Genomic DNA, 912,089 nt, shown 5'->3' on the forward strand with positions numbered 1-912,089 from the left:
TTCGCCTGATCGACACCGCCGGCATGCGCAAGAAGGCGCAAGTGGTCGACAAGCTGGAAAAGCTCTCGGTCGCCGATGCGCGCCGCGCGATCGACTTTGCCGAAGTGGTCGTGCTGCTGCTCGATGCCACGCGCGGGCTTGAACACCAGGACCTCAAGATCGCCTCGATGGTGCTCGAAGAAGGCCGCGCCCTGATCATCGCGATCAACAAGTGGGACGTGGCCGAGGATGCCAGCGGCCTGTTCAACGGCGTGCGCCAGGCGCTTGACGACGGGCTGGCCCAGGTGCGCGGGGTGCCGCTGGTGGCGGTTTCGGCGCGCACCGGCAAGGGGCTGGACAGTCTGCTGTCGGCCGCGTTCAGCCTGCGCGATGCCTGGAGCAAGCGCGTGCCCACCGCCGCGCTCAACCGCTGGTTCGATGATGCCCTGGCGGCCAATCCGCCGCCCGCGCCCGGTGGCCGCCGCATCAAGCTGCGCTATATCACCCAGGCCAAGACGCGCCCGCCCGGCTTCGTCCTGTTCGGCACGCGGCTTGACCAGTTGCCGGAAAGCTATCGCCGCTATCTGGTCAACGGCATCCGCCGCGAACTCGGCTTTGATGCCGTGCCGATCCGGCTCACGCTGCGCAGCCCCAAGAACCCGTTCGCCACGAAATGACCCACGTTCCCCCGCGCAGCCTGGCACAGGCCCTGTGGCGCGGGGGGCGGGGACACTGTCCGCGCTGCGACGGGGCCCGGCTGTTTGCCGCCTGGTTGCGGCCGGTGGCGCATTGCCCCGCCTGCGGGCAGGACTGGCGCGGCCATCGCGCCGATGATTTCCCCCCATATCTGGCGATCCTGGTCACCGGCCATGTCATGGCCCCGGTGATCATCGAGCTGGGCCTGCACACCGCGCTGTCGTGGCCGGTGATGCTGGCGCTGTGCCTGGTCATGACCGTCACCCTGGTGCTGGGCCTGCTGCAACCGGCCAAGGGTGCCGTGATCGCGCTGCAATGGTGGCTCGGCTTGCACGGCTTTGCTGCAGACCCCGGCAAGGCCGGCCGGCCGCTGTCCGAACCCGCGATCGAGACACGCAACCGCAACGAAACGTAATCGCCTGCCGCAGCGGGTGCGGTGGTGCAGGCACTGCCCCACCCCCGGATTGTCGGCGCTTTGGGCCGCATGCTGCGCCACGGCAGACATGAAGACGCAATCTTTTCTTGCGCAGCAACACTTCTTCACGAAGGCGCACCCATTGCGCAAAGGGCATGATGTTACCTCGGACACAACAACGAATGGAACGGAGTGTCCCATGATCATCGCCTCGCTTCTCGCCCTCGCCTCGCTGTCTGCGCCCGCTTCCCCGCTGCTGGCAGCGCCCACTGCCGCTGCCGCCCAGGCTCCGGTCTGCCAGGGTGCCCCCGGCCGTCCCTCGCTGTGCCGCCCGGCCGATGCGGTCAAGCCGGCTGCCGCCGCCCCTGCCGCCAGCGGTGCCCGCGTTGCCGTGGTCGCCTGCCATCCCGATCCCAGCAAGAACCGTGGTTGCTTCCGCCGTACCGAAATCGGTGGGGAAACCGCACTTGCTGCCAAGGCGCCGGTGCGCGAGGATGCGCGCTGAGACCGCGCTCATGACCGAGCCGGGAACCAAAGGAGCGCATCTGCGTAGCACAGCCATGCTGGCCACACGTCTTGCCCCCTCCATCGTCCTAGTCGAAGATGACGGCCCCCTCCGCACGCTGACCGCCCGCGCCCTGCGCGAGCATGGGTATGAAGTGCGCCCGGCCGCCACGGGTGCGGAAATGTGGGTGCTGCTCGACAGCGCACCAGCCGATCTCGTGGTGCTGGACATCATGTTGCCTGGCACCAACGGGATCGAACTGTTCCGCAAGCTGCGGCGGCTGAGCGACGTGCCGATCATCTTCATTTCCGCGCGCGGCAGTGAAGAAGATCGCGTGCTCGGCCTGGAACTGGGTGCGGACGATTACCTGGCCAAGCCGTTCGGCACGCGCGAACTGGTGGCCCGCGTGGGTGCCGTGCTGCGCCGCGGCGGGCAGGGCGGTGATGGCCTCGCCTCGGCCGAACCGGGCGAACGGGCCAGCGAAATCCGCTTCGACGGCTGGACCTTGTCGCTCGCGCGGCGCGAACTGCATGCGCCGGGCGGCGTGATGGTCGATCTGACCGGGGCTGAGTTCGATCTGCTCGCGACGTTCGTGGCCCAGCCGCAGCGCGTGCTGGGGCGCGAACGCCTGATCGAGCTGTCGCGCACCCGCCTGGGTGACAGTTCCGACCGCAGCATCGACGTGCTGGTGTCGCGGCTGCGCCGCAAGTTGACAGCGGCCGGTGGCGAAGCCCCGATCGCGACGGTGCGCGGCGTGGGCTACATGTTCAAGGCCCAGGTCACGCGCACTTGAGCGCCATGCCTTCATGATCCCTCGGCGCGGTTTGTGGCTGCGCCGGGCCATGCGCCGCTTCGGCTTGCCGGAGCGGCTTTTGGCTATTCTGGTGCTGATGGCGGCGATGGATTTCGGCGCCAACGCGGTGCTGTTCGACCGCGCCAGCAATTTCGCGCTGCGCAGCGACGATGCCGCACGCATTGCCGAAAACCTGGTGATCGCCAGCCGCGCGCTGGAAGCCGAAGAGCCCGCGCAGCGCCCCGCGCTGGCCGAACGGCTCTCGTCCCCGCGCTTTTCCCTGGCGTGGAAGCCGCGCCTGGCCCACGCCGACGATGCCTTGCCGCTTGATCGCCTGCGCGCGCAGGTGCTGGACGCCGCGCCCGAACTGGCCGCGGGCGATCCGCGCTTTTCGCTGCGCTCGCTCGCCTCGCCCGGCTCGGTCAACGGCGCCATGCTGCTCAAGGACGGCACGGGCGTGGTGTTCCGCACCCAGGCGAGCGAGGCCTGGACGCTCAACGCCGGCCGGCTTGCCGTGCTGCTTTTGCCAACGCCGCTGCTGGTCGTCTTGGCCTGGGTGCTGTTTCGCGCCACCATTCGCCCGCTCAAGGCCCTGGTTTCGGCCACCGGCCGGGTCGGTGCCGGCCCGCCCGAGGCGCTGATCGAGCGTGGCCCGGATGAAGTGCGCCGGCTGATTCGCGCCTTCAACCGCATGCAGAGCCGTATCTATCGCCAGATGCTGGACCGCACCCAGTCGATGCTGGCGATTGGCCACGATCTGCGCACGCCCTTGGCGCGGTTGCGCCTGCGGCTCGACGATGCCGGGATCGATCGCGAAACCCAGGCCGACATGGTGCACGACATTGACGAAATGATGCATTTGCTCGCCTCGCTCCAGGCCTATGTCGAAGGGGAAGGGCGCCAGATCCCGGCCGAGCCGGTTGACCTGGCCGCCATGGCCATGACCTTGGTCGACAATGCCTATGACCACGGCGGCGACGCCCGCTACGAAGGCGAGGATAGCCTGGTGATCCAGGCGCGGGCCGTCTCGCTGCGCCGCGCGCTTGGCAACCTGGTGGAAAACGCATTGCACTATGCCGGGCATGTCGAAGTGACAGTGCGCCGCACGGGTGATTTTGCCGAAGTGGTGGTGGCCGATCGCGGGCCGGGTATCCCGTCCGATCGGCTCGACGATGTGACCCAGCCGTTCGTGCGCCTGGATGCCGCGCGCGGCCGCGATACGCCCGGCATGGGCCTGGGCCTGGCCATCGTGAAACGCGCGATCAGGGCCGAAGGCGGCACGCTGATCCTGGCCAATCGCAGTGCCAGCATGGGCGGCAGCGTTGGAGAAACCGGGCTGATTGCCACGGTTCGTCTGCCGCTCAAGACGCCTCAGCCGCATGCCGCAGCGCGGAAATAGTTCCTTACAGTTCCGACGGAACCGGGCAAAGCCGGTGCCTTACCTCCCTGATGCAAGCGCTGCGGCTTTCATGCTGCGGCGAACAACCAGGATGGGGTAGCAATCATGAACGAACTCATCGGCCGGGTCTTCAGTTTCGAGAAGACCGTCTTTCCGCAGAGCAGTGAACTCTACGGGCAGCTTTCCACCCATGGCCAGGCGCCCAAGGCCCTGATGATCTCTTGCGCGGATTCGCGCATCGTGCCCGAACAGATCATGCAGGCCCAGCCTGGCGACCTGTTCGTGTGCCGCAACGCGGGCAACATGGTGCCCTCGTACTCCACCATGAACGGCGGTGTTTCTTCCACGGTGGAATATGCCGTGGTCGCCCTGGGCGTGCGTGACATCATCGTGTGCGGCCATTCCGACTGCGGCGCGATGAAGGCGCTGGCCGCCCCCGAACCGCCGCAGGGCATGCCCAACGTGGTGGCCTGGCTGCGCCATGGCGCAGCGGCAGAGCATGTCGTGTCGAGCTGCTCGCCCCACCTCCACGGCACCGAGCGCGTGCGCGCGGTGAGCCTGCAGAACATCATCGCCCAGATCGATCATCTGCGCACCCATCCGTCGGTGGCCACGGCGATTGCACGCGGCGAAATGTCGCTGCACGGCTGGTTCGTCGATATCGGCGCGGGCCAGGTGCTCGGCCTCGATGGCGATACCGGCCAGTTCGTGCCGTTGCGTGAAGACCGGCCCCTGCCGGTGGCGCTCGCGGCGCGCACCCGCTTCGCCAGCGAACCCGCTCTGGCGGAGGCGGCCGAATGAGCCAGGCAGCCACCGCTGCATCGCCCGAGGCTGCCCCCCAGAGGGGCGGCCTCGTTCGCGATTTCACCGCGTCGATCGTGGTGTTCCTGGTGGCCATGCCGCTGTGCATGGGCATCGCCATCGCTTCGGGCGTTCCACCCGAAAAGGGCCTGGTGACGGGCATCATCGGCGGCATCGTCGTGGGCCTCTTGGCCGGGTCGCCGCTTCAGGTGTCCGGTCCGGCCGCCGGCCTGGCCGTCATCGTCTTTGAATTCGTGCGTGACAATGGCCTGGCTGCGCTGGGCCCGGTGCTGCTGATTGCGGGCCTGATCCAGCTGGTGGCCGGCGTGGCACGCCTGGGCGGCGTGTTCCGCGCGATTTCGCCTGCCGTGGTGCATGGCATGCTCGCGGGGATCGGTGCGCTGATCGTGGTGGGCCAGTTCCACATCCTGTTCGATGCCAAGCCGATGTCCAACGGCCTGTCGAACCTGTCGATGATCCCGGCGCGTGTGCTGGGCCTGTCGCCGTTCGATTGGCAGGCCAGCGAAATGGCGCTGGTGCTGGGCCTGATCACCATCGGCGGCATGCTCGCCTGGGAAAAGTTCAAGCCCAAGGCGCTGGCCCTGGTGCCTGGCGCGCTGATCGGCGTGGTCGCGGCAACGGTAGTGGCGGCGGTGTTCAAGCTGCCGGTCGCGCGCATTGCCGTGCCCGACTCGCTGGCAGCGGCCTTTGCCGCGCCGGGTGGCGCGTTCCTCGATCCGCTGCTGGCCAAGCCCGCGCTGCTGGTTTCGGCCGTGGCGATCGCGTTTATCGCCAGCGCCGAAACCCTGCTCTCGGCCGCCGCGGTCGATCGCATGCACAACGGCGTGCGCACCGACTACAACAAGGAACTGCGCGCCCAGGGCGTGGGCAACCTGCTGTGCGGCATGGTTGGCGCCTTGCCGATGACCGGCGTGATCGTGCGCTCTTCGGCCAACGTCCAGGCTGGCGCGCAAAGCCGTTGGTCGGCCGTGCTCCACGGCGTGTGGATCCTGGGTTTCGTGGCCCTGCTGCCCTGGCTGCTGCGTGAAGTGCCGATGGCGGCGCTGGGCGGCGTGCTGGTCGTCACCGGCTGGAAGCTTGTCAGCCTCAAGCATGTGAAGCACCTGTTTGCCAACTATGGCGCGCTGCCGGCGGCAATCTGGGCCGTCACGTTTGCCCTGGTCGTTTCGACCGACCTTCTCACCGGCGTGCTGGTGGGCATGGCGCTCTCGCTGGTGGAACTGCTGCCGCACATGAAGCATCTCAACCTCGGGGTGCATCGTCACGAACATGACGGCACCACCAATGTGGAGTTGAAGGGGGCGGCCACGTTCCTGCGGCTGACCAAGCTCAACGCCGTGCTGGAAGACCTGCCGGCCGATCGCCGCGTCCACCTCGACCTGGGCCGGGTCAAGGCGATCGACCACACCACCGCCGAAACCCTGGGCGAATGGCTGTCGCGCCGCCGCCAGCAGGGCAATGCGGTCACCGTATCTGGGCCCGAGCCGATCCTGCGCGCGGTGCCGCACGCGGGATGACCTGACCGAACGCAGATTCCTTTGAGCCTACCCCCATCCGGGCTCTCAGGATGGCGCTACGCGCCCGCTGCCCCCACTGGCCCATGGCGCCGGTGGGGGCAGTTTCGTTGTCAGGAACGGGCGGCCAGTTCCTGGCGCAGCACGGCGATATGTTCAGGGCCAATGCCGCAGCATCCGCCCAGGATCGTCGCGCCCTCGCCGGCCCAGGCGCGGGCAAAGGCGGCATAGCCTTCGGGCGTCAGGTCGGCGCGAATGGGGCTGAGGCCGCTGTTCGCTTCGGCATCGGCGCCCTGCGGAGGAAAGGCATTTGCATAGACGCCGATGGCCACGTCAGTGCCGGCCAGCGCGGTTTTGGCCTGTCCCACCGCAGCGGCCATCACTTCGGGCTGGCTGCAATTGAACAGCAGCGCCTTGGCGCCTAGCCGCTGTGCCGCCGCAGCAGCATCGGCCACGCTTTCGCCCGAGCGCAATTGCACAGGCGCTGCCGGGTCTTCGTCGGCCAGGGTGAACGAAAGCCACAAGGGCTTGCCCGTGGGCGCGACCAGGTCGGCCACCAGTTCCGCTTCGGCGATGGCGGAAAGCGTTTCGGCCTGCCAGTGGTCGACATGGGGCGCAAGCGCGGTCACCAGCACCGACAGCACGGTGCGGCTGCGTTCCAGGTCGATCAGGTCGGGGCGGTACGATCCCGAAACCGGCGGCAGCGATCCGGCCACCGCCACCTGGCGCGGGGCGGCATCAGCCACGTCGCGCGCCAGGCGCCCGGCCAGCCCGGCCCATTCCAGGCCGTGCGCGTCGAACCGCTCCTGCCCGATGTGAAACGGCACCACGGCATAGCTGTTGGTGGTGATCACGTCGGCCCCGGCATCGACATAGCGCTGGTGCACCTGGCTCACGAATTCCGGCGCCTCGATCAGCGCCAGGGCAGACCATTCGGGCTGCTGGAACGGCGCGCCGATGCGCGCCAGTTCGCGGCCGGTGCCGCCATCCAGGATCAATACGCTCACAGGCTCACCGTCAGCCGCAGGTAATAGGACCCGCCGTTGATGCCATAAGGCGCGACGTGCGAATAGCGGTCGTAGTTGAGCGCCTGGCCGGTCGCGGTGTCGATTGCGCGCGGGTGCACGTCGAACAGGTTGTTGGCACCCACCCCCAGCCGCACTTGCGGGCTGAAGCGATAGCCGATGTCGATATCGGTGATCACGCGGCTGCCAGTGTCGATGATGTAATAGGGTTCGGCATAGCCCTGGGCTTGGCGGGCATTGCTGTAGAACGTGTTGCGCAGCGTGAAGTCCCACTGCCCGCTGCTCCACGCCGCGGCAAGCGAGGCTTTCCACGAAGGCGTCGCGGTGGTCAGGTTGGTGCGCTGCACGGCGTCGACCAGGGTGAGCCCCGCATCGGCCAGCACGGCGGGCGCGGCGTGGACGCGGCGGATCGTGGTGTCGACATAAGCCAGGCCCGCATCCCAGCGCACAGTCCCCAGCACGGACGTGGGCATGGTCCAGCTGGCGGTCACGTCCACCCCTTGCGTGCGGGTGTCGACGCCATTGGTAAAGAACACCGCGCTGACGTTGTCGGCTTCCAGCCCGGCGGGGATCGTCGTGCCGTTGGCGGCAATCGCCGCCTGGGCCAGATCGCCATAGAGATAGGCGCTTTCGATGATCCGGTTCTTCACGTCGATGCGATAGGCATCGACCGTGATCGCCAGCCCGCGCACCGGCTCCGCCACGAAGCCCAGGCTGGCGCTGGTGGAGGTTTCGGGCTTGAGCGCGGGGGCACCCAGCAGGTTGGCGCCGGGCGAGCCGAGCGGCAGCTGGATCGAGGCATAGCCGGTGGTGACGGTCGTGGCCGAATAGTTCTGCTGCGCCAGGGTGGGCGCGTGGAACCCGGTGCTGACACTGCCGCGCAGGGCAAAGCCATCCGTCACGTCATAGCGGCTGGCGATCTTGCCGTTGAGGCGGCTGCCCACGCCGTTGTAGTGCTCCCAGCGCAAGGCGCCCGAAAGCTCCCACGCCTTGACCGGGCGCAGCGTCAGGTCGGCATAGCCGGCCACGCTGTTGCGGTGCACGTCGGCCGCGTCCGAAGGGCGGAAGCCGGGGAACGCCTGCGGCCCGCCGGAATAATAGGAATTCGCTTCGCCGGCGCGGATTTCGTAGGTTTCATAACGATTTTCCGCCCCGAACGCGAACGTTGCCGGCCCGGCCAGGCCCACGTCGAACTGCTTCTTGACGTCAATGTTGCTGGTCCATTCCGACGCGGCAAAACCGCCGACATAAAAGTCGGTCTGGGCATTGCCGGTATCGGCCAGCAGATCGGGGTTGATCGTGCTGATGTTGCGCAAACGCACCACGTCGCGGCCATAAGTGGTGGAGAGGTCCACGGCCCAGTCGCCATGGCTCTTGATCCCGCCGGTCACGCTGAAATCGTGCTCGTTCAGCGTTTCCTGCGGAGTGAAGCCGTTCGGATAGATCGCGTCGACTGTATCGGAGAACCAGCCCGGCTGGCGGGGATTCTCGTTGGCCCGCGCCTTGCGCCAGGCATAAGTGCCGAAGCTGTAGAGATCGAGCGTCTCGCCCAGCGGACGGGTGTAGTCATAGCCGCCGCTGATCACCACCGAGCGCGGCAGGCCCTGCACCTTGGCCGGCTGCACCCCGCCGCTGTCGCCGCTGCGATTGGTGAAATCCTGATAGCGATAGCCGGCCGACAGATGCAGCACGCTGCCATCCTTGAACCCCACGCCCTTGTCGGCGTTGGCCTGGATCGCCGTGCCGTCGCCGGCATAATACTTGCCGCCCTGCACCGAAACGCCGCCGGAATTGGCATCGTCCTTGAGGATGACGTTGATCACCCCGGCGATGGCGTCAGAGCCGTATTGTGCGGCCGCGCCATCGCGCAGCACTTCCACCCGGCCCACCGCGGCCAGCGGGATCATGTCGAGATCGACGACGTTCGAGCCCTGCGAGGGGTCGCTGTCGGCATAGATGCTGGATGAAAGGTGTCGCCGCTTGCCGTTGACCAGGACCAGCGTCTGGCTGGGGCTGAGGCCACGCAGGGCAAAGGTGCGCGCCAGGGCCCCCACGTCATAGCCCACTGCCGGCGCGCTGAACGAGGGCAGCACGTTGCGCAGCGAATCGACCAGGTTCGATTGGCCGGTGGCGGTGAGGGTATCGGCCTTGACCACGTCGATCGGGGTGGCGCTCTGCCGGGCCAGGCGGCCGCTTTCGCGCGTGCCGGTCACGATGATCGCATCGCCGCTGGTGCCTGCGTCCACCGCCGGCGCATCGGCCTGGGGTGCGGCAAGCGCGGGTAGACTGACGGAAAGGCCAAGCGAAACCAGCGCCAGGCGCAGCGGCATACGATGATAAGCTACGGAAAAAGCCACACAAACCCCAGATGCAACGGAGAGCGGAAAATTCCACCTAGGGACTTGAGTATTATTCGGTCAAATGAGCTCTGCAAAACTGGCCAATCCTTGCGCATACTGTGGCAATCGCGCACTAGGGACATTCCCGATCATGGCCCCCAGCCTTGAAAGTGCCTGCTTGACCACGTCCTCCCCCACTCGCCCAACTCGCTCTGGCCCCCGCGCGCACCTGGGCGTGCCGCAGGCCATGCTCGTGGCCCTGGGCATGGTGATGTCCACCGACAGCCTCAAGACCGCGCCCACGGTGGCGGCCAATGCGCCGGGCGGCCATGTCCTGCTGCTGTGGATCGCGGGCGCGCTGGTCACCATGGTGGGCGCGCTGTGCTATGTCGAAATGGCCGCCGCCTTTCCGGATTCGGGCGGGGAATACAGCTTCCTGCGCCGGGCCTGGGGCGGGCGGCTGGCCGCGCTCTATGCCTGGTCGCGCTTTGCCATCATGCACACCGGGTGGATCGCGTTGATGGCGCACTTGCTGGCCGATTATGCCGCCGCGCTCTGGCCACTGGGCCATGGCGGGCGGACCGTGCTGGCGCTGGCCATCGTCGCGGCGATGACCGGGCTCAACCTCGTTCACGTGCGGCTGGGATTCCTGACGCAGGCCCTGTTGGTGGCGACGGTCGCCGTCGGCTTCGCCTGCGTTACGGCGGCGGGGCTGCTGGTGCCCGCGCCCGCCTCTGCCCCGCTGGCCCATGGCGGCGGCAGCGTGGGCGTGGCGCTGATCTATGTGTTCCTGGCCTATGGCGGGTGGAGCGACATGGCCACGCTTTCGGGCGAAGTGCGCGGCGGCAAGCGGGCGATGCTGGCGGTGGTGATCGGCGCGCTGGCGCTGCTCATGGCGATCTATTGCATGATGAACTGGGCGCTGCTGCGTGGCCTTGGCCTGGCGGGGCTGGCAGCCAGCACGGCCCCCGGCGCCGATCTTGCGCGCACGGCGTTTGGCCCGGCAGGCGCCTGGCTGACCGTGGGGATCGTGGCGATCTCGGCGATCAGCAGCATCAATTCCACGCTCATCGTCTGTTCGCGGGTCACCGCCTCGGCGGCGCGCGATCTGCCGGCGTTGAAGGCACTTGGCAACTGGCATGATCTTCGCGGCACGCCGGCGCGCGCCACCTTGGCGGTTGGTGGCTTTTCCCTGCTGCTCACCGCCATATCCGGCCTGTCGCAAAGCGGCTTTGGTGCCATGGTGGACTATATGACGCCGGTCTACTGGCTGTTCGTGATCCTGGGCATGGCCGCGCTGATCCGCCTGCGCCGCACCATGCCCGGCCATGATTGGCCGGTGCGCACCCCGCTGTTCCCGCTGTTCCCCGTGGCATTCATGGCCCTGTCGGCCGCGATGCTGTGGTCTTCGCTCACCCAACTGGGGCCCGGCGCCCTTGCCGGTGCCGGAGTGCTGGCCCTGGGCCTCGTGCTGGGGCGGATGGCCGAGCGCGGGCGGCCTCTTACCCGATCTGTCCAACAAACCTGAACAATTTGAAGCGTCATATCAGGATTTCCTTGAATGCTTTGAACGCCTAAATCGGGGTCACGGCCCGGCAAGGGCGCAAACGAGGAACTCTCCCATGACCATCCGCACCCCCGATGTGCCGGGCATCGAATTTGCCCTTTTGCCCCCGGTTCGCGATCTGGGCGAAGGCTTCAAGGTGCGCCGCGCGCTGCCTTCGGCCCACCGCCGCATGGTGGGGCCGTTCATTTTCTTCGACCAGATGGGCCCGGCTGCCTTTGCCGGCGGGGAAGGGCTGGACGTGCGCCCGCATCCGCACATCGGCCTCGCAACGGTGACCTATCTGGTGGAAGGCGAAATTCTCCACCGCGATTCGCTCGGCTCGGTCCAGGCGATTCGCCCCGGCGAGGTCAACTGGATGACCGCCGGGCGCGGCATCACCCATTCCGAACGCACCGGCCCGGAGATGCGCAGCCGTGGCGGCCCGCTGTTCGGCCTCCAGGCCTGGGTCGCGCTGCCCGCGCACGCTGAGGAAACAGATCCTGCCTTTGCCCATCACAAGGCCGATGAAATCCCCACTGGCCAATACGATGGCACGCGGCTGACGCTGATTGCCGGCAAAGTCGATGGCCTGGCCTCGCCGGTCAAGACGCTGTCGGACCTGGTCTATGCAGAACTGGTGATCGCGCCCGGCGGCCGGTATCGCGTGGCGGCAGAGCATGTGGAGCGCGCGCTCTATGTGGTGAGCGGCGAAATCGCCGTGGGCGGCCAGACCGGCCAGTTCGCCACCAACGAACTGATCGTGCTCAAGCCCGGCGCGGAAGTGGTGATCGAAAGCACGGGCGGCGCGCGCGTGATGCTGATGGGCGGTGAGCCGTTTCCCGAAAAGCGCCACATCTTCTGGAACTTCGTCTCCTCCCGCCCGGATCGGCTGGAGCAGGCCAAGCTGGACTGGAAGGAAGACCGCTTCGATCACGTGCCCGAAGAGCACGAGTTCATTCCCCTGCCCGAGTGATCGGACTTTTTGGGTTTGCGGCCGGTGCCGCACGCCAAGACTGTGGCGCCAAAGCCACAGCAGAAACACAGCAATACTTCGTCTCAATCGGGACAAGGAGCAGACAGCATCGCAGCCTAACCCCGGTCTCATCGGCGCAACCTGCTGCCGGAGATGACCGGGGTTTCCCTTGCCATCATCCGAGACGGGCAGGCGCCGATACGCAGGCGGAACCGTTTTCGATGACCGTGAGGGAAGGACGATTCCGATGATTCAACGCTCTGCACGCCGCCGGGCCGGCCGACTTGCCCTGGCCGCCACGCTGGCCGGTGCTTCCATGGCCGTGGCGAGCGCCGCCAAGGCGGAAGACACCGCGCCGCCTTCGGCCATCACCATTTCCGGCAGTGCTGCCGTGGTGACCGACTATCGCCTGCGCGGCGTATCGCAGTCGAACAATGGCTTTGCGCTTCAGGCCGGTGTGACGATCGCCCATGAAAGCGGCTTTTATGTCGGCACCTGGGGTTCGAACCTGGCCGGCTGGGGCACGTTCGGTGGTCCCAACCTGGAACTCGATGCCATCGGCGGGTTCAAGAAGACCTTTGGCGCGGCCACGCTGGACGTGGGCCTGACCTGGTACATGTATCCGGGCGGCGCCAACAAGACCGACTTTGCCGAACCCTTCGTCAAGCTGTCGGGCACCGTTGGCCCGGTCTCGGCCCTGGCCGGCGTGGCCTATGCGCCCAAGCAGCAGGCGCTGGGCCAGTGGTATGATTCGGGTGCCAGCTATGTCGAAGGCACGCCCGATCACCCCGGCGCCAAGAACGACAACCTCTATGTCTGGGGCGATGTCAGCGGCGCTATCCCGTCCACGCCGGTCACGCTCAAGGGGCACCTGGGCTATTCCAAGGGCAATCCCGGCCTTGGCCCCAATGGCACCAGCGTGGCGCCGACCGGTTCCTATTTCGACTGGCTGGTGGGTGCAGACCTGGCGCTGGGCAAGGTCGTGCTGGGCGTCGCCTATGTCGATACCGACATCAGCGATGCCGATGCGGCCTATCTGCGGCCCAACTTCACCAAGTTCCAGACGCAGGACGGCGCCTCGATCTCGTCCTCGCGCGTGGTGCTGACCGCTACGGTCAACTTCTAAAGCCAATTCTACCAGGTACGCACGACTGTCCCCCGCCCGGCATGCCAGGCGGGGGACTTTTTGTTCAGCCCAGCAGCGCCAGGAACTTGTCCAGCGGGCAAACCATGGGCTGGCCTGGCAGCGCGCAGGCGGGCAGCGGCACGGGCACGCTCACCGGCGCGCGCGGCGCCAGGGTGCGGATCGCGTCGAGCGTCTGCGCGCGATAGCGCACGCGCACCAGGGGCCGGCCGCCGGTGCCGCGCAGCCGTTCGATAATGAAGGCACCGCCCGGCGCCGGATCATCGGCGGCAAAGCCCGGCACCTGCCAGTGCGCGTGGATCAACCCGGCCAGGTTGGCCACGTTGGTATCGTGGCCGGCGATCATGGTGATCCGGGCCGGTCCGGTAAGGCCTTGCCGCACGATCGGCGCCAGCCCGGCAAAACCGGGCGCTGCCACCGCACGCGGGCGCGCCAGCAGCGCGAATTCCAGCGCATGGAATTGCGATAGCGCCGTCACGTCAGCCGCGCTGGCCCGGCCCCAGCCCACATCGTGCATCGGCTTGCCCTCGGCATATTCCAGCAACAGGATCTGCGCAGCAGTAGACGCGCGATCGAGCGTGCCAGCCAGCTTGGGTTTTTGCCCCGGCGTGGCCGGCGCGATGCTGGTGGGCTTGTGGTCCACGCCGCAGCCGGTCTTGGCCGCGCCGCACAGAATGGCATTGAGGCGCGCGGTCAGCGGCTGCATCTGCGCGTCGCGCGCGGCCAGGCCGCCAGGACCCACGGCCTGGGCCACGCCGGCATCCACTGCCGCCGGATCGAACGGGGCAAGGCCATGGGCAATCGCGTTGAAGCGCGGGTCTTCCACGTCCTGCGCCAGATGGTCGGCCTTTATGGCGCAGCCCGGTGCCAGGGTGCGCGTCCAGGCCTGCGCCGTGGCAATCGTGCGCTGGTCGCTATCGGCCACCACCACCAGGCGCCCCGGTGCGGGGCAGCCGCGTGCGGGCAACAAGCCCTGGGCCTTGAACAAGCGCGCATCGGCGGTGCCCAGCAGCCCCACGGCGCGGGCACCGTGGGGCGTGAGCCAGCCGGGCGCCACGGGCCAGGCCGGCCAGGCCTGGCTGGCAAAGCCGGCGGGCATGGCCGGGTCCTTGGTCGGCGGGCGCACGCCATGGCGCATGACCACCACCACTTGCTCCACCGTGGGCGCGGGCGTGGGCGCCGGCGCGCGCGCGCCAGCTGCACCCGGCAGCGCGAGCAGGGCAAGCCCTGAGATCCAGCGTGCGCGCATCAGAAGTGCACCTGCACGCCGCCGCGCACCATCGATCCATAGTGCTCGCGTTCGATCAACTGGCTCTTCACGCCCTGATAACGGCGCCAGGGCGCATCGGTCAGGTTGGTGGCATCGCCGAACACCGTCACCTCCGGCTTGATCTGATAGGCCACATGCACGTCGAGCTGGCCATTGCCATCGGTATACTGGTCGGTTGCCGCGCTGTCGCCCAGGGTATCGAGGTACGACGAGCGGTAGTTGAACGCCACGCGCGCCGACAGGCCGTACTTTTCATAGAACACCTGGACGTTGCCCACGTTCTTGGACTGGTAGGCCAGCGGAATGGCCCCGCTGCGCACCTGCCCGCCATGCGCGTCGCCCCACACGTGGGTATAGTTGGCCGAGATGCCGAAGCCGCCGAGCAAGCCGGGCAACTGGGTGAACTGGTACTGCACGTTGAATTCCACGCCCGAAAGCTGTTCGCGGTCCACGTTGATCGGCTGGGTGACCAGCGCGCTGGCATAGAGCGTGCCGCCCAGCGTCACGTTGGTTTCGGTCTGGCCATAGCTGTAGATCGGGTTGTGGATATCCTTGTGGAAATAGCCCGCCGAAAGGATCGCGCCGGGCGCCGGATAGAATTCCACCCCGGCGTCATAGTTAATCGCGCGATAAGGCTGGAGATCGGCATTGCCGATCGAGACGGCCGGCACGGTGCCGCTGGTATCGGCAATCACATAGGGCGCGAGATCGGGATAGTTGGGCCGCCCGATCGAGGTGGTCACCGCGCCGCGGATGACCAGGCCACGCGCCGCATCGATGCGCGCGGTCAGGCCGGGGAAGAAGTCGGTATAGCTGTTGCGGCCATAGCTGTTGTAGCCATCGGCCAGCGTGGAGGTGGCATCGACGATCTTGGCATAGGCCTTGTCCACCGTGTGCTCCATGCGCACGCCCGGTACCAGGGTGAGTGCCCCGGTCTTGATCGTGGCCATGGCATAGCCGGCCACGATATCTTCCTTCACGCGATAGTCGCTGGAAAGACTGTCGGAAATCGTGCCGCTGCTATCCAGCGCATATTGCGTGGGGTTGGCATCGAACCAGGCCTTGGCCGCGCTGTAGTCGATCCGCGTGCCGAACGGAAACTGCCCGCCCATGAAGCTGGTGTCGCCGGTATAGTCCACGTCGCTGAGCGCGCCGCCGGTCTTGCCGATCTTGCCGGTGGTCTTGTAATCCTGCCGGTCGTGGTCGTCGGTCTTGTCGCGCGAGAGCAGCTTGGCGCCCACGGCCAGCGTCATGCTTTCGCCCACCGGGTGGGTATAGTCGATCCGCCCCTGCCAGATTTCCTCGGCGGCGTGGCGCGTTTCGAAATTCACCTTGCTGAAGGTAAAGGCCGAAGGCGTGTTGAACACGTCGGTGGTGGCAGCCAGCGTATAGGGATAGGTGCTGCCGTTGTAGGCCGTGGTCACGCCGCCCTTGGCCGTGGAATAGGTGAATTCGCTGCGCAGCGGGTCGTTCTTCACCGCGCGCGTCCACCCGCCCGAAAGCGACAGGGTGCCGCCCGCCACTTCGGAAAATTCGCCACCCAGCGTGGCCGAGCGCGTGTTGTCGTTCTCGATCCGGCGGCGCACCAGCACCGTGGCCGTGGCGGCCATCGTGGTGGAATTGGTGATCGCCAGCCGGTTCTGGTCGCGGGTTTCGTTGTCCTTGTATTCGCTATAGCTGGTGCGCAGATAGATCTTGGCCGTGGGCGAAGGGTGCCAGTCGAAATTGCCGACCACGCCCAGGCGCGTGCGCGTCAGGTTGTAGTCACGCAGGCCATTGCCATCGGGCAGGCCACCCGACCAGGCGCTCGACCCCTGGTAGTTCTCGCTCTCGATATTGCGGCGGGAATAGTTGACCGAGACCACCGCGCCGAACTGCTCGTCGGCGCCAAAGCGGCCGCCCACGGTGCCGTCGGCTTCCCAGGCGGTCTTGTGATTGAGGCTATAGCGGCCCAGCGCGCCGCGCGCGTCGAACGTGAAAGGGGCCTTGCTGTCGAACGCGGTGCGCGTGCGGATGGCCACTTCGCCGGCAATGGCATTGGCATCCTGGTTGGGTAGCACCGACTTGGTGACAGTCACCGCCTGGATCATCGCCGAGGGCAGGTCGTCCAGCTTCACCTGGCGGCCATCGGGTTCGGGCGCGGGCAGGGTCTGGCCGTTGAGCGTCACGTTGAGCAGGCCCGGATCGATGCCGCGCACGATCGCATAGCGGCCTTCGCCCTGGTCGTTGGCAACAGACAGGCCGGGCAGGCGCTTGATCGCTTCGGCCACGTTCTGGTCGGGCAGCTTGCCCACGTCGTTGGCGCGCAGCGTTTCGGTGGTGTTGAGCGCGCCCTGCTTTTCGGCGGCCGCTTCTTCCTGGGCGGCGCGCACGCCGGTCACGATGATGGAGCCTTCGGGCTCACCTTCGGCTGCGCCCGGCGCGATCGCGGCATCGGCGGCCGCGGGGATAAGGGCCCCTTTTTCGGCGACGATCACGAACACCCCTTCGCCAGTGCGCCGGGCGACCAGGCCGGTGCGGCCCAGCATGCGGGCAAGGGCAGTGGGCACGTCCATCGTGCCGTCCACGGCCACGCTGCGGTGCCCCTGGGCGACCGTCCCGGCCACCACGATCTGGACATGGGCCTGGGCGGCAAACAGGTGCACGGCGTCGGCCACGCCCTGGGCGGGAACATGCACGGTCACGGCCGGCATGGTGGCCGCCGGCAGCGGCATGCCTTGGGCTGCGGCGGAAATGGCGGAAAGCCCGGCCACGGCCAGGGCGAGCGTCGAAACGGAGCGAAACGGCGCAGACATCGTGGAAAACCCCTCATACGATCCCGCTCAGGGCAGGGACACTGGCGTGACGAAGGGCCGGGTCGGTTTCCTTAAGGGCGCTCGCAAAAAATGTGGTTCAGCGCTCGATCACCAGGCCATCGGTCGTCAGCCGCGCCCGGCCACCCACGCTTGCGGCCACCGCCTGGGCAAAGGCCACGGGATCGTTGAGGCGAAACGCGCCATAGAGCGGTTCTGCCCCCAAGGCGGGCGTGCCCAGCGCAATCTGCAACTGGTTGTGCCGGTTCATCTCCGCCACCGCTTCGCGCAGGGCTTCCCCGTTCAGGTCCAGCCGGCCTTCCGTCCAGCCGGCGGTGCGGGCAAGGGTGGTGGCGTCCACGGCCCGGGCCGGCGGGGGCGGCGCGTTGGCCGCAAAGCGGCCGCGCTGCCCGGCCACCAACAGGCGCGTGCCCAGCGGCGTTGCCACGCGCACCGCGCCTTCGCTGACGATCACGTCCACCGTCCCGGCATCTTCGTCCTGCGTCACTTCGAACACGGTGCCCACGTCGGTGATGGTCACGCCGCCGGCCACCACCTGAAACGGATGGGCGGCATCGTGCGTCACGCGAAACAGCGCGCGGCCGCCCGCCATGGCCACCTGCCGCCGGCCGCCACGCACCACGTCGACCGTCAGCCGTGATCGCGCGTCGATGGCCAGAGACGATCCATCGGCCAGGCCCAGCCGCCGTACTTCGCCCGTGCCGGTGGCCACGGCCATGCCCCCGCGCGGCAGCAGCGCCAGCGCCAGCGCGGCTGCCACCGCACCCAGCCCGGCCAACATGGCAATGCGGGGGTGGCGGCGCGGGGGTGGCAGGCTTTCCAGCGGCACCGGCTCGGCCGGCGCGGCTTGCACATCGGGGGCAAACATCGCCAGCACGGCCCGCGCGCGCAGCAAGGCGCCGGCGTGGCGCGGATCGGCGTCCAGCCAGGCGGCCAGGTCAGGGTCGTGTGCGCTGTCGGGCTCTGCATCGATGCGGGCAGCCCAGTGGGCCGCCCAATGGGCGGTGCCGTCTTCAACCGGTTGTTCTGGCCCGCCCTTGATCAATTCCCGTCCATTCCTTGCCTTCAGGCCCAGTGCCTTCGCGGTTGCCGATGGCCCGTTGAATGGCCTTCAGTCCCTTTTGCACATCGTTTTCCACGATGCTTTCGCTGACGCCCAGGCGTGCGGCGATGGTCTTTTGCGGCAGACCTTCGATCCGCTTCAACCGGAAAATCGTGGCACAGCGCTCGGGCAGGGTGGCCAGCAGTCGCTCGACCAGCCGCAATTGCATCCGCGCCGCCACCACGGCTTCCAGCCCCAGTGCTTCTTCGGTGACGAACAGCGCGGCATTTTCCGTAATGTCTTCGAATTTTACCACCGCCGCGCGGCGCAAGGCATCACGCCGCAGGTTCTTGACCATGGTCATGAAATAGGCGCCAGGCTCGGCAATGTGGGTCACGTCGGCCATTGCGGCAAAGCGGCAATAGGCTTCCTGGACAAGATCGTCCGCGTCGGCCGGGCTGACGCCGGCGCGCAGCAATGCTGCCCGCACCCGTGGCTCTGCCGGCACCACGTGCCGCGCCACCCAGGCGACAACTGTCGGCGGGGTCAGCGCGGCTCTGGCCGCAGCGCTGGGATGGGATACAGATCGGGCTGGCACGGGGGGCGTTCCTTCCGTGCCGGGGCGCTATAACCCCATCAAGACGTTTTCATGACAGGCGCATCAGGCGGCGCCATTCCCGCGCGGATAGACGATGATCGACAGGTAGCGCAGCGTGCCCGGCCCCATCGTCTCGGGCCCGTGCTGGGCCTGGCTGTCGAACAGCAGGGTGTCGCCGGGGGAAAGCTCGAACCGCCGGTCGCCGTGGCGATAGACCAGGTTGCCTTCCAGCATGTGGATCAACTCGGTCCCGGCGTGGGAAAAGCTGGTATAGGGGCTGGCCCCGTCCGACAGGGTGATCAGATAGGGTTCCACCGCCACGTCGCCCGCGCGCAGATGGCCCAGCAATTGATAGACGTGGCCCGATTTGGTCCCCCGCCGCTCGATCTTCACGCCCTGGCTCGCCGCCACGAACGACACGTCGTGACGCTCTTCGGCCAGCGCGAACAGCGACGAGATCGGCACGCTCAGCGCCTGGGCCAGCGACTGGATCGAGGTGAGCGAGGCGGAAATCTGGCCGTTCTCGATCTTGGAGAGCATGCCGGTGGAAAGCCCGGCGGCCGCGGCCAGATCAGCCACCGACAGGTCCTGCTGCCGCCGCAACTGGCGCACGCGCAGGCCCAGCGCCTTTTCCAGCGCACGCGGATCGTTGCTGGGCGCGCCCGAAAGCGTGGTGAAACCGTCGATCAGCCCATCGGCCACTTCGGTTTCGGCGTCGGGCTTGTCGTCTTTCTTGGCGCGTTTGGGCATATCTTCTCCTGGCGCCCTGCATGGAACGAGGGCGCGGCAAATTCAAGGCAACCCCATGGTCTTTTGACAAAGACCACTGGCCCGGCGCATGAGCGCGTCCATGCATCTTGCCCACTTCGACATCGCCCGGTTCCTGGCCACGGCCTGGCAGAAACAGCCGCTGCTGATCCGCAATCCGTGGGGCGATTGGGCCAATCCGCTCGAACCCGATGAACTGGCCGGCCTGGCGTGCGAGGCGGGGGTGGAATCGCGCCTGATCGTGCGCGGGCGGGCCGGGCTGACGCTGGAACACGGGCCGCTGGCCGAAGACCGCTTTGCCAGCCTGGGCGCCGATCCCTGGACGCTGCTGGTCCAGGCGGTGGACCAGCATGTGCCCGATGTCGCGGCGCTGATCGAACCGTTCCGCTTCGTGCCCGATTGGCGGATCGACGATGTGATGATCAGCTATGCCACCGACGGCGCCGGGGTTGGCCCGCACTATGACCAGTATGATGTGTTCCTGATCCAGGGGCTGGGCCGCCGCAAATGGCGCGTGGGGCCGCGCTGCAATGCCGCCACGCCGCGCCAGCCCCATGCCGATCTGGCGCTGATCGCCGATTTTGCCGCCACGGGGGAATGGGTTCTGGAACCGGGCGATATTCTCTATGTGCCGCCCGGCTTTGCCCACGATGGCGTGGCGCTGGGCGATGATTGCATGACCTATTCCATCGGCTTTCGCGCGCCGGCGCGTGGCGAACTGGTGGAAGGCTGGGGCGCCCACGTGGCCGATGCGCTGGAAGAGATGCCCGATGCCGCCGCCGATCGCTATGCCGATCCCGATCTGCCCTTGCAGGACCATCCCGGCGAGATCACCTCGGCCGCGCTCGACCGGCTGCACGCCATGGCGCTGGAGGCGCTGGCCGACCGTGCCGCCTTTGCCCGCTGGTTCGGGCAGATGAACACGCAGGCCAAGTATCCCGAAACCGACTGGCGGCCCGAGGAACCGGCCGATCCCGCCGAAGTGGCCGCGCACCTGGCGCAAGGCGGGGCGTTGCGGCGCAATCCCGCCCACCGCCTGGCGTTCATCCGCGATGGCGCGGCGGCGCTGCTCTTTGCCGATGGCCAGTGCCACGCGGGCGTGCAGCCTGCCCTGGCAGAGGCCCTGTGCGGTGGCGCGCTGGTGCTGCTCGATCCCTCGCTCGCCGGGACACCGGGCACGGCGGCGCTGGTTACCGCGCTGATCAGCCAGGGCACGCTGGTCCTCGATCATGGCGACGATGACGATGATGATTGGGCGGATTGACCGGCCATGGCGCTGATCGCGTTCAACAAGCCCTATGGCGTGCTCTGTCAGTTCTCGGCCGAGCCCACAGGCCCGGCGCGCCCCACGCTGGCCGATCACATCGCGATGCCCGGCGTCTACCCCGCTGGTCGGCTCGATCTCGATAGCGAGGGGCTGTTGCTGCTGACCGACGATGGCCGGCTCCAGGCGCGGATTGCCGATCCCCGGTTCAAGGCTGCCAAGACCTATCTGGTGCAGGTGGAGGGCGAGCCGGACGAGGCCGCGCTCACCGCGCTGCGACGCGGGGTGCGGCTGAAGGACGGGATGACGCTGCCCGCCGGCGCGCGCCGCATCGATCCGCCAGACCTGTGGCCGCGCGTGCCCCCGGTGCGCTTTCGCAAGAGCGTGCCCGATTGCTGGATCGAAGTGACCTTGCGCGAAGGCCGCAACCGCCAGGTGCGGCGGATGACCGCCGCCGTCGGCCACCCCACGCTGCGCCTGGTGCGCTGGGCCATCGGCGACTGGACCCTCGATGGCCTGCCGCCGGGCGAATGGAAGCAGATCGGCTGAGCGATCACGGGGCCGGACTTGGCCCAAACCCGGCCGGCGGTGTCAGGCCATAGCCGGCCCAGGTCTTGTCCACGCCTGGCGAAAGGCTGCGCGCGCGGGAAAGATCGGCCAGTGCGCGGTCACGCTCGCCCAGCCGGGCATAGGCCAGGCCCCGGCCATAAAGCGAGGCGATCAGGTTGGGCGAAACGCGCAGCGCGGCATCGTAATCGGCAATCGCCGCCTTGGCATCGCCCTGGCGCAGATGCAGGAAGCCCCTGCTGTCAAGAAAGTCGGGCCGGGCAGGAGCCAGGCGCACGGCCGTGTCGCAATCCGCGCCAGCCGTGTCGAGCGCGGCGCCATGCGTCGCCTTGAACCAGCATACCAGGTTATAGGCCTCGGGGTCCTTGGCATGCATCGCCTGCATCATGCCGGCCAGGCGCAGGGCGTTGTCGATTTGTCCCTGATCGGCCAGCGCGTCCATCCGGGCAGAGGCCACGGACAGCGAATCGGGCGCCAGCTTTGCCGCTCGCGCCAGGTCTGCATCGGCCGCCGCGCCATTCCCGGCTTCCCGGTTGATCCGCGCGCGCATGATCAGTGCGCCGACGTGGTTGGGATCGACCTGCAAGGCCTTGTCCAGATCGCCCAGGCGCGTGGCGCGGTCTTCGGCGGGGCGCAGCTGTGCGCGGCCGAAATAGTCCTTCGCCGAGCCCCCATGGGCCACCAGCCAATCGGCATCGGCCAGGGCACCGGCGGTGTCCCCCTCGTCCTTGAGCAATTGCGCGCGCAGCCAGCGCATCTCGCGGTTGTCGGGCGTGGTCGCCAGAGCCTTGTTGGCGGTGGCCAGCGCTTCGGCATTTCGGCCCTGCATCGACAGCGCCATGGCGCGCAGCGGTTGCAAGGGCAACTCGGGCGCCAGCGCCAGCGCGGCATCCAGATCGGCCAGCGCCGGGGCATAATGGCCCAGCGCAAGATGCGCGGTGCCCCGCCCGGTCAGCGTTCGGGGATTGCGATCATCCAGTGCGATGGCGCGGTCGAACGCACTGAAAGCGTCGGCCATCTTGCCGGTCCGCAAGGCCACCAGCCCCTTGGCGGCCCAGGCCATGTCCTGCTTGTCGTCGGCCGCCAGCACCTTGTCTGCCTCTACCAGGGCCTGCGGGTCGTTTTGGCTGGCATAGATAAAGGCCAGCAGGCTGCGCGCGAAAAGCTGCTTGTCGTCCGCCGCCAGCGCGGCCTTGAGCGACGGAATGGCGCCGGCCATGTCGCCCTTGTCGAACGCCACCGCGCCGCGCATCAGCCAGGCATGCGCGAGCGCCGGCTTGTCGTCGGCCAGGGCGGCCATATCGGCGTCGGTCGCTTCATAGGACGTGGGCAGGCGGATGAACTGCCCGTGGTTGCCCAGCTCGGCCATGCGATCGCGCACTTTGGGCGCATTGGCGGCGGGCAATTCGCCTTTCAGCGCGCGGGTGTCGTTCTCCATCGTCACCGTGTCGCCCTTGAGCGCCACCTTGCGGTGAAACGTGTAAAGCCCGCCCACCGTCTCGTCCACGTCGCTGGCCTGCAAGGCAAAGTCCTTGCCGCCGCGCGGCAGGTGCACGGTTTCGTGGTTGGCCCACCAATCGGGATAGTCGAACGCAAACGGCGCATCGGCCAAAAGCGTGCCATCGCGCTCGATGTCGGGTTTCCACCCCACGCGGGCACGGTCCAGCTCGTACCAGCGGGTCGTTCCGCTCGATACCCATTCCATCTTGGCGCTGCCGGTCATGGTCAGCACATAGTCGCCGGTGGCTTCTTCCAGGCCGGCGGAAACGGTCTGCGGGGTGATGAAATCATAGACATCGCGCCACAGCTTGCGCAGCTGGCGTTCGCGCTCGGCCGGGGCAAGGCCGGCATATTTCATGCGCCAGCGCGCCGCCGTCTCGCCGCGCCCGCGCATTTCCGCCTTGGCAGGGGCAGGCACTTCCACCCCGGCGCTGGCATCCAGGTCCAGCGTGGTCACCACGGTTGGCGCGGTGGGCAGCGTGGGGGCCAGCGCCAGCAGCGTGCTGCCCTGCGCCGTCACCGGCAGGCCGGCGTGATAATCGGGCACTTCCAGCCGATCGAGCCGGGTATCGCCCTGGCGCGTGCCGTCCAGCCAATAGCTGCGTCCGCCGATCCGCGCTTCCACCAGCACGTGATCGAACAGGCTCATCGCCGGCAGCCGCGCTGGCACCGCATCGCCGCTGTCGGTATCGACATAGACCGGCCGCGCATCCACCCCCAGGCCCTTGAGCAGCGCCACCAGCAGCGCCGTCTTGCCCTTGCAATCGCCAAAGCGGCGCTGCCACGTCAGGTCGGCCGGTGCGGGGACAAAGCCGCCATCGTTCATGCCGATGAACAGATAGCGCACTTGTTCCTGCACCAGGATCAGCGCCAGTTCGGCGCGGCGCACCGGATCGGGCGTGGCAGCGGCGATCCGCGCGATCTCGGCCTTGAGCGGGCTGTCGGCCTTCAGCGCCTCGGCCGTGTCGAACAGGGCATGGCCGGTGCGCGAAACGCTGGGCCAATCGGCAAATTCGGTCAGCTCCACCAGATTGACCAGGCCAAAGCGCCCCGGCGCCCCGGTGGGCGCGCGCTGGGTGACGAAATCGGTCTTTTCGGCCAGCAGTTCCATCGTGTCGCCCTGGCGGGTGAGCTTGGGCTGGACCATGCCGGGCCAGGCGCGCCACTGCACGGCCCGCGAAGCGGGCCAGGTCACGCGCAGGCGATAGTGCCCCAGGGGAAAGCCATCGGGCGGCCCCAGCACCAGTTGCGCGCGCCCGCCGATCGCCGGATCACGCCGCGTGAGGGTATAGGCAATGTCGATCACGTCGCCCACGCGCAAGTCGTCAGGCTGGAGCGAGGCGGTCAGCTTGCCGTCCAGCATCGCGTCTTCCAGGTTCTTTTCCCGCCGCACCACCGAAAGCGCGCTGCCATCGCCCAGCAAGTCGATCACGCTGTCGCCGCGCAGGATGCGGTAGCGGTGCAGGGTCAGCACTTCCAGGCTGGGGTCCCAGCTCAGTTGCAGGGCAGCATTGTCCAGCCCTTGCGCCGTGGCGATGCGAAAGCGGTTGGCGCGATAGGTGCTGGTGCCGCCCTCGATCAGGCGGGCCTGCTCGTCCATCAACAGGTCGACCGTACCGGCACCTTGGGCAGCGCTTGGTTCGGGCGCGGCACCGGGAGGCAGCACCCATGGTTCGGGTGGGGCAATCGCCGGGCGGGCCAGCGTGTCGCGCGCAGGGGCCGTGCCATGCTCGCCCACGGGCGCGGCGCGTGCGGGCGCAATCGCCACCGGTAGCAGCGCCGCCAGCGGCAGCGCAGAAACCGCGGCCAGTGCCGCAGCCTTGTTGAAAACGCCCAAGCAACCCCCCGGAAGAACAGGGGCGGTCCCTTGCCCCATGCCCAAGCGTATCGCCTGGCCAAGCCGCCGTCCAGCAGGGCAAGCCCTCAAAATTGCTTCAAGTTTCGCGGCAAATCGGGCAGCAATGGACCAGCGCCCGGTGCGCGCGACAAGGAATTTTCCGGCATGGCCGTCTCTCATCTTCCCGCCCGCCCAGGTGGCCGGCTTGTCGGTCGGCCGATCGGCCGGGGCCGGCTGGTGGCGGGCATCGCGCTGCATTTCCTGGCGCCCAGTTATGGCCTGGTGCTGGTGGCCGATGCGGCGCTGGGCCATGCGCCGGGCACTTGGGCGGCGTGGCTGCCGCATGCGCTGGGCCTGGGCGGCTGGTTCCTGGCGGCCTATGGCGGCGGGGCAGTGGTGGCCAGCGGCCTTGCCGCGCTGACCGACCGGCGGGGCAGGGCCAAGGCCCGGTCCGAAGCGCCCGATCTCTACGCCACCATGGCAGCGGCGCGCGGCCGCTTTGGCGCGGATGCCGATGCCCAGCTCGATCGCATTGCCGCGCTGGCGGCGCAGGCCGGCAACGGCCCGATCGCGGCCGACATCGTGCGTCTGCTGGCTGCCAGCAGCGCAGCGCCCGCACCCGATACGGCCTTGCAGCGCCACACCGCACAGGCGCTTGCCACCTTGGCCGATGCGCTTGACGCGCAGGTGCGCGCGCAAGTGGGCCAGGCGCAGGATCAGGCGCTCGTCATGGCGCGCTACATCGATCTCAAGTACCGGGCCGATCACGACAGGCAGGATACTTTGTGACATTGCGATTCTTGTGGATTTCAACTTGAAACAGGCATAGAAGAGATGCCGGTCGCATTTCGCGGCTTTTATCAGGGCAACAGCACCCATGGGTGTGCACTTCTTCCCTTCGGCCTGGACGATCGTTCGGCCAACTTCCGCCAAGCACAAGTTTGAAAGCCCGGGCGCCTTGCGTCCTTAAGGGCTGATTGCGCCTGGCGAGAGCCGCGCCGCGTGCGCGCTCCGCACCCCCTTACCGGTATTCCCCGCCAATCGGCGCGGTGTCATGCGGCCTTTGCCGCTGCACGCCGCGCGCGATGGGGTGCCGTGTGCCCCTGATTTTCCAGACACCACAGGATGTCCTTCATGCCAGATTCCATCATGCTCGGCAGCGGTGCCGTGCTCGTCGCGTTCGTCTTCGTGCTGTTCGTGGCCTCGCGCTGCGTGCGCTATGTCGGCAACAACCGCGTTGCGGTGGTTGAAAAGCTGTGGAGCGGCGCCGGTTCGATCACCGATGGCCTGATTGCCTTGCGCGGCGAAGCCGGGTTCCAGCCCGATGTGCTGCGCGGCGGCTATCACTTCTTCTTCCCGTTCCAGTATCGCATCCACAGCCAGCCGCTGGTGACCATTCCCCAGGGCCAGATCGGCTATGTCTTTGCCCGCGACGGTGCGCCGCTTGGCCCGACGCAGACCCTGGCGAGCAATGCGCGCACCGCCGATTTCCTCGATGTGCGCGCGTTTCTTTCGGGCGGCGGGCAAAAAGGCCCGCAGCGCGCGATCCTGCGCGAAGGCACGTATGCGATCAATTCCGCGCAGTTCGTGATCGTCACGCGCGATCGCATCTATGGCCTGATGCTCAGCGCCAACGATGGCGACCTGTTCGATCAGATGCAGGCGCTGATTGCCGGGCGCAATGGTTTTGAGGCCGTGGTGATCAAGGATTCGTCCGACCAGATCGGCATCGTCACCGTGCACGATGGTCCCGCGCTCAACGCCGATCACATCATCGCGCCCGAAGTGGGCACCGAACAATCCGATGCCGCCACGTTCCACAACTCGTTCCAGGACCCGGAAAAGTTCATTGCCGCTGGCGGCCGGCGCGGGCGCCAGCTGCAAGTGCTGGTGGAAGGCAGCTATTACATCAACCGCCTGTTCGCCACGGTGGAAATGGTCGCCAAGACGGTGATCGAAGTCGGCCATGTCGGCGTCGTCATCAGCTATACCGGCAACGACACGGCTGACACCTCGGGTGACGACTATCGCCACGGCGAACTCGTCGCGCGTGGATCGCGCGGGGTGTGGAGCGAGCCGCTGCTGCCGGGCAAATATGCGTTCAATACCTATGCCGGCAAGATCCTGATCGTGCCCACCACCAACTTCATCCTGAAGTGGGAAAGCGATACCATCGGCCAGCACAAGTTCGATGAAAACCTGTCCGAAGTCTCGCTGATCACGCGCGATGCCTTCGAACCAACCCTGCCGCTTTCGGTGGTGGTGCACATCGATTATCGCAAGGCGCCGCTGGTGGTGCAGCGCTTTGGCGATATCAAGAAACTGGTCGAACAGACGCTCGATCCGATGGTCTCGGCCTATTTCAAGAACATCGCCCAGAAGAAGACGCTGATCGAACTGCTGCAGGAACGCAGCGACATCCAGGAGCAGGCCGGCGCGGAAATGCGCACCAAGTTTGCCACCTATAACCTGGAAATGCAGGAAGTGCTGATCGGCACCCCGCGCGCCAGCGCCGGCAACGACCAGATCGAGAAAGTGCTGCAACAGCTGCGCGAACGCCAGGTGGCCGAGGAACGCGTAACCACGTATGAAAAGCAGCGCATCGCCGCCGAAGGGGAAAAGGCCCTGCGCGAGGCCGAGGCCCGCGCCAACCAGCAGACCGCGATCACCCAGTCCGAACTCTCGATCATCGTGCGCGAAAACGAAGGCAAGGCGGCCCTGCGCCAGGCCACGCAACAGGCCGAGCAGACCCGCACCCTGGCCAAGGCCGAAGGCGAACGCGTGCGCCTGATCGGCGAGGGCGAGGCGGCCAAGATGATCGCCCTTGCCGCCGCTGACGCTGAGCGCATCACCAAGACCGGCCTGGCCACGGCCGAAACCATCGCCAAGCAGGTGGAAGCCTCGGGCGGGGCGCACAACCAGCTGACCCGCCAGATCGTGGAACGCCTGGCCGAGGCGCTGGAAAAGTCTGGCGTGGACATCGTGCCCCGCATCCAGATCAGCACCGGGGGAGAGGGCGGTGCTGCTGGCGGCCCGCTGGCCGCACTGATCGGCATGATGCTGGGCGAAAAAGGCCAGGACCTGCTGACCGAGCAAGCCACCGCAGAACCCGCGCAGACCCATTGACCAAAGCCTGCGGCCCTGTTCCGATAAAAACGGAACGGGGCCGTTCCATTTTTTGCGGGTAATTTGGAGAGGGGCCGGGCTATCCGGCCAAGAGAGAAAGTGGTGCCAGGAGAGGACTCGAAAAATCTTGCATTCCTGCCAGAAAACTGCCGTTTTTGGAGGGACGTCCAGAGGTGATACCCTCATCGATACCCTAGAACTTTTTATTGGACAGGTTCGAGTCCACACGGCTCGGGACCGATGATTTGCATCGCCGATTCGCAAATGCTGTAAGTAGCCCCTAGTTTTCTAGGGCCCAGACTCGTTTAGAGCCAGAAGGCCACAGCGGCGGCGAAGCTTACGGCTGATAGGAAGTTTCTTGCGAGCTTGTCGTAGCTGGTAGCGATGCGCCTGAAGTCCTTGAGGCGGCAGAACATGGCCTCGACCCGCCAGCGGTCTTTGTCTCGGCGTTCGTCGTACTGGATCGGGCGCTTGCTGTTGAACGCCTCGATGAAGGCATTATCCGGCATGATGCATGTCGGTGACTCGTTCCGGAGGTCAGCACGACCTGCTGGGTTCTGCTGATCCGGGCCATGGGGCACCGGGAGCGCGGACAGTGCGGGCAGGCCGTCGCACAGACATGCGCTGCGAGCTCGAGGTCGTTATCTGGCCGCCCCTGTGACTAGCCCGGATGTGCTGCGAGCGCGGATCCGTAATTGTCGTTTCGCCCGCCAGCTCCCTGAACCTTGTTGGACCAAGGAGGAGGCTATGCGGATTGTCGGCATGGACATTCACCGGGTAGCGGCCGAGGCGCGTGGCGCTGCTCGATGGCAAGTTGGTGAAGCTCGGCCGCATTCCCATGTTACGCGAGCGCCTGGCGGAGTTCGCCAGGATGCAGCTCACGCATGACGATCACGTGATCGTCGAGGCGACTGGCAACGCTGCAGCCGTGGTCGAGGTCCTTGCCCCACACATCGATCGCGTCGTCATCGCCAGGCCACCGCGTATTCCGCCAGGGATGCACCTCTCCGCGCCGCCATTGAAGCAACGGACCGAGCCGCCCGCTGGGAATTGAATAGGTTCTGACCCTGGTGATGCTTTCACGCTGGCTCTATTGTGACCGGCAGACTTTTCATTGCAAACAGCGTATTGTTCAAGCGGCGCTGCGGTTCGCCAGCAGGGGTGATCGATGCAACTCGTTGGCTCAGGACCTCAAGGACAACCTCGCTTTCCTGCCGCGCAATCATCTGCCCGAGGCATTGGTGTATGCCGAAGCCGAAGCCGACGTGGCCACTGGTCTGGCGGGAGATATTGAACGTGTCGGCTTCTTCCCAATGTCGCGGATCGCGATTGGCAGCGCCCAGAAATGCAATAACCTTAGATCCTTCTGGTATGTTGACGCCTGCCAGATTCACGTTCCGCGTCGTCGTGCGGAAAAATGTCTGGGCGGTTCCCTGCCAGCGCAAGCCTTCCTCGAACGCGCGCTTCACAAGGGAGCGGTCATTTCGCAACTTCTGCCATTCCTGCGGATGCAAGCTGAAAGCATGGAGCAGATTGCCGATGCCGTTGATGGTGGTATCCACGCCGGCCGACAGGAACGAGCGCACGAGCAGAGCGCCATATTCTGCGGGCAAACCGGCCTCTTTCACGAAATCGTGGACGTCGCGGCCCCATCCTCCGGGCGCAAGGTTCTCATAACGGCAAGCCTCATCGATCCATGCAAGAGCTGGCTCTATGCCGATCTGGCTTTCGAGGAAAACATCATTGCGTGGCCCGAAAGCGTTGAATGTGGACGTTGCGTAGATCAGCAGATTTTCCCGCCCTTCCTGCAAAAGGCCAAGCGTGTCCGGGAAAATACGCAGCGGGAACTGCTCTGCGAGGTCCTGTACCGCGTCAAACGAACGCTGGGCGACCAGTCCGTCGATCAGGTCGCGCGCGACAACCCGCCAATGGTCCGCCAATTTCTTGAGGCGCGGAAGAGCCACGACCTTGTTCATCACCGTTCTGGTGGATGTATGAAGCGGGGGGTCTCGTTCCAGCAGCAACGATGGTGTTCGCCAGGGCGTGTCGCGCGAAAAATCTGCCAGACCGACACCGCGGCTTGAGCAATACGTTTCCCAGTCACTCAAGACCTCTTTTACCTCGGCATAGCGGGCGACGCCGAAGACCTGGTATTGAGGAAACCACAACACTGGGCCTGCATCGCGAATTTGCGGGTGATACGCGTAGGGGTCACTGAGAACTTCAATTGAGAAAGGATCGACCGAGACGCTTGCCGCCCGTTCTGTTCGGTGTGCTTCAGACATGTCCACTTCGCTTTACATTTTTTATCATGTTGATTGCTCATACACGAGCATGCCGCATTGGTTTACTGGATAGTATGAATATGCTATATCGAAATTATGAATATACAGGATCTCGATCTAAACTTGCTGGTGGTCTTTGACGCGATGTTCGTTGAACGAAAGACCACCCGCACGGCTGAGCGGTTGGGCATGAGTCAGCCCATGGTCAGCTATGCGCTGGCAAAGCTCAGGCGTACATTCGACGACGAGTTGTTCGTTCGGGAAGGCAACGCCATGCAGCCGACGGCCTTTGCCGAGACCCTGCGTGATCCGGTGCGCCGCATTGTGGAGACAGTGTCGGGCGAAATTCTTCGCCACCGCGCCGCAGAATTTCAACCAGCTACTTCAACGCGTCGCTTTACCTTTTGCCTTTCGGATATCGGGGAACTGGTATTCCTGCCGACGATCCTGGAAACGTTCCGCAGGGAAGCTCCGGGCGCAACCTTGCGCTGCGTGACATTGTCTCCTCGCGAACTGGAAGCAGGGCTGACCGATGGCAGCGTGGATCTGGCCTTGGGTTATTTTCCCGATCTCGTCGGTGGAGCAGCATACCAGCAGAGCCTTTTCGAGCACCCCTTTGCCGTACTGCTTCGGCAGGAACATCCTTCAATCGGCCATGAAATTTCACTCGAGAGTTTCCTGCAGGCAGACCATGCGGTAGTATTGCATGAGGGGCGAAGTCAGGAGATTTTCGAGCGTCGGATGGCAGAATTGGGGCTTGCGCGGCGGGTGCTGATCCAGTCCCCCCATTTCATGAGCGTTCCGCTGATTGTGGCCAATTCGGACATCATAACAACCGTGCCAATGGGCGTTGCCAGGGCTTATTCCCAAATGGCAGGGCTCCGCTGGGTCTTGCCACCGTTGGACTTGCCGCGGATACCTATCAAGCAGTTCTGGCACAGGCGGGTCCATTTCGATCAGGCATCGATTTGGCTGCGGGGGTTGATTGCACGTAACTTCCTTGGACGCGATCCGACGGAACGTCCCGACAATCCGATTTTTTCAGCTAGCCCAACTTGATTTTGCACCGCGTGAGCCCACGATGCTCGGATCGTTCTGTCCTGATCGCCCCTTTATCATCCTTCACCTTTTTGCAGAACAAGTGTACCGTTCGCCCGCGAACAAACAGGCATCATTCAGAAAAGCAGGCATGCCAGACTCCATTATTTCCGGTATCGGTGGCGAGCTCGCGCTGGGGCGCAGCGATGGCCATTGGCTTAACGAACCGAGGCAATGGAGCGTTAGTGCTGCAGGCGATCTGTCGGTAGTTACTGACAAGGGCAGCGATTTCTGGCGTGAGACACACTATGGCTTCATCCGCGACTGTGGGCATTTTCTCGGGTTTACCGCCGGGTCGACTTTCACAGCACAGATCCGTATCCGCAGTACCTATGAGAAGCTATATGATGAGGCTGGCATCATGGTGCGTCTTGATGAACATCGGTGGGTAAAGGCAGGAATCGAACTGTCGGACGGGCGCGCGATGTTGAGCAGCGTGCTGACCGATAGAAAATCGGATTGGGCGTCCAGCCCGTACGAATATAACTCAAAAGATTTCTGGATGCGGGCAACGGTCGCCAGTGGCGTGCTCCGAATGCAGGTGTCGTCAGACGCAAAGTCTTGGCCACTTGTTCGACTTGCGCCGTTCCCAGTCGCGTCGTCCTACCAAGTCGGGCCGATGGCCTGCTCGCCTGAGCGCGACGGCCTGCACACCCATTTTTCCGATTTCGCCATCACCGCCCCTCTGGGCAACGACCTTCACGATCTGAGCTGGGCCAAACGCCATAACCGAAAAAGACAAGATGCTGCGCGGCGAGCTTTATACCGCGAGCGATCCCGAACTGGCTGCAGATAGCGCCCGTGCCGCGGCGTGGATGGCGCGTTATAATGCTGCGTCGACGGCATCTGAGGTCGATCGGCACGCTCTGCTGGTCGAGGCTATGGCCCATGCGGGGGTTGGCGCTGTCGTGCGGGCGCCGTTCCATTGCGACTATGGCTATAATATATATCTGGAAGATGGGGTGTTCTTGAATTTCGGTTGCGTCATCCTCGATGTCGTCGCGGTACGCATAGGTGCGGGGACAAAGCTCGGACCGGGAGTGCAGATCCTGACCGCCGAACATCCGCGCGACGCTGCATTAAGGGCCATGCAGCTGGAATCCGGCCGTCCAGTTACAATCGGCCGCAATGTCTGGATCGGTGGGGGTGCGCAGGTTCTGCCCGGCGTGACGATTGGCGACGACGCCATTGTTGGTGCCGGCAGCGTCGTCACCCACGATGTGGCCGCAGGGGTGACCGTTGCCGGTGTTCCCGCGCGAGTTCTGTCGGGCAAGACGGGTCATGCCGGTGCAGAACGCTAATCTTCGACCGGGTACCAATACCAGATGTGGATGGCCTCCTCCGTGCGAGGCGGTCACAGTGATTTAGCCTAATCGCTTGCGTTCATATGTGTGGCCTTTGAACGCGTCCGCACATGTGCCTGGTCGAGACGGGTTCGGCGGTAAGTGTTTCAAACAGCCTGACGACCTTTGGAAGGCCATTGGTATTAAAGGAATATCACACGTATTGGATTGATTGATCACACTATCTGCTATTACCGCAAATCCAGGCAACAGATCAGCACGACAGGTTCGATTTGCGTTCACGGTGAATGACAGATCTGAAGGCGAACAGAGGCGCTGGGCATGAGCAAGTCCCCGCCATATACACCGCTTTGATATTTCAGCCCAGCGCACCCCTGCCGATGTCTTGTCATGCGCGGGGCTTCTTGCGCACGGGCCGATCAGGGCGCGCTCAGGCAGCGATTGGCATAGCGGAAGGCAAAATCTCGCCCACCGAAGCCCGAGGATCATTGCTATGCTGGTGCAGGAAACACGGATATGGCAGCGTGGCCCAAAACTCAATGCCTCCGACAAACTGGCGTAGTTCACGCTTCCAGGGTGAGTTCATTCTCTCGTTCGTTGTTGGCAAGTCTGCCCCTTATAGCTTATGACTGAAGGGCAAAGCCCGCCCAAAGGATACCGAAATTGATCAAGACGACGACGCGAATCGAACAAGGGGCCGCGGAGCACAATTCTAGGGACAAGATCAAGGTCGTCGCGTCTGATCTGGTCACCATGCGGGGCTATCATGCCGTTACATTTCGGGAAATCGCTGAGGCTGTCAAGACTACCCGTGCAAATCTCCATTATCATTTTGGAAGCAAGGATAAGCTGATAGAAGAAGTTCTTGCGGACTATGCCGCCGCAACACTCGACTTCTATAGGTCGACTTTTACAGCGCCACAAACAAGTTTGCGCGAAAAGATGCGGCGCGTTCGCGATTTTCTCAAAGCCCGATATAATCGCTTCAATCCCGATGGTCTGACGTCGCATCCATGGAGTTTATCGGCGCGACTTCGATCGGATTGGGAGGCACTGTCGCCCCAGATGAGGGAGACGATGCGGGAGTTCAGCTCTGAAAATGACATATCGGTCAGGATCGGGATTGGGCTGGCGATAAACTCGGGCGAACTGCGTGCGGACACGCCGCAGGAAGATGTCGCGCTGCTGCTGCTGAACAATATCCTTTATGCTGCAAACGTTACTCGCGACACGCAATCGTTCGACCGCCTTACGGCGCTTTGGGAAGCCACAATGGATGCTATAGAGGGAGCGTATGGGACAGGCGATACAAAGCCATCGGCGAAGCGGGCGGGTTCGACTATGCAAAAACGCCCACGAGAGAATGATGCCAAACGATGAGCTCACTTGCGAAGCTGGCTGAAGCGGTCCGCACCAAGCGCGCTATCCTTTTCGCAGGCGCCGGGGTTTCGATGAGTATCGGACTGCCGTCCTGGGCCGAACTGGTCGATCATATGAAGCGTGATCTGGGCATTCCGGACCTGGTCGGCAATTGGACCTACCAGACGCTGGCCGAATATTATCGCCTGCAGCATGGTAGCATTGGCCCACTCAGAAGCTGGATGGACCGCACCTGGAGCGTATCGGCAGACCGCGTACGACAATCACGTATTCACGACTTGATCGTCGAACTCGACTTTCCGATCATCTACACGACAAATTACGACAACAATCTGGAGCTGGCGTACCAGCTGCACCAGAAGCCATTCGTCAAAGTGGCTAATACAAGCGACATTGTAAATGCCGACGCCGGGTTGCCGCAAATTGTAAAGTTCCATGGTGACTTCGATGATGACGAGTCACTTGTGATTGCTGAAACGGATTATTTCAAGCGGCTGGCCTTTGAATCACCGTTGGATATAAAATTCAAATCTGACGCTTTCGGGCGAACATTATTGTTCGTCGGCTACAGTATGTCGGACCTCAACATTCGCCTGACGTTGTTCCGTTTGTGGCAAACGTGGCGAGATTCAGGTCGTGAACGGGATCGTCCGGCCTCGTTTGTATTCACCGCCAAGGCAGATCCGGTCCAGGACGCGGTGCTTGAAAATTGGGGTATCAGCGTACTTCATCAACCAGCCGACGACCCTGCCGAATCGATGCTGCTCTTTCTCAGCAATCTGAAATCTGCAGTCAGCGGAACGGAGCCGGAAATTCTGCGTGTCTCTTGATCTCACGCGATGCGTCCGGATCTGACAGACAACCGAGCAGAGCGGGGATGGGGCGTGACCTGGACCGCTCATCGGCGGCTCTCGCGGCCCTGGCCTGCCGGTGCTGGCGCCGCCCACGACGGCGCCGACACACCCACACACACATGAGAAATGGTTGGCTTAGCGACCCGTGAATTGAGGCGGTCGCTTTTCAAGAAAGGCGCGCATGCCTTCCTTCGAGTCCGCCGTTTCGGAAAGCGCATTGATAGCGTTTCGTTCGAACACCAAACCGTTTTCGGGCGTTGCGCCGACCGCATTGGCGATACAGGCCTTCACGGCGCGCGCTGCTGCCGGCGCGCGTTCGGCAATCGAGTTTGCGATGGCAATAGCGCGATCGATCGTCTGATCCGGTTCGCACATTTCCACGACCAAGCCGAGTTGCATGGCTTGTTGCGCGCCGATTGGATCGCCTGTCAGCAGCAGATAGGCTGCGACGTTGGCCGGGAGTTTGCGCGGCAGGCGTTGCGACCCACCATCGCCCGGCATCCCGCCGATCTTGATTTCAGGCTGGCAGAACGATGCGTTCGAGCCGGCAATAATGAAATCGCACAGCAGCGCAAGCTCACAGCCAGCGCCGAAGGCCAAGCCGTTGACGGCCGCGATCAGCGGTTTTGCGAAGTTTTCAATGCTCTTCCATGCAGCGACCCGAGCGGGCGAATTGGCGACGACGGCGGCGCCGAAGGTGATCATTTCCTTGATATCTGCACCCGCCGCGAAGCACGACTCGCCGCCCGTCAACACCACGCAACGCACGGAGTGGTCCTCTTCCAGTTCGGCAAGGAGTCGGCCCAGCTCGATCATCATCGAGCTGTGGAAGGCATTCTTCTTGTCCGGTCGGTTGAAGCGGATGACGACGACGTGGTCGCCGTGCCGCTGCATCGAGATCCTGTCCGCCAAGCTTTCCTGAGCGCCGGCAGTGCTCTTGCCATCTGTCATGACGTGTTCCTTCGTCTGGGGTGGATAGTAGGACGGGAGCGAGGTTGCCGTCATGAGCGGTTTCTCTGCATCAGCGAACGGGCGCATATGTAACCCCACGCCATGTATGGGCCGATCGTGGTGCCACCCTGACTTGGCGTCCGCGCGCCGGTGGGGTTGGCCATCGTGTTGCCGGCGCAATAGAGGCCGGGAATGGGTGAACCGTCAGCGCGCAGAGCCTGTCCCGAACTGTCTGTCCGAACGCCGCCCTTGGTCCCGAGCAGCGAGGGCCTGAACCGGTATGCGACATAAGGTGGCCGGTTGATTTCATCCATCAGGCCGAGACTGTCGGCCAGCGACTTTTCGTAGATATTGCTTTGACCGCGACCGAAATCGAGATCGACCCCGCCGCGGGCAAAGCCGTTGAACCGCGCGACGGTTTCCTTGAGGTTGTCGACCGGCAGGTTGGTGAGCCTGGCCAGTTCGTCCAGCGTCCTGGCCTTCAGCAGCCAGCCGGATTTGAAGAAGCGATACCAGCCCACCAGCGGTGATCGCTTGACCATCGGCCAATGGCTGATGACCCACGCAGGCTGGTGGATCAACTCACCATTTTCATCGAGATCCATGATCCTGTCATAGACCCAGAATTCATATTCGCTGGCAAAGCGGCGGCCGTTCCGGTCAACGATGATCGCGTCGGGTTCTGCGTGAATGCGCAGCGGCAGACCGTGGAGCTTCCCCTCATAGCGAACGGGCGGCTGGATGACGATGTTGCCCTGATCCATGTGCGCGAAGGTGGCGCCCACCGCCTCCGCCATCTTGTGCCCGTCGCCTTCGTTGCTGCTAGGGCCGCTGCGAAAGTCGATTTCACTGGGAAAATGCTTTGCGAGCATCTGCGCGTCCCATTCAAATCCGCCCGATGCCAGGACAACGCCCATGCGCGCGCGCAAAGTGCGGCGGCGGCCATCGTGTTCCACCTCCACTCCATCAACCACGCCGCTCTCGTCGACTGTGAGCGCAACGGCCCGGCTCGAAAGTTCGATCGTGCAACCAGCGTCGAGGCAGCCCTTCAGCAGGCCGACTATCAGCCCGCCGCCCTGCGCGATGGAATCGGTGGCCCAGCGGCGAAGCAGGATCGGCCAGCTCTTGATCATTCCCAGCACCGGATGCCGGAAGAGATTGGCGGCCATCGTCTCATCCACCGTCATCCGCTGAGGTATCGTCGATTTGCGAATCTTGCGGCGGTATTTGCCCAATATCTTCTTGCTGATCGGCTCGACCGAAAGGACCCGGCACGATTTTGCACCGGGCAGTTCCTGAAACGGATCGGGCGTATTCGTGAGGCTGAAGCGCAGCGGGCAATTGGCCTCGACGAAGCGCAGCATCTCCGGCCCTTCCGTCATCTGACGGGTCCAGAGTTCGTCTTCGGTTTCCTGCCATCCGGGCGGGTGGGCCGCGCGCATGTAGGTCAGCGCTTCCGCCGGACTGTCCTCGATTCCTGCGGCCGCGGCATAATGGTTGGCCGGAACCCAGGTCATGCCGCCGGACATGGCGCTGGTGCCACCGATCTTGTCCGTCTTCTCAACGATCCTGACAGTTTTGCCCGCGACGGCTGCCGTCATGGCAGCGGTTAACGCCGCAGCGCCCGAACCGACGACGACGACATCGAAAACGTCCGCTTCTGCCGCGGTCTCCGCATTGCCAGAGCCGGGCGTTTCAATATCGGGCAAGTGAAAATCCTTCCGTGGCGTTTCGGTTGCCGCAAGGGGCATGGCCGTCCAGAGCCAGGGACGGCGGTCCGGTCGATGCGTCTTCAGTCGACCGGCTGGGACATGATGAAAGGAACGACCTTTTCCAGGTACGTCTCCGGTCGGGTGTTCGGGAAAAAGTGCCCGCCATCCATGACTTCCAGCCGCGCATCCGGAATCGCATCGGCGATCAATTGCGACTGGTAGAGCGGAGCGAGCAGATCGTCCGACGCACCGATGACCAGTGAAGGCGCTGTGATCCGCGGAAGCTCTGCGCGGCGGTCGAATCCATAAGGCGCGCGCATGCGGCCCATGACGACGTCATCCGGGGCCTTGGAGGAGACTTTGGTTATGCGACTGTGAAGGTCGTAGCGCTCATCCATGACATTGCCGCCTGGCATCGCCAACATCGCAGAAAATCGCGCGCAGTCTTCCGTCCCGACCTTGTTCAGCAGGGCCATGCGCAAGTTGTTGGTGTTCTGCATGTACCAGTCGAACACGCAGAACGTGCCGCTGAACACGGCGGCGCGCACGCGCTCGGGATGATCAAGAGCGAGGAACTGGGTAATGACGCCGCCCATCGAATGGCCCACCACGATGGCGCTTTCCACGCCAGCGTCGTCGAGGACGGCGACGGTATCCGACACGATCTCGGCCAGCGTGTGCTCACCGGCAACAGCGCGGTTGTCACCGCAGCCGCGCTGGTCGAAGCTGATTACCGTGCAGGTTTCGGAAAGCGCCTTGCGGAAGTTCGTCCAGAAACCGGCGTGACCGTTCAGTCCGGTGATGCACAGAACCGTGCGATCTCCGGACCCTTCCTTGTTGTAAGCCAATGTCATCTCACGACCCTCGCGTTAATCAGGCTTCGGACAGCGACTTGTCTCGGGCAAAGCCAAGACCTGCACTTGCACGCGCCGAATTGTCGGAGATTACCTGCCGCGCCGTGAGGTCGGCGATTTCGTCTGTCGAAAAACCGTATTCGGCAAGAACCTGTGCCGAATGCTGGCCGAGCAGTGGCGGCGGAACGAGCGCGATCTGCGGCGTTTCGGACGACTTGATCGCACTGCCCATGGTCCGCAACGGACCTTCGGTGGGATGGTCCAGCGTGATCAGGCTGCCGTTGGCCTCGACCTGCGGGTGCGCGAGCGCTTCTCCCAGGTCGAGCACTATGCTCGACAGGATACCCGCAGCCTCCAGGCGGCGCTCGCACTCGGCACTGCTATATTTCGCGAAGCCCGCGCCGATCTTTTCGCGATAGAGCTTGCGATTGCCCATTTGCTGCTCACGCGTGGCCAATTCGGGCGTCTTGGTGATGTCTTCGATCTCCAGCGCCTGGCAGATGTCCGAGACCGGATTGGGGCGAAGCACAGCCAGGACGGCGATGTGGCCGTCGGTGGTCGCGAAGATATCCATTGGATCCTGGACGAGCGGGTTGAAATGCTTGCCCGACCGCAACTTCTGGGTGACTTCCTGCTGTTGCATCAGGAAGTAGACGTCCAGCAGGTTGATATCGATCTTCTGCCCGCGGCCTGTCCGTTCGCGGTGGTACAATGCCATCAAAACGCCTTGGACCAAGATCATGCCGGCCGAAAAGTCGGCGCCGGAAACCGGGAACAATTGCGGCCGGCCTTCAGCGTCGCGGTTGCCGTCACAGATGCCCGCCATTGCCTGAACCACGAAGTCCATGCCGCCCTTGCCACGCAGCGGCCCGGTCGATCCGAACCCGGACCCTTCGATGTAGATCAGGTCCTCATTTTCGGCTTTCAGGGCCTCGTAACCCAAGCCCATTCGCTCGACCACGCCGGGGCGAAAGTTGTGAACGAATACATCCGATTCACGTGCGATCTTCTTGACGACTTCAAGACCTTCGCTCGCCTTCAGGTCGATCGCCAGACTGCGCTTGTTGCGGTTCATCGCCATGAAGTTGGCGCTTTCCGTGCCGGGAGCCGCAAAGCGATCGATCATCCGGCTGATGTCGCCCGATTTGGGGTTTTCGATCTTGATGATGTCCGCGCCATAATCGCCCAGCACCTGGGTTCCGCACGGGCCGAACATGATCTGCGAAAGGTCACAGATCTTGATTCCTTCGAGAGGCAGAGACATTGAAATTCCTATCGTGAGCCGGTTTACGGTCAATTGCTGGGCGGCTTAGGAGATGCCCGGGATAATGAAGCCGTATTCCTCGACCAGCATGCGCTCGGTCTGGGGGTTCCTTGGAATGTCGACGGGGCGTTCCATGCCCGGCAGCTTGCGCACGCCGGTCTTGCGCAGCGCATCTTCAACGCTGCGCGGGGTGAAAATCCCGGTGTATGTCCAGGGTTCACCGCTATCGTTGATGAAGTGATGCGTGACGGTCGGCGGGAAAATCAGCAGATCGCCCAGACCATATTCCAGTTCTGTATCGAAGATCACGGCACGGCCGCGTCCGCGCGTGCAAACGGCGACCTCGGTGGACTTGACATGCCCGTGGTGACGAACCTGCGATCCGGGGTCCAGCGTCTGCGAGGAGATGCTGAAATAGTAATCATGCGGCATCTCTTCTTCGAACTTCATCGTAATATAGCCCAGGCTTGGCGCTGCCTGCCAATACTGGAAACCCTCTTCCTCCTGCTCCAGCAGAACCTGGGCGCCCGGCGCATCGGCACCGTCACCAATGACCAACCCCTTGAGGTTGAGTGGGAACAGGTCATCTGCGGCCGCAGCATCGGGCACGAGCGAGATCGTCGTGAAGCGCAGCGGCTCCGCACCCTGCTGAATTATTTCGACATAAGCGCCCCGGCTGACGAACAAGCTGCCGCCTTGCTTGAAGGGCGTGTCCTTGCCGCCGCCCTTGACCACGCCTTCGCCGCCATAGCAGATCAAGGTCCGCTCATTCAGCGTGTTGGTGTGGCGCGGGACGGATTCGCCCTGGCCGAGTTCCATTTCGACGACCGAGAACGATGCGTACTCATCCTGATAGCGAGCAACCCTCATACGGATTTCGCCAAAGCCAACGATCGTCTTGAGCGGACCCGTAGTGGCGGGCAGGACAACGCCTTCGCGCCGACCTTCGTTGAGATAGCCTTTCAACAAGGTTTCCTGTTCCATGATACTTCTCTATTTCTGCTCGCGCTGGCGCGAATTGGGTGCCTTGAGGCGTTGTGGATGACGGTTTGCTCAGACCTGGTCAGTCGACCTTTATGTAAGTAAAATCGCTGGCCATGACCTGATCGAGGATGCCGCTCGAGAGTTCGTCTGCAGCATCGAAAAAGTCAGGCGGATTGCGGTGCGGCACCGGATAGTTGAGTTGCGCACGCATCTCGTCAGAATACAGATATGCCCCACTGATAACCGTCGTCAGCGTGACGAAGCCCGGATCGTTCTTCGCGGACATACCTTCCAGCACTTCCCACAACTTATCGTCCGGCACGGGGGCTAGCGTGGCCAGTGCCGCGACCAGATCAGGGAAGCTCTTGTCCAGGATCGCCGCAGCGCGGGTGACGAGCGATTCGAAATTGCTGATCGCACTGCCTGACAGCACGCCAGCCCCAGGCGGAATCAACGTATCGGCGACGCGGATGATCGTCGCCATTTCCTCGTCCGTAATCGGGCGAGGCGGCGCCTTGCGCATGCGCGAGACCGACAGGCGGTCCGGCAGATCGCTATTCACGCTGTTTACCATGTTTCAATTCCCCCCCTGCAGAGTTTCGACGAGCTTCCGCGCATTGCGCAGAGCGAGCGCGGTAATGGTGCTGGTCGGATTGGCAGAGCCGCCGGTCACGAAAATGCTTCCATCGGAGATCACCAGATTGGGGCAATCGTGCGCTCGGCCAAATTCGTCGACCACGGACGTCGCGGGATCGCTGCCCATCCGCGCCGTGCCAAGCAGATGGCCGGGTTCGCCCTGCAGATCGGTGATCGGAATGACCTTCTTTGCGCCACCGGCAAGATGGATGTCGGTCATCCGCGCGACGGTAAAATCGCGGCACTTCAGCGTGTTCTCGCTGAACCGGTAGCTGATCTTGGGTGCCGGGATACCGTCGCTGTCACAAAGTACAGGATCAAGCGTGACCCGGTTGGTCTCCTCGGGCAGGTCGTCGATATTCGCCGCCCAGAAGATTGCGCTGCGCCCGTCGCGGATCACGTTGTGGAAGTTTGCGCCCCACAACTGATCGAACGGCAGCAGGCGATGCGCGTCCACGCCGCTGAACATCAGGCCCGGCGTGGGGCACGCGTGCAGCTTGGACCCGCGAACGAAGCCGCGCGACTTGTCGGTTTCGGCAAATTGCATCGAACTGATGGCCGATCCTGCCGGGCCGCGCCAGGATTCCAGATCGTCTTCGTAATAGCCGATCACGGCGCAATTGGGATGCAGCATCAGGTTTTTGCCGACGAGGCCCGAAGAATTGGCCAGTCCGTCAGGGTGGCGTTCCGAGGCTGACAGCAGCAGCAGACGGGGGGTGCCGATACCGTTCGCGCAGACCACAACCTGTTTGGCCCTGGTCTGGAATCGCTCACCATTCTTGATCCACTCGGCACCGGTCGCAGCGCCTGTGTCGTCGACAGTGATGCGTGACACGCGCGCGCCGGTTACCAGTTTGGTGCCGGCCTTGATTGCGTTTGGCCAGTAGGCCAGATCGAACGATGCCTTGGCCCCTTCCGGGCAACCCTGCGTGCAGGTGCCCCAGCGAGCGCAGGCGGCAAGGTTGCCGATCTTCTGGCTGGGGATAGCATTTGCGTGCGGCCACCAGTGCCAGCCCAGCGCATTCATCGATTCCGCAGCTTTCATGCCATATTTGCCGAGCGGCATCGGCGGCAGGGGAGGCACGTAGCCTTCCGGAAACGCGGGATCGCCTTCCATGCCGGAAACACCGATGAAATTGTCGATCTCTGCGTAATACGGCGCCAGTTCGGTGTAGTTGATCGGCCAGTCTTCAGCCACGCCGTCCAGCGTCCGCACGCGGAAGTCCGATGGGGACAGCCGCGCCCACAATGCGCTGTAGTGGATGCTGGACCCGCCGACAGCGCTGTACATCGAGGGCGAAAGATCGGTATCGCTCACTTCCAGCGGATAATCCGCCGGATTGCGGCGATGGTTCGGTTCTGCGGCCCAATGCCCCCGTGCGACCAGTTCCCACATGTCGAAATTGGCGGCGTAGTCGGACGGCAGAACATAGTCCCCCTGCTCTAGGCAGATGACCTTTAGCCCCGCCATCGCCAGCGTATGCGCCGTCACTGCTCCCGAAGGGCCAGCGCCGATTATGAGGGCATCGTAGATTTCATCTGACGTGGAAGTCATGATTTGCCTCAACATAGCTAGTAGGGTCTATTCCGATGCCCGAGTTGGCGAAGAGATCGAGTTGCATCCTACGCGATCACTGTTTCCCTATTACATTTCGATGGGATCGAAGTGACGCATGATGGCCTGTTCGATACTGAGCGCGGCCAATCTGGATGTCTTCGGGTTTTCCGCAAGCGGCTCATTATGCAAACAAATCTTGAAATCACCAAAGGCACCGCATGCCGTAACCTGATGGCTGTTCAGATGACCTTGGGCGTCCGCCACAAGGCTTACCCTTGTTTGCTGGAATCCAATGCCGGCTAGCGCGACGGCAGCCGTAACGTTCGCATTCTTCGGGAAGAGGCGCGAAGCCTCCTCCGCGTTTCCTTCAAAAAATGTGGTGCGACCGGAAACGGATGAGAGGTCGCAAAGAGTTTCAGCCGCTGTCCCCCGCCAGGCGGCAGGCGGCTTGGTTCCGACATATTGGACAGACGACAGGCCAGCGAGCCTTGCGGCGCGCAAAACATCAAGTCCACCGATCGCGCCCGACGCGAGCGTAAGCCTGCTGTTGCCCGCCACCGCAGCAGCTTCCAGTTCGCTCCGCAACAGCGGATCGGCCAGGCTGCCGATGGAAACAATAACCGTGCTGATACCGGCGCGGAGCAGAACAGGAACGGCGTCACGAACGGCACCATGGCTTGCGCATTCGATGACCAGAGAAGGTTTCCATGCAATTAGGGCAAGTGGATCGTGCAAAAACTGCATCTGATCTTCGGCGGCGGCGTTGAGAGCATTTGCTTCGCTAACAAGGGCAGCGGCGATATCGAACGCACCGCCCGAGCGCCTGAATGACGCGCGAAGGTTCCGGGCCATGGCGCCGAAGCCGATTACCGCCAGTCTTTTCCGTCCGTCCACCATTACGCTCCCTCAGCCACATTCGCGGCGACAGATTGATGCATTGCCCTCCGCTCGGGATGCCTCGATTCTTATGACACTTACTTACAAGTCAGGCAAGGAATTTTCGGCGTTAAACTTTTGTGTGAAGTCATCCACTATTGTGTTGAAATCACGGAGGTTTATTTTTTGGGGGGTGGATTGACTGACGTGGCAGTTGGCATCAGACTTACTCCGACGCCACGTTTCTGGGTGGGCGGCGGAAGACCGTGGGCATCCAGCCAATTTTTCCGCTCACTGGTGATGAGCGCGCTCGCCGAGATCTGGTGAGGCCAACCATTCTTCAGCCGTCTGAACATAAAACGAGGTTTATTCGGATGTCAGTTGTTCGCAGCTACAATCATTACATTGACGGCGGACCTAAGAAGAGCTTGGGGCAGGGCGTAATCGCCCGCCATTCTTCCGCGCATGGCGGCCATCTCGCCGATTACGCCGCTGGCAACCAGCACGATGTCGACGCCGCCGTGGCAGCGGCCCGTTCGGCGTTCAATGGGGAGTGGGGCAATTCGACAGGTGAACGTCGGGCAACAATCCTGAATCGCTTTGCCGATCTGCTCGAGGCCAATGTCGAGAAGCTGGCCACCATTGAAGCCGAGGAAGTCGGCAAGCCGATCCGGTTTGCTCGAGGCGAAGTGATGGGAGCGGCGAACCTGACCCGTTTCGCTGCTGCCTTGGCCTGGCAGCTTTCTGGTGAGGCATTCACGCATCTCGGCCCCGACAAGCTGGGTCTGGTAACCCGTGAGCCTTGCGGTGTCGTTGGCCTTATCACGCCCTGGAACTTTCCGCTTCTTACGCTCTTCCAGAAATTGCCATATGCGCTCGCGGCGGGTTGTACCGTCGTGTTGAAGCCGTCCGAGTTTACATCCGGCACGTCGCTGGAGGTGGCCGCACTCGCCACGCAGGCAGGGGTTCCCGCCGGGGTCATCAACGTGGTCACGGGAACGGGCGATGCAGTCGGCAGCGCGATCGTAGCCCACCCCGATGTAGACCTAATCTCCTTCACAGGCTCGACCCGCGTAGGCAAGCAGATTCTTCGCGCTGCTGCAGACACTGTCAAGAAGGTGGCTCTGGAACTGGGCGGAAAAGGCGCCAACATCGTCTTCGCCGACGCCGACATAGAAGCCGCGCTCGATGGTGTGCTCCTCGGATTTACCTTTAACCAAGGTCAGTTGTGCGTCGCTGGCTCGCGCTTGCTGGTTGAATCCTCAATCGCAGCGGCGTTCGTTGAGCAACTCGCTGCCCGCGCTGGGCGTCTTCGGATCGGGCTGCCGCTGAATGAAGATACCGATATCGCCAGCCTCATTCATCAAGGTCATGTCGAGAGCTTGGTGCGGCACGTCAAGACTGCGCAGGAAGAGGGCGCGACGCTCGTGGCGGGTGGCAAGCGGCTGGGGGGCGAGTTCGAGAACGGGTTTTACATGGCACCGACTGTGATGACTGACGTGCGGCCCGACATGCGACTTTTCCGTGATGAGGTGTTTGGGCCGGTGCTGAGCGTCACCACGTTCGACACCGCTGACGAGGCCGTGAGTCTAGCCAACGATACCGAATACGGTCTGGCGAACGGGGTTTGGACCAAGGACATCGACAAGGCGCTGACAGTCTCGCGTTGCCTTCGGAGCGGCACTGTATTCGTGAACACCTATCTGGAAGGTGCGCCGCAGATGCCGCTTGGTGGCTTCAAGCAAAGCGGCCTTGGTAGAGAGAATGGCCTCGAAGGTCTTCATGAGTATACCGAGCTGAAATCTACGGTAATCAAGACAGGATCGCGCGCGCCGGTACTTGGGCATACTATGTGAGAACTAATTTCGGGATTTCATAGCCGATGTCTCCAACGCCTATAATTTCTGGAGGCATACCGACTTTGAGATTGAGCAGAGATTTATGCCCGAAACTGTTCGTTCAGCGCGATGCACGAAACTAGTAAGAAGATATATATCATATGGATCATTGGGGGGGATGCGCTGGTCCTTGATCATGGGCACGCCGAAATCGATCTTCGGTTTAAAGATCGTATCGTTATTCTGATAATGATCGTAATTAATAAATTGGAGCAATATTCCGATGAAGGCCCTGGTTTGCGTGAAGCGCGTGATAGATTACAACGTGAAACCTCGTGTGAAGAGCGATGGTTCTGGCGTTGATTTGTCGAACGTGAAGATGAGCATGAACCCGTTTGACGAAATTGCGGTTGAGGAAACCATTCGTCTGAAAGAAAAGGGCGTGGTGACCGAGATCGTGGCGGTGTCGGTGGGGCCGCAGAAGGCGCAGGAGACCTTGCGCACGGCGCTGGCGATGGGGGCGGACCGGGCTATTTTGGTGCTGAGCGAAGACGAAGTCGAGCCGCTGGCGGTGGCCAAGATTATTGCAGGCGTCGCGGGCGAGGAGGCTCCCGGCCTGATTGTGACCGGCAAGCAGGCGATCGACGACGATTCGAACCAGGTCGGCCAGATGGTTGCGGCGTTACTCGGACGGCCGCAGGGCACCTTTGCCAACGAGATTAGCGTCGAAGGCGACGCGGTCGTGGTCAAGCGCGAGATCGACGGCGGTCTGCAGACGGTGAAACTGGCGCTGCCCGCGGTGGTCACCACCGACTTACGCCTGAACGAGCCGCGCTATGCTTCGCTGCCCAACATCATGAAGGCCAAGTCCAAGCCGCTCGCCAACAAGGCTCCGGCGGATTACGGCGTCGATCCCGCGCCGCGTCTCAAGACGCTCAAGGTCAGCGAACCGCCGGCGCGTAGCGCCGGGATCAAGGTTGCAGACGTTGATGCACTGGTCGCCAAGCTCAAGGAAATGGGAGTAGCCTGAGGGCTGCCCCATCTCCCATTCCCCATTCGGGCTGAGCTTGTCGAAGCCCGCACGTCTTGCCCGCGTCCTTCGAGTTTCCAGGTTTCTGCCTCAGGACGAACGGATCAGAGGATAGACAGATGAAGACACTCGTTCTGGTCGAATACGACAATGCATCGGTCAAGGATGCAACGCTGGCGGCGATCACCGCTGCCAGCCAGCTTGGCGCAGTGACCGCGCTGGTCGCAGGTGAAGGTTGCGACGGGGCTGCCCAGGCCGCCGCGCAGATCGTGGGCGTGGCCAAGGTGCTGAAAGCCGATGACTCGGCCTATGCCAATGCGCTGGCAGAAAACCTCGCACCGCTGATCGCGGGCGTGATGGCGGACTACGACGCCTTCGTCGCGCCCGCCACGACCACCGGCAAGAACGTTTCGCCGCGCGTCGCCGCGCTGCTCGATGTGATGCAGGTCTCGGACATCCTCTCAGTAGAGGGTCCCAAGACCTTCACCCGTCCAATCTATGCGGGCAACGCCATCGCCACGGTCGAATCGAGCGACGCCAAGCTGGTCATTACCGTGCGCAGCACCGCGTTTGCCAACGCCGAGGCCGCCGGCGGCAGCGCCAGCGTCGAGACGGTCAGCGCCACACCTGACAGTGGCCTGAGCAGCTTCGTTAGCGCCGAGATCGCCAAGAGCGAACGCCCGGAACTGACCAGCGCCAAGATCATCGTCTCGGGCGGCCGCGCATTGAAGGACGCAGCCACGTTCGAACAGATTATCACACCGCTGGCGGACAAGCTTGGCGCAGGCATCGGCGCGAGCCGCGCAGCGGTCGACGCAGGCTACGTGCCCAACGATTACCAGGTTGGCCAGACCGGCAAGATCGTGGCGCCCGACGTCTATATCGCGGTCGGCATCTCAGGCGCGATCCAGCACCTTGCCGGGATGAAGGACTCCAAGACCATCATCGCTATCAACAAGGACGAAGACGCCCCCATCTTCCAGGTCGCAGACCTCGGCCTCGTCGGCGACCTCTTCACACTGGTCCCCGAACTCACCGGGAAACTGTGAGGCTTCGCGTCGCACACCTTGCGAACGTGCAAACTACTGCACCGCCGCCGGATATGGGCCAGATTGATCGGATTCTGCTCTGGCTCAAAGCGACGACTGCGGCCTACTGCCTCTCGGACCATTCGCGCGGATCGGATGTGCCGTGCGGGGCCACCGTACCCCCTGAGCATCGTTTGCGCATTCACAAACACCGGACGACGCGCTTGCTCGACGGCCGATGCAGGCTTAGGCGGCGTGGACAAGTTCCACAACGTCACGGCTGGAGGCAAAAGCCGCCAGTTCAAGGAGGCGAGGAAGCGGAATATTTGGAATATTGCGCGACGAGCCGACGCGGAAATGGCGGTTTTTGGCCCAGCCCCGTAGGGGTTGCTCTATAAAAGGCCCTGGCAGCGTTGCTCGGCCTTGCAAGAGGCCCACTCTTGCTTCGTCCTCGCGCCTCCCCAAGGCCTTTTATAGAGCAACCGTGGCGTTGTGGAATTTGTCCACGCCGCCTAGTCTCAATTTGACTGACTTGAAAGTAAGTTGTACAGGGGCGGATACGCTTTGAGACAGCCTCTCTCTGGCATTTGAAACACGGCGGCTGATCGGACAGTGGGGGTCAAGATGTCATTCTTCAGTTATGGTAATTTCTTGTCGGGTTGCCGTTTCGTCGCTGAAAGGACGGCGGAGTGATTGTGGCTGGCGGTACTGCTGCATCGCCCATTTCGGACCGCACCGCATTTTACGAGACGCTCGACCAGCAGAACCTTGGTCCATTGTGGGAGTCGCTGAAGGGACTGGTGCCACGCGAGCCCCGCCCGAAAGCCGTTCCCCATGCTTGGCGCTATGCCGACGTTCGGCCCCGCCTTATGGAAGCGGGCTCACTCATTTCGGCCGAAGAGGCCGAGCGTCGCGTGCTCGTCTTACAGAACCCCGGCCTGCCAGGCGCATCGCAGATCACCGACACGATCTATGCCGGCCTCCAGCTTATTCTGCCGGGCGAGGTTGCTCCCGCCCACAGGCATAGCCAGTCGGCGCTGCGCTTCGTGATCGAGGGGCAGGGTGCATTCACGGCAGTCGACGGCGAGCGCACCACCATGCATCCCGGCGACTTCATTATCACCCCTGCCAATACCTGGCACGATCACGGCCATGACGGCGGCGGGCCTGTGGTCTGGATGGATGGTCTTGATGTACCGCTGGTCCGATTTCTGGGTGCGGGCTTCCGCGAAGAATACGACGAAATGGCGCAGGGTGTAACTCGGCCAGAAGGCGACGCCGACGCGCGCTACGGCGCGGGCTTGCTGCCCATCGACTGCGGCAAGCGCGCCACTTCGCCGATCTTCAACTATCCCTATGAGCGGACACGTGCTGCACTGGAAAGTATGCGCCACGGCAGCGCGCCAGATCCCTATCATGGTTTCGCACTGAAATACGTCAATCCAACAAGCGGTGATTGGGCCATCCCCACGATCGGGGCAAGTATGCGCCTGCTGCCGGCCGGGTTCTCGACCAGGCCCTATAAATCAACTGCCGGTGCCGTGGCGGTCATGGTTGAAGGCAGCGCCACGGCCACGGTCGGCGGCACGCGGATCGCGCTTGATGCACACGACATTCTCGCGATGCCCGCCTGGACCCCCCAGATCTTCGAAGCGGTGGAAGACACCGTTCTGTTCATCTTTTCCGACCAGCCAGTTCATGAAAAGCTCGGCTTGTGGCGCGAAAGCAAAGGCTGACCCATGAAATTCTGTCGCTTTAACCATGATCGAATTGGTGTCGTCCGGGGCGATCTGATTCACGATGTCACAAGCCTGTTTGACCGGCAGCTGTCATGGCCCACGGCACCAGGTGATACGATTATCGCTCAGTTGCCGGCCGTTCACGCAGCCGGCATGGACATTGCGAATATGCCGACTGTGGCGCTGACGGACGTTCGGCTTGAGAGCCCGGTTGCCAACCCGAACAAGATCATCGGCGCGCCGGTCAATTATCATGCCCATATCGCCGAGGCGAATGCTGACAGCGAGATCAATTCCGGTCGTACTTACACGACGCTGAAGGCGTATGGTCTGTTCTTGAAGGCGAACAGCAGCCTGATCGGTCCCCAGGACGATATCAGCTTGGCTTTTGCCGATCGCCGGACTGACCATGAAGTTGAATTGGTCGTGGTTATCGGCAAGACGGCTCGCCACGTGTCGCGTGACGATGCGTTCGGATATATCGCCGGTTACACGGTCGGCCTCGATATGACGGTGCGCGGCCAGGAAGTTCCGAGCTACCGCAAATCGCCGGATGGCTATTGCGTGTTGGGCCCATGGCTGGTTACACCTGATGAGATCGAAAATCCCGACAAGCTCAAGCTGAGCCTCACGGTGAACGGTGAAAATCGGCAATCCGCCAACACCGATTTGCTTATTCTCGGCGTGGCCCGGCTGATCGAATACGCCAGCGCAGTTTATACGCTTTATCCCGGTGACATCATCATGACCGGCACTCCGGCGGGCGTTGGTCCGGTGCAGGCGGGCGATGTGATCGAAGCTAGCGTCGAAAACGTCGGAAGCCTTCGGATCAGCGTCATCCCCGCACAATCAACGGTTGTCGGGAGTGAGTGACAGCCAATCGCGCAGCAGCTTTGCGGTAGGCAGGCACGCATTCTGATCGCAAGGCAAAAGGTGATGACGATGCTGGCTGAACGCAGTGGAAGGGCGGCAACGGTCGTATGATTTCCAATCTACAAGAAGCCTCCAGCAACGACGGACTGGACGGTGCCCCGACTGCGACCATGCCGGTTCAGCGATACGGTGGTCTGTACCAGTTGATGCATTGGGTGACGGCCGTGGTGATGCTGGTCGTCATCGTTTTGGGCTGGGTCATGCATGTCCAGCCAGACTCGCCCGCCCTGTACCCACTATGGGAATGGCATAAGACGCTCGGGCTGTTCGTTCTTATAATCACGGCCATCCGTTTGGTCTGGCGGCTCATAGCTCCGCCGCCGCCGCCGCTTCCCGGCCAGCCTGCCTGGGACCACAGGCTGGCTCAATGTACCTACGCGCTGTTTTTCACTGCACTGATCGGAATGCCGGTGACGGGGTACTTGCTATCGACTGCCGGCGGCTATCCACCCACGCTTTTCAATCTGATTCCTACGCCAGCACTTTTCGGAAAGGATCCAAAGATCGAGGCGGTCGCCCATTGGCTGCACCTCACATCGCAATGGCTGATTTATGGCCTGATCCTGCTGCACTTGGCCGGTGTCGTATATCATGTTGCGATCGTGCGGGATCGCACCCTTGATCGGATGCTGCCACAACCTTTGGACTGATTGAACATTCGCGCAGGGCAGTACGTGACTATATTTCGCGTTTCCCAAAGATTGCGGCTGAATCGCGGGTGACGGTTGATACGGCCGCAAACGGTGCCCTCTTTACACATGATTTGTCGCAGAATTGCGTCCGATTAACGCGCAGTGCCAACGCTAACCATACGTGCTTGAGATGGCATACCCTTTACCGCGACAAAGCGTGTTGACTTACCTGCATGTCAGTTGCATAACAAGGCTCAGCCTGGGTCTGAGCCGAGCGTCTTAGTGTGACGCAATGTGCCGTCAGAAGGGCAAATGCCTGCTTGAACGAATTGCTCATTTGATTGTTCGCTTAAATCAAATTTTTGCGAACAAGGCGAATATTTCTTCATAGCCAATAAAGAAAATTGCACGTAGCCAGGGAAATCATAGGGGAAAATAAATGTCGAGCATCCTCAAAATTACGACATTTTGCTTGCTTGTCACTTGCGCGGCGCCCGCGCTGGCTCAAGCCCAAGTTGCTGAGCCGCAGTCTTCGGCCGACGCCATCGACACGAGCGGCGATATTGTCGTGACAGCGCAGAAGCGCTCGGACCGTGCGCAGGATGTGCCGATTTCGTTGGCGGTTCTCTCGGGCGATCAGCTCACCGCATCGAAGGTCACCAACGTGACCCAGCTTGGCGCGCAGCTTCCCAACGTTTCGCTTACCGCACCATTTGGTGAAGTTCAGCCTGCGTTCGTTATCCGCGGCGTCACCATGTCGGACTATGCGATGAGCCAGCAGAGCCCGATCGCTATCTACGTGGACGAAGTCTATAAGGGCGTTGCTGCCGTCCAGGCCCTGCAGTTGTTCGATCTGCAGCGCGTCGAAGTTCTGCGCGGCCCGCAGGGCACGCTTTACGGCAAGAACGCCACTGGCGGCGCAGTCAGTTTCTATACTCAGACCCCGCAATTCGACGGTACGCATGGCTATGCATCCGTTGGCTATGGCAACTACAACCGCAAGCTGGCTGAAGGCGCTATCGGCGCGCAGCTGAGCGACACAGTCGCCGTCCGCATTGCGGGGCGTTACGAAAAGGCCGATGGCTGGGGCAAAGAAATCGAACCGGGCGTTCCTGACACCGGCGCCAAGGACAACTACTCGCTGCGCGCGAGTATTCGCTATCAACCCAGCACCGACACCGACATTATCCTGCGCGGTTCGCTGGGCCGGGTCCGTTCGTCTGGCATCCCTGAGGCGAGCCGCAACGGTCCCGAAGGCGTTAACTTCACCGGAACTCCTGCATTCGACCGCGGCAACCTGGGCTTTTATCAAAATGCCAAAGGCAATGGTTCGGTCCTGAAGAGCAACACCGAAAGCGTCTCGCTGACCATCAAGCATACCCTGTCCGACGGCCTGTCGCTGACCTCGATCAGCTCCTACGATCACGGTCGGCTGTTCAACGACGAGGACGTGGACAACACCCCGTTTCGGATCATCAACATTGCGGATCTTTCGCAGGTCAATGCCTATGGGCAGGATCTGCGCCTGGCCTATGATGCCGGTCCACTCCAGTTGCTGGGTGGTGCCTATTACAATCACGAAAAGGTGCGGTTTACCGAGCGCGCCGAATTCCTGTTCCTGGAAGGCGTCTACGATCCGGCCCATCCGCTGAACTCTTCTTGCGCTCAGGACGAATTCACTGGCTGCCGCTATGTCAACGATCTGACCCAGATCAAGGACAGCTCCGCTGTCTATGCGAACGCTAACTATCACATCACCCCGACCATCGAAGTCGTCGGCGGCGTTCGTTTCACGCACGACGTGGGCCGCCTGCCGAAATATCGTTCGTACCTTGGCTTCCATGACGGCACGACCGGTGCCGATCTGGAAGAAGGTCTCGTGACCATCACGGAATCGCCGATCAAGCGCCGTGTTGACAACAACGTTAGCTACAAGCTGGGCGTCAACTTCAAGCCGAACCGCGACACGCTGCTCTATGCCAGCTTCAGCACCGGCTATCGCGGTTCGTCCTTCAACGGTCTGGCAGTGATCTCGCCTGCCCAGATCACTGCGGCTAGCCCCGAAAAGGTCTATGCTGCTGAAATCGGAGAAAAAATCCAGTTGCTTGGCCGCAAGCTGACCATCAATAGTGCTGCGTTCCACTACATCTACAAAAACCAGCAGACCCTCGGTTCGTTCGAGCAGAGCATCATCCAGACGCTGTTCAACGCACCGACTGCCACAATCTGGGGGGGTGAATTCGATATCACTGCCCAGCCGGTCCGGGCGCTTCGCTTGAACGTCAGCGGTGGTTACCTCGATGGAACGTACGGCAAGGGCATCATCGGCGGCGTGCAGGTCGATGGTCATCGCCTGATCGGTGCGGCCAAGTGGACGCTGAACACGGCTGCCACCGTCATTCCCATTGACGATAATCAATATGCGCTGGCGCTCAACGTTCAGGGCAACTACACCGGCAAGCGTTACTTCGACATCTTCCAGCAGGACGCGACCAGCCAGCCAGGGTTCTGGCTCGTGAACGCCAACGCCTCGCTCGATTTCAAGGAGAAGGGCATCAAGGTTTCGGCATGGGGCCGTAACCTGCTGGGCAAGCACTATGTCACCACCATGCAGGACATCAGGGGCTTCACCAACCAGGTGTTCACCGCGCTTGGCGAACCGCGTACTTATGGCGTGGACGTGAAGTTCACTTTCTAAATATCCATTCGAGTAGCCGGCTAGTCTCGCACGAATAGTGCGAGACTAGCGGAAAGAGTAATCGCCTGCAGGGAACTCGATATGGGCCAGGACGCCGCGTTTCAGTCAAATCGCACGATCGCACTTAGTATGGCGATCGGAACCGGCGGCCTAGCCTTTTTTGCGATAATTCCGATCGTAATGGGTAGCCTGGTCACTGCGGGGCGTATCGACGCACAACAGCTGGGCTGGGTGGCTACCGGTTCGACCATTTTCAGCGCAGCTGGCATGATTCTGGGTCTCAAATGGCTCAAGCGGTCGCAAGATCGCTGGATTGTTGTCCTTTCGGGCGCCATCGTTGCAATAGGCAATGTTGTTGCTTGGTTCATGCCCAATTTTGCACTGATCTTCTTGGCTTGCAGTGTCGCCGGGGTTGCACAAGGCGTGCTTGTGGCGGTGGTTGCCTTGTCGATAGGGTTTGCTGCCAATCCCGCCAGGCTGTCGGGAATCTTCTTGGCTGTCAGTGTGCCGCCGCCGCTCCTAATGGCTTATTTCTTGCCTGCCGTTCTAATGCCTCGCTTCGGGAATGGCGCGGGCTTTGCCTCGGTAGCCTTGGTTGGCGCTATCTGCTCGATCTGCGCATTGTTCATCCGTGACGATTTCGCCAAGGAAATGCACGAGGTCGTCGAGCCTATTCGATGGTCGCCATGGAACATCGCAGCACTCGCCGGGGTGTTGCTGGGGACCGCGGGATTCGGCGCTGCCTGGACTTACGTCGATCTGCTGGGCGGCGGTTTGGGCCTGACTCCGCAGAGGATCGGCCTCGCGCTGAGTGCCGCGATCGTCGGGCAGTTTGTCATCAGTTCGATGGTGGCCATGATCGGTTGGCGGCTCCCGATGCTCAAGACCTTGCTTGTGGTTTCCGCGTTCCAGATTGCCATTGCAATGATGCTACAAACCGCCGGCACCCCTCTCATGTTCACACTTCTGCTCAGCGCGTTCGGCTCATTGTGGCAAGGCTCCACACCTTATGCCACCGGCTTGCTCGCTGCGCTCGATGACAGTCGCAGACTTGCCGCGCTCACGCTGCCACTTCAGCTCGTCGGCCTCGCGCTCGGCCCATTGGTGGCGTCAACCGTGGCCAGCACACACGTGTTCTATGTTCTGCTGATCGCAGCAGGCTTTTATGGGATGACGTTGCTCGCTTACATGTTTGTGCTTTTCGACCATAAATATTCCGACACCATTTCTTTCAAGTCTTTGGAAGCTGATCCCACCGGCCATTTCGAGCCGCTCGGGACCGAGGCGGCGGAGTAAACCTGACACCGCTTCGGCCGTGCCGGACCATGCGATGCTCAAGGACTATCGTTTGAGCTGCATGGCGCGGTTCCCCCTTACCTCATGGTTCCACAGTCGGAAATCGACGCAAGCAAGGGGCGAGCCCCTTGCGCTGCGTTCGAGCGATGCAGACGAATAGGCGGAGAAGCTGCGATGACCCACGCCAAAGATCCCTTCTTCCGTATCGAGCACGATCTGCTCGGCGATCGCGAAATTCCAGCGGATGCCTATTGGGGAATACACACACTGCGTGCCGTCGAAAACTTCCCGATCAGCGGCCAGACCTTGCAGACTGCACCTGAGCTCGTGATCGCTTTGGCCGCAATCAAGCAGGCCGCGGCCCTTGCCAATCATGAGCTTGGGTTGCTCGGCAAGGAGCGGGTGGATGCTATCGTCGCTGCCTGCCGGGAAATCCGTGCTGGCAGCCTCCACGATCAGTTTGTTGTCGATCTGATCCAGGGCGGGGCCGGAACCTCGACCAACATGAACGCCAACGAGGTGATTGCCAATCGCGCGTTGGAAATCCTGAAGAAGTCCAGGGGCGACTATTCCTGTCTCCACCCGAACGAGCATGTGAATCTGGGGCAGAGCACGAACGATGTCTATCCCACGGCGCTGAAAGTCGCTGCCCTGACGGCGATCAAACGTCTACTTGGCGCCATGGCCAGCCTGCGCTGTGCGTTCGATGCCAAGGCACTTGAGTTCGCCGATGTTCTGAAGATGGGGCGAACCCAACTGCAGGATGCGGTTCCGATGACTCTGGGGCAGGAGTTCGGAACGTATGCTCTGATGCTCGCCGAGGATGAAAGCCGACTGTCCGAGGCAAGCCTGCTCTTGCTGGAAATCAACCTTGGCGGCACAGCAATAGGTACCGGCATTTGCACTCATCCTGACTATGCCGAATGCGTGCGTCGACAGCTGGCAGAGATAACTGGACTGGAGGTCGCCACCGCGCCTAATCTTATCGAAGCCACTCAGGATTGTGGATCATTTGTTCAATTGTCGGGTGTCCTGAAACGCGTGGCGGTGAAGCTTTCGAAAACATGCAATGACTTACGGTTGCTCTCGTCCGGGCCCCGTGCTGGTTTTAATGAAATCAATTTGCCGGCTAAACAGGCCGGGTCGTCGATCATGCCCGGAAAAGTCAACCCGGTGATCCCGGAAGTCGTTAATCAGGTCGCCTATGAGGTTATCGGCAACGATTTAACAATCACTATGGCTGCTGAGGCTGGACAGCTACAGTTGAATGCATTCGAGCCAATAATTTTCTATAGCTTGAATCGAAGTTTGGTGCACCTCACTGCTGCGTGCAGGACGCTCGAAAATAATTGCATAGTCGGAATAACTGCGAACCGTGACCACCTCCGATATATTGTTGAGAACTCTATCGGTGTTGTAACGGCCCTGAACACCCACCTCGGCTACGAGGTCGCGACGCAGATAGCCATGGAGGCCCATTCTACCGGGCGCGGAGTTTACGATCTCGTCCTCGAAAAGAAGCTGATGTCTGTCGATCAGTTGGAAAGGGTACTGCTCCCTGAGAACTTGATTGGAATTAAAACTGCGACACGAGATGCCGAAAAATTCGTTCACTCTGCATCGATGAACTAGAGAAACCAAGGATTTCGTTTGCATGTTGAAGGGGATGGATTTCTCAGCCGAGACAGATCTCGCGACACGGATCGCAGCGGCAGATGACGTTGCCCACATTCCTTACGCGGCTTCCTTCGCATGAACGCCGACAGACCCAGGACGCTGTTCCAAAAAGTGTGGGATGCACATGTCGTCACTTCGTTGGGTGGCGATGCTGTTTTGCTCTATATCGACAGGCACCTTGTGAACGAAGTTACCAGCCCGCAGGCATTCGAAGGGTTGCGCGTGAGTGGCCGAGGCGTACGTTGCCCAGGCGGTACTGTTGCTGTCGCCGATCATAATGTACCCACCGATTACCGCAGCGGTGGCGTGGCAGCAATTATGGACCCGGAGAGCCGCCTACAGGTCGAAACGCTGGAGCGTAACGTCGCCGATTTTGGAATCCCCTATATTCCCCTCGTCAGCAAGATGCAGGGCATTGTCCACATCATTGGCCCGGAACTGGGATTGACCCTCCCCGGGTCGACGATCGTCTGCGGGGACAGCCACACGTCGACCCATGGCGCATTTGGCGCGCTCGCCTTCGGAATCGGCACCAGCGAGGCGGAGCATGTACTCGCGACACAGACGCTTATCCAGCGACCTGCCCGCTCGATGCTCATGGAGATTGTGGGCGTACTTGGCTATGGCGTCACCGCGAAGGATTTGATCCTTCACATCATTGGCCGGATCGGCACTGCCGGCGCAGCGGGCCATGTGATCGAATATGCGGGGGAAGCGGTTACGGCGCTCGATATGGCCGGGCGGATGACACTGTGCAACATGTCGGTCGAAGCCGGTGCGCGTGCAGGCATGATTGCGCCGGACGATAAAGCCTATGATTGGCTCTCGGGTCGGCCGCTGGCACCACAGGGTGCGAATTTCGATGCCGCGCGCGCCCATTGGGAAACATTGCGCACCGATGATGGTGCAGTCTTTGACAGAGTCGTGCGGATCGACGCCGCCGCAGTACGGCCAATGGTAACCTGGGGAACCAGCCCTGAAGCCGTCACCGATGTCGGCGATGTGGTGCCCGATCCGGCCCGGTTTTCCGATCCGGCGAAGCGGCGCGAAGCGGAGGCGGCGCTTAATTATATGGGGCTGGCGCCGGGGTTGCCGATTGCGGGGCTGCCAATCAATATTGTTTTCATCGGCAGTTGTACCAACGGCCGCATCGAGGATTTGCGCGCCGCCGCCGGGGTTGTCGCGAACCGGCATGTCGCACCGGGCGTGCGTGCGTTAATCGTTCCTGGCTCGGGGCAGGTCAAGGCGCAGGCGGAGGCGGAGGGGCTGGACGAGATATTCCTCGCTGCAGGCTTTGAATGGCGCGATGCGGGCTGCTCAATGTGTCTTGGCATGAACCCCGATCAACTCCGACCGGGGCAGCGCTGTGCCTCGACCTCCAACCGCAATTTCGAAGGACGGCAGGGACCGGGCGGGCGGACGCATTTGATGTCCCCCGCGATGGCGGCAGCGGCGGCGGTCACGGGCACAATCGTCGATCCGCAGAGTCTTGTACCATGACGCCTTTCACCACGCTCGATGCAGTCGCCGCACCACTGCCGCTGTCGAATATCGACACCGACAAGATTTTGCCTGCGCGGTTCCTCAAGACCATCAGCCGTATTGGGCTCGGCGCGGCCTTGTTCTCGACATTGCGAGTGGAGCCGGGCTTCGTACTGAATGTGGTGCCATGGAATAGCGCTGGTATTTTGATAGCTCTCGAGAATTTTGGCTGCGGATCAAGCCGCGAACATGCGCCGTGGGCATTGCTTGACTTTGGTATACGCTGCATTATTGCCCCAAGCATTGCAGATATTTTCTACAATAATTGCTTCAAAAATGGGATATTGCCCATAGTTTTGCCTTCTGATCACATCGAGGCGCTGATGTGCTTGGCGAGTGAACCCGCGACAGCGCGGATGCGAATATCTCTGGAGGCACAAACAGTAACGACTTTGGTGGATTCGAAATTTTTCTTCGATGTTGATGCTGGTCGCAAGAAAGACCTTCTTGCGGGTATTGACGAAATCGGACGATCACTGAAACTCATGCCTGAAATTGATTCCTTCGAGGCTGAAAGGCGCGCACAAGCGCCGTGGTTTCCGCAGATTGACGCCACGATTTTGGCACATGGCTGAGTAACAGGGGGATTTGCGTCCGTGACCCTGTCCCGAATTTGCCGCCGTTCAGAACGAGAGGTCCGGCCTTGATTGACACTGTGCCGGAATTACCTCCGGCCAGAACGAGAGATTTGGCGCTTCATCACCCGGGGTTAACCCCGGGCGATGAAGCAAATTCGGCCGGTGTCAGGTACTCCAGGGATGTGTGGGGTCGGTTCGTTTAAGTCCGTCCGCCACGCCTCGATCTTGGCCCTGGCGTTGTCGAATGACAAGAACCATTGCGTGTTGAGGCATTCATCGCGCAGGCGCCCGTTGAACGCCTCGATGAAGGCATTATCCGGCATGATGCATGTCGGTGACTCGTTCCGGAGGTCAGCACGACCTGCTGGGTTCTGCTGATCCGGGCCATGGTGCACCGGGAGCACGAAAAGTGCGGGCAGGCCGTCGCACAGACATGCGCTGCGAGCTCGAGGTCGTTATCTGGCCGCCCCTGTGACTAGCCCGGATGCGCTGCGAGCGCGGATCCGTAATTGTCGTGTCGCCCGCCAGCTCCCTGAACCTTGTTGGACTAAGGAGGAGGCTATGCGGATTGTCGGCATGGACATTCACCGGGTAGCGGCCGAGGCGCGTGGCGCTGCTCGATGGCAAGTTGGTGAAGCTCGGCCGAATTCCCATGTTACGCGAGCGCCTGGCGAAGGCCGCCGGTGTCTCGTAGCCAAGGGCTGAATGCGGACGTTCGTGGTTGTAATCCTTCACCCAGGCAGCGATCTGGGCGCGGGCATGGTCCATGTTGAGGAACAGCGTCTCGTTGAGCAGTTCGTCACGCATCCGGCCGTTGAAGCTCTCAACATAGCCGTTCTGCATCGGTTGGCCCGGTGCGATATAATGCCACTCCACGTCGACCTCGCCACACCACGCAAGCACGGCATTGGAGGTCAGTTCGGTGCCATTGTCACTGACAATCATGCCGGGTTTGCCCCGCTCGACAATCAGATCGGTTCCCGCACCAGCCTGTGCCCCGAAATCGAGGTATCCGGGACGGCCCGCAGGCATTCCCGGGTCACGTCGTCGACGATGTTAAGCACCCGAAACCGGCGCCCCGAAGCCAGTTGGTCATGGACGAAATCCAGGCTCCAGCGCTGGTTGGGCGACGCCAGAACTGGCGCCCTTGCCCGCGCACCTATGGCGCGGTGCCGATTGCGTCGTCGTCGAACCGCCAGCTTTTCCTCTCGATCGAGGCGCTGGGTTTTCTTGCGGTTGATCACGATGCCCTCCCGTCTAAGCAGGATATGCAGGCGACGATAGCCAAACCGCCGGCGTTGCTGAGCAAGCTCGCGCAGTTTCGTCCAAAGCTCGGCATCATCATCCCGCCGGGGCTGGTAGTGCATGCTCTTCCGGTCAGCGCCGATGACACGACACGCCGGCCGCTCGCTCATCCCCAGAAGCGCCTGAAGACGCGCGACCGCCTCTCGCTTGGCAGCGGGCGTCACCAATTGTGGGATGGTCCGCCCCCTTACGGAGCGACGCAGTCAGGTGCATTCTGGCTGTCTCATCGAGGAGGATCAGTTATGGCAGACGTAGCAGTGATCGGCATCGATATCGGCAAGACCTCGTTCCACCTGGTCGCCGTCGACGCCTCCGGTGCGATACAGTGGAAGAAGAAACTTAGCCGCTCTCAGCTGATGCGCCATATGGAAGGGTCACCGACCTGTTTGGTCGGCATGGAAGCCTGCTGCGGCGCTCACCACCTTGCGCGCGAACTGTCATCGCTTGGCCATGACGTTCGCCTGATGGCGCCCCAGTTCGTAAAACCGTTCCTCAAGTCCAACAAGAACGACTACCTCGATGCCGAGGCAATCGCCGAAGCCGTTCAACGACCCACGATGCGCTTCGTGCCGGCAAAGTCGGTTGATCAGCTCGACCTACAAGCTCTTCACCGCGTGCGTGAGCGCCTGGTGAGCCGCCGAACGGCGGTCATCAACCAGATCCGCGCCTTCCTGCTTGAGCGTGGTATCGTGTTCCGCGCCGGCCGCCGCCATATGGCACGCGAGATGCCACTGCTGTTCACCGACGAACGAACCACCCTGTCGCCGCGGATGCGGTTGATCCTGCAGCAGCTCTGGGACGAGTGGCGCAATCTTGAGGCCGACATCGCCTCAGTGACAAAGGAGATCGAGACGATCGCAGCCGCAGACGAGGGATGCCGACGCCTGCTCGCGATTCCTGGGGTGGGTCCCTTGGTCGCTACAGCACTTGTCGCAGCGGTCGCTGACGGAACCGGCTTCAAGCGTGGCCGCGACCTCGCTGCATGGCTCGGGCTCGTGCCCCGACAGCACTCCACCGGAGGCAGATCGACGCTGCTCGGCATGTCTAAGCGCGGCAATAGTCACTTGCGACGCCTGTTCATCCACGGCGCAAGATCGGCCAGTCTGCACATGAACCGGGAGCGCGGACACGGACCGTGGTTGAGCCAGCTTGAAATGCGAACTCATAAGAATATCGCGGTGGTCGCGCTGGCGAACAAGATCGTGCGTATCAGTTGGGCGGTGTTGGCTCGGCAGGAAGAGTATCGGCCACCTGTGCCGATCGTCGCCTGACGGCAAACACCTCGCGAAGAAGTCTGCAAGTCGAGGAGTGATGGCAAGCAGTCGATGGTGTCACGACCGAAGCCTGGTTCAAAAATGCAGTCTTCCAAGGCTGGACCAATTGTTAGGCCGGTCGTGCGCGTATCCCATCATGGCCAGGGATCGAGATGTCCCACACACAGGCCGGATACATTTACGCAGACTGTGCCGCCAACCACATCTCATGCTTGCCAGACGGGGGCGGACCATACATTTTTGAAAGGAGGTCCTTCAGCCCGGCATTGTCCAGCATGGCCTCCGCCAGCAATCGCTTCAGCTTGACGTTCTCTTCCTCGAGCCGCTGCGAGACCTCCGCTACCGGATACCCGCGCTCGGTGATCTGCGCCACCGCATCACGCTTGAACTCATCACTGAAATTGGGCTTCCCCATCATCGCCTCCTGTCCTCAAAATTAGGATCAAAGGCGTCCAGAAATCTAGGGGCTACTCACCATGGCGCCAAGCCAGGTCGGCGGTCTTCGCTCCCTCCTCCTGTTCCTTCAGAACATCGATGATCTGCTCTTCTGTGAACCTTGCTCGCTTCATTCGTCCGTCCTTCCATCGGGCCAGACTCTAATCATGCTTGGAGGAAAATCAGAGGGGCACGTCAGCATGACCGCAGGAGCCTCGCCAACGGCGTGAGCGCAATGCGTCCGGTTCGGCACCTATTGCTGCATGTCGTGCCAGTGGGTAATTTGTCCTGGCAACCCAGTGGCTGGATCAGCGCTGGCGAATGTTGCTCAAGAGTTAATCACTCCTAACCTGTCTTATTCACCGCGGCGGGTGAGAGGGTTGGCGGGAGTGGCGTAAGCGATTGCTTTGCAGTAGGAAAATGGGTGTCTAGACCAGTCCTTCAGCGAGGCAATTTATGCCACGGACCACACCCGCCGGGAGCGATGATAGCGCACCGGGATTTTCGTTTCCAGCGGTTGGCGGCAAGAAGGTCACAACCGCGTTCGACGGTGGCCGGCTGACCTCTGACGGCGGCGTTCTGCTGCTGGCGCAGGCCGAGCGCGCGATGGGGATCTGCCGGCAGCTTGCTGCGTGCATCGCCGATCCGCGTGACCCGACGCGGGTGATCCATCGCCTCGATGACATTCTGCGTGCCCGTGTGTTCGCGATCACGTGTGGCTATGAGGACGCCGATGATCTCGATGCCCTGCGCGACGATCCGGGCTTCCGCCTGGCGCTGGGCAAGTTGCCGGGATCGGGCGCGGGGCTGGCCAGCCAACCGACGATGAGCCGCTGGGAGAATGCACCGACCACGCGTGAACTGGCCCGGATGATGGTCGCGATGATCGGCGTTTACTGTGCCAGCTATCCGGCCCCACCGGCGGCGGTGACGCTGGATATCGATGACACGTGTGATGTCGTGCACGGCTATCAGCAGCTCTCGTTCTGGAACGGACATCACGGTGAGCGCTGCTTCCTGCCGATCCATGTGTACGATACCGCGAGCGGGCGGCCGGTGGCGATGCTGCTGCGCACTGGCAAGACGCCGTCGGGTGCCGAAGGTGCCGGCCACATCCGGCGCCTGGTGCGTCATATCCGCCAGCACTGGCCCGATACCCACATCACCATCCGCGGCGATGGGCACTACGCCCGTCCCGAGATCATGGCGTTCTGCGAGGCGGCCGGGGTCGATTACGTGTTCGGCTTGCCGACCAACGCCGCGCTGCGGGCCGATCCGGCCATCGTTGCCGTCGCCGATGCCTGCGCGGTCAAGCGGGCCCAGGCCCAACATCCGGTCCTGCGCAACTATGTCGAGACCCGCTACGGCGCCAAAAGCTGGAAGAGCCAACGCCGCGTCGTCGCCCGGATTGAGGCCAGCACGCTGGGCATGGACATCCGCTATGTCGTCACCTCGCTGACAGAAGGCTCGCCCGAGCACATTTACGACACGCTCTATTGCGCGCGCGGCCAAGCCGAAAACCTGATCAAGCGCCACAAGACCCAGTTGGCCAGCGATCGCACCTCGTGCCGCTCGGCCAATGCCAACCAGATGCGCCTCATCCTGCATACCGCCGCCTACTGGCTGATGTGGCGCGTCCAGCAGGCCATCCCCAAGGCCACCTCTCTGGCCACTGCCGAGTTCGCAACGCTGCGCCTGCGGCTGCTCAAGGTCGCCGCCCGCGTCATCGAGACCGCCTCGCGCATCCGTGTCGCCTTCGCGTCAGCATGCCCCGACGCCGGCGTGTTCAAAGCCATCGCCACCAGTCTCCGGCCAGCGCCGACATAGCCAGCGCGGCTGTGCCGCACAAAGCCCGAGCCATCGCCCATCAACCTCGAAAAGCCATCGGTTTTGCTGCGGCGAAAAACGCCGCCGAAACCGCGCGCCCGGATCACGCGGCCACCGACACATCAAACCCGGCACGCCCCAGTGCAGCGGGCTCATGAATAAGCCGGGCTAAGCACTCGGGTTCTAGCCAGTATGCATGAGACTGGCGACCATCACCAACTGGGCCTACGGCGTGACCGTGGTTCTGTCGCTCATTTCCGGGGGCACCATGCTGCTCGCTTCGCGCGCCCAGACCGAGGAACGCGCGGCAGTCGCCCAGCGCGCTTTGCTGGATCGAGCCGCTGAAAAGATCGTGGAACAGGAAGGCGCGCTGAGCAGTCTGGCCCGGCGTTTCGTGATCCGCGGCGAGGCGAGCGACATGGTCATCTATCAGCAAACCAGGCAGGGGCTGCGTTCGGTTGAACAGCGCATGCGCGGCATGGTGGATGCCGGCGCCTCTGCGGAGGAACTGGATGCGCTCAAGGCCGGCATATTGGCCATCGACGCCCTACAGGACGAGCAGCAGGAAGCTGTTGCCGCGCGCCAGGAGGGCAACAAGGCTTTGGCCGTGGAACGTCTGTTCGGGGCTGATTACGAACGCGATCTGGATCGCGCGACCGCCCAGTTCGATCAATTCCAGTATCGGCTGGATCAGCGCACCGAAGCGGAGGTGAGCCGCGCCACCGACCTCTCGCGGCTGTGGCGGTCGGTCTCGGAAGCGGCGCTGGCCGTCACCGCCTTCCTGTTCCTGTGCGTGATGTATTTCATCTTCCGCAAGCGGGTTATTCATCCGGTGGTGAAACTCAGCGATGTGGTGGCACGGCTCGCGGCGGAGGATTACGCCGCCATCCCGCCGGAGTTCGACCACGTCGACGAGATTGGTGACATGGCGCACGCCATCCGGGCCTTTCGCGACAATGGCCTGGCGCGGCAAAGACTGGAGCTGGAACGCAGCACCGATCGTGCCATCCGCGACCTTCTCTCGCGCATGACCCAGCGCATGCAAGCGAGTGACACGTTTCACGACCTGAAATCCGTGGTGGAATGCTTCATCCCGGAGATCGCACCGGCCTATGCTGGCAGGCTGTATCTGCTGGACGAAACCCGTCAGGTGATGGTCGAGGTCGGGTCCTGGCTCTCGCCCGCCCATTCCCCGCCGGAATTTCCGCCCCTCTCCTGCTGGGCGTTGCGGCGCGGCCTGCCGCATCGGCCCGGCGGTGACAGCATCGATATTCCCTGCGGCCATGTTGGCAGGCAGGATCGCCCCGTCGATGCTATCTGCCTGCCCTTGACCTCGCAGCGAGAAACACTGGGCCTGCTCTACCTGGAGCGTCACCACCGCTCGCATAGCGAGGCGGCCTCCGAAGCCTATCTCACTGTTCTAGCAGAGAATATTGCTCTGGCCATAGCCAACCTGCGCCTGCGGGAAGCCTTGCGCACCATGGCCTTGGCCGATCCCTTGACCAGACTAGCTAATCGCCGCCACCTCGACGCCGTGCTGGAAGCCGAGATCGCCACGGCCCAGCAGCATAATCAGCCGCTAAGCTGCATCATGATCGATGTGGATCATTTCAAGCGCTTCAACGACACCCATGGCCATGATGCCGGTGACACGGTGCTGCGTGAGGTGGCATCCACTCTGAAAGGCTGCGTGCGAGATGGCGGCTTTGCGGCGCGGGTCGGCGGCGAGGAGTTTCTGCTTCTCCTGCCGGGTCTATCGATGGACCAGGCCTGTGAACGCGCGGAACTCATCCGGCAGCGGATCAGCGATCTGAAGTTGCGCATGGATGGACGGGAACTTGGGCCGGTCACAGCGTCCTTTGGCGTTTCGAGCACACCGGAAATCTGCAGAGCGGACAAACTGCTGCAAACCGCCGATGCGGCGCTGTTGCGAGCCAAGGCAGCCGGACGCGATCGGGTGGTATGCGCCCAACCGCGGCTGGCTCAGGCACGAGGCTAGGTTCAGGACTCACTGATCAGAGCCAGAAGATGACGGTGGCCGCCAGAGCAATCGCCGAGAAGAAGACGGTAGGGCAGCGGTCGTAGCGGGTAGCGACGCGGCGCCAGTCCTTCAGACGGCCGAACATGATCTCGATCCGATTGCGTCGCCTGTAGCGGCGTTTGTCATATTTGATGGGCTCGTTGCGCGATTTCCGGCCCGGGATGCAGGGCTTGATGCCCTTTTCCTCCAGCGCATCCCTGAACCAGTCGGCATCATAACCTCGGTCGGCGAGTAGCCATTGCGCCTTGGGAAGGTCGTCGATCAGGGCGGCTGCACCGATGTAATCGCTGATCTGGCCGGCGGTCATGAAGAAGCTCAAAGGGCGGCCGTTGGCATCGGTAACGGCGTGGAGCTTGGTGTTCATGCCGCCCTTCGTGCGGCCGATCAGGCGGCCGAGATCCCCCTTTTTACCGCCAGGCTTGATGCCGTGCGGTGCGCCTTCAGATAGGTCGCGTCGATCATCACCGTCTTGCGCTCAGCGCCGGCCGAGAGCCCTTCCATCATGCGCGTGAAGACGCCCATCTGACCCCAGCGCTTCCAACGATTGTAGAGCGTCTTGTGCGGGCCGTAATCCTTCGGCGCATCCCGCCAGCGCAGTCCGTTACGATTGACGAAGATGATCCCGCTCAGCACGCGCCGATCGTCCACCCTTGGCCTGCCATGGCTCTTCGGAAAATACGGCTCGAGCCGCGCCATTTGCTCGTCCGTCAGCCAATACAAGTCGCTCACATTCGGTCTCCTTGCGGAGCCTGAATCAGATCGCGCCTCTCACATCAATGGGTCCTGACCCTAGTCACGTCGTACCAGCCGCCATTGCCAAGCCCAGATCCGGCGCGGTGACGGAAAACCCCAGCTCATGCATCCAGGCCGGCGTGAAACGCAGGCTTTGGCCAGGCTGCATCCCTGCGCACGGACAGTGTCCTCGCGACAGAGGTTCACGGCGCATATTTCTGCTTCAATTGAAGCCCGGTATCTGATGGCGCGAGAGCATGCCGTCGCTCACGGTGAACCGGATGGCATGGTCGCTGTCTACGATCGCCCCGTTCGATCTATCCTTCTTCGACACCCAAATCGCGTTGTTCTCGGACGACGAGCGGGTGTTCGCTGCGCCCCGCCATTGTCGCCGACCCACATGGTGGTGCCAGGCCATCGGACCAGCCATTCATTGCTGACTTTCGCCGGATGAACCTATGACCGTTTCCGACGTCGCCGCCGGCAGCGGTGAACGACCGGTATTGGGACGGCAAACGTCAGTCGGCTGGCCGGATTCGCAGCGGCCGCTGCCGGCCAGACTCACTCGTTCGGGCGCCCAACCATGGAAGGCAGCTTCCGACAGAATTTGCCACGTGCAAGTCGTCAGCCGCTCTGCATCAACGCGCTCGGTCAGCCGATGACGCGGGCCGTCGTCAGCGCAACTGATCGATCAGGGCATGAGCGACGGCATCGGAGCTGGCGGGGTTCTGCGCAGGGATCAGCTTGCCGTCGGTGACGAGAAACGGTGCCCAATCCGGCCCCTTCTCGAACGTTGCGGCGAACTCCTCGAGCCAGAACCCGGTTTTCTTGCCGGTGTCGCCCACTGCGTCGTGCGAGGTCAGCACCATGAGAATCTTCTCGCTATTTCCTTTCCCAAGATTCGCCGCGGGATCGAGCGGAGGCGGTTCCTTGAGCGTTCCGATCGGTCGCGGGATCGCGTCCGACGCGGGCTCGGTTAGCGCGCGGTGATCCGGTAGACGCTGGCGGGCGGCAGGTTGGCGGGAACGGCGCGGATGCGCACCGCCTGGAGGCCGAGCTGGTCGAGCAGGCGTCGCGGGACGGGTGCGCGCGGACCGTAGGTTAACTGATGCAAGACCCCGCCGTCTTCGAGCTGCTCGAAAACGGCGAGCAGGATCGCGGCGACCTTGTGCGTTTGCATCGCCAGCAGCGGCAGGCCGCTGATCGCTGCCCCCGCCTTGCGCGCGTCATAGAGCGGCGTGGAGCGCAGCGTCACGGCATCGACTCCGAGAAACCTCGCCCTGGGAAACTCCCGCTGCAGCGCACCGAGAATCTCCTGGCCGTTTTCGACCAGCACGAGGTCTTCCTCCGCAACGCCCCTGGCGAGCAGGGCACGGATGAAGACGCCGGTGCCCGGCCCCAGTTCGAGGATCGGCCGGTGACCGCCGAGACGTCAGGGGTCATTGCCGCTGCCAGCCTGGCGCTGGAGGGGACGACTGAGGCTAGCCGCAGCGGGTTCGTCAGCCAGGCGCTGAAGAAGGCGAGGCACGGAGCGTTTGCGACAGCCGCGGCATTGGCGGCCGGGTCAGTGAAGCTCGGCTGCCTCCGCTGAGGGCGCCGCTCCGTCATCGGTCCAGGATCTGGGCAGGACAGCGGCGGCCGACATGCGCCTACGCTGCCCCGCCTTCGGAGGCTGCCGCCATTCGGCGCGCGGCCTCGGCGCCCAGCTTGGCGACGACATCTGCAGGGCGCAGCATCACCACCAGGTCCACCATCTTCCCCGCCGCGTCGAACCGCACGAGATCGATGCCGAACAGCGTGTCCTCCCCCACGCGGGCGGTGAACTCCAGCGCGGTGCCCTCCGGACCATCGAACCGGCGGAGATACTGGAAATCCTCGAAGATGCTGAACACGAGGCGGAGCACGCCGACCAGCGCTTCCTTGCCGCGATACGGCTCGAACTGGGCCGGGTTGTGATAGGTCACGTCGTCGACGACGAGCGCGGGCAGCGCGTCCCAGTCACGCTCGGTGACGATACGATGCCACGCCTGCACTGCCCGTTCGGCGATCGGGTCGCTGGCCGCTGCAGCGGCTGGATTCTTGTCAGTCATCTCGAAATCCTCGTTCTGTTGGTTCAGGGTTGGCGGCGGGTGGACGAGGGCCTTGCCCACCCGCTCCATTCAGGCCTTGGCCACGACGACCAGCTTGCGGTTCACGAACTCCATGATCCCGGCCGTGCCGAGTTCGCGTCCGAAGCCGGAGCGCTTGATCCCGCCGAAGGGCAGTTCGGGGCGCGAGGTCGTCGGCGTGTTGATGAACACCATGCCCGTCTCGATCCGCGAGGCGAGCGAGCGGGCACGGGCGATGTCCTGCGAATAGATCGTGCCGCCGAGGCCGAAGTTGGAATCGTTGGCCAGCGCCACCACAGCCTCGTCATCGTCCACCACGAACAACTGCGCGACCGGGCCAAAGAATTCCTGGTAGAAGGCAGGATTGTCGGGGGAAACGTCGGTCAGCACGGTCGGTTCGTAGAAGAAGCCCGGACGATCGGGGCGTTTCCCACCGACCAGCACCTTGGCGCCGTGGCGCACTGCTTGCTCGACCTGCGCGGCAAGACCTTCCAGACCTTCCCGGGAGGCAAGCGGCCCGAGCAGCGTTTGCGGATCCAGCGGATCGCCCATCGGCGCACCGGCCATCGCGCCGACGAACGCTTCCGTGAAGGCATCGGCAATCCCGCGCAGCACGATGAAGCGCTTGGCCCCGGTGCAGATCTGCCCGGCATTGCCCAGGCGTCCGAATATCCCGCCCTGTACCGCCGCCGCCAAATCGGCATCGTCGAGCACGACGAACACGTCGCTGCCGCCGAGCTCCATCGTCGACTTCTTCAACATTTCACCAGCACGCGCCGCGACCTTGCTGCCGGCGCCTTCCGAGCCCGTAAGGGCTACGCCTTGGACGCGGTCGTCGCCGATCAGCTTCGCGACCTTCGCCGCGGAGATGTAGAGGTTGGTCACGGCACCTTCCGGCGCGCCCGCCTGGCGGACGAGATCCTCGAACAGCGCGGCACACTGGGGCACGATGCTGGCATGCTTGTAAAGCACCGGATTGCCCACCGCGATCGCCGGGGCGACGACGCGCACCAGCTGGTAGATGGGGAAGTTCCAAGGCTCGACTGCGACCAGCACGCCGACCGGATGAAACTCCACCCAGCCTTCGCCGACGTCGCTGGCGACGGGTTGGGGCGCGAGAATCATCTCGGCATGGTCGGCATAATAGCGGGCAATGCCGGCGCACAGATCGGCTTCCATCTGCCCCTGGGCAAGGGGCTTGCCCATTTCCTCGGCCATGGTCTGTGCGAGCAGGTCGCGATTGGCCGAGAGGAGATCGGCCAGGCGCCCGAGCACCGCAAGGCGTCGCCCGCGCTCTTCTCGGCTCCACGGAGACTGGAACAGCGCGTGTGCCGTTGCCAGGGCCGTTTCGACGTCGGCGTCCGAATGTTCGGCGAAGGTCCGTATTGTCTGCTCGGTGAACGGATTGAGGGTACGATACGCCATGTGCTTACCTTTCGACTGGGGAACGCAAAGGGGGAAGCAGCGCCGGTTCAGCGACGGTAGCGCTCGGCGGGCTCGGCGTTGCTGAAGCCTTGCGCCAGGTTCATCCGGGCATGCTCGAACGCTGTCCAGCTGGCTGCATCGGGCACCGGCGGGATGGTGACGAGCTCGCGGCGATCGAAGCCGATCAGCGCGGCGTCGACGAGATCCTCGACATCCATCACGTCGGGCACCTTGCTGATGTCGCCGCCCATCCGGTCGTAGATTTCGGTGCGCGTCGCGGCCGGCAGCACCGCCTGGACATAGATGCCCTTGTCGCCGACCTCGGCGTTGAGGCTCTGGGACATCGTCATCACATAGGATTTGGTCGCGGCGTAGATCCCGTGCGAATATTCGGGGAGGAGCGCCAGTGCCGAGGCGATGTTGACGATCGAACCGCTGCCGCGCGCCAGCATGCCGCCGAGCACTGCGGCGGTGAGGAGGGTCGGTGCCAGCGCGTTGAGCCGCAGCAGCGATTCGAGCGCGGCCGGATCGGCATGCGCCATGCCGCCGGCAAGGCCGGCCCCGGCATTGTTGACGAGAATGTCGATCGGCGGGTCGGCGCGCAGGCGGTCGGCCACGCGCTCCAGCTGCGCCGCATCGGTGAGGTCGGCGACGAGGACGTCGACGGGCACGTTATGCGCCGCGCGCAGCTCGTCTGCGAGCGCATGGAGGCGATCAGCTGCGCGCGCGACGAGGACCAGGCCGTGGCCGCGTGCGGCAAGCCGGCGGGCATAGATCGTACCGATGCCGCTGGAAGCGCCGGTGATGAGAGCAATCGTCATGGGGAAGCACCTTCTGGTCGAATGGGGAATCGGGCGGGCGCAGGCCCGCTTGTCCCGGAAGCGCTGTGCCGCTTCCGAGAGGGTTGAACCGCAGTGCGGGCGGAGCCTGTCGAGCCGTTAGCCGCGCGAGCGCATCTGCAGCATCGGGAAATGCTCGTAGTGACCGACTCCGGCCTTCACGATCGGATCTTCGGCGGTGAGCGCCGCGATGTCGGCATCGTCCGCGATTTCCCAAATGGCGACGCCATAGGGGCCGGCGGGATCGGCGACGGGGCCGTGGGCGACGATCTGGCCGGTCTCGCGCAGCGCGGACTGCCAGTCGCCATGCTGCTGGAACAGCGCCTGTTCCGCCTCGGTGATGGTGGGGAGGAAGTCCGCGCGTGGCGGGATCCACTTGGTCAGATAGGCTTTCATCGGAATGCTCCTGAAAGGGGTCAGGCGGCGGTGGCGACGCTTTTTAGGATCGAGCTCTCGAACATCTTCGGCGCGTAGCTCTGCAGGAAGAGGAACATGCCGACCATTTTGCCCACGGGATTGCTGAACTTCGGATCCTTGGCGTCGATCAGCTTGCCGATCGTCTTGATCACCGCATCCGGCTGCTCGGCGGCATCGATGCCCTTCTGGGTCGCGATGGCCGCCTTGCGACGATACAGGTCGTACTCGCCGATGTCGCCGGCGACGGGCTTCACTGCATTGGCGCCGAGGTTGGTCTTGAACCACACCGGCTCGACCATGCTGACCTTGATGTTGAAATCGTGCAGCTCGAAGCGCAGCGACTTGAAATAGCCCTCTACCGCATGCTTCGACGCGGTGTAGAAGGAGAGGTTCGGCGGCCCGATCAGCGCGACGATCGAACTGACCGTGATGATCTTGCCCGATCGCTGCCTGCGCAGATACGGCAGCACTGCGTTGGTGACCTTCACCGTGCCCCAGAAATTGGTCTCGAACTGCTGACGGGCTGCCTCGAGCGGGGTTTCTTCCGCGAGGCCGGTCAGCATATAGCCGGCATTGTTCACCAGTACGTCCAGCTTGGTCACGGTGGCGAACAGCTCGGTCGCGAACGCGTCGATGGAAGCGTCTTCACCAATGTCCAGGCGCAACAGCTTGAAGGGGAAACGGCCGGCATAGCGTTCGGGCTCGCGGCTGGTGCCGATCACGGTGTGGCCCTGGTGATGCAGCGTATTGGCGAGCATCAGGCCGAAGCCCGAGGACGCGCCGGTAATCAGGATGGTCTTCTTCTGCATTGGTCTAGCTCCTGGCGCGACCCGCGCCGATCGATGGGATGCCCCGTATGTGCGCCCGAAGGTCGGTCTCTGCACTAGCCGATCGCGCCAACGTGGATGCGGAAGGCGCCAATCTAGCGAATACGTTCGCAGTGCGCCGGGGCGGCTTCCGTTCGCGCGGAAACCGCCCGGTTTACCTTACTTCCGGCCGCTCTCCTGGAGCTGCCTATTGCCCTCGCCGATATAATATCCCATGCGGGTCTCGACGTTCATCGGGCCGGCATCCTGGATGACCTTGCCGAACACGCCCATACGCTGCTGCAGACCGGGCCAGCCCAGCGACTTGGTGAACTGCTGGTACGATTCGAGCCGTTCCGCCTCGGTGGGAAGCGCGATGGCGTTGATGTGCTTCTTCGTCTCGATCAGGGCCGTCTTGTCGAACGTCGCCAGCCGCATCGCCAGTTTGGTCACGAACCCGTCCAGCTCGGCATCGGGAAGCGTGCGAGTAACCCAGCCGAAGCGCTCCGCGGTGCTCGCATCATAGTCGTCCGCGCTGAGGAAGGCCTCCAGCGCGCGGTCGCGCCCGGCCAGCCGCACGAGATGATCGGAACCGCCGCCGCCGGGAAACAGGCCGATCCCGACTTCGGGCTGGTTGAACACCGCCTTCTCCTTGCTGGCATAGCGCAGGTCAAACGCGAGCATCAGCTCGTCGCCGCCGCCCTGGGTGCGGCCCCGGATCGAAGCGATGGTAAGGAACGGGGCCTTTTCAATGGTCGAAATCAGCTCCACCCACAATGGCATGCCCGTCGCGCTCACCTGCCGGACGAAGCCGGGAAACTGGCCCATGTCAAAATGGTTATAGAAGAACCCGTCGACCGCACTGGTGAACAGCACGACCTTCACGCGGTCATCTTTCGAAAGATCCAGCACCGCCTCGTTGAGCGCCACCAGGGTCTCCGGGACGATGAAGTTCAGCGGTGGATTGGCATAGGATATCTCGCGGACCTCGGGCGAGACGGTCTTCACGACAATGATCGTCTTCGCGGCCGGCGTGGCGGCGGCTGCCGATTGCGGGGGCGGTGCGGACGCTTTTGCCGACGGGGCGGTGCTCAAAAGGGTTGCGGAAAGCAGCAGGGCGGCGCGGATAGAGGCTCGCATGGCAATCTCCTGAAGTTTGGGGCTTCGGATATGCGACACGGACCGCGTCAGTGCTTTAGCAGATCCCGTCAATCTTCATGCCGATCGCGCCATTGCGACCCGCGCGCACTTTGGCGTGATCCGTCATTGAAGTGGCATGTTCCGCATCATAGACTAGCACCATGGCTGTTTCTCAAAAATCCGTCGTGCGCAGGTCTAATTCGATGCTCGACTATGCGATCTGGCCGGGCTGGCGGTTGTTGATGCAGGATGCCGGACTGGAGACGGCGCCGGTACTGCGCCGCGCGGGCCTGCCCGGAGACCTGTTCGCGCGCGATCATGTAAAGATCAGCCCCCAGGCCTTTTTCGACTTGTGGATGGCGATCGAGGCGGAAGCCCGATCGCTGGACGCCGATCTGCCGGCCCCGCTGCGGATCGCCCAGGTGATGACCAGTGACTGGTTCGATCCCGAGCTGTTCGTCACGCTGTGCAGCGCCAATCTCGGCGCGGCACTGGAGCGGCTGGGCAAATATGTCCGCCTTATCGCGCCGATGACGATCCGGCTCGACTGTGGGGGGGGCCGCACCACCGTGACGATCGATTTCCTCGACCAGACCATGGTGCCCCCCGGCGTTTTCCTCGCCTTCAAGCTGGTATTCTTCGTTGCGCTCGGCCGGCTCGCGACGCGCACGCCGATCCTGCCGCTCGCCGTGCATTGGCCGGAAGCGACCGGGATGTCTGCATCGGACGCTGCGCTCTACCAGCAGTTCTTCGGCGTAGCCGTGGGGCAGGCGGCGCAGGCGCAGCTGGTGCTCGCCACCGAAGATATCGATCGCCCCTTCCTGACCGAGAACCACAAGATCTGGGAGTTTTTCGAGCCGTCGCTGCGCCAGCGCCTGTCCGATCTCGATCGCACGGCGAACATGGTGGAGCGGGTCCGCAGCGCGTTGATCGAGGCGCTGCCGGCGGGGGACGTGGCGATGCACTCGGTGGCGAAGCGACTGGGCGTCGGCACGCGCACGCTGCAACGCCGGCTGCAGGAAGAAGGAACCTCGTTCCAGCTCACCCTGGACGCGGTGCGCGCGGCGCTGGCAGACCATTATCTGCGCAAGACGGCGATGACGAGCGCGGAGATCGCGCTGTTGCTCGGCTTCGAGGACGCCAATTCGTTCGTGCGTGCCTTCCGGACCTGGACGGGAACGACGCCGCAGGCTGTCCGCCGCGACGCCCTGGCGTGAGGCCGCGGACGGAGGTCATCCGCCGGCGACGCGCTCGACGATCGCACGGATCGCGGCGCGGTCCAGCGGTGCCTGGTCGATCGAGTTATGGATACCGATCCCTTCTACCAGTGCGTCCAGCGCCCGCGCCGTCAGCGGATCGAAGAACCGTCCCAGCGCTGCCCGGCTGCTGTCCATCCATTGCTGCATCACCGCGCTGACCGGCGGATGCCGCGCGGCGAAGGCATAGAGTTCGTAGCTGAGCAGCAGGGTGCGCGGTTCGGCCCATATCGACTCTGCGATGATGTCGATCACCGCCTCGCGCGCGCTGGCCCGATCCGTCGCCTTCTCCAGCCGCGCGCGGAACGCGGCCGAGGAAGTCTGCGCCAGTTGCAGGAACGCCTCGGTCAGCAGGGCTTCGAGCGACGTGAAATAATAGGTGACCGATCCCAGCGGAACGGCCGCCGCGATAGCGATCCGGCGGTGGGTCGTCGCCGCGACGCCGACCTCGGCGATCACGACAAGCGCAGCGTCGAGGATCCGCTGCCGCCGCGTGGGATCGTTCCGCTTGCCCTTGCTGTCCATCATCAATTCTCTCTGGCGTTCGGTTGTGTACATTTGTACATGTTCGGCAGGATTTCCGAAAGGCGCATGCGATGCTCGACGACTCGATGACCCGACGTACCATTCTCGGCGGCGCCGCAGCGCTTGCGGTAACGGCTTCCGGCAGCGGCGCGCTGGGGCAGGCGTCGGAGGCGTCGGTGCTCGGCCGCCGCGACGGCCGGTGGCTGAACGAACCCAAGCGCTGGTCGACCGATCCGGCCGGCGACCTCGGGCTCGTCACCGACAAGGGCACGGATTTCTGGCGTGAGACCCATTATGGATTTACGCGCGACAGTGGGCATTTCCTCGGCTTTCCGACGGGGGATGCCTTCACTGCCCAACTGCGCATCCGTGGCCAGTATGAAAAGCTCTACGACCAGGCCGGAATCATGGTCCGCATCGACGAGCGCCGCTGGGTCAAGGCCGGGATCGAGCTGTCTGACGGGCGCGCGATGCTGAGCAGCGTCCTCACCGACGGGAAGTCGGATTGGTCCACCGGTCCCTACGAGGCCGATCCTCGCGATTTCTGGATGCGCGCCACCGTGGCCAATGGCGTGCTGCGGCTGCAGGTTTCCGCCGACGGCAAGGCCTGGCCGCTCGTCCGGCTCGCACCATTCCCCGTGGTTGCGGCCTATCAGGTGGGGCCAATGGCCTGCACGCCGGAGCGCAGCGGCCTGGCGATCCGCTTCTCCGATCTGCGGATAACTGCGCCGCTGGGCAAGGGCCTCCACGACCTGAGCTGATGGCGATGACCGAGAAACAGCGCATGCTCGCCGGCGAGCTCTACCGCGCCGACGATCCCGAGCTCGTTGCGGACGCCGCTCGCGCGGCTGCTTGTGCGGCGCGCTACAACGCCGCCTCGGCCAGTGCGGAGGATCGTCACGCCCTTCTGGCGGAATTGGCTCGGATCGGTCGGCGCCAATGTCGTCGTGCGCGCGCCATTCCACTGCGACTATGGGGACAACATCCAGCTTGAGGACGGCGTGTTTCTCAACTTCCGGTGCATCCTTCTAGACGTCGTTGCCGTGCGGATCGGCGCGGGCACCCAGATCGGCCCCGGTGTCCAGATTCTCACCGTAGACCATCCTCGTGGTCTCGAGACGCGCGCGCGGATGCTCGAATTCGGACGGCCGGTCACGATCGGACGCAATGTTTGGATATGCGGCGTTGCGCTAGTCCTGCCTGGTGTCACGATCGGCGACGAAGCGATCATCGGTGCCGGCAGCGTCGTCACCCGCGACGTAGCGGCGGCAACCACCGTCGTCGGCAATCCCGCCCGCGAGGTGCGACGGTGACAAGATGTAGCTACTCGGCGTTAGCGCGAAAATGCATTGTGTCTGCTGTTGCCAAAAGCGGTCTTTCAAGTGGTAAGCCGCGAACGGCAGCTTCGTCCCACACCTCGTCGTTTGGAGCACCATGTGGGCTGGCCAGCAGGGCAGTAGAGACGGCTCAGCGCCCCCTCGGAAGACCGGATAAAAGCCAAGCGGCGTGCCGCCATAATTAGGTGTCATCGACATTGCGGCGGTCCTGGGCAACGAATCGCTACCTATCCGAGTCCATGGCAGTCCAATCGCAGCCAACGATTCCTGGGTTCTAATTGGTGGACTACATGAAACAGCGCTTTCACTAAAAACTGATTACGCTTGTTCAATTGCCTCTCGTTGGATTTCTGCTACCACTTTTGGATCGGCCTGCCTCGTTAGCGAAATCGCCAGTTTTAGGACACGATTTTTCCTGAGATGGGCAATGGAGCCAGCCTGGTCTATTTCACGGCGATTGACCGGACGACTTTTGCCAGGCCAGTGGCGCCGGGCGGACTACTGGCGCTGGATGTCGTGTTGCGCCAGCGCCGTGCAAGCATGGCCAGGTTCGGCGGAGTGGCGCGGGTCGGTGGATTTGCGGTGGCCGAGGCGCAGTTTACTGCAATGCTGGCGCCGGGGCCGGCCTGAGCGCCCGATTATCGTCCAGCAGCATCGCTACCCCGCATTTTGTCGACGTCGACATTTTCCAATTGACGCTCTTGCCGGGCTCGGTCACATTTCGCGGGAAGCAAGGGCACAGCCCGTGCCAAGAACGACTGGAGAGACCGTGCCCCTGAATTCCTCCATGCATCGCGCCGTTCGGTTGGGTGTGCTCGCACTTTCCTGCTGGACGAGGCCTGCCTGCGCCGATGCGCCGAAGGCGATCGCTGACAAGCCCCTGGTCGCATGGTCGTTCGAAGCGTCTGACTCTGGCGGTCCGGCGTATCATACCCAGTTTCCCCAACCGGATTTCGTTCCTGGCGTTGTCGGACAGGCCTGGCGCAGCGACGGCTTCTCGAGCTGGGCGTCGGGTGCTCTGGCGCTGGAGCCCGTGCGAGGCTTTACCGTCAGTACGTGGATTGCGCTGGAAAGTTATCCCTCGGGCTACGAGGCGCCAGTAGACCAGCTCGTTCCGGCATCGATAGCGCAACAAGCCACGCGGGACAGAGGCTTTGACATCTTCATCGATGCTTTTGGCCGTTGGGGCGCGCGCATCTCGACCGACGCTGGTGCGATACGCCTCCGGGCCAAGGGGCCGTTTCCGCTCAACGCATGGGTCCACCTTGCACTGACGTTCGATCCGCCTAGTGGGGAGGCATGCCTCTATCTGTCCGGGCAGCCGGTAGCCTGCCAGAAGCACCGGCCGACGACGTTTCGCGCTGCCGCGGTACCGTTCCAGATTGCCCACAGTTGGCAACAGGCACCGCTTGGCCTGTTCAACATCAATGGCCTCAACGCTGCCTATGACGAGGTGCGGGTCGATGCCGGGCGCTTGCCGCCAGTGGCCGTGGCGGCGGCGGCCGCGACTGTCACGCCGCCTCCGGCCGTGCGATCGCTGATCGTCCCTGCCTCCCGCTTTGCCGGGGACTTGCAGCGTCCCACCTATCACGCCCTGCCGCCGGCCAACTGGACCAACGAGCCGCATGGGCTGGTCCGGCGTGGTGCGACCTGGCACATGTTTTATCAGCGCACGCCCAACGGGCCCTACAAGACCCTGATGACCTGGGGCCATATGCGCAGCGACGACCTCGTGCACTGGACTGATCTGCCATTGGCCCTGCGCCCGGAACTGCAGACCGACGATTTCGGGTTCGACATGAAGGGCATCTGGTCGGGCGACGTGGTCATCGGCCCGGCCGGATTCGCCTATGCGTTCTACACCAGCGTCAACCACAGCGCGGCCTTCTTCAACCCTGGCGTTTCGCTGGCCATCAGCGACGATCCGGGGCTGTTGCGCTGGACCAAAGTGGGGCCGTTGATCGACCGCACTGGCGTGCAGGACATGCGCGATCCATTCGTGTGGTTCGAAAACGGCGAGGCGCGGATGATCGTGGGGGCGGCGCTGGGCGGGTCAGGCGGGCTGGCCTACTACCGGTGCGACAACCTGGCCAGCCGGCGATGCTGGAAACGGCAGCCGCCGTTGGCGCCCTTTGCCGCCATGGACGTCGGCTCGCAGATCTGGGAAATGCCGGTCTTCGAGAAGATCGCGGCAGACCGCTATATCCTGGTGGCCAACCCGATCGGCGGCAAGGTCAGCAAATATGGCGAGCCGGCCACGCGCGCGGTCTATTGGATCGGGCGCTGGGACGGCACGCAGTTCATGCCAGATAACGTCGAGCCCAAGATGCTGGACGTGGTGCCGGGCCATCTCAGCCCGACCGTTTCGCGAACCGCCGATGGCACCCTGGTGGGTATCGGCATTGTCGACGAGCGGCGTACGCCCGAGGCGCAGCGCCAGGCCGGCTGGGCGCATACGTTCGGCTTGCCGCGCGCTTGGCGCCTACTTCCCGATGGCAGGTCGTTGGGCCAGTCGCCATTGCCCGCCCTGGCGAGCCTGCGCGAGCCGGACGGTGCGCTCGTTGCCAGCGCAGCCGGGGTGGGGGAGCGGCGCCTGGGCGATCTGGGGCATGCCGTGGAACTCGACGTGCGGTTTGCCACGCCACCGGCCGCCGGCCAGTACGGCGTGATCCTGGCCGCCTCGGCCGACGGGCGGGAAATCACGCGCCTCTATTACGATGCCGAAAGGCACGAACTCGTCCTCGACAAGAGCCGCTCCACGTTGGCCGCCACGGGGGAAGGGCCGCAAGTGCTGCGTGGCGCCTTTGACGAGGCGGCGTTCGGCAAGCCGCAGGATTTTCATCTCTATGTCGACCATTCCGTGGTCGATGTGTTCATCAACGATGCGGCGGCGCTGTCTTTCCGTATCTACCCCACCCAGGCGGACAGCACCGGGTTCGGCATGATCTCGAGCGCGGAAACCGCCGCCAGCGTAAAGGCCTGGCGGCTTCGCCCGGCGCCGGTCGTGCTGAATTAGGTCGAAGCGCGCTGAACCAGCGGGCAGGGCAGCCGCTCCACCGTCGGCTGTTCGTCCGCCCCGGCCAGCAGCGCGAACAGCCGGTCTGCGGCGCGCACGCCGATCTGGTAATAGGGCAGCGCCACCGTGGTGAGCGGCGGAACCACCTGTTCCGAGATCATGCGGAAATCGTCGAAACCGACAATGGCGATGTCGTTGGGGATCCGGAGGCCCAAGCTGGCTGCGGCAAACATGCATTGCATGGCGATTTCGTCATTACCGGCGAGCATGATGGTGGGACGCGAGGCAGCCGGCGCGTCCAGCAGCTGGCGCGCCGCGGCATAGGCCTGCATCGTTTCGCTGCCGATGGCGCCGGATATGCCCGGCACGATCCATTCCTCGCGGATCGGCACACCGGCTTCGGCCATGGCGCGCGCGAACCCTTCGCGTCGCAGGCTCGATGCCAGGATCAGGGGGTTGAGTGTGACGAAAGCGATGCGGGTGTGGCCCTTGTCAAGCGCATGGCGCGCGGCGGCATAGCCACCGTCGCGGTCGTCCGGCACCACGGCAGGAACGTTGGCGCCCGCAGCAAAGCAGTTGACCAGAACGGCGGGAATGTTGTGCACGCTGGGGTCGAAATCGATTTCGTGGTGATACATCGTGGCAAACAGCACGCCGTCGATGCGGTGCTCCTGAAATGTGCGCCAGACGCGCTTTTCTTCCTCGGCCGTGCCGGAGGTGTTGGCGATCAGCAGGCTCTGGTTGGCCTGGGAGACCCGTTCCTGCACGCCGCGGATGATTTCCACGGAATTCGGCGTGGTCGACACCACGTCGGTGATCAGCCCGATAACCCCAGACCGATTGGTGCGGACCATGCGCGCGGCCAGGTTGGGGATGTAATTGAGACGGGCAATCGCGTCCTCGACCCGGGCGCGGGTCTTGCTGCTGATGTTGGGCTCGCCATTGACGACTCGCGACACCGTCCTGTCCGACACGCCAGCCAGCGCGGCCACGTCCTTGATCGTCTGCAAACTGTCACTCCCGCATTGCGAACCGCACCTTAGCGGCAAATCCCTGCGTCGCCATCACATTGTCGACGTCGACATTTTTAGATTGACGACGTCGACAATGTGATGCTCTATCCGCTCCACCATCGACTCGGATCAATAACGATCAGGTAATGGGGGAGGAGACGAGATGATCATGCGTTCCAGTCGGCCAATGACCATGCTGGTGGCGACCGCGTCCGTTGCGGCGCTGTGCGCGCCCTTGGCGGCACAGGCGCAGGCCGCGCCCGCGGGGGATGCCGCGCAGGACAGGGACACGGCGGCTGCGCGCGCCGCCAACCCCGAAATCGTGGTGACCGGCGTGGTGCGCAAGACGCGCAAGCTCGATACCACGTTCACCATCGACACGCTCAGTCAGGACGATATCAAGCGGCTGGCGCCGATCAGCACGGCGGACCTGCTCAACAACATTCCTGGTTTCTTTGCGGAAGGCAGCACGGCGGGCGAGCGCAGCAACAACGTGACCGTGCGCGGCCTGCCCAGCAGCGGCTATCGCTATGCGCCGCAGCTGATCGACGGCCTGCCGGTCTACCAGGATTCCGACGTTCCGTTTGCCAACAACGACGTGTTCTTCTCCACCGACCTGATGACCGACCGGGTCGAGGTGGTCAAAGGCGGGCCGGGCGGGGTGCTCTATTCCAACGGCCTGGGCGCCATCGTCAACTATGTCACCAAGACCGGTGGTGACCGCTTCGAAGGCGGCTACAAGCTGGAGCTGGCGACCTACGATTTCATTCGCAACGACGTCTACCTGGCCGGCCCGATCAACAAGAACCTGCATTTTGCCGTCGGCGGGTTTTACCGCACGTCCGGGGGCCTGCGCGACACCGGCTATACCGCCGACAAGGGCGGCCAGGTTCGCGGCAACATCACTTACAAGAGCGACGACGAGAAGACGACGTTCGGCCTCTACGTCTCGCACCTGAACGATCGCACGGCCGTCTACAACAACCTGCCGATCGAAGTGCCGGGGTTCAGTTCGCCCGGGACGGCGCAGAATCCGATCGTGATCGACCAGTCCACCGTGAAGCCGATCGGCATCAATTTCCAGAACGGCACGCTGCTTTCGCCCGCCACGCGCTACATCACGCAGATCGATGACAGTGGCCGCGTCACGACGGCGGACCTGGCCGACGGCATCCATCCCGATTTCACCACGATCACGGCCAAGTTTTCCAAGGAGCTCGATTCCGGCTGGCGCTTCGATGTCGACGCGAACTACACCTCGGGCACGTCGGGCTTCAATGCGATGTTCGCGGGCAACGATGCGGCCACGGCGGCCTCGTTCCTCAACAACCGCTGGATCGGGGACGTTCTCCAGCCCGCATTCGATGCCAATTTCCAGGCGTCGGAAGGCCATCCCAACAATGCCTCGTTCTATAACCGCAATATCCTAGCGACCTATTTCAACGCGCTGAGCCCGGCGGATTTCGACGCGCAGTACCGCACGCCGCTGATCAATGCCGGCTTCAGCAATTTCGAGCAATTGCGCGCGCAGTATGGCGCAAACCAGAATATCGCCGGGCCGGGCGGCTCGCTGGGCGCGTTCTATGCCCGCAATGGCCAACCCATTGCGGCGGGCAGCAACCTGAGCTTCCAGATCCCCTGGATCGTCCGCTCGCGGCTTTCTAGCGCGGCACAAAACCTGAAAGTGCAGAAGGAGTTCAGCCTGTGGGGCAAGCATAACCTGACCCTGGGCGCCTATCACAGCACCAACAGCGACGATTACAATTTCCAGCAGAGCCTGGTGATCACCACACTGGCTTCGCCGGTCGAACTGGTCGACCTCTACATGGTCAACGCCGCCGGCAGCAAGGTCGGCCCGGCGCTGTCGCTTAATGGCAGCTATCTGCCCGGTTTTGCCGGCAACGCGGCAAGTGGGGATGCGGAGAACGCGGCGCTGTTCATCCAGGATCACTGGGAAACGCTGGGTGGGCGGCTGCGCATCGACGCCGGTTTCCGCTGGGAGACCGAGAAGCTCAACGTCCGCTTCCAGACCCGGCAATGCTGCACCAGCTTCCTGCCCGGCGGTGCCGAGACGGGCAACCGCGCCTATACCCAAGTGCAGACCCTGGGCGCGCCGCAATATCTCGATGAGCGGTATTACGGCCATGGCTGGTCGGTTGGCGCCAACTACAGTTTGATGCGCAACCTGGCGGTCTATGCGCTGGCCTCGCAATCGTTTCGCCTGCCCAGCTTCAACGATGGGGTCGCCTTTGCGCAATCGGCGCCGATGGGCAACCCGGTGGAGCATATCGACCAGTATGAAGGCGGCGTCCGATTCCAGAGCCGGATCTTCGATTTCTCGGCAACCGGTTTCTACAACAAGTTCACGCCGCGCACGCTGATCAACATCTACCAGGATATCAATGCCCCGGTCTGCACCGGCGGCGGGACCGTGGCCACGACGGCGACGATCACGTCATGCCCCAATGTCTATCAGCCCTATTCCTATGGCACCACGAACTATGGCACCGAACTCGAACTGGTGGTGCGCCCGCCATTCATTCCGGGGTTCGATATCAAGGCCAACGTCGTGCTGCAAAATCCCAAGGTCAACGGGTCCAGCTACACCATCGTGAACCAGGTGGGGAACAGCTACCAGTATGGCACGGTCAGCCAGGATGGCCGCCGCGAAGGACGCCAGGCCACCACGACGCTCAATATCCAGCCGCGTTGGGACATGAAGCCCCTGACCGGGCTGCCGGTCAAGCTCTATGGGCAATACGAGTATCGCTCGGCGCGCTATTCCAATTCGCAGGATCTCAATGTCACGATCTATCCGTCGTACTATATCGTCAATGCCGGTGCGTTGATCGATCTGACCGACAAGCTCTCGATCCAGTTCCACGTGGCGAACTTGACCAACCAGCTTTCGTTCACCGAGGGCGATCCGTTGTTCTTCGATCTCAAGGCCCCCAACGGGCAGGGCAATCGCGGCGTGGCGCGGCCGCTGTTCGGCCGCACCGGGCGCTTCACGCTCAACTACCGGTTCTGACCAGCAGCCTGCCGCTGCCGGTTCCGCCATGCCAGCCAAGCGAGGAAGGGTCTTTGTCGACCCTTCCTTTTTTGTATGCGTGTGGCGTGTCGCGCCGATCCGCTGGATGATGCGGGCGCAAAAAAAGGCGCCCACCGCTTTGGCTGCGGTGGGCGCCGGTTGCTCTTGGCGCTGTCAGGCTTCGGTCGGCACTTCGGCCGGCAAGGCAAAGTCGATGCGCGCGCCGGGGTGCGCGATCAGTTCGACCGTGGTTTCGCCGAGCGGGAAGTGGCAGGCGGTCAGCACCACGGCGCCATCGTTGACGAACAGTTCGACCGACGAGGCATCGACGATGATGGTCATCTCGATCGTGTCGCCCGCCGGCATGGCGCAGGCGGTTTCCGCAGCGAAGGCCTCGACCGGCAGGGCGGGGTGACGGCCACGCCGCAGGCGGATCTGGTTGGCGGCAAAGTCCAGCGTGATGGCGATCCCGCTGTCATCTTGCCCGGCGATGGCAAACGTGCATGCGCCCTGCGAGGCCCTGTCGGCCCGCAGCAGGACCTGGCCGCGCAGCGGCTGCCCCTCGCGGTCCAGCCTGTGCCGCTGGCCATCAGCGAGGACGCCACCGAACCCGTACTCGGGCAGGCGGTCGCGCACCTGGCGGGCCGGGCGTTGGGCGAGGACCATGGTGCCGCCGATGTCTTTGACGTGCAGTTCGCGGGGGATGGTCATTGCCCCGCGCCAGGGATGGGTGGGGTAGTCCTTGCCGGTGAGATGATTGCTCATCCAGCCGATCCATAGCGGGGCGTGCGCATCGCCGGGAAGATCGGACCAGCATTGGGCGGCATAGAAATCCGGCCCCATATCCACGATCTGTGCGGCACTGCCCGCGAGCGACGTGAACCTGTGGCCATCGAATGTGCCGATGAAGACTTGCGCGCCGGAAGCACCGCAGACCATATCCTTGTCGACATCGACCTTCAGCGCCCAGGCGCTGCCGCTCTGCCCCGCCATCGGTGCTTCGAACAGGTCGGGGCATTCCCATTGGCCGCCGGTGTGGCCGGCCGGTCCGAATTCCGATGCGAGCTGCCAGTCGATGAGGTTCGCGGAGCGGTAGATCTGCACCTTGTGATCGCGCGCCAGGGCAACCACCAGCACCCAGGCCTGGCTGGGGGCGTGCCAGAACACCTTGGGATCGCGAAAATGCACTTGCTCTGCGGTGATCACCGGATTGCCGGGATATTCGATCCAGGACCGCCCGCGGTCGTGGCTAAAGGCCACGTGTTGCGACTGGCGCTCCGTGGCGGGGTGAAACGCGGTGTAGAGCGCGACCAGCGGCGGCGCCCCGTCGATCCCAAAGCCACTGGTGTTGGCCCAATCGACCACCACCGATCCGGAAAAGATCATGAATTCCCGCTCTGGCATGGCGACGGGCAATTCTTCCCACTGGACAAGGTCTGTACTGATCGCATGGCCCCAACTCATGTGGCCCCAATCCTTGCCATGCGGATTGTATTGGAAGAACAGGTGATATTCGCCCTCGAAATAGACCAGGCCGTTGGGATCGTTGATCCAGTTGCGCTGCGGCGTGAAATGAAAGTCTGGCCGATAGTGGGGGGTGGCTTCGTCAGGTGTGGTCATGATGCATTCCAAAATGCCCGTTGGGCCTTGCCCATGCGGAGGGCAGCGGTGATGACTATGCGGCCAGGCGCGGCAGGGTGACGCCGTCGCTGGCAAACAGGTGGGCGCGTGCGGGGTCGAACGTGACGCCAACCGCGTGTCCGGCGGCAACCGTGTGGCCGGCGCCAACGCGCACGGCCACCGGTTCGGTCCCCGTGCTTTCGACAAACGCGAACGTGTCGCTGCCCAGCCGTTCGACCTGCAGCACCGCACCGGCGAAATGGCCGTCTTCGGGCGCGCAGAGCGTGCAGTCTTCCGGCCGGATGCCGATCGTCACCGCGCCGGCGTGGGCGCCATGGTGCGGGAAGGCGAGAACCTGCCCGGATGTGGCGATGCGCACGGCCAGGGCATTGCCGTTCAGGCCCAGGGCCTGCGCGGGCAGGAAACCCATCTGGGGAGAGCCGAGAAAACCCGCGACGAACTTGTTCGCTGGCCGCTCGTAAAGCTCCAGCGGTGCGCCGATCTGTTGCACGGTTCCCGCTTCCAGCACCACGATCCGGTCGGCCAGTGTCATCGCCTCGACCTGGTCATGCGTGACATAGACGACCGTGTTGCGCAGCCGGTTGTGCAGGCGGCTGATTTCCAGGCGCATCTGCACCCGCAGCGCGGTGTCGAGGTTGGACAATGGCTCGTCGAACAGGAAGACCGCCGGATTGCGCACGATCGAGCGGCCAATCGCAACCCGCTGCCGTTGCCCGCCCGAAAGCTGGCTGGGCCGGGCATCGCGCAGCGCGCTCAACTGCAGGGATTCCAGCACAGCATCCACGCGACGCCGGCGTTCGCTGGGATCGATCCGCGCCAGTTTCAGGGCAAAGCCGACGTTTTCCGCCACGGTCATGTGCGGGTAGAGGGCATAGGATTGGAACACCATGCCCACGTTGCGCTCTGCCGGGGTGCGATCGTTGACCACGGCGCCATCGAACCGGATTTCACCGGCATCGACGGATTCCAGGCCCGCGATCATGCGCAGCAGGGTCGATTTGCCGCACCCGGAAGGGCCGACAAGCACGATGAACTCGCTGGGCTGGATCGCCAGGTCGATGCCCTTGATGATCTGCCTGTCGCCAAAGCCCTTGCGGACGTCGTTCAATTCAACCTGTGAAGGCATGACTTATCCTTTGACTCCGCTGCCCATCACGCTTTGCACGAACCAGCGCTGGAAGAAGACGAAGGCCAGGAACACCGGCAATGTTGCCAGCGTGGCATAGGCCATGACCTCGCCCCATTCGGTTTGAAAACGGAAGAACTGTTGCAGCCCGACCATCAGCGGCCTCGCCTCGGCGCTCGGCACCACGATGACCGGCCACAAGTATTGATTCCACGCGGCAAGGCCCTGGATGATCGCCACCGTCGCGAACGTGGTGCCCGAAAGCGGCACGATCACATGGCGGAAGACCTGGTAGGGGGTGGCGCCATCGACATAGGCGGCTTCGTCGAAATCGCGCGGAATGTCGTTGAACGCCTGGTAGAAGAAGAAGATCGAGAAGGCATTGGCCACGAACGGCACGATTTGCACCAGCCGGGTATCCAGCCACGACCACTGGATGGTCAGGCCACCATCGAAACCCAGCGTGGGCAGTGAGGCAACCAGCAACATCATCGGCACGGCGATGGCTTCGAGCGGGATGATCAGCATGATCACGATCAGGCCCAGCACCAGGCCCTTGCCGCGCCATTCCAGCCGGGCGAGCGCAAAGGCGGCAAGGCTGTTGACGAACAGCCCGGCGCCGACCGTGGACACGGTGATGAACGCGGAATTGAGCGCGTAGGAGCCTATGCCCGACGTGGCGATCACGTCGCGATAGTTCTGCAACGATACCGCCCCCACCGGCAGGAAGGCGCGAAAGGAGCCAAGATCGCCGAAGATCTGCTGGTTGGGCTTGAACGAGGCCATCACCATGAACACGAACGGCGAGACGAACACGATCACGAAAAGCAGGGCGATGGCATAGAGGCCCACGCGCACGGCGGCCGTGCGGCTGTTGATCGGCCGCCTCATCGCGCACCCGCGCGCCGCGCAAAGAAGCGCTGCTGGAGAATGGCCAGCGTGGCGATCAGGACGAAATAGACAACGGTTACGGTAGAGCCATAGGCGATATCCTGATCGCGGACGCCGCGTTCGATCGCATAGAACATGACAGTGCTCGTGGCATTGGCCGGCCCGCCCTGCGTCATCACGTCGACCTGGGTGAAAAGGCCGAAGGCGGCGATCGTGGTGATCACCACGACGAAAGCGATCGTGTTGGACAGGCCGGGCAGGGTGACGTGGACAAAGCGTTGCAGCGGCGTGGCGCCGTCGATCCGCGCGGCATCGTAAAGCTCGGTGGGGATGGCCTGGAGACCCGCCAGGAAAATCAGCATCTGCAGCCCGGCGCCCTGCCAGGCCGACATGATGACGATGGCGGGCATGGCCGTGGCCGGATTGCCGAGCCAGTCGATCCGCGTGCCCTGGCCGCCCGAAAGCCAGCCAAGCGCCTGATTGACAAGCCCCAGATCGCGGTTGAACAGGAACGCCCAGATGACCGCGACGACCACCATCGACATGACGACCGGCGAAAAATAGATCGTGCGGAAGGCGCGCTGGCCGCACAATCCGGCATTGACCAGCAGGGCCAGCCCCAGCGCCAGGCCGCATTGCAGCGGCACCACCATGACCGCGAACAGCGCCGTGTTAAGCAGCGAACGCATGAACACCGGATCGCGCGCCAGCAGCACGAAGCGCGTGCTTTCCCAGGTCACCGCGCCAAGCGGGCGGTAGGGCCGCAGGGTGGGGCTGGACCGCGTTACGTCACGAATGCGCGGGAACGTCACATGGCCATCACTGCTGGCGATGCCATCCTGGCGCATCACTTTCAGGCCGAGCAGCCGTTCATAGTTGGCCAGGCCGACAGCCTGCACATGCTGGGGCGACAGCAGCTTCTGGTTGGTGAGCGTAAGGGCGATCGCCATCGCGAAGGGGATCACCAGGAACGTGATCAGGCCCAGCATGGCCGGCGTGCCGAACAGGAACGCGAGGCGCCCCTTGCGTGCCCATCGCGGGGTCATTTCGTCTTCTCCGCAGCAGGCGCATAGCCATTGTTGTCGGCAATCGACTGGTCGATGGCGTCGGCGGCGTCGTCCAGGGCGTCGCGCGGGTCCGTGCCGTCCATGATGTCGCGCGCGGCGTGGTACCAGGCGTTGGAAATCGCGGTGAATGCCGGCGTGGCGGGGCGGGGCCGGGCAAAGGCGCGCGACATGTCGTAGAACACGCGCCAGTCTCCCCCCTTGCGGAAGCGCTGGGTGCGCTGCGCCGCGGCTTCGGTTGCCGGGATCATGCCCGCCGCTGTGGCCATGGCGGCGATCTCCGGCGTGCTGATGAGATGGCGGATGAACGCCGCGGCTTGCGCCGGCTGCGTGCAGGTAGAACTGACCGCCCACTGCCAACTGCCGCCGCCGATTGCCACGCCATGGCCGAAGTCTGGCGGCGGCAGGATCAGCAGGTCGTTGCCGAAGGCCTTTTCAAGATCGGGGGCTCGCCAGTTTCCGGTATAGGCAAGGGCAACGCGGCCCCGCATCAGGCTCTGGTCGTCGGGCTCCAGGCGCCGCGCCCATTCGTTGGCGAACAGCGCGTGGAACCAGGCCGCCCAGGCCCGGGCCGGCGCGCCGTTGAGCACGCCGTCTGCCGTGCGATTGGTCTTGCGGTCGATCAGGTCACCGCCAAAGCTCTGCAGCATCGGGCTGTAGGCATAAGTCCACCAGTTCGGGTTGGGTTCGCGGGTGCCCAGGTCCAGCGGCACCTGCCAGCGTCCCGTGGCCTTGAGCTTGCGCAGCACGTCGTCGAATTCCGCGCGCGTCCACGGCTGTGCCAGCGTGGGGATGCGGGCGTGGATCTGCGCCAGCGTCGATCGCCGGGTGAAGATCGCCAGCGTCGCGTCGAACTGGCCGACCGCATAGATATGGCCCTGGTACTGGCCAAGCGCGGGTGGCGCGATGGCGGCAAACGCCTGGCGGTCGATCAGCGTGTCGAGCGGGCGGATGTGCCCTGCCCAGACGAACGCGGGAACCATCGGGCTGTCGACCGTCAGCACGCAGGGCAGGCGGCCGGCCATGGCGGCGGCCATGATCGATTGCGGATAGGACCCTTGCGGAATGGTCTGCGCGTCGACGGCAAAGTTGTTCCGGCCGGCGGCGAAGCGGGCGATCATCTGCTGGTTGGCGGCGGCTTCCTCCGGCCCGGTCTGGTGCTGCCAGACATGGTGCACGCGCCCGCCTGCACCGGGCTTGTCCGTGCAGGACGCGGTGGTGGCAAGCAGGGTGCCGATGCACAGGCGCAGTATGCGGCGCATGTCAGGCGTCCCCGGCCGCGCGCCGGGCCATCGCCATCGCGCCGATCAGCGCTGGCGACGTTTCGAGCAGGGCCGTCGGCATGATGAATGTCTCCGTCGCCACTGCGCGTGGGCCCAGGGCATAGCCGGCCATCAACCGGGCAAAGCCGGCGCGCACGCGATCGACCAGGAACGGCGGCGACATGACCCCGCCGCCCAGCACGATGCGATCGAGCCGCAAGGTATAGGCCAGGTTCACACATAGTGCCGCGATATAGTGTGCGGCCATGTCCCAACCCGGATGATCGGGCGCCAGTTCCTGTGCCGCGCGACCCCAGCGTGCCTTCATGGCCGGCCCGGAAGCCAGGCCCTCAAGGCAATCGCCGTGGAACGGGCAGGTGCCGGCAAAGCCATCGCCCGGTGCGCGCGAGACCTGGAGATGTCCGATTTCCGGGTGAGGGAATGTCTGGCGCAATTGGCCGTCCAGCACGACGCCAACCCCAATCCCGGTGCCGATGGTGACATACGCAAAATTGGCAAGACCGGTGGCCTGGCCTTGCAATCCTTCGCCAAGTGCCGCGGCATTCACGTCGGTTTCGGCAACCACCGGGGCGCCGACGGCACTGGCCACGGCGCGCACGATATTCGTTCCCGACCAGCCAGCCTTGGGCGTGGTGACCAGGCATCCGAACGATGGGGATGCGGGATCGAGGTCGATCGGGCCGAATGCGGCCAGGCCCGTGCGGACTGCATCGCCGTGGCGTGCCTGCGCGGCCCGGAAGAAGTCCGCAAGGTCGGCAAAGGTTTCAGCCGGTGTGCGGGTGGGGAAGGCGGCCTGTGCCAGCACGTCACCCTCGGGCGTGCTCAACGCACAGACGAACTTGGTTCCACCCGCTTCGATCGCGGCGAGATTTCTTGGTGTGGGCATGGGCGATAACTCGTTGCCGGAGCGGAATGAGGGCAGCGGGTGCGGCCAACCCGCAGCCTGGGACGGGCGTTGCGGGAATGGTCCGGGCACTGCGGGTGGTGCGGCCGCAGGCGAGACGTGCAGTCAGTTTCGACCCACGCCGGCATCTTCCATGCGCGATGCTGTTGCTGTCATCCGTCCTCTCCGGCTTCTTCCGATGAGATGATTGTGTAGGCTGCTCATGTCGACGTCGTCAACAGCTAATTGTCGACGTCGACATTTACGCATTTATGCATGCTCTGTGGAAAATTCTGAGCGCTCGGGCACCCGTCGTTGCGGCGTGAACGGGGCAGGGGGCAATCGTCGCGCCGCATGTTCCGTCCCGTTGAACCGCCAGTGCGTGCCCGTGTGCGCCTTGGTGGCTGATTTTGTCGTCCGTTGTCTTCATACTATCAAAAACTCCGCACTGTGGCACGCCGCCCGGCACCCGGAATGCCTGCGCCAAGGCAACGAACAGCATCTAGCTGCGCTGAACTTCGTTTCCTGCGACTGCAGCGGGTGAGCCCGCATCATGACAGTGCGGCTGTGCGAACGCTTGGTATGGGCCACCTTGACCTTGATCCGCTTGTGGAGCGGCGTGCAAAATTGGGTCTGACTCAAATTCCGTGCAATTCAGATCATACTGGCGCCATAACTTTGGTATAGAGTAGGTCGATCTTGGCGCAGCCGTACATCTGTCGCTTGATGGCTTTCAGGCGGTTGACCTTGCCCTCACTTGTCCGCTGGACCACGGCGTCGAGATTGCGGTGGCGACGGCGTCCTTGTCTGCCTGAACGCCGGCGGCAAAGGCAGCAACTTTGTATATGACGATCCACGGATCGAGCCGCGCCTTGTCTTTCGAGCGCATCATCCCGTGGAAGCGATCGAGAGCCTCGCGCGCGGCTATCGGCGTTGGCACGGCCTGTTCGATTCCTGCGTTGATCAATGCGGTCTTGACCGAACCGGTGTTGCGCTCGGTGGTCATGCTGCGCGCTGATCTGACCCCGGAAAACTGGATCGCCTGGAGTTAGCGTTTTTCGCCGTATTCACGCTGGCTGGCAGGTGGGAGCGGACGGTGTTCTCTTTGCGGACATCTGCCGCAAGGCAGGGTCAGCCAGGCGATCTACTTCAACTGGAAGAAGAAGTGCGACGGCATGCTGCCGCCAGACATGCGGCTGCTGAAGCAGGTAGAGGACGAGGATTCCAAGCTGCGCAAGCTTGTGGCGGTTCTCTCGCTCGACAAGGAGATATTGCAGGACGTCATCCGCCGAAAACTGTGAGGCATGCTCGCAAGCGCGAGCTGGCAAACGGGTTTCGCAGTGACTTGGGCGTGTCGATCCGCCGGGCTTGCCAGCGCCTGGAAATGGACACCTCCGGCTGACAGTCGGTAGGCACCGGAGTGATCGACATGCACCTGCCGAGTGTGATCCACCGCCGGCATTTTCAGCAAGACATAACTGTTCACGAGATCAAGCGGCGTGCGCGCTTGTCGCGCAACACGCCCCCCCAAACGTCTGCGCGCGGACGCCGCGGAGCCGGTGCTCATGGTTCTTCACCGACCGAGCAAGCTGGACCTGTCCACCTGATTCCTTATGGTATTGAACCGATTGGCCTGGCCCGCGATTGGTGCGCTGGACCACGGCGTGGTGATCGCGGCTGCAAGGCATAGCATTGATATGCACCCGCGAGGTTACTACGAGGTTTGCTGTTCAAGGGACTGAGCGAACCTTGCCAGCAAAGGTTCGAGTTCATCAATGCGGCCGCTAGGCGCTGCAAAGGACAACAGGCTGCTTAGCAATGCCACCGGCGTGCGGGTGTCGATGCCGGTGGGCATCACCAGGTTCGCGATCGACAGGCCACGCACCGACCAGACCATCAGCCGCATAACAGCTAGGGCCGTTTCTCGACCTCCGCCAAGGCCCATTTGCACCGTTGCAAGTGCGGCGTCTTCCACGTCAGCCTGCCGGTTGCGTACCAGCTCGGCAAGTTCTGGATCGCTGCGACTGGCCTGAAGGATTTCCAGCACGGCAACGCCAGCCGGTCGGTCCAGTACGTCGAGCAGGATCGCAGGCCAGTCCTGCACCTTTTGGCCGGTCAATCCCTGCGCAACCAGTTCCTCATAGATGATTGCTTCGCGTCGATAGACTTCGGCAACCACTTCGGCCATCAGCATCGCCCGTGTGCCGAACTGGTGCAATATGGCACCCCGGCTCACGCCTGCTTGCGCTGCGATCAACGCCGTACTGGCAGCCGGATAGCCGGCTTGGTGAATTACGGCGATGGCTGCGTCGATCAGCGCCTCGCGGGTTTCTGCTGTTCGTTCTTCCTGGCTGCGGCGCCTGCGCGTCTGCTCTGTCATGGATCCATCCTGTGTGATGCAGGAAAAGCACAGGACACTGCGTACGATCAAGCTGTAACTAACATGCGTTCTTGACTGAACGTAAATTGACGACTAGCCAGCTGTTCAACAAAACTGTCCTGAAGGGAGGATCCTGATGTCCAAGTGGACGAAGCTGGCCGGTGCTGGCCTGCTATCGATCGCGCTCGCCATGCCTGTTGCCGAAATTGCCCATGCCAAAGCTGGCGGCGACGACCAGGCAGCCCTTGCCGTTGGCGAAATCATCGTGACAGCGCAGCGCCGGCCTGAACGTCTGCAGACCGTGCCGGTCAGCGTCACCGCTGTTTCATCCGATGCGCTCAAGGCGCGCGGGCTCAACGATCTTTCGCAGATGACTCTCGCCGCCCCAAGCCTTCAAGCCGGCGCGGACAACAATTTCTCGGTACGCGGCGTTGGTACGTCGGCCTTTTCGAACTCGATCGAATCGAGCGTCGCTTTCGCCCAGGACGAAGTGAACCTGGCCAACCCCGGCCTGGTTTACAGCTTCTACGATCTTTCGCAGGTCGAAGTGCTCAACGGGCCACAAGGTCTGCTGTTTGGCCGCAACGCTTCTGCTGGGCTCGTCAACGTCAGCAGCGCGCGTCCGGAACTGGGCAAGACCTCGGGGCAGTTCGACCTTGAGCTCGATACGCGGCCGACCGCGGCCAGCCGGTCCAACGGCGTGGTGGCGCGCGGTGCGGTAAACCTGCCGCTGGGATCAAGTGTCGCGCTGCGCGTGGCCGGCTTCAACGAATACCAGCGTCCGATCACGGCGTTCACTGGTCCTGTCGATGCCGGCGCGCGCAGCGAACTGGACCTGCGGCGGTTTGGCGTGCGGGCCAGCCTGCTGTACAAGCCTGACGACGCCTTCAGTCTGCTGGCAATCGGAGAGATCGGCCAGGACCGTGGTGTACTGGGGATGTTCGACATCGCCTATCGCGAATTGGGCAGCGGCAGCGTCAACGCCGCCGCGCTGACCGCCAGCGGAATCACCGCAGGGCCGGACAATATCACCGTCGCGGGCAACGGCGGCTATTACCGTGACCTCGATCGCCGCGACGTGCAAGCCAAGGCGAGCTATGTCTTGGACAATGGCCTTGAAATCAGCGACATCGCCGCGTGGAAGAGCTTCAACCGCAACCAGCAGCTCGACACCGACGGCACGGTGCTCAACGGCGCCGACATCAATGCCAACGTCAGCCGTTTCGACCAGGTCAGCAACGAACTGCGCCTGGCCTTGCCAAGCGATCGCCGGCTGAGCGGGCAGGCGGGTCTCTATGCGTTCCATTCGCGACTGCGCGAAGCCTCGCAGATAGCTGGTAACAACTATTTTCCCGCGTTTCTGCTGCCGCAGTTCCCGTTCTGCGTGGGAGCGACAGCGGTGCCGGCCTGTCCGGGCAGCAACGACTATTTCCTCGGCACCGATCACCGTGTGTTGCAGACCAACGACAGCCTCGCCGCGTTCGGTCAGCTGACCTACAAAGTGACGGACCACCTGCAACTGATCGGCGGCGGGCGCGTGACACGCGATATCGTCAAGATCGACCTTGTCCAGAACGAGGGCGCCTATTTCGTCGCGTTCGGATCGGTGCAGCCGGGCCGCAGTGAGCGGACCACCAACACCAATTTCAGCTACAAGCTGGGCGCGCAATACACGTTCGGGCGCGATGCGATGGCCTATGTCACATATGGCCGTGGCTACAAGGGCCCCGGCTTCAACAACACCGAAGCCAGTGTCATTGCGCCCTTGGCGATCAAGCCGGAAACCAATCAGAACCTGGAAGCGGGGATCAAGACCAGCTGGCTGGGCCGCAAGTTGACGGTCAACCTCTCGGCGTTCCGTTCCATTTTCGACAATTACCAGGTGCAGTCGTTCGACCTCACCACGTCCTCGTTCGTCACCCAGAACGCGGCGACGGTGAAGACCAGGGGAATCGAAATGACCCTTACCGCGCGTCCCGTGCCGGGCCTGGCGATCAACGCCAACGCGACGCTGTTGGATTCGCACTTTGGCGATTTTGCGGGGGCGCAGTGTTATCCGGGGCAAGGCTGCACGACCTACAACGCGGCGGGACGCAAGACCCCGCTGGCGCCCGCGTTCACCGGGACGCTCGACGTCTCCTACGAGTTCCAGACCAGCGGCGCGCTGCGTCCTGTCGTGTCGGCCAACTATTACCACCGCGCTTCGATGAACTACACGATCCAGCCTTACAGCGGCACGACTTATGGCGAGGCCGATATCCTGGGCGGCAGCGTGGGCGTGCGCGGGGACAATTGGCGCGCTTCGGTGTTCTGCAAGAACTGCACCGACCAGCGCGTGCCGGTGGCACTCGGCCTCGAATCCGCCGATGGCAACGCCGGTATCGCCACGGTCCAGCAGCGCTTTGGGTTGAACTCGTTCCGCACCATCGGTTTGCAGCTGGGGTATATGTTCTGATGGACTTGACCCGGCGTCAGGCGCTAGCCGCGACGGCCACGGCGGCGAGCCTGCCCCTGCTGGCGCCGGCCGCGGCAGCCGGAGCAGCGGCCGCTCGGTCCGGCTTCATGTTGGGTGCGGGCACCTCGGCTTTCCAGGTGGAGGGCAACAACGTGAACAGCGACCTGTGGCTGGTGGAAGGGCTTGCCGAAGCCGGCTTTGCCAACCAGTCGGGCGATGCCTGCGACCACTATCATAGCTATGCTGCTGATATTGCGCTCGTTGCGGGGCTGGGGCTCGATACCTATCGCTTTTCGATCGAATGGGCACGGGTCGAACCCCGAGAGGGTGCGTTCTCGCGCGCCGAGTTGGACCATTACCGCCGAGTGTTGCAGGTCTGCCGGGCCGCCGGCCTGCGCACCGTGGTGACATTGTTCCACTTTACCGCGCCGCTATGGGTCGCGCGTCAGGGCGGCTTTTCAAACCCGGCGATCGTGCCGCTGTTCGCCCGCTACGCCGCGCGGGTGGCCGAACATTGTGGTGACCTCATCGATTGCTTATCCACCATCAACGAGGCCAACATGTCGTTCGTGGATTATGTGACGCCCGAAGGCGCAAGGCGAGTGCAGCATGCTGCGGCACGCGCCGTGGGCGCCGAGCGATTCGGCACGTTCCTTCTTGATGATGTGGCGGCATCCAAGCCCATCGTGCGAGAGGCGCACGTGGCGGCGCGCGAAGCGGTGCGTCGTACCCGGCCAGGGCTTCCGGTGGGGATCACCCTGGCTATGGACGATCTTCAGGATGCGCGGGGTAGTGAAGGGCACGCCGCGGCCATGCGCGATGCGCGCTATGGTGCCTGGCTAGCACTTGCGCGTGACGACGATTACCTTGGCGTGCAGAATTACACGCGACAGCTGGTTGGGCCGCAAGGCGTGGTTCCGCCGCCGCCCGGCTCCGTGTTCACCCAGTTGCATCAGGAAGTTCACCCCGCGTCGCTCGGCAACGTGGTGCGCTACGCGGCCTCTGTCGCAAGGGTTCCCGTGCTGGTCAGCGAGCATGGGATCGGCACGGCAGACGATGCCCTGCGCATTCGCTTCATCGACGAAAGCCTTGCGGGGCTGCGCGCTGCCGTGCGCGACGGCGTCACCGTCACCGGTTATATCCATTGGTCCCTGCTCGACAACTATGAGTGGGCCTTTGGCTATCGGGCACAGTTCGGACTGGTCGCTGTGGATCGTGCAACTCAGCGTCGCAGTCCCAAGCCAAGCGCGCAGCACCTTCGTCGCTTGGCCCGCGCTGCAAAGCTGGCCTGACGAGCTATCTGGGTTATATAGCAACTGAAAATGGCGGCCCTTCAGGCAGCGATATGCCGGCATCAAAGAGGTAGTTTAGCCATTAGTGATCGACGCGAAGGCGACAAGCTAGGGCCGCCCATTCGACGCTGCGTGGCACTTGACCTCGTCGATCCGCTTGGAGCGGTCGCGTTCCTTCGCCGGCCGCGTCATTTTGACTTCTCGCGACCAAGCGCTTCTCGGGCACGGAGGAAGCCGCGATCGCTGTCCAGAAAGGCGGATAGAATGGCCGGGATCAGTTCAGCGACAGGCTCCTCGCGGCCATAGGTGTCGGCGTAGATCCGGGCATAATCAGTCAGGGCAAGATGCAGGTCGGGCATGACCATGATGGTCAGTTTCACCGGTGTACGATCGGGGATGCGGGCCAGCTTGAGTTCGGGCATCGATGGCCTCCTATGGCTTCCAGGGTGCCAGGATCAGATCGCGATGCACGACAAGCCGGATGGGGGCTCCTGGGCGTATCGTGATCGTGGGCTGGATCTGCAGATTGCGGGACGTGAGCTGGTCGCCCGCGCGAGACACGTTCTGTTGGGTTGGTTCCCGGATCGCCTGGACGAGATCGCTTTCGCCGGTGAATGTCAGGTTCGCACCCACGCCGAGCAGGGTCGATGCCGCCACGCCCTTGAGCAGCGACCAGGTGTGAAAATCTATTTTATCCGAGAGGCCCGCATAGCCCGAGGGATCGGTAGCCGGCACGTTGTTGATCCGGATCGAACTGCCGTTTGGCAAGACGATCCGCTGCCAGACCACGAGCGCGCGGCTCTGCCCGAACGCCACCACCGAGTCATAGCTGCCGATCATCGACGCGCCGCGCTCCAGCCTGGTTCTTTGGCAAGTGCGGCTCGATCGCCAGCCAAGCATCATCCGACAACCAGAACAACGAGCGCGACATCAAAAGGGCCTCCATCCTTCATGGAAGCCCTTTGAATCAGCCTATCGCATAATTTTCAATGGCCTGATTGGGTTTCAACCCTAGTCGATCTCCTTGCCGGGGCCAACGCCCCGAGCGCTCACCGCATTGCCGCCAGGTGGCGGCAGTCGTTTACGCCAAGCGGCAGCATAGCCCAGATGATGCGGGCCATCTTGTTGACCAAAGCCACGGCAACCACCATCCGGGGCTTTCGGGCCATCAACTTGCCAAGCCAGTTATCTGGCATCACGCCTTTGCGAACGATCCATCGGATCCTGCTCATAGCACCGACAACCAGAAGCTTTCGGATGTCGCTCTGGCCCATTTTACTCACGCTACCCAGCTTCGCCTTGCCACCCGTCGAGCGTTGCCGGGGCTCGAGACCGAGCCAGGCGGCAAAGTTGCGCCCGCTAGCGAAGGTGCGAAGATCTGGCGTGAAGGCCATGATTGCTCCGGACGTCACACGACCGACGCCAGGAACCGTACAAAGACGGCGCATCTCGACGTTGACCTTTATCGCCTGCCCGTAGTCTGAGCGACAGATCGTCGATTCTGGCGGACAAGGTCTTGATGTGCTCGAGATAGAGGCGCGTGACCTCGCGAACGCTTTCGGGCAGATCGGCCGTTTCGCCTTCGATGGCGTGGCGAATGTCCTTCAGGTGAGGCACGCCCTGCGTAAAGATCAGGCTGAACTCAGCAAGATGCCCGCGCAACGCGTTGATCGCCTGGGTGCGCTGACCGACGAAGCATTGATGTGTGAGGTAGGCGACAGCGCGGGCCTGATGTTCGGCACTCTTCACGGCGACATAGCGCACATTCGGCCGGAGCGCCGCTTGGCGATGGTGGCGGCGTCGGCAGCGTCGTTCCTTTGCCGTTTGACGAACGGCTTGACGTAGATCGGTGGGATCAAACGGACCTCATGCCCGAGCGCTTGGGCAGACCGCCCCCAGAAGTGGCTAGTCGCGCGCAGGCCCCCACAGTAGCGATGCATGGATATTGCTCGGCCAGTAGCCGCTCCAGCTTCGCTCGCGACATCGTGCGATTGTATAGAACCGACCCTGCGCGATCCGTCGCGCAGACCTGAACGCTCTGCTTCGCCAGGTCGATCGACAACATGTATGCGTCTAACATTTCCTCCTCCTTCGCGCTCCAGCTCGGCGCGGTCGGCATACATACGATGCCGGGCAAATGGGGCATCTACCGCATCAGTTCAGAGCTTCACTCCATCGAACCTTCCGCAGTTCGGTCTGGGTCCGCCGATTTTTTCATGCACCGCGTGAGCACTTCTAACCTGTCTTATTCACCGCGGCGGGTGAGAGGGTTGGCGGGAGTGGCGTAAGCGATTGCTTTGCAGTAGGAAAATGGGTGTCTAGACCAGTCCTTCAGCGAGGCAATTTATGCCACGGACCACACCCGCCGGGAGCGATGATAGCGCACCGGGATTTTCGTTTCCAGCGGTTGGCGGCAAGAAGGTCACAACCGCGTTCGACGGTGGCCGGCTGACCTCTGACGGCGGCGTTCTGCTGCTGGCGCAGGCCGAGCGCGCGATGGGGATCTGCCGGCAGCTTGCTGCGTGCATCGCCGATCCGCGTGACCCGACGCGGGTGATCCATCGCCTCGATGACATTCTGCGTGCCCGTGTGTTCGCGATCACGTGTGGCTATGAGGACGCCGATGATCTCGATGCCCTGCGCGACGATCCGGGCTTCCGCCTGGCGCTGGGCAAGTTGCCGGGATCGGGCGCGGGGCTGGCCAGCCAACCGACGATGAGCCGCTGGGAGAATGCACCGACCACGCGTGAACTGGCCCGGATGATGGTCGCGATGATCGGCGTTTACTGTGCCAGCTATCCGGCCCCACCGGCGGCGGTGACGCTGGATATCGATGACACGTGTGATGTCGTGCACGGCTATCAGCAGCTCTCGTTCTGGAACGGACATCACGGTGAGCGCTGCTTCCTGCCGATCCATGTGTACGATACCGCGAGCGGGCGGCCGGTGGCGATGCTGCTGCGCACTGGCAAGACGCCGTCGGGTGCCGAAGGTGCCGGCCACATCCGGCGCCTGGTGCGTCATATCCGCCAGCACTGGCCCGATACCCACATCACCATCCGCGGCGATGGGCACTACGCCCGTCCCGAGATCATGGCGTTCTGCGAGGCGGCCGGGGTCGATTACGTGTTCGGCTTGCCGACCAACGCCGCGCTGCGGGCCGATCCGGCCATCGTTGCCGTCGCCGATGCCTGCGCGGTCAAGCGGGCCCAGGCCCAACATCCGGTCCTGCGCAACTATGTCGAGACCCGCTACGGCGCCAAAAGCTGGAAGAGCCAACGCCGCGTCGTCGCCCGGATTGAGGCCAGCACGCTGGGCATGGACATCCGCTATGTCGTCACCTCGCTGACAGAAGGCTCGCCCGAGCACATTTACGACACGCTCTATTGCGCGCGCGGCCAAGCCGAAAACCTGATCAAGCGCCACAAGACCCAGTTGGCCAGCGATCGCACCTCGTGCCGCTCGGCCAATGCCAACCAGATGCGCCTCATCCTGCATACCGCCGCCTACTGGCTGATGTGGCGCGTCCAGCAGGCCATCCCCAAGGCCACCTCTCTGGCCACTGCCGAGTTCGCAACGCTGCGCCTGCGGCTGCTCAAGGTCGCCGCCCGCGTCATCGAGACCGCCTCGCGCATCCGTGTCGCCTTCGCGTCAGCATGCCCCGACGCCGGCGTGTTCAAAGCCATCGCCACCAGTCTCCGGCCAGCGCCGACATAGCCAGCGCGGCTGTGCCGCACAAAGCCCGAGCCATCGCCCATCAACCTCGAAAAGCCATCGGTTTTGCTGCGGCGAAAAACGCCGCCGAAACCGCGCGCCCGGATCACGCGGCCACCGACACATCAAACCCGGCACGCCCCAGTGCAGCGGGCTCATGAATAAGCCGGGCTAACGTGCTGATCTCGGGATATTTTTGCATGTGCAAGATTGACTCGCGGGTCAAAGAATGGAAACCTGCGGAAATGATCTGGAAACATTTCCGATGAATGGGAGGGGTGGGGCGATGAAGTCGTTTTTGCATGCTGCAGCTTTTGCATTGGTTGTGGCCAAACCGGCGCATGCCACGGAGACCGTCGCCTACACGTATGATGCTCTCGGCCGGTTGGTCCAAGTTACCCACGCTGGCTCAGTCAATAACGGCCTCAATACATCTTACAATCCTGACAAGGCCGACAACCGCGTAAACGTCACCACTACCGGTAGCTAATGGCTTATTTGCATAAGTATGAAGCCATTAGTAAATTTATGAGGGTGATGTGGTATGAATAATTTGGTAAACGTGCGCAATTTTTCGGGAAAAAGTAGATCTGCGGTCAAGGCAGTTCGTAAAACGCTTCTGATAACGACGGCAATAGGCTTCTACGTGCCATCTGCACTTGCACAAGTTGCTGTTGGCTTGCCAAAAAATCTAGACTCAGATGATAACAGTATAAGCTACTCAAGTGGCTTGCCGGTAATTTCGGAGAAAATCCTGTCTATCGGCGGTTCCCAAAATGGCCTTGAGCATGTAAGGACTATTACTGGAAATCGATATTGGATTCATAACTATACAATCGCTGTCACCGGCACACTTGGCGGGAACGTCCAGGTAATTATCGGCAGTAGAACTATAAATTTTTCATATAATAGTTCAACAGGTAAATACGTAAATGCTGACGGTGGCGGTGGGGTTTTTACAGCTGCACTTGTTTATATCGATGATAATGGCGATATCTACAATTTTACTCAAGCTTTTACTGGAGCTGATATCCCGATCCCGCCGACAACGAGTGTAGTGCAGCGCAATCTTTATGATCCGGTAGGGCCTTATGTTGCATATTGCGCTAAGGTCACTCGCGCTGACGGTACGACGGAAACACTCTATTACACGACGCAGTCAGTCAGGTCTGCGTCTGGGACTGTGACGAATAGCTTTAACTTTATTAGATTGGCTCTTGTCGCAAAGTCTACGGGATATTCTTTAAAATTTGGATATGCGACCAATACCTTATCGACGTCTGCAGCTAGCCAAATATCATGGTCTTCCATATCTTCGGTTTATGGCGTAAATAATACAATTGATTCATGCTCATCCGGTGGATCTTGTGTTGCTTTTACGCAAAACTGGCCTTACGCTAGTTATAATGTCACTCAGTCATCTGGGGTCTATACCGAGATTTTGACTACCCCGGCAGGGCGTGTCGAAACGATCAAGAGCGACGCATCTGGTCAGAAAATTGCGTCTATACAAATTGGCTCTAACGCGACAAACACCGCTGCATTGTCTTATGATGCTAGCGGTAAAGTTGCTGGCCTTTCAAAAAATGGCGTAAACTATACGTACGCTTTTTCCGCTAGTGGATCGACACTTTCAAGCGTGCGATCTGCATCTGGGTCAACGCAATATACAGCTACGGCCGACATTCCGTCGGGCGCATTGCAGACATTCCAGAATGCACTAAATCAGAAAAACACCTACCAATACAATTCTTCCGGGTTGTTGGCTTATGTTGTTCCTCCCGAAGGCGTGATCACATCTGGTTCGCCAACGTCGGGGTATACGAAATATTCTTATGACGCCAACGGGAATGTGACCGAGCAGCGCAGTGTTGCAAAGGTGGCATCGGGTCTGTCGGACGTCGTGCAATCATCTGGATATCTGTCGAGCTGTTCTTCAGGGGTGCTGTGCGACAAACCAAGCTGGACGAAGGATGCCAAGGGTAACGAAACTGATTATACCTATGATAGTTCCACAGGATTTTTGACCTCGGTTACGGGGCCGGCTGATGCTAACCTGTCTTATTCACCGCGGCGGGTGAGAGGGTTGGCGGGAGTGGCGTAAGCGATTGCTTTGCAGTAGGAAAATGGGTGTCTAGACCAGTCCTTCAGCGAGGCAATTTATGCCACGGACCACACCCGCCGGGAGCGATGATAGCGCACCGGGATTTTCGTTTCCAGCGGTTGGCGGCAAGAAGGTCACAACCGCGTTCGACGGTGGCCGGCTGACCTCTGACGGCGGCGTTCTGCTGCTGGCGCAGGCCGAGCGCGCGATGGGGATCTGCCGGCAGCTTGCTGCGTGCATCGCCGATCCGCGTGACCCGACGCGGGTGATCCATCGCCTCGATGACATTCTGCGTGCCCGTGTGTTCGCGATCACGTGTGGCTATGAGGACGCCGATGATCTCGATGCCCTGCGCGACGATCCGGGCTTCCGCCTGGCGCTGGGCAAGTTGCCGGGATCGGGCGCGGGGCTGGCCAGCCAACCGACGATGAGCCGCTGGGAGAATGCACCGACCACGCGTGAACTGGCCCGGATGATGGTCGCGATGATCGGCGTTTACTGTGCCAGCTATCCGGCCCCACCGGCGGCGGTGACGCTGGATATCGATGACACGTGTGATGTCGTGCACGGCTATCAGCAGCTCTCGTTCTGGAACGGACATCACGGTGAGCGCTGCTTCCTGCCGATCCATGTGTACGATACCGCGAGCGGGCGGCCGGTGGCGATGCTGCTGCGCACTGGCAAGACGCCGTCGGGTGCCGAAGGTGCCGGCCACATCCGGCGCCTGGTGCGTCATATCCGCCAGCACTGGCCCGATACCCACATCACCATCCGCGGCGATGGGCACTACGCCCGTCCCGAGATCATGGCGTTCTGCGAGGCGGCCGGGGTCGATTACGTGTTCGGCTTGCCGACCAACGCCGCGCTGCGGGCCGATCCGGCCATCGTTGCCGTCGCCGATGCCTGCGCGGTCAAGCGGGCCCAGGCCCAACATCCGGTCCTGCGCAACTATGTCGAGACCCGCTACGGCGCCAAAAGCTGGAAGAGCCAACGCCGCGTCGTCGCCCGGATTGAGGCCAGCACGCTGGGCATGGACATCCGCTATGTCGTCACCTCGCTGACAGAAGGCTCGCCCGAGCACATTTACGACACGCTCTATTGCGCGCGCGGCCAAGCCGAAAACCTGATCAAGCGCCACAAGACCCAGTTGGCCAGCGATCGCACCTCGTGCCGCTCGGCCAATGCCAACCAGATGCGCCTCATCCTGCATACCGCCGCCTACTGGCTGATGTGGCGCGTCCAGCAGGCCATCCCCAAGGCCACCTCTCTGGCCACTGCCGAGTTCGCAACGCTGCGCCTGCGGCTGCTCAAGGTCGCCGCCCGCGTCATCGAGACCGCCTCGCGCATCCGTGTCGCCTTCGCGTCAGCATGCCCCGACGCCGGCGTGTTCAAAGCCATCGCCACCAGTCTCCGGCCAGCGCCGACATAGCCAGCGCGGCTGTGCCGCACAAAGCCCGAGCCATCGCCCATCAACCTCGAAAAGCCATCGGTTTTGCTGCGGCGAAAAACGCCGCCGAAACCGCGCGCCCGGATCACGCGGCCACCGACACATCAAACCCGGCACGCCCCAGTGCAGCGGGCTCATGAATAAGCCGGGCTAATGGTCTGCGTCCACAGACGCGCTATAGTTATACGGCGATGCAGGCCTATTTCAAAAATAGCTCTGGCTCGATTGTGGCGTCCGGACTGAATGTCTACATGCTGACGACAATTTCGTCATGCCGGACGCAGGCCGGGGCAGCCTTGACCGGGACAGCGGGGGTGGGGCCGTTCTCGCTTTCTGGAAGCGCCGCGTGCGTCAATAGCGCAGACGAGATTCGAACGACGATCAACTACGGGCCCCAAACCGCTGGTGTGGCTAACAACCTTTTGCCGATCTCGCGAACCGTCGCGACCGGGGACGGCTCGATAAGCGCAACCACGACCTTTGCCTATGACAACGTCGGCAACCTCATTTCGGCAACAGGCCCGCTTGCAGGTCAGATCTCCTATGCATTCTACGATGCTGATCGACGTGTGACTGGTGTGATTGGTCCTGATCCCGATGGCTCTGGTACGCGCCAGCCGGTGGCGGTGAAATACACGTATAATGCCAATGGCACTTTGGTTCAGACCGCAATCGGAACGGTGCCCAGCCAATCGACCGACTTGAGCAATTTCAGCGAAAGTTATCATACAGATGTGACTCTGGACGCTTACGACCGTCCGGTGCGTTCGACTGTTGTTGCTGGTGGCACAACCTATGCGGTCAACGATCAGCTCTATGACACCTTGGGCAGGCCGTACTGTGCCATTCAATACATGAATCTGTCTGCCATCCCAGGTTCTGCCGCATCGAGTTGCGCGCCGAGCCAGACGACCGGAGTTAGCGGGGCGGATCGGGTGACCAAGCAGGATTTGGATGCGATAGGCAGAGTTTTGGCGGTCACAGAAGGTGTAGGCACCACGGCCCAGGCTACTACCCAGACCAATGCTTATACCGCTAACGGTAAGCTGGCGTCGGTGAAGGATGGTCAGAACAATCTGACGACCTACGTCTACGATGGCTTCGATCGCCTGTCGCAGACGCGCTACCCTTCTCCGACGCAGGGCGCTGCCTCAAGCTCGACGACCGACTACGAGCAGTTGACCTACGATGCCAATTCCAACGTGACCCAGCGTCGCTTGCGCGACGGCAATACAATCACGTTAACCTACGACAACCTCGGGCGCATGGCCTCGCGCACGCCGAACGGCGAAAACGCAGTAAACTTCAGCTACAATCTGCTGGGCCAGGTGACAAATGTGCAGCGTCCTGGCGACGGGGTCAATTTGTCCTATACTTACGATGGCCTGGGCCGCCTGAGCAGCGAGACGCAGCCATTCGGGTCGGTCAGCTATCTCAATGACGTTGCCGGCAACCGGACTCGCCTGACCTGGAGCGATACCAACTATGTCACGTACGACTACGATCTCGCCGGCAATGTCACCGCGATCCGTGAGAATGGTGCCACCTCGGGCGTGGGCGTCCTGGCGTCCTATAGCTACGACACATTGGGACGCCGCAGTTCCGTCACCTATGGCAATGGCACGACCCGGACATATGCCTATGATAGTGTCAGCCGCCTTGCCGGCCTGAAGCTTGACCTGGGCGGGACGGCCTACGATAATCTCATTGGTGCTGTGGGCGGGACCGGGACTGCGATCGGCTATAACCCAGCTTCGCAAATTACCAGCCTCGTTCGCAGCAATGATGCCTACGCTTGGACCGGAGCGGTGAACACCAGTCGCGCCTATACGACCAATGGTCTGAACCAGTACACCGCCGCAGGTGGAGTCGCGTTCGGCTACGATGGTCGTGGGAACCTGACCTCTTCGGGCAGCTCAAGCTACGGCTACGATAAGCTCAACGAGATGATCTCCGGTCCCTCCGCGACGATGCGCTATGACGGTGCGGGGCGCCTGATCGAATATAACGCTCCCGCTTCGACCCGGTTCGTTTACGATGGCACCGCCATCCTGGCGGAAGTATCGGGTTCTTCAGGAGCGACGCTGCGCCGCTATGTGCCAGGCCCTGGCACGGATGAGCCGGTGGTGTGGTACGAAGGCTCGGGCCTGACCGATCGGCGCTTTCTCCAGGCCGACGAGCGCGGCTCGATCATTGCCGTAACCGATGGCTCGGGCAACGTCCTGGGCACCAATGCCTATGACGAGTTCGGCATTCCGCGTGCCAACAACATCGGCCGCTTCCAGTATACCGGCCAAGCTTGGTTCCCTGAGGTTGGGCTCGCTTACTACAAGGCCCGCTGGTACTCGCCCAGTCTCGGACGCTTTATGCAAACCGACCCCATTGGATATGACGACGGTATCAATTGGTATAACTACGTAGGAGCAGATCCTATAAATAGAGCTGATTCTAGTGGGATGGCAGAGGATGAAATCATCGTTACCGGCATTCGAAAAAAAAAGCTAAAGCCAAAAAAGGAAGTTAGTGGGGGGGGAGGGGCTCCCGTGGCGCCTCCTGCCTCACCGCCAACAGCTTCGCCTCCTATCGCGCCTCCACCGCTTGGTGGGAAAGGTGTGTCGCAAAATCAGAAACCCGAGCCAAAGACAAGTCTGGCATGTGGCATCATCGGTGGAAGTCTTACTTGTAAAAAGGTTACCTACCAAGAGCTTTGCTCTGGGGCCAGCAAGCGTAGAAAAGCACTGACCGGGCTGGTCGCTGCGGATACCGCGCTTGTGGGTGGCAGCGGCATAATAAAGCAGTTGGCGAAGGGTGTCGTCGCTAGAATAGTGGCCGCGGAAATAGCTGCGGATGTTGCAGACGAACTCTTATATTGTGAGTGAGAAATTCGATGTTCACTATTGATAACTTAATCAGATTAATAGCGGCGGCTATTTTTGTAGTTTGTGTTTTGTCGTTATTTAACATAATTGGAGAAAGAGTGGCATTTTATACCACGCCGATATTGGGATTTATGATCGTCATTGCTTGGCTGCGCGCCCGCAGGCCCCAAAATTAGGCGGCGTGGACAATTCCTCGCTGCGAGAACTGTGGTCAGTCGAGCGCTCATTTCAACAGCGACGCATCAACAACTTCATGCCCCATATGACGAACGAAGGCCTCCCGCAGGCCTCGTTTGTGCCGGTGGCGCAGCACGAATATCAAACCGGTGGACTCTCGTTATGACCGCGGGACCAGCGGGGGGCAGGTCACACCCGCATGATCCGAAATGCACGGAATGTGAGTCAGACCCCCTTTTAGACGCCGATCACCCCGCTAACGGGGGCCCTTTTGCACGCCGGTCCACAGATGCCGTAGCGCTTGGCCAAGGTCCTCAGGCTCTCTTGACTATGTTGTATCGCTCGACGGACCGCCTCTGTCGTGCGGGCGCTCCCACGGAGAATCTGTCCCATAGCGCATCCTTCCATTCTTGCAGGGATAATGCACCATCAAATGCCGGGACCAAACACCTAGGGGCTACTCACTATGAACGCCGCAGATGGCGGAGAATTTCTCGCTGGACTGGATATCGCTTTGATCCAACAAGGTGTAGCGTCACTCGTGCCATTATAGGGAAAATGAGAACGGAAATGAATCTTTACATTCGGCGCATAAGTTGCTCGCTGTCTGCATTAGCGGCGGTGTCTGCGGGACACGCGTCCGCAGCTGTTTCCAGCGACCCACAAGGTTCCGGGGTGCTAGTATCGGCGGTGAATTGGCTGCAAGGTACATTGATGGGCACCGTGGCCACGGTGGTCGCGATGATTGCCATCGCGGGCGTTGGCTTTGGCATGCTGACCGGGCGCATCAACTGGCGTCACGGCGCTGTTGTGGTGTTGGGCTGCTTCATTCTATTCGGTGCCGCCAGCATTGTCGGCGGCATCCGAGCGGCAGCAACCGCAGGGCAATATTGATCCGCCGTGTCAGGCAACCTTCGCCGTGACACAGTGTTTGTCGCGCTCACGCGTCCACAGATGTTTGCCGGCGTGACCTACAGCTTCTTCGTCATCAATGGCATCCTGTGTGCCGAGCTTTTCCTGATTTTTCGGTCCGTTCTGGTATTGCTGGCTTGTGTGGCTGTCCATCTGGCAGGCATGGTGCTGTGCCGGCATGAGCCGCGCTTCCTCGACCTGTGGATTCTGCGCGTCAGCCGATGTCCGCGGGTGCGCAATCATAAGCTGTGGCAATGCAACTCCTACCGACCCTGACGACCGACCCCAAAGTCATCGCGCGTGAGACCTCGGCAGGCGTGCATCTGCCCTATGGGCGGCATGTCGACGATGTCACGATCGAGACGCGCGATGGTCTGCTGATGCAGACGATCCGCTTGGGCGGCTTGCTGTTCGAGACGGCCGATACGGAGGACATCAACTATCGCGCCGAAATGCGCGACGCTATGCTGCGCGCGATCGGGTCGTCGCGGTTCGCCGTCTATCACCACGTCATTCGCCGCAAGGTGCAGCCCGATCTGGACGCAAAGTTCGGCGACGCGTTTTCCCAGGACCTCCATGCGCGCTGGAGCAATCTGCTCGAAACCCGCGAACTTTACGTCAACGAGCTATTCTTGACGATCGTCCGGCGCCCGGTTCGGGGGCGGCTTGGTATTTTCGAGCGCTTGGGGGGGATGTTGCGGCGGCGGTCGCAGGCCGGCAGCGCAAGTGCGCAGGTCGCTGGCGAAGTGCGCCAGCTCGATGCAGCGCGCGATGCCTTGATAGCGGCGCTTTCCAGCTACAGCCCCAAATTGCTGCGGGTCTATGACACGCCCGATGGGTTCCGCTCTGAGCCACTGGAATTCCTCTCCTGTCTCTTCAACAGCGATCTGCGGCCCGTCGGTCTGCCGCAAGGCGATATCGGCCATTACTTGCCTTATCGGCGCGTGAGCTTTGGCCAGGATGCATTCGAGCTGGGACAGGCCGGAGACCAGGCGCGACTGTTCGGCGCGGTAGTGTCGATCAAGGACTATCCCGGGCAAAGCATGCCCGGCATGTTCGACGAACTCTATCGCCTGCCGTTCGACATGACGGTGAGCCAATCCTTCGCGTTCGTCGATCGGCAGGAAACCCTCGGGCGAATGAACCTGGCGCTGCGGCGCATGCGCTCGACCGAGGATGAGGCGGTCAGCTTGCGCGAGGAATTGCGCGTGGCCAAGGACGAGGTCGCGGCCGGCCGGGCAACCTTCGGCGAGCATCATGCGACGATTGTGCTCTATGCCGAGAACCTGGCCACACTCGACAAGCAGGTGGCCGAAGTGCTCGCGGTGCTGGGTGATCTCGGCATGGTCGGTGTGCGCGAGGATATCGCGCTCGAGCCCACGTTCTGGGCACAGTTCCCCGGCAATTTCCGCTATATCGGCCGGCGCGCCTTGGTTTCGGCGCGCAACTACGCGGGCCTTGCCAGCCTGCACAATTTCCCCGTCGGCCAGGCCAAGGGCAATCACTGGGGCGATGCCGTCACGCTGTTCGAGACGACGGCCGCCGGACCCTACTTCTTCAATTTCCACCAGAACGACCTGGGCAACTTCACGATCATTGGGCCTTCCGGCTCGGGCAAGACGGTGGTGCTCAATTTTCTGCTTGCCCAGGCGCGCAAGTTTGCGCCGCGCATCATCTTCTTCGACAAGGATCGCGGCGCGGAACTGTTCATCCGCGCCATAGGCGGGCAGTACGATCAACTGCGCGCAGGGTTGCCATCCGGGCTCAATCCGCTGCAATTGCCCGATACGCCGGTCAACCGGGCTTTCCTGACGGAATGGATCACGCTGCTGGCCGGCGGGATCGATGCCGAGGAAGCCGAAGCGGTGCGCGCGGCGATCGACGCCAACTTTGCCCAGCCGGCAGAATTTCGGCGGCTGCAATATCTCGTTGAACTGTTCCGCGGCTATGCGCGTCCGCACGCTCGCGATCTGTGGTCCCGCCTGCGGCCTTGGTGGGGCGATGGCGAGCGCGCCTGGCTCTTCGACAATCCCGAGGACCGCACCGACCTGGCTGCGGAAACGGTCGGTTTCGACATGACCGCGATCCTCGACGATCCGGTGCTGCGCACCCCGGCCTTGCTCTACTTCTTCCACCGCGTGGAAGAGCGGCTCGACGGATCGCCAGCAATTATCGTGGTCGACGAGGGCTGGAAAGCGCTAGATGATGAAGTCTTCGTGCGCCGCATTAAGGATTGGGAAAAGACCATCCGTAAGCGCAACGGCATCGTCGGCTTTGCCACGCAAAGCGCGCAGGACGCCTTGGAAAGCCGCATCTCCAGTGCGATCATCGAGCAGGCGGCGACGCAGATCTTCATGGTCAATCCCAAGGCGCGGGCCGAAGACTACATCGGCGGCTTTGGCCTGACCCATCACGAGTTCGATCTGATCCGCGCCATGCCCGACAGCCAGCGCTGTTTCCTGATCAAGCACGGTAACGACAGTGTGGTGGCGCGGCTCGATCTCTCTGGGCAGAAGGATATCCTGACGATCCTGTCGGGGCGGGAAGCCAATGTGCGGCTGCTGGACGCCTTGCGCAGCGATCTGGGCGACAATCCGCAGGATTGGCTGGCGCCCTTGCTGGAAGGGGCGGCCTGAGCGATGGCTTGCCCTTCCGTCAACACCGGCCAGCAGTTCCTTTCTTCGATGCTGGCCCATGTGGATTGCCAGGCCACGACATTGGGTTCGGTTGGGTTCCAGTCCCTGGCCCAACCGGGTGGCCTGGGGCAAACGGTCGTCACGACTTTGCTCACTTTGCTGATTGCGGCCTTTGCGATCCGCTTGCTGGCGGGGCGGGGCGTGTCTGGCAGCGATCTGATCGGCACGTCGCTCAAGGTCGGCATTGCCCTGACCATTGCCGCCAGTTGGCCGGCTTTCCGCATCGTAATCTATGATCTGGTGCTGCACGGCCCGGCCGAACTGGCCGCCGGTCTGCATGTCGACAACCAGTTGCCCGGCATGGGGCAGGGGATGGCCATGCGGCTTCAGGCGGCCGACGATGGCATCATGGCGCTGACCACGCAAGGCACCGGGCGCGAAGTCTATGCCCCGGTCGCGGACGGTGGCACGACGTTCAAGGCGATTGCACTCGATGACCATCCCGCCCTGGGGTGGGCGCGGGTGGCCTTTCTGGTCGGCACTCTGGGGCCGCTGGTAGCCATTCGCCTGGTGGCGGGGCTGCTCCTCGCGCTGGCCCCGGTCATGGCCGGGGCGCTGCTGCTTGGAGCGACGCGCGGCCTCTTCGCGGGCTGGGCGCGGGGTCTGGTCCTATGCCTGATCGGATCACTGGGGTTGACGGTGGTCTATGCTGCTGAACTTGCCGTGCTCGAGCCTTGGCTGGCCGGTGCGCTGCAATTGCGTGGGGCCGGCTATGCCACGCCCGCAGCGCCTACCGAACTGCTGGTCATTACCCTTTCGTTTGCCATCGCAGCGTTGATACTGGTCAGTATTCTGGGACGCGTGGCGTTTCAGAGGGGATGGGCCGATATGCAACCGGCCGTGGCGGGCGAAACACGATCGCATGTTTTTGGCTCGTCCATTTTCGGGCAACGAGACCGCTTCTCCGGACGCGCCAGTGTCAACGATATTCCTGGCCTCTTGATGGCAGAAAGCAGCAGCGTGGGAAGCAGCGGCGGCGCCGCGCCACCGGCGCGCGTGCCGATTCTGGTCGAGCGAGAACGTACTGCCACAGGTTCCGGCACTGGAGAGCCTCAGTCCGTGCGTGCTGGTGAACCCGCACTTGGAGAAACGTACCGGCGCGCTACGCGCCGCGTCACGGCCGCAGGCCAGCGGCGAGATGGGAAACGATGAAACCGGAACGCAAGAAAGACCTCGACGCCTATTATCGCGAGGCAGCGACCTGGGCACAGGATCGCGATGCGCGCGAGCAGCGTTCGCGGCGTATCGCGTGGTGGGTGGCAGGTGGAGCCTCGTTCGTCGCCATTGCAGAGGCCTTTGCCTTGGTCGCCCTAGCGCCGCTCAAGACTGTCGAGCCGTACACGCTACTTGTCGATCGCCAGACCGGCTATGTCGAGGCGCTTAAGCCGCTCGAACGCCAGACCATTGCCCCCGATGCCGCGTTGACGCGTTCCTTCCTGGTGCAATATGTGATCGCCCGCGAAAGCTTCGATCTGGGCAGTATCAGGGCGAACTACCGCAAGACCGCGCTGTGGTCAGCGCCTGAGGCGCGCGCCGCTTATATCGCCGCGACGCAGGCGACCAATCCCGCCAGTCCTTTGGCGTCGCTGCCGCGCACCGCGCAGATCGAAGTGCAGGTGAAGAGCGTGTCTTCGCTCGGGCCGGCGACATCGCTTGTGCGCTTCCGCACGCACCGTGCCGATCTGGCGGCTTCTGCCGCAGCGGATCAGGATTGGGCGGCGGTGATCAGCTATCGCTATTCGGGCGATCCGATGACGGTGCAGGACCGCCTGATCAATCCGCTCGGCTTCCAGGTCACGCGCTATCGGCGCGATGCCGAGAGCATTCCCGATACGGCGCCTGCCGCGCTGGCGATGCCTACGGCAACGACGGTTCCGACTGGACCGGTTTCCCCGCCGACGCCGGGCGTGGCATCCGTCACAGTGCCGCCGCCTGTCATTCCGATGGCCAGAGCCGGCGCTTCGGCGAAGAAGCCATGAGCGCGCGCGGCGCACTATGCCTGCTGACCCTGGCGCTGGCAGCGCCTATGGACGCCTTTGCGCAAGCGCGCGCCTGGCCGGTGCCGAGTGCCGGCGATTCCCGGATCCAGACGGCCATCTGGCATCGCGATGAGATGGTCCATGTCCGCGTAGGCTCGGTCACGCCACTGACCATGCAGTTCGGTCAGGACGAGCATATCACCAATGTAACCATGGCCGATGCCAGACCTTGGGCCGTGACAGTGGCGCGCGATGCCGGCAGCCTTACCGTGCGGTTTCTGCCCAACGCGGCAATGACCAGTATGATCGTGCGGACTGATCGCAGGACCTATCTGTTAGAGCTGGAGCCCAATGAAGCGTTCGCCGCGATTATGCTGCGCTTTTCCGTCGTTGCGAACGCGTCACCACCGCCTGTTCAATCGCAGGGACAGTTTGCACCGCAAGCCCAGTTCCTTCCACAATTGCGGGCTGCGAGCGCCCAAGCGGCCGCACAGCGCTATCGCGTGACGGGCGATAAGGCGCTCAGGCCCGATTCCATCTCGGACGATGGTCAGCGCACCTATATTCGCTGGTCGGAAGACAAGCCTTTACCGGCTGTCTTCGCCGTAGATGAAACCGGTCGCGAAATGACGATCGACGGATTCATGCGCGATGGTGCCTATACCATCGATCGTGTCTGGCCGGAGTTGGTTTTTCGGATAGACCGGCACAAGGCGGTGGCCGTGCGGTTGACTACACCCAAGCCCAAGGCAGGGGAGAATACCAATGGTCACTGACGACATCCGGCCACAGGTTGCGGTGCGGACCGGCAATCTCGGCATTTGGGCATTCGGCGTAGCGGCAGTGGTTGGCGGGGCAATGCTGTTCATGACGCTCGATGCGCATCGCCAGGCGCTCAACTCGCCGGCAACCCGCGCTTCCCCGCAGGACATGGCAGTGCCCGGAACCGCGGTTCCCGATCTTCAGGTTCCCTATGCCGAGCCGCAGTCTGTGCCGCTCGTGGCGATGCCTCCGGCAACGGCACAGTCCTTCGGGACAGCGCACCCAACAACGCTTCCCACGCTGCCGTCAGTCGTTGCGGCGACGCCTTCACGCACGCGATGGGATAACGCGCCGCTAAACCCGCCGATTGCATCTGGCTCCGGCAGTTCATCAGTCACGGGCCCGACCACTGTGTTCGATGCCCCGCCGCCGTCCAGCGCACCCTCGGCTCCATCTGCACCGGCGGAAGGCGCAAGCCCGACCAGTGGTCCCGAGCGCGTCAAGGCCACCCGCCTGCTCAACCCGGCCACCACCGTCACGCAAGGGTCGGTGATCCAATGCGTGCTTGAAACGGCCTTGGACACGACCAAGCCGGGCCTTGCCCGTGCCATCGTCTCGCGCGACGTGCGGGGCTTCGATGGTTCTCAAGTGCTGGTGCCGCGTGGCAGCCGTCTCATCGGCGAATATCAGTCCGATGTCGCCAGCGGTCAAAGCCGCGCCTTGATTCGCTGGACGCGGCTGATCCGACCCGATGGCGTCACAATTGCGCTGCAATCGCCCTCGGCCGACACGCTTGGCCGGGCCGGGGTCAAAGGCAAGGTCAACAGTCACTTTCTGGAGCGCTACGGTGGGGCAATCCTCCAATCGGCGCTCAACGTTGGCATGAATGTCGCGACCAGCAAGCTGGCCGATGGGACTTACATCGTCGGCTGGCCAGGCTTGAGCACGCCAACAACCGGCTCGACCGGCGGGGCGAACGTGCGGAGCACCGTGACAGTCAAGCAGGGGGCGAGCGTTTCCGTCTTTGTTGCCCGCGATCTGGATTTTTCGTCGATTGACGAGAAACCGTGACATGCATGGCCGGGCCGGGCACTACCTGACTGCGTCGCTGGCACCGCTGGCACCGTTCCTCAATCAGAGCGACGTGACCGATATTTATGTCAATCGCGCGGGCGAGGTCTGGACGGAAAGTCTGGGCGGTCGGATCGAGCGGAACGAAGTGGCGGATCTCGATGAGGCGTCGTTGCTACGCATGGCGCGTCAGGTAGCGGCTTGGTCTAATCAAGGCATCAGCCGCGAGCATCCATTGCTGGCCGCGAGCCTGCCCGATGGCTCACGCATTCAGATCGTGATGCCGCCGGCAACGCGAACTGGCGTAGCTTTAGCCATCCGTCGCCACGTCATTCAGAGCCTGACGCTGGACGATTATCCCATGGTCGATGGCTCTATACCAAGCCGTTCAGAACAAATGGCCGCGTCCGACAGGGGGCACGATGTCGGACTTGGTCACGCAGCGCAATTGCGCGAGGCCGTGAGAGCTCGGAGAAACATTCTCATCTCCGGCGGGACATCGACGGGCAAGACGACATTCCTCAATGCACTGATGCGGGAGATCGATAGCAAGGAGCGCTTGATTGCTATTGAGGACACGCCGGAAATCGCCCTGGACCGGCCCAACAGCCTTGGATTGCTGGCGGCGCGCAACGAATTGCGCGAAGCTGCCGTGAGCACGGACGATCTGCTCAACGCCGCTTTGCGCATGCGCCCCGATCGCATCATCGTTGGCGAACTGCGCGGCAGCGAGGCGTATACTTTTCTGCGCACCGTCAACACCGGCCATCCCGGTTCGATGAGCACAATCCATGCTGACAGCCCGGAAGGGGCGATCAAGCAACTTGCGCTGCTAATTCTACAAACGGGCGCGCGATTGAGCTGGGAGAATATCGTCCATTATGTGCAATCGACCGTCGACGTGATCGTGCAACTCGAACGCGTTGGGGGACAGCGGCATATCGCCGCTATCTGGAGCAATTGGATATGAACGGCGGAACCGCGTCCCTGTTTGAATCGGCCCACACTCAAGCTTTTGGCGCCCTGGCGGATTGGCTGCGGGAATTTCTCTCTGGCAGCTTAGCAACGGCGCTGGGTATTGTAGCGATAAGTCTGGTCGGGCTGTCTCTGTTTCAGGGACGGTTGCGCTTGCAGCGCGCAGCTTTCGTTGTTGTGGGAATATTCCTGTTGCTGGGTGCGCCGATGATCAGTGCTGGTATCATCGGCAATCTGCATCCGGCTTTGCCTGCTATCGCAGACAAAACGGTCGCACCGCCCCCCGTGTTTCCCCAAAACAGACCTGCGTTGTCTGCCAATCCATTCGATCCGTACGCTGGAGCTTCTGTCCCAACGCAATGAATGGAGCGTCGGCGGATGAAACTATGCAGCGTTTTGGCTGGTTATGCGTGGTAATATTCTGCGACCTATACCGTGGCCGCAGGATTGACAGCGGTTTTGGCTCATGAGAAAGTCAGGTAAGAAATTGAAAATATTCATTCAGGCAAAGGTGCATGACACCATGAAGGTTCTTCTCATTCCCCTCATGACGTTAACCGCGTTTGTAGAGCCAGCCCACGCTAGCCCGGCTTATTCATGAGCCCGCTGCACTGGGGCGTGCCGGGTTTGATGTGTCGGTGGCCGCGTGATCCGGGCGCGCGGTTTCGGCGGCGTTTTTCGCCGCAGCAAAACCGATGGCTTTTCGAGGTTGATGGGCGATGGCTCGGGCTTTGTGCGGCACAGCCGCGCTGGCTATGTCGGCGCTGGCCGGAGACTGGTGGCGATGGCTTTGAACACGCCGGCGTCGGGGCATGCTGACGCGAAGGCGACACGGATGCGCGAGGCGGTCTCGATGACGCGGGCGGCGACCTTGAGCAGCCGCAGGCGCAGCGTTGCGAACTCGGCAGTGGCCAGAGAGGTGGCCTTGGGGATGGCCTGCTGGACGCGCCACATCAGCCAGTAGGCGGCGGTATGCAGGATGAGGCGCATCTGGTTGGCATTGGCCGAGCGGCACGAGGTGCGATCGCTGGCCAACTGGGTCTTGTGGCGCTTGATCAGGTTTTCGGCTTGGCCGCGCGCGCAATAGAGCGTGTCGTAAATGTGCTCGGGCGAGCCTTCTGTCAGCGAGGTGACGACATAGCGGATGTCCATGCCCAGCGTGCTGGCCTCAATCCGGGCGACGACGCGGCGTTGGCTCTTCCAGCTTTTGGCGCCGTAGCGGGTCTCGACATAGTTGCGCAGGACCGGATGTTGGGCCTGGGCCCGCTTGACCGCGCAGGCATCGGCGACGGCAACGATGGCCGGATCGGCCCGCAGCGCGGCGTTGGTCGGCAAGCCGAACACGTAATCGACCCCGGCCGCCTCGCAGAACGCCATGATCTCGGGACGGGCGTAGTGCCCATCGCCGCGGATGGTGATGTGGGTATCGGGCCAGTGCTGGCGGATATGACGCACCAGGCGCCGGATGTGGCCGGCACCTTCGGCACCCGACGGCGTCTTGCCAGTGCGCAGCAGCATCGCCACCGGCCGCCCGCTCGCGGTATCGTACACATGGATCGGCAGGAAGCAGCGCTCACCGTGATGTCCGTTCCAGAACGAGAGCTGCTGATAGCCGTGCACGACATCACACGTGTCATCGATATCCAGCGTCACCGCCGCCGGTGGGGCCGGATAGCTGGCACAGTAAACGCCGATCATCGCGACCATCATCCGGGCCAGTTCACGCGTGGTCGGTGCATTCTCCCAGCGGCTCATCGTCGGTTGGCTGGCCAGCCCCGCGCCCGATCCCGGCAACTTGCCCAGCGCCAGGCGGAAGCCCGGATCGTCGCGCAGGGCATCGAGATCATCGGCGTCCTCATAGCCACACGTGATCGCGAACACACGGGCACGCAGAATGTCATCGAGGCGATGGATCACCCGCGTCGGGTCACGCGGATCGGCGATGCACGCAGCAAGCTGCCGGCAGATCCCCATCGCGCGCTCGGCCTGCGCCAGCAGCAGAACGCCGCCGTCAGAGGTCAGCCGGCCACCGTCGAACGCGGTTGTGACCTTCTTGCCGCCAACCGCTGGAAACGAAAATCCCGGTGCGCTATCATCGCTCCCGGCGGGTGTGGTCCGTGGCATAAATTGCCTCGCTGAAGGACTGGTCTAGACACCCATTTTCCTACTGCAAAGCAATCGCTTACGCCACTCCCGCCAACCCTCTCACCCGCCGCGGTGAATAAGACAGGCTAGCGAAACGATCACGTGCACTTACGATGCTTTGGGACGCCTAGTGCAGGTGGTTCATTCCGGAACCGTCAATAATAACCTAAACACGGCATATAATCTCGACAAGGCCGATAACCGGGTCAATGTGACAGTGACTGGGGATCGTGATCTAAGCGATCACGTGCGTATGTTCATCGAAATGCCGCCGCACGTGATCGTCGCCCATTTCTTAGGATGGGCCAAGGTTATTATTTAAAAAAAATACAGTAAAAGGTCTTGCGTATCTTCAAGGACTACTGGGGCTAACGCTATTGCGAAGCGGCTACTTCTTGATAACGTGCGACGAGTTGCTCATGCCTAAGCGAGAACGGCACCCCCCCCCCAAGTTGAAAATCTGATACTGTTTCCTCGCGGAACTGAACGGCCATAGATAGGTTGGCGACCCAGGTGGCAGCCTCTAAGTCAGGATGTGGAATCCTTCGGCGGTGGTCAATTGCCGCCTATCAGCGGCGCAAAGCAGGCGAGGGCATCCGTGAGGGCAAATTTTGTTTTCGAATTCTGTGGCGCCGTGATTGGCACAAGTTGTTACGCATGAGGAGTTGCTGAGCAATATGCAAGAACTGTAGACGCGAGGGGTGCGGTATGTGCAAATTGCGTCTTCTTTCCGTCTTTTTTGCTGTCTCCGATTGCAGCACCCGCTCATGCACCGATGTGACGACGTATAGTTATAATCCATTGGAGCATTTGGTGCGGGTTGTTTGATCGGAAACCATAATGATAATCTGATTACGGTCGTGGTCGTGTCAAAGTGAATAATCGCGTTGGCGCGTTTGTTTTCGGTCGGTAACGGGCATATTTTGAAATTCGGCGCTCTAACAGCCCAATTTCTGCAGATACAGCGTTTATATTCCAGTTTTATCGTTAGAGGGAGGGGCTTTGTGAAGCGTATCGTTCGTTATCCGGCTGCTGACCAGATTTGAGGCGCGGTCGATCTCGACTTGCTGAAAATCCAGCTTACCGTGTGATTGCGAAAACCGGCGGATCATCCCAGATTTTAGTTCACATGAGGCATGTATGAAAAAATTGCTCTTAACTGGTGTTTCCGTAATCACGATATGTGGATGTGACGCTGCCTCCGCTCAATCTTATCAATATCCTACCAATATAAATCCTGACGAAAATAATGTGGACGTAGTTAATGGCGTTTTCATCCTGGCTAAAGATGGAATTTCTATAGGCCAGGCCAATGGGAGTTATTTAGATTATAGTATATATAATGGATATAATGGCTGGGATGCAAAATACAATTATTCCATAAAAACGTGGTCAGACTCTACTGGATCATATGCGGTATTTATTGACGGTCTAAAAATTTATAAATTCAAAATGAATGGATCCGTTTATGATTCCATGCTTCAGGATGGTGCCAAGCTAGAGAACTATAATTCATCTAATTCTCAATTTAAGTTCACGTTCCCAAATGGCGTAATAGTTTATATAAATTTTTATTCAAATGGGGTCGGCGGAACTTTTTCTGAAATACAGTATGAAGTTTACCCGGATGGAGCGAAGATTAATTTTTATTACAACAGATCTACTTATACAGTATTACCTTGCTCCCAAAGACCGTGTTCAGTTTTTACCGGAAGTCGGCTAAATACGTTGACTAGCTCGTCAGGCTATCAGCTTAAATTTTATTATAGCTCAAATTCTTTACTTTCATCTGCAAATTACGCGCAGTGGTCTAATTTAAGTTCTGTCGCCGCGCTCAACGCCGCGGTCGAGCGCTGTCCCGATACGGCTTCGTCTTGCACAACTGCTATCAATTGGCCGACGTTGAGCTTTAGTATTTCTCAGGAAGGTCCGGTTTATAAAAAGATTGTTACTTATCCATCTGGAAAATTTGATGTATATAGGGCGTCCGATGCTGGAGTTCAGCGAATTGAATCAATTTCATCTGGAGGCGCGACTTCTGCGAATACATCCATAAATTATTCTGGTGGACTGGTCTCCAGTATAACAAGGGGAGGTGTGCAGAAAAATTATAATTGGTCTGATTCTGGAGATGACAGGACTGTAAATGTTGTTGATTCTAATGGTAATTATAACTTAATAACTTCATCAATTTCGTTATTTGCTATAAAGTCTTACAGGCGTAAAGATGGTAGTAAATACACCTATCAATACAATTCTTCTGGATTGTTGGCGTATGTGATCCCTCCTGAGGGTGTAATTGCGTCTGGTTCGCCAACGTCGGGGTATACGAAATATTCTTATGACGCCAACGGGAATGTGACCGAGCAGCGCAGTGTTGCAAAGGTGGCATCGGGTCTGTCGGACGTCGTGCAATCATCTGGATATCTGTCGAGCTGTTCTTCAGGGGTGCTGTGCAACAAGCCAAGTTGGACGAAGGACGCCAAGGGCAACGAAACCGATTATACTTACGACAGCACGACGGGACTGGTGACCTCTGTCACAGGGCCTGCCGGCCCCGATGGGGTACGCCCGCAAACGCGCTATGCCTATACGCCCATGCAGGCCTATTTCAAGAACAGCTCCGGCTCGATTGTGGCGTCCGGACTGAATGTCTACATGCTGACGACAATTTCGTCATGCCGGACGCAGGCCGGGGCAGCCTTGACCGGGACAGCGGGGGTGGGGCCGTTCTCGCTTTCTGGAAGCGCCGCGTGCGTCAATAGCGCAGACGAGATTCGAACGACGATCAACTACGGGCCCCAAACCGCTGGTGTGGCTAACAACCTTTTGCCGATCTCGCGAACCGTCGCGACCGGGGACGGCTCGATAAGCGCAACCACGACCTTTGCCTATGACAACGTCGGCAACCTCATTTCGGCAACAGGCCCGCTTGCAGGTCAGATCTCCTATGCATTCTACGATGCTGATCGACGTGTGACTGGTGTGATTGGTCCTGATCCCGATGGCTCTGGTACGCGCCAGCCGGTGGCGGTGAAATACACGTATAATGCCAATGGCACTTTGGTTCAGACCGCAATCGGAACGGTGCCCAGCCAATCGACCGACTTGAGCAATTTCAGCGAAAGTTATCATACAGATGTGACTCTGGACGCTTACGACCGTCCGGTGCGTTCGACTGTTGTTGCTGGTGGCACAACCTATGCGGTCAACGATCAGCTCTATGACACCTTGGGCAGGCCGTACTGTGCCATTCAATACATGAATCTGTCTGCCATCCCAGGTTCTGCCGCATCGAGTTGCGCGCCGAGCCAGACGACCGGAGTTAGCGGGGCGGATCGGGTGACCAAGCAGGATTTGGATGCGATAGGCAGAGTTTTGGCGGTCACAGAAGGTGTAGGCACCACGGCCCAGGCTACTACCCAGACCAATGCTTATACCGCTAACGGTAAGCTGGCGTCGGTGAAGGATGGTCAGAACAATCTGACGACCTACGTCTACGATGGCTTCGATCGCCTGTCGCAGACGCGCTACCCTTCTCCGACGCAGGGCGCTGCCTCAAGCTCGACGACCGACTACGAGCAGTTGACCTACGATGCCAATTCCAACGTGACCCAGCGTCGCTTGCGCGACGGCAATACAATCACGTTAACCTACGACAACCTCGGGCGCATGGCCTCGCGCACGCCGAACGGCGAAAACGCAGTAAACTTCAGCTACAATCTGCTGGGCCAGGTGACAAATGTGCAGCGTCCTGGCGACGGGGTCAATTTGTCCTATACTTACGATGGCCTGGGCCGCCTGAGCAGCGAGACGCAGCCATTCGGGTCGGTCAGCTATCTCAATGACGTTGCCGGCAACCGGACTCGCCTGACCTGGAGCGATACCAACTATGTCACGTACGACTACGATCTCGCCGGCAATGTCACCGCGATCCGTGAGAATGGTGCCACCTCGGGCGTGGGCGTCCTGGCGTCCTATAGCTACGACACATTGGGACGCCGCAGTTCCGTCACCTATGGCAATGGCACGACCCGGACATATGCCTATGATAGTGTCAGCCGCCTTGCCGGCCTGAAGCTTGACCTGGGCGGGACGGCCTACGATAATCTCATTGGTGCTGTGGGCGGGACCGGGACTGCGATCGGCTATAACCCAGCTTCGCAAATTACCAGCCTCGTTCGCAGCAATGATGCCTACGCTTGGACCGGAGCGGTGAACACCAGTCGCGCCTATACGACCAATGGTCTGAACCAGTACACCGCCGCAGGTGGAGTCGCGTTCGGCTACGATGGTCGTGGGAACCTGACCTCTTCGGGCAGCTCAAGCTACGGCTACGATAAGCTCAACGAGATGATCTCCGGTCCCTCCGCGACGATGCGCTATGACGGTGCGGGGCGCCTGATCGAATATAACGCTCCCGCTTCGACCCGGTTCGTTTACGATGGCACCGCCATCCTGGCGGAAGTATCGGGTTCTTCAGGAGCGACGCTGCGCCGCTATGTGCCAGGCCCTGGCACGGATGAGCCGGTGGTGTGGTACGAAGGCTCGGGCCTGACCGATCGGCGCTTTCTCCAGGCCGACGAGCGCGGCTCGATCATTGCCGTAACCGATGGCTCGGGCAACGTCCTGGGCACCAATGCCTATGACGAGTTCGGCATTCCGCGTGCCAACAACATCGGCCGCTTCCAGTATACCGGCCAAGCTTGGTTCCCTGAGGTTGGGCTCGCCTACTACAAGGCCCGCTGGTACTCCCCCAGCCTCGGTCGCTTCATGCAAACCGATCCCATCGGATACAACGATGGGATGAATTGGTATAACTACGTCGGTGGCGATCCGATAAATGGGGTGGATCCGGACGGGCTCGAATTGGATCCCGATGGAACTATCGTGGTCTCGCATAAGAGGCCTAATATCAGACTCCCATTGCTTAGGTCTTTGGGCGCCGTTGGCGGAGGTGTGGGTGCAGTAGGTGGTGGTGGCGGTAGTAGCGGTCCTGCAGTTACAGATCAGAAAAATCAGAACTGTTCTGGTATATCAAGCAATCCAGGGAATGTGGCCCTTTCTGGAAATCTCATTGGCGTTGCTGATGTCATTGGCGGCTTCAAATTCACGGGTACTCTCACCGACACTAGACCTGGTGGAGCATCGGTTGACTTTGAGGCGACCGGTGTAGCCGTTGGGCTAGCCGCAGGGTCTTACGAAGTTAAGGGGACGCTTCCAGGCTTCAATTCACTCGATAGCACCTTTCAGATATCGTTTTTCCATGCAGAGGTGGCTGGTATAGGCGTTTCTGGTGCGCGACTATCGCGGGGAAGCCTTGGCCCATCTGGCGCTTTCGGAACTATCTCAGTCGATAGCGGTATTTCTCCGCTCGATGGGAAAGTGACGCCACCTCTCGGTGCTGCCACAATGAAATTTAATGGCGGTGCGCGTAGGAAGAGGTGCTAAGATGGTGAGATTGCTTGCGATATCTTTAATCGCGTTAGCCATTTTTTATGGATTTGGTGAGTATTTACTCCAGTCCGCTTGGCACTCTTCTCTTATAAGACGTGCTATGTATTTTGTATTTTTCTTTTATATCAATTATATTTTTGCAACAAAATATTGCAATTTGAAAATAATTTTATCGGCTATTTTGTCTATCTGTTTGTCAGTGATTGTCGTATTTTTATTGGAAATTCGGTGGATAGGCCTCGTAATTTTGATGATATACTTTTACGCATCTCTTTTGGCCGACCGGAAAGTCAAGGGGAATTTGATTTCGGAGGCCAGGTAGCCTAACCTGTCTTATTCACCGCGGCGGGTGAGAGGGTTGGCGGGAGTGGCGTAAGCGATTGCTTTGCAGTAGGAAAATGGGTGTCTAGACCAGTCCTTCAGCGAGGCAATTTATGCCACGGACCACACCCGCCGGGAGCGATGATAGCGCACCGGGATTTTCGTTTCCAGCGGTTGGCGGCAAGAAGGTCACAACCGCGTTCGACGGTGGCCGGCTGACCTCTGACGGCGGCGTTCTGCTGCTGGCGCAGGCCGAGCGCGCGATGGGGATCTGCCGGCAGCTTGCTGCGTGCATCGCCGATCCGCGTGACCCGACGCGGGTGATCCATCGCCTCGATGACATTCTGCGTGCCCGTGTGTTCGCGATCACGTGTGGCTATGAGGACGCCGATGATCTCGATGCCCTGCGCGACGATCCGGGCTTCCGCCTGGCGCTGGGCAAGTTGCCGGGATCGGGCGCGGGGCTGGCCAGCCAACCGACGATGAGCCGCTGGGAGAATGCACCGACCACGCGTGAACTGGCCCGGATGATGGTCGCGATGATCGGCGTTTACTGTGCCAGCTATCCGGCCCCACCGGCGGCGGTGACGCTGGATATCGATGACACGTGTGATGTCGTGCACGGCTATCAGCAGCTCTCGTTCTGGAACGGACATCACGGTGAGCGCTGCTTCCTGCCGATCCATGTGTACGATACCGCGAGCGGGCGGCCGGTGGCGATGCTGCTGCGCACTGGCAAGACGCCGTCGGGTGCCGAAGGTGCCGGCCACATCCGGCGCCTGGTGCGTCATATCCGCCAGCACTGGCCCGATACCCACATCACCATCCGCGGCGATGGGCACTACGCCCGTCCCGAGATCATGGCGTTCTGCGAGGCGGCCGGGGTCGATTACGTGTTCGGCTTGCCGACCAACGCCGCGCTGCGGGCCGATCCGGCCATCGTTGCCGTCGCCGATGCCTGCGCGGTCAAGCGGGCCCAGGCCCAACATCCGGTCCTGCGCAACTATGTCGAGACCCGCTACGGCGCCAAAAGCTGGAAGAGCCAACGCCGCGTCGTCGCCCGGATTGAGGCCAGCACGCTGGGCATGGACATCCGCTATGTCGTCACCTCGCTGACAGAAGGCTCGCCCGAGCACATTTACGACACGCTCTATTGCGCGCGCGGCCAAGCCGAAAACCTGATCAAGCGCCACAAGACCCAGTTGGCCAGCGATCGCACCTCGTGCCGCTCGGCCAATGCCAACCAGATGCGCCTCATCCTGCATACCGCCGCCTACTGGCTGATGTGGCGCGTCCAGCAGGCCATCCCCAAGGCCACCTCTCTGGCCACTGCCGAGTTCGCAACGCTGCGCCTGCGGCTGCTCAAGGTCGCCGCCCGCGTCATCGAGACCGCCTCGCGCATCCGTGTCGCCTTCGCGTCAGCATGCCCCGACGCCGGCGTGTTCAAAGCCATCGCCACCAGTCTCCGGCCAGCGCCGACATAGCCAGCGCGGCTGTGCCGCACAAAGCCCGAGCCATCGCCCATCAACCTCGAAAAGCCATCGGTTTTGCTGCGGCGAAAAACGCCGCCGAAACCGCGCGCCCGGATCACGCGGCCACCGACACATCAAACCCGGCACGCCCCAGTGCAGCGGGCTCATGAATAAGCCGGGCTAAATAGGCCTTCACCATGGTCTTCGCTAAGGTGCGTGGCTACTACCTGAACCCTTCCCTGATTAACCTAAGACTTGACGGGCGCAGCGGTCGGTCGCCGCGAGCGCAACAGAAACGGGACGCGCAATGCGGGACAAGCTGTTGTCGGAAGCATCGATTATTGATAGGGTCAACGTACCGTAGGGAGCGTGTACGGTGCTATTGTGCCAGTGCCTTGACGAGAAAGGCGCACAGGGCCTCGAACCGCACGGCTTTCGAGCCGGGTTTGCCGACGCGCAAGGCGACGTCGATCGGTTGGATACCCCTTTGCATACCCCAAAATTTGAGTTTGCCTCAAAATATTGAAAATAGGCAATATATTCCGGTGTTGCTTCACCATTTGCGCTTCTTGCCCTCGAAGCCGTCTTTGACGCGATCAATCCACGCAACGATCTCGCGCTCGCTCCAACGGGCCGTGAATGGCGACAGCTTGTAGGGCGCAGGAAAATCCGCCCGCTTGATCAGCCGGTAGATCATCGTCTTGCCGAGGCCCACGCGGCGTTTGACCTCGTCGATCAGCAGCAACCGATCACATTCCTCCGACGGACGCGTCACTTTGACGTCTCGCGAGCGAGGGCGTCGCGGGCGCGGAGGAAGCCGCGATCGCTGTCCAGAAAGGCAGATAATATGGCCGGGATCAGCTCGGCTACGGGCTCCTCGCGGCCATAGGTATCGGCGTAAATCCGGGCATAATCAGTCAGGGCAAGATGCAGGTCGGGCATGACCATGATGGTCAGTTTCACCGGTGTGCGATCGGGGATGCGAGCCAGCTTGAGTTCGGGCATCGAAGGCCTCCTATGGTTTCCAGGGTGCCAGAATCAGATCGCGATGCACGACAAGCCGGATGGGGGCTCCTGGGCGTATCGTGATCGTGGGCTGGATCTGCAGATTGCGGGACGTGAGCTGGTCGCCCGCACGAGACACGTTCTGTTGGGTTGATTCCCGGATCGCCTGGACGAGATCGCTTTCGCCGGTGAATGTCAGGTTCGCGCCCACCCCGAGCATGGTCGAGACCGCCACACCCTTGAGCAGCGACCAGGTGTGAAAATCTACCTTGTCCGAGAGGCCCGCATAGCCCGAGGGATCGGTAGCCGGCACGTTATCGATCCGGATCGAACTGCCGTCTGGCAAGACGATCCGCTGCCAGACCACGAGCGCGCGGCTCTGCCCGAATGCCACGACCGAGTCATAGCTGCCGATCAGCCGCGCCCCCTGCGGAATGAGCAGCATACGCCCGGTGGCACTATCATAGGTGTTCTCGGTAACCTGCGCGGTGACCAGCCCCGGCAGGTCGGAGCGCAAGCCGGTGATCAGGCTCGCTGCAATCACGCTGCCGGCCGACAGGATATAAGGTGATGGCGGTGGCGTCAGGACATGCGGATTGATGTCGCCACGCGGATCGAGGCTCCCGACGAACGCTTCCTTGCGTCCCTGCGCATTGGGATCGGTGACCGGATCGAGCGCCAGTTTCGACGGACTGGGTTGGGTGCTCTCTGCGGCCGATATGCTTGCGGTCGTTGCCTCTGGAGCAGGGGCTGATTGCCGGTTCTGCACCAGCAAGCCGGATTCGCGCGCGGCTTTCACTTCGGCGAGCTGGCGCTCATGCTCGGTGGCCTCGGCCTGCTGGCGTTGCTGGTCGCTCGGGTTGACGTCAGCCGCCAGTTGTTGCTGGCGATCAAGGATCGGTTTGCCGAGGTCGCCAGGCAGCGGCGGCCCGAGCCGTGGCACATCGCCGTAGGTTGCCGGCAAGCCGTTCAGCGTATCGCTGGCATGGTGCTGGTCGGGTTGCGACAGTTCCTCCTGCCCCGCGGCGCCATGGAACAGGCGTGGCTTGAGCGCCAGCCAGGTCACCGTCACGAGGCTGATCGATCCCACAGCCGCGATGGCGATGATGACGCTGCGCTTGAATCGGATCGCGCGTGGCGGTCGCGAACGCAGCGCCAGGCTCTCGGGATCGAGCTTCCCAGGCGATGTCGCCGCCGCCTCGGTCACGACGGCCTCCGCAGGCTGGTCGCTTCACCGGTCCGGCTGATCCGCACCACATCCTGATGCTTGAGCCCGAGACGCAGCTCTGCCGCATCGAAGATCCGGTCGACGATGTAATAGCGACCCTGCACACGGTAGTTGACCAGTTGGGCATTGCCCTTGGTGTCGACCAGGAACAGCGGCGGCGCCTCGCTTTCGCCGAGGCTGGCCGGGAACTCGATGAACGTCTGCCGTCCGTCATCGAACGCGCGCAGTGGCCGCCACCCAGGCTTGTCGCCAGTGATCGCATAATCGAAATGCAACCGGTCGACGGACAACCCCGAAGCCACTGGCTGCGTCGCGCGCGCCGCTTCGGCCGCAGCCTTGAGCGCGATCAGCGCGTCCTGCGGATAAGTCCACGATAATGCCGACATGGCGGTGCGCGCCGTGCTGGTCAGCGCGAGATGATAGGTCCGGCGATCAGTTGTCACGACGATGTTGGTGGCGAGCCCGGCCGAGAAGGGCTTCACCAAGACATGCGTGCGTTTGGCTTCGCCTGAATTGCTGCCACTTCCTCCGGATGTGGTGTCGCCGATCACCCAGCGCACGGTGTCACCCGCCGCCACCGCCACCAGCGTCTCGCCGGGCTGGAGCGCGATGTCGGTGACTCGCCCGGGCGCGGTCAGCACGTGGTAGATCACGCCATCGCTGTAGGGAAAGACCTGCACCGCATTGAGATAGCCGCCGGTTGCCGGCTCGAGCGTCGCGGCGCGATTGGCGGCGCGGACCCGCCGTTCGGCTGGGGAAGCGGGGATATGCCGGCGACGCGATTTCGGCTTAATCGCCTTCGGTGGTGGCGAGACGACGGGGGCGCGAGGCGGCGTCGCTATCGCTGCCGTCTGCACCGCTGGCTTGGCCGGCAAGGATGGGGCGCTCGACGGGGTGTGGGCCGGCGTGGGAGCCGCGACGGCCAGTGCCGTCGCCGCGAGAAAGGCGATTTTCATGGCTGGGTCTCCTGATTTGTGGGGGCGCCGAGATTGGGATCGAGCGGCGATCCGGCGGGGATGCTGGCGGGCGGCGGTAGCGCCGCGCGCGCTGGCGTAACGGCGGTTGGCGTCGCTGGTGACGAACCGGTGGGCTCGAGCTCGCGGCTCCAGTCGATGGCGTCGACATAGATGCCGAGTGGGTTCTTCCGCAGCGTATCGGCGTTGGTCGGCGGTACCATCTGCACGGTCAGGATCGCGGTCCAATGCGAGCTTCCTGCCTGGGCGCCGCACTCGTAAGCGGTCTCGACCCATTTGAGCTGGAACGACTTGTCCGAGGCGCGCACCACGCTGGTGACCTGCACCGAGACGGTGCGCTCGCCGATGTGAGCGAACGGATCGGTGGCGCGGGCGTAATCGCCAAGGAATAGGCTCCCGCGCTTCGTCGTGAAATCATACGCGGAAAGCCAGTCCTGCCGCATCAGCACCGGATCGAGCGAGACCGACCGGACATGCTCGATGAACCGGGAAAGGAACCAGGCCACCTGGCTGTCGGTCGGCTGGTAATCCTTGTCGGCCGGCTGGACCGCGCGCGCTTCACCCAGCTTGTCGACCTCGACCACATAGGGCACGACACGGCTTTGCAGCGACTGCCAGAGCAGGCCGCCCGACAGCACGGTGGCTAGGCCGAGGCAGCCAAAGGCCATCAGCCGCCAATTGCGGGCCTGGACGCGGGCCGAGCCGATGCGCTCATCCCAGAGCTGTCCTGCCCGTTGATAGGGCGTCTCGGGCTCGGGTGTATGGCCGTATCGCTGCACGGCGCGCCGGAACAATGTCGAATGCGAAAGCATGGGGATCAGTCCTCCCTTTCCTTGATGTCGGGGGTCGCGCCGTGACCGCCGCGGTCGCCCGATTGGATGGCGTGCAGGGCGGTCTGGCGGTGGTGACGGGACCTCTGCTGGGCTTGCATCGCGCGGGCCCAACCGGGCATCGCCGATGCGCTGTCCGTGGTTTCCGTGGCGGTGGCGGTCGTCCGCCCGGTCATCGCGTTGAACGCGGCCCGGCGCCCGGACTCGGCGGCCTCGCCAAGACCGAGCGCGGCGGAGAGGCGTGACCGCGCGGCACCGGCCGCGGCGCTTGCCATGCCGCCGATTCCGGCGCCGACGCTGGACGAGCCGGCGCCCTGCTGCCCGAGGGTGTAGGCGGTCGAGGCTGCCGATCCCATCGCGGTGCCGGCACGTACTGCGCCAAGGCCGGCTGCGGCGAGACCGCGCGCTGCACCGGCCGCCCCTGCGCCGCCGAGATACAGGGCTCCGCCCGCGCCAAGTGCGGTGCCGAACGCTGCACCCGCGCCAAGCTGTGGCGCACCGGCGACCAGGCCCGATGCGATACCGGGGCCAAAGATACCAAGCCCGAGCAGAGCCAGGCTGGCCAGCACCAGGCTCATGGCCTGGCCGATGTCGGGCTCCTGGCCCTGCAGCGCGGTGGTGAACTGGGTGAAGTAGTTCGAGCCGATGCCGACGATGACCGCGAGCACCATGACCTTGATGCCCGAGGACACCACATTGCCCAGGACGCGTTCGGCGAGAAAGCTGGTGCGGTTCCACAGCGCGAAAGGCACGAGGATGAAGCCGGCGAGGCTCGTCAGCTTGAACTCGAGGATCGTGACGAACATCTGCACGGCGAGGATGAAGAACGCGAGGATCACGATCAGCCAGGCGACCAGCAGCACGACTATCGTCAGGAAATTGTCGAAGAACGTCGTGAAGCCGAGGTACTGGTTGACCTGCTGCAGCAGCGGCCAGGCAGCGGAGAAGCCGGTCCCGGCAAGGCGGCCGGGCTTGAGCAGATCGGCAGCGGTGATCGTGCCGCCGCCTGCGGTCACGCCGGCCTGGGCGAACGAGCGGAAGATCACGTCCGACAGCGTCGAGAAGCTGTTGATGATGAATGCGAAGGCGCCGATGTAGAGGATCTTGCGGATCAGACGGCCGAGCACATTGTCCTCGCCGCCCAGCGCCCAGAACAACCCGGCCAGCGTGATGTCGAGCGCGATCAGGGTGCGCGTCAGAAAGCTGACGTCGCCGCCCAGGAGCCCGAACCCGCTGTCGATGTAGCGGATGAAGGCCGCCATGAACTGGTCGATGATGTTGAGGTCGCCCATGTGCTTCGCGTCCTGATGCTGGCTTCAAAAAGGTGCCGCGGGACCCAGTCTTGGGGAGCGGGAACCGGATCCCGCGGCGACGGCGGCGAGAGGTGCGCGGTATCGCCGCCGCCCTGGCCGGCCGTGCCTAGTGGGGGGTATAGGCACGGCCGGAGCCGAGGAATTTCGTCGAGGCACTCCGGGCATCGCTGCGCGACTGGGCCTGGTTCGCGCGTTCGATCGCCTCGGCGCGATATTGTGCTGCCATCAGCGTCTGGACCTGGAATTGCTGCTTGGCGACCAAGGCGAGAAGCTGGTTGGTCGCCTGGCTGGCCTGCAGCGCTCCTTCGGCGCTCTGGCTGCGCGCGACGATGCCGGTCAGCGCCGCCTGGTCGGCGGCGATATTCTCGACGACCTGCGCCTGCACGGCCATGGTCTGCGCGAAAGCCGCGCGCGCAGTGTCCATGCGCGTCCGGGCGCTTTGGACCTGCTGGCTGGTGGTCAGGCTTTGCGCGGAGCTGTCGGGGTAGAGCGAGCGGAATTGCTGGTCGAGGCTGGCGACCTTGAACTGGATGCCCTGCGCCTGGTCCATCAACTGGTCGATCTGTTGCATGGTCTGCTGGAGCGCCTGCAACTCGGGGAAGCTGATCGTCGTCAGGTTTTTGGCTTGGTTGGTAAGGCTCTGCGCCTGGTTCTGCAGCATGCGGATCTGGTTGTTGATCTGCTCGAGCGTGCGCGCGGCGGTGAGGATGTTCTGGCTGTAGTTCGAGGGATCGAACACGGTCCATTGCGCCCGGGCCGGTTCGCTTGGCGCGAGTGTGACGAAGCCGAGCGCAGCGATGACGGTGCTGCCGATTGCGCCAGCGATAAGGGTTTTCTTGATAGTAAGCGTTCTGGCCATGGTCATTCTCCGGGGTCTGGAGTTCGGGAAGGGGTGGATGGGGCGGCGCCGGGAAACGCGCCGATCAGGTCGGCCGCCCAGGCCAGATCGACAGAGCGCAGGAAGTGGCCAGCGAAGCCCTCCGTGCCGTGTTCGGCGAGAAGGGCATCGATGCGCATCTGGCTGGCCGGATCGGCCGCGCCGCAGAGCGCCAGTGCGATCGGACCCAGACCGAGTTCGAACAAGCGGTTGCCGCGCGCCGATTGCAGATAATAATGGCGCTTGGGCGTGACGCGGCTGACCAGTTCGATCTGCCGGTCGTTGAGGCCGAAGCGTTCATAGGCAGCCCGCGACTGCGGTTCGATGGCGCGGTCGTTGGGCAGCAATATCCGCTGCGGGCAGCTTTCGATGATGGCGGGCGCTATGCTGCTATCGGCGATGTCGGCCAGGCTCTGCGTCGCGAACAGCACCGCGACGTTCTTCTTGCGCAGCGTCTTGAGCCATTCGCGGATGCGGGCGGCAAACAGCGGATGGTCGAGGAAAATCCAGGCCTCGTCGAGGATCAGCAGCGTTGGTCGCCCGTCGAAGCGTTCCTCCAGCCGATGGAAGAGATAGGTCAGCACCGGCGCGACCGCTGCCCCCATGCCCAGCAGCGCTTCGGTCTCGAAGCATTGCACGTCGGCAAACGCAAGCCGTTGCTCGGCGGCATCGAGTAGCGCGCCGTATGGTCCCTCCAGCGTATAGGGCTGGAGTGCGACACGCAGCGCGTTCGACTGGAGCAGGAGGGCAAGCCCGGTCATGGTCCGCTCCTCGCGCGGTGCCGAGGCGAGACTGCCCAATGCCGTCCACAGAGCATCCTTCACGGCAGGATCGACGGCGACACGCTCGTGTTCGAGCAGCGCTGCGATCCATTGTGCCGCCCAGCCCCGTTCGGCCAGGTCGTCGATGCCGGCGAGGGGCTGGAACGCGAGCGCCTGCCCGTCGGTTTCGATGCTGCCGAGCGCGTGATGCGCGCCGCTCATCGCCAGCACCGCCGCGCGGGCCGAATTGCCTTGGTCAAATATGTAGACCTGCGCGCCGCGATAGCGTTGGAACTGCAGCGCGATCAGGCTGAGCAGCACCGACTTGCCCGCGCCGGTCGGCCCAACCACCATCATGTGGCCGACATCGTCGACATGGGTCGAGAGGCGAAACGGTGTCGATCCGGCCGTCTTGGCCAGCAGCAGGGGTGGGCCGGCAAGGTGGCGGTTGCTGTCCGGTCCGGCCCAGACCGCCGAGAGCGGCATGAGATGGGCGAGGTTCAAGGTATGGACGAGCGGCTGCCGCACGTTCGCATAGACTTGTCCCGGCAGCGACGAGAGCCATGCCTCGACCGCATTCACGCCCTCGTGAATGCAGGTGAAGCCAAGACCGTTGACGATGCGCTCGACGCTGCGGACCTTTTCCTCGACGGCGCCCAGCTGCTCGTCGGTGACCGTGATCGTGGTGGTGAGATAGCCGAAGGCGACATGATCGCCGCCAAGGGCCTGCAGCGCCGCGTCGGCATCAGCCACCTTGTTGTCGGCGTCGCTGTCGAGCAGCTGCGCGGGGCTGTTGTAGAGCACCTCGCGCAGCAACGCGGTGATCGATTTGCGCTTGTTGAACCACTGCCGGCGCAGGCTCGTCAGGGTCTTGGTCGCGAGCGTCTTGTCCAGGGCAAGGAAGCGGGTGACCCAGCGATAACCGAAGTCCTGGTGATTGAGCGCGTCGAGAAGGCCCGGGCGGCTCATGGTGGGAAAGCCGAGGATGGTAAGGGTTCGCACGTGCAACTCGCCAAGCCGGGGCGCGAGGCCGCCCGTGAGCGGCGTGTCGGCAAGCAGGCCGTCAAGGTACATCGGTGTGCCGGGCGCACGCACCGGGTGCGGTCGATCCGAGATGGTGCCGTGCAGGAATGTCAGCGTGGCGTCGTCGTCCAGCGGGTGGACGTCGGCCATGAACCCCGACAGCAGGTCGCACAGGCGATCGGTTTCGGCGATGAAGTGCGCGAGGGCGCCGCGCCAGTCACGCCCCTTGTCGGCATCGGGACGTTCGACGAGCGAACGCCCGGTGCTGTCTTGCGCGTCGCCAGGTGGCAGCCACGTGAGCGTGAGATGGTATCGGCTCTCGAAATGCGCGCCTTCGGCCTCGAAGGCCGCCCGTCGTTCCGCGTCCACCAGCCAGCTTGCGGCATCCGGGAAATCGCTTTGCGGGTAGGCGCAGCTTTCGCAGCGCTCGGCCTCGAAGAACAGGGCCCAGCCGCTGCCCAGCCGCTTCAGGGCATTGTTGGCCCTGGCGCAGGCTGCGACGAGCTCGGCTTCCGTCGCGGACTCGAGATCGGGCCCGCGGAAAGCGAGCACGCGCAGGAAGCTGCCATCCTTGTTGAGGATGACGCCAGGTGCCACCAACGCGGCCCAGGGCAGGTGGTCGGCAAGGCGCTCCGCGCGGTCGCGATATTCCCGCAGGCTCAGCATGCCAGATAGCCCTTCTGGACAAGATGGCGGATAAGGACAGGGGCGAAGCTGGGGTCGCGGCGCGCGGCCATGACCGCGACGCTGTGCCCGACCGCCCAGAGGGCGAGGCCGGCGAGCCATTGCTGGAGACCCAGGCCGATCGCTGCTGCCAGCGTCCCGTTGACGATCGCTATCCCGCGCGGCGCGCCGCCGAGCAGCAGGGGACTGCCCAGGGCGCTATGGATCGGCACTTCGAAGCCGGCGATGTGCGAAGTGCCGACGGGGTTCGGGGCGATCATGCGATGAGCGCTCCGCCGCCGAAGCTAAAGAACGAGAGAAAGAAGCTGGACGCGGCAAACGCGATCGACAGCCCGAACACGATCTGGATGAGTCGCCGAAATCCGCCGGCTGTCTCGCCGAAGGCCAGGGTCAGGCCCGTGACGATGATGATCATCACCGCCACGATCTTGGCCACCGGGCCTTGTACGGATTCCAGCAACTTCTGGAGCGGTTCTTCCCACGGCATGCCCGAGCCGGCCGCCTGGACTTGGCCGGCCAGCGTCAGTGCGAGCGCGGTGCACGCGGCACGCAGGCCACGGGTGCGGAGTTGGGAAAGAGTCATGGTCATGTCTCCTGGGTTGGGGGGATGTTGAGCTCGGTGAGTTCGTAGAGTCCGGTCACCGGCGAGAGCCCGGTGACTTCCGCGACGGTCGAGACGCGGCGGTCGATGCCGCGGCCGGCGATGAACACGATGACATCGATCGCTTCGGCAATGAGCGGGCGCGGAACGGTGATCACGGCCTCCTGGCACAGCTGTTCCAGGCGGGTGAGCGCCGCTGCCGCGCTGTTGGCGTGGATTGTCGCCACCCCGCCGGGATGGCCGGTGTTCCAGGCCTTGAGCATGTCGAGCGCCTCGGGGCCGCGGACTTCGCCCACGACGATCCGATCGGGCCGCAGGCGCAGCGTCGATCGTACCAGGTCGCTCATCGTGACGTGGGGCGGGCGGGTGCGCAGGGCGACCGTATCGGGCAGGGGGCACTGGAGCTCGCGCGTGTCCTCGATCAGGATGACACGGGCATCGAGCCCGGCCTGTCCCGGAGCCATCTCGGCGAGCAGTGCGTTGGCCAGCGTGGTCTTGCCGGAACTGGTGCCGCCGGCGACAAGGATATTGCGGCGCGCGGTCACCGCCGCGCGAAGGGCATCGGCAACCGCCGTGCTCATCATGCCGTCCGCCACATAGTCAGCGAGGGTATGGAGGCGCCGCGCCGGCTTGCGGATCGCGAAGCAGGGCGCGCGCGACACCGGCGGCAGGACGCCTTCGAAGCGTTCGCCGGCGCGTCCTTCGCCATGGGGCGGCAATTCGGCCGAGACGATCGGCCAGTCGCTGTGGACTTCGGCCCGGGCGTGGCTGGCAACCAGGCGGATGATGCGCTCGACCTGATCGCAGGGCAGCTGCCGGCCTGTGTTCGTGCGCCCTTCGCCAAGCCGGTCGAGGCGCAGGGCGCCATCGGGATTGACCATGATCTCCACCACGGCGGGATCGGCCATGGCACCGGCAATGTCGGCGCCCAGAGCAGTCACGAGCATGCGCCTGCGGCGCTGGGCAGAAAGGCTTTCCGTCATGGCTGCTCGTCCGTCATCGGCTGGAGCGTGCGGCGTCCGGTGGCAACCTGGCGGCGAACCTGGTGCACGAAGGCCTCGAAGCGCCTGGCCGCCAGCGCCCGGCCCGCCTGGTCGTCTTCGGCCAGCGGTGCCTGGATGGAGAGCTCGAAGCGGATGAACAGGGCGAGTGCCTCGAGGACGACATGGGTGTCGCGCTCGATCCGCCCGATCGCCAGGTTCATCCGGTCCAGCCGGATCGCGAAGCGATCTTCCAGCGCGGAGGCACTGCGCCGATCGAGCCAGGCCGTGACGGCATCGGCGAGAATCGCGGACTTGGATGTCCCCGGCCTGGTGGCGAGCGCCTCGAGTCGCTCGCTCAGCGGCGCGGGCAGGAACAGCTGGTGTCGGACCTTCTGCGCCATCGTCAGAAATCCAGCCGCAGGTCATCGGGCCGGGCGCTGCCGGCATCGAGACCGTAGACCGTGCGCGCGGCACCCGTGGCCTGCACGCGGTCCATGGCGTGGCGCTCGACAGTGCCGTCGCCATCCTCATCACCCAGGCCGAGGGGATCGACCGGCTCCGGCGCCGGCGGCGATGCCGGCGCGATCTCGGGCGCCGGATGGCGGGCTTGCTCCAGGCCGCCATCTTCGGCGGGGGCCTGCGTATCGGCTACGATGGCCAGGCGCTCGTCGGCCCCTCGCACCTGTCCGGCCCAGGGGTTGCCGCGGGCCGGCGGAAGGTCGGGATAGACGCTGTGGTCCAGCGCTGGCGCGGCAAGCACGCGCTCGGCGAACGCCTGATCCTCATAATAGCGCAGCTTCCTGGCGCGGATCGGCGGATGCCCCGAAACCAGCACGAGTTCGTCCGCCGGGCTGAGCTGCATCACTTCGCCAGGCGTCAGCAGGGCGCGCGCCGTCTCCTGGCGGCTGACCATGACATGGGCCAGCCAGGGGGCGAGGCGATGGCCGGCGTAATTGCGCATCGCGCGCTGTTCGGTCGCCGTCCCAAGCGCATCGGAAATGCGCTTGGCGGTGCGCTCGTCGTTGCTGGCAAAGGCAATGCGGACATGGCAGTTGTCGAGAATGGCGTTGTGCTCGCCATAGGCCTTCTCGATCTGGTTGAGGCTCTGGGCGATCAGGAACGCCCGGACGCCATAGCCGGCGAGAAAGGCCAGGCTGGTCTCGAAGAAATCGAGGCGGCCCAGTGCGGGGAATTCGTCGAGCATCATCAGCAGGCGGTGCCGCTTGGTATCGCCGCGGTGGTTCGGCTCGCCCGCATGCAGCGTCTCCGTCAGGCGCCGCCCGATCTGGTTGAGGATCAGGCGGATGAGCGGCTTGGTCCGGCTGATGTCGGACGGGGGCACGACGAGGTAGAGCGAGACGGGATGGGGCGCTTGCGTGAGATCGGCGATCCGCCAGTCGCTGGCGGACGTGACTTCGGCGACGGTGGGATCGCGATAGAGGCCGAGGAACGACATGGCGGTCGAGAGCACACCCGAGCGCTCGTTCTCGCTCTTGTTGAGCAGTTCGCGCGCGGCGGAGGCCACGACCGGATGAACCGCAGGCGCCTCTTCGCTGCCCAGGTGATTGGTGGTCATCATACGGCGAAGAGTTGCTTTAAACGGACGCTGGGGATCGGACAGGAACGTCGCCACCCGCGCCAGCGTCTTTTCTTCCTCGGCATAGAGGACGTGGAGGATCGCACCGACCAGCAGGGCGTGGCTGGTCTTCTCCCAATGGCTGCGCCGTTCGAGCGCGCCTTCCGGATCGACCAGGATATCCGCGATATTCTGGACGTCGCGCACTTCGTCTCGGCCCCGGCGCACTTCCAGGAGCGGGTTGTAGCGCGCCGAGCGCGCGTCCGTGGGGTTGAACAGCAGGCAATGGGAGAAACGCGACCGCCAGCCGGCCGTGAGTTCCCAGTTCTCGCCCTTGATGTCGTGGACAATGGCCGAGCCGGTCCACGACAGCAGGGTCGGCACGACGAGGCCCACGCCCTTGCCCGAGCGGGTGGGGGCGAACGCCATCACATGTTCGGGGCCATCGTGGCGCAGATAGTGGTCACCCACGCGGCCGAGCGCTACGCCCCTGCTGCCCAGCAGCCCGGCCTTGGCAATATCCTTGAGACCGGCCCAGCGCGCCGAGCCATACGTCGTGACACTGCCCGACTGGCGCGCGCGCCAGAGCGAACCGAACACGGCCGCGCCGCAGCCGAGGAATCCGCCCGTGGCCGCCAAGGCTCCCGCCTTGTCGAAGATCGCCGGGGCGTAGGCGTCGTAGGAAAACCACCAGGGGAAGATCGACCAGGGGTGATAGATCGGCGTGCCGAGCAGCTCGAACCAGGGATGCCCGAGTTCGGATTGGTAGAGCAGCCGGGCGGCGGCCCATTGCGTGGCCGTCCACATGCTCGCGACGACGATCGCGAAGACGACGAGAATCTGGCCGATGAGCAGTTTGGTCGGGGTCATGCGTGCCTCCGACCGCACCCGAGATTCCATAGGGGCGGTCATGGGTGAGGATCACACGGGCCGGCTGCCAGGGTGAGATGCTGGCAGGGGTCGCGAGCCTTCTCGCCGATGTCCGCCGCGACCCGGGCGCGGCGCCGCCACGGGCGAGGGGGTGCGCCACGTCTTGCTTGGCGTGGATGATTGCGTATCATGGGCGGCGGAGGCGTCGATCGCCGGCACCCGCCTTCCTCCTGTTCTGCCAGGCATCACTACATCCGACCCGGTGGTCGGATGGCAGGGGTTCTTTCGAAGACCTCGCGCGTCGCTCCGTTATCGCCAACTCCGGATTGTCCCGGGGCGCGATGCCTGCCGGCCCGTCGAGGCCTTGCGTTTCCATGCCAATGCGACATGCCCGGGCGCTTGCGGGCGAACGCCGACTTGCGGCGCCGGCCGCCGAGCCGGAGTCCGGGACCGCTCCGGATGCAGAGCAGGAGGGCGATGCCGGCCGGATCGACGGGCTTTACCGCACCGAAGCGCCGCGCCTCGCGCGCTTCTTCCGCCGCCGGCTTGGCGAGGCGGACGAAGCGCCCGATCTGGTCCAGGAGGCTTTCACCCGGCTTGCCGCTTTCATGGCGCGCGAAACCCTTGCCCATCCCGCGCCCTATCTGCAGCGGATCGCGCGCAACCTGCTGTTCGAGCGAAGCCGGCGCCGCTCGCGCCGCATGGCGGCATCCCACATTCCCATCGAGGCGGCTGGCGAGATCGCCGTGCCAGCGTCGCAGGAGGACGGTCTTGCCCACGCCGATGTCATGGCGCGCTACGCGGCGGCGGTGCAGAGCCTGCCCGAGCGAACCCGTGCGGCCTTTCTGCTTCACCGCCTCGAAGAGCTGACCTATCGCGAAATCGCCGAGCGGCTCGGCATCAGCATTCCGACCGTCCAGTATCATGTCGGGCGGGCGCTGGCCCACATCTCCACGGCTCTTGAAAGCGAATGACCCAGATCGATCGACTGCGGATGCGCGAACTGCGCGAGGATGCGGCCATGTGGTTCGCGCTCATGCGCGGACCCGAGGCCGAAGCGCAGCGTGCGCATTTCGAGACCTGGCTCCTGGCCGATCCGGCGCATCGCCAGGCCTACAACCATGTCAGCGAAGTGTTCAGCCTGGGAAAAGGGCTCAAGCCGTCATCCCCTGCGGCCGATCCTGGCAAGGCCGCCCGGCGTCTCGGCACTACGAAGCTGGGGCGGCTCATCGGCAACCCGGTCCTCGTGCTGGTCCTCTGCGTGGTGGCCGTGCCTGTGGTGATCGCGCTGACCACGAGCGCCATGCGCGCCATCGGACCGCGCCATCCGTTGATCGCGGCGAGCAGTCCTGCAGCGCCGGGCAGTGAGGCCACCAGTCTCGCTACCGCACCTGGCGACGTGCGCGAATTCCGTCTCGCCGACGGTTCGCGCGTGATTCTCGATGCCGACAGCCGCGTGCAGGTGGCTCTCTCGGCGCAGCGGCGCGATCTGGCTCTGCTCCGCGGCCGCGCGCGCTTCTTTGTCGCGCACGAGCCGCGTCCTTTCGTCGTGACCGCCGGCGGAGGTTCGATCCTCGCTCGTGGCACGATCTTCGACGTGGCGCTGCGCGGCGCAGCCGGTGCCAGCGTCGATCTCATCGAAGGCGTGGTGGAGGTTCGCCAGCCGCCTGCCGTCGGCACCTCGGCCGCGTCGTCCCGGAGCGGCGGTGCGGTCATCCGGCTCAGCGCCGGCCATGGCGTCGCGATCGGCCAGGCTGTCGACAGCGCGCCGCAAGTTACTCCTCTGGCCCGCACGGATTGGCCAAGCGCGTTGCGCGATTTCACCGACGTGCCCTTGCGCGAGCTTATCGCGGAAGCCAATCGCTACGCCGCCAAACCAATAGAACTTGCCGACCCAGCGCTCGGCGATCTGCGCGTCTCGGGTACGTTCCGCATCCGCGAGCCGGACCGCCTTGCCGGCAACCTCGCCGCCCTGCTCGATCTGTCGCTCGAGGAAAGCCCGTCCGCCATCGTGCTCGCCCACCGGTGCACGCGCGACGCAAAAAACTCCTGCCCGCCCTCATAAACTCCGCTGGGCCGGCATGGATACCCCCGAACGGCCTGCAATGGCGCCAGGGGGGTATCCATGAAACACCAGAGATCGAATGCATTCTTGCTTGCGGCGAGCCTGTGGGCGCTGGCCGTTCCTGCTGCGGCCCAGGAAGCGCGCCAGCAATGGCACTTGCCCGCGCAGAGCCTCGGCGATGCGTTGCGCGCGCTGGGCAGTGCATCCCGGCGCGAGATCATTTTCACGCCCGAGGTCGTCGCCGGCAAGTCGGCCAGCCCGATCGATGGTGCCTACACGTTCCGCGAGGCGCTCGACCTGCTGCTCGCGGGCAGTGACCTCGTCATCGTGGAGCGCGACGGGAGTGTCCTTGTCGTGGGGCGATCGCAGGCGCCGCAAGCCATAGCGGGCCACGCGGGGGAAGCTGGCACGATCGTGGTGACCGGCTCGCGCATCCGGGGGGGCCCGCCGGCCTCGCCGGTGATCACGCTCAGCAGCACCGACATCGCCCGGGCCGGCCAGAGCGATCTCGGCGAAGCGGTTCGCACCCTGCCGCAGAGCTTTGCCGGAGGACAGAATCCGGGGGTGGCGCCGGGCGCGCCGGGCAGCAACAACAACCAGAACTCGGCATCGAGCATCAATCTGCGTGGGCTGGGACCCGATGCCACGCTGACTCTGCTCAACGGCCACCGCCTGGCCTATGGTTCGTTCACCCAGGCGATCGACGTCAACGCGATCCCGCTGGTCGCGGTCGAGCGCATCGAGATCGTCGCCGACGGTGCCTCGGCAATCTATGGCTCGGACGCGGTCGGCGGCGTTGCCAACATCATCCTGCGCAAGGACTATGACGGGGTTTCCACCACGGCGCGGGTTGGCGGCGCGACCGATGGCGGCGACACGCAGCAGCAGTACAGCCTCGTGGCTGGAACCACTTGGAACGGCGGCGGTCTCATCGCGACGTACGACTTCGAGAAGGATACCGCGATTACGGCGCGGCAGCGCAGCTTTACCCAGTACATGCCGGGCAATACCACGCTGCTGCCCGGCCTGACGCGGCACAGTGCCGTGCTGAGCCTCCACCAGGCCCTGGCGCCCGACCTGACGTTCAGCATCGATGGACTCTACAACTGGCGGCGCTCGGCCACGGTCCTGCAGGTCCCCGGCAGCTCACGCTATACGACCGAGCCGACCAACCAGTCGTTCTCGATCGCGCCGTCGCTGACGTTCGCCGCGTCGCCTTCGCTCACCTTTGCCCTGAGCGGTGTCTATGGCGAGGACCATACCGACACCAAGCAGTTCACCATCACAGCGGCCGGTGCGGTCAGCGCCTATCCCTACTGCTACTGCAATTCGGTGAAGTCGCTCGAAGCAAGCGCGCAGGGCGACCTTGTCGACCTCCCGGCGGGCGCAATCCGCTTTGCTGCCGGGGCGGGTTACCGCGACAACGGTTATCTTAACCGCTCCGTCAGCTTGCCTGCTCCGATCGACGCCCATCAGGACAGCTACTATGGCTTTGGCGAGATCTACGTCCCGCTGGTGTCGCCCGGGCAAGCGATCACCGCCATTCACCGCCTGTCGCTGAGCGGTGCCCTGCGCTACGAGAGATATCCTGGGATCGACGCGGTGCTGACACCCAAGCTGGGTGCGATCTACGCGCCGAGCCCGGATATCGATGTCAAGGCATCCTGGGGCAAGTCCTTCAAGGCGGCCACGCTCTACCAGCAATACCAGCCGCAATATGCCTTTCTCTATGCCGCAACGACGCTCGGCGGCACGGGCTACCCCGCCGATGCCACCGTGCTGCTCATCAACGGCGGCAATCGTGCACTCAAGCCCGAGCGCGCCACCTCCTGGTCGGTGACCGCGACGGCGCATCCGCGCGCCGTGCCCGGGCTGCAAGTGGAAGGCAGCTATTTCGAGATAGCCTATCGCGACAGGGTGGCCCAGCCGTTCCAGGGGACCGACTTCTACACGGCGCTCAGTGGTCAGACGCTCGCGCGCTTCGTCGATCCCTATCCTTCAGCTGCCGAGCAGGCGGCGCTGATCGCGGCAGCGCCGGTGCCGCTCTACAACTACTCCGGTCTTGCCTATGAACCCAGCGCCGTCGTCGCTTCTGTCTACAACGCCTTCTTCAATGTCGCCCGCCAGAAGATCCGGGGTGTCGATGTCACGGCGCGCTACGAGGCGGACCTTGGCGCGGATGAAAAGCTGGTGTTCAACGGTTCGGCGTCCTGGCTGCAGTCGCGCCAGCAGCTCGACCCGTCGCTGCCGGTGACCGAACTGGCCGGGACGATCTTCAACCCACCGCACTGGCGCGGTCGCGCCGGCGCGACATGGACGCGCCGCTCCCTCAGCGCGTCGGCCTTCGCCAACTATACCGGCGCGGTCCAGGATACCCGCAGCAGTCCGTCTGTCAGAGTCGCATCGCAGACGACGTTCGATCTCGCGCTGGTCTATCGCGCATCCCCGCAAGGGCCGATCCCGGGACTGGGCTTCGCGCTCGCGGTGCGCAACCTGTTCAACGCAAAGCCCGCCTATGCCCGGGCCGTGGCCGACTATTATGTCAGCTACGATTCCACCAACCAGTCCCCGATCGGGCGCTTCGTCAGCGTCTCGCTCACCAAGGATTGGTAGGCGATGACCGACCATTTTCCTTTGCGCGAGGGATCAGACCGGGTCCGAGGCGCAGCTTTGGGGCAGCGGGCGGAGTCCCACGCAAGAAAGGTCACGCTGCACGCAGCGCTGGGCGGCCTTGCGCTTGGTCTGGCACTGGTCCCGGGGCTATCCTGGGCCAGCCAGGCACCCTGCGACCTGATGCCGCCCGCGCCGACCTCGGCGCCCGCTGGGGCGCAACGTGCCATCACCGCGCTCGACCTCGTGCGGCTGCGCGATTTCGGCGGCATGCAGTTCGATGCCTATCCTGGCCCCCCAGCCGCGCTGTCACCCGATGGTCGGCATATCGCGCTGCAACTCCGCCGTGGCGATCCCGTCGCCAATCGCTACTGCACCGGCATCCTCGTCAAGGACACGGACAGCCCCGCGCCGGCGCGGCGCATCGCCGATGGCGGCGAAGTGATCAAGCTGTCCTTCGACAAGTATGGCTTTGCCGGACTGGTGACCGGGGCACCCGTGCCCCCGGTGCTGCGCTGGTCGCCCGATGGCGGCCGGCTCGCCTTCACCAAGGCGATCGGCGGTGTGATGCAGCTGTTCGTGATAGGAGCCGATGGATCGGACGAGACGCAGGTGACCCATTCCGGCGTGTCGATCGACGATTTCCAGTGGCTGCCCGACGGCCAAGCGATCGTCTATCGCCGCCGCGACGCCCTGCTCGATGCGGAAAGGCAGATCGACGCCGAGGGACTCCACGGCTGGCGCTATGATGGACGCTTCTGGCCGCTGGCCGGGGGCCGGCCGCATCCGCCATCGCCGGTCCCCAGCCGCATCGAGGTGATCGGGCTGGCGGAGCGCAGCCTGCGCCCGGCGACGGAGCGCGAGCGCCTGGTGCTCGACCCGGCGGGCACCCCCGGTTGGCCCGACGGCGCCACGCAAGCGGTGCTGCTCGGCACGGGGGACGATCGTGCCTGGCTGGCGCCTGCCGAGCCCCACGCCTTTTTTGCGCCCGACGCCCTGCATGTCATGGTCGACGGCCATGAATTGCCTTGTCCGCAAGCGCTCTGCAGCGACGTCGTCGCGCTGTGGAAACGCGATGCCCACACGATCCTCTTCCTGCGCCGCCAAGGCGTCGCGCGCAGCGAGACGGCGCTGCTGCGCTGGGATCTGGGCAAAGGCGCACCGCAGCTGCTGCACCAGACCACCGATCCTTGGCTCGGTTGTCAGCTCGGCCCGCGCGAACTGGTCTGTACCGCGGAAGCCGCCACGGTGCCCCGCCATGTGATCGGCATCGATCCGGAAAGCGGCCAGGTCCACACGATCTACGACCCCAATCCCGAATTCGCGGCGATCCGGTTTGGCCAGCCCGAGCGGCTGGTCTGGCGCAATGCCTTCGGGATCGACACGTTTGCCGACCTGGTCCTTCCGCCCGCATATCGTCCGGGCCATCCCGTGCCGCTCATCGTCGTGCAATATGATTCACGCGGCTTCCTGCGTGGCGGGACCGCCGACGAATTTCCCATACAACTTTTCGCAGCCAGGGGGTTCGCTGTGCTCAGCTTCACCCGGCCGCCGTGGTATGCCCTGCGCGACAAGCCGCGCGACTTGTTCGGCTTCCTCCAGGCCAATCAGAAGGACTGGTCGGACCGCCGCAGTGTCCAGTCCTCGCTGCAAATCGTCGTCGAGCGCCTGATCGCGCGCGGCATCGCCGATCCTGCCCGCATCGGCATCACCGGACAAAGCGACGGCGCCTCGACCGCAACGTTCGCCCTCATCCATTCGCGGCTGTTCAAGGCTGCCGCGCTCAGCACTTGCTGCGAGGACCCCGCGATGATGGCCAGTCTTGGCCCGGGGTTCGAGGACTGGTACGCCAAGTCAGGCTATCCCAGGTTCAACGCGGATCGGCCCGACTTCTGGAAGCAGGGATCCCTGGCACCCAATCTTGGCGCACTGCCGCCGGTCCCCTTGCTGATCCAGGCGGGGGAAGAGGAGTTTCGCCTGGCTTTGCCGACCTATACGGCCGTGAAGAACGCCGGCTGGCCGGCCGAGATGTACGTTTTTCCCGGCGAGGCCCATGTGAAGCTCCAGCCCGCGCATCGGCTCGCGGTCTATGAGCGCAACCTCGCCTGGTTCGAGCGCTGGTTTAAACCTGAGGAGACAGCAGCGCCATGACATTGCGCCGCGTCAGCCGCGCCGTGCCGCCAGCCAGGCCTCGACATCGACGAACCGCATGACCCGCACATAGGTGTGATCCGCTGCCACCGGCGGCCTGGCCAGAGCGGCCTCGAGTGCCTGGCGGTCGACGATCCCCTGCGCGCAGAGTTCGCCGTCGAGCAGCATGCCGCGGATCTGGGCCAGGTTGTCGAGATAGAGGCTGCGCACCAGACCGGTAAACCCGCCTTTCGACGCGCGCTGGACGACTCTGCCGGGGAGCTTTTGCGCATAGGCGCGACGGATGATCGCACGGTTGATGCCGCCCTCATACCAGAGCCAGGTTGGCTGGCGCAGGCAGGCTTCCAATACCGGCTGCGACAGGAGCGGATAGACGGTCGGCAAACCCCCTGTACTGTCGAGATAATCGACCAGAGCGAGGCCGCGCATGATCGCTGCGACATGCTCGCGCTTGCCGACGGGCAGATCGGCGAATTCGGCAAACCATGGGTGGGCCGGATGCGATCTGTGCGTCTCGAGCAGTGCGGGGGCAAGCAGGCGCTCGTCGCGTGGCCAGGTCCAGGCCTGGCGGCGGCGCAAAAGTTTTGCCAGCGATCGCCGGGCAATCAGGAACGGCGAGCATTCGGTCACGGCAGCGACCTCCATCACCGTCTTCCAATAACCCGCGCCCAGCCCTTGCGCGGCCAACCGGTCGCTGGCTGGCGTGGCCGAGCGCAGGAAGCAGAAGACGTTGTCGCCGCCACTGCCATAGGCGAACGCCTGGGCGCCGACATCGTCGGCGAGTGCCAGGGCGTGCCTGACCAGGCTCTGCGTGAACGCGCGCGCCGACGGTCGCGGGCGCACCGCGGCCTCCGAGACGGACAAGCTGACGTCGGCTGGCGAAAGTTGCAGCTCATGCATGTGAAGATCAAAATGCCGGCATACGTCGCCGGCAAAGGCCCGCTCGTCGCCGCTGCCGCTGTCGCTGATCATCGTGACGGCATGGCGCAGGCCGGGGAGCGTGGCCGCGAGCACCGAGGAGTCGAGCCCACCGCTCAATGTCAATGCCAGCGGCCCGATATGGTGAGACCATGCCCGGCACGCATTGTCCACGGCCCGCGTGACCTCGTCCTGCGCCGCTTCGGACGAGGGCATGGCTGCCGCGTCGATGAACTTGGCCGGGCTCCACAGCGCGTGATGGGAGATTCCTGCGTGTCCGATGCGCAGAATTTCACCCGGCAGGACCTCCGCGATATCGCGCAGCGCGCTCGCCCGCCCGACAAGGTCCGGGTAGAGCAGCTCGTCGGCAACGACCGCCCAGTTGATGGCCTCGGCCCGGCCGGTCAGGGCCTCGATGAACGGCATGTGCGAGGCGATGACCACTTCGTCGCCCCAGCGCCGGTAGTAGCAGGGACAGCGCGCCGACGGATCGCGATAGACGAAGACCTCGCCGGTTGCTTCGCTGCTGGTCCAGGCCACGAAGGCGCCCCATCGCGCTTCGATCGCCTCGAGAAAATGGGCGGGTGCGGCGTTGCGGTCGATGGTCCCGACGAACGGGGAACCACTGGGCGCGCGGGGGAAAGTGGGTCCCACCACGTGGGTTGCTGCGGGAAAGCCGTTGACGGTTTCGGCTGGACCGGCAGCGTAGAGGACGTGCCTGGTCGCTGCGGCACAAGGTGCCAGGCCCAGTTGCGATGCGACGTTGCGCGACGCCGCTAGGGCCGGACCTGGCCGGTCCTGTCCGAGCAGGACCACGCCCAGATAGCGAGCGAGGCTCATAGCTGCAGGATCGGGGTGAAGCAGGCGACGCGCTCGTGGGTATCGCCGAGGATGGCATCGGCGCTCTGGATCCAGCAATGCGCTTCGAACGGATCGAGCCGAACGCCGAGCACCATGTGGCAGGCGATCCGGCGCGCGCGCAGGAAGTGCAACAGCGCGATCGAGTCGGGCAGGCAGGTTCCTTGCGCGGGCACAAGCTGCCGCGCCCGGACGAACAGGACGGTCTGGACCGCTTCGCTGTCTGGCGGTCGGGATGCCGATGGTCGGGTCTGGAGGCGCCGGATCCACCCCACCAGCACGCGCAGGGGAATCACGCGGACCGCGAGACGCGCGATGACGATCCGGGCCAGCGCTGTCCCTACCGCCCATGGCGCGCGACATCGCGCGTTGATGCTGCGCGGCGGCAGGTCGCGTTCGGGCACGGCAAGGCTGGTTGGCGCCGCCGGGCGACTGAAATCCGCATCGCAGAGACCGATCCTGGCGAGCCTCTCGAACCGATCAGCCGGTCCGTCGCCATGGGCGCTGCCGCTTCGAAGCGCGTGCAAGGCCGCGACCAGATGCGGCGATAATTGCAGATAGGTGTCGCGCGCAATGTCGATGACGACGATCCGGGCGCCGACCTGGCACCAGGCAATCTCCGGACGGGCCATGGGGCATTCTCGCTTCCGGCAGGCGGGCGTCGGCAGCGGCCGGCCGCGCCATTCGCAGTGGGACAAGGCTTGGCGCATCCGGTCAGGGATGCGCCAAGCGGTCGCTCAGTCGTCGAGGATGCCGGCATGGCCCTGACCGGCGGGCAGATCCACCTGGCCACCGGCGATGCCCTTGGTTTCGACGCTCACGGCGCCGAGTTCGACCACGTCGTCACGACGCTCTTCGCTGGTACGTTCCATTTCGTCTTCTCCTTTTCGCTGCCCTAATGCAGCATGGGGAAAAGTATGATGACGCCGGTTCAGGCGCGAACTTATATTGTCCCAGATTGAGAGTCGGTCGGCGGGAATGGGAGGTACTATTGCCGATCTGTGCGGCCGTATCTTGCGATTTGCCCGCGATACGATCGCTAAACATGTCCTGATGGTATCATCTTGTGGAGTGTTGGGCTCAGCCGGATGCGCTTGCGGTGATAGCGCGCCATCGCCCGGCGCGCCGCGCTCACAGCATCGCCTTCGATCGTGGCCACGAGTTGCGACAGCTCGTCGCGAAGACCGGGCAGCAGACGATGCTCCAGCGCCCGCGCGCGGGCGAGGGCCTGCGACGCGGCGGTGAGCGCGTCCTCGAGTTCCGCATTGCCGGCGTCCGATGCCAGAATGGCGAAGAGGGCGCTGGTCGCGGTGGCGAGCTGATCAGGCCGACCCAGGTCGCGCCGGAGCGCGCCGATACGCGCCTTTGCCGGCTGGGAGACGCCGGTGTGCAGCCCAAGCTGCACCAGTTGGCCATGCCATTGGTAAAGGGTTGCCAGCCGCGCGGCGCCGAGCGGCCGAACGCGGAAGCCACCCCCTGGCAGCAGGTCGACGAACCGCTCACCGACCAGCCGATTGAGAGCATCGCGGACAGGGGTCGCGCTGGTGCCGAACGCGTCGGTGAGCTGGCCGAGCTTGAGCGCCTGGCCGGGCAGCAATGTGCCTTCGACGATCTCGTGTCGCACACGCCGATAGACGTGATCGGCCGTCGCAGGCTCGGGGGCCATCAAGCTGCTCCTTCACGGATAACGATGCAACGATGCTCTGCCTTGTGATCAGTCTGCCACCTGGTGGGCGCCTGCCACCGCCTCGCGCCCAGAACGTGCCGGTCATGCCTGCTGCGCCGCTGATTTGCCGGCATGTGGTTGCGACCGCGTGCTATGGCGTCATACCGGTCGCGTCCTGTCGGCCGGTTCCGCTCCAGATCTGCAGCAACTGGTCGAGCAGCCGGCATGTCTTCTCCCGGCCTTCCGGTGTCAGGCGGACGCGCCTGTAGCGGTTGTCGCGCCGGGTCGCGCTGCCATCGCTGTCCGGGGCCGCGCCGCGACGGCTGCTCACCAGGCCGCACCGCTCCAATTCGCCGATCTTGCGATGTGCTGTCGACGGCGCGGCCTGCAACGCGAGGCACAGGGTCCAGGCGTGGAGCGCACGATCTTCGCACTCGGCGAGATAGAGCTCCGCCAGCATGTCGAGGCGCAGGGTCGCGGCGAACCCGTTCCCAAAGCAGGCGCCAGTGGCCTCGCGCATCCTGGCAAGGATGCGACATGCCTCGGCCCGCATGGCGGGGCCGGACGATCCGCTCAACGCGGCCATGCCCACGCCTCGTGCCTTGGCCAGCCAGGTTGCGTCCCGTCCCCGGACGCTACCGGATCGGGTCGGACGCGGTTGTGCGATCCGTGCTTCACTGTCGCGGCGCAGTAACGTCCAGGGACGACGAGCCCTGCCATCCCGCATCCGTGGTCGCTTGCGGATCGCCTGTGCCACGACGGCTGCGCCGATGGTGGCGCTCGGTCCCGATGACGAGCAGCAACAGCATCGGGTAGGCGAGCTTGCCGAGGATGAACCAATAGGCGAGCGGCAGGATATCGGACGCGAAGGCGCGCGATGCGTGGGCGCCGAGCGCCAGGCACTGGATCGCCGCGATCCATAGTGGCCAGAAGCGGTTCGCGGTGAGCGCGATGAAGAACAACACGGCAAAGAGCGCCGCGTCGATCCAGACCAACTGCCACTGCACGGTGCGGAACGGCAGCGGCGCCTTCAGGTCCGTCAGGCTGGTCGCGATGGCTGCCAGCAGCATGGCTACCGCCGCACAGCGTTCGGGCGCGCCTCCACGCCAGGCGGCATGGATCGTGACCGCCGCGATCAGGAGGAGGAACGCGACGATCTCGGTCATCGGGGACTCGCAAGGTCGGCACCACGCTCGCTCATCCGCTTCCCCCCGATGGCATCCCGAGCGTCGCACTCGCGGGGGGCTTGAGGACGTCGCCAAACGCATCCACGTCGATTCCCAGCTTGCGCCCCAGCGCTTCCAGCATGCGGTGGGCCTCGGCAATATGCCCGAGCGCATTCGAGGTCTGCAGCTGGGCATGGCTGATGGCGGTGAGGACCTGATGGCCGGCGAGGGGAGACAGATTGCCCCCGACTTGCGCGAGGATGGCCGAGGTCGACAGCTCGCCGCCTTTCGCGAACAGCGCCTGGAGCAGCTTCTCATAGGCGTGTAGGTCGCCCGCCAAGGCGGCAATGCCAGGTGCCGGGCCCGGTGCCGGTTTGCACTGGCCGGCCTCAGGCTTCCGCAAGAAGCCGGGAGAGGACTTCGAGCCCGACAGCGAGCATGCCGAAACTTGCGGCGCCGGCGAGGACGATGAGGATGAACCAGAACAGGCGGTGGATAGGTCCGAGGTCATTGCGCTGTGCTCCCTTGTAGCGGAAGGGCAGCAGGACATGCCATTCGCCGACCTGCATCCCTGGGTCGGGCAGTGGAGGATCGTCCAGGCTGGCCGCTACCCCCGGAGTTTCGCCCTCGATTTTCCCGGGGGCCGTCCCAGCGCGGCCGCCGTAGAGCAGTTCGGCGGCGCGACGGCGGTTCGGCGCGCCCAGGATCGCCACCGCTTCGGCGATGTAGGAATCCACCGTGCCGACGCCGATGCCCAGCGCGATGGCGATTTCCTTGGACGTCCGCAGGTGAAAGACGTGCCACAAGCATTCGCGGTGCCGTGGAGAAAGGCGAAGTGCGAGCGTGTCCACGGCGTCCGTCATCGCGGCGACCTTGGCATGTTGGGCCGGAGACGATGACAAGCGAGGGTCTGCGCAGGCGCGGCGATGCGCCTTCCAGGCGTCTTGTCAGATGTCGTTCGCACCTGCTTTGCACCTCCTTCCGCCCGTCTGCGCGCAAGCGGTTTGCGGTATCTTTGGCAACCAAACCAATCCCTTGCCGCGAAGGACGAACACCATCGCGAGCCGGTGACGGATCGGGGAATTGCCCTTTTCCAACCCGCTCCCGCCGCCGCGCAAGGCCAGCGACACCCGCCGGCCAAAGTCGCGCGCCCAAAAGTGGCAAGCTCGGGATGAGATGAGCCGAAGACTCGTCCCCCCTCCAACGCTGTGGATGATTCGGGCGCGGTCGGTCGGCTCGAACCGCTCCGCAGCGACATGGCGGCCCGGACGCGCGAGTGATGGGATCGGGACGGATTGCACTGTCATTTGCTTCGCCCCCGGTATGCGCCGGGAGCACGGCCGGTATCGCCGTGATCGGCCGCCGCAGCCAGCCCGTGGGGAAATGCCCCACGATCTTCGGGGGGTGACGCGCGCCCGCCTCAGGGACGATGAGCGCATGCGGCGCGGGGCGTGCTGGGTGATGCGACCGGCATCCCTAGCGGACCCTGGGCGCGTCATCACGGCAAAGGGGGGTGCATGCACGGGCTGTCTACAAGCCTGTTCTTCGCGATGGATGCCGGCGTCCTGCCGGTACCGCCGCCCTGCGCGTCTCGCGCGCGCCTGGTTGCGTGGTCGCGGGCTCTGCCTGGCCCAAGACCATGAGCGGCAGCATCTTGGCGCAGCGCATCGCGGCTTTGTCACGTCGCGGGCGCGCCGGGCTTGCCTGGGAAGTCTTGCGACGCGACCCGGCCTATCGCGCCGCCTGGCACAGTGCGATGGGGCTGTCGCGTGGCTTGGCCGGTGGGATCGACCGATCGGCCGCTGCGCCCGGGACCAACCTGGCCCGCCGCTGGGGGCTGCACTTTTGCCGCTGATCCGGGGGCGGATTCTACCCAGGTCGTGCCGGTCTGGTCGGTCGAGGCGGATCCTTGCGTCCTGCGCGCACGGATCGTGTCGCAGCAAACGGGCGCGTCGTTGCTCTTCGACGCCCGGGCCCGCAGCGCGCGGCGCATTGCGGACGCGGAAGGGGAGCACATCGCTTTTGACTGCGAAGGCGATGTCGCCCGCATCGATCTCGTCGCGGGACATCTGCCCACACGCCCCGTGTTGCTTGGTTTCGAGATCGTCGCCGACGCACGGCTCGGGCGGCAGCTCGCCGCCCTGCACCGTATCTATCTTCCGGCCAGAGCCTACCCGCAGCCGCAGCGCCTGCGCCGCCAGCACCTAGCACTGCTTGCCGCCGACGCCCGTGCTTCGGGTGCGAGCTTGCGCGAGATTGCCGACCTTGTCCTGGGACCGGGCGACTGGCCCGGGGCCGGCGAGCACCGCAAGTCGCTGGCCCGCCGGCTGGTGGCGGCCGGGTCCGCCCTCTGCGCAGGCGGGCCAGCCGTGATCCTGCAATCCTGGCCTGAGGGAAGCCCATGACGGGTCGGCACCAACCTGACGCCCGCCATGTCCCCGGGGGGCTTGGCGGGACTGTGTCAGGGAAAGGCCAGAGCAATGCCTCGGTTTGGCGGGAAGGCAGGATGCAAGGCCGCAGGGGTTCATTGGCGCGGGCACATCGGCAAGGTGGCATCGAGAGGGCCGCATCAACAGGGGCACATCAACAGGGCTGGGGCGCCTCGCGGCATGGCCGCGACCACGCTCCAGGGCTCACCGGGTTCGCCCCCGAGCCCCTTGTCGGGTCTCGGCCGGACGGTGGCGATCGCTGGCGCACGATCATGGACGCCGCGCGATCCGCGCGGCGGCGTTGTTCGCTTTGCCTCTCCCGGCGCGGCGGAGGTGGCCGGCGCTCCCGCCTAGGCCCGTCGCGGCCAGGGACAACCCCGCCCGCTGCGCTTTGCGCGGGGTGCTCCACGTCCGTTCCGCCCTGACGGTGTCCCTGTCCGCTGCAGCCGGGCCTCTTGGTCGCGTTTCGCCGCCCACCCCCGCCTTCGCGGGGAGGCTTCGTGCCTTTTTCAGGGTGGTTGGAAAGGAACGGTCATGCCGAGATCATTGCACCACAGTGCGGCCCGCAAGGATCGCTGCGACAACAAGGACGAACGCGCCAGCCTCTATGACGAAGTGACCGCGCGCATCGTCGCGGAACTGGAGGCGGGGCGTTTCCCGTGGGTCCAGCCCTGGGCCAGGGCCGAACAGGCAGGGCTGGGCATCGGGCCCGGCTTGCCGCGCAATGCCGTGACGGCCCGGCCCTATTCCGGCGTCAACATTCTCATCCTGTGGTGTGCCGTCATCGCCAGCGGCTGGCCTTCGCAAGGCTGGCTGACCTTTCGCCAGGCGCGCGAGGCGGGGGGCTGCGTGCGCAAGGGCGAGTGCGGCGTGAGCGTGGTCTATGCCGACCGCTTCACCCCCAAGGCCGAAGCCGAACGCGCCGCGCGCGATGGCGACGAGGCCCAGGCGGTTCCCTTCCTCAAGCGCTTTACCGTGTTCAACGTCGCCCAGTGCGATGGCCTTCCTGCCGGCCTTGGCGGCGATCCCCTGCCATTGCCCGAGTGCGACATCCCGCCTCTGGCCCAGTCGGTGATCGCGGCATCGGGCGTCGATTTCCGGGTGGGTGGGGACGCAGCCTTCTATGCGCCCGATGCCGACCTTGTCGTCGTGCCGCCGCAGGCCGCCTTCTTCGAGCCGGTCAACTGGCACAGGACCGCCTTTCACGAACTGTGCCACGCGACCGGCCATGCCAAGCGGCTGAACCGCGACCTGACCAACCGCTTCGGCAGCAAGGACTATGCCCGCGAGGAACTCATTGCCGAAATGGGTTCGGCGTTCCTCTGCGCGGCGCTCGGCATTGTCCCGACGGTTCGGCATGCCGATTACCTCGGCGCCTGGCTCGACGTCCTGCGCGAGGACAACCGCGCCATCTTCCGCGCCGCCAGTGCCGCTTCCAAGGCGGCCGACTGGCTGCTGTCCCGCCATCATGCCGCCGCGCGCGCCCGGGAAGACGAAAGGATCGCGGCATGATCCTGCTGCCCGATGATTTGCGCGCGATCCTGCGCGCCAACGCCATGCGCCATGACGCCGCCATGCGCGACGAGCTTGCCGCACCCGATTTCCGGCCCGTGCTCAAGCTGTTCAACCCCATGGGCGCAGCGACATGGCTGGCGACCGAACTGGACGAGGATGGCGATACGCTGTTCGGGCTTGCCGATCTCGGCTTCGGTTGCCCGGAACTCGGCTCCTTCAGCCTTGCGGAAATCGCATCCGTGCGGCTGCCCTTTGGCCTCGCCATCGAACGCGATTGCGCATTTGCGACCGCGCACCCGCTCTCGGTCTGGGCCGCCTGGGCGCGCCGTTCCGGCTCGATCCTTGGCGCCCAGGCGATGCTCTGGCGCCTCGGCCCGGATGCGGACGAGGCACCGGCGGCGCCCGAGCTTCCCCCGTCCTGACGGGGGATGACCCACGGCGGCGCACTGCGCCGCCATCCCCGTGCCGGTCCCGCCACAACCTGGGAAATTCGCGCGACCGGCACCTTGTGCAAGAAAGGTGATGACCCATGAAACTCGACCATCTCCCGCTCGACAAGCTCTACGTCGACAAGACCAACATGCGCTTTGGCCGCAAGGCCCCCGATGTCTCCGACCTCCTGCCGACCATCCGCGCGCGCGGCGTCATCCAGACGCTGCTGGTCCGCCCGCCCGATCCGGATGGCCGCTGCGGTATCGTTGCCGGCAGCCGCCGCTTTCACGCCAGCCGCATCGTCGCGGACGAACGGCGGGAAGCCGGTGACATCGATCCCGATGCGCTGCTCCTGCCGTGCGCGATCCTCGAGGAAGGCGACGATGCCGCCGCCATCGAGGCCTCGATGATCGAGAACATGGCCCGGCTCGATGCCGACGAAGTGCGGCAATGGGAAAGCTTCGCCCGGCTGGTCAGGGAAGGGCGGAGTCTCGACGAGATCGCCCTGACATTCGGCTTGCCTGAACTCTCCGTCCGGCGCGTCCTCGCGCTCGGCAACCTGCTCCCGCGCATCCGCGAGCTCTACCGCGCCGAGCGGATCGACCGCGTCACGGTGCGACACCTGACGCTGGCCAGCAAGAGCCAGCAAAAGGCCTGGCTGGCGCTGTTCGACGATGCGCATGCCCATGTACCCATGGGCCATCAGGTGAAGGCCTGGCTGCTTGGCGGCCAGTCGATCCCGGTGCGCTTCGCGCTGTTCGACCTGGCTGATTTCGGCGGCGCGACCATTGCCGATCTGTTCGGTGAGGATCGCTACTTCACCGACCTCGATGCGTTCTGGGCCGCGCAGCATGCGGCGATTGCTGCCGCGCGCGATGCCTATTGCGCCGCAGGCTGGGCCGATGTCGTCGTGATCCCGCCCACCGAGCACTTCCACGCCTGGGAATACGAGAAGGCCGCAAAGCGCAAGGGCGGGCGGGTCTACATCGATGTGCGCGCAACCGGCGAAGTCACGTTCCACGAAGGCTATATGACCCGTGCCGAAGCCCGCCGGATCGCACGTGGCGAAGCGGCCCTCTTGCCCGAGGCGCCCAAGCCCTCCCGTCCTGAACTGACCTCTACGCTCCAGACTTATGTCGACCTGCACCGCCATGCGGCGGTGCGTGCCGCGCTGATCGGCCAGCCCGGCCTGGCCTTGCGTCTCATGGTCGCCCACGCCATCGTCGGCTCGCCGCTGTGGAGCGTTCGGCCCGAACCGCAGGCAACGCGCCATGATGCCGTGCGCGAAAGCATCGCAACCGCTCGCGCCGAAGCGGTGTTTGGCGCCGAGCGGCGGGCGGTTCTCGACACGCTGGGCCTTGCCGCCGAAGAACCGACCGTCACCGGCGGCAACGGCGACGACTATGGCCTGACCGGACTGTTCCTGCGTCTGGTCGCCCTGCCGGACGCGGCGGTGATGCGCGTCCTGCCCATCGTCATGGGCGAAACCCTCGCGGCCGGTTCGGCGGCGGTCGAGGCCGTGGGCGGCGAGCTCGGCATCGCCATGGCCGACTGGTGGCAGGCCGATGACGCCTTCTTCGCGCTGCTGCGCGACCGGGACGTCTTGGGCCGGATCACGGCAGAGGTGGCCGGCGGGGTGGTTGCCGCTGCCAACGCGGGCGAGAAGGCAAAGACGCTCAGGCAGATCATCGCCGACCATCTCACCGGCGCGCAAGGCCGGGACAAGGTCGCGCGCTGGGTGCCGCGCTGGATGCAGTTCCCGCCCTCGGCCTATACCGAGCGCGGCGGCGTCGGCACGGTTGCCGCCCATGCCCGGGTCATCGCCGCGCGCCACATGGCTCGTGGCGCTGGTTCGGCAGAGCCGGAGGCGGATGGAGAACAGCCGCTGCCCGAAGCGGCGTGAGAGGTGCGGGCGGGAGGCATCCCGCCCGCCTTTCCCCTGCCGGACATGCGCGCCGCGCGGCCTCGCCCAGAGGGCTCGGCCGCGCGGCGATGAAGTGTTCGCACCCGCGCTGGATCAGCCGGTGCGGGCGCCTTATGCTCGACCGGCAGCGCTGGCGACGGGCGCGCGCGAGGGCACGGGAGAGCGGCGATGAAGCGGACGGACACCACGGAAATCGCGATGCGGATCGTGATCTACCGACCCGTGCCCGGCGTGCGGCACAGTCTGCAATCCAAAGATGGCCATCCGCTGCACGCCGCCCAGTCCAGCGACGGGGAAGCGCTTGCCTTCGACTTCGCCGTGCGCGTCGGACCCGGCCCCAGGTTCTTTGGCGATCAGGTGCGCGCCGAAGGGCCCATCCGCCGCTTCGTCTATGTGCGCGTGGGCCAGGCGGCCGGCGATCCTGCCTCGCCCTGGTCGCGCCGGATGAAGATCGACATCCACGATATCGCGCCGGAGCTGCTCGAGCGCGCGGAGCAAGGTGGAATCATCGTCTCCACCGTCTGTGGCACCGGCAAGGATGGCAGCCCCGCTTGCGCCACCGTCCCCGTGCTGCACCGGGAGATTGTCGCGCGCTAGGCTACCGAAACCGGCCGCACGCAGCGCCGGGCAGCGTTCCCCGACGGGCCTGTCCTGCACAGGGATGGGCTGCGCGATCGTGCCAGCAGGCGAGTCCTTTTTCGCCTCGCCAATGCCGCCCCTGGCCTCTCTTCATGGCTGGTCTGGCGGCGTGCGCGCCTTGTCCGTGCAACGGCTTCGCCCCGGTTTCTTCCCCGCCCTGGCGGGCTCCTCGCGGGCCAAGAAACAGCGGCTTTGCCGTCCTGCGCTGGCGCTGCGGCCGTCCCGGTGCACGGCGGCGCGACGCCGCCCGATCGACCGCCATCGAGGCCGCATCGGGCGGCACTCGGATCCGCGAAAAAGGAGACATACCATGGCACAGATCGGCAGCTTCACCCGCAACGAGGACGGTGTCTACAACGGGGAAATCCGTACCCTGACCCTGCGCGCCAAGGCCACGATCCGGCCGGTCGAGCGCGAGCATGACAAGGCCCCCGACCACCGCGTCAGCGCCGGCGGCGTCGAATTCGGGGCGGGCTGGACCAAGACCGCGCGCGAGACGGGCACCGACTATCTCAGCCTCAAGCTCGACGACCCTTCGCTTCCCGCGCCGATCTACGCGACGCTGACCCCAGGCGAAGGCGGCGCCTTCAAGCTCATCTGGTCGCGCTGAGCCCAGCGGTCCCCGCGCCGGACGCGGCGCGGGGATGCGGCGGCCCCTGTGTCGAAAACGCAGGGGCCGATTGCGACACTCCCCGCGCGGTGTCGGTCCCCGCATCCTCGATATCGCGAACCGGCTGTCCCGGCTCGCCCTGATCGAAGGATAGCGACCCATGACAGAAGACGACCAGATCGCCCGGGCAGCACGCGCCAAGCGCGGCTCGCCGTTCCTCAACACCGAGCAGGCGGCGGCCTACCTCAAGATTTCCGCGCTGCTGCTGCGGCGCATGCGCCGCAACGGCACCGGGCCGGTGTTCCGCCGCCATTGCCGCTACGTCCAGTATCACATCGACGATCTCGATGCCTGGTCGCGCGCGCAGAGTTCGCGGGGACTGTCGCAATGAGCGGGCGTCGCAACGCGGCGCCGGATGCGCCGCTGCTCGCCTGGGGCGAGGCGCTGCGTGCGCGTAAGCAAGCGCGCCGGCGGCTTTGCTGCCGCCTGTTTGTGCTGGGTCTGGGGAGCGGACTGGTCGTGGGATCGGCACTGGTCCCGCCCTTGCCTCGTCTCGTCTGGAACGCCAGCGCGAGCGCTCCGGTCGGGCTCTACTGGGTCAGTCCCGGTACCCCCGCTGCAACCGGCGACATGGTGGTGGCGCGCGTGCCCGAACCGTTTCGCACGGTCGCCGCGACCCGGCGCTATCTGCCCCGCAACGTCCCGCTGGTGAAGCGTGTCGCGGCGGAGGCAGGTGATAGGGTCTGCGCGCGCGGTGTCGAGGTTTTCGTCAATGGCAGGCCGGTCGCCACGCGGCAGCAACGCGATGCCCTGGGCCGGGTTCTGCCGTGGTGGCAGGGCTGTCGCGTGCTGCGGCGGGAGCAGGTCTTGCTGTTGATGGACAGCGCGGATTCGTTCGATGGGCGCTATTTCGGGGTGAGCGAGGGCGTCGATCTTATCGGCAAGGCGTGGCTGTTGTGGCGGCGCTGAGATGGGCCCTGGCCGTTCTGGCATTGACGGCGCCGAGCCGGGTAAACGCTGAGCCAGCCGGCCAAGACGTTGCGCCCACGGTCGCCGCCTGGCGGCCCTACACGCGCGAAGGCTCGCGGCGTTTCGGGGTGCCCCTGGCCTGGATCGAGCGGGTGATGCAGGCGGAAAGCCGGGGGCGCACCGTCCAGGGCGGCCACCCGATCCGCTCGCGGGCAGGGGCCATCGGGCTCATGCAGCTGATGCCCGCGACCTGGTCCAACATGCGCGCGCGGCTCGGGCTTGGTTCCAATCCCGACGACCCACGCGACAACATCCTTGCCGGTACGTTCTTTCTTCGCCTGATGTACGACCGCTTCGGCTATCCCGGGCTCTTCGCGGCCTACAATGCGGGACCGGCGCGCTATGCCGCCTACCTGGCGGGCGGTAAGCGCTTGCCGCCCGAAACCATTGGCTATCTCGCTTCTGTCGCACCCCCTACGCACGGGATGGGGCAGGGCTCGGCAACGGCACGGCCTTCGGACGGCCTTTTCGCCATCCGCCGGCTCCCGGCATCGCCGCCTGCCACGGGCGCCGCGACATCGTCCCAATCTGCGCTCTTTGTCGCCCTGTCGCAGGGGCAATGACCGGCGCGTGCTGGAGCGGGGGGGGGGGCAGGTGCATCTCGAGAATTTGCAATGACCCTGCGTGCAGGTGCGGCGCGGGTGCTGTTTCGTCCTTCTCGTTTGCATAGCGCCCGACATCACTGCCCCTGGGCTGCGCCGTTCCGCCAGTTGTCGTCGTTCTTTTGCGCTGGCGGGAAGGGGGCTTGTTCGGCACCTGCCTGCGTTTTGTGCTTGGCAAAGCGCCGTTTTCCCGCGATTCTGTACCCATGAAGACCGACCTCGATCATCTGCCTGCCAGCAAGCAGCGCGACCTGGACCGCGTGGTCCAGATCCTGTTCGAGGAGTTCGCCGCCGCGCACGAGAACGCCACGGCACGGCGCCGCCGGGGCCGCATTCTCAAGGTTATCCTCTACGGCAGCCATGCGCGTGGCGGCTGGGTTGACGAGCCCCATACCGCCAAGGGCTACGTCTCGGACTTCGATCTGCTGGTGATCGTCAACCAGAAGGAACTAACCGACCGCGCCGCCCACTGGACGGCGGCCGACCAGCGGCTGATCGAGGAGAAGATCGCCGGCACGCTGCGCACGCCCGCCAATTTCGTGGTCCACACCTGGCAGGAAGTCGGTGATGGCCTTGCCCATGGGCGCTACTTCTTCATGGACATCGCCCGCGATGGCGTCTTGCTGTTCGAGGCCGACGACAGGCCTCTCCCGGAGCCCAAGCCCAAGACGCCCGAACAGGCCCTTGCCATGGCGCAGGAATACTTCGACGAGTGGTCGCCGGCAGCAAACAAGCGTTTCAACATCGCGCGGTTCGATATTGAGCAAGGCTATCTGAAAGAGGCAGCATTCGACCTGCATCAGTCGGCGGAATTCCTCTATCATTGCGTCTTGCTAGTCCGCACCTTCTATACGCCGCATAACCACAATCTCGCTTTCCTGCGCACGCAGGCCGAGGGGTTGGACATACGCCTCGTTGATGCTTGGCCGCGCGATACACGGCGCGAGCGGGCATTGTTCGAGAAGCTCAAAGACGCCTACGTCAAGGCCCGCTACTCCAAGCACTACAGCATCTCGAAAGAGGATTTGCTGTGGCTCGCGGGCCGGGTCGAGAAGCTGGGTCAACTCGTGCAGGAAGTTTGCCAAGAGCGGTTGGCGCTGCTCGCTGCGGAAGTCCGCGAAGCAGGCTAACTCGTTAGGCGATGGGAGGTTCTTCGCTGCCTTGCCGAGGGCCCATCAAGCGTCCTCGCGCAGCTCAATATCGAGCGTCACTTGCGGCACTTGCTCTTCACCAGCCTTGGCCTCCGGCTGCAGCGTCTGCGTGCCGCCGGACAGCGTGATCCAAGCAATGTTCCCGTCCAGATCGAGTGCCTCGCCCAACCCGTGAGGGGTAATCCTGATCGTCACCGTACCCTCACTGACGATGCCGAAATGGCACGCATGGCTGCCCGGAATCCAGCGCCCAAGCACCAATGTTCCATCTGAAAACGCCAGCGAAAACCCTGCAACAATCCTGCTTGCCGACACGTCCAAGACCGTCTCGATGTCCCCCGACAATTGCAGGCGGTGTCCCGCTTTGGCTTCGATCCGGATGGCCATAGACCGGTCCTCATGGCGACTCATCTAACCAGGCTTGCATAGAACGTGTCGCGAACATCGGGAAGCGCGATGATGGTCGAAGAGAGTGTGGCGGAGAGAGGTCGGCAGGAAAAAGGGCTATGGCAAGATAAAGGCCCCTATCTCGCGATGGGGGCTAAGCCATTGTCTGCACGTCGTTTTGTTTGGAGATAGGCTGGACTTGCGCCATCCGACCGCCTCCGGTTGCGAGATGCATGCCCAAGAAACCGTTTCCCTGCAGGCACTTGCCGCGAGACAGGCGTGGAGGCCCTTGCAGCCTCGCGCGCGCCACCCCTGATTGCGGGTTCCGGCAGGAATTCCAGCATCGAGGAAGCGGCAATGGACGACAGGTTCGAGGTATGGCTGGGTCATATCGGCAAGGAACGGCCCATGCGCCATGACCTGCGCCGGGCGGTCAACCAGGCTGGTGGTTCACGCCTGGCGAAGGGGCAGACCAAGCCCCGCTTCACCGGCGCCCGGACCGGGCGAGGTACCGCTGCCGGACGGATGGTTGCCGGTGCGCCGCGTCACGGCGGCGCGGGTGTCCGTCGGGTGGTGGTGAAAGCCCGCTTTGTGAAGCTTGCCGGTAAGGGGCTGAAAGCGGCAAGTGCGCACCTCGCCTACCTGCAGCGCGATGGCACCACGCGCGAAGGTGAGCGCGGCACGCTCTATGGCCCTGACAGCGACCACGCCGACGGCAAGGCCTTCCTCGAGCGCGGCGCTGGTGACCGCCACCAGTTCCGCTTCATCGTCGCACCCGAGGACGGGGAGCAATATGCGGACCTCAAGCCGGTGACGCGGCGGCTGATGAAGCAGATGGAAAAGGACCTTGGCACCCGCCTCGAATGGGTGGCGGTGGATCACTTCAACACCGGCCATCCCCATACCCACATCGTCGTGCGTGGCGTCGACGAGAACGGCAGGAACCTGATCATCGCCCGCGACTACATCAGCCAAGGCATCGCCGCGCGCGCTGCGGAGATCGTCAGCCGCGATCTTGGGCCTCGGACCGAGCAGGAGATCGCCACCGCCAACGCCCGCGAAGTGACGCAGGAGCGCTTCACCAGCATCGACCGCCGCCTGCTGCGCGATCTCGACGGACAGGGGCTGGCTTCGGCCTGGCATGCCGACCCGGCCGAGCAGGCCTTGCGTGCGGCGCGCCTGGGCACGCTGCAGGCGATGGGTCTGGCGGAGAAGGAAGGCAAAGGCCGCTACCGCCTCGATGACGACTTGGAAGCCACGCTGCGCGCCATGGGCAAGCGGGGCGACATCATCGCCACGATGCACGAGCGGCTGCGCAGCCATCCCGAGGTGTTGCCGCAGGACTATGCGGTCTATGCCCCGGCCGAGCGCCAAGTCCTCGTCGGGCGCGTGCTCGACCGGGGGCTCGCCGACGAGCATGGCGATCGCCATTACCTGATCGTCGAGGCGACCGATGGGCGCACGCATTTCGTTGATCTCGGGCACGATCTGGCGGATGGGGCGATGAAGGATCGGCTGGTCCGGGTATCTCCGACACCGGTGGAGGTGCGGACGGCCGACAGGGTCATCGCCGAAGTCGCCGGCGCGAACGGCGGGCGTTACAGCGTGGACCTTCACCTGGCGCATGACCCTTCCGCTACCGATCGCTTTGCCCAGGCCCACGTGCGCCGTCTCGAAGCCCTGCGCCGCGATGGCGCGGAAGTGCAGCGCGAGCCCAATGGCACATGGACGGTCGGCCCGGATTACCTCAGCGAAGTGCTGCGCCATGAAGAGCGGCAAGCACTCCGGCGCCCGGTCACCATCGCGATGCTGACCGACCGGCCGCTCGAACAGCTGATCCATCACGATGGCGAGACCTGGCTTGACCGCCAATGCGTCGCGACCAACCCCGAGCGTCTGCAGGGACGCATCGGCACCACGATCGGCCAGTCGCTGCAGCAGCGGCGGCAATGGCTGATCGAACAGGGCTTGGCGGCGCAAGAAGGGGATACGATCCGCTATCGGGCCAACTTGCTGGCGACGCTTCGCCAGCGCGAACTGAACCGCGTCGCAGCCCAGCTCGCGCAGGAGCTTGGGTTGGAGTTCACGCCCGTGCAGGGCAACCATGTCGAGGGCACCTATCAGCGCGCCATTGCCATAGGCGGCGAAAAGTTCGCCGTGATCGCCAAGTCACGCGAGTTCACGCTGGTCCCATGGCGTCCGGTTCTGGAGAAGCAGTTGGGCCGCCAGGTCACCGGGACCATCGAGCGCGGCGGCGGCATTGACTGGACCTTTGGGCGGCAACGTTCGGGGCCGCAGATCGGGTGAACAACCAAAGCACGCCGGGGACACCGGAGAGGCTCTGTTGCCAAGTCCATGGACTGCGCATCATCGCCAGCATGCAGACCCGCAAAACCCGCCACCAGTTCTACTTGCCCGACCATCTCTCGGCGCGGCTTGATGCCATGGCAGCTGAGCCGGGCGAAACGAAGACGACTATCCTGAGCAAGGCGCTCGGCACGTGGTTCCAGCGAGCCGACGATGAACAGATAGGCGCACAATTCGGCAAGGCGCTGGCCAGGCAGGTGCGCGCCGTCGAACGGCTAGAGCAGCGGCTCGATTACCTGACCGAAGTGCTGGGCCTATTCGTGCGACACCAGCTGACGCTGACCGCGCACCATCCCGCCTTCGATGCCGAGACCCAGCGCCGGGGCCAGCGCCACTATGACCAGTTCGTCCGGACGGCGGGCGAATTGGCTGCGCGAAAGGCCAACGTGAAGGCCAATGCCGCCCCATCCAACAGCGAGGAGAACGAGCCATGAGCAGCCCGTCCCAACAGGCAAAGCCCGAGCCCTACAGAACAGATCCGCTGACGGTCCGAATTCCCGAGGCGTGCCGCCTCACCGGCATCGGCCGTTCGAAGCTCTACGAACTCATTACCGACGGCAGCATCGAGATCGTCAAGGTCGGCGGCATGACGCTTATCCCCTTCGAGAGCCTGAAGCGGCTGATTGCCGATGCCCGCGAAGGAGCTCGGCTATGAGCATCCATCCCATCCTGCTGCGGGCTTTGCTGACGGCGGTCGTCGCGGAAATCAGCGATGAGCAGCGCGACGCGCTCGCCTCCGGTACAATTGCGGTCAGGATTGCGGCGGAAGATCGCCTTGTAGATGACCTCATGGCCGCGATGGCGATCGCAGATCGTGGCAGGGGGCAGACGGGAGTCGAGTCTGCGGCAGTTCAAGTCCATTCCGCTTCATAGCGGCTGTCCTGCTCCGGTTTGCGCTTAGCACGGGAGTCTGCCCCAGATTACCCTTGCTAAACTCTTTGGCACATGAGCCCAAAGGCAGTTGTTGGGGACGTTCCCGAAAGTCCGCTTCGGGTGCGCAAGCTAGCGAAAGCCGCCTCTCGTTCACGTGCGCCGTGACGTCCGCTAGGTTGGGCGTATTCCGCATATTGACCGCGCAGCCTGACGGCTCCGGGCTTAAAGCTCGAAGTGCGCGATCTCGACGTGAGCAGCTATAGCGCCTTCGATCTCGGCATTTGTTCGACCCAGGCGGGGACTGTTCATCGCCCTTATCTAAGGTTTGTGGCGCGGATGGGCCGCGCTCAAGGCTGTGGCCGTGCGGCTGCTGTCCCTCGCGCGTCTACGGCCGCCGAAAGACCTGTGCGGCTGAAAAAATCGTAAGGCGGTGTCCGCCAACGATTAATAACATGCGCCTTGGGCTCGGCGCCTGTGGCACACTCCTGGTAAGGGAGACGCTCCGATGAACCGTATCGACCCCGCCCAGCTCAAGGCGATTTGGCAGGCTCTCCAGGAAGCCCCGCCGATGCGCAGCAGCTTTTCGGCCAGGGCCATCCTGAAGCGGATCGCAGACGAGGGCTGGCTGCACGAATTCGAGCTCGACGATCTAGCTTACGCCTGCGAGCCACGCACGCGCGGCTTTCGCACGGGCTTCGACCTCAAGGCCCTGTCCGAAGCATTGGGCTACCGCTGGGTGACGACCTATGATCGCCCGCGCATGCGATCGGTCGGCGCGGTCGGCGGCGCCACGCTCGCCTCTGCCGATGCCGCGGCATTCCTGCTCGATCTCGAGACGCTGGGCTTCGCGTTCGATCCCTGGCCTCTCATCGAACGGATACGCCCGGCGATCGCCGAGCAGAAGCGTGTCACCAACGCCGAACTCACGGTCTTTTGGGCACCCAAGATGAAAGACCGCCAGAGCGTCACGCTCGTCGCCGAGGATATGTGGCACCGCGGCAAGCTGCTCAAAGGCAAGCTTGCGAGCGGCCGCCGCTACGAAGCCTGGCTGGGGCCGGACGGCGCGGTCCTTCGGCTAGAGGTCAAAGGCCCCAAGCACCGCAAGACGGGCGAGCCAGTCGAAACCAGATGCCCCGATTGCGGCCAGACCTGGTACCGCGGTGATCCCGATTCCAGCGCGGCCCATCGCCGCGAGCACAAGCGGCGCATGCATGCGCTGGACCCGCAGCAGCTGGCCAAGATGATTGCGGCGCAAGGATCCGAAGCCGAGCCCGAACTGGTGACTGCCGCCTCGCCCGCCTGGAAGCATTTCGAGATGTACGAGCGGGCGCGCGCCTTCAAGCGCGAGGAACGCTATGATTTCGTGCAGTGGGGCGGTCCCGACGGCGACGACGATCCGCACGTCCATGGCTTTCTAATGAGCGACGAGGAAGGCCGCATCCAGGGCGCGATTTCGTTTCGTTGGCGCGACCCCGAGGACAGGCCTGGCTTCTGGGGCCTGCAATGGGTCTGGGTCTCGCCCAAGCATCGGCGATCGGGCGTCCTATCCCGGCGTTGGTCAGTCTTCCGTGCGCGTTTCGGCGACTTCTGGGTCGAGTCTCCCGTTTCGGAAGAGATGCAGGCCTTTCTGGCGAAAAAGGGCGACGCGAAGCTCATGGAATGGCCGGAGCACGGCTCGCCATTGGGCACGCCGGCCTAATGACAAGACACTTACGTGTCTCGCCCACGGCGCAAAGTGCGGACGGCGGGGCTCGACCCGCACTGGAATTCCAGGCGGATTTTGTGTCCGCTGCGTCTACCATTCGGCCACGTCAGACCTGTCCACCAAACGTGTGAGCGCGACAAGCCTGCATGCGTGCTTGCACCGTAGTGATCCTGGGAGGGACGCAGGCCTCTCCTTACCGGAGCGAAACCACCTGTGGATTCCGCACCTTTGTTCCCGTTCTGATTTCATGCGCCGAGTGCTATTGCTCGCAGTCCATTCTGCGGATTTCGACGACACGAGCACGCCTTGACCGACAGCTACATCGCCCTGGACCGAACCTTCCACGAGCTATCCTTAAAAAGCGGGGACAGCGACGAGTTCGATTATCAGCGGCTGACCTTCGGCAAGGGCCTGACATGGCAAGATCTCACCGCGCGCTGGCGTTCGGTGATCCTGTCCGAGGCGGGTTCGGGCAAGACCGAGGAAATCCGCCAGGCAGCCCGCTCGCTTCGCTCGGGCGGTGAGCACGCCTTTTTCCTGCGCCTCGAGCATGTCGCCGACGATTTCGAGATCGCGTTCGAGGAGGGAAGTCTCGCCGAGTTCAAGCAATGGCTGTCATCGCAGGACGAGGGATGGCTGTTCCTCGATTCCGTCGACGAAGCGCGGCTGCGCGAACCGAAGGACTTCGAGACGGCGGTGCGCAAGATCGCCCTGCGCATCTCGGCCGCGCTTCAGCGCACGCACGTCGTGCTCACCAGCCGCGGCTCCGCCTGGCGGCCGGTCACCGACCTCAAGCTCTGCCAGCAGCATCTCCGCTACCTCCCGCCGGCCAAAGAATCGAACGCTATCACCGAAGGCACCGGGGCCGCGCAGGAGGAGGCCGCGCCGGACAAGCACGCGAACGCGTTCACGATCGTGGCGCTCGACGATCTCAGCCGTTCTCAAGTCGAACGTTTCGCCCGGGTGCGCGGGATCGCCGACCCGGAGCCCTTCCTGGACGCGATCGAGCGCGCCGACGCCTGGTCTATGGCGGCTCGGCCCGACGATCTGAGCGAGCTCGTCGCCTATTGGGACAAGCACCAGAGCATCGGCAATCGCCTGGAGCTGATGCAGGCCAGCATTGCGCGCCGGCTCTTGGAGCGCGATCAGGCCCGCGACGAGGCCATGCCGCTTTCCCGCGACGACGCCGAACAGGGCGCGCGCACGGTCGCGGCGGCAGCGACGATGGCGCAGGAAGCAACCATCCGGGTGCCCGACGGAACGGAAACCACGGCGGGCATCGCCGTCTCCGAAGTGCTGCCCGGGTGGGACAGCAAGAAATGCGCGGCCTTGCTCACCAGGCCAATCTTCGATGAGGCGATCTACCAGACGGTGCGCTTCCACCACCGCACAGTCCGCGAATATCTGACGGCGGAGTGGCTGCAGAGCCTACTCGACCGCGCGGCGTCGAGGCGCAAGGTCGAAGCGCTGCTGTTTCGCGAGCAATATGGTCACGAGGTGATCGTGCCGACCATGCGGCCGGTGCTGGTGTGGCTGATCCTCCTCGACAGCAAGATCCGCGAACGCGCCCTTGCCCTATCGCCCGAGCTCATCTTCGAAGGCGGCGAGCCCAAAGCGCTTCCGCTAGAAACGCGCCGGGCGATCCTCGTCGAGGTCTGCGCGAAAATCGACACCGACGTCACCCGCGGGCCGACCGGCGACTTGCGGGCGATCCAACGGTTCGCCGACAAAGATCTTGTCGGCGACATCAAGACGCTGATTGCGAAATATGCGGGGAATTCGCAGCTCCAGTGGTTCCTCCAGCGCATGATCTGGCAAGGCGAACTGGTCGATGCTCTGCCGGAGGCGAAGGCCGCTGCCTCCAATCCGAAGCTCGATCGCTACGCGCGCATCGCGGCCTTCCGGGCCGTTCGCGCTGTGGGCTCCCCGGAGGACATGGCCGCTATTCGCCAATCCTTCCTGACAGAGGCCGCCACGCTCAATCGCGAATGGTTCGCCGAACTGCTCACCGGACTGCCGCCGACCGCATCGTCGGTCGATTGGGTGCTTGCTTGTATCGGCAAGCTGCCGCCCCGCGAGCGCAATCGGGTCGATGGCCTCGGCAGCGCGCTCGAAGCCTTCGTGCAAGCACTCGGCCTCGAGGAGCTGCCCGTGCTCGTGACGGGACTCGACGGCTATATCGCCAAGCGCCCGGTCGTCGCGCGCCGCCACTGCGAAATTTCGCAGCGGTTCGGTTGGCTCATGAAAAGCGCGGCGCAGGCGACCGAAAGATTGGTCGCCGCCCGGCATCCGGCGGCGCTGGAGACGCCGACGCTGTCGATCATCCAGAAGCTTCCCGCGGCGCACTATTACCGCGAGTGGGACGCGCGCGAGATCCGCGTCGACTTCGCGAGCCTAGTCCCGGCCTGGCCGGACCTCAATCACCGATTGTTTTGGCACGACACCGCGCAGGCGCGCCGCTACCGGAACAGGAAGCTCAAGGAGCGGGTCACGCAATATTGGCAGGTCGCGAACTTTGCCTCCTACTGGCTGTTCACGCCTGAGGATTTCGAGCGACTTCTCGCCGACATCGCCCTGCGGCCTCTGCGTGACGATCGCCTGGTCGCCCTGTCCGCCGCCTTCAGCCTCTATGTCCAATCCAAGCGGCCCAAAGCATGGCTTCGCCGGCTTCAGTCGGCGGTTAACACCACCCCCGTTTTGCGCGCGGCGCTGGACGGCCATCTCCATCCCGCGCCGCCGACCGACGAGCAAATGGATTGGCGCCGCGAGAACGCGAAGTACCGCCGCAGCCAGAGACGGCGTGAAGCGGCCGAAGCTAGGCGCGAGCAGAAGTTCAAGGCGGAGGTGGCGCTGAATATCGCGAAGCTGCGCGGCGAAGGCCTGAAGAAGCCGACCGACATCTTCGGGTTCCAATATCACCTGCACGAGCGGATGCGCGAGCTCGACCCGCAGTCCAACCAATGGACGGTCGGCAATTGGCAGGTCTTGGAAACGGAGTTCGGCGCCGAGGCGGCCAAGGCCTTTCGCGACGGAGTCGTCGCCTATTGGCGTCGCTACAGGCCAAAGCTGCGCTCAGAGGGCAAGGCCGGCAACCAGACTCCGTTCGCCGTGATCTTCGGGCTCACGGGGCTCAATATCGAAGCGCGGGAAACGTCGGATTGGGCGTCCACGCTCGGCGATGCCGAGATCGACACCGCCTTTCGCTATGCGATGGACGAGTTGAATGGCTTTCCCGATTGGCTGCCCGAACTCTTTGCCCTCCATCCTGAATTGCTCAGCCGCCTGCTCCTGCGCGAAGTGGACCGCGACTTGCGCATCGAGACCAGCAAGGTCGAAAGCCACTATGTCCTCTCCGACCTCAGCTGGAGCGGCCAATGGGCCTGGCCGGAGATCGGCGCGGGCATTTTCGCGCGGCTCCAGGCTCGCGAGCCCAAGAACATGAAAAATCTCGGTTACATGCTGAATATTGTCCACGGCGCGCAGGTCCAAAGGCTTGACCTGGCCCGCTTGGCGCAGACGCGAAGCGCCGATCGCCGCCTCGACCATGCCGCGCGGTGGTTCGCGGTGTGGACCGGGATCGAGCCCGGCGCCGCGATACCCGCACTTACGCAGCGCCTCGCCGCCATCCGATCGCCGGCCAACCAAACACGGTTCGCCATGCTGTTCGTTTCCTATCTTCTGGGTGGGCGGCGGACCGATGCGGTGAACGACGATGCCTTCCGCAGCCCCGGGCACTTGAAGAGCCTCTACGCGCTCATGCATCGCTACATCCGCGAGAAAGAGGATATCCAGCGCGCAGGCGGCGGGGTCTATTCGCCAGGTCTCAGGGACGATGCGCAGGATGCCCGCAACCAGCTCTTCGCGCTCCTCAAGGAAATTCCAGGAAAGGAAGCCTATCTGGCCCTGGTTGAGCTGGGACACCTGCATCCGGAGCCGTCCTCGCGCCCCTGGATGCAGCACCATGCGAAAGCCAAGGCGCAGCTCGACGCCGACAGCGAGCCGTGGTCGATCACCCAGACGCTCGACTTCCAGGGCAATCTCGAACGTACGCCCCGCAATCACCGCGAGCTGTTCGAGTTCGCCCACCTGCGCTTGCTCGACTTGAAGGACAATCTCGAGCATGGCGACAGCAGCATTGCCGGCATTCTCGTCAAGGGCGCGACCCTCGAGACCGACATGCGCAAATATATCGGCGACTGGCTGCGCCAGAGCGCCAACGGCCGCTTTCATATTCCGCAGGAGGAAGAGCTCGCCGACGCCAAACGCATCGACCTGCGCATTCACGGCATGGGGTTCGACGCACCCGTCCCGGGCGAACTCAAGCTTGCCGACAAGTGGACCGGTCCCCAGCTGTTCGAGCGGCTCGAGAACCAGCTTTGCGGGGATTACCTGCGCGACACGCGTTCGAGCCGCGGGCTTTTCGTCCTCGTCTACCGTGGCGAGAAGCAGCGCTGGGAGCTGCCGAGCACCAACCAATCCGTCGATTTCGGCGGTCTGCTCAAAGCCCTCCAAGCACGCTGGTCGCAGATTTCCAGCGCGTTTCCGGCTATCGACGACATCGCGGTGGTCGGGATCGACCTGACCGTGCGGAACAGTTGAGGTTGCGATATTTCGCACAGCTCGCCGTGGCCTGAAGCGCCCTGCCTGAGCTCTCCCCTCAATGAAAGTCGTGGCGGCGGATGCGCATCAATTCCTCCTCGTCGGGGACCAGATTGAACGGCCGATACGACAAGGTGCGTCGTTTCGGAAAGCCCGAGTCGCGCGGGTCAGCGCTGACGTCGCCGCCTGAGTTCAGCAAGGCGCGGGTCCGATCCAACGACTGGATCTTCGCCGAGGCGGGCGAGAACGTCCTCGATCCTGTAGGGCCATTGCTGCGCGTCGTCGCCGAGCACCGCCCAGAGGAGATCGAGAAGTGCCGCCGGGTAGCGATAGGCCGGGTGCGGGCTGCCATTGCTGGTGAAGAGCATCATGTGCATCGAGGTCGACCGGGCCGGCACCAACCGCGGCAAGATGGCTTCGACCACTGCGGGCATCTGATCCCCGCTTCCCAGCGCAAGGTCGACCAGCCGCGCGGAGACGGCAGGATTTCGCAGCGCCCGCTGCTTGGGCCAGACGGTGCGCAAAAACGGAATCAGTCGCTCGGGCCAGCGGGTCTGAACATTGTTCGACCAGTGGCCGAGATGCCAGAGGAACTGGCCGCGCAGTTTGTCGTCGGCGTGGATCAGCACCTCGCGCAGTTCGACATCGCTCAATAGCCGCTCGGGTTCGGCGGCGTCCGCTTCGCCGCCCCAGCCGCCTAGCAACATGCCGGCGATGACCTCATTGTTCTTGCGGCGGGCGGAAGTCTGCCGGGCGCGCGCAATCAGGCCGGGCTTGATGCGAGCGAACAGGTCGCGTGACGGGAACCGCGCGGTCCAGAAGATACCGTCCCAGACCGCGGCGCCGTCTGCGCCCTCGTCGCCAATCGCGGGTAGGATCGCGCGTTCGGTCCAGGCAGGATCGACGTTGAACAACCAGTTATAGTGTGCGCCGAGCATTACCAGGGCGTGCCGGCGACGATCGCCGGGCAACGCCAGGAGATGGTCGGCGCGATTGGTCCAGGCCTCGGGGAAGCCCCCGCCGACGATGCGATCCTGCGTCATCGGATCATCGAGGAGGAGACGCGCGAGCCGGCCGGTGGGTGCGTTCAGCGCATCGTCGGCCCAACTTTGATCGGGGCGATGTGGGCGATGGTCACCGACAATCGCGAGTGCTTCGACGACGCGCTCCCACAGCGCAGGCAGCACGGCTGCCGCATCGCCATAGAGCCGGTGACCAATCCGCTGCATCCAGTCCGAGACGGGGTAGACGATGGTGTTGAGCAGCGGCAGCGGGAGTTGCCGTAAGCGGCCGGCGATCAGCGCGATCATGCGCACCGAGTCCTTGAGCCGCGCTTCGGCATAGAGAAAGCCCGACCAGGCGGAGAGCGATGCTTCTCCAGACTTTGCGACATGCACAAGCGCCGCCAGCGCCCGCAGCGGCCGGGCTTCCGCCAGACCGCGAAACGGCGCCCGCTCGACATGGGAGAAGAAGTCTTCCCGACCACCCGCTTCCCGGGCGGCGGCAAGGATTTCGGGGATCGGCGTCTCGAGGATGGCGTCCGGCGTGGTGTCAGTCTCGATCGTATAGACTTCGGGCGCGTGCGAGTCCGCGGTGTGATCACCGATGGCCGAGGTCCACTCTGGATCTAGCGGGCGCAGCTTTGCCATTTCGGCCTCGACGTCGAACCGGAACGTCACGCCCTGCGAGACAAGCCAGTGCAGGCGGCTCAGCCGGTAGCGGGCTTCCGCCCGGCTCGACCCGCCGCAGACCTCGTCGCTCCACGGATAGGTCGTGGTGAGAAGCCGCTGCTCAATGGCGGCACGCGATTCTGCCGACAGGTTCGGCCAGAGGTCCCGGATAGCAAACAGCAGATCGCGCTGGTGATGCGTCGACCAGAAGAGCTCGTCCGACAGAGCGAGCAGGACCGACGCGCCATCATCCGGGTCGACGATCCCGGTGGCCGCGGCCCAGACGCGCAGGCGCGCGAAGACATAGGGATCATTGGTTGACCATCGCTGGAACTCGGCGCGTGCCGCCGCCGGGTCCAGTACGTTGAGGCGGGCCACCCATTCCATGAACAGCGCGATCGGCCCGCGAATGCCGAACTCGCCCATGCCGAGTGGCGGTCCGCCATCATCGGGGCGCGTATGTTCAAAATGAACATAGTCGTCCCCGCTAAGCTCCCGTTCGAGCGAAACCCCCAGTTCGAGATGCCCGCGCAAATGCGCAATCGCCTCGGCAAGCTGGGCGTCGGGCACCTCCAACGCGTCGTGCGGGCGGGGATATTCGACATCGAGATGTACGAGCTTCTCGGGCGGTTCTTCCCAGAAAAGGGGGTGTCGCACGCCATACGCCTTGGTCGCAGTGATCTGCGGCTTGAAGAGGTCGACATAGGTCCGGACCAGGGAAGGTGACCATCCCTCCTGCCGGCTTCGCGCCTCGATGTCGTAGCGCGCCATGTCCGGGTCAGGCCGCGTGTCTGCCCGGGCCGCGAAGTACCAGCGCCACTGGCTGCGGATTGCCTCGGGGAACCGGTCCGGGTCCTGCCGCAGCCAGGATTCGATACTGCGCGTAACATCGGGATGGAGAGCCGTCTGGTGACCGGCCCACCACAAGGCGATGGGCTGATGCGCGATCCGTTGGAGCCAAATGCCCAGGCTGTTTAGACGGGACGGCAGCGGGGCAAGTTCGCGCGCCGAGCCGCCCCGCAAGCCAGCAAGCGTCCCCTCCGGCGTGTCATCGGTATCGGCGCGATTGAACGCGAAGACATCAAGGGCCTCGGGCGGCACCTTGCGATTGCGCTGGAAATCTTCGCCCGCGTCGGGATCGAGTGGTGGATCGGATGCCAAGCCGAGTGCACTGAGCGGATCGAATTCCGGCGATTCATCGACATGGGGCTCGATCTTGTCGGGCGTGGCGAAACGGTGCTCCGGGTCGAAGGCGAGCAGCCAGCGTGCGTCGAGCGGCGTATGAGCGGTCGCGAACCGACGCGCGCCTTCGCTGGTCGACATGATCTCGGCGATCTGCGCGCGGACATGCGGATCAAGCGCCATAGGGCCGTCCTGCGCCTTAGCGAGGAGGCCGTCATACCAAGCGTCGATATTGCTGGCCCGATCCGCCCACGCGGCAAGTGTATCCCAGAGTGGACCGAAGCCCTTGCTGCTGTCGAACGGGATCGCCTGGACGCCCTTGTGTTCCCACAAGGCCTTGGCGGCTTCGCTCTCGCCATCCTGGAAGGCGTAGAGGCGCTTGCGGGTGCCTGCCTGCAGGTTGAGTGCTTCCAGCAGATATTGGACCGGCGGATCTTCGGCGGTGTAGCCGACAAAGACGATTTGGAACCGGGATAGAAGCGACTGTATGAAGCGGGTTGCCCAGCCGTCGGACAGATAAGCACGCCCGAAATCGGCGCTGGAGACGACGAACTCCTCATCGGCCGGTTGCCGGTAGCCAGGGTCAACGCGGCCATGGAGATGCACGATGCCCCTAAACTCGAGATCGCTACGGGGATCGGGCAACCTTGGCGGCCCGGAGTGAGGCAGGTCCGGTTTGCAGGCTTCGAACAGCAGATCGAAATTAGTGGTGACGAGTCGCGTCACGCCGGCCCGGGACGTCGCGAGGGTCAACAGGGTGCGGTGTGCCCCGAGGCCCGCGCCTGGCGCGGGCGTGATGGCTTCGGCCACGGCGGCGCGGACATCGGCAACCTCGAATTCGCGTTCAAGCAGGCCGAAAACCCGATCGGTCGCGAGCAGGCCACCGACGCCGGCCATGCGGCCCGTCTCCAGCGCCTTGGTCAGGAGCGACCGCGCCGGGCTGTCCTGAGCGGCGCCGAGAATATCGATGACGTTGCGGCCAAGACGCTCGAAATTGGGGAGGCCGGCCTCATGCTGAGAAACGCCCGCGCCGCAGAAGAAGATGACGTCGCCGGCATCGCGCGCCACGAGCAACTCGTCGGGAATTGATGGACCGTTCGGAATGAACTGCATGAGACTATTACGGACTAGAAGCGCTTCCCGTCCACCCCCTGAAACTTGGACCCATCCGGCGAGCGCGTCGATTGTCACGCGAGCGCCGCGCAACCGGCAATTGCGACAGGCCACCCAAAATCGCTAGACGTGATGCATGTCAGGCAAGAAGCAGCACTTCATTCCGCAAAGCCTTTTGATCGGCTTCGGCTTTCAAAAGGGCAACCGCACCTACGTGGTCGCCTACACGCACGAACGCGGCATCTTCACGCCGGCGACCGACGGCATCGGCGCCGAGCGGAACTTCTACTCGGAACTCGCCGTGGAAGCAGTCAGCAAGACCCTCGATGATGAGATCACGGACTACGAGCAGGCTTTCCCGAAAATCCTCTCGAAACTCCGAAATCTCAAAGACGGAGAGCGCGTTGATGACCGGGCGGCGGCAGAATTCGTCACGCATCTGGCGGTGCGCAATGATCATTTCCGCAAGTCTGTCACGGGAGGTGCGACCCAGCTCTTCAGCGGTATGGCCGACATGTTCGCCGACGAAAGCACTGCTAGGGGAATGCTCGGCTTGAACGGCGAACGGCCCACAGGCGCTTTCGCGGATCAGATCGCCAAGGCATGGATTCAATACGGACCGATCTTCTCGCTCGTTGGAATGACGGAAGCGACCTTCACCGCGATATTCTTCGCTGCCGCCAAGGACGGATTTTCCTCGTTCCACGACGAAATGTCGGCGCAGATCGCGGCGACGTTCGAGGCAATGATGAACGACCTCCCGAAGGTGGCGGCGAGTTCCCAGCGCAAGAGCCTCTCCCAATCGCTCGCTCCGCCGCTGCGCATCGAAAAGCTCGGTGCTCTGGAATGGCGCATCCGTCACACAGACGTCGTCTTGGTGCTCCCGGACTGCGTGTCGGTGGCCTTCGGTCGGAACGGTGAAACACATCCCCTGATGCTGGCCGACCTCGACGAAACGGAGATTGTGGCCATGCCGTTGACGTCGAACCGTCTGTTGACTGGATCGCGTGGCGGAGCGGAAGTGGATCTGGCCTCGCTCAACGATGCCTTCGCCGGCTGTTCGTGGGATTTCTTCGTCGCGCGGGATCGAACGGCCGAACTGGAGGCCAAACGCGCGCGCCTGCGCAGCCGCGTTTCCGCAGTCGTCGATAGTATTGTGACGGAGACGCTGGATGAAGCCGCGGCGGGTGGTAGGTATTGACCTCGCTTTGACTTGTGCCGGCGTTTTTGGCGCAGTGCAATTAGGCACTCGACAATAGTTTCAGACCTTGCGGCGAGACTTTGGCGGGCACGTCCCGGCAGTTTTTGACACACTGAACGAAGGGCCGCTTTCAGGAATAGAATCTCGACCGTTGAAAGGCAACTATAGAGGCGTAAACTATCTGGCTGTTCCGACTGGTCTGAAGCGTCGGCCAGAATCCGATGCAAAATTATCGGCAATAGGGTTGCGGCGATAAATTCTCGATTTGGTTCAGGGGCAACCCGATCGCGACTGCACCCGCGCGATGAGCCCATTGATGAAGGCGAAAACCGCTGTCTCGAGCTTTACGAAATCTCGGTGGCTCAGGGCGTCTAGGATATCGACGCTGATATCCCGCGCAAAGGTGCGAATGCTGCCGTTGGCGGGAAGCGGCTCTTGCAGAATATCGGACAATACCGAGACCGACTTGAGTTGCTGATTGTTCGGCGTCTTAGCGACCAGCCACTCATCAGCGTGGCGAAAATTATTGCCCGCCGCCTCAAATGCCTCGCCCACACTGCGACCGTGCATCAACGGCCCGACCGCTCTCCATTCATCCATCGTGGCACCGAGATCGTTTCTCAAAGTGGCCGCCGCCCTGCCGATAACGAGGATGATAGTCCCAGCGAGTACACCGCGAGACTCCTGAATTGCCCCGATCCGTTCGTTGATTGCGTGCAACGCCGCTAGATCGAGGCCGCCCAACAGTCCTTTGTCCGGATGCCACGCGGTGCTCCCCAAGCTGTCCATTTCCGATTGGGCCTGCTCTTCCTCGGCTTGGGAAGCGACGACCATGTCGAACAGCGTTCGTAACGTCGGGAAATTGTATTGCCAGAATTGAACGAAGCGGACCACCGCGGAGTATTTCTCGTCGTTGAGCATGAGATCGCCCCAGCGGGTCATTGCGATATCGCCATCGCGTATCGTTAGATCCCCCGGTGCTTGCAAAATCGTTATGCCATTTCGCGCGACCAACTCGTCATAGGATGGAACGCTATGGACGTTGACGGTCTGGTTCATGCTTCATTCCTTTGGGTGCATGAATACAGAAAGACGCGGACGCTTGCTATCGAGCAATTTAATTTGCTGGTTATAAATGATTCATAGCGCATAAAGCTGCCGATAATGTTGCATCAATTTCGTTTGCGCCGCTAATGGCCCATTGTGTCGCTTCGCTGTCCCTGAATGGAGGACGGGTTCCGGGAACCGAGTTCAGACGAGGGAATGGCCGAGATCGAGGCGACCGCGGCAAAATGCCCAGATGGGCGGCTCGCGACCAGACCCGGTCTTTCGGATCAACAACCGCGAACGTCTGCTTTTGACAAGAGCTGCCTCTGGATCGCTACGACGCGGGCTGTCGGGAAGCTGCCTCATCTCGGCCGCTGTGGTCTTCAACCGCGTCTCGGCTAGGGCAGGCAGCACTTTTTGTACTTGAGGCCGCTTCCGCACGGGCAGGGCTCGTTCCGCCCCACCTTGCGCGCGGGTGCGCCGGCCAGCCGCTTTCGACCCGGGTTCGCGTGGGCCTTCTCAGCATAAGCCCGTGCGTCGGCGTCGAGGGCGGCGTCGAACGTCCACTTGCCGCGTAGCTCCATACCCGCCTTTGGCATGCCGTCGTCCTGACGGATTAGGAGCCCGTGCCACTGCTTGGCACGTTGCATGTATTTGCGCCGCTCGCAGTGTCGACGCAACGCGTCTAGTGCCTCGCGGTTCGGCGCCGGGTTGCAGTGGACGGTCAGACCGGCCGACGTGCCGTCGAAGATGAGGGTGAAGTCGTGCCTCAGGCCGTCGGCGCGGGTGCGGGCGGCCATCTGCGCCAGTCCCGCGTCGAGGTCGGTTAGCGTGTCGCCGCTCAGCGTGAGGAGCATCATGCCCAGTTCGATCAGCGACGGATCGTCGCTCTGCTCGATGTTCCTGAGGATGCGCCCGGTGAGCGTGGTGCCGAAGCGGTCCAGAAAGCCTGCGGGGGTGCGGCGGCCGACAAGCCCCTCGCGGCGCACCGTCATCGCGGTGTCCAGGTCGATGGCGCAACTGTCGTCGATCATGCCCAGCGAGTAGCCGGAGTCTAGCCAGAGGTTGTTCGACAGGTGGTAGCCGAGGACCGCATACTCGTTGGTCATCGTAACCCGGTCCGCCATCCCGACCCTGCGGTCGAGGAAGCTCAAGAACCGGAGCGGGGTGTCGAGCATCTCGGCCAGGACGTCCACCATGAACACGTCGGTGGGCAGTGGCGGCCGGATGACCTCGTCGATCCTGGGCTTGAGGAACTGGCGGGCCTGCACGGTCAGCGCCGGATAATGGTCGGCAACCACGCAGACCGGGTAGATCATGCGGGGCGTCGCGATTCGCAGCTCGGTACCGTCCGCCAGTTCGAACCTCAGCCCGGCCTCCCTGAGCGCGTCGGCGCTGACGAGCGCCTGTTCGTAGGCGTCCTCGACCGACTTCTTGAAGTCGTCGCGGAGCTGGAGGTCGTTGCCCCGCCTTGCCTCGAGGGTCAGCCGCTTGGACTTGCATTGCAGTACGACAGCCCGGTCGGCGAAGGTAACCAGGACGTCGATGTCGGTGACGGTCCTCGACCCGCGCAAGACGGTGACGCCGCGGTGGACGTTCCCCGCCCCGAACACCGACGCCAGCCGCTCGGCCGCGAATTGCTCCGTGAAGGCGCCGCGGTGCGCGGACGCGGTGGCGCGGTATGCGCGGTCCGCTACCATCCAGTAGAACGGGGAATCGTAAAGCGCCTCGAGCAGCCCGTAGGCCTGAAGAGAGACGTAGCCCCCGTCCCGCGTGGCGATCAGCGGTTGCGCGCTGGCGAGGTTGAAGTCGCCGAGCGTCGCGAAACCCTCGTTGCAGGGCGGGGTCGGGGCGGTGAACGCGTCGAGCACCGCGGCCGCCACCTCCGTCCCGACACCGGCGGCGGCCGCCGCCTCCTCGGCTGAGAAGGTGTAGCCGGGCAGCGGCGACCAGTCGTGGCTGGAGCGCTTCGCCGGCCCCGGCAGAGTCTCGGCCAACTTGCGGCTGCAGAGGTCCTTGGCCGCGACCACGACGTCGTGGGCGTCCTGAATCCCGAACCCGCGATGGGCCCGCAGCCACCCGTCGTCCGCGCCGTACTTGCGCAGCGCGAGCTCGGCATACTGAAAGCTGTAGGCGGATTCCGCGCCGTAAAAGATGGGTTCGCGCAGCACCGTCCCACCGGTGAATATCGAGGCCTCGTCTACCTGCTCGCCCGCCTGTCTGCGCCTGAAGCCGTCGGCGATCGCCTGCCACATGGGGCGTCCCAGCGCGTCGTGCAGTTCCTGCAGGAGCTCGTATGACCGCGCGATCATCCGCTCGAGGTCTTCGGACGACGGTTGCGCGAAGTCGATCGCGCCCTTCAGCATGAGGCCGATGAGCGTCGTGTATTCGGTGCGGATCGTACGCTCGCGGCTGTAGGAGGCCGACATGACCTCGGGCGTCATCGCGCCGGCGTAGGAGATCATGTTGTCGCGGACGCCGATGCGGGCGAGCGCGTGTATGTATCCCGGCGAAGTGCACAGCGCCTGCAGCTCGTCGAACACCGCCTGCTCGGCGCGCCCGTCGAAGGCGGGGCCTAGCCCGGTCGCGGGCGGCCTAGCCACTGGCCTGCACCACCGCGATCTCGGGCAGGAGCTCGGTCGCCGCGGCCACGCCCCGGTCGGCGAGGACGGCGGCGGCGGACCGGAACCGGACGACGTCGGCGCGCCGCTGCTCGAGGGTGCTGCGGCTCCACAGCGTCGCCAGCAGCTCACCGGCCGGTCGCCCGACCTCCGACCGCCAGTCCTCGGGCGTGGTCGACCGGTGGGCTTCGATGATCGCCTCCAGCCAGTCCAGGCCAGGTTGCGGCGCAAACGCCGCTCCGGCGTGGGCGACCAAGATGGAGACCAGCCCGGCCGAAAAGCGGTAGCGTGCGCAGGCCGCGACCCAATCGCCCAGCAGGGTGGTCAGTTCGGCCGCACGGCGCCAGCCCGGCTCGAACACGGGCAGGCCGTAGTGCGCAAAGGCAGCCGCCGACAGCGGCGTCTCGTCCGGATCGTATCGGCCGCTCCATTCGCTCCGGGCGGTCTCGAAGAGCGCGTCAGACGCCGCTCGCCAAACCGTCTCGAAGCCGGCGTCCAGCGGCAGGTCGCCTTCGACCATCGCGTGCGCGAACCCGTCCAGCAGGTCGGCCAGCAGGTCGCTACGTGCCTTCGCGTCGCCCATCGCCGCCGCAGGCTCCACGAGCCGCTCGACGGCGGTCTCTGGCGGCAGGAGGGATGCCAGGCGGCCGCTCAGCCGGCCGAGGACGGATTCCCACTTCATGAGGCGCGCCGGACTGCTCCAGCCGCGCGCGTCTTGGAAAGCCATGTAGGACGCATACCAGGCGAGCGCGTCGGAAAAGTAGCCGAGCAGCGCGTCCTTGATCGGCGGGACGGCCGAGAGTGCCGTGACGTCGAGCTGCGACCAGACGGTCGAGGCGCGGTAATGGTCGAACTGGTTTTGCGGCTCGCCCGCGCACGGGTTGGTTGCGTCCCCACCGACAAAGTGTTCAGTCACCGGTCTCGGGAAGCTCGGCGCCTCGATGCGGCCCTCCGCGTTGGCGGTCACAGCGGCGTCGATCGCGTCGAGGCACCGCGCCGCCCGGGCCGTCCGCATGTTGACCTCGATGTCGCGCCCGAACGGCTCCCAAGCGTAGAGCATCGACGTCGCGCTCACCGAGAGCGCGGCTGCTGCGCCGCTGGGCGATAGCGGGCAAAACGCAGCCGCGGGTTCGAGCGCGGCCTTCGCGATGTCGCGGAATGGGCTCGCGACCAGTCCGAGCCAGATGCGGAGGTGGTCCGCGTCCGCCAGGCCGCGCATGGCGAGCGCGCCGAGCCCCCGGGCCGCCGACGCCGCCGCGTCGTCGTCGAGCGCGGAATCCTCGTAGTGTAGAGCGCTGGAGGCGTGGTCGACGAGCGCCGCCCGACCGAGGACCGAGACCACCCAGTCGATCTCGCCAGCGAGGACCTCGGGCGCCGCATGGGTCGCGAGCGCCGCGGCGACGGCGGCGACGCCCTGCGCCCGGATCGCGTAGCCTGGGTGGAGGTCGAGCGCGTGCGCAAACAGATCCGGCGCGTCCATAGCCTTGGCGACGGGCAGCGCGTCCATGAAGTTTTGGCCCTTGCGCGTTGTGCCGCCCCGGCCGTGCCCGAATGCCCAGTCCAGCAGCGGCGCGCCCTCTTCCATCTCCTGCTTGCGCTCGATTGCCTCGGCGGCGCGCTCGCTGAGCGGGCCAGGCGGCACGTAGCCCACGCTGAAAACGCCGAGCTCAGCGGTGGGCTCGACCTCCCAATTGGCCGGATCCGCCTTCGCGCGCCAGTTCTCCAACTCGTCCGCTAGCTCCGCCTTGTCTTCTTCGCTGGCCAGCTGTTCGTCGAAGTCGGCCATGTCATCTACGCGCCAGCTGGCGACGGCCGCCGCGAAGTCCGCCTTCAGCGCCTCATCCCGGACCACGTGCAGCGGTGCCACCAGACCTTCAACGAGCGGCAGAAGCGACGTCCTCCGGTTCCGCGTGGCGGCGGCGGCCCGGTATGCGTGCTCGTCGCCCTGCCTCCAGCCGATCTGGAACGCCGTGCCCGAGGTGTCGTCGAGCGACTGGCGCAGGTCGTAGGCCCATAGCCTCGGTGAGACTAGCAGCGGAAGAGCATGGCGGAGCTTTGCGCTGGACAGGCCACCATACATCGCTCCGGCGACGCAGATGCTGGCTGAGGCGACGAGATGGCTGTGCCGGAGCAATTTCGCGCACAACTCGTCGAGCGGGCGGCCAGCTTCGGTCTGTTCCGCGAACCAGTCGTCCGCCGCGAGCAGCAGCGATCCGAGCAGGCGGGAGCCGAGTAGGCCGCGCGCCCACTTGTAAACGTACTGGTCGCCCCACAGCGTGGCGGTTCCGTCAGCATGGTCGATCACTAGGGGACGCGCGGTCAGCCCGCGACCCGCCTGCCGCCTGCGCCACACCGAAGCCGCGGCTGCGCTAAGCGCCTCCAGGAGCCGGAGAGCCTGGTCCTCGTCGGCGGCGAACAGCAGGTCGCATCCCGCGCGCACGGGCGATGCCGGGAAGAAGTGTCCCTGGTCCCGGATGCCGTCAGACTGCTCGACCGCGTAGTCCAGCGGACCATGCGGGTCGCCGCGCATGACCATGGTTGAGACGACGAGGTCGACAAATCGCGCCGGGAGGACGGACGGGATGAGCCCCGGCGAGTCAACGAACTCGGCTCCGCTCCTGCCGCCCCCTTCGAGGAGAGTGGCAAGGTAGGCGTCGACCTCCGCTGTGGCGTCCGCCGCGCCATTGGCGACCACCTGCCGTAGCTGGTCGCGCACCGGGTCGGCCGAGCCGGACCGGTCCGCGCCCATTGCCTGCAACAGCCTGCTGCGCTCCTGCCAGTCGTCTAATGGCATCGCATTGATCGCGTCCAGCTCGCGCAGCCAGGCCACGCACTGCGTTACGAGTCGGCTAGCGAGCGCACGCCCACGTCCGGGTAGCCGTAGCCACGTTAATGTGGCGCGCGTCAGTGCCGGCACGAGCGACTTGGGCCACGTCGCCCAGCGCCCGACGGACCAAGTCAGGAAGGCATGCCACGGCGTCACCCGCGGGACAGCCGCCGCCAGCGCGACGCTGCGGCGGCGGGCGGGATCCATGCCGTCGAACTCGGGCGCCTTAAGTACTGTTGGATGCGGCCGCACCTCTAGCGCGAGCAGCGTGTCGACGAGGTCCGCGAGCAGCTGGCCGTCGTTCTCGAGGAGAGTGGGCTCTAGCCCGTCGAGCAGGATCGCCGCCCGCGGCGAGTGGAGTGGTGCCGTCAGCGCGATCCGCCGCCACACGGGATCAAGCGCCCCGTCGCCGAGGAGGTCGTGGAGCGCCCTCCATCCAGCCGAACCGTCGGTCTCGAGCGCGATCTCGGCGGCCAGGCGCACCGCGCGCATCCACGACAGCGGTTGCCCGGCCGCCAGCAGGATCGCAGGAATCTCGCTCCGCCGCGCGTCCAACGCGCGCGCAACCGTCCAGTCTTCGTAGATGTCGTGTCCGAATGTTACGACGTCGCGGTAGGCCGGGACGTTTAGGGTTCGCTCCGAGGCCAGCAGCGCGATGGCGCCCTCGTCGGCGGGCTTCGGCAGCGGACCGAAGGGGCGCAGCAGCCGCTGCCCGCCCAGCGCGCGCAGCGTCGCGTCGCGAGTCGGGTGCCGCGGCGTTTCGGTCGCGCCACGTCGCGCCCAGGCCTGCATTAGGTCCAGTTCGGAGGATGCACCTGCGACAGACGGGTTGCGCGCCATCTGGTCGATGAAGAAGAGGTTACGGTTGAGGTCGGCGTAGCCGCGTCGTGACAACAGGTCGCCGAGATGCGGGAACGCCTCGGCGAGGAAGGCGAGGTCCTCGTCGTCCGGGACACCGACGGTCCACGGCGTGGCGTCCCTCAGCAGGGGCAGGTCTAGCGCGGGCTCCGGTCCGGCGGAGTCGCGGCTCGAGACGATGCACCTCCAGAGTGGCGCGCACGGGGACGCCTCGATCGCGTCGCAGACCTCACGGATCAGCCCGCCGAGGCCCGCCTCGACCATCCGGTCGTAGCCGTCGACGACGAGCGTTCCCGAGCCACCTGCCGTCAGTTCGGCGACGATCTGCGCTAGCGGTGCCTGGAGGTTCGTGCTCGCCGCGTGTTCGGCCCACGTCCGCGCCGTCAGCCGGTCGTGCTTGAGGACGAGTAGTCCGGCGCCGTTGGCGCGCTGCCGTTCCGAGAGCCTGCGCAGGACCGCCGACTTGCCGGTGCCGGCGTCGCCGCCGAGGCGCAGCCCGGCCGTATTCCGGAGGACGTCGTCGAGCCGATCGCAGAGGCTGGTACGCGCGAGGCTGACGCCCGCCACGTCGTCGCGGATGCTCGCGAGCGCAGCCTCGCCGTCGTCCCGAATTCGAGCCAGGTCTGCGCGCGCCGATGGCGCGGCCAGCAGGCGGAAGCGCGGGGCGAGTTCGGCAATCAACTTCGCCCTGTCGACGCCGCCCGCAACCCTTGCGGCGTCCTCCGCGAACACGCACAGCGCGTCATGTAGGTCGGCGGCCTCGCCCCGGTCGCCCGACGCGAGCGCTCCCTGGAGCTGGTCGACGGCGCGCGCCTTCGCCTGGCTGCCGGCCTGGTCTGCGTCGACGACGCTGACGCTCATGCGCGACACCACCTTCCAGGCGAGCTCGCGATCGGCTCCCCCGACGTCCTGCTCGATCACCCACTCGACTGCCGTGGTGAACTCGCGTTCGGACTGGCTAGATGCGCCCGGCGCGTTCCACCGCGTCCAAAAGTCGGCGGCGTCGCTCGACAGCCGCGCCGCGTCGCGTGCCCTGTCGACATCGCGCGGGCTGATCGCGCTCTCCGACGCGACGATTCTGAAGCGTGTCTCGTCATGGTCTCCGACCTTGATCAGTCGGGCCGCATCCGCGACCGGCCGGCGAAATGCCTCCTCGCTGCGAGCGCCGCTCAGTGTGCGCTTGATCTGCAGATAGGAAACCGCGTCCCGACCCGTCGGCAGAGAGAGCAACAGGTGCAGGTCGTCGAAGCCGGCGGCGGGATCGGTGCGCTGGAATTCCACCCGCCGGACGACATAGGCGGAGTCATCGCCCGGACCGCTAGCCTGCGCGAGCATCGCGGCTAGATAAGTCGCGGCGATGCGCGCCTCCAGAGAAAAGCCAGCTCCACTGGTTGATATGATGGAAGTTGCACGGGCCATGTAGCAAAGATTGCAAATTATAGTTCGTGTAACAATCGCCTTGATCGATTATGACCGTCATGACGTTCGTTCAAACTCGGGCGGGATGCCTGTCGGGACGGTTGTAATTGCCCTTGCTTTCGGGCCAATCGAAACCGAGGAAACGGGTATAATGGGGGGCAATGCAGCTCGAGCGCGCGCGCATCAAGAACTTTAGATCGCTTCGAGATATCGAAGTAGCCTTCGGCGCGCATACCGCGTTCATCGGCGGGAACGGTGCAGGCAAGTCATCGATACTGAAAGCAATCGAGAAATTTTATTCGACGTCAAAAATCTGCGACGCCGACGATTTCTTCGGTCGCGATCAGGGGCAGCCGATCGAGATAGAACTCACCTTTCACCAGCTGAGTGATCAGGAAGCGGCGTCGTTCGAGGACCGCGTTCGCGACGGCAAGCTGGTCGTCACTCGTATCTTCGATGGTGGCGCCTCAAGCGGTCGCTATCATGGTGTCGTTCCTCAGAACCCCGATTTCGTCGCGATCCGATCGCAATCCGCCGCGGCGCCGAAACGCGCGGCCTACAATGCTCTTCGCGAGAACGATCCGCTCTATGCGGATCTGCCCAACGCCGGCAGCGCCGCCGCGGTTGACCAAGCACTACTGGGCTGGGAGGCAGCCCATCCTGCGCAATTGGTTCTGTTGCCTGATGACGGACAGTTCTTCGGCTTTCAGAATAACAGCCGCGGCAAGCTCCAGAGGCATACAAGCTTCGTTTTCATCCCGGCTGTCCGAGATGCATCAGTCGACGCGGCCGACGGCAAGGCAAGCGTTATCGGAAAGCTGCTCGAGTTGCTGGTGCGTAGCCAGATCTTGCAGCGACCCGACGTCCAGGCGTTCAAAGCACAAATGACGGAAGCCTATCAGGCCCTGGTATCGGCGGAAAACATGCCCGAGCTTGGAACATTGGCGGGGACGCTCACCGCCGACCTGCGAGGCCTGTATCAGGATGCGGAGGTCGCCCTGAACTGGCGGGAGATCGGAGAGATGCCGGTCCCGTTGCCGATGGCGGACGTGTTTCTCAAGGACGACGGTTTCGGCGGCCCTGTAGATAGGCAGGGTCACGGCCTGCAACGCGCCTTCATCTTCACGCTGCTGCAACATCTGGCGCGCACGGCGGTCCCAGAAGCTGACGATGCAGGTGCGGTGGATGCGGACGGCGGCGGCCCAACAGTGGTCGGCCATGCGCCAACATTGATTCTCGCGATCGAGGAGCCCGAACTTTACCAGCATCCGACCAAGCAGCGGCATTTCGCGGAGGTGCTACGTGGGCTGAGCAGCGGCACGCTTCCAGGCGTCGAGGGGCATACCCAGATCATCTTCGGCTCGCACTCGCCGATGTTCATTTCGATGGGCAAGGCCGACGAGATACGGCTCACCCGCCGCTCGGCGTGCGCCGACAGCGCTTTCAAGCAGTGCAGCTTGCAGGCCCTCGATCTCGGTATCGTGGCGCAAAAGCTCGAACGCGGCTGGGATAAGCCCGTCGGCTCGTACAGCGCACAGTCGTTGATGCCGCGGCTCCATATCCTTGGAGCCGAACTGGCCGAAGGATTCTTCGCAAATGGCGTCATCCTAGTTGAAGGGCGCAGCGACAAAGCGGCGCTCACAGCGACCGCGCGGATGCTCGGCGTCAATTTCGAGGCGGCCGGGATCGCCATCCTTTCGGCCGAGGGCAAGGCCAACCTCGACCGTCCCTATGTCATTTTTCGGGAGCTGGGCATTCCGACGTTCCTGCTCTGGGACTGCGATCAACATCTGCCCGAAGCCAAGCGCACGCCTGCAACCGATCTTGCCTTGAGCAAGCTCGCAAAGCCGGACCAAGTGTTCAATGCCGCCCCTACGGATGACCTCGTCAGCGATTGCTATGCGCACTTCGGCAAAACGCTCGAACATCGTCTCAAGGAGGATATCACTCCGGACATCCACGCCGCGTGTCTTGCGGCTGCCTGCGAGCCCTTAGGCGTACACCCGAGCAATGACACCCAGAAAATCCCGGAGGTCGTTTATCAGACATTGTTGCGCGCCAAGGAGCACGGTCGCGAGAGCGAAATGTTGAAGAACGTGATTCGCGCGATGTGGCGCTTTTTCCGCGACGAGGATCTGCCGGACCCGCCACAGGCGCAAGCGCTGGTCCCCTTCGCGTGAAAGTCGACAACGTCTTGAGCGAGATTGTGTCGACCCGAGAGCGCCACGCGCACGGTCCGTGGAGCGACCTAGCGCTTCATACGATTGGCTGGCGTGCGTTCCAGGATCTCTGCTCGCAGGTCTGCGAGGTCGTGCTCGGCCGTCCGGTCGAGATTTTCCGGGAAGCGCAGGATGGCGGCCAGGATGCGGTATTTCTCATACCGTCGGGATCGGATGTGCCCTCCATTGGCACAATTCAGTGCAAGCACACCTCGGAGGCGGGCAAGGCACTGAAGGTGGGCGACCTGTCGGGCGAGATCGAAAACGTCCAAGAACTGGTCAAGGCCGGTCTGGCCGACACTTACGCCTTCACGACCAACATGAGCGTCGATGCGCCTGTAGCCGCCGCGATGCGCGCGCGATTGCGCGCGCTCGACGTGCGCAAACCGCATATTCTGGGCCGCCAGTATATCGTTCGGGTAATCAGGAGCAGCGCCCGCCTGCGCGCGCTCGTGCCACAGGTCTATGGTCTTGGCGATTTGACCTCGATCGTCGACGAGCGGCTCAGCGAACAGAGCCGGGCGCTCCTCGACGCTGGGTTCCGAAGCTGCGGACTTATGTTCCGACCAAGGCCCATCGTGACGCCGTTAACGCAATCTCGGATCATGGTGTTGTGCTCCTGCTCGGCAATCCGTCGAGCGGCAAATCGGCGATCGGCGCCATCGTTTCCACGATCGCATCGGAGAACCCGGATAACACCGTCCTTGCTCTCACGAGCCCGCGCGATTTCGAAGCGGGATGGAATCCAAACGACCCCGGGCGATTTTTCTGGATCGACGACGCCTTCGGTTCGAACGTGCTGCGCGACGATTATGTCCAGGACTGGGCCTCTGCCTTTTCGAAATTGCGTGCGGCGATCAATCACGGCAATCGCTTCCTTCTGACGTCGCGCAAGCACATCTATGAGGGAGCGCGGCGGCGGCTCGGCCAGCGCAATCTCGCCCAATTCACGGACGGAAGCGCCGTGGTCGACGTGGGCGATCTGACCTTCGACGAGAAAGCCCAGATCCTCTATAACCACGTCAATTTCGGCGAGCAGAGTCAGAGCTGGCGGTCGAGCGTGAAGCCCCACCTTGCGGCCGTTGCCGCCGTCGAGGATTTTCTTCCCGGTATTGCCGAACGGCTTGGGGATCCGAACTTCACCAAGGGGCTGGCGCCGCGCGAGCCCTCGCTTGTACGCTTCATGGAAGAGCCGACCGAGCACCTTATTGATACGGTCAACGCCTTGGACGATCAGCTTCAGGCGGCGCTTATTCTGGTCTATGTCCATCAAGCCGGTTTCGATCCCAGCGACCACGATCCGTTGGCAGCACAGGCGGTCTCGGAACTGACCGGCTATTCCATCACCAAGATTCAGGATTGCTTCGCGGAGCTGAAGGGGTCATTCCTTAAGCTCTCCGGACCAAGATGGACCTTCGCACACCCGACGATCTCGGACGCCCTGACAGAGATCATGCGGCAGAAACCGCATATGATGGCGGCGTTGATCCGTGGCGCGCCGATCGATACCATTCTCGGAAGCTTCACGTGCGAGGGATCGCCGCTCATCCGGGATGCGCTGGTCATCCCGACTGCACTGGATGACGCTTTGGTCGCCCGGCTCGGCCGTACGCCCGACGAACGCCATCGCAATTGGATGCTGTTCCACTTCCTGTCCTATCGTGCCAGTGAGGTGGTCTTTTCAAAGGTGGTTCAGCAATATCCGGATTTGTTGCAGCGATCGTGCTGGCGGACCGATCCCGTTGGTAACGACCCGCAGCTTGCCACCTACGGTCGGGCAAATCGCCTCGGGCTCTTGCGCGACGATCTGCGCCTGGAAGCAGCGGGCAGACTTGAATCGGCGGTGCAAAATGCACTCGACGCCTCTTTCTTCGAGGAAGAGGACATGCTCGGCCTATTATCGCCGTTACGCTTGGTCAGCATGGGCATGGGATTGCGGACTACGGTCTTGCCATCCCTCGAAGATCGGATCGACGAGATTACCGCGGATGCCGATCTCGACAAAGAGCCCGATAGCCATTTCGAGAAACTGCTCGACGTTCTCGATCGCGTGGAGGCAATTGGCGTCGACGCCGACGTCGACGCTTTGATCGACGAAGCACGCGAACAAGTTAGGCGCTCGGTCGAGGCGATCGAGGAGCGTAAGCGCGAGCGGGATGAAGAGGACGAAGGCGATACGGACTGGACCCACATCGTGACGCAAAAGAAGGAAGAAGCCTCCGTGCCGCCCGCGGCGACGCGATCAATATTCGACGACATCGACAAATAGAATCGATCGCTCCAGAATTTTAGTTGATGCGCAGCCATCGCAGTGGCTGTCCGCAATTGGCCTGAGCCATTCCGCGCCATCACTCACCGAGCCGGCTACGACCGCTTCTGGCGAAAGCTGCCGCTTCAGTATCCCATCGGGAACGACGCATTTGTCCCAACCGCCGACAAGGTTCACTCGGCTTCGTCGGAAACATCGGTCCCTTGCTGCGGATCAGGCGTCAAAGGCCGGAAGCGATCAGAGACCGGGCCGAGGGCGGTCAAGCGCTCTGAAAATATCGGAGGCATTTTCTGGATCTCTTCCGGGATCAGGGTGCGCCACCAAGTAAGGAGCGCGCCGCGCGCGAGATACGCAAAGGTGTGGAGCAGCATCGGTGTATCATTGCGGCTCCATGTCGCCCCCCTCGCAGATACGGCGAGCCCTCCTGGGACTTCGGCGTAAGGGCCATCGTCGTACCGCTCCGGCGGGATGCACATCGGATATGGAAATGGGACACCCGCGTGAAGCGCACGCGATCGGAGGGCATAGATGCGATTGAAGGCAGCCGCCATTGCCTGTTGGGAATAATCGAGCTTGCCGAACGTCGGCCGCTTCTCGGGCTCTCCAGGGGAGAACGCCTCCAAAAATCCGACGAACTTCGATGTGGCACCGATGACGCCTTTGAAGGCTCTTGCCATCTTGGGGATCAGATTGTCGACTTGGGCTTTTTTAAGCATGCTGATCACGCCTCCGTAGGAGAGCGCGAAGCGCTCTTCGGGCGTTCGCTTATCGTCGTCCCAGTGCGCCGCCGCGGTCTCGATCGCCGATACGAGCAGCAGCCAAGAATTTTCAGGCGAGGCATCTGCGACCCAAAGACCATTCTGGAACAGCCGAGCAGCCTTGATCAAAGCCGCTGCCGCCCCCGGCGCGAGATGGGGCAACGACCCCAGATCTGCGAGATCGCGCAAGTCGCGCGACCCGGTTATATATGGGAGTTGGGGCTGTTGGTTCGACTTTGGGAGGGCTGGCAAATAGCTGGCGTCATGTCCCTGAGGTCGCCCCATCGGATCCTCACCAGGCCGAAATTCACGGTCCACCGGACCAGCCATGATCCTCGCATTAAGCAGGAGTGAGGCCAGAGCGGTCAACTCGTCGAAAAGGTCGCCACCATGATAGTGGTCGTCGTTCGTCTCCATCGGAACACGTATGTCGGGCATTAGGTGCCATTCGGCGCGCAGCACGATCCCAGGCCTCAACGCGCCCGGGTCTTTTTGAGAATGCGCGAGTGCGTTCAGGAAGCTGTATGGGCCGAAATTATAGGCTTCCGCGATGAAATGGACGTCCGAGTAAAGGCGCAGTTCGGAAATCTGTAGCGCACCCAGGCCCTCTAAAAATTTCTGCCAATTCTTCCAGCTGTGCGGGTGCGGCGCCACAATCTCGGCAGTTGCCTCTTCGAACTCAGCTTCCGACGACCGTTCGCCCATCTAATTGTCCTCTTTTATCCGTCCATTCCTCCACGCAGACTGGAAAGACGGGCAAGCGCAACATCCACCGGCACCTACATCCTGAGAGCGCAATTTTGATCATAGAAAATGATCGCTGCCGTGAACATACTCGGCAACCATTTCGAGCTATACGTGGCGGCTATCGGAATTTCGTAAGTCCGCTCCGGTCTAAAGCCGATGTTCGCCGCAGCGCCGGTAAAGGACCGTTTTGTCCCACACCTCGTCGTTTGGAGCACTATGTGGGCCGGCCAGCAGGCAGTAGAGACGGCTCAGCGCCCACTCGGGAAGCCGGATGAAAGCAAAGCGGCGTGCCGCCATAATTAGATATCATCGACATTGCGGCGGCCCTGGGTAACGAATCACCAGCCATCCGAGTTCACGGCAGTCCAATCGCAGCCAACGATTCCCAGGTTCTAATTGGGGGCCTACATAAAATAGCATTCTCACTAAAAAACTGATTATGCTAGCTTAATTGCTTCTCATTGGATTCCCGCTACCGACGCTTAGGGCCGCCCCCAAACGATTGGCGACATCGCGAATTTTGGGCCCAACTTTTCCTGCTGTTGAAAATTGAACCAGCTTAGCACGCGGGGGCGTATCAAGGGAAAAGGCGTCAGCGCAACGCCCGCGACTGCTGCTTCCATTCCCGCTCCGGCGGCATCGGCAACACCACCGCCGCGCTGCGCTCGTTGGCCGTCTCGATCCGCACCGGCCGCACCTTCTGCCGCAGCCCGGCCATGCAGACGATGCACCAGAACCGGCAACGCACTTCGGGCAAGCGATCATCCCACCCGCGCCGCTGGAAATGCCACCACAGGCCATGGGGATCGAAGGTCATCGAATGCCCGCAGCGGCAGACCGGGCGCACGACCAGGCGCAGCGCGGCGGCATCGGTGAGCGAGGTGGGCTCCATCAGGCCCGCCGCGTTCCAGCGCGGCATGGGGCGTCACAGTTTCAGGCCGAGTTGCTCGGCTTTGGGCGGCGCGGCCTGCAAGCGTTCGGCGATCGCGCCGGCGAGCTCGCGCGCAGCGTCCTCGCGCAAACTGGGGGAAGGGGAGGTAATGCCGACGCGCGCCCAGCCTGGGGCCTCGAGGATCGCGTCCGCCATGATGTCGAGGTCGATTCGTTCCATGGCGATATTGGAACATAATGGGAACAAACGCGCAAGCCAGCCCGCGATTTGACTCTGCGCGGCGGGCGGCTGACACCGGGGCGATGTGCAATTTGTATCGCCTGCGCGCCAACCAGGCCGAAGTGGCCCATATCTTCGCGGCCGAGGCCGTGCCGGGCGTGAACCATGCCGACGAGGTCTATCCCGGCTATCCCGGCCTGGTCATCGCGCATGGGCGCGTGGGCGCCATGAATTGGGGCTTTCCCGTGGTGCTCAAGGGCAAGCAGGGCCAACCGCTCAAGCCCAAGCCGGTCACCAACGCCCGCGACGACAAGCTGCACACGCCGTTCTGGCGCGACAGCTTCGCCCGCCGGCGCTGCCTGATCCCGGTGAGCCAATGGGCGGAGCCCGAAGGCGAAGCGGGCCGCATGACGCGCATCTGGTATGGCATGCCCGGCGGCGAAGTCTTTGCCATCGGCGGGATCTGGCGCCAGACCGCCGAATGGGGGCAGACCTATGCCATGGTCATGGTGGAGAGCAGCGCCTTGATGACCGACGTGCACGATCGCATGCCGGTGGTGCTGCGGCCGGATCAGTGGGGCGCCTGGTTGGAGGGTGAGCCTGAGACGGCCTTTGCGATGTGCCGCACCTGGCCAGGTTCGCTATCGATCGAGCGTACCGGGGATCGCTGGGCGGGGCGTTAACGCTTCAGCGCATCACCGTTTGCGATAAGGTTCGCACGCTATGCCGTCCGCATCTGCATCCAGCTCTGTGCGGTAACCAGCTTGCCCCTTGTGGATCGGGGTCACACCGGCTGCGCGGGCCGCGTTGCAATCGGCGTAATAGACGTCCAGGGATGATTGCAGCAAATCCCATTCGCCGGCCGGGCTTGGATTGTGGCGAGAGAAAAACCACGTGGAGCCGACGGTTGCTGCGGATAATGCGCAGGCAAGCAAGGCAAATCGCACGTTGCTCATCTTTCCCGCGTGTCGCGGCCGGGGGCGATGATTGCGGTATCGCTCCCCAGGGCGGATCGGCACCGCGCGAAATGGCTTTTTGAAGCTCATGGCGCCGCTATGCACGTCGAGAGTAAATGTCCCGTTTAATCAACGGATCTGTGCATAGGGCGAAGAGGTCTTATCCCTTTGCTCCAACGTCCGCGACCGGCGCCAACGCCTGATTGAGCACCTGCGCAAGGCGCCAACCAGCCTTGGCCAACTGCTCCGCCGCAACGCGGCGCGCCTGGGCATCATAGCCTGTCGGCAGCGCGATCGGCGCGCGCGTGTCGTCGCATCCGGGCTGGGACTGCACGGTGTAGACAGCCTGCTTGGCAAGCCCGAACGATTGGCGCGCCCAATCTTCCGGCGTGCCGGTTGACCAGGCGGCCATCTCCTGCCGCGTGATCCGCTTGCCCAGCTGCTTGGCCAGGGCTTTCGCGTCGGGATCGATCTCGCGGACGATCACGGTGTCCCAATAGCCATGAAGATTGACCGTGCGCGGGCCGCCCAGGGCCAGGGCCACGCAGTTGCCGCCCCGGTCGTGATTGTCCGATGCATGCAGGGGCTGGTGCAGATCGCCCACGAAATGCAGCGCGAACTTGAGCGCCAACAGGCGCTCCTGCGGGCTGGTGGCTGGCGCGGCCAGTTCGCGGGTGAATTGCTCGAGCTTGGTCACGATGCACTCGGTGGCCGGGCCGGCGCTGGCCGGCGCGTCGCTGGGCGGGCTTTCGGGGCACGCCTTGGCAAGGTCGCCGTCGTCCAGCTCGATGTCGGCAAAGTGCCAGTTCTCGGTGTCCTTGTGCTCGCGGCGCCAAGCATCCGCCCAGGTAGCGCGGGCGGCCATGTCCGGTGCGGTCAGCGTGTCCTGGTCGGTGGCAAGGATCGCATCCACGCGGCGGCGCGCCTCGGGCTTGAGATACTGGCGCGCGATCAGGGCGACAACCTGGTGCCCCTCGCTGCCCCAGGCAAGCGCCGGGGTGGGGGACAGGGCGAGGGCGGCAAGGCACGGAAGCAGCAGGGAGATTCGCATGGGTAGCGCCCTGCCACAGCGCGGGCCGGGCCGCCTAGGACCTTGCGACGGACTGCGCAGTGGAAGGGCGTTGCCAGCGATCGTGACGGCCATGTCGACGAGATGCAGCAGGTTGCTGGGTCGGAGCTCCGCCGCGGTTAAAGCGCGGCCGCGCCACAGGCGGGCAGCGTCAACGCGACGGATCAACTGGAATAGCCAAAGGCGGCTTGAGCACGATAGTGAAGCGCTAATGATCGCTTCAATCTTAGGACAAGTCAGCCGTGGCGTGGCATATCTGCTGCAAGTCTGAGCATTGAGCTGTCGGAGGGGCTATCCCGAGGCGAAAGACTTCTGGCCACCGAAATTGGGCTTGAGCACCTTTGCGCCATTGCGCAAGCGGTCCAGCTCGTCCGACCAGAACTGCATCAATGCCACTCGCTCATTCCAGTACTCTCCCCGCGTATACGCGCGGCGGACCCCGTTGTTTTCCATATGCGCCAACTGGCGCTCAATCGCATCTGGATTGAAACGTCCGGTCTCGTTGAGAAGCGTGGCCGCCATTGCCCGAAAGCCATGCGCGGTCATTTCCTCTTTCCCAAACCCAAGGGTCCTCAATGCAGCATTGACCGTGTTTTCCGACATGGGCCGGGCAGAGGTGCGGAATGATGGAAAGCAATAGCGGCCTTGGCCTGTCAGGTCCCACAGGTCCTCAAACAGACCTGCAACCTGTGATGATAAAGGGACGCGGTGCGGCCGACGCATTTTCATCTTCTCGGCTGGAATATTCCACACGCTCCGGTCGAAATCGAACTCTGCCCATTCGGCCTGCCGAAGTTCGCCGGGGCGCACGAAGAGGTGTGCTGACAGCTTCAAAGCGAACAGCGTGATGGCATGCCCGGAATAGCCTTCGATCGCGCGCATGAGATCTCCGGCCCGATCCTCGGTGGTGATGGCGGCAAGATGTTTGGCTTTGGGAACAGCCAATGCGCCGCGTAGATCGCGCGCCGGGTCCCGCTCTGCCCGCGTTGTGGCGATAGCGTAGCGGAAGACTCTGCTGAGTACGCTACGCATGCGCCGAGCGCTTTCATGGCGGCCTGTCGCCTCGACCGCGCGCAGAACGGCTAGGACCTCCTGCGCATTGATCTTGGCTACTGGGCGATTTCCGATTCGTGGATAAGCCTTGTCGAGGAGCCAACGCAGTTTGCTGAGCGTTATCTCGGCCATGCCCTCGCGCACGTTCTTCGCCACCCACTCCTCGGCGACAATCTTGAAAGTGTCGTTTTCTTCGACGCGAGCGCGGGCGGCATCGACTTTCTGCTGGTGTGAAGGATCGATGCCTGCTGCGAGCAACCGCCGCGCGTCATCTCGGCGAGCGCGGGCGTCAGCGAGGCTGACTTCGGGCCAGGCTCCGAATGCAAGCGTACGATGCTTTTCAAGATAGCGGTAATTGAGGCGCCACAGCTTCGTGCCGTTGGGGCGGACGAGGAGATAGAGGCCACCGCCGTCCGACAGCTTATAGTCGCGCTCATGCGGTTTGGCGCTGGCGATGGTGGTGACAAACAGGGTTCCCATGAGGGTATCGTCCTAGCTAGGGACGAATATCGATACCCTCGGATATACCCGCATTTTTCGCGATTGGTGCCGAATTCGCCCGGATTTGATCGGACGATCATAGCACAAAATTTGGCTGATTTCAGCCACTTCACGGACGTTTACGGACGTCCGTGGAATGCGAGATGGTGCCCAGGAGAGGACTCGAACCTCCACGCCCTTACGAGCGCCGCCACCTGAAGACGGTGCGTCTACCAATTCCGCCACCTGGGCACTTTCTCTTCGGAAGAGGCTGGAAGCGCTCTCCGTCGGTGGAGTGGGCCAATACGGGTGAGGCCGGGGGGTGTCAACACGGGTTTTGCCATTTCGCTGTCATCTTTTTTTCCACAGCCGCACAATTTTGCCGCTGGTGGGCACCCGCGTTGATACGGAGCATTGAAGCCGGGGGCGGGCCTGTGCCAAAGGCTGGCTATGTGTATTGCGGGTTGGCGGCTGTGCCGTTTCCCGTGGCGTGACATGAACTCGGCGAAATGGACAGGCAGGCAATGAGCAACGCAAATCCAGGCAAGGCAGGCGGGCGCGATCTGGCAGACAAGCTGGTGGTGCTGGTGGGTGGCAGCGGCTTTTTCGGCAGCCATCTGGCGCAGGAACTGCTGGCGCGCGGTGCGCGCCTGCGCGTGTGCAGCCGCCATGTCGAGCGCGGCTATGCGATCAAGGCGCTGGGCAACCTGGGGCAGGTGCAGTTCCTGCGCGTGAACGTGCAGAACGAACGCTCGCTCGCCGCCGCGTTCCTGGGCGCCGATGCCGTGGTCAACCTGGTGGGCGCGTTCAAGGGTGATCTCGATGCCGTGCAGGGACGCGGCGCCGGCCGCGTGGCGGCGCTGGCCAAGGCGGCCGGTGCCCAAGCGTTCGTGCATGTCTCGGCAATCGGTGCCGATCGCACGTCCAACGTGGGCTATGCCCGCACCAAGGCCGAAGGCGAGGCGGCCGTGGCCGAGGCTTTCCCCGGCGCGGTGGTGGTGCGCCCTTCGATCCTGTTCGGCCAGGACGACACGTTCCTCAACCTTTTTGCCAAAGTGATCAGCCAGTTCCCGGTGGTGCCGGTGTTCGGGCCGGACGCGCGGCTGCAGCCGCTGTTCGTGGACGATGCCGCCTGCGCGGTGGCCACGATCCTCGACGATTTTGCCAGCCATGCCGGCAAGACTTTTGAACTGGCGGGCCCCGAAGTGCTGACCATGCTGGAAATCAACCAGCGCATTGCCGCCGCCCAAGGGCGCAAGCCGGTCCTGGTGCCGGTGGGCGACGCCGCGGCTGGCCTTTTCGCCAGCCTGCCCGGCACGCCGCTTTCGCGCGACCAGCTGGCCCTGCTCAAGGCCGGTAGTGTTGCCAGCGGCACTCTGCCTGGCCTGGCCGAGCTGGGCCTGCGCGCACGGCCGCTCGGGCTGCTGCTCGACCGCTGGATGCTGCGCTATCGCAAGGCGGGGCGTTTCGGTGTGAAAAGCCTGGGGTAAGAGGCGCCATGGCCGATCCTCCCTGCTGCGTAGCGGCGGGGAGGGGCACCGCCCGCGAAGCGGGTGGTGAAGGGGGCTCTTTCCCGTGTTGCGCGAGCGTTCACCCCTCCGTCAGGCCTGCGGCCTGCCATCTCCCCATCCGGGATGGGTAGGATCTTGGGGCATCCAGGCCCCTTACGCGTTCACATCGGCATAGTGCGCGGGCGGCTGGATCACGTCCATCCGTTCGGACAGCAGCGGGCGAAAGCTTGGCCGGCTTTTGAACACGGCATACCAGTCGCGCGCCTGTTCGTGGCCGTTCCAGTCGATGCCGCCCAGGTAATCGGCCACCGAAAGCTGGGCCGCGGCCGTCAGGTCAGCCAGGCTCATCGTCGATCCCGCCAGCCAGGGCCGGTTATCGATCAGGTGGTCGATATAATAGAGATGGTCGTGCGCCAGGCGCAGTGCTTCGCGCAGGGCGCGCGAATCGGGGGACTGGCGATAGACCAGCCGCTTCTTCATCCGCTCTTCCAGCAAGGGCATGGTCACGTCGGCGAAGAAGTTTTCATCGAACAGGGCCACGAGGCGGCGAATCTCGGCGCGGTTGGTGGCCGTGCCGTTGATCATCGGGTTCTTGTCGTTGGTCTCTTCCAGGTATTCGCAGATCGCCCGGCTATCGACCAGGGTGATGCCGCGCCCTTCGTCGCGCAGCACCGGGGTGCGCACGGCAGGGTTCAGCTTCTGGAATTCTTCGCGATAATCCCATGGATTTTCACGGATCAGTTCGTAGGGGATGCCCTTTTCCGCCATGAGCAGCCGAACCTTGCGGCTGAACGGGCAAAGGGGAAACTGGTAAAGTTGCCACATGCCATCTCCATGGACGAGGGGCACGGGCCAAGTCCAGCACCCTGGCGCGCCAGCGACGTTTTTTTACGCCGGCTGGCCTGCGCTGGGCGCTGGCCGCATCAATGGAACATGCGCATGCGGTCGCGCAGCACGTCGATCCCGATCTGCTCGATCGCCTTGACCGGGCAGTCGGCTTCCAGCAGCTTTGCGAGCGAGCGCTGCTTTTGCGCGATCAGGTCGATCGCCTGAAGCACGTCCATGTGCCGCGTGGCGATCTCCATGTCGGTGCACAGGCGCCCGCCCAGGTCTTCCACTTCCAGGGCCAGTTCCTCCAGCACCACGGCGATCTGCTGGTGCGTGGCATCGCGCAGGTTGGCTGCATGCTGGTCGGTTTCGGCCTGGCTGGCACTGGGCACGGGCACGGCGTCGAAAGGCACGAAGCCGTCAGCATCGACCGCTTGCACGGATTGGCCGCCGGCCGCGGCTCCACCCGGATGCGCGCCCGGATCGGGCTCGGGCCAAAGGTCGGTCGTGTCGATGGGCATCGAAAGGCTCTCCGGGACGTCGCGTCAGATGGTGTCGGATCAGGCCGCTTCAGCCATGGAATCGCTGTCGGCCAGGGCCGCCAGGTTGAGCACCATGACCATCTTGTCCTCGATCGCGGCAAGGCCATCCAGGAACGGAACCACGGTATCGCTGCCCGAAGAGGGCGGCGGGGGCTGCATCGCCTCGTCCGGCACGGTGACGATGTCGCTGACCGAATCGACGATCCAGCCGCCGATCTGGCTGCCCAGCTGGGTGACGATGATCGCGTGGCGCGGCGTTGGCTCGGTGGCGCGCCAGCCGAGCCGCGCGGCGAGATCGACCACCGGCAGCACGGTACCGCGCAGGTTGACGACCCCGGCTACATAGTGCGGCACGCGCGGCAGGCGCGTGGTTGGCGTCCATGCGCGAATTTCGCGAATGGCCATGATATCAAGCCCGAAGACCTGGCCTTCCACTTCGAAAGTGATCAGTTCGCGGATCATTGCATGTCTCCCATCGGGGTTGCGGTGACGGTCAGTGCGAGACGCGGCGCACGGCCGCGACCAGCTTGGCCGGATCGAACGGCTTGACGATCCAGCCGGTGGCCCCCGCCGCACGGGCGCGGGCCTTTTTCTCTTCCGAGCTTTCGGTGGTCAGCACCAGGATCGGGCGGTCGCGGTGGCGGCTGCCCTCGCGCAGGCGCTCGATGAGGCCGAACCCGTCAAGCCGGGGCATGTTGATGTCGGTGATCACCACATCGACTTCGTTGAGTGCCAGCCAGTCGAGCGCGGCCATGCCGTCCTCGGCCTGGGACACGTCGAAGCCTTGCGAGGTGAGTGCGTGGTTGAGCAGGGCCCGCATCGACGGGCTGTCGTCTACGGTAAGGATCCGGGTGGTATTGGTCATGCCTGGACTCGCTTTTCCATTCAGAACAGTTCGACGTCGCCGAGCGATACGGCCGGACGTGCGGTGGGTTGGACAGGGGGCGCAAGCCGGTCTTCCACAGTGCGGAGGCGGACCTGACCCGATGCCGGGCGGAAATCGACACGCCGCGCCTGCGTTCCGCCCAGGTCCTCGCGCATCAGCGCGATCCCTTCGTTGGCCAGGAACTTGCGCGCGAACTCGGCATTGACCGAGCCGATCTTCATCATGTTGCGGTTGACGTTGGCGCCGCCATAGAGGTGGGCCTTGAGCTTGGACTTGCGGGCACCCTTGGCCAGCATCTCGTTGACCAGAAGTTCCATCAGGAAAAGGCCATAGTGTTCGTCGACCGCCGTGTCGTAGCCGGCGGGCGGCTCGGCGAGCAGGAAGTGGTTCATGCCGCCCACCCGCGCATCGGGATCGAACAGGCATGTGGCCACGCAACTGCCCAGCACGGTGGAAAATTCCACGGTGCCGTCGGCACTGGCCAGCGCCTGACCCTGCATCACCGTGACGCGTTCGAGCCCACTGGGATTGGGCAGGATGGGTTTGTGGAACATGGCTCAGGCCGCCTTGCTGAATGCGTGGCGGGCGATATGCCCGATCGGCGCCACCACTTTGGCCGCACCCAGCGAGATCGCCGCGCGTGGCATGCCAAAGACGGTGCAGGTCGCCTCGTCCTGGGCAATGGTGCGTGCGCCTTTTTGCGCCATGGCCAGCAGGCCCTTGGCCCCGTCGGACCCCATGCCGGTGAGCAGGATGCCGACGGCCTGGGCGCCGACGACTTCGGCGACGGAGGAAAACAGCACGTCCACCGAGGGCAGGTGCCCCGAAACCGGTTCGCCCCGCCGCAGCTTGGCATGCAGGTTGGTGGTGCCGCCGATGCCCAGGTGCCGATCGTCGCCCGGTGCCAGGTAGACGTTGCCCTCGCGCAGCGGCATGTCGGGTTCGGCCAGCTGGATGCGGGGCGGGCAGTTCTGGTCGAGCGTGCGCGCCACGGCCGGGGCGAAGCGTTCGTTGATGTGCTGCACGATCAGCGTGGGCGGGCAATCGGCCGGGAAATCCGACAGCAGGATCTGCAAGGCTTCAACCCCGCCGGTGGACGAACCGATCGCGATCAGGCGCGGCCGATCGGCAATCGACAGGCGTGCCTGGCTGGCGATGCGGCTGGTCGGCACGGCCGGCGCGGGGGCACCGCGCGGGGCAAACCGCACTTTGGACGCGCTGCGGATCATGTTGGCCAGGCGCCCGCTGTCTTCCAGCGTCATGCCCTGGCCCATCTCGCTCTTGGCATAGCAATCCACTGCACCGAGCGCGAGCGCGCGGGCCGTGGTATCGTTGCCCTGCTGGGTGGCGCCCGAGACGATGATCACCGGGGTGGGCCGCAGCTGCATGATCTTTTCCAGGAAATCCAGGCCGTTCATGCCGGGCATTTCCACGTCGAGCGTGACCACGTCGGGGTCCAGCTCGCGGATCATCTGCCGCCCTTCGGCGGCATTGGCGGCGGCGGCCACCACTTCGATATCGGGTTCCTTGGACAGCCGGTTCATGAGGATGGCCCGCATCGTGGGCGAATCCTCGACAATCACCACGCGGATGGTCATGCTGCCCTCCTCGAATAGATCGTTGGTCCCATGTTGGACAGCGTCTCCAGAGCCGGGCCAGTGACCCGCTCGCTATGGCCGATGTAAAGATGGCCGCCACGCACAAGCTTTTCCGCAAAGCGCGCCACGAGCCGTTCCTTGGTTGGGTTGTCGAAATAGATCATGACGTTGCGGCAGAAGATCACATCAAAGGCGCCGGCCATCGGCCAATCGCCCAGAAGGTTGAGGTGGCGGAAGCGCAGCAGGGCTTGGGCTTCCGGGGCGATCGTGGCGTCGGTGCCGTCGGGCACCGTCCAGGCCCGGCGCAGCGGCTCGGGCACGGGCTTCAAGTCTTCCTGGCGATAGCGCGCCGCCTGCGCCTTGGTGATGGCGTGGGTGGCGATGTCGCTGGCGAGGATGCGAATGTCGCGCCGCGCCAGCTTGAGCCCTTCGCCCCGGTCGGGGCCCAGGAACGTCATGACCAGCGACCAGATTTCCTCGCCGCTGGAGCAGCCGGCCGACCAGATCCGCACTTTGCCGCCGCGATCGAGTTGCTCGATCAACTGCGGGCGCACCACTTCGGCAAAGTGTTCGAAATGATGGGCTTCGCGATAGAAGAAGGTGTGGTTGGTGGTGAGCGCGCAGATCGCCTTGGTGCGTTCGGCCGCATCCTCGCGGATGCGCAAGACATAGGCGCCAAAGGTCTGGCAACCCGAATCGCGCACCAGCGGGGCCAGCCGCGAATAGACCAGCATGGCCTTGCCCGGCGGCAGCACGATGCCGGCCTCGCGATGGGCGATCTCGCTCACCGCCTTGAAGTCGGCGGCGTCGTAGACCCCCGGGCTCACGCCGGGCAGGCTCGCTTCAAAGGCGGATTGAACGCTCATGCCGCTTCGGCCAGGCCATGCGGATGCGAGAGGTCCATCTGGCCGTGTTCGGCCAGGCTGCGGGCGACCAGGCCATCGACGTCGACGATCAGCGCAACGCGGCCATCGCCCAGGATCGTGGCGCCGGCCACGCCCTCTACCGAGCGGTAGTGCGTGTCGAGGCTCTTGATCACGACCTGGCGTTGGTCGACGATCGAATCCACCAGCAGGGCCGCGCGGCCCGCGCCTTCGGTTTCCACCACGATCAGCACGCCATCCTGCGGCAGTTCGACCGCGCCATTGGCGCCCACCGCCACGTGCAGCGGCACCACGGGGATGAAGCGGCCGCGCACGTTCATCATCGCGCGGTTGGAACCCAGTCCCTTCACGTCTTCCACCGAAGGGCGCAGCGATTCCACCACGTTGGCCAGCGGCACGACCAGCGTCTGATCCCCGACATTGACCACCATGCCATCGGAAATGGCCAGGGTGAGCGGCAGGGTCAGCGTGAACGTGGTGCCCACGCCGTGTTCGGATTCGATGGTGATGCGCCCGCCCAGGTCCTTCACGTTCTGGCGCACCACGTCCATGCCCACGCCGCGCCCGGAAATGTTGGACACGGTCTGTGCCGTGGAAAAGCCGGGAGCAAAGATCAGCAGGTCGATCTCTTCCTTGGACAGCTGCGCATCAGGGGCGACCAGGCCCTTTTCGATCGCCTTGGCCAGCACGCGCTCGCGGTTGATGCCGCGCCCGTCGTCACCGATGCGGATGAGGATGCGGCCCGAACGATGCTCGGCCGAAAGGGTGAGCGTGCCTTCCGCGCTCTTGCCCGCGGCGATGCGTTCCTCGGGCTTTTCGATGCCGTGGTCCACCGCATTGCGGATAAGGTGGGTGAGCGGTTCGCCCAGGCGTTCGATCACCGTCTTGTCGAGCTCGGTGCTTTCGCCCGAAACTTCCAGCCGCACGTGCTTGCCGGTGCTGGCGGAAAGTTCGCGCATGATGCGCGGCACGCGGCTGAACACCGAGCCGATCGGCTGGGCGCGGATGGCCATGGCGCTTTCCTGGATATCGCGCGTGAGGCCGTCGAGCACGGCGATTTCCTCGCTGGCGGCCAGGCCCTCGCTCGACAGGCGCTGGGCCATCATCGCCTGGGCGATGACCAACTCGCCCACGGCGTCGATCAGCTTGTCGAGCTTGGACAGTTCGATGCGGATCGATTGGCCGGGAGCAGGCGGCGCGGGCGGCGCGCCGGCGGCCGAAGGGGCCGCGGCGGCGGGCGGAGGCGGGGCTGCAGCCGGGGTGGCCGCAGCGGCCGGCGCGGCCGGCGCCTCGGCAGCCGGGGCCGCCGTCGCAGGGGCTGCGGGCGCCGCCGGGGCAGGCGCGGGTGCGGGGGGCGGCGCGGCCGCGGCCGGGGCCGGCGGCGGCGCGGCCGCGGGCAGGCGCACCGCCGGCATGGCGGCATCGGCACCGATCGCGATCTCGCAATCGTCACCCACGAAATCGAAGATGTCGCGCACCGCGGCGTCGTCGACGCTGGCGGGCATGCGGAACGTCCAGCCCAGATAGCCGACGCCGGGATCGAGCGCATCGAGATGGGGCACGGCGGACACATCGCATTCCGCACAGACGCCGCCCAGTTCGAGCACTTCGCGCAGCATCAGCATCGGTTCGCTGCCATTGCGCATGGCGCCGGCATGGGGGCGGATCTTGACGATCCACGTCGACGCGGCCTCGTCGGCCTGGTCTTCGCCGCCGTCGTCGGCCGTGCCACCACCGGCCATGGCGCCGGCAATGCTGTCGAGCATCGAATCGAAATCGAGGCCCATGTCGTCGTCGAAGCTGCTGCCGCTGCTGCTGCTGGCCGGTTCGGCCGGCGCCGGCTCTGCCGCCGGGCCATGCGCGGCCGGCGCTGCGCCACCGGCATTGGCGGCCATGGCGGCGGTGAGTTCGGCCTGGAGCGCGGCATCGTCGGGCGTCTCGCCCTGGCCGCGCGCGGCCATGACATGGTCGCTGAGCGTGTCGAGCGCGCGCAGCAGTAGGTCGATCAGCGGCTCGGTAATCGCCACGGTGCCATCGCGCACGTCAGACAGCAGCGTCTCGAACGTGTGGGTATAGGCCTGGAGCGCGATGAAGCCGAATGCGCCGGCGCCGCCCTTGATCGAGTGGACGCCGCGGAACACCGCGTTGACGGTGTCGGCATCCTGGGTGCCTTCCTTGCAGGCGGCCAGGCCCTGTTCGGCCGCGGCGAGCGATTCTTCGCACTCGGCGAAGAAGATCGCCTGGATTTCCTCGGCGTTCATGCTTGGGCTCCATCGAACAGTTCGGCTTCCAGTCCGATCTGGCGGGCCGTTTCGCGCAAGGCGGGCGAGGGATCGATCACCGCGCCATCGCCACTGCGGCGGGCGCTGACCAGCACCTGGAACATGGCCTGGCCCACGTGGGTGCAGGCCGTGCCGTCGATCTGCATCGGGCCGGCGCCCAGCGCGGCAATCAATTCGGGCAGCAGCGCTTCGGCGGCCGCCCGGTCGCAGCGCGGTGGCAGGGTGATCGTGGGCATCGCGTCGGTTTCCCCTCGATAACGCAAGGACATCTTCATCGGCCGCGGCGTGGGCGAATCGGCCATGTGCCAAGGGTTTGGCGCGGGCCGTGGCGACACGGTGGCGGGCGTTCGACAAAGGCTTAGCGGGAATGGGGAAAGGCGCGCTTTCCGCCGACTTAGGGTGAGATACCTAGGGGCGCGGATGGAATTTGCACTGGCCTGCCTCTGTAAGGAAGTCGGGCAGATGGCGCCGGGCAGTTGGCGCCCAGACGAAGGTTTCACGATCCATGCACGAAGCTCGCGTTCTTGTGGTGGACGACTCAGCGGCAATGCGCGCGCTGTTTTCGGACATCCTCGATCAGACCAAGAATGTCGTCGTCGTCGGCGCTGCCTCCAGTGCGGCCGATGCGCGCGATCGCATCGCGGATCTCAAGCCCAATGTGATCACCCTGGACGTGGAAATGCCCGGGATGAGCGGCATCGAGTTCCTGGAAGAATTGATGGGCAGCAATCCGCTGCCGGTGGTGATGCTCTCCAGCCTCACGCAGGCCGGCACCGAAACCTCGCTCAAGGCGTTCGAGCTGGGCGCGGTGGAATGCTTTCCCAAGCCCTTGAAAGCCACGCCCGAACAGTTTGCCAAGACCGTGGGCAAGCTGGGCAAGATCGTGCTGGCGGCGGCCAACAGCAACGTGCGCGACCGCTCCAAGCTGCAGGCCAAGCGCGAAGCGGCTGCTGCCGAAGCGCCCAAGTTCAGCTGGAACGGCCGCTTCGTGGCGTTCAGCGCCTCGATGGGCGGGATCGATGCCTTGACCACGATCCTGTCGGAATGGCCCGACGAATGCCCGCCCACGGTGATCTGCCTGCAAACCGAACCGATGCTGGCCGAAACCTTCATCAAGCGCCTCGATACCGATCTGGGGTGCAGCGTGAAGATCGCCCGCGATGGCGCGGCGCTGGCGCAGGGCACGATCCATATTGCCGCCGACCCTGAACGCCACGTGGTGATCGAACCGGGCCAGCCGCCCAAGATCCGCCTGATGGAGCGCGAGCCGGTGGAAGGTTCGCGGCCTTCGGCCAACCTGCTCTATGGCTCCATCGCGCGGGCCGGCATCCCCGCGGTGGGCGCCGTGCTGACCGGCATGGGCAACGACGGTGCCAAGGGCCTGAAGCTGCTGCGTGACAGCGGCATGGACACGATCGTGCAGGACCCCAAGACCGCGCTGGTGAACGAAGCGCCCGCCGCCGCGATCGACCTGGGTGCCGCCGGCCGCCAGGTTTCGCTCGACGACCTGGGAGCGGCCGTCATCGCGCTGTGCAACCAGAACTGACCGCCTTCGCGTTTTCTGGCCAATCCCCCTCCTGGCCATAGCCGGGCATGGTCCGCCCCCGGACCATGCCCGGATCTTGCCCGGCGCTGCGTGCCCCCGCAGCGCCGGGCTTTTCTGTGGGCCGCAGCGCTGCATGTGCCAAGGCCCGGGGCAGGATCGCTGCACCGGGCCTTGGCTTGTGATCGGGGGATGAGGACGAGAGGGCGAGAGGGCCGGCGGGCGATCAGTGGCCCATCATGGCCTGGCGAATTTCCAGGAAATCCTTGCGGATGGTTTCCATCTTGGCACCGTCAAAGCGCAGTGCGCTGTCGAGCACGGTGCGGCGGGCCGACTGGTAGAGCTGGATCAGCGCCGGCCCGGCCGGGCTTTCGCCATCGACACCCATCTGCAACGCGGTGAGCGCGGAAACCGCGCGGGTGAGCGCGGCGCTTTTGGCGGCGTTGTCGCCGGTGCGTTCGGCATAGATCGCGCGGCCGAGCGAGCCTGCCACCTGTTCCAGGCACAAGTCCACCAGCTGGCGCGGGTTGGCGCCGCGCACCCGCGCTTCGAAATCGACGCGGCGATAGGCTTCCCCAGGATCGCGGTGATGGCGCATGTCAGCTCGACTTGTTGTTCCACGCCGTGATCTGGTTGGTCAGGAACGTCAGCGTGGATTGGGAATCCGAAACCTTGGTGGCCAGGGTGGCATAGCGCGTGACCAGCTGGGTGCGCAGGGTTTCCTGCTTGGTCTGCAGATCGGAAAGCTGGGTGGCCAGCGTGGTCTGCTTGGTGCTGAGCGACGCGATCACCCCGCCCAGCGAGCCCGGATCGGTGGTGGACGCCACGTTACGCGAAATCTTGTCGAACGTGGCGTAGACGCCATAGACGCCGTTGGTGAACATCGCCGTGACGCCGCTGGGGCTGTTCGTCAGCGTCTTGGTCAGCACGTCGGTATCGAGGGCGAACGTGCCGTCGCGGTTGATCTTGAGGCCGAGGTCACCCAGCGTTTTCGGCTGGCCAGAGGCTGCATTGGGCATGACCACCGTGCTCGACAGCGTGCTGAGCGTCTGGCGCAGCGATCGCGCGCCGGCGTTGTTGTTGAGCGAGCCGCTGTTGGCATCGGTATCCGATGTCAGCGTGCTGACCACTTCGTTGAGCGCGCTGACCAGGTCGCTCATCGCCGTCTGGATCGCGCTGGACGGATCGGAAAAGCCGATCGTGGTGGGCGCGCCGACGTTGGTGCCGGTCAGCTTGAGCGAGACGCCGGGCGCGGCGTCGGTGATGGTATTGGACGTGGACGTGCGCGACACGCCATCGAGCGAATAGATCGCATCGGTGGCCGTGGACTTGATCCGCGTGGTGTCGCTGGGCGTCCAGGCCAGGGTGGACAGCGTGGTATCGCCCGCGTCGGGCGTGGTTTCGATCTGGAAGCCGTTGGCTGCGCCGTCGGCCCCCTTGATCACCAGCTGCGCGCCCGATGCCCCGGTGGCGACATAGGCCGAAACGCCCGCGTTCGCGGCATTGATCTTTTGCGCCAGGGTGGTGAGCGTGTCGCTGCTGGTCAGCGTGATATCCACCTGGTTGCGGCTGCTGTCGGCGGTGAAGGCGCCGCTGGCCACCGTGCCGAAGCGCAGCGTGAACGTGCCCGAACCCACCGCGCTGGCCGCCGAGGCCATGGTCGGGCTAACCAGCGTCTGCCCCTTGGCCAGCTGAGTCACTTCCAAGGTGGAGGTGCCGCTGCCGCTGAACGTGCCCTTGGTCACCGTGGCGACGGCCGTGTTGGTGATGGTGGGGGTGATCGCCAGATCGCCCTCGCGCACGCGCGTTCCCAGCGACGTGGCCAGCGAGTTGAGCATCGACTTGAGCGTCGAGGCATCGGAGATCTGCGTGGCGATCTTGTTCTGCTTGGCCGTGACCGCATCGATCCGCGCGGCGAATTGCGCGGCGGAAAGCTGTTCGGCAAGGCCGGAGCTGTCGATCGTGCTGCTGCCCAGCGACGCCAGCAGCTTGGCCGTGGCGGAGGACGACGAGGTGGACGACGTGGAGGTCGATGAGGTCGTGGTCATACCGCCAAGAACGGCCGTTTGTTGAGCGGATTAAGGAGTAATCGTCTCGGGCCGTCCATCGGCATCGAAACGCAGCGACACCGGCACGTTGACCATCGGGGCAGGCGGCGTTTCCCCGCGCTTGAGCGACATGACGAAGGCCAGGATTGCCGCGATCGGGCCGTAGAGTTCCTCGCAGATCACCTGGCGTTCGCGCGTGGTGTAATAGACCGAGCGGGCCAGCGCCGGATATTCCAGCGTGGGCACGGAAAGTTCGGCGGCCAGTTCGCGCATCGCCAGCGCCTTTTCCCCGCGCCCCTTGGCGAGCACGATCGGGGCGGGCGCCACTTGGGGATCATAGGCCAGCGCGACGGCAAAGTGGGTGGGGTTGGTGATCACGAACTGCGCATCGCGCATCGCCTTGTTGACGCCGGCCATGGCGATCTGGCGCTGGCGGCCGCGGATGGCGGCCCTCTTTTCAGGCGACCCTTCGCTTTCCTTGGTTTCGTCGCGAATGTCCTGAAGGCTCATGCGCAGGCGCATGAAGCGGCGCACGAACTGCACCGGGAAATCGATCAGCGCGATGATCACCAGCCCTGCCGAAAGCAGCACCAGCAGCGACAGCACCGCGTCCCAGGCGTAGCCGAGCTGGCCTGCCAGCGCCCCTTGCGTGATCTGCCCGCCGCCCAGCCCGACCAGCGCCGCCAGGCGCCCACGCAGCCAGATGTAGGCCAGCATCCCCAGCAGCATTACTTTGGCCAGGCCCTTGCCCAGCTCGATCAGGCCCTGCATGCCGAACATGCGGGTGAGGCCCTTGAGCGGATCGAGCCGCGAACCCTTGGGCGCCAGGTTTCCCGCGTTCCACCGACCGTTGGAAAAGGCCAGTTGCGACACCAGCGCCACGGCCATCAGCGCCACGCCGAGCAGCAGGACCGGCGGCATCACCGCGATCAGCGCGCCGGCAATCCGCTGCGCCGGATCGAAATGGTCGAGCGTATCGCGATCCCAGGCAAAGCCGCTGCGCGTGACCTGCCCCAGCTGCCCCAGCATCCACGGCCCGGCCAGCCATAGCCAGGCAACGCCCGCCAGGACGCCGGCCGCCGTGCCCAATTCGCGCGAGCGCAGGACATCGCCATTACTGGCTGCATCGCGTTTGCGCTTTTCGGTTGGGGCGAATGTCTTTTCGCCGCTGCCTTCGCCTTCGGCCATGGCGCTATTTCACCAGCAGGGCCTGCGCCTGGCCCAGGCCGAGCGCGACGAGATCGGTCAATGCGTCGGCCACCAGCGGTGCCGAAGCGACGAGCGCGCCGATCCCCGCCAGCACGCCCAGCGGCAGGCCCAGAGCAAAGATGTTAAGGCTGGGCGCCGAACGCGCCAGCACCCCGAACGTCAACTGGACGAGCAGCAGCAAGAGCACCAGCGGCAGCGCGATGGCCAGCGCCGAAACGAACATCTGCGTGCCGAACCCGGCGATCAGGCCCATGCGATCGGGCGTGAACCACCCGCCACCGGGCGGAAACGCGCGATAGCTTTCCACCAGCAGGGCAAACCATTGCAGATGCGCGCCAAGACCCAGGAAGATCACCGTCAGCAGGACCGAGAAATACTGTCCCAGCGCGGGCGAATGCGCGCCCGAAACAGGATCGGCGGCGGTCGCGATGCTCATGCCCATGCTTGCCCCGATCAGTTCGGCGGCAATGACTGGTGCGGCAAAGGCGAATTGCAGGACAAAGCCCAGCCCCAGGCCAATCACCACTTCGCCCGCCACATCGAGCAGGCCGGGCAGCGAGAACAGCGCCGGTGGCGCGGCAATCGCCGTCCAGTTGCACAAGAGCACCGCCAGCGCGCCGGCCAGCACCACGCGCACATTGGCCGGCACTTGCTGGCTGCCGAACAGCGGCACGGCGAACAAGGCGGCGCCGCAGCGCGTCATCAGGAAGACCATGCGCCAGAATTCCGCTTCCAGCGCGCCGAACCCGAAGTTGAGCGCAATCATGGCGCCATTGCCCCCTTATTGCCCGGTAGCCGCGATCTGGGCGAACACGTCTTTCATGAAATCGCCGATCAGGCCCAGCATGGCCCCGCCCAGCAGGACCAGGATCACGGCCGTGACCGCCAGTTTGGGCACGAAGGTGAGCGTCTGCTCGTTGACCGAGGTGGCCGCCTGGATAATCCCCACGACGAGGCCCACGGCGAGGCTCGCGATCAGCACGGGGGCGGCGACCAGCGCGGTGATCCACAGCATGCGATCAGCCAGGGCGAGGAGCGATGCGGTATCGTCCATGGTCTTGCGCCCCTATCCGAAGCTCGATGCCAGGCTGCCCATCAAGAGCGCCCAGCCATCGACCAGCACGAACAGCAAGAGTTTGAACGGCAATGACACCACCGTGGGCGACATCATCATCATCCCCAAGCTCATCAGCACCGAAGACACCACCAGGTCGATCACCAGGAACGGCAGGAACAGCATGAAGCCGATCTGGAACGCGGTTTTCAGCTCGCTGGTGACGAAGGCGGGCAGCAGGATGGAAAAGGGAATGTCGCGGCTGGCGGTGAAATGCGGCGCCTTGGCCATGTCGGTGAACATCAGCAAGTCGCGCTCGCGCGTCTGGTGCACCATGAAGGCGTGGAATTCCATGCCCGCCGCCCCGATCGCCTGTTCGGCGTTGATCTGCCCGGCCGAATAGGGCTGGATCGCGATGGCATTCACCCGATCGAGGGTGGGTGCCATCACGAACAGCGAGAGGAACAGCGACAGCCCGATCAGGATCTGGTTGGGCGGCGATTGCTGCAACCCCAGCGCCGTGCGCAGGATCGAAAGCACCACCAGGATGCGCGTAAAGCTGGTCATCATCAGGATCAGCGAGGGCAGGATCGTGAGCAGCCCCATGATCAGCAGGAGCTGCAACGAGAGCGACAGGCTGCCCTGCGACTGCGCCCCGGCGATCTGGCTGAACGCGCGATCGAGCGCGCCGGGGATGGCGGTTACGCCGGGGGTGCTTTGGGCCAGGGCCGGGGACGGGAGGAAGAGGAGGGCGAGCAGGATGCTCCCCCTCCTCTTCAGAGGACGGGGCTGGGGGGTGGTGAAGGCCTGACGCGCCGGCGCAAGGGCGCGCACCACCCCCCGCCCCCGTCCTCTGAAGAGGAGGGGGAGACGATCGGCCGTTTTCGTGGAAGCGGGGTGTTCGAGGTTCATCGCGCTCACGCGTCCTGCTCCCGCGCGCGCGCCGGCGCTTCGGCCAGGCGGACGAGGCCGGTCTTGGAGGTGGAGACCAGAATCTCGCGGTCGTGGAATTCGATCACCGCTAGGCGCAGGGTGGGCGAGAGCATCTGCGTTTCGATCACCTTGACGGTGCGCTGCCCGGTGGGGGTGCCGAACTTGCCTTCGAAACGCTTGGCCAGGCGCAGCGAGCCCCAGGCGAGGCCGCCGATGAGCGGCAGCACGACGAGCAGCTTGAGAATGTACCAGATCATCACGCCACGTCCTTGCGCGGGGCGTTTTCGGTGCCGGCAAGCTCCACGATGCGCAGGCCGAAGCGATCGCCCTGGGCGACCACTTCGCCGCGCGCGATCAGCTTGCCGTTGACCATCACGTCGAGCAGTTCGTCGGTCAGCCGGTCGAGCATGACGACGCTTTCCTCGCCCAGCGCCAGCACGTCCTTGAGCTTCAGCTCGGTGCGGCCCAACTCGACGGTGAGGCGCACGTCGACATCCTTGAGGAAATCGAAACCGCGCGGTTGAAACGACATTGTGAGAACCCCCAAAAAGAGAAAGCTAGAAAACCTGTGAAAGCTGCACCGCCAGGCGATCATCCACCGCGCCCACGGTGCCATGGGCGATGGTTTGCCCGGCCACGCGCAAAGGCACGGCGCGCGCCACCGGCACGGGCAGGATCTGGCCCACTTCCAGCGCCGAAATGGCCGCCAGCGGCAGGCGGATATCCACCAGCACCGCGCTGAGCGGCAGCGGCACATCGGCAAATGGCTGGTCACGCGGATCGGCCGCGGCGTGTTCGCTGCTGGCGGGCGGACGCTCGCCATTGGCAAAGAGCGCAGCCAGCGTATCGTAGGGAAACGCCATTTCGATCGCCCAGGCCGGGCGGCCCGGCTCGGTGATCGAAAAGACCAGGGCCACGATGTTCTCATCGTTGCCGAAGGGCGCCAGGTGATCGATATTGCCCTCGCGGCGCAGCGGGCGGATGGCGCCGGCATCGTCCGCGCCCAGCGCTGCGGCCAGGCGCCCGGCCAGCATCGCTTCCAGGCGCTGCACCATCAGCTCGGCCGACAGTGGCAATTCGCGCGGCAATTGCTGCGGGGCAATGCCAGCGCCGCCAAAGGCGCGATCCACCAGGCGCAGCACCGCTTCGCCCGCCACCATGCCCAGGATGCGGTGCTGCCCCGGGCCGGCACCGAACAGGGTGTAGGCGCCCAGGTTGCGATGCCCCATCACCTGCATCGTGGCATAATCGGAATAGACCGTGCGTTCCGGGCGGCTGCATTCCACCGACGGCTCTTCCCCGCCCAGCAAACCGGCCAGGGCTCCTGCCAGTTCGCGTGAGAACCGTTCGGCCGTGCGCGTCAATGCCGTCACCAGGTCTGCCTGGCTCGGGCCGGGGCGCAGCAGTTGCGCGCAGTGGCGGGCCACCACGCGCTCTGCCACGAATTCCCGTTCAGGCTTCATCGTCTTCGTTCCCCATTGCCCCCAGCGGGGGATTTCCCGTGTGTCACTGCACGATGAACTGCTTGAAATAGACCGCGTCCACGCCGCCAAAGCCTTCGGTGTCGGTCAGCACCTTGTTGATCGCGGCGGTCATGCGCGCTTGCAGGCGCTGCTTGCCCTGGGTGGTTTCCACATCGGTATCGGGCGTATCGGCCAGCACGGTGAGCAGCGCCGAACGGATCGCCAGCTCGTGCTTCTTCATCCACATCACCACGCGATAGTCGCGCCGGGTGGATGCCGCGATCGAGGCCTGGATCAGTCGGTCGCTGTCCTTGAGGTTCGAGGTGAAATCGTCGGAGAACGAATAATAGACAGTGCGGTATTCGCTGCCGCCTTCGCCTTCCACTTCCTTGGCGCCGCCTTCGCCTTCGCCGCCTTCCTTGGCCACGGGGGCATAGGGGTCTTCCTCGCCCTTGCGGATCAGCTTGGGCTTGTTGTCTTCGTGCACGATCACTTGCGGACCGCCCAGGATGTGCATGGCAAACAGGGCATAGACCCCGCCCCCGCCCAGCGCGAGGGTGGCCACGACCACGCCGATGAGCACCATCGGACCGCCCTTCTTCTTCTTGGGCGCGTCCTTGTCCTTTTCCTTCTTGTCGCTCATGCCGGATCCTTGATCTTCAAATCGCCATCGGGTTCACACCAGCCTTGCGGGTGCAAAGGGCGCGAGGGGCGCAGGGGCGGGTTCAGGCGAACACGCCGCCCTGCGCGGAATCGGTTTCATCGCCACTGCCGCTGCCACGCCGTGCGGCCTGGCTGGTGGTTTCGGGTGCGGGCGCGCGCGGCGCCGGGCGGCCATCGCCCCCCTGGCTGCCGGCGCTGGCCTGGCCTTGCGCCTGGCCCTGCCCGGGGGCCTGGCCTTGCGCGGCATTGCCGGCGGTCTGGGAGCCGGCGGTTTGCCCACTGCCGTTCTGGTTCGCCAGGGTGCCGGTATCAGCCCGGCTGGCCGCCAGCACGGCCGGGGCAAATCCGGGATCGGCGCTGGCCATCGTCACCGTGAGGCCATCGTCTTTCTGGCGAAATTCCAGATCGATGCGCCCGAACGTGCCGTGGGCCAAGGTCGCGGCCACCGCAGCGCCAGGGCCATCCTCGCGGGCGCGGGCCACGGCATCGACCAGCGCGGCCACTTGCGCGCCAGGGATGGCGGCAGTGGCTGGTGCGGGCGAAGCGGCCGGTGCCGCGCCGAAATCTGGCGATGGCACGGTGAAGGCGGCGGCCGGCGCGGCGGGCAGGGCCGCCGTTGCGCTGGCGGGTGCCGGCGCCGCAGGCGTTTCCGGGGCATCGCCGGGGTCTGCCGCCGCCAGCGGCGGGGTGGCCGTATCGGTAGCGGCCGCCGTGGCGGGGAGGGTGGCTGCGGCAGGCCGCATGGTGGTTTCGGTGGTGTTGGTGGCCGGGCCCTTGGCCACGCGCGCGGCCAGCACCTGCTGGATCGATGGGCTGGGCGCGGCCTGCGCTGGGGCCGGTGCCACAACCTGGGCCTGTACTTGTGCCGGCAACTGGCCCGGCACCGGGGTTTGCAGCGGGGCGGCAGCGATGGTGCCGGCACTATCGGGCGTCAGCGCGATCGTTGCGGTCTGGCCCTGGGCGTCCTGCGCGGGCCGGAAGGTGGCGACGAGCGGGGCGAGCGGCACGGCGGCCCGGGTCGCTTCGACGGGATCGGCGGGGACCGCCGCCGTCTTTGCGGAAACCGGAGCCGGGGCGGCAACCAATGGCTCGGTGCGGGGTGATGGCGCGCTTTGGGCAAGCGCGTTCGGCGCAGGCAGGTTTGCGGCTGGCGCGCTGGTGGTGGGCCCGCTGGCAGGCGCGGTGCCGGGCAGCGCTGGCGCGGCCCGCGAACCGGCCAGCACCAAGGGCGCGGGCGCCGTGGCGGAGTCGGCCAGCGGCAGCAATGTGGCATCCTGCGTTGTCGTGGCAAGGCTTGGCACATCGGCCAGCGCTGCCGGCGTATCGGGCGCGTCGGGTGTTTCGCGCGCGTCGTCCGCCACCTTGGCCACGCCATGGTTGGCGGCGTGGCGGCCGGCGAGCACGCTGGCCATCGCCTGTGCCGGAGCGGCAGCCGGGGCTGTCTGGGCCGCAGGGACAGACGCGGGTGCAGCCGGCGCAAGCACGACCGGGGCAGCCGGTGCTTCGCTTGGCGCGGCGTCTGCCACGGGCACGGGCGTTGTCACCGATGCCGCCGGCGCGGGCTTGGGCACGGGCAAGGATGTGGCCAGCGGCGCTGCGACGGGCAGCGTTGCCGCACCTGCAGCCGGCTGGGCCGGCGCGGCATTGGCCCGCGGCGTTGCCGGCAGGCTCGCTACAGGGGGGCAATGGTGAAGGGGCTGCCGCTTGCCGGCAAGGTCTTGCCGCTTTCCGGCAAAAGGGTTGCCGTGGCGGTCAACTCTGGCTTGGTGGCAAGGGCGGCGTCGGCCAGGGGTGCGGGCAAGGCTCCCGGCGGTGCCTCGGCCAGGGCCGGGACCGCTGGCGGCGCGCCCAAGGCGGGGTCCGCATTGTCTAGAAACGCTGCAAATCCGCCGGTTTCGCCGGGCGGAGTCATGCCCGCCAGGGTTGACACGGTTCCACCCGCCAGGCTGGCAGACGGGGCAGAAGCGGCAAGTGGGGCAGCAATCGAAACCATCGCGGGGCAAGCTCCTGGGCGGGTTGAACACGGTTAATTCAAGAGCCGTGCCAATCGCGCGAAGGGGGCGTAGGGATGGTTTCGGATGAGGGCTCTTCGCGGTTGCGCGTGGGCCCCAGCGGGGTGCTTGCCTGGGCTTGCGCCCGCGCCAGCAGCCGCGCTTCGGCGGTGATGCGATCGGCGACGGCGGCACGGCGGCGCTCGGCCGTGGCCACTTCGGCGGCGCGGGCATCGGCGATGCGGCGGGCGGTGTCGATCTCTCCGGCCGTGCTGCGCGCGATGTGCTCCAGGCCGGCGCGAAATGCGCCCAGGTGCGCGAGCGCCGCACCATCGCGGGCATCGGTGCGCGCGGCATACGTATCTGCCAGGGCGCCAGTGCGGCTGGCCAGGTTCTGCAACTGGGCCAGCGTGCCTTCGGCCTGGCCGGCCGCGACCATGGCCTGCCGATGGCCGATTTCGCGCAAGCGCTCCAGCCGGCGCAGCCGCGCCAGCCTTTGGTGTTGGGCCTTGATCGACATGGGCGGATCAGCCGGCCAGCAACTGGGTCAACTGGGCAATCCCGATATCCATCGGCACGACTTCGCGCGCCTCCTGCATCAGGAAATCAGCCAGCGCGGCATGCATGGCGATGGCCTGGTCCAGCTGCGGATCGGCGCCCTGGCGATAGGCGCCCATCAGCACCAGGTCGCGGTTGGCCTCGTATGCGGCGACCAGCGCGCGGAACTGGCGGGCCAGGGCCTGGTGCTGCGGGCTGGTGATGTCGGTCATTACGCGGCTCAAGGAGGCGGGAATGTCGATGGCGGGATAGTGCCCGCGTTGCGCCAGATCGCGCGAGAGCACGATGTGGCCGTCCAGGATCGAACGCGCGGTATCGACCACGGGATCGTCCTGGTTGTCGCCATCGGCCAGCACGGTGTAGATTCCGGTGATCGAGCCGCCGCTGGCCGCCGAATTCCCGGCGCGTTCCACCAGCTTGGTGATCGTGGCGAGCGCCGAGGGCGGATAGCCGCGCGCCGCGCCCGGTTCGCCCAGCAGCAGCGCAATCTCGCGCCCGGCGTGGGCCACGCGCGTCAGGCTGTCCATGATCAGCAGCACGCGCCGCCCTTGCGCGCGGAAATATTCAGCGAGCGCCGTGGCCATCATCGCCCCGCGAATGCGCAAATTGGGGGCGTGGTCTGCCGGCACGGCGATCACCGCGCTGTGCGCGCGTTTCGATCCGGCCATGTGCCGTTCCACGAAGTCGGACACTTCGCGCGCGCGTTCGCCGATCAGGCCCACGATCACGATCTCGGCCTGGGCGCCGTGGGCGATCATGTCGAGCAGCACCGATTTGCCGACACCCGATCCGGCCATGATGCCGATGCGCTGGCCCACGCCGAACGTGGTCAGCGCGTTGAGCGCGCGCACGCCGGTATCGAAGGCCTGGCGCACCGGGCTGCGATCGAGCGCGCCGGCGCGCACGCCGCCCGCTGGCCATTCGTGATGGGTGGCGAGCGGTGGGCCGCCGTCGATCGGATGGCCTTCGCCATCCACCGCGCGGCCCAGGAAAGCTTCGCCCACCGGCACCATGCCGGGCCGCCCTTCGGGTCGCACCCTTGCGCCGGGGCGCAGCAGGACCGGATCGCCCAGCAGCATCATCAGGCTGCGCCCGTTGCGAAAGCCGATCACTTCGGCGGCCAGATCGCCGCGCCCATGGACAATGCGGCATTGCGTGCCGATCGGCACCGACAGGCCCGATACTTCCAGCAAGCCGCCATCGCACGCGCTCAGCAGCCCGAAACGGCGCGGCGCCAGATCGGGATGGGCACCGGCCAGCCGCGTCAGCAACGGCAGCGCCGGGTGCAGCATGGCTGCAGCATCGTCCTTGCGCATCAGCATTGGCGCAGGGCTTCATCCAATGCGCGGCGCCATTGCGCGGGCCCGTCTTCCACGCCGCCCATTGCGCCGTCCACCCGCACCGTGCCGCGCTCCAGCGTGGAATCGGGCTCGCAATGCCAGTCTTCGGGCAAGTGATTGCCCACCAGCGCCAGGTCTTCCGGGTGCAGGCGGATCACGCGTGCATCTTCGGCGCGGGCCAGCATCTGCGCGGCCCGGCGCACGCGCGCCGCCAGCCCGACAGGATCGATCGCGGCATCGGCCAGCACCACGTCGCACAGCGCCAGCACGGTCTGGCGCAGGCGGCTTTCCAGCACGGCCACCTGGCTTTGGTCCATGCGGCGCAGCGCGGTGTCGATGCGATGGCGTTCGGCATCCTGCGTGGCGGCCAGGGCCTGCGCCTCGGCCAGGGCGGCGGCATGCCCGGCGGCAAAGCCATCGGCATGGGCGCGTTCGATCGGGTCCTCATGCTCGGGATCGGGCATGGGCGCGAAATCGGCGGGCGGTGCGGGCGCCTGGCGGGCAAAGCGCGGATCGAGCGTGAACCCGCCCGATTGGCCCGGCACCGCGCCCCAGGCGCGCAAGGCGCGCTCGGGCACGGGAATGCGCAGCAGATCAGACATAGTCGTCGTCACCCGAACCGAACACGATCACCCCTTCGGCCGAAAGACGGCGGGCGGCGGTGATCATCGCCTTTTGCGCCTCGGTCACTTCGGCGCGCTTGAGGCGGCCACGCGCTGCGATTTCGTCGCGCACGCCATCGGCGGCGCGGCTCGACATGGCGCGGAAGAACACTTCGCGCTGTGGCTCGTCGATGCCCTTGAGCGCGGCGATCAGCGTGTCGCTGTCCACTTCGCGCAGCATGGCACCCATCGATTGCGGATCGAGCACGTAGAGATGTTCGAACTTGAACATCTCGTTCTCGATTTCCTTGGCCAGCGCTTTGTCCATCTTGGTGATTTCGGGCATGACCCGTTTTTCCACCGCCTTGGCCGCCGCGTTGATGATCTCGGCCGCCTCGCGCGGGCCACCCATGGTGAGCGCGGCGCGGCTGTGCACGGCCACGATGCGGCGGGTGAGCACTTCCTCCAGCATCACCAGCGCCTCGGCCGAAACCTTGCCCAGCGTGGCCACGCGGTGCACCACCTGGGTCTGGATGGTTTCGGGCAGGCCGTGCAGCACGGCAGCGGCCACATCGGGGTCGATCTGCACCAGCAGCACGGCAATGGCCTGGGGATGCTCGGCCTTGACCAGCGGGATCAGTACTTCGGGATTGAGCCAGCGCGCCAGTTCCAGCGCCGAGGTATCCTGCGCCGCTTCGGGCGCGATGCGGTGCATCAGGTTGTCGGCCTTCACCTCGCCCACGGCGCGGGTCATCAATTCGCGCACCTGGCCGACGCGATCGTGCGCGGTCAGGCCCAGGCGCTCGGTGCGTTCGACGAAACCGGCGATCGACTGGGCAATGGCAACCGGGCCGATTTCGCCCAGGGCACACATCTTTTCGCCCAGCAGGCGCAGTTCCTTGGGTTCCAGCTGGGCGAGAAGGTCGGCCGCCTGCTGGTCTTCCAGCAGCATGACCATGACCGCAGCCAGTTCGGGATCGGTCAGGGCGTCGAGTTCGTCTTCCATGTCACTCGGCGCCTTCCTCGGTCGGTTCCTTCAGCATCTGGCGCAGAACGGCCACGGCGCTGTCGGGCTTTTCCTGGACGAGGCGCTGGGCCAGGCCCACCTGGCGGCTCAGCAACTCGGTATCGATCGCGCCGGTTTCATCCTGCGCGGGGGCGAGCATCGGCTTGATCACCCGGTGGTGGGGCCTGGGCCGATGGTGCGGCTGGGGCGCGGGGTGTCCGGATCGTCGGCGGCGTCCTCATCCTCGTCCTCGTCGTCGTCTTCGGCGCCCTTGCGGCTGCGCGCGGCCTTGCCGCCGGCAGCGCCGGGCTCGCGGCGCAGCGCCTTGATCAGCGGGCGCACGCCCAGCAGCAGGGTGAGCAGCACGGCCAGGAGCGCCACGCCGTTGCGCACGGCCATGGCAAACCACGGCTGTTCATAGAACTGGGGCGGGGTAATATCGGCCGGGTTGAACGCGCGCACCGCCACGGCCACCTGGTCTCCGCGTGCGGGATCGGCACCCACGGCCGCGCTGACCAACTGCTTGATCTGGTCGATCTCGGCCGGCTTGGCCTTGGCCAGCACGGCCGAAGACAGCGCCACGGCCACGGTCAGGCGACGGATCTTGCCGGGCGTGTTGTTGGTCACGGCCACTTCGCGGCCCAGTTCGTAGTTCTTGGAAGACGAGCTTTCGCCATTGCTGGGGGCCGCGCCCGATGGCGTGGGCGAGGGCGTGCCCTGCGGCGCGCCCACGGCGGCCGTGGTGGGCGCGGGTGGGGTGTTGGACAAGACGCCCGGCACGCCCACCGCGCCGTTGCCGCTGGTTTGCGATGCGGATTGCGTCTCGCTGCGCACCGCGCCCTGCTTGTCATAGCTTTCGCGCGCTGACGTCACCTGGTCCATGTCGAGATCGACCTGGACTTCGCTGGAGAAGTTGCCTTCGCCCAGCATCGGGGTGAGCAGCTGGGAAACCTGTTCGCGCAGCTTGTCTTCCAGCCGGCCCTGGATTTCCAGGCGATCCGCGTCCCCCGGCTTGGCGGCAGAGAGCAGCCGGCCATGCTGGTCGATCACCTTGACCGCATCGATCGAGAGTTCGGGCACCGATCCGGCCACCAGGTTGACGATGGCCGAAACCTGGCTGGTGGCCAGCTGGCGCCCCTTGGCCAGGCGCACCATGACCGAGGCCGATGGCGCCGCCGTATCGCGCACGAACACCGATTTTTCAGGCTGGGCCAGGTGCACGCGCACGGCCTCCACCCCATCGATCTGCATGATCGTGAGTTCCAGTTCGCGCTCGCGCGCGGCTTGCAACCGTTCGCCTTCCAGCGTGCGGCTGGCGCCCATCGGCAGCTTGTCGATCATCTGCTCGCCGGTTTCGGGCGTGGCGACGGCGCCATCCGAAGCGGCGACCATGCGTGCCTTGTAGAGGTCGTTCTCGCCCACGGTGATCGCGCCGGTGGAATTGTCGATGCGATAGGCGATCGCCGCCTTGTCGAGCGCGGCGGTCACTTGCGCGCGTTCGGCGTCCGACAGATCGGAATAGAGCATGCGTTGTGGCGCGGGCGCCATGGTCAGCCACAGCAGCCCGGTCAGGCCTGCGGCGGTAACGCCGCCGAACCACGGCAAGGCGCGGCGCAGCGGTGGCTGGCGCAGGAACGCGCCCATGCGGGCGGGCAAGGTGCCGCCGGCCGGATCGGTCAGCGGCGCCAGGAGCGAAGGTGGCGGGCTGCCGCCGGCCCCGGCGGGGACAAGGTCTGCCATCTATCAGACCCCCATCCGCATGATGTCCTGATAGGCGGTCAACAGCTTGTTGCGCACCTGAAGCGTGGCTTCGAACGCCACGCCGGCTTCCTGGCGGGCGAGCATGACCTTGGCGACATCGACCGTCTCGCCCTTTTCATAGGCTTGCGACAGGCCTTCGGCCTTGGTCTGGCTGGCGTTGACCGTTTCCAGCGCGGATTTGAGCGCATCGGTAAAGCCGCCCGCCGGCGTGCTGCCTTCGGCCGAGGTGCCCGGATCGGGCGTGCGGATCTGTTGCAGCAGGTTGGAACGATCGATGATCTGCTGGCGCATGGCCATGATCTGCTGGATGCCGCCGCCGGCGCCGATGGAACTGATCCCGCTCATCGCCGGCCTCCTGCAACGGCGATGCCGGCTTCACGGAAGCTGGCGAGGCGATAGCGCAACGTGCGTTCGGAAATGCCCAACTGGCGGGCCGCGGCCACGCGGCTGCCGCCGCAGGCCTCCAGCGTGGCCAGGATTGCGCGGGCTTCAGAAAGCTGCACGATGTTGGACAGCTTACCCCCCTGTGGCGCATGCACTTGCGCCAGCGCGGCGTCGCTGGCCGGGCTGCGCGCGGGGCGATCGAACACGATGTGTTCGGGCCCGATCTCGGCCTGGTTGCCGGCGAGCAGCAAGGCGCGGCGCACGACGTTTTCCAGTTCGCGCACATTGCCAGGCCAGCCATGGCAGGTCAGCATGGCCAGCGCCGCATCCGACAGCCATGGCAGCGGCCGGTCGGCCGGGGCGTGGCGCATCATCAGGGCAAAGGCCAGCGGGGCGATATCGTCGAGCCGCTCGACCAGGGCCCGCAGGGTCAGGGGGAAGACGTTGAGGCGGTAATAGAGATCGGCGCGAAACCGGTTTTCTTCCACTTCGGCGGGCAAGTCGCGGTTGGCGCAGGCAATGATCCGCACGTCCACCTTGATCGGCTGGGTCGCGCCCAGCGGCACCACTTCGCCTTCCTGAAGCGCGCGCAGCAGCTTTGCCTGAAGCGAAAGCGGCATTTCGGCGATTTCGTCGAGCAGCAGGGTGCCGCCATCGGCTGCGCGGAAAAAGCCTTCGCCCGCGGCGCTGGCGCCGGTGAACGCGCCCTTCTGGTGGCCGAACAGCAGCGCTTCGAGCATGGTTTCGGGCATGGCGGCGCAATTGACGGCAATGAACGGCTTGTCGTGGCGCGGGCTGGCGGCGTGGATGAACCGGCTCAACACTTCCTTGCCGGTGCCGGTGGGGCCGTTGATCAGCACGGGAATGTCGCTGGCGGCCAGGCGTTCGGCCAGGGCCAGGATCGACAGGCTTTCCGGATCGGCGGCAATCGGCGCACCGGGCGCGGCAGCACAGGCGATCACCGCCGCCAGCGCGCTTTCGGAAAGCGGATCGGCATAGCGCACCACGTGCCGCTTGCCATTGGCCATGCGGGCCAACGCCGGATGCGCGCCGCGTTCGAGCACGATGGCGGGGCGGCGCGGATCGAGCGTGGCGACATCGGCCGTATCGGCGAGCATGGGCATCGCCCCCATGCCGGGCGCGGCCAGCACCGATGCAGCGCGCGCAACCAGCGCGCCATGGCGCGCCTTTGCTTCCTCGCTGATCGGCAATCGTTCGCCGCAATCGCTGCTCATCACTTTGACCCCCGTCTTAACCATATCCACGAGGGAGGTTTTCGCGCGAAACCGTCAAATGGTGTGAAACTTTAAGATCAGCGGACCTGCTAAGGGCAAACCACTAGGTCTGGCCGCCGAAAATCCCGCAGGCGGCAAGATTTTGCCCTTAAATTGCCGCCCATCCTGCCGGTCTTTGCCGTGCAGCCGGTCAATCCCTGGACTGGCGGCGATTGGGGTCTATCCCGAAAATCGGAGAAACATCATGGCGGTAATCAATACCAACGTCAGCGCCATCAAGGCAGCCAATGCTTCCAACACGGCAGGCAAGATGGCTGCGACTGCGATGGAGCGCCTTTCGACCGGCAAGCGAATCAACAGCGCCAAGGACGACGCTGCGGGCCTTGCCATTTCCACGACCATGACCGCACAGATCACTGGCATGACCCAGGGCGTGCGCAACGCCAACGACGGCATCTCGCTGGCGCAGACGGCCGAAGGCGCGCTGAGCGAAGTGACCAACATGCTCCAGCGCGTGCGCGAACTGGCGGTCCAGTCCAAGTCGGCGACCTACCAGGATTCGGACCGTGAAGCGATGCAATCGGAAGTGGGCAACCTCAACGCCCAGATTTCCGACGTGCTCAACAACACCAAGTTCAACGGCAACGCCGTGTTCAAGGTGAACTCGGGCGCCGATGTCGACACCACCGACGATGCCAACAACGCCACGTTCTCGATCCAGACCGGTGCGAACACCGGCGATACCGTGACGCTGGTGAGCAAGGGCTTTTCGGGCGACAACCTGTTCGTTGCCGATGCGACGTCGTACGACTCGACGGCTGACGTGGCCGACCAGGCGCTCAACGTGACCGACGCCTCGGCCGCTTCGACCACGATCACCAACGTGGACAAGGCCCTGGCCGAAGTGAACGCGACTCGCGCTACGCTCGGTGCCGGCCAGAACCGCCTCAGCTCGGCGGTGAACAACCTGAACGACAACATCACCAACCTGTCCGACGCGCGTTCGCGCATTCAGGACACCGACTACTCGGCCGAAACCACCCAGATGGCCAAGGCCCAGATCCTGGCCCAGGCTTCGACCGCGATGATCTCGCAGGCCAACCAGAACCAGCAGAACGTGCTGACGCTGCTGCGCTGATCGACTGCCAAGTTTTAGGTTCTCCACGTTGCCGGCGGTCCTGCAAGGGATCGCCGGCTCTTGTGTTTCCTGGGCGCTCGGCAGCGTGGATGGGGCTGGCGCAGGGCGCCGTCGTTCAGCGCGCGGGGTTCAGCAGGCCGTGGGCAAAGATCCGCGCGGCATGGGCGGCGTGGTGGCGAATCGTTGCCGGATCGGGCGGCGGCATCACGCCGATCGCCACGCGCATGTGCAGCTTGCCGCGCACCATGCCCAGGAACTGGTCGGCCGCAAGGCGCGGATCGGGCAGGGGCACCCCGCGCTGGCTGGCCATGCGCGCCAGGATCGCCGCCAGCGTCGTGCCGGCGCGCTCGGGCCCGCAGCGAAAGAACATTTCCGCCGCTTCGGGAAATTGCAGGCCGGCGGCATGCACCATGCGATAGACATCGAGCGAGCGCTGGCTGCACAGGCCGGTCAGGAACTGCGTGCCGAAATCGGCCAGCATCGCTTCCAGATCGTCCGAATCGCTTTGCGCCAGCGCTTCGAGCGCGCGCAGCACCACGCTGCACCCCCGCATCAGCACCGCTTCGAACAACTGCTCCTTGGACGGAAAGTATTTGTACAGCGTGGCTTTCGATCCGCCCAACTCGGCCGCGATGGCCGACATCGACGTGGCGCCAAAGCCGGTCTGGGTGAACACTTGCGTGGCCACGGTCAGGATGTTTTCCCGCCGCTCGTCGGGCGAGCACCGTTTTAGCCGGCAGTTTGACGCGCTAGTGACCATTCCGTACACATAGCTGTTGACAGGCGCAGTGCAAGAGCGCAGTTGGAAGTTAGTGACCGGTCCGTACACGGTCATCCTCTCCCGATTGCGTAAAGGCCCTGCATGACTGCCTTCCCCGCCGGTCTTTTTCGCCGCGCGTCTGTCCTGTCCCTTGCGGTGGCATCGGGCATGCTGACGGGCTGTGCCGCCACGCCCGATCTGGGCCGGACTCCGGCCATGCGCCAGGCCGCCGCCAGTGATCTTGGCGCCAGTGATCTTGCTGCCAGCGATCTTGTCGCCGCCAATCAGCCCGCAGGTGCCACCACCCCCGCCGATTGGCCGGCAAGCGACTGGTGGCAAAGCCTGGGCGATGCCCAACTTTCCGCGCTAATCGCCGAAGGTATGGCCAATGCGCCCAGCCTTGCCATTGCCGATGCCCGCCTGCGGGCGGCGCGCGGGCTGGCGCAGGCCAGCGGCGCTGCCTTGCTGCCGCAGGTTTCGGCAAGCGGCAGCGTGGCCGAAGCCAAGCAGAGCTACAACAACGGCATCCCCCCCGCCTTCGTGCCCAAGGGCTGGAACGATACCGGCAGCGCCTCGCTCAGCGTCAGCTACGAACTCGATTTCTTTGGCAAGAACCGCGCCGCCCTGCGGGCCGCCACGTCGGAAGCGCAGGCGGCCGGGTTCGAAGCCCAGGCCGCGCACCTGGCCATCGCCACCGGCGTGGCCGATGCCTATGCCACGCTGGCGCGCGCGGCCGCGGCGCGCGATGTGCGGGCGCAAGCGCTGCAACTGCGCGAGGATACCGCGCAATTGGTGCGCCAGCGCGTGCTCAACGGCCTGGATACCCGCGCCGAACAGCGCCAGGCCGAAGCGGCCATTCCCGTGGCCCGCGCCGATCTGGTGGCGGCCGACGAAGCAATCGCATTGGCCCGCCATGCCCTGGCCGTGCTGATCGGCGCGCCACCTTCGCGCGGCGATGCGATTGCCCTGCCGCAGCCGGCTGCCCTGACCGCGCAGGCGCTGCCGGCCAACCTGGCACTCGACCTGGTCGGGCGCAGGCCCGACGTGGCCGCCGCCCGCGCCCGGGCAGAGGCCGCAGCCGCGCGGGTGCGCGTGGCGCGCGCCGCGTTCTATCCCAATGTCAACCTGATGGGCTTCATCGGCGTGCAGGTGCTGGGCCTGGGCAACCTGACGGCGAGCGGTTCGGAGGCGGGCTCGGTGGGCCCGGCGATCAGCCTGCCGCTGTTTTCGGGCGGGCGCATCACCGGGAACTATCGCCAGGCGCGTGCCGGCTATGACGAAGCCGTGGCCAGCTACGACGATACGCTGCTCAAGGCGCTGCGCGACGTGGCCGACGCGGCCGCATCGCGCCGTTCGGTTGATGCGCAGCTGGCGCAACTGGGCGAAGCCGTGGCCGCGTCGCAAGATGCCTGGCGCATTGCCCGGCGGCGCTATGAAGCCGGCCTTTCCCCTTATCTGTCGGTGCTTTCCGCGCAGGATGCACTGCTCGCCAACCGGCGCTTGCAAGCCGATCTCCAGGCCCGGACGCTGGCCGCCCATGTCGCGCTGGTGCGTGCGCTGGGTGGCGGCTTTCGTGCCGGTTGACGCCGTGCCTGCTGCCCAGCCGCTTTCCTTCCTCATCTCCCTGATGCCGAGACACCCCGCCCATGGCTGATATCGACCCCAAGTTCACCGGTGCTGCCGACAGCGAAGCCGATGCCGATGCGGCGCGCAAGGCCAAGCGCAAGCGTGGCTTCCTGCTCTTTGCCGGCGCGCTGGCGCTGGTGGCGGCGGGCTTTGGCCTTTACGAATGGATCGCGGGCGGGCGCTATGTCGATACCGACAACGCCTATGTCGCGGCCGAAGTGGCGCAAGTGACGCCCCTGGTTTCGGGCCCGGTGCGGCGCGTGGCGGTGAACGACACGCAAGTGGTGCGCCGGGGCGATATCCTGGTGGAGCTTGATCCCACCGACGCCAAGATCGCCCTGGCGGCGGCCGAGGCCGACTATGCCGATGCGCTGCGCAAAGTGCGCCAGACGGTGGCCACCGGCACCGCGCTTTCGGCGCAAGTGGGCGAGCGGCAGGCCGATATCGCCCGCATGGCCGCGCAGGTCCAGGTGGCCACGGCCGATTTCCAGCGCGCCGAGATCGACTTGAAGCGCCGCCAGTCGCTGGTGTCTGACGGCGCGGTGTCCGGCGAGGAACTGACCACCGCCCGCAACGCCTATGCCGCCGCCCAGGGGCAGTTGGCCGCCGCGCGCGCCAGCCTGGCTTCGGCCCAGGCGGCACGCGGCACCGCCAATGGCCAGGAAGCGGCCAACGCCGCGTTGGTGAGCGGCACCACGCCCGAAACCAACCCGCAGGTGCTGGCCGCCAAGGCGCGGCTGGACAAGGCGCGGATCGACCTGGCCCGCACCGTGATCCGCGCGCCGGTGAGCGGCGTTGTCACGCAGCGCAATGTCCAGGTGGGGCAAAGCGTGGCCGTGGGGACAGTGCTGATGACGGTGGTGCCGATCGGCCAGGCGCACGTCGACGCCAATTTCAAGGAAAGCCAGCTTGCCCATGTGCGCCCCGGCCAGCCGGTGACGCTGACGTCTGACCTCTATGGCGACGATGTGGTCTATCATGGCCGCGTGGTGGGCTTTTCGGGCGGCACGGGTTCATCGCAGGCGGTGATCCCGGCGCAGAACGCCACAGGCAACTGGATCAAGGTGGTGCAGCGCCTGCCGGTGCGCGTGGCGCTTGATCCGCACGAGCTGGGCGCGCATCCGCTGCGCATCGGCCTGTCGATGACCGCCACGATCGATACGCGGCCGGAAAAGGACCAGACCGCACAGGGCGGCAACTGACATGGCCGGCGGACCGCCCATGGCCTTGGGCGCAGATGGGCCGCCGCCGCTGAAAGGCGCGCGGCTGGCGCTGGGGGGATTTGCCCTGGCGCTGTCCAACTTCGTCGTGGTGCTCGACATCACCATCGCCAATGTCTCGGTGCCGCACATTTCCGGCAGCCTTGCGGTTTCGCCCACCCAAGGCACCTGGGTGCTCACGTCCTACGCCGTGGCCGAGGCGATCTGCGTGCCGCTGACGGGGTGGCTGGCGCGCACCTTTGGTGCGGTGCGCGTGTTCCTGATGGCGCTGATGGGCTTTGGCATCTTTTCCATGCTGTGCGGCATTTCGGGCAGCCTGAGCGCGTTGATCGCGTTCCGCGTCTGCCAGGGGCTGTGCGGCGGGCCGATCATGCCGATGACGCAGACCCTGCTGATGCGCATCTTCCCGCGCGACAAGGGCGGGGCGGCGCTGGGCCTGTGGGCGATGACCACGGTGGTGGCGCCCATCGCCGGGCCGATCTGCGGCGGGATCATTTCCGACAACTGGTCGTGGCACTGGCTGTTCTTCATCAACATTCCGCTGGCGGTGTTCTGCCTGGTCGTGGCGTGGCGGCTGGTGCGCCGGTTCGAAACGCCCACGCAGAAATCCCCGATCGATTTCGTCGGCCTGGGGTTGATGGTGCTGTGGGTGGGCGCGCTGCAGATCATGCTCGACAAGGGCCGCGAGGAAGACTGGTTTTCCAGTGCTTTCATCGTCACCCTCGCCGTGGTCGCGGTGGTCGGCTTCATCGCCTTCCTGATCTGGGAGCTGACCGAGAAGCACCCGATCATCGACCTGTCGGTGTTCCGCAACCGCGGCTTTACCATCGCGGTGGTGACGCAGAGCGTGGCCTATGGCGCGTTCTTCACGTTCATCGTGCTGATCCCGATGTTCCTGCAGACCAACCTCAACTACACCGCCACCTGGGCCGGCCTGGCGATGGGCTGGGTGGGCGTGCTGGCGGTGGTGTTCTCGCCCATCGTGGCAAGGCTGGTGGGCAAGGTGGATACCCGCGCGCTGATCAGCTTCGGGGTGGCCTGGCTGGGCTTTGTTGCCGCGCTGCGCACGGTGTGGGTGACGGACATGGGCTATTGGACCATCGCCTTTCCGCAGATGATCCAGGGCATGGGCATGCCGTTCTTCTTCGTGGGCTCCACGGCGCTGGCCATGGCCTCGGTCAGGCCCGACCAGACCGCGTCGGGCGCGGGGATCCAGAATTTCATGCGCACGATGGCCGGCGCCTTTGCCACATCGATGTCCACCACGCTGTGGGAGCACCAGGCCAAGGTCAACCGCGCCGAACTGGTCGGCCTGGTCCATCCGCCCACGCACACCGGGCTGCCGGTGGCCCAGGCGCGCATGGCCTTGAGCCAACTGGTCCAGACCGAAGCGGTGACGCTGGCCACGCGCCAGGTGTTCCTGTTGTGCACGGTGATCTTCTTCGTGGCGGCAGGCATGATCTGGCTGGCGCCCAAGCCGGGTAAGCGCAAGGGGTAGGCAGCCTAGGATAGGCTCTGCGCAACGGCGGGTGATTCTGTTGGCGTGCGTAGAGGCGCAGAGACGGTTCAATTCTCTGCGCCTCTACGTGCATCAGAATTCGGCCAAGTCGTCTGCTTTGGGCTGGGCTGGCGGCATGGCCAATGTTGGCGGGAATCGCCCAAAGCCTGCCAATTTTCCTTTTCTGTCAGTGGTAGCCGTCACGTATCCATTGGAAGTGACCGACAAAATGCAGTCGTTCAACAACCTCCCGGCTCCGTTTAGCCGCATCGCGCAACGCAGCCTCATTCGCTGCCGTGCAATTGTCGCCGACGAGTGACAATCCTGACCAAGGCTGGTCAGATACGTTGCCACCATTGCGCGGCCACGGGCCGCAGACGACGGGCCATGCTTCTATAGCCGTGATGCGTCCTTCCGCGTCGAAGGCTGTCGCTTTCAGGGCTTCGTAGCAATAGTGGGCGTGCCGCGTTTCTGCCGAGGTTTCTTCCATGGGCGGTGCGCTGATTGGAATGCTCGGGGCTGTCTCGCTCAAGGTTTGTGCCGGCTCTTCCACCATCGGGCATTCAGTACTTTGCCTGAGCAATGGATCACCATCGACGATCATGTTCTCGCTCTCGGACCAAGCATAATCGGTACGCATGCGATGACGGCCCGCACCTTGTTCAACCCACAGCAGCGATAGGCTCTCGTTCCCCCGTTGATACGCCCAACGCGCGCAGCGTGGCCATAGCTCGGCCGGCTCGGCTTTGCTTATTCTGCAGTGCTGATCTTCGCTTAGCCAAATGCCCTCGCGAAGCCTTGGTCCTGTCCCCTGTCCTGTCGAACTGAACCACGGTTTTTCGGAAATGACCCGGTTTGAGCAGGCTGAAAGGATCAAGATTAGCACTAGAAAGATTGAATACCCTGGCCGCATGCAGTGAGAGTATCGAAATTGATGGATGGCGGCTACCTACCACTTCTTGACGTCGCAACCCTCCGCTAATCTCTCCACGCTGCCCGCTCAATCCAGCAGCAGGATTGACATGCGGCGGTTGCGCGGGTCGTTGGGGCTGTCGGGCACCAGCGGGTCGCGGTCGGCCACGCCTTCGATGCGTTGGAAGCGTTTTTCGCCCACGCCGTTGCGCATCAGGGCCAGGCGGGTGGCTTCGGCGCGGCCGGCGGAGAGTGACCAGTTGTTGGCTGGATCGCCGGGTTTCCATTGCAGCGCATCGGTGTGGCCGCGCACCGTCAGGTTGCCCGGATCGGGGGCGATGGCCTGGCCGATGGCGCGCACGAGTTCCAGGGCATCGGGGGTGAGGATCGTGGTGCCCAGCCGGAACATCGAGAAATTGGCATCGTCGAGCATGTCGATGCGGATGCCCTCCGGCGTCATCGTCATGTGCACCTGCTTGGCCAGCTGGCGCAGCTTTTCGTTGGCTTCCAGCTTTTCCTTGAGGCGCTGCTGCATCACGGCGGTGCGCTTGACTTTCGATCCGCCGTCCTTGGGGCCGCCGGTGGCATCGCGCGGGATGGTCATCGTGCGCGTGCCGGTCTGGCCGGCGCGGTGGGCATAGTTGTCGGCATCGGTCAGCGACGAGCCGCCGAGCAGGCCGTAAGACCCGGCGCTGCCCTTGCGCGTTTTCACCAGCGTGGGAGTGAAATAGTCGGCGATGCCCTTGCGCTGCTTTTCGGTGGTGGCGCCCAGCAGCCACATCAACAGGAAGAACGCCATCATTGCGGTCACGAAATCGGCATAGGCCACTTTCCAGGCGCCGCCATGGTGGCCGCCGGCCACCACGGTGATCTTCTTGACGATGATCGGCTTGGGCGCTTCCTTGCCCTTTGGCGGCTTGGCCATGGCAAACCCTCCTTAGCGGCCGCGCAGCGCGTCGAGCAGTTCCGAAAGGCCGGGACGAAAGGCATGGCCCAGGCCCGAGCGCGCGCTTTCCACCACCAGCGGCTGCGGCCAGCCATGCAGCGAGGAGACGATCACCTGCTTGACCGCCTGGTAGATCATCGCATCCTGATCGAGCACTTGCTTGAGCCGGCCGGCCAGCGGCGCCACGATACCATAGGCCAGCAGCACGCCCATGAACGTGCCGACCAGGGCCGAACCGATCATCGCGCCCAGCACCGTGGGCGGCTTGTCGATCGAACCCATGGTTTTCACCACGCCCAGCACGGCGGCCACGATGCCCAGCGCGGGCAGCGCGTCGGCCAGGCCCTGGAGCGCGTGCTGCGCTTCCTCTTCCTCGTGGAAATGGGTCTTCATCGCGTGGTCCATCACGTCTTCCACGGCGTGCACTTCCAGCGTGCCCGAAGACACCACGATGAGCGTGAGCGTATCGCAGATCAGCGAAACCAGCGCGCCATGGGCCAGGATGCGCGGATATTCGGCAAAGAGCGCCGAACTCTTGGGATCGGCGACGTGGCTTTCTAGCGCCACCGGGCCGTCGCTGCGCAGGATCTTCATCAGCTTGGCGCACAGCACGATGGCGTCCACATGGTCCTGCTTGTTGTGCTTGGGGCCCTTGAACACCTTGCCCAGGCCCGCGCCGATGCCTTTCAACTCGTGCAGCGAGTTGCCGGTGATGGTGGCGCCCAGGGCGGCGCCGCCGATGATCAGCATTTCATGGGGAATCGCCTCGGCCACCGGGCCGATTGCGCCCCCGGTGATGATGAACCCGCCAAACACCATGGCGAGCAGGACGACGATGCCGATACCAGCGTACATGAAGCGATAACCTTGTCGATAAACCGTGAGGGCCAAAGGCGCTGCTTGCGCCGTGCTGCATTGCAGAACGGCGCAAGCGCGCCGGCTTTCAGGACATCATGTTGAACAGCGACAGGCCGGATATCTTGGTGAAGCTGGCCTGGCTGGCCTGGAGCACGGTGGCCAGTTCCTGCAGCCGGGTATAGGCGGTGGGAATATCGGTGGCGCCCAGCGTGCTCTGGTCCTGGCTGCGCGCCTCGCTCATCGTGGTCTGCCGCTCGGTGTTGAGGTCGATCCACGACAGGCGCGCACCCACCACGGTCTGCCCGGTGGATACCGAGGTGATCGCATCGTCGAGCGTGGTAAGCGCGGTGCTTGCCGCGCTTTGCGCGCCACTGCCACCGGCGCTGATCGCGTCGGTGATGGCCTTGAGCGCGGCAAACACGTCGGTGCTGGTGGTGCCGGTGCTGAAATTGAGGAATTCCGGCCCGGTCAGGCTGCGCTTGACGCTTTGCCCATCGCCCAGTTCCAGGCTGCCCGCGCTGCCGCTGCCGACATAGCTGACCACCCCGGTGGTGGCGTCCACGCTATAGGCATCGCCAGAAGCATCGCCGCCGAACAGCGCATTGCCCGCGCTGTCGCGCGTGTTGGCCAGCGAAACCAGGTTGTTGCGCAGTTCAACCAGTTCGTTGCCGATGCTGGTGCGCTGGGCGTTGGACAGCGTGCCGGTGGCGGCCTGGTTGGCCAGCTGGCGTGCGCGCTGCAACGAGTTGATCATCTCGGTCATCGCCGAATCCGTGAGGTTCAGATCGGCCGTGGCGCGGTTTGCCGATCCGGCATCGACCTTGGAGATGGCGTCCTGGCGCTGCAGGTTGCGCAGGCGCGAGGCGGTCAGCGGATCGTCGGACGAAGCCGCCAGGCGGTTGCCGCTCGATATCTGGGTCTGCACCTGCTCCATCTGGGCACGCAGGCTGGTCAGGTCGAGCGAAGACCGCTCGTAAAAGGCGGAAGTCGTGGTCGAGACGCTGGTGGACATAATGGGCCTACTTGATTGCGAGGATGGTGTCGAACAGGTTGCTGGCAACCTGCATGACCCGGCCAGAGGCCTGGAACGCTTGCTGGAACCGGGTCAGGTTGATCGCTTCGGTATCGAGATCGACGCCGGCCTGGGCCGAAAGCGCGGTCTTGGCAGCATCGGAGATGGTCTTGAGCGCATCGCGCGTGGTGGTGCGCGCCTGGACCGTGGCCGAGGTCTGGTACAGCAGGTTGTCCATCGTGCCGGCCGGATCGGCGCTGGTCAGCGCGTTGCGCAAGGCGGTCAGGTTGGTGGTGTCGCGGCTGTTGGCCGCGGCGCCCGCGGCAGCGGTGGCGATGGCGCTGCCATCGGTGGTCGTCAGCGCCATATCTGCCGCGCCGGTGCCCGAAAGCAGGGCGGCGCCGGCACTGCCGTTCAGCGCGGCGCCATTGCCCTGCGCGGTGTTGACCGTGTCGATCACGGTCTGGGCCAGATCGTCGAGCTGGCTGTGCACATCGGCCACCCGCAGCAAGACCTGCTGCTGCCCCGCGAGCGAGCCGGCCGACAGCGTCACCGCGCCGGCTGCCACGGTGAAGCTGATCGTCCCGTCGCTGGCCGTGGTCATGGCCAGGGTCTGCGCGGTGTTGCCGGTCACCAGCGGCGCGCCCGAGGTGCCGCCCAGCGTCACCCCCACCGTGCCGTCGCTGGCAAAGCTGGTGGCGATATCGGCATAGCCCGATAGCTTCTGCAGCAGCATGTCGCGCTGGTCCATCAGCCCGGTGCGATCGCTGGTGGCATCGGCCATGCGCGATAGCCGGCCATTCACCTTGGCCAGTTCGGCCGACAGCGTGTTGACCTGGGTGACGCCATCGGCCGCGCCGGTCTGCTGGCCCGTAGCCACGGCATCGAGCTGGTTCGAGGCGATGTTGAAACTGTTGGTCATGGTCTGCGCCGCCGCGATCACCGAGGCGCGCAGCGGCGTATCGGTGGGACTTTGCGCCAACTGGGTCAGTGCGGTTTCAAAGCCGGTGATGGCCGAATAGATGCCCGGGTCCTCCAGCGCGGCCTGCACGTCTTCAAGGCCGGTGACTTCGGTATCGACCCGCGCGGTATCGGCGCTGGTGCGGCGCACTTCGGCCTGGCGAAAGGAATCGGCATTGCGCTGCACCCCGGTGACGCGCACGCCCGAAAGCGACACGTCGCGATTGTTGGCGACATAGCCGGGCGTCATCACCTCTTCGGTGGAAACGCTGCGCCGGACATAGCCCTCGGTGCCCGCGTTCGCGATGTTCTGGGCCGTCACGTCGAGCTGGATGCGCGCGGCGCGGGTGGCGCTGCGGGCGATGGACAGAAGATCGGATGCCATGGCGATCAGGCTCCCTTGCCAGTGCTGGTGCCACTATTGGCGCCGGGGCCCGTGGCAGCGGCGCTCTGGCCGGCTGCCTGCGCGAGCTGGCTTTCCAGCCGGGCAGCCAGGCCCAGGGTACCGGCTTGCGCGGCGATTTCGGCAAAGCGTTCATCGCGCATCTGGGTAAAGGTATCGTCCTGTTTCTTGCCGAACAGATCGTCTCCACCCAGGTCGGTATTGCGCGCAGTGCTGAGCATCTGGCGCAGGAACATGGCTTCGAACCCCTGTGCGGCCTTGCGCAGCGCGGCCCGGTCGATCGGCGCCGATGCGGCCGAAGTGCCCGATACGGCAGCGGAATTGAGCGATTGCGCAGTCATCAGATCACCACCATTTCGGCCTTGAGGGCGCCGGCTTGCTTGAGCGCTTCAAGGATCGCCACCAGGTCGGACGGCGAAACGCCCAATTTATTAAGGGCATTGACCAGCGAAGAGAGCGAGGCGCCGGGCTTGAACAGGGCCACGTGGTTGCCTTCCTCGGTCACGCTGATCTGGCTGTTGGGCACCACGGCGGTCTGCCCGTTGGAGAACGGGCCGGGTTGCGACACGCGCGGCTTCTCGTCGATCTTCACCACCAGCTTGCCGTGGCTGATCGCGGCGGGTGACAGGCGCACCGCGCTGTTGATCACCACCGTGCCGGTGCGGCTGTTGACGATCACCTTGGCGGCGGCTTCGGCCGGGTTCACTTCGATCGCCTCGATCGCGGCCATCGCGCTGGCGCGGGCATCGGCGCCGCTGGGCAGGCGCAGGGCCAGGGTTACCCCATCCTCCACGCTCGCGGTCTTGGGAAACTTGGTGTTGATCGCATCGCGCACGCGTGCAGCGTTGAGGAAATCGGCGTCGAACAGGTTCCAGCGCAGCACGTCGGCGCTATCGAACCCGGTATCGACTGCCCGTTCCACCGTGGCGCCTTCGGCGATGCGGCCGACGGTGGGCACGTTGACGGTCAGTTGCGAGCCATCCTTGGCCGTGATGCCCAGGCCGCCCACGGCCAGGTTGCCCTGGGCCATGGCATAGATCTGCCCGTCGGCACCATAAAGTGGGGCCAGCACCAGCGCGCCGCCGCGCAGCGACTTGGCCTTGCCGATGGTGGAAACCGTCACGTCGATGCGCTGGCCCGGCTTGGAAAAGGCCGGCAGATCGGCCGTGACCATCACCGCCGCGGCGTTCTTGAGCCCAGGCGCCACGCCGGCCGGCAATTGCACGCCCAGTCGCCCGGACACCCCGCGCATGGCCTGCGTCAGGTATTCCAGGTTGTCGTCCCCCGTGCCGGCCAGGCCCACGACGATGCCATAGCCGGTGAGCTGGTTCGAGCGCACGCCCTGGAATTCGCCCAGATCGCGCACGCGCTCGGCATGGGCGGCCTGGGCCAGCACCGGCAGGGTGGCCATGGCGGCCGCCAGCACCAGCAGCATCGGGCCGGGGCGAAGGATGCGGCGGCGCAACAGCGGACGCACGGCAAGGCCGGCGAGCGCGGCAGCCGCCAGATCGGCCGCAAAGGGAAATTCCATGATCATGATGAAGGCCTAGAACGGGCTGACAAGGTTGAAGAACTTGGTGAGCCAACCCTGGCGCGCGGCGCGGCTGACATCGCCGTTGCCGGCATAAGTGATGCGCGCATCGGCCACCTGGCCCGACTGGATGCGGTTTGTGGTGTCGATATCGGCCAGGCGCACGATCCCCGAAACCTGCACCCATTCCTGGCCCTGGCTCAACGTCAGCCGCTTTTCGCCTTTGACCAGCGCGGTGCCGTTGGGGCGCAATTGCGCGATCGTCACCGAAACCTCGCCGCCCAGCGTGCTGGTCTGCGAGGCATTGCCGGTGCCGGAAAAGGCGCTGGCGCCCGAATTGTTGATGCCGTTCTGCGACAGGATCGACAGCGGCCCCTTGTTGGGCGGGGTAAACGTGAACGAGGACGACTTGGCCGTCTTGCTGGCCGCCGATTTCGACGTGGTGAGCTGTTCGGCCAGCACGATGACCAAGCTGTCTCCCACGGCATGGGCACGCGCGCCTTCCACCAGGCCGGCATAGCCATTGGCCAGGTTGAGAATGCTGCCATCGGCAGGCTTGGGCGTGCCGGCGGCCGGCAAGGTCGGGTCAAAGCCCGCGCCCGGGCGATTGCGCGCCTTGGCCGGCTGGGCCGCCACCAGCATGGCGGCGGTGATCAGCGCCGGTACGGCCAGAACGGCCAGCAGTTTGAGGCCCAGACCGGGGCGGGGCGCCAGACCGGTGCGGGAAAGTCCGCGCAGCCGTTCGGTGCGCAGGGCCTTGTCGAACAGGGCGTCGAAAGGGGAATCCATACAGATCAGCGCTTTCCCGCCTTACAGCGTTTGGTTGGCGTTCTTGAGCATGTCGTCGATGGCCGAGATCATCTTGGAATTGATCTCGTAGGCGCGCTGGCACTCGATCATGTCGACCAGCTCTTCCACGACGTTGACGTTGGACGCTTCGAGATAGCCCTGTTGGATATGGCCGCGCCCGGCATCGCCCGCATTGCCCACCTGGGCCGCGCCGCTGGCGCCGGTTTCCACCAGGAAGTTGTCGCCAATGGCCTTGAGGCCCTGCGGATTGGCAAAGCTGGCAATGGTGATCTGGCCCAGCGTGGTCGCCTCGGTGGCGCCGGGCAGCGTGGCCGTCACGGTGCCGTCCTGCGCCACGGTGATGGCGCTGGCGCCTTCGGGCACGGTGACCGCCGGCTGCAGGGCATAGCCTTGCGAAGTGACGAGCGTGCCTTCCGATGACCGGCTGAAATTGCCCGCGCGGGTATAGGCCAACTGGCCACCGGGCAGCGTCACCTGGAAAAAGCCGTCGCCATCAAGCGCCAGGTCGAGCGCATTGCCCGTGCTTTGCAACTGGCCCTGGTTTTCCATCCGCGCGGTGCCCTGAAGCGAAACCCCGGTGCCCAGGTTGAGCCCCGTGGCATAGGCGGTTTCGTTGGACGATTGCTGCCCGGCCACGCGCGTGTCCTGATAGGCGAGCGTGGCGAAATTGGCGCGATCGCGCTTGAAGCCGGTGGTGCTGACGTTGGCCAGGTTGTTGGCGATCACGCGCATCCGCGTGTCCTGGGCTTCCAGGCCGGTGCGGGCGACGTGCAGGGCGGAACTGGGCATGGCAGGATCTCTCCGATTGGATTTTTCAGGTGTTCAGGCGCATCAGGCTCGCGGATTTCTCGTCCACCTCGCGCGCGGTGGAGGCCACTTTGGTGCGCATTTCGAACAGGCGCTGGGCTTCGACCATTTCCACGATCACCTGGGTGGGATCGACGTTGGATTGCTCCAGCGCGCCGGGGGTGAGGCGGGCTTCCTCGTCTTGCGGCAGGGTGCCCATGGTGTTGTTGGCGCCGGTCACGTGGAACAGCCCGTCCAGCCCCTTGCCCACCTGGCTGCCCGCCGTCGAAACCAGCTTGATGCGGGCAACGACCTGGGGCGGGGTGGAAGGGTTCTGCGGGTCGGCGGCCATCACGCTGCCATCGGGCGCGATGGTCACGATCGTGCCCGTGGGCACGGTGATCGGCCCCCCATCGCCGATCACCGGCCGCCCATCGCCGTTTTGCAGCACGCCATCGGCGGTGATCGTCAGATCGCCGCGCCGGGTATAGGCCTCGCTGCCGTCCTCGGCCTGCACCGCCAGCATGGTGTCGCCGCTGAGCGCCACGTCGAGCGGGTTGCTGGTGGCGATCGTGGCACCTTGCTTGCTGCTGGACCCCTGCACATAGCCTTGCGTCATCGCGCGCGCTTCGAGCGCTTGGCCCTTGAGCGTGATCGGCGTGGCGCTGAGCATTTCCTGGCGAAAGCCGATGGTCTGCGCGTTGGCCATGTTGCTGGCGATCACGCGCTGGCGCACCATCGACCCGGCCATGCCGGAATAGGCGGTGTAGATCAGCCGGTCCATGGCCGGTTACCCCCCTTAGCTGCGCAGGTTGAGAATGGCCTGGGTGGCCTGGGTGGCTGTGTCGATCGCCTTGGCGTTGGCCTGGTAGGCGCGCTGCGCCACGATCAGGCCGACGAGTTCGTCCGACACTTCCACGTTGGAGCGTTCGAGATAGCCCGACATCAACTTGCCGTACTGGCCGTTGGTGGGCTCGCCATAGTTGGCGAGGCCGGACAGGTTGGTGGCGGTCCAATTGGCCGAACCCTGCTGGCGCAGCCCTTGCGCGTTGAGGAACGTGGCGAGGCCGATCTTGCCGATGATGGTGTTCGAGCCATCGGCATAGCTGGCCGCGACATTGCCGTTTTCCGAAACCGTGAATCCGGCAAATTCCGATCCGGCGGCATTGGTTGTAGGCACCAGAGCGTCGGTCATCGTCGTGCTGGTCACGGCGCCGGTGGAGTCGGTGGGAAACATCTGCACGCGATTGCCCTGGGCATCGGTGACATAGCCGCCCGAATCCATCTGGAACGCGCCATTGCGGGTGTACATCGTCTGGCCGGTGGAGGGCGAAACCACGGTAAAGAACCCATCGCCGCTGACTGCCAGGTCCAGCGAGGAGCCGGTGGAATCGAGCGCGCCCTGCTTGAAGTTCTGGGTGATCGCCTCGACCTTGGCACCGATCCCTTCGATCAGGCGCGGGTTGGTAAAGGCCGTGCCGGCGACCACGTCGGCAAAGCTGACGGTGCTTTTCTTGAAGCCGTTGGTTTCCGAGTTGGCGATGTTGTTGCTGACCACGTTGAGATCGGTCTGCGCATTCTTGATGCCGTTGAGCGACGTGTAGAACGACATGGGCTGGTTTTCCTGTCGGTTGGGGGAGGGAGGGTCAGGCAGTTGCCGTGATGGCTGCCGTGCCGGAGGTAGACGCCGCCGTCTGCGCGGCGCTGATCGCGGCGAGTTGCTGCGAAATCGTCTGCAGCGTCGCGGCGATCTGGCTGTTCGAAGCGTTGGCGGAATTGAGCTGATCGAGCTTGTCGGAAATGTCGGTGAGCGTGCTGTTCATCTCCGTCGAGTTCGACAGCGAGGAAAACTGCGCGAGCTGCGCCACCATCTGGGTGTTGTCCACCGGCGAGGTGGGGTCCTGGTTCTGCAGCTGCGCGGTCAGCATCTTGAGAAAATCGGTGGCGCCAAGGCTGGCCCAACCGGTCTTGGCCGTGCTGGAGGAACCGGTGGTTGCGCTGGTTGATGTTACGGTGGTCATGTCACTTCATCCTCATCGTATCGAGCATCAGCTGCTTGGCGGTCTGCATCGCCTCCACCACGTTCTGGTATTGGCGGCTGGCTTCCATCATCTCGACCATCTCGGCGTTCTCATCGACCGGGGCGGTCCAGACATCGCCGTTGGCGTCTGCCAGTGGATTGTCGGGATCGTGGGTGCGCACGGCGGTGGTGTCGGTGCGGTAGACGCCCTGGACCTTGACCGTGGAAAGGCCGGTACGGCGATCGAGCTCTTCGGCAAAAACGGGGCGCAGCGGGCGATAGGCCGCCGCGTCGCTGCTGGCGACGTTGCCCGCGTTGGCCAGGTTCGATGCCGCTGCGTTCATCCGCACCAGCTGGGCCGACATGGCGCGGCCGGTCACGCCGAACAGGGTGAGGGGGGAATTGCCGTTGCCCGCCATGGTCAATCACCCTTGAGCGCGCGGGTCACTTCGCCCACGCGGCCCTTGATGAATTCCAGAGTGGCCGAATAGCCTACCGCGTTTTCGGCAAAGGCGGTCTGTTCCGTGGCCAGTTCTACCGTGTTGCCATCGAGGCTGGGCATCACCGGCACGCGATAGAGCGTGGCGCCCGCTTCGGCCTGGCCCTGGCTGGCGCCGGCAAGGCGTGCCTTGAGCGCGGCGCCGAAATCGATGTCGCGCGCCTTGTACCCGGGGGTGGCGGCGTTGGCGATGTTGGAGGCCAGCAGGCCCAGGCGCGTGGCGCGCAGTTCCAGCGCGGCGCCGTGGATGCCGAACAGGCCATCGGTTGATGCACTCTCGCTCATCGGTCGTGCTCTCGCTTTCCTTGGGCAAACAAACGATGCCGATGGTTTAGCAAGGGGCGTGCCAATTGCCGCAAGACCCGCAAACGCGGCGTTCCGGGGCGGCCGGCCGGCGTTGGCGCGGCAAGCCCTTGCCGATCGCGCTTGCCGATCGACGGCAGGCGCTGCCGCCCGCCCTGAAAGCGTGGCGGTCCCTGCCGTCCTTGCCGCCAAAGGTTTCGCGAAAAACCCGAGTTTCACGAAAGACAAGGTGCCGATGGATCCGACCCACCTGTTCGATGGCCAATCGGCCGTGATCGTCGTTGGCGGCACGCTGGTGGGCACCGTGCTGCGTTGCGGCTGGCGCGACAGCATGACCGCGCTGCGTGCCGTGGTGGCTTTGCTGCGCCCCGGCTTCGATGCCGATGCCATGCGCGCCGAACTGGCGCATGAAGTGGCGCTGATCCGCCAGGACGGTGTGATCCGCGCCAATCCGCGCCGGCTGGCCGATCGCGAATTCGATTCCGCCACCACGGCCTTGCTGCGCACCCGGTCGCTCGATGGCTTGATCGAACAGCACGAAGCCTGGCGTCGCACGCGCCTGCGTCGCGCCACGGCGGCGGCGCGCACCCTGGCCCAGGCGGCGGATCTCTCGCCCGTGTTCGGCCTTGCCGGAACGCTTGTGGCGCTCAGCCAGCTCAAGGTAGAGAGCCTGGCCCACGGCAATTTCATCGGCGCCATTGCCATGTCGGTGCTGACCACGCTGTATGGCCTGCTGCTGGCGCATATCGTCATGGGGCCGCTGGGCCGCGCGGTGGAGCGCGCCTCTCAGGCCGAGGAGGAGGCGCGTGCCGAGGTCATGGCCTGGCTGACGCGCCAGGTCGGCCCGGCTTGCCCCGATCGGCATCGCAGCACGCCCCAGGCGCCACACGGCACCCACGCGCCTTATCCCGTGGCCGCACCCCCCTTGGCCGAGGGCACGCGGCCGATCGGGTCACCCCCCCACGATCCGCGCGAAGTGGCATGATTGCGCGGCCCGGGCAGACGGGATGGCAGACCATCCTGGCCGATCTGGCGCTGATCCTGTTCATGATCTGCGCTTCGGCCCTCTCCGTGGCGGAAGGGCCGGCGCCAGCGGCGGTCAAGGCCCAGGCCGCGCCCTTGCGCGCACCGCCGCCGCCCCCGCCGCATCCCGTGGCGCCCTCGCAGCAGGCAGAGCCGGTGGGGGTTTGGCGCGATGGCCCCGGCGCACCGCCGCTGGCGCAGTGGCTGGCCGACCAGGCCGCCGACCCGCGCCTGCGCCTGTCGATCGTGGTGCGCTATGGCGCCCGGTCAGCCAACCCGCAATCCGCGCGCGAGGCAGCGCTGGAGCAGGCCGCGCGCCTTGCCCGCACCGCCGGCCCGCGTGCCGGCAGTGCCCGCGTGGTGGTGGAACCGGGGGCACAGCCCGGCGCCAGCGTGGCGCTGGGCTATGACGAGGAAAGCCTGTGAGGCAGGAAATGGCATGGCTTTTGCTGAAATCCGGGCAATCCGCCTCGTTTCAGGAAAAGCTCCATGCCCGCTGCCCCGTTCCGGCCCGTTCTTGCCGCCAGTCTTGCCGTCTCGCTTGCCGTTTCCGCCGTGGCGCAGGCCCAGGTGGCGCGCGCGCCGGCCACCCGCTTTGCCGATATGGCCGCGATCGACCAGGCCGTGGCCCAGTTTACCGGCCGCGCCATCGGCGTGCCCGGTGGCGCGGCCCAGCCAGTCGACCGCCGCTTGCGCCTGGTGGCGTGCACGGCGCCGCTGGCGCTGGGTTGGCGGGCCGCTGCGCACGACAGCGTCTTGGTGCGCTGCCCCGATGCGGGCGGTTGGCGCCTGTTCGTGCCCGTGGCCGCGGCGCGGGCCGAGGCGGCCGCCACCCCCGCACCGCCCGTGGTGCAGCGCGGCGAGGCGGTGACGATCGCCATGGTTGGCGATGGCTTTTCGGTGGAGCAGGGCGGCGAAGCCATGGATGCCGGCCCCTTGGGCGGCTGGATCCGCGTGCGCACCGATCCTGCCAAGGCCGGACGCAGCGATGCCCTGCGCGGACGCGTGGTGCGCCCCGGCCTGGTGGAAGTGCCGGTGGATTGAAGCCCGCCCGGCGCATGGGATCAGGCATCCCCAGCGCATCCGGCAAAATTCCGCCGCATGGCCTTAAACTCTCCGGACCGGCGCCGTTCTTCCCGGCATAACCCCCGAGGAGCTCGACCATGTCCAACATCGAAATCGGACCGTCGCGGCCGGTTGGTGCGGTCCAGGTCAAGATCGCCACTGCCGATACGGCGGCGCCCCAGGCCGTTGCCGAAGCGCCCGCCAGCCCAAGCGCCGCGGCCACTGCCGCGCCGTCTGCGCCGGCCGCGATCGCCAGCGCCGCATCTGCCACCGTCGCCACCAGCGGCGCCACTCGCGCCGGCGATGTGCCGGTGAGTAGCGATCGCGTTGCCCAGATCCGCAAGGCGATCGAGGAAGGCCACTATCCGGTGATCCCCGCCCAGATCGCCGATGCCATGATTGCCGCCGGCATGCTGCTGAGGACCCCCCAATGACCGTTGACGCACCGATTTGCCATCCCAACGATCTGCGCCAGGCCCTGGGCCAGATGATTGCCGTGCTGAATGACGAACGCCTGGCCCTAGCCGGCCTGGATATGGATGCGATCATGGGGTGCGCGGTGGACAAGGCGGCCCTGTGCAGCCGTCTGGAAGCGGTGGCCACCGATGCGATCGACGAGGAATGCCGCGGCATGGTCGATGCCGCGCGGCGCCTCAATGAAGCGAACCGCCGCGTGCGCAACCTGATTGCCGCCAATGTGGCCGCCCGGCTCGATGCGTTGACCGGCGCTCCTGCGATCTATCGCGCCCGCGCTGGCGAAGTGCGGGCCCATCACGCCCGCACCGCCCGGGTGCGCTAGAGCATTTTCAAGGCAGGTGGAATCACCTGCCGACTCGGAAAATGCGGCAAATCAAAATGGTAGAGCGCCGGCTTTGACGCAGTCAAAGTCGATCGCGCTCTAGATCATCGGTTTGCCGGCGCGGCCAAGGGCTGTGCCGGCAAACCGGCAAATCCTCTCCGGCGCCGCGTGCCGTTGCCCTTTCAGGGCCGGCACGCGGCGCTTTTTTGCGCGGCAAATCGTTGAGAATGAGGGAATCCGTCCCAGGAATGCGAAACTGGCACGACCTTTGCTGAACCATCCTTGTCGCGGCAGGCCAACCAGGGCGTGCTGCCGCCAGCACAAGGATACGGGCGTTGAGTTCAGTGCAAACTTCTGCCGCGAGCCTTGCCGATCCGGCAATCGGCACGATCGCGGCCAGCGCGGCAACCGCCAGCCCGGTGCATGCCGCCATTGCCAATGCGGCCAATGCCACGGGCGTGGACTTCGGCTATCTGCTGGCCCAGGCGCGGCTGGAATCCGGGCTCGATCCCCGTGCTCGCGCCCGCACGTCGAGCGCGGCTGGCCTCTACCAGTTCACCGGGCAGACCTGGCTCAAAACCCTGGCTCGCCACGGCGCCGATCATGGCCTGGATTGGGCTGGCGATGCGGTGGACGATGCCGCCAGCAACCCGGCGCTACGCAGCCAATTGCTGGCGCTGCGCCATGATCCGCAGCTTTCCGCGCTGATGGCCGGTGACCTGGCCAACGACAACCGGGCGGCCCTGGCCACCACGCTGGGCCGTGATCCCGACAATGCCGAGCTTTATCTCGCGCATTTCCTGGGTGCGGATGGCGCGTCCCGGTTCCTTGCCGGCCTTGCCGGCAATCCCGAGGCCAGTGCCGCTGCGCTGCTGCCCAAGGCGGCCGCAGCCAATCGCACGATTTTCTACGACCGTAGCGGCGCGGCGCGTTCGCTGGGCGCGGTGATGGCGCTGCTGCGCAGCCGGTTGGAGGCGGCCGGCAGTGACGCGGGCGGCCTGCCGGCATTGCCTGGAGCGCCGCTATCGGGGCAATGGCCGCTGGCCACCATGCCCTATGGCGATCTGTCCGGGCTGGATGGCCCCTGGGCCAACCTGCCTTCAGGCGCACCCGATCTGGGCGCGGGGCGGCAAAGCTATACCGGCGGCCCGGTAGCGCAGGAATTCCAGCAGGCCGCGGCTGCCGCAGGCCAGGCCAGCGGTGGTGCGGCCGGCAATGGGGGCCACACGTCGATGGCCGATACCCTGCGCGACACGTTTGCCCTGGCGGGCAGCGGCACGCCGGGTAGCGGCCACGTGGCCCGCGCCTATGGTCGGCTCAAGGCGATGGGGCTCTAACCCACCATGTTCAAGCGATTTGGCTCGCCCGGTGCCATGGCCCTTCCGGCCGGCATCCTCATGCTCATCGTGCTGATGATCGTGCCGCTTCCCTCGATGCTGCTCGACATGTTCTTCGTCCTCAATATCGCCTTGTCGGTGGCGATCCTGATGGCGGCGATGAACGCGGAAAAACCGCTGGATTTCAGTTCTTTCCCGTCCGTCCTGCTGTTTGCCACGCTGCTGCGCCTGGCGCTCAACGTGGCGTCCACCCGTATCGTGCTGGTGCGCGGGCATGAGGGCGAAGCGGCGGCGGGCCACGTGATCGAGGCGTTCGGCGCGTTCCTGGTGGGCGGCAATTTCGCCGTCGGCCTGTTCGTGTTCATGATCCTGATGATCATCAACCTGGTGGTCGTGACCAAGGGTGCGGGCCGCGTTTCGGAAGTGTCCGCCCGCTTCACCCTGGATGCCTTGCCGGGCAAGCAGATGGCGATCGATGCCGATCTGGCGGCCGGGCTGATGAGCGCCGACGAGGCCAAGTCCCGCCGCCGCGAGGTTTCGACCGAAGCGGATTTCTATGGTGCGATGGACGGCGCCAGCAAGTTCGTGAAGGGCGATGCGATCGCCGCGCTGCTGATCCTGGGCGTCAATATCCTGGCCGGCTTTTGCCTGGGCATGATCACCCATGGCTTGAGCGCGGGCGAAGCGGCGCAACGCTATGTCACCCTGGCGGTGGGCGACGCGCTGGTGGCGCAAGTGCCCTCCTTGCTGCTGTCGATCGCGGCGGCGGTGATCGTCACCCGCGTTTCGGACACGCGCGACCTGGCCGGCCAGATCGGCCACCAGTTTGCCAACCCCTCGACCTGGCTGCCCGTGGCGGTGATCCTGGGCGCGATCGGCGCCATTCCCGCCATGCCGCAAACGGTATTCCTGCCCGCTGCGGCGGGCGCGGGCTGGCTGTGGTGGGCCCTGCGCCAGCGCGCACGCCGCCCCGAGCCGGTGCTCGAACCCGAAGCGCCGCCGAGCGACCCTGCGCGCATCACGCTGGAGGAAGTGAGCGACCATACGCTTGTCACCATCGAGCTGGGCTATGGCCTGGTGCACTTGGTGGACGAGCGGCGCGGTTCGCCGCTGGTCACCCGGATCACCGGGGTGCGCAAGCAGTTGAGCCAGGCGTTCGGCTTTGTCGTGCCGCAGTTCCGCGTGCGCGACAGCCTGGACCTTGGCCCCAACGATTATCGCATCATGCTGGGCGGGGTGCCGCTGGGCGGGGCGACCGTACGGGCCGATCGCGTGCTGGCGATCGACGCGGGCGAGGCACGCACCGATCACGGTCTGATGGGCGAGGCGACGCGCGACCCCAGCTTTGGCTGCCCGGCGCTGTGGATCGAGAACCACTTGCGCGACCAGGCCATCGCCGAAGGCTTTTTGACTGTGGACGCCAGTACGGTGATCGCCACCCATCTCAACCAGTTGCTGAGCGAACGGCCGCAACTGCTGCTGGGACCGGACGAAGTGCGCGCGATCCTGGAGGCGGTGCGCGAGCGCGCACCGGGCCTGGTGGAAACGCTGCATCCCCAGCCGCTGTCGCTGGCGGCGCTCACCCGTCTGCTCCACGCCTTGCTGGAAGACGGGGTGACCATCGCCCACCCGCTGCCGATCCTCTCGGCGTTGAGCCAGGCCGTGCTGCAAACCACCGAGCACGAAAAGCTGGTGGACCTGCTGCGCGCCGAACTGGGCGGGCTGATCGTGGCGCGGGTGTGCGGCCCGGCCGAGCGGCTGCCGGTGCTGACGCTTTCGGCGCAGCTGGAAGGCATGATCGTGGGCGGGATGCACGATCCCGTCACCGGCCAGCCGGTGATCGAGCCAGATCTTGCGCGCACTATCGGCGAGCGCGTCAACCTGATCATCGCGCAGCGCGGGCCAGGCGCGATTTCGCCCGCGTTGATCGTGCAGCCGCGCGCGCGGCGGGCGCTCGCCGCGCTGATGCGCCAGCGCGCCCCTGCCTGCCTGGTGCTGTCGATCGCGGAATTGCCGCCCACCCAGCCGATCGAGGTGGTGGCCGTGATCGGCGAGGAGACGCCCACCGGCCCGCCGCAATTGCCGCCGCCAGAGCCAGCGATGGCGGCCTGATCCCTGCTGCACCTGCCCCCTTCTTCAAAAAAGAAAACGAGCTTTCATGAAACACGATCACCGCAGCTTTGCCGCCTCGCGTGCCTATCGTGACGACACCGCCGACCGCATCCGCCGTTTCCTGCCGATGGTGCGACGCCTGGCCTGGCACGTTCACGGCTCTGGCCATGCGGGGGTGGATGTCGATGATCTGGTCCAGGCCGGCCTGGTGGCGCTGACCGAATGCGCGCAAAAGCATTCGGGCCCCACTGAGGATGGCTTTGCCGCCTATGCCAAGCTGCGCGTGCGCGGCGCGATGGTGGACCTGTTGCGGCGCACGATGCCGCTCTCGCGCACCTCGTCGGATCGGCGCCGCACCTTGCGGGAAAAGACCAACCAGCTGACCATGGAACTGGGCCGCATGCCCACCGAACCGGAACTCGCGCGCGCCCTGGGCCTGTCAGACACGGAACTGGCCGAACTGCGCGCGGCGAGCGAACCGGTGCGGATCGAGGCGATCGACGATGCCTATTCCGACAGCGACGCTGCCTTTGCCGACGACCGGCCCGATGCCTTTGCCCAACTCGCCGATGCCGAAAGCCGCCAGATCGTGGCCACCGCGATCGCTGCCCTGCCCGAACGGCTGCAACTGGTGATCCAGCTCTATTTCGTGGAGGAACTCAACCTGGCGGAAATCGCGCAAGTGCTGGAAGTTTCGGTGCCGCGCGTCCACCAGTTGAAAGCCCAGGCGCTGGACAAGCTGCGTAGCGGCCTGGGCAGCGGCTTCGAAATTCTGTGATCCTCCCCGTGCCGGGGAGGAAACGCGCCGCGAGTCAGCCCCCCGGGTTGATCGAACCGCCCACGCCCAGCCGCTTGCCATCGGTGATGATCACCTTGTCGCCCAGGCTGGCCACCTTGAACAGGCGCTTGGCGAATTCGTTGGGCACGCCGACGCAGCCATTGGTGGCATAGCCTTTTTCCACCTTGGACCCGTGGATCGAGACGCCATCGTTGGTCAGCCGCAGCATGTAGGGCATCGGGGCGTCATAGAGGTTGGAGACGTGGGTGGCATCTTTCTGGGTGATCGGAAACACGCCCAGCGGGGTGGGCTTGTCGCCATAGCCCTTGAGAATGGCGGTGGCGCCGATCTCGTGCCCGTTGCGAAATACCGAAAGCACGCGCGCCGTCAGGTCCACCGTGATCACCACCGGGCCGGGCTCGCCCTGGCTTTCGTCCCAATAGAATTGGCCAAAGCGGATGGGGCCGTCGATCTTGAGCACGGACTTGACTACGAAGGGTGTATCGACGGCGGCGTTCTGTGCGGGCGCCGGGGCGGCAGCCGGCGTTGGCGCAGGTTGGGCCTGTGCCAGCAGTGCCGCGGGCTGGGTGGCCTGTGCGTCGTCATCGCCGGCAAGCGCGCGCGCCAGGTCCTGTCCCACGTGAAAGGCCAGCAACATGGCCAGCCCCGTGGCGCTGACGCCCACGGCCAGCACCGCCAGGCGCTGCCATTGCGGCCTGCCTTTGCGCGTGGGCCATAGCGCCTTGCGCCACTGCGCCAGCTTTCCCGCCATGCCTGACGATCCTTTCATGCGTAAACGATAGCCGTTGCGCGCGTCTCGGCCAAGGCGCGCGGCCACGCTGTCTCGGCTAGGGACACAGCATGGCGGTATCGTTAATCACCGTGGTTGCGAAATGGTTGCACTGCAAGATCCTCCCCGCTCTGCGGGGAGGGGGACCGCCGCGAAGCGGTGGTGGAGGGGCCTGGATCGCGCCTGACACCTCCCCATCGGGGATGGGGAGGATCATGCGGACGGGCGGCGTGTTTCAGCTTGGGGCAAGGTTGGCTATGCCACAAGCACGGCGATGATCGATCCGGCCCCCCTGCTCGGCGCGCTCCCGCCCTGGCTCACCAGCCCGCCGCCCCTGCTGGCTGCGGCCCTGGTGGCCATGGTGCTGGTAACCCTGGCTGGATTGGGCCATGGCGTGCTGGCGCGGTTGATGCGGTTTTGCGGCAACCTGGTGCTGGTGGCGGTGCTGGCGGTGGCGTGCCTGCGCTTCGTCCATCTCGATCCCTCGTTCGCGCACTTCATGCCCAGCATCGGCATGCCCGAAGCGCAGGTTTCCGGCGGGGAAGTGCGCGTGCCCCTTGCGGCCGACGGGCATTACTGGATCGAGGCGAACGTGAACGGCACGCGCACCCGCTTCATGGTGGATACCGGGGCCACGATCACCACGCTCTGTGCCGAAGGCGCGAGCGAGGCCGGCATTGCGCCTGATCCGCTGCGCCTGCCGGTGGTGATGCACACGGCCAACGGAGACGTGGAAGCGCAGACCGCGCGCGTCGAAACGCTGAAGTTCGGCTCCATCGTGGCGCGCGACATGGACGTGATCGTGAGCGAGACCACCGGTGGTCTCAACGTGCTGGGCATGAATTTTCTCAACCGCCTGAAAGGCTGGCGGGTGGAAGAAGGCGTGCTGATCCTTACCCCGCGCCATCCGCAGAGCGTGTAACGCCGGCAAAAGTCAGCCGGCGCCACAGGGCTTCCAATGGTCCCTGGCCAAAGCGCGCCAGCCACGCCTGTGGCCAGGCCAGCATCAGCGCCCAGCCCAGCCCCACGAACAGCGGCAAGCTGCCGCGCTGCACTTCATGGGCATTGCCCCAGCCCAGCCCGGCGGCCCAGCCGCAGAACAGCGCGCTCATCACCAGGCTGGTGCCTAGGTAATTGGTAAAGGCACAGCGACCGGCGGCGGCCATGGCGCGGCCCGGCGCGCGGTCGGCCAGCGCCGGCCAGGCCAGCAGCAGCGCCGCGGCATAGCCCAGCGCCATGGCCAGGCGCGGCAGGGCGGCCATGTCGGTGGTGACGGCAAAGGTCAGCTGCGGCGGCCAGCCGGCATGATCGGCCCATAGCAGCAACGCGGCAGTGGCCGCGCCGCCCAGAGCCGTGCCGCCCAGCGCAACGGCCGCCATGGCCCGGCGGGGCCAGCGCGCGGTGAAGAAACCGCATTTGAACAAAGCCATGCCAATCAGCATCAGCGGGAAGGTTTCGCTGAACGTGTTGAGCGCGGCGGTGATCGGGAACGTGGGCGTGCCGATCACCCGCAGTGCCACCGCCGGGCCCCAGCCGGCGTGCAGCACTTGGGCGTCGGCGGCCAGCGATTGCGCCACGCGCGTGGCGATATCGGCCATGGCGGCGCGATCGGCGGGCGTGCCCAGGCCGGCCAGCACGCGCTGCTCACCGGCAATCGCGGGCAGCGCGGCCAGGGCATCGAAAGCATGGGCCAGCACGAAGACCGGCAGGGCAATCGCCAGCAGCGCGCGGGGATCGAGCCGGCGCAGCGCCAGCGCCAGAAGGCCGCACAGCGCATAGGCGAACAGGATATCGCCCCACCACAGCAGCGCATAATGCAGATAGCCGAACAACATCAGCCACAGCAGGCGGCGCACTTGCATGACATCGCTTGAAAGGCCGCGCCGCTCCACGCTTTGCGCAAACAGGACCATGCTGGCCCCGAACAGCAGCGTGAACAGGCCGCGCATCTTGCCATCGAACAGCATGAAGCTGACCACGAACCAGCCCAGCCCTGCGCCATCGGGCCGGGGCAGGGCCGGGCTCAGGCTGGCCAGCTGCGGTCCCCAGAACCCGGTGATGTTGATCGCCAGGATGCCCAGCACGGCAAAGCCGCGCAGGAAATCCAGCGCGGCGATGCGTGCAGGCGGGGAGGGCGCCGGGGAGACAGGATCGGGCGTGGTCATCCCCGCCGCCATGCACCGGGCGCGGCTGGCGGAAAAGCCAAAACCGTCAAGGTTTCAGGGTGATGCAATCCACACCGGCGCCCTTGAGCGCGGCACATGCGCGTGAAGCCTCTGCCTGGCTGGCAAAGCCGCCAGCCAGCACGCGGGTGACCGCGCCCTGCGCCAGATCGATGCGCGGGTGCCCGGCCATTTCCGGCCGGCCGCGCACGCGCGCCCACAGGCTGTCGGCATTGCTCTTTTGCGCAAAGGCACCCAACTGGATGCGCCAGGCGCCCGTCGCCGGGCGCGGGGTCTTTTCCACCGCAGGAAGCGGGGCAGACGCAGGCTTGGCCGGTGCCGGCTTTGTCGCCGCCGGCTTTGGCGCGGTTACCGGCTTTGGCGCGGGTGGCGTGGGCGGGGCCGGGCGGGGCGCGGGTGTTGCGCGCGGCACTTCCACCGGATTGGCATAGCTGGCCCCGGCCATGACCGGGCCATTGCCGTCTGCCGGCGTTCCCGGCTGCGATGCTGGCAAGTCCACCCGCGTCAAAGGCGTGGGGCCGGGCCGCGGTGTGGGCGCCGTGGGCGGCGCGGCGCTCGCCACGGCAACGGGCGCCGCGGCGGGGGCGGACGGGCTGTCTGCCGCGGGCACGCTCACGCCCAATTCGGCCGCCGCCAGTTCGCGCGAGCGCTGCTCGCTGGTGCGGGTTTCCAGGTCGCTGGCAAGAGAGGCGCCCATCTGGCGCTGTTCCAGCGGGATCACCTGGTTCATCGTCTTGAGGCTGTCGATCGCCTGGGGCAGGCCCACGGCCGCCGCGCGCGTCATCAGCGCATAGGCGCGCACCCAGTCCTTCGGCTGGAAATCGCCGTTGAACGCGGCCACACCCAGCACATACATTGCGCGCGGTTCGCCCCGGTCGGCCGAGGCGTTGAGCCAGGGCAGCGCTTCGCTTTGCCGCCCGGTCTGGAACAGCAGGATGCCATAGTTGTCGGCAGCGCGGGCGTGGCCCTGGCGCGCGGCCTTGTGAAACCAGTCTTCGGCCCTGGCCATGTCCTTGGGCATGCCGCGCCCCAGCTTGGCCGCCTGGCCCATGTTGAACTGCGCGTCGGCGTCACCCTTGGCTGCCGGCCCCTGCCACTGCCTGACGGCGGCGGCATAATCGCCGCGCGACCAGGCGTTCACCCCGTCGCGCACGTCGGCCCAGGCCGCGGCGGGCAACAGCGAGGCCGCCACAGCCAGGGCCGTCACCGTGCGAAAAGAACCGGTCTTGATGCGCGAATGAGTCATGACGAATGCGAATCTCTTGCTCAGGCGGTCCATTTGCGGGTTTCCCCTCAGATGTCTTGCGTGAAAAATGGTAAACAAGTTTTCCTGCATCGTCATCGCCGGCGTGAACTTGGCGGGTCTTTCGTTCTATTTCGGAACACGATTGCGCTGATGCTGTGGCAACTTTGTGTCGTGCCGGGTGCAGGGCCTGCAAAAGCGGGGGTGTTAACCAAAATTTCAGCGCAATCTGCGAATCCCTGATGCCTGACCGCACGGCAGTTTCAGGGGGACACATTGCGCGTACTGGCCTTGGCTTCGCAAAAAGGGGGATCGGGCAAGACCACCTTGTCTGGCCACCTTGCCGTGCAGGCGCAGCGCGCCGGAGCCGGGCCCGTGGTGCTGATCGACATCGATCCGCAAGGTTCGCTGGCCGATTGGTGGAACGAGCGCGAGGCCGATTTCCCCGCCTTTGCCCAGACCGCCGTGGGCCGCCTGGCCCAGGATCTTCAGGTCCTGCGCCAGCAGGGCTTCAAGTTGGCGGTGATCGATACGCCGCCGGCCATCACCATGGCGATCCAGTCGGTCATCGCGCTGGCCGAGCTCATCGTGGTGCCCACGCGCCCTTCACCGCATGACTTGCGCGCCGTGGGAGCCACGGTCGATCTGTGCGAGCGGGCGGGCAAGCCGCTCATCTTTGCCGTCAACGGCGCCACGCCCAAGGCGCGGATCACCGCCGAAGCGATCGTCGCCCTGTCGCAGCATGGCACGGTGGCGCCGATCACGCTGCACCATCGCACCGATTTTGCCGCCTCGATGATTGACGGGCGCACGGTCATGGAAGTTGATCCCACCGGCCGGTCTGCGGCCGAGATCGCCCAGCTGTGGAGCTATATCTCCGAACGCCTGGAGAAGAACTTTCGCCGCACGGTGTTTGCCGTGCCGCAGCCGGGCCAGGCGGGCATGGCCCCGGTGCGCGCCCTGGGCGGCGCCGCGCCGCGCCCGGTCGGCAGCTTCGGCCGCCGCGTGATCGGCTCGTGAGCGAGAGGGAGCCTGCCATGACCACGCCAGAAACCAAGCCTTTTGCCTCGCTTACCGGTTCGCTGCTGGCGCGCAAGGGCGCCGCGCGCCCGGCGATGCGCAGCCATGTCTCGCTCGATTGGGCGGGGGTGGAAGCCGCGCCGGACGATCCGGTGCCGCTCGACGCGCCTTTCGACGCACCTTGTGAGGCGCAAGCCCTGCCGCTGGCAGATGTCGTCGCCCTGGAAGAGGCTGGCGAGGAAGACAGTCGCCCTGAAGTGTTGCGCCAGATCGCGCAGCTTTCAGCCGTGATGGGCCGCAAGGTGGCGGCCAATCGCCGCGCAGCGATGGATGTGGAACAACTGCCGGGCAAGAAGGTCGCCTTTACCCTGCGCCTCGATCCGCGCCGCCATGCCTTGCTGCGCGCCTGCTGCACGGCAGAGCGGCGCAGCGCCCAATCCCTGTTGATCGAGGCGCTCGATCGCCTGGTCGATGCCACGCCGGGCTTGGACGATGTGCTGGCCCAACTGCCTGAAGCCGCAATTCCAACCGAACTTTCGCTCCCTTCGCGCTCTACTGCCGCGCACCCGCGGCAGCCGCGCTGATGACTTGTCGGGAAACGCCCATGACTGCCCATCGCATGATCCGCTCGCTTGCCACCACGGCGCTGGCCGCCGGCCTCCTGGCCGGTTGTGCCCAGGGTGCTTCCCATCCGGGGCAAACCGCCGCCCGGGCGCAATCCGCGCTGACCGGTGGGGAAGCGGTCAAGGCCGTGGCCCTGGCCGAACAGGCCGTGCTCGCCGATCCGCGCAACCCCGGTTATCGCGTGCTGCTGGGCAGCGCCTATATGCGCGCCGGCCGCTTCGCCTCGGCCCGTCAGGCCTATGACGATGCGATGGAACTGGGCCAGGATGATGGCAAGGTGGCGCTCAGCCTCGCGTTGACCGACATTGCTCTGGGGCATGGCGACGTCGCGCTCGACACGCTGAACGCCCATCGCCAGCAGATCCCCGTGGCCGATTATGGCCTGGCGCTGGCGCTGGCCGGCCGGGCGGACCAGGCGGTCGAGGTGTTGAGCGGCGCGGTTCGCAGCGCCGATGCTTCGCCCAAGCTGCGGCAGAACCTGGCCTATGCTCTGGCGATGGCCGGCCATTGGCGCGAAGCGCGCGAAATGGCGGCGCAGGATGTGCCGGCCGATCAATTGCCGGCGCGCATGGCGCAGTGGGCGCAGTTGAACGATCCGGGCAACACCCGGTTGCGCGTGGCCGGCGTGCTGGGCGTGCCGGGCGGAACCGAAGACGAAGGCCAGCCCACTGCGCTTGCCCTCGCCAATTTCCCCGCCCCCGCCACGGGCCAGCCGGCCGAGCAGGCCGCCCAGGCCGCCACGGCCCAGGCTGGCCAGGCACCGGTGCTGGCCCAGTTTGCCGCGCAGGAACTGCCCGCGATCGACAATGGCGCGGCCCAGCCGCAAGTGGCCGATGCCAGCGCCGCCCCCACCGTGGAAAAGTTGGCCACGATCGACATGCCGCCTTCTGCGGCAGCGCCCGCTGCCATTGGCGCTGCCACACCGGCCTGGGCCCTGGCGCCGCGTCCCGGTGCGATCCCGGCCTCTGCCCCGCTTGCTGCACGCAAGCTGGCCCGCGTTTCCCAGGCCGATCGCGCGCCCGCGCTGGTGGCCAAGGCTGCCCAGGCGCGCGCCGCCACCTTCGCGCCGCGCGCCGATGCCGTGCCGGCGGGCACGCATCTCGTGCAGCTTGGCGCCTTTTCCACCCAGGAAGGCGCGCACCGCGCGTGGCGCCACTATCTGGCGGTGAACCCGGCGCTCAAGGGCTATCGCCCGGTCATCACCGCCGCGACGGTGAACGGCAAGCAGTTCTGGCGCACCCAGGCCGCTGGCTTTGCCAGCGCTACCCCGGCCCGCTCGCTGTGCGGCTCGGTCAAGTCCAAGGGCGGCGTGTGCATCGTGCTGGCCAACCCCGCCAGCGGCCAACCCGGCGCCGCGCCGGCAATCCGGTTCGCCAGCAATCGCCGCTAAGGACCTGTAGATACTCTCCCACGTGTGGGAGAGATACCGGATAGCCGAACTGGCTGGGGCCGGACCAACTTGCCCAGGCCACTCCTTGCGTGGCGGGCGTTGGCTCATGCCTCGTCGGCCTACATACGTTGCATCAACTTGCGTGACCGCTGTTGCGCAGCAGATGTTGGTATTTCGTCCCCAAGCATGAGCGACCAAGTCTGACTCATCGATTCTGTGCCAAAAAATGGTGCCGGTGCCTCATCCACAAGCTTGAAGCCCGCGCGTTGGTAGACCCGGCGTGCCGCCGCGAGCACATTGTCGGTCCACAAATCGAGACGTCCATATCCGAGCGCCCGTGCACGCGCGATGCAGGTCTCGACCAGCGATTTTCCGATCCCCAAACCTCGCGCATCGGGCTCGACATAGAGCAGGCGCAACTTGGCCACCTGGGGGTCGTCGGTATGCACGAGGAAGATCGAACCGACCATCTGGCCATGCATTTCCGCCACCCATGCATCATCCCGGGCGGGATCGAATGCCTGACGGAAATCAGCAACGATCTGCGCGATTAGCCCTTCATAGCTTTCATTATAGCCGTAATCGTCCCGATAAAGCACCGCCTGGCGGTGAACGATGAGACCCAAGTCGCCGGCTTTCAGCGAGCGAAAGGTAACCTCAGGTTGAGCGTTCACGTCGAACATGCGGCTGATTGTGGCCGCCGCGTCCAGAAATTGCTGGCGCTGAATGAGCGGCAGGGAATTCAGCAACGAACGAACTGCCTCCTGGGTTGACGCTTCGAGCGCTGCGTAGGCCGCTCTTCCAGATGCGGTGAGCGAAAGGAGTTGATGGCGCCCATGGGAGGGGTCGTCCCTGGTTTCGACCACGCCTTGATCCCCGAGCCGCTTAAGCGTCCTACTCATTTGTCCGCGATCTAGGTCGAGTGCCCGCGCAATTTCCGCAGCAGTCGGACAATCCCGATTGACGATTTCATAGAGGATACGTGCCTCGCTAAGCGTGAAGACGCTATCGCGAAGGTGCGCATGGAGCAGACCGATCCTTCGCGTGTAAACCCGGTTGAAAGCCCGAACTAGGGCAACCTGCTGTTCCGTGTCCTGAGACATGACTAACCTTCAATGTTGACATAATCAACAATATTCACATTGTTGATTATGTCAACATGTCTGTTGCCCGCATGGGCCCACTCTCTGCGTGGATGCGCGCTGCCCGCGTGGAAGCCGGCTCGGCCAGGCGGCGGCGGTCGGCTCTGCGCAGCCAGGCTTGCAGGGGGGCGTCGAACCAGCGGTTGGCGGCCCAGGCAATGGTGATGACGGCGCCGGCCTGGGCGAGGGCAAAGGCCGGTGCGGGCAGCGGCACGTGGCGGGCCAGTTCCACACCCACGCGCAAGACTGGGCCTTGCAGGATATAGATCGGATAGCTGAGCAGGCCGAGCCATTGGGCGACCTGGGCGGCGCGGCCGTGCAGCGGGATGGCGGCGGCCAGCCACACCAGCAGGGGAAAGCCAGCCAGCGCGAGGGCGCCGTCGTAAAGCGCAGGATCGAGGCGGAAGGCTTGCGCCGGATTGGCAAGCAAGGCGGCTGCGAGCGCAGCGCAAAGCGCCAGGGCCAGCAGCGGGCGGGTTGTTCTGGCCGTGCGGCGCCAGCGGAATACCAGGATGCCGGCAAAGAACGGATAGATCACCCGTGCCGCGCCAAAGGCGAAGTTCGCCTTGTCCGTCCCGCCCATCAGCCGCCCGAAGTGGGCAATATCGGCCACCACCAGCACCGCACCCAGGCCGACGAGGCCGAGCAGCACGCGTTGCGACAGGAAGCGGGCGAGCAGGGCATAGGTCAGGTTCACATAGGCTTCGAACGCCAGCGACCAGGCCGCCATGTTGAGCGGGAAGGCGGTGGGCCATTGCGGGAACAGCGGGCAGGGCAGCAGCGCCAGGGCAAAGCCTAGCGCCAGCAGCGCATCGCCCAACGTCACCGTGTGGCGCAGCAACACCGCGCCGAGGAATACGGCAAAACCCAGCAGGGTGCCCAGCGCCAGCAAGGGATAGAGCCGGCGGGCCCGCGCCCGCGCAAACCCGGCGCGAGACAGCCGCCCATCGCGCACTTGCGCATCATAGGCAAAGGCAATGACGAAGCCCGACAGCGTGTAGAAGAAGTCCACGGCCAGGCCTGCGTGGGGCAGCGCGGAAAGGCTGTGCTGCTGCATCAGGTGATAAGCCAGCACGACCAGCGCGGCGATGCCGCGCAACGCGTCGAGCATGCCAAAGCGCATGGGCGCCGTGTCTGCCGGCGTGCTGCCTTTCGCCGCGTTGCGCGGATTGCCTGCCATCTTTGCCGCCCCTGTCTGCCGTCTCATAACGGATCAGGCAGGGGCGCCGGGCGAGCAATGGCAGGTGGATCGGAATCCGAGATTTAGAGGCTGCGCGAACAAGCACCCTTCGCCGGACCTGTGGCCCGGCACCTCCCCCGCCATGCGGGGGAGGATCAAGGTTACTCGGCCGCGATGCCGGCGGCGCCGAACATGTCCACGTCAACCTCGGTGGTTTCGGTGGGGGTGTTGGCGGCCTTGGCCTTGCGGCGGCCGTCGAAGTTGGACCACACTTCGTTCCAGTTGCCGCGCGTGGCGGCCTTGGAATATTCGGTGGCACGGGTTTCGAAGAAGTTGGCATGCTCCACGCCGTTGAGCAGCGGGGTGAGCCAGGGCAGGGGGTGTTCCTCGATCATGTAGATCGGGTCGAAGCCCAGCTGGCCCAGGCGCCAATCGGCGATGTAGCGGATGTAGCGCTTGATTTCCTTGGGGCTCATCCCCGGCACCGGGCCTTGTTCGAAGGCCAGGTCGATGAAGGCGTCTTCCAGGCGCACGGTCTTCTGGCAGCAATCAAGGATGTCTTCCTTGACCGCCTTGGTCAGGCACTGGCGCTCGGCACAGAATTCCTTGAACAGGCGGGTGATGCCTTCGCAGTGCAGCGATTCATCGCGCACCGACCACGACACGATCTGGCCCATGCCCTTCATCTTGTTGAAGCGCGGGAAGTTCATCAGCATCGCGAACGAGGCGAACAGCTGCAGGCCTTCGGTGAAGCCGCCGAACATCGCCAGGGTACGGGCGATGTCTTCATCGTTTTCCACGCCGAAATTCTGCATGTAATCATGCTTGTCTTTCATTTCGGCGTATTCGAGGAACATGCCATATTCGCTTTCCGGCATGCCGATCGTGTCGAGCAGGTGCGAATAGGCCGCGATGTGGATCGTTTCCATGTTGGAGAACGAGGCCAGCATCATCTTCACTTCGGTGGGCTTGAACACCCGGCCATACTTTTCGTGGTAGCAATCCTGCACTTCCACGTCGGCCTGGGTGAAGAAGCGGAAAATCTGTGTCAGCAGGTTGCGCTCGTGGTCCGACAGCTTCTGCGCCCAGTCGCGGCAATCCTCGCCCAGCGGAACTTCCTCGGGCATCCAGTGAATCTGTTGCTGGCGCTTCCAGTATTCATAGGCCCAGGGATATTCGAAGGGCTTGTAGGTCTTGCGGGCTTCAAGAAGGGGCATGGCTGCTGTCCTGTTGGGATAGGGCTGATATGGGGTGCGTCAGGCGGCTGGAAAAGCCTGGCAAAAGGGGTGAGGCGCGGTTTGCGACGGTCTGGGCCGGCTTCGCTGCGAATGGCGCCGTGCATGGCGGGCGGACCAAAAATGCCCGCCGGAAAAACGGGAACGGCCCGCTTGGCGCGGCATTGTTGGGAAAGAAGCCTGCGGGTGCGCAAGACCCGCTCCCCCACTGCCATGAAAACAAGGAGGCTGGGCATGACCGGCAACGAAAGCAATCCCATCGCAAGCCAGATTCGCGAGCATATGGCCGTCATCGGCGCGGATGGTGCCCCGGTGGGCACGGTCGATCATGTCGACGGGCATCGCATCAAGCTGACCAAGGCCAAGAGCGGCGCCCATGCCGGGCACCACCACTACCTGTCGCTGGGCCTGGTGGCCGACGTGGAGGGCGATACGGTTCGCCTTTCGGCCAATGCCGATGTCGCCCTGACCTTTGAGGAAGAGGAAAAGTAAGCCTCCGCTTCCCATCTGAGGCATGAATTCACGGAAAGCCGCGTCCCCTTCGCGGCCAGGTCGTCCCTGGCGACCGGAAGGCGCCTCGCTCCACGTCGTAAGTGGCGAGGCGCTTTTTCCGTTTTGGCGGCTTACTTCCAGAACCAGCCGGGCTTGAGCGCGCGATCCTTGCGGTTGCGCCACATCTGGATGTACATCCAGAGCCCCGAAAAGCTGAAGAAAATCATGGCAAAGCCCGACAGCGTGCTGACAGCCACGCCCACTGGCCCAAAGCTTTCGCCCGAGTGCAGATGGTGCAGCAGCCCGACGATCGATTTGCCGCCCTTGGGCTTGGGCCGGCACATATAGTCCGGCGGGCAGACGAAGGCGGGTTTGGCCGAGGCGCCGGCTGTGGCCGCTGCCGTCTTGGGCGGCCCGTCGTGATCCCCGCCGCTGGCCAGCGGCACGATCTGGCTGAGCGTGCCGGTCACGGCGATCCACAGCAGGAAAACCCCGAAAAACACTGAAATCCAGCGATGCCACTTGCGCATTGATCGACCCCCTCAGGTTTCCTTGCCTGGTGCCAGCATGCACGCCGGCCAGGCAAGACTGGCCGTGCTCGGGCCGGTTGCGCTTGTGGGGGAACGATGCCTGCCGGAGCAAGCCACGAAATGTCGCCATATGTAACACGGGGATGTGTGACATGAGCAGGGTTTCGGCTTGGTCCGGCATGGCAACGATCACTGAAAGGATGGGCAACGCGGCGTGAGTGGGGCCGGGCAGGCGATGGCGCCGGCGGGCCCCGACAAGGGAATGGGGGCGGGGCAGGCTGCCGGCAAAGCGGCGGACCTGCCCGGCCCGGCCAGGCCCCTTATTGGCAGGCGAGACATTCCTCGTAATCGGTCTGCTTCACATCGAGTTCGATGCGACGGGCCTGGGCGGTGTTGTCCGCCTCCACCCCGCCGGCGAAACCGGCGCGCTGGACCGACTTGGAGCGCAGGTAATAGAGCGACTTGATGCCCTTTTCCCAAGCCTGGAAGTGGAGCATCAGCAAGTCCCACTTGTCCACGTCGGCCGGAATATAGAGGTTCAGCGACTGCGCCTGGTCGATATAGGGCGTGCGGTCGGCCGAGAATTCGAGCAGCCAGCGCTGGTCGATCTCGAAGCTGGTCTTGAACACCGCCTTCTCGTCGGCCGAGAGGAACTCGAGGTGCTGGACCGAACCGCCGCGTTCCAGGATCGAGTTCCACACGTTGGTCGAATCCTTCGACTTTTCGCGCAGCAGCTTTTCCAGGTAGGGGTTCTTGACCACGAACGAGCCCGACAGGGTCTTGTGCGTGTAGATGTTGGCCGGGATGGGCTCGATGCACGCCGAAGTGCCGCCGCAGATGATCGAGATCGACGCGGTGGGCGCGATCGCCATCTTGCACGAGAAGCGCTGCATCACGCCCATGTCCGCCGCGTCGGGGCAGGGGCCGCGTTCCTGGGCCAGCAGCAGCGAGGCTTCGTCGGCCTTGGCGGCAATGTGGCGGAACATCTTGAGGTTCCACGCCTTGGCCATGGCGGATTCGAAGGCGATGCCCTTCTTCTGCAGGAACGAGTGGAAGCCCATCACGCCCATGCCGACCGAACGCTCGCGCGCGGCGGAATACTTGGCGCGGGCCATCTCGTCGGGCGCGCGGTCGATGAAGTCCTGCAGCACATTGTCGAGGAAGCGCAGCACGTCTTCGACGAAGTGCTTGTCTCCCTGCCACTCGTCCCAGGTTTCCAGGTTGAGCGAGGAGAGGCAGCACACCGCGGTGCGATCGTTGCCCAGGTGATCGATGCCGGTGGGCAGCGTGATTTCCGAGCACAGGTTCGAGGTGGAAACCTTGAGGCCCAGATCGCGGTGATGCTTGGGCATCATGCGGTTCACCGTGTCGGAGAACACGATGTAGGGCTCGCCCGTGGCCAGGCGCACTTCGACAAGCTTCTGGAACAGCGAGCGGGCATCGACCTTGCCGCGCACCGACTTGTCCTTGGGGCTGCGCAGGGCGAATTCGGTGCCATCGCGCACGGCTTCCATGAATTCGTCGGTCAGCAGCACGCCGTGGTGCAGGTTGAGCGCCTTGCGGTTGAAATCGCCCGAAGACTTGCGAATTTCGAGGAATTCCTCGATTTCCGGGTGCGAGATGTCGAGATAGCAGGCCGCCGAACCACGGCGCAGCGAGCCCTGGCTGATCGCCAGGGTCAGGCTGTCCATCACCCGCACGAACGGAATGATGCCGCTGGTCTTGCCATTGAGGCCGACGTTTTCGCCGATCCCGCGGACATTGCCCCAATAGGTGCCGATGCCGCCGCCGCGCGAAGCGAGCCAGACGTTCTCGTTCCAGGTCTTGACGATGCCTTCCAGGCTGTCTTCCACCGAATTGAGATAGCACGAGATCGGCAGGCCACGGCCGGTGCCGCCGTTCGAGAGAACCGGCGTGGCGGGCATGAACCACAGCTTGGAGATGTAGTCATAGAGCCGCTGGGCGTGGTCCTGGTCGTCGGCATAGGCATCGGCCACGCGCGCGAACAGGTCCTGATAGGTTTCGCCGGGCAGCAGGTAGCGATCGTCGAGCGTGTCCTTGCCGAAGATGGTCAGCTTGGCGTCGCGCGCGGCGTCGGTCACGATGGTGAAGCGGCGCGGGTTGACCGCCTTGGAATCGAGCGGGGCGGCCTTGGTGGCAACGGCGCCGGCCAAGGCCGCTTCGCTCACCATCGCCGCGGCGGCAGCCACGAGATCCGCGCTACCCTTGTCGTCTGCCTGCATATCGATTGCTTTCGATTCGGTCGGTTGCGGGGTGGCGTCCTGCGGGGCGGCCGGCTTGGCAGCGGCCTTGGCGCGGGCGGCCGGTGCCGGGGCAGCGGTCGCGTCCTGCGGCTCGGCGCCGCCATCAAGGGTGGAGTCGCGTTCGAGGGTGGACACGCCACCTTCCAGTCCCAGTTCGTCCTGCGCCATCAAAGCCGTTCCATCGTTCAGTTCTCCGGTCCTGAAATTCACGTCTCATTCCCCGCTTGCACGAGGCCCGCCGCAAGCGACGGACCGGATATTCCAGACACTGCCCTAGGCCGCGCGATCCGGCTTGCGCCGGCCCTTGCAGCCCCGTTCCTGCGGCCTGCCGGGCCGCGACTCATGTCAGCGCCCCGATCATGCCATGAATTGAAACAGAACGGGAACAAATTCCTGCCCTGCCCTTTCGCGCCGCCAAAAACCCAGCGACGTCAAAGGGTCCGCCCGAGTGGGCGGACTACGCGCTACCCAATGTGGGAAGCGGCCCGACGAATAACTAGGTTTGGTTGCCCTTGGCCGTTACGACCACAACCCATAGTGCTTGAAGCGGGTCTGGCAGGCAAGTGGGGCATGCCCATAAGGACGCTGCATTTCGTCGCACGCACGATTCGCTTCGTCGCTCCCACAATATGCTGCAGTGCAGCGACGCGCGAGGTTTCCAAGGCTTCAAGCGCAAAATGACAGGCCTGAAATATTTTTCGCGCCGCCGGGTTTGTTGTGGACAATAAAATGTCCAGAGGTGGTGGCAGGATATCCCCAGCCGGACTACCCCTAGTGGTTGTATCCTGGGGCCGGCATGGCTGCCCCATCTAGACGGAGACGCAGGCCTTGCGTGACATTCTCTCGATGCTGTTGTCGGGGCTCCTGGTCGGGATTGCTGCCCGGTTCCTCTATCCCGGCGCGGTGGAAATCGGCCTTGCCCGCACGATCCTGCTGGGCATTGGCGGCGCTTTGGTGGCGGGCCTGGCGTCGAGCCTGGCGGGGCGGGGCACAGTGGGCGAAGGTTTCAATCGCGCCGGTTGCCTGGCTTCGGTGCTGGGCGCGATGCTGCTGATCTACCTGGGCCGTCACTTCTGGTGACGGTGCCGGCGCCCCTTGCCTATGGCCTTGCGGCGCTTGCCGAAATTGCTGGTTGTTATGCATTCTGGGCGTGGTTGCGCCTGGGCCGCTCGGCCGCCTGGATCATGCCCGGCATGGCCTCGCTCGCGCTGTTTGCGTGGCTGCTGACGCGGGTGGAGGCTGATGCGGCCGGGCGCGCTTATGCCGCCTATGGCGGGGTCTACATCGCGGTTGCGCTGGTGTGGCTTTGGCTGGCCGAAGGCATCCGCCCCGACCGCTGGGACATGGGCGGCGCCGCGTTGTGCCTGGCTGGCGCGGCGGTGATCCTGCTGGGGCCGCATCGCGGCGGTTGATCGGCCGCCAGGCCGCCACGCACCGCGTTCAGTCGGGCACCAGGATCGTTTCGCGTGCGGCCGGTTGGGCCTGGGGGAAATCCTGGTTGTAATGCAGGCCCCGGCTTTCGCGCCGGGCGCGGGCGCTTTGCACGATCAGGTCTGCAGCCTGGAGCAGGTTGCGCAGTTCGATCAGGTCGGCCGTGACGCGCACGTTGCCATAGTATTCGTTGATCTCGCTTTGCAGCAAGGCGATGCGGTGGGCCGCCCGTTCCAGCCGCTTGTTGGTGCGCACGATCCCCACGTAGTTCCACATGAACCGGCGCAGCTCGGTCCAGTTCTGCTTGACCACCACGTCCTCGTCGGAATCGGCCACACGGCTTTCGTCCCAGCCGCGCACTTCGGGCGGTGGGGTGAATTCATCCCAGCGGTCGAGGATGTCGCGCGCCGCGGCATCACCGAACACGAAGCATTCGAGCAGGCTGTTCGACGCCAGGCGGTTGGCTCCGTGCAGCCCGCTTTCCGAACATTCGCCCACGGCATAGAGCCCGGCCAGGTCGGTGCGCCCGGCGAGGTCCACCAGCACGCCGCCGCAGGTATAGTGCTGCGCGGGCACCACCGGGATCGGCTCGCGCGTCATGTCGATGCCCAGACCGAGCAGGCGCTCATAGATATTGGGGAAGTGGCCGCGAACGAATTCGGGGTCCTTGTGGCTGATATCGAGGTGGACATAGTCCAGCCCCAGGCGCTTGATCTCGTGGTCGATCGCGCGGGCCACCACGTCGCGCGGGGCCAGTTCCTCGCGCGGGTCGAAGCGGGGCATGAAGCGCTCGCCGCCGCCCGGGAAGCCCGGCGGGATCTTGAGGTGCCCGCCTTCGCCGCGCACCGCCTCGGTGATCAGGAAGTTCTTGACCTCCAGATTATAGAGGCACGTGGGGTGGAACTGCATGAATTCCATGTTGGAAACGCGGCATCCCGCGCGCCAGGCCATGGCGATGCCATCCCCCGTGGCGCCGCGTGGCGCCGTGCTGAACAGATAAGTGCGTCCGGCGCCCCCGGTCGCCAGGATCGTGGCGCGCGCCGTCAGGCATTCCACTTTGCCGGTCGCCGTGTTGAGCGCATAGACACCCCACACGCGGCGATCGCCCTTGGGGTGGGCACGGTGCCGGTCGGTGACCAGGTCGATCGCCACCATGTCGGGCTTCAGGGTGATGTTGGGATGGGCCGTGGCAGCGCGGATCAGCGCCTGCTGCACGGCCGCGCCCGTGGCATCGTCAACATGCACGATGCGGCGGTGCGAATGGCCGCCCTCGCGCGTGAGATGCAAGCTACCGGCCTCTTCGTTGAACGGCACGCCGATCTGGGCGAGGCGGGCGATCGCCTCGGGCGCATGCTCCACCACGTGTTCCACCGTTTCGCGGCGGTTGAGGCCGCAACCGGCGATCATCGTGTCGCGCACGTGATCCTCGAAAGTGTCACCTTCGTCGAGTACGGCGGCAATGCCGCCCTGTGCCCAGGCGGTGGAACCACCATCGAGCCGGCCCTTGGCCAGCACGACCACGCGGCAGCGCTCGGCCAGGACCAGCGCGGCCGTGAGGCCCGCCGCGCCCGAGCCGATGATGAGAACGTCGTGCGCGCTCATGACCGGGCCTTGCGATGAAGGGGGCGATGGAGGGGGCGAACGAAGGGGGGAAGGGTGATCACGCGCGCCTCTTTGCCTCCGCCCGGGCAGTTTGAAAAGCCATTTGGCGCCAGCACGGCGATCGACCAGGCTCTCGGGCGTGCGGCAGAGTTAACTTAAGATATAGAAAACTGATAATTTCACTTCGTGTTTTATCTACAGAATGTTATGACGCAGAAGCTCATAAAATGCCATTCGGAGTCGGGCGGAAAAAATGATATTCGGTCGCGTCCTTTGCCTGTTCAACCGCCATCGTCCCCAACGGGATAAGATCACCTGGGACGGCATTAACTATCATTCCGATTGTGCCCACTGCGGCAAGCGGATCTATCGCCGCCAAGGCGGCGGCTGGCGGGCCATGCGCGTGGCGTTGATCACAGCAAAGGACCCGCAGGCCCAATAACGCGGCGGCCAAGCCTTGGCCCAGCAAGAAGGGGCGGGTCCTTCGTGGACCTCGCCCCTTCTTGCTGGGCGTGCGTCAATCGCCGCGCCAGACCCACCCGTGGTGGGTGGTTTCAGGCCTGGGTCGTCAGGCTGACGAACACGTCTTCCAGATCGGCTTCGCGGGTCGACACGTCGAGGATCTGCACGCCCAGCGCCTGGACCAGGCCAAGCACTTCGCCGGCGTTGCTGCGATCCTTGTCGTAAGTGATCTCTACCTGTCTTTCGTTAAGGGTAGACTTGATGAAGGCCGGATGCTGCGGGGCCTGTTCCAGCGGCTTGTCGAGCGTCAGCACCACGACCTTCTCCCGCGCCATACCCACCAGTTCGCGCGTGGGCTTGTTGGCGATCAGCCGGCCGTGGTTGATGATGGCGATGCGGTCGCACAGTTGCTCGGCTTCTTCCAGGTAGTGCGTGGTCAGCACCACGGTCACGCCCCCGGCGTTGAGTTCGGCAACCAGTTCCCACAGTTGGCGACGCAGTTCCACGTCCACCCCGGCGGTCGGCTCGTCGAGCACGAGGATCGGCGGGGTGTGGACCATCGCCTTGGCGATCAGCAGGCGGCGCTTCATCCCGCCCGACAGCGAGCGCGAATAGGCCTTGGCCTTGTCAGCCAGGTGCACCGCGCGCAGCAGTTCCATCGACCGGCGCAAATGCTTGGGCACGCCATAGAGCCCGGCCTGGATATCGAGCACCTCGATCGGGGTGAAGAACGGATCGAACACGATTTCCTGCGGCACGATGCCGATCGCGGCCTTGGCGTTGCGCCGGTCGGCATCGATATCGTGCCCCCAGATTTCCACCGTGCCCGAGGTTTTCAGGACAAGGCCCGCCAGCGTATTGATCAGGGTGGACTTGCCCGCGCCATTGGGACCGAGCAGGCCGAAGATCTGCCCGCGCGGCACATCGAAACTCACCCCTTCCAGCGCCAGCTTGGCCGGCGACTTGCCAGTGGCGGCATAGCGCTTGACCAGGTCGCGGATGCGGATCGCAGGTTCGGGCAGGGCGGCGGTGGAGAGTTCGGGGCTGGATGCAGGGGCGTTCATGGCGGGCTTCCTGCATCCCATTTTCGGCAAGGTAAAGGATTCAATCGGGGCAAAACGGCAATTGTGCGGCGCGGTGGCATTTGCTAGGCGGCGGGCATGATCCAGCCACCCGAAACGATCTTCACCGATGCCACCCGCGTGAGCTGCGACGGGTCGAGCGGCATCCGCACCACCGGCGCGTTCAAGCCTTCGGCGCTTGGCCATCCGCGCGTCTGGATGGAAATCGACGAAAAGGGCTACGTCGATTGCGGCTATTGCGACAAGCGCTTCGTGCTCAAGGGCGGCCCGGCCGACACCGGCGAGACCCAGGCCGCCTGATTTTGCGCGCCGCTTGATTTTCGGCGGTGATCCGCCCGCTGGTGCTGGCCAGCGGCGCGGGCGATGCCTATATCGGCAGCATGACGCTTTCTGCCGACACCCGCTCGCTGCTCTATCGCCCCGGCTTGCTCACCCCCGATGACGCGCAACGCCTTGTGCGCGGCGCGCTGGGCGCATGCGACGATGGCGAGCTGTTCCTGCAATTCGTGGCCAGCGAAAGCTTCGGCTTTGACGACGGGCGGCTGAAAACCGCCGACTATTCGCGCGATGCCGGGTTCGGCCTGCGCGGCGTTTCGGGCGAGATGACCGGCTTTGCCCACGCCAACGAGGTTTCCGCTGCGGCCATTGCCCGCGCCGGCGAAACGCTCAAGCTGCTCGATCCCGCCAAGGGCCAGCCCGCCCCACCGCCGCGCCACAACAACCGCCACCTCTACACCGATGCTTCGCCGCTCGATGGCGTGCCGTTCGAGGCCAAGGTGCGCCTGCTCGAACAGATCGACGCCGCCGCCCGTGCCCGCGATCCGCGCGTGGTGCAGGTTTCGGCGTCGCTCGCGGGGTCGTGGTCGGTGGTGGAAGTGGTGCGGGCCGATGGCTTTGTCGCGCATGACGTGCGCCCGCTGGTGCGCCTGAACGTGAGCGTGGTGGTGGAAGAGAACGGCCGGCGCGAGACCGGCTCGTTCGGCATCGGCGGCCGCCGGCTTTACGATGACTTGTTCCTGCCCGAAACCTGGAACCGGGGAATCGACCAGGCGCTGCACCAGGCGCTGGTCAACCTTTCGGCCGTTGCCGCACCGGCCGGCGAAATGACCGTGCTGGTCGGCCCCGGCTGGCCCGGCGTGCTGCTGCACGAGGCGGTCGGCCACGGCCTTGAAGGCGATTTCAACCGCAAGGGCACCAGCGCCTTTTCCGGCCGCATCGGCCAGCGCGTGGCCGCGCCAGGCGTGACCGTGGTGGACGATGGCACGCTGCTGGGCGTGGGGCAGCAGGGGCGGCGCGGCTCGCTCTCCATCGACGACGAAGGCACCCCGACCCAGGAAAACGTGCTGATCGAGGATGGCATCCTCAAGGGCTATATCCACGACCGCCTCAACGCCCGGCTGATGGGCGTGGCGCCCACCGGCAATGGCCGGCGCGAAAGCTATGCCCATGCGCCCATGCCACGCATGACCAACACCTTCATGCGCGGCGGGAACGACGATCCGGCCGAACTGCTTTCGCGCGTGAAGGACGGCATCTTTGCCAAGTCGTTCGGCGGCGGCCAGGTGGATATCACCAGCGGCAAGTTCGTGTTCACCTGTACCGAGGCCTATCGCGTCAAGGATGGCAAGCTGGGCGATCCGATCAAGGGCGCCACCCTGATCGGCGACGGGCCCAGCGTGCTTACCCGCGCGACCGGCATCGGCAACGATTTCGCGCTGGACGAAGGCGTGGGCGTATGCGGCAAGGGCGGGCAAAGCGTGCCGGCGGGCGTGGGCCAGCCCAGCGTGCTGGTGGCAGGGCTGACCGTGGGTGGCACGGGTTGAGACCCGATTTTCAGCACGCGTTCAGCGGGGACGTGGTATTCTCTCGTCATTGAGAATCGATTTTTCGAAGCAAGAGGCGAATCATGATGAAGCAGGCAAAAATGCTGGCTCTTTCGCTCGCCGTCGGCGGCATGGTGCTGGCCGGGACCGTGGCAGACGCCAAGCCCAAGCTGACCCCGCAGCAGGAACTGGACAAGCGCCTTGAAGGCCGCGTGCCGGGCAAGCCGGTGGATTGCATCTACATGCCCACCGTTTCGGGCAGCCAGGTCTACGACAAGACGGCCATCGTCTATGATTCGGGCCGCACGCTCTATGTCCAGAAGCCGCGCACCGGCGTCGAATCGCTGCGCAGCGATGATATCCTGGTCACCCGGTTGACCGGATCGGAGCTTTGCGCGATCGACACCGTGCAGCTGCGTGATCGCACCAGTGGGTTCTGGCGCGGCTTTGTCGGCCTCGACAAGTTCGTGCCCTATACCAAGCCGGCCAAGGTCGCCCAGGCAGACTGAAGCGCATGACCCCGCGCTTGTGGGCGCAGGATCTCCTGCACTTCTGGTTTGTCGGGCTTTCGCCCCAGGCGCGCTTTGCCAGCGATCCGGCGATCGACGCGCTGATCGTGCGCCGCTTTGCCCCATGGGTGCGCGCGATGGCGACGCAGCCGCTGGCCAGTCTGGCGAGAGACCGCGATACCTTGCGCGCAGCCGTGCTGCTGTTTGACCAGGTGCCGCGCAACGCCTGGCGCGGCAGCGCGCGCGCCTTTGCCTACGATGCCCGCGCCGTCGCGCTGACCCGCCTGGCCTTGCGCCGCGGGTGGGATCGCGGCCTTGACCGCGACGCGCGGCAATTTCTGCTGATGCCCCTGATGCACAGCGAAAGCCGCGCGGACCAGCGCGAGAGCGTGGCCCGCTTCACCGCGCTGGGCGACAGCCGGATTCGCCGCTTTGCCTTGGCCCATGCCCGCATGGTCTTGCGCTTTGGCCGCTTTCCCCATCGCAATGCCGTGCTCGGCCGCAGCAGCACGCCGGCCGAACAGCGCGCTGTCGCCGCCGGGAACCATTGGTAGAAATTGCCGCACGGTCGCTTTATGCAGCGGGCATGACTACGCCCCATCCTGCCAAACTGCGCCTTGCCACCCCCGACGATGCCCTGCCGCTGGCGGCCCTGGCCCGTCGCGCCATTTCCGCCAAGTTCGAGCATCTCTATGCGCCCGAAGACTTTGCCGCCTTCATGGAAGAGGCGCACGCCGACGAGGTCACGGCGCGGCAGATCGTCGATCCGGGCATGCGCGTGGCGGTGATCGAGGACGATGGGCAGCTGGTGGCATTCTGCAAGCTGGTCTTGGACAGCACCCTGCCGCGCGAATACAGCCATCCGCAACGGCCGCTCGAATTGAAGCAGCTCTATACCGATCCCGATCGCATCGGCGGCGGGTTGGGGCGCCAGTTGATGGATTGGGCCATGGCCACCGCGCGCGCGTCCGGGGCCGACGAGATCCAGCTGACGGTCTATAGCGGCAACCCCGATGCGCAGCGCTTTTACCACCGCTTTGGCTTTGAAAAGATTGCCGATATCGAATTCTGGGTGGGCAACCACTGTGATCCGGAATTCCTCTATGCCTGCAAACTCTGACAGCCCTTCTTGGCGGGTGGCGCTGGGGCAAGGCTGCGGGTATAAGCCCAGGTCATGAGCGAGATCCGTCCCTGGCGCACCATCGTGCGCCGCCAGAGCCGCCAGATCATGGTGGGCAGCGTGCCGGTTGGCGGCGATGCCCCGATCACCGTGCAGACCATGACCAACACCCCGACGGAAGACGCGGTGGCGACGATCGACCAGATCCGCCGCTGCGAGGATGCCGGGGCGGACCTGATCCGCGTTTCCTGTCCCGACGTGCCGAGCACGGCGGCGCTGGGCAAGATCGTGAAGGCATCGCGCATTCCGATCATCGCCGACATCCATTTCCACTACAAGCGCGCGCTTGAAGCCGCCGACGCGGGCGCGGCGTGCCTGCGCATCAACCCCGGCAACATCGGTTCGGCCGATCGCGTGGCCGAAGTGGTGCGCGCGGCCAAGGCCAATGGCTGTGCCATCCGTATCGGCGTGAACGGCGGCAGCCTGGAACGCCATCTGCTGGAAAAGTATGGCGAGCCGTGCCCCGAAGCGCTGGTGGAATCGGCGCTCGACCATATCAAGCTGCTGCAGGACCACGATTTCCACGAATACAAAGTGGCGGTGAAGGCCTCTGACGTGTTCCTGGCGGTTTCGGCCTACATGGGCCTGGCCGAAGCGGTGGATTGCCCGCTGCACCTGGGGATCACCGAGGCCGGCGGGTTGATCGGTGGCACGGTGAAATCGGCGATCGGCATCGGCAACCTGCTGTGGGCCGGCATCGGCGATACCTTGCGCGTCTCGCTTTCGGCCGAGCCGGAAGAGGAGGTGCGCGTCGGCTTTGAAATCCTCAAGAGCCTGGGCCTGCGCACGCGCGGCGTGCGCGTGGTCTCGTGCCCCAGTTGCGCCCGCCAGGGTTTCGACGTGATCCGCACGGTAGAGGCGCTGGAAGCGCGGCTGCAGCATATCAAGACGCCCATTTCGCTCTCGGTGCTGGGCTGCGTGGTCAATGGCCCGGGCGAGGCGCGCGAAACCGACATCGGCCTGACCGGCGGCGGCAATGGCAAGCACATGGTCTATCTTTCGGGCGTGACCGATCACACCGTGCAGTCCGAAGAGATGCTCGATCACATCGTTGCGCTGGTGGAGGCCAAGGCGGCGGAAATGGAAGCGGCAGCCGATGCGGCAGCGGCGGCCAAAGTGGGTGAACCTGCAGAGTGAAGCCGCTGGCATGGCTGCTGGCTGCGCCGCTCGTCGCTGCGGCGGCGCCCGCTGTGGCGCAGGATGCCTTCCAGGCCGGCCTGGCCCGGTTCGAGCAGGGCGATACCAGCGTCGACGCGCGCGCCCTGCGCTGGCAGAACCGCGCGCGGCTGGGCGGCGCGGTGCCCGAATGGGACCAGGCCCAGGCCGCCTGGGCCACGATCGAGCGCGATCCGGCACGCAGCCTCGCCCTGGCGCAGGCGCAACGGCAGATCGACCCGCTCAATCTCAACGCGCTCTATCTGGAAGAGCAGGCCCTGCCGCGCCTGGGCCGCGCCGATGAAGCGCGCCTGCGCCACAGCCAGATCCTGATCCTGCTGCGCGGCATCACCGGCGGGCAGGACGGTGCCACGCGTGAAAAGGCATGGAACGTGGTGAGCGCGGCGGAAAAGGATACCGCGCTGGCGCTGCTCGGCTTTCTCGTGACGGGCGAGAACACGGTGCGCGAAGCCGGTCATGCCTATGCCGTGATTACCGCCACGCCGCCAACCGGTGGACAGCCCATGACCATCTGGATCGGCGTGGACGGCCTGGTCGGCGCGCCATGACCGCCACATCGATCCGTCCGGCCACGCGCGCCGATCTGCCGCTGATCGCCCAGTTGATCCGCGATCTGGCCGCCTATGAAAAGCTTACCCACGAAGTGCGTTTCGACGAAGCGACGCTGGGCGAGCATCTGTTCGGCCCGCGCCCCATGGCCGAAGTGCTGGTTGCCGAACGGGACGGGCAGGGCGAAGGCTTTGCCTTGTTCTTCCACAATTTCTCTACGTTCGAAGGCAAGCCCGGCATCTATCTGGAAGACCTATACGTGCGGCCGCAAGCGCGCGGGGCGGGGCTGGGCAAGGCGCTGTTGCAGGCGCTGGCCGCCCTTGCCGTGCAGCGCGGCTGCGCGCGGCTGGAATGGTCGGTGCTGGATTGGAACGCGCCGTCTATCGCGTTCTACCGGTCACTGGGCGCGCGGATGATGGACGAATGGCGGATCATGCGGGTAGACAGTGCTGCATTGCAGCAACTGGGGGCTGTGAGGCACGGTTGACTTGTGGTAACCTTGTTCAGCTTTCACCCACGAAAACCATGGCATCATCGCGAGCATGACGCAGAATTCGGCACAGGTTTCCAGCAGCATGCCCGCCGCGGAGGTTTCCCGGCGCGGCTGGCTGCGTGGCGCGCTGGCAGCAGGTGGCGCGCTGATGGGTGCAGCCACGGCGCCGCGGGTCTTTGCCCAGGCCTGGTCGATGCCGGCGCAGCACCGTCGCGTGCTGGACGTGGCAGCCCAGCAGCGCGATCGCGTCGCCAATCTCTTGTGGCATACCGACGTGGTGGGCGTGGCGGATTTTTCGCTGCCGTCGTCGCTGCCGCGTTTCCACTTCGCCAACCTGGAAGCGGGGCGGGTCGATTCGATCCTGGTGGCCCATGGTCGCGGGTCTGATCCCGAACACGATGGCTTCCTGAAGTTCTTTTCCAACCAGCTTAACAGCCTGGCCACTTCGCGCGGCGCGTTCGTCACCAACGAGTGGTATCGTGGCAAATATGGCAGTTCGATCCGCCTGACCGGTGTGGACCCTGACAACAACATGGCCCAGGACCGGGCCATCGTTGTCCACCCGGCCTGGTACGCCAATCCCGACATGCTGGAAAAATGGGGCAAGCTGGGCCGTAGCGATGGCTGCTTCGCCATGCCCGAGGCGGATTTCGCCACGGCCTTGTGGAGGCTGGCGGCCGGGCGCCTGATCTATGCCGACCGGCTGGGATTTGCTTGAAACAGGGACCGGCGAACGTTCAGAAGTCGATCGCGATCCCGTTCTTTTCCCAATCGCCATAGCGGGTTGGGTCGAGCCCGTCGGGATCGTCGCCGCGTTCGACCACGCGCGGTGGCGGGGCCGGCGCGTCGGTCCAGTGGGCGGGCTTGGCAAAAGGCGCGGGGCGCTGAGTCGCGCGCTGCCGGTTGGCGGGAAGCGGCTTGTCCATGCCGCGTGCCATGCGCTTTTGCCGCCGCGCGCGCAATTGCCAAATGGGGCATAAGGCGCGATAGGCGCGCAGATGGCCCCTACCCAGAACAACCAGGAAATCCCTGGCGTGCCCGCACGCCGCGCCGCGCTGCGCCTGCTCGATGCCGTGTTGCGGCGGGGCGATCCGCTGGACCAGATGGCGCCCCCGGTGCTGCGCGCGATCGAACGCGGCGATGACCGGGCTCTTGCCATGGCCATCGTCCAGGAAGCGTTGCGCTGGCTGCCCGACCTGGACGCGCTGATCGACAGCGCCACGCAGACCGTGCTGCCCGCCGATGCCAAGGCGCGGGCGGTGCTGCAATTGATGCTGGCGCAGGCGCTGCGCCTGGGCCTGCCGCCGCATGCGGTGATCGCCACCGGCCTGCCGTTGTTGACGGGCGGCCCGCGCCGCCTGGCCCATGGCGTGTTTTCCGCGCTGCTCAAGCGCGGCGCGGCGCTGCCCGATGCGCCCACTTTGCCGCCGGCCGTGGCGCAGCGCTGGGATGCCGCCTGGCCCGGCCGCACCGCCGCGATCGGCGCCGGCATCGCCACGCCGCCGCCGCTGGACCTGAGCCTGCGCGATCCGGCGCAGACCGCGCATTGGGCCCAGGAACTGGGCGGCGTTTCGCTGCTGCCCGGCCATGTGCGCCTGCCGCGCGGCCAGGCGGTGGAAAGCCTGCCGGGCTTTGGACAAGGCGAATGGTGGGTGCAGGATCTGGCCGCCAGCCTGCCTGCGCGCCTGCTGGGTGCGGGGGAAGGGCGCCGCGTGCTGGACTTGTGCGCCGCGCCCGGCGGCAAGACCATGCAACTGGCGGCAGCCGGCTGGGCCGTGACCGCGCTCGACAAGTCCGCCCGCCGGCTGGAGCGGCTTGTCGCCAACCTGGCCCGCACCAGCCTGGCCGTGCAGGTGGTGCAGGGCGATGTCCTGACCTGGCAGGGCGATGCGCCGTTCGATGCCGTGCTGCTCGATGCGCCGTGCAGCGCCACGGGCACCTGCCGCCGCCATCCCGATGTGCTGCACCGCCTGGCCGCGATCGACGATCTTACCCAGTTGCAGGCGCAGATGCTGGCCCGCGCGGCCGATTGGCTGAAGCCGGGCGGCACGCTGGTCTATGCCACCTGCTCGCTCGAACCGGCCGAGGGCGAGGCGCAGGCCGCTGCCTTTACCGCACTTTCGCCCGCGCCGATCGCGGCTGATGAACTGCCCGATGGCATTGCCCCCACCGCGCAAGGCTGGCTGCGCAGCGATCCGGGCATGCTGGCCGATGCCGGCGGGATCGACGGCTTCTTTGCTGCGCGCTGGCACAAGGCATGATCCTGCGCGCGGCCGCGGGCATGGTTTGCATGGCCGGCAATTCATTTTGCCGGCGCGCTTTTTGCCGGTAAGCGAACCTCATGTCTGCCGGCCACCACCATCATCATCACGACCACGCCCATGGGCACCATCACCACGGGCCGGGGCATAGCCATGCTCCCGCCAGTTTCGGGCGGGCCTTTGCGCTGGGCATCGCGCTCAACACCGGTTTCGTGCTGGTGGAAGGCGGCTATGGCATCGCCAGCGGATCGATGGCGCTGGTGGCCGATGCCGGCCACAACTTGTCCGACGTGCTCAGCCTGATCATCGCCTGGGCGGCCAGCGTGCTTTCGGCGCGCCCGCCACAGGGGCGCTTTACTTATGGTTTCAAGTCCAGCTCGATCCTGGCGGCGCTGGGCAATGCCGCGCTGCTGATGGTCGCGCTGGGCGCGATCCTGGTGGAAAGCCTGCGCCGGCTGATGCAGCCAGAGGCCGTTGCGCCCGGCCCGGTGATGATCGTGGCGGGGATCGGCATCGTCATCAACACCGCCACCGCGCTGCTGTTCATGCGCGGCAGCAAGCACGATCTTAACTTGCGCGGCGCCTATCTGCATATGGCCGCCGATGCGGCGGTTTCGGCCGGCGTGGTGCTGGCGGGCCTGGCCATCGCCTTGACCGGCTGGGCCTGGATCGATCCGGCCACCAGCCTGGTCATCGTGGCGGTCATTGCCGTGGGCACCTGGGGGCTGGCGCGCGATTCGCTGAAACTGGGGCTGCAAGCCGTGCCTGAGGGGATCGACCCGGCGCGGGTGAGCGCCGCGCTTGGCGCCTTGCCCGGCGTGGCGCGGGTGCACGATCTGCATATCTGGCCGATGAGCACCACCGAAACGGCGCTTACCGCGCATCTGATCATGCCGGGCGGCCATCCGGGCGACGCGTTCCTGGCCGGCCTGGCGCACGACCTGGAGCACGATTTCGGTATCGGCCACACCACCATCCAGGTGGAAACCGATGACTGCGGGGGTTGTTCGCTGGGCGTTTAAGGCGCAGCCGAGGCGCTTGCCTCGACCGGTACGGTCGCATCGACCAGCGGCGGCGGAGCCGGGCGGCTGTCGAGCATGGCGGCGGCATCGTCGAGCGCGCGGGCTTCGCCGCGGGTTACGCCGCCGGGGCCGGGGTCGCTGTCTTGCTGGCAGGCGGCCAGCAGCAGCGGTAGGGCCAGGATCAGGATAGAGCGCATGGGCAAGGGGCGCGGGCGGCGATCAGGCCGCCCGCGCCACGGGCCTTACATTTGCGGCTTGCTGTTCGCGGCGCCATCGGCCGATTCGGCCGCAGCAGCGGCGGCCTTGGCGGCATCGGCGGCGGCAGCGGCGTTGTCGGCTGCGCTGCGCGCTGCGTCTTCGGGTGTCTGCGCGGCGGCGCTGGTGTCGGCAGCCGGGGCATCGACCGGGGCCGGGGCCGCAGCCGAAACATCGGTGGCGGGCAGTTCGTCGGCCGGCATTTCCACGTTGTCGGGCGTCGCATCGCTCGAAGCGTCGTCCGAATGGCCGCAAGCGGCAAGCGAAAGCGTGGCGGCGCCCAGAACGGCGCCAAAAACGGCCTTCGAGAGGAGCTTCTTCATCGTGGGGGCTTCCTTGTTCATCCTGTCGGCCTTGGGGCCGATCCGTACGCCATGGGTATTATCGGCGCGTCTGCGTCAAGCCAATGGCAAACTTGGTGCGGCATGCCGCCGTGCGACAGGCCGATCGGCCGGTTCGTAAGGGTTGCTTACGGATATAAAGAACTCTTTATATGGATTGACCGATATAAAGGTTGCTTTATATGGCTCATCTCATGAACCTGCTCGAATCCTTTCGCGCCCTGGCAGACCCCACGCGGCTGCGCATCATGCGGCTTTTGGCCAGCATGGAGCTGGCCGTGGGCGAATTGGCGCAGGTTCTGGGGCAAAGCCAGCCACGCGTTTCGCGCCATGTGAAGATCCTGTGCGATGCCGGCCTGGCCCAGCGCCGCCGCGAAGGTGGCTGGGTGTTCCTGCGCGCGGCCATTGCCGAAGCCAGCGCACGCCGCAACGCGCCATCCGAACTGGGCAATGCCCTGGCCCGTGCCCTGGCCGCGGCCGAAGCCGAAGATGCCGAGTTTGCCGCCCAGGTGCGTGAAGACCGCCAGCATCTTGATGCCATCCGCGCCACGCGCGAAGCGAGCGCGGCCGAATATTTTGCCCGCCACGCGGCCGATTGGGACGATCTGCGCAGCCTGCACATCGCCGATGGCCCGGTGGAAGCGGCGCTGATCGCCCTGTTGGAAGCGGCCGACGCCGGCAAGCCGCTGGGCCACATGCTCGATGTGGGCACGGGCACCGGGCGCATGGCAGAACTGTTTGCCGCGCGCGCCACGCACGTGACGGCACTGGACAAGAGCCCGGAAATGCTGCGCCTGGCGCGCACGCGGTTGCAGGGGCTGCCGGCGGGCCAGGTCGATCTGGTGCAGGGCGATTTCCTGTCCTTGCCGTTTGCCGATGGCACGTTCGAAACCGTGCTGTTCCACCAGGTGCTGCACTATGCCCTGGCGCCCGAGGCGGTGCTGGCCGAAGCCGCGCGCGTCTGCGCGTCGGGCGGGCGCATCGCCGTGGTCGATTTCGCCGCACACGATCGCGAAGACCTGCGCCTGGCCCATGCCCACGCCCGCCTGGGTTTTTCCGATGCCCAGATGGCCAAGCTGTTGAGCGATGCCGGGTTCGAGCCTCTGGCCGAACGCGCGCTCGCCGGGCACGAACTCATCGTCAAGCTGTGGACCGCCCGCCGCCGCGATGCCGGCGCACTCGCCACTCCTGCTTCCGCCTTTACCAAGAGCTGAGACCCATGACTCGTTACGACCAGCTGCGCGAGGCGCGCACCGCGCTCGACACACCGCTTTTCGCCGGCTTGCCTGGCGATATCCGGGTGAGCTTCGAATTCTTCCCGCCCAAGACCGACGCGCTGATGGCGCAATTGTGGGACGTGGTGCAGACGCTGGCCCCGCTGGCGCCCGAATTCGTCTCGGTGACTTATGGCGCGGGCGGTTCCACCCGCGATCGCACGCATGACACCGTGGCGCGCATCATCCGCGAGGCGCGCCTGCCCGCTGCCGCGCACCTGACCTGCGTGGATGCCAGCAAGGCCGAAATCCGCGCTGTCGCCGAAGCATACTGGGAAGCGGGCGTGCGCCATATCGTCGCCCTGCGCGGCGACATGGGCGCGCCGGGCGTGCCGTTCACCCCGCACCCCGATGGCTATGCCAACGCGGCCGAACTGGTGGCGGGGCTCAAGACCATTGCCCCGTTCGACATTTCGGTGGCCGCCTATCCCGAAAGCCACCCGGATTCGCCCAGCCAGGACGCCGATATCGACAACCTGAAGCGCAAGCTGGACGCGGGCGCGAGCCGCGCGATCAGCCAGTTCTTCTTCGAGCCGGAAACCTTCTTCCGCTTTCAGGACAAGCTGGCCGCCGCCGGGATCACCGCGCCGGTGCTGCCGGGCATCCTGCCGGTGTCGAACTTTGCCCAGACGCGAAAGTTTGCCCAGGCTTGCGGCGCGGCGCTGCCCGAATGGCTGGAAAGCCTGTTTGCCGGGCTCGATACCCATCCTGCCTCGCGCCAGCTGGTGGCGGCCACGGTTTCGGCCGAATTCTGCCGCCGCCTCTATGCCGGCGGGGTGCGCGATTTTCACTTCTATACGCTCAACCGTGCCGAGTTGAGCTATGCCATCTGCCACCTGCTGGGCCGCCGCCCACAGGGCGGCGCGGCTTTGGAGAATGCCGCATGAGCAATCTGACCCCCAGCGCCGCGCGTGCCGCGCTCTTGGCCCAGGCCGCCCAGCGCATCCTGATCACCGATGGCGCTTTCGGCACCGAGATCCAGAACCGCAAGTTGACCGAGGCCGATTATGCCGGCAACCTGGGCCTTGGCCACGACCAGAAGGGCAACAACGACATTCTGGCCCTGACCCGGCCCGACGTGCCCGAGGCGATCCACCGTGCCTATTTCCAGGCCGGGGCAGACATTGCCGAAACCAACACGTTCTCGGCCAACCGCATCAGCCAGGCGGACTATGGCGCCGAGCACCTGGTGCGCGACATCAACGTGGAATCGGCCCGCCTGGCGCGCCGTGTGGCCGATGAATTCGCTGCCGCCGATGGCCGCCCGCGCTTCGTGGCCGGTGCCATCGGGCCGACCAACAAGACGCTGTCGCTTTCGCCCGACGTGAACGATCCCGGCTATCGCGAGATCGACTGGGATTTCCTGGTGGAAGTCTATCGTGAGCAGGCCGAGGCCCTGGTGGAGGGCGGCGCCGATTTCATCCTGGTGGAAACGGTGTTTGACACGCTGAACTGCAAGGCCGCGATCATGGCGGTGAAAAAGCTGGAGCAGCAATTGGGCCGCGAAGTGCCGATCATGCTGTCGATGACGCTGACCGACCTTTCGGGCCGCAACCTGTCGGGCCATACGGTGGAGGCGTTCTGGTATGCCGTGCGCCATGCCAAGCCGGTGACGGTGGGCCTCAATTGCTCGTTCGGCGCCACCCAGCTGCGCCCCCATGTCAAGGCGCTGGCCGAAATCGCCGACACCCTGATCATGATCTATCCCAACGCCGGCCTGCCCAACGAACTGGGCCAGTATGACGAGGAACCCGAAACCACGGCGGGCCTGGTGGGCGAATGGGCGGTGGCCGGCCAGGTCAACGTGCTGGGCGGCTGCTGCGGCTCCACTCCGGCGCATATCGCCGCCATGGCGCAAAAGGTCTCCGGCCTCTCGCCGCGCCAGATCGCCAGGCCCGAACCGCTGACCCGCCTTGCCGGCCTCGAACCCTTTGTGATGATCAAGTGATGACTCAACAGACCAATTCCGGCTCGCGTTTCGTCAATGTGGGCGAGCGTACCAATGTCACCGGCTCGGCCGCGTTCAAGAAGCTGATCCTGGCCGGCGACTATGCCAAGGCCGTGGAAGTCGCGCGCCAGCAGGTGGAAAACGGCGCCCAGGTCATCGACGTCAACATGGACGAGGGCCTGCTCGACGCGGTCGAGGCGATGACCACCTACCTCAAGCTGATCGCGGCAGAGCCGGACATCGCCCGCGTGCCGGTGATGATCGACAGCTCCAAGTGGGAGGTGATCGAGGCGGGCCTGAAATGCGTTTCGGGCAAGCCGATCGTCAATTCGATCTCGATGAAGGAAGGCGAAGAGGCGTTCCTGCACCATGCCCGGCTGTGCATGGCCTATGGCGCTGCCGTGGTGGTCATGGCCTTTGACGAGAAGGGCCAGGCCGACACGCGCGAGCGCAAGGTGGAAATCTGCTGCCGCGCCTATGACCTCTTGATGGGCATCGGTTTTCCGCCCGAAGACGTGATTTTCGATCCCAACGTGTTTGCCGTGGCCACGGGGATCGAGGAGCACGATCGCTATGCCCTCGATTTCATTGAGGCGACGCAGGAGATCAAGGCGCGCTGCCCGCATGTGCACATCTCGGGCGGGCTTTCCAACCTCTCGTTCAGCTTCCGTGGCAACGAGACGGTGCGCCGCGCGATGCACTCGGTGTTCCTCTATCATGCCATTCCGGCGGGCATGGACATGGCCATCGTCAATGCCGGGCAACTCGACATCTACGACCAGATCGACCCGGTCTTGCGCGAGGCCTGCGAAGACGTGCTGCTGATGCGGCATCCCGATGCCACCGAGCGGCTGATCGCCCTGGCGGAAAGCTACAAGGGCAAGGACAAGGCGGCGGAAAAGGCCGCCGAGGAATGGCGCGGCTGGGACGTGGTGCGCCGGCTGGAACATGCCCTGGTCAAGGGGCTGGACCAGTTCATCGTCGAAGACACCGAAGAAGCCCGCGCAGCCATTGCCGCGCGCGGCGGGCGCCCGATCGAAGTGATCGAAGGCCCGCTGATGGAGGGCATGAACACGGTGGGCGACTTGTTCGGCTCAGGGAAAATGTTCCTGCCGCAAGTGGTGAAATCGGCCCGCGTGATGAAGAAGGCCGTGGCCCACCTCATCCCCTATATCGAGGCGGAAAAGCAGGCCGGCGCGCGCCCCAAGGGCCGCATCGTCATGGCCACCGTCAAGGGCGACGTGCACGATATCGGCAAGAACATCGTGGGCGTCGTGCTTCAGTGCAACGGCTATGAAGTGATCGACCTGGGCGTGATGGTGCCCTGGTCCAAGATCCTCGACACCGCGCGCGAGCACGATGCCGATATCATCGGCCTGTCCGGCCTGATCACCCCCTCGCTGGACGAGATGGTGACCGTGGCCGAGGAAATGCAGCGTGCCGGAATGACCATTCCGCTGCTGATCGGCGGGGCCACCACCAGCAAGGTGCACACCGCGCTGCGCATCGATCCGGCCTATGACGGCCCGGTGGTCCACGTGCTCGATGCCAGCCGCGCCGTGGGCGTGGCCAGCCAGTTGCTGTCTGACACGCAGGCTGAAGGTTTCATCAAGGCGACGGCGGACGAATACCAGCACGTGCGCGAGGCGCGGGCGGGCAAGGGTGGGTCCAAGCTGCTGCCGATCGAAGACGCGCGGGCCAATGCCTTCGTCGCCGATTTCGCGCACAAGCCGGCGCCGCCCGCGCAGCCGGGGCTGCACGTGTTTCCCGAATGGGATCTGGCCGATCTGGTCGAATGCTTCGACTGGACGCCGTTCTTCCGCGCCTGGGAACTGGCCGGCACTTATCCCGCGATCCTGGAAGACGCGGTGGTGGGCGAAAGCGCGCGCAGCCTCCATGCCGATGCCTTGGCCATGCTGGACAAGATCGTCAGCGAAAAGTGGCTGACCGCCAAGGGCGTCTGCGGCTTCTGGCCCGCCGCGCGCCATGGCGACGATGTGGTGCTGCACCCGGACGATGACGAGCGCATGGTGCGCCTGCCGTTCCTGCGCCAGCAGTTCGGCAAGAGCCGGGGCCGCGCCAATTTCTGCCTGGCCGATTTCATCGATCCGGCGGGCGATTGGCTGGGCGGCTTTGCCGTGGGCATTCACGGGATCGAGCCGCACCTGGCGCGCTTCCAGGCCGGGCACGACGACTATTCCGACATCCTCTTGAAGGCCCTGGCCGACCGTTTTGCGGAAAGCTTTGCCGAGCGGCTGCATCAATATGTGCGCACCACGCTGTGGGCCTATGCGCCGGGCGAGCAATTGACCAACCAGGCGCTGATCCGCGAGGAATATCGCGGCATCCGTCCTGCGCCGGGCTATCCGGCGTGCCCCGATCACAGCCTCAAGCCAGTGCTGTTCGACCTGCTCGATGCGCCGGGCAATGCCGGGATCGTGTTGACCGAAAGCCAGGCGATGCTGCCCACGGCGGCGGTTTCGGGCTTTTACTTCGCCCATCCCGACAGCCAGTATTTCGGCGTGGCCACCATCGGGCGGGACCAGTTGGCGGACTATGCCGCGCGGCGCGGGGTTGATCTGGCCGTGGCCGAGCGCTGGTTGCGGCCCAATCTGGACTGAGGCCAGCAACCTTTTGCCACAACAGGCGTTTTCACAGGCAGATGGCAACCATGCGGATGCCGCCCTTCCTGTGGAGACGCCTGATGGACCCCCGTCCTTTCCGGCCGCGGCTGACGATCGGCGGCGTGCCGGTCCATGCCATGCTGGTGCCCTTTCCCATCGCCTGTTTTACCGGGGCGATGCTGTGCGACATTGTCTATAGCCTGAGCCCGCAGGTGCAGTGGGCCAATTTCGCGCAGTGGCTGCTGGTGTTCGGCATGCTGTTCGGCGTGCCGGCGGCGGTGTTCGGTCTGGTCGATTTCCTGGGCAATCGTGCGGTCACGCGGCCGGGCACGGGCTGGCTGCACCTGGGCGGCAATGCCGTGGTCCTGGTCCTGGCGCTGATCAACAATTTCATCCACGCGCGTGACGGGTGGACCGGGGTTGTCCCTACCGGGATCACCCTTTCGGTGCTGACCGTGGTTGTGATGGTCGGCACCGGCTTCCTGGGGCACCGGCTGGCCTATGTTCACCAGCGGGGGGGGCGGCCATGACTGTCCGTCATACATTGGCCCGCGCCCTTGGCGCGCTTGCTCTGGCTTTGGCCGCAACGGCTTGCTCCAAGCCTGAGTTTCCCGCGCAGGAACAGTTCGGCAATACGCCGCGCCTGCCCGCGCCCAAGCAGTTCCTGTTTCCGCCCATGGGCCTGGCCACGCCGATCGGCTGGAAGGCCAGCGAGGCGCCCAGCGTGCCGCAGGGCTTTGCCATCCAGGCCTTTGCCCGCGACCTGGCCAATCCCCGTTCGGTACTGGGCCTGCCCAATGGCGATGTGATCGTGGTGGAAAGCGGCGATCCCGGCCTTGCTCCCACGCTGCGGCCCAAGGACATCGTCTTTGCGCTGACCATCGGCGCGGTCCACGGCAAGACCAAGCCGGGCAACCGCGTGCTCCTGCTGCGTGACAGCAACGGCGATGGCGTGGCGGACCAGCGCTATGTGCTGGCGGACAAGCTGTTTTCCCCGTTCGGCGTGGCCGTGGTGGACAACACGCTCTACGTGGCGGCCACCGATGCGATCCTCGCCTATCCGTTCACGCCGGGCCAGACCCGCGTGAGCGGCCCCGCCCGCGTGCTGGCAGAATTGCCCGGCGGCCCGATCGACCACCATTGGACGAAGAGCCTGGTCGCCAGCCCCGATGGCACCAAGCTCTACGTGGGCGTGGGATCGAACAGCAATATCGTGGAAAACGGGCTGGAAGCCGAAAAGGACCGCGCCCGCATTTTCGAGGTGGACCGCGCAACCGGCGCGATGCGCCCGTTCGCCACCGGCCTGCGCAATCCCAACGGCCTGACGTTCCGCCCCGGCACCAACGACTTGTGGGCCGTGGTCAACGAGCGCGACGAAATCGGCAACAACCTGGTGCCCGACTACATGACGCACGTGAAACCGGGCGCGTTCTATGGCTGGCCGTGGAGCTGGTATGGCCAGCATGTGGACATCCGCGTGCAGCCGCAGCGCCCCGACATGGTGGCCCGTGCCACGCCACCCGATTATGCCCTGGGGCCGCATGTCGCGGCGCTGGGCCTGGCCTTTGCCGACGGCCCGGGATTCCCGGCGCCATGGCGCCGCGGCGCTTTCGTGGGCGAACATGGCAGTTGGGACCGCACGCAGCTCAATGGCTATCAGGTGGCCTTCGTCCGCTTTGCCGATGGCAAGCCGGTGGGCCGGCCCGAGCCGTTCGTCACCGGCTTCCTCACCCCCGACCAGAAAAGCACCCATGGGCGCCCGGTGGGCCTGGGCTTCGATGCCAAGGGCGCGCTGCTGGTGGCCGATGACGTGGGCAACGCGGTGTGGCGCATCCGGCCGCGCTGACGGGGCGCGCCTCCTCCGCGTGGAGGAGGTGCGCGCCATTTACGGATGCTTGGGCGTCTCGTCGGCGTAGATTGCCACTTCGGGCGCCTGCGTGCTGCTGATCGAGCCGCGGAACATGCCGGCGGTGTTGAGCGCAAAGCCCACGTGGCCGTCGCGGTCCATCGCGATCAACCCACCATCGCCCCGATCTCGGCGATTTCGTCGATGGTGTCCTGCGCGGCTTCGCCCACCTTTTCACCGCGCCAGGCAATGCGGTCACACACCTGGCGGCCGGCCGATTGGCGGATGAAGTATTCGCCGGTGCCGGTGGCGGAAACGGCGCAAGTGCCGTCGCTGGCATACGTGCCCGCGCCGATCAGCGGGGTATCGCCGATGCGGCCCCAGCGCTTGCCGGTGAGCCCGCCGGTGGAGGTGGCGGCGGCCAGGTGCCCGTGCACGTCGCGCGCGACGGCGCCCACCGTGCCATAGCGATGTTCGGGCCGGGGCGTGGCATAGAGCACGCGGGGCGAGAGCGCGCTGATCTTTTCCTTCTTCCACTCGAGATATTCGTCCCAGCGCTTCTGCGTGAAGAAGTACTTGGGATCGACCTGCTCAATGCCCTGTTCGCGGGCGAACTGGTCTGCGCCGGCCCCGGCCAGAAGCACGTGGCGCGAATGCTCCATCACCGCGCGCGCGGCCATGATCGGGTTCCTGGTGGTGGTCAGTTGCGCCACGGCGCCGGCTTCGCCGGTGCTGCCGTCCATGATCGCGGCATCAAGCTGGTTCTTGCCCTCGGCATCGAACACCGCGCCGCGCCCGGCGTTGAACTGCGGATCGTCTTCCAGCACGCGCACCGCGGCTTCTACTGCATCGAGGCTGGATCCACCGGCCTTGAGCACCGCCGATCCCGCGGCCAACGCGGCTTGCAACCCGGCGCGATAGGCGGCGTCTTGCGCCGGGGTGGTTTCCCCGCGCGGCGCGGCGCCGGCCCCGCCGTGGATGGCGAGCGACCAGCCGGCATCGGCGGGATAGGGCACGTTGGCCAGCTTGCCGGCCTTGACGCTGGCAGTGCCGGCAAAGGCAGGCGCCGCAACCTTGAACGTGTTGAGGTCCAGCGTGCTGGCCGGGCCAATCCCGGTTACCTGCACCGCGGGCCAGTCAAGCGGCTGGCCGGGCTTGGCGGCGGGCGCATCGGTGGGTTGCACCAGCCAGGCATAGGTGCCCGACGGGCCTTTGAGCCGCGCGATCCCCGCGCCATCGACGATCAGCGAAGCGCCTTCGTCCACGCCCAGACCCACGGCGGCCTTGTCCGCCGTTGTCGCGCGCGTCTTGGCAACGAAGGCGATCAGCCGGCCCAGCCGATCGCGGCGGGTGAAATGGGTGTCGGTCACCACGTGGGCCATGCGCGGCAGGTGGAGGAAATCTTCCACCATGGTCACACCCGGCCCCAGCGGATCGCGCAGCGATGGCCCTGACGTGGCACTGCCGCCATCCATTGCGCCATAGACATGGCCGCCCAGCATGGCGAGGCCGGCGCTGGTGCCACCGATCGGCCGGCCATTGGCGACCAGCTTGTCGAGCGCGGTGGCCAGCGGCGTGCCCTGCCAATAGCGCACGTAGCGCGCCTGGTCGCCCCCGGCGATATAGACACCATCGGCCTTCGCCACGGCGGCAAGCACGGCCGGATCGCTGGCGGCCTTGCGATCATCGAACACGAAGGTTTCCACCGAGGTGACGCCACCGATGCTGTGCATGAACTCTTCGCCGGCGTCCCCGGCGCCAGAGGCGCGCAGCACCACGATGTGCCCGTGCCCGGCCTGGGCCACGAACCAGCGGAAGGCATCTGTATCCCATTCACCACCGCCAGCCAGCAAGAGGCCGGGCGAAACCTTGGCGGGGGTGGGGGCGGCAAGATCGCCGATGACATAGCGGGTATAGCCCGCTTCCGACGCGTGCGCCGCGCCACTGGCCAAGGCCAGCACCCCGGCCACTGTGATCACCCCCTTGCGCCAGAACTGCATTCCCGATGCCCTCATCTTGCCATGTGCCGCTGTGGTTAGCGTGTAACAGTTGCGATTGATACTGAATAAATTGGCGATTTGACGTTGCACCTGTGTGTCACTTGCAACCATAAGCAACATATAGAGGCGCGATCACAGGGGGCTGTCAATCATGCGCAAATCAAAAGCTGGGTTGGTTCTGGGCGGCGCGTGGAGCGCCTTGGCATTGGCGGGTGCGGGCTATGCCCAGGAAGCGCCTGCGGGCACGCCGGCGATCACCCAGTTGCCACCCACGGCCCGCGCGGACGATGTGCCCACGCCCGAAAGTGCCATCGTGGTGCTCGGCAGCCGCATTCCGCGCGTGGAGCTGGAAGGGCCGGCGCCGGTCACCGCGGTGACGTCGCAGGACATCCTGCGCAACGGCTATCAATCGGTGCCCGACCTGTTGCGCGCCTTGACGCAGAACGGCGGCGAAACGCAAAGCCAGCAATCGGGCAACGGCGCGGCCTTCACCCCCGGCGCCCAGCAGGTGGACTTGCGCGGCCTTGGCCCCAACCACACGCTGGTGCTGGTCAACGGCCGGCGGATTGCCGACTTTCCCCTGCCGTTCAACGGGCAGAGCAATTTCACCGACATTTCCAACATCCCGGTCGGCCTGATCGAGCGGGTGGAAGTGCTCAGCGGCAGCGCTTCGGCCATCTATGGCTCAGACGCGATTTCCGGCGTGGTCAATTTCCAGCTCAAGAAAAGCGTCGATGGTACGCGGATCGACTATCGCTATGGCGATACGCAGCATGGCGGCGGCGCCTCGCATCGCCTGACGCTGACCACCGGGTGGGAAGCAGGCGCGTTCCACGGCGTGATCGGGGTGGAAGGGCTCTATCAAAAGCCGTTGTGGCAATACCAGCGCGCTCGGCAGGATTCCGTGCTCGACGATCCCACCGGCGGCCTGGCGCGGCGCACGTTCCTGCGCACCGATGAATACACCGACTATCTCGATCCCGGCGCGGCCACTTGCGCGGGCCTGTCCAACCTCAACGGCGGCAGCACGATCTATACCAGCCGCCCGCGCTATGGCGCCGATGGCGGGCCAGGCTATTACTGCGGATCGAACAGCTCGATCGCCTATGGCACGATGATTTCCGAGCGGAAATCGGTGAACGCGTTTGGCGCGATCGGGCTCGACCTGCCCAACGGCATGGAACTGTTCACCGATTTCCAGGCCAGCTACAGCAAAGTGGCGCTGCTGCCCGATGTGCTGACGTGGTATTACGAAACCGCCGACGGCAACCAGGAGGGCACGTTCTACAACACGCAGATGCCCACCAGCCTCAATTCGACCAAGCTCGACAACTGGTATCGCCAGTTCACGCCCGAGGAAATGGGCGGCCTGCAGAACGGAATGACGCGCAACCGCTCGATCAGCTTTACCGTCACGCCGGGCCTGCGCGGCAAGTTCGGCAAGAACCAGGCCTGGGCCTATGAACTCTCGCTCAACCACTCGGAATACCGCAGCAAGGTTTCCTTCCCGCAAGTGGTGATCTCCAAGGCCAATGCCTTTTTCCTGGGCGCCCAGCAGGGCGTGGACGAAGACAGCGGCTATGCAATCTTTTCGGCCGATCCCACGCGGCTGTACACCCCGCTGACCACGGCCGAATACAATTCGATCACCGCCAACGCGATCTACAAGCCCCGTTCTTACACGGACAACCTGGCGTTCAGCCTGACCAACGGCGAAGTGCTGCGCCTGCCGGCTGGACCGGTGGGCGTGGCCCTGGTGGGCGAATATGGCGGGCAGGGCTATGACCTGCGCCCCGATCCCAAGGCGCTGGAGCACTATTACGTTGGCCTGACCGACAGCGACGGCAAGGGCAGCCGCCGCCACTGGGCGCTGGGCGGCGAACTGCGCGTGCCGGTCACCAGCTTCCTCCAGCTGTCGGGCGCGGCGCGCTATGACCATTTCCACGTGGTCGACAACAGCTTTGGCAAGGCCACCTGGAACCTCGGCGCCGAACTGCGCCCCACCAGCCGGCTCTTGCTGCGTGGCGCAATGGGCACCGGCTTCCGCGCGCCAGATCTGCATTATGTCTTTTCCGGCAATGGCGACACCCATCCCGATGGCACCGATTACCTGACCTGCCGCCGCGAAAACGCGGGCGCGAACTACAGCGATTGCGACGATTACGAAGTGGGCATCACCAGCCACCGCAGCGGCAATCGCAAGTTGAAGCCAGAAACCAGCAAGTCGATCAACGCCGGGGTGTTCTGGCAGCCGGATCGCGCGATCGACCTGTCGGTGGATTACTTCAAGGTCACCCTGTCGAACCAGGTGCTGGACCTGAGCAAGGATGAACTGCTGCGCCGCGAATCCGATTGCGTGCTGGGGGAAACCACTTCGGGCGCGGCGGTGAATGCCAATTCGCCCACCTGCCTCGATGCCATCGCGCGGGTGCAGCGCTATGCCTCGGGCGCCTTTGCCGGGCAGCTCCAGGGGGTTTACGTCAACCCGATCAACGTGGCGCGCGAGCAGACCGACGGGATCGACGTGGCGCTGCATTGGCGCGCGTCAGAGATCAAGGGGCTCGGTTTCCTGACCTTCGGCCTGGGCTATACTTATGTGTTCAACCACACGTTCCGCCAGTATGAAGGCGACGCGCTGATCAACAAGCTGGCCTACGACAGCGGCTATGACATCCCGCGCGACAAGGGCACGGCCAGCCTGACGCTGGTGAGCGGCAAGCTGACCACCACGCTGCAGGGCCAGCGCCTGGGCCGCCTGCCGAACTACGACGAGACCGCCTATATCGACGCGACGACCACGTTCAACCTGTCGGCCCAGTACAAGATCACCGATTATGTGCAGCTGTCCGGCACGGTGACCAACCTGTTTGACACCAGCCCGAACGTTGATCCCACTTATGGCAGCTATCCCTATTACGACATCTCGTGGTTCGATGGCGTGGGCCGCAGCTTCTATGTGCAGCTGACCTGGAAGCTGGGCGGCAAGGGGCTGTAACACCGCCAGTCCATCATGTGGCAGGGTGCGGCGCGCGCACCCTGCCATGGGCCTTAGCGGCAGATCCGCACGCGTTCGTGATGGCGCCACACGATGCGGCAATTACGATGGTAATTGCGGCGTTCCCAGCGGCGATGCTCCCAGGCGCGGCGTTGCCAGCCGTGGCGGTCGCCCCGGTCCCAGCCGCGATGGTCGCGGTTGTCCCAGCGCTGCGCATGTTGCCACCTGTCCGGGTGGGCCTGCGCGGCAGCGGGGGTGAGCAGCGCGGCGGCCAGGGCCACGCCTGCGATCTTGGTCAGTTTGGCAAACATTGCTCTTCCTCCGTTAGGTCCTCAACGTTGGAAGAAATGTCTGCGCCTTTCGGAATGTTCCCTGTCTGAACGGGTTTGTGAGCCAACGTTCATCGTCGTGGGCGTGCGCGTCTGGCCCTGTTTACCCGCACTGTCCGCGATGCAGCAGCTTCTGGTCGGCCAGGACCAGCGCCATCATCGCTTCCACCACCGGCACGCCGCGAATGCCCACGCAAGGGTCGTGGCGGCCCTTGGTGAACAGTTCGGTCGCCTCGCCCTCGCGGGTGATCGTGGGCATGGGGGTGAGGATCGAGGACGTGGGCTTGAACGCCACGCGCACGGTCACCGGCTGGCCGGTGGAAATGCCCCCGGCAATGCCGCCGGCATGGTTGGCCAGGAATTGCGGGCCGTGGTTGCCGCCATCGTCGCGCGGGCGCATCGGATCGGCATTGCCTTCACCGGTGTTGGCCGCCGCGGCAAAGCCATCGCCGATTTCCACGCCCTTGACCGCGTTGATGCCCATCATCGCATGGGCGAGTTCGGCATCGAGCTTGGCATAGAGCGGCGCCCCCCAGCCGGCGGGCACGCCCGTGGCCACGCATTCCACCACGGCACCGAGCGAAGACCCGGCCTTGCGTGCCTTGTCGACCAGGGCTTCCCAGCGCACGGCGGCGGCCGCATCGGGGCAGAAGAACGGGTTCTGGCCGATCTGTGCGGCATCGAAATTGGCCATGTCGATGGCGTCGCCGCCGATCGCACTGACCCAGGCCAGGATCGTCACTTCGGGGATCACCAGCCGCGCCACGCCGCCCGCCGCCACCCGCGCGGCGGTCTCGCGCGCGGAGGAACGCCCGCCGCCGCGATAGTCGCGAAAGCCGTACTTGGCGTCATAGGCATAGTCGGCATGGCCGGGGCGATAGGCCTTGGCCACTTCGGAATAGTCTTTCGAGCGCTGGTCGGTGTTCTCGATCATCAGGCTGATCGGGGTGCCGGTGGTGCGCCCTTCGAACACGCCCGACAGGATCTTCACCTGATCGGGTTCCTGCCGCTGCGTGGTAAAGCGCGATTGGCCCGGGCGGCGCGCATCCAGATAGGGCTGGATCATGCCTTCATCGATCGCCAGTCCCGGCGGGCAGCCATCGACCACCGCGCCCAGCGCGGGTCCATGGCTTTCCCCCCAGGTGGTGAAGCGGAACAGGTGTCCGAAGGAATTGATGCTCATGGCGCCCGGCTCTGTCCCAAGCCGCGCGAAAAGTCCACCGCTTCAGAATTCGTCCCAGTTTTCCCCGCCCACGGCCTTGGCCACGGTCTGGGGCGGCGGCGCTGGCGGCGCTGGCGGCGGGGGCAGGGCTGGCGTGGCGGCCACCGGCGTTGCCGCCTCGGCACTGGAAACGCGCACTAGGCGGGGGCCCCCCACGGGGCGCGCGGTGCCCTGCATGACCACGCCGCTCAGCGAATCGCGGCGGTCTTCGGGCCGCCCCTGGGCGCGGGTTTCCACGTTGCGGGTGCGGAAACTGCCGACGAGTTCGGACAGCTTGCCCGCCTCGGCCGCCAGGGCGCGGGTGGCGGCGCTGGTTTCTTCCACCATCGCCGCGTTCTGTTGGGTGGCGCGATCCATTTCGCCCACGGCATCGTTGACCTGGCCGATGATGTGGGCCTGGCCATCGACGGTGCCCGAAATGTCGGCCACCACGCGGTTGATGTCGCCCACCCGCTCCAGGATCTGGCCCAGGATCTCGCCGGTTTCGCGCACCAGCGCCACGCCATCGGCCACATGCGCGCCCGACTTGGCGATCAGTTCCTTGATGTCCTTGGCAGCATCGGCGCTGCGCTGGGCCAGCGCGCGCACTTCGGTGGCGACCACGGCAAAGCCCTTGCCCGCGTCGCCGGCGCGCGCGGCTTCCACCCCGGCGTTCAGCGCCAGCAGGTTGGTCTGGAACGCGATACCATCGATCACGCCGATGATCTGGCTGATTTCCTGCGATGATCCTTCGATCGCGGCCATCGCACCCACGGCGCGCGTCACCACTTCGCCGCCTTCGTTCGCCTGCTTGTGGGCTTGCTCCACCTGGCGGTTGACGTCGCCAGCGCGGGCGGCGGTGTCGCGCACCCCGGTGGTCACCTGCTGCACGGCGGCGGCGGTTTCTTCCAGGGTTGCGGCCTGGCGCACGTTGCGCTGGGCCAGATCCTCGGCGGCGCCGCTGATCTCGCGCACGGTCCGGGCAAGCGAGGATGCCCCCACGCGCACCGATCCCAGTGCCCCGGCCAGCGTGGCCTGGGTCTGGTTGAACGTGGCACGCAAGGGTTCGAAATCGGGCGCAAAAGGTTCGCTGATGCGGTATTCCAGGTCCCGCGCGGCCATGCGGTCCAAACCCTTGGCCAGGGCACCGACCACCTGCTCCTGCGCTGCATCGGTGGCGCGCTTGGACAGGGCGGTCTGGCGGAATACGGCCGCGGCAGCCTCGATCTGCGCCACTTCGCTCCCCATGGGATCGCCGGCGATGTCTTGCGAATAGTCGCCGCTGGCCATGGCGCGCAGCATGGTGGTCACCCCGGAAAGCGGCTGCACCACATCGTGGCGCACGTGGCGCACAACCCACACCACGGTGGCGCCGAGCAGCACCACCAGCAGCCCGGTCAGCGCCAGGCCCACTTCCATCAGCCATTGCGATGCCTCGCCATCGGCGGCGATATCAACCTGCATCTGCGCACCCAGCTTGTCCTGCACCGCCTGGAACGCGTCGAACGCGTCGGTAAAGGTCTGCTGCGCGGTGCGCAGGTCGGTGTTGGCGCTGTCGATCTGCTCGACCAGCGCGCGCGCCGCGGCGGCATAGGCCTTTTGCCGGGTCTCGGTTTCGGTGAACAGCGCCTGTTCGTCCCGGCCATGCGCGGCCGCGAACACTTGCGCATAGGACTTTTCCAGCGCGGCGATATCGTTGGCGAAATTGGCCAGTTCGGCCTTGTGCGCGGCAGGGTCGTTGCGGGCGACCGCGTCCTTGATGCGGAACACGTCGCTCTCGCTCGCATCGTGCTTCATGTCGCCATACATCTGCATGCGCAGCACCCAGGCCGAGGTGGCCAGGTGTCGGGCATGGGCCTGCATCAGCACTTGCAGCGTGGTGGAAGCGATGATCTGCACCAGGCAGATCCCCACCAGTGCCGTTACGCACATCATCACACTTTGCCGGATCGAGGCTGGCTTGGCAAAAGACATGCAGATTTCTCCCGAGACACAGGACACGCGAGGACAAGACACGGAGCGCGACACGGGTTTTGGTATTTGGCTTGTTGGCAGCTTGAACTAGTCGGAGTTGGCGAATTTCAGGCAAATGCCCGATCAGGATTTCATGCTATCATGCCAAGGTGATGTATCCGATCCGGCGGTATCGTTACGGCTGGATATGGCGGCCCAATCTGGCTATGCGCGCAACCCATGTACCTGGTCGTCTTTCGCAACCGCAAGCAGGCGGGCATCGATGCTGCCGCCTATTCCGCCGATGCCCAGGCGATGGAGGACCTGGCCCGCGTCCAGCCCGGCTTCCGCAGCTTCAAGTCCTACCTGGCCGATGATGGCGAAGTGATCGCCCTGTCGGAATGGGACAGCGAGGATGCCGCCCTGGCCTGGCGCAAGCAGGCTGACCATGCCCGGGTCCAGAGCCGCGGCCGCGCTGATTACTATCAAAGCTATACCCTGTTTGCCGGCACCCCCAGCCGCATCCACCATTTCGAGCGGAGCGAAGCATGAGCCTGACCCTCTATGGCATTCCCAATTGCGACACCGTGAAAAAGGCGCGCACCTGGCTTGACGGGCAGGGGCTGGCCTACGCGTTTCACGACTACAAGAAGCAGGGCGCCGATGCGGCCCAGGTTGCCGGCTGGGTGGACCAGGCCGGGCTCGACAAAGTACTGAACAAGGCCGGGACCACGTTCCGCAAGCTGCCCGATGCCGACAAGACGGACCTGACCACCGACAAGGCCGTGGCCCTGATGGTGGCGCAGCCTTCGCTGATCAAGCGGCCGATCGTGGAGCATGACGGCGGCCTGCTCGTGGGGTTCAAGCAGGCCGAATGGGAAGCCGCGCTCAGCCGCGCGTGACCGTCACGATATAGTTCAGCGCCAAGTCGTCAGACAGGTGCAGGCCCTTGGCCGGGCCCCAGGCAATGCCTTGCGGGTTGCCCATCTTGAGGCCGGCCGCGTCCAGCAGGTCGTGCAGTTCGATCGGGGTGATGAAATCGTCCCAATGGTGGGTGCCGCGCGGCACCATGCCGAGCCGCTCGGCCGCTTCCACCATCAGCAGGCGCGAGGCCGGCGTGCGGTTGGGGGTGGATAGCACCATCAGCCCGCCCTGGCCCAGCGTCGCCTCCAGCGCGGCAACGAACGCCGCCTTGTCGGCCACGTGCTCGATCACTTCCATCGACGTGACGAGGTCGAAGCCGGCGAGGCCAAGCTCTGACAGTTCGCCGTGGCGATAGTCGATCGCCAGGCCCGCGCCATCGGCATGCGCGCGCGCCGCCGCGATGTTTTCCGCCGCCGCATCCACCGCCGTCACGGCTGCCCCCATGCGGCACAACGGCTCTGCCAGCAGCCCCGCGCCACAGCCCACGTCCAGCGCGCGCTTGCCGATGAGCGGCCGCAGCCCGCGCGGATCGGCGCCGAAATGGGCATCGATCGCGGCGCGGATGAAAGCGAGGCGCACCGGATTGAGCCGGTGGAGCATGGCCGATTGGCCCTTCGGGTCCCACCAGTCGGCCGCCAACTTGCCGAAATGGGCGGCTTCCTCGGGCCGGATGGTCTGCGCGTTCAAGGATGTTGCATTGCTCATGCCACCTCCCTAAAGCGCCGCTTTCGCATGGTCCATGGGCCATGCGTGCAAGATTCTTTCTTTTGGCAGGTGGACAGGAGCACAAGCGTTGGCCCGGATCGTGATGAAATTCGGCGGCACCTCGATGGCCGGAACCGAGCGAATCCGCCGCGTCGCGCGGATCGTGCAGCGCCAGCAGGCCGCTGGCCATGAAGTGGCGGTGGTGGTTTCGGCCATGGCCGGGGAAACCGACCGCCTCGTGAACTTCTGCCGCGAAGCCAGCGCGCTCTATGATCCGGCGGAATACGATGTGGTGGTGGCCAGCGGCGAGCAGGTGACGTCGGGCCTCCTGGCCATGCATCTCCAGGCGCTGGGCTGCAAGGCGCGCTCTTGGCTGGGCTGGCAATTGCCGGTGCGCACCGACGACGCGTTTTCCAAGGCGCGCATCGAAGGTATCGATTCGCCCGAACTGCTGGCCAGCATGGCGGCCGGTGAAATCGCCGTGATCCCGGGCTTCCAGGGCCTCACCGCCGAAAACCGCATCACCACGCTGGGGCGTGGCGGATCGGATACCTCGGCCGTGGCCGTGGCCGCCGCGATCGGCGCCGACCGGTGCGACATCTATACCGACGTGGACGGCGTCTATACCACCGATCCGCGCATCGTGGCCAAGGCGCGCAAGCTCAAGGCCGTGACTTACGAAGAAATGCTGGAACTGGCCTCGGTCGGTTCCAAAGTCCTGCAAACCCGCTCGGTCTCGCTTGCGATGAAGGAGAACGTGCGGGTGCAGGTGTTGTCATCCTTCATCGACGACGATGCCCCGGCGGCGGACACGATCCCCGGCACGATGATCGTTGCGGACGAGGAACTGGAAGGGTACGAAATGGAACGCCAGCTGATCACCGGCATCGCTGCCGACAAGAACGAGGCCAAGGTCACTCTCACGCGGATCGCGGATCGCCCCGGCGCGGTTGCCTCGATCTTTGCGCCGCTGGCCGAAGCCAACATCAACGTGGACATGATCATCCAGAACATCGCCAAGGACAAGGGCGAGACGGATGTGACCTTCACCTGCCCCCAGTCCGACCTGGCGCGCACGCAGGCCCTGCTCGAAGAGCGCAAGGACCAGATCGGCTGGTATCGCCTGATCGCCGACAGCAAGGTGGCCAAGGTTTCGGTGGTGGGCGTGGGCATGCGCAGCCACGCTGGCGTGGCCAGCACGATGTTCAAGGCGCTGGCCGATCGCGGCATCAATATCCAGGCGATCTCCACCAGCGAAATCAAGGTTTCGGTGCTGATCGATGCCGATGAAGTGGAACTTGCCGTGCGCGTGCTCCACACCGCCTACGGCCTCGACGCCCAGTAAAAACGGCAAAAAATAACCCCCTCCTCTCCAGAGGAGGGGGTTGGTGTCAGGCAAGGCGCGCCTGGCGCCGGCCTTATGCCTTCACTTTGGCCGCAAAGCTCTTGCGCAGCTTCATCAGCTTGGGCGGGATCACTGCCAGGCAATAGGGATTGCGCTGGCCTTCGCCTTCCCAATATTCCTGATGGTAATCCTCGGCCGGATACCAGGTCGCCACGGGTTCGATGCTCGTCACGATCGGCGCATCGCGTTCGGCCTGCGCGCGCGCAATCGCCGCCTTGGCTTCCGCGTCCTGCGCTTCATCCAGCGGGAACAGCGCAGAGCGATATTGCGTGCCCACGTCGTTGCCCTGGCGGTTGAGCTGCGTCGGATCGTGCGTGGCAAAGAAGATGTCGAGCAACTGGCCATAGTCGATCACGGCAGGGTCGAACGTCACCCGGATTGCTTCGGCATGGCCGGTCGTGCCGCTGCACACCTGCTTGTACGTGGGATTTTCGGTGGTGCCGCCGATATAGCCGCTTTCCACGTTCGAAACGCCGATCACATCGCGGAACACCGCCTCGGTGCACCAGAAGCAGCCACCGGCAAGGATGGCCTGATTGGCGGAAGTTGGCGCCATGGTTGGGGGATCCCTTTCTCAAAGATTTGCTCCCCAGATAGGAACGGGCAGGGCGCCTGTCATCCTCCCCAGGGGGAATCGCCTGCTGTCGGTGACCGCTGTCGTTGAATTGACACGCCCGACGGCATAGATGCTGCGCCATGACCCAGCTTTCCGTGGCCGCGCTCCAGCTTGCGCTCAATTCGTCCGATGCGGCAGACAACATCGCCGCCGTCTCCGCCCTGGTGGAGCAAGCCGCCGCGCAAGGCGCGCAAGTGGTGCTGCCGCCCGAACTCTTTGCCGGCCCCTATTTCTGCGTGACCGAAGACGAAGCGCGCTTTGCCCTGGCCCACACGCTGGACAGCGATCCTTCGGTCAAGGCCATGCAGAAGCTGGCCAAGGGACTGGGCATCGCTATCCCGACCAGCTTTTTCGAGCGCGAAGGCCCGCATTACTACAACACCCTGGCGATGATCGACGCGCAGGGAGAGATCTTGGGCACCTATCGCAAGAGCCACATTCCCGATGGCCCGGGGTACGAGGAAAAGTATTATTTCCGCCCCGGCAACACCGGGTTCAAGGTGTGGGACGTGTTCGGCACGCGCATCGGCGTGGGCGTGTGCTGGGACCAGTGGTATCCCGAATGCGCGCGCGCCATGGCGCTGATGGGCGCGCAAGTGCTGTTCTATCCCACCGCCATCGGCAGCGAACCCTATGACGCGGATCTCGATACCAGCCGGGTGTGGCGCCGCGCCATGCTGGGTCACGCTGCGTCCAACTGCATGCCGGTGATCGCCGCCAACCGCATCGGGGTGGAGGAAAACGACCAGGCATTTTACGGGCACAGCTTCATCGCCAACGAATGGGGCGATTTCCTGGCCGAATATGGCGCGCAGGAAACCGGCGTGCTGGTCGCCACGCTCGATCTCGATGCCGCCGCGCGGCATCGCGCCGGGATGGGCTTCTTCCGCGATCGCCGCCCGCAGCTCTACACCCGCCTGGCGCAGGACATCTGAACCGGCCATGCCCGCCGCCACCGCTGCGCCGCACCAATACCTGATCGCGCTGGGCTCCAACGTGCGCCACGCGCGCCACGGGGCCCCGGCGCAGGTGCTGCGCGCGGCGGCGCGCGCGCTCGACGATGCCGGCCTCGTGCTCCAGGCGCTCTCCCCGATCATCGCCAGCGCGCCGGTGGGGCCCTCGCGCCGGCGCTATGCCAATGCCTGCGCGGTGATCACCACGCCGCTGGAACCGGCGCAGGTGCTGGCCCGGCTCCAGGCGCTCGAACACAGTTTCGGCCGCGTGCGACGCGGTGCCCCCTGGCGCGCCCGCACGCTCGATCTCGATATCGTGCTGTGGTCAGGCGGCGCATTGGCCGATATCCATGCCAACCTGGTGATTCCCCACCCGGCCTGCCGCCAGCGGCCCTTCGTGATGGGCCCGGCCGTGCACGTCGCCGCCGATTGGCGCGATCCACTCACAGGTTTGGCGACAAAACACCTGGCTTCCCGCTTGACCCGCCGCCGCCCCGCCCCTAGGTGAGCGCACCAACCGCGCGCCACACGGCGCCCCGGGGGCCCTTAGCTCAGTCGGTAGAGCAACTGACTTTTAATCAGTAGGTCGCTGGTTCGAATCCAGCAGGGCTCACCACGGTTGCATTCAATCGCGTGGCGGTTTTTCCATCCATAGGCCCTGCATATGGGCCCCGACGAATACCTGCGGCACCGACGGCGTGACTTGGTCGCTAGCTTCGCGCCTGGCGATGGCTTTACGGGCCGCATCGAAGCTTTGCTGCAGCGAGGCACCTTGCGCGAAGGGGCCGTTGAGGAAAGCCTCGCCAAAATAGGTAAGATCGTTGCCGGGCCCGCAGCCGAACGACGTGCGGTCGTGTCGGGCCGCGGCGATGACGATCGTGTCGGGATTGGCGAGTGCCTTGATCCAGCTGCCGGCGTAGCAGGCCGAAATCACGATCACGCGGCGGCGGATGCCGGCCTGGCTCAGGGCTTGGTTGACTGCGTTCGCATCGATCGGGGTCAGATCGTCATATTCGCTCGTCTGGGTCAGCAACGCGGCGTCGCGCCCGCCATGCGAGACGAGGTACACGAACGTCCAATCGCGCGCCGGGTCGCTGTGTGCTGCCACGGCCTGCACTGAGGCGACGAAGTTGGCGCGGGTGGCCAGTGGCTGACTCTCCAGCATCTGGGCGTTGTTGGATAGCAGGATGGCGCCGCCGAGCGCGTTGCCATAGCGCTGGCCCATCACGCCGAGTGCGCGGTTCGCCTCGTTCAGGAATTGATCCTGGGTCCCATCGGCGGCGATCGCCACCGCCCTTACGCGCGGCGCGGCGCCTTGTGGCGAAGGCTGCAGCCCTGCAATGGCCTTGGTCAGCAGAGCGGGCTGCATGCCCCACATAACATCGGCCAAGGGCGTTGGCGTGGCATGGTCATCGCCCTCATCCGGCGCGCCGCCGGTCAGATAGGGTTGCAGCGCGCGAGACAGGTAATAGGTGCTCGACTGCGCTTGTGGCATCAAGGCGACGCAGGCCAGCGTGCCCAGGCCCACCGCGATGGCGGCAAGACGCCGCCAGGCTGGCCGACCCACGTGATCGCCCCATATCCACAGCGCCAGCCCGGTAACGATCATGCCAACCAGCCACAATCCCGGGTTCTCGGTGTTGCCCTGCAATGCCGCCACTATCGTGCCGATTTCCGCGACGATGGCCGCGCCGAGAAAGGCGAGCGCCAACCGCAAGGTATCGGTGCGCCGCCCCAGCAACAGGCCGCCCAGCATCGCGGAAAGCACCGGGGCACCGGTGGCAGCGATGGCGTAAAACAGGCCGCCGGGCGACGGAAATATCACGCATCGCGCAGACACGACCACGGCCAGAGCCAGCCACATCAGCGGTACCAGCGTCTCGCGTCGACGCCAGGAATGCGGCTGCCATGGTGCCGCCTGGGCCAGCCGCGTTGCAGTGCTGCTGCCATCGCGCGGAATGCCAGCCGCATGCAGGGTGGCAATCAGGTCTTCTCGCTGGCCTTGGGCAAAGGCGCGTGCCGGCAGCAACGCGGTGTCCACGTTGGTGGCGATGAGCACGATCCCATGGCGGGTATCGCGCCACCCGGCATAGTGGGACCAGGGCGATTGCGCGTGGACCATGTCGGTGCGCATGCTCATGCCCTGGTCGGTCCAGTTGATGTCCTGTGGACTCTGCCAGGGTCGCCGCTCCGTAAAGACGCGCCGGATCTGGTTGCGCGAGATCGCAAAGCACAAGGGCAGCACTGTCAATATGACAACGACCATGCCGATCGCGGCCAGCGATGCAGCCCGCGCCGCAGGGCCCAGGCCGTCATCGCGGCACGCGAAGAACGTGATAAGCCAGACAACGCCCAACACCACCGCGTCCGTGCGCAGCGCACGGCGTGACAGCACCTGGCGAAAGAACCGGATGCGCTGCAAGGCCAGCGAATCGCGCAGCTGCGGTGTGAATGTGATTGTGCCGGCCATGTGCCCCCCTGATGTGCAGGGGTGCGCTATCCGTGCTTACCAAATCATGGATTCAGATGGAAAAATCTGGTCCGATGCGGGCGCTTTCAAGCGTGCCGAGCAATTCGGACTGCTTCTGCGCCTCGTTGGCGGCCTTGGCCGCGGCGGTCTTGCCGGCGCGATCGGCCAGGACCTGCCACGCGGCCTGCGAGCGCAAGTGTTTGTCGCGCTGGTTGGCCAGATCGGATTCGTCGGCCGCCTTTGCGCTAAGGGCAACCTGCCGGAGGTAGAAGTCCTGAGCTTCGGACATGGTCGTCTCCTTCGGGCAAGGTTGCCGGCCAAAATGGCCTGATTGCGATCAGCCCACCATCTGGGCGACGATCTCGCGCAGTTCCTGCCGGCTCAGCCCGCACGGGGCAGCAGCGGCGCGCATGGCGCGACGCGGGGCGGGCAGGGGATAGGTGGTATGCAGCTTGGATGTAGTGAACGTGTATTGCATAATCATGTAGGTTGTATTCTTGTCTTTTTATGGTCTTGGGCGGGTCTAGCGCCGTTTGCGCAGGGCAGCCGGGCCGCCCCCGATTTTTTCGCGATAGACGATACGCCCCTTGGTGAGGTCGTAAGGGGTCATCTCGACCCGGACCCGGTCGCCCACGATCGAGCGGATGCGAAACTTGCGCATCTTGCCCGCGGTGTAGGCGATGATCCGGTGATCGTTTTCCAGAAGGACGCCGAAGCGCCCATCTGGAAGGATCTCGTCGATTTGGCCTTCAAGGGTCAGCAGATCCTCTTTGGCCATGGAATCAAACCGACTGGAGGTTGACGGCAGCTTCCTTGCCGCGACGGTCGGTTTCCAGTTCGAAGCGCACGCGCTGGTCTTTGGTCAGCGTGGCCATGCCCGAACGCTCGACCGCGCTGATGTGCACGAAGCTGTCTGCGCCGCCATTGTCGGGCGCGATAAAGCCATAGCCCTTGTCGGAATTGAAGAATTTCACGGTGCCGGTAATCATGGGTGTTTCCTTTTCACGAAACAGGGGAACCCACCGGCAACAGCGCCGGCGGAGCTTGTAGCGAGAGAAGGGAAGTATCGGCGCGCAGACGTGGAAAAGCGCATGGGCTTTTCCTGGTCATAGGCTTCAAAATCCGTCGCAGGCGACGTTAGCAGAGCCTGATATGGACCATGGCGGTGAATTTGTCAATGTTATCCACCGACCATCCCGGCCAGGCGCTGGGCGATGATCGTCTCGGCATCGGCCACGATGCGGCCCACCAGTTGCGCCACGGTGGGGACGTCGTGGATCAGGCCCTGCACCATGCCGGCCGTCCAGATGCCGTGTTCAGGATCGCCCGAAAGCAGGCCTTCGCGGCCGCGCGCGCCTTTTACAAGATGGGCGATGGCTTCGAACGGCTGGCCTTCCCGCTCGATTCGCACCGCTTCCTCGGCCACGCTATTGCGCGCCACGCGGGCGGTGTTGCGGTAGCTGCGAAACAGCAGCGCGGTGGCGCGTTCGTCGTTCGCCACGATCGCCTGCTTGATGCCGTCGTGGATGGGCGCTTCCTGGGTGGCGCAAAAGCGCGTGCCCATGTTGATGCCTTCGGCGCCCAGCGCCAGCGCGGCAACCAGCCCGCGTCCATCGCCGAACCCGCCCGAGGCAATGATCGGGATTGTCACCTTGTCGGCCGTGGCGGGAATCAGCACCAGGCCCGGGATGTCATCCTCACCCGGGTGGCCGGCGCATTCGAACCCGTCGATCGAAATGGCGTCCACCCCCATGCGTTGGGCGGAAAGCGCATGGCGCACGGCGGTGCATTTGTGGATCACTTTCACCCCGGCGGCCTTGAACGCGGCCACGTGCTCGTCCGGGCGATAGCCAGCGGTTTCCACCGCGGTGATGCCGCTTTCGATAATTGCCTGGCGATATTCGGCGTAGGGCGGCGGGGTGATCGCGGGCAGGATCGTCAGGTTCACGCCAAACGGCTTGTCGGTCATGCTGCGGCAACGCGCGATCTCGCGCACCAGCGCTTCGGGCGTGGGCTGGGTCAGTGCCGTCAGGAAACCCAGCGCCCCGGCATTGGCCACCGCCGCCACCAGATCGGCCGTGCCCACCCATTGCATGCCGCCCTGGGCAATCGGGTGTTCCACGCCAAACAATTGCGTGAAGCGGGTCGTGATCATGGCGGTGGGCAATCCTTTTTTCGGGTGTTTGCGCTTGCACGCAGCCTGCCAGCGCGGGCCGGCGCTTGTCAATTAACCAATCAACTAAACCGCACGACCGATCCGGCCAATAGTCCAATATCGGCGCGGCCGGCGCCGTGGCAGTGGCGTGACGAAACAGACACGTGGAGTGGAGAAGTTATGTCGAAACGCCTGATTGCACCGGTTGTGGCCATGACGTTCGCGATGGCGGGCATGTCGCAGGCCGCTCATGCTGCGCCGCCGCCCGCGCCATCCACCTGGGCGCGCTGCGCCGTCTGCCACGACAACACCAAGGGCGGCCCTAACAAGATCGGCCCCAATCTTTATGGCGTGGTGGGCAAGAAGGCCGGCACGCACGCGCCCACGTTCAAGTATTCCGACGGCCTCAAGAAATCGGGCCTCACCTGGAATGCTGCCACGCTCGACAAGTGGATCGAAAACCCGCGCGCGCTGGTGCCCGGCACGATGATGGCGTTCCCCGGCCTGAAAGATCCGGCCAAGCGGGCCGAACTGGTCGGTTATCTCACCAGCCTGAAGTAAGCGTTCTTTCCGGGTCGCGATACCGGACGGGGCCGGGTGGCACGATGCCGCCCGGCCCTTTTTTGTGTTCGGCCATGGCCGTGCTTCAGGTGTACTGAATTGCCTTGTAGCGGCGCAACCCGCGGCGACGAAATGGGCAACTGCGATGGATGTCAGTGATGTGATCGATGCGGCCGGGTTCCTTGTTCGGCCGTTCGGCTGGTTGGCCTTGCGCGGCGCCGAACTGTTCGCCCGTCTCAGACGCAGGCCTTACCGCCGGGAACCGCGGGCCGATCGATTGCCCAGCCTGCGCCGTGGCAAGCCGGACTGACAAAAAAGGCCGGACAACCCGGGGAATTGGGTTGTCCGGCCAATGCCCGGCGCCTGGAGAGCCATGCGCCGGGGCGTGGATGATCGGTGCCGGGTAAAGGTCCGATCAGAAGAAGAGGATGCCGCCCAGGGCCAGCGTATCGGACTTGGCGCTGTTGCCGTTGTGGGCCTGCGCCTTGGCCGAGACATATTCGCCGATCAGCGTGACCCAGCTGGTCAGGCCATAGCGCACCTGGCCGACATAGCTGCTGTTCTTGGCCACCAGTGTGGGCGTGGTGGCGGCATCGAGGGCGTTGGCAAAGTTCAGGCGGCTTTCGCCATAGCTGCCGCCCACCGAAATCTTGCCGAAAGTGGCCATGGCCTGCGCATAGAAGCCATGGCTGTCCCGCGCATGGCCCAGGCCATCGCTGTCGAACAGGTTGAGCACCGTGGTGCCCAGGCCCGAGGCGGTGTAGTAATAGCCCACGGCCGTGACCGGGCCGGCGGTCAGCTTGGCGCCCACGTCCAGCCCCTTGCCGGTATAGGCCAGCGCGCGGTTGAGCGTATCGTGCTTTTGCGTGATGCCCGAGGCCCACAGGTGCGCCGCCACGGGGCCCAGCTTGCCATCATAGGAAAGCTTGGCCTGGAAGCCGGGGCTGCCGTTCTGCTCGGCCGGGCCGGTGAGTGAACTCAAGGGCTGGAACACCCCGAACGCGGCCTTGAAGCCCGAAAGCGATGGCGTGGTATAGGTGATCTGCGGCTGGAAATCGGTGTAGATATAGCCCGATCCGATGCGGCCCAACGTGGTGTTGGCCGGCGCCACGTTGCCGCCCGGCGCGCCGGAAGACAGCAGCGTGATATCGTTCAGGATGGCGTCGGAGCCGAACAGGCCGATGTCGCGCCCGATCTTCACTTCGCCAAAGCCGGCGCGGCCGAACGTCAGGTAGGTCTGGCGGAAATCGATGCCGGCGGTGGCAAGGGCGGTGGGCTGCCCGCCGTTGTTGGCGCCCAGCGCGCCCCAGGCCGCGCTGTTGATGCCCGGATACATGCCGAAGTGCGCGCCCACGTCCCAGCCGCCCTGGTGCGTGGTCGCTTCCACTTTCAGGAAGCCGGGCAGCAAGCCGTTGCGCACCGAGGACGTGCTGTTGCCACCCACATTGGCAATGCCGCCCGTCACCGCCGTGCGCGCCGATGCGGCTTGCGGATTGTCATGCACATAGAACCCGTTGACCGAGCCCGAGAACGTCAGCGCCACATCGCCGATTTCCACCCCCACGCCGCTGGCCGTGCGGCGCACCAGGCGGTCGCTGTCGGCCACCGGTGCTGCGGCTGGCGCAGGCGCGGCGGCCGGTGCAGGCGCCGCGCTTTCGGCCTCGTCCTCGCGCAGCAATTGCTGGTATTCCTCGTCGGACAGGATGCCCTTTTCATGCAGCCGCTTGAGCAGCGCCGCTGAAGTGCCGGCCATGGCGGGCGTCGCGCCCAGCGTCATCCCGAGAGTCATCGTCGCGGCGAGCATCGCGCCCGCCAGCCCCTTGTTTGCCTTCATTGGTCCATCCCCTGCCATCGTTTTCTTGCCCCAAAGGGCAGGCCAAAACGATGCGCCGGGGCGCGCCAGCGCGAAATTGGACTATGGTTCTCGTTCCAAGGAACTAAGAGACCCTCCCACACATCGTGGGGGAGGTGGCAGCCCGCAGGGCTGTCGGAGGGGGCAGCCGCTCAGAAGCGCTAGCCCGCAGCTACCAATAGCCTAGCGCTACATGCTCGACCTTTTGCCAACGTCCGTCGTGGCGACGAAAGGCATATGCTCCAATGCTTCCGCTCGGGCTGCTATAGGTCACGAAGGCGAAGTTGGCTGTGTATTTGGGACGGTCTATCTTTGCTGGGCAGTTGTCGGGTGAGCCGGTTCCAAAAAACGAGCTTTCTTCTTTTTTGGCCAATTGCCATTTTATCGCGATGCTTGCGGCTGCCGCCCGAACTTCTGAATTACGGAAAGACTCGGGTAGTAGTAATGCAGGCGGTCCGGGCTCGCCATCGGCGAGGAAAATCTGCGTCTGGCCTACGCTAAGACAAGAAGAAAAAGGCGCAACTATTGAGGACACCTGATCGATCAAAGTGTCGCCTGTTCGCGGCGCGCAACCGCTCAGCAATATCGATCCCGCGGGCACCAACCACTTCATGGTGGTAGGTTTATACCGAACGAATATGTCTGCAAAGTGCCGGGGTGTGCGGTGGTCGTTTCCCGCCGCCAGCAAAACTCTAACTCCCCTCAATCCCCCACCACAGCCCCCCAGGGCGCCACACCCGCCGGCACCGTGGCGATGGTCTGCCCCGCCACCAGGTCCACGACCGAAACGTCGTTCGACAGGCCATTGGCGGTATAGGCGCGCGTGCCATCGGCGTTGAGCGCAAGATGCCACACCCGCTTGCCCACCGGGATCGTCGCTTTCACCGTGCGGCTGGCCACGTCGATCACGGCGATCCGGTCGGCGCGGCCCAGCGCGACAACGGCGGTCTTGCCATCAGGGGTGAAGCGGATGCCGCAGGGCATGATCTTGTAATCGGCCACGCCGGGAATCGCGAAATGGATCGTGGCCGTGATCGCGCGGGTCTTGGGATCGGCGATCTGCACCACGCCGCCCACTTCGGCCGCGATCCACAGTTCCTTGCCATCGGCGGTAAATTCCACGTGGCGCGGGCGCTTTTCGGTTTCCGTGGTGGAAACCACCGCCTGCGTGGCCAGGTCGATCCAGCTCACCGCATCGTCTTCTTCCGAAGTGACGACCAGCCACTTGCCGTCCGGGCTTTGCGCGATGCCTTCCGGTTCCTTGCCCACGGAAACCTGGAAAGCCACGCGCCCGCTGGCGAGGTCGATCGCGCTCACCGCCGCGTCGTTTTCGTTCGCCACGAACACCGTCTTGCCATCCTGGCTCAAAAAGAACTGCTCAGGGTCCTGCCCCGCGCCGATCTCGCGCAGGATCTTGCCGGTCTGGCGGTCGATCACTTTCACCGCGTTGTCGTTGCTCACGCAGACCAGCACAAAGCGGCCGTCCTTGCTCAAGGTGATCCCGCGCGGGCGCTCGCCCACCGGCCAGGTGGCAATGGGTTTGCCCGTAGCGCCGTCGATCACGCTGATCGAATTGCCGCGCTCGTTGCTGACATAGACGGTCTGCGCCTGCGCGGCGGCCAGGGGCACCATCGCGGCGAATGCGGCCAGGGCGGCCGCGCATGCAATCAAGCGCATCGCTATCATCCTCTTCCTGGACAACACGTTATCCGCCCCGTGCCCGCATGGGCATTCGACCAAAGGTCAATTTCTCACAGGCCCTGCATGGTCCACACCATGGCCAGACTATAAACACGAGGGAAAGGGATTGACGCGATGAAGTTCACCGGACGACTGGCGCTGAGCGCGGCAGCCGGGGTTTTTGCCCTCGCCGGCGCAACGCATCTCCTGGCCCATGGCGATGTGACGCCGCAGCCGGTCGATACTTCCGCGCTGCCCGATATCCAGCCCGACAACGATACCTGGGCACAGCACAATCCCTATCGTGGCAATGCCAAGGCGATCGAGATCGGCGAGCATGCCTATGCCCAGAACTGCGCGCGCTGCCATGGGATCGAGGCCATTTCCGGCGGCATCGCGCCCGATCTGCGCTATCTTGAACTGGGCGATTCGGGCGACGAGTGGTTCGTCCAGCGCTATCATCACGGTTCGGTGCGCGATGGAAAGGTCTACATGCCGCCGATGGGCGAAATCCTGGGGCAGAAAGCCGGCTGGGCGATCCGCGCCTGGCTTGAAACCGTGCACGAGGAATAAGCCATGGGGCTGACCCGCCGTGCCATGCTGGCAGGCCTTGCCGCCGCGGCCACGCTGCCCCGCCTGGCCCGGGCCGCGCCGCTGGCCAAGGTCAAGGCCAACGGCGTGCTGCGCGTGGCAATCTACCAGGACAATGCGCCCTGGTCGTGGGAGGAAGGCGGCCAGATCAAGGGCATCGATGCCGATCTTGGCCGTGCCCTGGCTGCCGCGCTGGGCGTGAAGGCAGACCTGGCGATCTTTCCTGCCGACGAAAGCGTGGAGGACGATCTGCGCAACGCGGTGTGGCGTGGCGGGCTCCTGGGCTTCCAGGCGGCCGACGTGATGCTGCATGTGCCGTTCGATCCGGCCTTTGCCGCGGCGCAAGACCAGGTGGCGATCGTGGCGCCCTATGCGCGCGAGCGCTTTGGCCTGGCCTGCGCCACCGGAACGGGCCTGGAATGCGAAGGCCTGCCGGTGGCTTTCAAGGGGCACAAGCTCGCCGTGGAAGTGGCCACTATCCCCGATTACTATCTGATGGGGCAGTTCGGCGGCGCTCTGGCCAAGGACGTGGCGCACTATCCCAACGGCGCATCGGCGGTTTCGGCGCTGGTCAAGGGCGAAGCGGACGCTGCCATGGCCACCAATGCGCAGCTGGAATACGGCCTCAAGGATGCGGGGCACGGCTTTGCCCGCCGCAAGGGCCCCCTGCCGATGATGACCAGCCCCGGCTGGGACGTGGGCATGGCGGTGAAGGAAACCAGCCGCACGCTGGGCGATGCGCTGGAAGAGATCGTGGGCCAGATGCACAAGGATGGCCGCCTGGCCGCGCTGTGCCAACCCTATGGCGTGACGTGGCAGGCGCCGCTGGCGGGTTAGCAACTTTCCCCCCTCCTCTTCAGAGGAGGGGGTTGGGGGGTGGTGGATGCGCCGCGCTAGGCTTCGCACCACCCCCAACCCCTCCTCTGAAGAGGAGGGGAGAAAGTCGCGCATCTTCCGTTCGCCCCGAGCCCGTCGAAGGGCCGCCTGCGCAATCCTATGCTGCACCAGTCCATCCGCAGCAAACCTAGTGCCAAGGTCCAATTGCCCGGCCCGCGCGAAGGAATAGGGTCTCACTTGCAAGGTGGGCGGGGCAGGGGGCACCGGCCGCAGCAAACCCACCATCTGCCCCCAAGACCAGATCAACGTGACCGGCCCGCGCGAGAGGCCGCAACGATCAACCGGAGGTGTGATGATGAAGGGATTTTTCAAGGCGAGCGCAGCCTGTGCGCTGGCTCTTGCCATGGCGGCGCCGGCACTGGCCGATGGTGCTCCAGCTGGTCCCGGCGATGCCGACCTGATGGCCGACGCCACCACCACGGGCGACGTGCTGACGTATGGCATGGGCCCGCAGGCGCACCGTTTCAGCCCGCTCGCCCAGATCAACACCGCCAACGTGGCCAAGATGGTCCCGGCCTTTGCTGCCTCGCTCGGCGGGGAAAAGCAGCGCGGGCAGGAATCGCAGCCGATCGTCTATGACGGCATGATCTATGTCACCGGCTCTTATTCCCGCGTGTTCGCGTTCGACGCGCGCACCGGCGAAAAGCAGTGGGAATACGATGCCCGCCTGCCCGACGGCATCATGCCCTGCTGCGACGTGGTCAACCGCGGCGCGGCGATCTATGGCGACAAGATCATCTTCGGTACGCTCGATGCGCATGTCGTGGCGCTCAACCGCAAGACCGGCAAGGTCATCTGGAACAAGACCGTGGCCGATTACCAAGCCGGCTACAGCCAGACCGCCGCGCCCCTGATCGTCAAGGGCCTGGTCATCACCGGGGTATCGGGCGGGGAATTCGGCGCCGTGGGCGTGGTCGAGGCGCGTGACGTGAACACCGGTGAACTGGTGTGGTCCCGCCCGGTCATCGAAGGCCACATGGGCACGCTGCGCGGCCAGCCCAATGGCATGACCGGCAAGCTCAACGCCACCTGGCCCGGTGACTTGTGGAAGACCGGCGGCGGCGCTACCTGGCTTGGCGGCACCTATGATCCTGACACCAACCTGGTCTACTTCGGCACCGGCAACCCGGCGCCGTGGAACAGCCACCTGCGCCAGGGCGACAACCTCTACACCGCCTCCACGCTCGCCATCAATCCCGACAACGGCCAGATCGTCTGGCACTACCAGACCACGCCGCACGATGGCTGGGACTTCGACGGGGTGAACGAATTCATTCCCTTCGATGCCACGATCAACGGCAAGGCGATGAAGCTGGGCGCCAAGGCCGATCGCAACGGCTATTTCTTCGTGCTCGATCGCACCAACGGCAAGTTCGTCAGCGCCAGCAAGTTCGTGATGCAGACGACCTGGGCCAACGGCTTCAATCCCAAGACCGGCCGGCCCAACTACATCGACGAAAATCGTCCCGGCGCGCCCGACATCGCTGGCGGCAGCGAAGCCAAAGGCAAGACCGTGTTCGCCAGCCCTTCATTCCTGGGTGGCAAGAACTGGATGCCGATGGCCTATTCCGACCAGACCGGGCTGTTCTACATCCCGTCCAACGACTGGGGGATGGACATCTGGAACACGCCGATCGCCTACAAGAAGGGCGCGGCCTATCTGGGCGCCAGCTTCACGATCAAGCCGATCGTCGAGGATCACATCGGCGCCCTGCGCGCGATGGACCCCAAGACCGGCAAGATCGTGTGGGAATACAAGAACAAGGCCCCGCTGTGGGGCGGTGTGATGACCACCGCCGGCGGCCTCGTCTTCACCGGCACGCCCGAAGGCTATCTCAAGGCGTTCGATGCCAAGACGGGCCAGGAACTGTGGAAGTTCAATACCGGTTCGGGCGTGGTCGGCTCGCCCGTCACCTGGGAACAGGATGGCGAGCAGTATGTCGCGGTCATGTCCGGCTGGGGTGGCGCGGTGCCGCTGTGGGGCGGTGAAGTGGCCAAGACCTTCAAGGAAATCAGCCAGGGCGGCGCGCTCTGGGTGTTCAAGCTGCCCAAGTCGTGATGGGCCGGGGCGGAAGCTGGGGGGCTTCCTGCCCCCTGCCCTTGGTCGGGGGGCTGGTACCAGCCTCTCGCCCGGTTGCGGGGCCTGCCGGGGAAGGCGGCGGGCCTCGCACGCCCCTGCCGGTGCGCAGCATGGCTGCGGCCCCTTGCTTTTCGCGCGGGGCGGCCGATAGTGCGGCCATGGCCAATGCCACGCCCGAACGCATCCTGGTTGTCGACGATCACCCGCTGGTGCGCGACGGGTTGCGCAGCCTTCTGGCCATAACGTTCGAATCCTGTGACATTCTCGAAGCCGCCGGGGTGGAAGAGGCCTGCACGGTGCTGGCCAGCCACGGCGATTGCGATCTCGTCCTGCTCGATCTCAACATGCCCGATGCCACGCGGCTTTCAGGCCTGGTGCAGTTGCGCCAGGCATTTCCGATGGTGCCGGTGCTGATGGTTTCGGGCAGTTTCGACCGCGCCCTGGTGCAGGAAGCCCTATCGGCCGGGGCCGCCGGTTTCCTGCCCAAATCGATGAAGCGCGATGGCATCGTCGATGCGCTGCACATGGTCATGGCGGGCGAAATCTATATCCCCGATACCGGCCTGGAAGAAACCCCCGCCACGCGCGAGGAAGCACAGATCCGCAGCCGGATCGACAGCCTCACGCCGCAGCAAAAGGTCGTGCTGCACCATCTGGTACATGGCCGGCTGAACAAGCAGATCGCCCACGATCTCGATGTTTCGCTCACCACGGTCAAGGCCCACGTTTCGGCCATCCTGCAAAAGCTGGGCGTGTTCAGCCGCACCCAGGCGGTGATCCTGGCCAACCGCGTGCATTTCGATTGAGTTTTGCGGCGGGGGTGGCCCTTGGCTTCGCACCACCCCCCGCCCCCTCAGTGCATCATGGTCTGCAATAAGGCCCGCAGTTGCGCCGGCTTTACCGGCTTGCCCAGCAAGGGCAATTTCTGCCCGGCCAGGCGCTCTTTCAATTCCTCGCTACGGTCGGCGGAAATGATGATCGCCGGCACGCTGCTGCCCAGATGGCTACGCACATCGTACACCGCCTGGTCGCCGGTTTCCGCGTGGTCGAGGTGAAAGTCGGCGATAATCACGTCGGGCGTTTCGGCGCCCAGCCGGTCGATCGCGGCCGGCCCGCTGCCCGCCACCAGGACCTGGCAGCCCCAGCCGGTGAGCAGCGTTTCCATGCCCAGCTGGATCTGCGTCTCGTTGTCGATCACCAGGATGCGCCGGCCCTGGATGGCGCGGTCGCGCACCGGCTTGGCCAGAGCGGGGGCGCTGTCCGCCTGGCTTTCGCCCAGCGGTACCGTGACGGCAAAACAGGCGCCCGCGCCCGCGTCCGACGTCAATTCCAGCGGATGCTGCAACATTGCCGTGGCGCGGCGCACGATCGCCAGGCCCAGCCCCTTGCCGGGAATGCGGTGGCTGTGGTCCAGCCGGCGGAACTCCTCGAAAATCCGCTCCTGCTGGTCCTTGGGAATGCCCGGGCCAGTGTCCGACACGCTGATCCGCACCTGGCCCGGCGTGGGGCAATCGGTGGAAACGCGCACGGTGCCGCTGCCGGTATAGCGGATCGCGTTGGACACCAGGTTCTGCAAAATGCGGCGCAGCAGGCGCGCGTCGCTGCGCACCCACACGGGCGCTGCTTCCACCGTGAACGTCAGCCCGGCCGCGCGCGCGGTGGGGGCAAATTCGGTCTGCAAGGTGCCTAGCAACCCGGCCAGATTCACGTCGGTAAGGTTCGGCGTGATCGCGCCGGCATCCAGCCGCGAGATCTCGAACAGCGTTTCCAGCAGATCCTCGACCGAATTGAGCGAGGTGGAGGCCTGGTTGACCAGCGCCCGGGTGGGCAGCGCGAGGCGCCGTTCGGTGAGCGCGGCAATGAACAGGCGGGCTGCGTTGAGCGGCTGGAGCAGATCATGGCTGGCCGCCGCGAGGAAGCTGGTCTTGGATCGGTTGGCCATTTCGGCCGCCGTCTTGGCTTCCAGCAACTGCGCCTCGATCGCGCGGCGCTCTGCCACTTCGGATGCCAGGCGGCGGTTCAGCGCGGTCAGTTCGGTCGTGCGCTCGGCCACCCGGCGTTCGAGCGTTTCGGCGGTGTTCTGCAAGATCTGGCGGGCCGTGGTCGGCTCGGTCACGTCAAGGAAGCCCACCACCATGCCGCCCAGCGCCGTAGCCGTGGTGCGCACTTCCCAGATGCGATCGCCCACCTGGCACAGCCGGTTGCGCACGGTGCCTTCGGCTTCGGTGCGCCAGGCCAGCACGTCGGCCCCGTCCATCGCCAAGGTCTGCGTGCAGAAGCGCACCAGGTCTTCGTGCTGGTTGAGCGCGCCGCTGGCATCACCGGCCAGGCCGAGCAGGCGTTGCAAGGCGCCGTTCCAGGCGGTCAGCCGGCGCTCGGCATCGAACATGCACACGCCTTCGACCAGGTTGTCGAGCAGCGCCTGGAGCGCCAGGTTCTGCTGGGCCAGATCACGCGCGCGGGCGCGGGCATCCTCGGCCTTGGCCTCGGTGATGTCGGTATAGATGCCAACGATGCCGCCCTCGCTGGTGCGCAGCTCGTTGATCTGGATCCACCGCCCGTCCGACAGCGCCTGGACGTGGCCGCCCGATGCCACGGCGTGGCGCGCCAGCCGGTCGGACACCCAGCGATCGGGCGCGGACAGCGCGCCGGCCGGCCGGCGCTGCTGCGCCACCAGGTTGATGATCTGGTGGAACGTGGGGTTTTCCGGCAGCAGTTCCGACACTTCGGGCCAGAACCCGGTATAGGCCTCGTTATACAGCACCAGGCGGTCTTCGGCGTCGAACAGGGCAAAGCCTTCGTTGATCGATTCGATCGCATCGCGCAGGCGGGTTTCGGCCGCTTCGGCCGTGGCGTGGGCCTGGGCCTGGGCCAGCTTGGCATTGACGGTGGCCAGTTCGCCCATCGCCTGTTCCAGCGCGCGGGTGCGGTCGCGGACCAGCTGTTCCAGGGTGATTGCCCGCTCGAACATCGAGAACGCCGAATGCGACAGGTCGCTCGATCGCTCCACCCGGTCGACCAGTGCGGCGTTGATCTTGCGCAGCTTGCGCAGCTCGTTTTCCAGCCGCGCGATCCTGCCGGCCTCGTCCTGCCCGGCTTGCGCAGCGGGCGGATCAGGAAGGGGCGGCCCGGAAAGAGGGGATGGGGCTGCCGTCATCGCCCGATGGCCAGCCCGCTGAATGTCTGGTTGACGTGCAGCGCGTGAAACTGCTCGCCATAGGTATTGAAGCCCATCACCCCGTGGCGGCGATAGATTTCGGAAATCGGCCGGCCCAGCTGGCGCCGTTCGGCATTGATGCGGTTGAGCACGCAATCGAACGCGATGATGTGGTCGATCTCGCCCACTGCCGCGCGGATTTCGGCCATCGTGGCATTGAGGCTTTCCAGCTGGTCCACCGGTTCGCCCAGAGTCAGCACGATGCCTTCGTCGATCGCGCAATAGAACGTCAGGCTGCCATCGGCATTGGCGCTTTGCACCGCGCGCACATGGTAATCGCCACCGGCGCGCACCATCGGCGGGCAGGCGGCAAACAGCGCCATGTCGGGCCGGGTCGGATCGATGCCGCCGTGGATCGAGCTGGCCAGGCGCAGATATTCGCGGGCAGCGGGCTCGGCGTTGATTTCGGTCACGCGGCGCGCGCCGGCATCGGCTTCTGTCACCACCATCTTGACCGCGCCGGGCTTGTAATGCTGCCGCCGGAACACATGCAGTGGCCGCGTGGTAGAAAGGATCGCCACCACCGCGCCGGCGGCGTGAAACGCGCCATCGGAATAGATCCCGGTTTCCTTGAACATGAGTCCATCGCCTGACGACCCACCGACCAGCGGGATTTCGCCCAGCGCGTCCTGCACCGTCATCGCCAGCAGTTCCTCGCTGTGAGACAGGCCATCGACCAGGAACAGCGCGGCATGATTGACCTTGTCGCCCAGTGAAGCGCTGCCCACTTCGGCCCGCGCCACCAGATCGCGCACCGCGGCGCGTGCGGCGCCGGCATCGAAATGGGCCAGGTCGTCAAAGCGGTGGCTGACCATGTGGAAGCTGTCGGCCGGAAAGCCGATCAGGCTGATCGAATCCTCGTCATAGCCCGCCTCGGTCAGCTCGCCCGAACTGGTGCAGCCGATCATCGCAAAACGTTCCATCGCCCAGCCGCGCGCCGCCCGTGCCAGGGCTTCGCGGTCATAGCGGTGCGAGCAGAACATCACGGCGCCGGCCAGGTGATCGGGATCGATGCGCCGGGTGATCTGGGCAAAGGCCTCGACAGGATCGGATGCATGGGATGATGCCACGCCAACCTCGCAGGTGCGAATATCCACGGCCCCTCTCCAATCGCCAATATTGTCTTGTTCTTGTGCCCATGTGTCTATCAAGGCGCAGGTACAATGCAATGCTTGGGCCACCGGCTGATGGGGCAGTGATACAAAAAGATGAGCAGGTCCTCAGGATTGTCCGCGTGGCGGCTCTCCTGCGGCGGCAAGGGCGGTCGCCTCGGCATCGCTGAACAGCCGCGAATGGGCAAGGAAGCGCACGCCTTCGGGTGTTTCGAGCGACATGCCGGCGCCGCGCCCCGGTGCCACGTCGATGGTCACCTGGGTGTGGCGCCAGTATTCGAACTGTGCCGCCCCGATCCACACCGGCACGTCGCCGGCAATATGGCCCAGCAGCACGTCCTGCCCGCCCACCTTGAACTCGCCGCGCGGATAGCACATCGGCACCGACCCGTCGCAACACCCGCCCGATTGGTGAAACATCAGCGGGCCGTGCATGGCACCAAGCCGGGCGATCCACGCATCGGCCTGCGGGGTGGAAAGCACACGGGGGGGAAGGTCGGGCATCGCTGCTCCTTCAAAGGCCAAGCGGGGCGAGTGCCGGATGACACCCGCCCCGGAAACGACGCCCCTGTTGTCCGCCGGGGGCGCCTTTCGCGTGCCAGCCGCTCAGAAGAAGCCGAGCGCCTTGGTGCTGTAGCTGACCAGCAGGTTCTTGGTCTGCTGATAGTGATCGAGCATCATCTTGTGGGTTTCGCGCCCGATGCCCGACTGCTTGTAGCCTCCGAACGCGGCGTGCGCGGGGTAGAGGTGATAGCAGTTGGTCCACACGCGCCCGGCCTGGATTTCACGGCCAAAGCGATAGGCGCGGTTGCCGTTGCGGGTCCACACGCCCGCGCCCAGGCCGAACTGGGTGTCGTTGGCGATGGCGAGCGCCTCGGCCTCGTCCTTGAAAGTGGTCACGGCCAGGACCGGGCCGAAGATTTCCTCCTGGAACACGCGCATCTTGTTGTGCCCTTCCAGGATGGTGGGCGTCACATAATAGCCATCGGCCAGGTCGCCGCCCAGCGTGGCGCGGCTGCCGCCGGTCAGCACCTTGGCGCCTTCGTTGCGGCCGATGTCGATATACGAGAGGATCTTTTCGAGCTGTTCGTTCGAAGCCTGCGCGCCGATCATCGTGGTCGGATCGAGCGGGCTGCCCTGGCGGATCTTCTCCACGCGGGCCACGGCGCGTTCCATGAACTTTTCATAGATCGATTCCTGCACCAGCGCGCGCGACGGGCAGGTGCACACTTCGCCCTGGTTCAGGCCGAACATGGCAAAGCCTTCGAGCACCTTGTCGAAATAGTCGTCGTCGTCGTCCATCACGTCGGCAAAGAAGATGTTCGGGCTCTTGCCGCCCAGTTCCAGCGTGACCGGAATGAGGTTTTCGCTGGCATATTGCATGATCAGGCGGCCGGTGGAGGTTTCGCCGGTGAACGCGATCTTGGCGATGCGCTTGCTGGTGGCGAGCGGCTTGCCGGCTTCGATGCCAAAGCCGTTGACGATGTTGAGCGTGCCTTCGGGCAGGATGTCGGCGATCAGTTCGGCCAGCACCAGGATCGACATCGGCGTCTGTTCGGCGGGCTTGAGCACCACGCAGTTGCCGGCGGCAAGGGCCGGGGCGAGCTTCCACGCGGCCATCAGCAGCGGGAAGTTCCACGGGATGATCTGGCCGACCACGCCCAGCGGCTCGTGATAGTGATAGGCCACGGTATCGTGGTCGATTTCGCCCAGGGTGCCTTCCTGGCTGCGCACGCAGGCGGCGAAATAGCGGAAGTGGTCGATCGCCAGCGGCACGTCGGCGGCGGTGGTTTCGCGGATCGGCTTGCCGTTGTCGATGGTTTCCACCATCGCCAGCAGGTCAAGGTTGTCTTCCATCCGCTGCGCCACCTTGAGCAGGATGTTGGCGCGATCGGCGGGCGAGGTGCGGCCCCAGGCTTCGCGGGCCTTGTGCGCGGCGTCGAGTGCCAGCTCGATATCTTCGGCGGTGCCGCGCGCCACCTGGCATACCGGCTTGCCGGTTACGGGCGAGACATTGTCGAAATACTGGCCCCGAACCGGAGCAACCCACTTGCCCCCGATGAAGTTGTCAAACTTGGCCTTGATCGGGCTCTGGGCCGAAAACTTGGTCATGGCTTCCTGCAACATGGGGCCTCTCCTCGGTATGCTTTAAGGCGAAAACGACTGGACGAATGCATGCTGCGCGGTGCCGTGCCGGCCTGGCGGCATGCCCGCGTTCTGGCCAAGGATGCGCAAATGCACCCTGATCAAGCAATTGTACCTTGGGTCGAAGCGGCTGATTGCGCCGGCGTGCCTGTCCGATTTCGGCGTTTTTGTGCGGGTTTCGTCATTGACCGGCGCTACGCGGGCGCTAGGGGGCGGATATGGGCGGAAACCATTTGCAAAACGACCGCACGCTGCACGGCTTCCTGGCCGCGTCGGCGGCGCGCAGCCCGCAGGCCTGCGCGATCTTCGTGCCCGCCGGCAAGGGCCGCGACATCGATCAGGCGATCACGTATGCCGATCTTGCTGCGCAAAGCGATGCCCTGGCGCGCGCGATCCTGGCGCGTATTCCGGCCACCGCGGTGCGGGCCGGGGTGGGGGCGGCCGAGCCTGTCGTGGCGCTGCATCTGCCGCGCACGTCGCCGCTGCTCTATCTGGCGCAATTGGCCGCGCTCAAGGCCGGTGCCGCGTTCACCTGCCTCGATCCCGCCTTTCCCGATGGCCGCGTGGTCGATATTCTCGCCGATGCCCGGCCGGTGCTCGTCCTGGCCGAAGACGCGCAGCGCACGCGCCTTGGGCAACTGGTGGATGGCGCCTGCCCGGTGGAAAATCCGGCCCAATTGCTGGCCGCCGCGCCTGCGCTCGAAACCCCGCTGCCGCACGTCGCACCCGAAGCGCTGGCCTATCTGATCTACACCTCGGGCACCACGGGCAAGCCCAAGGGCGTGATGATCGAGCATCGCCACATCGCCAACCTGGTCGCCTCGGACCTGGCCGAATTCGCGCTGGGGCCGGGTGACCGCGTGGTCCAGGGCTCGTCGGTTGCCTATGACAGCTCGATCGAGGAAATCTGGCTGGCGCTGGCCAGCGGCGCCACGCTGCTGGTGATGGACGATGCCGCAGCCCGCCTGGGGCCCGATATCGTGGCCTGGCTGGCCGATCATCGCGCCAGCGTGTTCTGCCCGCCGCCAACCCTGCTGCGCAGCAGCGGGTGCAGCAATCCGCAAGAGGCGCTGCCCGATCTCAAGCTGCTCTATGTGGGTGGTGAGGCGCTGCCGGCCGATATTGCCGCGCTGTGGGCCAAGGGGCGGCGGCTGGTCAACGGCTATGGCCCTACCGAATGCGCGGTCACCTGCCTGCGCGGGGATATCTTGCCGGGCGGGCCAATCACCATCGGTCGCCCGGTGCCCGGCATGTATGCCTTCGTGCTCGACGAGGCGCTGGATGATGTGCCCGAAGGCAGCCAGGGCGAATTGTGTATCGGTGGCACCGGCGTGGCGCGCGGCTATCTCGGCCGGCCCGATCTGACCGCGGAAAAGTTCATTCACCACCCGCGCCATGGCCGTCTCTATCGCACCGGTGACCTGGTGCATCGCGACGAGACCGGCAACCTGTTCTACCACGGGCGCATCGATGCCCAGGTCAAGATCCGCGGATACCGCGTGGAACTGGGCGAGATCGAGGCGCAACTGGCCGCTCTTGCCGGCGTGCGTGCGGCCGGTGCCACGATCCAGGATCGCGGCGGCGTGCCCGAACTGGTGGCCTATGTCGTGCCCACCGATCCGGCCGCACCCCCGCTGGGCGAAGCCTTGCGCCAGGCGCTGGCCGCCAGCCTGCCAGGTTATATGGTGCCGCGCCAGGTCGGGTTGATCGCCGCGCTGCCCACCACCGTGGGCGGTAAGCTTGACCGCAAGGCGCTGCCGCCGATGCACTTTGCGCCCCGGCGCGAGGACGAGGCGCAGGTTCCGCCCGAAAGCGAACTGGAAGCGCTGATCGCGCAAGCCATGGCCGATGTGCTCAAGCGGCCGGGCGGGGTCTCGGTCACCGCGGATTTCTTCGAGGGGCTGGGCGGCGATTCGCTGACCGCGGCGATGCTCGTCACCCTGCTGCGCGAGGATTGGCGCACCGACTGGGTGACGGTGAGCGACATCTATGACGCCCGCACCGTGCGCGCGCTGGCTGCCCGTGCGCCCGAACCGACGGAGACCACGGCTGACGCTGCCATGCCCCTGCTGCGCCAGGGCGTGGCGCGGCCGGCCCTGGCCAACCTGGTGCAGGTCACCTGGCTTGCCTTGAGCGTGCTGGTGGCCGGCTGGGGTTCCTGGCTCGTCGCGTTCCGCGTGGCGCCGCTGGCTTTTGCCCATCTGGGCCTCGCCACGCTGGTGCTGGTGGCACCGCTGGTGGGCCTGGCCGGCTTTCTTTTGTACATGCCGCTGTCGGTGGCCTTTGCCGTGGCGGTGAAATGGCTGGCGATCGGCCGCTATCGCCCGCTGCGCGCACCGGTGTGGAGCCCTTATTACCTGCGCCACTGGATGGTGATGCAGGCGGTGCGGTTGATCCCCTGGCCGTTGCTCGCCGGGACGGAACTGAACAATGCCGTGCTGCGTCTGCTGGGCGCGCGGATCGGGCGGCGGGTGCATATCCACCGCAATGTCGATCTGCGGCGCGGCGGTTGGGACTTGCTGGACCTGGGCGACGACGTTTCGCTGGGCCAGGGCGCGCACCTGGGGCTAGTGGAACTGGACCGCGGCGATATCGTCGTGGCGCCGATCACAATGGAAGCCGGCGCCGCGCTGATGGTGCGGGCTGGCTTGGAAGGCCCGGCGCGGATGGGGGCGGGCAGCGTGCTTACCGCGCTCTCGGTGCTCAATGCCGGGGGTGTGGTGCCGGCGGGGGAAATGTGGGACGGCGTGCCTGCGCAACGCGTGGGGCCAGCCCCTGCCGTGCCGGTGATCACCCGCGCGGCAACCCGCCATGGGCCGTGGCGCCATGCGCTGTTGATGCTGTTGGGCCAGGGGCTGTTCGCCGCGCTGGCCGCGCTGCCGGGTGAACTGCTGCTGCTGGGCCTGTGCCTGGCGGGCGAAGTGGATGCCCTTGCGATCTGGCGCTGGATGGCCGCGCCCAGCCTCGATCTGCGGGTGATTACCGCTGTCCTGGCCACCACGGTGCTGGCCGTGCCGCTCAATGTGTTCTGGTCGGCCCTGCTGCTGCGCGCCCTGGGCCGGGTGCGGCCGGGCGTGATCGACCGCTGGAGCCTGGGCTACATCCGCGTGTGGATCAAGGCCGGCGCCGTGTTCGCCGCGGGCGAATGGCTTTCGGGCACCTTGATGTTCAAGCACTGGCTGCGCCTGGCCGGCATGAACGTGGGCGACAAGTGCGAGATCAGCACGATCTTTGACGTGACGCCCGAACTCGTCACGATCGGGGCGGAAACCTTCTTTGCCGACGGCATCTATCTGGGTGGGCCGGAACTGCGCCAGGGCACGGTGCGCGTGGCGCCGATCCGGCTGGGGCGCAACACGTTCCTGGGCAACCACGCAGTGATTCCGGCGGGGGAAACCCTGCCCGACGATATCCTCATCGGCATTTCGACCGTTGCCGATGCCACGCTGATCGCGCGGGGCCAATCGCGCTTTGGCCATCCCAGCTTCGATCTGCCGCGCCGCCAGGTGGTGGAGGCTGATCGCAGCCTGACGCACGATCCCGCGCTGATCCGGCAGGTCAACCGCTGGGTGTGGGAACTGGCGCGCTTTGCCCTGCCGGTGGTGCCGCTGGTGCTGGGCGCGCTGTGGTTTGCCGCCATCGGTGCTGCCGCGGCGCACGGGGCCGGGGTGGGGCTGATGGCCTGGGTGGTGGTGCCCGCTGCCACGCTGGGCACCATGGTGGCGCTGTGCCTTGTCGTCATGGCGCTCAAGTGGGGCCTGATCGGGCGGGTCAAGCCGGGGCAGCACGCGCTGTGGTCCTGCTGGTGCAGCCGCTGGGACTTCGTCTATGTCGCCTGGGCGCGCTATGCCAATTTCATCCTCCAGCAGTTGGAAGGCACGTTCCTGCTGCTGGCCTACCTGCGGCTCATGGGCCTCAGGATCGGGCGCCGCGCGGTGCTGGGGCCGCTGTTTGCCCAGGTCGTCGATCCCGACATGATCGAGATCGGCGATGGCGCCACCGTCCACGCCAATTTCCAGGCGCACACGTTCGAGGATCGCGTGCTCAAGGTGGACAAGGTGCGCATCGGCACGGGGGCGACGGTCCATGCCGGTACCGTGCCGCTCTATGGCGCGGTGGTTGACGCGGGCACTCGCGTGCTGGGCGGCAGCGTGATCATGAAGCACGAACACCTGCGGCCCGGCCTGGCCTACCAAGGCGTGCCCGTGCGCGTGGTGGGATAGGCTGAATCGACGATAGCTATCAGACCGGACCAAAAATCATGCCCGAAACAGGCGATTCTCGGTCTGAAATTGCTTCCCGATCAGATCGATAGCGGCAAAATTTACCAATTGGAAATTGGCCACCCGTAACCTTCCTCAGGTGGAGGGTCAGAATGCACGGGGGTCTTACCGGTAATACCAGGGCGATTGCCTGCCGCGCCACGGCTGGCTTGCGCCACGCTGGCGCGCCGGCCCGGCCGCGCCGTGTATGGGTTGCCGCGATGCCGGCCGTGGGCCTGATGCTGGCCGGCGTCGGCGCACTCGCCTGGGCTTCGCTGCCCCCGGTGCGCGCGGGTGAACAACTCGTGGTCATCGCTGCCCCCGGAACCTCCCGGATCGAAACCGTGGCCATGGTTGCCGGTGCGCAAGGCGCGCTGGTGGCACCGGGCCGCTTTGCCAATATCGCCATCGCCACGTCCCCCCGTGTGGATTTTCCTGCCGCACTGCGCCGAGAAGGGGTCTGGTTCGTCTTTGCTTCGCCACGTCTGGCGGGCTGCCTCGGCGCTGCCAAGGATGATCCCGCCTTATGACGACCTCCCTATCCAGCCGCGCCCCATCGCTGACGGCGAGTGAGCTTGACGATGTCCGTCGGCGTTTCGGCCGCTTCCTGGTCTTTCTGTTGTGGGCGCACGTGCCGCTGCTGGCCCTGGTCGGCGGGTTGAACGGACGATCGCCGCTGGCCGCCGCAGGGGCAGGGGCGCTGCTGGCGCTGGCCTATCACCTGATGTGGTGGCGCAACGGCATCGCCCCGGCCACGCGCTATCTTTCCGCCGTCGCGCTGGTGGGCGAGCCCGCGCTCCTCCTGTTCCTGCTGCAGGGCCATCCCTGGCAGATGGACATGCACATGTATTTCTTCGCCATGCTCGCACTCACCATCGCGTGGTGCGATCGCGGGGCGATCCTGATGGCGGCGGGGGCCACCGTGCTGCACCACCTCGTGCTGCTTTATGCCTTGCCCTATGCGGTGTTTCCCGGCGAGGGCAACCTGGTGCGCGTGTTGATCCACGCGGTCATCGTGGCATTCCAGACGGCGGTGCTGGTCTGGCTCAGCGCGCATCTGGTCGAAGCGGTGCAGCGCATCACGGCGATGGGCGAAGATATCCGGGCCAAGAATCTGGCGCTTGAAGAACGCACCCGCGAGGCCGAGCACGCCACCCGCGCCAAAGCCATGTTCCTGGCCAACATGAGCCACGAAATCCGCACCCCGATGAATGCCATTCTCGGCTTTTGCCATTTGGCGCAGCGCACCGCGCTCGATGCGCGGCAACAGGTCTATGTCACGCGCATTGCCGATGCCGGCGCATCGCTGCTGCGGCTGATCAACGACATTCTCGATTATTCCAAGAACGAGGCGGGGAAGCTCACTTTGGAAGCGCGGCCGTTCGAAGTGCGCGCCTGCGTGGAAAACCAGGTGCAGATGCTCGCCGTCGATGCGCAGGCCAAGGGCGTCGCGCTGCGCGTCACCATCGCGCCGCGTGTGCCGCAGATGGTGGTGGGCGATGAACTGCGCTTTGGCCAGGTCCTGCTCAACCTGCTCAGCAATGCGGTCAAGTTCACCGAAAAGGGCGTGGTCATGGTCGCCATGGACCTTGTCGCCACGGGCGAGGGCACGGTCACGCTGGAATGCAGCGTGCGCGACACCGGCATCGGCATGACCGCGCAGCACCGTGAAGCGCTGTTTTCCTCGTTCACCCAGGTGGACAGCTCGATGACCCGCCGGTTCGGCGGCTCGGGCCTGGGCCTGGCGATCTCGCGCCAGATCGTGGAGCAGATGGGCGGTGGCATCACCGTGGAAAGCACCCCTGGCCTGGGCAGCGTGTTCACCTTCCGCGTGGTGCTGGGCGATGCCGGCAGCCTGGCCCGTGCCGGCCTGATCATGCCACGGGGCCTGGCGGGCCTGCGCATCCTGGCGGCGGACGACAACGCCGCCTCGCGCGACATCCTGCGCGCGTTGTTCAACAGCTGGGGCATGACGATCGACCTGGCCGCTTCGGGCGATGAAGCGCTGGCCGCGATCGAGGCTGCTGCCGTTGCCGGGCGTCCGTTCGACCTGGTCCTGCTCGATTGGAAAATGCCGCGTCTTTCGGGAATGGATACGATCAAGGCGATGCGCAACCGCGTGCCGCGCGAAAACCTGCCGGTCACGCTATTGGTCACGGCCTATGGCAACGACGAGTTCCTGAGCGAAGTTGAACGCGCCGATGTCGATGCCTTTCTGACCAAGCCGGTGCAACCGCGCGCGCTGATCGAAACGATCTGCCATCTCTTCCCCGAACGGGTGGATCGCGCGCCCGATGCCGTCGCGCCAACCCCGCCTGCCTCTGCCGAAACCGTGCGCCTCGCCCCGCGGTTCCAGGGTGCGCGGGTGCTGCTGGTGGAAGACAATGCGATCAACCGCGAAATCGCCATGGAATTGCTCGATGATGCCGGGCTTGATGTGGACTGCGCGGAAAATGGCCGCATCGCCTGCGCCATGGTGGCGGCGCAAAGCGGCGCTTACGCTGCTGTGCTGATGGACGTGCAGATGCCCGAGATGGACGGGATCGAGGCAACCACGCGGATCCGCCGCACCTGGGGCGCCGATGTCCTGCCGATCATTGCCATGACCGCGCACGCCTATGAGGATGAGCGTCAACGCTGCCTGGCCGCCGGCATGAACGACCACATCACCAAGCCGGTCGATCCCGCGCTGCTGGTCCGCACGCTGGAACAGTGGCTGCAGGTGCCTGGCGCCGATGGCGCGGCAAAGCCCTGGCACGCGCCCGTCGCCAATGGCGCAGCCGCATCCGATGCGATCCCCTTGCCCGATCACCTGCCGCCGTTCGGCATTCCCGCCGCGCTGGCCCGCGTGAACGGCAAGCGCGCCCTGCTGGCCAAGCTGATCGGCGACTTTGCCGATATCTATGCCGCCACCCCCGGTGCTCTTGCCAGCCTGGTCGACGAAGGGCGCCTTGCCGAAGCACGGCGCCTGGCCCATTCGCTCAAGGGCGTGGCTGCATCGCTGGAACTGCCGCAAGTTACGGCCGTGGCCGGCCGGATCGAGCGCCTGCTGGCGGCCGAGCAGACGTTCGGCCTCGATCGCGAGATCGCGTTGCTGGGCCGCGAACTGGAACCTGCCATCGAAGCCGCGCGCTCCCTCACGCCGCCGATCGCACCGGGCACGCTGCCGTCGCCCACGCCGGCCAACTCTGCGTTCGATCTTGCGGCGCAAGCCCAGGCGCGCGAAGGGCTGGTCGATCTGGTGCAGCGGCGCAGCCTCGCGGCACGGGCGGCCTTCGTCGTCTATGCCGAGGCACTTGGCCTGCCCGAAGCGGCCCGCGAGGCGCATCCGGTGCGCCAGGCCTTGGCCCGGCTCGACTATGGCCGGGCTCTGGCCTTGCTGGAGGCCGAGCGTGGCCCGCACCACGCCGTGGCCGGCACCGGCGCGCCAACGCCTGGCGGGCAGGGTGCCGTGGCCTGAAGCTGCGCCGGGTCGCGGCGTTGCCGGCAGGGCCGGCACGCCGGCGGCCCACTGCCCGCATCGCGCCGCAAAAGGCCGATCGTCAGCGGCGCGCGCGGTGCGCCCACTCCCCCACTATTGCCCTTTGTCACGGATGATGACGGCAGGCGCTTGACAAAGTGAACGTTCACGCGCATTCGTTGCGCAAGTTGAGAACGTTCACAAACCGTGCGCCAAAGCGACGGGGTGAAAACGGGGAGAGGGATCTGATGAGCACAAGCTGCCATTCTTTGCGCGCGCGCCTGGTCTGGGGGGCTTCGGTCATGGCAATGGGCCTGGCCGCTGCGCCTGCCCTGGCGCAGGAAGCCGCGCCCAGCACGCCGGCCGCAGCACCGCAGGGCGCCACCACGCCCGAAGCGCCGGCCGAAAGCGCCATCGTCGTCACCGGCATCCGCGCCAGCCTTTCGGCCGCCGCCGATATCAAGCGCAGCGCGCAAGGCGTGGTCGATGCGATCTCGGCCGAAGACATGGGCAAGTTCCCCGATACGAACCTGGCCGAATCGCTTCAGCGCATCACCGGCGTATCGATCGATCGTTCCAACGGCGAAGGCTCCACCGTCACGGTTCGCGGCTTCGGCCCGGAATTCAACCTGGTGCTGCTCAATGGCCGCCAGATGCCCACGTCCAGCCTGGGCGATGGCGCCAGCGCGCCGTCCACCCGCAGCTTCGACTTTGCCAACCTCGCGTCCGAAGGCGTCGCCGGGGTGGAAGTCTACAAGTCGGGCCGCGCCACGCTGCCGACCGGCGGCATCGGTTCGACCATCAATATCAAGACCCCGCGCCCGCTCGATCGGCCCGGCCTGCACGGCAGCCTGGCGATCAAGGGCATGATCGACACGTCGCGCAACCAGGGCAGCCCCATCACGCCCGAAGTGTCGGGGATTCTCAGCGACACCTTTGCCGATGGCAAGATCGGCGTGCTGGTCACCGGCGTGTGGCAAAAGCGCAAGGCGAGCAACAACCAGGCCAATGTCGGCTGGCGTGACGGCTATCTCGGCTCGGAAAACAACTGGGGTTCGCTGCCGCAGGAAGGCGATCCGCGCTATGCCAATATCGTCAACCGGCCCGGTCCCAACGATGTCTACCAGGTGCCGCAGAACGCCAGCTATGACATCACCGACATCGACCGTGAGCGCATCAATGGCCAGCTCGTGCTCCAGCTGCGCCCCACCGACACGCTGACCGCCACGTTCGATTACACCTATTCGCAGAACACCGTCCGCGCGCGCACCAACAGCGTGGGCATCTGGTTCAATTTCAACGACGTTTCCAGCCAGTGGACCGATGGTCCGGTTGCCGGCCCGGTGTTCTATGCCGAACACTTCGGCGCCAGCGAGGGCAAGGACTTGTCCTACAGCGCGGCGCTGACCGAAAACCGCACGGTCAACCGCTCGATCGGCGGCAATCTCAAGTGGGACGGCATCGATCGCCTCACGCTGGAGCTGGACGCCCACCATTCGACGGCCGAATCCAAGCCCAACAATCCTTATGGCACCAGCGTCTCGGTGGGGACGGCGGTGTTCGGCGTGGCCGACCAGAAGATCGATTTCACCCATGATCTGCCGGTCATTTCGGTCGGGATGAACTCTGGCATCGACGCGCTCGATCCGGCGAACATCACGCCCACGGGCAATGCCTTCCGCAACGCCTATTTCCGCGACGAGATCAACGAAGCGCGCCTTTCCGGCCATTTTCAGTTCGACAGCGGCGTGATCGACAGCCTCGATTTTGGCGCCAACTATACCGAGAACAAGGTGCGGTCGGCCTATGGCTATATCCAGCACGATACCTGGGGCGGCTCGCTGCCGGCCAGCCAGACGCCCGACGACCTGTTCAGCCGCGTTTCCGTGCCCGACAAGTTCAGCGGTGTTTCGGGTGCCAACGATCCCAACATCATCAAGCAGTTCTACACTTTCAATTTCGAAAAGATGGTGAGCCTGCTCGACAGCAAGAACCAGATCTGCGGCGGCACCGGCAATTGCCTGGCGCCCTACACGGTCGATCGCCGCATCAAGGAACGCACCATCGCGCCCTTTGTGCAGGTGAATACCAAGTTCGACCTGCTGGGCCGCGAGGCGCATTTCCGCGCCGGCCTGCGCTATGAAAACACCCGCGTGACCTCCTCGGCGCTGGTGCCGATCCCCACCGGCACGCAGTGGGTTTCTGCCAACGAATTTGGCCTGATCTATGGCGGCAGCAGCGATTTCACCACGTTTGCCGGCAGCTATGACAATTTCCTGCCCGCGTTCGATTTCGACATGCAGCCGGCGCGCAACGTCAAGTTCCGCGCGTCCTACAGCCAGACGATCACCCGTGCCGACTATGCCAGCCTCCAGGGTGGCCGCACGCTCGACCAGCTGTTCCGCATCGGTGGCGGCACCGGCAGCCAGGGCAATCCCGGCCTGCTGCCCTACAAGTCCAAGAACATCGACCTCAGCCTGGAGTGGTATTACGCGCCGACGAGCTATGTCTCGGTGGGCTTCTTCAACAAGAACGTGTCGAACTTCATTTCCTCGGCCCGCGTCGATACCGGCGCCTTCGGCCTGACCAACCCGGCCAGCGGCCCGCGCTACCAGGCGGCCATCGCCGCGCTCGGTGCCGATGCCAGCACGGCTGCGATCCGCAACTACATCTTCCAGCACTACCCGGAATCCTCTCAGATCACCGGCACCGACGCGAGCGGCAACCTCACCGGCAACATTTTCGGCACGCCCCAGGATGCGGCGGTCAATTTCCAGATCACCACGCCGGTCAACTCGTCGCAGACCGCGCGGCTCTATGGCTGGGAATTCGCCATCCAGCACACGTTCTGGAACACCGGCTTCGGCACGATCCTGAACTACACGATCGTGCGCGGCGATGCGACGTACGACAACACCAAGCCGTCCAGCGTCACCCAGTTCGCGCTCACCGGCCTGTCCGACAGCGCCAACGCGGTGCTGTTCTATGACAAGCACGGCTTGCAGGCCCGCGTTGCCTACAACTGGCGCGCGCAGTTCCTCTCGGGCACGGGGCCCAACCCCTATTACGTGGAGCCCTATGGCCAGGTCGATGCCAGCGCCAGCTGGGAATTCCGCAAGGGCTTCACGGTCTTTGCCGATGCCATCAATCTGACCAACCAGGGCCGGCGTGGCCACTTGCGGTCGGACAACAACGTGTTCTTCGCGTCGAGCGGCTATGCCCGCTATTCCGCCGGTTTCCGCGTCAACTTCTGACGCGGCCCTCCCGCCCGGCCGGCTTGCGCTGCCCTGCAAGCCGGCCGGGTGGTCCCTCCTGCCATTGGCTTGATCCCGCCAGCCGCAGGTGGAACAAGGGCGCAAACAGCCGTTGAACGAGGATGCCAGCACCGTGACCAGCAGCAGCCATGCCCTGCTCGACAATGCCACCCATCGCGATCTGACCGTGGCCACCGGCGCGGGCGCGCAGTGGGGCGATGGCGTGATGGGGTGCCTGGTGGTGCCGGCCGAATTCCGCGCGGTGGCCGCGCATTATCCCATCGTGTTCCGCCGCGATCCCGAAACCGGCCGCTTTGCCCCGCTCGCCCTGTTCGGGTTCGAACAGGCTGAGAACCTGTTCCTGGCCGATGCGCGCTGGGACGCGGCCTATGTGCCGCTGGCCCACGCGGTTCAGCCCTTCCTGATCGGCCGCACCGCCCATGCCGACGATGTGCCTCAGGTGCATATCGACCTGGCCCATCCCCGTGTCGGCGCGCCGGCTGGCCAGCGCCTGTTCGATGAAAACGGCGCCCCCACGCCCTATCTCGCCGCCAAGGCCGAGCAGCTTGGTGCGCTCGACGCCGGCTGGCGCACCACGCCCGCATTCCTCGCCGCGCTCGAGGCGCACGACCTGCTCGAACCCTTTTCGCTCGAAGTGCCCTTGGCCGAAGGCTCCACGCGCTCTCTCGTGGGCTACCACATCATTGCCGAAGAGCGCTTGGCCGCGCTCGATGGTGCGGCCTTGGGCGCACTCAACGCGCAAGGGCATCTTTTACCCATCTACATGGCGGTGGCCGCGCTTGGCCGCTTTGCCGATCTCCTGGCACGGCGCTCTAATGCCTGAACATCCGCCATCCGTGCGCGAAGTGGCGGTGGCCGATGCCGCCGCGCTCGATGCCCTGCTGGCACAGGAAGACACGCCGTTCGTGGTGCGCGGCCTGGCGGCGCACTGGCCGCTGGTCGTGGCCGGGCGGGAAAGCGCGGCCGCAGCCCGCGCCCATCTTGCCGCCCACGCCCGCCCGCGCGCGTTCACCGTTTCGCACGCCGGGCCGCAGGCCGCCGGTCGCCTGTTCTACGATTCCCTTATGCAGGTCAATTTCGCCACGGCGCAGGAACCGCTGGCCGCCATCTGGGCGCGGTTTGACGCGGCCGAGGCGGCGGCCGACGGCCGGCTGGTCTATATGGGCTCTATCGACATTCCCGGCTGGTTCGACGGGCTGGACGCAGCCAACCCGATGCCGCTGGGCGAGCGACAGGCGCTGGCCAGCGTGTGGATCGGCACCGCCACGCGCGTGGCGGCACATAACGATTTCCCGCACAACCTGGCCGTCTGTGCCGTGGGCGGGCGGCGCTTCACGCTGTTTCCGCCCGACCAGTTCGCCAATCTCCACCTTGGCCCGCTGGACAATACCCCTGCCGGCCGCGCCGTCAGCATGGTCGATCCCGATGCGCCCGACCTGGCTCGCCACCCCGGCTATGCCACTGCGCTCGCCCATGCGCAGGTGGCCGATCTGGCCGGCGGAGACGCGCTGTTCATCCCCAGCGGCTGGTATCACGCGGTCGATGCCACGGCGCCGTTCAACGTGCTGGTCAACTACTGGTGGCGCGATACCCCGCGCTGGCTGGGCCAGCCGCAGGACGCGCTGATCCACGCGATCCTGGCGATCCGCGACCTGCCCGAAGCCGAGCGCGCGCAATGGCGCGCCCTGTTCGAACACCATGTCTTTTCCGGCGGCGCTTCCGCGCGCGCCCATCTGCCGGCCGAAGGGCAGGGCATCCTCGCCCCACTCGACGCTGCCGCCGCCAGCCGCATCCGCGCTTTCCTGCTCAGGAGCCTCAGCCGATGACATCATCAACACCCCTGCGGATCGTGGTGGCCGGCGGCGGCACCGCCGGCTGGATGGCCGCCGCCGCCCTGGCGCGCACCCTCGGCCCGGTGGCCACGGTCACCCTGGTGGAAAGCGAGGCCATCGGCACCGTGGGCGTGGGCGAAAGCACGATTCCCCCGCTGGTCACCTACAACCGCCTGCTCAATATTGCCGAGGCGGATTTCATGCGCGCCACCCAGGCCACGTTCAAGCTGGGCATCGCGTTCGAAAACTGGAAAGCGCAAGGGGCGCGCTATTTCCACTCGTTCGGCGGCACCGGGCGCGATCACTGGAGCGCCGGGTTCCAGCATTTCTGGCTGCACGGCCTCTCGCGCGGGCACACCGCGCCCTATGACGATTATTGCCTGGAACTCATGGCCGCGCAGGCCGGGCGCTTTGCCCACTTGCCCGATGGGCGGATGAACTATGCCTATCAGCTCGATTCTGCGCGCTATGCTGCGTTCCTGCGCGGCCTGGCCGAAGCCGATGGCGTCATCCGCATCGAAGGCCGCATTGCGCAGGTGGAACTCGACGGCGAAAGCGGCGCCATCGCCGCGCTGCGCCTGGATGGCGACCGGCGCGTGGCCGGCGACCTGTTCCTCGATTGCACCGGCTTTCGCGCCCTGCTGATCGAAGGCGCGCTGCACACCGGGTTCGACGATTGGAGCCACTGGCTGCCGTGCGACCGCGCGATTGCGGTGCAGACCGCCAGCGTGCGCCCGCCCGTGCCCTATACCCGCGCCATCGCCCACGATGCCGGCTGGCAGTGGCGCATTCCATTGCAGCACCGCCAGGGCAACGGCATCGTGTGGTGCAGCCGCTATCTGTCGGAAGAACAGGCGCTCGACCGCCTGCTCTCCAGCGTGGAAGGCCAGGTCCTGACCGAGCCCAACCGCATCCGTTTCACCACCGGCGCGCGGCGCCGGCAATGGGTGAAGAATTGCGTGGCGGTGGGTCTTTCGGGCGGGTTCATGGAACCGCTCGAATCCACCTCGATCCACCTGATCCAGCGCGCCGTGCTGCGCATCCTGCGCCTGCTGCCGGTGGGCACCCGCCCCGATCCGGCCGACATTGCCGAATTCAACGAACAGCAGTGGACCGACATGGTCCAGATCCGCGATTTCCTGATCCTGCACTACAAGGCCACCGAGCGGCGCGACAGCCCGTTCTGGCGCCACTGCGCCGGGATGGAGGTGCCAGAAAGCCTGGCTCATCGCATGGACTTGTTTGCCCGCACCGGCCGCGTGTTCCGCAAGAACGAGGAACTGTTTGCCGAGAACAGCTGGGTACAGGTGATGATGGGGCAGGGCATCATGCCTTCCGGCCATCACCCGGTCGCGGCCAAGCTGCGCGACGAGGAACTGGAGCGCCTGCTCGCCGGCCTGCGTCGCGAAGTGGCCGAAACCGTGCGCGGGCTGCCCGGCCATGCTGCGTATGTGGAAAGCTATTGCGGCGCGCAGGCGGGCGCTGCGGCATGAGCGTGGCATTGGCCCTGCTGGTATCCGCCGCCGCCGCTGCCGCCGCTGCCGCGCCAGAGGCGCCGGGGCCCGGCTGGCACCTGGTCTGGGCCGATGAATTCGATGGCACGGCGATCGATCCCGCGCGCTGGACCCTGGCCGACGATTGCTGGGGCGGTGGCAACCAGGAACGCCAGTGCTACACCCCGCGCCGCGCCAACGCGCACCTCGCCGATGGCCATCTGGTTATCACCGCTCGCAAGGAGGCCTGGCGCGGCCCGGCCTATCCGCAAGACCTGCGCGAAACCCCCGATAGGAACGCCGCGCGCGCCGAAAAGCCGTTCACCTCGGCGCGGCTGAGCACCAAGGACAAGGCCGCCTGGCGCTATGGCCGGGTGGAAGTGCGCGCGCGCCTGCCCGGTGGGCAGGGCAGTTGGCCGGCGATCTGGATGCTGCCGGCGGAAAGCCGCTATGGCCGTTGGGCCGCTTCGGGCGAGATCGACATTCTCGAAACGGTGAACCTGGGCGTGCCCTGCGCCACGTGCGCCGGCGGGAAAGAGGATCGTGCGCTCGGCACGATCCATTTCGGCGGCGTGCCCCCGGCCAACCGCCATGTGGGTTCGGAAACGCCGATCCCCGCGCCGGTCGACGGGTTTCACACCTATGCCGTGGAATGGGCGCCGGGTACGATCACCTGGAGCATCGATGGCGTGGCCTATGAAACCCGGCGCGCGGGCGAATGGTCCACCACCGGCAGCGCCGATCCGCTGGCGCCGTTCGATCGGCCGTTCTATCTGGTGCTCAACCTGGCGATCGGCGGTGGCCTGCCGGAAAGCCGCAACGGCGGCGGGGTGGACGAGCGCGGATTTCCACGCACGATGATGGTGGATTGGGTCCATGTCTGGCAAAGCGATGCCGACGCGGCCACCCGGCCGACCGCGAAGTAAGAGGATAGCAGCAGGATGGCGCGCCGTCGTCAGACCGTGACGATCAAGCACGTGGCCGCCGATGCTGGCGTCTCGCTGCAAACCGTCAGCCGGGTGATCAACAACGAACCCAACGTGCGCCCCGAAATGCAGGAGCGCGTGCGCGAAGCCATTGCCCGGCTCGGCTATGTCCCGTCGATCGCGGCGCAGCGGATGAGCGGCTCGCGCTCGTACCTCATCCTGGCGCTTAACGACCGCGATCGCACGATTGCCGATTGGCGCGCGCGCCAGGGCAGTGACTGGGTGGACCAGATGCTGCTGGGCGGGATGCTGCAATGCGCCGAACACGGCTATCGCATGATCTTCGAACTGGTCGATACCCACAACGACCATGTGGAGCGCGAACTGCTCGCCGCCATCGCCGCGCTGCAGCCCGATGGCGTGGTGCTGACCCCGCCCCATTCCGACAATCCGCTGATCGTGGGCGTGCTCACCCGCCAGGGCATTCCCTTTGCCCGCATCGGCTCGCTGGGGCAGGGCGGGGGCATCCCGCTGATCATGGACGATGAAGGATCGGCGCGAAAGGCAACGCAGGCCTTGATCGACCTGGGCCACCGCCGCATCGGCTTCATCGCCGGCAACCCGGAATACAGCCTCAGCCAGTGGCGCGTCGAGGGCTGGCGTGCCGCCATGGGCGAGGCTGGCCTGCCCACCCACGGCCTTTTGGCGCAAAGCGATTTCAGCTTTGCCACGGGCACGCAGGCGGCGCGGCAGTTGCTGGACCAAGGCGACGCGCCCACCGCGATCATCGCCAGCAACGACCAGACCGCGCTGGCCAGCCTCGACGTGGCCCACGCCATGGGCCTGGCCGTGCCGCAAGACCTCTCGCTGATCAGTTTCGACAACACGCCCGTGGTGCGCTTTGCCCGGCCGGCGCTTTCGGCGGTGGACCAGCCGGTGGCGCAAACCGTGGCCCGCGCGGTGGACCTGATCATTGCGGCGCAGCGCGACGGCACCGTGCCGACAGCGCCCGTGGTGGTGCCCGCCGGGCTGGTGATGCGCGAATCCGTGGCCGGCCCCAAGGCGACGACGGGTGGTTGAAGCCTCTACCGTGGCCGGCGTGCCCGCGCGCCATGGTGATTGGCCGTTCCTCTTGTGCTATGCTCTCGCCTGGGCTGGTGCCACGGCGGGCTACGGCCCGCTGCTCACCCTGCTGTTGCCGCTGCGCGTGGCAGAGCTGGCCGGCCCGGCGGCCGTGCCCTGGTTGGCCACGCTGACCTTCCTGGGCGCGGTTTCGGCCAGTGTGGCCAACATCGCCTGGGGCTGGGCCAGCGATCGCGCCGGCAGCCGCCGCGCCTGGGTGGCCGGCGGCCTGATGCTGTCGAGCGCGCTCTTGCTGGCCATGCCGCTGGCGACCACGCTGCCGGCGTTGATCGTGGTGCTGGTCGCCTGGCAGGGCGGGCTCAACATGGTGCTGGGGCCGTTGGCGGCCTGGGCCGCCGATTGCGTGCCCGATCGGCACAAGGGCCTGCTGGGTGGGTTGCTGGCCTTTGCTCCGGCCTGGTCGGGTGCAGTGGGCGCCCTGGTCACTTTGCCCGATCCGCACCATGGCACCGGCAGCGGCTTTGCCGCGCGCGTCGCGGTGCTGGCGCTGATCGTGGCCGCATCGATCCTGCCGCTGCTGCTGATGAACCCACGCGCCATGCCCGCTGCAACGGCGGCGCCCGTGCCGCTGGCCCCGGTGGTTCCGCCGCCGCCACGCCCGGTGCGCCGCATGTGGCTGGCGCGGCTGCTGGTGCAACTGGCTGAAGCGACGTTGTTCGCGTTCATCGCCTATTGGTTCCTGGCGCTTGATCCCACGATGCACGCGGCCACCATGGCGCGCATCTATGGCCTGCTGCTGGCGCTCTCGGTGCCGCTGGCCCTGCTTGTGGGCCATTGGGCCGATCGCCGCGCGCGGCCCTGGCGCCCCTTGGGCGCGCTCGCCGGCCTGATCGCGCTCGGCCTGCTGATCATGGCGCTGGCGCCGGGCAAGGGCGTGGCGCTGGCCGGCTATGCGCTGTTCGCCCTGGCCATGGCGGTGTTTCTGGCGTTGCATAGCGGGCAAACCCTGCGCGTGCTGCCCCGGCCAGACCGGCGCGGGCGCGATCTCGGCCTGTTCAACCTGACCAACACCGTGCCTTCGCTGATCGTGCCCTGGCTCGCGGTGGTGCTGGTGCCCACCATGGGCTTTGGCGCCCTGTTCCTGGTGCTGGCCGCCTGCGCTGCGCTGGCCGGGCTGCTGCTGCTGTCCATCCGAACCGGCTGACCCGCATTTGACACGGCAGTTGATCTGGCCGCCCGGCCATGTCACAAGCCACAATTGAGAACGTTCACAAGATCGCGCGAACGAGAGGATGATACCCATGACCAAGCGCCACGCGCTGCTTGCCGCCCCTGCTTTCCTGGCCCTGCTGGCGCCTTTCACCCCCGCCGCCGCCGCGCCGGTAGAGGAGGCTGTCGCCCATCCCGCACAATGGCCCGCCGCGCATAGCCCGGCCGCGATCACCGATCCCGCCACCGAAGCGCGCATCACTGCGCTGATGAAGCGAATGACCCTGGCGCAAAAGATCGGCCAGATGATCCAGGGCGATATCAGCGCGGTCACTCCGGCCGATCTGCAACGCTATCCGCTCGGCTCGATCCTGGCGGGCGGCAACAGCGGCCCTTATGGCAACGAGCGCGCCGCGGGGGCGGACTGGGCGCGCCTGGTGGGCGAATATCGCGCCGCTTCGGCCAAGGCGGGGGCAGGGATCCCGATCATCTTCGGCGTCGACGCCGTCCACGGCCACAGCAACCTGCCCGGCGCCACGATCTTTCCGCACAATGTCGGCCTTGGCGCGATGCACGATGCCGCGCTGGTGCAGCGCATCGGCGCGGCGACGGCGGCCGAGATCGCCGCCACCGGCATCGAATGGACCTTTGCCCCGACGCTCGCCGTGCCGCAGGACTTGCGCTGGGGCCGCAGCTATGAAGGCTATGCCGCCGATCCGGCGCTGGTTGCCGCCTATGGCCGGGCAATGGTCACGGGCCTGCAAGGGCCGCTGCGCGCCGGCAAGGCGGTGGATAGCGCGCATGTCGCGGCGACGGCCAAGCACTATCTGGCCGATGGCGGCACCCACGATGGCAAGGACCAGGGCGATGCCCGCGTGTCCGAAACCGAACTCGTCGCCCGCCATGCCCAGGGCTATCCCGCCGCGATCGATGCCGGCGCGCTGACCGTCATGGCCAGCTTTTCCAGCTGGAACGGGGTCAAGAATCACGGCAATCGCACCCTGCTCACCGATGTGCTCAAGGGCCGCATGGGCTTTGGCGGGTTCGTGGTGGGCGATTGGAACGGCCATGGCCAGGTCGATGGCTGCACGGTCACGTCGTGCGCGGCCAGCTTCAACGCCGGGCTCGACATGGCGATGGCGCCCGACAGCTGGAAGGGCCTGTTCGACAGCACCCTGGCCCAGGCGCAGCGGGGCACGATCCCCATGGCGCGGATCGACGATGCTGTTCGCCGGATCCTGCGCGTGAAGTTCAAGCTGGGCCTGATGGGCGCGGTGCCGATCCAGCGCGGCGCGGCGGGCGAACTGGGCGCGCCGGCGCATCTGGCCGTGGCGCGCGAAGCGGTGGCCAAATCGCTGGTCCTGCTGAAGAACAACGGCGGCGTCCTGCCGTTGAAGCCTGGCGCCAAAGTCCTGATCGCCGGGCCGGGGGCCGATTCCATGGCGATGCAGGCGGGCGGCTGGACGATCACCTGGCAGGGCACCGACACCACCGCCGCCGATTTCCCGCGCGGCCAGACTATCGGACGCGCCCTGGCCGATGCGCTGACCAAAGTGGGCGGCACGGCCACCCTCGCGCCCGATGGGCAGTTCGCGCAAAGGCCCGATGTGGCCGTGGTCGTCTATGGCGAGGCGCCCTACGCCGAATTCCAGGGCGACGTGGCCAACCTGGCATTCCGCCCGCGCCATGGCGAAGAGGCACTGGTCGCCCGGCTCAAGGCGCAGGGCATTCCCGTGGTGTCGCTGTTCCTTTCGGGCCGCCCGCTTTTTACAGGGCCACTGCTTAACGCCTCTGATGCCTTCGTCGCGGCCTGGCTGCCCGGCACGCAGGGGGCCGGGGTGGCCGATGTCCTGGTGGCCAGGGCCGATGGACAGCCAGCGCGCGATTTTGCCGGCACCCTGCCGTTCCCCTGGCCCGCCGATGCGCGCTCTCCCATCGCCGCGCCGCTGTTCCCGGCAGGCTATGGCCTGACTTATGCCCACCCCGCACCGGTGGGCGCGGTGAACGAGGATCCGCGCGTCGATCTTTCGGCGGCGGCCAGCGACAACCTGTGGTTCAACCGTGGCGTGGCGCCGTCGCCCTGGCACCTGGGGCTGGACAATGCCGTCACCGCGCGCTCGGTCGATCTGGCCGCGCAGGAAGACGCGCGCCGCTTCACCTGGGCCGCACCGGGCGCGCTTGCCATCGACGGGCCGCCGGTCGATCTCACCCGCCAGGCTGATGAAGGCTTTGAAGTTCGGCTGGAATGGCGGATCGATGCCCTGCCGGCCGGGCCGATCAAGGTTTCGGTTGGCACGGGCAGCCTGGATGTGGCATCGCTCCTGCGTCTTGCGCCGCAGGGGGCCGTTACCCAGACACGCATTCCGTTGCGCTGTTTCGCCGATGCCGGTGCTGATCTGAAACAGGTCGGCACGCCGCTTCGGATCACGGCGCCGCAGGGGTTCGTCGTGACGCTCAGCAATGTGCGCGTAGAGGCAACTGGAAGCGTCGTTCCCTGCCCGCCAAAGGCGTGAGGGAGCGTTAGGAGAGAAATCATAATGGCCCTTGCCCCCGATCTTGCTGCGGGCGCCCATCCCGACGGCCCGGACGGAGCCGCCCATATCGATGCCCCGCAACTGCAGGTCTTCGTCATTGGGTTGTTCTTCATCTTCGGCGGGATCACGTCACTCAACGACGTGATCATTCCCAAGCTCAAGGAGCTTTTCACGCTGAACTACACCCAGGCGATGCTGGTGCAGTTCTGCTTCTTCACCGCTTATGCCGTCATCGGCATCCCCGGCGCCCGCCTGGTCAAGCGCATCGGCTATATGCGCGGCGCCGTGGTCGGCCTGCTGACGATGATGGCCGGCTGCCTGCTGTTCATTCCTGCCTCGCAAAGCGCCACGTATGGCGTGTTCCTGCTGGCGCTGTTCGTGCTGGCCAGTGGCGTGGTGGTGGTCCAGGTCGTGGCCAACCCGCTGATCTCGCTGCTCGGCCCGGCACGCACCGCATCGAGCCGGTTGACCTTTGCCCAGGCGTTCAATTCGCTGGGCACCACGCTGTTTCCCTGGTTCGGCGCCGCGCTGATCCTGGGCAGCCTGGCCAAGGTTTCGGCGGCCGATCTCACCGGCCCCGCGCTCGATGCCTATCGCACCGCGGAAAGCGGCGCGATCGTCAAGGGCTACATCGGCCTGGCCATCGCGCTGGCGATCGTGGCGGCCGTGGTCTGGTCGTTCCGCAACCGCCTGCCCGTGGAAAAGCACACCGAAAGCGGCGGTCTTGCCGGGCTCGACCTGCTCAAGCGTCCGCGCTTCGGCTTTGGCGCGCTGTGCATCTTCCTCTATGTCGGCGCGGAAGTGTCGATCGGCTCGCTCATCGTCAACTATCTCCGCCAGGCGCATGTCATGGGCCTGGAAGAAGCCGCGGCGGGCAAGCTGATCAGCGTCTACTGGGGCGGGGCGATGGTCGGCCGCTTCATCGGTTCGGCCGTGCTGCGCCAGGTTTCGCCGGGCAAGGCGCTCGCATTCAACGCCATTTTCGCGATCGTGTTGATAGCGTTGTCTACCCACACCAACGGCGTGGTTTCGGGCTATAGCCTGCTCGCCATCGGCCTGATGAACTCGATCATGTTCCCCACGATCTTCAGCCTCGCCTGCGAAAAGCTGGGATCGCGCGCGGCCGATGGTTCGGGCATCATCAACGTGGCGATCTTCGGCGGTGCGGTCCTGCCGCTGCTGACCGGCGGCGTGGCCGACGTGACGCACAGCCTGGCGCTGGCGCTGGCCATTCCGGCTGCCTGCTATGCCGTGATTGCATCCTATGGTTGGTACGCGCGCCGCCCGGCCGCCTGACAAACCTGCCAGTTGCATGCACGGGAAGGGGGTACGACCATAGGGTCGTGCCCCCTTTTTTGCACAACCGATGCGACCAAAAAGGCATTTGTGCCCATATCCCCGCTGGGCCATGGTGCCGCCAAACAGAAACACCGCGTTTGATGCGGGAGCAGGAGCGCCCTTGATGTCTCAGGCATTTGCCCTGACCGAAGACCAGCTTGCCATTCAGGACATGGCGCGCCGGTTCACCGCCGACGCCATCACCCCCCATGCTGCCCGCTGGGACGAAGACCACACGTTCCCGCGTGATGTGATCCACGCCACGGGCGAACTGGGCCTGGGCGGGATCTATGTTTCCGAAGCAGGGGGCGGCGTGGGCCTGGGCCGGCTGGAAGCGGCCCTGGTGTTCGAGGCGATGTCCTATGGCTGCCCCACCACCGCCGCGTTCCTGTCGATCCACAACATGGTCGCCTGGATGCTCGACAGCTATGGTTCGGCAGAGCTCAAGGCCCAGCACCTGCCCGGCCTTGTGGCGATGGACAAGCTGGGGTCCTATTGCCTGACCGAGCCGGGTTCCGGATCGGACGCCGCCGCCCTCGCCACCACCGCGCGGCGTGACGGCGATGACTATGTGCTCAATGGAACGAAGCAGTTCATTTCCGGCGGCGGGGTGAACGATGTCTACCTGATCATGGTGCGCACGGGGGACGAGAGCCCGCGCGGCATTTCCTGCGTCCTGGTGGAAAAGGACACGCCGGGCCTGTCGTTCGGCGCGCCGGAACGCAAGCTGGGCTGGAACGCCTCGCCCACCGCGCAAGTGATCCTGGAAAACGTGCGGGTGCCGGTGGCCAATCGGCTGGGGGCAGAGGGCCAGGGGTTCCGCATCGCCATGGCTGGCCTGGATGGCGGGCGGCTCAACATCGGCGCGTGTTCGCTCGGCGGGGCGCAGCGCTGCCTGGATGAAGCCATCGCCTATGTGAAGGAGCGCCGGCAGTTCGGCCGCGCCATCGCCGATTTCCAGAACACCCAGTTCGTGCTGGCCGACATGGCCACCGAACTGGAGGCAGCGCGCGCGCTGCTCTATCTGGCGGCCGCCAAAGTCACCGCCGGCGCGCCCGACAAGACGCGCTTTTCTGCCATGGCCAAGCGCTTTGCCACCGATACCGGGTCCTCCGTGGTCGATCGCGCGCTGCAACTGTTTGGCGGCTATGGCTATCTGCGCGACTATCCGATCGAGCGGTTCTGGCGCGACTTGCGCGTGCACCGCATCCTGGAAGGCACCAACGAAGTGATGCGCATGATCGTGGGCCGGGACTTGCTGCAATGACCCCGGACGTTATCGTTCGTCGCGAAGGCTGCGCCGGCATTCTCTCCCTCAACCGCCCGCGCGCGATCCACGCGCTGACCTTGCCGATGGTCAAGGCGATGACCGATGCGCTGCTCGCCTGGCAAGACGATCCGGCGATCACCGCCGTGATCATCGACCACGCGCCCGCGCCCGATGGTGATCCCAAGCTCTCGCGCGGGTTTTGCGCCGGGGGCGACATCGCCCTGCTGCGCGGCTCCGCCCTGGAAGACGGCGGCGCCCGCGCGCGCGAATTCTTCTTCCACGAATATCGCCTCAACCACTTGCTGTTCACGTATGTGAAGCCGGTGGTGGCCTTCATGGACGGCATCACCATGGGCGGGGGCGTGGGCATTTCCCAGCCCGCGCGCTGGCGCGTGGCCACGGCCAAGACCCGCCTCGCCATGCCTGAAACCGGGATCGGCCTGTTTCCCGATGTTGGCGGCGGCTGGTATCTTTCGCGCCTGAAAGGCCGGCTAGGGCAATATCTGGCGCTGACCGGCGCAAGGCTCGATGGCGCGGAATGCCTGTGGGCCGGCCTTGCCACCCACTATCTGGAAGAACCGGCGCTGGCCCAGGCCAAGGCGCGCATTGCCGCCGGGGAAAGTGTGGGTGAAGCGCTCGATGCGCTGGCCGGCACGCCTGGCCCGGCGCCCATCGCCGCGCAGGCCACTGCCATCGCACGCCATTTCCTGGCCAACAGCCTGCCCGAAATCCTGGCGTCCTTGGCGCGCGATCCAGCGCCGTTCGCCCAGGAAACCCTGGCCACGCTCGCCACGCGATCGCCCTTTTCCTGCGCGGTTTCGCTGCGGCAACTGGCGCAAAGCCTGGCGCTGCCCGATTTTGCCGCCAACATGGCGATGGAATACCGCGTGGGTGGGCGCATGATCATGCGGCCCGATTTTGCCGAAGGCGTGCGCGCGGTGATCGTTGACAAGGACAATGCCCCGCGCTGGAACCCGGCCAGCCCCGAAGGCGTGGCGGCGCCCGCGCTCGATGCGATCTTTGCGCCCCTGCCGCAGCAAGAGGAATGGACACCGCTATGAGCTATGAAACGATCCTGGTCGAAACCCAGGGGCCCGTCACGCTGATCACGCTCAACCGGCCCCAGGCGCTCAACGCGCTGAGCAGCCAGGTCCTGGCCGACCTGATCGCCGCCTTTGCCGCGTTCGAGGCCGATCCGGCGCAGCGCTGCGCGGTGCTGACCGGCAGCGGCGACAAGGCCTTTGCCGCCGGCGCCGACATCAAGGAAATGGCGGACAAGCCCGCCGCGCAATTCTTTGCCGAAGACTTTTTCGAAGGCTGGACCAGCAAGCTGGTCAAGGCCACGCGCAAGCCGTGGATTGCGGCAGTCAACGGCTTTGCCCTGGGCGGCGGTTGCGAATTGGCGATGATGGCCGATTTCATCATCGCCAGCGAGAATGCCAAGTTCGGCCAGCCCGAAATCAAGCTGGGCGTTGCGCCGGGCATGGGCGGTTCGCAGCGCCTCGCCCGCGCCGTGGGCAAGGCGAAGGCGATGGACATGTGCCTGACCGGCCGGATGATGGACGCGGCCGAGGCGGAGCGCGGCGGGCTGGTCAGCCGCGTGGTGCCCCATGGCGATCTGCTGGCCGAAGCGCTCAAAGCGGCACAGACCATTGCCGCCATGCCGCCGCTGGCCGCGCTGATGAACAAGGAAATGGTCAACCTCGCGTTCGAAACCACGCTGGACCAGGGCCTGCTGGCCGAACGCCGCATGTTCCAGGTGCTCACCGCCACGCAGGACAAGGCCGAAGGCATGAAGGCCTTCGTCGAGAAGCGTCCCGGCGTGTGGCAGGGGCGCTAAACCACAAAAAAGACATAACGGGAGAGGCTGCCATGGCGGCAATTGCATTCATTGGCCTGGGCAACATGGGCGGCGGCATGGCCGCCAACCTGGCCAGGGCGGGGCACGTGGTCCGCGCCTTCGATCTTTCCGAAGCGGCCCTGGCTGCCGCGCAGGAGGCTGGTTGCACGGCCTGCACCACGGTGGCCGAGGCGGTCGCCGGGGCCGAAGTGGTGGTTACCATGCTGCCCAACGGCGCCATCGTGGGCCAGGTGATCGAGAACGAGGTCATCGGCAAGGCTCCGGCCGGCGCCTTGCTGATCGATTGCTCGACCATCGATGTCGCCACTGCACGGCACCTGGCCGATGTGGCGGGTGCTGCTGCCCATCCCATCGTCGATGCGCCGGTTTCGGGCGGCATTGCCGCCGCGCGCGGCGGCACGCTCACGTTCATGGTCGGCGGCAGCGACGACGCCTTTGCCGCCGCGCAGCCGATCCTGACGGCGATGGGCAAGGCGGTGATCCATGCCGGCGGCGCCGGCACCGGCCAGGCGGCCAAGATCTGCAACAACATGCTGCTCGGCGCCACGATGGTGGCCACCTGCGAAAGCTTCCGCCTGGCCGAGCGGCTCGGGCTGGACCTGCAGACCTATTACGACATCGCGTCCAAGGCCTCGGGCCAATCGTGGTCGATGACCAGCTATTGCCCGGTCCCCGGCGTGGGGCCGCAAACCCCGGCAGACAACGATTACCAGGGCGGCTTTGCCACGGCCCTGATGCTCAAGGATTTGCGCCTGGCCATGGGCGCCGCGCTGGACGCCGGCGCGCCCGTGCCGATGGGGCATTTGGCGGAAAAGCTCTATGCCGCCTTTGCAGCCGATGGCCACGCCGACAAGGATTTTTCAGCCATCATCAAGACGCTCTAGCGCACGCCGCGCCGCCTCAACCCGCCAGCGCGCGGCGGCGCTGCTTTTCGCGATACATTTCGGCATCGGCCAGGCGCAATGCATCGTCGGGCGCGGCGGCGCGCGGGTCCACGCTGATCATCCCCAGGCTGGCACCGGGATAGTCGAGGACGCTGCCCGCCAGGTCGAACCGCCCGCATAGCAGCGGCGCCAAGCGCCCCCGCCAGGCTTGGATCGCGCCCGTGGCGTCGCTGTCGAGCGGCGCGCCCAGGCCGATCACCACGAATTCATCGCCGCCCAGCCGGCCGACATGATCGGTGCTGCGCAGCCCGGCTTTCAACCGCTCGCCGATCGCGATCAGGAAGCGGTCCCCGGCATCGTGGCCATAGCTGTCGTTGATCAGCTTGAACCCGTCGAGATCGATGAACGCCACCAGCACCCCGCGCCCAACCCGCGCCGCCATGGCAAACAGGCCATCCATTTCCTTGAGAATGGCGCGGCGGTTGGGCAGCCCGGTGAGGGGATCGGTGTGGGATTGCCTCTCCAGTTGGCGATTGGCGGCGTGCAGTTGCACAAGCAGGTCTTCGCGCTGGATCTGGCGCAGGATCAGCGCGCCGAACAAGGCCAGGATCTGCCGCCCTTCCTCGGTCACGGGCGTGGGCGTGCTGCTGGCGGCGCACAGCGTGCCGATCAGCGTGCCATCCTCTTGCCGCAACGGGGTGGTGACATACGTGCAGATGCCCAAGGCGCGCGCCGCCTCGCTTTCGGGCCAGCAGGCGGCGGCATCGGTGCAGACCAGGTGCCCCTGGTCCAGCGCGCGCTTGCACAGCGTATCTTCCCAGGGCACCGACAGGTTTTCGGGAATTTTCATCGCCTTGGCATTGCTGGCATAGAGGACGGTCTGCACGCCCGCCACCTCGTCCACCCGCGTGAGATAGGTGCTTTCCAGCCCCGTCACCTTGTGCAGCAGGTCCAGCAACGGCCGAGTCAGTTCCTCGGTGGTGGCGGCACCCGCAACGGTTTCGGAAAGGCGGCTGAAAAGGCTGTTCATCGCGCAGGCCTCAATTCATCGGCAGGGTGACCCGCGCCTGGGGCGCATCGCGCAGGCGCAGGTGCAGCGCGCCGTCGGCCGGGCGCGGCACTTTAAGGCTCGATCCGGTAAAGCCGGGCTGCACGGTCACCGCGCGGGCGAAATCGCCATCGGCACCCACTGCGTCGAGCAGGAACAAGTTGCGCCCGGTCAGCGTGCAGGGCAGCGATCCGCCGCTGTCGCAGGCAAGGCCCGTGATGCGGGGCAGGCGGGCGAGCGTGGCCAGCGGTTGCCAACTGCCCAACTGGCCATCGCCCTTGACCAGGCGAAAGCGCAACGGACCAAAGCTGGCCGGGGGCAGATCGGCCGCGCGCATCGTGGCGACGAACACGGTGGGATCGCTGGCCATGAGGCCCTTGGCCGTGGTCAGGCGCAGGCCGGTCTGGCTGCTGGCCGGGGCCACCTCGATCGCGTCGTCGTTGGCCAGCGTGGTGTTGGCCCCGGCGCGCACGGAAAAGACCAGTTCGGCGTCTTCGGGCAGCAGGTCGTCGGCGGCAAAGCGCAATGAACGGGTGCCCGCCGGCACCGGCGCGGCATTGACCGTGCGGCCGATCAGGTCGATGCGCGGCCGGGCCGGGCCGATCTTGATCGAAACGGCCTGCACGCGGCCATCGTCCAGCTTGATCTGCGCCTTGGCGGCCGTGCCGGCGTCGCCCGTGCGCGCGCCGTTGGCCGTGCTCAGGTGCAGGCGGTCGATCCGTCCGTCGCGGGTCAAGCCATCGGGCCGGAATTCCACGTCGCCCAGGCTCAGCGCGACCACTTGTTCCAGCCGCTGCCCGGTGATCATCGCCTCGCTGTCGCCGGCGCGGATATCGACCGCGTCGATCCGGCTGGTTTCTGCCCGCGCGCGCAAGGCGACGCTGGCCGGCGTGCCCATGCCCTGCTGGCGCACATCAAGGTGCAATTCGCCGGTCTCGCCCTCTGCCAGCGGCACGGTGACGACCAGGTGCGTGGCATCGACGGCGCGGAACGTAACGCTGCGCGCCACTGCACTGTTGCCCACGCGCAGGCTGACATCTTCGACGCAGCCAGGGGCCGCGCCTTCCAGTGTTACGTCATTGTCGCGCCCGGCCACCAGCGGGCCGCTTGCCCCGGTCGCGGTCTTCCAAGGGCCGCCATCGGGGCGTTGCACCACATAGTCGGGCCCATCGAACGGATCGAATCCCCAGCGGCCGTGCATGTGCATGCCCAGCGTCGCGCCTGGCGGCAGGGCGTCGGCCACCACGGCATAACCGCCCAGGTCGGCGCGCGAGCGCAGTGGAAATTCGCGCGTGGAGCCATCGGGCGCGGTCACTTTCACCGCCATGTCGTGGGCATAGCCGGTGGCAAAGACCAGCGGGGCCCCTTCCACCGGCAGCACCAGGTTGTTGTCGCGCGCGCAGATCGGCCCCTTGGTGGGATTGCGCAGTTGCGGCGGGCTGTCTGCGCCGATTGCCGGCATCGCCATGACCATGACCGACTTGGGCTTGTTGAACGAAGGCGCGGTATTGAGCTTGAGCGAGGCGGTCGGCCCGTGCAGTTCCGACAGGGTGGGTAGATAGTTGAACTGCGGATTGCTGAACGCGCCGAACACCTTGGCCAGATCGCGCACCACGCCGATATAGGGGCTGTAGACGCCCGCGCCGCCCTGCGTGGTGGTGCTGAGCGAAAGCGCCAGCGTGGTGGGCGCGCCGGTCAGCGTGTCGGTCAGCGAATTGGTGTGGATGTCGCTGAGCACCAGGGTGTCGCGGTCGTCCACCAGGCACGAGGCCTGCTGGTCCACCACTTTCGACAGGCAATCCTCGTTGAGCTTGATCGACAGGCTGCGCGCCAGCGTGGGCGCCATGCGCTTGAGGTCTTCGGGATGGGTGGCATTGTCGCCATTGACCGCGCCGACGAACGCCATGAGGCGCGCATGGTCGAGCGAGGCCTGGTTGAGATCCTGGCTGGCGCGCACGAATTCGCCCGGCTTGCCACGCACCGCATCCACCAGCGTGCCTTGCGCGCCATTGGTTTCGGGCACGATCAGCACCACCATCTGCCGCGCGCCCTTGGGCACTGTCAGGTTCAGCGAATGCTCGGTGGCCTTGTCTTTCCAGGTCCGCGCAACGCCGATCCATTCGCGCGGTGGCGGATTGGTGGCCCCGCGCAGAAACGCCGAAACCACCATCAGGTGCGCGCCCTGGTCGCCCGGCAGCGCGGCCGAAATCGTGAGGGAGTCGCCCTCGGCCAGGCTGGGCACGCTGCCCAGCGGCAGGTCCTGGCCGTTGCGGGTGACGATGACTTTCATATCCGGCCCGATCAGCTCGAACCGGGAATCGGCCGCCTGGGCACCGCCCGACGGGCATGCGGCAGCCAGCCCGGCCAAAGCCAGTGCCGAAGCGGTCGGTTGAAAACGCGTGAGGCCAGCGGCACGGCAACGGGAGGCAAGGAATCTGGCAAGCATCATCTGCGATTGTGTCCGCTATCGGGGAAGGTCAAGGCTTTATGGTCCGGTCCACTGCCCGTCACAGCGCAAGGCGCGTGTTTTGCGCAAGAGCCAGGTTTCGGCCACCTGCTGCCCGCGCCCGCCGCCGCCCGCCCCGGCCCGCGCCACGAATGCCAGCGAAAGCCGGCCCCGGCCGGTCAGGCCTGCGGGAATGGGCACTTCGATATAGGCCGGGTTGGCGGCACGGTTTTGCGGCGGCAGAATTTCCTGCCCGTTGGCCCGGACCGCCATCGATCGCCAGTAATCCTCTCCCGCCCAGGTAAAGCGCAGGCACCAGGCGCCCCCGCGCGGCAGGCGATAGGAGAGGCGCAGCGGATTTTCGTAAAGCGTTTCGGCATAGGTCAGCGTGGCGAGCGGCCAGCCATCGGCGGGCAGGTGATCGGCCACGCCGATGATGCTGCTGGCCCGGCCTTGCGGATCGGCCCGTTCGCCTGCGCCGCGCAGCAGGTGGGGCTGCGCGCCGGGCATGCCCAGATCGTCATAGAGCGCGCCGTGGCGCCGGTCGGCGCGGTCTGCCAGTGCGGCCAGCGCCGCCGCTCGCGCTGGCTCGGTGGGCGGGGCCAGCGCCGCGGCCATGCGCGGGGCGAGCGCCACGCGGTCGGTCAGGTCGGCCATGGCGCGGTCGAGATTGGCGCCGCGTTCCCAGTTGGACGCGCCATAGCGCGGGACGCTGAGCTGCATCCGCGCCTTGTCCCACAGCTGCGCGGCCAGCGCTTCCAGTCGGCGGTACAGCGCCAGGGTGGCGGGCGCTTCGGGCCGGGCAAAGGCGCGGCGGGCTGCGGCAACCGCCCGCGTGCTGCCTGTGCGTGGGGCTTGGGCCAGCGCCGCGCGCGCCAGTGCATCAGCCGCTTGGGCCGCGGCCCAGCGGCGCGCCACCAGGGCATCGTAGACCGCGCGATAGCGGTAGAGGTCGATCCGCCAATCGGCCCAGCGCGCGGGGCGCAGCGCGGTGGTGACGGCCAGAGTCCGGCCGATTGCGCGATTGCGCGCCGGATCGCCGCGCCAGCCCTGCTCCAGCGCCAGGGGCAGGGCGGCAAAGCGATCGTCGCCGATGAAGCGGCGCGCGTGGGCAAGGGCGATGGCGCGGGGCAGGGCGCGCGGGTTCCACGCCAGGGCCAGCCATTGCGCCAGGTTCCAATCGTCGTTCACCCCTTCGGAATAGGCGACGAAGCCGCGCGTGCCGGGCGCCTGGTCGGCAAAGGCGGCGGCCATGGCGCGCGGGCGCGGGTTCACCGGCTCGCGCCCTTGCGTCAGCGCAAAGGCCGGGTGCCAGCGTTGCAACGGCAGTTGCGCGTGCATGGCGTGGGCGGTGTCGGGATAGAGCTCCAGGGGCACGACCCCGGCAAACAGGGCGCGGTGCTGCGCGATGGAAGCGCGCGTTTGCGGGCCGACGAACACCGCCGAAAGCCAGGGCGGGCGGGCGCGGACTTGCGCCACGAAGGCAGCGAAGCCCTCGGCATCGAAGCCTTGCGAGGATACCAGCATTTCAGCCTGCCGGAACCGCGCATGGAGCGGCGTGGCGAGCTGCCCCAGCAGCGCGAACAGCGGCGCGGGCGCGGTGTGGCCGGGATCGCCGCCGGGGAAATAGACCGCATCGAGCGCGGGAAAATCTGCGATCAGCGCGGCGAAATCGGCCTGTTCGGCGGCCACGTCCGCAGGCTTGGCGTAATCGCGCAACAGCGGGTAATAGAGCGCCACCTGCAGGCCCAGGGTGTGGGCCGCCCGTGCCGTGGCCAGGATTGCGTCGCGCGCGGGCACCGGGGCTAGCGGGCTGGCGGCGGCATCGTCGGAAACGGGGGCAACCAGTTGCACGCGGTTGGCGCCCATCAGCGCCAGGTCTTCCACCTGGCGCGCCAGCATCGCCGGGGTCCACGCATCGAAGCTGTTGTTCTTGGCGCGGATGCCGATCTGGTCGCCGCGCACAGCCATGGCCGGGGCGCTGTGCACCGGGCCGGAGAGCGCCAGCTGCGTTCCCTGCATGTGGCCCAGGATCCACCCGGCGGCATAGGCGGCGCTGCGGGCCTGGCCCACCTGCACCATGATCGTGCGCCCGTGGCGGCCTATCGCAAAGCCTTCGCCCAGCGCGGGCATGGTTTCGAACCGCAGCGTGACCGGGCAACCGGGCGCGGGATCGATCCCGCGCTCGTGCAGCCGCCGGGCGAGCAGGTCTGCCCCCGCCCGCGCCGGCCCGTCTGCCACCACGCAGGCGCCGGCGAGACTGGGCGCCGCCGCCAGCGCCAGCAGAGTGAGCGCGGCGCTCACGAGGCGGCTTGCGGCCTGCCTGCCGGCGTGCTGGCAAAGCGCTTGTCCGGCTCTGCCTGCATGTGGAACACAAGGGTGCCGCCCGCGATCAGTTCGGCATGGCGCAGCCAGGATCGGTCAAGCGGCTGGCCGTTCCATTCCACTGTGCCGTAATAGGGCTTGTCCGGCCCCTGGCCGCGCGCCTCGATCACCAGTTCCTTGCCCGCGCCAACGGAAACGCGTGCTTCGTCGAACAGCGGGCTGCCCAGCACATAGACCGCGCTGACCGGATCCACCGGATAGAAGCCCAGCGCCGAAAGGATGAACCATGCGCTCATCTGCCCGCAATCGTCGTTGCCGATGATCCCGTCGGGCTTGTCGGTATACATCGTGGTGAGCAGGCGGCGCACCATCGCCTGCGTCTTCCAGTGCGCGCCGCACCAGGCATAGAGATAGGCAACGTGGTGCGAAGGCTCGTTGCCATGAGCATATTGCCCGAGCATGCCCGAAATGTCCGGCGGCGCGCCCTTGGGCAGGGTGGAAGGCGCGGCAAACAGCGCGTCGAGCTTGGCCTCGAACCCGGCCTCGCCGCCCATCGCCGCCATCAGGCCAGGCACGTCGTGCTGGTTGAGGAACGTCGCCTGCCAGCCGTTGCTTTCGGTATAGTCGCGCCATTTGGACGAGTGGCCCAGCTGCACCGGATCGTAGGGGCTGGTCCAGCTGCCATCGGACAGGCGCGGGCGGGCAAAGCCCACGCTGGCGTCAAACACATTGCGCCAGTTGCCGCTGCGCTTTTCCAGGTGCGCGGCATCCTGCACCGCGCCGGCCGCGCGCGCGATTTTGGCGGCGGCATAATCGTCATAGCTGTATTCCAGCGTGCGGCTGACGCTTTCAAACAGCAGGTCTGCCGGCACATAGCCCAACTGGTCATAGAGCGGGATGCCCAGCGAATTGTCCTGCGTGGGCGTGGTGAAATCCAGCGCGCGGCGGCGGATGCCGGGCCAGGCGGCGGCGTAATCGGCGGGGATGCCCTTGGCCATGCCTTCGGCCAGCACGGGCACCGCATGCCAGCCGATCATGCAGCCGGTTTCCACCCCCTGCAGCGGCCAGACCGGCGGGCCATAGGGGCTCTGCTGGGTCTGGCGGATCAGGTCGGCCATCATCGTGGCGGCGTGGGCGGGGCGGATCAGCGTCTGCAAGGGATGGAACGCGCGATAGGTGTCCCACAGCGAATAGGCGCTATAGGCCGCTTCGCCCTGGGCCAGGGTGTGGACCTGGCGGTCGAGGCCGATGGTGCGCCCATCCACATCGCTCAGCAGCGTGGGGCCGAGCGCGGCATGGTATTGCGCGGTCGCCATGATGGTCTGTTGGGCCGGGGTGCCGCCCTTCACGGTGATGCGTGCCAGTTCGCCGTCCCAGGCCGCTTGGGCCGCCTTGGCATAGGCATCGAAATCGAAGTGCGCGGCTTCGGCGGCCAGGTTGGCGCGGGCGCCGGCCACGTCCACGGCGGAAATGCCGGTCCGCACCACGATCGGGGTGCTGCCCGCGTCGGGAAACCAGGCCACGGCTTTCAGGCGCTTGCCGGTAATGGCGCGCGTGCCGGGCGGGCAGGGGGCGTTGTCGTCGGCAAAGAAATCGATGCGCGCGGGCGCGCGCGAGAATTGCATGGCGAAATAGATCTGCCGCCCCTTGGCCCAGCGCCACACGCGGCGCGTGCCCACCAGCGTGCCATCGTCCAGCCATTCCAGCGCGGCGGCATCGATCAGCGGGGGAAAGTCCGAACTGTCCTGCACCAGGTGCGACAGGTCGATCAGCAGGTGCCCTTCGCCAGCGGGATAGGCGTGACGCTGGATGCCGGTGCGCAAGGTGGCGGTGAGTTCGCTGGTCACCCCGTTTTCCAGCGCGACGCGGTAATAGCCGGGCCGCGCGTCTTCGCGGGCATAGCGCAGGCGATAGCCCTGTTCCGGCTTGTCGAGCGGGCCAGGATCGAGCCGCAGCGCCCCGCGCGCGGGCACCACCAGCACGTCGAGCATGTCGCCAATGCCGGTGCCCGAAAGATGCGTGTGGGAAAAGCCCAGCAAGGACGCATCGCCATGGTGATAGCCAGAGCACGTGTCCCACCGCGCGGTGTCGGTATCCGGGCTCACCTGCACCATGCCGAACGGCAGGCTGGCGCCGGGGAAGGTGTGCCCATCGCCGCCCGTGCCGATGAACAGATCGGGCGTGCCGGGCGCGGTACGGCCGCCGCCGTGCCGGCGCGGCGCGGCCAGCGCGGGGGCGCCGGTGCCGGCCAGCAGGGCCAGGTGGCACGAAGCGCGAAGCAGACTGCGGCGGGCCACGGGGAGCTTTGCTGGGGGGATCATGGCGTATTCCATGGCTGGATGATCATCACACGACAATGCCTGCCGGTGCATTGCATCCGGCAGGCATTGCGAGGGGGCGCATGGCAAGGGAGGAAGCATGCCATGCGCCGGCGGGGTCTGGGGTTACGGCTCAGTAAGCGAACTGCAAGGTGGCGGCGAACACGCGGCCGTTCTTGTAGAACGCGGTCGGCGCCGACTTGGTGCCGCTGTACGAGAAGTAGGTGGAGTCGAGCAGGTTCTGGGCATTGGCCTGCACGGTCAGGTTCTCGTTGATCTTGTACCCGATCGAGGCGTCGAGCTGGTGATAGCCGGCGGTCTTGTCCACCGAGTTGAGGCGGCCCACCCCGGTGAAGTAGTCGCTGCGCCAGTTCCAGCTGACACGCGCCTGGAACCCGTCCTTTTCGAAGTAGGGGATCACGTTGACCGTGTGCTTCGAAAGGTAGGGCAGGTTGACCACGTTGCCATCGGCATCCACGCCGCTCTTGGCATCGGCGAAGGTGTAGTTGGTGAGAATGCCAAAGCCACCCCAGATCGGCGTCTGGAAGCCGACCGACACGCCGTTGACCTTGGCGTTGCTGGCGTTGACCGGCTTGGTCACCTGGTATTCCTGCGCCGTGGTGCTGCCCAGCGGGGTGAGCATTTCCGACACGGTCTTGGTCACGATGTACGAGCTGATCTCGCGGCGGAAGTATTCCACCGACAGCAGCGAACCGGGGCGGAAATACCATTCGGCCGACAGTTCATAGTTGGTCGACTGATAGGGATCGAGATCCGGGTTACCAGTGCTCGCCGTCAGGTTCGTGTCGCTGCGGCTGAATGCGCCGGCCAGCTGGGCATAGCGCGGACGGGCGATCACCTGGGCCACGGCGCCGCGCAGCTTGAAGGTGTCGCTGATGTCCCACGACAGGTTCAGGCTGGGCAGGAACTTGAGGTAGTCCTTGTTCGACACCGTGGGGGTATAGGTGTTGCCGCCGTCGGTGGTGGCGTAATAGTTCGAGCGGTCGCTGGTATAGACCATGCGATAGCCGCCCGAACCGTGGATCGGGCCCGTGCCGAAGTCGAGCTGGACATAGGCGTTGGCGACCTTTTCGCGCACCTTGTAGGTGGAGCTCTTGTCGATGCCGGTGTCGACATAGATGCCGGCGTTCAGCGCGTCGATCACGCCCTGCTCGGTCAGCGTGGCGAACTGGTTGGAGTTGCCGTTGTCATTGAGGCCGCTGAACAGGCCCGAGGGCGTCAGGTGGGTGGTGAAATCGCTGAGCGAGACCTGGTCGGTGTAGAACACCTTCGAGCCCGTGACGGTCAGCGCGTTTTCGTGGCTGGAGGCCTTGATGCCCATGCGCACGTCCTTGAAGAACGCGTCGCTCACGTCCCACTTGCCGTCGAGCTGGCCATAGAATTCCTCGTCCTTCTGGCGCGAGGTGGCGATGCCGCCGATCTGGTAGCCGGTGATCGTGCTGCCATCGGGCAGGGTCTGGGTGGAGGTGGAGAAGCGGCCCCAGCTGCTCGTGTTCGTCGGCGCGGTATTGTAGTTCACGCTGGTGGACGAGCCGGTGTAGTCGAACGTGTAGCCGCCGTTGGAATAGAGCGACATCAGGTATTCGGGGTTGGTGCCGCCGGTTGCCTTGCTCCAGCCGCCGTTGCCCGACAGCGTGAAGCTGTCGCTCAGGCGCCAGGTGCCCGCCAGGTTATAGCTGTCGTTGGTCACCTTGGTCTTGCGATAGTTCATGTCCAGCTCGGCCTGCGTGCTGGTGCCATCGGCCATTGTCGCCTTGGAAATCAGGCCGTTGGACAGCGTGACCGACGAGATGTTGCTGGGGTTGTAGTTCGGATAGATGAATTCCGACTGCGAGAAGTTGTTGTAGGTGCCCTGGATGTGCATGCCCGTGGCGATCAGCTCGAAATCGCTGCTGGGGGCATACTGGATCGCGAACTGGCCGCCGATGCGCTGGCGCGTCTGCTTGAAGTAGGCGTGGTTGATCCCGGCGGGATAGCGCGAGTTGGCCAGGTCGGAAAGGCTGCCGCCATTGACCTGGAGCGCCGAATTCTTGGGGATATAGTTGCCGCTGGCGTCGGTCAGCAGGTTGCCGTCGGCATCCTTCTGCAGGAAGTCCTTGCCGGTGGAATAGCCGAAGTATTCGATCCCGGCGCGGGCCAGCGAGTCCTTGTCATAAGTGCCGGCAACAAGGATGCCGAACGTCTCGTCCTTGTTCTTCCAGCTGTACATCAGCGAGCCGCGCGGATTGGCGATCTTGGAGCGGTCGTTGTAGTTGACGCCGATCGAGCCGGTCAGCGAGTTCGCCTTCATGTCCAGCGGCTTGCGCGTGCGCACGATCACCGTGCCACCCAGCGCGCCTTCGTCGATCCACGGTTCGGGCGACTTGTAGACTTCGACGCGCGAGATCACTTCGGGCGCGAGCAGCGAATAGTTGAACGTGCGGCCGGTCACGTCGCCCGGGCTACCGCCCCAGTCGGCCGAGGCGATCGAGTGCCCGTCGATGAAAATGCGGTTGAGCGCCGGATCGGTGCCCTGGATCGACACGCGCTCGCCGATGCCGAACTGGTGGTCCACCGCCACGCCGGGAATGTGCGAAAGCGATTCAGCCACGTTGCGATCGGGGAACTTGCCCACGCCTTCGGCGGTGATCACGTCCATGACGGCAATCGCGCTGCGCTTGACGTCGATCGCGTTCTTGAGCGAGGCACGGATGCCGGTCACGGTGATGGCATCGGCGGGCGTCGCGTCTGCACTGGTGGAAGCGGCGTCGGCGCTGGCCGGTGCGGCGGCCTGGGTGTCCTGTGCCATGGCCGGCGACGAAACGATCGACGCTGCGGTGGTGGCAAGCAGTGCTGCGCGGAAGAATGACATCTTAGAACCCCCAATCCCACCCGGTCGTCCGGGTACGATGCTGTTGAACCCTGAAACGGTGTTTGCTCACCTTGCTGCGGCTGTTCACCTCATTTTGGTTTGTAACCAATCTAAGTCCAACCGCCGTGCAATATGTCACTTAAATGAAACCGCATGTCCACCAAAACTTCACGATCGGCGGCGCGGCACGGCGTTCCGAAATACCCTGAAAAAATGTGGGAAAATTAAGGGGTTCTGCGCAATCTGTGCGATGGGTGGTGCGGCATATCGGCCGCGCCGCGAAAATTTTTTCGGTTTGCCGTGGTCATGACCAAAACAAAGCCACATCAGGCAAGGTGTGATTCGCGGTGCCGGCAGGCATGGCGCAACCGATATGGCGGCAGGGAGGCACGATGCTGGAAGTCTGTGTAGAAGATGCAGCGGGGCTGGCTGCGGCGCTGGCGGGCGGTGCGGCGCGGGTGGAACTGTGTGCCGCGCTCGATCTGGGTGGATTGACGCCGCCCGCCTCGCTGGTGGCCCTGGCGGCACGCCAGCCTTTGCCCGTCCATGCCCTGGCTCGGCCGCGTCCCGGCGATTTCCGCTATGACGCGCAAGACCGCGCGCTGGTGCGGGCCGATCTGACCAGCTTTGCCCAGGCCGGGCTGGCCGGTGCGGTGATCGGTGGTGGTGGGCCTGAAGGCCTTGATTGCGCGGCATTGTCGGGCTGGGTGGCACATGCGCACGAACTCGGTGCCGCCCGTGGCTTTCCCCTTTCGCTTACCCTGCATCGCGTGTTCGACCTGCTGGACGATCCCTTGGCCGGGCTGGAAGCGGCGGTGGAACTGGGGTTCGATCGCATTCTCACGTCCGCCGGCGCTGTCCGCGCGGGCGACGCCGTCGATCGCTTTGCCGCCCTGGTACAGGCCGCGCGCGGCCGCATTGCGATCATGGCTGGCGGCGGGCTGGATCCGGCCGTCGTGGCCGCGTTGCGCGCTGTGGGAGTAACGGAATTCCACGCTTCGTGCCGCGTGGCGGTATCGCGGCCGGGCCCGGATGCAGACCTTGCCCGCCTCGTCGCGCTGGGCTTTGCCGCCGACCAGCCCGCGCGGCGGACCGATCCTGCCCGCGTGAAGGCGTTTCGTGCTGCAACAGATTGAAGTGGTATTATAAAGGCATCGTTTTGAAACCGGTGCCGATTGCTTGTCTTACGGGGCAAGATCCACGCTGCCGGTCAGGCCGGCAGGGCGGCCGGTCTCTGCCTGGATCAACACCACGAGTTCGCGCGGCTTGTTGCCCGGCGGTACCGTCACGGCCAGCGCCGCGGGCGCGGGATCGGTCTTGCGCGCCAGCAGCGTGCCATCCAGCCAGATTTCCGCTGCCCCGGCCAGCCCGGCAAAGCGCAATTGCCCGCCATGCGCCGCCACTGCGCGCCATGGCGTGATTGTGGTGCGATAGCTGCGCCAGCCCGCCGGGCCACTTTCCATGGCTGGCGTGCCCACGGTGTCCCACGAATTGTTGTCGCCCGCCGCCGGGGCCAGGGTGGCATCGGGCCGCGCGGGCAGCCGGGGCGAACGCAGCCAGCGTTCCACGCGCTGGCGCGGTGCCTCTGCCGCCACGGCGGGTGGCGCGGCGCGCGCCTCGCGCGGCAAAGTGAGCCGGGCGGGGGTGAGGCCGGGCGTGTGCGCTTCCAACACCAATGGCACCAGGCCGGCATCGCCCTGCACGATCGCCTGGGCCAGGCCGTTGAACAGGCTGCGCTGGGTGCCTTTCTCGCTTTCGTGGCTGTTGGGATCGCCATTGCCCAACCCGATGATCGCGCCGCCGCGTATGGACAGGCCGATGCCATGTTGCGCCACGGGCACATGGCGGCCACCGGCATCGATCGCATCGATGGTGATCGCCATGGCATCCGCCCCATCGCGCGCCAATGCCGTGCGCGCCGGGGTCAGCCGCAGGGCCACGGCGCGGCCCGTGGTTTCGTGCGCCATGCGCGCCACCACGCGGCCGCCATCAAGGGCCAGCGCTTCGATCCGGCCGGGCTGATAGGGGATGTGGAACGTGTGGCCCATGATCCGGTCCGCCTTGTCCACCCGCGCCACGGTCTTGCCGTTGAGGCGCAATTCCAGTGCGGGCGCGTTGGTCACGGCGAAGATTTCGATCGGTTGCCCTTCGCGGCCGGGCCAGGTCCAGTGCGGATCGATCCACACCATCGGCGCTGTATCCAGCCACTGCGCCTGGCGGATGCCGAACGCGGTCTTGGGAAACCCGCACAAGTCCATGATGCCAAAGAAGCTGCCCACGCTGGGCCAGGCATAGGGCGTGGGTTCGCCATGGTAGTCAAGGCCCGTCCAGACGAACCCGCCCGCCACGAACGGGCGGCTGGCGATGGCCTGCCACGACTGGCGATGCGTGGCGCCCCAGCCTGCCGCTTCCTTGTCCAGCGACGTGATCACGTGGGCGTCGGGCGCGCTGGTGAACGCCCCACGCGTGCCATAGGCGCTGGTGTCTTCGCTGCTCAGCATGGGCTGATCGGGATGCAGCGCGTGATAGCGATCGTAATCGCCCTGGTAATAGTTGAAGCCCATGAGATCGACCGCCTGGCCGACGTTCTCGGGATTGAAAAACCCGCCGCTCATCGCCGCGGTCACCGGGCGGGCCGGATCGAGCCGGCGCACGGCCGCGCGCAGGCGGCGCACCATTTCCTTGCCGGCATGGGTGCCCTGCATCGGTTCTTCGTTGAACACCGACCAGGCAAACACGCATGGGTGGTTGCGATCGCGGCGCACCAGCCATTCCAGCTGCGCCAAATAGTCGGGCGCGGGGTTGAACAGGCGGTTTTCGGCCATGACCAGGAAGCCCAGCCGATCGCACCAGTCCATCACTTCGGCAGAGCAGGCGCCATGCGTCATGCGGATGGCGTTGCAGCCCAGTTGCTTCAAGCGCTGCAACCGCCACAGCACCACGGAATCGGGCACGGCAACGCCCACCCCGGCGTGGTCCTGATGCAGGCACACGCCCTTGATCTTGGTGGCCACGCCATTGAGGACCATGCCGCGCGCGGGATCGAAGCGGATCTGGCGAAAGCCGATCGCCACGGTGCGGCGGTCGATCACCTGGCCCGTCGCTGGGCCTTCGCGTTCCAGTTCCACCACCAGATCGTGCAGCACCGGATCATCGGGAGACCACAGCGCGGGCGCGCCCCGTGGCGTCAGCACCATGCTCGCTTCGGCCTGGTCCAGGCCGGCCACTTGCGCGCTCGCCGTGCCCTGGCACAGCAGGCGGCCCTGCGCATCGCGCACCATGGCGCGCACCCTGGCGCCGGCCGGGGCATCGGCAAGGTTTCCCAGCGTGACGGTTATGGGCACCTGCCAGGTGCCGTCGGCCGCCTGCACCGGATGGCCATGCACGCCATCGGCGGCGATATGCAGCGGTGGGCGCACCACCAGCCAGGCATGGCGATAGATCCCGGCGCCTTCATACCACCAGCCTTCGCGCACGGTGGCATCGGCGCGCACCGCGATCCAGTTGAGATCGTCGCCATAGCGGGCAAACGGGGTGAGATCGATGGTGACGCCGGTATAGCCCGACCACGAATGCGCCACTTCGCTGCCGTTGACCCAGACCGTGGCATGGCTGGCGATGCCATCAAAGCGCAGTTCGAGTTTTTGGCCCTCCAGCGCCGGGTCCAGCCGCACGAGGCGGCGATACCAGCCGATCCCGCGCGCGCGATAACCTTGTGAAACATTGGCCGTACGATCAAACGGTTGTGCGCTGGCCCAATCGTGCGGCAGAGTGACGCTCTGCCAGTCGGATGCATCGAAATCGAGCGCGGCCGCGCCGCTCGCGTTGCCGGCCTTGACGGAAAGATAGGTGGCGTTGTGATCGGCCGGTTCGGGAAAGGGAATATCGCCCAGGTGAAACAGCCAGCCTTGATCGAGCGACAGGCGCCCCGGCTCACCCACCGGCAGGCGTGGCGCGGCGCCGGGCAGGGGCGCGGGCATGCGCAGGCCGCCGGGCAGGGTGGCGGTGGGCGGCAGCAGGCCCCAGGCGGTGTCTGCCGCAAAGGGGCGTGCCGGCTTTGCCTGGCCCGGCGCAACCCAGCCCAGGCCCTGCACCATGGCCCAGCCCGCCACCCCTTTCAGCAGGGTGCGGCGGGATGGCAGGGCACAATCGGCTGGCGGCATGGCGGCGGAGTCCCGGGTTTGGCGGCAAGGGTGGAACAGGATTTACATTGGTAATGTATTTCCGGCAACGCCCGACATGGGGCGAATGCGCTGGATCAGGCGATGTGTGCTTTGCTGGGCGGATTTTTTGCCATGCGCTGCACAATACCTGTTGTCGTATTGGATATATTTTGGTTACCTCTCGGCCGAGATGAACATGCGGGCGAAGGCAAGGGACAAAGACATGGTGGCACGCTTGGACGGCAAGGCTCGCAGGCACGGTTGGCAGCGGCGCGCCGCTGTGGTTGTCGCGGCTGGCCTGGTGGCGGCCGCCTCATCCGCCGCCGCCGCGCCCGTCCTGCCGCTGGTGCCCTGGCCCGCCCAGGTGGCGCCGGGCAAGGGCGCCCTGCTGCTCGCCGATGGCGCCACCTTGGCCGTGCCGGTGGGCGATGCCGCGGCCAAGGCCGTCGCCACGCTGCTTGCGGCGCGGCTGGCGGCCCAGCACGGCCTGTCGTTGCGGGTGGTGGAAGGCGATTCCGGCACCGTGCGTTTCGCGCGGGCCGCCGCCGGCAAGGGCGGCGATGAAGCCTATACCCTGGCCGTGACGCCGGGCAGCGCGGTGATCACTGCCGCGGGCGATCACGGCCTGCTCTATGGCGCGATGAGCTTGGAACAGCTTGCCGGCGCACCGGGCAACGGCATGGTGCGTGTTCCTGCCGTCACGCTCAGCGATGCACCGCGCTTTGCCTGGCGTGGGCTGATGATCGACACGGCGCGCCATTTCCAGCCGCTCGATTCGATCCGCGCGGTGATCGACGGGATGGTGGCAGTGAAGCTCAACGTGCTGCACCTGCACCTGACCGATGACCAGGGCTGGCGGTTCGAAGTGAAGAAGTATCCGCGCCTGACGCAAGTGGGCGCCTGGCGCACCGAGCCCGAGACCGGCCAGGGGCCCGGCCCGCGCAGCGGCGGGTTCTACACCCAGGATGAATTGCGCGCGCTGGTCGCCTATGCCGCCGCGCGCGGGATTACGATCGTGCCGGAAATCGACCTGCCCGGCCATGCCCAGGCGTTGGTGGCGGCCTATCCCGATCTGGGCGTGCTGGGCGGCACTCCGCCGGTTTCGGGTGACTGGGGCGTGAACCCGTACCTGTTCAACCCAGGCCCGCAAGGCATGGCTTTCGTCACAGACGTGCTCGATGAATTGATGGCCGTATTCCCGTCCACCTATATCCACCTGGGTGGGGACGAGGCGGTGAAGGACCAGTGGGAGCGTGCGGCCCAAGTGCAGGCGCAGATGCGCGACCTCGGCATCAAGACCGAAAACGGCCTGCAGAGCTGGATGATCGACCAGCTTGGCGGATACCTCGCGCAGCATGGCCGCCGCCTGATCGGCTGGGACGAAATCCTCGAAGGCGGGCTGCCGCCCTCGGCCTCGGTGATGAGCTGGCGGGGCGAGGCCGGCGCGGTCGATGCGGCCAACGCCGGGCACGATGTGGTCTTGAGCCCGGCGCCCAATCTCTATCTCGACAATCTGCAGTCCGATCGGGGCGACGCGCCGCCGGGGCGCATCGCGATCCAGACGCTGGAAGCGGTCTATCGCTATGACCCGATGCCCAAAGGCATCGGCGCGGACAAGGCAGGCCACGTGCTGGGCGCGCAGGCCAATGCCTGGGCCGAATATCTCGTCACCCCCTGGCAAGTGCAGCACAAGATCTTCCCGCGCATCGGCGCCTTGGCCGAAAGCGTGTGGAGCGATCCGGCGCGGCCCAAGGATTACAAGGATTTCCTCGCCCGGCTCGATCCGCAGATGCGGCGCTGGCGGGCCGGCGGGCTGGAAGTGGCCGACAGCGCGCTGGCGGTGGATTTCAAGATTGCGCAGCCGCGTGGGGCCGCGCTCGATGCCAGGCGGCTGACCGTGGCGCTGGCCACGCAGGCGCCTTATGGCACGATCCGCTATACGCTCGATGGCAAGGCGCCCACCGCGCGTTCGCGCATCTATGCCACGCCGCTGCAAGTGGCGCCGGGCACGGTGATAACCGCCGCCGATTTCGCGCCCGATGGCGTGGTCCTTTCCGCCCCGCGCCGGTTCGACGTGACGCGTGACGCGCTGCTGACCACCGCCAACAGCGCGCTTTCGGCCTGCCCGCGCGGCGCGCTGGGCCTGCGCGTGCCCTTGAATGCCGATGCCACGGCCAATGGCCCGGCCTACAACGTCAACATCTTCGATGCCTGCATGGCCGATGATCACGCGCCGCTGGCCCATGCCAAGGCGATCACGGTGCAAGTGGCGCGGCTGCCGCGCAATTATGGCCTGGCGCATGACCAGCACGCGGTGATCGCGCGCTATGCCACCAGCCCCTTTGGCGAACTGGTGGTCTCGGCCGGGTGCCGCGCGGCGGAAAAGGCGGCCGACGATCGCACCAAGGAGCATGATCCCATGCCCGGCGCCAAAGTCCTGGCCACCTGGCCGCTGCCCGATCCGGCCAAGACGCCGCAGCAGTTTTCGCTCAGCGCCACGCTGCCGCAACTGGGCCTGGCCGATGAAAGCGACGTGTGCTTCCAGTTCACCGCATCGACCGCCGGCCCGTTCTACACCGTGGAGCAGGTGAAGTGGGCGCAATGAACCGACTGATTGCTGCTCTCGCGCTCGCCACGGTTTCGGCGCCCGCGCTGGCCGCGCCCGAGGCGTTGTCGCTCGATGCCGGCTGGCAGGCGCGCATTGCGCCAGAGGATGCGGCGGCCAAGACCCACCCGCGCGAGGCGCAATGGTTTGCCGTGCCGGTGCCCGGCACCGTCCAGCAGGCGCTGGTGGAACAGCACCGCGTGCCCGATCCGTTCATCGGCACCAACGAAGCCGCGATCCAGTGGGCCGGCCTTTCCGCCTGGGATATGCGCCGCACGCTCGATGTGACGCCGGCCATGCTGGCGCACGGCCATCTCGACCTGGTGTTCGACGGGATCGACACGTTCGCCACGGTCAGCGTCAACGGTCGGGACGTGCTCAAGGCCGACAACGCCCATCGCAGCTGGCGCGTGCCGGTGCGCAACTTGCTCCACGCCGGGGCGAACGAGATCGTGGTGCGCTTTGCCTCGCCCATCCGCGCCTTGCAGCCGATGGTGCTGAAGGAAGCCCATCCGCTCCCCGGCGAATACGATTCCGCCTTTGGCGACGAGCCCAAGGGCGTGCAGACCTCGCCCTATATCCGCAAGCCGAAGTATCAGTACGGCTGGGATTGGGGGCCGCGTATCGTCAATATCGGCCTGTGGCACGGGGTGCGGCTGGACGGCTGGGACGGCGCGCGGTTGGCGACGCTGGACGTGCAGCAGGATGCGCTGGGCGACCGGGAAGCGCGGCTGACCGCGCGGCTGGCGGTGGAGGCAGACAGCCCCGCGCCGCTCACGGTGGAACTGGTGGTCACTGCGCCCGATGGCACCGCGTTGCCGCCGGTCACGCGCAAGGTCACGGTCGATCCGGGCCACAATGTGGTGACGGTGCCGGTCACGATTCCCGCGCCGCAACGCTGGTGGCCGGTGGGCCTGGGCGCGCAGCCGCTCTACAAGGTGGCCGCGCGGATTGTCGATGGCGCCGGGGCCGGGCAGGCGGCCAGCCGCACCCTGGGCCTGCGCACCGTCGAACTGATCTGGGGCAACGGCGCCTTCGGCTTCAAGGTCAACGGCGTGCCGGTCTTTGCCAAGGGCGCCAACCTGATCCCGTTCGACAGCTTCCCCTCGCGCGTAACCGCCGCCACGATGGACCGCATGCTGGCCGATGCCAGGGCGGCCAACATGAACATGATCCGCGTGTGGGGCGGCGGCACGTATCTGGACGATGCTTTCTATGACAGCGCCGATCGTCTGGGCCTGATGATCTGGCAGGATTTCATGTTCGGCGGCGCCGTGCCTCCGCCAGACGCGGCCTATCGCGCCAGCGTGGCGGCCGAGGCGGACGAGCAGGTGGCGCGCCTTTCCAGCCATCCCTCCATCGTGGTGTGGACCGGCGGCAACGAAGTGCTCTCGGGCTGGGCCAACTGGTCGGACCGCAAGGACTTCAAGAAAGCCGTGGGGCCTGACGAGCAGGAACGCATCGCCACCAGCATGACCGTGCTGTTCGACCGCGTGCTGCGCGATGCCGTTGCGGCGCATAGCCCGCAGACACCCTATTGGCCGGGTTCGCCATCGACCGACTATGAAGGCCCGGTCGATACCGATGCGGCGGGCGATCGCCATTTCTGGGATGTATGGTCCGGCTCCAAGCCGGTGGAGAACTACCTGGACACCTGCCCGCGCTTCATGTCGGAATATGGGTTCCAGGCCATGCCGGGCATGGCGACGATTGCCGAATTTGCCGGGCCGAAAGTCTCCGACCCACAAAGCCCGGTGCTGAAGGCGCACCAGAAATTCCTGGCCGGCGAAGGCAACAGCCGCTTGGCTTTCTATCTCGATGCGCGGTTGCGGCCGGCGCAGGGCACTGGCCCGGCGCGGCTGGCGGACTTTGCCTATCTCACCCAGGTCAACCAGATGCAGGCAATCGACATGGCCGCGCGCCACCATCGCGCCTGCGCCCCGGTGACGATGGGTTCGCTCTATTGGCAGCTCAACGATGTCTGGCCGGCGATCTCGTGGTCGAGCATCGACCATGCCGGGCGGTGGAAGCTGCTGCATTATGCCGCGCGGCGGTTCTTCGCGCCCCAGGCCTTGGTGGCCGAGCATAAGGGCGGCACGACGCGCGTGGCCTTCGTGTCCGACGCGCAGGCGCCGCTCGCCGCGCAGTGGCGGCTGACCGGTCGCGGCATGGACGGCGCCCTGCTGGGCCGCGCGGAAGGCGATGTGACCCTGGCGGCCAATGGCGTGACCGAGGCCGCGCAGGTGGACGACGCGAAAGTCTTCGGCGCGGCGGCGCCGACGACGTCCTATGCCGTGGCCGAACTGTCCATCGGCGGCAGCTTGGTCAGCCGCCAGATCGTGGAACGCGCCTTGCCCAAGGCCATGGCCTACCCCGATCCGGGCCTGTCCATGGCCTGGCACGGGCGCCAGGTCACGCTGACCGCGCGCAACCTGGCGCGCGCGGTCATGCTCGATTTCGGCACGCTCGATGCGGCGGCCGACGACAACGGGTTCGACCTGCTGCCCGGCGAAAGCCGCACTCTGTCCATCACCAGCGCGGCACCCGATGCCGCCCTGCGCCGCGCCCTGGTGCTGCGCACCCTGGCCGGGAGCCACTGATGCGTTCGTTGCTTGTGTCCACCGCGCTTTGCCTTGCCCTTTCGACGGCGGCGCACGCCGATCCGGTGGAGGAAAAAGTCGCCGCCGCGCTCAAGGGCGTGAGCCTGGAGCGCAAGGCCGCCCAGTTGCAAAACACGGCGCCCGCCGATCCGGGCCTGGGCTTGCCGGCCTATGACTGGTGGAACGAAGGGCTGCACGGCCTGGCGCGCAATGGCGTGGCCACGGTGTTCCCCCAGGCCATCGGCCTTGCCGCCACCTGGGACCCGGCGCTGATGGAGAAAGTGGGCACGGTGATTTCCACCGAGGCGCGCGCGCGGTTCAACGCCCATCCCGTCGCCGCCGACCGCCGCATCTACCAGGGCCTGACGATCTGGTCGCCCAACATCAACATCTTCCGCGATCCGCGATGGGGCCGGGGGCAGGAAACCTATGGCGAAGACCCGCTGCTGACGGGCACCCTGGCGGTGGGCTTCATCAAGGGCTTGCAGGGGCCGGACCTGGCCCATCCCCGCGTGATTGCCACGGCCAAGCACCTGGCCGTCCATTCCGGGCCGGAAGCCGGGCGTGACAGCTTCGATGTCGATCCCAGCCCGCAGGACCTGGAATGGACCTATCTGCCCGCCTTCCGCATGGCGGTGACGCAGGGCCACGCCCTGTCCTTGATGTGCGCCTACAATTCCATTGCGGGAACGCCCGCCTGCGCCAACGATGCCCTGCTCAACCAGCGGGTGCGCAAGGACTGGGGTTTTACCGGGTTCGTGGTGTCGGATTGCGATGCCATCGGCAATATCTGGCAGTTCCACCATCATGCCTTCGACGCGGCAGAAGCCTCGGCAGCGGCGATCAGGGGCGGCACCGATTTCAACTGCGGCAGCGCCTATGGCGCGCTGCCCGATGCCGTGCGGCGCGGGTTGGTGAGCGAGGGCGAAGTGGACCGCGCACTGGTGCGCTCCCTCTCTGCGCGCGCCAGGCTCGGCATCGCCTTTGGCCAGCCCAACCCCTGGGCGCGGATCAAGCCTGCGCAAGTCGACACGCCCGACCATCGCGCCCTGGCGCTGGAAGCCGCGCGCAAGGCGATGGTCCTGGTACAGAACGAGGGCGGGGTGCTGCCCTTGAAGCCGGGCGTGAAATTGGCGGTGATCGGCGCCAATGCCGATGACCTGGCTGTGCTTGAAGGCAATTACCACGGCACCGCCGCCGCGCCCGTCACGCCGCTCGATGGCCTGCGTGCGCGCTTTGGCGCCGATCACGTGGTCTATGCGCAAGGCTCCGTCCTGGCCGAAGGCGCGCCGGTGGTCCTGCCCGAAACCGCGCTTTCCGCCGGGGGCAAGCCGGGGCTGGCCGGCGAATACCGCGATGCGGGCGGCAAGCTGGTCTTGGCGCGGCAGGATCGCCGGATCGATTTCAATTTCACCCGCGCTGCACCCCAGGGTCTTGATCCCCAGCGCTTTTCCGCACGGTGGACGGGCACGCTGGTGCCACCCGGCCCCGGCGCCTGGCGCCTGGCGATCGACGCGCCGCAATGCTGGAAGGATTGCCACCGCCACGATGACGTGGCGCTGTGGCTGGGCGGCAAGCCGCTTCATGCCGGCCCGCTGGGCAATGCCCGCGTCGAATTCGCGCTCGACAGCGATGGCACGCCGCAGCCGATCCGGCTGGAGCTGGATCACTATGGCGACGACGAAGGCCTGCGCCTGCTGTGGCTGCCGCCTGCCGGCGCGGAAGAGGCCAAGGCCCTGGCCGTGGCCAAGGACGCCGACGTGATCGTGGCGGTGCTGGGCCTGTCGCCCGATCTCGAAGGGGAAGCCTTGCAAGTGCAGGTGCCCGGCTTCGTTGGCGGGGACCGCTCGGAAATCGAACTGCCCCGTCCCCAGGCAGACTTGCTGGCCCGCTTGCGCGCCACGGGCAAGCCGGTGGTGGCCGTGCTGGCCACGGGCAGCGCCGTGGCGATGGACCCGGCACTCGCCGATGCCGTGGTGGTGGCGTGGTATCCGGGGCAGGCGGGCGGCACCGCGCTGGCCGATACCCTGGCTGGCGCCAGCAATCCTTCGGGGCGCCTGCCGGTCACGTTCTATCGCCGTACCACCGATCTGCCGGCCTTCGTGGACTATGGCATGAAAGAGCGGACCTATCGCTTTTTCTCCGGCAAGCCCCTGTGGGGCTTTGGCCATGGCCTGTCCTACACCCGCTTTGCCTATTCCGCGCCGGCGGTGAAGGCCGGCGATACCGCCGCGCCGGTCACGCTCTCGGTGCGCCTGCAAAACGTGGGCGCGCTGGCGGGGGAAGACGTGGTCCAGGCCTATGTCGTGCCGCCGGCTGTGGCGCACGAAGCGGTTTTTACCGAGCCTGTGCTGCAACACCAATTGGCCGGTTTCGCCCGCGTTAACCTGGCCCCTGGCACAATGCAGACGGTGACGCTGACGCTCGATCCGCGCAACCTGGCGGTGGTGGACCGCCGCGGCACGCGCCGGGTTCTTCCCGGCACGTACAAGGCGTGGATCGGCGACGGCCAGCCCGAAGACGGGCCGGGCACCTGGGTGAGCTTTACCCTGTCCGGCCAAGCGCAGGAGATGCCCAAGTGACGGCCAAGGTGAGCCAAGACGTGACCAAAGCCCCTCTCACCCCCGCAGCGCTCGATCGGCGCTCGCTGGTCAAGGGTGCAGCGGCGCTAGCCACGGCTGGCCTGGTCGCGGGCGAACCGGCGCGCGCGGCCGTGGCGGCCCAGGCCATTCCGCCCGTGGCCGCTCCGCCCACCCCGGCGGCGCAGGCGCCGGCAAACCCGGCCCCGGGCCCTGCGGCCCGCCCGCCCAAGTTGCAACGCCGCTTTGCCAGCCCGGCGGTGGAGGCGGAGATCGCCCGCGTTTCCGCGATGATCGCCGATCCCAAGCTGCGTGCGATGTTTGCCGCCTGCTATCCCAACACGCTTGATACCACGGTGGAACTGGGTCTGGTCGATGGCCGCGTCGATGCCTTCGTCATCACCGGCGATATCCCCTGCATGTGGCTGCGCGACAGCAGCGCGCAATTGCTGCCTTATGTCCACCTGGTGCGCAAGGATGCGCACCTTGCCACGCTGTTTCGCGGCGCCATCGCGCGGCAGGCGCGCTCGATCCTGCTCGATCCCTATGCCAACGCGTTCATGCGCGATGCCACGGCCAAGACCAATCTGCCCTGGGCCCTGAACGACCAGACGCAGATGAAGCCCGGCGTCGCCGAGCGCAAGTGGGAGGTGGACTCGCTGTGCTGGACCATGCGACTGGCCTTTCGCTATTGGCAGGCCAGCGGCGATACCAGCCCGTTCGACAGCATCTGGGTTTCCGCCCAAGCCGCGATCGTGCGCACGTTTCGCGAACAGCAGCGCAAGGACGGGCGCGGCCCCTACAGCTTTCGCCGCAGCAGCGACCGCCCCACCGAAACGCTGGGCCTCGATGGCTATGGCGCGCCCACGCGGCCCGTGGGGCTGATCCACAGCGGGTTTCGCCCGTCGGACGATGCCTGCATCTATCCGTTCCTTATCCCCTCCAATCACTTTGCCGTGACCACGCTGCGCGAAATGGCGCTCGTCGCCGAAGGCGCGGCCCAGGGTGTCGATGGCGCGGCAGAGCTGGCCGCCGATGCCCGCGCCCTGGCCGCTGAAGTGGCTGCCGCCCTGGCGCAATGGGGCACCATGCGGCTGCCCGATGGGCGGCAGGTCTGGGCCTATGAAGTCGATGGCTATGGCAACGCCGTGTTCATGGATGATGCCAACGTGCCCTCGCTGCTGGGCCTGGCCTATACCGGCTGCGTGGCCGCCAACGATCCGCTGTGGCAGGCCACCGCAGCGGCCTGCTGGTCGGATGCCAATCCCTATTTCTTCAAGGGTTCGGCGATCGAGGGGATCGGCGGGCCGCACGTGGGGCTGGGCCAGGTCTGGCCGATGAGCCTGATCGTGCGCGCGCTTTCGTCCAGCGATCCGGCGGTCATCGCGCCACTGCTGCGCCAGTTGCGCGATAGCGACGCAGGCACCGGCTTCATGCACGAGGCGGTGGACAGCAACAATCCCGCGCAGTTCACCCGCAGCTGGTTTGCCTGGGCCAATGGCCTGTTTGGCGAAATGATCGTGGGCCTGGCCGATCGCCTGCCCGCCGTTCTCGCCAATCCCCTGTAAGTCTTTCGCGCTTTTCCCAAGGAATCCCCATGGACTTCTCCCGCCGTCGCTTCCTGTCGCGCTCGGCTGCCGCCGGCGCGGTTGCCCCAACGCTTGCCACCGCTCCCGCGCTCGCTGCCGGCCCGGCTGCCGCCGCGCCCGCGCCGTGGGGGGCCACGCCTTCGCCGCGCCAGTGGAAATGGCATCAGCGCGGCATGTATGCCTTCGTCCATTTCTCCATGAACACCTTCACCGGCAAGGAATGGGGTTATGGCGATGAAAAGCCCGAATGGTTCAACCCCACCGATTTCAGCGCGGACCAGATCGTGCTGGCGGCCAAGTCTGCCGGCATGACCGGGGTGATCCTCACCGCCAAGCACCACGACGGGTTCTGCCTGTGGCAGACGCAGTTGACCGAGCATTCGATCCGCAACAGCCCCTACAAGGGCGGCAAGGGCGATATCGTGGCCGAAATGGGCGAGGCCTGCCGCCGCCACGGTCTGTCCTATGGCCTCTACCTGTCGCCGTGGGACCGCAACCATGCCGAATATGGCCGCCCGGCCTATGTCGAATACTATCGCGCGCAATTGACCGAGCTGTGCACCCGCTATGGCCCGCTGTTCGAAGTGTGGTTCGATGGCGCCAATGGCGGTGATGGCTATTACGGCGGTGCGCGCGAAACCCGGCACATCGATGCCCCGCGCTATTACAATTGGCCCTCGATCATCGCGCTGGTCCACCAGATGCAGCCCGATGCCTGCACGTTCGATCCGCTGGGCGCCGATATCCGCTGGGTGGGCAACGAGGATGGCGTGGCCGGCGATCCCTGCTGGCCGACGATGCCGAACAAGCCTTATGAGCAGGACGTGGGCAATGCCGGGTTGCGCGGCGGGGAAATCTGGTGGCCGGCCGAAACCGACGTGTCGATCCGGCCCGGCTGGTTCTATCACCCCGACGAAGACACCAAGGTGAAAAGCCCGGAGCGGCTGGTGCGGCTCTACGATGAATCCGTCGGGCGCGGCACCAATCTCAATCTCAACCTGCCGCCCGATCAGCGCGGGCGCCTGGCCGATCACGACGTTGCGGTGCTGCAATCGTTCGGCGATGCCATGCGCGCCACCTTGGCGCGCGATCTGGCCAAGGGCGCGGTTGCCCATGCCAGCGCGGTGCGTGGGGGCCGCTTTGCCCCCGCCGCCGTGCTCGATGGCCGCAGCGAAACCTATTGGTCCACGCCCGATGGCGTGCACACCCCCACGCTCACGCTCGATCTGGCGCCGGGAACGCGGTTCGATCTGGTCCGCCTGGCCGAATACCTGCCGCTCGGCGTGCGCGTCACGCGCTTTGCCATCGAGGCCGAAGTGGCGGGGCAGTGGCAGCGCCTGGCCGAAAAGGACTGCATCGGCGCGCAGCGCGTGGTGCGCCTGCCCGCGCCGATCGCGCCGCGCCGGGTGCGGCTGGTGATCCTCGATGCGCCGGCCTGCCCGGCGATCCGCGAATTCGCGCTGTTCCACAGCGTGGCGCCGGTCCCGGTGGCAGCGCCTGTCCCGCGTGCCAGCGATGTGCTGAGCACCCTGGGCTGGCGCGTGGTCGATGCCAGCGCGCCGGGTGCCGAGGCGCTGCTTGATGGCGATGTCGCCACGCTGTGGACGCAGGGCGTGCCAACGCCGGGCCATCCTGCCACGCTGACGCTCGATCTGGGCCGGGCGGTCACGCTGGGCGGGTTCAGCCTCACCCCGCCGCGCCATCTGGCGGCCGATGCCACGCCGCCGCGCGGCTATCGCGTGGCAACCAGCGCCGACGGGCAAAGCTGGCAGGACCAGGGCGAGGGTGAGTTTTCCAACATCGCCTATGCCCTTGCCACCCAGCGCATCGGCTTTGCCGCTCCGGTCCAGGCGCGCTACTTGCGCCTCACGTTTGCCGAGCCGGCGCTGCCCGGTCGCGCCGTGCTGGCGATTGCCGGCATCGGCGGGTTCAGCGCCGCCCTGCCGCGCTGACCGGCTCGCCGGGCGTCTGCAGCCACAGCAGGCGCTCGGCGCCGTCGGGATCGTTCTCGACCACGCTGACCCGGTCGAACACCATGGTCGCGCGGGTGGCGCTGTCGAAGCGCGGCCAGGCCGGCATGCCGGGCGAAGCCGGCGCGCCGCCCCGGACGAAGGCGAGGATGGCCTCGTGCCAGGCCGTGGCAATCGGCTGGTCTGCTCCAGAAAGGCCGAACATCTGCGCCATGGATGGCAGCGTCACGTGGTCGAACGTCAGCGGCAGGTCCAGCACATGGGGGCTATGCCCCTTGTAGGGCCCGCCCGGCGCGGGCCAGGCCAGGCGATAGCGCCACACCGGCGCGCCACGCGCCGCCTGCGCCTCGGCCAGGCGCAGCGTGGGGATGCCGTATTCCTCGGCCGTCAGCAGGCGCCAATGGCGCTGCGCATCGGTGAATTCGGGAAAGGCGCGGGCATAGGCGCGGTTGAGCGCGGCCATGCGCGCCATCGTCTCGTTCGACACGCTTTGCGACCATAGCGGCCGGCCGGCTTGCGCTTCGCTCAGGAACAGGCGGCTTTCGTTGGCATTCGATCCGGCCAGCAGCGGCACGCGCGGGGCTTGCCCGGCCAGCACGCGCGCCAGCGGCACCTGCGGCAGGAAAGCGCCATCCACCGTGGGGCGGAACGGCAGGTTGCGCGGCCAGCCGCGCCGCGCGGCCACTTGCGCTTCGATCAACGCGGGGAAGGGCGCCACCAGCAAGCGGTCTGCCCCGCCCAGCCGTGCCACCACGCCATTGGCAAAGGCGGCGGCTTCGGCCGGGGTGTGCACGGTCTGCGCACCCCCGCTGAACACCATCGCGCGGGCATAGAGCCCGTCGGCCGCCGGCAGGCCCAGCAGCGCGCAGACATTGCGCGCGCCCGAGGATTCGCCCGCCAGCGTCACCGCGCGGGGATTGCCCCCGAACGCGGCGATATTGTCCTTCACCCAGCGCAGCCCCAGCACCAGATCGCGCAAGCCGTTGTTGCCGCTGCCGGCATAGGCGCGGCCCAGCACATGGCCCAGTTCGACAAAGCCCAGCGCCCCCAGGCGATAGTTCAGCGTCACGCAGATCACGCCATGGGCGGCAAAGCGGTTACCCGCGATTACCTCCCACCCGCTCCACCCGGTTTCGTTGCTGCCGCCGTGGACGAAGACCATGACCGGATAACGGCCCGGCGCGGCGGGCGCCCAGATGTTGAGCTGCAGGCAGTCTTCGGCCTGGATCGCGGGCAAGGGGTCCATGCCGGGCGGCTGCGGCGCGGCGCGGGCCGGGCGCGTGGCGTCCCATTCCCCGGTCCATGGCCGCGCAGGGCGGGGCGGGGCAAAGCGCGCCGCCGTGCCATAGGGAATGCCGGTGAACACGCGCACGCTATCGGCCAGGTGCCCGCGCACCACGCCCCCGCGCGTGGATACGCGCAAATTGTCGGTGCGCGTGGATACGCGCAAATTGTCGGCGCGCGTGGATGCGCGCAGGCTGTCGCGCGCGGCCAAAGCGGCCTGGGGCAGCGCCAGCGTGGCGGCCATGCCGCCCAGCGCGCCGCGCCGCGTGATCAGGGTCATCCGCTTGCGATCCTTTGCCCGTCCGTCTCGGGCTTCCTACACGAAAGGATCGGAAACGTTCCAGTGCTCTATCGCGGCGTTTCTAGCGCGACCAGGCCAGCTTGATGCGCAGGCCCCAGACCAGCGCGGATTGCACATCGGGGTCCCAGCCGGGATGGATCACGTATTGCATTTCAGGTTGCAGCGTCAGCCATGGCATGACGGGCCGCGCCGCCGTCAACTCCATCGATGTTTCATGGGTTCGTGCCTGGCGATCGGCCAGCATGGTGGCGCGCGCGCGGGCGCCCAGGCGGGCATGGGCCATCGCCACGCCCAGTTGCCAGGGGCCTGCCTCGCGCACCAGGCCGGTGCCCAGATAGGCGCTGATCGGGTTGGTGCGCGCATCGGCCAGGCCAAATCGCACCCAGCCGTGCCAATGCGGCGCCAGCGGTCCTTCTACCAGCACATAGCCGCCCTGCGATGCCGCGCGCGCCGCCTCGTCGTCCACGCGCGCGGAAGGGCGGGTATAGCGCCACAGGCCCATCTGCACTTCGCCTTCGCCCAGCGGCACTTCCACTTCGCCGATGAGCAGCGCGCCGGTGGTGCCGGGCAGGCGAAAGGCGGGCAGGCGGTCGTTGGCCATGCTGCCGGCCTGGCCATCGAACGCGCCCATCCGCAGCGTGACCTTGCCCGCCGTGCTGGCCGTGATCATCGCGCCACTGGCCGCCATGGGAAAGATGCCGGGTCCGTTGGGGCCGCTTTGCGCCAGTTCCGGCCCGATGCCATGGCTGGCGTGCACGAACAGCGCCGCCACGCTCTGCACGTCGAATTCGGTGTTCACGTCGATCAGGCCGGCCTTGGTCGCGATCGCCAGTGGCGCAGCGTTGTCGCTCACCTGCCAACGCACCCATGCTTCGTAAAGGTGCTGGCGGGTGGGCGCCTGGACGCTGCTGATGCCTTGCGAATCGCCCACCCAGCGATCGGAAAAGATCGGCCCGTGCACCGCGATGAAATCGACATGGGCCGTCAGCCGCGAAGCGCCCAATGCTGCGCCGTTCACATCCACCCAAGCATCGGCCCGCCCCGCCACGCCGCCGCCCCGGGCCAGCCCGCCATCGGCCACGTCCAGGGCATCGGCCACATAGCTTGCGCCCAGGCCGATCAGCCGTGGCGGTGGCTCGTCAGCGGCCAGCACGGGCTGCGGGGCGGCCGCCATCAGGCACGATGCCAGGCACGCGGTCCATGGCGCCATGGGCCGAAAACGCCGGCGGCACGGGGGCCGCGCAAGGGACGGGGAGCGATGCATGACAGGCACTGTGCACCGCGCCCGGCCAAGCCTGGATGGACGCTGGCCTGCGCAGAAACGCGCATCGCGCCAATGCGCATTGCGGCATTAAGCTGCCGTTGACCGGCAAGTGGCCGCCGCTACCGGCAATGATCTGCCGCAATTCGCCATGCGGACAGGCGATGAACCGGGCATGAGTGTTGCAGGACTGCATCAGATCTTGTCAAAGAATAGGTATGCACTTTTGGGCTGGCACGTCGTGCTTGAGCCGCTATGATGAGAGTGCATAAGACAGGATAAGCCCGGCGCGGCGGTGGGAGAGGACGCCGTAAAAAATCCCTGCGCCGGGCGAACCTGTCATGCCGCCAAATCGGCGGATTTCTCCCAAAATCCATCGCTTTACCGCAGGTGCCACGGCGCCCGCGACGCGTTGTGCCGGTCACACGACTCGTGATGTCGGCGCCGCGCTTGCGGCCCTGTGCAAACGACAGGGGCGGACCCGCAGGCCCGCCCCGTCATCAGGCGTAAAGCGCCCGGTTCAGGCCGTGGCCAGCACCGGACGATTGGCGATCAGATTGTCCACCACCGAAGGATCCGCGAGGGTCGAAGTGTCGCCCAGCGAGCCCAGGTCATTCTCGGCGATCTTGCGCAGGATGCGGCGCATGATCTTGCCCGAACGGGTCTTGGGCAGGCCTGGCGCGAACTGGATCACGTCGGGCGTGGCGATCGGGCCGATCTCGTGGCGCACCCAGGCCACCAGCTCGCGGCGCAGCGCCTCGTCCGGCTCCACTTCGGCGTTGCAGGTGACATAGGCATAGATGCCCTGGCCCTTGATCGCGTGGGGCATGCCCACCACGGCGGCTTCGGCCACCTTGGCATGGGCCACCAGCGCGCTTTCGATTTCGGCCGTGCCCATGCGGTGGCCCGACACGTTGATCACGTCGTCGATGCGGCCGGTAATCCAGTAATAGCCATCCTCATCGCGGCGGCAGCCATCCCCGGTGAAGTACCAGCCCTTGAACGTGGTGAAATAGGTCTGGAAAAAGCGCTCGTGATCGCCCCAGACAGTGCGCATCTGCCCCGGCCAGCTATCACCGATCACCAGGCAGCCATCGGTTGCCCCTTCCAGCACCTGGCCGTCGTTATCCAGCAGCGCGGGCTTCACCCCGAACATCGGCTTGCTCGCCGAACCGGGCTTCAATGCGGTGGCGCCGGGCAGGGGGGTGATCATCGCGCCGCCGGTTTCGGTCTGCCACCAGGTGTCCACGATCGGGCAGCGGCCTTCGCCCACCACCTTGTGATACCATTCCCAGGCTTCGGGATTGATCGGCTCGCCCACGCTGCCCAGCAGGCGCAAGGATTGGCGGCTAGTCTTGTGCACCCAGTCATCGCCCTCGCGCATCAAGGCGCGCAGCGCGGTGGGGGCGCCATAAAAGATTTCCACGCCGAACTTGTCCACCACCTGCCAGAAGCGGCTGGGATCGGGGAAGTTGGGCACGCCTTCGAACATCACCGTGGTGGCGCCATTGGCCAGCGGGCCATAGACGACATAGGAATGCCCGGTGACCCAGCCGATATCGGCCGCGCACCAATAGATCTGGCCGGGCCGGTAATCGAACACGTATTGGTGCGTCATCGATGCCCACACGGCATAGCCGCCGGTGGTGTGCAGCACGCCCTTGGGCTTGCCGGTGGAGCCGGAGGTGTAGAGGATGAACAGCGGATCTTCCGCGTTCATTTCCTCAGGCGGGCAATCCGCGCTCTGCTCTGCCACGCTGGCAGCCCAGGGCAGATCGCGCCCTTCCTGCATCGGCACTTCGGCGCCGGTGCGCGCCAGCACCACCACGGTATCCACCGCCGGGCAATGCGTCAGCGCCTCGTCCACGTTCTTCTTCAGCGGCACGCGCTTGCCGCCGCGCAGGCCTTCGTCGGCGGTCAAGACCACGCGGCTGTCGCAATCCTCGATTCGCCCGGCCAGGGCATCGGGAGAGAACCCGGCAAAGACGATCGAATGGATCGCGCCGATGCGCGCGCAGGCCAGCATGGCCACGGCCGCTTCGGGCACCATCGGCAGGTAGATCGTCACCCGGTCGCCGCGCTGCACGCCGCGCGCTTTCAGCAGGTTGGCCAGGCGGCAGACATCGCCATGCAGTTCGCGATAGGTGATCGCGCGCGATGCGTCCTCGGGGCTGTCGGGCTCCCACAGGATGGCCACGTCGTCGCCACGCGTGGCCAGGTGCCGATCGAGGCAATTGGCCGAAAGGTTGAGCGTGCCATCCTCGAACCAGCGGATGCCGAAGTCTTCCTCGTGGAAGCTGGTGTTCTTCACTTTGGTGAAGGGCTTGATCCACTCGATCCGCTGCGCTTCCTGCGCCCAGAAGGCATCGGGTTCTTCCACCGACCGACGGTGCATTTCCAGATAGCGCGCCTCGTCGATCAGGGCGGTCTGGGCCCAGTCGGCGGGAACGGGATAGATGGCTTCGGCCATGTGCGGAACCCTCTCGATAATTGTCGCGGCGGTTGCGACCGGCGTGATGCTTGAGAGCTACGCTAGCCGCTTGGACGTCTCTATGCCAGTTGGATATAAGTCTACCATGGCGCCGGTGCGAGGGGGCACAGCGCCGGTCCATCGCGCCGTTTCGGCCATGTGTCGCAACAGCGAAACACCCGTCCGCGCCGATCTGCGTGGGAGGCCCCGCGGCACAAGCACAGCCCACCAAATCGGCATGCAACTCCCAAATGGAAGGTGTGTGTTCGCCACCCATCGTGCACAAAATGCACCAGCGGCTTGTGGTTGCTGGCATGTCGCTGATTAAAAAGAAAAATTCGTAGAAATCGGGTGGTTTTGCCAGGGGGCCGCATGTTGACAGATTGCTATGGCACATTCCATTCCGTGGCTGAGATCGCAGCGCATTGCACCGCGCGCTTCCCCACCGCGAACACGAGGTTGCCATGAAATCCCCGTTTGCCCGGCGCCTGGCCGGCGCTGCTTTTGCCGCCTGTGCCATGCTTGCCCTGGCCGCGCCGGGCCTGGCCCTGGCCCAGGCGCAAGTGCCGGTCGGCACCGGCACCGCGCCCGATGAACTGGCCCCGCCGGTCAAGCACCAGGCGCCGTTCTTTGCCCGCCGCATCACCGGCTACCTGCCCGCGCGCGATGGCACGCAATTGCGCTTTTCCGCCCTGTTGCCCAAGGGCAAGGGGCCGTTCCCGGTGATCGTCAACTACAGCGGCTACGATCCCGGCTCGATCGGCGGCGCGGCCTATATGGACGACAACACGGCGATGTCGGTCAATCTCGATCGCGCGCTGGTCCAGGCCGGTTATGCCGTGGTCGGCGTGAGCGCCCGCGGCACGGCCTGCTCGGAAGGGCAGTTCGAATTCCTCTCGATGCGCTATGGCCAGGATGGGCGCGACGCGATCGAATGGATTGCCATCCAGCCCTGGGCCAACGGCGCGGTGGGCATGGCCAACTGGTCGTGGGCGGGCATGTCGCAGATTGCCACGGCGGCCGAGCAGCCGCCGCATTTGAAGGCCATCGCGCCGGGCATGGTGCTGGGCGATGCGCGGCTCGACAGCTGGTTCATCGGCGGCATTCCCGCGCCCGGTTTCGTCGATGGCTGGTGGGGCTATCTCCATTCGCGCTGGGATGCCGCACGGCACAGCGCGCAAGCCGAAGGCGACCAGCGGTGCCTGGCGCAGATCGCCCAGAACCTGCAGACCGCCGAAAAGAACCGCGTGCCCTCGATCCTCATCCGCCACCCGGTGCGCGACGATTATATCGAGATTCGCAACATGGCGGCGCGCACGCACCAGATCCAGGTGCCGGTGTTCTCGATGGAAGCGTTCCAGGACGAAGCGGTGATCGCCCGCGAAGGCTATTACCAGGAAACGCTCGATCCCGCGCGGCTGTGGTTCCTGCAAACCAATGGCGCGCACGATGTCTATGTCTCCACCCGCTTTCGCCGGCAGTTGATCGCCTTCTTCGATCGCTTCGTGAAAGGCCGGGTCAATGGTTTCGAAGCCACGCCGCATGTCCAGGTTTGGACCGAAGCCACGCTCGCCGGGCCGGCGCAGGGCATTTTCGAAAACCTCACGCCGGGCGTGACGCTCAAGAGCGATGTTTTTCCGCTGCAGGTCACCCCGCGCGCCTTCGCGCTCGATGCCGGGGGCAAGCTGGTGCCCGATGCGCCCGCCGGCACGGGGCAGGACGATTACGACTATCCCCTGCGCGGCCCGGCCGTGCAGCACGAATTCACGCGCGACAGCTGGGAAGCGCTCAAGCCCGGTTGGGAAAAGGCCACGCTGGCCTATACCACGCCGGCCTTGGCCGAGGATTTCATCGGCTATGGCTCTGGCGCGGCAGACTTGTGGATGGCGGCCAGCGGCGCCGATGCCGATGTGCAGGTGACGCTGACCGAAGTGCGCCCCGATGGGCAGGAAGTCTATGTCCAGCGTGGCTGGCTGCGCCTGTCGGATCGCGCGCAGGATCCGGCCAGGTCCACGCCGCTGCGGCCCTGGCCGCTGGACCGGCCCGACAGCATGGCCGCCATGGTGCCGGGCGAGCCGGCGCTGGCGCGGATCGAGATCCAGAAGTTTGCCCATGTCTTCCGCACGGGTTCGCGCATCCGCCTGTGGATCGACACGCCCAGCCAGTTCGGCGGCAACCTGTTTGCCCCGCAATCGGTGCCCACGCGGCTGACCGTGCTGCACGATGCCGCGCACCCTTCGCGCCTGATGCTGGGCCAGGCGCCGGCCAGCGCGGTGGTGGGGGCCATTCCCGCCAGCGCGCCGGCCTGTGGCACCGTGCTGCATCAGCCCTGCCGCGCCGATCCGCTGGCGGGCAATGCGATCACGCTGGGCTTGCCCCAGCCGCAAGGAGAGAAGTGATGACCGTCTCACGTCGCAATGCCCTTGGCGCGATTGGCGTTGGCCTGCCGCTGGCGGCCGCTGCCACCCGCGCGCTGGCCGCCCCGGTCGTGCCGCCCGCGCCGCCGCCGATGCCCACCGGCGCTGCCATCCACGAACCCTCGGCCCCGCCGCTGCCGCCCGGCGGCGCGCCAGAGGTGTTCGACAAGGTTGGCCTGGAATGGGTGATGAACATCGTGCCGTTCTGTTCCGAGCCGGAATACATGGGCAGCGCGCAGGACCAGGTGGCGTCTGACGGCTATCGCAACGATGTCTGGCCGGTGATCGGCGGGGTGTTCTATGGCCGCGGGATCAAGGGCACGGTCATTCCCGGTGGCGGCGATTTCCCGGTGATCCGCCCCGATGGCGTAGTCGTGGTCGATGCGCTCTATCGCCTCAAGACCGACGACAACCAGCAGATCATCATCCACAACAAGGGCCTGGGCTATACCGAGGAAAAGTATCGCCTGTTGCCCACGTTCGAAGTGCCCGGCGCCAAGTATGCCTGGCTGCGCGAATCCGTGTTCGTCGCCACGCTGACGTTCCCCGTGCCGCCCTCGATCAAGACGCCCGATTTCGGCCCCAAGGCCAATGGGCGCCTGATCCAGGTTTTCCGCCTGACCTGACGCGAAAACCCCTCCCACAGCGGCGATGCAGGCGATAGGGTGGCAGGCGATGTTGCGCTCCACCGTCCTGCTCGCCGCGCTTTGCGCCACTGCCTCTCCCGCCCTGGCCGAGACGGTCTATGTCCGCGCCGGGCGGCTGGTCGATCCCGAAGCGGGCAAGGTTCTGACCGGCCGCCTGATCCGCGTGGACGATGGCCGTGTCGTGGCGATCACGGCCGATGGGCCGGCTCCGGCCGGCGCGAGGGTGATCGACTGGAGCGGCTATACCGTCCTGCCCGGCCTGATCGACATGCATGTGCACCTGGCCGACATGGACCAATCGGAAAACGTGGCCGAGCCGCTGCTCCATTCGGCCATGGAAATCGCCTATGTCGGCGCGCGCAACGCCCGCACCACGCTAATGGCCGGGTTCACCAGTGTGCACAACTGCGGCAATTTCCGCGCCTATGCCGATGTCGAACTGCGCAACGCGATTCTCCGGGGTGACGTGATCGGCCCGCGCATCAGCGCGGTGGGTGCCTATGTGACGATTCCCGGCGGCGGCGGTGAAGTGACCGGCTTTGCCCCTGATGTGGACGTGCCGGCCGACATGCGCGCGGGCGTCGTCAACGACGCGGCCGACACCACGCGCAAGGTCAACGCGCTGTTCCAGCACGGCGCGGATTCGATCAAGCTGATCGCCACCGGCGCGGTGCTGGCGCAGGGGACGGAGCCCGGCCAGCAGGAATTGAGCGAGGACGAAATGCGCGCCGCCGTCACCGTGGCCAAGGCGCGCGGATCGTGGGTGACGGCCCATGCCCATGGCGCGGAAGGCATCAAGTCAGCCATGCGCGCCGGGGTCAAGGCGATCGAGCATGCCAGCCTGATCGACGATGAAGGCATTGCCATGGCCAAGGCCAAGGGCGTGTGGCTCGACATGGATATCTACGACGGCGACTATATCGCCGACTATGGCCGCGCCCACCACTGGCCGGCCGACATGCTGCGCAAGAATGACGATACCACGCAGGCCCAGCGTGACGGCTTTGCCAAGGCGGTGAAAGCCGGCGTGAAACTCTCGTTCGGCACGGATGCGGGGGTTTACCCCCACGGCCTCAACGCCCGGCAGTTCAAGTACATGGTGCGCTATGGCATGACGCCGATGCAGGCGATCCAGGCCGCCACCACCGTTTCGGCAGAGCTCCTGGGCTGGAGCAAGGACGTCGGCGCGCTTTCACCCGGCCACTATGCCGACATGATCGCGGTGAGCGGCGATCCCCTGGCCGATATCACCGTGCTCGAGCATGTCGACCACGTGATCAAGGGCGGCGACGTGGTGAAGTGAGGGGTTGAGCCTCTGCAACAGAGCCTTGGACAGACACCGCGTAAGTCCCTATTCCAACGCCCGATTCCTCCCCCCACGGAAAAAGCGCGCCCAACATGACCGACAAGCCCAATGGCCCCGCCCTAGACCGCCGCAGCCTGCTGGCCGGACTTGCCATCACCGGCGCTGCTGCCGGGGTAGAGGCGCAGGCCGCCGCGCCGCGCAGCCGGGCCAAGGTGGATGCGGCCTTGCGTGCCAAGATCGACACGGTCGTGGTGATCTATGCGGAAAACCGCAGCTTCAACAATCTCTTCCCCGATTTTCCGGGCCTGGCGCAGCCGCTTTCCGCCGTGCCGCCAGAGCGTGCCCGGCAAAAGGACCGCGATGGCCGCATGCTGGAAACCCTGCCCAAGATCTGGGAAGGCATGGTGCCCGACAAGCAGGTGGTCGAGCACGCCGAATTCCAGATCGGCGAGGATGCCATCACCGGCCTGCCCAACGCGCCCTTTGCGCTCAAGACGCCCGAAGGCGATCCGCTGCCCCACGGCGTGGTGACGCGTGACCTGATCCACAGCTTCTACAACAACCAGTGGCAGATCAACGGCGGGCGCAACGATGGCTTTGTCGCCTGGGGCGATAGCGGCGCGCTGGTCATGGGCCACTATGGCGATGTGCGCGCCAATCTGCGGCTGTGGCAGGTGGCGCGCGAGTTCACGCTGTGCGACAATTTCTTCATGGGCGCGTTCGGCGGCTCGTTCCTCAACCACCAATATCTGGTGGCCGCAACGCCGCCGTTCTATCCCGATGCGGACAAGAGCCCCGCGAAAGACCGGGTGGTCAAGCTGGACCCGGCCTATCGCGATCCGCCGCGCCCGCTGCTCAAGGCCGGCACCCCGGCCAGCGCGATGGACGGGCCGGTGCGCTTCGTGGCGGATTCGATCACGCCCGATCATCGCGCGGTCAACACCATGCTGCCGCCCTATCTGCCCACGTACCAGGCCGATCCCGAAAAGCCGGGCATGGCGCTGTTCGGCGCCGTCATTCTAAATTCCATCACTTCTCCCGTTCTCTCATCTTTTCTTTTCATTAGTTCATTTTTATTTCTCTTTCATTTTTTTCACACTTATTTTAAATCTTCCACAAACTTCACTTACCAAACTCAACTCTCCTTTTTCTCCAATTTCTCATAACAACAAAAATCCACCAACCCCCCAAAAAAAAACCAAAAAAACCCTCAACCCCAAAACAAAACCCAAATAACCACCCACTCCACATCTCCTACACCACACCCCTCAAACCTACACCTCCTCCTCCCTCCCCTCCTACCCCCAACCATCCCCCCTTCCCCCCTTAACAATCTACCAAATTTACTTCAATTTTTTCCCTAACTATATACACAACCCCTCATCCCCCTTCTTCATTTTTCCCCCATACTCCCTCCCTTTCCCTCACCTCACCCTCTTCTGCCTTCCCCTCTCCCACACCATCCCCCTTTCACCTACCACCTAATCCCCACCTCCCCCTCCTTCCCTTACCCTCCTCCCCCGCCTTACACCGTAACCTTCACCTCCCCTCGCCGGCCCCCCCCCGCGCCCCCCCCCCCCCTCTGGTCCGCCGCTTTGGCCTCAAGACGCTGCCCGGCCTGGTGGAACGCGACAAGGCGATGCTGGCCGCTGGCGGCCCCCCGCCGGGCGATCTGACGGCGGCACTCGATATCTGATCCTTCCCCCTCTGGGGGAAGCGATCACCGCACGGCGGGCGGGGCCAGCGCGGCAACCGGGCCGGGCGCGGCCGCCGTATCGGTCTGCGGTGTTGGCGATGCCTGCGGCTGCGGTGCAGACTGGGGCGCAGGTTGGGGTGACAGCGGCTGCGGCGCGGGCAGCACCATCGCGGCGGTTTCCAACTGGTCCAGGGCGTGCTGCGCGGCCACCCAGTCGCGGGCGTGGGCCAGCCATTCGGTGGCGGCATCCTTGCCCGGCATGCGTTCCACGTCGCTGATCGCGGCATCCACCCGGCCACCGGCCAGCGCCAGGCGGGCATGATCGGCGCGTGCTTCGGGGGTGGCGTTGGGGCCTTCGTCGTGGCGGATCACGAACAAGCCGGCGATCTGGCCCGAAAGCCAGTCCCAGGTGTTGCCCTGCGGCGCCTTGCCCATCAATTGCGGCTCGATCGCGGCGAGTTCTTCCGACAGGCTGCCCAGCGTGATCGGATGGGCAGAAGCGGCAATCACCCGGTCCACCGCGCCGGGCTGGCTGTCGCCAAAGCGCACGCGCAGCTGGTTTTCCAGAATGCCCAGCGGCTGCCCGCGCTCGATCGCGCGGCGGGTGGCAAAGGCCACCAGCAGCGCTTCGGCCCGCGTGGCCTGGCCTGCGGCGGCGCTGGCTTGCTGGTTCAATTCGGCCAGGCGCTGCTCCAGCGCGGAAACCTTGGCCGATGTGCTGGCCAGGACGGCATCGCTGGCCGCGCTGCTGGCGGCGGCCACCACCGCTTCAGAGGCCACGGCGGCAGGCACGTCGCCGCTCGCGCTGGCCATCGGGCCCAGGTCAAGCCGCAGCCAGCCTTGGCGCGCGGCCAGCCAGGCCCCGCCGCCAGCCAGCGCCAGAATGACGATCAGGGCCAGCCCCACCGCAAGCCGGCCACCACCACGGCGGCCACCGCTTCGGTTACCGGGCGGAATTGCTTGTCCGTATGGCGTGTCCTGCATCAATCTTTTTCGCTTGTTCGTGGCCCCGAAGTCACAGGTTCTGGCACATTTGCCGGGCCAGCGCCAGCAATGGTTGATCGCGGCGCTTGGCAGATATTTCAACCGCTTGCCATCCAGGGCCAGCCATGGGCCCGATTCGTGGCGCCAGGCACGCCAGCGCCACGTTGCCACGTGCGAGGCCCAAGCGTGCGCATTCTGCGGCAAAATGGCGCGCCGCTTCGCCCGAATGCAGCGCCACCACGCAGGGCCCCTGCAGCAGCGCTTGCGCCGCCGGATCGAGCGGCAGGGGCCGCGCGGCATAGACCGTGATCGTTTCCACCGCCACGCCCGGCGGGGGCGCCAGCGGCGCGGGATCGGCGCCCGACAGGCGCAGATAGCGCCCCGGCGCCAGGTTTCGCGCCACTTCGGCCAGGCCCCCTTCGCCCACTTGCGCCACGGCAAAGCCGGCATCTTGCGCTGCCTGTGCCGTTTCTGCGCCCACCGCCAGAACGGGCAGCCGGGCAAGCCGCGCCAAGCCCGGCCCGGCCAGGCGGAACAGGTTGGCGCTGCCCGCCAGAATGCCGGCAAAGGCGGCGGGATCGGGCACTGTCCACGGCACCGCGTCTATCGCAAACAGCGGGGTGCCCAGCACGGTCAGTCCCATGGCACGCGCGGCGGCAACGCTTGCCGCGTTGCCCGGCTCGGGCCGCAAGACCAGCAGCGGGCGCATCAATGTGCCGGGGAATCATCACCGTGGAAAAACGCGGCAATGCCTTCGGGTGCCTGGGCCAGCAGGCGCTGCGCCAGGACGAGCGGCGCCTGGGCATCATCGGCGGCAAAGCGCGCGGTGTCTTCCACACGCAGGGCGCCGTCGGGGCTGAACAGCGCGGCGCGCAGCACCAGATCATCGCCCGCCGAGGTGGTCAGCACGGCAATCGGGCTGTGGCACGTGCCGCCCAGGCCCGCCAGCAAGGCGCGCTCGGCACGGATTGCGGCGTGGGTGGGGGCGTGGTCGATGGCGCCAAGCAGCGCGCGCACATCCTGGCGCGCGGCCAGGCATTCGATACCGATCGCCCCTTGCGCCGGGGCCGGCAGCCATTCCTCTGCCGGCAGGACATGGCCCACCCCGGTTTCGCCCAGGCGTTGCAGCCCGGCGGCGGCGAGCAGCGTGACATCGGCCTCGCCCGCCTGCAACTTGGCCAGGCGCGTGGCCACGTTGCCGCGAAACGAAACGATTTCCACGTCGGGCCGCGCGTGCAGCATCTGCGCGGCGCGGCGCGGCGCGCTGGTGCCCACTCGCGCGCCTTGCGCGATCGCGGCCACGCTGGCCGCACCCACCAGCACGTCGCGCACGTCGGCGCGCGGCAGCACGGCGGCAATGATGATCGCCTCGGGACGGACGGTTTCCACGTCCTTCATCGAATGCACGGCAAAGTCGATCTCGCCATGCAGCAGGGCCGCGTCCAGCTCCTTGGTCCACAGCGCCTTGCCGCCGATCTCGGCCAGGGGGCGGTCCTGGATGCGATCGCCACTGGCCACTTGCGGGCACAGTTCCACCGCGTCTTCCGGCCAGCCGTGGGCGGCACACAGGCGCGCGCGGGTTTCCTCGGCCTGGGCCATGGCCAGGGGGGAGCGGCGGGTGCCAAGACGCAACGGCCGGTCGAGCGTCTGCGATGGGTTGTGCGACGGGTTGTTCATGCGTGGCTTGCCGTAAACGGGATTATCTCTAAGGGGAAGCTCCGCATGGCCCTGATCCTTGGCATCGAATCCTCGTGTGACGAAACCGCCGTTGCCGTTATCGACGGCAGCGCGACGACGCTTGCCACCCGTATCGTGGCACAGCGTATCGCATCGCAGGACGAAGCGCACCGGCCCTATGGCGGTGTCGTACCCGAAATCGCCGCCCGCGCCCATGCCGATGTGATCGCCCCGATGGTGGCCGCCACGCTGGCCGATGCCGGCCTCACGCTCGATGACATGGACGCCATTGCCGCCACCGCCGGCCCCGGCCTGATCGGCGGGGTGATGGTCGGCCTGGTTACCGGCAAGGCGCTCGCCATGGCCAGCGGCAAGCCGCTGATCGGGATCAACCACCTGGAAGGCCACGCGCTTTCCCCGCGCCTGGCCGATCCCGGCCTTGCCTATCCCTATTGCCTGCTCCTGGTATCGGGCGGCCATTGCCAGATCCTGGAAGTCATGGGGCTTGGCCAGTATCGCCGCCTGGCCACCACGATCGACGATGCGCTGGGCGAAGCGTTCGACAAGACCGCCAAAGTGCTGGGGCTGGGCTATCCCGGCGGCCCGGCGGTGGAGCGCCTGGCGCGCGAGGGCAACCCGCGCGCCGTGCCGCTGCCGCGCCCGCTGGTCGGCAGTGGAGAGCCGCATTTCTCGTTCGCCGGCCTTAAAAGCGCGGTGCTGCGCGCGCGCGATTCGGGCCAGTATTGCGCGGCAGACCTGGCCGCCTCGTTCCAGCAGGCGGCGATCGACTGCGTGATCGACCGCACACGCGGCGCGCTGGCGCAGTGTTCGCCAGGCATGACCGCGCTGGTCGTGGCCGGGGGCGTGGCTGCCAACGCCGCGCTGCGCGGGGCGCTGGAAACGCTGGCCGGGGAAGCCGGCCTGCCGCTGGTGGCGCCGCCGGTAAAGCTGTGCACCGACAATGCCGCGATGATCGGCTGGGCCGGCGCCGAACGCTTTGCCACCGGCCAGGCCGATCCGCTCGACCTGCCGGCCCGGCCGCGCTGGCCGCTCGACGATGGTGCTGCGCCCGTGCGCGGTGCGGGAGTGAAGGCATGAGCGTGGCTGATGTGGGGGCGCCGGGGGTCGGCGTGATCGGCGCGGGCGCCTGGGGCACCGCGCTGGCGCAGATGGTGGCAAGCGACGGGCGGCCTGTGGTCCTGTGGGCGCGCGAGGCGGCGCTGGCCGAAACGATCAACCGCGAGGCCCGCAATCCCACCTATCTGCCCGGCGCCACACTGGCGCCACAGATCGCCGCCACCAGCGACCTCGCCGCGCTGGCCCACTTGCCCGTGCTGCTGCTGGTCACCCCGGCGCAGTTCCTGGGCAGCGTGATGGCCGGTCTGCCCGATTTCGCCGGCGATCTGGTGCTGTGCGCCAAGGGGATCGAGGCAGGCACCGGGCGGTTGATGGCGCAAGTGGCGCAAGACGCCGCGCCGCGTGCGCGCGTGGCGGTGCTTTCTGGCCCGACCTTCGCCCACGAAGTTGCGGCCGGCCTGCCCACGGCAGTCACGCTCGCCTGTTCGGGCGGGGACGCGCAGTGGCAGCGCCTTGCCCCGGCCGTGGCGCGGCCCACGTTCCGGCCCTATTATTCGGCCGACGTGATCGGGGCGGAGATCGGCGGCGCGGTCAAGAACGTGCTGGCGATTGCCTGCGGCGTGGTCGATGGGCTTGGCCTGGGGCAGAATGCGCGGGCCGCGCTGATCAGCCGCGGCTTTGCCGAAATGCAGCGCTTTGGCCTGGCCATGGGCGCGCAGGGCGAGACGCTCTCGGGCCTTTCCGGGCTGGGAGACCTGGTGCTGACCTGCTCTTCGCCGTCGAGCCGGAATTTTTCGCTGGGCAAGGCGCTGGGGGAAGGCCAAACCGCGTCTCAGGCGTTGTCAGGCCGCAGCAGCGTGGCCGAAGGGGCGTATACCGCGCCCGTGCTAGCCGATCTTGCCCGGCAGAAGGGAATTGCCATGCCGCTGGTCGATGCGGTCGTTACCCTGGTTCAAGGGCAGGCCCCGGCCCGCGACGTTGTCGCCAGCCTGCTGGCCCGCCCCTTGCGTGCGGAACGCCCGCTTGGCTGAACCCACTCTTTCCGCAGGCCTTCCCGCCGATCGGGTGGATGCGCAGGCCGAACAGGCCGATATTGCCGCGCTGGCCAAGGGCGGGCGCACCAACTTTTTCGGTTTCGTGCTGCGCCTTGCGGCCAGCGTGCCGTTCCTGTTCATCGCGGGCCGGCTTTACGGCGCGGCCACGCTGGGGCGCTATGCCTCGGCCACGCTGGTGGTGGAACTGGCCGCGCAGCTGGCCACCCTGGGGCAGAAGCGCGGGCTGGCGCAGCAACTGGCCAAGGAAGACCGGCCCGGCGCCTGCATCGTGGCCGATGCCCTGCTGCTGTCGGCCCTGGTATCGGCGCTTTGCGCGCTGCTCTTGTGGCTGGTGCCGGTGCTGATGTTCCCCAGCGGGGACTATACGCGCGTGGACCGCCTGCTGCCGCTGGCGATCCTGCCGCGCGCGCTGGGCGATGTCGCGTTGGCGGCGCTGGCCTATCGCTTTGATGTGGGTGCCACGGTGCGCGCACGCGCGGTGGTGGAACCGTGGACGCAATCGCTGGGCGCTGGCGGGCTGTGGCTCGCGGGTATGTGGTGGGCGCCGCTGCGTGATAGCGGGCTGATCCTGGCCTATGCGCTGGCGATGCTGGCCGCGATGGTCACTGCGTTCGTGCCGCTGCTCAAAAGCTATGGCCTGCCGCGCCAGTGGGAGCCGCGCCTGCGCGACCTGCTGCGCCTGGCCAATCGCAACTTGCCGCTGGCCGGCGCCGATGCGGTGGAATGGGGCACGCGCAAGCTTGACCTGTTCATCCTGGGCACTTTCGCCCCGGCCGAGGCAGTGGGCATCTATTACGTGGCGCAGCAGGTGGCGACGCTGCCGCAAAAGCTGAAAACCAGCTTCGAACCGATCCTGGGCCCGGTGATCACCCGCAACCTGCGCGAAAACAATTTCGGCGCGATTGCCCGCCAGGTGTGCCAGGTGGGTTTCTGGATCACCGCCGCGCAGGCCGGCATCGCCTTGGCGCTGGGCCTGCCGGGCAAGGGCGTGATGGGCCTGTTCGGCCCCAATTTCGTGGCGGGCACCGGCGCCCTGGCGCTGTTGCTGGCGGCCGAAGTGGTGGCCGCGCCTGCGGTGGTGAGCGAAGCGGCGCTGATCTATGTGGCGCGGCTGCGCAACTGGTGGATCAGCCTGGGCACGATCGCGCTGCAGGCCGGGCTGACCGTGGCCTTCATCCTGGCCGCGCGCGAACTGGGCGGTGGCGGCATGGTCGAGGCGATGGGCGCGGCGCTGGCGCTGGTCGTGTCGCTGGGCCTCGCGTCCCTGCTCAAGTCGCGGCTGCTCGGCTCGATCCTCAAGCAGAAGATCAGCAACTGGCGCTGGGCGCTGGTCTGGGCCGCGCTGCCCGCGCTGGGCGTGGGCCTGCTGGCGCGGTTCCTGCCCGAATGGGCCGAACTGGCGCTGGGCGTGCCGGGTATCCTGGGTGTCTATGGCTTCGTCATCTGGCGCCGCGGCTTTGGCCCGGAAGACCGGGTGCTGTTCCGCAAGCAGAAGGGGTAGGGGGCTTGGCCCCAATTGAACGGCTTCGTTCTATTTCTTGGATAGTAACCCGGCGATCGCCACGAAATCACCCACGCTCAGCGTTTCGGCGCGGCGGGCGGGATCGATGCCCAGCGTGTCGAGCGCGTCGAGTGCACCGGGAAGGCCCTTGAGCGACTGGCGCAGCATCTTGCGCCGCTGGCCAAAGGCAGCCTCGGTCACGCGTTCCAGCATGCGTGCGGAAACCCCTTCGGGCATGGCGGCAGGCGTCACGTGGACCACGGCCGACATCACCTTGGGCGGCGGGGTGAACGCGCTGCGGTGCACTTTCATGGCAATGCGGGCGGATGCGCGCCATTGCGAGAGGATCGCCAGCCGGCCGATGGCATCGCTGCCGGTGGCCGCGACAATGCGTTCGGCCACTTCCAGCTGGAACATGAGCGTGAGCGAAAGCCAGGCCGGCGGCCAGTCCTGGCCCGAAAGCCAGCCTGTGAACAGCGCGGTGCCAACGTTGTAGGGCAAGTTGGCGACCACGTGCCAGGGGCCGTCGAACAAGGTTGCAGGATCGATCTTGGTGGCGTCCCCCTCGATCACGCGGAGCTGGCCGGGAAAGGCCTCTGCCAGTTCGGCCAGCGCCGGCAGGCAGCGCTTGTCCATCTCGATCGCGGTGACGTTCGCGCCGGCGCGCAGCAGGGCGCGGGTCAGCCCGCCGGGGCCGGGGCCGACCTCCAGCACGTTGGCGCCCTTGAGCTTGCCCGGAATGGCCGCGATCCGCGCCAGCAGCTGTTCATCGAACAGGAAGTTCTGGCCCAGTGCCTTGGACGCGAGCAACCCGTGCCGGTTGACCACATCGCGCAAGGGGGGAAGATCGGGCAGGCTGCTCATGCCAGAGCGGTGGCGCGCCGCACCGCGCATTCGCCGGCCAGGCGAATGGCCGCGATCATCGCGCCGGGGCGGGCCTGGCGCGTGCCGGCAATGCCGAAGGCAGTGCCGTGATCGGGCGAAGTGCGGATGATCGGCAGGCCCAGCGTGACATTCACGCCATCATCGAAATCGAGCACTTTCAACGGGATCAGCGCCTGATCGTGATACATGCAGATGGCCACGTCATAGGTGCTGCGCGCCTGGGCGTGGAACATCGTATCGGCCGGCAGCGGGCCGCGCGCGGCAATCCCGGCGGCCTGGAGCGCGGCGACGGCGGGCGCGATAAAGCTTTGGTCCTCGTGCCCCATGCGCCCGTCTTCCCCGGCGTGGGGGTTGAGGCCGGCCACGGCCAGGCGCGGATCGGCAATGCCGAAATCGCGCACCAGCGCCCGCGCGGCGATCGCGCTGCGCCGGGTGATCAGTTCGGCGGTGATCAGGCCCGGCACGGCATGGAGCGGCACATGGACGGTGATCGGCACCACCTTGAGCGAGGGGCCAGCGAGCATCATCACCGCATCTTCATCGGCCACGCCGCTGGCCTGGCCAACGAATTCGGTTTGCCCTGGATGGTTGAAGCCCACGCTGGCGAGCCGGCTCTTGGACACCGGCGCGGTGACCAGGGCCGAAGTTTCACCCGCAATGGTCAATTGCGTCGCAGCGTCGAGCGAATGGAGCGCGAGCAGCGCGCCCTGGTCGGTCGGCTGGCCGGGGGTGTATTCCGCATCGCCCAGATCGAGCACGGGCAGGGCGCGGTCGAACGTGGCGACCGCTTCTTCCAGGCTGCCCACCGGGCGCACCGGCACATCAAGCCCGCGATGCCGCGCCGCTTCATCGATCACGCGGCGGCTGCCCACGGCCACGAAAGGCTCCAGCTTGGCCATGCCGCGCAGGATCCACGAGGCCGCGATCAGTTCGGGGCCGATGCCGGCGGGATCACCCTGTGAAATGGCAATGGGGTTCATGGGCTTTGCGTTATCGGGCTTTGCGGGTGGGGGGTAGTGGGTGATGTTGCGGGTTCGGGTGGGTTTTGGATTTTTTGGGCCGGGTTGGGATTTGCTTCTCACCACCCCCAACCCCCGTCTCTAAAGCGGAGGGTGTGGGGGGTGGTGGAGGCCATGCTCCAACAAATCAGTTATACTCGATCACCGCATCGCGGCGCAGGTCGCGCAGGTAGGTTTGCGCGCGCTTGTTCACGCGGTCGTCTTCCATCTGCGACTGCATTTCTTCAAAGCTCGGGCCGTCGGCCACCTTGGGATCGTCGCGGCCGCACAGCATCAGCACGCGCACGCCGTCTTCGATCGAACCGAACGGCGGGGTGACTTCACCGATCGACAGCTTGAGCATCGAATCCTGCAGCGCGGCGGGCAGGTCGCGCGCCTTGACCTGGTCGTTGGTGACGACCGAGGCGCCGATGCTGGCGGCCGCCGCATCGGCCTGGCCGCAGCCATGGATGCCCTTGACCGTGCTGGCAAAGGTGGCGGCCTTGGCGGCGGCGTCCTTTTCCGTGGTGCCCTTGGGGAAGGTGAGCGAGATCTGCTTGAGGCTGAGCACCGCGTCGCGCGGGTCTGCGGTCAGCACCTGGCGCTTGTCGATCAGGTAGAGGATCGAATAGCCGCCGGGAATCTCGACCGGCCCGGCGAGCTGGCCGGGCTGCATCGAAGCGGCCACGGTCGAAAGATCCTGCGGCAACTGGCCCAGGCGAATCCAGCCCAGGTCACCGCCCACCGCCGCCGTGGAGGCTTCGGAATACTGGCGGGCATAGGCGACGAAGCTGCCGCCCTTCTTCAACTGTTCCACGATCTGGTTGGCGTTGGCCATGACCTGGGCACGGTTGGTGTCGTTGGCGGAGAGATAGATTTCGCCGATGCGGTATTCCTCAGTGCCCTTGGCAGCCTTGAGGCGATCCATCATTTCCTTCACTTCGCCGTCGGACACATTAATGAACGGCTGGACGTTGCGACGCAGCAGGCGCTGCCACGACAGCTCGCCGCGGATCTGCCGCTTGAGCGAGGCGGGCGAAGAGCCGATCGAGACGAGATACTTGTCGAGTGCAGCCGGGTTCTGGCCGAAGTTCTGCTGGGCAACGCGCTCGTAGGTCTGGTTGACCTCGTCGTCGTCCACGTCGACCCCGGCCGACTTGGCTTCCTGGATCTGCAGCGTCTCGTCGATCAGGTTACGTAGCACTTGCAGGCGCAGGCGTTCCTGTTCCTCGGCCGAAACCTTGCCGCCGTTGGCATTGACGATCAACGCGAGGCGCTGGTCGATATCGGTTCCGGTGAGGATTTCGCCATTCACGATCGCGGTGGCGCGGCGCACGTTGGGATCGCTCTTGCCGAAGATCTGCACGTTGGCCGGAATGTTGAGCTGGCCCGAAGCATCGGGCACGCCGCCCTGGGTGCGGGTGTCACCGGCCTGGGCCCCACCGGCCTGAGCTTGCGCGACGCTGCCGGCCACCGGCAGGGCTGCCGTTGCGACCAGGCCCAGTGCCAGCGTGGCCCGGCCAGCCAGATGGCGCATCCGATAAAGTGGCAGCCGGTTGATGGACTTCATGGCGATCCGAACTTCCTGTCAGGCATGCAGCATGCAAAACTTGGCAGCATGCGAAATATTGCGTCGATCCGGCGTGCAGTGACCCGGCTTAACCCACGCTGAGTGGCGGCAAGCGGGCGGGAATGCAACGCCGGAATTGGTCGTGCAGGGGAAAACTTTGCAACAAACGTGGCTCGTGGCGGGATTCTGCCGACCGGGTTTTGCGCTCTGCCCTCAACCCGCGCGCACTTGGGTCATCGCCTGCTCATAGCGGCTGTTGATCTCTTGCCCGCGATAGCGCGAGTATTCGCATCGCGCCAACGCTTCGGCCGGCGGGAAGATCACCGGGCTGTTGCGATAGTCATCGGGCATCAGCGCCAGCGCCGCCTGGTTGGGCGTGGGATAGCGGATGGTGCGGGCAATGTCGGCTCCGGCCTGCGCGCCCAGCACGAAATCGATGAAGGCATAGGCCAGATCGGGATTGGGCGCGTTGTGCGGGATGCACAGGCTGTCGCTGGCGATGATGCCGCCTTCGCGCGGGACCACGAAAGACAGGTCGGGATCATCGCGCATCACTTGGGCGATATCGCCGTTGTATTCGATCACCAGGTCCACGTCTCCGCCCAGCAGCAGGTCCTGCCCGTTATCGTCATGGAACGCGGCGATATTGGGCTTTTGCTTCAAGAGCAAGGCCTTGACCTGGGCAATCACGGCAGGATCGTTGGTGTTGGCAGGGTGGCCCAGGTATTTGGCGCCGATCTCGAACAGCTCGCTCGCCTCGGCCAGCAGCGCGATGCGGCCCTTGTAGCGATCGGAATCGAGCACCCACTTCCAGCTGTCGGGCACGCCATCGACTTTGGATTTGCGATAGCCGATGCCGGTGACGATCCAGGTATAGGGCACCGAAAAGCGCCGGCCGGGATCGAACGGCGGATTGGTGAACTGGGGCGCGATGTTCTTGAGATTGGGAATTTTCGCGTGATCGAGCGGAGCCAGCATATTGGCCGCGGTCATGCGTTCGACGAAATCGTTGGACGGCACGATCACGTCATAGCCCTGGTTGCCGCTGCGCAGCTTGGCAAACAGCTCGTCATTGTTGGCAAACAGGCTGATGTTGACGCCCGCGCCCGCCGCCTTGGTGAAATCGGCGACGGTGTTCTTCCCGATATAGGTATCCCAGGTATAGAGATTGAGCGCGCGCGAGGGCTTCCCGCGCGAACAGGCGGCGAGCGCCCCGGTGAAGGACAGGCCAATGCCGGCAAGGCCAGCCTGGCGCAGGAACATGCGGCGGGAATGGGCCATCTTCGTTCAATTCCTGAAGGCAAGTGCAATCCGCGGGCCGGGATGGCCGCAGATCAGGCCTTGAGCAAGAGGTGATCGCGTTCCCACGAGGAGATCACCTCGTCATAAGCGGCCAGTTCGTTGAGCTTGATTTCGTAGAACGCCTTGATGAACTGCTCGCCCAGCAAGTCGATCACCGGCTGGCAATCGATCATCTGCTTGAGCGCGGCATCGAGGTTGCGCGGCAGGGTGCGTTCCTCGTCATAGGCGTTGCGGGCCATCAGCGGCAGTGGTTCGATCTTTTCCTGCAGGCCGATATACCCGCAGGCCAGCGTGGCGGCGATGGCGATATAGGGATTGGCATCGGCACCGGGCAGGCGGTTTTCGATGCGCGTGTTGTTGGGCGAACTGACCGGAATGCGCAAGCCGCAGCTGCGGTTGTCCAGCCCCCATTGCACATTGATCGGCGCGCTGTGGGCGGGGCGGATGCGGCGGAAGGAATTGACGTTGGGCGCGAACAGCGGGACCACTTGCGGAAGGTAGCGCTGCAGCCCGCCCACGAACCAGCGGAATTCCTGCGTCAGCCCTGCTTGCGTGCCGAAGAGGTTGGCGCCGTCCTGGTCCACCGCCGAGATGTGCAGGTGCATCGCGCTGCCCGGCTGGCTTTCCATCGGCTTGGCCATGAAGGTGGCATAGACGCCGTGCTTCAAGGCCACCTGGCGCACGATGCGCTTGAAGATCACCACCTGGTCGCACAGCGCCACGGGATCGCCGTGATTGAAGTTGATTTCGAGCTGCGCGGTACCGCCTTCGTGGATCATCGTATCGAGTTGCAGCGAGGCGATTTCCGAATTGTCGTAGATTTCCTCGATGATGTCTTCGTATTCGGTTACCGATTCCAGGCCATAGGGCTGGGGCGAGCTTTCCGCGCGGCCCGAACGCCCGCGCGGCGGCTGGATCGGCAGATCGGGATCGGAATTGACCTCGGTCAGGTAGAATTCCAGTTCCGGGGCCACCACCATCTGCCAGCCCATGTCGGCATATTTGGCCAGCATGCGTTTGAGCACGTGGCGCGGCGCCACTTCGAACGGGCGGCCATCGCGGTGCAGGGCATCGGCCACGACGAAGGCGGTGGGGGTGCGAAAGCCCGGCGCCACGCAGATCGAATGGATATCGGGCAGCAGGGTCACATCGGGATCGCGATAGAGGAAATCATCCTCGTCGGTATCGGCATAGTCCCCGGTGATGGTGACGGAAAAGACCGAGGACGGCAGGCGCAGGCTCATGTTGCCGACCGAGGCGATGAACTTGTCGGCCGGCCAGACCTTGCCGCGCACCACGCCGTTGATATCGGGGACGAGGCATTCCACCTCGCTGATGCGTTTTTCGCGGATCCATTCGGCAAAGGCTGAAGACATGGGCGATTCTGGCATGGGATCACTCGTGTGAAGAGAATGGGGTCAAAGGCGGTCGCGTAAGGCAAAGAAAGTCATGGCAGCGGCCATCGTCGGCCAGCGCAGCCACGTGCCCCCAGGAAAGCGCGGCGTGGGCAGCCGCTGCACCAGGTCCAGCGCCGGAGAGGGATACCCGGCCATGGCCGCGCCGATTTCCGACCCCAGCCACGGTGCGAGCACCACGCCCAGTCCGGAAAATCCACTGAGCGACCACAGCCCCGGTGCCACCTGCGCGGCATAGGGCAGGCGATGCGGGGTGATGGAAAGCGTTCCGCCCCAGGCGTGGTCGATCGGCACATCGGCCAGTTGTGGAAACACGCGCAGCATGTGCGGCCGCACGAACGCGGCCATGTCGGCCGGCAGGCGATAGGAATAGCGCTCTCCCCCACCGAACAGCAAGCGGCGATCGGGGGTGAGGCGGAAGTAATAGACGACGAAGCGCGAATCCGACACCGCATGCCCGCCGCCGATCAGCGCGGCGGCACGCGCGGGCGGCAGCGGGGCCGTGGTCGCGATGAAATTGTTGATCGGCAGCACATGCGCATCGACCTTGGGCACCAGCCCCTGGGCATAGCCGCCGGTGGCCACCAGCACGCGGGCCGCGCGCACCGTGCCGCCCGGCGTGGCGATGCGCCAGCCTTCCCCTTCGCGAACGATGCCGGTGCAGCGGCTGTGCGGATGGATCACCGCACCCGCAGCCTGGGCAGCGCGGGCCATGGCCAGGGCCAGCTTGAGCGGGTGGAGATGCCCACCAGCCAGATCGAGGCTGCCGCCGAAATAGGCGTCGCTCGCCACCAGCGCGCGGATGTCGTCCTGGCCGAGCGGGGTGAGCGCGGCGTGGCCATAGGCCTCGCGCATGAAGCGCACCTGATCGTGCGTTTCGCGCACGAGGCCGGGCTTGTGATCGGCATGGATCAAGCCGGGACGGAAATCGCAAGCGTCGGGATCGTGGGCTATGAGGCGATCGAGGTCGTCGCGCGCGGCGCGGGCCATGGACCACATCGCCCTGGCCCCATCCTTGCCCAGGTGGCGCGCCAGCCAGTGCTGGTCCTGGTTCCAGCCCAGGTGCACCTGGCCGCCGTTGCGGCCCGATGCGCCCCAGCCCAGAGGCCCGCTTTCCAGCAGGACGACCGATCGCCCGGCTTCCGCCAGCCGCAATGCGGCACCCAGACCTGTGTAGCCCCCGCCAATGATGCAGGCATCGGCCTGCACATCCCGATCCAGCACGCGGCCGTCAAAAGGCGCGGAGATCGTGGCGGCGTAATAGGAAGGCGGATAGGCCCGCACATCCTCGCCGGTTGGTCCTGCCCGCTCGATGGATCGAGGCGTTAACATTGCCGTCGGTTCTACCCCATGCCCGGAGGGGCGACAAGCGAGCGGGCTGGGGGTTTGGTTGTCAGGGTGGTGTATGGAATGCACCGTTTCGGGGCGAGATTGCTTGGGGTTTCCACCACTCCCAACCATCCTTACGACGAGGAGGGGCTGCTCACGTGGAGTCAGGGGCCGGGATCGCCCAGCGTCGCGCCGTCCCAATGCTCGTCGGCCTTGCCATCGACAAAGCGCCACATGTCGAACCAGGTGGTGGTATAGGTCTTGGCCGGGTCCTTGGGGTCCTTCTGTGTCCTCACGAAGCTGACCACCACACGGTCACCCTCGGCGGTGACCGAGACGACCGGCGTGGCCATGTGGGCGGGGCAGACCTTTGGCTTTACCTTGAGCACCTGGGTAAAGAAATGCACGACGGTGTCGCGGCCCGACGGCACCATCGGGTTGTGCTGGTGATAGGCGGGCGTCAGGAACAGATCGGCCTTGTTCCATTCACCGCATTCCAGCAGGTCTTTCACGATATGCAGCGCGGCCTGCTTGTTACGGTGGAGCACCGGATCGGGGCTGGTGAACAGGCTTTCGGGATCGGGCGCGGCCACCACGGCTTCCTGGGCGTGGGCGGCGGGGGCAAGCAGCAGCAAAGTGGGCAGCAGCAGGCGTTTCATCGATGTCTCTCCCGTGTCTGGCCGCGACGATAATGCAGGACCGGCCCCTTCGCCAGCCTGCCGCTGGCCCGGGGGCCTAACCCAGCAGCACCACCGGCGCGGTCGGCGTCCAACTCAGCCACACCGGCTCGCCCACGGGCAGGCTGGGCGCCAGGGTGCGTTCGCCATTGGCGCGGGCCACCTTGAACGTGGCGCCGCTGGCGGTTTCCACGTCATAGAGCGTCTCGCTGCCCAGATAGGCCGAGCGGACGATCGTGCCCTCGACCACGTTGGCATCGGGCAGGGCGTCGGGCCCGGCCGGGCGGCCTTCGCTGGTGGGCGTCATCACGATCTTCTCGGGGCGGATGCCGGCCCACACCGGGGTATCGGGCGCGCCGGTCACGCCGTGGCTGACATAGATCGGCACGGCCAGATCGGGCGCGGTGACGGCGGCATGGTCGGGTTCGTCCACGCTCAGGCGGCCTTCGAACATGTTGATCGTGCCGATGAAGTCCGCAACGAAGCGGTTGGCCGGATATTCATAGAGATCGCCCGGTGCGGCCACCTGCTGCAACCGGCCGCGGTTCATCAGCGCGCAGCGGCTGGCCATGGCCAGCGCCTCGTCCTGGTCGTGGGTGACCATCACGAAGGTGACGCCGACATCGTGCTGGATCTGCGCGAGTTCGGCGCGCATCGCATCGCGCAGCTTGGCATCGAGTGCCGAGAGCGGCTCGTCGAGCAGCAAGACCTTGGGCTTCTTCACCAGGGCGCGGGCCAGGGCCACGCGCTGGCGCTGGCCGCCCGAAAGCTGATCGGGCTTGCGATGGCCGAATTCATCGAGCTTCACCAGGCGCAGGGCGTCAGCCACGCGGGCTTCGCGCTCGTCCTTGGCGACGCGGTCGATCTTGAGGCCATAGGCGACGTTTTCGGCAACGGTCAGGTGCGGGAACACGGCGTAGGACTGGAACACCATGTTGACCGGGCGCCGGTTGGGCGGGGTGGTGCTCATGTCCACGCCGTCGATCAGGATGCGCCCTTCGGTGGGCGTTTCAAGGCCCGCCAGCATGCGCAGCAAGGTGGTCTTGCCGCAGCCCGAGGGGCCAAGCAGCGAGAAGAATTCGCCGCGATGAATGTCGAGGCTGACATCGTCCACCGCGATGAACGAGCCGAACCGCTTGGTCACGTTCTCGAATTGGATGAGAGGCTGGGTCATGGGGAATTCCTGTGTGAAATCAGTGGCCCTGCGCCAGGTCGCGGCCCTGGAGCTTCATGCCGATGGCAGTCAGCGCAATGGTGATGAGCATCAGCACGGTGGAAGCGGCGTTGACCTCTGGCGTGACCGAGAAGCGCACCATCGAATAGATCTTGACCGGGAACGTCACCGTGTTGGGCCCCGAAGTGAAGAACGTGATCACGAAATCGTCGAGGCTGAGCGTGAAGGCGAGCAATCCGCCCGAGATCAGCGCCGGGCGCACGTGGGGCAGCAGCACGTCCCACAGCGCGCGCAACTCGCTGGCGCCAAGGTCGCGCGCGGCTTCTTCCATCTCGCGGTTGAAGCTGGCCAGGCGCGCGCGGACCACCACGGCGACGAAGGGGAAGCTGAAGGTGATATGCGCGATGATGATCGCGCCCAGGTCAAACGGCCAGACCAGGTCGCGCGGCCAGGGCACGATCTGGCCGAAGAACACCAGCATCGCCACGCCCATGCAGATTTCGGGCACCACGATCGGCAGCGTCACGGCGCCATCGAACAGGCCCTTGCCGAGAAAGCGGAAGCGCCACAGCGCAATGGCGGTGAGCGCACCGAGCACCACGCTGAACAGCATCGAGATGAACGCGATGGTCAGCGAATTGGTGAAGGCATCGATCAGCGCGGCATCGTTCCACATCGTGCCGTACCAATCGAGGGTGAAGCCCTCCCAGCGGATGGTGCGGCGGCTGTCGTTGAAGCTGAACACCACCAGGCTGGCCAGCGGCACATAGAGGAACAGGATGACCGCCGCCACCCACAGGCGCAGCGGCCAGCGGCGGGCGTATTCGAGCGGGCCGGGCTTTGCGTCGAGCGGTTTTGCCATCAGGCGTCTCCGTGGCGTTGGGCGCGGGTGGCGCGGCGATCCTGGATCGCGCGCACGGCCATCGCCAGAAGCGTGAGATACATCAGCATGAACGAGAGCGCGGCGCCAAACGGCCAGTCATTCGCGCGCTTGAACTGTCGCTCGATCACGCTGGCGATCATCTGGCTGTCGGGCCCGCCCAAAAGGTCTGGAGTAAGGTAGGAGCCGAGCGCGGGAATGAACGTGAGCATGATCGCCGAGAGGATGCCCGGCTTGGCGATCGGCACGATCACCTTGAAGATCGTGGCAATATGCCCGGCGCCCAGGTCGAGGCTGGCCTCGATCAGCGAGCGGTCCATGCGATCAAGCGTGGAATAGAGTGGCAGGATGATGAAGGGCAGGTGGACATAGACCAGGCCCACGATCACCGCGAAATTGGTGTGCAGCATTTCGAACGGGCCAAGGCCGATAAAGCCGAAGGCATCGTTGATATAGCCCTCGGTGCGCATCACCGCCATGAGCGCATAAGTGCGCACCAGCAGGTTGGTCCAGAACGGCAGCATGATGCCGAGCAGCAGCAGGATCTTGCCCCGGTCGGTGGCAAAGGTCATCGCCAGGGCATAGGGAAAGCCGATCACCAGGCACACCGCCGTGGTCACCCCGGCAAAGACCAGCGATTTGGCAAAGATCATCAGGTAGACCGGATCGAACACCCGCACATAGTTATCGAGCGTGCCGGTCACGGCCACTTCGGTGAGCCCCAGGGTGCGGCCAAAGCTGTAGGCCCAGATCACGCTGAGCGGCACCACGAAGAACAGCGTGATCCAGGCAGCCGGCGCGCTCAGCACGGCCAGGAACGCGCCCTTGCTGCTGTTTGATGCGCTGTTCATCGCGGCAAGATCCTCATCGGTGGCAATTTCCCCAAAATCATCGGCGCAAGACCAAAGGTTGCCTCTGGCGCCGCCTGTTCGGCGCCCGAAGCGGTGGTGTGGACATGCCTGCCTGCGTGACGTCTTGTTTATATCGTTGCGGGGTTTTCCCCGTTATCTGCGATCACACTTATGCGCCAGCACGGGCGCGGTCAATCGCAAATCATTCCTGTGCCACGGGGCCAATCTGCCCCTGCGCCAAGGGCCTCGTCAACCACCGCGCAGCACTTGCCCCAGCCGGTTGAAGAACCAGGCCGAAGCCGGGTTGGTATCGGCATCCCATTCCGGGTGCCACTGCACGGCGAGCACCTGGGCCTTGCCCACTTGCGCCGAAAATGCCTCTACCAGCCCATCGGGCGCGATCGCTTCGACGGTAAGGCCCTGGCCGAGCGTGGCCACGCCCTGGTAGTGAACGGTGTTGACGGTGATCGTATCGCCCAGCGCGGACGCGAGAATGCCGCCGGGGGTGAGGCTGACGGGATGCGTGGCGGCAAACATCGCTTCCAGGCTCACCCCGTCGGGCGCGTGGTGGGCAACCGGGCCATCGGTGGGCAGGGTTTGCAACGTGCCGCCAAAGGCCACGTTCAATTCCTGAAACCCCCGGCAGATGCCGAAGACCGGCTTGCCCGCGCGCAGCATGGCATCGCCCAGCGCCAGCGTGGTGGTATCGCGCGCGGGATCGAACGGGCCGTCCCCGCTGCTGGCGCCATAGCGCCAAGGCTCCATGTTGGAGGGGCTGCCCGTGAGCAGCAGCCCATCGAGCCGGCTGGCCAGCGCGGCCCAATCGGTGAGGCCGGGCAGCGCCGGAACCAGCACCACGTCGGCATCGGCATGGGCGGCGGGCGCGCGCAGATAGCGGTCGATCACGCCGTGCACCGGCTCTGCCCCGCCCGGGCGCAGGCAGCACGACACGCCGAGCAGTGGGCGGGTCATGCCGGCAGCACGCCCAGCGAGGACAAGGCAGGGGTGGAGATGGTGACCGATTTCATGTCGGCATACTTGTAAAGCGCATGGAGGCTGCGGTCACGGCCAAAGCCGGATTGCTTGAACCCGCCAAAGGGCATCGTGATGTCGCACGCGTCCCACCCGTTGACCCAGACCAGGCCCGCCCGCAGGCGCCGGGCAAAGGCGTGAGCAATGTCGATCGAGCCGGTCCACAGACCCGAAGCAAGGCCATATGGCGTGTCGTTGGCCAGCGCCAGTGCCTGTTCGGGCGTGTCGAACGGGACCACCGCCAGGACCGGGCCGAACACTTCTTCCTGCGCCAGGCTGCTGGCGTTGCTGACCGCGTCGAACACCGTGGGATCAAGGTAGAAGCCGCCGCTTTCGCTGCGCGCGCGGCCCCCGCCCAGGCGCAGCGTGGCGCCTTCCTGCTGCGCGCGGGCAATGCGGGTGAGCACGCCTTCCAACTGCCTTTCGCTGATCACCGCGCCCAGTTGCGTGGCGGGATCGAGCGGATCGCCGGGGCGGATGGTCTTGGCCACGGCCAGCACTTTCTCCACGAATTCGGCGTGGATCGAGCGCTGCACCAGGAGGCGCGAGCCAGCGGTACAGACCTGGCCGGCATTGTAGAAGATGCCCCAGGCGGCGGCCTGGGCTGCGCGATCGAGATCGGGGCAATCGGCAAAGACGATGTGCGGGCTCTTGCCGCCCAGTTCCAGGCTCACGCGCTTCAGGTTGCTGTCGGCCGAATAGCGCATCAACTGGCGGCCCACCGGCCCCGAGCCGGTGAAGGTGATCATGTCCACGTCGTTGTGCAGTGCGAGGGCCGCGCCGGCATCCTGGCCGGTGCCGGTGACGACATTGAGCACGCCATCGGGAATGCCGGCTTCCAGCGCCAGTTCGGCAAAGCGCAGCGCGGTGAGCGAGGACAGTTCCGAAGGCTTGACCACCATCGAATTGCCCATGGCGATGGCTGGGGCGATTTTCCACATGGCCATCAGCAGCGGGAAGTTCCACGGCACGATCGCGCCGATCACGCCGAGCGGATCGTGCACGGCGTAGGAGAACTTGTCGGGCCCGGTGGGGCCGACCTCGCCATGGATCTTGTCCACCGCTTCGGCATAGAAACGCAAGGTGCCCAGCGCCAGGGGTACGTCGACGCCGCGGGTGTCGCCGATCGGCTTGCCCGAATCGATGGTTTCGAGCACCGCGAATTCTTCCGCCGCCGCTTCCAGTTTGTCGGCCAGGGTGAGCATCAGCTTCTTGCGCTGGGCCGGCTTCATGTCGCGCCACTGGCCGCTTTCGAAGCGGGCCCGGGCGGCGGCGACGGCGCGGTCCACATCCTGGGCATCGCCGGCGGGCAGCGTGCCGATCACCTGGCCGGTGCCGGGGTTGACGGTGTCGAGCGTGGCGCCCGATGCGGCCGGCACGCTGGCGCCGCCGATCACGTGGTGGGCCGGCAGGCGGGTGGGCAGGATGGGGGGCGCACTGGTCATGGCTATGGTCGATCCGGCTTTTGCAATGTGTGATCACTAATAGTGATTGTGGCGCGCCGCGCAAGGTGGCTCGGCCCATCGAGCCGGGGCTTTCGTGGCAGGAAAATGACCGGATCGGCCGGAAAAGCCAGATCGGGCCGTGCGATCCGGGCTGGACAGGCAGGCCGGGTTTTCATATGTGATCACACCATGACGCAAGAAACCGTATCCTCCTTTGCCGACTGGCTCGCCGCTCATCCTGAAGTCACGCGGGTGGAGGCTTTCCTCACCGACGTGAACGGCGCGCCCAAGGGCAAATGGCTGGTGCGCGACAAGGCGTTGGCCCTGGCGGCCAAGGGCCTGCCGATGCCGCTGTCGGTCTTTGCGCTCGATGCCTGGGGTTGCGATGTGGCCGGCGCGGGCCTGGCGTTCGGCACGGGCGATCCGGACGGGCTGTGCTGGCCGGTGCCGGGGCGTTGGAGCAAGGCGCCCTGGCTGGGCGAGGACAGCGCGCAAGTGTTCCTGGGCATGGTGGACAAGGACGGCGGCCCGGTGGTGGCCGATCCGCGCGGCATGCTGACCGCGCTGCTGGCCCGCTATGCCGCGCGCGGGCTGACCCCGGTGGTGGCGACGGAGCTGGAATTCTATCTCTATCGCCTGGAAGGCGGCGTGCCGGTGCCGCCCGATGGCAACCTGCGCCGCAACGACACGCTTTCGACCACCGCGCTTTCCGCCCATGCCGCGCTGTTCGACGAGATCATGGCCCTGGCCCACGCCATGGGCATCCCGGCCGATGCCGTGATCAGCGAGGCGGGGCCGGGCCAGTATGAGCTGAACCTGCTGCACCGCGCCGATGCACTGGCGGCGGCCGACGATACCGTGCTGATGAAGCGGATCGTGCGCGCGCTGGCCGCCCACCACGGCCTGGGCGCCACGTTCATGGCCAAGCCCTATGGCGAATGTTCGGGCAGCGGGATGCATATCCACGCCAGCCTCAACGATGCCGCCGGCAAAAACGTGCTGGCCCGGCCCGAAGGTGGCCCGGCCGATATGCTGCTGCACGCCGTGGCCGGGCTTTTGGCGGCGATGCCCGAAACGATGCTGGCCTTCGCGCCCAACTACAATTCGTTCCGCCGTTTCCGCCCCGATGCCCATGCGCCGGTTTCGGCCAGTTGGGGCATCGACGACCGATCGGCCGCGGTGCGGGTGATCGTGGGCGATGCCAAGGCGACGCGGATCGAGCATCGCATTTCCGGGGCGGACGTGAACCCGCACGTGGCCATGGCGGCGATGCTGGGCGCGATGCTGCAAGGGATCGAGGAAGGCGTGATGCCGCCGCCCGCGCAAGACCCGCTTCACCCTGGCGCAGGCGCGCCGCTGCCGGTGGAATGGGGCGTGGCACAAGCTGCCTTTGCCGCTTCGGCGCGGGCCGAGGGCATGTTCGGCGCGCGCTTCCGCGATATCTTCCTGGCGTGCAAGCAGCAGGACCGCGCCGCCTTCCTGGCGCAGATCGACCGGTTCGAATACGACACCTACCTGGGCCTGCTGTAATGGGGCAGGCTATGCCCTCCTACGCCGGCATGCCCACCTGGTATGCCGCGAGCGCCAATCCCGCGCCGCAGCGGCCCGTGCTGCAAGGGGCGCACAGGGCCACGGTCTGCGTGATCGGGGCCGGATTTACCGGGCTTTCGGTGGCGCTGGAACTGGCCGAGCGTGGCATCGACACGATCGTGCTGGAAAGCGAGCGGGTGGGCTGGGGCGCATCGGGCCGCAACGGCGGGCAACTGATCAACGGCTATTCGCGCGGGCTGGATGTGCTGGAGGCGCGGCACGGGCCCGCCGTGGCGCGCGAGCTTGGCAAAGTGGCGCTGGAAGGCGCGGCCATCATCCGCGAACGCGTGGGCAAATATGGCATCGCCTGCGACCTGGTGGATGGCGGGCTGGGCGTGGCGCTGACGGCCAAGCAGATGCGCGGGCTGGAGGAAGAGGCCAAGGTATGGGCCGCGCATGGCCACAAGACCATCGCGGTGCTCGATCGCGAAGGGCTGCGCGCCCATGTGCAGAGCGACCGGTATGTCGGCGGCATTCTCGATCCCTTGCGTGGCCATTTCCACCCGCTCAACTACCTGCTGGGCGAAGCCGCCGCGTTCGAGGCGCTGGGCGGGCGCCTGTTCGAGCACAGCCAGGTGTTGCGCGTGGACGAAGCCGGGCCGCGACCGCGCGTGACGACGGCGCAGGGCGAGGTGGTGGCCGAAACGCTGGTGGTGTGCGGCAATGCCTATCTGGGCAAGACCATGCCGCGGCTTTCGGGGCAGATCATGCCCGTGTCGAGCCAGATCGTCACGACCGAGCCGCTGGGCGACCTGGCGGCGCAGCTTCTGCCCAGCGATGCCTGCGTGGAGGATGCCAACTACATCCTCGACTATTTCCGCCGCACGGCAGACGGGCGGCTGCTCTATGGTGGCGGGATCGTCTATGGCGGGCAGGACCCGGCGAGCGTGGAAGCCAAGATCCGCCCCGGCCTGGTCAAGACATTCCCGCAGTTGAAGGACGTGAAGCTGGACTTTGCGTGGAGCGGCACCTTTGCCATGACGCTGAGCCGCATGCCGCAGATCGGCCGGCTGTCACCCAACGTCTATTATTCGCACGGCGACAGTGGCCATGGCGTGACCACCACGCAGTTGCTGGGCCGCCTGCTGGCCGAGGCGATCGGCGGGCAGCATGCGCGCTTCGACGTGTTCGGCAATCTGCCGCACCTGCCGTTTCCCGGGGGCCAGCGCTTGCGCGCGCCGCTCTCCACGCTGGGATCGCTGTGGTATACGCTGCGCGATCGGCTGGGCGTGTGAGGCGCGCGGGGCTGCCTGAATCGATGGACCTTTGCCAGCGGATCGTGCACAATCATGGCGTTGGCAGCGGCCGGAAACGGCCAAGTCTTCGATCCCAGTTTACGATCCCGGTGCCAGGCGGTGCCGGGATTTTCGCGATCAAAACCTGAAGGACGATCGATAATGCGTCGTATCCCAATGTTTGTTTCTGCCCTGATCGGCCTGGCTGCAAGCGTGACGGCGCCTGCTGCCCATGCCCAGAACGCCGGCGCCGGGGCCGCCACGTTCAAGCAGCAGTGCCAGATGTGCCATGTGAACACCGCCGGCGCCAAGGGCTTTGCCGCGCCGAACCTGTGGGGCGTGGTGGGCCGCAAGGCCGGCTCCACCCCGTTTGCCTATTCCACCGCGCTCAAGAATTCGGGCAAGACCTGGGACCCCAAGACGCTGGACGCGTTCCTGACCGCGCCGGGCAAGCTGGTGCCGGGCACGCGCATGGTCGTGGCCATTCCCGATGCCAAGAAGCGCGCCGACGTGATCGCCTACCTCAAGACCCTGCACTGATCGCCTAGATCAGGTTCCAGGCCGGAGCACTGCATATGCCCGTTTCGCTGACGATCGATGGTAAGCAACGCACGCTGGCCGTGGCAGACGACATGCCACTGCTGTGGGCGCTGCGCGACATCGCCGGGGTAACCGGCGTGAAGTTCGGATGCGGAGCGGGCTTGTGCGGCGCGTGCAGCGTGCTGGTAGACGGCGAACGCCTGTTCGCCTGCCAGACGCCGGTTTCGGCCGTGGCCGGCAAGGCCGTGACCACGGTGGAAGGCCTGACCGGCCAACCGCTGGGCCAGGCCCTGGCGGCGGCCTGGGAAGAGCTGGACGTGGTCCAGTGCGGCTATTGCCAACCCGGGCAGATCGTGGCGGCCGCTGCGCTGCTCAAGGCCAATCCCAAGCCCGACGATGCCGCGATCGACGCCGGGATGAGCGGGAATATCTGCCGCTGTGGCACCTATAACCGTATCCGCGCCGCGATCCATCGCGCCGCCGATACGCTTCCGGCGTGAGGGGGAAGACGATGACCGTATCTGCCGCCACCTCGCGCCGCGGTTTCCTGGCCGGCTCTGCCGTGCTGGCGGGCGCGCTGGTCGTGCCGTTGCACCGTGCGCTGTCGGCCGCGCCGACGCAGCTTTCGGCCAATGGCTATCTGGCGGTGCTGCCCGATGGTGCCGTCTCGCTTGCCCTGCCCAAGACCGAAATGGGCCAGGGCATTATGACCGCGCTGACCATGCTGGTGGCCGAAGAGCTGGGCCTGGCGCCCAGCGCGGTGAAAGTTTCGATTCCCGAGGCGGACAAGGCCCGGTTTGCGCCGATCGACACCGGCACGGGCGGTTCCACCTCGATCCGCGAGTTGTGGAAACCGCTGCGCCAGGCCGCGGCCAATGCGCGTGCGGCGCTGGTCGATGCCGCGGCCAGGGCGTGGAAAGTGATGCCTGACGGGCTGACTCTGGCCGATGGCGCGGTGGTAAACCCCGCATCGGGCAAGCGCCTGCCGTTTTCCGCGCTGGTGGCCGATGCCGCCGCCCATGTGCCTACCGATGCGACGCCCAAACCGGCAGCCGCCTGGCGGGTGATCGGCAAGGACACCAAGCGTCTCGATTCGGCCGACAAAGTGCGGGGCAAGGCCCTGTTCGGCATCGACGTGACGCTGCCGGGCATGAAAGTTGCCACGCTGGCACAATCGCCGGTGTTCGGAGGCAAGCTGGCCAGCCACAATGCCGCTGCCGCCAAGGCCGTGCCGGGCGTGGCCGACGTGATCGCGCTGGACGATTGCCTGTTCGTGACGGCAGACAGCCTGTGGACGGCGAAGAAGGGCCTGGAAGCGGCCGCACCCACCTGGAACGAAGGCGCCAACGCCGGCGTGAGCCAGGCGCAGGTCGTGGCTGCGCTCGACGCGGCCGTGGCCAAGCCCGGCGTGACGGCCAAGACCCAGGGCGATCTGGCCGCCGCGCGCGCCGGCGCCGCCAAGACGGTGGAAGCGGTCTATCATCAGCCGTTCCTGGCCCACGCCACGATGGAGCCGGGCAATTGCACCGCCCACGTCACCCCGCAGGGCGCGCAAGTATGGACCGGCACGCAAGTGCCGAGCGACGCGCGCGCCGCTGCGGCCCGCGTGCTGGGCCTGGCCGAAGACAAAGTGCGGCTGCACAACTTCCTGATGGGCGGCGGCTTTGGCCGGCGGCTGGAAACCGACATGGTGGAACGCACCGTGAGCCTGGCGGCCAAAGTGCCCTATCCGGTGAAGCTGGTGTGGACGCGCGAGGAAGACATCCAGCACGATGTGGTGCGCCCGGCCTATGCCGATCGCATCAGTGCCAGCCTGGACAAGGGCGGCAAGGTCCTGGCCTGGGAACACCGCATCGCCGGCTCTTCGGTGATGGCGCGTCTGCTGGGCGAGAAGTTCAACGGCGTGGACGACGATGCCGTGGATGGCGCGCTGGCCCCGCTCTATGCCGCGCAGGCGCAACTGGTCACCTTCCGTCAATCGGAAAGCCCGATGCCCACCGGCTGGTGGCGCGGCGTGGGCGGCCTGCGCAACACCTTCGTGATCGAAAGCTTTGCCGACGAACTGGCACTGGCGGCGGGGCAGGACCCGCTGGCCTGGCGCCTGGCGCAGATCACCGATCCGCGCGCGCGGGCTGTGTTGCAAAAGGCGGCGACAGAGGCCGGCTGGGGCAAGGCCCTGCCCAAGGGCGAAGGGCTGGGACTGGCCGTGCTGCACATCTGGGATACGTGCCTGGCGGCGGTGGCCCATGTCAAAGTGGGCGCGGACAAGCAGATTGCCGTGCCGCAGGTGACCGTGGCGGTCGATTGCGGACCGGCGGTAAATCCGCTGGGCGTGAAAGCGCAGATCGAGGGCGGCGTGACCTTTGCCCTGTCCGCCGCGCTCTATGGCGGGGTGACGCTGGACAAGGGGCGCATTGCCCAGTCCAACTATCACGATGTGCGCCCCTTGCGCATGAACGAGGCGCCACGCGTGATCACCCACGTGATGCCGACGGACAATGCGCCGGGCGGCATGGGCGAACCGCCCGCGGCCGTGATCGCGCCGGCGGTGGCCAACGCAATCTTTGCCGCCACGGGCAAGCGCATACGCCAGGTGCCGTTGCAGGCGGGGTTCGAGGCGGTTTGAACTGACACGCCGGCGTAGGGCCAGAGCCGGCTGGCTCAGCCATTGGCCGTGGGAACTAGATTCCCGCCTGCGCGGGAATGACGAAGGGAAAGTTGCGGCTTGGGAGCATGCAACAGAACCGTTCCTGCCCTCCGTTCGATAAACTTCGTCATTCCCGCGCAGGCGGGAATCCAGTCAGCGCAACGCGTCGAATCCCAGATCGGTGGCGAGGTCGCGCCACGCTGAATTGGCTTCCTCGATCAGTTTGAGCTTCCACGCGCGGTTCCATTTCTTGATCCGCTTCTCGCGCAAAATCGCCTGTTCCATCGTCGCATGCATTTCGAACCAGACGAGCGTCTTGGTTCCGTAGCGGGAGCTGAAGCCATCGAAGTGGTCAGCGCGATGCTGCGCCACGCGGCGGATAAGGTTTGACGTGGTGCCCACATACAAAGTGCCGTTTCGGGCTGACGCAAGAATGTAAACCGCTGGGGCGAAGTCATCCTTCATGCCTGGGTGCTACTGGATTCCCGCCTGCGCGGGAATGACGAAGGTGGGGCAATTCACCAACCCCCACCCAGGGCCAGGAACAGGTTGATCTGGTCGTTGGCGATTTCCGCGCGCGAATTGAGCACGGCGGCTTGCGCGCCGATCACGCCCTGGCGACCGCCGATGTCGGTGGTGATCGCGGCGCGGCCGGCCTCGCGCAGGCGGCGGGCCTGGTCGGCCTGGGTGCGGGCGGATGCCAGCGCCTCGTCCAGCGCGGCGTGGCGATCGTGGTTTTCGGCGTACGTGGCGAGCGCCGTTTCGGTTTCGCGCAAGGCACCCAGCACCACGCCGTCGAAATGGGCGAGCGCGGCGTCGGCATTGGCATCGGCAGCCTTGACCCGCGCGCGGGCCCCGGCGCCGGGGATCGTCCAGTGCAGCAGGCCGCCAATCGACCAGCGATTGGCCGCGGGCAGGCCGAGGTCTTTGACAAAGCCGGTGGACCCGCCCGAGAGGCCAATGCCGATGGAAGGGTAGAGATCGGCCGTGGCCACGCCGATGCGCGCGGTGGCACCGGCCAGCTGGCGTTCGGCGGCGCGCACATCGGGGCGGCGGCGCAGCAGTGCGGCGCCATCGCCCACCGGCAGGGGCACGCGCAGTTCGGGCACGGCGCGGCAGCTTTCCGCCTCGCGCGGGTAATCCGCCGGCACTTTGCCGGTGAGCGCGGCGAGGCGATAGAGCGCGGCGCGCGCGGCGGCGCGATAGGTGGGCAGCAGGGCCTGGGCCTGGGCGAGGCGGCCTTGCGCGGCGGTGACATCGGGCGTGGCGCTGCGCCCGGCAGCGACCAGGCGGCGGTTGATATCGACCAGGTGGCCTTGCAGGGTGATCGCGCGCTGGGCCAGATCCTCGGCCTCGTGCGCGGCGCAGACGCCGACATAGGCGCGCGCCACATCGGCCGCGACGGTGACTTTCACCGCATCCTGCGTGGCGGCAAGGGCCTCTTCGTCGGCGCGGGCGGCCTCGATCTGGCGGCGGATGCGGCCGAACAGATCGACCTGGTAGCTCATTTCCGCGCCGACATCGCTAATGTTGGCCACCGGCAATTGCTCTTCCTGAAGATAGGATTCGCCCGAAAGGCGGGCGTGCTGGGCCCCGGCCGAAACGCTGAAATCGGGTTCCTTGCCGCCTTCGGCGACAGCCGTGACAGCGCGGGCGCGCGCCAGGTTGGCGGCGGCCACGCGCAAGTCGGTGTTGGCGGCCAGCGCCTGTTCCTCCAGCCCATCGAGCACGGGATCATCATAGAGATGCCACCAACGCGCCGGCAGGGGATCGGCGGTGGTCAGCGCCGCCGGGGCAGACTGGAACGCACCCTGCGCCGCGGGGCGCTGGATCGCGGCATCTTGCGGCAGGTGGTAATCCGGCCCCACCGCCTTGCACCCGGACAGCGCGAGCAGACCGGCACCGATCAGCAGTGTGCGCTTCACCGGGCGTGCTCCTTCCGATCATTGGGCCGGTCATCGGGCGCCAGCGTGACCGAGGCGGTGCGCCCGGCGATCAGCGCGACATCGGCGGGGCGTTCATCCAGCGCGATGCGCACCGGCACGCGCTGGGGCAGGCGCACCCAGGAAAAGCTTGGGTTGATCGAGGGCAGCATGCTGGCGCTGCCGGTGCGATCGTGATCCTCGATGGCCATGGCGATCGAGGTGACATGGCCCTTGAGCAGGCGATCCTCGCCCATCAGGCGCACCGTGGCCACCTGGCCCACATGCACATGGGCCAGCTTGGTTTCCTCGAAATAGCCTTCGATGCGCAAGCTGCTGCTATCGACCAAGGCCATGACCGCCTTACCCGGCGCGACATAGTTGCCAGGCCGCAGTGTCTGGTCGGAAATCGTGCCATCGACCGAAGCGCGCACGGTGGTGCGCGACAGGTTGAGCCGGGCCAGTTCGCGCTGGCTCAAGGCGTTTTCGCGCATGACTTGCGCGGTGGCGAGCTGGGCCTGGGCATCGGCAACCTTGGTTTCGCTTTGCTGGGTCACTTCCAGCGGCACCAGGTCACCCAGGCCACGGTTGCGCGCCGCCTCGCGCCGGGCTTCGGCCAGGGCAACGCGGGCGCGGGTGATGCCGGCATCGGCCTGGGCAATCGCGTCTTCGGCCTCGCGCACGGCGAGGGCATAGCGGGCGGTGTCGATCTGGAACAGCACGTCACCCTTGTGCACCGGCTGGTCGTTGGCCACGGCCACGCGGGTGACCAGGCCCTGCACATCGGGCGCCACCTGCACCACATCGGCGCGCACGCGGCCATCGCGGGTCCAGGGATCGGCCTGGTAATGCAGCCAGAGATTGCGGGCGCCGATGGCGGCGACGACGAGGATCGCGCCAGTGACACCGATCTGCACGGTCTTGCGAAAAGCGGGGGAAGCAAGCAGCGACATCAGAGCCATCCATTGATCAACTGGGGAAAGCGCACAAGCAGCGCCCAGAACGCCACGAACATGGCAGTATCGAACAGGACCGGGTGCCAGACCCAGCGATAGAAACGCAGGGCCACCAGCACGCGGTGCACGATCAGCGCCAGGATCAGCGCCACCGTGGCCGTGACCGGCGCGGAAGCCACGAAGACTTCGCCGAACATGTATTCGGAAAAGGCGGGGTGCGGGGCGTTCATGCCGATGGCTCCACCACGGGGATAAAGTTTCCTGGGGCCGGCAGGGCCGGGCCTGGGCTGTTGGGGAAAAGATTGCGGCGCAACGCGATCAGCGCGGCGATGGCGTGGGGCGCATCGGGCGCGTCGGGGTGGCCGAACGGCAAGGGCGGCGGCGTGACGGCCGCGTTATCCTTGAGGATCAGGCGCAGGGCGCGATCGATGCGGTGCTGCAGGCGGGCGTCGGGCGGCGGTGTTCCATCGGGCCGCCACGCGCGGAAGTAACGCGCCGCTTCGCGCAGCAGGCTGGATAGCGCGCGTTGCTGGTGCAGCGGCGCGGCCGCGCGGGCGTGCTGGATCGCCACCAGGTTGATCGCCAGGCGCACTTCGCGCAAGGCGGCCTGCGCAGCCAGCGCACCGGTGGTATCGGCGCCCAACCGCTGGGTGAGCAGCGCCGTCTGGTCGATCACGCGGGCGAGCGCCAGGCCTGGATCGGGCGGGCTGCCCGTGGTGGACAGGCGCACCAGATCGCGCTGCAGCGCGCGCAGCAGCCGCGTGATCGCCACGTCGGTGCCCAGGTTGCGCAAGCCGGCGGTGAACCCGGCGGCCAGCACGACGGCCAGGACCTGGCCGATGTTGCTGTTCACGAACCGCTCGAAATCGGGGTGGAAACTTTCCTGGATAGCCAGCGCGCTGCAAAAGCCCATGGCCATGGCGGTGGCCTGGCCGCCCAGGCGAGGATGGGGAATGAATGCGGCAATCAGCAGCAGCGGCGGCGCCATGACCAACGCCATCGCGGCAAAATCGCTGACATAGGGCAGCACGCCGAACAGATAGATGCCCGCGAGCGGCACCCCCGCACAGATCGCCACGCCAAAGCGCAGGATCACCGGGATCGGATTGTCCATCGCGGCAAACAGGCAGCAGAACACCGCTGTCATCGCCGCCGCGCCGGCGCCATCGGCCCAGCCGGAATAAATCCACAGCGCGCAGCAGGCGATCACCGCCACGGTGGCGGCAAGGCCGGCCATCAGCGCATGGCCCAGATCCTGGTGCAGGCGCAGCGCGGCGCGCGGGCTGCGCAACGAGGCCGGCAGAGGCAGGTGCGGATCGCGCAAGTGATCGAGTGCCTGGCGGCAATCGGCCAGCAGCGTGACCACTTGCGCGAGACGCACGCGATAGCTGGTGGCGAGCAGATCGTGCCACACGGCGGGGCGCACGCTTTCGGGCACGGCAATCGCGGGGCGATCGTGCGCGGGGCAGCCAGCCGCGATCCAGGCGCGGGTGGCGGTCTGCGCGGCGGCCAGATCGGGATCGAGGCAGGGTTCGCCATCATGATCTTCGGTGGCGATGGCGCTGCGCCGATCCGCCAGGCCCGAAAGCAGCGGCAGCAACAGGATCATGCGTTCGAGCAGCGCGCGCAGGGTGCCGGTCGCTTCGCGCCAGTGCGAGGTATCATAGGGCACGTGAATGGCCATCAGCGCGCAATCGACCACGTCGACCGCCAATTGCTGCTGCTCGCGCACGGATTGGCGCGGGGGGCCGCTTTCGCGCACGCAATCGGCCAGCCAGGCTTGCGCGTCGCCCAGCCAGCGTTCCAGGCGCGCACCCAGCGGCACGGCCACCGATTGCGGCAGGAACAGGCTGTGGGTAAGCGTGGCGGCCACGATGCCCAGGGTGATTTCGGTGACGCGGGCAACGCCGGTGTCGAACACGGCTTCGGGATGATTGACCGAAGGAAAGGCAATGATCGCCGCGGTATAGCCCGCCAGCATCAGGGTGTAGGACCGCGCCGAGCGATCGAGCAGCGAGACGGTGAGGCACGCGCCCACCCACAGCGCCAGGACGCTGGAAAGCACCATCGGCGTATCGACCAGCACCGGCACCACCGCCACGGCAAAGACTGCGCCCAGGAACGTGCCGATCACGCGGTAGATCGCCTTGGAGCGGGTGGCCCCGGCGAGCGGGTTGGAGACGATGAACGCGGTGGTCATCGCCCAGAACGGCATGGGCAGCCCGACCCACAGCCCGATCCACAGGGCAAGGAACCCGGCCGATACGGTTTTCACCGAGAACAGCATCGGCGCGAGCCAGCGTGTGGGAACGAGGGACATGGGATCGGGCTGCTTTCGTTCAGGCCGCTTGCAACTGGCGCAGCAGGATGCGCGCCACCGCTTCGGAACTGGCCGGGTTCTGCCCGGTGACGAGGTTGCCGTCTTCGAGGGTGAACACGCCCCAGTCCGGCCCCTTGCGATAATCGCCGCCCTGGGCCTTGAACTCATCCTCGATCAGGAACGGCACCACATCGGTGAGGCCGACAGCGGCTTCCTCGCTGTTGGAAAAACCGGTGACCGGGCGGCCGGCCACGATCGGGCGGCCATCGGCGCGCTTGACATGGCGCAGCACGCCCGGGGCGTGGCACACCAGGCCAAGCGGCTTGCCGGCGCGATCGAATGCTTCGATCAGGTCGATCGATACCGCGCTTTCGGCCAGATCCCACAGCGGGCCGTGGCCGCCGGGATAGAACACGGCATCGAAATCGGCGGGATCGACATCGGCCAGCGGCCGGGTGTGGGCAAGCGCGGCCTGTGCGGCTGGATCGGCGCGGAAGCGGGCGGTGGCTTGGGTCTGTGCATCGGGTTCGTCGCTGCGCGGATCGAGCGGCGGCTGGCCGCCGGCGGGCGAGGCAAGGACGAGTTGCGCGCCCGCGTCGCGGAAGACGTAATAGGGCGCCGCGAATTCCTCCAGCCAGAAGCCGGTCTTGTGCCCGGTGCTGCCAAGATCGCTATGCGAGGTGAGGACCATAAGAATCTTCATGGACGTGCTCCGGATCGGCCGATCGGCGAATGCGATCATGCCAAGGAAAGGTGAACAGGGACATTGCCCGCGATCGCCCGGCTATAAGGGCAGGCGCCGTGGGCGGCCTCCATCAACGCCTGGGCGCGATTTGGATCCATGCCCGGCAAGGAGACCAAAAGCGTGATCGCCAGGCCGAAACCGCCTTCGGGGCGGGGGCCAAGCCCGACCGTGGCCGTGACGCGGGCATCGCTCGGTGGTAGCGCATGTCCCTGGTTCTTAAGGGTTTTCATCGTGCTGAGAAAACACGCGGCATAGCCTGTGGCAAAGAGCTGTTCGGGATTGTTGCCGTGGCCCCGCCCGCCCAGTTCGGCCGGCAAGTCGAGCCAGACATGCAGCGATCCGTCGCTGGTCGAAGCCTGGCCTTCGCGCCCGCCGGTGGCGGTGGCACTGGCCTGGTAAAGGCAATCGGTGAGCATGGGCGGGTTCCTGAAAGGCTTGGCGGAGGGCATCGAGCGTGGCCAGAGGGCATCTAGGCGCACGGTCCGGGCCGCGCCAACAAGCGGTGTGGCCAACAGCCATAAATTTGCTTATGGATGGCGCCATGTCGCTCAACCGCCTGCGCGCCTTTGTCGAAGTCTATCGCCAGCGATCGTTCACCACGGCGGCGCGCAACCTGGGGCTGACCCAGCCGGCCATTTCCCAGCAGATCGCCAGCCTGGAGGAGACTATCGGCCGGCCCTTGTTCGAGCGGCACGGACGCGGCGTGGTGCCCACCGGCACGGCGGACGAACTGGCATCCGATATCGGCGACCGGCTGGACCAGGCCGAAGCCGCATTGGCGCAGGCGCGCGCGCGTTCGGCGCACCTGGCCGGATCGATCCAGATCGTGGGGCATCCCGATTTCCTCTCGGAAGTGGTGGCGCCGCAATTGGGCGCCCTGCTGGAAAGCGGTATTCGCGTGCGCCTGCACGGTGGCACGCGGGGCGAGATCGAGCGGATGCTGATCCATGGCGAGGCAGACCTTGGCGTTTCGGGCTTTCCCGCCGCGGACCGGCGCCTGCGCGGCGAACACTTGCGCGACGAGGCGACCCGCGCCGTGGCAGCGCCCGCCGTGGTGGAGCGCCTGCGCACCGCGATTGCGGCGGGCAGCGACCTGGCGACTTTCCTGGCAGGGCTGCCGCTGCTCTCGTACGGGCTCGATTATCCGTTGATCGACAACTGGTTGCGGCACAATGGCCTCAATCCCGAACTCACCACGCCGGCGATGGTGGGCCTTGACGTGCGCAGCTTGCGCGGGCTGTTGAGCGGCGGGCATGGTTGGACGGTCTTGCCCGAATACCTGTGCCGCGATCATCTCGATGCCGGGGACCTGATGGAAATTCCCGGCACGGCGGCCGAGCAGGACCATCTGAGCTATCACCTGCTGTGGTCCCCCGCCGCGCTGCGCCAGCCGCGCGTGGCCCATGTGCGCCACGCGCTGATCTGGCGGCTGTACCAGCGATAAGTGGCTTGCCTTGGCCGATGAATAGGTCATGATACTGCGATCACAGGATTGCAGCCGGGGGCATCATGTTGACGATCCACAGCGACGCGCATCGCCTGCACCATGGGGCGGGCGAATTCTATCGTGGGCGGATCGTGCCGTGCTTTGAAATGCCGGCGCGGGTGGAGCAGATCCTGGCCAGCGTGACCGCCCGCGCCCTGGGCCCGGTGGTGGCGCCCAAGCCGCATGGCCGTGGCCCGCTGGAAAGGGTTCATGCCCCCGATTACCTCGATTTCCTTGCCGGTGCGTGGGACGAATGGAGCGCGCTGGGCGAAACCGGCGATGCGCTGCCCTATGCCTGGCCGGCGCGCGACCTGCGCCAGGACCGCCCCCCGGCGCATATCGATGGCAAGCTGGGGTTCTACAGCATCGATGCCGCCGTGCCGATCACCGCGGGCACCTGGGCCGCCGTGCAGGCCAGTGCCGATTGCGCGCTGACCGGGGCGAGCGCGGTGCTGGGCGGGCAGCGCGCCGCCTTTGCCTTGTGCCGGCCACCGGGCCATCACGCGGGCGCACGGGCGATGGGCGGCTTTTGCTATCTCAACAACGCCGCCATTGCCGCGCAGGCGATGCGCGATGCAGGGGTGGGGAAAGTGGCGGTGCTCGACGTGGACTATCACCACGGCAATGGCACGCAGGCGATCTTCTATGACCGGGCCGACGTGTTCTTTGCCTCCATCCATGGCGATCCGGCGGTGGAATATCCGTTCTTTGCCGGCTTTGCCGACGAGACCGGCAGCGGCGAGGGGCTGGGTTGCAACCTGAACCTGCCGCTGCCCTGGGGCACCGGGGCCGAGGCCTGGCTGGCGGCGCTGGACCGCGCCTGCACCGCGCTGGCCGGGTGGGGCGCGCAGGCGCTGGTCGTCTCGCTGGGCGTGGACACCTTCGCGGACGATCCGATCAGCCATTTCAAGCTGGCCAGCCCCGATTTCACCCGCATCGGCACGCGGATCGCCGCCTTGGGCCTGCCCACGCTGTTCGTGATGGAAGGCGGCTATGCCGTGGGGGACATCGGCACCAACGTGGCCAACGTGCTGGAAGGGTTTGCGCGTGGTTGAGGCGCGCGGGGATAGGGCCGGTGCGTTGCATGGGCACTTGGGGTTCTGGCACCTGGTCGGCTATGGGCTGGCGCTGATCGCGCCGACGGCGCCGCTCAACACGCTGGGCGTGGTCTGGGGCAAGGCCCATGGGCTGATCGCGCTGTCCTATATCCTGGGCGGGCTGTGCATGGCGTTTACCGCGGCCAGCTATGCCGTGATGGTGCGCGAGGTGCGCAGCGCCGGATCGCTCTATGGCTTTGCCCGCGCGGCGATGGGGCCGTTTGCCGGTTTCATGGGCGGGTGGATGATCCTGCTCGATTACCTGATGATCCCCTCGCTGGTCTATGTGATCATGGCCGTGGCGCTGGGCCAGTTGATGCCGCAGGTGGACCGCGCGGTGTGGGTGGTGGCGCTGCTGGGCTTTACCACGGCGGTCAACTGGTTCGGGATCAAATCGACCAGTGCGTTCAACGCGGTGAGCGTGGTGGCGCAGATCGTGGTGATGGCCGTGATGGTGGCGGCCGCGATCGCGTTTATGGGCTGGGCCCGTGCCTTTTCCCCCGCGCCGGTCTGGGCCGATCCGCTGCCCTGGCACGGGGTGCTGGCGGGCACGTCGGTCTGCGTGCTCAGCTTCCTGGGGTTCGATGCGGTTTCCACCCTGGCCGAGGATACCGCCGATCGCAGCGGCCGCACGCTGGGCCGGGCGATCCTGGCGGTGCTGGCGCTGGCCACGGTGTTCTTCGGTCTGTCCACCTGGGTGCTGGGCAATGCCATGGTGGGCCAGCGCTTTACCAGCCTGGACGGGGCGCATTACGATATCGCCGCGCTGATCCTGGGCGGCTGGGCGCGCGCCGGGCTGGCCTGGTTCACCGCGCTGGTGGTGGGCTTTACCAATGCCCTGCCGATGCAGGTGGGGGTGGCGCGCGTGCTCTATGCCATGGGCCGCGACGGGCAGGTGCCGGCGGTGTTTGCCCGGCTGCATCCGCGCCACAACACGCCGTGGGTGGCAATGCTGGCGACCACGGCGCTGTCGCTGGTGGTGGCGCTGGCCTTTCGCGATGCGCTGGATTTCCTGGCCACGCTGGTCAACTTTGGCGCGTTGACCGGGTTTGCCCTGCTGCACGTGTGCGTGTTTGTGCATTTCCGCCGCCATGCCCGGCGCAACCTGGCCTTGCACGTTGCTTCGCCCATGGTGGGCCTGGCGGTGATTGCGGTGATCCTTACCGGGATGGGCGCCTGGGCGCTCATGCTGGGTACGGGGTGGCTGGTGCTGGGCCTGGGCTGGTGGTGGGGGGCAGCGCGCCATGCGCCGCCCCCGGCAGACGATCTGGCCTATTCGGTATAAGTGCGGCGTAGCGCGGCAATATCGGCGGGGCTAACGCCCGCCACTTGCGCCAGATAGGCTTCGACCGAGCCATAGCGGCTGTCTATCTCGTCCAGGGCGCTGGCCAGGAACGGGCGGCCATCGGGATCGTGCAACGGCTGCGGCCGGGCCATGGCCGGATTGGCCTGGTATCCGGCGAACATCTTCGCCACGGGATCGGTGGCCTTGGCCGCATCGATTTTCGGCATTTCCCATTCCGGGCGGCGCAGCGCGGTGGAGAGGTCATAATCGCGCAGGATGACATCGCGCGGCGTGCCGAGCGCGGACAGGATCAGCGCAGTCATGAACCCGGTGCGATCCTGCCCGGCCGAGCAGTTGTATTCGATCGGGCCGGCATGCGCTTTCAATCGGTCGAACACCAGCTTGACCTGCGGCGCCAGCAACGTGGGGAAGTTGCGATAGAGCGCGCCCCCGTTGCTGGGCATCTTGCCGCCCTGGGCCCCGGCGAACAGCGCCATCATCGAATAAGCCACGGCATCCTGGTGCACCTGGCCAGCCAGGCGCGTGGGTGCCAGGCGGCGCTCTTCATCGGAACGCAGATCGACCATGCTGGTGAGGCCAAGCCCGCGCACCAGAGCCACGTCGCGGTCTGACAAGAGCGGCGTGGCGCCCGAGCGATAGAGCAGGCCCCAGCGCACGGTCTTGCCATCGGCGGCGGGATAGCCGCCCAGATCGCGGAAGTTCGATCCTTGCGCCAGCGGGAGCAGGCGTTCGGCCACGGTCATGACCGTGCCATCGGCGCGATCGCGCAGGCGCAAGTAGGGGCGCGGGCTGGCCGGCGCCATGAACCTGGCATGGCCGCCGCGCACGCCTGCACGCACCAGCCGTGCTGCCTTGAGCGGGGCATCGGGCCGCGTAGCGAGATAGACATCGACCGGCCCCTTGGCCTGCCAATCGACCACCAGCGCACCGCCATCTACCCGGCTGACGATGGCATCGTGCACGCGCGCCAGCGCCGGGCTTGCCGCAAGGACAAGCCCGAGGCCGAGCGCGAGGAAACGCGGGCTGCGCATCAGAACCGCACCTGTGCTTCCACGCCCCAAGTGCGCGCTTCGTTGAAGAAGCCATAGGTGCCCACCAGCGCGCTCGCCGCCTTGTAGAACATATGCTGTTCGTTGAAGAGGTTGCGGCCCCAGACCGAGACCTGCATCTGGGTGCCCGAATTGCCGAGCGCAATGTCGGCCAGGCTCACACGGCCGTTGAAGGTGACGCTGGCATCGCCCTTGGGCTGGGCCAGCGTGACTTGGCCTGTTGTCGTGTTGAAGCCGGGATCGACATAGTTGGCGTAGAACCCGCTGTCATAGTTGGCATCGAGGTGCACGCGCAGTTCCGAGGCGGCCACCGGCAGGACCACGTCCACCGTGCCGCTGGCGGCATGCTTGGGCGTGTAGACCTGGGTGATCGGAATCGGCGTGGTGATGATCACGCCGTTCGCCTGGGGGAAGGGGTTGGAGGTGTTGGGGATCTTGACGCTGGTATAGGCATAGCTGGCGCCCAGCGTGAGCTGCGGGATCGGCTTGACCGTGAAATCGGCCTCGATCCCCTTGAGGCGGCCGGTGCCTGGCGCATTGTGGGTTTCGGTGGTGGTGCGGGTGGTGTTGAGCAGGTTGCCCTGGGCATCGTATTGCAGGTAGTTGGCGCTGAAATCCAACTGGATGTTCTTGTAGCTGCCGGTGTAGGCGGCCACGTTGAAGCGCGCGCGCTTGCCCCAGAATTCGGTCTTGGCGCCCAGTTCGAACATCGAGACGGTTTCGGGGTTGAACGGCGCATAGGTCAGCGAGCGCGAGTTGGCGCCGCCCGACTTGTAGCCCGTGCTCCACTTGCCATAGACATGCACGTCCTGGCTGGCATCGAGTGCCAGGTTGACCATGGGATCGACGCGCGACCAGCTGGCATCGAGCACGCGCGGCGCGGTGACGCCGTTGACCGAAGGCGTGGCGCCGTTGACGGTGAAGAGCTGGCCTTCCTTCTTGTCGTGCGTCCAGCGCGCGCCGACGGTCAGGTGCAGGCTGTCGTTCATCACCGCCGGGGTGTAGGTGCCCTGGCCGAACACGCCCACGCTGGTGGTGGTGACATGGCTGGCGCGGTCGATCGTCACGCCGTCATAGTTCACATAGGGGATCACCGTGGTGGCGCTGCCGGCGGCATCGGTGAACTTCATGCTGTAGAACGCCTGGGCGTTGTCCTGCACCTTTTCCTGATACCACATCGCGCCGGCCACGAACTTGATCCGCGCATAGTCGCCCAGCAGTTGCAGTTCCTCGCTCGCCTGGTTCTGGCGGAACTGCGCCAGCGAATAGCGGGCAAAGCTGCTGCCGGTGAAATTGCCCGTGGCGCTGATCGCGCTGGTGGTGGCAGAGCCGTTGTCATACTGCGACTGGGTGAGTTCGCGGTAGGACGCGATCGACTTGACCTGCAGGTTGGGATCGAGGTGCCATTCCAGCAGCAGGCGGTGTCCGTGGGTCTTGCCCACGCTGGGCTGCTGCACCACGCCCACGGCGGCCACGTCCACCCTGTTGGGTTCCAGCGGGTAAGCCGACGGGCGCTTCAACGTGCCAGCCGAGATGGTCTGGGCATAAAGCGGGCTCGATGCGTCGTACGACGTGTCATAGGCATAGTCGGCGCTGAAATCGGGCGTGGGGGTCCACAGCACTTCGCCGCGCAGGCCGCGCTTGGTGTAGAAGTTGAAATCGGTCTGGCCGGCCAGCGGGTTCTTCACCATGCCGTCGCGGTGCGAGACGACGCCGTCGATCTTGGCCGCCAGGTTGCCCCACTTGGGCAGGTCGAGGTGAATCTCGCCCTTGTAGCTGCCATAATTGCCGGCGCCGACCAGGGCGTTGGCGTGGAATTCGCCGCTGGGCTTCTTGGTCACGATGTTGATCGCGCCGCCTTCGGTGTTGCGGCCGAACAGCGTGCCCTGCGGACCCTTGAGCACTTCGATGTTCTCGATGTCGTAAAGCGCGGTGCCCAGGCCCTGGGCGCGGCCGAGATAGACGCCATCGACATAGACGCCCACGCCCTGGTCGCGGGCGGGCTGGTTGCTGTCTGACAGCACGCCGATGCCGCGGATGTTCATGATCAGCGCCGAATTGCGCGAATAGAACGGCGCCACGCGCAGGCTGGGCACGCCGCCCGATTGCAGATCGACCAGCGACTGGATGTGGCGATCGGCCAGCGCTTCGCTGCTGAGCACCGAAATGGCGATCGGGGTCTTCTGCAGGTCGGTCTTGCGCTTTTGCGCGGTGACCACGATCTGGTCGAGCGTGTTGGTCAGCGTGGGATCGGCCACCGGTTCGGGCGCGGGTTCTGCGGCACTTGCGAAAGCGGGTGCGGCCAACACGGGCAGGGCCATGGCCGCGCCGGCCAGAAGCAGGGCAGAAATGCGCGCGCCACGGCGCGCCGCGTTTTGACAAGACATTGAGCAGATTCCCTCACTGGTGTTGGCGCGGCCACTAGGGTGGGGGAAAGTCAAACCGGTGACGCTGTTTCAGCGTCCGTCATTGCATTGCAACAAGGCGCACATTTTTTCGCACATGCACATGCCGCAAACGCGAAAGGCCGCCGTGGCAGGAGAACCACGGCGGCCCATCGGGAAACGGCATCGGGGGCTGCCGCCTGACAGTGCCGAAACGCGCGTTCCGGCTAAGGACGATCAGAACCGGATCGTCAGCGCGGTCTTGCCGCCATAGCTGGAAGCGGTGCCCACATTGCCTTCGAACGTCCAGCTGATCGCGTCGGACAGGTCGATCTGTCCGCCCAATCCCAGCTTGGCGCGGGTGCGGGCAAAACCAGGGTTGTGCACGGTGAAGAGCGTGTCTTCTACCGCCACGCGGGCCTGCACCGCGGGCATGCCGCTGTCGAGATCCTGCACGGCCGAAACGTTGGCAAAGCCCTGGACCCGCGGGGCCAGGCGATAGCCCAGCTTGATCCCGCCCGAAAGCGCGGTGAACGCGTCGCGCTGTGCTGCCACGGCCAGGCTGTCGAGCGTGGGGGCGCCGCTTTCGGCAAAGCCATCGACCTTGTTGACCATGGCCAGCACTTCCCCGGTCAGGTCGAGCGAGAGCTTGCCGGTGACGCGGCGATATTCCAGGCCGCCGCCATAGAGGCTGGACGAGCCGTGGACATCGCCGAAGCTGGCCGTGCCTGCGTTGGTCACGCGCGTGCCCTTGAACGTGTAGTCGGCAAAGGCGGCGCGAGCGGTCAGGCGCAGCGCGCCATCGTGGGTGACAGGCACCGAGACGCCGAAGCTGTACTGATCGCCCTTGGCATCGCCCCGCATGAGCGCGGTGGACACATGGCCGTCGCTGTGGGTGAAGCCGAACTGCGCGCGGGCAAACGGCACTTGCGCCGCGACGCCCAGGTTGAAGCGGTGGTCGGTGCTGGCCAGGCGGCTGTAGCCCGCACCGTCGCGGCCCTTGGCCTGGCCGGTGCCGAACCCGCCGGTGACGGCAAAGCTGGGCTTGTCGACCATGTCATAGCCCGAAAGATCGAGCAGGTTGTCGAGCAGCGAGACGCGCAGATGCTGGGCCAGGCCGGCATAGGCTTCGGGCGAAGCCTTGGCGAAGACGCTGGCCACGGCGGCATCGGCGTTGCTGCCGCTGCCCAGTGCGGTGGCGGCGTATTCGATCAGGCGGCCGCCGTAATACTGGTTGACCCCGCCGGCCGAAGCCACGCGCAACTGTTCGACCATCGCTTTCTGGTTGGCGTTCTTGCCCAAGGCGGCTTCGAAGCTGGCCGGGGTATAATCGCCCAGGCCGACCAGCGTGCCGGTGGCCAGGTTGAACGCCACGGCCTTGCCCATGGCGCTGCTGACCGTGCCGAAATGGCCGGACACGGCGCCGGGGGCAAAGCGGAACAGCGTGACTTTCTGGCCCAGTGCCAGGGTGAAGCCGGTGCTGTTGGCAATTTGCAGGCTGGCGCCATGATCGATTGCCAGCGTGCCGGAAACCACGACCTGGTCATAGCCGCCATCGGCCGCCGAGAGTCCGGCGCCGGCGGCGCCTTCCACGTCCATCACCGCCACGGCGTGGTTTGCCAGCGCCAGATTGGTGAAGTGGATCACGCCCGGCGAATTGCCCGGTGCCAGTGTGCCGGTGCTGGTACCGCCGAACTGGGCGCTGCCGCCCACGCTGCCCACACCCGTGAGGGTGCCCTGGTTATCGACCACCAGCGTGGTGGTGTTGAGCGTGCCGCCGGCGCTGCCATTGGCATTGCCCAGGTGCAGCGTGCCGCCGTCGTCCACCGTGGTGGCGGTGGCATTGACCGTGCCGGTCAGGTTCATCACGCCGCCCACGGCCACTTGCGGGGCATTGAGCGTGCCGCTGGACAAGACGTTCATGGTGCTGCCGTCCTGCACCTGGAACGTGCCGGAGGCCGAGGTGATGGTGTTGGCCAGGTTGAACGTGCCGCTGTCGAGCGCGACATCGCCCGCGCCCGTCACCGTGCCGGCAAAGTTGCCGCCATTGGCCAGGATCAGGTGATTGCCGTTGAGCGCCAGGGTGCCCGTGCCGGTGAGGTTGTTGATCGTCTGGTCGCCGCCGGTCAGCGAAAGGCGTGCCGGCGTGGCGACATAGACCTGAAGGGCATGGTCGAGCACGTCGGCGCCCGCCACGGTGACGCCACCATCCATGATCGCCAGGGTGGCCGGGGCAAAGCTGCCCGCGCCGCCGGCCAGGGTAAGCGTGGCGCTGCCGGTCTTGACCACGGCCGCGCCGCTGCCATCGGGGTTGCGCGCGGTATCGATGCTGCCGGCAAAGGTGGCATCTTCGGTCTGGTCGATGGTCAACACGCTGGCCGCGCCCAGGTGGAACGCGCCGCCGCTGCCCGAAAGCGTGCCCGTGGCATAATTGGCCGTGGTGGTGATCGATCCGCCGGCCATGACCGTCTGCCCCGTCACCACGATATCGGCGGCGCTGGTGATCGTGCCCAGGTTGCCCAGCGCGCCGAAATGGTTGACCGATCCAGCCGAGAACGTGGCCGTGCCGGCGTTGCCGAAGCCCAGCGACAGGTCCAGCGTGCCATCGTTGTAGACCGTGCCATAGCTTTGCAGGCCATAGCCATCGAGCGTGGCGCCTTGGGCAACCGCGATCGTGCCGTCTTCTCCGTTCGAACCCAGGTCACCCAGGGTGAGGTGATCCCACACGTTGACCTGGCCGCTGTTGGCGATGGTGGTCACCGTGCTGTGGGCCGCGACGTGGACCATGCCGGCGTTGGTCAGCCCGGCGATGGCATCATCGGTGCCGATCACGAACGTGCCCGCGCTGCCCACGTTGACCGTGGCGCTATCGGCTAGCGTGCCGCCGCCAAAGGTGTTGAGCGTGCCGCCATCGACTGCCAGCGTGCCGGTAAAAGTGTTGGTGCCGGTCAGGAACAGTTCGCCATCGCCGGTCTTGGTAAAGTTGCCGCTGCCGCCGATCACGCCGGCAAAGGTGGTGTCTGCCGCCTGGTCCACGGTGAGCGTATTGGCGCCAAGCGCGATCGTGCCATTGCCCGAAAGCCAGCCGATCGTCTGGTTGCCATTGTCGAGGCGCAGCGTGGCGGCCTGGTCAATCGACACGCGCAGCGCGTGGTCGAGCGTGTCATCGCCATCGACCGCCACGGTGCCGTTCCACAGGTCCATGCTCCAGGTGGAAAAGCTTTGCGGGCCGCCCGCCAGGGTCAGCGTGCCGGTGCCATACTTGGCAAAGATCGCCCCGGTGCCGTCTTCGCGGCGCGCGGTATCGACCACGCCGGAATAGGTGCCATCGGCTTCCTGGTTGACTTCGAAATAGGCGCCGACCCCCAGGTGCACCGCGCCGCCCGCGCCCGAGAACGTGCCCACGAACAGATTGCGCGTGGTGGTGAGGCTGCCGGCATCCTGGGTATAGACGCCATAGTCGCGGATATCGGCCTCGGCGGTGATGATGCCGGCATTGGCCAGGCCGCTCAGCACGGTCTGCGCGGTGGCGGCGAAGGCCATGGTTCCGGTCGCATCGTTGGTGGTCATCCCGTCAACGAACAGCATGCCGGCGCTGCTGAAATTGCCGGCATTGCCCAGGGTGCCGGCATAAGTGCTGGCGCTGGCGGTCAGTTGCATGGTGCCGGTGGCGGTGTTGCCGAGCAGGCCGGCCACATCGAGCAAGCCATCGCTGTGCAGCGTGCCGCTGTTTTCCAGGCTGCCGAGCACGGCGCCGGCCTGGTCGCTGACGAGGACCGTACCACTGCTGGTCATCGCACCCGAAACGCCGAGCGTGCCATCGAGCTGGACCAGCCCGGCATTGTCGAGCGTGGCCGCTGTGGTCTGGCTGCTTGCGGCAAGATCGAGCAGGGCTTCGGCCTGGTTTTCGATGCGGGCGGCCACGGCCAGGGTGCCCAGGTTGCGCACCGTGCCGCCGGAATTGACCAGATCCTGCATCCACGCGCTGGCATCGGTGGCGATCAGGGTCAGGCCGGTGTTGGTGGCCAGGTGGTTGACGATCAGGCGCCCGTCCACGGTGGTCTGGCCGCTGTTGGCATAATCGTCCAAAGTGATGGTGGTGGGGGCGGTGACAGTGGTTTCGCCCTGATTGTCGAGCGCGGCAAAGCTGTCGGTGGTGCCCAGGCGCAGCGCGGCACCGTCTGCCACCGTAACCGCCAGGCTATCGGCCAGCGTGCCGCCGCCGGTGGTGTCGATCCCGCCCGCGGCCACGGCAAGGCCACCGGTGAAGCTGTTTTCGCCCGTCAGGGTAAGCCAGCCCGCGCCGCGCTTGATCAGGCTGCCTGCGCCGATGAAGACGCCGGCATAAGTGCTGTCACCCGATTGATCGAGATCGAGCGTGTTGGCCACGGTGCCGCTCATCCCGCCCAGCTGGGTCACGCCGGTAGGGTCCTGGAAGCCGGTGGTGACGAGGTGGCGGACGGCGGCCAGTTCGGCGCCATCGCCATCGGTGTCACCCACCACGACCATCACGCCGTCGTTGGTGAAACGGCCCGAGGTGGTGATATCGCCCACCATGTGGAACAGGCCGCCATCGACATTGGTGAAGCTGCCGTTGACGCTGAGGTGATCGGTGGCAATCATCCAGCCGCTGTTGACCACGCTGCCGGTGGTGCTGTCGCCCCCGGTCAGGCCAAGCAGGCCTGCGTTGGTGATCGTGCCGGTGGTGGCGCCGCCCAGGAAAGCGAGCAGGCCGGTGTTGACGATGGTCCCGGTCTGCGCTGCCGCGTGGAAGGTGATCTCGCCGTCGTTGGCAATGGCGCCGGTGGAAACCGTGCCATAGGCATTGAGCGTGCCGGCTTGCGCCACGGTTACGGTGGTGAGCTTTTCTGCGACGCGCAGGTTGAGCGTGCCGCCCGAAATCGTCACGAACCCGCCGCTGGTGGCATTCATCAGGCGCCCGCTCGTGCCGTCCAGCGTGGTTTCCAGCAGGCCGTTGTGCAAGGTTACGCCATCGAGGCTGTTCTGCGCCGTCATGGTCAGCGTGCCGGCATAGCCGGTGTCGTTCACTTCCAGCGTGCCATTGCGCCACACGCCCGAAAGCACGGCGGAATCGCTATCGGCGTCGGCATTGTCATAGACCGCGACGCGGCCGTTGAGGCCGGCCAGATTGACCGTGTTGACCAGGGTGACGACGCCGGTGCCATAGTCCGAACCGAACAGCAGCGTGGCATCGACCGGCACGAAGCCGCCCGCATTCCACGTCAACGATTGGCCGGTGGTGCTGGTCAGCGCGCCGAAGTTGAGCGTGAGGCCATCGTCCCCGGCGGCAAAGCCACCGCTGCCCGACCACGAAAGCTGGTGCGGCAGGCTGCCCACGCGGCGCACCATGGTGCCCGAGGTGAGCAGGACGCCGGCGGTATCGTTGGACAGGTCTGCCCCGATCGTGCTCGATCCGTTGAACAGGATATGGCTGTTGGTGTTGATGCCCTGGCCATCGTCGGCCTGGAGCGTGGCGCCTTCGATATAAGTGTTGCCGGTATAGGTGTTGGCGCCCAGGAACTGCACCAGGCCGCCGCCGGTGACGTGGATGTCTGCCCCCGCGCCCGGCGCATAGCTGGCCCCGCCGATCGAGGCGGCGCTGTCATCGGCGATCGTGCCTTCAAAGCGGATGGTATGGCCGGCGCCCGGCGCCAGCGTAACCATGCTGCCTTTCATCATGAACAGATCGGACCCGGCCGATTGCCCGGCTTCGCCGCCGTTGTTGGAAGAGCCGGCCAGCACCGCATTGTTTTCGAACAGGGCATTGCCGGTGATGTTGAGGCTGCCACCGGTGCGCACGAAGATCGCCCCGCCATAGCCCGAACCGCCACCGCCGCCGGTGCCATCGCCCGCAGAGCCCACGCCGCCGCCAAAGCCGGCCGTGCCGCCCGCGCCATCGCCGCCATCGGCCGAATTGCCGCCCCAGCCGCCCGCGCCGCCGGCACCGCCAGAACCGCCGCCCGCGCCAAAGCCGCCCGCGCCGCCATCGCCGCCATCGCCGCCGGCGCCGCCATCGGTGCGCACCGTGGCGCCATCGCCGCCGCTGCCGCCCGCGCCGCCCTGGCCGCCGCCGAAGAAGGTATCCCCATCGCCGCCCGCGCCGCCCGAGCCGCCATCGCCGCCGTGGGCCACCAGGCCCAGGCCCAGTTCCACCTGCCAGTTGACCAGGTCCACCCCGGTCTGGATGACGTTGACGATCTTTTGCACGGTGTTGGCGATCTTGGCCGCCGCCACCGTGGGCTTGGGCAGCGGATCAGGCGCGCCTTCGGCCGCCGCTTCGACGAAATCGGCGTTGATGTCGATCACCTGGCTGGCGAACGAGAGCATCAGGTCCATGTTGTAGGGCAGGCCGCGCGTGCCGTTGCCGCCCATGCCGCCCTTGCCGCCGCTGCCCCCGGTCGGCGTGGCACCCGCGTCATAGCCATTGGTGCCCGAAACGCCTTCACCATCGTGGAAGATGGTGTTGTACATGCTGCCGCCCTGGCCATTGCCGCCGGTGCTGCCGCTGCCTGCGGCCACCAGCCCGTTCATCGCGCCGCCGGTGTTGAGCGAGCTGGCCGAGGAATCGATCCGGTACGACACGACGCCGGTGACCGGGTTGATCGCGGTGATCACTGCATTTTCCGGCACGCCATCGCCGGTCATCAGCATCCCCACCTTGAGCCCGGCGGTCGAGGCCAGGGTGAGCGTGGAATTGCCGCTGGAAATGACTTTGCCGAACGAGAGGAACAAGCTGCCATCGGCAATGGCATCGACCGACGCCTGGCTGAGCGGGTTGGACAGGGTGATGACCCCGCCATCCACCGCCAGCACCACGGTGCCATCGGGAATGCCGGTGCCGGTCACGGTCATGCCCACGGCCAGCGTGGCATTGGCGCCCGACAGGCGGATCACGTTCGATCCGGCGGTGCCGCCTGCGGTGCTGGCCGAAAAGCCCGACATGCCATCCACCGGATCGGCAAAGGTGATCGTGCCGTCGCTGGCGATGGACTGGATCGAGGTGGTAAAGGTGCTGCCGTCGAACCGCGCGGCAGTGACTTGCATGCCCGCCTGCAACCCGGCCAGTTTCACGCCCGTGGCCTGGATGCTGTTGGCCGTCACGCTCTTGAAGCGCGAGGCCTGGTATTCGCCGGCGCCGATCACGTCAAAGCTGGCTGCCTGGCTGGCCTGGCCGGGATCGGCCCGCACGATGGCGTTGGACAGCGTGACGCTGGTGACGGCGTTGTTGGTGCCATAGGTGACGGCGGTAATGGTGGTGCCGGCGGGAATGCCATCGCCCACCACCGCCATGCCGATGCCGAGCTGGCTGGGGGTGAAATGGCTGCTGCTCACGTCCACCACGTTGCTGCTGGTGGCAGCGCCGCTGAAGCTGACGGTGCCGCCGCTCACGGCCGCGACATGCGACGCGTCGACCGCTATGCCCTGGCCGGCAAAGGTTACCGCCGCGCCATTGACCGCTGCGATCGTGCCGGTGCTTTCGGTGCCCTTGATCTGCACCGTGGCGCCCGCGCCCAGCATGCCGTTGGCCGACGACATGGTGACGCCGGTGATGTAATAGGTGCCGCCCACCTTGGTGACCGTGGGCGTGGCTTGCTGGATCGAGGTTTCCTGCGCTTCCACCGTGAGATTGGCCAGCGGCACCACGACCGGTGCGATCTGCGCCACGGCGATGCCGCCGCCTTCGCCGCCCTTGGCGGTGTTGCTCTTGAACTGCACGTTGTTAAGCGTGAGCGTGCCGCCCTGGTCCACGAAGAACACGCCGCCCAGGCCACCGCCGCCGCCGCTGCCCGCGCCGCCTTCGGTGAAGAAATTGGTGTAGATGGTGGTGCCGTCGGCACTGCCGGCGGTCTGGCTGGCGCCCGATGCCACGATCACGCCCGCCGCGTCGGACCCATCGACAACCGTGACGGTGTTGGAAGGCGCGGCCTGCGCGCCCGAAGCCAGCGCGAGGCTGGCGGCCAGAGTCGACGAGGATAGCCGCAGCAGCGAAGCGATTTTCATGTGGTCTGCTCCCAAGGGATCCGCATGAGGCCGCTGTCAGGCATGATTCTTTACCATGCTGGACGAAGTGGGTTGGCCGTGACGGATACAAAAACGGACGGATTTAATTCGGAATATTACACATGCCCGACGTGCGAAGGGGCCGTGCGTCGCTGGGCAGCTGTCTAGAATTAACCGTCTTGAGAAAGGCTGGGAGCGGAACTAGCCGCAAATGCGTAGCGCGGCCCGGAAGACCGGACCGCGCTGCAGGACGTCGTCAGAAATGATGCAGGGCGCGCGCCGCGCCGGCGGCACCTCAGCCGCGGGGCTGGAACGCCACGGTGATCCGGTCCGGGCTGGCGCCGCCCAGGCCGGTGAGCGCCACGGTGCAGGCTTCCTGCCAGCGGTGCGCGTCGCAGCGCGCCTGGGCCACGGTTTCGGCGCTGGCGCCGCTGGCGCGATAGCGGGCGATAAGCTGGCCCTGCTGCACCTTGGCGGTCTGGACGTTCTGGCGCACCATCGTCACCACCGCCAGGTGATCGCCATGCCGGACCAGCCGGGGCGGCGCCAGGACCACGCCGGCCGGCGGGGTTGCCAGTTCCACCGCAGGAAGGGCGGCTGGCGGCAAGGTGCCGGCGGCATGGGCGGGAACCGCGCCCAGCACGAGGGCGGCGAAAGCGAGCCGGGGCAGGGGAAACTGGGGCAGGGTGTTCATCAGCGGCTTCCAATATGCGGGGGCGATCGGACTTGCCCTTCCAAGCCGGTGGCGGCACGCGAGTCAAATTCGCTAACCATACTGCAAAAGCGCTGCTCCGTTGCGGGACAGCGCATGCGGCAAAGGTTCACGAGGGATGCTCGTCGGTGTCCTCGTCTGCCCAGATGACGTGGGAATCGATTTCCAGCTTGATCAGGCTGCGGATCGCCTCGCTGCGCGCGGCCACTTCGAGGCGGGCGGCTTCGTGCGCCTGGCGGCGGGCGAGCAGGGCATCGGCCAGGTCGATCGCGCCCAGTTGCTGGCCGCGCGCGGTGCGCGTGGCGGCTTGCGCGGTGGAACGGGCCGAAGCGGCGATCCCTTCCCAGGCGGCGCGGCGGCCGCGCGCGTTGACCAGATCGCCATCGGCCATTGCCTCCACCTCGCGCCGCACGTTGGCCAGATCGAGCAGCCCGGCGCTGGCCTGGGCGCCGGCTTCCTCGGCCAGGGCCTTGCGATAACCGCCGCCCAGCGGAATCTGCAGCACCAGCCCGCCGCCGCGCTCCATCCCGCTGCGCTCGCTGAACGCGCGGAAGCCCACGCTGGGATCGGCGGTGCGGTCGCGTTCGGCGCGGCGGGCGAGGGTGCCCAGCCGCGCCGCCTCGCGGTCGGCCGCGCCGATCTCGTGGCTGCGGGCGATGACCAGGTCGCGCAGGGTGGCCAGATCGTTGGCCGGGGTGGGCACGTCGCCCAGCGCCGGCGGCGAATCGGGCAGGGGCAGATCGGGAAAATTGGCGGCGAGCAGCGCACGGGCCTGGGCCATGTCGGCCGCGCTCATCGCTGCGGTGCCCTGGGCCTGGTCGCGCGCGGCGCGGGCCTGGTCCACATCGAGCGTGGCGGCATCGCGCAATTGCTGGCGCCGCGTGATGGCGGCCAGCGCCTCGTCCAGCACGGCCACGTTGGCCTGGTCCACGCGATAGAGCTCACCTGCGGTGAGCCAGTCGAACCACAGTTGCGAAAGCAGCAGGGCGGCCTGGTGGCGGCTGTCTTCCATGCGGTTGTGCGCCACGTCCACCCCCAGGGCGCCAGCCTCGCGATCAAGCGAGGCCTTCCCCGGCAGGCGGATGGGGCGCAGCACCTGGGGATCGAATTCCTGGTAGCGGCGCTCGTTGGTGACGTCGCGCGCCTGGATCGTGCCCGAGATCAGCACTTCGTGGCTGCCCCTGGCCAGCGCGGTGGCGGCCGAGCGTGCCGCCGCAACGCGCGCGCCGGCGGCCGCGACGGTGGGGTGATTGTCCAGCGCGGCCACCACCGTGGCTTCGGGCGGCAGGTTGGGCGGCGGGGTTTCGGCCACCGGCGCGGCCAGGGCTGTCGTGGACAGCAAGGCCGGCACGAGGAAGAGAGAGGCCAAGCGGCGCATCAGGCGATCCTGCCCTGGGAGTGAACGGGAACCGCGTGCCAGCGCACCGGGGCACGGCAGCGCGCATCGCGGGCAGTATCGACCAGCGCGGTGGCGCGGCTTTCGGGCACGATCAGGGTGAGCGCGGTGCGGCGCAGCAGGCCTTCGACCTGTTCGCCCGTGCCGGCGTCGGCATAATCGTGGCCCAGCACGACTTCGTCCTGCCAATGCACCGGGGCATCGGCCACGCCGCGCAGGGCCAGGGCCAGGCTTTCTGCGTCGCCACGCGCGCAATGGAACGTGAACAGCAGGTCAGCCATGGTGCGCCTCCGCCGGCATGTCGGTCTGGCTTGATCGTCCGGTTTCGGCACGCTCGGCCGCGCTTTCCCCGAAGCGGGCGAAGAGGATCGGCAGCAGCACCAGCGTGAGCAGCGTGGAGGTGACGAGGCCGCCGATCACCACGATGGCCAGCGGGCGCTGGATTTCCGAGCCCGGCCCACTGGCAAACAGCAGCGGCACAAGGCCGAACGCGGTGATGCTGGCCGTCATCAGCACCGGGCGCAGGCGGCGCTGCGCGCCCAGCCGCACCACCTCGGCCATGGGTAGACCTTCCTCGCGCAGCTGGCGGAAATAGGCGACCAGCACCAGCCCGTTGAGCACGGCAATGCCGAGCAGCGCGATGAACCCGACCGAGGCCGGCACCGAGAGATATTCCCCCGACACCCACAGCGAAACGATGCCGCCGACCATGGCAAAGGGAATGTTGGCCAGGATCAGCGCCGACGCCCGCAGCGAGCGCAGCGTGGCGAGCAGCACGCCAAAGATCAGCAGCAGCGCCATCGGGATGACCAGCATGAGCCGCGCGGCGGCGCGCTGCTGGTTTTCGAACTGGCCGCCCCATTCGATGCGATAGCCCGCGGGCAGCGGTACGCGCTGCGCCACCTGGGCCCGTGCATCGTCGACATAGCCCACCAGGTCCCGCCCCGAGACGAAGGCCTGCACCAGGGCAAAGCGCGAGGCGTTTTCGTGATCGAGTTTCACCGGCCCGGCCGTGCGCGAAACCTGTGCCATATCGGCCACGCGGGCCACTGCGCCCGACGGGGTAAGCATCTGCATGTCGGCAAAGCGGGTGGGGTCGCTGCGCAGGGCGTCTTCACCCCGGATCACGATCGGCACCCGGCGCTGGCCCTGGGCGACGATGCCGGCCGGCATGCCTTCCACCGCCGCGCGCAGGGTGTCCTCCAACTGGTCCACCGGCATGCCCAACCGCCCGGCGGCCACGCGATCGACATTCAATTGCAGGTAATCGACATTGTCGTTGGCGACGGTCAGCACTTCGCTGGCGCCGCGCACGCCCTTGAGCGTGGCCTGGATGCGCGTGGCGAGGTCTGCCAGGACGCGCGTGTCGGGCCCGAAGATCTTCACCGCCAGGTCGCCGCGTGCGCCGGTGAGCATTTCCGACACGCGCATTTCGATCGGCTGGGTGAAGGTGGTTTCCACGCCGGGCAGGCCATCGGTGGCGCGGCGCAACTGGTCCACCACGAAATCCTTGTTGCCGCGCCATTCCGATTGCGGTTTCAACACCACGAAGCTGTCGGTTTCATTGAGGCCCATGGGGTCGAGGCCGATCTCGTCGGTGCCGGTGCGCGCGATCACATCGGCCACTTCGGGCACGGATTTGAGCGCGCGCTGCACCGCCATGTCCACCTGGGTCGATTGCGCCAGGTTGATCGTGGGCAGCTTGGTCAGCTGCACGATGACCGAGCCTTCGTCCATCGTGGGCATGAAGGTCTTGCCGACGGCACCATAGGCCAGCACGGCGAGCGCCAGGCCACCGGCCGAAAGGCCATAGACCAGGCCCTTGCGGGCAAAGGCGCCGTCGAGCAGGCGGCGATAACGCGGGGTCAGCCAGCGCATGATCCAGGGATCGCCATGGTGACCTTGGCGGAGGCCGAACGACGCCATCACCGGCACCAGCGTGAGTGCCAGCAGCAAGGAACCGGCCAGTGCGAAGACGATGGTGAGCGCGACGGGCGCGAACAGCTTGCCTTCCAGCCCCTGAAGCGAGAGCAGCGGCAGGAACACCAGGGCAATGATCAGGATGCCGGCCGAAACCGGCACGATCACGTCGGCCGTGGCGCGGAACACCTGGTTGAGGCGCGGCAGTCCATCCTCGCGCGCTTCGCCCAGCCGCTCCACCACGTTTTCCACCACCACCACTGCGCCATCGACCAGCATGCCGATGGCAATGGCCAGGCCCCCCAGGCTCATCAGGTTGGCCGATAGGCCGAACAGGTGCATCAAGAGGAACGTGATCAGCGCCGCCATCGGCAGCGTGACCGCCACGATCGCCGCCGCGCGCCAATCGCCCAGGAACAGCACCAGCAACACGATGACCAGGATCGTTGCCTCGATCAGCGCCTCCTCCACGGTGAACACCGCGCGGCTGACCAGGTCCGATCGATCGTAGAACGTGTGGATGGTGGTGCCGGCGGGCAGGCTGGCTTGCAAATCGGTGAGCCGCGTCTTCACGCCGGCCACCACCTTTTGCGCATCAGCCCCGCGCAGGGCGATGACCAGGCCTTCGACCGCCTCGCCCTTGCCGCCGCGCGTCACCGCGCCATAGCGGGTGAGGCTGCCGGTGCCCACGCTGGCCACGTCGCCCAGTCGCAGCACGCGGCCTTCGGGATTGGCGATGACCAGTGCAGCCAGGTCTGCCTCGGTCTGGATCGCGCCGACGGTGCGCACGATCAGCGCTTCCTCGCCCGTCACCAGGCGGCCGGCGCCATCGTTGCGGTTGCCGCTTTCGATCGCGGCCTTGATCTGCGCGATCGAAAGGTGCGCGGCGGCCAGCGCGGTGGGATCGGGGCGCACTTCGAATGTGCGGACATAGCCGCCCAGCGCGTTGACATCGGCCACGCCCGGCACGGTGCGCAGGGCGGGGCGGATCGTCCAGTCGAGCAGCTCGCGCTTTTGCTGAAGCGAAAGTGGCCCGTCGATCGTGAACATCAGTACGTCGGACAGCGGCGTGGAAATCGGCGCCATCCCCCCGCTGACCGAAGAGGGCAGGTCGGCCAGCACGCCTGAAAGCCGCTCTGCCACCTGGTTGCGCGCCCAATAGATGTCGGTCCCATCGACGAAATCGATCGTCACGTCGGCAATCGCATACTTGGCGGTGGAGCGCAGCACAGCTTGGCCCGGAATGCCCAGCATTTCGGTTTCGATCGGGGTGATCACCCGGCTTTCCACTTCCTCGGGCGTCATCCCCGGCGCCTTGAGAATGATCTTCACCTGGGTCTGCGCGATATTGGGATAGGCATCGACCGGCAGGCCGAGGAATGCCCAGGTGCCGAGCGCGGCCACCGCCAGGGCCAGCCCCAGCACGAGCAGGCGATACGACAGCGAGAGCGCGACGAGCTTGCGCAGCATGGGCCGGCGCCTTTCAGTTCGCTTCGGCCAGCGCTTTCAGAGCGCTGGTGCCGGCAACGACCACGGCTTCGCCTGCGCGCACGCCGTCCTTCAGGATGACCTGGCCATCGGCCGCGCCCAGCCGATGCACGGTGCGGCGCTGGTAGCCGCGGGGCGTGGCGACGAAGACCACGTCATCCGCGCCGATCGTGGTCAGTGCGTCTTCCGGCACCGCCACCGCGCCACCCGCTGCCGGGCCCCACACCGTGAGCGCGCCCACGCGCCCGGCCACGATGCCGGGATCGGCCGGCAATTGTGCCTTGAGCGTGGCCGAACGGGTGGCAGGATCGATCGCCCCGCCCACTGCCGTAACGGTTCCCGCAACCGATCCCAGGCGCACGGTCTGGCCCACGCGAACCTGGCCGATCAGCCGCTCGGGCACTTGCGCGGTGGCTTCATAGCGCCCGGCCGCGTCGATCACGAAAGGCGCCGTGGTGCCATCCACCGGCATGCCGGCCTGGATATCGGCCTTGGTCACGCGGCCGGCGATCGGGGCCGTCAGCGTGTACGTGCCGCTGCCGCCTCGCGCGCCGACCAGCGCCAGGATGCGGGCCTTTTCGCCCACGTCGGCACCGGCCTCGGCGGCCAGGGCCCGCGCTTCGTCGGCGCGGGCGCCCGCCACGATGCCTTCGCGGCTCAATTGCGCCAGTCGCGCCGCGCTCGATTGCGTCACGCCGGCACGGGCATGGGCTCGCGCCAGGTCTGCCGAAAGGGTCATGACCTCGCGGCTGGATACCACGGCCAGGGCCTGGCCGCGCTTTACCGCATCGCCTTCCACCACCAGGGTGCGCAACACGGTGCCGGGCAGAGTGGCGGCCACCGCCACGCGGGCATTGGCGGGTGGGGCGATCATCGCGGGCAGTTCGGCCATGGGCACTTCGCCGGCCGGGCGGGCCGGGGCCGTGGCGATGCCCAGCGCCGCGGCCTTGGCCGGATCGACCGCAAGCAGGCCATTGGCGGCAAGCGGCGCTGCCGGGGCGGGCACGGCTTGCTCGGCCGGGGCGCGCGTGAACCACCAGCCGCCTGCCGCCACCAATGCCAATGCGGCCGCGCCGCCCAGAATCGCCCTGTGAATTGCCCTGTTCATCGCGCCCGGTTATCGCGCCGGCCTGACGAAAACCTGACGGCACGCGAATACGACAAATCGCGACAATTTTATGAAGCGTGGCCTCCGCGTGATTGCGGGGTGGGAAAGCGCAGGGTCAGGGTTCGTCGGCCCGCGTCGCTGGTCAGCGTGCCACCGTGGGCGGCCATGATCCGCTCGACGATATTGAGACCCAGCCCGGCGCCCTGGCGGCTGGCGTGATCGGCGCGGGCGTGGCGGCGGGTGAGGCTGGCCAGCGCCTCGGGCGCCAAGCCCGGGCCTTCGTCGGTCACGTGCAGGCAGGCACCGGGACCGGCGGCGACCCGCACCAGCCCACCCGGCGGCGTGACGCGCACGGCGTTTTCCACCAGGTTGCGCAAGGCGGCGGCCACCGCCTCGCGATGGCCCCAGACCGTTGCAGGGGAGTGCCCGGCCGGTTCGTCCAGCGCGATTTCGCGCCCTTGGGCAATCACCTGGGGCGCCAGCGTGGCCACCACGTCTTCCGCCACCGCGGTAAGCGAAAAGCCCTGGGCGCGTTGCGGCGTGGCGGTTTCCGCCTCGATCTGCGCCATCAGCAGAAGCTGGTCGACCAGGCGGTGCATCGCGGTGATCTCGCGCCGCAGATGCGCGCGGTCGAGCGCGTCGGGGCTGTCGAGTTGCATCGCCATGATCGCCAGCGGCGTGCGCAATTCGTGCGCCACGTCGGCGGCAAAGGCTTCGTGGCTGGCAGCGACGCTGTCGAGCCGGGCCAGCAGGTCGTTGATCGATCCCACGAACGGCGCGACTTCCACCGGCAGTTCCTCGTGCGGCAGGCGCAGGCCGCGCTGGGCCGGGGTGGTGGCGATGGTGCGGGCCGATCGCGCCAGGGGGCGCAACGCGCGGTCGATCACCCAGGTCGTGGCGATCAGCGTGGGCACGATCAGCACCAGGATCGGCAGGATCACGTGATCGCGCACTTCGCGCCAGGCCGCGCTGTGGTCGGGCCCGGCGAGGTCGCCGGGCGTGATGTCGTATTCCCAGAACAGGGTGAAGACCAACGTCGCCACGGCAAAGGCGCAGATGATGCCCAAACCCACCGAAAGGCGCAGGCGGATCGAGCCCCTGCCGATGCCGGTTCTTTCAGCCGGCATCACCGGCGGTCTTCCAACAGGTAGCCCAGGCCGCGAATGGTGTGGAGCATGGCGCCCAGCCCCTTTTCCTCCAGCCGGCGGCGCAGGCGCGATGCGGCGGCATCGACCGCGTTGGGGGAAACCGCCTCGTCGAAATTGTAGAGCGCGTTCTCGATCTGGCTGCGCCGCACCACGCTGCCCGCACCGCGCATCAGCAGTTCGAGCAGGTCGGCCTCGCGCCGGGCCAGGTCGAGCCGCGTGCCGGCGATGCTGGCCTGGCGGGTGGCGGTGTCGAAGACCAGCGGCCCCACTTCGATCATGGCGCTGGCGCGGGGGCCGGGCCGGCGCAGCAGGGCGCGCAGGCGGGCCGCGATCTCGGCGGTTTCGGCCGGCTTGACCAGGTAATCGTCGGCCCCTGCATCCAGCCCGGCCACGCGGTCGTCCAGCCCGCCGCGCGCGGTGAGCACCAGCACCGGCAGCGCCAGGCCGCCGGCGCGGCGCCGTTGCAGCCAAGCACGGCCATCGCCATCGGGCAGGCCCAGGTCGAGCAGCAGCGCATCGAACTGCGCGAGAGCAAGCGCGGCATCGGCGGCATCGAGGCTGGCCGCGCCATCGCAGACGATCCCGCTGCGCGCGAGCGCATCGGCCACGAGATCGGCCAGCCGCACATTGTCTTCCACGATCAGCACCCGCATGGCGCCCACGTGTAGCGTCTGATCTCGCGAAATGCACCAGCGGGGGAGGGGAGTGCCACGCAATTGCAACATTTCCCTGCTGGAGCAGAATTGGCCTGGCAGGCTTGTGCCGCCGACAAATCGCACGGGGGGTTATGACCAATTCTTGACGATACACCCTTGCAGCCTCTAGCGCCCGCATAGCTTTGTCCTGCCGGAGTGCGTCCCGTTCGCCAGATTGCCGCCTTGCCCTATCGCACCATCGGTGATGGCCTTTCCGCCCCCATCGAAGTCCTGCTCGTCACCTCGCGCGGGACAGGGCGCTGGGTCATTCCCAAGGGCAACTTCGGCAAGAACGAAGCCGCCCATGCCGCCGCCGCGCGCGAGGCAGAGGAAGAGGCCGGCGTGATCGGGGCGGTCTGCCCGGCGGCGCTGGGCCGTTTCGAATACCGCAAGACCCTGCGTTCGGGCGCGGCGGTCATGGTCCAGGTCCAGGTTTTTCCCTTGGCCGTGACCGACGAACTGCCGCGCTGGGCCGAAGGGGAACAACGCAAGCGCCAATGGTTTTCGCTTGCTGCCGCTGCCGATGCGGTGGACGAGCCAGACCTGCAAGCATTGATTCGCAGCTTCCGGGCCACGGAATTCCGGGCCCTTGCCACAACCGCACCGCTGGTCCGCAGCCTGGGCCACGTGAAAGAAAGACTGGGCATGTTTCACTGGTTCCAGAACCTGTTGCCGCGCCAGGGCAACTTCTTCGAACTGTTCGAGGCGCACGGCCAAACCCTGATCGCGGGCAGCAACGCGCTGGCGCGGTTGCTCCAGGGCGGGGCCGGCATGGCCGACCATGTGCGCGAGATCGCCGAGCGCGAGCACGACGCCGACGCGATCACCCGCGAAGTGCTGGTGACGGTGCGTCGCACGTTCCTGACGCCCTTCGATCGCGGCGCGATCACTTCGCTGATCAGCGCGATGGACGATTCGATCGACCAGATGCACCAGACCTCCAACGCGATCGCGTTGTATGAAGTCTCGGCATTCGAGCAGGAAATGAGCGACATGACCGCGATCATCGTGGAATGCGCACGCGTGATTGCCGAAGCGCTGCCGCTGCTGCGCTCGATCCACGCCAACGCCGCGCGCCTGCATGAACTGACCGAGCGCCTGGTCCGCCTGGAAGGCAAGGCCGACGAGATTCACGATGCAGGCTTGTCCAAGGCATTCAAGGCCCATGGGCAGACCGCGCCGATGCAGTTCTTCGTGGCGCGCGAGATCTACAGCCACCTCGAACGCGTGGTGGACCGGTTCGAGGATGTCGCCAACGAAATCGACGGCCTGGTCATCGACCACGCCTGATGTTCTGGGCCTGAGGAACTACGTTTCATGAACCATGTGGCCGTGGCCCTGCCCCTGATCATCGCTCTGGTGATTATGGCCTTGGCGTTCGATTTCATCAACGGGCTCCACGACGCGGCAAATTCGATTGCCACGGTGGTGTCCACCCGGCTGCTCACCCCGGTTCAGGCCGTGCTGTTTGCCGCGTTCTTCAACTTTGCCGCCTATTTCACCTTCGGCCTGAAAGTGGCCGAAACGGTGGGCAAGGGCATCATCGACAAGGACGTGATCACCCCGCAGGTGATCTTTGGCGCGCTGGTCGGCGCGATGACCTGGAACGTGATCACCTGGTGGCGCGGCATCCCCTCGTCTTCCAGCCACGCGTTGATCGGCGGCCTGCTGGGCGCCGGCACGCTGCACGCCGGCACCAACGCCATCGTGTGGAAGGGCGTCACCTCCACCACCTCGGCCATCGTGCTGTCCCCGGTGATCGGCCTGGTCGTCTCGATGCTGCTGATGCTGCTTTCGTCCTGGGCCTTTGCCAAGACATCGGCACGCACTGCCGAAGGGGCGTTCAAGAAGCTGCACCTGCTTTCCGCCGCCGCCTATTCGATCGGCCACGGCGCCAACGATGCGCAGAAGACGATGGGGATCATCGCCGTGCTGCTCTATTCGCAAGGGCTGCTGGGCGGCACGTTCCATGTGCCGGGCTGGGTCGTGCTCTCGTGCTATGTCGCCATGGGGCTGGGCACGCTGTCGGGCGGGTGGAAGATCATCGAAACGATGGGCAGCCGCATCACCAAGCTGTCGCATCACCAGGGCTTCTGCGCCTCGGCCGGCGGCTCGATCATGCTCTTCGCCGCCAGCGCCTTTGGCATTCCCGTCTCCACCACGCACACCATCACCGGCTGCGTCGTGGGCGTCGGCGCCGCCCGCCGCGCCTCGGCCGTGCGCTGGAGCGTCGCCCAGCGCGTCGTGGTCGCATGGCTGGTGACGATCCCCGCCTCGGCCTTCGTGGGCGCGGTGTTCTATGAGGTGGCGAAGGTTTTCTGAGGGGGCGCCGGGAGCCGTAGCGCGCCTCGCGCGTTGCGCGGCCATGAACTACTTCGAGCATCCGTTGGCGGCCCTCGCCATCCAGCTCCTCGTTCGCCGATTGGGCGGGACCTGGTGGCTGGGGGCGGCCATCGGCTCCGCCTATTTCCTCGGCCGCGAAATTGCCCAGGCGGAATATCGCTGGATCGAACTGTTCGGCCATGGCCTGCGCGCCAATATGCCATGGTGGGGGCCTTTGGACTTGCGCGTGTGGCCCAAGCTGGACCAGTGGGTCGACTGGATCGGTCCGCTTGTGGTGACCTGCGGGTTGGCGTTGTTTGCACAGAAGCGTTGACTGGAGCCATCTGTCGGTGTGATCCGAGTTGAGAAATGGGGCGAGCTCGCTATGCGGTAGTGGTGCTGGCATGGCAGTTGCTCGCGCATTGTCAGCGGTTACATGGGCCCCTGGAGTTACGCGTGCATCGAGCCGATCCCCCGGACCATCCTATCCTTGCCTTGCCCGAGGTCACTTTGTGCGCCGTCACATCCGTGAATGTAACGGCAACATTGTGTGCGATGGAGGCATGTCTCGATCAGATCGCATTCGGCGATTGCGTCTTGCTCACCCACGCCGATGTCGTACCGGTCCAGCCGGCAATCCGCGTGGAGCGCATTGCGCCGTTGCGCTCGTCTGCCGCCTACTCGAATTTCATGCTGCAGCACTTGCCCGATCACATACACACCAGTCACGGCCTTGTCGTGCAATGGGACGGTCATGTGCTCGATGCCGCCCATTGGGATGCGGAATTCTTGCGCTATGATTATGTCGGCGCGAGTTGGCCGCAGTTTGCCGATGGCCACGATGTGGGCAACGGCGGTTTCTCGCTACGCAGCCGGCGCTTGATGGAAGCATGCCGGGATCCGGCCTTTCGCCCGATACATCCGGAGGATGTTGCGATTGGCCGTGTCAACCGGCGATGGCTGGAACAGCAGGGCCTGTGCTTCGCTCCCCGTGAACTGGCAGATCGATTTTCTGCGGAACGCACGGGCGATCTGGCCACAACCTTTGGGTATCACGGCGTGTTTAACATGCCGGCGGCGTTGGGCGCCGATTGCTTCTGGCGGGTCTATCAAGAGCTGGATGAACGCGGAACGATCCGTCCTGACTTCTGGCCGCTCGTTCGCGCGGTCTTGCGGCGGCGTGGCGGCGTGGCGCGAGCATTTCAGATGATCCGGGATCGTGTTCTTGCTTGATGACGGTAACGCCTTGCACCCGGTGCAGCCCGTCAGGCCGAGACCTGTTGCCAGGCCTGATGACCCCTCGCGGTGGTGGCCAAAGCAATGGGTCTTGCTGGCTTTGGCCTATTGCGACGCCTTTCGACAAGAGCCTCGCAAGGTCCTGACTGCCATCAAATGGCGAATTCTGGGCAAGCGGTTGCGCGCCCGCGGCCAGCTTGCGCCCTTGCTTCACCTTTCTCCCTATGCGTACCGGCTGTGGATTGCGCGGCGTGAGCGGATTCGCCACCATGCCCCGCTCGGCCAGTTAGCCGAGCCCGAGATTTTGGCGCTAATAGACGCGATGGGGGACGTGGATGCGAATCATCTGGCGCAGACCCGGGAGATGCTCAGGCAGCAGGGCATTCCTTCCGTTGTAGTCGGTCCGCCGCCTCACACCTCCTGCGCCGACGTCGCGGCGTCGATGCCACGGGATGCGGCATCGTGGCTCTTGCTTATGCAGCCCGGCGATGTTTTGTCCCATGGCGCCATCGACCAGTATCGGGTGGCCATCGCCAACAACCAGGCTGCAGTTCTCTATGCCGACGATGATCTGATCGGTCCTGGCACGCAGCGTGGTGAGCCGCATTTCAAGCCCGGCTGGAATGCGCCATTGTTCGAGCATTTCGATTACATCACCGGGTCATGTATCGTGCGCGCCCGGCGGAAAGATCTGCTGCGGGTGACAGGCGGCGTGACCTGGGCAAGCGATCTGGTGGCAGGTATACTCGCCACAGATCCGCTGCCGCCCTGCCATCTGCCTGCGGTCTTGCACCATCGGCGTCTCCGACCGAGTCCAAGATTGCCTGCCATGCCGTTAAAGCGGGAAGCAGGTCTGCCGTCCGTCACGGTCATCGTGCCCACCCGCAATCGGGTCGATCTTCTTCGCCCTTGCCTCCAGGGGCTGGCCGCAACGCGCTATAGCCGGCTTGATATCATTGTCGTGGACAACGGCAGCGACGATCCGGCGACCTTGGCCTATCTGGACAGCCTTGATCGTGCCAGCCACCAGGTGCTGCGCCATGATGGCCCTTTCAACTATCCGGCCATCAACAACCGGGCGGTGCGCAACGCGCAGGGAGAGCTGCTCTGCCTGCTCAACAACGATATCGAAATCATCGATCCCGAATGGCTGGCGACCATGGCTACATCGGCGCTGCGTCGGGATGTCGGCGCGGTGGGCGCGCGTCTGCTTTACCCGGACGGACGTATTCAGCATGCCGGGGTCGTGCTGGGCATTGGTGGAGCCGCCGCCCATGCTCATCGTTTGCTCCATCCTGACGAAACCGGCTATTTCTCGCGACACAACCTGCCCCAGTTCGTCTCGGCGGTAACGGCCGCTTGCCTGGTTGTAGATCGCGCCAAGTTCGTTGCGGCTGGAATGCTGGATGAGGTTGCTTTTCCCGTCGCGTTCAATGACGTAGACCTTTGCCTTCGTCTCAACCAACGAGGATGGCAGTCGTTTTACGAACCGCGGGCAACCCTGATCCACCACGAATCGGTTTCGCGTGGGCATGATCGCGATCCCGTCGGCGCAGCCCGGTTGGAACGGGAACTGGCTGCTTTGAGGCAGCGGTGGGGTACGGACCGTATGGTTGATCCATTCCATCACCCTGAACTCAGCCGTGAGAGCGAACGCTTTGCGATTGCCCTGTGACTCCATCTGGCGATGGTGCCTCACGGTTTTCATTCAATTTACGGGCAGTTCTTCCAACCACCCGTCCAGATGATTGCGAATTGCGGCGGAAAAGACTGCTTGCATTGCACTTCGGATGTTTTTTGCGACGAATCCATATGTGCCAGCAGGCACCCATTATGGATGATGTTGTGGAACTGATGCATCGGCTGAGCGTTGATTCTCCCAAAATCTAAACATTTTAGAAAATACATAATAATTTCAGAAGTTTGGCAATCTTCTCAGGTGTCGATCAGGGGGCGGGCTGCTGCAGTGCCACCCTGCGCGCTTTTCGCCAGTCTGTCGGACTGCCGTCATTATGCAGGACAGGGTGGTGACCAGCGCTTGCACTGATTACGGCCTTGCCCTAGCACGGAGGGGAAACTGTCAATGGCACAGGGAAGGCCCTCTGCCAGATCGTTCTATGCAGGTCTTATGAACGCTGAGAATATCCATGCTGTTGACGGTCAAATATCGTCAAGTTCGTCTAAGTCGGTGAACTGGATCAGCAAGAATCGTTGGTTCGTGTTATTTGTCATAGTTCCGACAATATTGTCAATCTTTTACTACGGCTTCATTGCCAACGACATCTATGTGTCCGAGTCGCGCTTTGTTATCAAGTCGCCTGATGAGAAGCGTCCGCAACTCTCGTCTTTGGCTAACCTGATTCAGACGACGGGGCTTTCGGCCGGCCAAGAGCAGGCGAATGAGGTGCTTGATTTCATTCGATCGCGTGATGCTTTGGCGAATCTTCAACAGCGGATTAATATTCGTCAGCGTTATGACCGTGGAGCTGATGTTTTTTCAAAATATTCTAAGGATATTTTTGGAGATTCATTCGAGTATTTGTATAAATACTATACGCGGATGGTCGATGCCAATCTGGACACCCAGACCGGCACGGCAGTGGTGGTGGTCAAGGCATATACGCCAGAGGATGCCTACCAGATCAACCAGACGTTGCTATCCCTGAGTGAAGGCATGGTCAACCGGCTGAACGATCGAGCGCAGGGGCGCGGCATTGCCGAGGCGCAGCAGCAGGTGGAGCAGGCGACTGAGCGGGCGCGCAAGATTACGGCCGCGATCACGCAATATCGCAACCGCTCGGCGTTGATCGATCCGGGCAAGCAGGCCGGCGGCGTGCTGGAAATTGCCAATCAACTGGTTGGTCAGCGTGCGGCCCTGCAAGCACAACTGGAAACCATGGAGCGGCAGACGCCGCGCAATCCTTCGATTCCTGCGTTGCGCAACCGGATTGCCGCAATGTCCGCGCAGATCGCCCAGCAGGATAGCCGAGTCGTGGGTGGCAGTGGCACGATTGCGTCCAAGCTGGGCAACTACGAGGACCTGCTGGTCGAGCAGAAGTTTGCCAACGACAGCCTGACCGTGGCCAACGCATCGTTGGTGCAGGCGCGCTCGGATGCGCAGCGGCAGAAGTTCTATCTTGAGCGCGTGGTCGAGCCCAACCGTCCCGACATCGCTCTGCTGCCCAAGCGACTGCTCGGCATCCTGACGGTCGCGGCCTCGGCTCTCTGCATTTATTTTGTCGGTTGGATGCTGGTCGTCGGTATTCTCGAGCACGCTCCAAAGGACTGATCTGATGGGCCACGGTCTTTCATCGCGGATGCGCAAGAGTCTTGCGATCCAGGGGCGCGTCATCCACGCACTGATCATCCGGGAACTGATCACGCGCTTTGGGCGCGAAAACATCGGTTTTCTGTGGATGATGGTGGAGCCGCTGCTGTTTGCGAGCCTTGTGGCGGTCATCTGGCGCTATCTGCACGGCCCCGAGGAGCATGGTGTCGGTATCATTGCCTTCGTGGTGACAGGCTACATTCCGCTCACCCTGTTCCGGCACGTTGTTTCCCGAAGTGTAGCGATTTTTCAAGCCAACAGCAGCCTCATGTATCACCGCCAGATCCAGATTCTGGACTTCATCATCGTTCGTTTCGTGATTGAAATGCTCGGCTCGATGATGGCGTTTCTGTTGGTTGCCGCGCTGTTGGTTGGCTTCGATCTCTTTCCTGTCCCGGCAGATCCTGGTCTGATGATTGCGGGGTGGCTGGTTTATTCGATATTCTGCTTTTCGCTGTGCCTTGTAATCGCACCTTTGTCGGAAAAGTCCGAAGTTCTCGAAAAGTGTATTCCCGTCGTCACTTATATCATGATTCCTTTTTCTGGCGCATTTAGCATGGTTTCTTGGCTTATGCCCAATCTACGTGGATATATGCTGCTGTCGCCTTTCGTTCACGGCATGGAAATGATCCGTGGTGGTATCTGGGGCAATAAAGTGACCGTCTATTATGATGCACTCTATCCCTTGGGTGTTTCGCTGGTCTTGGCGGCGATGGGTCTGACAATGTGCCGGCGTATTCGCCGAGAGTTGGTCGTTGAATGATTGAGTGCGAAAATGTCTGCAAGTCCTACAAGATGGGGCATGGCCGCAAGCATGTACTGCATGACGTGAACCTGCGCATCGCCGCGACGGACAAGATTGCCTTTCTAGGCCGCAACGGCGCCGGCAAGTCGACTTTCATCAAGATGATCGGTGGGGTCGAGATGCCGACGTCGGGCGCGATCAGGCGCAAGATGTCGGTTTCGTGGCCGCTCGGTTTCAATGGTGGATTCCAAGGCAGCCTGACGGGGTATGACAACGCGCGGTTCATTGCCCGCATCTATGGCAAACCCTATGGCTGGATGAAGGATTTCATTGAGGATTTCACCGAGTTGGGGCGCCAGCTCGCCATGCCGGTGAAAACCTACTCATCGGGTATGCGTGCCCGTCTGGCATTCGGTCTTTCGCTGGCGATCGACTTCGACTGCTACCTCATTGATGAAATCATTCTGGTGGGTGACAGCAATTTTCGCATGAAGTGCCAAAGGGAGTTGTTCGAGAAGCGAAAGGACCGCGCATTGATCCTTGCTTCGCACGACATGGCCGTCATTCAGGAACTGTGCAATCGGGCGGTCATCTTCCGCAATGGCGAGGCGATCCCCTACGATGATGTGTCCGCTGCCATTGCGGAGTACGAACGCCTTTGATCACCCGCCCGTTGGGCGCATTCCGCTTTGGCAGAGCGTGAGTCAGTGCGAAACTCTTTTGCTCCCTTCAGGAACATGATGCCATGCTGTGCGTTTGTCCGGCTGGCGCCGCTTCGCACAAGATTGCCAGCGAGCCGGAGGCCTTTTGCGGCTTGCCGCAGTAAAATTGACGCGGGTTTTCTAGCTTGGGAATTTTGAAGATTTAGCCAGCATATCGGTTCAATTTGTAGAGCAATTTGAGAGGTGTGCTCTTGATGCATGGTGCAGGTTCGGCGTATCGCCCGTTCTGCGATAGCCCGGTTTTGCCCCGAAGCTAGGTATCTTTTGGATGACTGAAGATTGACGACAGATAGCGATCGCGCTGTTGAAAGCGTAGGAGCCCGCAGGGATCAGCACCTGGCCGGTGAAAAGGTTGCTTTGCTCGTGCTGGGTATGCACCGGTCGGGAACAAGTGCGCTGACACGCGTTCTCAATCTGCTCGGGTGTTCTTTGCCACAGCAGGTGATGGGCGGAAATCCGACCAATCCTGTCGGGCACTGGGAACCCCAGGCTATCGTCGATCTCAATGACGAAATTCTCGAAGCCGCCGGGTCTGCCTGGAATGACTGGCAGAAACTCAACCCCGGATGGGAAAAGTCGCACGCGCGTGCAGGGTTCGTTCACAAGGCGGCGCAAACGCTGCAGGCAGAGTACGAAGGCAGCTCCTTCTTTGTCTTGAAGGATCCCCGAATCTGCCGGATCGTGCCGTTCTGGCTCGATGTCTTGCAGCAAAACGGCATCGAACCCAGGGTCGTCATTCCCATCCGCAACCCATTGGAAGTGGCGGCTTCGCTGCACGCGCGCGACGGAATCGACCTCTCTATCGGATACCTGATCTGGTTGCGATATATCCTGGATGCCGAGCGTTCCACCCGTGGCGCGCAGCGCGTCTTTACGACCTACAGCGGCCTGCTCGAGGATTGGACGAAGGTTATCGAGCGCATCGCGGACCGTCTTGCTATCAGTTGGCCACGTTATTCCGCGCGCGTGACGCTGGAAATCGAAAGTTTTCTCGACAAGTCATTGCGCCACCACGCGCATACCAATCTGGGCGCTCTTAACGGATCGGCCGTGCCGGCGTGGGTGCGCCAGACCTATGATATCGTCCAGGGTTGGTCTGAAGGCGCTGAATCTCCTGGTGATTTTGTCGCTTTGGACGCGATCTCCAAAGATCTCGACGCCGCCGCTGCCGCTTTTGCTACGCCGATGGCGCTTTTCCAGCAGGCAACGGTGCGCCTCCGCGATGCAGCAGGGCACATTGCTGCCGCCGATGGCGAGCGCGATACCGCCATCGGGCGTGCCGATGCAGCGGAACGCGCGCTGGTCGAGCAGCGGGAGGAGGTCGGGAGGCTGGCGTCGCGGTTGGCGGAGCAGGAAGGCCAATTCGAAACGTTCCGGAGCGAGCGCGATGCGGCATTGCTACGGGCGGATAGCGCCGAGCGTTCGTTGATTGAGCTGGGCGGGGAGGTCGAGCGCGTTGCCAGTCTGTTGCAGGATCGGGAACGGGAGCTTGAGGCGTCCCGCGCTTCATGCGATGCCGCGATGTCCCGTGCCGATGCTGGCGAGCGAGCGCTGCGCGAACGAAGCGCGGAACGCGATGCTGTTGCTGCAAAGCTGGTGGCTGCAGAAGCGCGGCAAACCGAATTGCAGGTGGCGCTGGATGTCGCGCAGGAAGCAAGGCTAAGCCTCGAACGGGACCTGATCGACTACCGCCGCGAACAGGAAGCAGTTACTGCAAAGCTGGCTGAAACGGGTAGTGAGCTACTTCAGCGCAAGGAAGAGCTGAGGCAGATCTGGGCCGAATTGTGCACGGAGAAGGCGCGGGCAGAAGCGCTGGAAGCGGAATGCAAAAATCATGCGCAGGAACAGGCGCGGCAACAGCGACTGTTGGAGCGTGAGCGGGAACGCGGGAGTGAGCGCCTCCGCACGCTGGAGGCGGCCCAGCAGGAACTAGCTCATGTTCGCGCCGAGCTTGTCGAGGCGAAGAAGTCCCTCGAACAGGCTCGTCAGGACAGTGCTGACAGCCAGAGCAAGCTGGCAGTTATCGAAACCGAAATGGAAAAGACCCATGCTGCGGCACGCGCCGCGGTGTCGCAGCGGTCGCAGACATTCAATGAAATCGCCATCGTCACGCAATTGCTGCGCGATAGTGAACAAGAAGTGCAGACCCGCGATGAAACCGTGCATTGGTTGAGCCAGGTCTATGCCATCATGCTACGGCGACCGCGCTGGTGGGTCTTCCTGTCGCGAAAAGCGCAGTTCAAGCGCCTGAGCCGGCGTGTGGAAATGCGCGGGATGTTCGATTCCGAATCCTATCTCGCCAAAAACCCCGATGTGGCAGCGACAGGGGCAGATCCGTTACGGCACTATATCACGCACGGGATTAAGGAATCTCGTCGTCGATGAGTATTGGAGCTTGATGCCGTGGCATTGATCCCCTTTGAGCGCATCGCGCGATGTACTGGCTCGGCGAGGCACGCGGATCAGGCGCGGTGGCCCCAACAGGCGGCGCGGCGCTTTTTAGAGCACCCTGCATTGCAACCACTTCGGACGGGCCGCTTTCGGCCCATCGTCGTTTCGATCGTCGGGCACGATGCACCTATATCGCGCCATTTTCGCCTATCGCGCTGGACCAAAATCGGCCTCACCAAGGCGGGTCAATGCTATGTCATCAGGCTGCAAGATCATGAACGCTGATTTCCGATCGCAATTGTCGCAGTTGTTGTCTTCCGGGCAATTTGACGCGGAATGGTACATGCGTCGCTACCCGGATGTCCTCCAAACGGGTATGGGGCCGGCCGAGCACTACCTGTGGCTCGGCAAGAGGATCGGCCGCAGAGGCAAGCCGTCAAACCCGGGTGACGAATTGATCGACCTTGGTGTGTTCAAGCCAAGGGCGCAGGAAGCAGGCAGCGGCAAAGCGCAGCGAGCAGATGCTGGGGTGGCCCACGCGGCTCCGACCGCCGAAGCCATGATCGACCGATTGGCTGATTGGCCAGGGTTGGACAAAGCCTATGTCTGTTACCAACTGGGGATCGAGCCGCAGAAAAGTGCGAGGCGTGTTGCGGAGCTATACTATAATGAAATAAGAAATCGTAACATCCTCCCCAATGCGTTGTTTGATCCAGAATACTACAGTTATTATAATGATCTAAATTTTGGCGATGACGAAATTTATCACTATATCACTGTAGGTGCGGGGAAGAAATTTCATACTCATTCTTTGTTCGATCTGGAATGGTATCTGAGTAAGTATCCCGAAGCAAAAGATTCCGCGGACCTTCTGGTAGATTACTGGAGCCGCGGATACCGGGAGCGGCTTCTTCCCATAGACCCGGAAAAGGTGCCTGTTCTCGATTCGATCCGTGCGGTTTTCTTCTCAAACGTGTTTGATTGCGATTCCCATTTCGATGTTGCGACGTACCGTCAGTTCAATAAGGATCTGGCGAACATGCCGGATGCGGAACTCGCTACCCATTTCGAAAAGGTTGGACGCGCTGAGAACCGGATCGGCAGTTTGACGACTTTGCTCAGAGACGCAGGTCTTCCTGGGCATTGCATTCCTGTCGACTTCGATCCGAAGCAATACGTATCGTTGCATGTGGATCTCGAGAAAGAATTTAGCGAAAATCCGTGGCTTGCGATACCACATTTTGTCAGATCAGGTTTTAAAGAAAAGCGGCGGTACAGTTTTCACCAGATTGGTAGCGTACGCCCGATTCTGTTGGAATCTCAATATCATGATGTCGCACCTTTGGTTGGCAAAAAGCCATTCTGTGTTTTGGTGCATTTGTATTATCCTGATATGTGGGATGAACTACGAGCGTATATTGCCAATATTGACGTCGATTTTGACCTATATGTGAATTTTGTCGAATCGACGTGGCTCGGGGCAGTGATGGCCCAGGTGCGTGAGGATTTTCCCAAGGCGAAGATCAAGATATCTCCCAATGAAGGGCGCGATATCGGCGGGTTTTTCTCGTTACTGAAGGGTGTCAATTTCGCGGATTACGTCGCTTTCACATTGCTTCACAGCAAGAAGAGCCCGCATGTGACACGCGATTACGCCGCAATGTGGAAGAAAAGCCTGCTGGGCGCGATCCTGGGCGACAGCGAAACGGTCAGGCAGAATCTCACTGCTTTCCTCACCGATCCCGAGATCGGCATTGTTGGTTCGGTGCAGACGCGCCATCTCGGCCTCGAAAGCAATGCTGCCGGTATGCGCAAGCTGTTTCAAATCTACGGCATCTCGCCCGAGCATGAAGAGTGTGAATATGTCTCCGGAACGATGATGATGGTTCGTTCCGAAGTCATGGAGGCCGTTTACCTGCCGCTTGCCCATCACCAGTTTGTGAACGGCGATAACAAGGGCATCGAGCACCACATCGATGGTCAGGTCGAGCATTCCGTGGAACGGATCTTCGGCAATGTCATGCGCCAGCTTGGCTATCGTTTCCTTTGGCGCTGAGTGCAGGGACAATCATGAAAATCGCCTTCATTCTGCACGACCTGAGCATGACCGGGGCGCCCAAGATCGGGGTCGACATGGCCGCGATCATGGCGCAAGAACACGATATCTACCTCGTTTCCAAAAAGGAAGGACCGCTCCGGGCTTTTGCCGAGCAGCAGAATTTCAAGGATGTGCGGGTCATTCCGACCAGCTATGAATATGAACATACGCCGCTACGCGCGCGCGTGGCCAGATATCTTGATTATCTGGAGGAAGTGCAACCGGACTATGTCTATGTGAACTCCATCGCATCGGGGGACTGGGCACCCGCCTGTCGGGAGTTGAATATTCCGTTTGCGCTCCATGCCCATGAAATGAGCGTGGATTTCCAGGCACTGCAAAACATCGGCGTGTTTCGACCCACCGATATTCACGCGGCGCACCTGGTTGTTTCCGCGTCTGAGGAGTGCGGGAACGATACCCGCAGCGAATTGGATCTGGGCGGGCAGATGATCTACAATTTCGGCGTGGGGATCGATTGTGGCGCGGTTGCGCGCAAGGCCCGCGAACCGTTGCCCGAAGCCTTGAACGCAGTAGGAAAGCGGCTGCAATGGACCGGCAGCGAAGCATTGGAGCGCAAGCGTGTGGTGATGTGTGGCGTGGCTTGCGAACGCAAGGGCGCCGATCTGTTCTGGCAACTGGCCGAACGCTGCCCGGAAATGGATTTCGTGTGGGTCGGGCCGTGGGATGACGAGATCGGGCGGTCGACCAATCCCGCTATTCCGCTCAACAAGAAGAAAAGGCTCGCCAACCTCTACTGGACCAACATGCTGTCCAATCCCTACCCGGCGATCCGGGCCGCGGATCTGTTCATGCTGTCTTCAAGAGTCGATCCCAATCCTCTGGTTGTGCCTGAAGCCATGAGTCTTGGTCTGCCGGTCTGTACATTTGCGGAAACCGGCGGCTCGCGGGTCTGGACGGAGCGGTTTGGATTTTCGCTGGCGGGCAAGATCGAGGTTGATCGTATGGAGAATTTCACGCGGCGCTTCTTCAACCAGGGCCATGGCCAGTTCACATTGCCTGATGAATTCGTTCAAGAAGCCGATATTCATAGTAAAATGAAATCTTTAATGAATCTCATCAAGGTTGAAAAAGAGTTCTTGTGACTGGCCTTTCCACTTGGGAAATTGATATGATCGACTATGAAAATTTCGATAGATCTGTCCAGTCCTATGGCAAGGAAGGTCCATTCGACCACTGTGTAATCGAAAATTTTTTTGAAGCCGATGTCGCCACGGCGCTTGAGGCGGAAATGCCGACCTATGATTCGGATGACTGGTTTTTCTACAACAATTCGATCGAGCATAAGAAAACCCAGAATAGTTGGGAAAAGTTTCCCACGACAACCTATCGTGCCTTTGCCGAATTGCAGTCACCGGCAATGACCGACCGGCTTTCCGGTTTGCTGGGTTGCCCGCTCTATGTCGATCATGGTCTGCACGGCGGGGGCTGGCATATTCACGGCGTTGGCGGTAATTTGAACCCGCATTTCGATTACTCGATTCATCCCAAGATGAAGCTCGAGCGGGTCCTAAACATCATCATCTACATGTCGTCCGATCTTCGTCCCGAGCATGGCGGCGATCTTGGTCTGTGGGAGCACGACAGCGAGGCGCGGCAACCTGGCAAGCTGGCCAAGGAAATCGCACCGGCGTTCAACCGTGCCGTGTTGTTCAATACCACCCAGAACAGTTGGCACGGCATGAGCAAGCCCCTGACGGTAGAGGACGGCATCTATCGCAAGAGCCTGGCGATCTACTATCTGCGCGATCCCGCGCCAGATGCCGACATCCGCGGTCGTGCCCTGTTCGCACCGCGCGAAACGCAGCGCGACGATGAAAAGGTCCTGGAAACGATCCGCCTTCGTTCCAATGTAAACACCTCCAAGGATGTCTATCGCACCACCTGAGGAATGGCGCGGGCACGGATCGTGGGGCATTTTCCGATCCGCGTGCGTGTTGGCGGTAGGGCCGTACAGCTTGCTTCGATACGGTCTTCCCCGTCGACCCGTGGTCTACGCTGCATCCGGCTTGACATGGTTTGGCCGACCGGAGCACGGCCTGGGGTCGGACCGTTCGGACGAAATTGCTGTAGATGTATTGGTTCTGTCTAGATATTTCGAGTGAATGTTATGCAGGTTCTGGGTTTTGAGATCGACGACGTAAAATTGCTGGTGCCTAAGCATATTGGCGATGCGCGTGGGTATTTCGCCGAAACATTTCGTGCGGATTTGTTCGCCAGCCACTGTGGTGACTTTACCTTCGTTCAGGATAACGAGTCGCTCAGCGCCAAGGTTGGTACGGTGCGTGGTCTGCATTTCCAATGTCCGCCCCACCAGCAGGGCAAGTTGGTGCGCTGCACCGCCGGGGCTCTGTTCGACGTGGCGGTGGATATCCGCAAGGGCTCCAAGACCTTTGGCAAGTGGGTTGGCGAAAAGCTGACGCCGGAAAACGGCAAGCAGCTTTGGGTGCCGCCGGGATTCGCGCATGGTTTTTGCTCGCTCGCGCCTGACACCGTGATCGCCTACAAGGTGACGGACTACTACAGCGCGGAATGCGACAAGGGCGTGGCGTGGGACGACCCGGAGATTGCGATCGAATGGCCGAGTGTGGCCGATGTCGGCACGCTTTCTCCCAAGGATATCAAGCAGCCGACGTTAGCTGAAATCCCTGCTTATTTCTCGATGGAATGCTCGGGCTGATTGTTGGTTGGTCCGTTTCGGAGAATTTTCTGTATGCGCGTCATTGTAACCGGCGGTGCCGGCTTCATTGGTTCGGCCCTCGTGCGCTATCTTGTGCTCGAAAAGGGCTATGATGTTCTGACAATTGATGCGCTGACTTACGCTGGCTGTCGGGAATCGCTGCGTGCGGTAGAGGGGCGGGGTAACCATCGCTTCCTTCATGCTGACATCCGCGATGCGCCGGCCATGGCGCAGGCGATCGACACGTTCCGGCCCGACCGCATCATGCACCTGGCCGCAGAGAGCCATGTGGATCGCTCGATCACCGGTGCGGCCGATTTCATCCAGACTAATATCGTCGGCACGTTCGTGCTGCTCGAAGCGGCGCGCTCCTATTGGAACGGTCTGACCCCTGCGGCCAAGGCCGAGTTCCGTTTCCTGCACGTTTCGACTGACGAGGTCTATGGCTCGCTGGGCGACGAAGGGCTGTTTACCGAAACGACGCCCTATGATCCTTCGTCACCCTATTCCGCGTCGAAGGCAGCGTCGGATCATCTCGCCAAGGCTTGGGAGCGCACCTATGGTCTGCCGGTGGTCGTGTCGAACTGCTCGAACAATTATGGCCCTTATCACTTCCCCGAAAAGCTCATTCCGCTGACGATCCTTAATGCCCTCGATGGCCGGCAGTTGCCGGTCTACGGCAAAGGTGAAAACGTGCGTGACTGGCTGTTTGTCGACGATCACGCCCGCGCCCTTGACGTGATCATAGAGCGTGGCCGCGTCGGTGAGACATACAACGTTGGTGGCCGCAACGAGCGGCGCAACATCGATGTGGTGCGCCGCATCTGTGCCGTGCTCGATACCCTGGTGCCGGCCGAGACCCCGCGCGAGGCGTTGATTGGGTTCGTCACGGATCGGCCCGGGCACGACGCCCGCTATGCAATCGACGCTACCAAGCTGGAAGATGAACTGGGCTGGCGTGCCAGGGAAACGTTCGACACCGGGATCGAAAAGACCGTTCAGTGGTATTTGGACAATGCGTGGTGGTGGCGCCCCTTGCGTGACCGCTACGATGGCGCGCGTCTGGGGCTCGACGCCGAGAGATCCAGGGTGTCTGCGTGAAGATTGCCGTTACCGGCCGCCACGGCCAAGTCGTTTCGAGCCTTGTGGAACGCGCGCGCGTCGCGGGCCATGATATTGTGCCGCTGGGGCGGCCGGAAGTCGACTTGGCAAAGCCGCAAACGCTTGGAGACGCACTGGCTTTGATCGGGCCCGATGTGGTGGTGTCTGCCGCGGCATATACGGCCGTAGACAAGGCTGAAGCGGAGCCGGACATGGCTCACGCGGTGAATGCGGATGGGGCTGGCGCCGTGGCGGCAGCGGCCGAGCAACTCGGTATCCCGATCGTACATCTTTCGACCGACTACGTCTTCGATGGCCATCTGCACCGTCCTTATTACGAAAGTGATCCCACCGGGCCCACGGGCGTCTATGGCGCATCCAAGTTGGCAGGGGAAAAGGCTGTGCTGGCGAATTGCGCGCGCAACGCTGCGATCCTGCGAGTGGCTTGGGTCTATAGTCCTTTCGGCGGCAATTTCGTCAAGACGATGCTGCGGCTTGCCGCGGACCGGGACGAGATTGCGGTGGTGGCGGACCAGATCGGCAATCCGACCAGCGCGCTGGATATCGCCGATGGCATCCTGGCTGTAGCTGGCAACCTTGTGGACAATCCCGATCCAACCTTGCGCGGGGTCTTCCACATGACGGCGGCGGGCGAAGCCAGTTGGGCGGCGTTCGCCCAGGCGATCTTTGCCGCTTCCGCAATGGGGGGCGGTCCCTCGGCGCGGGTACGACCCATTCCCAGCGCGGATTATCCCACCCCTGCCATCCGGCCCATGAACTCCCGTCTGGACAGCAGCCTCATTGCTCGGGTGCATGGTGTGGCCATGCCCGATTGGCATGGCGCGATGGAGCAGGTGGTCCAAAGGCTTCTGGCAGCCTGACGACAATCGGCGAACGATCTATACAAGGAATAGGCACATGAAGGGTATCATTCTGGCGGGGGGAGCGGCACCCGGCTTTATCCGATGACGCTGGCTACCTCCAAACAGTTGATGTCGGTCTATGACAAACCGATGATCTATTATCCGCTCAGTACCCTGATGCTGGCCGGCATTCGCGAAGTCCTGATCATTTCGACTCCACGTGACCTCCCCGCGTTCCGTGCCATGCTGGGCGATGGATCGCTTTGGGGCATGAGGCTGGAATATGCCGAACAACCCAGCCCCGATGGCCTGGCGCAGGCCTATGTCATCGGTGCCGATTTCGTTGGCAATGCGCCGTCTGCGCTGATCTTGGGCGATAATATTTTTTACGGACACGGGCTGCCGAATCTTTTGCAGAACGCCATTTCGCGCCCGGCGGGGGCGAGCATTTTCGCCTATCGCGTGTCCGATCCGGAACGATACGGCGTCGTCTCGTTCGGCGCGGACATGAAGGCGGTTTCGATCGAGGAAAAGCCGGAAAAACCGCAGTCGAACTGGGCGGTTACCGGGCTCTACATCTATGATTCGCAGGTTGTCGAAATCGCCGCCAATATCCAGCCTTCGCCACGCGGCGAGTTGGAAATCACCGACGTGAACCGGGTCTATCTCGAGCGGGGCGAACTGTCCGTCGAGATCATGGGGCGCGGTTATGCCTGGCTCGATACCGGCACGCCCGACAGCTTGTTGGATGCGGCAGAATATGTGCGGATCCTTGAAAAGCGGCAGGGTTTCAAGATCGCCAGCCCGGAGGAAATTGCGTTCCGCAATGGTTTTATCGACGAAACCGGCTTGCAACGCGCTATCGATAAACTGGGCAAATCGGATTATGGGCGCTACCTTAGGACCGTTCTGTCAGGGACCTGAACCGGTAACATAGCGGGGCTGACCGTCCTCGCACACGAAGTGCCGACAGGCGGCATGACCTATTTTGCGGAACTATTTCATGAAGCTCCAAACCTCGCTTCTTTTAAGCACGACGCTGCTGCTCGGAGCGTGCGCCACTCTGCCGTCCAGCGGCCCGACCGGTAACCAGGTGACCAAGGCGGTGGCCAGCGACCAGCAGATGGGCATCGCGCTGGTGGAAGTGGACGGCCCTGCCCAAATTCCGCCGCAGGCCGCGGACGTCGGCAAGCGATTGAGTGACCGGCCGCCGCCGCCTACCGATATGGTCGGCCCCGGCGATGTGCTAAACGTGGCCATCTACGAAGCGGGTGTCACCCTGTTTTCGAATTCGACCGGCCTTTCAGGGGCTTCGGCCAGTGCTGGCATCGATACCGGCGCGCGCGCGCAGAATCTGCCTGAAATGCGGGTGGACGATAATGGCGACATCACAATACCCTATGCCGGCAAGCTGCGTGTGCTAGGCGAGACGCCGGTCGAGATCGGGCGGCAGATTCGCCTGGCGTTGCGCGGGTATTCGCAGAACCCCCAGGTTCTGGTGACGCGCCGTTCGGTCATCACCAATTCCGTCATTGTTGGTGGCGAAGTGGCAAAGCCTGGGCGCTTGGTACTCGACACCAACCGTGAAACGCTGTCCGATGTGGTGGCCTTGGCCGGTGGCTATCGCGGCAAGGCGAGCGATCTGATCGTACGCGTCAAGCGGCGCGATGAAAGTGCGGATTATCGCCTGAGCACGTTGCTCGACAATCCGACTCTGGATGTCCGTGCCTATCCCGGTGATCGCTATACGCTGATCTATGATCCGATGTCGTTCTCGGTGCTGGGGGCCGCAGGCAGGATGGACCAGATTCCCTTCGTCAGCGGAACTCTGACCCTGGCGCAGGCGATTTCGGCGGCGGGTGGCCCCAATCCAAACCTGGGCGATCCGGCGGCGGTGTTCGTGTTCCGCTACGTCGATGATCCGGCCAACGCGGGCCAGCGCAAGCCGGTGGTCTATCATATCAACATGATGCAGACCGGCAGCTATTTCCTGGCGCAGAACTTCTGGATGCAGAACAAGGATGTGCTGTACTTCGGCAACGCGCGCGCCAACCAGCCGAGCAAGGTGATCCAGTTGATCAGCCAGTTGTTCTCGCCGGTGGTGTCGGTGACCAGCGCCGTTTCCGTGGCCAAGAACTGATCGGGCCGGCATGGCCCCAGCTGCTGCGCGCAGTCAGAGCCCTGCCGGTGATCAACCCTCCTTCACCACCGAGTCGATGGCCATCAGCCGCCTCCACAGTTCCTCGAAATCGGCCAGCGGCAGGGCGTTGGGGCCGTCCGACAGGGCCTTGTCGGGATCGGGGTGGGTTTCCATGAATACCCCGGCCACGCCCGCCGCCACTGCCGCGCGGGCCAGCAGGGGCACGAATTCGCGTTGGCCGCCCGAGCGTTCGCCCAGGCCGCCGGGTTGCTGGACCGAGTGCGTCGCGTCGAACACCACCGGGCAGCCGGTCTGGGCCATTATCGCCAGGCCGCGCATGTCGGACACCAGAGTGTTGTAGCCGAACGAGGTGCCCCGTTCGCACAGCAGGAAAGCGTCGGGATCATGCCCGGCGGCGGTGGCCGCGTTGCGTGCCTTGTTGACCACCTGCTGCATGTCGGCCGGGGCCATGAACTGGGCCTTCTTGATGTTGACCGGCTTGCCGCTGGCAGCCACCGCTGCGATGAAATCGGTCTGCCGCGCGAGGAAGGCGGGCGTCTGCAACACGTCGACCACTTCGGCCACGGCGCTGACCTGGCTAGCCTCGTGCACGTCGGTGATGACCGGCAGGCCGGTCTCGCGGCGCACCTTTTCCAGGATGCGCAGGCCTTCGTCCATGCCCAAGCCGCGGAACGATTTGTCGGAACTGCGGTTTGCCTTGTCGAAGGAAGCCTTGAAAATGAGCATCAACCCCAGGCGTTGCGCAATCGTCGCCAGCGTTTCGGCGATGGAAAACGTCATTTCCTCGCTTTCTATGACGCATGGTCCCGCAATTGCGAATAGAGGGGAGGTGGGATGAATCTCATGTCCGCAAAGGTTCATATGTGAGGGCTCGCCTGCCAGAATGGAGCAACATTTACTTTCATTCCGGACCAATTTTATCGGTTCGGGTGAACCAGGTGGATGGGCAACCCTTGGCCGGTATTGAAAAATCTGGCAACACCTTGTCGACAAAACGACAGCTGCATGCCCAGCGCCGAAGGACATCATGTGCATTTTAGAAAACTTCAGGCGGATATGTCCAGCAAGCTGATCGACGTGCGCTATGCTGCATCTGCGCTCAAGACCATCGACATCGAGCTGGATGCCTTGCAGACCTTGCGCAGTGCCTTGCGCGCGCCCGAACTGCGCCGCTCGGTAGAGCTGGCGATCGAGGCGTTGGCAACCACGCGGGGCCAGGTGGTGGTCACGGGCATGGGCAAGAGCGGGCATATTGCGCGCAAGATCGCCGCGACGATGCGGTCCACTGGAACTTCGGCGGTCTATCTCCATCCGGGCGAAGCGAGCCATGGGGACCTGGGGCTCATCACGCCCGACGACGTGGTGCTGGCGATCACATGGTCTGGCGAGACGAGCGAGTTGGGCGACGTTTTCCGCTATTGCAACCAGTATGGCGTGAAGCTGATCGTGGCCACTTCGTTCCCCGACAGCACGGCCGGGCGCGCGGCGGACATCTGCCTGTCGATGCCGCCGGTGCGCGAGGCTTGCCCCAATGAATTGGCGCCCACGTCGTCCACCACCCTGCAACTGGTGCTGGGCGATGCACTGGCCGTGGCCCTGATCGAGGCGCGCGGGTTTACCTCCACCGATTTCCGCGTATTCCATCCCGGTGGCAAGCTGGGTGCACAACTGTGCACGGTGGGGGAAATCATGGGCACCGGCGATTCGATCCCGAAAGTGGGCAGCGACGCTTCGTTGACCAGCGCGACGATCGAGATGAGCCGCAAGCGCTATGGCTGCACTGCCGTGGTGGACCAGAACGAGCGGCTAATCGGGGCGTTTACCGATGGTGACCTGCGCCGTTGCATTGCCGCCTACGATCTGAACGACAACATCGGCCTGCACATGTCGCCCAATCCGCTGAGCGTCACGCCCGATACCCGGGCGTCTGATGCCCTGCGCATATTGAACGACAACGCCGTCTCGGTGCTGTTCGTGGTGGACGGCGAGCGGCTTGCCGGCATCGTCCACATCCATGACATCGTCAGGGCGGGTGCTGCCTGACCGGCACGGCCATGTCTTCCCCCGCCCAGGCCCTGATCGTGGTTCCGGCGCGCTTTGGTTCCAAGCGTTTGCCGGGGAAGCCCTTGCTGCCTATCGCCGGCCGAACTTTGCTGGAACGCGTCCATGCGGTGGCGCAGGCCGCGGCAGTCCTGGTCAATGATTGTAGCGTTGTGGTGGCCACGGACGACGCCCGCATAGCCGATCATGCCCGTGCCATCGGCGCGGCCGTGGTGCTGACCGACCCAGCGCTCGATTCCGGCTCTGCCCGCGCCTATGCCGCTGCCATGGCACAGCCGCAGCGCCCCGATCTGGTGATCAATCTGCAGGGGGACGCGCCGTTCGTTCCGCCCGCCGTGGTTGCTGGCTTGGTTGCGGAACTGCGCGATGGCGAGGCCGATGTGGCGACGCCGGTTTACCGGCTCGATTGGGCGCGGCTCGACCGCTTGCGCCAGCACAAGGTGACGGCCCCGTTCAGCGGCACGACGTGCGTTCGCGATGCGCAAGGCCGGGCCTTGTGGTTTTCCAAGACGATCCTGCCCGCAATGCGCGATGAAGACCGGCTGCGCGCCAGCCAGCCAATGTCGCCGGTGTGGCAACACCTGGGCCTTTATGGCTATCGCCTGGCGGCACTCGAATGGTTTGCCCGCGCGCCGCAAAGCCCGGTCGAACTGCTCGAAGGGCTGGAGCAATTGCGCTTCCTGGAAGCGGGGCGGACGATCGCCACGATTGCGGTCGATCCGCCGCTTCATGCCATGTCGGGCATCGATACCCCAGCAGATCTGGCCCTGGCCGAGGCCGCCATTGCGCGGTTGGGCGATCCGTTTCCGACATGACATCGCCCGCTGCAAGATTTGTGATCGTGCGCCATGGCAATACCTTTGCCGCCGACGAACCGCCACGTCGGATTGGCGCGCGCACCGATCTGCCGCTGACCGCGGCGGGGGAAACGCAGGCGGCGGTGCTCGGCCGGCATTTCGCCCAGGAGGGCTGGCACTTCGCGCAAGTGCTGGTTTCACCCTTGCTGCGCACCCGCGCGACCGCTGCGGCAATCATCGTGCATCAGCCCGGTGGTGAAGCCCTGGTGGCCCAGCCGTGCGAATGGCTGCGCGAGATCGACCATGGGCCGGACGAGAACCAGAGCGAGGAAAGCGTCGTCGCGCGCATTGGCGCCGATGCGCTATCTGCCTGGGATGAACGCGCCGTGCCGCCGCCTGGTTGGATCGTCGATGGCGCGCCGCGCCTGGCCGCCTGGCGCGCTTTCCTCAAAGAGGCACAAGGCGACGTGCTGCTGGTCACCAGCAATGGTGCCGCGCGCTTCGCCTTGCTCGCCGCCGGAGCGGGGGCTGGCCAACCGCTCAAGCTCGCGACGGGCGCCTATGGTGTGATCCGTCGTGATGCTGGGGATGTGCTTCATATCGAAAGCTGGGGCATCCGGCCATGAGCGGGGCGCCATTGCTGCGTGCGCCGCCCTTTCCCTGGGCGGACGCGACGGTTGCGCTGCCACAGGTGTCGTCAGTGGGCATGGACGGGCCCTTGCCGGTGTCGCGGGCCCAGTTTGCCGATCTGCGCGCGGCGCGGGTGGGTGGCTGTTTCTGGGCGCCGCCGGTCGTCGGGGATGACCCGATCGCGGTGGTGCTGCGGCCGGGTGGCGCGGCCGAAGTTGCCGCCCTCCTTGCCTATGATGAAGATGGGGCTGCGCTGTGGCTCGTGCCGCAATCGCCGGCCGGGTGGGGCCATGTGCTGGCCGGGCGCAACATGCAGCCGGACGCGGTGGACCCGTGGTCGGTGCTGGATCGCGCGCGGTTGCTGGTGGCCCATGGCGACGATGAGTGGATCGCACTGGCCCGCATCGCCGGCGTTGCCGTGCAGGTGCTTTCGCCCGGCCGGTTTGGCGCGCCGGGCGACAGCGCCGATGCGCTCGACGCGCGGGCGGCGTTGGCGTTGGCGCAGGCGCACTATCGCGACCCGTTTGGCGGTGGGGCCACGGGCCTTGCCGAAACGATCGATCTGTTGGCGACTTGGCGCGCCGCGCTGGATGGCAACCGGCAGATCGCCGTGGCCAGCGGCATGGCCTGGTGGAAGAAGGCGGAGATCCGCCGTTTCCTCTGGCACCCAGCACGCCGCTTGCGCTTTGCCCGCACCCCGGCGCGCGCCCTGGCGCTGGCCGAGCGGGCTGGCGGAGCCGTGGCGATCTGGCCATCGCGCGTTTCGCCGGGCCTGATTGCCCAAGCCCGGCAGCAGGGCGTGCCGCTGGTGCGGGTGGAGGACGGCTTCGTACGCTCGGTGGGGCTGGGGGTGGATCTGGTGCCACCATCGTCGGTCGTGGTCGATGCGCTGGGCATTCATTTCGATCCCGCCGGGCCCAGCGACCTGGAAGCGGTGCTGGCCAATGCGGCCTTTTCGCCACGCCTGCTGGCGCGGGCACGGGCCTTGCGCGAAACGATCGTGGCCGCCGGGATCAGCAAGTATGCGGCCGATACCCAGGCCCCCGTGCCACCGCGCGCCGAGCCGGGGCGGCGACTGGTGCTGGTGCCGGGGCAAGTGGAAGACGACATGTCGGTGCGGGCCGGCGGGCATGGCCTGGCTTCCAACCTGGAACTGGTGCGCCGCGCCCGCCTGGCCGAACCCGACGCGGAGATCTGGTTTCGGCCCCATCCTGATGTCGATGCCGGGCATCGCAAGGGCGCCGTGCCAAACGCGCAATTGCTCGCCCATGCCGATCTCGTGGTGCGGGGCGGGGGCATGGCGCCGCTGCTCGATGCCGTCGATGCGGTGCATGTGCTGACCTCGCTCGCCGGTTTCGAAGCGCTGCTGCGCGGGCGCGAGGTGGTGTGCCACGGCACGCCGTTCTATGCCGGCTGGGGACTGACGCGTGACCTGGCGCCGGTGCCCGATCGGCGCGGCCGGGCGCTGTCGCTCGATGCGCTCGTGGCTGGCGTGCTGATCCTCTATCCGCGCTATCTCGATCCGGTGACCGGTTTGCCCTGTCCGCCCGAAGTGCTGGTGGGCCGCATGGCCGGCGCGCGGGCCACCAATCGCCTGCGCTGGATCGCGCCCTTGCGCCGCATCCAGGGCAGGCTCATGGCGGCGCTGCGATGACCCAGATGATCCTTGACGTTTCCCGGCTGATTTCCCGCATGCATTATTCCACCCCGTCCGGGGTCGATCGGGTGGAAATGGCCTATGCGCGGGGCTTGCTCGCGCGCTTGGGCGAGGGGCTGGCGTTTGCTGCGGTTCACCCCACCGGCCTCTATGGCCGCCTGCGCCGCAGCGCCATCCTGCCCTATCTGGACGAATTGGAGCGGCGCTGGTCGAGCGAGGAAAACGGGCCCGAGCGTCGCTCGGTGGTGTCCAACCTGCCGCAACTGTTCGAGCTTCTGCCACAGCGTCCGGGGGCAGGGGGCAAAAGTCGGTCTATATCCAGGTTTCGCCGCACCATCTTGCCAAGGTGGCCAAGATCCGGCGCATCCTGGACCGGGAAAACGCGCAGTTCGCCTGCCTGGTGCATGATCTTATTCCCATCGAATTTCCCGAATATGCCCGGCCCGATGGCGCGGCACTGCATCGCCGCAGGATCGAGGCGGTGACCAGCCTGGCCGATCTGGTGATCGTCAATTCCGCGGCGACCGGCCGCGCCATGCAGCCGTGGATCGACCGGTCGGGCCGATCCATCGCCATGGCCGTGGCTTTGCTGGGCACCGTGCCGATGGTCCCCACCGCGCCCTGGCAGGGTGACGGGCGCCCCTATTTCGTGTGCCTGGGCACGATCGAGCCGCGCAAGAATCACCTTCTCCTGCTGCACATCTGGCGCCATCTGGCAGAAACCCTGCCAGCGGGCCGCGTGCCCAAGCTGGTGATCATCGGGCGGCGCGGCTGGGAAAACGAACAGGTGGTGGACCTGCTGGAACGCTGCCCGGCGCTCGATGGTCATGTCGAGGAACTGAGTGGCTGCCCGGATCGCCAGCTTTCCGCCGTGCTGCGCGGCGCCAAAGGGCTGCTGATGCCTTCGTTTGCCGAAGGCTATGGCATGCCGGTGGCCGAGGCGCTTTCGGTCGGCACGCCCGCGCTATGCAGCGATATCCCCGCCTTGCGCGAAGTGGGCGGGGCAGTGGCGGACTATCTCGATCCGCTCGATGGCCCGGCCTGGGCCAGGGCCATTGTCGATTTTGCCGGCGATGGCCCGATGCGGCAGGCGCAGTTGCAGCGCATCCCCGCCTGGCACAATCCCACCTGGGACGAACATCTCGATACGGTGGTGACGGCGCTGGCAGGCCTGGAGCGTTGATCGATCAAACCGGGTGGATGTTGCGCGCGGCTGCCTCGCGATCGATCGCGCGCTTGATGTCCTTGACGAAGCGGGAGTGGCGCACCGCCCCCAGGAAGATGTTCTGGATCAGGTTGCCGACAAAGCGGCAGGGGCGCTTGATCTGGATCAGCAGGATGTAGCGATCCTCGTCCGTCTCGTTCCACACTTCGTGGTTGAACATGTCGTCGAACAGGAAGGACTGGCCGTCTTCCCAATGGAGGACGTGCAACCGCTCGCCTTCTTCAAGATGCATCCGGCATTTCTCGCGTTCGCGCGGGGCCTTGAGCGCGAGGTGATAGGTCAGCATGCCCTTGGTCATGCCGAAGTGGCGGGGAATGTGCCCGCCTGCTTCCATCACCGAGAAGTTGGCCGTGACCAGGCCGGGAACAGCCTCGATCAGGCGTGCGGTAACCGGCGCGCGCGCCGCGTTGCCGGTCATGCGATAGCCATAGCCTTTGAGGAACAGCGTGCGCCAACGGCGATCCTTGGCGATGCGGCCGTGATCGAACGAGATATCCCCAAGCGAGGGAATGTCCTTGGCGCGAATCGCCAGTGCTTCGTCGCGAATGGCTTCCCAGTGGCGTTCCAGCTCCGCGATCCAGGGGAAGAACGCCTTGTCCTGAACTGCCGCATCGGGAATGCGCGAATTGCGCATGATCACGCGGTCGATGCCCGGCCGCAATTCCTTGCCGATCTGGTATAGCGACTTGCCGAGGAACGGGACTTTCCAGCCGCGCGCGTTGACGGTCTGCTGCCATTTCGACGGTTGCTTGCCAGCTGTCATCTGCGTCACTTCAGCGATTTGATCCTGCTGGCAAACACGCGATCCCAAAAGATCGCCGAGATGGCGTAGTTGCCATGCCCGTCGACGAAGTGATGGCGCATGTGATGGCGCTTGATCGCCGAAGCGAAGCGCCCGCGCATGGGCCACTGGTGGCAGGCATAGTGCAGAAGATCATAGGCGACATAGCCGCTGATGAAGCCCAGGAACAGCCAGCTTCCGGCGGGCCCGATCGCCAGGACCGACAGCAGCCAGACCGCCGCGGCGATGGGCAGGCTCACGGGCAGCGGCATGAGATCGCGCAGCGCGTCGTTGGGGTTGTCGTGGTGGTTGCCGTGAATCAGGAACACGAACCGTCGCACCGCCGCCATGTTGACGTGCCAATGGAACAGGAAGCGGTGCATCGCATATTCGAACAGCGTCCACACCAGCAGGCCGGCACCCACCAGCGCGAGCGCTGGAAGCGGTTTGGCGGTGCCCCACGCGGCCCACGCAATGGATGGCAGAAGAACCGCCCATGCCAGCGCAAAAGTCCGCCAAGAGATCAGCGTAAGGCGCTCAAGGCGGTCGTTACGAAACAGCCTGATGCGCTGCGGTATGTTTTCGGAAGAAAGCATCTTGATCATGCAGGACATGATGCGCCATCGCTTGTCAAGCCTCCATGCTACTGGATGTAGCCTCTTTGCGACGATTGGATGGCCTGATAAAAAGGACGTATTACCGTTGGTTAATCCCACCATTTCGGTTCTAGTTGTCGGGGCGTCGGGCGGCTTGGGCAGTGCCATCGCACGGCGCTATGCAAGCCCCGGCACCTACCTGTCGCTGTGGGGAAGGGATCTGAAACGTCTTGAAACGGTCGCGTCCTTGTGCGCTGCAAAAGGGGCCGTAACGCAGGTGCGTTCGCGTGACCTGATGGACATTCCGGCGGCCGTCGCGGCGATCGTGGCCGAAGATGCCGCCAGGCCGTTCGACATCGTGGTGTTTGCATCGGGCCGCGGCGATATTCGCGCGGCTGATGACAGTGTGGAACAGCCAGCGCTGGTGGCAGAGCTGGCACTGGTCAATTTTGCCGCGCCGGCTGCGTTGGCGGCGGCCGTGGCACGCGCGATGGCGGCACGGGGGCGTGGGCAGATCGTGCTGATCGGATCGGCGGCGGGGTTCCACTCGCTGCCCTTCGCCACCGTCTATTCCGGCACGAAGGCAGGCCTTGCCCGCTTTGCCGACGCGCTGCGCCTGGCCATGCGCAGCCACGGGGTGGGGGTTACGCTGGTGTCCCCCGGCTTCATCGATACGGCGGCCGGCCGGCAGGTGCCGGGGCCCAAGCCGATGCTGATGGCGCCCGATGCCGTGGCAGACCGAATCGCCCGCGCGGTGAACCGACGGCAGGCGCACCTTGTCCTGCCCTGGCCTTTCGTGGCGTTGCGCTGGTTCGATCGCATCCTGCCGCGCCGCTTGCGCGATCGCCTGCTGGTCTCGCTGGCGCCGCCGCGCTGATCCGGCGGTTTCAGGTCTTGCCGGTGGGCGTGCCCAGCGCCAGATCCAGCACGGCGTGGTGCAGGCCGGCTGGCGTGAGATCGGCGTCGGGCGCAGCGCCCTTGATCGGCTGTCCGGCGCGATCGAACCGCACGATCGCATAAGGGGTATGGCGGTCGCCGCCCGGTGCGGTCGCACCGGGAATGCTGGGGCAATGATCGCCGAAGAACACCAGCGCCACCGGCTCTGCCCGCTGGCGCGCCAGGTCCGACAGGCTGGCGGCAAGGCGGGCAAGCATGGCGTCGCTGTTGCGCACCAGGCGCAGATAGCCCGGCACCAGGCCCTGCTGGCCATCGCCGGCCCACGGCCCATGGTTTTCGATCGTGACGGCATAGAGCAGCGTGGGCTGCCTGGCTGAAGCGGCCATGGCCAAGATCACGTCGGCCATGGCGGCGTCCGTCACATAGCGCCCCTCGCCCGGGGCGGGTGGCGCGAAGTCTGCTTCGCCCACCAACCGGGCAAAACCGCCTGCCGGCATGATGCGATCGCGGCCGTAAAAGCGCATGTCGTGCGGGTGGAGGAAGGCGCTGTCCCACCCCGCGCCGCGCAGGCGGGCGGGCAGTGCCCAGGACCCTTCGCCTTCGGCTGTCAGGAACGGATCATAGCGACGGAAGCCCAGTTCTTCTTCCTCGCGCCCGAACAGCACGCCGTATTCGGTGCGCATGGTATAGGCGCCAAAACCGCTCACGTTGAGGCGCCCGTGCTGCCACGCATCGCGCCGCGCCGCCGCCAGGCCGGGCAGGGCGAGCGCGGGATCGCCAAACAGTTCGGCTGGATCGGCAAAGCTTTCGCACTGGATCATCACGACCAGGCCGGGCGCATCGACCGGGGCATGGCGGGCGATCGGTGGGCAGGCGGGCGGGTCCACGCTTTCGCGCCAGCGCCGCCAATAGAGCAGGATAACGGGCATCAACCCATGTCGCGCAACATCGGCCGTGGCGTCGGGACGGGTGATCGCCCGGCGGAACGCCGCGCTGCGCAGCGCCAGAACCAGCGCGCCGAGCCCGATCAGCAGGAGCTCGAGCCCGGCCAGGTGAAACACCGGCGTGGCCACGAACAGCGCCCCGAACAGCCCGAGCAGCGCCAGCGCCACCATGGCCGCCACGGCGCGCTGCCAGGGGGCAACCGCCGACAGGTAGAACTGTGGATGGCGAAAGATCGCCCCGATCAGTGCGAGATCGGAAAACAGCAGCGGTTCGCCCAGCATGGCGTTCTTGGCGTTGGATGCCACGGCAAACAGCGCGGCCAGGCCCAGCGCCAGCGCGCAGGCGACCATGGCATTGCCGCAAACCGCCAAGACCGCGCCGAACACGGCAACGAGCACGGCGGCGTTGAGGCACAGCCCCTGCCAGCTGCGCAGGCCCCGCGAGGGGCGAGGCCGAACCAGCGCATCGAGCAGGACGCCGCCGACCAGCAGGAGCAGGGCAGGCGGCAGGATCTGCAGTGTAAGTCCTTGCAACGTCACGCGTGTTCCATATCCGCCAGATCGTGAATCGGCAGGAAAGGTAGATGGGCAGAAAAGCGCCGGCGCGGCTCATAGCCGGGGCCGCGCGCGCTGTCATCCGTCATCCAACCGGCGTCGGGCCACCGGGAATTGATCCATTGCGGCAAGTCGATCTTGTCCACGGCGCGCGTGGCCACTAACGCTCGGGCCAGGTGCATGGGACCGCCTGCCCAGGAGTTTTGCTTTCGAATGCAAGAGTTGCCCAATTCGCCGCCCGTGCCGCCGCATTTGGATTTCCCTGCCGCCGCCCCCTCCGCCAAGATCCCATCCGACAACGATTCGGGCCCGCGCACGATCCTGCTGCTGCAAGGGTTGATGGGCCCGCTGTTTCACGAGCTGGGCAAGGCGCTGCTGCGCGCCGGCCACGCCGTGTACAAGGTCAATTTCAACGGTGGCGACCGGCTGTTCTGGCGCTTGCCCAACGGCATGGACTATCGCGATTCGCTCGATCGCTGGCCGGCGTTCTTTGCCGATCTGGTTCGGAACAAGGGTGTAACCGATGTGGTGCTGTTCGGCGATTGCCGCGACCACCACCGCCCGGCGATTCGTGTCTGCCAGGACCTGGGCGTGGCGGTCCACGTGTTCGAGGAAGGCTATATCCGCCCTGACTGGGTCACGCTGGAACGCGGCGGAGTGAACGGCAATTCGTCGCTGCCCAGCGATCCGGCCTGGTATCGCGCAACCGCCGCGGCCCTGCCGGCGGTTCCGCCCCACGCGCAAGTGCCGTCCTCTTTTCGCCGTCGTGCGGCCGAAGGGCTGGCCTACAACTTTGCCGACGTGTTCACCCGCTGGTACTACCCGCATTGGACCAACCACCGCCCCTGGCATCCGCTGGTGGAGGCGATGGGCTGGTGGCGCAAGCTCTCGCGTCGCAAGGCGCGCCAGCGCGATGCGGGGGCCTTGCTCCATCGCCTGGAAACACGGGAAGACCGGTTTTTCCTGTTTCCGTTGCAGCTCGATTCGGATGCGCAGATCCGCCTGCATTCGCCCTTTGCGGGGATCGCCGACGCGCTGCGCTTGATCGTGGGGTCGTTTGCCGCGCACGCCCCGGCCGATGTGCGGCTGGTGGTCAAGGAACACCCACTGGATAACGGGGTGCGCGATTGGCAGCAGGAAACCGCCGACATGGCGCGCCTGTTCGGCGTGGCCGACCGGGTCGATTACCTGAGCATGGGCGATATCGTGCCGGTGATCCGCCGCTCGCTGGGGGTGGTGACGATCAACAGCACCAGTGGCACGCTGGCCCTGGCCGAAGGCGTGCCGGTGGTGGCGCTGGGCCACGCGGTCTACGATATGCCGCAGATCACCTGCCAGGACGGGCTCGACGCGTTCTGGCAGCATCCCGTGGCGCCCGACGTGGATACTTTTGCCGCGTTCCGCCGTGTGCTGATCGAGCGGTGCCTCATTCCCGGCGGATTCTTTTCCGCCCCGGCGCTGGAAAAGGTGGTGCGCCACGCTGTCGCCCGGTTGGAGCGCCGGCCGATCGCCCCAGAGTGATTTCATGCGTTTCGTGCAAGTGACGCATGGGGAAAGCGGGGGGTGACGGAGGGGTGGGAGCCCCGACGCCCCGCCTTTCGCTTTGGCGCGCATGCAGCACATCGCGTCGGCGAGGCGTGCAAAAAAAAGGCCGGTCTTGCGACCGGCCTTGGAAAGTTTGGGAGAGGATGCCTGAAAGGCCCGCTCTCAATGGGGGAATTCCCCGAGTCTGACAAATGCGAATAACGGTACCATAGTTGCGTTTCATGCAACTATTCGCCCCAGGGGCCGCTTGGGGCTTGGTCAGCGCGGCCGGTTCACGCTAAGACCTGGTGCACCGATGGCGGGGAGGCACGAGGCATGAGCGAAACCACGGCATGGCCCAGCCTGCGCCAGCTGCGCTACCTGGTGGCGCTGGCCGAATGCGGCAACTTCACCCGCGGCGCGGCGGCTGTGGGCGTTTCGCAGCCCTCGTTTTCGCAACAGATCCATCTGCTCGAAAGCCTGCTGGGCGGCGCCGTGGCCGAACGCGGCGGGCGCGTGGTGCTGACGCCGCTGGGGCGCGAGGCCGTGGCCGCCGCGCGCCGCGTATTGGCCGAGGCGGAAGGCTTTGCCGATCTTGCCCGGCGCCACCGCGAAGGCGAACTGGCCGGCACGCTGCGCCTGGGCGTATCGCCCACGCTAGGGCCCTATATCCTCCCGCAACTGGTGGCGCGCCTTCATGCCACGCACCCCACGCTCAAGGTGCATGTGCGCGAAGGCCTGCCCGATGCGCTGCTCGAACACTTGGCCGAAGGGCGCCACGATACCGTGCTGGTGCAGCTGCCAGTGGCAGAGCAGGGATTCCACATAGAGCGCCTGTTTCGTGAACCGATGTTTCTGGCCATGGCGGCGGACGATCCGATGGCGGCAGTGGCGCAAGTGCGGCCCGAACACCTTGCCGGACGCGGGCTGTTGACCATGCAGCCCGAATACCGCCTGAGCCAGCAGGTGGCTGCCCTGGCCGAACGATCCGGCGCACACGTGCTGCGCGATTACGAGGGCACGAGCCTGGATGCCGTGCGCCAGATGGCCGGGATGGGCATGGGGCTGGCGCTGCTGCCCCAGCTTTATGTGCGGCAGGAAATCGGCGAAGGGGGCGACGTGATCGTGCGGCCGTTTGCCGGCGGCCGGCCCTATCGCGAAATCGGACTGGTGTGGCGCGCTGGGGCAGGGCGTTCGCGCGACCTCGTGCTTCTGGCAGAGACGTTGCGGAGCATTGCCGAGCGATAGGAAAAACCTATCGAAAGCATAGGTGCACACCGTATTGGCGCAATGCGCGGCGAAATCCACCTTAGCGGGCAGCACAATCCACGCCCGGCAAGGAAGGCCGCCTTTCATGGACGCAAGCGCCCAAGACCCATCCCACCCCCACCATGCCCCCGGCGGGCAGGCCGGCCACGGCCACCGGTTGACCATGCGCGACTTGCGCCGCTGGACCAGCCTGGTGCTCTCGCCCGACAAGGCCTTCATCCGCCTGGCGCTGGTCTATGGCGCGGCGATTTCGCTCTTGTCGCTGGCCACGCCGATCTCGGTGCAGCTGCTGATCAACTCTGTGGCCAACATCGCGCTGCCCGCGCCGTTGTTTACCCTGGCACTGGTGCTGTTTGCCCTGCTGCTGCTGGCCGGTGCGCTGATGGCGTTGCGCGTGGCGATCATGGCGCGGTTCGAGCAGCGCTTTTTCGCGCGCCTGGTGGCCGAGATCACCACGCGGGCGATCCATGCGCAGAACCCGTTCTTCGTCGACGCACGGCACGGTGACTTGTTCAACCGCTTTTTCGACATGGGCACGGTGCAAAAGGCGCTGACCAGCCTGGTGATCGGCGGCTTTGCCATCGTGCTGCAAAGCCTGGTGGGCCTGGTCGTGACGAGTTTCTACCACCCGTTCTTCCTGGCGTTCAACGTGGTGCTGGTGCTGGTGGTGCTGGTGATCTGGCGCGCCTGGCTGCTGCCCTCGCTGGCCAGTGCCGTGGCCAAGAGCCATGCCAAGCATGCCGCCGCGCATTGGCTGGAAAGCCTGGGCGCTTCGAACGGGTTCTACAAGTCTGGCCGCCACATCAACTTTGCCATCGACCGCAGCGAGGCGATGACCGCCACGTATGTCGCCGCGCACCGGCGCCATTTCCGCCACACTTTCAGCCAGACGCTGTGCCTGTTGCTGGTTTATGCCCTGGCCAGCGCCGGGCTTTTGGCGATGGGCGGCTGGCTGATCCTGCAGGGCGAGCTTTCGGTGGGGCAACTGGTTGCGGCCGAACTGATCCTCTCGGGCGTGTTCTATGGTATCGCCCAGTTGGGCGGCTATCTCGAGGTGTTCTACGACCTGGCCGCCGGGCTGGAAGAACTGGCGCTGTTCTGGGACGTGCCGCAGGAAGCCGCGCCTGAGGCCGATTCCCTCGCGCTGCCCCATGGCGCCATCCGTTTCCAGGGCGTGGTGCTGGGCGATCACCGCCTGGACTTCGCGATCGAAAGCGGGGAGCACGTCGGCGTGCTGGCGGCGCCGGGGGTGGAGCGCAGCGTCACCACCCTGCTCAAGCGCCTGGCCACGCCCGAACGCGGCCTCGTGCGCGTGGGCGGCGCCGACCTGGGCACCTTCGACATGGTGCGCCTGCGCGCCGATGTGGTGGTGCTCGATCGCCCGACGATCGTGGAAATGACCGTGCGCGATTACTTGCGCCTGGCCGCGGCGGGCCAGCCTGATGGGCGCGGCGGGGCCGTGCTCGATGCCTTGGCACTGGTCGGGCTGGACGAGCGGGTGGGCGCCTTGCCCGCAGGCCTGGATACCATGCTGTCCAGCTCGGGCTGGCCGCTGGCGGTGGGCGAAACCATGTTGCTCAAGCTGGCCGGGGCGATCCTGGCTTGCCCGCGGGTGCTGGTGCTGTCCCCGCTCTACGACATGCTGGAGCCCGAACGGCTGGGCCAGGTGCTGGCCGTGTTGCGCCCGCACGGCACCACGGTGCTGCATTTCACCGGCCGCCCTGGGGCGGTGGCGCACGATGCCTGGCTGCATCTGGGCGAAACCGTCCAGCGGCGCAGTGCCAGTCTGCAAGATACCGGAAAGGAGGGCTGAACCATGGCAAGCCGTGCGCAGGAGATGTTGCGTTTCCCCACGCTGGCCAGTCTGCGGCCGCCGCGCATCGCCGTGGCGCTGGGCTGGATGATCGGCATCGCCATTCCGCTGGTGGTGCTGGGCGCTCTGCTGATCCCCTGGGTGCAGACCGCGCCGGGTACGGGGCAGGTGGTTGCGCTCAACCCCGCAGACCGCGTGCAGCAAGTCACCGCGCTGGTGCCCGGGCGGGTGGAGCGCTGGTATGTGACCGACGGGCAAAGCGTGAAGGCGGGAGACCCGATCGCGCGGGTGGTGGACAACGATCCCGGCCTGCTGGAGCGGCTGGCGGCCGAACGCGCCCAAGTGCTGGCGCAGATCGTTGCCAGTGAACAGGCCATGGCCGTCGCCCGGATCGACGTGGGCCGCTCTGCCCAGTTGCTGGCCGATGGCCTTGCCGCGCGGCGCGATTTCGAAAACGCGCAGATCAAGGTGGCCGAACACGGGGCCAAGCTGGCCGAGGCGCGCGCCAAATTGAGCCGCGTGGACATTGCCCGCACCCGGCAATCGGCCCAGTTGGTGCGCGCGCCGCGCGATGGCCGCATCCAGGCGCTCAACACCGCCGCCGGGGCCACGCTGGTCAGCGCGGGCGACTGGCTCGCGTCGCTGGCACCCGAACGCCCCGTGCGGGTGGTGGAACTGATGGTCGATGGGCGCGACGTGGCGCTGGTGCGGCGCGGGCAGGGCGTGCGGCTGCATTTCGAAGGCTGGCCTGCGATCCAGTTCAGCGGTTGGCCTTCGGTGGCGCAGGGCATGTTCGATGGCCGGGTGCGCAGCATCGATCCGTCGGCCCAGGCCAATGGCCTGTTCCGCGTTCTGGTGGAGCCCATGCCGGGCAAGCCGGCCTGGCCCGAAGACCATTTCACCCGCCTGGGTTCGCGCGTGCGCGGCTGGATCCAGATGGAAACGGTCAGCGTCGGCTATGAACTGTGGCGCCAGCTCAACGATTTCCCGCTTGAATTCCAGCGCCCGGTGGAAACCGGACCGCGCAAGGGCGCCGGCAAGGGCCTGGCTGACAAGGACGCGGCCAAGGCCAAATCGGCCAAGGCGGGCGATTATGCCGGCGGCAAGGACGGCGGGGAGGAGGAAAAGTGATCCGTGCCCTGATCGCCGCCTGCGCCCTGCTGGTCAGCCAGGGCGCGCTGGCCGCCGAACTCACGCTCGATGCGGTGCTGCGCGCTTCGGCCCGTCACCAGCCACTGGTGCTTGAAGCCATGGCCCGGCAGCGCGCCGCCGATGCCCGCACCCTGGCCGCGCAAGGCCTGTTCGACATGGTGTTCGAAACCGAAGCGCAGGCGCGGCCGCTGGGCTATTACGACAATGCCCTGGCCGACGTGAAGCTGACGCGGCCGATGACCAACAATGGCGGCCAGGTCTATGGCGGCTATCGCATCTCCGCCGGGCGCTTTGCCACCTACGACGGCAAGAACGTGACCAATGGCCTGGGCGAAGTGCGCGCCGGCGCGGTGTTTTCCCTGCTGCGCGACCGGCTGGTGGACGAACGCCGCACCAAGCTGGCCCAAGCAGAGGGCGATGCCGCGATTGCCGATCTCGATCGGGTGATGGTGGCGATCGGCGTACAGCGCCGCGCGGCCGATGCCTATCAGCAGTGGGTGGCGGCTGGCCTGCGCATGCGGACCTATCGCGACCTGCTCGATCTGGCGCGCCAGCGCCAGGCCTCGATCGAGCGACAGGTGCAACTGGGGGCCCGGCCGGCGATGCTGGCGGTGGAAAACCGCCAGAACATCGTGCGGCGTGAAGCCTTGCTGGTGCGCTCGGAACAGGACCTGGCGGTCGCGGCCCAGGCGCTATCGCTGTTCTGGCGCGATGATCTGGGCCAGCCGATCGTGGCGCGCGGCGAAGACCTGCCGGCCGCGTTTCCCGATGGGGTGGCGCCGCGCCTGGCCGATACCACCACGGTCCTGGCCGGACGCCCCGATCTGCAGATCCTGCTCGCTCGGGTACAGCAGGCGCAGTTGCGCGGTGATCTGGCCAGTAACGACATGCTGCCCAAGCTGGACCTGCGGGTGGAAGCGGCCAAGGATTTCGGCCCCGGCAGCCCCACGCGCGCACCGGGCGAAGTGTTGTTTGGCGTGCGCCTGTCGATGCCGCTGGAACAGCGCGCCGCGCGTGGCCGCCTGGCCGAAGCCCAGGCCGATGCCGATGCCCTGGCCCGTCGCCTGCGCCTGGCCGAACAGCAGATCACCGCAGACCTGGCAAGCCTGCGCGTGCAGGTCACCGGGGCAGAACGCCTGGCCACCCTGGCGGCCGACGAAGCCCAGCTGGCCCGCCGCATGGCCGAAGCCGAACGCCGCCGCTTTGCCCTGGGCGCCAGTGATTTCCTGCCGGTCAACTTGCGCGAGGAAGCCGCGGCCGATGCGCAACTGCGCCAGATCGACGCGCTCTACCGCCACGCCGCGGCGCGCGCGGAACTCGCCGCCAGCCTGATGGACGGAGCGAGCCTGGGCCTGGAATGAAGCGGGCGGGAAAATGTCGAGGAAGGAAGTGGTGCCCGGGGACGGAATCGAACCGCCGACACCGTGATTTTCAGTCACGTGCTCTACCAACTGAGCTACCCGGGCATGCCGCTGGCGGGCCGTTGGGCCGGCGCCTTGCGTTTGGTGAAGCGCCCTATGGCGAGGCCGCCGGGGCTTGTCCAGCCCTCTAATGCATCTATTTTTCCACAATCGGGATTTTTGGGCGGGCGGCCGGCGCGCTCAATCGGGGCCTTCTTCCTCGGCATCGGCCGCGGGGCCGGGCAGGGCATAGCCGTCTTCCAGCCAGCGCACCAAGTCACGGTCGCGGCAGCGGGTAGAGCAGAACGGTTTGTGCGCATCGCTGCGCGGCTTGCCGCAGATCGGGCAGCGTTTGGGCGTGGTGGTCATGGTTGAGTCGCCTGGGCAAATCCGGCGGTGGGTGCAAGCGTTTCGTCCAGCGACCAGTTTACCACGCGCCCGGCGCGGCGCGCCAGTTCGGCTTCCCACGCGGGCAGAACGGCGCGGCGCAGGGCGGGGTGGCAGGTCAGCAGCAGGGCGCCGGGCTCGCGCACGCGTTCGGCGCGCCGCAGCAGGCGCCGCGCCGCTGCGCCCAGCGGCTGGCGCGCGAACAGTGCGGGAAGGGACGGGCGTTCCAGGCGCGAGACGATCTGCACGAAGCCGAAGCCATTCATCGCCGTGCGCTCCCCGCGCCAGCCGGTCTGGGCACCCAGCAGGGCCAGTTCCTCTGCCAGGGCAGCGTCCACCGCCTGGCGATCGCGCTTTTCCGCAAGGGTGGGAAAATCGATGCCGATCGAACCGCCGATATCCATGCGCATGATCGCGCAGGCAATCGCGGGCACGGCGGCCAGCGACAGGGCGGGCAGCGGCGGGCTGCCATCCACGTCGATCAGGGTCATCGCCGGGGTTGGACTGATGCACAAGGCGCCGCGCGGAAAGGCGATGTCACCGGTCATCGCTTCGTCCACCAGGTCTTCCCAGCCGGCCTGGTCCAGCGCGGGATCGGTGGCGTGGATGGTCCGCACCGGCAAGCCGGTGGTGGCCAGTTGCTCGGCCAGGGTGGGGGCGGGACGTGCTTCTTCGGCAGGGCCGGCGGGGCGAGCCATGGGCAGCTTGGTGCGGCCTTTTTCGGCAATGGCGGCGCGCGTCACGCGGAACAGGCCGGATGCGCCTTCGGGCAGGGCCGGCGTCAGGCCATCGACCAGGGCGATGGCGCCATCGGCAAACTGCACCGTGCCGCGCCGGGTGCCGGCAAGGCGGCTGGCCACGCGCGCCGGTGCCACCAGACCCGGGGCCAAACCACCGGACCATTCCACCCGCGCGGCCAGGATCGTGCCGCCGTCGACCAGCGCGGCGCGGGTTTCACCGATGCCTTGCTCCACCAGCCAAGTGGCGGTCATGGCCGCTTCAGGCCAGCAGGCCGGCGGCCACCAGCAGCCGGCGGGTTTCGTACAGTGGCAGGCCGATCACACCCGAATGGCTGCCGGCCAGCCAGGCGCAGAACCCTTCGGCGCTGCCCTGGATGGCATAGCCGCCGGCCTTGCCGTGCCATTCGCCCCCGGCGATATAGGCATCGATCTCGGCCGGGCTCAGCCGCTTGAACCGCACGATGGTCTCGCTCAAGGCTTCGCGCAGGGTGCCATCGGGCATCAACAGGGCCACGGCGGAGAACACGCGGTGACGCCGGCCCGACAGCAGTGCCAGGCAATCCCGCGCGGTCGCCTCGTCTTCGGCCTTGGGCAGGATGCGGCGCCCGGCACCGACCACGGTATCGCCCGAAAGGATCGCGGCGTCGGGCGCAAGCCGGGCTGCGGCACGCGCCTTTTCGGCGGCCAGGCGCACGGCATGGGCGCGCGGCGTTTCGGCCGGCAGCGGGCTTTCATCGATGTCGGTGGCGAGGATGCGATCGGGCACCAGGCCCAGCCGTGCGATCAGGTCGCGCCGACGCGGGCTGGCCGATGCCAGCACCAGCGGCGGAAGCGGCACGCGCGATGTGGGCTGTGGGGCGGCGCCCACGGGTGCGTTCATCAATAAGGGCCGGGGCCGCCTCGGCCGGGCATGAAGCGATAGGTGATGCGCCCCTTGGTCAGGTCATAGGGCGTCAGTTCCACCAGCACTTCATCGCCCACCAGCACGCGAATGCGGTTCTTGCGCATTTTGCCGGCGGTGTGGCCCAGGATCTCGTGATCGTTTTCCAGGCGCACGCGGAACATGGCATTGGGCAGCAGTTCCACCACCGTGCCGCGCATCTCGAGGAGTTCTTCTTTCGCCATCGGCGGGTTCAGTAGCCTTTTGTCTCGGATGGCCGGAACGTCAACCGGCACCGGCAAGGCACGAGTTGCACAGCCATGGGATGGGAGGTCGCTAAAACGACGCGCGTGGCGCCCATAGCGTTCCGGCTGCAAAAAGAAAAGCCCTGCAATCGCGCCCTTGTTTTCACCGCGCCGACGGGCATTTTCGCACGTGCGAGCGCGGCACACGCAGCGGCAGATTGCCCGGTGGCGCGGCAGAGACGACAAATTGATACGATTTGCGAGTTGTTTCAACCCATGGCACAGGCCAGCTAGGCCTTGTCAGACCTTGGGTCTGGTCTTGGCTGGTCGCATGCTGCGCCACGGCAAGGTCGGTCCCTGCACGTCCATTTTCCGGCCGATCGTTCCGGCCGCAACCATCGGGATTATTGCGCGTGTCTTCTCGTTTTGCCTTGCTGTCTGCCGTTTCCGTGGTTGCCGTGATCGGGGGGGCGAGCGCCCATGCCGCCGTCACGCCGGCCGGCGCAGACGTGGCGAGCGACCAGGCGGCCACGGCCCCTGCGCCGGCGCAGGACGCGACCGTTGCAGGCAGTGGCACGCAGATGGTCACCAGCGAGGGCCAGCCCGGCGTGGACGCCAATGGCGATGGTATCGACGATGTGACGGGGGAAATCCTGGTCATCGCCACGCCGCTCAAAGGTGTGGTCAAGGCCGATCAACCGCCGATCGTGACTCTGGATGAAGAGGCGATCGCATCCTACGGCGTCAGTTCGATCCAGGAACTGCTTGCCGTGCTGGCACCGCAGACCGATTCCGGGCGTGGCCGCAGCAGCGACGGGCCGGTGATCCTGCTCAACGGCCTGCGCATTTCCAGCTTCCGCGAAATGCGCGGGCTTCCGCCCGAGGCGATCCGCCGGGTGGAAGTGCTGCCCGAGGAAGTCGCGCTGAAATACGGCTATCGCCCGGACCAGCGCGTGGTGAACTTCATCCTCAAGGATCACTACAAGAGCCTGAGCACCGAGACCGAAGTCGATCTGCCCGGCAACGGCAGCTATGCCGCGCTGAGCGAGGAAGCCACGCTGGCCAAGATCGCCAACAAGGCGCGCATCAACGTGACCGGCACGGTTTCCACGCAGAGCGCCATTACCGAGGCCGAGCGCGGGATCAGCCAGCAGAGCACGACCAGCGGCAGCACCGTCGCGGGCGATCCCGCCCAGGCCGATTACCGCACGCTGCAAGCCAAGGCCGACAGTGCCGCGCTCAACGCCACTTGGTCCAAGCCCATCGGCCTGGGCACGGGCCTGACGCTCAATGTCTTGGCCCAGCGCGATTACAGCCGCAGCTGGAACGGCCTCAACACCGTGACACTCACCGACAACGGCACCGATGTGACGCGCACCACCACCGCGCCCGAGCCGCTGACCACGCGCACTTATACCACCACGCTTTCGGCCGGGGCGGGGCTCAACGCCGGGCTGGGGGCCTGGCAGCTTTCGGTCACGGCCGATGGCAGCCATGTGGAAACCGACACCCGGATCGACCGCAATGCCGATCTGTCCGGCCTGCAATCGCTGGTCGATGATGGCAGCCTGAGCGCGACCGGCGCGCTTCCGGCCAGCGCCATCGTGGCCGGCGGGATCGACCGCGCGCTCAGCCGCACCAACACGCTGACCTCGCTGGCCACGCTCAACGGCCAGCCGTTCCGCTTGCCGGGCGGCGCTGCCTCGCTCACCGTCAAGACCGGCTTTGCCTATTCCGGCATCCACAGCACCGACACGCGCACCACGACCGGGGCGATCGACCTCAACCGGGGCGACGCGCAAGTGGGCTTCAGCCTGGATCTGCCGATCACCAGCAAGCGCGAGAATTTCGGCGGGTTCCTGGGCAACCTGTCGCTCAACCTCAATGCCGAGGCGCACCGCCTGTCCGATTTTGGCGGGCTATATGATTTCGGTGGCGGGCTGACCTGGCGCCCGACCAACAAGCTGAGCTTCACCGCCACGTTCATCGGCGCGGAAACCGCACCCACGCTGTCGCAACTGGGCGCGCCCACCACCACCACGCAGAACGTGGCAATCTATGATTTCATCAAGGGCGCCACGGTGCTGGCCACGGTCACCAGCGGCGGCAATCCCGACTTGCTCAAGGAACGCCAGCGCGACGTGAAGCTGGCGGGCAACTGGACGCTGCCGTTCCTGACCAATTCCACGTTCATCGTCGAATACTTCCGCAACCGCAGCTTCAACACCAGCAACAGCTTCCCGCTGCTGACTGCCGAAGTGGAAGCGGCCTATCCGGGGCGGGTCGTGCGCAATGCCGCTGGCGATATCGTCTCGGTGGACGAAAGCCCGGTGACTTTCGCGCGCGAGGAAAGCAACAGCCTGCGCTATGGCATCAACCTGTCGGGCAGCTTTGGCACGCCAGATCCCAACATGCGGCGTTCTGGCGGCATGCGCGGCATGGTGCCGGGGGGCTTTGGCCCCGGTGGGCCAGGTGGCCCAGGGGGCGGGCCGCGCATGGGCGCGGCCGGCGGCGGTGGGCCGGGTGGTGGCCCGGGCGGACCGCCGCCTGGTGGTCCCGGCGGGCCCGGCGGGTTCGACGGGCGCGGGCGCTGGAACCTGTCGCTGACGCATACGATCATGCTGATGGACCGGGTGCAACTGACGCCGGGCGGCACCGTCTACAACCTGCTCGGCGGCGATGCGCTGTCGAGCACGGGCGTGGCGCGGCACAGCATCGAGCTGGAAGGCGGCGGTTTCTATCGCAGCTTCGGCGTGCGCTTTACCGGCACTTATACCGGGGCGGCCCATGCCGATTCGGGCACCACCAGCCTCGATTTCCACCCCATCGCCAAGTTCAACCTGCGCCTGTTCGCCGATCTCGGCCGCCGGCCGGGCGTGGTCAAGGCCGTGCCGTTCCTCAAGAACGCGCGCGTTTCGCTGGCGGTGAACAACCTGTTCGATGCGCAGCAAAAGGTGACCGACCAGAACGGCGATATCCCGCTGCGCTATCAGGCCGGCTACCTTGATCCCACGGGCCGCGTGTTCAAGATCGAGTTCCGCAAGCAGTTCTGACGCCGTCTATACGAACCGCCGCCCCTGCACGAATTCGCGGGCGGCGGTGCGTTCCTGTTCGCGGCGATGCTCGGTGAAATGGTCGGCAAACTGGCGCAGGTCTACCACTTGTTGCAGGGCCAGCGGCTCGTCGAAGTGAAAGCCGCAGCGCGCACCCTTGATCCACACCGCCGCGCCAAAGCCCTCGATGCGGTTGATTTCGAGGATGCCGGTTTCACCCAGCGCGGGCATATCGCGCAGCATCAACCGGGCGCCGGTGCGCGAAAGGTCCTCCACCAGGCACTCGACCACGCCGCGACGCAGGATGATCCTGCCCGGAATGTTGAGCCGCGCGCGCGGGGCGGTGCGGCGCCCATGCGTGCCGATCGCGCGGGAATCGCCGAAGACGGGGCCATGGAACATGGCTCGCAGCATCGGCGCGGCGCGGTAAAAGCGGGTTTGGCAGCGCGATAGGGACAATTGCGCAGCAGTTTGTCCACCGTCGGCGATCTTTCGGGCTCTCCCCAAACCGCGCCGCAACCCCTATCTGGCAGTCATGGCCCGCAAGAGCGCATCCCCACCACCCGATCGCGATACCGAGCGCTTCCACGAAGATGCCGCCATTTCCACGATGCGCGGCAGTGACCAGCCCGATCTGGAACGCGGGGTGGAAACGATCCGCGACGTGGTCCGCACGCTCAAGCCCAAGCCGGGCGTCTATCGCATGCTCGATACGCGTGGCGACGTGCTCTATGTGGGCAAAGCGCGCGCGCTGAAAAACCGCGTGGCGAATTACACCCAGGTCGATCGCCTGCCCAATCGTCTGCGCCGCATGGTCAGCCAGACGCGGTCGATGACGATCGTGACCACCAATTCCGAGGCCGAGGCGCTGCTGCTCGAAGCGCAGCTGATCAAGCGCTACCGCCCGCCCTACAACGTCCTGCTGCGCGACGACAAATCGTTCCCCTTCATCCTGTTGCGGGCCGATCATGCATTTCCCCGCATCATGAAGCATCGCGGCGCGCGCAAGGCCAAGGGCAACTATTATGGTCCCTTTGCCAGCGCAGGATCGGTCAACACCACGATCAACGCGCTGCAAAAGCTGTTCCTGCTGCGCAGCTGCAACGATGGCTTCATGGCCCGGCGCGACCGGCCCTGCCTGCTCTACCAGATCAAGCGCTGCTCTGCCCCTTGCGTCGATCGCATCAGCGAGGGCGACTATGCCGAGCTGGTGCGCCAGGCCAAGGATTTCCTCGGCGGCAAATCCGGCGCGGTGCAGCGCGAAATCGAAGTGCAGATGAGCGAGGCGGCCGAAAACCTCGATTTCGAGCGCGCGGCCATGCTGCGCGACCGGCTGCGCGCGGCCACGTTCATCCAGGGCAGCCAGGCGATCAACGCCGAAGGCGTGGGCAATGGCGATGTCTTTGCCATGGGATCGAAAGGCGGCCAGATCGCGATCCAGGCCTTCTTCATTCGCGGCGGCCAGAACTGGGGCCACCGCGCGTTCTTCCCCACCCACACCGAAGGGCTGGAAGAAGCCGAAGTGATGACCGCGTTCCTCGCGCAGTTCTATGAAGAAGTGCCGCCACCGCGCCTGATCATGGTCGACCGCGTGCTGCCCGAGGCCGAGCTGCTGGCCGAGGCGCTGCAAGGCGCGGCCGGGGGCAAGGTGGAGATCAGCGTGCCGCAGCGTGGCGATCGGCGCCGCCTGATGGAACAGGCGCAGCGCAACGCGACAGAAGCGCTGGACCGCCGCCTGGCCGAAACCGGCACCAAGGCCAAGATTCTGCGCGAGCTGGCCGAATTCCTCGAACTGCCCGACGTGCCGCAGCGGATCGAGGTTTACGACAACAGCCATATCCAGGGCACCAACGCTCTGGGCGGCATGGTCGTGGCCGGGCCGGAAGGGTTCCAGAAGGGGCAGTATCGCAAGTTCAACATCAAGCGCGCCGAAACCCGCCCCGGCGACGACTTTGCCATGATGCGCGAAGTGATGGCCCGCCGTTTCGGCCGCGTGCAGGAAGAAGACCCCGACCGGCAGGGCGGGACCTGGCCCGACCTGGTGCTGATCGACGGCGGCAAGGGGCAGATGACCGCCGTGCGCGAAACGCTGGAGGAACTCGGGATCGAGGACGTGCCGCTGATTGCGGTATCCAAGGGCCCCGATCGCAACGCCGGGCGCGAGCATTTCCACTTCCCCGATGGAAGGGAAAAGCTGCTGCCGCTCAACTCGCCGGTGCTGTTCTATCTACAGCAATTGCGCGACGAGGCGCACCGATTCGCTATCGGCGCGCACCGCGCCAAGCGCAGCCGGGCGATCACGGCGAGCCCGCTGGACGAGATTCCCGGGATCGGACCATCGCGAAAACGTGCGCTGCTGTTGCATTTCGGCACCGCCGGCAAAGTGCGCGCCGCCTCGCTGGAAGACCTCATGCGCGCGCCGGGCGTCAGCGCGGCCGTGGCGCAGACCATTTACGATTTCTATCACCCCGGCGGATAAATCCCTGTCTGCACTGCTAAAAGTGGTGCGCCATGGCCAGCCGGCGCGTCGCTGCCGCGCGCGCCGTGCTTTGTAAAAGGTTGCCGCGCGGTGCAATGACCTTAAGCGACGCCCGTAATCCTTCCCTTTCGATAACCTTGCTTGCCAACGACTTTGCACAATACTGGATGCGATAGTGGTGGCATCGCGTTTGGCTTGCGGGCAACTGTAGTTTGCCTAGGAGCGGGCAACCGCGCTGGCAGAGTCGCATGGGGAAACGGTGGATCGCCGCCGGGGGTGTGATGAGGCATTGGAATTGGGGGGCGTGGGGGCAATCCCTGCGCGGGGTTGAAACGGGCAAAGCGCTGCGTGCAAACGCGCGGCAACGCGGGGCCGCGCTGTGGGCGCTGGCCGGCCTTGTGCTGGCCGCGGCGGGCATGGTGCCGCCGTCGGCCCAGGCTCAGGCCGCGCCAGGACCCGATGCCACCGACAAGACGATGGAGCTTGAGTTCTGGCGGGGCGTGGCGGGCAGCAGCGATCCGGCGCTGTACGAGGCCTATCTCCAACAGTTTCCCAACGGCACTTTTGCGCCGCTGGCGCGGGTCAAGCTGACGGCGCTGCATCGCGTGGCCACGCCGGGGCAGGCGCCTGCTCAGGGGGCCCCGGCTCCCGTTCTTACCCCGGCTCCGGCCCCAGCGCTGCCCGCCGCAGCGGCCGTGCCGCTTCCGGTGCCAGTGCCCGCGCCAGTTCCGGTGGCAGCAGCGGCGCCGCCGGTTGTTGCCTTGCCTGCCCCGCCCGTTGCTGCCGCGCCTGTCGCTGTTTCCGCGCCCGTTCCGGCTGGTGGCGGTGCAAGCGGGGATAGCGCCGATGCCAAAGTGCTGGCCATGCTTGCCGCGATGCAGGAAACGCCCGCCGTCGCTGCATCACAGCCTGCGCCGCCACCGCCACCGCCGCCTCCGCCACCGATCGAACTGCCGCTTACCGCCGCCCACGATTTTACCGCGGATCGGCCGCAGCTTGCGGCAGTGCCGGCGGTGGTCTTGCCGGCGCGCTTTTGCAGTGCAGAAGAGCGCAACGCCTTCCACGCGCAGGTCTATTCCCCGGCCAACGACGTGGCCCAGGCCAACCTGCAAAAGGCCAACGCCTATCTCCAGGCGATCCAGTCCCGTTACGATGCCATGGCGATGGGCGATGCCGACACGCGCAACGCGCTGTCGAAGGAAGGCACCGAGTACAAGCGGCTGGCCGATGCCGCCTTTGCCCAGCAGCAGGCCTTGGTGCGCCAGTTCAGCGCCATCATGGCCGTTCCGATCACGCCTTGTGGAGACGCGAAATGACCAGGCGCCTTCTATCGACCCTGGCCGCGCTGGCCGCCGTGACGGCAGCACCCCTGGCCCATGCCGCGCAGACCAGTGCAGAATGCCTGGATCGCCTCACCATGGAAGCCGCGCGGATCCACCAGTTCCAGACGATGATGATGACCGTGTCGTTGCGCTGCAAGGCTCATGGCGTGGACGTGGAGGGCAGTTTCGCGCGGATGCTTGATGTGCACCGCGCCGCGTTCGGCGCGGCCGACCGCGTGATGCACGCCTTCGTCAGCCCGGCCCATGGCTTTGTCGATCGGCGCGCGTTCGACACCTATCTGACGCAAGTGGCCAATCGCTATGGCGGCGGGGCAAGCAATCCCACCGCCTGCACCGCGATCGATCGCACGCTCCAGACCGTGATTGCCGATGCCAGCGGCCGCCGCCTGCATTTTGCCGCCACGGCGATGATCGCGCACCCGGAAATGGAGCGCCTGGCCTGTTCGGTGCCCGCGCAGAAGCCCGCGCCTTCCGCTGGCGTTGGCGCCCCCGCACGGGCAGCGTCGCCCGCCACGGTCGCATTGGCCGCCCCGCCGGCCCGGCCGCAGAAATAGCGCGGGCCGATCGGATCAATCCAGCTTGTGGACCAGGCCTTCCTGCGCAGTTTGGGCCACCAGGCGGCCATCCTGGGTAAAGATGCGGCCACGGCTGAAGCCGCGCATCTGCCCCGCCCAGGGGCTGTCGCAGGCATAGAGCAGCCATTGGTCCGCGCGGGCATCGGCATGGAACCATAGCGCGTGGTCCAGGCTGGCGCCTTTGGCGGTGCCGGCCTTGCCGCTGATGCCATGGGGCAACATGCTGGTGCCCAGCAGAGTCATGTCGCTGATATAGGCGATCACCGCGCGGTGCAGGTCGGGGTCATCGGGCAGGGGCGCCACGCAGCGCAGCCAGGTGTGGGCCACCGGCTCGGCCGGGGTATCGCGCAGCCAGTTGAGCGGCTCGGCCGGGCGCATCTCGATCGCGCGCGGGCGGGCCAGCAAGGCGCGGCGCTGTTCCGACAGGCGATCGGCGTAGATCGTCAGCAGGTCTGCCTCGCTCGGCAGGTCGTCTGGCGCTGGCACGGCGGGCATCGGCAGGCCGTGCTGCACCCCTTCGCCGCGCCGGTGGAACGACGCGGTCATCGTGAAGATCGGGTCTTCGCCCTGGCTGGCCACTACGCGGCGGTTGGCAAAGTTGTTGCCATCCAGGTCGCGCAGCACGGTGTAGCGGATTTCACGGTCTTCGCTGCCCGGCCGCAGGAAATAGGCGTGCAGCGAATGCACCGGGCGATCGGCGGCCACCGTGGCCTGCGCCGCTGCCAGTCCCTGGGCCACGATCTGCCCGCCAAACACGCGGCCCACCCCGCCGGGCTTGCGCGCGCCCAGAAAAGCGTCGGGCGTCCCGGCCTCGGGTGCCACCGTCAGCAGGCGGGCAAGGCCGGCGGCGATGACGGCGGGGTCGTGAGAATCGGAAAGCAGAGTCGTCGACAGGGGGTGGAGCATGATGGTGCGCCTATTCCACGCCTTCCCGAACCGTCAACGCATCGCGGCCACTCGTCACAAATGTGACACGGGCCGCGCCAGACTGGCCGGTGGCCGGGCAAAGAACAGGCCCCGCCCGGCCTTGCAGCCAGACGGGGCCTGTCCCGCTCCTCCCCAACCTCGGGCCCATGCGGGCGGGGTTTTCCCCGCTTTTTCCGCGTTCTGCCGCGGGCGATGCTGGCCTGGCCGGCTGGCCGCCCGCGGAAGCCGGCTTCAGCCTGCGGCGTGGCTGGCCAGCGCGGCCAGCAGCAGCAGGGCAACGATATTGGTAATCTTGATCATCGGGTTGACCGCCGGCCCGGCGGTGTCCTTGTAGGGATCGCCCACGGTATCGCCGGTCACCGCCGCCTTGTGCGCGTCCGATCCCTTGCCGCCGTAATGGCCATCCTCGATGTATTTCTTGGCATTGTCCCATGCGCCGCCGCCCGATGTCATCGACAGGGCCACGAACAGCCCGCCCACGATCACGCCCAGCAGCAGGGCGCCCAGCGCGGCAAAGGCATTGGCCTGCCCGGCCACGGCCAGGATCACGAAATAGACCGCGATCGGCGCCAGCACCGGCAACAGCGAGGGAATGATCATTTCCTTGATCGCCGCGCGCGTGACCAGGTCCACCGTGCGGGCATAGTCGGGACGGCTGGTGCCGGCCATGATGCCCGGATCGGCGGCAAACTGTTCGCGCACGTCCACCACGACGTCACCAGCCGCGCGGCCCACGGCGGTCATCCCCATGGCGCCGAACAGATAGGGCAGCAGCGCGCCCAGCAGCAGGCCGACGATGACATAGGGGTTTTCCAGGCTGAAGTTGACGGTCAGGTCTGGAAAGAACTCGCGCAAGTCGGTGGTATAGGCGGCAAACAGCACCAGCGCGGCAAGGCCGGCCGAACCGATGGCATAGCCCTTGGTCACGGCCTTGGTGGTGTTGCCCACCGCGTCGAGCGCATCGGTGCGTTCGCGCACCGCGTCTTCGAGGCCCGCCATTTCGGCAATGCCGCCGGCATTGTCGGTCACCGGGCCATAGGCGTCGAGCGCGACGACCATGCCGGCCAGCGCCAGCATCGCGGTGGCGCCATAGGCAATGCCGATCAACCCGGCGAGCTGATAGGCCACGATAATGCCCGCGCAGATCACCAGCGTGGGCAATGCCGTGGCTTCCAGGCTGACGGCCAGGCCCTGGATCACGTTGGTGCCGTGGCCGGTGACCGAAGCCTTGGCGATCGAGCGCACCGGGCGATAGGCCGTGCCGGTGTAGTACTCGGTAATCCAGATGATCAGCCCGGTGATCGCCAGGCCAACCAGCGCGCAGTAGAACAGCGTGCGGCCGGTAAAGCCCTGGTCGCCGATCGGGGCTTCCATGTTGCCGAGCGCGGCCTGCGTGGCAAACCAGATCGCCGGGATCGACAGCACCGCGGTCACCAGGAAGCCCTTGTACATGGCGCCCATGATGTTGTTGCTGCGGCCCAGCTTGACGAAATAGGTGCCGATGATCGAGGTGACGATGCACACCCCGCCGATCAGCAGGGGCAGCGCCATCAACGGCAAGAGCAGATCGCCCACGCCCTTGATCAGCAGTGCGGTGAGCACCATCGTGGCGCCCACGGTGACGACATAGGTTTCGAACAAGTCTGCCGCCATGCCGGCGCAGTCACCCACGTTGTCGCCCACGTTGTCGGCGATCACGGCGGGGTTGCGCGGATCGTCTTCGGGGATGCCCGCTTCGACCTTGCCCACCAGGTCGGCGCCCACGTCGGCCGCCTTGGTGAAGATGCCGCCGCCCAGCCGCGCGAAGATCGAAACGAGCGAGGCGCCCAGGGCCAGCGTGGTGAGCGAGGTGACCACGGTGCGGTCGCCTGGAGCATAGCCGGCCAGATTGACGAGGTACCAGAAGAAGCCGGCAATCGCGAGCAGAGCCAGGCCCGCCACCAGCATGCCGGTGATCGCGCCGGCCCGGAATGCCAGGGTAAGCCCTTGTTGCAGCCCGCTTTGCGCGGCCGCCGCCGTGCGCACGTTGGCCCGCACCGACACGTTCATGCCGATGAAGCCGGCCACGCCCGAAAGCACCGCGCCGATGATGAAGCCCACCGCCGGCAGCGGGTGCAGCGTCATCGAAACGATCGCGGCCACGACCACGCCGACCAGGGCGATCGTGCCGTACTGGCGTTTCAGATAGGCCTGCGCCCCTTCCTGGATGGCGCCGGCAATGTCTTGCATTTTTGGGTTTCCGGCCGGGCTTCCCAGCACCTGACGGCTGGTTACGAAGCCATAAAGCACAGCCAGTAACCCCAACCCGATGGCGGTTACGACAAGGTTCACGATGGCATCCCCCTAACTCCCCATGCCCCGGCTTGTCTTGGCGTGCCGGGTGCATGGTGTTTCCGCAAGGTTGCTGGAAACGAAGAGGAAGCTAAATGATTTGCCGCTAGTCGCAAGCGGTATTGTACGCCTGTTCGGTTATTGTTGGTGTTGGTAACCCAGCCGTCCTTGCGGGCCGGTACTGTCGAGCAATAGGGGCGCCGCGCCGGCAGGCTGGGCGTGGCCGATGCAGGTGGCCGGGCACGGCGGGGCCTGGCCAGCGGGCAGGGTGAACAGCAGTTCGTAATCGTCCCCCCAGGCCAGCGCATCGCGCCGGCGGGTGGCGGGCAGGTCTTCCGGCACGGGGCAGGCGGTGCTGTCGATCGCCAGGGTCACGCCGCTGGCAAGCGCCATGCGCGTGGCATCGAGCAGCAGGCCATCGGACACATCCATCATCGCGCCAACCAGCGGCGCCAGGGCCTGCCCTTCGGCAAGGCGCGGCACCGGCCGGGCAAATCGCGTGGTGTCGCGATCGCTGCGCGCGTCGCGCAGCGCTTCGAACCCGAGCATTGCATCGCCGAGCATGCCCGTCACCCACAAGGCATCGCCGGGGCGGGCGCCGCCGCGCGTGGGCACGGGCAGGCAGGTGGCGCGGCCCAGCGCGGTCAGCCCGTGGGCGGCCGCACCGGCGCGGCGCACGGTATCCCCGCCCAGTAGCGGCACGGCAAAGGCCTGCAGCGCTTCGCCAAGGCCAACCAGGAAGCGCTCTTCGCCGCCGCCAAGGCCGTAGCCCAGCAATACGCCCAGCGGCTGCGCGCCCTTGGCTGCCAGATCGGAAAGGTTGGTCGCCACCAGTTTCCACGCCACGTCGGCCGGGTCCTGGCCCGGCAGCCAGTGCACCCCTTCCACCATCATGTCGTGGGTCAATATCAGGTGCTCGCCCCCCAAGGCGATCACGGCCACGTCGTCGTCCAGCCCGCGCGCGGCGGGATCGGGCGCCAGGGCGCGCAAGGCAGCGATGAAGGCAGCTTCGTCCATGCCGGCCTGCGGTAGTGGCAAAGGCATGGTTTGCAAGCGGCTTGACCCTGGTCGGCCGCCCCGCCTAATCGATCGGTTGAAAGGGATCGGCCAGGCATGACCACGTCAGGACCACATTTGGAGCGCGACGGCACGGCCGGCCCGGCGGGGGAGGGCAGCGGCACCGCGCGCGACCTGCTGCTCGCCGCTGCCTCTGCCCTGATGCGCGAGGGCGACCAGGTCGACATCTCGCTGTCCGAACTGTCGCTGCGCTCGGGCCTCAATTCGGCGCTGGTGAAGTACTATTTCGGCAACAAGGCCGGCCTGCTGACCGCGCTGCTCGACCGCGACATGGCCGAAATCGTCCGCTCGGTCGATGCGCTGCTGGCCAAGGACGACATGACGCCGCAGGACAAGCTGCGCCGCCACATCTCGCGCTGCATCGATACCTACTACCGCTATCCCTATCTCAACCGCCTGCTCATGCGCCTGGTGCGCGACAGCGACGAGGCCGAGGCGCAGCGGATCGCCGACAAGTACTTGCGCCCGATCAGCCGCGCTTATGACCAGCTGATCGGGCAGGGGGTGCACAGCGGCGCGTTTCGCCCGATCGACCCACAGCTGTTCTATTTCACCGTCAGCGGCGCGGCAGACCGGTTCTTCTCCGCCCGGCTCGTGCTGCGCCATTGCTTTGGCCAGGATTCGTTGACCGAGGAACTGCGCGACCGCTATCGCGAGCACACCGTCGATTTCATCATGGCAGGCATTCTTGCAAACTGAACAGCATACGCAGCCAGGCAACCCGGGCGGGCATAACGGGGCGCGCTGGCGCATCGGGGTGATCGGCGGGTCGGGCATCTATGACCTTTCCGTGCTGGACGAAGTGCAGGAAATCGCCGTGCAATCGCCGTTCGGCCAGCCCAGCGGCCCGGTCACGCTCGGGCGTATCGGCGGGCAGGAATTCGTGTTTCTGGCGCGGCACGGCGCCGGGCACCGCATTTCCCCCGAAAGCATCAACCACCGCGCCAACATCGACGTGATGAAGCGTTGCGGGGTGACAGACCTGGTGGCGATTTCTGCCATCGGTTCGCTGCGCGAGGAACTGGCGCCGGGCAGTTTCGTGGCGGTGGACCAGTTCATCGATCGCACCCATGGGCGGGCAGACAGCTTTTTCGGCGAAGGGCTGGTTGCCCATGTCTCGCTGGCCGATCCGGTCTGCGCGCGTCTGGCCGGCCTGGTGGCCGATGCGGCGCAGGCCGCAGGCGCTGCCGTGCATCGCGGCGGCTGCTATCTTGCCATGCAGGGGCCGCAGTTTTCCACGCGCGCGGAAAGCCGGCTCTATCGCCAGTGGGGCGCCGACGTGATCGGCATGACCGCGATGCCCGAGGCGCGCCTCGCCCGCGAGGCGGAACTGCCTTATGCGCTGATCGGCATGGTCACCGATTACGACGCCTGGCGCGATGGCGAGCATGTGGAAGTGGCCGAAGTGCTGCGCGTGATGCGTGGCAATGCCGCCACCGCGCGCGCCATGGTGGTGGCCCTGGCCGGGCTTTTACCGCAAGTGCGCACGCCCAGCCCGGTGGACCGGGCGCTGGAGGGCGCGATCATGACCGCGCCGGCACAGCGCGATCCTGTGTTGGTGGCACGACTTGGAGCGGTTGCCGGCCGCGTGCTCAAACCATGATTTCAACGCGATGATGTTGCACTGCAGGGAATGTCGATAGTTGCGCTGCGATAGCTTGTCTTGCACGATTGCAAGACTTGATCGCGAATAAAGCGCAATATCGTTGTTGCCATCGGCGCTGGTTTCCGTAGATACGAAACCATGCCTGGAACCCAGACCCGTCTTGCCGAATTCGTGCCCTATCGCATGGCCATCACGTCTGGCGCCGTCAGCCAGGCGATTGCCAACGAATATCGTATGCAATTTGGGCTCAAAATCTCGGAATGGCGGGTGATGGCGGTGCTTGGCGATGCCGGCCCGCTGACCCAGCGAGACCTGGTTCGGGCCACCCAGATGGACAAGGTGGCGGTCAATCGCGCGTGCAAGGTGCTGGAAGACCGCGCGCTGGTGCAACGCAGCCCCAATGTGGCCGACGGGCGCTCCCACCATCTCGAACTGACAGCCCAAGGGCGCGATATTCATGCCCAGATTTGGCCGCAAGCACTTGAAATTTATGAAGAAATTTTCTCCGCGCTAACCCCGCGCGAAACCGAGAAACTCCGCGCCCTGCTCGACAAGCTGCTGGGGGCGGTGCGCCGGTTCGAATCGCGCGTCAAGTAACGGGAAAGACAATAACAAGACCAAGATAATACCAAGGCAATATCGTCGCATCAGCAACAGGAGAGGTCGACATGAAACTGGCATCGTTGCCGCAGGGGCGCGATGGGCGCCTGATCGTGGTGTCCGATGATCTGGCCTGGTACGCCGATGCCGATCACGTGGTGCCGACGATGCAGCGGCTGCTCGACGAATGGCATCGCCATGCCGATCTGCTGGAGAGCCTGAGCATCGAACTCGCCCATGGCGCCATCCCGCGCAAACGCTTTCACGAGCGCGAAGCGGCGGCGCCGCTCCCACGCACGTTTCACTGGACCGATTCGGCCGACGCGCTGCGCCACCAGCCCGGCGACGGGTTGATGGGCGCGCGCGATCCACTGCGCCGCCCCGGCGCCTCGGCCGTGGGCCTGGTGGCGATGACCGCCGATGTGCCCCAGGGCGCAGATCCGGCCGAAGCGCTGGGTCGCGTGCGCCTGGTCGGCCTGGCCCACGCCGTGGCGGCGCAAAGCGCGCCGGGGGCAACCGGGCATTTCTCGCCGGTCTTCGTCACGCCCCACGCGCTGGGTGAGGCCTGGGCCGATGGCGCGCTGGCCGTGCCGCTCAAGGTGACGCGCGGGGACCACACCCACGATGTGACGCTGCCGCCCACACTGGGCGAAACCATTGCCGGGCTGGCTGCGGAACGCGCGCTGGCCGCCGGCACGCTGGTCAGCCTTTCGGCCGCGTTGCCGGGCGATCCGCTGGGGCCGGGCGAAACCATCCGGGTAGAGGCGCGCAATGCCGCAGGCCGCAGCCTGTTTGGCGCGATCGAACAGGCGGTGCGCGTTCCGGCTTGAGACAAGCGCCTGCGTGCAAAAGAAAAGGGCCCGGATGGCAGCACGCCATCCGGGCCTTTCCCTTTTGCCCGATGCAGGCACTTACGGCGTGGGCGTTTTGCGGTTGATGAACTGGTCGCTGATCGAGCAGGCAGCCGGGCCGAGAATGACGATGAACAGCGTGGGCAGGATGAACAGGATCAGCGGCACGGTCATGATCGCGGGCAGGCGCGCGGCCTTTTCCTCGGCCCGCATCATGCGCTCGTTGCGGAATTCGGCGGAGAGCACGCGCAGGGCCGAGGCCAGCGGCGTACCATAGCGTTCGGTCTGGACCATCGTGGTGGTCACGCCTTTCACCGAATCGAGATTGACGCGATAAGCCAGGTTTTCAAAGGCCTGGCGCCGTTCGGTGAGGAACGAAAGCTCGATCGCGGTCAGGGCGAATTCGTCGCCCAGTTCGGGATAGGCGCGGCCCAGTTCGCGCGCCACGCGGCCAAAGGCGGCGTCCACCGTCAGGCCCGCTTCCGCGCAGATCACCAGCAGGTCCAGCGCATCGGGCAGCCCCTTGCGGATGGCGTGGGTGCGCTTGGACACCAGGTTGGCAATCCAGATGTCGGGCGCCTTGTAGCCGAAGATGACCATTACGGCGAAGCCCATGAAGCGCTTGAACGCGCCCCATTCAGGAAAGAATTGCAGGACGTAGATCCACAGGATGGCGATCCCGCCCAGCACGATCGGGCCGATCATCCGGCCAAAGATCACCGCAACGGCCCACTCCTTCTTGCGGATGCCGGCCTGGGCCAGCTTCTGCTGCACCACCGAAAGCTGGCTGTCCTGCAGCACGCGCAGCTTTTCGAGCACCCCGCGGATGGTGTCCGTGGTCTGGTTGCGGCGCACGATCGAATTGCGCTTGCGCGCGGCCGAGGTGATGATCCCGGCCTTGAGCTGTTCGCGCCGTTCGGTCAGTGCCTTCACGCGCTTGGCCATGGGGTCGCGCACGGTGATCGCGGCATAGATCGCCAGCAACATCGCGGCGGCGGCCACCATCATCAGCAACGATCCGGCGTGGATGACGTTGATGCCGAGCAGCGTGGGGGCGGGATGCTGGTCCATGGTCCTTGCTCTTTCCGCTCAGATTTCGAAGCTGACCATCTTGGCCATGATGAACGCGCCAAGGCCCAGCCAGCACAGGCCGCCAAGGCCCGCGATGATCAGCCGCTCGTCCACGAAGAACTTGCCCATGTAGGTGGGGTTGATCCAATAGATCAGGCCGAAGACGATAAACGGCAGGGCACCGACGATATAGGCCGATGCCTTGGATTCCGAACTCATCGCCTTGATCTTGAGCTTCATCTGCGCGCGCTTGCGCAGCACGTCGGCCAGATTGGCCAGCGTTTCGGCCAGGTTGCCGCCGGTCTCGCGCTGGATCGCCAGGGTGATGCAGAAAAAGCTGAACTCGGCCATGTCGAGGCGATCGGCGGTGTCCTGGAGCGCTTCCTCCATGGTCTTGCCCACCTTGATGCGGTCGGTCACCAGCTTGAATTCCTCGCCCACGGGGCCGGGCAATTCGCTGGCCACCACTTGCAGGGTTTCGGTGATCGGCAGGCCCGAGCGCAGGCCACGCACCAGCAGTTCCAGCGCATCGGGAAAGCGCACGACAAAGGCATTGGCACGCTTGTTGATCGCGCGGCCCACCACCCAGTGCGGAATGCCGGCGCCCACCAGCAAACCGGCAGGAACCGCCAGCAGCAGAGAGCCGGACTTGAGGAAGATCAGCGCCGCCACGCCCAGGCCCAGGCCGAGCGAGGCATAGAGGTATTGCGAGAGCGTCCAGCCCTTGCCGGTGCGGTGCAGGCGCAGCGCCAGCGCTTCGATGCGCGAGGCGGAGCCGGCAACACGATAGCTTCGTGGCGTGCGCGAGGCGATCGCCTTGCGATATTGCGCCTCCACCTTGTCCACCGCGCTGTCGGAATGCCGAAAGCGCACCTGCTGCAGGCGCCGCGCGCTTTCCTTGGCCGCATTGGGGCCGGAAAAGGCCGCCAGCCCAAGCAGAACCACCAGGGTGATCCCGCCAAGGATGACGATCAGCTGGGGTGTGAGCATCGAAGGATCTGCCTGGTTGGAAGGAAAGCGGGGCTGGGGTGGACGTGGGATCAGGGCGCCATGGCCTCAGGCCGGGGCGCCGGCCTTGGCCTTGCCGGGCTTGGCGTTGGGCAGCATCTTCTTGAGATCGAACTTGCCCAGTAGCGACGCGCTCTTGGCCTTGGGCTTGGCCACGGCATCGTCGCTGTCATCGGAAAGCCGGGCAATGGCCTGGGCCACGTCCTTGATCGCCAGCGCGGCCTTGGCCGTGCGATTGGCGCCCAGGAAGGTTTGCCCAAGCTTGGCCGCGTTGGCCGCGGCCTTGGCGTCGAAAGGCACGATGTAGCCCAGCTTGCGCTCGATCGAGGATTCGAAATCGGCGCGGCTGATTTCGCCCACCCCCTGCTGCACCTTGTTGGCGACCACGTGGATATGGGCGTGGCTGGCATTGGCCTTGAGCCAGGCAAGCAGGCGGATGGCATCGCGCGCACCGGCCAAGGTGAGTTCGGTGGCGAGCACCACCGCGTTCACGTCAGACAGCAGGTGCGGGAAATTGATCAGCATGTTGCGCGGCATGTCGATCACGGTCATTTCGAAGGCGTGGCGGAATTCTTCCTGCAACTGCACGAAGGCGCTGCCATCGGTCATCAGCGGCGCGGTGACCGGCGCTTCGGCCGAAAGGATCGCCAGGTGATCGTTGGCGCGGATCATCGCACGCTCGATGAACAGCCCGTCGATGCGGCTGGGGTTGTCGATCGCGTCGGTCAGGCCACGGCCCGGCTCCAGATCGAGCGTCAGCGCGCCGGTGCCGAAATGCACGTCCAGATCCAGCAGCGCGGTTGAGCGCTTGAAATCGGTGCTGAACGACCAGGCGAGCGAAGTGGCCAGCGTCGATGCGCCGACCCCGCCGCGCGTGCCCACCACGGCGGTGGTGACATGGCGCTTGGTGGCGCCGCCATCCTGGTTCTTGGGGGCGTTGAAGATGGCTTGCGCCTGGCTCAGCGCGTCGCGCACTTGCCCTACCGACAGCGGCTTGAGCAGATAATCCTGGATGCCCGAGGCAACCAGATCGCGATAGAGCCGCACATCGTTGACCTGGCCAACCGCAATGACGACCGTGCCCGGCTCGCACACTTCGGCCAGGGCATTGATATCGTTGAGCGGATCGCCGCTTTCCGACAGATCGACCATCAGGATCGCCGGGCTGGCGGTGATCGAAAGCGATTGCACGGCATTGCGCAGGCCACCGCGCGCGCACTTTTCCGGCGCCCAGCCCATGTCGGCCGCCACGGCGCGCACCACGTCGAGCGCGGCGTCGTCGCACAGGAAGGCGGCAAAGATGTCGCGGTTGCCGGATTTCCAGGGTGCGGTCATGTCAATTGCTCCCCGAGTTGGACGTGTTGACCTTCTTGACCGTCGAACCGCCACCGCCGCTGGGCGCGGTTTCGCGATAGGCCTGGATTGCCTTGTTCGAGCTCATCACCGTGGTACGTCCATCGCCGGTCTGGCCGTGGACGAGGTCTTCCTTGTTGGCGACCATTGCCGCGATGTTGGAATTGACCGCGCAGCCATAGTTGGTCGAGGTCGCGTTGCGCCCGTTGCCATCGTTGTGGGTCGACCAATCCGGGCAGCCCGGCACCGAGGCGGTGGTGCGCAGGATCACCAGGCGCGCCGTGCCGGGCGCCAGGTTTCCAGCCGTGACCGGCGGGGTATCGGCCAGCATCAGGCCGTGTGCGGAAAGCACCGCCTGCACTGCATCGCGCGTGGCCGGGGCCCCTGCCGGATCATCCAGCGCCACCTTGTCGCCATAGCCAAGGCCAAGCGATTCGAACCAGCCGGCGAGGCGCCGCTGCTCGCTCACCGGCACGCCGCCGCCGGGCAGGGTGTTGATGTCGAGCGTATAGCTCGAACGCTCCACCACCGGCTGGTGGACGCTGTAAAGCGAGGCATTGCTGGGCTGGCCGCCGACGCAGCCGGCCAGGGCCGTGGTCAACGCGGCGGCAAGAACCAGACGGGCAGCGCGATTGCGAGGAGTGGACATGGCGTGGTTCCCAGTCTCGAAAAGGGTCACGAAGGCATTCGGGGCGGCGCTCACAGGCTGAAGCCCGGCTTGACGTCGGCGCTGGCCTGGCGATTCTTGCCGCCCTGCGCGCCGCTGGCGTCACCCACCTTGGGCGCGGCCGGTGTGGCCTGCACGGTGCCTTCCTTTTCGGTGGGCATCGGCCGGGTTTCGCCGTTGGACGGCTTGCTTTCCTGGTTGCCCAGCACCTGCTGCAGCGCATCGGCGGCGCGGAAGCCATCGGTGGGCAGCTTGATGTCCTTGGGGTTGTTCACCGGGCTGACCAGGTAGGGCGTGACCACGATCACCAGCTCGGTCTCGCCCTTCTTGAACGAAGTGGAGCGGAACAGCGAACCCAGGATCGGCAGGTCACCGGCGCCGGGCAGCTTGGTGATGGTATTCTGCGCTGAATTGCTCAGCAGGCCGGCGATCATGAAGCTTTGGCCTGAACCCAGTTCCACCGTGGTTTCGGCGCGGCGCACTTTCAGGCCGGGGATCGAATAGCCGCTGATGGTGATCGCCCCATCGGAAGACAACTCCGACACTTCGGGCCGCACGCGCAGCGAAATGCGGCCATTGGCCAGCACCGTGGGCGTATAGGCCAAGCTGACCCCGTACTTCTTGTATTCGATGCTGGTGGTGCCAAGGCCCTGCGACAGGGGAATGGGGAATTCGCCGCCGGCCAGGAACTCGGCCGTTTCGCCCGAAAGCGCGGTCAGGTTGGGTTCGGCCAGAGTATTGGCCAGGCCGATGGTCTCGCCCAGGTCCAGTGCGCCCAGCACATCCATGCCGAACAGCTTGCCGTTGAGCGTCAGGCGGGTGCCGGTCGTGGCCGACGGCGAAACCGTGGTGGTGGTGGTGAGCGCGGTGTTCATGCCGGTAATCAGCGGGCCACCGGCCACATACTGCGTGGCCGCCGTGCCCTGGCCGATGCCGAACTTCATCCCGCTGGTAGTGTCGGCGCTTGCCCAGTTCATGCCGATCGCGCGGGTCAGCGTGCGGCTCACTTCGGCGATGCGCACCTGCAGCATGACCTGCAGCGGCGTCGCCATCTTCAGGCGACTGATCACCTGCATCTTGTCGCCAACGAAGGCTTTCACCAGGCGTTCGGCCTCGGCGGCATCTTCGGGCGCGGTCACCGTGCCGGTGAGCAGCACGGTGCTGTTCATCGTGGCGGCCTGGATCTTGGCATCGGGCATGGCCAGGTGCAGCATCTGGTCCACGCTGTCGATATTGGTGCCCACGCGCACGTTGGCCGACCAGATCACGTCGCCCTTGGCGTTGCTGGCATAAACCGTGGTTTCGCCCGGCCCCTTGCCGAAGACATAGAGCTGGTTGGTGGATTTCACCTGCACGTCGGCGATCTTGTCATCGGCGACAAAGACATCGGCCATGCGCGAGGGCAGGGTGACGAGTTCGCCCCGGCCCAGGCCCACCGCGATCGAGCGCGCCGGGCTGGTGACGCTTTGTGCATGGGCGGCCTGGGCGCCGGCCACGAGCGCCAGCGGGGTGGCCACGACCATGGCGGTGAGCAGCGCGGAGGAAATGCGGTTCGTCATGCTCTGGCCCTTGCTGGCAACTGGCTGGCGGATGGAGAAAGCGGTGCTCATCTCACTGCGCTCCCACGCTGACGGTCACGGTGTCCTTGCCACGGGTGATGTTGACCACCGGGCCACGCGGACGGATCGGTGCCACCGGGCCGGCCATGGCCGCCGGGGCCGGGGCGGGCGGGGCGGTGAACCCGGCGCTGGCGCCGCCGTTCATCGGCGGCATGGACTTGCGCTGGAACCGCGAGACATCGCCACCGGTGGCAAAGCTGGTGCCGCCGTCGAGCGGGTGGGCCAGCGCCTGCTTCAGCAGCTTTTCCTCGTCCTGCGGCGTGGCGCCGGCCGGAACCTTGACATCGCCCGAGGCGATCGCCTGCTCCAGCTCGGCCGAATTGTCGGCCAGCGAGCGCAGCGAGAGGCTGAGCGTGCCGATGGTCTGCGCCACGGCGATCTTTTCGGCGATCTTGGGCGTCACTTCCACGGTCACGGTGCTGAACGCCTTGACCTTGGTCTTGCCTTCGACCTGCTCCTGCGTGGCAGACTGGTCGGTGGCGAGCACGCGCAAGTTGCGGATGATGGTTTCAGAGGCCTTGAGCGGCTGCGTGTCGTTGCCCTTGACGGTCTGCGTCAGCACCAGGTCGATATGGTCGCCGGGGAACACGAAGCCGGCGACGCCGGTGCGGGCGGAAACCGGAATGGTGACGGCACGCATGCCGGGCCCAAGCGCGGCGGCGAGGAAGCCGCGGTCGCCCGGCGCCACCAGCGAACCCTGCGTGATCGGTTCGCCGGCGGTGATCGGATTGCGCACCACGGTGCCGAGCATCTTCTGCATGTCGGCCTCGCCTTCCAGGAAATAGGCGTCCTGCACCATTTCCTTGGGCCAGGCCTTGAACCCGATGGAGTCGGCGGTGATGATCGTGCCCACGGGCAGGGCGCGTTGCGCCACCAGCACCTTGGAGCCCATCTCCACCTTGGCTGCGGCAATCGCCTGGGGCGAGCCACCGCCACCCATCATGCTTCGGGCGGCCAGGGCCGTGCCGACCGCAACGATCAGCGCCCCCACCAGCAGCATCAGCTTTCTCTTGTCCATCGCCAGTTTATCCCGCCCTTACAGAATAGCCCGTAGCCATCCGACAAATTGGTTAAGATTGGCCTTAGCCAGCCGCCACGGCCTGAAGCGCCGCGCCATATGTGGTGCCAAGGACACACAGCCCCGCCGTGGCGATCGCCACGCCATAGGGGATCTTGAGGTGGTCCTTGCGGCGGCGCGTCACGTGCCACACGCCCATGGCGATGGTCAGCACGCCGCCCACCAGCGCCATGATCAGCAGCAGCTTGGCAAACAGCACCGGGCGCAGCCACAGCGCGAGCGCGGTGAGCAGCTTGACGTCTCCCCCGCCCATCATGCGCAGGGCAAAGAGCCCGGCCAGAACGACGAATGCGGCCAGTGCCACGCCCAGTTGCAGCGCCACGTCGGGCCACAGGTGCAGCCCGCAGGCCCACCAGTAGACCGGCGCCAGCGCGGCAATGCCGGCGTTGAGCCAGTTGTCGATCTGTCTGCGCCGAAGATCGGTGAACGCTGCAAACAGCAGCGCAATTGCCAACACTCCGGCCAATCCGTAAACCATGGAAATCCCCCTCGATGGGATGGGGATACCGGACAATCACTTACCAAACGGTAACCAAGCCAAGCGGCGGGATCGGGCGTGAAACAAGGCGTCGCAAGCAATGGTTAAGCATGTCTGGCAGGAATCCCGAGGGCGCGAGATCCCCGCTGGGGTTGCCGAATCGACCTGGGCGGCGGCCGATGGCATGCCCATCCGCCGGATCGACTGGCGACGCACCGAGGGGGCGCCCAGGGGATCGATCCTGTTTTTGCCCGGGCGTGGTGACTTTTATGAAAAGTATTTGGAAACGTTCGATTACTGGGCGTCTAAGGGCTGGTACGTAACCGCTGCCGACTGGCGCGGGCAGGCCGGCTCTGGCGGCCCGCCGCCGGGGCCGGCGGTGGGTGACATCGCCGATTTCTCGGTATGGGTGGATGACCTGGCGCATTTTTACCAAGTGTGGCGGGCGCAGACCCCAGCGCCGCATGTCGTGGTCGGACATTCGATGGGCGGGCACCTCGTGTTGCGCACCCTGGCCGAGGGCCGAATCGATCCCTGCGCCACGGTGTTGAGTGCCCCGATGCTGGGCTTTGCGACCGTCCTGCCGCGCTGGGTGCAGCGAATCTATGCCGCGGTGATGAACCGCGTGGGCGATCCCGCGCGCCCGGCGTGGAAGGCCAGCGAAAAGCCCGGCGCCCGTGCCGCGTTGCGCGCCAACCTGCTGACCCACGATGCCGCGCGCTATGCCGACGAACAGTGGTGGCGCGCGCAACGCCCGTGGCTGGCCTTGGGGCCGGCCAGCTGGCGCTGGCTGAAGAAGGCCAGCGAATCGTTCGACCTGCTCGATTCGCCGGGCGTGATGGAAGCGGTGAAAGGCCCGGTGCTGTTGCTGGCCACGCGCCATGATGCGCTGGTTTCATGGGGCGCGATCGCCCGCGCCGCGCGGCGTTTGCCCCATGCGCAACTGGCCGCCTGGGGGCGGGAAGGCCGCCATGAATTGCTGCGGGAAAGCGACGCGGTGCGCGATCGGGTGCTTGCCACGATCGACGAATTCCTGGAACGGGAAGCGCCTGCCCGGTCAAACCGATGACTTCGGGCGAATGAAGCAGTGGCAAGGCGCGAGCATGGACGAATTCGACATCGCGATCATCGGCGCTGGCATGGCCGGGGCCAGCCTGGCGGCGGAATGCGGCGCGCATGCGCGCGTCCTGCTGGTGGAGGCGGAAGACACGCCCGGCTATCACACCACCGGCCGGTCCGCCGCGTTCTGGGACGAAGTCTATGGCGGGCCAGCCGTGGTGCCGCTGACGCTCGCCTCGGGTAACTACCTCGCGGACAATGGCTTCCTGCAGCCGCGCGGCTCGCTGGTGATCGGCCGGGCCAGCGATCGCGCCGCGCTGGAAGGCTTCGTCGCGGAATATTCCGCGCTGGGCGCGCGGGTCGAACTGATGGCGCGCGCCGGCATGGTCGATCTAGTGCCGGGCCTGCGCCCCGACTGGTGCGTGGCGGCGTGGCAGCCGGGTTGCGCCGATATCGATGTGGCGGGCCTGCACCAGCATTACCTGGCGATGGCACGCCGCAGCGGCAGCGTGGTGCGGTTGCGCGCGCGGGTCGACGCCCTGGTGCCTGAGGGCGCCGGCTGGCGCATCGCATGGAACGCAGGTGGGCGCGAGGGCGCGGCCCGCGCGGGGCTGGTGGCCAACGCCGCCGGCGCCTGGGCCGATGATGTGGCGCGCCTGGCGGGGGCAGCGCCGCTGGGCATTGCCCCGTTGCGCCGCACCATCACGCAGTTGCGCGTCGATCCGCCGGTGCCCGCCACGCTGCCGCTTACCTTCGGCCTCGCCGGAGACTTTTACTTCAAGCCGGCGGGTGATCGCCTGTGGCTGTCCCCCCATGATGAAACGCCCGACGTGGCGCACGATGTGGCGCCCGAGGAAATCGACGTGGCCCTGGCGATCGACCGGCTGGAACGTGTGGTCGATTGGCAGATCGCGGCGGTGGAGCGGCGCTGGGCGGGCTTGCGCAGCTTCGCGCCCGATCGCGCGCCGGTCTATGGCTTCGATCCGCATGTGCCCGGCTTCTTCTGGTTTGCCGGGCAGGGCGGCTTTGGCATCCAGACCGCGCCGGCCGCGGCAAGGCTGGGGGCGCAACTCTTGCTGGGCCAACCGGCCGACGGCATGACTGCGGCGCTGGACCCGGCGCGCTATGCCCCGGGGCGGCTGGCCATGGCCCAGGCCTGACACACGGCCGGCCACAGGCGGCTATTGGCAGATGGTTATCCGGCAGGGTTAACAATGCCGCAGGGTTGGCGCTGGCCGCCTATTCCTTGATGCGCTTTTCCTTCACCCGCTTGTCGTGCACCGGGGGGTGGCGCGGTGGCACGCGGCGCCATTGGCGCAACGGCACATCGACGGTGCGCGTGGTCGTGACCGTGCGGGTTTCGCCGCAGGGCTGGCACGCCGCGTTGCCCACCGGCACGGGCACCATCACCACGCCCGCCACGTAATAGCCCGGCGGCGCCGTCCACGCGCCGCTATAGACCGGCACCTGTCCCTGGTAGTAGGGCGCGGCGGGATAGCCCGACGCCGGATAGGCGGCGATCGGGGCATTGCTGCACGCCGGGGGCCAGCCGTGCCGATCCGGTTCACCCGGCGCCGTGCAGGGCGCGGGCGCCTGGCCATAGGGAACCATCATGGGTGGCAATGGTGCGGGTTGCACCGGCGGTGGCGGGGGTTCGGCGTGCCGCGCGAGGGCCGGCGCTGCCAGCGCGGCCAATCCGGCACAGGCCAACCCCAGGCGAACAGTGGCATGGCGAATCACGGCAAGTCCCCCGGTTGCGGCCAGGCCAGAGCCGAGCCATCAACCAGGTGTTTACCATGATGCCGCGCCGCGCCAAAGCACGCCGCTGTCTGGCCGCAGCGCCGTTGGTGTCCCGAAACGGATCAGCCGCCGGTTTGCGTCACGCCGCGCGGGCGGCGTCGCTTGCCAGCTTGTCCACCCGCTCGTTTTCGGGATGGCCATCGTGCCCCTTGACCCAGACCCACTCGATCTTGTGCGGGCGTGCCGCCGCGACCAGCGCGCGCCACAGGTCTTCGTTCTTGACCGGCTTGTTGTCGGCGGTTTTCCAGCCGCGCTTCTGCCAGCCGAAGATCCACTTGGTGATGCCGTCCAGCACATACTTGCTGTCGGTGTGCAACGTCACCTGGCAGGGCTGCGTCAGCGCTTCCAGCGCGCGGATCGCGGCCATCATTTCCATGCGGTTGTTGGTCGTCTCGCGCTCGGAACCGACCAGTTCCTTCTCGTGCTCGCCCATGCGCAGCAAGGCGCCCCAGCCACCCTTGCCGGGATTGCCCTTGCAGGCGCCGTCGGTGAAGATCGCCACGTGCTTCATGCTGCAAACACGCCCGAATTGGCCGGATCGGCATAGAAGTGCAGCCGTCGGGCAAAGGCCATGGGATCCTTGCGCGTCACCAGGGCATCGGCCGGCGTGTTGAGCCAGTCATAGGCGCGGCTCATGGCAAAGCGCATGGCCGCCCCTTGCGCCAGGAGCGGCAGGGCCGCCCGTTCCTGGGCGGACAGCGTCCGCACGCTGGCATAGCCATCGAGCAGCGCCGCTGAAAGATCGGGGCGGAATGTCTCGCCGCTCGCGTCAAAGCACCACGCCGCATGCGTCACCGCCAGATCATAGGCGATCACGTCGTTGCAGGCGAAGTAGAAGTCGATCAGCCCGGTGACCGTTTCGCCCTGCATCAGCACGTTGTCGGGAAACAGATCGGCGTGGATCACGCCGCTGGGCAGGCCGGTGGGCCATTGCGCGGCCAGGCGCGGCAGATGATTGGCCACCGTCTGCGCCAGCGCCGGATCGATGCTGGCCAACCCTTCGGGCCCGCAGGCATCGGCCAGGCGCTGCCATTCGGCCAGCCCCATGCCATTGGCGCGGGTGGCGGGATAATCGGCGGCGGCATCGTGCAGGCTGGCCAGCGCCGCGCCCACCGCGCGGGCCTGGCCGGCGGTCGGCTCACCCAGCGAAACACCGGGCAGGAATTCGATCAGCGCCAGCGCGCGATCCCCCCGCGGCGTTTCGACCACGCGGTAGAGATTGCCTGCGCCATCATGGATCGAGCGCGGCACGGGGCAACCCTTGGCCGCCAGATGATCGAGCAGGCCGAGGAAATAGGGCAGGTCGGCAATCTCGATGCGGAATTCATACATCGTGAGGATGTAGCGCGTGGTGGCCCCGGGCGTGGCCGTGTCGGCCGTCTCGATCAGCCAGTTGCTGTTCGAGACGCCTTCGGCAATGCCCTTGGCGGAAACCAGGTCACCCAGGTGATAGGGCGCGAGCAGCGCGGCCATGTCCTCCGCGCCGAGGTGGGTATAGACAGCCATGGGTCAGGTCTTTCAGCCGATCAGTTGGCGGGGCAGCTTGAACACCATGTGCTCTTCAGCCGTGGTGATCGGCTCTTCGGCCACCTGACGCCATTCGCCCAGCCGGGCGACCACTTCGCGCACCAAGACTTCGGGGGCAGAGGCGCCCGCCGTCAGCCCGAGGGTTTCCACCCCCTCCAGCCAGGCTGGATCGATCTCGCTCGCGCGCTGGATCAGCCGGGCGTTGGCGCCTTCGCGCTCCGCCACTTCGACCAGGCGCAGCGAATTGGAACTGTTGGGCGCGCCGATCACCAGCACCAGCTGGCAGCGCGGCGCGATCGCCTTGACCGCGGCCTGGCGATTGGACGTGGCATAGCAGATGTCTTCGGCGCGCGGGCCCACGATGCTGGGAAACCGGGCCTTGAGCGCGGCGACGATCTCGGCGGTGTCGTCCACCGAAAGGGTGGTCTGCGTCAGGAACGCCAGCGGCTTGTCGGCGGGGATGTCCAGCTTGGCCACGTCGTCCACCGTTTCCACCAGGGTCATGGCGCCTTCGGGCACCTGGCCCATGGTGCCGATCACTTCGGGATGGCCGCGATGGCCCACGAACAGGATGTGCCGCCCCGCTTCCACCTTGCGTTCGGCCTGGCGATGCACCTTGCTCACCAGCGGGCAGGTGGCATCCAGCCAGTCCAGGCCGCGCTCGGTCGCGGCCACGGGCACCACCTTGGGCACGCCATGGGCGGAAAATACCACCGGCTTGCCATCGGGCACTTCGTCCAGTTCCTCCACGAACACCGCGCCCTTGGCCTTGAGGCTGTCGACCACGAAGCGGTTGTGCACGATTTCGTGGCGAACATAGACCGGCGCGCCATAGCGGTCGATCGCGCGTTCCACGATCTCGATCGCACGGTCCACCCCGGCGCAGAAGCCGCGCGGTGCAGCGATCAGGAGATGCAGCGGCGGCAGGCCCGTATCGGGCTGCGGGGTGCTGGTGGCGGATTCCGGAAAGGTGGAGTTCATGGCCATGCCCTTAGCAGCGCCAGACGCTCTCGTAAAACAAGCCTGCGTTTAAAACATCCCGTAAAACATGAAGGCCGTCCGGGCAGCGCCATTGCCCAAGCGGCATGGGCTGGGTAGAGGAGAGCGCTGTATTCGATCGGGCGGCGTCCCCTGCCGCCCGTGTTCGCGCCTAAGGAAGTTGCCCTGATGATCGCCAAGAGCCGCCGTCTCTCGCTTGCCAAGGCCGTGATCGGCACCACTGTGCTGGCAGCTGCCCTGGCCGGCTGCGCCAAGAACAAGGGCGAACTGGTGGTGGAAGATGGCGTCGGCGTGACGGCGCTGCGCACGGCCTGCCCGCTGGTGGAAATCCCGGAAATGACGGGCGACGTCACGCTGTTCAGCGCGCCCGGCCGCACCGATTCGCAAGGTATCGACCTGGTCGCCTCGATCACCAACTTGCGTTCCACCTGCGCGGAAGGCACCGATCCGGTGAACAGCGAGGCCACGTTCGACGTCCTCGCCCGCCGCACCGACACGCGCGGCGCCCGCCATGTCGAACTGCCCTATTTCTCGGTGGTGATGCGCGGCGGCACGGCCGTGGTGGCCAAGCGCCTGGGCACCGTGGCCCTGGACTTTGCCGATGGCCAGGACCGCGCCACGGGCCACGCCAAGGCCGCCGCCAGTGTCGATCGCGCCGCTGCCAGCCTGCCCGACGACGTGCGTCGCCGCCTGTCGCGCAAGCGCCGCGCGGGCGAGGCCGATGCCGCCGTCGATCCGCTCTCGCTGCCCGAAGTGAAGAAGGCTATCGCTTCGGCCACTTTCGAGCATCTCATCGGCTTCCAGCTCAGCGCCGCCCAGCTGGAATACAACGCGCGCCGTTGAGGCGTTTGCTGGTGCTGGCATAAAAGTCCCCTCCTCTTCGGAGGAGGGGTGGGGGCGGTGCAACCTGGCGCCGCAACCTCAGCGCGAACCCAGCCCGCGCAACGAAACGCTGAACAGGAACGAGTTGCCGGCCGTGGCGTCACCCGTCGTCACGTAATCGCGCTTCCACGTCACTGACAGGTCGAAGCAATCGTCGGTATAGGCAACGCCCACGCGGTGGCGCAGCATCTGGAACCCGTCCGATCCATAAGTCGGATCGTCGGCCTTGGTGGTGAGGTTGACCACGCCCGAGGCGAAGACCGAGAAGTAATGGGCAAAGCCCACGCGCGCGGCAGCGCGCAGTTCTTCGCGATCGCGCAGATCCTCGAACGTGATCGGAATGTTCCGGTTCAGCCGCAGATAGCCGATTTCGGCATAGGTGCGATGATCGCCGATCGTCGCGTCGATCTCGTTGCGGCGCAGGACGAAGTTGTCCTTGTCCAGGCGATAGCGATGCGTGAACTGGATGATGTCCTTGATGCGCAGGTCGGTGCGGCCGACGATATCGGACAGGCGATCCGACAGGCCGGTGCCCGGCGGCAGCAGGCTCTGCTCTTCCGACAGGCGATAGCTTTGCCCAACGGTCGATGAAATGCGCCAGCCCGGCCGGGTCAGCTGCCAGTCAAAGCCATAGGTCACGCGCACGCCGTCTTCATAGCGGTCATAGCCGTTGAACCGGTTGAGCGAGAACAGGTTGGATTCGTCAAGGTCTGCCGCGCGCGAATCCTCGTTGGGGATCGAGGTGTTGCGCACGTGGGGCGTGGCCACCAGTTGCACGCGCGGGGTCAGCACCTGGCTGCCGCCGAACAGGGCGCCCACCAACGGCCATTTCACGTCGATCGCGGCCGTCGCGATGCCGCGCGCCTGCCACCCGGCCACGCCGCGGTAAAGGTCCACCGTGGTCAGGGCATTGGCATCGCTGTGATAGACATCGCCGCGCACCAGCGCGGTAAACGTCACTTCCTGGCCCATGCGGGTGATCGTGCGCAGGTCCCACTGCGCGCGGGCAAAGGCGCGCTGGGTATCCTGGCCCGCGGACCGGCTGATCGCCAGGGTATTGGCTTCCAGTTCCAGATGGCCGCCGATGCCCGGCGTGGCGATGCGATAGCGCCAGTCGAGCGCGGGCAGCGCGATCGGCACCTGGCCCTGCTCGTCGCCCACGCGCAGCGTCTGCACCGCCCAGCCGGCCAGGCTGAAATAGCTGTCGTCGCCAATGCGCTCAAGGTTGATCGAGGAACGCAGCCGGTCATCGCGGCTGATGTCATAGCGGCGCAGGAACGTGCGGTCGCTGGCATAGCGGCCATACGCGGTCAGGCTCCAGTTCTCGTCGAACTGCAGCTTGCCATTGGCTTCCAGGTAGCCGCGCCATTGGCTGGTGCCCACGCCCGAACCGGCATCGATCGCAGAATAGACCGGAATGGCCGAGGACCGCGTGAGATAGCCGGTGATCTGGAACGCCCCGATCCCGGTCAACTGGCGATAGGTGCCCGACAGCATCGGCAAGGCGCCGGTATAGACATGGCCGGTCACCGACAGGTCCTTGTTATCGGCGATGCGCCAATAGAACGTGTCGGCAAATTCCACCCCGTTGGCGGCGGTGGAGCGGATATCGGGGATCAGCAGGCCGGTTTCGGCGCGAAAATCGCTGGTATGCGCAAGGCCCGGCAGGGGCAGCAGCGGAATGCCGAAGACACGCAGGGTCGCGCCGGAATAGCGCACCTTCTTGGTCTTCTCGTTCCACGTCACCTTGACGGCGGTGACTTCCCAGCTTGGCTTCTTGGGGCAGCCTTCCTCGTTTTCCACCGCGCAGCCCGAAAACGCAGCGTCGTGCAAGGTGAGGTTGCCATTGCCGTCGCGCGTGCCCTCGCGTGCGGCCAGGCGCCCGCCTTCGCGCAGCACCACCAGCAGGTCCTGCATGGCGCCGGCTTTCAACTCGTCGGTCAGCTCCACCTTGTCGGTGTAAAGCACGTTGCCGCCTTCATCGACGGCGCGAATATTGCCCTGCGCCTCGATCTTGCCGGTCTTGCGGTTCCATGTCACGGCGTCGGCGCGTACGGTCTGCTCGTCGCGCCGCAGCACGACATTGCCGGTCGCGGTCACCACGTCGGGATCGCTGGCATATTGCAGCTTGTCTGCCTCGAACCGCACTTCATCGCTTTGGGCGGTATCGGCCGATGTTCCCGTGCCGGTACCGGCGTCAGGCGCGGCGGCTGGCGGCGTGCCCGCAGGGGCATCTTGCGCCTGCGCCGGCAAAGCCCAAACGCTTGCGCCAAGCCCCATGGCCCCGGCCAGCAAGGCACTGCGGGCGCTGCCAAGCGGCAGGCAACGGGAAAAATGGCGCCGATTTCGAGCAAGGAAGGGGGCGGAAAGCGGCTTAGCGGGGGACATGCGGTTGCCTATCGCATTGGTCGGTCTTAACTGCAAACCCACAATTGCAGCCGGGTTTCCCTTGCGGGCAACCTGTTGCCGCTTTCGGACAGGAGTTTGATGATGAACATCGTATTTGCCCCCAGCCGAACCGATCTGCCGCGCCTGGTGGGGCGGATCGTGGGCGAGGGGCCGCTGCCCGAAGGCACGCCCGCCCTGGTGGCAGAGGCCGCCGCCGCCGCGCGCTTTGCCGGCAAGCCTGGCCAGACGTTCGAAGCTTTCGTCGCCGGCCAGGCCGGCCTGTCACGCCTGGCCTTTGCCGGGGCGGGTGACCTGTCGGCCGCAGGCCGCCGCGCCGCGCTCGAGCGGGCAGCCGGAGCGCTCGTCGCCAAGTACCTCACGTCGGGTGAGGAAGCGCTGGCGATCGACTTTGCCGACAGCGGCCTTTCGGCCCAGGACGCGGCCGCCGTGCTGCTCGCCGCGCGGCTGCGCTCGTGGCAGTACCTGGTCTATCGCACCCGTCTGAAGGACGAGCAGAAGCCCTCGCTCAAGACGATCGTGGCCCTGTCCGCGCCGGAAGGCACGGAAAGCGTGTGGGACATCGAAAGCGCCGTGGCCGAAGGGGTGGAATTCACCCGCGAGCTGGTCACCGAGCCGGCCAACGTGATCTATCCCGAAAGCTTCGTCGCCCGCTGCCAGGAGCGCCTGGCCGGCACCGGCGTGGAAATCGTCGTGCTCGATGAAAAGCAGATGGCCGAGCTGGGCATGGGCGCGCTGCTGGGCGTGGCGCAGGGCTCGGTCAAGACGCCGCGCCTGCTCGCCATGCGCTGGAAGGGCAAGGCCGGTGCCCGTCCCACCGCGTTTGTCGGCAAAGGCGTGTGCTTTGACACCGGCGGGATCAGCATCAAGCCCGCCGCCGGGATGGAAGACATGAAGTGGGACATGGGCGGGGCAGCCGCCGTTGCCGGCACCATGCTCACCCTGGCACGGCGCAAGGCAGAAGCCGACGTGATCGGCGTGTGCGGCCTGGTGGAAAACATGCCCGACGGCAATGCCCAGCGCCCCGGTGACGTGGTCACGAGCATGAACGGCCAGACGATCGAAGTGATCAACACCGACGCCGAAGGCCGCCTCGTGCTGTGCGATGCGCTGACCTGGGTGCAGAAGGAATACCAGCCGGCCACGATCGTGGACCTGGCCACCCTGACCGGCGCGATCATCATTTCGCTGGGTCACGAGCACGCCGGGATGTTTGCCAACGACGATCTGCTGGCAAGCCAGCTCGATGCCGCGGGCAAGGCCTGTGGCGACACGCTGTGGCGCATGCCGATCGGCCCGGCCTATGACAAGCTGATCGACAGCCCGATTGCCGACATGAAGAACGTTGGGCCGCGTTATGGCGGGTCGATCACGGCGGCGCAGTTCCTCGCGCGCTTCATCGACAAGGGCGTGGCCTGGGCGCACCTCGACATCGCCGGCACGGTGTGGATCGACAAGGCCGGCGCCACGCACGACAAGGGCGCCACCGGCTTTGGCGTGCGCCTGCTCGACCGCTACGTGCGCGACGTGCTGGAAGCCTGAACCCATGCCCAGGATGCGGCGCAAGTCTGACCTGCCAAGCAAGACCTGCGCCGCATGCGGCCTGCCGTTCACCTGGCGCAAGAAATGGGAGCGGGACTGGGACAATGTGAAGTATTGTTCCGACCGCTGCCGGCGCGCAAAGGGCGGGGCGGGGGCGGTCTAGGCCGCCAATAACCCGCAACGCCATGCGCAAAAAGGAAAAACCATGCGCGTCGATTTCTACCAGTTGTCCCGCGATCCGGCCGAACTGGTCGTGCCGCTGATCGCGCGCAACACGCTGGGCGCGGGGGAGCGGCTGCTCGTGGTTTCGGAAGACGATGCGCAACTCGACCGCATCGGCGAGGCGTTGTGGACGCGTCTGCCCGATACGTTCCTGGCCAATGGCCGCGCCGGGGGCGCGCACGATGCGCGCCAGCCGATCCTGCTCTCCACGGAGGTTGAGCCGGCCAATGGCGCGCAGTTCGTGGCGCTGGCCGATGGCGGCTGGCGCGAGAGCGAAGCGGCGCGCGTGTTCCTGCTGTTCCCGCCTGATCGCATCGACGAAGCGCGCGCCACCTGGCGCCTGCTGGGCACGCGCGAGGGGGTAGAGCGCAAGTATTGGCGCCAGGATGGCGGCAAGTGGCGCGAAGGACCGTAAGTTTTGCCCCGCGCCTTGCGGATGCAGCCCATTCCGGCTAGGGGCGCGCCCAAAGCAACGCCCACCTTTGCAAGGAATGCAACCATGGCGGTTACCCGCACCTTTTCGATCATCAAGCCCGATGCCACCCGCCGCAACCTGACCGGCGCGGTCACCAAGATGCTGGAAGAAGCCGGCCTGCGCGTCGTCGCGTCCAAGCGCATCCAGATGACCCAGGAACAGGCCGAAGGCTTCTATGGCGTGCACCGCGAACGCCCGTTCTTCGGTGACCTGGTCTCGTTCATGACCAGCGGCCCCGTGGTCGTCCAGGTCCTGGAAGGCGAAGACGCCGTGAAGCGCAACCGCGACATCATGGGCGCCACCAACCCGGCCAATGCCGATGCCGGCACGATCCGCAAGGAACTGGCCGAATCGATCGAAGCCAACACCGTCCACGGCTCGGACTCGGAAGAAAACGCCGCGATCGAAATCGCGTTCTTCTTCAAGCCCGAAGAAATCGTCGGCTAACCAGCCGATCCTCCCCCTCGCAAAGAGGGGGGCCGCCGCGCCGCGGTGGTGGAGGGGGCAAGACCCCAAGCAAAAAACCTCCCGCCGTTGGGTCGGGAGGTTTTTTGTTGTCACAGCAGCGGGCTCATCATCGCCAGCAGGTTGCGCCACAGCCGTTTGACCAGCGGCGTGCGCGCCGCCATGTCCGGGGTGATCGCTCTGCTCTGCGCCAGCCATTCGCGTTGCTGCGCGGCCAGGGCGCGGGCGAGGTCGGCGTCGGCGAACAGGATGTTGTTTTCGAAATTCAGCTCGAAACTGCGCCGGTCCAGGTTGGCCGAGCCAATGATGCCGGCACTGTCATCGGCCACCATGGTCTTGGCGTGGAGCAGGCCGGGCTCGAACTCAAAGATCGCGACGCCCGCCTCCAGCAACGAGGGGTAGGAACTGCGGCTGGCCGCGGCCACGAAGCGGCTATCATTGCGGCGCGGCACGATCAGCGTCACGGCCACGCCGCGCCGGCCGGCGCTGACCAGGGCAGACAGCACTTGTTCGCCCGGCACGAAATAGGGCGTGGTGATCGTCAGGCTGCGCCGCGCGGCATGGATCAGCGCGGCAAAGCAGGCGTTCATCGCGCCATAGGCCACGGTCGGCCCCGTGCCGATGGCCTGGGCCACGATCCCGTCCGTGCCAGGGGGCAGGGGGGCTGCGAGCAGGGCCGACAGATCGTCGCCTCCTTCGGCCATCCAGTCTGCGGCAAACAGGAACTGCCACTGCCGCGCGATCGGGCCTTCCCAGCGGGTCATCACGTCAACCCAGGGGGCAAAGCGCGGCTTGATGCGAAATTCGGGATCGGCGGCGTTCTGGCTGCCGCACCAGGCGATGGCGTTGTCCACGATCAGCGCCTTGCGGTGGTTGCGCAAGTCCACCCGCCCACGGATCAGGGTCCAGGCGAGGTTGCCCACTGGCAGTGCCTCGCGCGCGTCCACACCCGCGCTGCGCATGGCTTGCCAATGGGCCGAGCGCAGGAAGCGTCGCGAACCCAGGGCATCGGCCAGCACGCGCACCGCCACGCCGCGCTGGCCGGCGCGGATCAGCGCCTGTGCCAGGGCGGCGCCGCTGTCATCGTCCAGCCAGATATAGAAGCACACGTGCACGCTGGCCTGTGCGGCATCGATATCGGCGATCATCCCGGCAATCGCGGCGCGATTGTCGGCCGCCAGCGTGGCGCTGTTGCCGGTGGTGGCGGAAAGCCCGTTGACCGCCGCGGCCAAGGCAAAGGATGGTTGCCACGGGGTGGCCGCAACGGTGGCCGGCCCGGCCGGATCGGCCGGCGGGCGCGGCAGGGCGGCTTCCACGGCCAGGCCATGCAGCCTTCGGCGGCGGATCAGGCGGGTATCGCCCCACAGGATATAGGCGGGAATGCCCAGGCCGGGCAGCACCATGACCACCACCAGCCAGGCCAGGCGCGAGGCCGGATCGCGGTGCGGCCGCAGCACCACCCGCAAGAGCGTGGCCGCCTCGGCCAGGGTGGCCAAGGCCAGGAAGATCCAGTGGTAAATGGTCACGGCGGGCTTCGTCCCACCCCCGCGCCGGTTTGTCTAGGCCGCAAGTCCTTGGCGGCCATACCACAATGCCAGCATGCGCCAGATCGCCGCCACGGCCAGGAGGCCGAGCAGGATCGGCACTCGAAAGCCGGCGCCCGCTTCGAGCAGGCCGGCCGCGATCAGGCAGGCGAGCGAGCAGCCCAGGTCCCACCCGCCTTCGGTGGCCATGTTGAAGCGCAGCGTGCACGAGGATGCGCGCGCCATGGCATAGAGCGGGGCAAGCATGGCGGTGGCCGCCATCGGGGTGACCAATGCGCCCAACGCCGTCGCGCCCACGGCGGCGAGCGGCGTGGCAAAGGCCAGGGCCTTGGCCGCAAGCGCCAGGATCGCTGCGCCATAGGCCAGCGCCAGCGAATGCAGCGGCCGCCCGCCATCGATCAGGTGGCCGATCAGCAGGCTGCCTGCCGCCGCGGCCACGCCGGCCACGGCTATCGCCCCGCCAAAAGCGTCGAAGTGCTCACCCAGGGTAACAAACAGCGCCAGGTTCCAGATCACCGTGGCGCAGCCGGCATGAAACCCTTCGGACAGATAGAGCCGCCGGGCAAAGACCGTCAGCGGCCGGTCCAGCGTGGCCTCGCGCGCTACACCCGGATTGGGCGCGCCGATCAACGGCAGCACGGCCGCCAGTTGCACCAGCGCGATCGCGCCAAAGCCGATCAACGGGCCGGCGCGGGCGATCAGCAGCCCGCCCACCAGCGGTGCAACGATGCCCACCACCGCAGTAGTGGCCTGCTGGATCGAAACCTGCCGCCCACCCCGCGCACCATCGGCGAGCGCGGAAACAAAGCTGTGCCAGCCGGTCCAATAGAGCACGCTGCCCAGCCCGGTGACCACGATGAACAAGGCCAGCATTCCTGCCGCGGGCACGGGCCCGGCGCCCGGCACGAAAGGTAGCAGCAGGAAGCTCGCCGCCCGCACCAGCACGCCGATCAACACCACGGTGCGCAAACCCGCGCGCCAGGCGAGCGGCAGGACCAGCCCACGCAGGGCAAAGCGCGCGAGCAGCGTGCCGGCAAAGGCGGCCAGCGCCATGCCATGGGAAAAGCCCTGCGCCACCAGGAAGCCGGCGATGAACAGCCCGCCGCTCGATTCAACAAACGATTGCAGTCCCACGTGCAGATAGACGCGGCGCATCGGATCGGCGGCCACGGTGCTTAGAACTCCAGCATCGCGGCGAGGCGGCGCGGCGCGACCGCGGCCCAGCTGCGCTGCAGCCAGGCGGCGATGTCGTCCCAGTCCACGTCGCCTTGATCGAGCCGGATGGCGATCCAGCCATCGCCGAAATAGGCGGGGCGATAAAACCGCGCGGGGTCGTTCTCGATCAGTTGCGCCTGTTCTTCCACGCCGCTGATCTTCACCAGCAGGGCCACGCGCCCATCGCCATGATGGTTGCCGCTGACATAGGCGAACTTCTTGCCCTTGATCACGCCAAAGCAGGCCATGCCATGGCTCGAAACTTCGTCGGCCTCGGGCAAGGCCATGGCCCGCTCGCGCACTTGCCGGGTCAGCCAGTCGGCGCTGGTTTCGCGGCTGACGAGCTGTTCCAGGCAGCGCGAATAGAGCTGGTGTTCGGCAAACAGCACGCGCGCGGCCAGCGTCTCGGGCGTGTCGCCCGGCAGGATCGCCACGCGCGTCTGCCCCAGGATCGGCCCATCGTCCAGCTCGGGGGTGACCAGGTGCACGGTGCAGCCACCGTGGCTGTCCCCGGCGGCAATCGCGCGTTCGTGGGTGTGCAGCCCCTTGTAGAGCGGCAGCAGCGAGGGGTGGATATTGAGCATGCGCCCTTCCCACCGCGCCACGAATGCGGGCGAAAGGATGCGCATGTAGCCGGCCAACGCGATATAGCGCGCGCCCGCCGCCACGACTTGCGCTTCCATCAGCGCGTCGTGCTCGGCACGGGGCACGCCCTTGTGCGGCAGGGCAAAGGTGGGCACGCCTTCGGCCGCGGCCAGGGCCAGTCCCTTGGCTGCCGGATCGTTGGAAAGCGCCAGCGCGATCTCGTAAGGGCAGTCTGCGGCGCGGCTGGCATAAAGCAGGGCGGCCATGTTGGTGCCGCTGCCCGAAATGAAGACCGCTACCTTTGCCTTGGCCACTTTGTTCAATCCTTAGGCCGATATGTGGGAACTTGGCCCTTCGACAGGCTCAGGGCGAACGGAAGTTGGGGGAATAGCCCCGCCTTATCCACCCCGTTCGGGCTGAGCTTGTCGAAGCCCCCTGCGCAACATTCACCTCAACCGATATGCACCGCTTCCCACGGCTCGCGGGCAGACCAGGCTTCGGCGCTGCCGAACACGGTGCAGCCCTTGTCCCCTTCCACCACCGTGCCGATGGTAAACACGGTTTCGCCCGCCGCGGCCAGATCGGCGGCCAGGCTTTCCGCTTCACCCGCTTCCACCGCCAGCACCATGCCGATGCCGCAGTTGAAGGTGCGCGCCATTTCGCCCGGCTCGATATGGCCCTGCGCCTGCAGGAATGCCATCAGGCGCGGCTGTTCCCAGGCATCGGCATCGATCCGCGCATGCAGGCCCTTGGGCAGCACGCGGGGCACGTTTTCCAGCAACCCGCCGCCGGTGATGTGGGCCAGGGCGTTGATCCGGCCCGAACGGATGAACGGCAGCAGCGTCTTGACGTAGATGCGCGTCGGCTCGATCAGCACGTCGATCAGCAGGCGTTCGTTGTCGAACAGGGCGGGACGATCGAGCTTCCAGCCCTTGTCGGCGGCCAGGCGCCGCACCAGCGAATAGCCGTTGGAATGCACGCCCGACGAGGCGAGGCCGAGCAGCACGTTGCCGGCCGCCACCTTGTCGCCGGTCAGTTGCTCGCCGCGTTCCACCGCGCCCACGCAGAAACCAGCGAGGTCATAGTCGCCATCGGCATACATGCCCGGCATTTCAGCGGTTTCGCCGCCGATCAGTGCACAGCCAGCCAGCTTGCAACCATCGGCAATGCCGGCCACGACTCGCTCTGCCACGCCGTTGTCCAACCGGCCGGTGGCGAAATAATCCAGGAAGAACAGCGGTTCGGCGCCCTGCACGATCAGGTCGTTGACGCACATGGCGACAAGATCGATGCCGATCGCATCGTGGCGGTCATGATCGATCGCCAGCTTGACCTTGGTGCCCACGCCATCGTTGCCGGCCACCAGCAGCGGGTCTTTGTATCCCGCCGCCTTGAGATCGAAAAAGCCGCCGAATCCGCCCAGTTCAGCGTCGGCGCCGGGGCGTGCGGTGGCTTTGGCAAGCGGGCCGATGGCCTTTACCAAGGCGTTGCCGGCGGCGATGTTGACGCCTGCCTGTTCGTAGGAATAGCTCTGGGGCTTGGAAGTGTCGTTGGCCATGATGATCGGCGCCTAGCCGTTTCCGACTTGGATTTCCACTTGCCTTTGGGCAAAAGCGCCCGGCACCCTTTGTCCGGAGTTCCCTTGGCCGTTCTGCGCCTGTCTTTCCCGCCCCGCCTGTCTCGCTCATGGTTGACGCTGGGCGCCGCCGGTGCCGCGACGGCCGCCCTCGCCGTTCTGGTCGGGCCGCAGATCGTGGCGCAGATCGCGGGCGATCGCGGCATCGCGCCCATTGCCAGCACCGGCGATTTCGAAGTGAGCGGGATCGAGGTGAACGTGCAGGGCGCCTCCGCCGCCGATGCCCGCGCCAAGGGATGGCAGGAGGCCGAAAAGCTGGCCTGGCAGAAACTTTGGAAAACCAATGGCCTGGGTGGCGGAGAGGCGCCCGCGCTCGATCCCGCGACGCTGGACGGCATGGTTGCCGCTGTGGTGGTGGAGCAGGAGCAGATCGGCCCGCACCGCTATATCGCGCGGCTGGGCGTCACGTTCGACCGCGCCCGCACCGGTGGATATCTTGGCATGCATGGCCAGGTTGCGCGGTCGGCCCCGCTGCTGATCATTCCCGTGCTTTACGAAGGCGGTGTCGCCTCGGTCTATGAAACGCGCACGCCCTGGCAGCGCGCCTGGGCCGAATTCCACACCGGCGAAAGCGCGATCGACTATGTGCGCCCTAACGGTGGCGGCGCCGATTCGCTGCTGCTGACCGAAGGCCAACTCACCCGCCGCAGCCGCAACTGGTGGCGCCTGGTGCTGGATGAATTCGGCGCGGCCGACGTGATCATGCCGATCGCGCGGCTGACGCGGGAATTTCCCGGCGGGCCGATCCATGGCACGTTCACCGCGCGCCATGGGCCCGACAACCGCTTCATCGGCCAGTTCGAATTGACCGCGCCCAGCGACGACCAGTTGCCGCAGATGCTGGCCGATGCCGTGCATCGCCTGGACGCGCTTTACACCCAGGCCCTGCAGCAAGGGGCACTGGCGCCCGATCCTTCGCTCAACATGGCGCCCCAGCTCGATCCCAAGCTGATCAACCAGATTCTCGATTCGCTGGGCCCGGTGCGCCAGGCCACGCCCGGCGCCGCGCCGGTGGCCGGCGTGCCCGTGCCCGGCGCTCCCGCAGCGGCGCCAGGCGCCGGGGCGCCTGCCACGTTCACCGTGCAGGTGGCGACGGCCGATGGCGCCGCACTCGATGCCGGGCTTGCCGCCGTGCGCGGCGTGGCCGGCGTGCAGGGCGCGGCGACCACCAGCGTGGCGATCGGCGGCACGTCGGTCCTGCGCGTCACGTTTGCCGGCGATCTGGAAGGTTTGGCCGCCGGCCTGCGCGCGCAAGGGTGGAAAGTCACCCAGGGCGCCAACGCGCTATCGATCCGCAAATAGGCGTTTATCCCCGCCAAGATCCCGCGATCCACAGGGTAGCCCCCAGATTCGGCCCCCAAAGCGCAGGATCGCGGTGGTCTTGCCGTTCCCTTCACGTTCCCGTGTTCCTATATGCCACCCATGACAAGCCAGATTGCCCTTCCTCTTTCCCCTGTCCACGGGGCCGAAAACATCGTGGTTGGCCCCTCGTTGCAGCCGGTGATCGATGGCCTGGTTGCGGCCCATGACTGGCCTTATCGCAGCTGCATCCTTTCCGGCCCGGCGCGCTCGGGCAAAAGCCTGCTGGCCCGCTGGTTCGAAAGTTCCGGGCTGGGCGATGCGCTCGATGGCGCCGATCGCCTGCCCGAAGACGATGTGTTCCATGCCTGGAACCGCGCCCAGGCCAGCGGCCGGCCGCTGCTGCTGGTCAACGATGCCGGGCCGGGCCAATGGCGGGTCAAACTGCCCGATCTGGCTTCGCGCCTGGGCGGGTCGATGGCCCTCACCATTTCGCCGCCCGATGAAGAGCTGCTGGTCCAACTGCTTGAAGAGCATGCGGCACGGCGCGGCCTGGCGCTGGGCGATGCGGCGTTGGCGTTCCTGCTGCCCCGGATCGAGCGCAGCCATGCCGCCGCGCAGACCGTGGTCGAAACCATCGACCGCCTCAGCCTGGAGCGCAAGGCACCGGTCACCACCGCGCTGGTGCGTGATGCCCTGGCCCAGGTGCAGGGCCCGGACAAGGTTGAGGATTGACCGATGGTGGCGCGATGAGGAACGTGGCATGATGCTTTCCGGCCTGATCGCCTATCTCGATTCCATCCGCGCCCGCGATCCGGCGCCGCGTTCGCGCTGGGAAATCCTGCTCTACCCCGGTCTTTGGGCCGTGGCGCTGCACCGCGTGGCGCACTGGCTGTTTGAAGGGCGGATGTTTTTCCTGGCGCGGCTGGTCAATCACGTCTCGCGCTTTCTGACCGGGATCGACATCCATCCCGGCGCCACGATCGGCCGGCGGCTGTTCATCGACCATGGCTTTTCCGTGATCGGGGAAACCGCGCAGATCGGTGACGATGTCACGATCTACCAATGCGTTACCCTGGGCGGCACGAACCCGACCAATGGCGTTGCCGGCAAGCGGCATCCCACCCTGGCCGATGGCGTGATCGTGGGGTCTGGCGCGCAGATCCTGGGGCCGATCACCGTCGGCATCGGCGCGCGCGTGGGTGCCAATGCCGTGGTTACCGAAGACGTGGCGCCGGGCACCACGATGGTCGGCTGGAAATCGCGCCCCACCGACGTGCCGATGGCCGATTGGCTGCGCGATTTCCTGCCTTACGGCACGCCCTGCGCGGAGCCGGTTGCAGAGCCGCTTTCGGCCGTCGATGCGGCGCGGATCGCCGTGCTGGAGGCTGAAGTGGCGGCGCTCAAGGCACAAGTGGCAGCGCTGCTGGCCCAGCGCACGGTGACGCCCTGAGCGCGCCCGTCAACGGACCGGGCGATGCGCCGGGGAATGTGGTGCCGCTGGTGCCGGCCATGCGCGCGGCGGCCCAGGTGGCGTTCGACCGGCTGGAACTGCTGCGCATCCTCGATCTTTATGGCCGCATGGTGGCGGCGGGGCTGTGGCGCGACTATGCGATGGATTTCGGCAAGGAAGCGGCCAGTTTCTCCGCCTTTCGGCGCACGGCCGAGCGGCCCACCGCCCGCATCGAAAAGCGTCCCGCCCTGCGCGGACGCCAGGGCATGTGGGCGCTCTATGGCGAAGCGGGCCAGGTTCTCAAGCGCGGGCACGAACTGGCCGGCGTGCTGTCCCCGCTCGAGCGCCGCCTGCTCAAGCTGGTGGAGGACTAGCGCCGTCCTGGGGCTGGCCCCGATGCTGACTATGCTCGCAGCCTGTCAGCAGGCTCCGGTGGCGCGCCAGCGGGCCGAGCATGAACAGCCGGTGCTGCGCGTGCTCTATCGCGATGGACACGACAGCATGCTGCGCACCCTGTCGCGCGACGGGGGGCCCGCGCCCGACGACGAATGCCACGCCGCCTTGCTCATCGACGGGCAGACCGGCGCGGCGCGGCGCCTTTCGCGCGCCGAAGCAGACGCCCGCACGGCAACCATGCAACTGGCTGGGGCCACGCCGGGAACCTGTCCCGGATAGGGAAAGCGCCGGATACCCTGCTTACCAAAGCCTTGCAGCGGGCACGCTATGCCACCTGGTGAAAGGCAGGCATTGCATCGGCCCGCCAGGTTGCAAGGACAAGGGTACGATACATGGCATGGGCAAGCGGGCTGGCGGGCAGGCTGGAAGACAAGTCGATCGATGCGCGGCTCAACATCCAGGCGCGCGCCGCGGTGATTTCCGCCGTCGTCGTGTTTGCCACGATCATCACCAGCTCGTTGTTCGCGCTGGACCGGCAGCGCCAGGCCCACATCTATAGCCAGCAGGCGGTCCGCGCCGCGATGCTCGAGAAAGACTTTACCTCGCTCGCGCGCGACGTGTTCCGCCATGCCGCGATCAACACGGCCGACAGCCGCAAGGATGTCGACGGTAATATTGGCGACATGAAGGATTCGATGGCGGCTGCAAAGGCCGAACTCGATGATTCCGAAGACGCCGTGGTGGATCAGGTGGGCCAGAAGTTCGAAACCTATATCGCCCTGGTCAACCAGGCCTTTGCCAATGGCCAGGTGGACCACGCCACGCTCACGCGGGCCGAGGCGGTGGGAGACGAACTGGACGACACGATCGAGAAGATCCGCAATCCGGTGATCGCCAAGGCCGAGGCCGTGGCCCAGCAGCAGACCATGCTGGCCTGGGTGACCCTGGCCGTGACCGGCGCGATCAGCCTGGTGATCGGCGCATTCTCGTTCCTGCTGGCGCGCCGGGTGCGCGGTTCGATCTCGGGTGAGCTGGGCGAACTGGCCAGCACCATCGCCCGCATCACCCAGGGTCACTACAACACCAGCGTGCCGTTCGACGATCGCCACGACGACATCGGCCAATTGGCCCGCGCCGCGGTGAACCTGCGCGAAACTAGCAAGGCGCGCGAGGAAGCCGATCACGAGATGCGCGAACTGGTCAATGCCATGGTCAGCGCGCTTGATCGCCTGGCGCAGGGTGACCTGACCGTCACGATGCCCCAGGTTTCCCCCGCCTTTGCCAAGCTGCGCACCGATTTCAACGGCGCGGTCAAGGCGCTGCACGATGCGATCAGCTCCGTTTCCATCGCCGCCGCGGCGATCGAGAACGGCGCGCGCGAGATCGACGCGGCCAGCGACGATCTGTCGATCCGGTCCGAAGCGCAGGCGGCCGATCTCAGCGCCGCCTCGGTCAAGCTGGGCGAAGTGACCGTGACCGTGAAGGACACCGCCAACAGCGCCACCGAGGCCGCCGGCGTGGTCAGCACGGCCGTGCGCGAAGCGGGCGAGGGTGGGCAGACCATCCGCGAGGCGGTGGCCGCGATGGGCAACATCGAAAAGGCTTCGGACGAAATCAGCCAGATCATCAGCGTGATCGACGGGATCACGTTCCAGACCAACCTGCTTGCGCTCAACGCCGGGGTAGAAGCCGCGCGCGCTGGCGAAGCGGGCAAGGGCTTTGCCGTGGTGGCCAGCGAAGTGCGCGCCCTGGCGCAGCGTTCTTCCGATGCCGCCAGCCAGATTCGCAGCCTGATCGAATCCTCCGGCCGTGAAGTCTCGGGCGGGGTGCAACTGGTGCGCCGGGCGGGTGAGGCGTTCACCGCGATCGGCCAGCGCATCGCGCAGATTACCGCACTGGTCGAACGCATTCGCGACGGATCGGAAAACCAGTCGGAAAGCCTGGGCACGATCAACGTGGCGGTGAGCGGAATGGATCGCACCACGCAACAGAACGCCGCCATGGTGGAACAAGCCACTGCCGCGGCCAAGAGCCTGGCAACCGAGGCGCGCCAACTTACCGACCTGGTCGACCGGTTCGGCATCGAAAACCGCGCCAGCGCCTATCGCCCGGCCAGCGCGCCGTCACGGCGTGCCGCACCGACCCCCGCTTATAGCGGCAACCTGGCGCTGGCCCATTCCGACGAAGGCTTCAACGAGTTCTGATCGCCTCTGCCGCCAGTTCGCGAATCGGCACATGCGCGCGCATGCGCACGGCCAGCAGGGCGGTCCCGCTGACCTTGCGCTGTACCAGCAGCGTCTGCACCGGCGGCACATGCCAGGCGGCGCGGTCTTCCGCGATCGGGCGGCCGATCGTGCGGAGCTGCTCCACAAAGCGGCGGTCTGAAAAATCCAGCGGGCCGGGCCGCGAAAGGTGCTCCATCAACACTGCGATCATCGCATCGATGCGCGTGCCGTGCCGCTCCAGCAGGGTGGGCGAAACGAATCCCACGTCGAGAATCGCCGCGCGCAGGGCGGTGGGGTCTTCGGCCAGCCCGGCTGCCAGCACTGCGCGATAGGCAGCGGCTGTCTCGGGCGGAACGGCGCGGGCGGCGCCAAAGTCGAGCAGGACCAGCCGTCCGCTGTCGGGTTGCCAGCGATAGTTGGCAAAGTTGGGATCGGTCTGCATGAAGCCGAACACGAACAGTTCGCGTAGCACCAGGTCGAGCAGCGCCGCCAGCATGGCGTCGCGCTGGTCCTGGGCTGCATCGGCCAGCGTGTCGATCGGCCGCCCCGCCACGAAATCCATCGCCAGCACGCGGGTGGTGGTCAGGTCTTCCACCGGCGTGGGCACGACGAAGCGCGGATCATCGGCCAGCAGGTCGCGGTAGCGCCGCATCTGTGCCGCCTCACGCACATAGTCGGCCTCTTCGTGCAACTGGTGCTTGGCCTCGGCCAGCAGAGGCGCGATGTCGAGCGAGGCCGGCAGCAGGTTGGACAGGCGCAGCAGCGTGGCGACATTGTCCACATCGGCATCGATACTGCCGGCAACGCCAGGATATTGCACCTTGATCGCCAGTTCGCGCCCGTCGGGCAGGCGGGCGCGGTGCACTTGGCCGATCGAGGCGGCGGCCAGCGGGCGCGGATCGAAATGGGCAAAGCGGCGGCGCCAATCGGCACCCCATTCCGCGTTCAACACCTTTTGCAGCTGGGTGGGTGGCATATGGTGCGCCGAATCGCGCAGCCGCGCGAGGATCGCGGTCAGTTCAGCCGGCAGCATGTCTCCGGCATCGAGCGAGAGCATCTGCCCCAGCTTCATCGCCGCGCCGCGCAGGCGGGACAATTGCTCCGTCACGCGCAGGGCATTGGCCGGGGTCAGCACCAGGTCGCCCAGTTGCGGGCGTTCGCCCCGCGCCAGGCGCCGCGCGCCCTCGGCCACGACGCCGCCGGCCAGGCCCCCTGCCAATTGGCCAAAGGCCGCCAGCCGGGCCAGCCGCCCGCTGGGCACCTTGCGTCCCGCGCTATCGCTCATGCCAGTTGCTTCAACAACGCGGGAATCTCCTGTTTCAGGGCAAAGAAACCGCGCCGGCAATGCGGCCAGACGGTCTTGTCCCAATGGCGCAGATGCTCGGCCAGCCTAAGGCCGGATGCCTGCAAAGTGGCTCTGATCGTGGGCAATGCATCGGCGAGTGGGCCTGCCGGGATATAACCGGTAACGATCTGGCGGGTTCCGGCCGCTTGCGCCGCTTCGCCCAGGTCGGTCGGGCTGTCGATCCACTGCGCGGGAACCTGCCAGCGATCTGCCGCGCGCGCCAGACCATCGGCGAGGGCGGCGCGGTCGGCTTCGTTTAGCGCATGGCTGCGACAGGCCACGACACCGCGCAGCGGCAGGGCGGCGAAAGTCGCTTCCTGTTCCAGCCCGGCGTCCTCGGGCGTGATCCAGGCCAGCGCGGGCACCGCTGGATCGGGCGGCGTTACCGTGCGCCAGGGCGCGGCCGGAGGCGCGGCGGCTTCGACCGGGATGGTCGCCTGGGTGGCAAGCCCTTGAGGGGCAAAGCGGCCTTCGGTCATCGCAGCGATGCGCGTGCCATCGGCCAGATAGGCCTTGCCCGCGGTGTGCAGCCCCGCCACCCAGCGCCACGATAGCGTGTTGGACGCCGGATCGCCGTCGCGCAGCCGATCCAGCATATGCGCGGCGCCCAGTTCCCAAGGCAGGCCCAGCGTGAAGATCCAGATCGAGGCCACCTGCATCCGCGCCCAGTTGTGCAGGTATCCCGTCTCGCCCAACTCGCCCATCCAGTGGTCGAACGCGTCGATCCCGGTGTGCCCCGCCACGGCATCGCCATGCCGCCCGGCCAGATCGGGATCGCGCAGCAACGCCTGGCGCGCCGCATCGCGCCCAGCCAGATAGCGTGTCCAGATCGCCGGGCGCTGCTCCAGCCAACCTTTCCAGTATGTACGCCAGAACACTTCGCTGATGAAACTGGCCGCTGGCTCTGGTCCGTGTTCGGCCAGGACGGCCTGCACCACCTCGCCTTCGCTGATCGTGCGCCGCCGCAGCGCCGCCGACAGGCGCGAGACGCGATCATGTTGCCCCGGCCCGCAATCGAAATTGCGCCCCATGGCATAGGCGGCGCCCGCCAGCGGCACGAACTGCGCCAGGCGAAAAAGCGCATCGGCGCGGGTGAAGGGAAACGTGGGGGCAGGGGCCATTCCCGGCCTATCGGCGCGAATGCCGGTGCGGGCGAGCCGTCCCTTAGGTCAGGCGAACACTGCTGCGTCGGCCAGCCCATGCTGCGCCGTGTTCACTTCGCGAATCAGCGTGCGTAGCGCCAGCGTGCTTGCGGAAAAAGCGGCCAGCGCCGCGACGGTGACGATCACGGCCACGCCTTTCGCTCCGCCGCCCAGGGTTAGCGTGTCGGCTATCCGAAACAACACCGTACTGACGATCCAGCCGCCCCACCACAAACCCAGTTGCGAAGGGCTGGGCGCGGCAAAGCTGTCGGCCAGGCGGTGACTGTCCACCCAGATTTCGCGCAGCACCTGATAGGGTTTGAACAAATTGGCAATCGGCACCAGGAACCATATCCAGGCCATATGGGGCCCATGGTTCATGGCAATGCCCGCATCATGGAGGTTGGCATTGGCGCGATGGAACCAAATGGCGACCATTATCGCGCACACCGGAAAGGCTGCCAACAGCAACACGGCGAATAGGCCTGCGATGGCTGGGGGCAACCCGACTTCCACCGTGCCAATCGTCAGCACCATCAGGATGGCCGTTGTTGGCAACAGCCACGAAAGCGCCCGCGTCAGTCGATCCAGCCGGAACCGGCCTTGTTCCAATGTCAATTGTGCCATGTGCATCCCCCGCCTTTTCCCACGGGAATAGGCAGGGGTACGCGTGACGGCAAGCGCGATCAGGCGATCTGCTTGACCCAGCCGTGGGTGTCGGCGGCCTCGCCGCGCTGGATCGCCACCAGGCGCTGGCGCAGCTTTTGCGTCAGTTGACCAGGGCCACCCGAGCCGATGACGAATTCGCCATTGTGGTCGGCCACCTTGCCCACCGGGGTGACGACGGCGGCGGTGCCGCAGGCAAAGGTTTCGACCAGCTTGCCCGAGGCGGCGTCGGCGCGCCACTGGTCGAGGCTATAGCGTTCCTCGCGCACGGTCAGGCCTTCCTCGCGCGCCAGGGCGATCAGGCTTTCGCGGGTGATGCCCGGCAGGATCGTGCCCGACAGCGGCGGGGTGAGGATCGAGCCATCGTCGAACGCGAAGAACAGGTTCATGCCCCCCAGTTCCTCGATCCACTTGTGCTCGGCTGCGTCCAGGAACAGCACCTGGTCGTGGCCACGGGCAAAGGCTTCGGCGGTGGGCACCAGGCTGGCGGCATAGTTGCCCCCGCACTTGGCCGCGCCGGTGCCGCCCGGCGCCGCGCGGGTATAGTCGCTCACCCAGATCGACACGGCGGGCGAGCCCGACTTGAAATAGTTGCCGGCCGGGCTGGCGATGACCATGAAGCGATAGGTCTTGGCCGGGCGCACGCCCAGGAACGCTTCGGACGCGAACATGAAGGGACGCAGGTAGAGCGAGCCGCCTTCGACCGTGGGGAACCAGTCGCGGTCGGCCAGAACCAACTGCTCCACGGCTTCCACGAACAGCGTTTCGGGAATTTCGGCCATGGCCAGGCGCCGCGCCGATGCGTTGAAGCGCGCCGCGTTGGCTTCGGGACGGAACAGGGCGATGCCGCCGTCGGCCAGGCGATAGGCCTTGAGCCCTTCGAAGATTTCCTGGGCATAGTGCAGCACGGCTGCCGCCGGATCGAGCGCGATCGGGCCATAGGGCAGGATCTGTGCGTTGTGCCAGCCTTCCGCCTCGGTCCAGTCGATGGACACCATGTGGTCGGAAAACTTGGTGCCGAAGCCGGGGTTGGCCAGTACCTGCGCGCGCACCTCGGCCGCAGCAGGCGCGGGGTGGGGAACGCGGGTAAAGGTCAAAGCAGGCGCGGCGGTGGTCGCCATGGCACAATCATCCTTGCACAAAAGGGAACTGGGCAAAAACAGGAATCGGTGATTCGCCCGTTGAACGATTGTTGCGCCAATGGCAAGGAAAAAGAAATAAATGTGAAGGGCCGCCTCGGCAATCCGAAGCGGCCCTTCGCATGGTCAGCGGCCGGAAGTGCCGCTCACGAAGCCTTTATCACTGTGCTGGAAATCAGTGATAATGCCTCGCGCTGCGGAATGCCGACCTCTCTGCTGAACCATGAGACATCGGATCACCTCCTTTCGCGCTGTTGAGCCAAAGTCGCTGCACGGGGCGTTCCGAACAGCTGGGCCAGGAGGGTTTTCCATCCGCTCACCGGCCTTGTGATCTATGTGCGCAATTGATCGCCAAACAACAAGACTTGCATTCAATTATTTTGCCGTCAAAATCGCTGCTTCGTGCCGGTATCCCGGCGGATTTGAACCGATCTGCCCGGCGGTTTCGCTGCGGCTTTGCGCCCCCAATGTTCGGGCTCGCGTGCCCGCTTGGCAATCAGCGGCAATCTTCCACCACGCGGCCCACTTCGGCCCAGGCCGGCAGGATCAGCGTGGGCAACCCGTTGACTTCCACCATGAAGCGTCCCCGGCTGAAGGCCATGGCATCAAGCAGATTGTCGCGCGCCGGCAGCGTGATCACCAGTGCCGCCGGGCCAGCCGGCGCGGCGCTGAGTGCGCGCTGCTGGCTGGTGGTGGTGATGGCGGCGGGCACGGGCTGCGTGGCGCTGCCCGCGATCGTCAGGGCAACCTGGCCCTGGCGGCATTCCATCGCAAAGACCGGGCCCGCGCCGGCCACGCCGAATTGCGCCTGCCTGGCGGCATAGCGCCAGGTGCCCGGTGTTTGCGGCTGGTCGCGCCAATCGAGCGGCGCGCTGGCCACGGGCGGCGGGGCGGGTTGCGGTGGTGGTGGCGGTGCCTGGCGGACAGGCGCGGGCGGGATCACGGCCTGCGGCGCGCAGGCCGTGGCCAGCGCGGCCAGTACGGCCACGATCAGGGAATTTCGCGGCGGAGAAATGCGCCCTTGCCGGGCGGCGCGGTTGATCTTCATGCCCGGCTTATGGAAGGAAGCGTGCGTGACCACAACCCGAACCCCTTCGCCCGATCCGGCAGCCCGTGCGCAATCGTCGGTCAAGGCCCCGGCCAAGACCAAGCCCGCGCCCAAAACGCGCGTGGACCAGTTGCTGGTGGAGCGTGGCCTAGCCGAAAGCCGCGCCCGCGCGCAGGCGCTGATCCTGGCGGGCCTGGTCTATGTGGGCGAGGCCAAGGTGGCCAAGGCCGGCCAGACCGTGCCTGCCGATGCCGCGCTGGATGTGCGCGGGCGCGATCACCCCTGGGTTTCACGCGGCGGGATCAAGCTCGCCCATGCGATCGACCATTTCGGTCTCGATCCGGCGGGTGTTACGGCAATGGACATCGGCAGCTCCACCGGCGGGTTTACCGACGTGCTGCTGCAAAAGGGCGCGGAGCACGTCTTTGCGGTGGATTCGGGCACCAACCAGCTGGCCTGGAAATTGCGCCAGGACCCGCGTGTCACCGTTCTGGAGCAAACCAGCGCACGCATTCTCACGCCTGCCCACATCGATCGTCCGGCCACCTGGGTGGTGTGCGATGCCAGCTTCATCGCCCTTGCCAAAGTGCTGGAGGTGCCGCTGGCGCTGGCAACCCGGCCCACGCGGCTGGTGGCGCTGATCAAGCCGCAATTCGAAGTGGGCCGGGCCGAAGTGGGCAAGGGCGGCGTGGTGCGCGATCCGGCGCTGCACGCGCGGGTCTGCGGCGAAGTGCGCGAATGGCTGGAAAACGCTGGCTGGGACATCCAGGGGATCGTCGAAAGCCCGATCACCGGGCCCGAAGGCAACGTAGAATTCCTTATATCTGCGTTTCGGAATGAGATTCCCTCGCCAATTGCCTAGAGCCACGACACTTGCCATACCGAACCACGGAGCCGGGTTCACCGGAACCAATTGCTTGAGGCAGACGTAAAACCACACCATGCGTTATCTTGCTTCGCCCGCGCAGCTTCGCGCCAGCCTCGTGCGCTGGTCGCTCTTCACCATCCCCCTGGTGCTGGGGCTCGGCTTCCTGTCGGGCCGGTCGGCCGGCAGCGGGCCAAGCAACCCGTGGTTTGCCGCGCTGGTCAAGCCGGCAACGTTCCCGCCGCCTGCCACGTTCGGCATCGTGTGGAGCGTGCTTTACCTGCTGATGGGGCTGGCTCTGGCGATGATCCTGGCCGCACGCGGCGCGCCCGGGCGGCCCGGCGCCGTGGCGGCCTTCGTGGTGCAACTGCTGCTCAATCTGTCGTGGAGCCCGGTGTTCTTTGCGCTGCACCGCATGATGATCGCCCAGGGCATCATCCTGGCGATGATCCCGCTGGTGGCGCTCACCATCTTCCTGTTCTGGCGGGTGCGCCCGGCCGCGGCCTGGCTGCTGGTGCCCTATCTGGCCTGGATCTGCTTCGCCGCGTTCCTCAATTTCCAGTTCATCCAGCTCAATCCCGATGCCGATGGCGCGGCCGTGCCGCAGTCGACGGTGCATATCGATTTCGGCCAGGGGTAATTGCCCCGAGATAATTGCAGGTGGCGCTTGCGGTTCGCGGGCGCCCACACCATGTAGGCGGCAAGATTTCCAACCCCAGGATGGGCCGCCATGCAGACCGAAAACCCGATGATCGCCGATTTCGTCAAGGTGCTCAACAGCGCCGCGGGCACGCTGGCCGGCCTTGGCCGTGAAGCGGGCGAAACCGCGCGGGAAAAGGCGCGCGAAGTGTTCGGTGGCTTCGACTTCGTCAGCCGCGAGGAATTCGCCGCCGCCAAGGAAATGGCCGCCACCGCGCGCGAAGAAGTCGAAACGCTCAAGGCCCGGATCGCGGCGCTTGAAGCCCGGCTGGCCGGTGACGCACATCCTGCCGGCGAAGGTCAGGGCTGACGGCCCTGTTGCCTGCGTTATGACGCCAGGGTGCGCGCCAGGGTGGCATCGCACTCCAGGCGCCAGGCCAGGCCATCGGGCGCATAGTCCAGCGTCACGTCGGCTTTCAGGCTGCGCGCCGGAATGTGCCGGATCAAGGTGGTGCCAAAGCCGGAGTTCTGCGGCGGCTCCACGCGTGGGCCACCGCGCTCGCGCCATTCCACCACAAAGCGATCGCCGCGCTCTTCCCACCAGAGCCAAACCTGGCCAGTGCCCTGGGAAAGCGCACCGTACTTGAGCGCGTTGGTCGCCAGCTCGTGCAGCGCCATGCCGACGATTTCAGCCGTTCGTGGCGATAGCAGCAGGTCGGGACCACAGACCTTGACCAGGGCCCGGCTGTCGCGGTCCAGGATCGCCAGTTGCGCATCCACCAGTTCGGCCATGGGAATGTGTTGCCAACCGCGCCGCACCAATAGGTCCTGGTTTGCCGAAAGGCTGGCCAGGCGGTTTTCGAAGCGGGCCAGGAAATCGGGATCGCCGCCACCCGATCGGCGGGCCAGCGCCTGAACCACGGCCAGCATGTTTTTGGACCGATGGTTCACTTCCATCAGCAGCAGCCGGATCTGCTCTTCCTTTTCCAGCATTTCCGTTACGTCGGTGTTCGTGCCGAACCAGTTGACGATGTGGCCGGAATGGTCGCGGATCGGCTTGGCCCGTGACAGGAACCAGCGATAGGCGCCATCGCGCCCACGCAAGGGAAAGGTGTCTTCCCATTCGCGTCCGGCGGCCAGGTCGTCGTGGAACTTGGTCATCACGCGATCGACGTGGTCGGGATGGTGCACCGGCACGTGGTTGACCAGCGAATCCGCTTCGGTCAGCCCCGTGTAATCATACCAGCGCTTGTTGAACCAGATCAGGCTGCCATGTGGATCGGTAACCCATGCCAGCTGTGATATGTTGTCGGCCAGCATGCGCAGGCGGTGTTCGCGTTCTGCCAGGGCGGCCTCGGCGGCCTGGCGTTCGCTCACATCGCGCACGATCTTGCTGGCGCCCACCACCGTGCCATCGGCATCCAGGATCGGCGAAATGGTCAGCGAGGCGCAAAACCGCGTGCCGTCCTTGCGCTGGCGAATCGTTTCAAAGGTCTTGACCCGTTCACCGCGCGCGATGCGGGCGATGATGCTGTCTTCTTCAGTCTGGCGATCGGCGGGGATGAGCTTGCGGACCGATTGCCCGATCATCTCGTCCTCGGTGAAACCGAAGATGCGCGTGGCGGCGGGATTCCAGGAAAGCACGATGCCCACCAGCGACTTGCTGATGATGGCATCGTCCGATGATTGAACGATGGCCGAAAGATGGGCTTCCGCCAGCAATGGTACGCTCCGGTCTATAGCCCCGCCCGGCGCACTTGTAAGCGCTTGGCGGAGCAATTCAATGGCCAGATGCGTGCCTTGGGCTGGCGGTTTCGGCTCAAAGCCCCGCGGCTTTGAGCGCCTGGTCCAGGTCCTCGATCACGTCGTCCGGGTCTTCCAGTCCAACGTTCAGGCGCAGCATGCCTTCGCCGACGCCCATGTCGGCGCGGCCCTCGGGGCCCACGCCATGGTGGGTGGTGGTGGCGGGGTGGCACATCAGCGAACGCGAATCGCCGATGTTGTTCGAAATGTCGATCAGCTTGAGCGCGTCGAGCAGGGCATGCGCCTGGGCCCGCCCACCATCGAGCACGATCGAAAAGATCGTGCCGCCCGTGCTCATCTGCCGCATCGCCAGGTCATGCTGGGGATGGCTCGCCAGGCCTGGGTACAGGATCGTGGGTACGCGCTTTTCCACGAATTCCGCCACTTTCTGGGCATTCACGCTTTGCCGATGAATGCGCAGGTCCAGCGTTTCGAGGCCCTTGAGCACGACCCATGCGTTGAACGGCGCCAGGTTGGGGCCGGTGTTGCGCTGGAACGGCAGTAGCTTGTTTTCGATGAAATCGTGGCTGGCGCACACTGCGCCGGCCAGCACGCGGCCCTGGCCATCCATCATCTTGGTGGCCGAATAGGCCACCACGTCGGCGCCGAATTCCAGCGGCCGTTGCAGGGCATAGGTGGCAAAGGCATTGTCCACCACCGTGGTGATGCCGTGCGCCTTGGCCAGGCCGCAGACATATTCCATGTCCACGATGCCCAGCGTCGGGTTGGCCGGTGTCTCGAAAAAGAACACTTTGGTGTTGGGTCGGATCGCGGCTTCCCACGCGGCATTGTCGGTCGCGTCGATCAGGGTGCCTTCCACGCCAAAGCGCGGCAGCAGGCTTTCCACCAGCCAGCGGCAAGAACCGAACGCCGCCTTGGCCGCAACGATGTGATCGCCGGCCGAAAGCTGGCAGAGCAGCGCCGTGGTCATCGCCGCCATGCCGCTGGCCTGGGTGCGGCAGCTTGCCGCCCCTTCCATCAGGGCAATGCGCTCTTCCAGCATGGCCACGGTGGGGTTCTGCAGGCGGGAATAGGTCATGCCGTCCTGCTCGCCGGCAAACCGCGCAGCCACGGTGGCGGCGTCGTCATAGGTATAGCCAGAGGTCAGGAACAGCGCTTCGGACGTTTCGCCCATTTCCGAACGCCAGGTGCCACCGCGCACGGCCTTGGTGGCCGGGCGCCAGGATTGGGTGATCGAGCGGTCTTGTCCGGTTGCGCGTTTCATGGCGCGCAGCCTTAGTTAACAGGGGCGGCGCGCGCAAGGCATTGCACGGGCGGGGGCCATTGCGTGCCTGGGGCATCTGGCGTATCGCGCGCCTTGCATGAACCAGCCCATTCCGCTGCCGCCGCGCGCGTCCGAACCCGATCCGATCCGTGGCGTGCTGGCCATCGTGGCGGTCTTTGCCATACTGGTGTTCTGGCGCCTGGGCACGCCATCGAAGATCATGTTCGATGAAGTGCATTACCTGCCTGCCGCGCGGCACCTGATCGCGCTGTCCAGCCGGCTCAATCCCGAACACCCGCTGCTGGGCAAGGAATTGATCGCGCTGGGCATGATGCTGTTTGGCGACAATCCGTTCGGCTGGCGGTTCTGCAACGCGCTCTATGGCGTGATCGGGCTTTACGGCGCGATCCGGGCGTTCTGGTGGGCCAGCCTTTCAGGCCGCGGCACCCTGCTGTTCGGCGTGTTCCTGGCGACCAATTTCATCTGGTTCGTGCTGTCGCGCATCGCCATCCTCGACATGGCAATGGCCGCCTCGCTGGCCCTGGCCTTTTGGCAATGGGCGCTGGCGGCGCGCAAAGGTGCGCGCGTGCATCTGGTGCTGGCGGGCCTGTTCATGGGCCTGTCGATGGGCGGCAAGTGGAACGGCGTGCCGCTGATGGTCTTTCCCGGCCTGTGGTATGCCCATGCGCGTTGGCGGGCCAGTGCGGGGCAGGCCAGCGCGGGCCGCCCGCATCGTGCCCTGGCCTGGTTGGTCGGCGTGCCGGCGGCCCGGTGCCGGGCGTGTGCCTGATCGAGGCTGCACTGTGGCTCGGGATCTGGCCGGTGCTGGTCTATTTCGCCACGTTCACGCCAGCGATGTTCTATGCGGTCAATCCGCTCAGCCCCTGGCACCTGGTGGAATGGCAGCAGACCATGCTGAAATTGCAGGACAGCGTGGTGAAGCCGCACCGCTACATGAGCCACTGGTACCAGTGGATGCTCAACGCGCGGCCGATCTGGTTCTTCTATGAAAAGTGGGACGGCGCCCAGCGCGGCGTGCTGATGATCGGCAATCCCTACACGATGTGGGCGGGGCTGCCCGCGCTGCTGTGGTGCGCGGCAGACGGCGCGATGGCGCTGGCCCGCCGCAGCCTGGCGCTGCCGGGCAAGTGGTGGCCCACCGGGCGCGATCGCCTGTCGGCGCTGAGCGGCATGGCGGCGCTGTTCTACGTTGGGTCGCTGTTCTTCTGGGCGATCAACGGCAAGCCGGTCCAGTTCTATTACCACTACCAGCTTGCCGCCGTGTTCCTCGACGCGGCGCTGGCGCTGGTGCTGGCGCAGCTCTGGCGGCGGGGTCTGCGTTGGCCGGCCTGGACCAGCCTGGCCCTGGCCTTGCTCGGTTTCGTCTATTTCTTCCCGATCCTGGCGGCCTTGCCCTTGCCCAGCGTCAAGTCCTTCCGCCTCTTCACCTGGATGCCGGTGTGGAAGTGACGGGCATTTCGGCCGGGCAGGGGTACTAAAAACCAGTTGTCTCAATCCGTTCGGGCTGAGCCTGTCGAAGCCCTTTTCGACGCCATGCGCCGCGCCACGATGACCGCCCCCGCCACGATCGCGCCGGCGCTGGCGCAGGCCATGTCCTTTTGCGAATCCCACAGGTCGCCCTGCTGCCCGTTGTAGGCATCGGCATCCGTGGTGGCCACGATCACGGTCAGCAGCCATTCGAAGATCTCGTAAAGGCAGCTTCCCGCCATCACGAATTCCACGGCGACATAAAGCGACAGGCGCGGCCCCACGCCGCCCTGCCGCATCAGTGCCTGGCGGATCGGGTGGACCATCAGCAGGCCGAACGCAAAGTGCACCAGCCGGTCATAGGAATTGCGCGGCAGGCCGAGCAACCGGTTAGGGCTGGGCAGGGCCAGGTCTTGCGCCCAGCGTTCATAGGGCACGTAGGAATAGATGTATTTCCCGCCCAGCGCATGCAGGGCGAGGAACGCGCAAAGGCATGCCACGGCCGACGTGGGTTGCGGGCGGCGCCAGGCCCATATGGCAACGCCGCCCAGAATGGCTAGCGTGGGGCCATTCTGCAGCGGCGCATAATAAGGATAAGGTGATGTCAGCAGGCAATAGACCGTCCAGATGCCGGTTGCCGCCACGATTGCCAACTGCAAGCGGGGCAGCGCACCGGCACCAGAACCATCACCCATACTTGCCCCACACGAACTTGCTCGAAAGCGCGAAATTCCACACCGAGGCGAGCACGATGCCCACCAGCGCGGCCGAGATCGGATGGAAGCCGACGCGCACCAGCGCAGTGGAGACGCCGATGTTGGCGAGCATGCCGAACGCGCAAGTGGCGGCGAATTTCAGCCAGCCGCGCGTGAGCGGCATGAACCCGCGCAGCCGCTTGTCGGCATAGGTCAGTTCGTTGTTGAGCACGAAGTTGAAGGTCATCGCGGTCAAGGCAGCCAGGGTCTGGCCGACGATGAACGCCGCTTCCTTGGGATAGTGGCTGAGCGCGAATTCCGCGCCGAACAAGTGCAGCACCACATAGAGCACGGCCAGGTGCACCAGTGCGCCCAGCGCGCCGACCGTGCCGAACAGGGCAAAGCGGGTGGGGATGATGCGGCCAAGCCACTTGTCGTAAAGGCCGATGAGGAATTCAAACACGACGGTACGGTCCAGTTTCGATTCGCCTTCGGCCCGGGCGGCGAAGTGCAGGGGAAATTCCTTTACCCGCAGCGGCGCGTCAACCGTGGCGAGAATATCGAGCAGGATCTTGAAGCCCACGCCCGACAGACGGTGCGCATCGGCGCGCAGCACCGTGGCGGGCAGCATGAAGAACCCGCTCATCGGGTCGGTCAGCTGCACGCCCGTGACCTTGCGGGCGATGGCGTTGGCCAGGCCCGAGGCTTTCACCCGATCGGGCCGGCCCCAGGCTTCGGTGCTGGCCCCTTCGGCAAAGCGCGAGGCATAGGCCACGTCGCACTCGCCGCTGGTGATGGCGGCCAGCATCTGTGGCAGCAGCGCGGGATCGTGCTGGTGATCGCTGTCCATCACCGCCACGATCGGCGCGGCGGTGGCGCACATGCCCTCGATCGCGGCAGAGGCCAGGCCCCGCCGCCCGATCCGCTCGATCACGCGGATGCGCGGATCGGTGCGGCCGATGGCACGCGCCACATCGGCGGTGCCATCGGGGCTGTTATCGTCGACGAAGACCGCTTCCCAGGCGATGCCGGTGAGCGCCTTGTCGAGCCGTTCGACCATCGAGGCAATGTTCTTGCTCTCGTTGAAGGTCGGGAGAATGACTGCCAGTTGCAACATGGGGCGCAGCGCTTACAGCTTTGCGATCACGGCGTCACCAATTTCCGCAGTTCCGGCGGTGCCGCCCAGGTCGCGGCCTAGCACGCCATCGGCCAGAGTGGCGGCAACGGCTGCTTCCACGCGGTCGGCCGCATCGGCCAGGCCCAGCGAATGGCGCAGCAGCATGGCGGCCGAAAGGATCGTGGCCATCGGATTGGCCAGGCCCTGGCCGGCAATATCGGGCGCGGACCCATGGATCGGCTCATAGAGGCCGAAGGTGCCGTGCGCGGTCTGGCGTTCACCCAGCGAGGCCGAGGCGAGCAGCCCGATCGAACCAACGCACATGCTGGCCTGGTCGGACAGGATGTCGCCGAACAGGTTGCCGGTCACCACCACGTCGAACTTGCCCGGCGCGCGCACCAGCTGCATCGCGGCGTTGTCGACATACATATGTTCGAGCGCGACGTTGGGATATTCCTTGGCCACTTCCACGATCACGTCGCGCCACAGCTGCGAGGTTTCGAGCACGTTGGCCTTGTCCACCGAGCACAGGCGCTTGCCCCGGCCCAGCGCGGCGCGGAACGCGACATGGGCAATGCGGCGCACTTCGCTTTCGTTGTACGACATGATGTCATAGCCTTCGCGCTCGCCGCTGGCGGTCTGGCGGAAGCCCTTTTCGCCGAAATAGACGTCGCCGTTCAATTCGCGCACGATCAGCAGGTCGATCGCGCCGGCCACTTCGGGGCGCAGCGCGGAATGGCTTTCCAGGCCGGCAAAGACCTTGGCCGGGCGCAAGTTGGCAAACAGCGTCAGTTCCTTGCGCAGGCCCAGGATCGCTTGTTCCGGCCGCAGGTGGCGTTCCAGCGCGTCGCAATCGGGATCGCCCACCGCGCCGAACAGGATTGCATCGGACGCGCGGGCCAGCGCCAGTGTCTCGGGCGGCAGGGGGTGGCCGCTGGCCTTGTAGGCGCTGCCGCCGACCAGCGCTTGTTCCATCGCGATGCCAAGGTCGAGTGCCTCGATCACGCGGACCGCTTCACGCGTCACTTCGGGGCCGATGCCGTCGCCGGGCAAAACCGCAATTTTCATGTTCTGGCCTTCTCAATCCGATCCGATGCGCTTCAGCCGTTCCAGCAGAATCGCGCGGGCCGCCATAACATCGCGCCGCCGTTCGGCAAGCAGTTGGCTTGCAATCGCCGGCCCCTGCGCATCCAGCCGGGCCAGCAGGGCGGGCCAAGTCTCGTTCGCGACGGGCAGGGGCGCCAGGCCGTGCCCGCCTTCGCGCAGCAGCAAGGCTTCATAGCCGGCCAGCGCGCGCGCCCAACCGCGTGCCGATGGCGCCAGGCAAATGGCATCGAGCAAGGCGACAAGCGCGGCATGGATCGCCGGCAGGGGCAAGCCCTCGGGCAGGGCGGCGGCGGTCAGCGCGCAGGCCCAGGCCAGGCCGGCGCTGGCCAGTGGCTCGCCCAGCCAGGGGCCGCGGCTGGCGATCAGTTCCACCCGCGCGGTGGGCAGGCGCGTATCGCCGCGCCGCGCCAGGTCTGCGGCCACCAGGTTTCCGGGGATCAGCACGGGGCGCAAGGTCCGCCCGCGCGCACCCGCCACATAGACCGCGACGAGTCCCGTCTCCTCGCCCAGCAGGCGCACCACCGCGCCGGTTTCCCCATGGGGCAGCACGGCGCAGACGATGAACGGGGGCGGTGGCTGGTCAGTCATCACATTCCTGCCTGTGCCGTGCCCGCCCTGCTGCAGCAAGGGCGTTGGCGCAGATGGTCCATTTCGGGCATTGGAACGAACGCCCAAGTGCGTTAGTCTGTGGCGGATGAAGCAGCTTTTCCAGCATGCCGCGATCACGCATGGCATCACCGTCCGGGTGGCGGTGAACTTTTTGCCTGAGCAATCGCGCGTGGCGGCCGGCAAGTGGTTCTGGGTCTATCACATCCGTATCGAAAACGATTCGAACGAGCCGGCCCAGCTCGTGACCCGGCATTGGCGCATCACCGACGGGCGTGGCCATGTCAGCTTTGTCGATGGCGAAGGCGTGGTGGGCGAACAGCCCCGGCTGGAACCGGGCCAGGCGCACGACTATGTCTCGGGCTGTCCGCTGGGCACGCCACGGGCAGCATGGAGGGGCATTACACCATGCGCCGCGACGATGGCTCCTTGTTGGAAGTGGCCATCCCCTTCTTTCCGCTGGCCGCCCCGGCCACGGCCAATTGACCGCCAAGAAGAAGGCAATCACCTCATGAAGCGGACCCATCTCCCGCTCAACGGGCTGCGCGTGCTCGATGCCGCCGCCCGCCACCTGTCCTTCACCCGCGCTGCCGACGAATTGGCCGTGACGCCCGCCGCCGTTGGCCAGCAGATCCGCGCGCTGGAAGACCTTTTGGGCGTGGTGCTGTTCCGCCGCACGTCCAAGGGCCTGGAACTGACCGATGAAGCCGCCGCCGGCCTCGATGCCATCCGCGAAGGCTTCCTGCGCTTTGAAGAAGGCGTACAGGCGATGCAGGCCGGCCAATCCAGCCACGTCTATACCATTGCCTGCCCGCGCGATTTCTTTGCCGCCTGGTTCAGCCAGCGCCTCGCCGCGTTTCGCGCCGAAAATCCCGCGCTGCGCTTTTCGCTGGTGGGCGGCGATGGCGACATCGACTTTACCGAGGCCAACCTCGATCTCGCCGTGCGCTGGGCCGAAGGGCCGGGCGAACTGGAAGGCATCCCGCTGGGCGCGCCGCAGACCGTGATCGTGGCCGCGCCCGGCTTTGCCGAAGGAAGCCCGGAGAACAGTGTTGGCGCCAACAGCGACGGCGCGTGGATCGGCTGGCCGGGTGACCCGGTGCCGGCAGGCGAAGGGCGCGAAGTGGCATTTTCGGTGGGCGATGCAGGCACCGCGATCAGCGCCGCTGCCGCTGGCCTGGGCAAAGCGCGCGTGCCTTTGCTGCTGGCCGAATATGCGCTTTCCACCGGCCGCGTGGTTGCGCTGGGCGAAGTGGAAATCGGCCGGCGTGGCTATTGGCTGGTAGCCCCCCTGCCGCAGTGGCGGCAGAAGAAAGTCAAGGCCTTGGTGGCGGCACTGGCCGAGGGCTGACGGCGCCGGGCGCACCGGTTTTCCGCGCGCGAGGGCAATCGCTTGGGCCGGCGCGCATACCACCTGTTAACTGCCTTGGCCCTATGGCCGCCAGATGGAAGTCCTTAGCGGAAACCCTCAGGCAGACTACGATGTGGAGGCAAGCCCAGCGCCAGTGCCGGGCAAGCCAACGCGCCGTCGCGGCCGAGGGCGGACGGCACGGGCATTGGTCGGTTCGGTCCTGGGCGCTTCGCATTGGCGCAGCCATCGTGGCGAAACCATGGTGGCGTCCTACGCCCACAATCTGTCGCGGCGCCTGCCGCTGCTGTCGCTGCTGGTGATCCTGGGCGTGGGCCTGGTGATCATGCGCTTCATCGGCACGGTCCGCTGGCCGGTCTTGTTGCCGGGCGTGGCGATGATGGCCTTCGCCGCCGAGCGCGGCTGGCACTGGCTGCCTTCCCAGGTGGCGCAACGCCCCCTGGCGCGGCGGCGCAAGGATATCGTCACTTTGCCGATGAGTGTGGGGCTTTCGGCGCTGTTCGCCGTGTCGTGGGCGCTCTCGCTCTATTGCGTGGGCAACGATGCGCAGCGGGCGCTGGTGCGCGTGCTGCTCTCGGTGGTGTCGGTGGCGGGCGTGCTGGGCCTGGCCCATGCGCCCGCCGCGGCCCTGCGCCTGGCGCTGACCTGCACGGTGCCGGCTGCCATTGTCTACCTCGCCGTTGATGGGGCGGGGGTTTGGCCGGTGGTCGTGGTCCTGACGATGGCCAATCTCACCGTGCTGATGATGACGTTCGGCTTTCACGCCGATTTCGTGCGGCTGGAGCTGTCGCGTCAGCAACTTGCCCGGCGCGAACGGCTGGCCGCGCGGCTGGCGCAGACGAACTTCGAGCAGGCCTCGCGCGATCCCCTGACCGGCGGTCTCAACCGCCGCGCGATCCTGGCGCGGCTGGCCCAGGAAGTGACCCGGCACGATGCGCCGCAACCCTGGCTGGCGCTGCTCGATCTCGATGGGTTCAAGCATATCAACGACACCTATGGCCACGCTGCGGGCGATGACGTGCTGCGCGCGGTTTCGCGCCGCATCGATGCGATCGGCGGGGTGGTGGCGCATGGCCGGCTGGGCGGCGATGAATTCGCGATCCTGTTCGATGGCGCGCTCGACGGGCCGGGCGTGGCAGCGGCTGCCCATGCCCTGTCACAGGCGGTACGCGCGCCCGTGGTGCACAATGGCGTTACCTTGCGCCTGCACGCGTCCACCGGAATTCACCGGATGCGGGGGGCCAATGCCGGGGCGGCGAATGTGGGCGGGCACGCCGTGGGGGCGTGCCTCGAACGGGCCGATGCCGCGCTCTACAAGGCCAAGAAGCGGGGCGAAGGCGCGATCGTGCTGTTCGGCCCGGAAGACGAAGTGGCCCTGCAGCATCGCAGCGCGATGACCCGCCAGTTCAATGGTTGCCGCCTGGATGACCGGCTGCGCCTGCTTTACCAGCCGTTCTACGATGTCGACAGCGGCGCCGTGCTGGGATTCGAGGCGTTTGCCCGCTGGTCGCCCGATGGGCAGACCTGGTTGGCGCCCGGCGAATTCATGCACCTGGCCACGGCCACCGGCCGCACAGGCGAACTGACCCGCGCGGTGATCGCGCGCACTTTGGCCGAATGCGATGCCTGGCGACGCGGGTTGACCGTGGCGATCAACCTCAGTCCGCGCGATGTCACCCGCGAGGGCGCGGTCGAATCGCTCGATCGCCTGGTTCGCGATGCCGGCGCGGACCCTGCCCGTTTCCTGCTGGAAATGAACGAAGCGGCGCTGCTGGCCGATCCGCGCCGCGCCCGCACCCAGTTGGAAGCATTCCGCGCCGCCGGCTTCCGCCTGGCGCTCGATGATTTCGGCGCCGGCTGGTCAAGCCTGTCGCAGTTGCGCGATCTGCCGCTGGACATGGTCAAGATCGATCGCGGGCTGGCGGCCGCGCTGTCCAGCGATCCCGGCGCGCGGGCGATCGTGGGCACGATCGTGTCGTTCGCCTGGCAACTGGGCATCGAATGCATGATCGAAGGCGTGGAGGACGAAGCCCAGCTGGCCACCGCCCGCGCGCTGGGCATCCGCCTGATGCAAGGCTATCACCTGGGCCGGCCCGAGCGGGCCGACGTGGCCCTGGCTGCCATGGACCGCGCCGTGGCTTGATGCGGCAAGGTTGCGCTGGGTGCGAGGCTTTACGCCTGCGTCAGTGCACGTCCACCAGCACCCGCTCTCCGCCCGGCGGGATCAGGCGGCGGAACAGGCGGCCGCGTTCCGAGAACAGCACGAGGCCCAGCGACAGCAGGCCGCAGGTGACGAAGGCGATCGAGAGCGGACGCGCCGTGCCGTCGTAAACCTGGCCGATGGCGATGCCGATCAGCGAGCCGATCAGGGTGCGCATGAACATCTGCATCGAACTGGCAGCGCCCGCCGTGCGGGCAAAGGGCTGCAGCGCGATCGAGCTGAAATTGGCGCCGATGAATCCCATGGCGCAGATGTTGGCCGCCATCACCGGCATGAAGCGCAGCAGCGTCTGGTGCGGGCTGAACGCGAAGTGGACTTGCAGCAGGCTGAGGCCGATGCACGCCAGCAGCGCGGTTTGCGACACGCGCCGCGCGCCAAAGCGTTCGACGATGCGCGCGTTGAAGAAGTTGGAGAACGACAGCGACAGCGCCGTCGCCCCGAAGATCAGCGGGAAATAGCGCCCGGCGCCAAAGTGTTCGGCCACCAGCTGTTGCGAGCAGTTGATATAGCCGAACATCGCCCCGAACACGAGCGAGGCGCCCAGCACATAGCCCGCCGATGAGCGCTCCATCGCCGAATTGGCCATGTTGCGCGCGATGGTCAGCGGCATGATCGCTTGGCGGTTGGCGGGATCAAGCGTTTCGGGCAGTCGCTGGAACACCCACACCCCCATGATCGCGCCCAGCACCGCCAGCACGCCGAAAATCCAGCGCCATCCGGCAAACAGCAGCACGAATTGCCCGACGCTGGGCGCCAGCATCGGCACCACCATGAACACCGTGGACACGGTGGATAGCGTGCGCGCCATCTGGTCCCCGGCAAAGCGATCGCGCACGATCGCTGCCGGCAGCACCGCCACCCCGGCGCTGGCCACCGCATGGAGCGCGCGCAGAATCAACAAGCTATTGAAATCGGGCGCCATCGCGCAGCCCAGCGCCAGCACCACATAGAGCACGATGGTCACCAGCAGCACCGGCCGCCGGCCGTGGCGATCGGCCAGGGCACCGGGGATCAGCGCGCCCAATCCCGCCGAAACCAGGAACACGCCCACCACCAGTTGGCGGCGATTGGGATCGCTCACGCCCAGATCGGCGGCAATCTGGCCAAGGCCGGGCAACATGGCATCGATAGCCAGCGCCTGAAGCGCCATGAGCAAGGCCATCATGGCAATGAATTCGCGCCCGCCCAGCGCCTGGATCTGGCGCCGGCCGGCTGGATAGTTGGGTTGCATAACGATCCTATGGCAGGCGGGGGACGCCAATCCAAGGTTTTGTTGCAGCCTTTGCCAGGCCTTTGTGGCATGATCGCGTCGCGTCATGCCCGTGCCCGAACCTCCAATTTTCGATCCTGCCGCTGCCGATGGTGCCGATACGGCGCCGGGCCTGCGCAAGATCATCCATGTCGACATGGACGCATTCTATGCCAGCGTCGAACAGCGCGATGCCCCCGAGTTGCGGGGCAAGCCGGTGGCGGTGGGCGGCAATGCCGCGCGCGGCGTGGTGGCGGCGGCCAGCTATGAGGCACGCGCCTTTGGCGTGCGCTCGGCCATGCCGTCGGCGCGCGCGGTGCAGCTGTGCCCGGACCTGATCTTTCGCCGCCCGCGCTTCGACGTCTATCGCGCGGTGTCGCAACAGATCCGCGCGATCTTCCTGGATTATACGCCCGATGTGGAGCCCCTCTCGCTCGACGAGGCCTATCTTGATGTGACGCGCGATGCGCGCGGGATCGGTTCGGCCACGCGCATTGCCGAATTGATTCGCCAGCGCATCCGCGCCGAAACCGGGCTGACCGCCAGTGCGGGGGTGTCCTACAACAAGTTCCTGGCCAAGCTGGCGAGCGACCAGAACAAGCCCGACGGCCTGTGCGTGATCCGCCCGGGCGAAGGCGCTGCGTTCGTTTCGGCGCTGCCAGTGGCGCGGTTCCACGGGGTGGGGCCGCGCGGGGCGGAAAAGATGGCGGCGCTGGGCATTGCCACCGGCGCTGACTTGCGCCGCCTCGACTTGGCCAGTCTGCGCCAGCATTTCGGGGCCCAGGCCGATTATCTTTATCGCGCCGCGCGCGGCATTGATCTGCGCGCGGTAACGGCCGATCGCCCGCGCAAGTCGGTGGGGGCAGAGCGCACGTTCGACCGTGATCTGTCATCGGGCACCGTTTTGCGCGAAACGCTGGAAACCATCATCGACCTGGCGTGGGAGCGCGTGGCGCGGGCCGACGTGACCGGGCGTACCGTCACGCTAAAGCTGAAATTCAAGGATTTTTCGGCAATGAGCCGGGCGCGTTCCATTTCCACCCCGGTGTCGAGCCGCGACACCCTGGCCGAGGTGGCGCGTGGCCTGCTCGACCAGGTGCTGCCGCTGCCGCAGCCGGTGCGGCTGATGGGCGTGATCCTCTCGGCGCTGGATGAGCCCGGCGAGGCGCCCGCCGTTGCGCCGGGGCAGGCCGAGTTACCGTTCTGAGGCTTGCGCCGTCTTATGCTGCCAAAGCGCGATCATCTCGCGCGTGGCCGGGCTGGTGGTGGGCGGCAGGGCATCGAGGGCAAAGAACGCCGCTTCTTCCAGCTCGCGCCCGTCTGCGCGCGGGGTGCCGTGGGCCAAGCCGGCCACCAGGGCGATCTGGTTGAGCCAGCCGCCGCGATCGCGCAAGTGATCGGCAAAATGCACGGCTTGCACCAGGGTGCAGCCGGTTTCCTCCGCCAGTTCGCGCGCGGCCGTGGCCACAGGGCTTTCCCCGCGCGCCAATCCGCCGCCCGGCAGCATCCATAGCGTGCTGTGGTGATAGCTGTGCCGCACCAGCAGGACATGCCCCGCCGCGTTGCGCGCCACCACCATGCAGCCCAGCACCGGCACTTGCCGCCAGCGCCACCAGGCCACGCGCAACCGATGCGCCACGCGCAGGGCGGCACGGTGCAGCGGTTTGGGAAGCGCGATCATCGGCCCGATCCTAGGCGCTAGCGGAACCGAAATCGAGGCTTTCCCGCACTCTGGGCGAGGCAGACTGGATTACCCTGCGCCAGGCAAGGGGCAAGGCAATCATGGGCAAGCGGGCGCAAGGGATGCACGGATCGGGAGGGCGCATACAAGGGCTGGTTGCGTCGCGCGCCAGGCGGCCGCGCTCCATGCCGACCTCGCCCATCGCTGCGCGCCTGGCCGAAGTGGCGCTGCTGGGCAGTGCCGGGGCGCTGCTGGCGATGTTGTGCTGGGTCGTCCTGGCGCCGCTCGATTCTGCGGTGGCCGACGATGCGGGCGGGGCGATGGTGCTCGATGCCCCGGCGCGGGCCGGCCTGTTTGCCCAATTCGATCCATTTGCGCGTGAAAGTGGCGGCGGCTCTGGCGATGCCGGGCCGCTGCGCTTGCTCGGCACGCGCTCCACGCCCGACGGGCAAGGCGGCAGCGCGATCCTGGCCGGTGCGGATGGCGTGCAGCATGTCGTGGCCCAGGGGGAAGAGGCCTTGCCCGGCGTGCGCCTGGCGCAAGTGGCGTTCGATTACGTGGTGCTGTTGCGCGCGGGCGGGCGGGTGACGCTATCGCTCGCCCCGCAGGACGGCACCGCGCCAGCGGCGGCACCATCCGCGCCGCAAGAGCTTGCGCCGCAAGACTTGGGCGGCCGGTTTGCCCTGGTCACGGCTGACGGAAAACCCGCGCTTTGGCTCACTGGCGGGGCCGGGCAAAGCTGGGGCCTGCTGCCCGATGATCGCATCGTCGCGATCGGCGGCGCGCCGGTGCGTGGGCAGGAGGATGCCGCCCGCCTCGATGCTGCGATCGCGCAGGGCCGCGCCCTGGCCGTCACCGTGCGGCGCGGCGGGCGCGATCTGCCGCTGTCGCTGGGGTCGCAAGGGGGCGGGCAGTGAGGCGTGCGATCGGGTGGCACGCGTGGCTGGCCTGCCTGGCACTGCCGATCCTTGGGCTGGCCATGCCGCAGGCCGCGCAGGCGCAATACCGCCTCAACGTGCGCGAGGCCGATATGCGCGCGTTCATTGCCGATGCCGCCGAAGTGACCGGGCGTACGTTCATCGTCGATGCCCGCGTGGCCGGCAAGGTGAGCGTGGCGAGCGAGCGAACCTTGAGCGCCAGCGAATATTTCGAGGTATTCCTGGCCACCTTGCGCGCCAATGGCCTGGTCGCGGTGCCCACCGGCAACGGCGCATTCCGCATCCAGCCGACAGAGGGCGCGGCCAGCCAGCCGACAGGCATCCCGCGCGGTGGGGCACGCAACCAGATGGTCACCGAAGTGATCCGCCTGCGCGCCGCCGACGCCGCCCAGGCGCTCGACACGCTGCGCCCGCTGGTCAGCAAGGATGGCTCGCTCACGGCCAACAAGGCCGGCAATTCGCTGGTGGTGGTCGATTACGCCGATAACGTCGCCCGCATCCGCGCGCTGGTGCGCCAGATCGACCAGGACCGGGCCGCGGTCTTGACGATCGACCTTGCCCATGCCGGTGCGCGCGAAGTGGCCACCGCGCTGACCCAACTGGTCGCGGCTGGCGAGGGCGGGCGCACCCCGGCCAGCGTGGTGGCGGTGGACAGCGCCAATGCCGTGGTGCTGCGCGGCGATCCGCCCACGCTGGCTCGCCTGGCCGAAGTGGCGCGGCGGCTGGACGCGCGCGCCGGGGAAGGTGGGGCGATCCGCGTGCTGTGGCTCGACCATGCCGATGCCGCGTTGCTGGTGCCGGTGCTGGAGCGCCTGGTCGGTGGCAGCGGCGGGGAAGCCAGCGCCGGGTCGGCCGCGCCGGTTTCGCTGGGTGGCATGGGCGGCGCAACTGGTGCATCGGGCGCCAATCCCGCCGCTGGCCCGCCGCTTTCCGCCGGGCAGGGCAACGGCGCCCCGGCCAATCCATCGGGTGGCACCATGGGCAGCCTGGGCAGCGGGCCGATCCGGCTGGACGGCGGGCGCGGCACCGCCACGATCACGCGCTATCCCGGCGCCAATGCCGTGATCATTGCCGCCCCGGCGGATGAACAGCGGCGCCTGTCTGATCTCGTCCACGCGCTCGATCTGCCGCAGCAGCAGGTGCTGGTGGAAGCGATCATCGTCGAGGTGTCTGACGACGTGGCGCAAAAGCTGGGCGTACAGATGCTGATCGGGGGCAAGGACGCGCCCTTTGCCGTCACCAGCTTTTCCAACGGCGCGGCCAATATCCTCGATCTGGCTGGCGGGCTCTATGCCGATCGGCTGGACCAGACGACCACCGTGATCAACGGCGCGACGGTCACCACCTCCACCACCAGCGCGACAGCCGATCTCCTGCGCCAGAACGCGGCGCAGGCCGCTCTCGGCGCGCGCGGGGGGATTGCCGGGTGGGCCACGACCCTGGGCGGTTCGGGCTTCTTCGGCACGCTGATCGATGCCGTGCGGGCGGACAGCAATTCCAACGTACTGTCCACCCCGCACATCGTCACCAACGACAATGTCCCGGCGTCGATCCTGTTTGGCAAGGAAATCCCGGTGGCGACCGGAGAAGCGCTGTCCAATTCGCTGTCGGGCGCCTTTCGCACCATCGCCCGCCAGAACGTGGGGATCGAACTGGACGTGACGCCGCAGATCAACGCCGGCAATGCCGTCCGGCTCGATCTGCGCCAGCAGGTAAGTTCGGTGGCTGGGCCGGTTTCGGCCAGCAACGGCGAACTGGTGGTCAACAAGCGCGAGATCCGCACCACCGTGACCGTGGGCGATGGCGAGATCATCGCGCTGGGCGGGCTGCTGGACGATGCCGAGCGGCGCACGCTGGAAAAGGTGCCGCTGCTGGGCGACGTGCCGCTGCTGGGCGAACTGTTCAAATCGCGCAGCAAAAGTCACGTGAAGACGAACCTCATGGTCTTCATTCGCCCCACGATCCTGCGCGGCGGGGCCGATCGCGCGGTGTTGACCGCGCGCCGGATGGAGGCGGTGCGCGGCGCGCAGTCGGCATTCGCGCCGGGCCGCGAACCTTCGATCGATGAACTGGTGGTGGATTACCTGGGCGCGGCACGCCCCCGCACGCCAGCGCCGGGTGACATGGTGATCACGCCGCCGCCGCGCGCCGGCGCCGTGGGAGAGGCACGGCCATGATGTTCGGCGGCGATGCCGCGCCGGCCTGGCGCCCGGACTATGCCATGGCGCGCGATCGCGGCTTCCTGGTGGAAGGGCAGGGGCCGGGTGGCCTGGCCGTGGTGCTGCGCGAGGATGCCAATGCCCTGGCCCTCCTGGAACTGCGCCGGGTGGCGGGGCCGATCGCGAGTTGGCGGCGCGTGGCTCCACCCGCGTTCGAGGCGCTGCTGGCCCAGACCTATGCCGATGGTGCGGCGGCGGCTGCCGATGCCCTGGCGCGCGGGGATCCGCAGCCCGCGCTAGACCTGCCCAGCGCCGAAGACCTGCTGGGCAGCACCGACGATGCCCCGGTGATCCGCCTGATCAACGGCTTGCTGGCCGAAGGACTGCGCCAGGGCGCGTCGGACATTCACCTTGAGCCCTATGAGCAGGCCTTGGTTGTGCGCCTGCGCCGCGACGGGCAGCTGGCCGAGATGCTGCGCCTGCCCGCCCATGTCGCGCCGATGCTGGCCAGCCGGATCAAGGTGATGGCCCGGCTCGACATTGCCGAGCGGCGCCTGCCGCAGGATGGGCGCATGGCGCTCGATCTGGCCGGGCGGCTGGTGGACGTGCGCGTGTCCACCCTGCCTTCGCGCGCCGGGGAGCGCGTGGTGCTGCGCCTGCTGGACAAGGCGCGCGCCGGAATCGATCTGGCCGCGCTGGGCCTTGATCCCGCCGCAGACGCGGTGCTGCGCCGTGCGCTGGCCCAGCCCAACGGTATCGTGCTGGTCACCGGCCCGACCGGATCGGGCAAGACCACCACGCTTTATGCCGCGCTGGGCCTGCTGGGCGATGGCACGCGCAATATCCTGACCGTGGAAGATCCGGTGGAATATGCCGTGGACGGCGTGGGGCAAACGCAGGTGAACCCGCGCCTGGGACTGACCTTTGCCGCCGGCCTGCGCGCGATCCTCCGCCAGGACCCCGATGTGGTGATGGTGGGCGAAATCCGCGACGCGGAAACCGCGCAGATCGCGGTGCAGGCGGCACTGACCGGGCACCTCGTGCTGGCGACGGTCCACACCAACGACGCCGCCGGCGCGGTGACCCGGCTGCGCGACATGGGGGTGGAGCCGTTCCTGCTGGCCGCCACGCTGCGCGCGGTGCTGGCGCAGCGGCTGGTGCGGCGGCTGTGCCCGCAATGCCGCAGGGCCGAAGCGGTGCCACCGCGTCTGGCTGCGGCGCTGGCGCTGGAATTCGGCGCCATGGCCATGGTCGCGCCTGGTTGCGATGCTTGCGGCCAGACCGGGCATGCCGGCCGCATCGGCGTGTTCGAGGCACTGTGGGCCGACGATGGCCTGCGCCGCCTGATCCATGACGATGCCGATGAAGATGCGCTGGCGGCCCATGCGTTTGCAGCGGCGCCGCGCCTTGCCGATGCCGCTCGTGCGCTGGTGGTGGCAGGCAAGGTGAGCGCGGCGGAGGCGGCCCGCATCCTGCGCCAGGACCAGGGCGGATGACGCCGGCCTTTCTCTATCGCGCGGTCGATCGCCAGGGGCGCGAGCGGCAGGGCCGCATCGCCGCGCCCGATGCGGTCAGCGCGCAGGCACGCCTGGTGGCGCGGCACTGGCAGGTCATGCGGATCGAGCCGGCACCGGCAGTGGCACGGGCACCCGGGCGGCTCGGCCTGCGCAGCCGCGCACTGTTGACCCGGCAACTGGCCGCGCTGGTGGCGGTGAGTCCGGTGGAAGAAGCGCTGCGCACCATGCTGCGGCAGGCCGGCAGCACCCGCGAAGGCGCGGTGATCCGCGCTGTGCACGCCGGGGTGTGCGAAGGGCTTTCGCTGGCAGAGGCGCTTGCCCGCGCACCGCACGCCTTTCCCCCGGTCTATCGCGCGATGGTGGGGGCGGGGGAAAGCGCCGGGCGCCTGCCCCAGATCGCCGCGCGCCTGGCCGACCTGATCGAACGGCAGGCGCAGGTGCGCGCGCGCTTGGCCGGTGCGCTGGCCTATCCCGCGGCGCTGGCGGTGGTGGCGATTGCCGTGGTGACCGGGCTGATGGTGGCAGTGGTGCCGCGCGTGGTGGAACAGTTTGACGCCGCCAGCCGGCAATTGCCGTGGCTGACGCGCATGGTGATCGGCCTTTCGGACTTTCTCGCCGCGTGGGGCTGGGCCGTGCTGGCCACATTGGCGCTGGCGGCGGTGGGTTTTGTTCGCGGCCTGGCATGGCCGCCGTTTCGCGCGGCGGTGGATGGCGCGCTTTTGCGCCTGCCACTGCTGGGGCCGCTGTGGCGCGATGCCCAGGCGGCGGCCCTGGCACGAACCCTGGCCACCATGATCGCAGCGCGCCTTCCATTGCTCGACGGCCTGCGTCTGGCCGCGCAGACCGCGCAAAATACCCTGCACGCGCGTGCTCTGGGCCAAGTGGCGCAAGGCGTGCGCGAGGGCGGCAGCCTGGCCGCCGGCTTGGCGCAGGCCGAGTTGGGCCGCGCCGGGCTGTTTCCCCCGCTGTTGGTGGCGATGGCCGCCAGTGGAGAGGCATCGGGGCAGTTGGGCGCCTTGCTTGAAAGCGCGGCTGACGCGCTCGATCGCTCGTTCGAAGCGGCCGCTGCCACCGCGCTGGCGCTGCTGGAGCCCGCGATCATCGTGGTGATGGGCGGCATCGTGGCGCTGATCATCCTCGCGATCCTGCTGCCGATCCTGCAATTGCAAACGCTTACCGGAACCTGATCGATGGTTGTCTCTTCCGCTTCCCGCCGCGCCCCTTTTGCTGTGCCCAACGGGTTCAGCCTGGTGGAATTGATGGTGGTGATCTTCATCCTGGGCCTGCTGACCACGGTGGTGCTGATCAACGTGTTGCCCAGCCAGGATCGCGCCATGGTTGTGAAGGCGCAAAGCGACATCGCCACGCTGGAACAGGCGCTGGAGATGTTCCGGCTGGACGAAGGCGTCTATCCCACCCAGGCGCAGGGGCTGGCCGCGCTGCGCCAGCCGCCGCCCGATCTGCCGGTGCCGGAAACCTGGCGCAAGGGCGGCTATATCAAGGACTTGCCCAAAGACCCTTGGGGACGGCCCTATCTCTATCGCGTGCCCGGTGCCGATGGGGCGCCCTTTGCGATTTTGTCGCTCGGCGCCGATGGCCAGGCGGGTGGCAGCGGCGCGGCGGCCGATGTGACATCGGCCGGCCAGGCTGCGGCGCCCGCGGCGGGCACGGATGGCGGCAAGGGCAACTGACATGCCGGATGCCGGGCTGATCCTGCTCTTGCCCGAAGACGGCGGGCCGCCATGCGCCGCCTGGCGCGTGGCCAATGGCGTGGCGCAGCCGCTTTCCCCAGGCGAAGCCTTGCCCGCCATGCCCGGCTGCGTGACCGCGCTGGTGCCGTCGGGCGCGGTGCCAGTGCTGGTCCAGCCGTTGGAGGCCACGGCCACCCCCGCACAAACCCTGGCCCTGGCGCGCCTGGCGGCGCAGGACGGCGCCTTGGCTGCCGGCAGCGAGGCGGTGGCTGCGCTGTCCGAAGGGCAGGTCTTGATCGCGCTGGTCGATCCTGTTCGCCGTGCAGCGTGGCAGCAGGCGGTCTCGGTCGCGACCGGCCAGGTGGCCGATGCCGTGGTGCCGGCGGCGCTGGTGCTGCCGCCGCCAGCGCCGGGCACGGTGCACTGCGCAACGCTGGGCGGTGTGGATCTGGCCCGCACTGCGACGGCGGCCTTCGTGGCCGAGCCGCCGCTGTGGCAGGCCTTGCTTCCCGCCGACGACCGGGTGGTGCGCTGTGACGCGTCGGTTCTGGCCGAGCGCCTGGCGCAGGGCCACGCGCAACCTTGGATCGACTTGGCGGACCATGCCGCCCACCGCGCGCCTTGGCCCACGCGGCGGCTGGCGCGGCTGGCTGCTCTCGTGGGTGTTCTGGCCCTGGCCGTGCCCGTGGCGCAGATTGTGCGCTGGCGCACCGACAGCGTGCGGATCGTGGCGACGGCGGTCGCGCAAGTGCGCACGCGCCATGCCGACGTGACGGACCTGGCCGGGGCGGAACGCGCCGTGCGCATCGATCGGATGCAGCAACAGGCCGGCGCCGATGGTTGGGCGCCACCCACCGCTGCCTTGTGGCAAGCGCTGAGTGCTGCGCCGGTGGTACGGCTGGCGGCGCTGGCCCATCAGGAAGACGGCGCCTTGCGTTTCACCTTGGCCGCGGGCGATGCGCCGGCGATCGATGCCGTGTTGCTGGCGCTGCAACGCAATGGCTGGCGCGTGGCACAGCCGCCGGTGCCGGTGCGGGATGGCGCAGGGATCGTGGCCACGGTCACGATGCGCGCGCCGTGATCGCGCGCGTGCAGGCCTGGATTGGCGCGCTGACCGGGCGAGAGCGGGGCATGGTGTCCCTCGCGCTTGCTCTCGCGCTGCTCGTCGGGCTGGGGCAGGGCGTGCTGCTGCCGCTCCGCCACGCCTGGCTTGCCGCGCGCGATGACCATGCCTTGGCCCTGGCACGCAGCGCGCGCCTGCTGCGCCAACTGGCCGAAACGCAGCCGCGCGCACCCATCACGTCCCACCCCGATGCAGCGCGCCTGATGGCCGCTGCCGCGCGGGCTGGCGTGCGGCTGCAGCCGCCCGTGGTGCAGGTGAACGGCTTTGCGCTTGCCGGGCAGGGGCCAAGTGCCGCCGTGCTGGCCTGGTTGGAATCCCTTCGCGATCAGGGCCTGGTGGTACGCCGCGTGGCACTGGTGCCGCTGCCGGAAGGGGGCATTTCATGCGAGGCGCGCGTGGTGCCGGCGGGGGGCTTCGACAGGCTCAGCCCGAACGGGGAGTGATGGCGGGTTGTGGTGGGAAGCGGACGTCCACCATGCGCTTTAGTCCGATGCCCAAACTGCTCCTGCTTCTTTCAGGGTAAAGGTGACCCGACCATGTTCAAAGGAAGCGACGCCCAAGCAGGTGCATCGAGGTTTTTTTCCGAGAATGCTGGCCAACCAAGTCTGAGACGAGAGCTTCAACAGTTCTGGAAAGTATTCTATCCGAGAGTCATTAGGCAATTTGATTTGAATTGAGCCCGTTCCATCGATTGGATCAGAGCATCCGATATCTTGAAGAAAGTAGCCATGTTCAAAATCGTAGGAGGCGAAAGCTGTTACACTAACGGTCTCAGTGCCATCTTGCTGACGCGCAGCCATGCTTTTTAACTCGCATACGGTCCTTACCTTAGGTGGCTCCACAATGTTCGTCGAAGAGGAAGCAGCGACAGGGCTACCTACTAGCGGCAAGGCCGCAAAGAGCAAAGCGATCTTCATGCGATAGCTTCGCTGAAGCTGCGAATGTCGTCAACTGGGCGTTAACAGCCCTCCCGCACCAAAAAGGCCCGCCGCGCAAACGATGCGCGGCGGGCCTTTGGCATTCGGCAGCGGATGGATCAGGCCAGGATCTGGCTGAGGAACCACACGCGCTGCTGGGCCTGGTCGGTCCAGTCGTCGGCGGCCCCTTCGGTGGCGTTGTCGCCGGCTTCGGTGGCGGCGGCCTTAACCGCGCGGATGGTTTCGACCAGGGCAGCGTTGTCGTCGCGCAGGGCCTTGACCATGTCCAGCGCGTCAACCTTGGTGCGGTCATCGTCCTTGACGCTGGTCTTGGCCGCGATGGCGCCGATCGAGGTCAGCGTATTGCCGCCGTTCTTGCGCACGCGTTCGCCCACGATGTCGGTCAGGGCGAAGATCTCGGCAGCCTGCTCGTCGAACAGCAGGTGCAGATCGCGGAACTGCGGGCCGGCCACGTGCCAGTGATAGTTCTTGGTCTTGAGATAAAGCGCGAAATAATCGGCGAGCAGCCCGTTCAGGCTGTCGATCAGCGCCTTGTTTGCGTTGTCGCCCGGCATGGTAAACCCCTTTCCTTTGCTTGGCTTTGCGCTCTCATACGCCACAATCGTGCGAAAGTTTCATGCAATTGGTGGCTTGGACATATCGATTTTCCCGATCAAGGCAGGCGCGCCGGCGCCATTCTCAGCACGAGCGCGCCGGCCAATGCCGACAGCAGCGATCCGCCCAGAATGCCAAGCTTGGCCTGCTCCACCAGGTCGGGATCGGCCGGGAACGCCAGCGCGGCGATGAACAGGCTCATGGTAAAACCGATGCCACACAGCAGCGCCATGCCCCAGATGTGCAGCACCCCCGCGCCCGCTGGCCGGGGTGCCAGGCCCAGCCGCTCTGCGCCCAGCACGGCGCCCAGCACGCCAGCCTGCTTGCCCAGGAACAGCCCGGCGGCAATCGCCAGCGGCAACGGCGCGAGCACGCCGGCCAACCCGGCCTGGCCCAGCGCGACACCGGCGTTGGCCAGGCCGAACAGCGGCACCACGACAAAGCCGTTGAACGGCACCAGGCCGTGTTCCAGCCGCAGCAGTGGGCTGTCGCCATGACGATCGAGTTTCATCGGCACGGTCAGCGCGGCCAGCACGCCCGCGACGGTGGCATGGACACCCGATTGCAGCACGCAGACCCACAGCAGGACGCCCAGTGCGGCATAGGGAGCAACGCGACTCACCCCCGCGCGATTGAGCGCCAGCAGCACGCCGAACACCGCCGCGGCACCCGCCAGCCAGGCCCAGGCGACGCCCGAAGTGTAAAAAAACGCGATCACGAGCACCGCACCCAGGTCATCGACCACGGCCACGGTCAGCAGAAACAGGCGGATCGACGAAGGCACGCGGCGGCCGATCAGGGCCAGCACGCCCATGGCAAAGGCAATGTCGGTGGCCGCGGGAATGGCCCAACCGCGATGCAGCATGGATTGCCCCTGGCTTACCGCCAGGAACACGATTGCCGGAACCGCCATGCCGGCCATCGCCGCCAGCACCGGCAAGCGCCGCCGCCGCGCGTCGGACAGCGCGCCCGAAACCGTTTCGCGTTTGATCTCAAGCCCCACGACGAAGAAGAACACCGCCATGAGGCCGTCGTTGATCCACGCGTGCACGGTATCGAGCTTGGCCAGGGGTGCGGCAGGCAGCGGCGTGTGCAATGCGGCATGAAAAGCATGGTGCAGTGGCGAATTGGCAAGGGCGATCGCGAGTGCAGCGCAGGCCAGCAAGAGGATGCCGGGTGTGGCTTCGTGGCGCATAAGCCGGCGCCAGGGCGACCGCGGCCGAGAGGGAGAACCGCGCTTTTCCGCCATATCCGAATCATTCCTGATGGTTGGTAGCGTTGCCACGGGCCCCGCTGACCCGTAATTTGCCAGTGGGGTTGTTTGCCGTCAAACGGGGTGGGGGCAAATTGGGTATGATATCGCTGTCCACAGTCTGGCTGTGGCTGGACATGTTGCAGCGCGAACTTCTGCTTTTCGCGGCAGTGTGGCTGGCCATCGGAGCCTGCGAGGAGTGGGGAATAGACGCGCTGTGGGCCTGGCTTAGGGCCACGGGCCGCACACGCACCGCGCACCTGCCGCAAGGCTGGGCCGCACGGGCCGATTGGCATGCCCGCGGGGCGCATGGGGGCGCGCTGCGCGGGGTGGCGGCGGTGTTCGTGCCCGCCTGGGCCGAAGCGCCGGTGGTGGCCACGATGGTGGAGCATTGCCTTGCGGCGTGGCCGCATGCGGACCTGCGCCTCTATGTGGGGTGCTATCGCAACGATCCGGAAACGCTGGCGGCGGTGATGCGCAGTGCGCACGATCCGCGCCTTCGCATCGTGGTGCACGATCGTGACGGCCCAACGACCAAGGCGGATTGCCTCAACCGGCTTTACGCTGCGCTGCTGGCCGACGAGGCACGCAGCGGTGCGCGGGTGCGCAGCGTGATCGTGCACGATGCGGCCGACATGGTGCATCCCGGCGCGCTGGGCCTGCTCGATGCGGCGCTCGACCACGCCGATTTCGTGGCTCTGCCGGTGCGGCCCGAACCGCAACCGGGATCGCGCTGGATCGCCGGGCACTATTGCGACGAATTTGCCGAATACCAGGCCAAGACCATGGTCGTGCGCGGCTGGTTGGGCGGTGGGTTGCCGGCCGCGGGGGTGGGCTGCGCCATCGCGCGCCCGGCGATTGCCGCGATGGCAGCGCTGGGTGCCGACGCGGGCGGGCGCGGCGGCCCCTTTGCGGCGGACAGCCTGACCGAAAACTATGAATTCGGACTGGCCCTGGCCGAAATCGGCTGCACCTCGCGGTTCTTGCTCGTGCGCGACGAGGCGGGCCAGTTGATCGCCACGCGCAAGTTCTTTCCCGCGCGGCTGGACGCCGCGCTGCGCCAGAAGACGCGGTGGATGCACGGCATTGCCCTGCAGGGTTGGGACCGCATGGGTTGGCGGGCCAGCCTGCCGGACTTGTGGATGCGGTTGCGCGATCGGCGGGGGCCGATGGTGGCGATGGTGCTGGCAGTGGTCTATGCCTTGCTTGTCCTCACCCCGATCCTGTCGCTGGCGCGCAGCCATGGCTTGGTGCCCGTGCACCGGCGCGATCCGGCGGTCACCGCGCTGCTCGTCTTTGATGGGGTGGCGATCGCCTGGCGCATGGCGCTTTGCGCGCTGTTCACCGCACGCGAATATGGCTTGGCCGAAGGGCTGCGCGCCATCGTTCGCATCCCCTTGCGCCATGCGATTGCCATCGTGGCGGCGCGGCGCGCGGTGACGGCCTATCTTGCCACGCTGAACACCGGCACCGTCACCTGGGACCACACCGCCCATTGCGCGGTGCCAGCGCAGGCCGCGATCGCATGATCGGCTGGGGTCCTGGCACCGGCACTGGCACCGCCTGCCGTCGGCGGGGCCGCCCGCTGCGCATGCTGGGGCTGCTGCTGGGTGGCTGGGTGGCGCTGCGCCTGGTCATGCTGTGTCTTGCCGTGCCGGCAGGCGCAGACATCGCCCCGCCCTGGCATACCGGCCGCGCATCGATGCTGGCGGTTCGCCCTGCCGGCGGGGATGGGGCGCAAGGGCGCTATCCCGCCCATGGCCGGGCGCGGCGCGGCACCGGCGCGCGCCCGGCGGCGGCGCACGAGGAAAACCTGCTCACGGTTTCGGCGCGCATGGCCGATTTCCAGAATCGGCATCCGGCGGCGCGCACCTGGCATGCCGGGCTGCTGGCCTTGCTGGACGAAGACCGGATGACGCGGCTGCGCAATTGAACGCGCGGCGCCAATTTTCGTGGCGGTACGCATCGGCGGCGGTTCCTTTGCCTCGCCACCTGCGCTAGGACGATGGGCGATGGATGTGTACCTTCCCATCGCCAACCTGGCGGTCAACGGCCTCGTGATCGTGGGGCTTGGCGCGTTGACCGGGCTGTTATCGGGCATGTTCGGCGTGGGCGGCGGATTCCTGACCACGCCACTGCTGATCTTCTATGGCGTGCCGCCGACAGTGGCTGCCGCCTCTGCCGCCAGCCAGGTGACCGGCGCCAGCGTTTCGGGCGCGTTTGCCCATGCGCGACGCGGCGGCATCGATTATCACATGGGCGCCGTGCTGGTGGCCGGCGGCGTGCTGGGCACCGGGATCGGCGCGCTGCTGTTCCGGCTGCTCCAGGCGCTGGGCCAGATCGATACGGTGATCAATATCCTCTATGTGCTGCTGCTGGGCGGCATCGGCGGATTGATGGCGCATGAAAGCCTTTCGGCCCTGCGCGCGCAGCGACGCGGGCTGGCCCAGCCGGCGCGGCGCCGGCGGCACCATCCGCTGGTGGCCAGCCTGCCGCTGCGCTGGCGGTTCTATCGCTCGGGCCTGTATATCTCGCCCCTGGCGCCGCTCTTGCTGGGCATGGCCACCGGCATCCTGACCATGCTGATGGGCATTGGCGGCGGGTTCATCCTGGTGCCGGCGATGCTCTATATCCTGGGCATGAGCACCAATGTGGTGGTGGGCACATCGCTGTTCCAGATCCTGTTCGTGACCATGGCCACCACGATGATGCACGCGCTGACCACCCATGCGGTGGACATCGTGCTGGCCGGGCTCTTGCTGGTGGGCTCGGTTTCGGGCGCGCAGGTTGGCGCGCAATTCGCGCAGAAGGCCAAGCCCGAGCAATTGCGCCTGATCCTGGCGGTGATCGTGCTGGGCGTAGCGCTGCGCATGGCGCTGGGGCTGGGCTATCGGCCCGACGAAATCTTTACGGTGGTGCCGCTGTGAAGCGGAACCTGGCGCTGGCGCTGATCGCCCCGGCGGCCCTGCTGCTGGGCGGCGCGCGGGCGCCGATCCTGGTGCCGGAAATCTCGCAGCACAAAGTGGAAGTGCGACAGGGGTTTACCGGGGCGGACCTGCTACTGTTCGGCGCGATCCTTGATCCGGGTGGCACGCGGGCGGCGCAGGATTACGATATCGTCGTGGTGCTCAAAGGCCCGGTGCAATCGATCGTGCTGCGCGAAAAGCGCAAGGTGGCCGGCATCTGGATCAACGCGGCAAGCAGCGAGCTGCGTTCAGCGCCCAGTTTCTTTGCCATCGCTTCGTCGCGCCCGGTGCGCGAGATCGTCGATGACAAGACCGCCGCGATCTATGAACTCGGGCTCGATCGCCTGCAGCTTTCGCCGATCGGCGCGATCGATCCGGCGCGCCAGCGGCACTTTGCCGATGGCCTGGTCGATCTGATGCAGCGCCAGGGCCTTTATCGCGAGGACGGCCATGGCGTGACGATCAGCGGCCAGGTGCTGTACCAGGCGCGCATCACGCTGCCCTCGCAAGTGCGCACCGGGACCTATACGGCCGAAACCTTTGCCATCCGCCAGGGCCGGGTGATCACCTCGGCCGTGACGCGGGTGGACGTATCCAAGCAGGGCTTCGAACGCTTCGTGGCCGACCAGGCCGAAGGCAACGGGCTGCTCTATGGCCTGTTTGCCGTGGTGGTGTCGGTGGCGATGGGCTGGATCGCCGGGCGCCTGTTTGCCCTGGTGTAACGCCGTTCCCGGCCTGGTGGCGGGTCTTTAGCCCAAAATTAACCCTGTGCCCCCTAGCCTGCCGCGCAACAACGGGTTGGGGCAACAACAGGCATGAGTGACATGAGCAGGCAGGTTTTCATTCCAGCAGATCCTGCCCGGCCCGCAGACCTGGCCCCGCTGGGCCCGATGGCCGAAGCGGCGATCGGCGCGCCCCAGGCTCGGCACGACATGGCCGCGGCCGAGCCGGACGACCTGCCGCCTTCGGAATGCGCGTTGATTCCGATCGGCGTGGTGGTGGACGTGGCCGGCTCGGGCAGCGGGATCGCGCTCGACCTGCATCGCCTGGAAGACTGCATGGACGATCCCGATCCCACCGTGGCGCTTTCGGGCCAGGTGGGCAGCCAGATCAAGGTGCGCGTGGGGCGTGGCTGGGTGCTGGGATCGGTACGCAACCAGCGCCGCGATGGCAAAGTGGACGGCGGCGCGCTGGCCCACCTCGATTTCCTGGGCGAGGGCGAGGAAGATCCGCGCACCGGGCGCATCTTCGGCTTTCGTCGCGGCGTCACCCGCTTTCCGGTGCCCGGCGCCCTGGTCTATCCCGCGACCAGCGCCGACCTGCGCCAGATCTATGCCAGCGACGGGCGCCCGCACGTGACCGTGGGCACGGTCTTCCCCACGACAGACATCCGCGCCGGGCTCTATATCGATCCGCTGCTGGGCAAGCATTTCGCGCTGCTCGGCTCCACCGGCACCGGCAAATCGACGGCTGCCGCGCTGATCCTGCACCGCATCTGCGACATGGCGCCCGAAGGCCATATCGTGATGATCGACCCGCATGGCGAATATCTCTCTGCCTTTCGCCAGACCGGCCAGCTGCTCGACGTGTCGAACCTGCAGATGCCCTATTGGCTGATGAACTTCGAAGAACACTGCGAAGTGTTCCTGACCGCGACGGGCGCGGAGCGGCAGATCGATGCCGATATCCTGGCCAAGTGCCTGCTGATGGCACGGCAGAAGAACCGCCTGGCCGAACAGGTGGGGCGCATCACCCAGGATTCGCCGATCCCCTATCTGCTCTCGGACTTGTGCAACATCCTGCAGAACGAGATGGGCAAGCTCGACAAGGGGCATAGCTCGATCCCCTACATGCGGGTGAAAAGCAAGATCGAGGAAATCCGCAACGATCCGCGCTACCAGTTCATGTTCTCGGGCATGCTAGTGAGCGACACGATGACCGAATTCGTGGGCAAGCTGTTCCGCCTGCCCGCCCATGGCAAGCCGATCTCGATCATCGACGTGTCGGGCGTGCCTTCGGAAATCACTTCTACCGTGGTGGCGGTGCTCAGCCGCCTGGTGTTCGACTATGCGATCTGGTCGCGCCAGGAAACCACGCGGCCGATCCTCTTGGTGTGCGAGGAAGCGCACCGCTATGTGCCCAACGAGCGCAATTCCGATGGATCGTCGGTGGGGCGCATCCTGTCGCGCATTGCCAAGGAGGGGCGCAAGTACGGTGTCTCGCTGGGCCTGATCACGCAGCGCCCGTCAGACCTGGCCGAAGGCGTGCTGTCGCAATGCGGCACGATCATTTCGATGCGCCTCAACAACGACCGCGACCAGCAGTTCGTGCGCGCGGCGATGCCCGAAGGCGCACGCGGCTTCCTCGATGCCATTCCTGCGCTGCGCAACCGCGAATGCATCATCTGCGGCGAGGGCGTGGCCATTCCCATCCGCGTGGCGTTCGACGATCTGGACGAAGCGCGGCGCCCGGCTTCGGCCGATCCCTCGTTCAGCGACCTGTGGGGCAAGAGCGGCGGCGAAGAGGACAGCGTGGTGCGCACGGTGCACCGTTGGCGCGCGCAGAGCCGGTTCTGATTTCGCGGGCTTGACGCTTGCCTGCCAGGGGGCTTCGACAGGCTCAGCCCGAACGGAATTCCGGGGAATTGTTACGGCACCCCGTTCGCCCTGAGCTTGTCGAAGGGCGGCTGGCGCAGCGCTCAGTCGGCTTTCAGCGCATCTTCCAGCCAGTGCGGCGCGTGGGTGATGGCGTCCACGCGCAAGTGGTCCACGGCCAGGCCCAGGTCGGGATAGGCGGCGCGCTGGCGCGCCGGGTCTGACTGGGCGAGGGGGACGACCGCCAGGCGGCGGTTGACCTTCTGCCGCCAGTTCATCCGCGCGGTGTTTTCCTGGCCGACATAGCAGCCCTTGGTAAAGCTCACGCCGTGCAGTTCGGCTGCATTGGCTTCCAGCCACAGGGTCTGGTCGCTGCCCAGTTCGGCCTGGCCTTCGGCCACGCCCAGCTTGAGGCGATGTTCGCGCCATTGGGCGTCCACGGCCACGTCATCGTCGCCGACATGGCCGATCCAGCGCTGGCCCAGCGCGCCCAGGCGCGGGTCTGCCGCGCCGCCGTCGCCCATGTGGCCTTCCCAATAGACGCCGAGTTCGGGGGCGGTCGCGATGGCGATCTTGCGGCGCAGGCGATAGAGCGACAAACGCTTGACCAGTGCCTCGGCAACGGCAGCCTCGCAATCGATCAGCAGCGCGTCGGTGCCATCGGGCCAGACGATGAAGTCGAACAGCGCCTTGCCCTGGGGCGTGAGCAGCCCGGCCCACACCGGCAGCGGCCCCTGCACATCGTTGGTCACCAGGCCCTGGAGGAACGCGGCCACGTCCTCCCCCGGCGCGGTGGGGGAGAGGCGCACGAGCGCACGATCGAAAAGACGGGGATTGCTCATGGGTGACAGATAGGAAGCGATGCGCTTAAGGGGAAGCCATGACGACGCAAACGACTCTCACGATCCGCCGCCCGGACGATTGGCATGTTCACTTGCGCGATGGCGCGATGCTCGAAGGCGTGGCGCCCTATACCGCGCGCCAGTTTGCCCGCGCCATCGTGATGCCCAACTTGTCGCCGCCGATGACCGACGTGGCGGGCGTTTCGTCCTATCGCGACCGCATCCTGGCTGCCCTGCCGGCGGGCAGCGACTTCACCCCGCTGATGACGCTGTACCTGACCGACCACACCGACCCCGACGAAGTCGAGCGCGGCCACGGCGCGGGCGTGTTCACGGCGGCCAAGCTCTATCCCGCCCATGCCACCACCGGTTCGGCCCATGGGGTGACGAGCGTGGCGACGATCTATCCCGTGCTGGAGCGCATGCAGAAAATCGGCATGCCGCTGCTGATCCATGGCGAAGTGACCGATTCGCATGTCGACATCTTCGACCGCGAGGCGGTGTTCATCGAGCGCACCCTGCAAAAGCTGGTGGCCGATTTCCCCGCGCTCAAGATCGTGTTCGAGCATATCACCACGGAAGAAGCGGCGCAGTTCGTGGAAAGCGCGGGGGCCAATGTGGGCGCCACGATCACGCCGCAGCACCTGCACATCAACCGCAATGCCATGCTGGTGGGCGGCATGCGCCCGCACGCCTATTGCCTGCCGGTGGCCAAGCGCGAGAAGCACCGCCTGGCGCTGCGCAAGCTGGCCACCTCGGGCCACGCCCGCGTGTTCCTGGGCACCGACACCGCGCCCCATGCGCGCCACCTGAAGGAAAGCGCCTGCGGCTGCGCCGGGCTGTTCAACGCGCCCTATGCCCTGGAAAGCTATATCGCCGTGTTCGACGAGGAAGGCGCGCTCGACAAGTTCGAGGCCTTTGCCAGCGAGAACGGCCCGCGTTTCTATGGCCTGCCGCTCAACGCAGGCACGGTGACCCTGGAGAAGAGCGGCGTTGTGGTTCCGGGCGAGATCGCGGCTGGCGGCACCACGCTGGTGCCGTTCCACGCCGGCGAAACCCTCGCCTGGCGGCTGATCTAAGATCCTCCCCCTCCCTGTTCCGGGGAGGATCACGCCTTGCGGCGGCGGAGCAGGTCATAGCTGAACAGTGCGATCGCGCACCATATCAGCAGGAAGCACGTGACGCGCGCAGGATCGAGCGGTTCGCCATACAGCAGCGCGCCCAGCACGAAGAGGATCGTGGGCGCAATGAACTGGGCAAAGCCCAGCGTCGACAGGTCGAGCTTGCGTGCGGCCACCGCGAACAGCAGCAGCGGCACGGCGGTGATCACGCCCGATCCGACCAGCAGCCAGGGCACCAGGCCGCCTTGCGTCAAGGCTGATCCTGCCGGCAGCGTGGCGGCATGGAACACGGCGAACAGCGCCGGCACGAACAGCACGGCGGTTTCCACCGTCAACCCGATGACCGACGGCACGGCCACGAACTTGCGCACCAGGCCGTAGAGGGCAAAGCTGCCGGCCATGGCCAGTGCCACGCCGAGCATCGACAGCGCGCCGGCCAGCAGCACCGCGATCCCGCCTGCCGCCAGCGCCACCGCCGCCCATTGCAGGCGGTTGAGGCGCTCCTTGAGGAAAAGCACGCCGATCAGCACATTGAGCAGCGGGTTGATGTAATAGCCGAGGCTGGCTGCCAGGACCTGGTGCGTCTCGATCGCCACCAGATACATCAGCCAGTTGCACCCGATCGCCGCCGCGCTCAGCACCAGGCGGCCGAGCACTGCCGGGGTGGTGAGCGCCGCTCGAAGGGCCGCGCCCTGGCCGCTGAGCAAGACCACGACGAGGCAGACCGGCAGGGTGAACACCACCCGCCAGCTGACCAGTTCCACCGCCGGCACGCCCAGCAACGGGTGGAAGTAGATCGGGAAGAAGCCCCACAGCACATAGGCCAGCACCGCAGCGCCCAGGCCGCCCGCGCCCCTATGCCGTGCCTGGTTGGTCTGGTCGGTCATGGCCGCGCCTGTGACAGGCGCCCGGCCCGGCGCCAAGAGGCAATCTGCGAAGCGGCAAGGGCGGGACCAAACTTTTTTCGTTTCCGGTCAATTCTGACGAAGGCGTTGCATGTCGTTCAGGTTGAGTGGGGTAAACATGAACCAACACGACGGATCAGGAGACCGAAGATGATCGCAATTCGCAAGACCCTGCTGGGCCTGGCCGCAACGGCCACTCTGGCTGCCGGGATCGCCCCGGCTTCGGCAACGGTGGCCATGACGCCGCAGGCCGCATTGGCCGCCCCGGTTGCCCACGATGGTTGGGATGGCCGTGGCGATGGTGGCTGGAACCACGGCGGCCGTGGCGACTGGCGCGGGCGCGACGATTGGCGGGGTGGCGGCTATGGCCGCGGGCCCAGCGACTATCGGGGCGATTATCGCGGTTACGATCGTGGCTATGACCGCGGCTATTATGGCGACGTTGCCTATCGCGGGCAGAGCTGGCGCGGCAATGACGGCCGCTATTACTGCCGCCGCAACGACGGCACCACCGGCCTGCTGGTGGGTGGCGTGGCCGGCGCGCTGATCGGCCAGGGCGTGGCCGGCCGCGGCGATCGCACCCTGGGTGCCATCCTGGGCGCCGCCGGTGGCGCGCTGCTGGGTCGCTCGATCGACCAGAGCAACGCTCGCTGCCGCTAAAGCGCTAGATCCCGCTCGGCCGGGGGACCAGGTCGAGGGACCAAGTCGGGGAACGGGCGGGACCGGGGGCCTGTACGCGTGGTGGCGTGCAGGCCCCCTTTCGTTTGTGCGGATATGGTTCGTGCGCCAGGCATGTTAACATGGCGCTAACCAAGCTCTGCGCATGAGGTGGCGATGGTTTGTAACCCCGTCTTGCGCATCGTTGCACCGCTGGCCGCCCTGGTGTTGGCTGGTTGCGCCGGGGATGATACGCGCAAGGCGCAGACCGATCACGACCCGGCCATGAGCGCCGCCCTGGAAGGGCCATTGCTGACCGATCCCGATCTTTCCCAGCAGAACATGCGCAACGCCGCCGTGGTGCCGGGCGGCCCGGTCGATCCGGCCACGCCCCCGCCGGACGGCAAGTAGGCTTATCCCGACAGGCCTATCCCGATAGGCCGATCCCGATCGAGGCGCGCGGCTGTTCCATTTCGGCCGACGCGACCGGATAGGCGCAATAGTCTGCGGCATAGAATGCGCCGGGGCGGTGGTTGCCCGAAAGGCCCACGCCGCCCAGCGGCGCGGCAGGCGAAACCCCGTTGGTGGGCCGGTTCCAGTTGACCACGCCGGCGCGCACTTGTGCCCAGAAACGGTTGTAATCCTGGGGTGAACCGCCGATCAGCGCGGCGCAAAGGCCAAACCGCGTGGCGTTCGCCTCGGCCAGGGCCTGGTCGAAATCGTCCACCTTGATCACTTGCAGGATCGGGCCGAACAGTTCGACGTCGGGGCGCTGGGCCATGGCCGTCACGTCAATGATCGCCGGGGCCAGGAAGGGCAAGTCGCCGCGTGGCCGCGTCAGGTGGCGGATCGGTCGCCCGCCGTTGGACAGCAGATACAGGAAGCTTTCGGTGAGGCCATCGGCCGCGGCATTGTCGATCACCGGCCCCATGAACGGCGCGGGTTCATCCAGCGGTGCGCCCACGATCAGGCGATCGGCGAGGGCTTTTACCTCGCCCACTACGGCATCATAGAGATCGGCCTTGACGATCAGCCGCCGCGCCGCCGTGGCGCGCTGGCCGGCGGTGGTGAACGCCGATTGCACAACCAGGGCAGCGGCATCGGCAATCTTGGGCGTGTCCCACACCACGATGGGATTGTTGCCCCCCAGGTCCAGCGCCAGGATCTTGCCGGGCTGGGCGGCCAGGCGCCGTCCCAGCGCGACGCCGGTATGGGTCGATCCGGTAAACAGCACGCCGTCCACGCCCTCGTGGGTGGCCAGCGCCTTGCCTTCTTCCCCCGCGCCCACCAGCACTTGCGCCAGGGCGGCGGGCACGCCGGCGCGATGCAGGCATTGCACCAGTGCCAGGCCGGTGGCGGGCGCCTTTTCCGATGGCTTGAACACCACGGCGTTGCCCGCGATCAGCGCGGCAATGATATGCCCGGCGGGCGCCTGGGCAGGCAGGTTGAACGGCCCGATCACCGCCATCACGCCATGCGGCTTGTGGCGCAGCGCGGCCGTGCCCTGCAAGGCGCTGTCCAGCCGGCGCTGGGCCGTGCGCTCGGCATAGCTGCGCACCGCGATTTCCACCTTGGCCAGCACGGTATCGACTTCGCCGCGCGCTTCCCACAGCGGTTTGCCGGTTTCGCGCGCGATCAGGCTGGCCAGGCTTTCGGCATCCTTGCGCACTTCGTTGGCAAAGCGGCGCAGCAGTTCGATGCGGGTGGACAGCGGCTGTGCCGCCCACGCCGGCCAGGCGCGCCGGGCACGCGCCACCGCAGCATCGACATCGCCGATCGCCCCGCGCCAAAGCTCGTCGCCGGTGGCCGGTTCAGTGGAAATGATCTCTCCGGCGGCCACGGGGCTGGCGTCGATCCTTTGGGTAAGGCGGGATGTCACGGGGCTGGGTAAACCAAAAGCGTTACGAATGGGTCAGCGATCGGCTCTGGAGCCTGTCGGATTGCTTAATGGGCTCCGGCATCGGCAGCGTGGCCGGCGGGCACGGGCGGGGTGCCAAGTGCCTCACCCAACTGGCGGATCGCCGCGATATTGGCATGCAGGACGCTCCAGTCATCGTGCTCGGCAATCGGTGCCCAGATGCTCTCCACCTCCTCGATCAGCAGGCTTTGCGGCGGCTGCCCGTGCCAGTGCGGATGATCCTCCCCGGCGGGGGCATAGCCTGCCAGCGCGGGCAGCGCTTCGGCGCCGCGGCCGCCGCGGTGGGCATGGAAAAAGGCGTCGGGCCCGATTTCCTGCGCGCGCATCGCGGCTTCGCACGCTTCAACCAGCGCACTGTCGTGCTCCGGCCCGCGCGGCGCCACGCCCAGGCGCCAGCACCAGCGGCGTGCCATCGCCGCCTGATAGAGCGGGCCGAAGGTTTCCAGCGCGGCGATCAAGGGCGGCGCCTCTTCCACCAGGCGCAGCGCCACCGCCAGTTGGCCGCAGTTCCACCCGATCACTTCGGGCTGGCGGCCAAAGGCATAGCGGCCCGCCTCGTCGAAATAGGCCGCGACGAAACGCGCGTCCCAGCGCGGCAGCCAGCGCCACGGGCCATAGTCGAAGCTTTCGCCCGTCACGTTCATGTTGTCGGTGTTGAGCACGCCGTGGACGAAGCCGGCGACCATGTAGCTCGCCGCCATGTCGGCCATGCGCGCCACCACTTGGTGCAGCAGCGTGGCCGCCGGGCTCGCGCCCGCCGGCGCGGCGTCCGGCGCGCCGGGAAACTGCTCCAGGCAATAGGCGATGAGCTGGTGCATCTCCTCGGGTTTGTCGAGCGCGAGCAGGCGCTGGAACGTGCCGATGCGGATATGCCCGTGGCTCAGCCGCACGAGCACGGCCGCGCGGGTGGGCGAGGGCTCGTCACCCCGCCACAGGCTTTCGCCGGTCTCGACCACCGAAAAGGTGCGGCTGGTGTTGACGCCCAGCGCTTCGAGCATCTCGGTGGCGAGAATCTCGCGCACCGCGCCCTTGAGCGTGAGGCGCCCATCGCCGCGCCGGCTCCACGGCGTTTGGCCCGAACCCTTGGTGCCCAGGTCCAGCAAGCGGCCGGCGCCATCGCGCAGCTGCGCAAAGGTAAAGCCCCGCCCGTCGCCCAGTTCCGGGTTGTATACGCCGAACTGGTGCCCGTGATAGCGCAGCGCCAGCGGGCCGGCCAGATTGCCGGGCAGGGGCGCAAAACGGCCGAAATGGGCGATCCATTCCGCATCGCTCAGGCCCGCCAGCCCCACCTGCGCCGCGGCACGATCGTTGCGCCAGCGCAGCACGGTTTGCGGGAACTCGGCCGCCTCAACCGGGTCGCCCAGCCAGGGCGCCAGCGCCGCCAGTTGCGGATCGGGGCGATAGGGAACGGCATGGCCCGGCTGCGGGGACACGGACACGGCTTGCGGGACAGGCTCCATTCTTTCATTAGTGGGGTGCTTGGGCGCCGCACACAAGGCGCCATGTTGCCGCACATCGTTACAGCACACGGGAAAACGCGCTTGGCCATTGTTGACGCCCACGCCGCATTCGAGATTCGCAGTTGGACCAGCACCGACGGGTTGCGCCTGGCCTATCGCGCCTATGCGGGGGACAATGCGCGGCTGCCGGTGATCTGCCTGCCGGGCCTGACACGCAATGGCCGCGATTTCGAGGATCTGGCCGCGCATCTGGCCGCAGGCGGCCGCCGCGTGCTGTGCCCCGACTTGCGCGGGCGCGGGGAAAGCGATTACGCCCGCGATCCGATGACCTACCAGCCGCCCGTCTATGCGCAGGACCTGGCCGGGTTGCTTTCTGCCGAAGGGATCACGCGCTTTATCGCGGTCGGCACCTCGCTGGGCGGTATTCTCACGATGATGCTGGCGGCCGGCCAGCCCGGCCTGGTGGCCGGCGCCGTGCTCAACGACATTGGCCCGGTGATCGAGGCGGACGGCCTGGCGCGGATCAGCGACTATGTCGGCCAGGGGCGCAGCTACCTGACGTGGATGCACGCGGCGCGGGGCCTGCGCGAGACGATGGGCGACATCTATCCCGATTTCAGCATCGAGGATTGGCTGCGCCTGGCCAAGCGCCTGATGGCCCTGGGCACGGGCGGGCGCATCGCGTTCGATTACGACATGAAGATCGCCGTCCCGATCGAGGCGGCGAACGAAGCCAAGGAAGAAGCCGAAGCGAAAGCGCGCAGCGGCGGCGATCCGGTGCCGCCGGCAGCGGACCTGTGGCCCCTGTTCATGGCGCTGGCACCCGTGCCGCTGGTGGTGGTGCACGGCGCCTTGTCCGACATCCTTTCGGGCGAAACCGCGGCAGCCATGGCCACGCGCCACCCCGATTGCGATCTGGTCAGCCTGCCGCGCGTGGGCCATGCCCCCACGCTGGACGAGCCCGAGGCCCGCGCGGCGATCGATCGCTTGCTGGCGCGGCTGGATTGACGCGCGCCAGTACCGGGGAATCGCCATGACCCAACCTGCCAGCCCGGCTCGCCGCCTGCATGTGCTGCACCTGCATTCCACGTTCGATGCCGGGGGCAAGGAACGGCGCAGCGTCGCGCTGATGAACCGCTTCGGCAATGCGCTCGATCATTCGGTGGTTTCGGCGCAGCCTGGCGCACTGGGCGCGCGCAGCTTGCTGGCGCGCGGGCTTTCGGTGCATTTCCCGCTGGGTTTTCCGCCTCTGGCGGGCAAGCTGGGGGTGCGCCGGCTGCAGACCCTGGCACGCGGGATGCAGGGGTTCGATCTGATCTGCACCTACAACTGGGGGGCGATGGACGCGGTCATGGCCCATGCCCTGTTCGCTCCGCTCTATGGCCTGGCGCCGCTGGTGCATCACGAAGACGGCTTCAACCAGGACGAGGCAGAGCGGCTCAACCCCCGCCGCAACTGGTTCCGCCGCATTGCGCTCGCCCGTGCCAGCGCGCTGGTGGTGCCTTCGCGCCGACTGGAAGCCGTGGCACAGGACGCCTGGCACCAGCCGGCGGGCAAAGTGCATCGCATTGCCAATGGGGTGGATACGGCCGCCTATGCCCGCAAGGCTCGCGCCGACGCCCTGCCGCGCGTGATCAAGCGACCGGGGGAAAAGTGGGTGGGCACCCTGGCGGGCCTGCGCGCGGTCAAGAACCTGCCGCGCCTGGTGCGCGCGTTTCGCGCCCTGCCGGAAAACTGGCACCTGGTGATCCTGGGCGAAGGGCCGGAGCGCGAGGCGATCCTGACCCAGGCGATGGACTTGGATATCGGCCACCGCGTGCACTTGCCCGGCCATGTGCCCGATCCGGCGCTGGCCGTGGGCCTGTTCGATTTCTTCGCCCTGTCTAGCGACAGCGAGCAGTTCCCGCTTTCGGTGGTGGAAGCGATGGCCGCCGGCCTGGCCGTGGCCAGCCCCGCCGTGGGCGACGTGGCAGAGATCGTTTCGGCCGAAAACGCGCGGTTCATTACCCCCGTGGGAGACGAGGCGGCCCTGGCCGCGGCCATGCTGGAACTGGCGCAGGACGAACTGGCCCGCCGCCGCGTGGGCGCGGCCAATCGCGTGCTGGCGACGCGGGATTACGATGAAAGCGTCATGGCGGCCCACTATGCCCGCATCTATGCCGCCGCCCTGGGACACGGGCAATTTCCATGATGCAGGGGACATGTGTCGCGATGTTGCGCTTAACCGGCGGTTCAGCGGGGGACAGGCAGCATCATAGGCGTTGAAAAGGTGGCTCCATCCGCTAAACACCGCGCCCATTGCCGTGCAATTATTGCCCATCCCTTGCCCTTAACCGCCGAAAGCGCAGCCTTGGCCCTGAGACCGAACCGCCCGCAAAACCGATCCGAACAGCTTGCCGCCGCACGCGCCGCCCAGGGCGATGTGTTTGCCCGCGAGGTGGACGATGCCCTGCGCCAGGAAGAAGCGATGGACGCGATCCGCCGCTGGGGCTTGCCGATTGGTGCGGCCGTGCTGCTCGGCCTGGCCGGCCTGGGCGGCTGGCTGTGGTACAGCAACCACCAGGAAAGCCTGCGTGGGCAGCAGGGCGAACAACTGACCCTGGCGCTTGACGATACCGAGGCGAACAACGCCAAGGGCGCGCAGGGCCTGCTCGATACGCTCGCCAAGGACGGCACGCCGGGCAACCGCGCGGCCGCGCAGCTTCTGCTTGCCGGCAAGGCGCAGGACGATGGCAAGGCAGACCAGGCCGCCAAGAGTTTTGCCGCCGTTGCCGCCGATGGCAACGCCCCGCAAGCCTATCGCGATGCGGCCACCGTGCGCGAAGTGGCGCTGACGTTCGACAAGCTCTCCCCCCAGCAGGTGATCGACCGCCTGATGCCCCTGGCCGTGCCGGGCAGCCCGTGGTTCGGCAGCGCGGGTGAACTGGTGGGCCTGGCCTATCTCAAGCAGGGGCGCAACGACCAGGCCGGGCGCCTGTTCGCGTCCATCGCCAAGGACAAGGACGTGCCCGATTCGATCAAGCGCCGTGCGCGGCAAGTGGCCGGCAGCCTGGGCGTTGACGCGGTGGACGATGTCTCTGCCGTGGTCAGCCAGGCGCAGAGCCAATAAAGCGCACAAGCGTTGCCCGCGCGATCGGGCGCACAGGAATTGCCCACCGCTGCCCCATGGTCGGCCGTGGCATGACAGGACAAGGAAGACAGGCATGATCCGCATTTCCAGCCAGGGCCAAGCGAGCCAGGGCACCGGGCGCCGCCGTCCGGCGATGCTGGCCCCGGCGGCCATGCTCCCTGCAGCGGTATTGGGCCTGGCTCTGGTTCTGGGCGGTTGCGCCGGGCACAAGTCCAAGGTCAAGGCCACGCCCACGGTGGGTGAGCGCGTTCCGGTGCTTTCGCGGATCGAAGCGGGCACCAAGGTAGATGCCACGCTGGCGAGCATGGACGTGGTCGTGCCGGCACCGGTGGTCAACACCGAATGGGCCCAGGGCGGCGGCACGGCCAGCAAGGCATCGGGCCACCTGGCCCTGGCCGATGCCCCGCGCAAGCTGTGGACGGTCCGCATCCCCGGTTCCTCGCCCAAGCAGCGCCTGGCAGCCTCGCCGGTGGTGGGCGGCGGCACGCTGTTCGTGATGGACACCGACGGCATCGTCCATGCGCTGGACGAGAACACCGGCCACGAAAAGTGGAAGCAGGGCTTCCGCGTGCCGGACAAGAACGATTCGATCTTTGGCGGCGGCGCGAGCTATGATGATGGCAGCGTCTATGTCACCACTGGCCTTGGCGAAGTGGCCGCGCTCGATGCCACCACCGGCAAGATCAAGTGGCGGGTCAAGCCGGCCGGCCCGCTGCGCGGCGCGCCCACCGTGGCGTTCGGCGCGGTCTATGTGATGACGCAGGATAACCAGATCTTTGCGCTAAACGTGGCCGACGGCGCGAACTTGTGGAACCAGTCTGCCTCGGTCACGCAGAGCGGCGTGTTCGGCGTGGCTGCCCCGGCCGCTGGCCAGGGCACGGTGATCGCCGGTTACAGCTCGGGCGAACTGGTGGCCTATCGCTATGAAAACGGGCGGCAGCTGTGGTCCGACGCGCTGGCGCGCACGTCGATCGCCACCAGCGTTTCCACGCTGACCGATATCGATGCCGACCCCATCGTGGAACGCGGCCGGGTCTATGCCCTGGGCCAGGGCGGGCGCATGGCCGCCTATGAACTGGTCAGCGGCCAGCGCATCTGGGAACTGAACCTGGCGGGCATTTCCACCCCGGCTGTGGCCGGTGAGTGGATCTTTACCCTCACCGACGAAGCCAAGCTGCTGTGCATCGCCAAGTCCACCGGCAAGGTGCGCTGGATGAGCCAGTTGCCCCGCTACATGAAGCCCAAGAAGAAGGAAGCCCCGATCTTCTGGACCGGCCCGGTGCTGGCCGGCAACAAGCTGTGGGTGGCCAATTCGCGCGGCGAGGTTTCCACCGTGACGGTAGGCGATGGCACGCTGGCACGCATGGCCAAGGTGGCCGCTTCGGTCACCCTGGCGCCGATCGTGGCCGACAAGACGCTGTTCGTGCTGGACGACAGCGGCCAGATCACCGCTTGGCGTTGATACCTGGGCGTTAACCTTCTTCACCGAATTTCCACTTCTGGCGGTATAAGCGGGCGGGCATGACAGAAACGCCCACCCGCGCCGTTCCGCCACACCTGCCGCGATCCCGGCCGCCCAGCGACGTTTCCGCCTGGGTCGGCCTTGCGGGCTTTGCCGGCCTGCTGCTGTGGATCGCCATTTGCCGGTCCTGGCCGCAGATCGTCGATGCGCTGGGCCTGCCCGGGCCGCGCGCGCGGCTTTCGGGATCGAGCGCGGCGGTGCTGGCGCTGGTTTTTTCCGGCACGCCGATGGTCGCCTGGTCGCTGCTGGTGGACAAGGTCCATCGCCGTCCCTCCACCGGGATCGACTGGTCGGCGCCGCGCCCCTGGCGCAGCGGCATCGAGGTTTCGATCACCAAGCTGGCGGGGCTGTGGGCCACCTGGGCGATCATCGCTTTCGTCTATTGCCTCGGGCGCTGGTATTGGCGCGGGCCCTATCTCTTTGCCATGGACCTGCTGGAGCAGGCGGCGCCGTTCCTGTTCCTGGGGGCCATTCCCTATGTCCTGTGGCTCGATCGGGTTCTGGTAAACCCGCGCGACGGGGCCTGGCATTTCGGCGCCATGCTGATCGGGCGCGAACCTTATGACATCGCGCAAGTGTGGCACCATGCCCGCGCCTGGGCGGTGAAGGGCTTTTTCTGCGCGTTCATGATCTCGATCCTGCCCGGTGGCTTTGCCGCCGTGGTGGAAGCGGATTGGACCGGGCTGGCCCACGATCCGGTGCGCTGGTCCTATACCGCGATCGAAGCGATGTTCATGATCGACGTCCAGATCGCCATGGTCGGCTATCTGCTGACGATGAAGCCGCTCGACGCGCATATCCGCACCGCCAATCCGTTCCTGGCGGGTTGGGTGGCGGCGCTGATGTGCTATCCGCCGTTTGTGCTGATGGGCGGGGGCGGCGTGCTCGATTACCACCAGAACACCGCTGAATGGGCGTTCTGGTTCGATGGCCACCCGGCGCTGCTGTGGATCTGGGGCATCGCGCAAGTCGTGCTCACCGCGATCTATGCCTGGGCCACGATTGCCTTCGGCCTGCGCTTTTCCAACCTCACCTATCGCGGCGTGCTGACCAACGGCCCTTATGCCTTCACGCGCCACCCGGCCTATCTTTCCAAGAACCTGTTCTGGTGGCTGGTGACGATGCCGTTCCTGGCCACCACCCATTCCAAGGTGGATGCCGTGCGCAACACGGTGACGCTGGCCCTGGTCAGCGCGGTCTATTTCTGGCGCGCCAAGACCGAGGAAAAGCACCTGCTGGCGGAAGATGCCAAGTATAGCGAATACCACGCCTGGATGGCGCAGCACGGGCTGATCACGCGGCGGCTGGTGCGGCTGGGGCGTCTGGTGTTCGGGCGGTCGGCGCTTGGTATCCACCAAACCCCGTCCCCCTCATCTGAAGCGGAGGGGGAGAAGCTGCAGGCATAAAAAAACCCCCTCCGCTTGAGAGGAGGGGGTTGGGGGTGGTGCGAAGCCTGACGCAAAGGCGTCAGACCGCCACGCCCTCGTCGCTTTCGTAAACGCGGATGTTGCGCTCGCTCAGGCCCAGGGCTTTGCGCTCTTCGGCCCAGGTGGCCATGTGCGCGGTCTTGAAATGGGCGTCGATCGCAGCGCGGTCGCTCCACTGTTCGCTTACGTGGATCAGTTCGGGATCAAGCGCATCGTGCGAATAGGCATAGGCGAGGCAGCCGTCTTCGGCGCGAGTGGCCTCGATCACCTTGCGCATCAGCGGTGCCGCGGCCTCGAACGAAGCGGTCGGCAGGCGGAACGTACCCATCACCAGGATCATGGCGTGCAATCCTCTCAAAAGCTCTTGGCGGCATAGACCTGGGACAGATCCCCGGCCCAGGCACCGTGATAAAGGTCGAGCAGGCGCTCGGCCGGGCTCTTGCCCGACGCGACGATCTCGTCGAGCGGCAGGAGATAGCCGGTCTCGTTGTCACCCGCGTCGTTGAGACGCCCACGCGCGGCAAGGCCGGAACGGGCGATTTCGAGCACGCGGGGCGCGATGTCGCGCAAGCTGCCGCCGCCCGGCAGCGGCGCATCGAGGCCCAGCTTGGGCACGCCGGCGCGCAAGGTTTCGCGGCCCGCCATGTCCCAGTCCTTGACCAGGTCCCACGCCGCGTCGAGCGCGCCCTGGTCATAGAGCAGGCCCACCCACAGCGCAGGCAGCGCGCAGATGCGGCTCCACGGGCCGCCATCGGCGCCACGCATTTCGAGGAACGACTTCAGCCGCACTTCGGGGAAAGCGGTGGAGAGGTGATCGACCCAGTCGCTCCGCCGCGGCTTTTCGCCGGGCAGGGCAGGCAGCTTGCCATCCAGGAAATCGCGGAAAGACTGGCCGGCCGCGTCGATATACTTGCCATCGCGGAACACGAAATACATCGGCACGTCGAGCATGTAGTCGACATAGCGTTCATAGCCGAAGCCGTCTTCGAACACGAACGGCAGCATGCCGGTGCGGGCGGGATCGGTGTCGGACCAGATGTGGCTGCGATAGGAAAGGAAGCCGTTCGGCTTGCCTTCCAGGAACGGCGAATTGGCGAACAGCGCGGTGGCCAGGGGCTGCAACGCCAGGCTGACGCGGAACTTCTGCACCATGTCTGCTTCGCTGGCATAGTCCAGGTTGGTCTGGATGGTGCAGGTGCGCAGCATCATGTCGAGGCCCATCGTGCCCACGCGGGGCATGTGGCGCAGCATGATCTCGTAGCGGCCCTTGGGCATGATCGGCAGATCGGCGCGCGCCTTGTCGGGCCACAGGCCCAGGCCAAGATAGGCCAGGCCAAAGCGATCGCCGATGGTCTTTACCTGGGCAAGGTGGCGCCCGGTTTCGGCGCAGGTTTCGTGCAGGCTTTCCAGCGGCGCGCCCGACAGTTCCAGCTGGCCCGCCGGTTCCAGGCTGACCGTGCCATCGGGGCCGGCCATGGCGATGACCTTGCCGCCTTCCATCACCGGCTCCCAACCGAATTCGGTCAGCGCCATGAGCAGGTCGCGGATGCCGCCGGGCTCGTCATACGAAGGGGCGGCGTGATCGGCCGTGCGATAGACGAACTTCTCGTGCTCGGTGCCGATTCGCCAAGCCTCGCGCGGTTTTTCCCCGCGCTGCATGGGTATCACCAGCTGGTCCCGGCTCTCGATGAGGGGATCGTTGCTATCTGAAACCTGTCTCGTGCTCATGCGCGCATCCGTTAGTCGGCAAAAGGGCTTTGCGCCAGCGCTAAACGCAGGATGAACAATTGCAGGACAGCAACAATCAAGAACAGGTCTCTTTTGCGCAAGCAGAGCCTGGCCAGCCGCCCGCCTACCGCCCGCAGGCCTCGTAATATCCGGCGCGGCAATCGGCCACGGCCTGGCGCCAGGCGGCCAGGTCACGCTGGTATTGCGCCTGGGCCTGGGCATAGCCATCGTCGCCCCGCGCATAGCCTGCACCATAGCCATAGCCATAGGTATCGGGCGCGGCCGTCGATTCCCGGTATTGCCGGGCATAGCGGGCGTCCCGTGCCCGCACGTAATCGAGCTGGGCCTGGTTCATGCGGCGGATCGCCTCGTGATCGCGGGCCCGGGCGGTGCTGCTGCGCATCGACGGATCGGCAGGGTCATCGGCATGCGCCGTAACCGGCAAGGCCACCGCGATCAGCGCGGCGGCAAACAGTGGATTGACCCTCATGGCGTGCGTCCCTTTGCGGTTCCCGGCAAAGGCATAGCAACCGCGCGGGTCAGCGGGCAGGGGCCTTGCGACGAATGGTTCCGCAGCTTGCCTCAGGTTCCGCGCGTGTCGCCGTAGAGATGGATGTGCAGCCGGTCGCTCATGCGCCAGCCATGTTGCAGCGCCAGGGTGGACAGCCATTTTTCGCGCGATCTTACGGTGTCGCTGTCGGTCCCCTCGGGCATCACGAACAGGCGTTCGCCGGGTATGCCGTAAGTGGCCTGGAGCGCGGCCACTTCATCGCAGTCCTCGGGGCTTGCCACCACGAACTTGAAGAAGGCGCGGGGCTCGGCCGCCCAGGCGGCGAGCCGGGCCGGGATGAGCGCCAGGTCGGCCGGATTGCCGGAATGGGCGAGCTTGGGCGAGACATTGAACTGGTCGATCAGCGGATCGATGGCGGGCGCGGGCGCCACGGTGCCGTTGGTTTCGATCTCCACATGCAAGCCCGGCCGCGCGGTTTTGAGCGCGGCCAGCACGCGGGCCAGGGCCGGGGCCTGCAACAGCGGCTCCCCACCGGTCACCACCAGCCGGTCCTGCGGAAAAGCCAGCAGGCGGGCAACGATGTCGTCTTCTTGCAGGACCAACTGGTTGGCCTGGCGCTCGAACGCTAGGCCATCGCGGTGTGGGCGATTGTCGCCGGTAAACCGCCAGGTATAGGCCGTGTCGCACCACTGGCACGCCAGGTTGCAGCGCGACAGGCGGATGAACAGCGAGGGGCGCCCGGCCGAAGGCCCTTCGCCCTGGAGCGAGGCGAAGATTTCCGGCTCGCCCGGCGTGGTGGTCGCCAGTGCAATGGTCACGCCATCCTCCCCGGCACGAGGGGGGGGAGCGCCACCGCAGCGGGTGGTGCGAGGCACAACGCTGCGCCCGTGCCGGGCGCCACCACCCCTCGATCCCCTCCGCTGAAGAGGAGGGGAGGAAGAAGGCCTTGCGCCACCGTTACCCCAGCCGCGCCAGGGCCGCGCTCAATCGCTCGGCTTCGGCGCTGTGGTGGGCGTGGTCGGCGCGGGCCTTTTCTACCGCTTCGGGCTTGGCGCGTTCGACGAACGAGGGATTGCCCAGGCGGCCTTCCAGCGCCTTGGCTTCCTTTTGCGCGGCGGCCAGGGCCTTTTCCAGCCGGGCCTTTTCGGCGGCGATGTCGATCACGCCGTCAAGCGGCACCACCAGCGTCGCGTCACCAGCCACGATCTGCATCGCCGCGCCAGCGGGCGCGGAAGCGAAATGGATGGCCGAAAGGCGGGCGAGGCGTTCGATCGCGGCGGGGTTGGCGGCGATGGTCGCGGCGGTCTGAGCGCTCGGCTCGGCCAGATAGGCCTCAAGACGCGCGCCGGGCGCGATGCCCAGTTCGTTCTTGGCGGTGCGCAGCGCCGAAACCAGCGCGATCAGCCACTCCACTTCGCCTTTGGCGGCGGCATCGACCGAGGCCTGCGGGGCGGGCCAGCGGGCGACGATCAACTCGTTCTGGCGGGCGCCAAGCGCATGCCAGAGTTCTTCGGTGACGAAGGGCATGAACGGGTGGAGCATGACCAGGATCTGATCGAGCACCCAGCCGGCCACGGCACGGGTTTCATCGTCGAACGATCCCTTGATCAGTTCGATGTACCAGTCGCAGAACGTGTCCCACACGAAGTGATAGATCGTGTTGGCCGCCGCATCGAAACGCAGATCGGCCATGGCCTGATCGAGCGCGGCGACGGTTTCCACCACTTCGCCCACGATCCAGCGGTTGACCGCGCTCGTCGCGGCCGGCGCTTCGAGCGTGGTGGACGCGGTGATGCCGTTGGCCTGGCAGAAGCGCGCCGCGTTCCACAGCTTGGTGGCGAAGTTGCGATAGCCCTCCACCCGCTTCTCATCCATCTTCACGTCGCGGCCCTGGCTTTCCATCGCCGCCATGAAGAAGCGCAGCGCATCGGCGCCGTACTTGTCGATCAGGCCCAGCGGATCGACCACGTTGCCCTTGGACTTGGACATCTTCTGCCCATCGGCGGCGCGCACCAGCCCGTGCAGATAGAGCCGCTTCCACGGCACGTCGTCCATGAAGTGCAGGCCCTGCATGGCCATGCGCGCATCCCAGAAGAACAGGATGTCGAAGCCCGAAACCAGAAGATCGTTGGGATAGTGGCGCTTGACCAGTTCGGTCTCGTCCGGCCAGCCGAGCGTGGCGAAAGGCCAAAGGGCGGAGGAGAACCAGGTGTCGAGCACGTCTTCGTCGCGGGTCAGCGGCTTGTTGCCGGCGAGCGCCTGTGCTTCTTCCTCGGTCTCGGCCACATAGGGCGTGCCTTCCGCGTCGTACCACGCCGGAATGCGGTGGCCCCACCACAGCTGGCGGCTGACGCACCAGGGCTGGATGTTTTCCATCCAGTTGAAGAAGGTCTTCTCCCACGACTTGGGCACGATCTCGATGGCGCCCGAACGCACCGCCTCGATCGGGCGGCGTGCCAGGAACTCCGCGTTTACATACCACTGGTCGGTCAGCCAGGGTTCGATCACCACGCCGCCGCGATCGCCGAACGGCGTCTGGATCGTGCGCGGCTCGGCGTCGTGCTCGGTCTCGTTGCCGTCCTTGTCCTTGGTGACATGGGGCACCAGCAGGCCTTGCGCCTTGAGCGCCTCGACCACGGCCTTGCGCGCGAAGAAGCGATCCTGGCCCAGGAACTCTTGCGGGATCAGGCCATCGGCGGTCTGCACCACCTGCGCTTCGGCATCGAGCATGTTGAGCATGTCGCGCGCTTCGATGCCGGCGCGGCGGCCCACTTCGAAGTCGTTGAAGTCGTGGCCGGGCGTGATCTTGACCGCGCCCGTGCCCAGTGCCGGATCGGCGTGCTCGTCGGCCACGATGGGAATGCGGCGGCCGGTCAGCGGCAGCACGACGTGCTTGCCGATCACGCTCTTGTAGCGTTCGTCGTCCGGGTGCACGGCCACGGCCATGTCGGCCAGCATGGTTTCGGGGCGCGTGGTGGCGACCACGATGTGATCGGCGCCGCTATCCAGCGTCACGCCATCGGCGAGGGGATAGCGGAAGCGCCAGAAGTGGCCCTGCACCTCGCGGGTTTCCACTTCCAGGTCGGAAATCGCGGTCTTTAGCTTGGGGTCCCAGTTCACCAGCCGCTTGTCGCGGTAGATCAGGCCCTGCTTGTGCAGATCGACGAAGACCTTGACCACGGCGCGGGTGAAATGCGGGTCCATGGTGAACTGTTCGCGGCTCCAGTCCATCGAACAGCCCAGGCGGCGCAGCTGGCGGGTGATCGTGCCGCCGCTTTCCGCCTTCCATTCCCACACTTTCTCCACGAACTGCTCGCGGGTGTAGTTGGTGCGCTTGTCTTGGGCGGCTTCGAGCTGGCGTTCCACCACCATCTGCGTGGCGATGCCGGCGTGGTCGGTGCCCACCACCCACAGCGCATCCTTGCCTTTCAGGCGTTCGTGACGGATCACGATGTCCTGCAGTGTGTTGTCCAGCGCGTGGCCGATGTGGAGCGAGCCGGTTACGTTGGGCGGCGGGTTCACGATGGTGAACGGCGTGGCATCGGCGCGCTCGGGCCGGAACAGCCCCTGGCTTTCCCAATGGCCATACCAGCGCGCTTCGATGGCGCCCGGTTCGAACGTCTTGGCCAGCTGCGCTTCGTTCAGCTGCTCCTGGCCCGATTCCTGCTGCGTATTCGTCTCGCTCATGGCCGGCGCCTTGCCAGTTGCCGCCGGGCATCGCAAGCGCGGGAAGGAACGGAAACGCCCATTCATGCGTTCCGCCGCACGTGATGCACTTGTCGCCCCTTCTGTTTTCCCCCATGAAGTGGGCAGGATGAGAGCCTTAGCCGATTTCACGATAGAGCCGGGCCAGGCGGAGCACGGTGGTGTGCTGCGTTTCAGCGGCCCCATGGTGGTATCCTCGCTGGGGCTGGTGGACCGGCGCCTGCGCCACATTTCCGAGTGCGTTGACGAAATCGACGTGCGCGACGTGGAGCGCATGGACACGGTGGGCGCGTGGACGGTGTGGCGCCTGTCGCAACAGCTTGGCGCGCGCATCGTCAATTGCCGGGACGAGGCCGAGCGCCTGATCAAGGCGATCAGCGACACCGACGAAAACCGCGAGAGCATTCGTGCCCCGCGCCTGCCGCTGCTGCAGCGGGTGCCCGACGAAGTGGGCAAAGTGGTCATCGCGCTGGGTGTCGGGTTCCTGCAAGTGGTGGGGTTCCTGGGCCAGGCGGTTTCGGCCGGTGGCACGATCCTGCGCCATCCGCGCCGCTTTCGCGCCCTGGCGCTGATCCACCAGATGGAACTCGTCGGCGTCAACGCCCTGGGCATCGTCGGGCTGATGAGCTTTCTGGTCGGCGTGGTGATCGCGCAGCAAGGCGCGGTGCAGCTCCAGCAGTTCGGCGCTGAAATCTATACGATCAACCTGGTCGGCCGGCTTACCTTGCGCGAACTGGGCATCCTGATGACCGCGATCATGGTCGCGGGGCGTTCCGGCTCGGCCTTTGCCGCGCAGCTGGGCACGATGAAGCTGACCGAGGAAGTGGACGCCATGCGCACGATCGGCGTTTCGCCGACCGAGGCTCTGGTCCTGCCGCGCATCATCGCCACGATGATCATGCTGCCGCTGCTCGGCATCTATTCTTCGGTGCTGGGCATCATCGGCGGCGCCTTCCTCGGCTCGGTGAGCCTTGGCATTCCGTTCCTCACATTCCTGGCGCGCATCCAGGAAGTGGTGCCGATCCACGACGTGTGGGTGGGTTTGGTCAAGGGGCCGGTGTTCGGCCTGATCGTGGCGGTGGCTGGCTGCTACCAGGGCATGCAGGTCAAGACCAATGCCGAGGAAGTGGGCACGCGCACCACCTCGGCCGTGGTGCTGGCGATCTTCACCGTCATCGTGCTCGACGCCTTCTTTGCGGTGTTCTTCACCAAGATCGGCTGGGGCTGAGCCATGAACGACTCATCAGCCCATCTGGCCGAAATTCCCGACGAATTCGAAGGCGATTTCCCGATCCGCGTGCGCGGGCTGGTCAATCGCTTTGGCGATCATGTGATCCACGACGGGCTCGACCTTGACGTGAAGCGCGGCGAGATCATCGGCGTGGTGGGCGGATCGGGCACCGGCAAATCGGTGCTGATGCGCTCGATCATCGGGTTGCAGATCCCGGCCGAAGGCTCGATCGAAGTGCTCGGCCGGTCGATCACCGATGCGCGCGACGACGAGGATATCGACATCCGCAGCCAGTGGGGCGTGCTGTTCCAGGGCGGCGCCCTGTTTTCCACGCTGACCGTGGCGGAAAACGTGGAAGTGCCGCTGCGCGAATTCTATCCCGAGATTACCGACGAGCTGCGCCACGAGATCGCGCGCTACAAGGTCTTGCTTTCGGGCCTGCCGGCGAACGCCACCAGCAAGTATCCGTCAGAGCTTTCGGGCGGCATGAAGAAGCGCGCCGGCCTGGCGCGCGCGCTGGCGCTCGATCCCGAATTGCTGTTCCTGGATGAACCGACCGCCGGGCTCGATCCGATCGGCGCCGCCGCGTTCGACAACCTCATCCGCAGCCTGCAGGAAACCCTGGGGCTGACCGTGTTCCTGATCACCCACGATCTCGATACCCTTTACGAGATCTGCGATCGGGTGGCGGTGCTGGCCGACAAGAAAGTGATTGCGGTGGGCACGATCCCGGAATTGCTGGCGCTGGATCATCCCTGGATCCAGGAATATTTCAATGGTCCGCGCGGCCGGGCGGCCAAGGATGCGCAAGACCGCGAATCGGCCAGTGTGGTGCAACCAAGTCTCCTGGCGGACACTGGCGCGATGGAACAGGAATAAGCGATGGAAACGCGGGCAAACCATATCTGGGTCGGGGCGGTCACGCTGCTGCTGCTGATCGGCGCGGCGGTCCTCACGATCTGGATCGCGCGGCTCAACCAGCATGCGCAGAACGAATACGACATCTTCTTCAAGCAGTCGGTCGATGGCCTGGCCAAGGGATCGGAAGTGTCGTTTTCGGGTGTGCCTTCGGGCCAGGTGAAGGACATCGAACTGTGGGAGAAAGACCCCGAGTTCGTGCGCGTGCGCATTGCCATCGACAAGCGCGTGCCGATCCTGATGGGCACCACCGCCAGTATCCAGGGCAGCTTTACCGGCGTTTCCACGATCCAGCTGGCTGGCGCGGTGAAAGGCGCCCCGCCGATCGACCAGCCGGGGCCGGAAGGCGCGCCCGTGATCCCGACCAAGCGTTCGGGCCTGGGCGAAATTCTGTCCAACGCGCCGCTGCTGCTCGAACGGCTGGCCACGCTGACCGAGCGGCTCACCATGGTGCTGTCGGATAAGAACCAGAAGTCGATCGAGAACATCCTGGCGCACACCGACAAGATGACCGCGAACCTGGCCGATGCCTCGCCCCAGGTGCAGCGTACCTTGTCTGAACTGCAAGCCACGCTGCGCCAGGCGACCTACACACTTTCGGCCTTCGAAAAGGTGGCCGGCTCTGCCGACAACCTGCTCAACGACCAGGGCAATGGCCTGGCCAAGCAGCTGCGCGACACGCTCAAGTCGGCGCAAGGGGCGGCCGATGCGCTCAATGCCACGGCCAATGCGGCGCAACCCGGCCTCAAGCAGTTCGATGAAAAGACGCTGCCGGCGGCCGAAGCGGCGATGCGCGATCTCCAGGCCACCACCCGGTCCTTGCGCGAATTGACCGATCGCATCAACGATCGCGGCGTCAGCAGCGTGTTTGGCAGTCCCAAGCTGCCCGATTACAAGCATTGATCGCCGCCAGGGGAGTTTGACATGACACTGCGTTTGCTCTTCCCCGCGCCGCGTCCGGCCCTTGCCGTGCTGCTGGCTGCCAGCGTTGGCCTGTCGGGCTGCGTCAGCATCGGCGCCAAGGCGCCGGCCAGCCTGCTGGCGCTCACCCCCGAGGCCACCGTGCCTGCCGGCCAGGGCGCCACGGGCACGCTGGCCAAATCGGTGGTGGTGATGGAGCCGGCCGCCGATGCGCGCGTATCCGTGCTGCGCGTGCCCGTGCAGATCGACGCCAGCAACGTGGCCTATCTCAAAAAGACGCAGTGGGTCGAACGCCCCGCCCGCCAGTTCCAGCACCTAATCGCCGAGACGCTGCGGGCCAAGGGCGGCCACCTGGTGGTGGAAAGCGACGTGAACCAGTGGGAGCAGCGGCTGTCTGGCCGCTTGCTGGCGATGGGCTATGACTTGCCCAGCCGCAGCGCCGTGGTGCGCTTTGACGCGGTCAAGGAAGCACCCGGCGGCCGCATCGAAACGCGCCGCTTTGAAGCACTCGTGCCCAATATCGACGATGATGCCCAGGCGATCGGGCCGGCGTTGAACCAGGCCGCCAACGACGTGGCGCGCCAGGTGGTGGACTGGCTGGGCTGAGCAGGTAGGAAGCGAACCCCGGACCACCTCCGGGGTTCGCTGCTATCGGGCAATCAGCCCTTGCGGCCCGAGCCGGATTTCTTGCCGCCACCGTCCTGCTTGTTGACCGTGGCCCAGGCGCGCTTTTCCGCTTCGTCCTTGCTCAACCCACGATCCTCATAGCTTTCCTCGATATGTTCGGCCTTGCGCTTCTGCTTGTCGGTATAGGCGTCCTTGGTGCCTTGCGGCATGGCATGTCTCCTGGAACGTGAGGCTCTTGCTGCGTCCAAGGGCAGGGCCGTGGGATGGTTCCCGAAATTTGCCGCATTTGATCTAGCGCACCGACGCGGGCGCGGCGCGGGGGTAGAGCACGCTCACCCACGAGGGATCGCGCGATAGTCCGCCGCGCGGCGTTTCTTCCGGGGCGTTGACCCACGCGTCCAAGGAGGTTCGATCGATGTTGCCCAAGTTTTCCCGCCTGATTCTGGCGCCCGCCTTTGCATGCGCGGCCCTGGTGCCCCTGGCTTTCGTGCCGGCGCCGGCGCAAGCCGCCACGCATGCCGGATCGGCCGACGCCCAGGCCCTGCTCACCCGCGCCGTGGCCGAACTGAAAGGCGTGGGCCCGCAAAAGGCCTTTGCCGAATTCAACGATCCGGCCGGCGCGTTCCACACCCGCGAACTCTACGTCTTCGTGTTCAGCATGACCGGCCGCTATGAAGCGTCGGGCGCCGATCCCAAGCTGGTGGGCAGCGATGCCACCGACATGACCGATGCCGAAGGCAAGCCGCTGGTGCGGGACATGATCGCGCTCGCCAAGGCCAAGGGTGGCGGCCGCGTCGATTACGTGTGGCTCAACCGTGCGGACAATCGCGTGGAGCACAAGCGCTCGCTGGTGCAGCGGGTGGGCGATCACATTGTCGGCGTGGGATATTACGCCGGATAACGCGGGCGGGGCACGTTTGGCCGCTTGGCGGGTTTGACATCCATGGCCCAGCCGCGCCATCGCGCGGTGGGGGCCAGATGCAAGGATGCCAGGCCCCGTGTTCCAGGAAAGCGAGACGTTTGCCCAAACCCGTGTGCGCACCTCGCGTGCGATCGGCCTGGCTCGCGTTTTGTGCATCCTGGGCATCGTCTATGTCCATGCCTGGACGGGGCTCTATGGCCCGGCGCTGACCGCGCTCGACCATACGCCACAGGGATTGCTGCGCTGGGGGCTGATCGAGTTGCTGGCGCGTTCGTCGGTGCCGCTGCTCAGCCTGGTTTCGGGCTGGCTGGTCGGCCCTTCGCTGGTCCGGCGCGGCGCGCGCGCGTTCCTGGTGGGCAAGGCGCGCACCGTGCTGGTGCCGATGCTGGCGTGGAATGCCATTGCCATCGTGGTGGTTTCCGGCGCGGCGTGGCTCGGCTGGCTCTATGCGCCGCAGCCCACCTCGTGGGGCTGGCTGGCCAATGAACTGACCGGTCTTGTCCATCCCAACGAAATCAATGTGCAGATGCCGTTCCTGCGCGATCTGTTCCTGTGCCTGCTGATTGCCCCGCTGCTGGTGCGGCAGGGGGATCGCACGCTGGCGGTGGTGGCCGTGGCGGCGCTGGCGTGGAGCCTGGCGCCGCCGGTCTTCCCGCTGTTGCAGCGCCCCTCGATCCTGGGATTCTTCGTGCTGGGCATCCTGGTGCGTCGCCGCGACGCCGCCGCGCGCATTGCCGGTGGGCCGCTGGCGCTGATCGTGGCGCCCTATCTGGTGCTGGCCGGGGTGAAGATCTGGCTGGAACTCTATGGCGAGGCGCAGGGCTGGGCCTCGCCGCTGCTGATCGCCGGGGTCGACCTGGCGATGCGCTGCGCAACGGCGCTATGTTTCTGGGCGCTGGCTTGGCGCCTGGCGGAAACGCGCGTTGGCGCCGCACTGCAAACCCTTGAGCCAGCCATGTTCCTGCTGTTCTGCTGCCACTTGATCCTGATCTGGTGCGCCGGGCCGGCGATCGGCACCCTCACCGGGCCGCTGGGGGCACCGCTCTATCCGCTGTTCCTGCTGGCCCAGCCGCTGCTGGCGCTGGGGCGACGCTGCTGCTCGGCCGCGCCTTGCGCGCGATCAGCCCGCCGCTGGCGCAATGGCTCAGCGGCGGGCGTCTCGCGGCGCGCGATTAGTCTTCTTCTTCCTCGTCCTTGAGCAGGGCGTCTTCGTCCTCGTCCCAGCCCTTTTCGTCTTCTTCCTCTTCCTCGTCTTCTTCCAGCGCGTCGATCAGCGCCTGGGCAAAGGCGGGAATGTCATCGGGCTTGCGGCTGGTGATGAGATTGCCGTCGATCGCCACGGCCTGGTCCACCACATCGGCCCCGGCGTTTTCCAGGTCGGTGCGGATCGAGGGCCAGCCGGTGACGGTGCGGCCATCGACGATATCGGCTTCCACCAGCAGCCAGGGACCGTGGCAGATGGCCGCGATGGGCTTGTCCATGTCGTCGAATTCCTCGACCAGCTCGATCACCCGCGGCTCCAGGCGCAGGGCATCGGGGTTCATCTGGCCGCCGGGCAGCAGCAGGGCATCGAAATCGTCTGCTTCCACGGCATCGAGGCGGGCATCGACTTTCACGCTTTCACCCCAGTCGGTGTGGTTCCAGCCCTTGATCGAGCCGGTCTTGGGGCTCGCCACGACGGTTTCGATACCGGCGGCTTCCAGGGCCTTTTTCGGATCGATCAGTTCCGATTGTTCAAAGCCGTCGGTGGCGAGGATCAACACGCGTTTGGCCATGGCATTTCTCCGTCAATTCGGGGGTACCTGCCCACAATGGCCCGTGGGGGTGACAGTTCCGGTGGTTTCGTTTTGTTCACGACATTGCGTTGCGAAATCGGCCGGCGCGGCCTAAACCCTGCGGGCCATGGCCGATGATTTCAAAGATCCGTTCGACGCTATCGTCGATGCCCCGTTCGACTCCGCCCTGTCGGAGCGTTACCTGGTCTATGCCCTGTCCACGATCACCGCGCGCTCGCTGCCCGATCTGCGCGATGGGCTCAAGCCGGTGCATCGCCGCCTGCTCTGGGCGATGCGGCAATTGCGGCTCGATCCCACCGGCGGTTTCAAGAAATCGGCGCGCGTGGTGGGCGATGTCATCGGCAAGTATCACCCGCATGGCGATGCCAGCGTCTATGACGCGATGGTGCGCCTGGCGCAGGATTTCGCGCTGCGCTATCCCTTGGTCGATGGCCAGGGCAATTTCGGCAATATCGATGGCGATAACGCGGCCGCCTATCGCTATACCGAAGCGCGGCTGACGCCCACCGCGATCCGCCTGATGGCCGGGCTGGACGAAGGCACGGTCGATTTCGTGCCCACCTACAATGGCGAGGAGCAGGAGCCGGAAATCTTCCCGGGCCTGTTCCCCAACCTGCTGGCCAATGGCGCCAGTGGCATTGCCGTGGGCATGGCCACCAACATTCCCAGCCACAACGTGGCCGAGATCGTCGATGCCACGCTGATGCTGATCGACAATCCCGGCGTCGAACATGCCCAGTTGATGGAAGTGTTCCACGGCCCCGATTTCCCCACCGGCGGTGTGGTGGTGGACAGCCCCGCGGTCATTTCCGCCGCCTATGAAACCGGGCGCGGTTCGATCCGCGTGCGCGGGCGCTTTTCCAACGGGCGGGGCGAGGATGGCGCCTGGGAGGACACCGGGATCGAGCGGCTGGGCAGCGGCCAATGGCAGCTCGTCATCTCCGAAATTCCCTACATGGTGCAAAAGGGCAAGCTGATCGAACAGATCGCGGCCCTGATCGCCGACAAGAAGCTGCCGATCCTGGAAGACGTGCGCGACGAAAGCGACGAGCACATCCGTATCGTGGTGGTGCCCAAGAGCCGCAATGTCGATCCCGAGCTGCTCAAGGAATCGCTCTATCGGCTGACCGACCTGGAAACGCGCTTCGGCCTCAACCTCAATGTGCTCGATGCGCATCGCACGCCGGGCGTGCTGGGCTTGAAGCTGCTGTTGCAGGAATGGGTGATCAGCCAGATCGACATCATGCTGCGCCGCACGCAGCACCGGCTGGACAAGATCGCCGCCCGCCTCGAACTGCTCGAAGGCTATATCATTGCCTATCTCAACCTCGACCGGATCATCGAGATCATCCGCACCGAGGACGAGCCCAAGCCGGTGATGATGGACGAATTCGGCCTGACCGACCGCCAGGCCGAAGCCATTCTCAATATGCGGCTGCGTTCGTTGCGCAAGCTCGAGGAAATGGAACTGCGCAAGGAGCGCGACGCGCTGCTGTCCGAGCAGGACGATCTCAATGCGCTGCTCGAAAGCCCGGCGCGCCAGCGCACGCGGCTCAAGCGCGAATTGAATGCGCTGCGCAAGGATTATGGCCCGCACACCGCGCTGGGCCGCCGCCGTACCACGATAGCCGAAGCCGCCCCCGCGCGCGAATTCTCGATGGACGCGATGATCGAGAAGGAACCGGTCACCGTGGTGCTGTCCGCGCGCGGCTGGATTCGCGCGGCCAAGGGGCACTTGGCCCTCGACACCGAGTTCAAGTTCAAGGAAGGCGATGGCCCGGCCTGGGTGCTGCACGCGCAGACCACCGACAAGCTGCTCGTCGCGCTCGACAATGGGCGGTTCTATACGCTCGGCGCCGACAAGCTGCCTGGCGCGCGCGGCTTTGGCGAGCCGATCCGCACCATGGTGGACATCGATCCCGACGCCCACATCATGGCGCTGGTGGTCTATCGCCCCAAGGGGCAGCTGCTGCTGGCGGCCAACACCGGGCGCGGCTTTGCCGCCGAGATGGACGAACTGCTGGCAGAGACCCGCAAGGGTCGCGGCGTGGTTTCGACCAAGCCGGGCGTCACCCTCAAGATCGTGCGCGAAATCGCGCCCGAGCATGATCACGTGGCCGTGGTGGGCGACAATCGCAAGCTGGTGATCTTTGCCCTCTCGGAAGTGCCGATCCTGGCCAAGGGGCAGGGGGTGACGCTGCAACGCTATCGCGACGGCGGCTTGTCGGACGCGATCACGCTCAAGCTGGACGACGGGCTGACCTGGACCATGGGCGGCGAAACCGGCCGCACCCGCGTGGAAAAGGACCTGCTGCCCTGGAAAGTCGCGCGCGGCGCGGCCGGACGGCTGCCGCCGGTGGGCTTCCCGCGCGACAACACGTTCTAGGTTTCGGCCCCCCGTCAGGCCTGCGGCCTGCCACCTCCCCATTTCATGGGGAGGATCGCTACGTTTCGCCCTGTTCCTTGGCCGCGTCTACCAGCCAGTCGTGGAATTTCACCAGCCCTGGGTGGTCGCGCCAGTCGGGGCGGAGCACGAGGTAGTATTGGCCTTCGTCCACCAGCGCGGTGGCAAAGGGGGTTACCAGCGAGCCGGATTGGAGTTCGGGTTCGATCAGGAAGCGCGGGAGCAGGGCGGCGCCCGATCCGGCCGCGGCGGCCTGGGCCAGCATCAGGAAGTGTTCGAAGGTCGCGCCCTTGAGCGGCGGCAGGCCTTCGATGCCGGCCATGGCAAACCAGCGGTTCCAGGCGCTCCGCCGCGAAATCTGGAATAGCAGCGGCTTGTCCAGCAGGTCCTGGGGTTGTGTCACGCCTTCGGCCGCCAGCCAGGTGGGCGAGCAGGCGACCACGGCCTGTTCGGCAAACAGCGGCACCATTTCGGCATCGGCCCAATCGGCGGCGCCGAAGTGGATCGCGGCATCGAAGCGCTCTTCGCGCAAGTCGAACGGAAACGAGCGTGCCGCAAAGTTCACGGTCAATTCCGGGTGGCGCGCGGTCAACCCCGGCAGGCGCGGCGCCAGCCAGCGCATGCCAAAGCTGGGCAGCGTGGCGATGGCAAGGTCGCGCCGGCTGCCACGGTCCATTGCCTTGGCCGTGGCCATGCGGATGCGGCGCAGCGCCGGCTCGATATCCTCGGCATAGGCGCGGCCGGCTTCGTTGAGCGTGACGCGGCGGCCATGACGCTGGAACAGCGGGGTTTGCAACGCTTCTTCCAGCAGGGCGATCTGGCGGCTGACCGCGCTTTGCGTCAGACCGAGCTGCTCACCGGCGCGGGAAAAGCCACCTTCGCGTGCTGCAGTCACGAAGCAGGCCAGCGCGGTCATCGAAGGGAGTTCACGACGCGATTCGCTCATTCCAAAACCCGATCAACAGATGATGCTTCCCCGTTTTGAAGCACGGCTTTCCTAACATAAATAGCATGTCTAGACGATATTAGATCGAAAGGGCGCATTATGCCGAACTTGGCAACCATCGAACAAAGCAGCGGCTCGGACCTTGTCGAAAATGTCCTGGGCCATGCCGAGGCCGCGCGGATTCGTGCGCTGGCCGCGCCGATGGTGCCGGTGGGCAGCCATGCTCCGGTCAATGGAATCGATGCCCTGCGCTTTGCCGAGGCACTCAACCTCGTGCTCTTTGCCGATCTGCTCGACCGCGTGCCCGAAGGCGCCGAGTATGTGGCGCAATGCGCGGCGCAGGGCCGCCGCATCGTGCTCGACCATGGCGCGCTGCGTACGGTGGCCCTGCCGCAAGGCGCGCGCTGCGCCATGCCCAACGGGGTGGAGGCGTTCCGCCGCGTGCTCGAACCCCTGGGCTATGTCGAAGTGGGCGTCTATCCCCTGCCGCGGCTCAAGATGACCGGGCATGTGTGGTGCCACGCGCGCTTTGCCGAAACGATGCCGCAGTTCTTTGTGAGCGAACTGCATGTGGACCAGTTCTCGCCCGCCTTTTCCAAGGCGGCGGTGCGGGTGTTCGGCTCCGCGCTCGATCGGCTCGATGCTGCGACGGCGCAAGTCCTGGCCCGCTTTGCCGCAGGCGGCAGCGTGCCGCAGGAAGACGCGGCCGCCGCGCTCAAGGTGGTGATGCGGCTGTTCGATCGCCAGCATCCCGTGCCGTTCGAGCGCGACTATGAAATCCTGCGCGCCGAAAGCGCCGAAGCCGCCTGGATTTCCACCGAAGGCAATGCCTTCAACCATGTGACCGACCGGGTGAGCGACGTTGAGGAAACGGCCCAGGGCGAGCGCGAGGCCGGGCGGAGCATCAAGGACAAAGTGGAAGTTTCGGCCTCGGGCCGGGTGCGCCAGACGGCACTGCGCGCCGCGCAAGTGAAGCGCTCGTTCCGCGCCGACGATGGCACGCTGACCGCGCAGACCGTGCCGGGATCGTTCTTCGAATTCATCACGCGGCGGGTCGATGCCGCCACGGGCAAGCTCGACCTTACGTTCGACAGCGGCAATGCCACGGGCATCTTCAAGATGACCGCCGCGGCCTGATCCCGTTTCGCCCCCCGCCCGCAATCGCGCGGGGGGCGGGTCAAACCCAACAGAAACACAAAATCCGCGATCTCGTTTGCGGGGAGAAATCGTCATGTCTGAAGCTCTGATGCCGCTTTATGCCCGTGCCCAGATCGAAGTGGAACGTGGGGAAGGCGTGTGGCTGGAAGCGCGCGATGGCCGTCGCTTCCTCGATTGCGTGGCCGGCATTGCCACGTGCAGCTTGGGTCACGCGCATCCCGCGCTGGTCGAGGCGCTCACCGCGCAGGCGCACAAGCTGTGGCACGTGTCCAACATCTTCCGCATTCCCGGCCAGGAGGAACTGGCCGACAAGCTGACCGGTGCCACCTTTGCCGACCTGGCCTATTTCGCCAATTCGGGCACCGAGGCAGTGGAAGCCGCGCTCAAGACCGCGCGCCGATATCACTATGCCAAGGGTAACGCCGAACGCATCGACGTGATCGGCTTTGCCGGCTCGTTCCACGGCCGCACCTATGCGGCGATCAACGCCTCGGGCAATCCCACCTACCTCGAAGGGTTCGGGCCGCGCCTGCCCGGCTATGTGCAGTTGTCGATCGACGACATGCCCGCCCTGGCCCAGGCGATTGCCAGCCCCACCACGGCGGCGGTGATCGTGGAGCCGGTGCAGGGCGAAGGCGGCGCGCGGGCGCTGTCGGGCGAGTTCCTGCTCGAACTGCGCCGCCTCACGCGCGAACACGGCGTGCTGTTGATCCACGATGAAGTGCAAAGCGGGATGGGCCGCACCGGCAAGCTGTTTGCCCACCAGTGGTTCCCCGGCGCAGAGCCCGATATCATGGCCATTGCCAAGGCGCTGGGCGGCGGCTTCCCCATCGGCGCGTGCCTGGCCACGGCCGAAGCGGCCAGCGGTATGGTCACGGGCGTGCACGGCACCACTTTCGGCGGCAATCCGCTGGCGATGGCCGTGGGCCTCGCCGTGTTCGACGTGATTGCGCAAGACGCCGCGCTGGCGCATGTTGCCGCCATGTCCGACCGTTTCTACACCGGCTTTGCCCAGCTTGCCGGGCGCTATCCCGATCAGATCGTGGAGACGCGTGGCAAGGGCCTGCTCATGGGGCTCAAGCTGCATGCCAACAACCGCGAGGTGATGGCCCTGGCGCGCGAGCATGGCCTGCTGGTGGCGGGCGGCGGCGAGAACTGCATCCGCATGCTGCCTTCGCTGCTGATCACGGCGGCTGAAGTGGACGAGGCGCTGGGCCGCCTCGACGCGACGCTGGCCGATGCGCGCGGGCGCGGCTGGGGCTTGGGTCACGCCGCCAGCGCGGTGGCGGCCTGATGCTGGTGGTGCGGCCGGCCGGGCCGGCCGACATCGATGCCCTGCTCGATCTGGCGTTCCTTTCGGGCAAGGGCTTCACCAGCCTGCCCGAAGACCGTGGCTTGCTGGCCGAGCGGCTGGCGCTTTCGGCGCAGAGCTTTGCCCGTGAAGTCGCCCCGGCCGAGGCGTGGTATACGCTGATGCTGGAAGACCTCGACACCGGCATGATCGAGGGCGTGGCCGGGATCAAGGGCGGGGTCGGGCTGCACCGGCCACACTTCTCGTTCCGCGTCATGACCTTGGCGCAGTATTCGTCGGCCACGGGCACGCGGTTCGATCACCAGGCGCTGGTGCTGGTCAACGAATGCACCGGCGCTTCGGAAGTGGGATCGCTGTTCCTGCGCCCGCGCAAGCGGCAGGGCGGGGCGGGGTCGCTGCTGGCCCGCGCGCGCTATGCCCTGATCGGCGCCAACCGCGATCTGTTTGCCGCCACGATCATGGCCGAACTGCGCGGCTGGTTCGACGAGCGTGACGAAAGCCCGTTCTGGCATGGCATCGCCGCCAAGTTCTTTCGCCTGCCGTTCGAGGATGCCGACCGGATGATCACCGCCACCGACGGGCAGTTCATCCTGGACCTGGCGCCGCGCCACCCCATCTATCTGGAACTGGTGGATCCGGCCGCGCGCGAGGCGATCGGCAAGGTCCATCGCCATGGGGAACGCGCGCTGGCGATGCTGGAAGACGAAGGCTTTACCCGTTCGGGGCTGATCGACATCTTTGACGGTGGCCCCACCGTGACTGCTCCGCGCGACCAGCTGCGCACCATTCGCAATGCGCGCAGCCTGCCCGCCGCCGCCGGCGTGGTGGAAAGCGGGCCCGATGATCGGCTCCACCTGGTGGCAACGCCGGGCCTGGCCTCGTTCCGGGCCACGCTGACGCCGGCGCGCATCGGCGAAGACGCGCTGGTCGTTCCCGAAACAACCCTGGCCGCCTTGGGCATTCGCCCGGGCGATGCCCTGATCGTGAGTTGATTGCCGTGACCCAAAGGCTCCAGTCGTTCGATCCGGCCCATGGCCGCGTGGTGTGGGAAGGCGATGTGGCCGATGCGGCCGCCTGCACTGCCGCGCTGGACAAGGCCCGCGCTGCGTTCCCGTCCTGGGCCCGCACCCCGCTGGAAGAGCGGGTGGCGATTGCCCAGCGCTATGCCACCCTGGTCAAGGCCAGTCCCGCGCTTGCCGAACTGATCAGCGCGGAAACCGGCAAGCTGCTGTGGGAAACCCGCACCGAGCAGGCCGGCATGGCGGGCAAGGTTGCCGTATCCATCGCCGCCCAGGCCGAGCGCACGGGCACGCGGCAGGCTGAAACGCCGTTCGGCAGCGCCACGCTGCGCCATCGCCCCCATGGCGTGATGGCGGTGCTGGGCCCTTATAACTTCCCCGGTCACCTGCCCAACGGGCACATCGTGCCGGCGCTCCTGGCCGGCAACACCGTGGTGTTCAAGCCATCGGAGCTGACGCCGGCGACCGGTGCTGCCATGGTCGGCCTGTGGCGCGAGGCGGGGCTGCCCGATGGCGTGCTCAACATCGTGCAGGGCGGGCGCGAGACGGGCGAAGCGCTGCTCAAGGGCCGTATCGATGGCTTGCTGTTCACCGGCTCGGCCACGGCCGGCCAGATTTTCCGCCGCCAGTTTGCCGACCGGCCCGATGTGGTGCTGGCGCTGGAACTGGGCGGCAACAATCCGCTGGTGGCTTGGGACGGCGATCCGGCCGCGGTGGCCAGCCTGATTGTGCATTCGGCGTTTGTCACCAGCGGGCAACGCTGTTCGTGCGCGCGACGGCTGATCCTGCCCGAAGGCGCCTGGGGTGACAGCGTGGTCGACGCGCTGGCAGACCTGGCGCAGCGCCTGCCGATCGCCGCGTGGGACGAGCCGGGCGAGGCGTTCATGGGCCCGCTGGTGGGCGACGCGCAGGCGCGTGGCGCACGCGCTGCGGTGCGCGACCTGGTGGCAGGCGGCGCCCGCACCATTCTGGCCGAAGCGGCGCAGGACGGGCGGCGCGAGGCGTTCTTTGCCCCCGTGATCCTGGATGTGACCGGTCTGGCCGTGCCCGATCGCGAAGTGTTCGCGCCCGTGCTGAGCGTGCGCCGGGTGCCCGATTTTGCCGCGGCACTGGCCAGCGCCAACGACACCGCATTTGGTCTTTCGGCCGGCCTGATCTCCGCCGATCCAGCGCTGTGGGATGAATTCCGCCTGTTCGTGCGCGCCGGGTCGTCAACTGGAACCGCCCGACCACCGGGGCTGCGGCCAACATGCCGTTCGGCGGCCTTGGCGAAAGCGGCAACCACCGCCCCAGCGCCTATTACGCTGCCGATTATTGCGCCTGGCCCATGGCCAGTTTCGAAGCGCCGGCCATCGCGGCCCAACCGGTACCCGGCGTGCCGGCCTGAAAAACCGCACGGGTGCCGGATTTTTCCGGCACCTTTTTTGCATCCGTGCGTTATGCGCAGCACGGATGACCAAACACTCTGAATCGGACGGCCAGGCTCCCGGCAATGGGGCGGGAGCCTTTGCTGTAGATCTCAGCAATTGTGATCGTGAGCCGATCCATGTCTTGGGCATTATCCAGCCCTTCGGCTTTCTGGTCGCGGTCACGCCCGATTGGATGGTGGCACGGGTTTCGGAAAACCTCGCCGAATTCACCGGCACATCGCCCGAAACCGCGCTGGGCCAGCCGCTTTCCGACCTGATCGATCGCGAGGCGATCCACACCATTCGCAACCGCCTGACCACGCTGCGCGGGCCCGACGCGGTGGAGCGGATCTTTGGCGTGCCATTGCTGGCCGATCGGCCGCCGTTCGATGTGGCCGTGCATTTTTCCGGTCGAGAGATCGTGATCGAGGCGGAGCCGGCAGCAGCCGAACCGCTTGAAGCGACATCGGTCGTGCGCAGCATGATCGCGCGGTTGCAGCAGGTGGATGGCCTGCCTGGGTTCCTGCGCGAAGGCGCGCGCCAGGTGCGCGCGATCACCGGTTTCGACCGGGTGATGGTCTATCGCTTCGATGCGCAGGAATCGGGTGAAGTGGTGGCCGAGTCCGTGCGCCACGGCGTCGACAGTTTTCTGGGCCTGCACTATCCGGCCAGCGACATTCCGTCCCAGGCCCGCAAGCTCTATCTGCGCAACACCTTTCGGGTGATTGCCGATGTGGGTTCAACCCCGGTGCCGCTGATGCCGCAGCGCGATCCCGACGGCAAGCTGCTGGACCAGTCGCTGTCGCTGCTGCGCGCGGTCTCGCCGATCCACGTCGAGTATCTGCGCAACATGGGCGTGTGCGCCTCGCTGTCCATCTCGATCGTGGTGGGGGGCAAGCTGTGGGGCCTGTTCGCGTGCCACCACTATGCCCCGCGCCTGCCCAGCATGGCGGCGCGCAGCGCGGCCGAACTGTTCGGCCAGATGTTCTCGCTGATGCTCGACGCGCGCGAGAATGCTCAGGCCCGCGAATACGAAGCGCGCGGCCGCGCCGTGACCGACCGCCTGCTGGCCACCGTGGCGCAGGACAACGACCTGCTCGACAATCCGCAATGGCTGGCCGACGTGATCGGTGATGCCATTCCCGCCGATGGCATCGGTGTCCACGTGCGCGGTCAAACCTCGCTGGTGGGGCTGACGCCCAATCCTGCGCAGTTCGAAGACGTGGTGCGGCTGCTCAACCGCGTGTCGTCGGGCCAGGTCTTCGCCACCGAAACCATCGCCGCGCAATTGCCTTCGGCCGCCGCGCATGGCGATGTGGCCGCCGGCATGCTGGCCATTCCGCTGTCTCGAGAGCCGCGCGACTACATCGTGTTGTTCCGCGCCGAACGCCTGCGCGAAGTGCGCTGGGGCGGCAAGCCGGAAAAGGAAATCGTCTACGGCCCCAATGGCCCGCGCCTTACCCCGCGCAAGAGTTTCGAGGCGTGGGCGGAACTGGTCAAGGGCACCAGCCAACCCTTCACCCCGGCCGAGCGCCGCGTGGCCGAGGCGCTGCGCGTGGGCATGCTGGAAGTTCTGGTGCGCCTGGCCGAAACCGCCGGGGCGGAGCGCGCGCGCGCCTCGGAACGGCAGGAACTGCTGATCGCCGAACTCAACCACCGGGTGCGCAACATCCTGTCGCTGATCCGCGGGCTTATCGCCCAGACCCGCGATGGTGCCGCCGACGTGGCCGGCTTCATCACCACGCTGGATGATCGCATCCGCTCGCTCGCCCGCGCGCACGACCAGATCACCGCCGATCGCTGGGGCCCGGCGCGGCTGGCCGATCTGGTGGAAATAGAAGCCGGCGCCTATCTGCGCGCACAGTCCGAACGCGTCGTGGCGCAGGGCGAGAACGTGCTGCTCTATCCCACGGCCTATGTCACCATTGCCCTGGTGATCCATGAATTGATGACCAACGCCGTGAAATACGGCGCGCTTGCCGGGCAGGGCACCGTGCATCTCTCGTGGGAGCGCGACGTGCATGGCGGGCTGGTGCTGGACTGGCAGGAGCGCGACGGCCCCCCCGTCGCGACGCCCACCCGGCGCGGCTTTGGCAGCACCATCATCGAGCGATCGATCCCCTATGACCTGGGCGGCACGGCGCAGATTTCCTATCTGCCGGCCGGGGTACACGCCCGCTTCACGCTGCCCGAACCGTGCGTGGCAGGGGTGACGGCGGCGCGCCACAGCGGGCCCATGCCGATCAGCCTGGGCGGCGCGACCACCCCGCTCGACGGGTGCAACGTCCTGCTGGTGGAAGACAGCATGATCATTGCGCTCGATGGCGAGGATGCGCTGCGCGAACTGGGCGCTGCGGCGGTGAGCACCGCGCCCACGGTGCGTGACGCGTTGCGCATGCTGGACCAGGGTCCGTTCCACTTTGCCTTGCTCGATTTCAACCTGGGCGTGGATACCAGTGCGGCCGTCGCCGACAAGCTGATCGAGCTGGGCGTGCCCTTTGCCTTCGCCACCGGTTATGGCGAGGGGATCGGCGTTGAGCGCTGGCCCGGCGTGCCGGTGATCAACAAGCCCTATGGGCTCAAGGAACTGCGCGCCGCCGTCAGCCAGGGCCAGGCCGCGCCCCCGGCGGACTCTGCCGCGCAGCAATAAGCACGCCCCCGCCACGATCGGTCCACGCGGGCACTTGACCGGCAGGGCCGCTGCCGGGCACACCCCGCAACGCGCGGCAGCGGCATGCCGCAACCGGGGAGACGAAAGCCAATGTTCAGCCACCTGATGATCGGCACGAACGATATCGATCGTGCCAAGACATTCTACGATGCCACTTTTGCCACGTTCGGCGGGCCCGAGGGCATCGTCGATCACAAGAAGGGGCGGCTGATCTATGTGCACAACGGCGGCATCTTCATCCTGACGTTGCCGATCAACGGCGAACCCGCCACGTGCGCCAACGGCTTTACCGTGGGCTTTGCCATGACGCCCGAACAGGCCGATGCCTGGCATGCGGCCGGCCTGGAGCATGGCGGCACGCCGTGCGAAGATCCGCCGGGGCCACGCCAGGGCAGCCCCTATTATCTGGCTTACTTGCGCGATCCTGATGGCCACAAGATCTGCGCGCTGCACAACTATGGACAGGTGCAATGACGTTGGAAACCGTTTCGACCAGCCGGGCCCACGGCGGCGTGCTGGGGGTGTACAAGCATGCCTCTACTGCCACGGCCACGCCGATGACCTTTTCGGTCTTCGTGCCGCCCCAGGCGCAGCAGGGGGCCAAGCTGCCCGTGCTGCTCTATCTTTCCGGGCTCACCTGCACCCACGCCAATGTGACGGACAAGGGCGAGTATCGCCGGCTTTGCGCCGAACTGGGCCTGGTCTTCGTGGCGCCCGATACCTCGCCCCGCGGCGAAAACGTGCCCGACGATCCGGCCGGCGCCTATGATTTCGGCCTGGGCGCTGGCTTCTATGTCAACGCCACGCAAGAACCCTATGCGGCGCACTATCGCATGTGGGACTATGTGTCGCAGGAACTGCCCGCCTTGCTGGGAGCGCATTTCCCGGTGGACCTCGATCGCATGGGGGTCACGGGCCATTCGATGGGTGGCCATGGCGCGCTCACCCTGGGGCTGACCTATCCCGAAACGTTCAAGTCGCTTTCCGCCTTTGCGCCGATCGTGGCGCCGGGCCAGGTGCCCTGGGGGCACAAGGCGCTGGGTGGATACCTGGGCGAAGACCGCGCCGCGTGGCGTGCGCACGATGCCACCGCGCTGGTGGAAGACGGCAAGCGTCCGGCCGGCGCGATCCTGATCGACCAGGGCGACGCCGATGGCTTCCTGGCCGAACAGCTGCGCCCCGAACTCTTCGCCAGCGCGTGCGAGGCGGCGGGAGTTGACCTCACGCTGCGCCTGCAGCCGGGCTATGACCACAGCTACAACTTCATTTCCACCTTCATGGAAGACCACTTGCGCTGGCACGCCGAGCGCCTTTGAGCCTGTCCGTGTCGTCACCCCGGGGCTGAGCCCGGGGTGACGACAAAGGGGACTACCGCCCCCAATCCCCGGCAACTCCCATCCACAATGCCAGACCGGCGAGCGCGGCGGTTTCGCCCCGCAGGATGCGCGGTCCCAGCGTGATGGCGCGGGCGGCGGGATGCGCGCGGACGAGCGCGCGCTCGGCTTCGTCAAAACCGCCCTCCGGCCCGATCAGCAGCGCCGCCGGGCCATTGTGCGCGGCAAAGACCTCTGCAGCCGGGTCTCCGCCCTGCTCATCGGCAAAGAACAGCGCGCGGTCTTCGGGCCAATCGCGCAGCAGCGCCTCCAGCTTCACCGGATCGGCCAGCGCGGGCAGGGCGGTGCGTGCGCATTGCTCGGCCGCCTCGGTCACGATCGTGGTGGCGCGTTCGGCATTGAGCTTGTCGGCCACGCAGCGGCGGGTGATCACGGGGCGGATCTGCGCCGCACCCAGTTCGGTGGCCTTTTCCAGCACCCAGTCGAACGCCTGTTTCTTCAAGAGCGCCGGGCACAGCCACAAGTCGGGCACAGCCTCAAGGCCGCGCAGTTGCCGCTCCACGGTCAGAGCCATGTCGCGCTTGCCGGCGTGCGCCACGCGGGCCAGCCATTCGCCGGTCTGGTTGTCGCACAGCACCACGGCATCGCCGGCGCCCGCGCGCATCACTTTGCCCAGATAGTGTGCCTGCCCGCCTTCCAGCAGGACGCTGGCGCCTTCCTCCAGCCGTTGCGGCACGAACAGGCGGGGGGCGGAACGGGGTGGCCAGGCGGGGGTGGCGGGCAGGTGATCGGTCATCGGCCGGTTCATAGGCAGGCGGGCGGCTTCGGGCAATCTGTCCCCTTGCGGGCCCATCCCCTTGCAGCCAAGCTCAAAGCGGCGCAGGAACCGGCGGGCATGACCACCGCAACCGACCAGATCGTCCCCGACAGCGAGCATCGCGGCCTTGTCGCGCGCCTGCCGCAACCCTTGCGCGATTATGCGTTGCTGGCCCGGCTGGACCGGCCGATCGGCTGGTGGCTGCTGTTCTGGCCTTGTGCCTGGGGCGTGTTCCTGGCCGGCGGCGCGCGGCAATGGCACCTGGTGGCGTGGATGCTGCTGGGTTCGATCGCCATGCGCGGGGCAGGCTGCGTCTACAACGACATCGTCGACGCTGATCTCGACGCGCAAGTGGCGCGCACCGCGCAACGCCCGGTGGCCAGCGGCCGCGTGCGCAAGAAAGCGGCCTGGGCCTGGCTCGGCCTGCTGGCCGCCGTCGGCCTTGTCGTGTTGCTGCAATTGCGCTGGCAGGCGCAGATCGTGGCGCTGGGCAGCCTGGCGCTGGTCGCCGCCTATCCGTTTATGAAGCGCATCACCTGGTGGCCGCAGGCCTGGCTCGGCCTGGTCTTCACCTGGGGGGCGCCCACCGGCTGGGTGGCGGTGAGCGACACCGGCCTGGGCGCCCTGGCCGCGCTCTATGCCGGCGCGATGTGCTGGTGCATCGGCTATGACACGATCTACGCGCTGCAAGACCGCGAGGACGACGCGATGGTCGGCATCCGCTCCAGCGCGCGGGCGCTCGGCAACAAGGTGAAGCCCGGCGTCACCGCGTTTTACACCGCCGCCGTGGTACTCTGGGCGCAGGCGTTCTGGCTGGTCAGGCCCGATCCGCTGGCCCTGCTCGCCCTCTTGCCGGTGGCGCTGCACCTTGGCTGGCAGGCCTTGAGCCTGGAGGTTGACGATGGCGACAACGCCCTGGCGCGGTTCCGCTCGAACCGGACGGCAGGCTTTCTGATGGCGCTGGCGTGTCTGGTGGTGGGGAGTGCGGGGTAGGGATCATTCCTACCGGAGTGGAAAATGAAACCCGCTGCCTGTAATTCCTTGTTTTCTAAAATTTTCTAATCAATACTTTTATGGTGATGGAGGAATGGAAACCCATTTCCCTTCGCCCTTCTCATGAAATACCGCTAAAATTTGAATTGGAATATTGGATAATTTTTCGACTTCAAAGTAAATTGAATGATCAGGTGTCAAAGTCTCGCCAAATGGCTTTACAATTATCGCATTAACATTTTCGGGATATGGAATTCCTTTAAAATTTTGTTTTAAAATGATGTGATCGAGAAAGGCATTTCTCGTGCTAATACGAATTTCATCAAGAGAATTTTTCGTTAAAAACAAAAAATTGTGCCTTGATTCCATTAAATGAGAGGCGCGAATTGCAATTTCTATAGATCCATTTTGGTCAGCGCTAGAAGAAAACGTGAGATTGGAAAACCCTGCATGCTGTGGGGTAAATGAAGCCTGGCCCTGAGTAATGTTGATGATATATAAAATAGTCGATTCAAGGCCATTTTCAAACATATCTATAAATAGGGTCTGCCGAAGAACAGGTGGCATCTCGCAACCATCTATTCTGACGGGTACAATTCTAGTTTTACCTTTTGAAGCGGCGTACAAGGCGTTTTGCCATTCCAGCTTCACCATGCCGCTAGAAAGACTATTTTTCGAAACGAAAAATAATACAAGCTCAGGTGCCTCTAGGCCTGTATTCATCCGATCAATAATGCCGTCGCCCGGTTGGATAGACCAGCTATCATAAAAAACTTGATCATGCCCAAAAATTTGAGCGAGTTTTATAGCTACGGGCTCCACAACAGGCTTGTCATTGTGGTTGTGACTGAGAAATATTTTGTGTGCCATGTAGGTCTCCCGTGAGGCATTAGGATGTGGCAGCTTGGATCTGCCGCCTGTGCCGATCCCCGCCTAAATCCCGAGCACCTTTCGCAGTTCGGCGTTGATGCGTGATTGCCATCCTTTGCCACTGGCACGAAATGCATCGAGCACGTCGGGATCAAGGCGCAAAGTTACCTGCTTCTTGGGGTCTTGGGAAACGGGGCGGCCCGGAGTCTTGAGCGTGCCTGTGGAGGGGCGCACCAACTTGTCGCCCTGATAGACCGCCGCCGTGCGGAACATCTCTTCGGTCCATTCGGGCGCGTCGTCCGGGTCAATCCATGGCGCTTTTGCGGGCTTCGAGTTCCTTTGCATGAACATGCCTCATCGAAATGATCCGGCGGCCGTTGCCACGCGGAGTCCACACCAGCGATACCGCGCGGCCATCGAGCCAGCCGAACGTGAGGAAGCGGGCCTCCCCATAGTCAAAGCGTTCGTCAGCCATATCGAAATGGTTGCCGGCAAAAACCTTGGCAGCGTCAGCGAAATCCAATCCGCGCTCTTCCATTGTCTTCTGCCGCTTGTCGGGATCGAACGTGATCTCCATCACTGCGTGATGTCACGGCGAAACCTCCTACGTCGAACACAGATGCCACCATCTTGGTTGCAAGAATTAATGTAACTACAAAAATTGTCAAGAGGTGCATTGCAACCCAACACACCCTCCCCAGCCTTTCCCACAAGCGGCAAGGTCTTGTTTCTTGGTCCCCCTTCCGCCTGCGGGAGGGGCGGGGGGAGGGCATGATACCCCCAAACCCCGTTCAATTCGGCCGCGGCTCCACCGGGAAAACGATGAAATCGGCCTGCACGACCTTGACCGGCGTGTCGCCCATGCCGTCCACCACCTTCATGAGTTCGGCAATCGCGGCCGGGGATAGGGCCAGGCCGTGTTCGGCCGGATGCGTGGGTGCTTCGTTCGGATAATCCAGGCCCGGCGTGGTGGTCATCTCGATATGGGCGCCCAGCAGGGCGCGGATCGGATGCGTTTGCGCGAAGGTGGCCAGGCGGTGGGCACTGGCGCGGAATTCGGCGAAGTGGTTTTCCGGCACATAGAGCCGGCCAGGATAGAGCATGTCCCCGGAAAACAGCAGGCGGGTGCGCGGGTCATAGATCATGACATGCGCCGATTGGTGCCCGGGCGTGGGAATGGCGCGCAGCACGCGGCCGCCCAGGTCCAGCGTGCCGATGCCGTTGGGCCAATCGGCGACGTGGAACGCGCTGGCCACGTCGGTCGGGGCGAGGCCGACCACGGTGGTATCGGGCCGGCCGGCGAATTCGCTGTCACCGGCGTGGTGGTCGCCATGGCTGTGCGAATGGGCCACGGTCAGGTGCAGTGGGCGGCCGCCATGGGCCTGGCGCCATTGCGCGATGACCTTTTCCACCGTCGGCCGCACGGCAAGCCCGCCGGCACCGGTATCGATCAGCAGGGCGCCCTTGTGGCCGAACAGCAGATAAAGGAACGGCGCTTCGAAATTGGTCTTCACCGATTGGCGGATGACGAAGGTATCGGCGTCGATCGCCTGGACCTGGGTTTGCGGCTCGCTTGCCGTGGTGCCGTCGATCCAGTGCGCGAAGGGCGGGGGATTGAACGCCGGAGCGGGGGCTGCCCAGATCACAGCGAGGGCGGCGATCGCAAATGCGGGGCGAAAACGGCGTGCGGCATCCATCCTGCCCTGATGCCACGCGCCCGCGCGCGCGACCATGACGGCGCGCGCCCGCGTTCTTGATCCTGCGCGCCTCAAACCGCGCTGGCGAGCAATTCCTCCGCCCCGCCCAGGTCCACGCTGACCAGGCGTGAGACGCCGCGTTCCACCATGGTTACGCCGAACAGGCGGTGCATCCGGCTCATGGTCACCGCGTTGTGCGTCACGATCAGGTAGCGCGTCTGGGTTTCTGCCACCATGGCATCGAGCAGGTCGCAGAAGCGTTCGATGTTGGCATCGTCGAGCGGGGCATCCACTTCGTCCAGCACGCAGATCGGCGCCGGGTTCGTCAAGAACAGGCCGAAGATCAGGGCAACGGCCGTCAATGCCTGTTCGCCGCCCGAAAGCAGGGTCAGCGATTGCAACCGCTTGCCCGGCGGCTGGGCCATGATTTCCAACCCTGCTTCCAACGGGTCATCGCTGTCCACCAGTGCCAGATGGGCTTCCCCGCCGCCGAACAGGCGGGTGAACAGGCGGCGGAAATGGCCATCCACCGCTTCGAACGCGGCGCGCAGGCGTTCGCGGCCTTCGCGGTTGAGATTGCCGATAGAGCCGCGCAGGCGATTGACTGCTTCGGCCAGTTCTGCCTGCTCGGCCAGGCTTTCGGCCTGGCGCGCTTCGGCCTGGGCCAGTTCATCGGCGGCCACCAGGTTGACCGGCCCAATACGCTCGCGCTCGGCCACGAGGCGCTCGTGCGCGGCGCTTTCGGCACTCGCTTCGCCCACTTCGGCGCCGGCAAAGGCAAAGCGTTCGGGCAGCAGTGGGGGCGGGCACTGAAAGCGTTCGCCGGAAATGCCGGCCATTTCCTGGCGGCGCTGGTCTTCATGGGTGGCCTTGGCACTGGCCGTGGCACGTGCTTCACGCGCAAGGGCGAGCGCTTCGTTGGCCTGGGCCAGGGCCGCATCGGCCGCCTTGCCTAAGCTCTCGGCCTCGGCCAACGCAGCCTCTGCCGCGGCGAGTTCGCGGGCAAGGCGGTCGCGGATCGTTTCGCCCTGTTCGATCTCGGCGATCAGGGCCGTGGGCTTGGCCGCCGCGATCGCGCGTTCGGTGGCCAACTCGTCTGCCCGGCCCGCCATCTGCACCAGCCGCTTGGCGGCATCGCCAGCGCGGGCCTGCCAGTTGCGCACGTCGGCCCTCATGCCACCCAGCCGCTCGTGTCCCACGGCAAGACCCTGTTCCAACGCGGCATGGGCGGCCATCGCCTGTTGCAGGCTGGCGCGCGCGGTTTGGTGCGTGGCGCGAGCGGCATCGACCGTGGCGCGCCCGGCGGCCGGATCGGGCAGGGCAGCGTGGCGGGCCTGCGCGGCCTCCGCTTCGGCCTGCGCAGCCTGGATCTGCTGCGCCAGCGTGGTCTCCTGGCGGGTGAGATCGGCCGCGCGTGCCTCGCGCTGGGCGCGGGCAGCTTCGGCCTGGTCCAGCGCGCGCAGGGCGCTGCGCTCGGCTTCGGCGGCCTGGCCAATGGCGCGCTCCACCCCGCTCCATTCCGCCTGGACCTGGGCCAGCCCGTCGCGCGCGGCATCGTGGCGGGCCTGTGCGTCCTGCACCGCCGCTTCCAGCGCGGGGCGGCGCGTTTCGAGTTCGGCGAGGCGGTTGTCTGCCTCCAGCGCGGCGGCCTCTGCCGCTCCTTCGCCACGCGCCACGAAGCCATCCCAGCGGCGCAAGTGCCCGCCCCGCGTGACCAGCCATTCGCCCGGACCCAGCGGCTGGCCCTCGTCGGCGTCCACCGCGCGCACCAGCGCCAGCCGGGCAGCCAGTTCGGGCGGATAGGTCGGCACATGGTGCAACAGCGCATCGGGCAGCGGCTCGGGCGCGCTGGCCCCGGTCCAGAAGCGCCCTTCGCCCGCTTGCGGCGCCGGGCCCAGTGGCGCCATGGCATCGCGGCCCAGCACGGCGGCCAGCGCGCGTTCCCAGCCTGGCGCCACGCGGCAGCCCGAAAGCGCCGCCGGCCCACGCCCACGTGCGGCTGCGGCCTTGGCGCGGGCGGCCTTGTCGCGGGCCAGGGCCTCGGCCTCGCGCGCCACACCCGCCAGTTCGGCCCGCGCCGTGGCCAGGGCATTGGCAGCAGCATCGCGTGCCTGGGTCAGGTTTTCGCGCGTAGCGGTCAATTCCTCGCGGCGGGCACGCTGGCTGGCGAGAGTGGCGGCCGCTTCCGTGCGCCGCCGTTCCGCCTCGGCCAAGGCCAGGGCGGGATCGGGTTCGCCCGCCAGGGCTGCCTGCTGGGTGGCAAGGCGCTGCGCTTCGGCTTCAAGCCTGGCAAGGGCCGCCTGCGCGGCAGCCAGCGCGGCCTGGGCCACGCGCCAATCGGCTTCCACCCCGGCCTGTTCGGCTTGCGCCTGGGCCTGGGCCAATTCGGCAACGCGCGCGGCGCGCTCGGCATCGTCCAGCGCGGCGGCCAGCAGCGGCCGGCGCGCTTCGTCGGCCAAAAGCGTGGCTTGCGCGGCTGCCAGGTCGCTTTCCAGGCGGGACCGGGCCTGGGCCGCCTGCGCGGTAAGCTGGTCGGCTTGGGCGCGGTCTTCGGCAATGGAGCGCAACTGCCGGTCGATGTCGGCCACACGCTGCTCGGCCGCTTCCAACTGGGCGGAAAGGGCGGCCATGCGCTGCCCATGGGCAGAAGCGTCCTGGCGCCGGTCGAACAGTTCCTCGCGCGCGGCGGCAAGCGCCGTGGCAGCGCCGTGCTGCGCGCCCTGGGCGGTGACGGTGGCGGCCTGGGCGCCGGCCACGGCCGCTTCGGCGCGGGCCGCTTCGTCGCGCGCGGCTTGCGCGGCGGCGGCGGCATCGCGCCAGCGGGCAAAGACCAGCCGCGCTTCGGCCACGCGGATGCGCTCGGTCACGGCCTTGTAGCGTTCGGCCGAGCGGGCCTGGCGGCGCAGCGTGGCGATCTGCCCGTCCAGCCCGGCCATCAGGTCTTCCAGCCGGGCGAGGTTCGCCTCGGTCGCCCGTAGCTTCTGCTCGGCGTCGCGGCGGCGCACGTGGAGGCCGGCGATGCCCGCCGCCTCTTCCAGCATCATCCGCCGCTCGGCCGGCTTGGCGGCGATCACGGCAGCGATGCGCCCCTGGCTGACCAGCGCCGGGCTATGCGCACCGGTGGCGGCATCGGCAAAGATCAGGCCCACGTCCTTGGCGCGCACGTCGCGGCCATTGACGCGATAGGCCGAACCGGCGCCGCGCTCGATCCGGCGCACCACTTCCAGTTCGCCGCCCCACTGGTCGTCCGCTTCGGTTTGGGCTGTCAGGGCCACTTCGGCAAAGGCGCGGGCCGGGCGGCTGGCGCTGCCGGCAAAGATCACGTCGTCCATCCCGGCGCCGCGCATGGCCTTGGCCGAAGCCTCGCCCATGACCCAGCGCAGCGCTTCGAGCAGGTTGGACTTGCCGCAGCCGTTGGGGCCGACCACGCCGGTCAGCCCCGGTTCGATGCGCAGTTCGGCCGGCTCGACGAAACTTTTGAAGCCGGCCAGTTTCAGCCGCTGGAAATGCATTGCCCCCGGCCCCCCAATCCCTGCACGACCAGCCCCCGCCGGCGCAGGATCAGCGCGCGCCGGCGCGCTGCAGGATCGGTTCCAGCTGTTCCCAGGTGGCCACGTCCACGTTCTTGCCATTGACGATGAACGTGGGCGTGCCGGTGATGGTGTACTTGTCACCCGCGGTCTGGGTGTCGCTGGCCAGCGCTTCGGCGGTCTTGCTGTTGGCAAGGCACGCGTTGGCCTGGTCGCGCGAAATGCCGCGCGCGCCGAAGAAATCGATCAGGCCGCCCTTGTCGGCCATCACGCCGAACATCTTGGCCGGCGGCAGGTTCATGCCCTGGATTTCCTTGGCAGCGGGCTGCAGTTTTTCAAAGATGTCCTTCTGGTTGGCATAGACCTGCTGTGTCAGCGCAAAGAAGCTTTCCGGCGCGCCGCAGTGGGTCAGCATGGCCATCGTGGTGTCGAACGGATCGCGCACGAAATTGCGGAATTCCAGGCTTACCCGGCCGCTGTTGACATAGGTGTCGCGCAGCTTGGGAAAGCCCTTTTCCTCGAACTCGGCGCAGTGCGGGCAGGTGAGCGAGCCGAATTCGATCAGCTTTATCGGCGCATCGGGGTTGCCCATGACATAGCCGCCTTCGGTGGTCTTGCTGACCACGTCGCTCCACGCCTTGCCGGCGGGCGCGGCCACGGTGGGCAGGGCGGCGGCGGTTTCGGTCGAAGGGCCTGCGGCATCGTCCTTCTTGCTGCAGGCAGCAAGACCCAGGGTGAGCGGCAGAGCCAGCAGCGCAAGGCGGGTATTGGCAAATTTCATCGCGTGGGTTCCCGTGTGATGGGGCAGTAAACCGGTGGGTGGCCGATCAGTTCATGCGGGCTTCGAGCTGCGGCTTGAGCGCGGCCCAGCTGGCCGTGCCGGCCAGCGGCAAACCATTGATCATGAAGGCAGGCGTGCCTTCGACATAGTCCTTGTCGGCCGCTTCCTTGGTGCCGGCGGCCAGGCGATTGGCCAGGGCTTCGTCAGCCAGGCAACGATCGGCGGCGATGCGGCTCACCCCGCGCGAAGCCATCATGTCATAGAACTTGAAATCGCTGGCAATGGCGCGGGTGCGGCTGGCCAGCGGGCCGGTGATCCAGCGCTGGCGTTGGGCCTGGCTGGCGGTCATTTCCAGGCCGATCCAGTCTTCCTGACGCGTCAGGAACATGAGGTGCGTCTGCCAGAACTGGGCCGGCGCCACGCAATGGGTGAGCAGGGCCACCGTCAGGTCGATCGGGTCGCGCACGAAGTTGCGCACTTCGATCGAACCTTTGCCGGGCGCGATGAAGCCCAGGCGCAGCTGGCCATCGGCTTCCTGGGTGAAATGGGCGCAGTGCGGGCAGGTATAGCTGATGTATTCCACCAGCTTGACCGGGGCATTGGGATTGCCCAGCACGAAGCTGTCACGTGGCGTGCGCACCACGGTCTGGTTCCAGTTGCGGCCGGCCGGGGCGGCCGGCGCCTTTTTCGGCGGGGCAGCCAGGGCCGGGTTCGTGGCGAACATGCCAAGGGCAGCGGCAAGCGAAAGGGCCAGCGCCCTGGCAGCGGAACGAAGTTTGATGGTCACTTCCGATTGTCCCTGTTGTCCGTGTCTTGTCTGGCGCTGGCTTCACCCAGAGAGCGGGCCAGCGATTCGAGCACCGCGCGCAATTCCGGATCGCCGATGGCGCGCAGGCTGTCACCCAAGTCCATCGGTACCGGCTTGAGTGAGGGCGGCGCCAGCGGCGCAGGGCCTGTCGGGCGCGGCGCCTGAACCACGCCTTGACGCAGTTTCACCTTGGCCACGGCACGATAGCCGAAGAAGCGGTTCACCCGCTCCATGATCTCGGGCACGACGTGCTGGATCAGCGGGGCATGGGCCGGCGTCACCACCAGTTGCAGGATGCCGTCTGACTTTTCGCCCGGCGCAAAACGGATCGATTCGGGCATGCAGTGGCGGGCATGCGCGGTGCCGACGATTTCGGGCCAGCGGGTGACGACCGAGCTCTGCACGAAGCCGAAGCGGCGGAATGCGGTACGCCCGATGGCGGGCATCAGGTCGGCAATCTGGCGCGCATCGCCGCCGCGCTTGCGCTCGAACGCCTTGGGCGCAGGCTTGCTGGCTGCGGCCTTGGGGGCGGCCTTTCGGGCAGGACGTGATTTTGGCGGATCGCTTTCCATCTTGGCGCCTGCCATGCCATAGCGGCGCCATGCAAGCCAGTGGCCATCCTGACGATTTCCCCGCCCGCATCACGGAAACCGGCGATGGCGTGGCGCCTGCGCTACTGGGCTGGTACGATGCCAATGCCCGGCGCCTGCCCTGGCGCAGCCATCCCGGAACGCCCGCGCCCGATCCCTATCGGGTGTGGCTGTCCGAAGTGATGCTGCAACAAACCACGGTGGCCGCGGTTGGCCCTTATTTCGAGAAATTCACCCGCACCTGGCCCACGGTGCACGATCTGGCCGCGGCAGACGACGCGACGGTCATGGCTGCCTGGGCGGGGCTTGGCTATTATGCCCGTGCGCGCAATCTGCTGGCCTGCGCCCGCGCCGTGGCGCAACTGGGCGCCTTTCCCGATAGCGAGGAGGGGTTGCGCGCCTTGCCGGGGCTGGGGGCGTATACCGCCGCAGCGGTGGCCGCGATTGCGTTCGATCGGCGGGCCGTGGTGGTGGATGCCAATGTGGAGCGCGTGGTAGCGCGGCTCTTTGCCATCGATACGCCGCTGCCCGCTGCACGCCCGGCGATTCGCGCCGCCACCGACACGATCACGCCCGCTGCCCGTGCCGGCGATTTTGCCCAGGCGATGATGGACCTGGGCGCCACGATCTGCACCGTGAAGGCGCCGCGCTGCCTGCTGTGCCCCTTGCGTGGCGCGTGCCGCGCCGAGCGCGAGGGCCGGGCCGAAACGCTGCCGGTCAAGGCGGCCAAGAAAGCCAAGCCGCAGCGCCAGGGCCGCGCATTCTGGATCGAACGGACCGGCCCGGACGGCGCGGTACAAGTGCTGGTCGTGACGCGGCCGGGCAAGGGCATGCTGGGCGGCATGCGCGCACTGCCCGACGATGGCTGGAGCGCGCGGGCCGATGGCCATGGCCAGCCGCCGCAGGATGGCACGTGGCGATCGGCGGGGGTGGTGCGCCACGGTTTCACCCATTTCGATCTCGATCTGCAATTGATGGTGGGCGAAGGCGGTTCTGCCGCTAATATCCCCGGCGCTCATTGGTGGCCCCGCGCCGACATGGAAAATGCCGGGTTGCCAACGGTTTTTGCAAAGGCGGCGCGGCTGGCGCTGGCCGGTGCGCAAGAGGTTTGAAGAAAGGGTTTGCTCGCGATGCACGATGGCCAGATGCACGATGGAATGACACTTCCGCGAACCCCGGCGCTCAGCCGCCGCGCTCTGTTGGGTGGGGCAGGCATGCTGGGCGGCGGCCTGCTGCTGCGGCGCTGGGCCCATGCCGCGCCCACCGATCCGCGCTTGCCCGCCCTGTCTGCCTTGCTTGATGACTACGTCGGCTCTGGCAAGCTTGTGGGTGCCGTGGCCACGCTGGGCTGGGGACAGGGCGCCCCCGAAGTGGTGGCGCGGGGCGTGGGCACGCGCGGTGACGCACGCGCCCTGGATGAAAACAGCCTGTTCCGCGTCTATTCGATGACCAAGCCGATCACCGGCATGGCCGCGATGATGCTGATCGACGAGGGCAAGCTCAAGCTTGACCAACCGATTGCCGATTTCCTGCCGGGCTTTGCGCACATGAATGTGCTGGTCGATCCGGCTGGCCCGGTGGACAAGGTGGTGCCGGCCACGGCGCCGATCACCGTGCGCAACCTGCTGACCCACACGGCTGGCCTGGGCTATACCATCGTGCAGACCGGCCCGATCCGCGAGGCTTATGCCGCAGCGGGCATCACCCCCTATGCCGTGAGCCGCGTGCCCGTGCCCGGCTTTGGCGAATCGCATCCCGCACCCAGCCTGGCCGCCTTTGCCGACAATCTCGCCAAGCTGCCGCTGGTCTATCAACCCGGCACGCGCTGGTCCTATTCGGTCGGCCTCGATCTGATGGGGCGGATCATCGAGCTGGCCTCGGGCCAGGATTTTGCTTCGTTCCTGCAAGCGCGGCTGTTCGATCCGCTGGGCATGGCCAGCACCGGCTTCCGCCTGGCGCAGGCCGACGTGGCGCGGTTCACCACCAATTATGCCGTCGCCAACGGCCGCCTGCTGCCGATCGATGTGGCCGCCAACTCGGTCTATCTCGATCCGCCGGCTTTCCCCTTTGGCGGGGCCGGGATGATCAGTAGTCCACGCGATTATGACCGCTTCCTGGCCATGCTGCTGGGCGGCGGGGTCTTTGCCGGCAAGCGGGTGATGAGCCAGCGCGCGGTGGACCTGGGCACCAGCAACCTGCTGCCGGCCACCGCCAGCACGGCGGGCACCTGGATTGCCGGGCATGGTTTCGGGGCCGGCGGCCGCGTGGGGCTGGGCGAATCGGCCGGCACTTATGGCTGGTCGGGCGCGGCCGGCACCATCGCGTTCATCAGCAAGGTGGGCGGGGTGCGCGCCGGGTTCTTCACCCAATACATGCCCAGCACCGCCTATCCGTTCAGCGATGCCTTTCCCCAGGCCGTGCGCAGCGACGTGCGCGCGCGGCTGCTCGCCCAACACAAGGTTGCCGCATGACCGATACTGCCACGCTGACCGCCGGCTTGCACAAGGCCTTGCCGCCGATTGCCTATGCCGGCAATCCGCTCGACCGGGCCGATGCCGTGCGCACCGATCCGGCGCGGCTGGCGACGGTGCAGGCCGCGGCCGGCGCGCGCCTGCTGGTGCTCGATGGCCTGTCACCCGAATTTTCGGCCGAGGGCGGGCTGGTCTGGGCGCCGCTTGCGGCCGCGCCAGAGGGGGCCGATCTCGTGTTCCTGGGCCTTGATCCGCAGGGCCACGGCTGCTTTGCCGCGGTCGCGCCTGCCCTGGGCGGCAGCACGGCGCCCGCCGCGCCAAACTTGCGCGCCATGCTCGATGCCATGCCGGCAGCAGACCTGGCGATCTATGGCGGCGCGCGCAGCCTGGTCGATTGGCATGCCCGCCACCGCTTTTGCGCGCGCTGTGGCCATGCCACGCGCGCGGCCAAGGGTGGGTGGCAGCGATCTTGCACCAATGCCGCATGCGGGGCGGAGCATTTTCCGCGTGTCGATCCGGTCACGATCATGCTGGTCGAACACGATGGTCGGCTTCTGCTGGGGCGCCAGCCGCGCTTCCCCGCCGGGCGCTATTCCGCGCTGGCCGGGTTCGTGGAACCGGGGGAAACGGTGGAAGAGGCTGTCGCCCGCGAGGTGCTGGAAGAAGCCGGCGTGCGCGTGCGCGACGTGCGCTATGTCGCCAGCCAGCCCTGGCCCTATCCCTCGTCGCTGATGCTCGCCTGCCACGCCCTGGCCGACGATCCGGCGATCGCGATCGACCATGCCGAACTGGAAGACGCGCGCTGGTTCACCCGCGCCGAAGTGACCGCCGCGCTGGAAGGCCGGCCCGATGCCCCGTTCGGCGCCCCCACGCATACGGCGGTGGCGCGGCACCTGCTGGAATGGTGGATGGTGGCGCGGGGATAGGTTGCGTCAGGCCTCGCAAGCAACCCCGCTTCAAACCAGTCCCAGCTTGGCCAATTCCCCGGCAATCTCCGCTGGCAAGACATCGCCCGCTTCGCCATCGCCCAGATCGGCCGGCGCATCGCCTGGTTCCAGATAGCGCCAGCCCTGGTGCGCGCGGCGCGGCTTGGGCACCACGTCGATCAGGCGGGTGGACACCAGGATGTTGGTGCGGCCGCCTTCGGCCTCTTCAAAGCCCAGGATCTCGCTGCGGGCGACGAGCTGATGCTTCAAGATCCAATAGAGCGAGCCGCCGATCATCTCGGCATGGCGGCGCGGGCAATTGCGCGTCGTTAGGCGCGCCACGCCATCGGCACCGTGCCGCCGCCCGGCGGAAAACCATTCGTGGACTTCGGCCAGCGATTGGGCGCCATAGGCCACCTTGGTCATGTGCAAGGGCATTTGCAGGTCTTCCGATCGGTATCAGGCGGCAAGTCCGGTAACGACCGCCAGCCCCAGGAACGAGAAGAACCCCATGACATCGGTCGCCATCGTGACGAATACGGCCGAAGAGACAGCCGGATCCACGCGCAGCCGATCGAGCGTGACGGGAACCATGATCCCGGCCAGCCCGGCCACCAGATTGTTGATGACCATCGCCGCCGCGATCACCGCGCCCAGATGCGGGTTGCCGAAGATCAGCGTGGTGCCCACCCCGATCAGCACGCCCAGCGACAGCCCGTTGGCCAGCGCAATGCGCAATTCGCGCAGGATCATGCGCACGGTGTTGGAACTGGTCAGCTGGTTGGTGGCAATCGCGCGCACCACCACGGCCAGGGTCTGCGTACCGGCATTACCGCCCATCCCCGAAACGATCGGCATCAGCACGGCGAGCAGGGCAAAGCGCGCGATCGCGCCCTGGAACAGGCCCACCACCGACGCGGCGATGATCGCCGTGCCCAGGTTCACCACCAGCCACGACAGGCGCGTGCGCACGGTCAAGGCGATCGGCTCGTTGATGTCGCCATCGCCCGCGCCCGAAAGACGCAGGATGTCTTCGCTGGCTTCTTCCTGGATGATGTGGACCACGTCGTCCACCGTGATCTGGCCGACCAGGCGCCCGCTGTCGTCCACCACGGCGGCCGAGATCAGCGCGTATTTCTGGAAGCGCAGCGCCACTTCTTCCTGGTCCATGGTCACGGGAATCAGCGTCTGGTCGCGCTTCATCACATCGGCCAGGGCCACGCTGCGCGGCGCGCGCAGCAGCCAGGACAGCATGCACGTGCCCACGGGGCGGTGCTTCACGTCAACGATGAACACTTCCCAGAATTCGGTGGCAAGGTCATCGTCGTCGCGGCGCAAGTAATCGATCAGGTCGCCCACGCTCAGGTGTTCGGGCACCGCGATCACGTCGCGGCTCATCAGGCGGCCGGCGGATTCTTCCGGGTAGGACAGCGCGCTTTCGATCGCCGCGCGGTCTTCCGGCTCCATCTCGGCCAGGACCGCAGCCTGGTCTTCCTCGTCGAGATCTTCGATCAGGGCGACGGCGTCGTCCGTCTCCATCTGCTCGGCAAGATCGGCAACTTCGTCCGGCTCCAGATCGTCGACCAGCGCATCACGCACCCAGTCGTTCAATTCGGCCAGCACTTCCGACCCCAGCAGGTCGTTGATCGCGCGGGCGAGCGGCGCACGATATTCCTGCTCGATCAGCTCGAACAAGTCGGCAATGTCGGCCGGGTGCAGCGGCTCGACCAGGTTATAGACGGTTTCCTGGTCGGCCTCGTCCAGCGCTTCGGTCACCTTGCGCAGGAACGAGGGGCGCAGCGTGTTGTCTTCCTCGTCCAGCTCCTGCGAATTGCGCACAGGATCGGGCGCCGCCACCATCACGGTGTCGGTGTCGATCTGCGGTTCGTCGTCCCGGTGCGCGGCTTCATCCATCATGGGCCGGGATAGGCGATCATCCGGCAAATGCAATGATGCAGTGCAGCGTGACTTTGCCGGCAGATTGCCTATATCGGCGGCATTGTTTGCCAAGGAAGAGTGGTCGATGTCTGAAGAAAAACTGGTCCTGTCGCTGGATTCGGGCGATGTGGTGATCAAGCTGCGTCCCGATCTGGCCCCCGGCCACGTGGAACGCATCAAGGAACTGGCCTCGGAAGGCTTTTACGATGGTGTAAAGTTCCACCGCGTGATCCCCGGCTTCATGGCGCAGGGCGGCTGCCCCCAGGGCACCGGCATGGGCGGTTCCGACAAGCCGGACCTCAAGGCCGAATTCAACGACCAGCCGCACGTGCGCGGCGTGTGCTCGATGGCCCGCACCAGCTATCCGCACTCGGCCAACAGCCAGTTCTTCATCTGCTTTGACGACGCGCGCTTCCTCGATCGCCAGTACACCGTGTGGGGCGAAGTGGAGAGCGGCATGGACCTGATCGACGCGCTGCCCAAGGGCGAGCCGCCCGCAAACCCGGGCGTGATCCGCAAGGCGACCGTTCAGGCGGCCTGAGCCAGAGCGACGATCGGGCGCTGTCTCGGTTCTGAGACGAAACCTGTATCATATCAGGGAAAGGCGGGGCTGGTCCCCGCCTTTTTTGCTGCCGGAATGGGCACATCGGCCTAGGGGCAAGGGCAGACCGAACCCGAGAGGAGCCCCCCATGAACGCCCCCGTTTCGTCAGCACCCGTTTCCACCGCGCGCATTGCCCATCCCGATTATCGTGCCCGCCTGATGAGCGCGGACGATGCCGCAAGCCTGATCGGCCCTGGCGCAGTCGTGGGGATGAGTGGTTTTACCGGCGCGGGCTATCCCAAGGCGGTGCCCCAGGCCCTGGCGCGGCACATGGAAGCAGCGCACGCGGCGGGCGATCCCTATGCCATCAAGGTCTGGACCGGCGCATCCACCGGCCCCGAACTCGATGGCGCGCTGGCGCGGGCCAAGGGCATCGATTTCCGCCTGCCCTACAATTCCGATCCCTTGGTGCGCGAACAGATCAACGCGGGCACTGTGCAGTATTTCGACATGCACCTGAGCCAGGTGGCGCCGGTCGCCTGGCAGGGCTTCCTCGGCCCGCTCGACGTGGCGCTGGTGGAAGTCTCGGCAATCCTGCCCGATGGCAGCGTGGTGCCGTCCTCTTCGGTGGGCAACAACAAGACCTGGCTGGACCGCGCGGGCAAGATCATCCTGGAGGTCAATTCCTGGCAGCACGAAGCGCTGCACGGGATGCACGACATCTATTACGGCACGGCGCTGCCGCCGCACCGCCAGCCGATCCCGCTGACCCATCCCGATGATCGCATCGGCCAGCCCACGTTCCGCATCGATCCGGCCAAGGTGGTGGCGGTGGTTGCCACCGACACGCCCGATCGCAATGCCCCGTTCAAGGCGCCTGACGATGCCGCCCGCGCCATTGCCGGCCATCTGCTGGCGTTCCTGGAGCACGAAGTCACCGTGGGCCGCCTGCCGCGCAGCCTGCTGCCGATCCAGTCGGGCGTGGGCAATATCGCCAATGCCGTGCTGCACGGGCTGATGGACAGCCCGTTCGAACCAATGACCGCTTATACCGAAGTGCTTCAGGACGGCATGCTCGAACTGCTGGCATCGGGCAAGCTGGCGATGGCTTCGGCCACGGCCTTTTCGCTCAGCCCCGATGCGGCCGAAGCGCTCAATGCCGAAATGCACCGCTATCGCAATCGCATCGTGTTGCGCCCGCAGGAGATTTCCAACCACCCCGAACTGGTGCGCCGCCTGGGCTGCCTGGCCATGAACGGCATGATCGAGGCCGATCTCTATGGCAACGTCAACTCCACCCACCTGATGGGCTCGCGCATCCAGAACGGCATCGGCGGCTCGGGCGACTTTGCCCGCAATGCCTATATCTCGATCTTCATGGCGCCTTCGGTGGCCAAGGGCGGGGCTATTTCCACGATCGTGCCCCAGGTCAGCCATGTCGACCATATCGACCAGGACGTGCAGGTGATCGTCACCGACCAGGGCCTGGCCGACTTGCGCGGCTTGGCGCCCAAGCAGCGCGCGGAAAAGGTCATCGCCAACTGCGTCCACCCGCTCTACCGCGACCAGCTGGCCGATTACTACGCCCGTGCCCTGCGCGATTCCTATGGCAAGCACTCGCCCTCGCTGCTGCGCGAGGCGTTGTCATGGCACCAGCGTTTCGTGGAAAAGGGGACGATGCTGGCGGGGTGAGGTAGGCTCCCCTCCACCACCGCTTCGCGGCGGCCCCCCTCCCCGCGAGCGGGGAGGATCCAGGTCCTCCCCATGAAATGGGGAGGTGGCGGCAGCAGGCCGACGGAGGGGTTGGTTAAAGCCCCGCCTTCAGCATCCAATCATGGAACAAGCGTACCGGGCGCGATTGCAGCGCGCGCGGGCGGCAGACGAACCAGTAGGAATAAGGGCTGTCCACCTCGATGTCATAGACCCGGGCCAAGCGGGGATCGTGGCTTCGGCTGAAGTGATCGTCGTGCATGATCGCGATGCCCAGCCCTTGCGCGGCGGCTTCCAGGATCAGCTGGCCCGAATCGAAATGGTCGATCGCCGCCGGTTCCAGCGCTTCCAGGTGCAGCGTGCGCTTCCACGCTTCGAAGCTGGCGGGCAGGTCGTTGTGGACCAGGAACGTCTGCTTGGCCAGCTTGGCCATGTCGGGCCGGTCGCCCAGTTCCTCGGCCAGTTGCTTGCTGGCGATGGCATAGACGCGGTTGTGATCAAGCCGCACCGAATGCAGCGTGGCATCGGGCCCTTCGGAAAGGACGATGGCCGCGTCGATCGTATCGCCCAGCTTGGTTTCGGCCGCAGTGGAGCTGTCGATGTCGATGTGCAGTTGCGGGTGCAGCTTGCGCAATTCGCCCAGGCGCGGGAACAGGCGCTGGCTGCCGAACAGCGGCAGCACGCCCAGCCGCAGGCGCATGACCTTGCCGGTGTCGATCATGCGGTCGATGCGGTCGGCCATCTCGTCGATCAGCGGGGCCACGGCATCATACAGCGTCTGCCCGTCTTCGGTCAGCTTGAGTGCCTGGTGCTTGCGCTCGAACAGCGGCTTGCCCACGAATTCTTCCAGTGCCGCCAGCCGCCGCGACAGGGCCGAGGGGCTGAGCGCCAGTTCCGCCGCCGCCGTCTTGGCAGATCCCGCGCGCACCACGCGGATGAAGGCTTCCAGCGAACGCAGCGGAGGCAGGCGGCGGATCATCAGGCGTCTTCTTCTTCTTCGGCAAGGGCAGTGGAGGGGGCATGCAGGCGAATGCGGGTCAGGCGGCGTTCGTCGCCCCCGGTCACTTCCAGGCGCCAGCCGGATTCGTGTTCCAGCACACGGCCCACCGGCGGCACTTCGCCGGCCAATACCACGGCAAGGCCGCCGAGCGTGTCGACATCTTCCTCCACTTCGGCGAGGCGCGGGTCGATCGTCTGCGCCACGTCTTCCAGTTCGGCGCGCGCATCGGCATCCCAGGTATCAGGATCGAGCTGGTTGAGCAGCACTTCGGGTGCGTCGTCGTGCTCGTCTTCCACGTCGCCGACGATTTCCTCGACCAGGTCCTCGAAGGTGACGATCCCGTCGGTGCCGGAATATTCGTCGATCACCACGGCCAGGTGGGTGCGGCTGCTGCGCATGTCGGCCAGCACGTCGATCGCGCCGCGTGCCTGGGGCACGAACAGCGGCTGGCGCATCAGCGTGGTCCAATCGGCCGGCGCGGGCGCGCCTTTCAGGGCCATGTCCGCCAGGAACGGGAACACGTCCTTGATGTGCATCATGCCCTGCACTTCATCGAGCGATTCGCCATAGACCGGCAGGCGGCTGTGGCCATGCTCGGCAAAGGCGGCGACCACCTCGGCAAAGGTGGATGAGGCCGGAATGGCGATGATCTGCCCGCGCGGGATGGCGACATCGTCGGCATCGCGTTCGCTGAAATGGAGCAGGTTCTTGAGCATCTGGCGTTCCACCGGCACCAGGTCGCCATCGGCGCCCTCGATGTGGCCGGGTTCGTGCTCGTGCTCTTCGATCGCTTCCTCGATCTGCGCCCGCAGCGATTGATCATGGTCGGGCCCTTTGAAAAAGGCCTTGATCACGCGCCACAGCGCGCCGCTACTGTCTCCTTCGCCAGAACGGCCTTCGCCGCTTGGCCCATTGCCCTCGGGCACGGACATCGTTCCTTTCCCCGTTTCAGAAACCATCATGCATATGGGTCGGCCAGGCCCAGCAAGGCAAGCGCCTTCCGCTCCAGGTCTTCCATTTCCTCGGCTTGGGCCTCGCCCTCTTCGTGATCGTAGCCAGCCAGGTGTAGCAGTCCGTGGACCACCAGGTGGGTGGCGTGGGTTTCCACCGAAACACCCTTTTCGGCCGCCTCGCGCGCGCAGACGCCCTGGGCCAGGATCAGGTCGCCAAGCATGCCCGGCGCGCCTTCATCGGCGGCGGCACGCAGCACATCCTCGCGGGCAAGCATCGGAAACGAGAGGACATTGGTCGGCTTGTCCTTGGCCCGCCACTGCTTGTTGAGTGCGTGCACTTCCTCGTCGTCTGCCAGGACCAGGCTGACCAGCAGGTTGGGATGCGCCAGTTCGGGTGCCACCTTGGCGGCCGCTTCGGCGGCACGGTTGGCCAATGCCTCCCAATCGGTGGCGTCTCCCCAGATGGGATCGATGTCGATTTCCAGAATCGGCGCGGTCATGCGGGGGCCTGTACAATTGGGGGGAGGCGATTCGCTTTGGCATGGTGGCGCAGGGTGCGCCAGCCGCCATGTGCAAAAAATGCAAGATCGGCCTCGCGCGAGGTTTCCACCACCCCCTCGCCCCCTCCTCTTCAGGGGAGCGGGTTGGGTGTGGTGGAGCCACAGCGCAAGATCAGGCCTCGTTCCCCTCATAGGCTTCCACGATCCGCCCCACGATCGGGTGGCGCACCACGTCGGCGCGGCTGAAATGAACCACGCCGATCCCGTCCACGCCCTCCAGCCGGCCCACGGCATCGGCCAGGCCGCTGGCCGCCACGCCGCCGGGAAGGTCGACCTGCTTGGGATCGCCGCACACCACCATGCGGCTGTTCTGGCCAAAGCGGGTGAGGAACATCTTCATCTGCGCCGGCGTGGTGTTCTGCGCTTCGTCCAGGATGACAAAGGCATCGGCCAGCGTGCGCCCGCGCATGAAGGCGATAGGGGCAATCTCGATTTCGCCGCTGGCGATGCGCCGCTCCACCTGTTCGGGCGGCATGCAGTCATATAGCGCATCGTAGAGGGGGCGCAGATAGGGATCGACCTTTTCCTTCATGTCGCCCGGCAGGAAGCCCAGCCGTTCGCCCGCTTCCACCGCCGGACGCGACAGGATCAGGCGCTGTACCGATCCGGTCATCAACTGGGCCACGGCCTGGGCCACGGCCAGATAGGTCTTGCCGGTGCCTGCCGGCCCCAAGGCAAAGATCACGTCGTTCTTCACCAGCGCCTGCATATAGGAGATCTGCGTGGCCGAACGCGGCACGATCGTCTTGCGGCGGGTGCGGATCATGATCGGCGGGGCATTGCCGGGCGTGCCGGTGATGATGCCTTCCAGGGTGGGTTCCGCGCTCATCGCAATAAGGGACTCCAGTGCGCCGCTATCGATTTCGTGTCCGGTGTTGAGGCGCTGGTACAGGCCCTTGAGCACGTCGCGGGCGCGGGCCACGGCGTCTTCTGGCCCTTCGATCAAGACCTTGTTGCCGCGCGCGGAAATATACACGCCCAGGCGGTTTTCGATCTGCACCAGGTTGGTATCGAACTGCCCGAACAGCGCACCCAGCATCGTCTGCTCTTCAAATTCCACTTCCACGCGCGCGCGCCGTGGACTTTCCGGCCTGGCCCCGGCCCTTGCCCCGGCATCTCCGGTTATTCCGGCACGGTGCCCGGGGCGGTCGAAGGTCATGTCGCGATGCGCCTCTTCGTGGGCGCGGGGGAATTTGCGAGCCATGGGATGGGGTTTTCGCGCTCCTTTCATCGAACTCTCTATGCAAGTGTAAGGTGTGATCGGCGCGGTGCAAGCGCCGCAATCGTAAAATGCCTGTCATAGGTAACGAGACCGCGACACTTTGCTGCCAGGGCACGACAAACCTGAGCGGTTTCTTGCGCAATCCTTCGGCACGCGTTCAGCCGCTGCGCGCCATAACCGCTTCATGGCCGACGGACACGCCAAGGCGCTCTGCCCCAAGTGTCTGCCAACCTCGGCCGATCAAGGAGTTACCCCCATGCGCAAGTTCGTCCTCGCCATTGTCGCTGCCGCCGTTCTCGCTCCCGTGGTTGCCCCGGCCATGGCTAATGCCCAGCCGGTCCAGACCCCCGCAGTTGCCGCCGCCCGCCACGAAGTGCGCCATGACCGCACCGAATTCCGCCACGATCGCGAACGCCTGGCCGTCGCCCGTGCGCATGGCAACGAACGCGCCGCCCGCGTTGCCCGTCACGAAGTGCGCCACGACGCCCGCGAACTGCGCCATGATCGCAAGGTGATGCACCACAAGATCCGTCACGCCTACCGCCACCATCACCACCATGGCTGAGGCCTGGCGCTGAGCTGACAAAGCAAAGGCCCCCGTCGCGTGATGCGGCGGGGGCCTTTTCATGCCGATAAGCGCCGGCGTTCAGGCCACCAGTTGGCCGGCGAGCGAATTGGGCCCAGCTTCCACCAGATCGACCGTGACGAGATCGCCGATCGCCACCTCTCCGGTGAAATGCACCGATTGCAGCCAGGGGGACTTGCCCAGCCACTGGCCGGGATGGCGCCCGCGCCGTTCCACCAGAACCTGGCAGCGCCTGCCCACGCTGGCCTGGTTGAACGCGGTGGCATCGCGCACCAACGCGGCCTGCAGCCGTTTCAGCCGCTCGTCCATGACCTCGGCTGCGACCTGGCCGTCCATCGTCGCGGCCGGGGTGCCGGGGCGGGGCGAATACTTGAAGCTGAAGGCCTGGGCATGGCGCACCGTGGCGACCAGGTCGAGCGTGTCCTGGAACTCGGCCTCGGTCTCTCCGGGAAAGCCGACGATGAAATCGCCCGACAGCGCGATGTCGGGCCGGGCGGCGCGCACGCGATCGAGGATCTTCAGATAGCTTTCCACCGTGTGGCTGCGGTTCATTGCCTTGAGCACGCGATCGTTGCCCGCCTGCACCGGCAAGTGCAGGAACGGCATCAGCTTGTCGATCTCGCCATGCGCGGCAATCAAACCGTCGCTCATGTCGTTGGGATGGCTGGTGGTATAGCGGATGCGCGCCAGGTCCGGCTCTGCCGCCAGCACGCGGATCAGGCCGTCCAGGCCGATGGCGCGGCCCTTGTCGTCCTGCCCGCTCCAGGCATTCACGTTCTGGCCCAGCAACGTGATCTCGCGCGCGCCACCGGCCACCAGCAGCTTGGCTTCCTCCACCAGATCGGTGAACGGACGCGAGATTTCCGCGCCGCGCGTATAGGGCACCACGCAATAGGTGCAGAACTTGTCACAGCCTTCCTGCACGGTCAGGAAGGCGCTGGGGCCGGAACGGCGACGCCTGGGCAGCGCGGCGAACTTCGCCTCGGCCGGCATGTCGGTTTCGGTGCCGCTCTTGCCGGCGGCAGCGTCGGCCACCATGTCGGGCAGGCGGTGATAGGCCTGCGGCCCCACCACGACCTTGACCGACGGCGCGCGCTTCATGATTTCCTCGCCCTCGGCCTGGGCCACGCAGCCGGCCACGGCGATCAGCGGCACGCTGCCATCGTCCCGGCGCAGGCGGCCGATGTCGGAATAGACCTTTTCGGTGGCCTTTTCGCGGATGTGGCAGGTGTTGAGCACGACAAGGTCGGCGCCATCGCGTTCTGCGGTCGCAGTCATGCCTTGCGCGGTCAGCAATTCGGCCATGCGCTCGCCGTCATAGACGTTCATCTGGCAGCCGAAGCTCTTGACGTGAAACGTCCGGGGGGGATTCTCTGCGGGCATAAGCCGCGCCCCATAAGGCAATCGGGCGGCAATTGGAACTGCCTTGCGCGCGTGCGAAGCCCCCGCGCCAGCCGCATCATGCCGCGCGGTCGTGCTTCTCGCGGCTATAGCCCACTTGTGGCACGTCCAGGTGGAACGGGCGCAGCGGCTTGCCCAGGTTGCGTTCCATGGCGGGCACGATGCGGTTGCGCGCTTCGGCGGCAATCGCCTTGCGGCCGGGGAAATCGCGTGGATCGAACGGGTCGAGGAAATGGATGTCGAGGCGGAACGCGCCGCGCCGGGCAAGGATGCGCATGGCATTGGCCATGCCGCCCTCGGTGCCGATCCAGCCGATCCATTCCGCCACGGCGCCATAGTCGAGCACCACCGGCTGCACCAGCACGCCGGGCGGCGGCGGTTCCAGCACGCGCAGCATCGAGGTCTTGAACGGCAGCAGCGATTGCCCGTCGGTGGTGGTGCCTTCGGGGAAAACCGTGATGGCCCAGTTGTCGGCCAATGCCTCGCGCAGGCGGTTGATCTGTTCGGCCACGCCCAGGCGGTCTTCGCGGCTGACGAAGACCGTGCGGTTGAGCCGCGACAGCCAGCCCACCACCGGCGACTGGCCGATTTCAGCCTTGGACACGAATGCAGTGCCGCTCGCGCCGCCCAGCGCCAGGATATCCACCCACGACAGGTGGTTGCTGATATAGAACACGTCGCGCCGCAGCGGCGTGCCGTGGACCCGCACCCGCGCCCCGCACAGGCGTGCGGTCAGGTACAGGAACACCCGCGGCAGCGGGGAGCCGTAGTGAATGGTGCGCCACACATAGTGCAGCGGCACGCAGACCAGCAGCGTCAGGATGATGCCAAGGGCACGCCAGAAGATGCGCAGCTTGCCCAGCGCGCCGATGGGGGAACCGCGTTCCGGTCCGATGCTGCGGGGGCGGGGCATGGGAGGATCAGCTCTCTCGGCCGAGCTTCACGCCGTAGAGTTCCATGCGGTGATCGACCAGGCGATAGCCCAGCTTTTCCGCGATCTGCCGCTGCAACTGTTCGAGTTCGGGATCGACGAATTCGATCACCCTGCCGGTTTCCACGTCGATCAGGTGGTCGTGGTGCGCTTCGGGTGTCGCTTCATAGCGGGCGCGGCCATCGCCGAAATCATGGCGATCGAGAATGCCGGCCTCTTCGAACAGGCGCACGGTGCGATAGACGGTGGCGATCGAAATGCGCGGGTCGCGGGCAGAGGCCCGCTCGTGCAGCTTTTCCACATCGGGATGATCCGTGCTTTCCGACAGCACTTGCGCGATCACGCGGCGCTGGTCGGTAATGCGCAGGCCACGTTCGGCGCAAAGGGCTTCGAGATCGATCACTCGGTGCACGCTGTTCTCGTCATTCTGATTGCTTCGCCACCCATATAGGGGAATTGGCAGGGCTTGTTAACCGGCCAAGCGGCCAGAACCGCAGGGGCTGTGGCAAGGCGCTGTGGAAGAGCGCAAAATCGATCACCCACGGCCCAATTCAAGCAACCTTTCCGGCATGCAAAAGCCCGGCGGACATGCAGCGCCATGCGCCACTGCCCGCCGGGCCGAAATTGCCGGTAGGGCGAGCCGGAAACGGCCCGCACACCCGATCAGGCCGTTGCAGCAGCCTTGCGACCGCGCTTGGCGGGGGCAGGGGCAGCGGCCGGCTTGCGACCCAGGCCAATCTTCTTGGCCAGTTCGCGGCGCTTTTCGGCATAGGCCGGGGCAACCATGGGATAGTCGGCCGGCAGGTTCCAGCGGGCGCGATACTGTTCGGGCGTCATGTTGTAGCGCGTGGCCAGGTGACGCTTGAGCATCTTGAGCTTCTTGCCGTCTTCCAGGCACACGATGTGGTCGTTCTTGACCGAAGCGCGGATCGAAACGGCAGGTTCGGGCGCGGGTTCGGCCACGGGTTCCGACGGCTTGAGGCCGGCGAGCGCCGAATAGACATTGGAAATGAGGACCGGCAGGTCACCCACCGAGACGCTGTTGTTGCTCACATGGGCGGCAACGATGTCCGAGGTTAGCGTGATCAGGGTTTCACGCATATCATTTTCGATATCACTCATTGCGATCCGGCTTTCGTTCTATGTTGCTGTGCGACACGTTTTGACGGCAGCCCGACTAGTCAGGCGCGTGGCCTGTCTATACGCCATTGTATTCGAGAAACAACCACAGGATGCTACGGTATTCGACAAAATGACCGAAATTTCACAAAATGCTGATTTGCCAAAATTTCAAATCACAGTCTTAGTTCCTGGCTGATTGCTGCAATCCTTTCGCCTGCCGTGCTGCGATAGTAACCCGGTCTAATTCCAATGGGTTGGAATCCGTGCTTGCGATATAGATAGCCGGCCGGATTGCCTTCGCGCATTTCCAGGAAAAGCCGCGTCATGCCCAGCTCGCGCGCTTGGGCGATAAAACGGGTCAGAAGCGAGTCGCCCAGGCCGCGCCGGCGGTATTGCGGTGCAACAGCGAACAGCAACAGTTCTTCTTCATCGAATATACTGCGCGACAAGAAAAAGCCGGCTGTCGATTCCGCGTCTAGAGGATATTCGCTGCCATCGGCACCGATCAGGCCATAGCGGGTGCGCCCGATCAGCAAGGCATCGCCCACCTGCCGGCGATTCCACGCTTCGCCATAGTCGGGGGGAAAAGCCGCGGTCATCACGGCCATGATCCGGTCGAGATCGTCCACGGGTGCCGTCATGCCGGCTTCGTCACGCCAAGGCCATCATGCGGGCAGGGCAGCAGCCGCGGCGGGCAGGCGCGCATCGGGCGCCCGGCCATAAGCTGGGGCCGCGCCATCGGACAGCAGACCCGGTGCGAGCAGGCCGGCGCTGCGCGCATCAGGCCACAGCGCGCGCGTTTCCACGCCGGGCCGCGCCGCGGCGCAGGCATCGGCCTGGCTGCCGGCAACCAGCGGTGCGGCAAGCCGCGCCAGCACGTCTTGCGGGGGCAGGGAAACCAGGGGGGCCAGCGGCTGGCCCGCGGCATCGAACGGACGGAAGAACCATTCGCCGTGGCCGCCGGTCATGACCACATCGACCGGGGTGGGGCTGTCCTGCCCGGCATGCGCCATGGCGGCCACCAGGGCCAGGCTCTGGTAACCCAGAACCTGGGCGTTCCAGGCCAGGGCCAGTGCGCGCGCTGCGGCCAGGCCGACACGGATGCCGGTAAAGCTGCCCGGCCCGCTATCGACCCAGATCGTGCCGGCGCGCCCCTTGTCGGGCAGGGCGGCGATCATCGGCACCAACCGTTCGGCATGGCCGCGCCCGAGCATCAGGCATTCGCCGGCCAGCAGCACATCATCTTCGAAAAGTGCCACCGAACAGCTTTCGGTGGCACTGTCGATCACCAGTCGGCGCCTGTTGAACCAAGCAGGGTCGAACGGAGCGGGATCGGCCATCGTCGGGTCGCTGCGCTCAGGCCGCGCGCACTTCGGTCACTTCGGGCACGTAGTGCTTGAGCAGGCTTTCGATCCCGTGCTTGAGCGTGGCGGTGGACGAAGGACAGCCCGAACAGGCGCCCTGCATCTTGAGGTAGACCACGCCTTCGCGGAAACCCTTGTAGATGATGTCACCACCATCGTTGGCGACGGCCGGACGCACGCGGGTTTCGATCAGGTCCTTGATCTGGTCCACGATATCGGCGTCGGCCGGATCGTCGCCCAAGTCCTCGTCCTCGCCGGGCACTGCGATCTCGGCCGCGCTGCCGCCGGCAAAGAGCGGCGCCTGCGACACGAAGTGATCGAGCAGGATCGCCAGCACCTGCGGCTTGGCATCAGGCCACTGCGCGCCGGGGGCGATCGTCACCGCCACGAATTCCTGGCCGAACAGCACTTCGGTCACGTCACCCAGGGAAAACAGGGCCTGCGCCAGGGGCGAGGCCTCGGCCTCTTCGGGCGAGGTGAACGAGCGCGTGCCGCTGGCCATCACCCGTTCTCCCGGGAGGAACTTGAGCGTGGCCGGATTCGGCGTGGTTTCGGTTTCGATGAACATGGTCTGCATTTAGGACGGGGGGGGCATGGGTCAAGGGGCGAGAGGGGTCAGAGGGCCCCTGGAACCGCGATTGGCGCGCTATTTCGCTGGAATGGGCCCGGCTGGCTGCTATGAACCGCGCCATGATCACTGCCCTCTCGCGCCGCGCGCGCTTCGCCACGCTCGTTTCCGCTGCCTTGCTCGCCCTGCCGGCGCTTGCCGTCCCGGCCCTGGCAGTGCCTGCCAAGGCCCCGGCCAAGGCCGCGGCCCGCCCGGCCGCCGCAGCGGCGCTGTCCACCGCGATCCTGCCCGTGCCGCTGATGCCGGTGGTGCCCGCCGGCCAGCGCCAGTGCAGCGCCAAGACCGCCTCGGGCCTGGGCACCGTCTCGCTCAAGCCTTCGGCCGAAGCGGCCCATCCGGCCAAGGGCGATTACGTGCTGGTCAACTATATCGGCTATCTTGCTGCCGACGGCCGCGTGTTCGACCAGAACACCGCCGCCGCCTTTCCCGTGGAAGGCGTGATCCCCGGCTTTTCCGAAGGCCTGCAACTGATGGCCAAGGGCAGCACCTGGCGCTTCTGCGTGCCGGCCGCGATCGGCTATGGCGCGCAAGGGGCGGGCGATACCATCCCGGCCAATGCCGATCTCGTGTTCCAGGTCGAACTGGTCGATTACAAGACCGCCGCCGAAGTGGAAAAGATGCGCGCCGCCGCCGCTGCCGCGCAAGGCGGCACCGGCCCGGCCGGCGCTGAACAGCCCGCAGCCCCCGCCACCCCGGCGGCTCCTGCTCCCGCTGCCACGCCCAAGCCATAACGGCGTAAAATAGCGATACGATCTCGCTGAAGGGCCAGTCTATTCACTGGCCCTTCACAAACCCCCTCCCTATAGATGGCGGATGCGATCGAACACCTGGCGCTCGCGGCGCTTCGCTTTTCTCGTTCTTTCCCTGCTCGCCACCACGGCGCCGGCCGGCTTTCCCGCCCAGGCCCAGGCGCGTGCCGCCCCGATGGCGACGGCGGTGGACAACACCGCGCAGAACTGGCTCTACGTCGGCAGCGACGTGCCGCAGGACAAGGAATGGATCTTTGGCCGGCTGCCCAATGGCCTGCGCTATGCGGTGCGCCACAACGGGGTGCCGCCCGATCAGGTTTCGGTGCGCGTGCTGGTCGATGCCGGATCGTTCTATGAAACCGATGCGCAGCAGGGCTTTGCCCACCTGATCGAGCATCTCACGTTCCGCGATTCCAAGTATCTCAAGTCTGGCGAAGCGATCCCCACCTGGCAGCGCCTGGGCGCCACGTTCGGCAGTGACACCAACGCCGAAACCAGCGGCACGCAAACCGTCTACAAGCTCGATCTGCCCGGCGCCACGCCGGCCAAGCTGGATGAAACGTTCATGCTGCTGTCGGGCATGATCGCCGCGCCGATCTTCACGCCGCAGGGGGTGAAGACCGAAGTGCCGATCGTGCTCGCGGAAATGCGCGAGCGCTCCGGCCCGCAAACCCGCGTTTCCGATGCCACCCGCGCGCTGTTCTTTGCCGGCCAGCCGGCCGCCACGCGTTCGCCCATCGGCACGGTCGAAACGCTCCAGGCCGCGACGCCCGAAAGCATCAAGGCGTTCCACGACAAGTGGTATCGGCCCGACAACACGATCATCGTGGTGGCCGGTGATGCCGATCCGCAGGCGATGATCGAGCAGATCAAGAAGTGGTTCGGCCCGTGGACGGGCAAGGGGCCCAAGCCCGCGCCGGTCGATTTCGGCAAGCCGGTGGCCCCCAAGGGCACCGATCCGGCCAATCCGGTGGACGGCGCCAAGGTCATCGTCGAACCCAGCGTTCCGCTGCAGTTCAACTATGCCATCGTGCGCCCGTGGAAGCGGCACGCCGATACCATCGCCTATAACCAGGGGCTGATGATCGACCGGCTGGCCATGGCGCTGATCAATCGCCGCCTGGCGGTGCGCGCGCGGGCCGGCGGCAGCTATCTCTCGGCTTCGATCGACCAGCAGAACTATGCGCGTTCTGCCGATACCACGCTGGTTTCGGTCACCCCGCTGGGCGACGATTGGAAGGCCGCCGTTGCCGATGTGCGCGCGGTAATCGCCGATGCGCTCGCTTCGCCACCCTCGCAGGCCGACATCGATCGCGAAGTGGCCGAATTCAACCTGTCGTTCAAGGTGCCGGTGGAAACCCAGCGGACCCAGGCCGGGTCGGATCTGGCGGACGACATCACCCAGGCGGTGGACATCCGCGAGACGGTGGCCAACCCCGATACCGTCTACACCATCTTCCAGAAGTCCATCCCCCTGTTCACGCCCCAGGCCGCGCTGGAACACACCCGCGCGCTGTTCAGGGGCACCGCGATCCGCGGCATGCTCACCACCCCGCGCGATACCGGCGCCACCGATGCCGACGTGCGCGCGGCGCTGACCGCCAAGCCGGTGGTCGCCAGCAGCATCCGCCTGCCGACCGACAAGCTGACTTTTGCCCAACTGCCCGCGATCGGTGCGCCGGGCACCGTGGTTCAGGCCGAGCAGACCGGCGTTCTGGGCATCGAGCGGCTTACCCTGTCGAACGGGGTCAAGGCGCTGCTTTGGGCCAACGATGCCGAACCGGGGCGGATCATCATCCGCATCCGCTTTGGCGGCGGCCTGGCCGCGATTGCCCCCAAGGACGCGGTCTATGCCCCGCTGGGGGACATGGCGCTGATGGAAACCGGCTTTGGCCAGGTCGATCGCAATGCGATGGATGAACTGGCCACGGGCCGCAAGTTCAACCTCAATTTCAAGCTCGACGATACCGCGTTCGAGTTTTCGGCCGATACGCGCCCGTCCGACCTGAAGGACCAGCTCTATCTGTTCGCGGCCAAGCTAGCGCAGCCGCGGTGGGACGCAAACCCGATCATGCGGGCGGTGGCCGCGGCCAAGCTGCAATACGCTGCCAGCGGCTCTTCGCCCCAGGCGGTGTTGCAGCGGGACATGGGCTGGCTGCTCAAGGACAAGGATCCGCGCTACAAGATCCCCGATCCGGCCGCGCTCGATACCGTCACCGCCGACGATTTCCGCCGCGTGTGGCAACCCCTGCTGGCGCAAGGCCCGATCGAGGTGGACATGTTCGGCGATTTCACGCGCGAACAGGCGCTCGACGCGCTCAATGCCACGTTCGGCGCGCTGCCCCCGCGCGTGGCTGCCACGCCGCCGCCGCTCGATCCCCATCTGCCCGCCCACAACGAAACGCCCGTTGTCCTCACCCACAGCGGTGATCCCAACACGGCGGCGGCCATGGTCGTGTGGCCCACGGGCGGCGGGCGCACGGGGGTGCACGAATCGCGCCAGCTCGAAATCCTGGCGCAGATCGTCAACAATCGCCTGTTCGATGAAATGCGCGAGAAGATCGGCGCGTCCTATGCGCCGCAAGTGGAATCGGTGTGGCCGATGGACCTGCCTTCGGGCGGATACCTGGGGGCCACGGTGCAGTTGCGGCCGCAGGATCTTACGGCCTTCTTCGCCTCGGCCGACAAGATCGCATCCGACCTTGTCGCCTATCCGCCATCGCCGGACGAGATCGCGCGCGTGACCGAACCGCTCAAGCAGTTGATCACCCGTGCCAGCACGGGCAACAGCTTCTACATGTCGCTGCTGGGCGGCGGCGCGCAGGAACCGGGCAAGTTCGACGATATCCGCTCGATCCTGGTCGATTACAGCAAGACCACACCCGAAGCGATGCAGGCGCTGGCCGCCCGCTATCTCCAGCACGACCGCTCGTGGCGTGTCGAAGTGGTTCCCCAACCCAAGAACTGACAACGGATCCTCCCTCCGCATTGCGGGGGGAGGTGGCGGCCACAGGCCGTGGAGGGGGGCACGCGCAACGGCGCGGCCGCAGGCCGCCGTGAGGGGGATTTGCTTCCACCCACGCAACAAAATGTCGATCACAGTGTCCGCAAGGCTTCCTTTGCAATCCGGCGTGGCAGCGCCTATGTCCGCGCGTCTTGAAAGGAAAGAGGACAGTGGCACAGAACTGGAATGCAAAGAGCTGGCGGGATCAAGAGGCGCGGCATCTGCCCGTCTATCCCGATGCGGAGAAGCTGAACGCGGTGGAAAGCACCCTGACAAGCTTTCCGCCGCTGGTCTTTGCCGGCGAAGCACGCGCGCTCAAGGCCGATCTGGCCCAGGTGGCGGCGGGCAAGGGTTTCCTGCTCCAGGGCGGGGACTGCGCCGAAAGTTTTGCCGAGTTTCATCCCAACAACATCCGCGACACGTTCCGGGTGCTGTTGCAGATGGCCGTCGTCCTCACCTTTGCCAGCAAGCAGCCGGTGGTGAAGGTTGGCCGCATGGCCGGCCAGTTCGCCAAGCCGCGCTCCTCGCCGGTCGAGCGCCAGGGCGATGTGGAACTGCCGAGCTACCTGGGCGACAACATCAACGGCATCGATTTCACGCCCGAGCAGCGCATTCCCGATCCCGACCGGATGCTGCGCGCCTATAGCCAGGCGGCTGCCACGCTCAACCTGCTGCGCGCCTTTGCCGGCGGCGGCTATGCCAACTTGCGCCAGGTCCACGGCTGGACGCTCGATCATATCGCCAAGAGCCCCTGGGCCACCAAGTTTGGCGAAATGGCCGACAAGATCGGCGAAGCGCTGGACTTCATGGAAGCCTGCGGGGTCAACCCGTCGAGCGTGCCGCAGTTGCAGGGCACGAACTTCTACACCAGCCACGAAGCGCTGTTGCTGCCGTATGAAGAGGCGATGACGCGGCAGGATTCGCTGACTGGCGATTGGTACGACACCAGCGCGCACATGCTGTGGATCGGCGATCGCACCCGCTTCGAAGGTTCGGCGCACGTCGAATTCCTGCGCGGCGTGGGCAATCCCATCGGCATGAAGTGCGGCCCCAGCCTCACCCCCGATGCGCTGCTGCGCATGCTCGACACGCTCAACCCCGCGCGCGAAGCCGGGCGCATCACCCTGATCAGCCGCTATGGCCATGACAAGGTGGAAGCCGGCCTGCCCGCGCTGGTGCGCGCGGTGAAGCGCGAAGGGCACCCGGTGGTGTGGAGCTGCGACCCGATGCACGGCAACGTGATCAAGGCCGACAACGGCTACAAGACCCGTCCGTTCGACCGCATCCTGGGCGAAGTGAAGGGCTTCTTTGCCGTGCACCGCGCCGAAGGCACCCATGCCGGCGGCATCCACATCGAAATGACTGGCCGCGACGTGACCGAATGCACCGGCGGCGCCGTGGCGATCACCCAGGAAGGCCTGGCCGACCGTTACCACACCCACTGCGACCCGCGCCTCAACGCAGCGCAGTCGATCGAACTGGCGTTCCTCCTGGCCGAAATGCTCAACCTGGAACACGCCGAAAAGAAAGCTGAAGCGGCGTAAGCTGCCCCTGAAAGCCCCCTCCTTTTCGTGAGGAGGGGTTGGGGTGTTGGAAGCGTGGCGCCATGCTTCCAACAAGCAGGACCCCGGATCAAGTCCGGGGTGACGCTGGAATACATGTGTTTCTTGCTCGTCACCCCGGACTTGATCCGGGGTCCCGCTTTTCTTCTGAATCGGCCGCAACTCGCGTTGACGACCCTCGCGTATCCGCGCGACGATGCACCATGGATCGCGAAATCTACGGCGGTTGGGTCTACATGATGGCAGACCGCTATCGCGGCACTCTGTACATTGGCGTGACAGCGGATCTCGCCCGCCGGGTCATGCAGCATCGCGGTGGCGCCGGCTCTGATTTCTGCGCACGCCATGGCTTGCATCGCTTGGTCTGGGCGGAGCGAGGCGAGCCGATCGACGCGTGCATTGCGCACGAAAAGCGGTTGAAGCGCTGGCGTCGGGAATGGAAGTTTGCGTTGGTGGAAAAGGCCAATCCTGATTGGGAGGACCTGTTTCCGCTGCTGGTGTGACAAGCTTCCAAAACAGCGGGACCCCGGGTCAAGCCCGGGGTGACGTTGGTAGAGAAAAGACCGAAGATTTCTCGTCACCCCGGATTTGATCCGGGGTCCCGCTTCCTGATGAAAACGCTGCGCCAGCGACTTTTCCGGGCACAACCCCACACCGCCACTTCCCCCCGGCCGCCCCATCGCGCACAACGCGGGGCATGAGCCAGCCCAACGCCCAAAAGCCCATGGACCCGCTTGCCCAGCGCGCGCTGTTTGCCCGTGCGGTCGATCTGCTGGGCGGGATCAAGGCGGCCGGGCAGGCGATCGGTGAGAGCGAGCTGGGCATGGCTGCGCTGCTGTCGGGCGCCGAACCATTGCAGCCGCGTGTGCTGGAGCGGGCGAGCAAGGCCCTTATCGCCCATGCCGATGCCTGCCGTGCGATGGAGCGGCGCATTTCCCCCGCGTTTACCGCGAATCTCACCAACGCCCAGATCGGCAAACCCTGACGGCCCGCAACCAAGCGGCAACATTCGTCGGCTGCGGTTTGTCGTTCGTCGAACGGCGTGGGAACGATTGCTTGACACCGCCATCCGCGCGGGTTCGATGCGCGCCAATCTGGTTTCGCCTGAAAAGGAATTGCCCCTTGCGCCGCACTCTGTCGCTCGCTGCCACCGCCGTTTCGCTGCTTGCCTTGCAACCCACGCTGGCCCTGGCCAAGGCCGAGGTGAAGGCCGATGCCAAGGCAGACGCAGCCCGGAGCGATGATCCCGACGGCGTGCCCGATCCCGATACCGCCACCACCACGCGCTTCTTCCAGCCGCGCAAGGTGCAGTCGGCCGGCACGGTGACGGTGGGCGGCCAGCGGATCGACTATACCGCCGAAGCCGGCACCGTGGTGGTGCACCAAGGCGATTGGGACGATGCCGATTGGCGCGAAAAGGCCGCGGCCGGCAAGGGCAAGGACGAGGCCAAGGACGCCCCGGCCGAAGCCTCGATGTTCTACACCGCCTATTTCAAGAAGGGCGCGCCTTCGGCCGATCGGCCGATCACGTTCCTGTTCAACGGCGGGCCGGGTTCGGCCACGGTTTGGCTGCACATGGGCGCGTTCGGCCCGCGCCGGGTGATCACGGCCAACGACAGCCACACGCCGCCCGCGCCTTATAACCTGGTGGACAACGCCTATAGCCTGCTCGACGCGTCGGACCTGGTGTTCATCGATGCGCCGGGCGCGGGCTGGTCGCGCATTGCCGGCAAGGACAAGGAAAAGGCGTTCTGGGGCGTGGACCAGGACGTCCATGCCTTCCGCGAATTCATCAAGGCGTTCCTGTCGGACCATGGCCGCTGGAATTCGCCCAAGTTCCTGCTGGGCGAAAGCTATGGCACGCCGCGTGCCTCGGCCCTGGTCAACGCGCTGCAATCGGACGATTCGGTCGATTTCAACGGCGTCGTGCTGCTTTCGGCGATCCTGAACTTCGATCTTTCGGCCGATGGGCCGCAGAACAACCCCGGCGTGGACAACGCCTATGTCGTCAGCCTGCCGACGGTGGCCGCCACGGCGTGGTATCACAACCGCCTGGCCGGCACGCGCCCGGCCGAACTCGAACCGTTCCTGCGCGAAGTGGAACACTTTGCCACCACCGACTATGCCATGGCCCTGATGCAGGGCAGCACGCTGCCCGATGCCCAGCGCCAGGACATGGCCAAGCGCCTGGCCGGCTACACCGGCATTTCGGCGGATTACTGGCTGCGCTCAAACCTGCGCCTCAATGTGGGGCAGGTGATGCAGCATATGCAGGAAGAGCAGGGGCTCACGACCGGCCGGCTCGACACGCGCTTTTCGGGCCCGACGCTCGATCCCACCGCCAAGGAAGCCGGCTATGACCCGCAGAGCGCGGCAATCAGCTCGGCCTATATCTCGGCCTTCAACGCCTATGCGCGCGACAGCCTGCATTACACGACGCAGCAAACCTACAAGCCCTTTGCCGGCAACGAGGAATGGGACATGACCCATCGCCTGCCCGACGGCAGCCGGTCGGAAAGCGGGCCGCTCAACGTGATGCCCGATCTGGCCAATGCGATGAAGCAGAACCCGGGGCTCAAGGTGTTGCTGGCCGGCGGCTATTACGATCTTGCCACGCCCTATTTCGAAGGGTTGTTCGAGGCGCGTCACCTGCCGATGGCGCCGTCGCTGCAGGCCAACATCAGCTATGCCTATTATCCTTCGGGCCACATGGTCTATGCCAACGAAGCCTCGCTCAAGGGCTTCCACGATGCGACGGCCGCTTTCATCGCCCGCAACAGCGGCAAGCACTGATCGCGGTCAATAGAACGCGGTCACGTTGAACGAGCCATAGGTGGTGGATTGCCCCGGTTGTGCATTGGGCGCGGTCTGCATGAAGCCACCTTTGGCCAAGTATACGCCGTCGAATTCCAGGCGCAGCCGCTTGGGTACGGCCCAATAGCGCAGGCGCGTGTCGAACTGGTGGCCGGCAAAGTTGCCGCTGGTGCCGGCCGCATTCTTGACGCCCGAACTGCCGAACGCGTCGCGCGCATTGGCCAGCCACATCGGGTGCCAGGTCAGCAGATAGTCGAACCGCTTGGACGGGGTGCCTTCCAGCCGCAGCCCCGGCGCCACGATATTGGCGCGATAGGGCACGTTATAGAGCCCGCCTGGCGAAAAATCGTTGCGCCGCGTGGCATAGAGCGGATCGTACCGGGTGATCGTGCCGCCCGGTGTATCGCCGGTGGCATAGTCCAGCTCTGCGGTGAGGTGGGTCTTGGCGTGATCGGCAAAGGTATAGCCCAGGCGGACGTGCAGGTTGGCCGCGCTGACCGGGAGCAGCGGGGCATTGGCGGCGGTGACGGTGGCTTCCTCGCCCCACTGGTAATTGCCTTCCAACTCGTAATCGAGGTGGGACGGCGCGGGGTCTGCCGCCAGGCGCAGGCTTGCGGTGTTGAGCGAACGGTCGCGCGTGGGTGTATCCGGGCGATCGCGCTCGCCCAGGTGCAAGAGGCCCGCTTCCACCAGCGTGACCGGCGCGCCCTTGGGTGAAATCACCTTGCCCACGAAACCGCCCCACAATTGCAGGTCGAAGCCTTCGTGGTCCCAGGCGAAATGCTGCGATTCCATGCCACGCCGGTCGAGCGGCAGGCGCTGGTCGGGCAGGGTATAGACCAGCGACGCGCGCCAGCCGCTGGGCCAGGACGCTTCGGCGTGCAGGCCGGTATAGCTGTTGATGGTGTTGCGATAATCGTCGGCGGCGATCAGCCGGCGCGATCCGATGTTGAGCGTTTCGCGTCCCAGCTTCACATTCAGCTTGCTGCCCTTGCCCAGCGCATTGGGAAGGTCGAGCCCGACATAGCCCTGCACGAGTTCGAACGCGTTGACTTCGCCCGTGGTGATCGGCGTGCCGGGGTTTTCGTTGAACACGCGCGCGTCCCACACTTCGCCCACCACTTGCCAGGGGCCCTTGGTCCACACCGCCTTGAGCGTGGCACGGGTGTTGATGATCTGGTCGGTCAGGTTGGCATTGGGCCGCGCCTGGCCGTCGATCACTTCATAGCGCACGCGCACCTGGCCCGAGATAGCCAGGCCATCCTTGGGCCCATTTTTCGCCTGGGCTTCGGCGCCATGGGCGGCGGGCACGGCAAGCGCCAGCGCCGGCAGTAGTGCGCAGGCATGACGGCGAATGGCAGGCATCGGTTTCCCCTGTGGCACATGCATGCCGCAGGGATAGGCCGCGCGCCGCCAATCCTGCGTGAAAGCGGGGTTAAGCGGAATTACGGCCCATCGAACAGCACCACCGCCCGCGCGCCATCGCCCTGGCGCATTGCGGCAAAGCCTTCGTTCACTTGGGAAAGCCCGATCCGCATGGTCAGCATCGTGTCGAGTTGCAGCAGGCCGTTCATGTAGAAATCGACCAGACGCGGCAGGTCTACCGGAAAGCGGTTCATCCCCATCAGCGCGCCCTGCAGTTTCTTGCCCGAAAGCAGGTCCATTGCCGAAAGGCCAACCTGGTGATCGAGCGGCATCATGCCCAGGATCGTGGCCGTGCCGCCGCGGCGTAACACGTTCACCGCCAGCGCGCCGGAGTCCAGGCGGCCCACCGCCTCGATCGCGTGGTCCACTCCGCCGCGGGTCAGTTCCACGATCGTGCCGGCCGCGCCATCGATAGTGGGATCGATCGTGTCGGTGGCGCCCATCTGCGTGGCCAGCGCCCGCTTTTCCGGCGAAGGATCGGCCGCAATGATGCGGCCCGCCCCGGCAATGCGCGCGGCATTCACCGCCGCCAGGCCCACGCCGCCGCACCCGATCACCGCCACGCTTTCGCCCGGCGTCAGCTTGCAGGCATTGAACACCGTGCCCGCCCCGGTCGTTACCGCGCAGCCCAGCAGGGCCGCCCGGTCGAGCGGCATGTCGGGCCTGATCGCCACGCAGGCGTTCTCGTGCACCAGCATCATTTCGGCCAGCGCCGAAAGGTTGAGCATCTGCTGCACCGGCGTGCCATCGGCGCGGGCCAGGCGCGGCGGCTCCTTGCGCGAACGCCGCGTGCCGCTGCCCAGGCACAGCGCCATGCGGCCCGAAACGCAGAATTCGCAGGTTCCGCAAAAGGCAGAAAGGCACGTGACCACCGCATCGCCCTTTTTCAGCCGCTGCACATGGCTGCCCACCGCTTCCACGATACCCGCCGCCTCGTGACCTGGCACGGCGGGCAGGGCGTGGGGATAGGCGCCGTCGATGAAATGCAGGTCGGAATGGCACAAGCCGCAGGCGACCGTGCGGATCAGCACTTCGTGCGGGCCCGGCTGGTCGATCACCAGGTCCTCTATCGCCAGCGGCTGGCCCTGTTCCACGATCACGGCGGCTTTCATTGCAGGTGCCCTCTCATCATCGCCCGGTAAAGCGGATCATCCAGAAATCCGGCCGCGTGCCGATGCGCAGCGGGAACGACCCCGATCCCACGCCGCCGCTGACCAGCACGATGCGATTGCGCCAGCGGACCAGTCCGCAGCGGAAGCGTGGGTTGTAATAGGTGGTGCCGGTGATGGGATTGCGGCCGCCGGTCCAGCCGGGCAGACGCACCTGCCCGCAATGGGTGTGCCCGGCCAGGATCACCGGCACATCGGGCGCCAGCAGGCGCAGCAGGCTGGGCGCATGCTCCATCACCACCAGCGGGCGGCCCGTGGCATGGGCCTGGGCCATCAGGATCGGCAGCCGCGCGCGCTTGGGCAGGGCATCGTCCACCCCGATCAACGTGATCGGGCCCAGCGCAGCCAGTTGGTCCACCAGCACTGTCACCCCGGCGCGGGTCAGCGCGGCCTGCACGGCAGCAGGGTCGGTGATGCGATCGTGGTTGCCCAGCACTGCAAACACCCCGAGCGGGGCATGCAGTCGCGCGAGCGGGGCAGCCAGCAGATCGACGCGCATGGCCGGATCGCCGGGATATTCGCCGTTCACGAAATCGCCGGCCAGCAGGATGGCATCGGGCCGCCGCGCCATGATCTGGTCCACCACCCGGTCCAGCCGGGCAGCAGTCATGCCGTGATTGCCCACGTGGATATCGGACACCAGCGCGACGTTGAGCGATCGGCCGCGCAGCGCCGGATCATCGAACGTGATCGTGGTTTCGCGCACTTGCGGATCCCACGTCGGCACCCACAGGCCCCAGGCCAGCACCGCCAGGGCAAAGCCCAGCACGATGCAAAAGCCATGGGCCAGCCCAAGCGACCCCGCCTGGACCACGATCCGCCAGGGAGCGGGCAGGGGCGTGCCCAGCGCCATGGATTTAGTGCCGGGTCAGTTCGCGGACAAAGCCGATCAGCCCGGTCTGGCGCGCGCGCTTCAGGCGCTCGGCCGCCAGGATCTGGCTGATCTGGGCATAGCAGGCATCCACGTCGTCGTTCACCACGACATAGTCATAGCCGTCCCAGTGGCTGATTTCGGCCTGGGCGCGGGCCATGCGCGCGGCGATCACTTCGGCGCTGTCGGTGCCGCGCCCGGTCAGGCGGCGGCGCAGTTCCTCGATGCTGGGCGGCAGGATGAACACGCGCACCACATCGGCTTCGGCCTTTTGGTACAACTGCTGCGTGCCCTGCCAGTCGATATCGAACAGGGTGTCGAAGCCCTCTTTCAATCGCGCGCGGATGTGGGCCTTGGGCGTGCCATAGCAATGGCCGAACACTTCGGCCCATTCATAGAATTCACTGGCTTCCACCATGCGGTCGAACGTGGCGCGGTCGACGAAGTGATAGTCCTTGCCATCCACTTCGCCCGGCCGGATCGGCCGGGTGGTGGCCGAAACCGATGCTTCGATCTGCGAATCGTGGGCCAGCAGCCGCTTGGCGATCGTGGTCTTGCCAGCGCCAGAGGGCGACGACAGGATCAGCATAAGCCCGCGGCGATGCAGGGCATCGGCGGAATGAACGGGCTGGGTTGGGTGGGTTGCGCTTTCGGCCATGGTCGCAGATGGACCATGGCCGCCCCGCCGGTCAAGCCGGGGCATGTTGCGATTGCGAAGATTTTCGGCGGATCAGCGGGTGACGGGGGGTGGTCCAGCGGCCGCCTTGGCGGCCTTGCGCGCGCGCCGGGCCTTGCGCCGGTCATAAAGCGCCTTGGCGACCAGGCCGCCGCCCACCACGATCGCGCCCGGAACCGAGCGGGTGGCAACGCGGGCAATCGCCGTTCCGACCAGGCTGCCCGCCAGCGAAGGCGCCTTGATCAGGCCGCCGGGGCTGCGCACCGGCAGGGCCCGGCCCAGCACGCGGCCAGCCAGGCCCCGGCCCGCAACGCCGCGCGCCAAAAGTGCGCTTCCCGCGCTCAGCGCAATGTCGGTAAGGATAAGCGTGGTCAGCGGGCTGGTGGCGGGCGGTTCGGCCTTGGCCGGCGCGGCCTGTGCCTCAGCCGGCGTTTCGGCGGCGTTGGTGCTGCCATCCTTGGTGTCTTGCCCGGTCTTGGAAACCATCTGCGGATGCCCCGTTGGCTTGATGGCCTGCGGCAAACGAAGACCGGGCTGATGGCCGGATCGGGGCTTGCGGCAGGCAGTTACTTCTTGCGGCCGAAATCGACCGTGACAACGTTCGATCCGTCATCGCTGCGTTCAACGGCGGGCTTGTCGGAAGTTTCCCCGTCGATGACCGAAGAATCGTTTTCCGCGTCTTCGTGCGTTTCGTCGTCCAGATCGTCGGCCGCCTGGAACTGCAGGCCAAAGTCCACCGCCGGATCGACGAAGGCGGTGATCGCGCGGAACGGGATGATCAGGGTGGAGGGCACCTGGTTGAAGTTGAGCCCCACCGAAAAGCCTTCTTCCTCAACCTTCAGGTCCCAGAACTTGTTCTGGAGCACGATGGTCATCTCGTCGGGGAAGCGTTCCTTGAGCCGGTTGGGAATCGAAACCCCCGGCGCCCCGGTGCGGAAAGTGATGTAGAAGTGGTGTTGGCCGGGCAGCATCCCGCCGGATGCCTCCACCTGGCCCAGGACACGGCCTACCACGGCGCGCAGGGCCTCCTGCACGATTTCGTCATAGGGGATCAGGCTGTCGGGCGTTTCGCTCATATCCAGCACAACTGGCGCTGGCACGGGCGCGGGTCAAGAGGGAGAGATTGATTCTCGCCCCTTGGCGCGTATAGGCATGGCCCATGCGCACCGGATCGATCACCCGCACCACCGCCGAAACCGATATCAAGGTCAGCGTCAACCTGGATGGCTCCGGGCTCTATGACGTGAACACCGGGATCGGCTTCCTCGATCACATGATCGAGCAGCTTTCGCGCCACGGGCTGATCGACATCACCTTGCACGTGAAGGGTGACCTCCACGTGGACGAGCACCATACCGTGGAAGACAGCGCCATCGCGCTGGGCCAGGCGATCGCCCAGGCGCTGGGCGACAAGAAGGGCATCACCCGCTACGGTTCCACCTACGCCCCGATGGACGAGGCGCTGGCCCGCGTGGCGCTGGATATTTCCGGCCGCCCGATCCTGGTGTGGAAGGCGCGCTTTTCCCAGCCGCGCCTGGGCACGATGGACACCGAGATGTTCGAGCACTGGTTCCACTCGCTGGCCCAGGCCGCCGGAATCACGCTGCACATCGAATGCCTCTATGGCACCAACAACCACCACATCATCGAAGGCATCTACAAGGCCTTTGCCCGTGCCCTGGCGCAGGCGATCACGATCGATCCGCGCAAGGCCGATGCCGTGCCCTCGACCAAGGGCATTCTCGGTGGCTGAGGTGCTGGCCCTGATCGACTACGGCGCGGGCAACCTGCGCTCGGTGGCCAATGCCCTGAAAGTGGCGGGCGCCGAGCATGTCACGCTCACCGCCGATCCCGATGTGGTGCGCCGCGCCGATCGCATCGTGTTGCCCGGCGTGGGCGCCTATCGCGCTTGTGCCGGCGCGCTGCGTGGCGTGACAGGCATGATCGATGCGCTGGAAGAGCGCGTGCTGGTCGATGCCGTGCCGTTCCTGGGCATTTGCGTGGGCATGCAACTGCTTGCCTCGCGCGGGGTGGAATATGGCGTGACCGAGGGGCTGGACTGGATCGCGGGCGAAGTGCGCCTGATCGAACGCACCGACCCGGCGATCAAGGTGCCGCACATGGGCTGGAACGATGTTTCGCCCACGCTCCATGGCGATGGCGCCGCCCTGATCGAAGGGGGCGAGGCCTATTTCCTGCATTCCTACCACTTTGCCGCCGACAACGGCGCCGACGTGGCGGCGATGACCGACCATGGCGGCGGGCTGGTGGCGGCCGTTGCGCGCGACAACATCCTGGGCGTGCAGTTCCACCCTGAAAAGAGCCAGGGCTATGGCCTGCGGCTGCTCTCGCGCTTCCTCGACTGGAAGCCCTGAAGAAAGGGCAGGCCGCGGAACCACCCGCTGCCCCCGCGCTTTCCCTTTCCTGATACCCGCAGGAAAGGACAAATCATGGCAACAGGTTATGCCGCAACGGCGGCCAAGCCGGGGCACACCGCGCAAACGCCCCTTGCCGGGCGGCGCATCGCCATTACCGGCGGCACCACTGGCATCGGCCGGGCGACAGCACTGCTCCTGGCGGGCGAAGGTGCGCAGATTTTCACCTGCGGCCGCGATCCCGAACACCTGAACGATTGCCTGGTGGCCGTGCGCGAGGCGGGCGGCACGATTGATGGGCTTGCGCTCGACCTGGCACACGAAGGGGCGGTCGATCGCTTTTTCGGTGCGGCCGAGCAGGCCATGGGCGGGCTCGACGTGGCCGTGATCAACGCGGCCGTCCCTGCGTCCGGCTTGACCGAGATGGACGAGGCCGGCCTGCGCTATGCGATCGCTGCCGATTTCACCGCCTATCTCGTTTCGGCCTGGCGCGCCGCCGCCGCGCTTTCGGGCAAGGGGGGCGATATCGTGCTGGTTGGTTCGATGAGCGCGCATGTGCTGGGTGGGCATTCCACCGTCTATGCCGGGATGAAGGCCGGGATTGCCGGTTTTTCCGAGGCGCTGCGCCGCGAAATGGGCGGCAAGGGCGTGCGCGTCGGGTTGGTGGAGCCGGGCCTTGTCGGCACCGATTTCCAGTATCCCGACATTCCCGCCGACAAGCAGCGCGACATGATCGCCGCTGAAAAGATGCTGCGCGCCGAGGATATCGCCGTTGGCATCCATTATTTCCTCACCCAGCCCAGCCGCACCGTGGTGCAGCAGCTGGTCATCGTTCCCAGGGTCAACGAAGAATGAAATTTCCCCACGATCGTCTCGTCATCACGCCCCACGTGATCGACCTTTCGCGCTCGCCGCTGGCCGGGCATTTCGATGCGGAAACTTATGTTCTGGGCGCGTTCAACCCAGGCATGACCGTGCTGCCCAATGGCAATGTGCTGCTGATGGTGCGCGTGGCCGAGGCGCTGCGCGAACCGGTGCGCGACGGCAAGGTCCACGCGATCCGCTGGGATGGCGACGGGCGCACCGTTGGCGGGCAGGCCTTTGGGCGTTACGTGCTCGATGCCTGGCCGCTGGAACTGGCCGACACGCGCGATCCGCGCAAGTTCGTGGTGCCGGGCGGTGGCTGGAAAGTCATGGCGCTCACCTCGCTGTCTTGGTTGCTGCCGGTGGAAATGACGCCCGATGCGATGGACATCGTGGCGGTGCATTACGACAAGGCGATCGCGCCCGAAGGGCCATGGCAGTGCTATGGCCTGGAAGATGCACGCATTTCGCGCGTGGCAGACGGGCAGTACCTGATGACTACCTGCTCGGTCAGCCCCGAACGCCATTCCACCACGCTCTATTCCTCTGACAATGGGCTGGACTGGACGTTCGAAGGCCTGGTGCTCGATCACCAGAACAAGGACATGCTGATCTTCGAAGGCCTGATCGATGGGCAATACTGGGCGCAGACGCGGCCCTTGGGTGACTTGTGGTTTGCCTATCCGCCCGGCAGCCCATGGCGTGCGGGCCCGTCGATCAATCTGGCCACGTCGCCCGATGGCCGCCATTGGAAGCCGCACCTTTCGCCCCATATCCGCCCCCGCACCGATCGCCCGGCCAGCGCACGCATGGGCGGCGGCGCGCCACCCATCCTGACCGAGGTGGCCGGCCAGCGCGGCTGGCTTTCGCTGTGGCACGGGGTGGAGCCCAAGGAGATCGTGGGGATCTATCGCACGTTCTGGACGCTGCTCGACGAAGCCGATCCCACCCGGATCCTGGCGCAGGGAGACGGGCCCCTGCTTGAACCCGACGCCGAACTGACGCACCCCCTCGAAGACTTGCTCTACTTGCGCGACGTGGTGTTCACCACCGGCGTGATCGACCAGGGTGATCGCTTCATTGTCGCCTCGGGCGAGGCAGACCTGGCCTGCCGCGTGACCCACGTGCCCAAGGATGCGTTCGGCTAAGCGGGCGGAGGGGCTTGGACAGGCTCAGCCTGGACGGGATTTCCACGGGTTCAAACCGACCCCCGTTCGCCCTGAGCTTGTCGAAGGGCGTCACGCGCAACGCGCGCAAAACCCATTGGACATGCCCGCGCGCGATGCTAGGCGCGCGGGCATGATCGTGTTTCCCGCCATCGACCTCAAGGGAGGTCAGGTCGTCCGCCTTGCTGAAGGCGATATGGATCGTGCCACCGTCTATGGTGACGATCCCGCCCACCAGGCCACGCTGTTTGCCCAGGCCGGCTCGCAATACCTGCATGTCGTCGATCTCGACGGCGCCTTTGCCGGCGAAGCGCGCAACCGTGGCGCGGTGGAAGGCATTCTCAAGGCGTTCCCCGGCCATGTCCAACTGGGTGGCGGCATCCGCAATCCCGTGGCGGTGGATGGCTGGTTCGATCTGGGCGTCTCGCGCGTGGTGATCGGCACCGCCGCGCTGAAAGATCCGCAGTTCGTGAAGGACATGGCCAAGGCCTATCCCGGCGGTATCGTCGTGGCGGTCGACGCGCGCGATGGCATGGTGGCCACGGCCGGCTGGGCCGATGTGTCCGACGTGTCGATCGTGGAGATGGCCCGCCGGTTCGAGGATGCGGGCGTTGCCTCGCTCCTGTTTACCGACGTGGGCCGCGACGGGCTGCTCAAGGGCTGCAACATCGAGGCGACGGTCGACCTAGCGCGCGCCATGCGCCTGCCGGTGATCGCCAGCGGCGGGGTGAAGGGCATTGATGACATCGCCATGCTCAAGGTGCATGAAGCCGATGGCATCGAAGGCGTGATCACCGGCCGCGCGCTTTACGATGGGCGGCTCGACTTGGCCGCTGCAATCCAGATCGCCGAGGGCTGAAAAGGCCCGAACGCTGAAAGGCACTGTCATGACAGTTCGCGTCCGTGTCATTCCCTGTCTCGACGTGGCCGAGGGCCGCGTGGTCAAGGGCGTCAATTTCGTGGACTTGCGCGACGCTGGCGATCCGGTGGAGCAGGCCCGCGCCTATGACGCGGCGGGCGCGGACGAGCTGTGCTTCCTCGATATTTCCGCCACGCACGAAGGGCGCGGTACGCTGCTTGATGTGGTGGCGCGCACGGCCGAGGTCTGCTTCATGCCGCTGACCGTGGGTGGCGGCGTGCGCGCGGTGGACGATGCGCGCGCGCTGCTGCTGGCCGGGGCGGACAAGGTTGCCGTCAACAGCGCGGCGGTCGCCCGCCCAGAACTGGTGCGTGACATTGCCGAGAAATTCGGCGCGCAATGCGTGGTGGGCTCGGTCGATGCGCGGCGCGTGGGGCCGGGCAAGTGGGAAATCTTCACCCACGGCGGCCGCAAGGGCACCGGGATTGACGCGTTGTTTCATGCAGAGCGCCTGGCCAAGCTGGGGGCGGGCGAATTGCTCGTCACCTCGATGGATGGCGATGGCACCAAGGCCGGCTATGACCTGGAACTGACCCGCGCGATTGCCGATGCAGTGCCCGTGCCGGTGATCGCCAGCGGCGGGGTGGGCAACCTGGACCATCTGGTGGATGGGGTCACCAAGGGCCATGCCAGCGCCGTGCTGGCAGCGTCTATCTTTCACTTCGGCACCCATTCCATTGCCGAAGCCCATGCCGCCCTGCGCGCCGCCGGATTGCCCGCGCGGGGTTGACCGGGGAAGGGGGCGCAACAGGTCTTGACCCGTGCCCCGCGCCGTTCCATGCCCCCGGCCATGGATCAGACCACTGCCACGCTTGCCCGTCTGGAAGCGACCATCGCCGCGCGCCGCAGCGCCGATCCCGATGCCAGCTATGTCGCGCGGCTCCATGCCAAGGGGCTGGGCAAGATCGCGCAGAAAGTGGGCGAGGAAGGCGTGGAAACCGTGATCGCCGCGCTTTCGGGCAGCGAGAGCGAACTGGTGGGCGAAGCGGCCGACCTCTTGTTCCACCTCATGGTGTTGCTGGGCGCGCGCGATGTGCCCTTTGCCCAGGTCCTGGCCGAACTGGACCGGCGCGAGGGCCTTTCGGGCCTGGCGGAAAAGGCGGCGCGCCCACGCGATTGAGCCGGAATTCACCAGTCTGAACAATCCACATATCTGAAAACCTAACGGTTTCAGCGTTCTGCGGAGAGCCATTCCATGCCGATCGATGCCACGCTGCCCTATGACGATCAGAACGTCTTTGCAAAGATCCTGCGCGGGGAGATCCCTTCGAAGAAGGTTTACGAAGACGAATTTGCCCTGGCATTCCATGACATTGCGCCCCAGGCGCCGGTCCATGTGCTGGTCATCCCCAAGGGACCATACGTGGCCTGGGACGATTTTGCGGCCCATGCCCCGGCTGACCTCATCGCCGGCTTCGTGCGCGCGGTGGGCAAAGTGGCACGCGATCTCGGGCTGGTGGAGCCGGGCTATCGCGTGCTCGCCAACCTGGGCGGCCATGGTGGTCAGGAAGTGCCGCACCTGCACGTCCACCTGTTCGGCGGGGCGCCGCTTGGCCCGATGCTGGCGCGTTAATCCTTTCGCAGCGCAGCAGAATAGGTTAACACAACCTTGTCATTCCGTCGCAAGGCAGCCACGCTTCGTCCATGAACGGCCCGGATTTCCCTGCTGGCTGCCTTGATGGCAAGACACATCGCTTTGCGGTGCGGGTCTATTATGAAGATACCGATCTCTCCGGTGTTGTCTATCACGCCAATTACTTACGCTGGTTCGAACGCGCCCGATCGGATTTGTTGCGGCTGATTGGTATCGATCAGCGCGCGGCCCATGAAGCCGGTGAGGGCGTCTTTGCCGTGGCCGACATGGCGCTGCGCTATGCCAGCCCCGCGCGCCTGGATGACGGCGTCGTGATCGAATCGCGTCTTGCCGCACTGCAAGGCGCAAGTGTCACGCTGCTTCAGCAGGCGTTCAGGCGCGCCACCCTTCTTTGCACCGCGCGCGTTCGCGTTGCCTTCGTCACGCCGGGAGGGCGGCCGCGCCGTCTGCCGCCTGCCTGGCACGATGCCTTTGCCGCCCTGATTGTTTCCGAACAGGACCTTGAGAAAGCCCGCCCATGACTTTGGCCCTTCTTGCCGCCGCCGCAAGCGTGACTGCCGGCGCACCCACCCGGCTCAACCCGGTTGCCCTGTTCCTTCATGCCGATATCGTTGTGCAGATCGTGATGGGCGCGCTGGTTCTGGCCAGCGTGTGGGTGTGGATGATCATCGTATCGTTCAGTCTGCGGATGGCCGGCGCCCAGCGCCGCTCCAACCGCTATGAGCAGGGCTTCTGGGAAGCGCGCGATATCGACGCCTATCACAAGGACAACGGCAAGGGCGACGTGCCCGCCGCCCGCGTGGTGAGCGCCGCCCTGGGCGAATGGCGCCGCTCCACCGCCGGCAAGAACGTGGATCGCGAAGGCACGCGCCAGCGCCTGTCGGTGGCGATGGACAGCGCCGTCGCGGCCGAGACGGACCGCCTTTCGGGCCGGCTCAATTTCCTGGCCACGGTGGGTTCGGTCGCGCCGTTCGTGGGCCTGTTCGGCACCGTATGGGGCATCATGGACAGCTTCTTCAATATCGGTGCGCAGGCCAATTCCTCGCTCGCCGTGGTGGCGCCGGGGATTTCCGAAGCGCTGTTCGCCACGGCGATCGGCCTGGTGGCGGCGATCCCCTCGGTCATTGCCTACAACCGTTTCAGCAACGCGGTGAACCGCTTCGAAGCGCGCCTGTTCCGCTTTGCCGACCGTTTCCACGCCACCTTGAGCCGCGAGCTGGAGCAATAAGCCATGGCCATGAACCTGGGCCAGGGTAGCAGCGGTGGCGGGCGCAGGCGCCGGTCGCGCGGCGCGCCCATGGCGGAAATCAACGTGACGCCGCTGGTGGACGTGATGCTGGTGCTGCTCATCATCTTCATGGTGACCGCGCCGATGCTGACGGCGGGCGTGCCGATCGACCTGCCCGACAGCAAGGCCGAAGCGCTGCAGGAAAAGAAGAACGAGATTACGCTGAGCATGGATGGCCAGGGCCGGCTGTTCCTGGATGACCAGGAACTGGCGCCGGGCGAACTGGCCGACCGGCTGGCCGCGGTGCGCAAGCCCGATGGCAAGGCCCCGCTGGTGACGCTGCGCGCGGACAAGGCGCTCGATTATGGCCGCGTCATGGCGGTGATGGGCGAATTGAACGCCGCCGGGTTCAAGCAGATCTCGCTGGTCAGCAATGGCACGGCGGGCGGTGGGGAAAGCGCCGCCGCGCCCGCAGCGGAAAGCCAGCCCTGATCCCCATGGCCACGCGCGATCCCCTTGATACGCCTCCATCCGGTTTCCGCCGCGAAGAAGCCGTGGCGCTGGGCATTGCGGCCGCTGCCCATGTTGCGCTGATTGCCGCGCTGACGCTGTCGCCGCCGGGCAAGAGCATTAAGCCGCCGCCCGAGCGCATGGTGGTGACGATTGCCGACCAGGTGGCCGATACCGCCACCTCGCCCGATCCCAACGCCCAGGCCGCGCCCGACGTGGCACCGGATCTGGGCGAGCAGCAGGCCGCCGCCGAACCCGAACCCGCGCCGCCAGCGCCGGTGGAAAAGCCGCAGCCCGCGCCGCCGCAACCGGCGCCGCCCAGGCCCGCCCCACCCAAGCCTGCGCCGCCACAGCCGGCCCCCCGGCCCCAGCCAGCGCCGCGACCGGTGCCCCGGCCCGAGCCGCGGCCGCAGCCGGCCCCGCCCAGGCCCGCGCCCGCCAAACCCGCGCCGCCCAAGCCGGCCCCGCCCCGGCCTGCGCCGCCCCGGCCCGCGCCCGCCAAGCCGACACCGCCCGCGCCGCGCCAGGCGGAACATGCCCCCGGCCGTGCCAGCCCGGCGCCCACCCCGCCGCGCAAGGCGCCGCAAGGGGGGAACCGCATCGGCAGCGATTTCCTGGCCGGCGTGCCCAGCAACAGCAATCCGGGCACCTCGCGCAACCCTCCGGCGCAAACTGCCGGGCCGGATGTGCGGGCCTCGCTCGGCATGGCGCTGTCACGCCAGATCAAGCCGCACTGGGTGGGGCCATCGGGCGTGGATGTGGACAAGCTGGTGACGGTGGTGGCATGGAACCTCAATCCCGACGGTTCGTTGGCCGCAAAACCGGTGGTGGTTTCGCAAAGCGGGATCACCGATGCCAATCGCGCCCAGGCCCGCCGCCATGCCGAACTGGCCATCCGCGCCGTGGAACTGGCCGCTCCGTTTGACTTGCCGCCGCAATACTACAACAGCTGGAAGCGCGTTTCCGCGTTTCGCTTTGACTGGAAACTGTCGCAATGAAGCGTAAGCCCCCCGCACGCCTTGCCCCCGCTCTGATTGGCTTGGTCGCCCTGACACTGGGCGCCGCGCCGGCGTTGGCCCAACAACAGCCTTTGCCGGCTTCCAACGCGCCCCAGGCCGCGCCGACCACGGCCGCCCCGGACGATGGCGGGCTGACCGGCTCTGTCACGGGCGAGGGCGCCTGGCAGGACCTGGGCGTGGCGATCCCCGCGTTCCCCACCGACAATCCTGTGCCGACGGCCGCCGAAGGGGGCAATACGGCCGCGCTGGGCAAGAGCCTGGCGCGGGTGGTCTATAACGATCTCAAGAACAACGGCCTGTTCAAGCCGACCGGGCCAGATGCGCTGCCGGGCGTGGCCTATCCCCAGGTTTCGGCGCCTGATTTCGGCGGGTGGCGCGCGCGTTCGGCCGAAATGCTGGTGCAGGGCTTTGTCCGCGCCGCGCCCGACGGGCGGCTGACGGTCGGTTGCTATCTCTATGACGTGGCGCTGGGCAGCGAACTGGCGCGCCAGGGCTATGTGGTGCAGCCGGCAGACTGGCGCCGCGCGGCGCACAAGTGCGCCGACATGGTCTATTCGCGTCTTTCCGGCGAAAGCCCGTTCTTTGACAGCAAGATTGCCTATATCGCCGAAACCGGCCCCAAGGACCATCGGCGCAAGCAGCTGGCGATCATGGATTCCGATGGCGCCAACCACCGCTTCATCACCAATGGCCAGGCCACCGCGCTGACCCCGCGCTATTCGCCCGATTACCAGCAGATCGCCTACCTTTCCTATCTCAACGGCAATCCGCGCATCTATGTCTATGACATCGGTACGGGCACGCAGCATCTCGTGCTGCAAAGCCGCAACCCCACGTTTGCGCCGCGCTGGTCTCCCGATGGCAAGAGCCTGCTGTTTTCCATGGCGATCGGCGGCAACACGGATATCTATCGCATTCCCGCCACGGGCGGCACGCCGGTGCGGCTGACCAACACGCCGGGCATCAACGTGGGCGGATCCTATAGCCCCGATGGCAAGCGCATCGTGTTCGAAAGCGATCGTTCGGGCAGCCAGCAGGTCTATGTGATGAACGCCGATGGCACCGACCAGAAGCGCATCAGCTTCTTTGGCGGGCGCGCGGCCACCCCGGAATGGAGCCCGCGCGGCGACCAGGTGGCGTTCACCTGCATCTGTGGCAACTTGCGCGTGGCGGTGATGAACCCCAGCGGTGGCGACATGCGTTTCCTGACCAACAGCTGGCAGGACGAAGCACCGACCTGGTCGCCCAACGGCCGTATCATCCAGTTTTTCCGTACCGAAAAGAACACGGGCCGCACGTCCATCTGGCAAGTAGACCTGACGGGTCGCAACGAACGCAAGCTCAATACCCCGGTCGATGCATCGGACCCTGCCTGGGGCCCGGTGCTGCCGTGATGGCGCCGGCCGGATTTACTTGGGGGCGATGAGCCCTTCGCAATTCATTTGCCGATTCGCCTTGTGCAATGCAACATCCTGAAACACGCCTGAGGAGACACCCCATGAATCGCAAGCTTCTTGTCGTGACCATGCTTGCTGGCAGCCTCTCGCTGGCGGCCTGCTCGTCCAATTCGGCCAAGAACCGCTCGGCCGCCGAACTGCCGCCGCAGCCCAGCGCCGGCACGACCACGACCACGCCGCCTCCTGCCGGGCCCAGCGGCCCGACCGCCGGCAGCCAGGCCGATTTCGTCGCCTCGGTGCAGTCCGACACGATCCACTTCGATCTCGATCGCTACAATGTCGATGCGCAGAGCCAGGCGATCCTGCAAAGCCAGGCGCAATGGCTGGCGCGCTATCCCGGCAAGCTGGTGACGATCGAGGGCCACTGCGACGAACGCGGCACGCGCGATTACAATATCGCGCTGGGCGAGCGCCGCGCCAATGCGGCCAAGGCCTACCTTGTCAGCCTGGGCATCGACGCCAGCCGCATCACCACGGTCAGCTATGGCAAGGAGCGCCCGATCGCACTGGGTTCGGACGAAGCCAGCTATGCCCAGAACCGCCGCGCGGTGACCGTGACGGTCCAGTAAAAGCGGGGGCAGTAAGGACAGCTTGCGCCGGGGCGCACCCGGCGGTTAAGAGCGAATCCGTTTGAGAGGGGGCGCTTTGTGCGGCATCGCCGCGCGGGGCGCCCCATCTGCTTGAGAAGCGAACGGCTTGAGGAGCGAACGTTAGGGCCGATGGCACGGCAAGGGCGATCCACTGATTGGGGCTTTCCCCGCTGGCGCGGCTATGGCAGCGCCCGCGAGGCCGTGAACGTGCGCCTGTGCGACCGCGCCGGGTGCAGTGAGCCGGGCAATTGCCCGGCGCCCAAATCGCCCAATAGCCCCGATCGCTGGTACTTCTGCGAAAAGCACGCGGCCGAATACAACGCCGGCTGGGATTATTTCGCCGGGCTCGACAAGGAAGAGGCCGCTGCGCGCGAGCAGGCCGAGCGCCGCACCAACGAAGGCTATACCGATTCGTCGTGGAAAGCCTGGGCCGGGCCCGGCGATGGCACCCGCAGCCGCGACGAACTGCGCGCACTCGAAGCCCTGGGCCTCGATCCCGATGCACCGTTCGAAGACGTGCGCAAGGCCTGGCGCACCCGCGCCAAGGAAGTGCACCCCGATGTGCGCCCCGGCGACGAGAAAGCCGCCGCCGAATTCCAGAAGCTGCAACTGGCCTATGAAGTGCTGCGCGCCGCCGAGGATCGCCGTACCTGGAAGGGGTGAGGGCGGGCGCCAGGCCGTCAGCCTGTCAACGCCGCCACCGCGCCGGGCGGGGCTTGCGGGCTGGCCAGCGTGACCAGGTCCACCGTGGCGGCATGGTCGGCCAGGGGGCGAAACACCAGGCCTTCGAGATGGAGCCGTGCCAGGCTGGCCGGTGCCAGGATCACGCCCTGGCCGGCAGCGGCGAGGCTGGCCGCCGTGATGAAATCGGCGGTGCGGCGGATCGGTGGCGGGGGCAGGCCAGCGGCCTTGGCCAGCGCGGCAACGGTTTGCGCCAGGCCCACTTCTTCGTGAAATTGCGGGGTCAGGAAGGTTTGGCCCGCCAGGTCGGCCCCACGCAGCGGGCTTGCCGCGGCAAGTGGGCTGGTCTCCCCCATGGCAACCAGCAGCCCTTCGCGTTGGCGCGCCACTTCCACGCAACCGGCCGGCCATGACGGGCGCGGCCGCACGATCGCCAGATCAATCCGGCCATCGGCCAGCGCCTTGAGCTGGTCGGGCGTTTCCATCAGCGCGGGCATGACCTCCACCCCCGGCAGCATTTGCGCCAGCGTGGCGATCAGGCGCGGCAGCACGCCGGCCATGGCCGCGGAAAAGACATAGCCCACGTGGATCGGCCCAGCTTCGCCGCGTGCCAATGCCCGGCCGACGCGCTGCGTGCGGGCAAGCGTTTCCAGCGCGGCGCGGGCCTGGGGCAGGAACAGCATGCCTGCCCGCGTGGGCGCCACGGCCATGCGACTGCCGCGTTCGATCAGCCGGGCACCCAGCGCATCTTCCAGCCGTTGCAACCGCTTGCTGGCCACCGACTGGGCAATGCCCAGCGCATCGGCGGGGCGCTGGAAATGGCCATGATCGGCCACGGCCACGAACACGGCGAGGGTATCGGGATCAAGCACGGTCAGCTATTCCAAAACGCGATCAAAATCGCTGTTTCGTGGAATTGATGCGATTGCCGGGCTCTGTCAATCCTGCGGCAAAAGGAGAGCAGCGATGGCCAAGGCAAGGTTCGACTGGGAAGATGCCCTGGGGCTGGAGAGCCAGCTGACCGACGAGGAGCGGATGATCCGCGATGCGGCCCGCGCCTTTGCACAGGACAGGCTGCAATCGCGGGTGATCGATGCCTTTGCCAGCGAAACCACCGACTCTGAAATTTTTGCCGAAATGGGCGCGCAAGGGTTGCTGGGCGTGACTCTGCCCGAACGCTTTGGCGGGGCGGATGCATCCTATGTGGCCTATGGCCTGACGGCGCGCGAAGTGGAGCGGGTGGATTCGGGCTATCGCTCGATGATGAGCGTGCAATCGAGCCTGGTGATCTATCCGATCCATGCCTATGGCTCTGACGCGCAACGGGAAAAGTATTTGCCCAAGCTGGCCAGCGGCGCAGCGATCGGCTGTTTCGGCCTGACCGAGCCCGACGCCGGATCAGACCCCGGCGGGATGCGCACCCGCGCGCAGAAGGTGGACGGCGGTTATCTGCTGAGCGGCACCAAGACCTGGATTTCCAACGCGCCGATTGCCGATGTCTTCGTGATCTGGGCCAAGAGCGATGCCCATGGCGGGGCCGTTCGCGGGTTCATTCTGGAAAAGGGCATGAAGGGCCTGTCTGCGCCCAAGATCGCCGGCAAGATCTCGCTGCGTGCCTCCATCACCGGGCAAGTGGTGATGGAGGATGTCTTCGTGCCAGAAGACGCGCTGCTGCCCGGCGTGGAGGGGCTGAAGGGACCGTTCGGCTGCCTCAACCGCGCGCGCTATGGCATTGCCTGGGGGGCGGTGGGCGCGGCGGAGTTCTGCTTTGCCGCCGCCCGGCAATATGGCCTGGACCGGCACCAGTTCGGCCGCCCGCTTGCCGCCACGCAGCTTTACCAGAAAAAGCTGGCCGACATGCTGACCGAGATCACCCTGGGCCTGCATGCGGTGCTGCGCCTGGGCCGCATGATGGACGAGGGGGCGGCGCCGCCCGAGGCGATTTCGATCCTCAAGCGCAACAACGTGGGCAAGGCGCTCGATATCGCCCGCATGGCGCGCGACATGCACGGCGGCAACGGCATTTCCGGCGAATACCAGGTGATCCGCCACATGGTGAACCTGGAAACGGTCAACACTTATGAAGGCACGCACGATGTGCACGCGCTGATCCTGGGCCGTGCGATCACCGGGATCGCCGCGTTTTGAGCGCGGAGGCAGCGCCGCCACTGGCGGGCATAAAGGTGATCGAATTTGCCCGCGTGCTGGCCGGCCCCTGGGCCGGGCAGGTGCTGGCAGACCTGGGGGCAGAGGTGATCAAAGTGGAAAGCCCAGCCGGCGACGATACCCGCGCCTGGGGCCCGCCGTTCATTGCCAACCCGGATGGCAGCCAGGATGCGGCCTATTTCCACGCCACCAACCGGGGCAAGCGGTCGCTGGTGCTCGATCTTTCCGGTGCCGAGGGCCAGGCGCGCGCGCGCGAACTGGTGGCCGGGGCCGACGTGGTGATCGAGAATTTCAAGCTGGGCGGCATGGCCAGGTTCGGGCTGGATTATGAGACCCTCGCAGCCATCAATCCAGGGCTGGTCTACTGCGCGATCACCGGGTTCGGCCAGGATGGCCCCTATGCCGCGCGCGCGGGCTATGATTTCATCGTCCAGGGAATGAGCGGGATCATGGACCTGACCGGCGCGCCCGAGGGCCCGCCGCAGAAGATCGGCGTGGCCTTTGCCGATATCATGACCGGGCTCTATGCCGTGATCGCGATCCAGGCCGCGCTGGCCGAACGCGCGCGATCCGGGCGCGGGCAGATGATCGACATGGCGCTGCTGGACGTGATGACCGGGGTTCTCGCCAACCAGGCGATGAACCATCTGGCCGGTGGCACAACGCCCATGCGCATGGGCAATGCCCATCCCAATATCGTGCCTTATGCGGTGTTTCCTGCGGCCGATGGCTGGCTGATCCTGGCGGTAGGCAACGATGGGCAATTCGCCCGCCTTGGCGCGGTGCTGGGCCTGGCCATGCAGCCGGGGTGGGAAACCAACCCTGGCCGCCTGGCCGACCGCTTCACGCTGACCGCCGCGATCGAAGCGGCAACCGCCCGGTGGGCGCGGGACGACCTGCTGGCCGCGCTGGAGGCACAGGGCGTGCCGGCCGGGCCGATCAACACCGTGGCCCAGGCCTTCGCCGATCCCCAGATCCGCCATCGCGGACTGGAACTGGCGATGCCGCGCGAAGCGGATGGCAGCACGGTGCCCGGCGTTGCCTTGCCGATCCGCTTTTCGCGCTCCCCCCTGGCGGCGCCGCGCCCTTCGCCCGGATTGGGTGACATGAACTGAAACCATCTGCTGGACGGTGCGCCGCTGCGGCAGGCCGCACCGCCAGGCGGTTGACAGGGACGGCCCCAGACCGCGATGCTGCCGCCTGCAGGGACAACCGCGGGGCAGGAAAGCATGGGGTTGCAATGAACAGGATTGGTGTTGGTCTGGCGCTGGCGGCGGGCCTGCTGGCGTTTCCGGCCCTGGCGCAAGCCCAGGGGCTGGGCGTGGAAGCCACCGGCGGCAAGGCGGCTGGCGAATGGGGCGCCGAACTGGGCGCCAGCTATAGCATGGGCTTTGGCCCGTTCACGGTGCGCCCGGTGGTGGGCGCGTTCATCCCCACCGAAAGCGGCGCCAGCACTTCGGTCTATGCCAAGGGCGAGGCGACGTTCACCATTCCGGCCGTTGCCGAAGTGGGCCTGGGCGCGCGCCTGGCGCATGAAAAAGTGCGGGCCTATGCCCTCGCGGCCTTTCCCATTCTGCCCAAGTTCAAGCTGACCCTGCAGGGCGGGGAGCACTATGGCGCGGCAGGGCTCAGGTTCTCATTCTGATGCGATAGCCTGGCCCAGGCCCGGCTCGAACACCGACCAGCCGGTTGCCTGGACCAGGCGCTCTAGCGCCAGGGTTCCGGCCAGCGAATTGCCGCGCTCGTTCAAGCCGGGTGACCATACGGCAATGCTGGCCACCCCCGGTGCGATCGCCAGGATGCCGCCGCCCACGCCCGATTTGCCGGGCAACCCGGTGCGAAATGCGAATTCGCCCGATCCGTCATAGTGCCCGCACGTGAGCATCAGGGCGTTGATGCGCCGCGCGCGCTGCGGTGAAACTACGCTGCGCCCCGTGTCCGGATTGCGCCCGCGTGCCATGAGATAGCGCCCGGCCATCGCCAGTTGTTGGCAACTCATCGCCAGGGCGCATTGGTGGAAATAGAGGCCCAGCACCTTTTCCACCGGGTGGCGGATATTGCCGAAGGCGCGCATGTAGTTGGCCAGCGCCATGTTGCGATAGCCGGTTTCCTGCTCGCCCCGCGCCACTTCCTCGTCGATCACGATGCTGTCGTCGCCTGCGAGGGCACGCACGAAGCGCAGCATCTCGCCGATTGCCTCGCGCGGTTCATAGCGGCCCAGCAGGATGTCGCTCACCACGATGGCCCCGGCGTTGATGAACGGATTGCGCGGGATGCCGTGTTCGCTTTCCAACTGGACGATGGAGTTGAACGCGCTGCCCGAAGGTTCGCGGCCCACGCGCTGCCACAACTGGTCACCCACCGCGCCCAACGCCATGGTGAGGGCAAAGACCTTGGAAATGCTCTGGATCGAAAAGGCCTGTTGCGCATCGCCCGCCATGTGGCAGGTGCCATCGGCCATCACCACCGCGATGCCGAAGCGTTCCGGGGCGATGGCGGCTAGTGCGGGAATGTAGTCGGCCACCTTGCCCTTGTAAGCGTGCTCGCGCATTTCCTCGGCAATGTCGCGCACGATGGCGCCCAGATCGGGCATGGCACTCTCCTTTGCGCAGTGTCGTTCCACAAGTGGCGGGGGCTGGGCAAGTGCGGGATAGCCAGCGGGGGCATTTACAGTTTAGGAGGCCGCGCCATGGACCCGATCACCGTTGCCGCGCTTTACCAGTTTGCCCCATTCGTCGATCCGGCGGCCTTGCGTGCGCCGCTCTTGGCGATGTGCCAGGAACAAGGCGTCAAGGGCACGCTGCTGCTGGCGGGCGAGGGGATCAACGGGACGATCGCCGGCACGGATGAGGGCATCGCCGCCGTGGTGGCCCACGTCCGCGCGCTGCCCCATTGCGACGGGCTGGACGTGAAGTATTCCACGGCCGCCTCGATGCCCTTTGCCCGCATGAAAGTGCGCCTCAAGCGCGAGATCGTGACCATGGGGGTGGAAGGGATCGATCCGCTGGCGAGCGTTGGCACTTATGTCGATCCCCAGGACTGGAACGCCCTGATCAGCGACCCGGACACGATCGTGATCGACACGCGCAACGATTATGAAGTGGCCGTGGGCTCCTTTGCCGGGGCGATCGATCCGCACACGCGCACCTTTCGGGAATTTCCCGAATGGTTCCGCCGCGAGCGCGCGGTGCTGCTGGGCGAGGGGCGCACGCCGAAAGTGGCAATGTTCTGCACCGGCGGCATCCGCTGCGAGAAATCCACCGCTTTCCTCAAAGGCGAAGGGGTGGACCAAGTCTATCACCTCAAAGGCGGCATTCTCAATTACCTGGAAAAGGTGCCGGCGCAGGACAGCCTGTGGCAAGGCGAATGCTTCGTGTTCGACGAACGCGTGGCGATCGGCCACGGCTTGGCACCGGGCAGCCACGTGCTGTGCGGCCCTTGCGGCCGGCCGGTAGACGCCGCAGGCCAGCAATCGCGGCAATACAGGCCAGGCGTTTCGTGCCCGGCTTGCTGCGAGAGCGTGGATTGAAGGAAGAAGTGGTCGGGGAGACAGGATTCGAACCTGCGACCCTCTGCTCCCAAAGCAGATGCGCTACCAGGCTGCGCTACTCCCCGACAGGCACGCCCTTAGGTATGCAGCCTGCATCGCGCAAGCGCGAAGTGCGTTGCGGGGTCAGGCGGCCACGCTGAAACGGGTGGCATAGCGCTGGCTGATCTGCTCCACGGGCAGCACCACGCACACGTCCACGGTGTTGAATGCGTGGTCGATGAACGCGCCGTCGCCAAACCGTGCGCCGCAGCGCAGGTAACCCTTGATCAGCGGAGGCAGAGCCAGCATTGCGCGGCGTTCGTCATAGCTGCCGCGCGGCAGGCGTTCCAGCGCCACGCCGTGGTGCACGCGCGGGCGCTGGCCGGCCGGTGCCAGGCACGTGTGCGCCAGCAGCGACAGCGCCGGGGCGTGGGCATCGGGATCGGTGCCGGGGAAAGACGCACAGCCGAACATCAGGCCGATATCGTGCGCGGCGATGTAATCGGCGATGCCGCGCCACAGCAGGGAAATCGTGGCGCTGGTGCGAAACGCGGGCAGCACGCACGAGCGGCCCAGTTCGAGCAATTCGCCGCCCACGCGACCTTCGCCCGCCAGCAGCGGCGCCAGGTCGAATTCGCCGGCGCTGTAAAACCCTTCGGCCGCGCGGGCCACGCTTTCACGCAGCAGGCGGTACGTGCCCACGACCTGGCCATCGGCAACCAGCGTGCCGGGTTGGTCTTCGTCGATCACCAGCAGATGATCGCACAGCGCGTCATAGGGGTCGGCATCGAGTTCATCCAGCAGGCCTTGCGCCTGGGCGCCCATTTCCTCGAAAAACACCTGCCAGCGCAGCCGCTGTACTGCCGCCAGATCCGTGGCATCGCGCGCCAGGCGCACGGCCAGGCGGCGCTGCCGCTTTTCGATCCCGATCACATCGCCCATAAAACTCGCGCCCTCCGTTCGGAACGGCATAGCGTGCGGGCGTGACGTGGGTTTTGCAGAACGATGATGGTCTTGCGTCAATTGCCGGGGCGCTGTCGCACAGCTGTCGCAATGACGGGGAAGGAATGGTAGGCCCGGCAGGATTTGAACCCGCGACCTAGCCGTTATGAGCGGCCAGCTCTAACCACTGAGCTACGGGCCCCCGTTGCGCCAGTTGCCGTTAAAGCGCCGCTGCGCACTTGGCAAGAAAGCGTGTTGGCGCGTGGTGTCTTGGAACACGTCAGATCAGCGCGGCCTGCATGATATCGTGAACGCCGGCCGGCTTGATGCCGCAGCACGCCAGGTGCGTGAAGACAACGCGCCACCAGTCATAGAGCTGGTCGAGCTGGCGCGCGTCGCGCACGTAAGGGGTATGGCCGGGGCGCAGCGAGGGGCTGTGGAACGAGAACACCAGGACAGGCAGGCCATCGGCCAGCGCGAGGTCGATGCAGCGCACCGCTTCGGCTGCGGTGACGCCTTCGGGTGTCAGCGGCACCCGATTCATCATGCCCGCGCGCGCCATCCCGCCGCGCAGGCGCGGCACCCGCCACAGGCGCGGGAACAGCCAGGGCCCCTGATGGCGCAACAGGCCCGAAAACACCGTAGTCAGCGGCAGTTCCATCAACCCGCCCTGGCGATCCACCCACCAGGGATGCAGCGGCAGCCCGGTGAAATCGGGGCCACCCTGGCTGGAATAATCGAAATGGGTGCGCACCGAGGTATCGATGGCAATGCCCGATTCGGCCAGGATCCGCGCCGTGGCCGGGCCCACGCCATAGCGCCCGGCGCGATAGATGCGCGGCGCATCGCCAAAGGCCGCGGCAATCGTATTGCGCAGCTTGACCAGCTTGGCGCGTTCCAGCGCTGGGGGCAGGTTGCCGGCAAAGCTGTTGAAGGTGTTGAGCTCTTCCTGGTGTGGTGGATTGACCCAGGGATGCAGCTGCACGCCGATTTCGGCGCGGCCATCGCGCACCGCCTGGCCCAGCGCGTCGCCCACGGCCGGGTCGCTGGCGATGGGATAATCGATCAGGTAGATCGGGGCGACGCCGAACCCCTCGCAGAACTGCTGGAACTTGGCCAGGCGGGGTACATGGCTCAGGCCATGGCCGGTCCGCTCGAACGGCTTGGCCCAGTCGAACTCTTCCTCGGTATCGACCGTGACCACGAAGCGCTGTCCGAAATCAGGCGCAAAGCGCACCCGCGCGGCTACAGGCGGCGGACAGGTGATCCGCGCATCGGGGCCAGCGCCGCCGGCGTCGCGCGCAACCGGGGCAGGCAACGTGATCAGCCCGCTTGGGCCGGGGCGATGCTGCCCTCGTCAGGATGATCGCCCTGCGCGCCCGCTGCGGGCAACTGCACGACCAGGCGGGCCGCCTCGCGCCGCAACTGGCCGCCCATGGCGCGCAGTTCGGCCGCAGCCAGGCGCAGGGCAAAGCCGTTGCCCATCATGCCACCTGGCCCCAGCGCGCCGCCTTGTGCCCTGGCGCCATCGGCGGCGAACAGGGTGGCATCATCGCGCATGGCGAGCGCGGCGGGCAAGGGCAGGTCGAGCCGCACGGCCCCGCCCGTGGCCCCCGGTTCGAGCGCGATCGCCAGCCGCTCGCCAGGCGCTGCGGTGCTGGCGATCACCGCCAGCAGCCGCCACATGGCGTGTTCGAGTTCGGCAGCCGGTGCTGCCACGGCAACCGGGGCGGCGGGTGCCTGCCAGCGCAGCCGCACTTCACGCGGGCCGATCACCGGATCGAGCTGCGCCACCAGGCGGGCGAGCAGCGCGGCAAGATCGGTGGCATCGCCGGCCACCGGCATATCGGCCGCGCCGGTTTCCAGGCGGGCCAACCGTTCCAGATCTTCAAAGCCAGCCAGCATGCGCGCCGCATCGGCCGCGATGCTGGCGGCCAGGCTGCGATACTGGTGCGGCGTGGCGCCGAACACCTGCTGCTGGATCATTTCGGCAAAACCCTGGATCGCGTTGATCGGGGTGCGCAACTCGTGCAGCGTCTGGCGCAGGCGGTCAGCGCCCTGGGCCACCGGGGCCGGTTCGGGGGCAGCGGCGGCCATTGCCTGCGCCGGGCGGCGCAGGCGGGCGCGATAGCCGGCAAAGGCGCCACCGGCCTGGGCGAACACCGGCACCGCATCGATCTGCCATGCACCGGCGACCGCTGCGGCGCCATCGATCAGCAGCACCCCGGCACTGATGGGAAGGCGCGCGGCAAAGGCGCGGGTGCTGCGCGCATCGAGCCGGGCCGGGGCATGCGGCTGGCCGGTAAACGGGCGATGCCCCACCAGCATGGGCGCCCAATCAGCATCGGCGGCCACCACGGTGCCCAGCGCATCGATCGCCAGGTCTATGCCCAGCGGGCGCGGCGCGTCGATCGCTGGCTCATCGGCAAAGGGCAGGCGCGGGTGGGGATCAGCGGCCAGGCCGGCACGGTCGGCCGGGGTGGCGATGGTGGTCGGCCCGCCGGGCCGCGCTTCGCGATCGCGGCGGAACGCTTCGATCCGGCGCACGATGGCGCCGATGCCCTCGCTGGCCGCAGGCGACAGCAGCGGGGCGGGCGGCGGGCCAGCGTCGATCGTGTCTGCCGAAGGCAGCGGGGCCGGCGGGGCGGCTGGTTCAGTCGCCGCGGCGACCGGTTGGGGCACGTCAACGACCTCAGGCGCGAACGCCACGGTGGCGGCGGCGTGGTCGCCATCAGGTTCGGGTGCGGACAGCGCGAAATCGTCGATGCCCAGCCGCGCGAGCAGCGCTTCCACTGCCGGGCCCAGATCGCGGCGGTGGCGCAGGAAACCGCGGGCATGGATCGGCAAGCGCGGTACCAGGTTCAGCCAGGCTGCCTCATCAAGCCGGGCGGCGCGAATGGCGGCGAGCGCCAGGCGCGGCGCCTGGGCAGCGAAATGTGCCACCAGACGCGGATTGGCCAGCGGCGTCCCGGCAAGCAGCGCGGCAGCGCCTTCGTGCCCGCCCGGTGCAGCGGCAATGGCCTGGAACAACGAGTCGAGCCGGAAGAGGCCATCGTCGTGCCGCTCTGTCCAGGCGGCCTGGTCCACGCGGCCCAGCAGATCGGCCAGCTGGCGAAACTGCACGCGCATGCCAGCAGGCCCGGCGGCGCGCGTGCGCAGCACCGTTTCCAGGCGATCGTCCACGATCATCTGGAAACCGGGCATGTGGAGACCGGGCATCACGCCGCCTGGCGCCAGGCGGCCGGGCGCGGGCGCGAAGGGAGGATCAAGATCGGCAGGCATCGCTCTCGCCGGGACATCCTTGTGCACGGCCTTTTCACATGGGGCATTGCCCTGCCGGAGGCAAGCCGGTTACGGACCGTTTCGAAACTCATCCCTCTGCCTTTAAGCCCCAGGCTTTTAAGAAAGTGTGGCGATGCACCGGGGGCCGTGCAGAAGCGGTTCGTTCATCCTGGAGCGGGTTTTTGCAGGCTATGCACCGCCTTTGGTGCTGGCTGTTGTGATGGTGCGTTGCATTGTAGGACAATTGCGATATGAGCTAATAATATTAGCTTCACTGCCAGCGGTGACGCACAATCTTGCGGATCGAGCGGCTAACGAACACGAACATGGCAACACTGGACGGAATTGACAGGCGGCTGCTGGCCGAACTTCAGGACGAGGGCCGCGTCACCAACGTGGAATTGGCCCAGCGCGTGGGATTGACCGCGCCGCCTTGCCTGCGCCGCGTGCGCGCGCTGGAAGAGGCCGGCGTGATCCGCGGCTATCACGCCGATCTTGACCCGGCCAAGCTGGGCTTTGCGATCACGGTCTTTGCGCTGGTCAGCCTGAAGAGCCAGGCCGAAGAATCGCTGCGCCAGTTTGAAGAGCACATGCGCACGCTGCCCGAAGTGCGCGAGTGCCACATGCTGAACGGCGAGATCGACTTCATCCTCAAGATCGTCAGCCGCGACCTGCAGAGCTTTCAGGAATTCCTGACCAGCAAGCTGACGCCTGCGCCCAACGTCGCAAGCGTGAAGACCTCGCTCACCATCCGCACGGCCAAGCAGGTGCCCGGGGTGCCGTTCAGCGAGTGACCGCCTCCGCGTTTCGGGCCGGGCCTGTGGGGCTTTGACAGGCTCAGCCCGAACGGACCCTGGGATGGTAAACCCCATCTCCGTTCGCCCTGAGCCTGTCGAAGGGCGCTGGCGCCGCGCTTGCGGCGCAGGGCCCACCCTTTCGGGCAGGGCACGCGGCGTGGTTCAGCCTTCCGCCTTGGCCTGCTTGTGGTGGCGGATCACTTCCTCGATGACGAAGCGCAGGAACTTTTCGGAAAATTCCGGGTCCAGCCGTGCTTCTTCGGCCAGCTTGCGCAGGCGCGCGATCTGGCGTTCCTCGCGGCCCGGATCGCTGGCCGGAAGGGCGTTTTGCGCCTTGTAGGCGCCCACCGCCTGGGTAATGCGAAAGCGTTCGGCCAGGATGTGAATCATCGCGGCATCGATGTTGTCGATGCTCTGGCGATAGCCGGCCAGAACCGGGTCTTGCCCTTCGGCAGGTGCGTTCATGTGCCTGTCTTGCCTTTTCGTCGATCGCGTTCAAGTGCTCCGCTTGCCGCTACCGTGCAACTTGCGACTTGCCAAGCCGTGCCCCACACGCCAAGCGGGCAGCGATGACTGCTACCCTCCATACGCTCCCCCGCAAGGCCGAACCCTCGCTGGCGCCGCTGATGGCGCTGGTGGCCGACGACATGAACAGCGTCAACTCGGTGATTCTCGACCGGATGCAATCGCGCATCCCGTTGATCCCGGCCCTTGCCGGGCATCTCATTGCCGGTGGCGGCAAGCGCATGCGCCCGATGCTCACGCTCGCCGGGGCGGCGCTTCTGGGCTATGGCGGCAGCCGCCATTTCAAGCTGGCAGCGGCCGTGGAATTCATCCACACCGCCACCCTGCTGCACGATGACGTGGTCGATGGATCGGACATGCGGCGCGGCAAGAAGGCCGCCAACATCATCTATGGCAACCCGGCCACGGTGCTGGTGGGCGATTTCCTGTTTTCGCGCAGTTTCGAACTGATGGTCGAAGACGGTTCGCTCAAGGTGCTGCGCATCCTCTCCAATGCCTCGGCCGTGATTGCCGAGGGCGAGGTGGACCAGCTTGTGGCCCAGCGCCAGGTGGAAACCAGCGAAGAACGCTATCTTTCCATCATCAACGCCAAGACCGCGGCGCTGTTTGCCGCCGCCTGCCGCATCGCCGCAGTGGTGGCCGAGCGGGGCGAAGCCGATGAACTGGCGCTCGATGCCTATGGCCGCAACCTGGGTATCGCGTTCCAGCTGGCCGACGATGCCATCGACTATGATTCCGATGCTTCGGAAATGGGCAAGGACCAGGGCGACGATTTCCGCGAAGGCAAGATGACCCTGCCGGTGATCCTGGCCTATGCCCGCGGGACCGAGGAAGAGCGCGGTTTCTGGCGCGATGCGATTGCCGGCAACCGCAACAGCGATGCCGATCTGGCCCAGGCGATCGCCCTGATCCGCAAGCACGATGCCGTCAACGCCACGCGTGAGCGTGCGCGCCATTATGCCCAGCGCGCGATCGATGCGATTGCCGGCTTCCCCGCCAGTGCGGCCAAGGCGGCGATGGGCGAAGCGGCCGAATTCGCGGTGGCGCGACGCTATTAATTCCAGGAGGCCTAGTGCAGCAGCTGCGCCAGGCCTTCGACCACCGACGATCCGGCCAGCGGGCCGATCAGCAGAAACAGCAGGTTGACCGCCACGATCAACACCACGATGCGCTGGCGGCGCGGCGTGAGGCGGGGCGCGGAAGCGGGCTGCCGGTTGGGTGGTGCCGGCGGCCACGGGTCTTTCAGGTCGAGAAACATGGCGTCCTCTTGGGGGCTGGGCCGTGCCCCAGGGGCACCTGCGAACAAAGAGTATCACGCTTTGCCCGTCACCGCACGGGCCCTCATGGGCAGTTCGGATGCACTTGGCCGCGCGCAGGCGGCTGCGCACCTTGCCAGCGGCGGGGGCCGGCGTGCTATGGCAGCACACCCATCCTTTCCCCCATCGTGACAAAGGCCTGCCATGACCGCCACGCCCTTTCGCCCCGTTCTCTACCTCAAGCGCTCGTGCCCGTTCTGCCTCAAAGTGGCGGCGCTGTTGAGCGAGGTGGGCGCGTTCGACACTGTCGACCTGCGCGCGTTCTGGCCCGGTGATGAGCACGAAGCACCGATCCGCGCAGCGCTTGCGCCACATCTTGAGAAGATCACGTTTCCCGCCTTGGAAGTGGAGCCGGGCCGCTTCATTGCCGATTCCGATGCGATCGTGGCGCTCTATGCGCAAAAGGCCGGCGTCGATCCGGCGAACCTGCCGTTCTATCAGTATGTCATGGCCGGCCCGTTCCGTCGCATTCGCGAAGCACACGTGGAAACCCTGGAACTCAAGAAGCGGCTGGGCGAGGCCTGACAGCCATTGCACCGGTGATGGCCAAGCGTCGGGCAAGACGATAAAGGCAGCGGCGTGACCGACCTGCCCATTCATGCCGTCTTGCCCGATCTGCTGGTTGCGCTGGCCAGCCAGGCTAATGCCGTGCTGATCGCCCCGCCCGGCGCGGGCAAGACCACCACGGTGGCCACGGCGCTTTTGGGGCAGGATTGGTGCCGCGGCACGGTGATCCTGTTGTCTCCGCGCCGGGTGGCGGCGCGCGCCGCGGCCGAGCGCATGGCCGACCTGCTGGGCGAGGCGCCGGGCGAGACGGTCGGCTATCTCACCCGCCTGGACAGCAAGCGTTCGGCGCGCACCCGCGTGCTGGTGATGACCGAGGCGATTTTCGTCGCCACGATCCTGTCGGACCCCGAATTGACCGGCGTTTCCGCCGTGCTGTTCGACGAAGCGCACGAACGCCATCTCGATTCCGACCTGGGCCTCGCCTTGGCGCTGGAAGCGCAAGGCGTGCTGCGCGAGGATCTGCGCGTGGTGGTCATGTCTGCCACGTTGGATGGCGCGCGCTTTGCAGCGCTGATGGGCCGCGATACGCCGGTCATCGAAAGCGCCGGCAAGGCCCATCCCTTGCGCATCCGCTGGCTGGGCAGCAGCCCGCAATTGCGCCTGGAGCAGGCCATGGCCAACGCCATTGCCACGGCCTGGGCCGAGGAAACCGGTGATATCCTGGCTTTCCTGCCCGGCGTGCGCGACATTGACCGCACCGCCGATATCCTGGCGCAGCGCCTGCCCACAGCGCTGGTGCTGCCGCTGCACGGCCAGGTGGAACCGGCCGGCCAGCGCGCCGCGATCCGCCGCGATGCGCAAGGGCGCCGGCGCGTGGTCCTGGCCACGGCGATTGCCGAAACCTCGCTCACGCTCGATGGCGTGGCCGTGGTAGTCGATGCCGGCCTTTCGCGCCGGGCCGAGTTCGACAAAGTGGCCGGGGTGACGCGCCTGGTCACCACGCGCGCCAGCCAGGCCGCCGCCGCGCAGCGCGCCGGGCGCGCCGCGCGCCAGGGGCCGGGCGTGGCCTATCGCTTGTGGGAAGAAGCCGCGCACGCCGGGCGCGCGCCGTTCGATCCGCCCGAGATGCTCACGTCCGATCTGGCGCCGCTGGCACTGACGCTGGCGCAGTGGGGCGCGGGCGATTCGGCGGCGATGGCCTGGATCGATCCGCCGCCCGCCGCTGCCATGGCCACCGCGCAGGCCAGCTTGCAGGCGCTGGGCGCGCTGGACGAGGAACGGCGGATCACCGCCCACGGCCGGGCCATGGCGCGCCTGCCGATGGAGCCGGCACTGGCGCACATGCTGATCTATGCGGCGCGCCATGGCCCGGCCGGCGATGCCGCGCGGCTGGCGCTGCTGTTGCAGGAACGTGGCCTGGGTGGCAGCGGCGAAGACCTGGCCCGGCGGTTCGACCGTTGGCAAGGCGATCGCAGCGGCCGTGCCGAAGCCTCGCGCAAGTTGGCGGCGCGCTGGGCCGGTCTGGCGGAGCGGGCGGCTTCGGGGAGCTTCGGCAAGCTTAGCCCGAACGGACTTTCGGAAAGAAACAATCCCTCCACCCCCGTTCGTGCTGAGCCTGCCGAGGGCCGCCAGCGCAACGCCGGCCGGCCCCCGCTGGCCGTGCTCTTGGCCGAAGCCTTTCCCGATCGCATCGCCCGCGCGCGCAGTGCGAGTGGCGAGGAGTGGCTCGCTTCGGGCGGGCGGGGCTATCGCCTTGATCCGGCTTCGCCGCTGGCCACTGCGCGCTGGCTGGTGATCGGCGACGCACAAGGGGAGGCCAAGGGCGCGCGGATCATGAGCGCCCTTGCGCTCGATGAGGACGATGTCACCACCTGGCTGGCCCATCGCATGGACCAGCGCCACACCCTGTCATGGAACGCCGCGGAAGGCCGGGTGGAAGCGCGGCTGGAGCGGCGCCTGGGCGCCATCGTGCTGGCGCGCGTGCCCGATCCGGTGCCCGATCCGGCAGCGGTGACGGCGCTTTTGCTCGATGTGGTGCGGCGCGAGGGGCTTTCCGCCCTGCCGCTGGGTGGCGCGGCGCAGGCGCTGCTGACGCGGGCGCGCTATGCCGGCCTGGCGGCGCTGGACGACGCTGCGCTGCTCGCCGATCTGGATGCATGGCTCGCGCCGCTGCTCTCTGGGCGGCGCGATCTGGCGGTGGGCGCGGGCAAGCTGCACGAAGCGCTGGAGAACCGGCTGGACTGGAACGAGCGGCAGGCGCTCGACCGCCTTGCCCCTCCGCAATACCGCTCGCCCGCAGGCACAACCCACGCGATCGATTATGGCCACGAAGGCGGCCCGGCGGTGGAACTGCGCGTGCAGGCGCTGTTCGGCCTCGACCGCCACCCCATGATCGGCCAGCCGCCGCGCCCGCTGCTGCTCTCGCTCACTTCGCCGGCCGGGCGGCCGATCCAGACGACGGCCGATCTGCCCGCGTTCTGGCGCGGATCGTGGCGCGATGTGGTGAAAGACATGAAGGGCCGCTATCCGCGCCACCGCTGGCCCGACCAGCCCTGGGCCGAAGACCCCAGCCTGAAAACCCGCAACGCGTTCGAGGCGACACGCAAGGGTTGAGCCGGTGCGCCCGATGCACCGGTGGCCGTCGATTTTGCACTCTAGGCGCGCCGCCTGCCGTTTTGCAGGATGGCGCCGGCCACAACGGGAGCGCGCCATGGACACCGATCGCCAGCTGGGCATGGATTGCCCGATCAGCCGCCGCCAGTTCGTCAATGGCGTGGCCGTGGGGCTTGGAGCGTTGAGCGTCGGGCCACTGGGCCTGCCAGCATTCGCCGCAGAAGTTCCGCTGGCAGCTTATCCCCCGGCGCGCACCGGCATGCGCGGGTCGCACCCCGGCGCGTTCGAGGCGGCCCACGCGCTGCGCGATGGCACGCTCAAGCTGGCCGATGCGCAGGATGCCGGTGAGGACTATGACCTGGTGATCGTGGGTGGCGGTCTTTCGGGCCTGTCCGCTGCGCATTTCTTTCACCAGCGCATGGGGGCGGGGATGAAAGTCCTGATCCTCGACAACCACGATGATTTCGGTGGCCATGCCAAGCGCAACGAATTCACCGTCAACGGCCGCCAGCTGGTGGTCAACGGCGGAACGCTCAACATCGAAAGCCCGTCGCGCTACAACCGCTGGGCCCAAGGCGTGCTGGACGATCTGGGCGTGGATCTGGCCCGCTTTCGCGCGGCCAACACGGCCGAGGCGGGGCTCTACCAGAAACTGGGCCTCAAGCACGCCTGGGGGTTCGACAAGGAAACCTTCGGGGCCGATCGCGTGGTGCCCTCGGCCGCAAGTGGCTGGCACGGCCCGGATGCGGCCACGGTGGCGGCGGCGCCGCTTTCTGCCGCGGCCAAGGCGGGCCTTACCCGGTTGCTGGCAACAGACCAGCCCGATTACCTGCCCGGCATGGACCGCGCGGCCAAGCTCGATTGGCTGGCGCGCCATTCGTTTCGCCAGTTCCTGATCGAGAAAGTGGGGCTGGACCGGCAGGCCGAATGGTTTTTCAGCCAGATGGGCTGCGCCAGCTTCTGCGTGGGATCGGATGCCACTCCGGCGCTCTACGCCTGGGTCCAGGGCTATCCCGGCTTTTCCGGCATGGGCCTGGGCGCGGTGCCGGATCAGCTTTTTGCCGATCTGCCCGGCGGCCAGCACGGGCGGCAGCGCGAAGGCGATCTTTCGGTGCACTTTCCCGATGGCAACGCCACGGTTGCGCGCTTGCTGGTCAGCCGCCTGGTGCCCGCCAGCACCACCGCGCGCACGCAGGAGGACATGGGCACCGCGGTGTTCGACTATGCCGCGCTGGACCGGCCCGGCCAGCCCACGCGCATTCGGCTGTCCAGCATCGTCGTCAACGTGGCGCACCTGGGCGATCCGGCGAGGGCCGGCGAAGTGGCGGTGCGCTACATGGCCGGGGGCACCTTGCGCCAGGTGCGCGGCGCGGCGGTGATCCTGGCCAGTTGGAACATGATGATCCCCTACCTGATGCCCGAGCTGCCCGAGGCGCAGAAAGCCGCACTGCATTACGCGGTGAAAGGCCCGCTGGTTTACACCAGCGTTGCGCTGACCAACTGGCGCGCCATGGCCAGGCTGGGCGTGTCGCGCTTTACCACGCCGACCATGTTCCACCAGGACGTGGGCCTGACCGAGGCGGTGAGCCTGGGCGGATTGAAGCATGCCGCCAATCCCGATGAACCGGTGGTGCTGCACCTGGCGAAATACATGACACGCCCGGGCTTGCCCCGTCAGGACCAGCATCGCCTGGGCCGGGCAGACCTGCTCGCGCTCAGCTTTGCCGATTTCGAGCGTGAGACCCGTGCGCAACTGCTGCGTCTGCTCGGCCCCGGCGGCTTTGACCCACGGCGCGACATTGCCGCGATCACGGTCAATCGCTGGCCGCACGGCTATGCCTATACCTACAACTCGATCACCGATCCGGTGGAGTGGGTCTATTCCGAAAGCCCCACGCGCCCCTGCGTGATCGCGCGCCAGCCGTTCGGCCTGGTCAGCATTGCCAACAGCGATGCTGCGGCCAGCCCGCACACCGATGCCGCGATGCTGGAAGCGCACCGCGCGGTCCAGGAAGTGATCGCGCGGCGCACTTATCCCTTCGTGCCGCGCCGGGTCTCCTGACGATCAGCTTTCCTGGGCTTGCGGCTCGGTGATGATGCGGTCGCGCGCGGCGCGCATGTCGCCCCCTTCGATCTGGAGAGTCAGCCGTTCCTTGTCGCGCGCGCGGTACATGTCTTCGGCGCGGGTGATGATTTCCTCGCTCACCCCGGTTTCGGCCAGCGCCAGGCGAGCCATTTTTACTGCCGATTCCATCACTTCGCGAATCACCCACTTGGCCGGGGAGCCGCGCAGGCGCACCACGGCGCGCCGATCGAATGCGCGCACGAAGATCGCCGCCTGGGGGAAGGCATGCTGTACGGCTTCCAGCGCCGCGGCATCCATCTGGTCCCCATCCATGCAGAACAGGATCAGCGCGGCTTCATCGGCCCCGGCCTGGCGCAGCAGGTCGAGCCGGGTGCCATCGCCGAAATAGACCTTGGCGCCGAAGCCGCCGGCGATGTCGATCATTTCCACGTCGGTGTCGATCAGCGTGACCGTCAGCCCACTGGCGTTGAGCATCTGCGCCACGGTCTGGCCAAAGCGGCCATAGCCCACGATCAGCGCATTGGCCGCGTCGCCAGTCGGTCCCTGGCGCTCGCTTTTCACGGCGCGCGGATCGGCGCGCAGCGGCTTGGTCAGGGCCATCAGGAAGGGCGTGGTGGCCATCGACAGCGTGACGATGGCGCCGAACAGGCTGGCGGCCTCGGGCGCGATCAGTTGCGCATGCTGCGCCTGGGCAAACAGCACGAAGCCGAATTCGCCGCCCTGGCTCAACAGCAGGCCCAGCGCCAGCGCCCCGCGCCAGGCCATTCGGAATGCCAGGCCAATGCCCATGATCACCCCGGTCTTCACCGCCACCAGCGCCAGGGCCATGCCCATCACGAACAGCGGGCGTTCGGCAATGGCATGAAGATCGAGCATCATGCCCACGGCCAGGAAGAACAGGCCGAGCAGGATGGAGCGGAACGGCTCCACATCGGCTTCCAGTTCGTGGCGATAGGGGCTGTCGGCCAGCATGACCCCGGCGATGAACGCGCCCAGCGCCGTCGAAAGCCCGAGCGCCTCCATCACCGCGGCCGAAGCCATGACCGTGAACAGCGCGGCGACCACGAACATCTCGCGCTCGCCCAGGTTGCCGATCAGGCGGAACAGCGGGCGGATGAGATAGCGCCCGGCCAGGATCAGGCCGGCGATGGCCAGCACGGTGTAGAGCGCCAGTTGCCATCCCGGCGGGCCATTGGCGTCGGCCGGGTTGCGGCTCAATGCCGCGATCAGGGTGATCATCGGGATGATCGACAGGTCCTGGAACAGCAGGATGGCAAACGTGCGCTCGCCAAACGGGGTGCGCAACCGGCCCGAGGCCTGGAGCATCGGCAGCACCTGCGCGGTGGACGACAGCGCCAGCGGCAGGCCCAGGGCAATCGCCGCCGTCAGGCTGAAATCGGTGCCGAAGTTGATCACCGCGGCGATCGCCGCGCCGCACAGCACCACCTGCAACAGGCCCAGGCCCAGAATGTCGCGCTTCATCCGCCACAGGCGCGTGGGGTTCAGTTCCAGGCCCACCAGGAACAGCAGCAACGTGATGCCCAGTTCGGCAATGCCCAGCTTCTGCTCCGCCTCGCCCACCAGGCCCAGCACTTGCGGCCCCACCACCGCGCCCGCCACGAGATAGCCCAGCGTGGCCCCCAGCCCGGCGCGGCGAAACGCCAGCACGAAGACCATGGCAAAGCCAAGCAGCAGAAATCCATCATGAAGCATCGAGGGGGGCTGGTTCATGCCCCCTGCCTCGCGCGTGGGGGGCGGGGCGTCAAGAGGCCCGAGGTATGGGGCCAAAGCCGCGGCATTTGTCGGGGCGGGCCGTTGCCACCGGCAAATTGCGCGGTACTGTTGTGGCATTCGGGGGAAATCGCGCGATTTTTGCTGCAACGGACCATGCCGGATTCACACGGCGGGGCGGAGCGACCACGGCGGGGAAGGGGACACCCGGTGTTGATCGACGATATTTACGAGGCCGCGTTCGATGCCGCGCACTGTGGCACGATGCTGGAAAGATTGGCGGAACTGGTGGGGGCCGACAGCGCGTTCATCGCCTGGCACGATACCCGCAAGTCCGCCCATTTCCGCGCGCATTGGGGCGATGATCCGCACTGGCAGCAGCGCTATGTGGATGAATTCGTCCACCATGACATCCTGCGCCCGGTGCTGGCCGCGCAGCCCGAAGGCATGCTGGGCACCGTGGCCGAAAAGCTGGACGATCCCGATATCCGGGCGAGCTATTTCTATACCGGCTATATCGCGCCGCAGGGCATTGTGGACAACATGGCCTGCAACCTGATCAAGCAGCCGACCGTGCACGGCATCGTGGCGTTCATGCGCCGTGCGCCGCGACCGCGCTTTGGATCGGAAGAGGTGGCGGCGATGCGGCCCCTGGTGCCGCATCTGCGCCGCGCGGTGCTGATCCAGAGCCAGTTGATCGCCGCCGCCAACGTGGCCGAGGCGCACCGGCAGATCGCGCAATCGAGCCGCGCGCACATCGTCCTGCTGAGCAGGACGCTCGACGTGGCCGATGCCGATCCGCGCGTGGCCGCGATGCTGGGCCTGCGCGTGGGCCAGCCCTTGCGCGCTTCCACCCATGGCCGCGCGCTGGCCACCGCCGTGGCCGATGGCCAGCCGCTGGTGGTAACGCTGGTGGATGAAGACGGCACCATGCAGCACTTGCTGTGCGAACCGCAGGCGCTTGGCAATGATCCGTTCGGCGATCTGGCCTTGCCCGATCGGCCCGCCCATGCCCTGCACGTTTCCGAAGTGGAGCGGCCCCACGCCATCGCGTATGACGCCATCGCCACGCTCTATCAGTTGACTCCCACCGAACAGCGCGTGCTGCGCGCCATGCTCGACCATGGCGATGCGGCGGGGCTCAGCGCGGCGCTGGGCATGGGCCGGGCCACCGTGCGCACCCATCTCCACAATGTCTATGCCAAGACTGGCACCGCCGGTTTCAGCGCGCTGTGCAACCTGGCGCACCGGTTTTCCCGCGCCGTTCTGCCGCGCGGGGACGACCTAAACAGATGATGGATGTTGGTTGCGTAATGTTGCGATAACCCACGGGAACAGGGGCACGGAGCCGGATGGTGGTGGCCCCCGGTGCCGGGCTGAACGGGCCCTGGCGCGGATTATCGCAACGTGGGGGATTTATCGTCATGCAACGATCCATCGGGCATGCGGCCTTGGCCGTGGCCATCGTCACATCGGCCAGCGGGGCTGCTACGGCGGCCAGGGCGCGTGAAGTGCTGGCGGGTGCCGATCTGCTGGCCGGCGCCGTGCGCGACCGCAGTGGCAATCCCGATCGCAACGGTTTTTCTGGCGGTGCGCTGCCCAGCGTGCAGGTGCGGGGCGATGCCTGGCTGCTTCAGGGCGATGGCGTGGTGTTCAGCCATGCCGGTGAAGGGCAGTTCGGTGGCGGGGCGCACTTGGGCGCGCGGCTGGGCGAAGGGGGCTATCTCGGAGTCTATGGCTCGGCCGTCTCGTTCCATCGTGGCCGCACCACCAGCGCGGGGCGGATCGGGGCGGAAGCGCGCTTGGCGCGCGGGCCGTTCACCCTGGCCGCGATTGCCGGTTATGAAAAGATCGGCAGTGCCCAGATGCTGGTGGCCACCACTTCCACAGACAGGGTCTATGACCGCTATGGCCACGATGGCCGGTTCTTCAGCATTGCCGATCTGCGCTATGCCCCCGGCGATCGTTTCGCCGTCGCGGCGGGCCACCGCTATATCGGTGGGCGCCATGCCGCCGCGCTGGGCGCGCAAGTGGGCCTGGGCCGCCATGTGGCGCTGGTGTTCGAGGGGCGCCTGGGCGAAGGCGACTATCGCGGCGCGCTGGGCGGATTGCGGGTGCGCTTTGGCGGCGGCACGGTGAACAACGGGCTGCTGGAAAACCGCCTGGTCGAAGACCTGTTCGCGCCGGGCAACAGCCGCCGCCAGTTGCTCGATCCGCTGCCGCCGCCCGACAATGGCGGTGGATGTGGCACCTGCGGGGGCTATTGCGAGCAGTGAAGCGCGCGGGCGCAGCGTGGCGGGGATGAGCCCGCGCATTCTCCTGGCATGGGAAGGGGGTGCCGGGCGCGGCCACGTCGTCACGCTGGGGCGCGTGGCGCGGGCCATGGCCGGCCTGGCGCAGTGCGATGCTGCGCTGGGGTGGATGACCCACGCGGCGGAAATCGCGCCGTGGTGCACGCAGGTGTTCCCCGGCGTGGCGCTGCCCTATGACCGGGCGGGGCGGGCGGCGCGGGGGGCGCCGCCCAATGCCACCTGGGCCGATTATCTCCATGATTGCGGGCTTGGTGATGACGCGCGCCTGAAAGCCAACGTGGCCTGGTGGCTCGATACCATGGCGCGCCGCGCCATCGACCTGGTGGTGGGCGACTATGCCCCTTGCGCGCTGTTGGCGGCGCGCATCGCGGGCATACCGGCGCTGGCCATCGGCACGGGATACGGCATTCCGCCGCCCGGCCTGCACCGGTTCCCGGTGTTCCTGCCCGATTATGCCGTGCGTGAGGCCGACGAGGCGGCAATGGTTGCCACGGTGAACGCAGCGCTTGGCCCGCTGGGTCTGCCGCGCCTGCACCACCTGCCGGAAATCTATGCGGGATCGGGCGCCATCGTGCGCTCGTTGCCGTTCCTCGATCCCTATGCATCAGCGCGCGAACCCGATGCCTATCTGCCGCCGGTGGCCAGCTATGTGCCGCCGGGCGCGGCCGGTGCGGGCACGCGGGTGTTCTGCTATCTTTCCACCACCGAGCTAGCCCATGCCGGGCTGGTAGAGGCGCTGGTCGGCTGCGGGCTGCCGCTGCTGTGCTATCTGCCCGGTGCCGATCCGGCCATCGTGGCGCAATTGCGCGCTGCGGGGGCGGAGGTGGCCGATGGGCCGGTGCCGGTGGCCACCATTGCCGCCTCGGCGCGCCTGGTGCTCAACAGCGGGCAGCATGGCACGGTGTGCATGGGGCTGGGCGCGGGCCTGCCGCAAGTGTGCATTCCCCAGCATCTCGAACAGCTCTATGTCGCCCGGCGGCTCGCCGAAACCGGGGCCGCGCGCGTGATCGCCCCGCGCCATGCCCCGGCCGAAGCGATCATCTCCACCCTGCACGCCGCCTGGAATGACCAGGCCATGGCCCGGCGCGCCCGCGAACTGGCGGCAGACCTGGCGCCCGTGCTGGCACAAGACGATGGCCCCTTGCTGCGCGCGCGGCTCATGCCCTGGCTGCCCACGGCGGCGCGCGGCTGACTTGTCCGCTGGCGCCGTCGCGGCCGGGCTGCGAGTCAGTCCAGGCGATGGAACGTGGTGGTTTCCAGCCTGGGCATCGCAGTGCCGGCCCAGACGATGGTTTCGGTCATCGTCCGGCCGTCCTTGGCCACGGCATAGACGCGGGTGGAAACCGGAGTACCGTTCTTGCCCAGGGTCATCACCAGGGTGTTGGGCGCGGGCTGGCGCAGCGATACGCTGTCGATGAAAGCCATGTTGCCGCTGATCGGCACGGGCACGCCATCGAGCGCGGCGGTCGATTCCGCGTGCTGGGTGCTGCCATCGGGCGTCACGATGTCCACCACGGTGGTCCAGGTCTTGTCGGCCGCAGGGCGGAACGCCATGGTCACCTGGCGGGGCCGCTCCTGCTCGGGGATGCGCGCCACGTCGAGCGACCAGCGCCCGGCCAGCGGCAATGGACGGGGCGTGGCGGCGGCCATGGCCCGCTCGCGGTGCAGGGGGGATGAAGGGGCAGGGCCGGCGCGATCCACGGTGGCCGCCAACAGGCTGGCAGCGGCAACGGACAGGGCGAGAAGCATGGCAAGCATTCCTTTCGACGAAGCGCGCCCCGTCGATGGGGCGGCTGCCTCGTCGTGCGCAGGATTGCCCGGTGCCGAAAGATCAGGAAACCTGTCCCGATTTTCCTGTGGGGCGCCGGCAACCACGGCATCCTTGTGCGCACCCACCAGCCGCGCCAGCTCGCGGCTGCTGCCCACCCCGGTCTTGCGCCGCGCCTCGCGCAGCCGCTCGTTGATCGAGGCCTCGCTGCGGTCCAGCAGCGCCGCGATGGACTTGATCGTGTGCCCCGCCGTCAGCAGGCGCAGGATCTCCAGCTCCTTGTCGCTGAGCGTCGCCAGCGCGGCAGGTGGGCGTTCCGGGGCCGACATGCCGTCTGGATCACCACAAGGCGCGCCGGGCGTCCATCCCAAATTTCTTGGGTCCGCATTTGCCTGGCAGGATGCAATGGCGCTGGCATGGAAGGGGGGGAATGGTGCCGGCTACAGGATTCGAACCCGTGGCCCCCTGATTACAAATCAGGTGCTCTACCAACTGAGCTAAGCCGGCGCTGGGCCATGCGCATAGCCTCAAGTGGCCCCGAACGTCCAGCCCTCGGTGCGGGCAATTTCCGGGGTCAGCCCGGCCGGGTGCCACAGCGCGGGATCGTGGGCGACCTGGCGCAGCCACGCGGCGGTGACCAGGGCGTCGCTCTGGTGGTCGTCGATCGGGCCGGCTTGGCGCGCGGGCGTACTGCGCAGCGCTTCGAGCGCCAGATCGAGCGCGGTGCCGTCGCGGATTTTCGAGCGGCTGGCGGGGCGGCCGGCGGCCATGGCGGCGATGGTGGTATAGATTTCGCAGACCACGCTGCCGCGTTCGGGCAGGGGATCGATCGGCCAGACGGCAAGGTTTCCCTCCAGCCGATGCAGCAGGCGCATGCCCGAGAGACTCGACTTGCCCACCTGCGCTGCGCCGACGAGGTTGAAATTGCTGGTGGGCTTGCAGCCCATCGCTTCCTGCGCGTGCTCGGTCACGCGCAGGCGGCCGCGCCCGGCGGGAAACAGATCGCCGCAGCGGCCGCCGTGGCGGCGGAAATGGCGGGAAGGCTCGGCGGCATCGACGAAGGCGTTGACGCCCAGGTGGGGTTCATCGGCGCAGAGGCGATCGACCATGGACCACAGCGCGCGGGCGTCGGGCGGGCTTTCCGGCCAGCCGGGAAAGAACGCGCCGTAATCGGCAAAGGGCAACGACTGGCCCAGGTCCATGCCCACCAGGCTGTCGGGCGGCAGGTGATGCAGCAGCCAGTGGAGTACTTCGCCGCGCGACCAGCGGTGGCCGGGGCGCACCAGCACGGGGGCTTCCTGGCCGCGCGCGCACTGCGCCAGCGCGATGCCCTTGTGCCGCTCGCCGGCCGCGCCCGACCAGTCGATCGCCACGAAATGGGCAAAGCGGTTCATTCTTCCGTTTGGCCCACCTCGGCCCGGCGCTCGCGCCGCTTGCGCTCCCACCAATCCAGTCGCTTGGCGATCTCGCGCTCGAACCCGCGCTCCACCGGGCGGTAGAAATCCTGGGCGCGCATTTCTTCGGGCCAATAGTCCGCGCCGGAAAAGCCATCCTGCGCATCGTGGTCATAGGCATAGCCCTTGCCATAGCCGATGTCCTTCATCAGCTTGGTCGGCGCGTTGAGAATGTGGGCAGGCGGGCTGAGCGAGCCGGTCTCGCGCGCGGATTTCCACGCCGCCTTCATCGCGGCATAGGCGGCGTTGGATTTGGGCGCCGTGGCGCAATAGAGGCAGGCCTGCACGATCGCCAGTTCGCCTTCGGGCGAGCCGAGGAATTCATAGGCATCCTTGGCGGCCAGGCACTGCACAAGCGCCTGGGGATCGGCCAGACCGATATCCTCGCTGGCAAAGCGCACCAGGCGGCGCAGCACGTAAAGCGGTTCCTCGCCAGCCACCAGCATCCGCGCCATCCAATAGAGCGCGGCCTGCGGATCGGACCCGCGCAGAGATTTGTGCAGGGCGGAAATGAGGTTGTAATGCCCGTCGCGGTCCTTGTCATAGACCGCCACGCGCCGCATCAGGAACTTGCCCAGGCCTTCGGGATCGAGCGGCGCAGGCAGATCGACATCGAGCAGCGTTTCCACCTGGTTGAGCAGGAAGCGCCCATCGCCATCGGCCGATGCGATCAGCGCCTCGCGCGCAGGCGGGGTGAGCGGCAGGGCCAGGCCGGTCTCTTCCTCTGCCCGGCGCAGCAATTCGCCCAGCGCTGCGGCATCGAGACGGTGAAGGATCAATACTTGCGCGCGGCTGAGCAGCGCGGCGTTGAGCGCGAAGCTGGGGTTTTCGGTGGTGGCACCGACCAGCGTGATCGTGCCGTTTTCCACCACGGGCAGGAAGCCATCCTGCTGGGCGCGGTTGAAGCGATGGATCTCGTCCACGAACAACAGCGTGCGCCGGCCGGTGAGCGCCATCGCCTCTGCCTCGGCAAACAGTTTCTTGAGATCGGCGACGCCGGAAAAGATCGCGCTGATCGCGATGAAGCGCATGCCTACCGCATCGGCCAGCAGCCGCGCGATCGAGGTCTTGCCCGTGCCGGGCGGCCCCCACAGGATCATCGAGGACAGCTTGCCCGCCGCCACCATGCGGCCGATCGCGCCATCCGGGCCGGTAAGGTGGCCCTGGCCGATCACCTGGTCGAGCGCGGCAGGGCGCAGCCGATCGGCCAGTGGGCCATGTTCCAGCGGCTGCGGGCGCGGGGTTTCCTGCGGAGTGGGGGCAAACAGATCGGCCATCTTTCACCGAGATAGGGGGCCGCGCAGAAAATTTCTCGAAAAATTTTGTGAGGGGGCTTGCAGAGATGCAGTTAAGATATATCTTAGCTGCATCGTGATGAAAGGAATATCGATGCGATTTGATAGCAACCGCCCCGAATGGGGCATGTTCGGCGGCTGGCGCGGTGAAGGCCGTGGCGGGCGCCATGGCGGCCGCTGCGGCGGCGGCAATTTTGGCGAACGCCTTGCCAGCAAGTTTGCCGGCCGGTTCGATGATGAAGGCGGTCCCTTTGCGGGCGGGCCTTTCGGCGGCGGACCCTTTGGCGGCGGTCCGTTCGGCGGTGGCCGGGGCGGGCGCGGCGGTGGCCGCGGTGGCCGGGGCCGGATGTTCGCCACGGGTGAACTGCGGCTCCTGGTCCTCAGCCTCGTGGCCGAGCAGGACCGCCATGGCTATGAACTGATCAAGGCCGTGGAAGACCTGACCGGCGGGCAATATGCGCCCAGCCCGGGCGTGGTCTATCCCACCCTGGCCCTGCTGGTGGACGAAGGCCTGATCGCCGAAGCGGCCGGCGAAGGCACCCGCAAGGCGTTCACCGCCACGCCTGCCGGACGCCAGGAACTGGCCGGCAAGGCTGCGGAACTCAAGGTGATCGTCGATCGCCTGACCAGCCTGGCCCAGGCCGGTGCGCGCGAAGCGAGCCCGCCGGTGCGACGTGCCTTTGCCAACCTTGCCCTGGCCCTGCGCCAGCGCGTGGCGGCCGGCGAATTCGACAACGAAACCGCCCTTGCCGTGGCCGACATCCTGGACGAAGCCGCGCGCAAGATCGAGCGGCTTTGATCGAGGCAGCCCCCAAGGGCGCCGGGCGGAATGCCATTCCGTCCCGGCGCCGGGGACAACCGAGACGATTAGCAATTGCCACGAAGTTTGCGTCACTCTAAGTCCGCGATCACTTGAAATGACGTGATCCTGCTCGTGACGCATGTGACCGACGATCCCATGGCCCGGTTGCACGCAGCCGTTGTGGTGAGACACTCTTCCCCGGACGATTGCGGCGCCGGCGATGCGCGCGCAGCCTGGCTGCAATCATCGTGGCTGTGGCTTGTCGCCATGGTGCTGGCGGCCGTGCCCCTGGTGCTGCCGCCGGTGGCTCCGCTCACCGATCTGGGCGGGCACCTGGGTCACTATGCCGTGCAGCTCGATCATGGGCGGTCGGCCGATCTGGCGCTCTGGTACAGTTTCCGCTGGAATCTCGTTCCCAATCTCGGGGTCGATCTGCTGATGGAGGCGCTGGCGCCGGTCCTGGGACTGGAGCCTGCCCTGCGTCTGGTGGCTGCGGCCATTCCGATGTTGCAGGTGCTGGGCATCCTGTGCCTGGCCCGCGCGGTGCAGGGGCGGATCACGCCGCTGGCGCTGTTCGCCCTGCCTTTGGCCTATTGCTATCCGCTGCACTTCGGCTTCCTCAACTTCGTGCTGGGGCAGGCGCTCGCCACCCTGGCGCTGGCGTTGTGGATCGCGATGGGACGGCGCGGGTGGATCGCCGCGCGCTGGGCGCTGTTCGTGCCGCTCTCGTGCCTTTTGTGGGCCTGCCACCTGGTGGCCTGGGCCATGCTGTGCGTGTTTGCCGGCATGGACGAACTGGCGCGGCGGTGGCGTCCGGGCCAGTGGCGGGATTGGCGCGTCCTGTTGCGCGCGGGCCTGGCGGCGAGCTGCCTGGTGGCCCCGCAAATCCTGCGCCTGCTGGTGCCCCTGCCGCCGAGCGGCCATGGCGCCACCGAGGACTTCTTCAACCCGGCGATGAAGCTCACCTACCTGCTGATGCCGCTGCGCGATCGCTGGCTGGTGTGGGACGTGGTGGGCGCCGCGGTCCTGCTCGCGCTGGTGGGATGGAGCATCCGCCGCCGTGCGAGCGGCATCCTCACGGGGCCTTCGCGCGGCCTGTGGTGGGCGATCGCGCTGCTTTGCGTGGTCTACCTGCTGCTGCCGGCCACGCTGATCGGGGCGAGCCTGGTGGACATGCGGCTGGTGCCTTTGGTGCTGATCGTAGCGCTGGTGGTGGCGAGGCCGCGCTATGCCGATAGTGGTGCGCTATCCTGGGCTGGGTTGGCACGATGGGGCGCGGCCTTTGCCATGGCGCGCATGTTGGGCAACGCGCTCAGCCTGTGGCTGGCGGGCCATGAACTGGCCGCCGATCTCGTCGCGCTCGACAGCGTGCCCCGGGGCAGCCGTGTCGCCTCGCTGGTGGTGGAGCCCTGCGTGGTTTCGATCCTGCCGTGGCAGCGCGAGCGGCGCACGCATCTGGGCGGCTATGCAATTGCCCGGCGGCATGCCTTTTCAAACGAACAGTGGATGGTGCCGGGCGGCCATCTGCTCAAGGTCAACGCGCCGCTGGCCGGCGCGTTTGCCACCGACGATTCCGAATTTGCCAAGCTCGATAGCTGCGACAAGCCCAACACGATCAGCCGGCGCCTGGCCGCGCTGCCGCACGATGCGTTCGATTACATCTGGATTCTCGATACCGACCGCGTGCGTGCCGTGGCTGGTGCGGTGCCCGTGCGCCGCACCCGTGCCAGCGTGCTCTATCGCATCATCACGCCGCCGCGCGCCATTTATAAGTTCTCTACCTAACGGCGCGCGCGTTTCTGCCGCAGCAGGCGGACGTAGGTATCGGCCACCGCCTGGTTGATCTTGTCCCAACTGAATTCCTGGGCGCGGCGTTCGCCGGCGGCGCCATGCTCGGCGCGCAATTGCGGGTTTTCCACATAGGCGCGCAGCGCTTCGGCAAACTGGTGCACCGCGCCCGGCGTGATCAGGCGGCCCGAAACATGATCGTCCACCAGGCTCTGGCTGCCGGTGGCGGCCGACGCGACCACGGGCAGGCCGCAGGCCATGGCCTCCAGCGTGACATTGCCGAACGTCTCGGTGACGGAGGGAAAGAACAGCACATCCATGCTGGCCACGCCCTGGCCCAGGTCTGCGCCCGACAGGAAACCGGCAAAGACCGCTTCGGGCAGGCGGGTTTCCAACCACTCGCGCGCCGGGCCTTCGCCGATCACCAGTACGCGGAATTTGGTGCCGCGGCGCTTCAATTCGTCGATGGCGTCGGAAAAGACGTCGAGCCCCTTTTCCATCACCAAGCGGCTGAAGATGCCCACGACCACGTCATCGTCGGCCAGCCCCAGGGAGCGGCGCCATGCCATGTTGCGCCGTTCCGGCGTGAATATCTCGCGGTCCACTCCGCGCGACCAGATGCCGATGTCATAGTTCATGCGCTGTTCGCGCAGCACCTGGGCCATCGATTCCGATGGTGCCACCAGCGCGTCGCAGCGGCGGTAGAACCGGCGCAAGATCGCCTCGATCACCGGCTCCAGCCAGGCGAGGTTGTAATAGCGGAAATAGGTTTCGAAGCGGGTGTGGACCGAAGCCAGCACCGGCAGGCCCCGCCGGCGCGCCCAGGTAACGGCGCGATGCGCGGCGCCATCGGGCGAGGATACGTGCACGACGTGGGGATCAAAGCGGGCGAGATCGCGCCGTACCCGCGGCGAAAGCGCGATCGGCACATGGTATTCCGCGCGGCCCGGAACGGTAAGCGCGGGAATGCCGATCAGCGTTCCGGTCGGCTCGAACGCCGGCTTTTCCACCTTGGGCGAATAGACGCGCACATCCGCACCCTGGCGCAGGAGATAGCCCACCAGCCGGTTGAGCGCCTGGTTGGCGCCATCGCGCACATAGTTGTAGTTGCCACTGAACAAGGCGATGCGCAGGCCATCGAGGCGGCCGGTCGCAGCCATCGCCTTATAGTCAGGCCCCGTATCATCGGGTTGGGTCTGGTTCACGATTGGGGAACTCGTCATGGCGCGCGCCATAGCGGGCGAGGGCCAGGAAGGCGAGAGGGGCAGCGCAAATGCCCCACGAAGAAACCGGGTGCGCAAAAATGCGCAAGCCCGCCGGACAGGGTCCGACGGGCTTGCATGGTTCAGGCGGGCGAGGCTGGATTACCAGCCGCGATGCCAGCGATTGTAGCCATAGCCATAATAGCTGGGGCCGCTGCGATAGACTTCGCGATAGACATAGGTGCGCGGCGGGGGCGGCGGCGAGGCGTAATAGCCGCCACCGTAATAGGCCGGGCCTTCATAGTAATAGGTCGGCGGGGGCGGCGGGGGCGCATAGCGCTCTTCCACCACATAGCCGCGATGCGGGTGATCGGACGCGATCGCGGCGCCCACGGCCAGGCCGAGAATACCCGCGCCGATCGCCACGGCAGCACCATCGCCGCCACCACGGCGCCAGCCATGCGCCTCTGCCGGGGCGGCAGTGGCCATCACGGTGGCGCCCAGTGCGCCGGCCAGCAGAACCTTGCTCAAAAGCTTCATGGCTCGTCTCCAACCCGCCGGCTTGTCCACAAGAGCCTCATGCTCCCGACGGGGTTTGTTGCAGCAACCTTATGCAACACGCGCTGAACCGGCGATGAAACCTTTGTTCAGGGAGCAATCGCCACAAAAAAAGAGCGCCCCGTTGCCGGAGCGCCCCTTTTCGAGCCTGGCTCTGCCACCCTTGCGGGGGCGGTGCGATCAGGCGTTTTCCTTCTTGCGGCTGGCCTTCTTGCGCTCGTTGGGATCGAGGATCGCCTTGCGCAGGCGCACGGTCTGCGGAGTCACTTCGACCATTTCATCGTCATCGATATAGGCGATGGCCTGTTCCAGCGTCATGATGCGCGGCGGAGTCAGGCGGATCGCATCGTCCTTGCCGGTCGACCGGAAGTTGGTCAGCTGCTTGGACTTCATCGGGTTGACTTCAAGATCATCGGGCTTGGCGTTTTCGCCGATGATCATGCCTTCATAGACCTTGTCCTGCGGGCGCACGAACAGCACGCCGCGGTCTTCCAGGCTGTTGAGAGCATAGGCCACGGCTTCGCCGGTGGCGTTGGAGATCAGCACGCCGTTCTGGCGGCCTTCGATCGCGCCCTTGTGCGGACCATACTTTTCGAACAGGCGGTTCATGATCCCGGTGCCGCGCGTGTCGGACAGGAATTCCCCGTGGTAGCCGATCAGCCCGCGCGAGGGGCCGAGAAGGTGATGCGGGTCTTGCCCGCGCCCGAGGGGCGCATGTCGGTCAGCTCGGCCTTGCGGCGCTGCATCTTTTCCACGACCGTGCCCGAGAATTCGTCGTCCACGTCGATCAGCACGGTTTCATAAGGTTCGTTGCGGCCGCCCTTTTCATCGGTGCCGAACAGCACGCGCGGACGGCTGATGCCGAGCTCGAAGCCTTCGCGGCGCATCGTTTCGATGAGCACGCCCAGCTGCAGTTCGCCACGGCCGGCCACTTCGAAGCTGTCCTTGTCGGCGCTTTCGGTGACGCGGATGGCGACGTTGGTTTCCGCTTCGCGCAGCAGGCGGTCGCGGATCATGCGGCTCGTCACCTTGTCGCCTTCGCGGCCGGCAAACGGGCTGTCGTTCACCGAAAAACGCATGGCGAGCGTGGGCGGATCGATCGGCTGTGCGGCGATCGGGGTGCTGACCGAAGGATCGGCCACGGTGTTGGCCACGGTCGCCTTTTCCAGGCCCGCCAGCGCGATGATGTCACCCGCGCGGGCTTCTTCCACCGGCACGCGTTCCAGGCCACGGAACGAAAGGATCTTGGAAGCGCGGCCCACTTCGAGCACCTTGCCATCGCGGTCGAGCGCGTGGATCGGCTGGTTGAGCTTGATCGTGCCCGACTGCACGCGGCCGGTCAGCACGCGGCCCATGAAGTTGTCGCGATCGAGCAGGGTGGCCAGGAACGTGAACGGCCCATCGACATCGAGCGAGGGGGCGGGCACGTGGCTGACGATCTTTTCGAACAGCGGCAGCAGGTTGCCCTCGCGCACGGTTTCGTCGTTGCCGGCATAGCCATTGCGGCCCGAAGCGTAGAGCACCGGGAATTCAAGCTGTTCGTCGTTGGCGTCGAGGCTCACGAACAAGTCGAACACTTCGTCCAGCACTTCCTGCGGGCGGCCATCGGGGCGGTCGATCTTGTTGACCACCACGATCGGCTTGAGGCCGAGCGCCAGCGCCTTGCCGGTGACGAACTTGGTCTGCGGCATCGCGCCTTCCGAGCTGTCGACCAGCAGGATCACGCCGTCGACCATCGAGAGGATGCGTTCCACTTCGCCGCCGAAGTCGGCGTGGCCGGGGTGTCGACGATGTTGATTCGCGTGGTTTCGTCAGTGGCCGGGTTGGTCCATTCCACCGAGGTGCACTTGGCCAGAATGGTGATCCCGCGTTCCTTTTCCAGGTCGTTGGAATCCATGGCGCGCTCTTCCACGCGCTGGTTGTCGCGGAAGGTGCCGGACTGGCGGAAAAGCTGGTCCACCAGCGTGGTCTTGCCATGGTCGACGTGGGCGATAATCGCGATATTGCGCAGAGGCAGGGACATGAAGGGCTTTCTTCGGAAACCGGATATGGAGCTTGCAGCAGCCGGTTCCGGGAAAATCCCGTCTTCTCGGTTTGGGCCGCACTTGGGCGCGCGCTTACTCGTTATTGTGCGTTGCCACAAGAGTGGGTGGCAAAAGAGCCTGTCCCACCGATGTGGCGCCCACGCCACAGTGCGCCAAAAAGTCCGGCTGCGGCAGGCGATTGATCCGTGGTGAAGCGGATTGCGGTTTATGGCCGAATGTATCCGCGCTAGCTAGGGCACGCGGCGAGGCATGCAGACACGGGGGTGTGGCATGCCGGGCCAAGACGGGGCGCGCTTACAAGCAAGACATGGCATTGGCAGGCGAACAGAGCGGATCGGCATGGGCGCGGCGCGTGGCGCCGGGCCGCGTGGTGGCCGGCGCCTTGCTGGCGCCGTGTGCACTGCTGGCCGGGCCGTTCGCCAGGGCCGCTGCGCTGGCCGACAGCGACCTTGCGCAAGCGGTTGGCGCGGACGATTCGATCGTGGTGACCGCCACCAAGCGTGCCGAAAGCCTGCAGGATGTCTCCGTGGCGGTGAGCGTCGCGAACGCCGACACCATCGCCCGCGCCCAGATCCGCGATCTCAAAGACCTGACCAGCCTGGTCCCCTCGCTCTCGATGCAGCAGCTGCAAAGCCCGGCCAACGTAAACATCTATATCCGCGGCTTTGGCAATGGCGCCAACAACAGCGGGATCGAACCTTCGGTCGGCGTGTTCGTCGATGGCGTCTATCGCTCGCGCACGGCGGCGCAGATTGCCGACCTGCCCGATGTGGAGCGGGTGGAAGTGCTGCGCGGCCCGCAGTCCACGCTGTTCGGCAAGAATGCTTCGGCCGGGGTGATCTCGATCGTCACGCGGCTGCCGCAGTTCAAGCCGGGTGCCGATTTCGAGGCGGGCTACGGCAATTATGATGCGCTCGTGCTCAAGGGGCTGGTTACCGGCCCGGTGACCGATACCCTGGCGGTGAGCGTGGCTGCCGGCCGCAACCGGCGCGACGGATACATCGTCGATCCCGATACCGGCCGTCGCAGCAACGGGCGCAATCGCTGGTTCGCGCGCGGCCAGGCGCTGTGGCAGCCAGGCGAAGACTTTTCGCTGCGCGTGATCGGCGATTACGGCCTGATCAACGAGGTGTGCTGCGCGCCGGTCAACGTGCAGTCTTCCGCGGCGACGCAGGCCGTGCTGGCCGTGGGCGGCAAGGTCAATGCCCCCGATGCGATCTATGCCGACCAGGCCTGGTGGAATTTCGATTCCTCCAACCGCATCGCCAACTATGGCTTTTCGGGCCAGATGGATTTCAAGGCCGATGCCTTCAAGATCACCGCGATCTCTGCCTGGCGCCGGCTGACCTCGTCAACCAACCAGGATTCCGATTTCACCAGCGGGCAGATGCTGGGGCGCAATGCGCAAGACCTGAAGATTTCGACGTTCACCGAAGAAGTGCGCGTGGCCAGCGATTTTGCCGGGCCGTTCAACGCCATTGCCGGCGCCTATTACTTCAACGAGACGCTGGACCAGCGCAACGCCATCGCCTTTGGCCAGGACATGCGCGCCTATGCCAATCTGCTGGTGCAGGGCGCGACGGGCGGCGCGTTGAGCATTCCGGCGCTGGAGCAGGTGCTCGGTGGGCTGGAAGGCGATCCCACGCGCTATACCGGGCGGTTCTTTGCCGCCGGGCAGGGTTCCAACGAGCGCTACCGCCTGCGCAACGAAGCGTTCTCCGCGTTTTTCCAGGGTGACCTCAAAGTGGGCGGGGGCATCACGCTGACCGGCGGCGCGGCGTTTACCAGCGATGCCAAGCGTTACGAAATCGCCGGGCAGACATCGGACGCCTTTGCCGGGGTGGACCTCGACGGGCGGCCCTATGCGCCGTTCCGCCAGCAATTGCTGACCGCTGCAGGTTTTCGCGCGGCAGGCGTCAATCCGCAGGACCAGGCCGCGATTGCCGCCTATGCTCAGGCCAATCCGCAGGGTTATGCCAATGTGCTGGGCCAGGCTGCCGCCAATGCCAACAATCCGGCGGCCAATCCGCTTGCACCCTTGCGCAGCCTGCAGCTGTTCCCAGCCGGCCTCAACTTGCCCAATGCGGTGGAGCCGGGCCGCACCCACGATTCGCGCCTGACCTGGACCGGCCGCGCGGCCCTTGCGCTCAACAAGCACGTGCGCGCCTATGTCAGCCTGGCCACCGGCTTCAAGGCGAGTTCGATCAACCTGTCGCGCGACAGCCGGCCCTTTGCAGCCGACCAGGCCGCGATCGAGGCGGCGGGCCTGGCGCAAGTGAACCAGACATATGCCACGCGCTTTGCCGGGCCGGAACGCACCACGGTCTATGAACTGGGGATCAAGGCGGATTGGGGGCTGGCCACCGCCAATGTGGCTGTGTTCCAGCAGACGATCAGCGGGTTCCAATCCAACGTGTTCACCGGCACTGGTTTTGAACTGGTCAACGCCGGCAAGGAACGCGTGCGCGGGGTGGAAGTGGAAGCGGCGCTGCGCCCGGCCGCTGGCTTGTCGCTTTCGGCCAGCGCCACCTGGCTCGATCCGCTCTACCAGGATTTTGCCGCTTCGGCGGTGGGTGACCTGTCGGGCCGGCGGCCAGCGGGCATTCCGGCGCTTTCCCTATCCCTGGCCGGGCAATACGAGCGCCGCCTGTCAGGCGGAGCGCGGTTGTTCGTGCGGGGCGATTTCCACCATGAAAGCCCGGTGGTGATGGAAGAAGGGCTACCCGGCTTCCTGGACCAGGGCACTGCCGCGGCGATTGCCGCTTCGGCGCAGTACAAGCGGCGGATCGACGAACTCAACGCCAGCCTGGGCCTGGCCCTGGCCAATCGCACCGAACTGGCGGTGTGGGGCCGCAACCTGACCGACAACCGCACTTTGACCAAGATTTTCGATTCGGTGGCCCAACCCCACGGGATTTCGGGTTACACCAACCAGCCGCGCACCTATGGTGCATCGGTGCGTTATCGCTTCTAACCCGGACGCGAAGCGCAAGACTTGGAAGGGGGCTGCCTCGCGGCCCCCTTTTTCTTGTCTTTTCGATATTTTTCTGGCTGTTTTGCCCAATGCAGAGCGCTGGGGGTGAGCGCGGGACGGGGGGATGCCGATGCACTGGATGATTGTGCCGTACAAGCGGATGCTGGATTTTCGCGGGCGCTCTGGGCGCCCGGAATACTGGATGTTTCAGTTTTTCCTGATGTTGCAGATCGCCGTGATGGTGGCGCTGATCGTTGCCTTCGCGCCGTCCGATGGCGGCTCTTTGCCGTGGACATCTCCGGTCACCATGCTGTTGACGGTTCTGGGCACCGCAGCGGCAGTGGGTTGGCTGTGGGCGGGCCTTGCCCTCTCGGTGCGCCGGTATCATGATCAGGACCGGTCCGGCTGGTTCGTTCTCTTGGGCGCCATCCCTTATGTGGGCGGGTTGATTGCCTTTGTTTTCATGTGCATGCCTGGAACGGTCGGACCAAACCGCTTTGGCCCCGATCCGCGGAACCCCTACATGACAGACGTGTTTGACTGAACGTTACCGGGAGAAAAGCCGATGTACTGGATGCTGCTGCCCTATCGCCGCTATTTCGAGTTTTCCGGTCGTTCGCGGCGCAAGGAATACTGGATGTTCACCCTGTTCGGGTTCCTGGTGAACGTGGCTATCGCGATCGTGTTCGGGCGCACCACCTACACCGCCATGGGCTGGTATGTGGGGGCGAACACGCAGCTCAATGGCCTGGGTGATGCGCTGTCAGGGCTGTTCGCGCTGGTGAACCTGATCCCGGGCCTGGCCGTGTGGATCCGTCGCCTGCACGACATTGATCGTTCCGGCTGGTGGGCATTGTTGATTTTCCTGCCGATCCTGGGCTGGTTCGCGCTGTTCGTGTTCGCCTGCCTCGACGGCACGCGCGGATCCAACCGCTTTGGCCCCGATCCCAAGAATCCCTACGAAGTCGACGTTTTCCAGTAATTACAATTCTCTGAGCGCCTGGGCGGGCCGCGTGCGCAACACCGCCAGCGATCCGCCCAGCGCCATGAGCAGCACCAGCAGCAAGGCCCCGCCGAGCACGGCCAGGATCGTGCCCCAGCCGGGCAGCCAGGCAAATTCGAACAGTTGTGTCACCACGGCCCAGGCGCCCGCGGTGCCCAGTGCCAGTGCCACGCCGGCCAGCAGCACTGCCAGCAGCGCCTGTTCGGCCAGAACCAGCATCAGCAATTGGCCCGATCCCGCGCCCAGCACACGCAGGACCACGGCATCATATTGGCGCTGCGCCCGCGCGGCGGCGATCGCACCAGCCAGCACGGCCATGCCCGCCAGGATCGCCACGCTGGCGGCGGCAAAGATCGCCACGGCCATCTGTCCCAGCAGGCTGCGCGCTTGCGAGAGCACCGGCCCCACTTCGATCACGGAACTGGACGGCAAGGCGCGCACCAGGCCCGAAAGGATGGCGCGCGACACCGCCGGCTTGCCCTGGTCCTTGCCTAGTTCGATCGTGGCAGCCAGGTTATAAGGAGCGTCGGCCAAGGCATTGGGGCTGAACACCAGCACGTAGTTGAAGCCATAGCTGTCCCAATCGATGCGCCGGAACGAAGCCACGCGTGCGCTGCGTTCCACCCCCAGCAGGGAGACGGTGATGCGGTCGCCCAGCTTGAGATGAATGGCCTGGGCCAGCTTTTCGTCCACCGAAACCAGCGGTTCGCCGGTATAGCCCCGGGGCCACCATTGCCCTGCGGTCAGCACGTTGCTTTCGGGCAGGGCATCGGCAAAGGTCAGCCCGCGATCGCCGCGCAGCGCCCATGCATCATCGGGAATGCGGGCAAGATCGGCCACGCGGATCATGTGGTCGGCCGGGCCGAACGCGACGATGGCGCCGCGCATCGCCGGCACGGTGCGGATGCGCGCGGCCGGCGCCGCGCCGTGCACGACGCGCTCGAACGCGGGCAAGCCCGATGGCGGCACGTCGAGCACGAAATAGTCGGGCGCGCGCTGGGGCACACGGGCGGCGATATTCGCGTCGAGGCTGGTCTGCACCCCGGCCAGGAGCACGAAGGCGGCCAGGCCAAAGCCCAAGGCCGTCACCAGCGCGCCGGTCTGCGCGCCGGGGCGGTGGAGGTTGGCGAGCGCCATGCGGGCGATGGGGTGGCGTGGGCGCGGCAGGCGGGCCGCCAGACGCACGATGCCCCAGCCCAAGGCCGCCAGCAGGGCAAGCACGCCGCCCGCCGCGCCGAGGAACCCGGCGGCGAGCCAGGGTTGTTCGGCGCCGACGATGGCGATCGCGGCAATCGCCCCGAGCCCTGCGCCCATGGCCAGCGCGCGGGTGCGCCAGCCTTCGCGCGGCGGCACGAGCCCTGCGCGCATCAGCGCCATGGCCGGCACGGCGCGGGCCCGCAGCAAAGGTGGCGCGGCGAATGTGGCAGCGATCAACAAGCCTTGCCCCGCCGCCATGGCCAGCGCGCGCGGCGACAGCACCACGCCTGCCGGGATTGGCAGCAGGCTCTTGAGCGCCAGGGCGATCAACGGCGTGGCCGCCAGGCCCAAGGCCAGGCCCACGGCAATCGCCAGCGCGGTGGCCAGCCCCAGTTGCAGCAGATAGATCCGCGCGACATCGGCGCCCGTGGCACCCAGGATCTTGAGCGTGGCGATCGCCCCGCGCCGCGCTTCCAGATAGGAGGCGACGCCATTGCCGATGCCGATGCCGGCGATGAGCAACGCGGCCAGCGCCACCAGTGCCAGGAACTGGCCCATGCGCGACACGAAGCGATCGAGACCGGGCGAGGCCTTGTCGCGCGTGCGCAGTTCCAGGCCAGCGCTGGGAAATTGGCGGGTGAGCGCGTCGGCCACGGTCTGTGGCACCGCCGTTTCGGGCAGGCGCAGGCGGTATTTCCACCGCACCATTGCGCCCGGCTGCACCAGGGCCGTGGCATCGAGCCCGGCGCGGCTGATGATCACCGTGGGGCCCAGGGCAAAGCCTTCGCCCAGCCGATCGGGTTCGTCGCCGATTACCCCGCCGATGCGGAACGTGGCCTGGCCGATGCGCAGGCGATCCCCGGTGTTGACGCCCAGGCGCTCGGCCACGCCGGGCGCAATCCAGGCGGTATTGGCGGGCGGCGCCCCGGCCGTGTGCCCATCGGCCAGGGTGAAAGCGCCATAAAGCGGCCAGGCGGCGTCCACCGCCTTCAGTTCGATCGGCACGGCGGTGTCATCGGCGCCCGGTACCGTCGCCATGGCCCGCATGCGCGCGCCGACGGACAGCGCGCCGGCACGGGCAAAAGCGGCCCGTTCTGCGGCAAAGGCCTGACGCCCGGCCACTTCCACTTCCACATCGGCGCCCAGCATCGCCTGGCCTCGTCGGTCGAGTTCGCCGCGCACCGCATCGGTCAGCGTGCCGATCGCGGCCAATGCCGCCACGCCCAGCACCAGGCAGATCACCAGGATGCGCAGGCCCCGGAATTTCCAGTCCAGCCCGCGCCGGGCCAGGGCCCATGCACCCTTCCAGCCAAGGCGCGTGGCAGTGCCGGCGTTCATCGCGTTTCGTCGGCCACGATGCGGCCATCTGCCAGGCGCAGGATGCGGCCGCAACGCTGGGCGAGTGCCTCGTCGTGGGTGACCATCAAGAGCGTGGCCCCGGCTTGGGCGGCGCGGGCAAACAGCAGGTCGGCCACGGCGGTGCCGGTCGCGGTGTCGAGATTGCCGGTGGGTTCGTCGGCAAACAACAGCGCCGGGCGCGGCGCCAGCGCGCGGGCAATCGCCACGCGCTGCTGCTCTCCGCCGGAAAGCTGGCCGGGATAGTGATCGAGCCGGTGGGCCAGGCCCACGGCGGCAAGTTCCGCCTCGGCCCGCGGCAGGGCATCGGTCATCCCTGCCAGTTCCATCGGTGTCGCCACGTTTTCGCGCGCGGTCATCGTGGGCAGCAAGTGAAAGGCCTGGAGCACGATGCCGATGCGTCCGCGCCGGGCGGTGGCCAGGCCGTCTTCATCCAGCGCCGAAAAATCCGCCCCGGCGACGAACAACACGCCGCTGCTCGCACGCTCAAGCCCGGCCAGGACGGCCAGCAGCGAGGATTTGCCCGAACCCGATGGCCCCAGCAATGCGACGGTTTCCCCGGCCATCACGTCCAGGTCCAGACCTTTGAGAATATCGACGCGGGCGGCATCGCGGCCCAGGCAAAGCGTGAGGGCGCGGGCGGAAATGAGCGGGGCAGGGCTTGTCACCGCGCGGGAGTGGCATAGAGGGCATGCACCTTGCAACCGGCCATTCCACCAACGACATGGGGCCGACATGCACTTTGGGGAAATCCGATGCGCGCGCCCGTTCTTGTTGCCCTGTCCCTGATCGCATTGGCCGGTTGCTCGCGCGAAAAGGCGCCTGACGCCCTGGAGACACGCCCCGCCGCGGCAGCTGCGCCGGTGCCGGCCGATGCTCCGGTCATCCTGGCCTTTGGCGACAGCCTCTATGCTGGATATCAGCTGGAGGCGGGGCAGAGCTATCCGGCCCGGCTGGAAGCCGCGCTGAACGCGGCAGGGATCAAGGCGCGGGTGGTCAATGCCGGGGTTTCGGGTGACACCACCGCCGCCGCGCGGCAGCGGCTGGCTTTCACCCTGGACAACCAGCCGCAAAAGCCGGCGCTGGTTCTGGTCGGGCTTGGCGGCAATGACATGTTGCGGGGCCTGCCGCCCGAGCAGACGCGTGCCAATCTCGATGCGATCCTGGCCGAACTCAAGCGTCGCAACATTCCCGCCATGCTCACCGGCATGCTGGCCGCCCCCAACCTCGGCCCCGAATACGTCACCGCGTTCAACCCGATCTGGCCGGCGCTGGCCAAAAAGTATGAAGCGGCGCTGGTGCCGTTCTTTCTCCAGCCGATCTTCGGCCAGCCCGGCCTGCAATTGCCCGATCACATTCACCCCAACGCGCAAGGCGTGGACAAGATCGTGGCCGCGACCGAACCGGCGGTTGCGCAGGCTTTGGCCAAGGCTTTGCGCAAGTAGCAATTCAACCGCGTGCCACTTCCCCGTCGTGCACGTGCCATAGCGCGGCCTGGCCGGCGATTTCGGCAAAGGGGGCCGCTTCGGTGCCTGTCATCCACACTTGCGCGCCCGAGGCGGCGAGCCGCTCGTAAAGCGCGGCGCGGCGCAGCGGATCGAGGTGGGCGGCGATCTCGTCGAGCAGCAGCAGGCGCGGGCGCGGACCGGCGGTGAGTTGGGCATGGGCAAGGACGATGGCGATCAGCATCGCCTTCTGCTCCCCGGTGGAGCAGTCCGCAGCCGGCGCATCCTTGGTGGCCAGCCGCACGGCCAGATCATCGCGGTGGGGGCCGACAAGGGTGCGCCCGGCGGCCCTGTCGCGGCGGCGGCCTTGGCGCAGCGCGGCGCGCAGGGCTTGCTCGTCGTTCGGCACGTCGCTGGCATAGGCCAAAGTGGGGCGGGCAAACGGTTGCTCGGGTAGCGTTTCGAGCACCAGGCCCAGATCGGCCACCAACTCTGCGCGAGCCGCAACGATGGCAGCGCCGGTTTCCCCCAGTTGCGCTTCCAGCGCATCGAGCCAGGCGGGATCGGGCTCCCGCTCGTCGGTCAACAGGCGGTTGCGCTCGCGCAGGGCCGTTTCATAGCGGGCGCTGACCTGGGCATGGCCGGGCAGGCGGGCCAGCACCAGCCGATCGAGGAAGCGGCGGCGGTTGCCCGCGCTTTCGGCAAAGAGGCGGTCCATCGCTGGCGTCAGCCAGGTGAGCGACAGCCATTCCGCCAGGCGTGCCGCCGGCCCTTGCGCGCCATTGATCCGCACCAGGCGCCGGCCGGGCGCGGCGGGCTGGGTCTGGGTGCCCAGCACCACTTCGCCATGCTCCATCTCGGCCACCACGGCAAAGCTGCCGTCGCCGGCCCGCGCGGCCATTTCGGCTGGCTGGGCGCGGCGCAGGCCGCGGCCGGGCGCCAACAGAGACAGCGCTTCGAGCACGTTGGTCTTGCCCGCGCCGTTTTCGCCCACCAGCACGTTGAACGCCGCCATGCCATCCAGCCGCGTGGCGGAATGGTTGCGGAAATCGCGCAGGGTCAGGCGGGTTAGCGGCATGGGCGATGCCTGGCGTGGCGCAAGGCATCGCACCACCCCCCAACCCCCTCCTCTGAAGAGGAGGGGGAGTGCGGCAGGAAAAGCCCCCTCCTCTTCAGAGGAGGGGGTTGGGGGTGGTGCAAACCTGAAGCAACGCCTGAAAACATCACCCCTGCCCACGCTCCAGCAGCCCGTGCTTTTTCAGGCAGTGGCGCAACTGGTCATAAGTCACGCCCAGGGCCTTGGCGGTCTGGCGCTGGTTATAGCGATTGCGGCCAAGGTGGTGTTCCAGGATGGCGCGTTCGTGTGCGTCGACTGCGGCGCGCAAGTCCTGAATCGTATCGAAATCGGCGCGGTTGGTGGCGTGTTCCAGCACCGTGATGCAATCATCCGCTGGCACGGCGCGGGGAGGGCTGATCGGCGCGGCGGGTTTCCACGGGCTGTCGAACGGATCGAACTGGACATGGCCGATCGGCCGGTCGGGATCGTCCCAGCGATAGACCGCACGCTCCACCACATTGCGCAATTCGCGCACGTTGCCTGGCCAAGCATAGCTTTCCATCTGCGCCGCGGCGTGCGCGGCAAAGCCGGGCCAGGTGTCCCACTGCAGTTCGGCCGCCATGCGCCGCCCGAAATAATCGGCCAGCACGGCCACGTCGCCATCGCGCACGCGCAACGGGGGCAGGGTGATCACCTCGAAGCTCAACCGGTCGAGCAGGTCGGCACGGAAGCGGCCTTGCGCGGCCATCCTGGGCAGGTCTTCGTTGGTGGCAGCCACGATGCGCACGTCCACGCGGATCGGCCGGCTGGCACCGATGCGCGTGACTTCGCCATATTCCACCGCGCGCAGCAGGCGTTCCTGCGCGCCGGTGGACAGCGTGCCCAACTCGTCAAGGAACAGGGTGCCCTTGTCCGCCTCTTCAAAGCGGCCGATCCGGGCGCGCGTCGCGCCGGTAAAGGCGCCCGCCTCGTGCCCGAACAATTCCGCCTCGATCAGGGTTTCGGGCAGGGCCGCGCAGTTCATCGTGACCAGCGGTTCCTGCCAGCGCGTGGACAGCCGATGCAGCCGTTCGGCGATCAGTTCCTTGCCGGTCCCGCGTTCGCCGATCACCAGCACCGGGCGGCGCATGGGCGCGGCGCGGCTGGCACGCTCCACCGCATCGAGGAAGGCCCCTGATTGGCCGATGAACTGCACTTCGCGATCCATGACCAACATTTGGCACAATTTCCCAAGCCTGGGCAAGATGCGCTAAATTCCCAGCCACCGTTTTTGTGAAAAAGCCTGGAAATCCGCCATTTCCACAGTTTGGCACGGGCCTTGCTGAACAGGGGACAACCGCACTGGAGTATCCCCGATGACCACCGCCCCGTTCTTCACCACCCGTCTTGGCCGCGCCGCCCTGGTCAGCATTGCCGCGATGCTGGCGATGAACGCCGTGGTGCTGGCCCGCCACATGCCCGAGTTTCCCGGCATGGCAAGCGCCATGCAGGCAGCACCTGCCGGCCATGCTGGCGTGACCACCTCGGTCGCCGCGATCACGGGGGGGCTGGCATGAATTCCATTCTCGAACCCGTGCCGCCTTTTGCATCCGGCGGCGGTTCTTCGCGCTTTGACGAAGCGTTGCGCGCAGCCCGGCAGCACCCCTCGCAGGGCAGCGGTCAAAGTGATACGAACGCCGCAAGGCCCTTTTTCAACGGAGCAAACCTGATGGGCATCTTTTCGCGCACGCGCGATATCATTGCCGCCAATTTCAACGACCTGTTGGACAAGGCCGATGATCCGGCAAAGATGATCCGCATGATCATCATGGAAATGGAAGAGACGCTGGTGGAAGTCCGCGCCTCGGCCGCGCGCACCATTGCCGATCAGAAGGAAATGCTGCGCCACGTGGCCAAGCTGGACCGGCTCCAGGCCGATTGGGCCGACAAGGCGCAGCTTGCCCTGTCCAAGGACCGCGAGGACCTGGCCCGCGCCGCCCTGATCGAGCGCAAGAAGGCCGCCGACATGGCGCAGCAGCTGCGCGGTGAAGTGGCTGTGCTCGACGACTCGATGCGCGCCTATGAGCAGGACATCGAGAAGCTGCAGACCCGCCTGCGCGAGGCCCGCAGCCGCCAGACCGCGATTGCCGCCCGCCTGGAAAGCGCGGAAAACCGCGTGCGCCTGCGCACCTTGATGACCAGCGAGCGCGTGGACGAGGCGCTGGCCCGCTTTGACCAGCTCGAACGCCGTGTCGACTATGCCGAAGGCCGCGCCGATGCGCTGACCATTGCCGAAAGCGGCCCGCCAAGCCTGGCCGATGAAATCGCCGCCCTGGCCGGCCAGGACAAGATCGACGAAGAATTGGCCGCGATGAAGCGCGCCATGGGCAAGGAGGGCTGATCGCCATGGACCTGACCCCGTTTTTTGCCCTTGTTACGCTGTTCGTCGCGCTGCCGTGGATCGTGCTGCACTACATGACGAAGTGGAAGACCGCCTCCACGCTGACCAGCGGCGACGAGCAGTTGCTGGAAGAACTCTATCGCCTCGCCCGCCGCCTGGAAGAGCGGATGGACACGGTGGAGCGCCTGGTGGCCGCCGAAAATCCGCAATTCCGCCCGGCCCGCCTGGGCGAGGCACGTGAAAGCCACCATGACGATCTCTCCGAACTCGATCGGCTGATGGCGCAGACCAAGGGGACCGTGAAATGACCGCTACCCGTACCCGTTTCTATCGTGACAAGGCCAATGGCAAGTTCATGGGCGTGTGCGCCGGCATTGCCGACTACACCGGGGTAGACGTGCTGTGGGTGCGCCTGGCGGTCATCGTCGGCACGCTGTGCGGCTTGGGTTTCCTGCCCATCGTCTATTTCGGGCTGGGCTTCCTGGCCGAAAAGAAGCCGGCCGCGCTCTATGTCGATCGGCAGGAGCAGAAGTTCTGGCAGGGCGTGCGCCAGTCGCCCGCCCGCTCGGCCCGCGAAGTGCGCGCCAGCTTGCGCGACATCGACCGCCGCCTGGCCGAGGTCGAACACTTCTATGTCTCCAGCAATCCGCGCCTGGCCCAGGAAATCGAAAGCCTGCGCTGAGCGCCTGACCATCCCATCCCGGCACTTCGAAGGGGACTGCTGCCATGGATCACGGAACACTTGCCCTGCTCATCCCGCTTGCCCCGTTCATGATCGCAGGGCTTGCGATCTGGACCCGGCACAGCCGCCGCCTGGCCGAAATCCAGGTCAATGCCACCGCCGAAAAGGCTGCGCAGTATGCGGCGCACAACCAGGCGCTGGAAGACCGGGTGCGCGTGCTGGAACGCATTGTCACCGATGGTGGCTATGACGTGGCGCTGCAGATCGAGGCGCTGCGCGATGTCAACCGCGTGACCGACGGCGAACGCGCCAGCGTTTCGGACAAGCTGCAATGACCGCCGCCGGTGCCATCGTCCTGCTGGCCTTTGCCACGCTTGCGACCTTGCTGGTCGGGCTGGTGATGGCGGCGCAGGCCTGGTCGCGCCGGATGGACCAGCGCGAACGCGAAATCATCGCGACCACCCGCGCCACGGCCGAGCAGGCGGCGCAATACGCCGCCCAGACCGCCCGCCTCGAGCAGCGCGTGCGCGTGCTGGAAGGCATGATGCAGGGCCGCGAGCCCTCGGCCTTTCCGCAGTTCAACTGACCACCCTGTTTCCAGGGCCCAGCCAAGGATATCCCCCGTGAGTTTCGGAGCCACTCTCGTTGCCATCGTGGCGATCCTGGCCTGGGCCAGCCTGCGCCACCGCCGCCACAGCGCCGGCCAGGCCGCATTCCCTGCAAGCGATCCGGCCGAAAACGCCGCCTTGGCCCGCGAAGTGGCCGCCTTGCGCAACCGCGTCGAGGTGCTCGAGCGCATCCTGACCGACCAGCGCGGTTCGATCGACCTGGCGCGCGAAATCGAATCGCTGCGCGAGCGGTGAGGTCAAAAGCGGGTTGAGATGGGGTGGTTCCCGCTTTAAGGCCCAAGGCCATGCGCACCCTTTCCGACATTCTCGAAGAATATGAATTCAGCGATGGGGACGAACGCTATCGCCTGCTGATCGAACTGGGGCGCGAGCTGGAGCCCATGCCCGATGCGCTGAAAACCGATGCCACGCTGGTCCGCGGTTGTTCGGCGGCGGTCTGGGTCTATCCCACCGAAAGCGAAGCGGGCCGCCTGCATTTCCTGGCTGACAGCAACGCGGCGATCACCAAGGGCATCATCGCCCTGGTGCTGGCCGCGGTGCAGGACCGTCCCGCCGCCGAAGTGGCCGCGATGGACGTGGCCGAAGCGCTCGCACCCTTCAACCTCAAGAACCAGCTTTCGTCCAACCGCACGCAAGGGCTGCCGAACATGATCGCGCTGGTGCGCGAACACGCGGCGCGGCTGGCTTCGGCGGGCTGAGGCGGCATGGTCCGCCGCCATCTCTGGACCGGCGCGGGCCTGTTCTTCGTGGGGTTGGGCACGGTGGGGGCATTCCTGCCGCTGCTGCCCACGGTGCCGTTCCTGTTGCTGGCGGTGTTCTGCTTTGCCCGCGGCAACCCCGCGTGGGAGCAGCGCCTGCTCGATCACCCCAAGTGGGGGCCGCCCTTGCGCGAATGGCGCACGCGCCGCGCCATTCCGCGCCGCGCCAAGAAAGCCGCGCTGGCGACGATGGCGGTGAGCGTGGCGGTGACGGCTTTTACCGCCGGATGGCCCTGGGTGCTGATCCCGGCCGGCGTCATGGTGCTGAGCGGCACATGGATATGGACCCGCGCGGAATAGGACGCCCCATGAGGATCACGCACATCTATCGCTATCCGGTCAAGTCGATGGGCGGGCAGGCGATGGAACGCGCCAACCTGACGTTGCAGGGTCTGTCCCAGGACCGGCGCTGGATGATGGTCACGCCCGAGGGGCGCTTTCTCACCCGCCGCGAATTGCCGGCCATGGCGCTGGTGCGCGCGCAGCCGCATGAGAATGGCGGCGTGGTATTGCACCATGCCGATGCGTCCTCACTGTCGGTTGCCGTGCCGACCACGGCCGAACGCCGCCTGGTCAAAGTGTGGAGCGACAGCGTGGCGGCAACACCGGCCGATGCAGCCGCCCACGACTGGCTCTCGGCGCGCTTTGGCCGGCCGGTGCACTTGGTCCACATGGGCGAGGATGTGGTGCGCGGGGTCGATCCCGCTTATGGCCGTCCGGGCGATACCGTCGGTTTTGCCGATGGATTTCCGCTGCTGGTCACGACCCAGGAATCGCTCGACGCGGTCAACGCGCAATTGCCCGCCCCCATCGCCATGGCGCGCTTTCGCCCCAACCTGGTGATCGCCGGGGCACCCGCTGCCTTTGCCGAGGATGGCTGGACCCGCTTGCGCATCGGGACGCTCACGCTGCGCCTGGTCAAGCCATGCACCCGCTGCGTGATCACCACGCAAGACCCCGAAACCGGCGAAAGCGAAGGGCGCGAGCCGCTCGCCACTCTGCGCAAGATGGGCCGGCTATGGCAGCGCCAGCCGATCTTCGGGGTGAATGCCATTCCCGATGGCGCGGGCGAGGTGGCTGTGGGGACTCTGGTGGAACTGGCCTGAGGCCTATTCCACCGCCTCGCGCAGCACGGCAATCCCCGCCGCGCGCTGGGCTTTCAGTTCCTGCTTCAACACCGCCGGATCGCGCGCGACGACAAAGCCGAAGCTGACGCCGCCTTCCTTGCCGATGGTGGCGTGGTGAAGCTTGTGCGCCTGGACCAGCCGTTTGGCATAGCCGCGCTTGGGCACCCAGCGGAACCAGCGTTGGTGCACCAGGCCATCGTGGATGAACGTGTAGATCAAGCCGTAGACCAGCACCCCCAGGCCGATCCACGTGCCCGGCCACCAGGCATGCGCACCCAGAACCAGCGGGCTGCCCACGGCGAACATCGAGATCGAGATCGCTGCGCCGACCACGGCATAGAGGTCGTTCTTTTCCAGAAAGCCATCGTGCGGTTCGTGATGATCGCGGTGCCAGGCCCAGCCAAAGCCATGCATGATATATTTATGGCTGGCCCAGGCGACCAGTTCCATGGCGGCGGCGGCGGCCAGCACGATGGCGATGGCAAGCAGGATGTCCATGGGGTTGCCCTATAGCGCTCTGCGCGCGTGGGGGCGATGCGTTTTATCGTGCATTCTTGCTGCAACCCGAACGATGCGCTCGCGTTTGGTTCAGCATCACTTTGCAAGAACCGCGGCGTTGCAGCGGAATGTTCCAGGAACGCCGCCCGCAAAGAAGGAGTGCATGCCATGAAGAAGCTGATTCTCGCCGCTCTCATCCCCGCCACCATGGGCCTTGCCGCGCCGGCCTTTGCCCAGATGCCGCCGCCGCCGCCCCCGGGTGGCTGGCACCATGGCCCTGGCGATGGCGGGTGGATGAACCCCCAGCGCAACGACGCGATTCGCCGCGATATCGATGGCCTGAGCATGGCCATTGATCGTTCGCAGCAGAATCGCACGATCTCGTACCGTGAAGCCAATGGCCTGCGCCGCGATGTCTATGGCATCAAGCGCGCCTATCGCATCGCCGCGCGCAACGGCCTGTCGCGCCAGGACGTGCACGATCTGGCGCGTCGCGTGAACGTGGTGCGCATGAAGCTGCATATGGAACGCGCCGACTGGGATCGCGATCGCTGGTGATCGCAGGCCGCCTTGCGCGGCCTCAGATAGAAAATGACATGTCGCCCCGGCCTTTCTTGCCCTTTCGTGCTTGAAATGCGCCGGGGCGATGCTTAACCGCACTAGCATGACCAGCACCGGCAAGACGCTCTACGAAAAGATCTGGGACGCGCACGTTGTGGAGAACCGCGACGATGGCACGAGCCTGATCTATATCGACCGCCACCTCGTTCACGAAGTGACGAGCCCGCAGGCGTTCGAAGCCCTGCGCCTTGCCGGGCGCAAGGTGCGCCGCCCCGATCTTACGCTGGCGGTGCCCGATCACAACCTGCCCACCACCGCGCGCCGCGATGCCGCGGGCAACCGCATTCCCATTGCCGATCCCGACTCTGCGCAGCAGTTGGCCATGCTGGAGCGCAATGCCCCCGAATTCGGCATCCGCTATATCGGTGATGCCGATGCTGCGCAGGGCATCGTGCACGTCGTCGGCCCGGAACAGGGCTTTTCGCTGCCCGGCGCCACGATCGTGTGCGGTGACAGCCACACCGCCTGCCACGGCGGGCTGGGGGCGCTGGCCTTTGGCATCGGCACGTCGGAAGTGGAACACGTGCTCGCCACGCAGACCCTGCTGCTCAAGCGCAGCAAGACCATGGAAGTGCGCGTCAACGGCACGCTGGCACCGGGCGTTTCGGCCAAGGACGTGGTGCTGCATATCACCGGCGTGCTCGGCGCTTCGGGCGGCACCGGCTATGTCATCGAATATACCGGATCGGTGATCCGCGACCTGTCGATCGAAGGACGGTTGACCGTATCGAACATGGCGATCGAGCATGGCGCCCGCGCCGGCCTGATCGCGCCCGACGAAAAGACCTTCGCCTATGTGAAGGGCCGCCCCTATGCGCCCAAGGGCGCCGACTGGGACACGGCCGTGGCCTGGTGGAAGAGCCTGGCGACGGATGCGGATGCACAGTACGACAAGGTCGTGGTGATCGATGCGGCGGACATCGCGCCTTCGGTCACTTGGGGCACCAGCCCCGAAGACGTGCTGCCGATCACCGCCAGCGTGCCCGCGCCCGACAGCTTTGCCGATCCTTCCAAGCAGGAAGCTGCGCGCAAATCGCTGGAATACATGGGTCTTGAGCCGGGTACCGCGCTCAATTCGGTGGAAATCCAGAACGTGTTCATCGGCAGCTGCACCAACAGCCGGATCGAGGACTTGCGTGCCGCCGCCGCCATCCTGAAGGGCCGTCACAAGGCAGACAACGTGCGCTGGGCGATCGTCGTGCCCGGCTCTGGCCTGGTCAAGGCCATGGCCGAGGATGAAGGCCTGGACGTGATCTTCAAGGACGCGGGCCTGGAATGGCGCGAGCCGGGCTGCTCGGCGTGCCTGGGCATGAACCCGGATAAGGTGCCCGCCGGTGAGCGCTGCGCATCCACCTCCAACCGCAATTTCGTCGGCCGCCAGGGGCCGGGTGCGCGCACCCACCTGGTCAGCCCGGCGATGGCGGCTGCCGCAGCCGTTACTGGCCGGTTGACGGACGTGCGCGAGCTGGTCTGATCGACTTTCGCAAGTCCGCCTTTGCCCCGGTGGTCAATGCGCAGACCCGCGTGCTGATCTGCGGCAGCCTGCCGGGGGAGGCGTCGCTCGCCGCGCAGCGCTATTACGCCCACCCTGCCAACCAGTTCTGGCGGCTGATCGGCGGCGTGATCGGGCAGGATCTCGTGCCGCTGGATTATCCCGCGCGGCTCGACGCGCTGCTGCGTGCCGGCATCGGCCTGTGGGACACGGTGGCGAGCGCGACACGCGCCGGCAGCCTCGATACCGCGATCCGCGCAGCGCAATTGGCGCCCTTGGCACAGCTTGCCGCCAGGCTGCCGGCCTTGCGCGCGATCGGTTTCAACGGCGCCACCGCCGCGCGCCATGGCCGCGCACAAATGGCAGATTTGCCTGACATTTCATTCATTCAACTGCCGTCAAGCAGCCCGGCCTATTGTGCCGTTACACTGGCGCAAAAGCAGCAGGCGTGGAGTTGTCTTCAGACATTCCTCGATTGAACGTTGCATTGTGCGGCAACCGGGCCAATTCTTGCGGCCCGTAACAAGGAGGAAGGCGTGTCCAAGAAGGAAAACTGGGCCGGAACGGCTGTCCTGGCAGGGGCTGCAGCGGTCGGTTCGGCGGCGCTCGCAGCCGCGCTGCTCTATAGCAACCGTCGCAAGGACCGGGCCAACAAGCCGGCCAAGGAATCTCCGCTGGGCGACAATCCCGAAACCGATTGAGCGCAGCCTTGCCCGACACGCTATTTCCGCCGTTGCGCCGGGCGCGGCGGCGGCTATAGCGGGGGCATGGAACCGGTAAACCACATCGAAGGCCGCGCCATTCCGTTCGGCCGCAAGAACATCGACACCGACGTGATCATCCCGGCCAAGTGGCTCAAGACGATCAGTCGCGAGGGGCTGGGCCGTGGCGCCTTCGAATCGCTGCGTGCCGATCCCGACAACCTGTTCGACAGCGAAACCTTCAAGGGATCGCCGATCCTGATCGCGGGCGACAACTTCGGTTGCGGTTCCAGCCGCGAGCATGCCGCCTGGGCGCTGCTCGACCTGGGCATCAAGGCGGTGATTGCGCCGTCGTTTTCCGACATCTTTTCCGGCAACGCCTTCAAGAACGGCATCCTTACCGTGGTGATGCCGCAGGAACAGGTCGATCGCCTGCTCGAAGTGGCGCAGACCGACCCGATCTCTATCGATCTCGACGCGCAGACCGTGACCACGCCGTTCCAGGATCGCTTTGCGTTCGAGATCGACGCGTTCCGCAAGCATTGCCTGCTCAACGGCCTCGACGAAGTGGGCCTGACCCTGGCGCGTGGCGACGCAATCGGTGCGTTCGAAGCGCAAGTGGCCGATGCGCGGCCGTTCCTGGCCCAGGGCACTGGCGTCCCTGCCTAAGGGTTAGCCGCGCAGCAAGCGCGCGCGGGCCATCAGTCGACTGGCTCCTCCACCGGGGCCACGTCGACGCAAACCCGCAGGCGCTGGCCGCCTCCACCATGGAACACGCCATCCATCGGCGCGACATCGGCATAGTCGCGCCCCATGGCCGTGAACACGTGGTCGGTCGAAGCGAGCACCGCGTTGGTGGGATCGAACCCGACCCAGCCCAATTCGTCGCCGCACCACAGCGCGGCCCAGGCGTGGGTGGCGTCGGCACCCACCAGGCGGGGCTGGCCGGGCGGGGGCAGGGTGCGCAAATAGCCGCTGACATAGGCGGCTGGCAGGCCATGCCCGCGCGCCGCCACGATCATCACATGGGCAAAATCCTGGCACACCCCATGGCGGGCGCGAAAGGCTTCCGCAGGCGGGGTTTCGGCCGTGGTCGCGGTGCCATCATAGGTGAATTCGTCGTGGATGGCGTGCATCAGCGCAAGGCCTGCGTCCATCACGCTGCGCTTGCCCGCCAGGATACTGCCGGCCCAGCCGACGATCTCGGGGGAAAGCGGCGTCATGGCCGACGGATAGATATAGCTCGCCGGGCCCAGCGCCGAAAGGTCGCGATGCGCGGCGGCGCAGGCACCGATCTCTGCCACGCTGGGCGTGACCGCCTCGGCCAGGTCGGCCACAGCCGGCGTCACTTCCACGCGGAACGTGCTGTCCACGTCCAGCCGATCGAGCGGCTCGCGAATGAACAGGCGGCTGCGGTTGACCAGGAAGGGCCCGGCTTCCTCTTCCATGGTCCAGGGTTGCGGCGAGACGGAGAGGCGGAACTGGCTGACCGATTGCGTGGGCCAGGGCGCGGGGCGCAGCCGCAAGTTGAACCGGGCGAGGCGGACAGGCGCGTCGTAATCGACGCGTGTTTGATGGCGAATATCGTAGATCACGCGAGCAGGCTGCCACCGGCCGGGTTTCCGGCCTTTTCGAATTGCAGGAAATAGCGGGTGGATATCGTGTCGGACAGGGTCAGCAGCCGCTGCTCCACATCAGCCAGCCGCGCGAGGTTCCAGCTGGCCACGGGCAGGCTGGACAAGGGCGCCAGGATGGCACGCGCTTCCAACAGCGGGGCTTCTGGCAGGTTGTCTTCGCCCAGCGAAGGCAGCGCTTCGATATGGCCGACCAGCGCCTGCGCCTGAAACGCCAGCGAGCGCGGATTGGTGGGGTCGAGCAGCAGCAGGTCGAGCACCGGCGCCGTGCTGGGCGCCGCCAGATAGCGCGCGCGATAGGTGATCTGGCTGTCCGACAGGTCGAGCAATACGCCCAGCGCTTCGGGTGTCTCGATCTGCGCAGACAGCGCCCGCAGCGTCTGGCATAGCGCCACTGCGCGTTCCAGGCGGCGGCCCATGTCGAGGAAATGGCGCGATGGGCCCAGCGTGAAGTTTTCCGCCAGCAGGCCAGACAGCGCGGACAGGCGCTCGATCAATTCGCGCGCGGCCCGCAACAGCGCGCCGGGGCGGTGGCCGTCCATCGGCGGCAGTGGGCGGCTGGCGATGCGCCAGAAATCGGTGGTGAAGCGATCGCGCAGAGTCAGCGCCGTGGCGCGGATCGCGGCAAACAGCGCGCCGACCGAACCGTTCATCGCCGTGTCGGCCAACGCCGCGCGGCAGGCTTGGGGCACGCTCAACCCGGCATCTTCGCGTTCGATCGCGCCCCAGCTTACCATCAGGTCTACCAGCCGCGCGATCACCTCGGGATTGTGCCCGGCGGCCGCGTCCACTTCGATCGAACTGCCAAGCACGGCGCGCACCACGCGCACGGTGGTTTCCGCACGCTCCATATATCGGCCGAACCAGAACAGGTTGTCGGCCGCCTGGCTCGCCAGGATGCCCCCGCCGCGTCGCACCGCCGGCGGGGCGCCCAGTACCGAAGGCGTGGCGCTGACCGTGGCGACATCGACGGCGGTGTCCACCACGCAGACATCGGCGGAAATATCGCCTTCGCCCATCATCGTCGTGACCATTTCGCCCGACGAGGACAGGCGGGCAAAGCCGCCGGGCATGACGCTCCATTCCCCTGCCGCATTGCGCGCCAGGAAAGCGCGCACGGTAAAGGCGCGCGGCACGAACGCTTCGTCGATCAGCGCCGGCGTGGTGGAAAGAGTAACGATTTCCTGGCCGCAATAGTCCACCGGGCGGCGCTCCATCGCAGCGAGCAAGGCCCGGCGCTGCGCGGGGCTCAGGCTGCGCCCGGCCACGGGACGGCCCTGGGCCAGGCCGGCCACTTCCACCCCGAACGCCGGGGTGATCATCAACTGGTCCAGCCGCGCGGCGACGTCCTGCGCTTCGCGGGGTTGGCCGCACCACCAGGTGGCGACGTTGGGCAGGATGGGCTCTTCGCCCAGCAGGGCCGAGAACAGGCGTGGCATGAACGCGGCAAAGGCCGGCGCTTCGAGCACTTCGGCCCCCGGCCAGTTTGCCAGGGTCACGCCGCCACGGTCCAGCGCCTCGAACAGGTCGGGCACGCCGATTGCCGATCGCGCATCGAAGCGCAGCGGATCGAGCGCGTTGGTATCGATCCAGCGCCACAGCGCGTCCACCCGCTTGGGCCCGGCGATGGTGCGCACATAGAGCCGGTCGTCGCTCACCGTCAGGTCGCGGCCTTCGACCAGGGGGAAGCCCAGGTAGCGCGCGAGATGGGCCTGTTCGGGATAGGACTGGTTGAAGCGGCCGGGCGTGAGCAGGGCGATGCGCGGGTTTTCGCGCTGGCATTCGCGGGCGATGCCGCCGCGCAGGTCGGAAAAGAACTGGGCCACGCGGCGCGCGCGCATGTCGGTGAGCAGGCTGCCGGTCACGCGCGAAAGCGCCAGGCGGTTTTCCAGGGCATAGCCGATGCCATTGGCCAGGCGCAGGCGATCGCCCAGCACGCGCCACTGCCCGCGCGGGCCGCGCGCCAGGTCTACCGCATAGACGTGGATATGCGGGCCGCTGCGTGGACCCACGCCCACCATCGATCGGGCGAAATAGCGGCTGCCGGCAATGAGCGCGGCAGGCAGATGGCCATCGGCCACCAGGCGCCCTTCGCCATAGATGTCTTCCACCACGGCTTCGAGCAGGCGGGCGCGTTGCACCAGGCCGCGTTCCACCTGGGCCCATTCCCGGGCGCCGACGATCAGCGGCATGGGCGAAAGCGGCCAGTCGCGCTCCTCGTCCTCGCCGGTCAGGCGGAACGACATGCCCAGATCGAGGATCTGGCGGCCGACCAGTTCCTGCACCGCGACGCCGGCTTCCTCGCGCAGGGCCATCAGCCCTTGCGCCGCCTGCTGCCAGGCCTGGGCCACATCGGGCGCCGCATGGCGATAGAGATCGCCCGCACCCACATCCACCGGATAGCCGGCCAGCCCCACGGGCGGGCGCCGGCCCGCCGGCGATGGCGGGGTTCCGGGCAGGGTGGCCACCGTGGTCAGGCCAGCCCGGCGGGGCGGCGCAGGTCGAGCGTCATCGGGAATTCCCCAGGCATTTCGGCCGGCGGCACCGGCAGGGGGCCGGGCGAATGGCCATGGTCCTGAAACCGTGCGCGCCGTCGCGCTTCGGCTTCATAGCCGTTGATCGGCACCGAATCGTAATTGCGCCCCCCCGGATGGGCCACATGATAGACGCAGCCCCCCAGCGAGCGCTGGCTCCAGGTATCGAAGATATCGAACGTGAGCGGCGCTTGGGGCGGCAGCATGGGATGCATGCAATTGGCCGGCAGCCAGGCCTTGTAGCGCACGCCGCCCACCGCTTCGCCGGGCGTGCCGGTATAGCTCAAGGGCACGCGGCGCCCGTTGCAGGTGATTACGTGGCGGCCCGGCACGAGGCCGGCCGCGCGCACTTGCAAACGCTCGGTCGAACTGTCGACATAGCGCACGGTGCCGCCGATCGCGCCGGTTTCACCCAGCACGTTCCAGGGTTCGAGCGCATGGCTCACTTCCAGGTGCACGCCGCCCCCTTCCACCGCGCCGTGTACGGGGAAGCGGAACTGGCGCTGCGCTTCGAACCACACGGGATCGAAATCATAGCCTGCGCCGCGCAGATCGGCCAGCACATCGAGGAAATCGGTCCACACGAAATGCGGCAGCATGAACTTGTCGTGCAACTGCGTGCCCCAGCGCACCAGCGGGCCATCCACCGGCTGGCGCCAGAACCAGGCACACAGCGCGCGCAGCAGCAATTGCTGGGCGAGCGACATGCGCGCATCCGGCGGCATCTCGAACCCGCGAAACTCGACCAGGCCCAGCCGCCCGGTGGGACCATCGGGCGAAAACAGCTTGTCGATGCAGATTTCGGTGCGGTGGGTATTGCCCGTCACGTCTACCAGCAAGTTGCGGAACAGGCGATCGACTACCCAGGCGAGCGGCTGGGGCTGATCCGGGCCGGGCACTTGCGATAGCGCGATTTCCAGCTCGTAAAGCCCGTCGTGCCGCGCTTCGTCGATGCGCGGCGCCTGGCAGGTGGGGCCGATGAACATGCCGGAAAACAGATAGGACAGGCTGGGATGGCGCTGCCAATAGATCACGAACGACTTGAGCAGATCGGGCCGGCGAATGAACGGGCTATCCAGCAAGGTCGGCCCGCCCAGCACGATGTGGTTGCCCCCGCCGGTGCCGATGGCGCGGCCATCGACCATGAACTTGTCGGCCGTCAGCCCAATTTCGCGGGCGCAGCGATAAAGCGTTTCGGTGATGTCCACCGATTCCGCCCATGAGCCGGCAGGCTGGATGTTCACTTCGATCACGCCGGGGTCGGGCGTGACTTTGAGCACCATCAGCCGCGGGTCGGGCGGTGGGGGATAGCCTTCGATGCGCACCGGCAGGCGGGTTTCCTCGGCCACGGCTTCCACGCTGGCAATCAGGTCGAGATAGTCTTCCAGCGTTTCGACCGGCGGGATGAACACGCACAAGTGATCGCCGCGCGGCTCCACGGTGATCGCCGTGCGCACCGCGCCTTCGATGGCGATGGTCTGTTCCACGCGGCTCTGCCGCACCGGGTCGGCACTGTGCCGCTCATGCCCCTGCGCCCGCGCCTCGCGGCTGCGATCCTCGTGGGACATCTCGCCGGGCGTGAGCGCGTCGCGCGTCTGCACCGCGCGTTCCACCACTTGCGCGCGGAAATCGGCCAGCGGCTCGCGTGGCTCTGCCGTGTCGCGCGGGTGAATATAGGGATAAGCCGAGGGCGGCACGTAGGGCAGCGAATTGAGCGGCAGGCGATAGCCCAGCGCGCTGTCGCCCGGCACGGCAAACAGCGCGCCGCGGCGCAGCTTCCACTTTTCCGAATACCAGTAGCCGGCGGCATGGGCACGGCGCGCCTGCCAGGGCTGTTGCCGCTGGATCGGCAGGACATGCCCCACCGGCTTGGTCAGCCCGCGCTGGAACGTGCGAACAAAGCGCTGGCGCACTTCGGGATCGTCTAGCTTGGGATCGGTGGGTTCGGTGTTCTCGGGCAGGTCCGCCTCGCGCACGATCCATTCCAGTGCGTCTTCGTAGACCGGGGCGACATTCTCGGGGGCCACGCCCAGCACGGCGGCCGTCTCGCGCAGGAACAGCGCGGCGTCGTCTGCATCCACGCCGGTGACGCTGTCATCGGGCAGGCGATCGCCGGCGATCAGGCTTTCATCGCGCCAGATCGGCACGCCGTCCTTGCGCCAATAGATCGAATAGCCCCAGCGCGGCAGGCTTTCGCCCGGATACCACTTGCCCTGGCCGTGGTGCAGCAGCGATCCCGGCGCAAAGTGATCGCGCAGCTTGCGGATGAGCCGGTCGGCGTACCAGGCCTTGGTGGGCCCCACCGCGCTGCTGTTCCATTCGGGCGCCTCGAAATCGCCATCGGCCACGAACGTGGGTTCGCCGCCGATCGTCAGGCGCACGTCCTGGTTGGCAAGGTCGGCGTCGACTTTTTCGCCCAGCGCATCGAGCGCGTCCCAGCGCGCATCGGTGAACGGCTTGGTGATGCGCACCGCTTCGGCAATGCGCGAAACCTGCATTTCGAAATGGAAATCGGAATGCACCGGTTCCAGCACCACACCTTCGATCGGCGCGGCGGAGCGATAGTGCGGCGTGGCGCAGAGCGGAATGTGTCCTTCGCCAGCAAACAGTCCCCAGGTGGCGTCCAGTCCGATCCAGCCCGCGCCCGGCAGATAGACTTCGGTCCAGGCATGCAGGTCGCACACGTCCTGCGCCACGCCGGCCGGGCCATCCACCGCGGCAATATCGGGCGTCAACTGGATCGAATAGCCCGAGACGAAACGCGCGGCAAAGCCCAGGCGGCGTAGCAGATGCACCAGGAGCCAGGCCGAATCGCGGCACGATCCGCTGCCCACGTCGAGCGTTTCCTCAGGGCTTTGCACGCCCGGCTCCATGCGGATGACATAGCCGACCGCCTGGTTGACCGCCTGGTTGATCGCCACCAGGAAGTCGATCGTGCGCCCCTCGTGGCCGGTAAAGCGCGCCAGCAATTCATCGAACAGCGGGCCTTGCGCTTCGGTTTCAAAGCAGGCGGCCAGATCGGCTTTCAGTTCCTCTGCATAAACAAAGGGATAGGTTTCGGCATATTCCTCGACAAAGAAATCGAACGGATTGATCACCACCAGATCGGCAAGCAGGTCGACCGAGATTTCGAAGTGATCGATCGGATCGGGAAAAACCACCCGCGCCAGCCAGTTGCCATAAGGGTCCTGCTGCCAGTTGATGAAGTGATTGGCCGGGCTGATCTTCAGCGAATAGTTCGGCACGGCAGTGCGGCTGTGCGCCGCCGGCCGCAATCGGATCACCTGCGGGCCCAATCGAACCGGCTTGGAATAGGTATAGCGCGTGAGGTGATGGAGGCCCGCCTTGATCATAAGACGGGAGGGTGCCCCAATTCATGCTGCGCTGCAACGCACAATCCGCTGGCGTGCGATCAATCCGTGTCTGCGTGGGCAGGGCGGCCGCCATAGGCCGGGATCGCCAGTTTCCAGCGGATCGCGGCGGCACGCAGGGCAAACCCGGCCAGTGCCGATACCGCCCAGACCCAGCCCTTGGGCAAGTGCAGCGCCTGTCCTGCCGAACAGAGCGCTGCGGCAAGGGCTGCGGCGGTGACATAGAGTTCGGGCCGCATGATGATCGACGGGCGCCCGGCAACACAATCGCGGATCACCCCGCCCACGCAGCCCGTGATCACGCCCATGATGAAGGCCGGAACGGGAGGGATGCCATAGGCCAGCGCCTTGGTTGTGCCCAGCACGGCATAAGCGCTGAGCCCTACGGCATCGGCCCATTCCAGCGCGGCGCCGCGCCACCAGCGGTGCGGCGTGATCCAGCACACCACCGCCATGGCCAGGCAGACCAGCGCCACCCAGCGATCGTGCACCCAGAACACTGGCGCTCCGATCAGCAGATCGCGCACCGAGCCGCCGCCCACACCGGTGATCACTGCGAAAAAGCACATCGTCACCAGAGTCTGCCGCATCCGCGCGGCCACCAGTGCGCCCGACAGCGCAAACAGCGCGATACCCGCCAGGTCTGCCACGCCGATCACGGCGGGCAGGGCCGGGGCCACCGCGTGCGGCAACGCGCTGGGCAGGGACGATGGCAAGGACGTGGGCAGCGAGGGGACCAGCGGCATGGACCATGCCATGCCTTGTGGTTCACCGCATGTCGAGGCTGACCGTCGCCGTTCCCGTTCCTTCCACCGGCAGGTAGAGGCCCTGGCCCGCGGCCTTGAGACGGCCGGTGCGCACATCCTCGATCCGTGCGCGGATCACGAAATCGCCGGTGCGCTTGTCAGTCAGGGCGCGGTCGATCTTGGCCATCAGCTTGGCATAGTCGCGCTCGAAGTTCTGGGCGAGCGCGGCAGCGATGGTTTCCGAAAGACCTGGCGCGTTGGCCAGGCTCAGCAGCACGTCGGTGCCGGTGCTGTCGGTCACGCCCGAAACGGCAAGGTCGGCAAAGCTGACGACGCGCGAATTCGGCGCGTTGACCGGGGTGCCGGTCAGCCAGACGGTGCCGTGCGCGCCATTGGCGGCAAACTGTACGCCCACCGCCACCTTGCCGCCGGTGGTGCCATAGCAGGTCACCTTGCCGAACTGCGCCGTCACCGCCCCCAGGCCGGGAACATCGAACGGGCGGGCCGATCGCTTGACCAGCGCCCGCGCGATGACCGGTTCCAGTTCGCGATAATCGGCGATCACCGGAATGACGAACAGCATCCGCCCTGGCGCGCCATCAAGGGTGTGGAGCGGCGGCAGCGGGGCCGGGGTGGGATCGGGCGGACGGTTGCCGACGAAGGTTTCGGTTTGCGCCTGCATGCCCAGCTTGAGCACCAGTTGCCGCCCTTCCACGGCATAGCCGCCATAGCGCAGATCCTTGGGCGTGACGCGCATCCACACCGGCGGATTGGCGTGGTTGAGTTCCAGCGACGTAAACGCGCTGGCCCAGGCCTTGCCGATCTGGCGATCGAGATGCAGCTTGTCCAACTCGCTGGGCAGGGTGCGTTCCAGCTTGTCGATCACGCCCTTGAGCTTGGCATCGGCCTTGCTGGTGAACGTGATGCGCTGTCCGAGAAAATCGATGCCCGGCGCGTTGGTCCAGTCATAGTGGATATCGAGCGTGGCGCGTGGCTTCCAGTCGCGCGTCAGCGACAGGCGCACATGCGCGCGCACCACGGCATCGCCGGTGGCGGTTTCCTGCTTGAGCACGCCGGCAATGTCGCGCGCGCGCACCGTTGCGTGCATCGGCAGGGTGATCACCAGGTCCTGCCCTTGTCCGGCCAGCGTGATCGGACCGCGCGCCACGTTGCCCACGACGCGGCATTCCACGCGAGGCGTCTTGATCTTGACGCCCAGCACTTGGACTCGCTTCGACGCCAGGCAATCCTGGCCCGGCTGGTCGATCGACCACAACTCGCGCGGCACGGCCTGTTCGAGCGCGGCGCTGAGTTCATCGAGGCGGGCAACGATCGGCACGGCAATGGTGGAGGCCTGGGGCGGCAGGCTGATGGCGTCTGTGGCCCGCGGCGGCGCCTGGTTGGCCGGGCGGTGATGGCAGGCGACAAGCGGGATCGATGCGGCCAGCGCCACTACGCTGCCGATCAGGAGAGAACGTTTCATGTGCAGTTGCCCCGTTTGGGCAGGACTACGCGCCAACGCCGGGCAAAGTTCCCAGCGCCATGATCGCGCCACAATCGACGTTCAGTTTCAGCACGTTGCGGATGGAGCCAAGCCGCCATGCCTATCGATGCACCACCTGTCGCACCGATTTCTGCCCCCGCCTCGTCCGCACCGCCTGCGGCCCAGGGCCAATCCTTCGACCTTGCGCGGCTCAAGCCGGAAGAGGCGCGCTGCGGCAGTCCGGCGGCCGATGGCGCGATCGTGGTCTGTGCGGTGGATCGGGAAAAGTTTCGCGTCCATCCCCTGACCGGCCCTTTCGCCGATCAGGCGCCACCCGTGGCGCAACTGCAATTGGCGCCTGGCGTCAAGGCCCAGGCCGAAGCGGAACAGCGCGCCGTGGGCGGCGGTGTCAGCGTTCCTTCGGCCATGGTTTGGATGAAGATAGATTTCTAGCGTGCGATGACAAAAAGTGGGTGCCGGTTTTTGGCAGTAAATCGCACGATAACAAAAACCTAGATCACCATGACGTTTCCGTGAAACGTTATCGTGCTCTAGCGCTTGGAAGGGCTGCCTGGCGTCGCACGACGTGGCAGGTGGCGGGCCCGGCAGCCCTTCCTGCGTCAGGTCAACGCGGGCACTTCACGAACTTGCCCTTGTGGCCCTTGCAAACCTTGCGGGGCGCCGGCTTGGCTGGCGGGCACTTGATGAACTTGCCCCTGGCATCCTTGCACGGCGCGGCCTGGGCCACCATCGGCGTGGCGGCAAGCGCCACAGCGGCGGCAAAGGCGATCGTCAGACGGTTCATACGATGCTTCTCCTTGGTAAGCTCCCCTGCTTGCCTGCCTCGTAGATGGGCGGCCCCAGAAGTCACGTAAACAACTGTCAAGCATAGCCTATTTTACAAAGCTGCACGTCTTGTTGCGGCGCGTTGCCAGGGGCCACCAACAAGCGGGCCAAGAAAAAGGCCGCGCCCGGTTGCCCCGGCGCGGCCTTGTTCAATGCGCTCGCCGCCCAACGGCGGTGCGTCGATCAGATGTGGATCGGCTTTTCGCGGATGCCCATCGCCGCTTCCTTCAGCGCTTCCGAATGGGTCGGGTGCGCGTGGCAGGTATAGGCGATGTCTTCCGAGGTTGCGCCGAATTCCAGGGCCAGGGCCGCTTCGGCAATCATCGTGCCGGCCACCGAGGCAATCGCCCACACGCCCAGCACGCGGTCGTTCTGCGCATCGGCGATCACCTTCACGAACCCGTCGGGCTCGTGATTGGTCTTGGCGCGGCTGTTGCCCAGCATCGGGAACTTGCTGACCTTGATCTTGGACTGGTCGCCGCCGGCCTTTTCCAGCGCGGCTTCCTGCGTCAGGCCCACCCCGGCAAATTCGGGGAAGGTGTAGACCACGCCGGGGATCACGTCGTGGTTCACGATGCCCGTGAGGCCTGCGATGTTCTCGGCTACGGCAATGCCTTCGTCCTCGGCCTTGTGCGCCAGCATCGGGCCCGGAATCACGTCGCCGATCGCCCACACGCCATCAACCGCGGTGCGGAAATCGTGGTCGGTCTCGATCTGGCCGCGCGCGTTGGGCGCAAGGCCGATCTTGTCGAGGCCCAGGCCCTCGGTGTTGGGCCGGCGGCCGATGGCCACCAGCACGCAATCGGCCTCGATGGTTTCGGCAGCGCCACCGGCCGAAGGCTCGACCGTCAGCGTCGCCTTGCCACCGTCCACCGCCACGCCGGTGACCTTGGTCGAAAGCTTGAGCGCCATGCCCTGCTTCTTGAAGATCTTGGCCGCTTCCTTGCGCACGTCGCCGTCCATGCCGGGCAGCAGCTGGTCAAGGTATTCCACCACGGTGACCTTGGCGCCCAGGCGACGCCACACCGAGCCCAGTTCCAGGCCGATCACGCCGCCGCCGATCACCACCAGGTGATCCGGCACGCGGGTCAGCGCCAACGCGCCGGTCGAATCGACCACCACGCCCGCGTCGTTGTCCACGCTCACGCCCGGCAGCGGGGTGACCGAAGAGCCGGTGGCGATGACGATGTGCTTGGCCGAAACCTTCTGCCCCGAGACGGTGACGCTGTGCGCGTCTTCGAAGCTGGCATAGCCCTTGAGCCAGGTGACCTTGTTCTTCTTGAACAGGAATTCGATGCCGCCGGTCAGGCTCTTGACCGAATCCAGCTTCTGCTGCTGCATCGTGGCCAGGTCCAGCTCCACCGGGCCGGTCTTGATGCCATAGCTGGCAAAGGTGCCGTTGACGGCTTCCTCGAACTTTTCCGAACCGTGCAGCAGTGCCTTGGACGGGATGCAGCCCACGTTGAGGCACGTGCCGCCCAGGGTTTCGCGCCCATCGGCACAGGCGGTCTTGAGGCCCAGCTGGGCCGCGCGGATCGCCGCGACATAGCCGCCAGGGCCAGCGCCGATCACCAGGACATCATAATCGTATTCAGCCATTGCGGCCTCCTGTTCGCGCGCCCCTGAAACTGTGGCGGGACTGGCGCGACTTATCACACAAGTTCGCTGCTATGCACGCCTGCGCGCCCGGCACTGGTCGCCGGGCGCGGCACGCTTGGTCGATCAGAGATCGATCAGCAGGCGGGTGGGATCTTCGATCGCTTCCTTGATGGTCTTGAGCGCGGTAACCGCTTCGCGACCGTCGATGATGCGGTGATCGTAGGACAGCGCGATGTACATCATCGGGCGGATCACGATTTCGCCATTGCGCACGACCGGGCGGTCTTCGATGCGGTGCAGGCCGAGCACGGCCGACTGGGGCGGGTTGATGATCGGGGTGGACATCAGGCCGCCGAACACACCACCGTTGGAGATGGTGAAGGTGCCGCCCTTCATGTCTTCCATGGTCAGCGCGCCTTCGCGGGCCTTCTTGCCGTAATTGGCAATCGCCTTTTCGATGCCGGCGAACGACAGCTTGTCAGCATCGCGCACCACCGGCACGACCAGGCCGTTCGGCGCCGAGACGGCCACCGAGATATCGACATAGTCGTGATAGACGATCTCATCGCCCTGGATCTGGGCGTTGACGGCCGGAATGTCCTTGAGCGCCAGGCACGAAGCCTTGGCGAAGAACGACATGAAGCCCAGCTTCACGCCGTGCTTCTTCTCGAACACGTCCTTGTACTTCTCGCGCGCGGCCATCACGGCCGACATGTCCACGTCGTTGAACGTGGTGAGCAGGGCGGCGTTTTCCTGCGCGCTCTTGAGGCGCTTGGCGATGGTCTGGCGCAGGCGCGTCATCTTGACGCGTTCTTCGTTGCGGCCAGGCGCGGCCACGGCGGCAGGCACGGCAGCGGCGGTGGCCACCGGCGCAGGCGAAGCGGCCTTGGCCTGGGCTGCGGCCAGCACGTCTTCCTTGGTCAGGCGGCCGTCCTTGCCGGTGCCCTTGACGGTGGAAGGATCGATTCCGTGCTCCAGCACCGCGCGGCGCACTGCCGGCGAGAGCGCGGCAGCACCGGCATCGTCACCGGCCGGCGCAGCCGGGGCTGCGGCAGGCGCGGGTGCAGGCGTTGCCGGCGCGATCGTGTCAGATGCGGGCGGCACCGGCTTTTCCTCGCGCGGGGCAACCTGGCCGTTGCCGGCCGCGGCCACGCCGTCTTCTACGGTGCCGAGCAGCGCGCCAACCGTGACGGTTTCGCCTTCGGCAACCAGGATCTGGCCGAGCACGCCGGCCACGGGCGAGGGCACTTCGACGGCGACCTTGTCGGTTTCGAGGCTGACGATGGGCTCGTCCAGAGCCACCGCTTCACCGGCTTCTTCAGCCACTGGCCGACCGTCGCTTCGCTGACGCTTTCACCGAGCGTCGGAACCTTGACTTCGATGGACATGACTTGGTGTTCCTTGGGGAGAATTCAGGTGGACGAAACGGCCGGGTCAGGCCTTCTTCTTGCGGCGGATTTCCTCGCGCACCGACAGAGCCAGCGCATCGGCCACCAGGGCGGCCTGCTCGGCAACGTGGCGCTTGGCCAGGCCCGTGGCGGGCGAAGCAGAGGCGGCGCGGCCGGCATAGCGGGCGCGGGCAACCTTGCCCTTGGCGGCCTTGAGCGATTCCTCGATCAGCGGCTCAGCAAAGAACCACGAACCGTTGTTCTTCGGCTCTTCCTGGCACCATACCACGTCTTCCAGATTGGCCATGCGCGAAAGACGCAGGGCCAGCGGCTCACCCGGGAAGGGATAGAGCTGCTCGATCCGGATGATCTGGGTGTCGGTGATGCCGGCAGCATCGCGCGCCTCGATCAGGTCATAGGCCACCTTGCCCGAGCACAGCACGACGCGGCGGGTGTCCTTGTCTTCGGGTGCCGAAGGATCGGACAGGATGCGCTTGAACTGTGCCTCGCCGATGAAATCGGCCGCGGTCGACTTGGCCAGCGGGTGGCGCAGCAGCGACTTGGGCGTCATGATGATCAGCGGCTTGCGGAACGAGCGGTGCATCTGCCGGCGCAGCACGTGGAAGTAGTTGGCCGGGCTGGTGATGTTGCACACCTGCAGGTTATCTTCGGCGCAGAGCTGGAGATAGCGCTCCAGACGGGCGGAGGAGTGTTCCGGACCCTGGCCTTCATAGCCGTGCGGCAGCAGCATGACGAGGCCGTTGGCGCGCAGCCACTTGGCTTCGGCAGCGGCCACGTACTGGTCGATCACGATCTGCGCGCCGTTGGCAAAGTCACCGAACTGCGCTTCCCACAGCACCAGCGTCTTGGGATCGGCGCTGGCATAGCCGTATTCGAAGCCGAGCACGCCATATTCCGACAGCGGACTGTCGAGCACTTCGAAGCGGCCATGGGGCAGCGTGGCGAGCGGCACGTACTTGTGCTCGTCGGTCTGGTCCACCCACACGGCATGGCGCTGGCTGAACGTGCCGCGGCCGCAGTCCTGGCCCGAAAGGCGCACGTTGTAGCCTTCGGTGACGAGGCTGCCATAGGCGAGCGCTTCGGCCGTGGCCCAATCGAACCCGTTGCCCGACGCGAACATCTCGCGCTTGGCATCGAGCACGCGGCCCAAGGTCTTGTGGACGGTGAGGCTTTCGGGAACCGTGGTCAGCGTGCGGCCCAGGCTGTCGAACAGCTTCTGCTCGATGCCCGTGGCCACGTTGCGGCGCGCGGTGACCGGGTCGGCCGGCTTGTTGAGGCCCGCCCAGCGGCCGCCGAACCAGTCGGCTTCGTTGGCCTTGTAGCTCTTGGCGGCTTCGAACTCGCTTTCCAGCGTGGCGGTGAAGCGGTCTTCGGCTTCGCCCTTCCAGTTCTTGTCGATCACGCCTTCGCTTACCAGGCGATCGGCATAGAGCGACGAGACCGCAGGGTGCTTGCGGATCTGGGCGTACATCAGCGGCTGGGTGAACGATGGCTCGTCGCCTTCGTTGTGGCCAAAGCGGCGGTAGCACCACATGTCCAGCACGATGTCGCGGCCGAACTGCTGGCGATAGTCGATCGCCAGCTTGCAGGCAAAGGTCACCGCTTCGGGGTCATCGCCGTTGACGTGGATGATCGGCGCCTGGACGCCCTTGGCCACGTCCGAGGGATAGGGCGAGCCGCGCGAGAACTGCGGGCTGGTGGTGAAGCCGATCTGGTTGTTGATGATGAAGTGGATGCAACCGCCGGTGTTGTAGCCTTCCACGCCGGAAAAGCCGAAGCATTCCCACACGATGCCCTGGCCGGCAAAGGCCGCGTCGCCGTGGATCAGCACCGGCAGGACCTGCTTGTGCTTGCCATGGCCCACGTCGTCGCGGAACTGCTGCTGCGCCAGGGTCTTGCCCAGCACGATCGGGTCCACCGTTTCCAGGTGCGACGGGTTGGGCAGCAGGCTCATGTGCACCTTGGTGCCGTCGAACTCGCGGTCGGTGCTGGTGCCCAGGTGATACTTCACGTCGCCCGAGCCGCCCACGTCTTCGGGATTGGCGCTGCCGCCCGAGAATTCGTGGAAGATCACGCGATAGGGCTTGGCCATCACGTTGGCGAGGATGTTGAGGCGGCCGCGGTGGGCCATGCCGTAGATGATTTCCTTCACGCCGCGCTGGCCGCCGTACTTGATCACCGCTTCGAGCGCGGGGATCATCGACTCGCCACCGTCAAGGCCGAAGCGCTTGGTGCCGACATACTTCTTGCCGAGGAACTTTTCGTACTGTTCCCCGCGCACCACGGCGGAAAGGATCGCCTTCTTGCCTTCGGGCGTGAAGTCGATCGACTTGTCGCCGCCCTCGATGCGGTCCTGCAGGAACTTGCGCTCCTCCACGTCGGAGATGTGCATGTATTCCAGGCCGATCTTGCCGCAATAGTTGCGACGCAGGATCTCGACCACTTCGGGCACGGTGCCCCATTGCAGGCCCAGCGTGCCGCCCAGGTAGATCTTGCGATCCATGTCCTTGGCCGTGAAGCCGTGGTATTCGGGGCTGAGGTCGGCCGGGAGGTCCTGCTTGGACAGGCCGAGCGGATCGAGGTTGGCCGCAAGGTGGCCGCGCACGCGATAAGTGCGCACCAGCAGCATCACGCGCAGGCTGTCGTTGGCGGCCTGTTCCAGCGCCGCTTCGTCGAGCGCGGCACCGGCCTTCTTGGCAGCCTTGGCCACTTCGACCTTGAGCGCCATGGGATCGAGCGCACGGGTCAGATCATCGCCGGCCAGCGCGTCGGTAATCGGCCAGCGCTTCGATTGCCAGGATGGACCCTGCTGCGGCGCATCCTGTGAAGGATCGACTTCGAACTCGTGCACTTCTTGTCCCATCGTCAGTTCACTCCTTTGCCCCCGGGAGGGGAGGGGCTTCGGAAAGAGGCATGAGGCAGACCGCGAAACCCAAGGCGGCCTGTCTGTGACTGTCATCGGTTGCCCGACGCCATCGCTTGGATCGGCAGCCAATCTGCGGCGCGGTGCGCGTGGATGGGCCAGGTATCCTTAATGGCGTTCGGTCAACGCCCTCCGAAGAGGGCCTTAAGGGTATTGCCAGCGCCACCGTGGCGGCCCTGGCCGATAACGTGCGGTGCAAGGCCCGCGGCCGCCCCGAAAGGCAAGCCGCGGGCCAGGCATTCAATCAGGCAAGCGAAGGATCGATACCCTTGCAGGCCACCAGAAGTTCCTTCACCGCATCGACCGAAACCTGGAGGTTGGCCTTGGCGGTTTCATCGAGGTTGATTTCGATGACCTTTTCCACGCCGCCTGCACCGATCACCACCGGCACGCCAACATAGAGGCCGTCAACGCCATAGGCGCCATCGACATAGGCGGCGCAGGGCAGGACGCGCTTCTGGTCCGACAGGTAGGCTTCGGCCATGGCGATGCCCGAAGCGGCCGGGGCATAGAACGCCGAACCGGTCTTGAGCAGGCCGACGATCTCGCCGCCGCCCGAACGGGTGCGCTGCACGATCGCGTCGATCTTGTCCTGGGTGGAAGCGCCCATCTTGATAAGATCGGTGACGGGGATGCCGGCAACGGTGGAATATTCCACAACCGGAACCATCGTGTCACCGTGGCCGCCGAGCACGAACGAGTTCACGTCGCGCACCGAAACGCCGAATTCCCAAGCCAGGAAGGTGCTGAAGCGGGCCGAGTCGAGCACGCCGGCCATGCCCACCACCTTGTTGTGCGGCAGGCCGGAGAATTCGCGCAGCGCCCAGACCATCGCGTCGAGCGGGTTGGTGATGCAGATCACAAAGGCGTCGGGCGCGTTGTCGCGGATGCCTTCGCCAACGGCCTTCATCACCTTGAGGTTGATGCCGAGCAGGTCATCGCGGCTCATGCCGGGCTTGCGCGCCACGCCGGCCGTCACGATGATGACGTCCGCGCCTGCGATGTCCTTGTAATCGTTGGTGCCGATGATCTTGGCGTCGAAACCTTCGACTGGGCCGCACTGCGAGAGATCGAGAGCCTTGCCCTGGGGAACGCCTTCCACCACGTCGAACAGGACGATGTCGCCCAGTTCCTTCTGCGCGGCCAGATGCGCCAGAGTGCCACCGATGTTACCCGCGCCGATCAGCGCGATCTTCTTGCGTGCCATGTGCTTTACGGTCCTTTCCCGGAGACGTCGCGGGACAAGCGTTCAAGCGTTGCCGACTCAAGCCCCCGGATGGAGGTCCCCCCGCGCCCGCGAGACGGGAAGGGTTGCCGACAAGTGGAGGGGCACGTAGGCCTGCCCGGCAGGGATTGCAACCGCAAAAAACCCCGCATTTGCGGGTTTCTTTGATAAGAGTTCGCAATAGCATTAAACAGTAAATCGGCCGTTCATACGAATGCGACAGGCAGGCCAGTGCCCGCCCGCCAGAACGGCACCGGGTGGCCGGCTTTCAGGGCAATTCACGCCAGGCCGGCCAGTTCCCGTTCCAGGGCGTGGCCCTTGCGGCGATCGAGCGTGTGGCACACTTGCGCCCACCAGGCGGCGCCATCGTGATCGCCCGCCACGGCGGCACCCTTGGCTGCCGCGGCAGCCTGCCCGGCGGCGGCGTGGCCGTGACTGGCAAACAGGCGCAGCGCCTGGGCCAGCAGGGCATCGTCGGCAAGATTGTCAGCCACGCGCGCGGCCATCATCCGGCCCGGCGAAGCGTGCGCGGTGCCATTGGCCTGGCGCAGGCTGGCCCAGCCGGGATTGTCGTTGGCCGCATGGGCCGGCCGGCCGGCGGGCCGGCGGAGACAGGGCGAGATCATGCCATAGCGAGGGGCGAAACGCAGCATGCGCAGATGGTCTCCATTGTTCGTTGCGACACCGAAATTTCGCGTAAATTCGGCTTTTTCCTTGTTGAAAGCGGCAAGCGGGCTGAAATCCGCAGCAGCTCTGCCGTCCTTCTAAGGGGGTGCGCGCTAACAGGGGATGAGACGAGACGGTAAACGACCCGTTGATGCTGCCATGGCGGTGGAAGTGAAGTGGCCCGGCGTGGCCGTGCCGCAGCGGCGCGTGGGTTCAGCCGTGCGGCTGGGCAATCCACTTGCCCGCGTTTTCATAAGCCTCGCTCGCTTCGGGGCGCAGTTGCCCGCTCGGCGCGCCGGGCAGGGGCGTGCCCGACAGCGCGGGGCCGGCCGGCGCCATGCCGCGCAAGGGCGAATCGACCGCACGCAGGCCCGTGCCTGCCGGTTGTGCCAGGGGCGCACCGCCCGGCCCGGCGGTCGTGCGCTCCAGTGCGGCCATGCGGCCATCCTCGAACGCTTTTTCCAGCGTCAGCGGATCGGCCAGATCCGCCGCGACGGGCACCCAGCTGCGCGGATGCGGGGCGGCGAGCGGCTCTGCACCGCGATACGTGCCGGTGAAAGCAGCCGGCAGGCCGGCCGTGCCGGCCCAACGATAGAAGCGATGCGCCCCGATCGTGCCGATGAAGGCAAGCTTGTCTGCCCACAGCGGGTGCACCGCGCTGGTATGGTAATGCGTGGCGAGGCCAACCGGGGCAAAGACATTGCCGGCCAGGGCATCGGCGGCCACGCGCCGCGCGCGGTCCCAGAACTGCTGCACCGGGCGGCGCGCCATAGCGCCGTCGCACGCGAAGCTGAACTGGCAGCCGGGCCGTTCCGATCCCTGGTAGACCACGCCGCACACGGTCTTGGGAAAAGCGGGATGGGCCACGCGGTTGAGCACGACTTGCGCCACCGCGCGCTGGCCGGCATCGGGTTCCGAAGCGGCTTCGTAATAGATCGCGGTGGTCAGGCATTGCAGCGCGCGCCAGCGGTCTTCGCCGCTGCCCGAGGCAAACAGCGGCCGCGCCGCGGGATTGCGCGCCCAGGCCGCAAGCGTGGGCGCGTCGTCGGCGTCGCCATGGATCGCGGCCACCTGCCGGTCCCAGGCGCGCGCGGCGTCCTGCGGAGCCAGCAGGCCGCTGTCCTGGGCCGAAACGTAATAGAATGCCGAGCCGGGGAAACTTTCGCCCGCGCGCTCGAATGGTTGCAGGCCGTTACGATCGTGCGCGGCCGCGGCATCGATCCCCGGCGATCCCCAACCCACCGCGCCCAGCACCAGGCCAAGCGCGCCGATCGCGGCAATGCCGGCAGCGCGCTCTGCCAGGCGCGAGCCTGCGCGGTGCTGGTGCCGCCACGATGTCATGTCGCGCCGGCGGATGCGTGCGGCAAAATCGCGTGGCCGCACCGGGGCCAGGGTCAGCGCCTGAAGCAACGCGCCATCGGCCTGCCGCCGCTGCGCCAGCATCGCGCGCTCTTCCGGCCCCGGCGGCGGCATCAGCGCTTCGGGTGGCAGGGTGGGCGTGGCGCCGGTGAAGGGACTCGGGTCTGGCATAAGGGCGGGCAGGGGCCTGATCTTGCAATGGTGCGTTAGTCGCTGCGTGGCAACCATGCACGGGGGTAAATGGCTTCGTCCCGATAAGGCACACCCCGCTACCGCTTGGTTAAATTCTGCCGCGGGCTTGCCCCATGGTACAGGGGGCGCTATCGGCCGCGGCAGACGCCACCGGTGCCCGCGCAAGCGGGCTAAGAGGGAAGCCGGAACCAAAGCCGGCGCTGCCCCCGCAACTGTTTCCGGACGAGCGCCACGCCCTTTGTGCGCCACTGGCCCCCACGCGGGCTGGGAAGGCCGGCGTGTCGCGATGACTTCGGATGAGCCAGGAAACCTGCCGGTGTGTGGTCGTTCCGCGGCCGGGCGGGGTGTACCGGGCGCAAGCGTGACGAGTTTCCGCCCGGGGCCCGGCGGACCCTCGCGCCATGGACGGCAAGACTGTCCATGGGCCGGGAGGAAAAGACCATGAAGACTTCGCTGTTTGCGCTGGCCGCCACGCTCGTGCTGGCCATGCCTGCCCATGCCGAGGAAGCTGCACCATCCGATGGCGCAGAAATCACCGTCCTGGCCACCGGCAGCGCCCTGTCGCTCGACCAGACCGGCCAGGCGATCAGCGTCGTGCCGCTGCAAACGATCGAGGCGGTGCAGGGTGTCGATATCACCCGCGTGCTCGAACGCGTGCCGGGGCTGACCTATTCGCGCACCGGCGGGCTTGGCGCGCAGACGGCCGTGCGCCTGCGCGGCGGGGAAGGGCAGCACACCCTTGTCCTGGTCGATGGCGTACGGGTGGAAGACCCGTCCGCGCCTTCGGGCGGGTTCGATTTCGGCACGCTGACCAGCGGCGGCATCGAAAGGATCGAAGTGCTGCGCGGCTCCAACTCGGTCATCTGGGGCAGTTCGGCCATCGGCGGGGTGATCGCGGTGACCACGCGCGAGATCGACGGCGCGGAAGCTTCGGCCGAAGCCGGCTCGCGCGGCAGCTATGATGCCGAGGCGGTCGCCGGGGTTAAGCGCGATCGCTATGCCTTCTCGCTGGGCGGCGGCTATGCCACCACCGATGGCGTCTCGGCCGCAGCCAATGGCACGGAACGCGATGGCTATGACCAGTGGCGCGTGGGCGGCAAGGGCCGCGTCAACCTGACCGACACGCTTTCGCTGGTGGCCAGCGCCCGCTATGCCGATGGCAAGACCCAGATCGATGGCTATGACGCCGATTTCAATTTCGGCGATACCCCCGAATATACCACCACCCGGCAGTTCTTCGGCCGTGCCGGGGTGCATTACGCGGGCGGCGCCCTCACGCTGGACGCAGGCTATGCCCTGTCGGACACGCGCCGCCGCTATTACACCGGCGGAGCAGACGACACGTTCGAATACGGTTACAACGGCCGTAGCGAGCGGGTGGAACTCAACGGCCGCTATGCGCTGCCGGCCGATTTCGCGCTCGATTTCGGCGCGGATCGCGAATGGACCCGGTTCGACAGCACTTTTGACGCGCAACAGCGCGCGCACCTGACCAGCGGCCATGCCATGCTCGGCTGGTATGGTGCCAAGGCCAGCCTTGCCGGCGGCGTGCGCTATGACGAACAGAGCCAGTTCGGCAGCAACGTGAGCCTCGGGGCCAACGGCACCGTGGAAGTGCTGCGCGGCCTGCGGTTCAACGCCAGCTATGGCGAAGGCTTCCGCGCGCCCACGCTCTACCAACTGCTTTCGCCCGATTACGGCAACGCCAATCTCAATCCCGAACGCAGCCGCAGTTATGATGCCGGCTTGGCCTATACCAGCGCAGACGGCACGTTCCACGCCGGGCTCACGCTGTTCCGCCGCGATACGCGCAACCTCATCACCTACGTCTCGTGCTACATGGTGGAAAGCGCGCTGTGCACCGGCCATGCCTATGGCGTGTATGACAACGTGGGCAAGGCGCGCGCGCAGGGCGCCGAACTGGAAGTGGGCGCCACGCTCAGCCCAGGGGTCAAGGGGCAGATCGCCTATGCCTATACCGAAGCGACCGATCGCACCCCTGGCGCGGCCACGTTCGGCAAGGACTTGGCGCGCCGTCCGCGCCACGCGCTGACCACTTCGCTGGACTGGACCACGCCCTGGGCCGGCCTGGCCCTCGCCGCGGATATCCGTTTTCAATCCGAAACCTTTGACAACGCGGCCAATTCGATCAAGCTGTCGGGCGGTAGCGTCACCACGCTGCGCGCCAGCCTGCCGATCCTTCATCAGGCCGAACTGTTCGGCCGGGTGGAAAACGTGTTCGATCGGCCGCTGGTGACGGCAGCGGGCTATGGCGCGCTGGGTCGTTCGGTGTTTGGCGGGGTGCGCCTGCGCTACTGATGGCGCGCCGCGGCACCAGCGAAAGGAATGACCTTGACGTGATCGGCCGTGTGCTGCCCCGCTTGTCTTGCCGCCGCCTGCCTGCACTGCTGGCCCTGGCTCTGGTGGGATGCGCGCGGGTTGCCCCGGCCGGTGAGGCGGCGCATGGCGCAGGTGCCCTGCCGCGTATCGTCTCGCTCAACCCGTGCAGCGACGCGGTGCTGGCGCAAGTGGCCGACCGCGGGCAGATTCTGGCGCTGTCCTTCTACAGCCGCGATCCTGCGCAAACCTCGATGGACGTGGCCGAGGCGCGCCGCTTTCCCTCCACCGATGGCGCCGTGGAAAGCGTGGTCGCGCTTCATCCCGACCTGGTGGTGACCAGCACTTATGCCGATCCGGCCACGCTGGCGGCGCTGCGCAGCATGGGGCTGCGCGTGGAAACGGTGGGCATTGCCGATTCGCTGGCTGCGGCGCGCGCGCAGGTCCGCAGCCTGGCCGCCTGGGCCGGCCATCCAGAGCGCGGTGCGGCACTGCTGGCGCAGATCGATCGCGCCGTGGCAGAGGCTGCGCCGCCGCCCGGCCATGTTCCCATTCCGGCCGTGTTGTGGGAGCCGGGCGGGCTGGTGCCGGGCCAGCACACGCTGGTCTCTGACCTGATGAGCCAGGCGGGTTTTGCCAATTTCAGCGCGCAGCGCGGGCTGGGCCAATCCGAACGCCTGCCGCTGGAGCGCATGCTGGCCGATCCGCCGCGCGTGATCCTGGCGGTGGGCCCGGCACCGGGCACGATCGTGCCAGGCACCGGCCCGGACGAAGACCGGCTGCTGTTCCACCCCGCGCTCGCTGCGTTGACGCACACCGCGCGCGCCCCGATCGCGCCCAATCTCATCTATTGCGGTGGCCCCACGATTCCGCGCCTGCTCGATCGGCTGGTGGCGGTGCGCCGCGAACTGGAAGGCCCTGCGTTGGACAAAGCTTTGGGTAGGCCGCAATGAACCGAGCCGCTCTGCCCGTGGTGCTGGCCACGCTGCTCCTGCTGCTGTTTCCGCTGTGCCTGATGGCGGGGCAGGTGTGGATCAATCCGTTCGATCCAGCCGGGGCCCCATACAGTGCCAATGCCACGGTAATCCTGGCGCAACTGCGCCTGCCGCGCGCGGTGCTGGCGGTGGTGGTGGGCGCCGGGCTGGGCGCGTCAGGCGCGGCGATGCAAGGATACTTGCGCAATCCGCTGGCCGATCCCGGCCTGTTCGGGGTGGCGCCGCTGGCTGCATTGGGTGCTGTATTGTCGTTGTTCATGGGCTTTGCGGTGCAGCCTTTCGCGCTACCGGCCATGGCCCTGGCAGGCGCGGCGGGCGGCATGGTCCTGCTCGCCCTGATCGCTTCGGGGCCGCGCACCGGCCTGGCCGGCGGGGTGGCGCTGTTCACCCTGGCGGGGATGATGCTTTCCAGCCTTGCCGGCGCGCTCACCAGCCTGGCGATCAGCCTGGCGCCCAATCCCTTTGCCCTGACCGAGATCGTGACCTGGCTGATGGGCGCGCTCACCGACCGCAGTTGGCACGATGTCGCGCTGGCCGCGCCGCTCACCGCGCTGGGCCTTGCCGTGCTGTGGCGGGCAGGGCCGTCGCTCGATGCGTTGACGCTGGGCGAACTGGCCGCGCGGTCGATGGGGCTCGATCCCGCGGCCTTGCGCTGGATGATGGTGCTGGGCGTCGGGCTGGTGGTGGGCGCCGGGGTTTCGGCCGCCGGGGTCATCGGCTTTGTCGGGCTGATGGTGCCGCACATTGTCCGCCCGTTCACCGATCGCCGCCCGTCCAGCCTGCTGCTGCCCAGCGCGCTGGCTGGTGCCCTGCTGTTGCTGGTCGCCGATGCGCTGTGTCGCTGCCTGCCGCTGGCGGGCGGGGAACTGCGCCTGGGCATCGCGCTCAGCCTGCTGGGGGCGCCGTTCTTCCTGCACCTCCTGCTGCGCCTGCGGCGTGGTCTCGCCTGAAAGGGGCGCGCATGGAACTTGTTGCCGAAGCCGTAACCGTGGTGGGCCGCCTGCGCGAAGTGCGCGCAGGCCTTGCGCCCGGGCGCCTGACGGTGATCTGCGGGCCGAACGGCGCGGGCAAGTCCACCCTGCTGTCCGCCCTGGCCGGCCTGGTAGAGCCTGACGCGGGCCGCGTGTGCCTGGGCCAGCACCGCCTGGGCGAATTGACCGGGCGCGAGCGGGCCATGGCGATCGGCTATCTGCCCCAGGCCGGCGAAGTGGCATGGAACGTGACGGTGGAAACGCTGGTGCGGCTGGGCCGCCTGCCGCACCGCACCCCGGCCAAGGTGGACGCCGCCGCCACCATGGCCGCACTCGACGCACTCGATCTCAATGCCTTGGCCGGGCGCGAGGTGGGCACGCTTTCGGGCGGGGAGCGCGCCCGCGCCCTGCTCGCCCGCGTGCTGGCCGGGCAGCCGCGCTGGGTCTTGGCGGATGAACCACTGGCCGCGCTCGACCTGGCGCACCAGCAGGCGCTGCTTGCCCATTTTCGCCGCCTGGCCGGCCAGGGCGTGGGCGTGGTGGTGGTGGTGCATGATCTAGCGCTGGCGATGAACCACGCCGATCACGTCATCGTGCTCGATCGCGGCACCGTGGCGGCCAATGGCCCGCCGCACGTGGCCCTGGCCGAAGAGGTGCTGGCCAGCGTGTGGGGGGTCAAGGCGCGCTGGGTAGGAGACGGGCGCAGCCGCGCGCTTGCGATCGGCTGACCGGCTTCCCACATTCCAGATCAATCGTCCTTGCCCACGCAGCCATCTTGCGCGGCTATTGCTGCGCTGCGACAGGCTTGCGTGAATCGAACAAATCTGGAACACCGCCCTTCATGTCGACCGCATCCACTCGTGCGCGTAGCGCATTGACCACCCTTTCCGTGCGCGGCGCGCGCGAGCACAACCTGAAGGGCATCGATGTCGATCTGCCGCGCGACAGCCTGGTGGTGATCACCGGCCTGTCGGGCTCGGGCAAGTCCAGCCTGGCGTTCGACACGATCTATGCCGAGGGGCAGCGGCGCTATGTCGAATCGCTTTCGGCTTATGCGCGCCAGTTCCTGGAAATGATGCAGAAGCCCGATGTGGAGCACATCGACGGCCTTTCGCCCGCCATTTCCATCGAGCAGAAGACCACCAGCCGCAACCCGCGCTCCACCGTGGCGACGGTCACCGAAATCTACGACTATATGCGCCTGCTCTGGGCGCGGGTGGGCATTCCCTATTCACCGGCCACCGGCCTGCCGATCAGCGCGCAGACCGTCAGCCAGATGGTCGACCGCGTGATGGCCCTGCCCGAAGGCACGCGCGCCTATCTGCTCGCCCCCGTGGTGCGCGGCCGCAAGGGTGAATACCGCAAGGAACTGGCGGAGTGGCAGAAGGCGGGCTACACCCGCGTGCGTATCGATGGCGAGATGTTTGCCATCGAAGACGCCCCGGCGCTCGACAAGAAGTACAAGCACGACATCGAAGTGGTGGTCGACCGCATCGCGGTGAAGGACGGCATCCAGACGCGCCTGGCCGACAGTTTCGAACAGGCGCTCAAGCTGGCCGATGGCCTGGTCTATATCGACCTGGCCGACACCACCGTGGCGGAACTAAATGGCGAGGCGCCGCCGGAAAAGGCCAAGAAGGGCGCCGCCAAGGGCCAGTTGAAGGGCGCGGGCCTGCCCGACAACCGCATCGTCCTGTCCGAAAAGTTCGCCTGTCCCGTCTCGGGCTTCACGCTCGACGCGCTCGAACCGCGCCTGTTCTCGTTCAACGCGCCCCAGGGGGCCTGCCCGGCCTGCGATGGCCTAGGCGAAAAGCTGCTGTTCGATCCACAACTGGTGGTGCCCAACGAGCATCTCAGCCTCAAGCAGGGCGCCATCGTGCCCTGGGCCAAGTCCAACCCGCCCAGCCCCTATTACATGCAGGTGCTCGCCAGCCTGGCCGGGCATTTCGGGTTCAGCCTGGACACGCCTTGGGACAAGCTGCCGGGCGAAGTGAAGATCGTGATCCTCCACGGCACCGCCGGCAAGGCCGTGCCGCTCACCTTCATCGACGGCAAGAAGAGCTACACCGTCTCCAAGGCGTTCGAAGGCGTGATCGGCAACCTCAACCGGCGCATGCTGCAGACCGAAAGCGCCTGGATGCGCGAGGAACTGGGCAAGTTCCAGACCGCGCAGCCCTGCGAAACCTGCAACGGCGCGCGGTTGAAGCCCGAGGCGCTGAGCGTGAAAGTGGCCGGTAGCGACATTTCCACCGCCACGCACCTGTCGGTCAGCGATGCGCTGGAATGGTTCGCCACGCTCGATGGCAAGCTCACCAGCCAGCAGAGCCAGATTGCCAAGGCCATCCTCAAGGAAATCAACGAGCGGCTTGGCTTCCTCAACAATGTCGGCCTCGATTACCTCAATCTCGATCGCACGTCCGGCACGCTCTCGGGCGGGGAATCGCAGCGCATTCGCCTGGCCAGCCAGATCGGCTCGGGTCTTTCGGGCGTGCTCTATGTGCTCGATGAACCCTCCATCGGCCTGCACCAGCGCGACAACGACCGCCTGCTCGAAACCTTGAAGCGCCTGCGTGACCTCGGCAACACGGTCATCGTGGTGGAGCACGACGAAGACGCGATCCGCACGGCCGATTATATCGTCGATCTGGGGCCGGGCGCGGGCGTGCACGGGGGCGAAATCGTGGCGCAAGGCACGCTGGACGATATCCTGTCCAGCGAAGACAGCCTGACCGGCCAATACCTGACGGGCGCGCGCCGCATCGAAGTGCCCAAGAAGCGGCGCAAGGGCAATGGCCTGTCGATCGTGGTCGAAGGCGCGCGGGCCAACAACCTCAAGAACGTGACGGCCAAGATTCCGCTCGGCACGTTCTGCTGCGTCACCGGCGTGTCCGGCTCGGGCAAGTCGAGCCTGACCATCGACACGCTCCAGGCCGGCGCGGCGCGCATGCTCAACGGCGCGCGCGTGGTGGCCGGCGCCCATGATGCGATCAAGGGCCTCGAACACTGCGACAAGGTGATCGAGATCGACCAGTCGCCCATCGGCCGCACCCCGCGCTCCAATCCGGCCACCTACACCGGCTCGTTCACCCTGATCCGTGACTGGTTTGCCGGCCTGCCCGAAGCGCAGGCGCGCGGCTACAAGCCCGGCCGGTTCAGCTTCAACGTCAAGGGCGGCCGCTGCGAAGCCTGCCAGGGCGATGGCCTGATCAAGATCGAAATGCACTTCCTCCCCGACGTTTACGTGACGTGCGAGGAGTGCGGCGGCAAGCGCTACAACCGCGAAACACTGGAAGTGAAATTCAAGGGCCATTCCATCGCCGACGTGCTCGACATGACGATCGAAGACGCGGTGGAATTCTTCAAGGCCGTGCCCCCGATCCGCGAGCGCATGGCCATGCTCCACGAAGTGGGGCTGGGCTATGTGAAAGTGGGCCAGCAGGCCACCACGCTATCGGGCGGCGAAGCCCAGCGCGTGAAACTGGCCAAGGAACTGGCCCGCCGCTCCACCGGCAAGACGCTCTATATCCTCGACGAACCCACGACCGGCCTGCACTTCGAAGACGTGCGCAAGCTCCTGGAAGTGCTCCACCGCCTGGTGGACCAGGGCAACAGCGTGGTGGTGATCGAACACAACCTGGATGTGATCAAGACCGCCGACTGGATCATCGACATGGGCCCCGAAGGCGGCGTGCGCGGCGGCGAAGTGGTCGCCGTGGGCACCCCGGAGCAGGTGGCCAAGACCAAGGCGAGCTTTACCGGGCATTACCTGGCGCCGTTGTTGAAGCGGTGAAGGCCTAAGATCCTCCCCGCTCCGCGGGGAGGGGGACCACGCGAAGCGTGGTGGAGGGGGGCGGCAGAACGCGACTTGTAGGGATGCTATACCATCTCGAGACTAAGCAGGTCCGTTGCAAGTGATGGGCAGAGATTGGGATATTGCCGTCATTGGGTTCGCATCGTAGGAAAGTGCTCTACGATGGCACTGCTACCCATTACTAAGATCAACTCCATTGGTGGCGACCTCTTAGCCTGATATCTCGGAATCCGTTTGGACATGGGGGTTTTGTGACGGAAGAAGTTCAGCAAACGCGGTATCAGCGGTATCTTGAGGAGATCAGCGAGGATATCACCGAAACAGTACAAGCTATGGGCTGCCAACCCATACTGTTCATTGGTTCAGGACTTCCGCGTCGTTATATGGGTGCCCCTAACTGGGACGAACTGCTAAATCACCTTGCTGGTGAGTGTTCGGCAATTGAAAAGGGGCTTGGATTTTACAAGCAGTCGCTTAAAACTCCGATGAAAATTGGTGAGGAGTTTGCTCGCCTATATCAAGAATGGGCTTGGGGCGTGGGGCATAATGAGTTCCCCGAGAACATGTTCGGCGAGGATGTGAACGCACAAGACTACTTGAAATTCAAAATATCTGCTCTCCTCAATTCTATAACACCGGCAGACTTTTCGCAGCTAGGCGGCGATAATTTTAAAGCAGAAATTGAAGCTCTCCGTAACATCAAGCCTCATGCGATCATAACGACCAATTATGACCGGATGATCGAGATGATTTTTCCCGACCATGAGCCTATTATCGGCCAGCAGATTCTCCGGGGGCAGCAGTTTTCGGTGGGAGAAATATTTAAAATACATGGATCAATTGAGCAGTATAATAGCATTGTATTTACTCAGACTGACTATGATAATTTTGCTAAAAAGAAAAAGTTCTTAAGTGCTAAACTGTTAACTTTCTTCAATGAGCATCCAGTGCTGTTCATCGGATATAGCGCATCCGACCCCAATATTCGGTCTATCCTATCAGATATCGACGAAGCCCTACCTGAAAAGGGCGGTATAATCCCGAATGTCTATATCCTGGAATGGAACGATGGGTTAGCGGCCGACAGTAGCCCAGCCAGAGACAAGTTGATAGCGACAGAAGAAGATCGCAGCATCCGTGTGAAGTTGATCGAAGCGTCAGATTTTGGCTGGGTATTCGATGCATTCGCGGCCAACCCAGTTCTCAATGATGTCAACCCACGAGTGCTTAGGGCATTGATTGCTCGTTCATACACCCTCGTTCGCCATGACATTCCGACAATGACGATCGAAGCGGATTTCAAGATGCTCAACCAAGCTGTTGAAGACTCAAACAGCTTTGCCAAGTTGTTTGGGATTGCAAATATCAGCGATTACAGTGCAGCATCTGCGCATCACTGCCTTAGTGCCACCGAACTGACAAATCAGCTTGGCGGAAAAGGATCGTACATAGCTGTGTCGCTGATCAGAAAGATAAAAGAAGATAAGGGCGTGGATATTAAAGAAAGCGATAACCGCTATCATAGAACAGAAAAAGTGAATAAGACTATGTTTCACAAATACTCTGCCGACATGCTAGAGATACTTAAAAAAGTCCAAGCAGGTGAGGATTACGAACTTGATTTAGAATGAGCAGTTTGCCGTCACGGAAATTTCGGGAGATGCGTTGCTGTCAACCCTGAGGCCGCGCCTCGCGTGAATTCCGGGGGCAACGTGAATTCCGGGGACAGTATACTGATCTCTTAGCGATCAGAAGGCGCGCACGGTCGCGTGGCGTGCTGCATGCATGGGCCGCTGCCCCATATTTTTCACACGAAGCCACGAAGACACGAAGAAGCTTATCCTCTTCGTGTCTTCGTGGCTTCGTGTGAAATCAATTCAATAGCTGTGCTGCGCGCAACAGCCGTTCTTGAGCGCAGCAATCTCAACGTTCCACGTGCGGCGCCGGTACTGCCGCACCACCCCTCCACCACCGCTTTGCGGTGGTCCCCCTCCCCGAATCGGGGAGGATTGGATGGTCTGCGGAGGGCCGTGGTGTTACGGGAGATGCGTTGCCATCAGCCCTGAGGCCGCGCCTCGCGCCGCACGAACCATAGCGCCATCACCGCCAGCGCCACCAGCACGCCGCACAGCAGCCACGCGGCATTGACCGCCGGAACGAGCGCTGCTTTTTCCACCAGGGGTCGCACCATCTCGGTGGTGAAATCATCGAGGGGTTGGCCGCGTTGTTCCAGGAAGGCGTCGCGGGGGATGCCGATGCGGACGGCGGTGGCCACGTCGCCGGCGCGGAGCTGGTCGGCGATGTGGGTGCCGGCGCTGGCGGCGCGGGTGAAGATCGTGGTGTCGATCAGGGCGAGGCCCACGGCGCCGCCCAGGTTGCGCATCATATTGAACAGGCCGCTGCCGTCGGCCACCAGAGTATCGGGCAGGCGGCCCAGTGCCATGCGGGTGGGCGGCAGCAGGCAGAACATGATCGCGGCGCCGCGCACGATCTGCGGCAGGATCATCGCGTGGAAGTCGGTCTGTTCGGTCTGGCCGGTGCTGAGCAGCAGGCCGATGGCGAACAGCACGAAGCCGAAGCCGGTCAGCAGGCGCGGGTCCATCCGGCGTTCGGCATAGACGGCGATGGGTGCCACCAGCAGTTGCGTGCAGCCGGTCACCAGCATGATCTCACCGATCTGCAGCGGCCCATGCTCGCGCACCAGGCCCAGGAAGAACGGCATCAGATAAGTCGAGCCGAACAGCCCGAAGCCGAGCACGAAGCTGAGCAGGCAGCCGATGGTGAAATTGCGATCGGCAAAGCAGCGCAACTCCACCAGCGGAGCGCTGGACAGCATCGTGCGCCACACGAAGCAGGCGGCGCACGCGGCCGCGCCGGCCAGCAGCCCCAGCACGCGCGGGCTGGCCCAACCCAGCGTCGGCGCGTCTTTCAGGCCAAGCTGCAATGCCACCAGCCCCGCGGCGAGCAGGATCAGCGCGAGCAGATCGACCCGGCGGCCCACCTGCCGGCCCGTCGATTGCCCGCGCAGAAAGATCAGCACGCCCAGGCTGGCGATCACGCCGGGCAGGATGTTGACGCGAAACAGCCAGTGCCAGGAATAGGACTGGGTGATCCACCCGCCCACGATCGGCCCCACGGTGGGCGCCAGCACCGCCGCAACACCGGCAATCGTGGTCGCCAGCCCCTGGCTGCGCGGCGGAAACAGCAGGAACACAGCCGCGAACACCGCCGGGATCAGGGTTCCCCCGGCAAAGCCCTGAACCACCCGCCACGCGATCAACTGGCCAAAGCCGCTGCTGGACGCGCAGCCCGCCGATGCCAGGGTGAACAGGCAGGCAGCGGCCACGAACAGCCAGCGCATGCCCAGCCGCGCGGTGAGAAAGCCGGTGAGCGGGATCGCCACGATTTCCGCGGTGAGATAAGCCGTCTGCACCCACACCATCTGATCGGGCGCGATGCCGAGGGCCGCCTGGATGGCGGGGAGCGACGTGGCGACGATCTGGATATCGAGGATGGCCATGAACATGCCCAGGCACATCAGGATGAAGCCGATCCATTCGCGATAGCTTGCGCCGTCATGTTCGCTTAGGCTCGGGGCGTCAGTGCCAACCATGCGTCCAGCCATCGATTCTCCTGTGCGAGCCCGCGCCCATCATAACGCAGGCTAAGGAACTCGCTCTCGACAAATTCGTTTCGGGGCTGGGACATTTGCTGCCGGTTCGCCGGTCTTTCAGGCGACATCCGTGATGCAACCCGTTTCGATTCTCTCGCTTTGCACCCAAACCCCGGCCAATATCCTGCCCCAGGCCGAAGCGATCGCCACCGCGCGGGAACTGATCGGCGGGCACTTTGCCGATTTCGAGCGATTGGCCGCCGTCTATACCAACGCCGGCGTCCACACCCGCCAACTGGCCATGCCGGTGCAATGGTATCGCAGCGAGCGCAGCTTTGCCGAACGGAGCGAAGTCTATCTCTCCGTCGCGCTCGATCTGTGGGTGGCGGCGGCCGAGCAGGCGCTGGCGCAAGCCGATCTGCGCGCCGAGCAGGTGGATACGATCGTCACCGTGTCTTCCACCGGCATTGCCACGCCCAGCCTGGAAGCGCGGGCCATGGCGCGGCTGCCGTTCCGCAACGACGTGGCGCGTGTGCCGGTGTTCGGCCTGGGCTGCGCCGGTGGCACCTCCGGCCTTGGCCTGGCGAGCAAGCTGGCACGGGCCACGCCGGGTTCGCATGTGCTGTTCGTGACGGTCGAGCTGTGCAGCCTGGCCTTGCGCACCAACCGCGCCGACAAGGCCGATATCGTCTCCACCGCGCTGTTTGGCGATGGCGCAGCGGCCTGCGTGCTGCGCAGCGGCGAGGGCGGTTTCGTGCAGATCACGGCGAGCGCGGAAAAGACCTGGCGCGACACGCTCGACATCATGGGCTGGCAGGCGGAGCCGACCGGGCTCGGCGTCGTGCTCAACCGCGCCATTCCCGCCTTCGCCCGGCAGGAAATGCGCCAGGCGATGCAGGAAATGCTGGCGCCGCAAGGGCTGAAGATCGAAGACGTGGATCGGTTCATCTGCCATCCCGGCGGGGCCAAGGTGGTCGATGCGCTGGAACAGGCCCTGGCGCTCAACCAGGGGGCGCTGGTCAAGGAGCGAGAGGTCTTGCGTGATCATGGCAATATGTCTGCGCCCACGGTGCTGTTCGTGCTGGACCGCTATCGCCGGGAAGGGCTGCCGCCGCTCAGCGTGATGAACGCGCTGGGGCCGGGCTTTACCGCGTCTTCGCTCACGCTGCGGTGCGCGGCATGAACGCGGCCTATGCCATCATGGCCTTTGTCACGCTGCAGCGGTTGAGCGAACTGGTGATTGCCCGGCGCAACACCGCGCGGCTGCTGGCCGCCGGCGCGCGCGAAGTGGGCGCGTCGCACTATCCTGTGATGGTGGCGATGCACACGGCATGGCTGGCGGTGTTGTGGTTCACCGTGGGCGATCGGCCGATTTCGCTGCCCTTGCTGGGGGTGTTCGCCGTGCTGCAATTGCTGCGGGTATGGGTGCTCGCCACGCTGGGGCCGCGCTGGACCACGCGGATCATCGTCACGCCCGAAGCGCCGCTGGTGAAGCGGGGGCCGTTTCGCTTTGTGCGCCATCCCAACTACATGGTGGTGACCGCCGAAATCGCGGTGCTACCGCTCACGTTCGGGCTGGTCTGGGTGGCGCTGCTGTTCACCGTTCTGAACGCGGCGATGCTGACGGTGCGGATCGGGGCAGAAAACCGCGCGCTTTACGGCGATGGAAAAGTCAGTGCTTAGCCGCCGCCTCGCGCTCGGCCTTGATGCGCAGCATGGCGGCGTGGCACACCGGTGACGTCTGCTCGATCTTAGTGATCATGCAGGCTTCCACCTTCTTGCGGCTCAACGATTTCATCTCTGCCGGGCACAGCCGCCGCGCTTCCTGAACGCAAGCCTTCTTGCCCGGATCGGGCTGGGGCGATGCAGCGGCCTGGCCCATGCCCAGCACAATGGCACCCAGGGCCAGAACAACGCGGGCAGCACGTGACAGCATCGATGCATTCCTTGCGACAGGGGCAGGCTTTGCCCGGATGCTGCCGATTGGACCCATTCTTGCGATGCTTGTCAACGGCTTGCCGTACTTGGGGCGCGGCAGTTCAGCGCAGCTTGGCGATGCTCAGCCCGTCTGCCTTGGCGCGATCCTTCACCGATTCCTCGGTGCGGGTGAGGGCCTTGGCGATGGATTTGAGGCCCATGCCTTTCTTGGCAAGGGTGTGAAGCTTCTGGAGTTCCGCAGGGGTCCAGGGCTGGCGATGACGTTCGAACTTTTCGGCCATGGCGCGGGCGGTAGTCCACAGCGGGCGGGCTGTCCAAGGAAACGAGACCCGGTGCGGTGTGGGCGCGCGGGTGGGCGCGCCCGGCCATCGCATCACTGGTGCAGGTAGATCGCGCGTTCGTGGCTGAAGCACTTGAAGCCGAAGTAGCCGTGATAGCTGCCCATGCCGCTGGTGTTCACGCCGCCGAACGGCAGGTTGTTTTCCAGATAGTGCGAGAACACGCCGTTGACCGTGACCCCGCCCGAAGAGGTGCGGGCGAGCACCTTCTCGACCGTCGCGTCGTCCTTGCTGAACACATAGAGCGCCAGCGGCTTGTCGCGCGCCTCGATATAGCCGATCGCCTGGTCGAGGGTGTCATAAGTCATAACCGGGATGACCGGGGCAAAGATCTCGTCCTGCAGGATCGCCATCTGCGGTGTCACGTCGGTGAGCATGGTGGGGTGGATCGTCAGGTCATCGGCGTCGAACTGCCCACCCACGGCCACCGTGGCGCCCTTGGCCACGGCATCGTCGAACATCGCCTTGACCCGGTCGAAATTGGCCTTGTTGACGATCTGGGCAATGCCGTCCTTCCTCAACTGGCCGGCTTCGTCATAGAGGTTGGCCTGCACGCGGGCGCGGAACCCGTCGACCAGCGCGGCCTTGGCGTCTTCGGGCACGAAGACATAGTCCGGGCTGATGCAGGCCTGGCCGCCGTTGAACTGCTTGGCAGCGGCCAGGGCCGCGGCGATCGGCGCGATGTCCGCGCCGGCATCGATGATCACCGGAGACTTGCCGCCCAGTTCCAGCGTCACGCTGGTGAGGTGGCGGGCGGCGGCGGCCATGACGATCTTGCCCACGCGCGGGCTGCCGGTGAAGAAGATGTGGTTGAACGGCAGGTCGAGCAGCGCGGTTGCCACCGAAACGTCGCCTTCGAACAGGGCCACGTCCTTTTCATCGAAGGCTTCGCGGATGATCTTGGCGGCAACGCGCGCCGTGGCCGGGCACAGGTCGGTCAGCTTGACGATGCAGGTGTTGCCGGCGGCAATCGCGGCGGCCACCGGGCCCAGCGCCAGGCCCAGCGGGAAATTCCACGGCCCCAGCACCAGGCACACGCCGCGCGCTTCATAGCGGATCTGCGCGCGATCCGCCGGGTTGAGCGAGGTGGCGACTTCCGTCGGCTGCATCCAGGTTTCGAGATTGTCGATGTTGCGCTGGATGTTGCCAGTAACGTTGAGCACCTCGGTCACGCGGATTTCGCCCACCGGCTTGCGCGTGTCATCCTGCACGGCGGCCACGATGGCATCGGCATGGGCTTCGACCGCGGCTTTCATGCGGGCCAGCTTCTCCTTGCGCTCCGCCGCGCTGGAGGCCTTCGCCTCCCACTGGTGGGCCTGCTGCAAGGCAAAGACGCGCGCGATATCGGCCGAAAGGTCGGCGGCGGTGGGAACGGCAATGGTCATGGTCCGTGGCATCCTGCTGGCTTTTTATTCGTTAGTTAAACTAACGATAATTCTGCAGGAAGCAAATGCCATGTTGCCAGCGTGGCCCTGCACGAAGGGGCAGGCCCCGGCGCAGGCAAAGTCTGCGCCAGACGCCGCGCATAAAACGAGGGCCGGCATTGCTGCCGGCCCTCACGAACGCCTGTGACCGGCCAAGCCGGTCTTGGGGAAGCGGGCGCTGACCAACGGTTGCGGGCGAGGGCCGTTCAGGACATCAAAGCCCCTGGGCCGTTGGCGGCGCCCGGCTGGTCAGGCGGCGTCAAAGCTCTCGTGCGCAGTCCGCATTCGCTCGCCCGGGGAAGGGCGAGGCCAGAACCCTTTTCCGCAACACCGCACGGTGCGCAGCATCACGGGCGTGGCCTTTACACCGAAGCACCGCTCCCACGCGCGCCGATCATGAACGCACGGGACGGACCCCACCGGGGCAAAGGCACCGGCAAATGGCGCCGTGGGCGCAATTCCTGGCCGCGTGTTTCGACACGGGCATGTGCGAAATTGCTGCGCACAAAAACCATTGCCGCAAGCCCCCTCGCGGGCGCCACATATCCCCCTCACCATGCCGTGAAGGCACGAGCAGAATGCATGGTGTTCCGTTTGGCAAAAGGCTTGCTCTTCAGGTAAAGAGCTTTGCAAATCAGGGGCTTGCGCCTGCTGATTGGCGGCACTTCATCCTGTCGATTTCAGGATGCTGCGCCTGTCTTTCGAGTCGCGCAAGAGGGAATTTTGCGGATGGTTTGACGGGCGGGACGAGGCGAGTTTGCGGTGTTGTGCAAGGCTTCGCACCACCCCCGACCCCCTCCTCTGAAGAGGAGGGGGAGTATTGCGCAGGCACAAAAAAGCCCCCTCCTCTTCAGAGGAGGGGGTTGGGGGTGGTGGAGGCCATAAGCAGCCTCGAAGGGAGATCAGCGCCCCTGCTGGGCCAGCAGGCGCAAACGCAGGGCGTTGAGCTTGATGAAGCCAGCCGCGTCCTTCTGGTCATAGGCGCCGGCATCGTCTTCGAACGTCACGTGGCGTTCGGAATAGAGGCTGTCGGGCGACTGGCGGCCGACCACCGAGGCAAGGCCCTTGTAGAGCTTCAACCGCACGGTGCCGTTGACCTTGGCCTGGCTGTGGTCGATCGCGGCCTGGAGCATTTCGCGCTCGGGCGAGAACCAGAAGCCGTTGTAGATCAGCTCGGCATACTTGGGCATCAGCTCGTCCTTGAGGTGTGCCGCGCCGCGATCGAGCGTGATCGATTCGATGCCGCGATGCGCCACCGCATAGATCGTGCCGCCCGGGGTTTCATACATGCCGCGGCTCTTCATGCCGACGAAGCGGTTTTCCACCAGATCGAGGCGGCCGACGCCATGCTTGCGGCCCAGCTCGTTGAGCGCGGTGAGCAGCGTGGCCGGGCTCATCGCCTCGCCATTGAGCGCCACGCCATCGCCCTTGGCGAAATCGATCGTGATATATTCGGGCACGTCCGGCGCGTCTTCCGGGTTGACCGTGCGCGAGAAGACATAGTCGGGCACTTCCTGCCACGGGTCTTCCAGCACTTTGCCTTCGGACGACGTGTGCAGCAGGTTGGCGTCGGTCGAGAACGGGCTTTCGCCGCGCTTGTCCTTGGGCACCGGGATCTGGTGCGCTTCGGCCCAGGCGATCAGCGCGGTGCGGCTGGTCAGGTCCCATTCGCGCCAGGGGGCGATGACCTTGATGCCCGGCTCCAGCGCATAGGCCGAAAGCTCGAACCGCACCTGGTCGTTGCCCTTGCCGGTGGCGCCATGGGCCACGGCGTCGGCGCCGGTTTCGCGGGCGATCTCGATCAGGCGCTTGGAAATCAGCGGCCGCGCGATCGATGTGCCGAGCAGGTAATCGCCTTCATAGCGGGCATTGGCGCGCATCATGGGGAAGACGAAATCGCGCACGAATTCCTCGCGCAGGTCGTCGATATAGATGTGCTCGGGCTTCACGCCCATCAGTTCGGCCTTGGCGCGGGCCGGTTCCAGTTCCTCGCCCTGGCCCAGGTCGGCGGTGAAGGTCACGACTTCGCAGCCGTATTCCACCTGCAGCCACTTGAGGATGACGGAGGTATCGAGCCCGCCCGAATAGGCCAGGACGACACGCTTGATCTCGGACATGGGCGGGCACTCCTCAACTGAAAGACGCGACAATGCCCGGACAGGGCAAGGACGGGGCGCGCCTAACAGGCAGGGGGCCATATCGCAAGGCGCGCGGGGGATTTTCGCCCCCCGCGCCCGCGCTCAGTTCATGAACCAGCCGTGGCTGGCCACCAGCGACTGGCCGGTGAGGGCATTCGTCGGGAAGGCGGCAAAGAACAGCGCCACTTCGGCAATATCGTCCACCGTGGTGAATTCGCCGTCCACGGTCTGGCCGAGCATGACCTTCTTGATCACCTCGTCCTCGCTGATCCCCAGTTCCTTGGCCTGTTCGGGAATCTGCTTGTCCACCAGGGGGGTGCGGACAAAACCGGGGCAAATCAGGTTGGTGCGCACGCCCTTCTTGCCGCCTTCCTTGGCGATCGTGCGGGCCAGGCCCTCAAGCCCGTGCTTGGCCGTGACATAGGCGCTCTTGAGCGGGGAGGCTTCCTTGGAATGGACCGAACCCATGAACAGGATCGCGCCGCTGCCCTTGGCATACATGTGCGGCAGCACGGCCTTGCTGGTGAGGAAGGCGCCATCGAGATGGATCGCCAGCATCTTTTTCCAGTCAGCAAAGGCGAAATTTTCCACCGGGTTGACGATCTGGATGCCCGCGTTTGACACCAGGATGTCCACCCCGCCCCAGGCGTCCACCACTTTGGCAACGCCGGCGTTGACCTGGTCCTCGCTGGTCACGTCCATTTCCACTGCCATCGCCGCGCCGGGATGATCGGCGTTGATGCCATCGGCAGCGGCCTGCGCCGCGTCCAGCTTGAGATCGGCAATCGCCACGCGCCCGCCGGCCTGGGCATAGCGCTTGGCAATGGCCAGGCCGATGCCGCTGGCCGCCCCGGTGACGATGGCGATCTTGTTGTCGAGGTTCATCTTTTCAAACTCCAGGTCTGGTCGGTCCCCAGAAGGTGTGCCGGCCCTGCCGTCAGGCAAGGTCGAGCGTGACGATGCCGCGCTGCGGGCGCTGGCGATGTTTCCAGCGCGGGCTGGCAAACGAGCGTTCCACATCGCGGCGGCCATTTTCCCAATGGCCGTTCACCGTCATGCGCGAAAACTCGTAATCCTTGCTTTGGGTTTCATAATCCTCGCCGCGATTGATCAGGTGCAGGATCGTCACCGGCCCATCCTGGGCGTGGGCGGTCAGCGTGGCGAGGTCTTCGTCCTTGGCAAATTCGGGTGGCAGGCGCTCGGCCAGCCGTGCCGCGGCGGCTTCGAGCGCCTCGATCCGCTTTTGCATGTCGGTGTTGAGCCGGGTGCGGCTGGAAAAGCGGATGTCCTTTTCGCGCTGCGCGCTTTCGGCCAGGCTGCGCGGCATCATCCCGCGTGCGGAGAAGAGATCCACCTGGAACACCAGCACCGGATCGCGCGCGGCCTGCGCACGGGCGCTGTCGTGCCGGTCTGCCTCGCGCGCGCGCTCGTCCAGCACGAATTGCAACGGCGTGTTGGAAACGATGCCGCCGTCCCAATAGGGTTCGCCATCCACCATGACCGGCGGGAAGCCCGGCGGCAGGGCGCCGCTGGCCATCACGTGTTCGGGTTCGATCAGGCGGTCGCGGTTGTCGAAATAGGCGAAATTGCCGTTGAGCACGTTGACCGCGCCAACGCTGAACCGCACTTTGCCGCTGTTGATCAGGTCGAAATCCACCAGTTCGAGCAGCGTCTGGCGCAGCGGGCTGGTGTCGTAGAGGCTGATCGAATCGGGCGAGCCGGGCAGGGCCAGCCACGGCGGCGTGGTGCGCGGCGTGAAGAAACCGGGAATGCCGGTAAGCGCAACCGACGCGGCGGCCCATTCGTTGAACAGGCGGCGGCCCCAGCCATCGGCGAACGGTGAAGGGTAAGGGATGCGCGACGATGCCTGTTCCCAGAACGCGCGCAAGTTGCGCACGCGCCGCTCTGGCGGGTTGCCCGCAATCAGCGCGGCGTTGATCGCGCCGATGGAAATGCCCGCCACCCAATCGGGGCTATAGCCTTCGCCAGCCAGTGCCTCGAACACTCCGGCCTGATAGGCGCCCAGCGCGCCGCCGCCCTGGAGCACCAGAACACATCGTTCGCGCGTTGCATCGGCCATCGTGGTCTTTTTCCGCCTTGTCGTGCGCCGCCTGCGTGCAGTGCAGCGCGGTGCAGTGTGGGAGGGCAACGTGAAACTGGCAAGACGGGTTCCGCCACCCCGGTTCCGATTGTTGGGGCGCCACTTGCAGATTTCGCATGTGCTGGGCGGGGGCGTGGCGGAGAAACTTGCGCGGCTTTGGAATTCGCCTGCTTTCCATGCGGGCAATCCCACCCTACATGGGCTGCATCATGGCAAGACCAACTCCCCAGGCCTTCGACAAGAAGAAGATCGTCGCCGAAAACCGGCGCGCGCGGTTCGAGTATTTCATCGAAGACGTGTACGAGGCCGGCATCGCCCTGACCGGCACCGAAGTGAAATCGCTCCGCTTTGGCGAAGGTTCGATTGCCGAATCCTATGCCGAGGTGAAGAACGGCGAAGTTTGGCTGGTCAATTCCAACGTGCCCGAATTCAGCCACGGCAACCGTTACAACCACGAGCCCAAGCGCCCGCGCAAGTTGCTGTTGAAAGAGCGTGAAATCGCCAAGTTCCATGGCGCGGTAGAGCGCAAGGGCATGACACTGGTGCCGCTGTCGGTCTATTTCAACGGCAGGGGCCGGGCCAAAGTGGAACTGGCCCTGGCCAAGGGCAAGAACGCGGCAGACAAGCGCGCCACGATCAAGGATCGCGATTGGCAGCGCGACAAGGCGCGGATCATGCGCGAACATAACTGAACGCGATTCTTGGCCCGCGGCTTCATCGCTTGGCAAGCTGGGCGGGTGCAGGATCGCGGCGAACGCCTTGGCCGCCACCATTGCTGCCACAACCACCAGGAACTGCCGTTTCGATGCATCAGAAGATAGCCACGATGGTCCGCTCCTCGATGCCCACGCGCGAGCAGATGGAGCGCAACCGCTTTACCGGGCCGCTTGCGGCGCGGGCGGAACTGTGGCGCTTCACCCGCCGCTCGGTGCCGCGCGGCGTGGCGATCGGCCTGCTGGTGGGCATCTTCGCGATGATCCCGGGGGTGCAGATCGCGGGTGCTGCGGCCATGTGCCTGCCGTTTCGCGGCAATATCCCGATTGCTGCAGGGATGACGTTCCTCTCCAATCCGGCGACAACGCCGCTGTTCATTGCCGCCTCGCTCGCGCTAGGCAACTGGTTTGGCTTCCACGCCGATGTCGCCACGTTCATGGGGCTGTTCGAACGCGGCGCCAGCCTTTCGGAATGGACGGGCTGGCTGCTGTCCGATGCGGCCCCCGCGCTGGTGTTTGGCCTGTTCGTGATCTCGGTGGTGGCTGCCGCGCTGGGCTATGTCATCGCGGCGTTTGCCTGGCGCTGGTGGACGGTGCACAAGCGGCGCACGCGCTTGGCCATGCGCGCCGGGCATTGATGAAGTGGGCGGGCTTTGCCGCCTGCAGGGGTGAAGGGAGCGAGCGTGCCGGCCGCAGCGGGCGACATCGAGGGGGAGAGCGACCGCTCGGCCACGCAGGCGGGTGCAGGCCCGGCCTGGCGACGCGATGCCATTGCGGTGGCCGCGGCAGCGGCGCTCGGCGCTCTGGTGCTGTGGCTGGTCGCGGGCGATGCGGTTCTCGCGCTGGCCTATCTCGTCGGCCTTGGTGCGCTGGTTCTGGCGGCGCGGCTGGTCGTGCGGTTCGTGCCCCAACGGGCCGATGCCGCCTTGGCGGCGCCCGATTGGTCGGTCACTTTCACGGCGATCGAACGGCCTGACGAAGCGCTGGCGATCATCGACCGGGCCGGGCGCCTCGCTTGCGCCAACAGCCGCTTTGCCCAATGGTTTGGCCATGCCGCGCCCCCGCGCGTGCCGCTCGATGGGCAAGACGCCGATGCACTCGATGGCGCGGTGCGGGCCGCATGGCGCGATGGCCGGGCGCATCTGGACCAGGTTGCCTCGCCCAAGGGGCGCTGGCGGGTAGACCTGCTGCGCGCCGGGCGCGGACAGGATCACCTCGTCTGCCGTTTCGTGCCGCTGGCGCAGGCCGATCTGGTGGCCGACATGGCCGGTCATGTCGCGGGCAAGCTCGGCCGCGCGCTGGCGCGCGAGGGTATCCAGGCCGCCGTGGTCATGCCCGATGGGCGGGTGCGGGCGGCCAACACCGCCTTTGCCGCCCGCGCCAATGGCGAGGGCAGCGCCGTTGTCGGCAGCGATTTCGTTTCCTGGTTCCGCGCCGATGATAGCGAGCGCATCTTCTATGCCCGCGAAGGCGCGCGGGGCATGCCGGTGCGTTTTGTCCATGTGCCGGTTGTCGATCCCGATGGCGTGGCAGGCACCGGGGCCATTTCCGATCCGGCACGGGTGCCCTCGCTGTTCCTGATCATCGACAACGATGGCGCGCTCGGTGATGCGCGCGCGGGGCTTCCACAGATCGAGGCGCTGCTTTCGCGCCTGCCGCTCGGCCTGGCGATGACCGACCGCGATGGCCGTTTTCTCTTTGCCAACCGTGCTTTCCTGCGCGCCGCGGGCCACGACGATACCGTCCCGCCGCCCTATCCGTCCGACCTGGTGATCCGCGAAGACAAGGGCGCCCTGGCCGATGCCGTGCGCCGCTATACCCAGGGCGCGCCCACGGCCGGAGACGTGGCCGTGCGGCTCCGGGCTTCGCCCGAAGAGCCGGTCTCGCTCAGCCTGGCTGGTGTGCGCGGCATGGGTGAGGGGGCGGTGCTGCTGTCCCTCAAGGATTCGACCGAGGAAGCCCGCCTCAAGCGCGAGATCGCCCAGGCGACCAAGATGCAGGCCGTGGGCCAGCTGGCCGGGGGCGTGGCGCACGATTTCAACAACGTGCTCACCGCGATCATCGGCTATTGCGACTTGATCCTGATGCGCCACACGCCCGGTGACAGCGATTACGACGATATCCAGCAGATCAAGGCCAATTCCAACCGTGCCGCCTCGCTCACCCGGCAATTGCTGGCGTTCTCGCGCCAGCAGACGCTGCGCCCCGAAGTGCTGCAACTGCCCGATGTGGTGGCCGAGGTTTCCACGCTGTTGAAGCGCCTGCTGGGCGAGAAGATCCAGCTCGACGTGACGCACGACCGCGATCTGGGCCTGGTGCGCGCCGATCCGGTGCAACTGGAGCAGGTGCTGCTCAACCTGGCGGTGAACGCGCGCGACGCAATGACCGCCAATGGCACCGATACCAAGGCTGGCGGCACGCTGCGCATCGCCACGCGCCGCGTCACCGCGAATGACGTGCGCGCGATGAAAAGCGAAATCCTCCCGATCGCGGATTACACCGCGCTGGTCGTGGAAGACACCGGGCACGGCATCAAGCCTTCGCAGATCGGCAAGATTTTCGAACCGTTCTTCACCACCAAGGAAAAGGGCAAGGGCACGGGCCTTGGCCTGTCCACCGTCTATGGCATCGTCAAGCAATCGGGCGGGTTCATCTTTGCCGATAGCGAGGTGGGCAAGGGCACGCGCTTTACCATCTACCTGCCCGTCCACGTGCCCGATCCGGCCGAGGCGGCCGAAGCCGCGCGGCCCAAGGCCGAAACGCGCCGCACGGAGTGGACCGGCGGCGGGCGCGTGCTGCTGGTGGAAGATGAAGACACCGTGCGCGCCGTGGCCGAACGGGCCCTGGTGCGCCAGGGCTATGAAGTGACCACTGCCGCCGATGGCGAAGACGGGCTGGAAGCACTCGCCCGCATCATGGCCGCGGGCAACGACATCGACCTCGTGGTGTCCGACGTCGTCATGCCTTCGATGGACGGGCCCGCCATGGCGCGTGAGATTCGCCGGGTGAAACCCGATCTGCCCGTGCTGTTCATGTCCGGCTATGCCGAGGAACAGCTCCGCCGCGAGATCGACATTCCCAACATGCATTTCCTGGCCAAGCCGTTTTCCGTGGCGCAGATCGTGGCGGCGGTGGAACAGGTGCTGCGCGGCGGCTGATTGCCCCTCCACCACCCGCCACGCGGGCGTTCCCCGTTCCCATCGCTGCGGGACAGGGAAGATCAAGCAGGTCCACCCCCTGCTGGGGGAGCGTGGCAGGCCGCAGGCCTGACGAAGGGGGCAAGGAACAAAGCCACCCTGAGTCGCCAATCCTGCCACGATGGAAGCATTTCCCGATATTCGCAAAAGACCATGATTTCGCGTCTGTTGCGGCCCGCTTCAGCTTGCAAACAGGCCCGGAAATCCCCATGATTCCAAGCGACGGCAGGAATTGTCGCCAGTCTGGAGTGAAATTTATGTTCCCCTCTTGTTCCTATGGAACAGAGTGAGTACATTGTTCTGCGTGTTGACGGTTCGTGTCAGCCATCTCTAGGCAAGGGGAAGCAGCCATGGCGGCGCAGCTCAAGCTCATTCAGGAAGGCAAAGAAAAGGACATGGATCGTCAGAAGGCGCTAGACGCCGCGCTGGCCCAGATCGACCGCGCATTCGGCAAGGGCTCGGTGATGAAGCTGGGCTCGAAAGAGACGATGCAGGTGGAGGCTGTTTCCACCGGCTCGCTCGGGCTTGATATTGCGCTGGGCATCGGCGGCCTGCCGCGCGGCCGCATCATCGAAATCTATGGTCCGGAAAGCTCGGGCAAGACCACGCTGGCGCTGCACGCCATTGCCGAGGCGCAGAAGACCGGTGGCACCGCTGCCTTCGTCGATGCCGAACACGCGCTTGATCCGGTCTATGCCAAGAAGCTGGGCGTCAACATCGACGAACTGATCGTCTCGCAGCCCGACACGGGTGAGCAGGCGCTGGAAATCGTCGATACGCTGGTCCGTTCCAACGCGATCGACATCCTGGTGGTGGACTCGGTGGCCGCGCTGGTCCCCCGCGCCGAAATCGAAGGCGAAATGGGCGATAGCCATGTCGGCCTTCAGGCCCGATTGATGAGCCAGGCGCTGCGCAAGCTGACCGGCTCGATCAGCCGTTCGCGCTGCATGGTGATCTTCATCAACCAGGTGCGCATGAAGATCGGCGTGATGTACGGCAACCCGGAAACCACCACCGGCGGCAACGCGCTCAAGTTCTATGCCTCGGTCCGTCTCGACATCCGCCGCACCGGCCAGATCAAGGATCGTGACGAAATCACCGGCAACACCACCCGCGTGAAGGTGGTCAAGAACAAGGTCGCCCCGCCGTTCAAGCAGGTGGAGTTCGACATCATGTATGGCGAAGGCATTTCCAAGATCGGGGAAATCCTCGATCTGGGGGTGAAGGCCGGCCTGGTGGAAAAGTCGGGCGCATGGTTCAGCTATGATTCCGTGCGCATTGGCCAGGGCCGTGAAAACGCCAAGAACTTCCTGCGCGAAAACGGCGAGCTGCGCGATCGGCTGGAAGCCGCGATCCGCGCCCGCACCGAGCAGGTGGCCGAAGGCCTGATGGCCGGCCCTGACGCCGACGACGACAACTGATCGGCGCGGCAGGCGCCCGGCGCGCCTGCTGGCCTTTCACCCGATATCCTGATCGGCGCGCCACCCATTGCGGGCGGCGCGCCGATTACGTTTTGTTTCCCGGCGTTTGCGCTGCCCGCCTGGCGCGTTTAAAGCGCGATGAGGCACAGTGGGAACCGGCTCCGTCGAAAAATCGCACGGCAGCAAAGCCTTGGTCCGCTTCACCACCATGGAGGCACGGCATTTCGATCCATACAGACACGACACCACAGCCCGTCCTGAACGCAGGGGGTTGGCGCGCGCGCTGGGCGGCCTGGATGACGGACGGCGTCGATCATGATGCCACGCTGCGGCAGGTGGTCGAGGATTCGGGATGGTCGGGCCGCTATGCCTTCCTGATCGTGATTTCGGCGATGCTCTCACTGCTTGGCCTGCTGATGCCGTCGGTGGCGGTGCTGATCGGTGCCATGCTGCTGTCGCCGCTGATGATGCCGATCATTGGCCTGGGCTTTGGCATCGCCACCCTGGATTTTGCCGAAATGCGCCGTTCCGCCTTTGCGCTGGGGGCCGGATCGGTGATCGCCGTGGTGCTGTCCATCGTGCTCGTCCGCCTCTCCCCGATCCAGACCATCACCACCGAGATTGCCGGCCGCACCCATCCCACCCTGTTCGATCTGCTGGTGGCGCTGCTGTCTGCCGTGGCGGGTGCCTATGCCCTGATCCGCGGGCGGGGCGGCGCGGTGGTGGGCGTGGCCATTGCCATTGCCCTGATGCCGCCGTTGGTGGTCGTGGGCTTTGGCCTTGCCACCGGGAACGCCACGGTGTGGGGCGGGGCGCTGCTGCTGTTCGTGACCAACGCCGTGACCATCGCATTGACCGCCGCGCTGGTTGCCCGCGTCCATGGGTTCGGCAGCCACCTTTCGCCCCACCACACCGGCCTGCAACTCACGATGTTTCTGGCCGCCCTTGGCCTGCTGTCCGTGCCGCTCGGTGCGGGCTTGCGGCAGATCGCGTTCGAATCGCTGGTCCAGCGCCAGGTGCGCGACACCATTCGCGAACGCTTTCCCGACAGCGCCCGCCTTGGCCAGTTGGACATCGATTACAGCGCCCGGCCAATCCGCGTGCGTGCCATGATCCTCACCCCCACGGTCGATCCGACGGCCGATGGCCATCTTGCCGATGACTTGCGGGCGCGGCTGGTGCAGCCGGTCGATATCCATGTCGATCAATTGCGCACGGCGCAGGAAGTGGGCGCGGCCGAAGCGGCGCAGATCGCCCACGCCGCCGATGGCGATGGGGCCTATGGCGACGGATTGAACGCGGCCGTGGCGCGCCTGGCGCAAGTGGCCGGGGCGGCGCCCGATGTGGTGAGCGTCGATCGCGCCACCCGCACGCTGACCGTCGCCGCCGCGCCGCTTCCGGGGCTGAGCATGGCCGGCTACCGCATGCTGGAACAGCGCGCGACCGCGCCCGAACCGGGCTGGACGGCGCACCTCGTGCCCCCAGCGGATGCACCGTTGCCAGCCATCGTCCCGGTTGACGGCGTGATCGATCCCGCCGCGCTGGATGCTGCCGCCTGGGCCGCTCAGCGCCGGGGCCTTGCGCTCAGCGTGCGCGGCGGCACCGCGCGCCAGCGGCAGGCCGTGGCCGCTGCCCTTGCCGAAAACGCGGCCAGGGCCGATGAAGGGGACGCTGGCGGTCCGCTCCGCCTGGCATGGGGCCAACCGCAGGAAGACAGGCAACGATGACCGGGACAAGCGATTGGCAGGGTGGCGTCGGCCGTGCCTGGGCCGAAGAGTGGCAGCGTACCGATCGCTCGTTCTGCGCGCTGACGCCGGTGCTTCTGGCCGCCATCGCCGCGCAACCGGGTGCCCGCATCCTGGATATCGGCTGCGGCGCGGGGGAACTCTCGCTCGCCGTGGCGCAGGCGCGCCCGGCCGCGCAGGTGCGCGGCATCGATGTCTCGGCTGATCTGGTCGAGGCAGCCCGGCAACGCGGGCAGGGCTGCGCCAATGCCCGGTTCGATCTGGCCGATGCCGGGGCCTGGTCCGATCCCGCGTTCGTGCCCGATCTGCTGGTCTCGCGCCACGGGGTGATGTTCTTTGCCGATCCGCCGGCCGCGTTTCGCCAGTTGGCCGCTTCCGCCGCGCCGGGTGCGCGGCTGGTCTTTTCCTGCTTCCGTGCGCCGGCACACAATGCCTGGGCCAGCACGATGGCCGGCCTTGCGCCGCCGCCGGCCAGCCTGCCCGATCCCCGCGCTCCTGGCCCATTTGCCTTTGCCGATCCCGATCATGTCCGCACGATGCTGGCCGGATGGACCGACCTGGCATTCACGCCCCACGATTTCCGCTATCGTGCCGGGGAAGGCGCCGATGCAGAAGCACAGGCGCTGGCCCTGTTCCGGCGCATCGGCCCGGCGGCCTCTGCCCTGCGCCAGGCGGCAGAGGCCGATCGCGCCGGTATCGAACACCGGCTGCGCCAGGTGATTGCCGCGCATCATCGGAACGACGAAGTATCCTTCGCCGCTGCCGCCTGGATCGTTACCGCCACGAAAGCGTAAAGCGATCACGGTTAGCGATGAATCCCGCTTGTTCCGCAGCCGCGCCTCGCCTAATCGGCGGGTCATGACTTCGACGAACGAAATCCGCCGGTCCTTCCTGGAATACTTCGGCTCCCAAGGCCACGAAGTGGTGCCGTCCGCGCCGCTCGTTCCGTATAACGACCCGACGCTGATGTTCACCAATGCGGGCATGGTCCCGTTCAAGAACGTCTTCACGGGCCTGGAAACGCGCGCCATTCCCCGCGCCACATCTTCGCAGAAGTGCGTGCGCGCCGGGGGCAAGCACAACGATCTGGACAACGTGGGCTATACCGCGCGGCACCACACGTTCTTCGAAATGCTGGGCAATTTCTCGTTCGGCGATTACTTCAAGGAACAGGCGATCACCAACGCCTGGACCCTGCTGACCAAGGTGTGGGGCATCCCGGCTGAAAAGCTGCTGGTGACGGTCTATCACACCGACGAAGACGCTGCCGCGCTGTGGCGCAAGATTGCCGGCTTGAGCGATGACAAGATCATCCGCATCGCCACCAAGGACAATTTCTGGGCCATGGGCGACGATGGCCCATGCGGCCCGTGCTCGGAAATCTTCTACGATCACGGCGCGCATATTCCCGGTGGCCCTCCCGGCAGCCCGGACGAGGACGGCGATCGCTTCATCGAGATCTGGAACCTGGTGTTCATGCAGTTCGAGCAGGCGGCCGGCGAAATCGTCGGCAATCTGCCCAAGCCCTCGATCGACACCGGCATGGGCCTGGAACGCATCGCTGCCGTGCTCCAGGGTGAGCACGACAACTATGACACCGATACGTTCCGCGCGCTGATCGCCGCTTCGGAAAGCCTGACCGGCGTCAAGGCCAGCGGCGAGCACACTGCCAGCCACCGCGTGATCGCCGATCATCTGCGCTCGTCCAGCTTCCTGCTGGCCGATGGCGTGCTGCCCTCGAACGAAGGGCGCGGCTATGTGCTGCGCCGGATCATGCGCCGCGCCATGCGCCACGCCCATCTGCTGGGCGCCAAGGATCCGCTGATGCACCGCCTGGTGGGCTCGCTGGTTACGGAAATGGGCCAGGCCTATCCCGAACTCGGCCGCGCGCAGCCGCTGATCGAGGAAGTGCTGCAGCGCGAGGAAACCCGTTTCCGCCAGACCCTGTCCAACGGCTTGCGCCTGCTCGACGAAGCCTCGGCCGGGCTGGGCGAGGGTGACAAGCTGCCGGGCGAAACCGCGTTCCGCCTCTACGACACGTTCGGCTTCCCCTATGACCTCACCGAAGACGCCCTGCGCGCCCGTGGCGTGAGCGTGGACCGCGCCGGTTTCGATGCCGCCATGGCGCAGCAGAAAGCTGCCGCCCGCGCCGCGTGGAAGGGGTCGGGCGACGCTGCATCGAGCGAAGTGTGGTTCGACATTGCCGAGCGCGAAGGCGCGACGGAATTCACCGGCTACACCGCCACCAGCGGCGAAGGCGTGGTGGTTGCGCTGGTCAAGGACGGCGCGGAAGTGCAGGTGGCCCAGGCAGGCGACAGCGTGACCGTGCTGACCAACCAGACGCCGTTCTATGGCGAAAGCGGTGGCCAGATGGGCGATACCGGCACGATTGCCGGCGCTGATGGCCTCAAGATCACCGTGACCGACACCGCCAAGCCGCTTGGCCGCCTCCATGCGCACCAGGCCGTGGTGGATGCGGGCACGATCAAGGTGGGTGATGCCGTGCAACTGGTCGTCGATGTCGCGCGCCGCGATGCCACGCGTGCCAACCATTCGGCCACGCACCTGCTGCACCAGGCGCTGCGCAACCGCCTGGGCGGGCATGTCACGCAGAAGGGCTCGCTCGTCGCGCCCGATCGCCTGCGCTTCGACTTTTCGCATCCCACCGCGCTGACCGCCGACGACATCACCGCGATCGAGGCCGAAGTGAACGCGGAAATTCGCGCCAACGAGCCGGTGACGACGCGCCTGATGACGCCCGACGATGCCATCGCGGCCGGCGCCATGGCGCTGTTCGGCGAAAAGTATGGCGATGAAGTGCGTGTGCTCTCGATGGGCCGCCACACCACCGACAAAGTCTATTCGGTGGAACTGTGCGGCGGCACACACGTGCGTGCGCTGGGGGACATCGGCGTGTTCCGCATCGTGGGCGAAAGCGCGGTATCCTCGGGCGTGCGCCGGATCGAGGCGCTCACCGGCGAAGGCGCGCGGCAGTGGCTGATCGGCCGCGAAGACGCGCTCAAGCACACCGCCAGCCTGCTGCGCACCACGCCCGATGAAGTGGAAGCCCGCGTGGCCGCCCTCATCGACGAACGCCGCAAGCTGGAACGCGAACTGGCCGAAGCCAAGAAGGCCCTGGCCCTGGGCGGCGGCGGCGCCAAGGCCGAGACGGCCGACGAAGACGTGGCCGGCACGAAGTTTTCCGGGCAGGTGCTGGAAGGCCTTGATCCCAAGGAACTGCGCGGCCTTCTCGACCAGGCCAAGCAGCGCCTGGGCTCGGGTGTCGCGGTGATCGTGGCCGTCAACGAAGGCCGCGCCGCCATCGCAGCCGCGGTGACCGAAGACCTCGCTGGCAAAGTCAGCGCCGTCGATCTGGTGCGCGCGGGCGTGGAAGCGCTGGGCGGCAAGGGCGGCGGTGGCCGTCCCGACATGGCCCAGGGCGGCGGCCCCGATGGCAGCAAGGCGGCCGATGCCCTGGCCGCAGCCAAGGCCGTGCTGGCCCGCTGATCGGCAAGGCAAGGCAGGATTAAAAAGGGCCGGTGCGCGCGCGCCGGCCCTTTTTGCTGGTCAGGCCTGGGCCAATGGCAGTTCCACCCGAAAGATCGCGCCAGATCGATCCTGACGGTTGCTCGCCACAATGCGCCCGCCGTGCGCCTCCGCCAGTTTTTCTGCGAGGGCGAGGCCGAGCCCGCTGCCCGGCCGGCCCGCCACCTTGTCGGCGCGCGATCGCCAGAACGGCATGAACAGGCGCTGGGCATCCTGCGGGGCAAACCCGCCCCCTGCATCGATCACTTCGATGATGGCCCGGTGCCCGTCGGTGCGGCTGCTCACCTGGATACGGCTGCCCACCGGCGCATGCTTGATGGCATTGGTCAGCAGGTTGAGGAAAATCTGGCTGAGCCGCACGGCATCGCCATGCACTTTGCCCCCGGCATAGTGTTCGGCAAATTCCACCTCGGCGGCCACGGCGCTGCCGCGCAGGTCGGTCACGCACACGCGCAGCACGTCGTCCACCATCAGGTTGCGCCGATCCAGCGCCAGTTCGCCGGCATCGGCATGGGCCAGGGTTTTCAAGTCCTCCACGATCCGTCCCAGGTGCTCCACTTGGCGCAGCAACCGATCGGCTTCTGCCGCGGAAGCGGGCACCATGCCATCGGCAATGCCATGCAGCCGTCCCTTGAGGATGGTCAGCGGCGTGCGCAACTCGTGCGTGACGCCGGCGGTGAACACCGTGCGCTCGCGCTCATAGGCCTCGATGTCGGAAGCCATGCGGTTGAAGCTGTCGATCAAGGTGCCCACTTCGCCCGAAACCCGCCCCTTGGCGACCCGAACCGAGCGATCGCCGGCTGCCACGGCTGCGGCCGCCTCGGCCACGGCGATGATCGGTTGGCTGATCCGCCGTGCCAGGAGAACCGCAACCGTGCCGCCGGCCACGATCGACGTGATGCCGATGGCCAGGATGAAGCCGGCATCGCTGATATCGAGTGCGCCGCTGCCATAGCGTTCGAACAGCGCGAAATAGCGTGGGCTGGCCTGCTGGCCATGGGCGATCAGGCCGGCCAGTTCCTGCCGCGCTTCGGGCGGCATGTGCTTCATCATCACCTGCAGATGAAAGTAAGCTGCGCCGTAATAGGCGATCAGCCCCACCGCCATGGTGATGGCGATCATCACCCCGGCCAGCGCGATCAACCGCGCGACGATGCTGTTCAACGCTCGGCCCACAGCCGATATCCGATGCCGCGCACGGGCTCGATGATGTCGGGGCAACCGGCCATCATCAGCTTCTGGCGCAAGTTGGAAACGTGGCTGTCCACCACCCGGTCATAGGCGTCGCTGTCGGGCGAAATCGCCTCCAGCAGTTCCGCGCGCGAGAAGGCCCGGCGCGGATGCGCGGCCAGATGGGCCAGGATGCCGAATTCGCTGGGCGTAAGCGGCAGGCGTTGGCGGTTCTCGGCCGGGCCGCAACTGGCGGTGCGGGCATCCAGGTCGATTTCCACCGGGCCTGCCGCAAATAGGCGGCGCAAGCGGCCGCCCCGCGTGCGGCGCAGCACGGCGCGGATGCGCTCCACCACTTCGGACGGGTTGAACGGCTTGACCACGTAGTCGTCCGCGCCGATCCGCAAGGACGACAGCTTGGTGACTTCATCGTCCACCGCCGTGACCATGATCACCGGCGTATCCACCCGGCGGCGGACCGAACTGAGCACGTCGAGCCCGTCGCCGCCGGGCAAGCCGATGTCGAGCAGGACGAGATCGGGGGCAAATTGCGCATGCTGGCGCACCGCCTCTTGGTAGCTGGTGGCGCGGGCCACGGCGAATCCGGCATTTTCCACGTACAGCGTGAGGATTTCTGCAATCTCGCGCTCGTCTTCCACGATCAGGATGCGGTCGGTCATCGGTGTGCCTCTTCACCCGATCCATGGCACGGCAGTGTTGAGAAATGGTCGAGAGCGCCTCGATCGTTTCTTGATCGCTTGCCCATCGGCCCTTGATCGCGCCGGGCTAACTGCCGTGGCGGAGCCGGCGCCCCCTGCCGGCGATGCACAAGGAAGCGCATATGTTCCGTCCTCACCATCTTGCTGCCCTGGCCATGGTTTCCGCGCCTTGGGCCACCAAGGCCCACGCGCAAGACGCCGAAAAGGGGATCTATGCCGTGGCGCGCGCCGGCGGCGTGATCCAGCCCGATCAGAAGCTCGATCGCAATGGCCTGCCCAATGTCACGATCGACGACAACACCAAGTATCGCACCGGCGTGACCGGCGAAATCGGCGGTGGTTATGATTTCGGCATGTTCCGCCTGGAACAGACCATCGGCTACACCGATCTCAAGCTCAACCGCGATCGCGCCGAGGCCGGCGGGTTCCTGGCCGATGGCCGCGCCAAGATGTTCACGATGAGCGTGAACGGCTATGTCGATATTCCGCTCGGCCGCGTTTTCGTGCCCTATGTCGGCGGTGGCGTGGGTGTAGCGCGGGTCGATGCCGATCTTTCGCGCGTGGATGCCGTGACCGGCGCGGGCAGCAGCTATTCCGGCAAGGACTGGGGCTTCCTGTGGCATGCCGATGCGGGCCTGGGCATCAAGGTGTCGCGCAAGGCGACGGTCGAAGTCGGCGCGCGCTACACCCGTGTCAGCAGCCTGACGTTCGACGGCCAAAGCGATGGCGTCGCCACGCAGTTCGCGCCGCAACTCAATGGCATTTCCGGCACCGTGGGCCTGCGTTATCGCTTCTGATCGCGGGCAGATTGGCGGGGTGGCGCGCCGATCGGCGTTGCCGCCCGCTGCGCGCGCGCGCAGCCAAGCCGATCAGGCGGGGCGATCGCGCAGCCGGCTGGCCTTGAGGCGGGGTGGAGTGGCCAGTTCGCCTTCGGCCATGATCTGTTGGCGAAACTGGTCGCGCTTTTCATGGATCGAGGCGATCACCGGGCCCATCGGCACGCCCAGATCTACCAGTACCGCTTCCGAAAGTTGGAGCGAACTTTCCAGCGTTTCGGGCACGGCATGGCTGGCCCCGGCGCGATAGAGCTGGGCGGCATGGCCGGCATCGCGCGCACGCACGATGATCGGTACATCCGGCGCCAGGCTGCGCAGCTTGCGCACGATGCGCAGGGCCAGCACCGGTTCGTCCATCGTCACGATCACTGCGCTGGCCTCGGCCAGGTTCAGTCGTTCGATCACGGATGCGCTGTCGATATTTCCGAACAGCACCGGCAGCCCGGCCGACCGCGCGGCGCGCACCACCGCCGGTTCGGCATCGAGCGCGAGGTATGGGCGGCCATGTTCGGTCAGCATTTCGCCGATCAGCCGGCCGACGCGGCCAAAGCCCAGGATCACGGTGCGATTGCCCTCGGGTTCGTCCACGGCAACCTCGTCCGGGCGCACGCGGTTGCGCACGCGGCCCGCGCCAACCTGGCCCACTTTGGCCAAAAGCGGCGTGATGGTGAGGCCGATGGCGGTGACGATTTGCCAGAATTGCGCGGTGGCCGGCTGGATCAACTGGGCCTGGGCCGCCGTGCCCAGCACGATCAGCGTGGTTTCCGAAGGGCTGGACATCAGGATGCCGGTTTCCAGCGCGGTGGAACGCTCCTTGCCCCAGAACAGCAGCAGCAGCCCGGTAACGAGCGCCTTGGCCACCACCACGCCGGCCACGCCGAGCGCCAGCGGCCAGAAATTGGCCACCAGCACGCGCAAGTCGATCCCCATGCCCACCGTGATCAGGAACACGCCCAGGGCCAGGCCCTTGAACGGCTTGGTGATTGCTTCCACCTCGCCATGGTATTCGGTTTCGGCGATCAGCAGCCCGGCGAGAAGGGCGCCCATGATCGGCGACAGGCCGGCCGCCCCGGTGGCGAGCGAGGCAACGATCACCACCAGCAGGCTGGCGGCCAGGAACAGTTCCGGGCTCTTGGTCTTCGCCGCCTGGGCGAACAGCGGCGGCAGGCCAAAGCGGCCGAACACCAGCAGCGCAATGATGACCGCGCCGCCCTTCCACAGCGTTTCGACCATGCTTGGCGCGTTGGCCGCTGCCACCGGGGCCATGGCGCCCAGCAGGAAGATGATCGGCACCAGCGCGATGTCTTCGAACAGCAGCATGGAAAGCGCGGCGCGGCCCACCGGGCCCTGCGTGCCGGAAATTGGCAGCACCAGCGCGGTGGACGAGAGGGCGAGCGCCAGGCCCAGGCCCAGTGCACCGGCCACTGGCTGGCCCAGCAGCATCAGCCCCAGCCCGACCAGCAGCGCCGAACCGACCAGTTCCATCGCGCCCAGGCCCAACACCAGCCGGCGCATCGACCAGAGGCGATTGAACGAGAGTTCCAGCCCGATCTCGAACAGCAGCAGGATAATGCCGAATTCGGCAAAGGGCTCTATCGCGTGGGGATTGGATATCGTGACGTAATGGAGCCAGGGCACGGCCTGCGCCAGCGAACCCAGGCCATAGGGGCCCACGAGCAGCCCGACGAGAATGAAGCCGATGATCGGCGTAATGCGGAACCGCGCAAAGGCGGGAATGACGATACCCGCCGCGCCCAGGATCACCAGGGCATCGGACAGGGCGGACGTGGATGCGAACTGGCCTGCCATCGGCCCAGGCTAGGGGTTATGGTCGCGCTTGGCCACCCCCGGCTCACGTAAGATTGTGTGACTGGGGCAAAAGAATGCCGCCGATCCGGATCAAGGCGGTGAAATTTTCTCGGCCTAGGTCGTGAACTCATAAATGGCGCCCCCGAGGCGCCAAAATGGCGAACATATCGGGCCAAAGTGCCCGCCGTGAAGGCTGGTAGCCTTTGCAAGGGCACTTTGGGCTGAGATGGAAGCCATTTTGGCGTCCCTTCGGGATTTGACCCAAAGGCCCCTTCGCAGCGTCGAAAGCACTTGAAATATGTAAGATATTCCTGCGCGCTTTCTCCTCGCGACGGGGCCTTTGGCCTCAAACCTCGGGGGCGCCATTTATGAGTTCACGACCTAGACAGCCGGTGCGATCATTTCGGCGGTCTCGAACCGGCGCTCGGCAAGATCGTCCGGGGCTATCCAGAATTGCAGCACGTGGTCTCCCAGGTGATGACCCAAGGCTTCATCGGCGGACAGTTCCAGAAGCAGCAACTCGCGGCCGGTGCGGTCGGACTGGTCGCTCTCGGTTTCCGACGGCGCGGCCAGCAGGCGATCGGGTACGCGGGCGTGCACCCGTGCGGCGGTGCGCACGGCCAGGGCGTGGCGATAGGCCAGCCTTGCCACCAGTTCGTCCGGGAACGGAGCCGTGCTGCCGGGCAAGGCATGCAGCGTGGTTTCCACCGCCGTCACGCACCCGCGCGGCGCAACGAGCCGGGCGAGCGGGGCATACCCGGAAAACCATTCCCAGAACGCCTGGCGCACCGGCTCGGTCACGTCGGCAAAGGCGGGTTTCGTGCGGGCAAGCGCGTGCCATTCGCCGCATTCGCTTGCGATCCGGGCCAGCAGGGCGCGGCGTTCGTCTTCGCCCGCCTGGGGCCACAGCGTGCGTGCGGCGGCTGGCATCGTGCGTCCCGCTTCGCGAGACAGCATGGCCACCAGCGTCTGGATCGCCAGCCAATCGTGTGGAAAGCCGGGCCACGGGCGGTCCATCAGCCCATCGTCCCCCACGTTGAAATCGTTGGGGGACAGCGCAAAGACCGCAACGGGCGAGCCCTGCGCGGCCAGCAGGGCATCGGCCGTTGTGCTGCCTTCGGGCCAGGTCAGCGGCGGGGCGGCAGGATCGTGGGCGGCGGCGGTGAGTTCGATCACCGCCGGGGCAAAGGGCCAGCGCGGCAAAACCTGTGGCGCATCGGCAGCATCGAGCGCCCAGGGCCAGGCTTGCGCCGTGGTATCGCCATAGGCCGGGGGCAGGTCGCCCGGCGGGTCGGCCTCGGTCCAGGTTGCGTCGTCTGCTTCGTCCAGCCAGATCACGCGCCCGTGCGCCGGGTGACCGGTGCCTGGTGCGGCGGCCAGATCGGCAAAGAACAACAGCGCCCCGCTGCCGGGCAGCACGCCCAGCCGGGCACGAGGCGCCACGGCGGCGCAATCCACCTGCAACAGGAAATGCAGGGGCAGGCCAGTTCGGGGCGAGCGCGGCCAATCGAGCGGGGCGGGGGTGAAGGGAACGCCGCCATAAAAGCTGCGTGCGCCGGCGGGCGCGGGGGGAAAGGCCTGGCGAAACACCACCGCTTGGCGCAGCGCGCCGGCAATCGTGGCGGGCAACCGTGCAGGCGCGGCGGTCTCGGCGGCGGGCGGCGCAGTGGCCGCTTCATGCGCGGCGGCGGCCTGGGCGGCGGTCACGAACGCGGGCAGGTCGGGTGCCGCATCGGCTGCGGGAGACTGACTTTGCGCAACGGCGCTGCCGGGGCCAAAGCTACGGCGGCGCACGATCGGGGCAGGGGCATCCTCGGCCAGTTCGGGCTCTGCCAGGGCAGCAGCCTTGCGGCGGCGGATGATCAGCAGCACCACAAGCGCGCCGAGCGCTGCCACCAGGGCCAGCCCGATCCCCGCCAATGCCGCCAATTCCCGCATGCTACCCCCTTGTGCGCAGCTCCGTCACCCGAAACCGCATCTGTTCGTGCTAGCCGGTTCCCACCCCAAAAGAAAAGGCCCCGGCGAGAGCCGGAGCCTTTCTTTTTCATGCGAAATGGCGCGGGTTCAGGCCCAGCTGGCCATTTCCTTTTCCAGGTTCTCGACGATCGCCTCGAAGAACTTTTCCGTGGTCATCCACGGCTGGTCCGGGCCGATGAGGATCGCGAGGTCCTTGGTCATCTTGCCGCTTTCCACGGTATGGATGCAAACGCGCTCCAGCGTTTCGGCAAAACGCACCACTTCGGGGGTTTCGTCGAACTTGCCGCGATACATCAGGCCGCGCGTCCAGGCGAAGATCGATGCGATCGGGTTGGTGCTGGTCGCCTTGCCCTGCTGGTGCTGGCGATAGTGGCGCGTCACGGTGCCGTGCGCCGCTTCGGCTTCCACGGTCTTGCCGTCGGGCGTCATCAGCACCGAGGTCATCAGGCCGAGCGAGCCGAAGCCCTGGGCCACGGTGTCGGACTGCACGTCACCGTCATAGTTCTTGCACGCCCAGACGAACTTGCCCGACCACTTGAGCGCCGAGGCGACCATGTCGTCGATCAGGCGGTGCTGGTATTCGATGCCGGCGGCGGCGAACTTTTCCTTGAAGCCTTCGCTGTCGAACACTTCCTGGAACAGGTCCTTGAAGCGGCCGTCATAAGCCTTGAGGATGGTGTTCTTGGTCGACAGGTAGACCGGCCAGCCCAGGTTCAAGCCATAGTTGAAGCTGGCACGGGCGAAATCGCGGATCGAATCGTCGAGGTTGTACATCGCCATCGCGACGCCGGCCGACGGGAAATCGAACACGTCGAGATCGATCGATTCGCCGTTCACGCCGTCGAACACCAGACGCAGCTTGCCGGGGCCGGGGATCAGCGTGTCGGTCGCCTTGTACTGGTCGCCAAAGGCATGGCGGCCGACCACGATCGGGTCGGTCCAGCCCGGAACCAGGCGGGGCACGTTCTGGATCACGATGGGTTCGCGGAACACCACGCCGCCCAGGATGTTGCGGATCGTGCCGTTGGGCGACTTCCACATCTTCTTGAGGCCGAATTCTTCCACGCGGGCTTCGTCCGGGGTGATCGTGGCGCACTTCACGCCCACGCCGTACTGCTTGATGGCGTTGGCCGAATCGATGGTGATCTGGTCGCCGGTCTCGTCGCGCTTTTCGACCGAAAGGTCGAAATACTTGAGGTCCAGGTCGAGGTAGGGAAGGATCAGGCGTTCGCGGATCCATTCCCAGATGATGCGGGTCATCTCGTCGCCGTCGATCTCGACGATCGGGTTCTTCACCTTGATCTTCGCCATAGCCGTCCTGTTGCCTTGCCTGGGGAGTTGAACTTACCGCCCCCTTAGCAGGTGCGGAACGCGGCGCAAGCACGGGGCCGGTGATTCTTGGCGGGGGTTGCGGTTTTCACGGCGCGGCCCGCAGGTCATAGATTGCCTCGCCCACGCGGACCCTGTGGCGCCGCACGATGTGCCAGCCGGCGTCTTCGAGCAGGCGGGCAAAGCGCAAGGGGCCGTGGCGGTGCAACCAGATCACTTCCTTGCGACGCAGGTGCAGCGCCCACAGCACGTCCTGGACCGAGGCGTGGTTGTACGACAGCACGACCCGATCGAATTGCCGCAGTTGCGCAAACAGGCGCGGCAGATCGGTCACGTACTCCACCACGCCCAACATGGCGGCGGCGCGTTCGGCAAAGGGGGGCAGGGGATCGGCGTTGAGATCGGTCAGCACCGTGCCCGGGCCGCGATCGACGATATCCACCGGCACATAGCGGGTGGCGGCAGGCAGATGATCGCGCAGCGGCATCAGTCCGCAGCCGATGTCCACCACGCCCGGTTCACCCGCCAGCCAGGTGGCGGCCTGGCGCGTGCGGCGGTCCCACCGGTCTTGCAGGGCAGACCAGTACAGGCGCTGGCAAGCCAGTGTCGCATCGGTGGGGGCATCATTCATCCCGGGCAGGTGGCCCGCCTGGCGTGGCAACATCAAGCGCAGTTGGCTCGCATGTGGCGCAATTGCCGAGGAAACCCGCCCAAGCCGGGCTATGCGCAGCGCTCAATTAATTTTGTAGACAATGTTGCACGCCCGGCCGAACTCTCCGCCACCATTTCCCAAGCCTCGCATTGGCGCTCGCCATTGCCGATCAAGGAGCCTTGCCATGTCATCCTCCCGCTTGTCCCGCCGCGCTGCCCTGGCCGGTCTTGCCGCCGGGGGCGCGGCCCTGGCATCGCCCACGCTGGCCGCGCCCGCGGGAGCATCAGCGGGCAAGAAGCTGAATTTCCTGTATATCATGGCCGATGACATGGGGTATGCCGATGTTTCTTGCTATGGCCGGCGCGACTATGCCACGCCCGCCATCGATGCGCTGGCAGCGCAGGGCGTGCGCTTTACCCAGGCCTATGCCAACAGCGCGGTGTGCACGGCCACGCGCGTGGCGCTGATCACCGGGCGCTATCAGTATCGCTTGCCGGTGGGCCTGGAAGAACCGCTCGCCCAGCGCGCGGTGGGCCTGCCGCCCAGCCAGCCCACTTTGCCCTCGCTGCTGCGCAAGGCCGGCTATGCCACCGGCCTGATCGGCAAATGGCATCTGGGCAGCCTGCCCGATTACGATCCGCTCAAAAGCGGCTATGACGAATTCTGGGGCATCCGCAGCGGCGCGGTGGACTATTACACCCATGCCAATTCGGGCGGAAAGCCGGATCTGTGGGACGGGGCCACCCCGGTGCAACAGGCCGGATACCTGACCGACCTGATCGGGGACCATGCCGTGGCGGCGGTCAAGCGCAACGCCGGGATTGCCAAGCCCTGGCTGCTCAGCCTGCATTTCACCGCGCCGCACTGGCCGTGGGAAGCGCCCGATGACGACAGCGAATCCAAGCGCCTGGCACAGTCGAAAGACCCCGAAGCGTTGATGCATTTCGATGGCGGCGGCCAGAAGACCTATGCCGCGATGGTACAGCGGCTTGACCTGCAGGTTGGCCGCATTCTCAAGGCGCTGGCCGAATCCGGCCAGGCAGACAACACCGTGGTGGTGTTCACCAGCGACAATGGCGGCGAACGCTTTGCCGATACCTGGCCGTTCACCGGCAAGAAGACCGAACTGCTCGAAGGCGGCTTGCGCATCCCGGCCATCGTACGCTGGCCGGGCCTGGCCAAGCCCGGCACCACCAGCGAGGCGCAGATCATCTCGATGGACTGGCTGCCCACCTTCGTGGCGGCGGCGGGCGGCGCGCCCGATCCGGCGTTCGCCCCCGATGGCATCGACATCCGCGCCGCGATCGCCGGCGGCACGCTGCCCGAGCGCACGCTCTACTGGCGCTACAAGTTGCACGACCAGCAGGCCGCGCGCCGGGGTAAGTGGAAATACCTGAAGATCGGGGACAACAGCTTCCTGTTCGACGTGGAAGCCGACCCGCTGGAGCGCGGCAATCTCAAGGCGCTGCATCCCGATGTGTTCGCTGCGTTGACGCAGGACTGGAACCGGTGGAACGCCACGATGCTGCCGCTTGATCCGCAAAGCTATAGCCACGGGTTCACCGCGGCCAAGCTCGCCGATCATTTCATCGCGGTGGATTGATCATGGGCGGAAGGGGCGGCCCCGGCCGCCCCTTCACCAACAACAAAAAACCCCGCCGAAGCGGGGTTTTGCCGATGGTGGGCGTAGCAAGGATTGAACTTGCGACCCCTACGATGTCAACGCAACGCTTGGGTGTGGAAATGGCGGAAAACCGCCATTTGTTCTCATCGCGATCTAAGAACGTTCCTGGAACATCGGCGTTTTTTGCGCGATTCTCACGCAAAACTCACGCAAGGCTTTCCTCCCTACTCCGCCGCCTGTTCGCCTGGCACTGCCCCTACCAAGCGCCCGGCTGCACTATGCGCGACATGTGCCCTGATTGCCGGAGAGACACGGCCTGGTGATCACTGATCGTGCTGCCCAGCCTGCTCGTCCCGTCGCGGCCAGCTTGACGCGTTTGTTCTCTTCCTGTTCTCGTTTTCGGCATGCGAATCGCCCCGCCCGACCAGGACCGACTAACACGCCTCGCGCTCGAGGCCGTGAGCGAGGCGGCGGCTGAGGCGCAGGAGCAGATCGTCGAGATCACTCCAGGCCTCCGCATCGCTCTGCACTGGCTCGTAGCACGTGGACTGCTGCAGCGGTGGCATGTGCGCGAGTTTCTGGATGCAGTGGGAGGTCCGATCAAGGATCACGGGAACCCTGGCGCAGACTGGTATTGCAAGGGTAGCCAAGCGCACAGCTTGTTGGAATATTGCCATCGGGAGTTGGGGTTGCCCCGAGCGTTCGGCCCCGCACAATGGCTTCGCGAGCGCCGCTGGCACGATGAGATGCTTGACCCTGCCACCGGCCGCGCGCAGCCTTGGCTTATGTGCAACAGGTATCGGCCAGGCGAGCGCGAAACCATCCGCCAGCATTTTGGTGCCAAGATGTGGCGCGAGATCAACGACGGGCCTGCGATCGTGCACCCTAAGGATCCTGGCTGGGTTGTGCGTCAGGTCGATGGCGCGCTGGTGCTCGACCAGATGACGTGGGGCTTTCCCGTCGTGCTGACCGGGCGCAAAGGTCAGCCGCTCAAGCCCAAGCCGGTCAACAATGCACGCATGGACAAGCTGGGCGGCTTCTGGCGGCGCTGGACCGGGCCTGAGCACCGCTGCTTGATCCCGGCCACGTCCTATGCCGAGGCCGTGGGACCGTCGGGCGAGATGACCGCCACTTGGCTGTCGATCAAGTCGATGCCGGTTTTCGCTTGGGCCGGCCTATGGCGCGACAGCGACGAGTGGGGGCCGGTCTATACCGGCGTGATGACCGACAACGCGCCGGAGCTTGCCTCTATCCACGACCGATCGCCGGTGATTCTGGCGCGCGAGGATTGGCCCGCATGGCTGACCGGGCCGGCCGATGGCTTGGCGCGGTTCGATCGGCCGTGGCCGGCGGCGGATGTGGTCGTGGATGCGACGCGGGTGCTCTGGAAGGACGGCGGCCTAGAAAGCGAATTCGTGTGACAGCGACTGGCGCTTGATTCGAATCAGGCGCAGATTGGATCCTTGATCGACCGCAAATTCGCGAAACGTGGCCTGTGGATGACGGGCAGAAGCTTGTAGACATTTTATTGTCCACAACAACTCTGGCCCCGCGGAAAATATTTCACAAATCCTAATTTTTACTTGAAGTCGTGGATAACCTACGGTTCGCTGCACTGCAGCAGCTGCAGCTAGCGACGAAGCGAATCGTGTGTGCGACGAAATGCAGCGACCTTATGGGCATCGCCCACTTGCTCGTTGCACCGTGTCCACGCACTATGAGTTACGGGCATCGCAATCAGGAATAAAAGTCTGAGCGGGAATCCCGAAGCCGCAGAAATCCAAGGAGCAGATATCGAGCGCTAGGAGGATCCGGGGAATTGCCGGAATAGAAAAAGGGCCGCCCCGTCTGGAGCGACCCCTTCCTGAAAAGTCCGGACGGCTAGCCGTCGCGATCTCTCCCTTCGCAAGTAGAGCGTCGCACGATTGCCCTCCGGACTCAACCCCAGTTGATAGGAGGTGCGAATGGTTCGCATCCGGTCGTACCTACGCGTCCGTTTCGGTCGCGAAGAGCTCGTTCGGGCGCACTGGCGCTCGCGTTAACAAACCACGATGTGTCGCCGGGCGGGATCCGTCCGGCGACTTTGTGCAGACAAATTGGAGGCTTCCATGATGTTTCAGATTGACCAAGTCTTCGCTGGCTATGTTGATCAGGCGCCAATTGGCACATTCTTCATGCCCATTGAGGATGAAGGTGCCTATATGCTTATTGGTGAGGCGAAGGATCCTGACGAGAACGACGAAGCATTCGCAGTTTTCCTCAGTCGTCACGATTTTGAGTTTATGCCGACCCAGGGTAATCGTGCGTGGAAAGGACTTATCATTTCCGATGTTCGAATTGAAGTTGATCCGAAATCTGCAAGCATAAATCGCTGCGTTGGATGCATTTATATCAAAAATGGAATAATTAGCTTGGTTGCAAAAAATAGAATGTTTAGCAAACTTATAAATATTGGGGTGACTAATTCATTGAATGATTTCGAGGTGGCATTTACGCGTTGGAGTATTATTCATGGTAGGGGTGAGCATAGGAAGGTGCTTGCTGAAATTGACTTGGGCAATCATGAGCATGCAATTTCTATAGCGTAATACTTAGCCTCAGGGTGGCGAAGTGGAGCGCCTAATGCCATGGCCGCGCCAATCCATGCCTGATCAGGTACGCACCCGCGTCCCGCCCGTCGACCGTCACGCGCGCCAAGATCCTCCCATACCGATCCCGCCCGACCGGCGCGATAGTTGTGGTCCCGCCGTCGACTAGTGCAGCAAGTGCGTCCCGCGAGCGCTCGCCCAGCATGTAATCGCACCAGGAGGGATTGCGGCTGCCGGCGAGGCGCCGACGCGAAGCGCGGCTGCAGCGCTCGCTGCCGGCAAGCTCGGGCGCATCGATGTTGACCAGGCGGACACGCTCGGCGCCGCAGCGGATCGTGTCACCGTCATGGACGATCGGGTGTGGGCAGGGCGTGAGCGCGGCGATGGTCGCCAGGGCGAGGGTGCTGGGCATGTAGGTAGAATGCCTTATGCCGGCCAGGGCAGCCAGTGCAGATCGGTCCGGATTAGATCGGGCTCGGATCCATCGCCTGGCCGGCTTGACCATCCTTGACACTTGCGCCCTCGCGATCCTGCCAAATTGGCGGTAATCAGGTCCGGGGGGCGTACGAGGAGAGTCTTGATGCGCAGGATTGTAATTGCCCTGGCCGCCGCGATGGCTGTTGCTGCCACGCCAATGGCCGCTCAGGCCGCGCCGTGCAAAGATGCGAAAGGCAAGTTCGTGAAGTGCCCGGCCGCCAAGCCAGCACCGAAGAAGCCCTGCAAGGATGCCAAGGGCAAGTTCGTGAAGTGCCCGAAGTGAGGTGAATGTCCGTCCAGCGGTCAGGCAGACTTGGCCGCTGGCGGCTTACGGCGCTGCGCACCCCTGCAACAGCGCCACCGCCTTGTCGAATGCCGCGCGCAGCCGCAGGTTCGACACCGCGATCGGGCCGATATCGTGGGCCGCATCGCCGGTCAGCTGATCGCCCACGCGCGGCGGGGCGGCGGGCACGTCCTTGGGATCGACACAAGCAACGGCTACCGGCACGTTCACGCGCTCGACGCGCGTCTCAATGACCGGCGGCGTTGGTTTTGCGGCACAGCCGGCCAAGGCTAACGTGGTCAGGCCCAATGGGGCGAGGATCAGGCGGCGCATTATAGTTCCCCTTTGGCAGCCATCACGGCGTCAGGCGTTCGGCAGAATCCGGCGGCGGACGGCGGCGCGGTCTCGATCGCGTGGGCCAGCCCCTCGCGCACGGCGTTGCGCGGCGCGGTCGCATCGAGCGCAGCCTTGCCAGCGGCTCGGCGCGCGTCGCCCTCGTCCTTGAGCCGCTGCACCGCCGCGTTCTGCATGCCGAGCGCGCCGTGCAGCGTGTCGTAGCTGGTGCGCATGATCGTCGCGGCCCGGCGCCAGTCGTGCTCGGCGCTGCGCCAAAGGACGATTTCGGCAGCGCGCTTTTCCGCCACAGCGCGCTCATGGATGGCAAGCGCGAGCAAGATCGCCACGGCGGCCCAGGGCACCATTGATCGCCAGTGGTTGCGCAGCATGGCCAGCAGCGGGGCGAGTAGGGCGCCGATCATTGTCCATCTCCCGGCTTGGGCGGCTGCGGCAGCCGGCGCGCGATCGTCGGCAGGGCAAAGGCAGCAAAGCCCACGGCCACCGATGCCAACGGGCGCCAGCCTTCCGGCACATAGGCGACCACGCGGGGCAGCAAGGTGGGATCGCTCATCAGATAGGCGACGATCAGGCCGCCGAGCGCAGCCAGCTTTACGGACCACAGGCGCCACAGCGAGCGCAGTTCGATCATCAAGTTGTTCATGCCAGACTCCATGCGAGCAGCGCCCAGGCCAGCTTGCAGAGCAAGTGGATTGCCTGGTCGGTGTTGAACGAAATGCGCCCCCGGCACTTGGCGTCGTCGGTGGCGAAGTGGATTGCCGCCTCGGCCAATGCTAGCCACCAGATGCCCGTGATCAGCGCGACAAGTGCGCCGTGGATCGCAACGTGTGCGCCCAGTGCCTGCCACCAAGGCACGCCGGGAATTGGCGCAGTGCGATTCTTGGCCTTGGAGAGAAAATCTCCCTGGCCGGGGTAATCTGCAAAGGCATGAGCGCCGATCAGCAGGATCAGCATCATGGGAAAGGTCATGCGATCACTCCCAAGCTACGCGCCCGCCGGCGGGCCACCTCTTCAAGGCCCACAAGGCCGCCATTGACGCGCCGGCGCAGGCCGACGAAATCGCCGCGGTCGCAATAACCGTTGGCCTTCACCCGGCCCCAGTAATCGCAGAGCGCGCGCGCCATCGGCACGGGATCGCCGCCGTGGATCTGGGCCGACGTGACACCGAGCCGATCGGCCAGCAGCTTGTATTCCGCGGCTCCGGTGTGCTGGATCAGGCCGCCCCCGCGATGGTCCCAGCCGTCATCGTCCGTGGTGCCATTGGCCTGGTTACCCATCCGGCTGCCGTAGACGTAGTTCGCCAGCGCGCGGGGTTTACCCAAATAGGGCAGCGTGGACTCTACAGTCGGGAAGCGCTGCTTCCAGATGCGCATCATGCCGGCGCTCGAGTAGCGCATGTCTTCGGCGAACTTCGTGTAGCCGCCGGTTTCGTTGCCGGTCTGGCCCAGCAATTCGGCCAGGCGCTGCGGCGTGTCCACGATGCCCGCCGCCAGCAGTTCCGGCGCCAGGGCGACGCCGAGCGCGCGCAGCGCATCGTCGGGCTGGCGCTGCGCCTGGTGCGCCAGCAGCGCCGTGCAGGTCTTGGCGCCCCAGTCGCCATCGACCGGGCCGGGATCGTAGCCGGCAGCCTTGAGACGGGTTTGCGTCGTGCGGATGTCGATCATACGCCCCTCACTTGATGGCCAGGGCGATGCCGCCCTTGATTGCGACCACGATGGCGGCGATTGCCGCGGCCAGCGCGCCGACCCACTTCACGAACTTCCCGCCGGTTTTGACTGCCTCCCAGGCCTTGACGATCTCGCGGGTTTCCTCGACGCCCTCTTTCACGTCGGAGAGCTCGCCGCGCATCGCATCGACCGCTTTGATCAGCTGGTCGACGCTGGTTTCCAGTCCGCTCATGCGCTGGACGATCTCCTGATTGGTGGGCTGGGTCATGACATGCACCATGCGAATGCAGGAATGCGCCAGACGAGGACTGCAAGCCGGAGTTGGCCGAGCGGGGCGTGACCAAGCTTAGCCATGGTAGCCCTTCGGCCGCTGGCCGATCGCGAGGCTGAACGTCGCGTTCCCCACCGCCTCGCCGATTTCGTCGTATCCGGCGATTACGTAGTGATCGCTGTCCATCATCAGACCGCGCGAATAGAAGTAGCGCGTGCCCGTGTGCACCATGAACAGCCCGGCGTTGCTCTCCACCAGTTCATCCTGGGCTTGCCGGATCGTGGCATCGCCCGTCGTGTCGCCGCTGTTCTTGGTCCCGATCCTGGTAATCAGCATCGGCACGCGCGCGCCGATCACGCCTTGCACGCGGCTTTGCAGATCCAGAAACGCCGTCTTGTACGTTGCGCCCGCCACACCATTGTCAGCGTCGGTTTCGCCCTGTTGGATATAGACTTCGCAGCCGATGATCGGCAGCTGCGCCGCAGCAGCAAGGGTCAAGGCATTGGACAGATCGGTGACCGCCTGGCTCCATGATCCTCCCGTCGCAGACCAGGCACCCGTACCGACGATCGACGTGCCGCCTTCGGCCGAGTTGATCAGGATGCAGCCGATTTTCCCGTTGGACAGTTGCTGCACCCGCTTGGCGAGCGCCGGCCCCATCGAACCGCGCCCCGCCGCTGCCGTCGCATCGTTGCCGGTGGGATCGGCAAGCGTCGCCAAAGTGTTCGACGCGCGCACGTATTTGTACGCTTGGCCGGTCTGAAACGTCTTGCTGCTCAGAGTTGTTGCGCGACCAGAAACGTTGGACTGGCCGATCATCCACACCAGGATGAAGCCAGTCGGCGCCACACCTGAAAAATCGGTTCCACCTCCCGCCTCTAGTGCGGTCACGCGCGTCTTCAGGCTGGCAACGTCGGCAGTATTTCCGGCCGTGGGCAGGATGGTGTTGAACGTCAAACGCAGCTGGAACTGCGCGGTAGTGATCGGCCCCGTCGCCGTGAACGAAGTCGCGTTGCCGGCGCCACCGCTGCTGTAATAGCCCCCGCTGTCGCCCGTCGCGGTCAGATACGAGACCAGGCCGTTGCCAGTCGTGGTAGCGCGCGGCCAGATGCCGATGTAATCGCCATTCGCCACCGGCCAGGAACCGAAGGTGGCGTAAGTGATCGTGTTCAGCCCGGCCACCACCGGCACGACAAGATCCGTCCCCACTTGGGTAAATGTCGAACCGCTCTTGCTGAACCGCCGCAATAGCACAGTGCCCGTGCCGGTCGGGTTGAACAGTTCGATCTGTTGCAGGAAGCCATCGGCCGTGACTGCGTTGGCATAGACATAGGTGGCGCCGCCCAGCGCCGTACCAGTGACCAGCGTGGCACCGCTTGGCCGGCCCAGTAGGGTCTGGATGCCGCCAGACTGTCCATTGACTGACCCCTGCAAAGTGCCGATCGCCAGTGCATTGGCCGAAACCGTGGTGGACAGCGTCGCGAATTGGTCAACCAGCCCCACCGTTGGCAGCGCCGTGATCACGCCGAACCGCATTTGCAGTTGGACGTTGGTCGTGGTCGCGGCATCCGTGAAGGTGCCCGTGTCGCCAGCACCAGCGCTATCGTAATAGCCGCTGCTGTCGCCCGTGGCGCTCACATAGGCGAGACGGCCAGCCCCGCTGGTATAGGCATTGATACCCAGGCGCTCACCAGCATTGACCGGCCAGGAGCCGAAGGTTGCATAGGTGATATGGTTGAGCCCCGGCTGCACCGTCAGGACCAAGTCGCTGCCAACCTGGGTGAAATTGTTGCCGCTCTTGTTTTCGCGACGGATGCGCACGGCGCCAGCGGACGCGGCCGGATTGTAAATGTCGAAATATTCGAGATATCCATTCGACGTAATCGCATCAGAATGGACATAGGTGGCGGCGCCCACCGCGGTGCCAGTCACCAGCGTAGAGCCGGTCGGGCGACCCAAGACCTGGCGCGTGCCGGCGCTGCCATTGATCGTGGCGATCAGAGCTTGCACCATGGAAGACAATGCCAGCGACTTCTGCGTGCCGCCGGCCGGCCAGGACGCCAGCGTTCCTCCGTTGTTGTACCAGCTCAACAGCGCGGTACCATCAGACGACGGCGCCTCGAAAGGCACGTTCGCTGGGATCAAGCCGACGGTTGCTGTGGGTGCGGTCGGCGCAGTGGTAAATCCTGCCGCAGACGGCCATGCAAAGGACGGTGCCGTGCCTGACGTGGAAAGACCGCCCTTGTCACGGCGATAGGATGCGACCTTGCCATCGCTACCGATTGTGCCAAAAATTCGCATGCCCCAGAAGCCGTTGGTCGGGACAAGCTCATATTCACCCGGAGTTCCGCCCACGCCCGTTCCGACGCCGCCAGAAACAGCGGTTACGGTGTTGGGAGGCGTTCCGCCCGACGAAACCGTAGTGGGCAAAACGCCAAAGGATGCGGCAGAGCTTGCGGAGGCCGCCGCATACGTCGCGGAATCGTTCGCTTTGTTCGTGGCGAGCACGACTTGATCGCCAGCAAGGGACACCTGGGCGGCAGACTGATCGCGCGCCGCCTCACTCTGCCCCTTGGCGGTGATCGATGCATCACGTGCAGTTTCAGCGAGGCCTTGCGCTGTCTGAGCAGCCAATTTTGCTGCGTCAGCTTCTTCCACAGACAGCGCAATGTCGGCGCCCCCGAATGGCACTGGCTTGACCATGCCACCCACGATGCCCAACACTTTGCCTTCTGAATCGGCCAGCGACGCCATCGGCAGAGGCGCCTCACCCAGCGGCACACGGAGCGCTCGATCAACTTCGCGCTTGTTCGCCTGATCGCGCAGTGCTGACCGGTCATTGGTACGATTTACCGCCGACGCCAGCCATGCGCTTCCATCCTCGAACTGCGTTAGCTGCTGAAAAGACGGATCGAGCAGGATATAAATTTCACCCGACGTCGGCGGTGTGTCGAACACGACAGAGCCACCACCGCCACTAGCCAGCGAGACGGAAAATCCACTTACCGACGCCCCATCGATTTCTACCTGCACATCGTCAGTGACCAGCGCCGTGAAGGTGAACGGGAACGTCGTAGCCACGCCGTTGGCGATGAACGGCCCGTCGAATGCATTGGTCGTGGAGACAGCCATAATACCCACCGGTTGCGAATACCGATGGGTCTATGGGGCTGGACTATGCGCGTGAATCGCGTGGGGTCAGTCGTCCTTGACCTTGCCGGTGGTCAACCCCTCTATCCAGTCACCCACACTTTGCGGATCTGCGCCCTGGCCCACGTCGACCAGGAACTGCGTGGCGCTCGCGACCTGCCCAGGCACCAAGCCGGTGAGATAGCCGGTCGTTTCCAGCACATCCTTAGTGGCGTGCTTTGTTTCCTGGCCGCGCGCCAACTTGCCCACGTCGCGCCCAGCCTGAGCCAAGCTATCGGCCGCGCGCTGCATCGGAGTGAGGGATGCGCTGAACACTTTGTTGCCGGCGACTGCGTTCCAAGTCGGCTCGAACACGTCGCGGGCGAGGGGGATCGGGCCAATCGCATTGGCCAGCATCTTGCGCGCTAGCCATTCGCTCCACCATTCATCATCGTCAGGGCCCCCACCGCCCGTCACCCCAGCCTTGATCAACTCGGTCAGCAGGGGCGGCGCGATGAGCAGGAAGAAAGCCCGCGCCGTGAGCTTTGGCAGGTTGCGCGTGCGCCGCGCATCAGCGCCACCGGTATCGCGTGCCAGCGTGCGCTGGCGCTGATACTGGGCAGAGAAATAGCTGTAGAACATCGTGAACAGCTTGGTCGCTTCGCCCCATTTCCCCGTGCCACGCACAATTGCCGCCATGTCCTTGGGCGATCCAGCGCCCTGTGACTGACGCACCGCCTTGTCCCCGGCATAGATCGCGTCAGCTTCTGTGGCGCCGCCAGCGATTGCATTGGAATAGGCGGCCATCCACGTCGGCACGGAAACCACCCGATCCATATATCCGATGCCATGGAACATGAAGCGCTTGGCATCCAGCGCCTGGCGCGCGAGCTTGCCCACCGGGTTCACCGTGGCCATGGCCGCGATCTGATTACGGATATCGCGGTCCAGCGTGTCCATGCGGGCTCGCAATTCGCCAGACCGCTCAAGAGCAAAGCGCGACGTTTCGATCGGCGAGGCGGCGAACCGTGCGATGGCCTTAGCCATGGAGCCGGCCCCGACCACCTCGACCGAGTTGGAGTAGCCGGCGATTTGCGTCAGCATCGTGGTGGCACGCAGGCCCATGCCGACCACAGTCACATTCGCCCGCAGCTTGCCCAGCCACTTGCCAAAGCCTTCGTTCCCGGCGCGCTCCATCGCCCAGGAGTTGGCCACAAACTTCACCCACGGCCGGAACTGCTTGCGGATTTCAGGGCCAAGGGCGGCATCCACCGCGCGCGACACCCGCTCGCTGGTAAGGAAGCGGTTCGCCTGGATCACAGCCTCACGATGCGTGACGTCGTGGATCACCTCGCCCAGATGCCGGTTGATGACGCCCAGATCCAGCAGGATCGGCGCCTTGACTTTTTCTGCACGCTCTTTCGTCGCCCGGGCACGCGTGGTGGCGCGAGTGTAGTTCGTACCCAGCAAGTCGCTTTCCTTGCCGCCACGCTCTTCCGCGCGATAGTCGCGCGTGGTGTCATAGATCGCCGGATAATAGCCGCCGCGCATCGGGCCGTGCGGCGTGTCGAACGCACGCGGACCGATCTTCTCCGGCGCAACACCGTTCACGCGCCGCTCCAGCTGCTCGATCATCGGCCATAGCGTGTCGATGGTATCCCACACGCTCTGCACGAACTGCCATTCGCTGGCGGTCAGCGTGTCGTTCAAATAACCCTCGATAGCGCCGGGGTTGATCCGGTAGCCGTCAGCCAATCGCTGGAAGTTTCCGGCGTTGCCGATGTTGAGCGCCATGGCGATGACCTTGGACCGCTCCATGCGCATTGGCCGGCCGGTGGCCACGTCTGTCCAGGGCATCTCCAGCTTGTCCCGCCACCGTGCCGCATCTTCGGCTGGGACAGCCTTGAACAGCCCTTTGATGCGACCGTAGTAATCGGCCAGCATGGCGTTCTCTCGGTCTTGCGCATCAGCAATCGGCCGAAACGCGATCCGGTTGAACACGCCATTGGGGTCGCCGCCATCGAGCCAATCGAACACGGTTTCCAGCTTGAGCAGCGTGGCGTCCACAGCCAGCGCGCCAGCCTTGATACGCTCGAGCATGTTCGGATCGGTCAGATCCCGCGGCGGCGCGCCAGCGATGTTGTCGGCGGCGCGCTCTGCTTCATCGAAAATGTCGCTCCACTCGCGCTCTTCCTGATTGTCGAGCAACGTCTGCTTCAGCCGGCCCAGGTGCATGACCTGGTTTACCGCATCATCCAGCCCCAGCAGGTTCTCAACCGTCAGGCGCGACCAATGCGTGCCACGCAGCGTGGCCTCAAAGCTGGCCGGAACGACGATCTCGCGGCCATCGGCTTCCTGTTGCGCCGCCCAGGCCTCCCACTTCCCCTGGCGCTCGATCGACTTCTGCGAGCGCGGCCCCAGCTGCACCGCATCAAGCAAGGCATGGGCCTGTTCGAGGTATTCCTGATCCACCGACTTCATGGTCTTGCGCTTGGCGATCTTGGCCAGGCGGTCCTGCGCGCGCGAAACCTCGTCATAGGCCGCCTTCGATTCCGCCAGCAGCGCGGCCGAGAGCATCTGGCGTTGCTTGGCGGCGAACGCCTCATCCATCTTGCCTGCCAGGATTGCCTTTTCAGCCTCGCGCCCGGCCTTCGCAACCGCCTTCGTGTGGCGCTGGATAGCCGCCAAGCTGGCCTGTTCCACGATCACGCCGCTGCGCACCCGTTGCCGGGCCCAAGCCCTGGCAACCTGATAAGGCGTTGCCTGTTGCCCGGTACGCCGGCCGAGATAGCGCAGTTCCGTGGCCAGCAAATCACCGGCCAGGTCATTGTTCACGGCGGCGATCGCCTCTTCCTCGATGCTCCCATCATTGAGCGGATCATCGCCGTGGCGCCGCTGCATTTCCTCGTCTGCGGCATTGTCGATCATGCGCTGGCGCAGGCCGCGCGCGTCGCCACTTTGCTTAGCGGCCAGGTGCTGGCGCTGGGCGCCGATCAGAACCTCGATCATCTGCTGGCCACTTTCGAAGCCGGCCATTTCCGCGAGCATGTCGGGGTTCACGCCACCGGCCTTGTGGAGAGGCGGAACCTGCTTGGGCAGCAGGTCCAGCACATCGCGGCCGAAGCGGTCCTCCAGCCATTCCCGGCTGATCGGCGTGTCGCGCATGAGGCGCAGCGACCTGAGCAGCGGCGCTGCATCGAGCCGTTCCGCTTCATCGGCGCGCGCCGCCGCGCGCTCATCGTTCCAGGCCTTGGTCCGCTGCCGCCGGATTGCCGCCATGGTCTTGGCCAGCAGATCGGCGTTCGCCTTGTCGCGCGCGCCCTGTGCAAGCTGGGTATAGGCATCGAACTCAGGCCCGGTCATCCCCATGGCCTTGGGGTCAGTGATTGCCGGCTGCATCGACAAGGCATCACGCTGCGCCGAGATTTCCTCATCGGTGGCAAGCAGGCGCCCGAACACCTCGCGAATTTCCGGACTGATCGGCGCACGCAGAGCCTCGACCTTGCGATAGATCGCCAGCATCCACCCGCGCACCGTCTCGAACAGCCTGGCCAGGCCAGTGGACGGCGCCTTGCCCTCCATCAGGTAGCGTTCGATTCCGCGCGCCCAGTATTCGTGCGCTTCGACCGGGATTGTGCCATCATCGGCCAGCGGATGGCCCAGGCTGGCGAACCAGCCCTTGACCGTCTCCCAGTCGGTACGCAGCTGCTCGCTGGCATCGGGATGCGTGGCATCTGCGCGCAATTCCTCCAGCCACTGGTGACCGAATTCGTGGATCAGCGTCGAAGGGTTGCGGCTCTGGAAAAGCTCGATCGTGCCGCCACGACCGCCCTGGCCGGGGATGAAGCGGCCGCGCGGGCCAGTTTGGGCCGATTGCTCAAGATCATTGCTTTTCCGGCGCAGTGAGAGTAGAGGCTTTTTCTCCCTCTCAGGCTTCATGTCCGGAATTGGACCGGAATAATCAGCCTGAGGGGGTTCTCCTTCATAGACCGGATTGCCCTTGGCCTTTTCCGCATCGATCATCGCCTGAACGCGATCAATACCGGTTGCGCCAGCCACCCCATCCTTGCCGTAGACACTGACCACCACTGAACCATCGGTCTGCGGTTCAAGCACGGCCAGGATCGGATTACCTTTGGCATCAAGCGCACGAGTTGCGACAATGACGCGCGACGAATTGTTGGCGTCGGTGGTCGGGAAGATCGCCCACGGTTTGGCCAGCAGGCGCGGAAGGTTGCGGATGGCCTCCCGCGAAACCTCGTCGTGATCGCGGCCGATAGCATTCAGCTTCCCGCGCCCGATGCGCAGCACGCCTTCGGGCAAGCCATAGGTTGACAGAACCGCCGGGGTGCGGCCCAACTCAATGAACCCGCGCGAGCGCTCGCCATTCAGGGATGCCTCGATGTCTGCCGACACGGCATCATCCGCCTGCTCATACCCCTGGCCCTGCTGACCAGTCGTATACTCCTGGATCGCCGCGCGGATTTCGGCATCAGTCATGCCGTCCGGATCGCGCCCATTGGCTTCGAGCATGGCGCGAAGATCATCAGCCGCCGCGCGGGCCGGGTCGATCTTGGGCGCTTCGGCATAGCGCGGCCGCCCCGCCAGTTCATCGCGAATTGCGTCGAGCAGGGTGTTCTGGTCGATTGCGCTGGGCCCGGCCTCGAACTGGGCAGCCTGCAGTTCCGGGAAGTAGCCGGAATCGATCGCCGCCGACAGCGTGGTGTCCAGGCCATATTCGCCGTTGCCCGAAAGCGTGCCCACTTCGTTCTGGCGTGGGTCGTAATCGCGGATGAGCTTCCGGCGCCCCTTGATCGGCGTGGGCTTCTTGCCCTTGTCATTCAGGTGCCATCGGTCCAGCCCCATGGCCTTGAGGTCGCCGCCGACGTCGTTGATGCCGCCCCGGTCATTGATCCATTGCAGCAGGGTCTTGCCTTGCGGGATTTCGGCCGGCGCGCGCTTGCGCATGGCGTGGATCACCGTGTCCCACTGGTCCGCCCGCTGGATTTCAGCCAAGCTATCGGGGAGCACGGCGCGGATCGTCGAACCGAAATCCTTGGGATCGAGCGGCCGGCCATTGCGTTCGGCGCGCACCGCGGCGCGCAGCACGTCTAATTCGGCGTAGATGCCGGCCATGCGCGGTGTGAACCCGGCGTTCTGCAATTCCTGCGTGCGTGCTTCAACAATGGCGGCGCGCTGGCTTTGCTGCTCTGCCGCCGCACCGTCTTGCTGATCGGCCTTTTCAGTGACCCGCTTGATTTCCGTTTCGGCGTTGTCCTGAAATGCCTGTACCTCGCGCATAGACATGCCGCCAGGCCGCAGGCGAATGTCATCTTTGAGCGCAGCCCATGCCGGCGTGCTGGGCAGGGCGGTCAACGCAAAGTCGGACGGCAGCACCACGTCACCGCCAGTGGCCAGCGCTTCGGCAATCTGGCCCTGATAGTCTGCCAGCGGATCGTCGAACTGGTTGTAGCTGTCCGACTGCTGATACGCCGTGATCGCTTCGGCCGGAATGTAAACCTGTGGCGGGATGTGGCCGTTCTCACTGGCGACACGCAGCAGTGCGGCATAGGCTTCGGGATCGCGCTGGCGCAGCGCCGAGCCTTCTGCCGCCTTCGCCATCAGGTTGAGCGCTTGACCGTCCTGTGCGGCGCGCTGCGCCTCTGCCTGGCCGCGCTGATAGTGATTGGCAGCAGCTTGCGCAGCCCGATCAGCGAGGACTGCGCCACCAGTCTGCGCGCCAGTGGCCGCTACCGTGCCGACCAGGGTAGCCAGTGCAGCTTCGGGCCGGGCCTTGAGGTAATCGCCAAACGTCTGGCCTTGGTTGAGGGATGCCCAGTCGGAAAAATCCTGCACGACAGTCGCGATCTGCTCGCCAGGGATCTCGTGCACCAGCTGGCCGAGGATGGCTTTGCCCACCGGCGTCTTCTGCACCAGCGCTTCCACCAGGTGGCTGGCTGGGGTCTTTTCAGTGATATACTCGGTGCCGCCCTGCGTAAGCGCATAGGATAGCGCCGACGCCCCTGTCAGGCCCTGGGCCCGCCCCTTCGCATAGGCATTCCCCCCAACCGACGCGGCGGGAATGGCCGTCGCCAGTTCCGGGTTGCGCGTCATCGCGGCGGCAATAGTCAGCGGGATGCTTTCCAGCGCGGACAGCGCGCTTTCAGTCCAGAAGTTGTTGCCGATCGCGCTCTGGCGGATCGATGCCGCTTCATCGCGCATTTGCTGCCGCCCGGCCGCGCGCCAGGCCTGCTGCTGGGCGAAGGCCTTGTCAGGATCATACCCCTTGGCCAGACCAGCCTGCTGAAGGACTGTCGTCAGGGCAGTATCGACGCCGTACCCCAGGTAATCGGCAGGTGCCAACAACGTGTCAGCGAACTCTCGCAGGCCTGCTGCGCCTTCATAAACACCCGACGCACCTATACGGGCAGGCACCTTCTTGAGCATGTCCCAGGCGCTTCCCAGGATGCCCAGGCTCTTGGTATCATCCGACGCCGCCACGGCGCTGCGCGGATCGCCCGCCGCCCACTGGCCAATGGTGGGGTGCTGATCGATGAGCTTGCCGAAGTTGTTCGCCCGCAGCGAGCGTTCAGCGTCCTCAATCGAATCCTCCACGTCAGCCGGCAAAGTGCCGAGGCTGCGCGCCGTGCGTACGGTGCGGGCGACCTGATCGGGCGCGTGTGGTGACGTGAGGATGTCGAAGCGGATTTGGTCCGTGCGTTGGCGCTTGATCGCGTCGGCGCCAGCGCTCCCCGTCGCCGTGTTCGACGGGTTGAATTGCGCCAGATAGTCGAAGGGGTCGATAGGGCCAGCCATTGGCCGACCCTATGAGAGCTAGTTCCCCTGTGAATCCCGAGCGGTTCGCCGATACTCGCGCACCACGTCGTCGTTGCTCGCATTCTGGATGCCGCGCAGTCGCAGGTTGTTGCGGATGGTCTGGACGGTCTGCTGGCTCAGGTTCTCGAACTGGATATCGTAGAGGTGGCCGACGTTCCCATTCGCAAACCGGATTTGCTTTGTTGCTTGCGTGACCGCCTGTTGCAACTGGGCTTCCGTCGGTATCGTGCCCTTGGCCGCGATGCCATCCGCGAACTGCGCCACTGTGTCCAGGATGGCCAGCCGCTGGCGGTTATAAGTCACCATGGCATCGGGATGTTTGATGCCAGGATTCGTCCGCAGCAGGCCGGGGTTGCGCCGCTCGAATGTCGCCAGCGCCGATGCGGATGCATCCGCTGATGACCATTGACGAGCCGAAGCGCGGCGCTTGGCCTGCTCCTCCGCCAGGCTGCTTAGATCCGAGAACGGCACCAGACCTTGATATTTGCGCAGATCGGTCTGCGCGAACTTATCCGGCTCCAGATAGGACTGCAATTTCAGGGCCAGGGCAGTGCTCTCCTGCGCCTGCTTTGCCGACGCATCGTATTTGGCCTTCTGCGCCTTTGCGAGGTTGCCGCGCATTTCCGCCATGTACGCCGGCTTCACTCGGCTGGCGATGTTCGACGGGATGGCGTCGGGAGAAGGGTCCTCTCCATTGTGGTTAGCCTGATAATTGCCAATCCACTGGTGCAGACTGTCGGCAGCATCCTGGTATTGATCGTTGAGCGCCTGCTCGTCCTGGCCCATACGCTGCCGAGCATAGCCCTTCACGCGCTCGCGCTTTTCGAACGACCAATCCGTGCGCTTATCGATCGCGGCGATGATGGCGCCCTGGTCCCAGTTGCGCGGTGCCTGAGGCGACCCGACGACGCTTGTCGCGCCAGGCCGTCCACCGATGACTTTCTGCGGATCAAGATCGGCGCCGTCAGCGCCACGGACGCGCAGGTGCACATGCGGGCCGGTCGTATGGCCCGTCATGCCCACAGTTCCCAGCACCGTGTCGGGCGTGACGGTGTCGCCGACTTTCACCGACTGGTTGCCCATGTGCGCATAGGTCGATGTCGTGCCGTCGGGGTGCTTGACCTTCACCCAGCGCCCAGCGCGATCGTCCTGCGTGACCGCTTCGACCATGCCGCCGGCAATCGGATGGATGGCAGCGCCCATCGGGGCACCAATATCTAACCCGGCTGAGCCGCGCTCCTTGTGCTGCTCGAAGGTGTTGGTGACGCGACCATTCGCCACTGGCATCTGGGCAGCAACGCCTGGCTTGCCTTGTGCAGCCTCAGGAACCGCGCGCGCAGCGCCGAGGCCCGCCGTCACCTCCAGGAACCCATCGGCCGCGTCTCGCCGCTGCATAGGCTCGCGCAAGGCGTCCAGTGCAGCATTGCGCTGGTCGAACGTCATTTCATCGTGGTGAGCGTCGAACACAGCGGAAGCCATATCCACCTTGTCGTCTTTCACCAGCCGATCGATGGCCGTGGCATAGACGGCGCCCTGCTGCTGTTTGACGTAGTGGCCAGCTGCGTCACCCAACCCGGCAAAATCGGCGTAGGCTTGGGCCTTCTGCCCGACGATACCGACGGCGGCGCGCAGATCGGCAGGATTGTCCACTAGCCCGGCCGCCGCATCTTGCGCGTCGGCCAATTCGGCCCCGAGCACACCCTTGCGTTGCACTGCAGCCTGCTCGATCGCGTGACCATTGATCTCGCCAAGCGCCGAAGCATAGAGCGCGCCGAACCGCTCGCCGAAGATCTTCTGCGCGCGCGGGCTTTTCAAGCCCTCCAGCCCCTGTTTTCGCAGGTCATCCAACTGCTTCTGCGCCGCCGGCAGACCATCCACCGCATTGCCGCCCTGCTGGGTCTTGAACTGGGTCAGCGCGTCCGAAAGCTTGGGCTGCAGCGCCAGAACCTGTTGCCGGGCCACGGTGTCATCATGCTGGGCGTTCAGTTGGTCGATCGCGCTCAGTGTCTGGCCTAGCCGGTCCATGCCTTCAGCAAAGCCGTTGGGCACCGCGCCGGGGGCCTGCAGCCGGGCACTGACAGGCGCAGCACCGTTGGTTGCCTGCTGATATTGCGGAGCGCGGGGCATCAGCCGAACCCTCCCTTGGCCTTGGCGGCCTGATACTGCTTCACCCCACCCAGCACGCTCGATCCCATGTCGAACACGCCGCCGATGATCGCATTCGTCTTGGCCGCGCGCGCCGCGTTGGCCTGGGCATCATAGTTGGCTGCATTGATGTCGTGGCTGCGCAGCGTGTTGTCACCCTGGCGGTAGATGTTCGCCACGTCTTCCCGGCCGAGCAGATCGGTATCGGCCACTACATCAGCAGCGGTGCCAAAGCTGGTCGACACGCCGTTTGCTGCCGCTGCCACGGTCTGCTGCCCCTTGATGCGCGCGATCTCCCGATATTGCTTGAGCGCGGCCTGGCGCGTGTTTTCCTGGTCCTGCTGCGCTGCATCGCGTTCGGCCGCGGCGTTGGCATCGGCCACCTTGGCCTGCACGTTGGCCTGCTGCACGGCGCTGATGGTCTTCATCGCGCCGGCGCCCACCGATAGGGCAGCAGCGGCAATTGGGATGAGCGGCGCGCACATCAGCAAGGCTCCTTGGAAAACCGGCGAAACATCACCCCGCGCACGTCCTGTTCCTCATCATCAACGGCAAAGCCCCAGCGCTCCAGCAGCCGGATCGCCTGGCTATTCTGCGCGGAAACTAGGTTTCGCAGGGTCAGTCGTGAATCGTGCAGCCGCTCGATGATCCCCGGCCCCCATTTCAGCAGTTCACGCGGATGCCGGTAGACCTCGTCTGTGCCCAGGAACCAGGGGACGCCTTCACCGGACAGCACGCTTTCCACCACCACGCCGAACATCGCGTGCGCCCGGCCGTCCAGCAGGGCAGTCCAAGCTCTGGCGCTGGCGGCAATTCCGGCGCGCAGGGCCTGCTTTGGCTCCCGGCCCATGGCGCGGCATTCCAGTTGATCGATCGCGCGCATGTGGCGAGCCAGGAACCCGACATGGCAAAGTTCCGCCGGCACAATCCTGATGCCAGATCCGATCAACCGTAGATTTCCGGGTCCTGAGCGATTGCCAGCATGGTGAAAGGCAACGGCGCGGTCTGGCGGATCAGCACGGTGCATTCGTCCTTGGCCTTGTTGGCCATGTTGATCGTGTAAGCCCCGTTCATCAGCGCATCCGGTGCGGCATAGGCTTCGGCAGTGCGCGACTTGAGCGGGAACAGGTTGGCTTCATCGATGCCGGCCATGATCTGCCGGGTATTTGATAGCTGCACCACGACTTCGCCCGTGCTGTGCACGCGGCCCATGTTTGATCCAGACTGGGGCGAATTGATCCGGACTGGCAGCGTCTCGACCGTGACCTCGTAAGGTATGCCGAAACTGGCGACCGTGCCGCCACCGAAGTCTTCCGGCAGCGTGATCGTGCCATTGGTGACGGTGAGCCCTGAGATGGCCTTGCCATCGACCAAGCCGGCAACATCGGTGCGGCCCTCCAGGTGCCACAAACCAGTGAACGTCGTCTGCGTTTCTTCGAACGTCCCTGATACCGCGCAATCGAGAAAGCAGCATTCCTTCACATCCGACCAGCGATGGCTGACCATCCGCTCCACGAAGCGCCGCGTGACACCTTGCACCTGCCGGTCGACCATGAGGTAGACGCGATCCTCGCCATCCTCAGAGATGCAGCAGACCGACACGACATCGCCGTCGGTTTCGCACAGGGTCCAGCCCCACACGTTCTGCTCCTGCTCCCAGGTGAAGCACAGCAGCTTTCCATCGTCCCGGGCGGCCCAGATGACGCTGCGTGGCTCTTGCGCATAGCACCAGGAAACGATGCTCATGCCTTCGAAGAAATGCGGCGAGAAGATCGACACATCGTTCGATTTCAGGCCATCGATGGTGAAGTCATAGCCGATCGTGCGCACCGACTGCCCGACGCTAGGCTGGTAGAACACGACATTGTCCACGACCAGGGCGGGAAGGCGCGAGGAGCCGCGCCCGATCTGGCGCCGGGTAGCTGGCGGTGATGTCGCATCGAGCACGCCGCCACTGCCATCGCCATCGATGTGAAACACGCTGTCCGACGTCAGCGCCAGCAGGCTGGTGGTCGTCACCAGATGGTTCACAGAGTTGACGCGGCCAGCCATGATGGCGAACGAAAGGGCGTCAGACGCGATGGCCGGGCGGGACCGGTCCATATTCTCCAGCTGGCCCGATCGAGATCCCCAGACGCCGTGCGGGACGTTGGTCGTGCGCGCCCACATCGAGCGCTGCTCGAAAAGGGTGACGGTCGAAGGATAATCCCCAGCAGCTGCGAATGGGTTGTTGCCTTGCGGCGGCGCCTGATCGAGCGCTGGCCCGATGTTGTCGTCGCGAAACGTCGTGGAATCGGTCGTGCCGATGTAGCCAAAGAACTGCGAGTTGTCGGCCTTGTACACCTTGTAGCGCGTGGCACCGGTCACTGCCGACCAGGTGATCGTGTTGTAGTTCCGCTTGAGCGTCAGATCGTTGGTAACCGTCGCCTCACTCGACGCCCGGCTCTCATACCCGGTGTCATCGTTGAAGGACGTCACACAATAGGTTGCCGGCTGCGGGAAATACGATTTTCCGCTGTTGTCGCTGTCCGTGTTCGGAACCGTCGCAACAGCTGTGCAGGTGGCTGGTGCGTCGATGTTGGGGCCGAAGCTCACATCATTGAATGACCAGTCGGTATGGCCCGCTCGGATCAGCTTGGCCGGCGCGTGGTCGATATGCGCCAGGTACATGGTGTCGGCGGTCTGCTCGAAATCGAGCTCCGCCAACTCGACGCCATTATAGGGCGACCCGACTTTGTAGATGCGATATCCACCCATCTCAGGGCTCCAGCTTGCGGATATAGCCGAAACCACCACCACCACCGCCACCAGTCGTAGGCGGCGCGGGCGTTTCCACCACCGGCGGCACCACTGGCACGACGGGCGGCGTCGGCGTGACCGTGCGGGTTATTCCGCCCTCGCAGCCGCTGAACGCCGGCGCTGCGCTGGTATCGACCGCCACTGCGAAATGGCTGTCATCGACGATCGTCACGACCTTGAAGGCCCTGCCGTTCAGCAGATCGCCCAGGCCGCCATCAACGCCGTCGAAATACCACCAATCACCGACGGCAAGCCCGTGATAGGCAACCGCCACCACCGCTTGGGCGGCATTGGTGATCCCGGTAATGGCCAGTTCTTCCTCCAGCACCCGCCCGCCGGCGGCGCATGGCGCCATGTAGCCCTGGCCCATCTCGAGGGCATACGTCTGGGTCAACGAAAACTGGAACGGGACGAGCCGCGTCGGCTTGCTGGCGTCCAGGACCTCGCCGACAAGACGCGTGCCCGGTCGCTTGGTGATCCCGCCATACTTGAGCACCAACACATTGCGCGCCTGGCGCAGCGTCGAACCATAGGCCTCGACATCGAACCGGCCGTAGAGTTGCGGACCAAGTTCGCCGCGGCTGAAATTGACCTGCGGGATACGCACGCTCATGCGAAATCACCGATCCCGGCTCGCGCATACTCGGCATCGCTGGCATAGCGCACCGGCCTGTGAACGCGCTTGTTCTCTTCATCAGCAATAGCGCGGGCGCGGGCCAACTCTGCACGCTGCTCTAGCACCTGTGCGACTTTCGCATCCTTCTTGATCGGAAGCGCAATGCGCGCAGCCAGTTCCAGTTCGAACGCGCGCGCCACCAGAGCGGGCATGTCGCCAGCCTCCAGCGTGTTGCGTGCATAAACCAGCGTCGCCGTTGGCACGTTGGCATAGATGCGGCCACCTTCGTGCAGGTAGGCCAGCGGAATCGCGTCCTGAAACGGAAATGGGTAAGGCCCAGCGATCGGCAGATCGGTGGCGTCATCCTCCACCTGGCGGATGGCCAAAGGCTGGGCCAGGTCCGCCGGCTCTGCATAGGCAAACAGCCATTCGGCGGGGCGGTCGTTCGCCACAGATGCAAGCGCCTGACGCTTGATCATCCAATGCCATTCGGTCCAGTCGGCCACTTCCAGCAAGAGCGGGGAGGCGAAGCGCGAAACCTCGCGGGCCTCGATGCTCCCTTCGGAAAAGTCGGCGATCTGGCCTGCCGCGATCTGCGCCAGTGCACGGTTACAGAGGTCGATAAGAGCAGCCATGACAAGACGCTATGCCCGGGCCGAGCGGGCGTGAATCCCAACAGAAAAGGCCCGAGGTTTCCCTCGGGCCCCATCGGTACTGTTGCAGCCTGTCAGGCCGGCGGATTGGGATTGGCATCCCCGCCCGATCCATCGCCGGTACCATTGCCGCCGTCGCCAGCGCCGCCATCGGCGTTCGTGCCGGCCTTGGCAGCCTTGCCCTTTCGGCCCTTGGTAGCCGCGGACTGGGCATCGCTGGACGCATCCGTGGCCTCCTTCGCGGCGTCGCGCGCGGCCACGGCTGCCTTCGCGGCGTCATCCTGCGGATCCCAGGCCAAGCCCGGCATGATGTCGGTGGTGAAAAGTTCACCGGGTTGAATGTAGCGCCCCTCCGAAGAGAGGGAAATCGCTTGCAGAGCACTATACGTCGCCATGGTCAGCGGCCTCCATAGGTGTTGTTGGTCTGGCGGCTTGCCACCACGCCGGCATTGATCTTGCCCGTGGTCGGAGCGGTCCCCACAACGGTGTAGAAGAGCCGCACGAAGCGAGTATCGGTCGACTCCTCGAATTCGGCGGGCACCTTGAACTGGTATCCCGCCACGAGACTGGCCAGCGGCACAGCTTCACCCTGCACGCGCGTGGTCCAGGTGGTGTTGTCGGGCGAGGTCTGAACGCCCACCGCCAGGCTGGTCAGGTTGTTGAACGTGGCCGTCACGGCAACGGACAATTCAACCTCGCAACCGCGCCCGATATCGCGGGTCAGCGGAACCGACGAGCCGAAAGGCGTTCCGGTGGCGCCCAGATCGATGATGTTGGCGGAAGCGGCCGAAGCGGTGATCGCCTGCTGGTCGCTCAGGAGTAGGGAGGCATCGAAGATCATTGGTCTGTTCCCTTTCAGGAGGTGACCGGGATTTTAAGCCCGGCCCCAAAGTGAGCGGCCGATTACTGGACCAGCGTTTCGGTGTTCAGGAGCGCGTCGGTTTCCCGGATCGGCATGCCGCGCCAGGTCATCACTTCTTCGCCCTGAATTTCCATGGGCGTGAGGCGCACGAAGTTGTCGACACCGCTGCGGCCGTTGGTGCTTTCCGCGTCGAGCGCTTCCAGCATGGTCTTGTTCATGTAGATGACCGTGCGGCCGGGGCTGACCTGACCTTCCCGTTCCATCTTGTAGGCCCTGCGCCCCTGCAGACGGTAGTAGAGCTTGCGCAGGAGCGGATTGACCGCAACGGTACCGGCGATCACGTCGGACACGTCGATGTTGGCCAGGCGGCCATTGAAGCGCCAGTCCTTCACGCACAGCCCGATGTGCTGCGAGAACTTCTCTTCCTTGACGTAATAGGGGTTGCCGCTGGCATCCAGCACACGCTGGCGGCCCATGTCCTCGCGCTGCACGCTGGCGGGGACGTTTTCGGGCGTGATGATGCTGGTCTGCATGTCACCATGCGTGACCATCCAGATCGAGGTGTTGTCGCTGCCCGAGCCACCGCCGTTCACCACGTTGGCGTTCGACAGCGAGTTGTAGCGCGGCGCCAGGCCGTGGAACTGCTTGCCGTTCACCTTGACGTCGGAATACCAGATCGCGCTTTCGACCGTCTGTGCGATCGATTCCAGGAAGCCCTGGCCTTCCACGAGGCGCAGTTTGGCCGCTTCCTTCGGCTTGAGGTTGAGCAGGCGCTCATCCACCGACGAAAGGCCTTCCACGAACCCGGTCGTGTCCTTCACCTCGCTGTAATTGCCCTTGGACTGGGCGATGCCCTGGTAGAGCGCGCCCCACGAAACGCTGGGCAGGCCGGTGCGAATGCTGCTGCGGTGTTCGGTACCGCTATTGCAGGTGATGACATTGGCGTCCTTCATGAAGGGCGTCAGCTGGGTCAGGGCCTCGACCACGTCACCGGTGCTATCATTGCTGGCCTTGAGGACGTCGATCAGGTTCCAATAGGAGGTTCCGAGAATTGCCATGATAAGGCTTCCTTACTGCTTGGCGTCGTTGGGATAGAGCCGCTCCCAGACGGGGCGGCTGTCGCTTCCGGCGCCAGCGCGCGCGAAAGTACCGTCCTCGCCAACCATCTCGCCGATTGCGCGAAATGCGCGGATCATATCGGGGTGGTTGCCGAAGCCGGATTCGGTCAGGGCCGTGCGGAACGGGTGGCCGGCAGCGAAGCCCAGCGCATCCAGGCCACGCGCGGCCAGGTGTTCGGTCTGCTCACGGTTCGCGCCGCCGATTTCGGGATCAGCCACGAACGCATCGAGCCATTGCTTTTTCTGCGCGGCGCCTGCGTCGGTCAGTTGCTGCACAAGGGCGTCGGTCGTGCGCTGCTGGATCTGCTGCGCGATCGGCAGCAGGGTGTTGGCCTGCTCGTTGGTCAGGCCCAGCTCGCGCAGCACCGGATCGGCGGCCTCGACCAGGCCGGCATCGAGGGTCAGGCCTTCCAGCGCCAGTTCGTACTTTTCCGGCACAACCGGGACGATGGGCGCGTCGGCTGCCGGCGCGGTCGGATCGGCCGGGGGCGTGGCCGGGGCCGCATCTTGCGGAGGCGTGGCGGGAAGATCGCCGCCCAGCACGGTTCCGTCGTTTGCAGACGCATTGGGCGCCGCGGCGTCAGTCGGCGTCGTCGCCTGGGGGGAGATCGTCGTATCGGTCGGAGCGGTTACGGCGTCGGTCATTGGGCTTGTCCTGTGTGGTGAGAGCTTGGCGAAGGGCTGCGGTCAGCGTGGTGATGGCCTGCGGATCGGCGGTGCGGATCGGCTCAGGCTGGCCAGCGTGGACCATGTGCAGCAGTTCGAACCCCAGGCTTCTCCGCCCCTCGACAAAAGCGAGATCGCGGTCCAATCGCCCATTGGCTCCGACTTGCTGCCCGACGATTCCAGCGGCGTGAATCGCGGCACTCAGGAAGCGCATGAATTCCGGCCGCGAGAGCAGAAACTCGGCGTCGCGCTGCTTTTGGCTCATGCCGGCATCATCCGGTTCAGCAGGCTTTGCCCGCCGCCCACATCAGCGCGCGAGAGCAATTCCGCGGCTGCCGCGCCATCCTTGGCCACGGGTGCCATCGCCGCTGCTTGCTGGGCTTGCTGTGCCTGCGCGCGTTGGTCGCGGATTTGCTGCACCTGGTCCGTGGTGCGCATGATCTTGGCAGGCGTGCCGGCGCGATAGCCGTATTCGTCGATCGCCGCGTCGAAATCGATCTTGTCGAGCGCGTCGGGATGGGCGGCCGCCAAGTTGCCGACAAAGCCCACCACGCGCTCGATCTGGCCGATGCCAACCATGCGCTGCATCTGTTGGAGGATCGAGACGAACTCGACGTTGATCTGCTGCTCACTCAACGCCTGGGGCACCGGTGGCAGCATCCCACCGCGGCTCATGATGCCGAACGTGCGGTCGATGGAGACTTCCAGTTTTTCGTTGGCCACGCGCTCGATCACGGGGCCAAGCTGGGTCAGCTTTTCCTCGTTGCGCGCCGCAATCTCTTCCATGTTGCGAGGCTGAACGCCGCGCATGTTGGTGATCGCATTGAACAGATCGGCAAAGCTCAGGCCATCGATCTGCTGGCGGCACTTGGTCATTTCATCGCCGATCGCCGCCACGGCCTGGTACGGCATCTGGTAGGGGATGAGGACGCCATCCTTGTCCATGCCCGCTGCGGTAACTGTGCGCCCCGGCTCGCCAGTCAGCTTGACACCTGGCGGCACGATCTTTTCGGGCTTCACCATGGCATCGATGGCTTCGTTGCGGCGCTTGGCCTGCATCTGCAATTCGCGCAACGCCGGCAGGGCTTCCATGCCGGGCGAATGGCCGTAAGTGTCCCCACCCACCACGTCCCAGCGCGGGGCCCAGAACGGTTGCTCGTTGTACCCCGACACCTTGAGCAGCCCATTGGGGTTGCCGCCGGTTTCCCAGTAGGCGCTGCGCCAGGGCTTCGATCCCAGGCGGCCGGGCTGGTGGTCTGGATCAGGCTCGATCGCGTGGTAGATTTCGACAGGCTTGTCGTACTGGCTCTTGTCGTACATCGACCGCACGGTGCGTGAGACCGCATCGCCAAAGGTGTCGACTGCCTGCTTCACGCTCATGGGGCAGATGCGATAAAGCGTATCCGGCGTCATCGCGTCGGATAGGGCGATCCAGTATTCGCCGAACGTCAAGGCGTGGCAGACTGCGCCCACCTGGCGGTGATCGACCATGACGCATGCTTCGGTGCCGAACAGGCCCATCTCGCCATAGCCGGCCTTGACCGCACCGTAGAAGTTGGTCTGGGCGAAGAACGTGTACATGCGGCGCTCGACTTCGCTGAGCCAGTCGCGCACGCCCGGCTCGTCCATCATCGCGTCGTCGCCGGTTTTGAGCGTGAACCACGGGCGTGACGCACTCGACAACCCAGACGTCATGCCGTTGGTCAGCGTGCGGAACGCCTCGATGCCATGGGGGTCGAACAGCGTCCTGTTCCACTGGCGCCGGCGGCCACTGTTCTGGTCCTTGCTGTTGGACAGGAACCGCGAGCGCGCGGGCTGGGCGAAGCGGGCAATCTGCTCCGCCTCCTGCTCATAGTCGCTGCGGATCGACTTGAGTTGTCCCAGGCGCAACTCGCAGTGCTTGCGGATCGCGCGTGAACGCTCGTCATCCAGCGGCCCAGCCTGGCCACGGGCCGAGAGAATGGGCCGGTCTGCCATCAGCCGAGCGTCGCCTTGGACGTGGTGGGAGAACCCAGCACGCCTTGCGGCGACGTGACCATTCCGGCGAGGATCGCCTTGCGCCAGCTGCTGGAATCGTTGGCCGAGGTTGCCGCGCCCGCGTCAGGGAGCTTTTCAGCCTGCCGCGCTGGCGCGGTGGGCACGGTCGGGGTGCTGCAAATAGGTGCCTCCTGTCGATACAGGAGACGGGCCTACGGATGTGTCAATCGACCGTGAATCGCATGACGAAGGTTCGAATTTTCATGATCAGACCTATGGCGGCCTTCACCGCGTCAGACGCGGAGAATGTTCGCGTTTGAGGCACGTGGAATCCCGTTGCTGCAAATGACCGCCTTGATCACCTTCGCTGGTTTTGGCAGTTTCGCGCACATGACTTCACGATCGTTCGTGCGATTCTCGATGCAAAGTGCCTGCATTCAGATTGGTGACATCAACGCATATGTAGCAGGGAAAATAGGATTTTTGGTGGACAATTGCGGCGATTCCACCGCAACCAAAGGTAGGTTATCTGACCGGAACAGGAACGATTTTTTCAACCTTATGTTGACATTGTCGAGGTTATCCACAATCTCGGCACCGGAGATTCACCATGTCATACCATGATCGCCTTCTACTCAAGGCTGCAAAAGCCTCAAGAAAGCGCGCGTCCGGTGAGCGGGTGGCCGCGGCGCTGCGGGGCATCAATGTCATAACCTTGAATCCGAATAGCCCCAATTTGAACATTGGCTCGTTACAGGATGACTGGTTAGCGGTCGGCAACGACATGCGAAATGCAATGCGGCAGTTGGATTTTTGTGACTAACAACGGTTCTGAATTCGAAAAGTCACATGAAGCGACGATCGAACAGTCGATCGCGCAAACTCTTCAGCCGTTTGTGCAGCCAGGCAAAACCGACCAAGCAGTCCGGGCAGTCACCACAGTGTTTCGGAAGGTGCATCAAGGTCCCTTGCCGGCGCCGGAGGATCTTGGGCATTACGAATCGGTGATGCCCGGCGCAGCGGAGCGGATTTTCCAGCTTACCGAGCGCGAACAAGCACACCGCCACGAACAGGAAAAATCCGTGTTCAGACGAGAATACCGCACCCGGTATATCGGACAGGCTGGCGCGATACTGATAGCATTCGGGCTGATGGGCGTGGTGGTTTTCTGCGCATATGTCGGGCAGCCAGTGACTGCGGGAGTTATCAGCGCGATCGGTATCGCTGCGGCTGTATTCATCAAGCATACCGCGCAGAGGAATGAACGGGTCTCTCAGGAAGACCAGCGTCCGGTTGCCAAGAAAAAGCCCGGACGAACGAGATAGGGCGCTGCAAGCAATAGATATTCTCGTGTTTGTGAACGCGTGATTATCGGCAGTGAGGCGGGGGCGTCCACAATCAAAGTTCCTCATACCGATCCCGCGCGCCGTAGTTGTCGGGATCCAGATACCCCGGCACGGCACGCGGCATGACAGGCTCAGCAAATGTGCAGGCCAGCGCATCTCCCCAGTCGGGGCTGGGCAGGCCGCGCTTCTTCATGTCGGGCTTGCGTTCCAGCTTCACGCGCGTGTCATCGGCCGCAAAGGCATAGGTCGGGCCGATCAGGTCATCGCGCAGCCGCTCCCTGTCGGGGATGGCACCGGAACGCAGCCAGGACCGCATGCGCGTCCACATCTCGGCGCGTTTGTCGGCGGTGGGTACGGTAACGCCCGGCTCCAGTTCGGCATCGCGCCCCTTGCCGCCAAACCAGACCTCGATCACTGGAGTGTCGGGGATCAACTGGCGCAGGCGATCAACCACGGCTGCACCGATGTTGCCCGCGTCCACGAAGATCGCATCGGGATGATAGCGCGCCGCTTCCAGAGCGATATCGCCGGCCAGCGTCATGGCATCGACCTGGCCCCACGACTTCCACGGCAGCGACCGCGCGTCGCGCCCCCGGCGAATGGCAAGCACGCTCTCGTCGTCGCCGAAGCGCGCACAGTCCACGCCGAACACGATCGGGTCACCGGGCAGGCCGGCAGGGATATCGCGGCTCTGCGCCACCTCCACGTCGCTCAGGGCAATGAACTGCATGCTGCTGGCGGACGGGAACATGCCGCGCACGCGGACCTTTGCGATGTCGCTATCCTCGCCATAGGTATCGCATAGCTCCTGCAGGTAGGTCTTGTTCGTGCCCTCCACGGTGCGGCTATCGATCTGCGCGGTGCGCCACAGGTTGCGGTGCTTACCGAAGCACTCGCGGAATGCGCCGGTGTTCAGCGTCGGGTTGCCGAACGCCAGCCAGATGATCTCGGTATCGGCATCGGTGAGTGCGCCCAGCGCCACTTCCCACACCTTGTCGGCGATCCCGCTGGCCTCGTCGAAGATCAGCACGATGCGGCGCCCCTGGTTGTGCAGGCCGGCGAACGCTTCGGTGTTGTGCTCGCTCCAGGTCACCAGGTCCGCGCGCCATTGCTTTTCATGCCCAGGTTGGTTCGATGTGATCGACGTGGCCGACACGCGAAACCAGTCACGGGTGAGCGCCAGGTTCTGCCACTTGGTCAGTTCCGGCGACGTCTTGGTGAGCAGCTGGGCTTCCGTGTTGGCGGTCACGACCACGCGGGTGTCGGGGCAGGTGTCGAGCGCCCATTTGACCAGCATCGAGATGGTCGCGGATTTGCCAATACCGTGCCCCGAAGCGCGGGCGATGCGAAGTGGCGTATATCGCGTGGCCGGATTGGCCAGGTGGTCGCGGATCTCGATCATCACCTCGCGTTGCCACCGGCGCGGACCGTCGATGCCCACCAGTTCGCCTTGCCCCCAGGGATAGACGTAAAGCGCGTGGCCAAGCGGATCGTGCGTGAAGCTGCCGACATCGGCGGCCAGCTCGGCTTTGGCATTACGCGCCATTCGCTGCCCTCCGGCGCGCGGCGTCCACAGCATCGGCCAGGTCGAAGTTCGAGCCGTCGGCGTTGCCGTGCTTGATCAGTTCGCCGTAACGCTTGGGGTCCCACTTCGCGAGCAGCTTGAGCCGCGCCTCGAAGCGGTTCTTGGCGCGCTGCACCGATGCCCCGTCGATGCGGGTTTCGGTGCGGTCCTCTCCCGTCGTCGTGGTGACGCGCTCCGGTTCCTCATCGATGATCTTTAGGGCGTCCATCGCGATGGCGTCGAAGCCCAGTTCGCGCGCGCGCGCGATGGCCCGAGCCAGTTCGTCATCCGCGTCGGCCCACAACCTGATCGTGTCATCGTTCGCCATGCCCTTGCCGCGACAGATCACGGTGAGCGGCGTTCCCTTGCTAAGGCCGGCAATGACCTTCGCGATGATCTTTTCGCGCTCGGCTGGCGTGTAGACCTTCGCCATCAACGTTCCCCCAGCAGGTAGCCATTGCGGCGCTTGGCTACGCATTCCTTGGCCCGGTCGAGCAGGCGATCGAGAGCGCCCAGTTGCGGCAGGCCACCCAGCATCAGATCGGCCACATGCTCAGGCACGCCCAGTTCGGCCAGGGCGGTGATCAGTGGCCCGTCATAGTGGGTGCCACGGTCAGCGCGTGGCTTGTCGGTGCGCTCGTTTGGCGGTGGCGCGGTGCGCTTTCCGGTGGCGGTGATGGTCACGATGCGGGCGCGGTGGTGGCGCTGCACTTGGATCAGCCCCTTGGCTTCCAGGCGTGCTACCGTCTTTGGCCCCATGCTCGACGAGGACGCGCCAATCTCGATTTCGATATCGATGTTCATCGGGCAGCAGTCGCCAGCTTCGGCGGCCTCGTAGATCATGCGATAGGCGATCGATTCCGCAGGCGTGAGGTGAGCAGGGCTGGTGCTTTCGCCGATGTCGAAAAGGGTGGCTTGTGTCATTGCGGCCTCCATGCGGCGATATGGCTCCTGTGGACGTTGGCTGGGAACACGGTGATGACGCGATTGCCGTTCAGCATCACGCGGTGCCCGGTGGGCAGGCGCACACACGGCGCGCCGAAGTCTGCGGCCAGTTCGATGGCGGCCGAGGAGAGCAAGGCCACAACCTCGCCATCGGGCAGGTTGCACACCCGTTCCTGATAGCGCTGGATGGCATGGATCGTGACGTGGATCATGCGGCTTGCGCCTCCCCGCCACCATCGGCTGCCACGGCATCTGCCCAGCTGCCGGCGCGCAGCGAGTAGCGGCCAGACGGCAGGCGCCACAGCAGCATCATGTCGGACAGGCGGCGCTTGAGCTTGTCGGGCATGGCGTCGATCTCGGCCTGATCGAACCGGCCCTTGCCCTCGATGGCGGCCCGCAGCCGAGCGGCAAGATCCTCAAGCCGGGCCGCGCGTTCGTTTTCAGCGATGCGCCAGGCGGCTGACTTCACGTCGACCGCCTCGTCGTCACGCTTCCAGCCCTTCGCGATGTCCAGGCATTCCGCGATTGAGGGAAACCAGCGACACGTCTCGAGAACGCGGCGCGTCAGGTATCCGATAGCCTCTGCCGGCATGTGGCCCAGGGTGCGGGCGTAAAGCTTGGCTCGGTGCTCGCCGGTGTCGTCGTCATCCCCCTTGCGCGGCAGGATCGCGATGGCGCGCAGGAACTTGGCGAAGTGGTCCGGCGGGCAGGGCGGCAGGGCCGGCAGCGGGGCGGCTGCGATCGCGTCGACTTGGGCGAGCAGGCCGTCACCAACTCGTGCCGGCAGGCCCGCCAGAAAATCCGCCGCGGCGCTCGGCGAGGCCAGCATCGAGCCGGTCGAGAGCGCGGGTGAATCCGTCTCCCTCGCTCCGGGAAGCGCGGGCAGGTGCTGGCTGATTTGCGTTGCGTCGGTCATGACGGAATCCCTCATCGTTCTTGCGGCGGCACCAATTTCGCCATGCGGCTTGCCAGTCGGCTTTCAGGGCGTTCTGCCCGGTCGCCGCAGCGGCCCAGTCCCGGAACTGGGCAAGCTCTCGCTCGATCGCGCCGGGGGGCCACGCCGCGACAGCCTTCGCCATCTCCCCAGTGAAAGGCTCGGGCTGCCAATCGACCGGCAGGCGGCTCCCTCGCGTACGCGCACGGGGTGTGTGTTCCGGGTGGGTATGGGTGGGTGGGGTTTGTTGGGGGGTGTGGGGGGAAGAAAGGGGAGGGCGGGAAAGGGAGGGGTGTCCCGGGACAGGTTCGGACACGTCCCGGGACTGTCCCGGGACAACGGCGGGATTGTCCCGGGACATTTCACGTTGACGCCGCTTCTTGTCCCGCGCGGCCGCGCGCCGTGCTTCAACGTGCGCAATGGCGGCGTCAGCTCGAGCCTGGGCCTCTTCCAGTGCCCTGACAGCGATGAGGATCGCCTCGAACGGCGCGCCCGCTTCGGCCATGGCCTGCATCAGTTCAGACGTCGTCACGCGGCTTCACCGATCGTGATCTCGACGCGCCCAGGTGCTTCCGGTTCGGCGAACTCGAAGGCCGGCAAGAACCGGCTGTCATTGACGCGCATAGCATCGGCCAGGCCATCGAAAATCGGTTTGCAGCGGTTCGGAAAATTGACCCGATCCCCCCGCCGGTTCGGCGGCACGAAGCGCACGCGCACGACGATGTCGCCGGCAGCGGGCGCTTTGACCTTGGCCGCGAGCGCAGCGGCCTTGGCCCAGGCACGCCACTTGGCGGTGACACCGGACTTGCCGTGCCAGTTGCCTTCGGCGTGCCCGGACAGGCTCGACGGGGGGAACGGGAGGGTGATCACCGGATCAGGCTTCCGGCTGCCCCAGGTAGATGGGCAGGGCGGTCTTTTCGCCCACATCCGCCACCGCCTCGTTAAACGCGGTTTCGAACGTCAGGTCGGGGCGCCACAGTTCATACCAGAACACGGGCTTGCCGTTGGCGATGCGATACCGCAGCCGCGCAATGAGGCGGTAGAACACGGGCGAGCGCGCGAAGATCGGGATGACGATCGAGAACAGCTTGGGGAAGTTCACGGGCTTGCCATCGGCTGCCTTGTGTTCCGACACGAAGGTGAATTCCGTTTCGCCCGAGGTCAGGTTGACCGCCTCGCAGGATTCCGCCGTCTCGTAGATCTTGAACTTGACCGAAAGGCCGACGAGGCGCGTGGGCGTAGCGATGGCGTCGGTGCCGGTGGCCCGGTTCGCCTTGGCAAACGCTTGCGCCTGCTCAGACCACTTGCCGACCGGATCATCGGAAACATCGACGATCTGCGTTTCCAGGAATTGGGCGAACTCGCCCATGCTCATCGGCTTCGCGTCGCGGCTGAACCAGGCTTGCCATTCTTTCGAGAGCGGGAAGGAATAGGCGGCGCGGTGCCGGCGCGCTTGGGCTGCATTGACGCTCAGTTCCCCGCCGACTTCGCCGTTGTCGGGATGGTAATCGAAGATCGCCGTCAAGCTGGGCTTGGCCAGATCATCGACAGCGAAGATCGCCGAGTGCGGGAACTTGAAGCGGTTCACCAGCGCGATAAAGCTGGGCAGCTGGGTGAGCGTCGCAGTGCCCGCACGGTGCAACGGATTGTCCCGATATGCGTCGAACGCATTTGCCGGCAGTGGCGTGACGCTGCCATGAGCCCCGAGAGTGAACAGGGCTTCGGTGCCATCGCGCGGATCTGCCAGGGTGATGACTTCGGCACGCAGGTGGTTCTCAGCCGTGGCGATGGCAGTCGCCAGCAGTTCGCCAGTGCGATCGACGACGGATTCGGTTTTCGGTTCGGTCATGTCAGGATTCCTTCGATCAGCCGCGCACGACGCGGGCTTCGGTGGAGATTTCGCGGATCGCGCCGAACAGGTTGCCCTGGCGTGGCTTGTTGGGGCTCAGGCGGCCATCGGCCGTGAACCACGCGACGGTGGCACCATGCTTCTCGACCGGCAGGGTCATCTTGAGGCTGGGCGTGACGACCGAGAATTCGCGGGTGGGGTCGAATTCCACCTCAATGGTCAGTGCGATTTTGCCCTTGACCTTCTTGTTGCCGTCGATGCCGGCCGCCTCCAGCTTGGTTGCGAATTCCTGCAGGGGCTCGCTGCTGTCGGTGTTGAATTGGCCGTCCTTGAGCATCAGGATCAGGTCGGACAATGTGGACGCAGCGGGGTAGCGCCGCCCGCCGTCGGCGGCTTCCAGCAGTTCCCCGGTGTCGGGGTCATGATCGTCAGACATTTGGCATTCTCCGTGGCGCGGGATAAGAAGACAGCGGGCGCCGCGCCTTGCGCTCGCGTTGGAAAAGGGGCGCGGCGCTCAACCGGCGCGCGAGTGGGGCGCACCGGTGATCACATCTCGACCTTTCGGCCGCGCAGGCGGGGATATCCGGGCGCCGGCGGCGGCTCATTGCGGAACAGCCAGCCCGCGCCGTGGCGCTCGAGATACGCGAGGCGCGCGGCGATCAGCACGTTGCCGCTGGTGATTTGGCCGAAGCTCGATGCGCTTCCGGCCGGTGCGATGACATCGCGCGCGCTCATGCTGCCCTCGCAGCCATTGCGGTGACAGCGCGGGCGTTGCGGCCCAAGCGGTTGCCGATATGGGCAAGATTCGCCGAGCCACCGTTGATGCCCCGGACCAGCGCCGCGGCATCTTCCGCCACTTCCGCAGCGAGATCACCCGGGCTGGGCTCATCTTCCGGCAGGTCGAACGCGCCCTGGCCGATGATCGGCAACCATTCGTTTGTAAAATCGGCGCCCAGGACGGCTGAGATGGAAAGCATCTGGCCCCAGTCGAGCGACCGCCAGTCGGGATGCCCGAGCCGATAGCCCTTGAACGCCTCGATTGTGCGATGATGCACGCCCGATGCTTTAGCCAGTTGCGCAACGCTCATCCGGCGGCCGCGTCCAACGAAAAGGCTGAGGCCTTTCTGGAACGCGTTCACGACTTGTTCGTGGGAAACAAGCGGCTCAAAATCCACGGAATGTCTCTGCTGCATGTGCGAGATACCTCGGTATGGAAGGAATATCGATCAAAGGCCGGGGCGATGGCTGGCAGGGGGAGGGGCACCATCGCCCCGGCGCCCGTGGTGCGACCCGACGGGCAATGGGGTCGTCAGCGTCGCTTGCGACCGCGCGGCACGTCGGCCAGCGTCTCGACCACGATCCATGCCAGGCACAGGCTGGCGCCCATCAACACGAGGCGGGGCCAGTGGTCGGCGATGAAGCTAAGGGTGGCGCTCATGCTGCCGCATCCTGGCGCTGTGCGATCAGCACCATGTCGGCCGGATCACAGCCACACATGGACTTGATCGCGCGCGTCAACGACGCTGCGTCAAAAGGAGAAGAGCATGAGCACTGCTGATTGGTATCTTGAGGAAGATGGCGCGGTTGCGGTTCGTCCAGTTCTCGACTGGCGCATCGCGCGCATTGGTCTGGCTGCTGCCGTCCGGCTATCAACTGCATTTCTTCAGGACGGACTGCCCATCGTTGAACATCTGCAATTTGGGCTAACACCCGACGAAGCGAGGCAGATTGCTGCGGCACTTCTTGCCGTAGCGGATCGAGCGGACCACGCCGATGGGCTGGCGTAAATGGCGCGCTCATGCTGCGCGGTCCGAAGGCATCGCCAGCGTGACACCCTTTCGCTCGGCGAGCAGGATGATGGCTGGCATCCGCCAGTGCGGGATTTTGCCTGCTGTCTTCCAGCTGGAAACCGTCGATGGGGGGCTTCGATGGCTTTCGCCACCTCTACGGTGCCGCCGAGGGCGACGATCATCTGTTCAGCGGTCATCATGCATTATGAATTACGATAACCGTAACGTCGTCGCAAGCCCTTTTGTTACGATATCCGTTATCGACGGGGCATTACGATATCCGCAATGTCGCTCCATGGTTACGCACGACGAGATCCGCGACGAACTGCTGCGCCGCCTTGATGAAAAGCGCCATTCAGCTAAAGCAATTGCCGAGCTGCTTGGCATCGCGCCGCCGCGCATATCGGAAATTCGGCGTGGCGATCGCATGATCCAGCAAGACGAGATGGTTACGTTAGCCCGGTTCTTTGGCATGGGTGACATTGCGAACGATCACCACGCAGAGTTCGAATGGCTTCCGGTAATCGGGATTGCAGCCGCCGGGACTTGGCAAGAAGCAATCACGCTGCCGCATTATTCAGTGCCGATACTTCGCAAGCCTGGGCGCAAACCTACTTTTGCAGTGGAAGTCTATGGCGACAGTATGGATCGCGTCATCCCGCATGGCAGCTGGGCGGCTATCGACCCTTCGCAGCGCACGCTGTTTGAGCGCAAGGTCTATCTAATTCAGAACGGCGATGGTGAAGCGACGATCAAGCGTTATCGCGATAATCCTGCACGCTTTGAGCCGGACTCGTTCAATACTGAACACAAAGCCATCCACATGGGTGAGCATCAGATTGCCGTGATCGGCAGGGTAGTGGCATGGGGGAGCGAGGAGGGGCTATGAGGAAGATTCTTTTTGCCGCGACGATGCTTGCGGTGGGGATTCCACAGGTGGCGCCAGCCAAAAGTGTGAAGTCGGAATTCATCAGCGCATGGACTGACCGCGCGGCACGATACCTATCTGATTTAAAAGATAGGCAGGCTAATTTGCAGTCCACCTCCGCGCAGGCTGACGCCGCGGCCTCCGCCCACAGCGCGGATGCAGAGCAAAAAGTAATGCAGTATATCAAGGCCAGCGGCGAATACGGATACGCGCAGGGACGATCGATCACATTGACGGCGTTTCAAGCATTCATAAAGTCTAAACCGTCAGAAGCCAGAGTTGATATGTGGATGCAGGAGCAGGCCCAATCAATAAAGGACTATGGAAAGCAGGTTGATGCCAAACTTGATGAAGTAAAAGCAATACAATCGGACCCAGAAAAACAAAATTCGCAGACCGTTCTGCACCTTATAGGCGAGCATTCTTTTATGAATGGTCTAAATAAGGGCATGATTGACGAGATTTTACTTATTCAGCAGAATATGGATACCTTTAATGTTGCGCGAAGGGAGGAAAGCGCCAGGCGCACGGCAGCTTGGCAGGCCCTGGCGAGGTCTATGTCTCAGATGGGGGAAAGCATGCAGCAACCGATGCAACCACCCCCGCCGTTGATCGCTCCAAAAACGGCTCAAACCACGAATTGCCATACAACTGGCCAGAACACCACCTGCACAACCATGTGAGCCGGACTTGAAGGCAAATCGCACCCCGCTCCGGCGGGGTTTTTTGCGCGCCCATGAAAAGTTACGATTATCGTATTGACGTGCAATTACGACTATCGTAACAAATCTCCATCAGCCGGTGAGCCGCAAGCGCAGACCCGGCCAGCTTGGAGACTGGACGATGGCCACTGCCTCGATCACCGAAATCCCCGCGAACTGGATCGCCTACCGCGCCACCGTGCGCAATCGTGATGGCTCGATCCGTGCGCAGCACACCTTCCACCATGCCGCCGGCGCTTCCGATCTGGACCTGCGCAGCCGCGCCTATTCCATCTGGATGCCCGCCCGCATCGGGCAGTTCATGGACCCCACGCTGACCGTTGAACCGGTGGGCGCTGGCCATGCAGAGGCCGCGTGAGATGTGTGGCCCTGCAGTCACCCGCAGCATCAGGAAAATGTCTGATGCTGCCCTTATCGAGATCGCGTTTCGTCGCGGGTCCGTGTTCCGGCAGAAATATGCCGAGCACGTCGCGGCCTGGGACGCGCTGACCCGTCGCGAGATCTGGGCGCGCTATTACCGCCAGCCAGGCTTCCGCGCGGCATACGATAGCCGCGTCGCGGGCGAGGGGCGGGCGGCATGATCCGCAATATCGCCTCCTGGCGCGTGACTATCGCCGAGGCCGGCGTGACCCGTGCCCTCGCTGCCGCTGCCATCGCTCTCACCCTGATCTTGCCGGTTCTGGCCGGCGCTCTGATCCTTGTTGTGGAGGCCATGTTCCAATGACCCCGCGTCCCCGAGCCACGGACTGCCTGCCGGTCCGGTTCATCGCCGCGCCGCCCATGCGCGGCCACCGCACCTATCTGGACTTCCTTCCTGCAGCCTCGCCGGCAGCCCCCGCCGGAACCCCCGCAACCCGCGCCCAGGCTGTCGTGGCCAGCTTGGGCGCCAACCGGGAGCCGCGCCCGTGAACGCTCAAATGAAAATCGACAACCCCGTTGTCCCGGCTGTTTACGTGGCGATTTCCAACGTCATGGCCGCTGTCTCTCGGGAAGGGCTGTCCAAGGGGCGCCGCAACCAGCAGCAGGGGTATCAGTTCCGGGGCATCGACGACGTCTACAACCTGCTCTGTGGCATCCTTGCTGAGAACAAGCTCGTCATCTTGCCGGATGTTGAGAAGATGGAGCGGGAGGAGCGGCAGACCCAGAAGGGCGGCCAGATCACATTCACTATCCTGACCGTGCGCTTCAAACTGGTGTCAGCAATCGACGGCTCGTTCGACTATGTGCGCACTGTTGGTGAGGCCATGGATAGCGCCGACAAGAGCGCAAACAAGGCGCAGTCGGCGGCCATGAAGTATGCCGAGCTGCAGGTTTTTCAGATTCCCACCGAAGGCGACAATGATGCGGATGCTTCGCATCATGAGGTTGCGGCGCGTCAGGATCATGCCGGCAAGGAGAAGCCTAAAAAGGCAAATGCAGCCGCTAAGGCAGACGGCATGCCCCCTGAGGCCTTTGCCAAGATCACGCAGCTTCTCAGCGCAACCCGCACATCGCCGCAGATCCTTTGTGAACACTACAAGGTCGCCAACATCGGGCTGCTCAACAAGGCTCAGTTTGAGGAAGCGGTCGAGCGTCTGGAGGTCGACCTTGCGCGCCTCGCCCGCAAGCAAACCAACAACGAGTTCGATGCCAGCCAACTGGCCGGCGCGGACCTGTGAAAGGCTCACCGATGACCACGATCTACAACGGGTCGAAGGGCCCGACTGAAATATCCACCATGAACGGCAAGCACGCCGCGACCGCCGCCGCAAAGCTGCGCCGGGAAGCGCCGGAGCGCGTTACCGAGATCGAGGCGCTGGAGGCGCATGCCGCGCGCATGGCCATCGAGCACGCCGCGCCGGATGAAAACCCGCGCGCTGTGATCGGCGGCAACATGCCGCCCGAGGAAATCGAACCGGTGACCGCGTCCACCGATGGTCCCGCAACGATTGCCGGCCGCAACGCAGTCGAAATCCACATTGCCGACCTGCTCGCCGAAGCCAGCAACTGGGCCGATGGTGTGCCGCTGGAATCGGAAGACCAGGCCTCGCAGGTCGCAAAGCTGGTGCGGATGCTCCAGGACGCTGGCAAGCTGGTCGACGAGACGGCCGACGAGGAAAAGCGGCCGCTCAATGAAGCGCTGGCCGAGATCGGCACCTGGCGGAATGGCTGGCTGGCCAAGGGGCTCAAGCGCACGCCCGATGGCAAAATCACGACCGCGCTTTCTGCGCTGGGCCGCCTCTCCACGGGCTGGCTGATCAAGCTCGAGCACGATCGGCAGGCGCGTGAAGCCGCAGCCGCCAAGGCTGCCGCCGAAGCCGCAGCCGCCGCGCTCGCAGCCAAACAGGAGGCCGAGGTCACTACTGATCTGGCCGTGGTCGATGACGCGCAGGACAAGATGGCCGAGGCCATGTCGCTGATCAAGCAGGCGCAGGGCATCGGCAAGGCCAAGGTTCGCGTCGACAGCGGCGAGGGCTTTCGCGCGCAGGCCTTGCGGTCATTTTGGACCGCCATCCCCACCGAGGAAGATGGCGCGTGGACCGCGGCGCTCAAGCACTATCTGCCAAATCCGGAATTCCAGCAGGAACTGCGCGAGATGATCAAGCGCTGGGCGCACCGCGACGCCCAAACCGAGGCCGGCCGTGCCCATCCAATCCCTGGCTTCCGGTTCAATGAGGATCGGAGGGCCGCATAATGGCCGGCAGCGTGAACAAGGTCATTCTGGTGGGCAACTTGGGGGCTGATCCCGAGGTGAAGTCCTTCCAGAACGGCGGCCAGCTTTGCAATCTGCGCATCGCCACTTCCGAAAGCTGGAAGGACCGGCAGACTGGCGAGCGCAAAGAGCGGGTCGAGTGGCATAGCGTCTCGATCCAGTCCGAAGGCCTGGTGGGTATCGCCCAGCGCTACCTGCGCAAGGGCAGCAAGGTCTACATCGAAGGGCAGCTTCGCACCCGCAAGTGGCAAGACCAGAGCGGCCAGGACCGGTACACGACCGAAATCCTCGTCGCCGGCATCACTGGCAGCCTCACCATGCTGGATAGCCCACAGGGCGGCCAGGGCAGTCAGGAACGCAGTGGCGGGGGAGGTTGGGGCGGTCAGCGCGAAGAGCGCGCCGGTCAGCGCAGCACGGGCAGCTGGGGCAACTCCAGAGGCAGCAGCAGCTTCGGCGGCAGCTTCGCCGACGATGACCTGGACGACGACATTCCGTTCTGATGCTCCCCGCCACCACTGAAATCCCCTGCATTCGACACGAAAGGGCAGCCAGATGAGCGCCGCCGATCGTCCCCCTCTGCTATTCAAGGCGCACCTTGGAATGCTCCGCCCCGCCAATCGTGCGGCCGAAGAGGCAATGCGCGAGATCAAGGGCAACGTCCGTTGCGAGATCAAGGGCGGGATCGCCAACCAGCGCCGTCGCGGGCTCTATTGGGCCGTCGCCCACCTTGTCGTGCCGCTGCTCAATGAACGGTTTCGCCTGACGCTCGACGAGCAGGACCTGCACGATATCACCCGTGCGAAGCTGCGGATGTGCGACGAGATCAAGCTGCCCAGCGGCGAGGTCCACCGCAAGCTGTGGTCAACCAGCAACCGCGCCATGAACGAGGCCGAGCGCGCAGCGTTCACCGACAAGGCGCTTGCTCTGTGGTCAACCTGGTGCGGCGTGGACGTGACCACGCTGCGCGCCGAAGCCGAAAGGCTGGCCGCATGAGCTGGTCCCCGCAGCAGGAGCGCGCGATTGCTGACGTTGGCGCGTGGCTGGCCGATCCAGACGGCAAGCAGGTCTACCGCGTGTTCGGCTATGCCGGCACCGGCAAGACCACAATCGCCAAGGAACTGGCCAACAAGGTCAAGGGCACCGTTCTCTATGCGACCTTCACCGGCAAGGCAGCACTTCAACTGCGCCGCAAAGGCTGTGCCGACGCCTCGACGATCCATTCGCTGATCTACAGCGTGGAGGTCTGCGACAAGACAGGTGAGGCCAAGTTTCGGCTCGACGCTGAAAGCGCACTGGCCGATGCCGCGCTGCTGGTCGTGGACGAGGTGTCCATGGTCGGGGAGGATCTGGCGCGCGATCTGCTGAGCTTTGGCGTGCGCATCCTCGTGCTGGGCGATCCCGCGCAGCTTCCGCCGGTCAAGGGCGAAGGCTTTTTCATCAACGAAGAGCCCGACGTCATGCTGACCGAGGTGCACCGGCAAGCCCAAGACAATCCGATCATCCGCATGAGCATGGACGTTCGCGCTGGCACTGCGCTGTGCCCCGGCCAGTATGGTGAAAGCCTTGTCGTTCGCCGCGAGGGCATCGGCAAGGACCGCATGCGCGAACTGGTCTTGGGCGCTGACCAGTTGTTGTGTGGGCTCAATCGGACCCGCCAGACGTTCAATGCCCGCATTCGGGCGCTCAAGGGCCTTGCCGGGGCCGCCCAGCCTTGGCACCCGACCGTCGGCGACCGTCTCATCTGTCTGCGGAACAATCGCGAAAAGCGCATTTTCAACGGCGGGCTTTGGAGCGTCGATTCAGCCCGCCCCAAGGAGGCCAGTCTCCAGTTGCGCGTGACGTCGCAGGACGAGAAGCGCGACCCGATCCGCATCCGGGTGCTGGAACAGTTCTTCGCTGGCACCGAGCAGGAGCTCGACTGGCGCACGCGTCGCCAGTCCGACGAGTTCACCTTTGGCTGGGCGATCACTACGCACAAGAGCCAGGGCTCCCAGTGGGACAGTGTCGTGGCGTTCGACGAAAGCGCCGCCTTTCGGGATGCCCGGAGCAACTGGCTTTACACCGCCATCACCCGCGCCGCCGAGCGCGTCACCGTGGTGCTGTGATGTGGCCTGGCAACCGAACCCTGGCCGCATTCCGCGTGACGCCCTCTTGCTCGACGAACTTGGCCACGTTGCCGGATACCGTCGCGTCCATGTGCGCCTTTTCAACGGCTACGACAGCCGGGCGAAAGGGCATGAGCCCTGGCCGGCCGGCGGCGGGAAGCCCCCGACGCAATGGGCGATCTCCCGCCCGGCGCACCCCTTCGAAATCCGCGAATATGAGGTGGCCTGACCATGGCTGATTTTCCTGGCCCATACCACTCCACGGGCAAGCAGGTGCTGCGCAATGGCGCGCACTTCCTCGACGCCTGCAGCCCTGAAACCGCCGCCGCCCTGGCGCTGCTGCTCAACCACGCGCGCGTCGCTGTCTGTCCCGGCCTGCCGATCGAAGAGCTCGAGCAGATGAAGAAGGTGCTTTGGTCGTGAGGGAGCTCTTCATCGACGGATTCGCAGGCGGTGGCGGCGCGTCCACCGGTATCGCCCAGGCGATCGGCCGTTGCGTCGACATCGCCGTGAACCACAGCCCCACCGCTATCGCGATCCACAAGGCCAACCATCCCACCACCGAGCATTTCTGCCAGGATATCCGCTCGCTCTGGCCTTCTGCGGCCACGCGGCTGCGGCCGGTTGGCGGCGCCTGGTTCTCGCCCGATTGCAAGGAATACAGCAAGGCCAAGGGCGGCCCAGTCAAGGACCGCCATATCCGTGCGCTGTCCGATGAAGTGGAGGTCTGGCTCAAGGAAACCCAGCCACGCGTGGCCTATCTCGAAAACGTCGAGGAATACGAGACGGCCGGCCCGCTAGATGAGCACGGCCATGAGATCAAGGAAATGCGCGGCCTGCCGTTCAAGCGCCGCGTCGCGCGCTGGCGTCGGCTTGGTTACCGCGTGCAGCACCGAAAACTGCGCGCCTGCGACTATGGCGCCCCGACTGTCCGGCGCCGGCTCTACGTGCTGATGCGTCGCGATGGCCTGCCGATCGTGTGGCCCAAGCCCACCCACGGCCACCCCGATAGCCCAGCGGTGAAGAGCGGCAGGCTACTGCCCTGGCGCACTGCCGCCGAATGCCTCGACTGGTCGATCTCCTGCCCGTCGATCTTCGACCGCAAACGCGAACTGGCCGACGCCACAAAGCGGCGCATTGCCCACGGCGTGATGCGCTATGTGGTCAATGCTGCCCGGCCGTTCATCGTCAATATCGACGGCGTCGATCACCACCTTCGCTCCCCGCATATCACGAAGTTCTATACCGGCAGCGTTGGCGCCGACATGCAAGCGCCAATGCCCACCGTGACGGCCAACGGACAGCCAGCCCGCCAAGCCGGTGCGACGCCGCTGGGTATGGTTGAAGCGCAGATCGCCCCGTTCATCAGCTTTGGTCAGCAGGGCGGCCGCAACCGGTCCGCCGATGCGCCGATGCACACGGTGTGCGCTTCGACCAAGGACACGAACAGCATCGCAGCGGTAGTGCTGCAGAAGTTCGCCAGCGGTAACGCGCCAGCCCAGGTTGATGAGCCGGCGCAGACCATCGAATGCAAGTCGAAGCACTCTATGGTGACCGCCTTCCTGTCTAGCTTCTATGGCAGCGACGCGAAGAATGGCGGCGGCAACCCGAGCGCGCCGCTGCGCACCGTGCGTGCCGGCGGCCAGCATCACGCTATCGTCGCCGCACACATCGAACAGGCCAACGGCGGCCCGCGCATGCGCAACGCCGCCGGCCGCGCTGCCACCGTGCCGCTTTCGACGGTCACCACCACCGGCTCGCAACAGCGCCTGGTGCAGACCACGCTGGTAGAGCAGGACGCCCTACCGCCCGAACTGCTGTCGCGCGCGGTCATGACAGCCGCGTTCCTGGTGAAGTATTACGGCACTGACAGCGACAACGAGACCGCGCAGAGCCAGGCCGTGGACCGGCCCATGGATACCGTTACGACAAAGGCCCGGTTCGCCGTCGTCACGGTCACGATTGACGCCACCACCTATGTGATTGTCGATATCGGCCTGCGCATGCTCACCCCGCGCGAACTGGCCCGCGCCCAGGGCTTCCCCGAAGACTATGTGCTCGATCCCGTGGTGCGCAAGTTCCTGCGCGGCAAGTGGGTGGAGCGCAAGCTCACCATCTCCGAGCAGATCAGCGCGATCGGCAACAGCGTCTGCCCGCCCGTGGCGCGCGCACTGGTCGCCGCCAACCAACCCGAATTTTGCGAACGCGAGGAGGCGCAGGCGGCATGATCAAATCCGCCTTCCTCTCATCGAAGTCTCCCGGCGGGCAGTTGGGGGCAGGGAAGCGCAGTTTGCGGTCGCGGCTCTGCTGGCGGCGTGGCGGGTATTTCGGCATCTGGGCAAGGCTCCTTTCTGGCCTGCCCATGCTTTCGGCCAATCGCCGATCGCTTTCCCCCGGCGGTTTTTCCGGGCGGGCAGTGCCAGCGCCTCATGGCCCGGCTCGCGCTTTTCGGCAGGGCGGTTCCGATAGCCTCGCCATCATTCAGATCACCGCAATCGCTGTGCATGCGAGGGCGGACAAGGAGGATTGTCGCCATGGCTGAAACCCCGCACGAGTGCTTCACCGTGGCAAGCACCAACTACATTCGCAACCTGGGTGAAGAAGACCGTCGGGGCGAGCACATCGCTATTCATTATGGGAAGCCTCCTGTCCGCAATAATGAGACGGGCACCGTCACCTTTGGGCTGATATTCCCTCTCCTGATCGTATCGCTCTATTCCAGCGAGCGGGAGCAGGTTGCCGAGCGTGTGGCCGAGATCCTCAACGCTCATTGGGACAGCCACGGCCAGCACGACCCGCGCGATGCGCTGATCGCGCAAATGGCTGCGGCGTTGCAAAGCCTAATCCCGGCGAACCTCTGCACCAGCAACGCCAACGTGCCCGATGATACGATCATCCCGGTCGATATGACCATGGGTGACGTGCGCGCGGCCGTCGCGGCGCTGACAGCCATGGAGGTGCGCCATGGCTGAGAAATGCATCCCCTGCGCCGGCAAGGGCTTCCGCTGGGTCAGGGGCCGCACCGGCCAAGCCCACATGGTCAAGCGCCAGTGCCAATATTGCAAGGGCACCGGGCGCGCCAAGCAAACTGGAAAGGGCCGTGGGAATGGCTGATCTGTCCGGCCTGATCGCGCGCGTAGAGGCTGGCCGCATCAAGGCTCTGTCGATCAAGCAGCCCTATCCGCACCATATCTTTTACGATGGGAAGGATGTTGAGAACCGCGATTGGCCCACCAAGGGCCGGGGCTGGTTCATCATCCACGCCGGAGTGTCCAAGAGCGAACTCGACACTGATGATGCGGAAGAGATGGCTATGCCGCGCGGTGGGATCGTCGGCATGGCGCGCATTGTAGATTGCGTGACCAAGATGGACAGCCGGTGGTTCTTTGGCCGCTTTGGCTTTGTCCTCCGGGATGCTTTCCCGGTCGATTTGATCCCGTGCCGTGGGCAGTTGGGGTTTTTCCTGCCACCGCCGGATGCGCTTGCTGCACTGGCCGAGATCCTGCGCGCGAAGGAGGCGGCCCATGTTTGACCGCGAACACCTGCCAATCATCGCGGCGTTCATCGAGCAACTTGCCGACCGGTCGGAAGCGTTCGCTCGCGCTGCAGGCGTGGGTGGCATGGAAACGGCCGGCCACCTGATCAGCTACCTGGCTGAGCGCCCGCGCGACCTCGAACCCTTCCTCAATGGCGGGTTCATGGAACTGCCCGATCGCTGGATCGAGCATGGCCGCCTGACCCACCACGCGCTGAACGGCAAGATCGTGCATCCCGAGCAGGTGCGGCGCGCGCGGGTGGTCAAGGCGATGGAGAAGGGAGGGCCGGCGGCATGATCGTGCGCATCGGCCCCGCCACGCTCCACTTGGGCGATGCCTATCAGATCCGGCCCACGCTCGGCTTCATGGACGCCGACGTGATGGACCCGCCCTATGAATTCCGCGCCACCGGCGGTGGTCACTATCGCAAGAACCGCAAGGGCATGGACCAGATCGTGGACGAAGGCCTTGACCAGGGCTTTGACCACCGCGTGATCAACCCGCTGCTCTGCGGTGCAGCGATCGTGTTTTGTCACAACGATCAATTGCCGAAGCTGCTGCCGTACCTCGACGGTTCGTTCAAGCGGCAGGCAGTCTGCATCTGGCGCAAACGCAACCCCCAGCCGGTGGCTAACAAGCACTATCGGCCGGTGTTCGAGTTCTACGTGCATGCCTGGAACGATGGCTATCACCCGCAGGGCGCGCTTGCTGACCTTGATCGCCAGGTGACGGCATACTCGCCGCGCGGCGCAGACAAGTTCGGCCATCCAACGGTGAAGCCCGATGCTGTCATGGACAAGATCATGGCGAATGTCGCCGGCGAGCGCGTCTGCGATCCCTTCATGGGCACCGGCAGCACCGGCGTGGCGGCCCTGCGCGCCGGCAAGCAGTTCGTGGGCATCGAGAAGAACCCGACCCATTTCCAGACCGCCGTCGATCGAATCACTGCGACTTGGCACAGCATCCAGCAGGAGGCAGCATGACCAGCGCCACCCCATGCGAGGCCCTGGTGCGCCTCGACCGCAAAATCAGCAAGGCATTGTCCACCGGCAAGGGCGTGAAGCTCGGCGGCGACGAATTGGCGCTGCTGGCGGGAATCGGCATGATCGAACAACTCGCCGATTCGAAGGCGAAAGCATTGAAGGAACAGGCCCGGTGTCTACAGTTAAGGGTGGCGTCTATCAGAGAGGGCCGTTCTGGCTCGATCTCGTCAGGGGCGCCGACGGCAAGCCTGCGAGCGATCGATGGTACATCTGGTGGTATGACGCCGCCGCAGGACGCCAGCAGCGCAAGAGCACGCGCACGAGCGACGTTCGGTTAGGGTGCGAACGGCTCGACGAGCACTACCTGGCCGCGCACACGCCCACCGAGGCCGACAAGGCGATCTACTCGGTGCACGACGCTATCACCGACTATTGGATCGAGCACGGCCAGCACCTGCCCAGCGCCGACGCGATCAAGTCGCGGTCGAAGCTCATGGTGCGATTTCTCGACGTCGAGACGGCGGCCGGGCGACTGCCCGATATGATTCGGCCCGACCTCATCGATGACAGGGTGATCGAGAGGTTCCGCGCTTGGGCGCTGGCCGATCCGCTGGTGGCACGGAAGAAGGATGCCGACGGCAACTGGACAGACGGCAAGGTTCGCTTCCGTGCACCTTCCACGGTTGAGGAGGCGGTGATCCAGCTGAAAGCTGCTCTCAACCATGCCTACCGGGCGAGGCGCATCGTTTACCTGCCGCCGCTCCAGCACAAGACGCGCGACAAGGTGACGCCGGCGCGCACCTATCGCCTTTCCGTCGATGCCTTGGGCGAACTGCTCGACTATAGCCTGGTCGGCGCGGGCAAGTATGCTGGGCATGCCGATCGGCTCCTGCCGCTGCGCCGCTACCTGATCGCCGCGATTTGCACGCTGGCCCGGCCCGACGCCATTTTCGACCTCTCGGTGGCTCCGGCGCGCCAGCAATGGCACCGCAACGCCGGGCTGCTCGATCTGAACCCAGCCGGCCGCATCCAGACCAAGAAGGTCCGGCCGACGCTGCCCGTGGTGCCGCTGCTCGATTCGTGGCTCAAGGCCACCGACGAATGGTTTATCTGCCGTGAGGTGCGCAGCTTCGACGATCGCCAACAGATCGACGTGGTCGAACAGGTCGGCGTCGATTCGATCCGCACCGCATGGGACGGCGCCCGCGAGAAGCTGGGTATCCCGGCGGGGTGGGGGCCAAAGCTGATCCGCCACAGCATGGCGACGATTCTGGCCGGGCGCCGCGTCGATCTGATCGAACTGGAAATGGCCCTAGGGCACCGCGTGCTGAGCAAGACCAGCAGTCGCTATGCTATCTTCGATCCGGGCTATCTCGGTACGGTTAAGGCCGGGATCGAGGACGTGATTTCCGACCTCACCAGGATTGCCGGGCCGGCACTTCACGCAAAACTCACGCAAAAGGAGACGAACGTTGCCGTACTCAGAGCATGAAAAAGCCCCGCAAAAGCGGGGCGATTTCATTACCTTATCGATGGTGGGCGTAGCAAGGATTGAACTTGCGACCCCTACGATGTCAACATAGTGCTCTACCACTGAGCTATACGCCCGGCACCATCGATTTTCCGTCAGCCGCTCGGCGTCGGGAGCGCCCCACTACCTTTGCCGTTTTGCCTTGGCAAGGGGGCAAATGTGGTTTTTTACGCAGCGTTGGCAAAGATGCGGTCGACCTCCATCACCAGGTCGCGCAAGTGGAACGGCTTGGACAGCACGCGGGCCTGCGGTGCCTCGCGATTGGCCTTGAGGGTGACGGCGGCAAACCCGGTGATGAACATCACTTTGGTGGAAGGGCTGATTTCGTTGCAGCGCTGGGCAAGCTCGATCCCGTCCATTTCCGGCATGACGATATCCGACAGCAGCAGGTCGAAACGCTCGCGTTCCAGCAGGGGCACGGCCGCGGTGCCCCGATCGACGGCCACCACGCTGTAGCCGGCGTTTTCCAGCGCGCGCGCCAGATAAGTGCGCATGGCTTCCTCGTCTTCGGCCAGCAGGATGCGGATCATGTTACCCTTCTGATTTTCCATGTCGTTTTCCAGATGCACCCGGCAGTCGCGCGTCGCCGTTGCCGGCGGGGCACGCAGCCGGGGTGCTGCTATAGCGCCCGGCGGGTTAACAATCTCCGGCCGCCAGCATCGGCTTTATCGGCCGCGTCCTTTGCCCGCTTTTGCACCCGTGGGGTTTTGACAGAACGCGCAAAGCATTGCAGCCAATGGGCATGGATGCAACCGATGGTCCCGCCCCTGATTCGTGCCGCGATGGGGCAGTGCCTGCATCCCATTCCTGTGTGCCTGCCACAAGCCAGGATAGCGTGACCCAGGCCGAAGGTGGTGCGATTCCCGGTGATGCAGGGCCGGCCTTTGTCCTGCATCGCCCGATGCCCGCGCCGATCCCTGTGGTCATTGCCGTGCCCCATGCCGGCCGGGCCTATCCGCCAGGCCTGCTTGCCGCGATGCGCCAGCCCGCGCAGGCCGCGCAACGGCTGGAAGACCGCCTTGTCGATCTGGTGGCGCAGGCCGTGGCGCGGCAGACCGGCGCGGCCTTGCTGATCGCGCGGGCGCCCCGCGCGATGATCGATCTCAATCGCGCGCCCGACGATCTCGATCGCGAAATGATCCTGCCCGATCCCGCCCTGCCCGATTTTCCGCCGGTTGCGCGCGGGCCGATGGCGGCGCGCCGCGCGCATAGCGGGCTGGGCCTGGTGCCGCGCCGTCTGGCCGGGCTGGGCGATATCTGGCGCCAGCGCACCCCGGCAGCAGAAATCCAGGCGCGAATCACCGGCATTCATGCGCCTTATCACCTGGCCCTGGCGCAAGTGCTGGCCGACCTGGCATCGCGCTGGGGTGCGGCCCTGCTGATCGATTTGCATTCCATGCCGCCCCTGGCGCGTCGGGAAGAAGGGGAGTTGCCACCCACCTACGTGCTGGGGGACCGATTCGGCGCGGCCTGTGCCGGCCCGCTGATGGCGGCGGCCTTTGCCCATCTGGCCGCCTGCGGCGCGCGGGCGGCACACAATCGCCCTTACGCCGGCGGTTATGGCCTGGAACGGCAAGCCCGGCGCGAGGCGGGGGTGCATGCGGTGCAGGTGGAAATCGACCGCAGCGCCTATCTCGATGCGGCGCTGGCCGAACCGGGCGCAGGGCTCGCCGATGTGGTGGAAACCGTCACCGGGCTGGTGCGCGTGCTGGCGGGCGAAGTCGCCGCTCTGGGCCAGGCAGCGCAGCGATGGCCGCGCGCGGCCGAATAAGGCCAAGAAAAAACCACCTGGAGACGTATCTCCAGGTGGCCAAGGTTCAGGGAGGAGGTGCACCAAGTGCACCAATCAGACCGGGCCATGAGGGGAGCGCCGGCCTGATGTGATGAAGATAGGCAACACTTCCGAACCATGCAAGGGGGTGATGCAGAAATTTATTGCATTTGCCGAAAATCTTTGTTTGCTGGGCAGCCCTTTCCTGAACGGGCAATACATTTGCGGTTCAGTGATGGCGCCAAGCGCCCTGATTCTCACCATTTTTTGCAGAAAAAGCATTGCCGCGGCGCGTGCCGGGTGATCATCGCGCGTGCCATCGAGCACGAAAAAAGCCCCAGCCGTTGCCGGCGGGGGCTTTCTCGTTTGGGCTTTGGCGCCGGTCATCCGGCACCAAAACGCACCGATGGCGTATTACAGCGCCGGCACGGCCACCGGGGTCGGAGCCTTGCCCTGTTCGGCCTGGATGCCGAAGATCGTGCTCATCAGGTCGAGCGAGAAGATGTGGGCATAGAGCAGCGGCAGCAGGCCGCTCTGCGCCCAGCCGCGCAGCACGTCGCCGCGGATTTCGCGCAGCTTTTCCTGGTTCACCATCTGGAACCCGCGATAGATGAACGGCTGGTCCACACCGGTCTGCTGGATGGCGACTTCGCCTTCCATCAGCAGGTTGTGCTTCTTGAGTTCATCGATGAACGCCTGCGTGCGCTGCCCGGCCTGTTCGAACTGTTCGCAGAACTGCAGGGCCTGCTTGGTCGCTTCGCTCGGCTGGTCGCCGTCGAACAGCGGCTCGCCATCCTCGAATTCGCCGACCAGGCCGCTCGACGGATCGAAGCACAGCGACAGTTCTTCGCTGTTGGGCGTGAGCTTGGCGAGCATGAAGGGATAGCGGCGCGCATAGGCGGGCAGGTAGATCGGTTGGTCGATCTTGCCTTCTTCGTTGACGAAGACGTTTACGCCTTCGTTCAGGCCCATCAGCGCCAGCGGCACGGGATTGTCGCCCGATGCGAAGATGATCGGGAAGTGGCGCGCAGCCTGCGGGAATTCTTCCACGGTCAGCGGCACGGCATGCTGGCCGATCAGCCACGGGGCCGATTGGGCGCCGCGTGCGCGCCACGTGGCGTGGTCGCGCGTGTTGAGCGGCATGAGGTCCTTGTAGAACAGGGGCAGGTTGGCTTGCGGCGCGCTGGCCATGAACTCTCTCCGAAAACGATAATGGGCCCGTGGCCAGCACGGGCGCGCGCCGGGCATAAGGCCTCAAGGGTGCAGTGACAAGCGCGAGGCCGCGCGGGACTGGGGGTTTATCGGCCGAAACGTGCCCGTTTCGGTGCTGGATACGAATGCCGTCCCCCCAGTGCGCCGCTTCAGATCAGCTTGCCGGGGTTCATCAGGCCTTGCGGATCGAGCGCCTGCTTCACTTGCCGGAGGATCGCCAGCGCCACCGGATCACCCAGCCGCGCCAGTTCGTCGCGCTTCAACTGGCCGATCCCGTGCTCGGCCGAGATGGAGCCGCCCCACGCGGTGACCATGTCGTGTACCTGGTGGCTGATCGCCTTGCCATCGCCGGCTTCCCACGCGGCGCGATCGGCGCCCTGGGGCGCGATCACGTGGAAATGGATGTTGCCGTCGCCCAGGTGGCCAAAGCCGATGGCGCGGGTGCCGGGCCATTGCGCTTCCAGCAGCGGAACGGCTTCTTCCACAAAGGCAGGCATCTTTTCCACCGGCACGCTGATATCGTGCTGTACCGCCGGGCCCAGTGCCCGTTCGGCCGGTGCAATGGATTCGCGCAGGTTCCAGAACGCTTCGGCCTGGGTTTCATTGGCGGCCATCGTCGCATCGTCGATCAGGCCGGCCTCGAACGCTTCTTCCAGCACCCGCTGCGCCAGTTCGGGCAGGCGTTCGGCGCCATCGGCATCGGCAACCATCTCGATCAGCACGTGCCAGGGGTGGTCTTCGGCCAGCGGCTGGCGCGCGCCCGGCAGATAGTCGCGCACCGCGTCAAGGCTGTGCTGGGGCATCACTTCAAAGCCTTCCAGCGCCTGCCCGGCCAGGCGTTCGGCCAACAGCAGCAGCTCACGCGCCTTGGGCAGGCTCTGCGTGCCGGCCCACAGAACTTCGCGCGCGGCCACCGCCGGCTCCAGCTTGAGCGTGGCGGCCGTGACAATGCCCAGCGTCCCTTCCGAGCCGATCAGCAATTGCTTGAGATCGAAGCCGCGGTTGTCTTTCTTGAGCGGGACCAGCTGGTTGAACACGCTGCCATCGGGCATCACCGCTTCCAGCCCCAGCACCAGCGCGCGCATCGAGCCATGACGCAACACCTGGGTGCCGCCGGCATTGGTGGAAACAAGGCCGCCGATCGTGGCCGAACCCTTGCCACCCAGCGACAGGGGGAAGCGCAAGCCCTCGGCCTCGGCCGCTTCGTGCAGCACTTGCAGGATCACGCCGGCCTCGCACGTGGCGCTGCGGTTGGCGGTATCCACCTGGCGGATGGCATTCATGCGCCGCAACGAGAGCACCACTGCATGGCCGGTCTCGTCAGGGGTGGCCCCGCCCGACATGCCGCTGTTGCCGCCTTGCGGCACGATCGGCACGCCGTGGGTGGCGCACAGGCGCACCAGGGCGGCCACTTCCTCGGTATTGGCAGGCGATGCCATCCCCAAGGCGCGGCCCGTGAAGCGCTGGCGCCAATCGGTCAGCCAGGGGGCGATCGTGTCGTGATCGGTGGTAAAGCCCTTGGCGCCCAGCAGGGCGGCGGCGGCTTCCAGGAACGGCGCGGTTTCCGCGCGGGGTGCAAGCGTTTCGACCATGGCCACCGGCTACGCGCCTGCGCGCCCGGCAGCAATTCCTTTTTCATCGTGGGCGGGTTAAGGCGCTGTTCAAGCGTCGGCTGCAAGGCAGGGCGCCAATCGGTTCGGGTCGGGTGCCAAGGGGGGCGCCGGGCCACGGACATGAGGGATCGTAGGTTCGTTGCCGATTTGCTGATGCCTGGTCTGGTCCATCCTCTCGTGGCCATGGCGGCGCTTCTGGGCGTTGCCGTTGGGCCTGATGCCGTGCCCGTGGCGCCGGCGGGACGGACTGTGCCGATCGTTCAGGCCGCGCCGGCCGCCATCGCACCGCAGCCCTTGCGCGATGGCGCCAGCGGCCCGATGAGCGAGGCCGCCCCCGATCTTCGCGATGGCCAGGGCACCTTGGCCGACAGCCTTTCGGAAGAACCTTGGCGGCAGGTGCGGATCGAGCAGCGCCTGATCATTCGCATCACCCCCGGCTTTGGCCGCGACTTGCCGCCGCCACCGCCCTTGCCCCAGCCATTGCTGGTGCCGCGAGGCCGCCATGGCAGCAGGGCCTGCGTGGCGCTCGGCGGGATCGGCGCAATCGCGCCGTCGGCGTCGGATAGCCAGATCGTGCTGATGCTGCGCGATCGCCGCCAAGTGGTGGCGAGCCTGGAAAAATCGTGCAGTGCCCGTGACTTCTATGTGGGATTCTATGCCGAACGGAGCAGCGACGGCATGCTGTGCGCGGGCCGCGATTCGATCCATTCGCGGGCCGGCGCCACCTGCATGATCACGCGGCTGCAGGAAATGGGCCACTGAGCCACTCGCCGCTGGCGGCTTTCCTTGACTTTCCGGCAGGTTTCGGCATAGCGAGCCCGCAACGAGTGTCGGGCCGCGCATGGTCCGTCCTGGTGGCCCGGACCCATGGTGGCGTCGCGCGCACGGCGCTTCGTTGCCAGAAGGGCGGGCCATCCTGCTTTCGGAACATAATCTGCATGAAGTTTGCCGATCTCGGCCTCTCTGACGAACTGCTTAAGTCGGTTATCGACGCCGGCTATGACGAGCCGACTCCGATCCAGGCACAAGCCATTCCTTCCGTCCTGATGATGCGCGACATCATCGGCATCGCCCAGACCGGCACCGGCAAGACCGCCGGTTTCGTGCTCCCGATGATCGACATCCTGGCCCATGGCCGGCGCCGCGCGCTGATGCCGCGCTCCCTGATTCTGGAGCCGACTCGCGAACTGGCCGCCCAGGTTGCCGAAAACTTTGAAAAGTACGGCAAGAACCACGATCTCAAGATGGCCCTGCTGATCGGCGGGGTCCAGATGGGCGATCAGGTTAAGGCGCTGCAGGAAGGCGTGGACGTGCTGATCGCCACGCCGGGCCGCCTGATGGACCTGTTCGAGCGGGGCAAGATCCTGCTCACCGGTTGCGAACTGCTGGTCATCGACGAGGCCGATCGCATGCTCGACATGGGGTTCATTCCCGATATCGAGACGATCTGCTCCAAGCTGCCGGCCCAGCGCCAGACGCTGCTGTTCTCGGCCACCATGCCGCCGCCGATCAAGAAGCTGGCCGATCGCTTTCTGTCGAACCCCAAGTCGATCGAAGTGGCGCGCCCCGCCAGCACGAACACCAACATCGTGCAGCACAAGGTCAAAGTCGCTTCCCGTGCCAAGCGCGAGGCGCTGCGCCACCTGCTGCGCACCGACAACGTCACCACTGCAATCGTCTTCTGCAACCGCAAGACGACCGTGCGCGAACTGGCCAAGAGCCTCAAGAGCCATGGCTTTTCGGCCGGCGAGATCCATGGCGACATGGACCAGTCCTCGCGCAATGCCGAACTGCAGAAGTTCAAGGACGGGGTGATCAACATTCTCGTGGCGTCCGACGTGGCCGCACGCGGGCTCGACGTGAAGGGGGTGAGCCATGTGTTCAACTTCGACACGCCGTGGCACCCGGATGATTATGTCCACCGCATTGGCCGCACCGGCCGGGGTGGCGCCTTTGGCCGCGCGTTCACGCTGGTAAGCCCCGAGGATGCCGAAGCGATCGACAATGTCGAAAAGCTGACCGGCACCAAGATCCCGGTCATGGAGCTGGATATCGGCGGGGCCGAACCGGCCGAGCGCACGGAGCGCGCCGAACGCCCCGCGCGCAAGAGCAGCCGGGCCGAAAAGCCCGCCCGCGCCGAAAAGGCGCCCCGTGCTGAAAAGCCTGTCCGCGCCAAAGCGCCCGCCCAGGAAAAGCCGGCCCGCCGCCGCAAGGATGCCCCGGCATCCGAAGCGCCGCGCCGCGCCGAACCTGCGCCGCGCGAATCGGTTGCCCGCGAAGAAGCGCCGCGCCAGCAGGCCGAGCGCCGCCGCGACTATCGCGCCGATCCGCCCAGCGCACCGGGTGACTGGAACGGCCCGATCCCCGGCTTCCTGCACGTTTCGGCGCTTTGACCCGCACGCGCCGTTTCCACGCGGCGCGGCTGGCTCTGATCCTGGTGGCCGTGGCCGCCGGGGCAAGCGTTTTGGCCTGGTCGATCGGCCAGGGCCACACGGATGCTGCATCCGCCCCGGGGGCAGCGTCCGCACCGGTGGCGATCACCCTGGCTGGCCGCGTCACCGATGCAGCCCATGTGCTGTCACCGGACGAAGTGGCCCAACTCGATCGTGCGCTTGGCGATTTCGAGCGGCGCACCGGCCATCAGATGGTGGTGGTGACCGCACCCGGCCTGGGCGGCGCCGACATTGCCACGTTTACGCGCGCCCTGGGCAATGCCTGGGGCATCGGTCGCAAGGGCGTTAACGATGGGGTGATCGTGCTGGTGGCCCCGGCCGAGCGCCAGGCGCGGATTGCGGTGGGCGACGGGCTGCGCAGCGCGCTCAGCGATGCCGATTGCGCCACGATCATGCAACAGCACATGGTGCCCCAGTTCCGCGCCGGCCACTATGGCGCGGGCGTGATTGCGGCCGTGGCGGCGATCCGGGCCAAGCTGGCCTGAACGGCCGGCTGGTGCCGCGGCGCACAGGCTTCCCCGTTGTGAAATAATGAGAAAATGAGACTGGCTGACGCGAAATCGCGGGCTGGTTTCATGATGCTGTCACCAATCGGTGGCGGGGAAGGGCGGCGCGTTGGGCCGGCATGGCTCAACCGGAACCGATGGGGGTCTCATGCGTCGCCTTGCTCTTTCCCTGCTGGCAGCAGCCAGCACCTTGCCGTTCGTGAGCGTTTCAGCCCTGGCCGCCGCACCCGCCGCGTCGGGTCCAGCCGATACGGCCAGCGCCGATCCTGCCGGTGCCACGGGCGAAGCCGTCAATGTCGTCCAGGGCGATATTGTCGTGACCGCGCAAAAGCGGGAGCAGAAGCTCAAGGACGTGCCGCTGACCGTCTCGGCCGTCACGCAGGACCGGCTGAATCAGCTTGGCGTATCCGAACTGGGCGAGATGGCCGCTTTCGTGCCGGGCCTGCAGATCCAGAAGCAGAGCGCCAACAACCCCGGCTTCGTCATTCGCGGGATCACGTCGGACAGCGGCTCTGCCCAGGCCGGTTCGCGCGTCTCGGTCTATTACAACGGCGTGGATATCAGCCGCGCGCGGGGCGCCTGGCAGGATCTGTTCGATATGGAGCGGATCGAAGTGGTCAAGGGGCCGCAGGCAACGCTGTTCGGCACGGCGGCCGAAGTGGGCGCGGTCTCGATGATCTCGGCCCATCCGCGCGCGGGCTTTTCCGCCGGGCTCAACGCCAGCTACGGCAATTACAACAGCACGCGCATGTCGGGCTATGTCAACGCGGGCAACGATACGCTGGCTGGGCGCGTGGCCTTTTCGCACAAGTATCGGCACGGCTACACCACCAATATCCAGCCCGGGCAGGATGACCTGAACGGCGAAAACGATTGGGGCGCGCGCGCTTCGCTGCGCTGGACCCCGACCGCCGCGGTCAAGGTCGATCTGGTCTATACCTATGACCGCCAGCGCGACCCGGGCACCGGCTTCACCAGCCTGGTCTATCCCACCAGCCAGGGTGCGTCCGATCCGTTCGGCACCACCCAGTTGTCCGGATCGCCTTACAGCGCCAGCGCCCTGGGCGCGGCCAAGCTGGGGATCAACCGCGATGTGCACGACGTCAACCTGACGGGCACGGTGCAACTGGCGCCGGGGCTGACGTTCACCACCGTCAACGGCTTCCGCACGTTCCATTCGCACGAAGTGTTCGATGCCGATGGCAGCCGCGCGTTCTATCTCGAATTTGCCGAAGACGCGCAGGGCGAACAATATAGCCACGAGGGCCGCTTCAATTACGACAGCACGCATTGGCGCGCCACGTTCGGCTGGAATGCCTTTGTCGAAAACAGCTTCCAGAAAGTGCCGTTCTCGACCGACGAAGGCACCTACCTGGCCTGCGCCGCGATCAGCAGCTTCGCCGCGCTCCAGAAAGTGCTGTCCGCCTATGGCGTGGGCACGGGCACCGGTTGCGTGAATGCCAACGGCGTGGCCACCAACGCGGCCGGCCAGACCGCGACCTATCTGCTGACCGGGGGCAAGGCATCGAGCCTGCCTTACACCTCCAGCTACATGAACAAGGGCGTCAACAAGACCTTTTCGGTATTCGGCGACGTGACGTTCACCCCCACGCCGCGCCTGGAAATCACTGCCGGCGCGCGGTTCCTGCTCGAACACCGCAAGTCGGAATACAGTTCGGTCCAGCCCAATTCGACGATCCTGGCTGCCTATGGCGTCAACACCAGCCTGCTCGGCGTGGTCAGCACCAATGGCGGCCTGTTGATGGCGGATCGCAACTATCACGCCGTGCTGCCGCGCGTGAACGTGCTCTATCGTCTCAGCCCGGATGTGAACCTCTACGCCACGATCAGCGAAGGGCGCTATTCGCCGGTGCTGCAGGTTACGGCCAAGACGGCGACCACGGCCAATGTCCTGCCGATCCCGGCGGAAAAGCTGTGGAACTATGAAGCCGGCATCAAGGGCCGGATCGGGCCGTTCAGCGGTGCACTGTCGGCGTTCTATCAGGTTTACAGCGGCTTCCAGGTGACCGTGACCACCAATGGCGTCACCACCACGCAATCGGCGGGCAGCGCGCACAACCCTGGCGTGGAATTCGAAGGGAACTGGCAGATCAGCCCGATCCTGTCGGTCAACGGCATGGCGGCTTGGCTGCACGGCCGCATCGATGGCAGCAATGCGCTCAGCGCCTATGCCGGCAACCATTTCCGTCTCCAGCCCGATTTCAGTGCGGCCCTGGCGGTGAACCTGCGCGTGCCGCTGGGCCAGGATCGCCTGTTCTATTTTGCGCCCAACTGGAACACGCGCTCCAGCGTGTTCTTCGAAATGCCCAACAAGGCGGCGATTTCGCAGGGGGCCTATTCGCTCACCAACTTGCGTGCCGGCTTCGAACTCGGGCCACAGGGGCGCTATGCCGTGGGTGGCTATGTGCGCAACCTGTTCAACCGCCACTACCTGCTCGATGCCGGCAACACCGGCGGCAGCTTTGGCGATCCCACCTATATCGCGGGCGAACCGCGCATGTACGGGATCGAAGCCAGCGCCCGCTTCTGATCACGCCGCACCTTGGCCATACAGGACAACGACCATGCAATTTCACCGTCGTGATATCATCAAGACCGCCATGCTGGGTGCCGGCGCCCTGCTGGCGCCGGATTGGGCACGGGCCGCTGCGCTGATCGGCGCGCGCGGGTTCACCCATGCGGTGGCCAGCGGCGAACCCGGCGCCCACGAAGTGCTGCTCTGGACGCGCTATGTGCCCACCGATGGCGGCGTCGCCGATCTGCGCGTCGAACTTTCCGAGACCGAAGATTTTGCCCGCGCCTTCGCCGGTGGCACGATGCAGACCGGGCCGTGGCGTGATCATACGGTCAAGATCGTCGCGACCGGCCTCGCTCCGGCACGGCGTTATTTCTATCGCTTCATCGCGCCCGATGGCACCCGCTCGCCCGTGGGCCGCACGCGCACGCTGCCCGCCGATGGCCAGCAGCCCTGGCGCGCTGCGGTGTTCTCGTGCTCCAACCTGCCGTTCGGCTGGTTCAATGCCTATGCCCATGCGGCTCAGAATGATGCGTTCGACTGCACCATTCACCTGGGCGACTATTTCTATGAATATGCGCCGGGTCACTATCCCGAAGGGGCTGATGCGGTCGCGGGTCGTGCCATCCTGCCCGATGCCAACACCGTGCACGTGGCCGATTACCGCCTGCGCTTTGCCAGCTATCGCGCCGATCCCGATCTGCAGGAATTGCATCGCCGTTTTCCGATGATCGCACAGTGGGACGACCATGAAAGCGCCAACGACAGTTGGTCTGGCGGCGCGCAGCACCACGATCCGGCCACCGAAGGCGATTGGGGCGTGCGCAAGGATGCCGCGATGCAGGTCTATCGTGAATGGATGCCGGTCAGCGAGGCGCCGTGGAAGGCCTATGACATCGGCGGGTTGGCCACGCTGTTCCGCACCGAAACGCGGCTGCTCGGCCGCACCCAGCAGCCCGATGTGGCCCCGCTGTTCAAGGCGGCCGATCCCATCGCCGCGCTCAAGGCATTTCGCGATGGCGCCTGGCAGGATCCGGCGGCCACGATGATGGGCAGCGAGCAGGAAGCCTGGCTGGCCGGCGCCATGCAAGCCTCGGTCAAGAGCGGGCGCCCGTGGCAGATCGTGGGCTTTGGCACGATCATGGGGCAAACCGTCATGCCCGCCAGCGCGCAGGATTGGCTGGCCAACGAAGTGGCGCCGGTTGCCGCCTATCTCAAGAGCGGGATGGCGCAGGCCAAGCTGGGCCTGCCGTTCAACTATGACAGCTGGGGTGGCTATCCGGCGGCGCGCGCGCGGTTCCTGCGCAGCGCGCAGGCGCTGGGTGGCAACACCGTGGTCATTTCCGGCGATAGCCACAACGCCTGGGCCTATAACCTGCGCCAGGATGGCCATGCCGCCGCCGTGGAATTTGCCGGGCACTCGGTCACCTCGCCCGGATACGAGCACGACGTGCGCACCGCGCCCGATACGGTGGCGCGTGGCCTGGTCGGCGCCAATCCCGAACTCGCCTGGTGCGATACGGCGCGGCGCGGTTACATGGCGCTGACCGTGACGGCGCAGGCGGTGACCAACGAGTGGATCATGGTCGATACCATCCGCGAGCGCAGCCCGGCCGCCAGCGTGGGCCATCGCGCCACCGTGCGCCTGGGTCGCAACGCGATGGAGGCCTGAGCGTTTGATCCGAAACTGCGTCCATGACGCAGTTTCGGATGGGCCGGCGCCGAACTTCACATTCGCCGATCGGCGAATGTGAATTGGATTCAGCGCTTCAACTGCTTGGGCATCAGGAACACGACATAGCCCTTGAACTGCGGTTCGTGGGCCAGGGCAGGGGGCGGTGTCCAATCGCCGCCTTCGGCCAGGGCCACGCGGAACGGCAGGGGGAAATGCGCCATCTTGCGGAAATAGGCGTCATACCCCGGTATCGTGCTGCGCCCCTGATAGGTCTGCACCACCACTTCGTCGATCACCGGCTTGAGCCGGGCCAGCGCGGCCGGATCGCCATTGGCGCTCCAGTCCATCAGCCCGGTGATGGAAAGGCGCCAGGGGCGGGGCAGATGCGCGCGGGCATCGGCCAGGAACGCGGCATAGCGATCGAGGCCTTGCGTCGCCGCGTCGAAATCGATTTGCAGGCCGGCCAGGTGGTTGCCGGCGGCCTGCCAGCGTTCCATGTCGGCCACGATCATCGCCCAGGTGCGCGGGTTCAGGTCCAGCCGGTCGATCCGCACCACCAGCCACAGATCGGCATCGGGCAGGCGCGGCAGCCCTGCGCGCAACCGGGTGAAGCGCGCCGGGCCGGGCCGGCGGCGCACTTCGCCATCGAGCAGGTAGAGCGTGTGGGCGTGCAGATCGGCGGCCGGGCGCACGCCGGGCCACACATAGAACGCGTCGAAGCCGTGGGCGTCGACCTTCGGCTCGTCCGGCTTGGTTGCCGGCGTTTCCACCGGCTTGGGTTGCTGGCGCTGGCAACCCGCCATCAGGGCGAGCGCGGCCAGCGCAAGGGCGCGCCGCTTCACCAGTAATACCGCAGGCTCTTGGCCCAGCGGCTGGTGGGATAGCGGGCCTTCAACTCGTCATACCAGGCCTTGCGCTGCGCCTTGGGCACCTGCTGCGCCTGGTAAGCGGCGTAATCGGGCGTCGGCCCGGCGCAGCCATTGGCACCTGACGGCGCATAGCACATCACCGCGCGATAGAGCGCATAGGCGCGCAGATCGGCTGCCGCGCTCTTGTCGGCAATGATCGCGGCATAGATCGCGTCGCGCGAAAGCATGGGCCCACGAAACTGGTCCTTGCCCCGGCCCAGTTGCTCCACCTTTTCAAATGGGGTGTAGAGCGCGAAGCCATCGAACCCGTTGAGCCGATAGAATTCGCCCAGGCACAGCCGCGCGGTCTGGTTGGCCGGATCGCGTGCCAGCGTGGCGGCGGTCTGCTCCAGCGGCGGGCAGGGCAGCACGTCGGACCATTGCCCTCGCGTAAAGCGCTGCGCGGGCGGCGTCGCCAGGCCGGCGCCATACCACGCCGTCAGGTCGGCCTTGGGATCGGCCGGCACCAGCGCCAGGTCGCGGGTGAAATCTGCATAGGCGCCGCGTGTCAGGCCTTTATACAGCAAGGTGAATCGCGCCACGTTGCGTTCCTCGTCAGGGCGTGTGGCATCGGCGGCATTGGCGCGCAGCGTGGCCGGCGCGGCCATGGTCTGCAGCATCAGCTGGCGCAGCGTGGTATCCTTGATCGGGGAGGCGCTGGCCAGGGCCTGGTCGATCCGCCCGTCGCGCTGCCAGCGCAGCGCCAGGCCCAGTTGCGCCAGTGGCCCCTGCCACAGCCCCTTGGCGCCGCCCATCAGTTCCTGCCAGAACCCGGCCTCGTTGGCATCGTGCGCCTTGGCCAGCGCCATGCCGCGCAAGACCTGGCGGCTGAACGCCAGCGGCGTGTAGCTGGCGCTGCGCGCCGCATCGGGCAGTCGGGTGAGGATGCTGCGCGGTGCTTCGCCGGCGTAATAGGCGCGCGTGGCATCGAGCAGCCCATAGAGATCGTCGTGCCCCGCAAAGGCTGGCGCCTGCGCCGCCAGCGTTTGCGCGTCGAGCGGCATGGGCTTGGCCGGATCGAGCAGGCGCATCGCCTTGAGATCGGCAACGGCCATGAGCAGCGGCGTCTTGTCACCGCCGACCACGGCCTGCACCCCATCCGCGCGCTGGAGCAGCGCATTGTCGATTTCCTCGGCCAGATCGGCAGCGGCCGCGCTGTTGCCTGGCGTGGCGCGCAGCATGGCCTCATAGCTTTGCGCCAGCGCGGCGTCCTGCCCGGTCAGCCACAGGACGCGCCGCTTGAGGCCTTGCGCCGAAGCAGCATAGCGACCTTGCGGATAGGCCTTCAAGTAGCGGTCGATCGCTTCGCCCGCCGCTTGGGCTGCGGTCTTGTCGATTTTGTCCAAGCCGGCAAAATCGCCGTACTGGTCAATGGCTTTGGCTACCGCTTGGCGCAGGGCCACGCGGATGACCATGTAGTTTCCGGTTTCCTGTAACCACGGAGAGGCGCTGCGCGATGCACTCGCAAAGCCGACCAGCGCAGTGGGATACTCACCCTTGTAAAAGGCATCGGCGCCCAGCAGGTAATCCAGATAGCCGCGCCCGGCGGCACTGGTGGTCTTGATCGCCATGTCGGCATCCGCGCAGCCCGCCTTGGTGCGCAGGGTCATCAGCAGTGTGCGATCACTCTCAGCAACGGCCTTGTCGGCCAGCAAGGCAGCGGCAAAGGCATCCTGTGCGGCCTTGGGTGCTGCGCACTCGCTGGCCGGTTCAGAGGCGGCCGTTTCCGGCTCGGGCGCTTGCGGCCACAGCGTTTCACGCAGGCCCTTCCAGCTGAAGAACACATGGCCCAACTGGCCATCGTCCCAGTCCGGCTTGGCATAGCTCGCGCCCGCGTCGCTCACGGGTGCCAGGCTGCGCATCAACAGCAGCAGGTTGATCCGCGTGTCGTTGCCGGGGCTGAGCATCGCGCGGCCTTCGCAGGCGTAATCGGGTGCATCGAGCCGCCAGACCGGCGAACATGAGGAATCCGCGCAGGCCCAGGCAACGGTTGCCGCCAGCCCGCTTGCCCCGACCAGGGCCGCTGCGCCAACCCATGTTCTGGCCGCCCCCCGCTGCCATCCCCGCATCGCTTGTCCCCTTGCGGCCTGGCTCAGGCCGGTTTCACGAAACTGTCGAGCACGCGCTTTTCCCCGGCGCTGTCGAACAGGATTTCCAACTTGTTGCCTTCCTGGCCCTGAACCGTGCCATAACCGAACTTGTCGTGAAACACGCGCGCCCCCACGGCCACATCGCTGCGCGGCTTGCTGGCGAAACTGGCAGCGCTGCGCGTCGATTCGGCAATCTTGCGCGGCTTGGGATCGAACATCTGATTGGCCGCGCGCTGCCAGCCCGGCCCGCGCGTGCTGGCCTTGACCGGGTGGTTGCGCGCCACGTCGGCAAAGGGATCGCTCGCCTCGCTCCAGTTGGCCCGCCACATCGATGCCCCGCCCGACAGCGTGGTTTCCTGCTCGATATGGTCTTCGGGCAATTCCTCGATAAAGCGCGAGGGGATGGCGCTGGTCCACTGGCCATAGATGCGGCGGTTGGCCGCGTGCAGGATGGTGCAGCGCCGCCGCGCCCGCGTGATCGCCACATAGGCGAGGCGCCGCTCTTCCTCCAGGCTGGCGAGGCCCCCTTCGTCCAAAGCGCGCTGCGAAGGAAACACCCCTTCCTCCCAGCCGGGCAGGAACACCTGGTCGAATTCCAGGCCCTTGGCCGCGTGGATGGTCATGATCGTGACCTTCTCCTCGTTGGCCGCCGCCTCGTTGTCCATGACAAGGCTCACATGCTCCAGGAAATCGCCGAGCGTTTCATACTCTTCCATCGCGCGGACGAGTTCCGAAAGGTTTTCCAGCCTGCCATTGGCCTCGGCGCTCTTTTCCGCCTGGAGCGCGCCGGTATAGCCGCTTTCGTCCAGGATCGTGCGCGCCAGTTCGGCGGGCGAGAGCGTCGCCACCTGGTCGCGCCAGCGCAGGAAATCGCGCACCAGCGCCAGCAGCGTGTTGCGCGCGCGCGCGGGCAATTCGTCGGTATCGGCAATGTCATAGGCCGCACGCAGCAGCGGCACCTGTTGCGCTCGGGCAAAGCGGAACAGCTTCTCCAGCGTCTTGTCGCCCAGGCCGCGCTTGGGCGTGTTAAAGATCCGCTCGAACGCCAGGTCGTCCGAAGGTTGGCCCACCAGCCGGAGATAGGCGAGCGCATCGCGCACTTCGGCGCGTTCGTAAAACCGGAAGCCGCCGACGATGCGATAGGCGAGGCCGATCTGAATGAAGCGGTCTTCGAATTCGCGCGTCTGGAACTGCGCGCGCACCAGGATCGCCACGCGATCCAACGGACAGCCCTCGCGCTCCAGCCGCTCGATCTCCTCGCCCACGCGGCGCGCTTCCTCGGGCGCGTCCCACACGCCGATCACGCGCAGCTTGTCGCCGCCGTCCTGCTCGGTCCACAATTGCTTGCCCAGCCGCTGCGCGTTCTCGGCAATCAGGCCCGATGCCGCGCCCAGGATATGCGGGGTGGAGCGATAGTTCTGCTCCAGCCGGATCACCTTGGCGCCGGGAAAATCCTTTTCGAAGCGCAGGATATTGGCCACTTCCGCGCCCCGCCAGGAATAGATCGACTGATCGTCGTCCCCCACCACGCAGATGTTCTTGCGCACTTGCGCCAGGAGCCGCAGCCACAGGTACTGCACCGCGTTGGTGTCCTGGTATTCGTCCACCATGATATAGCGGAAGCGGTCCTGCCAGGTTTGCAGCACATCGCGATGCTGGCGAAAGATAGTCAGCATGTGCAGCGTCAGGTCGCCGAAATCGCAGGCGTTGATGGTGCGCAGCCGGTCCTGATAGAGGCCATAGAAATGCGCGCCGCGCCCATTGGCATAGGCTTCGTTTTCCCCGGCATCCAGGTCGGCCGGGGCAAGCCCGCGATTCTTCCAGCGGTCGATCAGCCCGGCCAGCTGCTTGGCCGGCCAGCGCTTGTCATCCACGCCTTCGGCCTGGATCAGCTGCTTGAGCAGGCGCAACTGGTCATCGGTATCGATGATGGTGAAGGAACTGGTGAGCCCCACCAGTTCGGCATGGCGGCGCAGCATCTTGGCCGCGATCGAATGGAACGTGCCCAGCCACGGCATGCCTTCCACCGCCGGGCCGATCAGATGCCCCACGCGCTCGCGCATTTCGCGCGCCGCCTTGTTGGTGAAAGTGACACACAGGATCTGCGAAGGATAGGCCAGGCGCTGGCGCAACAGGTTGGCAAGACGCGCGGTCAGCGCGGCGGTCTTGCCCGTGCCGGCGCCGGCCAGCATCAGCACTGGCCCGTCGGTGGTCAGCACGGCCTCGCGCTGCGGCGGGTTCAGGCCGGAAAGCCAGTCGGGTTCTGTTCCAGCGGCATGGGAAGGGGGGGCAAAGCTCGTCACCGTGGAACAAGTAGGGAACTGGATGCGCGCGCGCAAGGCGGATTTGCCCCGAGCCATTTGCCATCGGACGCGGTGATTGCCGGTTATTCATCTGTCATACATCAACAAAAACACGGTTTGTCGTATGCCAAGGGCAAGTCGATCGGCTGATCGACGCAAGATCACGCCTTGCCGATTGGGCGGAAACGAAATGAAGGGATGGGGCGTAACTTGGACAAATTCTGATCTTGGGAACAGGAGAAGATCCCCATGCGAAAGATCATGTCTATCAGCGCTTTTGCGCTTGCCGTTACTTCGATCCCGGCTGCACTGCACGCCCAGTCGGCCGCTACCACCCCGCCCGCGACTGCGGATGCGGCCGCTGCCGCAGCGCCTGCCGGGCCGTTTTCGATGACCACCGAGCAGAAGGGTCAGTATGATACCTGGCCGGCCGATCTGAAGGCCAAGTATGATGCCTGGCCCTCGGCGCAGCAGGAATACTTCTGGTCGCTCAATGCTGACCAGCAGAAGGGCTGGTGGGCGCTGAACGATACCCAGCGTGGCCAGGTCTACGCGATGACGCCCGACCAGCGCGCCCAGATCTGGCCGTCGATCGTGGCGCAGGTCCAGGGCCGTGCCACGGCATCGGCTGCCGGAAGCACGCCGCCGGCGCCCGCCGCCGGTGCTGACGCCCAGGGCAGCACTTCGGGCGGCATGGCGGCCAACACCGCGCCCTCGCCCGCCCCGGCGGCTGATGCTGCCACGGACAGCGGCAGCAACGCGACGGCCGGCAGCAACAGCCAGTACGCTGCGAACAGCGATACCAGCGCGATGCCCGCCAAGAAGTATCCGGTGTGTTCGCGCACCGTCACGGACAACTGCCGCAACCGCGGCGGCGTGTAACCGACAAGCCCTGAAGGGTCGCAACACTGTTGCCCTGACAATGGGACGGGCCAACGGGGAAGGGGTGCCGGGAAACCGGCGCCCCTTTTGCGTGCGGTGCACAAGATCATTGTTCGCTTGACAACGCACCGGCCGGCGGGAACGTCGCGTGCGTTATGACCGCGCCCACCCCGCTCCACGCCGTCCATCCCATCCGCCAGCACGGCCGGATTCTTGCTGCCAGCCTGGTTGGTACGGCGGTCGAATTCTATGACTTCTATATCTATGCCACGGCAGCGGCCCTGGTGATCGGGCCGCTGTTCTTTCCGGCCCAGGCGCCCGAGGCGCAAGTGCTGCTTTCGTTCATGACATTTGGCCTGGCCTTCGTGGCGCGGCCCGTGGGGGCCATCGCGTTCGGCCATTTCGGTGATCGCGTGGGGCGCAAGTCTACCCTGGTGGCCAGCCTGATGCTGATGGGCGGATCGACCATGCTGATCGCGTTCCTGCCGACTTATGCCATGGCGGGGCCGGTGGCGCCCGCGCTCTTGTGCCTGCTGCGTTTCGGCCAGGGCTTTGGCTTGGGCGGCGAATGGGGCGGGGCTTCGCTGCTGGCGGTTGAAAATGCGCCCAAGGGCTGGGAAGCGCGCTTTGGCGCGGCGCCGCAATTGGGCGCGCCGCTCGGCTTCCTGTTTGCCAACGGGCTGTTCCTGATCCTCGGACTGACTTTGCCCGAAGCCGCCTTTGCCAGCTGGGGCTGGCGCGTGCCGTTCCTGGCCAGCGCGCTGCTGGTCGGCCTGGGCCTGTGGGTGCGGCTCAAGATCGGGGAAACCGCCGCTTTCCGTGAAGCGGTGGAAGCCGCGCCTCCGCCCAAGGTCCCGGTCGGCCGCCTGATGGCCGATCATCCCGGTGCGGTCTTGGCCGGCATCGCGGGCGTCGTCGCCTGCTTTGCCATCTTCTATCTCGCCACCACTTTCGCGCTTTCATTTGCCACCACCAAGCTCGGCTATGCCAAGCAGGAATTTCTGGCGGTGCAGCTGGCCGCCAATTTCTTCCTGGCTGCGGGCATCGCGCTGGCTGGCTGGTGGGCAGACAAGCGCGGGCCGGCCGCCGTGCTGCGCGTGGGCGCAGGCCTCACAGCGCTGGTCGGGCTGGTCTTCGGCTTGGGGCTGGGATCGGGGCATCTGCCGTTGGTCTTTGCCACGCTGGCCCTGGCGCTGTTCGTGATGGGGCTGGTCTATGGCCCGCTCGGCGCCTGGCTGCCCACGCTCTATGCCGTGCCGGTGCGCTACACCGGCATTTCGATCGCGTTCAACGTGGGCGGGATCATCGGCGGCGCGCTGGCGCCGTTCGCGGCACAATTGCTGGCGGCGCGCGGTGGCACGGCCAGCGTGGGCCTGTTCCTGACGGTGGCAGGGGCGGTGACTTTGGCGGGTGTGCTGCTGGCGCCCAAGCCAGCGCGCTAGGGGCCTGTCCTGAAGCCTGTCGAAGGGCGCCAGCGCTGCCCTGTCAGGCCTTCAAGCGCAGCAGCGTGAGCCGTGCCTTGCCCACCTTGCGTTCGCTTTCCACTTCGCAGGCCTTGATCTGCGGCGCTTCGTCGGCGTGGGTTTCCAGGCTCACCCAGGTGCCTTCGCCGATCCAGCCCAGCCGGACCAGCTTGTCCACCGCCACCGCGCCCGCGCCGGTGCCATAGGGCGGATCGAGCAGGATAAGGTCCAGCGGTTCCTTGACCGGTCCCAGTGACAGGACGGACGAGGCGCGCACATCGGCCTGGGCCTGCACGCGGAAGGCGGTGAGGTTGGCACGGATCGCGCGGATGGCGGCCGCGTCCTGTTCCACGAACAGGCAATGCGCCGCCCCGCGCGACAGCGCTTCCAGCCCCAGCGCACCCGATCCGGCAAACAGATCGGCCACTTTGAGGCCTTCGAAATCGCCCAACCGGCTGGTCAGCATCGAAAACAGGGTCTCGCGCGTGCGGTCCGACGTGGGGCGGGTGGTGTCTCCGGCGGGCGCGTTCAGCTTGCGTCCGCGCCATTGCCCGGCAATGATACGCATTCGTTCAATTTTCCGTGTTGGGCGTGGCCGGCTTGGCGGGCTGGGCACTCTGGGCCGGCTGGGCTGCCTGCGCGGGCTGGGTCTTGAGCGTCTTGCGGAAGCGCTCGACCAGAACCTGCGGCACTTCCTCGGCCCCGCCGCGGGGCAGGTCGGCCAGCTCGAACGGGCCATAGGCGGTGCGCAGCAGGCGCGAGACCTGCAGGCCCAGATGCTCCAGCACGCGGCGCACTTCGCGATTCTTGCCTTCGGTCAGGGTCATTTCGATCCACTGGTTGCGGCCGGTGCGCCGCTCCATGTTGGCGTCGATCTGGCCATAGTGAATGCCTTCGATCTCGATCCCCTCGATCAGCTCTTCCAGCTGGTTCTGCGAGATGTCGCCAAAGGTGCGGGCGCGATAAGTGCGCGGGATGCCCGTGGCGGGCAGCTCCAGTGCGCGCTTCAATTCGCCGTCGTTGGTCAGCAGCAGCAGGCCCTCGGTGTTGAGGTCCAGCCGTCCCACCGGCATCACGCGCGGCGTGCCCGGCGGCAGCGCGTTGCGCAGCGCGTTGTAGATCGTGGGCCGACCCGAAGGATCGCGCTCGGCCGTGATCAGGCCGGCCGGCTTGTGAAAGCGGAACACGCGGGTGGGGGCGGCGGCGGCGATCAGCTTGCCGTCCACGCTCACACCCTTGAGGTTCTTGAGAATCGTGGCGGGCGTGGTGACGAGTTCATCGTTCAGGCGCACGCGCCCTTCGGTGATCAGGCGCTCCACTTCGCGGCGCGAGGCAACGCCGGCGCGGGCAAGCAGCTTGGCAATGCGTTCGCCCTCGCGGCCTTCCTCGCGCGGCTGGGCCGGCGCGGCGGCGGGCTTGGCTGCGGGCCGGGCAGCCGCCTTGGCCGGATGGTTGGCGATGCGGAACGGGCGTTCGCCCTGCTGCGGGCGGGTGAGCGAGCTGGCCTGGGCCATGCCGCTCGGCCGATCGTCGCGCCGCGCTGCGGGCTTGGGCGCAACCGGCTTGGGGCTCAGCTTGCCTTCGATCTTGGCCGCGGGCCGTGCCTGCGGCTTGCCCGCTGGCTTGGCGCCGGGCTTGCTGCCGTCACGCGGCGCGGCGCGGTCTGCGCGCGGCGCCGGCTTGCCATCGGGACGGCGTGTACTTGCGGCCTTGTTGGAAGCGGCGGGCCGTCCCGGGCGGCCGCTCCTGCCTTTTGGGGGAAGTGTCATCGCCGGCCCATAGACCATTGGCGCCTTTGCGTCAAAGTGGCGGCGGATGGGGGTGCTTGGGGCTTCGACAAGCTCAGCCCGAACGGCACTTCGGTCGTGAAATCCGTTCGCCCTGCGCTTGTCGAAGGGCCTTCCCCGCGCCTAGGGTGCCCAGCGAGCAACCAGGAGACCACGATGGCATCGGCCCCCGCGCCACAGAAACCCAAGGGCTGGCGCCTGTTCAAGCTGGCGCTGCAATCGCGCAAGTCGGCCACGATGCTGGGTTTCGGGTTCTCCTCCGGGTTGCCCTATGCGCTGCTGATCGGCACGCTCAACGCCTGGCTGGGCGAAGTGAAGATCGATCTGGCCACCATCGGCGTGCTGTCGTGGATCGGGCTGTCCTATTCGTTCAAGTTCCTGTGGTCGCCGCTGGTCGATCGCCTGGCGCTGCCGGGGCTGGAGCGGCTGGGCCGCCGCAAGAGCTGGATCGCGCTGTGCCAGGGGGTGCTGGTGCTCAGCTTTGCCGGGCTGGCCGCCACCGATCCCACCCATGCCATCGGCACTTTTGCGCTGTTCGCGTTCCTGGGCGCGCTGGCTTCGGCCACGCAGGACGTGGCGATCGATGCCTGGCGGATCGACGTGGCCGACGAACAGGCCAGCGTCGAGCTGCTTTCCTCGATCTATCAGTTCGGTTATCGCATCGCTTCGATCGTGGGTGGGGCGCTGGCACTGGTCATGGCCGGGCGGATGAGCTGGCCGCTGGTCTATCTGCTGATGGCCGGGCTGATCGGCCTGGTCTTCGTGGTCACGCTGCGCGCGCCCGATACGCCGCGCGCCGAGCAGGGCGCCTTGCACGCCACGCTGGGGCAGGTGGGTGAACTCAACGCGTCCGCCCGCACTGCCGCGCTGGCGGTGGTGGGGGCCAGCTGGGCCTGGGCGATTGCCACGATCGTGCTGTTCATGGTCAAGATGCTCAGCCCGCTGGGGCCGGGGGAAAAGCACCCCTCCGTCGCCAGCTTCACGCGCGAAACCGGGCCGTTGATCGTGCTGGCCACGGTGGCCGTGCCGCTGCTGGTTTCGGCGGTGGTCAACGCGCTCAAGACGCGGCAGGTGGCCGTACTTGCCGCGCCCGACATGGCCCATGGACCGGTGCGCACGGCGATGAACCATCTCTATGTGGCGCTGGTGGCGCCGCTGGCCGAACTGGTCGGCCGCTTGCGCTGGGGCGTGCTGATCGTGGTCGGCATGATCCTGACCTACACCTTGTGCTACAACATGTGGGCCAGCTTTGCCTTTCCGTTCTATCTGGAATTCCTGCACTATTCCAAGGACGAGGTGGCTTTTGCCTCCAAGCTTTTCGGCATTTTCATGACCATTGCCGGGATCAGCCTGGGTGGCTTCCTGTTCGTGCGGCTGGGGCGCATGCCCACGATCCTGATCGGTGCGGTACTGCCGATCCTGGGCAATTTCGTCTATGCCGATCTGGCCGAAGGCGCCCCGTTGATCGACCGGGTGGGCCATGCCATTGGCCTCCACGCATTGTTCGGCGCGTTCGGGTTCGATGATCGCATGGTGCGCCTGCTTCTGGCGATCAGCTTTGAAAACATCTCCACCGGCATCGCCGGGGCGGCGTTCGTCGCTTATATGTCGGGCATCGTCAGCCGTAGCTACACCGCCGTGCAATATGCGCTGCTGTCCTCGCTCACGTTCCTGATCGGCTCGCTCGGGCGCGGGATCGCGGGCGAGGCATTCGACCTTTATGGCTATGCCACGGTGTTTCGCTATGCCGCGCTGGCCGGCGGGCTGGCGGTGGTCTTCGTGCTGCTGGAGTGGGCAAGGGTGTCGCGCGGGGCCTTGCGCGTGGCTTCGCACCACCCCCCAACCCCCTCCTCTGAAGAGGAGGGGGGGTAAAGAATTGATATCTAAGCCCCCTCCTCTTCAGAGGAGGGGGTTGGGGGTGGTGGAAATCACGCCTGCCGATTCAATCCGGCACTTCCCCGTTGCGTGCCAGCACGTCTCCGGCAAGGTAAAGCGAGCCGACGATCAGCACGTCGCCGTCCGCCGGCAGCGCGGCCAGGGCCGCTTCCACATCGGCAAAGCTGCGCACGGGCAGGGCGCTGTGCGCGGCGAAATCCTCGGGCCGGTGGGCATCGTGGCCGGGCGCGGGGACGACCGAGATGGACAGCGCATGATCGCCCAGTGGGGCGAGGATTGCGCCGGGGTCCTTGTTGGCCAGCATGCCGATGACCACGTGCACCGGGGGCTGCGCGGCGAGGTGGCGGGCGATGGCAAGGCCGGCATCGGGATTGTGTCCGCCATCGAGCCACACCGTGCGCCCCGGCACTTGCGCCGTCAGCGGCCCGGCACCCAGCCGTTGCAGCCGGGCAGGCCAGCGCGCGGCGCGGATGCCATCGGCCATGGCCTGCGGGCTGACGTCGAGGGCGCTCTGGTGGCGCAGCATGGCCACGGCGAGCGCAGCGTTTTCCGCCTGGTGGGCGCCGGCCAGCGCGGGCAGCGGCAGGGTAAGCGATCCTTGGCTGTCGCGATAGACGATTGCGCCCTCCACGCTGGCATCCCACGCCGCGCCGCGCGGCACCAGGATGCCACCTTGCGCCGCGGCCGTATCGGCGACCACTTGTGCCGCGTGGGGCGGATAGGCCAGCGTGACCAGCGGCACGCCCGGCTTGGCGATGCTGGCCTTTTCAAAGGCGATGCGCGCCAGCGGGTCTTGCGCCGCGGCGGCGGGAATGCCGGGATCGGGTGAAAGCAGGAACGCCTCGTGATCGAGGCCCAGCGTGGCAAGGCCGGCGCAGGCCGCCGTTGGCAGGATGTTGGTGGCATCCAGCCGCCCGCCCAGACCGGTTTCGATGACGCAGGCATCCGCCGGCACGCTGGCAAAGGCCAGGAACAACGCGGCGGTGGTCACTTCGAAAAAGCTCGGCTTCAGGTCTGGCTCTGCGGCGTCGAGCGCCCGCTTGAGCAGATCGGCCAGCAGCGCATCGTCGATCAACTGGCCGGCCAGGCGAATACGCTCGTTATAGCGCACCAGGTGCGGCTTGGTGGCGGTGTGCACGCGCAGGCCCTGCGCTTCCAGCATGAAGCGCAGGTACGTGCAGGTGGAACCCTTGCCGTTGGTGCCGGCCACGTGGAACACTGGCGGCAGCCGGTCTTGCGGGTTGCCCAGACGCGCGCAGAGCTCACGCACGGTGTCGAGGCCCAGCCGCCCTTGCGGCAGCGACAGCGCGCCCAGCCGATCGAGCTGGGCCTGCACTGCCGGATTTTCGGAAATCGCGAAGTCCTTCACGAAACCCCCTCCCGCCGATCCACCCCCGCGCGGGCGCGGGGGCGGGGCGCGTTCGTGTCAGGCGGCCTTGGCGGCCATCAGGTAATCGATGGTTTCGGCCAGGGTGGCGCGCAGGTTGTGGCGGTGCACCACCATGTCGATCATGCCGTGGGCGTGCAGGTATTCCGCGCGCTGGAAGCCTTCGGGCAGCTTTTCGCGGATCGTGTCCTGGATCACGCGCTGGCCGGCAAAGCCGATCAGGGCACCCGGCTCGGCAATCTGCACGTCGCCCAGCATGGCATAGCTGGCGGTCACGCCGCCGGTGGTCGGATCGGTGAGAACCACGATATAGGGCAGGCCCGCAGCGTGCAGGCGGCTGATCGCCACGGTAGAACGCGGCATCTGCATCAACGACAGGATGCCTTCCTGCATGCGCGCGCCGCCCGCCGCTGTCACGGCGACATAGGGGCACTTTTCGCGGATTGCGCGCTCGGTGCCGGCGATGAAGGCATTGCCCACGGCCATGCCCATCGATCCACCCATGAACGCGAATTCCTGCACGCCGACCACGGCCTTCTTGCCTTCGATCCGGCCCACCGCGTTGGTCAGTGCATCGGAATGCGGGTTGGCGGCGCGGGCGGCCTTGATGCGATCGGCATACTTCTTGGTGTCGCGGAACTTGAGCGGGTCTTCCTTCACCTTGGGCGCGGGCAGCAGGACGAAACCGGGGTCCATCAGCTGTGCCAGGCGCGCATCGGCGCCGATGCGGCCATGGTGGTCGCAGCGCGGGCAGACCGACTGGTTGTCTTCATACTCCTTGGTGAACAGCATTTCGCTGCACGAAGGGCACTTGATCCACAGGTTGTCGGGCGTATCGCGCTTGGGGGTGAAGGGCAGCGCGTTGCGAACGCGGTTGATCCAGCTCATGCAATGTCCTTTCGCGCCGCGTGCACGGCCGCGCTCAGTGCCGCGACCAGGTCGCGCACCGGGCCGGCGGCATCGGCGCCGTGTTGGGCCACGAGATCCACCAGCGCGGAACCGACGACGACGCCATCGGCCACGGCGGCAATGCCACCGGCCTGTTCGGGCGTGCGCACGCCAAAGCCCACGGCAACGGGGATCGTGGCGGTCTGCTTGATCCGCGCCACCGCCTCTTGGATCGAGGCGAGCGCGGCCGATTGCTTGCCGGTGATACCGGCAACCGAAACGTAATAGAGGAACCCGCCCGAGCCATCGAGCACGGCGGGCAGCCGCGCGGCATCGGTGGTGGGCGTGGCGAGGCGAATGGGCGAAATGCCGTGCGCGCGCAGCGCCGGGCCCAGTTCCGGGTCTTCCTCGCTGGGAATGTCCACGCAGATCACGCCGTCCACGCCGGCATCGGCGCAGGCATCGGCAAACCACTGGGCGCCGCGCGTGATCATCGGGTTGGCATAGCCCATCAGCACCAGCGGCACGTCAGGGTGACGGGCGCGAAAACCCTTGGCGATGGCCAGGATATGCGCGGTCTTGGTGCCTGCGGCGAGCGCGCGCAAGTTGGCGTTCTGGATCGCCGGGCCATCGGCCATGGGATCGGTGAACGGCATGCCCAGCTCGATCACGTCGGCCCCGCCAGCCACCAGCGCATCGAGAATTGCGGGTGTCGCTTCGGGCGTCGGGTCCCCGCCGGTGACGAAGCAGACGAGCGCGGCGTGGCCCTTGGCAAAGGCGGATGAAAGGCGGGACATGGTCAAGCCCTCTCCCCTTCGGGGGAGAGGGTTGGGAGAGGGGCAAGCCGCGCATCTGCCAACGCCTGCGAGAGCATTTTCAAAACACCTTCCATCGTCTTCGTCACTTTCGGGCAGCGCACTACGTTATTCCCTGCTGGATGCAAAGGGGCGCACCTTTATCGTCGTCACCCCGGATCAAGTCCGGGTGACGATGCATGAGGAGGCTAGGGCGTTCCGCCCTTACAGCTCCACCCCCAGGTGCTTGGCGACGGAGAAGATGTCCTTGTCGCCACGCCCGCACAGGTTGGCCAGGATGATCTGGTCCTTGTCCAGCGTCCGCGCGAGCTTGGTGACAGCGGCGATGGCATGGCTGGGTTCGAGCGCGGGAATGATCCCTTCGGTGCGGCAGAGCAGCTGGAAGCCGTCGAGCGCCTCGGTATCGGTCACCGAGGTGTATTCCACCCGGCCGATATCCTTGAGCCAGGCGTGCTCGGGGCCGATGCCAGGATAATCCAGGCCCGCGCTGATCGAATGGCCTTCGGTGATCTGGCCATCCTCGTCCTGCAACAGATAGGTCTTGTTGCCGTGGAGCACGCCAGGGCGCCCGCCGGCAAGGCTGGCCGCGTGTTCCTTGTCCAGCCCGTGGCCGGCCGCTTCCACGCCCAGCATCTTGACCGAAGGATCATCCAGGAACGGATGGAACAGGCCGATGGCGTTGGAGCCGCCACCGATCGCGGCCACCAGCACATCGGGCAGGCGGCCGACGCGCGAGAGCATCTGCGCCCGCGCTTCGCGGCCGATCACGCTTTGGAAATCGCGCACCAGTTCGGGATAGGGGTGCGGGCCCGCGGCGGTGCCGATGATGTAGAACGTGTCGTGCACGTTGGCGACCCAGTCGCGCAGCGCTTCGTTCATCGCATCCTTGAGCGTGCCCGCGCCCGAGGTGACCGGCACCACTTGCGCGCCCAGCAGCTTCATGCGGAACACGTTGGGCGCCTGGCGCGCCACGTCGGTGGCACCCATGTAGACCACGCAGGGCAGCCCGAAACGCGCGCAGACGGTGGCCGTGGCCACGCCGTGCTGCCCGGCGCCGGTTTCCGCGATGATCCGCGTCTTGCCCATGCGCATGGCCAGCAGGATCTGGCCGATGCAGTTGTTGATCTTGTGCGCGCCGGTGTGGTTCAACTCGTCGCGCTTGAACCAGACTTGGGCACCCTTGCCTTCCGGCGCGCTCTTGGCCAGTTCCTCGGTCAGCCGGGGCGCGAAATAGAGCGGGCTCGGCCGGCCGACATAGTGTTCGAGCAGATCGTCGAACTCGGCCTGGAACGCCGCATCGGCCTTGGCCTTGCGGTATTCCGTCTCGAGATCGAGGATCAGCGGCATCAGCGTTTCGGCAACATAGCGGCCCCCGAACTGGCCGAAGTGGCCACGCTCGTCGGGCTGATTGCGGAAGCTGTTCGGGTTCTGGACAGTCATGGTCCAGCCGATTGGCAGAGGGCGCGGCGCTTGTCCAGATTCATGGCCCAACGGGCGGTTGCGGGCCATGCCCCCCCACGCGACGTGCCCGGTTCACGCTTCGGATTTATGCAATTCCATTTCCGCAATTTGCACCATTGCGCGTTCATCCTGGCGTAATGTGCCGGCGTTAGAGAGCGTTTTGCAACGTCGTGAAGGCGGTCCTGTAATGGGGCCGCCTTTTTGCGTTTTCAAATACTGCAACGATACTTTCTGTCTATTTGTTCAGAAAAGAAGAATCCTTTCACAAATGACAGAAACTGTGGCAAAAATGCCATGTGTACTATGTTAGAGTCAGAAATGTCATTTTTCTGACTTGTTGAGGATTGAGGCGCGGACTACTTGCCCACTCGACCGCCGCGCAAAACGGCGGCTTGAATGCAAGGAGGTTTATTATGCGTCTCGTTCTTCTCGCGCTCGCCGGTACCCTGGCTGCAGCTGCCCCGGCTATGGCCAACGAGGTCCGCGTCGAAGCGCACAGCGGCGTGCTGTGGAATCACGACAGCACCGATGCCACGGCTGGTGTCGCTGCCGGTTACGACTATGACCTTGGCCCTGCCGCATTCGGTGGCGTCGAAGTGTCGGCCGACAAGATCCTGAACAGCTATGCCAAGCGCGTTTCGGTTGGCGTTTCGGGTCGCCTGGGTGCCAACCTGGCCGGCACCAAGCTCTATGCCGTGGGCGGCTATGCCACCACGCCGTGCTCTGACTGCGGCGGCGCATGGAACTTCGGCGCCGGCGTGCAGAAGTCGTTCCTGCAGAAGTTCTACGGCAAGGTGGAATACCGCCACTACATCGCCGACGAAGGCCTGGGCAACCGCGACGCGGTGACCGCCGGCGTGGGCTTGAAGTTCTGATCGCACCGATCCGAACAGCGGGAAAAGGGCGGCGCGCGAGCGTCGCCCTTTTTCGTTGCGGCACCGGCCCGCTCTCCCACCCGACCTCCCAACGATAGTACCCTATGGGAGGTCGGGTGGGGGAGCGGGCCGGTGCCGCAAATCCGGCGAAGCCGGACCTTCAATTAGCCGAACGCGCGGCGCGGCAGAAGGCCTGGATGCGGCTTTCGTCCTTGACCCCGGGCGCGCTTTCCACGCCGGACGAGACATCGACCAGTTCGGCGCCGGTCTGGCGCACCGCATCGGCAACGTTATCGGGTGAAAGACCCCCGGCCAGGCCCCAGGCGGTGGCGCCGCGATAGGTTTTGAGCAAGGTCCAGTCGAACACCAGGCCCAGGCCACCGGGAATGGCAGCGCCCTTGGGCGCCTTGGCATCGAACAGCAGCAGATCGGCCGCGCCGGCATAGCGGGTGGCGGCGGCAACGTCGGCAGGGGCGGCGATGGACAGCGCCTTCCACACCGGCAAGCCAAACTGCGCCTTGAGCTGGGCGGCGCGTTCGGGCGTTTCCGCGCCGTGGAGTTGCAGCACGTCCAGCCGGGCGGCGCGCACGGCCTCGGCAATCGTGGCGTCATCGGCGTTCACGAACAGGCCGACCAGGCGCGCACGCCCGGCGTTGCGGGCGCCAAGCGTGGCGGCATCGCGCACCGATACGTGCCGGGGCGAAGGGGGGAAGAACACGAGGCCGGCGTATTCGGCGCGCGCGGCAAGCGTGGCGTCGAGCGCGGCACTCGTGTTGATTCCGCAGATCTTGATAGCAGGGGCTGGCATGACCAGCCCATGTGGCGGCTTGCTTACTGCGGTGCAAGCTCGAACGTGATGGTGACCGATGCGCTCACGTCCAGTTCGCCGGCGGCAACCGGGCTTGGTGCGGCGCTCATCATCATCTTGTCGGCGCGGGCATAGAGCATCGGCGGCTGGGGCGACCAGCCGCCGGTTTCGCTGATGGTCAGAATGCGTACCACCTTGAGGCCGGCAGCGCGGGCATAGAGTTCGGCGCGGGCGCGGGCCTTGCTCACCGCGTCGACTCGCGCTTCGTCCTGGGCCACGTCGGGCTTGTCGAGCTGGAAGCTCGGGCCGTTCACTTCGTTGGCGCCGGCTTTCACCAGCGTGTCGATCACCTGGCCATAGCGGGCAAGGTCGCGCTGCTTGACCTGCACCTGGTTGGTGGCGCGATAGCCCACGATCACCGGATCGCCTTCGGTGCTGCCGTCGGGCAGGCGCTTTTGCTGGCCATAGACCGGGCTGACCGAAAGATTGCTGGTCTGCATGTCACGCGCGGCCACGCCGCTGGCCTTGAGCGCGGACAGCGTGGCATTCATCGCGCGGGCATTGGCGGCCAGCGCTTCGCTCGCCGTCTTGCCTTCGCTGGTGACGCCGGCGGAGAACACCGCCAGATCGGGCACGCGCGTGGTGCGGCCTTCGGCCTGGACGGTCAGGACGGTAGCGCCGGGGCTGACGACCGGGGCGGTCTGCACCGATTGGGCATGGGCGGGAACGGCAAGCGCGGCCAGCGGCAGGGCGGCAATGCTGGCGGCAAGGATCAGGCGCTTCATCGGGGACGGTCTCCGTTTGTTACGGTTCAGGCATGGCCGAAGCGAGCTTGCGGCGCGCTGAACCGTTGCAAGGGAAACCGTTCAGGTAAGCGGGCGTTCCAGCACGACCATGGCAAAATCGACCGCCATGGTGCCGGGGAACGGGCGGGTTTCACCGGTGCGGACATAACCGCGGCGCTCGTACCAGGCGATCAGTTCAGGGCGGCGGTCGATTACGGTCATTTCGATGGCGCGGGCGCCCAGTTCCGTCTTGGCCATGGCATCGCACTGCGCCAGCAGCGCGCGCCCCAGGCCACCGGCCTGCACATCGGGATCAACGCAGAGCATGCCGAGATAGGCCTTGCTGCCGGGCAAGCCCACCAGTGTGACCGTGCCCACCAGTGCGCCATGCCCTGCTTCGGCCACGATCACGCGCTTGTCGGCGGCGGCAAGCGCGGCGGCGAGTTCTGCGTCCGACGTGCGTTCGTCATCGAGCAGATCGGCCTCGTGTGTCCAGCCCTGGCGCGCGGTGTCGCCGCGATAGGCACGTTCCACCAAGGTGCGCAGCGCGGGCAGGTCAGCCAAGGTGGCCAGCCTGAACTTTGGCTCCACAGCGGTCGGCATGGCGCTTACAGCGTGGCTTCGATGGCGCGGGCGGCGGCCACCGGGTCTTCGGCGCGGCTGATCGGGCGGCCGATCACCAGGCACGATGCGCCGGCATCGCGGGCGGCGCTCGGCGTCATGGCGCGCTTCTGGTCGCCCAGTGCGGCGCCCTTGCCTTCGGCCGGGCGCAGGCCGGGCACCACGAAATAGCCATTCTTCCAACGGCGGTGGACTTCGCCCACTTCGTGGCCCGAACAGACGATGCCATCGAGGCCCGCTTCCTGGGCGAGGTCGGTCAGGCGCAGCACCTGGTCGTGCGGGGTGCCGGCAATGCCGGTGCGGGCCACGTCGGCATCGTCCAGGCTGGTCAGCACGGTTACGGCCACCACCTTGCACGCTTCGCCGGCCGCCGCCTTGGCGTCTTCCATCATCGCCCGCCCGCCAGCGGCGTGGATGGTGACGATCGCGGGCTGCAGCACATGGATCGACTGCATCGCGGCCGCGACCGTGTTGGGAATGTCATGCAGTTTCAGGTCGAGGAAGATCGGCAACCCGATCTTGGCCATTTCCAGGACGCCGTGGTGACCATGCGCGCAAAAGAATTCCAGACCCAGCTTCAACCCGCCGACGTGCCCTTTCACCTTTTGCCCCAGCGCCACTGCGGCATCGAGGCGGGGAAGATCGACGGCAAGATAGATCGGGTTGCTCACGGGTGGATGTCCGGCTGGGCCGCATCAATGGCGGCATCGGTGGCGGGATAGGTGCCGGCCTGGCTCACCAGGCTCGACTCCAGAGTGGCGATGCGGCGCTTGAGGCGCCAGCGGCGCAGGCGGCCCGCCGCCCAGGGCGGCAGGAACCCGGCCAGGAAAAAGACCAGCGCGACAAATCCCACCGGCCAGTCGAAATGCAGATACCCGGCGCCATAGGGCCAGAAATTCACCCGCGCGGTTTCCGCGTTCATCACGATGAAAGCGGCAAAGGCCGCAACGAGGGCGAGCCACAAGACGATGCGGATCTGCTTCATGTGTGGCGCTTCACCTTCAACCTGCCGTGCCCCATGCACGGGTGGCGGACATTAGGCAGATTGTAAACGAAGCGCCAGCACTTGCATTATTCGCCGAACACGCGGGCGAAGATCGTATCCACAGCCTTGAAGTGATAGTCCAGGTTGAACTTTTCCTCGATCTGCTGCGCGGTCAGGGCCTTGGTCACGTCCTCGTCGGCCTTGAGCAGTTCGAGCAGCGAAAGCTGGCCGTCGGATTCCCAAACCTTCATGGCGTTGCGCTGCACCAGGCGATAGGCCTCGTCGCGCGTCACGCCGGCCTGGGTCAGGGCCAGCAGCACGCGCTGCGAGTGGACCAGGCCGCCCATGCGATCGAGGTTCTTCTGCATCCGCTCAGGATAAACCACCAGCTTGTCCACCACCGAAGTCAGGCGGGCGAGGGCGAAATCAAGCGTGATCGTGGCGTCGGGGCCGATGAAGCGTTCCACCGACGAGTGCGAGATATCGCGCTCGTGCCACAGCGCCACGTTTTCCAGCGCCGGGGTCACGGCCGAACGCACCACGCGGGCAAGGCCGGTGAGGTTTTCGGTCAGCACCGGGTTGCGCTTGTGCGGCATGGCGGACGAACCCTTTTGCCCCGGCGAGAAGTATTCTTCCGCTTCGAGCACTTCGGTGCGCTGCAGGTGGCGCACTTCGGTGGCCAGGCGCTCGATCGAGCTGGCGATCACGCCCAGCGTGGCAAAGAACATCGCGTGGCGATCGCGCGGGATCACCTGGGTGGACACCGGCTCGACGCTCAGGCCCAGCTTTTCGGCCACGTATTCTTCCACGGCCGGATCGATGTTGGCAAAGGTGCCCACTGCGCCGGAAATGGCGCACGTGGCGATTTCGGCCCGGGCATTGACCAGGCGCGTGCGGCAGCGCGAAAATTCGGCATAGGCCTCGGCCAGCTTCTTGCCGAAGGTGGTCGGTTCGGCATGGATGCCGTGGCTGCGGCCGATGGTCGGGGTATACTTGTGCTCTGTCGCCCGGCGCTTGATCGCGGCGAGCAGGGCGTCGATGTCATCCAGCAGGATATCGGCGGCGCGGGCCAGCTGCACCGCCAGCGTGGTGTCGAGCACGTCGGAGCTGGTCATGCCCTGGTGCATGAAGCGCGCCTCGGGGCCAACCTGCTGCGCCACCCAGTCGAGGAAGGCGATCACGTCGTGCTTGGTCACCGCTTCGATCGCGTCGATCGCGGCCACGTCGATCGTGGGGTTGGTCGCCCACCAGTCCCACAGCGCCTTGGCGCCGCTTTGCGGCACCACGCCCAGGTCACCCAGCTTCTGCGTGGCATGGGCCTCGATCTCGAACCAGATGCGATAGCGCGCTTCGGGTTCCCAGATCGCGGTCATCGCGGGGCGGGCATAACGGGGGACCATGGTTCGACTCCGGAGTTGACAGGTTTGCTGGTGCTCGCCCGCCCGCTACGGGCGTGCGGCCGTTAAGGCAAGGGGCAGGGGCGCCAGCGTGCCGGATCGGCCCGCCCTGCCACGCCGTTCCCCCCGGTTCGGCATGGCAAGGCGGGCCGGCCCCGTGCGCGCCGCCGGCGGCTGCACGGGGATCGAGGAACGATCGGGGCAGCCGGGGAAAGAGGCGCCAGCCGATCGAAGCGTCGAATCGCGCGGAAATTACAGCGCGAGAGTGAGCGCCACGGAGGCGACGTGGTCGCTGCTGTCGAGCTTGCCGGGGCGGATGCCGTGCTGGTTAAGATAGCCGGCTTCAACCGATAGCGTCTTGGTGATCGGCGCATTGACGCCGATGAAATTGCGCATGCGTTCCTCGCCGTTGACGGTCTGGAACGTGGTCTTGTTCAGGTCGATGAAGCTTTCGTGGCTGGCCACGATCATGACCTTGCTGTCTTTGGCCACTGGCAGGCTGGCCTTGATGAACGGGCGCAGGCGCCAGCCGGTGCCGGGCATGTTGTCGCGCCAGCGTTGTTCCAGACGCATGCGGCCGTTGAACCGCACCGGGCCCAGGTGGGCGAAATTGTCGAACGAGACCTGCTGGCGGAAACGACGCTCCATCACCGCGAAATCGCCGTGCAAGTAGTTGGGATCGTGGGTGTAGCCGAGCCACACGGTGAAGGTCTTGTCCAGCTTGTAGCCGACCATGAAATTGTCTTCGAGTTCGTAGAACCCGCGCGTGTTGCCGGTGCGCAAGATGGTTTCGTTGGACACGCGCCAGTGGGGCCCGGCCTTGGCGGTGACGGTCAATCCGCCCCAGCCCTGCGTGTCGGTGTCTGCGCGGGCGGCGCCGGGGGCAAGCATACAGGTTGCGGCCAGGGCGGCGCCGAAAAGGCAAGGAAGGATACGCATGAGGCGAAGTGTCCGTTCAGGGCTGTTGGCCGCCCCTATGACGTTTTGATGACACATTCGTGACAAAGGATTGACGTAAAATAGACGGAATTGATGGCGAGGGGCGCCGCATTTTCGGGGGTTTGGGATGATCCTTGCGCTATGCTGTGTTTCGTGAAATATAGCCTGGGGTGACAAAATATGACACTGCGGCTTGGCCGCGGTGCAGTATCCAGGGGCAATAGATCCATGAATTCAGCGACGAAACGCCACTTGTGCAAAGTGGCGCCGGCCGGGCTCGCCCTGGCGGCACTCCTGGTCATGCCGGACGGGGCGCGGGCGGATTCGGCTGCCGATCCGCAACCTTTGCCCGGGCCGGCCAACGATATCGTCGTGACGGCGCGCCAACGGCCCGAACCGGCGCAGCGCGTTCCCGCGGCGTTGAGCGTGGTGGGCGGCGCGTGGCTCGATCGGTCGCTGGCGGTCAACACCCAGGCGCTGACCACGCTGGTACCTGCGCTTGCTTATTCCTCAGCCAACCCGCGCAACACGGCCTTTACCATTCGCGGCCTGGGATCGAGCGTCGTGGCGGTGAGCCAGGCCAACGACGGTCTGGAGCCGGGCGTGGGCTTTTATGTCGACGGCGTGTACCACGCCCGCCCGGCGACGGCGGCGTTCGACTTTTCCGATATCGAGCGGGTGGAAGTGCTGCGCGGCCCGCAAGGCACGCTGTTCGGCAAGAACACCACGGCCGGGGCGATTTCCATCACTTCGCGCCTGCCGTCCTTCACGCCGGCCGCCAGCGAGGAAGTCAGCCTGGGCGAGCGCCGTTATGTGCAGGCGCGGGCCATGGCGACCGGGCCGCTGGTGGACGATGTGCTGGCCTATCGTGTCTCGGGCCTGCTCACGCGGCGTGACGGGGTGATCCACAATGTACGCACCGGCGCTGACCAGAACAGCGTGGACAACCAGGCCCTGCGTGGCCAGCTGCTGTTCACGCCTTCGGCGAGCGTGCGGCTTCGGCTGGTGGCCGATTATGCCCGCTTTGGCGGCGAATGCTGCACCCAGGTTTACCTGCGCGTTGGCACCAGCCAGCGCAGCGCCTCGCGCCAATATGCGGCGCTGGCCGCCGCTGCCCACTATGCCCCGCCCAGCACCAATCCTTATGACAGGTTGACCGATATCGACGCTGCGCTGGGGGTGAACACCAACGAAGGGGGCGTTGCCGCAACGCTGGACTGGAACCTGGGCGCCGCCACGCTCACGTCGGTCAGTGCCTGGCGCTTCTGGAACTGGGACGCGGCCAACGATCGCGACTATACCGGCCTGCAGATCCAGACCACGCAGCACATCCCCTCGCGCCAGGATCAGATCAGCCAGGAACTGCGCCTGGCATCCAACGGCGATCATCGCCTCAGCTATGTGGCCGGGCTCTATTATTTCCGCCAGGTCATCACCGGGCACCCGATCTCGATCTATGGTTCCTATGGCGCGCCGTGGCTGCTGGGCACGACCACGAGCAACGGCACGACGATCCCAGCCAACCTGCTCGACGGCTATGGCCAGACCGGCAACACGCGCTATGCCGTCAGCAGCTATGCCGCCTTTGCCGAGGCGAACTGGAAAGTACTGCGGCGCGTGACGCTGACCGGCGGCCTGCGCCAGACCTGGGAAGACAAGAACGGCCAATATGCCACCACCGTGTTCGGCGGGCCGGCGACCAGCAACGCCGCGTTGATCGCCGCGCAGCTTTCGGTGCTGCGGCCCCAATCCTATACCGCGCGCAACAGCGATGCGAGCCTTTCGGGACGGGCCAACCTGGCCTGGCAGGTGACCCCCTCCATCATGGCCTATGCCGGCTATGCCCAGGGGTTCAAGTCGGGCGGGATCAACATGTCGGGCCTGCCGCTCGACAGTGCCAACCAGCCGGTGCTTGCCACCGCGGTGATCCGCCCCGAACGCAACGTGACGTGGGAAGGCGGGATCAAGAGCCAGTGGTGGGACCACCGCCTGACGCTCAACCTGGCGGCCTATCGCACCACGGTGCGCGATTTCCAGGCGACGATCGTCGATTCCAGCCAGACCGTGGCCCTGCGCGGCTATCTTTCCAACATTCCGCGCGTGCGGGTGCAGGGGGTGGAAGCCGATGCCGCGCTGCACTGGGGCGGGCTGACGCTGACCGGCGCCCTGGCCTATGCCGATGGCCGCTATACCGATTATCCCAAGGGGCCGTGCCCGCTGGAAGTGCAGACGGCGGCCACCACGGCGTGCGACCTCACCGGCAAGACGCTGACCGGTCTGTCGCGCTGGACCGAGACGCTGGGCCTGGACTATCGCCTGCCCATGGCGCGGGGCGAATGGGTGCTGCACAGCGACACCGCCTGGCGCACCAGCTATAACGGCGATCCCTCGCTCTCGCGCTATACCATGATCGACGGCTATGCGCTGACCAACGCCAGCCTCGCGTGGCGCAGCCGCCGCGATGGCGGGCCCGGCGTGGAACTGGGGGTCTTTGCGCGCAACCTGTTCAATGCGGACTATATCCAGAACCTGACGATCCAGGCGGGCAATTCCGGCTTGATCCTGGGCACGCCAAGCGATCCCCGCACCCTGGGCGTGACGTTCCGCGCCTGGCAGTGAGGGGGCACGGCGGCGCGCCTTGCCCCTCCGCCAGGCTTGCGGCCTGCCACCTCCCCATCAGAAATGGGGAGGAGTAGTTCCCCTGATCCTCCCTGCCGCACAGCGGTGGGGAGGGGGACCGCCGGCATTGCCGGGTGGTGGAGGGGCACCTTCCCGTCGGCACCCCGCGTCCCGGCATCGGTGCGCATTTCTCCCCGCAAGGCAGGGGGCAAAGAGCGTGAAACAGTGGCCGATGGATCGGGCAGGAAAAGCCGCGCCATGCCGCAAGGGCTGGGCGCGTGGGTGGGCGGGTCGGGCGGCGACACCGCCCGACGGATAGCAGATGCCACGACTTCCCCAGCCTGTGGCAACCCTCCGGAGCTATGGCCAATCCGCCTGCTCCCGGCCTTGTTCCATCGATGCCAATGTCGCTTCCCTTACACCCCCTGCTAAGTGAAGACCTGTAGAGCAGGGCCAGAAGCGGGCGGCGAAGTCATCCCGCAATGCCTTGGGTTTCGACCGACATTGGGCGGTTTGGACGGGCAGGCGCGTGTGTGTTGCCAAAAATTACACTGCTTTTCGGTGGTTGCCGCGCTGCCGCAATCGCTCGGTTTCGGACCGATTGGCAACGCTCGGTTTTTCCGATTGCTGCATCTGTTTCGGTTTGCAGCGGGGCGTGGTCCATGGCACCCCATGGCCATCCGAAAAGCCTTGCAAGAGGATGCCCCCATGCTGCCTTATCCCGCGCTTTTGCGCCTGCGCCTTGCCATGCTCGCCGGCGCCATGCTGGCCACACCCCTGGCACTTGCCGCCCCTGCCCGGGCCGACGAGGGGATGTGGACGTTCGATGCCTTTCCCGCCGCGCGGATGAAGCAGGATTATGGCTGGGCGCCCGACCAGGCGTGGCTCGATCGCGTGCGTGCCTCGGCCGTGCGGCTGACGGGGGGCTGTTCGGCCAGCTTCGTTTCGGCCGAGGGGCTGATCCTCACCAACCACCACTGCGTGGTTGATTGCGCGCAGAACCTGTCGAGCGACAAGGAAGACCTGGTCGCGAACGGCTTCATTGCTGCCCGGCGCGAGGATGAGCGCAAGTGCCCGGGGCAGCAGGCCGAAGTGGTAACAGCCATCACCGACGTGACCGCCGCCGTGAAAGGCGCGATCGGCACGCTGGCGGGTGAAGCGCTGGTCAAGGCGCGCGACGCCAAGATTGCCGAGATCGAGAAGGCCGGCTGCAAGGACACCGCCACCACGCGCTGCCAGGTGGTGACGCTGTTCGGCGGCGGGCAATACAAGCTTTATACCTATCGCAAGTATTCCGACGTGCGGCTGGTGTGGGCGCCCGAATTCCAGGCGGCGTTCTTTGGCGGCGATCCCGACAATTTCAACTATCCGCGCTATGCCCTCGATGCCGCGTTCCTGCGCGCCTATGAAAACGGCAAGCCGGTGAAAGTGGCCGCGCACCTGAAATGGAGCGCGCGGGCGCCCCAGCCGGGCGAGGCGACGTTCGTGGTGGGCAATCCCGGCTCCACCCAGCGGCTGTTCACGATGGACCAGATCGCGTTCCAGCGCGAGGTGTCGCTGCCGATCACCAACACGGTGCTGTCCGAATTGCGCGGCCGGCTGATCACCGCGATGGAGCAGAGCCCCGAGCGCAAGCGCGAGGGCGGAGACAGCCTGTTCGGTTTTGAAAACGCGCTCAAGGCTTATATCGGGCGGCAGAAGGCGCTCAATGACCCCGCCTTCCTGAAGATGCTGGCCGATAACGAGGCGACGCTGAAAGCCAAGGTGGCCGGCAATGCCGCGATCGGCGATCCCTGGGCGCAAGTGGGGCAGGCGGTGGCCGCCTATCGCAACATCTACGCCGCCTATCGCTTTACCCAGCCGATGGGCGACCTTTACGGCTATGCCGAAACGCTGGTGAAAGCCGCGATCGAGCGGGGCAAGCCCAATGGCGAGCGCCTGCCCGGCTACACCGACAGCGCGCTACCGCTGTTGGAAAAGCAAGTGCTCGATGCCAAGCCGACCTACCCCTGGCTCGAACAGCTTGAGCTGGAGTGGAGCCTGTCCAAGGCGCGCGAATACCTGGGCGCCGATGATCCCGACACGCGCCTGATGCTGGGCAAGGAAAGCCCCGAAGGCCTGGCGGAGCGGCTGATTTCGGGAACGAAGCTGGCCGATCCCGCCGTTCGCAAGGCACTGTGGGAAGGGGGCGCGGCCGCGATTGCCGCCAGCACCGATCCGCTGATCGTCTATGCCCGCACCCTGGAGCCGCGCCAGCGCGAACTGCAGAAGGCGGTGGACGCGCAATACCAAGGGCCGCTGGTGGCGGCCGGGGCCAAGCTCGCCGATGCGCGCTTTGCCGCCTATGGCGCGACGCTCTATCCCGATGCCACGTTCACGCTGCGCATCAGCTATGGCAAAGTGGCGGGATGGAAGGAACGCGGGGCCGACGTGGCGCCGGTGACGACCATCGGCGGCGCGTTCGACCGCGCCACCGGCGCGCAGCCGTTCCTGCTTGCCAAGGGTTTTACCGCGCACGAGGCGCAGATCGCCAAGGCCACGCCGTTCGATTTCGTGACCACCAACGATATCATCGGCGGCAATTCCGGCTCACCGGTGGTCGACAAGGACGGCGCCGTGATCGGCGCCGCCTTTGACGGAAACATCCATTCGCTGGGTGGGAACTATGGGTACCAGGGTGACGTAAACCGCACCGTGGTGGTCAGCACCGCCGCCGTGCAACAAGCGTTGGAAACGATCTATCCGGCGCCCGCGTTGGTGCGCGAACTGGCGTCGAAGTGAAACACCTTGGCCCCGTCGGCGCCAGCCTCGGCGCCGGCGGCGGCCAACCGCCGCGCGCGCAGCCCGTTCTCTTCCCGGCCGATATAGTCGCGGGTGAGGGGCAGCGTGTCGCGATGGCGCACCAGCTGGAACTGGAAATTCACCATATCGGCATGTTCAAACGCGGTGGCGGCACCGGCCAGGTAGAATAGCCACATGCGATAGAAGCGCGCATCGAACAGCGCCTCGATCTTGTCCTTGTTGGCCACGCAGCGATCGTACCAGGCGCGCAGCGTGGGCGCATAGTGGCGGCGCAGCACTTCCACGTCGGTGATCATCAGGCGGTTGGGTTCGACCGCCGCCACCGTCTCGCTCATTGCCGGGATATAGCCGCCCGGGAAGATATACTTGCGCGTAAAATCGTCGGTCACGCTGGGCGGGCCGACGCGGCCGATGGTGTGCATCAGCATCACCCCGTCTTCGCCCAGGATATTGTGGCATTGCCGGAAATAGGCGCTGAAGTTGGGCACGCCGACATGCTCGAACATACCCACCGAGACGATGCGATCATACGTATCGGTCACGTCGCGATAGTCGGTCAGGCTGAAGGTAACGTCGCCGTCCACCCCTTCGCGCCGCGCCCAGTCCTGGGCATAGGCAAGCTGTTCCTTGGACAGGGTGATGCCGTGCACGCTCGCGCCGGTCAGCTTGTGCAACTGGATCGCCAGGCCACCCCAGCCGCACCCGATATCGAGCACGCGCAGGCCCGGGCGCAGTGCCAGCTTGGCGGCGATATGTTCCACCTTGGCGTGCTGGGCTTCTTCCAGCGTGGTCACCCCTTCGCCCCAATAGGCGCAGGAATACTGCCGCAGCGGATCGAGAAACAGATCGTAGAGGCGATCATCCAGATCGTAATGATGGGCGACGTTGCGGCGCGAGGCGTTGCGCGCGTTCAACTGGTCGATCCGGCCGGCGATGTTGAGCCACAGCTTGCGCAAGGGGCCGGGATTGTCGATGTCTCCGGCGCGTTCCCACGGGTTGTTGGCCCGCACGAAGCTGATGAAATCCATGATGTCGCCGCCCTCGATGCGGACGCGATCATCCATGAAGGCCTCGCCCAGGCCCAGGCTGGGGTTGCGGGCCAGATAGCCCGGGACCTTCTTGTCCATCAGGCGCAGGGTAAGATCGGGCCAGCCTTCCTGGGCCACGCCAAACACCCGGCTGCGGCCATCTGCTTCGATTACTGACAAGGTACCGTGGCGGATCAGGCGTTTGAGCACCGGACCCAGGATCAACATGGACATCGTTAATAAAGCTCCGACGGACCCTCCCCGCATGTCCACTATGCACAAGCGCGGCCCGCCTGCAAGCGGGCCGCACCGATTATTCAATATCCTGATTTTTCAGGATGTGTGCGTTGGAGTCTGATCCAAAATTCGCCGCTGGGCGATTTTTGGGTTCGGCGCCGGCCCGCTCCCCACTCGGCCTCCCAAAAGGTATGCTTGCGTGGGAGGCCGGGTGGGGGGAGTGGGCTGGTGCCAAACCAGCCGGGACTACGTCATCGACGTAGTCCCGGATCAGAACCTTAACGGCAGCGTGCGTTGCCGCGATCGATTTCGCGGCCAAGCAGGCCGCCACCCACGGCGCCCAGCAGGGTGCCCATGGTGCGATCGCCACGCGTGTCGATCGCGCGGCCCACCAGGGCGCCACCGGCGGCGCCGATGATCAGGCCGGTCGTGCCGTTGCTACGCTTGCAGTAGTATCGGCCGTCGCGGCCACGCCAGATGCGCTCGTCGCGGCCGATCGGACGGGGCTCGCGATAGCGGCCGCGATCGTCGAAGCGATCGTGACGGCCATAGCCGTGGCCACGGCCGTGGCCCGGATCGGCCATGGCCGGTGCGGCGGGAAGAACGATGGCGGCCATGACCGCGGCGAGAATGGTCTTCTTCATGGGGTATGCTCCCTGCTTGGTCCGAAAATTCGTGACGGTGAACCCGGTTTTGAGCGATGCGATCCACAACCGGCGATGAACGTCTCGTTGTCTTTCATGTTCCGGGGCAAAGCGAGCCGCCTGCGCGACGGGTTGTGCCTTGCCGGGCGCGGGGCTGGTCGATAGTCATGGTCGAATGTTGCTCGATCTTGTCGATGTTTTCGTTTCGGGCCCGCTTTCGGGCAATCCCCTGGCCGTGGTGCGCTGGGGCGATGCCCTTGATGCCGATGCGATGCTGGCGTTGACGCGCTGGCTGGGCTTTTCGGAAACCACCTTTCTGCTGCCACCCACAGACCCTGCCGCCGACTATCGGGTGCGGATTTTCTACCCGGCCGGCGAATTGCCTTTTGCCGGCCACCCCACGCTGGGCACGGCCAAGGCCTGGCTGGCGGCGGGCGGCGTGCCGCGCACGCCTGGGCTGGTGATCCAGGAATGTGGCGTGGGGCTGGTGGACGTGCGCGTGGAAGATGATGTCCTGGCGTTTCGGGCCCCGGCGCTAAGGCGTGGGGGGCCGCTTTCGCCCGAAGATCGTGACGAGGCGATCCGCGTGGCCGGCGTGCCGGAAAGCGCGGTGGTCGATGCGGTGCATGCCTACAACGGTCCTGGCTGGCGCTTGTTGCGGCTGCGCAGCGCAGCCGATGTGCTGGCTGCCGTGCCGGTTGCGAGCGCGCCGGTGCCCACCGATGTGGGCCTGATTGGCCCCTGCGCGCCCGGCACCGACAGCGATTTCGAGCTGCGCGCGTTCTTTACCAACCCGCAGGGCAAGATCGTGGAAGATCCGGTGACCGGCAGTCTCAACGCCGCCGCGGCGCAAGTCCTGTTTGCCGCGGGCCTGGCCCAGCACCGCTATGTCGCCACGCAAGGGCGCCGCACTGGCGCCGACGGGCGCGTGGTGCTGACCCAGGATGGGCAAGGCGCGGTCTGGGTGGCCGGCGGCGTGCGGATGGTGAGCCGGGGCGGGGTGGTGGAGGCCTAAGGCAGCCTCCTACCCCAACGCAGCCTGCTTTTCGGCGACCAGGCGGTCCATCTCGGCGCGGCTGCGGCGTTCGGCAGCGGTCTTGAGCTGGCCGCAGGCGGCATCGATGTCGCGCCCGCGCGGGGTGCGCACGGGGGCGGAAATGCCCGCTTCGAACACGATTTCGGCAAAGCGCTTCACCCGTTCCGGGGTGGAGCATTCATAAGGCGCGCCCGGCCAGGGGTTGAACGGAATGAGGTTCACCTTGGCGGGCAGCTTGTACTGCTTGATCAGCCGCACCAGTTCGCGCGCGTCATCGTCGCTGTCGTTGCGGTCTTTCAGCATGACATATTCGAACGTGATGCGCCGCGCGTTGCTGGCGCCGGGATAGTCGGCGCAGGCCTGGAGCAGTTCTTCCAGTCCGAACTTGCGATTGATCGGCACGATCTCGTCGCGCACGTCCTTGGTCACGGCGTGGAGCGAAACCGCCAGGTTGACGCCGATTTCCTCGCCCGCGCGGGCCATCATCGGCACGACGCCGGCGGTGGACAGGGTGATGCGCCGCTTCGACAGGGCAAGGCCGTCGCCGTCCATCACCAGCTTGAGCGCATCGCGCACGTTGTCGAAGTTGTAGAGCGGCTCGCCCATGCCCATCATCACGATGTTGGTCAGCAGGCGACCATCGGCGGTATAGCTGCCTTCGTCCTCGTCCAGATCGAGGTCGTCCGCGGCGCTGGCCATCGATCCCTTGGGCCATTCGCCCAGCGCATCGCGCGCCAGCATGACCTGGCCGACGATTTCGCCCGGCGTCAGGTTGCGCACCAGCTTCATCGTGCCGGTATGGCAGAACCGGCAATTGAGCGTGCAGCCCACCTGGCTCGACACGCAAAGCGTGCCGCGGTCGGCATCGGGAATGAACACCATTTCAAAGTCATGGCCATCGGCGGTGCGCAGCAGCCACTTGCGCGTGCCATCGGTGGAAACCTGCGCTTCCACCACGTCTGGCCGGCCGATCACGAACCGTTCCGCCAGCCAGGGGCGCATGGTCTTGGCAATGTCGGTCATCGCCTCGAATTCGGTCACGCCACGGTGATAGAGCCAGTGAAACACCTGCTTGGCGCGCAGCTTGGCCGCCTTGGCATCGAGCCCGGCGTCCTGGAACAGCGTGGCGATCTGCGGGCGGGGCAGGCCGATCAGATCGGTCCGGCCATCCTCGCGCGGGGTAACCGGGCGCGGCACGGGCACGGGATCGATATGGCCGGGAATCGGCATGGACACGGGAAGCGAAGTGGGGGCGTTCATGCCCCGCCATATACGCATTTGTGGGAAAATCGCCAGAGGGCGTCGTTTCCCGCTGCACGCAGCGATTGTTTGGAAATCCGGCTTTGCCGGATTTGCGGCACCAGCCCGCTCCCCCACCCGACCTCCCAACGATAGTACCCTATGGGAGGTCGGGTGGGGGAGCGGGCTGGTGCCGCCCAAAAAATGCGCCATGGCGCATTTTTCAAACGGACTCTCAGCGGCGCAACCACCCGGTAATCGCCAGGCGCGGCGCCCCGGCAAAGGGCGTGACTTGCGAAACCGAATGGCGCTGCGGCACGCGGAACAGGTGCAGCGCGTTGTGACGCGGCGCCAGCGCGCGCTGCACATCGCCGGCATCATCGTGGAACATCAGCAGCCCGCCCCATTCCACCCGCCACTGCGGCGTGAGATTGAGGACATAGGCCGCGACCCGGTTTTTTCCGGCGACATTGTCATCATGGCAGGTGAGAAAGTGGCCAGGCAGATAACGCGTGGCCTGGCCATCGACCAGCCGGATGGCCGGTTCGCCGGTCAGCGTGCGAAAGAGATCGAGCCATGGCGGCGTGTTGAACGCGCTCACCAGCCGGTCCACCGGCCAGTTGCGCGCGGCCCGCTCGGCCGGATCGTCGGACACGCGCAGCGAATCGAACAGGAACTGAAAGCCATCGCGGGCCTGGGCATGCACCGCATCGAGCAGGGCGGCCTGCCGCTGCGGATCGAGCGCGGCGCGGGCCTTGGCATCAAGATCCCAGACCTTGTCCCCCTGGTTGAGCACGCGGGAAAACGCCGCTTCTTCGCCCATCCAGCGATGCAGGGCATCGGCAGTTGCGGCGGGCAAAACCGGGGCCAGGCGCACATGGCCAGACGCGGCCAAAGTGGCCGTGGCGGCCTGGCACGCGGCAGGGGTGATGGCGGGCGAAAACGGGTTGGCCATGTCGCCTCCTAGCGCGATGCACGCTGTGGCGCAAATGCCACAGTTTTCTTGTTGTGCTGTGTTCATGAAACCGGATCGCCTCTGAGGCCGTTCGTTGCAGGTCTGTCGGGTCGCAGCAAGGTTGCCAAATTGGAATGTTCCAAAAGGAACTGGCAACCGGCCGACAGAAAAGAACAGTTCGCATGGAGTTGAACCGCTATGAAGACCATTCTCGCCAGCGTCGTTGCCGTTTCGGCACTTGCCGTTGCCGCCCCCGCCTTTGCTCAGGACACTGCGGGAACGCCTGACGCACCGAACCGCACCTTTGTCGGCCCGCGTGTTGGCGCCGTTCTGGGCTATGACATCAGCCGTTCGGGCAGCTCGGTGGACAACGACAGCACCCGCGACCAGAAGCAGTCGATCGACGGCCTGCTCTATGGTGGTGAAATCGGCTTTGACGTGCCGGTTGGAACCAATCTGGTTGTCGGCGTGGAAGGTGAAGCGACCGGTAGCACCGCCAAGTGGACCAATCGGTTCGAACCCAACACGTTCAACCTGGGCCGCGTGAGCGCCGGCCGTGACCTCTACGTCGGCGGTCGCGTTGGTTATGCCATGTCGCCCAAGGCCATGCTCTACGTGAAGGGCGGCTACACCAACATGCACTACAAGCTGCAGGGCACCGACGGCACCACCTCGGAAGACTACCGCATCACCACTGACGGCTATCGCGTCGGCGGCGGTCTGGAATATGCCTTCAGCCCCAAGACCTTCGGCAAGATCGAATACCGTTATTCGAACTACAGCCGCGCCAACTTCAACTTCGACGGCAACACCAGCGACCGGTTCGACATCGATACCGATCGCCACCAGATCGTGGCCACCTACGGCCTGCGCTTCTGATCACGGGTTGATCGTCTGTTGCAAGGGCGGGCCGGGGGAAACCCCGGCCCGTTTTGCTGTGTCACGCGCCGATGCAGCCAAGCGTTGCTGCATCCATGGCCGAAGCGGCGCCGGTCAGGCGATAGCTATCGCGAAAGGTGCGCCCATCGCGGCCCTTGCCGCTGACGCTCAGCGTGGTGGCCGTGCGCAGCTTGGCCACCACCGCGGCATCCATCCGTCGGTCCTGCGCCCAGGCAGCCGCTTCGCCGGCGACAAGATCGAAGCGCGCGTCGCCCAGGCTCAGGGTTACTTTGCTGCCTGGCGCAATGCGGTGTGACAGGCGCCAGTGCACTTGTCCTTGCAGGTTGCGGCGCGGCCAGGTGCCGATCGTCATGTAAGGGACCATGTCGCGCGGGCGGCTGCTGGGCGCGGGCATGGCAATGGCATAGCAGCGCGGCACCGCAGGATCGCGAAACGCTGCCCAATCGTCCCACACGCCCAGTGCATCGCGCGCGCCGGCCGGCCCGGGCAGCAGCACGCCGGCCATGACCAGCGTCAGGATCAGCCTTCGGCCAGGTCGAGCCATGCGATCACGTCGTTGTCGGTGGCGATGAACAAGTCGGCCTGGATCTCTTCGCTTTGCTGGGCGGCCAGGGCCATCGCCTCTTCGAGCGGGCCATAGAACAGGGTCTGCGCCGCGCTGCCCTCGGGCCCGTCGGCCAGGTGATAGAGCCGCACGGTCGCGCTTTCATACGTGGTGCGCATCAGGCCTCGTCTCCATCGCGGCGGTGGCCATCGAGATGGCGCTTCGCCTGTTCCTCGCGCATTTGGTCGGCGGCCTTTTCGGCCTTGGTGCGGCCAAAACGGGCGCGATTGGTTGCTGCCTGGGCCTCAGCCGCCTGGCGGGCGCGGGCCTTGCGGGCTTGGCGCAAGTTGATCACTTGCGCCATCAGGCGTGCTTCGTCCCGCGCGAAGCGCCGAAGAACACCGTTTCTTCCCCGTTCTCGATCAGCGCGATGGAGCCTTGCACCAACGACGGCGCGATCGGTGCGCCATGATCGGGGTGGGGCGCCAAGCCGGCCAGCAAACCGCGCAGCACGCGGCTGGAAATGCCGTGCATCACCACGATATGGGTTTCGCCGGTGTGCCCCATGGCATCGATCCAGTGTTGCAGCCGGGCGGCGATCGCCGGATAATCCTCGCCATCGGGCGCCGGGCGCAGCAGGTGGTCGGCCAGCGTGATGGGGCCATGTTCGGCTTCCACATCATCATACCCGCGCCCGATCCACGAGCCCATGTCGATTTCGAACAAGTCGGGCGTGCGGTGCGCGGCGAACCAGTCGATCCCCAGTTCCTCGGCAATCAGCGAGGCGGTCTGCAGCGCACGGCCGGTATCGGAAATGTGCAGGCGCACGGCCGGTCGCTCGCCCAGTTCGCCGCGCAGCGCCTGGCCCATCATCACCGCCTGTTCAAAGCCCTGGCGGGTAAGCGGGGTGTGCATGGCATTGGATTGCAGGCGGCGTGCGGCGTTGAACACGGTTTCGCCATGACGCAGCACGAAAAAGCGGCCGGGCAGGGGCGTGTTCCGGTTTTCGGGGCCGTTCATGCCGGCACCGGATAACTGATGGCCATGATTTCCCATTCCTTTTCCCCGCCGGGCAGGCGCACCACGCGCAGATCGCCCACCCGCGCCCCGCGCAGCGCCCGCGCGATCGGCGCGCTCCACCCGATCAGGCCTTTGCTGGCGTCCTGCTCGTCATCGCCCACCAGGGTGAGCGTGCGGCGGTTGTCGTCCTCGTCGGCCAGTTCCACCGTGGCACCGAACAACACGCGGCTCTGGTCTTCCTGGCGCGCCGGATCGACCACGCGCGCCGCTTTCATCCGCCGTGCCAGCCAGGCCAGTTCGCGGTCGATCTCGCGCATGCGCTTGCGGCCATAAAGGTAATCGCCGTTTTCCGAACGATCGCCGTTGCCGGCAGCCCAACTGACGATCTCTACGATGGCCGGGCGTTCGGTGCCCAGCAGGTGGTCATAGCGCGCGCGCAGGGCAGCAAGGCCGGCGGGCGTGATCGGATTGCCATCGGGTTTCATTGTCGTGCGTCTTTAGCGTGCAGCGTTGGGTTCCACCACCCCCGACCCTTTCACTCACCCCGGCGTGGGCTTGCCCAGGATATGGCTCATCGGGTTGGGCCCGTGCCATTCCGCCTTGTCAGGGTTCATCGCGTCATAGACCACGGCGTTTTCCAGCACGCGCTGCACATAGTTGCGGGTTTCCGACAGCGGGATGCGCTCGATCCAGTCAACCCATTCGACCGACCCGGTGCGCGGATCGCCATTGGCGCGCAGCCACTTGTTCACGTTGCCCGGCCCGGCGTTGTAGGCAGCCACGGCCAACGGGGTGGAACCGCCATAGATGTCCATCAGCCGGCCGAAGAAGGCGCTGCCCAGCATGATGTTGAAACCGGCATCGTCGGTCAACGCCTGGGTGGAATAGGCCAGGCCCAGCTTGCCGGCCTGCTCGCCCGCCGTGGCCGGCATCAACTGCATCAGCCCACGCGCGCCGGCGTGGCTCATCGCATTCTGGGCGAACTGGCTTTCCTGGCGGGTGATGGCGTGGATCATCGTCCAGGACTGCTCGGTGCCAGGGGGAACCGGGATCAGCGGAAAGGCGATGTGCTGGAAATCGAGATAGCCACGCGCGCCGGCCGCCTGGCCCACGATCACGCCAAGGTCCCTTCGGCCGAGTTCGCGGGCCAGTTCGGCCACCAGCATGTGCTGGCCCTCGGTCTGCTGCTGTTCGGAAATTTCCTTGAAGAAGCGCACTGTGGTGCGCCACTGCCCGCTGCGTGCCACTTCGCGCACCGCCAGGGTCAGCGGGCTGGCGTTGAAGCGGGCGCGTTCGTCCGGCGTCGGGATGGCGCGCGAATCATAGGCGAAATTGGGCACGCTCTGGCCCAGCCGTTCCAGCGCGAGCAGGCCGTAGAACTGATCGGCATAGCGCGCGGCCATGGCGAAATAGCGCTGGGCATCACCTGTCAGCCCAGCCTGCGCGGCGGCGCGGCCGGCCCAGTAAAACCCCTTGGCCCGCGTGCCCGGCGTGCGCGCGGCATTGCCATAGCGCCAGAACAGCGGCGCGGCGTTGGCCGCATCGCCCAGCCTCCACAGCGCCTGGGTTCCGCCCAGCCAGACCAGCGAGGTGTAATCGTCGCGCAAGTCATAGGGCAGTTGGCTGATGTCTTCGCCCGCGTCGAAGGCATCGTCCACCCCGCGCGCGATCGCCACGGCGCTGCGCGCATCGCCGCCGTTGGCGGCGCCCTGCGCGTTGGCCAGCAGTTCCTCCACCCACTTGCCGCGCGCCAGCGGTTTGGCCCGCAGCGGCGGCCGGTTGGCCAGAAGCTGCTGCGCCAGCATGCCTTGGCCCTGTTTGCGCAACTGGCGCGCCCGCAGATAGAGAAAGCCGGGGTCGCCGTTGAGCATGTCTGCCGGCGTTCCGGCGGCGGCGGCATAGGGATCGAGGCCCTGCAAGGCCATCAGGCGCGCGCCATCGATTCCGCGCCGCAGGGGGGAAACCGCGCCGAACGCGCGGTTGGCCTGGTCGGTAGCGCCGGCCCATAACAGCGCGTCCATTCGCGCGTCGGCATCGTCGGGCGTGAAGGTGGCGCCCCACATGGCCTGGATCGCGGCTTCGTCGGCATCGCTCATCGGCCCGCCGCGCCAGGCGGCTTTGGCCATGGCATCGGCATCGGGCCGGCCCAGGGTGCGCAAGGCCAGTGCATAGCGGGCACGGCCGGGATTGGTGAGCGGCGGCTGGCGATCGAAATACGATACGATCGTGCGCACGTCTCCGCCGGCACCGGTGCCGGTTTCGCGGGTCAGCGCGCCTTCGGCATAGCGACGCAGGCGTTCTTCGTCGGGGAAGCCGGGGTATGACAGCAGGAAGCCGGCATAATCGGAAAAATTGAAGCGATTGGAAGACGTCAGCAGTTCCCAGCGCGAAATGGCCAGGGCCATCGGCCCCTGCTGCCCGGCGATCAACTGCGCGCGGGCACGGTCCCACGCGCTGCCATCGGTATCGGGCCCGGCATCGCTGGCGCGCGTGGGCATCGATAGGGCAACGAGCGCGGCGAGGCCGCACAGCCCATTGCGCAGGGCGTTGCGCAATGGGGGGGAAACCGGGGTTCGGGGCATGTCCATGCTGGACATCGTCTATGCCGCCTCCTTATCAGGCGCTGAATATGGCTTTGCAGTGGCAAACTGTGGTTTGACGCGGTATGCGCCGCGCGGCAAGCGTCCAGACCTGCCCAGACCCGCATTGTGCGACAAGACGAGGGATAATGTCCATGTTTTCCGGCTCCATTCCGGCTTTGGTGACACCGTTTCGCGATGGAGCCCTTGACGAGAAAGCATTTCGTCGCCTGGTCGATTGGCAGATCGAGAACGGTTCGTCGGCGCTGGTGCCCTGCGGCACCACGGGCGAGGCATCGACCCTGTCCAACGCCGAACACCACCGCGTGATCGAGGTTTGCGTGGAGCAGGCCGCCGGCCGCGTGCCGGTGATTGCAGGCTGCGGCAGCAACGACACGATGAACGCGCTGCTGCACATGACCTTTTCCAAGAAGTGCGGCGCCCAGGCGGCGTTGTGCGTGGCGCCCTATTACAACCGCCCGAGCCAGGCCGGCCTGATCGCGCATTTCAGCTATCTGGCCGAAAACAACGACCTGCCGATCATTCTCTACAATGTGCCGGGCCGCACGGTGACCGATATCCTGCCCGAAACGGTGTGCGAACTGGCCAAGCGCTATCCCGACAAGATCGTGGGCATCAAGGACGCGAGCGGCGATTTGTCGCGCGTGACCGATCACCGCATGGGCATCGGCAAGCATTTCTGCCAGCTTTCGGGCGACGATGAACTGGCGCTCCCGGCCAATGCCGCAGGCGCGGTGGGCTGCATCTCGGTGACGGCCAACGTCGCGCCCAAGCTCTGCGCCGAATTCCAGGCGGCCTGCGCGGCCAATGACCTGGCCCTGGCGCGCGAGCTGAACGACAAGCTCTATCCGCTGCACTATGCCATGTTCGAAGACGCTTCGCCCGGCCCGGTCAAGTATGCGCTTTCGCGCGTGCACGACTGGATGGGCGAGGAACTGCGCCTGCCGCTGGTGCCCTGCAGCGACGCCGCGCGCCGCGCGGTTGATGCCGCCCTGGAGCATGCCGGGCTGGTGTAAGTTTCGAGAAATAAGTAAAATTCCCCCCTCCTCTAAAGAGGAGGGGCGTATCAAATCAAGCCCTTGGCCTTGAGCGAGGTGTGGCCTTCGCGGCCGATGATCACGTGATCGTGCACGGTCACGCCCAGCAGCCGTGCCGCTTCCATGATCTTGTGGGTGATCTGGATATCGGCGCGGCTGGGCTGGGTGCTGCCCGAAGGATGGTTGTGGACCAGGATCAGCGCGGCCGCGCCGATGGCCAGCGCCTTGGCAATGATCTCGCGCGTGTAGATCGCGCTTTCGTCCAGCGTGCCGTCGCTCACGATCTGGTCGAGCAGCAGGCGGTTCTGGGTGTTGAGATAGAGCACGCGCACGCGTTCGTGGTTGAGGTGCGCCATGTCGATGGTGAGATAATCGATCAGCGCCTGCCAACTGGATAGCACCGGCATTTCCTGCACTTGGGCGCGGGCCAGGCGCCGTGCGGCGACCCCGGCGATGCGCAGCGCGGCGGCGGCGGCTTCCTTGATGCCGGGCACCGATTGCAGCGCGCGTGGATCGGCATTGAACACGCCGGGCAGCGAGCCGAAGCGCTGCAGCAGCATGCGCGCCAGCGGTTTCACGTCCATGCGCGGGATAACGGTCATCAACAGCGCCTCGATCACCTCGTGATCGGCCAGGGCATCGTCGCTGCCACCCAGCAGGCGCCGGCGCAGGCGGGCGCGGTGGCCGGAAGGATCGTGCGCCGCCTCGCGCACGCGGTCGGGCACCAGATCCGGATCGGGCGCGCTTCGTTCAGGAAAGAGTCCGGGTTCGTCCTGCATGACCTCGTGCGTGGGCAAGAAGGTGGGCACCGGGCAGGCCGGCGCGCGTTGCGAAATGCATGTTTCGGCGATTTGCATTGCCCAAGCGCGGGCCATGCGCAAGAAGGGGGCGAATGGCGGATACGACCGATTTGGCGGAACCTGAAGGTCCGGCGCCCATGCGGCGGCGGCGTCGCTGGCGTGTGGCCCTGCTGGGCGCAGGCGCGGCGGCGTTGGTGGTGGGCGGTGGCCTGTGGCTGGCGCGCAATCGCATTGCCGACGGGGTGATCGCGGGTGAACTGGCGGCGCTTGGCCTGCCGGCGCGCTATACCATCGTTTCGATCGGGCCGGGGCGCGAAGTGCTGGCCAACGTGGTGGTGGGCGATGCCGCCCGGCCCGATCTGGTGATCGAACGCGTCGAACTCGGCCTGGCGTGGAGCCTGACCGGCCCGCGCATCGGCCAGGTCACCCTGGTCCGCCCGCGCCTCTATGGCACCGTGCACGCCGGCCATGCGAGCTTCGGCACGCTCGACAAGGTGATCTACGCCCCATCCACCAGCAAGGAGCCGTTCCGGCTGCCCGACTGGCGGTTGGCCATCGTCGACGGGCGCGGACTGGTCGATGCCGACCAGGGGCGCGTGGCGTTCAAGGCCGATGGCGCAGGCCCCTTGCGCGATGGCTTTGCCGGCACGCTGGCCGTGGTCGCGCCGCGCCTGGCGCTGGGCGCCTGCACCACAGGCCGCGCCACCGCGTTCGGCCAGGTGATGGTGAGCAACGAGCAACCGCGCTTTGCCGGTCCGGTGCGCGTTGCCAACCTGGCTTGTCCCGCCAATGGTCTGGCGGTGGGCGGGGCAGACCTGCAGCTTGAAGCGCAGGCCGATCGCGATCTGGCGGGACTGAGCGTCAAAGGGCGTGCGCGCTCCAGCGCGTTTCGCGCCGCTGCCGTTTCGGGCCAGACGCTGGGCCTGGATGCCGCGCTGGCCTGGCGTGGCGGCGCGCTGAGTGGCCGCGTGGCGGCAACGGCCGGCGGGGTGCGTACCGCGCAAGGGTCGGTCGGTCTGTTGGAACTGGATGGGCTGGTCAAGGCACGGCCGGCCGCTACGCCGGGAGCCATGGCCGATGCCGAGTTTCGTGGCACGGTCGATGCAAGAGGGCTGCGGCGCGGGCCGGCCTTGGACCAGGCGCTGGCCTCGGCGCAGGCGGCCGTGGCCGGCACCCTCGCCGCGCCGATGATGGCGCAAGTGCGCCGCCGCCTGGGCGAGGAAGAGCGCGGCAGTCGCTTTGCTGCCGATCTCACCGTGCGCCACGGGCATGATGGCGCCTGGGACGTGGTGGTGCCGCAGGGCACCCTGCGCGGGGGCAGCGGGCAGGCGCTTTTGACGCTGGGCAAAGTGCAGGTGGCGGGCAAGGGCGCGATCACGCCGCGCTTTGCCGGAAACTTTGTCACTGGCGGCAATGGCTTGCCGCGCATTTCCGGCACGATGGAGCGGCGCGGGCGCGCCGGCGCGCAGTTCCACCTCGCCATGGCCGATTATGCCGTGGGCGGCGGGCGCTTGGCCGTGCCCGAACTGGTCGTGGTGCAGATGCCCGACGGCGCGATGGGCTTTGCCGGCCAGACACGGCTTTCGGGCGCGATTCCCGGCGGGCGGGTGGAAAACCTGCGCCTGCCGGTCAGCGGCGCTTATGGCCGGCACGGCGCGCTGGCGCTGTGGCGGCGCTGTATCGAGCCGCAATTCGATTCGTTGCAGCTCGGGCAGATGACGCTCGATGGCCAGGCGTTGACGCTGTGCCCGGTGGGTGGGCAGGCGATCGTTTCGGCCGGCGGGCCGGGCCCCTTGCGCGTGGCCATGGGCACATCGGCCCTGCGCATGACGGGGCGGATGGGCGAAACGCCGCTCAGCCTGCAAACCGGCGCGGTGGGCCTGGCCTGGCCTGGCACGCTCACTGCTCGTGGGCTCAATGTCGCGCTCGGGCCGGAAGCCACCGCCACGCGGCTGACCCTGGCCGACCTGACCGCCCAACTGGGCAAGGACTTTACCGGCCGCTTTGCCGGGGTGGAGGCGCGCATGGCCGCGGTTCCGCTCGACATCACCGGCGCTACCGGCACCTGGCGCTATGCCGCGGGCAAGTTGATGCTGGCCCAGACCGCGTTCGACGTGACCGACCGCGCCAGCCCGGCCCGGTTCGAAAAACTGACCGCGCAAGATGCCACGCTCACGCTGGCCGACGGGCGAATCACCGCGCAGGCGCTGTTGCGCGAAGCGGAGAGCAAGCGCCCGGTGACCGTGGTGAGCGTGGAGCACGATCTTTCCCACGCCACCGGCCATGCCGATCTCGCGGTGGACAAGCTTGTGTTCGACAAGGATTTCCAGCCTGCGCAGCTCACCCGCCTGGCACTGGGCCTGGTCGCCAATGCGAGCGGATCGATCAGCGGCAAGGGGCGGATCGACTGGCAGGGCGACCGTGTCACATCGTCTGGCCGGTTTGGCAGCCAGGGCCTTGATTTTGCGGCGGCGTTCGGCCCGGTGAAGGGGCTTTCGGGCACGCTGGACTTTACCGACCTCTTGGCCATGGAAACCGCTCCGCACCAGATCCTGAAAGTCGCCTCGATCAACCCGGGCGTGGAAGTGACCGACGGCACGGTGGACCTGCAACTCAAGCGCGACATGGTGGTCCAGGTCAACGGCGCGCAGTGGCCGTTCATGGGTGGGCGCCTCTCGCTCGATCCCACGACCTTGCGCTTTGCCCTGGCTGAAGAGCGCAAGTTCACCCTGGTGATCGACGGGCTTGATGCCGCGCAGTTCGTATCGCGCATGGAAATGGCCAATATCTCGGCCACCGGGGTGTTCGACGGGCGCCTGCCGGTGGTGTTCGATGCCAATGGCGGGCACATCGTGGGCGGCACGCTGGCCTCGCGCGGGGGCGGCAATGTCTCCTACGTCGGCGCGCTGACCTACAAGGACCTGTCGTTCATGGCCAACTATGCGTTCCAGGCGCTGCGCTCGCTGGACTACAAGCGCATGACCATCGCGCTGCGTGGCGACATTGCCGGCGATTTCGTCACCCAGGTGCAGTTCGGTGGGGTGAGCCAGGGCGCAGGGACCAAGCGCAACTTCTTCACCCGCCAGATCGAAGGGCTGCCGATCCAGTTCAACCTCAACGTGCGGGCGCCGTTCTACAGCCTGCTGGGTACCTACAAGTCGATGTACGATCCTTCGGTCGTGGCCGATCCGCGCACGGTCGGGCTGCTCGATGCCAAGGGCCGCATCGTGCCGCGCGTGCCGGCCGGCGCCCAGCCCGCCGCTGCGCCGTCGGCCGGCGAGAAACCCGGCAAGCCCGCCATTCAGCCTTCAGCAAGTGGAACCATGCCATGAACGCTTTCGTGCAATGCCTTCTCTTGCCAAGCCGTGGCTTGACCGTGCATCGCGGCGCTGCAACGATTGCCGGCTGTGACGGCCAAAAGAGGGGGGCAGACGTGAAGCGCAAGGTTGTGGCCGTGGGATTGCTGGCGGGCGCTGCCGCCGCGCTGTCCGGGTGTATTTCGGTCAAGGCGCCTGACAAGCCGATCGTCATCGAATTGAACATCAATATCAAGCAGGAAGTGGTCTATCGCCTGGCCGGAGACGCCAGCCAGACGATCGACAAGAACAAGGACATCTTCTGAGATGGCACGCAACGCTGCTTTTTCCGCCCCTGTCGCCTTCGCGCTCGCCGCTGCCGTGGCCTTGCCGCTGGTGGCCGCGCCCGTCGCCGCGCTGGCGCAACGCGATCCAGCCTATGCCTCCGCGCGCGCGGCCGGTCAGGTGGGCGAGAAGATGGATGGCTATCTGGGCTATGTCACGCCGCCCAGCCCGGCGCTGAAGTCTGTCGTGGACGATATCAACCTCAAGCGGCGCGCGGTCTATTCCGAAAAGGCCCAGGCGCAGAAGGCGACTGTGGAGGAATACGCCTTCACGTCCGGCTGCCTGTTGATCGCCCAGACCCAGCCGGGCGAGATGTACCAGGCGCCCAATGGCACCTGGACCAAGCGCACCAGTGCCCCGCCGCAGCGCGATTCGCGCTGCCTGTAAAAGCCCTGGAATTCCGGGCGCTCAGGGCCGCGCTGTCGCAGGATTGACGCAAACGTATGCGCGCAACTGGGGCAAGTTCGGCGCACGGCGGTTGACTCGGGAAAACCCCCCGCCTAAGGGGCAGGCGCCCTCGGCGGGATGCCGTTGCGCATGACCTGCCCCGATGGGGGAGCGAGCACCCGTGTTCGATCCAGCGACGGAGCATGCCATGAGTGACGAACAGACCGACGCAGAGCCCATCGGTGAGGATGCACGTCTTTCCCGTCTGAACGCGCGGCTCGATGCCGCCCGCCAGAAGGAGCAAGCGCGCAAACCTGCGCCAGACCGGGAAAAGTCCGATGCGAACTATCGCTTGGGCAACCGGGTTCTGGCCGAACTGATCGGCGGGCTTGCGGGCGGCGCGTTCATCGGCTGGGTCATCGACCAGTTTGCCGGTACGCGACCATGGGGGCTTCTGGTGATGCTGTTTGTGGGGATGGGCGTAGCCTTCCGCAATGTCATCAGGATCTCGAACGGGCGCTCCTGATCGGGTCTTTGCATCCGATGGGTTTCCGGCCAAAAGAATGGCCGGGGCAGGGGTGCCTTGGTGTTTTTGCGCGTAACGGGGACAAGCACTGTGGCCGAAGGTAAGGTCGATCCGGTACACCAATTCACGATCGAGCCGCTGTTTGGCACCGATCATTGGTCCATCGCCGGGCACAACATTGCTTTCACCAATTCGGCCCTGTGGATGGTCATCACCACGCTGGTGCTGATCGTGTTCGTGGGCGGTGGTGCCAAGAAAGCGCAAGTGCCGGGCCGCTGGCAGATGGCTGTCGAAGGGCTGACCGGCTTTGTCGACACCCTGCTGCAATCCAACATCGGCGATGCGGGTCGCAAGTACCTGCCTTACGTGTTCTCGCTGTTCACGTTCATCCTGTTTGCCAACTTGCTCGGCCTGCTGCCGCTGGCGCTGGTGGGCATCCATCCTTTCACGGCCACCAGCCACTTCACGGTGACGGGCGTGCTGGCGATCATGAGCTTTGCGATCGTGCTGATCGTGGGCTTTGCCAAGCATGGCTTCCACTTCTTCTCGCTGTTCGTGCCGCACGGCACCCCGGCGGTGATGGTGCCGGTGATTTTCCCGATCGAGCTGATCTCGTTCCTGGTGCGTCCCTTCTCGCTTGGCCTGCGTCTGTTCGTGGCCATGATGGCAGGGCACGTGCTGCTCGAAGTGCTCTCGGGCTTCGTGATCTCGGGCACCAACGCGGGCGTTGGCACCTTCTTCCTGGCAGGCGTGCCCAGCTTCCTGCTGATGATCGGCATCTGCGCCCTGGAACTGCTGGTTGCCGGCATCCAGGCCTATGTCTTTGCCCTGCTTACCTGCGTCTATCTCAACGACGCGGAAAACCTTCACTGACCGTCACCACCACCTGATACCGCTTCACACCGGTTTACGACAAAGAGGGAGTTTTTATCATGGACGCACAGAGCGCAAAGCTTCTCGGCGCTGGTCTCGCTGCCATCGGCGCCGGTCTGGCCTCGCTGGGCGTGGGCAATGTCTTCGCCAAGTTCCTCGAAGGCGCGCTGCGCAACCCCGGCGCCGCTGACGGCCAGCAGGGCCGCCTGTTCATCGGCTTCGCCGCCGCCGAACTTCTGGGCCTGCTCTCGTTCGTCGTCGCGATGATCCTGATCTTCGTTGCCTGAGGCAGCGAAGCGGACCATTGATTGACATCCGGCCGGGGTGATCCCCGGCCGGCCAGAACGATAGACAGGAAGCGCGGACCAACGCGATGCCCCAGATAGCCCAACTCGCCGATACCTATGCCAGCCAGGTGTTCTGGCTGCTGGTGTGCTTTGGCCTGGTCTTCTTCGTCATCGGCCGGGGCTTGCTCCCGGGCGTGGTGTCGACCATCGACCAGCGCAACAAGCAGATCGCCGACGACCTTGGTGCGGCTGAAGCTGCCCGGGCCGCCGCCGACGCCGAAGAACAGGCCTGGCGCATTGCCGAAGGCAAGCAACGCGCCCAGGCCCATGCCCTGATCGCCGCCGCCAAGGCCGACGCTGCCCGCAACACGCAGGCCGCACTCGAAGCCGCCGCCGCGCGGATCGAGGAAACCACTGCCGCCGCCGAGGCGCGCATTGCCGCCGCCCGCGCTGCCGCGCAGGGGGAAGTGCAAGACGTGGCCGCGCAGGCTGCGCAGGATATCGTCAGCCGCCTCGCGGGGCTTTCGGTTTCGGCCGAAGACGCGCGCGGCGCCGTGCAGGGAGTGCTCGCCCATGGCTAATGTCAGCGCAACGACGGCAACGGTCGAACAGCACGCTGCTGGCCATGAAGCGGCCGAACCCACCATCAACGGCATCGGCGCCGGCGCGATCGTCGCCGCTGCCATGTTCGTCTTCCTGCTGATCCTGGTGTGGAAGAAGGTGCCTGGCACGATCACCAAGGGCCTTGACGGGCAGATCGCCGCGATCCGCCGCGAACTGGCCGATGCCAAGGCGCTGCGCGCCGAAGCCGAAGCCCTTCGCGCCGAATACCTTTCCCGCATTGCCAATGCGGAAAAGGATGCGGCCGCCATGCTCGATCACGCTCGCACCGAATCCAGCGCGATCGTGGCCAAGGCCGAAGCCGACACGCGGGATATCATCGCCCGTCGCGAAAAGATGGCGTCGGACAAGATCGCCGCGGCCGAGCGCGCCGCGGTTGACGATCTGCGCGCCACGGCCGCTGCGGCCGCTGCTGCTGCCGCCGGCCAGATTATCGCCGCCCGTCATGGCGCCGATGCCGACAAGGTGCTGGTTGACAGCGCGATTGCCGGGCTCACCCACTAAGCAAGCTTTCCGCAAGGATTGCCAGAAGGCCCCACCGGGAAACCGGTTGGGGCCTTTTTCTTGTGCCCGGCAGGTCTTGTTTCCAGGGCACAGCAAAAGGCCCGGAAACCCTGTTGGGCTTCCGGGCCATGCGCCACGCTGCTGGCTACGATGTCCTAGCGGGGCAGGGTCAGCGCAAAGGCTGCGTCCTGCGCATCGCGGCCCACCACCAGCGACACGGGCTCGCTACCGGGCACCGCACGCAGGATGTAGGGGCTGGGGGTGATCGTGGCCGTGGCCGTTTCACCCGGTTCGAGGTGCAGCTTGGCAAAGCCGACCAGCGCGAACGGGCTTTGCGCGAGATAGGCCTGGATCACTTCGCTGCCGGGGCGGCTGCCGGTGTTGGTTACCTTGACCAGCACCTGGCCATCCACGATGCGGGCGTCATCCAGCGTGAAGCGGGTGTAGCCCTGGCCAGCGCCCAGAGGGAACAGGGCCGCCTTGCCCTGTGCCTTGAGGCCGCGATAGCCCACGAGGACGCCATCATCGTATGCCAGGTTGCCATCGGCATCTGGGGTGAGGTTCAGCGCGGGATAATCCGCCTCTGCCGCGGCCAGCGTCATCGGCAGGCGGCCGCCTGGTTCGCGCGTACCGGCCAAGACATCGGCCAGGGCCTTGCCAAAGTTCTGGCCCGGATACCACGCCACCAGCAGCGCGGCGTCATCGGCGGCAAAGCTGGCATCGAAGGCGTGGCCAACGTTGACCACCACTGCCGTGCGCGGATTGGCGGCGCGCACGGCCTCGGCGAGGCGCAACTGCGCAGGATCGAGCCGGGTATCGGCGCGGTCCTTGCTTTCCACGCTGGCATCGGCGGTTTCACCCAGCATCAGCACCACGGCATCGGCCTGGCGCGCGGCGTCAACCGCCCGGGCGAGCATGGCGTCGGGCGTATCGGGTGCGCGCACGCCATACCACAGGCCCTGCACGCGGGCCGGCGCATAGCGGAGTTCCACTTCCACCAGCACGCGCTGCCCGGCGGCCAGGGTCACCACGCCGTCATCGGCATCGCCAGCCTTGAGCACGCCCATGATGTCGGAAGCGGGGGGCTGGATCGCGCGGTCCACCACGTCAACTCCGTCCACCTTGAGCACGACGGGCCCCGTGGCCCCGGCATAGAAGCGATGCGGTCCATCGGCCTGGGCCGTGAACCAGCCGCTGGCGCGCACTGCGCCGGCTTCGTTGAAGTGGCCCTGATCGTGCACGCCGTGGAACCATACCAGCGAATTGGTCGCCCGCGTCTCGCGCGAGAGGGGCGTGGCTGTCAGGTCGTGCCCGGCGAAATATTCCACCGTCAGGCCGGTGGTATAGCCATCGCCCAGGTCCATCGCCGGGGTGACCGGCATGGATGGCAGGCGCGGCTGCGGATCGACGCCAGGTTCATGGACGATCGCCATGGACGGGCCCAGCGTTGCCTCGATCGCCTGGAGCGGGGTGAGCGCATCAGGCGTGACGGCGATGCGGGCAAACGTGCCGCCCTGATAGCAGGGCGCCGTGGCATTGGGGCCGATCACTGCCAGGGTGCGAATCGTGGGGGCAAGCGGGAGCAGCCCATCGTTGCGCAGCAGCACGAAGCCGGCGGCGGCTCCTGCGGTGAGCAGTTCCTCTGCGTCGAGCGTCGCCGGGGTCTTGGCCCCGCCAAAGCGCTGATTGAAGCGCACGACGCGCTCGGCTGCATCCTGCACCCGCCCGGCGCTGACGGCACCTTGCGCCACGGCGTCTTCTGCCTTGGCGCCCAGGAACCGTGCCGGCCCGGGCATTTCCAGGTCGAGCCCGGCGTTGAGCGTGGGCGCGGTGGAGTGGGTGGCGAAGAAATCGCTCATCAGCACGCCGCCATAGGCCCATTCGTTGCGCACGATGGCCAGCGGCGCTGGGCCTTGCGCGCACCAATCGCCGTTGACACGGTTGTAGGCGGTCATGATCCCGCCGCAGCCGGCGGCGCAGGCCATTTCGAACGGCAGCAGGTAGACCTGGCGCAGCGTGGCATCGTCCACCACGGCGTTCATGGTGTCGCGCTGGGTTTCGCTGTCGTTGCACACGAAATGCTTGGCGACTGCCCCCGTGCCGGTGGACTGGATGCCGCGCACCCAGGCCGCACCGCACAGCCCGGTCAGCAGCGGGTCTTCGGAATAGTATTCGAACGCGCGCCCGGCCAGCGGGCTGCGCGCCAGGTTGACGTTGGGTGCCAGCAAGGCATCCACGCCCATGGCAATCGCATCGTTGCCCACCAGCGCGCCCATTTGCGCGACGAGATCGAGATCCCAGCTCGCCCCTTGCGCCACTGGGGCGGGCGTAAGCACCGAAACGTCGCGTTCGTCCACGCGCCCGCTGGCCACGCCCATCGGGCCATCTGCCATCATCACGCTGCGTGCGCCACGTTCGGGAACGGCGCCCGTGGTCCACATCGTGGCTCCGGCGGTGAGGCGGGCAGCGTCGGTCAGGGACAGGGTCATGCCGCCACTCCTGCAAATTGCATGATCTGGCGCGCCTGGGCGGCCACCGCGCCGGCAATCTCGGCATCGGCGATCGTGCCATCGGGGCCAAACGGCTTTTGCGCCACGGTGTTGACGGCAATGCCCAGCGGCGTTGGCCAGCCGCGCATGGCATGGGTGATGCCGCGCAGCGCCGCCAGGGTGACTCCGGTGGCCTGCCAGCCGGCCGCGCTCACGACCAGGCCCACCGGGCGCCCGTCGAAATAGGGGCGCGCGTCCTTGGCCAGATCTTCCAGCAGGTCGATGGCGTTCTTGACCAGGCCCGAAACCCCGCCGTGGTAGCCGGGCGAACCGATCACCACGGCGTCGGCCTGGCGCACGGCTTCGACCAGGGCGCGTTCGCCGTCGGTTCGTTCCGGGCTTTCAGGGTTGAAATGGGGCAGGGCCTTCAAGGCGCTGCCGCCGAACATCTGCGTCTGGGCGCCCATGCTTTCGCAACTGGCCAGCACCGCCGCCACCAGGCGTTCGGTGCTGGAACCATCGCGCAGGGTTCCGCCGATCCCCACGATCTTCATGGTGTTCAAGCCCCCTTCAGCGCGGGCAAGACCTTGCGACCCATGAGGTCCAGCGTCTGGTTGCCCAGGCGCAGCCGTTCCTCGGTCAGCGGGCCGGTGGTGGTGCCGCACAGGACGTTGCCGATGCCGAGTTCGGCGTAGGGCTTGAGATGCTCGATCACCGTTTCGGGCGAGCCATAGAGGCACCAGGTGCCGATCCAGTCTTCGGTGAGCGCGTTGGGCGTGCGATCGGTCTTGGTGTTGGCTTCGTCGCTTTCGGCGCGCGCGTTGAATTCGGCCTCGCGCTCGATCGCATCCTGATAGGCGCGCAGGATCGTCATCATTTCATCGCGCGCCTGCTCGTCGGTTTCGGCCACGTGCACCAACTGGTAGGTGTGCGTGGTCCAGGACAGCGCATCGCGCACGGTCGCCTCGCTGTGCCCGGCTTCGAGCAGCAGGCCCTTGTAGATGTCGAAGTACTTTTTCACATGGGTGAACGGTTCGGTGCCGCCGATCTTGGGCGGGGTGAAGGCCGGGATGAACGCGGGCCAGCCATGCTGCGCGGCGCGGCGCGCGCTGGCTTCCTTCATCGCGACCGGCATGAGGCGGGCATGCTTTTCGCCATAGGGCGCGGGCGTGATGCGCTGGAGCACGCGGCCCTGGTAGGGCCCGTTGTCGATCGTCACGGCCGGATCGTCCATGCGCTTGGCCCACAGCTCTTCGGCAAGGGCCAGGTTGCGCTCTGCCAGGGCGCCGGCTTCCTTGTAGTTGACGTTGAAGCCGATCATTTCCTCGGGCGTGGTGCCCGAACCCACGCCCACCAGCAGCTTGCCCTGGGTCAGGTGATCCAGCACGTTGACCCGCTCGGTAAAGCGCACGGGGTGGTGCAGCGGCACCGAAACCACCGAAAAGCCGATGTGCATCTGCGGCAGCCGCGCGGCAAGGTAGCCGGCCAGGATGAAGCTGTCGCTGGCCACGGGCATGTAGCCGTTGAAGTGGTGGTCGGGCATGAACACCGCTTCAAAACCTTGCGCGGCGGCGTTCTCGGCATGGCCGATGAGGTCTGTGATCAGTTGGCCATCTTCGGCCGGGCTCATCGAGCGAGCGTTCAGGAACACGGAAAAGCGCATTTTCTCTCCCCTAAAGGTCCGGGCAGGCGCGTTGATTGTCGGGAAACCAGCTTGCTCCCCGGATCGCGCTGCGGTACTATTTCGAATTAGAACTGCAATTATATTTTGTCCAGTCGGATTCTCGCTTTGCCCCCTGCTGCACTGCGTTTCCCGGCTGTTGGGATGGGCGGGTTGGCGGCGCTGTGCGCTTGGCCAGCAAGAGGATCGGCACTTGGAAGAAGCACATTTGGCACCATCGGTGCGGGTACCCCGGCAGGGCCGCAGCAAGGCGTCCTACGAACGCATGCTGGTTGCGGCCGAGGAACTCCTGGTGACCAAGGGCGGGGAAGCTTTCACCCTGAGCGAGGTGAGCCGTCTGGGCCAGGTTTCGATCGGTTCGATATATTGCCGGTTCGAAAGCAAGGACGCGCTGGTGCAATCGGTGCAGTTGCGCGTGCTCGACCGCGTGGACACGCGCATGCTCACCCAAGTGGTTGCCGCGCGCGAAGCGGCAGGAAGCCTGGTGGCGATCGTGCCCCTGCTGGTCGAAGCGGTGGCCGAAACGCTGCGCGAACACGCCCCCCTGCTGCGCCCGCTGATGCAGCGGGCAACCCACGATCCGATCGTGGCGCAAACCGGCAAGGCATCCTATGCCAGCACGGCTGCGGCGGTGCGCAGCGCGTTGCTCGCCCATCGGGCCGAAATCCGCCAGGACGATCCCGAGCGCGCGGTCGATTCCTGCTTTCGCGTGCTCTACGCCGCGATCGCGCGCTACCTTGGTTTCGGCTCAGCCAAGGAAGCGGCGTGGGAAGGCCGCTGGGACGTGCTCAAGCAGGACCTGGGCCGCATGCTCGCCGCGTTCCTGATGATGCCATCGGCCTGATCAGGTCGGCCGCCCCACGTCGATGCGCGCCGGGGTGCCGGTGCGGGCCGCCGGCGCGATCCAGAAATCGAACGCGCCGCTGCCCGCCACCACGTGGCAGGCCTGGTCGAGATGGGCGAGCATGGCCGGCGTGATGGCAAACCGCGCCGTGCGGGTTTCCCCCGGGGCCAGCGCCAGCTTTTCGAACGCGACCAGCTTCTGCACCGGTTGCACCACTTCGCTGGCCACGTCGTGGAGATAGCACTGCGCGACTTCCTCCACCGCGCGGCTGCCGGCGTTGGTCACGCTTGCTGACACCACCACGCCTTCGCCAGCGCGCGCTGCCTGCACCGGGCCATAGCGCACATCACCATACGTCAGCCCGTGGCCGAACGGGTAGAGCGGCGCATCGGACAGCCCGATGAAGTGGGATTTGAAAAGTTCATCAGGCGCGCCCGAGGCCGGGCGTCCCGAACTTTCGCGCGCATAGTAATAGGGCTCCTGCCCAGTGGCCTGGGGAAACGTAACCGGCAAGCGCCCCGATGGGCTGACTTTGCCCAGCAGCACCGCCGCCAGGGCATGGCCGGTTTCCGTGCCCAGGAACCATCCCGCCAGCAAAGCGGGCGCCTCTCGCACGGCACCCTTGAGCGCCAGGGCCCGGCCATGGCGCAGCACGACGACGAGCGGCTTGCCCGTGGCGGCCATCGCTTCGGCCAGCGCCTGCTGCGCGGGCGGAATGACGATATCCACGCGCGAGGAACTTTCGCCCGACATGCGCTGGCTTTCGCCCAGGGCGAGGATGACCACGTCGGCATTCTGCGCGGTGGCACGTGCCGCTTCGATCCCGCCGGGCAGGGCGGCGTCGATCGCGCAACCGGGCGCCACGGTCAGCAGGGCGGGATCGGGCAGGGCTGCGCGCAGGCCCTGTTCGAGCGAAACCGGCGGGGCATCGGGCGTGAAGGTGGACCATGGGCCGTGGCAATTGTCCGCATCAGGTCCGAACGGGCCGACCAGGGCAATGCGCGGGCCGGCACGGAGCGGCAGAAGACCGCCTTCGTTGCGCAACAGGACGATGGACTTGATCGCCGCCTCGCGCGCCAGTTCGCGGTGCGCCGGCGGGGCCGGGCGCCGGCTGCGCGCAGGGTCCAGCCGACGGAACGGATCGGCAAACAGGCCGGCCGCCTGCTTGACCCGCAGCACGCGGCCCACCGCGCGATCGAGCGTGGCCAGGGAAATCGCGCCTTGTGCCACCAGGGCGGGAATGTGCAGCGGAAACAGGCCGCTGACCATGCCCACGTCGCACCCGGCATTGAGCGCCAGGCGCACCGCGTCCGCGCCGTCTTCGGCCTGGCCGTGGGCGATCAGTTCCTCTTCGCTGCGGAAATCGGAAATGACCGCGCCGCCAAAGCCCATCTGGTCGCGCAGGATTTCGGTCAACAGGTGGCGGTTGCCCGTGGCCGGGACGCCATCGACAGTGTTGAACGCGGCCATGACGAGCAGCGCGCCGGCGTCGAATGCGGCCTGGAAAGGCGGCAGGTACACTTCGTGCAGCACCCGTTCCGACAGGGCGTTGCCCTGGTAATCCAGCCCGCTTTCCCCCGCGCCATAGGCGGCAAAGTGCTTGACGCAGGCAAGCAGGCTGTCCGCCGCGCCCAGCTTGCCTTGGAAACCGGCCACGCGCGCCGCAGCAAACAGGCGCGCCAACAGCACATCTTCGCCAGCGCCTTCGACCACGCGGCCCCAGCGCTGGTCGCGGCCCACGTCCACCATCGGGGCAAAGGCCGCGTCCAGCCCGCGCGCCGATGCTTCCACCGCGCAGGCCCGCGCAGTGCGGCGCGCCAGGTCCGGGTCGAAACTCGCCGCTTCGGCCAGGGGCACCGGGAACACGGTGCGATCGGAATGGATGATGTCGGCTGCAAACAGCACGGGGATTTTCAGCCGCGATTGCTGCACGGCCGCCTTCTGCCCCAGGATCATGGATTCAACGTCCATCGGCGTCATGATCCAGCCCACGCCGCCCGCGCGGATGCGCGCCAGTTGCTCGGCAAATTGCGCACGTGCCTGTTGCGGGGTAACGGGCGGCACGAAGGGGTTGAACTGCGCCACCGCCGGCTCGGCCTGGCGATAGGACAGCGCGGCTTCCATGTGCAGCTGCCCGGCCTTTTCGGCCACCGTCATGCGCGCCACCAGAGCATCGAGCGCGGCATCGGGGGCCGGCGCGGCTTCAAGCGGACCGGCAAGGGCGGAAACGGCCCCGGTCACCAGCGCTGCGGCCAGGAACTGGCGGCGATCGATGACGGCCGACGCCGGCAGGAGCGAGGTGGTTTGGCTGGACATGGCGCGGGCTTTCGATCGGGTCAGAACATCGGGTGCGTGTTGGCGGACTGCTCGGGAATCGGCTGTATCACGTCCCAATGCTCCACGATCTTGCCGTCTTTGAGGCGATAGAAATCGGCCACGGCCGCGCCGCGCGCTGCCGGATCTGGTTTGACGAAGATGTGCACCGCGGCCAGATCGCCGTCCACCACAATGTGCCGAATGGCAAAGCTGTGGCCGCGATCGGCAAACATCGGGGCCAGCATGGTGATCGCTGCATCTCGTCCGTCGGCAAGGCCGGGATTGTGCTGGATGTAATCGGGCGCGACATAAGTTTCGAACGCCGATCGCACCTGGCGCAGGGTGTAGAAGCGGTGGGCGAAATCGGTGATGATCGCGCGGTTGCGCGCGGTTTCGCGCGCGTGCTGGCCGCTGCCGTGGTGCGGGTTGGGCGCGGGCCGCCCCCAAGCGATAATCGGCGCGGCGGCACCAGACACCGCCAGCGCCAAGGCCAGCGCCGGCTTGAGAATATGGCTCACGCTTGCTCTCCCGTTCGCGGTCTGGTCGTTCGGGCAATGCCGGCGCGCCGGGGTGCCGCAGGCCCCGGCGCGCGCATGGTCAGGCGGCGCTGACGGTCTTTTCGTCGGTGTTGAACGCGGGGAAGGGCAGGTACGAAACCCGCAGCTTCTGGCGCAGGCCCAGCTTGTGCTCGCCCGTGCCCAGTCCGCCGGGGTGGCTGACCAGGATCGTGGCAGGCGTGCCGAACGCCCAGCGCCGGTCATAAGCGGTTTCCATGGCATCGAGCGCGATCGGCCCCGCGCCTTCATCGAACTGCACGGCATCGCGCGGCAGTTCGGTCCCGTCGAGCGTGACGGCGAGTTCTTCGATCATCGAAAGGGTCAGGCCACGGTAATAACCCAGCTTGGCTTCAAAGGCGAAGCCGGTGGGTGCATCGGCCGGGCCGGTGTTGCGCACGGTGGCCGGGTCGATCAGGTACTTGTCGAACATCACACGGTCTCCTTGGCGCCATACTTGGCTTCGGCCTGGCTGATCAGCCGTTCGAACATCACATGCTGGCGCCGGACCTGCTCGCGGCTGTCCACTTCGTGCACGTCCTGGATCCAGCGATTGCCTTCGTATTCGCTCGAAAGCGTGCCTTCCCAACCGCACTTGACCAGTTCGGGAATCACTTCGTCATAGGCGATGGCAGGATCGGTGCAGTCCTCGTTCATTTCATAGAACTTGGCCTGGATGTGGCGGAAATAGGGGGCATAGTCGCCGATGCGCTTGGGATTGGCGAACGGCGCATGACGCAGGGTTTCGGCCATGGCCACTTCGGCCTTGTTGCCGCCCATCTTCACCGCCACTTCATAGATCGTGTATTCGCACATGATCTTGGCTTCGTGCTGGTCGACGATGAACTGCGCCACTTCGGGCCGGGCGCCCTGGCGTTCGAACCGCGCGCGGAAGGCGGGCGGGTAGTGCTTCATGAAGATGCCCATGTCGGGCAGGATGCCGAGATGGCGCGTGCCCAGGCGATCGGCCTCTTCGATCGTGCGCAGGATCCAGGCATGTTCGAGGTGCCAGGGCGCGTGGACTTCCACGCCCAGGTGCACGTCGTACTGTTCGGCAAAGGGCACGCAGCGGGCCAGGATATCGGGGCGCACGAAGACCAGCACGCGCATGTTGCGAATGCCCAGCCGGCTGGCCAGCTTGATATCGCGCACGATGCTGTCCACCTGCTCGTCATCGCTCAGCAGGCTGTCCTTGCGCAGCTTGGTGTCGAGGAACATGTCATAGCAGGTGAAATGCGCGCCGTGCCGGGCAAGCATGTCCTGCCAGCGCGCCACATCGGCGTCGGTCACGTTGGGGAATTCGGGCATGTTCTGCTCAGGCAGAATCTCGATGCCGTTGGCCCCGATCGAACTGGCAAAGGCAACGCAGTCTTCAACCGACATGCGGCCCAGGAAGAGCTCTTCCTGGAAGGAATAGAGGCTTACGCCCCGCTGGATTTTGGACATGGCTTTCATGGCTCCGTCAGGAGAGGCGGCCGGCGCGGGTTGCACGCCGGGGATGCGAAAGGAATGGGAAGAGCGGCAAGGCCCGCGGCGCCATGAAAGCGCCGACGCTCACGCGCGCAGGGCCCGCAGCGCGGCTGCCGGCCCTTGGTGCGCCCGATGTGGCGATGGCTGCGATCATGGCTCTCCCCCCAAGCGCGGCAGGCTGAATATCCTGCTGCGGATGGCTTGCTAAAAATAGAATTATGGTTCGTATTGTTTGCGGTATTGCCGCAAGGCGCGGCGCTGTCAAGCGGCCGCGTTCGGCAGGCCGCAAAGGCCCCTTGGCCTGGGCGCAAGTGTCAGTTTGTAGTGAGCATTCCAAATAGGCTTGACCAGCCCGGTTCGTCGCGATAATCAGAACGAGCATTTTGATTCAAAAGCAGCGAGTCGTGTTCTCGCTGCAACGATTGGGGAGGAAAATCGGATGAACCGCTTCATCGCGGCGCTGTTGATCGGCGCGAGCATGCCCACCATCGCCACCGTTGCCCATGCCCAGGACGGCGCCACGCCGCAGCCCGCCGCCGCGCAGGGCGCGCAGGCCGAACCCAATGCGGATGGCCTTGCCGAAATCGTGGTGACCGCCAACCGCGCGGAAAGTTCTGCCCAGAAGACCGCCGTTGCGCTGACCGTCTACACCGGCGCCGATCTGGCGCAGAAGGGCATCAGCAACGTCCAGTCGCTGGCCACCATGGACCCCAGCGTCAACGTCACCAGCAGCACCGGCGCGGCTTATGTGGCCGTGCGCGGCATCGCATCGACCGACGTGACCGAAATCGGCGATCCTTCGGTGCCGATCGCCCGCGACGGGTTCTACACCAACCGCTCGTTCTCCATCGGCACGTCGATGTACGACATCGCCCGCGTCGAAGTGCTCAAGGGCCCGCAAGGCACGCTCAACGGGCGCAATTCCACCGGCGGCCTGATCTCGCTGATCACCAACCGGCCCAGCGACACGGCCGGCGCCTATGGTTCGTTCGAAGTGGGCAACTACCGCGCGCTCAACGTGGAAGCGGGTGGCAACGTGCCGCTGACCGATACCCTGGCCGTGCGCTTCTCGGGCATCCATCGCCAGCATGACGGCTATCGCCACCTCACCGGCATCAACATCGACGGCGACGATGAAAACACCTCGTCGGGCCGCGTGCAGGTGCAGTGGAAGCCCACCACCAACGTCAAGCTCTGGGCTTCCTACCAGCATGACGATATCAACAACGTGGGTGACGTCGCGCTGGTCTCCGCGCCGCTCGGCACCCGGCCCAGCTTTGGCGATGCCAAGAGCTTCCCCAACCAGGCCGCCACGTCCAACCGCGTGAAGGGTGACCGGGTGCGCTGGGAAGGCACCGTGTCCGATATCCTGGGTGACCTGTCGCTGACCTACGCCGGTGGCTGGGACAAGCAGACCTGGAACCACAAGCTTGATGCGACGGGCCCCGCCTATCCGGCGATCCGCAACTTCCTGCAGAACGAATCGCCCACGACGTGGAACCACGAAGTGCGTCTGTCGAACGGGCAGAACAATCCGTTGTTCTTCCAGGTTGGCCTGTTCCACTTCCAGGAAACCAACACGATCGATTCGGGCATCTACAACCTGGCGATGACCGGTGACTATGCAACCGGTGGCCCGCTCTCGTTCCTCGATTTCTCGAACACGTACGGCATCCACTTCAACTACCACGTCAAGACCAAGTCCGACGCTGTGTTCGGCCAGGTGGCCTACAAGCTGAACGACCAGTGGAAGCTGACGGTGGGCGGCCGCTATACCCGCGACGAAAAGGTGCGCACCGGCGGCGCGGCGCTCAACTATCCGGCGCTGGCGTTCCCCGAATGGGGCTTCGTGTTCCCCTTCACCACCGGGTACACCGATGGCGCGGGCCGCATGACCAAGTCGCAGCCGACCTGGCACGTGGGCCTGGACTACACCCCGGCCACCAACTCGCTGGTCTATGCCAAGTACGATCGCGGCTACAAGTCGGGCGGGTTCAACTCCAACGGTTCGGCCGCATCGATCCCCTATGGCCCCGAAACGCTCGACGCGTTCGAAGTGGGCACCAAGAACCGCTTCATGGGCAACCGCCTGCAACTCAACGCGGCCGCGTTCTACTTCAACTATCGCGGTTATCAGGCCTCGCAGACCGCGGACTCGCTCAACGGCGCGGCCGGGACGTTCAACGTCGGTTCGGCCAAGATCTATGGCGCCGAATTGCAGGCCGTGGCCCTGTTCGGCGCAGGCGGGCGGATCGATTTCAACGCGGCCTGGCTGCACACCCGCTTTGGCGACAACATCACCGTCAACGATGGTGGCGGCACGGCGCAGAACATCGGTGGCAACCAGCTGCCTAACGCGCCCAAGCTTTCCGCATCGGGCGGCATCGAATATGCGATCCCGGCCTTTGGCGGCACCCTGACCCCGCGCGCGGATGCCAAGTACAGCTCGTCGTTCTACTATTCGGTGTTCAACACCTACGACACCCAGTCGCGTCCCTACGTCACGGGCAACCTTTCGCTGCAATATGCGCCCGACGGCGGCAGCTGGAACATCCAGGCCTTCGTGCGCAACGTGGGCGACAAGGTGGTGCTGGCCAACGGCGTGCAGAACTTCAACTCGCGCACCAACACCTATCAGTTCCAGCCGCCGCGCACCTATGGCGTGCGCTTTGGCTTCAAGATCTGATCGGCTGACACGAAAAGGCCAGTCCGGGGCAAGCCGGACTGGCCTTGGAGTGCGGCATGGGGCCGGGACAGCGGCCCCATGCCAGCGTGAGAGAGTTGGCGACGCCGGGAGGAACGGCGCCGCCGGAGGGATCAATCGAACTTGAAGCGCGCGCCCAGGGCAAACGTGCGCGGGCGCAAGGTGGAGCCCAGGTTGAACTGGTCCTGGTTCCCGGCGTTGCCGTACTTGTAGTAGTTCTGCTGCATCTCGCTGGTCAGGTTGACGGCATCGAACGTGATGCCGATGCGGTTGTTGACGTTGAGTGTCAGCTGGAAATCCAGGCTCTTTTCCGGGCGGAACCACACACCGATGGGGTTGGCGAACAGCCGCGCTTCGTTGTTGTGCAGGAAGGCCTGGCGCCAGATGTAAGACAGGCGGGCCGAGATCGGACCCTTGTCGTAAGCCAGCGTGGCATTGTACGAGAACTTCGAGACGTTGAAGAACTGCGACTGCGTTTGCGTGATATTGCCGGCCGCGTCGCTTTCGGGAATGTTCTGCTTGGAATCGAGCACGGTGGCGCTGCCGGTCAGGCCCAGGCCGTTGAGCGGGCCCGGCAGGAAATGCGGGAACCAGGTCAGGCCCACTTCCACGCCCTTGAGCACGCCGTCCGAGGCATTGACCGGGCGGCTGATCACGAAATGGTCGGTCGCGCCGGCGGTGATGCCGTTGTTGGGAATGTATTCCAGCGCCGAAAGCGGCACGACGAGGCCATCGATTTCGCGGCGGAAACCGGTGACGTAGATCGCGCTGTCGCGGTCGAAGTACCATTCGACCGCCGCGTCGAAATTGCGCGAATGGGTCGGGCGCAGGGCCGCATTGCCGGCAACGCCGCTGCCATAGCCCACGTTGGTGAGATCACCGGTGAGGGTGGGGTTGGGGTTGAGATCGGAAAAGTTCGGGCGGCGCAGCGTTTCGCCATAGTTGAAGCGCAGGCGCAGCTTGTCGGTCACGTCAAAGCGCGCGGTGAACGAGGGCAGGAAGCGTTCCGCCCCCACCGAACCACGCACCGGCAGGCCCTTGTTGGCGCCGAACGTGGCCATGAACACCGTATCCGTATCCACCGTGACAAAGCGGACGCCCGCTTCCAGGCGCAGCGGCCGGCCGAACAAGTCGATCTGGCCGTCGGCCTGGACATAGGCCGCCATGGTGCGCTCGTCGATGTCGAACACATGGTCGAGCGAGAGCTTGTCCGACGTGGGTATGCCATAGAGACCGCGCACGGTATCGGCGTTGTCGTTCAGCCACCAGCCGCTGGGCAGAGTCCAACTGGTCGGCACGCTGGCGCGGCCATCGAAGAAGTTGCTGTTGGTAAACAGCGCTTCGCTGGGCAGCGTGGACAGGTTCCGGCCCAGGCCGTTGGCACTGGCGGTGCGGCTGTAGCTGGAGGCCTTGCGATCGTCGTAGCGCATCCCCGCTTTGATCTGGCGCAGGAAGCCGCTGTCCCAGGTGTAATGCCCGTCAAGCGTCAGCGTGATCGCATTGCCGCTGGTCTTGCCGGCATTGTCGTAAAGCTGCGCGACGTTCCACTGCGTGGGATCGGTCAGCAGCGCGTCGTCGTTGAAGTGATAGGACGCGACGCCGCCGCCGGCATTGAAATCGGCCGTGATCTGCTTGGCCACGCGATCGGTGCGCATGGCGATGAACGTGGTTTCATTGGTGCTGGTCTGATAGGCGACATCGGCAACGATGCCCCCGCGATTGCCCAGGTCCCACTTGCCGTTCAACGCATAGACATAGCTGTCGGTGCGGTTGGTGGTGAAATCGGCGCTGTTGAAGCCATAGACATCGTCCACCGTGCGCGACTTGACGATGTTGGTGCCGTCATAGAGCGAGACCGGCCCGGGATTGCCCCACCAATCGACGAAGCTGAACATCAGGCTGTTGAACGTCTCGCCCCGGAAGCCGGCGTAGAACGCTTCGGCGGTATAGGTCGAGCTGGGGTTGGGCGACCACTGCAGCGCGATATTGGCCGAGGGCCGCTCCCGCTTGCCATAGAGGTCGGAGCTGAACACCGCGTCGCGGCTCAGGTAATAGGGCGTGGCCACGCCGTTGATATTGAGCGTGGAGCCGGGCGCCGTTGGCAGGCCGGCATTGAGGCCCGGCGTCCAGTTCACGTTGTCGTCGCCCGGGAAAATGCGTTCGAGCGGCGATAGGCCCGAGCCGGCGGGCGGCGTTTCGGTGGCAAAGGGCACCAGCGCGCCGGCAGTGACCGACATGGTGCGGTACTTGCTGCGGCTCCAGCTGCCGTTGACCAGGATGCCCACGTCGCCGATCCCGGTTTCCCAGCGATCCGACACCAGCAGCGCCACGTTGGGGTTATAGCTGTTGGCCTGCTCGTCATAAATCCCGCGCACCAGGCCCGAGATGGTGAAGCCCTTGAAATCGAACGGGCGCCGCGTCTTCACGTCGATCTGGCCAGCCAGCCCCGTCTCGATCTGGTCGGCCGAGCGGGTCTTGTAGACATCGACCTGGCGGATGAGGTTGGCCGAAATATCCTGGAGCGCGAACGATTGGCCTGCGGCGGTAAAGATGTTGCGGCCGTTGAGCGTGGTGAGTGGATCGGCCAGGCCGCGGATGGTCACGGTGCCGGCTTCGCCGCTGGCGCGGTCGGTCACCTGGATGCCGGTCACGCGCTGCAGGGCTTCGATCACGTTGTTGTCGGGCAGCTTGCCCACGTCTTCGGCGACGATGGAATCGATGATCTGCGTGGCCTGCTTGCGCACGTTGACCGCACCCACGATCGAGGCACGCACGCCGCTGACCACGATGGCACCGGCGACATCGCTGTCCGCCTGTGCATCGCTGGGCGTGGTCGGTGCTGCGGCGGGGGCGGCGTCTTGCGCGTGCGCAACGCTGCCCAAGGTGAGGGCCAGCACCGAAGCGGACGCGCATACAAATGTTCTGATTGCCATGAAACACCCTCCCTGGTGGGCGGGCTGGTTGCCTCGCCCGATTTAGTCGGAGTATTTATTACTCCGACTAATTCATGGCAAGAGATATTTTGTCAGCCGTGGCAACATTCAGAATAGGCGCAAGCGCCAAGGCGACGGCGCAAACCGGCCGCGACCTTGGCGATATTCTGGTCTGACAAATCAGTTGAGCGTCCACAGGCAGATGCGCGCATGGCGCGGCGCCAGGCGCAATGCCTGCCCTTGCGCCGCAAGGGCCTGGCCCGGCACGGCCAGCGAGTCGAAGCGCCACTTGCCCTGCGGCAGTGCCACTGCGTGAAACAGCGCGGTGGGCGGAACTGCCTGGCCCGGCGCCAGCTCTACCAGTGTGGCGCTGCCGTCGCGTGCCACGGCCAATGCGGCATGGGGGCGCAGGATCGGTATCAGGCACACCGCGCCGGCCTGGCCGGGCAGGGGCGCCGTGCCCGGCGCCAGTTCGTTGACCAGCGCGGGCAGGGGCACCTGGCGGAACTGGGTTTGCGCAAGGGGCGCGGTGCCCACCGCCACGCCGCCATCGCCGTGCAACAGGAAGCGGCCCGGCGCGCCGGCCGGCACCAGCCGATCGGGCAGGGCGCCGTTGCCCACCGGCACGCCGAAATCGGGCGTGCCATCGGCGTGGTAGTAAAGGCGCTGCACGCGGGTGTGGCGGTTGGGATCGAACAGCGGATCGCCCGTGATCGCGGCATAGTCGCGGCCGTGGTAGACCAGCATGTCGTGGCCGTGCTCGTCCACGGTGAAGCTGTTGTGCCCCGGCCCATAGACGCTGGTCTGCGGGCACGAGGTGAACACCGGGTGCTGGCTCTTGGCCCAGGCGCGCGGATCCATCAGGTCGGCATCGGTGTCGGCCGTCAACATGCCCAGGCAATAGCGGGCATCGGTGGCCGCCGCCGAATACGTGAGGAACAGGCGCCCGTTGCGGGCCAGCACCGCCGGCGCCTCGTTCACCTTGAAGCCGGGAATTTCCCAATCGAGAGTGGGCACTGACAGCCGCACCGGCGCACGGCCCGGCGTCAGTGCATCCGCCAGGGGCGCGAGGTAGAGATTGGAGTTGGTCTCGATCCCCGGTTCGCGCTGCGCCCAGCAGACATAGCGCACGCCCTTGTGCACGAAGAGCGTGGAATCGAGCGTGAAGCTGTCCCACGGCCCCTTGAACTGGCCCAGCAGATGCCAGGTTCCCGTCAGCGGATCGGCATCGCGGCTGGCGAGCACATAAGTGCGGATGTGGAACGGATCGTCGCTGTCACCGGCGGCGAAATAGATATGCCAGGCGCCATCGAACCAATGCAGTTCGGGCGCCCAGATATAGCCGCCCAGTTTGCCGTTCGCGGGCCGGCGCCACACCACGTGCTCGCTGGCCGGATCGGCCAGTCCTGCCAGCGTCGGCGCGCGGCGAATGGCCAGCCGATCGTATTCCGGCACCGATCCCATCATGTAATAGTGGCCATCGCCGTGGCGGAACACCTGGGCGTCGGCGCGCTGGCGCACCAGCGGGTTGCGTGGCGCAGGCAGGGCGCTGACGTTGCCCGGCCCGGTGCCACGCCCGATGCCCCTTATCGCTGCGCGCGCCGCCATCGGGCTGGCCATCGAAAGGCCGGCCGCGCCCAGGGCAAAGGCGCGGCGGCTCAACACGGGGGTGCGGCCCATGGCTCAATAATCCGCCACGGGCCAGCCATCGGCATCCCAGCGCACTGGCGCCAGGCGCATGGTGGATGCGCCGTTGTTGGCCTTGTCATAGGCGTGATAGACAACGTAGGTCTGCCCGTCCTTGTCGGTGAACGCGCCGGCATGGCCAGGGCCGCGGAAGCGCTGCTGTTCCTGAAGATCGGCGCGCAGGAACACGGTGCCGCCGCCCTGCATCATGTCGCTGCCGTCCTTGCCCAGATAGGGCCCGGTGATCTGCTTGGCGCGGCCGACCACGGTGTAATACGTGCTTTGCGTGCCCTTGCAGCAATAGTCGTAGCTGGCGAGCAGGAAGTAATACCCACCGTGCTGGAGGATGAACGGCGCCTCGATCGGGCCGGGTGCGCCGGCCGGGGCGGGGCGGCGGGCAATGCTGTAGGGCAGGGTGCCGGGCGCCGGCTTGCCAGTCTTGGGATCGAGCGGGAACAGCTTGATCCCGGTCCAGAAGCTGCCCAGCGCCAGCCAGTGCCGCCCCTGCGCATCGATCACGAAATTGGGATCGATGGCGTTGAAATCATCCGCCTGGGTCGACATCACGACCAGGCCCTGGTCTTTCCAGCCATAGTCCTTGGCCTTGGGATCGAGCGTCTTGCCGGTGAACAGCCCGATGGCCGACCGGTTCGATCCGAACGTCGAGACCGCATAATACAGCCGGTATTCCCCGTTCACGAACGAGATGTCGGGCGCCCACATCTCGCGCGTGCCCGGCACCGCCTGCTTGGCCCATTCGGGAATGGCCGTGAACAGCGGGCCGGTGGCCGTCCAGTGCCTGAGATCGGTGGACGTGCGCGAGAGGATATAGTGCCCATCGTCACCCGGCACGCCGGTGCCATAGACGTGATAGGTATCGCCTTCGCGGATGATCACCGGATCGTGGGTGGGAACAAGGTCGCCGGTCAACTGGCTGTTGAGCGTTCCGGCAGCCTTTTCGCCCACTTGCTGCGCCACGGCCGGCGCGGCGAGCATCTGGGCGGGAAGGGCCAGGGCGGCGGCTGCCGCCAGCAGGGTTTTCGCGTTCATGCAATCCTCTCCTCTTGCCCGCGCTCAGCGCAGGTCGAGCACCACGACCGACTTGGCCGGCAACGTGACGGTGAGCGTGCCGCCCTGGATGGTCGCGCCGGTGAACGGCGCGGGCCTGACCGCATCGGGTGTGTCAAAGGTGTTGTGCGCGTCCATGGTGGCGGCGGTCACCACCTGCCCGGCGGCGCTGCTGGCGGTCACCCCGTCCAGCCTGACCGTCACCGTGTTGGCCTGGCCCGGATCGCGGTTCGACAAGGCGACGTGGACCACGCCGGCCTTGTCGCGCACGGCCGAGCCGCTGACGGCCGGCATGGTGAATTCGTCCTTGGCATACCATGGGCTGGCAATGTCGATCGGCAGCACCGTGGCATCCTGCCACGGCCGATACATCATGAAGACATGATAGGTGGGGGTGAGCACCATCTTCTTGCCTTCGGTCAGGATCATCGCCTGCAGCACGTTGACCATCTGGGCGATCGCCGAAAGCCGCACGCGATCGGCATGGCGGGCAAAGATATCCAGCGTGGTGGAGGCAACCAGCGCATCACGCAACGTATTCTGCTGCAACAGGAAGCCCGGGTGGCTGCCCGGTTCCTGGGCGTACCATGTGCCCCATTCGTCCACCGCCAGGAACACGCGCTTTTGCGGGTCATACTTGTCCATGATCGCGCTGTGCCGCGTGACCAGTTCGTCCATGCGGCGCGCACCGGCCAGCGTCTCGGCCCAGCCGTGCTCGTCAAAGCCGGTGGCCGTGGCGCGCGGCGGCCAGCCGCCGGGCACGGTGTAATAGTGCAGCGAAAGCCCGTCGATTTGGTCGCCAGCCAGGCGCATGACCGTTTCGGTCCAGTTGTAGTCGTCCACGTTCGGGCCCGAGGCGATCTTGAGCACGCGGGTGCCCGCTGGCGCCTTGATGAACGTGGCAAAGCGGCGGGTCTCGTCGGCGGCATATTCGGGGCGCATATTGCCGCCGCAACCCCACAGCTCGTTGCCGATGCCGAACAGGGGCAGTGCCCAGGCGCCCTTGTGCCCGTTGCGGGCGCGTTCTTCGGCCAGGCTACCGGCCGGTGACGTGATGTATTCCACCCATTCGGCCATTTCGCGTGCCGTGCCGTTGCCCACGTTGCCCGAGATATAGGCTTGCGAACCCACTTGGCGCAGCAACTCGAAATATTCGTGCGTGCCTACGGCGTTGGGTTCGGTCACGCCGCCCCAGTTGGTGTTGATCTTGACCGGGCGCTTGGCTTGCGGGCCGATGCCTTCGCGCCAATGATATTCATCGGCAAAGCAACCGCCCGGCCAGCGGATCACCGGCACTTTCAGTTCGCGCAGCGCGCCGATCACGTCGTTGCGGAAACCGTTGGTGTTGGGGATCGACTTGTCGTTGCCCACCCACAGGCCGCCATAGATGCCGTTGCCCAGATGCTCGGCAAACTGGGTAAAGATCCGCGCGTCATACGTGGGCCCCGGCTTGTCGGCGTGGAGCGTCGCCGTGGTCGGCTGGCCGGCGGTATCGGCCAGCGCGGGCACAGCAAGGGCGCTCGCTACCAGCAGTGCAGCGGCAGCGGTGTGGCGAATTGTCTTGATCATCGTGTTCTTGTCCTCTCCCAAAAAGGGGTGGGTCAGTCGAAGAAAGCGTCTGTCACCAGCCGTTTGCCGCGCAAGAATGCGTCAGCCACCAAGGTCAGCGGCGCCAGGTCGACATCGCTGCGGCCGCTGCGGATCAGGGTGGCAAAGCGGGCATAGAGGCCAGGGTATTCGTGGTCCTCGTTGTGCAGCGTCTCGCTCGGCAAGGTCAGCACGGCGCCGCCCTGGGCCAGGCGCAGCGTGCCGGCGTCGGTTTCCACCACGATGTCCCAGCTTTGCGGGCCGGTCTGCCGCCAATCCAGGTCCATGTGGATGGCCGCCCCGGCCGTATCGCGGAAATGCAGGTCTGCAGCGATCGGCGCGGCGCGGTTTTCGGGAATTTCCAGCGTCGCTTCGGACAGGAAGAACGGGCGCGGCAGGATATGGGTGATGATCGAAAGGGCGTTGATGCCCGGATCGAACACGCCCAGCCCGCCTGGCTGCCAGATCCAGGCCTGGCCGGGGTGCCACACGCGCACGTCTTCGCGCCAGATCACTTTCACGCTGTCGATGCGCCGCTCCGCCAGCCACGCGCGCGCCGGGGCAACCCCGGCGGCAAAGCGCGAATGCCACGAGGCAAACAGCGTTGCGCCCACGCGATCGGCCTGGTTGGCCAGGGTATGGACTTCCGCCAGCGTCGCGCCCGGCGGCTTTTCCAGGAACACGTGCACGCCCTTGGCCAGGGCTTGCGCCGCCAGGTCATAGCGCACCTGGGGCGGGGTGCAGAGCGCCACGGCATCGACCGCCGGCCCTTGCGCCAGGAGATCGTCCAGGCTGCGATGGTGCGAGATGCCCTCCACGCCGGAATCGCGCGGGCTGACCGTGGCGGCCAGGCTGAACGCCGGGTTTCCGGCAATGGCCGGCAGGTGCTGGTCACGGGCGATCTTGCCCATGCCCACCACGGCAATGCGGATCGGGTCCATCGGCTTAGAGTGCCTTTACCGCAAAGGGCACCGGGCCGGCCGCGGCGCGGGCCAGCGGATTGTGCAGCGGCAGGGCAAAGGGCGCGGCGCTGATTTCAAAGGCATCGCCTTCGCGCGTCGCGATCCCGTCGCTGAACGAAAGCGTGGCCGTGCCGAAGAAGTGCACGTGGATGTCGCCCGGGCGGCGGAACAGGCCATACTTGAAGTGGTGATGCTCCAGGTTGGCCAGGCTGTGCGACATGTTGTCCTCGCCCGAAAGGAACAGCTTTTCCCACAGCGTGGCGCCGTCGCGCAGCACGCGGCTCGTGCCGCGCACGTCGGCCGGCGGGGTGCCCAGCAGCAGTTCGGCGCCAAGGGCTGCCTGGCGCAGCTTGGAATGGGCCAGCCACAGGTAGTTGTGGCGCTCGGTCACGTGGTCGGAAAACTCGTTGGCCAGGGCCAGGCCCAGGCGCCAGGGCGTGCCGTCCTCGCCGATCAGGTAGATGCCGGCCAGTTCCGGCTCCTCCCCGCCATCCTTGGCAAAGGCGGGCATGGTCAGCGGCTGGCCGGGGCCGACGAGCTGCGTGCCATCCCCCTTGTAGAACCATTCCGGTTGCTGCCCTTCGGCGCCAGCCGCAGGCTTGCCGCCTTCCAGCCCTTCCAGGAACATGCGCATGGAATCGGTCTGCTTTTCCGCCTGGGCGGCATCGCGGTGCATCTTGTCGCGCCCTTCGGCCGAACCAAGATGGGTCAGGCCCGTGCCGGTCAGCCAGACGCGCGCCGTATCGCTGTGGTCGATCGCGGGCAGCAGGGTGCCGGCAGCAAGCTCGGCCGCGATGTCCACGCTCTGGCTGCTGGCGCGGGCTGCGGCAGCTTCGGCCAGGCTCTGCCCGGCGGCGATGGCGGCCTGCGCCAGTTCGCGCACGGTGGCGGGCTGTACCAGGAACACGGCGGTGTCATCGGTGGCCAGGATCACGCGGCGCACGCCATCGGCGCTGCGGTGTTGAAGAAGGCGGGTTGCCATGGATCGGATGCTTTCTGCGAAAAGGGAAGGGATCAGAGCGTGAGCGTGCCGTCGATCAGGCGCGGCGCGCCATCGCCGCGCGCAGCGTCGGTCAATTCTGCCGGCAGCACCGCCGCGCTCAGGTTCTGGTAGCTGACCGGACGGAGGAAGCGATCGATCGCCAGGCTGCCGACCGACGTGGTGCGCGGGTCCGACGTGGCCGGGAACGGACCGCCGTGGACCATGGCGTGGCACACTTCCACCCCGGTGGGCCAGCCATTGGCCAGGATGCGGCCAGCCTTGCGCTCCAGGATCGGCAGCAGCCGGGCGGCGAGCGGCTCGTCGGCAGCGTCCATGTGCAGCGTGGCGGTCAGCTGGCCTTCCAGGCCCCTGAGCAGGCTGGCCAGTTCGGCTTCATCGGCGCATTTCACCACGATGGAACTGGCGCCGAACACCTCGTGGCCCAGTGCCTTGTCGGCCAGGAAGGCCTGCGCGGTGGTGACGAACAGCGCGGCGTTGCCGCAGGGCCCTTCGCCCGCCGGGCCGGTTGCCACGGTTTCCACGCCGGGCGCGGTGGCCAGGGCCTTGACCCCCGCTTCATAGGCGGCGTGGATGCCGGTGGTCAGCATGGTCTGCGGCGCGGCTGCGCCCACGCCTTCGCGCGCGGCCGCCAGGAACGCGCCAAGCCCGTCACTGTCGATTGCCAGCACCAGGCCGGGATTGGTGCAGAACTGCCCGGCGCCCATGGTGAGCGAGCCGACGAAGGCCTGGCCCAGGGCCGCACCACGCGCGGCAAGCGCCTCAGGCAGCAGCAGCACGGGATTGATGCTCGACATTTCAGCATAGACCGGGATCGGCACGTCGCGCGCCTGCGCGATGCGGGCCAGCGCCAGGCCGCCCCCGCGCGAGCCGGTGAAGCCCACCGCCGCGATGCGCGGATCGGCCACCAGCGCGGCGCCCAGATCGTTGCCGGGGCCGACCAGGTGGCCGAACACGCCTTCGGGCAGGCCACGGGCTGCCACCGCGCGGGCAATTGCCGCGGCCACCAGCGCCCCGGTTTCGGGATGGGCGGGGTGGCCCTTGACCACCACCGGGCAGCCGGCCGCGAGGGCAGAGGCGGTGTCACCCCCGGCCGTGGAAAACGCCAGCGGGAAATTCGAGGCGCCGAACACCGCCACCGGGCCCAGCGGGATCATGCGCAGGCGGATATCGGGGCGGGGCAGAGGCTGGCGATCGGGCAATGCAGGATCGATGCGCAACTGCTGCCAGCCGCCCGCGCGCACGACGCCGGCAAACATGCGCAACTGGCCCACGGTGCGGCCGCGTTCACCTTCCAGGCGCGCGCGCGGCAGGCCGCTTTCGCGCATCGCCGCCTCGATCAGCGGATCGCCGATGTCCAGGATTTCCTGGGCGATGGCTTCCAGGAACAAGGCGCGCTCCTCGCGCCAGGTGGCGCGATAGCTGTCGAACGCCGCTTCGGCCGCGGCACAAAGCCGCGCCACGTCTTCCAATCCGTGCACGGCCAGGGCGGGGCCGTGGGGCAGCCCGGTGCGGGCGTCGATCGAGCGGAATTCGGTCATCGGATTCTCCATATTTACTCCGACATATTCCGGCTTGGCGGCAAACGCAATAATAGTCATTTCGCCCTTGCGCGCTCCCTGCTAACCACATTGGCCAGGAGGCGGCACAAACAGTGACGGAACGGCATATTCCCGGCAATTCGGTAGACGGCAGCGCTGCCCCGGCCGATCGTGAAGAGGCTCTGCGGGGGCTTGGGCGCGGCCCCGGACGGCGGCTGCACGGTGCCATTGCGCACAAGTTGGGCACGGCGATCTTGTCTGGCCAATACCAGCCCGGTGACATCCTTTCGGGTGAAGTCGCCTTTGCCGAGGAACTCAAGGTTTCGCGCAGCGCCTATCGCGAGGCTATCCAGGTCCTGACGGCCAAGGGCCTGGTGGCGAGCCGCCCCAAGGCGGGCACGCGCGTGCTGCCGCGCGAGCGCTGGAACCTGCTCGATCCCGAAGTGCTGGCCTGGGCCTTTGCCGGCGAGCCCGACCTGCAATTCGTGCGCGACTTGTTCGAATTGCGCGCCGTGGTCGAGCCGGCCGCCGCGCGCCTGGCCGCACAGCGCCGCGACAAGGCCGATCTCAAGGCCATGCGCGATGCCCTTGCCGCCATGCGTCGCCACACCCTGACCAACGATGCCGGCCGCGCCGCCGATCGCGATTTCCACGATGCCATCCTGCGCGCCAGCCACAATGCGGCGCTGCTGGTGCTGTCGGCCAGCATCGGCGCGGCAGTGCATTGGACCACGCAGTTCAAGCAACGCGCCCGCGAACTGCCGCGCAATCCCATTCCCGATCACGCGCGGGTCTATGACGCGATTGCCGATGGCGATGGCGATGCTGCCGCCCAGGCAATGGGCGTGCTGGTGCAACTCGCGCTCGAAGACACCGCCAGCGCGATCGAAGCGGCGGTGCAAGGCTGATTGTCCCTCCCCGGCACGGGGAGGGGGCCGCGCGAAGCGTGGTGGAGGGGATTGGCCGCCTGCAGCGGCGCTCAAGGCAGAAACGCCCCTCCACCAGCCTGCGGCTGGTTCCCCTCCCCACGAGTGGGGAGGGAGCAATCAGTCCGCTGTCTTGGTCTTCGCGCCCCACAGCGCATAGAACACGATGTAAAGCTCGCAGGCGGCGGTCAGCAGGAACGAGGTCTGCAGGCCAAAGGCATCGGCCAGCTTGCCCTGCACCACCACCAGCGCGCCGCCGGCAATGGCCATGATCAGCAGGCCCGAGGCTTCCTCGGTCAGCGGGCCCAGGCCCTTGATCCCCAGCGTGAAGATCGTGGGGAACATGATCGAGTGGAACAGGCCCACCAGGATCAGCGCCCACATCGCCGCCGGGCCATGGGTGAGCACGGTGATCATCATCACCACGAAGGCCCCCACGGCGGCGAGCGCCAGTACGGTTTCGGCGCGCACCTTCTGCATGATCGCGCCGCCGGCAAAGCGGCCCACCATCATCCCGCCCCACAGGAACGTGAGGTAACGGCCGGCTTCCTCGTGCGTGAGGTTGGCGATGTCACCCTGGCTGACGAAATTGACGAAGAGGTTGGCCACGCCGATTTCGGCGATCAGGTAGATGAAGATTGCCGGAATGCCGAACACCAGGTTGCGGTGCGACCACAGCGAGTGATGCTTGCGTTCCTCGCGCGCCATGCGGCTGGTGGCGCTGCCCATGGCGGGCAGGGGATAGCGTGCGATCACCACGGCCAGGACCACCAGCACCACCGCGACCAGGCCATAGGGCAGGATCACCGAATGCGCGTCGGCCAGGCGTTCCGCCGGGGTCAGCACGGTGCCGGCCACGGCTGTCCCGCTCTTGGACCTGCCCAGGATGAGATAGGCGCCGAACAGCGGCGCCAGCATCGTTCCGGCCGAATTGAGCGCCTGCACGAGGGTGAGCCGCGACGAAGCGGTTTCCGCCGGGCCGACCACCGCGACATAGGGATTGGCCGCCACCTGCAGCAGCGTGATGCCGCTGGCGATCACGAACAGCATGACCAGCGTAACGCCGTAGGACGGGATCGATGCCGCCACCATCATGCCCAGCGCGCCCGCCGCCATGATCAGCAGCCCGGTGACCATCGACAGCTTGTACCCGATCTTCTCGATCAGCTTGGCCGAAGGGATCGACGCCACGAAATAGGCGATGAACCACACGGATTCGATCAGTGTTGTCTGGGTATAGTTCAGATCGAACACGGCGCGCAGGTGCGGCAGCAGCGTGTTGTTGATGACGGTGATGAAGCCCCACATGAAGAACAGTGTGGCCAGCAGCGCCAGTGCGCGACCATAGCTGGCGCCCGCAGGAAAGCCTTCGCCAGGGGTCGCGGATAGCGCGGCCGATGAAGCAACAGGGGGCATGTCCATCCTCTCTTCCAAGGTTTGTGCAAGAAGAGAACAATGAACGGGCGTATGCCAGTGGACAGGCGCCACGCGAACCGGCTTGCACTCTTTCTATTTGTCGGACTATATGCGATGCCACGGCCGCGTCAATGGCTGCACACGTGTTTTCACGTGGCTCCCCAGGGCAGAACGGGTCGATCATGGAGAACAGGATGAACACGAAGGCCGCTTCCCTTGCCGCGCTTCTCGCGCTTGCGCCCTTTTCGGGTGCCCACGCCGCGCAGGCGAGCCAGGAGGCCGCCGGCACGCTGGCCGATGGGCAGAAGGTTGTCGCGGTCACGCTCAAGGCGGCCAATGGCGTTTCGGCCCGCATCCTGAGCTATGGCGCCACGCTCCAGGCACTGGTCGCGCCCGATCGCCAGGGCAAGCCGGCCGACGTGCTGCTCGGCTACGACGATCTGGCCGGCTATGTCGATCATCCCAACTATTTCGGCGTCACTGTCGGCCGCTATGCCAACCGCATTGCCGGCGGCAAGTTCGCGCTTGATGGCAAGACCTATCAACTCCCGCTCAACGACAACAAGATCAACAGCCTGCACGGCGGCGGCAAGGGCTTCGACAAGCAGGTCTGGCAGGTTGTCTCGGTCAAATCCGGGCCGGTGGCGAGCGTCGTGCTCAGCCATGTCAGCCCCGATGGCGATGCCGGCTACCCCGGCACGGTCAAGGCCACGGTCACCTATTCGCTGGACGAGGCGGGCAACCTGACCATCGCGTTCGAAGCGGCCACCGACAAGCCGACCGTCATCAACATGACCAACCACGCCATTTTCAACCTGGCCGGCGAAGGCGCGTCGCAAGGGGCGATGGACCATGTGCTGACCATTCCGGCCAAGGCCTATACCCCGGTCGATGCCGGTCTTATCCCCACCGGCGAACTGCGCCCGGTGGCCGGCACGGTGTTCGATTTCACGCAAGGGCGCCGCGTGGCCGATGGCCTGCGCGACGGGCGCGACCAGCAGATCGTCTATGGGCGCGGCTATGACCACAACTTTGCCCTCGACAAGGGCGTGACCGCCCAGCCCGAACTGGCCGCGCGCCTGGAAGATCCCGCCTCGGGCCGCGTGCTCGAAGTCTTGACCACCGAGCCCGGCGTGCAGTTCTATGCCGGCAATTTCCTCGATGGCACGCTGGTGGGCAAGCAGGACCACCTCTATCGCATGGGTGATGGCATCGCGCTGGAACCGCAGAAGTTCCCCGATGCACCCAATCACCCGTCGTTCGTTTCCGCGCGCGTCGATCCCGGCAAGCCCTATCGGCATGTCATGATCTATCGCGTTTCCACCTCGCGCTGACAGGCAGACATGACCGACCACCAGACCCCCAAGCTGCGCAGCCGCGCCTGGTTTGATAACCCCGACAATATCGACATGACCTCGCTCTATCTGGAGCGGTACCTCAATTTCGGGATCAGCCTGGAAGAGTTGCGCAGCGGCAAGCCGATCATCGGCATCGCGCAGACCGGCAGCGACCTTTCCCCGTGCAACCGCCACCACCTGGTGCTGGCCGAGCGTATCCGCGAAGGCGTGCGCGAGGCCGGCGGCATCGTCCTGGAATTTCCGGTTCATCCGATCCAGGAAACCGGCAAGCGGCCCACGGCAGGGCTCGATCGCAACCTCGCCTATCTGGGCCTGGTCGAAGCGCTCTATGGCTATCCGATCGATGGCGTGGTGCTGACCACCGGGTGTGACAAGACCACCCCCGCGCTGCTGATGGCGGCGGCCACGGTCAATATCCCCGCGATTGCCCTCTCGGTCGGCCCCATGCTCAATGGCTGGCACAAGGGTGAGCGCACCGGTTCGGGCACCATCGTGTGGAAAGGCCGCCAGTTGATGGCCGCCGGCGAACTCGATGCCGAAGGGTTCATCAAGCTGGTCGCGTCTTCGGCGCCATCCACCGGTTATTGCAACACCATGGGCACGGCCACCACGATGAACAGCCTGGCCGAAGCGCTGGGCATGATGCTGCCCGGTTCGGCCGCGATTCCCGCGCCCTATCGCGATCGCCAGGAATGCGCCTATCACACCGGCAAGCGCATCGTCGACATGGTGCGCGAAGACCTCAAGCCTTCCGACATCCTCACGCTCGATGCGTTCCACAACGCCATCGTGGTCAATTCCGCGATCGGCGGATCGACCAACGCGCCGATCCACCTGGCCGCGATTGCCCGCCACGTGGGCGTGGACCTGCCGCTCGACGACTGGCAGCGCCTGGGCCACAAGGTGCCCTTGCTGGTCAACCTGCAGCCAGCGGGCGAATACCTGGGCGAGGATTACTATCGCGCCGGCGGCGTGCCGGCCGTGGTCGGCCAGTTGATCGACCAAGGCCTGATCCGTGAGCAGGCGATGACCGTCAACGGCCGCACCATGGGCGAAAACTGCCGTGGCGTGGAAATCGAGGACGAGCGTGTGATCCGCCCGTTCGCCCAGCCACTGGTCGAAGAAGCCGGCTTCCTGGTGCTCAAGGGCAACCTGTTCGACGCCGCGATCATGAAAACCAGCGTGATCAGCGAGGAATTCCGCGCGCGCTATCTGTCGAACCCGGCCGATCCCGACGCGTTCGAAGGCCCCTGCGTGGTGTTCGACGGGCCGGAAGACTATCACCACCGCATCGACGATCCGGCGGTGGGGATCACGCCCGAAACCTTGCTGTTCATGCGCGGCGCCGGGCCGATCGGCTATCCGGGCGCAGCCGAAGTGGTCAACATGCGCCCGCCGGCCTACCTCATCACCGAAGGCGTCAGCGCGCTGCCGTGCATCGGCGATGGGCGCCAATCGGGCACCAGCGGCAGCCCCTCGATCCTCAATGCCAGCCCGGAAGCGGCGGCGATGGGCGGCCTGGCGCTGCTCGAAACCGGGGACCGGGTGCGCATCGATCTCAACGCCGGCACGGTGAACGTGCTGGTTGCCGACGATGTGCTGGAAGCGCGCCGCGCTGCGCTGGTGGCCAAGGGCGGCTATCCCTATCCGGCCAGCCAGACGCCGTGGCAGGAAATCCAGCGCGCGCTGGTGGGCCAGATGAACACCGGTGCCATCCTGGAAGGCGCGGAAAAGTACCAGCGCATTGCCCAGACCCGTGGGCTGCCGCGCGACAACCATTGAGCGATGATGGGAAGCGTGGGCCTGGCCCCGCGCTTCCCGCTGAACGAAGCGAAAGGATGACGGCCGCGATGGCACCCTGGCGCAAGATCGAACGCGACGTGGCCGATACCCTGGGCGAGGGCACGCTGTGGTGCCCGCGCGACGGCGCGCTCTACTGGACCGATATTCTTGCCCCGGCGCTCAACCGGCTGGATCTGGCCAGCGGGGCGATCCACCGCTGGGCCATGCCGGAGCCTCTGGGCTGGGTGGCCGCAAACCGCGCGGGCGGCCTGGTCGGCGGCTTTCGCAGCGGCGTTGCGCGCATCACGCTGGATCCGCTGCACATTGCCGAACGCAGCGATCCCGAGCCGCACTTGCCAGGCAACCGCATGAACGATGGCAAGGCCGATGCCCATGGCGCGATCTGGTGCGGCACGATGGACATGGCCGAAACGCAGGATAGCGGCACGCTCTATCGCCTCGCTCCCGATGGCACGTTCCAGGCGATCGACACCGGCTATGGCGTGCCCAATGGCCCGGCGTTTTCGCCTTGCGGCCAGTGGCTCTATCACGCCGACAGCGCGCGGCGCGTGATCTATCGCTTCCCGCTCACGGCCGACGGCGTGGGGCAGCGCGACGTTTTCGTGCGCTTCGAGGAAGCCGACGGCTATCCCGACGGGATGACGTGCGACGCACAAGGGTTCCTGTGGCAGGCGCACTGGGATGGCGGGCGGATCAGCCGCTTTGCCCCCGATGGCCGGCTCGATCGCACGATCAGCCTGCCTGCCCGCCGCATCACCAATATCGCCTTTGCCGGTAAAAGGCTCGATCGCATGTTCGTGACCAGCGCGCGCGTGGGGCTGGATGACGCAAACGAATTCGACGGCGCCCTGTTCGAAGTGGATGCTGGCGTCGCCGGCTGCGCACCGGGTACATACGCCTAGATTTGCCCCACCGTGCCGATGGTGGAGGGGCTGCAGCCCCTCTCAATCCGGTCAATCGCTTTCCACCCCGGCATAGCCGGGCAGGTGCCGCGCCGCGCGGCTGCGGGCCAGTTCTATTCCCACCCGCAGCGCCTCGTCGAACTTGTTGGCGAGCTTGCGCGGGCCGATATGGTCGCGCAGGAAATCGGCCCACAGGAATTCGGCATAAGGCCGCGTGGTCTTGGCATAGCCACCGGCCCGCCGCACATCGCTTGCCAGCGATCGCCAGGGATCGTCTTCCAGCTTGCCGACATGGTGGGGCAGGGCTTTCCATTCGCGCCGCCGCCCGCGCGCGTCATAGGGATGCAGCCAGTTGTTGGCGTCCATGAACGCCAGGAAGCGCTTGCGCGGCAAATGCGCCAGCCGCGCGACCACCGAAACCAGCACCTGCTCCACCCCTTCGAGATGCAGCGCCAGGGCCAGGTGGTGATGGTCGAGCATCCACAGTTGATCGTCTGGGCCGATCACCGCCGGAATCATGTGCGCGCCCAGGAATTCGCCTGCGGCGCTGGCCTCCTGGCGGCGCGTCCAGTCGCGGCGCTTGCGCTCCACTTCGCGCAGGCCGATCGTCATCTGCGTGGGGCGCAAGTCGGCAATGGCCACGGTCTTGAGAATCGGTTGGATCGGTCCCGCAAGTCCCATGATCTATTTCCCACCGTCTTTGCCCAATGGACTCAGTGCCCGGCAGGCGCAGTCTGCGCCAAAGCCACTGCATCAGCAACGCTGAAGGTGGCATTGCGTGCCAGGTCATCGAGACCGGCTGCCGCCAGCACCGCCCGCGCGCGATCATGCGTGCGCGCCAGGATCAGCCGGCCTTGGCGCGCGGCCAGGGTCTTGTGCAGCTCGCCGATCACTTCGGCCGCCGTGCTGTCCAGGTCGTCGCTTTCCTCCAGGCTGAGCACCACCACGACCGGTGCGCCCGGCCGCTGGGCGCGGCGTGCCACCAGGGCCAGCACCGTTTCGGCATTGGCAAAGAATAGCGGCGCATTGGGACGATAGATGGCCACGCCCGGCACGGCGGCAGCTTCCGGATGGGCGGCGCGATCGACGAAATCGTGGCCCTGGCTGATCTGGCCCAGTTCGCTGAGCGAGGGATGCGCCAGGCGATAGAGCAATTGCGCCAGGCTCAGCCCCACGGCCAAGAGCAATCCGTCGAGCACGCCCAGCGCCAGCACGCCCAGCGCTGCCGCTGGTGCCGTCCAGCGATCGCGGCCCGGCTTCCACGGGCGCAGCAAGGGCTCGGGCGACAGGGCATGGGCCAGCGCGGCCATCACCACGGCGGCAAGCACCGGCTGGGGCAGGCGCGCGGTCAACGGCCCGGCCCACAGCGCCAGGGCAAGCAGGGCGAGCGCCGCCATCACCCCGGCCGCCCGGCTGGTGGCGCCACTCGCCGCGTTGGCCGATCCGGCGGAAAAGCCCGCGCCCACCGGCATCCCCTGGGCCAGGGCTGCGGCGGTATTGGCCAGGCCCAGCGCGGCCAGTTCGCGATTGGGGTTCAGCGCATCGCCGCGTGCCAGCGCCAGGCTGCGGATCGTGCCCCAGCTTTCGGCAAACAGGATCAGCACCAGCGGCACGGCCAGCGGCACCAGGCGCAGCCACTGCGCGGGATCGGCCGGCAATACCGGCATCGATAGCACCAGCGGCGTGGGGCCGGCCTGGGCAATCCCCAGCCGGGCAAAACCGGGCAGGCTGGCCCCGGCAATGCCCAGCACCAGCACGATCAGCGCGCCGGGCACCCCCGGCCAGCGCCGCAGCAGCAACAGCAGCACGAGCGCACCCAGCCCGCAGGCGAGCGTCGCCACATGCCAGTGCGGCATCTGTTTCAGCACGGCCCAGGCCACGGCACCTACGGTGCCGGGCGGGGCAGGCACGCCGGTCATCGCGGGCAGTTGGCGGATTATGATCGTCAGCGCCAGGCCAAGGGCAAAGCCGCGCAAAACCGGCCGCGCGATAAAGCCGGCAAGGCTGCCCAGCCGTGCCGCTGCCAGGGCGATGAACAGTCCCCCGGCCAAGAGCGTGAGGGCGGTGGCATTGGCGGCCGTTGCAGCGGCACCGCCTGGCCCCGCCACCAGGCTGCCCAGGCTGGCCGCCAGGATCGCAGCCGAGGACGAAGTTGGCGAGACGACGGCAAACCGGCTGCGCCCCACCAGAGCATAGGCAAGGCCGCCCGCCACGGCAGCAATCAGCGCGCGACTTGGTGCCAGCCCGGCAATCCCGGCATAGGCAACGGCCTCGGGCAGCATCAGGCCGGCCATGGCCAGCCCTGCCAATGCGTTGCGCACAGTGAAAGCCATCGTTACCCTCCCGCGCCTCTCGCTGCGCCTGGCCTCGATCACGAACCGGCCGGTTGTGGTTCGTCGGCGCGGCGCCAGGGCGATTTCACAGCGCCCTATCCAGCATTGGGCGGTCGATCTCACCGCAGTAGATATGTTCAACCGGGCCGGCGAGGCGAACGCCACCCGAGCCGTCCCATTCCACCTCCACCGGTCCGCCGTCGCACACAACCACGACGCGCTCGTCCAACAGGCCCCGGCGGATACCGCCGACAACTGCGCCACACGAGCAAGAGCCCGATCCCAGGGGGATGCCGCCGCCGCGTTCCCAAATCCGCAGCCGGATATGGCTGCGACTTAGCACCTCGACAAAATGCACGTTTGTTCGTTGCGGGAACAGGGGGTGCATTTCCATCGCCGGGCCAACCGTTGCCACGTCGACGCGCGACAGGTCGTCGACGAAGAACGTGCAATGCGGATTGCCCATGCTGCAGGCGGTGGGATCGCCCGCCAGGGGCAGGGCGAGCGTATCCGCCTCTCGTGCCAATGGCACATCGCGCCAATCGAGCGATGGTGTGCCCATATCGACGGAGATGGCGCCACCTTGCCTGCGTTCACACCGCAGCAGCCCCCGTTTTGTTCGGACGAAGACAAAATTCTGAGCCGTCTCGCGCATGAGAAGGTCGGCGACGCCGCGCGTTGCACTGCCGCAGGCATCCAACGGCGTGCCGTCGGCATTCCAAAACGCCAGTTCGACGTGCCCGTCCTGGCCGTCCGACATCATGGCGAGCTGATTAAATCCAATGCCGCGATGGCGGTTTCCAAGACGGCATGCGAGTGGGCTTGTCATGGCGATTGACCTGCCGCGCGCATCAACGATGACGAAATCGTCGCCGTTGGCATGCATCTTGTGGAATTCCATGGGCATCCTTTGGCTACAAGCGATCCTGCGGGCTGTGGCGCATTGGGCGATATCCTGTTCGCCAGGGCCGGGAAACACCTCTTTGCTTCGACGGGATTTTGGCTCGATCGGCCCCATCGATACCTGGCAATAGGGAAAGTCCAGGAGCGTCGTTTCGATCGGCACGCGGCGAACTGATCCGGCCACTCCATGATGCCGACCCAACGCGGCGCGTGGCCGCCGTAGATGGCGCCCGGCAGCCACCCGTGCGCGGCAAGGCGGTCACTGAAGGTTTGTCGCGCGCAGCCTGTCAGGCCTCAGCCAGCCCTGGTGCACACCCAGAGATCAGCCGGTTGCATCTCCCCGGCCGCTCAGTTGACCACCAACCCCTGCCGCTGTCCCGCCGGCGGCAGGCATTGCGCCTTGTCGCTGCGGGGCGTGGCGGCGCAATCCCACCAGGCGCCTTCGCCGCCGTTTTCGCGGTTGCGGCGATAGGCGAAGGCGAGAGTGTCCATTCCCCCAGTCGTTCCGCGCCAGCCCAGCACCACGCAGCGTGGGCGGTGGCCGCATGCCTCCAGCGCGAGGATGGCATAGCGGCCGGGAAACAGCGCGGGGTCGAACGTCAGGCGGATCGCACTTTCGTCTGCCGTGCCCCCGCCGCTGGCGGGCGCGGTGTGCATGGCCATCAGCGCGGCACGGCCAGGAGCGAGCGCGGCTGACAGGCTGCCATCGCGCAGGGCCAGGCCTGGGGCGCCCACCGGGCCGTCGCTTCCAGCCAGCCGGGTATCGGCCGTCACGCCTTCGTCGCTGTCTGCCAGGCTGGCGAGCAGCGCACCATCCTGTCCCGCCGCGGCGGGATCGTGCGTGGGTGAAAGCGTCGTCAGCTTGGGTTCCAGCGGTTCGGTGGCCATGTCGGCGCCGCCGCGGCGAAACGCGGGGGTCATGCCCCACCAGCCTTGCCAGCGATAGAACAGATGTGCGCCAACCTGGGCCAGCTTGGTCAGCGAATCCCGCCACTTGGGCACCACGTAATCGGCATGGTAATGCGTTGCCCAGCCCACGCGGGGATCGACGGCGCCGGCCAGCGCCGCCCCGGCAATCGCCCGGGCCCGCGCCCAGGCTGCCGGACCGGGATGGCGCGCGGCCAGGCTGCCATCGCAGGTGAAGGTGAATTGGCAGCCGGTCTGGCGTTCGGACCCCTGGAACACCACGCCGCATACGCTGCTGGCGAAAGCGGGATGGCGCGCACGGTTGAGCACGACCTGGACCACGGCCCGCTCGCCCGAGGGATCGTCGCCCGCTTCGTACCACGCCGCCGCAGCCAGGCAATCGCGCGCGCGTTCGTGGTTGGGCGAAAGCGGTGCGGGCAACACGAAAGGCGTGGCCGGTGCCGGTGCCTCGGCAATCGGCACGGCAGCGTTGGACGTGCGCGCGTCCTGGCTGCTCAAGTCGACCAGCGCGGCGGGATCGGGCAGGGCTGGCGGCGGGGCGGTGGGGCTGGCAAGGTCCACCCGCAGGGCGGCTCGGTCAGGGCCTGGCGCCAGCAAGCGCAACGTGGCCGCCAGTGCCACCAGGAACAACAGCGCCATCGCGGCGCGCAGCGCAAGCTCGGCCCGCCTTGCGGCCGTATCGACGGGTGCCGCATCGGCGTCTGACGGCGCAGCGGCGGCGGTTTCGACAGGATCGAGCGGGATGCTGGCCATCGCGCGCGCCGCTCAAAACACGTATTTCAAAGTGATGGTGGCGCGGTTCTGGTCATATTCGCGTGGCTTGGCCACCAGGGCGGAAGACCGCCCCAGCGCGTGGCGCAGCGTCCCTTCGACCATCAGGTGCGGGGCCGCCTGCCAAGTGGCCGAGAGACCCACGCTGGCATAGCGATCCACCCGCGCACCGCCGCGAAAGCGATTGACGGTATAGCTGGCGGTGGGGCGCAGGATCAGCGTACGCAGCAATTCATGCGCCGCGCCAAGGCTGAACTGCTGCTGTTCGATCCCCGCCACGTCCACGATCGGCGAACGCTGGATGGTCTTGTCGGCCGCCAGCGAAAAGGTGGTGAGCGGGGTAACATGCCAGTGCAGGTTGGCGTCATAGGCCAGGCCCGCAATCGTGGGATAGGCCGGACTGGTGAAGCGCTGGTGCAGGTAACCCAGCGCCAGTTCCCCTTCCAGCAGGCGATCCTGGCCAAAGGCCACGCCGGCCATCACGGCATAGCCATGCGCGCGGCGGGTGGCCTCTGCCGGGTTTTCATGAGGATAGCGCGTGGCGTTGAGGCGCACCGCAACCGAAACCGCCACTGCCGACGAAATCGGCCGGATCACTTTGGCGCCACCGGCCAGCGCCTGGTAATCGCGCTGCGAGAGGACGATGGTGCTGTCGCCATCATGGCGATTGAAATAGTGGAACCGGTCGAACCGCAAATCGAATGCCAGGTGCGTGGCGCCAACCTGCTGTTCCACGCTGCCGCCCAGGCCGACCTGGCGATAGGCGATCGGCTTGACCCCGAACAGCGTGTCGCCGGTGGTGCCGCGTGCTTCGATCCGCCGGTCTATCGCGGCGTCCAGGTTTATCCGCGTGTCGCGGCCGATGTCGATGCGGCCACCGATTCCGGCGCCATAGCGATCGGTGCCTTCCGCGCCGTGGCGGGCATAGCGTTCGAACAGCCCGTCGGCGCGCAGCGTCAGCGCATGGCGATCCCATCGCGATTGCACGGCGAGCGCCGGGGCAAGGCTGGCGCCCACATCGGACACACGGGGAACGCGGCGGGCATAGAGATCGTCCGTGGCAATCGCGCCGAAGCCCACGCTGGGCAGGATGCGCAGCGATCCTGCCTCGAACCCGGTGCCTTCCAGCCCCGGCCGCACGCGATTTTCCACGGTTTCCGGCCCGGCGCGACGCTCGCTGGCGTTTTGCCCGGCGGCCAGCATCGGCCACGAAAGGGCGCCGGCCAGCGACCCCCATTGCATGGCCATGCGGCCCCAGCGGCAGCGGCGCAGCCCGTCTGCCCCCGGCCTTGCGCGCGTGCCATCCCCCTTGCGATGCTGTTGCACCTCGCCTCCTGCCACCATTGCCCCAGTCACCATTGCCATGGCGGTGTCGTATCATCGCGGCGCAGGCGCGGCGGCAGCAATTGACGCCATTACTGAGGCACTTTCCGGCCGCGCGCATCGGCATTTGCTTCACCATGGCCGGCATGGCCTTGCCAAGGGGCCGGCAGGCGCTTGCCAGGCCAGGCAAAATCGTGCCGGTTCAACATCATGATCCATCGTGCCGTAATCGCACCAGATTGCCGCCAAAGCCGGGATATTTTCCCTCAGGCATTGTGCGGATCGGGTTTGCCGGCGCGTTAAGGATCGCGCGCAAGCATTCGTTGAGGGCTGTTATGTCACGCACCAAGGCGTGAACCGCTTGCTCGCCCGCTTTGCCCCTGCGCAGGTCGTCCGTTTCGGGCGCATCCTGGCGCTGTTGACCGCCACGGCAATGACGTTCGGCTATGTCACCGGACGGGCTACGGCCGAAAGTACGGCAGTCATGGCCTATGTTCTAGGCCTGCTCATCCTGCTTTCCGCACCGGGCCAGCGCAGTTCGGAATTGCTCGGCGCGCAGGCAGTGTGGATGACGGTTGCCGAATTCCTGGCGGCCGCGCAATCGGGCCAGATGCTGTTGTGGCGCTGGGCGGTGTCGGTTGCGGCGCTGGCGGTGGTCATGGTGCCGCTCAAGATCCAGCATTTGCGCAGTCTGGCCTGCCGGCACCCCTATTCGCCGTTGCGAGACCTTGAAAGGCGAGCGCCGGCGGCCAGTTCGGCCGTGCTCGATGGCCGGGCGCGGCGGGTACGGCCCCGGCCCGGCAAAACGCCCGAAGCCGATGCAGATGGCGTGGCGGGGCATTCATCCTCGCGCGCAGGATAAGGCGCCGGGCCGCCCGACACCGCCGACGCAGCCAGCCGCGCGGCATAGAAATCGAGCAGACGGGCGATCCACGCATCGGGTGACAGCGCCAGGTCATCGGGCAGGGCAAAGGCCGCCTCGCTCATGGCGCGCACGCGCGCATCATCTTGCGCCAGGGCGGCCAAGTGCCGGGCAAAGCCGGCGGTGTCGCGCGGGTCGATCGCCACGCCGGCGCCATGGCGCACCATGTCATCGGCCAGCAGCGCCGTGCCAGGCAGGATAACCGGCAGGCCGGACCGTGCGGCCTCCATCGCCACCAGGCCATAGGGTTCCGGATAGCGGCTGGGCATGACCAGCAGCCGCGCCCGCCGCGCCACCCGCGCAATCTCTGCCGGAGAAAGCCGACCGCTGAAGCGCGCTTCGGGGTGGCGGGCGCGCAACGTCGGCTCCATCGCGCCGCTGCCGACCAGGCGCAGCGGCACCCCGGCGGCGCGGGCAGCGGCAGCGGCGAGGTCAGGCCCCTTGGTTTCCTCAAGCCGGCCCACGAACAGCACTTCGCGGTTTTCCTCGGCCGGAATGCGCGTGGCAGACCATGGCTCCACCGGATTGGGCAGGGCGTGGATCGCATCGGCGGGAATGCCGGCGCGGGCCAGAAGCGGCGCCATGGCGGCATGGATTGCCAGCACCGGCGGCGCATGGGCCGGATCGAACACGCGCGTCTGGATGGCGTGGCGGACCACGCGCAACAGCTTGTGGCTGCGGCTGTGGCGGTCGCAGTCGGCCATCACGCACGCGCGCGAGAGTGGCACGAGCGGGCAGGGCCGCCCGGTCTTGAGATCGGCAAATGCCCCGTTGGGGCAGGCCAGGAAGAAATCGTGCGCGGAAATCACCAGCCTGTCGCGCACCGGGGCCAAGGCGTGGAACACGGCGGGCGAGAGGATCTGCAACCAGCCATGCAGGTGATAGACCGTGCGCGGCGTATCGTGGGTTGCGATCCAGCGGGATACCATGCGGGCGGCGCTGCGGTTCCACAGCGCAGCCAATGTCGCTTCGATCCTGGGCCGAGAGAGCAGGCGGCCCTGGCCCAGCGCCACGCAGGCAATGCCCGCGGCCGCCAGGCTGCCATCGTCACCGGTATCGCCCGCCAGCAGCGTCACCGCGTGGCCCTGGGCGCGAAACGCCCGGGCAGAGGCCAAGGCCAGCGCGCTTGCCCCGCCCATCGGCCGGGCCAGATCGTTGATCACCACGATGCGGTCGATCGGCACGCCGCGCATCAGGCCAACACCGCCCCAGCCGGTGCGGTTGCCGCGTGTGGGGCGCTGGCCGTTGCCACCTCGGCCGCCTGCCGCGGCACCTCGTGCTGGGCGGCTGAGGCAAGGCGGATGCCCAGCGCGGCCACATCGGCGCGCGTGCGCTCGATCAGGCTGGCCAGCGCAGCGCGGTCCACCCCCTCGGCCAGCGCTGCCTGCGCCAGTTCGACAATGGCGGCGGGGGCCAGGGCCGGCCCGTCGACGGCATATTGGCTTCGCCCTGCCAGCGCGAAGAAGCTGGCCAGCTTTTCGTCCCAGGTCAGCCCGATGGTGGGCACGGCAAAGGAATGGGCGGCGATGCAGGCATGCATGCGATGGGCAATGACCAGATCGCAGCCGGCAACGAACCCGGCGAGATCGGCCGGGGTGGCAAAGGGCGCGGCCATGCTGATCCGGCCCTGGCCCTGGCGCGCAATGCCGCCGCGCCAATCGGCGGCCGGGCGTTCGGCCGTCCAGCGCGGCGCGTGGCGCACCAGGCAGGCGCGGTCTTCCGGGCTGCCGTTGGTGAACAGGATCACGTGCAGTCCCTGTTGCGCCAGGGCCTGGGCGAGGGCGCCATACCATTCGATCACCGCGCCATCGTGCAGCGCGCCTGCCCCGCCCGTGGCGGCGGATTCATGGTGCTGGCCCACGTGATAGCGCAGCGCCAGGGGCGCCGTGATGCACAGGCCCACGCGCCGCCCGGCATCGCCGCGTGGCACGCCGGGCTTGCGCGGATAGTGCAGGCTGGCGAGCAGGCCGGGATCGCCCGACACTGCCGCCGCGATTGCGCCGAGCGGCTCGAGCTGCCGGGCCCAGGCCTGGCGGCTGCGTTCGTCCCGCACGGTGGCATGGGCCAGCGGGCGGCGTGCCAGGGCACGGGCAAACAGCGCGCGGCCCCGCGCAGACCACTGCGCACTGGCCCCCACGGCGTGGACGGCAAGGGGCAGGCCGCGCCGCGCCACTTCGGCCGCCGCGCCCGCCAGCTTGATCGGAAAGTTGAGATCGGCGTCGGTCAACAAGTTGCCCCCGCCGATCACCGCCGCATCGCACCGCGCAAGGCCGCCGCGCACATGGCGGCGCAGGGCCAGCCGGCTCAGCAGCGTGAGCGCCGCGCCCGCGGCCATGCGGCGCAGCGCAGGGGGCACGGCTTCGAGCAGGGCCATGGCAAGGCGCCGCCGCCCGGGTCCGCCATTCCATCCGGTGCGGCCGGCAATATCGATCGAAAAGACCTCTGCCCCGCCCAGCGCCTGGGCCAGTTCGCGCTCAAGGCATTCGGCCAGCAGTCCATCGCCCAGGTTCGGGCTGTATTTCACATTGAGCAGCGCGACGCGCATGGACGCGCGCGGGGCCGGGCTGGCAGAAGAGGGCGACATGGCGGGCACGCATCCTTGGCCGGAAACAGCAGGGCACCGGAATGGCCGCCGCTGGCGCCATTGCCGATGCCCTTAGTGTTCCCGTCCTGCCGCGCTGCGGCAAGGAACGATGCAGCCGGAACCCAACCGTTACGGAGCGATCCGCGCCGGTTTATGCCGCAACGCGGCCGTCAGGGCGTGAGGCCACCGCCCAGCACTTCATACAGCGTGACCATGTTGGTTGCGCGTGCCAGCCGGGCCGTGACCAGCGCCTGGCGGGCAGTATAGGCCGTGCGATCGGCGTCGAGCGGCTCCAGGAACGTATCGATCCCGTTCTGATAGCGGGCCAATGTGATCTGCGCCGCCTTTTCCGCATTGGCGGCATAGCTTTCCTGCGCGGCCACCTTGTCGTCGATCGTGCCGCGCCGGGCCAGGGCATCGGCCACTTCCCGGAACGCTGTCTGGATCGCCTTTTCATAAGACGCCACGGCCGCATCGCGGCTGGCCTTGGCATAGGCCAGGTTGCCCGCGTTCACCCCACCATCGAACAGCGTCTGGGTGGCGCTGCCACTGGCGCTCCAGGCAAAGGTGCCGCCGCTGAACAGGCCTGACAGGCTGGTGCTGGCAAGGCCGAGCAGCCCGGTCAGCGAGATCGACGGGAAGAACGCGGCGCGGGCTGCGCCGATGCGCGCGTTGGCCTCCTTGAGCGTATGTTCGGCCTGGAGCACGTCGGGCCGGCGAAGCAGCACGTCGGATGAAAGCCCCACGGGCAGGCTGGCCAGGGTCTGCCGCCCTTCGCCCAGCGTCTTGGGCAACAAGGCTTCGGGCACGGGCGCGCCGGTCAGCAGTTCCAGGGCGTTGCGATCCTGCGCCACATAGGTGGTATAGTCTGCCACGTCGGCCCGCGCGGTGTCGAACGCGGTCTGGGCCTGGGCCACGGCCAGCTTGGTGCCAACGCCATTGGTTTCGAGTTGCTGCGTCAATTGCAGCGTCTTGGTGCGCGAAGCGAGCGTGGCCTGGGCCACGGCCAGCGCGTCGCGGTCGGCAGCCAGTGTGAGCCAGGCCGTCGCGGTTTCGGAAACCAAGGTGATCTGCGTGGCCTTGCGGCCTTCGTCGCTGGCCAGATAGGCTTCGAACGCCGCCCGGCTGGTGTTGCGCAGCTTGCCGAACAGATCGACTTCATAGGACGATACGCCGCCGCTGAGCTGATAGCTTTCGCTGGTCACGCCGTTGCTGCGCGAGCCGGAGGCGGTCGGCCCGGCCGTGACCGTGGGCACCAGCGCGGCGCGGTCCACCTTGTAGGTCGCGCGGGCCTGGGCCACGGCAGCCACCGCGCTGCGCAAGTCGCGGTTGCTCGACAGCGCCAGGGCGATGGTGTCCTTCAACTGCTGGTCGGTGAAAAACGCCTGCCAGCCGATGGCATCCACGCCGCCCGCGCCGTCGGCCAGCGTGGGATAGCTGGTGCCCTGGGGCAGGCTGGGGGCCACCGGCAGGTCGGGACGGACGTACTTGGGCGCGAGGTTGCAGGCGCCCAGGGCCAGCATTGCGCCCCCGGCAAGCGCGGCGCGCGCGATCTTCACGTGTGGCGCGCTCATGCCTGCGCCTCCCCATTGGGTTCGTGGTGGTCGGATGGCTCGCGGTGCCGGAACACGCGCTTCACCAGGACGAAGAACAGCGGCACCAGGAAGATGGCCAGCAACGTGGCCGACAGCATCCCGCCCAGCACGCCGGTGCCGATGGCGCGGCGGCCATTGGCACCCGCGCCGCTGGCCACCGCCAGCGGAATGACGCCGGCGATGAACGCCACCGAGGTCATGATGATCGGGCGGAACCGCAGCCGCGCCGCTTCCATCGCTGCGTCGGCCGGCTTGAGCCCGCGATGCAGTGCCGCTTCGGCAAATTCCACGATCAGGATCGCGTTCTTGGCCGAAAGCCCGATGGTGGTGAGCAGGGCCACCTGGAAATAGATGTCGTTGTTATAGCCACGCAGCGTGACCGCCAGCACCGCGCCGATCACGCCCAGCGGGATCACCAGCAGCACCGACACCGGCACCGACCAGCTTTCGTAAAGCGCGGCAAGGCACAGGAAGATGAAGAAGATCGATGCGCCATAGAGCAGCCCGGTCTGGCTGCTGGCGGCACGTTCCTGATACGACAGGCCCGCCCACGCCACGTTGTAGCCACCGTTCATCTTGCTCGCCAGGTCCATCATGGTCTGCATCGACTGGCCCGAGCTGACCCCGGCCGCGGGATTGCCGACCACTTCCTGCGCGGCAATGCCGTTGAAGCGGGGCAGCACGGGGGCGCCCACGGTCCAGTCGGTCTGCGCAAAAGCCGCGAACGGGGCCATCGCGCCGTTGGTGCCGCGCACATACCACTGGCCCAGGTCCTGCGGCTTGCTGCGATAGGGCGCGTCGCCCTGCACGAAGACCTTCTTCACGCGGCCACGATCGACGAAGTCGTTGACGTAGGTGCCGCCCCAGGCAGTGGACAGGGTGGAGTTCACGTCGGACGGCGCGATCTGGAAGGCCGTGATCGCTTCGTCGTTGAGCGAAACCTTGAGCTGCGGGGTGTCTTCCAGGCCCTGCAGGCGGGCCTGGGCGACGCGGCCGCTGCTGTTGGCATCGTCCACCAACTGCTTGCGCGCGTCGGTCAGCGCGGTGCGGCCCTGGCCTTCGGCGTCCTGCAGGTACATGTCGAACCCGCCCGAATTGCCCAGACCGCGAATGGCCGGCGGCGAGAGCACGAAGATCTGTGCCTGGTTGCCCAGCTTCATCGCGAAGAGCTTGTTGAGCCGCGCCGAAATGGAAGACGCGCTGGCATCGCTGCCGGGACGATCGGCCCAGTCCTTGAGCAGGACGAAGCCCATGCCCGTGTTTTGTCCCGAGCCGCCCTGGCCGCGCCCGGCAATGATGAACACGGCGCGGATATTGTTGCCTTCGGTCTTCTGGATCAGGTCTTGCGCCTGCGCTGCCACGGCCTGCGTCTGCTCCATGGTGGAGCCGACCGGCAGGGTATAGCTGAGCATGAGCTGGCCCTGGTCTTCGTCGGGCAGGAAGCTGGTGGGCAGGCGGGTATAGAGCAGCACCATTGCCGCGATGATCGCCACGAACGCCAGCATCCACACCAGCGGGCGCCCGAGAATGCCGGTCAGGCGGTTCTGATAGCCTTCCTGCAGCCGGTCGTAACGGCGGTTGAACCCGGCAAAGAACCGGCCCTTGGGCTTTTCGGCCTGCTTGAGCAGCGTGGCGCAGAGTGCCGGAGTCAGCACCAGCGCGACCAGCACCGACAGACCCATGGCCGAAACGATGGTGATCGAGAACTGGCGATAGATCGCCCCGGTCGAGCCGCCGAAGAACGCCATGGGAATGAACACGGCCGTGAGCACCAGGGTGATGCCGATCAGCGCCGAGGTGATTTCGCCCATCGACTTGACCGTGGCATCGAGCGGCGAAAGATGCTCCTCGTGCATCACGCGCTCGACGTTTTCCACCACCACGATGGCATCGTCCACCAAGAGGCCGATCGCCAGCACCAGGCCGAACATGGTCAGCGTGTTGATGGTATAGCCCAGCAGCGCCAGGATACCGAACGTGCCGAGCAGCACCACCGGCACCGCGATCGCCGGGATCAGCGTGGCGCGCCAGTTCTGCAGGAACAGGAACATCACCACCACGACCAGCGCGATCGCCTCGAACAGGGCCTTGACCACTTCTTCGATGGAGATCTTCACGAAGGTGCTGGAATCGCGCGGATAGGCGATCTGATAGCCTTCGGGCATGTCCTTGGCGAGTTCGTCCACCTTGGCCTTGACAGCCGTGGCGGTCTTCATCGCGTTGGCGCCCGAGGCAAGGCTCACCGCGATCCCCGTGGCGGCATTGCCGTTGAGCGTGTTGATCGAGGAATAGCTTTCCTGGCCCATTTCCACGCGGGCCACGTCCGACAGGCGCACTTCGCCGCCGTCGGCATTGGTCTTGAGGATGACCTTCTTGAAATCGTCCACCGTCTGCAGGCGCGATCGCGCCGTCACCGTGGCGTCCAGCCGCTGGCCTTGCGGCGCGGGCAGGGCGCCCACTTCGCCGGCCGCCACCTGGGTGTTCTGCGCGGTGATTGCGCTCGTCACGTCCGACGGCATCAGGTTGACCGCGGCAAGCTTGGCGGGATCGAGCCAGATGCGCATGGCATAGGACGAACCGAACACGTCGGCCGAGCCCACGCCTTCCACGCGCGAGAGCGGGTCCTGGATATGCGTGGTCAGGTAGTCGGCAATGTCGGCGTTGGTGCTGCGCCCGGTGGTGTCGTACAGCGCCATGACCAGCAGCTGGTCGTTCTGCGCCTTGGTCACCGTCACGCCTTGCTGCTGCACCACGGTGGGCAGGCGGCTGGTGGCGCGCGAGATGGCATTCTGCACCTGCACCTGCGCCGTATCGGGATTGGTACCCTTTTCGAACGTTGCCGTGATGCTGGCCGAACCATTGGAACTGGTCGACGTGAAATAGAGCATGCCGTCGATGCCCTTGAGCTGCTGCTCAAGCACCTGGGTCACGCTGTTTTCCACCGCCGAGGCATCGGCGCCGTTATACGTGGCGCTGATCGAGACGGTGGGCGGGGCGATGTCGGGGTACTGTTCCACCCCCATGGTGGTGATGGAAAAGGCGCCCGTTGCCATCACGACGATCGCGATGACCCAGGCAAAGATCGGGCGGTTGGCAAAGAAGCGCGACAGCATGGGGCGTTACTTCGCCCCCCCGGCATCGGCGGTGTTGGCGGCTGCGGCCGGCGCGCTGCCGGCCGGGCTTGCCTTCACCTTGGCGCCGGGCTTGGCCTTGATCAGCCCTTCGGTGATCACCTTGTCACCGGCCTTGAGGCCGCTGGTCACCAGCCAGTTGGTGCCCACCGGGGTTTCGGCGGTCACGTCGCGTGTTTCCGCTTCGCCCTTGGCATTGACCACCAGCACCGTGGCCGTGCCGCGCGGAGTGCGGCTCACGGCGGCCTGGGGCACCAGGATGCCATTGGGCACGATGCCTTGCACCAGCTGCGCTTTCACGAACAGGCCGGGCAGCAGGTCGCCCTTGGGATTGGGCACGGTCACGCGCAGGATCACCGTGCCGGTTTCGCTGTTCACGTCCACGTCGGCAAAGTTGAGGCGGCCTTCGACCGGCCATTCCGTGCCATCGGCCAGGATCACCTTGACCGGGGCCGAGCCATCGGCCGACAGCTTGCCCGATTGCAGTGCGCGGCGCAGCGCCATGTAATCATTGCTCGATTGCTGGATGTTCACCCACATCGGGTCCAGCTTCTGGATCTTGGCCAGCGCATCGGTCTGGCTGGACGTGACGAGCGCGCCCTTGGTCACGCTCGAAACGCCGATGCGCCCGCTGATCGGGGCAAGGATGCGGGTGAAGCCCAGGCTGACCCGGGCCGCCTGCAGTGCGCCTTCATAAGCCATGACCTGGCCGCGCGCCTGGTTGTAGCTGGCAAGGGCGTCGGCCGCATCCTGGCGGGAAATGCCGCCCTGGTCGGCCAGCACTTTATAGCGTTCGGCCTTGAGCCGCAGCGATTCCACCGTGGCGCGCGTCGCCGCCAGGTTGCCCGCTGCCTGGTTCGCCGTGGCGGCATAGCTGCGCGCGTCGATCTGGTAGAGTGGCTGGCCGGCGCGCACCATGCTGCCTTCGGTAAACAGGCGATCCATGATGATGCCGGTTACCTGCGGGCGCACTTCGGCGATCTGGCTCGCCACGGTGCGGCCGGAAAGCTCGGTGCTCACCGGAACCGCCGTGGGCGTTGCCACGATATAGCCGACGACCGCGTCCTGCGGGGGTGGGCCGTCCTGCTTGCTGCCACAGCCCCCCAGCGAAAGCGCGGCGAGCGAGAGTGTGGCCAGTGCCAGGGGCGCCATGGCCCTGGCCCGGTAAAGCTGGGAGAACCGGAAGGAGGAGGCAACCGGATGACTGTGCAACATTCTTTCACCGACTTGTGTGATTCGAAGGCGGCCTAGCACAGCTTGCTGTTTGGCGTGGCGCGAAAGCCTGTTTGCACAAGCCCTGCGACACTTTGAGACAAGTACCGGCAACCCACGGGAGATAGTCCCGTCGGGATCACAGATCGGCAGGGAAGGCAAGCATTAACGCGCGCAAAAACCCTTTCGGGCCGCTGCGGGAACCGCTGGCGCGGCGGGGCGTTTCAAGGGGTTGGCCGGGCCGGTGGCTTGATGCCAGGGCCGTGGCGGGCGGTGCGGCGGCAAGGCAGCGTCACGGCTGCCCCGGCGCGCCGCACTGGCGTTACCGCGCGGCGTAAAGCAGGCGGCCTGGCCCCAGCAGGCCCAGCACATGATCGATATCGCTGCTTGAAACGGCAAAGCAACCCTGGCTGCGGCCGACCCGGCCCTGCATGCTGGCAATGTCGGGGCCGACATAGCTGGCTGCGTGGATCACGATGCCGCGCACCTGGGCCAGGTTGTTTTCCGGGTCCAGCCCGATCAGCCGGCGCGAGCGACCATGGCGGCCGTAATAGGTGTCGCCGGTCAGGAAGCTGCCGCTGCACGACGCTTCCGAGCCGTAATCGTTGGACAGGCGCTCGACCCAGCCCTTGTTGGACGGGTCCGATCCCTTGCCATGGGCGACCAGATGCGACGAGAGCACGCGGCCGCTGGCCACATCCACCAGCTGCATCCGCGCCTCGCGCGAGGGGGCGGAAAAATCGACGATGCCGATCACGTCGCGGGCAGCCACATGGTTGCCATGATCGCGCAGTGCGCCAAGAGCACGGGTCAGCAAGGTCGGGCTGTCGGCCACGGAGGAGGGCGGAGGAAGCGTGGCTGCGCCAGGACCGAGGCCCGGTGCCCAGGCACCGTTCGAACCCTGGATGGGCGCAATCGCTTCTGCCGCCGCGCGCGGAAACAGCGCCGAGGCCGCCGATCCGGCAATCGCGCCAAGGAACTGGCGCCTGCCAAATGTCATGATTGCGAGACCCCGAAACAAGTAATGCGTTATGCTATGGGTCTCAAACTGGCGTTGGTTCCCGCTGCTGCCAAGGCCGGGGGCGGGGCAATGCGACGAGATGTGCATCACATGCCACTGGCCGTTGTGCAGCGCGGGAACCGAATTCCATCTATCGTATCAGGCGGGCAGATCGCCGAAAGTGCCTGCCACGGCCACTTCGGCCACCGGCTTGCGGCCGCTCGGGGCTTCGCGTTCCTTGAGGAAGTCGGGCAGCTTTTCCGGGCTGTCCTGGCGACCGATGACCACGGCCGCTTCCACGCGCCAGCCTTCGGGCACGCCCAGCACGTCGCGCGCCTTGGCAAAATCAACGCCGGTCATGCCATGGGTGTGATAGCCCAGGGCAGTGGCCTGCAGGGCCAGCAGCGCCCAGGCAGCGCCGGCGTCAAAGCTGTGGCTGTGGTTGGGATTGGCAGTGCCATCGTCCTTGCGCATCGATTCGTCCGACACGATGAACACCAGCGCGCCGGCATCCTTGGCCCAGCCCTGGTTGAACGGAATGAGGATGTCGAGGAACGCGGCCCAGTTGGCGTCGCCCGGCACGGCATAGAGGAAGCGCCACGGCTGATAGTTGAACGCCGAAGGGGCCAGGCCCGCTGCTTCGAAAATAACGGCCAGGTCCTGGGCCGGCACGGCCGTGCCGTCAAAAGCGCGTGGCGACCAGCGGTCGACGATCAGGGGCAACACGCGGGGATCGGCAGTACGGGTGGTCATGGGATCGAATCCTCGTTTGGGAATCACGTCGGCGCGCGGTCTGAAGGCTTTTGCGCATTTCGAAAATCCCTATAGTTCGGATAAGAATGTTCAAGTCTGTTGAACGGAGTGGCATGGCATGGATGTGGGGCAGCCCAGCATCGACCAGATTCGCATTTTCCTCGCGGTGGTTGACGAAGGCACATTCAACGGGGCAGCCCGAAGGCTGGGGCGGGCGATTTCGGTGGTCAGCTATGGCATTGCCAACCTCGAAGCGCAGCTGGGCGTGGCGCTGTTCGACCGCGAAGGCTCGCGCAAGCCGCAGTTGACCGAGGCCGGGCGCGCGGTTCTGGCAAGTGCCCGCGCTGTGGCCGACGATGTCGACGCGCTGATGGCCCGCGTGCGGGGGCACAACCAGGGTCTTGAGGCGGAATTGACCGTGGTGGTGGACGTGATGTTCCCGACCCAGAGCCTGGCCCGCCTGCTCGAGGATTTCCTGCTCGCCTTTCCCACCGTGGACCTGCGCCTGCATGTCGAGGCGCTGGGCGCGGTGGCGGCCCAGTTGCTGGATGGGCAGGCCGAACTGGCGATCACCGGCGCGGTGCTGGTGGACCATCCCGCGCTCGATCGCATGGCGATTGGCGCTGTAGAACTGGTGCCGGTGGCCGCGCCCGGCCATCCGCTGGCGGGCATGGCGCAAGTCACGCCGGGGCTCGGCCGGCAATACCTGCAACTCGTGCTGACCGATCGCTCTTCGCTCACCCAGGGGCGTGACTTCTCGGTCTTGGCCGCGCGCACGTGGCGGCTGGGCGATCTGGGGCCAAGCATGCCTTGCTGCGCCAGGGCATCGGCTGGGGCAACATGCCGCGTCATGTCGTGGCCGATGACCTGGCGAGCGGGCGGCTGGTGCACCTCGCCATGGCGGAATCGCCCACCATCACTTATCCCATCCATGCCCAGTGGCGGCGCGACAGCCCGGCCGGCCCGGCGCGCGCCTGGCTGCTCGACCGCCTGCTTTCGGGCGAATGCCGTTCCCATGCTGCGGCGTTCCATGACGGATCGATGACGCTGAAATCCCGGGATTGAAGCCAAACTGTCATCGAAACGGCATCAATCTGAAACGGCAGGGGGCTAGGCGCCGCGACGCACGTCTCCCGATTGCACGGGAGCATAGCCATGAGGGATTTCCATGCGTCGCGTTTCTGCCCTGCTTGCCGGCTGCGCCGTGCTCCTTGCCCATCCCGCCCTGGCCGCCGCGCCGGCTGATGCGGCCGCTGCGCCCGATGCCGCCGCTCCCGACGTGGCTGGCGAAAGCGGCCCGGCCATCATCGTTCTCGGCACCGGCCAGACCCGCCAGACCCAGGAAATCAAGACGGCCGACCTGGCCGTCCTGGCGTCGGGCACCAGCCCCCTGAAGGCGATCGAAAAGCTGCCCAGCGTCAATTTCCAGTCGGCCGACGCGTTCGGCAACTATGAATGGTCCACGCGCGTGACCATTCGTGGCTTCAACCAGAACCAGCTCGGCTTCACGCTCGACGGCATTCCGCTGGGCAACATGAGCTATGGCAACAACAACGGCCTACATGTCAGCCGCGCGATCAGCCCCGAAAACATCGGCGTCACCGCGGTCAGCCAGGGTTCGGGCGCGATCGATACCCAGTCCACCAGCAACCTGGGCGGCACGCTGGAATTCAAGTCGATCGACCCGGCCGAACTGCTGCGCGATCACCATGTCGCGCTTGATGCCAGCGGTTCCTATGGCTCGGCGCAGACCTGGCGCGGCTTTGGTCGCGTGGCCGTCGGCACGCCCGATGGCGTGCGCGGCTTTGCCTCGCTGCAATACCAGGATGGCAACAAGTGGAAGGGCGATGGCCAGCAGCGCACGCTGATGACCAACGTCAAGTTCATTGCGCCGGCAGGCAGCGTCAACCTGGAAGGCTGGTACAGCTATTCCGACCGCGTCGAGCAGGACTACCAGGACATGTCGCTCGAAATGATCGGGCGCCTTGGGTATGACTGGGACAACTTCGGTCCGCACCAGTATGCCCTGGCCGTCAAGGTTGCCGATGTCGGCGCCAACACCGGCTACACCGGCGTGACGCCGACCAATCCCTCGGCCGGCACGACCTATCCGGGCAAGATCACCTCTGCCGACGATGCCTATTACGATGCCGCCGGCCTGCGCCGCGACTGGGTCTATGCGTTCGGCGCCAGCGGCCCGCTCAACGACAAGATCACCTTCAACATCAAGACCTACTACCACCACAACCGTGGCCAGGGCCTGTGGGGCACGCCTTATGTCGCCAGCCCCAGCGGCGTGCCGATGTCGGTGCGCACCACCGAATACGACATCAAGCGCGAAGGCGTGTTCGGCGATGTGTCGGCCGATCTGGGCAAGAACAAGATCACCGTGGGCGGCTGGGTCGAAAACAACGATTTCCAGCAGGCGCGGCGCTTCTATGGCTTGACCAGCCGCACGGTCGCGGGGATCGATTTCCACCACTTCCTGACCAACCCGTTCTACACGCAGTGGGCGATGGCCTATAACACCAAGACGTATCAGTATTACGTCATGGACGATGTCGATCTCGGCGCGCTCAAGCTCAACCTGGGCTGGAAGGGCTTCGACGTGGAAAACAAGGCGTCCAAGCTCGCTGCGCAGAGCACGCTGGCGACCGGCAGCCTCAAGGCGCGCGACTGGTTCCAGCCGCATGCCGGCCTCACCTACAAGCTGGGCGGCGGCGCCGAACTCTTCGCCGGCTTCACCCAGGTGACCCGCGCGTTTACCGCGGATGCCACCTCCAGCCCGTTCTCCACCACGCAGGCGGCGTTCGGAGCGATCAAGGCCAATCTCAAGCCCGAGGAATCCGATACCTACGAAGGCGGCCTGCGCATCAACCAGGGTCCGTTCAACGCCGTGCTCGGTGGCTACCTTGTCAATTTCCGCAACCGCCTGCTCACCATTCCCACCTCGCTCGGCATCGTCGGCGCGGCCAACGTGGTGCAGAACGTGGGCAACGTGCGCTCCTATGGCCTGGAAGCGGTGGCGAACTACAAGCTGCCCTATGGCTTCGCGCTGTTCGCGTCCTACAGCTACAACAACTCCACCTACCGCGACAACGTGGTGACCACCTCGGGCACCAAGCTGACCGCCGGCAAGACCGTGGTGGACACGCCCAAGCACCTGGCGCGTGGCGAAATCTCGTATGACAGCAGCACCTTCTTCGGGCGCGTGGCGGTCAACTACATGTCCAAGCGCTATTTCACCTACCTCAATGACCAGTCGGTGCCCGGCCGGGCCTTGGTCGATGGCACCATCGGCTACCGCCTCGACGTGGGCCAGCGCACGCCGCTGGAACTGCAGGTCAATGGCAACAACCTGCTCAACAAGCGCTATGTCGCCACGATCGGTTCGAATGGCTTCGGCTTCTCGGGCGATGCCCAGACCCTGCTGGCCGGTGCGCCGCGCCAGGTCTTCGTGACGCTCAAGGCCGGCTTCTGATCCACCCGCCTCGGGCCGCCCCGGCGGCGCGATTCGGCCTCTTGTGCCCCGCTTCGCATGGCGAAGCGGGGCGCTTTTTTTATGAGCAACGCTTTGTGGCAAAGCGCACGAAAGCGCGGAAATCCGCCAAAAATGCCGCGATCAATGTCAGGTTTCGGTCAAATGTGACAATGACTGACATATCTGCGTCACAAAAGTGCAGCCATGCCGACCTAGGGGGAGGCGCGAAGGGGCTGTCAGCCTCACCAGTGAGGGAAATCCGATGTTGAAGAACACTGTTCGTGCCGGCCTGCTGGCCGGGGCGGGCGCGCTTGCGCTGAACGCCATGCCGGCTTTCGCGGCCGAAAATGCTCCGGCTGCCGATGCTGCTGCAGAAGCGCCAGCCAGCGATGCTTCGTCGGGCGAGAAGGGTCTGACCGAAATCGTCGTGACCGCGACCAAGCGTGAAACCAACCTTCAGAAGACCCCGATCTCGATCAACGTCGTCACTGCCGATACGATCAAGGATCGCCACATCCAGAGCCTGCTCGACCTCGCCGATGGCGCGGTGCCGAGCTTGCGCGTCGTGACGTTCGAAGCGCGCCAGACCGCGCTGACCATCGGCATTCGCGGCATCGTGCCGCTCGATGCCAACCAGCCGGCGCGCGAACAGGGCGTGGGCGTCTACATCGACGGCGTCTACATGGGTCGCCAGCATGGCCTCAACGCCGCGCTGTTCGACATGGAACGCGTCGAAGTGCTCAAGGGCCCGCAGGGCACCCTGTTCGGCCGCAACACCGAAGGCGGCGCGCTCAGCCTGGTGTCCAAGGCACCCTCGGGCGAGTTCGGCGGCCGTGTTTCGGGTGGCTTCGGCAACTATGGCTCGTACAACGGTGAAATCCACCTCGACCTGCCCGAATACCACAACTTCTCGGTTAAGCTCGACGGCGTTGCCCAGTACCAGGGCGCCACGACCAAGAACCCGATGGCGGGCCAGACCGGCTGGAACTATTTCGACCGTCGCGGCGGCCGCATCGCCGTGCGCTGGAAGCCCAGCACCAGCATCACCAACGATTTCAGCTATGACAACGGTTGGGACAGCAACTCGCCGTTCTACAGCCAGCTGCTGAACTACAACCCCAACAACTGCGTCGCCGGCGCCGTTACCGCCGCCTGCAACACGCCCGGCACCAACTTCACCACGCTGTCGGGCACGGTCAAGTCGCTGCCCAGCCAGGTCGTCGTCAACGGCACCACGCGCATGAAGGTGGCCGACATCGGCGTGCCGCAGCAGCCCAGCGTCGATCGCACCCACGGCTTCACCAACACGCTCAAGTGGAAGGTTTCGCCCGAACTCGAACTGCGCTCGATCACCGCATGGCGCGGCGTGACCAGCGAGCAGTGGGACAACTCGGGCGGTGCGCACCGCGTGCCGGTCTATTCGGCCAATGGCGTGTTCAGCCGCTATTCGCTGGCCAACCTGTGGCAGCACCAGTTCAGCCAGGAAGTCCAGGCTGTCGGCACCGTGGGCATCGTCGATTACGTGGCCGGCGTGTTCTATTTCAACGAACACGTTTCGGATAACGCCGCGACGCCGAACTCCAACATCTGGACCACGGACGCCAACGGCAATGTGACCGGCTACACGATCAACACCGCCGCGCTGCTCAATCCTTTCGCGTCGATCGACCGTGCCTCGGTGGCCAACTCCAAGAGCCTGGCCGGCTATGCCCAGGCCACGATCAACCCCACCGACGCGCTGCACCTGACGGTCGGCGGGCGCTACACCCACGACAAGAAGACCGGCACCCTGGTCACGTTCCGCAACGCCGCCAACGGCGCCACGCTGGACAAGGCCTGGAACAAGTTCAACCCGATGGCGACGCTCGCCTATGACGTGAACAACGATCTGCACGTCTATGCCAAGTATGCCACCGGCTATCGCGCCGGCGGTGCCTCGTCGCGCTCGCCCACGTACCGTGGCTTCGATCCGGAAACGGTGACGTCCTACGAACTGGGCCTCAAGTCCGACTTCTGGGATCACCGCGCCCGGTTCAACATCGCCGGCTACATCATGGACCGCAAGAACAGCCAGGTGGACTTCAACGCCATCTATGTCTCGGGCAGCTCCAACGTGAACGTCCTGGAAACGGTCAACGTGCCCGGCATCACCAAGATCCGCGGCATCGAGGCCGACCTGACGGTTAAGCCGGTGGACGGCCTGACGCTGACCGCGTCCTATGCCTACACCTATACCAAGATGCCCACCGTGACGAACCCGTTCACCGGCATCACGCAGAACGTCTATATCGTCTACACCCCGCGCAATGCCGCCAGCGGTTCGGTTGATTACGAACTGCCGCTCGGCGTCAACGGCACGCGCCTGCGCGCCCACATCGATGGCAACTATTCGCAGGCCACGCAGACCTTCGACCAGTATGCCACCAAGAACGACTCCAGCCTGGTGTTCAACGGGCGTCTCTCGCTGGCTGACATCCCGGTTTCGGGCACCGGCCAGAAGCTGACCGTGGGCCTGTGGGGCCGCAACCTGTTCAACACCGCCTATGTCTATCGTCGCGATCCGTCGAACTCGATCCCGGGCTTCTCGACTTCGTCGACCGGCAGCATCAACAACGTGCTGGGTGACTACGGCAACTTCAACGCGCCGCGCACTTATGGCCTGGATGCCACGATCAACTTCTGATCGCACAAGCGCTTGATATGAAATGGGGCGGCGGGGAAACTCGCCGCCCTTTTTCTTTGCGGCTTGCGACAGACTTCGCACCATCCCCCGACCCCCTACTCTGAAGAGGAGGGGGTTGGGGGTGGTGGAAATCTGAAGCAACTTTGGCAGTCAAGCCGCCTGGCGCGCCCCGGCCAGCACCGCTTCATAGCTGGCGAAAAGCTCGCGGAAATGATCGTCCATCGTGCGTGGCGGGGGCAGGTCGGCGCGCGGGCCGTCCAGGCCGCTCTCGCGGGCCAGGCAGTATTGCGCCACCGCTTCGGTCGCGGCGGCAGCGTTGGCGGATTCATAGATCCACCCGCCCGAGGCGCGGGCCTGGTCGCTGGCGCCGCCCTGGTCGGGTGCGATCAGCGGCAGGCCGCTGGCGCGCGCTTCTGCGGCCACCATGCAGAACGTTTCGGCCTCGCAGCCATGCAGCAGCGCATCGGTGCTGGCCATCACGCGGGCCAGTTCGTGGCGCTTGGTGATCGGGGCGAGCACGCGGATATGCGGGTTGCCGCCGATGCGCCGCTCGATCGCCTTGCGTTCGCGCCCCTGGCCGGCCAGCACCAGCCCCACCGGACGGCGGCTGCCGGCGGCAGTCACCGCGTCGACCAGCATCGGCCAGCGCTTTTCCGGGGCAAAGCGCCCCACGCCCAGCAGCAACGTGGCATCCTCGGGCAACTCACACAGCTCCAGCATGCCCTTGCGCAGGGCAAGGTCGCGGAACGTGGGTGAAAACACGCCGGGATCCACGCCCATCGGGTTGGTCACCACATGGGCTAGGCCGCCGCCGGTCAACCGTTCCGACAGGCTGGCACTGGCGCTTACGATCATGTCATAGCGCTCGTCGAGCCGGCGCAAGTGCCGCCAATAGCGTTCGAACGCCTTGTCGATCGTGGGGCGCGTGGCCACGCCGTCGAACCAGCGATAGGCATAGGCCGACAGCGGATCGGCATGCATGATCAGCGCGCGCGGGGCATGCCCGGGCCATTCGGCAATCACGCTGGCGCTGCGCCAGGGCGAAGATGCCTCCACGAAATCGGGCGCTTCCTCGTCCAGCGCGGCATAGAGCGCGGGAATATCGGAGAACCAGCGGTAGTTGAAATCGAGCGGGAACAGCTGGCTTTTCAACCAGCGGATGCGCGCGTTCGGCCCGCGTTCCTCCACGTGGTCGTGCTGGCCAGGGGCAATGACGGTGACATCATGCCCCAGCGCGGCCCCGGCCTTGAGCTTGCGATCGACATAGGTGCGCACCCCGCCGCCCTTGGGGGCATAGAATGCGCAAACATCGACAAGCTTCATCGCGCGCCCTTGAGTGGCCCCACAGACATCAACCCGTTACGGTAATTCATCACGATCCGCAACGTGGTCGGGCCATTTCCGGCCGAAACGGTGGCGCTGGCAGCCTTGGGCTTGGACCAGCCCAGCCGTGGGTTGCCGGAAAAACCGATGCCGTCGCGCTGCCAGTTGAACTTGCGGTTGTTGTCGCGGTCATGCAGCACCGAGACGGTGTATTGGCCCGGGCCGGGCAGGCGCACGCACAGGCGTGGCGTCGGTTCCGCCGGCGTTGGCACTTCGACGCGGCGGAACGTCTTGCCCGCGCCCACCAGCACATTGTCGTCGGCCAGGAAATCGGTGTCGTTGGCGGGATAGACTTCCAGCTTGAGCTTGCCGGTATG

Annotated in this window: 802 protein-coding genes, 7 tRNA genes, 18 pseudogenes and 1 riboswitch (2 of these 828 only partly in view); of the genes and pseudogenes, 402 read left to right on the forward strand and 425 right to left on the reverse strand. The window is 65.9% G+C overall.

The window, feature by feature from the left end:
* The 7 genes from der to R9J51_RS06380 all read left to right on the forward strand — a co-directional run.
* Window positions 1-656 carry the end of a ribosome biogenesis GTPase Der gene (der, locus tag R9J51_RS06350; RefSeq protein WP_179506148.1) on the forward strand. The gene continues 721 nt to the left of window position 1, outside the view, so 656 of the gene's 1,377 nt are visible here — the last part of the coding sequence; its start codon lies off the left edge, out of view; the stop codon is at window positions 654-656.
* Window positions 653-1,090, forward strand: coding sequence for a DUF983 domain-containing protein (locus R9J51_RS06355; protein WP_168553803.1), 438 nt, complete (start codon window positions 653-655; stop codon window positions 1,088-1,090). The genes der and R9J51_RS06355 overlap by 4 nt, the downstream gene beginning before the upstream one ends.
* A 199-nt stretch (window positions 1,091-1,289) precedes the next feature.
* Window positions 1,290-1,595: a hypothetical protein gene (locus R9J51_RS06360; protein WP_169473212.1), complete on the forward strand. Its 306-nt coding sequence runs from the start codon at window positions 1,290-1,292 to the stop codon at window positions 1,593-1,595.
* A 55-nt stretch (window positions 1,596-1,650) separates the two neighbouring features.
* A complete protein-coding gene (locus tag R9J51_RS06365; protein WP_168553805.1) occupies window positions 1,651-2,388 on the forward strand; it encodes a response regulator transcription factor in 738 nt (245 codons plus the stop codon).
* 79 nt (window positions 2,389-2,467) lie between these two features.
* The gene (locus tag R9J51_RS06370) at window positions 2,468-3,787 is read left to right on the forward strand and encodes an ATP-binding protein (protein ID WP_432787901.1); all 1,320 of its coding nucleotides are present in this window, start codon (window positions 2,468-2,470) and stop codon (window positions 3,785-3,787) included.
* Between the two features lie 105 nt (window positions 3,788-3,892).
* Window positions 3,893-4,588, forward strand: coding sequence for a carbonic anhydrase (locus R9J51_RS06375; protein ID WP_168553806.1), 696 nt, complete (start codon window positions 3,893-3,895; stop codon window positions 4,586-4,588).
* Window positions 4,585-6,126 carry a SulP family inorganic anion transporter gene (locus R9J51_RS06380; protein WP_179506149.1) on the forward strand — a complete coding sequence of 514 codons (1,542 nt, stop codon included), beginning with the start codon at window positions 4,585-4,587 and terminating at the stop codon, window positions 6,124-6,126. Before R9J51_RS06375 ends, R9J51_RS06380 begins: the two co-directional genes overlap by 4 nt.
* A gap of 110 nt (window positions 6,127-6,236) precedes the next feature.
* Here the strand turns inward: R9J51_RS06380 and R9J51_RS06385 are convergent, their stop codons facing one another.
* A complete protein-coding gene (locus R9J51_RS06385; protein ID WP_179506150.1) occupies window positions 6,237-7,130 on the reverse strand; it encodes a homocysteine S-methyltransferase family protein in 894 nt (297 codons plus the stop codon).
* Window positions 7,127-9,505: a TonB-dependent receptor gene (locus R9J51_RS06390; protein WP_218847426.1), complete on the reverse strand. Its 2,379-nt coding sequence runs from the start codon at window positions 9,503-9,505 to the stop codon at window positions 7,127-7,129. The genes R9J51_RS06385 and R9J51_RS06390 overlap by 4 nt, the downstream gene beginning before the upstream one ends.
* A 160-nt stretch (window positions 9,506-9,665) precedes the next feature.
* Here R9J51_RS06390 and R9J51_RS06395 point away from each other — a divergent pair, with 160 nt between their 5' ends.
* The 3 genes from R9J51_RS06395 to R9J51_RS06405 all read left to right on the forward strand — a co-directional run bounded on the left by R9J51_RS06395 (window position 9,666) and on the right by R9J51_RS06405 (window position 13,132).
* On the forward strand, window positions 9,666-11,015 hold the full coding sequence (locus R9J51_RS06395) for an APC family permease (RefSeq protein ID WP_246865830.1): 1,350 nt from the start codon (window positions 9,666-9,668) through the stop codon (window positions 11,013-11,015).
* A 94-nt stretch (window positions 11,016-11,109) separates the two neighbouring features.
* Window positions 11,110-12,006 (forward strand): pirin family protein, encoded by an 897-nt coding sequence (locus R9J51_RS06400; protein WP_179506152.1) that lies wholly within the window; start codon window positions 11,110-11,112, stop codon window positions 12,004-12,006.
* Window positions 12,007-12,253: 247 nt separating this feature from the next.
* Window positions 12,254-13,132 carry a TorF family putative porin gene (locus tag R9J51_RS06405; RefSeq protein ID WP_168553811.1) on the forward strand — a complete coding sequence of 293 codons (879 nt, stop codon included), beginning with the start codon at window positions 12,254-12,256 and terminating at the stop codon, window positions 13,130-13,132.
* Window positions 13,133-13,196: 64 nt separating this feature from the next.
* Here the strand turns inward: R9J51_RS06405 and R9J51_RS06410 are convergent, their stop codons facing one another.
* From R9J51_RS06410 to R9J51_RS06430, 5 genes are all read right to left on the reverse strand, one after another.
* Window positions 13,197-14,399, reverse strand: coding sequence for a histidine-type phosphatase (locus R9J51_RS06410; RefSeq protein ID WP_179506153.1), 1,203 nt, complete (start codon window positions 14,397-14,399; stop codon window positions 13,197-13,199).
* The gene (locus tag R9J51_RS06415) at window positions 14,399-17,215 is read right to left on the reverse strand and encodes a TonB-dependent receptor (RefSeq protein WP_248290207.1); all 2,817 of its coding nucleotides are present in this window, start codon (window positions 17,213-17,215) and stop codon (window positions 14,399-14,401) included. Before R9J51_RS06415 ends, R9J51_RS06410 begins: the two co-directional genes overlap by 1 nt.
* A 97-nt stretch (window positions 17,216-17,312) precedes the next feature.
* On the reverse strand, window positions 17,313-18,278 hold the full coding sequence (locus tag R9J51_RS06420) for a FecR domain-containing protein (protein ID WP_179506154.1): 966 nt from the start codon (window positions 18,276-18,278) through the stop codon (window positions 17,313-17,315).
* Window positions 18,247-18,873, reverse strand: coding sequence for an RNA polymerase sigma factor (locus R9J51_RS06425; RefSeq protein ID WP_349237413.1), 627 nt, complete (start codon window positions 18,871-18,873; stop codon window positions 18,247-18,249). Before R9J51_RS06425 ends, R9J51_RS06420 begins: the two co-directional genes overlap by 32 nt.
* A gap of 63 nt (window positions 18,874-18,936) precedes the next feature.
* Window positions 18,937-19,623, reverse strand: coding sequence for an XRE family transcriptional regulator (locus R9J51_RS06430; protein ID WP_179506155.1), 687 nt, complete (start codon window positions 19,621-19,623; stop codon window positions 18,937-18,939).
* A 100-nt stretch (window positions 19,624-19,723) separates the two neighbouring features.
* On the opposite strand from R9J51_RS06430, the gene R9J51_RS06435 reads away from it, so the two are divergent.
* Window positions 19,724-20,905 (forward strand): cupin domain-containing protein, encoded by a 1,182-nt coding sequence (locus tag R9J51_RS06435; protein WP_179506156.1) that lies wholly within the window; start codon window positions 19,724-19,726, stop codon window positions 20,903-20,905.
* Between the two features lie 6 nt (window positions 20,906-20,911).
* Entirely contained in the window at window positions 20,912-21,454 is a 543-nt protein-coding gene (locus R9J51_RS06440) for a pseudouridine synthase (protein WP_179506157.1), read from the forward strand.
* 4 nt (window positions 21,455-21,458) lie between these two features.
* On the opposite strand, the gene R9J51_RS06445 is transcribed toward R9J51_RS06440, so the two are convergent.
* Window positions 21,459-24,809: a DUF3857 domain-containing protein gene (locus tag R9J51_RS06445; RefSeq protein WP_432787902.1), complete on the reverse strand. Its 3,351-nt coding sequence runs from the start codon at window positions 24,807-24,809 to the stop codon at window positions 21,459-21,461.
* Window positions 24,810-24,974: 165 nt separating this feature from the next.
* Between R9J51_RS06445 and R9J51_RS06450 the strand changes: the two genes are divergently transcribed.
* Both R9J51_RS06450 and R9J51_RS06455 read left to right on the forward strand, forming a co-directional pair.
* Entirely contained in the window at window positions 24,975-25,598 is a 624-nt protein-coding gene (locus tag R9J51_RS06450; RefSeq protein ID WP_179506159.1) for a hypothetical protein, read from the forward strand.
* Window positions 25,599-25,943: 345 nt separating this feature from the next.
* On the forward strand, window positions 25,944-27,935 hold the full coding sequence (locus R9J51_RS06455) for an SPFH domain-containing protein (protein ID WP_179506160.1): 1,992 nt from the start codon (window positions 25,944-25,946) through the stop codon (window positions 27,933-27,935).
* A 305-nt stretch (window positions 27,936-28,240) separates the two neighbouring features.
* On the opposite strand, the pseudogene R9J51_RS06460 reads toward R9J51_RS06455, so the two are convergent.
* Window positions 28,241-28,372 (reverse strand): annotated as a pseudogene (locus R9J51_RS06460) (IS5/IS1182 family transposase); the annotation flags it as partial.
* A 310-nt stretch (window positions 28,373-28,682) separates the two neighbouring features.
* Here R9J51_RS06460 and R9J51_RS06465 point away from each other — a divergent pair.
* Window positions 28,683-28,923 (forward strand): annotated as a pseudogene (locus R9J51_RS06465) (IS110 family transposase); the annotation flags it as partial.
* Between the two features lie 91 nt (window positions 28,924-29,014).
* Here the strand turns inward: R9J51_RS06465 and R9J51_RS06470 are convergent.
* Window positions 29,015-30,220: a cytochrome P450 gene (locus R9J51_RS06470; protein ID WP_179506162.1), complete on the reverse strand. Its 1,206-nt coding sequence runs from the start codon at window positions 30,218-30,220 to the stop codon at window positions 29,015-29,017.
* 129 nt (window positions 30,221-30,349) lie between these two features.
* Here R9J51_RS06470 and R9J51_RS06475 point away from each other — a divergent pair, with 129 nt between their 5' ends.
* From R9J51_RS06475 to R9J51_RS06495, 5 genes are all read left to right on the forward strand, one after another.
* Window positions 30,350-31,279: a LysR family transcriptional regulator gene (locus tag R9J51_RS06475; RefSeq protein WP_432787982.1), complete on the forward strand. Its 930-nt coding sequence runs from the start codon at window positions 30,350-30,352 to the stop codon at window positions 31,277-31,279.
* Between the two features lie 22 nt (window positions 31,280-31,301).
* Window positions 31,302-32,114: a DUF1349 domain-containing protein gene (locus R9J51_RS06480; protein ID WP_218843546.1), complete on the forward strand. Its 813-nt coding sequence runs from the start codon at window positions 31,302-31,304 to the stop codon at window positions 32,112-32,114.
* Window positions 32,062-32,619: a sugar O-acetyltransferase gene (locus R9J51_RS06485; protein ID WP_179506164.1), complete on the forward strand. Its 558-nt coding sequence runs from the start codon at window positions 32,062-32,064 to the stop codon at window positions 32,617-32,619. The genes R9J51_RS06480 and R9J51_RS06485 overlap by 53 nt, the downstream gene beginning before the upstream one ends.
* A 666-nt stretch (window positions 32,620-33,285) precedes the next feature.
* On the forward strand, window positions 33,286-34,002 hold the full coding sequence (locus tag R9J51_RS06490) for a TetR/AcrR family transcriptional regulator (protein ID WP_179506165.1): 717 nt from the start codon (window positions 33,286-33,288) through the stop codon (window positions 34,000-34,002).
* The gene (locus R9J51_RS06495; RefSeq protein WP_179506166.1) at window positions 33,999-34,832 is read left to right on the forward strand and encodes an SIR2 family protein; all 834 of its coding nucleotides are present in this window, start codon (window positions 33,999-34,001) and stop codon (window positions 34,830-34,832) included. Before R9J51_RS06490 ends, R9J51_RS06495 begins: the two co-directional genes overlap by 4 nt.
* Window positions 34,833-34,991: 159 nt before the next feature.
* Here R9J51_RS06495 and R9J51_RS06500 read toward each other — a convergent pair whose 3' ends face one another.
* The 8 genes from R9J51_RS06500 to R9J51_RS06535 all read right to left on the reverse strand — a co-directional run bounded on the left by R9J51_RS06500 (window position 34,992) and on the right by R9J51_RS06535 (window position 43,712).
* A complete protein-coding gene (locus R9J51_RS06500; protein WP_179506167.1) occupies window positions 34,992-35,807 on the reverse strand; it encodes an enoyl-CoA hydratase-related protein in 816 nt (271 codons plus the stop codon).
* A gap of 50 nt (window positions 35,808-35,857) precedes the next feature.
* A complete protein-coding gene (locus tag R9J51_RS06505) occupies window positions 35,858-37,516 on the reverse strand; it encodes an FAD-dependent oxidoreductase (RefSeq protein WP_218843547.1) in 1,659 nt (552 codons plus the stop codon).
* Between the two features lie 83 nt (window positions 37,517-37,599).
* A complete protein-coding gene (locus R9J51_RS06510) occupies window positions 37,600-38,373 on the reverse strand; it encodes an alpha/beta fold hydrolase (RefSeq protein ID WP_179506169.1) in 774 nt (257 codons plus the stop codon).
* 19 nt (window positions 38,374-38,392) lie between these two features.
* Window positions 38,393-39,637 carry a CaiB/BaiF CoA transferase family protein gene (locus R9J51_RS06515; RefSeq protein ID WP_179506170.1) on the reverse strand — a complete coding sequence of 415 codons (1,245 nt, stop codon included), beginning with the start codon at window positions 39,635-39,637 and terminating at the stop codon, window positions 38,393-38,395.
* A gap of 45 nt (window positions 39,638-39,682) precedes the next feature.
* Window positions 39,683-40,621 carry a cupin domain-containing protein gene (locus R9J51_RS06520; RefSeq protein WP_179506171.1) on the reverse strand — a complete coding sequence of 313 codons (939 nt, stop codon included), beginning with the start codon at window positions 40,619-40,621 and terminating at the stop codon, window positions 39,683-39,685.
* 79 nt (window positions 40,622-40,700) lie between these two features.
* A complete protein-coding gene (locus tag R9J51_RS06525; protein WP_432787903.1) occupies window positions 40,701-41,183 on the reverse strand; it encodes a hypothetical protein in 483 nt (160 codons plus the stop codon).
* 15 nt (window positions 41,184-41,198) lie between these two features.
* Entirely contained in the window at window positions 41,199-42,812 is a 1,614-nt protein-coding gene (locus tag R9J51_RS06530; protein WP_179506172.1) for a GMC family oxidoreductase, read from the reverse strand.
* A 90-nt stretch (window positions 42,813-42,902) separates the two neighbouring features.
* Window positions 42,903-43,712: an aspartate dehydrogenase gene (locus R9J51_RS06535; protein ID WP_179506173.1), complete on the reverse strand. Its 810-nt coding sequence runs from the start codon at window positions 43,710-43,712 to the stop codon at window positions 42,903-42,905.
* A 353-nt stretch (window positions 43,713-44,065) separates the two neighbouring features.
* Between R9J51_RS06535 and R9J51_RS06540 the strand changes: the two genes are divergently transcribed.
* The 11 genes from R9J51_RS06540 to leuD (R9J51_RS06590) all read left to right on the forward strand — a co-directional run bounded on the left by R9J51_RS06540 (window position 44,066) and on the right by leuD (R9J51_RS06590) (window position 58,679).
* Window positions 44,066-45,547, forward strand: a complete 1,482-nt coding sequence (locus R9J51_RS06540; RefSeq protein WP_179506174.1) for an aldehyde dehydrogenase family protein — start codon at window positions 44,066-44,068, stop codon at window positions 45,545-45,547.
* 265 nt (window positions 45,548-45,812) lie between these two features.
* Window positions 45,813-46,559 carry an electron transfer flavoprotein subunit beta/FixA family protein gene (locus tag R9J51_RS06545; protein WP_179506175.1) on the forward strand — a complete coding sequence of 249 codons (747 nt, stop codon included), beginning with the start codon at window positions 45,813-45,815 and terminating at the stop codon, window positions 46,557-46,559.
* Between the two features lie 119 nt (window positions 46,560-46,678).
* Window positions 46,679-47,608 (forward strand): electron transfer flavoprotein subunit alpha/FixB family protein, encoded by a 930-nt coding sequence (locus R9J51_RS06550; RefSeq protein WP_179506176.1) that lies wholly within the window; start codon window positions 46,679-46,681, stop codon window positions 47,606-47,608.
* Between the two features lie 668 nt (window positions 47,609-48,276).
* Window positions 48,277-49,323, forward strand: coding sequence for a gentisate 1,2-dioxygenase (gene gtdA / locus R9J51_RS06555; protein WP_432787904.1), 1,047 nt, complete (start codon window positions 48,277-48,279; stop codon window positions 49,321-49,323).
* A gap of 3 nt (window positions 49,324-49,326) precedes the next feature.
* On the forward strand, window positions 49,327-50,199 hold the full coding sequence (locus tag R9J51_RS06560) for a fumarylacetoacetate hydrolase family protein (RefSeq protein ID WP_179506177.1): 873 nt from the start codon (window positions 49,327-49,329) through the stop codon (window positions 50,197-50,199).
* A 107-nt stretch (window positions 50,200-50,306) separates the two neighbouring features.
* Window positions 50,307-50,909: a cytochrome b gene (locus tag R9J51_RS06565; protein ID WP_179506178.1), complete on the forward strand. Its 603-nt coding sequence runs from the start codon at window positions 50,307-50,309 to the stop codon at window positions 50,907-50,909.
* Between the two features lie 421 nt (window positions 50,910-51,330).
* Entirely contained in the window at window positions 51,331-53,589 is a 2,259-nt protein-coding gene (locus R9J51_RS06570) for a TonB-dependent receptor (protein ID WP_179506179.1), read from the forward strand.
* Window positions 53,590-53,670: 81 nt separating this feature from the next.
* Window positions 53,671-54,885: a hypothetical protein gene (locus tag R9J51_RS06575; protein WP_179506180.1), complete on the forward strand. Its 1,215-nt coding sequence runs from the start codon at window positions 53,671-53,673 to the stop codon at window positions 54,883-54,885.
* 174 nt (window positions 54,886-55,059) lie between these two features.
* Window positions 55,060-56,517 (forward strand): aspartate ammonia-lyase, encoded by a 1,458-nt coding sequence (locus tag R9J51_RS06580; protein ID WP_179506181.1) that lies wholly within the window; start codon window positions 55,060-55,062, stop codon window positions 56,515-56,517.
* A 120-nt stretch (window positions 56,518-56,637) separates the two neighbouring features.
* Window positions 56,638-58,062 carry a 3-isopropylmalate dehydratase large subunit gene (leuC, locus tag R9J51_RS06585; protein ID WP_179506182.1) on the forward strand — a complete coding sequence of 475 codons (1,425 nt, stop codon included), beginning with the start codon at window positions 56,638-56,640 and terminating at the stop codon, window positions 58,060-58,062.
* Window positions 58,059-58,679 (forward strand): 3-isopropylmalate dehydratase small subunit, encoded by a 621-nt coding sequence (gene leuD / locus R9J51_RS06590; protein ID WP_179506183.1) that lies wholly within the window; start codon window positions 58,059-58,061, stop codon window positions 58,677-58,679. Before leuC (R9J51_RS06585) ends, leuD (R9J51_RS06590) begins: the two co-directional genes overlap by 4 nt.
* A gap of 124 nt (window positions 58,680-58,803) precedes the next feature.
* On the opposite strand, the pseudogene R9J51_RS06595 reads toward leuD (R9J51_RS06590), so the two are convergent.
* Together R9J51_RS06595 and R9J51_RS06600 are read right to left on the reverse strand one after the other, a co-directional pair.
* A pseudogene (locus R9J51_RS06595) lies at window positions 58,804-58,999 on the reverse strand (integrase core domain-containing protein); the annotation flags it as partial.
* Between the two features lie 352 nt (window positions 59,000-59,351).
* Window positions 59,352-60,157 (reverse strand): annotated as a pseudogene (locus R9J51_RS06600) (IS3 family transposase); the annotation flags it as partial.
* A 72-nt stretch (window positions 60,158-60,229) separates the two neighbouring features.
* Here R9J51_RS06600 and R9J51_RS06605 point away from each other — a divergent pair.
* Window positions 60,230-61,258: an IS110 family transposase gene (locus R9J51_RS06605; RefSeq protein ID WP_179506690.1), complete on the forward strand. Its 1,029-nt coding sequence runs from the start codon at window positions 60,230-60,232 to the stop codon at window positions 61,256-61,258.
* A gap of 322 nt (window positions 61,259-61,580) precedes the next feature.
* On the opposite strand, the pseudogene R9J51_RS06610 reads toward R9J51_RS06605, so the two are convergent.
* Both R9J51_RS06610 and R9J51_RS06615 read right to left on the reverse strand, forming a co-directional pair.
* A pseudogene (locus tag R9J51_RS06610) lies at window positions 61,581-61,676 on the reverse strand (transposase); the annotation flags it as partial.
* 58 nt (window positions 61,677-61,734) lie between these two features.
* Window positions 61,735-61,830 (reverse strand): annotated as a pseudogene (locus R9J51_RS06615) (transposase); the annotation flags it as partial.
* Between the two features lie 322 nt (window positions 61,831-62,152).
* On the opposite strand from R9J51_RS06615, the gene R9J51_RS06620 reads away from it, so the two are divergent.
* Together R9J51_RS06620 and R9J51_RS06625 are read left to right on the forward strand one after the other, a co-directional pair.
* Window positions 62,153-63,523: an IS1380 family transposase gene (locus R9J51_RS06620; protein ID WP_066763960.1), complete on the forward strand. Its 1,371-nt coding sequence runs from the start codon at window positions 62,153-62,155 to the stop codon at window positions 63,521-63,523.
* A gap of 196 nt (window positions 63,524-63,719) precedes the next feature.
* On the forward strand, window positions 63,720-65,522 hold the full coding sequence (locus tag R9J51_RS06625) for a sensor domain-containing diguanylate cyclase (RefSeq protein WP_179506184.1): 1,803 nt from the start codon (window positions 63,720-63,722) through the stop codon (window positions 65,520-65,522).
* Between the two features lie 16 nt (window positions 65,523-65,538).
* On the opposite strand, the gene R9J51_RS06630 is transcribed toward R9J51_RS06625, so the two are convergent.
* The 9 genes from R9J51_RS06630 to R9J51_RS06670 all read right to left on the reverse strand — a co-directional run bounded on the left by R9J51_RS06630 (window position 65,539) and on the right by R9J51_RS06670 (window position 73,031).
* Window positions 65,539-66,293 (reverse strand): IS5 family transposase gene (locus R9J51_RS06630; RefSeq protein WP_179506185.1). Its coding sequence is split into 2 segments (ribosomal slippage): window positions 65,539-65,963 and window positions 65,963-66,293, totalling 756 coding nucleotides; the frame shifts between segments, so codons are not numbered across the junction.
* Window positions 66,294-66,970: 677 nt separating this feature from the next.
* Window positions 66,971-67,165, reverse strand: coding sequence for a hypothetical protein (locus R9J51_RS06635; RefSeq protein WP_432787905.1), 195 nt, complete (start codon window positions 67,163-67,165; stop codon window positions 66,971-66,973).
* 107 nt (window positions 67,166-67,272) lie between these two features.
* Entirely contained in the window at window positions 67,273-67,632 is a 360-nt protein-coding gene (locus tag R9J51_RS06640; protein WP_179506186.1) for a hypothetical protein, read from the reverse strand.
* A 313-nt stretch (window positions 67,633-67,945) separates the two neighbouring features.
* A complete protein-coding gene (locus R9J51_RS06645) occupies window positions 67,946-68,446 on the reverse strand; it encodes a nuclear transport factor 2 family protein (protein WP_432787906.1) in 501 nt (166 codons plus the stop codon).
* Between the two features lie 9 nt (window positions 68,447-68,455).
* Window positions 68,456-69,829, reverse strand: a complete 1,374-nt coding sequence (locus R9J51_RS06650) for an NAD-dependent succinate-semialdehyde dehydrogenase (RefSeq protein WP_179506187.1) — start codon at window positions 69,827-69,829, stop codon at window positions 68,456-68,458.
* A 47-nt stretch (window positions 69,830-69,876) separates the two neighbouring features.
* Complete coding sequence (locus tag R9J51_RS06655; RefSeq protein WP_179506188.1) at window positions 69,877-70,650, reverse strand: SDR family NAD(P)-dependent oxidoreductase; 774 nt, start codon at window positions 70,648-70,650, stop codon at window positions 69,877-69,879.
* Window positions 70,651-70,767: 117 nt separating this feature from the next.
* A complete protein-coding gene (locus tag R9J51_RS06660) occupies window positions 70,768-71,064 on the reverse strand; it encodes a YciI family protein (RefSeq protein ID WP_179506189.1) in 297 nt (98 codons plus the stop codon).
* A gap of 20 nt (window positions 71,065-71,084) precedes the next feature.
* A complete protein-coding gene (locus R9J51_RS06665; protein WP_179506190.1) occupies window positions 71,085-71,894 on the reverse strand; it encodes an SDR family NAD(P)-dependent oxidoreductase in 810 nt (269 codons plus the stop codon).
* Between the two features lie 177 nt (window positions 71,895-72,071).
* The gene (locus R9J51_RS06670) at window positions 72,072-73,031 is read right to left on the reverse strand and encodes an enoyl-CoA hydratase/isomerase family protein (protein WP_179506191.1); all 960 of its coding nucleotides are present in this window, start codon (window positions 73,029-73,031) and stop codon (window positions 72,072-72,074) included.
* A gap of 161 nt (window positions 73,032-73,192) precedes the next feature.
* Between R9J51_RS06670 and R9J51_RS06675 the strand changes: the two genes are divergently transcribed.
* The gene (locus R9J51_RS06675) at window positions 73,193-74,248 is read left to right on the forward strand and encodes a helix-turn-helix domain-containing protein (protein WP_218843549.1); all 1,056 of its coding nucleotides are present in this window, start codon (window positions 73,193-73,195) and stop codon (window positions 74,246-74,248) included.
* A 15-nt stretch (window positions 74,249-74,263) separates the two neighbouring features.
* Here R9J51_RS06675 and R9J51_RS06680 read toward each other — a convergent pair whose 3' ends face one another.
* A complete protein-coding gene (locus R9J51_RS06680) occupies window positions 74,264-74,815 on the reverse strand; it encodes a TetR family transcriptional regulator (protein ID WP_218847425.1) in 552 nt (183 codons plus the stop codon).
* 68 nt (window positions 74,816-74,883) lie between these two features.
* Between R9J51_RS06680 and R9J51_RS06685 the strand changes: the two genes are divergently transcribed.
* The 5 genes and pseudogenes from R9J51_RS06685 to R9J51_RS06705 all read left to right on the forward strand — a co-directional run bounded on the left by R9J51_RS06685 (window position 74,884) and on the right by R9J51_RS06705 (window position 79,165).
* Entirely contained in the window at window positions 74,884-75,573 is a 690-nt protein-coding gene (locus R9J51_RS06685) for a DUF1349 domain-containing protein (RefSeq protein ID WP_179506192.1), read from the forward strand.
* Between the two features lie 23 nt (window positions 75,574-75,596).
* A complete protein-coding gene (locus R9J51_RS06690) occupies window positions 75,597-75,806 on the forward strand; it encodes a maltose acetyltransferase domain-containing protein (RefSeq protein WP_432787983.1) in 210 nt (69 codons plus the stop codon).
* 196 nt (window positions 75,807-76,002) lie between these two features.
* Window positions 76,003-76,104: pseudogene (locus tag R9J51_RS06695) on the forward strand (sugar O-acetyltransferase); the annotation flags it as partial.
* Between the two features lie 465 nt (window positions 76,105-76,569).
* A complete protein-coding gene (locus R9J51_RS06700; RefSeq protein ID WP_179506194.1) occupies window positions 76,570-76,779 on the forward strand; it encodes a hypothetical protein in 210 nt (69 codons plus the stop codon).
* A gap of 157 nt (window positions 76,780-76,936) precedes the next feature.
* Window positions 76,937-79,165, forward strand: a complete 2,229-nt coding sequence (locus tag R9J51_RS06705; protein ID WP_179506195.1) for a GH32 C-terminal domain-containing protein — start codon at window positions 76,937-76,939, stop codon at window positions 79,163-79,165.
* Here R9J51_RS06705 and R9J51_RS06710 read toward each other — a convergent pair.
* The gene (locus R9J51_RS06710; RefSeq protein WP_179506196.1) at window positions 79,162-80,175 is read right to left on the reverse strand and encodes a LacI family DNA-binding transcriptional regulator; all 1,014 of its coding nucleotides are present in this window, start codon (window positions 80,173-80,175) and stop codon (window positions 79,162-79,164) included. The two genes, R9J51_RS06705 and R9J51_RS06710, sit on opposite strands and share 4 nt — an antisense overlap.
* 166 nt (window positions 80,176-80,341) lie before the next feature.
* On the opposite strand from R9J51_RS06710, the gene R9J51_RS06715 reads away from it, so the two are divergent.
* On the forward strand, window positions 80,342-83,209 hold the full coding sequence (locus R9J51_RS06715) for a TonB-dependent receptor domain-containing protein (RefSeq protein WP_179506197.1): 2,868 nt from the start codon (window positions 80,342-80,344) through the stop codon (window positions 83,207-83,209).
* Window positions 83,210-83,383: 174 nt separating this feature from the next.
* Here the strand turns inward: R9J51_RS06715 and R9J51_RS06720 are convergent, their stop codons facing one another.
* The 7 genes from R9J51_RS06720 to R9J51_RS06750 form a co-directional block, all read right to left on the reverse strand.
* A complete protein-coding gene (locus R9J51_RS06720) occupies window positions 83,384-84,829 on the reverse strand; it encodes a glycoside hydrolase family 32 protein (protein ID WP_179506198.1) in 1,446 nt (481 codons plus the stop codon).
* 55 nt (window positions 84,830-84,884) lie between these two features.
* Entirely contained in the window at window positions 84,885-85,976 is a 1,092-nt protein-coding gene (locus R9J51_RS06725) for an ABC transporter ATP-binding protein (RefSeq protein ID WP_179506199.1), read from the reverse strand.
* Between the two features lie 3 nt (window positions 85,977-85,979).
* Window positions 85,980-86,867, reverse strand: a complete 888-nt coding sequence (locus tag R9J51_RS06730; RefSeq protein WP_168553867.1) for a carbohydrate ABC transporter permease — start codon at window positions 86,865-86,867, stop codon at window positions 85,980-85,982.
* Complete coding sequence (locus R9J51_RS06735; RefSeq protein WP_179506200.1) at window positions 86,864-87,913, reverse strand: carbohydrate ABC transporter permease; 1,050 nt, start codon at window positions 87,911-87,913, stop codon at window positions 86,864-86,866. The genes R9J51_RS06730 and R9J51_RS06735 overlap by 4 nt, the downstream gene beginning before the upstream one ends.
* On the reverse strand, window positions 87,910-89,193 hold the full coding sequence (locus R9J51_RS06740; RefSeq protein ID WP_179506201.1) for an extracellular solute-binding protein: 1,284 nt from the start codon (window positions 89,191-89,193) through the stop codon (window positions 87,910-87,912). The genes R9J51_RS06735 and R9J51_RS06740 overlap by 4 nt, the downstream gene beginning before the upstream one ends.
* A 1-nt stretch (window position 89,194) precedes the next feature.
* Window positions 89,195-90,100: an ROK family protein gene (locus tag R9J51_RS06745; RefSeq protein ID WP_179506202.1), complete on the reverse strand. Its 906-nt coding sequence runs from the start codon at window positions 90,098-90,100 to the stop codon at window positions 89,195-89,197.
* 730 nt (window positions 90,101-90,830) lie between these two features.
* Window positions 90,831-91,103, reverse strand: a complete 273-nt coding sequence (locus R9J51_RS06750; RefSeq protein WP_179506203.1) for a hypothetical protein — start codon at window positions 91,101-91,103, stop codon at window positions 90,831-90,833.
* Between the two features lie 59 nt (window positions 91,104-91,162).
* On the opposite strand from R9J51_RS06750, the pseudogene R9J51_RS06755 reads away from it, so the two are divergent.
* Window positions 91,163-91,493, forward strand: a pseudogene (locus R9J51_RS06755) (transposase); the annotation flags it as partial.
* 318 nt (window positions 91,494-91,811) lie between these two features.
* Here the strand turns inward: R9J51_RS06755 and R9J51_RS06760 are convergent.
* Entirely contained in the window at window positions 91,812-92,477 is a 666-nt protein-coding gene (locus R9J51_RS06760) for a TetR/AcrR family transcriptional regulator (protein ID WP_168553871.1), read from the reverse strand.
* A gap of 136 nt (window positions 92,478-92,613) precedes the next feature.
* Between R9J51_RS06760 and R9J51_RS06765 the strand changes: the two genes are divergently transcribed.
* Both R9J51_RS06765 and R9J51_RS06770 read left to right on the forward strand, forming a co-directional pair.
* A complete protein-coding gene (locus R9J51_RS06765; RefSeq protein ID WP_179506204.1) occupies window positions 92,614-94,932 on the forward strand; it encodes a TonB-dependent receptor in 2,319 nt (772 codons plus the stop codon).
* Window positions 94,932-96,224 carry a glycoside hydrolase family 1 protein gene (locus tag R9J51_RS06770; RefSeq protein ID WP_169475159.1) on the forward strand — a complete coding sequence of 431 codons (1,293 nt, stop codon included), beginning with the start codon at window positions 94,932-94,934 and terminating at the stop codon, window positions 96,222-96,224. The genes R9J51_RS06765 and R9J51_RS06770 overlap by 1 nt, the downstream gene beginning before the upstream one ends.
* 188 nt (window positions 96,225-96,412) lie before the next feature.
* Here R9J51_RS06770 and R9J51_RS06775 read toward each other — a convergent pair whose 3' ends face one another.
* The 3 genes from R9J51_RS06775 to R9J51_RS06785 all read right to left on the reverse strand — a co-directional run bounded on the left by R9J51_RS06775 (window position 96,413) and on the right by R9J51_RS06785 (window position 97,672).
* A complete protein-coding gene (locus R9J51_RS06775) occupies window positions 96,413-96,646 on the reverse strand; it encodes a DUF2274 domain-containing protein (RefSeq protein ID WP_179506205.1) in 234 nt (77 codons plus the stop codon).
* 10 nt (window positions 96,647-96,656) lie between these two features.
* The gene (locus tag R9J51_RS06780) at window positions 96,657-97,082 is read right to left on the reverse strand and encodes a TrbI/VirB10 family protein (RefSeq protein ID WP_432787984.1); all 426 of its coding nucleotides are present in this window, start codon (window positions 97,080-97,082) and stop codon (window positions 96,657-96,659) included.
* A gap of 191 nt (window positions 97,083-97,273) precedes the next feature.
* The gene (locus R9J51_RS06785) at window positions 97,274-97,672 is read right to left on the reverse strand and encodes a transposase (RefSeq protein WP_218843551.1); all 399 of its coding nucleotides are present in this window, start codon (window positions 97,670-97,672) and stop codon (window positions 97,274-97,276) included.
* 73 nt (window positions 97,673-97,745) lie between these two features.
* Here R9J51_RS06785 and R9J51_RS06790 point away from each other — a divergent pair, with 73 nt between their 5' ends.
* The 5 genes from R9J51_RS06790 to R9J51_RS06810 all read left to right on the forward strand — a co-directional run bounded on the left by R9J51_RS06790 (window position 97,746) and on the right by R9J51_RS06810 (window position 106,368).
* Window positions 97,746-98,069: a hypothetical protein gene (locus tag R9J51_RS06790; RefSeq protein ID WP_218843552.1), complete on the forward strand. Its 324-nt coding sequence runs from the start codon at window positions 97,746-97,748 to the stop codon at window positions 98,067-98,069.
* A 501-nt stretch (window positions 98,070-98,570) separates the two neighbouring features.
* A complete protein-coding gene (locus tag R9J51_RS06795; RefSeq protein ID WP_066763960.1) occupies window positions 98,571-99,941 on the forward strand; it encodes an IS1380 family transposase in 1,371 nt (456 codons plus the stop codon).
* Between the two features lie 541 nt (window positions 99,942-100,482).
* Window positions 100,483-102,042, forward strand: coding sequence for a hypothetical protein (locus R9J51_RS06800; RefSeq protein ID WP_179506207.1), 1,560 nt, complete (start codon window positions 100,483-100,485; stop codon window positions 102,040-102,042).
* A gap of 58 nt (window positions 102,043-102,100) precedes the next feature.
* The gene (locus R9J51_RS06805; protein ID WP_066763960.1) at window positions 102,101-103,471 is read left to right on the forward strand and encodes an IS1380 family transposase; all 1,371 of its coding nucleotides are present in this window, start codon (window positions 102,101-102,103) and stop codon (window positions 103,469-103,471) included.
* A gap of 209 nt (window positions 103,472-103,680) precedes the next feature.
* Window positions 103,681-106,368 carry an RHS repeat-associated core domain-containing protein gene (locus R9J51_RS06810; RefSeq protein WP_179506208.1) on the forward strand — a complete coding sequence of 896 codons (2,688 nt, stop codon included), beginning with the start codon at window positions 103,681-103,683 and terminating at the stop codon, window positions 106,366-106,368.
* A gap of 465 nt (window positions 106,369-106,833) precedes the next feature.
* Here R9J51_RS06810 and R9J51_RS06815 read toward each other — a convergent pair.
* Window positions 106,834-106,938, reverse strand: a pseudogene (locus R9J51_RS06815) (IS481 family transposase); the annotation flags it as partial.
* A 177-nt stretch (window positions 106,939-107,115) separates the two neighbouring features.
* On the opposite strand from R9J51_RS06815, the gene R9J51_RS06820 reads away from it, so the two are divergent.
* From R9J51_RS06820 to R9J51_RS06860, 9 genes are read left to right on the forward strand one after another with little or no spacing between them, the layout of a single operon-like run.
* Window positions 107,116-107,439 carry a TrbC/VirB2 family protein gene (locus R9J51_RS06820; protein WP_179506209.1) on the forward strand — a complete coding sequence of 108 codons (324 nt, stop codon included), beginning with the start codon at window positions 107,116-107,118 and terminating at the stop codon, window positions 107,437-107,439.
* Window positions 107,440-107,499: 60 nt separating this feature from the next.
* Window positions 107,500-107,733 (forward strand): type IV secretion system protein VirB3, encoded by a 234-nt coding sequence (locus R9J51_RS06825; protein ID WP_432787985.1) that lies wholly within the window; start codon window positions 107,500-107,502, stop codon window positions 107,731-107,733.
* On the forward strand, window positions 107,712-110,093 hold the full coding sequence (locus R9J51_RS06830; RefSeq protein WP_179506211.1) for a VirB4 family type IV secretion/conjugal transfer ATPase: 2,382 nt from the start codon (window positions 107,712-107,714) through the stop codon (window positions 110,091-110,093). Before R9J51_RS06825 ends, R9J51_RS06830 begins: the two co-directional genes overlap by 22 nt.
* A gap of 3 nt (window positions 110,094-110,096) precedes the next feature.
* A complete protein-coding gene (locus tag R9J51_RS06835; protein WP_179506212.1) occupies window positions 110,097-111,305 on the forward strand; it encodes a type IV secretion system protein in 1,209 nt (402 codons plus the stop codon).
* Complete coding sequence (locus R9J51_RS06840; RefSeq protein ID WP_179506213.1) at window positions 111,302-112,132, forward strand: VirB8/TrbF family protein; 831 nt, start codon at window positions 111,302-111,304, stop codon at window positions 112,130-112,132. Before R9J51_RS06835 ends, R9J51_RS06840 begins: the two co-directional genes overlap by 4 nt.
* The gene (locus R9J51_RS06845) at window positions 112,129-112,908 is read left to right on the forward strand and encodes a TrbG/VirB9 family P-type conjugative transfer protein (protein WP_179506214.1); all 780 of its coding nucleotides are present in this window, start codon (window positions 112,129-112,131) and stop codon (window positions 112,906-112,908) included. Before R9J51_RS06840 ends, R9J51_RS06845 begins: the two co-directional genes overlap by 4 nt.
* Window positions 112,898-113,965, forward strand: a complete 1,068-nt coding sequence (locus tag R9J51_RS06850; RefSeq protein WP_432787907.1) for a TrbI/VirB10 family protein — start codon at window positions 112,898-112,900, stop codon at window positions 113,963-113,965. The genes R9J51_RS06845 and R9J51_RS06850 overlap by 11 nt, the downstream gene beginning before the upstream one ends.
* Window position 113,966: 1 nt before the next feature.
* Complete coding sequence (gene virB11 / locus R9J51_RS06855; RefSeq protein WP_179506215.1) at window positions 113,967-114,935, forward strand: P-type DNA transfer ATPase VirB11; 969 nt, start codon at window positions 113,967-113,969, stop codon at window positions 114,933-114,935.
* Window positions 114,932-115,303 carry a TrbC/VirB2 family protein gene (locus R9J51_RS06860; protein WP_179506216.1) on the forward strand — a complete coding sequence of 124 codons (372 nt, stop codon included), beginning with the start codon at window positions 114,932-114,934 and terminating at the stop codon, window positions 115,301-115,303. Before virB11 ends, R9J51_RS06860 begins: the two co-directional genes overlap by 4 nt.
* A 390-nt stretch (window positions 115,304-115,693) precedes the next feature.
* Here R9J51_RS06860 and R9J51_RS06865 read toward each other — a convergent pair whose 3' ends face one another.
* Complete coding sequence (locus tag R9J51_RS06865) at window positions 115,694-117,064, reverse strand: IS1380 family transposase (protein ID WP_066763960.1); 1,371 nt, start codon at window positions 117,062-117,064, stop codon at window positions 115,694-115,696.
* Between the two features lie 1,161 nt (window positions 117,065-118,225).
* Between R9J51_RS06865 and R9J51_RS06870 the strand changes: the two genes are divergently transcribed.
* Both R9J51_RS06870 and R9J51_RS06875 read left to right on the forward strand, forming a co-directional pair.
* On the forward strand, window positions 118,226-122,536 hold the full coding sequence (locus tag R9J51_RS06870; protein ID WP_179506220.1) for an RHS repeat-associated core domain-containing protein: 4,311 nt from the start codon (window positions 118,226-118,228) through the stop codon (window positions 122,534-122,536).
* Window positions 122,537-122,976: 440 nt separating this feature from the next.
* On the forward strand, window positions 122,977-124,347 hold the full coding sequence (locus R9J51_RS06875; RefSeq protein WP_066763960.1) for an IS1380 family transposase: 1,371 nt from the start codon (window positions 122,977-122,979) through the stop codon (window positions 124,345-124,347).
* Window positions 124,348-124,888: 541 nt separating this feature from the next.
* Here R9J51_RS06875 and R9J51_RS06880 read toward each other — a convergent pair.
* From R9J51_RS06880 to R9J51_RS06940, 13 genes are all read right to left on the reverse strand, one after another.
* Window positions 124,889-125,080: an AlpA family phage regulatory protein gene (locus tag R9J51_RS06880; protein WP_218843553.1), complete on the reverse strand. Its 192-nt coding sequence runs from the start codon at window positions 125,078-125,080 to the stop codon at window positions 124,889-124,891.
* Window positions 125,081-125,106: 26 nt separating this feature from the next.
* Window positions 125,107-125,340 (reverse strand): DUF2274 domain-containing protein, encoded by a 234-nt coding sequence (locus tag R9J51_RS06885; protein WP_179506222.1) that lies wholly within the window; start codon window positions 125,338-125,340, stop codon window positions 125,107-125,109.
* Window positions 125,341-125,350: 10 nt separating this feature from the next.
* Window positions 125,351-126,547: a TrbI/VirB10 family protein gene (locus R9J51_RS06890; RefSeq protein WP_179506223.1), complete on the reverse strand. Its 1,197-nt coding sequence runs from the start codon at window positions 126,545-126,547 to the stop codon at window positions 125,351-125,353.
* Window positions 126,544-127,524 (reverse strand): P-type conjugative transfer protein TrbG, encoded by a 981-nt coding sequence (trbG, locus tag R9J51_RS06895; RefSeq protein ID WP_179506224.1) that lies wholly within the window; start codon window positions 127,522-127,524, stop codon window positions 126,544-126,546. Before trbG ends, R9J51_RS06890 begins: the two co-directional genes overlap by 4 nt.
* Window positions 127,521-128,354, reverse strand: a complete 834-nt coding sequence (gene trbF / locus R9J51_RS06900; protein ID WP_179506225.1) for a conjugal transfer protein TrbF — start codon at window positions 128,352-128,354, stop codon at window positions 127,521-127,523. The genes trbG and trbF overlap by 4 nt, the downstream gene beginning before the upstream one ends.
* Window positions 128,355-128,359: 5 nt before the next feature.
* On the reverse strand, window positions 128,360-129,664 hold the full coding sequence (gene trbL, locus R9J51_RS06905; RefSeq protein WP_179506226.1) for a P-type conjugative transfer protein TrbL: 1,305 nt from the start codon (window positions 129,662-129,664) through the stop codon (window positions 128,360-128,362).
* 127 nt (window positions 129,665-129,791) lie between these two features.
* Entirely contained in the window at window positions 129,792-130,544 is a 753-nt protein-coding gene (gene trbJ / locus R9J51_RS06910) for a P-type conjugative transfer protein TrbJ (RefSeq protein WP_432787908.1), read from the reverse strand.
* A 2-nt stretch (window positions 130,545-130,546) separates the two neighbouring features.
* Entirely contained in the window at window positions 130,547-133,012 is a 2,466-nt protein-coding gene (gene trbE / locus R9J51_RS06915; RefSeq protein ID WP_179506228.1) for a conjugal transfer protein TrbE, read from the reverse strand.
* Complete coding sequence (locus R9J51_RS06920) at window positions 133,006-133,290, reverse strand: VirB3 family type IV secretion system protein (RefSeq protein ID WP_179506229.1); 285 nt, start codon at window positions 133,288-133,290, stop codon at window positions 133,006-133,008. Before R9J51_RS06920 ends, trbE begins: the two co-directional genes overlap by 7 nt.
* The gene (locus R9J51_RS06925) at window positions 133,287-133,619 is read right to left on the reverse strand and encodes a TrbC/VirB2 family protein (protein WP_432787909.1); all 333 of its coding nucleotides are present in this window, start codon (window positions 133,617-133,619) and stop codon (window positions 133,287-133,289) included. The genes R9J51_RS06920 and R9J51_RS06925 overlap by 4 nt, the downstream gene beginning before the upstream one ends.
* Window positions 133,616-134,614 (reverse strand): P-type conjugative transfer ATPase TrbB, encoded by a 999-nt coding sequence (trbB, locus tag R9J51_RS06930; RefSeq protein WP_179506230.1) that lies wholly within the window; start codon window positions 134,612-134,614, stop codon window positions 133,616-133,618. The genes R9J51_RS06925 and trbB overlap by 4 nt, the downstream gene beginning before the upstream one ends.
* Window positions 134,611-135,015: a CopG family transcriptional regulator gene (locus R9J51_RS06935; RefSeq protein ID WP_179506231.1), complete on the reverse strand. Its 405-nt coding sequence runs from the start codon at window positions 135,013-135,015 to the stop codon at window positions 134,611-134,613. The genes trbB and R9J51_RS06935 overlap by 4 nt, the downstream gene beginning before the upstream one ends.
* Before the next feature lie 2 nt (window positions 135,016-135,017).
* Entirely contained in the window at window positions 135,018-137,060 is a 2,043-nt protein-coding gene (locus tag R9J51_RS06940) for a conjugal transfer protein TraG (RefSeq protein ID WP_179506232.1), read from the reverse strand.
* 374 nt (window positions 137,061-137,434) lie between these two features.
* Here R9J51_RS06940 and R9J51_RS06945 point away from each other — a divergent pair, with 374 nt between their 5' ends.
* From R9J51_RS06945 to R9J51_RS06960, 4 genes are read left to right on the forward strand one after another with little or no spacing between them, the layout of a single operon-like run.
* The gene (locus R9J51_RS06945) at window positions 137,435-138,034 is read left to right on the forward strand and encodes a sigma-70 family RNA polymerase sigma factor (RefSeq protein WP_432787910.1); all 600 of its coding nucleotides are present in this window, start codon (window positions 137,435-137,437) and stop codon (window positions 138,032-138,034) included.
* Complete coding sequence (locus R9J51_RS06950; RefSeq protein WP_432787911.1) at window positions 138,031-139,125, forward strand: FecR family protein; 1,095 nt, start codon at window positions 138,031-138,033, stop codon at window positions 139,123-139,125. The genes R9J51_RS06945 and R9J51_RS06950 overlap by 4 nt, the downstream gene beginning before the upstream one ends.
* Before the next feature lie 60 nt (window positions 139,126-139,185).
* Window positions 139,186-141,738 carry a TonB-dependent receptor gene (locus R9J51_RS06955; protein ID WP_179506234.1) on the forward strand — a complete coding sequence of 851 codons (2,553 nt, stop codon included), beginning with the start codon at window positions 139,186-139,188 and terminating at the stop codon, window positions 141,736-141,738.
* Window positions 141,739-141,741: 3 nt separating this feature from the next.
* Entirely contained in the window at window positions 141,742-143,886 is a 2,145-nt protein-coding gene (locus R9J51_RS06960; protein WP_179506235.1) for an Atxe2 family lasso peptide isopeptidase, read from the forward strand.
* 12 nt (window positions 143,887-143,898) lie between these two features.
* Here R9J51_RS06960 and R9J51_RS06965 read toward each other — a convergent pair whose 3' ends face one another.
* From R9J51_RS06965 to R9J51_RS07000, 8 genes are all read right to left on the reverse strand, one after another.
* Window positions 143,899-145,644: an asparagine synthetase B family protein gene (locus R9J51_RS06965; protein ID WP_179506236.1), complete on the reverse strand. Its 1,746-nt coding sequence runs from the start codon at window positions 145,642-145,644 to the stop codon at window positions 143,899-143,901.
* Window positions 145,641-146,294 (reverse strand): lasso peptide biosynthesis B2 protein, encoded by a 654-nt coding sequence (locus R9J51_RS06970; protein WP_179506237.1) that lies wholly within the window; start codon window positions 146,292-146,294, stop codon window positions 145,641-145,643. Before R9J51_RS06970 ends, R9J51_RS06965 begins: the two co-directional genes overlap by 4 nt.
* Before the next feature lie 105 nt (window positions 146,295-146,399).
* Window positions 146,400-146,534, reverse strand: a complete 135-nt coding sequence (locus tag R9J51_RS06975) for a benenodin family lasso peptide (RefSeq protein ID WP_169473295.1) — start codon at window positions 146,532-146,534, stop codon at window positions 146,400-146,402.
* 167 nt (window positions 146,535-146,701) lie between these two features.
* On the reverse strand, window positions 146,702-147,328 hold the full coding sequence (locus R9J51_RS06980; RefSeq protein WP_179506238.1) for a GntR family transcriptional regulator: 627 nt from the start codon (window positions 147,326-147,328) through the stop codon (window positions 146,702-146,704).
* A 151-nt stretch (window positions 147,329-147,479) separates the two neighbouring features.
* Window positions 147,480-147,914 (reverse strand): MarR family transcriptional regulator, encoded by a 435-nt coding sequence (locus R9J51_RS06985; RefSeq protein WP_432787912.1) that lies wholly within the window; start codon window positions 147,912-147,914, stop codon window positions 147,480-147,482.
* Window positions 147,915-148,002: 88 nt separating this feature from the next.
* Entirely contained in the window at window positions 148,003-148,494 is a 492-nt protein-coding gene (locus R9J51_RS06990) for a hypothetical protein (RefSeq protein WP_218843554.1), read from the reverse strand.
* Window positions 148,495-148,525: 31 nt separating this feature from the next.
* The gene (locus R9J51_RS06995) at window positions 148,526-148,834 is read right to left on the reverse strand and encodes a hypothetical protein (protein ID WP_179506239.1); all 309 of its coding nucleotides are present in this window, start codon (window positions 148,832-148,834) and stop codon (window positions 148,526-148,528) included.
* 49 nt (window positions 148,835-148,883) lie between these two features.
* Window positions 148,884-149,357, reverse strand: a complete 474-nt coding sequence (locus tag R9J51_RS07000; RefSeq protein WP_179506240.1) for a sigma factor-like helix-turn-helix DNA-binding protein — start codon at window positions 149,355-149,357, stop codon at window positions 148,884-148,886.
* Between the two features lie 776 nt (window positions 149,358-150,133).
* Between R9J51_RS07000 and R9J51_RS07005 the strand changes: the two genes are divergently transcribed.
* The 11 genes from R9J51_RS07005 (at window position 150,134) to R9J51_RS07055 (ending at window position 158,804) form a co-directional block, all read left to right on the forward strand.
* Window positions 150,134-150,349 (forward strand): transcriptional regulator domain-containing protein, encoded by a 216-nt coding sequence (locus R9J51_RS07005; RefSeq protein WP_179506241.1) that lies wholly within the window; start codon window positions 150,134-150,136, stop codon window positions 150,347-150,349.
* A gap of 100 nt (window positions 150,350-150,449) precedes the next feature.
* On the forward strand, window positions 150,450-150,899 hold the full coding sequence (locus R9J51_RS07010; protein ID WP_432787913.1) for a DNA -binding domain-containing protein: 450 nt from the start codon (window positions 150,450-150,452) through the stop codon (window positions 150,897-150,899).
* Window positions 150,900-151,457: 558 nt separating this feature from the next.
* Entirely contained in the window at window positions 151,458-152,435 is a 978-nt protein-coding gene (locus tag R9J51_RS07015; RefSeq protein ID WP_179506242.1) for a zincin-like metallopeptidase domain-containing protein, read from the forward strand.
* Window positions 152,432-152,860: a DUF2958 domain-containing protein gene (locus tag R9J51_RS07020; protein WP_179506243.1), complete on the forward strand. Its 429-nt coding sequence runs from the start codon at window positions 152,432-152,434 to the stop codon at window positions 152,858-152,860. The genes R9J51_RS07015 and R9J51_RS07020 overlap by 4 nt, the downstream gene beginning before the upstream one ends.
* Before the next feature lie 107 nt (window positions 152,861-152,967).
* Complete coding sequence (locus R9J51_RS07025; RefSeq protein WP_179506244.1) at window positions 152,968-154,773, forward strand: ParB N-terminal domain-containing protein; 1,806 nt, start codon at window positions 152,968-152,970, stop codon at window positions 154,771-154,773.
* Window positions 154,774-154,962: 189 nt separating this feature from the next.
* The gene (locus R9J51_RS07030; RefSeq protein WP_179506245.1) at window positions 154,963-155,391 is read left to right on the forward strand and encodes a DUF5990 family protein; all 429 of its coding nucleotides are present in this window, start codon (window positions 154,963-154,965) and stop codon (window positions 155,389-155,391) included.
* 352 nt (window positions 155,392-155,743) lie between these two features.
* Window positions 155,744-156,043 (forward strand): DUF736 domain-containing protein, encoded by a 300-nt coding sequence (locus R9J51_RS07035; protein ID WP_169473312.1) that lies wholly within the window; start codon window positions 155,744-155,746, stop codon window positions 156,041-156,043.
* A gap of 160 nt (window positions 156,044-156,203) precedes the next feature.
* The gene (locus R9J51_RS07040; protein WP_179506246.1) at window positions 156,204-156,434 is read left to right on the forward strand and encodes a helix-turn-helix domain-containing protein; all 231 of its coding nucleotides are present in this window, start codon (window positions 156,204-156,206) and stop codon (window positions 156,432-156,434) included.
* Window positions 156,431-157,012, forward strand: coding sequence for a S26 family signal peptidase (locus R9J51_RS07045; RefSeq protein ID WP_179506247.1), 582 nt, complete (start codon window positions 156,431-156,433; stop codon window positions 157,010-157,012). The genes R9J51_RS07040 and R9J51_RS07045 overlap by 4 nt, the downstream gene beginning before the upstream one ends.
* The gene (locus tag R9J51_RS07050) at window positions 157,000-157,635 is read left to right on the forward strand and encodes a lytic transglycosylase domain-containing protein (protein ID WP_179506248.1); all 636 of its coding nucleotides are present in this window, start codon (window positions 157,000-157,002) and stop codon (window positions 157,633-157,635) included. The genes R9J51_RS07045 and R9J51_RS07050 overlap by 13 nt, the downstream gene beginning before the upstream one ends.
* 245 nt (window positions 157,636-157,880) lie before the next feature.
* On the forward strand, window positions 157,881-158,804 hold the full coding sequence (locus tag R9J51_RS07055) for a HEPN domain-containing protein (protein ID WP_179506249.1): 924 nt from the start codon (window positions 157,881-157,883) through the stop codon (window positions 158,802-158,804).
* A gap of 45 nt (window positions 158,805-158,849) precedes the next feature.
* Here R9J51_RS07055 and R9J51_RS07060 read toward each other — a convergent pair whose 3' ends face one another.
* Window positions 158,850-159,212, reverse strand: a complete 363-nt coding sequence (locus R9J51_RS07060; protein ID WP_179506250.1) for a hypothetical protein — start codon at window positions 159,210-159,212, stop codon at window positions 158,850-158,852.
* A 357-nt stretch (window positions 159,213-159,569) separates the two neighbouring features.
* Between R9J51_RS07060 and rlxS the strand changes: the two genes are divergently transcribed.
* The 6 genes from rlxS (at window position 159,570) to R9J51_RS07090 (ending at window position 168,756) form a co-directional block, all read left to right on the forward strand.
* Window positions 159,570-161,519: a relaxase/mobilization nuclease RlxS gene (gene rlxS, locus R9J51_RS07065; RefSeq protein ID WP_179506251.1), complete on the forward strand. Its 1,950-nt coding sequence runs from the start codon at window positions 159,570-159,572 to the stop codon at window positions 161,517-161,519.
* A gap of 71 nt (window positions 161,520-161,590) precedes the next feature.
* Window positions 161,591-162,013 carry a CopG family transcriptional regulator gene (locus tag R9J51_RS07070; RefSeq protein WP_432787914.1) on the forward strand — a complete coding sequence of 141 codons (423 nt, stop codon included), beginning with the start codon at window positions 161,591-161,593 and terminating at the stop codon, window positions 162,011-162,013.
* The gene (locus R9J51_RS07075) at window positions 162,010-162,234 is read left to right on the forward strand and encodes a helix-turn-helix domain-containing protein (protein WP_179506252.1); all 225 of its coding nucleotides are present in this window, start codon (window positions 162,010-162,012) and stop codon (window positions 162,232-162,234) included. The genes R9J51_RS07070 and R9J51_RS07075 overlap by 4 nt, the downstream gene beginning before the upstream one ends.
* Complete coding sequence (locus tag R9J51_RS07080) at window positions 162,231-162,452, forward strand: hypothetical protein (protein ID WP_179506253.1); 222 nt, start codon at window positions 162,231-162,233, stop codon at window positions 162,450-162,452. The genes R9J51_RS07075 and R9J51_RS07080 overlap by 4 nt, the downstream gene beginning before the upstream one ends.
* A gap of 505 nt (window positions 162,453-162,957) precedes the next feature.
* Window positions 162,958-164,151, forward strand: coding sequence for a GNAT family N-acetyltransferase (locus R9J51_RS07085; protein ID WP_169041869.1), 1,194 nt, complete (start codon window positions 162,958-162,960; stop codon window positions 164,149-164,151).
* 312 nt (window positions 164,152-164,463) lie between these two features.
* Window positions 164,464-168,756 carry a hypothetical protein gene (locus tag R9J51_RS07090; protein WP_179506254.1) on the forward strand — a complete coding sequence of 1,431 codons (4,293 nt, stop codon included), beginning with the start codon at window positions 164,464-164,466 and terminating at the stop codon, window positions 168,754-168,756.
* Between the two features lie 167 nt (window positions 168,757-168,923).
* Here the strand turns inward: R9J51_RS07090 and R9J51_RS07095 are convergent, their stop codons facing one another.
* The gene (locus tag R9J51_RS07095; protein WP_179506255.1) at window positions 168,924-172,721 is read right to left on the reverse strand and encodes an SIR2 family protein; all 3,798 of its coding nucleotides are present in this window, start codon (window positions 172,719-172,721) and stop codon (window positions 168,924-168,926) included.
* 136 nt (window positions 172,722-172,857) lie between these two features.
* Here R9J51_RS07095 and R9J51_RS07100 point away from each other — a divergent pair, with 136 nt between their 5' ends.
* Entirely contained in the window at window positions 172,858-173,922 is a 1,065-nt protein-coding gene (locus R9J51_RS07100; RefSeq protein ID WP_169041872.1) for a DUF4238 domain-containing protein, read from the forward strand.
* Window positions 173,923-174,192: 270 nt separating this feature from the next.
* On the opposite strand, the gene R9J51_RS07105 is transcribed toward R9J51_RS07100, so the two are convergent.
* The 3 genes from R9J51_RS07105 to R9J51_RS07115 form a co-directional block, all read right to left on the reverse strand.
* Window positions 174,193-174,981, reverse strand: coding sequence for a hypothetical protein (locus tag R9J51_RS07105; RefSeq protein ID WP_179506256.1), 789 nt, complete (start codon window positions 174,979-174,981; stop codon window positions 174,193-174,195).
* Window positions 174,982-175,367: 386 nt separating this feature from the next.
* On the reverse strand, window positions 175,368-177,512 hold the full coding sequence (locus R9J51_RS07110) for an SEC-C metal-binding domain-containing protein (protein WP_432787915.1): 2,145 nt from the start codon (window positions 177,510-177,512) through the stop codon (window positions 175,368-175,370).
* Window positions 177,513-177,564: 52 nt separating this feature from the next.
* Window positions 177,565-182,694 carry a hypothetical protein gene (locus tag R9J51_RS07115; RefSeq protein ID WP_179506258.1) on the reverse strand — a complete coding sequence of 1,710 codons (5,130 nt, stop codon included), beginning with the start codon at window positions 182,692-182,694 and terminating at the stop codon, window positions 177,565-177,567.
* 161 nt (window positions 182,695-182,855) lie between these two features.
* Between R9J51_RS07115 and R9J51_RS07120 the strand changes: the two genes are divergently transcribed.
* Window positions 182,856-184,874, forward strand: coding sequence for an ATP-dependent endonuclease (locus R9J51_RS07120; protein ID WP_179506259.1), 2,019 nt, complete (start codon window positions 182,856-182,858; stop codon window positions 184,872-184,874).
* Window positions 184,875-184,942: 68 nt separating this feature from the next.
* On the opposite strand, the gene R9J51_RS07125 is transcribed toward R9J51_RS07120, so the two are convergent.
* Complete coding sequence (locus tag R9J51_RS07125; protein WP_218843555.1) at window positions 184,943-185,305, reverse strand: hypothetical protein; 363 nt, start codon at window positions 185,303-185,305, stop codon at window positions 184,943-184,945.
* A gap of 221 nt (window positions 185,306-185,526) precedes the next feature.
* Between R9J51_RS07125 and R9J51_RS07130 the strand changes: the two genes are divergently transcribed.
* A complete protein-coding gene (locus R9J51_RS07130) occupies window positions 185,527-187,182 on the forward strand; it encodes a hypothetical protein (RefSeq protein ID WP_218843556.1) in 1,656 nt (551 codons plus the stop codon).
* 173 nt (window positions 187,183-187,355) lie between these two features.
* Here the strand turns inward: R9J51_RS07130 and R9J51_RS07135 are convergent, their stop codons facing one another.
* The 3 genes from R9J51_RS07135 to R9J51_RS07145 form a co-directional block, all read right to left on the reverse strand.
* Entirely contained in the window at window positions 187,356-188,645 is a 1,290-nt protein-coding gene (locus R9J51_RS07135; protein WP_169041627.1) for a hypothetical protein, read from the reverse strand.
* Between the two features lie 634 nt (window positions 188,646-189,279).
* The gene (locus R9J51_RS07140; protein ID WP_179506260.1) at window positions 189,280-189,606 is read right to left on the reverse strand and encodes a hypothetical protein; all 327 of its coding nucleotides are present in this window, start codon (window positions 189,604-189,606) and stop codon (window positions 189,280-189,282) included.
* Between the two features lie 6 nt (window positions 189,607-189,612).
* Window positions 189,613-189,798, reverse strand: a complete 186-nt coding sequence (locus R9J51_RS07145) for a DUF6771 family protein (protein ID WP_179506261.1) — start codon at window positions 189,796-189,798, stop codon at window positions 189,613-189,615.
* Between the two features lie 83 nt (window positions 189,799-189,881).
* On the opposite strand from R9J51_RS07145, the gene R9J51_RS07150 reads away from it, so the two are divergent.
* Entirely contained in the window at window positions 189,882-190,481 is a 600-nt protein-coding gene (locus R9J51_RS07150) for an SOS response-associated peptidase family protein (protein WP_179506262.1), read from the forward strand.
* A gap of 12 nt (window positions 190,482-190,493) precedes the next feature.
* Here the strand turns inward: R9J51_RS07150 and R9J51_RS07155 are convergent, their stop codons facing one another.
* From R9J51_RS07155 to R9J51_RS07170, 4 genes are all read right to left on the reverse strand, one after another.
* A complete protein-coding gene (locus R9J51_RS07155) occupies window positions 190,494-190,844 on the reverse strand; it encodes an excalibur calcium-binding domain-containing protein (RefSeq protein ID WP_168553881.1) in 351 nt (116 codons plus the stop codon).
* Between the two features lie 70 nt (window positions 190,845-190,914).
* A complete protein-coding gene (locus tag R9J51_RS07160; RefSeq protein WP_179506263.1) occupies window positions 190,915-191,805 on the reverse strand; it encodes a S1/P1 nuclease in 891 nt (296 codons plus the stop codon).
* 309 nt (window positions 191,806-192,114) lie between these two features.
* A complete protein-coding gene (locus R9J51_RS07165) occupies window positions 192,115-193,356 on the reverse strand; it encodes a phage integrase central domain-containing protein (protein WP_179506264.1) in 1,242 nt (413 codons plus the stop codon).
* A 165-nt stretch (window positions 193,357-193,521) separates the two neighbouring features.
* Window positions 193,522-193,608 (reverse strand) — tRNA-Leu (locus R9J51_RS07170).
* Between the two features lie 272 nt (window positions 193,609-193,880).
* On the opposite strand from R9J51_RS07170, the gene R9J51_RS07175 reads away from it, so the two are divergent.
* The gene (locus R9J51_RS07175) at window positions 193,881-194,846 is read left to right on the forward strand and encodes a complex I NDUFA9 subunit family protein (RefSeq protein ID WP_179506265.1); all 966 of its coding nucleotides are present in this window, start codon (window positions 193,881-193,883) and stop codon (window positions 194,844-194,846) included.
* Between the two features lie 174 nt (window positions 194,847-195,020).
* Here the strand turns inward: R9J51_RS07175 and R9J51_RS07180 are convergent, their stop codons facing one another.
* From R9J51_RS07180 to R9J51_RS07220, 9 genes are all read right to left on the reverse strand, one after another.
* On the reverse strand, window positions 195,021-195,692 hold the full coding sequence (locus R9J51_RS07180) for a glutathione S-transferase family protein (RefSeq protein ID WP_168553885.1): 672 nt from the start codon (window positions 195,690-195,692) through the stop codon (window positions 195,021-195,023).
* 98 nt (window positions 195,693-195,790) lie between these two features.
* Window positions 195,791-196,216 carry a hypothetical protein gene (locus R9J51_RS07185; protein ID WP_432787916.1) on the reverse strand — a complete coding sequence of 142 codons (426 nt, stop codon included), beginning with the start codon at window positions 196,214-196,216 and terminating at the stop codon, window positions 195,791-195,793.
* 39 nt (window positions 196,217-196,255) lie between these two features.
* Window positions 196,256-196,699 carry a chemotaxis protein CheW gene (locus R9J51_RS07190; protein WP_168553886.1) on the reverse strand — a complete coding sequence of 148 codons (444 nt, stop codon included), beginning with the start codon at window positions 196,697-196,699 and terminating at the stop codon, window positions 196,256-196,258.
* A gap of 31 nt (window positions 196,700-196,730) precedes the next feature.
* Complete coding sequence (locus tag R9J51_RS07195; RefSeq protein WP_168553887.1) at window positions 196,731-197,102, reverse strand: response regulator; 372 nt, start codon at window positions 197,100-197,102, stop codon at window positions 196,731-196,733.
* Window positions 197,103-197,122: 20 nt separating this feature from the next.
* Entirely contained in the window at window positions 197,123-197,677 is a 555-nt protein-coding gene (locus R9J51_RS07200) for a chemotaxis protein CheD (protein WP_168553888.1), read from the reverse strand.
* 3 nt (window positions 197,678-197,680) lie between these two features.
* Window positions 197,681-198,721: a protein-glutamate methylesterase/protein-glutamine glutaminase gene (locus R9J51_RS07205; protein WP_168553889.1), complete on the reverse strand. Its 1,041-nt coding sequence runs from the start codon at window positions 198,719-198,721 to the stop codon at window positions 197,681-197,683.
* Window positions 198,718-199,587, reverse strand: a complete 870-nt coding sequence (locus R9J51_RS07210) for a CheR family methyltransferase (RefSeq protein ID WP_168553890.1) — start codon at window positions 199,585-199,587, stop codon at window positions 198,718-198,720. The genes R9J51_RS07205 and R9J51_RS07210 overlap by 4 nt, the downstream gene beginning before the upstream one ends.
* Window positions 199,584-201,866, reverse strand: a complete 2,283-nt coding sequence (locus tag R9J51_RS07215; protein ID WP_179506266.1) for a chemotaxis protein CheA — start codon at window positions 201,864-201,866, stop codon at window positions 199,584-199,586. Before R9J51_RS07215 ends, R9J51_RS07210 begins: the two co-directional genes overlap by 4 nt.
* Complete coding sequence (locus R9J51_RS07220) at window positions 201,863-202,123, reverse strand: STAS domain-containing protein (protein ID WP_168553892.1); 261 nt, start codon at window positions 202,121-202,123, stop codon at window positions 201,863-201,865. Before R9J51_RS07220 ends, R9J51_RS07215 begins: the two co-directional genes overlap by 4 nt.
* A 269-nt stretch (window positions 202,124-202,392) precedes the next feature.
* Here R9J51_RS07220 and R9J51_RS07225 point away from each other — a divergent pair, with 269 nt between their 5' ends.
* Window positions 202,393-203,433 carry a chemotaxis protein CheB gene (locus tag R9J51_RS07225; RefSeq protein WP_169473357.1) on the forward strand — a complete coding sequence of 347 codons (1,041 nt, stop codon included), beginning with the start codon at window positions 202,393-202,395 and terminating at the stop codon, window positions 203,431-203,433.
* A gap of 223 nt (window positions 203,434-203,656) precedes the next feature.
* Here R9J51_RS07225 and fliS read toward each other — a convergent pair whose 3' ends face one another.
* The 20 genes from fliS to R9J51_RS07325 form a co-directional block, all read right to left on the reverse strand.
* A complete protein-coding gene (gene fliS, locus R9J51_RS07230; protein WP_168553894.1) occupies window positions 203,657-204,028 on the reverse strand; it encodes a flagellar export chaperone FliS in 372 nt (123 codons plus the stop codon).
* A 1-nt stretch (window position 204,029) separates the two neighbouring features.
* A complete protein-coding gene (gene fliD / locus R9J51_RS07235; protein ID WP_179506267.1) occupies window positions 204,030-205,478 on the reverse strand; it encodes a flagellar filament capping protein FliD in 1,449 nt (482 codons plus the stop codon).
* 30 nt (window positions 205,479-205,508) lie between these two features.
* The gene (locus tag R9J51_RS07240; RefSeq protein ID WP_179506268.1) at window positions 205,509-206,666 is read right to left on the reverse strand and encodes an EscU/YscU/HrcU family type III secretion system export apparatus switch protein; all 1,158 of its coding nucleotides are present in this window, start codon (window positions 206,664-206,666) and stop codon (window positions 205,509-205,511) included.
* Window positions 206,667-206,670: 4 nt separating this feature from the next.
* Complete coding sequence (fliR, locus tag R9J51_RS07245) at window positions 206,671-207,453, reverse strand: flagellar biosynthetic protein FliR (RefSeq protein WP_179506269.1); 783 nt, start codon at window positions 207,451-207,453, stop codon at window positions 206,671-206,673.
* Window positions 207,454-207,468: 15 nt separating this feature from the next.
* Entirely contained in the window at window positions 207,469-207,741 is a 273-nt protein-coding gene (locus tag R9J51_RS07250) for a flagellar biosynthetic protein FliQ (protein ID WP_169473363.1), read from the reverse strand.
* Window positions 207,742-207,753: 12 nt separating this feature from the next.
* Entirely contained in the window at window positions 207,754-208,575 is an 822-nt protein-coding gene (fliP, locus tag R9J51_RS07255) for a flagellar type III secretion system pore protein FliP (RefSeq protein ID WP_432787917.1), read from the reverse strand.
* An 83-nt stretch (window positions 208,576-208,658) separates the two neighbouring features.
* Entirely contained in the window at window positions 208,659-208,931 is a 273-nt protein-coding gene (locus tag R9J51_RS07260; RefSeq protein ID WP_179506270.1) for a flagellar biosynthetic protein FliO, read from the reverse strand.
* Window positions 208,931-209,206 (reverse strand): flagellar motor switch protein FliN, encoded by a 276-nt coding sequence (gene fliN / locus R9J51_RS07265; protein WP_179506271.1) that lies wholly within the window; start codon window positions 209,204-209,206, stop codon window positions 208,931-208,933. The genes R9J51_RS07260 and fliN overlap by 1 nt, the downstream gene beginning before the upstream one ends.
* Before the next feature lie 25 nt (window positions 209,207-209,231).
* On the reverse strand, window positions 209,232-210,137 hold the full coding sequence (locus R9J51_RS07270) for a FliM/FliN family flagellar motor switch protein (protein WP_179506272.1): 906 nt from the start codon (window positions 210,135-210,137) through the stop codon (window positions 209,232-209,234).
* 43 nt (window positions 210,138-210,180) lie between these two features.
* The gene (locus R9J51_RS07275; protein WP_168553902.1) at window positions 210,181-210,780 is read right to left on the reverse strand and encodes a flagellar basal body-associated FliL family protein; all 600 of its coding nucleotides are present in this window, start codon (window positions 210,778-210,780) and stop codon (window positions 210,181-210,183) included.
* Between the two features lie 82 nt (window positions 210,781-210,862).
* Window positions 210,863-212,344 carry a hypothetical protein gene (locus R9J51_RS07280; protein WP_432787918.1) on the reverse strand — a complete coding sequence of 494 codons (1,482 nt, stop codon included), beginning with the start codon at window positions 212,342-212,344 and terminating at the stop codon, window positions 210,863-210,865.
* Window positions 212,345-212,472: 128 nt separating this feature from the next.
* Window positions 212,473-212,793, reverse strand: a complete 321-nt coding sequence (locus R9J51_RS07285) for a hypothetical protein (RefSeq protein ID WP_432787919.1) — start codon at window positions 212,791-212,793, stop codon at window positions 212,473-212,475.
* Between the two features lie 38 nt (window positions 212,794-212,831).
* The gene (locus R9J51_RS07290; protein WP_179506274.1) at window positions 212,832-213,311 is read right to left on the reverse strand and encodes a hypothetical protein; all 480 of its coding nucleotides are present in this window, start codon (window positions 213,309-213,311) and stop codon (window positions 212,832-212,834) included.
* Between the two features lie 7 nt (window positions 213,312-213,318).
* Window positions 213,319-214,641, reverse strand: a complete 1,323-nt coding sequence (locus tag R9J51_RS07295) for a FliI/YscN family ATPase (RefSeq protein WP_169474857.1) — start codon at window positions 214,639-214,641, stop codon at window positions 213,319-213,321.
* A 23-nt stretch (window positions 214,642-214,664) separates the two neighbouring features.
* On the reverse strand, window positions 214,665-215,291 hold the full coding sequence (locus R9J51_RS07300; RefSeq protein ID WP_179506275.1) for a FliH/SctL family protein: 627 nt from the start codon (window positions 215,289-215,291) through the stop codon (window positions 214,665-214,667).
* Complete coding sequence (fliG, locus tag R9J51_RS07305) at window positions 215,284-216,297, reverse strand: flagellar motor switch protein FliG (RefSeq protein ID WP_168553905.1); 1,014 nt, start codon at window positions 216,295-216,297, stop codon at window positions 215,284-215,286. The genes R9J51_RS07300 and fliG overlap by 8 nt, the downstream gene beginning before the upstream one ends.
* A 1-nt stretch (window position 216,298) precedes the next feature.
* Window positions 216,299-216,457 carry a hypothetical protein gene (locus R9J51_RS07310; RefSeq protein ID WP_432787920.1) on the reverse strand — a complete coding sequence of 53 codons (159 nt, stop codon included), beginning with the start codon at window positions 216,455-216,457 and terminating at the stop codon, window positions 216,299-216,301.
* An 8-nt stretch (window positions 216,458-216,465) separates the two neighbouring features.
* Window positions 216,466-218,037 (reverse strand): flagellar basal-body MS-ring/collar protein FliF, encoded by a 1,572-nt coding sequence (fliF, locus tag R9J51_RS07315; RefSeq protein WP_432787921.1) that lies wholly within the window; start codon window positions 218,035-218,037, stop codon window positions 216,466-216,468.
* Window positions 218,038-218,040: 3 nt separating this feature from the next.
* Window positions 218,041-218,403: a flagellar hook-basal body complex protein FliE gene (gene fliE / locus R9J51_RS07320; protein WP_168553907.1), complete on the reverse strand. Its 363-nt coding sequence runs from the start codon at window positions 218,401-218,403 to the stop codon at window positions 218,041-218,043.
* Window positions 218,400-219,677 carry a sigma-54 interaction domain-containing protein gene (locus tag R9J51_RS07325; RefSeq protein ID WP_432787922.1) on the reverse strand — a complete coding sequence of 426 codons (1,278 nt, stop codon included), beginning with the start codon at window positions 219,675-219,677 and terminating at the stop codon, window positions 218,400-218,402. Before R9J51_RS07325 ends, fliE begins: the two co-directional genes overlap by 4 nt.
* A 244-nt stretch (window positions 219,678-219,921) precedes the next feature.
* Between R9J51_RS07325 and R9J51_RS07330 the strand changes: the two genes are divergently transcribed.
* Entirely contained in the window at window positions 219,922-220,815 is an 894-nt protein-coding gene (locus R9J51_RS07330; protein ID WP_179506277.1) for a flagellin, read from the forward strand.
* 115 nt (window positions 220,816-220,930) lie between these two features.
* On the opposite strand, the gene R9J51_RS07335 is transcribed toward R9J51_RS07330, so the two are convergent.
* The gene (locus tag R9J51_RS07335; RefSeq protein ID WP_168553909.1) at window positions 220,931-221,503 is read right to left on the reverse strand and encodes a TetR/AcrR family transcriptional regulator C-terminal domain-containing protein; all 573 of its coding nucleotides are present in this window, start codon (window positions 221,501-221,503) and stop codon (window positions 220,931-220,933) included.
* Between the two features lie 174 nt (window positions 221,504-221,677).
* Between R9J51_RS07335 and R9J51_RS07340 the strand changes: the two genes are divergently transcribed.
* From R9J51_RS07340 to R9J51_RS07350, 3 genes are all read left to right on the forward strand, one after another.
* The gene (locus tag R9J51_RS07340; RefSeq protein ID WP_179506279.1) at window positions 221,678-223,159 is read left to right on the forward strand and encodes an efflux transporter outer membrane subunit; all 1,482 of its coding nucleotides are present in this window, start codon (window positions 221,678-221,680) and stop codon (window positions 223,157-223,159) included.
* Between the two features lie 62 nt (window positions 223,160-223,221).
* Window positions 223,222-224,403, forward strand: coding sequence for an HlyD family efflux transporter periplasmic adaptor subunit (locus tag R9J51_RS07345; protein ID WP_179506280.1), 1,182 nt, complete (start codon window positions 223,222-223,224; stop codon window positions 224,401-224,403).
* Window position 224,404: 1 nt separating this feature from the next.
* On the forward strand, window positions 224,405-225,919 hold the full coding sequence (locus tag R9J51_RS07350) for a DHA2 family efflux MFS transporter permease subunit (RefSeq protein WP_179506281.1): 1,515 nt from the start codon (window positions 224,405-224,407) through the stop codon (window positions 225,917-225,919).
* A 187-nt stretch (window positions 225,920-226,106) separates the two neighbouring features.
* Here R9J51_RS07350 and R9J51_RS07355 read toward each other — a convergent pair whose 3' ends face one another.
* From R9J51_RS07355 to flgB, 14 genes are all read right to left on the reverse strand, one after another.
* Window positions 226,107-226,559, reverse strand: a complete 453-nt coding sequence (locus R9J51_RS07355) for a hypothetical protein (RefSeq protein WP_179506282.1) — start codon at window positions 226,557-226,559, stop codon at window positions 226,107-226,109.
* A 360-nt stretch (window positions 226,560-226,919) separates the two neighbouring features.
* Complete coding sequence (locus R9J51_RS07360) at window positions 226,920-227,756, reverse strand: flagellar motor protein MotB (RefSeq protein ID WP_168553912.1); 837 nt, start codon at window positions 227,754-227,756, stop codon at window positions 226,920-226,922.
* A 12-nt stretch (window positions 227,757-227,768) separates the two neighbouring features.
* Complete coding sequence (gene motA, locus R9J51_RS07365; RefSeq protein ID WP_168553913.1) at window positions 227,769-228,632, reverse strand: flagellar motor stator protein MotA; 864 nt, start codon at window positions 228,630-228,632, stop codon at window positions 227,769-227,771.
* Between the two features lie 88 nt (window positions 228,633-228,720).
* Window positions 228,721-229,647, reverse strand: a complete 927-nt coding sequence (locus R9J51_RS07370; protein WP_169473377.1) for a flagellin — start codon at window positions 229,645-229,647, stop codon at window positions 228,721-228,723.
* Window positions 229,648-229,654: 7 nt separating this feature from the next.
* Complete coding sequence (flgK, locus tag R9J51_RS07375; protein WP_179506283.1) at window positions 229,655-230,992, reverse strand: flagellar hook-associated protein FlgK; 1,338 nt, start codon at window positions 230,990-230,992, stop codon at window positions 229,655-229,657.
* Window positions 230,993-230,997: 5 nt separating this feature from the next.
* Complete coding sequence (locus R9J51_RS07380; protein WP_169473381.1) at window positions 230,998-231,351, reverse strand: rod-binding protein; 354 nt, start codon at window positions 231,349-231,351, stop codon at window positions 230,998-231,000.
* Complete coding sequence (locus tag R9J51_RS07385; RefSeq protein WP_179506704.1) at window positions 231,351-232,445, reverse strand: flagellar basal body P-ring protein FlgI; 1,095 nt, start codon at window positions 232,443-232,445, stop codon at window positions 231,351-231,353. The genes R9J51_RS07380 and R9J51_RS07385 overlap by 1 nt, the downstream gene beginning before the upstream one ends.
* Window positions 232,446-232,556: 111 nt before the next feature.
* Window positions 232,557-233,330 carry a flagellar basal body L-ring protein FlgH gene (locus R9J51_RS07390; protein WP_168553917.1) on the reverse strand — a complete coding sequence of 258 codons (774 nt, stop codon included), beginning with the start codon at window positions 233,328-233,330 and terminating at the stop codon, window positions 232,557-232,559.
* 21 nt (window positions 233,331-233,351) lie between these two features.
* On the reverse strand, window positions 233,352-234,140 hold the full coding sequence (flgG, locus tag R9J51_RS07395) for a flagellar basal-body rod protein FlgG (protein ID WP_168553918.1): 789 nt from the start codon (window positions 234,138-234,140) through the stop codon (window positions 233,352-233,354).
* 25 nt (window positions 234,141-234,165) lie between these two features.
* Entirely contained in the window at window positions 234,166-234,921 is a 756-nt protein-coding gene (locus tag R9J51_RS07400; protein ID WP_169473383.1) for a flagellar basal body rod protein FlgF, read from the reverse strand.
* A 15-nt stretch (window positions 234,922-234,936) separates the two neighbouring features.
* Window positions 234,937-235,749 carry a flagellar hook-basal body protein gene (locus tag R9J51_RS07405; protein WP_168553920.1) on the reverse strand — a complete coding sequence of 271 codons (813 nt, stop codon included), beginning with the start codon at window positions 235,747-235,749 and terminating at the stop codon, window positions 234,937-234,939.
* Between the two features lie 34 nt (window positions 235,750-235,783).
* The gene (locus R9J51_RS07410) at window positions 235,784-236,158 is read right to left on the reverse strand and encodes a flagellar hook capping FlgD N-terminal domain-containing protein (protein WP_179506284.1); all 375 of its coding nucleotides are present in this window, start codon (window positions 236,156-236,158) and stop codon (window positions 235,784-235,786) included.
* Between the two features lies 1 nt (window position 236,159).
* The gene (flgC, locus tag R9J51_RS07415; RefSeq protein ID WP_168553922.1) at window positions 236,160-236,576 is read right to left on the reverse strand and encodes a flagellar basal body rod protein FlgC; all 417 of its coding nucleotides are present in this window, start codon (window positions 236,574-236,576) and stop codon (window positions 236,160-236,162) included.
* 2 nt (window positions 236,577-236,578) lie between these two features.
* Window positions 236,579-236,941, reverse strand: coding sequence for a flagellar basal body rod protein FlgB (gene flgB / locus R9J51_RS07420; protein WP_168553923.1), 363 nt, complete (start codon window positions 236,939-236,941; stop codon window positions 236,579-236,581).
* Window positions 236,942-237,194: 253 nt separating this feature from the next.
* On the opposite strand from flgB, the gene R9J51_RS07425 reads away from it, so the two are divergent.
* From R9J51_RS07425 to R9J51_RS07460, 8 genes are all read left to right on the forward strand, one after another.
* Window positions 237,195-237,944, forward strand: coding sequence for a MotA/TolQ/ExbB proton channel family protein (locus R9J51_RS07425; protein ID WP_179506285.1), 750 nt, complete (start codon window positions 237,195-237,197; stop codon window positions 237,942-237,944).
* Entirely contained in the window at window positions 237,941-238,408 is a 468-nt protein-coding gene (locus tag R9J51_RS07430; protein WP_179506286.1) for a hypothetical protein, read from the forward strand. Before R9J51_RS07425 ends, R9J51_RS07430 begins: the two co-directional genes overlap by 4 nt.
* Window positions 238,409-238,471: 63 nt before the next feature.
* The gene (locus R9J51_RS07435; protein WP_179506287.1) at window positions 238,472-239,026 is read left to right on the forward strand and encodes a flagella basal body P-ring formation protein FlgA; all 555 of its coding nucleotides are present in this window, start codon (window positions 238,472-238,474) and stop codon (window positions 239,024-239,026) included.
* 119 nt (window positions 239,027-239,145) lie between these two features.
* A complete protein-coding gene (locus R9J51_RS07440; protein ID WP_169473394.1) occupies window positions 239,146-239,481 on the forward strand; it encodes a flagellar biosynthesis anti-sigma factor FlgM in 336 nt (111 codons plus the stop codon).
* Entirely contained in the window at window positions 239,478-239,846 is a 369-nt protein-coding gene (locus R9J51_RS07445) for a flagellar protein FlgN (RefSeq protein WP_168553928.1), read from the forward strand. The genes R9J51_RS07440 and R9J51_RS07445 overlap by 4 nt, the downstream gene beginning before the upstream one ends.
* A 344-nt stretch (window positions 239,847-240,190) precedes the next feature.
* Window positions 240,191-241,183 (forward strand): lytic transglycosylase domain-containing protein, encoded by a 993-nt coding sequence (locus tag R9J51_RS07450; RefSeq protein WP_432787986.1) that lies wholly within the window; start codon window positions 240,191-240,193, stop codon window positions 241,181-241,183.
* Between the two features lie 6 nt (window positions 241,184-241,189).
* Window positions 241,190-243,295, forward strand: coding sequence for a flagellar biosynthesis protein FlhA (locus R9J51_RS07455; RefSeq protein ID WP_168553929.1), 2,106 nt, complete (start codon window positions 241,190-241,192; stop codon window positions 243,293-243,295).
* A gap of 46 nt (window positions 243,296-243,341) precedes the next feature.
* Entirely contained in the window at window positions 243,342-244,073 is a 732-nt protein-coding gene (locus tag R9J51_RS07460; RefSeq protein WP_168553930.1) for a sigma-70 family RNA polymerase sigma factor, read from the forward strand.
* 34 nt (window positions 244,074-244,107) lie between these two features.
* On the opposite strand, the gene R9J51_RS07465 is transcribed toward R9J51_RS07460, so the two are convergent.
* Window positions 244,108-244,845: a L,D-transpeptidase family protein gene (locus R9J51_RS07465; RefSeq protein ID WP_432787923.1), complete on the reverse strand. Its 738-nt coding sequence runs from the start codon at window positions 244,843-244,845 to the stop codon at window positions 244,108-244,110.
* Between the two features lie 292 nt (window positions 244,846-245,137).
* Between R9J51_RS07465 and R9J51_RS07470 the strand changes: the two genes are divergently transcribed.
* On the forward strand, window positions 245,138-245,785 hold the full coding sequence (locus R9J51_RS07470; RefSeq protein ID WP_168553932.1) for a retropepsin-like aspartic protease family protein: 648 nt from the start codon (window positions 245,138-245,140) through the stop codon (window positions 245,783-245,785).
* Here the strand turns inward: R9J51_RS07470 and R9J51_RS07475 are convergent.
* Together R9J51_RS07475 and R9J51_RS07480 are read right to left on the reverse strand one after the other, a co-directional pair.
* A complete protein-coding gene (locus R9J51_RS07475; RefSeq protein ID WP_179506288.1) occupies window positions 245,757-247,028 on the reverse strand; it encodes a DUF418 domain-containing protein in 1,272 nt (423 codons plus the stop codon). The two genes, R9J51_RS07470 and R9J51_RS07475, sit on opposite strands and share 29 nt — an antisense overlap.
* Window positions 247,029-247,074: 46 nt before the next feature.
* The gene (locus R9J51_RS07480) at window positions 247,075-248,292 is read right to left on the reverse strand and encodes an SPOR domain-containing protein (protein WP_179506289.1); all 1,218 of its coding nucleotides are present in this window, start codon (window positions 248,290-248,292) and stop codon (window positions 247,075-247,077) included.
* Window positions 248,293-248,565: 273 nt separating this feature from the next.
* Here R9J51_RS07480 and R9J51_RS07485 point away from each other — a divergent pair, with 273 nt between their 5' ends.
* From R9J51_RS07485 to R9J51_RS07495, 3 genes are read left to right on the forward strand one after another with little or no spacing between them, the layout of a single operon-like run.
* The gene (locus R9J51_RS07485) at window positions 248,566-249,309 is read left to right on the forward strand and encodes a ParA family protein (protein WP_179506290.1); all 744 of its coding nucleotides are present in this window, start codon (window positions 248,566-248,568) and stop codon (window positions 249,307-249,309) included.
* A gap of 17 nt (window positions 249,310-249,326) precedes the next feature.
* Window positions 249,327-249,893 carry a hypothetical protein gene (locus R9J51_RS07490; RefSeq protein ID WP_179506291.1) on the forward strand — a complete coding sequence of 189 codons (567 nt, stop codon included), beginning with the start codon at window positions 249,327-249,329 and terminating at the stop codon, window positions 249,891-249,893.
* A gap of 20 nt (window positions 249,894-249,913) precedes the next feature.
* Window positions 249,914-251,323 (forward strand): SPOR domain-containing protein, encoded by a 1,410-nt coding sequence (locus tag R9J51_RS07495; RefSeq protein WP_179506292.1) that lies wholly within the window; start codon window positions 249,914-249,916, stop codon window positions 251,321-251,323.
* Window positions 251,324-251,442: 119 nt separating this feature from the next.
* Here the strand turns inward: R9J51_RS07495 and R9J51_RS07500 are convergent, their stop codons facing one another.
* From R9J51_RS07500 to R9J51_RS07510, 3 genes are all read right to left on the reverse strand, one after another.
* Entirely contained in the window at window positions 251,443-252,426 is a 984-nt protein-coding gene (locus R9J51_RS07500; RefSeq protein ID WP_179506293.1) for a helix-turn-helix domain-containing GNAT family N-acetyltransferase, read from the reverse strand.
* A 46-nt stretch (window positions 252,427-252,472) separates the two neighbouring features.
* Window positions 252,473-253,645, reverse strand: a complete 1,173-nt coding sequence (locus tag R9J51_RS07505; protein ID WP_179506294.1) for an acyltransferase family protein — start codon at window positions 253,643-253,645, stop codon at window positions 252,473-252,475.
* Between the two features lie 161 nt (window positions 253,646-253,806).
* On the reverse strand, window positions 253,807-254,862 hold the full coding sequence (locus R9J51_RS07510) for a ribonucleotide-diphosphate reductase subunit beta (RefSeq protein ID WP_168553940.1): 1,056 nt from the start codon (window positions 254,860-254,862) through the stop codon (window positions 253,807-253,809).
* 252 nt (window positions 254,863-255,114) lie between these two features.
* Here R9J51_RS07510 and R9J51_RS07515 point away from each other — a divergent pair, with 252 nt between their 5' ends.
* Window positions 255,115-255,372: a DUF2171 domain-containing protein gene (locus R9J51_RS07515; RefSeq protein WP_168553941.1), complete on the forward strand. Its 258-nt coding sequence runs from the start codon at window positions 255,115-255,117 to the stop codon at window positions 255,370-255,372.
* 131 nt (window positions 255,373-255,503) lie between these two features.
* Here R9J51_RS07515 and R9J51_RS07520 read toward each other — a convergent pair whose 3' ends face one another.
* On the reverse strand, window positions 255,504-255,902 hold the full coding sequence (locus tag R9J51_RS07520) for a PepSY-associated TM helix domain-containing protein (protein ID WP_179506295.1): 399 nt from the start codon (window positions 255,900-255,902) through the stop codon (window positions 255,504-255,506).
* Window positions 255,903-256,222: 320 nt separating this feature from the next.
* A complete protein-coding gene (locus R9J51_RS07525; RefSeq protein WP_246865950.1) occupies window positions 256,223-258,145 on the reverse strand; it encodes a ribonucleoside-diphosphate reductase subunit alpha in 1,923 nt (640 codons plus the stop codon).
* Between the two features lie 849 nt (window positions 258,146-258,994).
* Between R9J51_RS07525 and R9J51_RS07530 the strand changes: the two genes are divergently transcribed.
* Both R9J51_RS07530 and R9J51_RS07535 read left to right on the forward strand, forming a co-directional pair.
* Window positions 258,995-259,246: a GlsB/YeaQ/YmgE family stress response membrane protein gene (locus R9J51_RS07530; RefSeq protein ID WP_168553943.1), complete on the forward strand. Its 252-nt coding sequence runs from the start codon at window positions 258,995-258,997 to the stop codon at window positions 259,244-259,246.
* A gap of 2 nt (window positions 259,247-259,248) precedes the next feature.
* On the forward strand, window positions 259,249-259,578 hold the full coding sequence (locus tag R9J51_RS07535; protein WP_179506296.1) for a YnfA family protein: 330 nt from the start codon (window positions 259,249-259,251) through the stop codon (window positions 259,576-259,578).
* Window positions 259,579-259,606: 28 nt separating this feature from the next.
* Here the strand turns inward: R9J51_RS07535 and nadB are convergent, their stop codons facing one another.
* Entirely contained in the window at window positions 259,607-261,199 is a 1,593-nt protein-coding gene (nadB, locus tag R9J51_RS07540) for an L-aspartate oxidase (RefSeq protein ID WP_168553944.1), read from the reverse strand.
* A gap of 554 nt (window positions 261,200-261,753) precedes the next feature.
* Window positions 261,754-262,725: an ABC transporter ATP-binding protein gene (locus R9J51_RS07545; protein ID WP_168553945.1), complete on the reverse strand. Its 972-nt coding sequence runs from the start codon at window positions 262,723-262,725 to the stop codon at window positions 261,754-261,756.
* 96 nt (window positions 262,726-262,821) lie between these two features.
* Here R9J51_RS07545 and R9J51_RS07550 point away from each other — a divergent pair, with 96 nt between their 5' ends.
* The 9 genes from R9J51_RS07550 (at window position 262,822) to R9J51_RS07590 (ending at window position 269,191) form a co-directional block, all read left to right on the forward strand.
* Window positions 262,822-263,043 (forward strand): zinc-finger domain-containing protein, encoded by a 222-nt coding sequence (locus R9J51_RS07550; RefSeq protein ID WP_168553946.1) that lies wholly within the window; start codon window positions 262,822-262,824, stop codon window positions 263,041-263,043.
* An 80-nt stretch (window positions 263,044-263,123) separates the two neighbouring features.
* Complete coding sequence (gene tldD / locus R9J51_RS07555) at window positions 263,124-264,566, forward strand: metalloprotease TldD (RefSeq protein WP_179506707.1); 1,443 nt, start codon at window positions 263,124-263,126, stop codon at window positions 264,564-264,566.
* Window positions 264,567-264,649: 83 nt separating this feature from the next.
* Window positions 264,650-265,075: a hypothetical protein gene (locus R9J51_RS07560; RefSeq protein WP_179506298.1), complete on the forward strand. Its 426-nt coding sequence runs from the start codon at window positions 264,650-264,652 to the stop codon at window positions 265,073-265,075.
* Between the two features lie 5 nt (window positions 265,076-265,080).
* Window positions 265,081-265,629, forward strand: coding sequence for a DUF924 family protein (locus R9J51_RS07565; RefSeq protein WP_179506299.1), 549 nt, complete (start codon window positions 265,081-265,083; stop codon window positions 265,627-265,629).
* 32 nt (window positions 265,630-265,661) lie between these two features.
* Window positions 265,662-266,195 carry a GNAT family N-acetyltransferase gene (locus R9J51_RS07570; protein WP_179506300.1) on the forward strand — a complete coding sequence of 178 codons (534 nt, stop codon included), beginning with the start codon at window positions 265,662-265,664 and terminating at the stop codon, window positions 266,193-266,195.
* Window positions 266,196-266,249: 54 nt separating this feature from the next.
* The gene (ispG, locus tag R9J51_RS07575; RefSeq protein ID WP_179506301.1) at window positions 266,250-267,392 is read left to right on the forward strand and encodes a flavodoxin-dependent (E)-4-hydroxy-3-methylbut-2-enyl-diphosphate synthase; all 1,143 of its coding nucleotides are present in this window, start codon (window positions 266,250-266,252) and stop codon (window positions 267,390-267,392) included.
* On the forward strand, window positions 267,389-267,979 hold the full coding sequence (locus R9J51_RS07580) for a hypothetical protein (protein WP_169473438.1): 591 nt from the start codon (window positions 267,389-267,391) through the stop codon (window positions 267,977-267,979). Before ispG ends, R9J51_RS07580 begins: the two co-directional genes overlap by 4 nt.
* Window positions 267,976-268,467: a GNAT family N-acetyltransferase gene (locus R9J51_RS07585; protein WP_179506302.1), complete on the forward strand. Its 492-nt coding sequence runs from the start codon at window positions 267,976-267,978 to the stop codon at window positions 268,465-268,467. The genes R9J51_RS07580 and R9J51_RS07585 overlap by 4 nt, the downstream gene beginning before the upstream one ends.
* A 55-nt stretch (window positions 268,468-268,522) precedes the next feature.
* On the forward strand, window positions 268,523-269,191 hold the full coding sequence (locus tag R9J51_RS07590) for a murein L,D-transpeptidase catalytic domain-containing protein (protein WP_432787924.1): 669 nt from the start codon (window positions 268,523-268,525) through the stop codon (window positions 269,189-269,191).
* Window positions 269,192-269,210: 19 nt separating this feature from the next.
* On the opposite strand, the gene R9J51_RS07595 is transcribed toward R9J51_RS07590, so the two are convergent.
* On the reverse strand, window positions 269,211-269,399 hold the full coding sequence (locus R9J51_RS07595; RefSeq protein WP_168553952.1) for a DUF1674 domain-containing protein: 189 nt from the start codon (window positions 269,397-269,399) through the stop codon (window positions 269,211-269,213).
* Between the two features lie 72 nt (window positions 269,400-269,471).
* Between R9J51_RS07595 and R9J51_RS07600 the strand changes: the two genes are divergently transcribed.
* Window positions 269,472-270,734, forward strand: coding sequence for a methyltransferase domain-containing protein (locus tag R9J51_RS07600; RefSeq protein ID WP_179506303.1), 1,263 nt, complete (start codon window positions 269,472-269,474; stop codon window positions 270,732-270,734).
* Between the two features lie 80 nt (window positions 270,735-270,814).
* The gene (locus tag R9J51_RS07605) at window positions 270,815-271,756 is read left to right on the forward strand and encodes a cation diffusion facilitator family transporter (protein WP_179506304.1); all 942 of its coding nucleotides are present in this window, start codon (window positions 270,815-270,817) and stop codon (window positions 271,754-271,756) included.
* Here R9J51_RS07605 and R9J51_RS07610 read toward each other — a convergent pair.
* Together R9J51_RS07610 and R9J51_RS07615 are read right to left on the reverse strand one after the other, a co-directional pair.
* Entirely contained in the window at window positions 271,753-271,953 is a 201-nt protein-coding gene (locus R9J51_RS07610) for a hypothetical protein (protein ID WP_179506305.1), read from the reverse strand. The genes R9J51_RS07605 and R9J51_RS07610 overlap by 4 nt on opposite strands.
* Window positions 271,954-271,998: 45 nt before the next feature.
* Window positions 271,999-272,355, reverse strand: a complete 357-nt coding sequence (locus tag R9J51_RS07615; RefSeq protein ID WP_432787925.1) for a hypothetical protein — start codon at window positions 272,353-272,355, stop codon at window positions 271,999-272,001.
* A gap of 191 nt (window positions 272,356-272,546) precedes the next feature.
* Here R9J51_RS07615 and R9J51_RS07620 point away from each other — a divergent pair, with 191 nt between their 5' ends.
* The 6 genes from R9J51_RS07620 to R9J51_RS07645 all read left to right on the forward strand — a co-directional run bounded on the left by R9J51_RS07620 (window position 272,547) and on the right by R9J51_RS07645 (window position 280,044).
* Window positions 272,547-273,566 (forward strand): ArsR/SmtB family transcription factor, encoded by a 1,020-nt coding sequence (locus R9J51_RS07620; protein WP_432787926.1) that lies wholly within the window; start codon window positions 272,547-272,549, stop codon window positions 273,564-273,566.
* Between the two features lie 5 nt (window positions 273,567-273,571).
* The gene (gene metF / locus R9J51_RS07625; protein ID WP_169473450.1) at window positions 273,572-274,513 is read left to right on the forward strand and encodes a methylenetetrahydrofolate reductase [NAD(P)H]; all 942 of its coding nucleotides are present in this window, start codon (window positions 273,572-273,574) and stop codon (window positions 274,511-274,513) included.
* Window positions 274,510-275,574 (forward strand): homocysteine S-methyltransferase family protein, encoded by a 1,065-nt coding sequence (locus R9J51_RS07630; protein ID WP_179506307.1) that lies wholly within the window; start codon window positions 274,510-274,512, stop codon window positions 275,572-275,574. Before metF ends, R9J51_RS07630 begins: the two co-directional genes overlap by 4 nt.
* Window positions 275,574-278,195 carry a methionine synthase gene (metH, locus tag R9J51_RS07635; protein ID WP_179506308.1) on the forward strand — a complete coding sequence of 874 codons (2,622 nt, stop codon included), beginning with the start codon at window positions 275,574-275,576 and terminating at the stop codon, window positions 278,193-278,195. Before R9J51_RS07630 ends, metH begins: the two co-directional genes overlap by 1 nt.
* A gap of 83 nt (window positions 278,196-278,278) precedes the next feature.
* Window positions 278,279-278,728, forward strand: coding sequence for a DUF2231 domain-containing protein (locus tag R9J51_RS07640; RefSeq protein WP_179506309.1), 450 nt, complete (start codon window positions 278,279-278,281; stop codon window positions 278,726-278,728).
* Window positions 278,725-280,044, forward strand: coding sequence for a PQQ-dependent sugar dehydrogenase (locus tag R9J51_RS07645; protein WP_179506310.1), 1,320 nt, complete (start codon window positions 278,725-278,727; stop codon window positions 280,042-280,044). The genes R9J51_RS07640 and R9J51_RS07645 overlap by 4 nt, the downstream gene beginning before the upstream one ends.
* Before the next feature lie 39 nt (window positions 280,045-280,083).
* On the opposite strand, the pseudogene R9J51_RS07650 reads toward R9J51_RS07645, so the two are convergent.
* Window positions 280,084-282,164: pseudogene (locus R9J51_RS07650) on the reverse strand (isoaspartyl peptidase/L-asparaginase).
* Between the two features lie 31 nt (window positions 282,165-282,195).
* On the opposite strand from R9J51_RS07650, the gene R9J51_RS07655 reads away from it, so the two are divergent.
* Window positions 282,196-285,039, forward strand: a complete 2,844-nt coding sequence (locus R9J51_RS07655) for a TonB-dependent receptor domain-containing protein (protein WP_179506312.1) — start codon at window positions 282,196-282,198, stop codon at window positions 285,037-285,039.
* A gap of 53 nt (window positions 285,040-285,092) precedes the next feature.
* Here R9J51_RS07655 and R9J51_RS07660 read toward each other — a convergent pair whose 3' ends face one another.
* The 3 genes from R9J51_RS07660 to R9J51_RS07670 form a co-directional block, all read right to left on the reverse strand.
* Window positions 285,093-285,350 carry a hypothetical protein gene (locus tag R9J51_RS07660; protein ID WP_168553964.1) on the reverse strand — a complete coding sequence of 86 codons (258 nt, stop codon included), beginning with the start codon at window positions 285,348-285,350 and terminating at the stop codon, window positions 285,093-285,095.
* 121 nt (window positions 285,351-285,471) lie between these two features.
* Window positions 285,472-286,551 (reverse strand): chorismate synthase, encoded by a 1,080-nt coding sequence (aroC, locus tag R9J51_RS07665; RefSeq protein WP_169473462.1) that lies wholly within the window; start codon window positions 286,549-286,551, stop codon window positions 285,472-285,474.
* A gap of 42 nt (window positions 286,552-286,593) precedes the next feature.
* Complete coding sequence (locus R9J51_RS07670; RefSeq protein ID WP_179506313.1) at window positions 286,594-288,543, reverse strand: methyl-accepting chemotaxis protein; 1,950 nt, start codon at window positions 288,541-288,543, stop codon at window positions 286,594-286,596.
* A gap of 219 nt (window positions 288,544-288,762) precedes the next feature.
* On the opposite strand from R9J51_RS07670, the gene R9J51_RS07675 reads away from it, so the two are divergent.
* Both R9J51_RS07675 and R9J51_RS07680 read left to right on the forward strand, forming a co-directional pair.
* Complete coding sequence (locus tag R9J51_RS07675; protein ID WP_179506314.1) at window positions 288,763-289,074, forward strand: antibiotic biosynthesis monooxygenase family protein; 312 nt, start codon at window positions 288,763-288,765, stop codon at window positions 289,072-289,074.
* Window positions 289,071-289,424 (forward strand): arsenate reductase, encoded by a 354-nt coding sequence (locus R9J51_RS07680; protein ID WP_179506315.1) that lies wholly within the window; start codon window positions 289,071-289,073, stop codon window positions 289,422-289,424. Before R9J51_RS07675 ends, R9J51_RS07680 begins: the two co-directional genes overlap by 4 nt.
* Here R9J51_RS07680 and ubiG read toward each other — a convergent pair.
* A complete protein-coding gene (ubiG, locus tag R9J51_RS07685; protein ID WP_179506316.1) occupies window positions 289,411-290,151 on the reverse strand; it encodes a bifunctional 2-polyprenyl-6-hydroxyphenol methylase/3-demethylubiquinol 3-O-methyltransferase UbiG in 741 nt (246 codons plus the stop codon). The two genes, R9J51_RS07680 and ubiG, sit on opposite strands and share 14 nt — an antisense overlap.
* Window positions 290,152-290,239: 88 nt before the next feature.
* Here ubiG and R9J51_RS07690 point away from each other — a divergent pair, with 88 nt between their 5' ends.
* Window positions 290,240-291,496 (forward strand): aspartate kinase, encoded by a 1,257-nt coding sequence (locus tag R9J51_RS07690; RefSeq protein WP_169473472.1) that lies wholly within the window; start codon window positions 290,240-290,242, stop codon window positions 291,494-291,496.
* A 73-nt stretch (window positions 291,497-291,569) separates the two neighbouring features.
* Here R9J51_RS07690 and msrA read toward each other — a convergent pair whose 3' ends face one another.
* Window positions 291,570-292,112: a peptide-methionine (S)-S-oxide reductase MsrA gene (gene msrA / locus R9J51_RS07695; protein WP_179506317.1), complete on the reverse strand. Its 543-nt coding sequence runs from the start codon at window positions 292,110-292,112 to the stop codon at window positions 291,570-291,572.
* Between the two features lie 140 nt (window positions 292,113-292,252).
* On the opposite strand from msrA, the gene aguB reads away from it, so the two are divergent.
* From aguB to R9J51_RS07710, 3 genes are all read left to right on the forward strand, one after another.
* The gene (aguB, locus tag R9J51_RS07700) at window positions 292,253-293,107 is read left to right on the forward strand and encodes an N-carbamoylputrescine amidase (RefSeq protein ID WP_179506318.1); all 855 of its coding nucleotides are present in this window, start codon (window positions 292,253-292,255) and stop codon (window positions 293,105-293,107) included.
* Between the two features lie 7 nt (window positions 293,108-293,114).
* On the forward strand, window positions 293,115-293,633 hold the full coding sequence (gene folK, locus R9J51_RS07705) for a 2-amino-4-hydroxy-6-hydroxymethyldihydropteridine diphosphokinase (RefSeq protein WP_169473475.1): 519 nt from the start codon (window positions 293,115-293,117) through the stop codon (window positions 293,631-293,633).
* 32 nt (window positions 293,634-293,665) lie between these two features.
* Window positions 293,666-293,741: transfer RNA gene (locus tag R9J51_RS07710), tRNA-Lys, on the forward strand.
* A gap of 9 nt (window positions 293,742-293,750) precedes the next feature.
* On the opposite strand, the gene R9J51_RS07715 is transcribed toward R9J51_RS07710, so the two are convergent.
* From R9J51_RS07715 to R9J51_RS07740, 6 genes are all read right to left on the reverse strand, one after another.
* Window positions 293,751-295,595, reverse strand: coding sequence for a C13 family peptidase (locus R9J51_RS07715; protein ID WP_179506319.1), 1,845 nt, complete (start codon window positions 295,593-295,595; stop codon window positions 293,751-293,753).
* Window positions 295,596-295,647: 52 nt separating this feature from the next.
* Window positions 295,648-295,884, reverse strand: coding sequence for a hypothetical protein (locus tag R9J51_RS07720; protein ID WP_168554016.1), 237 nt, complete (start codon window positions 295,882-295,884; stop codon window positions 295,648-295,650).
* 48 nt (window positions 295,885-295,932) lie between these two features.
* Window positions 295,933-296,079 carry a hypothetical protein gene (locus R9J51_RS07725; protein ID WP_168554017.1) on the reverse strand — a complete coding sequence of 49 codons (147 nt, stop codon included), beginning with the start codon at window positions 296,077-296,079 and terminating at the stop codon, window positions 295,933-295,935.
* Window positions 296,080-296,118: 39 nt separating this feature from the next.
* Window positions 296,119-296,373, reverse strand: coding sequence for a translation initiation factor IF-1 (gene infA / locus R9J51_RS07730; protein ID WP_168554018.1), 255 nt, complete (start codon window positions 296,371-296,373; stop codon window positions 296,119-296,121).
* Between the two features lie 4 nt (window positions 296,374-296,377).
* Window positions 296,378-296,584: a cold-shock protein gene (locus R9J51_RS07735; protein WP_168554019.1), complete on the reverse strand. Its 207-nt coding sequence runs from the start codon at window positions 296,582-296,584 to the stop codon at window positions 296,378-296,380.
* 191 nt (window positions 296,585-296,775) lie between these two features.
* Window positions 296,776-297,750 carry an NAD(P)H-dependent flavin oxidoreductase gene (locus R9J51_RS07740; RefSeq protein ID WP_168554020.1) on the reverse strand — a complete coding sequence of 325 codons (975 nt, stop codon included), beginning with the start codon at window positions 297,748-297,750 and terminating at the stop codon, window positions 296,776-296,778.
* 180 nt (window positions 297,751-297,930) lie between these two features.
* On the opposite strand from R9J51_RS07740, the gene R9J51_RS07745 reads away from it, so the two are divergent.
* The gene (locus R9J51_RS07745) at window positions 297,931-298,311 is read left to right on the forward strand and encodes a c-type cytochrome (protein ID WP_432787927.1); all 381 of its coding nucleotides are present in this window, start codon (window positions 297,931-297,933) and stop codon (window positions 298,309-298,311) included.
* A 145-nt stretch (window positions 298,312-298,456) separates the two neighbouring features.
* Window positions 298,457-298,621, forward strand: a complete 165-nt coding sequence (locus R9J51_RS07750; RefSeq protein WP_179506321.1) for a hypothetical protein — start codon at window positions 298,457-298,459, stop codon at window positions 298,619-298,621.
* Window positions 298,622-298,726: 105 nt separating this feature from the next.
* Here R9J51_RS07750 and R9J51_RS07755 read toward each other — a convergent pair whose 3' ends face one another.
* The 3 genes from R9J51_RS07755 to R9J51_RS07765 all read right to left on the reverse strand — a co-directional run bounded on the left by R9J51_RS07755 (window position 298,727) and on the right by R9J51_RS07765 (window position 301,840).
* Window positions 298,727-300,115 (reverse strand): porin, encoded by a 1,389-nt coding sequence (locus tag R9J51_RS07755; RefSeq protein WP_179506711.1) that lies wholly within the window; start codon window positions 300,113-300,115, stop codon window positions 298,727-298,729.
* Between the two features lie 220 nt (window positions 300,116-300,335).
* Complete coding sequence (locus R9J51_RS07760; protein ID WP_179506322.1) at window positions 300,336-300,776, reverse strand: hypothetical protein; 441 nt, start codon at window positions 300,774-300,776, stop codon at window positions 300,336-300,338.
* Between the two features lie 89 nt (window positions 300,777-300,865).
* Complete coding sequence (locus R9J51_RS07765; protein WP_179506323.1) at window positions 300,866-301,840, reverse strand: PQQ-dependent catabolism-associated beta-propeller protein; 975 nt, start codon at window positions 301,838-301,840, stop codon at window positions 300,866-300,868.
* A gap of 138 nt (window positions 301,841-301,978) precedes the next feature.
* Here R9J51_RS07765 and pedF point away from each other — a divergent pair, with 138 nt between their 5' ends.
* The 4 genes from pedF to R9J51_RS07785 all read left to right on the forward strand — a co-directional run bounded on the left by pedF (window position 301,979) and on the right by R9J51_RS07785 (window position 306,217).
* On the forward strand, window positions 301,979-302,416 hold the full coding sequence (gene pedF, locus R9J51_RS07770) for a cytochrome c-550 PedF (protein WP_168554024.1): 438 nt from the start codon (window positions 301,979-301,981) through the stop codon (window positions 302,414-302,416).
* A gap of 3 nt (window positions 302,417-302,419) precedes the next feature.
* Window positions 302,420-303,271 (forward strand): transporter substrate-binding domain-containing protein, encoded by an 852-nt coding sequence (locus R9J51_RS07775; protein WP_179506324.1) that lies wholly within the window; start codon window positions 302,420-302,422, stop codon window positions 303,269-303,271.
* A 352-nt stretch (window positions 303,272-303,623) separates the two neighbouring features.
* A complete protein-coding gene (locus R9J51_RS07780) occupies window positions 303,624-305,390 on the forward strand; it encodes a methanol/ethanol family PQQ-dependent dehydrogenase (protein WP_432787928.1) in 1,767 nt (588 codons plus the stop codon).
* A 131-nt stretch (window positions 305,391-305,521) separates the two neighbouring features.
* On the forward strand, window positions 305,522-306,217 hold the full coding sequence (locus R9J51_RS07785) for a response regulator transcription factor (RefSeq protein ID WP_179506325.1): 696 nt from the start codon (window positions 305,522-305,524) through the stop codon (window positions 306,215-306,217).
* 47 nt (window positions 306,218-306,264) lie between these two features.
* Here the strand turns inward: R9J51_RS07785 and R9J51_RS07790 are convergent, their stop codons facing one another.
* From R9J51_RS07790 to adh, 4 genes are all read right to left on the reverse strand, one after another.
* Complete coding sequence (locus tag R9J51_RS07790; RefSeq protein WP_179506326.1) at window positions 306,265-308,568, reverse strand: hybrid sensor histidine kinase/response regulator; 2,304 nt, start codon at window positions 308,566-308,568, stop codon at window positions 306,265-306,267.
* Complete coding sequence (locus tag R9J51_RS07795; protein ID WP_432787929.1) at window positions 308,565-309,725, reverse strand: FIST N-terminal domain-containing protein; 1,161 nt, start codon at window positions 309,723-309,725, stop codon at window positions 308,565-308,567. Before R9J51_RS07795 ends, R9J51_RS07790 begins: the two co-directional genes overlap by 4 nt.
* A 123-nt stretch (window positions 309,726-309,848) precedes the next feature.
* A complete protein-coding gene (locus tag R9J51_RS07800) occupies window positions 309,849-310,244 on the reverse strand; it encodes a DUF779 domain-containing protein (protein WP_179506327.1) in 396 nt (131 codons plus the stop codon).
* Between the two features lie 102 nt (window positions 310,245-310,346).
* Window positions 310,347-311,867, reverse strand: coding sequence for an aldehyde dehydrogenase (gene adh, locus R9J51_RS07805; RefSeq protein WP_179506328.1), 1,521 nt, complete (start codon window positions 311,865-311,867; stop codon window positions 310,347-310,349).
* Between the two features lie 236 nt (window positions 311,868-312,103).
* On the opposite strand from adh, the gene R9J51_RS07810 reads away from it, so the two are divergent.
* The 16 genes from R9J51_RS07810 (at window position 312,104) to mmsB (ending at window position 337,312) form a co-directional block, all read left to right on the forward strand.
* Window positions 312,104-316,108, forward strand: coding sequence for a non-ribosomal peptide synthetase (locus tag R9J51_RS07810; RefSeq protein WP_179506329.1), 4,005 nt, complete (start codon window positions 312,104-312,106; stop codon window positions 316,106-316,108).
* Window positions 316,109-316,260: 152 nt separating this feature from the next.
* Window positions 316,261-316,677 carry a hypothetical protein gene (locus R9J51_RS07815; protein ID WP_168554030.1) on the forward strand — a complete coding sequence of 139 codons (417 nt, stop codon included), beginning with the start codon at window positions 316,261-316,263 and terminating at the stop codon, window positions 316,675-316,677.
* Complete coding sequence (locus R9J51_RS07820) at window positions 316,674-319,607, forward strand: hybrid sensor histidine kinase/response regulator (RefSeq protein ID WP_179506330.1); 2,934 nt, start codon at window positions 316,674-316,676, stop codon at window positions 319,605-319,607. The genes R9J51_RS07815 and R9J51_RS07820 overlap by 4 nt, the downstream gene beginning before the upstream one ends.
* A 248-nt stretch (window positions 319,608-319,855) precedes the next feature.
* The gene (locus R9J51_RS07825; RefSeq protein WP_168554032.1) at window positions 319,856-322,861 is read left to right on the forward strand and encodes a TonB-dependent receptor; all 3,006 of its coding nucleotides are present in this window, start codon (window positions 319,856-319,858) and stop codon (window positions 322,859-322,861) included.
* Between the two features lie 112 nt (window positions 322,862-322,973).
* Window positions 322,974-323,705 (forward strand): SapC family protein, encoded by a 732-nt coding sequence (locus R9J51_RS07830; RefSeq protein ID WP_218843558.1) that lies wholly within the window; start codon window positions 322,974-322,976, stop codon window positions 323,703-323,705.
* Entirely contained in the window at window positions 323,698-324,708 is a 1,011-nt protein-coding gene (locus R9J51_RS07835) for a cupin-like domain-containing protein (protein ID WP_179506331.1), read from the forward strand. Before R9J51_RS07830 ends, R9J51_RS07835 begins: the two co-directional genes overlap by 8 nt.
* The gene (locus R9J51_RS07840; RefSeq protein ID WP_179506332.1) at window positions 324,705-326,207 is read left to right on the forward strand and encodes a tryptophan halogenase family protein; all 1,503 of its coding nucleotides are present in this window, start codon (window positions 324,705-324,707) and stop codon (window positions 326,205-326,207) included. Before R9J51_RS07835 ends, R9J51_RS07840 begins: the two co-directional genes overlap by 4 nt.
* Window positions 326,204-327,133, forward strand: a complete 930-nt coding sequence (locus tag R9J51_RS07845; RefSeq protein WP_179506333.1) for a glycoside hydrolase family 16 protein — start codon at window positions 326,204-326,206, stop codon at window positions 327,131-327,133. Before R9J51_RS07840 ends, R9J51_RS07845 begins: the two co-directional genes overlap by 4 nt.
* A gap of 15 nt (window positions 327,134-327,148) precedes the next feature.
* A complete protein-coding gene (locus R9J51_RS07850; RefSeq protein WP_179506334.1) occupies window positions 327,149-328,213 on the forward strand; it encodes a LacI family DNA-binding transcriptional regulator in 1,065 nt (354 codons plus the stop codon).
* Window positions 328,206-329,420, forward strand: coding sequence for an MFS transporter (locus R9J51_RS07855; RefSeq protein WP_432787930.1), 1,215 nt, complete (start codon window positions 328,206-328,208; stop codon window positions 329,418-329,420). Before R9J51_RS07850 ends, R9J51_RS07855 begins: the two co-directional genes overlap by 8 nt.
* Window positions 329,421-329,517: 97 nt before the next feature.
* The gene (locus R9J51_RS07860) at window positions 329,518-331,938 is read left to right on the forward strand and encodes a glycoside hydrolase family 3 protein (protein ID WP_179506335.1); all 2,421 of its coding nucleotides are present in this window, start codon (window positions 329,518-329,520) and stop codon (window positions 331,936-331,938) included.
* 24 nt (window positions 331,939-331,962) lie between these two features.
* Complete coding sequence (locus R9J51_RS07865) at window positions 331,963-333,255, forward strand: sugar MFS transporter (protein WP_168554038.1); 1,293 nt, start codon at window positions 331,963-331,965, stop codon at window positions 333,253-333,255.
* Between the two features lie 166 nt (window positions 333,256-333,421).
* Window positions 333,422-334,564 carry an acyl-CoA dehydrogenase family protein gene (locus R9J51_RS07870; protein WP_169473505.1) on the forward strand — a complete coding sequence of 381 codons (1,143 nt, stop codon included), beginning with the start codon at window positions 333,422-333,424 and terminating at the stop codon, window positions 334,562-334,564.
* Complete coding sequence (locus tag R9J51_RS07875; protein WP_179506336.1) at window positions 334,561-335,628, forward strand: enoyl-CoA hydratase/isomerase family protein; 1,068 nt, start codon at window positions 334,561-334,563, stop codon at window positions 335,626-335,628. Before R9J51_RS07870 ends, R9J51_RS07875 begins: the two co-directional genes overlap by 4 nt.
* A complete protein-coding gene (locus R9J51_RS07880) occupies window positions 335,625-336,407 on the forward strand; it encodes an enoyl-CoA hydratase-related protein (RefSeq protein WP_179506337.1) in 783 nt (260 codons plus the stop codon). The genes R9J51_RS07875 and R9J51_RS07880 overlap by 4 nt, the downstream gene beginning before the upstream one ends.
* Complete coding sequence (gene mmsB, locus R9J51_RS07885; RefSeq protein WP_432787931.1) at window positions 336,392-337,312, forward strand: 3-hydroxyisobutyrate dehydrogenase; 921 nt, start codon at window positions 336,392-336,394, stop codon at window positions 337,310-337,312. Before R9J51_RS07880 ends, mmsB begins: the two co-directional genes overlap by 16 nt.
* A 16-nt stretch (window positions 337,313-337,328) precedes the next feature.
* On the opposite strand, the gene R9J51_RS07890 is transcribed toward mmsB, so the two are convergent.
* From R9J51_RS07890 to R9J51_RS07910, 5 genes are all read right to left on the reverse strand, one after another.
* Entirely contained in the window at window positions 337,329-338,342 is a 1,014-nt protein-coding gene (locus R9J51_RS07890; RefSeq protein WP_179506339.1) for a sensor domain-containing diguanylate cyclase, read from the reverse strand.
* Between the two features lie 10 nt (window positions 338,343-338,352).
* Window positions 338,353-340,809, reverse strand: coding sequence for a hypothetical protein (locus tag R9J51_RS07895; RefSeq protein ID WP_432787932.1), 2,457 nt, complete (start codon window positions 340,807-340,809; stop codon window positions 338,353-338,355).
* Between the two features lie 36 nt (window positions 340,810-340,845).
* A complete protein-coding gene (locus tag R9J51_RS07900) occupies window positions 340,846-343,110 on the reverse strand; it encodes a hypothetical protein (protein WP_179506340.1) in 2,265 nt (754 codons plus the stop codon).
* Entirely contained in the window at window positions 343,107-345,452 is a 2,346-nt protein-coding gene (locus tag R9J51_RS07905; protein ID WP_179506341.1) for a GH92 family glycosyl hydrolase, read from the reverse strand. Before R9J51_RS07905 ends, R9J51_RS07900 begins: the two co-directional genes overlap by 4 nt.
* 130 nt (window positions 345,453-345,582) lie before the next feature.
* Window positions 345,583-348,321 carry a TonB-dependent receptor gene (locus R9J51_RS07910; RefSeq protein WP_210425437.1) on the reverse strand — a complete coding sequence of 913 codons (2,739 nt, stop codon included), beginning with the start codon at window positions 348,319-348,321 and terminating at the stop codon, window positions 345,583-345,585.
* A 392-nt stretch (window positions 348,322-348,713) separates the two neighbouring features.
* Between R9J51_RS07910 and R9J51_RS07915 the strand changes: the two genes are divergently transcribed.
* The gene (locus R9J51_RS07915) at window positions 348,714-349,457 is read left to right on the forward strand and encodes a copper homeostasis protein CutC (RefSeq protein ID WP_179506342.1); all 744 of its coding nucleotides are present in this window, start codon (window positions 348,714-348,716) and stop codon (window positions 349,455-349,457) included.
* A gap of 48 nt (window positions 349,458-349,505) precedes the next feature.
* Here the strand turns inward: R9J51_RS07915 and galA are convergent, their stop codons facing one another.
* Window positions 349,506-352,484, reverse strand: coding sequence for a beta-galactosidase GalA (gene galA / locus R9J51_RS07920; RefSeq protein ID WP_432787933.1), 2,979 nt, complete (start codon window positions 352,482-352,484; stop codon window positions 349,506-349,508).
* Between the two features lie 223 nt (window positions 352,485-352,707).
* Here galA and R9J51_RS07925 point away from each other — a divergent pair, with 223 nt between their 5' ends.
* The 5 genes from R9J51_RS07925 to R9J51_RS07945 are packed head-to-tail and all read left to right on the forward strand — an operon-like array spanning window position 352,708 to window position 363,809.
* A complete protein-coding gene (locus R9J51_RS07925) occupies window positions 352,708-355,089 on the forward strand; it encodes a family 20 glycosylhydrolase (protein WP_179506343.1) in 2,382 nt (793 codons plus the stop codon).
* A complete protein-coding gene (locus R9J51_RS07930; protein WP_179506344.1) occupies window positions 355,086-357,689 on the forward strand; it encodes a glycoside hydrolase family 2 protein in 2,604 nt (867 codons plus the stop codon). Before R9J51_RS07925 ends, R9J51_RS07930 begins: the two co-directional genes overlap by 4 nt.
* On the forward strand, window positions 357,689-360,271 hold the full coding sequence (locus R9J51_RS07935; protein ID WP_179506345.1) for a glycoside hydrolase family 3 C-terminal domain-containing protein: 2,583 nt from the start codon (window positions 357,689-357,691) through the stop codon (window positions 360,269-360,271). Before R9J51_RS07930 ends, R9J51_RS07935 begins: the two co-directional genes overlap by 1 nt.
* A 20-nt stretch (window positions 360,272-360,291) precedes the next feature.
* A complete protein-coding gene (locus R9J51_RS07940) occupies window positions 360,292-361,836 on the forward strand; it encodes a glycoside hydrolase family 125 protein (protein ID WP_432787934.1) in 1,545 nt (514 codons plus the stop codon).
* Between the two features lie 29 nt (window positions 361,837-361,865).
* Window positions 361,866-363,809, forward strand: coding sequence for an alpha-L-fucosidase (locus R9J51_RS07945; RefSeq protein WP_179506346.1), 1,944 nt, complete (start codon window positions 361,866-361,868; stop codon window positions 363,807-363,809).
* Here the strand turns inward: R9J51_RS07945 and R9J51_RS07950 are convergent.
* From R9J51_RS07950 to acs, 3 genes are all read right to left on the reverse strand, one after another.
* A complete protein-coding gene (locus R9J51_RS07950) occupies window positions 363,787-365,391 on the reverse strand; it encodes a carboxylesterase family protein (protein ID WP_179506347.1) in 1,605 nt (534 codons plus the stop codon). The two genes, R9J51_RS07945 and R9J51_RS07950, sit on opposite strands and share 23 nt — an antisense overlap.
* 82 nt (window positions 365,392-365,473) lie before the next feature.
* On the reverse strand, window positions 365,474-366,586 hold the full coding sequence (locus R9J51_RS07955) for a carbohydrate porin (protein ID WP_218847424.1): 1,113 nt from the start codon (window positions 366,584-366,586) through the stop codon (window positions 365,474-365,476).
* Window positions 366,587-367,193: 607 nt separating this feature from the next.
* Window positions 367,194-369,143: an acetate--CoA ligase gene (gene acs / locus R9J51_RS07960; RefSeq protein ID WP_179506349.1), complete on the reverse strand. Its 1,950-nt coding sequence runs from the start codon at window positions 369,141-369,143 to the stop codon at window positions 367,194-367,196.
* 464 nt (window positions 369,144-369,607) lie between these two features.
* Here acs and R9J51_RS07965 point away from each other — a divergent pair, with 464 nt between their 5' ends.
* From R9J51_RS07965 to R9J51_RS07980, 4 genes are all read left to right on the forward strand, one after another.
* Window positions 369,608-371,542, forward strand: coding sequence for a CocE/NonD family hydrolase (locus R9J51_RS07965; RefSeq protein WP_179506350.1), 1,935 nt, complete (start codon window positions 369,608-369,610; stop codon window positions 371,540-371,542).
* The gene (locus R9J51_RS07970) at window positions 371,542-372,186 is read left to right on the forward strand and encodes a DUF3237 domain-containing protein (protein WP_179506351.1); all 645 of its coding nucleotides are present in this window, start codon (window positions 371,542-371,544) and stop codon (window positions 372,184-372,186) included. The genes R9J51_RS07965 and R9J51_RS07970 overlap by 1 nt, the downstream gene beginning before the upstream one ends.
* A gap of 49 nt (window positions 372,187-372,235) precedes the next feature.
* Window positions 372,236-373,510 carry an amidohydrolase family protein gene (locus R9J51_RS07975; protein WP_432787935.1) on the forward strand — a complete coding sequence of 425 codons (1,275 nt, stop codon included), beginning with the start codon at window positions 372,236-372,238 and terminating at the stop codon, window positions 373,508-373,510.
* A gap of 95 nt (window positions 373,511-373,605) precedes the next feature.
* A complete protein-coding gene (locus R9J51_RS07980) occupies window positions 373,606-374,679 on the forward strand; it encodes an alkaline phosphatase family protein (RefSeq protein WP_432787936.1) in 1,074 nt (357 codons plus the stop codon).
* A 554-nt stretch (window positions 374,680-375,233) separates the two neighbouring features.
* Here the strand turns inward: R9J51_RS07980 and R9J51_RS07985 are convergent.
* The 3 genes from R9J51_RS07985 to hemC all read right to left on the reverse strand — a co-directional run bounded on the left by R9J51_RS07985 (window position 375,234) and on the right by hemC (window position 377,870).
* Entirely contained in the window at window positions 375,234-376,115 is an 882-nt protein-coding gene (locus tag R9J51_RS07985; protein WP_248290224.1) for a hypothetical protein, read from the reverse strand.
* 109 nt (window positions 376,116-376,224) lie between these two features.
* Window positions 376,225-376,902: a uroporphyrinogen-III synthase gene (locus R9J51_RS07990; RefSeq protein ID WP_179506719.1), complete on the reverse strand. Its 678-nt coding sequence runs from the start codon at window positions 376,900-376,902 to the stop codon at window positions 376,225-376,227.
* Window positions 376,902-377,870: a hydroxymethylbilane synthase gene (hemC, locus tag R9J51_RS07995; RefSeq protein WP_179506353.1), complete on the reverse strand. Its 969-nt coding sequence runs from the start codon at window positions 377,868-377,870 to the stop codon at window positions 376,902-376,904. The genes R9J51_RS07990 and hemC overlap by 1 nt, the downstream gene beginning before the upstream one ends.
* A gap of 45 nt (window positions 377,871-377,915) precedes the next feature.
* Between hemC and tsaD the strand changes: the two genes are divergently transcribed.
* From tsaD to R9J51_RS08010, 3 genes are read left to right on the forward strand one after another with little or no spacing between them, the layout of a single operon-like run.
* Complete coding sequence (tsaD, locus tag R9J51_RS08000) at window positions 377,916-378,968, forward strand: tRNA (adenosine(37)-N6)-threonylcarbamoyltransferase complex transferase subunit TsaD (protein WP_179506354.1); 1,053 nt, start codon at window positions 377,916-377,918, stop codon at window positions 378,966-378,968.
* A complete protein-coding gene (locus R9J51_RS08005) occupies window positions 378,965-379,978 on the forward strand; it encodes an NAD(P)H-dependent glycerol-3-phosphate dehydrogenase (RefSeq protein ID WP_179506355.1) in 1,014 nt (337 codons plus the stop codon). Before tsaD ends, R9J51_RS08005 begins: the two co-directional genes overlap by 4 nt.
* Window positions 379,971-381,503 carry a lipopolysaccharide biosynthesis protein gene (locus tag R9J51_RS08010; RefSeq protein ID WP_246865843.1) on the forward strand — a complete coding sequence of 511 codons (1,533 nt, stop codon included), beginning with the start codon at window positions 379,971-379,973 and terminating at the stop codon, window positions 381,501-381,503. Before R9J51_RS08005 ends, R9J51_RS08010 begins: the two co-directional genes overlap by 8 nt.
* A 30-nt stretch (window positions 381,504-381,533) precedes the next feature.
* Here the strand turns inward: R9J51_RS08010 and rsmA are convergent, their stop codons facing one another.
* The 12 genes from rsmA to R9J51_RS08070 form a co-directional block, all read right to left on the reverse strand.
* The gene (gene rsmA / locus R9J51_RS08015; protein ID WP_169474871.1) at window positions 381,534-382,358 is read right to left on the reverse strand and encodes a 16S rRNA (adenine(1518)-N(6)/adenine(1519)-N(6))-dimethyltransferase RsmA; all 825 of its coding nucleotides are present in this window, start codon (window positions 382,356-382,358) and stop codon (window positions 381,534-381,536) included.
* Window positions 382,359-382,363: 5 nt separating this feature from the next.
* Window positions 382,364-383,368: a 4-hydroxythreonine-4-phosphate dehydrogenase PdxA gene (gene pdxA, locus R9J51_RS08020; RefSeq protein WP_179506356.1), complete on the reverse strand. Its 1,005-nt coding sequence runs from the start codon at window positions 383,366-383,368 to the stop codon at window positions 382,364-382,366.
* Window positions 383,369-383,534: 166 nt separating this feature from the next.
* Entirely contained in the window at window positions 383,535-384,923 is a 1,389-nt protein-coding gene (locus R9J51_RS08025) for a peptidylprolyl isomerase (RefSeq protein WP_432787987.1), read from the reverse strand.
* A 246-nt stretch (window positions 384,924-385,169) separates the two neighbouring features.
* On the reverse strand, window positions 385,170-386,237 hold the full coding sequence (locus R9J51_RS08030) for a polyamine ABC transporter substrate-binding protein (protein WP_179506358.1): 1,068 nt from the start codon (window positions 386,235-386,237) through the stop codon (window positions 385,170-385,172).
* Window positions 386,238-386,290: 53 nt separating this feature from the next.
* Window positions 386,291-387,649, reverse strand: a complete 1,359-nt coding sequence (locus tag R9J51_RS08035; protein WP_248290225.1) for a glutamine synthetase family protein — start codon at window positions 387,647-387,649, stop codon at window positions 386,291-386,293.
* 27 nt (window positions 387,650-387,676) lie between these two features.
* Window positions 387,677-389,005 carry an NAD(P)/FAD-dependent oxidoreductase gene (locus R9J51_RS08040; protein WP_179506359.1) on the reverse strand — a complete coding sequence of 443 codons (1,329 nt, stop codon included), beginning with the start codon at window positions 389,003-389,005 and terminating at the stop codon, window positions 387,677-387,679.
* A 161-nt stretch (window positions 389,006-389,166) separates the two neighbouring features.
* Window positions 389,167-389,661: a nuclear transport factor 2 family protein gene (locus R9J51_RS08045; protein WP_168554068.1), complete on the reverse strand. Its 495-nt coding sequence runs from the start codon at window positions 389,659-389,661 to the stop codon at window positions 389,167-389,169.
* A 76-nt stretch (window positions 389,662-389,737) separates the two neighbouring features.
* Window positions 389,738-390,853 carry an ABC transporter ATP-binding protein gene (locus tag R9J51_RS08050; protein ID WP_168554069.1) on the reverse strand — a complete coding sequence of 372 codons (1,116 nt, stop codon included), beginning with the start codon at window positions 390,851-390,853 and terminating at the stop codon, window positions 389,738-389,740.
* Window positions 390,854-390,872: 19 nt separating this feature from the next.
* Window positions 390,873-391,715 carry an ABC transporter permease gene (locus tag R9J51_RS08055; protein WP_179506360.1) on the reverse strand — a complete coding sequence of 281 codons (843 nt, stop codon included), beginning with the start codon at window positions 391,713-391,715 and terminating at the stop codon, window positions 390,873-390,875.
* The gene (locus R9J51_RS08060; protein WP_179506361.1) at window positions 391,715-392,584 is read right to left on the reverse strand and encodes an ABC transporter permease; all 870 of its coding nucleotides are present in this window, start codon (window positions 392,582-392,584) and stop codon (window positions 391,715-391,717) included. Before R9J51_RS08060 ends, R9J51_RS08055 begins: the two co-directional genes overlap by 1 nt.
* Window positions 392,585-392,833: 249 nt before the next feature.
* Window positions 392,834-393,556 (reverse strand): gamma-glutamyl-gamma-aminobutyrate hydrolase family protein, encoded by a 723-nt coding sequence (locus tag R9J51_RS08065; RefSeq protein WP_168554072.1) that lies wholly within the window; start codon window positions 393,554-393,556, stop codon window positions 392,834-392,836.
* On the reverse strand, window positions 393,553-395,061 hold the full coding sequence (locus R9J51_RS08070; RefSeq protein WP_168554073.1) for an aldehyde dehydrogenase: 1,509 nt from the start codon (window positions 395,059-395,061) through the stop codon (window positions 393,553-393,555). Before R9J51_RS08070 ends, R9J51_RS08065 begins: the two co-directional genes overlap by 4 nt.
* Window positions 395,062-395,250: 189 nt before the next feature.
* Between R9J51_RS08070 and R9J51_RS08075 the strand changes: the two genes are divergently transcribed.
* From R9J51_RS08075 to R9J51_RS08095, 5 genes are all read left to right on the forward strand, one after another.
* Window positions 395,251-396,591 (forward strand): glutamine synthetase family protein, encoded by a 1,341-nt coding sequence (locus R9J51_RS08075; protein ID WP_168554074.1) that lies wholly within the window; start codon window positions 395,251-395,253, stop codon window positions 396,589-396,591.
* 11 nt (window positions 396,592-396,602) lie between these two features.
* On the forward strand, window positions 396,603-397,886 hold the full coding sequence (locus R9J51_RS08080; protein WP_179506362.1) for an NAD(P)/FAD-dependent oxidoreductase: 1,284 nt from the start codon (window positions 396,603-396,605) through the stop codon (window positions 397,884-397,886).
* A 177-nt stretch (window positions 397,887-398,063) separates the two neighbouring features.
* Complete coding sequence (locus R9J51_RS08085; RefSeq protein WP_246865845.1) at window positions 398,064-398,426, forward strand: c-type cytochrome; 363 nt, start codon at window positions 398,064-398,066, stop codon at window positions 398,424-398,426.
* A 35-nt stretch (window positions 398,427-398,461) separates the two neighbouring features.
* On the forward strand, window positions 398,462-398,926 hold the full coding sequence (locus R9J51_RS08090) for a (2Fe-2S)-binding protein (RefSeq protein ID WP_168554077.1): 465 nt from the start codon (window positions 398,462-398,464) through the stop codon (window positions 398,924-398,926).
* 11 nt (window positions 398,927-398,937) lie between these two features.
* A complete protein-coding gene (locus R9J51_RS08095) occupies window positions 398,938-401,052 on the forward strand; it encodes a molybdopterin cofactor-binding domain-containing protein (RefSeq protein WP_179506363.1) in 2,115 nt (704 codons plus the stop codon).
* 174 nt (window positions 401,053-401,226) lie between these two features.
* Here the strand turns inward: R9J51_RS08095 and R9J51_RS08100 are convergent, their stop codons facing one another.
* Genes R9J51_RS08100 through R9J51_RS08130 form a run of 7 tightly spaced genes read right to left on the reverse strand, consistent with a single transcriptional unit; the run spans window position 401,227 to window position 407,432 of the window.
* Entirely contained in the window at window positions 401,227-401,538 is a 312-nt protein-coding gene (locus R9J51_RS08100; protein ID WP_179506364.1) for a GIY-YIG nuclease family protein, read from the reverse strand.
* Between the two features lie 53 nt (window positions 401,539-401,591).
* Entirely contained in the window at window positions 401,592-402,998 is a 1,407-nt protein-coding gene (locus tag R9J51_RS08105; RefSeq protein WP_179506365.1) for an efflux transporter outer membrane subunit, read from the reverse strand.
* Complete coding sequence (locus tag R9J51_RS08110; RefSeq protein WP_168554080.1) at window positions 402,995-403,948, reverse strand: efflux RND transporter periplasmic adaptor subunit; 954 nt, start codon at window positions 403,946-403,948, stop codon at window positions 402,995-402,997. The genes R9J51_RS08105 and R9J51_RS08110 overlap by 4 nt, the downstream gene beginning before the upstream one ends.
* Window positions 403,948-404,181, reverse strand: coding sequence for a DUF1656 domain-containing protein (locus R9J51_RS08115; RefSeq protein ID WP_248290226.1), 234 nt, complete (start codon window positions 404,179-404,181; stop codon window positions 403,948-403,950). Before R9J51_RS08115 ends, R9J51_RS08110 begins: the two co-directional genes overlap by 1 nt.
* Window positions 404,178-406,271, reverse strand: a complete 2,094-nt coding sequence (locus R9J51_RS08120) for an FUSC family protein (protein ID WP_179506366.1) — start codon at window positions 406,269-406,271, stop codon at window positions 404,178-404,180. The genes R9J51_RS08115 and R9J51_RS08120 overlap by 4 nt, the downstream gene beginning before the upstream one ends.
* A gap of 19 nt (window positions 406,272-406,290) precedes the next feature.
* The gene (locus R9J51_RS08125) at window positions 406,291-406,974 is read right to left on the reverse strand and encodes a type 1 glutamine amidotransferase domain-containing protein (RefSeq protein ID WP_179506367.1); all 684 of its coding nucleotides are present in this window, start codon (window positions 406,972-406,974) and stop codon (window positions 406,291-406,293) included.
* A gap of 35 nt (window positions 406,975-407,009) precedes the next feature.
* Window positions 407,010-407,432, reverse strand: a complete 423-nt coding sequence (locus tag R9J51_RS08130; protein ID WP_168554083.1) for an organic hydroperoxide resistance protein — start codon at window positions 407,430-407,432, stop codon at window positions 407,010-407,012.
* Window positions 407,433-407,557: 125 nt separating this feature from the next.
* On the opposite strand from R9J51_RS08130, the gene R9J51_RS08135 reads away from it, so the two are divergent.
* The 3 genes from R9J51_RS08135 to R9J51_RS08145 all read left to right on the forward strand — a co-directional run bounded on the left by R9J51_RS08135 (window position 407,558) and on the right by R9J51_RS08145 (window position 410,884).
* Window positions 407,558-408,460 carry a LysR family transcriptional regulator gene (locus tag R9J51_RS08135; protein ID WP_168554084.1) on the forward strand — a complete coding sequence of 301 codons (903 nt, stop codon included), beginning with the start codon at window positions 407,558-407,560 and terminating at the stop codon, window positions 408,458-408,460.
* Window positions 408,461-408,525: 65 nt separating this feature from the next.
* Window positions 408,526-409,557: a histone deacetylase family protein gene (locus tag R9J51_RS08140; RefSeq protein ID WP_179506368.1), complete on the forward strand. Its 1,032-nt coding sequence runs from the start codon at window positions 408,526-408,528 to the stop codon at window positions 409,555-409,557.
* 37 nt (window positions 409,558-409,594) lie between these two features.
* Window positions 409,595-410,884 carry an APC family permease gene (locus R9J51_RS08145; RefSeq protein ID WP_248290227.1) on the forward strand — a complete coding sequence of 430 codons (1,290 nt, stop codon included), beginning with the start codon at window positions 409,595-409,597 and terminating at the stop codon, window positions 410,882-410,884.
* Here R9J51_RS08145 and R9J51_RS08150 read toward each other — a convergent pair.
* The 10 genes from R9J51_RS08150 to R9J51_RS08195 form a co-directional block, all read right to left on the reverse strand.
* Entirely contained in the window at window positions 410,872-411,936 is a 1,065-nt protein-coding gene (locus tag R9J51_RS08150) for a tyrosine-protein phosphatase (protein ID WP_179506370.1), read from the reverse strand. The genes R9J51_RS08145 and R9J51_RS08150 overlap by 13 nt on opposite strands.
* On the reverse strand, window positions 411,936-414,341 hold the full coding sequence (locus tag R9J51_RS08155) for a TonB-dependent receptor (protein WP_179506371.1): 2,406 nt from the start codon (window positions 414,339-414,341) through the stop codon (window positions 411,936-411,938). Before R9J51_RS08155 ends, R9J51_RS08150 begins: the two co-directional genes overlap by 1 nt.
* A 234-nt stretch (window positions 414,342-414,575) precedes the next feature.
* On the reverse strand, window positions 414,576-422,360 hold the full coding sequence (locus tag R9J51_RS08160; RefSeq protein ID WP_179506372.1) for an autotransporter-associated beta strand repeat-containing protein: 7,785 nt from the start codon (window positions 422,358-422,360) through the stop codon (window positions 414,576-414,578).
* Window positions 422,361-422,655: 295 nt separating this feature from the next.
* Window positions 422,656-423,054, reverse strand: coding sequence for a hypothetical protein (locus tag R9J51_RS08165; protein WP_179506373.1), 399 nt, complete (start codon window positions 423,052-423,054; stop codon window positions 422,656-422,658).
* 127 nt (window positions 423,055-423,181) lie between these two features.
* Window positions 423,182-424,450, reverse strand: coding sequence for a TolC family protein (locus R9J51_RS08170; protein ID WP_179506374.1), 1,269 nt, complete (start codon window positions 424,448-424,450; stop codon window positions 423,182-423,184).
* Window positions 424,450-424,749, reverse strand: coding sequence for a DUF3240 family protein (locus R9J51_RS08175; protein WP_179506375.1), 300 nt, complete (start codon window positions 424,747-424,749; stop codon window positions 424,450-424,452). The genes R9J51_RS08170 and R9J51_RS08175 overlap by 1 nt, the downstream gene beginning before the upstream one ends.
* Window positions 424,742-427,858 (reverse strand): CusA/CzcA family heavy metal efflux RND transporter, encoded by a 3,117-nt coding sequence (locus R9J51_RS08180; protein WP_179506376.1) that lies wholly within the window; start codon window positions 427,856-427,858, stop codon window positions 424,742-424,744. Before R9J51_RS08180 ends, R9J51_RS08175 begins: the two co-directional genes overlap by 8 nt.
* A gap of 13 nt (window positions 427,859-427,871) precedes the next feature.
* Window positions 427,872-428,984: an efflux RND transporter periplasmic adaptor subunit gene (locus R9J51_RS08185; RefSeq protein WP_179506377.1), complete on the reverse strand. Its 1,113-nt coding sequence runs from the start codon at window positions 428,982-428,984 to the stop codon at window positions 427,872-427,874.
* 68 nt (window positions 428,985-429,052) lie between these two features.
* Window positions 429,053-430,111, reverse strand: a complete 1,059-nt coding sequence (locus R9J51_RS08190) for a sensor histidine kinase (RefSeq protein WP_168554095.1) — start codon at window positions 430,109-430,111, stop codon at window positions 429,053-429,055.
* Window positions 430,111-430,785, reverse strand: coding sequence for a response regulator transcription factor (locus tag R9J51_RS08195; RefSeq protein ID WP_168554096.1), 675 nt, complete (start codon window positions 430,783-430,785; stop codon window positions 430,111-430,113). Before R9J51_RS08195 ends, R9J51_RS08190 begins: the two co-directional genes overlap by 1 nt.
* Before the next feature lie 198 nt (window positions 430,786-430,983).
* On the opposite strand from R9J51_RS08195, the gene R9J51_RS08200 reads away from it, so the two are divergent.
* The 17 genes and pseudogenes from R9J51_RS08200 (at window position 430,984) to R9J51_RS08280 (ending at window position 450,474) form a co-directional block, all read left to right on the forward strand.
* Window positions 430,984-432,117 carry a DUF47 family protein gene (locus R9J51_RS08200; protein ID WP_432787937.1) on the forward strand — a complete coding sequence of 378 codons (1,134 nt, stop codon included), beginning with the start codon at window positions 430,984-430,986 and terminating at the stop codon, window positions 432,115-432,117.
* A 27-nt stretch (window positions 432,118-432,144) separates the two neighbouring features.
* The gene (locus R9J51_RS08205) at window positions 432,145-433,149 is read left to right on the forward strand and encodes an inorganic phosphate transporter (protein WP_179506378.1); all 1,005 of its coding nucleotides are present in this window, start codon (window positions 432,145-432,147) and stop codon (window positions 433,147-433,149) included.
* Window positions 433,150-433,192: 43 nt separating this feature from the next.
* Entirely contained in the window at window positions 433,193-433,483 is a 291-nt protein-coding gene (locus tag R9J51_RS08210; RefSeq protein ID WP_179506379.1) for a hypothetical protein, read from the forward strand.
* 122 nt (window positions 433,484-433,605) lie between these two features.
* Entirely contained in the window at window positions 433,606-434,382 is a 777-nt protein-coding gene (locus tag R9J51_RS08215) for a DUF5672 family protein (protein ID WP_179506380.1), read from the forward strand.
* 94 nt (window positions 434,383-434,476) lie between these two features.
* Window positions 434,477-436,060, forward strand: coding sequence for a glycosyltransferase family 2 protein (locus R9J51_RS08220; RefSeq protein ID WP_432787938.1), 1,584 nt, complete (start codon window positions 434,477-434,479; stop codon window positions 436,058-436,060).
* Window positions 436,061-436,513: 453 nt separating this feature from the next.
* Entirely contained in the window at window positions 436,514-437,674 is a 1,161-nt protein-coding gene (locus tag R9J51_RS08225; protein ID WP_179506381.1) for a capsule biosynthesis protein, read from the forward strand.
* 4 nt (window positions 437,675-437,678) lie between these two features.
* Complete coding sequence (locus tag R9J51_RS08230; RefSeq protein ID WP_168554101.1) at window positions 437,679-438,476, forward strand: ABC transporter permease; 798 nt, start codon at window positions 437,679-437,681, stop codon at window positions 438,474-438,476.
* Window positions 438,473-439,120 (forward strand): ABC transporter ATP-binding protein, encoded by a 648-nt coding sequence (locus R9J51_RS08235; RefSeq protein WP_168554102.1) that lies wholly within the window; start codon window positions 438,473-438,475, stop codon window positions 439,118-439,120. The genes R9J51_RS08230 and R9J51_RS08235 overlap by 4 nt, the downstream gene beginning before the upstream one ends.
* Window positions 439,121-439,459: 339 nt before the next feature.
* Window positions 439,460-441,565 carry a hypothetical protein gene (locus tag R9J51_RS08240; RefSeq protein ID WP_179504181.1) on the forward strand — a complete coding sequence of 702 codons (2,106 nt, stop codon included), beginning with the start codon at window positions 439,460-439,462 and terminating at the stop codon, window positions 441,563-441,565.
* A gap of 280 nt (window positions 441,566-441,845) precedes the next feature.
* Window positions 441,846-443,627: a rhamnan synthesis F family protein gene (locus R9J51_RS08245; protein WP_179504182.1), complete on the forward strand. Its 1,782-nt coding sequence runs from the start codon at window positions 441,846-441,848 to the stop codon at window positions 443,625-443,627.
* A 14-nt stretch (window positions 443,628-443,641) separates the two neighbouring features.
* Entirely contained in the window at window positions 443,642-444,775 is a 1,134-nt protein-coding gene (locus R9J51_RS08250) for a glycosyltransferase (RefSeq protein WP_168554105.1), read from the forward strand.
* A gap of 26 nt (window positions 444,776-444,801) precedes the next feature.
* Complete coding sequence (locus tag R9J51_RS08255) at window positions 444,802-445,578, forward strand: 2OG-Fe(II) oxygenase (RefSeq protein WP_179504183.1); 777 nt, start codon at window positions 444,802-444,804, stop codon at window positions 445,576-445,578.
* A 222-nt stretch (window positions 445,579-445,800) separates the two neighbouring features.
* Complete coding sequence (rfbC, locus tag R9J51_RS08260) at window positions 445,801-446,370, forward strand: dTDP-4-dehydrorhamnose 3,5-epimerase (protein ID WP_168554107.1); 570 nt, start codon at window positions 445,801-445,803, stop codon at window positions 446,368-446,370.
* A 33-nt stretch (window positions 446,371-446,403) separates the two neighbouring features.
* The gene (gene rfbB, locus R9J51_RS08265) at window positions 446,404-447,471 is read left to right on the forward strand and encodes a dTDP-glucose 4,6-dehydratase (protein WP_179504184.1); all 1,068 of its coding nucleotides are present in this window, start codon (window positions 446,404-446,406) and stop codon (window positions 447,469-447,471) included.
* The gene (gene rfbD, locus R9J51_RS08270; protein ID WP_179504185.1) at window positions 447,468-448,352 is read left to right on the forward strand and encodes a dTDP-4-dehydrorhamnose reductase; all 885 of its coding nucleotides are present in this window, start codon (window positions 447,468-447,470) and stop codon (window positions 448,350-448,352) included. The genes rfbB and rfbD overlap by 4 nt, the downstream gene beginning before the upstream one ends.
* A 37-nt stretch (window positions 448,353-448,389) precedes the next feature.
* Window positions 448,390-449,258: pseudogene (gene rfbA / locus R9J51_RS08275) on the forward strand (glucose-1-phosphate thymidylyltransferase RfbA).
* A 79-nt stretch (window positions 449,259-449,337) separates the two neighbouring features.
* The gene (locus tag R9J51_RS08280) at window positions 449,338-450,474 is read left to right on the forward strand and encodes a polysaccharide biosynthesis/export family protein (RefSeq protein ID WP_168554110.1); all 1,137 of its coding nucleotides are present in this window, start codon (window positions 449,338-449,340) and stop codon (window positions 450,472-450,474) included.
* Between the two features lie 51 nt (window positions 450,475-450,525).
* On the opposite strand, the gene kdsA is transcribed toward R9J51_RS08280, so the two are convergent.
* Window positions 450,526-451,356, reverse strand: coding sequence for a 3-deoxy-8-phosphooctulonate synthase (gene kdsA / locus R9J51_RS08285; RefSeq protein ID WP_179504186.1), 831 nt, complete (start codon window positions 451,354-451,356; stop codon window positions 450,526-450,528).
* 195 nt (window positions 451,357-451,551) lie between these two features.
* Between kdsA and R9J51_RS08290 the strand changes: the two genes are divergently transcribed.
* Genes R9J51_RS08290 through R9J51_RS08315 form a run of 6 tightly spaced genes read left to right on the forward strand, consistent with a single transcriptional unit; the run spans window position 451,552 to window position 456,823 of the window.
* The gene (locus tag R9J51_RS08290; RefSeq protein WP_179504187.1) at window positions 451,552-452,538 is read left to right on the forward strand and encodes a KpsF/GutQ family sugar-phosphate isomerase; all 987 of its coding nucleotides are present in this window, start codon (window positions 451,552-451,554) and stop codon (window positions 452,536-452,538) included.
* 11 nt (window positions 452,539-452,549) lie between these two features.
* Window positions 452,550-453,371, forward strand: a complete 822-nt coding sequence (locus R9J51_RS08295) for a 3-deoxy-manno-octulosonate cytidylyltransferase family protein (protein ID WP_179504188.1) — start codon at window positions 452,550-452,552, stop codon at window positions 453,369-453,371.
* The gene (locus R9J51_RS08300) at window positions 453,368-453,979 is read left to right on the forward strand and encodes a phosphoglycerate mutase family protein (protein ID WP_179504189.1); all 612 of its coding nucleotides are present in this window, start codon (window positions 453,368-453,370) and stop codon (window positions 453,977-453,979) included. The genes R9J51_RS08295 and R9J51_RS08300 overlap by 4 nt, the downstream gene beginning before the upstream one ends.
* Window positions 453,976-455,637 (forward strand): beta-3-deoxy-D-manno-oct-2-ulosonic acid transferase, encoded by a 1,662-nt coding sequence (locus R9J51_RS08305; protein ID WP_179504190.1) that lies wholly within the window; start codon window positions 453,976-453,978, stop codon window positions 455,635-455,637. The genes R9J51_RS08300 and R9J51_RS08305 overlap by 4 nt, the downstream gene beginning before the upstream one ends.
* Window positions 455,634-456,125: a hypothetical protein gene (locus tag R9J51_RS08310; RefSeq protein ID WP_432787939.1), complete on the forward strand. Its 492-nt coding sequence runs from the start codon at window positions 455,634-455,636 to the stop codon at window positions 456,123-456,125. The genes R9J51_RS08305 and R9J51_RS08310 overlap by 4 nt, the downstream gene beginning before the upstream one ends.
* Window positions 456,041-456,823 (forward strand): glycosyltransferase family 4 protein, encoded by a 783-nt coding sequence (locus R9J51_RS08315; RefSeq protein ID WP_432787940.1) that lies wholly within the window; start codon window positions 456,041-456,043, stop codon window positions 456,821-456,823. Before R9J51_RS08310 ends, R9J51_RS08315 begins: the two co-directional genes overlap by 85 nt.
* Before the next feature lie 4 nt (window positions 456,824-456,827).
* Here R9J51_RS08315 and R9J51_RS08320 read toward each other — a convergent pair whose 3' ends face one another.
* On the reverse strand, window positions 456,828-457,628 hold the full coding sequence (locus tag R9J51_RS08320; RefSeq protein ID WP_179504192.1) for an aspartyl/asparaginyl beta-hydroxylase domain-containing protein: 801 nt from the start codon (window positions 457,626-457,628) through the stop codon (window positions 456,828-456,830).
* A 5-nt stretch (window positions 457,629-457,633) separates the two neighbouring features.
* Window positions 457,634-458,251 carry a sterol desaturase family protein gene (locus R9J51_RS08325; RefSeq protein ID WP_348981767.1) on the reverse strand — a complete coding sequence of 206 codons (618 nt, stop codon included), beginning with the start codon at window positions 458,249-458,251 and terminating at the stop codon, window positions 457,634-457,636.
* A 10-nt stretch (window positions 458,252-458,261) separates the two neighbouring features.
* Here R9J51_RS08325 and R9J51_RS08330 point away from each other — a divergent pair, with 10 nt between their 5' ends.
* Window positions 458,262-459,119, forward strand: coding sequence for an SDR family NAD(P)-dependent oxidoreductase (locus tag R9J51_RS08330; protein ID WP_179506383.1), 858 nt, complete (start codon window positions 458,262-458,264; stop codon window positions 459,117-459,119).
* Between the two features lie 10 nt (window positions 459,120-459,129).
* Here R9J51_RS08330 and R9J51_RS08335 read toward each other — a convergent pair whose 3' ends face one another.
* Both R9J51_RS08335 and R9J51_RS08340 read right to left on the reverse strand, forming a co-directional pair.
* Window positions 459,130-460,623: an LTA synthase family protein gene (locus tag R9J51_RS08335; RefSeq protein WP_432787941.1), complete on the reverse strand. Its 1,494-nt coding sequence runs from the start codon at window positions 460,621-460,623 to the stop codon at window positions 459,130-459,132.
* Entirely contained in the window at window positions 460,620-460,784 is a 165-nt protein-coding gene (locus tag R9J51_RS08340) for a hypothetical protein (RefSeq protein WP_179504193.1), read from the reverse strand. The genes R9J51_RS08335 and R9J51_RS08340 overlap by 4 nt, the downstream gene beginning before the upstream one ends.
* Window positions 460,785-460,851: 67 nt before the next feature.
* On the opposite strand from R9J51_RS08340, the gene R9J51_RS08345 reads away from it, so the two are divergent.
* The 5 genes from R9J51_RS08345 (at window position 460,852) to R9J51_RS08365 (ending at window position 467,757) form a co-directional block, all read left to right on the forward strand.
* The gene (locus tag R9J51_RS08345) at window positions 460,852-462,159 is read left to right on the forward strand and encodes a capsular biosynthesis protein (protein ID WP_179504194.1); all 1,308 of its coding nucleotides are present in this window, start codon (window positions 460,852-460,854) and stop codon (window positions 462,157-462,159) included.
* Between the two features lie 339 nt (window positions 462,160-462,498).
* Window positions 462,499-463,410, forward strand: a complete 912-nt coding sequence (locus tag R9J51_RS08350) for a hydrogen peroxide-inducible genes activator (protein WP_168554118.1) — start codon at window positions 462,499-462,501, stop codon at window positions 463,408-463,410.
* A gap of 184 nt (window positions 463,411-463,594) precedes the next feature.
* Entirely contained in the window at window positions 463,595-465,244 is a 1,650-nt protein-coding gene (locus tag R9J51_RS08355; protein WP_179506385.1) for an ABC transporter ATP-binding protein, read from the forward strand.
* A 3-nt stretch (window positions 465,245-465,247) separates the two neighbouring features.
* Window positions 465,248-466,375 (forward strand): efflux RND transporter periplasmic adaptor subunit, encoded by a 1,128-nt coding sequence (locus R9J51_RS08360; RefSeq protein ID WP_211184795.1) that lies wholly within the window; start codon window positions 465,248-465,250, stop codon window positions 466,373-466,375.
* Complete coding sequence (locus R9J51_RS08365) at window positions 466,372-467,757, forward strand: TolC family protein (protein WP_179504195.1); 1,386 nt, start codon at window positions 466,372-466,374, stop codon at window positions 467,755-467,757. The genes R9J51_RS08360 and R9J51_RS08365 overlap by 4 nt, the downstream gene beginning before the upstream one ends.
* A 29-nt stretch (window positions 467,758-467,786) precedes the next feature.
* Here the strand turns inward: R9J51_RS08365 and R9J51_RS08370 are convergent.
* The 5 genes from R9J51_RS08370 to infA (R9J51_RS08390) form a co-directional block, all read right to left on the reverse strand.
* Window positions 467,787-467,862, reverse strand: a tRNA-Phe gene (locus R9J51_RS08370).
* Window positions 467,863-467,997: 135 nt separating this feature from the next.
* Window positions 467,998-468,165: a DNA gyrase inhibitor YacG gene (yacG, locus tag R9J51_RS08375; RefSeq protein WP_168555406.1), complete on the reverse strand. Its 168-nt coding sequence runs from the start codon at window positions 468,163-468,165 to the stop codon at window positions 467,998-468,000.
* On the reverse strand, window positions 468,162-469,175 hold the full coding sequence (locus tag R9J51_RS08380) for a ribonuclease E/G (RefSeq protein ID WP_179504196.1): 1,014 nt from the start codon (window positions 469,173-469,175) through the stop codon (window positions 468,162-468,164). The genes yacG and R9J51_RS08380 overlap by 4 nt, the downstream gene beginning before the upstream one ends.
* A gap of 7 nt (window positions 469,176-469,182) precedes the next feature.
* Window positions 469,183-469,803, reverse strand: coding sequence for a Maf family nucleotide pyrophosphatase (locus R9J51_RS08385; RefSeq protein WP_179504197.1), 621 nt, complete (start codon window positions 469,801-469,803; stop codon window positions 469,183-469,185).
* Window positions 469,803-470,048, reverse strand: coding sequence for a translation initiation factor IF-1 (infA, locus tag R9J51_RS08390; RefSeq protein WP_100866134.1), 246 nt, complete (start codon window positions 470,046-470,048; stop codon window positions 469,803-469,805). Before infA (R9J51_RS08390) ends, R9J51_RS08385 begins: the two co-directional genes overlap by 1 nt.
* Before the next feature lie 413 nt (window positions 470,049-470,461).
* On the opposite strand from infA (R9J51_RS08390), the gene R9J51_RS08395 reads away from it, so the two are divergent.
* Complete coding sequence (locus R9J51_RS08395; RefSeq protein WP_179504198.1) at window positions 470,462-473,101, forward strand: TonB-dependent receptor; 2,640 nt, start codon at window positions 470,462-470,464, stop codon at window positions 473,099-473,101.
* Window positions 473,102-473,107: 6 nt separating this feature from the next.
* Here the strand turns inward: R9J51_RS08395 and R9J51_RS08400 are convergent, their stop codons facing one another.
* Complete coding sequence (locus R9J51_RS08400; protein WP_168554123.1) at window positions 473,108-473,503, reverse strand: PilZ domain-containing protein; 396 nt, start codon at window positions 473,501-473,503, stop codon at window positions 473,108-473,110.
* A gap of 133 nt (window positions 473,504-473,636) precedes the next feature.
* Between R9J51_RS08400 and uvrC the strand changes: the two genes are divergently transcribed.
* The 3 genes from uvrC to R9J51_RS08415 all read left to right on the forward strand — a co-directional run bounded on the left by uvrC (window position 473,637) and on the right by R9J51_RS08415 (window position 477,477).
* The gene (gene uvrC, locus R9J51_RS08405; RefSeq protein ID WP_168554124.1) at window positions 473,637-475,580 is read left to right on the forward strand and encodes an excinuclease ABC subunit UvrC; all 1,944 of its coding nucleotides are present in this window, start codon (window positions 473,637-473,639) and stop codon (window positions 475,578-475,580) included.
* A 281-nt stretch (window positions 475,581-475,861) separates the two neighbouring features.
* Window positions 475,862-476,896 (forward strand): hypothetical protein, encoded by a 1,035-nt coding sequence (locus R9J51_RS08410; RefSeq protein ID WP_218847423.1) that lies wholly within the window; start codon window positions 475,862-475,864, stop codon window positions 476,894-476,896.
* Window positions 476,893-477,477 carry a hypothetical protein gene (locus R9J51_RS08415; protein WP_169473667.1) on the forward strand — a complete coding sequence of 195 codons (585 nt, stop codon included), beginning with the start codon at window positions 476,893-476,895 and terminating at the stop codon, window positions 477,475-477,477. The genes R9J51_RS08410 and R9J51_RS08415 overlap by 4 nt, the downstream gene beginning before the upstream one ends.
* Window positions 477,478-477,492: 15 nt before the next feature.
* On the opposite strand, the gene R9J51_RS08420 is transcribed toward R9J51_RS08415, so the two are convergent.
* The 3 genes from R9J51_RS08420 to thiL form a co-directional block, all read right to left on the reverse strand.
* Entirely contained in the window at window positions 477,493-478,404 is a 912-nt protein-coding gene (locus R9J51_RS08420) for an acyl-CoA thioesterase (RefSeq protein ID WP_179504200.1), read from the reverse strand.
* Window positions 478,405-478,656: 252 nt separating this feature from the next.
* A complete protein-coding gene (locus tag R9J51_RS08425) occupies window positions 478,657-480,756 on the reverse strand; it encodes a sodium-translocating pyrophosphatase (protein ID WP_179504201.1) in 2,100 nt (699 codons plus the stop codon).
* A 138-nt stretch (window positions 480,757-480,894) separates the two neighbouring features.
* Window positions 480,895-481,773 (reverse strand): thiamine-phosphate kinase, encoded by an 879-nt coding sequence (gene thiL / locus R9J51_RS08430; RefSeq protein ID WP_179504202.1) that lies wholly within the window; start codon window positions 481,771-481,773, stop codon window positions 480,895-480,897.
* A gap of 96 nt (window positions 481,774-481,869) precedes the next feature.
* On the opposite strand from thiL, the gene R9J51_RS08435 reads away from it, so the two are divergent.
* The 4 genes from R9J51_RS08435 (at window position 481,870) to R9J51_RS08450 (ending at window position 484,869) form a co-directional block, all read left to right on the forward strand.
* Window positions 481,870-482,532, forward strand: coding sequence for a TetR family transcriptional regulator (locus R9J51_RS08435; protein WP_168554130.1), 663 nt, complete (start codon window positions 481,870-481,872; stop codon window positions 482,530-482,532).
* A complete protein-coding gene (gene mtnP / locus R9J51_RS08440; protein ID WP_218843454.1) occupies window positions 482,522-483,436 on the forward strand; it encodes an S-methyl-5'-thioadenosine phosphorylase in 915 nt (304 codons plus the stop codon). Before R9J51_RS08435 ends, mtnP begins: the two co-directional genes overlap by 11 nt.
* Before the next feature lie 141 nt (window positions 483,437-483,577).
* Entirely contained in the window at window positions 483,578-484,036 is a 459-nt protein-coding gene (locus R9J51_RS08445; RefSeq protein WP_179504203.1) for a MarR family winged helix-turn-helix transcriptional regulator, read from the forward strand.
* A gap of 71 nt (window positions 484,037-484,107) precedes the next feature.
* Window positions 484,108-484,869: an FAA hydrolase family protein gene (locus R9J51_RS08450; protein WP_168554132.1), complete on the forward strand. Its 762-nt coding sequence runs from the start codon at window positions 484,108-484,110 to the stop codon at window positions 484,867-484,869.
* 81 nt (window positions 484,870-484,950) lie between these two features.
* Here R9J51_RS08450 and R9J51_RS08455 read toward each other — a convergent pair whose 3' ends face one another.
* The 7 genes from R9J51_RS08455 to R9J51_RS08485 all read right to left on the reverse strand — a co-directional run bounded on the left by R9J51_RS08455 (window position 484,951) and on the right by R9J51_RS08485 (window position 492,164).
* On the reverse strand, window positions 484,951-485,961 hold the full coding sequence (locus R9J51_RS08455; protein ID WP_168554133.1) for a type II secretion system F family protein: 1,011 nt from the start codon (window positions 485,959-485,961) through the stop codon (window positions 484,951-484,953).
* 18 nt (window positions 485,962-485,979) lie between these two features.
* The gene (locus R9J51_RS08460; protein WP_168554134.1) at window positions 485,980-486,951 is read right to left on the reverse strand and encodes a type II secretion system F family protein; all 972 of its coding nucleotides are present in this window, start codon (window positions 486,949-486,951) and stop codon (window positions 485,980-485,982) included.
* 66 nt (window positions 486,952-487,017) lie between these two features.
* On the reverse strand, window positions 487,018-488,304 hold the full coding sequence (locus R9J51_RS08465; RefSeq protein WP_168554135.1) for an AAA family ATPase: 1,287 nt from the start codon (window positions 488,302-488,304) through the stop codon (window positions 487,018-487,020).
* Between the two features lies 1 nt (window position 488,305).
* Window positions 488,306-488,971 carry a CpaD family pilus assembly protein gene (locus tag R9J51_RS08470; protein WP_169473675.1) on the reverse strand — a complete coding sequence of 222 codons (666 nt, stop codon included), beginning with the start codon at window positions 488,969-488,971 and terminating at the stop codon, window positions 488,306-488,308.
* A gap of 50 nt (window positions 488,972-489,021) precedes the next feature.
* Window positions 489,022-490,599, reverse strand: coding sequence for a type II and III secretion system protein family protein (locus R9J51_RS08475; protein ID WP_432787942.1), 1,578 nt, complete (start codon window positions 490,597-490,599; stop codon window positions 489,022-489,024).
* A gap of 1 nt (window position 490,600) precedes the next feature.
* On the reverse strand, window positions 490,601-491,626 hold the full coding sequence (gene cpaB, locus R9J51_RS08480; protein WP_169473679.1) for a Flp pilus assembly protein CpaB: 1,026 nt from the start codon (window positions 491,624-491,626) through the stop codon (window positions 490,601-490,603).
* Window positions 491,627-491,690: 64 nt separating this feature from the next.
* Window positions 491,691-492,164 (reverse strand): A24 family peptidase, encoded by a 474-nt coding sequence (locus R9J51_RS08485; protein ID WP_168554138.1) that lies wholly within the window; start codon window positions 492,162-492,164, stop codon window positions 491,691-491,693.
* 100 nt (window positions 492,165-492,264) lie between these two features.
* Here R9J51_RS08485 and R9J51_RS08490 point away from each other — a divergent pair, with 100 nt between their 5' ends.
* Entirely contained in the window at window positions 492,265-493,233 is a 969-nt protein-coding gene (locus tag R9J51_RS08490) for an alpha/beta hydrolase (RefSeq protein WP_179504204.1), read from the forward strand.
* Window positions 493,234-493,267: 34 nt separating this feature from the next.
* A complete protein-coding gene (locus R9J51_RS08495; protein WP_179504205.1) occupies window positions 493,268-494,383 on the forward strand; it encodes an FAD-dependent oxidoreductase in 1,116 nt (371 codons plus the stop codon).
* A 79-nt stretch (window positions 494,384-494,462) separates the two neighbouring features.
* Here the strand turns inward: R9J51_RS08495 and R9J51_RS08500 are convergent, their stop codons facing one another.
* The 4 genes from R9J51_RS08500 to ispH all read right to left on the reverse strand — a co-directional run bounded on the left by R9J51_RS08500 (window position 494,463) and on the right by ispH (window position 497,531).
* The gene (locus tag R9J51_RS08500) at window positions 494,463-494,963 is read right to left on the reverse strand and encodes a hypothetical protein (protein WP_432787943.1); all 501 of its coding nucleotides are present in this window, start codon (window positions 494,961-494,963) and stop codon (window positions 494,463-494,465) included.
* A gap of 139 nt (window positions 494,964-495,102) precedes the next feature.
* The gene (rnhA, locus tag R9J51_RS08505) at window positions 495,103-495,534 is read right to left on the reverse strand and encodes a ribonuclease HI (protein WP_168554142.1); all 432 of its coding nucleotides are present in this window, start codon (window positions 495,532-495,534) and stop codon (window positions 495,103-495,105) included.
* Window positions 495,531-496,529: a homoserine kinase gene (gene thrB / locus R9J51_RS08510; RefSeq protein ID WP_179504207.1), complete on the reverse strand. Its 999-nt coding sequence runs from the start codon at window positions 496,527-496,529 to the stop codon at window positions 495,531-495,533. The genes rnhA and thrB overlap by 4 nt, the downstream gene beginning before the upstream one ends.
* 12 nt (window positions 496,530-496,541) lie before the next feature.
* Window positions 496,542-497,531, reverse strand: coding sequence for a 4-hydroxy-3-methylbut-2-enyl diphosphate reductase (gene ispH / locus R9J51_RS08515; RefSeq protein WP_168554144.1), 990 nt, complete (start codon window positions 497,529-497,531; stop codon window positions 496,542-496,544).
* 186 nt (window positions 497,532-497,717) lie between these two features.
* Here ispH and R9J51_RS08520 point away from each other — a divergent pair, with 186 nt between their 5' ends.
* Window positions 497,718-498,392 carry a hypothetical protein gene (locus R9J51_RS08520; RefSeq protein ID WP_168554145.1) on the forward strand — a complete coding sequence of 225 codons (675 nt, stop codon included), beginning with the start codon at window positions 497,718-497,720 and terminating at the stop codon, window positions 498,390-498,392.
* A 78-nt stretch (window positions 498,393-498,470) separates the two neighbouring features.
* Here R9J51_RS08520 and R9J51_RS08525 read toward each other — a convergent pair whose 3' ends face one another.
* Window positions 498,471-500,711 carry an LPS-assembly protein LptD gene (locus R9J51_RS08525; RefSeq protein ID WP_432787944.1) on the reverse strand — a complete coding sequence of 747 codons (2,241 nt, stop codon included), beginning with the start codon at window positions 500,709-500,711 and terminating at the stop codon, window positions 498,471-498,473.
* A 210-nt stretch (window positions 500,712-500,921) separates the two neighbouring features.
* Between R9J51_RS08525 and R9J51_RS08530 the strand changes: the two genes are divergently transcribed.
* The 4 genes from R9J51_RS08530 (at window position 500,922) to ndk (ending at window position 503,523) form a co-directional block, all read left to right on the forward strand.
* Window positions 500,922-502,379, forward strand: coding sequence for a leucyl aminopeptidase (locus tag R9J51_RS08530; RefSeq protein WP_169474882.1), 1,458 nt, complete (start codon window positions 500,922-500,924; stop codon window positions 502,377-502,379).
* 4 nt (window positions 502,380-502,383) lie between these two features.
* Window positions 502,384-502,542 (forward strand): DUF2256 domain-containing protein, encoded by a 159-nt coding sequence (locus R9J51_RS08535; RefSeq protein ID WP_179504209.1) that lies wholly within the window; start codon window positions 502,384-502,386, stop codon window positions 502,540-502,542.
* Between the two features lie 42 nt (window positions 502,543-502,584).
* Window positions 502,585-503,016: a DNA polymerase III subunit chi gene (locus R9J51_RS08540; RefSeq protein WP_179504210.1), complete on the forward strand. Its 432-nt coding sequence runs from the start codon at window positions 502,585-502,587 to the stop codon at window positions 503,014-503,016.
* 84 nt (window positions 503,017-503,100) lie between these two features.
* Window positions 503,101-503,523, forward strand: a complete 423-nt coding sequence (gene ndk, locus R9J51_RS08545) for a nucleoside-diphosphate kinase (protein ID WP_168554149.1) — start codon at window positions 503,101-503,103, stop codon at window positions 503,521-503,523.
* A gap of 110 nt (window positions 503,524-503,633) precedes the next feature.
* Here the strand turns inward: ndk and cls are convergent, their stop codons facing one another.
* From cls to purM, 4 genes are all read right to left on the reverse strand, one after another.
* Window positions 503,634-505,067, reverse strand: coding sequence for a cardiolipin synthase (gene cls / locus R9J51_RS08550; protein ID WP_211184793.1), 1,434 nt, complete (start codon window positions 505,065-505,067; stop codon window positions 503,634-503,636).
* A 33-nt stretch (window positions 505,068-505,100) separates the two neighbouring features.
* The gene (locus tag R9J51_RS08555) at window positions 505,101-506,255 is read right to left on the reverse strand and encodes an MFS transporter (protein ID WP_432787945.1); all 1,155 of its coding nucleotides are present in this window, start codon (window positions 506,253-506,255) and stop codon (window positions 505,101-505,103) included.
* A 5-nt stretch (window positions 506,256-506,260) separates the two neighbouring features.
* Window positions 506,261-507,199 (reverse strand): phosphoribosylglycinamide formyltransferase, encoded by a 939-nt coding sequence (gene purN / locus R9J51_RS08560; RefSeq protein WP_179504211.1) that lies wholly within the window; start codon window positions 507,197-507,199, stop codon window positions 506,261-506,263.
* A gap of 137 nt (window positions 507,200-507,336) precedes the next feature.
* Window positions 507,337-508,443 carry a phosphoribosylformylglycinamidine cyclo-ligase gene (gene purM, locus R9J51_RS08565; protein WP_168554152.1) on the reverse strand — a complete coding sequence of 369 codons (1,107 nt, stop codon included), beginning with the start codon at window positions 508,441-508,443 and terminating at the stop codon, window positions 507,337-507,339.
* An 84-nt stretch (window positions 508,444-508,527) separates the two neighbouring features.
* Between purM and R9J51_RS08570 the strand changes: the two genes are divergently transcribed.
* The 6 genes from R9J51_RS08570 to R9J51_RS08595 all read left to right on the forward strand — a co-directional run bounded on the left by R9J51_RS08570 (window position 508,528) and on the right by R9J51_RS08595 (window position 513,873).
* Window positions 508,528-509,823, forward strand: coding sequence for a heavy-metal-associated domain-containing protein (locus tag R9J51_RS08570; RefSeq protein WP_248290234.1), 1,296 nt, complete (start codon window positions 508,528-508,530; stop codon window positions 509,821-509,823).
* A 120-nt stretch (window positions 509,824-509,943) separates the two neighbouring features.
* Entirely contained in the window at window positions 509,944-510,555 is a 612-nt protein-coding gene (locus tag R9J51_RS08575; RefSeq protein ID WP_179504212.1) for an HdaA/DnaA family protein, read from the forward strand.
* Window positions 510,556-510,586: 31 nt separating this feature from the next.
* A complete protein-coding gene (gene epsC, locus R9J51_RS08580) occupies window positions 510,587-511,273 on the forward strand; it encodes a serine O-acetyltransferase EpsC (RefSeq protein ID WP_179506389.1) in 687 nt (228 codons plus the stop codon).
* A 59-nt stretch (window positions 511,274-511,332) separates the two neighbouring features.
* A complete protein-coding gene (locus R9J51_RS08585; protein ID WP_169474885.1) occupies window positions 511,333-511,647 on the forward strand; it encodes a DUF2794 domain-containing protein in 315 nt (104 codons plus the stop codon).
* Between the two features lie 22 nt (window positions 511,648-511,669).
* Complete coding sequence (locus R9J51_RS08590; RefSeq protein ID WP_169473701.1) at window positions 511,670-511,948, forward strand: hypothetical protein; 279 nt, start codon at window positions 511,670-511,672, stop codon at window positions 511,946-511,948.
* A gap of 113 nt (window positions 511,949-512,061) precedes the next feature.
* Window positions 512,062-513,873: a methyl-accepting chemotaxis protein gene (locus R9J51_RS08595; RefSeq protein WP_179504213.1), complete on the forward strand. Its 1,812-nt coding sequence runs from the start codon at window positions 512,062-512,064 to the stop codon at window positions 513,871-513,873.
* On the opposite strand, the gene R9J51_RS08600 is transcribed toward R9J51_RS08595, so the two are convergent.
* The 4 genes from R9J51_RS08600 to R9J51_RS08615 are packed head-to-tail and all read right to left on the reverse strand — an operon-like array spanning window position 513,860 to window position 518,168.
* Window positions 513,860-515,179 carry an ABC1 kinase family protein gene (locus R9J51_RS08600; RefSeq protein WP_169473705.1) on the reverse strand — a complete coding sequence of 440 codons (1,320 nt, stop codon included), beginning with the start codon at window positions 515,177-515,179 and terminating at the stop codon, window positions 513,860-513,862. The genes R9J51_RS08595 and R9J51_RS08600 overlap by 14 nt on opposite strands.
* Complete coding sequence (locus R9J51_RS08605; protein WP_179504214.1) at window positions 515,176-516,360, reverse strand: FAD-binding domain-containing protein; 1,185 nt, start codon at window positions 516,358-516,360, stop codon at window positions 515,176-515,178. The genes R9J51_RS08600 and R9J51_RS08605 overlap by 4 nt, the downstream gene beginning before the upstream one ends.
* A 48-nt stretch (window positions 516,361-516,408) precedes the next feature.
* A complete protein-coding gene (locus R9J51_RS08610; protein WP_179504215.1) occupies window positions 516,409-517,014 on the reverse strand; it encodes a DUF4328 domain-containing protein in 606 nt (201 codons plus the stop codon).
* A gap of 53 nt (window positions 517,015-517,067) precedes the next feature.
* A complete protein-coding gene (locus R9J51_RS08615) occupies window positions 517,068-518,168 on the reverse strand; it encodes a branched-chain amino acid aminotransferase (protein ID WP_179504216.1) in 1,101 nt (366 codons plus the stop codon).
* 48 nt (window positions 518,169-518,216) lie between these two features.
* Here R9J51_RS08615 and R9J51_RS08620 point away from each other — a divergent pair, with 48 nt between their 5' ends.
* The gene (locus tag R9J51_RS08620) at window positions 518,217-518,444 is read left to right on the forward strand and encodes a hypothetical protein (protein WP_168554160.1); all 228 of its coding nucleotides are present in this window, start codon (window positions 518,217-518,219) and stop codon (window positions 518,442-518,444) included.
* A 238-nt stretch (window positions 518,445-518,682) separates the two neighbouring features.
* Here the strand turns inward: R9J51_RS08620 and R9J51_RS08625 are convergent, their stop codons facing one another.
* Complete coding sequence (locus R9J51_RS08625) at window positions 518,683-519,234, reverse strand: hypothetical protein (RefSeq protein WP_169473710.1); 552 nt, start codon at window positions 519,232-519,234, stop codon at window positions 518,683-518,685.
* A 25-nt stretch (window positions 519,235-519,259) separates the two neighbouring features.
* Here R9J51_RS08625 and R9J51_RS08630 point away from each other — a divergent pair, with 25 nt between their 5' ends.
* The 3 genes from R9J51_RS08630 (at window position 519,260) to R9J51_RS08640 (ending at window position 521,108) form a co-directional block, all read left to right on the forward strand.
* On the forward strand, window positions 519,260-520,096 hold the full coding sequence (locus tag R9J51_RS08630) for a TlyA family rRNA (cytidine-2'-O)-methyltransferase (RefSeq protein ID WP_168554162.1): 837 nt from the start codon (window positions 519,260-519,262) through the stop codon (window positions 520,094-520,096).
* A gap of 79 nt (window positions 520,097-520,175) precedes the next feature.
* Entirely contained in the window at window positions 520,176-520,739 is a 564-nt protein-coding gene (locus R9J51_RS08635; protein WP_168554163.1) for a TspO/MBR family protein, read from the forward strand.
* 90 nt (window positions 520,740-520,829) lie between these two features.
* Window positions 520,830-521,108, forward strand: coding sequence for an accessory factor UbiK family protein (locus R9J51_RS08640; protein WP_168554164.1), 279 nt, complete (start codon window positions 520,830-520,832; stop codon window positions 521,106-521,108).
* A 17-nt stretch (window positions 521,109-521,125) separates the two neighbouring features.
* Here the strand turns inward: R9J51_RS08640 and R9J51_RS08645 are convergent, their stop codons facing one another.
* Both R9J51_RS08645 and R9J51_RS08650 read right to left on the reverse strand, forming a co-directional pair.
* Complete coding sequence (locus R9J51_RS08645; RefSeq protein ID WP_179504218.1) at window positions 521,126-522,460, reverse strand: PAS domain S-box protein; 1,335 nt, start codon at window positions 522,458-522,460, stop codon at window positions 521,126-521,128.
* A 97-nt stretch (window positions 522,461-522,557) separates the two neighbouring features.
* Window positions 522,558-523,766, reverse strand: a complete 1,209-nt coding sequence (locus R9J51_RS08650; RefSeq protein ID WP_179504219.1) for an aminotransferase class I/II-fold pyridoxal phosphate-dependent enzyme — start codon at window positions 523,764-523,766, stop codon at window positions 522,558-522,560.
* Between the two features lie 97 nt (window positions 523,767-523,863).
* Between R9J51_RS08650 and R9J51_RS08655 the strand changes: the two genes are divergently transcribed.
* Together R9J51_RS08655 and R9J51_RS08660 are read left to right on the forward strand one after the other, a co-directional pair.
* On the forward strand, window positions 523,864-524,556 hold the full coding sequence (locus tag R9J51_RS08655; RefSeq protein WP_432787946.1) for a phospholipid carrier-dependent glycosyltransferase: 693 nt from the start codon (window positions 523,864-523,866) through the stop codon (window positions 524,554-524,556).
* Window positions 524,547-525,236 carry a hypothetical protein gene (locus R9J51_RS08660; protein WP_432787947.1) on the forward strand — a complete coding sequence of 230 codons (690 nt, stop codon included), beginning with the start codon at window positions 524,547-524,549 and terminating at the stop codon, window positions 525,234-525,236. The genes R9J51_RS08655 and R9J51_RS08660 overlap by 10 nt, the downstream gene beginning before the upstream one ends.
* Before the next feature lie 41 nt (window positions 525,237-525,277).
* Here R9J51_RS08660 and R9J51_RS08665 read toward each other — a convergent pair whose 3' ends face one another.
* Genes R9J51_RS08665 through recO form a run of 4 tightly spaced genes read right to left on the reverse strand, consistent with a single transcriptional unit; the run spans window position 525,278 to window position 528,761 of the window.
* Window positions 525,278-525,949 carry a DUF2238 domain-containing protein gene (locus R9J51_RS08665; RefSeq protein ID WP_179504221.1) on the reverse strand — a complete coding sequence of 224 codons (672 nt, stop codon included), beginning with the start codon at window positions 525,947-525,949 and terminating at the stop codon, window positions 525,278-525,280.
* Window positions 525,942-527,066 carry a glycosyltransferase gene (locus R9J51_RS08670; RefSeq protein ID WP_168554169.1) on the reverse strand — a complete coding sequence of 375 codons (1,125 nt, stop codon included), beginning with the start codon at window positions 527,064-527,066 and terminating at the stop codon, window positions 525,942-525,944. Before R9J51_RS08670 ends, R9J51_RS08665 begins: the two co-directional genes overlap by 8 nt.
* 12 nt (window positions 527,067-527,078) lie before the next feature.
* Window positions 527,079-528,134: a 3-isopropylmalate dehydrogenase gene (gene leuB, locus R9J51_RS08675; protein WP_179504222.1), complete on the reverse strand. Its 1,056-nt coding sequence runs from the start codon at window positions 528,132-528,134 to the stop codon at window positions 527,079-527,081.
* 12 nt (window positions 528,135-528,146) lie between these two features.
* Complete coding sequence (gene recO / locus R9J51_RS08680; protein WP_168554171.1) at window positions 528,147-528,761, reverse strand: DNA repair protein RecO; 615 nt, start codon at window positions 528,759-528,761, stop codon at window positions 528,147-528,149.
* Window positions 528,762-528,867: 106 nt separating this feature from the next.
* Between recO and apaG the strand changes: the two are divergent.
* The 3 genes and pseudogenes from apaG to R9J51_RS08695 all read left to right on the forward strand — a co-directional run bounded on the left by apaG (window position 528,868) and on the right by R9J51_RS08695 (window position 532,291).
* Window positions 528,868-529,265 (forward strand): annotated as a pseudogene (apaG, locus tag R9J51_RS08685) (Co2+/Mg2+ efflux protein ApaG).
* A gap of 25 nt (window positions 529,266-529,290) precedes the next feature.
* Window positions 529,291-530,130: a LysR family transcriptional regulator gene (locus R9J51_RS08690; protein ID WP_179504223.1), complete on the forward strand. Its 840-nt coding sequence runs from the start codon at window positions 529,291-529,293 to the stop codon at window positions 530,128-530,130.
* 205 nt (window positions 530,131-530,335) lie between these two features.
* Entirely contained in the window at window positions 530,336-532,291 is a 1,956-nt protein-coding gene (locus R9J51_RS08695; RefSeq protein WP_432787948.1) for a putative bifunctional diguanylate cyclase/phosphodiesterase, read from the forward strand.
* Between the two features lie 40 nt (window positions 532,292-532,331).
* On the opposite strand, the gene R9J51_RS08700 is transcribed toward R9J51_RS08695, so the two are convergent.
* Entirely contained in the window at window positions 532,332-533,600 is a 1,269-nt protein-coding gene (locus tag R9J51_RS08700) for a multidrug effflux MFS transporter (RefSeq protein ID WP_169473726.1), read from the reverse strand.
* A 91-nt stretch (window positions 533,601-533,691) separates the two neighbouring features.
* Between R9J51_RS08700 and dinB the strand changes: the two genes are divergently transcribed.
* Window positions 533,692-534,825: a DNA polymerase IV gene (gene dinB, locus R9J51_RS08705; RefSeq protein ID WP_432787949.1), complete on the forward strand. Its 1,134-nt coding sequence runs from the start codon at window positions 533,692-533,694 to the stop codon at window positions 534,823-534,825.
* Here the strand turns inward: dinB and R9J51_RS08710 are convergent.
* Window positions 534,814-535,299, reverse strand: a complete 486-nt coding sequence (locus R9J51_RS08710; protein ID WP_179504224.1) for an NUDIX domain-containing protein — start codon at window positions 535,297-535,299, stop codon at window positions 534,814-534,816. The genes dinB and R9J51_RS08710 overlap by 12 nt on opposite strands.
* A gap of 185 nt (window positions 535,300-535,484) precedes the next feature.
* Between R9J51_RS08710 and R9J51_RS08715 the strand changes: the two genes are divergently transcribed.
* Genes R9J51_RS08715 through gspM form a run of 7 tightly spaced genes read left to right on the forward strand, consistent with a single transcriptional unit; the run spans window position 535,485 to window position 543,170 of the window.
* Window positions 535,485-536,216 (forward strand): type II secretion system protein N, encoded by a 732-nt coding sequence (locus R9J51_RS08715; protein WP_179504225.1) that lies wholly within the window; start codon window positions 535,485-535,487, stop codon window positions 536,214-536,216.
* Window positions 536,213-538,414 (forward strand): type II secretion system secretin GspD, encoded by a 2,202-nt coding sequence (gene gspD, locus R9J51_RS08720; protein WP_432787950.1) that lies wholly within the window; start codon window positions 536,213-536,215, stop codon window positions 538,412-538,414. Before R9J51_RS08715 ends, gspD begins: the two co-directional genes overlap by 4 nt.
* Entirely contained in the window at window positions 538,411-539,892 is a 1,482-nt protein-coding gene (locus R9J51_RS08725) for an ATPase, T2SS/T4P/T4SS family (RefSeq protein WP_179504226.1), read from the forward strand. Before gspD ends, R9J51_RS08725 begins: the two co-directional genes overlap by 4 nt.
* Window positions 539,889-541,100, forward strand: a complete 1,212-nt coding sequence (locus tag R9J51_RS08730; protein WP_179504227.1) for a type II secretion system F family protein — start codon at window positions 539,889-539,891, stop codon at window positions 541,098-541,100. Before R9J51_RS08725 ends, R9J51_RS08730 begins: the two co-directional genes overlap by 4 nt.
* A gap of 3 nt (window positions 541,101-541,103) precedes the next feature.
* The gene (gene gspG, locus R9J51_RS08735; RefSeq protein ID WP_179504228.1) at window positions 541,104-541,604 is read left to right on the forward strand and encodes a type II secretion system major pseudopilin GspG; all 501 of its coding nucleotides are present in this window, start codon (window positions 541,104-541,106) and stop codon (window positions 541,602-541,604) included.
* A gap of 1 nt (window position 541,605) precedes the next feature.
* Window positions 541,606-542,685 (forward strand): hypothetical protein, encoded by a 1,080-nt coding sequence (locus tag R9J51_RS08740; RefSeq protein ID WP_179504229.1) that lies wholly within the window; start codon window positions 541,606-541,608, stop codon window positions 542,683-542,685.
* A complete protein-coding gene (gene gspM, locus R9J51_RS08745) occupies window positions 542,682-543,170 on the forward strand; it encodes a type II secretion system protein GspM (RefSeq protein WP_179504230.1) in 489 nt (162 codons plus the stop codon). The genes R9J51_RS08740 and gspM overlap by 4 nt, the downstream gene beginning before the upstream one ends.
* A gap of 39 nt (window positions 543,171-543,209) precedes the next feature.
* Here gspM and R9J51_RS08750 read toward each other — a convergent pair whose 3' ends face one another.
* From R9J51_RS08750 to nhaA, 3 genes are all read right to left on the reverse strand, one after another.
* Window positions 543,210-543,644 (reverse strand): hypothetical protein, encoded by a 435-nt coding sequence (locus tag R9J51_RS08750; protein ID WP_179504231.1) that lies wholly within the window; start codon window positions 543,642-543,644, stop codon window positions 543,210-543,212.
* 119 nt (window positions 543,645-543,763) lie between these two features.
* Complete coding sequence (locus R9J51_RS08755) at window positions 543,764-544,219, reverse strand: Dps family protein (RefSeq protein ID WP_179504232.1); 456 nt, start codon at window positions 544,217-544,219, stop codon at window positions 543,764-543,766.
* A 98-nt stretch (window positions 544,220-544,317) separates the two neighbouring features.
* Window positions 544,318-545,454, reverse strand: coding sequence for a Na+/H+ antiporter NhaA (gene nhaA, locus R9J51_RS08760; protein WP_432787951.1), 1,137 nt, complete (start codon window positions 545,452-545,454; stop codon window positions 544,318-544,320).
* A 158-nt stretch (window positions 545,455-545,612) separates the two neighbouring features.
* Here nhaA and R9J51_RS08765 point away from each other — a divergent pair, with 158 nt between their 5' ends.
* The 5 genes from R9J51_RS08765 (at window position 545,613) to R9J51_RS08785 (ending at window position 551,053) form a co-directional block, all read left to right on the forward strand.
* Window positions 545,613-547,040, forward strand: a complete 1,428-nt coding sequence (locus tag R9J51_RS08765; protein ID WP_179504234.1) for a glycosyl transferase family protein — start codon at window positions 545,613-545,615, stop codon at window positions 547,038-547,040.
* Window positions 547,037-547,444, forward strand: a complete 408-nt coding sequence (locus R9J51_RS08770) for a hypothetical protein (protein WP_179504235.1) — start codon at window positions 547,037-547,039, stop codon at window positions 547,442-547,444. The genes R9J51_RS08765 and R9J51_RS08770 overlap by 4 nt, the downstream gene beginning before the upstream one ends.
* A 79-nt stretch (window positions 547,445-547,523) precedes the next feature.
* The gene (locus tag R9J51_RS08775) at window positions 547,524-548,438 is read left to right on the forward strand and encodes a sulfite exporter TauE/SafE family protein (protein ID WP_168554188.1); all 915 of its coding nucleotides are present in this window, start codon (window positions 547,524-547,526) and stop codon (window positions 548,436-548,438) included.
* A complete protein-coding gene (locus tag R9J51_RS08780) occupies window positions 548,435-549,199 on the forward strand; it encodes a TIGR02186 family protein (protein WP_168554189.1) in 765 nt (254 codons plus the stop codon). Before R9J51_RS08775 ends, R9J51_RS08780 begins: the two co-directional genes overlap by 4 nt.
* A gap of 210 nt (window positions 549,200-549,409) precedes the next feature.
* Entirely contained in the window at window positions 549,410-551,053 is a 1,644-nt protein-coding gene (locus R9J51_RS08785; protein WP_432787988.1) for an ATP-binding protein, read from the forward strand.
* A gap of 122 nt (window positions 551,054-551,175) precedes the next feature.
* On the opposite strand, the gene R9J51_RS08790 is transcribed toward R9J51_RS08785, so the two are convergent.
* Window positions 551,176-551,913, reverse strand: a complete 738-nt coding sequence (locus R9J51_RS08790) for a folate-binding protein YgfZ (protein ID WP_179504236.1) — start codon at window positions 551,911-551,913, stop codon at window positions 551,176-551,178.
* A gap of 38 nt (window positions 551,914-551,951) precedes the next feature.
* Here R9J51_RS08790 and pyrC point away from each other — a divergent pair, with 38 nt between their 5' ends.
* Complete coding sequence (gene pyrC / locus R9J51_RS08795; RefSeq protein WP_179504237.1) at window positions 551,952-552,992, forward strand: dihydroorotase; 1,041 nt, start codon at window positions 551,952-551,954, stop codon at window positions 552,990-552,992.
* 29 nt (window positions 552,993-553,021) lie between these two features.
* On the opposite strand, the gene rarD is transcribed toward pyrC, so the two are convergent.
* The gene (gene rarD / locus R9J51_RS08800) at window positions 553,022-553,921 is read right to left on the reverse strand and encodes an EamA family transporter RarD (protein WP_169473758.1); all 900 of its coding nucleotides are present in this window, start codon (window positions 553,919-553,921) and stop codon (window positions 553,022-553,024) included.
* Between the two features lie 168 nt (window positions 553,922-554,089).
* On the opposite strand from rarD, the gene R9J51_RS08805 reads away from it, so the two are divergent.
* The gene (locus tag R9J51_RS08805; RefSeq protein ID WP_432787952.1) at window positions 554,090-554,599 is read left to right on the forward strand and encodes a glycine zipper 2TM domain-containing protein; all 510 of its coding nucleotides are present in this window, start codon (window positions 554,090-554,092) and stop codon (window positions 554,597-554,599) included.
* 174 nt (window positions 554,600-554,773) lie between these two features.
* The gene (locus R9J51_RS08810; protein ID WP_218847422.1) at window positions 554,774-555,007 is read left to right on the forward strand and encodes a hypothetical protein; all 234 of its coding nucleotides are present in this window, start codon (window positions 554,774-554,776) and stop codon (window positions 555,005-555,007) included.
* Between the two features lie 16 nt (window positions 555,008-555,023).
* Here R9J51_RS08810 and R9J51_RS08815 read toward each other — a convergent pair whose 3' ends face one another.
* Window positions 555,024-556,436, reverse strand: coding sequence for a succinylglutamate-semialdehyde dehydrogenase (locus R9J51_RS08815; RefSeq protein WP_168555417.1), 1,413 nt, complete (start codon window positions 556,434-556,436; stop codon window positions 555,024-555,026).
* 104 nt (window positions 556,437-556,540) lie between these two features.
* Window positions 556,541-557,974, reverse strand: coding sequence for a protein adenylyltransferase SelO family protein (locus tag R9J51_RS08820; RefSeq protein WP_179504238.1), 1,434 nt, complete (start codon window positions 557,972-557,974; stop codon window positions 556,541-556,543).
* 81 nt (window positions 557,975-558,055) lie between these two features.
* On the opposite strand from R9J51_RS08820, the gene R9J51_RS08825 reads away from it, so the two are divergent.
* The 5 genes from R9J51_RS08825 (at window position 558,056) to R9J51_RS08845 (ending at window position 564,032) form a co-directional block, all read left to right on the forward strand.
* The gene (locus R9J51_RS08825) at window positions 558,056-558,982 is read left to right on the forward strand and encodes an alpha/beta fold hydrolase (protein ID WP_246865856.1); all 927 of its coding nucleotides are present in this window, start codon (window positions 558,056-558,058) and stop codon (window positions 558,980-558,982) included.
* Window positions 558,983-559,007: 25 nt separating this feature from the next.
* Window positions 559,008-560,165, forward strand: a complete 1,158-nt coding sequence (locus tag R9J51_RS08830) for a glycosyltransferase family 4 protein (RefSeq protein WP_248290237.1) — start codon at window positions 559,008-559,010, stop codon at window positions 560,163-560,165.
* A 159-nt stretch (window positions 560,166-560,324) separates the two neighbouring features.
* Window positions 560,325-561,083, forward strand: coding sequence for a tetratricopeptide repeat protein (locus R9J51_RS08835; RefSeq protein WP_169473764.1), 759 nt, complete (start codon window positions 560,325-560,327; stop codon window positions 561,081-561,083).
* Between the two features lie 94 nt (window positions 561,084-561,177).
* On the forward strand, window positions 561,178-562,566 hold the full coding sequence (locus tag R9J51_RS08840) for a PQQ-binding-like beta-propeller repeat protein (RefSeq protein ID WP_169473766.1): 1,389 nt from the start codon (window positions 561,178-561,180) through the stop codon (window positions 562,564-562,566).
* 59 nt (window positions 562,567-562,625) lie between these two features.
* Complete coding sequence (locus R9J51_RS08845) at window positions 562,626-564,032, forward strand: isoprenylcysteine carboxylmethyltransferase family protein (RefSeq protein WP_179504239.1); 1,407 nt, start codon at window positions 562,626-562,628, stop codon at window positions 564,030-564,032.
* A 61-nt stretch (window positions 564,033-564,093) separates the two neighbouring features.
* Here R9J51_RS08845 and R9J51_RS08850 read toward each other — a convergent pair whose 3' ends face one another.
* From R9J51_RS08850 to R9J51_RS08870, 5 genes are all read right to left on the reverse strand, one after another.
* Window positions 564,094-564,393, reverse strand: a complete 300-nt coding sequence (locus tag R9J51_RS08850; protein ID WP_179504240.1) for a putative quinol monooxygenase — start codon at window positions 564,391-564,393, stop codon at window positions 564,094-564,096.
* A 14-nt stretch (window positions 564,394-564,407) separates the two neighbouring features.
* Window positions 564,408-565,781: a glutamate--cysteine ligase gene (locus R9J51_RS08855; protein WP_179504241.1), complete on the reverse strand. Its 1,374-nt coding sequence runs from the start codon at window positions 565,779-565,781 to the stop codon at window positions 564,408-564,410.
* 124 nt (window positions 565,782-565,905) lie between these two features.
* Complete coding sequence (locus R9J51_RS08860; protein WP_179504242.1) at window positions 565,906-566,271, reverse strand: hypothetical protein; 366 nt, start codon at window positions 566,269-566,271, stop codon at window positions 565,906-565,908.
* 92 nt (window positions 566,272-566,363) lie between these two features.
* A complete protein-coding gene (locus R9J51_RS08865; RefSeq protein ID WP_179504243.1) occupies window positions 566,364-567,110 on the reverse strand; it encodes a 7-carboxy-7-deazaguanine synthase QueE in 747 nt (248 codons plus the stop codon).
* A 139-nt stretch (window positions 567,111-567,249) separates the two neighbouring features.
* The gene (locus R9J51_RS08870; RefSeq protein ID WP_179504244.1) at window positions 567,250-569,979 is read right to left on the reverse strand and encodes a valine--tRNA ligase; all 2,730 of its coding nucleotides are present in this window, start codon (window positions 569,977-569,979) and stop codon (window positions 567,250-567,252) included.
* A 127-nt stretch (window positions 569,980-570,106) separates the two neighbouring features.
* Between R9J51_RS08870 and R9J51_RS08875 the strand changes: the two genes are divergently transcribed.
* Genes R9J51_RS08875 through R9J51_RS08890 form a run of 4 tightly spaced genes read left to right on the forward strand, consistent with a single transcriptional unit; the run spans window position 570,107 to window position 573,673 of the window.
* Entirely contained in the window at window positions 570,107-571,225 is a 1,119-nt protein-coding gene (locus R9J51_RS08875; protein WP_179504245.1) for an ABC transporter permease, read from the forward strand.
* A gap of 3 nt (window positions 571,226-571,228) precedes the next feature.
* A complete protein-coding gene (locus tag R9J51_RS08880; protein ID WP_168554205.1) occupies window positions 571,229-572,107 on the forward strand; it encodes an ABC transporter ATP-binding protein in 879 nt (292 codons plus the stop codon).
* A gap of 3 nt (window positions 572,108-572,110) precedes the next feature.
* Window positions 572,111-573,049, forward strand: coding sequence for an MlaD family protein (locus tag R9J51_RS08885; protein ID WP_168554206.1), 939 nt, complete (start codon window positions 572,111-572,113; stop codon window positions 573,047-573,049).
* A 21-nt stretch (window positions 573,050-573,070) separates the two neighbouring features.
* The gene (locus R9J51_RS08890; RefSeq protein ID WP_179504246.1) at window positions 573,071-573,673 is read left to right on the forward strand and encodes an ABC-type transport auxiliary lipoprotein family protein; all 603 of its coding nucleotides are present in this window, start codon (window positions 573,071-573,073) and stop codon (window positions 573,671-573,673) included.
* Between the two features lie 57 nt (window positions 573,674-573,730).
* Here the strand turns inward: R9J51_RS08890 and R9J51_RS08895 are convergent.
* A pseudogene (locus R9J51_RS08895) lies at window positions 573,731-573,903 on the reverse strand (plasmid stabilization protein); the annotation flags it as partial.
* 206 nt (window positions 573,904-574,109) lie between these two features.
* Here R9J51_RS08895 and R9J51_RS08900 point away from each other — a divergent pair.
* Both R9J51_RS08900 and R9J51_RS08905 read left to right on the forward strand, forming a co-directional pair.
* Window positions 574,110-574,595, forward strand: a complete 486-nt coding sequence (locus R9J51_RS08900) for a cache domain-containing protein (RefSeq protein WP_179504248.1) — start codon at window positions 574,110-574,112, stop codon at window positions 574,593-574,595.
* A 97-nt stretch (window positions 574,596-574,692) separates the two neighbouring features.
* Window positions 574,693-575,814: an acyltransferase family protein gene (locus tag R9J51_RS08905; protein WP_432787953.1), complete on the forward strand. Its 1,122-nt coding sequence runs from the start codon at window positions 574,693-574,695 to the stop codon at window positions 575,812-575,814.
* On the opposite strand, the gene R9J51_RS08910 is transcribed toward R9J51_RS08905, so the two are convergent.
* A complete protein-coding gene (locus R9J51_RS08910; RefSeq protein WP_168554211.1) occupies window positions 575,789-576,391 on the reverse strand; it encodes a type 1 glutamine amidotransferase domain-containing protein in 603 nt (200 codons plus the stop codon). The genes R9J51_RS08905 and R9J51_RS08910 overlap by 26 nt on opposite strands.
* 127 nt (window positions 576,392-576,518) lie before the next feature.
* Here R9J51_RS08910 and parC point away from each other — a divergent pair, with 127 nt between their 5' ends.
* Window positions 576,519-578,798 carry a DNA topoisomerase IV subunit A gene (gene parC, locus R9J51_RS08915; protein WP_179504250.1) on the forward strand — a complete coding sequence of 760 codons (2,280 nt, stop codon included), beginning with the start codon at window positions 576,519-576,521 and terminating at the stop codon, window positions 578,796-578,798.
* Between the two features lie 58 nt (window positions 578,799-578,856).
* Here the strand turns inward: parC and R9J51_RS08920 are convergent, their stop codons facing one another.
* Complete coding sequence (locus tag R9J51_RS08920) at window positions 578,857-579,762, reverse strand: LysR substrate-binding domain-containing protein (RefSeq protein WP_169473784.1); 906 nt, start codon at window positions 579,760-579,762, stop codon at window positions 578,857-578,859.
* A 99-nt stretch (window positions 579,763-579,861) separates the two neighbouring features.
* On the opposite strand from R9J51_RS08920, the gene R9J51_RS08925 reads away from it, so the two are divergent.
* The 7 genes and pseudogenes from R9J51_RS08925 to fghA all read left to right on the forward strand — a co-directional run bounded on the left by R9J51_RS08925 (window position 579,862) and on the right by fghA (window position 588,647).
* A complete protein-coding gene (locus tag R9J51_RS08925) occupies window positions 579,862-580,899 on the forward strand; it encodes a DUF1338 domain-containing protein (protein WP_168554214.1) in 1,038 nt (345 codons plus the stop codon).
* 94 nt (window positions 580,900-580,993) lie between these two features.
* Window positions 580,994-582,214: an aspartate aminotransferase family protein gene (locus tag R9J51_RS08930; RefSeq protein WP_218843455.1), complete on the forward strand. Its 1,221-nt coding sequence runs from the start codon at window positions 580,994-580,996 to the stop codon at window positions 582,212-582,214.
* Window positions 582,214-583,224, forward strand: a complete 1,011-nt coding sequence (locus R9J51_RS08935; protein ID WP_168554215.1) for an arginine N-succinyltransferase — start codon at window positions 582,214-582,216, stop codon at window positions 583,222-583,224. The genes R9J51_RS08930 and R9J51_RS08935 overlap by 1 nt, the downstream gene beginning before the upstream one ends.
* A 5-nt stretch (window positions 583,225-583,229) precedes the next feature.
* A pseudogene (gene astD / locus R9J51_RS08940) lies at window positions 583,230-584,638 on the forward strand (succinylglutamate-semialdehyde dehydrogenase).
* Between the two features lie 65 nt (window positions 584,639-584,703).
* Window positions 584,704-587,310, forward strand: coding sequence for an HWE histidine kinase domain-containing protein (locus R9J51_RS08945; protein ID WP_179504252.1), 2,607 nt, complete (start codon window positions 584,704-584,706; stop codon window positions 587,308-587,310).
* Window positions 587,311-587,421: 111 nt separating this feature from the next.
* A complete protein-coding gene (locus R9J51_RS08950) occupies window positions 587,422-587,805 on the forward strand; it encodes a VOC family protein (protein WP_179504253.1) in 384 nt (127 codons plus the stop codon).
* Window positions 587,802-588,647, forward strand: a complete 846-nt coding sequence (gene fghA, locus R9J51_RS08955) for an S-formylglutathione hydrolase (RefSeq protein WP_179504254.1) — start codon at window positions 587,802-587,804, stop codon at window positions 588,645-588,647. Before R9J51_RS08950 ends, fghA begins: the two co-directional genes overlap by 4 nt.
* A gap of 52 nt (window positions 588,648-588,699) precedes the next feature.
* Here the strand turns inward: fghA and R9J51_RS08960 are convergent, their stop codons facing one another.
* On the reverse strand, window positions 588,700-589,449 hold the full coding sequence (locus R9J51_RS08960; protein ID WP_179506397.1) for a 16S rRNA (uracil(1498)-N(3))-methyltransferase: 750 nt from the start codon (window positions 589,447-589,449) through the stop codon (window positions 588,700-588,702).
* 111 nt (window positions 589,450-589,560) lie between these two features.
* Here R9J51_RS08960 and ubiA point away from each other — a divergent pair, with 111 nt between their 5' ends.
* On the forward strand, window positions 589,561-590,475 hold the full coding sequence (ubiA, locus tag R9J51_RS08965) for a 4-hydroxybenzoate octaprenyltransferase (RefSeq protein ID WP_179504255.1): 915 nt from the start codon (window positions 589,561-589,563) through the stop codon (window positions 590,473-590,475).
* A 78-nt stretch (window positions 590,476-590,553) separates the two neighbouring features.
* On the opposite strand, the gene R9J51_RS08970 is transcribed toward ubiA, so the two are convergent.
* From R9J51_RS08970 to R9J51_RS09005, 8 genes are all read right to left on the reverse strand, one after another.
* Window positions 590,554-591,345 carry a toll/interleukin-1 receptor domain-containing protein gene (locus R9J51_RS08970; protein ID WP_179504256.1) on the reverse strand — a complete coding sequence of 264 codons (792 nt, stop codon included), beginning with the start codon at window positions 591,343-591,345 and terminating at the stop codon, window positions 590,554-590,556.
* A gap of 63 nt (window positions 591,346-591,408) precedes the next feature.
* On the reverse strand, window positions 591,409-591,696 hold the full coding sequence (locus R9J51_RS08975; RefSeq protein WP_432787954.1) for a BrnA antitoxin family protein: 288 nt from the start codon (window positions 591,694-591,696) through the stop codon (window positions 591,409-591,411).
* Window positions 591,650-591,922 carry a BrnT family toxin gene (locus R9J51_RS08980; RefSeq protein ID WP_179504257.1) on the reverse strand — a complete coding sequence of 91 codons (273 nt, stop codon included), beginning with the start codon at window positions 591,920-591,922 and terminating at the stop codon, window positions 591,650-591,652. Before R9J51_RS08980 ends, R9J51_RS08975 begins: the two co-directional genes overlap by 47 nt.
* Window positions 591,923-592,136: 214 nt before the next feature.
* Window positions 592,137-592,991 carry an MBL fold metallo-hydrolase gene (locus tag R9J51_RS08985; RefSeq protein ID WP_432787955.1) on the reverse strand — a complete coding sequence of 285 codons (855 nt, stop codon included), beginning with the start codon at window positions 592,989-592,991 and terminating at the stop codon, window positions 592,137-592,139.
* Window positions 592,992-593,113: 122 nt separating this feature from the next.
* Window positions 593,114-596,554: an AAA family ATPase gene (locus R9J51_RS08990; protein ID WP_179504258.1), complete on the reverse strand. Its 3,441-nt coding sequence runs from the start codon at window positions 596,552-596,554 to the stop codon at window positions 593,114-593,116.
* 49 nt (window positions 596,555-596,603) lie between these two features.
* Window positions 596,604-597,353 carry a thioredoxin domain-containing protein gene (locus R9J51_RS08995; protein WP_169473802.1) on the reverse strand — a complete coding sequence of 250 codons (750 nt, stop codon included), beginning with the start codon at window positions 597,351-597,353 and terminating at the stop codon, window positions 596,604-596,606.
* A 46-nt stretch (window positions 597,354-597,399) separates the two neighbouring features.
* Window positions 597,400-598,140: a thioredoxin domain-containing protein gene (locus R9J51_RS09000; RefSeq protein ID WP_169473804.1), complete on the reverse strand. Its 741-nt coding sequence runs from the start codon at window positions 598,138-598,140 to the stop codon at window positions 597,400-597,402.
* On the reverse strand, window positions 598,137-598,748 hold the full coding sequence (locus tag R9J51_RS09005) for a DUF721 domain-containing protein (protein WP_179504259.1): 612 nt from the start codon (window positions 598,746-598,748) through the stop codon (window positions 598,137-598,139). Before R9J51_RS09005 ends, R9J51_RS09000 begins: the two co-directional genes overlap by 4 nt.
* A gap of 14 nt (window positions 598,749-598,762) precedes the next feature.
* On the opposite strand from R9J51_RS09005, the gene R9J51_RS09010 reads away from it, so the two are divergent.
* Genes R9J51_RS09010 through nudC form a run of 3 tightly spaced genes read left to right on the forward strand, consistent with a single transcriptional unit; the run spans window position 598,763 to window position 602,148 of the window.
* Window positions 598,763-599,863 (forward strand): A/G-specific adenine glycosylase, encoded by a 1,101-nt coding sequence (locus R9J51_RS09010; RefSeq protein WP_179504260.1) that lies wholly within the window; start codon window positions 598,763-598,765, stop codon window positions 599,861-599,863.
* Window positions 599,864-599,908: 45 nt separating this feature from the next.
* A complete protein-coding gene (locus tag R9J51_RS09015; RefSeq protein ID WP_168554225.1) occupies window positions 599,909-601,222 on the forward strand; it encodes a serine hydrolase domain-containing protein in 1,314 nt (437 codons plus the stop codon).
* Window positions 601,219-602,148, forward strand: a complete 930-nt coding sequence (gene nudC, locus R9J51_RS09020) for an NAD(+) diphosphatase (RefSeq protein ID WP_179504261.1) — start codon at window positions 601,219-601,221, stop codon at window positions 602,146-602,148. The genes R9J51_RS09015 and nudC overlap by 4 nt, the downstream gene beginning before the upstream one ends.
* Window positions 602,149-602,178: 30 nt before the next feature.
* Here the strand turns inward: nudC and R9J51_RS09025 are convergent, their stop codons facing one another.
* Complete coding sequence (locus tag R9J51_RS09025; RefSeq protein ID WP_168554227.1) at window positions 602,179-602,586, reverse strand: DUF1489 family protein; 408 nt, start codon at window positions 602,584-602,586, stop codon at window positions 602,179-602,181.
* A gap of 21 nt (window positions 602,587-602,607) precedes the next feature.
* A complete protein-coding gene (gene mgtE / locus R9J51_RS09030; RefSeq protein ID WP_168555423.1) occupies window positions 602,608-604,008 on the reverse strand; it encodes a magnesium transporter in 1,401 nt (466 codons plus the stop codon).
* 163 nt (window positions 604,009-604,171) lie between these two features.
* Here mgtE and R9J51_RS09035 point away from each other — a divergent pair, with 163 nt between their 5' ends.
* The gene (locus tag R9J51_RS09035; protein WP_168554228.1) at window positions 604,172-604,627 is read left to right on the forward strand and encodes a peptidylprolyl isomerase; all 456 of its coding nucleotides are present in this window, start codon (window positions 604,172-604,174) and stop codon (window positions 604,625-604,627) included.
* Between the two features lie 149 nt (window positions 604,628-604,776).
* On the forward strand, window positions 604,777-606,321 hold the full coding sequence (locus R9J51_RS09040) for an acetyl-CoA hydrolase/transferase family protein (RefSeq protein WP_179504262.1): 1,545 nt from the start codon (window positions 604,777-604,779) through the stop codon (window positions 606,319-606,321).
* 115 nt (window positions 606,322-606,436) lie between these two features.
* On the opposite strand, the gene R9J51_RS09045 is transcribed toward R9J51_RS09040, so the two are convergent.
* The 4 genes from R9J51_RS09045 to R9J51_RS09060 form a co-directional block, all read right to left on the reverse strand.
* A complete protein-coding gene (locus R9J51_RS09045) occupies window positions 606,437-607,318 on the reverse strand; it encodes a LysR substrate-binding domain-containing protein (RefSeq protein ID WP_168554230.1) in 882 nt (293 codons plus the stop codon).
* Window positions 607,318-608,271, reverse strand: coding sequence for a hemolysin family protein (locus tag R9J51_RS09050; protein WP_168554231.1), 954 nt, complete (start codon window positions 608,269-608,271; stop codon window positions 607,318-607,320). Before R9J51_RS09050 ends, R9J51_RS09045 begins: the two co-directional genes overlap by 1 nt.
* 26 nt (window positions 608,272-608,297) lie before the next feature.
* Window positions 608,298-608,792, reverse strand: coding sequence for an rRNA maturation RNase YbeY (gene ybeY / locus R9J51_RS09055; RefSeq protein WP_168554232.1), 495 nt, complete (start codon window positions 608,790-608,792; stop codon window positions 608,298-608,300).
* Window positions 608,793-608,964: 172 nt separating this feature from the next.
* Window positions 608,965-610,056, reverse strand: a complete 1,092-nt coding sequence (locus tag R9J51_RS09060; protein ID WP_179504264.1) for a PhoH family protein — start codon at window positions 610,054-610,056, stop codon at window positions 608,965-608,967.
* A gap of 274 nt (window positions 610,057-610,330) precedes the next feature.
* Between R9J51_RS09060 and R9J51_RS09065 the strand changes: the two genes are divergently transcribed.
* Window positions 610,331-610,639 (forward strand): hypothetical protein, encoded by a 309-nt coding sequence (locus R9J51_RS09065; protein ID WP_179504265.1) that lies wholly within the window; start codon window positions 610,331-610,333, stop codon window positions 610,637-610,639.
* Window positions 610,640-610,720: 81 nt separating this feature from the next.
* Here R9J51_RS09065 and miaB read toward each other — a convergent pair whose 3' ends face one another.
* From miaB to R9J51_RS09100, 7 genes are all read right to left on the reverse strand, one after another.
* Entirely contained in the window at window positions 610,721-612,043 is a 1,323-nt protein-coding gene (gene miaB, locus R9J51_RS09070; RefSeq protein ID WP_179504266.1) for a tRNA (N6-isopentenyl adenosine(37)-C2)-methylthiotransferase MiaB, read from the reverse strand.
* Window positions 612,044-612,119: 76 nt separating this feature from the next.
* Window positions 612,120-612,974 carry a lysophospholipid acyltransferase family protein gene (locus tag R9J51_RS09075; RefSeq protein ID WP_168554236.1) on the reverse strand — a complete coding sequence of 285 codons (855 nt, stop codon included), beginning with the start codon at window positions 612,972-612,974 and terminating at the stop codon, window positions 612,120-612,122.
* 7 nt (window positions 612,975-612,981) lie between these two features.
* Window positions 612,982-613,404: a Fur family transcriptional regulator gene (locus tag R9J51_RS09080; RefSeq protein WP_179504267.1), complete on the reverse strand. Its 423-nt coding sequence runs from the start codon at window positions 613,402-613,404 to the stop codon at window positions 612,982-612,984.
* A gap of 251 nt (window positions 613,405-613,655) precedes the next feature.
* Window positions 613,656-614,114, reverse strand: a complete 459-nt coding sequence (locus tag R9J51_RS09085) for a MucR family transcriptional regulator (RefSeq protein ID WP_168554238.1) — start codon at window positions 614,112-614,114, stop codon at window positions 613,656-613,658.
* Between the two features lie 173 nt (window positions 614,115-614,287).
* Window positions 614,288-614,755 (reverse strand): GNAT family N-acetyltransferase, encoded by a 468-nt coding sequence (locus R9J51_RS09090; protein WP_168554239.1) that lies wholly within the window; start codon window positions 614,753-614,755, stop codon window positions 614,288-614,290.
* 24 nt (window positions 614,756-614,779) lie between these two features.
* On the reverse strand, window positions 614,780-615,454 hold the full coding sequence (gene tsaB, locus R9J51_RS09095) for a tRNA (adenosine(37)-N6)-threonylcarbamoyltransferase complex dimerization subunit type 1 TsaB (RefSeq protein ID WP_179504268.1): 675 nt from the start codon (window positions 615,452-615,454) through the stop codon (window positions 614,780-614,782).
* 16 nt (window positions 615,455-615,470) lie between these two features.
* The gene (locus R9J51_RS09100; protein ID WP_168554241.1) at window positions 615,471-616,046 is read right to left on the reverse strand and encodes a NifU family protein; all 576 of its coding nucleotides are present in this window, start codon (window positions 616,044-616,046) and stop codon (window positions 615,471-615,473) included.
* Between the two features lie 122 nt (window positions 616,047-616,168).
* Here R9J51_RS09100 and R9J51_RS09105 point away from each other — a divergent pair, with 122 nt between their 5' ends.
* From R9J51_RS09105 to R9J51_RS09130, 6 genes are all read left to right on the forward strand, one after another.
* Window positions 616,169-616,837, forward strand: coding sequence for an FKBP-type peptidyl-prolyl cis-trans isomerase (locus R9J51_RS09105; protein ID WP_179504269.1), 669 nt, complete (start codon window positions 616,169-616,171; stop codon window positions 616,835-616,837).
* Window positions 616,838-616,919: 82 nt separating this feature from the next.
* Window positions 616,920-619,823 carry a M16 family metallopeptidase gene (locus R9J51_RS09110; RefSeq protein ID WP_179504270.1) on the forward strand — a complete coding sequence of 968 codons (2,904 nt, stop codon included), beginning with the start codon at window positions 616,920-616,922 and terminating at the stop codon, window positions 619,821-619,823.
* Window positions 619,824-620,029: 206 nt separating this feature from the next.
* Window positions 620,030-621,403: a class II 3-deoxy-7-phosphoheptulonate synthase gene (locus tag R9J51_RS09115; RefSeq protein WP_168554244.1), complete on the forward strand. Its 1,374-nt coding sequence runs from the start codon at window positions 620,030-620,032 to the stop codon at window positions 621,401-621,403.
* A 221-nt stretch (window positions 621,404-621,624) separates the two neighbouring features.
* Window positions 621,625-621,924, forward strand: coding sequence for a GIY-YIG nuclease family protein (locus R9J51_RS09120; RefSeq protein ID WP_179504271.1), 300 nt, complete (start codon window positions 621,625-621,627; stop codon window positions 621,922-621,924).
* Between the two features lie 194 nt (window positions 621,925-622,118).
* Window positions 622,119-622,406, forward strand: a complete 288-nt coding sequence (locus R9J51_RS09125; protein WP_168553768.1) for a hypothetical protein — start codon at window positions 622,119-622,121, stop codon at window positions 622,404-622,406.
* A gap of 137 nt (window positions 622,407-622,543) precedes the next feature.
* Entirely contained in the window at window positions 622,544-624,214 is a 1,671-nt protein-coding gene (locus R9J51_RS09130; protein WP_179504272.1) for a S10 family serine carboxypeptidase-like protein, read from the forward strand.
* A 6-nt stretch (window positions 624,215-624,220) separates the two neighbouring features.
* Here the strand turns inward: R9J51_RS09130 and R9J51_RS09135 are convergent, their stop codons facing one another.
* The 6 genes from R9J51_RS09135 to R9J51_RS09160 form a co-directional block, all read right to left on the reverse strand.
* Entirely contained in the window at window positions 624,221-625,600 is a 1,380-nt protein-coding gene (locus R9J51_RS09135; RefSeq protein ID WP_218843457.1) for an alginate export family protein, read from the reverse strand.
* 80 nt (window positions 625,601-625,680) lie between these two features.
* The gene (locus R9J51_RS09140) at window positions 625,681-626,772 is read right to left on the reverse strand and encodes a Zn-dependent alcohol dehydrogenase (RefSeq protein ID WP_179504273.1); all 1,092 of its coding nucleotides are present in this window, start codon (window positions 626,770-626,772) and stop codon (window positions 625,681-625,683) included.
* A 16-nt stretch (window positions 626,773-626,788) separates the two neighbouring features.
* Window positions 626,789-627,682, reverse strand: a complete 894-nt coding sequence (locus R9J51_RS09145; protein ID WP_179504274.1) for a metallophosphoesterase — start codon at window positions 627,680-627,682, stop codon at window positions 626,789-626,791.
* A gap of 4 nt (window positions 627,683-627,686) precedes the next feature.
* Complete coding sequence (gene gmk / locus R9J51_RS09150; protein ID WP_168554249.1) at window positions 627,687-628,358, reverse strand: guanylate kinase; 672 nt, start codon at window positions 628,356-628,358, stop codon at window positions 627,687-627,689.
* A gap of 72 nt (window positions 628,359-628,430) precedes the next feature.
* Window positions 628,431-628,862 carry a hypothetical protein gene (locus R9J51_RS09155; protein WP_168554250.1) on the reverse strand — a complete coding sequence of 144 codons (432 nt, stop codon included), beginning with the start codon at window positions 628,860-628,862 and terminating at the stop codon, window positions 628,431-628,433.
* A gap of 80 nt (window positions 628,863-628,942) precedes the next feature.
* Window positions 628,943-629,452 carry a ClpXP protease specificity-enhancing factor SspB gene (locus R9J51_RS09160; protein WP_179504275.1) on the reverse strand — a complete coding sequence of 170 codons (510 nt, stop codon included), beginning with the start codon at window positions 629,450-629,452 and terminating at the stop codon, window positions 628,943-628,945.
* 83 nt (window positions 629,453-629,535) lie between these two features.
* Between R9J51_RS09160 and hisB the strand changes: the two genes are divergently transcribed.
* The 15 genes from hisB to R9J51_RS09235 all read left to right on the forward strand — a co-directional run bounded on the left by hisB (window position 629,536) and on the right by R9J51_RS09235 (window position 640,761).
* Window positions 629,536-630,129, forward strand: coding sequence for an imidazoleglycerol-phosphate dehydratase HisB (gene hisB, locus R9J51_RS09165; protein WP_168554251.1), 594 nt, complete (start codon window positions 629,536-629,538; stop codon window positions 630,127-630,129).
* Window positions 630,122-630,751, forward strand: a complete 630-nt coding sequence (hisH, locus tag R9J51_RS09170; RefSeq protein WP_179504276.1) for an imidazole glycerol phosphate synthase subunit HisH — start codon at window positions 630,122-630,124, stop codon at window positions 630,749-630,751. Before hisB ends, hisH begins: the two co-directional genes overlap by 8 nt.
* 75 nt (window positions 630,752-630,826) lie before the next feature.
* Window positions 630,827-631,606 carry an SDR family oxidoreductase gene (locus R9J51_RS09175; protein ID WP_168554253.1) on the forward strand — a complete coding sequence of 260 codons (780 nt, stop codon included), beginning with the start codon at window positions 630,827-630,829 and terminating at the stop codon, window positions 631,604-631,606.
* Window positions 631,603-632,763, forward strand: coding sequence for a glycosidase (locus R9J51_RS09180; protein WP_179504277.1), 1,161 nt, complete (start codon window positions 631,603-631,605; stop codon window positions 632,761-632,763). Before R9J51_RS09175 ends, R9J51_RS09180 begins: the two co-directional genes overlap by 4 nt.
* Before the next feature lie 151 nt (window positions 632,764-632,914).
* The gene (gene hisA / locus R9J51_RS09185) at window positions 632,915-633,640 is read left to right on the forward strand and encodes a 1-(5-phosphoribosyl)-5-[(5-phosphoribosylamino)methylideneamino]imidazole-4-carboxamide isomerase (RefSeq protein ID WP_179504278.1); all 726 of its coding nucleotides are present in this window, start codon (window positions 632,915-632,917) and stop codon (window positions 633,638-633,640) included.
* Between the two features lie 28 nt (window positions 633,641-633,668).
* Window positions 633,669-634,430 carry an imidazole glycerol phosphate synthase subunit HisF gene (gene hisF / locus R9J51_RS09190; RefSeq protein WP_179504279.1) on the forward strand — a complete coding sequence of 254 codons (762 nt, stop codon included), beginning with the start codon at window positions 633,669-633,671 and terminating at the stop codon, window positions 634,428-634,430.
* 60 nt (window positions 634,431-634,490) lie between these two features.
* Window positions 634,491-634,820: a phosphoribosyl-ATP diphosphatase gene (locus R9J51_RS09195; RefSeq protein ID WP_179504280.1), complete on the forward strand. Its 330-nt coding sequence runs from the start codon at window positions 634,491-634,493 to the stop codon at window positions 634,818-634,820.
* A gap of 75 nt (window positions 634,821-634,895) precedes the next feature.
* A complete protein-coding gene (locus R9J51_RS09200) occupies window positions 634,896-635,273 on the forward strand; it encodes a histidine triad nucleotide-binding protein (RefSeq protein ID WP_169473836.1) in 378 nt (125 codons plus the stop codon).
* Between the two features lie 71 nt (window positions 635,274-635,344).
* Complete coding sequence (ybgC, locus tag R9J51_RS09205; protein ID WP_179504281.1) at window positions 635,345-635,815, forward strand: tol-pal system-associated acyl-CoA thioesterase; 471 nt, start codon at window positions 635,345-635,347, stop codon at window positions 635,813-635,815.
* A complete protein-coding gene (gene tolQ / locus R9J51_RS09210) occupies window positions 635,812-636,522 on the forward strand; it encodes a protein TolQ (protein WP_168554260.1) in 711 nt (236 codons plus the stop codon). The genes ybgC and tolQ overlap by 4 nt, the downstream gene beginning before the upstream one ends.
* Window positions 636,523-636,525: 3 nt before the next feature.
* Window positions 636,526-637,014: a protein TolR gene (tolR, locus tag R9J51_RS09215; protein ID WP_168554261.1), complete on the forward strand. Its 489-nt coding sequence runs from the start codon at window positions 636,526-636,528 to the stop codon at window positions 637,012-637,014.
* A gap of 5 nt (window positions 637,015-637,019) precedes the next feature.
* A complete protein-coding gene (locus R9J51_RS09220; protein ID WP_168554262.1) occupies window positions 637,020-638,030 on the forward strand; it encodes a TonB C-terminal domain-containing protein in 1,011 nt (336 codons plus the stop codon).
* Complete coding sequence (tolB, locus tag R9J51_RS09225; protein WP_168554263.1) at window positions 638,027-639,445, forward strand: Tol-Pal system beta propeller repeat protein TolB; 1,419 nt, start codon at window positions 638,027-638,029, stop codon at window positions 639,443-639,445. The genes R9J51_RS09220 and tolB overlap by 4 nt, the downstream gene beginning before the upstream one ends.
* 104 nt (window positions 639,446-639,549) lie before the next feature.
* Window positions 639,550-640,077 (forward strand): peptidoglycan-associated lipoprotein Pal, encoded by a 528-nt coding sequence (gene pal / locus R9J51_RS09230; protein ID WP_168554264.1) that lies wholly within the window; start codon window positions 639,550-639,552, stop codon window positions 640,075-640,077.
* A 150-nt stretch (window positions 640,078-640,227) separates the two neighbouring features.
* Complete coding sequence (locus R9J51_RS09235; protein ID WP_168554265.1) at window positions 640,228-640,761, forward strand: J domain-containing protein; 534 nt, start codon at window positions 640,228-640,230, stop codon at window positions 640,759-640,761.
* A 17-nt stretch (window positions 640,762-640,778) separates the two neighbouring features.
* Here the strand turns inward: R9J51_RS09235 and R9J51_RS09240 are convergent, their stop codons facing one another.
* The gene (locus tag R9J51_RS09240) at window positions 640,779-641,651 is read right to left on the reverse strand and encodes a LysR family transcriptional regulator (protein WP_179504282.1); all 873 of its coding nucleotides are present in this window, start codon (window positions 641,649-641,651) and stop codon (window positions 640,779-640,781) included.
* Between the two features lie 94 nt (window positions 641,652-641,745).
* Between R9J51_RS09240 and R9J51_RS09245 the strand changes: the two genes are divergently transcribed.
* The 3 genes from R9J51_RS09245 to R9J51_RS09255 all read left to right on the forward strand — a co-directional run bounded on the left by R9J51_RS09245 (window position 641,746) and on the right by R9J51_RS09255 (window position 644,590).
* Window positions 641,746-642,927: an acyl-CoA dehydrogenase gene (locus tag R9J51_RS09245; RefSeq protein WP_179504283.1), complete on the forward strand. Its 1,182-nt coding sequence runs from the start codon at window positions 641,746-641,748 to the stop codon at window positions 642,925-642,927.
* Window positions 642,924-644,060 (forward strand): CaiB/BaiF CoA transferase family protein, encoded by a 1,137-nt coding sequence (locus R9J51_RS09250; protein ID WP_179504284.1) that lies wholly within the window; start codon window positions 642,924-642,926, stop codon window positions 644,058-644,060. Before R9J51_RS09245 ends, R9J51_RS09250 begins: the two co-directional genes overlap by 4 nt.
* A gap of 125 nt (window positions 644,061-644,185) precedes the next feature.
* Window positions 644,186-644,590, forward strand: coding sequence for a hypothetical protein (locus R9J51_RS09255; RefSeq protein ID WP_168554269.1), 405 nt, complete (start codon window positions 644,186-644,188; stop codon window positions 644,588-644,590).
* On the opposite strand, the gene R9J51_RS09260 is transcribed toward R9J51_RS09255, so the two are convergent.
* Window positions 644,582-645,538 (reverse strand): glutaminase, encoded by a 957-nt coding sequence (locus R9J51_RS09260; RefSeq protein ID WP_168554270.1) that lies wholly within the window; start codon window positions 645,536-645,538, stop codon window positions 644,582-644,584. The two genes, R9J51_RS09255 and R9J51_RS09260, sit on opposite strands and share 9 nt — an antisense overlap.
* 96 nt (window positions 645,539-645,634) lie before the next feature.
* Between R9J51_RS09260 and R9J51_RS09265 the strand changes: the two genes are divergently transcribed.
* The gene (locus R9J51_RS09265; RefSeq protein ID WP_179504285.1) at window positions 645,635-646,474 is read left to right on the forward strand and encodes a rhodanese-related sulfurtransferase; all 840 of its coding nucleotides are present in this window, start codon (window positions 645,635-645,637) and stop codon (window positions 646,472-646,474) included.
* A gap of 9 nt (window positions 646,475-646,483) precedes the next feature.
* On the opposite strand, the gene R9J51_RS09270 is transcribed toward R9J51_RS09265, so the two are convergent.
* The 5 genes from R9J51_RS09270 to R9J51_RS09290 form a co-directional block, all read right to left on the reverse strand.
* Window positions 646,484-646,560, reverse strand: a tRNA-Pro gene (locus R9J51_RS09270).
* Between the two features lie 58 nt (window positions 646,561-646,618).
* Window positions 646,619-647,416, reverse strand: coding sequence for a GNAT family N-acetyltransferase (locus R9J51_RS09275; protein ID WP_168554272.1), 798 nt, complete (start codon window positions 647,414-647,416; stop codon window positions 646,619-646,621).
* Window positions 647,417-647,542: 126 nt separating this feature from the next.
* Window positions 647,543-647,618, reverse strand: a tRNA-Ile gene (locus R9J51_RS09280).
* Window positions 647,619-647,696: 78 nt separating this feature from the next.
* Window positions 647,697-648,683 carry a polysaccharide deacetylase family protein gene (locus R9J51_RS09285; protein ID WP_179506402.1) on the reverse strand — a complete coding sequence of 329 codons (987 nt, stop codon included), beginning with the start codon at window positions 648,681-648,683 and terminating at the stop codon, window positions 647,697-647,699.
* A gap of 56 nt (window positions 648,684-648,739) precedes the next feature.
* Window positions 648,740-650,698, reverse strand: coding sequence for a histidine kinase dimerization/phospho-acceptor domain-containing protein (locus tag R9J51_RS09290; RefSeq protein ID WP_179504286.1), 1,959 nt, complete (start codon window positions 650,696-650,698; stop codon window positions 648,740-648,742).
* Between the two features lie 326 nt (window positions 650,699-651,024).
* Here R9J51_RS09290 and R9J51_RS09295 point away from each other — a divergent pair, with 326 nt between their 5' ends.
* Window positions 651,025-651,492 (forward strand): Lrp/AsnC family transcriptional regulator, encoded by a 468-nt coding sequence (locus R9J51_RS09295; RefSeq protein WP_168554274.1) that lies wholly within the window; start codon window positions 651,025-651,027, stop codon window positions 651,490-651,492.
* A gap of 165 nt (window positions 651,493-651,657) precedes the next feature.
* Here R9J51_RS09295 and R9J51_RS09300 read toward each other — a convergent pair whose 3' ends face one another.
* The gene (locus tag R9J51_RS09300; RefSeq protein ID WP_179504287.1) at window positions 651,658-651,960 is read right to left on the reverse strand and encodes a chorismate mutase; all 303 of its coding nucleotides are present in this window, start codon (window positions 651,958-651,960) and stop codon (window positions 651,658-651,660) included.
* A 104-nt stretch (window positions 651,961-652,064) separates the two neighbouring features.
* Between R9J51_RS09300 and R9J51_RS09305 the strand changes: the two genes are divergently transcribed.
* Window positions 652,065-653,078, forward strand: a complete 1,014-nt coding sequence (locus tag R9J51_RS09305; protein WP_179504288.1) for a polyprenyl synthetase family protein — start codon at window positions 652,065-652,067, stop codon at window positions 653,076-653,078.
* A gap of 11 nt (window positions 653,079-653,089) precedes the next feature.
* Here R9J51_RS09305 and R9J51_RS09310 read toward each other — a convergent pair whose 3' ends face one another.
* Window positions 653,090-653,278 carry a hypothetical protein gene (locus R9J51_RS09310; protein WP_168554277.1) on the reverse strand — a complete coding sequence of 63 codons (189 nt, stop codon included), beginning with the start codon at window positions 653,276-653,278 and terminating at the stop codon, window positions 653,090-653,092.
* A 202-nt stretch (window positions 653,279-653,480) separates the two neighbouring features.
* Between R9J51_RS09310 and R9J51_RS09315 the strand changes: the two genes are divergently transcribed.
* From R9J51_RS09315 to R9J51_RS09325, 3 genes are all read left to right on the forward strand, one after another.
* Window positions 653,481-653,861 carry a glutaredoxin gene (locus tag R9J51_RS09315; RefSeq protein ID WP_179504289.1) on the forward strand — a complete coding sequence of 127 codons (381 nt, stop codon included), beginning with the start codon at window positions 653,481-653,483 and terminating at the stop codon, window positions 653,859-653,861.
* Window positions 653,862-653,915: 54 nt separating this feature from the next.
* The gene (gene hrpB / locus R9J51_RS09320; protein WP_179504290.1) at window positions 653,916-656,456 is read left to right on the forward strand and encodes an ATP-dependent helicase HrpB; all 2,541 of its coding nucleotides are present in this window, start codon (window positions 653,916-653,918) and stop codon (window positions 656,454-656,456) included.
* Window positions 656,457-656,553: 97 nt separating this feature from the next.
* Complete coding sequence (locus R9J51_RS09325; RefSeq protein WP_432787956.1) at window positions 656,554-658,518, forward strand: FAD-dependent oxidoreductase; 1,965 nt, start codon at window positions 656,554-656,556, stop codon at window positions 658,516-658,518.
* A 3-nt stretch (window positions 658,519-658,521) separates the two neighbouring features.
* On the opposite strand, the gene R9J51_RS09330 is transcribed toward R9J51_RS09325, so the two are convergent.
* Window positions 658,522-660,273: a cation:proton antiporter domain-containing protein gene (locus tag R9J51_RS09330; protein ID WP_168554280.1), complete on the reverse strand. Its 1,752-nt coding sequence runs from the start codon at window positions 660,271-660,273 to the stop codon at window positions 658,522-658,524.
* Window positions 660,274-660,486: 213 nt separating this feature from the next.
* Here R9J51_RS09330 and R9J51_RS09335 point away from each other — a divergent pair, with 213 nt between their 5' ends.
* The 3 genes from R9J51_RS09335 to R9J51_RS09345 all read left to right on the forward strand — a co-directional run bounded on the left by R9J51_RS09335 (window position 660,487) and on the right by R9J51_RS09345 (window position 663,777).
* Window positions 660,487-661,569, forward strand: coding sequence for a hypothetical protein (locus R9J51_RS09335; RefSeq protein ID WP_179562289.1), 1,083 nt, complete (start codon window positions 660,487-660,489; stop codon window positions 661,567-661,569).
* Window positions 661,570-661,697: 128 nt separating this feature from the next.
* Window positions 661,698-662,549 (forward strand): hypothetical protein, encoded by an 852-nt coding sequence (locus R9J51_RS09340; RefSeq protein WP_179504292.1) that lies wholly within the window; start codon window positions 661,698-661,700, stop codon window positions 662,547-662,549.
* A gap of 25 nt (window positions 662,550-662,574) precedes the next feature.
* The gene (locus R9J51_RS09345; protein WP_179504293.1) at window positions 662,575-663,777 is read left to right on the forward strand and encodes a nucleotide disphospho-sugar-binding domain-containing protein; all 1,203 of its coding nucleotides are present in this window, start codon (window positions 662,575-662,577) and stop codon (window positions 663,775-663,777) included.
* 35 nt (window positions 663,778-663,812) lie between these two features.
* Here R9J51_RS09345 and R9J51_RS09350 read toward each other — a convergent pair whose 3' ends face one another.
* The 4 genes from R9J51_RS09350 to R9J51_RS09365 all read right to left on the reverse strand — a co-directional run bounded on the left by R9J51_RS09350 (window position 663,813) and on the right by R9J51_RS09365 (window position 667,084).
* A complete protein-coding gene (locus R9J51_RS09350) occupies window positions 663,813-664,682 on the reverse strand; it encodes a helix-turn-helix domain-containing protein (RefSeq protein ID WP_179504294.1) in 870 nt (289 codons plus the stop codon).
* 102 nt (window positions 664,683-664,784) lie between these two features.
* A tRNA-Thr gene (locus R9J51_RS09355) sits at window positions 664,785-664,860 on the reverse strand.
* A gap of 20 nt (window positions 664,861-664,880) precedes the next feature.
* On the reverse strand, window positions 664,881-665,747 hold the full coding sequence (locus R9J51_RS09360) for a hypothetical protein (RefSeq protein WP_179504295.1): 867 nt from the start codon (window positions 665,745-665,747) through the stop codon (window positions 664,881-664,883).
* Complete coding sequence (locus tag R9J51_RS09365) at window positions 665,744-667,084, reverse strand: replication-associated recombination protein A (RefSeq protein ID WP_168554286.1); 1,341 nt, start codon at window positions 667,082-667,084, stop codon at window positions 665,744-665,746. The genes R9J51_RS09360 and R9J51_RS09365 overlap by 4 nt, the downstream gene beginning before the upstream one ends.
* A gap of 112 nt (window positions 667,085-667,196) precedes the next feature.
* Between R9J51_RS09365 and R9J51_RS09370 the strand changes: the two genes are divergently transcribed.
* Both R9J51_RS09370 and R9J51_RS09375 read left to right on the forward strand, forming a co-directional pair.
* On the forward strand, window positions 667,197-667,901 hold the full coding sequence (locus R9J51_RS09370) for a PadR family transcriptional regulator (protein ID WP_432787957.1): 705 nt from the start codon (window positions 667,197-667,199) through the stop codon (window positions 667,899-667,901).
* A 186-nt stretch (window positions 667,902-668,087) separates the two neighbouring features.
* On the forward strand, window positions 668,088-669,689 hold the full coding sequence (locus R9J51_RS09375; protein WP_432787958.1) for a hypothetical protein: 1,602 nt from the start codon (window positions 668,088-668,090) through the stop codon (window positions 669,687-669,689).
* Here the strand turns inward: R9J51_RS09375 and R9J51_RS09380 are convergent.
* The 3 genes and pseudogenes from R9J51_RS09380 to typA all read right to left on the reverse strand — a co-directional run bounded on the left by R9J51_RS09380 (window position 669,686) and on the right by typA (window position 673,475).
* Window positions 669,686-670,852: a glycosyltransferase family 4 protein gene (locus R9J51_RS09380; protein WP_210425527.1), complete on the reverse strand. Its 1,167-nt coding sequence runs from the start codon at window positions 670,850-670,852 to the stop codon at window positions 669,686-669,688. The two genes, R9J51_RS09375 and R9J51_RS09380, sit on opposite strands and share 4 nt — an antisense overlap.
* Before the next feature lie 204 nt (window positions 670,853-671,056).
* A complete protein-coding gene (locus R9J51_RS09385; RefSeq protein WP_179504297.1) occupies window positions 671,057-671,434 on the reverse strand; it encodes a hypothetical protein in 378 nt (125 codons plus the stop codon).
* Window positions 671,435-671,632: 198 nt separating this feature from the next.
* Window positions 671,633-673,475, reverse strand: a pseudogene (gene typA, locus R9J51_RS09390) (translational GTPase TypA).
* A 329-nt stretch (window positions 673,476-673,804) separates the two neighbouring features.
* On the opposite strand from typA, the gene R9J51_RS09395 reads away from it, so the two are divergent.
* From R9J51_RS09395 to R9J51_RS09405, 3 genes are all read left to right on the forward strand, one after another.
* Window positions 673,805-676,471 carry a TonB-dependent receptor domain-containing protein gene (locus R9J51_RS09395; RefSeq protein ID WP_179504299.1) on the forward strand — a complete coding sequence of 889 codons (2,667 nt, stop codon included), beginning with the start codon at window positions 673,805-673,807 and terminating at the stop codon, window positions 676,469-676,471.
* Window positions 676,472-676,601: 130 nt separating this feature from the next.
* Window positions 676,602-677,015, forward strand: a complete 414-nt coding sequence (locus R9J51_RS09400) for a DUF805 domain-containing protein (protein WP_168554292.1) — start codon at window positions 676,602-676,604, stop codon at window positions 677,013-677,015.
* A 21-nt stretch (window positions 677,016-677,036) separates the two neighbouring features.
* Window positions 677,037-677,453, forward strand: coding sequence for a DUF805 domain-containing protein (locus R9J51_RS09405; protein ID WP_168554293.1), 417 nt, complete (start codon window positions 677,037-677,039; stop codon window positions 677,451-677,453).
* Here R9J51_RS09405 and R9J51_RS09410 read toward each other — a convergent pair whose 3' ends face one another.
* Together R9J51_RS09410 and R9J51_RS09415 are read right to left on the reverse strand one after the other, a co-directional pair.
* On the reverse strand, window positions 677,454-680,009 hold the full coding sequence (locus R9J51_RS09410) for an FtsX-like permease family protein (RefSeq protein ID WP_179504300.1): 2,556 nt from the start codon (window positions 680,007-680,009) through the stop codon (window positions 677,454-677,456).
* A complete protein-coding gene (locus R9J51_RS09415; RefSeq protein WP_432787959.1) occupies window positions 680,006-680,695 on the reverse strand; it encodes an ABC transporter ATP-binding protein in 690 nt (229 codons plus the stop codon). Before R9J51_RS09415 ends, R9J51_RS09410 begins: the two co-directional genes overlap by 4 nt.
* An 87-nt stretch (window positions 680,696-680,782) precedes the next feature.
* On the opposite strand from R9J51_RS09415, the gene R9J51_RS09420 reads away from it, so the two are divergent.
* Window positions 680,783-681,472 carry an arylesterase gene (locus R9J51_RS09420; protein WP_179504302.1) on the forward strand — a complete coding sequence of 230 codons (690 nt, stop codon included), beginning with the start codon at window positions 680,783-680,785 and terminating at the stop codon, window positions 681,470-681,472.
* A 4-nt stretch (window positions 681,473-681,476) separates the two neighbouring features.
* Here R9J51_RS09420 and recF read toward each other — a convergent pair whose 3' ends face one another.
* The gene (gene recF, locus R9J51_RS09425; protein ID WP_179504303.1) at window positions 681,477-682,550 is read right to left on the reverse strand and encodes a DNA replication/repair protein RecF; all 1,074 of its coding nucleotides are present in this window, start codon (window positions 682,548-682,550) and stop codon (window positions 681,477-681,479) included.
* A 145-nt stretch (window positions 682,551-682,695) separates the two neighbouring features.
* Window positions 682,696-683,736, reverse strand: coding sequence for a phage shock protein operon transcriptional activator (pspF, locus tag R9J51_RS09430; RefSeq protein WP_179504304.1), 1,041 nt, complete (start codon window positions 683,734-683,736; stop codon window positions 682,696-682,698).
* Window positions 683,737-683,884: 148 nt separating this feature from the next.
* Here pspF and R9J51_RS09435 point away from each other — a divergent pair, with 148 nt between their 5' ends.
* Genes R9J51_RS09435 through R9J51_RS09480 form a run of 10 tightly spaced genes read left to right on the forward strand, consistent with a single transcriptional unit; the run spans window position 683,885 to window position 688,084 of the window.
* Window positions 683,885-684,085 (forward strand): hypothetical protein, encoded by a 201-nt coding sequence (locus tag R9J51_RS09435; RefSeq protein ID WP_169473886.1) that lies wholly within the window; start codon window positions 683,885-683,887, stop codon window positions 684,083-684,085.
* Window positions 684,082-684,909: a phage shock protein PspA gene (pspA, locus tag R9J51_RS09440; RefSeq protein ID WP_168554299.1), complete on the forward strand. Its 828-nt coding sequence runs from the start codon at window positions 684,082-684,084 to the stop codon at window positions 684,907-684,909. The genes R9J51_RS09435 and pspA overlap by 4 nt, the downstream gene beginning before the upstream one ends.
* Window positions 684,910-684,914: 5 nt before the next feature.
* Window positions 684,915-685,217 carry an envelope stress response membrane protein PspB gene (pspB, locus tag R9J51_RS09445; RefSeq protein ID WP_168554300.1) on the forward strand — a complete coding sequence of 101 codons (303 nt, stop codon included), beginning with the start codon at window positions 684,915-684,917 and terminating at the stop codon, window positions 685,215-685,217.
* Window positions 685,214-685,591 carry an envelope stress response membrane protein PspC gene (gene pspC / locus R9J51_RS09450; RefSeq protein WP_168554301.1) on the forward strand — a complete coding sequence of 126 codons (378 nt, stop codon included), beginning with the start codon at window positions 685,214-685,216 and terminating at the stop codon, window positions 685,589-685,591. Before pspB ends, pspC begins: the two co-directional genes overlap by 4 nt.
* Window positions 685,592-685,635: 44 nt before the next feature.
* Window positions 685,636-685,926, forward strand: coding sequence for a hypothetical protein (locus R9J51_RS09455; RefSeq protein WP_179504306.1), 291 nt, complete (start codon window positions 685,636-685,638; stop codon window positions 685,924-685,926).
* A complete protein-coding gene (locus R9J51_RS09460) occupies window positions 685,923-686,177 on the forward strand; it encodes a hypothetical protein (RefSeq protein WP_168553769.1) in 255 nt (84 codons plus the stop codon). The genes R9J51_RS09455 and R9J51_RS09460 overlap by 4 nt, the downstream gene beginning before the upstream one ends.
* A 37-nt stretch (window positions 686,178-686,214) precedes the next feature.
* Window positions 686,215-686,454, forward strand: a complete 240-nt coding sequence (locus tag R9J51_RS09465; protein WP_169473894.1) for a hypothetical protein — start codon at window positions 686,215-686,217, stop codon at window positions 686,452-686,454.
* A gap of 50 nt (window positions 686,455-686,504) precedes the next feature.
* Window positions 686,505-686,918, forward strand: a complete 414-nt coding sequence (locus R9J51_RS09470) for a SufE family protein (protein WP_168554304.1) — start codon at window positions 686,505-686,507, stop codon at window positions 686,916-686,918.
* A 6-nt stretch (window positions 686,919-686,924) separates the two neighbouring features.
* Window positions 686,925-687,278, forward strand: coding sequence for a YbaN family protein (locus tag R9J51_RS09475; RefSeq protein ID WP_169473896.1), 354 nt, complete (start codon window positions 686,925-686,927; stop codon window positions 687,276-687,278).
* A gap of 8 nt (window positions 687,279-687,286) precedes the next feature.
* Window positions 687,287-688,084, forward strand: a complete 798-nt coding sequence (locus R9J51_RS09480; RefSeq protein WP_179504307.1) for an MOSC N-terminal beta barrel domain-containing protein — start codon at window positions 687,287-687,289, stop codon at window positions 688,082-688,084.
* A 3-nt stretch (window positions 688,085-688,087) separates the two neighbouring features.
* Here R9J51_RS09480 and R9J51_RS09485 read toward each other — a convergent pair whose 3' ends face one another.
* Window positions 688,088-688,603 carry a sterol desaturase family protein gene (locus R9J51_RS09485; protein ID WP_168554307.1) on the reverse strand — a complete coding sequence of 172 codons (516 nt, stop codon included), beginning with the start codon at window positions 688,601-688,603 and terminating at the stop codon, window positions 688,088-688,090.
* 168 nt (window positions 688,604-688,771) lie between these two features.
* On the opposite strand from R9J51_RS09485, the gene R9J51_RS09490 reads away from it, so the two are divergent.
* The 5 genes from R9J51_RS09490 to leuD (R9J51_RS09510) all read left to right on the forward strand — a co-directional run bounded on the left by R9J51_RS09490 (window position 688,772) and on the right by leuD (R9J51_RS09510) (window position 692,086).
* Complete coding sequence (locus tag R9J51_RS09490; RefSeq protein ID WP_179504308.1) at window positions 688,772-689,161, forward strand: hypothetical protein; 390 nt, start codon at window positions 688,772-688,774, stop codon at window positions 689,159-689,161.
* A gap of 106 nt (window positions 689,162-689,267) precedes the next feature.
* Complete coding sequence (gene leuC / locus R9J51_RS09495) at window positions 689,268-690,698, forward strand: 3-isopropylmalate dehydratase large subunit (RefSeq protein ID WP_179504309.1); 1,431 nt, start codon at window positions 689,268-689,270, stop codon at window positions 690,696-690,698.
* 29 nt (window positions 690,699-690,727) lie between these two features.
* The gene (locus R9J51_RS09500; protein WP_432787960.1) at window positions 690,728-691,195 is read left to right on the forward strand and encodes a DNA-deoxyinosine glycosylase; all 468 of its coding nucleotides are present in this window, start codon (window positions 690,728-690,730) and stop codon (window positions 691,193-691,195) included.
* Between the two features lie 57 nt (window positions 691,196-691,252).
* Window positions 691,253-691,417 carry an isopropylmalate isomerase gene (locus R9J51_RS09505; RefSeq protein ID WP_248290243.1) on the forward strand — a complete coding sequence of 55 codons (165 nt, stop codon included), beginning with the start codon at window positions 691,253-691,255 and terminating at the stop codon, window positions 691,415-691,417.
* A 66-nt stretch (window positions 691,418-691,483) separates the two neighbouring features.
* Window positions 691,484-692,086, forward strand: coding sequence for a 3-isopropylmalate dehydratase small subunit (gene leuD / locus R9J51_RS09510; protein ID WP_168554309.1), 603 nt, complete (start codon window positions 691,484-691,486; stop codon window positions 692,084-692,086).
* Window positions 692,087-692,118: 32 nt separating this feature from the next.
* On the opposite strand, the gene R9J51_RS09515 is transcribed toward leuD (R9J51_RS09510), so the two are convergent.
* From R9J51_RS09515 to R9J51_RS09535, 5 genes are read right to left on the reverse strand one after another with little or no spacing between them, the layout of a single operon-like run.
* Window positions 692,119-693,012: a transglutaminase-like domain-containing protein gene (locus R9J51_RS09515; protein ID WP_179504310.1), complete on the reverse strand. Its 894-nt coding sequence runs from the start codon at window positions 693,010-693,012 to the stop codon at window positions 692,119-692,121.
* On the reverse strand, window positions 693,009-695,528 hold the full coding sequence (locus tag R9J51_RS09520; protein WP_432787989.1) for a circularly permuted type 2 ATP-grasp protein: 2,520 nt from the start codon (window positions 695,526-695,528) through the stop codon (window positions 693,009-693,011). The genes R9J51_RS09515 and R9J51_RS09520 overlap by 4 nt, the downstream gene beginning before the upstream one ends.
* Window positions 695,525-698,938, reverse strand: a complete 3,414-nt coding sequence (locus tag R9J51_RS09525) for a transglutaminase family protein (protein WP_179504311.1) — start codon at window positions 698,936-698,938, stop codon at window positions 695,525-695,527. The genes R9J51_RS09520 and R9J51_RS09525 overlap by 4 nt, the downstream gene beginning before the upstream one ends.
* A 59-nt stretch (window positions 698,939-698,997) precedes the next feature.
* Entirely contained in the window at window positions 698,998-699,702 is a 705-nt protein-coding gene (locus R9J51_RS09530) for a trimeric intracellular cation channel family protein (RefSeq protein WP_168554312.1), read from the reverse strand.
* Between the two features lie 22 nt (window positions 699,703-699,724).
* Window positions 699,725-701,185, reverse strand: a complete 1,461-nt coding sequence (locus R9J51_RS09535) for a DUF4403 family protein (protein WP_179504312.1) — start codon at window positions 701,183-701,185, stop codon at window positions 699,725-699,727.
* A gap of 117 nt (window positions 701,186-701,302) precedes the next feature.
* Here R9J51_RS09535 and R9J51_RS09540 point away from each other — a divergent pair, with 117 nt between their 5' ends.
* On the forward strand, window positions 701,303-701,638 hold the full coding sequence (locus tag R9J51_RS09540) for a hypothetical protein (protein ID WP_179504313.1): 336 nt from the start codon (window positions 701,303-701,305) through the stop codon (window positions 701,636-701,638).
* Between the two features lie 172 nt (window positions 701,639-701,810).
* Here the strand turns inward: R9J51_RS09540 and R9J51_RS09545 are convergent, their stop codons facing one another.
* The 7 genes and pseudogenes from R9J51_RS09545 to R9J51_RS09575 all read right to left on the reverse strand — a co-directional run bounded on the left by R9J51_RS09545 (window position 701,811) and on the right by R9J51_RS09575 (window position 711,383).
* Complete coding sequence (locus tag R9J51_RS09545) at window positions 701,811-701,990, reverse strand: hypothetical protein (protein ID WP_179504314.1); 180 nt, start codon at window positions 701,988-701,990, stop codon at window positions 701,811-701,813.
* 224 nt (window positions 701,991-702,214) lie between these two features.
* Window positions 702,215-703,630: a dihydrolipoyl dehydrogenase gene (gene lpdA / locus R9J51_RS09550; protein WP_179504315.1), complete on the reverse strand. Its 1,416-nt coding sequence runs from the start codon at window positions 703,628-703,630 to the stop codon at window positions 702,215-702,217.
* A gap of 123 nt (window positions 703,631-703,753) precedes the next feature.
* Window positions 703,754-705,018: pseudogene (odhB, locus tag R9J51_RS09555) on the reverse strand (2-oxoglutarate dehydrogenase complex dihydrolipoyllysine-residue succinyltransferase).
* Window positions 705,019-705,064: 46 nt separating this feature from the next.
* Complete coding sequence (locus R9J51_RS09560) at window positions 705,065-707,902, reverse strand: 2-oxoglutarate dehydrogenase E1 component (protein WP_168554318.1); 2,838 nt, start codon at window positions 707,900-707,902, stop codon at window positions 705,065-705,067.
* Between the two features lie 304 nt (window positions 707,903-708,206).
* Complete coding sequence (mdh, locus tag R9J51_RS09565) at window positions 708,207-709,169, reverse strand: malate dehydrogenase (protein ID WP_179504316.1); 963 nt, start codon at window positions 709,167-709,169, stop codon at window positions 708,207-708,209.
* Window positions 709,170-709,465: 296 nt separating this feature from the next.
* Window positions 709,466-709,840: a hypothetical protein gene (locus R9J51_RS09570; RefSeq protein ID WP_168554320.1), complete on the reverse strand. Its 375-nt coding sequence runs from the start codon at window positions 709,838-709,840 to the stop codon at window positions 709,466-709,468.
* 226 nt (window positions 709,841-710,066) lie between these two features.
* Entirely contained in the window at window positions 710,067-711,383 is a 1,317-nt protein-coding gene (locus tag R9J51_RS09575) for a cell wall hydrolase (protein ID WP_432787961.1), read from the reverse strand.
* A gap of 169 nt (window positions 711,384-711,552) precedes the next feature.
* Window positions 711,553-711,723, forward strand: a riboswitch (cobalamin riboswitch).
* Between the two features lie 122 nt (window positions 711,724-711,845).
* Between R9J51_RS09575 and R9J51_RS09580 the strand changes: the two genes are divergently transcribed.
* From R9J51_RS09580 to R9J51_RS09605, 6 genes are all read left to right on the forward strand, one after another.
* Window positions 711,846-713,723, forward strand: a complete 1,878-nt coding sequence (locus R9J51_RS09580; RefSeq protein ID WP_179504317.1) for a TonB-dependent receptor domain-containing protein — start codon at window positions 711,846-711,848, stop codon at window positions 713,721-713,723.
* Between the two features lie 38 nt (window positions 713,724-713,761).
* Entirely contained in the window at window positions 713,762-714,694 is a 933-nt protein-coding gene (locus R9J51_RS09585) for an ABC transporter substrate-binding protein (RefSeq protein ID WP_432787962.1), read from the forward strand.
* Window positions 714,691-715,686, forward strand: a complete 996-nt coding sequence (locus R9J51_RS09590; protein WP_168554323.1) for a FecCD family ABC transporter permease — start codon at window positions 714,691-714,693, stop codon at window positions 715,684-715,686. Before R9J51_RS09585 ends, R9J51_RS09590 begins: the two co-directional genes overlap by 4 nt.
* An 11-nt stretch (window positions 715,687-715,697) precedes the next feature.
* A complete protein-coding gene (locus R9J51_RS09595; RefSeq protein WP_169473912.1) occupies window positions 715,698-716,435 on the forward strand; it encodes an ABC transporter ATP-binding protein in 738 nt (245 codons plus the stop codon).
* Between the two features lie 113 nt (window positions 716,436-716,548).
* Window positions 716,549-719,497: an excinuclease ABC subunit UvrA gene (gene uvrA, locus R9J51_RS09600; RefSeq protein WP_168554325.1), complete on the forward strand. Its 2,949-nt coding sequence runs from the start codon at window positions 716,549-716,551 to the stop codon at window positions 719,495-719,497.
* Window positions 719,498-719,769: 272 nt separating this feature from the next.
* Window positions 719,770-721,149, forward strand: coding sequence for an SIR2 family protein (locus tag R9J51_RS09605; RefSeq protein ID WP_179504318.1), 1,380 nt, complete (start codon window positions 719,770-719,772; stop codon window positions 721,147-721,149).
* Window positions 721,150-721,574: 425 nt separating this feature from the next.
* Here R9J51_RS09605 and R9J51_RS09610 read toward each other — a convergent pair whose 3' ends face one another.
* Window positions 721,575-723,131, reverse strand: a complete 1,557-nt coding sequence (locus tag R9J51_RS09610) for a DHA2 family efflux MFS transporter permease subunit (protein ID WP_179504319.1) — start codon at window positions 723,129-723,131, stop codon at window positions 721,575-721,577.
* Between the two features lie 133 nt (window positions 723,132-723,264).
* On the opposite strand from R9J51_RS09610, the gene R9J51_RS09615 reads away from it, so the two are divergent.
* Both R9J51_RS09615 and R9J51_RS09620 read left to right on the forward strand, forming a co-directional pair.
* The gene (locus tag R9J51_RS09615) at window positions 723,265-724,314 is read left to right on the forward strand and encodes a 3-oxoacyl-[acyl-carrier-protein] synthase III C-terminal domain-containing protein (RefSeq protein ID WP_179506409.1); all 1,050 of its coding nucleotides are present in this window, start codon (window positions 723,265-723,267) and stop codon (window positions 724,312-724,314) included.
* Entirely contained in the window at window positions 724,311-724,814 is a 504-nt protein-coding gene (locus tag R9J51_RS09620; RefSeq protein WP_179504320.1) for an isoprenylcysteine carboxylmethyltransferase family protein, read from the forward strand. Before R9J51_RS09615 ends, R9J51_RS09620 begins: the two co-directional genes overlap by 4 nt.
* Here the strand turns inward: R9J51_RS09620 and R9J51_RS09625 are convergent.
* From R9J51_RS09625 to R9J51_RS09650, 6 genes are all read right to left on the reverse strand, one after another.
* Window positions 724,804-725,067, reverse strand: coding sequence for a hypothetical protein (locus R9J51_RS09625; protein ID WP_179504321.1), 264 nt, complete (start codon window positions 725,065-725,067; stop codon window positions 724,804-724,806). The two genes, R9J51_RS09620 and R9J51_RS09625, sit on opposite strands and share 11 nt — an antisense overlap.
* Window positions 725,068-725,170: 103 nt before the next feature.
* A complete protein-coding gene (locus tag R9J51_RS09630) occupies window positions 725,171-725,350 on the reverse strand; it encodes an SANT/Myb-like DNA-binding domain-containing protein (protein ID WP_054130888.1) in 180 nt (59 codons plus the stop codon).
* A gap of 92 nt (window positions 725,351-725,442) precedes the next feature.
* Window positions 725,443-726,792, reverse strand: coding sequence for an aldehyde dehydrogenase family protein (locus R9J51_RS09635; RefSeq protein ID WP_179504322.1), 1,350 nt, complete (start codon window positions 726,790-726,792; stop codon window positions 725,443-725,445).
* 941 nt (window positions 726,793-727,733) lie between these two features.
* Window positions 727,734-728,948 carry an argininosuccinate synthase gene (locus tag R9J51_RS09640; RefSeq protein ID WP_179504323.1) on the reverse strand — a complete coding sequence of 405 codons (1,215 nt, stop codon included), beginning with the start codon at window positions 728,946-728,948 and terminating at the stop codon, window positions 727,734-727,736.
* Between the two features lie 123 nt (window positions 728,949-729,071).
* Window positions 729,072-729,854, reverse strand: a complete 783-nt coding sequence (locus R9J51_RS09645; protein WP_168554332.1) for a 3-hydroxybutyrate dehydrogenase — start codon at window positions 729,852-729,854, stop codon at window positions 729,072-729,074.
* A gap of 52 nt (window positions 729,855-729,906) precedes the next feature.
* Entirely contained in the window at window positions 729,907-731,049 is a 1,143-nt protein-coding gene (locus tag R9J51_RS09650; protein ID WP_169473928.1) for a patatin-like phospholipase family protein, read from the reverse strand.
* Window positions 731,050-731,279: 230 nt separating this feature from the next.
* Between R9J51_RS09650 and smpB the strand changes: the two genes are divergently transcribed.
* The 7 genes from smpB (at window position 731,280) to alaS (ending at window position 741,653) form a co-directional block, all read left to right on the forward strand.
* Window positions 731,280-731,762, forward strand: coding sequence for an SsrA-binding protein SmpB (smpB, locus tag R9J51_RS09655; RefSeq protein ID WP_168554333.1), 483 nt, complete (start codon window positions 731,280-731,282; stop codon window positions 731,760-731,762).
* Window positions 731,763-731,875: 113 nt separating this feature from the next.
* Window positions 731,876-732,421, forward strand: a complete 546-nt coding sequence (locus tag R9J51_RS09660) for a DUF2062 domain-containing protein (RefSeq protein ID WP_168554334.1) — start codon at window positions 731,876-731,878, stop codon at window positions 732,419-732,421.
* A 45-nt stretch (window positions 732,422-732,466) separates the two neighbouring features.
* Window positions 732,467-734,941, forward strand: a complete 2,475-nt coding sequence (locus R9J51_RS09665) for an ATP-binding protein (protein WP_432787963.1) — start codon at window positions 732,467-732,469, stop codon at window positions 734,939-734,941.
* 389 nt (window positions 734,942-735,330) lie between these two features.
* The gene (gene recA, locus R9J51_RS09670; protein ID WP_168554335.1) at window positions 735,331-736,401 is read left to right on the forward strand and encodes a recombinase RecA; all 1,071 of its coding nucleotides are present in this window, start codon (window positions 735,331-735,333) and stop codon (window positions 736,399-736,401) included.
* 296 nt (window positions 736,402-736,697) lie between these two features.
* Entirely contained in the window at window positions 736,698-738,128 is a 1,431-nt protein-coding gene (locus R9J51_RS09675; protein WP_179504324.1) for a DUF389 domain-containing protein, read from the forward strand.
* On the forward strand, window positions 738,125-738,940 hold the full coding sequence (locus R9J51_RS09680; RefSeq protein WP_179504325.1) for a class I SAM-dependent methyltransferase: 816 nt from the start codon (window positions 738,125-738,127) through the stop codon (window positions 738,938-738,940). The genes R9J51_RS09675 and R9J51_RS09680 overlap by 4 nt, the downstream gene beginning before the upstream one ends.
* A gap of 64 nt (window positions 738,941-739,004) precedes the next feature.
* Complete coding sequence (gene alaS / locus R9J51_RS09685) at window positions 739,005-741,653, forward strand: alanine--tRNA ligase (RefSeq protein WP_179504326.1); 2,649 nt, start codon at window positions 739,005-739,007, stop codon at window positions 741,651-741,653.
* 60 nt (window positions 741,654-741,713) lie between these two features.
* Here alaS and R9J51_RS09690 read toward each other — a convergent pair whose 3' ends face one another.
* Together R9J51_RS09690 and R9J51_RS09695 are read right to left on the reverse strand one after the other, a co-directional pair.
* Window positions 741,714-742,856 (reverse strand): ATP-binding protein, encoded by a 1,143-nt coding sequence (locus R9J51_RS09690; RefSeq protein WP_179504327.1) that lies wholly within the window; start codon window positions 742,854-742,856, stop codon window positions 741,714-741,716.
* The gene (locus R9J51_RS09695; RefSeq protein ID WP_179504328.1) at window positions 742,853-743,542 is read right to left on the reverse strand and encodes a response regulator transcription factor; all 690 of its coding nucleotides are present in this window, start codon (window positions 743,540-743,542) and stop codon (window positions 742,853-742,855) included. Before R9J51_RS09695 ends, R9J51_RS09690 begins: the two co-directional genes overlap by 4 nt.
* A 161-nt stretch (window positions 743,543-743,703) precedes the next feature.
* Here R9J51_RS09695 and R9J51_RS09700 point away from each other — a divergent pair, with 161 nt between their 5' ends.
* Window positions 743,704-744,378, forward strand: a complete 675-nt coding sequence (locus tag R9J51_RS09700) for an outer membrane beta-barrel protein (protein WP_179504329.1) — start codon at window positions 743,704-743,706, stop codon at window positions 744,376-744,378.
* A 72-nt stretch (window positions 744,379-744,450) separates the two neighbouring features.
* Here the strand turns inward: R9J51_RS09700 and R9J51_RS09705 are convergent, their stop codons facing one another.
* The 4 genes from R9J51_RS09705 to R9J51_RS09720 all read right to left on the reverse strand — a co-directional run bounded on the left by R9J51_RS09705 (window position 744,451) and on the right by R9J51_RS09720 (window position 750,163).
* Window positions 744,451-746,226, reverse strand: a complete 1,776-nt coding sequence (locus tag R9J51_RS09705; RefSeq protein WP_179504330.1) for a cation:proton antiporter domain-containing protein — start codon at window positions 746,224-746,226, stop codon at window positions 744,451-744,453.
* Between the two features lie 381 nt (window positions 746,227-746,607).
* Entirely contained in the window at window positions 746,608-748,164 is a 1,557-nt protein-coding gene (locus R9J51_RS09710; protein ID WP_179504331.1) for a DUF1963 domain-containing protein, read from the reverse strand.
* A gap of 126 nt (window positions 748,165-748,290) precedes the next feature.
* Complete coding sequence (locus R9J51_RS09715; protein WP_179504332.1) at window positions 748,291-749,514, reverse strand: NADP-dependent isocitrate dehydrogenase; 1,224 nt, start codon at window positions 749,512-749,514, stop codon at window positions 748,291-748,293.
* Between the two features lie 106 nt (window positions 749,515-749,620).
* Window positions 749,621-750,163: a class I SAM-dependent methyltransferase gene (locus tag R9J51_RS09720; RefSeq protein ID WP_168554345.1), complete on the reverse strand. Its 543-nt coding sequence runs from the start codon at window positions 750,161-750,163 to the stop codon at window positions 749,621-749,623.
* Between the two features lie 205 nt (window positions 750,164-750,368).
* Here R9J51_RS09720 and R9J51_RS09725 point away from each other — a divergent pair, with 205 nt between their 5' ends.
* The 3 genes from R9J51_RS09725 to R9J51_RS09735 all read left to right on the forward strand — a co-directional run bounded on the left by R9J51_RS09725 (window position 750,369) and on the right by R9J51_RS09735 (window position 754,396).
* Window positions 750,369-751,787, forward strand: coding sequence for a sulfatase-like hydrolase/transferase (locus R9J51_RS09725; protein WP_179504333.1), 1,419 nt, complete (start codon window positions 750,369-750,371; stop codon window positions 751,785-751,787).
* Between the two features lie 479 nt (window positions 751,788-752,266).
* Entirely contained in the window at window positions 752,267-753,229 is a 963-nt protein-coding gene (locus tag R9J51_RS09730; protein WP_432787964.1) for an SOS response-associated peptidase, read from the forward strand.
* A gap of 687 nt (window positions 753,230-753,916) precedes the next feature.
* The gene (locus R9J51_RS09735; protein WP_179504334.1) at window positions 753,917-754,396 is read left to right on the forward strand and encodes a hypothetical protein; all 480 of its coding nucleotides are present in this window, start codon (window positions 753,917-753,919) and stop codon (window positions 754,394-754,396) included.
* Between the two features lie 31 nt (window positions 754,397-754,427).
* Here R9J51_RS09735 and R9J51_RS09740 read toward each other — a convergent pair whose 3' ends face one another.
* Window positions 754,428-754,808 (reverse strand): thermonuclease family protein, encoded by a 381-nt coding sequence (locus tag R9J51_RS09740; RefSeq protein ID WP_179504335.1) that lies wholly within the window; start codon window positions 754,806-754,808, stop codon window positions 754,428-754,430.
* A 168-nt stretch (window positions 754,809-754,976) separates the two neighbouring features.
* On the opposite strand from R9J51_RS09740, the gene R9J51_RS09745 reads away from it, so the two are divergent.
* Complete coding sequence (locus R9J51_RS09745) at window positions 754,977-755,156, forward strand: hypothetical protein (RefSeq protein WP_179504336.1); 180 nt, start codon at window positions 754,977-754,979, stop codon at window positions 755,154-755,156.
* Between the two features lie 45 nt (window positions 755,157-755,201).
* On the opposite strand, the gene R9J51_RS09750 is transcribed toward R9J51_RS09745, so the two are convergent.
* The 21 genes from R9J51_RS09750 to R9J51_RS09850 all read right to left on the reverse strand — a co-directional run bounded on the left by R9J51_RS09750 (window position 755,202) and on the right by R9J51_RS09850 (window position 778,414).
* Entirely contained in the window at window positions 755,202-755,489 is a 288-nt protein-coding gene (locus R9J51_RS09750; protein WP_179504337.1) for a hypothetical protein, read from the reverse strand.
* Window positions 755,489-755,914 carry a hypothetical protein gene (locus R9J51_RS09755; protein ID WP_179504338.1) on the reverse strand — a complete coding sequence of 142 codons (426 nt, stop codon included), beginning with the start codon at window positions 755,912-755,914 and terminating at the stop codon, window positions 755,489-755,491. The genes R9J51_RS09750 and R9J51_RS09755 overlap by 1 nt, the downstream gene beginning before the upstream one ends.
* Complete coding sequence (locus R9J51_RS09760) at window positions 755,911-756,153, reverse strand: hypothetical protein (protein WP_179504339.1); 243 nt, start codon at window positions 756,151-756,153, stop codon at window positions 755,911-755,913. The genes R9J51_RS09755 and R9J51_RS09760 overlap by 4 nt, the downstream gene beginning before the upstream one ends.
* Entirely contained in the window at window positions 756,150-756,467 is a 318-nt protein-coding gene (locus tag R9J51_RS09765; protein WP_218843460.1) for a DUF3307 domain-containing protein, read from the reverse strand. Before R9J51_RS09765 ends, R9J51_RS09760 begins: the two co-directional genes overlap by 4 nt.
* An 8-nt stretch (window positions 756,468-756,475) precedes the next feature.
* Window positions 756,476-757,174, reverse strand: coding sequence for a peptidoglycan-binding protein (locus R9J51_RS09770; protein WP_179504341.1), 699 nt, complete (start codon window positions 757,172-757,174; stop codon window positions 756,476-756,478).
* Window positions 757,175-757,181: 7 nt separating this feature from the next.
* The gene (locus R9J51_RS09775; protein WP_179504342.1) at window positions 757,182-757,445 is read right to left on the reverse strand and encodes a hypothetical protein; all 264 of its coding nucleotides are present in this window, start codon (window positions 757,443-757,445) and stop codon (window positions 757,182-757,184) included.
* 78 nt (window positions 757,446-757,523) lie between these two features.
* Window positions 757,524-760,580 (reverse strand): sialate O-acetylesterase, encoded by a 3,057-nt coding sequence (locus R9J51_RS09780; RefSeq protein WP_179504343.1) that lies wholly within the window; start codon window positions 760,578-760,580, stop codon window positions 757,524-757,526.
* A gap of 66 nt (window positions 760,581-760,646) precedes the next feature.
* Window positions 760,647-767,393 carry a hypothetical protein gene (locus R9J51_RS09785; protein WP_179504344.1) on the reverse strand — a complete coding sequence of 2,249 codons (6,747 nt, stop codon included), beginning with the start codon at window positions 767,391-767,393 and terminating at the stop codon, window positions 760,647-760,649.
* Window positions 767,394-767,411: 18 nt separating this feature from the next.
* Window positions 767,412-769,541, reverse strand: coding sequence for a M23 family metallopeptidase (locus tag R9J51_RS09790; RefSeq protein WP_179504345.1), 2,130 nt, complete (start codon window positions 769,539-769,541; stop codon window positions 767,412-767,414).
* Window positions 769,541-770,044 carry a hypothetical protein gene (locus R9J51_RS09795; RefSeq protein WP_179504346.1) on the reverse strand — a complete coding sequence of 168 codons (504 nt, stop codon included), beginning with the start codon at window positions 770,042-770,044 and terminating at the stop codon, window positions 769,541-769,543. The genes R9J51_RS09790 and R9J51_RS09795 overlap by 1 nt, the downstream gene beginning before the upstream one ends.
* Window positions 770,044-770,442, reverse strand: coding sequence for a hypothetical protein (locus R9J51_RS09800; RefSeq protein WP_432787965.1), 399 nt, complete (start codon window positions 770,440-770,442; stop codon window positions 770,044-770,046). The genes R9J51_RS09795 and R9J51_RS09800 overlap by 1 nt, the downstream gene beginning before the upstream one ends.
* A 62-nt stretch (window positions 770,443-770,504) precedes the next feature.
* Window positions 770,505-772,316, reverse strand: coding sequence for a hypothetical protein (locus R9J51_RS09805; RefSeq protein ID WP_179504347.1), 1,812 nt, complete (start codon window positions 772,314-772,316; stop codon window positions 770,505-770,507).
* Between the two features lies 1 nt (window position 772,317).
* The gene (locus tag R9J51_RS09810; protein ID WP_179504348.1) at window positions 772,318-772,971 is read right to left on the reverse strand and encodes a hypothetical protein; all 654 of its coding nucleotides are present in this window, start codon (window positions 772,969-772,971) and stop codon (window positions 772,318-772,320) included.
* Window positions 772,968-773,609, reverse strand: a complete 642-nt coding sequence (locus tag R9J51_RS09815) for a hypothetical protein (RefSeq protein ID WP_179504349.1) — start codon at window positions 773,607-773,609, stop codon at window positions 772,968-772,970. The genes R9J51_RS09810 and R9J51_RS09815 overlap by 4 nt, the downstream gene beginning before the upstream one ends.
* Window positions 773,610-773,701: 92 nt before the next feature.
* The gene (locus tag R9J51_RS09820) at window positions 773,702-774,022 is read right to left on the reverse strand and encodes a hypothetical protein (protein WP_179504350.1); all 321 of its coding nucleotides are present in this window, start codon (window positions 774,020-774,022) and stop codon (window positions 773,702-773,704) included.
* 2 nt (window positions 774,023-774,024) lie between these two features.
* Window positions 774,025-774,468, reverse strand: a complete 444-nt coding sequence (locus R9J51_RS09825; protein WP_179504351.1) for a Bbp16 family capsid cement protein — start codon at window positions 774,466-774,468, stop codon at window positions 774,025-774,027.
* Between the two features lie 62 nt (window positions 774,469-774,530).
* Complete coding sequence (locus R9J51_RS09830) at window positions 774,531-775,547, reverse strand: major capsid protein (protein ID WP_179504352.1); 1,017 nt, start codon at window positions 775,545-775,547, stop codon at window positions 774,531-774,533.
* A 12-nt stretch (window positions 775,548-775,559) separates the two neighbouring features.
* The gene (locus tag R9J51_RS09835; protein ID WP_179504353.1) at window positions 775,560-776,252 is read right to left on the reverse strand and encodes a hypothetical protein; all 693 of its coding nucleotides are present in this window, start codon (window positions 776,250-776,252) and stop codon (window positions 775,560-775,562) included.
* The gene (locus tag R9J51_RS09840) at window positions 776,188-776,538 is read right to left on the reverse strand and encodes a hypothetical protein (protein ID WP_179504354.1); all 351 of its coding nucleotides are present in this window, start codon (window positions 776,536-776,538) and stop codon (window positions 776,188-776,190) included. The genes R9J51_RS09835 and R9J51_RS09840 overlap by 65 nt, the downstream gene beginning before the upstream one ends.
* Window positions 776,535-778,250 (reverse strand): portal protein, encoded by a 1,716-nt coding sequence (locus tag R9J51_RS09845; RefSeq protein ID WP_179504355.1) that lies wholly within the window; start codon window positions 778,248-778,250, stop codon window positions 776,535-776,537. The genes R9J51_RS09840 and R9J51_RS09845 overlap by 4 nt, the downstream gene beginning before the upstream one ends.
* On the reverse strand, window positions 778,250-778,414 hold the full coding sequence (locus R9J51_RS09850) for a hypothetical protein (RefSeq protein ID WP_432787966.1): 165 nt from the start codon (window positions 778,412-778,414) through the stop codon (window positions 778,250-778,252). Before R9J51_RS09850 ends, R9J51_RS09845 begins: the two co-directional genes overlap by 1 nt.
* A 651-nt stretch (window positions 778,415-779,065) precedes the next feature.
* Here R9J51_RS09850 and R9J51_RS09855 point away from each other — a divergent pair.
* Window positions 779,066-779,575 (forward strand): DUF2335 domain-containing protein, encoded by a 510-nt coding sequence (locus tag R9J51_RS09855; RefSeq protein WP_179504356.1) that lies wholly within the window; start codon window positions 779,066-779,068, stop codon window positions 779,573-779,575.
* A gap of 73 nt (window positions 779,576-779,648) precedes the next feature.
* On the opposite strand, the gene R9J51_RS09860 is transcribed toward R9J51_RS09855, so the two are convergent.
* The 11 genes from R9J51_RS09860 to R9J51_RS09910 form a co-directional block, all read right to left on the reverse strand.
* Complete coding sequence (locus R9J51_RS09860; protein WP_179504357.1) at window positions 779,649-781,142, reverse strand: terminase; 1,494 nt, start codon at window positions 781,140-781,142, stop codon at window positions 779,649-779,651.
* The gene (locus R9J51_RS09865; RefSeq protein ID WP_179504358.1) at window positions 781,132-781,593 is read right to left on the reverse strand and encodes a hypothetical protein; all 462 of its coding nucleotides are present in this window, start codon (window positions 781,591-781,593) and stop codon (window positions 781,132-781,134) included. Before R9J51_RS09865 ends, R9J51_RS09860 begins: the two co-directional genes overlap by 11 nt.
* Window positions 781,593-782,084: a hypothetical protein gene (locus R9J51_RS09870; RefSeq protein ID WP_179504359.1), complete on the reverse strand. Its 492-nt coding sequence runs from the start codon at window positions 782,082-782,084 to the stop codon at window positions 781,593-781,595. The genes R9J51_RS09865 and R9J51_RS09870 overlap by 1 nt, the downstream gene beginning before the upstream one ends.
* Window positions 782,081-782,317 carry a hypothetical protein gene (locus tag R9J51_RS09875; protein ID WP_179504360.1) on the reverse strand — a complete coding sequence of 79 codons (237 nt, stop codon included), beginning with the start codon at window positions 782,315-782,317 and terminating at the stop codon, window positions 782,081-782,083. The genes R9J51_RS09870 and R9J51_RS09875 overlap by 4 nt, the downstream gene beginning before the upstream one ends.
* Window positions 782,314-783,021 (reverse strand): hypothetical protein, encoded by a 708-nt coding sequence (locus R9J51_RS09880; protein ID WP_179504361.1) that lies wholly within the window; start codon window positions 783,019-783,021, stop codon window positions 782,314-782,316. Before R9J51_RS09880 ends, R9J51_RS09875 begins: the two co-directional genes overlap by 4 nt.
* 546 nt (window positions 783,022-783,567) lie before the next feature.
* Complete coding sequence (locus R9J51_RS09885) at window positions 783,568-783,909, reverse strand: hypothetical protein (RefSeq protein ID WP_179504362.1); 342 nt, start codon at window positions 783,907-783,909, stop codon at window positions 783,568-783,570.
* A 4-nt stretch (window positions 783,910-783,913) separates the two neighbouring features.
* Window positions 783,914-784,888, reverse strand: coding sequence for a DUF2303 family protein (locus R9J51_RS09890; RefSeq protein WP_179504363.1), 975 nt, complete (start codon window positions 784,886-784,888; stop codon window positions 783,914-783,916).
* A gap of 16 nt (window positions 784,889-784,904) precedes the next feature.
* Complete coding sequence (locus R9J51_RS09895; protein WP_179504364.1) at window positions 784,905-785,324, reverse strand: hypothetical protein; 420 nt, start codon at window positions 785,322-785,324, stop codon at window positions 784,905-784,907.
* 110 nt (window positions 785,325-785,434) lie between these two features.
* Window positions 785,435-785,623 carry a hypothetical protein gene (locus tag R9J51_RS09900; protein WP_179504365.1) on the reverse strand — a complete coding sequence of 63 codons (189 nt, stop codon included), beginning with the start codon at window positions 785,621-785,623 and terminating at the stop codon, window positions 785,435-785,437.
* On the reverse strand, window positions 785,620-786,081 hold the full coding sequence (locus tag R9J51_RS09905; protein ID WP_179504366.1) for a hypothetical protein: 462 nt from the start codon (window positions 786,079-786,081) through the stop codon (window positions 785,620-785,622). The genes R9J51_RS09900 and R9J51_RS09905 overlap by 4 nt, the downstream gene beginning before the upstream one ends.
* A 116-nt stretch (window positions 786,082-786,197) precedes the next feature.
* Window positions 786,198-786,326: a hypothetical protein gene (locus R9J51_RS09910; protein ID WP_432787967.1), complete on the reverse strand. Its 129-nt coding sequence runs from the start codon at window positions 786,324-786,326 to the stop codon at window positions 786,198-786,200.
* A 106-nt stretch (window positions 786,327-786,432) separates the two neighbouring features.
* Here R9J51_RS09910 and R9J51_RS09915 point away from each other — a divergent pair, with 106 nt between their 5' ends.
* On the forward strand, window positions 786,433-786,675 hold the full coding sequence (locus tag R9J51_RS09915; protein ID WP_179504367.1) for a hypothetical protein: 243 nt from the start codon (window positions 786,433-786,435) through the stop codon (window positions 786,673-786,675).
* A gap of 9 nt (window positions 786,676-786,684) precedes the next feature.
* Here the strand turns inward: R9J51_RS09915 and R9J51_RS09920 are convergent.
* Window positions 786,685-786,801 (reverse strand): annotated as a pseudogene (locus R9J51_RS09920) (hypothetical protein); the annotation flags it as partial.
* A 172-nt stretch (window positions 786,802-786,973) separates the two neighbouring features.
* On the opposite strand from R9J51_RS09920, the gene R9J51_RS09925 reads away from it, so the two are divergent.
* From R9J51_RS09925 to R9J51_RS10015, 19 genes are all read left to right on the forward strand, one after another.
* Entirely contained in the window at window positions 786,974-787,567 is a 594-nt protein-coding gene (locus R9J51_RS09925; protein ID WP_179504369.1) for a LexA family transcriptional regulator, read from the forward strand.
* Window positions 787,564-788,289: a hypothetical protein gene (locus R9J51_RS09930; RefSeq protein WP_179504370.1), complete on the forward strand. Its 726-nt coding sequence runs from the start codon at window positions 787,564-787,566 to the stop codon at window positions 788,287-788,289. Before R9J51_RS09925 ends, R9J51_RS09930 begins: the two co-directional genes overlap by 4 nt.
* Window positions 788,290-788,449: 160 nt before the next feature.
* The gene (locus R9J51_RS09935) at window positions 788,450-788,686 is read left to right on the forward strand and encodes a hypothetical protein (RefSeq protein ID WP_179504371.1); all 237 of its coding nucleotides are present in this window, start codon (window positions 788,450-788,452) and stop codon (window positions 788,684-788,686) included.
* Between the two features lie 37 nt (window positions 788,687-788,723).
* The gene (locus R9J51_RS09940) at window positions 788,724-788,909 is read left to right on the forward strand and encodes a hypothetical protein (protein ID WP_179504372.1); all 186 of its coding nucleotides are present in this window, start codon (window positions 788,724-788,726) and stop codon (window positions 788,907-788,909) included.
* On the forward strand, window positions 788,906-789,052 hold the full coding sequence (locus R9J51_RS09945) for a hypothetical protein (protein ID WP_179504373.1): 147 nt from the start codon (window positions 788,906-788,908) through the stop codon (window positions 789,050-789,052). The genes R9J51_RS09940 and R9J51_RS09945 overlap by 4 nt, the downstream gene beginning before the upstream one ends.
* A gap of 193 nt (window positions 789,053-789,245) precedes the next feature.
* Window positions 789,246-789,986 (forward strand): ERF family protein, encoded by a 741-nt coding sequence (locus tag R9J51_RS09950; protein ID WP_179504374.1) that lies wholly within the window; start codon window positions 789,246-789,248, stop codon window positions 789,984-789,986.
* Window positions 789,987-789,997: 11 nt separating this feature from the next.
* Window positions 789,998-791,002: a hypothetical protein gene (locus tag R9J51_RS09955; protein WP_179504375.1), complete on the forward strand. Its 1,005-nt coding sequence runs from the start codon at window positions 789,998-790,000 to the stop codon at window positions 791,000-791,002.
* The gene (gene ssb / locus R9J51_RS09960) at window positions 791,002-791,520 is read left to right on the forward strand and encodes a single-stranded DNA-binding protein (RefSeq protein WP_218843462.1); all 519 of its coding nucleotides are present in this window, start codon (window positions 791,002-791,004) and stop codon (window positions 791,518-791,520) included. Before R9J51_RS09955 ends, ssb begins: the two co-directional genes overlap by 1 nt.
* Before the next feature lie 100 nt (window positions 791,521-791,620).
* Window positions 791,621-792,013 (forward strand): hypothetical protein, encoded by a 393-nt coding sequence (locus tag R9J51_RS09965; RefSeq protein ID WP_179504376.1) that lies wholly within the window; start codon window positions 791,621-791,623, stop codon window positions 792,011-792,013.
* Window positions 791,947-793,125, forward strand: coding sequence for an ATP-dependent DNA helicase (locus R9J51_RS09970; protein WP_432787968.1), 1,179 nt, complete (start codon window positions 791,947-791,949; stop codon window positions 793,123-793,125). Before R9J51_RS09965 ends, R9J51_RS09970 begins: the two co-directional genes overlap by 67 nt.
* Before the next feature lie 46 nt (window positions 793,126-793,171).
* Entirely contained in the window at window positions 793,172-793,354 is a 183-nt protein-coding gene (locus R9J51_RS09975) for a hypothetical protein (RefSeq protein WP_179504378.1), read from the forward strand.
* A gap of 2 nt (window positions 793,355-793,356) precedes the next feature.
* Window positions 793,357-793,548: a hypothetical protein gene (locus tag R9J51_RS09980; RefSeq protein ID WP_179504379.1), complete on the forward strand. Its 192-nt coding sequence runs from the start codon at window positions 793,357-793,359 to the stop codon at window positions 793,546-793,548.
* Window positions 793,545-795,353 (forward strand): DNA cytosine methyltransferase, encoded by a 1,809-nt coding sequence (locus R9J51_RS09985; RefSeq protein ID WP_432787969.1) that lies wholly within the window; start codon window positions 793,545-793,547, stop codon window positions 795,351-795,353. Before R9J51_RS09980 ends, R9J51_RS09985 begins: the two co-directional genes overlap by 4 nt.
* A gap of 306 nt (window positions 795,354-795,659) precedes the next feature.
* The gene (locus R9J51_RS09990; RefSeq protein WP_179504381.1) at window positions 795,660-796,097 is read left to right on the forward strand and encodes a hypothetical protein; all 438 of its coding nucleotides are present in this window, start codon (window positions 795,660-795,662) and stop codon (window positions 796,095-796,097) included.
* A gap of 134 nt (window positions 796,098-796,231) precedes the next feature.
* On the forward strand, window positions 796,232-796,657 hold the full coding sequence (locus R9J51_RS09995; RefSeq protein WP_179504382.1) for a hypothetical protein: 426 nt from the start codon (window positions 796,232-796,234) through the stop codon (window positions 796,655-796,657).
* The gene (locus R9J51_RS10000; protein ID WP_179504383.1) at window positions 796,650-796,958 is read left to right on the forward strand and encodes a hypothetical protein; all 309 of its coding nucleotides are present in this window, start codon (window positions 796,650-796,652) and stop codon (window positions 796,956-796,958) included. The genes R9J51_RS09995 and R9J51_RS10000 overlap by 8 nt, the downstream gene beginning before the upstream one ends.
* On the forward strand, window positions 796,955-797,644 hold the full coding sequence (locus R9J51_RS10005) for a DNA methyltransferase (protein WP_179504384.1): 690 nt from the start codon (window positions 796,955-796,957) through the stop codon (window positions 797,642-797,644). The genes R9J51_RS10000 and R9J51_RS10005 overlap by 4 nt, the downstream gene beginning before the upstream one ends.
* Entirely contained in the window at window positions 797,641-797,982 is a 342-nt protein-coding gene (locus R9J51_RS10010; RefSeq protein WP_218843463.1) for a hypothetical protein, read from the forward strand. The genes R9J51_RS10005 and R9J51_RS10010 overlap by 4 nt, the downstream gene beginning before the upstream one ends.
* 71 nt (window positions 797,983-798,053) lie before the next feature.
* Complete coding sequence (locus tag R9J51_RS10015) at window positions 798,054-799,136, forward strand: hypothetical protein (RefSeq protein WP_432787970.1); 1,083 nt, start codon at window positions 798,054-798,056, stop codon at window positions 799,134-799,136.
* A gap of 41 nt (window positions 799,137-799,177) precedes the next feature.
* On the opposite strand, the gene R9J51_RS10020 is transcribed toward R9J51_RS10015, so the two are convergent.
* Together R9J51_RS10020 and cpdR are read right to left on the reverse strand one after the other, a co-directional pair.
* Window positions 799,178-799,252, reverse strand: a tRNA-Val gene (locus R9J51_RS10020).
* 90 nt (window positions 799,253-799,342) lie between these two features.
* Complete coding sequence (gene cpdR / locus R9J51_RS10025; RefSeq protein WP_168555437.1) at window positions 799,343-799,705, reverse strand: cell cycle two-component system response regulator CpdR; 363 nt, start codon at window positions 799,703-799,705, stop codon at window positions 799,343-799,345.
* Between the two features lie 305 nt (window positions 799,706-800,010).
* Here cpdR and R9J51_RS10030 point away from each other — a divergent pair, with 305 nt between their 5' ends.
* The gene (locus R9J51_RS10030) at window positions 800,011-800,946 is read left to right on the forward strand and encodes an N-formylglutamate amidohydrolase (protein ID WP_248290247.1); all 936 of its coding nucleotides are present in this window, start codon (window positions 800,011-800,013) and stop codon (window positions 800,944-800,946) included.
* 75 nt (window positions 800,947-801,021) lie between these two features.
* On the opposite strand, the gene R9J51_RS10035 is transcribed toward R9J51_RS10030, so the two are convergent.
* The 3 genes from R9J51_RS10035 to R9J51_RS10045 form a co-directional block, all read right to left on the reverse strand.
* On the reverse strand, window positions 801,022-801,333 hold the full coding sequence (locus R9J51_RS10035) for a hypothetical protein (protein WP_168554347.1): 312 nt from the start codon (window positions 801,331-801,333) through the stop codon (window positions 801,022-801,024).
* A 27-nt stretch (window positions 801,334-801,360) separates the two neighbouring features.
* Window positions 801,361-802,137, reverse strand: coding sequence for a SapC family protein (locus R9J51_RS10040; RefSeq protein ID WP_179504386.1), 777 nt, complete (start codon window positions 802,135-802,137; stop codon window positions 801,361-801,363).
* A gap of 170 nt (window positions 802,138-802,307) precedes the next feature.
* Window positions 802,308-803,750, reverse strand: a complete 1,443-nt coding sequence (locus R9J51_RS10045; RefSeq protein WP_179504387.1) for an FAD-binding oxidoreductase — start codon at window positions 803,748-803,750, stop codon at window positions 802,308-802,310.
* Between the two features lie 141 nt (window positions 803,751-803,891).
* Between R9J51_RS10045 and R9J51_RS10050 the strand changes: the two genes are divergently transcribed.
* The 5 genes from R9J51_RS10050 to R9J51_RS10070 all read left to right on the forward strand — a co-directional run bounded on the left by R9J51_RS10050 (window position 803,892) and on the right by R9J51_RS10070 (window position 810,938).
* Window positions 803,892-804,533, forward strand: coding sequence for a hypothetical protein (locus R9J51_RS10050; protein WP_218847420.1), 642 nt, complete (start codon window positions 803,892-803,894; stop codon window positions 804,531-804,533).
* Between the two features lie 176 nt (window positions 804,534-804,709).
* Window positions 804,710-806,164 carry a DEAD/DEAH box helicase gene (locus R9J51_RS10055; protein WP_179504389.1) on the forward strand — a complete coding sequence of 485 codons (1,455 nt, stop codon included), beginning with the start codon at window positions 804,710-804,712 and terminating at the stop codon, window positions 806,162-806,164.
* Window positions 806,161-806,709 (forward strand): TPM domain-containing protein, encoded by a 549-nt coding sequence (locus tag R9J51_RS10060; RefSeq protein WP_179504390.1) that lies wholly within the window; start codon window positions 806,161-806,163, stop codon window positions 806,707-806,709. Before R9J51_RS10055 ends, R9J51_RS10060 begins: the two co-directional genes overlap by 4 nt.
* Before the next feature lie 169 nt (window positions 806,710-806,878).
* Window positions 806,879-809,281 (forward strand): TonB-dependent receptor, encoded by a 2,403-nt coding sequence (locus tag R9J51_RS10065; RefSeq protein WP_179504391.1) that lies wholly within the window; start codon window positions 806,879-806,881, stop codon window positions 809,279-809,281.
* 34 nt (window positions 809,282-809,315) lie between these two features.
* A complete protein-coding gene (locus R9J51_RS10070; protein ID WP_179504392.1) occupies window positions 809,316-810,938 on the forward strand; it encodes an alkaline phosphatase D family protein in 1,623 nt (540 codons plus the stop codon).
* Window positions 810,939-811,027: 89 nt separating this feature from the next.
* Here R9J51_RS10070 and R9J51_RS10075 read toward each other — a convergent pair whose 3' ends face one another.
* Genes R9J51_RS10075 through R9J51_RS10085 form a run of 3 tightly spaced genes read right to left on the reverse strand, consistent with a single transcriptional unit; the run spans window position 811,028 to window position 816,242 of the window.
* Window positions 811,028-811,783, reverse strand: coding sequence for a DUF3142 domain-containing protein (locus tag R9J51_RS10075; protein ID WP_432787971.1), 756 nt, complete (start codon window positions 811,781-811,783; stop codon window positions 811,028-811,030).
* Window positions 811,780-813,918, reverse strand: coding sequence for a hypothetical protein (locus R9J51_RS10080; protein WP_179504393.1), 2,139 nt, complete (start codon window positions 813,916-813,918; stop codon window positions 811,780-811,782). The genes R9J51_RS10075 and R9J51_RS10080 overlap by 4 nt, the downstream gene beginning before the upstream one ends.
* A gap of 23 nt (window positions 813,919-813,941) precedes the next feature.
* The gene (locus R9J51_RS10085; RefSeq protein ID WP_432787990.1) at window positions 813,942-816,242 is read right to left on the reverse strand and encodes an ATP-dependent helicase; all 2,301 of its coding nucleotides are present in this window, start codon (window positions 816,240-816,242) and stop codon (window positions 813,942-813,944) included.
* A gap of 261 nt (window positions 816,243-816,503) precedes the next feature.
* Between R9J51_RS10085 and R9J51_RS10090 the strand changes: the two genes are divergently transcribed.
* Window positions 816,504-817,124: a hypothetical protein gene (locus tag R9J51_RS10090; RefSeq protein ID WP_179504395.1), complete on the forward strand. Its 621-nt coding sequence runs from the start codon at window positions 816,504-816,506 to the stop codon at window positions 817,122-817,124.
* A 155-nt stretch (window positions 817,125-817,279) separates the two neighbouring features.
* Window positions 817,280-818,566 carry an MFS transporter gene (locus R9J51_RS10095; RefSeq protein WP_179504396.1) on the forward strand — a complete coding sequence of 429 codons (1,287 nt, stop codon included), beginning with the start codon at window positions 817,280-817,282 and terminating at the stop codon, window positions 818,564-818,566.
* A 43-nt stretch (window positions 818,567-818,609) separates the two neighbouring features.
* Here the strand turns inward: R9J51_RS10095 and rsmD are convergent, their stop codons facing one another.
* Window positions 818,610-819,155 (reverse strand): 16S rRNA (guanine(966)-N(2))-methyltransferase RsmD, encoded by a 546-nt coding sequence (gene rsmD, locus R9J51_RS10100; protein WP_169473948.1) that lies wholly within the window; start codon window positions 819,153-819,155, stop codon window positions 818,610-818,612.
* 4 nt (window positions 819,156-819,159) lie between these two features.
* The gene (locus R9J51_RS10105) at window positions 819,160-820,356 is read right to left on the reverse strand and encodes a pseudouridine synthase (RefSeq protein ID WP_432787972.1); all 1,197 of its coding nucleotides are present in this window, start codon (window positions 820,354-820,356) and stop codon (window positions 819,160-819,162) included.
* Window positions 820,357-820,530: 174 nt separating this feature from the next.
* On the opposite strand from R9J51_RS10105, the gene R9J51_RS10110 reads away from it, so the two are divergent.
* A complete protein-coding gene (locus R9J51_RS10110) occupies window positions 820,531-822,246 on the forward strand; it encodes an AmpG family muropeptide MFS transporter (protein WP_432787973.1) in 1,716 nt (571 codons plus the stop codon).
* A 70-nt stretch (window positions 822,247-822,316) separates the two neighbouring features.
* Here the strand turns inward: R9J51_RS10110 and R9J51_RS10115 are convergent, their stop codons facing one another.
* The 4 genes from R9J51_RS10115 to trpB form a co-directional block, all read right to left on the reverse strand.
* Window positions 822,317-823,639: a bifunctional folylpolyglutamate synthase/dihydrofolate synthase gene (locus R9J51_RS10115; RefSeq protein ID WP_179504397.1), complete on the reverse strand. Its 1,323-nt coding sequence runs from the start codon at window positions 823,637-823,639 to the stop codon at window positions 822,317-822,319.
* A 57-nt stretch (window positions 823,640-823,696) separates the two neighbouring features.
* Window positions 823,697-824,545, reverse strand: coding sequence for an acetyl-CoA carboxylase, carboxyltransferase subunit beta (gene accD / locus R9J51_RS10120; protein ID WP_179504398.1), 849 nt, complete (start codon window positions 824,543-824,545; stop codon window positions 823,697-823,699).
* Complete coding sequence (trpA, locus tag R9J51_RS10125) at window positions 824,542-825,342, reverse strand: tryptophan synthase subunit alpha (protein WP_168555441.1); 801 nt, start codon at window positions 825,340-825,342, stop codon at window positions 824,542-824,544. The genes accD and trpA overlap by 4 nt, the downstream gene beginning before the upstream one ends.
* 222 nt (window positions 825,343-825,564) lie before the next feature.
* Window positions 825,565-826,800: a tryptophan synthase subunit beta gene (gene trpB, locus R9J51_RS10130; protein WP_168554363.1), complete on the reverse strand. Its 1,236-nt coding sequence runs from the start codon at window positions 826,798-826,800 to the stop codon at window positions 825,565-825,567.
* Window positions 826,801-827,234: 434 nt separating this feature from the next.
* On the opposite strand from trpB, the gene R9J51_RS10135 reads away from it, so the two are divergent.
* Window positions 827,235-827,696 carry an outer membrane beta-barrel protein gene (locus R9J51_RS10135; RefSeq protein ID WP_168554364.1) on the forward strand — a complete coding sequence of 154 codons (462 nt, stop codon included), beginning with the start codon at window positions 827,235-827,237 and terminating at the stop codon, window positions 827,694-827,696.
* Window positions 827,697-827,856: 160 nt separating this feature from the next.
* Here R9J51_RS10135 and R9J51_RS10140 read toward each other — a convergent pair whose 3' ends face one another.
* From R9J51_RS10140 to R9J51_RS10170, 7 genes are all read right to left on the reverse strand, one after another.
* The gene (locus tag R9J51_RS10140; RefSeq protein ID WP_168554365.1) at window positions 827,857-828,504 is read right to left on the reverse strand and encodes a phosphoribosylanthranilate isomerase; all 648 of its coding nucleotides are present in this window, start codon (window positions 828,502-828,504) and stop codon (window positions 827,857-827,859) included.
* Window positions 828,505-828,527: 23 nt separating this feature from the next.
* A complete protein-coding gene (locus R9J51_RS10145) occupies window positions 828,528-829,289 on the reverse strand; it encodes an SIMPL domain-containing protein (RefSeq protein ID WP_179504399.1) in 762 nt (253 codons plus the stop codon).
* 81 nt (window positions 829,290-829,370) lie between these two features.
* Window positions 829,371-829,853: a GNAT family N-acetyltransferase gene (locus R9J51_RS10150; protein WP_432787370.1), complete on the reverse strand. Its 483-nt coding sequence runs from the start codon at window positions 829,851-829,853 to the stop codon at window positions 829,371-829,373.
* Window positions 829,854-829,897: 44 nt separating this feature from the next.
* Window positions 829,898-830,581, reverse strand: a complete 684-nt coding sequence (gene pyrF / locus R9J51_RS10155; RefSeq protein ID WP_179504401.1) for an orotidine-5'-phosphate decarboxylase — start codon at window positions 830,579-830,581, stop codon at window positions 829,898-829,900.
* Window positions 830,578-830,895, reverse strand: coding sequence for a LapA family protein (locus tag R9J51_RS10160; RefSeq protein WP_179504402.1), 318 nt, complete (start codon window positions 830,893-830,895; stop codon window positions 830,578-830,580). Before R9J51_RS10160 ends, pyrF begins: the two co-directional genes overlap by 4 nt.
* 86 nt (window positions 830,896-830,981) lie before the next feature.
* The gene (gene purB, locus R9J51_RS10165) at window positions 830,982-832,295 is read right to left on the reverse strand and encodes an adenylosuccinate lyase (protein ID WP_168554369.1); all 1,314 of its coding nucleotides are present in this window, start codon (window positions 832,293-832,295) and stop codon (window positions 830,982-830,984) included.
* 249 nt (window positions 832,296-832,544) lie between these two features.
* The gene (locus R9J51_RS10170) at window positions 832,545-833,183 is read right to left on the reverse strand and encodes a DUF2490 domain-containing protein (protein WP_248290252.1); all 639 of its coding nucleotides are present in this window, start codon (window positions 833,181-833,183) and stop codon (window positions 832,545-832,547) included.
* Window positions 833,184-833,459: 276 nt separating this feature from the next.
* Between R9J51_RS10170 and R9J51_RS10175 the strand changes: the two genes are divergently transcribed.
* On the forward strand, window positions 833,460-835,850 hold the full coding sequence (locus R9J51_RS10175; RefSeq protein ID WP_179504403.1) for a TonB-dependent receptor: 2,391 nt from the start codon (window positions 833,460-833,462) through the stop codon (window positions 835,848-835,850).
* 708 nt (window positions 835,851-836,558) lie between these two features.
* Window positions 836,559-838,631, forward strand: coding sequence for a S46 family peptidase (locus R9J51_RS10180; protein WP_179504404.1), 2,073 nt, complete (start codon window positions 836,559-836,561; stop codon window positions 838,629-838,631).
* Here the strand turns inward: R9J51_RS10180 and R9J51_RS10185 are convergent.
* A complete protein-coding gene (locus R9J51_RS10185; RefSeq protein ID WP_179506417.1) occupies window positions 838,589-839,908 on the reverse strand; it encodes an SAM-dependent methyltransferase in 1,320 nt (439 codons plus the stop codon). The two genes, R9J51_RS10180 and R9J51_RS10185, sit on opposite strands and share 43 nt — an antisense overlap.
* Window positions 839,909-840,195: 287 nt before the next feature.
* Window positions 840,196-840,561: a glycine zipper 2TM domain-containing protein gene (locus R9J51_RS10190; protein ID WP_168554372.1), complete on the reverse strand. Its 366-nt coding sequence runs from the start codon at window positions 840,559-840,561 to the stop codon at window positions 840,196-840,198.
* Between the two features lie 175 nt (window positions 840,562-840,736).
* Between R9J51_RS10190 and R9J51_RS10195 the strand changes: the two genes are divergently transcribed.
* On the forward strand, window positions 840,737-841,576 hold the full coding sequence (locus R9J51_RS10195; RefSeq protein ID WP_179504405.1) for a PhzF family phenazine biosynthesis protein: 840 nt from the start codon (window positions 840,737-840,739) through the stop codon (window positions 841,574-841,576).
* A gap of 9 nt (window positions 841,577-841,585) precedes the next feature.
* Here R9J51_RS10195 and rlmN read toward each other — a convergent pair whose 3' ends face one another.
* Together rlmN and R9J51_RS10205 are read right to left on the reverse strand one after the other, a co-directional pair.
* Window positions 841,586-842,857, reverse strand: coding sequence for a 23S rRNA (adenine(2503)-C(2))-methyltransferase RlmN (gene rlmN, locus R9J51_RS10200; RefSeq protein WP_179504406.1), 1,272 nt, complete (start codon window positions 842,855-842,857; stop codon window positions 841,586-841,588).
* Window positions 842,858-843,071: 214 nt separating this feature from the next.
* Complete coding sequence (locus tag R9J51_RS10205) at window positions 843,072-843,791, reverse strand: 2OG-Fe(II) oxygenase family protein (protein WP_179504407.1); 720 nt, start codon at window positions 843,789-843,791, stop codon at window positions 843,072-843,074.
* A 198-nt stretch (window positions 843,792-843,989) separates the two neighbouring features.
* On the opposite strand from R9J51_RS10205, the gene R9J51_RS10210 reads away from it, so the two are divergent.
* A complete protein-coding gene (locus R9J51_RS10210) occupies window positions 843,990-844,670 on the forward strand; it encodes a porin family protein (RefSeq protein WP_179504408.1) in 681 nt (226 codons plus the stop codon).
* 61 nt (window positions 844,671-844,731) lie between these two features.
* On the opposite strand, the gene R9J51_RS10215 is transcribed toward R9J51_RS10210, so the two are convergent.
* The 6 genes from R9J51_RS10215 to R9J51_RS10240 are packed head-to-tail and all read right to left on the reverse strand — an operon-like array spanning window position 844,732 to window position 848,852.
* Window positions 844,732-845,235, reverse strand: a complete 504-nt coding sequence (locus tag R9J51_RS10215; RefSeq protein WP_432787372.1) for a hypothetical protein — start codon at window positions 845,233-845,235, stop codon at window positions 844,732-844,734.
* Window positions 845,211-845,414: a hypothetical protein gene (locus R9J51_RS10220; protein ID WP_179504409.1), complete on the reverse strand. Its 204-nt coding sequence runs from the start codon at window positions 845,412-845,414 to the stop codon at window positions 845,211-845,213. Before R9J51_RS10220 ends, R9J51_RS10215 begins: the two co-directional genes overlap by 25 nt.
* Window positions 845,414-845,599 carry a DUF4169 family protein gene (locus R9J51_RS10225; RefSeq protein WP_168554379.1) on the reverse strand — a complete coding sequence of 62 codons (186 nt, stop codon included), beginning with the start codon at window positions 845,597-845,599 and terminating at the stop codon, window positions 845,414-845,416. Before R9J51_RS10225 ends, R9J51_RS10220 begins: the two co-directional genes overlap by 1 nt.
* Window positions 845,599-846,255 (reverse strand): histidine phosphatase family protein, encoded by a 657-nt coding sequence (locus R9J51_RS10230; RefSeq protein WP_179504410.1) that lies wholly within the window; start codon window positions 846,253-846,255, stop codon window positions 845,599-845,601. Before R9J51_RS10230 ends, R9J51_RS10225 begins: the two co-directional genes overlap by 1 nt.
* On the reverse strand, window positions 846,252-846,740 hold the full coding sequence (gene greB / locus R9J51_RS10235; protein WP_168554381.1) for a transcription elongation factor GreB: 489 nt from the start codon (window positions 846,738-846,740) through the stop codon (window positions 846,252-846,254). The genes R9J51_RS10230 and greB overlap by 4 nt, the downstream gene beginning before the upstream one ends.
* A 54-nt stretch (window positions 846,741-846,794) precedes the next feature.
* The gene (locus R9J51_RS10240) at window positions 846,795-848,852 is read right to left on the reverse strand and encodes a lytic transglycosylase domain-containing protein (RefSeq protein ID WP_246865868.1); all 2,058 of its coding nucleotides are present in this window, start codon (window positions 848,850-848,852) and stop codon (window positions 846,795-846,797) included.
* Window positions 848,853-848,989: 137 nt separating this feature from the next.
* Here R9J51_RS10240 and dapA point away from each other — a divergent pair, with 137 nt between their 5' ends.
* A complete protein-coding gene (dapA, locus tag R9J51_RS10245) occupies window positions 848,990-849,871 on the forward strand; it encodes a 4-hydroxy-tetrahydrodipicolinate synthase (RefSeq protein WP_168555446.1) in 882 nt (293 codons plus the stop codon).
* 50 nt (window positions 849,872-849,921) lie between these two features.
* Here the strand turns inward: dapA and radC are convergent, their stop codons facing one another.
* Entirely contained in the window at window positions 849,922-850,671 is a 750-nt protein-coding gene (gene radC, locus R9J51_RS10250; protein ID WP_168554382.1) for a RadC family protein, read from the reverse strand.
* Between the two features lie 158 nt (window positions 850,672-850,829).
* Here radC and R9J51_RS10255 point away from each other — a divergent pair, with 158 nt between their 5' ends.
* The 8 genes from R9J51_RS10255 (at window position 850,830) to R9J51_RS10290 (ending at window position 857,531) form a co-directional block, all read left to right on the forward strand.
* Window positions 850,830-854,024 (forward strand): intermembrane phospholipid transport protein YdbH family protein, encoded by a 3,195-nt coding sequence (locus R9J51_RS10255; RefSeq protein WP_218847419.1) that lies wholly within the window; start codon window positions 850,830-850,832, stop codon window positions 854,022-854,024.
* Between the two features lie 101 nt (window positions 854,025-854,125).
* Complete coding sequence (locus R9J51_RS10260) at window positions 854,126-854,314, forward strand: YnbE family lipoprotein (RefSeq protein WP_248290255.1); 189 nt, start codon at window positions 854,126-854,128, stop codon at window positions 854,312-854,314.
* A 1-nt stretch (window position 854,315) separates the two neighbouring features.
* Window positions 854,316-854,720 carry a YdbL family protein gene (locus tag R9J51_RS10265; protein ID WP_168554384.1) on the forward strand — a complete coding sequence of 135 codons (405 nt, stop codon included), beginning with the start codon at window positions 854,316-854,318 and terminating at the stop codon, window positions 854,718-854,720.
* A gap of 208 nt (window positions 854,721-854,928) precedes the next feature.
* A complete protein-coding gene (locus R9J51_RS10270) occupies window positions 854,929-855,246 on the forward strand; it encodes an AtpZ/AtpI family protein (protein WP_168554385.1) in 318 nt (105 codons plus the stop codon).
* A 90-nt stretch (window positions 855,247-855,336) separates the two neighbouring features.
* On the forward strand, window positions 855,337-856,119 hold the full coding sequence (locus tag R9J51_RS10275; protein WP_168554386.1) for a F0F1 ATP synthase subunit A: 783 nt from the start codon (window positions 855,337-855,339) through the stop codon (window positions 856,117-856,119).
* A 59-nt stretch (window positions 856,120-856,178) separates the two neighbouring features.
* Entirely contained in the window at window positions 856,179-856,406 is a 228-nt protein-coding gene (locus R9J51_RS10280; protein WP_022677864.1) for a F0F1 ATP synthase subunit C, read from the forward strand.
* A gap of 86 nt (window positions 856,407-856,492) precedes the next feature.
* Window positions 856,493-856,987: an ATPase gene (locus R9J51_RS10285; RefSeq protein ID WP_168554387.1), complete on the forward strand. Its 495-nt coding sequence runs from the start codon at window positions 856,493-856,495 to the stop codon at window positions 856,985-856,987.
* On the forward strand, window positions 856,980-857,531 hold the full coding sequence (locus tag R9J51_RS10290) for a hypothetical protein (protein ID WP_168554388.1): 552 nt from the start codon (window positions 856,980-856,982) through the stop codon (window positions 857,529-857,531). The genes R9J51_RS10285 and R9J51_RS10290 overlap by 8 nt, the downstream gene beginning before the upstream one ends.
* A gap of 155 nt (window positions 857,532-857,686) precedes the next feature.
* Here R9J51_RS10290 and R9J51_RS10295 read toward each other — a convergent pair whose 3' ends face one another.
* The 3 genes from R9J51_RS10295 to R9J51_RS10305 are packed head-to-tail and all read right to left on the reverse strand — an operon-like array spanning window position 857,687 to window position 861,683.
* Entirely contained in the window at window positions 857,687-860,020 is a 2,334-nt protein-coding gene (locus tag R9J51_RS10295) for a glycoside hydrolase family 3 C-terminal domain-containing protein (protein WP_179504412.1), read from the reverse strand.
* Window positions 860,017-860,574 carry an NADPH-dependent FMN reductase gene (locus R9J51_RS10300; protein WP_169474907.1) on the reverse strand — a complete coding sequence of 186 codons (558 nt, stop codon included), beginning with the start codon at window positions 860,572-860,574 and terminating at the stop codon, window positions 860,017-860,019. Before R9J51_RS10300 ends, R9J51_RS10295 begins: the two co-directional genes overlap by 4 nt.
* A 5-nt stretch (window positions 860,575-860,579) precedes the next feature.
* Window positions 860,580-861,683, reverse strand: coding sequence for an LLM class flavin-dependent oxidoreductase (locus R9J51_RS10305; protein ID WP_179504413.1), 1,104 nt, complete (start codon window positions 861,681-861,683; stop codon window positions 860,580-860,582).
* Window positions 861,684-861,894: 211 nt separating this feature from the next.
* Between R9J51_RS10305 and R9J51_RS10310 the strand changes: the two genes are divergently transcribed.
* A complete protein-coding gene (locus tag R9J51_RS10310) occupies window positions 861,895-862,545 on the forward strand; it encodes a TetR/AcrR family transcriptional regulator (protein WP_169473964.1) in 651 nt (216 codons plus the stop codon).
* On the opposite strand, the gene R9J51_RS10315 is transcribed toward R9J51_RS10310, so the two are convergent.
* The 4 genes from R9J51_RS10315 to R9J51_RS10330 all read right to left on the reverse strand — a co-directional run bounded on the left by R9J51_RS10315 (window position 862,546) and on the right by R9J51_RS10330 (window position 866,861).
* Window positions 862,546-864,861, reverse strand: a complete 2,316-nt coding sequence (locus R9J51_RS10315; protein ID WP_179504414.1) for a glycoside hydrolase family 3 N-terminal domain-containing protein — start codon at window positions 864,859-864,861, stop codon at window positions 862,546-862,548.
* A 20-nt stretch (window positions 864,862-864,881) separates the two neighbouring features.
* Complete coding sequence (locus R9J51_RS10320) at window positions 864,882-865,379, reverse strand: nuclear transport factor 2 family protein (protein WP_432787373.1); 498 nt, start codon at window positions 865,377-865,379, stop codon at window positions 864,882-864,884.
* 79 nt (window positions 865,380-865,458) lie between these two features.
* Entirely contained in the window at window positions 865,459-865,848 is a 390-nt protein-coding gene (locus tag R9J51_RS10325) for a C-glycoside deglycosidase beta subunit domain-containing protein (RefSeq protein WP_168554394.1), read from the reverse strand.
* Entirely contained in the window at window positions 865,848-866,861 is a 1,014-nt protein-coding gene (locus R9J51_RS10330) for a sugar phosphate isomerase/epimerase family protein (protein WP_169473967.1), read from the reverse strand. Before R9J51_RS10330 ends, R9J51_RS10325 begins: the two co-directional genes overlap by 1 nt.
* A 463-nt stretch (window positions 866,862-867,324) precedes the next feature.
* Between R9J51_RS10330 and R9J51_RS10335 the strand changes: the two genes are divergently transcribed.
* The gene (locus tag R9J51_RS10335) at window positions 867,325-869,571 is read left to right on the forward strand and encodes a TonB-dependent receptor (RefSeq protein WP_179504415.1); all 2,247 of its coding nucleotides are present in this window, start codon (window positions 867,325-867,327) and stop codon (window positions 869,569-869,571) included.
* A gap of 131 nt (window positions 869,572-869,702) precedes the next feature.
* On the opposite strand, the gene R9J51_RS10340 is transcribed toward R9J51_RS10335, so the two are convergent.
* The 7 genes from R9J51_RS10340 to R9J51_RS10370 all read right to left on the reverse strand — a co-directional run bounded on the left by R9J51_RS10340 (window position 869,703) and on the right by R9J51_RS10370 (window position 880,366).
* Complete coding sequence (locus R9J51_RS10340; RefSeq protein ID WP_179504416.1) at window positions 869,703-872,522, reverse strand: TonB-dependent receptor; 2,820 nt, start codon at window positions 872,520-872,522, stop codon at window positions 869,703-869,705.
* Window positions 872,523-872,702: 180 nt separating this feature from the next.
* Window positions 872,703-874,202: a family 43 glycosylhydrolase gene (locus R9J51_RS10345; RefSeq protein ID WP_179504417.1), complete on the reverse strand. Its 1,500-nt coding sequence runs from the start codon at window positions 874,200-874,202 to the stop codon at window positions 872,703-872,705.
* Window positions 874,203-874,205: 3 nt separating this feature from the next.
* Window positions 874,206-875,258 carry an arabinan endo-1,5-alpha-L-arabinosidase gene (locus R9J51_RS10350; RefSeq protein ID WP_168554399.1) on the reverse strand — a complete coding sequence of 351 codons (1,053 nt, stop codon included), beginning with the start codon at window positions 875,256-875,258 and terminating at the stop codon, window positions 874,206-874,208.
* Window positions 875,259-875,282: 24 nt separating this feature from the next.
* The gene (locus R9J51_RS10355; RefSeq protein WP_179504418.1) at window positions 875,283-876,845 is read right to left on the reverse strand and encodes an alpha-L-arabinofuranosidase C-terminal domain-containing protein; all 1,563 of its coding nucleotides are present in this window, start codon (window positions 876,843-876,845) and stop codon (window positions 875,283-875,285) included.
* A gap of 32 nt (window positions 876,846-876,877) precedes the next feature.
* Entirely contained in the window at window positions 876,878-877,804 is a 927-nt protein-coding gene (locus tag R9J51_RS10360; RefSeq protein ID WP_168554401.1) for a Gfo/Idh/MocA family protein, read from the reverse strand.
* 4 nt (window positions 877,805-877,808) lie between these two features.
* On the reverse strand, window positions 877,809-878,807 hold the full coding sequence (gene araD1, locus R9J51_RS10365) for an AraD1 family protein (protein ID WP_179504419.1): 999 nt from the start codon (window positions 878,805-878,807) through the stop codon (window positions 877,809-877,811).
* Window positions 878,808-878,839: 32 nt separating this feature from the next.
* Entirely contained in the window at window positions 878,840-880,366 is a 1,527-nt protein-coding gene (locus R9J51_RS10370; protein WP_179506420.1) for an aldehyde dehydrogenase (NADP(+)), read from the reverse strand.
* A 182-nt stretch (window positions 880,367-880,548) separates the two neighbouring features.
* On the opposite strand from R9J51_RS10370, the gene R9J51_RS10375 reads away from it, so the two are divergent.
* The gene (locus tag R9J51_RS10375) at window positions 880,549-881,274 is read left to right on the forward strand and encodes a FadR/GntR family transcriptional regulator (protein ID WP_248290379.1); all 726 of its coding nucleotides are present in this window, start codon (window positions 880,549-880,551) and stop codon (window positions 881,272-881,274) included.
* Window positions 881,275-881,412: 138 nt separating this feature from the next.
* On the opposite strand, the gene R9J51_RS10380 is transcribed toward R9J51_RS10375, so the two are convergent.
* Entirely contained in the window at window positions 881,413-882,708 is a 1,296-nt protein-coding gene (locus R9J51_RS10380; RefSeq protein ID WP_179504420.1) for a sugar MFS transporter, read from the reverse strand.
* Between the two features lie 194 nt (window positions 882,709-882,902).
* Here R9J51_RS10380 and R9J51_RS10385 point away from each other — a divergent pair, with 194 nt between their 5' ends.
* From R9J51_RS10385 to R9J51_RS10395, 3 genes are all read left to right on the forward strand, one after another.
* A complete protein-coding gene (locus tag R9J51_RS10385; RefSeq protein WP_432787374.1) occupies window positions 882,903-884,042 on the forward strand; it encodes an aldose epimerase family protein in 1,140 nt (379 codons plus the stop codon).
* 9 nt (window positions 884,043-884,051) lie between these two features.
* On the forward strand, window positions 884,052-885,848 hold the full coding sequence (locus tag R9J51_RS10390; RefSeq protein WP_168554406.1) for an IlvD/Edd family dehydratase: 1,797 nt from the start codon (window positions 884,052-884,054) through the stop codon (window positions 885,846-885,848).
* Window positions 885,849-885,916: 68 nt separating this feature from the next.
* Window positions 885,917-886,771, forward strand: coding sequence for an SMP-30/gluconolactonase/LRE family protein (locus R9J51_RS10395; protein WP_179504422.1), 855 nt, complete (start codon window positions 885,917-885,919; stop codon window positions 886,769-886,771).
* Window positions 886,772-886,822: 51 nt separating this feature from the next.
* Here the strand turns inward: R9J51_RS10395 and R9J51_RS10400 are convergent, their stop codons facing one another.
* The 12 genes from R9J51_RS10400 to R9J51_RS10455 all read right to left on the reverse strand — a co-directional run bounded on the left by R9J51_RS10400 (window position 886,823) and on the right by R9J51_RS10455 (window position 904,225).
* On the reverse strand, window positions 886,823-887,452 hold the full coding sequence (locus R9J51_RS10400) for a ParB-like protein (protein WP_168554408.1): 630 nt from the start codon (window positions 887,450-887,452) through the stop codon (window positions 886,823-886,825).
* 32 nt (window positions 887,453-887,484) lie between these two features.
* Window positions 887,485-889,104, reverse strand: coding sequence for a SulP family inorganic anion transporter (locus R9J51_RS10405; RefSeq protein WP_179504423.1), 1,620 nt, complete (start codon window positions 889,102-889,104; stop codon window positions 887,485-887,487).
* An 85-nt stretch (window positions 889,105-889,189) separates the two neighbouring features.
* Window positions 889,190-890,005 (reverse strand): diaminopimelate epimerase, encoded by an 816-nt coding sequence (gene dapF, locus R9J51_RS10410; RefSeq protein WP_218843464.1) that lies wholly within the window; start codon window positions 890,003-890,005, stop codon window positions 889,190-889,192.
* A 350-nt stretch (window positions 890,006-890,355) separates the two neighbouring features.
* Window positions 890,356-891,687 (reverse strand): cell wall hydrolase, encoded by a 1,332-nt coding sequence (locus R9J51_RS10415; protein WP_432787376.1) that lies wholly within the window; start codon window positions 891,685-891,687, stop codon window positions 890,356-890,358.
* 12 nt (window positions 891,688-891,699) lie between these two features.
* Window positions 891,700-893,070 (reverse strand): outer membrane beta-barrel protein, encoded by a 1,371-nt coding sequence (locus R9J51_RS10420; protein ID WP_179504424.1) that lies wholly within the window; start codon window positions 893,068-893,070, stop codon window positions 891,700-891,702.
* Window positions 893,071-893,736: 666 nt separating this feature from the next.
* Window positions 893,737-895,143 carry a glycosyltransferase family 4 protein gene (locus R9J51_RS10425; protein ID WP_179504425.1) on the reverse strand — a complete coding sequence of 469 codons (1,407 nt, stop codon included), beginning with the start codon at window positions 895,141-895,143 and terminating at the stop codon, window positions 893,737-893,739.
* Entirely contained in the window at window positions 895,143-896,534 is a 1,392-nt protein-coding gene (locus tag R9J51_RS10430; protein ID WP_432787377.1) for a polysaccharide pyruvyl transferase family protein, read from the reverse strand. The genes R9J51_RS10425 and R9J51_RS10430 overlap by 1 nt, the downstream gene beginning before the upstream one ends.
* A 170-nt stretch (window positions 896,535-896,704) precedes the next feature.
* On the reverse strand, window positions 896,705-898,108 hold the full coding sequence (locus R9J51_RS10435; RefSeq protein ID WP_179504426.1) for an efflux transporter outer membrane subunit: 1,404 nt from the start codon (window positions 898,106-898,108) through the stop codon (window positions 896,705-896,707).
* Entirely contained in the window at window positions 898,105-901,242 is a 3,138-nt protein-coding gene (locus R9J51_RS10440; protein WP_168554414.1) for an efflux RND transporter permease subunit, read from the reverse strand. Before R9J51_RS10440 ends, R9J51_RS10435 begins: the two co-directional genes overlap by 4 nt.
* A 6-nt stretch (window positions 901,243-901,248) precedes the next feature.
* Complete coding sequence (locus tag R9J51_RS10445; protein WP_168554415.1) at window positions 901,249-902,412, reverse strand: efflux RND transporter periplasmic adaptor subunit; 1,164 nt, start codon at window positions 902,410-902,412, stop codon at window positions 901,249-901,251.
* A gap of 382 nt (window positions 902,413-902,794) precedes the next feature.
* A complete protein-coding gene (locus R9J51_RS10450; RefSeq protein ID WP_168554416.1) occupies window positions 902,795-903,472 on the reverse strand; it encodes a murein L,D-transpeptidase catalytic domain-containing protein in 678 nt (225 codons plus the stop codon).
* A gap of 159 nt (window positions 903,473-903,631) precedes the next feature.
* Window positions 903,632-904,225 (reverse strand): nitroreductase family protein, encoded by a 594-nt coding sequence (locus tag R9J51_RS10455; RefSeq protein WP_168554417.1) that lies wholly within the window; start codon window positions 904,223-904,225, stop codon window positions 903,632-903,634.
* 118 nt (window positions 904,226-904,343) lie between these two features.
* On the opposite strand from R9J51_RS10455, the pseudogene R9J51_RS10460 reads away from it, so the two are divergent.
* From R9J51_RS10460 to R9J51_RS10470, 3 genes and pseudogenes are all read left to right on the forward strand, one after another.
* Window positions 904,344-905,290, forward strand: a pseudogene (locus tag R9J51_RS10460) (LysR family transcriptional regulator).
* A 103-nt stretch (window positions 905,291-905,393) separates the two neighbouring features.
* Entirely contained in the window at window positions 905,394-907,706 is a 2,313-nt protein-coding gene (locus R9J51_RS10465) for a TonB-dependent receptor domain-containing protein (RefSeq protein ID WP_179504427.1), read from the forward strand.
* A 262-nt stretch (window positions 907,707-907,968) separates the two neighbouring features.
* A complete protein-coding gene (locus R9J51_RS10470) occupies window positions 907,969-910,389 on the forward strand; it encodes a TonB-dependent receptor (RefSeq protein WP_179504428.1) in 2,421 nt (806 codons plus the stop codon).
* A gap of 150 nt (window positions 910,390-910,539) precedes the next feature.
* Here R9J51_RS10470 and R9J51_RS10475 read toward each other — a convergent pair whose 3' ends face one another.
* A complete protein-coding gene (locus R9J51_RS10475) occupies window positions 910,540-911,712 on the reverse strand; it encodes a glycosyltransferase (RefSeq protein WP_169473987.1) in 1,173 nt (390 codons plus the stop codon).
* On the reverse strand, window positions 911,709-912,089 hold the 3' portion of the coding sequence (locus R9J51_RS10480) for a DUF2141 domain-containing protein (RefSeq protein ID WP_432787991.1). Its footprint extends 177 nt past the window's final position; only the last 381 of its 558 coding nucleotides appear in the window; its start codon lies beyond the right edge, outside the window; its stop codon occupies window positions 911,709-911,711. Before R9J51_RS10480 ends, R9J51_RS10475 begins: the two co-directional genes overlap by 4 nt.

This window comes from Novosphingobium rhizosphaerae (assembly GCF_050920675.1).
Lineage (GTDB): Bacteria > Pseudomonadota > Alphaproteobacteria > Sphingomonadales > Sphingomonadaceae > Novosphingobium > Novosphingobium rhizosphaerae.

Excerpts from the sequence above, each read along its gene's own strand:
- R9J51_RS06355 (WP_168553803.1), top strand. The coding sequence starts at position 653 with ATGACCCACGTTCCCCCGCGCAGCCTGGCACAGGCCCTGTGGCGCGGG.
- R9J51_RS06360 (WP_169473212.1), top strand. The coding sequence starts at position 1,290 with ATGATCATCGCCTCGCTTCTCGCCCTCGCCTCGCTGTCTGCGCCCGCT.
- R9J51_RS06365 (WP_168553805.1), top strand. The coding sequence starts at position 1,651 with ATGCTGGCCACACGTCTTGCCCCCTCCATCGTCCTAGTCGAAGATGAC.
- R9J51_RS06375 (WP_168553806.1), top strand. The coding sequence starts at position 3,893 with ATGAACGAACTCATCGGCCGGGTCTTCAGTTTCGAGAAGACCGTCTTT.
- R9J51_RS06380 (WP_179506149.1), top strand. The coding sequence starts at position 4,585 with ATGAGCCAGGCAGCCACCGCTGCATCGCCCGAGGCTGCCCCCCAGAGG.
- R9J51_RS06400 (WP_179506152.1), top strand. The coding sequence starts at position 11,110 with ATGACCATCCGCACCCCCGATGTGCCGGGCATCGAATTTGCCCTTTTG.
- R9J51_RS06405 (WP_168553811.1), top strand. The coding sequence starts at position 12,254 with ATGATTCAACGCTCTGCACGCCGCCGGGCCGGCCGACTTGCCCTGGCC.
- R9J51_RS06410 (WP_179506153.1), bottom strand. The coding sequence starts at position 14,399 with ATGCGCGCACGCTGGATCTCAGGGCTTGCCCTGCTCGCGCTGCCGGGT.
- R9J51_RS06415 (WP_248290207.1), bottom strand. The coding sequence starts at position 17,215 with ATGTCTGCGCCGTTTCGCTCCGTTTCGACGCTCGCCCTGGCCGTGGCC.
- R9J51_RS06430 (WP_179506155.1), bottom strand. The coding sequence starts at position 19,623 with ATGCCCAAACGCGCCAAGAAAGACGACAAGCCCGACGCCGAAACCGAA.
- R9J51_RS06435 (WP_179506156.1), top strand. The coding sequence starts at position 19,724 with ATGCATCTTGCCCACTTCGACATCGCCCGGTTCCTGGCCACGGCCTGG.
- R9J51_RS06440 (WP_179506157.1), top strand. The coding sequence starts at position 20,912 with ATGGCGCTGATCGCGTTCAACAAGCCCTATGGCGTGCTCTGTCAGTTC.
- R9J51_RS06450 (WP_179506159.1), top strand. The coding sequence starts at position 24,975 with ATGGCCGTCTCTCATCTTCCCGCCCGCCCAGGTGGCCGGCTTGTCGGT.
- R9J51_RS06455 (WP_179506160.1), top strand. The coding sequence starts at position 25,944 with ATGCCAGATTCCATCATGCTCGGCAGCGGTGCCGTGCTCGTCGCGTTC.
- R9J51_RS06470 (WP_179506162.1), bottom strand. The coding sequence starts at position 30,220 with ATGTCTGAAGCACACCGAACAGAACGGGCGGCAAGCGTCTCGGTCGAT.
- R9J51_RS06480 (WP_218843546.1), top strand. The coding sequence starts at position 31,302 with ATGCTCGGATCGTTCTGTCCTGATCGCCCCTTTATCATCCTTCACCTT.
- R9J51_RS06485 (WP_179506164.1), top strand. The coding sequence starts at position 32,062 with ATGCTGCGCGGCGAGCTTTATACCGCGAGCGATCCCGAACTGGCTGCA.
- R9J51_RS06495 (WP_179506166.1), top strand. The coding sequence starts at position 33,999 with ATGAGCTCACTTGCGAAGCTGGCTGAAGCGGTCCGCACCAAGCGCGCT.
- R9J51_RS06500 (WP_179506167.1), bottom strand. The coding sequence starts at position 35,807 with ATGACAGATGGCAAGAGCACTGCCGGCGCTCAGGAAAGCTTGGCGGAC.
- R9J51_RS06510 (WP_179506169.1), bottom strand. The coding sequence starts at position 38,373 with ATGACATTGGCTTACAACAAGGAAGGGTCCGGAGATCGCACGGTTCTG.
- R9J51_RS06515 (WP_179506170.1), bottom strand. The coding sequence starts at position 39,637 with ATGTCTCTGCCTCTCGAAGGAATCAAGATCTGTGACCTTTCGCAGATC.
- R9J51_RS06520 (WP_179506171.1), bottom strand. The coding sequence starts at position 40,621 with ATGGAACAGGAAACCTTGTTGAAAGGCTATCTCAACGAAGGTCGGCGC.
- R9J51_RS06530 (WP_179506172.1), bottom strand. The coding sequence starts at position 42,812 with ATGACTTCCACGTCAGATGAAATCTACGATGCCCTCATAATCGGCGCT.
- R9J51_RS06535 (WP_179506173.1), bottom strand. The coding sequence starts at position 43,712 with ATGGTGGACGGACGGAAAAGACTGGCGGTAATCGGCTTCGGCGCCATG.
- R9J51_RS06540 (WP_179506174.1), top strand. The coding sequence starts at position 44,066 with ATGTCAGTTGTTCGCAGCTACAATCATTACATTGACGGCGGACCTAAG.
- R9J51_RS06545 (WP_179506175.1), top strand. The coding sequence starts at position 45,813 with ATGAAGGCCCTGGTTTGCGTGAAGCGCGTGATAGATTACAACGTGAAA.
- R9J51_RS06550 (WP_179506176.1), top strand. The coding sequence starts at position 46,679 with ATGAAGACACTCGTTCTGGTCGAATACGACAATGCATCGGTCAAGGAT.
- R9J51_RS06560 (WP_179506177.1), top strand. The coding sequence starts at position 49,327 with ATGAAATTCTGTCGCTTTAACCATGATCGAATTGGTGTCGTCCGGGGC.
- R9J51_RS06565 (WP_179506178.1), top strand. The coding sequence starts at position 50,307 with ATGATTTCCAATCTACAAGAAGCCTCCAGCAACGACGGACTGGACGGT.
- R9J51_RS06570 (WP_179506179.1), top strand. The coding sequence starts at position 51,331 with ATGTCGAGCATCCTCAAAATTACGACATTTTGCTTGCTTGTCACTTGC.
- R9J51_RS06575 (WP_179506180.1), top strand. The coding sequence starts at position 53,671 with ATGGGCCAGGACGCCGCGTTTCAGTCAAATCGCACGATCGCACTTAGT.
- R9J51_RS06580 (WP_179506181.1), top strand. The coding sequence starts at position 55,060 with ATGACCCACGCCAAAGATCCCTTCTTCCGTATCGAGCACGATCTGCTC.
- leuC (WP_179506182.1), top strand. The coding sequence starts at position 56,638 with ATGAACGCCGACAGACCCAGGACGCTGTTCCAAAAAGTGTGGGATGCA.
- leuD (WP_179506183.1), top strand. The coding sequence starts at position 58,059 with ATGACGCCTTTCACCACGCTCGATGCAGTCGCCGCACCACTGCCGCTG.
- R9J51_RS06605 (WP_179506690.1), top strand. The coding sequence starts at position 60,230 with ATGGCAGACGTAGCAGTGATCGGCATCGATATCGGCAAGACCTCGTTC.
- R9J51_RS06620 (WP_066763960.1), top strand. The coding sequence starts at position 62,153 with ATGCCACGGACCACACCCGCCGGGAGCGATGATAGCGCACCGGGATTT.
- R9J51_RS06625 (WP_179506184.1), top strand. The coding sequence starts at position 63,720 with ATGAGACTGGCGACCATCACCAACTGGGCCTACGGCGTGACCGTGGTT.
- R9J51_RS06635 (WP_432787905.1), bottom strand. The coding sequence starts at position 67,165 with ATGGTGCTGACCTCGCACGACGCAGTGGGCGACACCGGCAAGAAAACC.
- R9J51_RS06650 (WP_179506187.1), bottom strand. The coding sequence starts at position 69,829 with ATGGCGTATCGTACCCTCAATCCGTTCACCGAGCAGACAATACGGACC.
- R9J51_RS06655 (WP_179506188.1), bottom strand. The coding sequence starts at position 70,650 with ATGACGATTGCTCTCATCACCGGCGCTTCCAGCGGCATCGGTACGATC.
- R9J51_RS06660 (WP_179506189.1), bottom strand. The coding sequence starts at position 71,064 with ATGAAAGCCTATCTGACCAAGTGGATCCCGCCACGCGCGGACTTCCTC.
- R9J51_RS06665 (WP_179506190.1), bottom strand. The coding sequence starts at position 71,894 with ATGCAGAAGAAGACCATCCTGATTACCGGCGCGTCCTCGGGCTTCGGC.
- R9J51_RS06670 (WP_179506191.1), bottom strand. The coding sequence starts at position 73,031 with ATGCGAGCCTCTATCCGCGCCGCCCTGCTGCTTTCCGCAACCCTTTTG.
- R9J51_RS06675 (WP_218843549.1), top strand. The coding sequence starts at position 73,193 with ATGGCTGTTTCTCAAAAATCCGTCGTGCGCAGGTCTAATTCGATGCTC.
- R9J51_RS06680 (WP_218847425.1), bottom strand. The coding sequence starts at position 74,815 with ATGATGGACAGCAAGGGCAAGCGGAACGATCCCACGCGGCGGCAGCGG.
- R9J51_RS06685 (WP_179506192.1), top strand. The coding sequence starts at position 74,884 with ATGCTCGACGACTCGATGACCCGACGTACCATTCTCGGCGGCGCCGCA.
- R9J51_RS06690 (WP_432787983.1), top strand. The coding sequence starts at position 75,597 with ATGCTCGCCGGCGAGCTCTACCGCGCCGACGATCCCGAGCTCGTTGCG.
- R9J51_RS06700 (WP_179506194.1), top strand. The coding sequence starts at position 76,570 with ATGGGCAATGGAGCCAGCCTGGTCTATTTCACGGCGATTGACCGGACG.
- R9J51_RS06705 (WP_179506195.1), top strand. The coding sequence starts at position 76,937 with ATGCATCGCGCCGTTCGGTTGGGTGTGCTCGCACTTTCCTGCTGGACG.
- R9J51_RS06715 (WP_179506197.1), top strand. The coding sequence starts at position 80,342 with ATGATCATGCGTTCCAGTCGGCCAATGACCATGCTGGTGGCGACCGCG.
- R9J51_RS06720 (WP_179506198.1), bottom strand. The coding sequence starts at position 84,829 with ATGACCACACCTGACGAAGCCACCCCCCACTATCGGCCAGACTTTCAT.
- R9J51_RS06725 (WP_179506199.1), bottom strand. The coding sequence starts at position 85,976 with ATGCCTTCACAGGTTGAATTGAACGACGTCCGCAAGGGCTTTGGCGAC.
- R9J51_RS06730 (WP_168553867.1), bottom strand. The coding sequence starts at position 86,867 with ATGAGGCGGCCGATCAACAGCCGCACGGCCGCCGTGCGCGTGGGCCTC.
- R9J51_RS06735 (WP_179506200.1), bottom strand. The coding sequence starts at position 87,913 with ATGACCCCGCGATGGGCACGCAAGGGGCGCCTCGCGTTCCTGTTCGGC.
- R9J51_RS06740 (WP_179506201.1), bottom strand. The coding sequence starts at position 89,193 with ATGCGCCGCATACTGCGCCTGTGCATCGGCACCCTGCTTGCCACCACC.
- R9J51_RS06745 (WP_179506202.1), bottom strand. The coding sequence starts at position 90,100 with ATGCCCACACCAAGAAATCTCGCCGCGATCGAAGCGGGTGGAACCAAG.
- R9J51_RS06750 (WP_179506203.1), bottom strand. The coding sequence starts at position 91,103 with ATGACCACCGAGCGCAACACCGGTTCGGTCAAGACCGCATTGATCAAC.
- R9J51_RS06760 (WP_168553871.1), bottom strand. The coding sequence starts at position 92,477 with ATGACAGAGCAGACGCGCAGGCGCCGCAGCCAGGAAGAACGAACAGCA.
- R9J51_RS06765 (WP_179506204.1), top strand. The coding sequence starts at position 92,614 with ATGTCCAAGTGGACGAAGCTGGCCGGTGCTGGCCTGCTATCGATCGCG.
- R9J51_RS06770 (WP_169475159.1), top strand. The coding sequence starts at position 94,932 with ATGGACTTGACCCGGCGTCAGGCGCTAGCCGCGACGGCCACGGCGGCG.
- R9J51_RS06775 (WP_179506205.1), bottom strand. The coding sequence starts at position 96,646 with ATGCCCGAACTCAAGCTGGCCCGCATCCCCGATCGTACACCGGTGAAA.
- R9J51_RS06785 (WP_218843551.1), bottom strand. The coding sequence starts at position 97,672 with ATGCGCCGTCTTTGTACGGTTCCTGGCGTCGGTCGTGTGACGTCCGGA.
- R9J51_RS06795 (WP_066763960.1), top strand. The coding sequence starts at position 98,571 with ATGCCACGGACCACACCCGCCGGGAGCGATGATAGCGCACCGGGATTT.
- R9J51_RS06800 (WP_179506207.1), top strand. The coding sequence starts at position 100,483 with ATGAATAATTTGGTAAACGTGCGCAATTTTTCGGGAAAAAGTAGATCT.
- R9J51_RS06805 (WP_066763960.1), top strand. The coding sequence starts at position 102,101 with ATGCCACGGACCACACCCGCCGGGAGCGATGATAGCGCACCGGGATTT.
- R9J51_RS06810 (WP_179506208.1), top strand. The coding sequence starts at position 103,681 with ATGCAGGCCTATTTCAAAAATAGCTCTGGCTCGATTGTGGCGTCCGGA.
- R9J51_RS06820 (WP_179506209.1), top strand. The coding sequence starts at position 107,116 with ATGAATCTTTACATTCGGCGCATAAGTTGCTCGCTGTCTGCATTAGCG.
- R9J51_RS06825 (WP_432787985.1), top strand. The coding sequence starts at position 107,500 with ATGTTTGCCGGCGTGACCTACAGCTTCTTCGTCATCAATGGCATCCTG.
- R9J51_RS06830 (WP_179506211.1), top strand. The coding sequence starts at position 107,712 with ATGCAACTCCTACCGACCCTGACGACCGACCCCAAAGTCATCGCGCGT.
- R9J51_RS06835 (WP_179506212.1), top strand. The coding sequence starts at position 110,097 with ATGGCTTGCCCTTCCGTCAACACCGGCCAGCAGTTCCTTTCTTCGATG.
- R9J51_RS06840 (WP_179506213.1), top strand. The coding sequence starts at position 111,302 with ATGAAACCGGAACGCAAGAAAGACCTCGACGCCTATTATCGCGAGGCA.
- R9J51_RS06845 (WP_179506214.1), top strand. The coding sequence starts at position 112,129 with ATGAGCGCGCGCGGCGCACTATGCCTGCTGACCCTGGCGCTGGCAGCG.
- R9J51_RS06850 (WP_432787907.1), top strand. The coding sequence starts at position 112,898 with ATGGTCACTGACGACATCCGGCCACAGGTTGCGGTGCGGACCGGCAAT.
- virB11 (WP_179506215.1), top strand. The coding sequence starts at position 113,967 with ATGCATGGCCGGGCCGGGCACTACCTGACTGCGTCGCTGGCACCGCTG.
- R9J51_RS06860 (WP_179506216.1), top strand. The coding sequence starts at position 114,932 with ATGAACGGCGGAACCGCGTCCCTGTTTGAATCGGCCCACACTCAAGCT.
- R9J51_RS06865 (WP_066763960.1), bottom strand. The coding sequence starts at position 117,064 with ATGCCACGGACCACACCCGCCGGGAGCGATGATAGCGCACCGGGATTT.
- R9J51_RS06870 (WP_179506220.1), top strand. The coding sequence starts at position 118,226 with ATGAAAAAATTGCTCTTAACTGGTGTTTCCGTAATCACGATATGTGGA.
- R9J51_RS06875 (WP_066763960.1), top strand. The coding sequence starts at position 122,977 with ATGCCACGGACCACACCCGCCGGGAGCGATGATAGCGCACCGGGATTT.
- R9J51_RS06885 (WP_179506222.1), bottom strand. The coding sequence starts at position 125,340 with ATGCCCGAACTCAAGCTGGCTCGCATCCCCGATCGCACACCGGTGAAA.
- trbG (WP_179506224.1), bottom strand. The coding sequence starts at position 127,524 with ATGAAAATCGCCTTTCTCGCGGCGACGGCACTGGCCGTCGCGGCTCCC.
- trbF (WP_179506225.1), bottom strand. The coding sequence starts at position 128,354 with ATGCTTTCGCATTCGACATTGTTCCGGCGCGCCGTGCAGCGATACGGC.
- trbL (WP_179506226.1), bottom strand. The coding sequence starts at position 129,664 with ATGGGCGACCTCAACATCATCGACCAGTTCATGGCGGCCTTCATCCGC.
- trbJ (WP_432787908.1), bottom strand. The coding sequence starts at position 130,544 with ATGGCCAGAACGCTTACTATCAAGAAAACCCTTATCGCTGGCGCAATC.
- trbE (WP_179506228.1), bottom strand. The coding sequence starts at position 133,012 with ATGCTGAGCCTGCGGGAATATCGCGACCGCGCGGAGCGCCTTGCCGAC.
- R9J51_RS06920 (WP_179506229.1), bottom strand. The coding sequence starts at position 133,290 with ATGATCGCCCCGAACCCCGTCGGCACTTCGCACATCGCCGGCTTCGAA.
- R9J51_RS06925 (WP_432787909.1), bottom strand. The coding sequence starts at position 133,619 with ATGACCATGACTCTTTCCCAACTCCGCACCCGTGGCCTGCGTGCCGCG.
- trbB (WP_179506230.1), bottom strand. The coding sequence starts at position 134,614 with ATGACGGAAAGCCTTTCTGCCCAGCGCCGCAGGCGCATGCTCGTGACT.
- R9J51_RS06935 (WP_179506231.1), bottom strand. The coding sequence starts at position 135,015 with ATGGCGCAGAAGGTCCGACACCAGCTGTTCCTGCCCGCGCCGCTGAGC.
- R9J51_RS06940 (WP_179506232.1), bottom strand. The coding sequence starts at position 137,060 with ATGACCCCGACCAAACTGCTCATCGGCCAGATTCTCGTCGTCTTCGCG.
- R9J51_RS06945 (WP_432787910.1), top strand. The coding sequence starts at position 137,435 with ATGCCAATGCGACATGCCCGGGCGCTTGCGGGCGAACGCCGACTTGCG.
- R9J51_RS06950 (WP_432787911.1), top strand. The coding sequence starts at position 138,031 with ATGACCCAGATCGATCGACTGCGGATGCGCGAACTGCGCGAGGATGCG.
- R9J51_RS06955 (WP_179506234.1), top strand. The coding sequence starts at position 139,186 with ATGAAACACCAGAGATCGAATGCATTCTTGCTTGCGGCGAGCCTGTGG.
- R9J51_RS06960 (WP_179506235.1), top strand. The coding sequence starts at position 141,742 with ATGACCGACCATTTTCCTTTGCGCGAGGGATCAGACCGGGTCCGAGGC.
- R9J51_RS06965 (WP_179506236.1), bottom strand. The coding sequence starts at position 145,644 with ATGAGCCTCGCTCGCTATCTGGGCGTGGTCCTGCTCGGACAGGACCGG.
- R9J51_RS06970 (WP_179506237.1), bottom strand. The coding sequence starts at position 146,294 with ATGGCCCGTCCGGAGATTGCCTGGTGCCAGGTCGGCGCCCGGATCGTC.
- R9J51_RS06975 (WP_169473295.1), bottom strand. The coding sequence starts at position 146,534 with ATGGAACGTACCAGCGAAGAGCGTCGTGACGACGTGGTCGAACTCGGC.
- R9J51_RS06980 (WP_179506238.1), bottom strand. The coding sequence starts at position 147,328 with ATGGCCCCCGAGCCTGCGACGGCCGATCACGTCTATCGGCGTGTGCGA.
- R9J51_RS06985 (WP_432787912.1), bottom strand. The coding sequence starts at position 147,914 with ATGGCCGCGTTGAGCGGATCGTCCGGCCCCGCCATGCGGGCCGAGGCA.
- R9J51_RS06990 (WP_218843554.1), bottom strand. The coding sequence starts at position 148,494 with ATGACCGAGATCGTCGCGTTCCTCCTCCTGATCGCGGCGGTCACGATC.
- R9J51_RS07000 (WP_179506240.1), bottom strand. The coding sequence starts at position 149,357 with ATGACGGACGCCGTGGACACGCTCGCACTTCGCCTTTCTCCACGGCAC.
- R9J51_RS07005 (WP_179506241.1), top strand. The coding sequence starts at position 150,134 with ATGAGCGGCAGCATCTTGGCGCAGCGCATCGCGGCTTTGTCACGTCGC.
- R9J51_RS07015 (WP_179506242.1), top strand. The coding sequence starts at position 151,458 with ATGCCGAGATCATTGCACCACAGTGCGGCCCGCAAGGATCGCTGCGAC.
- R9J51_RS07020 (WP_179506243.1), top strand. The coding sequence starts at position 152,432 with ATGATCCTGCTGCCCGATGATTTGCGCGCGATCCTGCGCGCCAACGCC.
- R9J51_RS07025 (WP_179506244.1), top strand. The coding sequence starts at position 152,968 with ATGAAACTCGACCATCTCCCGCTCGACAAGCTCTACGTCGACAAGACC.
- R9J51_RS07030 (WP_179506245.1), top strand. The coding sequence starts at position 154,963 with ATGAAGCGGACGGACACCACGGAAATCGCGATGCGGATCGTGATCTAC.
- R9J51_RS07035 (WP_169473312.1), top strand. The coding sequence starts at position 155,744 with ATGGCACAGATCGGCAGCTTCACCCGCAACGAGGACGGTGTCTACAAC.
- R9J51_RS07040 (WP_179506246.1), top strand. The coding sequence starts at position 156,204 with ATGACAGAAGACGACCAGATCGCCCGGGCAGCACGCGCCAAGCGCGGC.
- R9J51_RS07045 (WP_179506247.1), top strand. The coding sequence starts at position 156,431 with ATGAGCGGGCGTCGCAACGCGGCGCCGGATGCGCCGCTGCTCGCCTGG.
- R9J51_RS07055 (WP_179506249.1), top strand. The coding sequence starts at position 157,881 with ATGAAGACCGACCTCGATCATCTGCCTGCCAGCAAGCAGCGCGACCTG.
- R9J51_RS07060 (WP_179506250.1), bottom strand. The coding sequence starts at position 159,212 with ATGGCCATCCGGATCGAAGCCAAAGCGGGACACCGCCTGCAATTGTCG.
- rlxS (WP_179506251.1), top strand. The coding sequence starts at position 159,570 with ATGGACGACAGGTTCGAGGTATGGCTGGGTCATATCGGCAAGGAACGG.
- R9J51_RS07070 (WP_432787914.1), top strand. The coding sequence starts at position 161,591 with ATGCAGACCCGCAAAACCCGCCACCAGTTCTACTTGCCCGACCATCTC.
- R9J51_RS07075 (WP_179506252.1), top strand. The coding sequence starts at position 162,010 with ATGAGCAGCCCGTCCCAACAGGCAAAGCCCGAGCCCTACAGAACAGAT.
- R9J51_RS07080 (WP_179506253.1), top strand. The coding sequence starts at position 162,231 with ATGAGCATCCATCCCATCCTGCTGCGGGCTTTGCTGACGGCGGTCGTC.
- R9J51_RS07085 (WP_169041869.1), top strand. The coding sequence starts at position 162,958 with ATGAACCGTATCGACCCCGCCCAGCTCAAGGCGATTTGGCAGGCTCTC.
- R9J51_RS07095 (WP_179506255.1), bottom strand. The coding sequence starts at position 172,721 with ATGCAGTTCATTCCGAACGGTCCATCAATTCCCGACGAGTTGCTCGTG.
- R9J51_RS07100 (WP_169041872.1), top strand. The coding sequence starts at position 172,858 with ATGTCAGGCAAGAAGCAGCACTTCATTCCGCAAAGCCTTTTGATCGGC.
- R9J51_RS07105 (WP_179506256.1), bottom strand. The coding sequence starts at position 174,981 with ATGAACCAGACCGTCAACGTCCATAGCGTTCCATCCTATGACGAGTTG.
- R9J51_RS07115 (WP_179506258.1), bottom strand. The coding sequence starts at position 182,694 with ATGGCCCGTGCAACTTCCATCATATCAACCAGTGGAGCTGGCTTTTCT.
- R9J51_RS07120 (WP_179506259.1), top strand. The coding sequence starts at position 182,856 with ATGCAGCTCGAGCGCGCGCGCATCAAGAACTTTAGATCGCTTCGAGAT.
- R9J51_RS07125 (WP_218843555.1), bottom strand. The coding sequence starts at position 185,305 with ATGCGGTTTGCGCACGTCGAGCGCGCGCAATCGCGCGCGCATCGCGGC.
- R9J51_RS07135 (WP_169041627.1), bottom strand. The coding sequence starts at position 188,645 with ATGGGCGAACGGTCGTCGGAAGCTGAGTTCGAAGAGGCAACTGCCGAG.
- R9J51_RS07140 (WP_179506260.1), bottom strand. The coding sequence starts at position 189,606 with ATGCCGCGCTGGAACGCGGCGGGCCTGATGGAGCCCACCTCGCTCACC.
- R9J51_RS07145 (WP_179506261.1), bottom strand. The coding sequence starts at position 189,798 with ATGGAACGAATCGACCTCGACATCATGGCGGACGCGATCCTCGAGGCC.
- R9J51_RS07150 (WP_179506262.1), top strand. The coding sequence starts at position 189,882 with ATGTGCAATTTGTATCGCCTGCGCGCCAACCAGGCCGAAGTGGCCCAT.
- R9J51_RS07155 (WP_168553881.1), bottom strand. The coding sequence starts at position 190,844 with ATGAGCTTCAAAAAGCCATTTCGCGCGGTGCCGATCCGCCCTGGGGAG.
- R9J51_RS07160 (WP_179506263.1), bottom strand. The coding sequence starts at position 191,805 with ATGCGAATCTCCCTGCTGCTTCCGTGCCTTGCCGCCCTCGCCCTGTCC.
- R9J51_RS07165 (WP_179506264.1), bottom strand. The coding sequence starts at position 193,356 with ATGGGAACCCTGTTTGTCACCACCATCGCCAGCGCCAAACCGCATGAG.
- R9J51_RS07175 (WP_179506265.1), top strand. The coding sequence starts at position 193,881 with ATGAGCAACGCAAATCCAGGCAAGGCAGGCGGGCGCGATCTGGCAGAC.
- R9J51_RS07180 (WP_168553885.1), bottom strand. The coding sequence starts at position 195,692 with ATGTGGCAACTTTACCAGTTTCCCCTTTGCCCGTTCAGCCGCAAGGTT.
- R9J51_RS07185 (WP_432787916.1), bottom strand. The coding sequence starts at position 196,216 with ATGCCCATCGACACGACCGACCTTTGGCCCGAGCCCGATCCGGGCGCG.
- R9J51_RS07190 (WP_168553886.1), bottom strand. The coding sequence starts at position 196,699 with ATGATCCGCGAACTGATCACTTTCGAAGTGGAAGGCCAGGTCTTCGGG.
- R9J51_RS07195 (WP_168553887.1), bottom strand. The coding sequence starts at position 197,102 with ATGACCAATACCACCCGGATCCTTACCGTAGACGACAGCCCGTCGATG.
- R9J51_RS07200 (WP_168553888.1), bottom strand. The coding sequence starts at position 197,677 with ATGTTCCACAAACCCATCCTGCCCAATCCCAGTGGGCTCGAACGCGTC.
- R9J51_RS07205 (WP_168553889.1), bottom strand. The coding sequence starts at position 198,721 with ATGACCATCCGCGTGGTGATTGTCGAGGATTCGCCCACGATGCGGGCC.
- R9J51_RS07210 (WP_168553890.1), bottom strand. The coding sequence starts at position 199,587 with ATGAGCGTTCAATCCGCCTTTGAAGCGAGCCTGCCCGGCGTGAGCCCG.
- R9J51_RS07215 (WP_179506266.1), bottom strand. The coding sequence starts at position 201,866 with ATGAACGCCGAGGAAATCCAGGCGATCTTCTTCGCCGAGTGCGAAGAA.
- R9J51_RS07220 (WP_168553892.1), bottom strand. The coding sequence starts at position 202,123 with ATGCCCACGATCACCCTGCCACCGCGCTGCGACCGGGCGGCCGCCGAA.
- R9J51_RS07225 (WP_169473357.1), top strand. The coding sequence starts at position 202,393 with ATGCACGAAGCTCGCGTTCTTGTGGTGGACGACTCAGCGGCAATGCGC.
- fliS (WP_168553894.1), bottom strand. The coding sequence starts at position 204,028 with ATGCGCCATCACCGCGATCCTGGGGAAGCCTATCGCCGCGTCGATTTC.
- fliD (WP_179506267.1), bottom strand. The coding sequence starts at position 205,478 with ATGACCACGACCTCATCGACCTCCACGTCGTCCACCTCGTCGTCCTCC.
- R9J51_RS07240 (WP_179506268.1), bottom strand. The coding sequence starts at position 206,666 with ATGGCCGAAGGCGAAGGCAGCGGCGAAAAGACATTCGCCCCAACCGAA.
- fliR (WP_179506269.1), bottom strand. The coding sequence starts at position 207,453 with ATGATTGCGCTCAACTTCGGGTTCGGCGCGCTGGAAGCGGAATTCTGG.
- R9J51_RS07250 (WP_169473363.1), bottom strand. The coding sequence starts at position 207,741 with ATGGACGATACCGCATCGCTCCTCGCCCTGGCTGATCGCATGCTGTGG.
- R9J51_RS07260 (WP_179506270.1), bottom strand. The coding sequence starts at position 208,931 with ATGATCTGGTACATTCTCAAGCTGCTCGTCGTGCTGCCGCTCATCGGC.
- fliN (WP_179506271.1), bottom strand. The coding sequence starts at position 209,206 with ATGTCGTTTCAACCGCGCGGTTTCGATTTCCTCAAGGATGTCGACGTG.
- R9J51_RS07270 (WP_179506272.1), bottom strand. The coding sequence starts at position 210,137 with ATGAAGCCTGAACGGGAATTCGTGGCAGAGCGCGTGGTGGCCCGCCAC.
- R9J51_RS07275 (WP_168553902.1), bottom strand. The coding sequence starts at position 210,780 with ATGAGCGACAAGAAGGAAAAGGACAAGGACGCGCCCAAGAAGAAGAAG.
- R9J51_RS07285 (WP_432787919.1), bottom strand. The coding sequence starts at position 212,793 with ATGGTTTCGATTGCTGCCCCACTTGCCGCTTCTGCCCCGTCTGCCAGC.
- R9J51_RS07290 (WP_179506274.1), bottom strand. The coding sequence starts at position 213,311 with ATGTCGATCAAGGCCCAACACCAAAGGCTGGCGCGGCTGCGCCGGCTG.
- R9J51_RS07295 (WP_169474857.1), bottom strand. The coding sequence starts at position 214,641 with ATGCTGCACCCGGCGCTGCCGTTGCTGACGCGGCTGGCCGGTGCCCAT.
- R9J51_RS07300 (WP_179506275.1), bottom strand. The coding sequence starts at position 215,291 with ATGTCTGATCTGCTGCGCATTCCCGTGCCCGAGCGCGCCTTGCGCGCC.
- fliG (WP_168553905.1), bottom strand. The coding sequence starts at position 216,297 with ATGGAAGACGAACTCGACGCCCTGACCGATCCCGAACTGGCTGCGGTC.
- R9J51_RS07310 (WP_432787920.1), bottom strand. The coding sequence starts at position 216,457 with ATGCTCGCCCCCGCGCAGGATGAAACCGGCGCGATCGATACCGAGTTG.
- fliF (WP_432787921.1), bottom strand. The coding sequence starts at position 218,037 with ATGGCAGACCTTGTCCCCGCCGGGGCCGGCGGCAGCCCGCCACCTTCG.
- fliE (WP_168553907.1), bottom strand. The coding sequence starts at position 218,403 with ATGAGCGGGATCAGTTCCATCGGCGCCGGCGGCGGCATCCAGCAGATC.
- R9J51_RS07325 (WP_432787922.1), bottom strand. The coding sequence starts at position 219,677 with ATGAGCAGCGATTGCGGCGAACGATTGCCGATCAGCGAGGAAGCAAAG.
- R9J51_RS07330 (WP_179506277.1), top strand. The coding sequence starts at position 219,922 with ATGGCGGTAATCAATACCAACGTCAGCGCCATCAAGGCAGCCAATGCT.
- R9J51_RS07340 (WP_179506279.1), top strand. The coding sequence starts at position 221,678 with ATGACTGCCTTCCCCGCCGGTCTTTTTCGCCGCGCGTCTGTCCTGTCC.
- R9J51_RS07345 (WP_179506280.1), top strand. The coding sequence starts at position 223,222 with ATGGCTGATATCGACCCCAAGTTCACCGGTGCTGCCGACAGCGAAGCC.
- R9J51_RS07350 (WP_179506281.1), top strand. The coding sequence starts at position 224,405 with ATGGCCGGCGGACCGCCCATGGCCTTGGGCGCAGATGGGCCGCCGCCG.
- R9J51_RS07355 (WP_179506282.1), bottom strand. The coding sequence starts at position 226,559 with ATGCGTACCGATTATGCTTGGTCCGAGAGCGAGAACATGATCGTCGAT.
- R9J51_RS07360 (WP_168553912.1), bottom strand. The coding sequence starts at position 227,756 with ATGGCCAAGCCGCCAAAGGGCAAGGAAGCGCCCAAGCCGATCATCGTC.
- motA (WP_168553913.1), bottom strand. The coding sequence starts at position 228,632 with ATGTACGCTGGTATCGGCATCGTCGTCCTGCTCGCCATGGTGTTTGGC.
- R9J51_RS07370 (WP_169473377.1), bottom strand. The coding sequence starts at position 229,647 with ATGTCCACCAGCGTCTCGACCACGACTTCCGCCTTTTACGAGCGGTCT.
- flgK (WP_179506283.1), bottom strand. The coding sequence starts at position 230,992 with ATGGCATCCGATCTTCTGTCCATCGCCCGCAGCGCCACCCGCGCCGCG.
- R9J51_RS07380 (WP_169473381.1), bottom strand. The coding sequence starts at position 231,351 with ATGACTGCGCAATCGCTCAATTCCGCTGCCGTATCGGGCACTTCGGCC.
- R9J51_RS07385 (WP_179506704.1), bottom strand. The coding sequence starts at position 232,445 with ATGCTGCTGGTGCTGGCGGCCGCCATGGCCACCCTGCCGGTGCTGGCC.
- R9J51_RS07390 (WP_168553917.1), bottom strand. The coding sequence starts at position 233,330 with ATGGATTCCCCTTTCGACGCCCTGTTCGACAAGGCCCTGCGCACCGAA.
- flgG (WP_168553918.1), bottom strand. The coding sequence starts at position 234,140 with ATGCCCAGTTCCGCCCTGCACGTCGCCCGCACCGGCCTGGAAGCCCAG.
- R9J51_RS07400 (WP_169473383.1), bottom strand. The coding sequence starts at position 234,921 with ATGGACCGGCTGATCTACACCGCCTATTCCGGCATGGCCGGGTCGATG.
- R9J51_RS07405 (WP_168553920.1), bottom strand. The coding sequence starts at position 235,749 with ATGTCGTTCTACACGTCGCTCAACGGCATCAAGAATGCGCAGACCGAT.
- R9J51_RS07410 (WP_179506284.1), bottom strand. The coding sequence starts at position 236,158 with ATGACCACCGTAACATCAACCAGCGCAACCACCGGTTCCTCCAGCACG.
- flgC (WP_168553922.1), bottom strand. The coding sequence starts at position 236,576 with ATGGCGGGCAACGGCAATTCCCCCCTCACCCTGTTCGGCGTGACCGGC.
- flgB (WP_168553923.1), bottom strand. The coding sequence starts at position 236,941 with ATGAGCGAGAGTGCATCAACCGATGGCCTGTTCGGCATCCACGGCGCC.
- R9J51_RS07425 (WP_179506285.1), top strand. The coding sequence starts at position 237,195 with ATGGATCCGACCCACCTGTTCGATGGCCAATCGGCCGTGATCGTCGTT.
- R9J51_RS07430 (WP_179506286.1), top strand. The coding sequence starts at position 237,941 with ATGATTGCGCGGCCCGGGCAGACGGGATGGCAGACCATCCTGGCCGAT.
- R9J51_RS07435 (WP_179506287.1), top strand. The coding sequence starts at position 238,472 with ATGCCCGCTGCCCCGTTCCGGCCCGTTCTTGCCGCCAGTCTTGCCGTC.
- R9J51_RS07440 (WP_169473394.1), top strand. The coding sequence starts at position 239,146 with ATGTCCAACATCGAAATCGGACCGTCGCGGCCGGTTGGTGCGGTCCAG.
- R9J51_RS07445 (WP_168553928.1), top strand. The coding sequence starts at position 239,478 with ATGACCGTTGACGCACCGATTTGCCATCCCAACGATCTGCGCCAGGCC.
- R9J51_RS07455 (WP_168553929.1), top strand. The coding sequence starts at position 241,190 with ATGTTCAAGCGATTTGGCTCGCCCGGTGCCATGGCCCTTCCGGCCGGC.
- R9J51_RS07460 (WP_168553930.1), top strand. The coding sequence starts at position 243,342 with ATGAAACACGATCACCGCAGCTTTGCCGCCTCGCGTGCCTATCGTGAC.
- R9J51_RS07465 (WP_432787923.1), bottom strand. The coding sequence starts at position 244,845 with ATGGCGGGAAAGCTGGCGCAGTGGCGCAAGGCGCTATGGCCCACGCGC.
- R9J51_RS07470 (WP_168553932.1), top strand. The coding sequence starts at position 245,138 with ATGATCGATCCGGCCCCCCTGCTCGGCGCGCTCCCGCCCTGGCTCACC.
- R9J51_RS07475 (WP_179506288.1), bottom strand. The coding sequence starts at position 247,028 with ATGACCACGCCCGATCCTGTCTCCCCGGCGCCCTCCCCGCCTGCACGC.
- R9J51_RS07480 (WP_179506289.1), bottom strand. The coding sequence starts at position 248,292 with ATGACTCATTCGCGCATCAAGACCGGTTCTTTTCGCACGGTGACGGCC.
- R9J51_RS07490 (WP_179506291.1), top strand. The coding sequence starts at position 249,327 with ATGACCACGCCAGAAACCAAGCCTTTTGCCTCGCTTACCGGTTCGCTG.
- R9J51_RS07495 (WP_179506292.1), top strand. The coding sequence starts at position 249,914 with ATGACTGCCCATCGCATGATCCGCTCGCTTGCCACCACGGCGCTGGCC.
- R9J51_RS07500 (WP_179506293.1), bottom strand. The coding sequence starts at position 252,426 with ATGTCTCAGGACACGGAACAGCAGGTTGCCCTAGTTCGGGCTTTCAAC.
- R9J51_RS07505 (WP_179506294.1), bottom strand. The coding sequence starts at position 253,645 with ATGGCAGGCAATCCGCGCAACGCGGCGAAAGGCAGCACGCCGGCAGAC.
- R9J51_RS07510 (WP_168553940.1), bottom strand. The coding sequence starts at position 254,862 with ATGCCCCTTCTTGAAGCCCGCAAGACCTACAAGCCCTTCGAATATCCC.
- R9J51_RS07515 (WP_168553941.1), top strand. The coding sequence starts at position 255,115 with ATGACCGGCAACGAAAGCAATCCCATCGCAAGCCAGATTCGCGAGCAT.
- R9J51_RS07520 (WP_179506295.1), bottom strand. The coding sequence starts at position 255,902 with ATGCGCAAGTGGCATCGCTGGATTTCAGTGTTTTTCGGGGTTTTCCTG.
- R9J51_RS07525 (WP_246865950.1), bottom strand. The coding sequence starts at position 258,145 with ATGCAGGCAGACGACAAGGGTAGCGCGGATCTCGTGGCTGCCGCCGCG.
- nadB (WP_168553944.1), bottom strand. The coding sequence starts at position 261,199 with ATGAGCGCGCACGACGTTCTCATCATCGGCTCGGGCGCGGCGGGCCTC.
- R9J51_RS07545 (WP_168553945.1), bottom strand. The coding sequence starts at position 262,725 with ATGAACGCCCCTGCATCCAGCCCCGAACTCTCCACCGCCGCCCTGCCC.
- R9J51_RS07550 (WP_168553946.1), top strand. The coding sequence starts at position 262,822 with ATGATCCAGCCACCCGAAACGATCTTCACCGATGCCACCCGCGTGAGC.
- tldD (WP_179506707.1), top strand. The coding sequence starts at position 263,124 with ATGACGCTTTCTGCCGACACCCGCTCGCTGCTCTATCGCCCCGGCTTG.
- R9J51_RS07560 (WP_179506298.1), top strand. The coding sequence starts at position 264,650 with ATGATGAAGCAGGCAAAAATGCTGGCTCTTTCGCTCGCCGTCGGCGGC.
- R9J51_RS07565 (WP_179506299.1), top strand. The coding sequence starts at position 265,081 with ATGACCCCGCGCTTGTGGGCGCAGGATCTCCTGCACTTCTGGTTTGTC.
- R9J51_RS07570 (WP_179506300.1), top strand. The coding sequence starts at position 265,662 with ATGACTACGCCCCATCCTGCCAAACTGCGCCTTGCCACCCCCGACGAT.
- ispG (WP_179506301.1), top strand. The coding sequence starts at position 266,250 with ATGAGCGAGATCCGTCCCTGGCGCACCATCGTGCGCCGCCAGAGCCGC.
- R9J51_RS07585 (WP_179506302.1), top strand. The coding sequence starts at position 267,976 with ATGACCGCCACATCGATCCGTCCGGCCACGCGCGCCGATCTGCCGCTG.
- R9J51_RS07590 (WP_432787924.1), top strand. The coding sequence starts at position 268,523 with ATGACGCAGAATTCGGCACAGGTTTCCAGCAGCATGCCCGCCGCGGAG.
- R9J51_RS07595 (WP_168553952.1), bottom strand. The coding sequence starts at position 269,399 with ATGGACAAGCCGCTTCCCGCCAACCGGCAGCGCGCGACTCAGCGCCCC.
- R9J51_RS07600 (WP_179506303.1), top strand. The coding sequence starts at position 269,472 with ATGGCCCCTACCCAGAACAACCAGGAAATCCCTGGCGTGCCCGCACGC.
- R9J51_RS07605 (WP_179506304.1), top strand. The coding sequence starts at position 270,815 with ATGTCTGCCGGCCACCACCATCATCATCACGACCACGCCCATGGGCAC.
- R9J51_RS07610 (WP_179506305.1), bottom strand. The coding sequence starts at position 271,953 with ATGCGCTCTATCCTGATCCTGGCCCTACCGCTGCTGCTGGCCGCCTGC.
- R9J51_RS07615 (WP_432787925.1), bottom strand. The coding sequence starts at position 272,355 with ATGAACAAGGAAGCCCCCACGATGAAGAAGCTCCTCTCGAAGGCCGTT.
- R9J51_RS07620 (WP_432787926.1), top strand. The coding sequence starts at position 272,547 with ATGAACCTGCTCGAATCCTTTCGCGCCCTGGCAGACCCCACGCGGCTG.
- metF (WP_169473450.1), top strand. The coding sequence starts at position 273,572 with ATGACTCGTTACGACCAGCTGCGCGAGGCGCGCACCGCGCTCGACACA.
- R9J51_RS07630 (WP_179506307.1), top strand. The coding sequence starts at position 274,510 with ATGAGCAATCTGACCCCCAGCGCCGCGCGTGCCGCGCTCTTGGCCCAG.
- metH (WP_179506308.1), top strand. The coding sequence starts at position 275,574 with ATGACTCAACAGACCAATTCCGGCTCGCGTTTCGTCAATGTGGGCGAG.
- R9J51_RS07640 (WP_179506309.1), top strand. The coding sequence starts at position 278,279 with ATGGACCCCCGTCCTTTCCGGCCGCGGCTGACGATCGGCGGCGTGCCG.
- R9J51_RS07645 (WP_179506310.1), top strand. The coding sequence starts at position 278,725 with ATGACTGTCCGTCATACATTGGCCCGCGCCCTTGGCGCGCTTGCTCTG.
- R9J51_RS07655 (WP_179506312.1), top strand. The coding sequence starts at position 282,196 with ATGCGCAAATCAAAAGCTGGGTTGGTTCTGGGCGGCGCGTGGAGCGCC.
- R9J51_RS07660 (WP_168553964.1), bottom strand. The coding sequence starts at position 285,350 with ATGTTTGCCAAACTGACCAAGATCGCAGGCGTGGCCCTGGCCGCCGCG.
- aroC (WP_169473462.1), bottom strand. The coding sequence starts at position 286,551 with ATGAGCATCAATTCCTTCGGACACCTGTTCCGCTTCACCACCTGGGGG.
- R9J51_RS07670 (WP_179506313.1), bottom strand. The coding sequence starts at position 288,543 with ATGTCTTTTGCCAAGCCAGCCTCGATCCGGCAAAGTGTGATGATGTGC.
- R9J51_RS07675 (WP_179506314.1), top strand. The coding sequence starts at position 288,763 with ATGTACCTGGTCGTCTTTCGCAACCGCAAGCAGGCGGGCATCGATGCT.
- R9J51_RS07680 (WP_179506315.1), top strand. The coding sequence starts at position 289,071 with ATGAGCCTGACCCTCTATGGCATTCCCAATTGCGACACCGTGAAAAAG.
- ubiG (WP_179506316.1), bottom strand. The coding sequence starts at position 290,151 with ATGAGCAATGCAACATCCTTGAACGCGCAGACCATCCGGCCCGAGGAA.
- msrA (WP_179506317.1), bottom strand. The coding sequence starts at position 292,112 with ATGGCGCCAACTTCCGCCAATCAGGCCATCCTTGCCGGTGGCTGCTTC.
- aguB (WP_179506318.1), top strand. The coding sequence starts at position 292,253 with ATGACCCAGCTTTCCGTGGCCGCGCTCCAGCTTGCGCTCAATTCGTCC.
- folK (WP_169473475.1), top strand. The coding sequence starts at position 293,115 with ATGCCCGCCGCCACCGCTGCGCCGCACCAATACCTGATCGCGCTGGGC.
- R9J51_RS07715 (WP_179506319.1), bottom strand. The coding sequence starts at position 295,595 with ATGGCCGGCACAATCACATTCACACCGCAGCTGCGCGATTCGCTGGCC.
- R9J51_RS07720 (WP_168554016.1), bottom strand. The coding sequence starts at position 295,884 with ATGTCCGAAGCTCAGGACTTCTACCTCCGGCAGGTTGCCCTTAGCGCA.
- R9J51_RS07725 (WP_168554017.1), bottom strand. The coding sequence starts at position 296,079 with ATGATTATGCAATACACGTTCACTACATCCAAGCTGCATACCACCTAT.
- infA (WP_168554018.1), bottom strand. The coding sequence starts at position 296,373 with ATGGCCAAAGAGGATCTGCTGACCCTTGAAGGCCAAATCGACGAGATC.
- R9J51_RS07735 (WP_168554019.1), bottom strand. The coding sequence starts at position 296,584 with ATGATTACCGGCACCGTGAAATTCTTCAATTCCGACAAGGGCTATGGC.
- R9J51_RS07740 (WP_168554020.1), bottom strand. The coding sequence starts at position 297,750 with ATGATCACGACCCGCTTCACGCAATTGTTTGGCGTGGAACACCCGATT.
- R9J51_RS07745 (WP_432787927.1), top strand. The coding sequence starts at position 297,931 with ATGTCGAAACGCCTGATTGCACCGGTTGTGGCCATGACGTTCGCGATG.
- R9J51_RS07750 (WP_179506321.1), top strand. The coding sequence starts at position 298,457 with ATGGATGTCAGTGATGTGATCGATGCGGCCGGGTTCCTTGTTCGGCCG.
- R9J51_RS07755 (WP_179506711.1), bottom strand. The coding sequence starts at position 300,115 with ATGCTCGCCGCGACGATGACTCTCGGGATGACGCTGGGCGCGACGCCC.
- R9J51_RS07760 (WP_179506322.1), bottom strand. The coding sequence starts at position 300,776 with ATGAAGTGGTTGGTGCCCGCGGGATCGATATTGCTGAGCGGTTGCGCG.
- R9J51_RS07765 (WP_179506323.1), bottom strand. The coding sequence starts at position 301,840 with ATGCGCTTGATTGCATGCGCGGCCGCCCTGGCCGCATTCGCCGCGATG.
- pedF (WP_168554024.1), top strand. The coding sequence starts at position 301,979 with ATGAAGTTCACCGGACGACTGGCGCTGAGCGCGGCAGCCGGGGTTTTT.
- R9J51_RS07775 (WP_179506324.1), top strand. The coding sequence starts at position 302,420 with ATGGGGCTGACCCGCCGTGCCATGCTGGCAGGCCTTGCCGCCGCGGCC.
- R9J51_RS07780 (WP_432787928.1), top strand. The coding sequence starts at position 303,624 with ATGATGAAGGGATTTTTCAAGGCGAGCGCAGCCTGTGCGCTGGCTCTT.
- R9J51_RS07785 (WP_179506325.1), top strand. The coding sequence starts at position 305,522 with ATGGCTGCGGCCCCTTGCTTTTCGCGCGGGGCGGCCGATAGTGCGGCC.
- R9J51_RS07790 (WP_179506326.1), bottom strand. The coding sequence starts at position 308,568 with ATGACGGCAGCCCCATCCCCTCTTTCCGGGCCGCCCCTTCCTGATCCG.
- R9J51_RS07800 (WP_179506327.1), bottom strand. The coding sequence starts at position 310,244 with ATGCCCGACCTTCCCCCCCGTGTGCTTTCCACCCCGCAGGCCGATGCG.
- adh (WP_179506328.1), bottom strand. The coding sequence starts at position 311,867 with ATGTTGCAGGAAGCCATGACCAAGTTTTCGGCCCAGAGCCCGATCAAG.
- R9J51_RS07810 (WP_179506329.1), top strand. The coding sequence starts at position 312,104 with ATGGGCGGAAACCATTTGCAAAACGACCGCACGCTGCACGGCTTCCTG.
- R9J51_RS07815 (WP_168554030.1), top strand. The coding sequence starts at position 316,261 with ATGCACGGGGGTCTTACCGGTAATACCAGGGCGATTGCCTGCCGCGCC.
- R9J51_RS07820 (WP_179506330.1), top strand. The coding sequence starts at position 316,674 with ATGACGACCTCCCTATCCAGCCGCGCCCCATCGCTGACGGCGAGTGAG.
- R9J51_RS07825 (WP_168554032.1), top strand. The coding sequence starts at position 319,856 with ATGAGCACAAGCTGCCATTCTTTGCGCGCGCGCCTGGTCTGGGGGGCT.
- R9J51_RS07835 (WP_179506331.1), top strand. The coding sequence starts at position 323,698 with ATGCCTGAACATCCGCCATCCGTGCGCGAAGTGGCGGTGGCCGATGCC.
- R9J51_RS07840 (WP_179506332.1), top strand. The coding sequence starts at position 324,705 with ATGACATCATCAACACCCCTGCGGATCGTGGTGGCCGGCGGCGGCACC.
- R9J51_RS07845 (WP_179506333.1), top strand. The coding sequence starts at position 326,204 with ATGAGCGTGGCATTGGCCCTGCTGGTATCCGCCGCCGCCGCTGCCGCC.
- R9J51_RS07850 (WP_179506334.1), top strand. The coding sequence starts at position 327,149 with ATGGCGCGCCGTCGTCAGACCGTGACGATCAAGCACGTGGCCGCCGAT.
- R9J51_RS07860 (WP_179506335.1), top strand. The coding sequence starts at position 329,518 with ATGACCAAGCGCCACGCGCTGCTTGCCGCCCCTGCTTTCCTGGCCCTG.
- R9J51_RS07865 (WP_168554038.1), top strand. The coding sequence starts at position 331,963 with ATGGCCCTTGCCCCCGATCTTGCTGCGGGCGCCCATCCCGACGGCCCG.
- R9J51_RS07870 (WP_169473505.1), top strand. The coding sequence starts at position 333,422 with ATGTCTCAGGCATTTGCCCTGACCGAAGACCAGCTTGCCATTCAGGAC.
- R9J51_RS07875 (WP_179506336.1), top strand. The coding sequence starts at position 334,561 with ATGACCCCGGACGTTATCGTTCGTCGCGAAGGCTGCGCCGGCATTCTC.
- R9J51_RS07880 (WP_179506337.1), top strand. The coding sequence starts at position 335,625 with ATGAGCTATGAAACGATCCTGGTCGAAACCCAGGGGCCCGTCACGCTG.
- R9J51_RS07890 (WP_179506339.1), bottom strand. The coding sequence starts at position 338,342 with ATGAACAGCCTTTTCAGCCGCCTTTCCGAAACCGTTGCGGGTGCCGCC.
- R9J51_RS07895 (WP_432787932.1), bottom strand. The coding sequence starts at position 340,809 with ATGATGCTTGCCAGATTCCTTGCCTCCCGTTGCCGTGCCGCTGGCCTC.
- R9J51_RS07905 (WP_179506341.1), bottom strand. The coding sequence starts at position 345,452 with ATGATCCCCCCAGCAAAGCTCCCCGTGGCCCGCCGCAGTCTGCTTCGC.
- R9J51_RS07910 (WP_210425437.1), bottom strand. The coding sequence starts at position 348,321 with ATGTCATTCTTCCGCGCAGCACTGCTTGCCACCACCGCAGCGTCGATC.
- R9J51_RS07915 (WP_179506342.1), top strand. The coding sequence starts at position 348,714 with ATGCTGGAAGTCTGTGTAGAAGATGCAGCGGGGCTGGCTGCGGCGCTG.
- galA (WP_432787933.1), bottom strand. The coding sequence starts at position 352,484 with ATGCCGCCAGCCGATTGTGCCCTGCCATCCCGCCGCACCCTGCTGAAA.
- R9J51_RS07925 (WP_179506343.1), top strand. The coding sequence starts at position 352,708 with ATGGTGGCACGCTTGGACGGCAAGGCTCGCAGGCACGGTTGGCAGCGG.
- R9J51_RS07930 (WP_179506344.1), top strand. The coding sequence starts at position 355,086 with ATGAACCGACTGATTGCTGCTCTCGCGCTCGCCACGGTTTCGGCGCCC.
- R9J51_RS07935 (WP_179506345.1), top strand. The coding sequence starts at position 357,689 with ATGCGTTCGTTGCTTGTGTCCACCGCGCTTTGCCTTGCCCTTTCGACG.
- R9J51_RS07945 (WP_179506346.1), top strand. The coding sequence starts at position 361,866 with ATGGACTTCTCCCGCCGTCGCTTCCTGTCGCGCTCGGCTGCCGCCGGC.
- R9J51_RS07950 (WP_179506347.1), bottom strand. The coding sequence starts at position 365,391 with ATGACCCTGATCACGCGGCGCGGCGCGCTGGGCGGCATGGCCGCCACG.
- R9J51_RS07955 (WP_218847424.1), bottom strand. The coding sequence starts at position 366,586 with ATGGCGGCCGCCCCGCAGCCCGTGCTGGCCGCTGACGAGCCACCGCCA.
- acs (WP_179506349.1), bottom strand. The coding sequence starts at position 369,143 with ATGGCCGAAGCCATCTATCCCGTTCCCGCCGACTGGGCCCAGACCGCC.
- R9J51_RS07965 (WP_179506350.1), top strand. The coding sequence starts at position 369,608 with ATGAAATCCCCGTTTGCCCGGCGCCTGGCCGGCGCTGCTTTTGCCGCC.
- R9J51_RS07970 (WP_179506351.1), top strand. The coding sequence starts at position 371,542 with ATGACCGTCTCACGTCGCAATGCCCTTGGCGCGATTGGCGTTGGCCTG.
- R9J51_RS07975 (WP_432787935.1), top strand. The coding sequence starts at position 372,236 with ATGTTGCGCTCCACCGTCCTGCTCGCCGCGCTTTGCGCCACTGCCTCT.
- R9J51_RS07980 (WP_432787936.1), top strand. The coding sequence starts at position 373,606 with ATGACCGACAAGCCCAATGGCCCCGCCCTAGACCGCCGCAGCCTGCTG.
- R9J51_RS07990 (WP_179506719.1), bottom strand. The coding sequence starts at position 376,902 with ATGCGCCCGCTGCTGGTCTTGCGGCCCGAGCCGGGCAACGCGGCAAGC.
- hemC (WP_179506353.1), bottom strand. The coding sequence starts at position 377,870 with ATGAACAACCCGTCGCACAACCCATCGCAGACGCTCGACCGGCCGTTG.
- tsaD (WP_179506354.1), top strand. The coding sequence starts at position 377,916 with ATGGCCCTGATCCTTGGCATCGAATCCTCGTGTGACGAAACCGCCGTT.
- R9J51_RS08005 (WP_179506355.1), top strand. The coding sequence starts at position 378,965 with ATGAGCGTGGCTGATGTGGGGGCGCCGGGGGTCGGCGTGATCGGCGCG.
- pdxA (WP_179506356.1), bottom strand. The coding sequence starts at position 383,368 with ATGAACCCCATTGCCATTTCACAGGGTGATCCCGCCGGCATCGGCCCC.
- R9J51_RS08025 (WP_432787987.1), bottom strand. The coding sequence starts at position 384,923 with ATGCGCCATCTGGCTGGCCGGGCCACGCTGGCACTGGGCCTGGTCGCA.
- R9J51_RS08030 (WP_179506358.1), bottom strand. The coding sequence starts at position 386,237 with ATGGCCCATTCCCGCCGCATGTTCCTGCGCCAGGCTGGCCTTGCCGGC.
- R9J51_RS08035 (WP_248290225.1), bottom strand. The coding sequence starts at position 387,649 with ATGCCAGAATCGCCCATGTCTTCAGCCTTTGCCGAATGGATCCGCGAA.
- R9J51_RS08040 (WP_179506359.1), bottom strand. The coding sequence starts at position 389,005 with ATGTTAACGCCTCGATCCATCGAGCGGGCAGGACCAACCGGCGAGGAT.
- R9J51_RS08045 (WP_168554068.1), bottom strand. The coding sequence starts at position 389,661 with ATGAAACGCCTGCTGCTGCCCACTTTGCTGCTGCTTGCCCCCGCCGCC.
- R9J51_RS08050 (WP_168554069.1), bottom strand. The coding sequence starts at position 390,853 with ATGACCCAGCCTCTCATCCAATTCGAGAACGTGACCAAGCGGTTCGGC.
- R9J51_RS08055 (WP_179506360.1), bottom strand. The coding sequence starts at position 391,715 with ATGGCAAAACCGCTCGACGCAAAGCCCGGCCCGCTCGAATACGCCCGC.
- R9J51_RS08060 (WP_179506361.1), bottom strand. The coding sequence starts at position 392,584 with ATGAACAGCGCATCAAACAGCAGCAAGGGCGCGTTCCTGGCCGTGCTG.
- R9J51_RS08065 (WP_168554072.1), bottom strand. The coding sequence starts at position 393,556 with ATGACCCGCCCACTGCTCGGCGTGTCGTGCTGCCTGCGCCCGGGCGGG.
- R9J51_RS08070 (WP_168554073.1), bottom strand. The coding sequence starts at position 395,061 with ATGACCAGTGCGCCCCCCATCCTGCCCACCCGCCTGCCGGCCCACCAC.
- R9J51_RS08075 (WP_168554074.1), top strand. The coding sequence starts at position 395,251 with ATGACGCAAGAAACCGTATCCTCCTTTGCCGACTGGCTCGCCGCTCAT.
- R9J51_RS08080 (WP_179506362.1), top strand. The coding sequence starts at position 396,603 with ATGCCCTCCTACGCCGGCATGCCCACCTGGTATGCCGCGAGCGCCAAT.
- R9J51_RS08085 (WP_246865845.1), top strand. The coding sequence starts at position 398,064 with ATGTTTGTTTCTGCCCTGATCGGCCTGGCTGCAAGCGTGACGGCGCCT.
- R9J51_RS08090 (WP_168554077.1), top strand. The coding sequence starts at position 398,462 with ATGCCCGTTTCGCTGACGATCGATGGTAAGCAACGCACGCTGGCCGTG.
- R9J51_RS08095 (WP_179506363.1), top strand. The coding sequence starts at position 398,938 with ATGACCGTATCTGCCGCCACCTCGCGCCGCGGTTTCCTGGCCGGCTCT.
- R9J51_RS08100 (WP_179506364.1), bottom strand. The coding sequence starts at position 401,538 with ATGAAGGATGACTTCGCCCCAGCGGTTTACATTCTTGCGTCAGCCCGA.
- R9J51_RS08110 (WP_168554080.1), bottom strand. The coding sequence starts at position 403,948 with ATGTCGCTGCTTGCTTCCCCCGCTTTTCGCAAGACCGTGCAGATCGGT.
- R9J51_RS08115 (WP_248290226.1), bottom strand. The coding sequence starts at position 404,181 with ATGAACGCCCCGCACCCCGCCTTTTCCGAATACATGTTCGGCGAAGTC.
- R9J51_RS08120 (WP_179506366.1), bottom strand. The coding sequence starts at position 406,271 with ATGTCCCTCGTTCCCACACGCTGGCTCGCGCCGATGCTGTTCTCGGTG.
- R9J51_RS08125 (WP_179506367.1), bottom strand. The coding sequence starts at position 406,974 with ATGAAGATTCTTATGGTCCTCACCTCGCATAGCGATCTTGGCAGCACC.
- R9J51_RS08130 (WP_168554083.1), bottom strand. The coding sequence starts at position 407,432 with ATGCTCACCGATTGCCTTTACCAGGCCAGTGCCACCGCCACCGGCGGG.
- R9J51_RS08135 (WP_168554084.1), top strand. The coding sequence starts at position 407,558 with ATGTCGCTCAACCGCCTGCGCGCCTTTGTCGAAGTCTATCGCCAGCGA.
- R9J51_RS08140 (WP_179506368.1), top strand. The coding sequence starts at position 408,526 with ATGTTGACGATCCACAGCGACGCGCATCGCCTGCACCATGGGGCGGGC.
- R9J51_RS08150 (WP_179506370.1), bottom strand. The coding sequence starts at position 411,936 with ATGCGCAGCCCGCGTTTCCTCGCGCTCGGCCTCGGGCTTGTCCTTGCG.
- R9J51_RS08155 (WP_179506371.1), bottom strand. The coding sequence starts at position 414,341 with ATGTCTTGTCAAAACGCGGCGCGCCGTGGCGCGCGCATTTCTGCCCTG.
- R9J51_RS08160 (WP_179506372.1), bottom strand. The coding sequence starts at position 422,360 with ATGAAAATCGCTTCGCTGCTGCGGCTATCCTCGTCGACTCTGGCCGCC.
- R9J51_RS08165 (WP_179506373.1), bottom strand. The coding sequence starts at position 423,054 with ATGAACACCCTGCCCCAGTTTCCCCTGCCCCGGCTCGCTTTCGCCGCC.
- R9J51_RS08170 (WP_179506374.1), bottom strand. The coding sequence starts at position 424,450 with ATGCGCCGCTTGGCCTCTCTCTTCCTCGTGCCGGCCTTGCTGTCCACG.
- R9J51_RS08175 (WP_179506375.1), bottom strand. The coding sequence starts at position 424,749 with ATGGCTGACCTGCTGTTCACGTTCCATTGCGCGCGTGGCGACGCAGAA.
- R9J51_RS08180 (WP_179506376.1), bottom strand. The coding sequence starts at position 427,858 with ATGCTGCGCAAGCTCGTCGCGCTCTCGCTGTCGTATCGCCTGCTCGTG.
- R9J51_RS08185 (WP_179506377.1), bottom strand. The coding sequence starts at position 428,984 with ATGAACAGGGCAATTCACAGGGCGATTCTGGGCGGCGCGGCCGCATTG.
- R9J51_RS08190 (WP_168554095.1), bottom strand. The coding sequence starts at position 430,111 with ATGCCGGCTGAAAGAACCGGCATCGGCAGGGGCTCGATCCGCCTGCGC.
- R9J51_RS08195 (WP_168554096.1), bottom strand. The coding sequence starts at position 430,785 with ATGCGGGTGCTGATCGTGGAAGACAATGTGCGGCTGGCCGATCTCGTG.
- R9J51_RS08205 (WP_179506378.1), top strand. The coding sequence starts at position 432,145 with ATGAACCATGTGGCCGTGGCCCTGCCCCTGATCATCGCTCTGGTGATT.
- R9J51_RS08210 (WP_179506379.1), top strand. The coding sequence starts at position 433,193 with ATGAACTACTTCGAGCATCCGTTGGCGGCCCTCGCCATCCAGCTCCTC.
- R9J51_RS08225 (WP_179506381.1), top strand. The coding sequence starts at position 436,514 with ATGAACGCTGAGAATATCCATGCTGTTGACGGTCAAATATCGTCAAGT.
- R9J51_RS08230 (WP_168554101.1), top strand. The coding sequence starts at position 437,679 with ATGGGCCACGGTCTTTCATCGCGGATGCGCAAGAGTCTTGCGATCCAG.
- R9J51_RS08235 (WP_168554102.1), top strand. The coding sequence starts at position 438,473 with ATGATTGAGTGCGAAAATGTCTGCAAGTCCTACAAGATGGGGCATGGC.
- R9J51_RS08245 (WP_179504182.1), top strand. The coding sequence starts at position 441,846 with ATGAACGCTGATTTCCGATCGCAATTGTCGCAGTTGTTGTCTTCCGGG.
- R9J51_RS08250 (WP_168554105.1), top strand. The coding sequence starts at position 443,642 with ATGAAAATCGCCTTCATTCTGCACGACCTGAGCATGACCGGGGCGCCC.
- R9J51_RS08255 (WP_179504183.1), top strand. The coding sequence starts at position 444,802 with ATGATCGACTATGAAAATTTCGATAGATCTGTCCAGTCCTATGGCAAG.
- rfbC (WP_168554107.1), top strand. The coding sequence starts at position 445,801 with ATGCAGGTTCTGGGTTTTGAGATCGACGACGTAAAATTGCTGGTGCCT.
- rfbB (WP_179504184.1), top strand. The coding sequence starts at position 446,404 with ATGCGCGTCATTGTAACCGGCGGTGCCGGCTTCATTGGTTCGGCCCTC.
- R9J51_RS08280 (WP_168554110.1), top strand. The coding sequence starts at position 449,338 with ATGAAGCTCCAAACCTCGCTTCTTTTAAGCACGACGCTGCTGCTCGGA.
- kdsA (WP_179504186.1), bottom strand. The coding sequence starts at position 451,356 with ATGAACCTTTGCGGACATGAGATTCATCCCACCTCCCCTCTATTCGCA.
- R9J51_RS08290 (WP_179504187.1), top strand. The coding sequence starts at position 451,552 with ATGTCCAGCAAGCTGATCGACGTGCGCTATGCTGCATCTGCGCTCAAG.
- R9J51_RS08295 (WP_179504188.1), top strand. The coding sequence starts at position 452,550 with ATGTCTTCCCCCGCCCAGGCCCTGATCGTGGTTCCGGCGCGCTTTGGT.
- R9J51_RS08300 (WP_179504189.1), top strand. The coding sequence starts at position 453,368 with ATGACATCGCCCGCTGCAAGATTTGTGATCGTGCGCCATGGCAATACC.
- R9J51_RS08305 (WP_179504190.1), top strand. The coding sequence starts at position 453,976 with ATGAGCGGGGCGCCATTGCTGCGTGCGCCGCCCTTTCCCTGGGCGGAC.
- R9J51_RS08310 (WP_432787939.1), top strand. The coding sequence starts at position 455,634 with ATGACCCAGATGATCCTTGACGTTTCCCGGCTGATTTCCCGCATGCAT.
- R9J51_RS08320 (WP_179504192.1), bottom strand. The coding sequence starts at position 457,628 with ATGACAGCTGGCAAGCAACCGTCGAAATGGCAGCAGACCGTCAACGCG.
- R9J51_RS08325 (WP_348981767.1), bottom strand. The coding sequence starts at position 458,251 with ATGATCAAGATGCTTTCTTCCGAAAACATACCGCAGCGCATCAGGCTG.
- R9J51_RS08330 (WP_179506383.1), top strand. The coding sequence starts at position 458,262 with ATGCGCCATCGCTTGTCAAGCCTCCATGCTACTGGATGTAGCCTCTTT.
- R9J51_RS08345 (WP_179504194.1), top strand. The coding sequence starts at position 460,852 with ATGCAAGAGTTGCCCAATTCGCCGCCCGTGCCGCCGCATTTGGATTTC.
- R9J51_RS08350 (WP_168554118.1), top strand. The coding sequence starts at position 462,499 with ATGAGCGAAACCACGGCATGGCCCAGCCTGCGCCAGCTGCGCTACCTG.
- R9J51_RS08355 (WP_179506385.1), top strand. The coding sequence starts at position 463,595 with ATGCGCGACTTGCGCCGCTGGACCAGCCTGGTGCTCTCGCCCGACAAG.
- R9J51_RS08360 (WP_211184795.1), top strand. The coding sequence starts at position 465,248 with ATGGCAAGCCGTGCGCAGGAGATGTTGCGTTTCCCCACGCTGGCCAGT.
- yacG (WP_168555406.1), bottom strand. The coding sequence starts at position 468,165 with ATGACCACCACGCCCAAACGCTGCCCGATCTGCGGCAAGCCGCGCAGC.
- R9J51_RS08380 (WP_179504196.1), bottom strand. The coding sequence starts at position 469,175 with ATGACCGCCACTTGGCTGGTGGAGCAAGGCATCGGTGAAACCCGCGCC.
- R9J51_RS08385 (WP_179504197.1), bottom strand. The coding sequence starts at position 469,803 with ATGAACGCACCCGTGGGCGCCGCCCCACAGCCCACATCGCGCGTGCCG.
- infA (WP_100866134.1), bottom strand. The coding sequence starts at position 470,048 with ATGGCGAAAGAAGAACTCCTCGAGATGCGCGGCACGGTGGTGGAACTG.
- R9J51_RS08400 (WP_168554123.1), bottom strand. The coding sequence starts at position 473,503 with ATGTTCCATGGCCCCGTCTTCGGCGATTCCCGCGCGATCGGCACGCAT.
- uvrC (WP_168554124.1), top strand. The coding sequence starts at position 473,637 with ATGGCCCGCAAGAGCGCATCCCCACCACCCGATCGCGATACCGAGCGC.
- R9J51_RS08410 (WP_218847423.1), top strand. The coding sequence starts at position 475,862 with ATGAGGCATTGGAATTGGGGGGCGTGGGGGCAATCCCTGCGCGGGGTT.
- R9J51_RS08415 (WP_169473667.1), top strand. The coding sequence starts at position 476,893 with ATGACCAGGCGCCTTCTATCGACCCTGGCCGCGCTGGCCGCCGTGACG.
- R9J51_RS08420 (WP_179504200.1), bottom strand. The coding sequence starts at position 478,404 with ATGCTCCACCCCCTGTCGACGACTCTGCTTTCCGATTCTCACGACCCC.
- thiL (WP_179504202.1), bottom strand. The coding sequence starts at position 481,773 with ATGGACGAAGCTGCCTTCATCGCTGCCTTGCGCGCCCTGGCGCCCGAT.
- R9J51_RS08435 (WP_168554130.1), top strand. The coding sequence starts at position 481,870 with ATGACCACGTCAGGACCACATTTGGAGCGCGACGGCACGGCCGGCCCG.
- R9J51_RS08445 (WP_179504203.1), top strand. The coding sequence starts at position 483,578 with ATGCCTGGAACCCAGACCCGTCTTGCCGAATTCGTGCCCTATCGCATG.
- R9J51_RS08450 (WP_168554132.1), top strand. The coding sequence starts at position 484,108 with ATGAAACTGGCATCGTTGCCGCAGGGGCGCGATGGGCGCCTGATCGTG.
- R9J51_RS08455 (WP_168554133.1), bottom strand. The coding sequence starts at position 485,961 with ATGGACCAGCATCCCGCCCCCACGCTGCTCGGCATCAACGTCATCCAC.
- R9J51_RS08460 (WP_168554134.1), bottom strand. The coding sequence starts at position 486,951 with ATGCTCACACCCCAGCTGATCGTCATCCTTGGCGGGATCACCCTGGTG.
- R9J51_RS08465 (WP_168554135.1), bottom strand. The coding sequence starts at position 488,304 with ATGACCGCACCCTGGAAATCCGGCAACCGCGACATCTTTGCCGCCTTC.
- R9J51_RS08470 (WP_169473675.1), bottom strand. The coding sequence starts at position 488,971 with ATGTCCACTCCTCGCAATCGCGCTGCCCGTCTGGTTCTTGCCGCCGCG.
- R9J51_RS08475 (WP_432787942.1), bottom strand. The coding sequence starts at position 490,599 with ATGAGCACCGCTTTCTCCATCCGCCAGCCAGTTGCCAGCAAGGGCCAG.
- cpaB (WP_169473679.1), bottom strand. The coding sequence starts at position 491,626 with ATGGACAAGAGAAAGCTGATGCTGCTGGTGGGGGCGCTGATCGTTGCG.
- R9J51_RS08485 (WP_168554138.1), bottom strand. The coding sequence starts at position 492,164 with ATGGTTTACGGATTGGCCGGAGTGTTGGCAATTGCGCTGCTGTTTGCA.
- R9J51_RS08490 (WP_179504204.1), top strand. The coding sequence starts at position 492,265 with ATGGTTAAGCATGTCTGGCAGGAATCCCGAGGGCGCGAGATCCCCGCT.
- R9J51_RS08495 (WP_179504205.1), top strand. The coding sequence starts at position 493,268 with ATGGACGAATTCGACATCGCGATCATCGGCGCTGGCATGGCCGGGGCC.
- rnhA (WP_168554142.1), bottom strand. The coding sequence starts at position 495,534 with ATGAAGCACGTGGCGATCTTCACCGACGGCGCCTGCAAGGGCAATCCC.
- thrB (WP_179504207.1), bottom strand. The coding sequence starts at position 496,529 with ATGGCTGTCTATACCCACCTCGGCGCGGAGGACATGGCCGCGCTGCTC.
- ispH (WP_168554144.1), bottom strand. The coding sequence starts at position 497,531 with ATGAACTCCACCTTTCCGGAATCCGCCACCAGCACCCCGCAGCCCGAT.
- R9J51_RS08520 (WP_168554145.1), top strand. The coding sequence starts at position 497,718 with ATGATCGCCAAGAGCCGCCGTCTCTCGCTTGCCAAGGCCGTGATCGGC.
- R9J51_RS08525 (WP_432787944.1), bottom strand. The coding sequence starts at position 500,711 with ATGGGGCTTGGCGCAAGCGTTTGGGCTTTGCCGGCGCAGGCGCAAGAT.
- R9J51_RS08530 (WP_169474882.1), top strand. The coding sequence starts at position 500,922 with ATGAACATCGTATTTGCCCCCAGCCGAACCGATCTGCCGCGCCTGGTG.
- R9J51_RS08535 (WP_179504209.1), top strand. The coding sequence starts at position 502,384 with ATGCCCAGGATGCGGCGCAAGTCTGACCTGCCAAGCAAGACCTGCGCC.
- R9J51_RS08540 (WP_179504210.1), top strand. The coding sequence starts at position 502,585 with ATGCGCGTCGATTTCTACCAGTTGTCCCGCGATCCGGCCGAACTGGTC.
- ndk (WP_168554149.1), top strand. The coding sequence starts at position 503,101 with ATGGCGGTTACCCGCACCTTTTCGATCATCAAGCCCGATGCCACCCGC.
- purM (WP_168554152.1), bottom strand. The coding sequence starts at position 508,443 with ATGGCCAACGACACTTCCAAGCCCCAGAGCTATTCCTACGAACAGGCA.
- R9J51_RS08575 (WP_179504212.1), top strand. The coding sequence starts at position 509,944 with ATGACAAGCCAGATTGCCCTTCCTCTTTCCCCTGTCCACGGGGCCGAA.
- epsC (WP_179506389.1), top strand. The coding sequence starts at position 510,587 with ATGCTTTCCGGCCTGATCGCCTATCTCGATTCCATCCGCGCCCGCGAT.
- R9J51_RS08585 (WP_169474885.1), top strand. The coding sequence starts at position 511,333 with ATGCGCGCGGCGGCCCAGGTGGCGTTCGACCGGCTGGAACTGCTGCGC.
- R9J51_RS08590 (WP_169473701.1), top strand. The coding sequence starts at position 511,670 with ATGCTGACTATGCTCGCAGCCTGTCAGCAGGCTCCGGTGGCGCGCCAG.
- R9J51_RS08595 (WP_179504213.1), top strand. The coding sequence starts at position 512,062 with ATGGCATGGGCAAGCGGGCTGGCGGGCAGGCTGGAAGACAAGTCGATC.
- R9J51_RS08600 (WP_169473705.1), bottom strand. The coding sequence starts at position 515,179 with ATGAGCGATAGCGCGGGACGCAAGGTGCCCAGCGGGCGGCTGGCCCGG.
- R9J51_RS08605 (WP_179504214.1), bottom strand. The coding sequence starts at position 516,360 with ATGGCCCCTGCCCCCACGTTTCCCTTCACCCGCGCCGATGCGCTTTTT.
- R9J51_RS08610 (WP_179504215.1), bottom strand. The coding sequence starts at position 517,014 with ATGCACATGGCACAATTGACATTGGAACAAGGCCGGTTCCGGCTGGAT.
- R9J51_RS08615 (WP_179504216.1), bottom strand. The coding sequence starts at position 518,168 with ATGGCGACCACCGCCGCGCCTGCTTTGACCTTTACCCGCGTTCCCCAC.
- R9J51_RS08625 (WP_169473710.1), bottom strand. The coding sequence starts at position 519,234 with ATGAAGATCAACCGCGCCGCCCGGCAAGGGCGCATTTCTCCGCCGCGA.
- R9J51_RS08635 (WP_168554163.1), top strand. The coding sequence starts at position 520,176 with ATGCGTTATCTTGCTTCGCCCGCGCAGCTTCGCGCCAGCCTCGTGCGC.
- R9J51_RS08640 (WP_168554164.1), top strand. The coding sequence starts at position 520,830 with ATGCAGACCGAAAACCCGATGATCGCCGATTTCGTCAAGGTGCTCAAC.
- R9J51_RS08650 (WP_179504219.1), bottom strand. The coding sequence starts at position 523,766 with ATGAAACGCGCAACCGGACAAGACCGCTCGATCACCCAATCCTGGCGC.
- R9J51_RS08655 (WP_432787946.1), top strand. The coding sequence starts at position 523,864 with ATGAACCAGCCCATTCCGCTGCCGCCGCGCGCGTCCGAACCCGATCCG.
- R9J51_RS08665 (WP_179504221.1), bottom strand. The coding sequence starts at position 525,949 with ATGGGTGATGGTTCTGGTGCCGGTGCGCTGCCCCGCTTGCAGTTGGCA.
- R9J51_RS08670 (WP_168554169.1), bottom strand. The coding sequence starts at position 527,066 with ATGTTGCAACTGGCAGTCATTCTCCCGACCTTCAACGAGAGCAAGAAC.
- leuB (WP_179504222.1), bottom strand. The coding sequence starts at position 528,134 with ATGAAAATTGCGGTTTTGCCCGGCGACGGCATCGGCCCCGAAGTGACG.
- recO (WP_168554171.1), bottom strand. The coding sequence starts at position 528,761 with ATGACTGACCAGCCACCGCCCCCGTTCATCGTCTGCGCCGTGCTGCCC.
- R9J51_RS08690 (WP_179504223.1), top strand. The coding sequence starts at position 529,291 with ATGAAGCGGACCCATCTCCCGCTCAACGGGCTGCGCGTGCTCGATGCC.
- R9J51_RS08700 (WP_169473726.1), bottom strand. The coding sequence starts at position 533,600 with ATGCAACCCAACTATCCAGCCGGCCGGCGCCAGATCCAGGCGCTGGGC.
- R9J51_RS08710 (WP_179504224.1), bottom strand. The coding sequence starts at position 535,299 with ATGATCGCGCTTCCCAAACCGCTGCACCGTGCCGCCCTGCGCGTGGCG.
- R9J51_RS08715 (WP_179504225.1), top strand. The coding sequence starts at position 535,485 with ATGCCGACCTCGCCCATCGCTGCGCGCCTGGCCGAAGTGGCGCTGCTG.
- R9J51_RS08725 (WP_179504226.1), top strand. The coding sequence starts at position 538,411 with ATGATGTTCGGCGGCGATGCCGCGCCGGCCTGGCGCCCGGACTATGCC.
- R9J51_RS08730 (WP_179504227.1), top strand. The coding sequence starts at position 539,889 with ATGACGCCGGCCTTTCTCTATCGCGCGGTCGATCGCCAGGGGCGCGAG.
- gspG (WP_179504228.1), top strand. The coding sequence starts at position 541,104 with ATGGTTGTCTCTTCCGCTTCCCGCCGCGCCCCTTTTGCTGTGCCCAAC.
- R9J51_RS08740 (WP_179504229.1), top strand. The coding sequence starts at position 541,606 with ATGCCGGATGCCGGGCTGATCCTGCTCTTGCCCGAAGACGGCGGGCCG.
- R9J51_RS08750 (WP_179504231.1), bottom strand. The coding sequence starts at position 543,644 with ATGAAGATCGCTTTGCTCTTTGCGGCCTTGCCGCTAGTAGGTAGCCCT.
- R9J51_RS08755 (WP_179504232.1), bottom strand. The coding sequence starts at position 544,219 with ATGCCGGGCGACAACGCAAACAAGGCGCTGATCGACAGCCTGAACGGG.
- nhaA (WP_432787951.1), bottom strand. The coding sequence starts at position 545,454 with ATGCGCCACGAAGCCACACCCGGCATCCTCTTGCTGGCCTGCGCTGCA.
- R9J51_RS08765 (WP_179504234.1), top strand. The coding sequence starts at position 545,613 with ATGATATCGCTGTCCACAGTCTGGCTGTGGCTGGACATGTTGCAGCGC.
- R9J51_RS08770 (WP_179504235.1), top strand. The coding sequence starts at position 547,037 with ATGATCGGCTGGGGTCCTGGCACCGGCACTGGCACCGCCTGCCGTCGG.
- R9J51_RS08775 (WP_168554188.1), top strand. The coding sequence starts at position 547,524 with ATGGATGTGTACCTTCCCATCGCCAACCTGGCGGTCAACGGCCTCGTG.
- R9J51_RS08785 (WP_432787988.1), top strand. The coding sequence starts at position 549,410 with ATGGCCGCGGCCGAGCCGGACGACCTGCCGCCTTCGGAATGCGCGTTG.
- R9J51_RS08790 (WP_179504236.1), bottom strand. The coding sequence starts at position 551,913 with ATGAGCAATCCCCGTCTTTTCGATCGTGCGCTCGTGCGCCTCTCCCCC.
- pyrC (WP_179504237.1), top strand. The coding sequence starts at position 551,952 with ATGACGACGCAAACGACTCTCACGATCCGCCGCCCGGACGATTGGCAT.
- rarD (WP_169473758.1), bottom strand. The coding sequence starts at position 553,921 with ATGACCGACCAGACCAACCAGGCACGGCATAGGGGCGCGGGCGGCCTG.
- R9J51_RS08805 (WP_432787952.1), top strand. The coding sequence starts at position 554,090 with ATGATCGCAATTCGCAAGACCCTGCTGGGCCTGGCCGCAACGGCCACT.
- R9J51_RS08810 (WP_218847422.1), top strand. The coding sequence starts at position 554,774 with ATGGTTTGTAACCCCGTCTTGCGCATCGTTGCACCGCTGGCCGCCCTG.
- R9J51_RS08820 (WP_179504238.1), bottom strand. The coding sequence starts at position 557,974 with ATGGAGCCTGTCCCGCAAGCCGTGTCCGTGTCCCCGCAGCCGGGCCAT.
- R9J51_RS08830 (WP_248290237.1), top strand. The coding sequence starts at position 559,008 with ATGACCCAACCTGCCAGCCCGGCTCGCCGCCTGCATGTGCTGCACCTG.
- R9J51_RS08840 (WP_169473766.1), top strand. The coding sequence starts at position 561,178 with ATGATCCGCATTTCCAGCCAGGGCCAAGCGAGCCAGGGCACCGGGCGC.
- R9J51_RS08845 (WP_179504239.1), top strand. The coding sequence starts at position 562,626 with ATGACAGAAACGCCCACCCGCGCCGTTCCGCCACACCTGCCGCGATCC.
- R9J51_RS08850 (WP_179504240.1), bottom strand. The coding sequence starts at position 564,393 with ATGATCCTGGTGATGGGTACGTTCCGCCTGCCGACCGCTTCGTTCGAG.
- R9J51_RS08855 (WP_179504241.1), bottom strand. The coding sequence starts at position 565,781 with ATGAGCACGAGACAGGTTTCAGATAGCAACGATCCCCTCATCGAGAGC.
- R9J51_RS08860 (WP_179504242.1), bottom strand. The coding sequence starts at position 566,271 with ATGAGGGTCAATCCACTGTTTGCCGCCGCGCTGATCGCGGTGGCCTTG.
- R9J51_RS08870 (WP_179504244.1), bottom strand. The coding sequence starts at position 569,979 with ATGAGCGAGACGAATACGCAGCAGGAATCGGGCCAGGAGCAGCTGAAC.
- R9J51_RS08875 (WP_179504245.1), top strand. The coding sequence starts at position 570,107 with ATGAGAGCCTTAGCCGATTTCACGATAGAGCCGGGCCAGGCGGAGCAC.
- R9J51_RS08880 (WP_168554205.1), top strand. The coding sequence starts at position 571,229 with ATGAACGACTCATCAGCCCATCTGGCCGAAATTCCCGACGAATTCGAA.
- R9J51_RS08885 (WP_168554206.1), top strand. The coding sequence starts at position 572,111 with ATGGAAACGCGGGCAAACCATATCTGGGTCGGGGCGGTCACGCTGCTG.
- R9J51_RS08890 (WP_179504246.1), top strand. The coding sequence starts at position 573,071 with ATGACACTGCGTTTGCTCTTCCCCGCGCCGCGTCCGGCCCTTGCCGTG.
- R9J51_RS08900 (WP_179504248.1), top strand. The coding sequence starts at position 574,110 with ATGTTGCCCAAGTTTTCCCGCCTGATTCTGGCGCCCGCCTTTGCATGC.
- R9J51_RS08910 (WP_168554211.1), bottom strand. The coding sequence starts at position 576,391 with ATGGCCAAACGCGTGTTGATCCTCGCCACCGACGGCTTTGAACAATCG.
- parC (WP_179504250.1), top strand. The coding sequence starts at position 576,519 with ATGGCCGATGATTTCAAAGATCCGTTCGACGCTATCGTCGATGCCCCG.
- R9J51_RS08920 (WP_169473784.1), bottom strand. The coding sequence starts at position 579,762 with ATGAGCGAATCGCGTCGTGAACTCCCTTCGATGACCGCGCTGGCCTGC.
- R9J51_RS08925 (WP_168554214.1), top strand. The coding sequence starts at position 579,862 with ATGCCGAACTTGGCAACCATCGAACAAAGCAGCGGCTCGGACCTTGTC.
- R9J51_RS08930 (WP_218843455.1), top strand. The coding sequence starts at position 580,994 with ATGTCTGAAGCTCTGATGCCGCTTTATGCCCGTGCCCAGATCGAAGTG.
- R9J51_RS08935 (WP_168554215.1), top strand. The coding sequence starts at position 582,214 with ATGCTGGTGGTGCGGCCGGCCGGGCCGGCCGACATCGATGCCCTGCTC.
- R9J51_RS08945 (WP_179504252.1), top strand. The coding sequence starts at position 584,704 with ATGACCAAACACTCTGAATCGGACGGCCAGGCTCCCGGCAATGGGGCG.
- R9J51_RS08950 (WP_179504253.1), top strand. The coding sequence starts at position 587,422 with ATGTTCAGCCACCTGATGATCGGCACGAACGATATCGATCGTGCCAAG.
- fghA (WP_179504254.1), top strand. The coding sequence starts at position 587,802 with ATGACGTTGGAAACCGTTTCGACCAGCCGGGCCCACGGCGGCGTGCTG.
- ubiA (WP_179504255.1), top strand. The coding sequence starts at position 589,561 with ATGACCACCGCAACCGACCAGATCGTCCCCGACAGCGAGCATCGCGGC.
- R9J51_RS08970 (WP_179504256.1), bottom strand. The coding sequence starts at position 591,345 with ATGGCACACAAAATATTTCTCAGTCACAACCACAATGACAAGCCTGTT.
- R9J51_RS08975 (WP_432787954.1), bottom strand. The coding sequence starts at position 591,696 with ATGTTCATGCAAAGGAACTCGAAGCCCGCAAAAGCGCCATGGATTGAC.
- R9J51_RS08980 (WP_179504257.1), bottom strand. The coding sequence starts at position 591,922 with ATGGAGATCACGTTCGATCCCGACAAGCGGCAGAAGACAATGGAAGAG.
- R9J51_RS08990 (WP_179504258.1), bottom strand. The coding sequence starts at position 596,554 with ATGCATTTCCAGCGGCTGAAACTGGCCGGCTTCAAAAGTTTCGTCGAG.
- R9J51_RS08995 (WP_169473802.1), bottom strand. The coding sequence starts at position 597,353 with ATGAAATTTGCCAATACCCGCCTTGCGCTGCTGGCTCTGCCGCTCACC.
- R9J51_RS09005 (WP_179504259.1), bottom strand. The coding sequence starts at position 598,748 with ATGGCAGGCGCCAAGATGGAAAGCGATCCGCCAAAATCACGTCCTGCC.
- R9J51_RS09010 (WP_179504260.1), top strand. The coding sequence starts at position 598,763 with ATGCAAGCCAGTGGCCATCCTGACGATTTCCCCGCCCGCATCACGGAA.
- R9J51_RS09015 (WP_168554225.1), top strand. The coding sequence starts at position 599,909 with ATGACACTTCCGCGAACCCCGGCGCTCAGCCGCCGCGCTCTGTTGGGT.
- nudC (WP_179504261.1), top strand. The coding sequence starts at position 601,219 with ATGACCGATACTGCCACGCTGACCGCCGGCTTGCACAAGGCCTTGCCG.
- R9J51_RS09025 (WP_168554227.1), bottom strand. The coding sequence starts at position 602,586 with ATGCCCTTGCACATGACCAAGGTGGCCTATGGCGCCCAATCGCTGGCC.
- mgtE (WP_168555423.1), bottom strand. The coding sequence starts at position 604,008 with ATGGTGGCGGCGCCCGATCCTGTGCGCAATTCGCAGGAGCTGGACGAG.
- R9J51_RS09035 (WP_168554228.1), top strand. The coding sequence starts at position 604,172 with ATGTCTGAAGAAAAACTGGTCCTGTCGCTGGATTCGGGCGATGTGGTG.
- R9J51_RS09040 (WP_179504262.1), top strand. The coding sequence starts at position 604,777 with ATGAACGCCCCCGTTTCGTCAGCACCCGTTTCCACCGCGCGCATTGCC.
- R9J51_RS09045 (WP_168554230.1), bottom strand. The coding sequence starts at position 607,318 with ATGATCCGCCGCCTGCCTCCGCTGCGTTCGCTGGAAGCCTTCATCCGC.
- R9J51_RS09050 (WP_168554231.1), bottom strand. The coding sequence starts at position 608,271 with ATGTCCGTGCCCGAGGGCAATGGGCCAAGCGGCGAAGGCCGTTCTGGC.
- ybeY (WP_168554232.1), bottom strand. The coding sequence starts at position 608,792 with ATGACCGCGCCGATTCTGGAAATCGACATCGATCCCATCTGGGGAGAC.
- R9J51_RS09060 (WP_179504264.1), bottom strand. The coding sequence starts at position 610,056 with ATGGCTCGCAAATTCCCCCGCGCCCACGAAGAGGCGCATCGCGACATG.
- R9J51_RS09065 (WP_179504265.1), top strand. The coding sequence starts at position 610,331 with ATGCGCAAGTTCGTCCTCGCCATTGTCGCTGCCGCCGTTCTCGCTCCC.
- miaB (WP_179504266.1), bottom strand. The coding sequence starts at position 612,043 with ATGCCCGCAGAGAATCCCCCCCGGACGTTTCACGTCAAGAGCTTCGGC.
- R9J51_RS09075 (WP_168554236.1), bottom strand. The coding sequence starts at position 612,974 with ATGCCCCGCCCCCGCAGCATCGGACCGGAACGCGGTTCCCCCATCGGC.
- R9J51_RS09085 (WP_168554238.1), bottom strand. The coding sequence starts at position 614,114 with ATGAGTGATATCGAAAATGATATGCGTGAAACCCTGATCACGCTAACC.
- R9J51_RS09090 (WP_168554239.1), bottom strand. The coding sequence starts at position 614,755 with ATGACGGCACCCGTGGACGATCTCGACCGGATCATGGCCGTGATGACC.
- tsaB (WP_179504268.1), bottom strand. The coding sequence starts at position 615,454 with ATGGCCGATCCCGCTCCGTTCGACCCTGCTTGGTTCAACAGGCGCCGA.
- R9J51_RS09100 (WP_168554241.1), bottom strand. The coding sequence starts at position 616,046 with ATGTTCATCGAAACCGAAACCACGCCGAATCCGGCCACGCTCAAGTTC.
- R9J51_RS09105 (WP_179504269.1), top strand. The coding sequence starts at position 616,169 with ATGATCACTGCCCTCTCGCGCCGCGCGCGCTTCGCCACGCTCGTTTCC.
- R9J51_RS09110 (WP_179504270.1), top strand. The coding sequence starts at position 616,920 with ATGCGATCGAACACCTGGCGCTCGCGGCGCTTCGCTTTTCTCGTTCTT.
- R9J51_RS09120 (WP_179504271.1), top strand. The coding sequence starts at position 621,625 with ATGGATCGCGAAATCTACGGCGGTTGGGTCTACATGATGGCAGACCGC.
- R9J51_RS09125 (WP_168553768.1), top strand. The coding sequence starts at position 622,119 with ATGAGCCAGCCCAACGCCCAAAAGCCCATGGACCCGCTTGCCCAGCGC.
- R9J51_RS09135 (WP_218843457.1), bottom strand. The coding sequence starts at position 625,600 with ATGCCTGCCATTCGCCGTCATGCCTGCGCACTACTGCCGGCGCTGGCG.
- R9J51_RS09140 (WP_179504273.1), bottom strand. The coding sequence starts at position 626,772 with ATGAAAGCCGCCGTGATCGTGGAACAGGGCCAGCCGCTGGCGATAGAG.
- R9J51_RS09145 (WP_179504274.1), bottom strand. The coding sequence starts at position 627,682 with ATGGCGCTGGGCACGCCCCTGCCCGCTCCCTGGCGGATCGTGGTCCAG.
- gmk (WP_168554249.1), bottom strand. The coding sequence starts at position 628,358 with ATGGCCGAAAGCGCAACCCACCCAACCCAGCCCGTTCATTCCGCCGAT.
- R9J51_RS09155 (WP_168554250.1), bottom strand. The coding sequence starts at position 628,862 with ATGGTTTCCAAGACCGGGCAAGACACCAAGGATGGCAGCACCAACGCC.
- R9J51_RS09160 (WP_179504275.1), bottom strand. The coding sequence starts at position 629,452 with ATGAGCGAAACGCCCGACAGCCTGATCCCCTATGACGAAATCGTGCAG.
- hisB (WP_168554251.1), top strand. The coding sequence starts at position 629,536 with ATGCGCACCGGATCGATCACCCGCACCACCGCCGAAACCGATATCAAG.
- R9J51_RS09175 (WP_168554253.1), top strand. The coding sequence starts at position 630,827 with ATGGCAACAGGTTATGCCGCAACGGCGGCCAAGCCGGGGCACACCGCG.
- R9J51_RS09180 (WP_179504277.1), top strand. The coding sequence starts at position 631,603 with ATGAAATTTCCCCACGATCGTCTCGTCATCACGCCCCACGTGATCGAC.
- hisA (WP_179504278.1), top strand. The coding sequence starts at position 632,915 with ATGATCGTGTTTCCCGCCATCGACCTCAAGGGAGGTCAGGTCGTCCGC.
- hisF (WP_179504279.1), top strand. The coding sequence starts at position 633,669 with ATGACAGTTCGCGTCCGTGTCATTCCCTGTCTCGACGTGGCCGAGGGC.
- R9J51_RS09195 (WP_179504280.1), top strand. The coding sequence starts at position 634,491 with ATGGATCAGACCACTGCCACGCTTGCCCGTCTGGAAGCGACCATCGCC.
- R9J51_RS09200 (WP_169473836.1), top strand. The coding sequence starts at position 634,896 with ATGCCGATCGATGCCACGCTGCCCTATGACGATCAGAACGTCTTTGCA.
- ybgC (WP_179504281.1), top strand. The coding sequence starts at position 635,345 with ATGAACGGCCCGGATTTCCCTGCTGGCTGCCTTGATGGCAAGACACAT.
- tolQ (WP_168554260.1), top strand. The coding sequence starts at position 635,812 with ATGACTTTGGCCCTTCTTGCCGCCGCCGCAAGCGTGACTGCCGGCGCA.
- tolR (WP_168554261.1), top strand. The coding sequence starts at position 636,526 with ATGGCCATGAACCTGGGCCAGGGTAGCAGCGGTGGCGGGCGCAGGCGC.
- R9J51_RS09220 (WP_168554262.1), top strand. The coding sequence starts at position 637,020 with ATGGCCACGCGCGATCCCCTTGATACGCCTCCATCCGGTTTCCGCCGC.
- tolB (WP_168554263.1), top strand. The coding sequence starts at position 638,027 with ATGAAGCGTAAGCCCCCCGCACGCCTTGCCCCCGCTCTGATTGGCTTG.
- pal (WP_168554264.1), top strand. The coding sequence starts at position 639,550 with ATGAATCGCAAGCTTCTTGTCGTGACCATGCTTGCTGGCAGCCTCTCG.
- R9J51_RS09235 (WP_168554265.1), top strand. The coding sequence starts at position 640,228 with ATGGCACGGCAAGGGCGATCCACTGATTGGGGCTTTCCCCGCTGGCGC.
- R9J51_RS09245 (WP_179504283.1), top strand. The coding sequence starts at position 641,746 with ATGGCCAAGGCAAGGTTCGACTGGGAAGATGCCCTGGGGCTGGAGAGC.
- R9J51_RS09255 (WP_168554269.1), top strand. The coding sequence starts at position 644,186 with ATGAACAGGATTGGTGTTGGTCTGGCGCTGGCGGCGGGCCTGCTGGCG.
- R9J51_RS09260 (WP_168554270.1), bottom strand. The coding sequence starts at position 645,538 with ATGCCCGATCTGGGCGCCATCGTGCGCGACATTGCCGAGGAAATGCGC.
- R9J51_RS09265 (WP_179504285.1), top strand. The coding sequence starts at position 645,635 with ATGGACCCGATCACCGTTGCCGCGCTTTACCAGTTTGCCCCATTCGTC.
- R9J51_RS09275 (WP_168554272.1), bottom strand. The coding sequence starts at position 647,416 with ATGGGCGATGTGATCGGGATCGAAAAGCGGCAGCGCCGCCTGGCCGTG.
- R9J51_RS09290 (WP_179504286.1), bottom strand. The coding sequence starts at position 650,698 with ATGCCTGCCGATCTTGATCCTCCCTTCGCGCCCGCGCCCGGCCGCCTG.
- R9J51_RS09295 (WP_168554274.1), top strand. The coding sequence starts at position 651,025 with ATGGCAACACTGGACGGAATTGACAGGCGGCTGCTGGCCGAACTTCAG.
- R9J51_RS09300 (WP_179504287.1), bottom strand. The coding sequence starts at position 651,960 with ATGAACGCACCTGCCGAAGGGCAAGACCCGGTTCTGGCCGGCTATCGC.
- R9J51_RS09305 (WP_179504288.1), top strand. The coding sequence starts at position 652,065 with ATGACTGCTACCCTCCATACGCTCCCCCGCAAGGCCGAACCCTCGCTG.
- R9J51_RS09310 (WP_168554277.1), bottom strand. The coding sequence starts at position 653,278 with ATGTTTCTCGACCTGAAAGACCCGTGGCCGCCGGCACCACCCAACCGG.
- R9J51_RS09315 (WP_179504289.1), top strand. The coding sequence starts at position 653,481 with ATGACCGCCACGCCCTTTCGCCCCGTTCTCTACCTCAAGCGCTCGTGC.
- R9J51_RS09325 (WP_432787956.1), top strand. The coding sequence starts at position 656,554 with ATGGACACCGATCGCCAGCTGGGCATGGATTGCCCGATCAGCCGCCGC.
- R9J51_RS09330 (WP_168554280.1), bottom strand. The coding sequence starts at position 660,273 with ATGAACCAGCCCCCCTCGATGCTTCATGATGGATTTCTGCTGCTTGGC.
- R9J51_RS09340 (WP_179504292.1), top strand. The coding sequence starts at position 661,698 with ATGCAACGATCCATCGGGCATGCGGCCTTGGCCGTGGCCATCGTCACA.
- R9J51_RS09345 (WP_179504293.1), top strand. The coding sequence starts at position 662,575 with ATGAGCCCGCGCATTCTCCTGGCATGGGAAGGGGGTGCCGGGCGCGGC.
- R9J51_RS09350 (WP_179504294.1), bottom strand. The coding sequence starts at position 664,682 with ATGTCGGCCCCGGAACGCCCACCTGCCGCGCTGGCGACGCTCAGCGAC.
- R9J51_RS09360 (WP_179504295.1), bottom strand. The coding sequence starts at position 665,747 with ATGAACCGCTTTGCCCATTTCGTGGCGATCGACTGGTCGGGCGCGGCC.
- R9J51_RS09365 (WP_168554286.1), bottom strand. The coding sequence starts at position 667,084 with ATGGCCGATCTGTTTGCCCCCACTCCGCAGGAAACCCCGCGCCCGCAG.
- R9J51_RS09370 (WP_432787957.1), top strand. The coding sequence starts at position 667,197 with ATGCGATTTGATAGCAACCGCCCCGAATGGGGCATGTTCGGCGGCTGG.
- R9J51_RS09380 (WP_210425527.1), bottom strand. The coding sequence starts at position 670,852 with ATGGCTGCGACCGGCCGCCTCGATGGCCTGCGCATCGCCTTGTTCAGT.
- R9J51_RS09385 (WP_179504297.1), bottom strand. The coding sequence starts at position 671,434 with ATGAAGCTTTTGAGCAAGGTTCTGCTGGCCGGCGCACTGGGCGCCACC.
- R9J51_RS09395 (WP_179504299.1), top strand. The coding sequence starts at position 673,805 with ATGGCATTGGCAGGCGAACAGAGCGGATCGGCATGGGCGCGGCGCGTG.
- R9J51_RS09400 (WP_168554292.1), top strand. The coding sequence starts at position 676,602 with ATGCACTGGATGATTGTGCCGTACAAGCGGATGCTGGATTTTCGCGGG.
- R9J51_RS09405 (WP_168554293.1), top strand. The coding sequence starts at position 677,037 with ATGTACTGGATGCTGCTGCCCTATCGCCGCTATTTCGAGTTTTCCGGT.
- R9J51_RS09410 (WP_179504300.1), bottom strand. The coding sequence starts at position 680,009 with ATGAACGCCGGCACTGCCACGCGCCTTGGCTGGAAGGGTGCATGGGCC.
- R9J51_RS09420 (WP_179504302.1), top strand. The coding sequence starts at position 680,783 with ATGCGCGCGCCCGTTCTTGTTGCCCTGTCCCTGATCGCATTGGCCGGT.
- recF (WP_179504303.1), bottom strand. The coding sequence starts at position 682,550 with ATGCCGCTAACCCGCCTGACCCTGCGCGATTTCCGCAACCATTCCGCC.
- pspF (WP_179504304.1), bottom strand. The coding sequence starts at position 683,736 with ATGGATCGCGAAGTGCAGTTCATCGGCCAATCAGGGGCCTTCCTCGAT.
- R9J51_RS09435 (WP_169473886.1), top strand. The coding sequence starts at position 683,885 with ATGACCACCGCCCCGTTCTTCACCACCCGTCTTGGCCGCGCCGCCCTG.
- pspA (WP_168554299.1), top strand. The coding sequence starts at position 684,082 with ATGAATTCCATTCTCGAACCCGTGCCGCCTTTTGCATCCGGCGGCGGT.
- pspB (WP_168554300.1), top strand. The coding sequence starts at position 684,915 with ATGGACCTGACCCCGTTTTTTGCCCTTGTTACGCTGTTCGTCGCGCTG.
- pspC (WP_168554301.1), top strand. The coding sequence starts at position 685,214 with ATGACCGCTACCCGTACCCGTTTCTATCGTGACAAGGCCAATGGCAAG.
- R9J51_RS09455 (WP_179504306.1), top strand. The coding sequence starts at position 685,636 with ATGGATCACGGAACACTTGCCCTGCTCATCCCGCTTGCCCCGTTCATG.
- R9J51_RS09460 (WP_168553769.1), top strand. The coding sequence starts at position 685,923 with ATGACCGCCGCCGGTGCCATCGTCCTGCTGGCCTTTGCCACGCTTGCG.
- R9J51_RS09470 (WP_168554304.1), top strand. The coding sequence starts at position 686,505 with ATGCGCACCCTTTCCGACATTCTCGAAGAATATGAATTCAGCGATGGG.
- R9J51_RS09475 (WP_169473896.1), top strand. The coding sequence starts at position 686,925 with ATGGTCCGCCGCCATCTCTGGACCGGCGCGGGCCTGTTCTTCGTGGGG.
- R9J51_RS09480 (WP_179504307.1), top strand. The coding sequence starts at position 687,287 with ATGAGGATCACGCACATCTATCGCTATCCGGTCAAGTCGATGGGCGGG.
- R9J51_RS09485 (WP_168554307.1), bottom strand. The coding sequence starts at position 688,603 with ATGGACATCCTGCTTGCCATCGCCATCGTGCTGGCCGCCGCCGCCGCC.
- R9J51_RS09490 (WP_179504308.1), top strand. The coding sequence starts at position 688,772 with ATGAAGAAGCTGATTCTCGCCGCTCTCATCCCCGCCACCATGGGCCTT.
- leuC (WP_179504309.1), top strand. The coding sequence starts at position 689,268 with ATGACCAGCACCGGCAAGACGCTCTACGAAAAGATCTGGGACGCGCAC.
- leuD (WP_168554309.1), top strand. The coding sequence starts at position 691,484 with ATGGAACCGGTAAACCACATCGAAGGCCGCGCCATTCCGTTCGGCCGC.
- R9J51_RS09525 (WP_179504311.1), bottom strand. The coding sequence starts at position 698,938 with ATGATCAAGGCGGGCCTCCATCACCTCACGCGCTATACCTATTCCAAG.
- R9J51_RS09530 (WP_168554312.1), bottom strand. The coding sequence starts at position 699,702 with ATGCCGCTGGTCCCCTCGCTGCCCACGTCCTTGCCATCGTCCCTGCCC.
- R9J51_RS09535 (WP_179504312.1), bottom strand. The coding sequence starts at position 701,185 with ATGAAACGTTCTCTCCTGATCGGCAGCGTAGTGGCGCTGGCCGCATCG.
- R9J51_RS09540 (WP_179504313.1), top strand. The coding sequence starts at position 701,303 with ATGCCTATCGATGCACCACCTGTCGCACCGATTTCTGCCCCCGCCTCG.
- R9J51_RS09545 (WP_179504314.1), bottom strand. The coding sequence starts at position 701,990 with ATGAACCGTCTGACGATCGCCTTTGCCGCCGCTGTGGCGCTTGCCGCC.
- lpdA (WP_179504315.1), bottom strand. The coding sequence starts at position 703,630 with ATGGCTGAATACGATTATGATGTCCTGGTGATCGGCGCTGGCCCTGGC.
- R9J51_RS09560 (WP_168554318.1), bottom strand. The coding sequence starts at position 707,902 with ATGGGACAAGAAGTGCACGAGTTCGAAGTCGATCCTTCACAGGATGCG.
- mdh (WP_179504316.1), bottom strand. The coding sequence starts at position 709,169 with ATGGCACGCAAGAAGATCGCGCTGATCGGCGCGGGTAACATCGGTGGC.
- R9J51_RS09570 (WP_168554320.1), bottom strand. The coding sequence starts at position 709,840 with ATGCTGCGTTTCGCCCCTCGCTATGGCATGATCTCGCCCTGTCTCCGC.
- R9J51_RS09575 (WP_432787961.1), bottom strand. The coding sequence starts at position 711,383 with ATGCCAGACCCGAGTCCCTTCACCGGCGCCACGCCCACCCTGCCACCC.
- R9J51_RS09580 (WP_179504317.1), top strand. The coding sequence starts at position 711,846 with ATGAAGACTTCGCTGTTTGCGCTGGCCGCCACGCTCGTGCTGGCCATG.
- R9J51_RS09590 (WP_168554323.1), top strand. The coding sequence starts at position 714,691 with ATGAACCGAGCCGCTCTGCCCGTGGTGCTGGCCACGCTGCTCCTGCTG.
- R9J51_RS09595 (WP_169473912.1), top strand. The coding sequence starts at position 715,698 with ATGGAACTTGTTGCCGAAGCCGTAACCGTGGTGGGCCGCCTGCGCGAA.
- uvrA (WP_168554325.1), top strand. The coding sequence starts at position 716,549 with ATGTCGACCGCATCCACTCGTGCGCGTAGCGCATTGACCACCCTTTCC.
- R9J51_RS09610 (WP_179504319.1), bottom strand. The coding sequence starts at position 723,131 with ATGGTTGGCACTGACGCCCCGAGCCTAAGCGAACATGACGGCGCAAGC.
- R9J51_RS09615 (WP_179506409.1), top strand. The coding sequence starts at position 723,265 with ATGCAACCCGTTTCGATTCTCTCGCTTTGCACCCAAACCCCGGCCAAT.
- R9J51_RS09620 (WP_179504320.1), top strand. The coding sequence starts at position 724,311 with ATGAACGCGGCCTATGCCATCATGGCCTTTGTCACGCTGCAGCGGTTG.
- R9J51_RS09625 (WP_179504321.1), bottom strand. The coding sequence starts at position 725,067 with ATGCTGTCACGTGCTGCCCGCGTTGTTCTGGCCCTGGGTGCCATTGTG.
- R9J51_RS09630 (WP_054130888.1), bottom strand. The coding sequence starts at position 725,350 with ATGGCCGAAAAGTTCGAACGTCATCGCCAGCCCTGGACCCCTGCGGAA.
- R9J51_RS09635 (WP_179504322.1), bottom strand. The coding sequence starts at position 726,792 with ATGACCATTGCCGTTCCCACCGCCGCCGACCTTTCGGCCGATATCGCG.
- R9J51_RS09640 (WP_179504323.1), bottom strand. The coding sequence starts at position 728,948 with ATGTCCGAGATCAAGCGTGTCGTCCTGGCCTATTCGGGCGGGCTCGAT.
- R9J51_RS09645 (WP_168554332.1), bottom strand. The coding sequence starts at position 729,854 with ATGAACCTCGACAACAAGATCGCCATCGTCACCGGGGCGGCCAGCGGC.
- R9J51_RS09650 (WP_169473928.1), bottom strand. The coding sequence starts at position 731,049 with ATGGCCGATGCAACGCGCGAACGATGTGTTCTGGTGCTCCAGGGCGGC.
- smpB (WP_168554333.1), top strand. The coding sequence starts at position 731,280 with ATGGCAAGACCAACTCCCCAGGCCTTCGACAAGAAGAAGATCGTCGCC.
- R9J51_RS09660 (WP_168554334.1), top strand. The coding sequence starts at position 731,876 with ATGCATCAGAAGATAGCCACGATGGTCCGCTCCTCGATGCCCACGCGC.
- recA (WP_168554335.1), top strand. The coding sequence starts at position 735,331 with ATGGCGGCGCAGCTCAAGCTCATTCAGGAAGGCAAAGAAAAGGACATG.
- R9J51_RS09675 (WP_179504324.1), top strand. The coding sequence starts at position 736,698 with ATGACGGACGGCGTCGATCATGATGCCACGCTGCGGCAGGTGGTCGAG.
- R9J51_RS09680 (WP_179504325.1), top strand. The coding sequence starts at position 738,125 with ATGACCGGGACAAGCGATTGGCAGGGTGGCGTCGGCCGTGCCTGGGCC.
- alaS (WP_179504326.1), top strand. The coding sequence starts at position 739,005 with ATGACTTCGACGAACGAAATCCGCCGGTCCTTCCTGGAATACTTCGGC.
- R9J51_RS09695 (WP_179504328.1), bottom strand. The coding sequence starts at position 743,542 with ATGACCGACCGCATCCTGATCGTGGAAGACGAGCGCGAGATTGCAGAA.
- R9J51_RS09700 (WP_179504329.1), top strand. The coding sequence starts at position 743,704 with ATGTTCCGTCCTCACCATCTTGCTGCCCTGGCCATGGTTTCCGCGCCT.
- R9J51_RS09705 (WP_179504330.1), bottom strand. The coding sequence starts at position 746,226 with ATGGCAGGCCAGTTCGCATCCACGTCCGCCCTGTCCGATGCCCTGGTG.
- R9J51_RS09710 (WP_179504331.1), bottom strand. The coding sequence starts at position 748,164 with ATGCGGGAATTGGCGGCATTGGCGGGGATCGGGCTGGCCCTGGTGGCA.
- R9J51_RS09715 (WP_179504332.1), bottom strand. The coding sequence starts at position 749,514 with ATGGCGAAGATCAAGGTGAAGAACCCGATCGTCGAGATCGACGGCGAC.
- R9J51_RS09720 (WP_168554345.1), bottom strand. The coding sequence starts at position 750,163 with ATGAATGATGCCCCCACCGATGCGACACTGGCTTGCCAGCGCCTGTAC.
- R9J51_RS09725 (WP_179504333.1), top strand. The coding sequence starts at position 750,369 with ATGTCATCCTCCCGCTTGTCCCGCCGCGCTGCCCTGGCCGGTCTTGCC.
- R9J51_RS09735 (WP_179504334.1), top strand. The coding sequence starts at position 753,917 with ATGATGTTTCAGATTGACCAAGTCTTCGCTGGCTATGTTGATCAGGCG.
- R9J51_RS09740 (WP_179504335.1), bottom strand. The coding sequence starts at position 754,808 with ATGCCCAGCACCCTCGCCCTGGCGACCATCGCCGCGCTCACGCCCTGC.
- R9J51_RS09745 (WP_179504336.1), top strand. The coding sequence starts at position 754,977 with ATGCGCAGGATTGTAATTGCCCTGGCCGCCGCGATGGCTGTTGCTGCC.
- R9J51_RS09750 (WP_179504337.1), bottom strand. The coding sequence starts at position 755,489 with ATGCGCCGCCTGATCCTCGCCCCATTGGGCCTGACCACGTTAGCCTTG.
- R9J51_RS09755 (WP_179504338.1), bottom strand. The coding sequence starts at position 755,914 with ATGATCGGCGCCCTACTCGCCCCGCTGCTGGCCATGCTGCGCAACCAC.
- R9J51_RS09760 (WP_179504339.1), bottom strand. The coding sequence starts at position 756,153 with ATGAACAACTTGATGATCGAACTGCGCTCGCTGTGGCGCCTGTGGTCC.
- R9J51_RS09765 (WP_218843460.1), bottom strand. The coding sequence starts at position 756,467 with ATGATGCTGATCCTGCTGATCGGCGCTCATGCCTTTGCAGATTACCCC.
- R9J51_RS09770 (WP_179504341.1), bottom strand. The coding sequence starts at position 757,174 with ATGATCGACATCCGCACGACGCAAACCCGTCTCAAGGCTGCCGGCTAC.
- R9J51_RS09775 (WP_179504342.1), bottom strand. The coding sequence starts at position 757,445 with ATGACCCAGCCCACCAATCAGGAGATCGTCCAGCGCATGAGCGGACTG.
- R9J51_RS09780 (WP_179504343.1), bottom strand. The coding sequence starts at position 760,580 with ATGGCTGTCTCCACGACCAATGCATTCGACGGGCCGTTCATCGCCAAC.
- R9J51_RS09785 (WP_179504344.1), bottom strand. The coding sequence starts at position 767,393 with ATGGCTGGCCCTATCGACCCCTTCGACTATCTGGCGCAATTCAACCCG.
- R9J51_RS09790 (WP_179504345.1), bottom strand. The coding sequence starts at position 769,541 with ATGCCCCGCGCTCCGCAATATCAGCAGGCAACCAACGGTGCTGCGCCT.
- R9J51_RS09795 (WP_179504346.1), bottom strand. The coding sequence starts at position 770,044 with ATGTGCGCGCCGCTCATCCCAATTGCCGCTGCTGCCCTATCGGTGGGC.
- R9J51_RS09800 (WP_432787965.1), bottom strand. The coding sequence starts at position 770,442 with ATGCGCGCGATCGATCAACTGGAATGCCGCGCCATGGGCCGGGAGCCA.
- R9J51_RS09805 (WP_179504347.1), bottom strand. The coding sequence starts at position 772,316 with ATGGGTGGATATCGCATCTACAAAGTCGGGTCGCCCTATAATGGCGTC.
- R9J51_RS09810 (WP_179504348.1), bottom strand. The coding sequence starts at position 772,971 with ATGAGCGTGCGTATCCCGCAGGTCAATTTCAGCCGCGGCGAACTTGGT.
- R9J51_RS09815 (WP_179504349.1), bottom strand. The coding sequence starts at position 773,609 with ATGGCTGCTCTTATCGACCTCTGTAACCGTGCACTGGCGCAGATCGCG.
- R9J51_RS09820 (WP_179504350.1), bottom strand. The coding sequence starts at position 774,022 with ATGGCGACGTATAGTGCTCTGCAAGCGATTTCCCTCTCTTCGGAGGGG.
- R9J51_RS09825 (WP_179504351.1), bottom strand. The coding sequence starts at position 774,468 with ATGATCTTCGATGCCTCCCTACTCCTGAGCGACCAGCAGGCGATCACC.
- R9J51_RS09830 (WP_179504352.1), bottom strand. The coding sequence starts at position 775,547 with ATGGCAATTCTCGGAACCTCCTATTGGAACCTGATCGACGTCCTCAAG.
- R9J51_RS09835 (WP_179504353.1), bottom strand. The coding sequence starts at position 776,252 with ATGACCGACGCCGTAACCGCTCCGACCGATACGACGATCTCCCCCCAG.
- R9J51_RS09840 (WP_179504354.1), bottom strand. The coding sequence starts at position 776,538 with ATGAGCCAAAAGCAGCGCGACGCCGAGTTTCTGCTCTCGCGGCCGGAA.
- R9J51_RS09845 (WP_179504355.1), bottom strand. The coding sequence starts at position 778,250 with ATGGCAGACCGGCCCATTCTCTCGGCCCGTGGCCAGGCTGGGCCGCTG.
- R9J51_RS09860 (WP_179504357.1), bottom strand. The coding sequence starts at position 781,142 with ATGGCGCGTAATGCCAAAGCCGAGCTGGCCGCCGATGTCGGCAGCTTC.
- R9J51_RS09865 (WP_179504358.1), bottom strand. The coding sequence starts at position 781,593 with ATGGCGAAGGTCTACACGCCAGCCGAGCGCGAAAAGATCATCGCGAAG.
- R9J51_RS09870 (WP_179504359.1), bottom strand. The coding sequence starts at position 782,084 with ATGACACAAGCCACCCTTTTCGACATCGGCGAAAGCACCAGCCCTGCT.
- R9J51_RS09875 (WP_179504360.1), bottom strand. The coding sequence starts at position 782,317 with ATGATCCACGTCACGATCCATGCCATCCAGCGCTATCAGGAACGGGTG.
- R9J51_RS09880 (WP_179504361.1), bottom strand. The coding sequence starts at position 783,021 with ATGACCGACGCAACGCAAATCAGCCAGCACCTGCCCGCGCTTCCCGGA.
- R9J51_RS09890 (WP_179504363.1), bottom strand. The coding sequence starts at position 784,888 with ATGACCGAACCGAAAACCGAATCCGTCGTCGATCGCACTGGCGAACTG.
- R9J51_RS09895 (WP_179504364.1), bottom strand. The coding sequence starts at position 785,324 with ATGTCTGACGATCATGACCCCGACACCGGGGAACTGCTGGAAGCCGCC.
- R9J51_RS09900 (WP_179504365.1), bottom strand. The coding sequence starts at position 785,623 with ATGAGCGCGCGCGATGTCATCGCACCGGCCGGAAGCGCATCGAGCTTC.
- R9J51_RS09905 (WP_179504366.1), bottom strand. The coding sequence starts at position 786,081 with ATGCAGCAGAGACATTCCGTGGATTTTGAGCCGCTTGTTTCCCACGAA.
- R9J51_RS09910 (WP_432787967.1), bottom strand. The coding sequence starts at position 786,326 with ATGAGCGCCACCCTTAGCTTCATCGCCGACCACTGGCCCCGCCTCGTG.
- R9J51_RS09915 (WP_179504367.1), top strand. The coding sequence starts at position 786,433 with ATGAGCACTGCTGATTGGTATCTTGAGGAAGATGGCGCGGTTGCGGTT.
- R9J51_RS09925 (WP_179504369.1), top strand. The coding sequence starts at position 786,974 with ATGGTTACGCACGACGAGATCCGCGACGAACTGCTGCGCCGCCTTGAT.
- R9J51_RS09930 (WP_179504370.1), top strand. The coding sequence starts at position 787,564 with ATGAGGAAGATTCTTTTTGCCGCGACGATGCTTGCGGTGGGGATTCCA.
- R9J51_RS09935 (WP_179504371.1), top strand. The coding sequence starts at position 788,450 with ATGGCCACTGCCTCGATCACCGAAATCCCCGCGAACTGGATCGCCTAC.
- R9J51_RS09940 (WP_179504372.1), top strand. The coding sequence starts at position 788,724 with ATGTCTGATGCTGCCCTTATCGAGATCGCGTTTCGTCGCGGGTCCGTG.
- R9J51_RS09945 (WP_179504373.1), top strand. The coding sequence starts at position 788,906 with ATGATCCGCAATATCGCCTCCTGGCGCGTGACTATCGCCGAGGCCGGC.
- R9J51_RS09950 (WP_179504374.1), top strand. The coding sequence starts at position 789,246 with ATGAAAATCGACAACCCCGTTGTCCCGGCTGTTTACGTGGCGATTTCC.
- R9J51_RS09955 (WP_179504375.1), top strand. The coding sequence starts at position 789,998 with ATGACCACGATCTACAACGGGTCGAAGGGCCCGACTGAAATATCCACC.
- ssb (WP_218843462.1), top strand. The coding sequence starts at position 791,002 with ATGGCCGGCAGCGTGAACAAGGTCATTCTGGTGGGCAACTTGGGGGCT.
- R9J51_RS09965 (WP_179504376.1), top strand. The coding sequence starts at position 791,621 with ATGCTCCGCCCCGCCAATCGTGCGGCCGAAGAGGCAATGCGCGAGATC.
- R9J51_RS09980 (WP_179504379.1), top strand. The coding sequence starts at position 793,357 with ATGGCTGATTTTCCTGGCCCATACCACTCCACGGGCAAGCAGGTGCTG.
- R9J51_RS09990 (WP_179504381.1), top strand. The coding sequence starts at position 795,660 with ATGGCTGAAACCCCGCACGAGTGCTTCACCGTGGCAAGCACCAACTAC.
- R9J51_RS09995 (WP_179504382.1), top strand. The coding sequence starts at position 796,232 with ATGGCTGATCTGTCCGGCCTGATCGCGCGCGTAGAGGCTGGCCGCATC.
- R9J51_RS10000 (WP_179504383.1), top strand. The coding sequence starts at position 796,650 with ATGTTTGACCGCGAACACCTGCCAATCATCGCGGCGTTCATCGAGCAA.
- R9J51_RS10005 (WP_179504384.1), top strand. The coding sequence starts at position 796,955 with ATGATCGTGCGCATCGGCCCCGCCACGCTCCACTTGGGCGATGCCTAT.
- R9J51_RS10010 (WP_218843463.1), top strand. The coding sequence starts at position 797,641 with ATGACCAGCGCCACCCCATGCGAGGCCCTGGTGCGCCTCGACCGCAAA.
- cpdR (WP_168555437.1), bottom strand. The coding sequence starts at position 799,705 with ATGATCCGCATCCTGCTGGCCGAAGACGAGGAAGCCATGCGCACTTAT.
- R9J51_RS10035 (WP_168554347.1), bottom strand. The coding sequence starts at position 801,333 with ATGACCGGCGCCAAAGCCCAAACGAGAAAGCCCCCGCCGGCAACGGCT.
- R9J51_RS10040 (WP_179504386.1), bottom strand. The coding sequence starts at position 802,137 with ATGGCCAGCGCGCCGCAAGCCAACCTGCCCCTGTTCTACAAGGACCTC.
- R9J51_RS10045 (WP_179504387.1), bottom strand. The coding sequence starts at position 803,750 with ATGGTCGAAACGCTTGCACCCCGCGCGGAAACCGCGCCGTTCCTGGAA.
- R9J51_RS10050 (WP_218847420.1), top strand. The coding sequence starts at position 803,892 with ATGAGGGATCGTAGGTTCGTTGCCGATTTGCTGATGCCTGGTCTGGTC.
- R9J51_RS10055 (WP_179504389.1), top strand. The coding sequence starts at position 804,710 with ATGAAGTTTGCCGATCTCGGCCTCTCTGACGAACTGCTTAAGTCGGTT.
- R9J51_RS10065 (WP_179504391.1), top strand. The coding sequence starts at position 806,879 with ATGCGTCGCCTTGCTCTTTCCCTGCTGGCAGCAGCCAGCACCTTGCCG.
- R9J51_RS10070 (WP_179504392.1), top strand. The coding sequence starts at position 809,316 with ATGCAATTTCACCGTCGTGATATCATCAAGACCGCCATGCTGGGTGCC.
- R9J51_RS10080 (WP_179504393.1), bottom strand. The coding sequence starts at position 813,918 with ATGCGGGGATGGCAGCGGGGGGCGGCCAGAACATGGGTTGGCGCAGCG.
- R9J51_RS10090 (WP_179504395.1), top strand. The coding sequence starts at position 816,504 with ATGTCTATCAGCGCTTTTGCGCTTGCCGTTACTTCGATCCCGGCTGCA.
- R9J51_RS10095 (WP_179504396.1), top strand. The coding sequence starts at position 817,280 with ATGACCGCGCCCACCCCGCTCCACGCCGTCCATCCCATCCGCCAGCAC.
- rsmD (WP_169473948.1), bottom strand. The coding sequence starts at position 819,155 with ATGCGTATCATTGCCGGGCAATGGCGCGGACGCAAGCTGAACGCGCCC.
- R9J51_RS10105 (WP_432787972.1), bottom strand. The coding sequence starts at position 820,356 with ATGACACTTCCCCCAAAAGGCAGGAGCGGCCGCCCGGGACGGCCCGCC.
- R9J51_RS10110 (WP_432787973.1), top strand. The coding sequence starts at position 820,531 with ATGGCATCGGCCCCCGCGCCACAGAAACCCAAGGGCTGGCGCCTGTTC.
- accD (WP_179504398.1), bottom strand. The coding sequence starts at position 824,545 with ATGAGCTGGATCAACCGCGTTCGCAACGCGCTGCCCTTCACCCCCAAG.
- trpA (WP_168555441.1), bottom strand. The coding sequence starts at position 825,342 with ATGTCCCGCCTTTCATCCGCCTTTGCCAAGGGCCACGCCGCGCTCGTC.
- trpB (WP_168554363.1), bottom strand. The coding sequence starts at position 826,800 with ATGACTGTCCAGAACCCGAACAGCTTCCGCAATCAGCCCGACGAGCGT.
- R9J51_RS10135 (WP_168554364.1), top strand. The coding sequence starts at position 827,235 with ATGCGTCTCGTTCTTCTCGCGCTCGCCGGTACCCTGGCTGCAGCTGCC.
- R9J51_RS10140 (WP_168554365.1), bottom strand. The coding sequence starts at position 828,504 with ATGCCAGCCCCTGCTATCAAGATCTGCGGAATCAACACGAGTGCCGCG.
- R9J51_RS10145 (WP_179504399.1), bottom strand. The coding sequence starts at position 829,289 with ATGAAGCGCCTGATCCTTGCCGCCAGCATTGCCGCCCTGCCGCTGGCC.
- R9J51_RS10160 (WP_179504402.1), bottom strand. The coding sequence starts at position 830,895 with ATGAAGCAGATCCGCATCGTCTTGTGGCTCGCCCTCGTTGCGGCCTTT.
- purB (WP_168554369.1), bottom strand. The coding sequence starts at position 832,295 with ATGGTCCCCCGTTATGCCCGCCCCGCGATGACCGCGATCTGGGAACCC.
- R9J51_RS10170 (WP_248290252.1), bottom strand. The coding sequence starts at position 833,183 with ATGCTTGCCCCCGGCGCCGCCCGCGCAGACACCGACACGCAGGGCTGG.
- R9J51_RS10175 (WP_179504403.1), top strand. The coding sequence starts at position 833,460 with ATGAATTCAGCGACGAAACGCCACTTGTGCAAAGTGGCGCCGGCCGGG.
- R9J51_RS10180 (WP_179504404.1), top strand. The coding sequence starts at position 836,559 with ATGCTGCCTTATCCCGCGCTTTTGCGCCTGCGCCTTGCCATGCTCGCC.
- R9J51_RS10185 (WP_179506417.1), bottom strand. The coding sequence starts at position 839,908 with ATGTTGATCCTGGGTCCGGTGCTCAAACGCCTGATCCGCCACGGTACC.
- R9J51_RS10190 (WP_168554372.1), bottom strand. The coding sequence starts at position 840,561 with ATGAAGAAGACCATTCTCGCCGCGGTCATGGCCGCCATCGTTCTTCCC.
- R9J51_RS10195 (WP_179504405.1), top strand. The coding sequence starts at position 840,737 with ATGTTGCTCGATCTTGTCGATGTTTTCGTTTCGGGCCCGCTTTCGGGC.
- rlmN (WP_179504406.1), bottom strand. The coding sequence starts at position 842,857 with ATGAACGCCCCCACTTCGCTTCCCGTGTCCATGCCGATTCCCGGCCAT.
- R9J51_RS10205 (WP_179504407.1), bottom strand. The coding sequence starts at position 843,791 with ATGGCCAACCCGTTTTCGCCCGCCATCACCCCTGCCGCGTGCCAGGCC.
- R9J51_RS10210 (WP_179504408.1), top strand. The coding sequence starts at position 843,990 with ATGAAGACCATTCTCGCCAGCGTCGTTGCCGTTTCGGCACTTGCCGTT.
- R9J51_RS10215 (WP_432787372.1), bottom strand. The coding sequence starts at position 845,235 with ATGGCTCGACCTGGCCGAAGGCTGATCCTGACGCTGGTCATGGCCGGC.
- R9J51_RS10220 (WP_179504409.1), bottom strand. The coding sequence starts at position 845,414 with ATGCGCACCACGTATGAAAGCGCGACCGTGCGGCTCTATCACCTGGCC.
- R9J51_RS10225 (WP_168554379.1), bottom strand. The coding sequence starts at position 845,599 with ATGGCGCAAGTGATCAACTTGCGCCAAGCCCGCAAGGCCCGCGCCCGC.
- R9J51_RS10230 (WP_179504410.1), bottom strand. The coding sequence starts at position 846,255 with ATGAACGGCCCCGAAAACCGGAACACGCCCCTGCCCGGCCGCTTTTTC.
- greB (WP_168554381.1), bottom strand. The coding sequence starts at position 846,740 with ATGAAACCCGATGGCAATCCGATCACGCCCGCCGGCCTTGCTGCCCTG.
- R9J51_RS10240 (WP_246865868.1), bottom strand. The coding sequence starts at position 848,852 with ATGTCCAGCATGGACATGCCCCGAACCCCGGTTTCCCCCCCATTGCGC.
- dapA (WP_168555446.1), top strand. The coding sequence starts at position 848,990 with ATGTTTTCCGGCTCCATTCCGGCTTTGGTGACACCGTTTCGCGATGGA.
- radC (WP_168554382.1), bottom strand. The coding sequence starts at position 850,671 with ATGCAGGACGAACCCGGACTCTTTCCTGAACGAAGCGCGCCCGATCCG.
- R9J51_RS10255 (WP_218847419.1), top strand. The coding sequence starts at position 850,830 with ATGCGGCGGCGGCGTCGCTGGCGTGTGGCCCTGCTGGGCGCAGGCGCG.
- R9J51_RS10265 (WP_168554384.1), top strand. The coding sequence starts at position 854,316 with ATGGCACGCAACGCTGCTTTTTCCGCCCCTGTCGCCTTCGCGCTCGCC.
- R9J51_RS10270 (WP_168554385.1), top strand. The coding sequence starts at position 854,929 with ATGAGTGACGAACAGACCGACGCAGAGCCCATCGGTGAGGATGCACGT.
- R9J51_RS10280 (WP_022677864.1), top strand. The coding sequence starts at position 856,179 with ATGGACGCACAGAGCGCAAAGCTTCTCGGCGCTGGTCTCGCTGCCATC.
- R9J51_RS10285 (WP_168554387.1), top strand. The coding sequence starts at position 856,493 with ATGCCCCAGATAGCCCAACTCGCCGATACCTATGCCAGCCAGGTGTTC.
- R9J51_RS10290 (WP_168554388.1), top strand. The coding sequence starts at position 856,980 with ATGGCTAATGTCAGCGCAACGACGGCAACGGTCGAACAGCACGCTGCT.
- R9J51_RS10295 (WP_179504412.1), bottom strand. The coding sequence starts at position 860,020 with ATGACCCTGTCCCTGACCGACGCTGCCCGCCTCACCGCCGGAGCCACG.
- R9J51_RS10300 (WP_169474907.1), bottom strand. The coding sequence starts at position 860,574 with ATGAAGATCGTGGGGATCGGCGGAACCCTGCGCGATGGTTCCAGCACC.
- R9J51_RS10305 (WP_179504413.1), bottom strand. The coding sequence starts at position 861,683 with ATGCGCTTTTCCGTGTTCCTGAACGCTCGCTCGATGAGCCCGGCCGAA.
- R9J51_RS10315 (WP_179504414.1), bottom strand. The coding sequence starts at position 864,861 with ATGTCCAGCCAAACCACCTCGCTCCTGCCGGCGTCGGCCGTCATCGAT.
- R9J51_RS10325 (WP_168554394.1), bottom strand. The coding sequence starts at position 865,848 with ATGTTCGACAAGTACCTGATCGACCCGGCCACCGTGCGCAACACCGGC.
- R9J51_RS10330 (WP_169473967.1), bottom strand. The coding sequence starts at position 866,861 with ATGTCCAAAATCCAGCGGGGCGTAAGCCTCTATTCCTTCCAGGAAGAG.
- R9J51_RS10335 (WP_179504415.1), top strand. The coding sequence starts at position 867,325 with ATGAACCGCTTCATCGCGGCGCTGTTGATCGGCGCGAGCATGCCCACC.
- R9J51_RS10340 (WP_179504416.1), bottom strand. The coding sequence starts at position 872,522 with ATGGCAATCAGAACATTTGTATGCGCGTCCGCTTCGGTGCTGGCCCTC.
- R9J51_RS10345 (WP_179504417.1), bottom strand. The coding sequence starts at position 874,202 with ATGGGCCGCACCCCCGTGTTGAGCCGCCGCGCCTTTGCCCTGGGCGCG.
- R9J51_RS10350 (WP_168554399.1), bottom strand. The coding sequence starts at position 875,258 with ATGAACGCGAAAACCCTGCTGGCGGCAGCCGCCGCCCTGGCCCTTCCC.
- R9J51_RS10355 (WP_179504418.1), bottom strand. The coding sequence starts at position 876,845 with ATGATCAAGACAATTCGCCACACCGCTGCCGCTGCACTGCTGGTAGCG.
- R9J51_RS10360 (WP_168554401.1), bottom strand. The coding sequence starts at position 877,804 with ATGGACCCGATCCGCATTGCCGTGGTGGGCATGGGCAAGATCGCCCGT.
- araD1 (WP_179504419.1), bottom strand. The coding sequence starts at position 878,807 with ATGGCAACCCGCCTTCTTCAACACCGCAGCGCCGATGGCGTGCGCCGC.
- R9J51_RS10370 (WP_179506420.1), bottom strand. The coding sequence starts at position 880,366 with ATGACCGAATTCCGCTCGATCGACGCCCGCACCGGGCTGCCCCACGGC.
- R9J51_RS10380 (WP_179504420.1), bottom strand. The coding sequence starts at position 882,708 with ATGCCCCCTGTTGCTTCATCGGCCGCGCTATCCGCGACCCCTGGCGAA.
- R9J51_RS10385 (WP_432787374.1), top strand. The coding sequence starts at position 882,903 with ATGAACACGAAGGCCGCTTCCCTTGCCGCGCTTCTCGCGCTTGCGCCC.
- R9J51_RS10390 (WP_168554406.1), top strand. The coding sequence starts at position 884,052 with ATGACCGACCACCAGACCCCCAAGCTGCGCAGCCGCGCCTGGTTTGAT.
- R9J51_RS10395 (WP_179504422.1), top strand. The coding sequence starts at position 885,917 with ATGGCACCCTGGCGCAAGATCGAACGCGACGTGGCCGATACCCTGGGC.
- R9J51_RS10400 (WP_168554408.1), bottom strand. The coding sequence starts at position 887,452 with ATGGGACTTGCGGGACCGATCCAACCGATTCTCAAGACCGTGGCCATT.
- R9J51_RS10405 (WP_179504423.1), bottom strand. The coding sequence starts at position 889,104 with ATGGCTTTCACTGTGCGCAACGCATTGGCAGGGCTGGCCATGGCCGGC.
- dapF (WP_218843464.1), bottom strand. The coding sequence starts at position 890,005 with ATGGAATTCCACAAGATGCATGCCAACGGCGACGATTTCGTCATCGTT.
- R9J51_RS10415 (WP_432787376.1), bottom strand. The coding sequence starts at position 891,687 with ATGGCCAGCATCCCGCTCGATCCTGTCGAAACCGCCGCCGCTGCGCCG.
- R9J51_RS10420 (WP_179504424.1), bottom strand. The coding sequence starts at position 893,070 with ATGGCAATGGTGACTGGGGCAATGGTGGCAGGAGGCGAGGTGCAACAG.
- R9J51_RS10425 (WP_179504425.1), bottom strand. The coding sequence starts at position 895,143 with ATGCGCGGCGTGCCGATCGACCGCATCGTGGTGATCAACGATCTGGCC.
- R9J51_RS10430 (WP_432787377.1), bottom strand. The coding sequence starts at position 896,534 with ATGTCGCCCTCTTCTGCCAGCCCGGCCCCGCGCGCGTCCATGCGCGTC.
- R9J51_RS10435 (WP_179504426.1), bottom strand. The coding sequence starts at position 898,108 with ATGAGCGCGCCACACGTGAAGATCGCGCGCGCCGCGCTTGCCGGGGGC.
- R9J51_RS10440 (WP_168554414.1), bottom strand. The coding sequence starts at position 901,242 with ATGCTGTCGCGCTTCTTTGCCAACCGCCCGATCTTTGCCTGGGTCATC.
- R9J51_RS10445 (WP_168554415.1), bottom strand. The coding sequence starts at position 902,412 with ATGGCGCCCCTGGCACTGGCCACACTCTCGCTCGCCGCGCTTTCGCTG.
- R9J51_RS10450 (WP_168554416.1), bottom strand. The coding sequence starts at position 903,472 with ATGACATTTGGCAGGCGCCAGTTCCTTGGCGCGATTGCCGGATCGGCG.
- R9J51_RS10455 (WP_168554417.1), bottom strand. The coding sequence starts at position 904,225 with ATGACCACCCGTACTGCCGATCCCCGCGTGTTGCCCCTGATCGTCGAC.
- R9J51_RS10465 (WP_179504427.1), top strand. The coding sequence starts at position 905,394 with ATGCGTCGCGTTTCTGCCCTGCTTGCCGGCTGCGCCGTGCTCCTTGCC.
- R9J51_RS10470 (WP_179504428.1), top strand. The coding sequence starts at position 907,969 with ATGTTGAAGAACACTGTTCGTGCCGGCCTGCTGGCCGGGGCGGGCGCG.
- R9J51_RS10475 (WP_169473987.1), bottom strand. The coding sequence starts at position 911,712 with ATGAAGCTTGTCGATGTTTGCGCATTCTATGCCCCCAAGGGCGGCGGG.